The sequence below is a fragment of the Streptomyces liliifuscus genome, from assembly GCF_016598615.1.
Lineage (GTDB): Bacteria > Actinomycetota > Actinomycetes > Streptomycetales > Streptomycetaceae > Streptomyces > Streptomyces liliifuscus.
Window position 1 is genome coordinate 10130811 of sequence record NZ_CP066831.1, and the last position, 896412, is coordinate 11027222.

At 69.8% G+C, this 896412-nt stretch carries 753 protein-coding genes, 1 tRNA gene, 28 pseudogenes and 1 riboswitch (1 of these 783 cut by a window edge); of the genes and pseudogenes, 373 read left to right on the top strand and 409 right to left on the bottom strand.

What is annotated here, in order from left to right; genetic code table 11:
• Positions 1–199, bottom strand: partial view of a histidine phosphatase family protein gene (locus JEQ17_RS50285; protein WP_234048599.1) — the 5' end (the start) only. The gene continues 527 nt to the left of window position 1, outside the view; the window shows 199 of its 726 coding nt (coding positions 1–199); its start codon is at positions 197–199; its stop codon lies beyond the left edge, outside the window.
• Between the two features lie 130 nt (positions 200–329).
• Positions 330–471, top strand: a riboswitch (cobalamin riboswitch).
• Between the two features lie 36 nt (positions 472–507).
• Between JEQ17_RS50285 and JEQ17_RS44210 the strand changes: the two genes are divergently transcribed.
• From JEQ17_RS44210 to JEQ17_RS44230, 5 genes are all read left to right on the top strand, one after another.
• Complete coding sequence (locus JEQ17_RS44210) at positions 508–732, top strand: CbtB domain-containing protein (RefSeq protein ID WP_200400546.1); 225 nt, start codon at positions 508–510, stop codon at positions 730–732.
• Positions 733–760: 28 nt separating this feature from the next.
• Complete coding sequence (locus tag JEQ17_RS44215; protein WP_200400548.1) at positions 761–1531, top strand: CbtA family protein; 771 nt, start codon at positions 761–763, stop codon at positions 1529–1531.
• Positions 1532–1705: 174 nt separating this feature from the next.
• The gene (locus tag JEQ17_RS44220) at positions 1706–2896 is read left to right on the top strand and encodes an acyl-CoA dehydrogenase family protein (RefSeq protein ID WP_200402036.1); all 1191 of its coding nucleotides are present in this window, start codon (positions 1706–1708) and stop codon (positions 2894–2896) included.
• Positions 2897–3376: 480 nt separating this feature from the next.
• Positions 3377–5599 carry a serine/threonine-protein kinase gene (locus tag JEQ17_RS44225; RefSeq protein ID WP_200400549.1) on the top strand — a complete coding sequence of 741 codons (2223 nt, stop codon included), beginning with the start codon at positions 3377–3379 and terminating at the stop codon, positions 5597–5599.
• Between the two features lie 173 nt (positions 5600–5772).
• Complete coding sequence (locus JEQ17_RS44230; RefSeq protein ID WP_200400551.1) at positions 5773–7341, top strand: phytoene desaturase family protein; 1569 nt, start codon at positions 5773–5775, stop codon at positions 7339–7341.
• A gap of 4 nt (positions 7342–7345) precedes the next feature.
• Here the strand turns inward: JEQ17_RS44230 and JEQ17_RS44235 are convergent, their stop codons facing one another.
• The 5 genes from JEQ17_RS44235 to JEQ17_RS44255 form a co-directional block, all read right to left on the bottom strand.
• Positions 7346–9985, bottom strand: a complete 2640-nt coding sequence (locus tag JEQ17_RS44235; RefSeq protein WP_200400552.1) for a hypothetical protein — start codon at positions 9983–9985, stop codon at positions 7346–7348.
• 44 nt (positions 9986–10029) lie between these two features.
• Positions 10030–11052 carry a hypothetical protein gene (locus JEQ17_RS44240; RefSeq protein WP_200400554.1) on the bottom strand — a complete coding sequence of 341 codons (1023 nt, stop codon included), beginning with the start codon at positions 11050–11052 and terminating at the stop codon, positions 10030–10032.
• A gap of 3 nt (positions 11053–11055) precedes the next feature.
• Positions 11056–11442, bottom strand: a complete 387-nt coding sequence (locus tag JEQ17_RS44245) for a hypothetical protein (protein WP_200400555.1) — start codon at positions 11440–11442, stop codon at positions 11056–11058.
• A 75-nt stretch (positions 11443–11517) separates the two neighbouring features.
• Positions 11518–12846: a CHAT domain-containing protein gene (locus JEQ17_RS44250; protein ID WP_200400556.1), complete on the bottom strand. Its 1329-nt coding sequence runs from the start codon at positions 12844–12846 to the stop codon at positions 11518–11520.
• Positions 12847–13117: 271 nt separating this feature from the next.
• Positions 13118–14905: a serine hydrolase gene (locus JEQ17_RS44255; RefSeq protein WP_200400557.1), complete on the bottom strand. Its 1788-nt coding sequence runs from the start codon at positions 14903–14905 to the stop codon at positions 13118–13120.
• Positions 14906–15105: 200 nt separating this feature from the next.
• Here JEQ17_RS44255 and JEQ17_RS44260 point away from each other — a divergent pair, with 200 nt between their 5' ends.
• Positions 15106–16215 (top strand): NAD(P)H-dependent flavin oxidoreductase, encoded by a 1110-nt coding sequence (locus tag JEQ17_RS44260; protein ID WP_200400559.1) that lies wholly within the window; start codon positions 15106–15108, stop codon positions 16213–16215.
• Complete coding sequence (locus tag JEQ17_RS44265; RefSeq protein ID WP_200400561.1) at positions 16212–17762, top strand: acyl-CoA synthetase; 1551 nt, start codon at positions 16212–16214, stop codon at positions 17760–17762. The genes JEQ17_RS44260 and JEQ17_RS44265 overlap by 4 nt, the downstream gene beginning before the upstream one ends.
• A gap of 197 nt (positions 17763–17959) precedes the next feature.
• Here JEQ17_RS44265 and JEQ17_RS44270 read toward each other — a convergent pair.
• Positions 17960–19144 (bottom strand): annotated as a pseudogene (locus JEQ17_RS44270) (acyltransferase family protein); the annotation flags it as partial.
• Between the two features lie 203 nt (positions 19145–19347).
• Positions 19348–21753, bottom strand: a complete 2406-nt coding sequence (locus JEQ17_RS44275) for a penicillin acylase family protein (RefSeq protein WP_200400565.1) — start codon at positions 21751–21753, stop codon at positions 19348–19350.
• 132 nt (positions 21754–21885) lie between these two features.
• On the opposite strand from JEQ17_RS44275, the gene JEQ17_RS44280 reads away from it, so the two are divergent.
• Together JEQ17_RS44280 and JEQ17_RS44285 are read left to right on the top strand one after the other, a co-directional pair.
• Positions 21886–23388, top strand: coding sequence for an acyl-CoA synthetase (locus JEQ17_RS44280; RefSeq protein WP_200400567.1), 1503 nt, complete (start codon positions 21886–21888; stop codon positions 23386–23388).
• Between the two features lie 203 nt (positions 23389–23591).
• Positions 23592–25751 carry a sulfatase gene (locus tag JEQ17_RS44285; RefSeq protein ID WP_325176315.1) on the top strand — a complete coding sequence of 720 codons (2160 nt, stop codon included), beginning with the start codon at positions 23592–23594 and terminating at the stop codon, positions 25749–25751.
• A gap of 54 nt (positions 25752–25805) precedes the next feature.
• Here JEQ17_RS44285 and paaK read toward each other — a convergent pair whose 3' ends face one another.
• Positions 25806–27101 carry a phenylacetate--CoA ligase PaaK gene (gene paaK / locus JEQ17_RS44290; RefSeq protein WP_200400568.1) on the bottom strand — a complete coding sequence of 432 codons (1296 nt, stop codon included), beginning with the start codon at positions 27099–27101 and terminating at the stop codon, positions 25806–25808.
• 170 nt (positions 27102–27271) lie between these two features.
• Positions 27272–28894 (bottom strand): acyl-CoA synthetase, encoded by a 1623-nt coding sequence (locus JEQ17_RS44295; RefSeq protein ID WP_200400570.1) that lies wholly within the window; start codon positions 28892–28894, stop codon positions 27272–27274.
• A 187-nt stretch (positions 28895–29081) separates the two neighbouring features.
• On the opposite strand from JEQ17_RS44295, the gene JEQ17_RS44300 reads away from it, so the two are divergent.
• The 5 genes from JEQ17_RS44300 to JEQ17_RS44320 all read left to right on the top strand — a co-directional run bounded on the left by JEQ17_RS44300 (position 29082) and on the right by JEQ17_RS44320 (position 33483).
• Positions 29082–29882 carry a crotonase/enoyl-CoA hydratase family protein gene (locus JEQ17_RS44300; protein ID WP_200400571.1) on the top strand — a complete coding sequence of 267 codons (801 nt, stop codon included), beginning with the start codon at positions 29082–29084 and terminating at the stop codon, positions 29880–29882.
• 105 nt (positions 29883–29987) lie between these two features.
• Positions 29988–30929, top strand: a complete 942-nt coding sequence (locus JEQ17_RS44305; RefSeq protein WP_200400573.1) for a Zn-ribbon domain-containing OB-fold protein — start codon at positions 29988–29990, stop codon at positions 30927–30929.
• A complete protein-coding gene (locus JEQ17_RS44310) occupies positions 30930–31994 on the top strand; it encodes a thiolase domain-containing protein (RefSeq protein ID WP_200400575.1) in 1065 nt (354 codons plus the stop codon).
• Entirely contained in the window at positions 31991–33157 is a 1167-nt protein-coding gene (locus JEQ17_RS44315; protein ID WP_200400577.1) for a thiolase domain-containing protein, read from the top strand. Before JEQ17_RS44310 ends, JEQ17_RS44315 begins: the two co-directional genes overlap by 4 nt.
• 83 nt (positions 33158–33240) lie before the next feature.
• Positions 33241–33483, top strand: a complete 243-nt coding sequence (locus JEQ17_RS44320; RefSeq protein ID WP_055617755.1) for a DUF397 domain-containing protein — start codon at positions 33241–33243, stop codon at positions 33481–33483.
• 183 nt (positions 33484–33666) lie between these two features.
• Here the strand turns inward: JEQ17_RS44320 and JEQ17_RS44325 are convergent, their stop codons facing one another.
• On the bottom strand, positions 33667–34320 hold the full coding sequence (locus JEQ17_RS44325) for a pyridoxine/pyridoxamine 5'-phosphate oxidase (protein WP_200400579.1): 654 nt from the start codon (positions 34318–34320) through the stop codon (positions 33667–33669).
• A gap of 94 nt (positions 34321–34414) precedes the next feature.
• Between JEQ17_RS44325 and JEQ17_RS44330 the strand changes: the two genes are divergently transcribed.
• The 4 genes from JEQ17_RS44330 to JEQ17_RS44345 all read left to right on the top strand — a co-directional run bounded on the left by JEQ17_RS44330 (position 34415) and on the right by JEQ17_RS44345 (position 39631).
• Positions 34415–35023 carry a CGNR zinc finger domain-containing protein gene (locus JEQ17_RS44330; RefSeq protein WP_200400581.1) on the top strand — a complete coding sequence of 203 codons (609 nt, stop codon included), beginning with the start codon at positions 34415–34417 and terminating at the stop codon, positions 35021–35023.
• 9 nt (positions 35024–35032) lie between these two features.
• Positions 35033–35455 (top strand): ACT domain-containing protein, encoded by a 423-nt coding sequence (locus JEQ17_RS44335; RefSeq protein WP_200400583.1) that lies wholly within the window; start codon positions 35033–35035, stop codon positions 35453–35455.
• Between the two features lie 404 nt (positions 35456–35859).
• Positions 35860–38718 carry an ATP-binding protein gene (locus JEQ17_RS44340; RefSeq protein WP_200402038.1) on the top strand — a complete coding sequence of 953 codons (2859 nt, stop codon included), beginning with the start codon at positions 35860–35862 and terminating at the stop codon, positions 38716–38718.
• 415 nt (positions 38719–39133) lie between these two features.
• Positions 39134–39631, top strand: a complete 498-nt coding sequence (locus tag JEQ17_RS44345; RefSeq protein WP_055610485.1) for a hypothetical protein — start codon at positions 39134–39136, stop codon at positions 39629–39631.
• Here the strand turns inward: JEQ17_RS44345 and JEQ17_RS44350 are convergent.
• The 6 genes from JEQ17_RS44350 to JEQ17_RS50290 form a co-directional block, all read right to left on the bottom strand.
• The gene (locus JEQ17_RS44350) at positions 39594–40895 is read right to left on the bottom strand and encodes a type III PLP-dependent enzyme (protein WP_200400585.1); all 1302 of its coding nucleotides are present in this window, start codon (positions 40893–40895) and stop codon (positions 39594–39596) included. The genes JEQ17_RS44345 and JEQ17_RS44350 overlap by 38 nt on opposite strands.
• Positions 40892–42784, bottom strand: a complete 1893-nt coding sequence (locus JEQ17_RS44355) for an IucA/IucC family protein (RefSeq protein ID WP_234048600.1) — start codon at positions 42782–42784, stop codon at positions 40892–40894. Before JEQ17_RS44355 ends, JEQ17_RS44350 begins: the two co-directional genes overlap by 4 nt.
• Positions 42772–43974 (bottom strand): MFS transporter, encoded by a 1203-nt coding sequence (locus JEQ17_RS44360; protein ID WP_200400589.1) that lies wholly within the window; start codon positions 43972–43974, stop codon positions 42772–42774. The genes JEQ17_RS44355 and JEQ17_RS44360 overlap by 13 nt, the downstream gene beginning before the upstream one ends.
• A complete protein-coding gene (locus JEQ17_RS44365) occupies positions 43971–45767 on the bottom strand; it encodes an IucA/IucC family protein (protein ID WP_200402039.1) in 1797 nt (598 codons plus the stop codon). The genes JEQ17_RS44360 and JEQ17_RS44365 overlap by 4 nt, the downstream gene beginning before the upstream one ends.
• A gap of 101 nt (positions 45768–45868) precedes the next feature.
• Entirely contained in the window at positions 45869–47050 is a 1182-nt protein-coding gene (locus JEQ17_RS44370) for an ATP-grasp domain-containing protein (RefSeq protein ID WP_200400591.1), read from the bottom strand.
• Between the two features lie 104 nt (positions 47051–47154).
• Positions 47155–47370: an iron chelate uptake ABC transporter family permease subunit gene (locus JEQ17_RS50290; protein ID WP_234048866.1), complete on the bottom strand. Its 216-nt coding sequence runs from the start codon at positions 47368–47370 to the stop codon at positions 47155–47157.
• 177 nt (positions 47371–47547) lie between these two features.
• On the opposite strand from JEQ17_RS50290, the gene JEQ17_RS44380 reads away from it, so the two are divergent.
• Both JEQ17_RS44380 and JEQ17_RS44385 read left to right on the top strand, forming a co-directional pair.
• Positions 47548–48402, top strand: a complete 855-nt coding sequence (locus JEQ17_RS44380; protein ID WP_200400592.1) for a (2Fe-2S)-binding protein — start codon at positions 47548–47550, stop codon at positions 48400–48402.
• A gap of 83 nt (positions 48403–48485) precedes the next feature.
• A complete protein-coding gene (locus tag JEQ17_RS44385; protein ID WP_200400594.1) occupies positions 48486–48848 on the top strand; it encodes a VOC family protein in 363 nt (120 codons plus the stop codon).
• Between the two features lie 10 nt (positions 48849–48858).
• Here the strand turns inward: JEQ17_RS44385 and JEQ17_RS44390 are convergent, their stop codons facing one another.
• Together JEQ17_RS44390 and JEQ17_RS44395 are read right to left on the bottom strand one after the other, a co-directional pair.
• On the bottom strand, positions 48859–50844 hold the full coding sequence (locus JEQ17_RS44390; RefSeq protein WP_200400595.1) for an N-acetylmuramoyl-L-alanine amidase: 1986 nt from the start codon (positions 50842–50844) through the stop codon (positions 48859–48861).
• Positions 50845–51163: 319 nt separating this feature from the next.
• On the bottom strand, positions 51164–52306 hold the full coding sequence (locus JEQ17_RS44395; RefSeq protein WP_200400597.1) for an aminoglycoside phosphotransferase family protein: 1143 nt from the start codon (positions 52304–52306) through the stop codon (positions 51164–51166).
• 233 nt (positions 52307–52539) lie between these two features.
• Here JEQ17_RS44395 and JEQ17_RS44400 point away from each other — a divergent pair, with 233 nt between their 5' ends.
• The gene (locus JEQ17_RS44400) at positions 52540–54039 is read left to right on the top strand and encodes a DNA-binding protein NsdB (RefSeq protein ID WP_200400599.1); all 1500 of its coding nucleotides are present in this window, start codon (positions 52540–52542) and stop codon (positions 54037–54039) included.
• A gap of 66 nt (positions 54040–54105) precedes the next feature.
• Here JEQ17_RS44400 and JEQ17_RS44405 read toward each other — a convergent pair whose 3' ends face one another.
• From JEQ17_RS44405 to JEQ17_RS44420, 4 genes are all read right to left on the bottom strand, one after another.
• Positions 54106–55599, bottom strand: a complete 1494-nt coding sequence (locus JEQ17_RS44405) for a PP2C family protein-serine/threonine phosphatase (RefSeq protein WP_200400601.1) — start codon at positions 55597–55599, stop codon at positions 54106–54108.
• Between the two features lie 313 nt (positions 55600–55912).
• Entirely contained in the window at positions 55913–56539 is a 627-nt protein-coding gene (locus JEQ17_RS44410; protein ID WP_200400602.1) for an FxLYD domain-containing protein, read from the bottom strand.
• Between the two features lie 171 nt (positions 56540–56710).
• Positions 56711–57808, bottom strand: coding sequence for a baeRF3 domain-containing protein (locus JEQ17_RS44415; RefSeq protein ID WP_200400603.1), 1098 nt, complete (start codon positions 57806–57808; stop codon positions 56711–56713).
• Between the two features lie 92 nt (positions 57809–57900).
• The gene (locus tag JEQ17_RS44420) at positions 57901–59487 is read right to left on the bottom strand and encodes an alpha/beta hydrolase (protein WP_200400604.1); all 1587 of its coding nucleotides are present in this window, start codon (positions 59485–59487) and stop codon (positions 57901–57903) included.
• A 280-nt stretch (positions 59488–59767) separates the two neighbouring features.
• On the opposite strand from JEQ17_RS44420, the gene JEQ17_RS50755 reads away from it, so the two are divergent.
• Positions 59768–60529, top strand: coding sequence for a chaplin (locus tag JEQ17_RS50755; protein ID WP_200400605.1), 762 nt, complete (start codon positions 59768–59770; stop codon positions 60527–60529).
• Between the two features lie 393 nt (positions 60530–60922).
• On the opposite strand, the gene JEQ17_RS44430 is transcribed toward JEQ17_RS50755, so the two are convergent.
• Positions 60923–61447 carry a GNAT family N-acetyltransferase gene (locus JEQ17_RS44430; protein ID WP_200400606.1) on the bottom strand — a complete coding sequence of 175 codons (525 nt, stop codon included), beginning with the start codon at positions 61445–61447 and terminating at the stop codon, positions 60923–60925.
• A gap of 180 nt (positions 61448–61627) precedes the next feature.
• Between JEQ17_RS44430 and JEQ17_RS44435 the strand changes: the two genes are divergently transcribed.
• Positions 61628–62485 (top strand): GNAT family N-acetyltransferase, encoded by an 858-nt coding sequence (locus JEQ17_RS44435; protein ID WP_200400607.1) that lies wholly within the window; start codon positions 61628–61630, stop codon positions 62483–62485.
• On the opposite strand, the gene JEQ17_RS44440 is transcribed toward JEQ17_RS44435, so the two are convergent.
• Positions 62482–63591 (bottom strand): acyltransferase family protein, encoded by a 1110-nt coding sequence (locus tag JEQ17_RS44440; protein WP_200400608.1) that lies wholly within the window; start codon positions 63589–63591, stop codon positions 62482–62484. The genes JEQ17_RS44435 and JEQ17_RS44440 overlap by 4 nt on opposite strands.
• Before the next feature lie 60 nt (positions 63592–63651).
• The gene (locus tag JEQ17_RS44445) at positions 63652–64290 is read right to left on the bottom strand and encodes a TetR family transcriptional regulator (protein WP_200400609.1); all 639 of its coding nucleotides are present in this window, start codon (positions 64288–64290) and stop codon (positions 63652–63654) included.
• Between the two features lie 142 nt (positions 64291–64432).
• Here JEQ17_RS44445 and JEQ17_RS44450 point away from each other — a divergent pair, with 142 nt between their 5' ends.
• Positions 64433–65386 (top strand): SDR family NAD(P)-dependent oxidoreductase, encoded by a 954-nt coding sequence (locus JEQ17_RS44450; RefSeq protein WP_200400610.1) that lies wholly within the window; start codon positions 64433–64435, stop codon positions 65384–65386.
• On the opposite strand, the gene JEQ17_RS44455 is transcribed toward JEQ17_RS44450, so the two are convergent.
• Together JEQ17_RS44455 and JEQ17_RS44460 are read right to left on the bottom strand one after the other, a co-directional pair.
• A complete protein-coding gene (locus JEQ17_RS44455; RefSeq protein WP_200400611.1) occupies positions 65371–65853 on the bottom strand; it encodes a nucleoside deaminase in 483 nt (160 codons plus the stop codon). The two genes, JEQ17_RS44450 and JEQ17_RS44455, sit on opposite strands and share 16 nt — an antisense overlap.
• Positions 65843–67141, bottom strand: coding sequence for an MFS transporter (locus tag JEQ17_RS44460; protein WP_200400612.1), 1299 nt, complete (start codon positions 67139–67141; stop codon positions 65843–65845). The genes JEQ17_RS44455 and JEQ17_RS44460 overlap by 11 nt, the downstream gene beginning before the upstream one ends.
• Positions 67142–67346: 205 nt before the next feature.
• On the opposite strand from JEQ17_RS44460, the gene JEQ17_RS44465 reads away from it, so the two are divergent.
• The 5 genes from JEQ17_RS44465 (at position 67347) to JEQ17_RS44485 (ending at position 72555) form a co-directional block, all read left to right on the top strand.
• On the top strand, positions 67347–68825 hold the full coding sequence (locus tag JEQ17_RS44465; RefSeq protein ID WP_200400613.1) for a sialidase family protein: 1479 nt from the start codon (positions 67347–67349) through the stop codon (positions 68823–68825).
• Between the two features lie 166 nt (positions 68826–68991).
• Positions 68992–70344 (top strand): SGNH/GDSL hydrolase family protein, encoded by a 1353-nt coding sequence (locus tag JEQ17_RS44470; protein WP_200400614.1) that lies wholly within the window; start codon positions 68992–68994, stop codon positions 70342–70344.
• 106 nt (positions 70345–70450) lie between these two features.
• Positions 70451–70954: a methylated-DNA--[protein]-cysteine S-methyltransferase gene (locus JEQ17_RS44475; RefSeq protein ID WP_200400615.1), complete on the top strand. Its 504-nt coding sequence runs from the start codon at positions 70451–70453 to the stop codon at positions 70952–70954.
• 20 nt (positions 70955–70974) lie between these two features.
• Positions 70975–71694 (top strand): 2OG-Fe(II) oxygenase, encoded by a 720-nt coding sequence (locus JEQ17_RS44480; RefSeq protein WP_200400616.1) that lies wholly within the window; start codon positions 70975–70977, stop codon positions 71692–71694.
• A 78-nt stretch (positions 71695–71772) separates the two neighbouring features.
• On the top strand, positions 71773–72555 hold the full coding sequence (locus JEQ17_RS44485; RefSeq protein WP_200400617.1) for a GNAT family N-acetyltransferase: 783 nt from the start codon (positions 71773–71775) through the stop codon (positions 72553–72555).
• Between the two features lie 50 nt (positions 72556–72605).
• On the opposite strand, the gene JEQ17_RS44490 is transcribed toward JEQ17_RS44485, so the two are convergent.
• The 5 genes from JEQ17_RS44490 to JEQ17_RS44510 all read right to left on the bottom strand — a co-directional run bounded on the left by JEQ17_RS44490 (position 72606) and on the right by JEQ17_RS44510 (position 76466).
• The gene (locus JEQ17_RS44490) at positions 72606–73487 is read right to left on the bottom strand and encodes a GNAT family N-acetyltransferase (RefSeq protein ID WP_200400618.1); all 882 of its coding nucleotides are present in this window, start codon (positions 73485–73487) and stop codon (positions 72606–72608) included.
• Between the two features lie 178 nt (positions 73488–73665).
• A complete protein-coding gene (locus JEQ17_RS44495; RefSeq protein WP_200400619.1) occupies positions 73666–73932 on the bottom strand; it encodes a GlsB/YeaQ/YmgE family stress response membrane protein in 267 nt (88 codons plus the stop codon).
• Between the two features lie 84 nt (positions 73933–74016).
• Positions 74017–74562, bottom strand: a complete 546-nt coding sequence (locus tag JEQ17_RS44500) for an ATP-binding protein (RefSeq protein WP_200400620.1) — start codon at positions 74560–74562, stop codon at positions 74017–74019.
• Positions 74563–74617: 55 nt separating this feature from the next.
• Positions 74618–75178 carry a GNAT family N-acetyltransferase gene (locus JEQ17_RS44505; RefSeq protein WP_200400621.1) on the bottom strand — a complete coding sequence of 187 codons (561 nt, stop codon included), beginning with the start codon at positions 75176–75178 and terminating at the stop codon, positions 74618–74620.
• Positions 75179–75230: 52 nt separating this feature from the next.
• Entirely contained in the window at positions 75231–76466 is a 1236-nt protein-coding gene (locus JEQ17_RS44510; RefSeq protein ID WP_234048601.1) for an aminoglycoside phosphotransferase family protein, read from the bottom strand.
• Positions 76467–76642: 176 nt separating this feature from the next.
• Here JEQ17_RS44510 and JEQ17_RS44515 point away from each other — a divergent pair, with 176 nt between their 5' ends.
• Positions 76643–77428 carry an ArsR/SmtB family transcription factor gene (locus JEQ17_RS44515; RefSeq protein WP_234048602.1) on the top strand — a complete coding sequence of 262 codons (786 nt, stop codon included), beginning with the start codon at positions 76643–76645 and terminating at the stop codon, positions 77426–77428.
• A 107-nt stretch (positions 77429–77535) separates the two neighbouring features.
• On the opposite strand, the gene JEQ17_RS44520 is transcribed toward JEQ17_RS44515, so the two are convergent.
• On the bottom strand, positions 77536–77976 hold the full coding sequence (locus JEQ17_RS44520) for an SPW repeat protein (RefSeq protein ID WP_200400623.1): 441 nt from the start codon (positions 77974–77976) through the stop codon (positions 77536–77538).
• Between the two features lie 133 nt (positions 77977–78109).
• Positions 78110–78724 (bottom strand): annotated as a pseudogene (locus tag JEQ17_RS44525) (sigma-70 family RNA polymerase sigma factor); the annotation flags it as partial.
• A gap of 113 nt (positions 78725–78837) precedes the next feature.
• Between JEQ17_RS44525 and JEQ17_RS44530 the strand changes: the two are divergent.
• The gene (locus JEQ17_RS44530; protein WP_200400624.1) at positions 78838–79977 is read left to right on the top strand and encodes a MerR family transcriptional regulator; all 1140 of its coding nucleotides are present in this window, start codon (positions 78838–78840) and stop codon (positions 79975–79977) included.
• Between the two features lie 71 nt (positions 79978–80048).
• Here the strand turns inward: JEQ17_RS44530 and JEQ17_RS44535 are convergent, their stop codons facing one another.
• Positions 80049–81422, bottom strand: a complete 1374-nt coding sequence (locus JEQ17_RS44535; protein ID WP_200400625.1) for a cryptochrome/photolyase family protein — start codon at positions 81420–81422, stop codon at positions 80049–80051.
• A gap of 86 nt (positions 81423–81508) precedes the next feature.
• Positions 81509–83038 (bottom strand): SDR family oxidoreductase, encoded by a 1530-nt coding sequence (locus JEQ17_RS44540; protein ID WP_200400626.1) that lies wholly within the window; start codon positions 83036–83038, stop codon positions 81509–81511.
• A gap of 164 nt (positions 83039–83202) precedes the next feature.
• On the opposite strand from JEQ17_RS44540, the gene JEQ17_RS44545 reads away from it, so the two are divergent.
• Entirely contained in the window at positions 83203–83391 is a 189-nt protein-coding gene (locus JEQ17_RS44545; RefSeq protein ID WP_200400627.1) for a hypothetical protein, read from the top strand.
• 48 nt (positions 83392–83439) lie between these two features.
• Here the strand turns inward: JEQ17_RS44545 and JEQ17_RS44550 are convergent, their stop codons facing one another.
• On the bottom strand, positions 83440–84360 hold the full coding sequence (locus JEQ17_RS44550; RefSeq protein WP_200400628.1) for a LysR family transcriptional regulator: 921 nt from the start codon (positions 84358–84360) through the stop codon (positions 83440–83442).
• Between the two features lie 143 nt (positions 84361–84503).
• Here JEQ17_RS44550 and JEQ17_RS50955 point away from each other — a divergent pair, with 143 nt between their 5' ends.
• The 8 genes from JEQ17_RS50955 (at position 84504) to JEQ17_RS44585 (ending at position 91594) form a co-directional block, all read left to right on the top strand.
• Positions 84504–84581 carry a putative leader peptide gene (locus JEQ17_RS50955; RefSeq protein ID WP_353963659.1) on the top strand — a complete coding sequence of 26 codons (78 nt, stop codon included), beginning with the start codon at positions 84504–84506 and terminating at the stop codon, positions 84579–84581.
• Between the two features lie 151 nt (positions 84582–84732).
• The gene (sfnG, locus tag JEQ17_RS44555; RefSeq protein ID WP_200400629.1) at positions 84733–85869 is read left to right on the top strand and encodes a dimethylsulfone monooxygenase SfnG; all 1137 of its coding nucleotides are present in this window, start codon (positions 84733–84735) and stop codon (positions 85867–85869) included.
• Positions 85870–85934: 65 nt separating this feature from the next.
• Complete coding sequence (gene ssuE / locus JEQ17_RS44560; protein WP_200400630.1) at positions 85935–86489, top strand: NADPH-dependent FMN reductase; 555 nt, start codon at positions 85935–85937, stop codon at positions 86487–86489.
• Between the two features lie 89 nt (positions 86490–86578).
• Entirely contained in the window at positions 86579–87748 is a 1170-nt protein-coding gene (locus tag JEQ17_RS44565) for an SfnB family sulfur acquisition oxidoreductase (RefSeq protein WP_200402042.1), read from the top strand.
• A gap of 115 nt (positions 87749–87863) precedes the next feature.
• Positions 87864–89009 (top strand): LLM class flavin-dependent oxidoreductase, encoded by a 1146-nt coding sequence (locus JEQ17_RS44570; protein ID WP_200400631.1) that lies wholly within the window; start codon positions 87864–87866, stop codon positions 89007–89009.
• A gap of 160 nt (positions 89010–89169) precedes the next feature.
• Positions 89170–89877 carry a nucleotidyltransferase domain-containing protein gene (locus tag JEQ17_RS44575; RefSeq protein WP_234048603.1) on the top strand — a complete coding sequence of 236 codons (708 nt, stop codon included), beginning with the start codon at positions 89170–89172 and terminating at the stop codon, positions 89875–89877.
• A gap of 92 nt (positions 89878–89969) precedes the next feature.
• Positions 89970–90323: a YciI family protein gene (locus JEQ17_RS44580; RefSeq protein WP_200400633.1), complete on the top strand. Its 354-nt coding sequence runs from the start codon at positions 89970–89972 to the stop codon at positions 90321–90323.
• 68 nt (positions 90324–90391) lie between these two features.
• On the top strand, positions 90392–91594 hold the full coding sequence (locus tag JEQ17_RS44585) for an RNA polymerase sigma factor (RefSeq protein ID WP_200400634.1): 1203 nt from the start codon (positions 90392–90394) through the stop codon (positions 91592–91594).
• Positions 91595–91651: 57 nt separating this feature from the next.
• Here JEQ17_RS44585 and urtE read toward each other — a convergent pair whose 3' ends face one another.
• From urtE to JEQ17_RS44615, 6 genes are all read right to left on the bottom strand, one after another.
• Positions 91652–92347, bottom strand: a complete 696-nt coding sequence (urtE, locus tag JEQ17_RS44590; RefSeq protein ID WP_200400635.1) for an urea ABC transporter ATP-binding subunit UrtE — start codon at positions 92345–92347, stop codon at positions 91652–91654.
• 7 nt (positions 92348–92354) lie between these two features.
• Positions 92355–93173 (bottom strand): urea ABC transporter ATP-binding protein UrtD, encoded by an 819-nt coding sequence (gene urtD, locus JEQ17_RS44595; protein ID WP_200400636.1) that lies wholly within the window; start codon positions 93171–93173, stop codon positions 92355–92357.
• 19 nt (positions 93174–93192) lie between these two features.
• Positions 93193–94320, bottom strand: a complete 1128-nt coding sequence (urtC, locus tag JEQ17_RS44600) for an urea ABC transporter permease subunit UrtC (protein ID WP_200400637.1) — start codon at positions 94318–94320, stop codon at positions 93193–93195.
• The gene (gene urtB / locus JEQ17_RS44605) at positions 94317–95213 is read right to left on the bottom strand and encodes an urea ABC transporter permease subunit UrtB (RefSeq protein WP_200400638.1); all 897 of its coding nucleotides are present in this window, start codon (positions 95211–95213) and stop codon (positions 94317–94319) included. The genes urtC and urtB overlap by 4 nt, the downstream gene beginning before the upstream one ends.
• A gap of 72 nt (positions 95214–95285) precedes the next feature.
• A complete protein-coding gene (urtA, locus tag JEQ17_RS44610) occupies positions 95286–96509 on the bottom strand; it encodes an urea ABC transporter substrate-binding protein (protein ID WP_200400639.1) in 1224 nt (407 codons plus the stop codon).
• A 288-nt stretch (positions 96510–96797) separates the two neighbouring features.
• Positions 96798–97910, bottom strand: a complete 1113-nt coding sequence (locus JEQ17_RS44615) for a substrate-binding domain-containing protein (protein ID WP_200400640.1) — start codon at positions 97908–97910, stop codon at positions 96798–96800.
• 239 nt (positions 97911–98149) lie between these two features.
• On the opposite strand from JEQ17_RS44615, the gene JEQ17_RS44620 reads away from it, so the two are divergent.
• The 4 genes from JEQ17_RS44620 to JEQ17_RS44635 all read left to right on the top strand — a co-directional run bounded on the left by JEQ17_RS44620 (position 98150) and on the right by JEQ17_RS44635 (position 102693).
• The gene (locus JEQ17_RS44620; RefSeq protein WP_234048604.1) at positions 98150–98560 is read left to right on the top strand and encodes a MarR family winged helix-turn-helix transcriptional regulator; all 411 of its coding nucleotides are present in this window, start codon (positions 98150–98152) and stop codon (positions 98558–98560) included.
• A 109-nt stretch (positions 98561–98669) separates the two neighbouring features.
• On the top strand, positions 98670–100070 hold the full coding sequence (locus JEQ17_RS44625; protein ID WP_200400642.1) for an aldehyde dehydrogenase family protein: 1401 nt from the start codon (positions 98670–98672) through the stop codon (positions 100068–100070).
• Between the two features lie 196 nt (positions 100071–100266).
• Positions 100267–101151 (top strand): glycoside hydrolase family 19 protein, encoded by an 885-nt coding sequence (locus JEQ17_RS44630; RefSeq protein ID WP_200400643.1) that lies wholly within the window; start codon positions 100267–100269, stop codon positions 101149–101151.
• 177 nt (positions 101152–101328) lie between these two features.
• Positions 101329–102693 (top strand): PI-PLC domain-containing protein, encoded by a 1365-nt coding sequence (locus JEQ17_RS44635; RefSeq protein ID WP_200400644.1) that lies wholly within the window; start codon positions 101329–101331, stop codon positions 102691–102693.
• Here JEQ17_RS44635 and JEQ17_RS44640 read toward each other — a convergent pair.
• Complete coding sequence (locus JEQ17_RS44640) at positions 102687–103694, bottom strand: helix-turn-helix transcriptional regulator (RefSeq protein WP_200400645.1); 1008 nt, start codon at positions 103692–103694, stop codon at positions 102687–102689. The two genes, JEQ17_RS44635 and JEQ17_RS44640, sit on opposite strands and share 7 nt — an antisense overlap.
• Positions 103695–103796: 102 nt before the next feature.
• Between JEQ17_RS44640 and JEQ17_RS44645 the strand changes: the two genes are divergently transcribed.
• Both JEQ17_RS44645 and JEQ17_RS44650 read left to right on the top strand, forming a co-directional pair.
• Complete coding sequence (locus tag JEQ17_RS44645; RefSeq protein WP_200400646.1) at positions 103797–104375, top strand: DinB family protein; 579 nt, start codon at positions 103797–103799, stop codon at positions 104373–104375.
• Positions 104376–104493: 118 nt separating this feature from the next.
• Positions 104494–105591 (top strand): winged helix DNA-binding domain-containing protein, encoded by a 1098-nt coding sequence (locus JEQ17_RS44650; RefSeq protein ID WP_200400647.1) that lies wholly within the window; start codon positions 104494–104496, stop codon positions 105589–105591.
• Positions 105592–105718: 127 nt separating this feature from the next.
• Here the strand turns inward: JEQ17_RS44650 and JEQ17_RS44655 are convergent, their stop codons facing one another.
• Positions 105719–106429, bottom strand: a complete 711-nt coding sequence (locus JEQ17_RS44655; protein ID WP_200400648.1) for a dienelactone hydrolase family protein — start codon at positions 106427–106429, stop codon at positions 105719–105721.
• 238 nt (positions 106430–106667) lie between these two features.
• On the opposite strand from JEQ17_RS44655, the gene JEQ17_RS44660 reads away from it, so the two are divergent.
• Both JEQ17_RS44660 and JEQ17_RS44665 read left to right on the top strand, forming a co-directional pair.
• A complete protein-coding gene (locus tag JEQ17_RS44660) occupies positions 106668–107099 on the top strand; it encodes a VOC family protein (protein ID WP_200400649.1) in 432 nt (143 codons plus the stop codon).
• Between the two features lie 43 nt (positions 107100–107142).
• The gene (locus JEQ17_RS44665; RefSeq protein ID WP_200400650.1) at positions 107143–108207 is read left to right on the top strand and encodes an adenosine deaminase; all 1065 of its coding nucleotides are present in this window, start codon (positions 107143–107145) and stop codon (positions 108205–108207) included.
• Between the two features lie 55 nt (positions 108208–108262).
• Here JEQ17_RS44665 and JEQ17_RS44670 read toward each other — a convergent pair whose 3' ends face one another.
• Both JEQ17_RS44670 and JEQ17_RS44675 read right to left on the bottom strand, forming a co-directional pair.
• Complete coding sequence (locus tag JEQ17_RS44670) at positions 108263–109759, bottom strand: carotenoid oxygenase family protein (RefSeq protein ID WP_200400651.1); 1497 nt, start codon at positions 109757–109759, stop codon at positions 108263–108265.
• 69 nt (positions 109760–109828) lie between these two features.
• Complete coding sequence (locus JEQ17_RS44675; protein WP_200400652.1) at positions 109829–110740, bottom strand: LysR family transcriptional regulator; 912 nt, start codon at positions 110738–110740, stop codon at positions 109829–109831.
• A 113-nt stretch (positions 110741–110853) separates the two neighbouring features.
• Between JEQ17_RS44675 and mgrA the strand changes: the two genes are divergently transcribed.
• Positions 110854–111858 carry an L-glyceraldehyde 3-phosphate reductase gene (gene mgrA / locus JEQ17_RS44680; RefSeq protein WP_200400653.1) on the top strand — a complete coding sequence of 335 codons (1005 nt, stop codon included), beginning with the start codon at positions 110854–110856 and terminating at the stop codon, positions 111856–111858.
• Between the two features lie 50 nt (positions 111859–111908).
• On the opposite strand, the gene JEQ17_RS44685 is transcribed toward mgrA, so the two are convergent.
• Both JEQ17_RS44685 and JEQ17_RS44690 read right to left on the bottom strand, forming a co-directional pair.
• Positions 111909–112196 (bottom strand): DUF1905 domain-containing protein, encoded by a 288-nt coding sequence (locus JEQ17_RS44685; protein ID WP_200400654.1) that lies wholly within the window; start codon positions 112194–112196, stop codon positions 111909–111911.
• Between the two features lie 93 nt (positions 112197–112289).
• The gene (locus tag JEQ17_RS44690) at positions 112290–112673 is read right to left on the bottom strand and encodes a nuclear transport factor 2 family protein (RefSeq protein ID WP_200400655.1); all 384 of its coding nucleotides are present in this window, start codon (positions 112671–112673) and stop codon (positions 112290–112292) included.
• A gap of 425 nt (positions 112674–113098) precedes the next feature.
• On the opposite strand from JEQ17_RS44690, the gene JEQ17_RS44695 reads away from it, so the two are divergent.
• From JEQ17_RS44695 to JEQ17_RS44710, 4 genes are all read left to right on the top strand, one after another.
• Positions 113099–113509, top strand: coding sequence for a hypothetical protein (locus tag JEQ17_RS44695; protein ID WP_143633933.1), 411 nt, complete (start codon positions 113099–113101; stop codon positions 113507–113509).
• An 88-nt stretch (positions 113510–113597) separates the two neighbouring features.
• Positions 113598–115934 carry an ABC transporter ATP-binding protein/permease gene (locus JEQ17_RS44700; RefSeq protein WP_200400656.1) on the top strand — a complete coding sequence of 779 codons (2337 nt, stop codon included), beginning with the start codon at positions 113598–113600 and terminating at the stop codon, positions 115932–115934.
• 19 nt (positions 115935–115953) lie between these two features.
• A complete protein-coding gene (locus tag JEQ17_RS44705; RefSeq protein ID WP_200400657.1) occupies positions 115954–116721 on the top strand; it encodes a hypothetical protein in 768 nt (255 codons plus the stop codon).
• On the top strand, positions 116721–117722 hold the full coding sequence (locus tag JEQ17_RS44710) for a serine/threonine-protein kinase (RefSeq protein WP_200400658.1): 1002 nt from the start codon (positions 116721–116723) through the stop codon (positions 117720–117722). The genes JEQ17_RS44705 and JEQ17_RS44710 overlap by 1 nt, the downstream gene beginning before the upstream one ends.
• An 85-nt stretch (positions 117723–117807) precedes the next feature.
• On the opposite strand, the gene JEQ17_RS44715 is transcribed toward JEQ17_RS44710, so the two are convergent.
• Positions 117808–118455, bottom strand: coding sequence for a class I SAM-dependent methyltransferase (locus JEQ17_RS44715; protein ID WP_200400659.1), 648 nt, complete (start codon positions 118453–118455; stop codon positions 117808–117810).
• A gap of 30 nt (positions 118456–118485) precedes the next feature.
• Positions 118486–119763: a streptophobe family protein gene (locus JEQ17_RS44720; RefSeq protein WP_200400660.1), complete on the bottom strand. Its 1278-nt coding sequence runs from the start codon at positions 119761–119763 to the stop codon at positions 118486–118488.
• Between the two features lie 164 nt (positions 119764–119927).
• On the opposite strand from JEQ17_RS44720, the gene JEQ17_RS44725 reads away from it, so the two are divergent.
• Positions 119928–121256, top strand: a complete 1329-nt coding sequence (locus JEQ17_RS44725) for a DUF6777 domain-containing protein (RefSeq protein ID WP_200400661.1) — start codon at positions 119928–119930, stop codon at positions 121254–121256.
• Between the two features lie 24 nt (positions 121257–121280).
• Here JEQ17_RS44725 and JEQ17_RS44730 read toward each other — a convergent pair whose 3' ends face one another.
• Positions 121281–122756, bottom strand: a complete 1476-nt coding sequence (locus JEQ17_RS44730; RefSeq protein WP_200400662.1) for an FG-GAP-like repeat-containing protein — start codon at positions 122754–122756, stop codon at positions 121281–121283.
• A 300-nt stretch (positions 122757–123056) separates the two neighbouring features.
• On the opposite strand from JEQ17_RS44730, the gene JEQ17_RS44735 reads away from it, so the two are divergent.
• Positions 123057–123578 carry a DinB family protein gene (locus JEQ17_RS44735; protein WP_200402043.1) on the top strand — a complete coding sequence of 174 codons (522 nt, stop codon included), beginning with the start codon at positions 123057–123059 and terminating at the stop codon, positions 123576–123578.
• On the opposite strand, the gene JEQ17_RS44740 is transcribed toward JEQ17_RS44735, so the two are convergent.
• Positions 123572–124408 carry a class I SAM-dependent methyltransferase gene (locus tag JEQ17_RS44740; RefSeq protein ID WP_200400663.1) on the bottom strand — a complete coding sequence of 279 codons (837 nt, stop codon included), beginning with the start codon at positions 124406–124408 and terminating at the stop codon, positions 123572–123574. The two genes, JEQ17_RS44735 and JEQ17_RS44740, sit on opposite strands and share 7 nt — an antisense overlap.
• Positions 124405–125643 carry an epoxide hydrolase family protein gene (locus JEQ17_RS44745; RefSeq protein ID WP_200400664.1) on the bottom strand — a complete coding sequence of 413 codons (1239 nt, stop codon included), beginning with the start codon at positions 125641–125643 and terminating at the stop codon, positions 124405–124407. The genes JEQ17_RS44740 and JEQ17_RS44745 overlap by 4 nt, the downstream gene beginning before the upstream one ends.
• Positions 125644–125910: 267 nt before the next feature.
• Between JEQ17_RS44745 and JEQ17_RS44750 the strand changes: the two genes are divergently transcribed.
• Positions 125911–126393, top strand: a complete 483-nt coding sequence (locus JEQ17_RS44750; protein ID WP_200400665.1) for a VOC family protein — start codon at positions 125911–125913, stop codon at positions 126391–126393.
• 122 nt (positions 126394–126515) lie between these two features.
• Here the strand turns inward: JEQ17_RS44750 and JEQ17_RS44755 are convergent, their stop codons facing one another.
• Positions 126516–128288, bottom strand: coding sequence for an ABC transporter ATP-binding protein (locus JEQ17_RS44755; RefSeq protein ID WP_200400666.1), 1773 nt, complete (start codon positions 128286–128288; stop codon positions 126516–126518).
• A gap of 225 nt (positions 128289–128513) precedes the next feature.
• Here JEQ17_RS44755 and JEQ17_RS44760 point away from each other — a divergent pair, with 225 nt between their 5' ends.
• From JEQ17_RS44760 to JEQ17_RS44785, 6 genes are all read left to right on the top strand, one after another.
• Positions 128514–130097, top strand: coding sequence for an ABC transporter substrate-binding protein (locus tag JEQ17_RS44760; RefSeq protein ID WP_200400667.1), 1584 nt, complete (start codon positions 128514–128516; stop codon positions 130095–130097).
• A 2-nt stretch (positions 130098–130099) separates the two neighbouring features.
• A complete protein-coding gene (locus JEQ17_RS44765) occupies positions 130100–131056 on the top strand; it encodes an ABC transporter permease (RefSeq protein ID WP_200400668.1) in 957 nt (318 codons plus the stop codon).
• Positions 131053–131952 carry an ABC transporter permease gene (locus JEQ17_RS44770; RefSeq protein WP_189839079.1) on the top strand — a complete coding sequence of 300 codons (900 nt, stop codon included), beginning with the start codon at positions 131053–131055 and terminating at the stop codon, positions 131950–131952. The genes JEQ17_RS44765 and JEQ17_RS44770 overlap by 4 nt, the downstream gene beginning before the upstream one ends.
• Positions 131952–133724: an ATP-binding cassette domain-containing protein gene (locus tag JEQ17_RS44775; protein WP_200400669.1), complete on the top strand. Its 1773-nt coding sequence runs from the start codon at positions 131952–131954 to the stop codon at positions 133722–133724. Before JEQ17_RS44770 ends, JEQ17_RS44775 begins: the two co-directional genes overlap by 1 nt.
• A 247-nt stretch (positions 133725–133971) precedes the next feature.
• Positions 133972–136011, top strand: coding sequence for a CocE/NonD family hydrolase (locus tag JEQ17_RS44780; RefSeq protein WP_234048606.1), 2040 nt, complete (start codon positions 133972–133974; stop codon positions 136009–136011).
• The gene (locus JEQ17_RS44785) at positions 135978–136658 is read left to right on the top strand and encodes a TetR/AcrR family transcriptional regulator (protein ID WP_200400671.1); all 681 of its coding nucleotides are present in this window, start codon (positions 135978–135980) and stop codon (positions 136656–136658) included. Before JEQ17_RS44780 ends, JEQ17_RS44785 begins: the two co-directional genes overlap by 34 nt.
• Before the next feature lie 62 nt (positions 136659–136720).
• Here the strand turns inward: JEQ17_RS44785 and JEQ17_RS44790 are convergent, their stop codons facing one another.
• Together JEQ17_RS44790 and JEQ17_RS44795 are read right to left on the bottom strand one after the other, a co-directional pair.
• A complete protein-coding gene (locus JEQ17_RS44790; RefSeq protein WP_200400672.1) occupies positions 136721–137530 on the bottom strand; it encodes an IclR family transcriptional regulator in 810 nt (269 codons plus the stop codon).
• A gap of 79 nt (positions 137531–137609) precedes the next feature.
• On the bottom strand, positions 137610–138671 hold the full coding sequence (locus tag JEQ17_RS44795) for an Lrp/AsnC family transcriptional regulator (RefSeq protein WP_234048607.1): 1062 nt from the start codon (positions 138669–138671) through the stop codon (positions 137610–137612).
• 183 nt (positions 138672–138854) lie between these two features.
• Between JEQ17_RS44795 and JEQ17_RS44800 the strand changes: the two genes are divergently transcribed.
• Both JEQ17_RS44800 and JEQ17_RS44805 read left to right on the top strand, forming a co-directional pair.
• On the top strand, positions 138855–140165 hold the full coding sequence (locus JEQ17_RS44800) for a metal-dependent hydrolase family protein (protein ID WP_200400674.1): 1311 nt from the start codon (positions 138855–138857) through the stop codon (positions 140163–140165).
• Positions 140165–141736: an AbgT family transporter gene (locus JEQ17_RS44805; RefSeq protein ID WP_200400675.1), complete on the top strand. Its 1572-nt coding sequence runs from the start codon at positions 140165–140167 to the stop codon at positions 141734–141736. The genes JEQ17_RS44800 and JEQ17_RS44805 overlap by 1 nt, the downstream gene beginning before the upstream one ends.
• 122 nt (positions 141737–141858) lie before the next feature.
• On the opposite strand, the gene JEQ17_RS44810 is transcribed toward JEQ17_RS44805, so the two are convergent.
• The 14 genes from JEQ17_RS44810 to JEQ17_RS44875 all read right to left on the bottom strand — a co-directional run bounded on the left by JEQ17_RS44810 (position 141859) and on the right by JEQ17_RS44875 (position 154361).
• On the bottom strand, positions 141859–142653 hold the full coding sequence (locus tag JEQ17_RS44810; RefSeq protein ID WP_200400676.1) for an alpha/beta fold hydrolase: 795 nt from the start codon (positions 142651–142653) through the stop codon (positions 141859–141861).
• Entirely contained in the window at positions 142650–143693 is a 1044-nt protein-coding gene (locus JEQ17_RS44815; RefSeq protein ID WP_267924847.1) for an LLM class flavin-dependent oxidoreductase, read from the bottom strand. The genes JEQ17_RS44810 and JEQ17_RS44815 overlap by 4 nt, the downstream gene beginning before the upstream one ends.
• A 134-nt stretch (positions 143694–143827) precedes the next feature.
• Complete coding sequence (dmpG, locus tag JEQ17_RS44820) at positions 143828–144841, bottom strand: 4-hydroxy-2-oxovalerate aldolase (RefSeq protein WP_200400678.1); 1014 nt, start codon at positions 144839–144841, stop codon at positions 143828–143830.
• The gene (locus tag JEQ17_RS44825; RefSeq protein ID WP_200400679.1) at positions 144838–145779 is read right to left on the bottom strand and encodes an acetaldehyde dehydrogenase (acetylating); all 942 of its coding nucleotides are present in this window, start codon (positions 145777–145779) and stop codon (positions 144838–144840) included. The genes dmpG and JEQ17_RS44825 overlap by 4 nt, the downstream gene beginning before the upstream one ends.
• Positions 145776–146570 (bottom strand): 2-keto-4-pentenoate hydratase, encoded by a 795-nt coding sequence (gene mhpD, locus JEQ17_RS44830; RefSeq protein WP_200400680.1) that lies wholly within the window; start codon positions 146568–146570, stop codon positions 145776–145778. Before mhpD ends, JEQ17_RS44825 begins: the two co-directional genes overlap by 4 nt.
• A complete protein-coding gene (gene fdxA, locus JEQ17_RS44835; protein ID WP_200400681.1) occupies positions 146567–146902 on the bottom strand; it encodes a ferredoxin in 336 nt (111 codons plus the stop codon). Before fdxA ends, mhpD begins: the two co-directional genes overlap by 4 nt.
• Before the next feature lies 1 nt (position 146903).
• Positions 146904–147926 carry an NAD(P)/FAD-dependent oxidoreductase gene (locus JEQ17_RS44840; RefSeq protein ID WP_200400682.1) on the bottom strand — a complete coding sequence of 341 codons (1023 nt, stop codon included), beginning with the start codon at positions 147924–147926 and terminating at the stop codon, positions 146904–146906.
• 155 nt (positions 147927–148081) lie between these two features.
• Complete coding sequence (locus tag JEQ17_RS44845; protein WP_200400683.1) at positions 148082–148531, bottom strand: hotdog family protein; 450 nt, start codon at positions 148529–148531, stop codon at positions 148082–148084.
• Positions 148528–149043, bottom strand: a complete 516-nt coding sequence (locus tag JEQ17_RS44850; RefSeq protein WP_234048609.1) for an FAS1-like dehydratase domain-containing protein — start codon at positions 149041–149043, stop codon at positions 148528–148530. Before JEQ17_RS44850 ends, JEQ17_RS44845 begins: the two co-directional genes overlap by 4 nt.
• 2 nt (positions 149044–149045) lie before the next feature.
• The gene (locus JEQ17_RS44855) at positions 149046–149858 is read right to left on the bottom strand and encodes an IclR family transcriptional regulator (protein WP_200400685.1); all 813 of its coding nucleotides are present in this window, start codon (positions 149856–149858) and stop codon (positions 149046–149048) included.
• Positions 149859–149868: 10 nt separating this feature from the next.
• The gene (locus JEQ17_RS44860; protein ID WP_200400686.1) at positions 149869–150729 is read right to left on the bottom strand and encodes an alpha/beta fold hydrolase; all 861 of its coding nucleotides are present in this window, start codon (positions 150727–150729) and stop codon (positions 149869–149871) included.
• Positions 150726–151682, bottom strand: a complete 957-nt coding sequence (locus tag JEQ17_RS44865) for a DODA-type extradiol aromatic ring-opening family dioxygenase (RefSeq protein ID WP_200400687.1) — start codon at positions 151680–151682, stop codon at positions 150726–150728. Before JEQ17_RS44865 ends, JEQ17_RS44860 begins: the two co-directional genes overlap by 4 nt.
• The gene (locus JEQ17_RS44870; RefSeq protein WP_200400688.1) at positions 151679–153037 is read right to left on the bottom strand and encodes a M20 family metallopeptidase; all 1359 of its coding nucleotides are present in this window, start codon (positions 153035–153037) and stop codon (positions 151679–151681) included. Before JEQ17_RS44870 ends, JEQ17_RS44865 begins: the two co-directional genes overlap by 4 nt.
• Before the next feature lie 115 nt (positions 153038–153152).
• Positions 153153–154361 (bottom strand): Rieske 2Fe-2S domain-containing protein, encoded by a 1209-nt coding sequence (locus JEQ17_RS44875; RefSeq protein WP_200400689.1) that lies wholly within the window; start codon positions 154359–154361, stop codon positions 153153–153155.
• Between the two features lie 251 nt (positions 154362–154612).
• Here JEQ17_RS44875 and JEQ17_RS44880 point away from each other — a divergent pair, with 251 nt between their 5' ends.
• Genes JEQ17_RS44880 through JEQ17_RS44895 form a run of 4 tightly spaced genes read left to right on the top strand, consistent with a single transcriptional unit; the run spans position 154613 to position 158221 of the window.
• Positions 154613–155611, top strand: a complete 999-nt coding sequence (locus tag JEQ17_RS44880; protein WP_200400690.1) for an ABC transporter substrate-binding protein — start codon at positions 154613–154615, stop codon at positions 155609–155611.
• Positions 155611–156456 carry an ABC transporter ATP-binding protein gene (locus tag JEQ17_RS44885; protein ID WP_200400691.1) on the top strand — a complete coding sequence of 282 codons (846 nt, stop codon included), beginning with the start codon at positions 155611–155613 and terminating at the stop codon, positions 156454–156456. The genes JEQ17_RS44880 and JEQ17_RS44885 overlap by 1 nt, the downstream gene beginning before the upstream one ends.
• Entirely contained in the window at positions 156453–157271 is an 819-nt protein-coding gene (locus JEQ17_RS44890) for an ABC transporter permease (RefSeq protein ID WP_200400692.1), read from the top strand. The genes JEQ17_RS44885 and JEQ17_RS44890 overlap by 4 nt, the downstream gene beginning before the upstream one ends.
• Positions 157268–158221, top strand: coding sequence for a quinone oxidoreductase family protein (locus tag JEQ17_RS44895; RefSeq protein ID WP_200400693.1), 954 nt, complete (start codon positions 157268–157270; stop codon positions 158219–158221). The genes JEQ17_RS44890 and JEQ17_RS44895 overlap by 4 nt, the downstream gene beginning before the upstream one ends.
• 138 nt (positions 158222–158359) lie before the next feature.
• On the opposite strand, the gene JEQ17_RS44900 is transcribed toward JEQ17_RS44895, so the two are convergent.
• Both JEQ17_RS44900 and JEQ17_RS44905 read right to left on the bottom strand, forming a co-directional pair.
• Positions 158360–158779, bottom strand: a complete 420-nt coding sequence (locus JEQ17_RS44900; RefSeq protein WP_200400694.1) for a hotdog family protein — start codon at positions 158777–158779, stop codon at positions 158360–158362.
• Positions 158776–159246, bottom strand: coding sequence for an FAS1-like dehydratase domain-containing protein (locus JEQ17_RS44905; RefSeq protein ID WP_200400695.1), 471 nt, complete (start codon positions 159244–159246; stop codon positions 158776–158778). The genes JEQ17_RS44900 and JEQ17_RS44905 overlap by 4 nt, the downstream gene beginning before the upstream one ends.
• Before the next feature lie 131 nt (positions 159247–159377).
• Here JEQ17_RS44905 and JEQ17_RS44910 point away from each other — a divergent pair, with 131 nt between their 5' ends.
• From JEQ17_RS44910 to JEQ17_RS44920, 3 genes are all read left to right on the top strand, one after another.
• Positions 159378–160238 (top strand): alpha/beta fold hydrolase, encoded by an 861-nt coding sequence (locus tag JEQ17_RS44910; RefSeq protein ID WP_200400696.1) that lies wholly within the window; start codon positions 159378–159380, stop codon positions 160236–160238.
• A gap of 117 nt (positions 160239–160355) precedes the next feature.
• Positions 160356–162713, top strand: coding sequence for a CaiB/BaiF CoA-transferase family protein (locus JEQ17_RS44915; protein ID WP_200400697.1), 2358 nt, complete (start codon positions 160356–160358; stop codon positions 162711–162713).
• A 101-nt stretch (positions 162714–162814) separates the two neighbouring features.
• A complete protein-coding gene (locus JEQ17_RS44920) occupies positions 162815–164332 on the top strand; it encodes an AMP-binding protein (RefSeq protein ID WP_200400698.1) in 1518 nt (505 codons plus the stop codon).
• On the opposite strand, the gene JEQ17_RS44925 is transcribed toward JEQ17_RS44920, so the two are convergent.
• On the bottom strand, positions 164301–165281 hold the full coding sequence (locus JEQ17_RS44925; protein WP_200400699.1) for an SGNH/GDSL hydrolase family protein: 981 nt from the start codon (positions 165279–165281) through the stop codon (positions 164301–164303). The genes JEQ17_RS44920 and JEQ17_RS44925 overlap by 32 nt on opposite strands.
• 195 nt (positions 165282–165476) lie before the next feature.
• On the opposite strand from JEQ17_RS44925, the gene JEQ17_RS44930 reads away from it, so the two are divergent.
• Positions 165477–166739, top strand: coding sequence for an MFS transporter (locus tag JEQ17_RS44930; RefSeq protein WP_200400700.1), 1263 nt, complete (start codon positions 165477–165479; stop codon positions 166737–166739).
• Here the strand turns inward: JEQ17_RS44930 and JEQ17_RS44935 are convergent.
• Positions 166726–168120 carry a pyridoxal phosphate-dependent decarboxylase family protein gene (locus JEQ17_RS44935; protein WP_200400701.1) on the bottom strand — a complete coding sequence of 465 codons (1395 nt, stop codon included), beginning with the start codon at positions 168118–168120 and terminating at the stop codon, positions 166726–166728. The genes JEQ17_RS44930 and JEQ17_RS44935 overlap by 14 nt on opposite strands.
• 143 nt (positions 168121–168263) lie before the next feature.
• The gene (locus JEQ17_RS44940) at positions 168264–168830 is read right to left on the bottom strand and encodes a hypothetical protein (RefSeq protein ID WP_200400702.1); all 567 of its coding nucleotides are present in this window, start codon (positions 168828–168830) and stop codon (positions 168264–168266) included.
• A 311-nt stretch (positions 168831–169141) separates the two neighbouring features.
• Between JEQ17_RS44940 and JEQ17_RS44945 the strand changes: the two genes are divergently transcribed.
• Positions 169142–169837 (top strand): L,D-transpeptidase family protein, encoded by a 696-nt coding sequence (locus tag JEQ17_RS44945; protein WP_200400703.1) that lies wholly within the window; start codon positions 169142–169144, stop codon positions 169835–169837.
• Between the two features lie 52 nt (positions 169838–169889).
• Here JEQ17_RS44945 and JEQ17_RS44950 read toward each other — a convergent pair whose 3' ends face one another.
• From JEQ17_RS44950 to JEQ17_RS44965, 4 genes are read right to left on the bottom strand one after another with little or no spacing between them, the layout of a single operon-like run.
• Positions 169890–171092: a Gfo/Idh/MocA family protein gene (locus JEQ17_RS44950; RefSeq protein WP_200400704.1), complete on the bottom strand. Its 1203-nt coding sequence runs from the start codon at positions 171090–171092 to the stop codon at positions 169890–169892.
• A 44-nt stretch (positions 171093–171136) separates the two neighbouring features.
• A complete protein-coding gene (locus JEQ17_RS44955; RefSeq protein ID WP_200400705.1) occupies positions 171137–172486 on the bottom strand; it encodes an ABC transporter substrate-binding protein in 1350 nt (449 codons plus the stop codon).
• 10 nt (positions 172487–172496) lie between these two features.
• Positions 172497–173420 (bottom strand): carbohydrate ABC transporter permease, encoded by a 924-nt coding sequence (locus JEQ17_RS44960; protein ID WP_200400706.1) that lies wholly within the window; start codon positions 173418–173420, stop codon positions 172497–172499.
• 17 nt (positions 173421–173437) lie between these two features.
• Entirely contained in the window at positions 173438–174406 is a 969-nt protein-coding gene (locus JEQ17_RS44965) for a carbohydrate ABC transporter permease (RefSeq protein WP_200400707.1), read from the bottom strand.
• A 161-nt stretch (positions 174407–174567) separates the two neighbouring features.
• Between JEQ17_RS44965 and JEQ17_RS44970 the strand changes: the two genes are divergently transcribed.
• Together JEQ17_RS44970 and JEQ17_RS44975 are read left to right on the top strand one after the other, a co-directional pair.
• The gene (locus JEQ17_RS44970) at positions 174568–175728 is read left to right on the top strand and encodes an ROK family transcriptional regulator (RefSeq protein WP_200400708.1); all 1161 of its coding nucleotides are present in this window, start codon (positions 174568–174570) and stop codon (positions 175726–175728) included.
• Positions 175729–175875: 147 nt separating this feature from the next.
• Entirely contained in the window at positions 175876–176109 is a 234-nt protein-coding gene (locus JEQ17_RS44975) for a hypothetical protein (RefSeq protein ID WP_200400709.1), read from the top strand.
• Positions 176110–176152: 43 nt separating this feature from the next.
• Here the strand turns inward: JEQ17_RS44975 and JEQ17_RS44980 are convergent, their stop codons facing one another.
• The 4 genes from JEQ17_RS44980 to JEQ17_RS44995 form a co-directional block, all read right to left on the bottom strand.
• A complete protein-coding gene (locus JEQ17_RS44980) occupies positions 176153–176980 on the bottom strand; it encodes a carbohydrate ABC transporter permease (RefSeq protein ID WP_200400710.1) in 828 nt (275 codons plus the stop codon).
• Positions 176977–177921 carry a carbohydrate ABC transporter permease gene (locus JEQ17_RS44985; protein ID WP_200400711.1) on the bottom strand — a complete coding sequence of 315 codons (945 nt, stop codon included), beginning with the start codon at positions 177919–177921 and terminating at the stop codon, positions 176977–176979. The genes JEQ17_RS44980 and JEQ17_RS44985 overlap by 4 nt, the downstream gene beginning before the upstream one ends.
• The gene (locus tag JEQ17_RS44990; RefSeq protein ID WP_200400712.1) at positions 177911–179257 is read right to left on the bottom strand and encodes an ABC transporter substrate-binding protein; all 1347 of its coding nucleotides are present in this window, start codon (positions 179255–179257) and stop codon (positions 177911–177913) included. Before JEQ17_RS44990 ends, JEQ17_RS44985 begins: the two co-directional genes overlap by 11 nt.
• A 63-nt stretch (positions 179258–179320) precedes the next feature.
• Positions 179321–180055, bottom strand: coding sequence for a sugar isomerase domain-containing protein (locus JEQ17_RS44995; protein WP_200400713.1), 735 nt, complete (start codon positions 180053–180055; stop codon positions 179321–179323).
• A gap of 175 nt (positions 180056–180230) precedes the next feature.
• Here JEQ17_RS44995 and JEQ17_RS45000 point away from each other — a divergent pair, with 175 nt between their 5' ends.
• The 4 genes from JEQ17_RS45000 (at position 180231) to JEQ17_RS45015 (ending at position 184674) form a co-directional block, all read left to right on the top strand.
• Positions 180231–182426 (top strand): alpha-N-acetylglucosaminidase, encoded by a 2196-nt coding sequence (locus JEQ17_RS45000; protein WP_200400714.1) that lies wholly within the window; start codon positions 180231–180233, stop codon positions 182424–182426.
• Between the two features lie 27 nt (positions 182427–182453).
• Entirely contained in the window at positions 182454–183206 is a 753-nt protein-coding gene (locus JEQ17_RS45005) for a GntR family transcriptional regulator (protein ID WP_200400715.1), read from the top strand.
• A 174-nt stretch (positions 183207–183380) separates the two neighbouring features.
• A complete protein-coding gene (locus JEQ17_RS45010) occupies positions 183381–184022 on the top strand; it encodes an ATP-dependent Clp protease proteolytic subunit (RefSeq protein ID WP_234048610.1) in 642 nt (213 codons plus the stop codon).
• 43 nt (positions 184023–184065) lie between these two features.
• Complete coding sequence (locus JEQ17_RS45015; protein ID WP_200402045.1) at positions 184066–184674, top strand: ClpP family protease; 609 nt, start codon at positions 184066–184068, stop codon at positions 184672–184674.
• Positions 184675–184784: 110 nt separating this feature from the next.
• Here the strand turns inward: JEQ17_RS45015 and JEQ17_RS45020 are convergent, their stop codons facing one another.
• From JEQ17_RS45020 to JEQ17_RS45040, 5 genes are all read right to left on the bottom strand, one after another.
• Positions 184785–185222, bottom strand: coding sequence for a helix-turn-helix domain-containing protein (locus tag JEQ17_RS45020; protein ID WP_200400716.1), 438 nt, complete (start codon positions 185220–185222; stop codon positions 184785–184787).
• A gap of 71 nt (positions 185223–185293) precedes the next feature.
• Positions 185294–185728, bottom strand: a complete 435-nt coding sequence (locus JEQ17_RS45025; RefSeq protein ID WP_200400717.1) for a hypothetical protein — start codon at positions 185726–185728, stop codon at positions 185294–185296.
• A gap of 128 nt (positions 185729–185856) precedes the next feature.
• Entirely contained in the window at positions 185857–186861 is a 1005-nt protein-coding gene (locus tag JEQ17_RS45030; protein ID WP_200400718.1) for a cation diffusion facilitator family transporter, read from the bottom strand.
• A 140-nt stretch (positions 186862–187001) separates the two neighbouring features.
• Positions 187002–188561 carry a CAP domain-containing protein gene (locus tag JEQ17_RS45035; protein WP_200400719.1) on the bottom strand — a complete coding sequence of 520 codons (1560 nt, stop codon included), beginning with the start codon at positions 188559–188561 and terminating at the stop codon, positions 187002–187004.
• 107 nt (positions 188562–188668) lie between these two features.
• Entirely contained in the window at positions 188669–189349 is a 681-nt protein-coding gene (locus JEQ17_RS45040) for a TetR/AcrR family transcriptional regulator (RefSeq protein ID WP_200400720.1), read from the bottom strand.
• A gap of 120 nt (positions 189350–189469) precedes the next feature.
• Here JEQ17_RS45040 and JEQ17_RS45045 point away from each other — a divergent pair, with 120 nt between their 5' ends.
• The gene (locus JEQ17_RS45045) at positions 189470–190405 is read left to right on the top strand and encodes an SDR family oxidoreductase (protein WP_200400721.1); all 936 of its coding nucleotides are present in this window, start codon (positions 189470–189472) and stop codon (positions 190403–190405) included.
• 61 nt (positions 190406–190466) lie between these two features.
• Positions 190467–191450, top strand: a complete 984-nt coding sequence (locus JEQ17_RS45050; RefSeq protein WP_200400722.1) for an aldo/keto reductase — start codon at positions 190467–190469, stop codon at positions 191448–191450.
• Positions 191451–191617: 167 nt separating this feature from the next.
• Here the strand turns inward: JEQ17_RS45050 and JEQ17_RS45055 are convergent, their stop codons facing one another.
• A complete protein-coding gene (locus tag JEQ17_RS45055) occupies positions 191618–192835 on the bottom strand; it encodes an MFS transporter (RefSeq protein WP_200400723.1) in 1218 nt (405 codons plus the stop codon).
• A gap of 64 nt (positions 192836–192899) precedes the next feature.
• On the opposite strand from JEQ17_RS45055, the gene JEQ17_RS45060 reads away from it, so the two are divergent.
• On the top strand, positions 192900–193295 hold the full coding sequence (locus JEQ17_RS45060) for a MerR family transcriptional regulator (protein ID WP_200400724.1): 396 nt from the start codon (positions 192900–192902) through the stop codon (positions 193293–193295).
• 5 nt (positions 193296–193300) lie between these two features.
• On the opposite strand, the gene JEQ17_RS45065 is transcribed toward JEQ17_RS45060, so the two are convergent.
• Both JEQ17_RS45065 and JEQ17_RS45070 read right to left on the bottom strand, forming a co-directional pair.
• Positions 193301–194047, bottom strand: a complete 747-nt coding sequence (locus JEQ17_RS45065) for an MBL fold metallo-hydrolase (RefSeq protein ID WP_200400725.1) — start codon at positions 194045–194047, stop codon at positions 193301–193303.
• A gap of 61 nt (positions 194048–194108) precedes the next feature.
• Positions 194109–194384 carry a YkvA family protein gene (locus JEQ17_RS45070; protein ID WP_200400726.1) on the bottom strand — a complete coding sequence of 92 codons (276 nt, stop codon included), beginning with the start codon at positions 194382–194384 and terminating at the stop codon, positions 194109–194111.
• A gap of 167 nt (positions 194385–194551) precedes the next feature.
• On the opposite strand from JEQ17_RS45070, the gene JEQ17_RS45075 reads away from it, so the two are divergent.
• Together JEQ17_RS45075 and JEQ17_RS45080 are read left to right on the top strand one after the other, a co-directional pair.
• Positions 194552–195754, top strand: coding sequence for an FAD-dependent monooxygenase (locus JEQ17_RS45075; protein WP_200402046.1), 1203 nt, complete (start codon positions 194552–194554; stop codon positions 195752–195754).
• A 79-nt stretch (positions 195755–195833) separates the two neighbouring features.
• Complete coding sequence (locus tag JEQ17_RS45080) at positions 195834–199046, top strand: amidohydrolase family protein (protein WP_200400727.1); 3213 nt, start codon at positions 195834–195836, stop codon at positions 199044–199046.
• Positions 199047–199112: 66 nt separating this feature from the next.
• On the opposite strand, the gene melC2 is transcribed toward JEQ17_RS45080, so the two are convergent.
• Positions 199113–199937 (bottom strand): tyrosinase MelC2, encoded by an 825-nt coding sequence (gene melC2, locus JEQ17_RS45085; RefSeq protein ID WP_200400728.1) that lies wholly within the window; start codon positions 199935–199937, stop codon positions 199113–199115.
• Positions 199938–199964: 27 nt separating this feature from the next.
• Positions 199965–200336: an apotyrosinase chaperone MelC1 gene (gene melC1, locus JEQ17_RS45090; RefSeq protein ID WP_200400729.1), complete on the bottom strand. Its 372-nt coding sequence runs from the start codon at positions 200334–200336 to the stop codon at positions 199965–199967.
• 306 nt (positions 200337–200642) lie between these two features.
• Here melC1 and JEQ17_RS45095 point away from each other — a divergent pair, with 306 nt between their 5' ends.
• Complete coding sequence (locus JEQ17_RS45095; RefSeq protein ID WP_200400730.1) at positions 200643–201506, top strand: aminoglycoside adenylyltransferase family protein; 864 nt, start codon at positions 200643–200645, stop codon at positions 201504–201506.
• A gap of 552 nt (positions 201507–202058) precedes the next feature.
• Positions 202059–203156, top strand: a complete 1098-nt coding sequence (gene chvE / locus JEQ17_RS45100) for a multiple monosaccharide ABC transporter substrate-binding protein (RefSeq protein ID WP_383383086.1) — start codon at positions 202059–202061, stop codon at positions 203154–203156.
• Positions 203157–203244: 88 nt separating this feature from the next.
• Here the strand turns inward: chvE and JEQ17_RS45105 are convergent, their stop codons facing one another.
• The gene (locus JEQ17_RS45105; protein ID WP_200400731.1) at positions 203245–203910 is read right to left on the bottom strand and encodes a Tat pathway signal sequence domain protein; all 666 of its coding nucleotides are present in this window, start codon (positions 203908–203910) and stop codon (positions 203245–203247) included.
• A 685-nt stretch (positions 203911–204595) separates the two neighbouring features.
• On the opposite strand from JEQ17_RS45105, the gene JEQ17_RS45110 reads away from it, so the two are divergent.
• Entirely contained in the window at positions 204596–205288 is a 693-nt protein-coding gene (locus JEQ17_RS45110) for a DUF6230 family protein (RefSeq protein ID WP_200400732.1), read from the top strand.
• Complete coding sequence (locus tag JEQ17_RS45115) at positions 205288–205683, top strand: DUF6114 domain-containing protein (protein WP_200400733.1); 396 nt, start codon at positions 205288–205290, stop codon at positions 205681–205683. The genes JEQ17_RS45110 and JEQ17_RS45115 overlap by 1 nt, the downstream gene beginning before the upstream one ends.
• A 40-nt stretch (positions 205684–205723) precedes the next feature.
• Here JEQ17_RS45115 and JEQ17_RS45120 read toward each other — a convergent pair whose 3' ends face one another.
• A complete protein-coding gene (locus JEQ17_RS45120; protein WP_200400734.1) occupies positions 205724–206350 on the bottom strand; it encodes an alpha-ketoglutarate-dependent dioxygenase AlkB in 627 nt (208 codons plus the stop codon).
• A 141-nt stretch (positions 206351–206491) separates the two neighbouring features.
• Between JEQ17_RS45120 and JEQ17_RS45125 the strand changes: the two genes are divergently transcribed.
• The 3 genes from JEQ17_RS45125 (at position 206492) to JEQ17_RS45135 (ending at position 209509) form a co-directional block, all read left to right on the top strand.
• Positions 206492–207103, top strand: coding sequence for a dihydrofolate reductase family protein (locus JEQ17_RS45125; protein ID WP_200400735.1), 612 nt, complete (start codon positions 206492–206494; stop codon positions 207101–207103).
• Positions 207104–207263: 160 nt separating this feature from the next.
• Entirely contained in the window at positions 207264–208004 is a 741-nt protein-coding gene (locus JEQ17_RS45130) for a DUF1963 domain-containing protein (RefSeq protein ID WP_200400736.1), read from the top strand.
• Between the two features lie 281 nt (positions 208005–208285).
• Positions 208286–209509, top strand: a complete 1224-nt coding sequence (locus JEQ17_RS45135) for a DNA topoisomerase subunit B (RefSeq protein WP_234048612.1) — start codon at positions 208286–208288, stop codon at positions 209507–209509.
• A gap of 60 nt (positions 209510–209569) precedes the next feature.
• Here JEQ17_RS45135 and JEQ17_RS45140 read toward each other — a convergent pair whose 3' ends face one another.
• Both JEQ17_RS45140 and JEQ17_RS45145 read right to left on the bottom strand, forming a co-directional pair.
• Complete coding sequence (locus JEQ17_RS45140; protein ID WP_200400738.1) at positions 209570–209938, bottom strand: VOC family protein; 369 nt, start codon at positions 209936–209938, stop codon at positions 209570–209572.
• Between the two features lie 124 nt (positions 209939–210062).
• Positions 210063–210431, bottom strand: coding sequence for a DUF6479 family protein (locus JEQ17_RS45145; protein ID WP_200400739.1), 369 nt, complete (start codon positions 210429–210431; stop codon positions 210063–210065).
• A 397-nt stretch (positions 210432–210828) separates the two neighbouring features.
• Between JEQ17_RS45145 and JEQ17_RS45150 the strand changes: the two are divergent.
• Positions 210829–211617 (top strand): annotated as a pseudogene (locus JEQ17_RS45150) (RNA polymerase sigma factor SigF); the annotation flags it as partial.
• 239 nt (positions 211618–211856) lie between these two features.
• Here the strand turns inward: JEQ17_RS45150 and JEQ17_RS45155 are convergent.
• Positions 211857–212237 carry an ANTAR domain-containing protein gene (locus JEQ17_RS45155; RefSeq protein ID WP_200400740.1) on the bottom strand — a complete coding sequence of 127 codons (381 nt, stop codon included), beginning with the start codon at positions 212235–212237 and terminating at the stop codon, positions 211857–211859.
• A 243-nt stretch (positions 212238–212480) separates the two neighbouring features.
• On the opposite strand from JEQ17_RS45155, the gene JEQ17_RS45160 reads away from it, so the two are divergent.
• On the top strand, positions 212481–212654 hold the full coding sequence (locus tag JEQ17_RS45160; protein ID WP_200400741.1) for a CsbD family protein: 174 nt from the start codon (positions 212481–212483) through the stop codon (positions 212652–212654).
• A gap of 102 nt (positions 212655–212756) precedes the next feature.
• Here the strand turns inward: JEQ17_RS45160 and ligD are convergent, their stop codons facing one another.
• The 11 genes from ligD to JEQ17_RS45215 form a co-directional block, all read right to left on the bottom strand.
• The gene (ligD, locus tag JEQ17_RS45165) at positions 212757–213767 is read right to left on the bottom strand and encodes a non-homologous end-joining DNA ligase (RefSeq protein ID WP_200400742.1); all 1011 of its coding nucleotides are present in this window, start codon (positions 213765–213767) and stop codon (positions 212757–212759) included.
• A gap of 152 nt (positions 213768–213919) precedes the next feature.
• Positions 213920–215350, bottom strand: coding sequence for an Nramp family divalent metal transporter (locus JEQ17_RS45170; RefSeq protein ID WP_200400743.1), 1431 nt, complete (start codon positions 215348–215350; stop codon positions 213920–213922).
• A gap of 114 nt (positions 215351–215464) precedes the next feature.
• Positions 215465–216415, bottom strand: coding sequence for a phosphoglycerate dehydrogenase (locus JEQ17_RS45175; RefSeq protein WP_200400744.1), 951 nt, complete (start codon positions 216413–216415; stop codon positions 215465–215467).
• Positions 216412–217629 carry a sialidase family protein gene (locus JEQ17_RS45180; RefSeq protein ID WP_200400745.1) on the bottom strand — a complete coding sequence of 406 codons (1218 nt, stop codon included), beginning with the start codon at positions 217627–217629 and terminating at the stop codon, positions 216412–216414. Before JEQ17_RS45180 ends, JEQ17_RS45175 begins: the two co-directional genes overlap by 4 nt.
• The gene (locus tag JEQ17_RS45185; protein ID WP_200400746.1) at positions 217626–218426 is read right to left on the bottom strand and encodes an HpcH/HpaI aldolase family protein; all 801 of its coding nucleotides are present in this window, start codon (positions 218424–218426) and stop codon (positions 217626–217628) included. Before JEQ17_RS45185 ends, JEQ17_RS45180 begins: the two co-directional genes overlap by 4 nt.
• 128 nt (positions 218427–218554) lie before the next feature.
• Positions 218555–219535: an aldo/keto reductase gene (locus tag JEQ17_RS45190; protein WP_200400747.1), complete on the bottom strand. Its 981-nt coding sequence runs from the start codon at positions 219533–219535 to the stop codon at positions 218555–218557.
• Positions 219532–220533, bottom strand: coding sequence for an ATP-binding cassette domain-containing protein (locus tag JEQ17_RS45195; RefSeq protein WP_200400748.1), 1002 nt, complete (start codon positions 220531–220533; stop codon positions 219532–219534). The genes JEQ17_RS45190 and JEQ17_RS45195 overlap by 4 nt, the downstream gene beginning before the upstream one ends.
• Positions 220530–221426, bottom strand: a complete 897-nt coding sequence (locus tag JEQ17_RS45200; protein WP_200400749.1) for an ABC transporter ATP-binding protein — start codon at positions 221424–221426, stop codon at positions 220530–220532. The genes JEQ17_RS45195 and JEQ17_RS45200 overlap by 4 nt, the downstream gene beginning before the upstream one ends.
• A gap of 3 nt (positions 221427–221429) precedes the next feature.
• Complete coding sequence (locus tag JEQ17_RS45205; RefSeq protein WP_200400750.1) at positions 221430–222341, bottom strand: ABC transporter permease; 912 nt, start codon at positions 222339–222341, stop codon at positions 221430–221432.
• Between the two features lie 3 nt (positions 222342–222344).
• Positions 222345–223274 carry an ABC transporter permease gene (locus JEQ17_RS45210; protein ID WP_200400751.1) on the bottom strand — a complete coding sequence of 310 codons (930 nt, stop codon included), beginning with the start codon at positions 223272–223274 and terminating at the stop codon, positions 222345–222347.
• A 3-nt stretch (positions 223275–223277) separates the two neighbouring features.
• Positions 223278–224864, bottom strand: coding sequence for an ABC transporter substrate-binding protein (locus tag JEQ17_RS45215; protein WP_200400752.1), 1587 nt, complete (start codon positions 224862–224864; stop codon positions 223278–223280).
• A gap of 211 nt (positions 224865–225075) precedes the next feature.
• Between JEQ17_RS45215 and JEQ17_RS50295 the strand changes: the two genes are divergently transcribed.
• The 4 genes from JEQ17_RS50295 (at position 225076) to JEQ17_RS45235 (ending at position 230098) form a co-directional block, all read left to right on the top strand.
• A complete protein-coding gene (locus JEQ17_RS50295) occupies positions 225076–226572 on the top strand; it encodes a four-carbon acid sugar kinase family protein (protein WP_234048613.1) in 1497 nt (498 codons plus the stop codon).
• Positions 226573–226582: 10 nt separating this feature from the next.
• The gene (gene pdxA, locus JEQ17_RS45225) at positions 226583–227638 is read left to right on the top strand and encodes a 4-hydroxythreonine-4-phosphate dehydrogenase PdxA (protein WP_234048614.1); all 1056 of its coding nucleotides are present in this window, start codon (positions 226583–226585) and stop codon (positions 227636–227638) included.
• Positions 227639–227690: 52 nt separating this feature from the next.
• Positions 227691–228476 carry a DeoR/GlpR family DNA-binding transcription regulator gene (locus tag JEQ17_RS45230; RefSeq protein WP_200400753.1) on the top strand — a complete coding sequence of 262 codons (786 nt, stop codon included), beginning with the start codon at positions 227691–227693 and terminating at the stop codon, positions 228474–228476.
• A 143-nt stretch (positions 228477–228619) separates the two neighbouring features.
• Positions 228620–230098: an aminotransferase class V-fold PLP-dependent enzyme gene (locus JEQ17_RS45235; protein WP_200400754.1), complete on the top strand. Its 1479-nt coding sequence runs from the start codon at positions 228620–228622 to the stop codon at positions 230096–230098.
• A 21-nt stretch (positions 230099–230119) separates the two neighbouring features.
• Here JEQ17_RS45235 and JEQ17_RS45240 read toward each other — a convergent pair whose 3' ends face one another.
• A complete protein-coding gene (locus tag JEQ17_RS45240; protein ID WP_200400755.1) occupies positions 230120–231838 on the bottom strand; it encodes an ATP-binding cassette domain-containing protein in 1719 nt (572 codons plus the stop codon).
• 180 nt (positions 231839–232018) lie between these two features.
• On the opposite strand from JEQ17_RS45240, the gene JEQ17_RS45245 reads away from it, so the two are divergent.
• From JEQ17_RS45245 to JEQ17_RS45270, 6 genes are all read left to right on the top strand, one after another.
• A complete protein-coding gene (locus JEQ17_RS45245; RefSeq protein ID WP_200400756.1) occupies positions 232019–233203 on the top strand; it encodes an ROK family transcriptional regulator in 1185 nt (394 codons plus the stop codon).
• A 175-nt stretch (positions 233204–233378) separates the two neighbouring features.
• Positions 233379–235241, top strand: coding sequence for an alpha-galactosidase D (locus JEQ17_RS45250; protein ID WP_200400757.1), 1863 nt, complete (start codon positions 233379–233381; stop codon positions 235239–235241).
• 30 nt (positions 235242–235271) lie between these two features.
• A complete protein-coding gene (locus JEQ17_RS45255; RefSeq protein ID WP_200400758.1) occupies positions 235272–237644 on the top strand; it encodes a glycosyl hydrolase family 95 catalytic domain-containing protein in 2373 nt (790 codons plus the stop codon).
• Complete coding sequence (locus JEQ17_RS45260) at positions 237641–238879, top strand: SGNH/GDSL hydrolase family protein (RefSeq protein WP_200400759.1); 1239 nt, start codon at positions 237641–237643, stop codon at positions 238877–238879. The genes JEQ17_RS45255 and JEQ17_RS45260 overlap by 4 nt, the downstream gene beginning before the upstream one ends.
• A 106-nt stretch (positions 238880–238985) precedes the next feature.
• Positions 238986–240116, top strand: a complete 1131-nt coding sequence (locus tag JEQ17_RS45265) for a glycoside hydrolase family 88/105 protein (protein ID WP_200400760.1) — start codon at positions 238986–238988, stop codon at positions 240114–240116.
• 73 nt (positions 240117–240189) lie between these two features.
• A complete protein-coding gene (locus JEQ17_RS45270) occupies positions 240190–241038 on the top strand; it encodes a universal stress protein (protein ID WP_200400761.1) in 849 nt (282 codons plus the stop codon).
• 9 nt (positions 241039–241047) lie between these two features.
• On the opposite strand, the gene JEQ17_RS45275 is transcribed toward JEQ17_RS45270, so the two are convergent.
• The 3 genes from JEQ17_RS45275 to JEQ17_RS45285 form a co-directional block, all read right to left on the bottom strand.
• Entirely contained in the window at positions 241048–242298 is a 1251-nt protein-coding gene (locus JEQ17_RS45275; RefSeq protein ID WP_200400762.1) for a DUF4032 domain-containing protein, read from the bottom strand.
• Between the two features lie 125 nt (positions 242299–242423).
• The gene (locus JEQ17_RS45280; protein WP_407700125.1) at positions 242424–244061 is read right to left on the bottom strand and encodes a solute symporter family protein; all 1638 of its coding nucleotides are present in this window, start codon (positions 244059–244061) and stop codon (positions 242424–242426) included.
• Positions 244055–244393, bottom strand: coding sequence for a DUF485 domain-containing protein (locus JEQ17_RS45285; protein ID WP_234048615.1), 339 nt, complete (start codon positions 244391–244393; stop codon positions 244055–244057). The genes JEQ17_RS45280 and JEQ17_RS45285 overlap by 7 nt, the downstream gene beginning before the upstream one ends.
• Positions 244394–244977: 584 nt before the next feature.
• On the opposite strand from JEQ17_RS45285, the gene JEQ17_RS45290 reads away from it, so the two are divergent.
• Positions 244978–245511 (top strand): hypothetical protein, encoded by a 534-nt coding sequence (locus tag JEQ17_RS45290; RefSeq protein ID WP_189839170.1) that lies wholly within the window; start codon positions 244978–244980, stop codon positions 245509–245511.
• A 33-nt stretch (positions 245512–245544) separates the two neighbouring features.
• Here JEQ17_RS45290 and JEQ17_RS45295 read toward each other — a convergent pair whose 3' ends face one another.
• Complete coding sequence (locus JEQ17_RS45295; protein ID WP_200400764.1) at positions 245545–246465, bottom strand: LysR family transcriptional regulator ArgP; 921 nt, start codon at positions 246463–246465, stop codon at positions 245545–245547.
• Positions 246466–246533: 68 nt separating this feature from the next.
• Between JEQ17_RS45295 and JEQ17_RS45300 the strand changes: the two genes are divergently transcribed.
• A complete protein-coding gene (locus tag JEQ17_RS45300) occupies positions 246534–247145 on the top strand; it encodes a LysE/ArgO family amino acid transporter (RefSeq protein WP_200400765.1) in 612 nt (203 codons plus the stop codon).
• Here the strand turns inward: JEQ17_RS45300 and JEQ17_RS45305 are convergent.
• Positions 247045–248109, bottom strand: a complete 1065-nt coding sequence (locus JEQ17_RS45305) for a DMT family transporter (protein WP_234048616.1) — start codon at positions 248107–248109, stop codon at positions 247045–247047. The genes JEQ17_RS45300 and JEQ17_RS45305 overlap by 101 nt on opposite strands.
• A gap of 92 nt (positions 248110–248201) precedes the next feature.
• Between JEQ17_RS45305 and JEQ17_RS45310 the strand changes: the two genes are divergently transcribed.
• On the top strand, positions 248202–248852 hold the full coding sequence (locus tag JEQ17_RS45310) for a TetR/AcrR family transcriptional regulator (RefSeq protein WP_200400766.1): 651 nt from the start codon (positions 248202–248204) through the stop codon (positions 248850–248852).
• A gap of 142 nt (positions 248853–248994) precedes the next feature.
• Positions 248995–250356, top strand: a complete 1362-nt coding sequence (locus tag JEQ17_RS45315) for an MFS transporter (RefSeq protein WP_234048617.1) — start codon at positions 248995–248997, stop codon at positions 250354–250356.
• Positions 250357–250544: 188 nt separating this feature from the next.
• Here the strand turns inward: JEQ17_RS45315 and JEQ17_RS45320 are convergent, their stop codons facing one another.
• The 6 genes from JEQ17_RS45320 to JEQ17_RS45345 form a co-directional block, all read right to left on the bottom strand.
• Positions 250545–251609 carry an LLM class flavin-dependent oxidoreductase gene (locus JEQ17_RS45320; protein ID WP_200400767.1) on the bottom strand — a complete coding sequence of 355 codons (1065 nt, stop codon included), beginning with the start codon at positions 251607–251609 and terminating at the stop codon, positions 250545–250547.
• A 240-nt stretch (positions 251610–251849) separates the two neighbouring features.
• On the bottom strand, positions 251850–254024 hold the full coding sequence (gene glgB, locus JEQ17_RS45325) for a 1,4-alpha-glucan branching enzyme (RefSeq protein WP_200402052.1): 2175 nt from the start codon (positions 254022–254024) through the stop codon (positions 251850–251852).
• A gap of 85 nt (positions 254025–254109) precedes the next feature.
• Positions 254110–255528 carry a maltokinase N-terminal cap-like domain-containing protein gene (locus tag JEQ17_RS45330; RefSeq protein ID WP_200400768.1) on the bottom strand — a complete coding sequence of 473 codons (1419 nt, stop codon included), beginning with the start codon at positions 255526–255528 and terminating at the stop codon, positions 254110–254112.
• Between the two features lie 14 nt (positions 255529–255542).
• The gene (gene treS, locus JEQ17_RS45335; RefSeq protein ID WP_200400769.1) at positions 255543–257273 is read right to left on the bottom strand and encodes a maltose alpha-D-glucosyltransferase; all 1731 of its coding nucleotides are present in this window, start codon (positions 257271–257273) and stop codon (positions 255543–255545) included.
• A complete protein-coding gene (locus JEQ17_RS45340; RefSeq protein ID WP_200400770.1) occupies positions 257270–259324 on the bottom strand; it encodes an alpha-1,4-glucan--maltose-1-phosphate maltosyltransferase in 2055 nt (684 codons plus the stop codon). Before JEQ17_RS45340 ends, treS begins: the two co-directional genes overlap by 4 nt.
• 119 nt (positions 259325–259443) lie before the next feature.
• Positions 259444–259755, bottom strand: coding sequence for a DUF5133 domain-containing protein (locus JEQ17_RS45345; RefSeq protein ID WP_200402053.1), 312 nt, complete (start codon positions 259753–259755; stop codon positions 259444–259446).
• A gap of 303 nt (positions 259756–260058) precedes the next feature.
• On the opposite strand from JEQ17_RS45345, the gene JEQ17_RS45350 reads away from it, so the two are divergent.
• On the top strand, positions 260059–260583 hold the full coding sequence (locus JEQ17_RS45350; protein ID WP_200400771.1) for a pep a2: 525 nt from the start codon (positions 260059–260061) through the stop codon (positions 260581–260583).
• Between the two features lie 87 nt (positions 260584–260670).
• Here the strand turns inward: JEQ17_RS45350 and JEQ17_RS45355 are convergent, their stop codons facing one another.
• The 5 genes and pseudogenes from JEQ17_RS45355 to JEQ17_RS45375 form a co-directional block, all read right to left on the bottom strand.
• Positions 260671–264510, bottom strand: coding sequence for an nSTAND1 domain-containing NTPase (locus JEQ17_RS45355; RefSeq protein ID WP_200400772.1), 3840 nt, complete (start codon positions 264508–264510; stop codon positions 260671–260673).
• Positions 264511–264832: 322 nt separating this feature from the next.
• Positions 264833–267874, bottom strand: coding sequence for a glycosyl hydrolase (locus tag JEQ17_RS45360; protein ID WP_200402054.1), 3042 nt, complete (start codon positions 267872–267874; stop codon positions 264833–264835).
• 162 nt (positions 267875–268036) lie between these two features.
• Positions 268037–268642 carry a hypothetical protein gene (locus JEQ17_RS45365; RefSeq protein ID WP_200400773.1) on the bottom strand — a complete coding sequence of 202 codons (606 nt, stop codon included), beginning with the start codon at positions 268640–268642 and terminating at the stop codon, positions 268037–268039.
• A gap of 62 nt (positions 268643–268704) precedes the next feature.
• On the bottom strand, positions 268705–270609 hold the full coding sequence (locus tag JEQ17_RS45370; RefSeq protein ID WP_200400774.1) for an AMP-dependent synthetase/ligase: 1905 nt from the start codon (positions 270607–270609) through the stop codon (positions 268705–268707).
• A 149-nt stretch (positions 270610–270758) separates the two neighbouring features.
• Positions 270759–271586 (bottom strand): annotated as a pseudogene (locus JEQ17_RS45375) (ThuA domain-containing protein); the annotation flags it as partial.
• Positions 271587–271893: 307 nt separating this feature from the next.
• Between JEQ17_RS45375 and JEQ17_RS45380 the strand changes: the two are divergent.
• On the top strand, positions 271894–272733 hold the full coding sequence (locus JEQ17_RS45380; RefSeq protein WP_200400776.1) for an alpha/beta fold hydrolase: 840 nt from the start codon (positions 271894–271896) through the stop codon (positions 272731–272733).
• Positions 272734–272740: 7 nt separating this feature from the next.
• On the opposite strand, the gene JEQ17_RS45385 is transcribed toward JEQ17_RS45380, so the two are convergent.
• Positions 272741–273535 (bottom strand): NPP1 family protein, encoded by a 795-nt coding sequence (locus JEQ17_RS45385; RefSeq protein WP_200400777.1) that lies wholly within the window; start codon positions 273533–273535, stop codon positions 272741–272743.
• A 184-nt stretch (positions 273536–273719) separates the two neighbouring features.
• On the opposite strand from JEQ17_RS45385, the gene JEQ17_RS45390 reads away from it, so the two are divergent.
• Both JEQ17_RS45390 and JEQ17_RS45395 read left to right on the top strand, forming a co-directional pair.
• A complete protein-coding gene (locus JEQ17_RS45390; RefSeq protein WP_200400778.1) occupies positions 273720–275453 on the top strand; it encodes a phospholipid carrier-dependent glycosyltransferase in 1734 nt (577 codons plus the stop codon).
• A gap of 87 nt (positions 275454–275540) precedes the next feature.
• Positions 275541–276455: an endonuclease/exonuclease/phosphatase family protein gene (locus JEQ17_RS45395; RefSeq protein WP_200400779.1), complete on the top strand. Its 915-nt coding sequence runs from the start codon at positions 275541–275543 to the stop codon at positions 276453–276455.
• On the opposite strand, the gene JEQ17_RS45400 is transcribed toward JEQ17_RS45395, so the two are convergent.
• A complete protein-coding gene (locus JEQ17_RS45400) occupies positions 276425–278182 on the bottom strand; it encodes an acyltransferase (RefSeq protein ID WP_200400780.1) in 1758 nt (585 codons plus the stop codon). The genes JEQ17_RS45395 and JEQ17_RS45400 overlap by 31 nt on opposite strands.
• Positions 278183–278395: 213 nt before the next feature.
• On the opposite strand from JEQ17_RS45400, the gene JEQ17_RS45405 reads away from it, so the two are divergent.
• From JEQ17_RS45405 to JEQ17_RS45420, 4 genes are all read left to right on the top strand, one after another.
• Positions 278396–279040: a DUF6629 family protein gene (locus JEQ17_RS45405; RefSeq protein WP_200400781.1), complete on the top strand. Its 645-nt coding sequence runs from the start codon at positions 278396–278398 to the stop codon at positions 279038–279040.
• Positions 279041–279149: 109 nt separating this feature from the next.
• On the top strand, positions 279150–279767 hold the full coding sequence (locus JEQ17_RS45410; RefSeq protein ID WP_200400782.1) for a dihydrofolate reductase family protein: 618 nt from the start codon (positions 279150–279152) through the stop codon (positions 279765–279767).
• A 160-nt stretch (positions 279768–279927) separates the two neighbouring features.
• Positions 279928–280230, top strand: a complete 303-nt coding sequence (locus tag JEQ17_RS45415; protein WP_200400783.1) for an SCO4225 family membrane protein — start codon at positions 279928–279930, stop codon at positions 280228–280230.
• 70 nt (positions 280231–280300) lie between these two features.
• A complete protein-coding gene (locus tag JEQ17_RS45420) occupies positions 280301–281107 on the top strand; it encodes an SDR family NAD(P)-dependent oxidoreductase (protein WP_200400784.1) in 807 nt (268 codons plus the stop codon).
• Positions 281108–281141: 34 nt separating this feature from the next.
• On the opposite strand, the gene JEQ17_RS45425 is transcribed toward JEQ17_RS45420, so the two are convergent.
• Positions 281142–282092 (bottom strand): TauD/TfdA dioxygenase family protein, encoded by a 951-nt coding sequence (locus tag JEQ17_RS45425; RefSeq protein WP_200400785.1) that lies wholly within the window; start codon positions 282090–282092, stop codon positions 281142–281144.
• Between the two features lie 88 nt (positions 282093–282180).
• Complete coding sequence (locus JEQ17_RS45430) at positions 282181–282885, bottom strand: TetR/AcrR family transcriptional regulator (protein ID WP_200400786.1); 705 nt, start codon at positions 282883–282885, stop codon at positions 282181–282183.
• 167 nt (positions 282886–283052) lie between these two features.
• Here JEQ17_RS45430 and JEQ17_RS45435 point away from each other — a divergent pair, with 167 nt between their 5' ends.
• Positions 283053–284567, top strand: a complete 1515-nt coding sequence (locus JEQ17_RS45435; RefSeq protein ID WP_200400787.1) for an APC family permease — start codon at positions 283053–283055, stop codon at positions 284565–284567.
• A gap of 27 nt (positions 284568–284594) precedes the next feature.
• The gene (locus JEQ17_RS45440) at positions 284595–286253 is read left to right on the top strand and encodes an amidohydrolase (protein ID WP_200400788.1); all 1659 of its coding nucleotides are present in this window, start codon (positions 284595–284597) and stop codon (positions 286251–286253) included.
• 31 nt (positions 286254–286284) lie between these two features.
• On the opposite strand, the gene JEQ17_RS45445 is transcribed toward JEQ17_RS45440, so the two are convergent.
• Together JEQ17_RS45445 and JEQ17_RS45450 are read right to left on the bottom strand one after the other, a co-directional pair.
• Positions 286285–286830, bottom strand: a complete 546-nt coding sequence (locus JEQ17_RS45445; protein WP_200400789.1) for a GNAT family N-acetyltransferase — start codon at positions 286828–286830, stop codon at positions 286285–286287.
• 77 nt (positions 286831–286907) lie between these two features.
• Positions 286908–289712: a beta-L-arabinofuranosidase domain-containing protein gene (locus JEQ17_RS45450; protein WP_200400790.1), complete on the bottom strand. Its 2805-nt coding sequence runs from the start codon at positions 289710–289712 to the stop codon at positions 286908–286910.
• A gap of 525 nt (positions 289713–290237) precedes the next feature.
• On the opposite strand from JEQ17_RS45450, the gene JEQ17_RS45455 reads away from it, so the two are divergent.
• Complete coding sequence (locus tag JEQ17_RS45455; protein WP_407700174.1) at positions 290238–292157, top strand: RICIN domain-containing protein; 1920 nt, start codon at positions 290238–290240, stop codon at positions 292155–292157.
• 99 nt (positions 292158–292256) lie between these two features.
• Here the strand turns inward: JEQ17_RS45455 and JEQ17_RS45460 are convergent, their stop codons facing one another.
• Positions 292257–292712: a MarR family winged helix-turn-helix transcriptional regulator gene (locus JEQ17_RS45460; protein WP_200400792.1), complete on the bottom strand. Its 456-nt coding sequence runs from the start codon at positions 292710–292712 to the stop codon at positions 292257–292259.
• 198 nt (positions 292713–292910) lie between these two features.
• Here JEQ17_RS45460 and JEQ17_RS45465 point away from each other — a divergent pair, with 198 nt between their 5' ends.
• On the top strand, positions 292911–293879 hold the full coding sequence (locus JEQ17_RS45465) for an alpha/beta hydrolase (RefSeq protein ID WP_200400793.1): 969 nt from the start codon (positions 292911–292913) through the stop codon (positions 293877–293879).
• 195 nt (positions 293880–294074) lie between these two features.
• Positions 294075–294599 (top strand): MarR family winged helix-turn-helix transcriptional regulator, encoded by a 525-nt coding sequence (locus tag JEQ17_RS45470; RefSeq protein ID WP_200400794.1) that lies wholly within the window; start codon positions 294075–294077, stop codon positions 294597–294599.
• Between the two features lie 6 nt (positions 294600–294605).
• On the opposite strand, the gene JEQ17_RS45475 is transcribed toward JEQ17_RS45470, so the two are convergent.
• The 6 genes from JEQ17_RS45475 to JEQ17_RS45500 all read right to left on the bottom strand — a co-directional run bounded on the left by JEQ17_RS45475 (position 294606) and on the right by JEQ17_RS45500 (position 300505).
• A complete protein-coding gene (locus tag JEQ17_RS45475) occupies positions 294606–296369 on the bottom strand; it encodes a PP2C family protein-serine/threonine phosphatase (RefSeq protein WP_200400795.1) in 1764 nt (587 codons plus the stop codon).
• The gene (locus tag JEQ17_RS45480) at positions 296366–297442 is read right to left on the bottom strand and encodes an ATP-binding SpoIIE family protein phosphatase (RefSeq protein WP_200400796.1); all 1077 of its coding nucleotides are present in this window, start codon (positions 297440–297442) and stop codon (positions 296366–296368) included. The genes JEQ17_RS45475 and JEQ17_RS45480 overlap by 4 nt, the downstream gene beginning before the upstream one ends.
• On the bottom strand, positions 297442–297882 hold the full coding sequence (locus tag JEQ17_RS45485; protein WP_200402055.1) for an anti-sigma regulatory factor: 441 nt from the start codon (positions 297880–297882) through the stop codon (positions 297442–297444). The genes JEQ17_RS45480 and JEQ17_RS45485 overlap by 1 nt, the downstream gene beginning before the upstream one ends.
• Positions 297882–298301, bottom strand: coding sequence for an STAS domain-containing protein (locus JEQ17_RS45490; RefSeq protein ID WP_200400797.1), 420 nt, complete (start codon positions 298299–298301; stop codon positions 297882–297884). Before JEQ17_RS45490 ends, JEQ17_RS45485 begins: the two co-directional genes overlap by 1 nt.
• Positions 298298–299197 carry an STAS domain-containing protein gene (locus JEQ17_RS45495; RefSeq protein WP_200400798.1) on the bottom strand — a complete coding sequence of 300 codons (900 nt, stop codon included), beginning with the start codon at positions 299195–299197 and terminating at the stop codon, positions 298298–298300. Before JEQ17_RS45495 ends, JEQ17_RS45490 begins: the two co-directional genes overlap by 4 nt.
• A gap of 135 nt (positions 299198–299332) precedes the next feature.
• Complete coding sequence (locus tag JEQ17_RS45500; protein WP_200400799.1) at positions 299333–300505, bottom strand: PP2C family protein-serine/threonine phosphatase; 1173 nt, start codon at positions 300503–300505, stop codon at positions 299333–299335.
• 196 nt (positions 300506–300701) lie between these two features.
• Here JEQ17_RS45500 and JEQ17_RS45505 point away from each other — a divergent pair, with 196 nt between their 5' ends.
• Complete coding sequence (locus tag JEQ17_RS45505) at positions 300702–301133, top strand: MarR family winged helix-turn-helix transcriptional regulator (protein WP_234048618.1); 432 nt, start codon at positions 300702–300704, stop codon at positions 301131–301133.
• Between the two features lie 123 nt (positions 301134–301256).
• Here the strand turns inward: JEQ17_RS45505 and JEQ17_RS45510 are convergent, their stop codons facing one another.
• The 4 genes from JEQ17_RS45510 to JEQ17_RS45525 form a co-directional block, all read right to left on the bottom strand.
• Positions 301257–301640, bottom strand: a complete 384-nt coding sequence (locus JEQ17_RS45510) for an STAS domain-containing protein (protein WP_200400801.1) — start codon at positions 301638–301640, stop codon at positions 301257–301259.
• 108 nt (positions 301641–301748) lie between these two features.
• Positions 301749–304148 (bottom strand): SpoIIE family protein phosphatase, encoded by a 2400-nt coding sequence (locus tag JEQ17_RS45515; protein WP_234048847.1) that lies wholly within the window; start codon positions 304146–304148, stop codon positions 301749–301751.
• 65 nt (positions 304149–304213) lie between these two features.
• A complete protein-coding gene (locus JEQ17_RS45520) occupies positions 304214–308215 on the bottom strand; it encodes a HAMP domain-containing protein (RefSeq protein WP_200400803.1) in 4002 nt (1333 codons plus the stop codon).
• 421 nt (positions 308216–308636) lie between these two features.
• Complete coding sequence (locus JEQ17_RS45525) at positions 308637–309515, bottom strand: RNA polymerase sigma factor SigF (RefSeq protein ID WP_200400804.1); 879 nt, start codon at positions 309513–309515, stop codon at positions 308637–308639.
• A 405-nt stretch (positions 309516–309920) separates the two neighbouring features.
• On the opposite strand from JEQ17_RS45525, the gene JEQ17_RS45530 reads away from it, so the two are divergent.
• The 5 genes from JEQ17_RS45530 (at position 309921) to JEQ17_RS45550 (ending at position 313516) form a co-directional block, all read left to right on the top strand.
• Entirely contained in the window at positions 309921–310832 is a 912-nt protein-coding gene (locus tag JEQ17_RS45530) for a SigB/SigF/SigG family RNA polymerase sigma factor (protein WP_200400805.1), read from the top strand.
• Positions 310833–310893: 61 nt separating this feature from the next.
• Positions 310894–311178, top strand: coding sequence for a DUF5133 domain-containing protein (locus JEQ17_RS45535; protein WP_200400806.1), 285 nt, complete (start codon positions 310894–310896; stop codon positions 311176–311178).
• Positions 311179–311473: 295 nt separating this feature from the next.
• Positions 311474–312406, top strand: a complete 933-nt coding sequence (locus tag JEQ17_RS45540; protein ID WP_200400807.1) for a sensor histidine kinase — start codon at positions 311474–311476, stop codon at positions 312404–312406.
• 157 nt (positions 312407–312563) lie between these two features.
• Positions 312564–312935 (top strand): PRC-barrel domain containing protein, encoded by a 372-nt coding sequence (locus tag JEQ17_RS45545; RefSeq protein ID WP_200400808.1) that lies wholly within the window; start codon positions 312564–312566, stop codon positions 312933–312935.
• A gap of 119 nt (positions 312936–313054) precedes the next feature.
• Positions 313055–313516, top strand: a complete 462-nt coding sequence (locus JEQ17_RS45550; RefSeq protein ID WP_407700126.1) for an ATP-binding protein — start codon at positions 313055–313057, stop codon at positions 313514–313516.
• Positions 313517–313543: 27 nt separating this feature from the next.
• On the opposite strand, the gene JEQ17_RS45555 is transcribed toward JEQ17_RS45550, so the two are convergent.
• The gene (locus tag JEQ17_RS45555; protein ID WP_200400809.1) at positions 313544–313978 is read right to left on the bottom strand and encodes an ATP-binding protein; all 435 of its coding nucleotides are present in this window, start codon (positions 313976–313978) and stop codon (positions 313544–313546) included.
• Positions 313979–314245: 267 nt separating this feature from the next.
• On the opposite strand from JEQ17_RS45555, the gene JEQ17_RS45560 reads away from it, so the two are divergent.
• Entirely contained in the window at positions 314246–314422 is a 177-nt protein-coding gene (locus tag JEQ17_RS45560) for a hypothetical protein (protein WP_200400810.1), read from the top strand.
• A gap of 25 nt (positions 314423–314447) precedes the next feature.
• Here the strand turns inward: JEQ17_RS45560 and JEQ17_RS45565 are convergent, their stop codons facing one another.
• From JEQ17_RS45565 to JEQ17_RS45600, 8 genes are all read right to left on the bottom strand, one after another.
• Positions 314448–316169 (bottom strand): dolichyl-phosphate-mannose--protein mannosyltransferase, encoded by a 1722-nt coding sequence (locus tag JEQ17_RS45565; protein WP_200400811.1) that lies wholly within the window; start codon positions 316167–316169, stop codon positions 314448–314450.
• A gap of 29 nt (positions 316170–316198) precedes the next feature.
• Positions 316199–317509 carry an MFS transporter gene (locus JEQ17_RS45570; RefSeq protein WP_200400812.1) on the bottom strand — a complete coding sequence of 437 codons (1311 nt, stop codon included), beginning with the start codon at positions 317507–317509 and terminating at the stop codon, positions 316199–316201.
• A gap of 71 nt (positions 317510–317580) precedes the next feature.
• On the bottom strand, positions 317581–318444 hold the full coding sequence (locus JEQ17_RS45575) for a LysR family transcriptional regulator (RefSeq protein ID WP_200400813.1): 864 nt from the start codon (positions 318442–318444) through the stop codon (positions 317581–317583).
• 212 nt (positions 318445–318656) lie between these two features.
• Positions 318657–320702 (bottom strand): glycoside hydrolase, encoded by a 2046-nt coding sequence (locus JEQ17_RS45580; RefSeq protein ID WP_200400814.1) that lies wholly within the window; start codon positions 320700–320702, stop codon positions 318657–318659.
• Between the two features lie 119 nt (positions 320703–320821).
• Entirely contained in the window at positions 320822–322864 is a 2043-nt protein-coding gene (locus JEQ17_RS45585; protein ID WP_200400815.1) for a beta-galactosidase, read from the bottom strand.
• A gap of 53 nt (positions 322865–322917) precedes the next feature.
• Positions 322918–324255, bottom strand: coding sequence for an ABC transporter substrate-binding protein (locus JEQ17_RS45590; RefSeq protein WP_200400816.1), 1338 nt, complete (start codon positions 324253–324255; stop codon positions 322918–322920).
• A gap of 92 nt (positions 324256–324347) precedes the next feature.
• The gene (locus tag JEQ17_RS45595; protein WP_200400817.1) at positions 324348–325295 is read right to left on the bottom strand and encodes a carbohydrate ABC transporter permease; all 948 of its coding nucleotides are present in this window, start codon (positions 325293–325295) and stop codon (positions 324348–324350) included.
• A gap of 2 nt (positions 325296–325297) precedes the next feature.
• Complete coding sequence (locus tag JEQ17_RS45600; RefSeq protein WP_200400818.1) at positions 325298–326224, bottom strand: carbohydrate ABC transporter permease; 927 nt, start codon at positions 326222–326224, stop codon at positions 325298–325300.
• Positions 326225–326507: 283 nt separating this feature from the next.
• On the opposite strand from JEQ17_RS45600, the gene JEQ17_RS45605 reads away from it, so the two are divergent.
• Entirely contained in the window at positions 326508–327497 is a 990-nt protein-coding gene (locus JEQ17_RS45605; protein ID WP_200400819.1) for a LacI family DNA-binding transcriptional regulator, read from the top strand.
• A gap of 126 nt (positions 327498–327623) precedes the next feature.
• On the opposite strand, the gene JEQ17_RS45610 is transcribed toward JEQ17_RS45605, so the two are convergent.
• The gene (locus JEQ17_RS45610; protein WP_200400820.1) at positions 327624–328415 is read right to left on the bottom strand and encodes a DUF3050 domain-containing protein; all 792 of its coding nucleotides are present in this window, start codon (positions 328413–328415) and stop codon (positions 327624–327626) included.
• A 245-nt stretch (positions 328416–328660) separates the two neighbouring features.
• Here JEQ17_RS45610 and JEQ17_RS45615 point away from each other — a divergent pair, with 245 nt between their 5' ends.
• The 6 genes from JEQ17_RS45615 to JEQ17_RS45640 all read left to right on the top strand — a co-directional run bounded on the left by JEQ17_RS45615 (position 328661) and on the right by JEQ17_RS45640 (position 336709).
• Positions 328661–329293: an antibiotic biosynthesis monooxygenase gene (locus JEQ17_RS45615; RefSeq protein ID WP_234048619.1), complete on the top strand. Its 633-nt coding sequence runs from the start codon at positions 328661–328663 to the stop codon at positions 329291–329293.
• Positions 329294–329317: 24 nt separating this feature from the next.
• Positions 329318–331465, top strand: coding sequence for an aminodeoxychorismate synthase component I (pabB, locus tag JEQ17_RS45620; protein ID WP_200400821.1), 2148 nt, complete (start codon positions 329318–329320; stop codon positions 331463–331465).
• The gene (locus tag JEQ17_RS45625; RefSeq protein ID WP_200400822.1) at positions 331462–333030 is read left to right on the top strand and encodes an AMP-binding protein; all 1569 of its coding nucleotides are present in this window, start codon (positions 331462–331464) and stop codon (positions 333028–333030) included. Before pabB ends, JEQ17_RS45625 begins: the two co-directional genes overlap by 4 nt.
• Positions 333031–333071: 41 nt before the next feature.
• On the top strand, positions 333072–334664 hold the full coding sequence (locus JEQ17_RS45630; protein WP_200400823.1) for a class I adenylate-forming enzyme family protein: 1593 nt from the start codon (positions 333072–333074) through the stop codon (positions 334662–334664).
• Between the two features lies 1 nt (position 334665).
• The gene (locus JEQ17_RS45635; RefSeq protein ID WP_200400824.1) at positions 334666–335844 is read left to right on the top strand and encodes an FAD-dependent monooxygenase; all 1179 of its coding nucleotides are present in this window, start codon (positions 334666–334668) and stop codon (positions 335842–335844) included.
• Between the two features lie 70 nt (positions 335845–335914).
• Positions 335915–336709, top strand: a complete 795-nt coding sequence (locus JEQ17_RS45640) for an aminotransferase class IV (RefSeq protein WP_200400825.1) — start codon at positions 335915–335917, stop codon at positions 336707–336709.
• Between the two features lie 119 nt (positions 336710–336828).
• Here JEQ17_RS45640 and JEQ17_RS45645 read toward each other — a convergent pair whose 3' ends face one another.
• Positions 336829–337320 carry a carboxymuconolactone decarboxylase family protein gene (locus tag JEQ17_RS45645; RefSeq protein ID WP_200400826.1) on the bottom strand — a complete coding sequence of 164 codons (492 nt, stop codon included), beginning with the start codon at positions 337318–337320 and terminating at the stop codon, positions 336829–336831.
• Between the two features lie 93 nt (positions 337321–337413).
• Between JEQ17_RS45645 and JEQ17_RS45650 the strand changes: the two genes are divergently transcribed.
• The gene (locus tag JEQ17_RS45650; RefSeq protein ID WP_200400827.1) at positions 337414–337971 is read left to right on the top strand and encodes an HAD domain-containing protein; all 558 of its coding nucleotides are present in this window, start codon (positions 337414–337416) and stop codon (positions 337969–337971) included.
• Between the two features lie 111 nt (positions 337972–338082).
• A complete protein-coding gene (locus tag JEQ17_RS45655; protein ID WP_200400828.1) occupies positions 338083–340335 on the top strand; it encodes an MMPL family transporter in 2253 nt (750 codons plus the stop codon).
• A gap of 60 nt (positions 340336–340395) precedes the next feature.
• Here the strand turns inward: JEQ17_RS45655 and JEQ17_RS45660 are convergent.
• Positions 340396–341673: pseudogene (locus JEQ17_RS45660) on the bottom strand (non-reducing end alpha-L-arabinofuranosidase family hydrolase).
• 384 nt (positions 341674–342057) lie between these two features.
• Here JEQ17_RS45660 and JEQ17_RS45665 point away from each other — a divergent pair.
• A complete protein-coding gene (locus JEQ17_RS45665; protein ID WP_234048620.1) occupies positions 342058–342900 on the top strand; it encodes a hypothetical protein in 843 nt (280 codons plus the stop codon).
• A 117-nt stretch (positions 342901–343017) separates the two neighbouring features.
• On the opposite strand, the gene JEQ17_RS45670 is transcribed toward JEQ17_RS45665, so the two are convergent.
• The 6 genes from JEQ17_RS45670 to JEQ17_RS45695 all read right to left on the bottom strand — a co-directional run bounded on the left by JEQ17_RS45670 (position 343018) and on the right by JEQ17_RS45695 (position 349265).
• Positions 343018–344508, bottom strand: coding sequence for a hypothetical protein (locus JEQ17_RS45670; protein WP_407700127.1), 1491 nt, complete (start codon positions 344506–344508; stop codon positions 343018–343020).
• 172 nt (positions 344509–344680) lie between these two features.
• A complete protein-coding gene (locus JEQ17_RS45675) occupies positions 344681–345412 on the bottom strand; it encodes an SDR family oxidoreductase (RefSeq protein WP_200400830.1) in 732 nt (243 codons plus the stop codon).
• Between the two features lie 135 nt (positions 345413–345547).
• Positions 345548–346582 (bottom strand): alpha/beta hydrolase family protein, encoded by a 1035-nt coding sequence (locus JEQ17_RS45680; RefSeq protein ID WP_200400831.1) that lies wholly within the window; start codon positions 346580–346582, stop codon positions 345548–345550.
• Positions 346583–346705: 123 nt separating this feature from the next.
• Positions 346706–347017, bottom strand: coding sequence for a hypothetical protein (locus JEQ17_RS45685; protein WP_200400832.1), 312 nt, complete (start codon positions 347015–347017; stop codon positions 346706–346708).
• On the bottom strand, positions 347014–347706 hold the full coding sequence (locus JEQ17_RS45690) for a sigma-70 family RNA polymerase sigma factor (RefSeq protein WP_200400833.1): 693 nt from the start codon (positions 347704–347706) through the stop codon (positions 347014–347016). The genes JEQ17_RS45685 and JEQ17_RS45690 overlap by 4 nt, the downstream gene beginning before the upstream one ends.
• Entirely contained in the window at positions 347703–349265 is a 1563-nt protein-coding gene (locus JEQ17_RS45695) for a sodium:solute symporter family protein (RefSeq protein ID WP_200400834.1), read from the bottom strand. Before JEQ17_RS45695 ends, JEQ17_RS45690 begins: the two co-directional genes overlap by 4 nt.
• A 168-nt stretch (positions 349266–349433) precedes the next feature.
• Here JEQ17_RS45695 and JEQ17_RS45700 point away from each other — a divergent pair, with 168 nt between their 5' ends.
• From JEQ17_RS45700 to JEQ17_RS45710, 3 genes are all read left to right on the top strand, one after another.
• Positions 349434–349655: a DUF3311 domain-containing protein gene (locus JEQ17_RS45700; RefSeq protein ID WP_200400835.1), complete on the top strand. Its 222-nt coding sequence runs from the start codon at positions 349434–349436 to the stop codon at positions 349653–349655.
• Positions 349656–349764: 109 nt separating this feature from the next.
• Positions 349765–351933, top strand: coding sequence for a carbon starvation CstA family protein (locus JEQ17_RS45705; RefSeq protein ID WP_325176317.1), 2169 nt, complete (start codon positions 349765–349767; stop codon positions 351931–351933).
• Positions 351930–352118, top strand: coding sequence for a YbdD/YjiX family protein (locus JEQ17_RS45710; RefSeq protein WP_200400836.1), 189 nt, complete (start codon positions 351930–351932; stop codon positions 352116–352118). The genes JEQ17_RS45705 and JEQ17_RS45710 overlap by 4 nt, the downstream gene beginning before the upstream one ends.
• A gap of 64 nt (positions 352119–352182) precedes the next feature.
• On the opposite strand, the gene JEQ17_RS45715 is transcribed toward JEQ17_RS45710, so the two are convergent.
• Entirely contained in the window at positions 352183–354564 is a 2382-nt protein-coding gene (locus tag JEQ17_RS45715) for an ABC transporter permease (RefSeq protein ID WP_200400837.1), read from the bottom strand.
• Positions 354561–355253: an ABC transporter ATP-binding protein gene (locus JEQ17_RS45720; protein WP_200400838.1), complete on the bottom strand. Its 693-nt coding sequence runs from the start codon at positions 355251–355253 to the stop codon at positions 354561–354563. Before JEQ17_RS45720 ends, JEQ17_RS45715 begins: the two co-directional genes overlap by 4 nt.
• Before the next feature lie 227 nt (positions 355254–355480).
• Between JEQ17_RS45720 and JEQ17_RS45725 the strand changes: the two genes are divergently transcribed.
• Positions 355481–356878 (top strand): sensor histidine kinase, encoded by a 1398-nt coding sequence (locus JEQ17_RS45725; RefSeq protein ID WP_200400839.1) that lies wholly within the window; start codon positions 355481–355483, stop codon positions 356876–356878.
• Positions 356863–357567, top strand: coding sequence for a response regulator (locus JEQ17_RS45730; RefSeq protein ID WP_200400840.1), 705 nt, complete (start codon positions 356863–356865; stop codon positions 357565–357567). Before JEQ17_RS45725 ends, JEQ17_RS45730 begins: the two co-directional genes overlap by 16 nt.
• Positions 357568–357611: 44 nt before the next feature.
• Here JEQ17_RS45730 and JEQ17_RS45735 read toward each other — a convergent pair whose 3' ends face one another.
• The 8 genes from JEQ17_RS45735 to JEQ17_RS45770 all read right to left on the bottom strand — a co-directional run bounded on the left by JEQ17_RS45735 (position 357612) and on the right by JEQ17_RS45770 (position 366216).
• The gene (locus tag JEQ17_RS45735) at positions 357612–358427 is read right to left on the bottom strand and encodes a DUF427 domain-containing protein (protein WP_200400841.1); all 816 of its coding nucleotides are present in this window, start codon (positions 358425–358427) and stop codon (positions 357612–357614) included.
• Between the two features lie 73 nt (positions 358428–358500).
• The gene (locus JEQ17_RS45740; protein ID WP_200400842.1) at positions 358501–359289 is read right to left on the bottom strand and encodes a DeoR/GlpR family DNA-binding transcription regulator; all 789 of its coding nucleotides are present in this window, start codon (positions 359287–359289) and stop codon (positions 358501–358503) included.
• Positions 359290–359339: 50 nt separating this feature from the next.
• Positions 359340–360605, bottom strand: a complete 1266-nt coding sequence (locus JEQ17_RS45745; protein ID WP_200400843.1) for a vWA domain-containing protein — start codon at positions 360603–360605, stop codon at positions 359340–359342.
• Entirely contained in the window at positions 360602–361501 is a 900-nt protein-coding gene (locus JEQ17_RS45750; RefSeq protein ID WP_234048621.1) for an AAA family ATPase, read from the bottom strand. The genes JEQ17_RS45745 and JEQ17_RS45750 overlap by 4 nt, the downstream gene beginning before the upstream one ends.
• Positions 361498–362466 (bottom strand): XdhC family protein, encoded by a 969-nt coding sequence (locus JEQ17_RS45755; protein ID WP_200400844.1) that lies wholly within the window; start codon positions 362464–362466, stop codon positions 361498–361500. Before JEQ17_RS45755 ends, JEQ17_RS45750 begins: the two co-directional genes overlap by 4 nt.
• Positions 362463–364838, bottom strand: a complete 2376-nt coding sequence (locus tag JEQ17_RS45760) for an aerobic carbon-monoxide dehydrogenase large subunit (protein ID WP_200400845.1) — start codon at positions 364836–364838, stop codon at positions 362463–362465. The genes JEQ17_RS45755 and JEQ17_RS45760 overlap by 4 nt, the downstream gene beginning before the upstream one ends.
• On the bottom strand, positions 364835–365317 hold the full coding sequence (locus JEQ17_RS45765; protein WP_200400846.1) for a (2Fe-2S)-binding protein: 483 nt from the start codon (positions 365315–365317) through the stop codon (positions 364835–364837). Before JEQ17_RS45765 ends, JEQ17_RS45760 begins: the two co-directional genes overlap by 4 nt.
• Before the next feature lie 5 nt (positions 365318–365322).
• Positions 365323–366216, bottom strand: a complete 894-nt coding sequence (locus JEQ17_RS45770; protein WP_200400847.1) for an FAD binding domain-containing protein — start codon at positions 366214–366216, stop codon at positions 365323–365325.
• A gap of 216 nt (positions 366217–366432) precedes the next feature.
• On the opposite strand from JEQ17_RS45770, the gene JEQ17_RS45775 reads away from it, so the two are divergent.
• From JEQ17_RS45775 to JEQ17_RS45790, 4 genes are all read left to right on the top strand, one after another.
• Entirely contained in the window at positions 366433–367392 is a 960-nt protein-coding gene (locus tag JEQ17_RS45775; RefSeq protein WP_200400848.1) for a LysR family transcriptional regulator, read from the top strand.
• Positions 367393–367507: 115 nt separating this feature from the next.
• Positions 367508–368407 (top strand): SRPBCC family protein, encoded by a 900-nt coding sequence (locus tag JEQ17_RS45780; RefSeq protein WP_200400849.1) that lies wholly within the window; start codon positions 367508–367510, stop codon positions 368405–368407.
• A 7-nt stretch (positions 368408–368414) separates the two neighbouring features.
• The gene (locus JEQ17_RS45785) at positions 368415–368948 is read left to right on the top strand and encodes a GNAT family N-acetyltransferase (protein ID WP_200400850.1); all 534 of its coding nucleotides are present in this window, start codon (positions 368415–368417) and stop codon (positions 368946–368948) included.
• Between the two features lie 68 nt (positions 368949–369016).
• On the top strand, positions 369017–369469 hold the full coding sequence (locus tag JEQ17_RS45790; RefSeq protein ID WP_200400851.1) for an SRPBCC family protein: 453 nt from the start codon (positions 369017–369019) through the stop codon (positions 369467–369469).
• Positions 369470–369517: 48 nt separating this feature from the next.
• Here JEQ17_RS45790 and JEQ17_RS45795 read toward each other — a convergent pair whose 3' ends face one another.
• Positions 369518–371164 carry an alkaline phosphatase D family protein gene (locus JEQ17_RS45795; protein WP_200400852.1) on the bottom strand — a complete coding sequence of 549 codons (1647 nt, stop codon included), beginning with the start codon at positions 371162–371164 and terminating at the stop codon, positions 369518–369520.
• Positions 371165–371698: 534 nt separating this feature from the next.
• On the opposite strand from JEQ17_RS45795, the gene JEQ17_RS45800 reads away from it, so the two are divergent.
• Together JEQ17_RS45800 and JEQ17_RS45805 are read left to right on the top strand one after the other, a co-directional pair.
• A complete protein-coding gene (locus tag JEQ17_RS45800; protein ID WP_200400853.1) occupies positions 371699–372349 on the top strand; it encodes a DUF4360 domain-containing protein in 651 nt (216 codons plus the stop codon).
• Positions 372350–372558: 209 nt separating this feature from the next.
• Entirely contained in the window at positions 372559–372819 is a 261-nt protein-coding gene (locus JEQ17_RS45805; RefSeq protein WP_200400854.1) for a hypothetical protein, read from the top strand.
• Between the two features lie 103 nt (positions 372820–372922).
• Here JEQ17_RS45805 and JEQ17_RS45810 read toward each other — a convergent pair whose 3' ends face one another.
• The 3 genes from JEQ17_RS45810 to JEQ17_RS45820 all read right to left on the bottom strand — a co-directional run bounded on the left by JEQ17_RS45810 (position 372923) and on the right by JEQ17_RS45820 (position 376043).
• Positions 372923–373444 (bottom strand): bifunctional DNA primase/polymerase, encoded by a 522-nt coding sequence (locus JEQ17_RS45810; protein ID WP_200400855.1) that lies wholly within the window; start codon positions 373442–373444, stop codon positions 372923–372925.
• A gap of 442 nt (positions 373445–373886) precedes the next feature.
• A complete protein-coding gene (locus tag JEQ17_RS45815) occupies positions 373887–374573 on the bottom strand; it encodes a 2-phosphosulfolactate phosphatase (RefSeq protein ID WP_200400856.1) in 687 nt (228 codons plus the stop codon).
• Positions 374574–374816: 243 nt separating this feature from the next.
• Positions 374817–376043 carry an NlpC/P60 family protein gene (locus JEQ17_RS45820; RefSeq protein ID WP_200400857.1) on the bottom strand — a complete coding sequence of 409 codons (1227 nt, stop codon included), beginning with the start codon at positions 376041–376043 and terminating at the stop codon, positions 374817–374819.
• Positions 376044–376451: 408 nt separating this feature from the next.
• On the opposite strand from JEQ17_RS45820, the gene kstD reads away from it, so the two are divergent.
• Positions 376452–378284, top strand: a complete 1833-nt coding sequence (gene kstD / locus JEQ17_RS45825) for a 3-oxosteroid 1-dehydrogenase (RefSeq protein WP_200400858.1) — start codon at positions 376452–376454, stop codon at positions 378282–378284.
• Positions 378285–378372: 88 nt separating this feature from the next.
• Here the strand turns inward: kstD and JEQ17_RS45830 are convergent, their stop codons facing one another.
• The 5 genes from JEQ17_RS45830 to JEQ17_RS45850 all read right to left on the bottom strand — a co-directional run bounded on the left by JEQ17_RS45830 (position 378373) and on the right by JEQ17_RS45850 (position 385482).
• Positions 378373–379707, bottom strand: a complete 1335-nt coding sequence (locus JEQ17_RS45830) for an alpha-glucoside ABC transporter substrate-binding protein (protein ID WP_325176318.1) — start codon at positions 379705–379707, stop codon at positions 378373–378375.
• Complete coding sequence (locus JEQ17_RS45835; RefSeq protein ID WP_234048850.1) at positions 379704–380918, bottom strand: hypothetical protein; 1215 nt, start codon at positions 380916–380918, stop codon at positions 379704–379706. The genes JEQ17_RS45830 and JEQ17_RS45835 overlap by 4 nt, the downstream gene beginning before the upstream one ends.
• Complete coding sequence (locus JEQ17_RS45840) at positions 380915–383251, bottom strand: serine/threonine protein kinase (protein WP_234048622.1); 2337 nt, start codon at positions 383249–383251, stop codon at positions 380915–380917. The genes JEQ17_RS45835 and JEQ17_RS45840 overlap by 4 nt, the downstream gene beginning before the upstream one ends.
• 200 nt (positions 383252–383451) lie before the next feature.
• On the bottom strand, positions 383452–383817 hold the full coding sequence (locus JEQ17_RS45845) for a cupin domain-containing protein (protein ID WP_200400859.1): 366 nt from the start codon (positions 383815–383817) through the stop codon (positions 383452–383454).
• 168 nt (positions 383818–383985) lie between these two features.
• The gene (locus JEQ17_RS45850; RefSeq protein ID WP_200400860.1) at positions 383986–385482 is read right to left on the bottom strand and encodes a metallophosphoesterase family protein; all 1497 of its coding nucleotides are present in this window, start codon (positions 385480–385482) and stop codon (positions 383986–383988) included.
• Between the two features lie 78 nt (positions 385483–385560).
• Here JEQ17_RS45850 and JEQ17_RS45855 point away from each other — a divergent pair, with 78 nt between their 5' ends.
• From JEQ17_RS45855 to JEQ17_RS45865, 3 genes are read left to right on the top strand one after another with little or no spacing between them, the layout of a single operon-like run.
• The gene (locus JEQ17_RS45855; protein WP_200400861.1) at positions 385561–386526 is read left to right on the top strand and encodes an LLM class F420-dependent oxidoreductase; all 966 of its coding nucleotides are present in this window, start codon (positions 385561–385563) and stop codon (positions 386524–386526) included.
• A 38-nt stretch (positions 386527–386564) separates the two neighbouring features.
• Entirely contained in the window at positions 386565–387083 is a 519-nt protein-coding gene (locus JEQ17_RS45860) for a hypothetical protein (protein WP_200400862.1), read from the top strand.
• Positions 387080–387547 carry a GNAT family N-acetyltransferase gene (locus JEQ17_RS45865; RefSeq protein ID WP_200400863.1) on the top strand — a complete coding sequence of 156 codons (468 nt, stop codon included), beginning with the start codon at positions 387080–387082 and terminating at the stop codon, positions 387545–387547. The genes JEQ17_RS45860 and JEQ17_RS45865 overlap by 4 nt, the downstream gene beginning before the upstream one ends.
• A 66-nt stretch (positions 387548–387613) precedes the next feature.
• Here the strand turns inward: JEQ17_RS45865 and JEQ17_RS45870 are convergent, their stop codons facing one another.
• Positions 387614–388642 carry a LacI family DNA-binding transcriptional regulator gene (locus tag JEQ17_RS45870; protein ID WP_200400864.1) on the bottom strand — a complete coding sequence of 343 codons (1029 nt, stop codon included), beginning with the start codon at positions 388640–388642 and terminating at the stop codon, positions 387614–387616.
• 299 nt (positions 388643–388941) lie between these two features.
• On the opposite strand from JEQ17_RS45870, the gene JEQ17_RS45875 reads away from it, so the two are divergent.
• The 6 genes from JEQ17_RS45875 to JEQ17_RS45895 all read left to right on the top strand — a co-directional run bounded on the left by JEQ17_RS45875 (position 388942) and on the right by JEQ17_RS45895 (position 400900).
• Entirely contained in the window at positions 388942–390261 is a 1320-nt protein-coding gene (locus tag JEQ17_RS45875) for an ABC transporter substrate-binding protein (protein WP_200400865.1), read from the top strand.
• Positions 390262–390428: 167 nt separating this feature from the next.
• Positions 390429–391391, top strand: coding sequence for a carbohydrate ABC transporter permease (locus JEQ17_RS45880; RefSeq protein WP_200400866.1), 963 nt, complete (start codon positions 390429–390431; stop codon positions 391389–391391).
• A gap of 28 nt (positions 391392–391419) precedes the next feature.
• Complete coding sequence (locus JEQ17_RS45885) at positions 391420–392241, top strand: carbohydrate ABC transporter permease (RefSeq protein ID WP_200402063.1); 822 nt, start codon at positions 391420–391422, stop codon at positions 392239–392241.
• Positions 392242–392400: 159 nt separating this feature from the next.
• Entirely contained in the window at positions 392401–394509 is a 2109-nt protein-coding gene (locus JEQ17_RS50300) for a glycoside hydrolase family 127 protein (protein ID WP_234048624.1), read from the top strand.
• Between the two features lie 2 nt (positions 394510–394511).
• Positions 394512–398657, top strand: coding sequence for an Ig-like domain-containing protein (locus tag JEQ17_RS45890; protein ID WP_234048625.1), 4146 nt, complete (start codon positions 394512–394514; stop codon positions 398655–398657).
• Between the two features lie 65 nt (positions 398658–398722).
• Complete coding sequence (locus JEQ17_RS45895; RefSeq protein WP_234048626.1) at positions 398723–400900, top strand: beta-L-arabinofuranosidase domain-containing protein; 2178 nt, start codon at positions 398723–398725, stop codon at positions 400898–400900.
• Positions 400901–400911: 11 nt separating this feature from the next.
• Here the strand turns inward: JEQ17_RS45895 and JEQ17_RS45900 are convergent, their stop codons facing one another.
• Positions 400912–401724 (bottom strand): SAM-dependent methyltransferase, encoded by an 813-nt coding sequence (locus JEQ17_RS45900; protein WP_200400868.1) that lies wholly within the window; start codon positions 401722–401724, stop codon positions 400912–400914.
• Between JEQ17_RS45900 and JEQ17_RS45905 the strand changes: the two genes are divergently transcribed.
• Positions 401723–401992 carry a hypothetical protein gene (locus JEQ17_RS45905; RefSeq protein WP_200400869.1) on the top strand — a complete coding sequence of 90 codons (270 nt, stop codon included), beginning with the start codon at positions 401723–401725 and terminating at the stop codon, positions 401990–401992. The two genes, JEQ17_RS45900 and JEQ17_RS45905, sit on opposite strands and share 2 nt — an antisense overlap.
• On the opposite strand, the gene JEQ17_RS45910 is transcribed toward JEQ17_RS45905, so the two are convergent.
• From JEQ17_RS45910 to JEQ17_RS45920, 3 genes are read right to left on the bottom strand one after another with little or no spacing between them, the layout of a single operon-like run.
• On the bottom strand, positions 401959–402699 hold the full coding sequence (locus JEQ17_RS45910) for a hypothetical protein (RefSeq protein WP_200400870.1): 741 nt from the start codon (positions 402697–402699) through the stop codon (positions 401959–401961). The two genes, JEQ17_RS45905 and JEQ17_RS45910, sit on opposite strands and share 34 nt — an antisense overlap.
• Positions 402686–403240 carry an RNA polymerase sigma factor gene (locus JEQ17_RS45915; protein ID WP_200400871.1) on the bottom strand — a complete coding sequence of 185 codons (555 nt, stop codon included), beginning with the start codon at positions 403238–403240 and terminating at the stop codon, positions 402686–402688. The genes JEQ17_RS45910 and JEQ17_RS45915 overlap by 14 nt, the downstream gene beginning before the upstream one ends.
• Before the next feature lie 47 nt (positions 403241–403287).
• On the bottom strand, positions 403288–405672 hold the full coding sequence (locus tag JEQ17_RS45920; RefSeq protein WP_234048627.1) for a hypothetical protein: 2385 nt from the start codon (positions 405670–405672) through the stop codon (positions 403288–403290).
• A gap of 173 nt (positions 405673–405845) precedes the next feature.
• Here JEQ17_RS45920 and JEQ17_RS45925 point away from each other — a divergent pair, with 173 nt between their 5' ends.
• The 7 genes from JEQ17_RS45925 (at position 405846) to JEQ17_RS45955 (ending at position 413793) form a co-directional block, all read left to right on the top strand.
• Complete coding sequence (locus JEQ17_RS45925) at positions 405846–406895, top strand: LacI family DNA-binding transcriptional regulator (RefSeq protein WP_200400872.1); 1050 nt, start codon at positions 405846–405848, stop codon at positions 406893–406895.
• On the top strand, positions 406892–408490 hold the full coding sequence (locus JEQ17_RS45930) for an FAD-dependent oxidoreductase (RefSeq protein WP_200400873.1): 1599 nt from the start codon (positions 406892–406894) through the stop codon (positions 408488–408490). The genes JEQ17_RS45925 and JEQ17_RS45930 overlap by 4 nt, the downstream gene beginning before the upstream one ends.
• A gap of 47 nt (positions 408491–408537) precedes the next feature.
• Positions 408538–409809, top strand: a complete 1272-nt coding sequence (locus JEQ17_RS45935; RefSeq protein WP_200400874.1) for an ABC transporter substrate-binding protein — start codon at positions 408538–408540, stop codon at positions 409807–409809.
• 2 nt (positions 409810–409811) lie between these two features.
• Positions 409812–410795, top strand: coding sequence for a carbohydrate ABC transporter permease (locus tag JEQ17_RS45940; protein WP_200402065.1), 984 nt, complete (start codon positions 409812–409814; stop codon positions 410793–410795).
• Positions 410785–411627 carry a carbohydrate ABC transporter permease gene (locus JEQ17_RS45945; protein ID WP_200400875.1) on the top strand — a complete coding sequence of 281 codons (843 nt, stop codon included), beginning with the start codon at positions 410785–410787 and terminating at the stop codon, positions 411625–411627. The genes JEQ17_RS45940 and JEQ17_RS45945 overlap by 11 nt, the downstream gene beginning before the upstream one ends.
• Before the next feature lie 144 nt (positions 411628–411771).
• Positions 411772–412857: a hypothetical protein gene (locus JEQ17_RS45950; RefSeq protein ID WP_200400876.1), complete on the top strand. Its 1086-nt coding sequence runs from the start codon at positions 411772–411774 to the stop codon at positions 412855–412857.
• A 75-nt stretch (positions 412858–412932) separates the two neighbouring features.
• The gene (locus JEQ17_RS45955) at positions 412933–413793 is read left to right on the top strand and encodes a DUF3592 domain-containing protein (RefSeq protein WP_200400877.1); all 861 of its coding nucleotides are present in this window, start codon (positions 412933–412935) and stop codon (positions 413791–413793) included.
• A 154-nt stretch (positions 413794–413947) separates the two neighbouring features.
• Here JEQ17_RS45955 and JEQ17_RS45960 read toward each other — a convergent pair whose 3' ends face one another.
• Positions 413948–414238 (bottom strand): zinc-ribbon domain-containing protein, encoded by a 291-nt coding sequence (locus JEQ17_RS45960; RefSeq protein ID WP_200400878.1) that lies wholly within the window; start codon positions 414236–414238, stop codon positions 413948–413950.
• 201 nt (positions 414239–414439) lie between these two features.
• Here JEQ17_RS45960 and JEQ17_RS45965 point away from each other — a divergent pair, with 201 nt between their 5' ends.
• Positions 414440–414781: a VOC family protein gene (locus JEQ17_RS45965; RefSeq protein ID WP_200400879.1), complete on the top strand. Its 342-nt coding sequence runs from the start codon at positions 414440–414442 to the stop codon at positions 414779–414781.
• Positions 414782–415118: 337 nt separating this feature from the next.
• On the top strand, positions 415119–415991 hold the full coding sequence (locus JEQ17_RS45970; protein WP_407700175.1) for an endonuclease/exonuclease/phosphatase family protein: 873 nt from the start codon (positions 415119–415121) through the stop codon (positions 415989–415991).
• A 19-nt stretch (positions 415992–416010) separates the two neighbouring features.
• Here JEQ17_RS45970 and JEQ17_RS45975 read toward each other — a convergent pair whose 3' ends face one another.
• The 3 genes from JEQ17_RS45975 to ligA form a co-directional block, all read right to left on the bottom strand.
• Entirely contained in the window at positions 416011–416493 is a 483-nt protein-coding gene (locus JEQ17_RS45975; protein ID WP_200400881.1) for a pyridoxamine 5'-phosphate oxidase family protein, read from the bottom strand.
• Between the two features lies 1 nt (position 416494).
• Positions 416495–416953: a hypothetical protein gene (locus JEQ17_RS45980; protein ID WP_200400882.1), complete on the bottom strand. Its 459-nt coding sequence runs from the start codon at positions 416951–416953 to the stop codon at positions 416495–416497.
• A gap of 121 nt (positions 416954–417074) precedes the next feature.
• Positions 417075–419198, bottom strand: a complete 2124-nt coding sequence (gene ligA / locus JEQ17_RS45985; RefSeq protein ID WP_234048628.1) for an NAD-dependent DNA ligase LigA — start codon at positions 419196–419198, stop codon at positions 417075–417077.
• 119 nt (positions 419199–419317) lie between these two features.
• Here ligA and JEQ17_RS45990 point away from each other — a divergent pair, with 119 nt between their 5' ends.
• Both JEQ17_RS45990 and JEQ17_RS45995 read left to right on the top strand, forming a co-directional pair.
• Positions 419318–420412 (top strand): sigma-70 family RNA polymerase sigma factor, encoded by a 1095-nt coding sequence (locus JEQ17_RS45990; RefSeq protein ID WP_407700176.1) that lies wholly within the window; start codon positions 419318–419320, stop codon positions 420410–420412.
• Between the two features lie 70 nt (positions 420413–420482).
• Positions 420483–421265 (top strand): SDR family NAD(P)-dependent oxidoreductase, encoded by a 783-nt coding sequence (locus JEQ17_RS45995; RefSeq protein ID WP_200400883.1) that lies wholly within the window; start codon positions 420483–420485, stop codon positions 421263–421265.
• A gap of 224 nt (positions 421266–421489) precedes the next feature.
• Here the strand turns inward: JEQ17_RS45995 and JEQ17_RS46000 are convergent, their stop codons facing one another.
• On the bottom strand, positions 421490–421999 hold the full coding sequence (locus tag JEQ17_RS46000; RefSeq protein WP_200400884.1) for a winged helix-turn-helix transcriptional regulator: 510 nt from the start codon (positions 421997–421999) through the stop codon (positions 421490–421492).
• 128 nt (positions 422000–422127) lie between these two features.
• Here JEQ17_RS46000 and JEQ17_RS46005 point away from each other — a divergent pair, with 128 nt between their 5' ends.
• Together JEQ17_RS46005 and JEQ17_RS46010 are read left to right on the top strand one after the other, a co-directional pair.
• Entirely contained in the window at positions 422128–422913 is a 786-nt protein-coding gene (locus JEQ17_RS46005) for an SDR family oxidoreductase (protein WP_200400885.1), read from the top strand.
• Between the two features lie 38 nt (positions 422914–422951).
• Entirely contained in the window at positions 422952–423311 is a 360-nt protein-coding gene (locus tag JEQ17_RS46010; protein WP_200400886.1) for a nuclear transport factor 2-like protein, read from the top strand.
• A 54-nt stretch (positions 423312–423365) separates the two neighbouring features.
• Here the strand turns inward: JEQ17_RS46010 and JEQ17_RS46015 are convergent, their stop codons facing one another.
• The 3 genes from JEQ17_RS46015 to JEQ17_RS46025 form a co-directional block, all read right to left on the bottom strand.
• Positions 423366–423908 (bottom strand): hypothetical protein, encoded by a 543-nt coding sequence (locus JEQ17_RS46015; protein ID WP_200400887.1) that lies wholly within the window; start codon positions 423906–423908, stop codon positions 423366–423368.
• Positions 423909–423921: 13 nt separating this feature from the next.
• Complete coding sequence (locus tag JEQ17_RS46020) at positions 423922–426003, bottom strand: SpoIIE family protein phosphatase (protein ID WP_200400888.1); 2082 nt, start codon at positions 426001–426003, stop codon at positions 423922–423924.
• Positions 426004–426307: 304 nt separating this feature from the next.
• Positions 426308–426754 carry an ATP-binding protein gene (locus JEQ17_RS46025; RefSeq protein ID WP_200400889.1) on the bottom strand — a complete coding sequence of 149 codons (447 nt, stop codon included), beginning with the start codon at positions 426752–426754 and terminating at the stop codon, positions 426308–426310.
• A gap of 306 nt (positions 426755–427060) precedes the next feature.
• Between JEQ17_RS46025 and JEQ17_RS46030 the strand changes: the two genes are divergently transcribed.
• From JEQ17_RS46030 to JEQ17_RS46040, 3 genes are all read left to right on the top strand, one after another.
• Positions 427061–427933, top strand: a complete 873-nt coding sequence (locus JEQ17_RS46030) for a helix-turn-helix domain-containing protein (RefSeq protein WP_200400890.1) — start codon at positions 427061–427063, stop codon at positions 427931–427933.
• A complete protein-coding gene (locus JEQ17_RS46035; protein WP_143642426.1) occupies positions 427930–428181 on the top strand; it encodes a DUF397 domain-containing protein in 252 nt (83 codons plus the stop codon). The genes JEQ17_RS46030 and JEQ17_RS46035 overlap by 4 nt, the downstream gene beginning before the upstream one ends.
• An 84-nt stretch (positions 428182–428265) precedes the next feature.
• The gene (locus JEQ17_RS46040; protein ID WP_200400891.1) at positions 428266–429093 is read left to right on the top strand and encodes an SAM-dependent methyltransferase; all 828 of its coding nucleotides are present in this window, start codon (positions 428266–428268) and stop codon (positions 429091–429093) included.
• A gap of 64 nt (positions 429094–429157) precedes the next feature.
• Here the strand turns inward: JEQ17_RS46040 and JEQ17_RS46045 are convergent, their stop codons facing one another.
• On the bottom strand, positions 429158–429718 hold the full coding sequence (locus JEQ17_RS46045; protein ID WP_200400892.1) for a GNAT family N-acetyltransferase: 561 nt from the start codon (positions 429716–429718) through the stop codon (positions 429158–429160).
• A 92-nt stretch (positions 429719–429810) separates the two neighbouring features.
• Entirely contained in the window at positions 429811–431241 is a 1431-nt protein-coding gene (locus tag JEQ17_RS46050) for an FAD-binding oxidoreductase/lyase (protein WP_200400893.1), read from the bottom strand.
• A 131-nt stretch (positions 431242–431372) separates the two neighbouring features.
• Here JEQ17_RS46050 and JEQ17_RS46055 point away from each other — a divergent pair, with 131 nt between their 5' ends.
• The 4 genes from JEQ17_RS46055 to JEQ17_RS46070 all read left to right on the top strand — a co-directional run bounded on the left by JEQ17_RS46055 (position 431373) and on the right by JEQ17_RS46070 (position 434899).
• Positions 431373–432269, top strand: coding sequence for a helix-turn-helix domain-containing protein (locus JEQ17_RS46055; RefSeq protein WP_200400894.1), 897 nt, complete (start codon positions 431373–431375; stop codon positions 432267–432269).
• A gap of 102 nt (positions 432270–432371) precedes the next feature.
• The gene (locus JEQ17_RS46060; RefSeq protein ID WP_200400895.1) at positions 432372–433349 is read left to right on the top strand and encodes an SMP-30/gluconolactonase/LRE family protein; all 978 of its coding nucleotides are present in this window, start codon (positions 432372–432374) and stop codon (positions 433347–433349) included.
• 105 nt (positions 433350–433454) lie between these two features.
• Positions 433455–434036, top strand: coding sequence for a carboxymuconolactone decarboxylase family protein (locus JEQ17_RS46065; protein ID WP_200400896.1), 582 nt, complete (start codon positions 433455–433457; stop codon positions 434034–434036).
• A complete protein-coding gene (locus JEQ17_RS46070) occupies positions 434033–434899 on the top strand; it encodes an RNA polymerase sigma-70 factor (RefSeq protein ID WP_200400897.1) in 867 nt (288 codons plus the stop codon). The genes JEQ17_RS46065 and JEQ17_RS46070 overlap by 4 nt, the downstream gene beginning before the upstream one ends.
• 97 nt (positions 434900–434996) lie before the next feature.
• Here JEQ17_RS46070 and JEQ17_RS46075 read toward each other — a convergent pair whose 3' ends face one another.
• From JEQ17_RS46075 to JEQ17_RS46085, 3 genes are all read right to left on the bottom strand, one after another.
• The gene (locus JEQ17_RS46075) at positions 434997–435368 is read right to left on the bottom strand and encodes a YybH family protein (protein WP_200400898.1); all 372 of its coding nucleotides are present in this window, start codon (positions 435366–435368) and stop codon (positions 434997–434999) included.
• 69 nt (positions 435369–435437) lie between these two features.
• A complete protein-coding gene (locus JEQ17_RS46080) occupies positions 435438–436151 on the bottom strand; it encodes an SDR family NAD(P)-dependent oxidoreductase (protein ID WP_200400899.1) in 714 nt (237 codons plus the stop codon).
• 202 nt (positions 436152–436353) lie between these two features.
• Positions 436354–437277, bottom strand: a complete 924-nt coding sequence (locus JEQ17_RS46085; RefSeq protein WP_200400900.1) for a LysR family transcriptional regulator — start codon at positions 437275–437277, stop codon at positions 436354–436356.
• Positions 437278–437446: 169 nt separating this feature from the next.
• Here JEQ17_RS46085 and JEQ17_RS46090 point away from each other — a divergent pair, with 169 nt between their 5' ends.
• The gene (locus JEQ17_RS46090; RefSeq protein WP_200400901.1) at positions 437447–437749 is read left to right on the top strand and encodes a muconolactone Delta-isomerase family protein; all 303 of its coding nucleotides are present in this window, start codon (positions 437447–437449) and stop codon (positions 437747–437749) included.
• Between the two features lie 107 nt (positions 437750–437856).
• Positions 437857–438453, top strand: coding sequence for an MBL fold metallo-hydrolase (locus JEQ17_RS46095; protein WP_200400902.1), 597 nt, complete (start codon positions 437857–437859; stop codon positions 438451–438453).
• A gap of 34 nt (positions 438454–438487) precedes the next feature.
• Here JEQ17_RS46095 and hemC read toward each other — a convergent pair whose 3' ends face one another.
• The 3 genes from hemC to JEQ17_RS46110 all read right to left on the bottom strand — a co-directional run bounded on the left by hemC (position 438488) and on the right by JEQ17_RS46110 (position 441072).
• Entirely contained in the window at positions 438488–439423 is a 936-nt protein-coding gene (gene hemC, locus JEQ17_RS46100; RefSeq protein ID WP_200400903.1) for a hydroxymethylbilane synthase, read from the bottom strand.
• A gap of 136 nt (positions 439424–439559) precedes the next feature.
• A complete protein-coding gene (locus JEQ17_RS46105) occupies positions 439560–440426 on the bottom strand; it encodes an AraC family transcriptional regulator (RefSeq protein WP_200400904.1) in 867 nt (288 codons plus the stop codon).
• Positions 440427–440580: 154 nt separating this feature from the next.
• A complete protein-coding gene (locus JEQ17_RS46110) occupies positions 440581–441072 on the bottom strand; it encodes a carboxymuconolactone decarboxylase family protein (protein ID WP_200400905.1) in 492 nt (163 codons plus the stop codon).
• Between the two features lie 287 nt (positions 441073–441359).
• Here JEQ17_RS46110 and JEQ17_RS46115 point away from each other — a divergent pair, with 287 nt between their 5' ends.
• Complete coding sequence (locus JEQ17_RS46115; RefSeq protein ID WP_200400906.1) at positions 441360–444569, top strand: alpha-L-rhamnosidase; 3210 nt, start codon at positions 441360–441362, stop codon at positions 444567–444569.
• Positions 444570–444694: 125 nt separating this feature from the next.
• Here the strand turns inward: JEQ17_RS46115 and JEQ17_RS46120 are convergent, their stop codons facing one another.
• The 5 genes from JEQ17_RS46120 to JEQ17_RS46140 all read right to left on the bottom strand — a co-directional run bounded on the left by JEQ17_RS46120 (position 444695) and on the right by JEQ17_RS46140 (position 450472).
• Positions 444695–445726, bottom strand: a complete 1032-nt coding sequence (locus JEQ17_RS46120) for an ABC transporter permease (protein WP_407700128.1) — start codon at positions 445724–445726, stop codon at positions 444695–444697.
• Positions 445723–446685 (bottom strand): ABC transporter permease, encoded by a 963-nt coding sequence (locus JEQ17_RS46125; protein WP_200400907.1) that lies wholly within the window; start codon positions 446683–446685, stop codon positions 445723–445725. The genes JEQ17_RS46120 and JEQ17_RS46125 overlap by 4 nt, the downstream gene beginning before the upstream one ends.
• A complete protein-coding gene (locus JEQ17_RS46130; protein WP_200400908.1) occupies positions 446678–448195 on the bottom strand; it encodes a sugar ABC transporter ATP-binding protein in 1518 nt (505 codons plus the stop codon). The genes JEQ17_RS46125 and JEQ17_RS46130 overlap by 8 nt, the downstream gene beginning before the upstream one ends.
• Before the next feature lies 1 nt (position 448196).
• Entirely contained in the window at positions 448197–449294 is a 1098-nt protein-coding gene (locus JEQ17_RS46135) for an ABC transporter substrate-binding protein (protein ID WP_200400909.1), read from the bottom strand.
• Between the two features lie 164 nt (positions 449295–449458).
• Positions 449459–450472: a LacI family DNA-binding transcriptional regulator gene (locus JEQ17_RS46140; RefSeq protein ID WP_200400910.1), complete on the bottom strand. Its 1014-nt coding sequence runs from the start codon at positions 450470–450472 to the stop codon at positions 449459–449461.
• Between the two features lie 158 nt (positions 450473–450630).
• Between JEQ17_RS46140 and JEQ17_RS46145 the strand changes: the two genes are divergently transcribed.
• Together JEQ17_RS46145 and JEQ17_RS46150 are read left to right on the top strand one after the other, a co-directional pair.
• Positions 450631–453231, top strand: coding sequence for a PA14 domain-containing protein (locus tag JEQ17_RS46145; protein ID WP_200400911.1), 2601 nt, complete (start codon positions 450631–450633; stop codon positions 453229–453231).
• Between the two features lie 169 nt (positions 453232–453400).
• The gene (locus JEQ17_RS46150) at positions 453401–454237 is read left to right on the top strand and encodes an SAM-dependent methyltransferase (protein ID WP_200400912.1); all 837 of its coding nucleotides are present in this window, start codon (positions 453401–453403) and stop codon (positions 454235–454237) included.
• A gap of 102 nt (positions 454238–454339) precedes the next feature.
• On the opposite strand, the gene JEQ17_RS46155 is transcribed toward JEQ17_RS46150, so the two are convergent.
• Entirely contained in the window at positions 454340–455536 is a 1197-nt protein-coding gene (locus JEQ17_RS46155; RefSeq protein ID WP_383394746.1) for a sensor histidine kinase, read from the bottom strand.
• Complete coding sequence (locus JEQ17_RS46160; protein WP_200400914.1) at positions 455533–456195, bottom strand: response regulator transcription factor; 663 nt, start codon at positions 456193–456195, stop codon at positions 455533–455535. The genes JEQ17_RS46155 and JEQ17_RS46160 overlap by 4 nt, the downstream gene beginning before the upstream one ends.
• Positions 456196–456340: 145 nt before the next feature.
• Between JEQ17_RS46160 and JEQ17_RS46165 the strand changes: the two genes are divergently transcribed.
• The 3 genes from JEQ17_RS46165 to JEQ17_RS46175 are packed head-to-tail and all read left to right on the top strand — an operon-like array spanning position 456341 to position 459754.
• Entirely contained in the window at positions 456341–457615 is a 1275-nt protein-coding gene (locus JEQ17_RS46165; protein ID WP_200400915.1) for an ABC transporter permease, read from the top strand.
• A gap of 37 nt (positions 457616–457652) precedes the next feature.
• Positions 457653–459041: an FtsX-like permease family protein gene (locus tag JEQ17_RS46170; protein WP_200400916.1), complete on the top strand. Its 1389-nt coding sequence runs from the start codon at positions 457653–457655 to the stop codon at positions 459039–459041.
• Entirely contained in the window at positions 459038–459754 is a 717-nt protein-coding gene (locus tag JEQ17_RS46175; RefSeq protein ID WP_234048630.1) for an ABC transporter ATP-binding protein, read from the top strand. The genes JEQ17_RS46170 and JEQ17_RS46175 overlap by 4 nt, the downstream gene beginning before the upstream one ends.
• A gap of 29 nt (positions 459755–459783) precedes the next feature.
• On the opposite strand, the gene JEQ17_RS46180 is transcribed toward JEQ17_RS46175, so the two are convergent.
• Entirely contained in the window at positions 459784–460329 is a 546-nt protein-coding gene (locus JEQ17_RS46180) for a hypothetical protein (RefSeq protein WP_200400917.1), read from the bottom strand.
• Between the two features lie 162 nt (positions 460330–460491).
• On the opposite strand from JEQ17_RS46180, the gene JEQ17_RS46185 reads away from it, so the two are divergent.
• Positions 460492–460911 (top strand): hypothetical protein, encoded by a 420-nt coding sequence (locus JEQ17_RS46185; protein WP_200400918.1) that lies wholly within the window; start codon positions 460492–460494, stop codon positions 460909–460911.
• A gap of 79 nt (positions 460912–460990) precedes the next feature.
• Here the strand turns inward: JEQ17_RS46185 and JEQ17_RS46190 are convergent, their stop codons facing one another.
• A complete protein-coding gene (locus JEQ17_RS46190) occupies positions 460991–462028 on the bottom strand; it encodes a DUF6215 domain-containing protein (RefSeq protein ID WP_200400919.1) in 1038 nt (345 codons plus the stop codon).
• A gap of 137 nt (positions 462029–462165) precedes the next feature.
• The gene (locus JEQ17_RS46195) at positions 462166–463017 is read right to left on the bottom strand and encodes a class I SAM-dependent methyltransferase (protein ID WP_200400920.1); all 852 of its coding nucleotides are present in this window, start codon (positions 463015–463017) and stop codon (positions 462166–462168) included.
• A 199-nt stretch (positions 463018–463216) separates the two neighbouring features.
• Here JEQ17_RS46195 and JEQ17_RS46200 point away from each other — a divergent pair, with 199 nt between their 5' ends.
• A complete protein-coding gene (locus JEQ17_RS46200) occupies positions 463217–463693 on the top strand; it encodes a DUF6069 family protein (protein WP_200400921.1) in 477 nt (158 codons plus the stop codon).
• 79 nt (positions 463694–463772) lie between these two features.
• Here the strand turns inward: JEQ17_RS46200 and JEQ17_RS46205 are convergent, their stop codons facing one another.
• Positions 463773–464300, bottom strand: coding sequence for a hypothetical protein (locus JEQ17_RS46205; protein ID WP_200400922.1), 528 nt, complete (start codon positions 464298–464300; stop codon positions 463773–463775).
• A gap of 545 nt (positions 464301–464845) precedes the next feature.
• Here JEQ17_RS46205 and JEQ17_RS46210 point away from each other — a divergent pair.
• Entirely contained in the window at positions 464846–466405 is a 1560-nt protein-coding gene (locus tag JEQ17_RS46210; RefSeq protein ID WP_200400923.1) for a glycosyltransferase family 39 protein, read from the top strand.
• 55 nt (positions 466406–466460) lie between these two features.
• Here JEQ17_RS46210 and JEQ17_RS46215 read toward each other — a convergent pair whose 3' ends face one another.
• Positions 466461–467084: a hypothetical protein gene (locus JEQ17_RS46215; protein ID WP_200400924.1), complete on the bottom strand. Its 624-nt coding sequence runs from the start codon at positions 467082–467084 to the stop codon at positions 466461–466463.
• Between the two features lie 241 nt (positions 467085–467325).
• Here JEQ17_RS46215 and JEQ17_RS46220 point away from each other — a divergent pair, with 241 nt between their 5' ends.
• From JEQ17_RS46220 to JEQ17_RS46230, 3 genes are all read left to right on the top strand, one after another.
• A complete protein-coding gene (locus JEQ17_RS46220; protein ID WP_200400925.1) occupies positions 467326–468507 on the top strand; it encodes a sensor histidine kinase in 1182 nt (393 codons plus the stop codon).
• Between the two features lie 2 nt (positions 468508–468509).
• On the top strand, positions 468510–469184 hold the full coding sequence (locus JEQ17_RS46225; RefSeq protein WP_200400926.1) for a response regulator: 675 nt from the start codon (positions 468510–468512) through the stop codon (positions 469182–469184).
• 102 nt (positions 469185–469286) lie between these two features.
• On the top strand, positions 469287–470795 hold the full coding sequence (locus JEQ17_RS46230) for a purple acid phosphatase family protein (RefSeq protein WP_200400927.1): 1509 nt from the start codon (positions 469287–469289) through the stop codon (positions 470793–470795).
• A gap of 7 nt (positions 470796–470802) precedes the next feature.
• On the opposite strand, the gene JEQ17_RS46235 is transcribed toward JEQ17_RS46230, so the two are convergent.
• Together JEQ17_RS46235 and ppk2 are read right to left on the bottom strand one after the other, a co-directional pair.
• Entirely contained in the window at positions 470803–472590 is a 1788-nt protein-coding gene (locus JEQ17_RS46235; protein ID WP_200400928.1) for a SulP family inorganic anion transporter, read from the bottom strand.
• 242 nt (positions 472591–472832) lie between these two features.
• A complete protein-coding gene (gene ppk2, locus JEQ17_RS46240) occupies positions 472833–473636 on the bottom strand; it encodes a polyphosphate kinase 2 (protein WP_200400929.1) in 804 nt (267 codons plus the stop codon).
• A gap of 50 nt (positions 473637–473686) precedes the next feature.
• Here ppk2 and JEQ17_RS46245 point away from each other — a divergent pair, with 50 nt between their 5' ends.
• Positions 473687–476071: a phosphoketolase family protein gene (locus JEQ17_RS46245; protein ID WP_200400930.1), complete on the top strand. Its 2385-nt coding sequence runs from the start codon at positions 473687–473689 to the stop codon at positions 476069–476071.
• Positions 476072–476108: 37 nt separating this feature from the next.
• On the opposite strand, the gene JEQ17_RS46250 is transcribed toward JEQ17_RS46245, so the two are convergent.
• The 3 genes from JEQ17_RS46250 to JEQ17_RS46260 all read right to left on the bottom strand — a co-directional run bounded on the left by JEQ17_RS46250 (position 476109) and on the right by JEQ17_RS46260 (position 482094).
• Complete coding sequence (locus tag JEQ17_RS46250) at positions 476109–477974, bottom strand: glycoside hydrolase family 76 protein (protein WP_200400931.1); 1866 nt, start codon at positions 477972–477974, stop codon at positions 476109–476111.
• 102 nt (positions 477975–478076) lie between these two features.
• Positions 478077–480371: an AbfB domain-containing protein gene (locus tag JEQ17_RS46255; protein ID WP_407700177.1), complete on the bottom strand. Its 2295-nt coding sequence runs from the start codon at positions 480369–480371 to the stop codon at positions 478077–478079.
• Positions 480372–480585: 214 nt separating this feature from the next.
• Positions 480586–482094, bottom strand: coding sequence for a glycoside hydrolase family 76 protein (locus JEQ17_RS46260; RefSeq protein WP_200400933.1), 1509 nt, complete (start codon positions 482092–482094; stop codon positions 480586–480588).
• 431 nt (positions 482095–482525) lie between these two features.
• Between JEQ17_RS46260 and JEQ17_RS46265 the strand changes: the two genes are divergently transcribed.
• On the top strand, positions 482526–482876 hold the full coding sequence (locus tag JEQ17_RS46265; protein WP_200400934.1) for a hypothetical protein: 351 nt from the start codon (positions 482526–482528) through the stop codon (positions 482874–482876).
• 164 nt (positions 482877–483040) lie between these two features.
• Here the strand turns inward: JEQ17_RS46265 and JEQ17_RS46270 are convergent, their stop codons facing one another.
• On the bottom strand, positions 483041–484747 hold the full coding sequence (locus tag JEQ17_RS46270) for a serine/threonine protein kinase (protein WP_200400935.1): 1707 nt from the start codon (positions 484745–484747) through the stop codon (positions 483041–483043).
• Positions 484748–485415: 668 nt separating this feature from the next.
• Here JEQ17_RS46270 and JEQ17_RS46275 point away from each other — a divergent pair.
• Positions 485416–486357: an SGNH/GDSL hydrolase family protein gene (locus JEQ17_RS46275; protein WP_200400936.1), complete on the top strand. Its 942-nt coding sequence runs from the start codon at positions 485416–485418 to the stop codon at positions 486355–486357.
• 8 nt (positions 486358–486365) lie between these two features.
• Here the strand turns inward: JEQ17_RS46275 and JEQ17_RS46280 are convergent, their stop codons facing one another.
• Entirely contained in the window at positions 486366–487826 is a 1461-nt protein-coding gene (locus tag JEQ17_RS46280) for a hypothetical protein (RefSeq protein ID WP_200400937.1), read from the bottom strand.
• A gap of 113 nt (positions 487827–487939) precedes the next feature.
• On the opposite strand from JEQ17_RS46280, the gene JEQ17_RS46285 reads away from it, so the two are divergent.
• Positions 487940–489208, top strand: a complete 1269-nt coding sequence (locus tag JEQ17_RS46285; RefSeq protein ID WP_200400938.1) for a molybdopterin-dependent oxidoreductase — start codon at positions 487940–487942, stop codon at positions 489206–489208.
• A 316-nt stretch (positions 489209–489524) separates the two neighbouring features.
• Here the strand turns inward: JEQ17_RS46285 and JEQ17_RS46290 are convergent, their stop codons facing one another.
• From JEQ17_RS46290 to JEQ17_RS46300, 3 genes are read right to left on the bottom strand one after another with little or no spacing between them, the layout of a single operon-like run.
• Positions 489525–490304: a class I SAM-dependent methyltransferase gene (locus JEQ17_RS46290; RefSeq protein WP_200400939.1), complete on the bottom strand. Its 780-nt coding sequence runs from the start codon at positions 490302–490304 to the stop codon at positions 489525–489527.
• The gene (locus tag JEQ17_RS46295; protein WP_200400940.1) at positions 490301–490918 is read right to left on the bottom strand and encodes a TIGR04282 family arsenosugar biosynthesis glycosyltransferase; all 618 of its coding nucleotides are present in this window, start codon (positions 490916–490918) and stop codon (positions 490301–490303) included. Before JEQ17_RS46295 ends, JEQ17_RS46290 begins: the two co-directional genes overlap by 4 nt.
• On the bottom strand, positions 490915–491655 hold the full coding sequence (locus JEQ17_RS46300) for a glycosyltransferase family 2 protein (protein ID WP_200400941.1): 741 nt from the start codon (positions 491653–491655) through the stop codon (positions 490915–490917). Before JEQ17_RS46300 ends, JEQ17_RS46295 begins: the two co-directional genes overlap by 4 nt.
• A gap of 127 nt (positions 491656–491782) precedes the next feature.
• Here JEQ17_RS46300 and JEQ17_RS46305 point away from each other — a divergent pair, with 127 nt between their 5' ends.
• Positions 491783–492610: a response regulator transcription factor gene (locus JEQ17_RS46305; RefSeq protein ID WP_234048632.1), complete on the top strand. Its 828-nt coding sequence runs from the start codon at positions 491783–491785 to the stop codon at positions 492608–492610.
• A 2-nt stretch (positions 492611–492612) separates the two neighbouring features.
• Positions 492613–493725 (top strand): sensor histidine kinase, encoded by a 1113-nt coding sequence (locus JEQ17_RS46310; RefSeq protein WP_200400942.1) that lies wholly within the window; start codon positions 492613–492615, stop codon positions 493723–493725.
• A gap of 29 nt (positions 493726–493754) precedes the next feature.
• Here JEQ17_RS46310 and JEQ17_RS46315 read toward each other — a convergent pair whose 3' ends face one another.
• The 3 genes from JEQ17_RS46315 to JEQ17_RS46325 all read right to left on the bottom strand — a co-directional run bounded on the left by JEQ17_RS46315 (position 493755) and on the right by JEQ17_RS46325 (position 498370).
• The gene (locus tag JEQ17_RS46315) at positions 493755–494756 is read right to left on the bottom strand and encodes an NAD-dependent epimerase/dehydratase family protein (protein WP_200400943.1); all 1002 of its coding nucleotides are present in this window, start codon (positions 494754–494756) and stop codon (positions 493755–493757) included.
• A 53-nt stretch (positions 494757–494809) separates the two neighbouring features.
• Positions 494810–496021 carry an NAD(P)/FAD-dependent oxidoreductase gene (locus JEQ17_RS46320; protein ID WP_200400944.1) on the bottom strand — a complete coding sequence of 404 codons (1212 nt, stop codon included), beginning with the start codon at positions 496019–496021 and terminating at the stop codon, positions 494810–494812.
• A 159-nt stretch (positions 496022–496180) separates the two neighbouring features.
• Complete coding sequence (locus tag JEQ17_RS46325; RefSeq protein WP_200400945.1) at positions 496181–498370, bottom strand: MMPL family transporter; 2190 nt, start codon at positions 498368–498370, stop codon at positions 496181–496183.
• A gap of 446 nt (positions 498371–498816) precedes the next feature.
• Between JEQ17_RS46325 and JEQ17_RS46330 the strand changes: the two genes are divergently transcribed.
• The 4 genes from JEQ17_RS46330 to JEQ17_RS46345 all read left to right on the top strand — a co-directional run bounded on the left by JEQ17_RS46330 (position 498817) and on the right by JEQ17_RS46345 (position 501982).
• Positions 498817–500031 carry a sensor histidine kinase gene (locus tag JEQ17_RS46330; RefSeq protein WP_200400946.1) on the top strand — a complete coding sequence of 405 codons (1215 nt, stop codon included), beginning with the start codon at positions 498817–498819 and terminating at the stop codon, positions 500029–500031.
• Positions 500028–500702, top strand: a complete 675-nt coding sequence (locus tag JEQ17_RS46335) for a response regulator transcription factor (RefSeq protein WP_200400947.1) — start codon at positions 500028–500030, stop codon at positions 500700–500702. Before JEQ17_RS46330 ends, JEQ17_RS46335 begins: the two co-directional genes overlap by 4 nt.
• 264 nt (positions 500703–500966) lie before the next feature.
• Positions 500967–501299, top strand: a complete 333-nt coding sequence (locus JEQ17_RS46340; RefSeq protein WP_200400948.1) for a non-heme iron oxygenase ferredoxin subunit — start codon at positions 500967–500969, stop codon at positions 501297–501299.
• Complete coding sequence (locus tag JEQ17_RS46345; protein WP_200400949.1) at positions 501296–501982, top strand: TetR/AcrR family transcriptional regulator; 687 nt, start codon at positions 501296–501298, stop codon at positions 501980–501982. The genes JEQ17_RS46340 and JEQ17_RS46345 overlap by 4 nt, the downstream gene beginning before the upstream one ends.
• Before the next feature lie 106 nt (positions 501983–502088).
• On the opposite strand, the gene JEQ17_RS46350 is transcribed toward JEQ17_RS46345, so the two are convergent.
• The 4 genes from JEQ17_RS46350 to JEQ17_RS46365 all read right to left on the bottom strand — a co-directional run bounded on the left by JEQ17_RS46350 (position 502089) and on the right by JEQ17_RS46365 (position 506534).
• Positions 502089–503069, bottom strand: a complete 981-nt coding sequence (locus JEQ17_RS46350; RefSeq protein ID WP_200400950.1) for an NADPH:quinone reductase — start codon at positions 503067–503069, stop codon at positions 502089–502091.
• A 20-nt stretch (positions 503070–503089) separates the two neighbouring features.
• Entirely contained in the window at positions 503090–503638 is a 549-nt protein-coding gene (locus tag JEQ17_RS46355; protein WP_200400951.1) for a PadR family transcriptional regulator, read from the bottom strand.
• A gap of 208 nt (positions 503639–503846) precedes the next feature.
• A complete protein-coding gene (locus JEQ17_RS46360) occupies positions 503847–504938 on the bottom strand; it encodes an ArsR/SmtB family transcription factor (RefSeq protein WP_200400952.1) in 1092 nt (363 codons plus the stop codon).
• Positions 504939–504959: 21 nt separating this feature from the next.
• Entirely contained in the window at positions 504960–506534 is a 1575-nt protein-coding gene (locus JEQ17_RS46365; protein WP_200400953.1) for an AbgT family transporter, read from the bottom strand.
• A gap of 234 nt (positions 506535–506768) precedes the next feature.
• Between JEQ17_RS46365 and JEQ17_RS46370 the strand changes: the two genes are divergently transcribed.
• Positions 506769–508682, top strand: coding sequence for a CocE/NonD family hydrolase (locus JEQ17_RS46370; protein WP_234048633.1), 1914 nt, complete (start codon positions 506769–506771; stop codon positions 508680–508682).
• A gap of 39 nt (positions 508683–508721) precedes the next feature.
• Here JEQ17_RS46370 and JEQ17_RS46375 read toward each other — a convergent pair whose 3' ends face one another.
• Positions 508722–510284 carry a CYTH and CHAD domain-containing protein gene (locus tag JEQ17_RS46375; protein ID WP_200400954.1) on the bottom strand — a complete coding sequence of 521 codons (1563 nt, stop codon included), beginning with the start codon at positions 510282–510284 and terminating at the stop codon, positions 508722–508724.
• Between the two features lie 268 nt (positions 510285–510552).
• On the bottom strand, positions 510553–523002 hold the full coding sequence (locus JEQ17_RS46380; protein WP_200400955.1) for a non-ribosomal peptide synthetase/type I polyketide synthase: 12450 nt from the start codon (positions 523000–523002) through the stop codon (positions 510553–510555).
• Between the two features lie 332 nt (positions 523003–523334).
• Here JEQ17_RS46380 and JEQ17_RS46385 point away from each other — a divergent pair, with 332 nt between their 5' ends.
• The 3 genes from JEQ17_RS46385 (at position 523335) to JEQ17_RS46395 (ending at position 528325) form a co-directional block, all read left to right on the top strand.
• Positions 523335–523652 (top strand): hypothetical protein, encoded by a 318-nt coding sequence (locus tag JEQ17_RS46385; RefSeq protein ID WP_200400956.1) that lies wholly within the window; start codon positions 523335–523337, stop codon positions 523650–523652.
• 515 nt (positions 523653–524167) lie between these two features.
• Positions 524168–526441: a M4 family metallopeptidase gene (locus tag JEQ17_RS46390; protein WP_200400957.1), complete on the top strand. Its 2274-nt coding sequence runs from the start codon at positions 524168–524170 to the stop codon at positions 526439–526441.
• A gap of 210 nt (positions 526442–526651) precedes the next feature.
• Positions 526652–528325, top strand: a complete 1674-nt coding sequence (locus JEQ17_RS46395) for a tetratricopeptide repeat protein (RefSeq protein WP_200400958.1) — start codon at positions 526652–526654, stop codon at positions 528323–528325.
• Between the two features lie 45 nt (positions 528326–528370).
• Here the strand turns inward: JEQ17_RS46395 and JEQ17_RS46400 are convergent, their stop codons facing one another.
• Complete coding sequence (locus JEQ17_RS46400; RefSeq protein WP_200400959.1) at positions 528371–531496, bottom strand: discoidin domain-containing protein; 3126 nt, start codon at positions 531494–531496, stop codon at positions 528371–528373.
• 270 nt (positions 531497–531766) lie between these two features.
• Positions 531767–534997: a fused isobutyryl-CoA mutase/GTPase IcmF gene (icmF, locus tag JEQ17_RS46405; protein ID WP_200400960.1), complete on the bottom strand. Its 3231-nt coding sequence runs from the start codon at positions 534995–534997 to the stop codon at positions 531767–531769.
• 366 nt (positions 534998–535363) lie between these two features.
• Here icmF and JEQ17_RS46410 point away from each other — a divergent pair, with 366 nt between their 5' ends.
• The 4 genes from JEQ17_RS46410 to JEQ17_RS46425 all read left to right on the top strand — a co-directional run bounded on the left by JEQ17_RS46410 (position 535364) and on the right by JEQ17_RS46425 (position 538793).
• Complete coding sequence (locus JEQ17_RS46410; RefSeq protein WP_200400961.1) at positions 535364–536206, top strand: methyltransferase domain-containing protein; 843 nt, start codon at positions 535364–535366, stop codon at positions 536204–536206.
• Positions 536169–536636 (top strand): ribonuclease E activity regulator RraA, encoded by a 468-nt coding sequence (rraA, locus tag JEQ17_RS46415; RefSeq protein WP_200400962.1) that lies wholly within the window; start codon positions 536169–536171, stop codon positions 536634–536636. The genes JEQ17_RS46410 and rraA overlap by 38 nt, the downstream gene beginning before the upstream one ends.
• Before the next feature lie 48 nt (positions 536637–536684).
• Positions 536685–537443, top strand: coding sequence for an IclR family transcriptional regulator (locus JEQ17_RS46420; protein WP_200400963.1), 759 nt, complete (start codon positions 536685–536687; stop codon positions 537441–537443).
• A 216-nt stretch (positions 537444–537659) separates the two neighbouring features.
• Entirely contained in the window at positions 537660–538793 is a 1134-nt protein-coding gene (locus tag JEQ17_RS46425) for a PP2C family protein-serine/threonine phosphatase (protein WP_234048853.1), read from the top strand.
• Here JEQ17_RS46425 and JEQ17_RS46430 read toward each other — a convergent pair.
• Together JEQ17_RS46430 and JEQ17_RS46435 are read right to left on the bottom strand one after the other, a co-directional pair.
• On the bottom strand, positions 538765–540264 hold the full coding sequence (locus tag JEQ17_RS46430; RefSeq protein ID WP_200400965.1) for a family 43 glycosylhydrolase: 1500 nt from the start codon (positions 540262–540264) through the stop codon (positions 538765–538767). The two genes, JEQ17_RS46425 and JEQ17_RS46430, sit on opposite strands and share 29 nt — an antisense overlap.
• A gap of 13 nt (positions 540265–540277) precedes the next feature.
• Positions 540278–543586, bottom strand: coding sequence for a discoidin domain-containing protein (locus tag JEQ17_RS46435; protein WP_200400966.1), 3309 nt, complete (start codon positions 543584–543586; stop codon positions 540278–540280).
• A 302-nt stretch (positions 543587–543888) separates the two neighbouring features.
• Between JEQ17_RS46435 and JEQ17_RS46440 the strand changes: the two genes are divergently transcribed.
• Positions 543889–544905: a LacI family DNA-binding transcriptional regulator gene (locus JEQ17_RS46440; RefSeq protein ID WP_200400967.1), complete on the top strand. Its 1017-nt coding sequence runs from the start codon at positions 543889–543891 to the stop codon at positions 544903–544905.
• A 52-nt stretch (positions 544906–544957) separates the two neighbouring features.
• On the opposite strand, the gene JEQ17_RS46445 is transcribed toward JEQ17_RS46440, so the two are convergent.
• Positions 544958–546709, bottom strand: coding sequence for an RICIN domain-containing protein (locus tag JEQ17_RS46445; RefSeq protein WP_200400968.1), 1752 nt, complete (start codon positions 546707–546709; stop codon positions 544958–544960).
• A 366-nt stretch (positions 546710–547075) separates the two neighbouring features.
• On the bottom strand, positions 547076–548191 hold the full coding sequence (locus JEQ17_RS46450; RefSeq protein ID WP_407700129.1) for a LacI family DNA-binding transcriptional regulator: 1116 nt from the start codon (positions 548189–548191) through the stop codon (positions 547076–547078).
• A 252-nt stretch (positions 548192–548443) separates the two neighbouring features.
• Between JEQ17_RS46450 and JEQ17_RS46455 the strand changes: the two genes are divergently transcribed.
• The 3 genes from JEQ17_RS46455 (at position 548444) to JEQ17_RS46465 (ending at position 550346) form a co-directional block, all read left to right on the top strand.
• Positions 548444–549271: an SGNH/GDSL hydrolase family protein gene (locus JEQ17_RS46455; protein ID WP_200400969.1), complete on the top strand. Its 828-nt coding sequence runs from the start codon at positions 548444–548446 to the stop codon at positions 549269–549271.
• 24 nt (positions 549272–549295) lie between these two features.
• Positions 549296–549877 (top strand): PadR family transcriptional regulator, encoded by a 582-nt coding sequence (locus JEQ17_RS46460; RefSeq protein ID WP_200400970.1) that lies wholly within the window; start codon positions 549296–549298, stop codon positions 549875–549877.
• Positions 549878–549962: 85 nt separating this feature from the next.
• A complete protein-coding gene (locus JEQ17_RS46465; RefSeq protein ID WP_200400971.1) occupies positions 549963–550346 on the top strand; it encodes a VOC family protein in 384 nt (127 codons plus the stop codon).
• 27 nt (positions 550347–550373) lie between these two features.
• Here the strand turns inward: JEQ17_RS46465 and JEQ17_RS46470 are convergent, their stop codons facing one another.
• Positions 550374–554453: a discoidin domain-containing protein gene (locus JEQ17_RS46470; RefSeq protein ID WP_200400972.1), complete on the bottom strand. Its 4080-nt coding sequence runs from the start codon at positions 554451–554453 to the stop codon at positions 550374–550376.
• 381 nt (positions 554454–554834) lie between these two features.
• On the opposite strand from JEQ17_RS46470, the gene JEQ17_RS46475 reads away from it, so the two are divergent.
• The 12 genes from JEQ17_RS46475 (at position 554835) to JEQ17_RS46530 (ending at position 568626) form a co-directional block, all read left to right on the top strand.
• Positions 554835–557000 carry a glycoside hydrolase family 27 protein gene (locus tag JEQ17_RS46475; protein WP_200400973.1) on the top strand — a complete coding sequence of 722 codons (2166 nt, stop codon included), beginning with the start codon at positions 554835–554837 and terminating at the stop codon, positions 556998–557000.
• A gap of 113 nt (positions 557001–557113) precedes the next feature.
• Positions 557114–558403: an ABC transporter substrate-binding protein gene (locus JEQ17_RS46480; RefSeq protein ID WP_200400974.1), complete on the top strand. Its 1290-nt coding sequence runs from the start codon at positions 557114–557116 to the stop codon at positions 558401–558403.
• A gap of 1 nt (position 558404) precedes the next feature.
• Entirely contained in the window at positions 558405–559340 is a 936-nt protein-coding gene (locus JEQ17_RS46485; protein WP_200400975.1) for a carbohydrate ABC transporter permease, read from the top strand.
• Entirely contained in the window at positions 559340–560188 is an 849-nt protein-coding gene (locus tag JEQ17_RS46490; RefSeq protein ID WP_200400976.1) for a carbohydrate ABC transporter permease, read from the top strand. The genes JEQ17_RS46485 and JEQ17_RS46490 overlap by 1 nt, the downstream gene beginning before the upstream one ends.
• Positions 560185–562248: an alpha-galactosidase gene (locus JEQ17_RS46495; protein ID WP_200400977.1), complete on the top strand. Its 2064-nt coding sequence runs from the start codon at positions 560185–560187 to the stop codon at positions 562246–562248. The genes JEQ17_RS46490 and JEQ17_RS46495 overlap by 4 nt, the downstream gene beginning before the upstream one ends.
• A gap of 71 nt (positions 562249–562319) precedes the next feature.
• A complete protein-coding gene (locus JEQ17_RS46500) occupies positions 562320–563093 on the top strand; it encodes an SDR family NAD(P)-dependent oxidoreductase (RefSeq protein ID WP_200400978.1) in 774 nt (257 codons plus the stop codon).
• A 34-nt stretch (positions 563094–563127) separates the two neighbouring features.
• Positions 563128–563907, top strand: a complete 780-nt coding sequence (locus JEQ17_RS46505; RefSeq protein ID WP_200400979.1) for a FadR/GntR family transcriptional regulator — start codon at positions 563128–563130, stop codon at positions 563905–563907.
• Entirely contained in the window at positions 563904–565049 is a 1146-nt protein-coding gene (gene dgoD, locus JEQ17_RS46510; protein WP_200400980.1) for a galactonate dehydratase, read from the top strand. Before JEQ17_RS46505 ends, dgoD begins: the two co-directional genes overlap by 4 nt.
• Positions 565046–565864, top strand: coding sequence for a hypothetical protein (locus tag JEQ17_RS46515; protein ID WP_200400981.1), 819 nt, complete (start codon positions 565046–565048; stop codon positions 565862–565864). Before dgoD ends, JEQ17_RS46515 begins: the two co-directional genes overlap by 4 nt.
• Before the next feature lie 70 nt (positions 565865–565934).
• A complete protein-coding gene (locus JEQ17_RS46520; protein WP_200400982.1) occupies positions 565935–566567 on the top strand; it encodes a bifunctional 4-hydroxy-2-oxoglutarate aldolase/2-dehydro-3-deoxy-phosphogluconate aldolase in 633 nt (210 codons plus the stop codon).
• A gap of 221 nt (positions 566568–566788) precedes the next feature.
• Complete coding sequence (locus JEQ17_RS46525) at positions 566789–567640, top strand: SMP-30/gluconolactonase/LRE family protein (protein WP_200402073.1); 852 nt, start codon at positions 566789–566791, stop codon at positions 567638–567640.
• Entirely contained in the window at positions 567637–568626 is a 990-nt protein-coding gene (locus JEQ17_RS46530) for a sugar kinase (RefSeq protein WP_200400983.1), read from the top strand. Before JEQ17_RS46525 ends, JEQ17_RS46530 begins: the two co-directional genes overlap by 4 nt.
• 78 nt (positions 568627–568704) lie before the next feature.
• On the opposite strand, the gene JEQ17_RS46535 is transcribed toward JEQ17_RS46530, so the two are convergent.
• The gene (locus JEQ17_RS46535; RefSeq protein ID WP_200400984.1) at positions 568705–569871 is read right to left on the bottom strand and encodes an acyl-CoA dehydrogenase family protein; all 1167 of its coding nucleotides are present in this window, start codon (positions 569869–569871) and stop codon (positions 568705–568707) included.
• 45 nt (positions 569872–569916) lie between these two features.
• The gene (locus JEQ17_RS46540; protein WP_234048634.1) at positions 569917–570921 is read right to left on the bottom strand and encodes an alpha/beta fold hydrolase; all 1005 of its coding nucleotides are present in this window, start codon (positions 570919–570921) and stop codon (positions 569917–569919) included.
• Positions 570922–570963: 42 nt separating this feature from the next.
• Between JEQ17_RS46540 and JEQ17_RS46545 the strand changes: the two genes are divergently transcribed.
• Positions 570964–571836, top strand: a complete 873-nt coding sequence (locus JEQ17_RS46545; protein WP_200400985.1) for a hypothetical protein — start codon at positions 570964–570966, stop codon at positions 571834–571836.
• A 73-nt stretch (positions 571837–571909) separates the two neighbouring features.
• Here JEQ17_RS46545 and JEQ17_RS46550 read toward each other — a convergent pair whose 3' ends face one another.
• Genes JEQ17_RS46550 through JEQ17_RS46560 form a run of 3 tightly spaced genes read right to left on the bottom strand, consistent with a single transcriptional unit; the run spans position 571910 to position 573860 of the window.
• The gene (locus JEQ17_RS46550; protein WP_200400986.1) at positions 571910–572521 is read right to left on the bottom strand and encodes an RraA family protein; all 612 of its coding nucleotides are present in this window, start codon (positions 572519–572521) and stop codon (positions 571910–571912) included.
• The gene (locus JEQ17_RS46555) at positions 572518–573189 is read right to left on the bottom strand and encodes an RraA family protein (protein WP_200400987.1); all 672 of its coding nucleotides are present in this window, start codon (positions 573187–573189) and stop codon (positions 572518–572520) included. The genes JEQ17_RS46550 and JEQ17_RS46555 overlap by 4 nt, the downstream gene beginning before the upstream one ends.
• Positions 573189–573860 (bottom strand): RraA family protein, encoded by a 672-nt coding sequence (locus tag JEQ17_RS46560; protein WP_200400988.1) that lies wholly within the window; start codon positions 573858–573860, stop codon positions 573189–573191. The genes JEQ17_RS46555 and JEQ17_RS46560 overlap by 1 nt, the downstream gene beginning before the upstream one ends.
• A 74-nt stretch (positions 573861–573934) precedes the next feature.
• Between JEQ17_RS46560 and JEQ17_RS46565 the strand changes: the two genes are divergently transcribed.
• Complete coding sequence (locus JEQ17_RS46565) at positions 573935–574837, top strand: LysR substrate-binding domain-containing protein (RefSeq protein WP_200400989.1); 903 nt, start codon at positions 573935–573937, stop codon at positions 574835–574837.
• Positions 574838–574916: 79 nt separating this feature from the next.
• Complete coding sequence (locus tag JEQ17_RS46570; RefSeq protein WP_200400990.1) at positions 574917–575426, top strand: SRPBCC family protein; 510 nt, start codon at positions 574917–574919, stop codon at positions 575424–575426.
• Positions 575427–575520: 94 nt separating this feature from the next.
• Here the strand turns inward: JEQ17_RS46570 and JEQ17_RS46575 are convergent, their stop codons facing one another.
• The gene (locus JEQ17_RS46575; protein WP_200400991.1) at positions 575521–575868 is read right to left on the bottom strand and encodes a VOC family protein; all 348 of its coding nucleotides are present in this window, start codon (positions 575866–575868) and stop codon (positions 575521–575523) included.
• Between the two features lie 142 nt (positions 575869–576010).
• Between JEQ17_RS46575 and JEQ17_RS46580 the strand changes: the two genes are divergently transcribed.
• Entirely contained in the window at positions 576011–576484 is a 474-nt protein-coding gene (locus JEQ17_RS46580) for a carboxymuconolactone decarboxylase family protein (RefSeq protein ID WP_200400992.1), read from the top strand.
• Positions 576485–576642: 158 nt separating this feature from the next.
• On the opposite strand, the gene JEQ17_RS46585 is transcribed toward JEQ17_RS46580, so the two are convergent.
• Both JEQ17_RS46585 and JEQ17_RS46590 read right to left on the bottom strand, forming a co-directional pair.
• A complete protein-coding gene (locus tag JEQ17_RS46585; protein ID WP_200400993.1) occupies positions 576643–578868 on the bottom strand; it encodes an MMPL family transporter in 2226 nt (741 codons plus the stop codon).
• A gap of 154 nt (positions 578869–579022) precedes the next feature.
• Positions 579023–579598, bottom strand: coding sequence for a class I SAM-dependent methyltransferase (locus JEQ17_RS46590; RefSeq protein WP_234048635.1), 576 nt, complete (start codon positions 579596–579598; stop codon positions 579023–579025).
• 182 nt (positions 579599–579780) lie between these two features.
• On the opposite strand from JEQ17_RS46590, the gene JEQ17_RS46595 reads away from it, so the two are divergent.
• Both JEQ17_RS46595 and JEQ17_RS46600 read left to right on the top strand, forming a co-directional pair.
• Positions 579781–580956, top strand: coding sequence for a sensor histidine kinase (locus JEQ17_RS46595; RefSeq protein WP_200400994.1), 1176 nt, complete (start codon positions 579781–579783; stop codon positions 580954–580956).
• On the top strand, positions 580953–581639 hold the full coding sequence (locus JEQ17_RS46600) for a response regulator (protein ID WP_200400995.1): 687 nt from the start codon (positions 580953–580955) through the stop codon (positions 581637–581639). Before JEQ17_RS46595 ends, JEQ17_RS46600 begins: the two co-directional genes overlap by 4 nt.
• 26 nt (positions 581640–581665) lie before the next feature.
• On the opposite strand, the gene JEQ17_RS46605 is transcribed toward JEQ17_RS46600, so the two are convergent.
• Together JEQ17_RS46605 and JEQ17_RS46610 are read right to left on the bottom strand one after the other, a co-directional pair.
• Positions 581666–581830, bottom strand: a complete 165-nt coding sequence (locus JEQ17_RS46605) for a hypothetical protein (RefSeq protein ID WP_200400996.1) — start codon at positions 581828–581830, stop codon at positions 581666–581668.
• A gap of 33 nt (positions 581831–581863) precedes the next feature.
• Entirely contained in the window at positions 581864–582343 is a 480-nt protein-coding gene (locus JEQ17_RS46610; RefSeq protein ID WP_200400997.1) for a MarR family winged helix-turn-helix transcriptional regulator, read from the bottom strand.
• A 101-nt stretch (positions 582344–582444) separates the two neighbouring features.
• Here JEQ17_RS46610 and JEQ17_RS46615 point away from each other — a divergent pair, with 101 nt between their 5' ends.
• Positions 582445–583317, top strand: coding sequence for an alpha/beta fold hydrolase (locus JEQ17_RS46615; RefSeq protein WP_200400998.1), 873 nt, complete (start codon positions 582445–582447; stop codon positions 583315–583317).
• A 38-nt stretch (positions 583318–583355) separates the two neighbouring features.
• Positions 583356–584261: an NAD-dependent epimerase/dehydratase family protein gene (locus tag JEQ17_RS46620; protein ID WP_200400999.1), complete on the top strand. Its 906-nt coding sequence runs from the start codon at positions 583356–583358 to the stop codon at positions 584259–584261.
• A gap of 75 nt (positions 584262–584336) precedes the next feature.
• Here the strand turns inward: JEQ17_RS46620 and JEQ17_RS46625 are convergent, their stop codons facing one another.
• The 6 genes from JEQ17_RS46625 to JEQ17_RS46650 all read right to left on the bottom strand — a co-directional run bounded on the left by JEQ17_RS46625 (position 584337) and on the right by JEQ17_RS46650 (position 589648).
• Entirely contained in the window at positions 584337–585293 is a 957-nt protein-coding gene (locus tag JEQ17_RS46625) for a DUF4184 family protein (RefSeq protein ID WP_200401000.1), read from the bottom strand.
• 146 nt (positions 585294–585439) lie between these two features.
• Positions 585440–586318: a hypothetical protein gene (locus JEQ17_RS46630; protein WP_200401001.1), complete on the bottom strand. Its 879-nt coding sequence runs from the start codon at positions 586316–586318 to the stop codon at positions 585440–585442.
• Positions 586315–586653 (bottom strand): PadR family transcriptional regulator, encoded by a 339-nt coding sequence (locus JEQ17_RS46635; protein ID WP_200401002.1) that lies wholly within the window; start codon positions 586651–586653, stop codon positions 586315–586317. The genes JEQ17_RS46630 and JEQ17_RS46635 overlap by 4 nt, the downstream gene beginning before the upstream one ends.
• A gap of 107 nt (positions 586654–586760) precedes the next feature.
• A complete protein-coding gene (locus JEQ17_RS46640) occupies positions 586761–587759 on the bottom strand; it encodes an ABC transporter substrate-binding protein (protein WP_200401003.1) in 999 nt (332 codons plus the stop codon).
• Positions 587760–587767: 8 nt separating this feature from the next.
• Complete coding sequence (locus tag JEQ17_RS46645) at positions 587768–588538, bottom strand: ABC transporter ATP-binding protein (RefSeq protein ID WP_200401004.1); 771 nt, start codon at positions 588536–588538, stop codon at positions 587768–587770.
• Between the two features lie 36 nt (positions 588539–588574).
• Positions 588575–589648 carry a FecCD family ABC transporter permease gene (locus tag JEQ17_RS46650; RefSeq protein ID WP_456115144.1) on the bottom strand — a complete coding sequence of 358 codons (1074 nt, stop codon included), beginning with the start codon at positions 589646–589648 and terminating at the stop codon, positions 588575–588577.
• 493 nt (positions 589649–590141) lie between these two features.
• Here JEQ17_RS46650 and JEQ17_RS46655 point away from each other — a divergent pair, with 493 nt between their 5' ends.
• The 3 genes from JEQ17_RS46655 (at position 590142) to JEQ17_RS46665 (ending at position 592195) form a co-directional block, all read left to right on the top strand.
• The gene (locus JEQ17_RS46655; RefSeq protein ID WP_200401005.1) at positions 590142–590780 is read left to right on the top strand and encodes a hypothetical protein; all 639 of its coding nucleotides are present in this window, start codon (positions 590142–590144) and stop codon (positions 590778–590780) included.
• Between the two features lie 177 nt (positions 590781–590957).
• A complete protein-coding gene (locus JEQ17_RS46660) occupies positions 590958–591773 on the top strand; it encodes an N-formylglutamate amidohydrolase (protein ID WP_200401006.1) in 816 nt (271 codons plus the stop codon).
• Positions 591770–592195, top strand: a complete 426-nt coding sequence (locus tag JEQ17_RS46665; RefSeq protein WP_200401007.1) for a VOC family protein — start codon at positions 591770–591772, stop codon at positions 592193–592195. Before JEQ17_RS46660 ends, JEQ17_RS46665 begins: the two co-directional genes overlap by 4 nt.
• Before the next feature lie 12 nt (positions 592196–592207).
• Here the strand turns inward: JEQ17_RS46665 and JEQ17_RS46670 are convergent, their stop codons facing one another.
• Positions 592208–592594, bottom strand: coding sequence for a hypothetical protein (locus tag JEQ17_RS46670; protein WP_200401008.1), 387 nt, complete (start codon positions 592592–592594; stop codon positions 592208–592210).
• 316 nt (positions 592595–592910) lie between these two features.
• Between JEQ17_RS46670 and JEQ17_RS46675 the strand changes: the two genes are divergently transcribed.
• Positions 592911–593414 carry a hypothetical protein gene (locus JEQ17_RS46675; RefSeq protein WP_200401009.1) on the top strand — a complete coding sequence of 168 codons (504 nt, stop codon included), beginning with the start codon at positions 592911–592913 and terminating at the stop codon, positions 593412–593414.
• A 38-nt stretch (positions 593415–593452) separates the two neighbouring features.
• Here the strand turns inward: JEQ17_RS46675 and JEQ17_RS46680 are convergent, their stop codons facing one another.
• Positions 593453–594553, bottom strand: coding sequence for a nuclear transport factor 2 family protein (locus JEQ17_RS46680; RefSeq protein ID WP_200401010.1), 1101 nt, complete (start codon positions 594551–594553; stop codon positions 593453–593455).
• 153 nt (positions 594554–594706) lie between these two features.
• On the opposite strand from JEQ17_RS46680, the gene sigJ reads away from it, so the two are divergent.
• Positions 594707–595672: an RNA polymerase sigma factor SigJ gene (gene sigJ, locus JEQ17_RS46685; protein ID WP_200401011.1), complete on the top strand. Its 966-nt coding sequence runs from the start codon at positions 594707–594709 to the stop codon at positions 595670–595672.
• A gap of 29 nt (positions 595673–595701) precedes the next feature.
• Here the strand turns inward: sigJ and JEQ17_RS46690 are convergent, their stop codons facing one another.
• Positions 595702–596529 carry an NAD(P)H-binding protein gene (locus tag JEQ17_RS46690; RefSeq protein ID WP_200401012.1) on the bottom strand — a complete coding sequence of 276 codons (828 nt, stop codon included), beginning with the start codon at positions 596527–596529 and terminating at the stop codon, positions 595702–595704.
• 70 nt (positions 596530–596599) lie between these two features.
• On the opposite strand from JEQ17_RS46690, the gene JEQ17_RS46695 reads away from it, so the two are divergent.
• Positions 596600–597040 (top strand): winged helix-turn-helix transcriptional regulator, encoded by a 441-nt coding sequence (locus JEQ17_RS46695; protein ID WP_200401013.1) that lies wholly within the window; start codon positions 596600–596602, stop codon positions 597038–597040.
• Between the two features lie 112 nt (positions 597041–597152).
• Positions 597153–597725 carry a GNAT family N-acetyltransferase gene (locus JEQ17_RS46700; RefSeq protein WP_200401014.1) on the top strand — a complete coding sequence of 191 codons (573 nt, stop codon included), beginning with the start codon at positions 597153–597155 and terminating at the stop codon, positions 597723–597725.
• A 91-nt stretch (positions 597726–597816) separates the two neighbouring features.
• Here JEQ17_RS46700 and JEQ17_RS46705 read toward each other — a convergent pair whose 3' ends face one another.
• From JEQ17_RS46705 to JEQ17_RS46740, 9 genes are all read right to left on the bottom strand, one after another.
• The gene (locus tag JEQ17_RS46705) at positions 597817–599514 is read right to left on the bottom strand and encodes a dipeptide ABC transporter ATP-binding protein (RefSeq protein ID WP_200401015.1); all 1698 of its coding nucleotides are present in this window, start codon (positions 599512–599514) and stop codon (positions 597817–597819) included.
• Entirely contained in the window at positions 599511–600518 is a 1008-nt protein-coding gene (locus JEQ17_RS46710) for an ABC transporter permease (protein WP_200401016.1), read from the bottom strand. The genes JEQ17_RS46705 and JEQ17_RS46710 overlap by 4 nt, the downstream gene beginning before the upstream one ends.
• Positions 600511–601500 (bottom strand): ABC transporter permease, encoded by a 990-nt coding sequence (locus JEQ17_RS46715; RefSeq protein WP_200401017.1) that lies wholly within the window; start codon positions 601498–601500, stop codon positions 600511–600513. The genes JEQ17_RS46710 and JEQ17_RS46715 overlap by 8 nt, the downstream gene beginning before the upstream one ends.
• Entirely contained in the window at positions 601500–603227 is a 1728-nt protein-coding gene (locus tag JEQ17_RS46720; protein WP_200401018.1) for an ABC transporter substrate-binding protein, read from the bottom strand. The genes JEQ17_RS46715 and JEQ17_RS46720 overlap by 1 nt, the downstream gene beginning before the upstream one ends.
• A gap of 171 nt (positions 603228–603398) precedes the next feature.
• The gene (locus JEQ17_RS50760) at positions 603399–603491 is read right to left on the bottom strand and encodes an Ms4533A family Cys-rich leader peptide (protein WP_325176319.1); all 93 of its coding nucleotides are present in this window, start codon (positions 603489–603491) and stop codon (positions 603399–603401) included.
• Between the two features lie 51 nt (positions 603492–603542).
• A complete protein-coding gene (locus tag JEQ17_RS46725; RefSeq protein ID WP_200401019.1) occupies positions 603543–605651 on the bottom strand; it encodes an MFS transporter in 2109 nt (702 codons plus the stop codon).
• Entirely contained in the window at positions 605648–606142 is a 495-nt protein-coding gene (locus JEQ17_RS46730) for a MarR family winged helix-turn-helix transcriptional regulator (protein ID WP_234048636.1), read from the bottom strand. The genes JEQ17_RS46725 and JEQ17_RS46730 overlap by 4 nt, the downstream gene beginning before the upstream one ends.
• 734 nt (positions 606143–606876) lie before the next feature.
• On the bottom strand, positions 606877–607800 hold the full coding sequence (locus JEQ17_RS46735; RefSeq protein WP_200401021.1) for a hypothetical protein: 924 nt from the start codon (positions 607798–607800) through the stop codon (positions 606877–606879).
• A gap of 60 nt (positions 607801–607860) precedes the next feature.
• Complete coding sequence (locus JEQ17_RS46740) at positions 607861–608391, bottom strand: peptidase inhibitor family I36 protein (protein ID WP_200401022.1); 531 nt, start codon at positions 608389–608391, stop codon at positions 607861–607863.
• 793 nt (positions 608392–609184) lie between these two features.
• Between JEQ17_RS46740 and JEQ17_RS46745 the strand changes: the two genes are divergently transcribed.
• The 3 genes from JEQ17_RS46745 to JEQ17_RS46755 all read left to right on the top strand — a co-directional run bounded on the left by JEQ17_RS46745 (position 609185) and on the right by JEQ17_RS46755 (position 611621).
• Positions 609185–609490 (top strand): DUF6355 family natural product biosynthesis protein, encoded by a 306-nt coding sequence (locus JEQ17_RS46745; RefSeq protein WP_234048637.1) that lies wholly within the window; start codon positions 609185–609187, stop codon positions 609488–609490.
• Positions 609491–609545: 55 nt separating this feature from the next.
• Entirely contained in the window at positions 609546–610475 is a 930-nt protein-coding gene (locus JEQ17_RS46750) for an AraC-like ligand-binding domain-containing protein (protein WP_234048638.1), read from the top strand.
• 111 nt (positions 610476–610586) lie between these two features.
• Entirely contained in the window at positions 610587–611621 is a 1035-nt protein-coding gene (locus tag JEQ17_RS46755) for an SMI1/KNR4 family protein (RefSeq protein WP_234048639.1), read from the top strand.
• Between the two features lie 24 nt (positions 611622–611645).
• On the opposite strand, the gene JEQ17_RS46760 is transcribed toward JEQ17_RS46755, so the two are convergent.
• From JEQ17_RS46760 to JEQ17_RS46785, 7 genes are all read right to left on the bottom strand, one after another.
• Positions 611646–612572, bottom strand: a complete 927-nt coding sequence (locus JEQ17_RS46760; protein WP_200401024.1) for an ABC transporter permease — start codon at positions 612570–612572, stop codon at positions 611646–611648.
• Positions 612559–613347, bottom strand: coding sequence for an ABC transporter ATP-binding protein (locus tag JEQ17_RS46765; protein WP_200401025.1), 789 nt, complete (start codon positions 613345–613347; stop codon positions 612559–612561). The genes JEQ17_RS46760 and JEQ17_RS46765 overlap by 14 nt, the downstream gene beginning before the upstream one ends.
• A 48-nt stretch (positions 613348–613395) precedes the next feature.
• Positions 613396–614502, bottom strand: a complete 1107-nt coding sequence (locus tag JEQ17_RS46770; RefSeq protein ID WP_200401026.1) for an aliphatic sulfonate ABC transporter substrate-binding protein — start codon at positions 614500–614502, stop codon at positions 613396–613398.
• Between the two features lie 322 nt (positions 614503–614824).
• Positions 614825–614926 (bottom strand): putative leader peptide, encoded by a 102-nt coding sequence (locus tag JEQ17_RS50960; protein ID WP_364185593.1) that lies wholly within the window; start codon positions 614924–614926, stop codon positions 614825–614827.
• 138 nt (positions 614927–615064) lie between these two features.
• Positions 615065–615523: an RrF2 family transcriptional regulator gene (locus tag JEQ17_RS46775; RefSeq protein WP_143643055.1), complete on the bottom strand. Its 459-nt coding sequence runs from the start codon at positions 615521–615523 to the stop codon at positions 615065–615067.
• Positions 615524–615642: 119 nt separating this feature from the next.
• Positions 615643–616872 carry an acyl-CoA dehydrogenase family protein gene (locus JEQ17_RS46780; RefSeq protein ID WP_200401027.1) on the bottom strand — a complete coding sequence of 410 codons (1230 nt, stop codon included), beginning with the start codon at positions 616870–616872 and terminating at the stop codon, positions 615643–615645.
• Positions 616873–616885: 13 nt separating this feature from the next.
• Positions 616886–617455, bottom strand: a complete 570-nt coding sequence (locus tag JEQ17_RS46785; protein WP_200401028.1) for a winged helix-turn-helix domain-containing protein — start codon at positions 617453–617455, stop codon at positions 616886–616888.
• A 742-nt stretch (positions 617456–618197) separates the two neighbouring features.
• Between JEQ17_RS46785 and JEQ17_RS46790 the strand changes: the two genes are divergently transcribed.
• The 3 genes from JEQ17_RS46790 to JEQ17_RS46800 all read left to right on the top strand — a co-directional run bounded on the left by JEQ17_RS46790 (position 618198) and on the right by JEQ17_RS46800 (position 620714).
• Entirely contained in the window at positions 618198–619346 is a 1149-nt protein-coding gene (locus JEQ17_RS46790; RefSeq protein ID WP_200401029.1) for an LLM class flavin-dependent oxidoreductase, read from the top strand.
• Entirely contained in the window at positions 619343–619882 is a 540-nt protein-coding gene (locus JEQ17_RS46795) for a GNAT family N-acetyltransferase (RefSeq protein WP_200401030.1), read from the top strand. The genes JEQ17_RS46790 and JEQ17_RS46795 overlap by 4 nt, the downstream gene beginning before the upstream one ends.
• A gap of 307 nt (positions 619883–620189) precedes the next feature.
• Positions 620190–620714, top strand: coding sequence for a hypothetical protein (locus tag JEQ17_RS46800; RefSeq protein WP_200401031.1), 525 nt, complete (start codon positions 620190–620192; stop codon positions 620712–620714).
• 310 nt (positions 620715–621024) lie between these two features.
• On the opposite strand, the gene JEQ17_RS46805 is transcribed toward JEQ17_RS46800, so the two are convergent.
• From JEQ17_RS46805 to JEQ17_RS46815, 3 genes are all read right to left on the bottom strand, one after another.
• Positions 621025–621876, bottom strand: a complete 852-nt coding sequence (locus JEQ17_RS46805; RefSeq protein WP_200401032.1) for a phosphotransferase enzyme family protein — start codon at positions 621874–621876, stop codon at positions 621025–621027.
• Between the two features lie 82 nt (positions 621877–621958).
• A complete protein-coding gene (locus tag JEQ17_RS46810; RefSeq protein ID WP_200402079.1) occupies positions 621959–622384 on the bottom strand; it encodes a MerR family transcriptional regulator in 426 nt (141 codons plus the stop codon).
• Between the two features lie 60 nt (positions 622385–622444).
• Positions 622445–623479: an MDR family NADP-dependent oxidoreductase gene (locus tag JEQ17_RS46815; protein WP_200401033.1), complete on the bottom strand. Its 1035-nt coding sequence runs from the start codon at positions 623477–623479 to the stop codon at positions 622445–622447.
• 315 nt (positions 623480–623794) lie between these two features.
• Here JEQ17_RS46815 and JEQ17_RS50965 point away from each other — a divergent pair, with 315 nt between their 5' ends.
• Positions 623795–623878, top strand: a complete 84-nt coding sequence (locus JEQ17_RS50965; RefSeq protein WP_383381850.1) for a putative leader peptide — start codon at positions 623795–623797, stop codon at positions 623876–623878.
• 139 nt (positions 623879–624017) lie between these two features.
• Positions 624018–625292, top strand: a complete 1275-nt coding sequence (locus JEQ17_RS46820; RefSeq protein ID WP_200401034.1) for a sulfite oxidase — start codon at positions 624018–624020, stop codon at positions 625290–625292.
• A 17-nt stretch (positions 625293–625309) separates the two neighbouring features.
• Here JEQ17_RS46820 and JEQ17_RS46825 read toward each other — a convergent pair whose 3' ends face one another.
• Positions 625310–626581, bottom strand: coding sequence for a hypothetical protein (locus tag JEQ17_RS46825; protein ID WP_200401035.1), 1272 nt, complete (start codon positions 626579–626581; stop codon positions 625310–625312).
• A 247-nt stretch (positions 626582–626828) separates the two neighbouring features.
• Here JEQ17_RS46825 and rox point away from each other — a divergent pair, with 247 nt between their 5' ends.
• Together rox and JEQ17_RS46835 are read left to right on the top strand one after the other, a co-directional pair.
• Positions 626829–628256 carry a rifampin monooxygenase gene (gene rox, locus JEQ17_RS46830; protein WP_200401036.1) on the top strand — a complete coding sequence of 476 codons (1428 nt, stop codon included), beginning with the start codon at positions 626829–626831 and terminating at the stop codon, positions 628254–628256.
• Between the two features lie 218 nt (positions 628257–628474).
• Positions 628475–629983 carry a WD40 repeat domain-containing protein gene (locus JEQ17_RS46835; protein WP_200401037.1) on the top strand — a complete coding sequence of 503 codons (1509 nt, stop codon included), beginning with the start codon at positions 628475–628477 and terminating at the stop codon, positions 629981–629983.
• Between the two features lie 72 nt (positions 629984–630055).
• On the opposite strand, the gene JEQ17_RS46840 is transcribed toward JEQ17_RS46835, so the two are convergent.
• Positions 630056–630778: a VOC family protein gene (locus tag JEQ17_RS46840; protein WP_200401038.1), complete on the bottom strand. Its 723-nt coding sequence runs from the start codon at positions 630776–630778 to the stop codon at positions 630056–630058.
• A gap of 265 nt (positions 630779–631043) precedes the next feature.
• Between JEQ17_RS46840 and JEQ17_RS46845 the strand changes: the two genes are divergently transcribed.
• Together JEQ17_RS46845 and JEQ17_RS46850 are read left to right on the top strand one after the other, a co-directional pair.
• Positions 631044–631733, top strand: coding sequence for a haloacid dehalogenase type II (locus JEQ17_RS46845; RefSeq protein ID WP_200401039.1), 690 nt, complete (start codon positions 631044–631046; stop codon positions 631731–631733).
• Positions 631734–631996: 263 nt separating this feature from the next.
• Positions 631997–632974 (top strand): alpha/beta hydrolase family protein, encoded by a 978-nt coding sequence (locus JEQ17_RS46850; protein WP_200401040.1) that lies wholly within the window; start codon positions 631997–631999, stop codon positions 632972–632974.
• A gap of 49 nt (positions 632975–633023) precedes the next feature.
• Here JEQ17_RS46850 and JEQ17_RS46855 read toward each other — a convergent pair whose 3' ends face one another.
• Both JEQ17_RS46855 and JEQ17_RS46860 read right to left on the bottom strand, forming a co-directional pair.
• Positions 633024–634172 (bottom strand): LacI family DNA-binding transcriptional regulator, encoded by a 1149-nt coding sequence (locus JEQ17_RS46855; protein WP_234048640.1) that lies wholly within the window; start codon positions 634170–634172, stop codon positions 633024–633026.
• 71 nt (positions 634173–634243) lie between these two features.
• Positions 634244–635059, bottom strand: a complete 816-nt coding sequence (locus JEQ17_RS46860) for a sugar phosphate isomerase/epimerase family protein (protein WP_200401041.1) — start codon at positions 635057–635059, stop codon at positions 634244–634246.
• A gap of 279 nt (positions 635060–635338) precedes the next feature.
• On the opposite strand from JEQ17_RS46860, the gene JEQ17_RS46865 reads away from it, so the two are divergent.
• From JEQ17_RS46865 to JEQ17_RS46900, 8 genes are all read left to right on the top strand, one after another.
• Positions 635339–636802 (top strand): ABC transporter substrate-binding protein, encoded by a 1464-nt coding sequence (locus JEQ17_RS46865; protein ID WP_200401042.1) that lies wholly within the window; start codon positions 635339–635341, stop codon positions 636800–636802.
• Between the two features lie 49 nt (positions 636803–636851).
• Entirely contained in the window at positions 636852–637877 is a 1026-nt protein-coding gene (locus JEQ17_RS46870; protein WP_200401043.1) for a carbohydrate ABC transporter permease, read from the top strand.
• On the top strand, positions 637877–638752 hold the full coding sequence (locus tag JEQ17_RS46875) for a carbohydrate ABC transporter permease (protein ID WP_200401044.1): 876 nt from the start codon (positions 637877–637879) through the stop codon (positions 638750–638752). Before JEQ17_RS46870 ends, JEQ17_RS46875 begins: the two co-directional genes overlap by 1 nt.
• A 5-nt stretch (positions 638753–638757) precedes the next feature.
• Positions 638758–639990 carry an alpha-amylase family protein gene (locus JEQ17_RS46880; protein ID WP_200401045.1) on the top strand — a complete coding sequence of 411 codons (1233 nt, stop codon included), beginning with the start codon at positions 638758–638760 and terminating at the stop codon, positions 639988–639990.
• Positions 639987–640985 (top strand): hydroxyacid dehydrogenase, encoded by a 999-nt coding sequence (locus JEQ17_RS46885; protein ID WP_200401046.1) that lies wholly within the window; start codon positions 639987–639989, stop codon positions 640983–640985. Before JEQ17_RS46880 ends, JEQ17_RS46885 begins: the two co-directional genes overlap by 4 nt.
• Positions 640982–641959: a D-2-hydroxyacid dehydrogenase gene (locus JEQ17_RS46890; protein WP_200401047.1), complete on the top strand. Its 978-nt coding sequence runs from the start codon at positions 640982–640984 to the stop codon at positions 641957–641959. The genes JEQ17_RS46885 and JEQ17_RS46890 overlap by 4 nt, the downstream gene beginning before the upstream one ends.
• Positions 641950–643119, top strand: a complete 1170-nt coding sequence (locus tag JEQ17_RS46895) for a mandelate racemase/muconate lactonizing enzyme family protein (RefSeq protein WP_200401048.1) — start codon at positions 641950–641952, stop codon at positions 643117–643119. Before JEQ17_RS46890 ends, JEQ17_RS46895 begins: the two co-directional genes overlap by 10 nt.
• Before the next feature lie 135 nt (positions 643120–643254).
• Entirely contained in the window at positions 643255–644055 is an 801-nt protein-coding gene (locus JEQ17_RS46900) for a polysaccharide lyase family 7 protein (protein WP_200401049.1), read from the top strand.
• A gap of 116 nt (positions 644056–644171) precedes the next feature.
• Here the strand turns inward: JEQ17_RS46900 and JEQ17_RS46905 are convergent, their stop codons facing one another.
• Complete coding sequence (locus tag JEQ17_RS46905) at positions 644172–645077, bottom strand: hypothetical protein (protein ID WP_234048641.1); 906 nt, start codon at positions 645075–645077, stop codon at positions 644172–644174.
• A 242-nt stretch (positions 645078–645319) separates the two neighbouring features.
• Here JEQ17_RS46905 and JEQ17_RS46910 point away from each other — a divergent pair, with 242 nt between their 5' ends.
• A complete protein-coding gene (locus tag JEQ17_RS46910; protein ID WP_200401051.1) occupies positions 645320–645898 on the top strand; it encodes a TetR/AcrR family transcriptional regulator in 579 nt (192 codons plus the stop codon).
• Positions 645899–645982: 84 nt separating this feature from the next.
• The gene (locus tag JEQ17_RS46915; RefSeq protein ID WP_200401052.1) at positions 645983–646864 is read left to right on the top strand and encodes an alpha/beta fold hydrolase; all 882 of its coding nucleotides are present in this window, start codon (positions 645983–645985) and stop codon (positions 646862–646864) included.
• Between the two features lie 99 nt (positions 646865–646963).
• On the opposite strand, the gene JEQ17_RS46920 is transcribed toward JEQ17_RS46915, so the two are convergent.
• Together JEQ17_RS46920 and JEQ17_RS46925 are read right to left on the bottom strand one after the other, a co-directional pair.
• Complete coding sequence (locus tag JEQ17_RS46920; RefSeq protein ID WP_200401053.1) at positions 646964–647629, bottom strand: PH domain-containing protein; 666 nt, start codon at positions 647627–647629, stop codon at positions 646964–646966.
• Positions 647630–647823: 194 nt separating this feature from the next.
• Entirely contained in the window at positions 647824–648369 is a 546-nt protein-coding gene (locus tag JEQ17_RS46925) for a YciI family protein (RefSeq protein ID WP_200401054.1), read from the bottom strand.
• 131 nt (positions 648370–648500) lie between these two features.
• Between JEQ17_RS46925 and JEQ17_RS46930 the strand changes: the two genes are divergently transcribed.
• The 3 genes from JEQ17_RS46930 (at position 648501) to JEQ17_RS46940 (ending at position 651585) form a co-directional block, all read left to right on the top strand.
• Entirely contained in the window at positions 648501–648989 is a 489-nt protein-coding gene (locus JEQ17_RS46930; protein ID WP_200401055.1) for a GNAT family N-acetyltransferase, read from the top strand.
• Between the two features lie 323 nt (positions 648990–649312).
• Positions 649313–650008, top strand: coding sequence for a hypothetical protein (locus tag JEQ17_RS46935; protein ID WP_234048642.1), 696 nt, complete (start codon positions 649313–649315; stop codon positions 650006–650008).
• Between the two features lie 131 nt (positions 650009–650139).
• Entirely contained in the window at positions 650140–651585 is a 1446-nt protein-coding gene (locus JEQ17_RS46940; RefSeq protein ID WP_200401056.1) for an FG-GAP repeat domain-containing protein, read from the top strand.
• 101 nt (positions 651586–651686) lie between these two features.
• Here JEQ17_RS46940 and JEQ17_RS46945 read toward each other — a convergent pair whose 3' ends face one another.
• Together JEQ17_RS46945 and JEQ17_RS46950 are read right to left on the bottom strand one after the other, a co-directional pair.
• Positions 651687–652349: a GDSL-type esterase/lipase family protein gene (locus tag JEQ17_RS46945; RefSeq protein ID WP_200401057.1), complete on the bottom strand. Its 663-nt coding sequence runs from the start codon at positions 652347–652349 to the stop codon at positions 651687–651689.
• 36 nt (positions 652350–652385) lie between these two features.
• Complete coding sequence (locus JEQ17_RS46950; protein ID WP_200401058.1) at positions 652386–653906, bottom strand: FAD-dependent monooxygenase; 1521 nt, start codon at positions 653904–653906, stop codon at positions 652386–652388.
• A gap of 213 nt (positions 653907–654119) precedes the next feature.
• On the opposite strand from JEQ17_RS46950, the gene JEQ17_RS46955 reads away from it, so the two are divergent.
• A complete protein-coding gene (locus JEQ17_RS46955; RefSeq protein ID WP_200401059.1) occupies positions 654120–657395 on the top strand; it encodes an ATP-binding protein in 3276 nt (1091 codons plus the stop codon).
• A 151-nt stretch (positions 657396–657546) separates the two neighbouring features.
• On the opposite strand, the gene JEQ17_RS46960 is transcribed toward JEQ17_RS46955, so the two are convergent.
• Complete coding sequence (locus JEQ17_RS46960) at positions 657547–658473, bottom strand: NADP-dependent oxidoreductase (protein ID WP_234048643.1); 927 nt, start codon at positions 658471–658473, stop codon at positions 657547–657549.
• Between the two features lie 163 nt (positions 658474–658636).
• Between JEQ17_RS46960 and JEQ17_RS46965 the strand changes: the two genes are divergently transcribed.
• From JEQ17_RS46965 to JEQ17_RS46975, 3 genes are all read left to right on the top strand, one after another.
• Positions 658637–659317, top strand: a complete 681-nt coding sequence (locus JEQ17_RS46965; protein WP_200401060.1) for a TetR/AcrR family transcriptional regulator — start codon at positions 658637–658639, stop codon at positions 659315–659317.
• Positions 659318–659451: 134 nt separating this feature from the next.
• The gene (locus tag JEQ17_RS46970) at positions 659452–660030 is read left to right on the top strand and encodes a dihydrofolate reductase family protein (RefSeq protein ID WP_200401061.1); all 579 of its coding nucleotides are present in this window, start codon (positions 659452–659454) and stop codon (positions 660028–660030) included.
• A 135-nt stretch (positions 660031–660165) separates the two neighbouring features.
• Positions 660166–661401: an alpha/beta hydrolase family protein gene (locus tag JEQ17_RS46975; RefSeq protein WP_234048644.1), complete on the top strand. Its 1236-nt coding sequence runs from the start codon at positions 660166–660168 to the stop codon at positions 661399–661401.
• Positions 661402–661474: 73 nt separating this feature from the next.
• Here JEQ17_RS46975 and JEQ17_RS46980 read toward each other — a convergent pair whose 3' ends face one another.
• From JEQ17_RS46980 to JEQ17_RS46990, 3 genes are all read right to left on the bottom strand, one after another.
• A complete protein-coding gene (locus JEQ17_RS46980) occupies positions 661475–662683 on the bottom strand; it encodes an MFS transporter (protein WP_200402083.1) in 1209 nt (402 codons plus the stop codon).
• A 229-nt stretch (positions 662684–662912) separates the two neighbouring features.
• Positions 662913–663347 (bottom strand): VOC family protein, encoded by a 435-nt coding sequence (locus JEQ17_RS46985; protein WP_200401063.1) that lies wholly within the window; start codon positions 663345–663347, stop codon positions 662913–662915.
• Between the two features lie 124 nt (positions 663348–663471).
• The gene (locus tag JEQ17_RS46990; protein WP_200401064.1) at positions 663472–663768 is read right to left on the bottom strand and encodes a hypothetical protein; all 297 of its coding nucleotides are present in this window, start codon (positions 663766–663768) and stop codon (positions 663472–663474) included.
• Between the two features lie 342 nt (positions 663769–664110).
• Here JEQ17_RS46990 and JEQ17_RS46995 point away from each other — a divergent pair, with 342 nt between their 5' ends.
• Positions 664111–664806, top strand: coding sequence for an alpha/beta fold hydrolase (locus JEQ17_RS46995; RefSeq protein WP_200401065.1), 696 nt, complete (start codon positions 664111–664113; stop codon positions 664804–664806).
• Between the two features lie 58 nt (positions 664807–664864).
• Here JEQ17_RS46995 and JEQ17_RS47000 read toward each other — a convergent pair whose 3' ends face one another.
• The 6 genes from JEQ17_RS47000 to JEQ17_RS47025 all read right to left on the bottom strand — a co-directional run bounded on the left by JEQ17_RS47000 (position 664865) and on the right by JEQ17_RS47025 (position 669754).
• Complete coding sequence (locus tag JEQ17_RS47000; RefSeq protein ID WP_200401066.1) at positions 664865–665698, bottom strand: MerR family transcriptional regulator; 834 nt, start codon at positions 665696–665698, stop codon at positions 664865–664867.
• Between the two features lie 12 nt (positions 665699–665710).
• Positions 665711–666511 carry an ABC transporter permease gene (locus JEQ17_RS47005; protein WP_200401067.1) on the bottom strand — a complete coding sequence of 267 codons (801 nt, stop codon included), beginning with the start codon at positions 666509–666511 and terminating at the stop codon, positions 665711–665713.
• A complete protein-coding gene (locus tag JEQ17_RS47010) occupies positions 666508–667464 on the bottom strand; it encodes an ATP-binding cassette domain-containing protein (protein ID WP_200401068.1) in 957 nt (318 codons plus the stop codon). The genes JEQ17_RS47005 and JEQ17_RS47010 overlap by 4 nt, the downstream gene beginning before the upstream one ends.
• Before the next feature lie 232 nt (positions 667465–667696).
• Entirely contained in the window at positions 667697–668050 is a 354-nt protein-coding gene (locus JEQ17_RS47015; protein WP_200402084.1) for an NAD(P)-binding domain-containing protein, read from the bottom strand.
• A gap of 81 nt (positions 668051–668131) precedes the next feature.
• Positions 668132–669067 (bottom strand): SDR family oxidoreductase, encoded by a 936-nt coding sequence (locus JEQ17_RS47020; RefSeq protein ID WP_200401069.1) that lies wholly within the window; start codon positions 669065–669067, stop codon positions 668132–668134.
• A 54-nt stretch (positions 669068–669121) separates the two neighbouring features.
• Entirely contained in the window at positions 669122–669754 is a 633-nt protein-coding gene (locus JEQ17_RS47025) for an NADPH-dependent F420 reductase (protein ID WP_200401070.1), read from the bottom strand.
• 285 nt (positions 669755–670039) lie between these two features.
• On the opposite strand from JEQ17_RS47025, the gene JEQ17_RS47030 reads away from it, so the two are divergent.
• From JEQ17_RS47030 to JEQ17_RS47045, 4 genes are all read left to right on the top strand, one after another.
• Positions 670040–670939 (top strand): LysR family transcriptional regulator, encoded by a 900-nt coding sequence (locus JEQ17_RS47030; RefSeq protein WP_200401071.1) that lies wholly within the window; start codon positions 670040–670042, stop codon positions 670937–670939.
• Positions 670940–671191: 252 nt separating this feature from the next.
• Positions 671192–671830, top strand: coding sequence for a M15 family metallopeptidase (locus tag JEQ17_RS47035; protein WP_200401072.1), 639 nt, complete (start codon positions 671192–671194; stop codon positions 671828–671830).
• A 284-nt stretch (positions 671831–672114) separates the two neighbouring features.
• Complete coding sequence (locus JEQ17_RS47040) at positions 672115–672417, top strand: hypothetical protein (RefSeq protein ID WP_200401073.1); 303 nt, start codon at positions 672115–672117, stop codon at positions 672415–672417.
• Positions 672414–672785, top strand: a complete 372-nt coding sequence (locus tag JEQ17_RS47045; protein ID WP_200401074.1) for a type II toxin-antitoxin system death-on-curing family toxin — start codon at positions 672414–672416, stop codon at positions 672783–672785. Before JEQ17_RS47040 ends, JEQ17_RS47045 begins: the two co-directional genes overlap by 4 nt.
• Positions 672786–672998: 213 nt before the next feature.
• On the opposite strand, the gene JEQ17_RS47050 is transcribed toward JEQ17_RS47045, so the two are convergent.
• The 4 genes from JEQ17_RS47050 to JEQ17_RS47065 form a co-directional block, all read right to left on the bottom strand.
• Positions 672999–673652, bottom strand: a complete 654-nt coding sequence (locus tag JEQ17_RS47050; RefSeq protein ID WP_200402085.1) for a class I SAM-dependent DNA methyltransferase — start codon at positions 673650–673652, stop codon at positions 672999–673001.
• Between the two features lie 220 nt (positions 673653–673872).
• A complete protein-coding gene (locus JEQ17_RS47055; RefSeq protein ID WP_234048646.1) occupies positions 673873–674472 on the bottom strand; it encodes an ALF repeat-containing protein in 600 nt (199 codons plus the stop codon).
• Between the two features lie 406 nt (positions 674473–674878).
• Complete coding sequence (locus JEQ17_RS47060; protein WP_407700178.1) at positions 674879–675523, bottom strand: DNA alkylation repair protein; 645 nt, start codon at positions 675521–675523, stop codon at positions 674879–674881.
• 273 nt (positions 675524–675796) lie between these two features.
• Entirely contained in the window at positions 675797–676750 is a 954-nt protein-coding gene (locus JEQ17_RS47065; protein ID WP_200401076.1) for a LysR family transcriptional regulator, read from the bottom strand.
• A gap of 176 nt (positions 676751–676926) precedes the next feature.
• On the opposite strand from JEQ17_RS47065, the gene JEQ17_RS47070 reads away from it, so the two are divergent.
• Entirely contained in the window at positions 676927–677475 is a 549-nt protein-coding gene (locus tag JEQ17_RS47070) for a DapH/DapD/GlmU-related protein (protein WP_200401077.1), read from the top strand.
• A gap of 219 nt (positions 677476–677694) precedes the next feature.
• On the opposite strand, the gene JEQ17_RS47075 is transcribed toward JEQ17_RS47070, so the two are convergent.
• The 3 genes from JEQ17_RS47075 to JEQ17_RS47085 form a co-directional block, all read right to left on the bottom strand.
• On the bottom strand, positions 677695–678177 hold the full coding sequence (locus tag JEQ17_RS47075) for a hypothetical protein (RefSeq protein WP_200401078.1): 483 nt from the start codon (positions 678175–678177) through the stop codon (positions 677695–677697).
• Positions 678178–678250: 73 nt separating this feature from the next.
• Positions 678251–679156: a hypothetical protein gene (locus JEQ17_RS47080; RefSeq protein ID WP_200401079.1), complete on the bottom strand. Its 906-nt coding sequence runs from the start codon at positions 679154–679156 to the stop codon at positions 678251–678253.
• Positions 679157–679793: 637 nt separating this feature from the next.
• The gene (locus JEQ17_RS47085) at positions 679794–680666 is read right to left on the bottom strand and encodes an SDR family NAD(P)-dependent oxidoreductase (protein WP_234048647.1); all 873 of its coding nucleotides are present in this window, start codon (positions 680664–680666) and stop codon (positions 679794–679796) included.
• Between the two features lie 51 nt (positions 680667–680717).
• Between JEQ17_RS47085 and JEQ17_RS47090 the strand changes: the two genes are divergently transcribed.
• A complete protein-coding gene (locus JEQ17_RS47090) occupies positions 680718–681425 on the top strand; it encodes a TetR/AcrR family transcriptional regulator (RefSeq protein WP_200401080.1) in 708 nt (235 codons plus the stop codon).
• Between the two features lie 22 nt (positions 681426–681447).
• Here the strand turns inward: JEQ17_RS47090 and JEQ17_RS50310 are convergent.
• Positions 681448–681685: pseudogene (locus JEQ17_RS50310) on the bottom strand (helix-turn-helix domain-containing protein); the annotation flags it as partial.
• 104 nt (positions 681686–681789) lie between these two features.
• Here JEQ17_RS50310 and JEQ17_RS47100 point away from each other — a divergent pair.
• Positions 681790–682089 carry a GNAT family N-acetyltransferase gene (locus JEQ17_RS47100; RefSeq protein WP_200401082.1) on the top strand — a complete coding sequence of 100 codons (300 nt, stop codon included), beginning with the start codon at positions 681790–681792 and terminating at the stop codon, positions 682087–682089.
• 235 nt (positions 682090–682324) lie between these two features.
• Here JEQ17_RS47100 and JEQ17_RS47105 read toward each other — a convergent pair whose 3' ends face one another.
• A complete protein-coding gene (locus tag JEQ17_RS47105) occupies positions 682325–683836 on the bottom strand; it encodes a sensor histidine kinase (RefSeq protein WP_200402088.1) in 1512 nt (503 codons plus the stop codon).
• 25 nt (positions 683837–683861) lie between these two features.
• Positions 683862–684542, bottom strand: a complete 681-nt coding sequence (locus JEQ17_RS47110) for a response regulator transcription factor (protein WP_200401083.1) — start codon at positions 684540–684542, stop codon at positions 683862–683864.
• A gap of 128 nt (positions 684543–684670) precedes the next feature.
• Here JEQ17_RS47110 and JEQ17_RS47115 point away from each other — a divergent pair, with 128 nt between their 5' ends.
• A complete protein-coding gene (locus JEQ17_RS47115) occupies positions 684671–686209 on the top strand; it encodes a glycosyltransferase family 39 protein (RefSeq protein ID WP_200401084.1) in 1539 nt (512 codons plus the stop codon).
• A gap of 152 nt (positions 686210–686361) precedes the next feature.
• Here the strand turns inward: JEQ17_RS47115 and JEQ17_RS47120 are convergent, their stop codons facing one another.
• From JEQ17_RS47120 to JEQ17_RS47130, 3 genes and pseudogenes are all read right to left on the bottom strand, one after another.
• A complete protein-coding gene (locus JEQ17_RS47120) occupies positions 686362–686949 on the bottom strand; it encodes a DUF6924 domain-containing protein (protein ID WP_234048648.1) in 588 nt (195 codons plus the stop codon).
• A 94-nt stretch (positions 686950–687043) separates the two neighbouring features.
• Complete coding sequence (locus tag JEQ17_RS47125) at positions 687044–687394, bottom strand: hypothetical protein (RefSeq protein WP_200401085.1); 351 nt, start codon at positions 687392–687394, stop codon at positions 687044–687046.
• Positions 687395–687489: 95 nt separating this feature from the next.
• A pseudogene (locus JEQ17_RS47130) lies at positions 687490–688349 on the bottom strand (IS5 family transposase).
• 64 nt (positions 688350–688413) lie between these two features.
• On the opposite strand from JEQ17_RS47130, the gene JEQ17_RS47135 reads away from it, so the two are divergent.
• Positions 688414–688821 carry a DUF6193 family natural product biosynthesis protein gene (locus tag JEQ17_RS47135; protein ID WP_234048649.1) on the top strand — a complete coding sequence of 136 codons (408 nt, stop codon included), beginning with the start codon at positions 688414–688416 and terminating at the stop codon, positions 688819–688821.
• 62 nt (positions 688822–688883) lie between these two features.
• On the opposite strand, the pseudogene JEQ17_RS51060 reads toward JEQ17_RS47135, so the two are convergent.
• Positions 688884–689963 (bottom strand): annotated as a pseudogene (locus JEQ17_RS51060) (IS630 family transposase).
• Positions 689964–690362: 399 nt separating this feature from the next.
• On the opposite strand from JEQ17_RS51060, the gene JEQ17_RS47150 reads away from it, so the two are divergent.
• From JEQ17_RS47150 to JEQ17_RS47160, 3 genes are read left to right on the top strand one after another with little or no spacing between them, the layout of a single operon-like run.
• Positions 690363–693587: an ABC transporter permease gene (locus tag JEQ17_RS47150; protein WP_200401086.1), complete on the top strand. Its 3225-nt coding sequence runs from the start codon at positions 690363–690365 to the stop codon at positions 693585–693587.
• Complete coding sequence (locus JEQ17_RS47155) at positions 693584–696514, top strand: hypothetical protein (RefSeq protein ID WP_200401087.1); 2931 nt, start codon at positions 693584–693586, stop codon at positions 696512–696514. The genes JEQ17_RS47150 and JEQ17_RS47155 overlap by 4 nt, the downstream gene beginning before the upstream one ends.
• Entirely contained in the window at positions 696507–697460 is a 954-nt protein-coding gene (locus JEQ17_RS47160; protein ID WP_200401088.1) for an ABC transporter ATP-binding protein, read from the top strand. The genes JEQ17_RS47155 and JEQ17_RS47160 overlap by 8 nt, the downstream gene beginning before the upstream one ends.
• Before the next feature lie 957 nt (positions 697461–698417).
• On the opposite strand, the gene JEQ17_RS47165 is transcribed toward JEQ17_RS47160, so the two are convergent.
• Together JEQ17_RS47165 and JEQ17_RS47170 are read right to left on the bottom strand one after the other, a co-directional pair.
• Positions 698418–699332 carry a hypothetical protein gene (locus JEQ17_RS47165; protein WP_200401089.1) on the bottom strand — a complete coding sequence of 305 codons (915 nt, stop codon included), beginning with the start codon at positions 699330–699332 and terminating at the stop codon, positions 698418–698420.
• On the bottom strand, positions 699329–699592 hold the full coding sequence (locus JEQ17_RS47170; RefSeq protein ID WP_200401090.1) for a hypothetical protein: 264 nt from the start codon (positions 699590–699592) through the stop codon (positions 699329–699331). The genes JEQ17_RS47165 and JEQ17_RS47170 overlap by 4 nt, the downstream gene beginning before the upstream one ends.
• 635 nt (positions 699593–700227) lie before the next feature.
• Here JEQ17_RS47170 and JEQ17_RS47175 point away from each other — a divergent pair.
• The 3 genes from JEQ17_RS47175 to JEQ17_RS47185 all read left to right on the top strand — a co-directional run bounded on the left by JEQ17_RS47175 (position 700228) and on the right by JEQ17_RS47185 (position 702758).
• Positions 700228–700773, top strand: coding sequence for a SigE family RNA polymerase sigma factor (locus JEQ17_RS47175; RefSeq protein WP_200401091.1), 546 nt, complete (start codon positions 700228–700230; stop codon positions 700771–700773).
• The gene (locus JEQ17_RS47180) at positions 700766–701458 is read left to right on the top strand and encodes a hypothetical protein (protein ID WP_200401092.1); all 693 of its coding nucleotides are present in this window, start codon (positions 700766–700768) and stop codon (positions 701456–701458) included. The genes JEQ17_RS47175 and JEQ17_RS47180 overlap by 8 nt, the downstream gene beginning before the upstream one ends.
• Before the next feature lie 430 nt (positions 701459–701888).
• Positions 701889–702758: a bacteriocin fulvocin C-related protein gene (locus tag JEQ17_RS47185; RefSeq protein ID WP_200401093.1), complete on the top strand. Its 870-nt coding sequence runs from the start codon at positions 701889–701891 to the stop codon at positions 702756–702758.
• Positions 702759–702772: 14 nt separating this feature from the next.
• Here the strand turns inward: JEQ17_RS47185 and JEQ17_RS50315 are convergent.
• Positions 702773–703002, bottom strand: a pseudogene (locus JEQ17_RS50315) (leucine zipper domain-containing protein); the annotation flags it as partial.
• Between the two features lie 954 nt (positions 703003–703956).
• Between JEQ17_RS50315 and JEQ17_RS50320 the strand changes: the two are divergent.
• Positions 703957–704358: pseudogene (locus tag JEQ17_RS50320) on the top strand (carbohydrate binding domain-containing protein); the annotation flags it as partial.
• Here the strand turns inward: JEQ17_RS50320 and JEQ17_RS50325 are convergent.
• Together JEQ17_RS50325 and JEQ17_RS47195 are read right to left on the bottom strand one after the other, a co-directional pair.
• Complete coding sequence (locus JEQ17_RS50325) at positions 704327–704575, bottom strand: DUF5958 family protein (protein ID WP_325176320.1); 249 nt, start codon at positions 704573–704575, stop codon at positions 704327–704329. The pseudogene JEQ17_RS50320 and the gene JEQ17_RS50325 sit on opposite strands and share 32 nt — an antisense overlap.
• Positions 704572–705234: a DUF6000 family protein gene (locus JEQ17_RS47195; protein ID WP_234048651.1), complete on the bottom strand. Its 663-nt coding sequence runs from the start codon at positions 705232–705234 to the stop codon at positions 704572–704574. Before JEQ17_RS47195 ends, JEQ17_RS50325 begins: the two co-directional genes overlap by 4 nt.
• Before the next feature lie 176 nt (positions 705235–705410).
• Here JEQ17_RS47195 and JEQ17_RS47200 point away from each other — a divergent pair, with 176 nt between their 5' ends.
• The 3 genes and pseudogenes from JEQ17_RS47200 to JEQ17_RS50330 all read left to right on the top strand — a co-directional run.
• Complete coding sequence (locus JEQ17_RS47200) at positions 705411–705557, top strand: hypothetical protein (protein ID WP_200401095.1); 147 nt, start codon at positions 705411–705413, stop codon at positions 705555–705557.
• A gap of 21 nt (positions 705558–705578) precedes the next feature.
• A complete protein-coding gene (locus JEQ17_RS47205) occupies positions 705579–706211 on the top strand; it encodes a DUF2461 family protein (RefSeq protein WP_234048652.1) in 633 nt (210 codons plus the stop codon).
• A gap of 145 nt (positions 706212–706356) precedes the next feature.
• A pseudogene (locus tag JEQ17_RS50330) lies at positions 706357–706440 on the top strand (class I SAM-dependent methyltransferase); the annotation flags it as partial.
• Positions 706441–707004: 564 nt separating this feature from the next.
• Here JEQ17_RS50330 and JEQ17_RS47215 read toward each other — a convergent pair.
• A complete protein-coding gene (locus tag JEQ17_RS47215; RefSeq protein ID WP_200401097.1) occupies positions 707005–707655 on the bottom strand; it encodes a hypothetical protein in 651 nt (216 codons plus the stop codon).
• A 223-nt stretch (positions 707656–707878) separates the two neighbouring features.
• On the opposite strand from JEQ17_RS47215, the gene JEQ17_RS47220 reads away from it, so the two are divergent.
• Positions 707879–708547, top strand: coding sequence for a response regulator transcription factor (locus tag JEQ17_RS47220; RefSeq protein WP_200401098.1), 669 nt, complete (start codon positions 707879–707881; stop codon positions 708545–708547).
• Positions 708544–709704, top strand: a complete 1161-nt coding sequence (locus JEQ17_RS47225) for a sensor histidine kinase (protein ID WP_200401099.1) — start codon at positions 708544–708546, stop codon at positions 709702–709704. The genes JEQ17_RS47220 and JEQ17_RS47225 overlap by 4 nt, the downstream gene beginning before the upstream one ends.
• Positions 709705–709725: 21 nt before the next feature.
• Here JEQ17_RS47225 and JEQ17_RS47230 read toward each other — a convergent pair whose 3' ends face one another.
• Positions 709726–710469 carry an SAM-dependent methyltransferase gene (locus JEQ17_RS47230; RefSeq protein WP_200401100.1) on the bottom strand — a complete coding sequence of 248 codons (744 nt, stop codon included), beginning with the start codon at positions 710467–710469 and terminating at the stop codon, positions 709726–709728.
• A gap of 115 nt (positions 710470–710584) precedes the next feature.
• On the bottom strand, positions 710585–711466 hold the full coding sequence (locus JEQ17_RS47235; RefSeq protein ID WP_200401101.1) for a methyltransferase: 882 nt from the start codon (positions 711464–711466) through the stop codon (positions 710585–710587).
• Between the two features lie 667 nt (positions 711467–712133).
• Between JEQ17_RS47235 and leuA the strand changes: the two genes are divergently transcribed.
• The 7 genes from leuA to JEQ17_RS47270 all read left to right on the top strand — a co-directional run bounded on the left by leuA (position 712134) and on the right by JEQ17_RS47270 (position 727213).
• On the top strand, positions 712134–713807 hold the full coding sequence (gene leuA / locus JEQ17_RS47240; RefSeq protein ID WP_200401102.1) for a 2-isopropylmalate synthase: 1674 nt from the start codon (positions 712134–712136) through the stop codon (positions 713805–713807).
• 2 nt (positions 713808–713809) lie between these two features.
• Positions 713810–718351 carry a non-ribosomal peptide synthetase gene (locus JEQ17_RS47245; RefSeq protein ID WP_200401103.1) on the top strand — a complete coding sequence of 1514 codons (4542 nt, stop codon included), beginning with the start codon at positions 713810–713812 and terminating at the stop codon, positions 718349–718351.
• Between the two features lie 8 nt (positions 718352–718359).
• Positions 718360–722571, top strand: coding sequence for a non-ribosomal peptide synthetase (locus tag JEQ17_RS47250; protein ID WP_200401104.1), 4212 nt, complete (start codon positions 718360–718362; stop codon positions 722569–722571).
• 5 nt (positions 722572–722576) lie between these two features.
• Positions 722577–724058 carry an alpha/beta hydrolase gene (locus JEQ17_RS47255; RefSeq protein ID WP_200401105.1) on the top strand — a complete coding sequence of 494 codons (1482 nt, stop codon included), beginning with the start codon at positions 722577–722579 and terminating at the stop codon, positions 724056–724058.
• Positions 724059–724071: 13 nt separating this feature from the next.
• Positions 724072–724920 (top strand): hypothetical protein, encoded by an 849-nt coding sequence (locus JEQ17_RS47260; RefSeq protein WP_200401106.1) that lies wholly within the window; start codon positions 724072–724074, stop codon positions 724918–724920.
• A 174-nt stretch (positions 724921–725094) separates the two neighbouring features.
• Positions 725095–726075, top strand: coding sequence for a helix-turn-helix domain-containing protein (locus JEQ17_RS47265; RefSeq protein ID WP_267924826.1), 981 nt, complete (start codon positions 725095–725097; stop codon positions 726073–726075).
• Positions 726076–726103: 28 nt separating this feature from the next.
• Positions 726104–727213 (top strand): branched-chain amino acid aminotransferase, encoded by a 1110-nt coding sequence (locus JEQ17_RS47270; RefSeq protein ID WP_325176321.1) that lies wholly within the window; start codon positions 726104–726106, stop codon positions 727211–727213.
• A 93-nt stretch (positions 727214–727306) separates the two neighbouring features.
• Here the strand turns inward: JEQ17_RS47270 and JEQ17_RS47275 are convergent, their stop codons facing one another.
• From JEQ17_RS47275 to JEQ17_RS47285, 3 genes are read right to left on the bottom strand one after another with little or no spacing between them, the layout of a single operon-like run.
• Entirely contained in the window at positions 727307–728110 is an 804-nt protein-coding gene (locus JEQ17_RS47275; RefSeq protein WP_200401109.1) for an alpha/beta fold hydrolase, read from the bottom strand.
• Positions 728111–728151: 41 nt separating this feature from the next.
• The gene (locus JEQ17_RS47280; RefSeq protein ID WP_200401110.1) at positions 728152–728898 is read right to left on the bottom strand and encodes an ABC transporter permease; all 747 of its coding nucleotides are present in this window, start codon (positions 728896–728898) and stop codon (positions 728152–728154) included.
• A 5-nt stretch (positions 728899–728903) separates the two neighbouring features.
• Positions 728904–729974 carry an ATP-binding cassette domain-containing protein gene (locus JEQ17_RS47285; RefSeq protein WP_200401111.1) on the bottom strand — a complete coding sequence of 357 codons (1071 nt, stop codon included), beginning with the start codon at positions 729972–729974 and terminating at the stop codon, positions 728904–728906.
• Between the two features lie 1207 nt (positions 729975–731181).
• On the opposite strand from JEQ17_RS47285, the gene JEQ17_RS47290 reads away from it, so the two are divergent.
• The 4 genes and pseudogenes from JEQ17_RS47290 to JEQ17_RS47300 all read left to right on the top strand — a co-directional run bounded on the left by JEQ17_RS47290 (position 731182) and on the right by JEQ17_RS47300 (position 734641).
• Positions 731182–731946, top strand: a complete 765-nt coding sequence (locus JEQ17_RS47290; protein WP_200401112.1) for a hypothetical protein — start codon at positions 731182–731184, stop codon at positions 731944–731946.
• Positions 731947–731975: 29 nt separating this feature from the next.
• Positions 731976–732458 (top strand): hypothetical protein, encoded by a 483-nt coding sequence (locus JEQ17_RS50335; RefSeq protein WP_234048653.1) that lies wholly within the window; start codon positions 731976–731978, stop codon positions 732456–732458.
• Between the two features lie 68 nt (positions 732459–732526).
• Positions 732527–733620 (top strand): annotated as a pseudogene (locus tag JEQ17_RS47295) (UvrD-helicase domain-containing protein); the annotation flags it as partial.
• Positions 733621–733957: 337 nt separating this feature from the next.
• Positions 733958–734641 (top strand): MOSC domain-containing protein, encoded by a 684-nt coding sequence (locus JEQ17_RS47300; protein ID WP_200401113.1) that lies wholly within the window; start codon positions 733958–733960, stop codon positions 734639–734641.
• Positions 734642–734770: 129 nt separating this feature from the next.
• Here JEQ17_RS47300 and JEQ17_RS47305 read toward each other — a convergent pair whose 3' ends face one another.
• Together JEQ17_RS47305 and JEQ17_RS47310 are read right to left on the bottom strand one after the other, a co-directional pair.
• Positions 734771–735217 (bottom strand): hypothetical protein, encoded by a 447-nt coding sequence (locus JEQ17_RS47305; RefSeq protein WP_234048654.1) that lies wholly within the window; start codon positions 735215–735217, stop codon positions 734771–734773.
• Positions 735218–735522: 305 nt separating this feature from the next.
• Complete coding sequence (locus JEQ17_RS47310) at positions 735523–736074, bottom strand: hypothetical protein (RefSeq protein ID WP_200401114.1); 552 nt, start codon at positions 736072–736074, stop codon at positions 735523–735525.
• A 93-nt stretch (positions 736075–736167) separates the two neighbouring features.
• Here JEQ17_RS47310 and JEQ17_RS47315 point away from each other — a divergent pair.
• From JEQ17_RS47315 to JEQ17_RS47340, 6 genes and pseudogenes are all read left to right on the top strand, one after another.
• Positions 736168–736563 (top strand): annotated as a pseudogene (locus JEQ17_RS47315) (helix-turn-helix domain-containing protein); the annotation flags it as partial.
• The gene (locus JEQ17_RS47320; RefSeq protein ID WP_200402126.1) at positions 736562–736768 is read left to right on the top strand and encodes a hypothetical protein; all 207 of its coding nucleotides are present in this window, start codon (positions 736562–736564) and stop codon (positions 736766–736768) included. The pseudogene JEQ17_RS47315 and the gene JEQ17_RS47320, both read left to right, overlap by 2 nt.
• Before the next feature lie 296 nt (positions 736769–737064).
• Positions 737065–737538, top strand: coding sequence for a hypothetical protein (locus tag JEQ17_RS47325; RefSeq protein ID WP_200401115.1), 474 nt, complete (start codon positions 737065–737067; stop codon positions 737536–737538).
• A gap of 528 nt (positions 737539–738066) precedes the next feature.
• Positions 738067–738906 (top strand): IS5 family transposase, encoded by an 840-nt coding sequence (locus JEQ17_RS47330; protein ID WP_200401116.1) that lies wholly within the window; start codon positions 738067–738069, stop codon positions 738904–738906.
• Positions 738907–739057: 151 nt separating this feature from the next.
• Positions 739058–739474: a hypothetical protein gene (locus JEQ17_RS47335; protein ID WP_200401117.1), complete on the top strand. Its 417-nt coding sequence runs from the start codon at positions 739058–739060 to the stop codon at positions 739472–739474.
• A gap of 248 nt (positions 739475–739722) precedes the next feature.
• The gene (locus tag JEQ17_RS47340) at positions 739723–740259 is read left to right on the top strand and encodes a GNAT family N-acetyltransferase (protein WP_200401118.1); all 537 of its coding nucleotides are present in this window, start codon (positions 739723–739725) and stop codon (positions 740257–740259) included.
• 22 nt (positions 740260–740281) lie between these two features.
• On the opposite strand, the pseudogene JEQ17_RS47345 reads toward JEQ17_RS47340, so the two are convergent.
• Together JEQ17_RS47345 and JEQ17_RS47350 are read right to left on the bottom strand one after the other, a co-directional pair.
• Positions 740282–741240 (bottom strand): annotated as a pseudogene (locus JEQ17_RS47345) (ADP-ribosylglycohydrolase family protein).
• Between the two features lie 129 nt (positions 741241–741369).
• Positions 741370–742734 (bottom strand): pyridoxal phosphate-dependent decarboxylase family protein, encoded by a 1365-nt coding sequence (locus JEQ17_RS47350; protein ID WP_200401119.1) that lies wholly within the window; start codon positions 742732–742734, stop codon positions 741370–741372.
• Between the two features lie 116 nt (positions 742735–742850).
• Here JEQ17_RS47350 and JEQ17_RS47355 point away from each other — a divergent pair, with 116 nt between their 5' ends.
• On the top strand, positions 742851–743342 hold the full coding sequence (locus tag JEQ17_RS47355; protein ID WP_200401120.1) for a MarR family winged helix-turn-helix transcriptional regulator: 492 nt from the start codon (positions 742851–742853) through the stop codon (positions 743340–743342).
• Positions 743343–743732: 390 nt separating this feature from the next.
• Entirely contained in the window at positions 743733–743864 is a 132-nt protein-coding gene (locus JEQ17_RS50600; RefSeq protein ID WP_267924827.1) for a hypothetical protein, read from the top strand.
• A 76-nt stretch (positions 743865–743940) separates the two neighbouring features.
• On the opposite strand, the gene JEQ17_RS47360 is transcribed toward JEQ17_RS50600, so the two are convergent.
• A complete protein-coding gene (locus tag JEQ17_RS47360) occupies positions 743941–744561 on the bottom strand; it encodes a TetR/AcrR family transcriptional regulator (RefSeq protein ID WP_200401121.1) in 621 nt (206 codons plus the stop codon).
• Between the two features lie 104 nt (positions 744562–744665).
• Between JEQ17_RS47360 and JEQ17_RS47365 the strand changes: the two genes are divergently transcribed.
• The 4 genes from JEQ17_RS47365 to JEQ17_RS47380 all read left to right on the top strand — a co-directional run bounded on the left by JEQ17_RS47365 (position 744666) and on the right by JEQ17_RS47380 (position 749364).
• On the top strand, positions 744666–746063 hold the full coding sequence (locus tag JEQ17_RS47365) for an MFS transporter (protein ID WP_200401122.1): 1398 nt from the start codon (positions 744666–744668) through the stop codon (positions 746061–746063).
• Positions 746064–746216: 153 nt separating this feature from the next.
• Entirely contained in the window at positions 746217–746738 is a 522-nt protein-coding gene (locus JEQ17_RS47370; RefSeq protein ID WP_200401123.1) for a hypothetical protein, read from the top strand.
• Positions 746739–746888: 150 nt separating this feature from the next.
• The gene (locus JEQ17_RS47375; RefSeq protein WP_200401124.1) at positions 746889–749093 is read left to right on the top strand and encodes an NACHT domain-containing protein; all 2205 of its coding nucleotides are present in this window, start codon (positions 746889–746891) and stop codon (positions 749091–749093) included.
• A gap of 197 nt (positions 749094–749290) precedes the next feature.
• Positions 749291–749364 (top strand) — tRNA-Met (locus tag JEQ17_RS47380).
• 161 nt (positions 749365–749525) lie between these two features.
• Here JEQ17_RS47380 and JEQ17_RS47385 read toward each other — a convergent pair.
• The 3 genes from JEQ17_RS47385 to JEQ17_RS47395 form a co-directional block, all read right to left on the bottom strand.
• Entirely contained in the window at positions 749526–750896 is a 1371-nt protein-coding gene (locus JEQ17_RS47385) for an amidohydrolase family protein (RefSeq protein ID WP_200401125.1), read from the bottom strand.
• Positions 750897–750992: 96 nt separating this feature from the next.
• On the bottom strand, positions 750993–752030 hold the full coding sequence (locus JEQ17_RS47390) for a DMT family transporter (RefSeq protein ID WP_234048655.1): 1038 nt from the start codon (positions 752028–752030) through the stop codon (positions 750993–750995).
• Between the two features lie 140 nt (positions 752031–752170).
• Positions 752171–753055, bottom strand: coding sequence for an NAD-dependent epimerase/dehydratase family protein (locus JEQ17_RS47395; RefSeq protein WP_200401126.1), 885 nt, complete (start codon positions 753053–753055; stop codon positions 752171–752173).
• 139 nt (positions 753056–753194) lie between these two features.
• Here JEQ17_RS47395 and JEQ17_RS47400 point away from each other — a divergent pair, with 139 nt between their 5' ends.
• Positions 753195–754094: a LysR family transcriptional regulator gene (locus tag JEQ17_RS47400; RefSeq protein ID WP_200401127.1), complete on the top strand. Its 900-nt coding sequence runs from the start codon at positions 753195–753197 to the stop codon at positions 754092–754094.
• A gap of 245 nt (positions 754095–754339) precedes the next feature.
• Positions 754340–754945, top strand: a pseudogene (locus JEQ17_RS50980) (transposase); the annotation flags it as partial.
• Between the two features lie 225 nt (positions 754946–755170).
• Here the strand turns inward: JEQ17_RS50980 and JEQ17_RS47410 are convergent.
• The 8 genes from JEQ17_RS47410 to JEQ17_RS47445 are packed head-to-tail and all read right to left on the bottom strand — an operon-like array spanning position 755171 to position 765704.
• Complete coding sequence (locus JEQ17_RS47410; protein WP_234048656.1) at positions 755171–756922, bottom strand: ABC transporter ATP-binding protein; 1752 nt, start codon at positions 756920–756922, stop codon at positions 755171–755173.
• Complete coding sequence (locus JEQ17_RS47415; protein ID WP_200401128.1) at positions 756919–758679, bottom strand: ABC transporter transmembrane domain-containing protein; 1761 nt, start codon at positions 758677–758679, stop codon at positions 756919–756921. Before JEQ17_RS47415 ends, JEQ17_RS47410 begins: the two co-directional genes overlap by 4 nt.
• Positions 758676–759872 (bottom strand): alpha/beta hydrolase, encoded by a 1197-nt coding sequence (locus tag JEQ17_RS47420; RefSeq protein WP_200401129.1) that lies wholly within the window; start codon positions 759870–759872, stop codon positions 758676–758678. Before JEQ17_RS47420 ends, JEQ17_RS47415 begins: the two co-directional genes overlap by 4 nt.
• Positions 759865–760698 carry an ABC transporter ATP-binding protein gene (locus tag JEQ17_RS47425; protein WP_200402096.1) on the bottom strand — a complete coding sequence of 278 codons (834 nt, stop codon included), beginning with the start codon at positions 760696–760698 and terminating at the stop codon, positions 759865–759867. The genes JEQ17_RS47420 and JEQ17_RS47425 overlap by 8 nt, the downstream gene beginning before the upstream one ends.
• Before the next feature lie 17 nt (positions 760699–760715).
• Positions 760716–761774: a FecCD family ABC transporter permease gene (locus tag JEQ17_RS47430; RefSeq protein WP_234048657.1), complete on the bottom strand. Its 1059-nt coding sequence runs from the start codon at positions 761772–761774 to the stop codon at positions 760716–760718.
• Positions 761771–762814: a FecCD family ABC transporter permease gene (locus JEQ17_RS47435; protein ID WP_200401130.1), complete on the bottom strand. Its 1044-nt coding sequence runs from the start codon at positions 762812–762814 to the stop codon at positions 761771–761773. The genes JEQ17_RS47430 and JEQ17_RS47435 overlap by 4 nt, the downstream gene beginning before the upstream one ends.
• Positions 762811–763797, bottom strand: coding sequence for an ABC transporter substrate-binding protein (locus JEQ17_RS47440; protein ID WP_234048658.1), 987 nt, complete (start codon positions 763795–763797; stop codon positions 762811–762813). The genes JEQ17_RS47435 and JEQ17_RS47440 overlap by 4 nt, the downstream gene beginning before the upstream one ends.
• A gap of 41 nt (positions 763798–763838) precedes the next feature.
• Entirely contained in the window at positions 763839–765704 is a 1866-nt protein-coding gene (locus JEQ17_RS47445) for a siderophore-interacting protein (protein WP_200401131.1), read from the bottom strand.
• A gap of 126 nt (positions 765705–765830) precedes the next feature.
• On the opposite strand from JEQ17_RS47445, the gene JEQ17_RS47450 reads away from it, so the two are divergent.
• The gene (locus JEQ17_RS47450; RefSeq protein ID WP_200401132.1) at positions 765831–767438 is read left to right on the top strand and encodes a helix-turn-helix domain-containing protein; all 1608 of its coding nucleotides are present in this window, start codon (positions 765831–765833) and stop codon (positions 767436–767438) included.
• A 66-nt stretch (positions 767439–767504) separates the two neighbouring features.
• On the opposite strand, the gene JEQ17_RS47455 is transcribed toward JEQ17_RS47450, so the two are convergent.
• Complete coding sequence (locus JEQ17_RS47455; protein ID WP_200401133.1) at positions 767505–767660, bottom strand: hypothetical protein; 156 nt, start codon at positions 767658–767660, stop codon at positions 767505–767507.
• Positions 767661–767969: 309 nt separating this feature from the next.
• Between JEQ17_RS47455 and JEQ17_RS47460 the strand changes: the two genes are divergently transcribed.
• Positions 767970–768707, top strand: coding sequence for a dienelactone hydrolase family protein (locus JEQ17_RS47460; protein WP_200401134.1), 738 nt, complete (start codon positions 767970–767972; stop codon positions 768705–768707).
• Positions 768708–769368: 661 nt separating this feature from the next.
• Here the strand turns inward: JEQ17_RS47460 and JEQ17_RS47465 are convergent.
• On the bottom strand, positions 769369–769665 hold the full coding sequence (locus JEQ17_RS47465; protein ID WP_200401135.1) for a hypothetical protein: 297 nt from the start codon (positions 769663–769665) through the stop codon (positions 769369–769371).
• Positions 769666–769777: 112 nt separating this feature from the next.
• Between JEQ17_RS47465 and JEQ17_RS47470 the strand changes: the two genes are divergently transcribed.
• Positions 769778–770173, top strand: a complete 396-nt coding sequence (locus tag JEQ17_RS47470) for an Imm7 family immunity protein (RefSeq protein WP_200401136.1) — start codon at positions 769778–769780, stop codon at positions 770171–770173.
• 15 nt (positions 770174–770188) lie between these two features.
• Here the strand turns inward: JEQ17_RS47470 and JEQ17_RS47475 are convergent.
• Positions 770189–770782, bottom strand: a pseudogene (locus JEQ17_RS47475) (IS5 family transposase); the annotation flags it as partial.
• 42 nt (positions 770783–770824) lie between these two features.
• Positions 770825–770947 (bottom strand): hypothetical protein, encoded by a 123-nt coding sequence (locus JEQ17_RS50605; RefSeq protein WP_267924828.1) that lies wholly within the window; start codon positions 770945–770947, stop codon positions 770825–770827.
• Between the two features lie 290 nt (positions 770948–771237).
• On the opposite strand from JEQ17_RS50605, the gene JEQ17_RS47480 reads away from it, so the two are divergent.
• Positions 771238–771873: a DUF6461 domain-containing protein gene (locus JEQ17_RS47480; protein WP_200401137.1), complete on the top strand. Its 636-nt coding sequence runs from the start codon at positions 771238–771240 to the stop codon at positions 771871–771873.
• Positions 771874–771982: 109 nt separating this feature from the next.
• Positions 771983–772312: pseudogene (locus JEQ17_RS47485) on the top strand (Tn3 family transposase); the annotation flags it as partial.
• Positions 772313–772757: 445 nt separating this feature from the next.
• On the opposite strand, the gene JEQ17_RS47490 reads toward JEQ17_RS47485, so the two are convergent.
• The 10 genes from JEQ17_RS47490 to JEQ17_RS47535 form a co-directional block, all read right to left on the bottom strand.
• Positions 772758–773213, bottom strand: a complete 456-nt coding sequence (locus JEQ17_RS47490; RefSeq protein WP_200401138.1) for a hypothetical protein — start codon at positions 773211–773213, stop codon at positions 772758–772760.
• Positions 773214–773359: 146 nt separating this feature from the next.
• Complete coding sequence (locus tag JEQ17_RS47495) at positions 773360–774052, bottom strand: class II aldolase/adducin family protein (RefSeq protein ID WP_200401139.1); 693 nt, start codon at positions 774050–774052, stop codon at positions 773360–773362.
• 156 nt (positions 774053–774208) lie between these two features.
• Positions 774209–775087, bottom strand: coding sequence for a fumarylacetoacetate hydrolase family protein (locus JEQ17_RS47500; protein WP_200401140.1), 879 nt, complete (start codon positions 775085–775087; stop codon positions 774209–774211).
• A gap of 51 nt (positions 775088–775138) precedes the next feature.
• Entirely contained in the window at positions 775139–776464 is a 1326-nt protein-coding gene (locus JEQ17_RS47505; protein WP_200401141.1) for an MFS transporter, read from the bottom strand.
• 132 nt (positions 776465–776596) lie between these two features.
• Positions 776597–777496, bottom strand: coding sequence for an MBL fold metallo-hydrolase (locus JEQ17_RS47510; RefSeq protein ID WP_200401142.1), 900 nt, complete (start codon positions 777494–777496; stop codon positions 776597–776599).
• Positions 777497–777556: 60 nt separating this feature from the next.
• Positions 777557–778618, bottom strand: a complete 1062-nt coding sequence (locus JEQ17_RS47515; RefSeq protein WP_200401143.1) for an amidohydrolase family protein — start codon at positions 778616–778618, stop codon at positions 777557–777559.
• Positions 778615–779850 carry a flavin-dependent oxidoreductase gene (locus JEQ17_RS47520; protein WP_200401144.1) on the bottom strand — a complete coding sequence of 412 codons (1236 nt, stop codon included), beginning with the start codon at positions 779848–779850 and terminating at the stop codon, positions 778615–778617. The genes JEQ17_RS47515 and JEQ17_RS47520 overlap by 4 nt, the downstream gene beginning before the upstream one ends.
• Complete coding sequence (locus JEQ17_RS47525; protein ID WP_200401145.1) at positions 779847–781037, bottom strand: cupin domain-containing protein; 1191 nt, start codon at positions 781035–781037, stop codon at positions 779847–779849. The genes JEQ17_RS47520 and JEQ17_RS47525 overlap by 4 nt, the downstream gene beginning before the upstream one ends.
• 44 nt (positions 781038–781081) lie before the next feature.
• Positions 781082–782185 (bottom strand): NAD(P)-dependent alcohol dehydrogenase, encoded by a 1104-nt coding sequence (locus JEQ17_RS47530; protein ID WP_200401146.1) that lies wholly within the window; start codon positions 782183–782185, stop codon positions 781082–781084.
• A gap of 27 nt (positions 782186–782212) precedes the next feature.
• Positions 782213–783664: an aldehyde dehydrogenase family protein gene (locus JEQ17_RS47535; RefSeq protein WP_200402100.1), complete on the bottom strand. Its 1452-nt coding sequence runs from the start codon at positions 783662–783664 to the stop codon at positions 782213–782215.
• 471 nt (positions 783665–784135) lie between these two features.
• Here JEQ17_RS47535 and JEQ17_RS47540 point away from each other — a divergent pair, with 471 nt between their 5' ends.
• On the top strand, positions 784136–786472 hold the full coding sequence (locus JEQ17_RS47540; protein WP_200401147.1) for an ATP-binding protein: 2337 nt from the start codon (positions 784136–784138) through the stop codon (positions 786470–786472).
• 321 nt (positions 786473–786793) lie between these two features.
• Here the strand turns inward: JEQ17_RS47540 and JEQ17_RS47545 are convergent, their stop codons facing one another.
• On the bottom strand, positions 786794–787570 hold the full coding sequence (locus JEQ17_RS47545) for an IclR family transcriptional regulator (protein WP_200401148.1): 777 nt from the start codon (positions 787568–787570) through the stop codon (positions 786794–786796).
• A gap of 78 nt (positions 787571–787648) precedes the next feature.
• On the opposite strand from JEQ17_RS47545, the gene JEQ17_RS47550 reads away from it, so the two are divergent.
• The 4 genes from JEQ17_RS47550 to JEQ17_RS47565 are packed head-to-tail and all read left to right on the top strand — an operon-like array spanning position 787649 to position 791560.
• Positions 787649–788800, top strand: coding sequence for a cupin domain-containing protein (locus JEQ17_RS47550; protein ID WP_200401149.1), 1152 nt, complete (start codon positions 787649–787651; stop codon positions 788798–788800).
• Positions 788797–789636 carry a fumarylacetoacetate hydrolase family protein gene (locus JEQ17_RS47555; RefSeq protein ID WP_200401150.1) on the top strand — a complete coding sequence of 280 codons (840 nt, stop codon included), beginning with the start codon at positions 788797–788799 and terminating at the stop codon, positions 789634–789636. Before JEQ17_RS47550 ends, JEQ17_RS47555 begins: the two co-directional genes overlap by 4 nt.
• Entirely contained in the window at positions 789633–790277 is a 645-nt protein-coding gene (locus JEQ17_RS47560) for a maleylpyruvate isomerase family mycothiol-dependent enzyme (RefSeq protein ID WP_200401151.1), read from the top strand. Before JEQ17_RS47555 ends, JEQ17_RS47560 begins: the two co-directional genes overlap by 4 nt.
• Positions 790278–790294: 17 nt before the next feature.
• Entirely contained in the window at positions 790295–791560 is a 1266-nt protein-coding gene (locus tag JEQ17_RS47565) for an FAD-dependent monooxygenase (RefSeq protein WP_200401152.1), read from the top strand.
• A 231-nt stretch (positions 791561–791791) separates the two neighbouring features.
• Here JEQ17_RS47565 and JEQ17_RS50610 read toward each other — a convergent pair whose 3' ends face one another.
• The 6 genes and pseudogenes from JEQ17_RS50610 to JEQ17_RS47590 all read right to left on the bottom strand — a co-directional run bounded on the left by JEQ17_RS50610 (position 791792) and on the right by JEQ17_RS47590 (position 797432).
• Positions 791792–791923, bottom strand: a complete 132-nt coding sequence (locus tag JEQ17_RS50610) for a hypothetical protein (RefSeq protein ID WP_267924829.1) — start codon at positions 791921–791923, stop codon at positions 791792–791794.
• Positions 791924–791944: 21 nt separating this feature from the next.
• On the bottom strand, positions 791945–792661 hold the full coding sequence (locus tag JEQ17_RS47570) for a TSUP family transporter (RefSeq protein ID WP_200401153.1): 717 nt from the start codon (positions 792659–792661) through the stop codon (positions 791945–791947).
• Positions 792662–792842: 181 nt separating this feature from the next.
• The gene (locus JEQ17_RS47575) at positions 792843–795278 is read right to left on the bottom strand and encodes a WD40/YVTN/BNR-like repeat-containing protein (protein WP_200401154.1); all 2436 of its coding nucleotides are present in this window, start codon (positions 795276–795278) and stop codon (positions 792843–792845) included.
• 39 nt (positions 795279–795317) lie between these two features.
• Positions 795318–795959, bottom strand: a complete 642-nt coding sequence (locus JEQ17_RS47580) for a hypothetical protein (protein ID WP_200401155.1) — start codon at positions 795957–795959, stop codon at positions 795318–795320.
• 655 nt (positions 795960–796614) lie between these two features.
• Positions 796615–796876: pseudogene (locus JEQ17_RS47585) on the bottom strand (transposase); the annotation flags it as partial.
• A 64-nt stretch (positions 796877–796940) separates the two neighbouring features.
• Positions 796941–797432, bottom strand: a complete 492-nt coding sequence (locus JEQ17_RS47590; protein ID WP_200401156.1) for a hypothetical protein — start codon at positions 797430–797432, stop codon at positions 796941–796943.
• Between the two features lie 179 nt (positions 797433–797611).
• On the opposite strand from JEQ17_RS47590, the gene JEQ17_RS50985 reads away from it, so the two are divergent.
• Positions 797612–797941 (top strand): FCD domain-containing protein, encoded by a 330-nt coding sequence (locus tag JEQ17_RS50985; protein ID WP_407700132.1) that lies wholly within the window; start codon positions 797612–797614, stop codon positions 797939–797941.
• Between the two features lie 95 nt (positions 797942–798036).
• Here JEQ17_RS50985 and JEQ17_RS47600 read toward each other — a convergent pair whose 3' ends face one another.
• The gene (locus tag JEQ17_RS47600; RefSeq protein ID WP_200401158.1) at positions 798037–799503 is read right to left on the bottom strand and encodes a non-reducing end alpha-L-arabinofuranosidase family hydrolase; all 1467 of its coding nucleotides are present in this window, start codon (positions 799501–799503) and stop codon (positions 798037–798039) included.
• Positions 799504–800303: 800 nt separating this feature from the next.
• Here JEQ17_RS47600 and JEQ17_RS47605 point away from each other — a divergent pair.
• From JEQ17_RS47605 to JEQ17_RS50990, 4 genes and pseudogenes are all read left to right on the top strand, one after another.
• Positions 800304–801734, top strand: coding sequence for an endo-1,4-beta-xylanase (locus tag JEQ17_RS47605; RefSeq protein ID WP_200401159.1), 1431 nt, complete (start codon positions 800304–800306; stop codon positions 801732–801734).
• Between the two features lie 93 nt (positions 801735–801827).
• On the top strand, positions 801828–802103 hold the full coding sequence (locus tag JEQ17_RS47610; RefSeq protein WP_325176322.1) for an RICIN domain-containing protein: 276 nt from the start codon (positions 801828–801830) through the stop codon (positions 802101–802103).
• A gap of 573 nt (positions 802104–802676) precedes the next feature.
• Complete coding sequence (locus tag JEQ17_RS47615) at positions 802677–802958, top strand: substrate-binding domain-containing protein (RefSeq protein WP_200401160.1); 282 nt, start codon at positions 802677–802679, stop codon at positions 802956–802958.
• Positions 802959–803005: 47 nt separating this feature from the next.
• Positions 803006–803137 (top strand): annotated as a pseudogene (locus JEQ17_RS50990) (transposase); the annotation flags it as partial.
• Between the two features lie 261 nt (positions 803138–803398).
• On the opposite strand, the gene JEQ17_RS47625 reads toward JEQ17_RS50990, so the two are convergent.
• From JEQ17_RS47625 to JEQ17_RS47640, 4 genes are all read right to left on the bottom strand, one after another.
• Entirely contained in the window at positions 803399–804604 is a 1206-nt protein-coding gene (locus tag JEQ17_RS47625) for an ROK family protein (protein WP_200401161.1), read from the bottom strand.
• A 13-nt stretch (positions 804605–804617) separates the two neighbouring features.
• Positions 804618–805898, bottom strand: coding sequence for a sugar ABC transporter permease (locus JEQ17_RS47630; RefSeq protein ID WP_200401162.1), 1281 nt, complete (start codon positions 805896–805898; stop codon positions 804618–804620).
• A complete protein-coding gene (locus JEQ17_RS47635; RefSeq protein ID WP_200401163.1) occupies positions 805895–806671 on the bottom strand; it encodes an ATP-binding cassette domain-containing protein in 777 nt (258 codons plus the stop codon). Before JEQ17_RS47635 ends, JEQ17_RS47630 begins: the two co-directional genes overlap by 4 nt.
• 112 nt (positions 806672–806783) lie before the next feature.
• Entirely contained in the window at positions 806784–807875 is a 1092-nt protein-coding gene (locus JEQ17_RS47640) for a sugar ABC transporter substrate-binding protein (RefSeq protein WP_200401164.1), read from the bottom strand.
• Between the two features lie 304 nt (positions 807876–808179).
• Between JEQ17_RS47640 and JEQ17_RS47645 the strand changes: the two genes are divergently transcribed.
• On the top strand, positions 808180–808515 hold the full coding sequence (locus tag JEQ17_RS47645; RefSeq protein WP_200401165.1) for an ankyrin repeat domain-containing protein: 336 nt from the start codon (positions 808180–808182) through the stop codon (positions 808513–808515).
• Here JEQ17_RS47645 and JEQ17_RS47650 read toward each other — a convergent pair.
• Together JEQ17_RS47650 and JEQ17_RS47655 are read right to left on the bottom strand one after the other, a co-directional pair.
• Positions 808487–809271 (bottom strand): IS5 family transposase gene (locus JEQ17_RS47650; protein ID WP_200402101.1). Its coding sequence is split into 2 segments (ribosomal slippage): positions 808487–808947 and positions 808947–809271, totalling 786 coding nucleotides; the frame shifts between segments, so codons are not numbered across the junction. The genes JEQ17_RS47645 and JEQ17_RS47650 overlap by 29 nt on opposite strands.
• Positions 809272–809375: 104 nt before the next feature.
• A complete protein-coding gene (locus tag JEQ17_RS47655) occupies positions 809376–810215 on the bottom strand; it encodes an IS5 family transposase (RefSeq protein ID WP_200401116.1) in 840 nt (279 codons plus the stop codon).
• A 299-nt stretch (positions 810216–810514) separates the two neighbouring features.
• Here JEQ17_RS47655 and JEQ17_RS47660 point away from each other — a divergent pair, with 299 nt between their 5' ends.
• Positions 810515–811243, top strand: coding sequence for a DUF2625 family protein (locus JEQ17_RS47660; RefSeq protein ID WP_200401166.1), 729 nt, complete (start codon positions 810515–810517; stop codon positions 811241–811243).
• Positions 811244–811249: 6 nt separating this feature from the next.
• Here JEQ17_RS47660 and JEQ17_RS47665 read toward each other — a convergent pair.
• From JEQ17_RS47665 to JEQ17_RS50340, 3 genes and pseudogenes are all read right to left on the bottom strand, one after another.
• Positions 811250–812051: pseudogene (locus JEQ17_RS47665) on the bottom strand (IS5 family transposase).
• Between the two features lie 313 nt (positions 812052–812364).
• A complete protein-coding gene (locus JEQ17_RS47670; RefSeq protein WP_325176323.1) occupies positions 812365–813420 on the bottom strand; it encodes an aldo/keto reductase in 1056 nt (351 codons plus the stop codon).
• 3 nt (positions 813421–813423) lie between these two features.
• Positions 813424–813711 carry an MmcQ/YjbR family DNA-binding protein gene (locus JEQ17_RS50340; RefSeq protein ID WP_234048659.1) on the bottom strand — a complete coding sequence of 96 codons (288 nt, stop codon included), beginning with the start codon at positions 813709–813711 and terminating at the stop codon, positions 813424–813426.
• A 77-nt stretch (positions 813712–813788) separates the two neighbouring features.
• On the opposite strand from JEQ17_RS50340, the gene JEQ17_RS47680 reads away from it, so the two are divergent.
• The 3 genes from JEQ17_RS47680 (at position 813789) to JEQ17_RS47690 (ending at position 815605) form a co-directional block, all read left to right on the top strand.
• Positions 813789–814364, top strand: a complete 576-nt coding sequence (locus tag JEQ17_RS47680) for an ATP-binding protein (protein ID WP_325176324.1) — start codon at positions 813789–813791, stop codon at positions 814362–814364.
• A gap of 135 nt (positions 814365–814499) precedes the next feature.
• On the top strand, positions 814500–814682 hold the full coding sequence (locus JEQ17_RS47685) for a hypothetical protein (RefSeq protein WP_200401168.1): 183 nt from the start codon (positions 814500–814502) through the stop codon (positions 814680–814682).
• 356 nt (positions 814683–815038) lie between these two features.
• A complete protein-coding gene (locus JEQ17_RS47690) occupies positions 815039–815605 on the top strand; it encodes a peptidoglycan-binding domain-containing protein (RefSeq protein WP_234048660.1) in 567 nt (188 codons plus the stop codon).
• Between the two features lie 9 nt (positions 815606–815614).
• Here JEQ17_RS47690 and JEQ17_RS50995 read toward each other — a convergent pair.
• The 5 genes and pseudogenes from JEQ17_RS50995 to JEQ17_RS47710 form a co-directional block, all read right to left on the bottom strand.
• Positions 815615–815923 (bottom strand): annotated as a pseudogene (locus tag JEQ17_RS50995) (transposase); the annotation flags it as partial.
• On the bottom strand, positions 815919–816143 hold the full coding sequence (locus JEQ17_RS51000) for a transposase (protein WP_407700179.1): 225 nt from the start codon (positions 816141–816143) through the stop codon (positions 815919–815921). The gene JEQ17_RS51000 and the pseudogene JEQ17_RS50995, both read right to left, overlap by 5 nt.
• Positions 816140–816901, bottom strand: coding sequence for a hypothetical protein (locus tag JEQ17_RS50350; RefSeq protein ID WP_234048661.1), 762 nt, complete (start codon positions 816899–816901; stop codon positions 816140–816142). The genes JEQ17_RS51000 and JEQ17_RS50350 overlap by 4 nt, the downstream gene beginning before the upstream one ends.
• A gap of 380 nt (positions 816902–817281) precedes the next feature.
• Positions 817282–817824, bottom strand: coding sequence for a hypothetical protein (locus tag JEQ17_RS47705; RefSeq protein ID WP_200401169.1), 543 nt, complete (start codon positions 817822–817824; stop codon positions 817282–817284).
• 428 nt (positions 817825–818252) lie between these two features.
• Positions 818253–819119 carry a C40 family peptidase gene (locus JEQ17_RS47710; RefSeq protein ID WP_200401170.1) on the bottom strand — a complete coding sequence of 289 codons (867 nt, stop codon included), beginning with the start codon at positions 819117–819119 and terminating at the stop codon, positions 818253–818255.
• Between the two features lie 339 nt (positions 819120–819458).
• Here JEQ17_RS47710 and JEQ17_RS47715 point away from each other — a divergent pair, with 339 nt between their 5' ends.
• The 10 genes from JEQ17_RS47715 (at position 819459) to JEQ17_RS47760 (ending at position 835086) form a co-directional block, all read left to right on the top strand.
• On the top strand, positions 819459–821873 hold the full coding sequence (locus tag JEQ17_RS47715; protein WP_234048662.1) for a sensor histidine kinase: 2415 nt from the start codon (positions 819459–819461) through the stop codon (positions 821871–821873).
• Positions 821870–822526 (top strand): response regulator transcription factor, encoded by a 657-nt coding sequence (locus tag JEQ17_RS47720; RefSeq protein ID WP_200401171.1) that lies wholly within the window; start codon positions 821870–821872, stop codon positions 822524–822526. The genes JEQ17_RS47715 and JEQ17_RS47720 overlap by 4 nt, the downstream gene beginning before the upstream one ends.
• Before the next feature lie 332 nt (positions 822527–822858).
• Entirely contained in the window at positions 822859–824040 is a 1182-nt protein-coding gene (locus tag JEQ17_RS47725; RefSeq protein WP_200401172.1) for an ROK family transcriptional regulator, read from the top strand.
• Positions 824041–824420: 380 nt separating this feature from the next.
• Positions 824421–825944, top strand: a complete 1524-nt coding sequence (locus tag JEQ17_RS47730; protein WP_200401173.1) for a sugar ABC transporter ATP-binding protein — start codon at positions 824421–824423, stop codon at positions 825942–825944.
• A complete protein-coding gene (locus tag JEQ17_RS47735) occupies positions 825941–826969 on the top strand; it encodes an ABC transporter permease (RefSeq protein WP_200401174.1) in 1029 nt (342 codons plus the stop codon). The genes JEQ17_RS47730 and JEQ17_RS47735 overlap by 4 nt, the downstream gene beginning before the upstream one ends.
• Before the next feature lie 102 nt (positions 826970–827071).
• Positions 827072–828121: a substrate-binding domain-containing protein gene (locus JEQ17_RS47740; RefSeq protein ID WP_200401175.1), complete on the top strand. Its 1050-nt coding sequence runs from the start codon at positions 827072–827074 to the stop codon at positions 828119–828121.
• 68 nt (positions 828122–828189) lie between these two features.
• Positions 828190–829404, top strand: coding sequence for a Gfo/Idh/MocA family protein (locus JEQ17_RS47745; protein ID WP_200401176.1), 1215 nt, complete (start codon positions 828190–828192; stop codon positions 829402–829404).
• Positions 829405–829435: 31 nt separating this feature from the next.
• A complete protein-coding gene (locus tag JEQ17_RS47750; RefSeq protein ID WP_200401177.1) occupies positions 829436–830443 on the top strand; it encodes a sugar phosphate isomerase/epimerase family protein in 1008 nt (335 codons plus the stop codon).
• A 1154-nt stretch (positions 830444–831597) separates the two neighbouring features.
• Entirely contained in the window at positions 831598–832761 is a 1164-nt protein-coding gene (locus JEQ17_RS47755) for a sugar phosphate isomerase/epimerase family protein (protein WP_200401178.1), read from the top strand.
• Between the two features lie 204 nt (positions 832762–832965).
• Positions 832966–835086, top strand: coding sequence for a PQQ-dependent sugar dehydrogenase (locus JEQ17_RS47760; RefSeq protein ID WP_200401179.1), 2121 nt, complete (start codon positions 832966–832968; stop codon positions 835084–835086).
• Positions 835087–835478: 392 nt separating this feature from the next.
• Here JEQ17_RS47760 and JEQ17_RS47765 read toward each other — a convergent pair whose 3' ends face one another.
• Entirely contained in the window at positions 835479–836918 is a 1440-nt protein-coding gene (locus JEQ17_RS47765) for a pyridoxal phosphate-dependent decarboxylase family protein (protein WP_200401180.1), read from the bottom strand.
• 173 nt (positions 836919–837091) lie between these two features.
• On the opposite strand from JEQ17_RS47765, the gene JEQ17_RS47770 reads away from it, so the two are divergent.
• On the top strand, positions 837092–837580 hold the full coding sequence (locus JEQ17_RS47770; RefSeq protein WP_200401181.1) for an Lrp/AsnC family transcriptional regulator: 489 nt from the start codon (positions 837092–837094) through the stop codon (positions 837578–837580).
• Positions 837581–837686: 106 nt separating this feature from the next.
• Here the strand turns inward: JEQ17_RS47770 and JEQ17_RS47775 are convergent.
• Positions 837687–837884 (bottom strand): annotated as a pseudogene (locus JEQ17_RS47775) (transposase); the annotation flags it as partial.
• A 345-nt stretch (positions 837885–838229) separates the two neighbouring features.
• Here JEQ17_RS47775 and JEQ17_RS47780 point away from each other — a divergent pair.
• Together JEQ17_RS47780 and JEQ17_RS47785 are read left to right on the top strand one after the other, a co-directional pair.
• The gene (locus tag JEQ17_RS47780) at positions 838230–838406 is read left to right on the top strand and encodes an ANTAR domain-containing protein (protein ID WP_200401182.1); all 177 of its coding nucleotides are present in this window, start codon (positions 838230–838232) and stop codon (positions 838404–838406) included.
• Positions 838407–839631: 1225 nt separating this feature from the next.
• Positions 839632–839940, top strand: a complete 309-nt coding sequence (locus JEQ17_RS47785) for a DUF6355 family natural product biosynthesis protein (protein ID WP_200401183.1) — start codon at positions 839632–839634, stop codon at positions 839938–839940.
• 424 nt (positions 839941–840364) lie between these two features.
• Here the strand turns inward: JEQ17_RS47785 and JEQ17_RS47790 are convergent, their stop codons facing one another.
• Positions 840365–841255 (bottom strand): alpha/beta fold hydrolase, encoded by an 891-nt coding sequence (locus JEQ17_RS47790; protein ID WP_200401184.1) that lies wholly within the window; start codon positions 841253–841255, stop codon positions 840365–840367.
• An 87-nt stretch (positions 841256–841342) separates the two neighbouring features.
• Between JEQ17_RS47790 and JEQ17_RS47795 the strand changes: the two genes are divergently transcribed.
• Entirely contained in the window at positions 841343–841819 is a 477-nt protein-coding gene (locus JEQ17_RS47795; protein ID WP_189845467.1) for a MarR family winged helix-turn-helix transcriptional regulator, read from the top strand.
• On the opposite strand, the gene JEQ17_RS47800 is transcribed toward JEQ17_RS47795, so the two are convergent.
• The 7 genes and pseudogenes from JEQ17_RS47800 to JEQ17_RS50365 form a co-directional block, all read right to left on the bottom strand.
• Complete coding sequence (locus tag JEQ17_RS47800) at positions 841820–843490, bottom strand: RecQ family ATP-dependent DNA helicase (protein WP_407700180.1); 1671 nt, start codon at positions 843488–843490, stop codon at positions 841820–841822.
• A gap of 104 nt (positions 843491–843594) precedes the next feature.
• A complete protein-coding gene (locus JEQ17_RS47805; RefSeq protein ID WP_200401185.1) occupies positions 843595–844311 on the bottom strand; it encodes a hypothetical protein in 717 nt (238 codons plus the stop codon).
• 83 nt (positions 844312–844394) lie between these two features.
• Positions 844395–844706, bottom strand: a pseudogene (locus JEQ17_RS47810) (YciI family protein); the annotation flags it as partial.
• Positions 844707–844854: 148 nt separating this feature from the next.
• Positions 844855–845184 (bottom strand): hypothetical protein, encoded by a 330-nt coding sequence (locus JEQ17_RS47815; protein ID WP_200401186.1) that lies wholly within the window; start codon positions 845182–845184, stop codon positions 844855–844857.
• A 179-nt stretch (positions 845185–845363) separates the two neighbouring features.
• Complete coding sequence (locus tag JEQ17_RS47820) at positions 845364–845858, bottom strand: hypothetical protein (protein WP_234048663.1); 495 nt, start codon at positions 845856–845858, stop codon at positions 845364–845366.
• Between the two features lie 132 nt (positions 845859–845990).
• Positions 845991–846605 (bottom strand): transposase, encoded by a 615-nt coding sequence (locus JEQ17_RS50360; protein ID WP_234048861.1) that lies wholly within the window; start codon positions 846603–846605, stop codon positions 845991–845993.
• Positions 846606–846892: 287 nt separating this feature from the next.
• Positions 846893–847597 (bottom strand): annotated as a pseudogene (locus JEQ17_RS50365) (ISL3 family transposase); the annotation flags it as partial.
• Between the two features lie 224 nt (positions 847598–847821).
• Here JEQ17_RS50365 and JEQ17_RS47835 point away from each other — a divergent pair.
• From JEQ17_RS47835 to JEQ17_RS47850, 4 genes are all read left to right on the top strand, one after another.
• On the top strand, positions 847822–848136 hold the full coding sequence (locus JEQ17_RS47835; RefSeq protein ID WP_200401190.1) for a hypothetical protein: 315 nt from the start codon (positions 847822–847824) through the stop codon (positions 848134–848136).
• A 112-nt stretch (positions 848137–848248) separates the two neighbouring features.
• Positions 848249–848665, top strand: coding sequence for a hypothetical protein (locus JEQ17_RS47840; RefSeq protein ID WP_200401191.1), 417 nt, complete (start codon positions 848249–848251; stop codon positions 848663–848665).
• Complete coding sequence (locus tag JEQ17_RS47845) at positions 848658–850592, top strand: caspase, EACC1-associated type (RefSeq protein ID WP_200401192.1); 1935 nt, start codon at positions 848658–848660, stop codon at positions 850590–850592. Before JEQ17_RS47840 ends, JEQ17_RS47845 begins: the two co-directional genes overlap by 8 nt.
• A 316-nt stretch (positions 850593–850908) precedes the next feature.
• On the top strand, positions 850909–852099 hold the full coding sequence (locus JEQ17_RS47850) for an IS110 family RNA-guided transposase (protein WP_200401193.1): 1191 nt from the start codon (positions 850909–850911) through the stop codon (positions 852097–852099).
• 53 nt (positions 852100–852152) lie between these two features.
• Here the strand turns inward: JEQ17_RS47850 and JEQ17_RS47855 are convergent.
• Positions 852153–852338, bottom strand: a pseudogene (locus JEQ17_RS47855) (NF041680 family putative transposase); the annotation flags it as partial.
• 131 nt (positions 852339–852469) lie between these two features.
• Positions 852470–852970 carry a hypothetical protein gene (locus tag JEQ17_RS47860; protein ID WP_200401194.1) on the bottom strand — a complete coding sequence of 167 codons (501 nt, stop codon included), beginning with the start codon at positions 852968–852970 and terminating at the stop codon, positions 852470–852472.
• A gap of 511 nt (positions 852971–853481) precedes the next feature.
• Here JEQ17_RS47860 and JEQ17_RS47865 point away from each other — a divergent pair.
• Positions 853482–853862 carry a hypothetical protein gene (locus JEQ17_RS47865; protein WP_200401195.1) on the top strand — a complete coding sequence of 127 codons (381 nt, stop codon included), beginning with the start codon at positions 853482–853484 and terminating at the stop codon, positions 853860–853862.
• 229 nt (positions 853863–854091) lie between these two features.
• Here the strand turns inward: JEQ17_RS47865 and JEQ17_RS47870 are convergent, their stop codons facing one another.
• On the bottom strand, positions 854092–854952 hold the full coding sequence (locus JEQ17_RS47870) for a DNA polymerase Y family protein (RefSeq protein WP_200401196.1): 861 nt from the start codon (positions 854950–854952) through the stop codon (positions 854092–854094).
• A 403-nt stretch (positions 854953–855355) separates the two neighbouring features.
• Between JEQ17_RS47870 and JEQ17_RS47875 the strand changes: the two genes are divergently transcribed.
• Positions 855356–856570, top strand: coding sequence for a site-specific integrase (locus tag JEQ17_RS47875; protein ID WP_200401197.1), 1215 nt, complete (start codon positions 855356–855358; stop codon positions 856568–856570).
• 378 nt (positions 856571–856948) lie between these two features.
• Here JEQ17_RS47875 and JEQ17_RS47880 read toward each other — a convergent pair whose 3' ends face one another.
• Positions 856949–858220 carry an acyltransferase family protein gene (locus JEQ17_RS47880; protein ID WP_200401198.1) on the bottom strand — a complete coding sequence of 424 codons (1272 nt, stop codon included), beginning with the start codon at positions 858218–858220 and terminating at the stop codon, positions 856949–856951.
• Between the two features lie 331 nt (positions 858221–858551).
• Here JEQ17_RS47880 and JEQ17_RS47885 point away from each other — a divergent pair, with 331 nt between their 5' ends.
• Positions 858552–862301: an nSTAND1 domain-containing NTPase gene (locus JEQ17_RS47885; RefSeq protein ID WP_234048664.1), complete on the top strand. Its 3750-nt coding sequence runs from the start codon at positions 858552–858554 to the stop codon at positions 862299–862301.
• Positions 862302–862504: 203 nt separating this feature from the next.
• On the opposite strand, the pseudogene JEQ17_RS47890 reads toward JEQ17_RS47885, so the two are convergent.
• The 4 genes and pseudogenes from JEQ17_RS47890 to JEQ17_RS47905 all read right to left on the bottom strand — a co-directional run.
• Positions 862505–862756: pseudogene (locus JEQ17_RS47890) on the bottom strand (Ku protein); the annotation flags it as partial.
• Between the two features lie 151 nt (positions 862757–862907).
• Positions 862908–863912, bottom strand: a complete 1005-nt coding sequence (locus tag JEQ17_RS47895; RefSeq protein ID WP_234048862.1) for a hypothetical protein — start codon at positions 863910–863912, stop codon at positions 862908–862910.
• Positions 863913–864214: 302 nt separating this feature from the next.
• On the bottom strand, positions 864215–864718 hold the full coding sequence (locus tag JEQ17_RS47900; RefSeq protein ID WP_200401201.1) for an RNA polymerase sigma factor: 504 nt from the start codon (positions 864716–864718) through the stop codon (positions 864215–864217).
• Between the two features lie 54 nt (positions 864719–864772).
• On the bottom strand, positions 864773–865084 hold the full coding sequence (locus tag JEQ17_RS47905) for a hypothetical protein (RefSeq protein ID WP_200401202.1): 312 nt from the start codon (positions 865082–865084) through the stop codon (positions 864773–864775).
• Between the two features lie 396 nt (positions 865085–865480).
• Between JEQ17_RS47905 and JEQ17_RS47910 the strand changes: the two genes are divergently transcribed.
• The 3 genes and pseudogenes from JEQ17_RS47910 to JEQ17_RS47920 all read left to right on the top strand — a co-directional run.
• On the top strand, positions 865481–865687 hold the full coding sequence (locus JEQ17_RS47910) for a DUF6417 family protein (protein WP_200401203.1): 207 nt from the start codon (positions 865481–865483) through the stop codon (positions 865685–865687).
• A 290-nt stretch (positions 865688–865977) separates the two neighbouring features.
• Positions 865978–866898, top strand: coding sequence for an NADP-dependent oxidoreductase (locus JEQ17_RS47915; RefSeq protein WP_200393232.1), 921 nt, complete (start codon positions 865978–865980; stop codon positions 866896–866898).
• Between the two features lie 53 nt (positions 866899–866951).
• Positions 866952–867440, top strand: a pseudogene (locus JEQ17_RS47920) (prolipoprotein diacylglyceryl transferase); the annotation flags it as partial.
• Between the two features lie 108 nt (positions 867441–867548).
• On the opposite strand, the gene JEQ17_RS47925 reads toward JEQ17_RS47920, so the two are convergent.
• Both JEQ17_RS47925 and JEQ17_RS47930 read right to left on the bottom strand, forming a co-directional pair.
• Positions 867549–867689 (bottom strand): hypothetical protein, encoded by a 141-nt coding sequence (locus tag JEQ17_RS47925; protein ID WP_200393231.1) that lies wholly within the window; start codon positions 867687–867689, stop codon positions 867549–867551.
• A 743-nt stretch (positions 867690–868432) separates the two neighbouring features.
• On the bottom strand, positions 868433–868969 hold the full coding sequence (locus JEQ17_RS47930) for a TetR/AcrR family transcriptional regulator (protein WP_200393230.1): 537 nt from the start codon (positions 868967–868969) through the stop codon (positions 868433–868435).
• 75 nt (positions 868970–869044) lie between these two features.
• Here JEQ17_RS47930 and JEQ17_RS47935 point away from each other — a divergent pair, with 75 nt between their 5' ends.
• From JEQ17_RS47935 to JEQ17_RS47945, 3 genes are read left to right on the top strand one after another with little or no spacing between them, the layout of a single operon-like run.
• Positions 869045–870094, top strand: a complete 1050-nt coding sequence (locus JEQ17_RS47935) for an aldo/keto reductase (RefSeq protein WP_200393229.1) — start codon at positions 869045–869047, stop codon at positions 870092–870094.
• The gene (locus JEQ17_RS47940; RefSeq protein WP_200393228.1) at positions 870091–870810 is read left to right on the top strand and encodes a DUF998 domain-containing protein; all 720 of its coding nucleotides are present in this window, start codon (positions 870091–870093) and stop codon (positions 870808–870810) included. Before JEQ17_RS47935 ends, JEQ17_RS47940 begins: the two co-directional genes overlap by 4 nt.
• 10 nt (positions 870811–870820) lie before the next feature.
• On the top strand, positions 870821–871843 hold the full coding sequence (locus JEQ17_RS47945) for an NAD-dependent epimerase/dehydratase family protein (protein WP_200401204.1): 1023 nt from the start codon (positions 870821–870823) through the stop codon (positions 871841–871843).
• Positions 871844–872133: 290 nt separating this feature from the next.
• Here JEQ17_RS47945 and JEQ17_RS50375 read toward each other — a convergent pair whose 3' ends face one another.
• The 4 genes from JEQ17_RS50375 to JEQ17_RS47960 form a co-directional block, all read right to left on the bottom strand.
• Positions 872134–872508 carry a helicase associated domain-containing protein gene (locus JEQ17_RS50375; RefSeq protein WP_234048665.1) on the bottom strand — a complete coding sequence of 125 codons (375 nt, stop codon included), beginning with the start codon at positions 872506–872508 and terminating at the stop codon, positions 872134–872136.
• Positions 872493–873761, bottom strand: coding sequence for a helicase associated domain-containing protein (locus JEQ17_RS47950; RefSeq protein WP_234048666.1), 1269 nt, complete (start codon positions 873759–873761; stop codon positions 872493–872495). Before JEQ17_RS47950 ends, JEQ17_RS50375 begins: the two co-directional genes overlap by 16 nt.
• A 366-nt stretch (positions 873762–874127) precedes the next feature.
• Positions 874128–875105: a hypothetical protein gene (locus JEQ17_RS47955; RefSeq protein ID WP_200393226.1), complete on the bottom strand. Its 978-nt coding sequence runs from the start codon at positions 875103–875105 to the stop codon at positions 874128–874130.
• A complete protein-coding gene (locus JEQ17_RS47960) occupies positions 875102–875332 on the bottom strand; it encodes a hypothetical protein (RefSeq protein WP_200393225.1) in 231 nt (76 codons plus the stop codon). The genes JEQ17_RS47955 and JEQ17_RS47960 overlap by 4 nt, the downstream gene beginning before the upstream one ends.
• A 330-nt stretch (positions 875333–875662) precedes the next feature.
• Here JEQ17_RS47960 and JEQ17_RS47965 point away from each other — a divergent pair, with 330 nt between their 5' ends.
• Entirely contained in the window at positions 875663–876124 is a 462-nt protein-coding gene (locus JEQ17_RS47965) for a hypothetical protein (protein WP_200393224.1), read from the top strand.
• Between the two features lie 128 nt (positions 876125–876252).
• On the opposite strand, the gene JEQ17_RS47970 is transcribed toward JEQ17_RS47965, so the two are convergent.
• Both JEQ17_RS47970 and JEQ17_RS47975 read right to left on the bottom strand, forming a co-directional pair.
• Positions 876253–878235 carry an AAA family ATPase gene (locus tag JEQ17_RS47970; protein WP_200401205.1) on the bottom strand — a complete coding sequence of 661 codons (1983 nt, stop codon included), beginning with the start codon at positions 878233–878235 and terminating at the stop codon, positions 876253–876255.
• Between the two features lie 77 nt (positions 878236–878312).
• A pseudogene (locus JEQ17_RS47975) lies at positions 878313–880692 on the bottom strand (Helicase associated domain protein).
• A 263-nt stretch (positions 880693–880955) separates the two neighbouring features.
• Between JEQ17_RS47975 and tap the strand changes: the two are divergent.
• Both tap and tpg read left to right on the top strand, forming a co-directional pair.
• Complete coding sequence (gene tap / locus JEQ17_RS47980) at positions 880956–883082, top strand: telomere-associated protein Tap (RefSeq protein WP_200401206.1); 2127 nt, start codon at positions 880956–880958, stop codon at positions 883080–883082.
• A gap of 3 nt (positions 883083–883085) precedes the next feature.
• Positions 883086–883646: a telomere-protecting terminal protein Tpg gene (tpg, locus tag JEQ17_RS47985; protein WP_200393222.1), complete on the top strand. Its 561-nt coding sequence runs from the start codon at positions 883086–883088 to the stop codon at positions 883644–883646.
• 122 nt (positions 883647–883768) lie between these two features.
• Here tpg and JEQ17_RS47990 read toward each other — a convergent pair whose 3' ends face one another.
• Complete coding sequence (locus tag JEQ17_RS47990; protein ID WP_200401207.1) at positions 883769–884008, bottom strand: hypothetical protein; 240 nt, start codon at positions 884006–884008, stop codon at positions 883769–883771.
• Positions 884009–884588: 580 nt separating this feature from the next.
• Between JEQ17_RS47990 and JEQ17_RS47995 the strand changes: the two genes are divergently transcribed.
• The gene (locus tag JEQ17_RS47995; RefSeq protein ID WP_200393220.1) at positions 884589–886913 is read left to right on the top strand and encodes an NACHT domain-containing protein; all 2325 of its coding nucleotides are present in this window, start codon (positions 884589–884591) and stop codon (positions 886911–886913) included.
• Between the two features lie 257 nt (positions 886914–887170).
• Here JEQ17_RS47995 and JEQ17_RS48000 read toward each other — a convergent pair whose 3' ends face one another.
• Positions 887171–887911, bottom strand: coding sequence for a hypothetical protein (locus JEQ17_RS48000; protein ID WP_200393219.1), 741 nt, complete (start codon positions 887909–887911; stop codon positions 887171–887173).
• Between the two features lie 316 nt (positions 887912–888227).
• Here JEQ17_RS48000 and JEQ17_RS48005 point away from each other — a divergent pair, with 316 nt between their 5' ends.
• Both JEQ17_RS48005 and JEQ17_RS48010 read left to right on the top strand, forming a co-directional pair.
• A complete protein-coding gene (locus JEQ17_RS48005; RefSeq protein ID WP_234048667.1) occupies positions 888228–888437 on the top strand; it encodes a hypothetical protein in 210 nt (69 codons plus the stop codon).
• Positions 888434–888697, top strand: coding sequence for a hypothetical protein (locus JEQ17_RS48010; RefSeq protein ID WP_200393218.1), 264 nt, complete (start codon positions 888434–888436; stop codon positions 888695–888697). The genes JEQ17_RS48005 and JEQ17_RS48010 overlap by 4 nt, the downstream gene beginning before the upstream one ends.
• Positions 888698–888848: 151 nt before the next feature.
• Here JEQ17_RS48010 and JEQ17_RS48015 read toward each other — a convergent pair whose 3' ends face one another.
• The 3 genes from JEQ17_RS48015 to JEQ17_RS48025 form a co-directional block, all read right to left on the bottom strand.
• A complete protein-coding gene (locus tag JEQ17_RS48015; protein ID WP_200393217.1) occupies positions 888849–889142 on the bottom strand; it encodes a hypothetical protein in 294 nt (97 codons plus the stop codon).
• A gap of 151 nt (positions 889143–889293) precedes the next feature.
• Entirely contained in the window at positions 889294–889791 is a 498-nt protein-coding gene (locus JEQ17_RS48020; protein WP_234047951.1) for a hypothetical protein, read from the bottom strand.
• Between the two features lie 88 nt (positions 889792–889879).
• On the bottom strand, positions 889880–890401 hold the full coding sequence (locus tag JEQ17_RS48025) for a hypothetical protein (RefSeq protein WP_200393216.1): 522 nt from the start codon (positions 890399–890401) through the stop codon (positions 889880–889882).
• A 159-nt stretch (positions 890402–890560) separates the two neighbouring features.
• Between JEQ17_RS48025 and JEQ17_RS48030 the strand changes: the two genes are divergently transcribed.
• Positions 890561–891124, top strand: coding sequence for a GntR family transcriptional regulator (locus JEQ17_RS48030; protein WP_200393215.1), 564 nt, complete (start codon positions 890561–890563; stop codon positions 891122–891124).
• A 269-nt stretch (positions 891125–891393) separates the two neighbouring features.
• On the opposite strand, the gene JEQ17_RS48035 is transcribed toward JEQ17_RS48030, so the two are convergent.
• Entirely contained in the window at positions 891394–891999 is a 606-nt protein-coding gene (locus JEQ17_RS48035; RefSeq protein ID WP_200393214.1) for a hypothetical protein, read from the bottom strand.
• A gap of 585 nt (positions 892000–892584) precedes the next feature.
• Here JEQ17_RS48035 and JEQ17_RS48040 point away from each other — a divergent pair.
• Complete coding sequence (locus JEQ17_RS48040; RefSeq protein ID WP_200393213.1) at positions 892585–892770, top strand: hypothetical protein; 186 nt, start codon at positions 892585–892587, stop codon at positions 892768–892770.
• A 1608-nt stretch (positions 892771–894378) separates the two neighbouring features.
• Here the strand turns inward: JEQ17_RS48040 and JEQ17_RS48045 are convergent.
• A complete protein-coding gene (locus JEQ17_RS48045) occupies positions 894379–894630 on the bottom strand; it encodes a hypothetical protein (protein WP_200393212.1) in 252 nt (83 codons plus the stop codon).
• Between the two features lie 237 nt (positions 894631–894867).
• The gene (locus tag JEQ17_RS48050; RefSeq protein WP_200401208.1) at positions 894868–895545 is read right to left on the bottom strand and encodes a hypothetical protein; all 678 of its coding nucleotides are present in this window, start codon (positions 895543–895545) and stop codon (positions 894868–894870) included.
• Positions 895546–896412: the final 867 nt, after the last annotated feature.

The following is an 896412-nucleotide window of genomic DNA, read 5'->3' on the forward strand; positions in this document are numbered from 1 at the left end:
TGCCGAGCCCGAGGGCCTCCGCCGTCTCCCGGCAGCGAACGGTGGGCGAGAGAAGGACCTGGTCGGCGGCCGGCAGCGAGCCCGCGGCGGCCTCGGCGAGCCGCAGCCCGGCCGGGTCGAGGGGACATCCGTCGTCGAAACGTGCCTCCCGCAACGCCGCGCTCATCGCTGGTGAGATCAACATCACTCGGCTGGTCATCGGCCCGTCCTCGCGTTCACCACGTGCTCAACACCCCTGTCCGTACCGGGAATTGGGGGCGTGACCAGGGCCCCGGCGCGCCCCCGGCATTCCGTGCGCCCTTGGCCGCGCCTCCGCTTCGCGGTACCTTCTCGTCGATATTGACGACGGTACGACGGAAGCCGGTGAGAATCCGGCACGGTCGCGCCACTGTAAGCCCCGTACAACCGCCTTCCACCAGGGGAGGCGGAGGTCGAGCAAGTCAGACCCGTGGCCGTCGTCCTGTGCACCACCGAGATGGGACGCGAGTTCCCCCAGGAGGTCCTGCCATGGCGCAGTCCGCCGTCGCCCAGCCGACCGCAACCACCCCCGACATACCCGCAAAGCTGCCGATCGGCGCGATCGCTCCCTGGGCGGTCTTCCTCGGCATCCTGATGCTCGTGCTGCTCTACTTCGTCGGCGCCGAACAGGGCGCCACCTCCCTGGTCTCGGGCGAAGGCGTGCACGAGTGGGTGCACGACGCCCGCCACCTGCTCGGCTTCCCCTGCCACTGACGGCGACACAGAACCGACAGGACAACCAATGAACTCCGTCACCGTCAGAAATCTCCTGGTGCGGGGCATGCTCGCGGGTCTTGCCGCGGGTGTGCTCGCCCTGGTCGTCGCCTACTTCCTGGGTGAACCTCGGGTGGACGAGGCCATCGCGTTCGAGGAGGCCCACGCCCATGAACACGGCGGCGAGGAACTCGTCAGCCGTGCGATGCAGTCCACCGGTGGTCTGTCCACCGGCGTGCTCGTCTACGGGGTCGCGTTCGGCGGCATAGCCGCCCTCGCGTACTGCTTCGCCCTCGGCAGGATCGGCCGCTTCGGGCCGCGCGCGAGCGCTCTGCTGCTGGCGGGCGCCGGTCTGGTCGCGGTCTACCTGGTGCCGTTCCTCAAGTACCCGGCGAACCCGCCCGCCGTCGGCGACCCCGACACCCTCAACCAGCGCACCGCGCTGTTCCTCCTGATGATCGTGCTCAGCGTGCTGCTGGCCGTCGCCGCGGTGATCCTCGGCAAGCGCCTCGCCCCGCGCCTGGGCAACTGGAACGCCACCCTCGCGGCGGGTGGGTTCTTCGTCCTGGCCGTCAGCCTGGCGTACGCGTTCCTGCCGTCCTTCAACGAGGCGCCGGAGGGCTTCCCCGCCACCCTGCTGTGGCAGTACCGACTGGCGACCCTGGCCATCCAGGTGACCCTGTGGACCGCGTACGGACTGGTCTTCGGGCTGCTCGCGGAGCGCGTGCTGGCTCCCGGGCCGGCCCGGACCGAGGACGAGAAGGCGGCCGAAGGGCGGGCAACTCCCGTCGCGCACTGATCCGTTCACACACCGAAGGGCCCCTGGAGCACCATCCTGGGGCCCCTTCGCATGTGTGCGTGCGTGGCAGGCGCGTACGTCGTCGGCATTCCCTATTTCTGGAACACGTTCTACGGTGTGCGCCGTCAGGTCCGGGTGGCCGAACGAGTGGGCCAGTGGGAGCCAGGAGGCGCCGTGCATCTCGAATACACGCCGGAGCAGCAGCGGTTGCGCACCGAACTGCGCGCCTACTTCGCGGAGTTGGTCCCCGACGACGTGTACGCCCGCTACGGCGATCCGGCGGCGCAGAAGCGCTTCTACCGCGAGACCATCCGCCGGCTCGGCTCCGACGGGTGGCTCGGCGTGGGCTGGCCGAAGGAGTACGGCGGGCGCGGTCTGACCCCGATGGAACAGTTCATCTTCTTCGACGAGGCCGCCCAGGCCGGCGTACCGCTGCCGCTGATGGCGCTCAACACGGTCGGGCCGACGATCATGCAGTTCGGTACCGACGAGCAGAAGGGGTACTTCCTGCCGAAGATCCTGTCCGGCGAACTCGACTTCGCGATCGGCTACAGCGAGCCCGACGCGGGCACGGACCTGGCAGCCCTGAAGACCAGGGCGGTCAGGGAGGGCGACGAGGACACCGGCCACTACACGGTCGACGGCCAGAAGATCTGGACGACCAACGGCGACACCGCCGACTGGGTCTGGCTCGCCGTCCGCACCGACCCCGACGCCCCGCCGCACAAGGGCATCACCATGCTCCTCGTGCCGACCTCCGACCCCGGCTACTCCTGCACGATCATCAACACGCTCGCCTCGCACGACACCACCGCGAGCTATTACGAGAACATCCGCGTCCCCGCCTCCCGCCGGGTCGGCCATGAGAACAAGGGCTGGCGGCTGATCACCAACCAGCTCAACCACGAGCGGGTCACCCTCGCCGCACACGGCACCATGGCCATCCGCGCCCTACACGACGTACAGCGCTGGGCCATGGAGACCAAGCTCGCCGACGGCCGCCGCGTCGTCGACCTCCCCTGGGTGCGCCGCCGCCTGGCCCAGACCCACACGAGGCTCGACGCGATGAAACTCCTCAACTGGCAGATGGTGAACGCCGTCCAGGAGGGCACGCTCACCCCGCAGGACGCCTCCGCCGTCAAGGTGTACGGCTCCGAGGCCCGCCGGGACGCGTACGCCTGGCTCATGGAGGTCGTCGCCGTGGCCGGTGTCCTCAAGGAGGGCTCCGCGGGCGCCGTACTCCACGGCGAACTGGAGCGCGGCTACCGCTCGGCCGTGATCTTCACCTTCGGCGGCGGCAACAACGAGATCCAGCGGGAGATCATCTCGTGGATCGGCCTGGGGATGCCGAGGGTGCGGCGGTAGCCGGGGCTCCGGCCCGGAAACGGCTGTCGCCGACCGGCTGGTGGATCCCCTCGACGCCGGCCGCGATAGTCAGGGCGACCGACCACGATGCTCACGGCGACCGACCGCGATCCGACCCCGATCCGGCCTCGAACGGGCTTCGATCCGGCCGCGCGGCCGGAGGCGTGGGATCTCGACGGCTTCCCGCGGCGATGGGTGGCGCAGCCGACGTACGTCTCACTGCCGCCATGCGCCCATGAGTTGTACGGAAGATCCGTACGGTCGTCCGGCACGGCGGCGCGGCAACTGCGACTCACCGGCACCGTGTTGCACTGCGTTCCCGCACGTCTACACCGGCAACTGCCGCCCAAACACATTGTCCGCACGATGTCACGGCTGGGCCCCGGCTCACGGCCCGCCCCGTACAAAGTCGGACGATGGCTCGCCATACTGGACGAGCCAGGGGAGGGCGGGGCCGAACGACGGGGGCGATCGCAGCAGATGGGGGACACCAGGCTGATCCAGGGCCGGTACCGGTTGCTCGACCTGATCGGTCGAGGGGGGATGGGTGAGGTGTGGCGTGCCCGCGACGAGTCGCTGGGCAGACAGGTCGCGGTGAAGTGCCTCAAACCGTTGGGACAGCACCACGACAACTCGTTCACCCGTGTCCTGCGGGAGCGGTTCCGCCGTGAGGCGCGGGTGGCCGCGGCCCTCCAGCACCGCGGGGTGACCGTCGTCCACGACTTCGGCGAGTCGGACGGCGTGCTCTATCTGGTGATGGAGTTGCTGGACGGGCGCAATCTCAGCCAGCTGCTGGAGGACAACAAACAGCATCCGCTGCCCGTCGCCGACATCGTGGAGATCGGCGAACAGGCGGCCGCCGCCCTCGCCTACACCCACCAACAGGGCATCGTGCACCGGGACCTGAAACCGGCGAACATCATGCGGCTCGGCGACGGCACGGTGAAGATCTGCGACTTCGGCATCGCCCGCCTCGGCCACGACATCGGCTTCACCTCCAGACTCACCGGCACCGGCATCGCCATGGGCACCCCGCACTACATGTCGCCGGAGCAGATCGGCGGCGACCAGGTCGACCACCGCAGCGACCTCTACTCCTTCGGCTGCGTGCTGTACGAGATCGCCACCGGGGCGCCGCCCTTCGACCTCGACGACGCGTGGGCGGTCCTGGTCGGCCACCGGGACACGCCTCCCGAGCCGCCGCGCCGCCATCGCGCCGAGCTCCCCGAGTACCTGGACCGGGTCATCCTGGACCTGCTGGCCAAGGAACCCGAGCAGCGGCCGCACGACGCCCGCGAGCTGGGCCGCCGCATCGGAGCGGGCCGCACCGCGCCGACGTACGTGCCGACCGTGGTGTCGCCCCCGGTGCGGCCCGCGGCGCCGGAGCGGCCTGCCGCGCGAGAGGACCGGCTGCCCTCCTGGACCCGCGGTATGACCACCGGCCACAAGGCGACCGGCGCGGGCCTGCGCACCACACCGCCCGACGCCGCCGCGGGCCTCACCGGCGACTGGATCGCCCGCACCGACAGGCGCGGCACCCAGCCCCCGGGACCAGCCGAACGGCCCACACCGTCACCGGAGTTGGTCACCACCCTCACCGGCAGGCACAACGCCGGACTGAGCCTGGGGCGGCTCGGCCGCTGGGCGGAGGCGGGCGAGGTGCACCGCGCGGTCGCCGCCGAACGCGAACACGCGCTCGGCCCCGACCACCCCGACACACTGGCCAGCCGCTACGAGGTCGGCTTCACCCTCAGCCGCACCGGCCGCCCCGCCGACGCCCTGCGCGAATACGGGCACGTGGCCCAGACCAGGGAGCACGTGTTCGGCCCCGACCACCCGGACACTCTCGCCGCCCGCCAGGAAATGGCCTATGTACTGGGCCAGTTGGGCCGCCACTTCGAAGCACACCAGGTCTACACGGCCGTGCTGGCGGCCCGGGAACGCGCCATGGGGCCCGAACACCCCGACACCCTGCGCTGCCGCCACAACCTCGCCTTCAACCTCAGCAGACTCGGGCGTCTGGAGGACTCGTACCGGATGGCGAGCGAGGTGGCCGCCTCCCGCGCCCGGGTGCTGGGCGCGAACCATCCCGACACGCTCGTCACACGGTACGAAGTCGCCTACGCGCTCGGGCAATTGGGCCGCTGGCCGGAGGCGCTGCAGACATACCAGGAGGTCGCCGAGGCGCGGGCGCAGGCGCTCGGCCCCGACCATCCCGACACGCTCGCCGCGCGCTACGAGGTCGGCATCAGCCTCGGCCGGCTCGGGCGCAGCGCCCCGGCACTGGAGCTGTACCGCGGCCTGATCGACGACCGCACCCGCGTCCACGGGCCCGCCCACCCCGAGACCCTGCGCGCCCGGCACGGGCTCGGCGTCAATCTCGGCCGGCTCGGCAGGTGGGAGGAGGCGCTGGCGGAGTCCCGTGACGTGTGCGCGATCCGCGAGCGCGTGCTCGGCCCCGACCACCCGGACACCCTGGTCAGCCGGCGCGAGGTCGCCGTCGGGCTCGGCTGGCTCGGCCGGTGGGCCGACGCGCTCACGGAGTACCGCCAGGTGGCCGCCGCGCGCGAGCGTGTGCTGGGCGCCGACCATCCCGACGCGCTGGCCAGCCGGAACGACGAGGCGCACTGTCTGGAGCAGCTGGGGCGGGGGGCGGAGGCGGTGGAGTTGTATCGGAGGGTGGCGGCTTTGCGCCAGCGGTGACGCTCCGCTGGGGTGCGCCGGTTCGAGACGGGGGCTGCGCCCCCGAACCCCCGCCGCGGTCGTTTCTCGGCTGCGGGTCGGCTGTGGCTGGGCGCGCAGTTCCCCGCGCCCCTTACGGGGCCGGTTGCCGCGTGTGTCTGGCCGACCTAGATCATTGCGTGTTACCAAGAAGCATGGCTGCATTTGAGGGACACCGGGAGCAGGACGTCGTCATCGTCGGTGGGGGGCACAACGGTCTGGTTGCCGCCGCCTATCTGGCGCGGGCCGGGAAGTCCGTGCTGGTTCTGGAGCGGCTGGGGGTCACCGGCGGGGCGGCCGTGTCCACCCGGCCGTTCACCGGTGTCGACGCGCGGCTGTCGCGGTACTCGTACCTGGTCAGCCTGCTGCCCCGGAAGATCGTGCGGGATCTCGGCCTGGACTTCCGGGTGCGTGGTCGCACCGTCTCCTCGTACACCCCCACCGAGCGCGACGGGCGGCCGACCGGACTGCTCGTCGGGGGCGGCGAACGGCGCACCAGGGAGGCCTTCGCCAAGCTGACCGGGTCCCCCCGCGAGTACCAGGCATGGCAGCGCTTCTACGGGATGACAGGCCGCGTCGCCAAGAAGGTGTTCCCCACCCTCACCGAACCGCTGCCCACGCGCGACGAGCTGCGCGGCCGCATCGACGACGACGAGGCCTGGCGGATCCTTTTCGAGGAGCCGCTCGGGGTGACCGTCGAGGACAACTTCAGCGACGATCTCGTACGCGGCGTCGTCCTCACCGACGCGCTCATCGGTACCTTCGCCGACGCCCACGACCCGTCCCTGCGGCAGAACCGCTGCTTCCTCTACCACGTGATCGGCGGCGGGACGGGAGCCTGGGACGTGCCGGTCGGCGGTATGGGCGCCCTCACCGACGCCATCGCCGGGGCCGCGCGCGCCGCGGGCGCGGTCGTCGCCACCGGCCATGAGGCGGTCCGGGTGGAGACCGACGGACGGGCCGCCGAGGTCACGTACCGGACCGCGGACGGCGAAGAACGGACGGTCCCGGCCCGGCACGTCCTCGTCAACGCCTCACCGCAGGAGCTCGCCCGGCTCACCGGCGACGAGCAGCCCGCCCCCGCCGAGGGCGCCCAGCTCAAGGTGAACATGCTGCTGAAGCGGCTGCCCCGGCTGCGCGACACGTCCGTCGATCCGCGCGAGGCCTTCTCCGGGACCTTCCACATCGCCGAGGGATACGAGCAACTGGCGACCGCTCACGCCCAGGCCGCGTCCGGTGCGCTGCCCGAGGCCCCGCCCTCCGAGATCTACTGCCACTCGCTCACCGATCCGACGATCCTCGGCCCGGACCTGGTGCAGCAGGGCTACCACACGCTCACGCTCTTCGGCCTGCACACACCCGCCCGGCTCTTCGCCCACGACAACGACGGCGTACGCGAGGAACTGCTCAAGTCGACACTCGCGCAACTGGACTCGCACCTCGCCGAGCCGCTCGCCGACTGCCTGGCGGCCGACGCGGACGGCCGCCCCTGCATCGAGGCGAAGACACCGCTCGACCTGGAGCGCGACCTGCGCCTGCCCGGCGGCAACATCTTCCACCGCGACCTCGCCTTCCCCTACACGCAGGAGGGCACGGGCCGTTGGGGCGTGGAGACCGCACACGCGAACGTCCTGCTGTGCGGCGCGGGCGCGGTGCGCGGCGGCGGGGTCAGCGGAGTGCCGGGCCACAACGCGGCCATGGCGGTGCTGGAGGCGTCCCCGTGACCGCCTACACCTCCGGCGCCTCCCCAACGAGCCGCCGCTCCTCCGCCTCCAGCGCGCGGACGGCCGCCGCGGCGGCCAAGTGGCGCTCGGCGGCGGCTCGTTCACGCTCGTTCCCGTCCAGCAGGTGCCGCAGGTCGACGCGGTCCCGGGCCAGGACCTCGCCCAGCATGCGGCTGCGGCCGCGTTCCAGGGCATCGACCGCCTGATCGAACCGGCCACGGTTCACGAGCACGTACGCGGCGCGCGACGCGATCACCCAGCTGCCCGCCACCGCCGACTCGCGCGAGCCGAGCGACAGCGACGCGGTGTATCGGCGGGCGTCCGCGTCCAGGGCGCGCAGGTAGGCGTCGGCGGCGAGCTCCGGCCGGTCGATGACCAGACAGCGGTCGCCGAGTTCGGCCGCGCCACGGGCGACGACCGTCCAGTCCCCGTCGGCACGCAGGCGCTCCACCGAACGGTTCAGCAGCGAGACCCCCAGGGAGACCTGCTCCGCGTCGTGGCGTTCGGCGCCCAGGTCGAAGCACGCGAGGGCGTACGTCCTGGTCACCCGGGCCCACAGGTCGGGGCGGTCCCGTTCCAGGGACAGGCCGAGGACCGGCCGTAACAGGGCCTCGGCCCGTTCGTGCTCACCCCCGGCACGGGCGGTCTCGGCCCGCTGCCACTGGATCGCCGCCCAGTCGAGCGGGGCGTCCTCGCGGGTGTAGACGCTCTGGGCATCCCGCAGCAGCTCCTCGCCCTCGCGCACCGACGCGGGGTCCCCGAGCCGCAGCAGCGTGACTCCCAACTCCCGCACGGTCAACGCCCAGTGCTCGGGCAGCGCGTCACGGGTGCGCACCTCCAGCGCCTCCCGGAAGCAGTCGGCGGCCGTGAGCAGATTGCCCTGCCGGTTCCCGAAGGCGGCCCGTTCCCGGTAGAGCACGGCGATGTTGTGCAGCGTGATGGCCCAGCGCAGCGGCTGGCTCGCCCGGTCACGCAGGTGCAGGGCCCGGCTGTAGAACTCCAGGGCCCGGTCCATGTTGTCGGCCGGATCGCCGCGCAGCCGTATGTGGTGGGCGTTGCCGAGCTGGCTCAGGGTCACCGCGCGCTGCGGGGCCCCCTCCGGCATGGCGGACAGGGCCGCGGTGAGGTGGTGGATGGCCTGCTCGCGGTTGTCCGCGGCCGAACCGGTCTGCCGGTTCTGGTAGTTGACGCCCAGTTCGTGGTGCAGGGCCTGCCACCGCTCGGGCTGTGCCTCGCGATCGGTGTCCGCGAGGGCTGCCTCCATGAACGTACGCGCCTCTTCGTGGTCCACGGCGTCGGGGCGCCAGGGCCGCACCGAGAGCGTCCTGGCCAGCTCGTGCCTCACCCGGGCACGGCTCTCGGCATGGGCCGGATCATCGGGCAGCAGGGCCAGCGCCCGCCGCAACTGCCGGGTGGCGGCGGAGGTCAGCGCGTCGGCGGGCCGGTCGGCGGGCTCCCGTGTGTCCACGTCCTCCAGCGCGCGCTCCGCCATGGCGAGTCCAGCGGTGGTCGCGTACATGTACAGCGGGCTCCCGGACCAGGGGCCTGCTGGTGCCGGGCCGTCACCGGCACCGGGCGACGCGTCCGGTGCGAACACGGCGGCGAGTTCACGGTCCAGCTGTTCCCAGGACCACGGATGGAGCTTCGGATCGATGACCAGGGCGGCGGCGGACAGATGACGGCATACGGTCTCGGCGTCGTCGGGCTCGGGGTGGGTCAACTGCCGCAACAGACGGCCCAGATGGAAGAGCGCGACACCCTGCAACGAGGGCTGGTGCGTGTCGCGCGCCGAAGAGCCCACCGGCTCCCACACCTGGCCCGCCTCGATGACCTGGCCGTCCCACACCAGCTGTCGCAGATCGCTCAGCACCACGCCCGACACTGCCCGCATACGGCACAGCGCCGCCTCGTCGGCGGAACCCGTCATGCCCTCCGGTGGGTTCGCCACCTCCAGCGGTGTCGGCTCGCCGGCCTCCGCGGTCCGCGCCACGACGGCGTCCAGCGCGTCGGCGCACCAGGCGTGCGCCCGGGCGGCCAGCGCCAGGTCCCCGGCGTCGTGGGCAGCGGCGGCGGCCTGCAGATGCGAGACCAACGCCTCTGCCGCGTCGCCCGGTTGATCCGAGCCCTCCAGGAGCGTGAGGCCGTAGTGGTGCATGTTCAAGGCCCAGTCGCCCCGGGGACCGATCGGCGGAGCCAGGAGAAGCGCGGTGCGGTACGCCTCCAGCGCCGCGCGACGATTGTCGGTGGGGTCGCCGAGGGAACGGCGGGCGTACCGGTCGCCGAGCGCGCCCCAGGCCCGGGCGTACAGGTCCGGGATCTCGATGTCGTGGGCCGTGGAACGCCGCAGGAAGTGCAGGGCCGCTTCGCGGTTGGCCTCCTGGTCGCCGGTGGGACGCCTCATGTAGAGCTCGGAGAGCGTGTACTCGGTGAGCGCCAGTGGCTGCTCCGGCCGAGGCCGGGTACGGGAGAGGTGTTGTGCGGCCCGCAGCATCAGGGAGATCGCGTCGTCCGGCCGGCCGGCGCTCTCGGCGTCGTCTGCCGCCTGCTGACAGCGGAACGCGTACTCCAATGGGTCCGAGCGGGGTGACAGGCCCCGTACGATCGCCCTGAAGGCCGCCGCCTCCCCGGCCTCGGTGACGGTCAATTGGGGCAGGGAAGGCGCCGGAAGCCCGCGCCGAGGTGGCCACTTCACGGGGAACCAGCCCCTCCCGGTGCTGTCGGAGATGTCCCGGCCGGGCCCGCGGCCGGCTCGGCGTCGGCGACCGGTGTGAACCGGAGCTCCGGATCGTCGCTGCCCTCGCGCAGATACCGGCTCAGCCGTTCCCCGTGAACCACCGCCTCGGCCGCCGTGCGCGGCGCGGGAAGGCGGGCCGCGGCGTAGAGCAGGGGCAGATGGACGTCGAACGCCGCCTCCAGCAGGACCGTGTACGTTCCGGCGGCGCGCAGACAGTTGACGTACGCCAGAGCCGCCGCGGCGGGGGCGACGAGTGCTGCCCACCACGCCCACGGCGTCCACACGGCGAACAGCGCGCTCCACAGCCACACCCGCACCGTTCCGTCCAGTGCCGAGCGGGCCGAGGTGATCTCGGTTCGGGAGTCGCCCGGCAGCACCAGCCACAGGTGGGGCCAGCACGACACGGCGTCGACGCCGTGCTTGCGCAGCGGCCGCAGTTCGGCGGTGCGCAGCAGATTGCCCAGACGTGTGGGCATCACCAGTGCCGGGTCGGCGGGTGTCGTCCGCAGGACGCGAGTGGCGCGGGCCATCGCGCCCGCCGCGGACGAGGTTGGCCCGGACCCGTCCGCGACACGCAGGGCCGCAGACCTCTCCTGGAACACGGCCATGGCCTCCTCGCGCGCACGGGCCCGCCGATCGCTCCACCGCCGGCGCAGTGGGACCGGCCACCATCCGTAACCCTCCAGCAGCCGCAGCACGGGCAGGGTCAGCAGCTCGGCGGCCAGCGCCGAGGCCACCACGACACCCATCAGCAGCAACAACAGCACCCCGGCCACCAGGGAAGGCAGTTGCTCGTACGGGCGGGTGGCCGCCACCAGGCCGCGGATCCACCCCCGTTCGCGGACCAGTTCACCGTGGCGGTCGTACCAGACCAGGGCCAGTCCGGCGAGCCAGAACAGAGCGGCAGAGGTGAACAGACGAGCCGCCCAGTGCCGGACGGCGGCACCGCCGAGGCCGCCCCACAGAGGCCCGATCACGGCTCACCCGCCCTGCCGGACGCGGGGCATCCGGTGTTCGGGGCACGGTGGCACCCGGTCGTCGAGGGTCGGGCGCACCCACCGGCTCCCGCACAGCGGGCAGGCGAACACCTCTCCCGCTGGGACGGTGGACCGCCCCGGCAACTCCTGGTAGTCACGGAACGCGGGCCTCTCACCGAGAACCGGCAGAAGTCGCTCGCGCATCCACGCGCGGGTTTCCGGGTGCTCGCGCAGCACCGCCTCGATCCGGAACGTGCTGTCCTCGGGTTCTTGCGCCAGAGCCTCGCGCACCCGCTCCGCCACGGCTGCGGCCCGCCCTTCACCGAGGAGCCGCGGCAGTTCGCCCAGGATCTCCGTGGCGGCCCGCCGGACCGCCGATTCGTCGGACATCTACCCCCCTTGTTTTCCTACTCCCTCGCGTCACCCCTGTGAGGCCGAGTCGCGGGATGCCTCGGTCGCCGCAGGTCATACCCCTACGAGGACCATGGCCGCCCACTGGTCGATCGCCGCATGGGCCCGTGCCCGGGGTTCCTCCCAGGCGACCCGGGTGTGCAGCGCCCGCGCGGCCTCCGGCGGGAGCCAGTCGCCCGAGGAGCGCGCAGCCTCGTACACGGCGGCCTTCTCACCGTTCGTCGTGTCGCGGAGCCACAGCTGCGCGGCACGCAGCGCGTCGGCCGGCTCGGGATGTTCCCTCGGCCACACGCGGTGGAACTCGGCCAGCAGCATGGCCGCCGCGCCGTCCTCCAGGGCCCACAACCCGGCCACTACGCCTGCCGCCCCTGCCTGCAGAAGGCCGGTGGGCAGGGCGATCACCTCGTCGGGCAGCCGCTGCCCGGCGACACCGCTGTCGCAGGCGGCGAGCACGGCGAGCCGCAGCTTCAGGGGCAGGTCCATGATCTGGCGAAGCGTCAGCGGTTCGTCGTCGGCCATGAGCAGGGCGCTGGACATGGGGTCGTCGATGTCGGAGCGGCAGTGGCCCGCGAAGTGCAGGACGTCGGCGTCGGGGAGAGCCGCGCGCAGGCGGGCCGCCGTCGCCTCCCGGCCCGACAACACCGTCGCACCGGGGTGCGCGGCCACCGCGGCGGCAGCCTCGCTCGCCGTCAGCGGGAGGGAGTCCGCGGTCACCGGCGCGGGCTCCACAACGGCCAGCAGCCGGTGCCCGCGCACCGCGTTCCGCACGTCCTGGGCCGCCCGCAGAGCCTGCGCGTTCGGGATGTAGGAGACGGTGACGTCGTCGAGGAGATACCGTCGCCCGGTCCCGGCCGCGGGCTCGGTCCCTGTCCTCGCTACCGGCTCCCAGGCCGCGTGCAGCGGCAGCAGGCCGAGTTGTCCGCACGGGACGAGAGTGGCACGGGTCAGCCGCAACGTCTCGCGCAGCGGAGCGACGACGATCTCCCACAGCCGACGGCACACCTGGTCCAGCGTCTCCCGCCAGTGCCGGAGCCCTGCCTCGGGGTCGCGCCGCCATCCGGCCCGGGCGTCCTCGTACGCGCCCGTCAGTCCGCTCACCTCCTGCTCGGTGAGATCGGGCAGCGGGACCGGAACGACGCCGGGGCCGAGCACGCACAGGGCCGTGCCCCCGCGAAAGGTGGCCGCGAGGTAGACCAGCGGCTCGTCCCGGCTGACGGCGGCGGCCGTCGAGAACCCCGGAGGCGCCAGGAAGCCCTCGTGACCGGGGAGTTCACGCACGGCGGCGATGGCGTCGTCCAGTTCCGCCCTGGCGGCACGGCGGCGTTCCCGAAGCCCGGGACCCGAGGCGGCCTCGGACGGAGGTGGAGCGGAAGCGTCGGTCATGAGACACCTGCCTGTGCGGCGAATGCTCCAGGCCAGGGCGTAGACGCAGCCCGGGAGGACCAGCGTAGGCAGCCGCACCGGCGCCCGCCCGCGCTTCGGCGGTTCTGCGGAGGATGTACGACGCGCCCGTCGGCTCTCCTCCGTAGACGGCTGCCGCCGCTGGTGGCCGACCGGCGTCCGCCCGCTGTCCCTCACCGGCGGTGGTCGTGGCCGGCTGCCGTGCGACCGCGGCGCCGAGTTGTCGGGGTCGACCGGCTTTCTCATACGCCCGTCAGTCCTTGGACGCCGTCCAGCCCGCCGCCTCGATCCGTGCCGCGTCCGCGGGCCTCGCCTCGTCGAAGACGACCCGGTCGCCGTCCGCGACGCGCTGCGCGTCCACGTACGCGCCTCTGCCGACGTAGAGCCGGTCCGTCGTGTACCGCCAGCGGAGGGCGAGTTGCCGGGACTCGGGGAGATCCGCGGAGAGCCGGTGCCAGGTCCGGCCCGACCAGCCGGTGACGGAACCGGTGGGATGGTCCTGGGCGGCCTCGCCGTGCCGGACGGTGGTGAACGGCACCGGACGCCACGTCGTGCCCCCGTCCGTCGAGGACTCGAGGAACAGGGCGTCTGCCTGCGGTTCGGTGTCCCACCACAGGGCGCACCGCAGACGGGCTCCCGCGCCGACGTCCAGCGCGGGCAGCGTCAGCGTGGCGGACGTGGCGGTCGCCATGCCGGAGTACCAGGCCGTACGTCCTCGCGCGGGGCGGACCGGCACGGCGCGGGCCAGGTTGTTGGCGGCGGCCACCCGGGGAGCCGAGCCCGAACGCCAACTGCGCACCGGATGAACGGAGTTGCCGAGCACGATGAGGAACGAGTCGGTCGTCGGGTCGAGTACGAGTGAGGTGCCGGTGAAGCCGGTGTGGCCCGCGGTGCGTGGTGTGGCCATCGCGCCCATGTACCAGTGCTGGTAGAGCTCGAAGCCGAGGCCGTGCTCGTCGCCCGGGAAGGCCGTGTTGAAGTCGGTGAACATCAACTCCACCGACTCGGGCTCCAGGATGCGCGCCCTGCCGTACACGCCGCCGTTGAGCAGCGTCCGGCCGAGGACGGCCAGGTCCCACGCGGTGGAGAAGACACCGGCGTGGCCCGCCACACCGCCGAGGCTGAACGCGTTCTCGTCGTGCACCTCGCCCCAGACCAGGCCGCGGTCGAGCCCGGACCACGGTTTGCGGGCGTCCTCGGTGGCGGCGATCTTCGGCTTCCAGGAGGCGGGCGGATTGAAGCGGGTGCGGCGCATCCCGAGCGGATCGGTGATCGCGCTTCGCAGCAGGGCGTCCAGGGCACGACCGGTGATCTTCTCAAGCACGAGCTGGAGCGAGATCAGATTGAGGTCCGAGTAGAGGTACCTGGTGCCCGGCGGGTTGAGCGGCGCCTCCTTCCAGATGAGCTGGAGCTTCTCCTCGTACGTCGGCGCGCTGTAGAGCGGGATCCAGGCGCGGAACCCCGAGGTGTGGGTGAGCAGTTGACGGATCGTGATGTCCTGCTTGCCCGCGCCGCCGAAGTCCGGGAGGTAGGAGGCGACCTTCCCCTCCAACTCCAGTGCGCCGCGCTCGATCTGCTGCACCGCGAGGATCGACGTGAACAGCTTCGACACCGAGGCGAGGTCGAAGACCGTGTCCCGCGCCATCGCGATCTGCCGCTCGGCGGGGAACTCCACGGCGGTGTCGGTCTTCTCGTCGTACGCCGAGTAGCGCACCGCCTTGCCGATCGGGTGGTGCAGCGCGACCGTACCGCCGCGTCCGGCGAGCAGCACGGCGCCCGCGTACCAGGGGTACTTGGGGGAGGGGCCGAGGAACGTCTCGGCGTCGGTGACGAGTTGGCGCAGCTGGGCGGGGAGCAGTCCGGCGCGTTCGGCGGAGCCGTGCCGCAGGGTCGGGCGGCCGTGAGCGTCGCCGTTCCTCGCGACGGTCGCGGGTGCCGCCGACGCCGAGGGGAGGGGCGCGAGGATCAGCGCGCCGCCCAACGCGGTCAAACCCCGGCCCAGTTGACGACGGGTCGGCCCGCCGCCCGCTCTGTCCGTCATCGAGGAGCCTCCCGTTGTGCCGCCGCTGCCGCCTGAAAGTATCTTTCCGAGTCCGCTGTGCTCGGTGAAACTTTTGTGTCGGACGAGGGGTGTGTCAACGGTGCCGTCCGGACCGGTCCGGGTTCGGGAAAACCGATGGAAACTGACGACCCATCAGAAAAGGTCTTCCTTCGTCCGGAGGACTGCGGCATCCTGCGCCCATGCAGACGGAGCTGAGCAAGAAACTGGGAGTCGAGCACGCCCTCTTCGGCTTCACGCCGTTCCCCGCCGTCGCCGCTGCCATCAGCCGGGCCGGCGGGTTCGGCGTGCTCGGTGCGGTCCGCTACACCGCCCCCGACGACCTCAAACGCGACCTCGACTGGATCGAGGCGCACGTCGACGGCATGCCGTACGGACTGGACGTCGTCATGCCCGCCAAGAAGGTCGAGGGCGTGACCGAGGCGGACGTGGAGGCGATGATCCCCGAGGGGCACCGCCAGTACGTGAAGGACACCCTGGCCAAGTACGGAGTGCCCGAACTCGCCGAGGGTGAGGCCTCCGGCTGGCGCATCACCGGCTGGATGGAACAGGTCGCCCGCAACCAACTCGACGTCGCCTTCGACTATCCGATCAAGCTGCTGGCCAACGCGCTCGGCTCACCACCCGCCGACGTCATCGAGCGTGCCCACGAGCAGAACGTGCTCGTCGCCGCGCTCGCGGGCAGCGCCCGGCACGCGCGCAAGCACGCCGAGGCGGGCATCGACATCGTCGTCGCGCAGGGCTACGAGGCCGGCGGCCACACCGGTGACATCGCCTCGATGGTCCTGACGCCCGAAGTCGTCGAGGCCGTGGACCCGTTGCCCGTGCTCGCGGCGGGCGGCATCGGCAGCGGACAACAGATGGCCGCCGCGCTCACCCTCGGAGCCCAGGGTGTGTGGCTCGGCTCCATATGGCTGACCGTCACCGAGGCCGACATGCACTCGCGCGCCCTGACCCGGAAGCTGCTCGCCGCGGGGTCGGGCGACACGGTCCGCTCGCGCGCGCTGACCGGGAAACCCGCACGTCAGCTGCGTACCGAATGGACCGACGCCTGGGACGACCCCAACGGGCCCGGCACCCTCCCCATGCCCCTGCAGGGGCTGTTGGTCGCCGACGCGGTCTCGCGGATCCAGCGGCACGAGGTCGAACCGCTGCTGGGGACGCCCGTGGGACAGATCGTCGGCCGGATGAACAGCGAACGCGGCGTCCAGGAAGTCGTCGACGACCTCACCCGCGACTTCGAGAAGGCCGTCGACCGACTCAACCGCATCGCCGGAAGGAGCCACGAGTGAGCCAGCCCCCCAACGGCTTCTGGGCCCAGGCCACCGCCGACCCCGAGCGCACCGTCCTCATCGCGACCGACGGCGAGGAATGGACCGCAGGACGCCTGCACGCCGAGACCAACCGGCTGGTGCACGGACTGCGTGCCGCCGGGCTCGAACGCGGCGACGCCTTCGCCGTCGTACTGCCCAACGGTGTCGAGTTCTTCACCGCGTTCCTCGCCGCCTCGCAGGCCGGCTTCTATCTCGTGCCCGTCAACCACCACCTCGTCGGCCCCGAGATCGCCTGGATCGTCTCCGACTCCGGCGCCAAGGTGCTGATCGCGCACGAGCGGTTCGCCGACGCGGCACGCCACGCGGCCGACGAGGCGAAGCTCCCCGAGGAGCGGCGGTACGCGGTCGGCGCGGTCGAGGGCTTCCGGGCGTACGCCGAACTCCTCGACGGGCAGCCCGAGTCGGTGCCCGAGGACCGCACGCTCGGCTGGGTCATGAACTACACCTCCGGGACCACGGGCCGCCCGCGCGGCATCCGGCGGCCCCTGCCCGGCAAGCTCCCCGAGGAGACGTACCTCGGTGGCTTCCTCGGCATCTTCGGCATCAAGCCGTTCGACGACAACGTGCATCTGGTGTGCTCGCCGCTCTATCACACCGCGGTCCTCCAGTTCGCGGGCGCGTCCCTGCACATCGGGCACCGGCTGGTGCTGATGGACAAGTGGACGCCCGAGGAGATGCTGCGGCTCATCGACGCCCACCGGTGCACGCACACCCATATGGTCCCGACCCAGTTCCACCGCCTGCTCGCGTTGCCGGACGGAACGAGGGCGGCCTATGACGTGTCGTCCATGCGGCACGCCATCCATGGCGCCGCCCCGTGCCCGGACCACGTGAAACGGGCCATGATCGAGTGGTGGGGCCACAGTGTCGAGGAGTACTACGCGGCCAGTGAGGGCGGCGGCGCCTTCGCGACCGCCGAGGACTGGCTGAAGAAGCCCGGCACGGTCGGCAAGGCCTGGCCCATCAGCGAGCTGGCCGTCTTCGACGACGACGGGAACAGGCTGCCACCCGGTGAACTGGGCACCGTCTACATGAAGATGAGCACGGGCGGATTCTCGTACCACAAGGACGAGAGCAAGACGAGGAAGAACCGCATCGGGGACTTCTTCACCGTCGGTGACCTGGGATATCTCGACGAGGACGGCTATCTCTTCCTCCGCGACCGCAAGATCGACATGATCATCTCGGGCGGGGTCAACATCTACCCCGCCGAGATCGAGGCCGCCCTGCTCACCCACCCCGCCGTCGCGGACGCCGCCGCCTTCGGGATTCCGCACGACGACTGGGGCGAGGCGGTCAAGGCCGTCGTCGAGCCCGCCCCCGGCTTCGAGGCGGGCGAGGCGCTGGCCGCCGCGATCCTGGAGCACTGCGAGGAGCAGCTGGCCGGATACAAGCGGCCCAAGAGCGTCGACTTCATCGAGACGATGCCGCGCGACCCCAACGGCAAGCTCTACAAGCGGCGACTGCGGGACCCGTACTGGGAGGGGCGGACCCGTCCCGTGTGAGCTCGGGATCCGACGGACACATCGCCTTGGACAGCTGCTCGGTCCGGGGCGATGGAACGTGCGGCGTGACGTGTGGCATGACGTGCGGCATGACGTGCGGCGTGACGGGTGGTGTGACGCGCCGCAGGTGGGTTCTCGGGAGGTATCGGCGGCTTCCCGGGGCTCACCTGCGGCTTCTTGGGGCGTACCCGCGGGGCGGGTGTCCGGCGCGACGGCTCGACACGGCGGGCCAGCTTCCGGCCCCACGCCTGGCCCGGAGCCTCGATGTACCGATAGGTCAGCGCGCACAGCGGAAGCAGCAACGCAAGGAACGCCACCACGAGTACGGGGTTGTCCCGCGGCCACCGGCCGATCGTGCCGTCACTCACCGCCAGCAGCACCGGATGCAGCAGATAGACCGAGTAACTGATCGTGCCCAGCCAGATCAGCCAGTGCGGTATCCGCCGGTGGCGCCACGCCAGCGTGACACCGAAGGTGAGCACGGCCAGCAGGAACGCCAGGATCCAGCCCTGCCGGGTGAAGGGGGCCTCGTCGGTGTTCCAGTACGCGCCGGCCACGGCACAGGCGACCACCACCGCGGCCGTGCAGCCCGCCCACCACCAGGAGCTCTGACCGTTCTCGGCCCGGTGGACAGCGGTGCCGAGGAACATCACGGCGAGGATGATCAGGCCCTCCCACAGCGGGACCGTGCCGTTGAGCGGGACCAGGACGAGTGCCAGCACCCCGCCCAGCACACCGCCGAACACGCGAAGCGCGGGCGACCCGGTGCTGGCACAGCAGATCGCGAGAATCAGGGCGCCCGAGGCGAGTCCGATGAGCAGGCCCGTGCCGACGAGGCCGGACAGAGCGGCATCCGGCAGCGTGATGCCTGCCGCCACGCTGACGGCGGCGAGCACGGCCAGGACGATGGCGACCGCCGCCGACCGCTGGTGCAGACGGACCGTGAAGAGCGCGACGACCAGCAGATAGAAGGCCATCTCGTACGAGAGCGTCCACAGGACGAGCAGGACACTGGGCGTCCCCAGCAGCTCCTGAAGCAGGCCGACGTGTGCGACGGTCGCCGTGGCCGTGTCCTGGTGCCCGAAGTCGCGCATGTTCGCCAGGCCCAGGAGGTTGACGGCGAGGACGGCGGCAATGGCCATCGCCCACAGCGGGTACATGCGGAACACCCGGCCGATCCAGAACGTCCGGACACAGCCCCGGCGCTCCAGCGACGCGGGGATGATATAGCCGCTGACCAGGAAGAACACCAGGATCCCGTACCGGCCGGTGTTGAACTGCGGCATCAGTTCCTGACGGAACTCCGGCATGAAGGAGTACGACGCGTGCTCGAACACCACGACGAGTGCCGCGATGCCACGCAACGCGTCCAGCCAGGCCAACCGCCGTGGACCGGCCGATGTCCGCGATGCGGGTAGTGGTGCAGGTACGGAGGGTGACCGTGCCGGCGGTGGAGGCCGGATCAGGGGCCCGCTGTCCATAAGTACCATTACGCGCCCTTTGTCGCGGATGGTCAATGACAGGCCGGGCGGTGCGCATGCGTGTGGCCCCGCCCCGGCCGGGGCGGGGCCACACGTCTACCTGCCTACTCGTGCACCCGCACCACCTTCAGCGCGGGCGAGGAGAGGATGTCCTTCTCGCAGAAGCGGGACGTCACCCACTTCTCGCGCGAGAACAGCCGCGTCTGGTCGGCGAAGTGGTCCGAGTTCGGATTCGACGACTGGGAGTACGTGAGGAGCGTCCGGGCCACCGGGCAGCCACTGCCGTCCCAGCCGACCGCCTGGATGTGGCTCGACCCCATGCTGACCTCGCTGTAGCCGCCGCTCGCCGCGTTCCACACCGGCTCGATCTTGTTCCACACACCGAGCGACTCGGTGCCGCCGGGAACCGGGATGCGCTGACCACCGCGTACGACGAACTGGTTCGCCCCGAGTTTCGCGTCCAGGGCGATCCCCGCCGTACGCAGCTCGGCCACGGTGTCGGCGAGGGCCCCGGCGAAGCCCGGTGCGTCCGTGTTCAGCGTGTTCGGGGTGCGGACCGGGTCCGCCGCCGAGAACGGCACCTTCCACAGCTGCGCGCCCGGCACCGCCCTGATCAGCTTCCGCCAGAACCGGTCGAAGAGCAGCGCGCCCCTGCTGTCGGTGTCCATGGAGTGGTCCCACGCCTTGAGGACACCGCAGGCCTCCGAGACGTCAACCGCCTTGCCGTCGCTGCCCGTTGCGGTCCCTCCCGGGAGCGCGGCACACGCGCGGGCGGCGGCGTCCGCCGCGAGATCACCCGCGGGCACCCGGTTGGCGAACTGCTGGCGCTGGAGGTCCTTGACGGTCAGTCCACCACGTTCGGCCATGGCGGCCACGTCCTCGATCGCGCCACGCGTGCACAACGAGCGCTGGGTGCCGACCGTGCCGAAGATCCGCTCGTAACCCGTCAACGGCCGGTCGGCGTTGGCCAGCCAGGCGCTGTCGTTGGAGTTCTCCGCGTACGGCGCGTCCTTCAGCGTCGGCATCCGCGCGGGGCCGAAGATCCCCGGCTGTACGGCGTCGGCGTCGCTGCCGAGCGCGCAGTCACCGCGTGAACCGTCGAGGACCGCGACCCCCGCGGCCGGATACGTGGCCTTGCCGAGCGCGGTCGAGCAGCGGGTCGCCAACTCGTTCGTGACGCGGGGCAGTACCTGCGACTGACTGAACAGGGTGTGACCCGAGGAGTCGGCCGCGATGGTGTTCACCCAGGGCAGACCCTGGTTCCGGGTGAGTGACCCGAGGACGTCGGCGGTGCTGCGCGCCTTGCTGAAGCCCAGGGACGTGTCGGCGAAGCGCAGGTTCGCCGCGTTCGGGTCGTTCAGCGCGTACGCCGTCGTCGTGGTCCACGGCAGCGGGAGATCGCCGTCGGGGGAGGAGAGCACCGGGCCGTAGCGGGTCCACCACTGCGATCGGGTCACCGGCGTGCCGTCCTTGACCGGGACGGTCACCGTTCGCTCGGTCATCCGCTCGGGCGTGCCGTCGACCAGGTAGGCCGTCGGATCGCCCGGAACCAGCGTGAGCTGATGGACGGTGAAGGGGACACCGGTCGAGACGGTGTGGCTCCACGCCACATGTGCGTTGTAGCCGATGGAGATCGTCGGTGTGCCGAGCAGCGAGCCGCCCGAGACGTTCAGCTCGCCCGGGATCGTCTGCTGCGCCTGCCAGAACCGGCGCCCGCCCTGCCACGGATAGTGCGGGTTGCCCAGCAGCAGCCCACGGCCGTTCGCCGTCGTACTGCCGTTGAAGGCGACCGCGTTGGAACCCATCGAGCCGTCGGGCAGCAGATCGCGCACGGCTCGGACCAGGTCCTCGGAGTCCGGGGTACGGGCGGCCGGGGTGGCGGAGCCGGTGGGCGGCCGCGCGGCGGTGATGTCGTCGACGGTGCCGCCCTGACCGCCGAGCACGGACAGGGCGTACAGGCGGGTGGCCACGTCCAGCGCGGTGACCGGCCGCACCCAGGCGGCACCCCTGCACGCCGGGTCGCTGATCCGCTTCTGCTTCAGCCAGGCGTTGTAGCCGGCCGCCCAGCCGCGCATCAGGTCCTTCGCCTGACGGCTCGGCCCTCCGGGCGCGGGCCGGTCCAGCAGCTTCTGCACGGTGCCGGCGTCCCGCACCCCGCGGAAGTACAGGTCGCTGGAGAGGTTCTCGCCGGCCGACGAGAGCGAGCGGTCCGGCTCCTCCTCGGGGCCGAATACGCGGGAGCGCTCCCCGCGGACGGTCACGAAGCCGTCGGCGAGCACACACACCTGGTCGGCGGCCTGCGCCCAGCCGGTGCCGAAGCCGAGATTCGCGTAGTCCTTCGCGACGACGTGCGGAATGCCGTACTCGGTATAGCGGACGGTGGCGGACAGACCACCGTGCGCGGGACGTTCCTGACGGTCCTGGCTCTGAGCCGTGGCGGCCGGCAGCGCGGCCGAGGCGGTGGCCAGGGCGACGGCCGTGACGACGAACTGTCTCAGACGGGTACGCATCGTGCCTCCCAACATCATTGAGGGAAGGGGCGGTTGAGCGTGACAACGATGTACGCGGGGCAGGCGCTCGGGTCCTGACCTTCTCGTACCGGACTTGACCCCGCTCACGGAACGGAACGAGGATCACGTGTCATGACGCCTGGACACGGCAGCACGGTTGACGGGGTGCTGCGACGCAGTGCCCGACGCACCCCCGAGCGCACAGCGGTCACCTACCGCGACCGCTCCTGGACGTACGCCGAACTCGACGAGGCCGTCTCCCGCGCGGCCCAGGTGCTGATTTCCTCGGGCGTGGCCCCCGGCGACCGGGTCGGCTCCTACGGCCACAACTCGGACGCGTATCTCATCGGCTTCCTGGCCTGCTCGCGAGCCGGGCTCGTACACGTACCGGTCAACCAGCACCTGACGGGCGACGACCTCTCGTACATCGTCGGCCAGTCCGGCAGCACGCTCGTCCTGGCCGACCCCGACCTCGCGGACCGACTCCCGGACGGCGTACGGGTGATGCCGCTGCGCGACTCCGACGACTCGTTGCTCGCGCGACTGGAGTCGACACCCCCGTACGACGGTCCCGAGCCGCGCACCGAGGACCTGGTGCAGCTGCTCTACACCTCCGGGACGACGGCCCTGCCCAAGGGCGCGATGATGACGCATCGCGCGCTGGTGCACGAGTACCTGAGCGCGATCACCGCCCTCGACCTGAGCGCGGGCGATCTGCCCGTGCACTCGCTGCCGCTGTACCACTCGGCGCAGATGCATGTGTTCCTGCTGCCGTATCTCGCCGTCGGCGCGCGGAACACCATCCTCGACGCACCCGACGCCGAGCAGCTCTTCGACCTGATCGAGGCCGGCCGCGCGGACAGCCTCTTCGCGCCGCCCACCGTGTGGATCGGCCTGTCGAACCGCCCCGACTTCGCGACCCGCGACCTGAGCGGGCTGCGCAAGGCGTACTACGGGGCGTCGATCATGCCGGTGCCCGTCCTCGAACGGCTGCGGGAACGGCTTCCGAAGCTGGCCTTCTACAACTGTTTCGGCCAGAGCGAGATCGGCCCGCTGTCCATGGTCCTCGCGCCGAACGAGCACAGGAAGGCGCGCCTGGACTCCTGCGGGCGTCCGGTGCTGTTCGTGGACGCGCGAGTGGTCGACGAGAACGGCAAGGACGTGCCCGACGGCACGTCCGGTGAAGTCGTCTACCGGTCACCGCAGTTGTGCGAGGGCTACTGGGACAAGCCCGAGGAGACGGCCGAGGCCTTCCGGGACGGCTGGTTCCACTCCGGCGATCTCGTGGTGCGGGACGCCCAGGGATACTTCACCGTCGTCGACCGGGTGAAGGACGTCATCAACTCCGGGGGCGTCCTGGTCGCTTCGCGGCAGGTCGAGGACGCGCTCTACACGCATCCCGAGGTGGCCGAGGTCGCGGTGATCGGGCTGCCGGACGACCGCTGGATCGAGGCCGTGACCGCGGTGGTCGTCCGCCGTGGCACGGTCACGGAGGACGAACTGGTCGCCCACGCGCGCGAGAACCTCGCCCACTTCAAGGCGCCGAAGCGGGTGCTGTTCGTGGACGAACTGCCCCGCAACGCCAGCGGGAAGATCCTCAAGCGGGAGCTGCGGGACCGGTTGGGAGAGGTTTGACCTTCGGCCGGGCGCGACGGTCACATGCCCGGTGGTTGAATCCCTGGTGGTCGGCTCCTCGGTCGTTGAACTGAATCCGCCGGTGAGCCGTACCAGTAACGGCGGCCCGACTACCCGAGCCTGGCCCGCCGCATCACCACCGGGTTTCGCACGGAAGGACCTTCGGGTTGTCGCGCACCACGAACTCTCGCCAGCTGCCGGACATGGACCGGACAACCCCGGAACCCGACGTGACGCCGGAGGCTCCTCCGGCGGACACGCCCGCCGACACCCCGGTCGACACGCCTGTCGAAGAGAAGGCGGCGGTCGACGTCCCCACGGTCTCCGACAAGACCGACGAGACCGACACTCCCTCCGAGACCGACGAGACCGACGAGACCTCTCAGGCCGAGGAGAAGACCGAGGCCGACGAGAAGACCGAGGCGGAGAGGGAGGCAGCCTCCGCGGAAACTCCTGTGGCTGAAGAGAGCGCGGCCACCGAAAAGACCCCCGCGGCCGAGGAGAGCGGGACCGCCCGGAAGACCTCCGCCGACGAGGCGGACGCGGCCGTCGAGAAGGACCCCGCAGACGAGGGCGGCACCGCCTCCGACCAGGACACATCCGACCAGGACACATCCGACCAGAACACCTCCGACTCGGACACCGCAGACTCGGACATCTCCGCCGGTGATCAGCCCGCCGAGACCCCGGACGAACCCGCCGCCCCCGCCCCCCGCAAGTGGCGGGACCGGCACGCGGTCGCCGCGCGGAACGTGGGATGGGCCGTCACGGCCCTGTCCCTCCTGCTCGTCTGCTTCGCGCTCCTCATGCCGACTTCCGCCGACAAGTTCACGCCCGGCGTGTTCCTGCGCATCCCGGTGGAGGCGGTCCTCGGCGCCGCCGTCCTCATCGTCCTGCCGCGCAGGCCCCGGATCGTGGTGGCGATCCTCTCCGGCGCGATCCTCGGCGTGCTGACCGTCCTGAACCTCCTCGACGTCGGCTTCAACATGTTCCTCGGCCGAGGATTCAACGTGGTCCTCGACTGGGTCCTGTTCGACGACGCGCAGTCCTACCTCAAGGACACGATGGGCAACGGCGGCGCGATCGGCGCCGTGATCGCGGTCGTGGTCCTCGTGCTGATCGTGCTCGTCGTGATGACCCTGGCGGTGCTCCGGGTGAGCAACGTCATGACCCGCAACCGTGACGCGGCCAGCCGCCTCACCCTGGTGGTCGGGACCGCCTGGGTCACCTGCGCGGCGCTCGGCCTGCAGCTCTCCGGTCCGGGGATCGCGGCCAGGACGACGGTCGCCCGCGTCGAGGACCGTGTGAACCGGGTGCAGGCGACCCTCAAGGACGAGGCGGCGTTCGCCAAGGAAGCGAAGAAGGACGCCTTCGGCGGTACCCCGGGCGACCAGCTCCTCACCGATCTGCGCGGCAAGGACGTCATGATCGCCTTCATCGAGAGCTACGGCCGCAGCGCGATCGAGGACGAGGCCACCGCAGCGGGCGTCGACGCGACGCTCACGGCCAAGAACGAGGCGCTGACCAAGGCCGGCTACTCCGCCAAGAGCGGCTGGCTCACCTCGGCGACGTACGGCGGCAGCAGCTGGCTCGGCCACTCGACCTTCCTGTCGGGCCTGTGGATCAACAACCAGAACCGCTATCGCACCGTCACCGCGGGCGAGCACCTGACCCTCACCGGAGCCTTCCAGCGCACCGGCGCCTGGCGGACCGTGGGCGTCATGCCGGGCGTCCAGAAAAACTGGCCGGAGGGCAAGTTCTACGGCCTCGACAACGTCTACGACTCCCGGGAACTCGGTTACGAGGGCCCGAAGTTCAGCTGGTCGACCATGCCCGACCAGTACGCCCTGAGCGCTTTCGAGCGTCTGGAGCACGGCAAGAAGCGCGACAAGCCGCTGATGTCGGAGATCATCCTGACCTCCAGCCACCAGCCCTGGGCGCCGATCCCCAAGATGATCCCCTGGGACCAGGTCGGCGACGGCTCGGTCTACGAGGGCATCGAGAAGGCGGGCAAGGACCCCGCGGACGTGTTCTACGACTCCAAGAAGGTCAAGGAGGAGTACGGCAAGTCCATCCAGTACTCGGTGAACTCCCTCATCGACTACGTGGTGAAGTACGGCAGCAAGAACACCGTCCTCGTCTTCCTGGGCGACCACCAGCCGCTGGCCAGTGTCAGCGGCAGCAACGCCAGCCGGGACGTGCCCGTCTCGATCGTCGCCCACGACAAGTCCGTACTCGACAAGATCGACGACTGGGGCTGGACGGACGGCATCAAGCCCGACAAGTCGGCGCCGGTGTGGCGGATGGACTCCTTCCGCGACCGCTTCCTGACCGCGTACGGTTCGACGCCCGCCAAGCGGTAGCGGTGTCGCGGTCCGCACCGGCCCCGCCGTCCGGGGCCGGTGCGGACGGCGTGACTAGCGCGGGCGCAGGTCCATGATCCGCTTGATCTTCCCCACCGACCGCTCGAGCGACTCCGGTTCGACGATCTCGACGGTGACCGAGACGCCGATGCCGTCCTTCACGGCCGCCGTGATGGCGCGCGCGGCCTCGTCGCGGATCTCGGGTGTGGCACCGGCCCGGGCCTCGGCACGCACGGTGAGTGCGTCGAGGCGGCCCTCGCGGGTCAGCCGCAGCTGGAAGTGCGGGGCGACGCCCGGTGTGCGCAGGACGATCTCCTCGATCTGAGTGGGGAAGAGGTTCACGCCGCGCAGGATGACCATGTCGTCGCTGCGCCCGGTGATCTTCTGCATCCTGCGGAAGATCCGGGCCGTGCCGGGCAGCAGCCGTGTGAGGTCCCGGGTCCGGTAGCGGATCACGGGCATCGCTTCCTTGGTGAGCGAGGTGAAGACCAGCTCGCCCTCCTCGCCGTCGGGCAGCGGTTCGCCGGTGAACGGATCGACGACCTCCGGGTAGAAGTGGTCCTCCCAGATGTGCAGTCCGTCCTTCGTCTCGACGCACTCCTGGGCGACTCCCGGGCCGATCACCTCCGACAGCCCGTATATGTCGACCGCGTCGATCGCGAACCGTTCCTCGATCTCCCGGCGCATCTCCTCGGTCCAGGGCTCGGCACCGAAGACACCCACCCGGAGCGAGGTCTGCCGCGGGTCCACGCCCTGCCGCTCGAACTCGTCGAGGAGCGTCAGCATGTAGGAGGGCGTCACCATGATGATCCCGGGCTTCAGATCCTGGATCAGCTGCACCTGGCGGGCCGTCATGCCGCCGGACGCGGGAATCACCGTACAGCCGAGCCGCTCGGCACCGTAGTGGGCGCCGAGCCCGCCGGTGAACAACCCGTAGCCGTACGCCACATGCACCGTGTCACCGGGCCGGGCGCCGGCCGCCCGGAGCGAGCGGGCCACCATGTCGGACCACATGGAAAGGTCGTTCTCGGTGTAGCCGACGACCGTCGGCCGCCCGGTGGTACCGCTCGACGCGTGAATACGGCGGATACGGTCCTGCGGCACGGCGAACATCCCGTAGGGATAGTTCTCGCGCAGGTCCGCCTTGGTGGTGAAGGGAAAGCGGGCCAGATCGGCGAGCGAGTGGCAGTCCTCGGGCCGGAGCCCCGCCTTGTCGAAGGAGTCCCGGTAGAAGGGCACGTTCTCGTACGCGTGCCGCAGCGAAGCCCTCAGCCGCTCCAGCTGGAGTGTGCGCAGGCCCTCCGCGTCGAGCCGCTCGCCCTCGTCCAGCAGGTCCGTCGAATCCGCCATCGGGCCGCTCCCTCACCAAACGATCCATTACGGGCGACCGATCATTCGGTCGCTCTGCTCCGGATCAGTAATTCAGGGGTACGGGCGGTCGTCAAGACATGGGGCGGCCGCGCGAGAAAGTGGTGCGGTCCGCGCGGCGCGCGCCAGGGGTGAGGTACCAGGGGTGAGGTCTAGCGGGCGGCCTCCGCCGCCACCGAGCGCGCCCACCGGTAGTCGGCCTTGCCGCTCGGCGAGCGCTGGATGGAGTCCGCGATCACCAGCTGGCGTGGGATCTTGTAGCCGGCGAGATGGGTCCGGCAGTGGGTCTGGATGTCGTCCAGCGAGGGCTGCCCGGCGCCCGCTCGCAGCTGCACCACGGCCGCCACGTGGTTGCCCCACTTCTCGTCGGGCACTCCGGCGACCAGCGCGTCGTACACATCGGGATGCGACTTGAGCGCCTGCTCGACCTCCTCCGGATACACCTTCTCGCCGCCGGTGTTGATGCACTGCGAACCGCGCCCGAGGACGGTGACGACCCCCTCCTCGTCGACGGTCGCCATGTCGCCGAGCAGCACCCACCGCGCGCCGTCCTTCTCGAAGAAGGTCTCGGCGGTCTTCTTCGGGTCGTTGTAGTAGCCGAGGGGCACATGGCCGCGCTGGGCGACGCGACCCACCTCGCCGACGGGGACCGGCTCGTAGGTCGCCGGATCCACCACCTGCGTACGGGAGTTGACCCGGATCCGGAACCCCCGGCCGGGGCCCGAGTCCTCCGTCGCCGTGCCGTTGAAGCCGGACTCGGAGGAACCGAAGTTGTTGAGCAGCATGACGTTCGGAATGAGCGCCTGGAACTGCGCACGCACCGTCTCCGACATGATCGCGCCGGAGGAGGAGACGCTGAACATGGACGAGGTGTCGGTGCCCTTCATGGGCCCGTTCAGCGCGTCGATGAGGGGCCGCAGCATCGCGTCGCCGACCAGCGACATGCTGGTGACCTTCTCCTTCGCGATGGTCCGCAGCACCTCCTCGGGCACGAACTTGCGGTGGATCACGACGCGTTGGCCGAAGTTGAAGCCGATGAAGGCGGTGAGGGTCGAGGTGCCGTGCATCAGCGGAGGCGTGGGGAAGAAGGTGATCCCCTCGCCGCCGGCCGCGACCCGCTCGGCGACCTCCTCGGGCGTCTTCACCGGCTCGCCCGTCGGAGCGCCACCACCCAACCCCGAGAAGAACAGGTCCTCCTGACGCCACATCACACCCTTGGGCATTCCGGTGGTGCCGCCGGTGTAGATGATGAACTGGTCGTCGGGGGAGCGGGGCGGGAAGCCGCGCTCGGACGAACCGGAGGTCTCGATCTCGGCGAAGTCCACCACCGTCGGCAACGCGGGTGCGTCAGGGGCCGGAGCGCCCACCCGTACGAGATGGCGCAGCGCCGTGGTGCGTGGCAGGGCCGCCGCGACCCGTTCGGTGAACTCCGTGTCGTAGACCAGTGCCGCCAGATCCGCGTCCCGGTAGAGGTAGACCAACTCCTCTTCCACATAGCGGTAGTTGACGTTGACCGGCACGATCCTGGCCTTGAGGCAGCCGAGGACGGTCTGGAGATACTCGATGCCGTTGTAGAGATGCAGCCCGAGATGCTCACCAGGGCGTATGCCGCTGTCGATCAGGTGGTGGGCGACGCGGTTGGCCGCCGCGTCCAGCTCCGCGTACGTGAGCCGGCGCTCCGCACCCGTGCCGGGGTGGTCGATGTAGACGAGCGCCTCCCGGTCGGGAACCACGTCGACGACCGACTCGAACAGGTCGGCAAGGTTGTACTCCACCGCTCCTCCTGACCCCGGCAAGCTTCGACGAATGGACGTGCGTCATCGCTTCGCCGGTCATCAGAGCAAAGCCCGCCACAACTGTGAAGGGTCCGCGCAGAAGAAATCTGACTGACTGTCAGAAAACCCTTGAACTGGCCCCTCCGCTCCTGCAACCTGTTCTCGTTCCTGAGACGGGAGGACGGCAATGGGTGGGACGGAACACCTCACCGTGCAGCGCGAAGGCGCCACACTGGTGCTCACGCTCAACAGGCCCGAGGCCAAGAACGCGCTCTCGCTGCCGATGCTGGTCGGCCTGTACGACGGCTGGGTCGAGGCCGACGCGGACGACGCGATCCGCTCGATCATCCTCACCGGCGCGGGCAGCGCGTTCTGCGCCGGGATGGACCTCAAGGCCCTCGCGGGCAGGGGGATGGAGGGCGAGCAGTACCGGGACCGCCTCAAGGCCGACCCCGATCTGCACTGGAAGGCGATGCTGCGCCACCATCGGCCCCGCAAGCCCGTGATCGCCGCGGTCGAGGGCCACTGTGTGGCCGGCGGGACCGAGATCCTCCAGGGGACCGACATCCGGGTCGCGGGGGAGTCCGCCACGTTCGGGCTCTTCGAGGTGAAGCGCGGTCTGTTCCCGATCGGCGGCTCGACGGTCCGCCTCCAACGTCAGATTCCGCGGACGCACGCACTGGAGATGCTGCTCACCGGCCGTGCGTACTCGGCGCGGGAGGCCGCCGACATCGGGCTGATCGGGCATGTCGTCCCCGACGGGACGGCCCTGGAGAAGGCCCTCGCGATCGCCGGGCAGATCAACGACTGCGGTCCGCTCGCCGTCGAGGCCGTGAAGGCGTCCGTGTACGAGACCGCGGAGATGAGCGAGGGGGAGGGGCTTGCGGCCGAGTTGAAGCGGGGGTGGCCGATCTTCGATACGGCCGATGCGAAGGAGGGTTCGCGGGCCTTCGCGGAGCGGCGTCCGCCGGTGTTTCGGAGGGAGTGAGGTGCCGCTGCAAGGCCGGTTTGACGCTGCGGGTCCGTTGTGGCTGGTCGCGCAGTTCCCCGCGCCCCTGTCGGGGCGCGGCCAACCGCTTCGTGAGGAGATGCCGTGCCCGAAGTTCTCAAAGCTCCACTGGTTGTCGAGTTTCCCTTCACCCGGTCCCTCGGGCCCGTCCAGAGCGCGTTTCTCACCGGGCTGCGGGAGCGGGTCGTGCTCGGGGTGAAGACCGGCGACGGGCGGACGCTGGTCCCGCCCGTCGAGTACGACCCCGTCACCTCCGAGGAACTCGGTGAGCTGGTCGAGGTCGCGGCCACCGGGACCGTCACCACGTGGGCCTGGAACCATGAGCCGCGTCGCGGTCAGCCTCTCGGTACTCCCTTCGCGTGGGTTCTCGTGAAACTGGACGGCTCCGACACCGGCCTGCTGCACGCGTTGGACGCTCCGGGGCCCGAGGCCGTGCACACCGGGATGCGGGTTCGTGTCCGGTGGGCCGAGGAGCGCTCGGGGGCCATCACGGACATCGCCTGCTTCGAACCGTACGAGGGCGGCAGCGCCGAACTCACCGGCAGCGACGGCCGGTTCGAGGAGATGGTGACCGGCATCGTCGCGCCCGCCCGCCTCGACTACACCTACTCGCCCGGCCGCGCCCAGTCCGGCTACATCAACGCGCTCTCCGACCGGCGGGCCGTCGGCGAACGCTGCCCGTCCTGCCGCAAGGTGTACGTCCCGCCGAGGGGTGCGTGCCCCACCTGTGGTGTGGCCACATCGGAACAGGTGGAAGTGGGGCCGCGCGGCACGCTCACGACGTACTGCATCGTCAACATCAAGGCGAAGAACCTCGACATCGAAGTGCCCTACGTCTACGGGCACATCGCCCTGGACGGCGCCGACCTCGCCCTGCACGGACGCATCGGCGGCATCCCCTACGACCAGGTGCGCATGGGCCTGCGCGTCGAGCCGGTGTGGACGGACGGGGGCCGCTACCCCGACCACTACCGGCCCACCGGCGAACCCGACGCGGACTACGACACGTACAAGGAGCTGGTGTAGATGCCCGCGTCGAGGCCGCTGAGGGACATCGCCGTCGTCGCCTTCGCCCAGACCGACCATCTGCGCACCACCGACGAGCTCTCCGAGGTGGAGATGCTCATGCCCGTCCTGCACCAGGTCCTGGACCGGACCGGGCTCAAGACCAGCGACATCGGCTTCACCTGCTCCGGCTCCTCCGACTATCTCGCGGGCCGCGCCTTCTCGTTCACGATGGCACTCGACGGCGTAGGCGCCTGGCCTCCGATCTCCGAGTCGCACGTGGAGATGGACGGGGCATGGGCGCTCTACGAGGCCTGGACGAAGCTCCTCACCGGCGAGGCCGACACCGCGCTCGTGTACGCGTACGGCAAGTCGTCCCCCGGTTCCGTGCGTGACGTACTGACCCGGCAGCTGGACCCGTACTACGTGGCGCCCCTGTGGCCGGACTCCGTAGCCCTGGCCGCCCTGCAGGCCCAGGCGCTCATCGACGCGGGTGACACGGACGAGCCCGCGCTGGCCGCCGTCGCCACCCGCAGCCGTGTCTCGGCAGCCGACAACTCCCATGCCCAGCTCAGGGGTTCGGTGCCGCGGGGCGACTACGCCGTACGTCCCCTGCGTACCGGCGACTGCCCGCCCATCGGTGACGGGGCGGCCGCGGTGATCCTCGCCGCGGGGGAGCGTGCCCGTGACCTGTGTGAGCGGCCCGCCTGGATCCGGGGCATCGACCACCGCATCGAGGCACACGGTCTCGGCGTACGGGACCTGACCGACTCGCCGTCCTCGCGGCTGGCGGCGGAACGGGCCGGGGCCTTCGAACGGCCCGTCGACACCGCCGAGTTGCACGCCTCGTTCAGCTCCCAGGAGGTGGTGCTGCGCAAGGCCCTGCGGCTGGACGACAGCGTCGACGTCAACCCGTCCGGGGGACCGCTCGCCGCCAATCCCATCATGGCCGCGGGCCTCATCCGCATCGGCGAGGCAGCCGCCCGGATCCACCGCGGCGACTCCGACCGGGCGTTGGCGCACGCCACTTCGGGTCCGTGTCTGCAACAGAACCTGGTCGCCGTACTGGAGGGAGACCCGCGATGAGCAAGGAGCCCGTGGCCGTCGTCGGGATCGGCCAGACCAAGCACGTCGCGGCCCGAAGGGACGTGTCGATCGCGGGACTTGTCCGCGAGGCCGCCCAACGCGCCCTCGAAGACGCCGAGTTGACGTGGGCGGACATCGACGCCGTCGTCATCGGCAAGGCGCCCGACTTCTTCGAGGGCGTCATGATGCCCGAGCTCTACCTCGCCGACGCCCTCGGCGCGGTCGGCAAACCGATGCTGCGCGTCCACACCGCGGGCTCCGTCGGCGGCTCCACCGCGCTCGTCGCCACGAACCTGATAGCGGGCCGCGTCCACGGCACCGTACTGACCCTCGCCTTCGAGAAGCAGTCCGAATCGAACGCCATGTGGGGCCTGTCCCTGCCGATCCCCTTCCAGCAGCCCCTGCTCGCCGGCGCGGGCGGCTTCTTCGCGCCGCACGTACGCGCCTACATGCGACGCACCGGCGCCCCCGACGGGGTCGGCTCCCTCGTCGCGTACAAGGACCGGCGCAACGCGCTCAAGAACCCCTACGCGCATCTCCACGAGCACGACATCACGCTGGAGAAGGTCCAGGCCTCGCCCATGCTCTGGGATCCGATCCGCTACTCGGAGACCTGCCCGTCCTCCGACGGCGCGTGCGCGATGATCCTCACCGACCGTGCGGGAGCGGCCCGTTCACCGCGTCCGCCCGCCTGGATGCACGGCGGCGCGATGCGCAGCGAGCCGACGCTCTTCGCGGGCAAGGACTTCGTCTCGCCGCAGGCCGGCAAGGACTGCGCGGCCGACGTGTACCGGCAGGCCGGCATCGCCGACCCCCGCCGCGAGATCGACGCGGTGGAAATGTACGTCCCGTTCTCCTGGTACGAGCCCATGTGGCTGGAGAACCTGGGCTTCGCCGCGGAGGGCGAGGGCTGGAAACTCACCGAATCCGGAGTCACGGAACTCGACGGGGACCTGCCGGTGAACATGTCGGGCGGCGTGCTCTCCACCAACCCGATCGGGGCCTCCGGAATGATCCGCTTCGCGGAAGCCGCACTTCAGGTGCGTGGACAGGCCGGAGAGCACCAGGTCGACGGTGCCCGCCGGGTCCTCGGGCACGCCTATGGCGGCGGGTCCCAGTTCTTCTCGATGTGGCTGGTCGGAGCCACGCCCCCTACCTCGTGAAGCTGTCCCCCTCACGTGGCCTGTGCGGGGCCCTGACCGAAAGCTAGGCTGGCCGCGGACGACGAACCGGGAGGAGCACGGACGTGGCCGAGAGCACCATCCAGCAGCACCCGCTCGCGGGCTGGGACAAGCCGGAGCTTGACCTCAGCAGCGCCGACTGGCATTCGAGCAGCCGCGGACAGGGGGATGTCCAGATCGCCTTTGTCGAAGGCTTCATCGCGATGCGCAACAGTGGCCGCCCGGAAAGCCCCTCCTTGATCTTCACGCCCGCGGAATGGGGCGCGTTCGTGTCGGGGGCGCGGGAAGGGGAGTTCGACCTCACGTGAGAGGACGTGGGGGAGCCTGACCCGACGAGAGGGGTGGGGTTCCGCCCCTGTCCGGGACACGCGATCTTCGGCTGTTTCCCGGGACCCGGCCTGAGTGAGGTCGGCCCCGGGAAACCGAGGTCGCCGACGAGCCTGACGCGGGCATTCGGCCCGGTCAGGGCCGTGCACCCGGTCGGCGCGCGTTCACGGCCACAGCAACTGCTTGACCCAGCCCTCCCCGGACCGCACGTACGCCAGGCGCGTGTGCCGTCGCTCCCTGTCGCCCTGCCAGAACTCGACGGTCTCGGGGCGCACCGAGTGCAGCGTCCAGCCGGGCGCCACGAGATCCGGCTCGGCTTCAAGGCGGGCCAGCGACTCCTTCACCGCCGTGTCGCGCTCGGCGAGGTCAGCGAGGGGCCGCGACTGACGGCCGAGCAGGGCCTCCGCACGGGCACCGGCGCTCCGTGCCAGGAAGTCGGCCGCACTGTCCTCGGGACTCTCCGGCGCGACCGGTCCACGTACCCGGATCTGTCGTGCGAGCGGTCGCCAGTAGAAGGTGAGCGCCGCGTAGGGCCGTTCCGCCAGGTTTCGGGCCTTCACGCTGCCGCTGTCCGACGCGAACTGCCAGCCGTCCGGGCCGAGTCCCTTGAGGATCAGGGTCCGTGCCGTGGGATTCCCGTCGGCACCGGCCGTGGAGAGCGTCATGGCGTGCGGCTCGCGCACCCCGGCCTCCACGGCGGCGAGCAGCCACTCGGCGAACAGTTCCGCCGGTGTCTTCGGAGCCCCGGACGGATCGAACACGGGCAGCTCGCCCGCGAACACCTCCAGGCCACGCAGCAGTTGACGCAGATCCTCCACCGACACACTCCCCGCTCCGGCACTCACGGACGCGCTCGGGCGCCAAGGAGTGCGCGCGTGCGCTAATGGATGTGCTTGACCGTATCATTAGCCCATGAACGCCTCGATCGGCGCGGACGCCCGCCTCGCACTGGATCTCGCCCTCACCGTCCGGCACGACGGCCACGGCGGAGTCGCCGACGATCTCGCCACCGTGGAGGGCCTCACCGCCTGGGTGCGCGAGCGTCCGGAGACCGGCGCCCACGGGTTCGAGGCCCGGGGGTTCGTGGTCGACGACACGGACCTGGCCGCCGTACGGGAGGTGCGCGCCGCCGTGCGCGCCCTGTTCGCCCGCGCCGTGCTCCCCGGTGAGCCGAGCCCGGCCGACGCCGCCCGGCTCATGCCCGTACGGGACGCCGTCGAGCGGCTCAACACCCGCGCGGCCCTGGCCCCGACCGTCCCCGTACTGTCGTGGACCGAGGGCGCCGACCCCGTCGTACGCCAGGAACCCGCGCACGGCGACGCCGAGCTCACCGCGGCCCTCGCCCGCGCGGCCATCGCCTTCCTCGCGAGCCCCGACCGACAGCGGCTGCGCGCCTGCCACGCGCCGCGCTGTGTGCGCTACTTCCTCAAGGACCACCCCCGTCAGGAATGGTGCAAACCCTCGTGCGGCAATCGTGCCCGTGTCGCCCGCCACCACGAACGGCACAAGAAAACGGCATAGCCTCCGGGTATGAGCGGTCCTGGCGGTAAGAGCGCGGAACGTGATCTCGGTCGACTGCTGAGCGGTATGGCACCCGCCCTGCACCCCGGCCGCTTCGTCTTCACCACTGTCCCGGGCGCCACCGCACCCCCAGGGCTCTCACCGGTCGTCACCGTCGTCGAGGACGAGGGCCTCACCCTCGTCGTCGAACAGGAGGACGCCGACGCCGCACGTCTGACGTACGACTTCGTGGCCGGCTGGATCACCCTGCGCATCCACTCCGCGCTGGACGCCGTCGGCCTCACCGCCGCCGTCGCCCAGGCACTGGCCGAAGCGGGCCTGAGCTGCAACGTCGTGGCCGGCTTCCATCACGATCACCTCTTCGTGCCGCACGAGCGTGCCGCCGAGGCCGTGGCCCTGCTGGAACAGCTGGCCGACCGCTCCGGTCAGTAACGGACTAACGTGTCCACGCCACTGGCTCCGGGCGTACTCTGAGGTGCCTGTAGGTCACGGAGCGCACCGTCTCCCCGCGCCGGTCGCACCACCGTGGCAGGGGGTGCGGCATGGGTCAGCGCGGCATGCGGAGCAGAAGGACGCTATTCGAGCGCGAGAGTGAACTCGCTGCTGTGGACGAGGCGTTGGACGAGGTCGCCGGGCTGGGAACGGACGGCGGACGTACGCGTTCGGACGGCACCGGGGCGCGGCGAGATGTCATCGGCCCGCGTCGGGACGGCACCGGGCCCCGCCGGGACGACACCGAGCCTCGCCGGGATGGCACCGGCGCGCGCGGGGACGGCACCGGGCCCCGGGACGGCCTCGGTCTTCGGCGGGACGATGTCGGTCCAGGTCCGGACGGCATCGGCCCAGGTCGGGACCTCACCGAACCGTACGGCCGGCCCCGTGGCGGGCTGCTGGCCTTCGCCGGTCGCGCCGGAATCGGCAAGACCACCCTTCTTGCCGAAGTACGCCGTCGCGCCACCGCCAGGGGCTGCACGGTGCTGTCCGCGCGCGGTGGCGACCAGGAGCAGCGCGTCGCCTTCCACGTCGCGCGCCAGCTGCTGCAGCCCCAGCTCGCGGGCGTCCCCGAGGCCGAACTCCGTGCCTCGCTGGGCAGTTGGTACGCCATCGTCGGACCCGCTCTCGGCCTGTGCGCCCCCGCTGAAGGCGCACCGCCCGACCAACAGGGCCTGCGCGACGGCCTCGACTGGGTCCTCACGCACCTCGCGGTGCGGCGCGCCCCGATGGTGCTTGTCCTCGACGACGCGCACTGGGCCGACGCCGAGTCACTGCAGTGGCTCGCCGCGTTCGCACCCCGCGCCGAGGAACTGCCCCTGCTGCTCGTCGTCGCCTACCGTCCCGACGAACTCCCCGACCACGCCGAGCCGTTCAGGGGCCTGCCCGGCCGGGCAGGCGGGCGCCCCCTCGACCTGGAACCGCTCAGCGCGGTCGCCGTAGCCCATCTGGTGCGCGAATCCCTCGGCACCCAGGCGGACGACGCGTTCTGCCGCGAATGCTGGGCCGTGACCGCGGGCAACCCGTTCGAGGCCGTCGAACTCACCGCGAAGGTACGCGACCGGGGTCTGACCCCCACCGAGGCAGGGGCGCATCTGCTGCGCGACCTGGCCGCCGCGGTCAAGGGCAGCGGACTCGTCGCCCGCCTCGAACGTCTGGGCACCTCGACCGTCCGCTTCGCCTGGGCCTGCGCCGTCCTCGGCACCGAGATCCCACCGGCGCTGGCCGCGGCCGTGGCGGGCCTCGGCTCGGAGGAGGCCGCCGACGCGGCAGACGCCCTGCGCGGCGCCCGTATCCTCACCGGCGCCGACACCCTGGAATTCGTCCACCCGCTCATCGCCACCGCCGTCTACCGGGCCATTCCCCGGGGAGTACGGGTGGCCCTGCACGGCCAGGCCGCCTGGTGCGTCGTCGACGCCGGCCTCGGCTCCGCCGCCGCTGCCCGGCACCTCATGGAGACCCACCCCGACGGCGACGTCTGGGTCGTCCAGCAGCTGCGCGCCGCCGCCCGCGAGACCCTGCGCGCCGGAGCCCCGGACGCGGCCCGCCGCCATCTCGCCCGCGCGCTGCGCGAACCCCCGCCCGGCGGGGAACGGGCCGCCGTGCTGTACGAACTCGGCAGCGCCTCCCTGCTCACCGAACCCGCGACCACCGTCAACCACCTGCGGGCCGCCCTCGAAGAGCCCATCGCCGACACCGAACTGCGGCACAACATCGTCTACCGGCTCTCCCAGGTCCTCGCCCACAGCGACCGCCTCGGCGAGGCCTCCGACACCCTCTCCCGCGAGATCAAGGTGACCGGCGACGCCCGCGTACGGCTGCGCATGCAGTCCGAGCAGTTCATGTGGGACGCCTTCCGGGCCGACGAGCCCGACTCACCGGCCCGCTCCCGCCGCCTCGCCAGGCTCGCCGACCGGCTGACCGGCCGCGACCTCACCGAGCGCTATGTGATCGGCCTGCGCGCCTGGGACGCCACCCTGCGCGGCGAACCCGCCCACATCGCGATCCGGCACGCCGAGCGAGCCCTCGCCGGCGGCTTCGGCTGGGCCGAGGCGGACCGCGGTTTCGAGGTCCCCGTCCTGGTCGCCCTCACCTTCATGTACGCGGACCGGCCAGGGCGCACCGAAGAACTGTTCGCCGCCGGAATCGCCGATTTCGAACGGCAGGGCTGGCACGGGGCCCACCTGTCCTTCGGCTACACCCTCCTCGGGTACCTGCGCTTCCGCCGCGGCCGTCTCGCCGAGGCCGAGGACTTCGTGCGCGCGGGGCTCCGGCTGGCCGAACGCGTCGGGCCCGGCACGCCCGCCCACTGGTACGCCGTCGGCACCCTGATCGAGATCCTGCTCGCCCGCGGCCGGATCACCGAGGCCACGCGGATCGGTGAGGAGTACGCCTTCGGGGAGCCGTTCCCCGCGGCCGTCGTCTTCCCCGACGCCCAGACCGTGCACGGCGAGCTGCTGCTGGCCAGAGGGCTGACCAAGGACGCGGCCGTCGAACTCGCGGCGGCCGGGCGCCGCCTCGACCCGCGCGGCATGCGGAATCCGTCCTGGTGCCCCTGGCAGCTGCACCTCGCCCGAGCGGAGAGCCACGATGCCCCGGAGCGGGCGGTGACCACGGCGTTCGAGGCCGTGGGACGGGCCCGGCTGTTCGGTGCGCCGTCGGCGATCGGCCAGGCGCTGCGCGCCGCGGCCGACGTCTCCTCGGGCTCGACCCGGGTGAAACTCCTCGAAGAGTCCGTCGGCCATCTGGAACGCTCGCCTGCCGCGTACGAACTGGCCTGCGCCCTTGTCTCCCTCGGTACGGAGCTGCGGAGCACGGGCCGCCCGAAGGAAGCCGCCGAGCACCTCTACCGAGGGCTGGAGGCGGCGGTGCAGTGCGGTGCCGACGGGCTTGTCGAGGCCGCGCGAGACGAACTGGCCGCCGCCGGATTGCGGCCGCGCCGTCTCCACAGCACCGAGACGGACACGCTCACCGCCCGCGAACGCGCGGCCGCGGCACTCACCGTGCGGGGGCGCACCCTGGCGGGTATCGCCGAGGAGCTGCACACCGAGGAGCCGACGGTGGTGCGACTGCTGTCGGCGGTGTACAGGAAGGTGGGCACGGATCGGGCGGGGCTGGGCGCGGCATTGGGGGAGGCGGGGGCAGCGGAGACAGCGCAGGCAGGGGGAGCGGGCGCGGAAGCGGGGGCGGAAGCGAAGGGTTAGCCAACGGGTGTGGGCCCACAGGCGTCGGTCCATGGGCGTGGGCATACGGGCGTGGGCCCACCGTTGTTGGCCTACGGGTGTGGGCCCACAGACGTCGGTCCACGGGCGTGGGCCTACCGATGTCGGCCTACCGATGTCGGCCTACGGGTGTTGGCCCACCGGCGTGGGCCCACGAGCGTGGGGCAACGGGCGGAGGCAAAGTCAACGCTCGTTGGCAAACGCTCGGTGGCGTGCGCCAGTACCGGCGCAACGACCGTTGGCAAACAGGCGGTGACGGAAACGGCTCGAAGTCGCCATGCGACGGTCAACGCCCGTCGGCGGACCGGCACCGGCCAACGCGTGATGGCCAACGTTCGCTGGCCAACGGCCGTCGACCCCACGCCCGTCCACCCCTCGGGGCACGTACCATTGCGGCATGTCCTTCCTCCGCCGCCGCAGCGCCACTCCCGCCGGGCCTGAATTCGACGTTCTGGCCATGGACCCGGGCGACTGGCCCGGCAATCTCGGCGCGGGCCTGCTGCCCGCGCCCGACGGAAGCTGCCAGGGTGTCTTCCTGCGCTACGACCTGTTCGGCGGCCGCGGCCCCGCGATGATCATCGGCAATCTGCCGGAGGGCTCACCGGCCCGGGACGTCGCCGAGGGAGAGGTCCCGTTCGAGGTGGCGCAGCTGCTGCTGGCGCTGGAGAACGAGGAAGAGGTCACGGTCGTCGGGGCCGAGGACATGCCCGTGATGCAGGGCGACAACCTCCTCATCGTGCGCCGCCTCAAGCTCTCGGAGACGCGGATCTCCTGCGTCCAGTTCGACCGCAGCGACAACGTCCTGGTGACGATCGCCGCCTGGGACCGCCCCATCACCGACGACCTGTACGCGCTCCTCAAGCCCCTGCCCGCGGAGCTCTTCCAGCAGGGCTGAGCCCCGCCGTCCGCCCCCAGCCCGGCGCCTCCTCACCCCCGACCGATTCGGTGTCCACGCCGTCCAGGAAGTGGAACCCGGGCCGCGGGTGCATGAGGAAGTCGTGGTGGGAGATGTTCCACGCGTAGGCGCCCGCCAGTGCGAACGCCACGCGGTCGCCCGCCCTCAGCCCCGGTGCCTGGACGTTCCTGGCCAGGACGTCCTTCGGAGTGCACAACTGGCCCGTGAGCGTGACGAGTTCGCCTCTCGCGACCGGCCGCGGCCAGGGATGGGGCCAGTCCTCCACCGTAAGCGTGGTGCAGGGCTGGTCGTGTCCTTTGGTCGCGGGAGTGCGCATGTGGTGCGTGCCGCCGCGCACAACGGCGAACTCCTCGCCCTGGCTCTGCTTCACGTCCAGCACCTCGGTGGCGTACCAGCCGCAGTACGCCGTCAGCGCCCGCCCGGGTTCGATACGCAACGTCAGATCCGGGTACCGGCTGGTGAGTTCGGCGAGCCCTTCGCCGTACGCGACCCAGTCGAAGCGGTCCTCCGGAGCGGCGTAGTCGACCGTCATCCCCCCACCGACGTTCACCTCGGCCAGTCGCACCCCGTCATGTCGCTCGGCCAGCCCCACGGCCCAGCTCACGATGGACTCGGCCACCGCGAGCTGCTCCGGAGCCCGAAGCCCGCTGGCCAAGTGGGCGTGTACGCCCCGGAGTTCGAGCTGCGGATACGTGCCGTCGGTGAGCAGACGCAGGATCGTGTCCGCCTCGGACGGGTCGAGGCCGAAGGGCGTGGGGCGACCGCCCATCGACAGTGAGCTGGCGGCCAGCGAGCAGGCCGCCACAGGGAGGTTGAAGCGTGGCAGGACGGCGACCCGGCTGTCGGGTGCGACCCGCCGGGCCAGTTCGGCCAGCATGCGCAGCTCGTACTCGCTCTCCACATGGAAACGCTCCACGCCCCGCTCCAGCGCGGTCGTGATCTCGGCCGGCGTCTTGCCCGGACCGCCGAAGGCCAGAGGGCGGCCCGGAACCGCCGTGGCGACATGGGTGAGTTCGCCGCCCGACGCGACTTCGTAGCCGTCCACGTACGGGCCCAGCGCGGCCAGGATCTCCGGCTCAGGGTTGGCCTTGGCCGCGTAGTAGAGCTCGACCCGCTCGGGCAGGGCGGCCCGCACATTGGCGGCGTGTTCGCGCAGCGCCGCCAAGTCGTAGACGTATGCGGGGAGTTCGCTGGAGGGCAGCGAGAGCGCACGGTCCCGTACGGCTGCGGTGAGGATGGTCATCGGGTACTCCCGGTCGTGTGGCGCAGGATGCCCTCGCCGAGCGGAGAGGGCAGACGGACGTATCCGGCCTCGCGGTCGGCCTTGCGCTCCCAGCGGGTGAGGAGGTTGGCCTTGGCGGGCAGGGGCACCCCGGCGAGCAGCGCGGCCAGCGGTGGCGGGCAGCCGTACCGGTCGGCGTACGCCTGGAGGGTGACGCGGACCTCTGCCCACAGCGCGGCCTCGGCATGCGGGTGGAGATCGGCGAGCGCGGCGAGCAGCTCGGCGACGTGGTTCACGAGCAGGCAGTAGACGACCCGGTCCCAGCCGCGCTGCGCGTCGTACGTCATCGGGCCCGCGACCTCGGGCGGCAGCGCGGCGAGGGTCTCGGCGTGATGCTCGGGCACGAGCTTGGTGCCCTCCAGATCGCGGAAGAGGACCTGGGAGGGCATGCCGTCACCGTCGACGCAGATCAGCACGTTCTGCAGATGGGGTTCCAGCACCAGACCGTGGTCGAAGTAGGCGGCCAGGACCGGCGGCACGAGCAGCCTCAGATAGGCCGACCACCAGTCGAGCGCGGCCTGCGGACCGGCCCCGTCGAGGAGACGGGAGACGTGCGCGGGACTCGTCGGGTACTCGTCCGCGACGGCCGCCGCGAGCAGCGGAGTGGTGCCGGGCAGGAGATGCCGGGTCAGGCCCTCGCGGACGATGACGCCGAAGCCTTCGAGCAGCTCACGGTCCGGGGTGTCGTCCGGGCCGGGCAGGGCGAGACTCCGGTACGCGGGCTCGCGGAGCACGGCACTGCCGGGGAAACGCTCCGCCAGGTCGGCCAGGGCCGGGCCCAGGATCCGGGTGAGCGCGACGGCGCCGGACAGCTCGTAACTCGCGTTCTTGCGCAGGCAGTTGGTGATCCGGACGTTCAGGCTGAACTTCAGGAACGACTCGCCGTCGTACAACGTCCGCACGGATGCGGTGGCGGCGAAGGGCCTGCCGCCAGGGCCGAGGTCGAGGATGTCCCCGCGCGTGAGGGCCGCGCGCAGCGTCGGGTGCTCGCGGAGCATCGCGTACTGCCAGGGGTGGGCGGGCAGCAGCCGGAAGCCGTCGGGCACATCGGCACCGCCCTTTCGGTCCCCTCGGTCCCGCGCGTTTCGCCCGTCGAGTGGGTCCAGGGCGCCGGGCTCCGCGGCCTCCTCGGCGATCAGATGCTCGCGTACGGCCAGGTGTCGCAGACGGAACGCAGCGCCGGCCTCCGGCGAGTAGGCGAGCCAGGAGTCCGCGTCCCCGGTGCGCGCCTTGGGCGTGGGGTGGAAGCGGTGCCCGAACAGCAGCGACTGCTCGGACACGAGGTAGGCGGCGACGGGCGTGTCCGCCGTCACCGAGTCCGCCCCCGCCCGTACGGGGACCGAGTCCGGGTCGGTCCCGGCCCGCCCGGGGAGGGAGCTTGCGCCGGGCCCCGCCTGCGCGGGGCGCGGGCTCGGGCCGTTCCCGGTTCGTACGGCGAGAGAGGCGGCGATGGTTCGGTGGCTGGAGTCGATCTGCTCCAGGAACTCCTCGTTGCGCACACCGGTGCGCAGGGACAGCTCGTCCTGCGTGTACTCGGCCAGCCGCCGCCAGCCGACCACATTCCAGCCGCCGTCGGCCGTCCGCACGCTCACCGGGCCGATGAAGCGATGCGCGCCGAGCAGCGACGTACGGCGCAGGGCGACGCGCAGCAGCACACCGCGGCGGGGGAGCCGCAGCAGCAGCCGGCCGTCGGTGAAAGCCGTCTGGCGCTCGGGCGCCGACACCTCGCGCAGCAGACAGTTGAGGAGCGTGTGCGCCACGGACTCGTCGGGGGAGGGGAGTTCGGCCGACGCGGTGGGAGCGGCGGTGGAGGTCGGGGTGCTACCGAGCGACTCGGTCAGCGAGGGCATGTGTGGCTCCAGCGGGTGCAAAGAGAGCGGAGGACGGTCGCGCATACGGTGATCAGCGCGACGGCCGCGCCGGTTAGTAAGGGGGCGGTCGGGCCGTAGCGGGCGCTGCCCGCCGCCGCGGCCACGCCGGCGGCGACCGCGCCGGCCTTGGAGAAGAACTCCAGCGAGCCGAACAGCCCGCCGGGGGAACGGCCCTTGACGCAGTCGGCGGCCAGCACCGACAGACACACCAGGCCGAGCGTCAGCCCTACGCCGAGGATCAGCCGTACGCCTATCAGGGTGGCGAGGGAATCGGCCACGCTGTGTCCGGCCAGCCCGATCGCCACACAGACGAAGCCGATCGCGATTCCGGCCCGGGGACGGCACCGGAACGCGGTGTGTACGGGCATGGCGGCCATCAGGTAGCAGAGGTGGGGGAGGGCGAACAGCGCGCCCGACAGCGTCGGTGACGCGCCCGGTATTCGTTCCTCGACAAGGGAGATGAGGTAGGGAAAGGAGATGACCGTCGAGAAGACGAAGGCGAACTCGAGCACGTACAGGGAGCGCAGAGCCGCCTCCGACACGGGCTCGGCAGTCTCCGCCACCTCTGTCAACTCGACTGCCTGCACCTGTGGTTCGGGCAGCACGGCGAGCAACAGGGCGGCGGCCAGCGGGAGAAGCGCGAGCAGTGCGTACTGGCGATGGGGTGACAGCCAGGACGACAGGGAGCCGACGACGATCGGGGCGACGACCAGGGCCGCCCGGGCGCTGCCGTGCATCAGCGTGAGCGCCCTGGAGAGGTGAGGCCCTTCCAACGCGGCGCCTAGGTAGCCGTTGGACGCCGCGAACGTGCCGCCGAGGATGCCTTGCAACACCAGCGCCGCGGTGAACGTGCCGAGCGAATCGGCCCACCCCGCGAGCAGGAAGGCCACGGCGAGCCCCAACTGGGCCCGCAGCAGGAGCCGTTTTCGTCCGAAGCGGTCCGCGAGCCGGCCCCACAGGGGAGCGCCGAGTGCGCCGAAGACGGTGGGCACGACATACAGCAGGCCCGCCCAGCGAGCCGTCCGGTCGCCGAGCTCCGGCAGGATCTCGGTCAGGAACGGCGGCAGTCCCAGGGCCGCGAACGACGCCACGAAGTAGCAGCCCGCGACGGCGTGCACGTGTCGTGGACCGAACCTGGGGTGGGGCATCCGCAGGACTTCGGCGATCATGCCGAATCCCCCGTGCGCAGGAGGTAGTTGGGGCCGGTCGTGTAGTGCTTGTTGATGTCCGCCGCGCCCGAACGTTCCTTGGTGAGCAGGGTTCCCGCGGTGACCATCGCCTTCACGGGCAGGCGGGGTGAGTCCAGCACCTGGGCGCGCAGTACGGCACCGGGCTCGCCCGCTCCTGTCCCGAGCCGCTCGACCGCCTCGGCGAGCCGGTCGCGTACGAGCCGCAGCAGCACCGGAAGCGGAGCGCGACCGTGCCGGGCGAGCCCGAACGCGTAGGCGCCCGCGCACAGATGGACCGTGATCGTGGTGAACAGGTCGACGACCGGCTGATCGCTCTCGCCGAAGGTCCGGGCGTCGTCGAAGTCACGCGGGCCGATGGTGTTGTCACCCAACCGATCACCCAACCGCTCACTCAGTCCCTCCCCCAACCGCTCACGCAGCCGCGCGGTGTTGATGCGCGGCCCGTCGTTGTCCTTCAACAACAGCCGCAGCCGAGTGCTGCCGTCGGTTCGCCGGTCGAGTACGAGCGAGATGTTCTGCTGGTGCGACTCCAGTGCGATCCCATAGCCGAACAGCGTGGTCTGCCAGTCGAAGAGCAGGGCGAGCCAGGCGTCCAGCAGGGTGAGCGGGTCGCCGCCGTAGAAGCGGTCGGCCAGGTGGTCGACGACCAGCCGTCCGCCAGGCGCTTCGGCGAGCAGCGCGGCCATCGGCACGACGACGGAGTCCTGGAGACCGGCGGGGTAGCGCCGGAACAGCGCGGCGAGCAGTTCGTGCCCGGCGTGCGCGTACATGGTCTCGTCGGCGTGCAGGATCGTGTCCTGGAAACGGTGCTCCCGGGCGATGACCCGCTCGATCAGACGTTGTCCCGCGGCTCCGTCGACGAGTGTCCCGGGCTTGATGGTCCGCCGGTTGCGCAAGCCCAACGTGGCGGTGACCAGGGGGAGTTTGACGTGCAGCAACGGGTCGGCGGACAGGGCGACGGTACGCATCGAGAGGGTGGGCACGGCTTCGAGGTGGGCGCGGTCGGCGAGCACCGCGCCTTCCGTCAGAGCGGTGGCACGCAGGGCCCCTTCCAGAGGGGCACCGACGGTCAACGGGTGTACGGGCAGGGCCACATGCGTACGGTCCAGCTCCCTCAGCCCGAGCAGCGAGGGTGTGGGCCAGCGGTCCGGAAGCATGCCGGTGACCGCCTCCCGGGGCACGGCGAGCCAGCGCAGCGCAAAGCGCGGATGGAACTCCGGTGCGTACGCACGCAGTTGCTCCTCGACGAGCCCGGAGCGGCCACGTGCCGTGGGGTAGACGGGATGGTCGAGATGGGCGGCGAGGGTGTCGAATGCCAGCCCGGCCGTCAGCCCGATCCAGTCCGCCGGGTCCGCACCAAGCCGGTCCGTCAGCCGCCCGGCGACCTCCGACCGGACCGAGGCTTGCAACCGCATGGTGGCCAGCGTCTGACGGCACTCCTCGGCGAAGGCGTCGAACCCGTCCTGGTCGACGGGGTCGGCCAGGACGCGCAGCACGCCAAGGATCTCGTCACACGTCTCGTACGGGACAGGCCCGGCCTCCTCGGATTCCCCGACGAGCAAGGGCACCCGGGCCGCGAACTCGCACTGGAACCCGTCCTCGACGACGGGCAGCAGGAGGAACCCCCCTTTCCCGTCGGCCCGTTGCAGCCAGGTGCCGTCCGGCCGCTGCACGAGTGTGCTGCGCGTGCGCAGGCCGACCACGTCCTCACGCAGCAGAGCACTGAGCACCCGGGTCACCAACTCGCCCTCGGAGACGTCGTCCTCCGGCAGTGAGCCGAGCCCGTCGCCGGTGTCGTCCTTTGGAGATACGCCGAGCCCGTCGCCGGTGTCGTCGTTGCCGAAGCAGTCCCCGGCCGTCACGGTTCGGGCCTTCACCGCTGGATCTCCCAGCGCTGCCCGGCCAGGAACTCGGCCACCGCCTTGTCCACGGCCTCCTGGTCGGTTCCCATGGCCCGCAGCACACCGAGGAAGTCGCGATTGGTGCGATACACGTCGTGCCGCTCGCCGACCGACCGGAGCGGGCGGTACGTCAACCGCACTCCGTCGGCGGTGAGTTCAGAGGCAGCGGGGGCTGCGATCAGCGTCCCGGCGCTCTCTGCGCAGGGATACTCCAGTCGAGCAACCCCGTCCCGCCGTGCTCCCAGGTCCGCGGGCAGCCGCTCACCCAGATGCGTACGCAGGATGTGCTCGAACAGCGGGATCTCCAGCAGACGCGCCAGCAGCAGATCGCACTGGTCGCCGATGGCGCGGTAGTTGACCTCGATGATCCGTGCCCGGCCCTCGTGGACGACGAACTCGGTGTGGCAGGCGCCGAATCCCACGCCGAGCGCGTCGAGTTGGGCCAGTACCTGGTCGACGACCGGCTTGGGATGGGCCGCGACGAAGGTCAGCCCCTCCTCGATGAAGTACGGCGGCGGTGACACTCTGGTGTGGAAGCCGCCAAGGACATGGCGGATGTGACCGTCGCCTAGCGTCTCCAACGTGTACAGCTCGCCCGGCAGATACTCCTCCACGACCAGGGCGGCCCCCGGGCGACGGCTCCGGATCTCCGTGCAGCGCGCCACCAGTTCCTCGGGACCGTCGACGAGCACGACGTCCTCGCTGGCCACGCCCTCGCGCGGCTTGACGACACAGGGGTACGGGACGTCGCTGGCGGCCAGCCCAGCGAGATCGCTGACTTCGGTCGACCAGACCGTGTCCGCGCCGACGGAGGTGAGATGGCGACGCATCTCGGCCTTGTCCTTGGTGCGCAGGGTGACCCACCAGTCCTTGCCGGACAGGCCGAAGTAGTCGGCGGCCAGGGCGGCTTGGGTCTGCAGATGGTCGCTGTTGGTGAAGACCCCGTCGGGGCGGTGATGAGTCGATATCCGGGTGACGACGGCACGGAAGTCGCGTACGTCGCACTCCAGGATCTCGATCTCCGGATACACGCTCCGGTGGGCGTCCGGCTGGTCGGTGAGCAGCGTGACATCCAGGCCGAGCCGTGCCGCTGCGGGCAGAAACCCTTCGGTGACGGAGTCGGTCGGGTTGAGGGCCAGCAGATACATGCGCATGCGAGGGGACAACTTCCGCTCGTGGGTCGGGGTCGGGGGGTTGAGGAGCAGGTTCGGGACGGCAGGCCCGGGACGGCGGGGCTGGCTGCCTCTTGCCGCGGGGGCTACTTCCGCGGGAGCGGCCGTACGAGTTGGGGTGCGGCGAGGCCGATGAAGGCGACGGACCTGGCCACGGCCACCGCGGACCCGGCGAGGAGGGCGACGGCGAACAGGACGGCGGTCATGCCCCCGGCCGGCCGGACGCCGAGGAGGAGCACGGGTATGTGCCGCAGGGCGCGCGCGGGCACCACCGTGGATGCGGCCCGTTGGGTCACGGTCACGGTAAGTAAGTTCAAGTCAGGCATATTTTACGTTTCAACCAGCCGTGAGGGGCTGTGACATGCGCCTCCCTTGATCTCCGCTCCAGGGATGCGGTCACGCGCTGCTGTCGGTGATCTCTATACTAAGGTAAGCCTTACCTGCTTCGCTTGCTTCGCCCCCCATGCACAGGAGTACCAATGACCGTGACCGTGGAGACTCTGTCGACCGGTGCGGCCCCGTCCGTGTACCGCCTGCTCGCGGACACGTACCGGCAACTGGGCGAGGTGTGCGAGGCGTTGACCGTGCGAGTCACCGACCCAGATCCGCGTGTCACCCAAATGGGCGTCAGTGGAGCCGAGTTGACGAAGAATCAAGAAGCCCTGGATGCCTTCCTCCTGGCGGAGACCGACCGCATCCAGGACCGCTACGACCACACCCCGCGCCGGGACGTCGCCGCCTCGCGAGCCCTCCACGACTACGCGTGGTCCGTCGGGCTGCTGATGAGCGGCGTCTGGTACCTCACGGGCCGGGTGCCGCGTGTCCACCCCGAAGACGTACGGATCGACCTGACGACCGGCGTGTTCGAGATCAGCCCCCGCTCGGACCTGACCTGCCTCCCGGGCGACCCGGCCGCCGCACTCCCCGGGGCACTGACGGCCCCTCACGAGGAGGCCCTGCGTGCCGAGTTGAGGGTGGCCGTCGCCGATCACATGGAACCGCTGCTCTCCGCGATCGCCCCGCACATCCGGCGCGGCCCGCGCGCTCTGTGGGGCATGGTCACCGACGACCTTGTCTCCGGCATCTGGTACCTCGGCCGCATGCTCGGCCAGGAGCCCGACGCCGTCCGGGCGGCCACCGCGCTCCTGCCCTCGGCCGTCGCACCCTTCCCGGGCGGAGCGGACTTCCGCCGGCTCACCGGCAGCGACGGCCGACAGCACACCACCCGCACCCGCATGGGCTGCTGCATGTACTACACGATCCGCCCCGACGAGGCCTGCTCCACCTGCCCCCGCACCTGCGACGCCGAACGACTCCGCCGCATCGAGGGCTGAGCCCGCGCGGAGGGCGTCCGCGTTCCGTCGCGCGTACGGTGGTCTGAGGCGGCCGACACATGTCTCACGACAGGAGACGCGCGATGAGCGGCGAACCGACCTTCTTCGAAATCGGCGTGGCGGACCCCGAGCGGGGCCGCGCCTTCTACGGATCCCTCCTCGGCTGGACCTTCGAACCCGGCACGTCCGAAGGCGGAGGCTTCGCCATCGGCACCGGCGGAGTGCCGGGCGGAATGCACGGCGGCGACGCCGGAGCCTCCCCCTACCTCTTCTTCCGGGTGGACGACCTCGACGCCGCCGTCGCTCGGGTCCGTGACCTGGGCGGCACGGTGGAAGACCTGGGCGACGGCGGCGACAGCGAAGAGTCGGCCGCCCGGTTCGGCCGCTTCAAGCTGTGCCGCGACGACCAGGGCTCCGCCTTCGGACTGCACGAACCGCCGAAGTGACCCGTTTCCGCTACGAGGCCGACGGCACGGCCCGTACATCGGCGGCGCGCACATACGCCACCCGGTGCCCGAACTGGATCTCGTAGTACATGTCCTTGCCGCGCACCACCCGGTGCGGCGTGGTGTCGAAGGTCGGCGCGTAGAAGTACTCGCCCGGCACCTTGTCGCCCGCGGAGTACTTCTGCCCCTTGAGCAGCTTGTACGGCAGGGGCGAGACCTCCTGGACGGGCACGCCCGCCGGGTAGGCCGCCTTCTCCGGGTACGCGCGTCCGTACACGGGGATCTCGGTCAGCCCGGCCTTCGGTGTCACGACGAGACCGGTCGCGTTCACCGCGGTCGGCTGCTTCGCCGGGTTCTTGAACCAGGCCTTCTGGCCGAGGTACCAGATCGCGGTCCAGTCGCCGTCGCGCCCGGCGACCGCATACCGCTGACCGGTGGAGACACGCGAACCCAGGTCGTTCACATCGATCGTGGAGTCGGCGCCGTTGGGCCGCAGGCCGATGTCCTTGACGAGCGGCGCGTCCGCGCGCGGCCGGGTGTGCAGCCGCACGGCGCTCGAACCGTGCGCCGCGCAGGGCTCGCCCTTGGTGACGCAGCCCGTGAACTCCGGCTTGTGCTCGGCGAATTGGGGCAGCACGGTCACGAGCCCGCCGTTCGACCCCGGGGCGGCGCGCAGCGGCTTGCCGAGCAGGGCGAAGTAGTGCTGCCAGTCCCAGTACGGGCCCGGGTCCGTGTGCATCCCGGGGATGTTCGCCGACGTCGGTCCCGGCACGGTGTCGTGCCCGAGGATGTGCTGCCGGTCCAGCGGGATGCCGTACTTCTTCGCCAGATACGTCACCAGCCGCGCCGACGACCGGTACATCGCCTCCGTGTACCAGGCGTCCGGCGCCGCGAGGAAACCCTCGTGCTCCAGGCCGATCGACTTGGCGTTCACATACCAGTTGCCCGCGTGCCAGGCCACGTCCTTGGCCTTCACATGCTGGGCGATATGCCCGTCGGTGGAGCGCAGGGTGTACTGCCACGACACATAGGTGGGGTCCTGCACCATGTTCAGGACGCCTTCCCAGGCACCCTCCGTGTCGTGCACGACGATGTACTCGATGCTCTGGGACTTGGGCCGGTTGCCGAGATCGTGGTTGCCGTAGTCGCCTTCGCCGAACTCCTCGTACGGCGCCGGGATCCACTCGCAGGACACGGTCGCCGGGCACTCGGTGCCGGCCGCGCGGGCCGCCCGCAACCCTGTCCCGCCCAACTGCGCCGTGGAGGACCGCAGTTCAGGCTGCGCCGCGAGGGCGACCTGCTGGCCCGCGTCCGTCGTGCGGTGCTCCCCGCGGCGGATCACCTCGAAGACGTCGTCGGCGTACGTCGCCGCCGTCGCCGTGTCATCGGCGCCCGAGTAGCGTGCCACCGCCCCGTACCAGTCGGCCGCGTCGTCGCTGAGCGGCTCGCCGAGCTGCTTCTGGGCGGCGGCCAGCAGCGCGGCCCCTCCCGCCACATTGGCGGCCGCGTCCGTACGCAGCCGCTCCGCGGGGATGCCGGTGAGCTCGGCCGCCTTCGTCAACGTCTTGAGACGCGCGGGGAGTTGGGTGTTCTCCGGGACCTTGGTGTCGGGGAGCAGGGGCTTGCGTGAGTCGTCACCGCGCGCGTCCTCCGTGGCGTCGCTGTGGTGCGGTGCCACCGTCCGGGCGATCGCGGTGCGGGCGTCCGTCAGATGCATGGGACCGTAGCCGCCGGTGACACTCGGCGCCCCGCCGTGCGCGTCCCAGCGGGACTGCAGGTAGGAGACGGCGAGGAGCACACTGCGCGGTACGTCGTACTGGGCGGCCGCGTCCGCGAACGCGCTCTGCAGACGCGCGGAGGACGTCCGGGCGCCGCTGTCGGACGGGGCGGCGCCGAGCAGCGGCAGCAACAGGGCCGCCGAGGCGACGGCACCGGCCGCCCTGTGTGCGCGTCCGTGCCCGGTGGAGGGGCTGGAGTCGGTGGGGGATCCTCGCAAAGCAGGCCTCCTGGGACGATCGGTCGCGATGGTGCGTGCGGGGCCGGGCGTGCGTCAGTGGTACCGGCTCCCCGACGATCCGTCAATCATGCCCAGAGGCGGTTGATTTCCCACGTCAGCGGCGGGTGTCGCGGGTTTCGCGGCGACGGCGACCCGGCCTGCGAGGCGTCAGTGGAGTGGACCTGTGGCCTGTTCGGGTGAACGTTCTTCAATGGAGGTGTGTGGGGCGCGAGCGGCTGCCCGACACGAGAAAGGTCCGCGACATGACGAAGGTCCGCGATGCGCCCTGTCCTGGGCGCACCGCGGACCACCATCCCCGTCAGCGAGTGCCGACCGCCGCCCGGACGGCCTTGCGGGCCATCTGGCAGTCGTCGTGCAGCCGCCTCAGCAGCAGCCGCTGTTCCTCGCCGGACGGCGCAGCACCCGGGTGGGCCGGTCCCGGTGCCGCCGGGGTCGTCTCCTGCATGGATCGCTGCACGGCCATCTCGTACGTACGGATCTCCTTGGTGACGACGAGCATGAGGTTCACCAGGAACGCGTCCCGCGCCGCGGGTCCCGCCGACTGCGCGAGCTGGCTGATCTGCCGCCGGGCGACGGGCGCGTCCCCGAGGACCGCCCACAGCGTCGCCAGGTCGTACCCCGGCAGATACCAGCCCGCATGCTCCCAGTCCACCAGCACTGGACCGGCCGGTGACAGGAGAATGTTGGACAGGAGAGCGTCGCCGTGGCAGAACTGGCCCATGCCCTGGCGGCCCGCCGAGTGCGCGATGCCGTGCACCAGCTTCTGCAGATCACCCATGTCCCGGTCGGTGAGCAACCCCAGCTCGTGGTACCGGGAGATCCGGGCCGCGTAGTCCAGCGGGGCGTCGAACGTCCCCGCCGGCGGCCGCCACGCGTTGAGCCGGCAGATCGCGCCGAGCGCCGCCCTGATGTCCGCGCGCGGCGGTGACTCCACCGGGTGCCGCTGCAGCGCCGCCACCCGTCCCGGCATCCGCTCGATCACCAGTGTGCAGTTGTCCGGGTCCGCCGCGATCAGGCGCGGCACCCGCACCGGGGGCCGGTGCCGCACGAACGAGCGGTACGCCGCTATTTCATGACGGATCCGCTCGCTCCACACCGGGGAGTGGTCCAGTAAGCACTTGGCGACGGCGGTGCTGCGCCCTGTCGTGCCGACAAGGAGCACGGAACGGCCGCTGCGGCGCAGCACCTGGACCGGAGAGAACTCCGGACAGATCCGGTGCACCGACGCGATCGCCGTGCGCAGCTGCGCCCCCTGGGGGCCGGACAAGTCGAGTCTCCCGCTGAGCGGTTGGGTACCGAGCCCCGGCACGCGCCGTGACCGACCGGCACCGAGCACGGGAGCCGCCCCCGGGCGTACGGGGTCGAGATAGGGGCCGCTGCCGACCGGGCGGGCGTGCAGTGACCGGGGCGGAGCGGACACGGAGGACGATGCTGCGTACATGGGCGAAACAGATCCCTTCGTGTGCCTGCGAGTTGCTGCGCTACCCGCCCCGGCCGCCTTGGTGCACCCTGGGGAGTGTCCCTTCGGCGACCGGGTCGGGGTGGCGCTTTCCTACCTGACACCCGATGCCCACTGGCACACCATCTGGCGTGCCCTGGCGAACCCTGGCGAATAGTCGCTCAGCAACTGACAGACGGTTAGTGTCAACTCAGCCGAGAACCTGGGGGCTTGACGTGAGCGGACAACCCAACACCCGCCTTTCGGACCTGTTCGGCCTGGCCGGCTGGTCCAAGGGGGAACTCGCGAGGATGGTCAACCGGCAGGCGGCGGCCATGGGCCACCCCCAGCTGGCGACGGACACCTCAAGGGTGCGGCGGTGGATCGACACGGGAGAGATCCCGCGCGATCCGGTGCCGCGGGTGCTGGCAGCACTGTTCACCGAGCGTCTCGGCCGTGTCGTGACCATCGAGGATCTCGGTCTGGTCCGGCACGGGCGCACGGGGAAACGGCCGGGCGGCGGGAGTGTGGAACATCCCGACGGTATGCCGTGGGCGCCCGAGCGGACTGCCGCGGTCCTCACCGAATTCACGGGAATGGACCTCATGCTCAACCGACGCGGCTTGGTGGGCGCGGGCGCCGCGCTCGCCGCCGGATCCGCTATCAGCAGCGCCATGCAGGACTGGCTGCACTCCGATCCGACCCTCGCGGCCGACGCCCCTGACATCGACAATCCCCTGCACGCCGACCCCGCTGGGTTCGACCGCTACGAGGCCGCCCCCATCGGGTCGCAGGAGATCGAGGAACTGGAGCGCTCGGTCGAGGTGTTCCGCGCCTGGGACGCGGCCCGCGGGGGCGGACTGCAACGCAAGGCTGTCGTGGGACAGCTCAACGAAGTGGGAGGCATGCTCTCCTACCGACACCCCGACCATCTGCAGCGGCGCCTGTGGGGCGTCGCCGCCAACCTCGCCGTCCTCGCGGGCTGGATGTCGCACGACGTCGGCCTGGAGCCCACGGCTCAGAAGTACTTCATCATCGCCGCGCACGCGGCCCGAGAAGGCGGTGACCGGCCCCGCGCGGGCGAGGCGCTCTCCCGAGCGGCCCGCCAGATGGTGCACCTGGGCCGGCCCGACGACGCGCTCGACCTCATGAAGCTCGCGAAATCGGGATCGGGCGACGAGGTCCTGCCGCGCACCCAGGCCATGCTCTACACCATCGAGGCCTGGGCGCAGGCGTCGCTGGGCAAGGGCCAGGCCATGCGGCGCACCCTGGGGGAGGCGGAGGACCTCTTCGTCTCGGACAAGGGTGACGTGCCGCCGCCGAGCTGGATGCAGCTGTTCGACGATGCGGACATGCACGGGATGCAGGCCCTGGCCTACCGGACGCTCGCGGAGCACGACCCGTCCGCGGCCGCCGTCGCGCAGCGACACGCCAAGGAAGCCCTGGAGCTGCGGGAGAAGGGCCGGGACCGGTCGAAGATCTTCGACCACATCTCGCTCGCGTCCGCCTGCTTCATCGCCGACGACCCCGAACAGGCCGACCGGTACGCACGTCTGGCCCTGACGTCGATGGGCTCGAACTCCTCCCACCGCACCTGGGACCGGCTGCGTGAGATGTACCGGCTGACGGGGCAGTACTCCAGCTATCCGAAGATCAACGATCTGCGTGAGGAGATCAAACTGGCGCTGCCCAAGGGCTCGTTGAAGGCCAGGGGCGGCAACAGCGCACGGGCATAGGGGGCTTGTGCGGCTGTTCACCTCTGTTGGCGGGTCGCGCTCGCGTGCCGTTGGGCTGTGCCCGCGTCAGGTGGCAACCCTGGCGATCAGTACGCAGGCGTCGTCCTCGCGCTCCGTCTCGCCGAACTCCTCCACGACCATCCGTACGCAGTCCTGTGCGGCGCGCGCCTCGCCGAAGCGGGGGGCCAGGTCGAGGAGACGGCTGACGTCCGCGGTGTCGCCTCCACTCCCGGCGTCGCCCGAGTCGTGGGACTCCCATGACTGGGGCTGGGAGGAAGCCCATCGCCGCGGAACCAGTCCGTCGGTGTGAAGGAGGAGCAGGTCGCCCGGTTCGAGCGTCTCCTCGGCCTGTCCGTAGACAGCGCCGGAGGTGGCGCCGAGCAGTACGCCGTCCGGCGGCGAGAGCACGCGCCCCGTCCCGTCGCGGAACAGCAGCGGGGCGGGGTGTCCTGCCTGCGCCCAGGTCAGCGTGCGGCTCTCGGGCCGGTAGCGGCAGCACACCGCGCTGCCCAGGGCCGGCTGGACCGAGGCGTCGAGTAACTGGTTGAGCCATGCCATGAGCTGGCCGGGCTCGGTACCCGCCACGGCCATACCGCGCAGGGCGCCGATCATCATCGCCATGCCCGAGGTGACGGTCACCCCACGGCCGGTGAGGTCGCCGACGCTCAACAGCGTGTCCCCACTGGGCAGTTCGAGTGCGTCGTACCAGTCGCCGCCGATGAGTTCGCTCGTCGAGGACGGCAGATAGCGGGCCGCCAGGTCCAGCGTCTCGGGTCCCTGGCGCGGGAGCCGCAGGGAACCGCGCCACGGCGGCAGTACGGCTTCCTGCAGCTCGACCGCGAGCCGGCGCTCGGTCTGCGCGAAGTGCCGTTGGTGCTGCAGGGAGTCACGGGTCTCACTGACGGTCCGCTGACTGCGGCGCAGCTCGCTGACGTCCCTCAGGACCGCCCACATCGAGGCGGTGCTGCCGTCCGTGTCGAGCACGGGCTCACCCATCATGTGCACGGTCCGTACGTCGCCGTCGGGCCGTACGACACGGAACTCGCCGTCGATCGGCTTGGCGTCGATGAGGCAGTCCGTGACCATGGCCGTCAGCCTGGGCCGGTCCTGGTCCAGCACGACGGAGGGCAGTTCGTCGAGGGTGAGCGGGGGAGCGGCGGGGTCACGGCCGAGGATCTGGTAGAGCTCGCCGGACCAACTCGCCTCGTCCGTCAGCAGGTTCCACTCGGCGCTTCCGACGCGGCTGAGCAGCGAGCCGTGCCGGGGTGCGGCCGGCACGGCTCGTGCGGTGGGAGCCGCCGCCTCGTGCTCGACGGGAACGGCCGGCGGGCCGTCCCTCAACTGCGCCAAGTGTTCGTCGAGGTCACTGAGTTGATGCATCGCCAGATCGCACAGGGCGCGCTGCCAGCGGCCCTCCGGATCCGTGCCGTCGACCGGCGCGTCACGCCGAACGGCGTCCACCTCGCCCCGCAGTCGGCGCGTCTGCGAAATGAGCGCGTCGACCGAGCCGCGCGGGGGCGGCTGGGCGGCTGGATGGTCCGCCGAGAGATGGGACGGCATGACGTACTCCGATACAGGCACGGTACGACCAAGGCTGAAGGAAGGACCGGTTACGACTGTCGCACAGCCTGCGACGCGCTGTAAGGGATTTGGCAACACACGACTCGGTGGTGCCTCTGGCATATGTCGCAGTCCTCGCGGAGGGCTCGGACGGGGTGGAGTCGGTACGCGGTCGGTCCGGTCAAGTCGTAGACAGGATAGGCGAGTTGATGGAGTGACGGCAGTGGCCGCGGCTCACTCAATCGTATGTTCGGCGAGCGTGTGTGCGGTGCCCGTTCGGGGTTTCGCCGCGTCGGCACCGCCGGGCCCCGGGTCAGTACCGCTGGGCCTTGACCAGCTTCGGTGTCAGCGTCGGCTCGGCGGGCTTGCGGCTGATGGCGAGCGGCTGGGCGCGCTCACCCGGGGCGAGGTCCTCGGCGCCGACGAACCTCGTCTCCACCGTCTTGCCGGAGGAGTCGAGGAAGTCGACCTGCACGGCGTACGAGGCCTGCGTGTCGGTCTTGTTGGTGATGGTCACGACGACGGCGAGCAGGCCGCCGGTCTCGGACCTGGGCTTGCCGGTCATGGAGACGTCGGACATCGCGTTGCCCTGGCCGTCGACGTCCTTGAGCTCGCTCTCCGCCGCCTCGTTGGCCCGGGCGACCTCCGCCGACACGGACGCCTCGAAGGAGGACGCCGCGGCCGAGGCGGAGGAAGCCGCCGCGGAGGCCGCGGCGCGAGCGGACTCGATGGCCGACTCGTTGACAGAAGGGGCCGTACCCGAGAAGGACGCCGTGTCGGGCGGCGACGGCCGCTCGCTGAAGGACGGGTCGGAACCGCCGGAGTCGCTGTCGGTGCTGCACGAGGCGAGCGTGCTCGTGGCCGCGGCGATCGCCGCCAGTGCGACGGCGGCCGAACGGGTCCTGCCCGGTCGGCGGGGGCCACGCGACGGTGAGTGCATCGAGTGTCGTCCTTGCTGTCGGTGCCTGGTCGATCACTGTCGGGTCGGTCGACGAAATGAACCCTATGTCGGATATTCCGGTGGGGCATTTCGGGACGGCCGGGCCCTGGGCACTCGGCACTAGGCCCGGTCACCCGCCCGGCACCGGGCTCGGCCGATGACCCGTCGCGGTCAGTAGCGCAGCACTCCGGCGATGCCCTCGGCGTCGCCCAGCGTGCCGTCCGGGACGAAGCGGACCTGCGCGCCGGTGTCCAGGCACTGCTCGACGATCTCGTCCACGATGTCGTCGCGGGCGTCCAGATCGTCGGTGTCGGCCGGGACCAGATGGTCGCCGCCGTCGTCGCGCACGGTCACGCGGTAGTTCTCCTCGACGGCCAGCAGCCGGACCCGGCCCGCGGTCGCGTTCTGCCAGACCTCGTCGACGCCTGCCGCGAACGCCCGTCGGCCCTTTGCCGTTTCGAGTTCCCGCGCCACGGTGTCGGCGCTCCTGCGGTCCTCGGCCGTGACCAGAGGGCTGACCGCCTGCCACACGGCGTCGGCGTTCGCGTGCGCGAGACCGCCGTGCGCGACGTGGACGGCGTCCTTGGTGACGGTGCCGACCTCGTCGAGAAGGGAGAGCGCGGCCTGCTCGCCGGTGACGTACACCGGTCGAGTGTCGCCGCGCAGGACACCGGCGAGGGCGGTGTCGCCGTCCCGCAGGAAGTGGCGGGTCCGCTCGTCGCGGAAGGTGCTCGGCAGGTCGCCGATGCGTTCCTTGCGCTCGGCGTCCGGGTCCTCCAGGCTGCGCGTGAGCGGGAAGCCGGCCGCCTCGGTCTCGACGACATGTCCCCCGCCGCCGCTCCACAGGGAGATCCGGTCAGCGGAGACGGCCAGTACCCAGAACGGGCGCTCGGCGGCCTGCGCGGCGACGAGGTTGCGGGTCAGGAAGGTGTCCGAGAGGACGACGCGCTCCGGCACGGTCCGGGCCAGCGACCACACCTGGTGCTCCCCGGGTGCGGCGAAGATCGCGAGACCGTCCTCGGCGTGGGCCAGATCGACCTCCGCGAGTGCCTGCTCCAGCTGCCCGACGACGTCCATCCGCCGCTCACGGGTGACCGCGGGGTCGGATTCCAGCTGCTTCTTCGCCTCGGCCAGGACGTTGCGCAGCCGCACGGGATCCTGCGCGTTGTCGGGCTCGCGGCGATGGGTCGGAGTGAGCACCGACACGGCCGGATAGGGCCGCGGGCGGCGCAGTTCGGTGAGTGTGGTGGGGCTCAGAACATGCTCCATAGATGCACCATATGACCGAATGGGCGAACGGGCATGCGGAGGGACCGGGTCGGGCGAACGGGGCGAGGCGGACGCCGAGGCCCTCACGTTCCTCACTCCTCCGCCCCGCACGAGCTCCCGTCGGGCGGCAGCGAGCCGTACAGCAGGAAGTCGTCGACCTTGCGGTGCACGCACTTGGAGGACCCGTAACCGGTGTGGCCCTCGCCCTTGTTGTCGAGGACGACCGCCGACGAGCCGAGCCGGGCCGCGGTCTCCGTGGTCCAGCGGTACGGGGTCGCGGGGTCGCCGCGGGTGCCGACGAGGAGCAGCTTCGGGGTGTCGACGTCGCGGACCTCCTCGCGGATGTAGGTGGTGCCCTTCGGGCGGCCGTAACACATCAGGACCTGGGTGAGGCGGTACTGGCCGAAGACCGGTGACGCGGCCTGGTACTCGGCGCGCAGTCGGTCGAGGTCCTCGGTGATCTGGTCCGCGGTGGGCCGGTCCGGATCGTCGGCGCAGTTGACGGCCATCAGCGCGGCCGGGAGGTTGTCGAAGGGAATGTCGCCCTCGTCGACCAGGTCGCCCTCCCCGTCATCGGCGAGCCCGCCGTCGCCGGGAACCGTGATGCCGCCGGGCAGGGAGACACCGCCGCCGGCGAAGCGCATGATGCCCCGGGTGTCGCCGTCCTGGACCAGCGAGGTCAGCGCCTGCGAGAGAGCCGGCCACAGCTCCTTGCTGTAGAGGGCCTGAACGATCGCACCCACCAGATCCTGACCGGAGAACGGTTCGCCGAAGTCCCCCGGCACCGGGTCCTCGTCCAGCGACTCGACCAGCCGGACCACGTCCTGCCGGGCGGTGCGCGTGTCCTGTCCGAACGCGCAGTTGATGTCCTCGGTGCACCAGTCGAGGAAGCCCTCAAGAGCTGTCTGCTGGCCCTGGGCGCCGACGATGCCCTGTTCGCTCAGTGGTTCGGTGAGGGTGTCCACGCCGTCGAGCACCAACCGGCCCGTCTTCTTGGGGAACTGGGCCGCGTACACCGCGCCCAGCCGCGTGCCGTACGAGAAGCCGAGGTAGTTGAGCTTCTTGTCGCCGAGGGCCGCGCGCAGCACGTCGAGGTCGCGCGAGGCGTTGACCGTGCCTATGTGGGACAGCACGGGCCCGGAGTGCTCGGCGCACTCGGCGGCGGCCCTGCGCAGGAGGTCGAGAGCGGCCCGCGGGTCGTCGCTGTCGTCCGCGTCGGGATCCGCCTCGTCCACGGCCTCGCCCGTCCCCTCGCCACAGCTGACCGGGGAGCTTCTGCCGACGCCGCGCGGGTCGAAGGTCACCACGTCGTAGCCGTCGGTCAGACCCATGAAGTCCTCGCCACCCGCGGCGAGTTCGCTGACTCCGGGCCCGCCGGGGCCGCCGAAGTTCAGCACCACCGAACCCCTGGACTTTCCCGTCGCCCGGACACGGGCCAGGGCGAGGTCGAGTGTTCCGTCGGCCGGTTTCGCGTAGTCGACCGGGACGGTCGCCTTCCCGCACTGCAGGTCCTTGGGCAGGGCGTCGCCCTCGCAGGCGGACCACTTGATCCGCTGGTCGTAGAAGCGGGACAGATCGGGACGGTCGGTGTCCGCCGCGGCGACCGACTGCAGTCCCGCTCCCAGCAGGGCCAGTGTCACGGCGCCGGTGAACGCGCGGCGTTGATGCGTGGACAGCATGAAGGCCTCCCGGAACGCCCGGCGCGCAGCCGGGATTCCCCCTCGATCACGATAAGGGGGCGCCCCCGTGCACGCCTCCGGGCGGGCGGACCTGCGCCTGAGGCCTTACTCTGCGGGCCGCGCGCCCCACGGCGCGGTGTCACGGCAGCGCGCCGGACAGTTCGACTGGGGCACCGCCCGTTGGGGTGAAAAATCGGCAACCCACTAACCCGCATCGCCCACCGGCGTTTTATCCGGTGCGGGTGAGTGCCCGCGACCATGTCTGGAAGGCAGGGAACCTATGAAACGGGTTGCCCGAAATGGTTTGATCATCGCGGCCGCCGCCTCCGGCGCCGTGGCCGTGACGATGCCGGTGTACGCGGACTCCGCGGCGGACGGTGGCACGGCCCACTCGCCGGGGGTGATCTCCGGCAATACCATTCAGCTCCCGGTGCACGTTCCGGTGAACGTGTGCGGGAACACGGTGAACGTGGTCGGACTCCTCAACCCCGCAGCGGGCAACCGCTGCGCGAACGAGGGCGGCCACAGCAAGGGCGGCGACGGCAAGGGCGGTGCCCATGAGGGTTCCGCGGGTGCGGTCGCCGAGGGAGGGGCAAAGGATTCACCGGGTGTGATCTCCGGCAACGGCATCCAACTCCCGGTCCAGCTCCCCGTGAACGTCACCGGCAACTCGGTGAGCGTCGTCGGCATCGGCAACCCCGCTGTCGGCAACGAGTCCACGAACACCTCCCGGGAGCGGCCGCACCACCCGGACAAGCCGGTGTCGCCCCCCGCCCCGAAGCCGGTGGAGCCGCCGAAGAAGCCGGAGCGACCGGCGAAGCCGGCCAAGCCGGTCGTGGAGCCCGAGGCGCCGCGGGCCGTGCCGCAGGAGCCCGGAGCGTCCCTCGCCCAGACCGGCACGGACCTGATGGGCCCGACGGTCGCGGCCAGCGCCGCGCTGATGCTGGGCGGCGCCGCGCTGTACCGGCGCTTCCGGACGGCTGTCACGCCCCGGTCCGGGCATGCCGGTGCGGGTGGTCCGGGGTCCGCGGACGGCTCCTGACCGGAGTCCGCGGTCGGTCCGCCGGGCTCGCGGCCGGTCGTGGGCCCGAGCCCGTGACCGTACGTCGACCCGGCCCACCCGGCGGTCTGCGGTCGCCCCCTTGGACCGGGCCCGCGGACGTGGTCCCGGTCGCGGACGGACCCGTACCCACGGTCGTCCGCGCACCGCCCCCTCGGCAGTGCGCTGAATCGCGTCACGGCAGTACACCGCGTCGATTCTCAGCCGAGTGACACCTCCGAGGACGGAAGACCCCACCGGGCACACCAACCGGTGGGGTCTCCCTCTGACAGCGCCCGCACGCCCTCATGCCCCGCGCATGCCCGTCATGCCCGGCACGCCGCTCAAACCTCGGCACGCCCCTTACGGCCCGGCACACCCCTCACGGCCCGGCGCTCAGGAATCGGCCGGGGCCACGTCCTCGCGCAGCACGCTGTACCGCACCCCGTCCCGCCACCGCCCATCGCGGAACCCCACACTCCGCAGCACGCCCTCGCGGGTGAACCCCGCCTTCTCCAGGGCCCGTTGCTCGGCGATGTTCTCCACCTCGGTGTCCGCCTCGATCCGGACCACCTGCGTATGCGCGAACAGGTACTCGACCAGCAGCCGCTGCGCCCGCGTACCCACCCCCTTGCCGCGGGCCTCCCGCAGCAGGGCGATCCCCATGTTCCAGTAGTACGAAGTGCGTGTGGCGACGATCTTGCGCCAGGCCACGAACCCCACCGCTTCCCCGTCGAGCGCCACGATCAGATGGCCCGCCTCGTCCGTGATCAGGCCGGTCTCGGCCCACTGCCGTCGCCAGCGTCCGGTGTCCCACCAGCCGTACCACTGGAAGGGGGCGGATTCCTCGGGGCCGGTCAGGAACCGCTCCATCACGGTCAGGTCGTCCTCGCCCACCGGGCGCAGTGTCACAAGATCCATGAACGGCCACCCTAGGCGCGGCCACCGGCCCTGTACTCCCTCCTGCGCATGACACTGGCTCATTGCCGCGCCACACACCTCGGCCATCGGGAAGGATGCTGCGCGGATGCGGCCGATCACCTTGCTCCGCTTGCTGTGTTCGGCCCGCCTTCGATCTCTTCCGACGAATGGAGCGCACAGATGACCCGTCCGAGCCCCGAAGGTCTCGTCGTCACGCAGGCCTCGCTCGACGACTGGCCGGTGATCAAGGGGTGGGCGGCGGACGAGGGGTGGGATCCGGGGGATTCGGACGGCGCGTGCTTCTTCACCCAGGATCCCGAGGGGTTCTTCCTCGGCAGGATCGACGGGGAGCCGGTCTCCGCGATCTCCGTCGTCAACTACAGCGCCGACTACGCCTTCCTGGGCTGCTATCTCGTACGTCCCGATCTGCGGGGGTGTGGCTACGGCCTCACCACCTGGAAGACGGCCCTCGCCCATGTCGGCGGCCGGACCGTCGGACTCGACGGCGTGGTCGCCCAGCAGGGCAACTACCGTCAGTCGGGGTTCGAACTCGCCTACAAGACCTTCCGGTTCGGAGGCGTCCCGGCCGCGGGGGAGTCCGCCGGATCCGGCGTCCGGGCCGCCGAGGCGGCGGACCTCGACGCGATCACGGCCTACGACAGCGCCTGTTACCCCGCCGACCGGCCGGCCTTTGTGGAGCGCTGGCTCACCGAGCCAGGCCACCGCGCCCTGGTCCGGATCGTCGACGGGCGGCTCACCGGCTACAGCGTGATCCGGCCCGCGCTCACCTCGCTGCGCATCGGACCGCTGTTCGCCGACACCGCCGAGGACGCCCGCGCCCTCTTCGCCGCCCTGGCCGCCGAGGCCGACGGCCGCCCGGTCTCCGTCGACGTCCCCGAAACGAGTGCGGCGGGCGTCGCCCTGGCCGAGGAGTACGGTCTGACCCCGTCGTTCGAGACCGCCCGGATGTACACCGGGCCCGTCCGCCCGTACGCCACGGACCGGGTCTTCGGCGTCACGACACTCGAACTGGGCTAGCCGGACGGGCGTCTGTCGGCCGTCGGGGTCTCGGCGCGGTGGCTGAACATCCATGCCATGCGGGGCTCGACGACGAACCGGAACAAGGAGCGGACCGGGCCCGAGCACAGCACCGTGATGAGCCCCACGGCGGCGGCCGTGACGACCAGTTCGCCGAGCGGGGTGCGTACCCATGCGTGGTCGTACCAGTCCCAGAAGCGGGAGGCCTTGATGACGAAGCCGTGCAGCAGATAGCCGTACATCGTCCCGGCGCCCAGAGCGGTGCACCACAGGTGCCGGCCCGGTACCCACGCCAGGAAGCAGCCGGTCAGGACCAGCGCGAGCAGGAACAGCGCCGGGGTCGTGAACAGCCCCGCCCAGGCCGGCGCACCCTGGCCCGTGACGCTGCCCCGGTGGTAGAACCATCCGGCACTGAACCAGGGCGCCACCGCGTAAGCCGCGGCGAGCGCCACCGTGGCGACCGGCAGTGCGATCAGCCGTACGCGCCAGGTGCGCAGCCGCTCGAAGTGCTCGGCGCGCAGCGTCAGTCCGAGTACGAAGAACGGCAGGAAGCCCAGGATCCGCTGGATGGAGATGTCCCCGCCCAGGTCGGGTGAGACGGCGGCCAGCACGGCGAAACCCAGCGCGACCGGCACCGGGTGGCGCAGCGCCAGCCAGATCGGGGTCGTCAGCCGCCAGACGAACAGCGCGACCAGGAACCACATCACGTACCAGGGATCCAGCAGGCTCAGCGGATAGCCCGGATCGTCCTGCGCCCAGCGGTAGAAGAGCGTGTAGGCGGTCTCGAAGACGAAGTACGGCACGACGACGGTCGTCAGAAGCCGGCGCACCCGGCCCGGTGCCATGTCGAAACTCCGGGAGAAAAAGCCGGAGATGAGCGCGAACGCCGGCATGTGGAAGGCGTACACCGTCAGATACGCCGCCGTCGCGGCTCTGCTGCCGTGGGTCAGCGGCTCCCACGCGTGACCGCAGGCCACCAGCACGATGGTGAGGTACTTCGCGTTGTCGAAATACGGGTCCCTGCGGGCGGACGCCGGCTTGGCCCGTTTTTCCGGCAGGCGTTCCCGCAGGGCTACGGGCGCGGGGGCCGGTAAATCTTGCGACACCACATCTCCTGGCCTCGGGGCGGGGAACCGATCCGTCCCGCCTGCCCCCTCTCGTACGGCTCAGTCGTCGCGTACGTTCGCTCCCCGCGCGGACAGTCGTTCGAAAGCGGCCTCCATGGCGCCCGGCAGCCGGTCCGGCTCGGCGTCCGTCAGGGCGACGGCGGCCTCGTAGCAGGCCTGGCAGACGGCGGCGGCGAGCACGGCCGTCTCCCGGTCGGCCCCGTGGCGCTCCAGCACCTTGATCGCCGCGTACGCGTACGCGCGCTGCTTCAGCAGGCTGCGGGCGAGCAGCGCGGGATCCCCGTTGATCAGCCGCTCGCGGTCGGCCAGCCATCTGGTGTGCTCGGCGATGCTGCCCAGCAGTCCCCTCAGGCCCGCGCGGCCCGCGTCCAGGGCGCGGTCGAGCGAGGCGCCGATCGGGGCGAGGGCGGCGGCAGTGTCGTCCAGGGCCGAGACGAGGGCCTCGCGGTGCTGGTCCTCGTCCGCGAAGAGCACTTCCTGCTTGTCGGTGAAGTAGCGGAAGAAGGTCGTCCGGCCGACTTCGGCGCGGCGGGCGATGTCGGTGACCGTGACCGCCTCGAAGCCGTGCTCGACGAAGAGCTCCATGGCCGCGTCGATCAGGGCTCCACGGGTCCGTAGCCGCTTGCGCTCCCGGAGAGGGATCTCGTCGTCGCTGCTCAGCGGCTTGCCGTTGTCCATGGGGCCAGGATATCGGGCCGCGGGGTACCCGATCCATAATGGTATCGAGTACCGTTTGGTATCGAGAACCTATTTCCCTCCGCGGGGGATCCGTTCTCCGTCTTCGCGTGCCTCACCTCCTCTCCCACGGCCGGAGCAAGCCATGTCTGTCATCCCTTCTCCCGGAACCGTCCTCCTCACCGGCGCGGGCCGCGGTCTCGGGCGCGCCACCGCCCTGACGCTCCTGCGTGACCGTCCCGACCTGCATCTCCTCGTCGCCGTCCGCTCGGATCCGGACGGACTCGCGGCGCGGCTGGCCGCCGAGACCGGCTCATCGCGGGTGCACGGCGTCCTCTGTGACCTCGGCTCACTCGACTCCGTACGCCAAGCGACGGACTCCATAAGGGAGTTGCTCGACTCCGGGGACCTCCCGCCGCTGCGTGCCGTGGTGGCGAACGCGGGCACGCAGGCCGTCACCGCCACGGACCGGACTGCCGACGGCTTCGAAGTCACCTTCGGCACCAACGTTCTGGGGCACCATCTGCTGATCCGACGGCTTCAGGACCGGCTGACGGTGCCGGGGCGCATCGTCCTCGTCGGCAGCGGCACGCACTTCGGGGACTTCCGGCACACCTGGGGGCTGACTCCGCCGCCGCGCACGGCCCCGGTCGCCGAACTGGCGCTGCCCTGGACGACCCCGGACGCCGACACCGTCAAGGCGGGCCGGTCCGCGTACGCGGCGAGCAAGCTGGCCACCGTGCACCTCGCCCACGAGCTGGACCGCCGCACCCCCGAGGGCATCGGCGTCTACACCTTCGACCCCGGTCTGATGCCGGGCACCGGCCTCGCCCGCGAGGCGGGACCGCTGGACCGCCTCGCCTGGAACAGCCTGCTGCACCTCACCCGGGTCCACCCCAGCTCGACCAACCCGCGCGCGTCCGGCCGCAAACTCGCCCAGGCGGCCGTCGGCGTGCCGGTCGCCCCGTCCGGGAGCTATCTCGACCGCGGGCGTCCCGTCCGGTCCTCGCCCGCGTCGTACGACCCCGCCCGTGAGACCGAGCTCTGGGAGGAGCTGGAACGGCTGGTCGCCGCCAAGGGGGCCTATCCCTCCGCGTGATGGAACCGCCGGTGCAGGGCCCGCACCTCGTCGGCGAGTTCCGGGACCGGCCCCTCGACGAGCACGCCGGGTGCCACCTCCCGGATCGGCAGCGGACGGACCGGGGCAGCGGCGACGCCCAACTCTCCCAGCCAGGAGGACAGTTGCTCGGACGACGCCACGTACACGATGCGGCCGAGGCCCACCCAGGCGTGCGCCGCCGCGCACATCGGGCAGTGTTCGCCGGAGGTGTAGACGGTCGCGGCGGCCCTCTCTTCCGGCGTCAGATGCGCCGCGGACCAGCGGGCCAGTTCGAATTCCGGGTGGCGGGTGCGGTCACCGGAGGCCACCCGGTTGTGGTCCTCGGCCAGGACCGTGCCGTCCGCGCCCACGAGGACCGACCCGAACGGCTCGTCACCGGAGTCCAGGGCCTCGGTCGCGAGCTCCAGACAGCGGCGCAGATGCTTCAGCTCGGCTTCACTCACCATGCCGTACCAGCCCTCCTGTTGACCTTGGACCGACCGTACTCAACTCCGTACCGCGCCGCGAGGGAAAGGCGTGCCCGCGCCCGGCTGCCACGATCGCGAGCGTGACCGTGACCAGCAGGAACGTCGTCCAGGGGAGGGCGTCGGCGCCCGAGCTCTCCAGGATCAGACCGCCCGTGAGGGAACCGGCCGCGATGCCCGCGTTGTAGACCGTGGCCTGCAGCGAGGTGGCCACATCGGCGTTCGCGGGACCCGAGGCGTCGACGAGCGCGGTCTGGATGAGCGTCGGCGCGCCGCCGAACGCCATGCCCCACAGGGCGACCGCGACCAGGAGCACCGGTTCATGACCGGCGTACGTGCCCAGCGCGAGCATCGCGGACGCCAGCAGGGCGAGCGCACCGAGCAGGGTCCGGCGCGGATGCCGGTCGATCAGCAGCCCGGTGAGCCAGATCCCGACGACGGTCGCGAGACCGAACACCAGCAGCACCAGCCCCGTACGGCCGAAACCCGAGTGCTCCGAGAACGGTGCCACGTACGTGTACATCACCTGATGGCCGACGAGCAGCGTCAGTGTGACGGACAGAACCGTGCCGATGCCGGGCAGCGCGGCGACGCGGGGCAACGGCACGCGCTCGCCCCGCGCCTCACCGGGAAGGCCCGGCACCCGGCGTCGTATCCACACCACGAGCAGCACCGCCAGCAGTGCCGGGACGGCGAAGGCCGCTCGCCAGCCGAGTGCGTCGGCCAGCGCCGTGCCCGCGGGGAGCCCCAGGGAGAGCGCGAGCGTGATGCCGGCAAGCACGATCGCGATGGCCCGGCCGCGTCGCTCGGCGGGCACCATCCGGGCCGCGTACCCGACGAGCATCGCCCACAGCGTCCCGCCCATCGCCCCGGCCACGAGCCGCGCCGCGAACGTCAGCCCGTAGGACGACGACAGCGCCGTGACGGCGTTGGCGGCCGCGAAACCGAGCAGCGCGCCGATGAGCACCAGCCGCCGCGGCAGTCCGCGCAGCACGGCGGTGAGCGGGATCGCGGCGAGGAACGACGCGACCGCGTAGCCCGTCACCAGGAAGCCCACCCGCGCCTCGGAGACCCCGAGGTCCGGTGCCATCCGCGGCAGCAGACCCGCCGGAAGGAGCTCCGTCAGTACGGCGGTGAAGGCGGCCGTGGACAGGGCGAGGAGCCCCGAGAGGGGCAGACCGGGCCCAGCGGGCGTGGGCGTGGGCTTGGATGTGGGTTCGGGCTTGGACGGGGGCGTGCCGGGCCCTTCGGTGATCGGTGCGGTCGTCATACGGCCCATGGTGAAACGTTCACATCAGTGTGAGGGCAAGCCCGCCGTCTTCGGGGACGGGCGGCCGAGGCCGACTCCGTCGCGAGGCTCCCGGGACCCGTCGGCGGGCTACTCCCGGGGAGGTAGGGGCGACAGCTCCACGCGTACGACGACACGGCAGGAGCGCCTTCCGAGGATGGTGACAACCATCTGGAAGGAGCCTTCCGTGCGCTCTGCCCCGCCCTCTCGCCTGCGTTCCCTGACCGTGCTCACGGCTGTCCTGTTACCGGCGCTGGCACTGTCCGGCACCTCGGCCGGTGCGACGCCCGACGGCCAAGGACACAAACCCGTGCGGCTGTCCGGAGCCAGTCCGTTCGCCGGCTGCGCCCCCGGAGCGCTCGACGGCAAGATGGCCGACGGCGCCATCGAGCCGCAGCTCGCCGCCGACCCGGGCGACCCCCGTCGTATCGCGGCGGTGTGGCCGCAGGACCGTCAGCGCGGCGTGGTGCTGGCCGTCACGCGGGACGGCGGAACGTCCTGGAAACGCACCGTCGTTCCACACCTGACCCGGTGCTCGGGAGGCCGCTACGACTACGTCGACGAACCCGCCGTGACGTTCACCGCGGACGGCGCGCTGCTGGTCACCGGCGGTCTCGCCATGGCCGACGGCTCCGCGAGCGCGAGCTTGTCGATACGTTCCGACGACGGCGGCCGGACCTGGACACGCCCCGCGGTGATCATCGAGGAGACCGATCCGGCGAGGGGCGGAGTCGCCTCTGGCCCGGCGGTCGTGGACCCGCGCGATCCGAACGTGCTGTACGTCGTCACCCCGCGCTTCCCGGCCGCCGAGCGGACCCGCAACGACGCCTGGATCAGCCGCAGTACGGACGGCGGTCGCAGCTGGCAGCCGCCCACCCTGGTCGTGGACGCCGGCGACAGGCACCTCGTCTCCGGCCATCGGCTGACCGTGCTCGACGACGGCACGCTGGTGGACGTCCACACTCTGGTCCGCTTCGGCGAGGGTCCGATCACCGGTCGGCTCACCCTCCAGGCCGTACGGTCCACCGACGGCGGCCGGACCTGGTCCGCGCCCGTGAAGGTGGCCGACCTGCGCACCAAGTTCCTGTTCCAGGACCCCGAGTCCGGTGAACAGGTCTCGCACACCACCAGCCTGCTCTCCGACACCGCCGTCGATCGCCGCACCGGGCGCATCCATGTGGCCTGGCAGGACTCGCGGTTCACCGACGGCGCCGTCGACTCCGTGGCCATGGCCGCCTCCGACGACGGTGGCCGCACCTGGTCCGCGCCGGTGAAGGTGAACCGCACGCCGACCGGCATCCCGCTGCCCAACCAGCATTCATTCACTGTCGCGTTGGCGGTCGGCGACGACGGCACGGTCGCCGTCTCCCACTCCGATTTCCGGCACAACGACACGGGTGCACCGCTACTGACGGACCGTTGGCTGGCGCGCTGCCGTCCGCAACCCGCCGACTGCACGAGCGATGCGGCGACCTGGCGGGAGACTCGGCTGACCCCGAGGTCGTACGACATGCGCCGGGCGCCGCGGATTCCCGACGAGGCCAGTCCGCGCGGCTACTTCCTGGGCGAACGCATGGGGTTGGTCGCCAACGGGCGCGGGTTCAGCGCGGCGTGGGCCGTACCGGACGCCCCGGGCAGGGCTGCCGTGCACGCCTCGACGTCTTGACGGGAGTAACAGCCCTCTCTATCGTCACGACCGCTCATTCGTAAAGTGCCGCGAAACTTTCGGGCATGCCTGCCTGTTCGAGGCCCGGCCTCCCTTGTCGGAGGCCGGGCCTCGACGGCCCCCGGCAGGGGTGCCAACCCTTCCTCCGGACGACGAGGAGCCGCACATGGAACGCCTGACTGTTCGCAAGAGACTCGCCGCGTTACTCACCGGAGCCCTCCTGCTGGGAGCCGCTCTCACTTCCCCCGCCTCTGCCCAGGCGCCTGAACCAGTCACCTGGACCGGGACCTGGGGCACGGCTCCCACAACCGTCCCCAGGGCGGACACCACGGCCTTCCACGACCAGACGATCCGCCAGATCGTGCACACCAGCATCGCCGGATCCGCCCTGCGCATCCGCCTCTCGAACGAGTTCGGCAAGCAGCCGCTGGAGATCGGCGAAGTGCACGTCGCCCGTCGCGCGCCAGGTACGGACGAGCCGACCATCGACCCCGCCACGGACCGCCGACTGACCTTCTCGGGCAAGTCCTCGGTCTCGATCCCCGCCGGGGCGCCCGCCCTCAGTGACCCCGTCACGCTTCGCGTGCCCGCGCGTTCCGATCTCGTCGTGAGCCTCCACCTCCCCGAGAGCACTCCGGGATCGACGGTCAACTCCTTCGCCGCGCAGCGCAGTTACACAGCGGCGGGCAATGTGACGGGCGAGACCAGGATCGAGCCCCAATCCGTCACGGAACGCTGGTACTTCCTGACCGGAGTGAGCGTCCGAGCCGCCCCCACAGGGCCTACGGCCGCGGGGTCTTCGGCCGCAGTGGCCAGGCCCACAGGGCCCTCCGGCACGGGCAAGGCGTCGGCCGCCGTCGCGCTCGGCGACTCCATCACGGCCGACACCACCCTCGGCACCAACCACCGCTGGACCGACTACCTCGCCCAGCGCCTCCAGGGCCCTGGCGGCCCCAGCCGTCCCGTCGGCGTCCTCAACAAGGGCATCAGCGGCAACCGCCTGCTCCATGACCCCAACCCGCCGGCCGGTCACCCAGCGGAGGCGTATGCCGCGTACTTCGGTGAGAGCGGACTCAAACGCTTCGACCGTGATGTGGCAGCCCAGCCAGGAGTCCGCCATGTCCTCGTCCTGCTCGGCGTGAACGACCTGGGCCACCCCGGAATCATCGCCCCGCTCTCCGAGAAGGTGACCGGACAGGATCTGATCGACGGCCACCGGCAGCTCATCGCCCGCGCCCACGAGCGCGGACTGCGGATCTACGGAGCCACCATCACGCCGTTCAAGAACGACACGCTCGGCTTCTACACGCCCGAGAACGCGGAGGCGCGCCGGACCTTCAACGACTGGCTGCGCACGAGCGGCGAGTACGACGGTGTGATCGACTTCGACGCCGCGCTGCGGGACCCGGCCGATCCCGAGCGACTCCTCGCCGCCTACGACAGCGGCGACCACCTGCACACCAACGACGCGGGCCGGGAGGCGATGGCGCGAGCGGTGCCGCTGCGCTTCTTCAAGTGACCACCGGCACCGGCAGCGCAGCGTGGCGTCCGAATCCCGCCAGCATCCGTGATCGGGACACCCCAGTATGAGGAGTGGAACGAGAGCGGATGAAAGGGAGGCCACGATGACCGCCTTTACGACGATCGACAGCCCGCTGGGCGAACTGCTACTGGTCGGTGAAGAGACCCTGGACGGCGTCACGCTGACGTCCCTGTCCATGCCGGGGCAGCGCAACGCCCCTGCTGTGAGGCCCGGTCGGCGGCGCGACCCTGACCGCTTCGCGGACGTCGCCCGGCAGCTGACCTCCTATTTCGGCGGTGAACTCACCGAGTTCGACATCGAGTTCACCCCGAGCGGCACGGACTTCCAGCAGCGCGTGTGGCATGCGCTGGAGGAAATCCCGTACGGCACGTCGACCACGTACGGCGCGCTCGCCGAGCGGCTCGGTGTGCCCCGGGAAAGGATCCAGGCGCTGGGCGCGGCGATCGGAGCGAACCCCTTGCTGCTGGTGCGCCCCTGCCACCGGGTGATCGGCGCCGACGGCACCATGCGCGGTTACGCCGGCGGTGTGGAGCGCAAGGTCCGGCTCCTCACCCACGAGGGCGTCCTGCAGCCCACCCTCCTCTGACCCCTGAGGCACCTCTCACCATGAACCACACCACACACCCGGCGGCCCGGGTCGCGACGCAGGACTGGGCCGCCCTGGCCGACGAACTCGACGAGCACGGCAACGCGCTCACCGGACAGCTCCTCACCCCTGGGCAGTGCCACGAGATCGCCGCCCTGTACGACGAGGACGACCGGTTCCGCGCGACCATCGACATGGCCCGCCATCGCTTCGGCTCCGGCCAGTACCGCTACTTCACGCATGAACTTCCGGATGTCGTACGGGAGTTGCGCGAGGCTTTCTATCCGCGGCTCCTGCCCGTCGCCCGCGACTGGGCCGAGAGGCTGGGCCACCCCGCGCCCTGGCCCGACACGTTGGGGGAGTGGGTGGAGCGGTGCCATGCCGCCGGACAGTCCAAGTCCGCCCAGATCCTGTTGCGTTACGGGCCGGGCGACTGGAACGCCCTGCACCGGGACGTGTTCGGCGACCTGCTCTTCCCGCTCCAGGTCGTGATCGGTCTCGACGCCCCGGGAGCCGATTTCACGGGCGGCGAGTTCATCATGACCGAGCAGCGCCCGCGCGCCCAGTCCAGGGGATCGTCCACGACCCTGCCCCAGGGGCACGGCCTGATCTTCACCACCCGTGACCGGCCGGTGGCCTCCAGTCGGGGCTGGTCCACCGGGCCCATGCGGCACGGGGTGAGCACGGTCCGCTCCGGGCGGCGACGCACGCTGGGGCTGGTCTTCCACGAGGCCAAATGATCACCCGGTCGGCGGCCGGGACACCCACTCGCCCGAAACTCCGTTGCCCGCCCGTCCCACGGATGCTGGAGTGGCGTAATGGATCACGCAGCGGTACTGGCACTGTTCGACCGTGACATGCGCGAGGGCGCGCGCCCCTTCGGCCTCGACTCCGTGGTGGAGCGGGTCGGAGGGGTGGTGCGGCACGTCGGACCCGAGAAGGGCTGGAACGGGGTGCTCTGGTCCGACCTCTCGGAGGCCGACGCGGACGCGGCGATCGCCGAGCAGGTGCGCCATTTCACCAGCCTGGGCCTGGAGTTCGAGTGGAAGCTGTACGCGCACGACCGGCCGGTCGACCTGCCCCGAAGGCTGCGTGCGGCCGGCTTCACGGCCGAACCCGAGGAGACGCTGATGATCGCCGAGGTCGGCGAGCTGGACCTCGACCTCCGGCCGCCGCAGGGCATCGAGCTGCGGCCCGTCACCGACGCCGCGGGCGTCGACCTCGTGGCCGACGTCCATGAACAGGCCTTCTACGGCGCGGACAGCTCCCGGCTCCGGCACCTGCTGCTCACTCAGCTCGCCGAGGAGCCGGACACCGTGGTCGCCGTCGTGGCCCTCGCCGACGACGTGCCGGTGAGCTCGGCCCGTATGGAGCTCATCCCTGGCACACGGTTCGCGGGGCTGTGGGGCGGCGGCACGATCGAGGCCTGGCGAGGCCGGGGCATCTACCGCGCGCTGGTCGCCCACCGCGCCCGTATCGCCGCCGACCGCGGCTACCGCTACCTCCAGGTCGACGCCTCCGACGAGAGCCGCCCCATCCTCGAACGACTCGGCTTCTCCCGACTGACGACGACCACGCCGTACGTGCACCCGGCCTCGTAGCCGGGCCCGGGAGGGGCAAGTCACCGGGGCCCGGGCATGACAACGCCGCCTCACAGATCGAGTTGGTACTCCACCGCCCTGTGCGTCGGCAGATAGCCGAGCGTGTCGTTGATGCCGCGCATGTGCGCGTTGCTGTCGGCCGTGTCAGTGAGGAGGCCGCCGAGTTCCGGGTGGTGTTCGCGGGCCTGTCGGATGGACCGTGCCTTCATCCAGAGGCCGAGACCGTGGCCCCGGTGTTCGGGCAGCACTCCGGTCCCGTAGTGCTGTGCGTCCCCCCGGCCGTCGCCGGGCACGACGAGCTCGGAGAAGCCGACGACCGACCCGTCGGAGGTGTCCACCACGGCGACGGTGTGCAACAGTTCGCCCCGCTTGGCGATGGCCTCGGCGGCGGCGAGTACGCGCTCCACGTCCCAGACGACCGTGCCGTAGTCGGTGCCGTCCATCGGCATGTCGTCCATGGCCCGGCGCGAGTCGGCGAACGTACGGGCCAGTTCGGGCGCCACCGTGCCCTCCCAGTGGATCAACCGGTAGCCCTCGTGGGGCTGTTCGACGATCTCGTCGATCCGGTGGAGGTCGGCGTCGGCCAGCGGGAGCCGGGCATACGTCAGCGCCAGCACCCTGCGGAAACCGCGCGCCGTCAGGAAGAGGTCGCCGGGGGAACCCGCCTCTGCCTGGGCGAGGAGGGACCGGCGGCGCTCGTCGCGTGCCGCCGCGACGGCCGCGTCCAGGAGAGCGCCGCCGACACCGCGCCGGCGCTCCGTCCGGTGCACGGCGATCTCCAGCTCGGCGAGATGCTCCTGCCCCTCCTTGGTGAAGAGCCGCAGAAAGGCGGACCCGACCGGTGCCCCCTCGTCGTCGGACGCGAGCCAGGCCAGCCGGCGGCTCGACGCGCCGGGCAGGGGATCGGTGAGTGCGGTGATGCGGTGCGGCAAGGTGTCTCCGTCACGGTTGGGATGCGGTGCGGGCTGCGGGGGGAAACCCGCAGACGCTAGCCGTGACGGAGAACGACCTGCAACAGCTTTTCGTACTGCTCGTACTGCGACGCGCCATGCGGTTGACGGCGGACACCTCGTGGAGCCCCGGCGTGCGGTGCTCCGCGATCCGTCGTGCTCAGCGGCGCCCTGCCTTCGACCGGTCCAGGGCCGCGACACCGAGCGCCGCGAGTCCGATCTGGATCAGCCACTCGATCCAGTCCACTCCGTTGGTGTCGGACACGTCGAACGCGTTGGCCAGCGCCGAACCGATGAGCGCGGCCACGATGCCGACCGCGATCGTCCACAGAATGCCGATGCGCTGACGGCCCGGAACAACGAGCCGGCCCAGCACACCGATGATGATGCCGATCACGATGGCACTGATGATGCCCGAGATCTCCATCTCAGCCCCTCTTCGCCCCTCTTCGTCATACTCCTTACGTCTACAAGTGCCCCGTCGGCGAGAGTGCAGTCCGGGCGGTTTCCCTCAGCCGACGCCGTTTCCGGTCCAGCCGGTGACTCCCAGCACCTCGCGCGCGATGTCGATCACCTCGCGGTCGTCCGTGACCACCCGTACGGTGTCCGCGGGCGCCCGTTCCTCCAGCAGCCTGGCCTTGTGGGCGCTGCCCCGCAGCTCCTGTTCCAGCTCGGAGCCCAGCTCGCGCCCCTTCAGCCGCTTGGCGGCGGTGGCGTCGGAGGCGGTGAGGAGCACCCGTACGAGCCGTACGTCCTCGCCCATCGCCCGCTCGAACATGCCCGCGGCCTCGGTCAGCACGCTCACGGTGTTCGTGTAGATCAGGCGGCGGTGGCCGAGTTCGGCGAAGTTCCCCCACACCGCCGCCAGATTGCGTTCGGTGATCCCCGCCCGGTGCGGATCGTCCTCCGGCGCCGGATGCACCTGCCCCATGAAGTCGCCCTCCAGCACGGCGTGGGCGACCTGCGCCCGCCGCAGCCGGGCCGAGACCTCCCAGCCCACTGTCGACTTCCCGACACCCGCGCGCCCACCGATGAGCAGAACCTCCGCATGATCCATGGGAGCAGCCTGCCAGCCGGGAGCGGGCTCCCGCGATCGAGAACCGCCCGAAGGGTTACGCGGCGCCGCCGGTGAGGCTCCATGTCCGCAGGGTGATCTGCCGCCCCCGTGACGTCCGCAGGACGGGCTCGTCGTCGGTGAGCGTGAAGCCGGTGGACCGGGCCACCGCGATGCTGGCCGCGTTGCCCTCCTCGATGCACAGCACCACGCGCCGCGCTCCCGTGTGCCGCACGGCGTACTCGGAGAGGAGGCGGACTGCCCGGGAGGCCAGCCCCCGGCCCCGGTGGGCGGCTCCCACGCCGTAGGCGATCTCGACGTCCCTCTCGTCGGCCTTGCTGCGGAACAGCAGCGCCTCGCCCCGGGGCAGGACCCCGTCCGTGGTGATCGCGAGCTGCACCTTGCGTCCCTGCGCCCGCGCCTCCTGGGCCTCGGTGAGATAGACCTGTGCCGCCATCGTGTCGAAGGGCGAGGCCACCGGCGTCCAGCGGGCGATCTCGGGGTCGTCGTACACCTCGACCAGGGCGGGGATGTCCTCCTCGGACCATTCGCGCAGGTGAATACCCTCTCCTTCGAGCCGCAGGTACGGAGGCGGGGCGAGTGTCAGCGGGCTGTCCATGAGGCGATCCTGCCCGCGCGCCGACGGACGGCCAAGGGCGCGTGGGCGTCGCTCACCGCACGACGGAGCGCCCCAGATCGGCGAGCCCCTGGTCGGGAGCGGTCGCGCGGCGCACGGCCTCGCGGATCACCGACACGGGATCGTCCTGGTGGTAGATCCGCTCCGACGGCTCGATACCGTCCAGGAACTCCTGGTACCGCACCGCGTACGCGAGATGCGCGAGCGGCTCGGCGACGGCCAGGGCGCGGGCCGGATCGCTGCCCGGCACCTGCTCCAGCCACGCGTCCGCCCAGACCCGGGCGGCTCCCGCTCGCACGGCCTCGGGAAGGAACGCGTGCACGCGGAGCGCGTCCAGGACCGGGTTGCCCCAGTGCGCGTCGGCGAAGTCGACGACCACCGGCGGCCCGCCGTCGCTGCGCCAGTTGCCGGGATGGAAGTCGCCGTGCACGACCGTGTCAGGCAGCCCGCACTCGTCGAGCAGCCGCCAACGGTCCGTCAACTCCCGTGCCACGCCCAGCTCATGAGCGGTCAGCCCGCCGGAGACAGGGCCGTCGAGCAACTCCCGTACCCGCTCGGCGAAGACGGACGTACGACGGTCCGGCAGGCTCGCGGGCCGTTCCTCCGGCCGTACGGCGAGGGCGGCCTGGGCCGCGACGAAGCGCCGCACTCCGGAGGCGGCGGTGTCCGCGGAGGCCTTCCAGCAGTCCTCGCCGGGGATGTGTTCCATCAGGAGGCGCCCGTCGGCCGAGCCCAGGACGGTCGGGACCAGGCCCGGATCGACGCGGGCGAACGCGGCGATGACCTGCGCCTCGTCCGAGGCGAAGCGCGGAGTGGCCTTGAGCCAGACCGGACCCCTGTCGGTCGGCAGCCGGAAGAGCCCGGCCAGGTTCCATGTGCGGCGCTGTTCCACCGGCCCGGTCACCGGCCGGCCCGCCCCGGCCAGCGTGCGTGTCGACCAGTCGAGCAGTTCCCGGAGTCCGTCGATCCGCGCCCAGGGCGCCCGCAGCGGGTCGAGCCCGTACAACATCCCGGGATCCGCCGGGAGTTGGAGGAGCACACCCGGGCGGTCCAGGGCCTCGACGTGGTACGTCACATGGCCGTCACGGCCGCCCTCCCCACCGTCCACGGACAGCAGGCGGACCACCAACACCCGTACCCCGAGCGCCTGTTGCAGGCGCCGGACGACCGGCTCGACCTCGGACCACCACGGTACGTCGACGGAGAAGGGGCCGACGGCGCCGAGAAAGTCCTCACCCGACGTCACCCACGCGCTGAAAGTTCGGCTCACCGCGACAGTCTGAGCGAGCCGCCCGCCCGCGGCCAGCGAATATCGCCGGGGTACCCCGGATGGCAGACGGCACCGGACAGGGCGGCGGACACCGTCGTACGATTGACATGCAGGTAATTGCCTGCATAACGTTGAGTGTGCGATCGGACGAGGAACCAGAGCCGGAGGGCGGACCAGTGCCGGGTAGGGGCGCGGAGACGGACCAGGTCTTCAAAGCCCTGGCCGACGGGACACGCAGACGGCTGCTCGACAGGCTGCACGAGCACAGCGGACAGACGCTGGGAGAGCTGTGCGAGCACATCGACATGACCCGCCAGTCGGTCACCCAGCACCTGGCCGTCCTGGAGGCGGCCAACCTGGTCAGCACGGTGCGGCGCGGGCGGGAAAAGCTGCACTACCTCAACCCCGTACCGCTCCACGAGATCCAGGAGCGCTGGATCGACAAGTTCGAGCGCCCGCGCCTGCGCGCGCTCAGTGCGGTCAAACGACGAGCCGAGGAAGACATGAGCGACAAGCCGACATTCGTGTACGTCACCTACATCGCCAGCACGCCCGAGAAGGTCTGGGACGCGCTCACCGACGCCGACCTGACGGCCTCGTACTGGGGTCACAGCAACGTCTCCGAGGACTGGCGCCCAGGATCCCGGTGGGAGCACCGGCGCATCGACGGGTCGGGGATCGCCGACGTGGTCGGCACCGTCGTGGAGAGCGAGCGGCCCACCCGGCTGGTGGCCACCTGGGCCGCGCCCGAGGAAGAGGGCCAGGAGGACAAGTACTCCAGGGTCACCTACGACATCCGGCCGCACGGCGGGATCGTCCGGCTCACCGTCACCCATGAGGACCTGGCCGACGAGACCGCGGTCAAGGAGGTGTCGGCCGGCTGGCCCGCCGTCCTCGCCAACCTGAAGTCGCTCCTGGAGACCGGCAGCCCGCTGCCGCAGGAGCCGTGGCTGGTGCCGTAGCACCGACCGGCCCCGGGCCGGCGGGGCGGGCGGTCGCACATGCGTCGGCCGGCCCGCGGTGTGGGCGCGCGGACCGGCCGACGGTCCTCATCGGCGCAGACGTCCTGCTACGTCTGTGATGTGTTCTTCGCGGACGTGGCCGCGCATATGAACCCCAGCACCACGGCGAGAACGCCGATGATGATGTTGTTGAGCACGACACCCGCGTCGGGGCTCTCGCCGACGATCCACGGCGAGATGATCATCCACGTACCCATCGCGCACATGGCCCAGCTCAGGCCGTACATCCGGGTCGGGGTGGTGGTGAATCCGAGGGCCAGGACGCCTATCGCGATGCCCATGATGAGGTTGTGCGTCACGAGTGCGGGCTGGCTGGTCGTGTAGTGGAGTATCCACGGGGAGGTGGCGCAGTACAGACCGAGCAGGAACACCGGTCCGTCCACGAGCGCCACATCGCGACCACCGAGCATGCGGGCGTAGCGATCCCGCATTTCGGATACATCAGGGTGGCTGGCTATGTCACCTCTGGTGTTCGAGACGTTGGCCATGACTCGACTCCTTTGTCTCTGCAGGCCTGACCGCGACTGTGCGGTTTGCGGTAGACGCCGCGTATGTACATTCTGCTCTTATTTCTTCTTTATGTGTAGAGGTGGGCGGGCCGGAGGAGGCAGGAGTCGCGTAGTCCGTACGCAGACAGCGACGCAGCCGGTACAGCCCGCGTCGGGCATGGCTCTTGACCGTCCCCAGCGGCCAGCCGGTGCGCTGGGCGATCTGGGCCTGGGTGAGGTCCTCGTAGAACGTCAGCCGCAGGACACGCTGCTGGGCCGAGGGCAGCCTCGCCATCTCCCGCCGGATCAGGATCCGGTCCAGGACCGCTTCGGGTTGTGCGTCCGCGGGATCGCCGAGCACCAGGACGGATCCCGCCCGGGCGACGAGCTCCGCGTGGCGCGTCCTGGCCGCCAGGGCGTCGGCGATCCTGTGTCTGGTGATGCCCACGATCCAGGCCGCGACCGCGCCGCGTTCGGGCCGGTAACCGTGACGGCCGCGCCAGACCCCCAGGAAGACCTGCTGGGTGATGTCCTCGGCCTCCCTCGCGTCACCCAGCGCACGCCAGGCGAGCGTGTGGACCAGCGCGGACCACCTGTGGTGGACGGCGGCCAGAGTGGCCTCGTCGCCGTCGGCCAGACCGCGGGCCAACTCCTCGTCGGTGAGCGGCTCCTGGTTGCCGAACGACTCCTTCGAACGAACCCATGAGGGGGTGCCACTCTCCGCCGTGACCACCGGCGGTTCGGGCATCGCACGTCCGGTCATGACCATGGCTCCTCACGTCGCTGCCCCGGTGCGGTCATCGTCGGAGCCGGGCCCTGAGGTGATCAATGCGCATCGATTCTGCGTCGTATAGTCGGCCCATGTACGAGCCGACGGGCGGGCGGAACCGCCCGGACGACACCTCTTCCGAAGCGGTCGAGGCGGCCGGTACGGGCATGACGACCGGGACAGTGGCCCGTCGGCTCGGGGTGTCGCCGACCACGCTGCGCTCGTGGGACCGCCGCTACGGCCTGGGCCCCGCTGTCCGCGCCGACGGACGCCACCGCCGCTGGACGACCCGGGACGTCGCGATGCTGGAGGCGATGTGCCGGCTGACCTCAGCCGGAGTCCCGCCCGCCGAGGCGGCCCGCGCCGCGATGCAGGGGGCTGTCGACGAGAGGGCCGTCAACGCGGCGACTCGCAAAGCCCCGAAAGAGGGGGACGCCGCAGAGAAGGCCGTCAAGGAGACGATCGGCTCGTCCTTGCTCTCGCCCTCGCCTTCGCGCGACCGGACCGCCCACGAGCTCACACCCGCCGACGACCGGCCACCCACGGCGGGCCTGCCGCTTCCCGGCGACATCCGCAAGGAGTGCCGTGGACTGGCCCGGGCCGCTGTCCGGCTCGACGCCCCTGCCGTCGACGGCAGGTTGACCTCGGCCGTCGAGCGGTACGGCCTCACGGTGGCCTGGCAGGACGTGATGGTTCCGACGTTGCACGCCGTCGGCCGTAGATGGGAGTCGTCCGGCGACCGGTATGTCGAGGTCGAGCACCTGCTGTCCTGGCACATCTCCACCACGCTCCGCCGGGTCACCCCGTCCCCGCGACCGTGCACGCCGGAGACCGCCGCGGGGCCGGTGCTCCTGGCCTGCGTACCCGGAGAGCAGCACACCCTGCCACTGGAGGCGCTGAACGCCGGACTCGCCGAACACGGCCTGCCCACCCGGATGTTCGGCGCGGCCGTGCCGGCGGAGGCGCTCACCGCGGCGGTACGGCGCCTGGGGCCCTCGGCCGTCGTCCTGTGGGCCCAGGCACGCTCCACGGCGAGCGTCCCCCTGGCCCGCCACCTGGCCGCCACGCACTGGGGTGTGAAGGGAGCCCGCAGACATCCGACGCTCGTGCTGGGCGGCCCGGGATGGGCAGGGCGATCGGCGCAGGGCATGCTCCGGCCGCCGAGCCTGTATGACGCACTGGCAGTCCTCACAGCCCGCTACGAGAACAGCGTGCCGGGACCGGCGGGCTGACGGACTGGCGGATTGGCGGGCTGCTGGTCCGGCGGATTGGCAGGTCGGCGGTTTGGCGGACCGGCGGATCCTCAGGCCCGCCCGCGAGCATGTCTGAAACGGGCCAGTCCGTCCGCGAGTTCGACGATCGGACCGGGATAGTCGTAGGCGGCGCGGTCGAGCCCCTTGAGTTTCCACGGTTCGTGCACGGCCGCCCCGCCGAGCCCTTCGAGTTCGGGCACCCAGCGCCTGACGTACGTGCCGTCCGGGTCGTACCGCTTGCCCTGGAGGACCGGATTGAGGACCCGGTTGGGCCGGGTGTCGGTGCCGGTTCCCGCCACCCACTGCCAGTTGAGCTGGTTGTTGGCGATGTCGCCGTCCACCAGCAGTTCGAGGAAGTGACGGGCGCCGACCCGCCAGTCGACGTACAGCGTCTTCGTGAGGAAGCTCGCGGTCAGCAGGCGTCCCCGGTTGTGCATCCAGCCCTCGTACCGCAGCTGGCGCATGGCCGCGTCCACGACGGGATAGCCGGTCCGCCCCTCCTTCCAGGCATCGATGTCCTGCGCGGCCGACGTCTCGGACCGCCACAGATCGCGCCGGGTGCGGTAGTCCGCCGTCGCGGTGTCCGGCCGTGCGGCAAGCACCTGATGGTGGAAGTCCCGCCACGCGAGCTGCCGTACGAACGCCTCGGCGCCCGGCCCGCCCGTCTTCCGCGCCCGGTGGACGAGCTCGACGGGGGACAGCGTGCCGAAGTGCAGGTGCGGGGAGAGGTGCGAGGTGGCGTCCCCGGGCAGGTCGTCGTGGCGATCCTCGTACGAGCCGATCCCGCCCCGAACCCAGGCCGTCAGCCGCTTCCTGCCCTCCGTCTCGCCGCCTGCGGCCAGCCCCTCCGACAGCCCGGACAGATCCCCGCGCCCAGGAAGGGCCTCCGAACCGATGTCCTCGGGTACGCGCACGCTGCGGGGTGCGCCGAGCACATCACGCAAATGTTGGCGCGCCCAGTGGCGGAAGTACGGCGTGAAGACGGCGAAGTGGTCCGAGGAGGCCGGGGTCACGCTCCCCGGTGCCAGCGCCGTGATCACCGTGTCGTGGACGTGCAGCCGGCGCCCCTCCGACTCCAGGGCGATGCGCAGCCGCTCCTCGCGCCGGTGGGCGTAGGCGCTCGCACCGGCCGCCATGTGCACATCGTCGGCGTCCGTCTCCGTGACCACCCTGCACACCTGGTCGACGACATCGCCGGACCGGAGCACGAGGCGGCCGCCGCGCTCGCGCAGTCCCGCGTCGAGGTCCCGCAGACAGTCGGCGAGGAACGCCAGCCGGTTGGGAGCGGCGAATCCGGCCTCGTCGACGGCCCGGTCACGGACGAACAGGGGCACCACCGCGCTGGATCCGTCGAGCGCCGCTCGGAGCGGCGGATGATCGTGCAGTCGCAGGTCGGAGGTGAACAGCACGACCGAGACGTTCATGACATGACTCCGGAATTACGGGATGGGAGGGGATGAGACGGGAGGGTGAGGGACAGAGAGGGACGATGGGCGTCCGCCATCGGGCATCAGCCACCGGGCGTGCCGAGCCGCGCCGGAGCGGGATCCGTCCTGGCCGCGGTACGGGCGATGTTGCGGGCCATGCCGCCGAACACGACCGCGTGGAACGGCGACACGCTCCACCAGTAGGCGTGGCCGAGCAGCCCGTGGGGATGGAACAGGGCGCGCTGGCGGTAACGGACGCCACCGTGCTCGTCCGTGTCGACGTACATCTCCAGCCACGCGAGACCCGGCAGCCGCATCTCGGCGCGCAGCCGCAGCAGGTGTCCTCGCTCGATCTCCTCGACGCGCCAGAAGTCGAGCGAGTCGCCGACCCGCAGTCGTGCCGCGTCGCGGCGCCCTCGGCGCAGGCCCACCCCGCCGACCAGCCGGTCCAGCCAACCGCGCACGGCCCAGGCGAGAGGGAAGGAGTACCAGCCGTTGTCACCGCCGATGCCCTCGATCACCCGCCACAGGGCCTCGGGCGGGGCGTCGACCGTCAGCCCGCGCCGGTCCGTGTAGAGGCTGCCGCCCGACCAGTCGGGGTCGGTGGGCAGCGGGTCGCTCGGGGCGCCCGGCACCGAGGCGGACGACCAGCGCGTGGTGACCCTGGCCTCCCGGACGCGTCGCAGGGCCAGCCGCACCGACTCCTCGAAGCCGATCGGCCCGCCGGGCTGGTCGGGCACATACCGGGCGATGTCGTGTTCGTGGCAGACGACCTCGTGGCGCAGCGACTCGGTGAGCGGGCGCGCGATGGAGTTCGGTACGGGCGTGACCAGTCCGACCCAGTGGCTGGAGAGCCGGGGCGTCAGCACCGGTACCGGCACGATCAGCCTTCGGGGCAGGCCCGCGACAGCCGCGTATCTGACCATCATCTCGCGGTACGTCAGGATCTCCGGGCCGCCGATGTCGAACGCCCGGCCGACGTCGTCCGGCATCCGCGCGGCGCCCACCAGCGTGCGCAGCACGTCCCGTACCGCGATGGGCTGGATCCGCGTATGGACCCAGCTGGGGGTGACCATCACCGGCAGTCGCTCGGTGAGATAGCGCAGCATCTCGAAGGACGCCGAACCCGAACCGATGATGACCGCCGCGCGCAGCACGGTCGTCGGCACCCCGGAGTCCAGCAGGACCCGGCCGACCTCGGCCCGGGAACGCAGATGCGGCGACAGTTCCTTCTCCGGCACTCCGGCGGGGGTGAGCCCGCCCAGATAGACGATCCGGCGCACGCCCGCCGCGCGGGCCCGTTCCCCGAAGGTGCGGGCCGCTCTGCGGTCGGTCTCCTCGAAGCCCTTGCCCGTGCCGAGCGCGTGCACCAGGTAGTACGCGACGTCGATGTCCCGCATCGCTCCGGCGACGGACTCGGGGTCGGTGACGTCCCCGCGCACTACCTCGACGTCACCCGCCCACTCGTGGTCGCGGAGGGCGCCGGGGGAGCGGGCCATGCAGCGCACCCGGTGGCCGGCGGCGAGGAGCTCCGGGACGAGCCGGCCGCCGATGTATCCCGTCGCGCCCGTCACCAGGCACCGCAGCCCGCCTTCGGAGACGTCACCGCTCATGAGTTCTCAGCCTTCCGTGTCGGTGTCCCCCTGCTGATCACTTCCCTGGTGAAGGCCCCTTTGGATGCGCCGACCGGGCCACTGCGGCCATCCGGGTCGTGGGCCTTGGCACATGTCCGCGCAGATCGGGGGCAGACGAAGTCCAGGAAGAGACTCGTTGGTCGATGCTGGAGGTGGCTGCCGTCATGGGCGCGAAGGTGCTGGAGCGGTTTCCCGCGGGAGCCCCGCGCGGATCGTGGCCCGCGGAGGAGTACGCGGCACGGCGTCGCGCCGAGGGGCAGCCCGCGGCGGTCGTGATGGACCTGAAGTCGGACGCCTTCCTCGTGGTGGTCCCGGCGCGCGACGAGGACTGATCCCGCACGGCCGGGCGTCCCCTCGGGGCGAGCCCGGCCGGCGCCGCGTCACGGCCGGCCGGTCACCGTTCCCCCGAGTGCCGCCGCCCGGGCCACGAAGGCCTCGTGCAGATCGTGGGCGGCCCGCGGCACCGAGTCCGCCCTGCGCCGCTGCAGCATCAACAGAACCCGCGTCGAGTCGTCGGCCAGCGGACGGCAGACGATCGAGCCCTGCCGTTCCAGCGGATCGTCGATCACGCTGAAGTCGGGCAGCACCGTGGCCCCCAGCCCTTCCGCCACCATCAGCTTGCCCATCTCCGCGCCGTCGGTGGAGTAGGAGAAGGACGGCTCACGGTCGCCCAGCAGCCGGTGGACGTAACGGTGCATCACATAGCCGGAGCGCATCGCGATGAGCGGTTCGGCGAGCAGATCGGACACCGAGACGACCGGGAGCGACGCGAGCGGGCTGTCCGGCCGTACGCACACCACCGGCCGCCCGCGCAGCAGCTCCGTGGAGTCGAAGTCGGCGGCCACGTCGTCCCCCTCCAGGTGGTTCACCAGACCGAGGTCGAAGCCACCCTCCAGCAGAGTCCGGTGGATCTCCGACTGCTGGGCGCCGACGACCTCCACCTGCGTCGCCGGATGCGTGGCGCGGAACTCCCGTACGGCCGGAATGAGCAGCGGCACCGTCGCCGCGTTCACCGTGCCGACGCGCACCATGCGGCTGATGCGGTGCTGCTCGCCCGCGGCACCCCGGAGCCGGTCCACCGCGTCGAGGACGTTGATGATGTGCGGCAGCAGCTCCCGCCCCTCCGCGCTCATCTTCGCGCCGGACCTCTTGCGCTCCAGGAGATCGACCCCGAGTTCACGCTCCAGATTCCGGACGGTCTCGCTCAACGCGGGCTGGGACAGATGCAGTTCCTCGGCGGCCCGGCGCAGCGAACCCAGCCGGGTGACCGCCGTGATGTATTCCAGCTGCTCTATTCGCACCCCAGCAGAATGCGATGCGCGCACCGTCCTGTTCAAGGGCTGCCCTGTCACGCCTTCGTGAAATTCGCCGGTCCGCGATGCGAGACCGATCGGGTATTCCTTGACGGTCCCGACCGACGGCTGCCACGATCGAGAACATGATGATGCGACTGGACCTCACGCGGCGACGCCATGTCGACCTTGCGCGTGTCTCCAGCGCCGCCTGTTGCTCCGCGGCCTGATCCACCGGATCCGCTGCGCCTCTCACCCCCTCTTCTTCCGACGCCCATGGCTGCCGTAAAGCCGTGAGTCGCTTTCCGCCGCCCGAATTCGGCAACGCACCGCCACTCGCCGAATTCGGCCTGCCTGAATTCCCCGCAACAGGAGTTCCGCATGCCTGCCGAAAACCCGTCCGCAGACCCCGTCCGCTTCGCCTACTGGGTGCCCAATGTCAGCGGCGGCCTGGTCACCAGCAAGATCGAACAGCGCACCGACTGGGGCTACGAGTACAACCGCGAACTCGCCGTCCTCGCCGAGAACAACGGCTTCGACTACGCCCTCAGCCAGGTCCGCTACATGGCCAGCTACGGCGCCGAGTTCCAGCACGAGTCGACCAGCTTCAGCCTCGCCCTGCTGCTCGCCACCCAGCGTCTGAAGGTCATCGCCGCCGTCCACCCGGGCCTGTGGCACCCGGGCGTCCTCGCCAAACTCGGCGCCACCGCCGACCACTTGTCGAACGGCCGCTTCGCCGTCAACGTCGTCTCCGGCTGGTTCAAGGGCGAGTTCACCGCACTCGGCGAGCCCTGGCTGGAGCACGACGAGCGCTACCGCCGCTCCGAGGAGTTCATCCGGGCCCTGCGCCAGATCTGGACCGAGGACCACACCGAACTCGCAGGTGACTTCTACCGGTTGCGCGACTTCTCCCTCAAGCCCAAGCCCCTCAACACCGTCGGGCGCCCGCACCCGGAGATCTTCCAGGGCGGCAACTCCACCGCCGCCCGCGCGATGGCCGGCCGGGTCTCCGACTGGTACTTCTCCAACGGCAAGGACTTCGACGGGGTCGTCGAACAGCTCGCGGACGTACGGGCGTCGGCGGCCCAAGTCGGCCGTACGGCACCGAAGTTCGGCCTCAACGGCTTCCTGATCGCCCGCGACACCGAGGCCGAGGCCCGCGAGACCCTCCGCGAGATCGTCGCCCACGCCGACCGCGAGGCCGTCGAGGGATTCGGCGCCGCAGTGAAGCAGGCGGGACAGTCCGCCGCGGACGGCAAGGGCATGTGGCAGGACTCCTCCTTCGAGGACCTCGTCCAGTACAACGACGGCTTCCGTACGGGGCTGATCGGCACCCCGGAGCAGATCGCCGAGCGGATCGTCGCCTACAAGCGCCTCGGCGTCGACCTCCTGCTCCTCGGCTTCCTCCACTACCACGAGGAGGTCGAGTACTTCGGCCGCCGCGTGCTCCCCCTCGTACGCGAACTGGAAGCCCAACTCCCGGACAGCGAGCCCGAGTCCGCCCCCGTCCACGCGTGACCGACCGCTCCCTCACTCCGGGGCGCCTCCCGCACCGAGGCGCCTCTCGTCCCGAAAGAGGACCCATGGCCACCGTCCTGTCCGTCTCCGGCAGCCCCTCCGCCTCCTCCCGCACCAATCGACTCCTGCGCCACCTGGACAACCGGCTGACCGCTCAGGGCCACGAGGTGGTCCCGCTCGACGTCCGTACGATCCCCGCCGAGGCCCTGCTCGGCGCCGACTTCAGGCATCCTGCGATCGTCGAGGCCACCGCGCTCTTCGACCGCGCCGACGGCATCGTCATCGGCACCCCCGTCTACAAGGCCGCCTACTCGGGCGTCCTCAAGGCGCTGCTCGACCTGCTCCCGCAGTACGCCCTCACCGGCAAGACCGTGCTGCCCCTGGCCACCGGTGGCACCACCGCACATGTGCTGGCCATCGACTACGCCCTGCGGCCGGTGCTCAGCTCCATGGGCGCCCGGCACATCGTCCAGGGCTGGTTCACCCTCGACAAGGACATCGCGGTGGGCGAGGACGGCGGACTCACGGTGGCGCCCGCGGCCGCCGAGGCGCTGACCCAGGTGCTCGACCAGTTCTCCGAGGCGCTGGGCCGTACGCCGATCCTGGCCGCGGCGGGCTGACCGTGTCCGCCCAGGCCTCCGACCAGGCGTCCCCACGGACCTCCGTACGCGGCGGCTCACAGGCTTCCGTACGCGGCGCCGCCAAGCTCATCGCCGACGATGCCGAGGCCTTGGCCGTCGCCGCCGCGCTGGCCGACGAGTTCCGGGCCGGGGCCTCCCGGCGGGACGCCGAACGCGGGCTCCCCCGCGAGGAGTTGGACAGGCTCTCCGACTCCGGTCTGCTCGCCGTCACCGTGCCCGCCGAGCACGGTGGCGCCGACGTACGCCAGGAGACCCTCGCCGAGATCTTCCGGCTCCTCGCCTCGGCCGACGCCAGCCTCGCCCAGATCCCGCAGAGCCACTTCGTCTACGTCAATGTGATCCGCCGTCAGGGGACCCCGGAACAGCGGGCGTTCTTCTTCGGCGAGGTGCTGGCGGGGCGCCGCTTCGGCAACGCCCAGTCGGAGGCGGGCACGAAGCACGTCCAGGACATCCGCACCCGACTGGAGCCGGCCCCGGACGGTTCGTACGTCCTCACCGGGGTCAAGCACTACTCCACGGGTGCCCTCTTCGCCGACTGGATTCCGGTGCTCGCCCGAGCCGAGGACGACAATCTGCACGTGGCGTACGTACCCCGGGACGCCGAGGGACTCACGGTCGTCGACGACTGGGACGGCATGGGCCAGCGCACCACCGCCAGCGGCACCGTCAGGCTCGACGCCGTGCCCGTGCCCGCCGACCGGGTCCTCCCGCACCATCTCACCTTCCAGGGTCCCCAACTCCACGGCGCGGTGGCCCAGTTGCTGCACGCCGCCATCGATGCCGGGATCGCGGCGGGCGCACTCGCCGAGGCCGCGGAGTTCGTTCGCACGAAGAGCCGCCCGTGGTTCGAGAGCGGTGTCGAGACCGCCGCCGAGGATCCACTGCTCGTCCAGCGCTTCGGAGAGCTGGCCGTTCAGGTGCGGGCCACCGAGGCGCTGCTCGGCGCGGCGGCCCGGGCGGTCGACACGGCCCGCGCCCACCTCACGGATGCCTCGGCCGCCGAGGCGTCCATCGCCGTGGCCGCCGCGAAGGCGCACGCCGCGAGCACCGCCGTCGAGGTGTCGGGCGCGCTCTTCGAGGTGTCCGGCACCCGGTCCGCCCTCAACTCCCTCAATCTGCACCGGCATTGGCGCGACGCCCGCACCCACACACTGCACGACCCGGCCCGCTGGAAGATCCAGCACATCGGCCGGTACGTACTGAACGGCACGCCGCCGCCACGGCACGGACTCCTCTGAGACCGGACTTCTCCCGGACCGGACTTCGGGCCGGACCCCTCTGGGAGCGGACTCCTCCGAGACCCGGAAAGCGCCCCCCGCACCACCCCACACCCCCCGATCGGAGAACGGACCCGTGTCCCTCACCTTCCACTGGTTCCTGCCCACCAACGGCGACAGCCGCCATGTCGTCGGCGGCGGCCACGGCACCCCGGCCACGGTGTCCGGCCGGGACCGGCCGCCGACGGTCGCCTATCTCAGCCAGATCGCCCGCGCCGCCGAGGACCTCGGCTTCGTCGGAGCGCTCACGCCCACCGGCGCCTGGTGCGAGGACGCCTGGCTGACCACCGCGATGGTCAGCCAGAACACCGAGCGGCTGAAGTTCCTGGTGGCGTTCCGGCCGGGCTTCGTCTCGCCGACGCTCGCCGCGCAGATGGCGTCCACCTTCCAGCGCCAGTCCGGCGGACGGCTCCTCCTCAACGTCGTCACCGGCGGCGAGAGCCACGAGCAGCGCGCCTACGGCGACTTCCTCGACAAGGACGCCCGCTACCGCCGTACCGGCGAGTTCCTGCAGATCGTCCGGGACCTGTGGGAGGGCAGGACCGTCGACCTGTCAGGCGAGTTCCTCCAGGTCGAGGACGCCCGCCTCGCCCGCGTGCCCGACCCGGTCCCCGAGGTGTACTTCGGCGGATCCTCGCCCATCGCGGGCGAGGTCGCGGCCAAACACGTGGACGTGTACCTCACCTGGGGCGAACCGCCCGCGCAGGTCGCCGAGAAGATCGCGTGGGTCCGCGCGCTGGCGGAGAAGGAGGGCCGCAGCGTCCGGTTCGGCATCCGGCTGCACGTCATCACCCGCGACACCTCCGAGCAGGCCTGGGCGGAGGCGGACCGGCTGCTGGCCGGATTCGACCCGGAGACCGTGAAGTCCGTACAGGCCGGTCTCGCCCGCAGCGAGTCCGAGGGCCAGCAGCGGATGCTCGCCCTGCACGGCGGCGGCAACCGCGACGGCCTGGAGATCCACCCCAACCTCTGGGCCGGCATCGGCCTCGTGCGCGGCGGCGCGGGCACCGCCCTGGTCGGCAGCCACGACGAGGTCGCCGAACGGATCAAGGAGTACCAGGCCATCGGCATCGAGGAGTTCGTCCTGTCCGGCTATCCGCACCTGGAGGAGGCGTACTGGTTCGGCGAGGGCGTCCTGCCCCGGCTCGCCGCACAGGGCCTGTGGCGGCACCCCTTCGCCGAGCGGCCTGCCCCCGCGGCACAGGTGCCGTTCGCGAGCTGAGGATCCGGGGGCGCACTCGTCACCCGGTGGCCCTCCGGAACGCCGCACCCCCCGCGCCCTCGGAAAATCGCTGTACGCGGCCACCTCCCGGGTGATGACCTTGTGTGAGCCGCCCAGCTCGCACAAGGCAGCGAGGCGGCGGGGGAGAGGGGCGACGGCCGTGACCGCCAAGAACAACATCCTGCTGTCCGGCATCGTCGGTTCCACCGCCTACGGCCTGGCCCACGCGGGCTCGGACGTGGACCGCCTCGGCATGTTCGCCGCCCCCACCGAGGACCTCCACGGCCTGCACCCGCCGAAGCAGTCCCACGTCACGACCAATCCCGACAGCACCCTCCATGAAGCGGCCAAGTGGTGCCGGCTCGCCCTGGGCGGCAACCCGACGGTCACCGAACTGGTGTGGCTGCCCGACGAGTTGTACGAGGTCCGCACCCCGCTGGGCGACGAACTCATCGGCATCCGTACGACGTTGCTGTCCGCGAAGCGCGTCCGTGACGCCTATCTCGGTTACGCCACCCAGCAGTTCAAGCGTCTCTACGACCGTGGCGACAGCTCGTTCTCCGCGGACACCCGGAAGCGCACGGCCAAGCACGCCCGACATCTGCGCCGCCTGTGCCACCAGGGATTCGAGCTGTACGCCACCGGGAGCCTGAGCATCCGCGTCGAGGACCCGGAGGAGTACCACCGCTTCGGCGAACAGGTGACAGCCGACGCCATGGCCGCGCTACCCCTGCTCAAGCACTACGAGACGGCCTTCGACGAGACCCCCAGCGCCCTGCCGGAACAGCCCGACGAGGCGCCCGTCGAGGCATGGCTGCGCCGGGTCCGCGCCCACTACTACACGCCGGCGGCTGCGCCGGGACGCTGACCGAAAAAATCTCCCGTGGATGTCGTGGCGTGTGTCGATCCGGCGGTTCCCCCTTCGTGTAGTCAGTGAGAGACCACCAAGGAGGACATGTCATGAAGCACTACCTGTTGAGCGTGATGCAGCCGGTGGGGGAGCCGCCCGAGCCCGAGGTCCTGGAAGGGATCATGCACAACCTCGAGGTCTTCCACGCCGAGCTGAAGGAGGCCGGTGCCTGGGTGTTCGCCGGGGGACTGCACGCGCCCGAGACGGCCACCGTGCTGCGGGCCGACAAGGGGGACGTACTGATCACCGACGGGCCCTACACCGAGAGCAAGGAGTACCTCGGCGGGATCTGTCTCATCAAGGCACCCGACCTCGACGCGGCACTCGAATGGGGCCGTAAGGCGACGGTGGCGACCACGCTCCCCATCGAGGTGCGCCCCTTCATGGGCGAGGCCGAGGGCTGAGGCAGAAGAGTGAGCACTGAGGGCAGGGGAGTGAGGGATGAAGGCAGGGAAGTGAGGGCTGAGGACCGATGACCGCGAAGGCCGGCATCGAGGCCGTCTTCCGCGCGGAGTACGGCCGCGCGGTCGCCGTCCTCGTCCGCTTCCTCGGCGACATCGACCTCGCCGAGGAAGCGGTCCAGGACGCGTTCGCCACGGCGGTGCGGAAGTGGCCGGAGGCGGGGACCCCGCCGAGCCCGGCCGGGTGGATCATCACCACCGCCCGCAACCGGGCCGTCGACCGGCTGCGGCGTGAGTCCTCACGAGAGGCCCGGCACACCGAGGCGGCCCAGCTGTACGCCCCCGACGCACCGCCCGAGGAGGGCCCCGTGCGCGACGACCGGCTCCGTCTGATCTTCACCTGCTGCCACCCCGCGCTCGCCACCCAGGCCCAGGTCGCCCTCACCCTGCGACTCCTCGGCGGGCTCACCACGCCACAGATCGCGCGCGCCTTCCTCGTACCCGAGCCCACCATGGCCCAGCGCCTGGTCAGGGCCAAGGCCAAGATCCGCGACGCCCGCATCCCGTACCGCGTCCCGCGTGACGCCGACCTCCCGGAACGGGTCAGGGGAGTGCTGGCCGTCGTCTACCTCGTCTTCAACGAGGGGTACGGCGGCAAGGAGGACCTGCGCGCGGAGGCCGTGCGCCTGGGCCGCCTCCTCGCCGAGCTGATGCCGGACGAGCCGGAGGTCCTCGGGCTGCTCGCGCTGATGCTCCTGATCGAGGCACGCCGCCCGGCCCGGGAGACCCCCGACGGGGACCTGGTCCTCCTCTCCGACCAGGACCGCCACCTCTGGGACCGTGACCTGATCACCGAGGGTCAGTCCCTGGTGCGCCGCTGCCTGCGCCTGGACCGGCCGGGCCCTTACCAGATCCAGGCCGCGATCAACGCCGTCCACAGCGACGCGCCCACCGCGGCCGCCACCGACTGGGGCCAGATTCTCGCGCTCTACGACCAGCTCATGGCTCTCGCCCCGAGTCCGGTCGTCGCCCTCAACCGCGCGGTGGCGGTCGCCGAGACCGAGGGCCCGCGCACGGCCCTCGCCCTCGTCGACGCCCTCGATCTCGACGGCTACCACGCCTTCCACGCCGTACGAGCCGAACTGCTGCGGCGCACCGGGCGGACGACGGAAGCGGCAGCGGCGTACGAGGCGGCCGTCGCCCTCACCGAGAACCCGGCCGAGCGCGCCCACCTGGAGCGCCGCAGGACGGAACTCCGGGTGGAGCAGACTTGAGAGCTCCGGGCGGAGTGAACCTGGGAGCTCCAGGTGGCGTGAACCCGGAGTGAACCGCTACACGCTCAGCGCCTCCCGCACCGACCGCTCAGCCTCCTGCCCGCCCTCGCCGAACGACGTGACCCGGCCCGCCTCCAGGACGTAGTACCGCTGCGCCGCCCGCATCGCGAAGCCGACGTGCTGTTCGACGAGGAGCACCGAGAGCCCGCCGCGGGCGGCCAGCGCGAGGATCGTCTCCTCGATCTCGGCCACGACCGAGGGCTGGATGCCCTCGGTCGGCTCGTCGAGCAGGAGAATCCGAGGCTCCGTCACCAGGGCCCGGGCGATGGCCAGTTGCTGCCGCTGGCCGCCGGAGAGCAGCCCCGCCCGCCGCCCCGACAGAGTCCTCAGCGCGGGGAACAGGTCGAGCGCCTCGTCGATCGCCGCCCTGCCGCGCCTGCGGCCGTCCGCGACCAGCTGGAGGTTCTCCGCCGTCGTGAGATGTGGGAAGGCCTGCTGGCCCTGCGGCACGTACGCCATGCCGCGCGCCACGCGCTCGTGAGGCTTGCGGCGGCCGATGTCCTCGCCGTCGAGACGGATCGCACCGCTCGACGGGGTGAGCAGCCCCACGGCCGCCCGCAGCAGCGTGCTCTTGCCCGCGCCGTTGTGCCCGAGCACCGCGGCGACACCGTCGTCCGGCACCTCCACGGAGACTCCGTGCAGGACGAGACTGCGGTGGTAGCCGACCCGTATGTCGTCGATCTCCAGCTTCATATCGGTGTCACGCCTCCTGTACGGCCGCACTGGGGGCGGCGCCACCCGCGGGCTCGGGCTCCTCGGGCAGAATCAACTCGGCGCCCTCAACCGCCGCGTGCCCGAGGTACACCTCCTGCACCTTCGGGTCGGCCTGTACCTCGGCCACCGTCCCCTCGCTCAGCACTTTGCCCGCGTGCAGCACACTGACGCTGCGCGCGAAGGAACGCATGAAGTCCATGTCGTGCTCGATGACGACCACGGTCCGCTCCTCGCTGATGCGCTCCAACAGCTCGCCCGTGGCCTGCCGTTCGTCGTGGCTCATCCCGGCGACCGGCTCGTCGAGCAGCAGCAGTCGTACGTCCTGCACGAGGAGCATGCCGATCTCCAGCCACTGCTTCTGCCCGTGGGCGAGCGTTCCGGCGGGGGAGTCGGCCAGCTCCGCGAGCCCGACCGTCTCCAGGGCACGCGCGACGGGCTCCGGCACGCCCTTGCGGCGCCGCAGCATCGTCAGCATGCCTCGTCCGGCACCGGCCGCGATGTCCAGGTTCTGAAGGACCGTCAACTCCTCGAAGACGGTGGCGGTTTGGAACGTGCGGCCGATCCCCGACCGGGCGATGGTGTGCACGCTCCGCCCCAGCAGTTCCGCCCCGCCGAAGAGCACGGAGCCCTCGGCCTTCACGAGGCCCGTGACGGCGTCGACGAGCGTGGTCTTGCCCGCGCCGTTGGGTCCGATCAGGAAGCGCAGATCGCCCGGCCGCACGTCGAGGTCCACTCCGTCGACGGCGGTGAACCCGTCGAAGGACACCCGCAGTCGGCGTATCTCAAGGCCCGAGAGTTCACTCATGCTGTGTCTCCAAGAGCGCTCATGCTGCTTCTCCAAGAGGAAGGGCAGGTGTCTTTTCCCCGGTCCCGTCCCCGGCTGTGCCGCCGGTCGCGCGCGAGGACCTGCGCCGCCGGACGATCCCCACCAGCGAGGCGAGGCCACCAGGGAGGAACGCCAGGGCCACGATGAACAGCAGCCCCTGGAAGTAGGTCCAGGCCGCCGGGAACTCCTCCGACAGAGCCGTCTTCGCCCAGGCCACCCCGACCGCGCCGAGTACCGCGCCGACCAGGCTGGCCCGGCCGCCGACCGCGGCACCGATGACGAACTCGATCGAAGGGACGATGCCGATCATCGCCGGGGAGATGATGCCGACCGCGGGCACGAACAGCGCGCCCGCGAGTCCGGCCATGCCGGCCGCCACGACGTACGCGACGAGCTTCACGTTCGCCGGGTTGTAGCCGAGGAAGCGCACCCGCTCCTCGGAGTCCCGTACGGCGACGAGGAGTTCGCCGTAGCGGCTGTGGATCAGCTGCCGGGCGAGGGCGATCAGCAGCAACAGCGCGGCGGCGATGATGAAGTACACCATCCGCTGGTTGACCGGGTCGTTGAGGTCGTAGCCGAAGAAGCCCTGGATGTCGGTGAGTCCGTTGGTGCCGCCGGTCGTGGCCTGCTGGCCGATCAGCCAGATCGCGAAGGCCGCGGCGAGCGCCTGGCTGAGGATCGCGAAGTATGCGCCCTTGACCCGGCGGCGGAAGATGAACGAACCGAGGATCGCGGCGACGGCCATCGGCAGCAGCACGGTCGCGGCGAGCGCGAAGAGCGGGTTCTCGAACGGCCGCCACCACCAAGGGAGTTCGGTGGCCGTGCCGTACAGCTGCATGAAGTCGGGAAGGTTGCCCGGACCCGCGTCGGCGATCTTCAGATGCATCGCCATGGCGTAGCCGCCGAGCCCGAAGAACACGCCCTGCCCGAGTGTGAGCAGTCCGCCGCGGCCCCAGGCCAGGCAGATGCCGACGGCGACCATCGCGGTGCACAGGTACTTGGCGAGCAGCCCGAGCCGGAAGTCCGACAGGGCCAGCGGGGCCACGGCGAACAGGGCGAGCGCGGCAGCGGCGAATCCGGCCCAGGCGCGCGCCGACCGGCCTTTGAGCAGGGGCAGCAGGGTCATACGAGACTCCTCGTACGCAGCGTGTACAGCCCCTGGGGCCGCCACTGGAGGAACGCGACGATGGCCACGAGGACGAGTACCTTCGCGACGCTGACGGTGGTGGAGTACTCGAGAACGGACTGCAGGACGCCTAGGACGAAGGCGACGATGACCGTCCCCTTGAGCTGTCCGATGCCGCCGACCACGATCACCAGGAACGCGTCGATGATGATGTTGGTGCCCATGGTCGGACCGATCGGACCGACCAGCGTGAGTGCGACGCCCGCGACACCCGCGAGCCCGGACCCGAGGAAGAAAGCGGTCCGGTCCACCCGCGAGGTGGAGATGCCGGACACCTCGGCGAGATCGCGGATCTGCACGACCCCGCGGATCCGGCGGCCGAGCGGAGTCAGCCGCAGCGTCAGCGACAGCGCGACCACGGCTGTGATCGCCAACCCCAGAATGAACAGGCGGCTGTTGGCGAAGGTCAGCGGATCGTCGCCGCCGATGACGGTGATGTTCCCGGTGAGCAGGTCGGGCGCGCGGGTCTGCACGTTCGGCGCGCCGAAGATGTCCCGGGCCGCCTGCTGGAGCATCAGCGAGACACCCCAGGTGACGAGCAGCGTGTCGAGCGGCCGCAGATACAGACGGCGGATGAGCACCCATTCGAGGAGCGCACCGAGTGCTCCGGCGACCAGGAAGGCGACCGGCAGCGCGACGAGCAGCGAGAGCCCCGCGCTGGAGATGGACTTCTGGAGGACGTACGTGGTGTAGGCGCCGGCCATGATGAACTCGCCGTGGGCCATGTTGATGACGTTCATCTGGCCGAAGGTGAGCGAGAGACCGAGCGCGATGAGCAGCAGGACGGCACCGATGCTGATGCCGGTGAAGGTCTGACCGAGGATCACGGTCATACGGCGGCTCCGGGGAGGCGGGACGCGGGGCCGGCCCTCGTCGCCGAAGGCCGGCCCGCACGTGACGGTCGGTCAGGAGAGGCCGGAGGCCCAGGAGTAGCCCTTCAGATACGGGTCCGGCTTGATCGCCTTGCCGGAGTCCCACACCTGCTCGATCAGCCCGTCGGTGCCGATCTTCCCGATCCGGGCGGTCTTGTAGATGTGCTGGCTCGCGCCGTCCACGGTGACCTCGCCCTCGGGAGCGTCGAAGGTGATGCCGTCGGAGGCCGCCTTCACCTTCTCCGGGTCGAAGGACTTGGCCTTCTCGACCATCGCCTTCCACAGGTAGACCGAGGTGTACGCGGCCTCCATCGGGTCACTGGTCGGCTTGTCCTGGCCGTACTTGGCCTTGTAGGCCTTCACGAACTTGGTGTTCGCCTCGCCCGCGGTCGTCTGGTAGTAGTTCCAGGCCGTCAACTGGCCCGCCAGGTACTGCGATCCGATCGACTTGACCTCTTCCTCGGCGATCGACACCGAGACCACCGGCATGCTCTTGGCGGTCAGACCGGCCGACTTGTACTCCTTGAAGAAGGCCACGTTCGAGTCGCCGTTGAGGGTGTTGAAGACCGCGTCGGCCTTCGACGCCTTCACCTTGTTGGCGATGGTGCTGAACTCGGTGGAACCCAGCGGCGCGTAGTCCTCGCCGAGCACCTTCATGCCATTGGCCTTCGCGTACGCCCTGATGATCTTGTTGGCGGTGCGCGGGAAGACATAGTCGCTGCCGACGAGGTAAATGCTCTTCTTGCCCTGGCTCTTGAGGTAGTCGAGCGCCGGGACGATCTGCTGGTTGGTGGTGGCGCCCGTGTAGAAGATGTACGGGGACTCCTCGAGTCCCTCGTACTGCACGGGATAGAACAGCAGGGACTTGTTCTTCTCGAAGACAGGCTTCACGGCCTTGCGGCTCGCGGAGGTCCAGCAGCCGAAGGTGGCCGCGACCCGGTCCTCCTTGATGAGCTTGTTCGCCTTCTCGGCGAACGTCGGCCAGTCGGAGGCGCCGTCCTCGCTGATCGGTTTGACCTTCTTGCCGAGCACTCCGCCCGAGGCGTTGATCTCGTCGATCGCCAGCTTCAGCGAGTCGCGTACGGTCACCTCGCTGATCGCCATGGTGCCGGAGAGCGAGTTGAGCAGGCCGACCTTGACCGTGTCGCCGCTCGTGTCGGCCTTGGCGGCCGCGTCGGACGACCCGCCCGCCGCGTCGGTCTTGGCGCCGCACGCGGAGAGCACGACGACGGCGGTGAGCGCGGCGGCGCCCGCCATCACCCGGCGCCGGGAAGGACCGGACTCCTTGAAACCCCTGAAACGACTGGAACCGCTGGACAAAAGAACCCCCTCGGGCTGGGAGGACAACCTCCTCCTGAAGTGCGGTCCACAGCCTCAAGTCACCCTGTTTCCAGGGTGTTTCGCGGTACTTTCCCGGCGGTATCTTCCGGCTCTCATCGGGCAACAAAAAATGCCCGGGGCGGAATTCTTCGCATGAATTCACAGTTCGCCCGAGGCATTCTAATTACTTCCTGCGGGAAGTATCTTCGCGGAAGCGCGAGTATGTCAAGGCTGGGTTTCGTGAAGATCCAGCTGGGCCACGACATCGAAGTCCACGCCGTCCGCCCGCGCCAGATAGATGCGCTGGCGTACGTGGCTGCCGCGCAGATGGAGCAGCCCGCGCGGCCCCTCGTACGAGACGGTGTCCGCCGACGCGCCGATCGCCGAGACGTCGAGGGTCCTGGCACGGTCGATGAGCGCGGCGAGCAGCAGGACTCCCTCGTAACAGGATTCGCCGAGGCTGCCGAGGACCGGTGCCTCGACTCCGTACCGTCCGGCGTACTGGCCGTGGAAGTCGAGGGTGTCCTGGTTGGCGAGGGAGGCGAAGAACCCGGCCGTGCTGTAGAGGCCGGCGGTGGCCGTGGGGCCGCTCGCCATCAGCATGTTCTCGTCCATCAGGGTGCTGAGCCGAAGGCACCGCTCGTCGAGGCCGGACGCGGCGAACGCGCGATTGAACCGGACCGCGTCGCTGCCCACGAGCAGCATCAGCACGGCGTCCGCCTCCGACCGCTCGATCCGTCGCAGCACCCCGTCGAAGTCATGGGTGCCCAGCGGCAGATACGCCTCCGCGCAGATACCGCCGCCCGACTCGCGCGCGTAACGGTGAGCCGCCCTGGCCGTACGGCGTGGCCACACATAGTCGTTGCCCACCACGAACCACCGGCGTACCCGGTGCTCGCGGGCCAACAGACGCATGGCGGGCCGCAGTTGGTCGTTCGGGGTCTCGCTCGTCAGGAACACACCGGCCGTGTCCTCGCCGCCCTCGTACAGCGCCGTATACACGTACGGCACGCGGTGGGCGATGCGTGGTGCCAGCTTCTGGCGTACCGAGGAGATGTGCCAGCCGGTGACGCCCTGCACGATGCCGAGGTCGACCAGTGCCTCGACGTTCTCGGCGATGCGGTGCGGTTCGGCGCCGCCGTCGACCGGCAGCAGTCGCAGCTCCTTGCCGAGCACCCCGCCCGAGCGGTTGACCTCCTCCGCGGCGAGCCGCGCGCACAGCTCGCACGTGGGCCCGAAGATCCCCGCGGCGCCCTGCATGGGAAAGACCAGCGCCACGCTGACGACCGAGTCGTCGGCCGTGAACCAGTCGAGCGGAGGCGGGTCGAGCCGGACCATGAGGGCATGATTCCGGGAACGCCCGGTGAACTCCAATCCGTCTCGGGGTACGGTCCGCGCCCGCGGTGCCGGAGACCTGGACCCCGTGGGTGTGCGGCGACCGGGCCCCGGCATGCGGTGCGAGCGTGCGGCGACAGATGTGGGAGATCCTTGTGGGAAGCGGGACTTGTAAGATGTGCTGACCCCCGGGAGCGAGGAGAAGGATGCCGACCCCACCTCCGCGTCGGTCTCAGGACCTCATGCACCTCTTGACGCGGGCCGAGCGACTGGCGGCGCGCCGGCTCCAGGCCGCCCTCGACGAGCACGGCTGCACGCTCGACGCCTGGCGTGTGCTCTCCCTGCTCTCCGACGGTGAGGGCCACCCGATGGCGGCGGTCGCCGAGGCGGCCTTCCTGCCGCCGCCGACCCTCACCAAACTGGTCGACCAACTCGTCGACCAGAACCTCGTCTACCGACGCGTCGACCCTCTGGACCGGCGCCGCATCCTCGCCCACCTCACCCCGCGCGGCGAGGACCACTGGCGGCGCGTCGACCGAGAGGTCCGCGCCCAGTGGCCCGTCCTGAGCGACGGCGACGACGAACTGCTGCGGGGGCTGCTGCACCGGCTGGCGGACACGCTCGACGGGGCGGCGGCAGAGTCCTCCGTGTAGGCGTCCGCCGCCGGAGGGCCTCGCCGCGAGCCGCCGTTGCGCCCTCGGTGTGATCTGTGACGCTCATGGCCACCTGCTTCGCGTGGTCCGGAATCATGATGCCGTATAAATGGTTGGCATATACATCGAGCTTGCCGCTCGACCCACCGTACGCGGGCCACCGGCCCGCTCCGACCAGCGAGGCACCGTGAACCAGCCCACCCCCGAGCAGCCCGTCGACGTCGTGGCCCGGCTGCGCGCCACCTTCCGTACCGGCCGCACCAAGCCCGTCGTATGGCGCACCACCCAGCTGCGCCGCCTGCGCGAGCTGCTCACCACGCACGGCGAGGACCTGGCCGCGGCCCTCCACGCCGACCTGGGCAAGAGCTCCACCGAGGCGTTCCGCACGGAGATCAACTTCGTCGTGCGGGAGATCGACCACACCCTGGAGCACCTCGACGATTGGCTGCGCCCCGAGTCGGCCCCCGTTCCCGCGCACCTCGGCGAGGACGCCACGGCCTGGACGCAGTACGACCCGCTGGGTGTCGTCCTGGTGATCGCGCCCTGGAACTACCCGGCGCAGCTCCTGCTCGCGCCGATGGTCGGCGCGCTCGCCGCGGGCAACGCGGTCGTCGTCAAGCCCAGTGAGCTGGCCCCGGCCACCTCCGCCTTCCTCGCCCGGTTCCTGCCGGAGTACCTCGACACCGACGCGGTCGCCGTCGTCGAGGGCGGCATCCCCGAGACCACGGCCCTGCTCGCCGAGCGCTTCGACCACATCTTCTACACCGGCAACGGCACCGTCGGCCGCATCGTTATGACCGCCGCCGCCCAGCACCTCACCCCGGTCACCCTCGAACTCGGCGGCAAGTCCCCGGCGTTCGTCGACCGGGACGCCGACCTGTCCGTCGTCGCGGACCGCCTCGCCCGCGGCAAGTTCCTCAACGCCGGGCAGACCTGCGTCGCCCCCGACTACGTACTCACCGACCCGGAGACGGCCCGCGCCCTGGAACCGGCTCTGGTCAAGGCCGTCGAGGACTTGTACGGGTCCGACGCTTCCACCTCCACCGAGTACGGCCGGATCATCAACGAGCGGCACTTCGACCGCCTCAGCGGGCTGCTCGGTTCCGGCCGTGTCGTCGTGGGCGGTGGCAGCGACCGCGCCACCAAGTACATCGCGCCGACCGTTCTGGCCGACGTGGACCCCGACTCGCCGGTCATGGGCGAGGAGATCTTCGGCCCGGTCCTGCCGATCGTGACCGTACCGGGGCTCGACGAGGCCCTCGAATTCATCAACGACCGGGACAAGCCCCTGGCTCTGTACGTCTTCACGGAGTCCGACGTCACCCGTGAGCGGCTGGCCGCCGAGACGTCCTCCGGCGGCCTCGGGTTCGGTCTGCCGCTCGCCCATCTCACCGTCTCCGACCTGCCGTTCGGCGGCGTCGGCGAGAGCGGTATGGGCAACTACCACGGGCGCTACTCGATCGAGACGTTCAGCCACCGCAAGGCGGTTTTGGAGAAGCCGCTGAGCTGAATCGGAGCGGCCGCGGGGTGGGTTGACTGGTCTACACCCTTGACTGGTCCAGACCAAGGGAGTTGAGTGTGCCTCCACACCCCCCACCACGGCCGCCCCGTACGCCGTGGCCGGTCACACCGGCCTGTGCGCACAAGGTTCCGCTTCGCTCTGCCCTCGTACAGGGGCGGCCGTGCTCCGCGAAGGAGTTGGTCCTGTGTCGAGGCGTCGTATCTCCGCGTTCGTGGCCGCGCTCATGCTCGCAAGCGCCGCGCCGGTGCTCCTGCCGGCGTCGAGCGCGTCCGCGGCGGCCTGTTCGAGCTACCCGAGCTGGGTGGCCGGCAAGTCCTACGTCACCGGCAACATCGTCCGCTACACCGACGGCAAGGCCTACATAGCCGAGCACGACAACCCGGGCTACGACCCCACCATCAGCACCTGGTACTGGGAGCCGTACGCCTGTGACGGAGGCACCAACCCCTCCGGATTCGTCGTGAGCGAGGCACAGTTCAACCAGATGTTCCCGAGCCGGAACTCCTTCTACACGTACAGCGGTCTCAAGGCCGCGATGAGCGCCTATCCGGCCTTCGCGAACACCGGCAGCGACACGGTGAAGAAGCAGGAGGCCGCGGCCTTCCTCGCCAACGTCAGCCACGAGACCGGCGGACTGGTCCACATCGTCGAGCAGAACACCGCCAACTACCCCCACTACTGCGACTGGGGCCAGCCCTACGGCTGCCCGGCAGGCCAGGCCGCGTACTACGGCCGCGGACCGATCCAGCTCAGCTGGAACTTCAACTACAAGGCCGCGGGCGACGCGCTGGGCATCGACCTCCTCAACAACCCCTGGCTGGTGCAGAACGACGCCGCCGTGGCCTGGAAGACCGGCCTCTGGTACTGGAACACCCAGAACGGCCCCGGAACCATGACCGGCCACAACGCCATGGTCAACCAGGCCGGCTTCGGCCAGACCATCCGCTCCATCAACGGCTCCCTGGAGTGCGACGGAAAGAACCCCGCCCAGGTGCAGAGCCGGGTGAACAACTACCAGCGGTTCACCCAGATCCTGGGCACGACGACGGGCAACAACCTGTACTGCTGAGGTACCACCCGGGTACCCCCGGCGGCCGTGGGGCGGCGGCTCGATGTCGCCGCCCTGTCCGGCCGGTCGGACTATTGACCCGTACATACCAAGCCGATTGAGTGTCCCGCGCAGACCCCCCATTTCCCGGCTGCCGTTTCCGGCGCCGTAGCGCTGCTGAAAGGGACCCCTACCGACATGCGGATGCATCGCCCCCTGCTCGCCCTCACCGCCGCCGGAGCGGCACTCACCTCCGTCCTGGCCGCTCCCGCCCACTCGGCGGCGGTCCCGACGGGAGGAGTGTTCTATGTGCAGAGCGCGGTCACCGGCCTGAACGCCGCGGACAGCGGGGGAGCGGTCGTCCAGCGCAACCCCAAGGGCAACGAGGATCGGCAGCAGTGGACGCTCCGGTCGAGCGGCGCGTCGTCCGTGCTGGAGAGCACCGACACGGCGGGCAGCTGCCTCGGGCGCTCCGGCGGCCAGGCGAGAACCGTGGCCTGCACGAGTGGCGACGCCCCGTGGGAGATCACGGCGACGGGAACCGACCAGTACCGGCTCAAAGTCCCGGGCGCCGAACAGTACTTGACGGTCGCCGCGAAGCCGTCCGGCTCCAACTACCCCGCCCAACTGGCCCTGGGCACGGCGGGGAACCTGGCCTCCTGGTACCTGACTCCCACGACGTCCCCGACCTCGCCGATGCCGTCCCCGGACCGACGCACCCTGGACCAGGTCACGTTCCTCACGTCGCACAACGCCTACGCGAACGGCGTCGACGGCGGATTCGCGCCACCCTTCATCAACCTCGTCCCGAACCAGAGCCGGGGAATCAACCAGCAACTCACCGACGGCGTACGCGGGTTCATGCTGGACATCCACCAGACCTCCGACGGCGCGATCCTCTGCCACAACAGCTGCACCCTCGTCAGCCGGCCGGTCGCGCTGTGGGTGGACATCCAGCGCATGGTCGACTACCTGAGGGCCAACCCGAACGAGTTCGTCACCGTCTTCCTTGAGGACTACGTCGATCCGGGCGTCCTGCGCAGCGAACTGGCCCGGGTGAACGGCCTGTCCGACGTGCTGTACCGCCCCGACCAGACCGGCGTCCGCACGAACGGCTGGCCGAAGATGTCGGACCTCATCGCCGCCAACGACCGCCTTCTCATCTTCACCGACCACAGCCGCTCCGCCGACCAGTCCGCCGGACTCACCCGCGACAGCTTCGGCGTGATGTACCAGCGCGAGTGGACCGTGGAGAACTACTGGTCCATGGGCTCGGGACTCGGCAGCTCCGACTGGTCCTGCTACAGCCGCTGGTACGACGCCAACTCCAACGTCCCCCTCACCGCCACGGCGCCGCCGTTCAGGCCGCTCTTCGTCATGAACCACTTCCGTGACGCGGCGATCGCCTCCACGGCCACCACCGACAACACCAAACTCACCGACCGGGCCCAGCGCTTCTGCCAGCCCGCCGCCCGCAAGAAGCCCAACTTCCTCGCCGTGGACCGGTACGACCTCGGAAACCCGGCGGCCGCGGTGTCGACGCTCAACGGCTACACCTACTGACGCTTCTCGCCGAGTGGGCCCGTCGCCGCGTTCGCGTAGCGGCGGGCCAACTGCGCGAAGGCGTCCCTGAGTTCGGCCGGGCCGACGACCTCGATGTCGGCGTCGAACCTGCCGATGTCGGCGGCAAGGCCGGGCCACGACCACGAACCCAGGATCAGCCGACAGCGGTCCGGGCCGAGTTCCTCGACCACTCCGTCGCGGGAGTAGCGGGACACCTCGGCGGCGGGGAGATCGAGGATCACCTCGCCGCGGCAGGGCCAGTCGCCCGAGCCATCGGAACCACGGAACCGGCTGGCCACGAAGGCGGCCACATCCCCGCCGGGCAGCTCGCGCGGGGTGAACCGGGGCCCTGAAGGGACACGCGGGGTGATCCGGTCGGCGCGGAAGGTGCGCCAGTCCTCGCGGTCCAGGTCCCAGGCGACGAGGTACCAGCGCCCGCCCCAGGTGACGAGGTGATGGGGCTGCGCCCGGCGCGGTGCGGTCATGGCGGGGTCGCCGTTGCCCGCCCCCGGTGGGGAGGCGTAGTCGAAGCGCAACACCTCGCGCGCGTGGACGGCGGCTCCGAGTGCCATGAGTACGCCACTGTCGACCTGCGACTCCGGCCCGGTCGCGGATCGCCCCACGGCGGTGACCTGGAGCATGTCGATCCGCCGGCGCAACCGTGTGGGCATGACCTGCCGGACGGTGGTCAGCGCACGCGCCGCCGCCTCCTCGATACCGGCGCCGGTGGTCGTGGCGATCTGGAGAGCGACGGCGAGGGCGACGGCCTGCTCGTCGTCGAACAGCAGCGGCGGCAGGTCGGATCCGGCGTCCAGCCGGTACCCGCCCTCGGGCCCCTTGAAGGCCACGATGGGATAGCCGAGCTCGCGCAGCCGGTCCACATCGCGCCGCACGGTACGCGGACTGATGTCCAGCCGCTCCGCCAGCAACGCCCCCGGCCAGTCCCGGCGCGCCTGGAGCAGCGAGAGCAGTGACAGCAGTCGGGCTGATGTCTTCGGCATGACACCCATACTGCCCCGAGAAGAGGACACTCCCTGACCGCTTCTTCTGCGACTGTCGTTCTCGTACCGAACAACGAGAACGAGGCAGAAGGACCGATCACTGTGACCGCCATGACCACGCCCCCTTCCACTCCCGACGCCGAGCGGACCGACCTGATCGCCGCGCTCGTGACCGCGCGGGCCGCCCTGACCGGCACCGTGCGCGGGCTCACCGACGAGCAGGCCGGTGAACGCCCGACCGTCAGCGCGCTGTGCCTGGGCGGGCTGATCAAGCACGTCGCCTCCATCGAGGAGGGATGGCTGCGCTTCGTGGTCGACGGCCCGTCGGCGATGCGCTACGACCTGCCCGACGGCCTCACCTGGGCCGACTTCGCGGCCGGCACCGCACGAGAGTTCCCGCAGTGGATGATCGACCACCAGAACGACTTCCTGATGCTGCCCGGCGAGACACTGGCCGGGATCGTCGAGCGCTACGAGCTGGTCGCCGCCCACACCGAGAAGATCATCGTCTCCGTGCCCGACCTCTCGGCGACCCATCCACTGCCGGAGGCACCCTGGCACGAGCCGGGAGCCGTACGCAGTGTGCGCCGGGTGCTGACACACGTCATCGCCGAGACCGCCCAGCACGCCGGGCACGCGGACATCCTGCGGGAGACGCTCGACGGACAGAAGTCGACCTGACACCGATGGATCCCGACCGGGTCGGGCCCCGCCCGACCCGGTCGCGACCCCGGAACCCTGTACGTCTGCGAAGGGAAGAGTTCACCATGAGGTTCGGACAGGCCGCGGGGGCGACCGGATGACCGTTCTCGACACCCGGGCACTCAACCGGGCAACGCTGGCACGGCAGTTGCTGCTCGACCGCGCCGAACTGCCGGTGCTCGACGCCGTCGCGCACCTCGGCGGTCTGCAGGCGCAGGAACCGCAGGAACCGTTCGTCGGGCTCTGGTCCAGGCTGCGCGCGTTCGACCCGGCGGTGCTCTCGGACCTGTTGACCGGGCGGAGCGTGGTGCGCACCCACCTCATGCGCCGCACCGTCCACCTCGTCACCGCCGACGACGCCCTGGCCTGGCGGGCCCGCCACGACGCCATGCTGCGCCAACGGGTACTCGGGGTCTACCGCGATGAACTGGCCGGAGTGGATCTCGACGAGCTCGCGGCGGCGGGCCGGGCCGTCATGGCCGACGGTGAGCCCCGCTCGATGAGCGAACTCGCGCGGGCGCTCGCCGACCGCTGGCCGAAGCCGGGGCCGCGGCCGCTGGGCGAAATCCTGGTGGCCGCCCTCATCCCGATGGTTCAGCTGCCCCCGCGCGGGCTGTGGCGCACCCGGGCGGGAGTGCGCAACGCCCCGCTCTCCTCCTGGCTAGGGCGTGAGGTCGACCCACCCGCCCCCGACGGCTCCGACCCCGTCGGCCAGGATCTGGTGCGGCGCTATCTGGCCGCGTTCGGCCCCGCCGCCTCGGCCGACCTGCGCGCCTGGTGCGGCCTCGCCGGACTGCCGGCCGCGATCACCGCCGTACGGGAGGAACTGGTGAGCTTCCGCGACGAGCGGGGCCGGGAACTGCTGGACCTTCCCGACGCACCGCGCCCCGACCCGGAGACCCCTGCCCCGGCGCGGTTCCTGCCGGCGTTCGACAACGCGATCCTCGGCTACCACGACCGCGGCCGGATCATCGACGACGCCCACCGCGGCCTGTCGGTCGCCGGCGCGCGTGTCGTCCTGGTCGACGGCAGGGTCGCCGCGACCTGGACCGTGGAGGCGGACACCGTGCTGGTCACCCCGCTGCGCCGCTTCTCCCGGGCGGAACGCGCCGATGTGGCCGTGCAGGGGCGGGAGTTGGCCGGGTTCCTCTCCGACGGCGACAGCGATCGCGTACGGATCGCCGCGTCTTCTTGAGGCGCGATGGACGCGACAGACGCGATAGAAGCGACAGAAGTAACAGCAGCGCTGGGAGCGCCCCACCCGTGAGTGACGCGGGTCCATTCGCGACCCGCGTCACGGCACCGCCGAACCGCCGCTCCGGTCAGTCCAGTTGCGCGTGCAGGAAGTCCACCGTGCTGCGCCAGGCCAGGGCCGACGACTCGGGCTCGTGGACCTCGGGGCGGCCGTCGTTGAAGAAGGCGTGGTCGGCGGGGTAGACGCGGAAGTCCGGGGTGATGCCGGACTGCTCGCGGATGGTGTCGCGGAGCGGGGCGAGGGAGTCGACGGGAATGGCCGAGTCGCGTTCGCCGTAGTGGCCGAGGATCTGCGCCTTGAGGCCGGAGAAGTCGGGGGTCTCACCCTGGATGACGCCGTAGAAGGGGACGGCGGCGTGCACGCGCGGGTCGGTGGCGGCCTGGTAGAGGACGAAACCGCCGCCCATGCAGAAGCCGACCGAGCCGACGGTCTCGGAGGTGACCTCGGGCATCGCGAGCAGATGGTCGACGGCTCCGGAGAGCAGCTCGACGCCGCGCTCCACGGGCAGGTCCTGCATCATGCGGTACGCCTCGGCGCTGTCGTGGGCGACATTGCCGCCGTACAGGTCGGGAGCGAGCGCCACGAAGCCCTCCTTCGCCAGGCGCTCGGTGACGTCCGCGATGTGGTCGGTGAGGCCCCACCATTCCTGGATCACAATGACGCCGGGCCCCTGTCCGGAGGGCGGCAGTGCGAGATAGCCGTGCGCGGTGGTGCCGCCGCTCGGGAACGTGACGTTCTGATGGGCGGGGGCCCCGGTCGACCTGGGCGTCTCGGACATGGTGTGTCACTCCTGTCGCTTGATCTTGACTCCAGCATGCAGGAGGCGGGTACGGCGACGGCACGCGGCCCCTCCGGACCCGGGAGGGAGGCCCGGGAAGGAGTCCGGGGAGGGAGTCCGCGGGGAGTCCGCATGCCTGGCCATGCCGTATCCTCGCGTGTTACGTATAACCCCCCGCGTGTCCTGTCCGTGTCCCGTCCCTTCGCTGTCTTGTCCCTTCGCTCCCCGAGAGGCTCCGATGAAACGCGTCGCCCTGGTCACCCTCGTCGTCGACGACTACGACGAGGCGATCCGCTTCTACACCGAGGCCCTCGGATTCCGGCTCGCCGAGGACACCCCGCGGCCCGACGGGTCCCGCTGGGTCGTCGTGGAGCCGGGCACCGGAGGGCACGGCACCGGCCTCCTGCTGGCCCGGGCCAAGGACGAGGCACAGCGCGGCCGGGTCGGCGACCAGACCGGCGGCCGCGTCGGCTTCTTCCTGCACACCGACGACTTCGCCCGCGACCACGCACGGATGACCGCGGCGGGCGTGACCTTCCTGGAGGAGCCCCGGCACGAGACGTACGGCTCGGTCGTCGTCTTCCAGGACCTGTACGGAAACCGGTGGGACCTGCTGCAGCCCGCCGCGCCCGACCCGCAGCCCGCCGCTCCCGGCGAGACCGCCCACTGATCAGTACTCCCCGCCCAACGACAACCTGCCGAGGAAACACCGCATGACCGCGTCCCGCATCGACATCGACACCATCCGCCGGCTCCCCAAGGCCGTGCTGCACGACCACCTCGACGGCGGCCTGCGCCCCACCACGCTCGTCGAACTCGCCGACGCGGTCGGCCACACGCTCCCCACCACCGACCCGGACGAGCTGGCCGCCTGGTACTACGAGGCCGCCAACTCCGGTGACCTGGTCCGCTACATAGCCACCTTCGAGCACACCCTCGCCGTGATGCAGACCCGCGAGGGACTGCTGCGCACCGCCGAGGAGTACGTGCTCGACCTGGCCGAGGACGGCGTCGTCTACGGCGAGGTGCGCTACGCCCCCGAGCTGCTGGTCAACGGCGGGCTGGCCCTCTCCGAGGTCGTCGAGACCGTGCAGGAGGGCCTGGCCGCCGGTATGGCGAAGGCGGCAGCCGCCGGCACCCCGGTCCGGGTCGGCACCCTGCTGTGCGGGATGCGCATGTTCGACCGGGTCCGCGAGGCCGCCGACCTGGCCGTGGCCTTCCGGGACGCGGGCGTCGTCGGCTTCGACATCGCGGGCGCCGAGGACGGCTTCCCGCCCGCCGACCACCTCGCCGCCTTCGAGCACCTGCGCGTCGAGAACGTCCCGTTCACCATCCACGCCGGCGAGGCGCACGGCCTGCCCAGCATCCACCAGGCCATCCAGGTCTGCGGCGCCCAGCGCATCGGCCACGGCGTCCGTATCACCGAGGACATCGTCGACGGCAAGCTCGGCCGTGTCGCGGGCTGGGTGCGCGACCGCCGTATCGCCCTGGAGATGTGCCCGACCTCCAACCTCCAGACGGGCGCGGCCACTTCGATCGCCGACCACCCGATCACGCACCTGCGCGACCTGGGCTTCCGCGTCACCCTCAACACCGACAACCGGCTGGTCTCCGGCACGACCATGACCCGCGAGATGTCCCTGCTGGTCGACGAGGCGGGCTGGACGCTCGACGACCTGCGCACGGTCACGGTCAACGCCCTGAAGAGCGCGTTCATCCCGTTCGACGAGCGGGCCGCCCTCATCCGGGACGTCGTCCTGCCGGGCTACGAGCTCTGATCACCCCGGGGCCGGCCGGACCGCTCGGCGGTTCCGGCCGGCCCCTCGTGTGCTCTCACGCGTCCGGCACCCAGTTCCCGTGGAAGCCCAGCGGCACCCGCCCCGGCAGATGGATCCGGGCCACCGGCTCACCCGTGAAGTCCTGGGCGGACAGGATCAGCAGATCGGCCGCGCCCCGGTCGGGATTGTGCACGTACGCCAGCGTGTAGCCGTCGTCCTCGGCCGCCCTCCGGTCCGCCGGGTCCGAGGCCACGAACACCGGCTCGCCGGCCGCCGCGTGCCGGGGCAGCCGGTGCACCTGAGTCGTACCGCGCAACAGGTCGTGCTTGATCAGCTCGTTGCGGAAGGCGCGGTCGGGCGGGTTCCCGTCGGGTGTCATATACGCCAGCGTCATCTCGGCGGAGGCCGCCGAGTACCCGTACCGATGCCGCCGCCCCACCAGCGACTCGTTGACGCGCGGGAACTCCTGAGGCCGGTCGTCCAGCACCTTGGTGCGTACGCGGCCCCGGTCGAGGTCGACCGTCCAGCGGTGCAGCCGCGGGGTCCCGGCCCCGTACGGCCCGCCGGAGCCGCGTCCCGCGACGAAGAAGGGCGCCGCGATGGCCGTGAGGTCGACGACCACCGACGAACCCTCGTCGTAGGCGTTGAGGGTGTGCGAGTAGTACGTCGGCTCCGCCTCGATCCAGCGGATCCGGCCGCCGGCCCGCGGCAGCACACCGACCCGCGCGGCATGCCGGTCGTTCCACACGTACGGCACCAGGTCGCCCCGCTCGGCGCCCGCCGGGTCGAAGGTGACCGGCATGTCGAAGATGACCACGTACTTCTCGGTGAGCGCGAAGTCGTGGATCATCGGGCTGTCCGCCACCGGGATCCTGGTGGTCCTGACGACCCGCCCCGCCGCGTTCACCACCAGGTGCCGGATGTGGTTCCAGGTCGGGTAGTACGTGATCGCGTGCAGCTCGCCCGACTCCGCGTCGAGCTTGGTGTGCGCGGTGAACGCGCCCTCCAGGGTGCCGCGGAAGTCGTACGTACCCACCGTGTTGAGCTCGTAGTCGAGTTCGTACGGCAGAGGGCCGCTCTCCTGGAGGGCCAGGACCCGTCCGCGGTGCCCGATGACGTGGGTGTTGCACGGGAAGTCGTCCGGTGGCACCGGGCCCGGGTAGGGCTCGCCGAGTTTCTCGGCGACGCGGGAGGAGCGGACCCAGCGGTTGCGGTACCACTCGGCGCGACCGTCCCGCAGCCGGACGCCGTGCACCATGCCGTCGCCCTGCATCCAGTGGTGCGCCCGGGGGTCCTCAAGACCCAGGACGTTCGGCCCGTTCCTGAGGTAGCGGCCGTTCAGCTCGCGCGGGATCCGTCCGGTGACGGGGAGACCGAAGGCGGTCAGCTCCTCTGTGACCGGGGCGAACGCCCCCTCCAGGAACGGGAAGCGGCGCTCCTTCGCGGCGGCGGGAGCGCCTGCCGCGAGTCCTCCCGTCACCCCCACCAGTCCGCCCGCCGCCGCGATGGCGGCCGCCCCGCGCAGTACGTTCCGTCGGCTGTGCTCAGTCATCTCCGCACTCCCCGTGCCGCAGTTGTCGTGTTCGATGTGCACGAGTCTGCGGCGGGGGACCGGGCCCGGTCAGGAGTGGTGGAGCCCGTCCTGGGGTGGTGTCAGACCCCCTGTTTCGAGCAGCGACATCAGGGCCCGGGCGGCCGGACTGGTCGCCTCCGGGGGCGGCAGCATCGCCACGGTCTCGTACGGCGTCTCGGTGTCGGCCTTGAGAGGAAGCGCGGGCAGCGCCCGCCGCTTGTGGGCGAAGTGGCGCGGTACGACGGCGATGCCGAGGCCCTCCTCGACGAGGTCGAGGAGGCTGTGCACGTCGTTGACCTCCAGGGCGACCGTGCGGTGCACGCCCGCCGCCGCGAAGGCCGCGTCGGTCGTGCGGCGCGGACCCCAGTCGGGGTGGAAGTCGACGAAGGGCTCGCCGCCGAGTTCGTCCGGGGTGACGGGTCCGCCGGTCGCCAGCCGGTGCGAGGGGTGGCAGAGCACGGTCATCGGCTCGCTGGTCAGGGGCAGACAGCGGAGCTGCTCCGTGTCGGCGCGGGTCGTCACGGCGAAGGCCAGGTCCAGGCGGCCCGCGGCGACGTCCTCGGCGAGCGCGCCCGAGCCGGCCTGCCGCAGCCGGATCTCCACGTCCGGATGCTGCCTGCGGAACGCGGCCAGCAACTGCGCGACCTGCACCCCGGCGATGCACTGCTCGGTGCCCAGGGAGAGCGTGCCGCGCAGCACGCCCTGTACGGCGGCCACGGCGTCCTGGGCCGCGCGGACCTGTGCGAGGATCCGCTCGGCCTCGGTCAGCAGGGCCCGGCCGGCCTCGGTGAGCGTGACGCGGCGGGTCGTGCGGACGAACAGCGGGGCACGCAGCTCCCGCTCCAGGGCGCGGATCGACGCGGACAGACCCGACTGCGAGACCATCAGGCGTTCCGCTGCCCGGGTGAAGTGCTGGTCCTCGGCGACCGCGACGAAGTGCTGCAGGTGGCGCAATTCCATGATTGAGAAGCGTATCCGCTGAATCCCATCCGATTCTCCTGTTGGACCGCTGTCGAGCGGGCAGGCGAGAGTGGACACCGGTCCACTCCGTACCGACCCCTCTGGAGAACGCGTTGTACACCGCACACACCGACCGTTACGCGGACATGCCCTACCGGCGCACGGGACGCAGCGGCCTGAAACTTCCCGCGCTCTCCCTCGGCCTGTGGCACAACTTCGGCCCCGACCGGCCCGTGGACACCCAGCGCGCGATCCTGCGCCGGGCCTTCGACCTGGGCGTCAGCCACTTCGACCTGGCGAACAACTACGGGCCCCCGCCCGGCGCCGCCGAGTCCGCGCTCGGTGAGGCGCTCAAGGCCGACTTCGGTCCGTACCGCGACGAGCTGGTCATCTCCACCAAGGCCGGATACCTGATGTGGCCGGGCCCGTACGGCGAATGGGGCTCCCGCAAGTACCTGCTGTCCTCGCTCGACCAGAGCCTGGGCCGGATGGGCCTCGACTACGTCGACATCTTCTACTCCCACCGCCCCGACCCGGAGACTCCCCTGGAGGAGACGATGGGCGCGCTGCACTCGGCGGTGCAGCAGGGCAAGGCGCTGTACGTCGGTGTCTCCAACTACTCGCCGGAGCAGACCCGGGAGGCCGCCCGCATCCTGGGCGAGCTGGGCACCCCGCTCCTCATCCACCAGCCGCGCTACTCGATGCTCGACCGGCGTCCCGAGGAGCAGGGGCTCCTGGACACCCTCGACGAGCTGAAGGTGGGCTCCATCGCCTACTCGCCGCTGGAGCAGGGCCTGCTCACGGGCCGCTACCTCGACGGGATCCCGGAGGGTTCGCGGGCCGCCAGTGACAGCCCCTTCCTGAGTGCCGAAACGGTGACCGACGACCTCGTCGGCAACCTGCGCGCCCTGGACGACATCGCGAAGACCCGCGGCCAGTCCCTGGCCCAGATGGCGCTGGCCTGGGTACTGCGCGGCGGCCGGGTCACCTCCGCCCTGATCGGCGCCAGCAGCCCGCAGCAGCTGGAGGACAGCGTGGCGGCCACGGGCAACCTGGACTTCTCGGAGGACGAGCTCACCCGCATCGACGAGATCGTGAGGCAGGCCTCCAAGGCTTGAGTGCCAGGTACGGACCGACGGACTGACCCCCGAGCCGCGGGCGGAGGGGGTCAGTCCGTGACGCGTTCCTCCAGACGCACGGTCACGGTGTCCCCGGCCTCCTTGCCGATCGCCTTGCGGACGTCGGCCTTCACGGGAAGCTTGTGGGTGCCGTCGCCGAGGGCCATGAACGAACTCCGGAAGGGATGGCCGTCGATCGTCCCGCGGACCTTGACCAGGCCGCGCGTGCCGAAGAATCCGACGGACTCCGGCCAGACGAGATAGGTCCAGCCGCCCTTCTCGGGGCTCTTCCGAAGTTCCGCGGTGAATTCCCGGTCCAATTCGGTGCCCGTGCTCATGATGTCCTCCGCTGTCCCGGTGGTCTTTCCCGGCCCGATGGCCTCTCCTATACGAGACCACCGGGCGCGGCAAAACTCATCGCGGCAGCCGTGTCATGCCCCGGCGGGCACCCGGTCCAGGAATCCGTGCACGCTCCGTATCCGCCCGTCGTCGCCCAGGGTGATCACGTCGAAGCCGGCGACCGGCGCCGAGCCGTCCGCGACGGCGACCAGCTCCCAGCCGAAGCGGGCGAGGTCGTGGTGCCCGTCCACGGCACCGGTGAGCCGGAACTCGAATCCGGGGAACTGCTCGTGGGCCGCGGCGATCACGGCCGCGATCCCGTCGTGCCCGCGGACGTCGGCCAGCGGGTCGGTGTACGTGCCGTCGGCGGTCCAGGCGGCGGTCACAGCCTTCGCCAGAGCCTCCTCCCCGCCCGCGTTCCAGGCATCGAAGTAGCGGGCGACGGCGGTTGCGTAGCGGTCCTGGTTCGCGGACATGGGCGATCAGCCTCCATCGAGGTCGTACGTACTCGTACGTACTGGTCAGGGCCCGGATCGGACGTTCTCGGGATCCGGTACCGCAACCATGCCGGGCGTCGCCGGACCCGTCGATTACCCCTCGGGTAATGCCCGCGGACACCTCTCGGGTGATCCCCCGGAGGACCCTGATCTTCGCGGCCGTGTCATTTCAGCCAGTAACCGCGGTGAATATGCCAGGAGACTGGCTGGAATGGCATGGTGACAGTGTGTCAGGAGTGGCGATACTTGAATGCTAGGGCTATTCACAGCCCTGAGAACGGCGCGGGAATCGCCATGGGATCACCCGGCGGACCGACCGAAGAACAGCGCCATCGTGCACCACCAGCGAGCCGCAGGAAAGAGAGGCCGGACCGGCAGCAAGCGGATGCAATGGGGGAGCGATCGTGCACGACGAATTCCTTTGCCATGTCACCGCGTACGGAGTGTGCGGAGGCATGTGGGTCGGTGTCCCGCTCGGCACCTACCGGGCGCCCACCCTGGCGCTGGCCATGTGGTGGTTACGGGACCGGGCGTCATGGATGGCCGAGCGCCTCGATCCGAACCCCGACGCCCCGTACTTCCCCCCGAACTCGATGATGCCCGTCTCGGCCACCGCCCCGGACGTGCCCGGTGTGCTGCGCGCGTGGTGCGGCGACATCTTCCAACAGGAGCTGGCCGCCGAGGAGCTGGCCGCGGGGCATCTGGTCCGCATCGCCACGAGTGACGACACCACCGAGTACGAACTACTCGCGGAGTCGGTCGACGCCCTGCGTATGCAGCGCACCCTCCCCTTCCTGTCCATGCCGGCCGCCTGACACCCGATCCCGGCGGAGCCGTGCGGGCGCAGTCGCCGCCGATCGGGCGCAGCAGGCGCACATGTGGGCGAATAGCTAGAATTCAGGCATGGGAGAGCGTTCAGTGGCGCCCGAACTCGTCCTCGAAACCGAGACGGGGTCCCTGGTGATGACCCCGAACCACGACTATCACGTCGGCCGCGACCCGCTGAGCGACATCGTCATCGACGACGCCCGGGTCTCCTGGCACCACGCGGTCCTGCGGCCCAACGCCGATCACTGGACGCTCTGGGACGAGAACAGCACGAACGGTACGTACGCCGACGGCCGCCGCGTCCACGAGTGGGACGTCGGCCCCGGCAGCGTCATCCGCTTCGGCAACCCCGCCGACGGCCCGAGCGCCGTACTGGCCGACCGGCCCCCGCCCGCCCCCGAGCGCCCCTCCGCGGTCTCCCTGCCCGCCGCGACCGGCACCTTCCGGCAGCCCACGACCGTGCGCCCGCTGCCCGCCCGCATGGTCCGCATCGGTCGCGGCGGTGACAACGACCTGGTCGTCGACGACCTGATCGTGTCCAGACGTCACGCGGAGCTGCGCGCGATGCCGGACGGCACGTACGAGATCGTCGACCTGGGCAGCCACAACGGCACATTCCTCAACGGGCAGCCCGTCACCCGGGCCCCCATCGACGCGGGCGACATCGTCGGCATCGGCCACTCGGCGTTCTGCCTGGTCGGCGACCAGCTGCAGGAGTACGTCGACACCGGCGAGGTCTCCCTCGACGTGCAGGACCTGTCGGTCGCCGTCGACAAGGGCCGCAAGACGCTCCTGGACCGGGTCTCCTTCCCTGTCGGCGAGAAGTGCCTGCTCGCCGTCGTCGGGCCCAGCGGCGCCGGAAAGTCCACCCTGCTCAACGCCCTGACCGGCCAGCGGCCCGCAGACCGGGGCACGGTCCTGTACGACGGCCGCGACCTGTACCGCGACTACGCCGAGCTGCGCCAGCGCATCGGCCTCGTACCGCAGGACGACATCCTGCACGCCCAGCTGACCGTGCGGCGGGCCCTCACCTACGCCGCACAGCTGCGCTTCCCGCAGGACACCGCGAAGGCCGAGCGCCGCGCCCGGGTCGACGAGGTGGTGCGGGAGCTGGGCCTGGAACAGCGGGTCGGGCAGCCCATCCACAGCCTCTCCGGCGGCCAGCGCAAGCGCGTCAGCGTGGCCCTGGAACTGCTCACCAAGCCCTCGCTGCTCTTCCTCGACGAGCCGACCTCCGGCCTCGACCCCGGTATGGACCGCTCCGTGATGCACATGCTGCGCGGCCTCGCCGACGACGGGCGGACCGTCATCGTGGTCACCCACAGTGTCCTCAGCCTCGACGTCTGCGACCGGCTGCTCGTACTCGCACCCGGAGGCAAGGTCGCCTACTACGGGCCGCCCGACGAGACTCTCGCCTTCTTCGGCTACGAACAGTGGCCCGAGGCGTTCGAGGCCTTCGAGCGGGACCGCGAACGGGACTGGGCCGGCGACTACCTGGCCTCGCTCCAGCACCGCCAGTACATCGTCAACTCCACCGCCCAGCCGCACATGGGCCAGGCCGCCCAGGCCCCTGGCACGGTTCCCCGCCCGCCCAAGGCACAGAGCTGGGGCTCCCAGCTGGGCACCCTCGTGCGCCGGTACGCGGCCGCGCTCAGCGCCGACCGGACGTTCCTCGCCATCATGATCGCCCTGCCGTTCGTCATGGGCGCCATGGCCCGGGCCCTGGCCGGCAGCAAGCTGACGCAGGAGACGGCGATGAACGCGCTGCTCATCCTCTGCGTCGGCGGAGTCCTCACCGGCGCGGCCAACGCCGTGCGCGAACTGGTCAAGGAACGGGTGATCTACCAGCGGGAACGGGCCGTCGGCCTGTCCAGATCGGCGTACCTGATGTCCAAGGTCGTCGTCCTCGGCACCATCACCGTCCTCCAGGCCGTCGTCCTGACCCTGGTGGCGCTGCTCGGCGTCGACCTGAACGCGCCCGGCGGCGAGGGCGTGCTCATGCCGCCCCTCGTCGAGATCACGGTCGCCGTCGCCCTGCTCTCCTTCACCGCCATGATGCTCGGCCTCCTCGTCTCCGCCCTGGTGCGCAAGGAGGAGGTCACGATGCCCCTGCTCGTGCTCCTCGCCATCGTCCAGGTCGTGTTCTGCGGCGCGCTGCTGAAGCTCGACGGCGTCCCCGGCATCGAGCAGCTGTCCTGGCTGGTGCCGTCCCGGTGGGCCCTCGGAGCCATGGCGGGCACCATCGGCCTGGCCCGGCTCGTCCCGGGCGACCTGACCGCCGACCCGCTGTTCAAGCACTCGGTGGGCGTGTGGCTGCTCAACATGGGCATGCTCGTCGTCCTCTCCGCGGTCTTCGGCTATCTGGTCGCCCGGCTGCTGAGGCGGCACGAACCCGAAGTCATGCGGAAGTAGCCCGCAGGAAGCAGGCGCGATGACGACGACCGAGGACTTCCGCCCCACGCACGTGGTCCCGCAGGAGGGCCTGCCGGCCTGGGAGGCCCCGGACCCGACCCGGCCCACCGTGCCGCTCGACGCCCTCCTGCCGGTCCGGCTCGTCGAGCGGCACGGTGACTGGGGGCACGTCCTGTGCGCCAACGGCTGGTCGGCGTGGGTCGACGGCCGCCTGCTGCTCGCCGTACCGCAGGAGCCGCCCGCCGCCGGACAGCCCCTCGCGCGCACCGCCGACCCGCGCCCCCTGCTCGCCCGCGTCGAGGAGACACTCGGCCGCTACCGGCAGACGGTCGAGGAACTGGCCGCCGGACGCCTCGACGGCGAGGAGTTCCACGGCCGTACGCAGGGCATGCGGGTCGGGATCGTCGTCGACGGGGAGGCCGTGTGGCTGTACGAGGCCGAGCACGAGCGGTGGGTGTACTGCGACGGCACCCGGATGAGCACGTACGCGACACCGGAGCCGCCGGCCGGCGACGCGCCGGAGCCCCGTGACAAGGCCCGCCCCGAGCCACCCGTCGCGGCCCGCCCCGAGCCACCCGCCGCGGCCCGACCGGAGCCGCCCGCCGCGGGCGACCCCGAGCCCACGCAGGTCGTGCCGGGCATCGGGCCCGAGCCGACGCAGGTCGTGGGGAACACGGATCCGGAACCGACACAGGTCGTGGGGAACGAAGGTCCGAAACCGCCCGAGACCGAGGAAGATCCCGGCCATGCCCCCACCCGGCTCGTCACGGGTGACGGTGACGGCTGATGCCGCACGACACGAGCCTGTACTCGGGGCGGCCCTCCGATCTGATCGGCAAGCAGATCGCCGGCTACCGGATCGAGCGCGAGGTCGGCCGTGGCGGCATGGCCGTCGTCTACCGCGCCAAGGACCTGCGCCTCGACCGCACGGTCGCCCTGAAACTGCTCGCCCCGGAACTGGCCCGCAACGACACCTTCCGTAAACGCTTCACGCACGAGTCACGGGTGGCCGCCGCGATCGACCACCCGCACATCGTGCCGGTCTTCGAGGCGGGCGAGACCGACGGCGTCCTCTACATCGCCATGCGGTACGTCGCCGGTCGCGACCTGCGTCATCTCCTGGACCGCGAGGGCCCGTTGGCGATCGCGGACGCCACCCGTATCGCCATCCAGGTGGCGTCCGCGCTCGACGCCGCCCACGACCACGGCCTGGTCCACCGGGACGTCAAACCGGGCAACATCCTGGTCGCGGCGGGCACGGACAGCGACCACCCCGAGCACGTCTACCTCACCGACTTCGGCCTCACGAAGAAGTCGCTCTCCCTGACCGGGTTCACGACCGTCGGCCAGTTCGTCGGGACGCTCGACTATGTGGCGCCCGAGCAGATCTCCGGGCGTCCTGTCGACGGCCGCTGTGACGTCTACAGCCTCGCGTGCGTGGTCCACGAGACGTTGACCGGCCGTCCGCCCTTCCAACGGGACGACGACATGGCCCTGTTGTGGGCGCACCAGTACGACCAGCCGCCCGCGCTGACCTCGCAGCGGCCCGAGCTCGCCGAGCCGGTCGACGGGGTGCTGGCGAAGGCCCTCGCCAAGAGTCCCGATGACCGGTACGAGTCGTGTCTTGCCTTTGTCACCGCGTTGCGGGCTGCGGCGACGGGGGTGGTGGCCGCCGGTCACGCGCCCACGCAGGTGGACATGCGTGCCGTGGGTGTGCCTCGGCATCCGGGGCCGGTGCCCGAGCCGCCGGGGTGGGCCCGGCCCGTGTTTCCTGGCTCGGCCCGGTGAGGTTCCGCCGGGGACGGACGGTGGGTTCGTGCGGGTTGCAGTGGGCCGGTCGCGCAGTTCCCCGCGCTCCTTACGGGGCGCCGACTCAGACCTTGGTGACCAGCAAGTGAGCCTGTGGGAAGTCGCGTTCGGCGTCCGGCGGGGCCACTTGGCGTAGGCGGGCCGTCTCGGTGAAGCCCGTTTCGTTCAGCAGGGCCGCGACGCGGTCGGGGGACCAGCGGTAGGCGAGTGCCACCTTGTGGTCGAACGACTTGGCGAGCTCCGAGGGGTCGTCGTGTGCCTGGAAGGCGAGCAGCAGGTGGCCCCCGGGCGCGAGGACTCGGTGGAACTCCGCGCACACCTGCGGGAGTTGCTCCGGCGGCGTGTGGATGATCGAGTAGCGGGCGAGGGCACCGCCGAGGCTGCCGTCCGTCAGGTCCAGGGCGGTCATCGAACCCACCTCGAAGCGCAGCTCCGGATGGGCGGCCCGGGCGATCGCGATCATCTCCGACGACAGATCGACACCCGAGGCGTCCAGGCCGAATGAGTGGAGTAACGCGGTCACATGACCCGGTCCGCAGCCGAGGTCGGCGACAGGGCCGCCGCCGTTCGCCCGAACGAGATCGGCGAACGCGATGAGCATGGCCCGGTCCAGCGGATGGTCCTCCAGAGCGTTGGCGAAGAGCTCGGCATAGAGACCGGCTACGGCGTCATAGGCCGTTCGGGTGGTGCGCAGGAAGTCTGGTTCGATCATGGGTGCGTACCGTAGTACGCCCCACTGACATCAGGCCTTCGGGTTCTCCACCTCGCCGTGGTGGCGTACGCGCGAGGCGAGCAGCGCGCCCACGAAGCCCGTGACCAGGCCCCACAGCAGGGCGAGGCCGATGGCTCCCCACAGCTGGGGCCGTAGGAAGAGTTCGCCGGACAGGCCGCCGCCGACGTCGCCGATGCCGAGCAGCGACAAGCCGTAGTGCGCGTCGATCCGGCCGACGAGGCAGACCGTGAGCACTGTGAGGGCGAGGGCCACCGCCATGTGCACGGCGTGCTGCCAGGCCCTCGTCCGGGCCGGTGAGCGTTTGGCCATCAGGAACGCGACGGCCAGCAGCAGCACGGCGTCGACGACCACGAGCCACCACACCCTGCCGTCCTGTTCGGACAGCGTCCGCAGATTGAGAGTCGAGATGTCGGGCGTCCGCAACACGCTGTCCAGGACCTGCGGCATCGGCAGCCCGAACGGCCCCTCTACGCGCCCCTCCCAGGACGCGCCGAGACCGATCGTGAAGGCCAGCCAGACGAGGTTCGGCAGCCCGAGGAGGATCACGGCGAGCGTCTCCGGCGCACGGCCGCGCGTCACCGCCACCACCAGCGCGATGACCGCACCCAGGGCCACGAAGGCGAGCAGCAGCACGACCATGGCGTACGCGGCCGGCCGTACCGACTCCTGGAAACGCAACAGCCGGGGCGGGAGCGGGGCCCTGGGCGAGACGAGCAGCGCGATGACGAGGACGCCCGCCAGCCACAGCAGGCCGAAGGCCAGCGTCACCGGCACATCGGCCTTGAAGCCGACCCGGGGCGAGGAGGCCCCGAAGATGTCACCGATGTCGGAGAGCGTGCCCTCGCCGAGCGAGATCGCGAAGGTCTGACGGGCCGACAGCGCCAGACCGGTCAGCGCGAGAAGCCACAGGACGGCGATCCTGGCGGCCCAGCCGGCCAGTTCGGGAGCGCCCGCGACGGCCCGGTGCCGCAGTGGCCGGAGGAATCCGGCGGCGACGACCAGGACACCGGTGAGGGCGACCGACAGGGGCGTGACCGACATCCCCGCCTTGGTCTCGGCGATCGCTCCGGCGTCTCCGGTGAGCTCGATCGAACCGCCGACCGCCACCACCACGGTGGCCGCGACAACCCGGGGGAACGCGCCGTCCGGCAGGTCGGCGGCCCCGGCGGCCCACAGGCCGAGCGCGGCGACCACGATCATGGCGATCAGCCCAGCCAGGACCGTCACCAGGGCGTGGACCCAGCCGTGGCGGGCCACTGCCTGGTCAGGGACTGTCTGGAGGCTCACCCTGCCCACGCTAAGCAGGCCTTCGGCGGTGCGCCCGCCGAGAGGGCCGACCGCGTCGGCTTGCGGGCGATACGGGACCAGAGCACACAATGGGCTCGTTGTTGCAGAAAGTGGCACGAAATGGAAGAAGTGCCGCGGGACCCCTACGTCGGGAAGAAGAGCTCGTGAGCGTCGAACCGCCGTCGTCCGGCCGCCCCACAGGACCGCCCTCCGGCCCCTTGTCGGGGCCGACCCAGCCGAGCCCCACGCCACCTCCGGGTGACCACGGCCCCTCGGGTCCTTCGGGTCCTTCGGGCGGCGGATCGGGCGGCGGTCCTTCCGGTCCGTCGGGTCCCTCAGGTCCGTCGGGCCCGTCCGGCGGCGGTCCGGGCGGTCCCGGCGGTCCGTCCGGTCCTGACCAGCCGGGTCAGGGCCCCGGAAAGGGACCAGACCGGGCCTGGTGGCGGTCGGCCCCACGCGTCGCCGTCATCGCCGCCACGATCGTCGTCGCCGTCACCCTGGTCGTCGTATTCACCCGTTCGGACGGTGGCACCTCGGGCGCGGGCGGCGGCGAGGTCTTCCTCCAGGCCGCGGGCAAGTCGGGTCCCGACCCGTTCACCGAGTCGACCGCGCAGGAGAGCTCCGCCCCGCCCGTGACGCCCTCGCCCACGCAGACCGCCGAGTCCGGCAACGTGACGCGGGGCGTGGAGGGTTCGGCGCCCGGCCTCTACGGCGGTACGCGCAAGGTGGCCAGCTGCGACGTCGAGAAGCAGATCTCCGCGCTCCAGCAAGCCCCGGCCAAGAACCAGGCGTTCGCCTCGGTCCTGGGCCTCCAGCCCTCCGGCGTGCCCGCGTATCTGCGCTCGCTCACCCCCGTACAGCTGCGGATGGACACCCGTGTCACCAACCACGGCTACCGCGACGGCAAGGCCACCAGCTACCAGGCGGTCCTGCAGGCCGGCACCGCCGTCCTCGTCGACGACCGCGGTGTGCCCAGGGTGCGGTGCGCGTGCGGCAACCCGCTGCTGCCGCCCGTCGCGCTGAAGTCCACGCCCAAGCGGACCGGCGACTCCTGGCCGTCGTACCGGCCGTCGAACGTCGTGGTCGTCTCGCCCGCGACCCAGGTCATCAACGTCTTCGTGATCTACGACCCGGACAGCGGCGACTGGTTCAACCGGCACAAGGGCGACACCGGCGGCAAGGACAAGAAGACGGATCCGCCGACGGACCGGCCCTCTCCGTCCGAGAGTTCGCTGTCGCCGAGCTCCGCCTCGCCGTGCGTGTCCCTGCCCCCGGGCACGACCGCGACGCCGGGCGGTTCGGTGAGCCCCTGCCCGGAGACGTCCTCGGCGACACCCTCGTCACCGTCCCCGGAGACCGAGTCGCCCTCGTCCGAGCCCCCGTCGGGGGAGACCTCGGACTCGGCGCCCGACTCTGCGTCGGCCGACATCACCACGGAGTCGGCCTCCAGCAACAGTGCCCCGGAGTCGGCCGAGACCTCCCCGGGGCTCTGAACGCCGGTCCGCTCCGGCGGACTACTACTCGTCGATCGCCGCGCCGAAGGCCGCGCCCAGGTGGGGCGCGCCGAGGGCTTCGGCGCCGTACGTCCACGAACCCGCCGCAGTGATACCGCCCGCGCCGGCCGACATCACCCAGACGAACCCGTCACCGGCGTTCTCGCCCGGCGCCGAGGCCAGCAGTCCGAAGCGGCCGTCCTTGTTGGGGTCGGTGAGACGGACCTGGCCGCCCCACTTGTCGCCCTTCTCGGGGACGCCCGGCACGTCGGCGGAGTTCTGGTCCCAGGACTTCGCGCCCGTCGCGGTCAGCCCGGCGGACGCGCCGCGCAGCACCCACACCGCGCCCGCGTCGGCGACCGTGCCGATGTCCTCGCCCGCGGCGCCGATCGCCACGTCCGCGTACCCGTCGCCGTCCGTGTCCGCGACCGAGAGGTCCGTGCCCCAGCCGTCGCCGCGCTCGGCGGTGCCGGGGACGCCGGGGGAGTCCTGCGTCCACCACTGGACCTCGTCCGCGGGGCCGTTCTCGCCGCCGTAGCGCACACCGACCAGCCCGCCGGTGAGGGTCTCGCCGCCGTCGTCGGGGGAGTTCGGCTCGCCGGTCACCAGGTCGTCGTAGCCGTCGTTGTTGATGTCCCCGGAGGCGGCCTCCGTGCCACCGCGTACATCCCGCTCGTACTTGAGCCCGTCGGCGTTTCCGGACAGGTACGTGGACCAGCCGTGGCCGGACTCGTCGCCGACCGTCACGCCCGAGACGACCAGGTCGGCGTATCCGTTGTCGTCGTAGTCGCCCGTGGTCAGCGACTTGGGCAGGATGTGGCGCTGCTGGGCCCGTGCGGAGAGCGGGGTCGACGAACGCTCCTGGAGTTCCTGCCGTGCGCCGGGTGCGGCGGTGCCGTAGCTGAACAGCTCCAGGTCGTAGTGGTCGAGCACGACGAGCAGGTCGCCCGGTGTCTCGTCGGTGAAGTGCGCCGCGGCGAGCCCGACACCGAACCGCTCACCCGCGGTGGGCTCCTCGGTCTCCAGCCAGTCGCTGGCGGCCCCGGTGAGCCCCGTCTTCGAGCCCCACAGGATCGCCGCGCCACCCGCGTCGGCGACGGTACCGAGGTCCTCGCCGGGGATGCCGACGATCGCGTCGTCGTACCCGTCACCGTCCAGGTCACCGGTCGCGACCGCCTTGCCGAACGCGTCCCCCGCCTCGGCGGCACCCGCGACACCGCCCGTGGACTGGCTGAACCGCGCCACATTGCTCGTCCCGATGCCCCTCGACGAGCCGTACTGCACGGTCACGAGACCGGCACCCTTCTTGCCGCTGACGGTCGCCCCGGGCGCGCCGACCAGCACGTCCTCGTATCCGTCGCCGTTGAAGTCGCTGTTCCGGTCGTCGGCGTGCGTACCGCCCGGTGTTCCGGCGTACGCGGACGGGGCGGCAGCGATCCCCAGACCGGCCACGAGAAGAAATGACGCCGCGGCCAGAGCGGCGGAACGGTTCTTGCGCATAATTCGGCTCCTGACGAAAAGGACGGCCGGGCAGCGCGGGGGTGTCCGGAAAGGGCCCGTTCCTTGTCCGGCGCCGTGTTTGACACCGGATGGGGCCCAAGGGTTGTACGGGAGTTTCCACGGGCGACGGCAAGATGGCCCCTGGTGTTCTCCAACCGTGAGCGAGCGGAAAAGCGGTGGCGGATCTCCCGCGCGTGCCGGATGCTCGCGCGTATGGCGGATATGGCGAACACTCTTGACCCGGACGACTCGGGGTCGGCGAAGCAGGCGCGGCCAGAGCGGAGTTTCGGGTGGTGGGACATGTTCGTCCATCCCGATGAGGATCCGCGGACCGATGACACGTTCGTGGGGGAGCGGGCCGCGCTCGCCGGCTATCTGCGGGACATGCGGCTGACGTTGGAGATGAAGTGCGCCGGGCTCGACGCCGAGCAGATGGCGCGGCGTTCGGTGGAGCCGTCCAATCTGTCGCTGCTGGGGCTGGTGCGGCACCTCGCCGAGATGGAGCACACCTGGTTCCGCCGGGTCATGGCCGGTGAGGACGTGCCGCGGCTCTACCGCACCGAGGAGGACCCGAACGCGGACTTCAACGGCGCCGTGCCCGACCCCGAGGCCGTCACGGACGCGTGGGAGAACTGGCGGACCCAGGTCGCGTTCGCGGAACGCTTCGTGGAGAAGGCGCCCGACCTCGGCGTCACCGGCACCAACGGCGACGAGCGGATCGAGCTTCGCGTGGTGATGGTGCATGTGATGGCGGAGTACGCGCGGCACAACGGCCACGCGGACTTCCTCCGGGAGCGCATCGACGGACGCGTCGGTCAGTAGCCTCCGTCCCGCCGCGTCTCCCCGCCCTGCCGCGATCCCCTGCCCCGCCGCAAGCCCTCGCCCCGTCGCACCAGGATCAGCTCGTGCAGGTACCGCTTCGTGACGCTGCCTCCGTGGCGGGTGTCGATCAGCTCACGGATGCCGTCCAACAGGCCCTCGCGGGCGGCCGGTTCCAGCGCGCGGTGGTTGGAGTACGTCAGCAGGAGGTCGATGTACGTCCGAGTGGTGTACGTGATCTCCTGCGGGAACCGAAGTGACTCGACCCGGCCGAACTCCTCGAACTCCCTTGTGTCCGTTGCCGTTTCGGCGTCGGTCGACAGCCGCAGACCAGGGGGCGTGGTCGGATCCCAGCGTTCGTAGCAGTCCTGGACCTCGACGAAGAAATCGCGGCTGCCACCCGCCACATGGTGCGTGGTGACGAGGGCCAGCGTCCCGTCCGGGCGAAGCGCGTCCGCCACCTTGGTGAGTCGCGTCGCCGGGTCGAGCCAGTGGAACGAGGTCGCGGCCACCATCAGGTCGAACGGCTCCCGGGGCAGCGGCCATTGCTCGAACTCGGCCACCTCGACGTGCGCCCGCGGGAACGACCTCAGGTTGCGCCGCGCCACCGCAGCCATCGACGGACCCAGCTCCACGGCGGTGACGTGACAGCCCAACTCGGCGAGGGGCACGGTCATTTGGCCGGTCCCGGGGCCGAATTCGAGCACCCGGCTGTCCGCGTCGAGGTCCACCTGTGCGGCCAACGCCCGGACCAGGGCAGGCGGGTAGGAGGGCCGCGCCCGGTCGTACAGCTCGGCGTCCTCGTCGAAGATGCCACGCAGAGAGCGGGTCATACGGCGTCACCGACCCGAACACCCCTGTCTCCGCCGTCACTTCGGGCCTGCCGCAGCTCACGGAAGAACGCCCGGACGTCCCCGACGAGCAGGTCCGGCTCCTCCATCGCCGCGAAGTGCCCGCCCCGGTCGAACTCCGTCCACCGCACGATGTTCTCCGTGCGGTCCGCGACGTGCCGCAGAGGGATGAAGTTGTCCCGGGGAAAGACGGCGAGCGCGGTGGGTGCCGTCGATGGCTGCACCGGTTCGCCCCAACCGTCCGCGTGCGCCCGCTCGTAGTAGATCCGCGCGGACGAACCAGCCGTTCCCGTCAGCCAGTACAGCATCACGTTCGTGAGCAGCTGGTCCCGGTCCACGGCGTCCTCGGGACGGTCGTCCGAGTCCGTCCACTCCTTGAACTTCTCGACGATCCAGGCCAGTTGGCCGACCGGCGAGTCGGTGAGCCCATAGGAGAGGGTCTGCGGCCGGGTCATCTGGAGGACGGCGTACCCCAGTCGCTCGCGGGTCCACTCCTCGTTGCGCCGCCACGAGGCGAGCGTGTTCTCGCGCTCGCGCGGGCTCAGCGCGGCCAGTTCCTCGGGGGTCGGCTCGGCGCTCGCGTGGGCGCCCGGCAAGAGGTTCAGATGGACGCCGATCACCCGGTCGGGGAAGGCACGGCCGAGCTCACGGGAGATCCCCGCTCCCCAGTCGCCGCCCTGCGCGCCGAAGCGGTGGTGGCCGAGCCGGTCCATCAGCTCGGCGAACGCGGCGCCGACCCGCCTGAGCTCCCAGCCGCTGTCCCGCGTGGGCCCCGACAGACCGAACCCCGGAATGCTCGGCACGACCACGTGGAACGCGTCGGCCGGGTCACCGCCGTGGGCGCGCGGATCGGTCAGCGGCCCCACCACATCGAGGAACTCGACGATCGAGCCCGGCCAGCCGTGCGTGATGATCAGCGGCGTGGCGTCCGGTTCGGGCGAGCGGATGTGCGCGAAGTGGATGTTCGTGCCGTCGATCGTCGTCGTGAACTGGGGCCACTCATTGAGCCGGGCCTCGGCCGCCCGCCAGTCGTACGTGTGCCGCCAGTACCGCACGAGCTCCTTCAGATAGTCGCGCGGGACCCCGTACTCCCAGCCCACGCCCGGCAGTTCGTCCGGCCAGCGGGTGAGATCGAGCCGTGCGTGCAGATCGTCGAGGTCGGACTGGGGGATGTCGAGGACGAAAGGCCGGATCGTGGCGTCGTGCGGGGAGGTCATGGCGGGCCATGCTAGTTCGGCACCGGCATCCGGTCGCGCGAATAAAAGCCGTGGTCACCGGCCGGTCGGGCGGCCACCAGGGCAGGCCACCGGGTTCGCCGAGCGGGCCGCCCGCCCGTCCTGCGTGTGCCACCGCCACCCTGGGTTTCACACACCGGCCACAGGCCCTGGCGTCACCCGCCCGGACCGGCTTTCCGGGCCACCGATGAGTTTTCGCACGAGGATCCGTCTACAGGAGTGACAGCGTTCCCGCTTCAGGAGGTACTCATGACCACCGACGGATTCACCACATGCCTCTGGTTCGACGGCCAGGCCGAGGAGGCCGCGAACTTCTACGTCTCGGTCTTCAAGAACTCCCGCATCGGCACGGTCCTGCGCTACTCCGAGGTGGGGCACGGCGAGCCCGGTTCCGTACTGACCGTCGAGTTCGAGGCCAACGGCCAGAAGTTCTACGCCCTCAACGGCGGCCCGCAGTTCAAGTTCAACGAAGCCATCTCCTTCGAGATCCGCTGCGACGACCAGGCCGAGGTGGACTTCTACTGGCAGGCGCTCACCGAGGGCGGCGGCGAGGAGGGCCCCTGCGGCTGGCTGAAGGACAGGTTCGGCGTCTCCTGGCAGGTCACCCCCGCCAGGCTGGTCGAGATGATCAGCGACCCGGACCAGCAGAAGGCGGACCGGGCCATGCAGGCGATGCTGAAGATGCACAAGATCGATGTCGCCACCCTGGAGAAGGCCTACGCGGGCGAGTGAGGCGACCGGCAAGGCGGCCGGCCACCTCCTGCCCCGACGGACCCTGGTGAGGTCTTGTGCCCCACCGGCCCGGGCGGGGTCTCGCGCCCACCGGCTCAGGTGAGTCTTCGTGACCCATCGGCTCAGGTGAGCTGGCCGCTGTGCAGTGCGGTGTACGCACCCCCGCGCCGCAGCAACTCCTCGTGCGACCCGACCTCCCGTACGGCACCGTCCCCCATCACCACGATCCGGTCCGCACCCCGGATCGTGGACAGCCGGTGCGCCACCACGAAGGTGGTGCGCCCGCGCATGAGCCGGGCCAGTGCCTGCTGCACGAGCGCCTCCGATTGTGTGTCCAGCGCGGACGTGGCCTCGTCCAGAATCAGTACCCGCGGATTGCGGATGAGGGCCCGCGCGATGGCCAGCCGCTGCCGCTGTCCGCCCGAGAGCCGCGCCCCGTGCTCGCCCACCACGGTGTCGAGCCCGAGCGGCAGCCGGTCGACGAACTCCAGCGCGTTGGCGTCCCGCAGCGCCGCACGCACGGTCGCCTCGTCGGCGTCCGCGTCGTCCATGCCGTACGCGACGTTCTCCCGCACGGTTCCGTCGAACAGGATCGACTCCTGCGGCACGACCGACACGAAGCGCCGGTACGTCCGCAGGTCCAGCGTGTTCATGTCGGCGCCGTCCAGCAGTACCCGGCCCGAGGTCGGCCGGATGAACCCGATGACGAGACTGAGCACCGTGGACTTACCGGCTCCTGAAGCACCGACCAGCGCGATGGTCTCGCCCGGCGCGACGGACAGGTCGAAGTCCCGTACGGCGGGGCGGCCGGCGTCCTCGTACGCATAGCCCACGCCCTCGAACTCCACGGCACCGCGCAGCGAGCCGAGCCGCGCCTTGCCCTCGTTGTCCTCCAGTTCGGGTGCCTGGAGGACCTCGCCGACGGACCGTACGGACTCCAGGCCCTTGGTGATGACCGGCGCGAGCCCCGCCAGGGTGGTCGTGGAGTTGGTCAGCGTGGTGAGGAACGCGCTGAGCATGACGACGTCACCGGGGGAGACGCCCCAGACGCCGTAGTACGAGACCAGCGCCGCCGCGGTCAGGAAGAGCACCCCGATCACGTTCAGGAACACCCAGGCCAGCGAGGCGAAGCGCCCGTTGAGCAGGTCCAGGCGCAGCCCGGAGTTGAGCACCTTCCGCAGCGTGCCGTCCATGCGCCGCAGGGCCTTGCCCTCCAGACCGTGGGCGCGGGTGACCGGGATCAGCCGGGTCATCTCGGTCACCCGTGAGGACAGGTGCTCGACCTCGTGGCGGAAGTCCTCGTTGTGCGTGCGCAGCCGGGTCCGCAGCCGCGCGACGAGCAGCGCCGCCACGGGGACCACGAGCAGGAAGACGGGCACGAACTCGGGGGTGCGGATGGCGATGATGATGAGCCCGCCCGCGAGGACGGTGACCGCGCCGAGCCCGGTCTCGGCGGTCTGCTGCACCATCTGCTCGACCGTCTCCACGTCCCGCACGACCTTCGCCTGGAGGACGCCCGCGCTGACACGTGAGTGGTAGCCGATGGAGAGCTGCTGCATGCGTGTGCACAGGGAGGACCTGAGGGCCGTGCCCATGCGGCGCACACTGCCGTACAGCAGGCGCACGTACAGCAGGTGCAGGGGCATGTTGATCAGCAGGATGAAGAGGATGAATCCCGCGCTCAGCCACAGCCGGCCGATCGGTCCGTGCTGGACGACCGTGTCGATGATGGACGCCGTGACCAGCGGCAGCAGCCAGATCGGGCTGTGCTTGACCGTGAAGACGGCGAACGCGGCGGCGACCTTCCAACGGTCGGCGCGGAACAGGTAGACGAGGGTACGGACGGGGTGCTCGCCGCGATAGCGGTGGTCGAGCGGTTTCTCCCACGAGGCCATGGTGGCCTTCCCTCCCCAGGGAGTGGCGGATGTGGCAAGCGCTTTCTTCCCCTGTCCCGATCACCTACACCCGATGGGTCCGGGCTTCCTCGGGCCGCGTAACGGCTCGGTTTCCCCGGTTAATTTCCGCGTTCCGAGGGTTGGCGCGGAGCTGTCGGCTGGTTATCGTTCACGCACTTCACTCAATCGTTCCGCTGAACGAATAGCGAGAAGGACGGTCGGTCCATGCCCGACATCCACCACCCGGGACGGCGCTCCGTCCTCGCCGCGGCCACGGCGGGCGCCGCGTCGCTCGGTGCGTCCTGGCTGCTCACCGGCTGCACGGGCGCCTCGGCCGCCCCCGTGCTGCCCACGGACACGAAGGGGGGCACCCCCGACCGCGGCGGCACCCTCCGCATCGCCCGGCCGCCCGCCTCCGACGCCGAGACCCTCGACCCGGCGAGCGCCCTGTCCGCGTACGAGTACCTGGGCGCGCTCTACAACCGCCTGGTCCGCGTCGGCGCCAACGGCGACCTCGTCCCCGACCTTGCCGAGTCCTGGGAACCGGACGCCAAGGCACGCACCTGGACCTTCCGCCTCCGCGCGGGCGTCACCTTCCACGACGGACGGAAACTCACCTCCGCCGACGCCGCGTACACACTGCGCCACATCCTCGCCAAGGAGACCGCGTCCCCGCAGGCGGCCGTCCTCGCCCCGCTCATCGACACGAAGAAGCTGCGAACTCCCGATGCCCACACGCTCGTGGTGCCGCTCAAGACCCCCAACGCGGAGTTCCCGAGCCTCCTCACGCACTACAACTGCTATGTCATCCCCGACGGCAGCGCCCGGGGCATCGGCCGCACGGGCGTCGGCACCGGCCCCTTCAAACTGGAGTCGTTCACGCCCGCGGGCCCGGGACGGATCACGGCGTACGAGGACCACTGGGGCGGGCGCCCGGTCCTGGACGCCATCGACTTCTACTCCGTCGCCGACATGTCGGCCCGCTCGAACGCCCTGCTCGCCGGGCAGGTCGACCTCCTCTCGCAGACCAACCTGGACTTCGCGACCGCCCGTGTCGTCGCCGCCTCCGACCGCGCCACGATCGCCCGCGTCGAGAACGCCCAGTGGTACGTGCTGCCGATGCTGACCACGGAGAAACCCTTCACCGACGTACGCGTCCGGCAGGCGATGAAGCTCGCCTACGACCCCGAGCACGTCGTGAAGGTCGCGCTCCAGGGTGCGGGCACGGCCGGCTGGGACAACCCGGTGCCGCCGAGCGACCCCGCCCACATCACCACGCACCCGGAGCACGACCCGGAACAGGCCCGGCACCTGCTGAGGAAGGCGGGCCACGAAGGCCTGACCGTCGACCTCTACACGTCCTCGTACGACCCGGTCTTCACGCCCATGGCCCTGGCCTACCAGGACTCGGCCAAGCGGGCCGGGATCCGGATCCGGGTGAAGACGGCCTCGGCGGACTCGTACTACACGCAGATCTGGATGAAGAAGCCGCTCATGGCCACCTACTGGTACACCGGCAGACCCGTCGACCAGCTCTTCACCCAGGTCTTCCGCAGCGGCTCCTCCTACAACGAGACCGCCTGGTCGGACAAGAAGTTCGACGCGCTGCTCGACCGGGCCCGGCAGGAGACCGACGACGAGCGGCGGCGCGAACTGTACGGCGAGGCGCAGACCTTCGTCATCGAGAAGGGCGGGGCGATGACCCCGATGTTCGCCGACCGGCTCGTCGGCATCTCGCGCAAGGTACGCGGATACGCCGAGCACGGCTTCGAGTTCGACTACCTCGGCATCGGTCTGAAGGGGGCCTGAGCATGTTCTCCTTCATAGCCCGCAGAGCGGGAGCCGCCATCGGCACGCTCTTCCTCTCCTCCATCCTCGTCTTCCTCGCCGTACAGGCCCTGCCCGGTGACGTCGCCACCCAGGTCCTCGGCAAGGACGCGACCCCGGACGCCGTCTCCGCCCTCCGCGAGAAACTGAAGCTCGACCAGCCCGCCTGGGAGCGGTACATCGACTGGATCGGCGGCGCCCTGCACGGCGACTTCGGCCTCTCCCTCGTGTCAGGCAAGGCGGTCGGCGGCGAAGTCGGCCTGTATCTCGGCAACTCCGCGCTCATCGCCCTGGTGACCGTCCTCTTCGCCGTCACCGGCTCGATCGTCCTCGGCATCCTCGCGGGCCTGTACCGCGACCGCTGGCCGGACCACCTCATTTCCACGGTCAGCCTGATCGGGATGAGCGTCCCCGAGTTCGTCGTCGCCACCGTCCTGGTGCTCTGCTTCTCGGTCGCCCTGCCGTGGTTCCCGGCGGTCGTCCTGTACGGCCCCGAGGCGAGCGTCGGCCAACTCATGCCCGCCGTATGGCTTCCCGCCCTCGCGCTCGCCGTCGTCATGGCCGCGTACATCGTCCGGATGGCCCGCACCTCCGTCATCGACGTCATGGCGAGCGAGTACGTCACCACGGCCCGCCTCAAGGGCCTGTCGACCTGGCGGGTCGTCACCCGGCACGCACTGCCCAGTGCGCTGCTCCCGACGCTGCACGTCATCGCGCTGAACGTCGCCTGGCTGGCCGGCGGGGTCGCGGTCGTCGAGAACGTCTTCAACTACCCGGGCATCGGCAAGCTGATGCTCGCCTCCGTGCAGAACCGGGACCTGCCTGTCATCCAGGCCATCGCGCTGATCAGCGCGGTCGTGTACGTGGTCTGCAACCTCGCCGCCGACCTCGGCGCCATGGCCCTCAACCCCAAGCTCCGTACGCGCGGGAGGACCCGATGACCACCCTCGACACCCCGGCGCCGGCACCCGCCGTCCCCGTCGCACCACCTTCCGCGGCGGCCCGCGCCTGGCGCACGGTGCGCTCCTCGCGGGCGGCCACGATCGGCCTCGCGATCGTCGCAGTGCACGTCCTGATCGCGCTCCTCGCACCGGTCCTCACCTCCTACGACCCCATCGCCAACAACGCCGACCAGGCGCTGCTCGGACCGAGCGGGGAACACTGGGCGGGCACCGACCAGTACGGCCGTGACGTCCTGGCACGCGTCCTGTACGGCGGCCGGTACGCCCTCGGCGTCTCCGTCGCCGCCACGCTCGTGACGCTGCTGATCGGCACGGTCGTGGGATGCGCGGCAGCCCTGCGCGGCGGCTGGTTCGACGACGTGCTGGGGCGGGTCCTGGACGCGGTGTTGTCCGTGCCGTCGGTCCTGGCACTGCTGGTCATCGTCACCGCGCTGGGCACCGGCCCCTCGGTCATCGTCCTGGCGATCGCCGTCGTGTACGTCCCCCAGGTCGTACGTGTCGTGCGGGGGGCGGCGCTGGCGGTCGTGCCCGCGGACTACGTGACCGCGGCGCGGGCCAGGGGCGAGTCCACCTGGGCGATCCTCCGGCGGGAGATCCTGCCGAACATCACCGACGTGGTGTGCGTCGAGTTCGCGATGCGGGCCTCGTGGGTCGTGCTGCTGATCTCCTCGCTGTCCTTCCTCGGCTTCGGCGCGGATCCGCCCACCCCGGACTGGGGCCTGATGGTCGCCGAGAACCGCACCGCCATCACCGTCGTCCCGATGGCGAGCCTCGCACCGATCATCGCCCTGGCCACGCTCGTGGTGGGGCTCAACCTCGCGGCCGACGGCCTCTCCAAGGCATGGGGCGTCGACCGGATCAGGGAGGGGTCCTGATGACCGCGATCGTCTCCGTCACCGGGTTGTCGGTGGCCTATCGTTCGGGCGGACGCGATGTGCCCGTGGTGCGTGAGGCGTCCCTGGACGTGCTGCCCGGGCAGACCCATGCGCTGGTCGGCGAGTCGGGCAGCGGAAAGTCGACCGTCGCGGCGACGCTGCTGGGGCACCTGCGGCACGGGTCGCGCGTGACGGGCGGCTCGGTGCGCGTCGGCGGGTCCGACGTATTCGCCCTGCCCGCAAGGGAGTTGAGGCGACTACGGGGCGGGACCGTCGCCATGGTCGGGCAGAACGCGGGGCACGCGCTCACCCCCTCCATGCGCATCGGACGGCAGATCGCGGAGGCGGGCGGCGATGTCCCCGTCGTGGACCTTCTCGAACAGGTCCGGCTGCCCCGCCCCGCCGAACTCGCCCGCCGCTACCCGCACGAACTCTCCGGCGGCCAGCAGCAGCGCGTCGCCATCGCCATGGCGATCGCCGCCCGCCCGAAGGTCCTCGTCCTCGACGAGCCGACGACCGGGCTCGACGTCATCACCCAGCGCGGGGTTCTCGACCTGATCGGAGCACTCCGCGACGAACTCGGCCTGGCCGCCGTGCTGGTGAGCCACGATCTCGGTGTCGTCGCGCACATGGCCGACGAGGTGACCGTGCTGAGATCGGGGCGGGTCGTGGAGGCGGCGCCGACCGGTCGGTTGTTCGCGGCGCCCCAGGACCCGTACACCAGACGGCTGTTGGCGAGTGTGCCGCGGCTCGACGACGAGGGGCTCGCGCTCGTGGGGGCCGCGGGGGAGCGGGAGGTGCGGCCGAAGGCTGTCGTGTCCGGCGATGCTCCCGTCGCCGTGTCCGCGCGGGACGTCACGATCGACTACGGGACCGCGCGTGCCGTGGACGGTGTCTCCTTCGACGTCCGGCGCGGTGAAGTCCTCGCGCTCGTGGGGGAGTCGGGCAGTGGCAAGTCCACGCTTGCCTGGGCTCTCGCGGGGCTGCGGACGCCGTCCGGCGGCACGATGACTCATGAGTCGGGCGGCGACGGGGCCGGCGATCGCGAGTCCGGTGACCGTGAGTCGGGCGGCCGTGAGTCGGGTGACCTCGCCCGGCCCGCCGGGAAGCGGCCGTTGTCGCTCCGGCGGCGGGTTCAGCTCGTGTTCCAGAACGCCGATACGTCGTTGAATCCGCGTCGTTCGGTGGGTGATGCCGTGCGGCGGCCGTTGCGGTTCTTCGGCACGGTGGGTTCGCGGGCCGAGGCCGTCGAACGGGCTCGGCAGCTCATCTCCGACGTGCGTCTGGAGCCCGCCCTCGCCGAGCGGCTGCCCGCGCAGCTCTCCGGTGGGCAGCGGCAGCGGATCGGGATCGCGCGGGCGCTTGCGGGTGAGCCGGATGTGCTCATCGCGGACGAGATCACTACGGCCTTGGACGTGTCCGTGCAGGCCGATGTGCTGCGGTTGCTCGATGATCTGCGGCGGGAGCGGGAGTTGGCCTGTCTGTTCATCAGCCATGACCTCGCGGTCGTGCGGGGGCTTGCCGATCGGGTTGTCGTGTTGCGGCATGGGGTTGTGGTGGAGGAGGGGCCCACGGGTGCGGTGTTCTCTTCGCCCGGGCATCCGTACACGCGGCAGTTGATGGCTGCCGTGCTTGAGCCTTCGCCGAGGGCGGGGTCCGTTGTGTCCGTTGTCGACGGTGTCGAGGACTGGGCCGACGCCGCGGAGCCGGACGATCTGTGGATCGACCGGGGGGATGGGCATCGGGTTCGGCGGTGGGAGGGGGTGGGGTAGGGATTTTCGCCCCCGCCGCCCCTACCCATTCCCGTCCCTTCTGGGGGCTGCGCCCCCAGACCCCCGTATCGCGCTGACGCGCTCGTCCTCAAACGCCGGACGGGCTGAAATTCAGCCCCTCCGGCGTTTGAGGAGCGGGGGTTCGGGGGCCGGCCCCCGAGTAGTGACGGGAATGGGTAGGGGCGGCGGGGGCGAAAACACCCCCAAGCCCCCGCTCGCCGCCCCCCCCGCACACACAAGGAGACCCGTGAAATACCGCGAGCACTTCGACCGGCAGGTCGCGCGTGAGGATGTCTGGATCCCCACCCGGGACGGGCGAACGCACCTGCACGCCCGCATCTGGCGCCCGACCGACGCCGAGGCGAAACCCGTGCCCGCCCTCCTCGAATACCTCCCCTACCGCAAGACCGACTGGACAGCCCCCCGCGACGCCCAACGCCACCCCTGGTACGCCGGCCACGGCTACGCATCCGTACGCGTCGACATCCGAGGCCACGGCGACAGCGAGGGCACCCCCGGCGACGAGTACGACGCACAGGAACTCGCGGACGGCGTGGACGTCGTCAACTGGCTGGCCGAGCAACCCTGGTGCACCGGCAAGGTCGGGATGTTCGGCATCTCCTGGGGCGGCTTCAACTCCCTCCAGATCGCCGCCCTCGCCCCCGAACCCCTGAAGGCGATCGTCACGGTCTGCTCGACGGACGACCGGTACGACAACGACGTGCACTACACGGGCGGCGCGGTCCTCGGCATCGACATGCTCGCCTGGGCGGGCACGATGCTGGCGTTCGCCGCCCGCCCGCCGGACCCGACGAGCGTCGGCGAGGACCGCTGGCTGCCGATGTGGCGCGAGCGCCTCGAAGCCCTCGACCCGTTCCTGCACACCTGGCTGGCACACCAGCAACGCGACGACTACTGGCGGCACGGCAGCGTCTGCGAGGACTACTCGGCGATCGACGCGGCGGTCCTGGCCGTCGGCGGCTGGAACGACCCCTACCGCGACACCGTGCTGCGGCTCGTGGAACACCTGCCCGACGACCGTGTGCGGGGGATCATCGGGCCCTGGTCGCACCAGTACCCCGATCGCGGTCTGCCGCCCGGTCCGGCCATCGGGTTTCTGCAGGAGACCCTTCGTTGGTGGGACCAGCACCTCAAGGGCGAGGACACCGGCGTCATGCGCGAGCCCAAACTCCGCGCCTGGCTGAACGACCCGGTCCCGCCCGCCACTTCGTACGACGTGATGCCCGGACGCTGGGTCGGTGACAACAACTGGCCGTCTCCGAGAGTCAGTTGGGACGAGCGGCCGCTCGGGGGCACGGGCACCGCCGCCCCTGTCCTCGTACGGTCGCCGCAGCACACCGGTCTCGACGCCGGACGCTTCTTCCCCTTCGGCAACGTGAGCGATCTGCCGCCCGATCAGCGGGAGGAGGACGGCCGTTCGGTCTGTTTCGACTCGGCGCCGCTGGACGGGCGGGTGGAGATCCTGGGGCGTCCGCGTGTTCGGCTCCGGCTCGACAGTGCGGTGCCGCGCGCCCATGTCGTGGCCCGTGTCTGCGATGTCGCGCCCGACGGCTCGTCCACCCTCGTCACCCGTGGCGTCCTCAACCTGCTCAGCAGGCACGGGCGCGACCGGGCCGTGGAGTGGACCCCTGGCACGTACGAGACCGTGGAGTTCGAGCTCAACGGCATCGGGTACGCCTTCCCGCCCGGCCACCGCATCAGGGTCGCCGTCTCGGACACGTACTGGCCCTGGGTGTGGCCGCACGGCGAGCGCGGGCAGTTGACCGTGCTGCCCGCCGACAGCGCCCTGTTCCTTCCCGTACGGGACCCCGCGTCGGACGAGGAGGAGAACGCGGGGGAGGGCCGGGAGCCCATCCGGTTCGAAGAGCCCGAGCAGGCCCCGCCCCTGCCCGTCACCTACGAGCGGTCCGCCGAGGCCGCACCGGAGCGGCTGGTCACGTACGACGTGGCGAAGGGCGAGTGGACGCTGGAGGTCGATCCGAACTACGGCGGATCGCGGGTCTACCCGGACGGGCTGCGCTACGAGGAGAGCGCCCGCGAGACGTACCGGATACGGGCCGACGACCCGCTGTCGGCGGTGGCCGTCTCCGAGTGGGCGATCCGGCTGCGGCGCGGCGACGACTGGGACGCTGAGATCATGACGCGTACGGAGCTGCGGGCCACGGCCACGGAGTTCATCATGGACAGTCGCATGGAAACACGGGCGGACGGAGAGACAGTGGTCAAGCGCGCATGGCACCGCACCACCCCGAGGACGTCGGCGTGAAGGCCGCGAAGACGCCCCGCCGTGCCGTCGCCGCCGCCGACCGCACCCGTCAGCCCACCGAGGTCCGCCGCCGGCTCATCGTGGAGGCCGCCGTCCCGCTCATCGCCGAGCGCGGATACGCGTCGGTGGGGGTGCGGGACGTCGCCGCCGCGGCCGGGGTGTCGGTGGGCACGGTCACGTACCACTTCGGCAGTGTGCAGGAGATCCTCTCCGAGGCGATGGTGCTGCACATCGAGCGCTACTACGCGGCGCTGAACGAGGCCGCCGAGCAGGCGGCGGGCAGCGGTGAGGCGCTGCGGCTGCTGATCGACGCGCTGTTCACGGAGGACACCGACCGGCACTGGCGCATGTGGTTCGACTACTGGAGCGCGGGCGACCGCGACCAGGACCCCGAGCAGGCCTTCGCGAGCGGCCAGGCCAAGCGGTACGAGGACTGGCACAGCCAGATCCGTGCCCTGGTCGAACGGGGCGTCGCCGACGGGGAGTTCGCCTGCGAGGACCCGGCCGGCTTCACCGTCCGCTTCGCCGCCCTCTCGGACGGACTGGCCCTCCAGCGGCTGCGCCAGTCGCCCGAACTGAGCACGGAGGACGCCCGTCGGCACCTGTACCGACTGGTCGAGTCGGAGCTGCGGACCGGTGGCCAGTAGGCGGCTCACGGGTTCGTGGTTCGTGCGGGAGCGGGAACTCCCCGGTCGCGGCGTCGTCGGCGTCACAGCGGGGCGCGGTACGCCTCGAAGACGGTCAGTCGGGATGTGATCGTGTGTGATGCCGTGGTCAGGGCCACCAGCAGTCGGGCGATGTTGCTGCCTGCCGTGGGAGCGATCACCGACAGGGCGCCCGCATACGGATGGTCGGAACCGCGCACGGGTACCGCGACGGCGAGATAGCCCGGGCGGTGTTCCTCGATCTCCGTTGCGTAGCCCTGTTCCCTGATGCGGGCCAGTTCGTCGGGGAGTTGTGCGGCGGTCAGGGTGCGAGGTGTGCGGCGGAGCATCAGCGGCACGAGCGCGGGCAGCGGGTACTGGTCCGGGAGCATGGCCAGGGTCAGTTTCCCGGCTGCGGTGCTGTGCAGCTGCATGTGCCGCCCGCCCAGGCTGGCCCTGGCCCGGTTGCGGTGCCCGCCGACGTTCTCGATGCACAGCAGTTCCGACGCGTTCGGCACGGACAGCGTGATGGCGTTGTCGAGGCTCTGCGCGAGGTTCTCGATGACGGGCCGTGCCGCCTCGCGCAGGGTCCGCTGGCGGGGTGCGCGCAGGCCGATCTCGTACAGCTGCAGTCCGAGCCGGTAGTGGGAGCCCTCGCGCTCCAGGAGTTCGCCGGCGACCAGTTCCTGGCAGAGGCGGTGGACGGTGGCCTTCGCGACCCCGGTGCGGGCCGTCAGCTCGGTGAGGCTGAGCGAGAAGTCGTTGTCCCGGAAGGCGCCCAGGATGAGCCCGACCTTGCCGAGGACCGTCTTGGGAGGCTCCCCGTCCCCTCCGGTCACGTCCGCGCGTTCACGGTGGGAGCTTGCGGTTGTCACGATGTGTCCTCCTCACCTCGGTGGCGCGTTCCCCGGAAGGGGCGTCCACCAGAACGAGGACATGAAATATAGGCGCTCCTCAATTTCCTGGCGATGTACTGGCTGTGACGTTTTCGACGGTGGGGTGAGGTGCCTGGGGGTGCCGGAGCGGGACGACGCCCACGCAGCGGCCGTCCCGGTCCAGGAGCCGCCCCATGTGTTTGACCGTGCGCAGCACCACCGAGCGGTCGCTGATGGTGAGGCGGGGCAACCGCCGCGAGAGGTGGGCCTCGAAGGCGTGCACGTCGTGGAGATCGCGCAGCCAGACGTCGATCACCAGGTTGTGCGGGCCGGTCGTGATGGCGCACGAGCGGACCTCGCGCACCCCGGACAGCACCTGGCTGGTCTCCTCCACGTACTGGCCGGGGACCGAGGCGAAGTACACGGCGGACAGCGGCCATCCCGACAGGGGCCGGGCCAGATCGCAGCGCAGGCTCAGCCGGGCGGCGAGCAGCGACTGCAGCCTGCGGCGCACCGTGGTCAGGCTCGTGTCCGTCGCCGTCGACAGATCGCGCAGCGACATGCGCCCGTCCGTGCCCAGCAGCTCCAGCAGACGCGTGTCCAGGTCGTCCCAGCGGCTCTCGGCCGAGTGCGCGGGCAGCACGGACGGCGGGGCCGCCGCCTCGACCCGCGCGCTCTGGGCCTCGTCCAGGCTGCGCAGCCGCCACCGGCTGCCCTCGGTGGGGACGCCCGTCGACACATGCGTACGCGTCGCCCGTACCCCCGGTGTCCGCTGGAACAGCAGTGTGGACAGGCGCCCCAACTCGTCCAGGCTGCGGGCCTGCACGGCGGTCACCAGATCCCGGCCGCCCGCAGTGAGCTTGATGTTCGCCACCGACGGATCCCGGGCGATGGCCATCGCCACGTCCTCGGCGACACCCGGCTCGGTGTCGATCTCCACCACACCGGTCACCACGATCCGCGAGTTGGACAGCCGGGGATAGGCGGTCACCCAGGCCAGGCCCGCCTCCTCCAGCCGGTGCCAGCGCCGCGCGGCCGTGACCGGGTTGACCCCCAGCACCTCGCCGACCAGCGTCCACGGGGCCCTCGGATGGATCTGCAGGACGTGCACGACGCCCCGGTCCAGTTCGTCGAGCTCCATGGAGCCCCCCGCCGCCGCCCCGGGCAAGGAAACCGGCGCGGCAGAATCCTGCACACCCATGGGCGGCGCATCTCTGCGCACGTCGACGGAATCCGGCGAGAAATCTGCACCGTCACACCAGGTTTTTCTTTGCATTCCACACTCCCTTCGCCTGCATCCACTACGGAGGAGTGACCCCGCCCCATGACCCTCGCCACGCCCCCGGAGACCACGCGGACCGCGCTGCGGATCCACAACGCCCGGCTCATCGACGGCACCGGCTCGTCCCCCGTGGACGACGCCGTCGTCACCATCGATGCCCAGGGCACCATCACCTACGCCGGAGCGGCCGCGACCGAACCCCCGGCCGCCACTGACTCCTCGGTCCATGTCGTCGACGCCGGTGGACGCACCGTACTGCCCGGCTTCTTCGACTGCCACGTCCACCTCGCCTACGCGCAGGGCTCGCCGCCCAGCCGCCGCGCGGAACTCGACCCGGTCCTGGTCACCCTGGACACGGCAGCGCGGCTGCGCCAGACCCTCGACGCCGGAATCACCACCGCCCGCGATCTGGGCGGTCTGTCGGCGGGCTACCGCACGGCCGTCGAGACCGGCCGGACGGTGGGCCCGCGCCTGCACACGGCCGTCCGCATCATCAGCCACACCGGCGGCCACGCCGACGTGCGCCTGCCCGACGGTACGGATCTGAGCGCCGGGATGTCCGAGATCGCGGACAGCACCGACGCGGCCAGGCTCGCGGTGCGCCGGGTCCTGCGCGACGGCGCCGACCTGGTGAAGGTCTGCGCCACCGGCGGCATGGGCAGCCCCTACGACGACCCCGACGACGAAGGCCTGCTGGAGGAGGAGATCCGCGCGGTCGTGGACGAGGCCGGGCGCCACGGCGGCAAGCCGGTCGCGGCCCACGCCCAGGGCAACGCGGGCATCCTCACCGCGATCCGCGGCGGAGTCACCAGCATCGAGCACGGCTACGGCCTGGACGACCGCGCGCTGGACATGGCGGGCGAACGCGGCGTCTTCGTCGTACCGACGCTGTCCACCGTGTACGCGGGCATCAACAAGGACACGATGCCGGACTACCACTACCAGAAGAAGGTCCGCTGGTCCGGCACCACCAAGGAGAACATCGCCCGGGCCATCGAGTACGGTGCCCGGATCGCGCTGGGCACCGACGCGGCGGTCGGCCCGCACGGCGTGAACCTGATGGAACTCAGCTATCTGGTGGACCTCGGCATGGACCCCATGGCCGCCATCGTCGCCGGCACCCGCACCTCCGCCGAACTCCTCGGCGTCGCCGACCGGCTCGGCACCCTCACCGCCGGCCGCACCGCGGACCTGGTCCTCTGTGACGGCGATCCGCTCCGGGACATCGGCGTCCTCGGCGACCCGGCCAACATCGTGTGCGTCGTCCAGGACGGCGTCGTCCGCAAGGACCTCCTGAACCTCCGGGCCACGGCCCCGGCCACCGACACCCTCCCCACCGGAAGGCGGCCCTGATGTCCTCACAGACCGACCTCCCCGCGCCACCCGCCAAATCCCCGGACACCGGAAGAGCCACCCCTCTCGACCGGATACTCGCGCTCATCGAGCGGGCCGGGAACGCCCTGCCCAACCCGGTGGTCCTGTTCGCCGGCCTGTTCCTCCTGCTGGCCCTCGTCTCCACCGCACTCGACCTGGGCGGCGTGTCCGTCGAGGTCCCCGGCAGCGACGAGACCAAGCACATCACCGGCCTCCTCACCGGCGACGGCGTGAGCTGGCTGGTGCAGAACCTCGTCGTCAACTTCGCCACCTTCCCCCCGATCGGCGCCGTACTGGTGCTGATCATGGTGGTGGGGCTCTGCGAGAAGACTGGCCTGCTGGAGACCCTGATGCGGGCGACGCTCGCCAGGGTGCCCCGCCCGGTGCTGCCGTACGCGGTGGCGCTCATCGCCAGCCAGGCGCACATGATGAGCGACGTCGCCGCGATCGTGCTGCCCCCGCTGGCCGCCCTGGTCTTCAAGAGCGCCGGACGCCACCCCGTCGCGGGCCTCATCGGCGGCTTCGCCTGTGTCACCGCCGGCTACGCGGCCGGGTTCACCATCGGCTCCCTCGACGCCCTGTACGTCGGCATCACCCAGCAGGCTGCCTCGGTGCTCCCCGCCGCCGACGGCCTCGACATCCATCTGCTCATCAACTACTTCTTCACGGCCGCGAGCAGCCTCGTACTGGCCGCGGTGGGCGGATTCCTCATCAGCCGCGTCCTCGAACCGAGGCTCGGCACCTACGAGCCCGTCGGCGAGGAGCCCGAGGACCGCGACCTCACGCTCACGCCGGTCCAGCGGCGGGCGCTGCTGCGCACCACGCTGGTCGTCCTCGTCTACCTGGCCGGCGTGCTCTCCCTGTGGCTGCCGGAAGGCGCGCCGCTGCGCGGCGAGGGCGGGGCCTTCGTGCCCTCTCCGCTGCTCTCCGGCATCGTCCCCGTCCTGTTCGGCGCCTTCCTGCTGGCCGGACTGACGTACGGCTTCAGCGTGAAGCAGCTGACCAGCGCCGAGGACGTGACCACGGCCATCACCGACTCGGTGCGGACCATGTCCGGCTACCTCGTGATGATGTTCGTCGCCGCCCAGGTCATCGCCCTCTTCACCTGGTCGAACGTCGGTGTGCTGCTGGCGGTGAAGGGCGCCGCGCTGTTCGACTCGATGGGCGTGACCGGCTTCTGGGCGATCCTGGTGTTCGTTCTGCTGGTCTCCTGCCTCAACCTGTTCATCCTCTCCGGCTCGGCCCTGTGGTCCCTGGTCGGCCCGGTCTTCGTCCCCGCGTTCATGCTCATGGGGATGAGCCCGGCGCTCACCCAGGCGGCCTTCCGCATCGGTGACTCGGCGACCGGCGTGATCACCCCGATGAACCCCTATGTGTTCCTGATCCTGGCGATGCTCCGCCAGTACGAGCCCGACGCGAAGCTCGGCACGCTCATCTCCCGGCTGGCCATCTTCGTGGTGCCGTTCATGCTCGTGTGGCTGGCGATCCTGGGCATCTTCTACGGCTTCGACCTGCCGCTCGGACCCGGCGCCGACATCGGTCTGAAGTGACCCCCGCACACAGCAGGCCGACTCCACCGGTGAGATCCGGTGGAGTCGGCCATGTGCCGTCGGCTCACGCGACGACGGCGACGGCGCAGACGGTTTCCGTACGCCGTCCGCGCCGCCTCGTCTCAGCCGCGAGCCGTCCATTCCAGCACGACCTTCGCGAACTCCTCGGGCAACTGCTCGGGTACGGGGACATGGCCGCCGGAAAGGACCCGGGTCTCGCATCCGAGGGCCGCGGCGAACTTCGCAAGCCCGGGCAGCGAGTAGTGGTCCCCCGGGGCACAGACGGCGAGCGTACGGGCCGTGATGTCCGGCAGCCGCTGGTCCATGCCGTACCGCCGTACCGCCTCGTGGCCCTCCTCCACCCGGTCGAGCACGGTCAGCGCGTCGACCATGAACCGGTTCAGAGCCGCCTCCTGGCCTTCCTCGTAGAAGCCGCGGCGCCGGTTCCACAGCTCCAGCAGGTGTGAGCCGTCCGCCTTGGGCACGACGTGGTCGACGGGCTTGCGCTCGGCCGCCGTACGGCGTTTCTCGTCGTCGATGAAGGGCGTGGCCGACAGCAGCACGCTGGCGACGCGGTCCTGGTAGCGGGCCGCGAGCTCCACAGCGATCACGCCGCCCGTGTGGTGCCCGACCAGGTGGAAGCGTTCCAGTCCCAGGGCGTCGACGAGTGCGCCGGCGGCGTCGGCGAAGAGCTCGATGGAGTGCGGTCCTGTCGGTTTCGCGGAGGCGCCGAAGCCCAATGTGTCCATGGCGATGGCCCGGTGCGCCGTGCCGACCAGGGGCAGCACGTCGAGGTACTCGGTCCAGGAGCGCGGGGTCTGGTGGAGCAGCAGGACGGGCTCGCCGGCACCGCACTCCACATAGTGCAACTGCCCGAAGGGGCTGGGTGCGTAGCCTCGTCGCAGGGTGTCCGTCATCCGGGGTCGGCCTTTCCGGGAGTGGAGGGGGCGAGGGTCGGCAGCACCGACTCGCCGATGGCCTCGATGAGTGCGGTGGGCGGATCGTACGAGCCGACGTGCTGGAGCAGGACGCCGGTGACTCCGGCCGCGTGCAGGGCCCGGAGGCGTTCCGCGATCCGGGCCGGGGTGCCGAAGAGGCAGAACTCCTCGGCGAAGCGGAGCGCGTTCTCGTCGCTGATCCAGGCCGAGCAGATCTCGACGGCCCTGGGCCAGTCCTCGGCGTGCACGAGGTCGGGGTAGATCCCCTCCACGTGTGCCGGCACGTCGACGTCGATCCCCGCCAGGGCGAGGAAGGACGCGCCGCCGTTCTGGGCGATCGACGCGCAGATCGGCTTGAGCAGCCGAGCCTCGGCCGCCACGTCGTCGGTCACCGCGCAGAACGCGGAGACGGTCAGCGGTATCGCGTCGGCCGCGCGGCCCGCAGTCTCTGCGCCTTCCCGGACCCGGGCGGTGGCACTCGCGAGGGTGGTGGGCGAGATGCCGCTGAGGAGGATCACACCGTCGGCGATCTCTCCGGCGAGCCGCAGGTTCCTGGGCCCGCTCGCGGCGAGGTGGAGAGGCACGCCGGGCCCGGGGTCGCGCAGCCGCGAGCGGACCTTGCCCTCGAACTCCCACTCCTCGCCGTCCAGCAGGGCGCGCAGCAGGCCCAGGCCCTCGCGCATCTCCGCCGAGGTCGTCTGCCGCAGGCCGACGGGACCGACCGAGCTGTTGCCCACGCCGAGGCCGAGCTTGAACCTGCCGGGTGCCAGTTCGGCCACACTGCGGGCGGCCGACGCGACCACGGCTGGGTGCCTCGTCGCGAGATTGGTGACCGCCGTACCGAGGCCGATGCGTTCTGTGCCCAGGGCGGCGGCGGTCAGGGTGGTGAACACGTCGCGCCACAGCAGTTGTGAGTCGGGGAACCAGGCGTCGTCGAAGCCGGTGGATTCCGCGTGGCGGACTGTTTCGACCACGCGGTCGGCTCGGTCGCACGGGGGGATGCGTATGCCCACGCGCAGCGGGGGGTGGTTGGCGGCCGCTGCGTCCGGCGGCGGCGCCGGCTGCGCCGAGCGCCCCGCCGGAAGGGTTGGTCCTTGGCTGCCGGCTGGTTGTGGCTGGGCGCGCAGTTCCCCGCGCCCCTTGTGGGGCGCCGTCATTTCTCGCTCCTTGCCGCGAGGTCCAGGGCCACGTCCGTGATCATGTCCTCCTGGCCGCCCACCATTCGGCGGCGGCCCACTTCCACGAGGATTTCGCGCGTGTCCAGGCCGTGGCGGGTGGCCGCGGTCTCGGCGTGGCGCAGGAAGCTGGAGTACACGCCCGCGTAGCCGAGACTGAGGGTCTCGCGGTCCACGCGAACCGGCCTGTCCTGGAGCGGGCGGACGAGATCGTCGGCCGCGTCCATGAGCGGGAAGAGGTCGCAGCCGTGGTCCCAGCCCATCAGGTCGGCCACCGCGACGAACGCTTCGAGGGGGCAGTTGCCCGCCCCGGCGCCCTGTCCGGCGAGCGAGGCGTCGACGCGGGTGACGCCGTTCTCCACGGCCACCACGCTGTTGGCGACGCCCAGGCCGAGGTTGTGGTGGGCGTGGATGCCCAGTTCCGTTTCGGGGGACAGGACGTCCCGGTAGGCGCGGAAACGGTCGCGAACGCCGTCCATCGTCAGGCGGCCGCCGGAGTCGGTGACGTATACACAGTGCGCGCCGTACGACTCCATCAGCTTGGCCTGGCGGGCCAGTTCGGCCGGTTCGGCCATGTGGGACATCATCAGGAACCCGGCGACGTCCATGCCCAGCTCGCGCGCGGCGGCGATGTGCTGGGCGGAGATGTCGGCCTCGGTGCAGTGGGTGGCGACCCGCACCGAGCGGATGCCCAGGGAGTGCGCCTGTTTGAGGTCGTGGACGGTGCCTATGCCGGGCAGGAGGAGGGTGGTCGGGATCGCCCGGTGCACGGCGTCGACGACCGCCTCGATCCATTCCCAGTCGGTGTGCGCGCCCACTCCGTAGGTGATGCTGGAGCCCGCGAGTCCGTCGCCGTGGGAGACCTCGACGGCACGCACCCCGGCGGTGTCGAGGGCGGCGGCGATGGTGCGGGCCTGGGCGGTGGTGTAGCGGTGCCGGACGGCGTGCATGCCGTCCCGCAGGGTCACGTCCTGGACGTACAGCGTGGTCACTTGGTGGCCTCCGCGCTCTGGTGGGCGGCCAGGCGTTCCGCGGTGCGCAGCGCGGCCGAGGTCATGATGTCGAGGTTGCCCGCGTAGGCGGGCAGGTAGTGGGCGGCGCCCTCGACCTCCAGGAACACCGACACCTTCAGCGGTGTGGCGCCGGCGGGCACGAGCGAGCGCAGCGGGTCGTCGGTGCCGACCTGCTCGAACTGCACCCTCTGCTTCAGGCGGTAGCCCGGCACATAGGCCTGAACGCGCCCGACCATCTCCTCGACCGACGCGGTCACCGCCTGCTCGTCGCATGCGGAGACCAGGCAGTGCACGGTGTCCCGCATGATCAGCGGCGGTTCGGCCGGGTTGAGCACGATGATCGCCTTGCCGCGGGCCGCGCCGCCGACCTTCTCGATCGCGGAGGCCGTGGTCTCCGTGAACTCGTCGATGTTGGCCCGTGTGCCGGGACCGGCGGAGCGGGAGGCGATCGAGGCCACGATCTCCCCGTAGTGCACGGGGGTCACGGCCGAGACGGCGGCGACGATCGGGATCGTGGCCTGTCCACCACAGGTGACCATGTTGACGTTCGTGCTGTCGAGATGGGCGTCGGCGTTGACCGGCGGCACCACGTACGGGCCCAGGGCGGCCGGGGTGAGGTCGACGACCGTGCGTCCAAGACCCCGCAGTACGTGGTCGTGGCGGCGGTGGGCGCCCGCCGAGGTGGCGTCGAAGACGATCCTGACGTCGGCGAACTCGTCCAGGGTGGTCAGGCCGTCGACGCCCTCGTGCGTGGTGGCCACCTTGAGGCGGCGGGCGCGGGCCAGGCCGTCCGACTCCGGGTCGATGCCGGCCATCGCGGCGATCTCCAGCTCCTCGGACAACCGCAGCACCTTGATCATGAGATCGGTGCCGATGTTCCCGGAGCCGATGACGGCCACCTTCGTACGGGTGCTCATGACCTGTCTCCCTCCGTCGCGAACTCCACTGCCAATCGGCCGAGTTGGCTGATGCGTGCCTCGAAGCGGTCACCCGGGGCGGCGACCGCCATCGGCCCGAGGGCTCCGGTGAGCACGACGTCCCCGGCCCGCAGCGGATCGCCCATGGCGGCCAGGGTGGAGGCGAGCCAGGCCGCCGCGTTGAGCGGGCTGCCCAGACAGTCGGCACCGGTGCCTTCGGAGACCACCTCGCCGGCCCGCGTCATCGTCATCCGTACGCCCCGCAGATCAAGTCCCGTGAGCGGTACGGGAGTTCCCCCGAGAACGAACAGGCCGCTGGAGGCGTTGTCCGCGACCGTGTCCACGAGGCCGATGTCCCAGCCGGCGATCCGGCTGTCCACGATCTCCAGCGCGGGCAGCGCGAAGTCCGTCGCCCGCAGCACGTCCACCACCGTGCAGTCCCGGTGCGGCAGATCGGCCTTGAGGACGAGGGCCACCTCCGCCTCCACCTTCGGCTGGATCAGCCGCCCGGCCGGGACCGAACCATCCTCCGCCACCGCCATGTCGGCGAACAGCGTCCCGAAGTCGGGCTGGTCCACACCGAGTTGGGCCTGGACGGCGGGCGAGGTCAGACCGACCTTGCGGCCCACGATCCGCCGACCTGCCGCCACACCGCGCTCGACGTTCAGGCGCTGCACGGCGTAGGCGGCCTCCACACCGGTGACGTACGTGCGTACCGGAGCGCAGGCCGTGTTCGTGCGCGAAGCCTCCCGCAGTTCGTCGGCCGCCTTGACCACCTCCGGGGCGGTCATCGTGCGCCGCCCGCGGTGGAGGTGACGAGCAGGGTGTCGACGCCCACGGGACCGAGGCCGGTCGCCCCGCCCGGTGTGCCCAGCGGCCCCGCACGCCCCGGCAGCGGCTCCTCGAAGAAGCGGCGGTTGTCCGCGCGGAACTCGGGGTCGGCGAGGCGGTCGACGGCGATGGCCTGTTCCGGACAGGCCGTCTCGCAGGCGCCGCAGTCGATGCACTCCACCGGGTTGATGTAGAGCTTGCGCTCGCCCTCGTAGATGCAGTCGACCGGACACTCCTCCATGCAGGACCGGTCCATGATGTCGACACAGGCCGACCCGATGACGTACGCCATGTCAGTTCTCCTTCTCCGTGGAGTGCCCGGGGAACAGGGCCGCCTCCGGATCGATGACGGTGGCCGCGTTGTTGACCGCGGTGGCGACCTCGCCGAAGCCCACGGCGATCAGCCGGACCTTGCCCGGGTAGTCGGTGATGTCGCCCGCGGCGAACACGCGGGGCAGGTTGGTGGCCATCCGGGTGTCCACGGCGATCCGCCGCGCCCGGAGCTCCAGCCCCCAGTCCTTGAGCGGGCCGAGGTCGGCGATGAAGCCGAGAGCGGCGACGACGGTGTGTGCGGGCAGGAGCCGGGTGGCCTTCGTGGTGCGGTGCCGGACCTCGATCCGCTCGACCCGGGACGCCCCGTGCAGGGCGCTCACCTCGGAGTCCGTGATGATCTCGATGCCCAGGGCCCGTACCTTGTCCACGGTTGCCCGATGGGCCCGGAAGCGCTCCGTGCGGTGGACGAGCCGGACCGACCGGGCGATCGGGGCCAGCGTCGCCGCCCAGTCGAAGGCGCTGTCACCGCCGCCGACGACCACGACGTCCTGGTCGGTGTGCTCGACCGGGTCGGGTACGAAGTAGACCTGGCCGCGGCCGAGATAGTCCTCGCCCGCGGGGAGCTGCCTGGGAGTGAAGGTCCCGACCCCGCCGGTGATCACAACTGCCCCGGCCCGCACGGCAGTTCCCTTGTCGCCGTGTACGACCGGCCGGCCGTCGGTCTCGTGGGTGATGTGGAGTGCCCGGTGTCCCAGGAGGTAGCGGGGACCGTACGGCTGTGCCTGGGCGACCAGACTGTCGACCAGGTCGCGGCCGCGCACCGCCGGGAAACCGGCGATGTCGAAGATGGGCTTCTCGGGGTACATCGCGCTGATCTGGCCGCCGCACTGGGGCAGGACGTCCATGACCGTGACGTTGAGTCCGCGGAAGCCCGCGCAGTAGGCGCCGTACAGGCCCGACGGTCCGGCGCCGATGATCAGGATGTCGGTCTCGATCACCGACGACTCGTCCGGGGCGACCGGCTCATCAGTAGGAACGCTCATGGTCCAGGAGCGTATGGACGGGCGAGCCACCGCCCAATGGAACCGGTCCGCCTGACGGGACGCACCGCCAAGCCCGGCGGCCCGGCGGTGGAAGCGCCGCGAACACGACGCTTCCACCGCCCTCTCGCTCATGGTCGACAGCCCCGGACCGGAGATCACCTTCGCCGACGCGGCTCTGCTGAAGGGCTGGTGGGGGCAGCACGGCAAGTGAGGTCGACGTGCCCTGTGACGCAGGGAGCGCCGTCGTCCCGGAGCACGGAGACGTCGAGCGTCACCCGCACCCCTGAGCCGCACGGCGCCACCGTACGCACGGTGGCGGTCCAGGTGAGCGGTTCACCGGCCACGGCGGTCGTGACGTTGCGCCAGCTCACCGACGCCAGGCATGCGTCGGCCCCGGCCCACTCCAGCGCGTACCGGGTGAGCGTCTCACCGTGCAGCGTCGACTGCACGACCACGTCGGAGAAGCCCTCCGACGCGGCGAACCCGGCGTCGTAGTGGATGCGATGGGAGTTCCACGACACGGCGCTGAACCGGAACAACTGCAGCCTGCTGTGCGTGTACCGGCGCGGTGGGCAGACATCGCCGACGCCGGCAGGGGTGTTCACGCGGTGACTTTCTTCGGGAGGGCGTCCAGGACGACGATCGTCTCGTCCACGGCGGTCAGTTCGTTCCCGTCCGGCGAGGTGAACCGGGTGGTGAGGCCGAGGAGTACGAAGTCGCCGGACCGGCCGTGCTTCCGCTCGGCCGAGGTGACCGCACGCGACGCGGTGACCCGGGTGCCCGCGAGCGGGGCCCGGGTCAGGCGCACCGCCTGTCCGCCGTGCACCTGGCGGACCGGCAGGCCCTGGGTGCAGGGCGACTCCCTGACGGCCAGGCCGTCAGGCCGCAGTTCCTCCTCGGCGGGCCCGTCCTCCCAGCTCATGGTCGCCGCGAGGAAGAGCGGCGGGGCCTCGACCGGTTCCCCGGCCGCCTCCCGGGCCCGCGCCCGCCGCAGATAGCCGACATCGTCGACCGCCGCCGCGTACCGGCAGAACTCCTTGACGGTCACCGTGCCGCAGTCCTCGTCCTCCCACCGGCCGATGAGGCCACGGGCCCTGGACAGCACGTCGTCCAGCACGCTCACAGGGCGGCCCGCAACGACCGGCCGATGCCCAGGCCCGCGGCACGCAGTGCGCTCGCGTGTGCGGCGGCGTCCACCCGGTAGGTGGGAGCGGTGATGGACAGCGCGCCCGCAGGTGTCTCCTGCCGGCCGAAGACCGGCACGGCCATGCTCATGTAGCCGAGGCGGATCTCCTCCGCCTCGGTGGCGATGCCCTGCTCCCGGATCCGTTCGAGCTGCCCGCGCAGCAGGCCGGGTGAGGTGATCGTGCGGCGGGTGAAGGGTTTCAGCCCGTTCCTGATCACCTCACCGAACAGCGCGGCGGGGGAGAAGGCGAGGATCGCCTTGCCGGTGGCCGTGCAGTACAGCGGAAGCCGGCCCGCCACCCGGGACTCCTCGCTCAGCCCCCGGTGGGGCAGGATCTTCTCCAGATAGACGACGTCGAGCCCGTCGTGGATCGCGAAGTGGATGGTCTCCTGCGTGGCCAGCAGAAGATCCTCCATGTACGGCTGGGCCACCTCGCGCAGGATCCGCTGCCGGTGCACCCGCTGACCGATCTCGAACAGCCGCAGTCCGAGCCGGTAGTTGCACCCCGCTCTCTCCAACAGCCCCCAGACGACCAGCTCCTGACAGAGCCGGTGCACGGTGGCCTTGGCCACGCCCGTACGGCGTACCAGGTCGGCGAGGGAGAGGGAACTGTCGTCGACGCTGAACGCCTCAAGGATGGGCCGGACCTTGCCGAGCACGGAGTTCATCGGGTCGGGAAAGGGCGAGGCGGGCGCATGCGCGGACGCGGCGGGCGATACGGCGTGATCGATCGGGACGACGGTCATGGCAGACACCTCACGACGATTTGGAGAGAAACGCCAGGCTGAGCGGGTTGTAGAGATCGGCCTTCTCGTGCTGCGGCCAGTGCCCGCACTCGTTGAAGACCTCAAGACGGGCCCCGGGAATGGCGGCGGTGATCGCCTCGGCCTCCGGGACGTCACCGAGCGGGTTCTTGTTGCCCCACACCACCAGGGTCGGAGCCTTGATACGCGCCATGCGGTCTTGGCGCAGCAGATTCCGCTCGCGCGCCTCCAACTCCTGCAACGCCAGCAGGTTGTGCAGGTTCTTCTGGAAGTCGGGGTGGTGGTAGATCTCGTAGCGCACCTGCGTCAGCTCGTCGCCCAACTCCTCGTCCCAGTCGGCCCACAGCAGCCGCAGCCGGTCCCGGGTGTAGGAGATCTCCTCGTTGAGGGCGGCGGCCCGGGTGGAGGTCTTCAGCCGCTCCATCACCGCCGGGTTGACCTTCGTACCGCCCATGCACAGCAGTTGGAGGGAGGCGACGCGCTCCGGGTACTCACTCGCCGCCCAGGACCCCACCCAGCCGCCCAGCGACTCGCCGACCAGATGCGCGCGTTCGGCGCCCACCGCGTCCAGGTAGGCGATCAAGTGCCCGACGTACGCGGGGATTTCGCCCGGGCGGTCCGGCTTGCCGGTGTAGCCGTGGCCGAGCATGTCGATGGCATGGCAGCGGTAGCCGGCCGAGGCGTGCGCCGGGATGTTGCGTACGAACGCCTCCAGATGGCCGGTCGTGCCGTGCAGGAAGACGACGTGCTCGCCGTCCTCGGGGCCGGCCTGCAGGGCCCGGGTGGTGACATCGCCGGTCTCGACGTACGCGTGGCGGTAGTCGATGCCCGACAGCTCTGTCCAGATGCTCATGACTGCCTTTCCTGGGGGTGTACGGGGTCGAGGACGGCGACGGCCATCCCGGTGAGCCACTCGGGCATCGGCTCGTACGCCAGCCGCCGGCCGGGCACGTGGTCGAGCACGGCCGACATCAGCAGCCAAGTACGCAGCTCCTGCGCGCCGTTGCCCGCGACCTTCTCCAACTCCTCGGTGGAGAAGGCGGTGATGTTCCGTATCTCGCCGCGCGAGACGAGGGACAGGAACTCCTCGTCGAACTCCGGGTTGAGCGAGGCCTCGGCGGCGCGGATGATCTCGCGGCGCCTGACGTCGTAGTCCTGCCAGTTCTCCCGGCCGTTCAGCCAGGCGCCGACCATGAACTCCTCGTCGTCGCCGTGCGGTTCGCGCCAGTCCGGCCAGGGCAGCCGGTGCGAGAGCCCGCCCGAGCCGACCACCGCGACTCGGCGGTCCTCCGGGAAGGCCAGTACGGCGTCCCGGATCGCCCGGCCCAGCGCCTCGCAGCGTTCGAGGGTGGGCAGGGGAGGGGCGAAGACGTTCACGACGATCGGTACGAGCTCCACGTCCAGGCCCTCCAGGAGGTACTGGACGGCGTGCGACTGGCCGTGGTCGATCTGCAGGCGGGCGGAGAAGGCAGGGTCGAACGAGCCTTGCTCGACAAGGGAGTTGGCGATGTGCCGGGCGAGCGGGATGTCGACCGGCTGCGGACCCTTCGGCGTGCCGGACTCGCCGCTGGCCACGCACTCGCCGACGCCGATGGTGAAGCTGGGGATCAGGTCGAGCCAGAAGCCCCGGAAGTGGTTGGAGCCGACGAGGATCACCGTGTCGGGGCGGGCCGCGGCGAGTGCCTCGCGGGCCTCGGCGAGCGCGTCCCGGAACCGCTCGGCCCGGTCCTTGTGGAAGGTCTCCTCCCAGTGGGTGTTCATCAGCGTGCTGTGCGACGCGCCCACGCCCAGGACGATCTCGCTCATGCCGGTTCTCCTTGCGACTCCGGGTCCAGTTCGGCGCGGGATCGGGTGACGGTGTCGACGGCCGTACGGATCAGATGGCGTGTGAGCCTCTCCATCGCGCGCACGGAGACGGTGTTCATCCCTCGGGCGAAGTCGATGTCGAACGGCGTCTCGGCCTCGCTCACCTTCGGCATGCCGACGCGGACCGTGGGGATACCGCGCCCGCGCAGGATGTTGGCGTCGGTGGCGCCGCTGTTGCCGCGGATCGCCTCGTGCGGGCGGCCCTCGAACGCCTCCCAGGCGGCCGTGGCGCTACGGGTGATCCAGTTGTCCGGGGCCGTACGGGTCCCGGGGATGGCCAGAACCATCTCGGCGGTGACGTCGAGCCCCGGCAGCTTGTCGCGGATCGCGTCGAGCGCGGCGTTGAACTCCCGCTTGGCGCGCATCGGCGTGGTGTCGGGGCCGATGCGCAGGTCCACCATGAGGGTGCAGGCGGCCGGGGTGACCGCCGCCATCCGGGGCCAGCCGCCGCGCACCGAGGAGACGATGCCCTGCGGGGCGACCGTGCCGGCCGTGTGCCGCTCGGCGTACTCGACGAACCACTCCTCCAGGTGCCGGGTGACCTCTCCGGCACGGGCGATGGCGTTGGCGTACGGCAGCCGGTGGCGTGAGCCGACGTAGGTGTGCGTGCCGCCGACCGTGACCTCGAACCAGACGAGGCCGACCTCGTCCCAGGACACCGTCCAGCCGGGCTTGGCGATGACCGCGTAGTCGGTCCACAGGCCCTGCTCCAGAAGGAACGAACAGCCCGCGCCCTGGCCGGTGTTGCGCCTGCTGCTGCCGGGCCGGGCGTTGGTGGGCATGCCGCCCGCGCCGAACGCCACGACCAGGTCCCCGGTGAGCGGGATGCCGGCCAGGGCGATCGCCTCGGCGGCCATCATCACGCAGGCCGCGTGGCCCTTCGGGTTGGACGCCCCGAGCCCGACCACCAGGTCGTCGTAGACGGTGGCCCGCGGGCGCATGTCGTCCCGCAACTCCGGGCCGATCCAGGGGAGATCCTCGTTCTCCTCGCCCACGGTCAGTGTGTCGATGGGCGCGTACAGCATCAGGTCGGGGCCCGTGCCGTCGCCGTCGAGCCGGGCCCAGGCGTTGGCCTGCCGGTTGTCGAGCGGCTGGACCGCGGACCGGCAGCCCGCGGCTTTGAGCGTGTCGGCTATGTGCGTGGCGAGCGGGGCCTCGTCGCCGGTCGGGGACGGCACGTCGACGAGCCCGGTGATCAGATCGCGCAGCCGGTCGGCGGTGACATGCCGCCACGCGTCCGCGACCCAGGCCGCCCGCGTGTCGTCCAGGCCCGCCGACTCGCCTCCGGCGCTCACTGGTTGATCCTGTGGACCTGGGTCATGGTGGTGCGCTCGAAGCGTTTCTTCGCGAGCGGAAGCCCGATCGCGATCCCGGCCCCGATCAGCAGCGTCAGCAGCGTGCGGCCCATGGTCAGGCCTCCTTCTCGTGGGTTCCGGCGCCGGCGAGCTTCTTGCCGTACTCCTCCTCGCTGAGGTTCCGCCAGGCGGTCAGCGAGATGTCGGGCCGGTAGAGCTTCTCCGGGGGCGCGTCCGTGATGTCGACCATCCACGCGTCCTGGCCGGAGAACTGGCCGTGGAACAGCCAGCGGATCGCGCCCAGGTACTTGCCGTAGAAGCGCAGGGTGTCCCAGCCCTCGGTGAAGTTGACCATCACGCCGACATAGCGGTGGTTGTCCTCGTCGACCGGGACGTAGAACTCGTAGTGGATGAAGTTCGGGTAGGCGATGCGCAGCACGCCCGGCATCGACAGGGACGCGAAGCCGGGGAACTCCTGGGCCTCGATCGTCGGGTTGATCCTGTCGGCCTTGCCGGTGTTGCCGATGTTGAAGGTCTCCTTCGGCGGCTGGAACTTCCACCACCGTTTGTTGGACCAGCGGCCGACGCCGGGGAACTCGGCCTCCCAGTAGACCTCGTCCTGGACACGGAAGATCCAGCGGCCCTTGGGCACGATCCTGGTGATGTTCCAGGTCGGCATGGGTTTGAACAGCCGCCAGAGTGCCGTGCGGTGAAGGTACTTGGCGTGCCCCTCGTCGAAGCCGTTCTCGCAGGCGAAGCGCCAGTTGCCGCCGCGGGGGTCGATCCGGCCGCCCATCACGAAGGCGTTGGAGACGAGCTCCTCCGGCAGCTGCGAGTCGATCGGATGCGGCTCCTCGTCGGCGAGGGGGATGTAGACCCACACCATGCCGAGCCGCTCCTCGACCGCGTACGTACGCACCGAGACCTTGCCGGTCAGCCGACAGCCGGGCCCGTCGGTGATGACCGCGGCCAGCTTCCCGGTCGGCAGGTCGAAGGTCCAGCCGTGGTACGGGCAGCTCACCGTGCCCGGGAACTGCTGATCGCCCTCGGAGAGCGGGACCCCGCGGTGCGGGCAGCGGTTGTGCAGCGCGTACGCCGTGCCGCCGTCCCGGATCAGGGTGATCTTCTCGCCGCAGATCGTGAACGGGAGCGGTTTGTCCGTGATCTGGCTGGACCAGGTGACCGGGTACCAGTAGCCGCGGAAACCCGTCCCGGCCGCGTCGTAGTGGGGCCACGACTTCCAGTCCTGCCGGCCGGGCTCTGCCGGTCTGCGGCGGCTCCGGACAGGGGGTGGTGGTGCGTCGGGCGAGTCCTCGACCGTCATCGTGCGTGTCCTCCTGCTGCCGGGTGAACGGTGATTGCGAGCATGCGGTGGACGAGGGATCCGTCCAAGGGACCTGTCCCGCTGAGCAGACCGCACCGATCCGGGCGGTGGGGCCGGGCCGCGGACCCGGCCGTGACCTGCGAGTCCCGCTCAGCGGACCTTCGTCGATGCGCCTTCGGTATCCCGCGTTCTACGGTGCGCCAATTCCAGGGCCCCACTCCGACGACTTGCCGCAACCCCTGAGGTGCCCCATGCAGACACCGTTCAGCACCCGACGCCTCCTCGCAGGCCCCGCCGCTCTCACCGCCGCGCTGCTCGCGCTCACCGCGTGCGGCGCGGGGACCACCGACTCGAACGCGGCCGCGGGCAACGACGCCGCGGGTCCCACGATCCGTATCGGCGTCGGCGTCGACGCCGCCTACACCCCCTTCTTCCTCGCCGACGCCGAAGGGCTGTGGGCCAAGCACGGCGTCAATGTGCAGCTCGTGCAGTTCGGGCAGGGCAGCGAGGGCGTCAACAACCTGGTCGCCGGGCAGGTGCAGATGTCCGGGAACTCGGACACCACCACCATCAGCATGCTCCAGCAGTCCCCCGACCTGCGGTCCCTGCTGGTGTACGAACAGTCCGGGAAGTATCTGAAGGTCGTGCTCGGGCCGAAGGTGACCTCCCCCGCGAAGATCCGCAAGATGGCCGTCGCCCCCGGACTCTCCGAGATGGCGGCGACCCGGTTCCTGGAGTCGAAGGACATCGACCCGAAGTCGGTCGAGTTCGTCACCGCCGACCCGCCGGAGATCCCCGCCCTGATGAAGAAGGGCGACATCGACGCGTACGTGCTGTGGGAGCCGTGGCCCACCAAGGGCGTCGAGCAGGGCGGCAAGGTCCTGGAGAACACCGGTGCCTACGGGGTGACGTACGCCCAGTGGCTGCTGGCCAAGTCCGACTGGCTGAAGTCCAACACCGACACCGCCGTCAAGGTCGCCGAGGCCCTGGAGGAGGCGGCCCGGCTGACCGAGTCCGATCCGCAGGCGGCGGCCGAGGCGACCGAGAAGGCCGTGAAGGTCCCGGCGGCGCAGACCGTGAGCGCGATCAAGGAGATCGACTTCGGGGTCCGGGACTTCACGGACGCGGACCTCAAGGGGTACGAGAACACGGCCCAGTTCGTCCTCGACAGCGGCAAGGTCAAGGCGAAACCCGATGTCACGGCGGTCGTCCAGCGCGGCTGGTTCACCGACAACGTGAAGGGATCCTGATGACGAAGGCCATCGAGACCGACCGCCCCGAAGCCGGTCTCGGCGACGGACGCGGCGCGGCCCTGTGCGCCGACGGTGTCGGCATCCGCTTCGGCTCCTTCGAGGCCGTCCGGGACATCTCTCTCGACATCGACGCCGGGGAGTTCCTCTGTCTGCTCGGTCCGAGCGGCTGCGGCAAGTCCACCCTGCTGTCCGCCATGGCCGGATTCACCACGGTGGACTCGGGCAGCCTGACGGTCGGCGGCGCGCCCGTCACAGGGCCCGATCCCGACCTCGGCATGGTCTTCCAGAGCAGCGAAGCCCTCTTCGACTGGATGACGGTCCGTCAGAACGTGGTGTTCGGGCCAAGGATGCGCGGCCGCTCCCGCGCGGTGCAGGCACAGCTGGCCGACGAATACCTCGGCCTGGTCGGGCTGCGGCACTGCGCGGACCGGTTTCCGGGCCAGTTGAGCGGCGGCATGCGCCAACGCGTGCAGATCGCCCGGGTGCTGGCCAACAAACCGAACGTCGTACTGATGGACGAGCCGTTCGGCGCGCTCGACGCGCAGACCCGGCAGGTCATGCAGGAGGAGACCGACCGCATCTGGCGCGCCTCGGGCTGCACCGTCGTCTTCGTCACCCACGACATCGACGAGGCGATCCTGCTGGCCGACCGGATCGCGGTGATGACCGCCGGCCCGGCGGCCTCCATCAAGTCCGTCTATCCGGTGGACCTTCCCAGGCCCCGGGAGGAGTCCGACCCGGCCGCCGTGGAACTGCGCCGCGCCCTGCGGCAGGACATCGGCGAAGAGGTACGCAAAGCCCTGCGCGACCAGGGCCTCGACCCGGAGGGGGACGCACGATGACCGTCGTTGCGGCGGGCGCCACCGCCACGGGTACTGATCGCCGCTCGATCCGGACGGGCGTACGGACACTGCGCACCGCCGGCGTCTACATCCTGTCCGTCCTCGCCGGCGTCGGCATCTGGCAACTGCTGGCGATGAAGTACGGCCCCTCGCTGGTCGCCTCACCGAGCCAGACCCTGTCCGCCGCCCGGGAGCTGGCGAGTGACGGCACCCTCACCAACTCGATCATCGCCTCAAGCCGCCGCATCCTGATCGGCTGGGGGCTCGGCGTACTGGTCGGGGTCCCGGTCGGCCTGCTGGTGGGCCAGATCAAAGTCGTACGCCAACTCCTCGACCCGTACATCGAGTTCTTCCGCTTCATCCCGCCCATCGCCTTCGTGACCCTCGCCGTGGTGTGGCTCGGCATCGGGGAGTCGTCGAAGGTCGTCCTGATCTTCTACACGGCCGTCTTCATCGTCACCCTCAACACCAGCGCGGGGGTGATGGCGGTGAACGAGTCGAAGCTGCGGGCGGCGGCAAGTCTCGGCGCGAGCCGTCGGCAGATCCTCCTGGGGATCGTGCTGCCGTCGACGGTTCCGCACATCGTCACCGGGGCGCGGCTGGCCATGGGCAACAGCTTCCTGACCATCGTCTCCGCCGAGATCGTCGCCGCCCAGGTCGGGCTCGGCTCGCTGATCTGGACCTCCCGCAACTACGGGCGGATCGACTGGGTCTTCGTCGGCATCATCACCCTGGGCATCCTGGGGTTCGTGTTCGACCGGGTGCTGCGGATCGTGGCGTCCCGGGTTCTGCTGCGATACGGAGTGAAACTGTGAGTTCCGGGACATCCCGCGCCCTGCTGCTCGACCGGTTCGGTTCGCTGCCGCGTCCGGTGGAGCGGCCCGTTCCGGAGCCGCAGCCCGGCCGCACCCTGGTACGGATGCGGGCGGCGCAGGTCGCCCACCTCGATCTCAACGTCGTGGACGGCAAGTTCGGGATCCTGCCCGACCTTCCGGCGGTACCCGGCACCACCGGCTGCGGAATCGTGCTCGCCTCGGACATCCACCCCGAGGGCAGCCTGGTCCGGCTCGGCGGCAAGGGGCTGGGCATGCGGCGGGACGGCTGCTGGGCGGAACACGCGCTGGTGCCGGATGCGGCGGTGCAGGCGGTTCCGCAGGACACCGACCCGGCGCTGGCCTGCAGCTACTTCTCCCCGGCGGGCACGGCCTGGGCGGCCGTCCATGTGGTCGCCGACGTCCAGCCGGGGGAGCGGGTGCTGGTGACCGGGGCGGCGGGCGCGGTCGGATCCCTGACCGTGCAGGTCGCCGCGCGGGCCGGGGCCGAGGTGATCGGCGTGGTCGGCCGCCCCGGCAAACTCGACCACGTCCCGGCCGCCGCCAAGCCCCTGTTGGCGGCGGACCTGTCGGCCGAGTCGGTGGGCGGCCCGGTCGACGTCCTCATCGACACGGTGGGCGGCCCGGTCCTGCGGGACGCCCTGCCCCTGATACGTCCCCGCGGCCGTGCTGCCCTGGTCGGCTACACCGCGGGCCGTGAGTTCGCCGTGGACCTCGCGGACTTCCTTCTCGCGGACGTCTCCCTGCTGCCGGTCAACCTGATGACCCGGGGCGGAGAGGTCGCGGCGGACGCGGAACGGCTGCTCGGCGAACTGCGCACGGGAGAACTGACCCTGCCGATCGAGCGGTACGGCCTCGACGGGCTCGAAGAGGCGGTGGACCGGCTTCGCACCGGGGAGGCGATCGGCAAGGTGGTACTGGAACTGGGCTGACCCCGGGGCGAGGTGCTGCCGGCCCTCCAGGGCGGGCAGCACCCTCGGGCCTGATCGGTGCAAGACGCGGTCGACGGTGTCGATGAGACCGACAGGAGCTTGCGGTTCGGCGTGCGAAGGCGTCGTCCGGGCACCGTCTCAGAGGGGTACGACATCGCCGTCCTGCGGCGGGATCACCACCGCATGGCCCCGGCAGCACACCACACCCTCCGGCCCGCAGCGCTCCACCAGGTCGAGGGTGATCTCCCCGCGGGCAGGGTCCACCGACCGCACTTCGCCCGTCACCACCAGGCGATCACCGGCGTACGCGGGCGCCCGGTTCTGCCAGCTCACCTCCCGTACCCGGCCGCCCGGGCCGACGAACTCGGCCGCGGCGCGGTGGAAGAGACAGCCGTGCAGCTGCGCCATGACGACCGGCCCGGCCAGCCCCTCGGAGCGGGCGAACTCGGTGTCGTAGTGGATGCGATGGGCGTTGCGGGTGACCGCGCCGAACCGCAGCAGGGTGACAGCGTCCGGCGTCAGCTCGACCGGCTGTACGAACTGGACCTGATCGGTCATCGCACGATGAACCTTTCTGTGACCTCGACCAACGTGCCCTCCTCCGTGCCGTACGCCTTCTCGACCGTCAGCAGCAGAAACCCGGTGCTCTTGCGCTCGACGGCCGTCACGGCCCGCCGCACGTCGATCCGGTCGCCGACCCGCACCTCGCCCAGCCAGCGCACATGCTGGCCGCCCGCCATGAGGCGGACATCGAGGCCGTCGGTGCCGGGGACCTCGTCCCGGTACATGCCGTCCGGCCGGAATTCCGCCGGAGCCGCCCCAGGAGCTGCCCGCAGCAGACTCACCACGTACATCGGATGGACCATGAAGTCGGCCCGGCCGGGATCGACCAGCCGCGGGTCGCTCTCCCCGGCCGCCCGCGCGAACTCGGCCGCGTCCTCGGCCCGTACGACCCCGAGCGACCGCCGTTCCCAGCGACCGATCAACGCCCGGGCCCGTTCCTCGGCCGACTCCCACGCGGACATCCGCGGCCTCCCCTCACTCGGTCGTGTCCGGGGGACGCTAGACGTACGCGGCGCACGAGGGCCATGGACCCGGCTCGCTCAGCGGACCGATCCGCTTGGGCGGATCAGCACCGCTGCCACACCATCGAGGGATGGACCTCATGGACATCCAGGCGCCCCCGGAGGGCACCTACGCGGCAGCGGACGGCGTCAAATACCACTACGTCGAGCTGGGGGAGGGCAGCCCCACGGTCTTCCTGCACGGCGGCGGCCCCGGGTGCACCGGCTGGTCCGACTTCGGGCAGGTGGCGCCGCTGTTCGCCGCGGACCGGCGGTGCCTCCTGGTCGACATCCTGCAGTACGGGAAGTCCGCGAAGCCCGTCATCGAGGGCCCCATGTGGGACTACCACGCGGCCAGGACCGTGGCGCTCCTCGACACCCTCGGCGTGGAGCGCGCCGACTTCGTCTGCAACTCGTGGGGCGGCACGATCGCGCTCAACCTGGCCGCCAAGTACCCCGAGCGCGTACGGTCGTTGGTGATCACCGGCAGCATGCCCGTCTTCCACGGACCGCTCGCCCCCCTCCCGGAAGGCGGCCGCCGCGGACGCAACGCCCGCGACGTGTACTACGGCGGCACCGGCCCCTCCTGGGAGAAGATGCGCGAGCTGATCGCGCGCCTTGAGTGGTACGACCCCGAGGCCATCCCCGACGGCACGGTGACGCTCCGCTTCGAGCAGAGCCTGGACCCCGAGGAGACCGCGCTGGCCGGCGCCTCCGACAACCCGCGCGGCGACTGGCAGGACCTCACCGCCGAACTCGGCCGTATCGCCGCGCCGACGCTCTTCCTGTGGGGCATGTACGACGCGTTCCTGACCCCGGACTACCCGTTGATGCTGGCCCGTATGGTCCCCAAGGGCAGCCTGCACGTCATGAGCGAGGCGTCCCATCATCCGCAGGAGGAGCGGCCGTACGACTACCACAGCGTGGTCACGGGCTTCCTGAACCAGCGTTGAACTCCGCTCGGAAGCAGTGATCAATCCGCGGGCCGGTGGGGGCTGGTCGCGCAGTTCCCCGCGCCCCTTACGAGGCACGGTGTCGCACCGGATCCGACAAACTCTCCCGGAGGAAACGTGACCGAGCCGGCTCCGCGTGTTGTTGAACTGTCCAGTCCGTTCGCCCGGTTCGCGGGTCGGCTGCTTGTCGGGCTCGGTCACGAGGTGGTGTTGATCGAGCCTCCTGAAGGAGACGAGACACGTCGGGAACAGGGCGGTGACGCGTTCGTCCACTGGCACGCCGGGAAGCGCTCGGTGACCATCGATCCCGCCACGCCCGACGGGACCGCACAGCTGCGCCGACTGCTGCGGGGCGCCGACATCCTGCTCGACGGCACACCCCAGGGCGCGGAGGCGGCCACCGAGGGACTCGACCAGCTCGTGCACGTACGCGTCACGCCCTTCGGGCTGGTGGGCCCCCGCAGCCACTGGCAGGGCGCCGACCTCGTGGTGGCCGCGCTCGGCGGGATGCTCGCGCAGGTCGGCGATCCCGACGGGCCACCGCTGCGGCTCCCGGAGAACCAGGCCGAGCAACTCGCGGGCGTCAACGCGGCGATCGCCGCCCTGCTCGGCCTGCGCGCCCGGCGCCGCGGACCGGGACAGCTCATCGACGTCTCCGCGCAGGCGTGCGTGGCGGCGGCCCTGGAAGCCGGAACCCTCGCCTACCTGCACGAGGACCGGGTACCGCCGCGCCCGGGCAGCGTGCACCCGCTGGTCCCGCACGGGCTGTTCCGCGCAGCCGACGGCCACCTCGGCGGAGGGCTCGGCGGCAGCCCCCGCATGTGGGACGCGCTGCTCGACTGGCTGCGTGAGGAGAAGGCGGACGCCGACCTCGCCGAGCCGCGCTGGCAGGACCCGGTCGAACGCAAGAAGCACCAGGACCATGTCTTCAAGGTCGTCCAGGACTTCGTGGGTACCCGGCCGAAGGCCGAGTTCGCCAGGCAGGCCCAGGCCAGGAAGCTGCCCTGGGCCGCCGTCGACCTGCCCCACGAACTCCCCGACAACCCGCAGCTCGCCGCCCGCGACTTCTTCACGCGGGTCACGACACCCGAGGGGGAGCGGGCCGACCTCGGCTTCCCCTTCGCGTTCCCCGAAGGCCGCCGCGGAACGGAACTCGTCGCGCCAGGCCTCGGCGACGACCAGGGCCTGTTCGACGAGCCGCCCCGCGAGGCACGTACGACTTCGGCACCGCCACCGCCACCGGCATCGGTGGCCGACGAGCCCGTACGGCCCGCCCTGGACGGCATCCGCGTCCTCGACCTGACCTGGGTGCTCGCCGGCCCGTACTGCACCAAGATCCTGGCCGACCACGGAGCCGAAGTGATCAAGGTCGAGTCCGCGGGCCGGCCGGACCCCACGCGGTTCGCACCCTTCATGCACCTGTCCCGGGGCCCTCACACGGACCCGAACACCAACGGCTACTTCAACGAGGTCAACCGGAACAAGCAGAGCATCGCCCTGGACACCCGCACCGAGGAGGGCGTCGCCGTCCTGCGCGACCTCATCGCCCACTGCGACGTCCTCGTGGAGAACTTCAGCTCCACGGTCATGACGAAGCTCGGTCTGGGATACGAGGAGCTGCGCTCGATCAACCCGGACATCGTGTACGTCAGCATGTCGGGCATGGGACACACCGGCCCGCGCAACGGCTGGGTGTCGTACGCGGACACCGTGTCGGCGAGTTCGGGGCTGACCGGGCTGACCGGCTGGGGGCCGGACGACGTGGTCGGGGTGATCTACGGCCACGGAGACATCGTGGCGGGCCTCCAGGCGGCCCTGGCCACGATCGCCGCGCTGGAACACCGTGCCGGGACGGGGCGCGGCCAGCACATCGACCTGTCCCAACTGGAGGCGATCACGGCCCACATGGGCACGAGTCTCCTGCGCGGGACGGAAGTCGGGCCCGCCGGAAACACCCACCCGACGTGGAGCCCGCAGGGTGTGTACCGGTCCCTGGGCGCCGACCGCTGGCTGGCCGTCAGCGTGCGCGACGACACCGAATGGACGGGCCTCTGCGAGGTCATCGGCCGCCCCGAACTGGCCACCGACGAGCGGACCCGTACCGCCGAGGCCCGCAGGCGTGAGTCCGCGCTGGTCGACGGCGCGCTCGGCACCTGGGCCCGGGGGATGTCCGCCGACGCCGCCGCCGAGCTGCTCCAGGCGCGCGGAATTCCCGCCGGAGCTGTGCAGGACGGCCGCGAACTCGTGGAACACGACCCGCAGTTGCGTGCCCGCGGCTTCTACGTGCGCAAGGAGCATCCGGTGGCCGGGGCCTTCCTTCACGAGGGCGTTCCGATCACCCTCACCCGTACACCCGGCGGCATCCGCGAACCCGCGCCCGTACTCGGCGCCGACACCGACGCGGTACTGCGCGATGTGGCGGGGCTGTCCCCGGAACGGATCCAACACCTCCGCGCAGACGGTGTGTTGAGGTGATCGGGCAGCCGCGTGGCGAGGTGGATGGGCAACCGAGAGGCGAGCCCACCGGACAGCCGAGCCGTGAGGCGGACGGACACTCCGGTGCCACGGTGAACGCCATGACCGTGCCGGGACTCCTGGCCGCGGCCGCCGAGGAGTTCGGCGACCGGGTCTTCCTGCGCGTGGGGGACGTGACACGGACGTACCGGCAGTCACGGAGGGCGGCAGCCGAGACGGCGGGAGCCCTTGCGGCGCGCGGCTGTCGGCCGGGTGACCGCGTCGCCGTCATGGCCGGAAACCGGATCGAGTTCGTCGACCTGATCCTCGGCTGCGCCTGGCTCGGCGCGGTGCTGATACCGCTGAACACCGGCCTGCGAGGTCAGGGACTCCGTCACATCCTGCGTGAGGCGGAGCCGTCCTTCCTGCTCGCGGAGGCCGAGGCGGCGGACCGTGCGGTGGAGGCCGGCTTCCGCGGCACGCTGTGGATCGTGGGCGAGGACGACGTTCCGGTACCGGGTGAGGCCCCCGCGGTCCCGTCGACCCCCGCCCGCCCGGAGGACACCGTCTTCCTCCTGTTCACCTCGGGAACCACCGGGACCCCGCGCGGTGTGCGCTGCCCCCACGCCCAGACCGTCTGGTGGGGCCGCAACGTCGCGGACTCGCTGCGCCTCACCGCCGACGACGTGCTCCACACCTGCCTCCCGCTGTTCCACACCAACGCCCTCAACACGCTCGCGCACGCCATGACCGTGGGCGCGACCTGTGTCATCGGGGAGCGGTTCTCGGCCACGCGGTACTGGGACCAGGTGGCCGAGAGCGGTGCCACCGTCGTGTATCTGCTCGGCGCGATGGCGCCCATGCTCCTGGCGCAGCCGCCCGGCCTGCACGACCGGTCGCACCGAGCCTGGCGCGGCCTCTCACCGGCCACTCCCGCCTCCGCGTGGCAGCCGTTCCGCGAGCGCTTCGGCGTCACCCTCGTCGACGGTTTCGGCACCACGGAGACGAACCTCGTCATCGGCTCGACCCCGGAAGCCCAACGCCCCGGCCACATCGGCACGTTGCGCGACGGCTTCTCCGCCCGGGTGGTCGACGAACACCTCGCTCCCGTCCCGGACGGCACAGCCGGTGAGCTGGTCGTCCGCAGCCATCGGCAATTCGCCTTCTCCACCGGCTACTTGGGCGGCCACGAACGGCAACCCGCCTCCTGGCGGCGTACGGGCGATCGCGTGATCCGCGAACCCGACGGCTCGTACCGCTTCGTCGACCGGGTCAAGGACGTCATCCGCCGCCGCGGCGAGAACATCTCCTCGTACGAGGTGGAGTCGGCGGTCCGTTCGCATCCCGCGGTCGCCGATGCCGCCGCCTTCCCGGTGGCCTCCGAACTGGCGGAGGACGAGGTCATGGTGGCGGTGCTCCCGCGACCGGGGAGCGTCCTGGACCCTCGCGACCTGGTACGTCACTGCGAACGTGAGCTGCCGGCGTTCGCCGTGCCCCGGTTCATCGAGACCGTCCCGGAGCTGCCGCTCACCGAGACCGGCAAGGTCCGCAAGACCGTGCTGCGCGAACGGGGCGTCACCGCGGCCGCCTGGGACCGGGCCACGGGGGTCAGTCCAGTTGTGAGGCCACAGCCCGGGTGATCGCCCGGGTGATGCGCAGGATGCCGGGGGAGCGGACCGGGCAGGGCCTGGGTGTCGTGGTGGTGGGGACCAGACAGAAGTGCAGGTAGTCGTCGTCGATGTGCAGGGCGGTCCGGTCGCTGCCCGGCTGGGTGCAGTACGGCTTGTGCTCGCGTTCGTACGCGGTGCACGGCAGGTACTGGGTCCAGGTGTAGCGGGCCGAGGCCGGGCTCACCGCCTTGCCCGCGTCCGCGAGCAGGTCTCCGGAGGCGGCTGCCTGCCGTTCGTAGATCGCGTTGACGCGGCGGACGCGGTCGGGCGTCATGGGGTCGGGACCCTGGAGCACCCAGACGACCTTCGGCCGGGCCCCGCCCGCCGCACCCGCGATCTGGTCGGTCAGCCGCCGCGCGTCGGCGGTGTACCGCGCGAAGTACTTGTCCCGCGCCTTGTCATGGGTGATGCCGTCCATGCACGGTGTGTAGCCCCATGCGTTGCCCCAGAACTGCAGGACGACGAAGTCCGGCCGCAGGCTGCGCACCAGCGCGGCGGCCTTGTCCTTGGGCGGCACGAGCGAGTCCTTGCCCGTGCCCTCCAGATAGTCGCAGAGGGTTGTGCCGGAGTAGGGGGCGCTGGTGTAACGCGCCTTCAACTCGTCGCGCATCAGGCCGCCGAGGACCTTCTGGTTCTCCATGGCGAGGGAGTCGCCGAGGTAGAGGACGGTGGGGCGGGAACGCTGTGAGGGTGTCCCGGACCCGGTGCCGGTTCCGCTGCTTGCCCCGGCGCTTGCACCCGTGCCGGCCCGGGTGCTGGACTCGGCCTCGGGCGTGGCGGCCGGTCGCTGATGCGTGGTCGAGGAGGCCTTGGGTGCCGACGGGACGGGCGCCGCGGACTCGGGGCCGGACGACGGGTCCCCGCACGCGCCGAGCAGCAGTAACCCGGCCAGCACCCCGACCATCCACGGCTTGCGCATACGGCAACTCCCGCCCCGGCCACCGAAAAACGGCCCCCAGACAAGCACAGCGGGACCCAAGGGGGAAGGGCCGTTCAGGCCTCGGCGCGCCCGGACATGGCCCGCACGGGACAGCGACAATGTAGCTCCACTTAAGACAATGTGGAGAACTCTTCACTTGTGCTGCGCCGTCGAGGTCGGGCACGGTTGTGGATCATGCAGCCCAACTCCCCATGGCGGACGGCCGACTTCAGGACGCTGTTCAGCGCGACCGCGCTCAGCCAGCTCGGCACGAACGTCAGCTATGTCGCCGTCCCGCTGATCGCCGTGGCCGAACTCGACGCGAGCCCCGGCCAGGTCGGGGCCCTGGCCACGTTGAGCACGCTCGCCTTCCTGCTCATCGGCCTGCCCGCCGGGGCCTGGGTGGACCGGATGTGTCACCGCAGGGTGCTGATCGCGGCCGACCTGGCGCGGGCCGTGCTGTTCGCCTCGGTCCCGCTGGCCTGGTGGCTGGACGCGCTCACGCTGGGCCAGTTGTACGCCGTCGTGCTGCTGAACGGCTGCGCCACCGTCTTCTTCGACGTCGGCTCGCAGAGCACCCTGCCCGGACTCGTCGGCCGCGACGCCCTCGTCCAGGCCAACGCCGCCATGATGAGCCTCATGGCCGTGAGCAACGTGGCCGGCCGGAGCGCGGGCGGCGCGCTGGTCCAGTTCCTCACGGCACCGGTGGCCGTTCTCTGCACGGCGGCGAGCCATCTGGCCTCCGCGCTCCAGCTCACCCGGGTCCACCCTGATCAGGCGCCGCCCACGCCGGGCCGGACGGCCGGACTGCGCACACAGATCGGCGAGGGGGTCCGGCACGTATTCGGCAACGCGGAGCTGCGTGCGCTCGCGCTCACCGCCGCCCTCACCAACCTGGGCTCGCAGATCATCAACACCATGCTCCCGGTGCTGTTCGTGCGCGAACTTGGCCTGCCCGCAAGTGCGTTGGGTCTGTACTGGGCGGCGGGCGGCGTCGGCCTCCTGCTCGGCGCCCGCTGCGCCCGCCCCCTCGCCGGGCGCCTCGGATACGGCCGCACCCTCGGCGTCATGGGCCTGTGTCTCGCGCCCGCCGGACTGCTCGTCCCGCTCATCGACCGCGGACCGTGGCTGTGGCTCGCGGGCGCCGGGGGAGTCCTCGTCCTGTTCAAGACGGGCGTGGACAACGTGCTCGGAGTGAGCCTGCGTCAGCGGATGACCGCTGACACACTCCTCGGCCGAATGAACGCGACGTTCAGGTTCGTCCTCACCGGCGCCCTCGCCGTCGGCGCGGCGGTGGCGGGGCTGATCGGTGAACTGGCCGGTGTCCGCGCCACGTTGTGGGTCGGCGCCGGACTGCTCGCGACAGCCTTCCTGCCGGTGTTCCTCTCGCCGGTCCGCGGACGCCGCGAACTGCCCCACGAACAGCCCCTGATGGCAGCACCCGTCACAAAGAGCTGACCGCACGCTCCAGGGCATCCGCCACCCGGTCCGTGTCGGCCTCTGTCGTACGCCAGTTGCTGAAAGCGGCCCGCAGCGCGTGTGTCCCCTCGTAGAAGGTCGGCGTCATGAACGCCTCACCGGATTCGGCGACGGCCCGGCCCAGCGAGTGCACCCGCTCCTGGGTGGGATCCCCGTCGAGCGTGAAGCAGACGACGTTCAAGCGGACCGGCGCCAGCAGCCGCAAGCCCGGGGCGTCCGTGATCCGGTCACCGAGGTGCCTGGCCAGTGCGACGTTCCGCTCGACGATCTCCTGGTGTCCCTCGCGACCGTACGCGGCGAGCGAGAACCAGGTGGGGAGCGCGCGCAGCCGACGTGAGTTCTCGGGCGTGAGGTGCACGAAGTCGGGCTCGCCTGTGGGCAGTCCGAGATACGACGACGCGTTGTGGAAGACCCGCACCTGGAGGTCCCGGTGGCGGGTGAACTGCACGGCGGCGTCGTAGGGGACGTTGAGCCACTTGTGCAGATCGACGCAGACCGAGTCGGCGGCGTCGATGCCGTCGGTCAGCTGCGCGTGCTCGGGGGACAGCGCGGCGAAACCGCCGAAGGCGGCGTCCACGTGCAGCCAGAAGTCGTACCGCTCCTTGAGCCCCGCGATCGCCCGCAGGTCGTCGAAGTCGACCGTGTTCACGGTCCCGGCATTGGCCACGACGACGGCCGGGCGCCCGTCCAGCTCGTCGAGCGCCTCGGCCAGCCGCGCCACGTCGACGGCTTCCCGGCCGCCGGGCAGCACCGGCACCGTACGCAGCCGGTCGCGGCCGATGCCCAGGACGGACAGGGCCTTGGGGATGCTGGAGTGCGGGCTGCCGGACAGTACGTCGACGGGCCCGAGTGCGGCCGTACCCGCCTCGGACACGGAAACCCCCAGTCGCTCGCCCAGCCACTCCCGCGCGAGGGCCAGCCCGACGGTGTTCGAGACGGTCGCACCTGTCACGAACGCGCCGGTGTGCGCCTCGCTCAGCCCGAACAGCTCCCGCAGCCAGCCCAGCGTCTCGTGCTCCAGCGCGGTCGCCGACGAGTCGCCCCTGCCGGTGGCGTTCTGGTCGTACGCGCCGGTCAGCCAGTCCCCGGTGAGGGCGGCCGGGGTCGCGCCCCCGGTCACGAAGCCGAGATAGCGCGGGCCCGCGGAGGCGGAGAAGCCCGGCGCCCACCGCTCGGCGAACCGCGCGAGCGCACCCTCGGCACCCACGCCTCCGGCGGGCAGCGGCTCGGCGTCCGGGGCCTTGCCCAGATGGGCCACGGGCCGTGTGTCGAGCCCCGACACCTCACGGGCGGCGAAGTCACGGGCGGACTGGAGCAGTTCGGGGAGCCGGGAGAGATCGTCGGCGAGTACGCGGTCCATGAGCGGCAGCGTAGGCAGGCGGCCGCACGGAAATCCCGGTCCAGTCCGGGGAAACTGGCCCTATGTCGGCGGGCGTCGCCGCCGCCCTTGGTGACCGTGGCCGGGCCCGCCGACGCGGCGGAACGCCTCTCGTCCACCCCTCGTCACCGCGAGCGCCGCAGCGCGCCCCGCTGCCGGGCGCCCCGGTCGGGCGGTGCGAGGACCTTTTCGGCCGCGGCGATGAACTGTCTGCGGGCGTCGATGAGGTCGCTGTCCGCCTGACCGTTCTGCACGAGGCGGTCGTCGAGATCCAGCCGCATGCGCCAGACGTCCGCCTGCCGGACGGCCGCCGCGTGGACGGTGTCGGCCAGCTCTCCCATCGGCGCGGGCCCGGTGATGGCGACATTCGTGGCCGCCCGGCTGAGCGCGCCCAGGGCGGCCATGGTCGGCTCCCACAGCCCCCGGTGCTCGTCCTCGCTCCGCCATTCGAGAGCCACGCGCGCCTCGATGACGGCGTTGATGCCCTGCCGGAACGCCTCGCACTCGTCGAGCACGGTCGCGAAGGCGGCACGCCGCTCGTCGCGCAGTCGGTGCCGGACCTGGAAGGTCTCCTGCTCCTGCGCCTGCCGACGCGAGGACCTGGCATGGAGCAGCGGTCCGGTCAGCCCGGCGGCCAAGGTCCCGCCGATACCGAGGGCGGTCGCCCAGATGACCGTATTGGCTTGGTCCATGCCGCACATCATGCCGCCGCCGCACCCGTCAATGGCTGAACTTGACCGATTGATACGGCAGTTGGGCCGCCGCGGTCCCTGTGCGGCACTTGCTGCGTGGGGAGCCGACGGCCGGAAAGCGCTGGCGACAACCCCTGCGGGCGTCAACCCGACGGGGTGCCACGGACCGGGTGTGGCACCCGCCACAGGGGACCGGGGGCGGCGCCCGAATGTCATCGTTTCGTCTCAGCCCGGCCGCCTCCACAACCCATGCCGCCCCGCGCGGGTCTAGCTGGCAGAGATTGACCGGAACGAACGAGAAAGGCCTGATCATGGGGGACACACGCAGACGGGCAGCCGTCGTACTGGGGGTCACCGCACTGGTGGCGCCGCTGGCCGTCGCGCTGGGCGCGGCTCCGGCCCAGGCGGCGAGCTGCACCACACAGACCGGCCCGTACCAGAAGAAGGTCGAGAAGTTCCTCGGCCGGCCGGTGGACGGCAGGCAGTCGGCCGCCGACTGCAAGGCGATCAAGGCCTTCCAGACCAAGCACGGCATCACCCCGAACATCGGCTACGCCGGCTCCGTCACCTGGGGCGTGATGGACCTGATGAACAAGCAGAAGGCCGTCGGGAAGAACCCCAACAAGGACGGCAAATGCCCGGTGAACAAGGGCCGCATCGCCTGTGTGAACCTCACGCTCCAGCTCAGCTGGATCCAGGACGGCAACACCCTCGTGTACGGCCCGGTGCCGGTCCGTACGGGCCGCAACGGCTACGAGACCCGCACCGGTCTCAAGAAGATCTACTGGCGGAACATCGACCACGTCTCGACGATCTACGACGTGCCCATGCCCTACAGCCAGTTCTTCGACGGCGGCCAGGCCTTCCACTCGGTGGGCGTGAGCATGTGGAACCCGCCCGGCTCGCACGGCTGCGTCAACATGACGAAGACGGATGCCAAGAAGTACTGGTCGCTCCTGAAGAAGAACGACGACGTCTACGTGTACGGCCGCAAGCCGGGCACCTGACCGGGCCCGCCGGTCCGGCCGCTCCTGAGAACGACCGGACCGCGCAGAAACGTCACGCCTGGGGTGCGTCCCCGAAGTCCGGGATCTCCAGCCTCGCCCCACCCTGCCGCGCCGAGTCGTGCGCGACGATGCCCGGCAGGGTGTAGCGGGCGGCCACCCACGCGTTCACCGACGGCAGTGTGCGCGTGTTCACCGCGGTGACGAAGTCGTCCACCAGGAAGTGGTGGCTCCCCTCGTGCCCGTTGTGCAGGTTGTCGAACTCCCGCGGCAGCCGCGCCCGGTCGTGGACCGGCGCCGAGCCCGAGGTGAAGGCGGCCCGCAGATCCGGCGCGATGTGCTGGAGCGACGGGTCGTCCGGGGACATGGTGGGCTTGGGCTCAAGCAGTTCGCTGATGTCCTTCACTCCCTTCTTGTCCTGCCAGAAGGCCACCGTCGCCAGCTGCTCCATGCTGGCGTCCGTCCCGAAGAACCGGAAACGCGACTCCCGGATGTGCGAGGGATAGCCCACGCGCCGGAACTCGTTCGTACGGAACGAGCCGCCGCCCGCGACCTCGAACAGCGCGGTCGCGTTCGAGAAGTCGTTGCCGAACTGGCTGACGTCCTCGTCGAAGACGCCGTCCCCGCGATCGTCCTTGACCCCGATCGCGGACACGCTCACGGCGTGCGTCTGCCAGGCGCCGAGGACCCCGCCCACCGAGTGCGTGGGGTAGAGCAGCGGGGGATAGCTGGCGGTCGACTTCCAGTTCTCGCCGCCGCTGTACTGGTAGGCCTCGTAGAACCCGAGGTCCATGTCGTGCACATAGTCGCCCTCGGCGTAGAAGAGCCGCCCGAACGCCCCGTCGGCGATCTGGTTGCGGGCGTGCACGGTCGCCGGGTTGTACTGGCTGGTCTCACCCATCATGTACGTCAGTCCGGTGGCCCGTACCGCGTCGATGATCGCCGCGATCTCCTCGCGGGTGATCGCCATCGGCACCGCCGAGTAGACATGCTTGCCGGCGTTCAGGCCTTGGAGCACCAGCGGTCCGTGGGTCCAGCGCTGGGTGAAGATCGCGACGGCGTCGATCGCGTCCGACTCCAGCATCGCCTCGTACGAGGGGAAGGTTCCCGTCAGGCCTTCGGCGGCGGCCAGTTGCTCCGCTCGCTCGGGCAGGAGATCCGTGACGTGGACCTCGCCGACGCCCGGGTGGGCAAGAAACAGCTTCGCGAACTGGCCGGAGAACTGGCCGGCGCCGACGATGCCGAGGGAGAACGTCATGGAGTGTGTGCCTTTCACTGTCCGGGGATTGACTGTCAGGGGGTTCACTGTCCGAGGATGAAGTTGACCTGGTCGTTGGTCTTGGTCAGGTCGCTCACCGGGGCGCCGTTGGCGTAGACGTCCTGCATGGCGGGGCGCACCAGGGCGTACACGTCCGCCGCGTAGTCGGTGACGGGGAACGAGAAGGTGGTGAAGTCCTTCTTGTCGGTGACCGCGTCGGTGAAGGCGGACACGTCGATGTCCTTCTTCTTGTACGCGGCCACGGCGGCCTGAGTGCCTTCCGGGGTGGCGGGGAAGACGATGCCGTAGCCGCCGACGGTCTTCTGGCACTCGTCGGAGGCCAGGTACCGCACCCACTTCTTGGCGCCCTCCTTGTTGGGGGCGTTCTTGGTGATGGAGTCGGCCAGGCCGTTCATCATGGTGGCCCGCTTACCGGTCGGGCCGGTCGGCGTGGGCGCGGTGCCGACGTCGAGGCCCTTGGTGTTGTAGTAGGTGGAGATCATCCAGGCTCCGTCGAAGGACGTTGCCGCCTTGCCGGCGGCGACCTGGGCGTTGGCCGGGTTGGCGCCGTCGGTGTAGTCGGTGAAGGGCGCGAGATAGCCCTTCTTCGCCAGCCCGAAGTACCAGTCGACGACGGACTGGAAGGTCTTGCTGTCGTACTGGTACTTGGAGCCCCAGCGGGCCTTGTCGGTGTAGTTCCAGCCCGCCGAGCCGGTGAACGGGCTCCAGGTGGTCTGCCCGTCGCTGTCGCCCGCGCCGCCGGTGGCGAGCCCGTAGACCTTGACGTTGTTCTTGTCGAAGCCCGGTTCGTCGCCGCGCTTGCCCTTCGTGTCGACGGTCAGGTGCGCGATGGTCTTCTCGAAGGTGCCGCCGTCCTTCGTGTTCCAGGAGAGGCTGTTGAGCTCCGCCGCGGAGAGCCCGGCGTCCTTGACCATCTTCTTGTTGTACATGAGCGCGACGGTGTCCCAGTCCTTCGGGGCGCCGTAGCGGTGGCCGTCCTGGCCGGTCCAGTTGGCGGCGAGACCCGGCTGGTAGGCGGAGTCGTCGATGTCCAGGTCGTCCAGTGGTTCCAGCACGTTCAGGTCGGCGAACTGCCCGAACTTCTGGATGTGGTCGGTGAACACGTCGGGCTCGGTGCCCGCGATGAAGCTCGCGGTGAGCTTGGTCCAGTAGTCGGCCCAGCCCATCTGGGTGATCTTCACCTTCAGGCCCGGGTTCTGCTTCTCGAAGCCCTTGGCGCACGCCTGGTAGGCGGGCATCTGGTTGGCGTCCCACAGCCAGTACGTCACCGTGTTGGAGCCCGATCCGGCGGCCCCGCCCTGCGCGCAGCCCGTCACCAGGGACAGCGCGAGCACCCCGGTCAGTGCCACGACCGTACGTGTACGAATTCGCATGTCCGTCCCCTTACTTGATGCCGGTGAAGCTGATGGTGCTGACGATGCGGCGTGCGAAGAAGCCGAAGAGCACGAGCATCGGCAGCGCGGCGATGAGCGTGGCCGCCATCAGGCCGGACCAGTCGTAACCGCTCTGCGGGGTCTGTGCCCGGAAGATGGCCAGTGCCACGGTGAGCACGCGCGAACTGTCGCTGTAGGAGACCATCAGCGGCCAGAAGTAGTCGTTCCAGGAGGTGATGTACGTCAGCACGCCCAGCGTGAGGATGGGGGCGGACGCCATCGGCAGCATGACGCGGAAGAAGATCCGGATCTTCCCGGCCCCGTCGAGCAGGGCCGCCTCCTCGACCTCCCGGGGCACGTTCATGAAGAACTGCCGCATGAAGAACACCGCGAACGGGGTCATGAACATCGTCGGCAGGGAGATGCCCAAGAGGGAGTCGACCAGGCCGAGTTGCTTGATGAGCACGAAGTTCGGCAGCAGTGTGAAGATCGTCGGCACCATCAGCCCGGCCAGGAACAGCCCGAACACCGTGTCCCGGCCGCGCCACCGCAGTCGTGCGAAGGCGTAGGCGGCCATGGCGGAGAAGAGGATCTGGAACACGGTGATCAGGGTGGACACGACCGTCGAATTGATCAGATAGCGCCAGAACTTGAGCCCGCCGCCCGAGCCGCCCTGAGCGATCGCCTCCTCGGTGGACTGCAGGCCAAGGGCCCGTTCGAAGCCACCGGTCGTCAGGTCCACGGGCAGGGGATCGCCGGGGTGGGCCGCGAGCGCCGTGTTCGTGGAGAGCGCGGTGCGCAGGATCCAGTAGAAGGGCAGCAGGGTGATGAGGACCATCGCGGCCATCACCGTCCAGGCCACGACCTTCCCGGGGGTGATCCTCGGGCGCTGTGTGCGCCGTACCTTCGTCGTCGTTGCCGTCACGGCAGTCATGTCGGTCGCTCCCTTCTTCAGCCGAGGTCGGTCTGGCCGGCCCGGGTGAGCCGGTACTGGACAAAGGTGATCGCGCTCAGCACCACGAGCAGGGCCACGGACATCGCCGACGCGTAGCCGAACTGGAAGCGGCCGAAGGCGGCGCCGTAGATGTAGTACTGCAGGACGTTGGTCGCGTTGGCCGGACCGCCCGCGGTGGTCACCGCGACCGTGTCGAACACCTGGAACGAACCGATCACCGTCATGATCAGGACGACCGCGAGGACCGGCCGCAACAGCGGCATGGTGATCCGCCAGAACATCCGCCACTCGCTGGCGCCGTCCACCTTGGCCGCCTCGTACATGTCGTTCGGGATGGCCTGCAGCCCGGCGAAGAGCAGCAGGGCGGTGTAGCCGACATGCCGCCAGACGTTGATCACGGCGATCGTGGGAATCGCCCAGGTCTCGTCCGCGAGGAAGGGGATCCGGTCGAAGCCGAGCCCGGCGATGATCTCGTTGCCGATGCCGAGCTGCGTGTCGAGCATCCAGAGCCAGACGATGCCGGCGACGACGTTCGACATCAGATACGGCGTGAGGACGATCCCGCGGAGTATCGCCGACTGGGTCAGCCGCTGGAGCAGCACGGCGATGGCGAGCGCCGAGACCGTCTGGATGCCGATGTTGATGAAGACGTACTCGACGGTGACCGTCAACGAGTCCCAGAAGATGGGGTCCTTGACCATGCGGACGTAGTTGTCGAGGCCCACCCACTCCGCCGGAGTCAGCAGATTGAAGCGGGTGAAGCTGAGATAGATGCCCCGCAGCGTCGGCCACAGCAGGAAGACCAGGAAGCCCAGCATGGCCGGAGCGATGAACAGGGCCGCGAGGGCGCCGTCACCACGTCCGCCACCGTCACGTTCTCGTTTCTCGCGGGTTCTCGGCTTCGGCTGTGTCCCCTCGATGTCGCGCACTGGCAGACGCGACGGAGGGCTGGAGGCGACGGTCATCGGGAGACTCCCTCGTCTGCGGCTCGTCCTCGGGTCACTTACTTTTGGTCCGAAAGAATCCAGCCGTCAAGGGGTGTGCACACATCTTTCCTGAGGAGCTTCAACGACATAGGGTGGTGTCATTACTTCTGCGCCGAAAGAAATGTTGTGGGGGTTCGGTCGTGACCACACGTGCTGCCAGCTGGCTGCCGCTCAGTCCCGGTGAGCGTGCCGTCGCCATCGAGGTGCTGACGCACGGCCCCCTGTCGCGCAGCGACATCGCCCGCCGGCTCGACCTCTCCGCGGGCAGCCTCACCCGCCTGACGAAGCCGCTCATAGAGTCGGGTCTGCTGATCGAGGTCCCCGAGGGCTCCTCGCTTCCCGAGGTGCGCCAGGGCCGCCCGTCCCAGCCCCTCGACATCGTCGCCGAGTCCCGCACCTTCGCCGGGTTCAAGATCACCCAGGACATGGTCTACGGCGTCGTCACCACCCTCAAGAGCGATATCGTCGCCCGCCTCGACCTGCCCCTCACCAGCAACGACCCGGCCCATGTCGTGGACGTGCTGGGGGAGCTGACCGGCGCGTTCGCACATGACTTCCCCGGCCTCGCCGGGATCGGGATCGGCCTGGGCGGCCGTGCCTCGGACCGGTCCGTCGTCGACGAGTCGGCCTTCCTCGGCTGGCGCGACGTCCCGCTGGCTCGGCTCGTCGAGGAGCGCACCGGGCTGCCAGTCGTCGTCGACAACGACGTGGCCGCGCTCGTCGAGGCCGAGCGGTGGTTCGGCGCGGGCCGGGGCCTGGAGCGGTTCGCGGTGCTCACCATCGGCGCGGGAATCGGCTACGGACTGGTGAGCGGCGGCAGGCGGGTCGCCACCGCCGAGGACGGCCTGGGCGTCGGCCGCTTCTGGATCGTGAACTCCAACGGCCCGCTCACCCCCGACGGCGAGCGCGGCAGCGCCATCTCCCTGCTGACCATCCCCAGCATCCGCTACCAGATCCGCGCCGCCACCGGCCGCGACATCACGTACGACGAGATCCTCGCCCTGGCCGCCGAGGGTGAGCCCATGGCGGCCCGCGTCGTCGGCGAGGCGGCCCGCGCCCTGGGCACCCTCGTCGCGCAGATCGCCAACTTCGCCATCCCCCAGAAGATCGTCCTGGCCGGCGAGGGCGTGGGACTGGTCGACGTGGCGGGACCGGCCGTCGAGGAGGCCATCCTCGCCAACCGCCATCCGCACGCGGAGCCGGTCAACCTGGAGACCAAGGTGTCCGACTTCCACGACTGGGCGCGGGGCGGCGCCGTACTGGCGATCCAGGTGCTCGTCCTCGGCGCGGGAGCGGCCTGAACGGCTGAGGAATGGCCGCCTGACATGACTGTGGAATGGCCGCCGGGCATGGCTGCTGGACGGCCACCTCGCAGGGTCATGGAGTGGCTACCGGTAAGTAGTCCTTCTGACAGTGACTCCTCACATGGTCTTCACGCCGGGCCCCGTATGATTCACGGCATGTCCACCACTCACCGACGTGTACCCGGTGCGCCGAAGCGATCGGCCGCCGAGGTCAACGAGGAGATCCGAGCCCTGTGGCTGCGGAGCGGTGGGACGCTGAGCGGCGAGCAGCGGCGGGAGTACCAGCGGCTCGTCCTGGAGTGGGCGGCGGCCTCTCCGCGCGCCCACTCGCACACGGACTCCGCCCACTCGCACACCGATTCGTCGAAGGCCGCCTGACCTATCTGACCTGACCGGGCGCGCCCCTCCCGCGCGCCTGGCGTCAGCCCTTCATCGCCCCCTGGAGCAGGCCCGCGATGAAGCTGCGCTGGAAGATCACGAAGAGGATCAGGATCGGCAGCATCACGATGATCGTCCCCGCCGCCAGCGTGGGGATGTCCGTGCTGTTCTGACCGACGAAGAAGCCGAGACCCGCGGGCGCGGTGTGCTTGGTCGTGTCCTGGATGAGCACCAGCACCAGCAGGAACTGGTTCCACGACCACATGAAGACCAGCAGACCGAGCGTCATCAGGGACGGCCGGGCCAGCGGAAGCAGAATCCTCACCAGGATCGTGCCCGACGAGGCTCCGTCGATCCGGGCCGCCTCCACCAGCGACGGCGGGGTCGACTGGAAATGCGTGCGCATCCAGAACACGCTGAACGGCATGAACAGCGCGATCTCCACCAGGATCACACCCAGATACGAGTTGGTCAGACCGAGACCCCGCAGGTCGAAGTAGAGCGGAACCACGATCAGTTCGACCGGGATGGTGAGCCCGGCGATGAAGAAGGCCGCGACCGCGTTGCCGCCGGGGAGCTTCATCGTGCCGAGCGCGTAGCCCGCCAGTGCCGCCAGGACCAGGGAGGCGGGGACCACACCGACCGCGATGGTGAGGCTGTGCCGGATCAGGTCGGAGAACCCGGCCACCGACCACGCCTGCTCGTAGTTGTCCCAGCTCCACCGCTCCGGCCAGGTCAGTCCCACCACCGGCGTGCCCGCGGGCTGCAGTGAGGCGAGGAAGACACTGAGGAACGGGATCACGACGGCGATCGCCATGACCGTCAGCAGCGCGTAACCCGACCAGCGTTCCGAGCGGGTGGCGGTGTTCATGACTCCGACCTCGACAGACGGTTGATGAGGTAGACGATCCCGAGTATCAGACAGCCGAGGACGACGGCCAGGGCCGCGGCGAGCCCCACCTTGCCCTCGGAGAACGCCAGCCGGTACACGAGCAGGCCCGGGACGGTCGTCTGCTCACCGGGCCCGCCGTTCGTCGTCACGTACACGATGTCGAAGCTGGCGAGCGCGGCCACCGTCGTCACGGTCATCGCGACGGCGATTTCACCGCGCAGGTGCGGCAGGGTGACGGAGACGAACTCCCGGACGGGACCCGCCCCGTCGAGCCGGGCCGCCTCGTACAGGCTGGGATCCACCTTCTGCACGCCACTGAGGAAGAGCATCATGCACAGGCCGCTCAGCACCCAGGTGCCGACCAGGCCCACGGCGATCAGCGCGGCGCCGAAGTCGCCGAGCCACGCCCGTGTCACCCCGTCCAGACCGACGGCGCGGAACGTCTGGTTCACCAGCCCGTCGTCCCCGTACAGCCAGCGCCAGGTCACGCCGACGGCGACGAGCGGGACGACCTGCGGCAGCATGAACAGGAAGCGGTACGCCCCCATGCCGGGCCGTCGGAACCGGGCCAGCAGGCCGGTCATCGCAAGGCCGACCACGATGGGGATGAAGGAGAAGAACACCACCAGCACCAGGGCGTTGAGCACGGACCGGCGCAGGATGGAGTCCTGGAAGATCTCCTGGTAGTTGCCGAGACCGACCCAGTCGCCCAGTGTCACGCCGTCCCACTCGAACAGCGAGAGATACGCCGTGTGCAGGGCGGGCAGCACCGCGAAGCAGAAGTAGACGGCGAACGCGGGCAGCACGTACACATAGCCGCGATACGGGCTGCGCCTGCGGGGGCCCCGGGATCGGACCTGGACGTCCGGCGACTCGACCCGGACGTCCGGGGGCTGTTGGACCGGCGGCCTACTCGGCATGGTGTTCCTCCCACTCGTCCTGAAGTGAGTCGAGGTAGTCCGAGGGATCTATGCGGTTGGCGATGAGTTTCTGGACGCCGGAGCGCAGCCGGTCGAGCATGGCGGGGGCGGCGAAGTCGGGGAACGTCGTGATCCCGTCGTCGGCGACGGCCCTGCGGTGGCCCTCCGCGATGTCGGCGAGCACGCCCTCCGGTTTCTTCACGGCGTCGGGGTTGGGCGGCATGAAGCCGTTGTCGCTGATGATCTGGCCGGCCTCGGGAGTGGTCAGGAAGTCGAGGAACGCGCCTGCCGCCTCCGGGTGTTCGGTCCTGGACGAGACGGCGTAGGAGACGCTGAAGCCCGAGGCCACGGTGGGGGAGGAGGCCTGTTCGCCCGGCATCGGGAAGAAGCCGACGTTGTCCCCCATGACGGTCGCCAACTGCCCTGCCGCCCAGTTGCCGTTGATGAGGAAGACACTGTCGCCCTTGGCGAACTGGGCGGTGGAGTCGACCTGCGCGGTTCCGTTCGCCGAGTCGTTGTAGTAGCCCTTGCGGCCCCAGTCGATGACGAGCCTGCTGGCGCTGACGGCGGCCGGTGTCTCGATGGTGGCGCCCTTGGTGCCGTTGACCCAGTCCCAGTAGTCGTCCGTCGGCATCAGCTGGTTGAGGAGCGCGGCCCACAGATGCAGGCCGCCGGAGTCGAGCGCGCCGACGCCGAGCGGCGTCAGGTCGGCCTCCTTGGCCGCGGCGAGCTGGTCCTCGAACTCCGCCACGGTGTTGGGCGGACCGTCGATCCCGGCCTTCTTCGCGAGCTCCTTGTTGTAGTAGATGCCGGTCATCGACAGACCGGCCGGGACCCCGAACAGGGCGCGCCCGCCGGTGGCCTCGCTGGTCTGCCCCGCCGTCAACTGGTCGAGGCTGACCGGGGGAATGGCCTTGTCCCAGCCGTACGCCTCCCGATAGGGCGCCAGGTCGAGGATGTGGCCGTCCGCCGCGAGATCGGTCATCCCGACCGCGTACTGCGCGATGTCGGGGGCGGTGTCGGACGTCATGGTGAGCTTCAGGTTCTGGACGTAGTCCGAGAACGTCTTGTACTGCGGCTCGACCTTGATGTTCGGGTGGCCCTTCTCGAACGCGGCGATCAGCGCGTCGACCATCAACGGGGCGTCGGCGAACTGCAGGCGCAGGGTGATGTCCCCGTCCGGCACGGCGGTCGACGACGGCACACTGCGCGGACCCGGCACCGCGGCCGCGCTCCCGGGGGTCAGGGCGTCGCAGGCGGTGAGCGGCAGCACGAGGGCGGCGGCACAGACCGTCGCCGCGACGCGGCGGCGCATCCGGTGCGTCCTCTCCATCATCGGCCTCCTTGCGTGATCTCGGCGTATCGGGCGTCTCGGCGTCTCGATGTGCGGATCGGTGCGTCAGCCCCGCGGGCAGCGGTCCTTGACCTTCTCCATGAGGGCGTTGTTGTGGCGCTCGGCGTCGTCGCCCGTGTTCTGGCTGACGATCAACGGCGGTATCCGGCCGTGGAGTTCGACGAGCAGCTCGGCCGCCCGGCAGGTCAGGGCGTTGACGATCGCCGCCCCGACGACGGTCGACAGGGCGCCCACGGTGAGGTCGCCCAGGGGCACCACCGCGTCACCCGGGCGGCCGTGCGTGTCGATGACGATGTCGGCCACGTCGAGCAGGCGCCGCCCGTCGACATGCCGGGACTCGGCGCCCATCGAGTGGGCCCGGCTGGTGACGGCGACGACCGTCGCCCCCAACGCGCGGGCGCCGAGGGCGAATTCGACCGGCACGGCGTTGATGCCGGAGTTGGAGACGACGACCACCACCTCACCGTCCCGGATGTCCGCCGTACTCAGGATCGCCGCCGCGTAGCCGCCGACGCGCTCGGCCGCCCCCGCGTGCCGAGGGGCCGCGGGGGACAGCGCCGGGTCGGCGATCACATTGACCGGCGCGAGACCGCCCGCCCGCAACAGCGGTTCGATGGCGACGAGTTGGGAGTGGCCGCTGCCGAAGTAGTGGACGACACCTCCGGCGGCGATGCTGTCCGCGATGGCACGGGCGGCGCGATCGATCGAGGGCCGCTCGGCGTCGGCCAGCGTGGTGAGGTTCTCCTGGAGAGCGGCGAAGTAGGCGAGATCGGCGTTCATCGTGTCGAGACCACCTGGGGTGTCGAGCGGGAGCCGTCGTGTGGCTGCGGGGGCCGTCTGCGTGGCTGTGGACCGTACCAGAGGGCTGTGCGACTGCCCAGCCCTTCAGACAAGTGTGCTGTCACAACAGCTTTGGTCCTTGACCGCCCGGCACACCCGACTTAACCTGAGCCGCATGTGGTACGGACCACAGGCATCGGAGAATCAGACCGTCCGACAACTCCTCCAGCGGCTCCTCGGGGACCGGGCCGCGGAGTTCACCGCCGACGTCGTGCCCGTAGGGGACGGGCACGACGTCGGCAGGCCCGACTGGTTCGAGGTCGACGCCGGACCGGGCGCGGTGGCGCTGCGCGGGTCCAGCGGTGTCGCGGTCGCCTCGGCGCTGCGCTGGTATCTGCGGACCACGTGCCGGACGCAGATCACCTGGGACGCCCCCGTGCCCCGACTTCCGGACCGCCTGCCCCGCACCGGCACTGCCGCCCGGACGACCTCCCCCTACCTCCACCGCTACCACTTCAACGTCTGCACCTTCGGCTACACCACGGCGTTCTGGGACTGGGCGCGCTGGGAGCGCCACATCGACTGGATGGCGCTGCACGGCGTGACCACACCACTGGCGATGACCGGCGCGTCGGCCGCCTGGCAACAGGCCCTCCTGCGCTGCGGCCTGGACGACGAGACCGCCCGGCGCTTCCTCGGCGGCCCGGCCTACCTCCCGTGGAACTGGCTCGCCTCGCTCGACAGTTGGTGCGGACCACTCCCACAGAGCTGGATCGACGGCCACGCGGACCTGGGCCGCCGCATCCTGGACCGGGAGCGCGCCCTGGGCATGCGCCCCGTCCTCCAGGGCTTCTCCGGCCATGTGCCCCGCGAACTGATCGCGGACCGGGGCGCCCGCTCGACGACCCTTCCCTGGTGGGACTTCGAGGTCGGCGTCCTGGACCCGCGTGACCCACTGTTCGAGGAGTTCGGCACCGCGCTGCTGACCGAGCAGACCCGCCTCTTCGGCACCGACCACCTCTACGCGGCGGACCCCTTCATCGAGACGATTCCCCCGGTGGCCGACCCCGCCGGCATCGCCCGGGTCGCACGGGCCGTGCACGGCGCCATGACCGCGGTGGACGACGAGGCCACCTGGGTGCTCCAGGCATGGCCCTTCTCCTACCGCTCCGACTACTGGACGCCGGACCGGACCCGGGCCTTCCTCGACGCCATCCCGGACGACCGCATGCTGATCCTGGACCTGTGGGCCGAGCACAAGCCGGTCTGGCGACAGACCGACGGCTACCGGGGAAAGCCCTGGGTGTGGTGCATGCTCCACAGCCTGGGCGGACGGCCCGGGCTCTACGGCAAGCTGGACGAGATCGCCGCCGGCGCCGCCGAGGCGAGCACCGACGCCCGCGGCGGTTCGCTCGCGGGAGTCGGCGCGAGCATGGAGGCCTTCGGCGGCGACCCGGTCCTGTACGAGCTGCTGGCCGACGTCGCCTGGCACGGCTCGGTCAAGGACGTACGAGCGTGGCTGGAGAACTGGGCGGAGGCCCGGTACGGACGCCGAACGCCCGGTCTGCTGCGCGCCTGGGAACTGCTGCACGAAACCGTGTACGACGCGGACGGCCCCGGACCACCGGGCTCGGTCGTCGTCTGCCGGCCCACGCTGGTGGGCGACCTGCGTCCGGAACTCCCGGTGCACCTCGCGGCGCCGCCCTCACCGACCGTGCCACCGGGCCTGGCCGAGGCGTGGACGCTCCTGGCGGACGAGGCGAGGGACGAGGACAGCGCGGGGCCGCTCGGCCGGGACCTGTGCGACGTCACCGCACAGGTGCTCACCCACATGGCGTGCGACCAGCAGCGGCGGGCGGCGGACGCGGCCCTGGCACGCGACGCCGACCGCTTCCGAGCCGCCGCCACCGAACTGCTCACCACCATCGAGGACCTGGACACGCTGCTGGCCACCCGCCCCGAGTACCGGCTGGACCCCTGGCTCGCAGAAGCCGGCAGCTGGGCAACCACCCCCGCCGAGGCCGAGCTGTACGAGGCAAACGCGCGACGCCTCCTCACCGTCTGGGGGCACTCCCGCAGCGAGCTGCACGACTACTCGGGCCGGCACTGGGCCGGACTGGTCCGTTCGTTCTACCTCCCACGCTGGCGACGCTGGTACGAGCACATCGTCCGGGCACTGGAGACCGGATCCCCTTACCGGGCCCAGGAGTTCGAGGCGTCCCTGATCGAATGGGAGGAGCGCTGGACCGCCGAACGGAGTGACCGGACCGTCGAACACAACGAGAACGCGACACTCGGTTCGGACACCGCCGGGGCGACCCTGGACGTGGTGCGTACGCTGATGCCTCGTTACCGCGCCTCTCGGGGCTAGCGGACACGTGCGAACCGCGGAGTGATTGTGACGCTCAAGGACAGGCGCAGAGACGACGGCCCGGAGACGGAGTCCGACAAGCAGGAGTCCTACAAGCACGAGGCGCTGCGACGGCTGCTCCAGGCCGACATCGCCCGGATGCGGCCCGACGAGGCACTGCCCACCGAACGGCAGCTCGCCGAGCGCTACGACGTCAGCAGAGCGACCGCCCGGCGCGCGCTCCAGGCACTGCGCGAGGACGGCCTCATCCGCAGTGTCCGAGGCGTGGGCACCTTCGTCTCGCACCCCCAGATCACCAAGACCTCGACGCTCACCTCGTTCTCCGAGGACCTGCGCTCACGCGGCTACCACCCCAGCGCCGAACTCCTCGCCGCGGAGGTCGTCGAGGCCGACCTGCACCATGCCACGGCCCTGGGCGTCGATCCCGGCACCGCCCTGCACCGGATCGAACGGCTGCGCCTCGGTGACGGCTTCCCCATCTGCCTGGAGACCGTCCACCTCTCCGCCGAACGCTTCCCGAGCCTGGACGAGTCACTCCTCAAGGGCTCGCTGTCGGAAGCGCTGCAGAACACCCACGGCGTCAGGGTGGTCCGGGCGACCCAGCAGATCCGGGCGGTGAACGTGACCGGCCGCCAGGCCCGCCTCCTCGGCGTCAAGGAGGGCTCCGCCGCCCTGCTCGTACGACGCACGGCGTTCGACGACACGGGGCATGTCGTGGAGTACGGCGAGTCGTTGTGCCGTGGCGATCTGTACGAGTTCTCGCTGGTGGTGACCAAGTAGCCCCTCCCCGCTCGGTGTGATCCGCCGTGGCATCGCTGCTGGTCCGCCGCTGCTCCGTCGCTCCTCTGCTGACGGCGAATCTGCTGCGGGCCGAGATTCCTTCCGCGACGACGTCGTCCGGCCGAGGGTGGGGACACCGCGGCGATCGTGGCCGCGTCACCACAAGGAGGAGCGATGGCACGATTCAGCAGCACCCTGGAACCCAGGGCCGAGGAGGGGGATACCCCGCCGTCCCGGTTCGACGACCACCTCGCCGCCCAACTCCTCAACCAGCGCATCGTGTTCCTCGGCACGCAGGTCGACGAGGTCTCCGCCAACCGGGTCTGCGCACAACTGCTACTGCTCTCCGCGGAGGACTCGCGCACCGACATCGGCCTCTACATCAACAGTCCGGGCGGATCGGTGCACGCGGGCCTGGCGATCTACGACACGATGCGGCTCATCCCGAACGACGTGTCGACCCTCGCCATGGGCTTCGCCGCGAGCATGGGGCAGTTCCTGCTCACCGTCGGCACCCCGGGCAAGCGCTACTCGCTCCCGAACGCGCGGATCATGATGCACCAGCCCTCGGCCGGCATCGGCGGCACCACCGCCGACATCGCCATCCAGGCCGAGAACCTCCAGTTCACCAAGGAGAGCATCGAGCGGATCACCGCCGAACACACCGGCCAGAGCGTGGAGACGATCGCCCGCGACGGAGACCGCGACCGCTGGTTCACGGCCGAACAGGCGAGGGAGTACGGCATGGTCGACCGGGTCGTCGAGTCCCTCGACGATGTCCGCCCGGCCTCCTCGAAGCGACGGATGGGACTCTGACATGGACCAGGACACGAGGGCCACGGACCCGTACGCGATCACCATGAGCCAGTACACGATCCCGAACGTGGTCGAGCGCACCCCGCAGGGCGAGCGCGCGTACGACATCTACAGCCGGCTGCTGTCCGAGCGGATCATCTTCCTCGGCACCGAGATCGACGACGGAGTCGCCAACGTCGTCATCGCGCAACTGCTCCACCTGGAGTCGTCCGCGCCCGAGCGGGAGATCGCGATCTACCTCAACTCGCCCGGCGGATCGTTCACCTCGCTCATGGCGATCTACGACACGATGGGCTATGTCGGCGCGCCCATCTCGACGTTCTGTGTCGGCCAGGCCGCCTCGACCGCGGCGGTGCTGCTGGCCGGGGGAGACCCCGGGCGGCGCTTCATCCTGGAACACGCGCGGGTGTTGCTCGGCCAGCCCGCGAGCGGCGGCGCGCGGGGCACGGTCTCCGACCTGAGCCTCCAGGCCAAGGAGATGATCCGCATCCGCTCCCAGGTCGAGGAGGTGCTGTCCCTGCACACCCACCACTCCGTCGAGACCCTGCGCGCCGACATGGACCGCGACAAGGTCTTCACCGCGCGGGAAGCGGTGGAGTACGGGCTGGCCGACGAGGTGCTCAGCCGACGGCTGCTGCCCGCGGCGGCCTGACCGGGTCGCCGCCGCGGAGCCTCAGCGGGCTCAAGGCTCAGGGCTCAGGGCTCAGGGCTCGGGGCTCAGGGCTTCAGGGCCCCAGCAGCTCAGCTCGGGCCCTGCGTGCCTCAGGCGGCGAGTCGGATGTCGCCCAGCCGGGAACGCGCCTCGGTGCGCCGGGGCGCGGTGCGGGACCCGGACCTGAGCGGCTGGGAGGTCAGGGGCCGGGACCTGAGCGGCTGGGCCGGTCGCGCGAGCCTGCCGTGTGCCAGGGCGAGCAGATCGGCGAGGCCGAGCCCGAGCGCGTGCGCGGCGGCCGCGAGGACCTCGGACGAGCCCTCCTTGCGGCCCCGTTCCAACTCGGAGAGGTACGGCATCGAGATCCGGGCCGCGTCGGCCACGTCCTTGAGCGTCCGCTCCTGGGCGAGCCGCTCACGCCGCAGGACATCACCCACGACATCACGCCACAACGGCTCCTTGGGCGCGGGCTCCTCCGGCTTTTCCGGCGCGGCCGGTACGGGTCGCAGGGGAATGACACGGGCTTCGTCGGACGCGTGGCTGCTCACCCCTCCACCCTAGAAAGCTCGGCGCGATTCGGGGAGGTCATCGCGTTCTGCCCTCGGCGAAGCCCGGGCCCTCACCGTTCCAGGAGGCGCTGCCGCCACCAGGCCCCGGGCGGCTGCCACCGAGGGGTCTCGCGCACCCACGGTTCGGGAAGGGTCCGCCGCGCCAACTCCTCGTCGGCGCGGGCGAGTCGGCGCCGAAGATCCGCACGGGCGCCGGCCGGCAGCCGGTACAGGGCGTCCTCCAGCGTGTCCCTGGCTTCGAGCGCACAACAGCAGGGGCAGTTCACATCGATCAGCCAGGCGGCGAGGTCCTGCCTGGGCCGCCGAAGTACGGATTCGTACGTGGCGAGCGCGTTCGCGACGGCGTCGCGCCACAGATGTTCCGCCTCCACCCGGCGGACGGCCGCGCGGGTGCGTGCGGAGACACCGCCGATCCGGCGGACGGTCACATGTCTGGAGGGCCGCCACCGCTCGGCGCGGACGGCACCGGGCCGCCTACGCGGCACGGCCCTTTCGGGTCGACGTCATGCGGGCATCGTGCACGATGTCGTCGGCCGGGCGCGACTGTGTTTCTCCGGCGCGAGCCCACCTGTCTCGTCAACTCCCGCCCGCGCCCCCGGTGTTCAGTGATTGATCAGTGGGCGTGCGGCTCGTCGCGGTGCACCGGGCCGTGCGGGGCCTCGCAGTGCGAGCCGTCGTCGTAGGCGGCCCCGGTGCGGACCTTCAGGACCTCGGCCGGGGCGTGGTCGACCTGCAGGGTGGTGTGGGTGATCTCGTGGTCGCTCTGGAGGATCTTCTCCAGGTCGCGGCGCACGGTGTGGCAGTCCGCGACGGGCTCGACCAGGACGTGCGCGGACAGTGCGGGCTGCCCCGACGTGATGGTCCACACGTGCAGGTCGTGCACCTCGGAGACCGAGGGGTGCGCGACCAGCTGGTCGCCGATCCCGTCCGGATCGAGGTGCGCGGGCGCCGCCTCCAGGAAGATCCGCCCCGACTCCCGTACGAGCCCGTAGCCCGCCTTGAACATGAGGACCACCACGACCAGTGTGGCGATGGCGTCGGCCCGCGCGAAGCCGGTCAGCAGCACGATGAGACCGGCGATCGCGGTACCGACGAACGCGAACAGGTCGTTGAGTATGTGCTGGTAGGCGCCCTCCACGTTGAGCGAGGAGCGGTTGGCCTTCGAGATGCACCAGGCCGCCGCGATGTTCACCACGATCCCCGCCAGGGCCGTGCCGAACACCAGCCCGCCCTCCACCTCGGGCGGGTCGATCAGCCGGCGCACCGCCTCGTACGCCAACCAGGCGCCGAGCAGTAGCAGCGTGAGCCCGTTCGCCTGGGCGGAGAGGATCTCGGCGCGCTTGAGGCCGTACGTGAAGCCGCCGCGGGCCGGTCGCGCGGCCAGGCGCATCGCGATGAGCGCCAGCACGATGGACACGGCGTCCGTCAGCATGTGCGCCGCGTCGGAGATCAGGGCGAGCGACTGGGCCAGGATGCCGATGACTACCTCGGCCGCCATGAACGTGGTGATCAGCGTCAGCGCGATCGCGAGCCAGCGGCGGTCCGCGTCCGCCGACACACCGTGCGAGTGCCCCGCGTGCCCGTCCGACCCGTGGTGGTCGTGGTGCGCGCTGGTCATGTGTGTCCCCCTCGATGCGGTGTCCGACCTCCGCAGTGAAGCGCACCTCGCGGAGATCGGCAAAGGCTGCACCGGTGACCGTTGTCATCATCGTTAACAGGCCTCTGACCTGCGGCGAAGATTTCTCGGTGGGGTCGGGGTCAGGCGCCGAAGAGCTGTGTCCAGTACGTGCCCGCCGAGCCGCCGCCCTCGAAGCCGACGCCTATGTGGGTGAAGGCGGGCTTGAGGATGTTGGCGCGGTGGCCGGGGCTGTCCATCCAGCCCTGTACGACCTCGGCGGCGGAGCGCTGGCCGCACGCGATGTTCTCGCCGATGGTGCGGCGGGTGCTGCCCGCGGCCGCGGCCCGGTGCCAGGGTTCGCTGCCGTCGGGGGAGGTGTGGGAGTAGAAGGCGCGGGCCACCATGTCCGCGCTGTGCGCCTGCGCCGCGTCGGTGAGCAGGGGGTCCACTGCCAGCGGTCGCAGACCGGCCTTTGCCCGCTCGGCGTTGGTGAGCGCCACCACCTCCGCGGCCGTCTGCGCCAGCCCGGCGCGCGTGAGGGGCCGGGCCCACAGCGCCGTCCAGTAGAGCGTGCCGGAGCGGTTGTCCGGCACGTAGGCCACACCGGCCTCGGTGAACGCCGGGTCGTGGATCGTACGCCGGGACTGCTCCGAGGACAGGCAGTACTCCACGAACTCCGCGGCGTCGCGCGGACCCGAGACCAGGTGCTCGCCGACCGTGAGATACGCGTAGCCGCTCGCCGTGAGGCGCTGGTAGACCGAGAGCCCGTCCGCGCCCTCGGAGCCCAGGCTGCCCCGCGCGGCCATGCCCGCGGCGTGTGCGTGCGCCGCGGCGGTGAGACGGGCGTCCAGGGACACGGGCGGGGCACCGATGGAGGCGCGGGCCGAGTTCACGAGACGGAGGAAGCCGTCGGCGGCGGGCCCTGCGGCGGCGGGAGCGGCGGCAGAGGCGTCTCCGGCCGAAGCGCTGCCGCTGTTCCAGGCGGTGTTCCCGGAGGGCGGGCGTCCGGTGCTCCCGGCCGGGGGACGAGCCGTGGTCCCGGCCGGAGCGTGACCGGAGCTCCCGGCCGAAGTGCGCCCCGAACCCCGGAGCCGTCCGAGCCCGGCACGCGCGGCGTTCAGCGCCGTCGCGACACCGGCGCCCCTGGAACCCGGGACGCCGGAGCCTCCGGGAGCGGCACCGCCGCCCGCGCCCGCCCCTGTCCCCGCTCCCGCGTCGGCGTCCTCGCTCACCTCGACCCCGAAGTCCCGGGCTATCCCGGCGAGTCCGTCCGCGTACCCCTGGCCCAGGGCGCGCAGCTTCCACGCGCCCCCGCGGCGGTAGATCTCGGCGAGCAGCAGTACGGTCTCCTGCTGGGGGCGGGGCGGGGTGAAGCGGGCGAGCACACCGCCGCCCGGGCCGGTCACGCGCAGGGTCGGAGCGGGCAGCCGGCCCAGTGCGGTGCCGGGCTCGGCGGGGCTGACGACGACGGTGACACGGCTCGCCCCGGACCGCAGCGCGGGCGGGTCCACCGTGAGGGTCTCGCCGTTCAGCCGCGCACCGGGTGCGGTCGGCTGGTTGTAGAACACGAAGTCGCCGTCGCCGCGCACCTTGCCGCTGTCGTCGGTGATGAGCGCGGACACGTCGAACGGGCCGGGCACATGAAGGGTCAGGGTGCCGCCGGGCAGGGGCAGATTGCCGCCGGGAACCAACTCGTTCATCGTGCCGCCTGTCGGGGTGCCGGATCACTGTGCGCGCCCCGTGGGGCGTTGCCTGGACAACGCCCCACGGGTGCGTGAGGGTTCCTGAGCGCCGCCCCGCGGTTGTGTCAGCGTGCCGCCCGGGCCAGCAGGCCGGACAGCAGGACTTCGAGCGACTCGCGCAGGGCGGTGGCGAAGTCGATGCGCAGGACCGCCAGTTCGGGGTCGGACTCGTAGGCCGCGAGCACGGCGGGTGACGGGTGCGCGTGCGGCCAGGCGGCCGTGACCACCATGAGCGCACCGGCGACGAACCGTACGGCGTCCTCCTCGTCGAGTTCGGGTACGTGGGCGCGGACCCGCTGCGCCAGGGCGAACACGGTCCCGATGGAGGAGCGCTTGTACTCGGCGGCGACCTCCGTCGACACGTTCCGCTCCAGGACCGCGGCCTGTGCGCTGATCAGGTCGCACAGCACCGGACGCTCGGCAAGGGCGTCCGTCACGGCCGCGGCGAGCCGGTCGGCCCGCTCGGTCACCGGCGCGTCGGCGTCGACGGCCTCGGGCAGCGCGATGTCGAGGTGGTCCAGCAGCTCCTGCGACGCGGTGCCGAGCAGCTCCAGGAGGACGGCCTCGCGGGACTCGAAGTAGCGCAGCACGTTCGACTTCGCGAGCCCCACCCGGCGGCTCAGCTCGTTGAGGCTCACCTGCGCCACGGGCATCTCGCCGAGCATCGCGGCCGTGGTGTCCAGGATCGCCTTGCGGCGCACGGCGCGCTGCTCCTCGCTGCGGGCGCGCTGGAAGGTGTTTGCCATGGCCGCAGTCTACAGACCTTCGGTCTGTTGTTATCGGACCGGTGGTCTGCTAGCTTGAAATGCAACAGACCGCCGGTCTCCTAATCGTGGGAGTGCCGTGCGAACACCGAAGGAGTCATCGTGACCACCTCATATGTCGTCCCCGACCAGACCGGGAAATTCGCCGTCGTCACCGGTGCCAACAGCGGCACGGGCAAGGAGACCGCACGACGCCTCGCGGAGGCCGGCGCCCGCGTCGTCCTGGCCGTACGGACCGTCGCCAAGGGCGAGCAGGCCCGCGCCGAGATCCTGGCCAGGCACCCGCACGCGAAGCTGGAGGTCCGGCGCGTCGACCTGGCGGACCTGGCCTCCGTCGAGGCGTTCGCCGACGGGATCCTGGCCGACGGCACCCCGCTCGACCTGCTCGTGAACAACGCCGGAGTGATGACACCGCCCACCCGGATGACCACCGCCGACGGCTTCGAACTCCAGATGGGCAGCAACTACCTGGGCCCGTTCGCCCTCACCGTCCGACTGCTGCCCGCCCTGCTCGCCGCACCGGCGCCGCGCGTGGCGACCATGAGCAGCGGCGTCTCGAACTTCGGCCGCATCACCTTCGACGACCTCCAGTGGGAGCGCCGCCGCTACCGCCCGATGCTGTCGTACGCCCAGTCCAAGCTCGCCGACCTGATGATGGCCCGGCAGCTGGCGGACATCGCCGCCGAGCGCGGCTGGAACCTGCTGAGCACGGCCGCGCACCCCGGCTACACCGTGACCAACCTCCAGACCGCCGGTGCCAGCCTCGGCAGCGACAAGCCGAAGCGCGCGCGGTTCACCTCGGTCGACATCCTGCCCAAGCAGCAGGTCGAGCAGGGCGCCGAACCGCTGCTGTACGCCGCCACGAGCCCCGAGGCCACGGCGGGTGCCTACTACGGCCCGAGCGGCAGGTTCGGACTGGTCGGTCCGACCGCCACCGCCCGCATCACTCGCCGCGCCCTCGACACCGAGGCGAACCGCCGTCTGTGGACCGAGGCCGAACGCCTCACCGGAGTGACCCTCACCGCGGCCGTCGCCTGAACGGGCCCGCCGTACGGGGGCGGAGTCCGAGGAAGCCGGACCCGGGTGCCAGACTGCCCCCATGGATGAGCGCGTATTCGGCAGGTCAGGACAGCACGCATCGGTCGTGGGACTCGGCACATGGCAACTCGGTGCCGACTGGGGCGACGTGGACGACAAGGAAGCCCTCGCGGTCCTGGAGGCCGCCGCCGAGTCGGGGGTGACGTTCTTCGACACGGCCGACGTGTACGGGGACGGTCGCAGCGAGGAGACCATCGCCACCTTCGTGCAGAGCAGGCCCGACCTGCATGTGCTGGTCGCGACCAAGATGGGCCGCCGGGTCGACCAGGTCCCGGAGAACTACGTACTCGACAACTTCCGTGCCTGGAACGACCGTTCGCGCCGCAACCTCGGTGTCGACCGCATCGACCTGGTGCAGCTGCACTGCCCGCCGACCCCCGTCTACTCGTCGGACGAGGTGTTCGACGCCCTCGACACGCTCGTCGAGGAGGAGCGGATCGCCGCGTACGGCGTGAGCGTCGAGACGTGCGACGAGGCCCTGACCGCGATCGCCCGCCCCGGTGTGGCCAGCGTCCAGATCATCCTCAACCCGTTCCGCATGAAGCCCCTCCAGCGGGTTCTGCCCGCGGCGCGGGAGGCCGGTGTCGGCATCATCGCGCGCGTGCCCCTCGCCTCCGGGCTGCTCTCCGGCAAGTACACGAAGGACACGGTCTTCGCGGAGAACGACCACCGGACGTTCAACCGCCACGGTGAGGCCTTCGACCAGGGCGAGACGTTCTCCGGCGTCGACTACGCCACGGGCGTCGAGGCTGCCGCCGAGTTCTCCGGGCTCGCTCCGGAGGGCGTCACCCCGGCGCAGCTGGCGCTGGCCTGGATCGTCCAGCAGCCCGGCGTGACCACCGTCATTCCCGGCGCCCGCTCACCCGAGCAGGCCCGCGCGAACGCGGCCGCCGGCAAGCTGCCCCCGCTCTCCACGGAGACGCTGGCCGCGATCTCCGACCTGTACGACAGGCGCATCAAGGAGCAGGTCGAAGCTCGCTGGTGACTGCCGTCGGCTGAGAGGTCCGGGCTGAGCATGGACTGTTGTCTGCGGGTGGTCATCGGCTGGTCGCGCAGTTCCCCGCGCCCCTTACGGGGCGGGGTCTGCCGGACGCGCCCCTCAGGGGCGCGGGGAACTGCGCGACCAGCCACGGACGGCCCGCAGTCTCAGGATTACCGTTCGCCCCCTGCAGGGAACCCCCGGGTCCGGGCGGCCACCACAGCCACCACCGGAATCAGCAGCAAAAGCACGCTCCACGGGAGCGAACCCGTGCCGAGGCGGTCCAGAAGGACACCCCCGGCCACCCCGCCGCCGGCCATCGCCGCGTTCCAGAGCGTGACGAGCGCGGCCTGCGCGGCGTCCGCCGAGTCGCCGCCCGCGTCGGTCACGGCCGTCTGCAACAGGGTGGGGGCACCTCCCCAGCCGAGTCCCCACAGTGCCACCGCGGTGTAGACGAGCGCGGGGCTGTCGGCAGGCACGGCCAGGAGCGCGGCCGCCACGGCGACGAGCAGCGCGCACGCGAGTGTCAGGGCGCGCAGACGTCGGTCGATGCGCGCCCCCACGAACCAGATGCCGGCCAGGGACGCGACACCGAACACCAGCAGTACGAGATCCGTCGACCCGCCCATGCCCAGCCCGTCCAGGAACGTGGCGATGTACGTGTACAGGATCGTGTGGGCCAGTACGAAGACCAGGGTGACGAACAAGACCGGTGCCACACCCGGAATTGACAGGACCCGCAGCATCGGGACCCGGCCCGCCCCTCGCCGCTGACCCGGCTGGTCGGGAACGCCCGCCGCGATCCAGCCGAGCAGGGCGACCGCGAGCACCGTCATCAGCGTGAACGTCACCCGCCAGCCGAGCACTTCGCCGAGGAAGGTCCCCGCGGGCACCCCCAGCGACAGCGCGACCGGTATGCCCGTCATCACGATCGCTATCGCCCTGCCCTGCAGATGGACGGGCGCCAGTCGGCGGGCGTACCCGGCGAGCAGCGCCCAGGCCAGGCCCGCGGCCACACCGGCGACGAACCGGGCCGCCATGGTCAGGGAGTAATCGGTGGAGACCGCGGTCACCGTGTTGGCGGCGGCGAATCCCGCCATCGCCGTGAGCAGCAGCCGTTTGCGCCGCCATCCCGCGGTCACCGCGGACAGGGGGATCGCGGTGAGCGCGGTGCCGATCGCATAGACGGTGACCGACTGCCCCATCGCGGACTCGCCGACGCCGAGGTCGGCGCTCATCGCGGGCAGCACGCCCGCGGGCAGCGTCTCGGTGAGGCTCGTGATGAAGACCGCCGTGGCGAGGGCGAGGAGCGCGGCGAGAGGGAGCTTGCGGCTCTCCGTTCCCTCGGTCACCCCGGAGGAACCGGTCGGATCTGTGGTGTGGGTGCTCATGCCGCGTATGCTCGAACCCTCACATTGATGAGAAGGTCAAGCGGCGAAGTGCGAGGTCGGTCGGATGCGGATCGGAGAGCTGTCGGAGCGCACCGGCATCCCGCGGCGACTGCTGCGCTACTACGAGGAGCAGGGCCTGATCACGCCCGAGCGCTGCGAGAACGGGTACCGCTCCTACGACGAACGCCTCGTGGACCGTGTCCAGCAGATCCGAGGACTGCTGGACGCCGGACTGCCGACCCGGATCATCAAGCAGATCCTGCCCTGTCTCGACGGGCCCGGCACCATCCACTTCCCCGATCCGACCCCGGAGATGCTGGCCACGCTGGAGCTCGAACTCGACCGTATGACCCGGCGCATCGACTGCCTCGCCCGCAACCGGGACGCGATCGCCGCGTACCTCGAAGTGGTACGCGGCGACGGGCGGCCCATGGGCGACGGCCGGTCCGTGGAGGCCTGATCGGGTCAGGCGGCCCGTTCCCGGGCCCGCTGGGCCGCCTCGCGTACGGAACCGCGGTGCACGGGACCGTGACCGGGCAGCAGGACGTCACCCGAGAGCGCCTCGAACGCGTCCAGCGAGGACAGCGCACCGGGGAGGTCCCGGTGGAACATGGTCGGCAGCAACTGGGGGCCGCTCACGCGCGAGGTGGGGTGTCCGCTGACCAGCCCGTCGCCCGATATGACGATCCCCGCGTCCGGCAGATGGAAGGCGCAGTGGCCCGCCGTGTGGCCGGGGGTGTGCACGGGAACGGGGCGGCCGGGCAGGTCGAGGGCGCCCTCGCCGGGGAAGGGCCGCGGCTCGGTGACCGGGACGTGGGCGGTGCCGCCGGAGCGCAGCGCGTGCACGGCCCACGGCACCACACCGGGCCGCCAGGCGTTCTGCAGCACCTTGCCGATGGTCACCTGATGGAGGAAGTCCCGTCGCGCGTGCGGGACTTCGGCCTCATGGGCGTAGACCGGAGTGCCGTACGTACGGCTGAGGTACTCGGCCGAGCCGATGTGGTCGTTGTGGGCGTGCGTGACGAGTACGGCCGTGACCGCTTCGGGCGAACTGCCCACGGCCGACAGGGAGGCGAGGACCGTCTCGCGGTCTCCGGGGTAGCCCGTGTCCACGAGGGTGACGGCGTCCCCGTCCGTGAGAATCACCCAGTTGGTGTTGCTGCCGTGTACCAGATGGATGCCGTCGGCGACTTGATGAATGTCTGCCTGCATGATCGTCCCGACCTAGAGGTCCCTGCCTGACGGAACACAGCCAAGCAGATCCGCGGGCACCTCAGCGCAGGGGGTCGGCCGAAGCGCGCATCGACCGCAGTGCCAGGAGCAGTACGCCGATGTCATCGAAGAAGGCGGGGTCGGGCAGTAGATCGGCAGGCAGCACGACATAGGCGATCGCTCCCCAGAAGACCCAGCGGGGACCGGTCGGAAGACCGGCCCGACGGAGGTCCCGCCGAGTGCGGACCAGCCGGACCAGCAGTACGACCGCCGTCCCGAGGGCCACCGCCAGCACGGCCGCGACGACGAGAACCAGAATCCACGTGTTGGTGTCCATCAGCCCTTCCCCGACTCGTCCGCTGCTCCTCTTCGGATGCCCAGGTTCGCCCGCTTCACCACCGGCGGGCCGGTCCGACACGCGGCGCGGGACCTCGGCGTGCCCCCGGCCCGCCCCCTACTCTGTGCTGTCGATTGATCACCTTGAGCGAACAGTGGGGTGCGCGTGTGAAGATCGCCTGCGTCGGCGGTGGGCCCGCCGGTCTGTACTTCTCGATCCTGATGAAGCTTCAGGACCCGGACCACGACATCACGGTCCATGAACGGAACCCGGCCGGTTCGACCTACGGATGGGGGGTGACGTACTGGGGAAGCCTGCTCGACCAACTGCACGAGGGCGACCCCGAGTCGGCGCGGGCCGTCAAGGAGAACTCGGTCCGCTGGAGCGACGGGGTCGCGCACGTCGGCGATCGCACCACCACTCATCACGGCGACGAGGGCTTCGGCATCGGCCGCCGGCAACTGTTGGACCTCCTCGCCGAGCGCGCCCGCTCCCTGGGCGTACGCGTCGAGTACGAGGACGAGATCGCCGACGGGGACCGACTGCCAGACGCCGACCTGGTCGTCGCCTGCGACGGCGTCCACAGCGGGGTGCGCGAGCGGCACTCCGACCACTTCGGTACGGAGGTCGGGCTCGGCCGGAACAAGTACATCTGGCTGGGCACCACGAAGGTCTTTGACGCGTTCACCTTCGCCTTCGTGGAGACACCGCACGGCTGGATCTGGTGCTACGCCTACGGGTTCAGCGCGGACCACAGCACCTGTGTCGTCGAGTGCTCCCCGGAAACCTGGACGGGCCTCGGCCTCGACCGGGCTGACGAGACGGAGGGCCTCGTCCGCCTCCAGGAGCTCTTCGTCAAGCTGCTGGACGGCCACCGGCTGATCGGCCGAGCGAACACCGGCGGCAGCGCCCAGTGGCTGAACTTCCGCACCCTCACCAACCGCGCCTGGTCCCACGGCAACGTCGTCCTGCTGGGCGACGCGGCCCACACCACGCACTACTCCATCGGCGCGGGCACGACCCTCGCCCTGGAGGACGCCATCGCACTCGCGCACTCGCTGCGCGCGGAGCCCGAACTCGCCCCCGCCCTTGCCGCGTACGAGAAGAAGCGCAGAGCGGAGCTGCTGTCCGTGCAGAGCGCGGCCCGGCACAGCGCCCAGTGGTACGAGAGCCTGCCGCGCTACATCGGCCTGCCTCCGGCGCAGATGTTCGCGCTCCTGGGCCAGCGGCACTCCCCGCTGCTCCCGTACGTCCCCCCGCAGCTCTACTACCGGATCGACCGGGCGGCAGGACAGCTCGAAGCGCTCCGCAGACTCAAGCGGTGGCTGGGCCCGAAGGTCGCGCGGACCCTGCATGCTAAGAGGGGCTGACGCCTCGTCAACATCCCACCCCTTTGGCGAGAATGGCGGTGTTGCTCACGCGCCGGGAGATGCGCGAGCGTTCTGAGTCATGGACCGTGACCGGAGCAACGCCGCCTTCACCCCTGCCTTCGACCTCTCCCTCTCCCGTCGTCAACTCCTCGCGGCCGCGGGCGCCGCCGGTGCCGTCACCGCCATAGGTGTCGCGCCGGCCGCCGCGCAGCCGTCCGGCGAGCTCTCGCTGTCCTTCACGGCGGCCACCAACGGCTCGGCCACCCTCGCGCCCGGCGGGGACCGGCTGATCGCCGAGGTCCAGAACGTGCTGTGGTCCCTCCCGCGCACCGGCGGCAAGGCCGTACCGCTCACCCCGGCGGACCTCGAACCGAACCGTCCCGTGCACGCCCCCGATGGCAAGCTCATCGCCTTCTGCGCCTACCGGGGCGGCGGCTTCCACATCTGGACGATGCGGCCCGACGGCTCGGACGTACAGCAGCGCACCGACGGGCCCTGGGACGACCGGGGACCGGCCTGGTCGCCCGACGGCACCCGGATCGCCTTCGCCTCCGAGCGCGGCGGCGACCAGGTGACCGGCAGCCCCTACCGCATCCATGTACTGGACCTGCGCACCGGTGACATCGCCCGTGTGACCGGTCTGCCGGGCCAGGAGGGGCCGTCGCAGGACGGGGCGTGGGAGGACTTCGACCCCACCTGGTCGCCGGACGGGAAGCGGATCCTCTTCGTACGGGCGAAGGGCGTCACCACCGCCAACGGCCTCGGACTCGACGCCCGGACCGTCGCCGCCGTCCCCGCCTCGGGCGCGGGCCCGGTCGTCGTGGAGCACACCGAGACCGCTGCCGCCCAGATCCTCGCCCCCGCCCTCGCGGCGGACGGACGCCGCCTGGCATACCTGCGGACCACCGCGTCACCCAACGGCTCCTGCACGCTCGTCGTCGACGGCGAACCCGTCCCGGTCGCCGGGGACATCGCGCCGGTGCCGCCCCGCTGGACGCCTGAGGGGGAGCTGCTGCTCACCGTGGACGGCCGCTTCACCGTCGTACGACCGGAGAAGCCGACGGAGGCGGACGCGATCCCCTTCGAGGGCGTACTGCCCGTGGACCGCCCGCGCTACCAGGTCAAGGAGTACGACCTGGGGGAGGCGGGACGGGCCCGGCCGGTGCGGGGCATCCATCTGCCCGCGCTCTCGCCCGACGGGCGGCGGATCGCCTTCGCCGCGCTCAACTCGCTCTGGCTGGCCGATAGTTCGGACGGCCGGCCGCCGCAGCGGTTGCGTCGTGCGGAGCCCACCACCTACCTGCTCGGCCCCTCTTGGGCGCGCGACGGACGTTCACTGCTGTACGCGGACGACCGCGACGGGCTGCTCGGCGTGTACCGGCGAGATCTGGCCACCGGCAAGGAGACCGTGCTCGCCACCGGCGGCCGGGTGCATCCGGCGCTCTCGCCCGACGGGAAACGGCTCGCCTGCCTCGACATGAGCGGGCGGCTCGTCGTGAGGGACCTCGCGGCCGGTACGGAACAGGTGCTGGCGACACCGCTCGGCGCGGGCGGTCTGCCCGGCCGGCCCAGCTGGTCGCCCGACGGCCGCCACCTCGCCCTCTGTGACCGCAACCGCCTCAACCTCCGTTTCCGGGAGGGCTACAACCTCGTACGCGTCGTCGACACCACGACCGGAACGGACCGTCTGCACACGGTCGCCTCGCATGTCTCGCTCTCCGACCGCTACGACTCGGGGCCCGTCTGGTCGCCCGACGGGCGCTGGATGGCGGTGATCGTCGAGTCCGCGCTGTGCCTGCTGCCCGTCGCACCCGACGGCACCCCGCGCGGTGCCCTGCGCACCCTCACGACCGAACCGGCCGACCATCCGTCCTGGTCCGGTGACTCGAAGACCCTGCTGTACCTCTCCGGCACCCGGCTGCGGCTCATCGGCGTCGACGGCGGCCCGGCCCGTACCGTCCGTGTGCCGCTCGACCAGCGCAGACCAGCGCCGGCCGACACAGTGGTGCACGCAGGGCGGCTGTGGGACGGCACGGGCGAGTCCGTACGGGACGACGTCGACATCGTCGTGAGCGGCGGACGCGTCACCGCCGTCGAACCGCACCGCCGACGCACGGCACTTCGGCTGATCGACGCCTCCGAGCGGACCGTCGTGCCCGGACTGTGGGACACGCACACCCACCCCTGGCAGGTCACCTACGGCGGCCGGCAGACCGTCGGCCAGCTCACCTACGGCATCACGACCGCCGTGTCCCTCGGCGGCTTCGCCTACGAACAGGCCCGCATCCGCGAGGCGGTGACGTCGGGTCAGCTCGCCGGACCCCGGCTGCTGACCACCGGCGAACTGCTCGACGGCTCCCGGGTCGCGTACAGCATGGGACGCGCCCACCGCACCAGGGACGGACTCCGGCGCACGCTGGAACGCGGCGCCGCACTGGACTGGGACTTCGTCAAGACCTATGTCCGGGCGCCCAGTTGGGTGATGGAGGAGGCGGCGCGGTTCGGACACGAGCGGCTCGGGGTGCGCTCGGGCAGCCATCTGCTCTCGCCCGGCGTGCAACTGGGCCAGGATCTGACGACCCATCTGCAGGCCACCCAGCGCTACGAGTCCGGGCACGCCATCACCTCGTCCGGGCGCGCCTACCAGGACCTCCTGGAGATCTACACGGCCCGTGGCGTCGACTTCGGCCTGATCGCCACGCCGTTCACCTCAGCGCCGCTCCTCGGCGCGGACCCGGGGCTCGCCGACGATCCCCGGGTCACCGCAGTGATGCCGCCTTGGGACGCGGCTCTGGTCCGGCAGGGGGCGGGCGTGCCGCCGACCCCGGCCCAACTCGCCACGCTGCGCACGGAGACCGACATCTACCGGCGGATCCTGGCCGCCGGAGGCATCGTCGCCCTCGGCACCGACCAGCCGCTCGTCGCCGTCGGCCTCTCCCTCCACATCGGCCTGCGCGCGCTGCACCGGGGCGGACTGTCCCCGGCGGCGGCGCTGCGCACCGTGACCGTGCTGCCCGCCCGGCTCTTCGGCGTCGACGACGACCTCGGCACGGTCGAGCCCGGCAAACTCGCCGACCTGACCATCGTGGACGGCGACCCCTTCGAGGACTTCGACACCCTCGTACGAACCGTCTCCGTACTCCGGGGCGGGGTGCCGTACACGACCGACGACCTCGTCGCCGCGTACGACCCGGTCCCCGAACACACGGCCCGCCACGCGGCGGGCGAGGACGCCTGGCTGGACGTCGGCCGCCTGATGCGCCGGGACGGGTGCTGCGACCCGGGCCTCTGAGTGACGCGGCGGGCCCGCCCGTGCCGTGAGGCCTGGGGCGGGCCCGCCGTCGTCAGGCCCCGGCGGTCAGGCCGTGTCGAAGGTGTAGTGCCTCGTGTGGTCCAGCAGATCGGCGGGTGTGGAGTCGTTCCACGGCTTCATCGTCTCGCCGCGGTCGATGACGTCCGGCGTGCCCGCGAGGGGCAGATAGCCGGAAGCCGGGTGTCTGCGCTGCCACTCGGCCCACAGCTTGTCCACGTACGCGTGGTGCAGCCAGAAGACCGGGTCGTTCGGGGAGACGCCGGTGGCCATCTGCCCGCCCACCCACACATGGACGCGGTTGTGGAGGTTGACGCCCCGCCACCCCTCCAGGTGGTTGCGGAAACCGTCGGACGCGCTGTTCCACGGGGCCATGTCGTAGGTGGACATGGCGAGTACGGACTCGACCTCGGCGGGGGTGGGAAGTTGCCGGCCGCTGCCGCCGAGCGAGCGGCGCAGATACGTGCGGGTGTCGACGCGTACGGATATGGGCCAGTTGCCGGTGGACGCGGCGAACCTACCGTCCGTCACCCGTCCGTCGGCGGAGCGGCCCGTGCCGCCGAGGAAGTCCGGTGCCCACAGGGCGGCCCGGGTCGTGCGGTCGGCGCTCCAGTCCCAGTACGGCAGCGCCACCGAGGCGTCCACCGACTGCAGCGCCCGCTCGAACTCCAGCAGGAATCTGCGGTGCCAGGGCAGGAAGGAGGGCGAACGGTGGCCGACCCGTTCGCCGTTGTCCGTGTCGCCGAGGATGAACGCGTTGTGGGTCGTGACGAAGCCGTCGTACCGGCCGCTGCGCTTCAGCTCGATCAGCGCGGCGACCAGCCTGCGCTTCTCGTCCGCGGTCAGGTTCGCCTGGTTCTTGCGTACGGTCATTGCGGGTGAACTCCGGTGCTGTGTAGGTCAGTTGAACGGGACGAGGGGAGCGCCCTGGAGCTCCTGCACGGCGGCACGGGCCGCCGCGCGCGGGTTCGGCACCGGGTCGTAGTGGCTCACGACGCTGATCCAGGTGCCGTCGGCGTTGCGCATCACGTGCAGCTCGACGCCGTCCACGAACACCGCGTAGTCGGCGCCGTGATGGTGGCCTCCGCCGGACGGCCGGCCCTGTATTCGTCGGCCCCGGTAGACCTCGTCGAAGTCGAAGGGCGCGGGGGTGGGCCCGCCGTGGTGGTCCGCGGCGGAGGCCGGTGAAGGAGAGGCCGCGGTGAACGTGCCGGCGGCGACGGCCAGTCCGGCCGCGCCCCGCAGAGCGCGGCGGCGAGTGGGATCGGGCATGCGGATACGTCCTTGTGCTAGGTCCGGTGGCACGCGCTGTCGCATATGCCGCCGGAATTGGGTCAATTGACGATTCGTATGCCTATCGGGCCCTTGGGGGAGCGGGGAAACCGCAGCGAACTGGTTGGCTGTGATCCGGACAATTGACTACATGTCATACAAGGTTGAACAAGGGTGATCTTGCTGCGGAGAGGGCTCGCGGAGGCCCGTGCCAGTGAACTTCGCTTCTCGGAGGGGCTCGTGGCGATGATCTTCCGGGGTTCCCGCACATCCCGTGGTGTCGATCACGCCCGGAAACTGACGTGAATGCCCACCGTCTGTCCGCCTACGATCCGAGCCGTGACCGACCACCAGCCCCAGCTCGACCAGGTCCTCCACGCGGTGCTCGACGTGCTCGGCGCGGAGGTCGCCGGCGTCTTTCTGCACGGCTCGGCCGTCCTCGGCGGCCTGCGGCCCGACAGCGACCTCGACGTGTTCGTCGTCGCCCGGCGACGCATGACGGACCGCGAGCGACGGGACCTGCTCCAGGGGCTGCTCGGGATCTCCGGCCGCGGCGCCCGGAACGGAGAGCCGGCCCGGCCGGTCGAGCTGATCGTCGTCGCCCAGGGTGACGTCAGGCCCTGGAGGTACCCGCCACGCTGCGACTTCCTCTACGGCGAGTGGCTGCGCGAGGAGTTCGAGCGGGGAGAGGTGCCCGCCCCGGCGGTCATGCCCGATCTGGCGCCGCTGATCACGATGGTGCTCCTCGGGGACACCCCGCTCCACGGGCCGCCGCCCGCGCGGCTCCTCGATCCAGTCCCGCACGACGACCTGCGGCGCGCGATCGTCGCCGGGGTGCCGGAACTGCTGGCCGACCTCGAGTCGGACACCCGCAACGTCCTGCTGACCCTCGCCCGCGTCTGGACGACCCTCGCGACCGGCACCATCGTCTCCAAGGACGCGGCGGCCTCCTGGGTGCTCGACCGCGTCCCGGCCCGGCACCGGCCCGTACTGGGCCGAGCGCGGTCCCTCTATCTCGGCGGCCGGGACAGCCTCGCGGACCCCGCGACCCCTGCGGATTCCGTAGAGCCCGGAAGGGAGTCGTGGCACGGCGAGATGCCGGAGGTCCGGGCGCACGTCGATCTTGTTGTCCGCGCGATCGAGCAACTAGCCGCGCGGGACGGGCAGTAGGAACCGGATCGTCCACATAAGGCGACAACTGGCGATCGCCCTGGCCAGGCCGATCGTGCGCCGTCGCAACTAATGTGATGAAAGAGCGCCACAGGGGGCGTACGCCGGGATACGCTCCCCGCGCACCCACGTTCGAGTCCGCGCCCGTGGGGGCCGGTCAACCCCGGCCTGGTCGTGTGCGGGTTCAGCGGAGCCCAAACGCGAGAGACATACCGTCCGGTCTGACGCTCCACCCCTCACCGTGACCCGGTGAGACCAGCCGATCCCGGAAGGCTCCACGCGCCCGGGCACCGGCCAATCCTGGCGTCCGCCACCGGTACGTACGCGTAGTACGAGCCCTTCCGGTGCGGCGCCCCGAACCCCCTTGTCAAGGCAGCCTCGGCGCGACCTCGGCACCGAACAGAGCACAACGGCCTCCGCCCTGGAACCGTGCGCTGCGGACGTCTCCCTCACGATCTGCCGTTCCGGCAGGGCGTGGACGACGGCCGTCGGGCGCCCGGCGCACAAGCGGCCGCCGAGTCCCACCGACTGCCTGTCACCCAGTGAGGAACAATGAGCATGCGCGCCCGCACCACCGTAGCTGCGGCCATATCCACGGTCCTGACCCTCTCTCTCGCCTCATGCGGTGAGGGTTCCGACGCCGGCAGCGGTGACGGGACCGCGTCCGTGGGGATCGCCATGCCCACGAAGACGTCGCAGCGGTGGATCGACGACGGTCGGAACATGGTCGACGAGCTCAAGGGGTTCGGATACACCACCACCCTGAAGTACGCCGACAACGACCCGAAGAACCAGGTCGCGCAGGTGGAGGCCATGATCAACGACGGCGTGGACGCCCTGGTCATCGCCTCGGTCGACGGACGCGCCTTCACCAAGGTCCTGAGCAGAGCGAAGGACGCCGGCATCCCCGTGATCTCCTACGACCGGCTGATCCTCGGCAGCGACGCCGTCAACTACTACGCGTCCTTCGACAACGTGAAGGTCGGCTCGCAGCAGGCCGACTTCATCGTGGAGTCGCTGGGGCTGGTCAACGGCAGCGGCAAGGGCCCGTTCACCATCGAGCTCTTCGCGGGTTCGCCCGACGACAACAACACGCGCTACTTCTACGACGCCTCGATGGAAGTCCTGGAGCCGTATATCCAGAACGGCGACCTGATCGTCAGATCCGGGGAGACCGATCTCGACCAGGTGACCACCCTCCGCTGGGACGGCCCCACGGCGGAGAAGCGCATGAACAAGATCCTCGACTCGAAGTACAACGGCCAGACCATCGACGCGGTCCTCTCGCCGTACGACGGAATGTCCATCGGCATCCTCAACGCGCTGAAGGAGCACGGGTACGGAGGCGCGGGGAAGCCGCTGCCCATCGTCACCGGCCAGGACGCCGAGGCTCCCTCCATCAAGTCCATCGTGGAGGGCGAGCAGACCCAGACCGTCTACAAGGACACCCGCGAGCTGGCACTGGTCACCTCCTACATGGTCAACTCCGTCGTTCACGACAAGAAGCCTGCGGTCAACGACACCAGGACGTACGACAACGGCAAGAAGGTCGTGCCCGCGTACCTCCTGGAGCCGGTCAGCGTCGACAAGGGCAACTACGAGCAGGTGCTCATCGACTCGGGCTACATGAAGAAGAGCGACCTGAAGTGAACCGTGCCTGAAGTGAACCGTGAACGCCTGTGGGGCGGGGAGATCTCTCCCCGCCCCACAGGCGTTCGTACGGAGGTTGGGGCCGGCGTCAGTTGACGAAGACCGCCGGGCTGCCGGTCTGCGTTGTGTCGGTGACCGGGGCGTACTTGGCGGTGAAGAAGCCGTTGCTGAAGCACAGCGACGAGCCGGAGAACTTCGTGAACTGCTGCTTGCTGAACGAGATGCTGTTGTCGGCGTTGTCGGCCGTGCCGGACAGACTGGGCGCGCGGTAGACACAGGTGATGCTGCCGAGAAGCGTGCGCAGTACGACGGTTGTCTGGATGGACGAGCCGTCGGCGGGTGTGATGGTGACCGAGCCGTCGGAACCCACGGCCGAGGTGTAGGGCAGGTTGTCGACCTTGATGCTGGTGACCCCGAGCACGCCGACGACATTGCTGGTGCAACTGCTGCTGTCGAAGGTGTGCTCGGTGACCGACTCGGTGGCCGTACCGGGCGCCGTCGGGTTGTCGACGACCGAGGCGACGAACTTCGACGACGTGCAGGACAGACCGCTCGTGCCGGTGCTGCTGGAGTAGAGCGTGGCGCTGGTGCCGGCGGCCAGCGAGGAGTTGAGTACGGCTCCGGCCGCGACGGCCGTGCCGCCGGCGCCGCCGGTGGTCAGGACCGAGCCGTCGGCCGCGGAGGCCGGGCCGGCCGCCGAGAGGGCGAGCGCCGTGACGGCGGCGGACAGGGCGAGGGAAGTCCGAGTACGCATGCGGGTGCCTCATTCCGAGAGTGGGGTGGGGGAACTGGGCCGCCACCGGCCCGTCGCGCCTTCTCCGTACGCGACGGACCGGCGGTGGCTGCCGGGAGATTGGCCGGAGGCGTCGAGGGACGGCCTCCGGCGCGGGACCGGCGGTAGGGCGACCGGGCGCGGTCCAGGAGGGGGAAAGTGACCGTGCCGGTGCCATGGAGGAGTGGATGCGGGCCGCACGTGCGATCGGCCGGCCGTGGGTCGGGTCTGTCGACCACGTGACCGGCCTGCCGACCGTGTGACGGGATGGAGCCCGGGAGTCGACGTGCGCCGCAGGGCGGATCCGGCGCCACGGATCCGTGCTAACCAGGGAGAGTTGTAAACCTGAGCGATGTTCAACGTCAAGGTGCTGCAAGGAAGTTGACGAATGTTCAATGTCCGCGCGGCGCACGGAAGTTGACGTTGGACCGCGTGCGCGGCAGGGCCCTCCACGCCTCCGTCACATCTCCGACTTCCTTTTTCCACAAGGTCCTTGACCCTCGTCACTTACCGGGGGTAACTTCCGTCGCGGTTACTGCTGCGTAACGAGAAAGCCCTTGCGCCCACCGGGAGGTGTGAGGAGGCGTACGCCGTAGGCGCTGTCCGCGCCAGGACAACGTGCCACTGAAGCCCTACCCGCACTGATACATGCCCCTGGGAGCAGAAAATGGCCTCGTCCTCGGACGCCACCTCGTCAGCCGGTTCCACCCCCGAGCCCTCCGAAGTGTCGGAAAGCGGTTCCATTTCGGAGAGCCCTGAGGGTTCCGAGAGACGCGGGCGGGTCCGTCTGCGCCGCGCCGCGGTGATGGCGGTGCCTGCCACCGCGGTAGCGGCCGGCCTGATGATCATGACCGCCCAGGGGGCCCTGGGTGTGCAGTTCGCGATCTCCGGCATGCCGTTCACCGTCACCGCGACCAACCTCGACGGCGAGGGCTTCGCACAGTTCGGCGGCCTCGACGAGATGGCTCCGGGCAGCCCCAACGAGGGTGAGACCGGCGGCCAGGTCCTGGTGGTGGTCTCCGCGATCAAGAAGGCGACCCTCACCAAGCTCTGTCAGAGCGTCGACCTCGGCGGCACGAACCTGCTCATCAGGGCCGGGGAAGGCAGCCAGAAGGTGTCCGCGGTCAACCTCACCACCGACTCCACCGAGTTGTCCGGCGACGCCTCCTTCGACAACATCGAGATCGGCAACGACGCCAGCACGCTCGACAAGTCCCACGCGCAGGGCCCGAAGGGTGTCTTCAGCCAGCAGGCCGACACCGTCCACATCGGCAACCTGCGGCAGACCAACTACGCCACCACGGCTGCGGTGTTCAAGCTTCCCGGTCTGAAGCTGAGCTTCAGCGACAAGGGCTGCTGATGGTCGCCTTCCGGCGCTGGCGTGCGGTCCGTCCGTTCTGGGGCGGGCTGCTGCTCGCCCTGGGCGGGGCGGAGATCCTGGTCACGGAGAAGGCGTCGCTGAAGGTCGTCATGCACATCGGCATGCAGGGCCTGGCCGGCTACCTCCTGCCGACCCTGATGCTGATTCTCGGCCTGCTGATCCTCTTCAACCCCACGCAACGCCTCTTCTACTCGATCCTTGGTGCCCTGCTCTCCCTGGGAACCTGGGTCACCTCGAACCTGGGCGGCTTCTTCATCGGGCTCGTCCTCGGCGTCGTCGGCAGCTGCCTGGCCTTCGGCTGGCTGCCGGACCAGGAACCGCGGCGCGCCCGCTCGTGGCGGCGCCGCCGGCAGGAGCCGGTACCTCTTCCGTAGCGTGTCGGGGCGCCGTGGCAGGCGGCGCCCCTGCGGAGGGTCACTGCACGCCGTGCGGGCGGAACTGGACACTGATCCGGGGACCCGCCGCCCGGGCGCTCTTGGGGATCGCGTGTTCCCAGGTGCGCTGGCACGAGCCACCCATCACGATCAGGTCGCCGTGCCCGAGCGGGCGCCGCACCGGGGTGCCGCCCCGCCTGGGCCGTAGCAGCAGGTCGCGCGGAGCGCCCACGGAGAGGATGGCGACCATCGTGTCCTCGCGGGCGCCCCGGCCGATCCGGTCCCCGTGCCAGGCCACGCTGTCCCGGCCGTCCCGGTAGAAGCAGAGCCCGGCGGTCGTGAACGGTTCCCCCAGCTCGTCGGCGTAGTGGGCGGACAGGGCATCGCGGGCCTCGTCCAGGACGGGGTCCGGCAGCGCGTCGCCGGCACCGTAGAACGCGAGCAGCCGCGGTACGTCCACCATGTGCTCGTACATCTGCCGCCGCTCGGCCCGCCAGGGCACCTCGTCGGCCAGCCGTGCGAACAGTGCGTCCGCCCCGTGCAGCCAGCCCGGCAGCAGATCGATCCACGCCCCGTCGCCGAGCGCGGTCCGGCGCAGCCCGTCGAGCGGGCCGAGGCGGACCTCGTCGGTCTGGTCGAACAGTGAACCCTGGAGGTGCGTGGACATGCTTCGAGCGTACCCACATATTCGAATGTGTGTGCCATCCGGGATGGTGGCCGGGACAAAGCCCGGAAACTTGTCGAATGCGCCGGGTCCCGATCGACGCAAGGGTGAAGACCGCACCCCCAGGACTCAGGAGCACCCATCGTGACCGTAACCGCGGATATGGCCATCTCCCTCGACGGATTCATCGCAGGCACCGGCGTCACCATCGACAACCCCGGCGGCGACGGCGCCGAGCCGCTCTTCGAGTGGATCCACAACCTGGCGAGCTGGCGAGAGCGCCAGGGCATGACCGGCGGGGAGGAGAACCGCGACTCCGAGCTGATGCGCGAGTGGTTCGACGCCACCGGAGCGGTGGTCATGGGCCGGACGATGTACGACACCGGCGAGGAGTTCTGGGGCGACAACCCGCCGTTCCGGACCCCGGTCTTCGTCCTCACCCACCGGCCCCGGCCGACCCTCGTCAAAGAGGGCGGCACCACCTTCACCTTCGTCACCGACGGTATCCACAGCGCGCTCGACCGGGCGAAGGCAGCCGCGGGGGACAGGAACGTCGACATCGCGGGCGGGGCGAGCACCGTGCAGCAGTACCTCAGGGAGGGGCTCATCGACGAGCTGCAGCTGCACGTGGTGCCGACGCTCCTCGGCGAGGGACTGCGGCTCTTCGAGGGGCTGGGTGCCGGGCGGCGCCTCGAACCCGTCAGCGTGGTCGGCACGCCACTGGCCACCCACCTGAAGTACCGCTTCGTGAAGTGACCGCGCTTCGTGCCGACGCGCGACGACCGACCCCAACACCGCGCCGGCGTATGTCGGTTCGGTCGGATCGGTGTCGGGCGTCGGGGCCCGTGACCGGCTGTCTTCGACCGGTTCACTTCATCGAGGGAGGGGGCGTGAGCGGCGCTGGCATACTCTGCGAATGACATCGATGGATCCGTTCCGCGACGAAGCTCGCGGTCGTGGATTACCCGAGGACGAGGTCGAGCGGTGGCTCGACACCGCCCGTCGCTGCGCGATGCTGAACCTCGCCGGTGAGACGCCGCCCGACGACCCGCCGGCCGGACGGCTCGGCGGGTTGCCGCCGATGCCCGACGACGAGCCCGTTCCGGACCTGCCGTTCCTCGCCTCGGTCGACCTCGCGGCCATCCCGCCGGGCGCGACGGACATCCCGCTGCCCGAGAACGGCACGCTGCTGTTCTTCGCGGACACGGAGGACCCGTGGAGCGACGACGACTGGCACCGGCTCGTCTACGTCCCTGTCGGCACGCCCGTCTCCGAACGCGCTTCGAGCTGCGAGTGGCTGCCGGAGGTCAGCCCGGCCCGGAATCTGCATCTGACGATCACGCCCTCGCTGCCCAACCGCGGTTCGGACACGGAGGAGTTCCCGCACGGCAGCGAGCTGGGCTCGGTGTGGTGGAAGACCTGCGGGGAGATGACGACGGACGGACCGGTGCAGTTGGGCGGTTGCCCCTGGGTCTGGAACGCGGATCCCCTCACGGACCACGACCACGGCCCGGGCGACTGGGTGCTGCTCGCGGAGGTCGGGGGCGACGGCGTGACCGAGGGCGACCTGGGCATCGTCCACTGGGTGATTCGCCGGGACGACCTGGCCGGCCGCCACTTCGACCGGGCCCGGGCCCACTTCGACATGGTCGGCTGAAGCGGCCTCGGACGCGGTGCACTCACCCCGGCTTGCAGGGCTCCAAGTTGCCTCCCGTGTATCGGAATTGAGGGCCTCAGGGGCGTCCGGAACGGGGTCGTAGGCGGCTTCGCCGGCCCCTCGGGCGCGTTCCGGGCATGGTGCGCGGGTCCTGGGTCGTCCACATCCGGGCATGCCCTCACCCGCCCGTCCGCGGCTTTGGCGCAACCGCTCTGACCTGGTGTTTTCCTGGATTCCACCTAGGCTGGTGAGGTCAGCCGGACGCCATGGGAGGGGTCTTTGTGAGTGGGGAAAGCACGGGCTACGACGCTGCCGACATCGAGGTGCTTGAGGGGCGGGAAGCCATTCGGAAGCGGCCCGGGATGTGGGTCGGCTCGACCGGTGAACGCGGCCCGCATCAAATGGTGTTCGAGGTCGTCGGCCGGGCGGTGAACCAGGTCCTGGTCGGCGGGAGTGGCAGCCGCAATGGCAATGGCAATGGCAATGGGAATGGCAGCGGCAGTGGCAGGGGCAGTGGCTTCGTCGATGTCACGCTCACGTCCGACGGTGGCGTGCGGGTCGCCGACGACGGGCCGGGGCGTCCCTTCGAGGCCGCCGGGGAGAGCGGCGGCCCGGACCTCGAAGCGCTGCTGACCAGCTTCCATGCCGGGCCCGAGCTCAGTGGCCGGAACATCACAGACGTGGGCCAATTCCGCGCGGGGCTCTTCGTCGTCAACGCCCTGTCGAGTCGGCTGACGGCCGAGGTGCGGGGCGAGGGGGGCCACCGGGTCCATGAGTACGCGCGCGGTGTCGAGGTCGCCACGCCCGCCGCCGTGGGGTCGGCGACCGGAAGCGGGACGACCATCGCCTTCTGGCCCGACAGCGAGATCTTCGAGACGCCGCGGTGCTCTTTCGCCGTGCTGGCGGAGCGATTCCGGCAGGTGGCCTTCCTCAACCGGGGCCTGGGGATCTCGCTGACCGACGAACGCCCGGCGGGCGGGGCGCGGGCGGTGTCGTTCCGGTTCCCTGAGGGAGTTCGGGACTTCGTGGCCGCCCTCGACGCGGAGACGGGGTCGGGGGTCCAGCCGGACGTTGTCGGCTTCGAGCGCGAGGACCCACGGATGGCGGGGACGATGGAGGTGGCCCTGCTGTGGACCGGCTCCCGCGAGGAACGGATACTCGGCTTCGCCAACAGCCGGGCCACTCGCGAGGGCGGCACGCATGTGGACGGTTTCCGCGACGGAGTGGCGGCCGCGGTCATCGCGTACGCACGGGACCGGGGGTTGCCGGGAGCGGACCTTGATCCCCGCGACGGCCGGATCTGCGGGAGCCTCATGGCAGTTGTGTCGGTGAAGCTCGACCATCCCGAGTTCCTCGGCGCCACCCGCGGGCTGCTGGGCAACACCGACGTGCGGGACTGTGTGGGGGAGGCCGTCCGGGAACACCTCGGAAACTGGTTCGAGGAGCAGCCGGAGCGGGCCTCGGAGTTCGTCGACCGAATCGTCCGGGGCATCCACCAGGACTGAACAACTCGGCGACGCTGTCATCGGCTGACCCTCGCCCTGCAGTCGGAGCAGGCGCGGATGTCACTCTCGGCTGGTGTCGATGATGCAGAAACGGTTGCCGTCGGGGTCGGCCAGGACTACGAAGTCCGGGTCGTCGGGATACAGGTCCCAGTCGACCCGCTGGGCGCCGAGGGACACCAGGCGATCGACCTCGGCGGCCTGATCCGCCGCGTCCCCGGCGTAGAGGTCCAGATGGACGCGCGGATGCTCCTGTACCGGTGTCTCGCTCAGGCCGAGCGCCAGTTGGGGGCCGGTCCCTTGGGCTGGCACCAGCACCACCCAGTCGTCCTCCGGCTCGTCGCGCGGGACGTACCCGAGAGCCTCCATCCAGAATGCGGTCGCACGCCGGACATCCCCTACACCCAACACCACGGATCCGATCTTCAGCATGCGCCGAGTGAAGCAGATGTTCGTTGGTGAGGGGCTCCCTTTTTTTGGTGCCCTGTCCTGGTGCGGGGTGCGGGGTGCGGGGTGCGGGGTGCGGGGTGCGAGTGCAGGTCGTGCGTCGTTCGCGTCAGGTTCGGCCGGGGCCGCCGCTGTCGAAGCCTCCGCCGCTGTTCTCGTTCCAGCTCGGGGGCTTCTGCTTCGCCGCGCGGCGGGTCCGGCCGGTTCCGTGGCCGGGGAGCCGGTGCGAGGTCAGCCGGTGGTTGCCGTGGGGCATCTCGGCGGGCTCGCGTCGTTCGCGCACCTCGCCCACGGGGCCCGAGTCGGGCAGCCGGGGCTGTTCATCGGGGCGAGGCGGGCCGGGCTCCTGGGAGCGCATCCGGCGGCCCCACCACACGGCCCAGATCAGGCCGCCGACGAGGACGACGCCCACCAGGAACGGGACCACTCCGCCCACCACCGCGCCGGAGAGGGCCAGTTGTGTCGTGTCGTTGTCCATCGTCGGCGGGTACCCGGCATCGCGTACCGAAACAGAACCCCGTCCACCCGAGGCCCGGACACGCGCAGCGCATGCCTTCCCGTAGCGGTTTTCGATATATCTGCTTCCGATATCTGCGCGGCAAATTCGCGGGAGCGTGCCTATCGATTCGATTCGCTCCACGCCGTCGCTTTGCGTAACCATTCGATTATTGATTGTCGCGGCGGGCCCTCGATATTCTGCGCTTCGTTTTGAAATGTCCGAATGTGGGAAGTCGGACTATTAGTGCTTCGGACAGGAGGCACGTCCGTGGGAGCTGGCTCCGCCAGATCGCGGGTGTGTCCATGGCGGTCCGTGTGCGCGCCAACTCCCATGGTGACTGTCCCGTCGGCACCCTCTGAGGGAGATGCGACGCACCATGCGAATCACCGTCAGAACGAAGCAGCACCCGCACGACGACGCCCCCGACTCGGCCGCGGACTTCGTACGCCTGGCCGCCCTGCCCGACGGGTCCGAGCGACAGGCTCTGCGTGACGAGCTGGTCCGGGCCTGGCTGCCCATGGCGAACCGCATCGCCCTGCGATATCGGGGGCGAGGCGAGTCCGTCGAGGACCTCGGTCAGGTGGCGGCTCTCGGCCTGGTCAAGGCCGTCGACCGGTACGACCCCGAGCGTGGCAACGCCTTCGAGAGCTATGCGATCCCGACCATCACCGGCGAGATCAAGCGCCACTTCCGCGACCACATGTGGGTCCTCCACGTGCCGAGGCGGGTCCAGGACCTGCGCAACCGGGTCCGCGCCGCCGTGAAGGAGCTGTCGCAGACGACGCCGGGCCGCAACCCCACGATCGCCGAGATCGCCGCGTACACGCGGATGACCGAGGACGACGTACGTACCGGATTCGAGGCCCTCGACAGCTTCACCGCGCTCTCCCTGGACGCCGAACTGCCCGGCAGCGATGACGGCTACGCGCTGGGGGACGCCCTGGGGGAGCCCGACTCCGGGTTCGACCTCGTCATCGACCGCGAGGCCGTGAAGCCGTGCCTGGCGGCGCTCCCCGAACGCGAGCGAACCATCCTCTACCTGCGCTTCTTCCGAGGTATGACCCAGAGCCGCATCGCGGAGCAGCTCGGCATCTCGCAGATGCACGTCTCCCGGCTGCTCAACGGTTGCTGCGCCAAGGTGCGCGAGGAAGCCCTCTCGGAGGCCGTGGGGGCAGCTGAAGGAGCCGTAGTGGCGGCTGAAGAAACCGTAGTGGCAGTCGAAGGAGTCGTAGCGGCGGACGGAGGCGGAGTCGGTGACTCGACCGTCCGTGACTCAACCGCCCGTCACGGGGCTTCCCGGGCCGGGCGGCTGAGTGGCGAGCTCACTGCCGAACCCTCCCGGGAGCGGTTTGCCAGTGAACTGCCACTGTTCGAACTAACCAATGCACGCTGAATAAAACACCCTCATCGCAGCGGCGGAGAATCCTCCGGAAGCGATGTGGGCCCATAGCGGTCCAGAGTCTCCTCCAACGTGGCTCGGACATCCGGCGGGAGATCGCCCTTCTGTCCCCAGACGAGGATCATCTCCGCGACATTCCGCAGTTTGATGTTGGTGTGCTGGGACACTTCCCGAAGCACGGCCCAGCCGTCGTCGGGCGTCACCCGCCCGAGCGCCACCATCATGCCGATCGCCTGGTCCACGACGGCATGAGAGGTCACGGCCTCCTTCAACTGGCCGATCTCCTCCTGCAGTTCGGCGATCCGGGGCGCGTCCTCACCGGGCGCGGCCTGGTCCGGCAGGCCGCCACCCGGCTCCTCCGCCTTCGAGCCGGCGTCCGAGGTCATTCGTTCCCCTCCGAGGTCGGAACACTTGCACGGTCTCTCGTTGTCGTTTCCACGTTGTCGATCCACCGCGTGACTCCGTGGTGCCAGTCCATCGTCGCCACTCGACCGGGCGCATGCCAGCGCGACGCCTACCCAGCATTCACCTGAATACACATGGTGACGGATCGCTCACGGATTGCGAAGGGTGGGTGTCGGGCGCAGGGTGGTTACGCCAGTCCAACCCTCATCGAAGGACGGAAAACCATGGGCAAGTCAAAGGGCAAGGCGAAGCAGATGAAGGGCAAGATGAAGGAGACCGCCGGCCGGGCCATGGGCGACATGCTCATGGAGAACGAGGGCCGGGGTGAGCAGATGACGGGCAGGGCCCAGGAGCTCGCCGCGAAGGCCTCCGAGCGCGTCAAGAAGTCCGAGCGCTAGGCGGCCCGGACCCCACGCGTTGGTACGCCCCCGGACGGCCGCACAGGGCTCAGGCCCTGCGCCCGACGGGGGCGTCCCGTGCCCCGACACCCCTCGGGTCGCTCAGGCGGAAGGTCGCTCGCGCACGATGTCCTGTGCCCTCTTGTCGTCGCGCAGCCCCAGGAACCGTGGATGCCGCAGCATGCCGTCCCGGGTCCACTCCGTGAACGCGATCTGCGCGACCAGCCTCGGCTCAGCCCAGTGGGCACCCGCCTCACGCACCCGGTCGCTGAACGGCGATGCGGGGACGCGCAGTTCGTCGAGGACTTCGCGCAGACCGAGGAGCGTACGACGGTCGAAGCCCGTGCCCACCTTGCCCGCGTACCGCAGCCGGTCCGCCTCGTAGTGGCCGAGCAGCAGTGCGCCGAACCCGGCCCGGGTGCCGCCCCCTTCGGTGAAGCCGCCGACCACGAACTCCTGCGTCCGGGAACACTTCAGCTTCAGCCAGTCCGGCGAACGGCGGGGCTGGTAAAGGCTCTTCGCCCGTTTCGCGATCAGTCCCTCCCAGCCCCGGGCGCACGCGTCGGCCAGCAACTCGGCCCCACCCTCGTTGCGATGCGTCGTCATCCGCAGCGGCGCACGGTACGTCAAGGTCTGTCGGAGCAGCGACTTGCGCGTACGCAACGGCAGTCGTGTCAGGTCCGCGCCCTCCAGACGGAGCACGTCGAACACGTAGTACGTGACGGCGACGCCGCTCGCCTCGATGTCACGGCGCCGGGTGAGCCCCATGCGCTGCTGGAGGCGCGCGAAGTCCGTGCGGCCGCGGGAGAACGCGACGATCTCGCCGTCGACGGTGAAGTCCGTGTACGACTGCGCGGCGAGCGCCTCGACGATCTCCGGGTAGGTGTCGTTGAGGCGATTGCCGGCGCGGGAGAGGAGCAGTGTCCGCCCGTTCTCCCGGACCGCCAGGACCCGGACCCCGTCCAGCTTCCGTTCGAAGAGCCACTCACCGGGGAAGTCGCGCATGTCGCTCAGCGTGGCGAGCATCGGCCGCGAGGCCAGTTCCACACCGGGAGGCGCGTCACGCAGCAGCCGTCTGTGGTGGTCGGGCAACGAGCCCAGGAGGTCGGACATCGCCGCTCACCTCTCTCCCGCGACCTGCCGCGGGGCGCGGCCGGGTACCGACCAGCCCATTCTCCTTCCCCTGGTCGGAGGCGGCCATCGGGAGCCCCGGCCGTCTCCCCCCGGGCCCCCGAGCCCTGGCCGCCCGTACGGACCCGGCCGGCTCAGGATCCCGTGAGGCTGATGCCGAAGACGTCCAGGACGCCGTACACGCCGAGGAACACGATCGCCGCGCTGCTGACGGCGAGCGCCACGGTGAGCCACGGGCTGCCCCGGAAGCGCTTCTCGACGCCGGTGGACCGCAGCCGCCACGCCGCGATCACCACGGCGAGCAGGAAGACACCGCCGCCGATGCCACCGATCTGCACCATCAGTACCGGCGACTGCACGAACAGGAAGGACGACGCCCACACCGACGGCAGGCACCAGGTCAGGATCCGGATCGTGCGCCGCCGTACACGGACGTCGTGCCAGTCGATCACTCCGAGAAGCCCGAGCGTGTTGGTCCACAGCCGCGGCACACTGGCCGTCGACCCGACGAGCGTGGAGAAGAGCACCGTGAACGCGCCCATGAGGAAGAGGTACTCGGCCCAGGGGCCCATCGTGTCGGTGTAGATCCGGGACAGCGTGGTGATCATCGAGTTGCCCTCGGGCACCAGGTTCTGCGGATGCAGCACGGCCGCCCCGATGACGTAGAACGAGAGGGTGCACAGCGTGCAGACCAGCCAGCCGGCGGCGACGTCAAGACGCATCACCTTCAGCCACCCCTCGGCCCGCCGCGCACGCTCCTCGCTGCCGTCGTCCGGACCCGTCCAGCGGGCGTAGCCCTTCTCGATGCACCAGTAGGTGTACGTCGTCATCTCGTCGGCGCCGACGCCGGTTATCCCGAACATGGCCAGTGCTATCCCGGCCGTGCCCGCGGGGATGAGGAAACTGAAGCCCTCCCCCAACTCGCCGGTGCCGTAACCGAATTCGGTCAGCGGAAGCCCGAGCGCCAGCGCCACCGTGGCCACGGTGAAGACGACCACGGAGGCCACGCACAGCTGCTCCACGACGCTGTACCTGCCCGTCCGCAGCAGCACCACGGCGAGGGCGGTGACGAGCACCGTCCACACCGCGAGCGAACGGTAGCTCAGCGCCTCGCCGGTGATCGGCCACATCACGGAGCAGGCGGCCGCCGTGCCGCCGATGATGCCGCCCCGCTGGAACATCTTGGCGAAGTCCATCCCGATCCAGAGCCAGTTGATCCAGCTCACGGGACCGATCCGCGGGCCGACCTCGCGGTAACCCTCAAGCGCGGTACGGCCGTTGAGGATCGTCCAGCGGGCCAGCTCCATCTGCACCCACACCTTCACCCCGGTGCTGATGACGACCAGCCACAGCAGCACGAACCCGGCGCGCGCGCCGAGCGAGGTGGTCACGATGAGCTCGCCGGAACCGACCACGGCGGCCGACAGGACGAATCCGGGGCCGAGATGGCGCAGCCGCCCGGTGAAGGTGGTGGGTGCCTCGCGGACGTCCTCGGCGCGCAGGGCGTACGGGTCGGACTCTGTCGGGACGGCGGCGGATGCCGTCCGGGCAGTCGTTTCAGGCATGGCGGGGTCCTTCGAGGTGTCCGGCGTCGTTGCCCGGACTCGGGGACGGAGGGGGGAGGCCGGCGGGGAAGAGTGGGGGAGGCGCTCTGGGGGGCTTCGGGGAGGGCGGACGGTTCAGTGGGCCGGGCGCAGCGGGGGCCGGCCCACGAGGACCCGTACGACGTCCTCCGCGATCATCTCGCCCATCGTGCGGTTGGCCTCGTGGCTGCACGCCGCCATGTGCGAGGTGAGCAGGACGTTCGGGGCGGTGCGCAACGGGCTGTCGCCGAGCGGTTCGTGCGCGAAGGCGTCGAGCGCGGCTCCTCCCAGGTGGCCTTCGACTAGGAGAGCCGCGAGTGCCTCCTCGTCGACGAGCCCGCCCCGGGCGGCGTTCACCAGCAACGCGCCCGGCTTCATGGCGGCGAGACGGCGGCGGTCAAGGAGCGGGCCCGCGCCGGGAGTCGCGGGCAGATGCAGGCTGACGACGTCGGCACGGGCCAGACAGTCGTCCAGCGGGGCGGGCGAGGCGTCGAGCGCGCGGATGTCCGCGTCGTCGACGTACGGATCGTGCGCGAGGACGGTCATGCCGAAGGCGAGGGCGTAGGTGGTGAGCAGGCGTCCGATGCGGCCGAAGCCCACCACGGCCAGGGTCTTTCCGGCGAGTTCGGGCCCGAACAGCTTGGGCCACTCACCGTGCGCCACCCGCTGGTGGGACGCGGTGATGCGGCGGTTGGCATCCAGGATGAGCCCGAAGGTGAACTCGGCGACCGCCCGTGAGTTGCTGCCGGGCGCGCACACCACGGGGATGCCCCGGGCCCGCGCGGCGGCCACGTCGATGGTGTCGACGCCGACTCCGTGCTTCGCGATGACCTTGAGACGGTCGGCCGAGTCGATGACGTCGGCGGTGACGGCGTCCATGCCGACCACCAGCGCGTCGACCCCGCCGATCCGCTCGCGCAACTCGCCGCCCGGCAGGGCGGTTTCCTCGTACGGGCGCACCGGGCCGGCGCCCGCCCGTTCCAGGATCCGCCAGGGCTCGGGGGAGTGGCAGGAGAAGGTGGGCGTGGTGATGAGCGTCGTCGTCATACGGGGAGCTCCCGGTCCGCCCAAGTGGGGCTCAGGCGGAGGTACTTGATCGTGCGGCGGTGCCGGGTGAACGCGATGTGCAGCGTGCCGTCGGGGGTCTGGACGACGGACGGGTAGGAGAGCTCGCGGTTGAGACCGTCGCGGGAGTTGTTGGTCAGGCAGTGGCCGTCACCGGTCTCCAGATCACGGCGTACGGGCCAGGTCAGCCCGCCGTCGGAGGAGACGGAGAGGGTGAGCGGGGCACGGGGCGCGCCCCAGAACGCGGCTCCTGTCGCGGCGGCTGCGGGGGGTTCGTGATTCCCCACAGCTTGGTCGCCGGGTTCCTGATCCCCGGCCTCTCGCAGTCCCTCCTCGCCTATCTCGTCGTACAGCGAGACGCGGCGCGCGACGGCGTCCGCGGCACTGCTGTGGTTGTGCACGAGGGCGAGCCGGCCGTCGGCCAACGGCACGTACTGGATGGAGGAGTTGTTGTTCGGCACGTCCAGCGGACGGGGCTCGGTCCAGCTCTCCCCGTCGTCGTACGACACGCTCCGGTGCACGGCATCCGCCCGTCGGCTGCGGAACAGGGCGAGGAGCGAACCGTCCGGCAGTGGACGGATGTTCATGTGTACGAGTCCGGTCGAGCCAGGCACCGGAACCTCGCGCCAACTCGTCCCGGAGTCGTCGCTGACCATCACCGAGCTGGTGTCCCGGTCGCCGGACCACGTCTCGCCCGGCGCGGCTATGCAGCGGAAGACTGGGAGCAGCCGGCGGCCCGAGGGCAGCACGGTCACCGGCTGCCGGACGAAGACCCCGCCGTCGAAGAGCGTCCGTGACGGGCCCCACGTCAGGCCCTCGTCGCGGCTGACACGCAGCCGCACCTCGGCGGTGTCCTGGTGCCCGGCCCGTTGTGCCGTGTGCAGCAGCCACCAGTCGCCGGACGGGTCGATGGACAGCACCGGGTTCTGCTCGGACCGGGCGTCGTCGTGGGACAGCTGTACCGGTGCCGACCACACGTCACCATCGGGGGCGAGCCGCGAGAACCACACCGAGATGTCCGCGACGCCCTCCTGTGTGCCCGCGAACCAGACACAGCCCAGCCCGCCGTCGGGCAGCACGGTGAGATTGGCGGCGTGGTTCTGCACGGCCGGCGCCGACAACTGCGCCTCGGCGCGCCCGGGTTCGGCGGGATGCGGGTGTACGACGCCGTCGGCGAGCGTCGGCTGCGACGTCATCGGACCAGCCCCGAGGTGCGCGCGGCGCTGAGATGCTGACCCGCGGCCTGCTCCAGATGGACGAGATCACAGGCGACGGTCACGTACGTGAAGCCCTCGGCGAGCCGCTTGGCGGCGCTGGAGCCGTCCGGGTTGTGAATGCCGACGGCGATCCCCGCGGCCGCGGCGGCCTCCCGCACCCTGACCAGCGCCGCCTCGAACTCGTCCGAGACCGCGGGGTCGGTCGAGGTGGCTCCGCCGAGCGCGATCCGCAGGTCGGAGGGGCCGATGTAGACCCCGTCGAGGCCGTCGGTGGCGCAGATCTCGTCCACGTTCGCGAGACCCTGGGCGGTCTCGATCATCGCGAGGACCACGGTCTGCGCGTGGGCGTCGGCGGGGTCGGGGCCGATGCGCAGGCCCGAACGCATGGGTCCGTACGACCGCTTGCCGAGTGGCGGATAGCGTACGGCGGCCACCGCGTCGGCGGCGTCCCGCGCGTTGTCGACGAGCGGGACGATGACACCGGCCGCGCCCGCGTCCAGTGCCTTGCCGATCGGCATCGGGTCGTTGGCCTCGACCCGGACCAGGCCGACGGCGGTCGACCCCTTGGTGTCGATCGCGGTCAGCGAGGCCAGCACGCCCGCGTACTCCAACAGCCCGTGCTGGGCGTCCAGCGCCACATAGTCGTACCCGAGACGGGCGATGCGCTCGGTCGAGACCGGCGAGTCGAGGACGGACCAGTAACCGACAAGCGGTTCACGGGCACGCAGGGCGGCGGCGAATGCGGCGGGGGTGCCGGGGGCAGCGGCGGGAGGCATGGTGGGCTCCTTCAGGGTTCGTACGGTTCAAGCGTTCAAGGCGGCTGAGGAGGGGGCTGCGCCCCGTAGGGGGCGCGGGGAACTGCGCGACCGGCCACGGCCGGCCCGCGCCAGAAGTGCTGCCCGGGTCACCGGTTGTACGCGGGCATGGGCCCACGCAACCCCGCCCCGACCTCGTCGCAGGCCGCCGCGACATCGGCGGGCAGCGGCCCGGCCTGAGCGGCGGCGATGTTGGCAAGCAGATGCGAGGTCTTCGACCCGCCGAGCAGCAACGCGTCGGTGGAGGCGCGGTCCAGGAGCCAGCGCAGGGCGAGGTCGGTGAGCGATATGCCCGCGGCGTCCGCGACGGCGGCGAGCCGGTCGACCGCGGAGAAGAGGCGCTCGTCCCAGTAGCGTTCCCGGTACATCGCGGCGACCCTGGAGTCCCCGAACCGGCCTGATTCCGGGGCCTGTTCGAAGCGGTGACGACCGGTGAGCAGGCCCCCGCCGAGCGGGTTGTAGACCATCGTGCGCAGGCCGCTGACGGCGGCGTACTCGACGTACTCCTCCTCGATGCGGCGCGCGAGCAGGTTGTGCAGCTGCTGGGCGACGACGGGACGCGGCGCGCCCACCTCCTCGGCGGTACGCACGAGTTCGGCGATCTGCCAGGCCGCGTAGTTGGAGACGCCGAGGGCGCGGATCTTGCCCTCGGCGGCGAACTCGGCGACGGTGGCGAGGGTTTCGGCGAGCGGTGTCGCACGGTCGGGCTGGTGGAGATAGAAGAGGTCGACCGAGTCGGTGCCGAGCCGCTTGAGGCTGCCCTCCAGAGCGGCCCGTAGTCCGGCGGCGGAGAGAGGGGCGTGCTCGCCCTGGTCGGCGTGCGGGATCCCGGCCTTGGTCGCCAGGACGATCCGGTCGCGTCGGCCCGGCAGGAGCCCGGCGAGGATGCGCTCGCTCTCACCGCCCGCGTAGCCGTTGGCCGTGTCGACCCCGGTGATCCCGGCGTCGAGCGCGGCATCGAGCATGGCCGCCGCTCCGGTGGCGTCCACGGTGTCGCCGAACGTCATGGTGCCGAGGACGAGCCGGGAGAGCGGGACGGGGATGTTCGGCAGGGTGATGCCGGTGGTCACGAGCGGTTTCCTTCCGATGCGGGAGAAGCGGGAGAAGCGGGAGCAGCCGCAGGAGGTGGGGAAGTCGAGGCAGACGAGGCAGGCGAGGCGGACGGGGAAGACGCGTCGGGCGCGGCAGACAGCGCCGCCCGGGCAGACAGAACCGTCCGTGGCTTCACACCCCGGATCGTGGTCGGGTCCAGGGAGGCGCGGCGCAGCGCGCGGGTGTACGGGTCGGCGGGTGAGGCGAGCACGGCGGCCGTCGGTCCCCTCTCGACGACCCGGCCCGCGCGCATCACCACCACGTCGTTGCTGATCTCCCGGACGACACCGAGGTTGTGGGCGATGACGAGATAGGCGATGCCGGTGTCCGCCTGCAACTCCCGCAGCAGATGCAGCACTTGGGCCTGTACGGAGACATCGAGGGCGGACGTCGCCTCGTCGCAGACGAGGAGGTCGGGCCGGGACGCGAGGGCCCGAGCGATGCCGATGCGCTGCCGCTGGCCGCCGGAGAACTCGGGCGGCCGTCGGTCAAGGGCTGAGGACGGCAGGCCGACCCGGTCGATCAACTCGGCGGCCCGACGGGCGCGTTGGACCCGGTCGGAGACCCCGGCCACCCGCAGCGGCTCGGCGACGATCTGCTGAGCCGTGAGATGGGGATCCAGTGAACCGTACGGATCCTGGAAGACCATCTGCACCCGTCGCCGCAGTGGACGCAGCCGCCGCTCGGGCAGCGTCGCGATGTCGGTTCCGTCCAGGACGATCCGGCCGCTCACCGGCTTGAGCAGCCGGACGAGGGCCCGGGCAAGGGTCGACTTGCCACAGCCGGACTCGCCCACCACGGCGAGCGAACCCCCATGCGGCACCTCGAAGTCCACCCGGTCCACAGCCTTGAACGGCCCCTGCGCTGTGGCGTACTCGACGACGAGGTCCTCGACGGAGAGCAGCGGCCCGGCCGCCGAGGCGCGGTCGGCGGCGGTCCCGTCGGTCGGAGTGTTCACCGCGGTGTTGTCGGTCATTTCGTTGCTCCCTGCACCAGGGGTTCGATCCGCCCGTCGCCGTCGCCGTCGCCGTTCCCATTCCCGTTGCGGTCGCTGTCCTCGTCCTCGTCCCAAGCGCCGAGGCGCGGCACGGCGGCGAGCAGCTCACGGGTGTACGGCTCGGTCGGCCGCTCGACGATCTCCTCGGCGGAGCCCGACTCGACGAACCGCCCGTCCTTCATCACATGGATACGGTCGGAGACGAGCCGGGCCACCCCGAGATCGTGCGTGATCATCAACATCCCGATGCCGGTGTGTTCCTGAAGCTCCATCAGGAGATCGAGGACGCTCGCCTGCACGGTGGCGTCCAGCGCGGAGGTGGGCTCGTCCGCCACCAGCAGCTCCGGTTCGGCGGCGAGCGCGGTCGCGATGAGGATGCGCTGCAGCATGCCGCCGGAGAACTGGTGGGGATACGCCTTCCAGCGGGTCTCCGGCTCGGAGATACGCACCCGCCCGAGAAGCTCGACTCCCTTGTCCCGGGCCTCGGTTCGGGACAATTCCGGGTGGCGCAGCCGCAGCGCGTCGCCCAGCTGTCGGCCGATGGTGTGCACCGGACTCAGGGCTGTCATCGGGTCCTGCGGGATCAGCGACACCGTCCGCCCGCGCACCGCACGCGCGGCATCCGGATCGGCCACGACGTCTCGCCCGGAGATCCGGACGCTCCCCGACAGCACGGCGAGGCCCTCGGGCAACAGCCGCAGCACGCCCATCGCCGTGGTCGACTTCCCCGACCCCGACTCGCCGATCAGGGTGACGGTCTCGCCCCTGCGGACGGTGAACGTCACCCCGTCGACCGCGCGCACCACGCCCTGGCCGGTGATGAGTTCGATCTGCAGATCCGCCACGTCGAGCAGCGGTGTGTCCTCGGCCATGGCTCACGCTCCCTTCCGCAGGCGGGCACGCGACCCGCTGCGCGTACGGTCCCGCAGCCCGTCCCCGAGCAGGTTGACCCCGACCACCAGGACCACGATGACAAGTCCCGGCAGGGTCACCAGCCACCACGAGGTGGTGATGTAGTCCTGGCCGTCGGAGATGATCCGGCCCCAGGTCGCGAACGGCCGCTGCGGGCCCGCGCCCAGGAAGCTCAGCGCGCTCTCCAGCAGCACCGCCTGCGCGAGCAGCAGCAGGACGACGAGGCTCGCCGGGCGCACGACGTTGGGGATCACATGCCGTACGAGGACCGCCCAGGAACGCAGTCCGAGGACGCGGGCGGCGGCGACGTACGGTTTCTCACGCTCGACGAGGACGAGCGAACGCGTCAGCCGGGCCACCTCCGGCCACTGCGCGACCGCGATCACACAGGTGATGACGGTGACGGACGGCCCGAACAGGGCGACCACGAGGAGCAGCATCATCAGGAGCGGCAGGGCGAGTTGGGCCTCCAGGAACCGGGAGACGAGGGCGTCGACCCAGCCGCCGAAGAACCCGGCCGCCGAGCCGGCCGCGATGCCGATCAGACCGGAGACCAGCACGGCGAGCACGCCGACGGTCAGGGAGACCTGGCCGCCGTGCAGGATCCGCGACAGCAGATCGCGCCCCAACTGGTCGGTCCCGAACAGATGGCCCTCGCTCAGCGGCGGCAGCCTGCGCCGCGACAAATCCTGGGCGTTCGCCCCGGGCAGCGGCAGCAGTCCGGCGAGGGCGACGGGCAGGACGACGATCGCGGTGCACACGCCTCCGGCCCACAGCTTGAAACGGGCGCCGCGCCGCTGCCGGGTCGCGGTGGCCCGGGCGAGGTCGCGGGCGGTGACGGCACTGGGCCGCCCCGCATCTACGGCGGTACTCATGGCTCAGGCCGCCTTTCCGAGGCGTACCCGCGGATCGAGCAGCGGATAGGCCAGGTCGACGAGGAGTTGGACGAGGATCGCGAGGGTCGCGGTGACCAGCACGGTGGCCTGGATGAGCGGATAGTCGCGGGTCTCCAGGGCGCGTACGACGAGCGAGCCGACTCCCGGCCAGCCGAAGACGACCTCGACCACCACCACACCGTTCAGCAGCGCCGCGAACCGCGTACCGAGTGCCGTGACCAGTGGCACCGAGGAGTTCGCGAGCGCGTAGCGCCAGGTCAACGCGGACTCCGAGACGCCCCGGGAGCGGGCGACGGTGACGTACGAGGAAGCCAGCGCGGTGGACATCTCCCGGCGCACCAGCCTTGATATCAGGGCGAGTTGGAGCACGGCCACGGTCACCGTCGGCAGCACCAGACCGCTCCACGACGTGAAGCCGGACGCGGGAAGCACCGGCACCAGCACCGCGAAGACGGTCAGCAGCATCACTCCGGTCCAGAAGTCCGGCATCGACTGACCGGCGATGGTCAACACGTTCGCGCCCAACTCCCTGCGTGTGTCGGCACGGCGGGCCATCCACACTCCGAGCGGCACGGCGACCAGTGTCGTGACCGCGATGGCGGAGACGGCGAGCGTGATCGTGTACGGCATCCGGTCCAGGACCACGTCGAGCGCGGGGGAGTGGAAGGAGTAGCTCGTACCGAGATCCCCGGTGAACAGGTCGCGGACGAAGTACCCGTACTGGACGAACAGCGGCTCGTCGAGGCCGAACTGCTCGCGGATCCGGGCGAGATCGGCACTGGTCGCGCTGGGCGCGGCGTACGCGGAGGCGGGATCGCCGGGCGCGAGTCGCACCAGCAGGAAGACGGTGGTGAGCGTGAGGAACACGGTCAGCAGGCTCTGCCCGATGCGGCGGGCGAGATATATCGGCACGGCTCAGCCCTCCAGCCGTACGGCGGTCAGGTCATAGGAGTTGACCGGCTGGAGCGCCAGGCCCCGGACGCGGTCGCGGCGCGCGAGCAGCGTCTTGGGCGCGAACGCCCAGAGGCTGGGCCAGGTGTCCCAGACGGCGTGCTGGAGGGCGGCCAGCTTCTTGTCGCGCTCCTTGGCGTCCGTCTCGGTCGCGGCGTCGGAGAGCTGCCGTTCGATGCGCGGGATGACGTAGCCCATGTAGGTGTCCCGGGTGCGTTCCTTCTCGGCCGTGCCCCCGTACATGCCCTGGAGGGAGGTCAGGGCCTGGCCGGTCGTGCCGGGGAAGCCGTTGCCGATGACGTCCCAGTCGCCGCCGCGTCCCTGCCGCCACTTCAGGATGTCGCCGCCGGGCTCGAACTGCCGCAGCGAGGCACGTACGCCGACGTCCTTGAGCATGTCGACGACGGCCTCCATCACGGACGTGTCACCCGCGAACTCGCCCGACTCCCACATGATGGTGATCCGCAGGTCCTCGGCGTCCAGCGACTTGAGCAGCGCCTTGGCCCTGCGCGGGTCGTAGGCATACGTGCCCGTGCGCACCGCCCCTTGGAGCGCGAGCGGCACCACTCCCTCGGTCGCCTCGGCGGAGTCGATGAGGACGTCACGTATCAGGGACTCGCCGTCGATCGCGTAGGTGAGCGCGTGGCGCACGCGCGCGTCGGCGAGCGGATGCCCTTCGGGCTTGCGGAAGTTGTAGAAGAGCTGGCAGATCCGGACGCCCGGGGTCTCCTGGACGGCGACACCGGGCAGGCCGGCGAGCTGCTCGGCCGAGTCGGGCGTGAGGGTGTCCACGACGTCCAGTTCGCCGCTGCGCAGGGCGATGACCCGGCTGGACTCCTCGGGCACGAACCGGACACGGACCTTCTCGACGGGCGGCTGCTTGCCCCAGTACTCGGTGTTGCGGGCCAGCGTGTACTCGCCGGCACCGCCGTTCGCGCTGACGACGCGGTACGGGCCCGAGCCGAGCCCCGACTGGAGTTCCTCGGGCCGGTTGGCCCTGGCAGGGGTGATGTGGATGTTGGCCATCAGCCGGTCGAGCACCGGTACGGGGCGCTGCGTGCGCAGGAGGAACGTGCGGTCGCCGGTGGCCTCGACGGTCGGCATCTCGGGGAAGAGGCCGAGCAGGAACGAGCCGTTGACCTCGGAGTACATGCGCAGTGCCGTGTCCACGTCCTCGACGGTGACGGGGCTGCCGTCCGAGTAGCGGACGCCTTCGCGCAGTCGCACGCTCCACGCGGTGGGAGCGGTCATCTCGAACCGGTCGGCGAGTACGAGCCGGGGCTGCAGGTCTGGGCCGATCCAGGTGAGCGCCTGGCGTACGGCGCGCTGCACGGTCACCGCGGCGTCGAACTGGTTGAGCTTGTTGTCGAGACTCACCAGGGAACGGTTCAGGCCGAGCGTGAGTGTGCCGGGGCCGGGCGCACCGGTGGGGCCGGCACAGGCGGACAGCGGACCGAGCGCGATGCCCGTGCCGCCGAGCGCGCCCCAGCGCAGCACGGTCCGGCGGCTGGGCGGTCCGGGCGGGGGAAAGAGGTGAGGAGTTGGGGTCATCGTCGACCTTCTCGGATTCTGGAGGGCGACCGGCTCTCGCTGACGCCGCCCGACACCGGGCGACGAACAGGTGTCGCGCCGGAAAAGGTGGCACGACTGCGCGAAGTGCGCAAGAGGTCTCGCGCACTTCGCGCAAGCTGTGTCATCATCGGCGCCGAGGCCGTCCGCCTGTCCGGGCCGCCCGAACAGGTACCCGCCGAAGGAGGTTCGCGTGTCCCGCACCACCCGCACGGTGCTCGTACCCCGCGTCTTCGCCCTCGCCGACGACCTGTCCGGCGCCGCCGAGACCGCGGCCGCGCTCGGCCTGCGCGGCCGGATCGTGCTCGGCCCCGCCACGACTTCGCCCCGCGAGGGAGAGTCGGTCGTACTGGACCTCGACACCCGGCAGCTGCCGCCGCAGGACGCGGCGAGCGCGGTACGGGCCGCGCTGGCGTACGCCGACGGAGGCGTGGTCCTGAAGAAGATCGACTCGCTGCTGCGGGGCAACCTCGCCGCCGAGGCGGCCGCCTACGCGACCGGCGCCACGGGCGTCGTGATCGCACCTGCCCTTCCCGTGGCGGGCCGTACCGTCCGCGAAGGTGTCGTCAACCTGCATGGCATCGCCCTGCACACGACCGACGCCTGGCGTGCGGAGTCGGGCGCGGCGCCGGTGTCGGTGGGGGCCGCCCTGGGCGGCGTACGCACGCGGGTGGTGCCGCTGGCGACGGTGCGCGCGCCCGAGCCTGCGCTGTACGACCGGCTCCGGGCGCTCGTCGCCGAGGGGTACCACCCGGTGTGCGACGCGGAGACGGACGCGGACCTCGACGCGATCGCCGAGGCGGCGCTCCGACTCGGCCCGGGGATACGGCTGATGGGCACGGGCGGGCTGGCGGCAGCGCTCGGACGAAGGCTCGCGAAAGCGGAGGCGGACGCGGCCGGGACCGGGGCCGGGTTCAAGGGAACGGACGGTGACCGTCCCGCGGAGGCCGCCCGGGGCCACACGGAAGCCGACGCCGACCACTCCGCGCGAACCGCGCGCGACCGTTCCACGGAAGCTGACCCCGACCCCGACCACTCCGCGCGGACCGCGCACGACCGTTCCGCGGAAGCCGACCGGGACCGTCCCACCGGAGCGGACACGGCAGGTCCCGCACCAGCCGACGAGGTGTCACCGGCTCTCGGTGGCACCTCCTTCAGACCCCTGCTGGTGGTGGTCGGCACCGCAGAGCCCGTCGCCGTTGCGCAGATCGCGCAACTCGTCGCGGCCGGTGCGCGCCATGTGCCGCTGCCCGCGCACACCCTCACCGACCACTCTGCCCGGCGGCCCCTGGACATCCGTACAGAAGGCGGCCACACACCGCACGGCGTCACCGTCGTCAGCATCGACGGCACCCATGCCGTCGATCCCGGCGCGGCGGGCCGCCTCGCCGCGGGCCTGGCCCACGCGGTCGCCGCGGCGGCGCACGACAGCGACCTCGTCCTGACGGGTGGCGAGACCGCCCGCCGCGTCCTCGACGCACTCGGCATCCGCGAACTCCTGCCGCTCGACCAGATCCACCACGGCGCCGTCCGCTCCAGCACCGTCGACGGCCGTCGCGTCGTCACCCGACCAGGCAGCTACGGCGACACCGATTCCCTGCTGCGCATCGCCCGTGCGTTGCGCCCCGGCCTCGCGCTGCCTTCCGACCAGCCGGTCGCCTCACCCGTCCCGTCTCGCCCGACCCGCTAGGAGAACCCACGTGAACGCAGCCCCCACCGCCGCGCCCGCCGAGCAGTCCGGCACCGCCGGACGCCGCCTCCCGATCATCGCGGTGACCATGGGCGACGGCGCCGGCATCGGACCGGAGGTCATCGTCCCGGCCCTGCTGAACGCCGACACCCTGCGCGGCTGCCGCCCCGTAGTCATCGGCGACGCCGAACGCCTCCGCGAGGCGGCCCGCATCCTCGGCGTCGCCTGCGACATCGTGTGCGTCGACGGCCCCGCCCAGGCCGAGTTCACGCCCGGCCGCATCAACGTCGTCGACCTCGGCCTGCTCCCGGCCGACCTCCCCTGGGGCGTCCTCTCGGCGAAGGCCGGCGACGCCGCGTACCAGTACATCCGTGTCGCCGCCGAACTCGCCCTGAACGGCGACGTCCACGGCATCTGCACCGCGCCCCTCAACAAGGAGGCCCTGCACGCCGCCGGGCACCTCTACCCCGGACACACCGAACTCCTCGCCCATCTCACCGGCGTCGAGGAGGTGTCGATGATGCTGTCCACACCCAAGGTGAAGGTCATCCACGTCACCACGCACATCGGTCTGATCGACGCCGTCAACCGGATCGAGCCCGGACTGGTCGAGCGCACCGTGCGCCGTGGCCACGACGCGATGGTCCGCGCGGGCGTCGAGGCACCCGTCATCGGGGTGTGCGGAATCAACCCGCACGCCGGCGAGAACGGACTGTTCGGCAACGGCGAGGAGGAGACGAAGATCGTCCCCGCCCTGGAGGTCCTGCGCGCCGACGGCATCGACGCCCGCGGCCCGCTCCCCGCAGACACGGCCTTCTACCTCGCCGGACGCGGCGACTACGACCTCATCGTCGCCATGTACCACGATCAGGGCCACGGCCCGGTGAAGGTCCTCGGCATCGAGGCGGGCGTCAACCTCACCGTGGGCCTGCCGGTCATCCGCACCTCCGTCGACCACGGCACCGCCTTCGACATCGCCGGAACCGGCAGGGCCGAGGCCGGTAGCATGGTCGAGGCGCTGCGCCAGGCCGCCGAGATGTCATCCGCTCCGGCCGCCGCCCGCTGACCCCGGCCCGTCGGCACCATCGGCACCACAGGACACCAGAGGACAGGGACTGATGTCTGCGATCGGCTCCAAGGCCCGGCGCGACCGGATCGTCCAACTCGCCACCACCACCGGCCTGACCAGCGTGGAGGAGCTCTCCCAGCTGTTCGGCGTCACGGCCTCCACCATCCGCCGCGACCTCGCGAAACTCACCACCGACGGACGGCTCGCCCGCACGTACGGCGGCGCGATGGCCCTGTCCGCGCACCCGGAGGCGTCGCTGCGCCAGCGCACCGGCGAGGCCTACGACGCCAAGCGCGCCATCGCCCGCTGGGCGGCGGCCCAGGTCCAGCCGGGCGAGACGCTACTCCTCGACGCGGGCTCCACGGTCGGCGCGCTCGCACACGAACTGCGTACGGCCAAGGACGTGACCATCGCGACCACCGGACTGACCGCGCTTCAGGAACTCGCCGACGTCGAGACGGTGCACGTCGAGTGCCTCGGCGGCACCCTCAGGCCGCTCAGCCAGGGCTTCGTCGGCCCGTTGACCGAGGCCGCCCTCGAACGGCTCACCTTCGACCGGGTCTTCCTCGGCACCGACGGAGTCTCGCCGGAGCACGGGATCTGCGAGGCCGATCTGCGCCAGACCCGCCTCAAGGAACTCATGGCCCGCCGCGCCGACCACGTCTACGTACTCGCCCACGCGGCCAAGCTGGGCCGCCGCCCCTTCCACGCCTGGGCCGTCCTCCCCGAGGGCTGGACCCTGGTCACGGACGACACGGCCGACCCCGGCATCCTCGCCGAACTGCGCGCCCGCGGAGTCACCACCGTGCTGGCCGAGCCCGTCGGCACCCTCTGACCGACTCGCCACCGGCCCGAGCGGCACGATCGCGCCGATTCCCGGCAACCTCTTCCCACCGGGACGAATAGCAGCATGATGTTGGGAGACCGTGCCCGGCCCAGGACTCGGGGACGGGCCGGGCCTCTCATGCGGGAGGATCAGTGGACAAGGCGCAGACCACCGGCCACATACCCGAAGACGACGCGCACGCAGGCGACTTGGCGGACTTACGCAACGAGGACTTCGACTACCTCGACGCCGGCGGGCACACCTATCTCGACCACACGGGAGCGGGTCTTCCGCCGACCTCGCTCGTGCGGGGGAGCGCCGCCCGCATCACCGGCGGACTCTTCGGGAACCCGCACTCCGAGAGCCCGGCCTCCCGCGCCTCGGGAGTGCTGCTGTCCCAGGCCCGCCGCGCGGTGCTCCGCCACTTCAACGCGGACCCGGCCGAGTACGCCGTGATCTTCACCGCCAACGCGACAGGTGCACTGCGGCTGGTCGGCGAGGCGTACCCCTTCACCCGCCGCAGCAGGCTGGTGATGTCCCTGGACAACCACAACTCGGTGAACGGCCTGCGGGAGTACGCGCGTTCGCGCGGCGCGACCACCGTGTACGTACCGGTGAGCGGCCCCGGGCTGCGGATGGACGAGCGGCGGCTGAGAGCCGCCCTGCCCGCGCGTGAACGCGGTCCCGGACTCGGACTCGGACCGGGCTTGCGGCGAGGCCGCGTGGGCGAGCGCCCGCACGGCCTGCTCGCCTACCCCGCGCAGAGCAACTTCACCGGCGTCCAGCACCCGCTCACCTGGATCGCGGCGGCCCAGGCACGCGGCTACGACGTGCTGCTCGACGCGGCCGCGTACGTACCCGCCAACACCCTCGACCTGAGCCGGTTCCACCCCGACTTCACGGTCGTCAGCTGGTACAAGGTCTTCGGCCACCCCACCGGCGTCGGCAGCCTGATCGCACGCCGGGACGCGCTCGCGAGGCTGCGCCGCCCTTGGTTCTCCGGCGGCACCATCTACGCGGTCAGCGCGCAGGCGCAGTGGCACGTCCTCGCGGACGACGAGGCGGCCTTCGAGGACGGCACGGTCAACTTCCTGTCCGTCCCCGACGTGACGGCCGGGCTGGAGTGGATCGACGGCATCGGCATGGACCGCGTGCACGCCCACGTCACCGCGCTGACCGGTCAACTCCTCGCGGGGCTGCGGGCGTTGCGACACAGCGACGGCTCGCCGCTGGTCAGGATGTACGGCCCTGGCGACCTCGTCGCCCGGGGCGGGACGGCCGCGCTCAACCTGCTGGGCGCCGACGGCCGCGTCATCGACGAACGGGTCGTCACCCGCGACAGCGCCCGGCGCGGGATCTCACTGCGCACCGGCTGCTTCTGCAATCCGGGCGCTGGCGAGGCGGCGTTCGCCCTGCCGCCACGCCGACTCCGCTCGGCCGCGCGCCGCCAAGTCGCGTCCCTGGAGGAGTACTTGGAGCTGCTGCGCCTGCCGTCGGCGGGCGCTGTCCGGATCTCGCTCGGCCTGTCGTCACAACCCAGGGACATCGAGACGTTCCTGACGTTCGTACGGGAGACCTACCGGGACCGGGTGCCCGGGGCCGCCGGACTGGAGGCGAGGGCGGGCTGCTGAGCGATCGACGGGTGTCGCGGCTCATCGTCCCGCCCGCCCGCGCACCACCCCGTTCCGGCACTTGCGCACCAGCACCGCCCACGTCGCCGCCAGGAACAGCAGGGCGAACCCGGCCAGGATCAGCCAGCCCCGGCTCGCGGGATGGGCGAACGAGTCGCCGTACGAGTCCAGCAGCGGCGGTCCCAGCCGGGAGGCACCGTCGCGCCACAGCGACTCCAGGCCGATGCCGCTGCCCAGCGCCTCGAACGCCCATCGGTTGGTCATCGCCCAGCTGATCGCGTCTCCCGCCGCCGTCATCCGGGGCACCGGCACGAACGCCCCCGAGAACAGCACCTGAGGGAAGCAGAGCAGCGGCAGCATCAGCGTCGCCTGCCCCGGGTCCGTCACGGCGGCGGAGGCGAGCAGCCCCAGGGCGAGCGCGGCCGCCGAGGCCAGCACACTCGACACGAACAGCGAGACGTACGTGTCCCAGCCCGCCGCGGGTAGCCGGTCCAGGGCGCGCAGCACGGCGAGGAGCAGGGCGTCCGCGGCCGCCAGTACCGGGAGCATGGTGGTGAGCTTGGACGCCACGTACGGGCCGATCCGCAGCCCGGCCAGCCATTCGCGGCGGAGCACGGGCAGTTCCGTACAGATCTGCAACAAGCCGTACGTCAGCCCGAAGAAGAAGGCGCCGAACGCGATCCAGAACATGATCATCGCGGTCGACCCCGGATCCGGGTCCGCCGGGTCGAACGCGCCCGCGCGGAACAGCACCGCGAACATCGCCACGATCATCACGGGTGAACCGGCCAGCACGGCGACCGAGAGCCGGTTGTGCAGCAGCAGAGCCGTTCCGCGCCGGGTGAGCAGCGACCACTGGCGTACCGCGCCGACGCGAGGTCGTGCCTCCGGCTGCTGAGAACGGACCGCGCCTTCCTCGGACTCCGCGGGCTCTTCAGGGGGCACTGCGGCTTCGATGCGCGCGCCGTCGGCCACCGCCTCGTACACCTCCTCGACCGTGCCGACCCCGAACTCCCGGCACAGGGCGTCCGGTTCACCCGTGTACGCGACCTGTCCGCCCGGAGCCAGGAACACGACGTGGTCGCCACGGAGGAGGTCCGCGAGGACATGGGTCGTCAGGACGATGGTGGTGCCGTGCTCGGCGAGCGAGCGCAGAGTCCGCAACAGGGCCGCCCCGGTGACCGGATCGAGCCCGGAGGTGGGTTCGTCGAGGAAGAGTGCCCGCGGTCTGGTGAGCAACTCGGCGGCGATGCTCGCCCGTTTGCGTTCGCCGCCGCTCAGCGCGCGGACCGGAGTACCGGCCCGGTGCGCCAGCCCGAGCGTGTCCAGGACCCGGTCGACGGCCGCGGTGACCGACTGGGCCGACGTCCCCGCCGGCATGCGTAGACCCGCCGCGAACACCAGCGTCCGGTGCAGCGGCAGGTCGCGGTGCAGGATGTCCTCCTGCGGCACGAACCCGAACTCCGGCCCGGGCTCGCCCGGTTGAACTCCATCGTGCAGTACGGAACCTTCGTCGGCCGACCGCAGTCCCGCGAGGGTTTCCAGCAGCACCGTCTTGCCCGCGCCACTGCTGCCGGCGATCACGACGATCCGCCCGGGCTCGGCATCGAGGGACACCTCGTCCAGCACGCGCCCCGCTCCGCGCACCTCCTGGGTCAGCCGACGGGCCCGGATCCGCAGGCCGTCGACCGGGGCGAGGAGCGGGGACTCGGGCGGGCGGGGCCCTGTCGGTATCGGCATGGAGGCAGCATGCCAGGAGACCATGGACTTCAAGCATGAGCGGCGAAGGTGCCGGGCAAGTGCCGGTGCGATATCCGGCGATGGGGCGTATCCGTAGGGCCAAAGTGTCAAATCCCCCTTCTTCAAAGGATCCTTGCTTCTTTTATTGACGGCGGAAAAGAACGGACCTAGGTTCCGGGCATGCGCTCGACTCCTCGTACGGAGGCGTTCCCGGCACACACGCCGGCCGCTGCCCAGATCTTCACCACCGTGCTGTCCCACGGCCCGCTCACCCGGTCGGACATGGCCGGCCGGGCCGGGCTCTCGGCGGCGGCGGTCACGAAGGCGGTCCGGCCGCTGATCGAGGCCGGGTACCTGGTGGAGGACGCGGGCGACGAGGCACGACCGTCCCTGGGCCGGCCCGCCAACCCCGTGCGGGTCGACGGCGGACGGGCCCTGTTCATCGGCGTCAAGATCACCGGCGACGAGATCATCGCGGTGCTGACGGACCTGTGCTGCCGTATCCGCGTCGCCCGGCACGTGCCCCTGGACGACCGCGAACCCAAGGCCGTGCTCGCCTCGGTCGCCGCCCTCGCGCAGGAACTCCTCGCGGAGGCCGACGGGTTCGGCGTTCAGGTCCAGGGGCTCGGCGTCGCCGTCTCCGGCGATGTGGACCGCGCCGCCGGAGAGGTGCGCTTCTCGCCCTTCCTGGAGTGGCGCGACCTTCCCCTCGCCGAACTCGTGGAGATGACGACCGGACTGCCGGTCACCGTCGACAACGACGTCCGGGCTCTCACCGTCGCCGAGCAGTGGTTCGGCGCGGGCATCGGCCTCTCCGACTTCGCGGTGGTGACCGTCGGCGCGGGCATCGGCTGCGGCCTGGTCGTGCACGGCAAGGTCGTCTCGGGCGCGCACGGGGTGGCCGGCGAGATCGGGCACGTGGTCATCGACCCGACGGGACCGCCCTGCCACTGCGGAAACCGCGGGTGCGCCGAGGCCATCGCCGCGGACCCCGCGATCGTCGCCGCGGTGCGCGAGGCGACCCGCCTGCCGGTCGCCGACGCCGCGCAGGCCGTCGAACTGGCCCGCCGGGGCGACCCGGGCGCCCGTGAGGTGTACGCGCGGGCCGGGGAGGCGATCGGCAGGGCCATCGCCACCGTCGCCAACCTCATGGGCCCCCAGCGCGTGATCATCTCCGGCGAGGGCCTCGCCGCGTACGACCTGTTCGCCGAGCAGATCCGCGACGCCTTCACCGCGTCGGCCTTCGGCACGGCCGCGCAGTGCGACCTGCTGACGCGTCCGTTGCCCTTCGACGAGTGGGCGCGCGGCGCCGCGGCCACCGCCATCCAGTCCTTCATCGGCGGTCCGACCCGCGGCCAGGGATGAGCCGCCGCACCTCCTGACGATCAGTCAAGCTACTCGGCCTCCAAGGAAGTTCCCGCACCAAGCCACCGACACATCACTGCCTCAACACATCACTGCCCCACCGCCCCAACGCATCACTGTCCCAACGCATCACCGCACCCGCGCAGAGCCGAACCCATCACTGGAGGCCCGACCCATGAGGTCATCCTCGTACTCTCCCGGTACCCCTGCCCGTCGCTCCACAAGAGCCGTGCTCGTCCTGGCCCTCACCGCGGCCATGGCGACGACCCTCCCGGCGGCCCGGGCCGCCACTCCCACTGCCTCCACTCCTACGAGCACATCCACGACAACGTCCACGACATCGTCCGCCGCCGGTGCCGAGGCCGTCGCGGCCAAGCCGTACATGGGCTGGTCGAGTTGGAGCATGCAGTCCTCGAAGTACCCCGGACTCAACCCCGACGGCGACTACAGCTACCTCACCGAGAAGAACGTCCTCAAGCAGGCGGACGCCCTGGCGGCCAAGCTCAAGCCGTACGGGTACGAGTACGTCAACCTCGACGCCGGATGGTGGCGGGCCAAGGACTGGAAGCCCGGATTCGACGAGTACGCCCGTCAGAAGGCGGACCCGGGCCGCTTCCCGCGTGGTATGAAGCCCGTCGCCGACCACATCCACGGCAAGGGACTCAAGGCGGGCATCTACCTGCCCGTCGGCCTGGAGAAGGAGGCGTACGGGGAGGGCAAGATCCCCATCTGGAACGCGGAGGGCTGCACGACCGCCGACATCGTGTACGGCGACCTGCGCACCACCAACGGCTGGGACAGCGCCTACAAGCTCGACTTCTCCAACCCCTGCGCCCAGATGTACGTCGACTCGCAGGCACGGCTCTTCGCCGACTGGGGCTACGACTTCCTCAAGCTCGACGGGGTCGGACCGGGTTCCGGCAAGAACGGCGACCAGTACGACAACGTTGCCGACGTCGCCGCCTGGCAGAAGGCCATCGCCGCCACCGGCCGCCCGATCCACCTGGAGATCTCCTGGTCGCTCGACATCGGCCGGGTCGCCGACTGGAAGAAGTACTCCAACGGCTGGCGCATCGACACCGACGTCGAGTGCTACTGCAACACCCTTGTCAGCTGGGAGAACTCGGTCGACGACCGCTGGGACGACGCCCCCGGCTGGACCCGCCACGCGGGCCCCGGCGGCTGGAACGACCTGGACTCCCTGGACGTCGGCAACGGCCAGATGGACGGCCTCACCAAGGCCGAGCGGCAGAGCTACGCGACCCTGTGGGCCATCGCCAAGTCCCCGCTCTACACCGGTGACGACCTGACCAAGCTCGACTCCTACGGTGTGTCGCTGCTGACCAACCGCGAGGTCATCGCCCTCAACCAGGGCAGCACACCGCCCGCCCGCCCGGTCACCCCGTCCGACCCCCAGCAGGTGTGGGCGGCCAAGAACGCCGACGGCAGCTACACCGTGGCCCTGTTCAACCTCGCCGACGCGCCCGCCGCCGTCACCGCCGACTGGTCGACCCTCGGCTTCACAGGCAAGGCCTCCGTACGGGACCTGTGGAACCGCGAGAACCTCGGCACGCACACGAACAAGGTGACGCAGGCGCTGCCCGCCCACGGCTCCCGGCTGTTCACCGTCACCCCGCGCGGCGCCGCCCTCGCCTCGACCGGCTACGAGGCCGAGTCGACCACCAACACCCTCAGCGGCAACGCCTCCGTCGCCGACTGCTCCGCCTGCTCGGGCGGCAAGAAGGTCGGCAACCTCTACGTCGGCGGCAAGCTCCGCTTCAACGACGTCGTCGTCGCCAAGGCCGGTACGTACATGGTGAAGGTCGGCTACGTCAACGGTGACGCACGCTCCATCGACGTCTCCGCGAACGGCAACGGCGCCAGGCACCACAAGTTCCCCTCCACCGGGGACTGGGGAACCGCCGAGACCGTCAGCGTGCCCGTCACCCTCAAGGCCGGCGCCAACACCATCACCTTCGACAGCGGCACCGGCTACGCCCCGGACATCGACCGCATCGACGTCCCGAAGTCGTCCTGACCGCCGTTCTCTTCCCCCTGGAGCCGCACCATGGACAACAACCCGACCGAGCCCAGCCGACGAAGACTCCTCTCCCTGGCAGCGGCGGCCGGCGTCGCCACCGCCCTCGGCGGCCTGCCCGCCTTCACCGCGTCGGCCGCACCCCAGCGACCCGCCGACGCCCCGCTCCCCAAGGGCAGTTCACGCAACCAGCTGTGGTGGCAGACGCCCGGCGACGAGCACTCGATGATCGAACAGGGCCTGCCCGTCGGCAACGGCCGCCTCGGCGCCCTCGCGAGCAACGACCCCGGCCGTGAACTCCTCCTGATCACCGACGCCACCATGTGGACCGGCGGCCTCAACGACAAGCTCGACTCCGACGGCCAGTTCCCCTACGACCGCGAGAACTTCGGCTCGTTCACGCTCCTCGGCCGCCTCACCGTCGACATCCCCGACCACGACCTGTCCGCCGTGAACGGCTACCGCCGCACCCTCGACCTCGCGCAGGGCGTGGTGACCACGACGTACGTCCGCTCCGGAGTGACGTACGAGCGGCAGATCTTCGCCAGCCGCCCCGACGACGCGATCGTCCTGCACTTCACACAGAGCGGCGGCGGCCGTTACACCGGCAGCATCGCCCTCGACGGGACGCACGGAGAGAGCGTGACGGGTACCTCCTTCGGTGCCGCATTCCCGAACGGTCTGCGCTACGGCGCGGCCGTGAAGGCGTCCGGCAGCGGCGGCAGCGTCCGGGTGAACGGCCCGCGGATCGACTTCTCCGGCTGCAGGGAACTGACCGTCGTGGTGAGCGGCGGCACCAACTACGCGCCCGACGCCTCCACCGACTACCGCGATCCGTCCCTCGACCCCGAGCGACTGGCCCGTACGAAGGTCCGCGACGCGGCGGCCCACTCGGCGGACACCCTGCTGCGCACCCATGTCGCCGACCACCGCGAGCTGTTCGAGCAATTGGACATCTCCCTCGGTACGTCGTCGGACGAGCAGCGCTCCCTGGACACCTGGGAACGACTCGGGGCGCGGGCCCGGAACGGCGAGCCCGATCCCGAACTGGAGGCCGCCTACCTGCAGTTCGGCCGCTATCTGATGATCTCCGGTTCCCGCGGCAGTCTCCCGCTCAACCTCCAGGGGCTGTGGCTCGACGGCAACGACCCGGACTGGATGGGCGACTACCACACGGACATCAACATCCAGATGAACTACTGGATGGCCGACCGGGCCGGGCTGTCCCAGTGCTTCGACGCGCTCACCGACTACTGCCTCGCCCAGTTCGGGTCCTGGACGAAGCTCACCAACGACCTCTACAACGACCCGCGCAACCGCTACCGCAACTCCACCGGGAAGGTCGCGGGCTGGACCGTCGCCTTCTCCACCAACATCCATGGCGGAAACGGCTGGTGGTGGCATCCGGCGGGCAACGCCTGGCTGTGCACGACCCTGTGGGAGCACTACGAGTTCACCCGGTCGCGCTCCCATCTGGCGAGGATCTACCCGCTCCTGAAGGGTGCCTGCGAGTTCTGGGAGGCGCGGCTGATCACCACGACACTTCCCGGCACCTCGCGGGAAGTGCTCATAGACGACAGCGACTGGTCGCCCGAGCACGGTCCGCAGGACGCCAAGGGCATCACCTACGCGCAGGAACTGGTGTGGGTGCTGTTCGACCACTTCCTCACGGCGTCCAAGGAGTTGAAGAAGGACTCCGCCTACGCGAAGAAGATCGGCGGCCTCCAGAAGCGGCTGTATCTGCCGAAGGTCAGCCCCAAGACGGGCTGGCTGGAGGAGTGGATGTCGCCCGACAACCTCGGCGAGACCACCCACCGGCACCTCTCCCCGCTGATCGGGCTCTTCCCCGGGGACCGCATCCGCCCCGACGACTCCACCCCTCCGGAGATCGTCGAGGGCGCGACTGCCCTGCTCACCGCGCGCGGCATGGAGAGCTTCGGCTGGGCCAACGCCTGGCGCAGTCTGTGCTGGGCCCGGCTCAAGGACGCGGACAAGGCCTACCAGCTGATCGTCAACAACCTCCGTCCGTCGATCGACGGCGGCAACGGCACGGCCCCCAACCTCTTCGACATCTACGAAGTGGAGAAGAGCCGCGGCATCTTCCAGATCGAGGCCAACTTCGGCACACCCGCGGCGATGATCGAGATGCTCCTGTACTCCCGCCCGGGCCACCTGGAACTGCTCCCGGCCCTCCCCGACGCCTGGGCGAAGTCCGGCTCCGTCACGGGAGTCGGCGTCCGCGGCGGCTTCACCGTCGACCTGCGCTGGCGCGACGGGAAGCCCACCGAGGCCCGGATCCACAGCGTCGGCGGCCGGACGACGACGGTGGCGTACGGCAACACGTCCCGCACGGTGACCCTGAAGCCCGGCGGGTCCGTCACGCTGCGGGACTTCGCCCGATGACGGCCCGGTTCGCCCGTGCGGGCGGCCGCCTGGCCGCCCTGCTGCTGATCGCCGCGGCCGTCCAGGTGACGCCCGCGGCGGCGCGGCCGGCCGACACGCAGGCGTCCACGGCACAGGCCGCCGCCGGGCAGCGGCACGACGTGGTCACCTGGGGCGCGAGCGCGGACCGTATCGGCGACGCCGTGAGCGACCGCAGCTACCGGCTGATCGTGCGCACCAGCGTCGCCGGGGACGACCTGCGCGTCCGGCTCTCCAACGCCTTCGGCGACCGGCCGCTGACCTTCGACAGCGTCTACGCCGGCATCCGGCAGGAGGGCGCCACCGTGGTCCGCGGCACCAACCGGCGGCTGACCTTCGGCGGCTCGCGCTCCGTCACCGTCCCCGCCGGGGCCACCGCCTACAGCGACCCGCTCCCCGGCAGGCTGCCCGCCACGACCGACCTGGCCGTCAGCCTCCACACCAGCGAGGCGAGCGGCACGGCCACCGGTCACTCCATGGCCATGCAGACCTCCTACGCGGCGGAGGGCGACCACACGGGCGAGGAGGCCGCCGCCTCCTGGACCCAGCCGATCGGCTCCTGGTTCTACCTCGACGCCGTGTCCGTACGGACGAGTTCGGCCACCGGGGCCGTGGTCGCGCTCGGCGACTCCATCACGGACGGCTGGCAGTCCACGAGCGATCTCAACCGCCGCTGGCCCGACTACCTCGCCCGTCGGCTGAAGGCAACGACCGGGCCGGTCAAGGGAGTTGCCAACGAGGGCATCTCCGGAAACAAGGTCCTCGCGGACGGCGCCGGACAGAGCGCGCTCAACCGGCTGGACCGTGACGTCCTCTCCCTGCCGGGTGTCCGCACGGTGTTCCTCTTCGAGGGCGTCAACGACATCAAGGCCCACTCCGGCGTCACGGCCCAGGACATGATCAAGGGCTATCGCGAGATCATCGCCCGCGCCCACGAGGCCGGGAAGTGCGTCGTCGGAGCCACCGTCGCGCCCTTCAAGGGCTGGTACGAGTGGGACGCCGCCGCCGAGTCCGTACGCCAGGAGATCAACCAATTCATCCGCGACAGCGGGGAGTTCGACGCCGTCACCGACTTCGACCGGATCCTGCGCAGCCCCTACGACCACGAGCGCATCCTTCCCGTCTTCGACGGCGGTGACCGTCTGCATCCCAACGACAAGGGCATGCAGGCGATGGCCGACGCCGTCGACCTCAAGAGCCTCGACTGCTCCGAGTGAACACCGCGCCGAGGCGGAGCGCCGAGGCGACGCACTGACGCATCGCGCTGATGCATCGCACTGACACATGGCCTCAATGTGCCCCACACACAGAGGAGTTGACCCAGTGAACCGACGTCGCCTACTCACCGGCGGGACCGCCCTCGCGGCCACCGCCACCCTCCTCACCACCCCGACCGCGAGCGCCCGCACGGCCCGGGCGCTGCCGTCGAGAGCCGAGATCCTCCCCGTCCTGCGCCGGGTCGCCGACCACTGGATCGCCACGCACACGGACCCGGGCGACAACGGCTGGGCCAACGCGACGTTCTTCAGCGGCCTGCTCGCACTGCACCGGCTGACAGGCGACCCCCGCTACCTGGCGTACGCGCGCGGCTGGGCCGAGAAGCACGCGTACGGCCTGCGGGGCGGTGTGACGACCCGTCATGCCGACAACCACAACGCGGGACAGGCCTATCTCGACCTCTACGAGATAGAGCCGGAGCAGCGGAAGCTCGCCGCGATCGAGGAGTCCCTGCACCGCATGGTCCACACGGATCAGCCGGGCAGGAACGACGACTGGTGGTGGGACGACGCCCTCCACATGGGCATGCCGCCGTTCGCCCGCCTCGGCGTGCTGCGCAAGGACCCGCGGTACTGGGAGAAGCTGTACGCCCTCTACGACCACACCAAGCGAGTGGAGGGCGGGCCCGGTCTCCTCGATCAGGGCACCGGCCTGTGGTACCGCGACAAGCGTTTCCTGCCCGGCGCGATCGTCTCGCCCACGGGCAAACCGGTGGTCTGGTCACGTGGCAACGGCTGGGTGGCCGGCGGACACGTCAAGACCCTCAAGGCCCTGCCCCGGTCGGAGCGGCACACCGCCGAGTACCGGGAGACCCTGACCCGGCTGATCACCGCCCTGCCCGCCGTACAGCGCACGGACGGCTTCTGGAACGTCAATCTCGCCGACGCGGCACATCTGCCCGGCCCCGAGACGAGCGGTACCTCCTTCTTCCTCTACGGCACGGCCTACGCGATCCGTGCAGGCCTCGTCCGCCGGTCGGCCTTCCTGCCGGTGGCGACCCGGGCATGGCAGGGGCTCGTCACCACGGCCGTCCATCCCGACGGCTTCCTCGGATACGTACAGAAGGTGGGCGACCGACCGGAGTCCAGCCAGCCCGTCACCTACGACAGCACCTCGGACTTCGGCGTGGGTGCGTTCCTGCTCGGGGGTACCGAACTCGCCCTTCTGACGAGCTGACAGCACCGCCGTGCGGGCCGGCGTAATGGCTCTGTAGCGTGGGCACATCAACCAACGCGACGGAGGCTGTCACATGACCCGCCCGATCACCGTGGGAGTAGACGGTTCCGCCGAATCCCTGGCCGCCGTGCACTGGGCGGCCAGGGAGGCGGTACGCCGTTCACTGGCGCTGCGTGTGGTGCACGCCTGGGAGAAGTCCGACGGCGAGGACCGGACCGGGGACGTGCGGGACGCGCTGGCGGAGACCGCCCGCGACGTCACCGGCCGGCACCCGGACCTGCCGGTGACCACCGACCTCCTCGAAGGCGACCGGGTCGACGCGCTGGTCGCCGCGGCGGCCGACGCCGAGACGCTGGTCCTCGGCACCCGCGGGCACGGCGCGATCGTCGGTTTCCTGCTCGGTTCCGTCGGACAGCAGGTGGTCGCGGAGTCCGCGCGGCCCGTCGTCCTCGTACGCGCCGGGGACCTCGCCGAGTCCGAGGCGGCCGGCCGCGAGATCGTCGTCGGGCAGCAGGGCGGCCCGGACGACAGCGCGGCGGCACTGGAGTTCGCGTTCGAGACGGCGGCGGCACGCGGCGCCGCCGTACGCGTCGTACGGGCGTGGAGCCTGCCCACCGTCTTCACCTTCAGCCCCGCCTCGCTCAAGCTCGCCGACGAGGCAGGGGGACTGGAGCAGTACGAGAACAAGGCGCTCGCGGAGGCGCTGCGCTCCTGGGAGGAGCGCTTCCCCGAGGTCCGGGTGACCCAGCACGTCGAGATGGGCAGCGCGGGCGAGGTACTGCTCACGGCGGCCGCCCCGGCCCAGCTGCTGGTGGTGGGCCGGCGCGCGCACCCTTCCGCCGTCGGTGGACGGGTGGGTTCGGTGGCCCATGCGGCCATGCACCACGCGCCCTGCCCGGTGGCGGTCGTCCCGCCGGTCTGACCGCCCGCCTCAGACGGACGGCGCCGGATCGTCCGTCGGCGGCGGCAGCGCGTCACGCATCGCGGGGAGGATGTTCTTGACGTAGTCCTCGACCGCCGTGTCCAGGCCGATGTCGTGCTGGGCCCGCTCGGACAGGTACCAGCGGTGTTCGAGGAGCCCGTGGTAGAGCTCGGCCGGATCCATCGAGCCGCGCAGCTCGCGGGGGATGGCGCGTACGGTCGGCCGGAAGACGTCCCGCACCCAGCGGTGGGCCAGCACCTCCGGGCGGGCGGCGAGGGGGTCCCCGGGCGCGTAGTCGTCCTGGGTGGCCATCCAGGCCTCCAGGTCGTTCAGCAGCCGCCGCGCCTGGTTCTCCTCGGCGTCCAGCCCGGTCAGCCGCAGCAACTGGCGCTGGTGGTGGCCCGCGTCGACGACCTTCGGCACGAACGTGACGGTGTCCCCGTTCGAGGAGTGCGCGATCTGCATCTCGGCGACGTCGAAACCGAGGTCGTTCAGTCGGCGGATGCGGCGGTCGATGTAGTGGTGCTTGCCCGCCGGATACACGGACGTGCGGGTGAGCTCCTCCCAGAGCCGGTTGTAGCGCGCGCAGATCTCCATACCGAACTCGATCGGGTCCACCGACGGGTGGAGGGCGCCGGACGCCTCCAGGTCCAGCAGCTCCCCGCTGATGTTCACACGCGCGAGGTCCAGGTCGTACTCGCGCTGCCCGGGGCTCAGTTGCGGATGCAGTTCCCCGGTCTCGGCGTCGACGAGATACGCGGCGTACGCGCCCGCGTCGCGCCGGAACAGCGTGTTGGACAGCGAGCAGTCGCCCCAGGCGAACCCGGCCAGATGGAGCCGGACCAGCAGTACCGCCAGCGCGTCCATGAGCCGGTGCATGGTGGCCGGACGCATGGTCGTCTCGAACATCGACCGGTAGGGCATCGAGCCGCCCAGATGCCGGGTGATCAGTACGGATTCCAGCGGGTCGCCGCCCTCGTCGGTGCGGCCGGTGACCACGGCGAGCGGGTCCACCGACGGGATGTTCAGCCGGTCGAGACTGCGCAGCAGCTCGTACTCCCGCAGGGCGGGCCGCTCGGCGAGCTCCTTGACCGCCACGACCTCCGTGCCGGCGCGCGCGTAACGCACCACGTGCCGCGAGATGCCCCGCGGCAGCGGCACCAGATAGTGCTCGGGCCACTCCTCCAGGGGCAGCTGCCACGGCAGGTCGAGCAGGAGCGCAGGATGCTCCGGGTTGGTGGCGCTGATCTGCAATGCCATCGCTCGCTTGCCCTGCCCTCACGGTCGGCCGTCATGTCGCAGGAGCATCTCCGCACCTGGACGTCCCCTTCGTCAACATGGACGTCCGTTTCGTCACCCGGTGGGAGATGCGCCCGCTCCTCGGCTCAGACCGGCTGATCCACCCCCAGCACCGCGCGGACCTCGAACCTCTCGTACGTCTCGGGCGGCTCGCTGTCCTTGGGGCGGGAGGCCAGGACGGTGCCCAGCCAGCCCAGCAGGAACCCGGCAGGTACGGAGACGATGCCCGGGTTCTGCAGCGGGAAGAAGGCGAAGTCCGCGTCCGGGTAGAACGAGGCGGGCCTGGAGGAGACGACGGGCGAGCAGACGACCAGCAGTACGGACGTGATGAGGCCGCCGTACAGGCTGAGCAGGGCGCCGCGCGCGTTGAAGCGGCGCCAGAACAGGCTGTAGACCATCGTCGGCAGGATCGCGGACGCGGCGATGGCGAAAGCCAGGAACGCCAGGGTGGCGGTGTTCGTCCCCCACGAGACGAGCGCGAGCAGCATCCCCAGGACACCGATCACCACGGCGGACAGCCGGGCCACGGTCAGCTCCTCCCGCTGGCTCGCCCGGCCCTTGCGGACCACCTCTCCGTACAGGTCGTGCGCGAGGGAGGAGGCCGCCGCGAGGGTGAGGCCCGCGGCCACGGCCAGCAGCGTGACGAACGCCAGACAGGAGATGAGCGCGGTGAGCAGAGCGCCACCGATGTCCTGGGCGAGCAGCAGCACCGCGGCGTCGCCCTTCGCGTCGATGTCCGCGATGACGTCCCGGCCGACGATCGCGGTCGCGCCGAGGCCGAGCACGCCCGCGGCCAGGCACACGAAACCGACCAGGCCCATGGCCCACAGGATGGAGCGCCGCAGCACCCGGGTGGCGCTCGGGGCCAGCAGCCGCATCATCACGTGGGGGAGCGCGGCCAGCCCCAGCACGATGGCGATCTGCAGACTGAAGAAGTCGAGCTTGCTGGTCGTGCTGCCGCCGTAGCGCAGCCCGGGCTCCAGGAACCGCTGCCCGATCCCACTGCCGGAGGCGGCTCCGCCCAGCAGATCGTCGACGTTCCAGTTGTAGCGGTGCAGCACCATGACGGCGGTCACGGCGACACCGACGACCAGCATGACGGCCTTGACGATCTGGATGAAGGTCGCGCCGGGCATACCGCCGAGCGCCACGTACAGCACGACCAGGGTGCCGATGGCCACGATGCACAGGGTGCGGGTGGCGCTGGACGGTTCGCCGAGGAACTGCGTCAGCAGGGCGACGCTGCCGACCAGTTGGGCGACGAGGTAGAGCACGGTGACGGTCAGCGTGCAGAAGGCGAGCGCCAGGCGGACGGAGCGCTGGTTGCGTGGCAGGCGCAGTGCCAGGGTGTCGCCGAGCGTGAACTTGCCGGAGTTGCGCAGGGGTTCGGCGATCAGCAGCAGCACCATCACCCAGGCCACGCTGGTTCCCACGAGGTACAGCAGGCCGTCGTAGCCGGTCAGTGCGACCAGACCGGTGCTGCCGAGCAGGGTGGCGGCGGAGAGGTAGTCCCCGCACATCGCCAGGCCGTTGCGCAGCGGCGTCATCGTGCGGTTGCCGAGATAGAACTCGCTGATCTCGTCACCCTGCGGCGCGATGATGAGCGCGGTGAACATGCTGACCACGACGACCGACACGAACAGGATGAAGGTCAGCTTCAGACTGAAACCGCCGACGACACCGGCGGAGAGAGTGACCAGCCGGTCCTGGGGGAGCGTCACCATCCGCCGAACCGCCTCTGCTGCCGGGGAACCCGGGCCCGCGCGGCCGCGTCGCGATGCAACTCTGCGCGCAGGCGGTCGGCGGCCGGGTCGACCCGACGCTCCATGTGCACCGTGTACCGCCACGCGGTCAGGGCCATCACGACGAACTGCCCCACCCCGCCCGCGAGTCCCAGCGTCACATGACCGAACAGCGGCCGATTGAGCACATCGGGCAGGAAACTCGACAGCAGCACGAACAGCAGGAACCCGCCCACCGAGATCGACAGCGCCACCGCCCCGAATCTGCGGTGGGCGCCGCGGATGGAGCGGAAGTCGGGACGCGAAGCGATCATGTTCCGGGCCACGGGTCCGGACTGCGCGCTGTCCGGAGGGGAACCGTAGTACGGGCTTGGGTGTTGTGGCATACCGTGCCTTATCAAATAAGAGTGCAGCTCAAGAGGCATTGCTGAACGCGGCTCAAGTTTCTGGATCGAGCGGGTCGGGAATCGGCCCGAATTGCCGCTGAAATCCTCACCCGGTCAACCCGGGGCGGCCCGGCCGATGGGGTATGTCGGCGAGGCTGAACGGATTCTGGCATTCAATCGATTCAATAATCAACAGCGAAAATGTGAGGGAAATGCGAGCGGCCTTATTCGGCCTGCGAAGCCTGCCGGGCTGGCTCAAATGCACCGCACAGCATCGGGCGCCGGAGGCGGCACCGGCGCCGCCGGACGCCGCCTCGACGGCCGGAGCCGGGGGACGTGATGTGCAGCACGCCGGGGCGGTCGGCGTGACGCCTGTGAGAGGGGTTCTGGCTGGGCACGGCTTGATCAGCGATCAAGCCGGGTAAAATCCCTGGCCAACGCCCATTCTGCTCATTTGACACCTCGTCGCGCTCAGGGATAGACAGCAGCCCTCTGAGGTCGAGAGGTGAACCGTGTACGAGCCGAATGTGGTCGGGGACTGGCAGGAGTACGACGACGAGCATGCCGGCCTGCGCATTCGCGTCCATGGCTTGGAGAAGGCGGAGCCGCCGCGCGGTCGTGACGACGCGGCCGAGGGCCTGATCTACTTCCGATTCCGGGTGACCGTCGAAAACCGGACGACCGAGCATTTCGGCATTCACCTGGAAGACGGCCAGCTCGACATCCGTATCGGAACCGACGGCGAGAGCGCGTTTCTGGACTGGCGCAACTCGCAGTTCATCGAGGGCTTCGACGTCTATCCCCTGCGCCGGGCCACCGCGGTCCTGTTCGCCGCGGCTCCCGAAAGCGGCCTGTCCCACGTGGACATCCAGGTCCAGTTGAAGGTCGACGACGAGTGGACCGAACGCTACCTCTGGTCCGGCGGCATCGGCCTGCACGAGCCGGCGGTCGGCGTCGGCGCCCGCCCCGAATCCGCCGCGGACGGTCTCGCCGCCCAGGTGATCAGCTTCCTAGAGAGGGAAGCGGGACAGGGCCCCGCTTCCTGACGGCACGCCAGACAGGGCCCCTCGGGTCGACGCTCAGCCGCCTCGCACCGAGTCCAGAGCCTCGGCGGCCGCCGCCGCGACGGCCTCGGACACGGCGGCGAGCGCCGGGAAGTCGAGCTTCCACTGCTGCCAGTACAGGGGAACGTAGATCTTCGAGTCCGGCGCGAGATTGACGAGCCGTCCGGCTTCGAGCAGCGGCGCCGCCTGCACCTCGGGGGCCATGCCCCACCCCATTCCGGCCGCGACGGCGTCGACGAACCCCTCCGAGGTCGGCACGAGATGCCGTAGTGAACTCGCCGCGCCACGACCGCGCCCGAGCCCCCGGACGAACGCGTCCTGGAGATCGTCGCGCCGGTCGAAGGCCACCACGGGCGCGTCGGCGATCACGTCCCGCAACGGCGTGTCCGGCCACCGTCCGAACCATCGCGAGGCGAAGTCGGGCCCGGCCACCGGGAGGTACCGCATACGCCCGAGGCTCCGCACGGAACAACCCGTCACCGCCTCCGGCGACGAGGTCACCGCCGCCATCACCAGCCCCTCGCGCAGCAACGCGGCCGTGTGGTCCTGATCCTCACGGCGCAACTCGTAGCAGAGCCGCAGCTCTTCCGGTACGTGGGCGAGCGCCGGCAGGAACCAGGTCGCCAGTGAGTCGGAGTTCACCGCGATCGACAGACGCGTCGGCTCGTCGGAGCCCGACATGCCGAGCTCGGTCCTGGCCTCGTCCTCAAGGCGGGCCAGTTGGCGCGCGAACCGCACGACGACCTCGCCGGACTCGGTCGGCCGGACCGGTTTCGTACGCATCAACAGGACACGCCCCGTGCGCTGTTCGAGCGCCTTGACCCGCTGGCTCACCGCCGACGGCGTCACATGCAGCACCGCGGCCGCCGCGTCGAACGTGCCCTCGTCCACGACGGCCAGCAGCGTACGCACCTGGTCGAGAGGAAGCTCTGTCATCACGAGCGCTAATGATACGTAAGAATCTTTAGCTGTACTCTTGACGGCGGCCTTTCTAGCGTGGCGGTGTGAGCAGCACACTGACCGCCGCGGCCGCCGGGTTCGGCACCGGCCTCTCCCTCATCGTCGCCATCGGCGCACAGAACGCCTTCGTCCTGCGGCAGGGCATCCGCAGGGACGCCGTGCTCGCGGTGGTGGGCATCTGCGCCCTCTCCGACGCGGCACTCATCGCGCTCGGTGTCGGCGGGGTCGGCGCGGTGGTGGTCGCCTGGCCGGAGGCGTTGACCGCGGTCGCGCTGATCGGTGGTGTCTTTCTCATCGGCTACGGCTGTCTCGCCGTGCGGCGGGTGTTCCGGCCGTCGGCGCTGCTCGTGGAAACCGGAACGGCGGGCTCACGGCGGCGGGCCGTACTCACCTGTCTGGCGATGACCTGGCTCAACCCGCACGTCTACCTGGACACCGTGTTCCTGCTCGGCTCCATCGCGGCCGACCGCGGCCCGCTGCGCTGGACCTTCGGCCTCGGAGCCGTCCTCGCCAGCCTGGTCTGGTTCGCCGCACTGGGCTTCGGCGCCCGGCTGCTCAGCCGCTTCCTGGCCCGGCCGTCGGCGTGGCGCGTACTGGACGCCCTGGTCGCGGCGATGATGATCGCGCTCGGTACCACGCTGATCGCCGGGGCGTGACAGCCTCCGGGGCCGGAGGCTGTTGGCAGTCCTGGTCGCCGCGATCGCGGTCTGTTCGCCGGAGCCGGTCGTGATGGTCGTGATGACTGTGGTGGTCGTGGCGGTCGCCCCGATGGACGACGGCGACGGCCAGGAGCCCGAGTGCCAGTCCCACCACCGTCTGTGTCCCGAAGGGTTCGCCGAACATCAGCGCACCCCACACGGCCGTGACGGGAGCCATCAGGAACATGAGGGTGTTGACCTTGGTCACCCCCGACCGCCGCAGGATCAGCCAGTACAGCCCGTACCCGCCGAAGGTGGAGAGCACCACGAGCCACACCACCGCGGTCCAGAAGGAGCCGCTCGCGGGTGGTGCCACCGTTCCGGTGGCCGCGGCAAGTGCCGTGAACACGACGGCACTTGTGACGGCATGGACCGTCATCGACACCATCGGGCGGACGTCCGTACGGGACCGGCGGTCCAGGAAGGTCGCCGCCACCAGGGAGAGCATGCCGAGGAACGGCACGAGATACGCCCACCACGCGACGCCCGTCCCGGCGCCCGCGTCGGCCGTGGTGACGACGGCGACGCCGGTCACGCCCAGCCCCAGCCCGAGCCACTGCGTACGCGACACCGGCAGGCCCAGCAGGGGCCCGGCCAGCGCTCCGGCCACCAGGGGCTGTGTGCCGTCGATGAGAGCCGTGGTGCCGCTGGAGACGCCCAGTTCGATCGCGTAGTAGACCGTCAGCAGATATCCGCTCTGCGACAGCGCCCCCACGGCGGCCTGCCGGACCAGATCGCGGGAAGTCAGCCCCCGCCACGACGCCCGCGTCGCGGTGAGCGCGACGACGCCCAGGACCAGGGCCAGCGGCAGAAAGCGCCACATGAGAAGCGTGACGGCCGGGGCGCTGCCCGATCCGAGCTTGGCCCCGATGAAACCGGAGCTCCAGGCCCCGACGAAAGCGATCGACAACAGGATGTTCACGACACCGCACACCTCCAAGGCCGGACGACCGACCGGAGTAGACCGATCTGTATACCTGGCGTCGAGTATACAGATCGGTCTACTCTGGAGAAATGAGCACCTCGAAGACGCAGAGCACATCGAGAACGCAGGGCGCGTCGACCGCCTCGAACGGGCCGCGCCGAGTGCCTCTGACCCCTGGCGCCCGCCGAGCGCTGGAGGCGGCCGGGCGACTGTTCTACGACCGCGGGATCCACGCCGTCGGTGTCGACCTCATCGCCGCCGAGGCCGGTGTCACGAAGAAGACGCTCTACGACCGGTTCGGCTCGAAGGAGCAGATCGTCGTCGAGTACCTCGCCGACCGCGACGAGCGCTGGCGGGCCTTCCTCGCACCCCGCCTCGACGCGGCCCACACCCCGCGCGACGGCGTTCTCGCCGTCTTCGAGGCCTCACGCGACTGGATGGACGCGTGCAGCCCGCGGGGTTGCAGCATGGTCAACGCCCACGCGGAGATCGACGACACCTCGCACCCGGCGTACGCGATCATCACCGGCCAGAAGCAGTGGATGCTCACCCTGTTCACCGACCTCGTACGCCCCCTCGCGCCCGCCTCGGCCGAATCCCTGGGCCGCACCCTGATGCTGCTCCACGAGGGAGCCCTCGTCGCCCACGGTCTGCGTATCTTTCCCGGCGCCCTCGACCACGCCCGCGAGCAGGCGGCGTCGCTGCTGACGACCGCCGAGGGCTCGCGCGAAACGGGCTGAGGCGGCCGGCTGCGTATCCGCCTGTTCGCCTGTCGTCCCGTCCACGGATCGGTCCGCCCGACGAAGGCGGCCGCGGATCGGCGATAGTGATCCTCGAATCGAAAGATGTATCGAGCAATCAGGTCGAGGAACCAGGACGGGCGTGGACACGAGCAAGAGCGGTGCGGAGAACAACGCGGAACACGGCACGGAATACAGCGCAGGACACAGTACGGAATCGGAGACCGGGACACCGGAGCCGGCCGAACCGAAGAGAAGCGGCGGCTGGCGCCGCTGGGCCATGGACACCCGGCCGCTGCGCCGCCCGGCCTACCGCCGCCTCTGGTCCTCGACCATCGTCACGGCCGTGGGCAGCCAGCTCACCGCCGTCGCCGTACCCAAGCAGATCTACGACATCACGGGGTCCTCGGCCTGGGTCGGTTACGCGAGTTTCGCGGGACTCCTGCCCCTCGTCGTCTTCGCGCTGTGGGGCGGCGCGATCGCCGACAGCGTGGACCGGCGCAAGCTCCTCCTCGTCACGAACATCGGGATTGCCGTCACGTCCCTGCTCTTCTGGATACAGGCCGTCACCGGACTCGAATCGGTCGGCGTCCTGATGGTGCTGCTCGCCGTCCAGCAGGCGTTCTTCGGCCTCAACTCGCCGGCCCGCCAGGCCTCCATCGCCCGTCTGGTGCCCAAGGACGAACTGGCCGCGGCGAACGCGCTCGGCTCGACCGTCATGCAGACCGGCCTCGTCGCCGGCCCGTTGCTGGCCGGAGCCCTCATCCCCGTCGTGGGCCTCGCCGAGCTCTATCTCATCGACGCCCTCGCCCTGTGCGCCACGGTATGGGCGGTCTACCGGCTTCCCGCGCTGCCGCCCCTGGGCACCACCGCGGCGGCCGCCGGGCGGGCAGGTCTGCGGGGGATCGCGGAGGGCTTCCGCTACATCTCGCTCAACCAGGTGCTCCTGCTGTCCTTTGTCGCCGACATCATCGCCATGGTCTTCGGCATGCCGCGGGCGTTGTTCCCGCAGCTCGCCGCCCAGACGTATGCGCCGTACGGGGAGGGGCTGGCGCTCGGGCTTCTCTTCGCGGCTATCCCTATTGGGGCGGTGGTCGGTGGGCTCATGTCCGGTACGTTCTCGCGTGCGCGGCGGCACGGGCTCATGGTCATTGCCGCGGTGGTTGCCTGGGGTGTCGCCATCACCGGCTTCGGGTTGAGTTCCAATCTGTGGGTGGGGGTGGCGTTTCTTGCCGCCGCCGGGGTTGCCGACATGGTGTCCATGGTCTTCCGCGGGGCGATCCTTTTGTCGGCTGTCACCGATGAGCTTCGTGGTCGTATGCAGGGCGTTTTCACGGTCGTCGTGGCGGGGGGTCCGCGCCTGGCCGATGTCCTTCACGGGACGGCGGGCTCCGCGGTGGGTGCTCGCACGGCTGTTGCTGGTGGGGGTCTGCTTGTGGTTGTCACGATGGTGGTTCTGGCTGTGGCGATGCCGGCGTTGTGGCGGTACAGGGGGAGTGCGTAGGGCCTTTTTTCGCCCCCGCCGCCCCTACCCATTCCCGTCCCTGACTCAGGGGCTCCGCCCCCGAACCCCCAAAAGACTGCGCAGTTCCCCGCGCCCTTAGGTACCTAGGGGCGCGGGGAACTGCGCGACCAGCCACAACGAACCCGCAGTCGAAGTGAGCCTTCAGCCCGTCCGGCAGGCGGGTCGGTTCAGGTGAGGAGTTTTGCTAGTTGGGTCATCTCGGTGGGTGGGTCGATCACCGGCTGGATGAGGAGTTCGTCGATGCCGGCCTGTTGCAGGGTGGTGAGGCGGGCGAGGAGATCGTCGCGGGTGCCGACCAGGGCCAGGGTGTTCATCAGTGAGGGCAGGACCAGGTCCCGGTCCTGCGGCGCGATGCGTCCGAGGTAGTTGGGGTAGAGCTTGATGTGCCGGTCCGGCGCGGTGGCGGTGGTGCCGCGCCGGTCGAGGAGCCGCCGCACCGCCTCGCGTTCCTCGGGGCCGAGTTGATCGGCGAAGGCGGGTGTGTCGGCGGCCGTGTCTGCGGCGAAGGCCAGCAGCGACAGGACGAGGTGGCCCGTCGCGTCCCGGGCCGCGTCGCCGTGGGGGTCCTCGTCCTCGTCGAGCAGGTGGAGTGACGTGACCACGTAGGAGTCCGCCCGGGAGTCGGGGTCGTGGCGTGTGCCCTGGGCGGCGTGGCGGCGGGTGTCCTGCAGCGCGTGCCAGGCGGCGGGGTCCAGCAGGCCGAAGGAGATGAGGCCGGTTCCGCGGCGGCCGGCGACGGCGGCGGCCCGCGGCCCGAGCGCGGCCACGACGAATTCGATCGGGTCGGCGGTGTTCACGTGCCCCCCGGCGTGCAGGAACCGGATGTCGCGGACCCGGTCACCTTCGCGGTACTCGGTCGGACGTCCGGCACACAGGTCCTGCAGTGCGGCGGTGAAGTTCTCCAGCCCGGCCGCCGTGGTCGGCCGCATGCCCAGGGTGCGCCGGGCGGTGTTCCCGGTGCCGATTCCGCAGATGATCCGGCCCGGTGCCAGGGCGTTGAGGCTGGCGAGGCCGCTCGCGGCGGCCGGGGCCGAGCGCAGCGCCGGTGAGGTCACGCCGATGCCGAGCCTGATGCGGGTGGTGGCCTTCGCACACAGACTCAAGGCGACGAAGGGGTCGCCGTGGACCATCGGGGTGTCGTTGACCCAGAAGCTGTGCAGGCCCAACTCCTCGGCCTGCACAGCGAGGTCCTCCACACCGGGCTGCGCGGCGACAACGACGCCTGCACGCATCAAAACCTCCAAGGTGAGGTTCGAATCGAATCTGCTCAGCATGGCAGGTCCGAGTGCAGGGTCGTTGCGGAGGCGAGTGCTCTTGTGGCGTCGCGGGGTGGGGCGGCCGTGCCTGACGCAGCGAAACCCCGTTGATGCCCTCGCAGTTGAGGGCATGGTCGGCATGAACTGCGGAGGTCCGGGGGCGGCAGCCCCCGGAGAGGGACGGGAATGGGTAGGGGCGGTGGGGGCGAGGAGAAGCTACGCCGGGCGCAGCCACACCGTAGCCAGTGGTGGCAGTGTGAGTCGGACGCTCGTCGCCCACCCCTGCTCCCCCTGAGCCTCGGCCTTGACGGGTCCGGGACTCGTCACGCCGTTGCCCCCGAAGCGCAAGGCATCGGTGTTCAGGACCTCCTCCCAGGCGGGCACGTCGTCAGGAACACCGAGCCGGTACTCGTGGCGTACCACCGGCGAGAAGTTGGAGACGGACAACAACGGATCCCCACCGGCGTCCAACCGCAGGAACGCGAAGACGTTGTCCTCCGCCGCACCCCCCGCGACCCAGGCGAACCCGGAGGGATCGCAGTCCCGCTCCCAGAGCGCACCGGTCGTCCGGTAGACGGTGTTGAGCTTGCGGACGAGGTCCCGCACACCCTGGTGGTCGGCGGCGGCCCCGTACGACGGATCGAGCAGCCACCAGTCGGGCCCGTGCGCCTCGGACCACTCCGCGCCCTGCGCGAACTCCTGTCCCATGAAGAGGAGTTGCTTGCCGGGGTGCGCCCACATGAAGCCCAGATACGCCCGGTGCGTGGCCCGCTGCTGCCACCAGTCGCCCGGCATCTTGGACACCAACGACTGCTTCCCGTGGACGACTTCGTCGTGGGAGATGGGCAGGACGTAGTTCTCGCTGTACGCGTACACCATCGAGAACGTCATCTCGTTGTGGTGGTACTTGCGGTGGACGGGCTCGTGCGCGATGTACTCGAGCGAGTCGTGCATCCAGCCCATGTTCCACTTCAGACCGAACCCCAGGCCGCCACTGTCGGTGGGGCGGGTCACCCCCTCCCAGGCGGTCGACTCCTCGGCGATGGTCATCACACCCGGCACCCGCCGGTACACCGTCGCGTTCATCTCCTGGAGGAACGCGACCGCGGCGAGATCCTCCCGCCCGCCGTGGATGTTGGGCGCCCACTGGCCGGGTTCGCGCGAGTAGTCGAGGTACAGCATGGACGCCACCGCGTCGACCCGCAGGCCGTCGATGTGGAACTCCTCGCACCAGTACACCGCGTTGGCGACCAGGAAGTTGCGCACCTCGGTGCGACCGTAGTCGAACTCGTAGGTACCCCAGTCGGGATGCTCGGCACGGCGCGAGTCGCCCGGCTCGTACAGCGGCTCCCCGTCGAAGCGGGCCAGTGCCCAGTCGTCCTTCGGGAAGTGGGCGGGCACCCAGTCCATGATGACGCCGATTCCGGCCCGGTGCAGTGCGTCGACCAGGTACTTGAAGTCGTCCGGCGTCCCCAGCCGTGCGGTCGGCGCGTAGAAGCCCGTGACCTGATAGCCCCATGAACCGCCGAAGGGGTGCTCCGCCACCGGCATCAGCTGAACATGGGTGAAGCCGAGGTCCTTGACGTACGCCGGAAGCTCCTCGGCCAGTTGACGGTACGTCAGTCCCCGTCGCCAGGACGGCAGATGGATCTCGTACACGGAGAACGGCGCCTCGTGCACGGCGATGTCACCGCGATGCGCCAGCCACTCCTCGTCGCCCCACTCGTGGTGGGACGCCGTCACGATCGACGCCGTCGCGGGCGGCACCTCGGTCCTGCGTGCCATCGGGTCGGCCTTGAGAAACCGATGGCCGTGCCGTGAGGTGATCTCGAACTTGTACCGCGCGCCCTCGCCGATGCCCGGCAGGAACAGTTCCCACACCCCGGACGAACCCAGGGAACGCATCGGGAACGCGGTCCCGTCCCAGTGGCTGAAATCCCCGGCCACTCGGACGCCCCGCGCGTTGGGTGCCCAGACGGTGAACCGGGTGCCGGCCACGCCCTGGTGGGCCATCGGTTCGGCACCGAGCGCCGTCCACAGCTGTTCGTGCCGCCCTTCCCCGAACAGATGCAGATCGAAATCGCCGAGCGACGGCAGGAACCGATAAGGATCCTGCACCTCCAGCTCGCCACCGCCCTCGTACCTCACCAGCAGGGTGTACTCGGGAATCGATTCGAGCGGCAGCACACCGGGCAGCACACCCGAGAAGAGACCGTCACCCTCGCTGCTCAGCTCCATGCGCCGCCCGTCCGCCGACAACACGGCCACGGCCGTGGCGAACGGCCGCAACGCGCGGAAGACGACCCCGCCCGGCACGGCATGGGCTCCCAGCAGCGCATGCGGATCGTGGTGGGCGCCCGACAGCAGGCGCTCCCGATCCATCGCGTCCATGGGCGCCGCCGGCGGCCGCGCTGCGGGCCGGACGTCCTCGGACACCGGAAGAGTCACGGCTGCGGTGATGTTGCGGGCCACGGGTTCAGCCTCCTTGAGCACTGTGAAAGGACGGGACCGGCTTCTGTGTACCGGATCCGGAGGGTGCGGGTGCGGGGGCGCGCTCGGCGAGTCGGGCGATCGCCGCCATCGGTACGGGCAGCCAGTCGGGCCGGTGCCGGGCCTCGTACAGCGCCTCGTACACGGCTCGGTCCGTCTCGTACGCACGCAGCAGCTCGGGCTCGGCGCGCGGGTCCCAGCGGGCCTGGGCCGCGTACCCCGCGCAGTAGGCGTCCCGGCAGCGCCGCGCCCACTCCGGACGCCACGGGCGACGACTGCGGGCGGCGTAGTCGAAGGAGCGGAGCATGCCCGCGACATCGCGTACGGGAGGCTGCGGGTGCCGCCGCTCGGCGATCGGGCGGGCCGGTTCGCCCTCGAAGTCGATGACGAACCACCGCTTCCCGGCCCGCAGCACCTGACCGAGGTGGAGATCGCCATGGATCCGCTGCACCGGACGGCCCGAGTCGAGAGCGGCCAGCGCGTCGAAGGCGCCCCGCAGCCCGGCCACGTACGGCAGGAGGTCCGGCACCGACCGGCTAGTGGCGTCCAGCCGCTCGTTCATCGAGGCGGCCAGCCGTCGGCTCCGGCGTCCGACCGGGACGCCGAGCGCGAACGCACCGGCCAGCGCGAGATGAACCTCGGCCGTCGCCTTACCCAGCTCGTACGCCTCGTCGGTGAAGTCCCGTCCCGCGGCGAGCGATTCGAGTGCCAGGGTCCATCCGTCGTCGGCATCGCGCAGGAACGGCTGCAGCACACCGAGCGTCGCCGCCTGCGGCTGCGAGGTCCGGAACCATGCCACCGGAGCGGGTACACGGGTGCAGCCCTGCCGGGCCAGCGCCCACGGCACTTCGAGATCCGGGTTGATGCCCGGCTGGACGCGCCGGAAGATCTTCAGGATGTACGAATCCCCGTACACCAGCGAGGAGTTGGACTGCTCCGCGTCGAGAAGACGCGGCGTGAGACCGGCGGGGATCGCCACATGCGCCTCGCGCTCGAACCGCAGCGGACCCACCGTCCCCGGAGTACGCAGCCGCTCCAGGAGCAGGTCCGCCGACCGGGGCTCCTGAAGAGCGTCGTACACCATCATCCCGGCCAGCGGCCCCTCGCTCGCCCGGCCGATACAGGTGTGGGCCAGCCGTGGCGGCAGGACCTCCCGGACACCGAGAAGCAACTGGTAGCAGTCCCCGGGCAGATGAGCGGCGGAGTCGTGCCGCGTGCTGACCAGGAGATGCAGACATCCCGGATGCAGCTCGGTCGCCGACAGCAGAGCCAGCTCCGTGACCCGCCGGCCCTTGCCCGCGAACCAGCGCTGCTCCGGCAACCACGTCCGCAGCAGTCCGGCGAGCGACGTCAGCAGAAGAGCCGGACTGTGGCTGCTGGGGCGGGGTGATACGACCTTGCGCATGGCGACCCGTCCTTTCAGGCGCACACCATCAATCGCTGTTTGGTGTGGGGAGCTACCGCGCGGAGTCGGAACCAGTAGAAGCCGTGGCCGGCGAGGGTGAGGAGGTAGGGGAGTTCGCCGATGGCGGGGAAGCGGACGCCGCCGATGAGTTCGACGGGGTGGCGTCCGTTGAAGGCCTGGAGGTCGAGTTCGGTGGGCTGGGCGAAGCGGGAGAAGTTGTGGACGCACAGGACGAGGTCGTCGCCGTGTTCGCGCAGGAAGGCGATGACGGCGGGGTTGGAGGAGGGCAGTTCGGTGTAGGAGCCCAGGCCGAAGGCGGGGTTCTGTTTGCGGATCTCGATCATCCGCCGGGTCCAGTGCAGCAGCGACGACGGCGAGGACATCGACGCCTCGACGTTGGTGACCTGGTAGCCGTAGACCGGATCCATGATCGTCGGAAGATACAGCCGCCCCGGGTCGCAGGAGGAGAAGCCGGCGTTGCGGTCCGGTGTCCACTGCATGGGGGTGCGTACGGCGTCGCGGTCGCCGAGCCAGATGTTGTCGCCCATGCCGATCTCGTCGCCGTAGTAGAGGATCGGGCTGCCGGGCAGGGAGAGCAGCAGGGCGGTGAAGAGTTCGATCTGGTTGCGGTCGTTGTCCAGGAGGGTGGCCAGGCGGCGGCGGATGCCGATGTTGGCGCGCATGCGGGGGTCTTTGGCGTATTCCGCGTACATGTAGTCGCGTTCTTCGTCGGTGACCATTTCGAGGGTGAGTTCGTCGTGGTTGCGCAGGAAGATGCCCCACTGGCAGCCGGAGGGGATCGCCGGTGTCTTGGCGAGGATTTCGGAGACGGGGTAGCGGGATTCGCGGCGGACGGCCATGAAGATGCGGGGCATGACGGGGAAGTGGAAGGCCATGTGGCATTCGTCGCCGCCGGCGCTGTAGTCGCCGAAGTAGTCGACGACGTCCTCGGGCCATTGGTTGGCCTCGGCGAGCAGGACGGTGTCGGGGTAGTGGGCGTCGATCTCCGCCCGCACCCGCTTGAGGACCTCGTGGGTGGCGGGGAGGTTCTCGCAGTCGGTGCCCTCCTCCGCGAAGAGGTAGGGGACGGCATCCAGGCGGAAGCCGTCGATGCCCAGGTCCAGCCAGAACCGCAGGGCGGAGACGATCTCCTCCTGGACGGCGGGGTTCTCGAAGTTGAGGTCGGGCTGGTGGGAGAAGAAGCGGTGCCAGTAGTACTGCTTGCGGACGGGGTCGAAGGTCCAGTTGGAGGCTTCGGTGTCGACGAAGATGATGCGGGCGTCGGGGTACTGCTTGTCGTCGTCGGCCCACATGTAGTAGTCGCCGTAGGGCCCGTCTGGGTCGTTGCGGGACTGCTGGAACCAGGGGTGCTGGTCGCTGGTGTGGTTCATGACGAAGTCGATGATGACGCGCATGCCGCGTTGGTGGGCGGCGTCGACGAATTCGACGAAGTCGGCGAGGTCACCGAATTCGGGGAGGACGGCGGTGTAGTCGGAGACGTCGTAGCCGCCGTCGCGCAGGGGTGATTTGAAGAAGGGGGGGAGCCAGAGGCAGTCGACGCCGAGCCATTGCAGGTAGTCGAGTTTGGCGGTGAGGCCTTTGAGGTCGCCGATGCCGTCGCCGTTGCTGTCCTGGAAGGAGCGGACGAGGACTTCGTAGAAGACGGCGCGTTTGAACCATTCGGGGTCCCGGTCTTTTTGCGGGGTGTCTTCGAAGGTGTCCGGGACGGGCTCGTTGACGATCATGGTGTGGGTGACCCTCCGGTTGGCGGTGAGGACGGTCGCAGGACGGTCAGTACGTGCGCGGCCCGGTGGCCGGGCTCAAGGCGTACGTAGTTGGTCCTGCCCCAGTGGTAGGTCTCGCCGGTGAGCTCGTCGCGCACCGGCATCGACTCGTGCCAGTCGAGGCCGAGTCGTGGCATGTCCAACGAGACCGTGGCCTCCTGGGTGTGGTGAGGGTCGAGGTTCACGACCACCAGAACCCTGTCGGACTCGTCGTGCTTGCTGTACGCGATCACCGCGTCGTTGTCGGTGTCGTGGAAGTGGAGATTCCTGAGTCGGCGCAGTGCGCTGTGCTGCCGTCTGATCCGGTTCAGGGAACCGATGAGAGGCGCGATGGAACGTCCGTCACGCTCGGCCGCCTCCCAGTCCCGGGGCCGCAGCTGGTATTTCTCCGAGTCGAGATAGTCCTCGCCGCCCGCCCTGAACGGAGTGTTCTCGCACAGCTCGTATCCGGCGTACATTCCCCAGGCCGGCGAAAGGGTCGCCGCCAGAACGGCCCGTACTTCGAAAGCCGGACGGCCGCCGTGCTGGAGATACCCGGGCAGGATGTCGGGCGTGTTCACAAAGAAGTTGGGACGCATATACGCGGCGACATCGTCGCTGGATAGTTCGGTGAGGTATTCGGTCAGTTCGGCCTTGGTGTTGCGCCAGGTGAAGTACGTGTACGACTGCTGGAAACCGACGCGCGCCAGGGCATGCATGATCTCCGGGCGGGTGAACGCCTCGGCCAGGAAGACGACATCGGGATCGGTGCGGTTGATGTCCGCGATCACCTGCTCCCAGAACGCCACCGGCTTCGTGTGCGGATTGTCCACGCGGAAGATCCGTACACCGTGGCTCATCCAGAAACGCAGAATCCGCCCGGTCTCGGCGACCAGCCCCGGCATGTCCTCGTCGAAGGCGATCGGATAGATGTCCTGGTACTTCTTCGGCGGGTTCTCCGCGTACGCGATCGTGCCGTCCGAGCGGTGGTGGAACCACTCCGGGTGCTTCTCCACCCACGGGTGGTCCGGCGAGCACTGGAGCGCGAAGTCCAGGGCGACTTCGAGATCGAGCTCCGCCGCGGTACGCACGAAGGCGTCGAAGTCGTCGATCGTGCCGAGGTCGGGGTGGACGGCGTCGTGCCCGCCCTCCGGTGAGCCGATCGCCCAGGGGACCCCGACATCCTGACGGCCCGCCGACAGGTTGTTGTTGGGGCCCTTGCGGAAGGTCGTACCGATGGGGTGGATCGGTGGCAGGTACACCACGTCGAAGCCCATCTCCGCGATCGCCGGCAGCCGCCGCGCCGCGGTCCGGAAGGTGCCGGTGACCGGCGGCTCGCCGTCCTCGACCACCGCGCCCTCCGAGCGCGGGAAGAACTCGTACCAGGATCCGTACAACGCCCGCTCCCGCTCCACGAGCAAGGGCAACGGGGCCGATCGGGAGACCCGTTCCCGCAGGGGGTGGTCCGCCAGCGCCGCGTCCACGTCCGGGGTCAGGGCGGCGGCGAGGCGGGCGATCGGCGGCCGGGACTCGTCGCGCAGAGCGTCCACCGCTGTCAGTACCGCCGCTCGCCCGGCCTCGTGCGGGACTCCAGAAGCGGCGCGTTCGTACAACTCGGCGCCCTCCTCCAGGACCAGCTCGACATCGATGCCCGCCGGAATCTTGATACCGGCGGCGCGGCGCCAGGTGGTCACGGGGTCGGACCAGGCCTCCACCCAGTACGCCCAGTCGCCCACCGATCCGGGGGTGACGTCGGCGCCCCAGCGGTCGGTGCCGGGGGCCAGTTCGCGCATCGGGGTCCAGGGGCCCGTACGGCCCTGTGGATCGCACAGGACGACGTTCGCGGCGACAGCGTCGTGACCCTCGCCGAAGACGGTGGCGGTGACCTGGAAGGTTTCGCCCGGGACCGCCTTCGCCGGGCGGGTGCCGCGGTCGACGGCCGGTCGGACATCCACCACAGGGACGCGGCCGATCGGGACGATGGGCACGCGGCCAACAGGGGGGACACGGCCGTCGGCCGGGTTGTCGGTCATGGCTCTCACCTCCGTCGTCTTCTGCGTTTCCTTCGCTGTGCTTGCGTTCTTCGCCGTTCTCGCTGTCCTTGCCGCTCTCGCGCCCCGGTCCGTACCTGGCGGCACTGCCGGAGGCCCCGTTACGCCACAGGGCTTGCCGCGAGACCGTCGGATCGGCCGGACCTGCCGGACTTGGCGGATCGCCGGCCGTCGGCAGGGCCGACTCGGGCCCGGTTCCGGCGGCGGGCGCCCGGCCCGACCGACAGATAGCGCTCGGCGGCGTGGACGGCCTCCCGCGCGCAGCGTTTGCCCATCAGCACGCACAGCGTGTAGCCCGTGTCCTCGAAATTGCCCCGCGCCGCACGGTCGGCGGGGGCCGCGAGCATCATGCGTTCCCAGGCTCGGTACAGCTCCAGATGCCTGGCGACCTCGGCTTTGGCAGGCAGCAGCATTTCACTGGTCACCTTCCGCTCCCTCGAATGCGCACGGTTCGCCCGGATCGTGCGTGAAGCCCGTGCACGGAGAGGCATCGACCGACTACAGCGGCCGACGCCCTCACCCATGGTGCATGCGGTGACACTCAACGTCCTGTTGTCGCTTCAACTACATCCGGCGCGCCCTCGTGTTGCACGAATGGAGTACCGCTCCCACTCTGGGACTGACTCAGAAGCGATCACTGCTCACGCTTCGTGTTCGGGGCTCGGCCCGCAGGGGCGAGGAGGAGCAAGAGCTTCGCCGGTGAGGAGCCAACGACGATGAAGACCGTAGTGCCCTGCTACTACCACCTCGACGTGGAAGTCAGTCCGGAGCGGGTCGACCAGGTCAGGCGCATTCTGGCCGCCCATCTCCGGTACTGGAACCTTGAGAACCTCGTCGAGCCCGTCTGTCACTGCGCCGACGTGCTGCTCCGCTCGATCGGGGAGCACGCGGCCGACAAGAACACCACCATCGAGATGTGGTGGAACGGCCAGCACCTCATCACCGCCGTCGCCGACAACGACGGCGGGATCCATCCGGAGTCCGCCACGCCCGGCTGCCTGGCCCGCATCGCCGCGCTGAGCGACGGATGGGGCTGTTGCGGCACGGACACCGGCGGAAAGATCGTCTGGTTCTCGCGCCGGGCCCGCGCCATCGAGCGTGCCCCGCTGGTCCCGGCCGGCCCCGCGCCCAGTCTGCGCGAGGCCCGGCGGACGCCCCGTGAGATGCCCGTACCGGCGAGGGCGATCTCCATGCCCGTGGGTTCGTTCCAGGACGAGGTCGTCGCGGCGGCCTCCGGGTAGATCCGGTCCCCGCGGAGAACGCCGCACCGGCCCGCAACCGATCAGTCGGTCGCGGGCCGGTGGCGTCCCTCACCCTCGATCCTCGGGTCAGGTCCTCGGGCAACTCCGTCTGTAGGCGACGTCCTGGACGTAGCGGTCCCAGTCGTCCCGCGACAGCCCGGTGGTCACGCGACGGCAGACCGTCCGTGCCGCACGGTCCGGCGTGATCTCGTACGCCTGCAAGGGGGCGTGGTCCCCGGCGGCGTAGAGCGTGCCGCCGTCGGGGCCGAACGCCAGCGCGTGGACGGTGTCGCCCGGTGTGACGAGCGAGGATCCGATCCGTCGGCGGGAGGGCACGTCCCAGAGCTGCAGGGTGCCCTCGTCACCCGCGACGGCGAGCGTGCGGCCGTCGGCGGAGAAGGCCAAAGCCGACACGTACTGGTAGGTGGTCGTGTCCGGGTCGGCGAGGACGCCGAGCCGTCGGTTCAGCCTTCCGTCCCAGAGGACGACCCGGCCGGAGCCGTCACCGACGGCCAGATGATCCCCGTCGGGGCTGAACGCCAGAGCGGTGGACTTGCCGGGGCTCCTGACGGACGGCAGCCGGGTGCCCGCGGGCATGCGGTACGCCTGCCCGCGCTCGGTGACGAGCAGGTCGCCGCCGGGATGCGAGGTGACCGCGCCCACGGAGCCGGGGAGCGTGCCGACCGTGGTCCGGCGACGCAGGTCCCAGATACGGGTGGACTCGGGTAAGGACCCGCGCAGCGGGGAGAGGAGCAGCGACCGGTCACCGGCGTCGAAGGTGATGTCCGACAGGGCCTCATCGGCGCCGAGGGTGGTGGTGACGCGCCGTCGCGGAATGTCGTAGAGGGACACCTTGGTCGATGGGGGAGCCGACGCGAGGTCCACCACGCCGTAGGCGAGCTCCTTGCCGGTGGAATCGATGGCGAGCAGGGCATCGCAGCCTCCGAACGCCACCACTTCCGACGGGGCCCGGCACGGCAGCGGCGGCGGTTCGGCCAGCAGCCGTCCCGTACGTCCGTCGAGCACGCGGAACCGTAGGCGCTTCCCGTCCTCGTCGACGTCGGCGACCGCAAGGGTCCTGCCGTCCGGGCCGAACTCGACGGCCAGGGCGGGGGACGGCTCCCAGCGGGTGTTCACCGCGCTGCCCACGTCCAGCGTGTGGACGGCAGGTCCCCATGAGCCCTCCGGACCGCCGAGGTACCGGACGATGCCGGCCTCGGTGTCCACCCTGATCTCCTGGACGGTCTCGCCGGCCAACTGGTGCCGTACGACCGGGAAGTCGGGTGAGTCCATCCGCCAGACCAGGATCTCCTCGCCGTCCGACGCCACCAAGAAGGCGCCGTCCGAACTGAGTTGAGCGACCTTCAGACCGGGGTACGTGACCGCGGGAAGCTCCTTGCCCGACGTGACGTCCCACGCCCGGAATCCGGTGGCGTCGATCAGTCCCAGATACCTGCCGTCGGGCGTGAACGTGATCCGCTCCTTGACGCACTGCTCGACGGTGGCTTTCGGCAGCCAGGGCGCGGGTATGCGACGGTTCTCGGCGACATCCCACAACTCGAACCGCTCGCCCGGGAGGCACAGGGCGAGCAGACGGTCGTCCGCGCTGACCGTGGCATCCGTGAAGGCGGGGTCGTCCGTCAGAGCCGTGCCCCGGCCGTCCTTCTCCTGCCGGTTCTTGTGTGCGGTGAGCCTTGCCCACTCCACTTGGGAGCCGGTCGCCGCGTCCGGCTTCGCGTCGGTGTCGCGCGTGATCTCCAGGAGCTTTCGCCGGGACCGGGCGTCCCAGAGCTGCACCCGGCGCTCGGATCCCTCGGCGTGGTGGACGAGGAGGCTGCGACCGCTCGCCCCCATCTCGACGCCGCCGTCGGCGACGGCCAGCGGTTTCCCCTCGCGTTGTCCTGTGGCGAGGTTTCGCAGTACGACCCTTTCTTCGCCGGATTCTCTGTCGAACTCGGGGATCCATGAGGCGTCGGCCCGGACGAACCCCACGTCCTTCGCCGTGTCGCCGAGCCCCGGCCAGGTGGCCGTACGCCGACGCGTCTCCATGTCCCATCGGGTCACCTGACCGGCGCCGACGCTGAGGAGAGTGCGGCCGTCGGCGCTGAGATGCCGCATGGTCTCGTCGGAGCCGTCGGGATCGGTGAACACGTCCTGGTTGCGCTGGGCCGCGGCGCCGAGCAGTGCGGAACGGGTCTCGGGAAGGTCGGCCACGCGCCACGCGGCGAGGCTGAGCCGCATCGCCGTCACCGGGTCGGACAGACGCAGACTCTCCGCGACGCCGACGAGGCGACGGGCCTCCGCCTCGATCCGCCGCCGCTCGCCGGACTGGTTCTGCTCCCAGGCGACGAGTGCCGCGACAAGGCTCAGCACCACCAGGACGGACAGGACGACCGTACGAGTCCTGCGGCCCCGCCGCTCACCCCGGCGGGCGTCGAGGCCGACGTCGAGGAACTCCCGTTCCAGCGGGGTGAGATCGTCCGTGGCGCCGAACTGCTCCTCTGCGGTGGACAGTCGCACGCCCCGGTAGAGGGAGCCCGCGTCCCGTCCCAGGTCCTGCCAGGTGGCCGCCGCCTCGGTGAGCCGGTGCTGGGACCTGAGCCGCTCGCGGTCCTCGTCGATCCAGGTACGCAGTCGGGGCCACGCGGTGAGGACAGCCTCGTGGGCCAGGTCGACGGTGTCCTCGTCGAGCGTGATGAGCCGGGCGCGGGCGAGCCGTTCGAGTACGACATCAGTGTCGGCGTCCGTGTCGCCGCCCAGCGTGGTGAGCTCCGTGCGCCGGGTCGGCCGGCGCGTGTCGCCGGTCCCCTGACCCGGGCTCACCAGGCGGAGCAGGATGCGACGGGCGGTGTCGGCTTGAGGGCCGGTCAGGCTCTCGTAGAGATCCTCGGCGGTACGGGCGATCGCCCCGTGGAGGCCTCCCGCGGCGTCGTACGCGGCCTCGCCCAGTGCTCTGCCCCGGCGTCTGCGCCAGGTTTCCAGCAGGGCGTGCGACATGAGCGGCAGGCCACCGGGCTCGTCCTGGATCTCGGCGATGATCCGTGAGGTCAGCGTCCGTTCGACGATCAGACCCCCGAGTGCGGCCGGTTTCACGATCGTCTCGCGCAGCTCCTCCGTGCTCATGGGAGCAACCAGGAGCGTCGCCTCCTGTGCGGCCTGGGCGAGTCGGCGGTATCGGGCGCAGTGGCCGTAGAAGTCGGCGCGGACCGCGACGACGACACGAATGCCGTGTTCGGGTCGGACGGCGGTGAACAGCAGGTCGAGGAAGCCCTTTCGCTCGGCGGGATCGGCGCAGAGGGTGAAGACCTCCTCGAACTGGTCCACCACGATCACGGTCCCGGCGCGGGTGGTGCTCGGATCCAGGGCGTCGGCGTGGGTGCGGGCCGGGTGCGGTCCCGGGGTGAGGATCCGGATCGTCGCGGGCCGGACACGCGGCGGGTCGGTCTTCCGGAGGCGCGGGATGAGACCCGCGCGCAGCAGGGAGGACTTGCCGCTGCCGGACGGGCCCGTCAGGACGACGAAGTCCTTGTCCCGTACCAGGTCGACGAGTTGGCCGACGAGATCGTCCCGGCCGAAGAAGCGTTCGCTGTCGCTCGCCTCGAAGCGGGCCAGACCGGGGTAGGGGGCCTCCGCGTCGTCGTCGGCGGCACGGCTCTCCTCGGCCGTGTCCTGGGCGGCCCGGTGCCACCGTCGCTCCCATTCGTCGCGGTCCCCGCCGCACACCTCGGCATAGGCGAGGACCACCGGCAGCGAGGCCAGTCTCTCTCCGGCCGCCGCCTGCGCGAGCGTGGCCGCGGAGTAGTGCGCCTGCCGAGCCATCGCGCGGTAGGTGATCCCGCCCGCCTCCCGACGCAACTTCCGCAGTTCGTACGCGAATTGCGCGACAGGTCCCTCGGTCGGGTCCAGCGGCCGCTCACGACGTCCCATCGCATCCCCCGTCGCCGTGTGCGCCTGTCGACCCGCACGCTACGAATCCCGGCGGCGGTGGGGAAAGGGGCATGGCGAGAACGCACCACTCGCGCCACGAAATTGTCTGAAGTGGCGACAGGGGACTGCCGGACAATGCCCCGACCGTGAAAGCTGAGGTCATGGCGGGCCGGCGCGACCCACGTGGACGTACGGGGGAGCACGGGGGAGCGTTCCACGCTGCCGGCCCGCCGACGCCGGACGGGGGACAGTGCCGGGCGTGTGAGGTTCCGGGAGGCCGGGTCAGGGGGAAGCCCGGCCTTCCGGGACACCACGGCGAGCTCTAGTGAGTGGGCGGACCGACGCGAGCCTCTCCGTACGGCACGAGGCGTACCGGCCCCATCAGTCCGTACGCCTGCCGTGTCAGGCCGCCGTACACGCCGGGATCGCTGACCCGCAGCCGGTTGGCGAGCGGGGTCGCCACCTCGACCTCGATGACGTTCTGCCCGCGGTGGAGCAGGCCGCCGAGGTCCACCACCGGGTGGATCTGGTCGACCGGGTCGAGGCGGTGGCCGTTGACGGTGACCCGGCAGGTGTCGGTGACGGCTCCCAGTTCGAGGCGCGCGCCACGGCCGCCCGTCCAGGCGTCGCCGAGCGTGACCGTGGTGCGGTAGCGGCCGATGCCGGAGACGTCGGCGAGTTCCGGGATCTGCGACCAGGGCACCAGGGCGTCCAGGGTCAGGTCGTGCTCGACGACGGTGGTCCTGGTGGCAGTGGCGCCGGGCCGCCAGTCCTGTACGCGAAGGCGCCAGGAGGTGAGTTCCGTCGGCCCGGGGATGCCCTTGAAGGACGTACGCACCGCGCGTCCGTGGGACAGCACGGTCCGGTACGTGCCCGCCGCCGTCGCGCGGACGGTGAGTCCGGCCTCCGTGAAGCGCACCTCGTCCGCCTCGCCGGCGACCGCGTGCGGGCGGCGGCCGTTGCGGTCGCCGAAGAGGCCGGGGCGCCCGATCGCCACGACGAGGGTCTCCGCGGGCTGGAGGGCTACCCGCACGGTGACCGTGTCGCCGTCCTCGGTGTAGCGGGCGATCCGCTCGGCTCCGCCGGTCCACGGATCCAGCAGATACGGCACTCCGCCGGCCGTGGCGCGACGCAGCGTGACGTCGTGGTCGATGGCGGCCACCGGCGGCTTCACGGTCTCGGCGTGCTTGCCGTTGCAGAGGTAGTAGTAGTCGACGCCGTCGGCCACCCGGTGGGCGTTGAGGAGGGTGGAGGCGGACGCGTATCCGGCGTCGGGCCGTACACCGAGCTCGGTGAGGGCGGTCGGCACCGCGGTCTTGTCGGTGACGCGACGGACCCGCGGCTGGGCGAGCAACTCCGTGACGACCGAACCCAGTTCGTCGGTCTCGCCGCTGTCGGGGATGCCGGACGGCACGACGGTGTCCCATGCGCCGAGCAGCACGATCGGCAGTCCGGCGCGGGTGAGCCGCAGCAGGGCGCGGGCGTCCCGCAGGGCGAGGGTCACCGTGGACCCGTAGAAGAAGTCGCCCTCGACGAACAGGGCCTTGTAGGCCGGGCCGTCGGGTGCGAGCCGTCCCCCGCGCACGGTGGCGGCGGGCAGGTCGAACAGCGGGCCGCTGAGGAACTGATGGGTCCAGCCCAGGGTGATGCCGGTGGCGGTGAACCAGGAGGCGCCGATGCCGGTGGCGGTGTAGCCGGTCTGCCGGAACACCGCCACATCGGCTCTGGGCCGGCCGGTCTGCAGCACCTGATGGACCCGCGCCAGGTAGCCGGAGACGTCCGGCACGTGCTTCCAGGTCGGATGGCGCGGACCCCAGGACTCGCCGTAGCCGGCCGTGCCCTTGTACGGGGTGAAGGCCGCGTATCCCGGCCAGTTGACGCCCGGCAGCTCGGCGTAGGAGAAGCCGTGCACCACGGTCTGGTTGACCCCGGCCGCGTAGGCGCCGCCCATCGTCCGCAGGAACCGCTGCCAGGTGGTGCTGTAGGCGCTGCCGGAGTACGCGCCGGCCTCGCACGAGAGCACGGTGTGCCCGGCCATGTCACGGCCGCCGACCAGACAGCGGTAGTCGTCGAGGTTCTTGAAGCCCAGGGACTCGCCCTCGGCGATGTCCAGGACCGCGGCCGAGGCGATGGCGTCGGTCTGCAACCCGTAGGGCTGGGAACGCAGTTGGAGGCCGAGCGAGTGGGCCCAGGTGCGCAGCGCCCCCACGTGGTGTCTGTTGAAGAGAGTGGAGACCGTCTCCCAGAAGTCGTGCCGGATCTGGCGGGTGGCGGCGGCCTCGAAGGCGAAGACCTGGTTGCTGTTGTCGAGGATCACGGCGGGCAGCAGCGGCAGCAGGGAGCGGCCGGTGTGCTCCCGGAACGCGGCGGGCAGGCCCGGCGTCCACTGGAGCCCGTCCGTCTCCAGCTCGATGGAGTCCTCGAAGAGCGCGCCGCCGGAGACCTTCAGCAGACGGCGGATCGCCGGAGTGAGGAGGTGGGCCTCCCAGAAGTCGGTCACCGCTCGGGTGCCGGCCGCGCTGAAGTGGTCGACGACGTAGGAGGGTGGGTCGGTGTGCGGGCCGGCCTCCGGCGTCTGGCCGGAGCCGCGCACCCAGTAGGCGATCAGGACCCAGGTGCCGTCGTCGGGCGCGGTCCAGCCGAGTGTGCCGTCGGAGACGGTGGAGGTGAGGTCGCGGACCGAGTCCTGGTCGAGGCCTGTCTCCTTGCGGGTGGAGTTCGCGGTGTTGACGCGTGCGGCCTGAACCAGCAGCAGCCGTTGCTCGGTGACGCCGGAAGCCGCCTCGTGGACGGGTTCGGGGACCGGGCCGGAGTAGGCGGTACCCGGGGCCAACGTGACGGCCCCGTGGGCGAGTTCCTTGACGGCGGCCTCGCTGTCCGGGGTGATGCCGGGAACAGCCGCGGGCCACGCGGGGCCGACGGTGAGATCGATGGTGAGGCCGCGTCGGGCCGCCTGGCTCAGCGCGGCCTCGACGCCGGCGACCCAGGAGGGGCTGCCCCAGCCGTGGCGCTCGGTGTCCAGCACCGACGGGTCGGCGACGCTGTGGTGGACGGCGGCTATCTCGGCGCCGCCGAAGCCCGCGTCGGCGATCTGGTCGATCTCCCGTCTGATCTCGTCGGGCCGCACCAGGCCGTCGGGCCACCACCAGCGGAACTTCGGCCGCACCGCGCGGCCCGGCTCGGCAAAACCCGAGAAGGCGGAGGCGGCGGAGACGGCCGAAGCGGCGGAGGAGGGGGCGGAGGCGGCTGCGGCGCTCCCGGATCCCGCCCCGGTCAGCGCACCCGCCGCGGCCGTCGTCGCCGCGGCGGCGAGCAGCGTACGGCGCGGAATGCCCGTCCGGTGAACTGCGGTGAGGTCGTCCATGGTTCCTGTCACTCCCGGAGGGCAGCACGAAGAGACCCCCTGAGGGGCCTGGTGGTTGAATCGTTTTAATCGCTGCGAAAGTAAGTCTCTCGATCAAGAGGCGTCAAGAAGCGTGCACGACGCAAATTCCTGAGAAGAGCCGACGCTGAACGGCGGTGGGGCCTACCGGCGGGTCTCCTCCACGTCGCCGAAGCCGTCCGTCCGGCTCCAGCGCAGCCGGGTCAGCCACTCGGTCGAGTTGCGGCCGAAGGTCAGTTGCTCGCTGTCGCCCGACGCCTCGACCTTCTCCCAGCCGTCGAACTCCTTGGTGAGTTTCGTGTCCCACTTCGACAGGTTGTCGGTCCCGACCGCGGCGATGGACTCCATCGGCGGTTCACCGTCGGAGCAGTAGGGACCCCAGTTCGCGATCGCCGCGACCGTACCGCCGTCGAACGCCTTGAGCGTGATGCTCTGGCACGGGTCGGACTCGGTCGCGTACACCAGGTGGGGCTTGCTCCATGCCTCACCCGCGGTGTCCTGGTGCTGCTCCATGAGCCCGCGCTTCGCCGCGTAGTACATGCCTACGCGGCGCCCGTCGGCCCACTCGATCTCCTCGACGAAGCGAGCGTGCGACGGCGAGGGGCGGGAAGTGGGGGAAGCCTGTGCGGTGTCGGAGCCGGGCGAGGCGTCCCCGGCCCCCGCCTCCGTGCTGCCACAGGCCACGACGGCCCCCAGCAGGGCCGTCACCCCGGTCAACGCCAGAAGCCGGACCCCGTGTACTCGTCGCATGTCTGTCTCCCGGCCCTGACCACGTCAGGCGTCGTACGAATGGCTCAGGTGAACCCGGCGGCTCACCTGAAGACATTGTCCGCGTCGTCCCAGCTGTAGGGATCAGCGGGCGAGAGACTACGGGGGACTCGCGAGGACGACTGGTACATGGCCTCGATCTCGGCGGCGTAGCGCTGTGCGATGGCGTCCCTGCGCAGCTTCATCGAGGGGGTGAGCATGCCGTTGGCGAGGTCGAACGCCTCGGGGAGCACGCGGTACACACGGATCGACTCCGAGCGCGACACGGTGCTGTTGGCCGCGGCGACGGCGCGCTTGACCTCTTCGCGCAGGGCGTTCTCCTCGCGCATCTCGCGGTCGTGCACCTCGCCCGGTATGGCGAGGACCGAGCGCCAGTGCGCCAGGAAATCCGGATCGAGGGTGATCAGGGCTCCCACACAGGGCTGGTTGTCGCCCACGACGACCGCCTGATGGATGAGCGGATGGACCCGCAGACGCTCTTCGAGGGCGGCGGGAGCCACGCTCTTGCCGCTGCTCGTGATGACGATGTCCTTCTTGCGCCCGGTGATGCTCAGATAGCCCTCGCTGTCGATCCGGCCGATGTCGCCGGTGGCCAGCCAGCCGTTCTGCAGCGCGGCCCGGGTGCTCGCCTCGTCGTTGATGTAGCCCTGGAATACCGCGGGGCCCCGCACCAGGATCTCCCCGTCCTCGGCGACGTGGACCTCCATGTCGGGCAGGGGGCGTCCGACGGTTCCGAGTTTCTCCCGGCCCACGGGCTGGGCCGTAATTCCTCCGCTGGTTTCCGTGAGTCCGTATCCGTCGTGGACGAAAATCCCGATTCCCGAGTAGAAGAGGGCGAGTTCACGGTTGAGGGGTGAGCCGCCCGACACCGCGCCGCGGACTCTTCCGCCCAGCGACGCACGCAGCTTTCGGTACACCGTCTTCTCGTAGAGGGCGTGTTGAAGGCGCAGATCGAAACCGGGGCCAGGACCCGTTCCCAGCCGGTGCCGCTCGGAGGCCGCGGCGAAGTCCTGTGCCGTGCGGACCGCGCGCTCGAACAGGGCGCCGCGGCCCGCCTCCTGAGCCTTGCGCAGGAAGTTCTTGTAGATCTTCTCGAAGACGGACGGGACGGCGTAGAGGAACGTGGGGCGGAAGGACAGCAGGGCTGCGGACAGCGTCTCGTCGCGCAGATCCGGCACGTGCCCCATCAGCATTCCGCCGCGCATGCACAGCCCCTGGATCATGAGGCCGTACACGTGCGAGAAGGGCAGGAAGGCGAGGATGGCCGGCTGCTGCCCGGGGGGCGCCACCGTGTGGCCCCAGCCGGCCAGCAGGGTGTCGCAGGAACTCGCCAGGCTGCGATGGCTCAGGGCGCATCCCTTGGGAGGTCCCGTCGTGCCCGAGGTGTAGGCGATGACCGCGGTCGAGTCGGGCAGCACGATCCGGCGCATCGACTCGACGGTGGTGACGGGTACCGACCGGCCCTGCTCCATCAGGTCGGTGAGGGCCCCGGAGTCCAGCTGCCAGACGTGCTGCAGGGTCGGCAGCGAGGCGCACACCGAGCCGACCGTCATGATGCCCTGCTCGTCCTCCACCACGACCGCGACGCAGCCGGCGTCCTTGAGGATCCAGCCGACCTGCTCGTGCGAAGAGGTCGGGTAGATCGGCACGATCTCGGCGCCCACCGACCAGAGCGCGTAGCTCAGCACGGTCCACTCGTAGCGGGTGCGCGCCATGACGGCCACACGGTGGCCCGGGAAGATCCCGGCCGCGATGAACCCCCGGGCCACGTCCACGACTTCGTCCCGCAGCTCGATCGCGGCCACCGGTTCCCAGGCACCCGGAGCGGCGTCCGAACGGCGGGCCAGCTGGGACAGGGTGGGATCGCGTTCAGCCGTCTCGAAGAGACTGTCCGCGAGCCCTCCCTGCATCAATGGCGGAGCCGGTCTGACAACTTCCAAGGGGTGCATGTGCCGCTCCAGTAATTCCGCGCAGAGCGCCCCTCCGATGGAGTCCGGAATCGAGGCGTTCGAAATCTAGCCCACGGCGGCGGTGGGTGTAGTACGAACCGTCGAACGCCTGGCCTGATGTCGTTTCGGGAAAGAGCGGTTCAGGTGGTGCCGAGCCATTTCAGTCCGTCGAGCAGGAAGCGGTTCTGGGTCGCACTCGCGAACGTGGACGACAGCGGGGTGTTGGACGCGTAGTCCATCGCGTTGTGGCCGAAGTTCGCATACAGCATGCGGTACTTCGTGTTCGTCCACAGGATCGGGTAGTACCCGCTGTACCAGGTCTGATTGGGATCCGTTCCCAGTGGGAAACTGCTTGCGTCCACGGAGGCGAGGATCTTGATGTCCGGATTCCGCCGTAGGTCGTTGGACCAGCCGTACCACTCGCTGACGGACGAGGTGAAGGTGGCAGGGAGGTTCCTGGTCGAGGCGTGCGTACGGTCCTCGGTCCGCAGGACGGCGGTCGTCGGACCCCAGGTGTTGGACCTGAAGTTCCCGCTGCCGAGGAACTGCTGGTGGTACCAGGGCCACTTCTGCGCCTCGGTCGTGAACGCCGAGACGTGGAAGCCCAGCCAGCCGCCGCCCCCGCGCATGTACCGCTCGAAGCCCGCCCGCTGGTTGGCGCTCTGCGGCAGTTCGTCGAGGAACAGCACGACCTGGTACGCGTTCACGCCCCCGTTCGCCAGCAGGTTCCAGTCGGTGCTCGCCGTGTAGGTGAAGCCGTTCTCGGCGGCCCGGGCGGGGAACCACTGGTTGGCCTCGCGGACGAAACTGATGTGCGCGGCGTCCCACGTACCGCTGTAGAGGGCGAGCACCTTGAACGGGGCCGCCGCTGTGGAGGCCGCCTGCGCGGGCGGCGCCGCGAGGCCCAGCAGAGTGGCCAGCAGTACGAGGACCCGCAGTGCGACGCGCACCGGACCGGAGGATCTGATTCCGAGCATGGAACGTCCCTTCCTGTTCGCGATCGGTTCATGAGTGTGAACGTTGAGCGCATGGGTGGAACCTCGGCGATCGGTGAACCTAAAGGTCTGAACCAAGCTCGTCAAGATCTGAAGCGAGGACAGCAAGAAATCGCCCCACGCCCGAAAGGAGTTGAACGCGGTAGGCCCAGAAGAGCAGCCGGGAGGGCGGCGGACCGTCCCGCCGTGGACGGGCGCTCCGCCGCACCCGTCACTACGATGAAGGAGATCGTGGCGCCGCCCCGCGGGTCCGCGTGCGAGGGGGCCGACCGACGTCAGGAGGGCCGCCGTGAGCACGATCGCGGTGAAGTCCGCCCAGCTGAGGAGCGGGCCGGCGCTCCCCTATGCCGAGGCGGGCTATCCGGAGGGCCTTCCCGTGGTCTTCGTGCACGGCCTCGCGGACTCCTGGTGGACGTTCGAACCGCTGCTCAGGCAGCTCCCCGCCGCGGTGCACGGATACGCCCCCACGCAGCGGGGCCACGGCGACGCCGAACGGCCCGCCGACGGCTACCGGCCGGAGGACTTCGCGAACGACCTGGTGGAATTCCTCGACGCCGCGGGCATCCCTCGTGCCGTTCTGGTCGGGGCGTCGAGCGGAGGAGTGGCCGCCCGGATGGTCGCGGGCAGTCATCCCGACCGGGTCGCGGGCCTCGTCCTGGTGGGCGTCCCGGCGACGCTCGCCGACAAGCCCGGAATCACTGCACTGTGGGAGAAGGTCCAGGCCCTCGAAGACCCCGTGCCGCGCGCCTTCGTGGAGGACCTCCTCGGCGACCTCGCGTCCCGGCCGCTGGGCCGCGGACTCCTGGCGACGATGGCCGAGGAGAACCTCAAGGTGCCCGCACGGGTGTGGCAGGAGACCATGCGCGGCCTGCTGGAGGCCGACCTCGCGGCCACACTGCGGGGAATCCTCGTACCCACACTCGTGATCTGGGGCGACGCGGACGGCGTGCTGCCGCGCGCCGACCAGCAGCTGATCCTCGACGCGATCCACGACTCGACCCTCATCGTGTACGAGGGCGCCGGGCACCTTCTGTACTGGGAGGAGCCGGAGAGGGTCGTCCAGGACGTCGTCGGCTTCGCCGCCCGGGTCCTGCCGGCCCGCCCTGGCGGGGGCGGGCCTTCCGCGTGACGTCAGGTCAGGCGTTGGGGTCGAACGCGATCCCGGACGGCTTGGCCGAGGACAGGTGCGAGTTGAACGTGCTGTCCTTGATGCCGAGCGTGGCACTGCCGAAGTTGTACGCCGTCAGCGTGTCGCGCACCCCGGCGGGATAGCCGTTCCAGCCGACCAGCGGCGGGTACTGCCAGGTCCCCTTGTGGTTCTCCGGCGGCTCGTCGCCGGCGGTCGCGGCCCGGAAGCAGTGCGTGCTGATTCCGTCCTTGTGGTAGACGATCTTCGGGTGCGTCCCGTCCCAGCGGATCGCCGAACGGTTGTGGACCGTGAACGAGCCGTGGTTGGACGTCGAGACGTACTGGGCCACGTTGTTCTGCACCCAGACCACGACGTGCTCCCAGTCGTGCCGGTGCCCGCCGATGCTGCTGCCGGCCAGCGCCTGGTCCTTCTCGAAGTAGAGGGCGTACACGATCGCGCACCAGCCGTTGTTGCACTTGGAGCGCGAGTAGCCGTTGGTGTTGTCGAGGTCCGAGGCGTCGCGGCACTGGCCGTTGAGGGCGCCGCTCGGGTTGAGGCCGCCGTTGACGGCGCCGCCGGGGCCGATCGCGGGCGTCGAGTAGCAGCCGTCCGTGTCGTAGTCGTAGGCGGGCTGGAACGTCTGGTCCAGTCCGTCGGCGTTGGCGGGCAGCGCGCCGGGCGGGGCCGCCAGGGCGGTGGACGGGAAGACGAAGACCAGAGCGGCGGCGCCCGCGAGGACGCCGAGTGACCTCCGGCGCAGACGCCGGGATCCGGAAAGCTTCGATGCGGGACTGCCGTTCAAAGTGTCCTCCTGATCGGCCCTGCGCAGGCCAACGCCCTTTGTGACATGTGCAGTTCAGAGTCCCGGGTTTTCACTCGCGTGCCAAGAGGCCGCAGGCGTCACATTGGTTAAGGACCGCCCAACACTTGGGCCTCGCGTCGGGAAAGAGCGCCACGGAGGGTGGGGATGATGGGAAGGTGGGCCCATGAGCGCGCCGCGGATCACCGGGCTCGACGGTGACGAGCACACCGCGCCCGACCTGCCCACACCGACGGCAACGGGCGGGTGGCCAGGCAGAACCGATGGACTCAAGCGCTTTCTGCGGCACCGGCGTTCGCTGTACGTGCTGGCCGTCGTCGCGCTCCTCGCCCAGATGGCGTTCGCGATGGTCACCACGGCCGTCCAGCAGACCCCGACCATCGACGAGCCCGTTTACGTGGCCACGGCCGAGGTCTACCTCAAGGAGCACAGCCTCCGTTACAACCCCGAACACCCGCCCCTGGGCAAGCTGATCATCGCCTCCGGGCTGGTGTTCACCGACGCGCACCTCGACTCCGGCTTCGTCGGCAGCCAGATGGCCCTGGGGCGCAGCGTGCTGTACGAGTCGGGCAACGACCCGGAGCGGATCCTGCTGTGGGCCCGGCTCCCGGTGATCGGGCTGACGCTGCTGTTCGGACTCGTCGTCCTCGCGTTCGCCCGCGATCTCACCGGCCCGGCGGGCGGGTTGGTGGCCCTCGCCCTGTACGCGTTCTCACCGGACGTCATCGCGAACGGATCGCTGGCCACGCTCGACGTGCCCGCGGCCGGCTTCCTGCTCACCTCCGTCTGGCTCCTGTGGCGGGCACGGCAACGGCCGTACCTTTTCCTCCCCCTCGCCGGGGTGGCGCTGGGCGCGGCCGTGGCCACCAAGATGAGCATGCTCGCGGTGGTTCCGGTCCTGATGCTGCTGGCCGTCCTGTCGTACTCGTGCGCCCGCAGGACACCGGGGCTCGACGCACGCGAACGGATGCGCGTCCTCGCGTACGGCGCCGCGGCCGCCGTCGGCATGGCCCTCGTGGCGGTCGCCGTCGTATGGGCCACCTACCTCGTCGTCGACCCGCGGCTGCGCTGGGCACAGCCCGAGAACGTGCCGGACATCCGCGGGATGCGCGGCCGCATCGCCGCGTGGCTGCCGTTCCCGGAGGCCTACCGGGACGGCATGCGCATCCAGTTCGGCTTCGAGTACGACATCTGGCAGGGCTTCCTGTTCGGCCGCCTGTACGAGGGCTCGCTCTGGTACTACCTGCCGGCCGCGCTCCTGGTGAAGACACCGCTCGGCATGCTCGCCCTGTGGCTCGCCGGCGCCGTCGCGGTCCTGGCACTGCGTCGGCTGCGGCCCGCGGCACCGTACGTACTCGTCCCCGCGGGCCTGCTCCTGGCCGTGTCCATGAACGGCGCCCGCGACCTCGGCGTCCGGTACGCGATCTTCGTACCGATGTTCGCGGCGGTCGCAGCCGCCGGGGTCACGCTCCTGCGCCGCCGGTGGGTGTACGGCGTGACGGCCGCGCTGGTGTGCTTCGTGGCCGTCAGTTCACTGCGGACGTTTCCGTACTATCTGCCGTACTCCAACGAGGCGTTCGGCGGGCCGTCCAAGACCCATCTGCGGCTGCACGACTCGAACGTCGACTGGGGCCAGGACCTCGGCCGCCTCGGTGATCGCCTCCAGCGTGACCATCCGGGGCAGCGGGTGTGGCTCGTCTACAAGGGCGCGGGTGTGCCCTCCTACTACGGAATCAACGCGGCCAACCCGCTCAAGGCCCCGCTGGGCGAGGTGCACGGGCTGCTCGTCGTGTCCAACTCCTCGGCGGCCAAGGCGGACGGGCGGCTGGCCGCGCTGCTCGACACCAGCACACCGTTCGCCGACGTCGGCCACTCGATCACGCTCTACCGACGCCGCTGATCGCCCAACTGCCATGGGGGACTGCGCCATTCACATCTGACACTGTGGCCCAACCGGGTCACAGGTTACGACGGTATCTTCGATGTCATGACAACGCGTCGTACGAGGAGACGCGGCGGGGCCAGGGCAATTGTGCTGGCCCTGTTGTGCGTTCTGGTGGCACTTCCCGCGGGCAGCGGTGCCACCCCCGACGCGGCCGCCGCACCCGAAGTCGCCGCCCGGGCGAACGTCACCCCGGGCCACTACGTCGGCACCTTCAACATCTACGGAAACATCGGCCATCGAGGCGACGCCGGCGACTGGATCAAGGAAGAAGCCGACGCCATCAGGGCTGTTGGGCGCGGCGACATGGGCCGCTGGCTGTTCATCGGCCTCCAGGAGGTCTGCGAGGCCCAGGGCGAGCGGTTCGCCCGGGAGTTGGGCCTGCGCAGCGCCTTCATCGACACCGGTACGGACTGCGCCGACGGCCAGCCGTACGGCAACGCCATCCTGTTCCACTCGGCCACGAGGATCCTGCCACCTGCCCTGCTGCCGAACACGGACAACAGGGGCGGGGAGCGGGGCATCATCTGCGCCGTCGTACGCGCTGCCGGACACCAGGGCCCCACGGGACCCCAAGTCACCGCGTGCAGCACGCACTTGACCGTCGGCGAGACGAAGGACCGCGAACGGGAGGCCCAGGCCGCGTTCATCCGCCGCGGCTGGAAACCGGACGGCACGCACCCGCTGGGTACGGACGGCCCGCTCGTCATCGCCGGTGACCTCAACGCCGCGCCCGACGCACCGGAGTTGGACGTCATGTACGACGGCATCGAGGCGAGCGGCCCCCGCGAGTCGGAGCCGCCGTACGCCTTTCCGACCTACGAGGACGGCCGCAAGCTCGACTACCTGTTCGTGTGGGGAGCGCGCGGCGCCGCTCGCTGGGCCGACACCGGCACCCGCCCGACCGCCCACTCGGACCACGACTTCTACTACAGCGAGTTGTCGATGGGGATCGGCTGAGCAGGGATCCGCCGCGCGGGTGATTGGGCGGCCTCCGGGCGGTGGACGCCGCGCGGCCGGTAGCCCAGCCGGTCCGCCACACCCACCAGATCGGCCAGCAGCCAGATGATCGCCAGCCACATCTCGGTGCCCTGGAGACCCGGGCCCCGACCGGGACCCGAACCGCCCTCGCCGGCCGGGCCGAACCCGAAACCGGCCCCGTCCCGCCAGCGCTCCATCGCCTGGACCAGCTGTTCCTCGGCCCAGGCCCGTGCCTCGGCCGTACGGTGGCTGGTCTGTTGCCCGGCGAGCCACAACGGGTGCGCCACGTCCAGCACATTGCACGCGTTCTGCCGGCCCGCCGCGAACCAGCGCGGATCACCGCCGTGCGCCAGCACGGTGTCCACCACCCGTTCCGGGTACGGCACTCGCAGCCCGAACTGCGCGAACGAGCCGCGTGTCAGCCGGTAGTAGCCGTTGACCAGTTGCAGTCGGCCCGCGGCGGGCGAGGCGGCCTCGCCCCACATCCCCGTCCAGGGATCCACCCGGGTGCCCAGCCAGCCGAACAGCGCCTCCAACGCGCCGGGCGCGCCTGCCTCGGCACCCAGTTCCAGGTTCCGGTGCGCACCGGTCGCCCAGCAGTCCACCCACGCACCGGCCGACCACGCCCGGGTCCGCCACGGCAGCGAGTCCAGGCGCGCGACTAGCCGATCGGACGTCATACGCCGTACGACGTGGACCGGGTGGGCGAAACGGGAGCCCAACAGGTCCAGCGCGTAGCCCACGGACAGCACGTGGTAGTCCGCGGTCCCGTCGTCGATCCAGCCGTCCGGCGCCGGGGCGGGCAGCACACCGGGGCGGCCGTCCGGGGCGAGTTCGGGCACGAGTCCGCTGTCGGGGTCCTGCAGAGCGCGCAACCGCTCGGCGTGTTCGGCGGCGGAGAGTTGCGGCGGATGCGAGCGCAGGAGGAGATCGGCGATCTCGACGGCGTCGCAGTGCGCGCGGACGGTCTCGGGTGCTCCCGGCCGGTCGCTGTAGCGGCCGGTCCCCGCATTCCAGCTACGAGTGAGGAGGTCGGCGGCCTGGCTCCGGGCCCGGTCCGCGAAGCGGGCGACCGCGTCCCCCAGGCCGTCCGGGCCGCCCTGCGGCACCCCGCTTCCGGATGGCGTGGACCCCTGACCCCGGCGGTCGCGCAGCGGGCGGGCCGGGTTCCCGGCGGCGACCGTCCACGGCGGCAGATCCTTGGTCACGACGGCGCCCGCGCCCACCACACAGTGGTCGCCGATCGTCACCCCGTCGAGGACGACGACGTGCGAGCCGATCCACACGTCGTCGCCGACGGTGATGCCCTTTCTGGTGAGGGCCTGCCGGTGCACGTACTGGTCGGGAGTGAAGCCGTGGTTGAAGCCGAGCAGTGAGCTGTGGGCGCCGATCCGCACACCGTCCCCGAGGGAGACGCGGCCCCGCACGGTGGCGTACGGATTGACCGAGCAGTCGGCGCCGGCCGTCACTTCGCCGGTGACGTACGCGTGCCCGGCGATGTAGGAGTTCTCGCCAAGACGCAGCACGTCGGTGAACACCCCGGCGGCGGGGGAGACGTAGGAGGACGGGCCGAAGCTCGCACCGCCGTCGGCCAGTCGCTTCTGCAGCGCTGTCTGCGCGGCGCGCTGCTCTTCGGAGGCACGAAGGGCGAAGTCCCAGGGGCAGTAGTCGAAGTAGGAGTCGTCCACCGAGCTTTCCGAGTTCATCGCACGCGAGTCTAGAGAGCGCTTACTGTCCCGGCAATCCCTCTGCGACCCGTCCCGCGGCACGTCCTGCCGCCGGTCCCACGGCCGGCCCCGCCAAGGGTCCCGCCGCCGGTCAGGGGCATGGCGGTCGTGTCAGCGCGGGCGTCGGCGGGCCGGGCCGTACCGTGGCCACCGCAAGGCCGGACTCCGAAAGACGAAACACCTGGTGGCGTGATGTGCTGGAGCGCGACGGCCGATCTCGTGGCGGGCTGCGGCATCGCCGCCGTCGGAGTCGCCTGCGTGGCGCGGACCCGCAGGATCGGTGACCTTCCGCTGGCCGGACTGCCGTTGCTGCTCGGGGCTCATCAGGTGGTCGAGTCCCTGGTCTGGCGTGCCGGGGGAGGCACGGGACCCGCCACCGTGGCCTGGGCGGCGATGGCGCTTCCGCTGCTGGCGGTGTGGGTACCGGTGGCCGTGCTGTGCGCGACGCCGCGAGATGTCCGTCGTCGGCTGATGATCCCGCTCGCCGCAGGTCTCGCCACCGCGGCGACCCTCTCGTACAACCTCGCCACCCACTCCGTGACCGCCGATATCCGCGGTCACACCGTCGGATACGCCATCGATCTGCCGCAGGCCGAAGTGCTGGTGGCGGGCTACCTGCTGGCCACGGTCGGCTCCCTGCTGCTCTCCGGCGACCGGATCCTTGTGCTGCTGGGCGTTCTGGTCGCCGTCGGCGCGGTGGTCTGCTGGGCTCTGTGGGAGCTGGAGTTCGTCTCGACGTGGTGCGCGTTCGCGGCCGTGTGCTCGGTGGTGATGTACGGCTGGGTGCGCGGGCGGTCCGTGTCACCGGGCGCTCCCCGTGTGACGGCCGAACGGTGACGGCGAGGCGTGGCAGCGGCTTGCCGGGCACCGATGAGTTTCGGCGCGGCGCACAGTCGGTACTGGCCGGGGGCGACGAGCGCCTCCCACCGAGGAAGGGCGGTTCACCGTGAGGCTGATTCTGCAGGAGTTCCTGTCGCTGGACGGCGTGGCGCAGGGCCCGGGGTCCCCCGAGGAGGACACCAGCGACGGGTTCACGCGGGGAGGCTGGCTCGTGCCGCACCTGGACGACGCGTTCATGCGGATCGTCACGGGCTGGCTCGACGAGGCGGACGGGTTTCTGTTCGGCCGCCGCACCTACGTCAACTTCGCGAGGGACTGGCCGAAGATGAACGACCCGGACGACCCGATCGGCACCAAGCTCAACGGCCTGCCGAAGTACGTGGCCTCGCACAGCCTGACCACGGCCGACTGGGACCCGACCACCATCCTCTCCGGAGACGTGCCGGCCCAGGTCGCCGAGTTGAAGCGGCAGCCCGGCCGCGAACTGCAGATCCACGGCAGCGCTCGCCTGGGCGCCTCCCTGCTGGCCGCCGGGCTGGTCGACGAGGTCCGCCTGATGATCGCGCCGGTGGTCGTGGCCGCCGGCCGCCGCCTGTTCCCGGAGAACGGCGCGCCGTCCGGGCTGCGCCTGCTGCACAGCGAGACGACACCGAGCGGAGTGACGTCCCAGATCTACGAGACGACGGGCCTGCCCCAGTACGGCACCTTCGAGTCCGGCGCCTAGACCCCGTCGGCGCGGCGGTGTCCCGGACACGGTGACTCGGTGAGTACGTGCCCCGCCGACCTGAGTATGTGAACTCATGCCTCACCGGACCCACCCGAAGAGACTGGATGCAGCGGGGAGCCGGAGCGGCCGGAACCTCTCGTACGAGGGAGCACGCACGATGAGTTCAGTCACCGGGGGCCAGACGTTGGGCGCTCCTTTCGGCACCTGGCCCGCTCGTCTGTATCTCGCGGTGTCCGCCGCGCTGATCGTCTGGCTGGCCGTCGTGTCGTCGCAGCCTCAGGGGGACGCCTCCTTCGCCGCCGTGATCCCGATCCTCTTCACGGCCCCGACCAGCCTGCTGGCCCTGGCGATTCCGGGCGGATCGGTGGCCTGGATGTATGCCGTACTCGCCGCGTCCGCCGTGGCCAACGCGTGGCTCATCGACCTCGTCTGGCGGCGGCTCAGCAGCCGGAGGGGCTGATCGGAAGGGCTGACCGGAGGGGCTGATTCGCCCCTGCTACGGCCGGTGTCGTGATGCGTATGCTCGCCCGATGACCGGACAAGAGATCACACAGGGGAGTCACCGGGGCCTGCTCGCAGGCCAGGTGGTCATGATCACGGGTGCGTCCAGCGGTATCGGCGAGGCCGCGGCACGTCTGTTCGCGGAGGAGGGCGCGGCGGTCGTCCTGACGGCCCGCCGCGCGGAGCGGTTGAACACGCTCGTGGAGGAGATCGGCGCGGTCGGCGGGCGGGCGCTCGCGGTTCCTGGCGATGTCGCCGTCGCTGCCGACGTCCGCCGCGCGGTCGAGGCTGCCGTGGAGCACTTCGGCGGTCTCGACTCCGCCTTCAACAACGCGGGTTACGCCACCGTCGGCACCCTCCTGCACGAGACCGACGACGAGGTGTACGACCGCACGATGGACGTCAACGTCCGGGGCGTGTGGAACTGCATGAAGTACCAGCTGCCCGTGATGCTCGCGTCGGGCAAGGGCGGCTCCATCGTCAACACCAGCAGTACGGCGGGCCGTTACGCGACCGGTGCCTCCGTCCCGTATGTCGCGTCCAAGCACGCCATCCTGGGGATCACCCGCGCCGCGGCGTCCGAGTACGGGGAGCAGGGCATCCGCGTCAACGCGCTCGTCGTCGGTACGACACGCAGCGAGATGATCGACGAGGCCGTGCGTCAGTACCCCGACCTGGAGCAGGCGTTCATCGCCCCGCAGATCCAGAAGCGCATGGCCTCGCCCCGGGAGATCGCCGAGGCGGCGGCCTGGCTGTGCAGCGACCGCTCGTCGTTCGTCACCGGTGTGGCGATGCCGGTGGACGGCGGCATCTCGGCCCAGGCCAAGGCCGGTTGAGCCCCGCGGATCCGCCCGGCCCGCACCGGCGCCCTCACCAGCGCTGCGGTTCGCTCCCCACGATCGGTGCCGACGGCTTGCCGTCCACGCCGACCGGGACCTCTCCCGCGAGCATCACCCGGTGCATGACCCGGGGGTGATCGAGATGCGTCGTGTCGCTGGGAGCCAGGTGGATGGTGGCCCTGTTGTCCCAGAAGGCCACACTCCCCGGCTCCCAGCGGAACCGCACGGTGTACTCGGGCCGGGTCGCCTGCCCGAGGAGCATCTCCAGCAGGGGTGCGCTCTCCATGCGGGACAGCCCCAGGATCTGCTCGACGTAGTAGCCGTTGACGAACAGCACCCGCTCGCCCGTCTCCGGGTGCACCCGCACCAGGGGATGGTCGGTGGCGATCTGCCGGTCCAGGAGATGCCGTACGTACGCGTCGTCGCCGGGCCGTGGCTGATAGCCGACCCCCAGCCGGTGCTCCGCGCGCAGCCCGTCGACGAAGTCCCGTACGGGCCCCGAGAGCCCCGCGTACGCGGCCGCCAGGTTGGACCAGGTGGTGTCGCCGCCGTACGGGGGCACGTCCTCGGCGCGCAGGATGGTCGCGGCCGGGGGATCGACGCGGGCGCCGTGGTCGCAGTGCCAGCCGCGCAGCAGGGAGTGCCGGCGCCTGCGCAGCCACTCGTCGTGGTCCATGCCGTAGCGCCCGCCGAGTTCCAGCCGGTCCGCCGTCGTCTCGACCTCGGGGAAGTCCGGGGGAGAGGCGCTGCCGCGCCTGCCGAGGCGGACCGGTTCGCCGAACCGACGGGCGAACGCGACATGCGAGGAGTGGTCCAGGCGCTGCCCCCGGAAGAACACCACCTTCCAGCGCAGCACCGCCGCCCGGATCCCGGCGACCACCGCGTCGTCCAGGTCCCCGGCCAGGTCGACGCCCGTGATCTCGGCGCCGATGTGTCCCGCGACCGGCTTCACCTCGACCTGTGTGTCCCTGTCCGTCGTCATCCAGGCTCCGTCGATCGCTCGTTCCGACTCGTCCGGGCAAGCATGACCGCTCCCTACGGAGTGCGACAGTGCGCGTCGGGGGAGCGGTTCACGTCCGCGCGCGAAGGGCCGGGGCCCGGGCCGCCAGTGCGTCGAGCAGCAGGTCCACGGCCGCCTCGAAGGAGCTCTCGGCCATGGCGTGCAGTTCGCCCCGCACCTCGCTCAGCGCGGGATAGGACTCCGGGGCGACCGACTGGTAGGCCTCCGTCCACGCCCGCTCGTCGGCCTCTCGCTGCTCCCTGGGGAGTGCGTGGCACGCGGCGTCCAGCGCCGCGTGACCGAGGACGGTGTCGATGAAGGCCAGATAGAGACGGACGGCCTGGGCGGGCGGGAATCCGGCGGACAGCAGCAGACCCACGCCGGTCTCCACGGCGTGGAACTCGTGCTCACGACGGGTGATGCGGTACGAGGCCATGGCGGCCGCGCGCGGATGGGCGAGATAGCCGGCCCGCACCCGCATCGCCATCTCGCGCAGCGAGGCGACCCAGTCGGGGCCCGGGACGAAGCCGGCCATGGCATCCCCGATGATCCGGTCGGAGACGGCCAGCAGCAGATCGTCGGTGTTGCGGAAGTAGCGGTACAGCGCGCTCGGGTCGCAACCCAGGGCCGCGCCCAGGCGGCGCACGCTCAGTGCCTCCGGACCGTGCTCGCCGATCAGCCGCAGCGCGGTCTCGGTGATGAGCTCCTTGGACAGCACGACGCCCGAGGCGGTCGGGCGGCGGCGTCGGCGTTCCTGCGGGGCGCGGGTGGGCATGAGGGCGGATCCCTTCGCACGGTCGACGGGCCTGGGCACGCTCAGTGAACGGCTCACCGCGGCCTTATGTCAACAGTATTGACGCAAGGTGTGCGGCCGTTGTTCCATCCTTCGCATCCCCACACGGCTCTTCCTCCCGTCCCTCTCCCTCCTCGTGAGGAGCCCCGATGTCCTCCCTCGCTCCCGGCAAGTCCGCTCCGGACCGTCCGCCCGCCGAACTGCGCCGCTCGCTCGGCGTCGTCGACGGTGTCGCCATCGCCGCCTCCAGCACGGCGGCCACCACCAGCATCGCCATCGGCATGGGCACCATCGGCACGATCGTCGGGCTCCAGGCCCCGGCCCTGCTGCTCCTGGCGTTCCTGCCCGTCCTCGGCATCGCCACCGCCTTCGCCCGCCTCAACCGCTCGGAACCCAACTGCGGCAACGGCTACACCTGGGTCGGCAAGTCCCTCGGCCCCTGGCCCGGCTTCCTGGCCGGCTGGGTCACCCTCGTCGGCTCGATCATCTTCCTCGCCTACACGAGCGCGGTGACCGGCTCGGTCGTGCTGATCTTCGCCAACAAGGCAGGCCTGGACTCCCTCGCCGGGGTCGCCCTGGACCCGACGTCCACCGCCGTGAGCACGGTCGTCGGTCTGGTGGTCCTCGCCGCCGTCACCGTCCTCGCGATCACCGGGGTGCGCAGCGCCACCCGGCTCCAGTTCGGCCTGCTGGTCTTCGAGTACGCCGTCCTGCTGGTCTTCTGTACATGGGCCCTGGTCACCGGCCACCAGGACTTCTCCTGGGCCTGGTTCAACCCCTTCGAGATCTCCAGCGGCACCGCCTTCGCGCAGGGCATGGTCCTGGCGGTGTTCTTCTTCTGGGGCTGGGACGCGGCGTTCAGCGTCACCGAGGAGACCAGGAGCCCCGGCGACTCGGCCCGCGGCGGGTTCATCGCCCTGTTCGCCATGCTCGGGCTCTTCATCTTCGCCTCGGTCGCCTTCCAGCGGGAGATGAGCCTGGCCGAACTCATCGAGAACGGCCCGCAGGCCCTCCCGTACCTCGGCGCCAAACTCGCCGCCGAACCCTGGGCCAGCCTTCCGCTGCTCGCCCTGATGTTCTCGGCCGTCGCCTCCGTCCAGTCCGCTGTCATCCCCACCGCCCGCGGACTGCTCGCCATGGGCCGCGACCGCACCATGGGCCCGGTGTGGACCCGTATCCACCCCAAGTACGGCACGCCCGCCGCCGGAACCCTCGTCGTCATGGCGATCGCCACCGCCATCGCCCTGCTCGCCATGGCCATCCCCAAGCTGAGCGACATGCTGCTGGCAGCCGTGAACGCCATCGGCCTCGTCGTAGCCCTCTACTACGGCCTCACCGCGCTGGCCTGCGCCGTCCGCTTCCGCGCCGCCCGGCACGACGGGCCCCGCGAGGCACTGCTCGCGGTCGGCGTGCCGGCCGCCTCCGGACTGGTCCTGCTCGGCCTCGGCGGCTACCTCGGATACTCGTACCTGACCATGACCGACCACATCGAACTCAGCCCCGACAACGGGTGGTTCATGCTCTCCCTGCCCCTCACCATCGTGCTGAGCGGCCTCGTCATGGCGGCCGTCGCCAAGTACGTCCGCCACTCGCCGTACTTCACCACCGGGCGCGGCACCGATGCCGACGCGCTCGCCCTCCCGATGGACCGCACCGCCGTCTGACCCCCTCTCCTCTGGAGCGTTGAACCCATGTCCCACCCCCAGGCCGCCGACCTCGTCCTCACCGGCGGACCCGTCCACACCGTCGACGCCGCGCGCAGCCGGGCCACCGCCGTGGCCGTGCGCGGCGGGCGGATCGTGGCCGTCGGCCACGACGAGGTCCACGAGCTCATCGGCACCGGTACCGAGGTCGTCGACCTCGCCGGACGACTGCTGCTGCCCGGTTTCCAGGACGCCCATGTCCACCCCCAGGGCGCGGGCACCGAACTGGGCCTGTGCCACCTGAACGACACCGTCGACCCGCAGGAATACCTGCGGCGTGTCAGGGCGTACGCCGACGAGCATCCGGAGGCCGAGTGGATCACCGGGGGCGGCTGGTCCATGGAGGCCTTCCCCGGCGGCACCCCAACTGCCGCGCTGCTGGACACGGTCGTCTCCGACCGGCCCGTGTTCCTGCCCAACCGGGACCACCACGGCGCCTGGGTCAACTCCCGTGCCCTGGAACGGGCCGGCATCGACGCCCGCACCCCCGACCCGTCCGACGGCCGCATCGAAAGGGACACCGACGGCAACCCCACCGGCATGCTCCAGGAGGGCGCGGCCCACCTGGTGTCCCGCCTGATGCCCGACCGCAGCCCCGAGGAACAACTCGCCGCGCTGCTGCGGGCCCAGTCGGTCCTGCACTCGTACGGGGTCACCGCCTGGCAGGACGCCATCGTCGGCGAGTTCGCCAACATGACCGATCCGACGCCCGCCTATCACGAGGCGGTCGACCGCGGACTGCTCACCGCCCGGGTCGTCGGTGCCCTGTGGTGGGACCGGAGCCGGGGCGGCGAACAGATCCCCGAACTCGCCGCCCGCAGGGCGGAGTCGAGCCGGGGACGGTTCCGGGCCACCACTGTGAAGGTCATGCAGGACGGCATCGCCGAGAACCACACCGCCGCCCTGCTCGGCCCGTATCTCACCGGCTGCGGCTGTGCCTCCGACAACTCCGGCATCAGTTTCGTCGAGCCGGACGAGCTGAAGAAGTACGTCACCGAACTCGACGCGCTCGGCTTCCAGGTCCACTTCCACGCGCTCGGCGACCGCGCGGTGCGTGAGGCGCTGGACGCCGTGGAGGCGGCCCGCACGGCCAACGGGTGGCGCGACACCCGCCACCACCTCGCCCACCTCCAGGTCGTCCACCCCGAGGACGTACCGCGCTTTCGCGCACTGGGCGCGACCGCCAACCTCCAGGCGCTGTGGGCCGCCCACGAACCGCAGATGGACGAGCTCACGATCCCGTTCCTCGGCCCCGAACGAGCCGCGTGGCAGTATCCGTTCGGCGACCTCCTGCGCGCCGGAGCCACCCTCGCCGCGGGCAGCGACTGGCCGGTCAGCAGCCCCGACCCCCTGGCGGCCCTCCATGTCGCCGTCAACCGCGTCGCCCCCGACGCACCCGAGGGCACCCCGGCCTTCCTGCCGGACCAGAAGCTCGACCTCGGTGCCGCCGTCGCCGCGTACACGGCGGGCAGCGCCCACGCCAACCACCTCGACGACACCACCGGCAGCATCACCGTGGGCAAACTCGCCGACCTCGTCGTCCTGGACCGTGACCCCTTCGCAGGCCCGCCGGAGGAGATCGCCGCCACGCGGGTGCTCCAGACGTTCGTCGACGGCCGTCGGGTGTACGCGGCGACCGACGCGTGACAGACGGGACGAGGAACGGACCAGGCCCGGACTAGGCCCTGTCGGACGGCTGCCAGTCCGAGGCCAGCAGGCCGAACAGCAGGTCGTCCGTCCACTCGTCCTTGAGCCAGGTGGCCTGGCGGAGAAGGCCTTCCTGGACGAAGCCGAGCCGTCGCAGCAGCCGGGCCGAACGGTCGTTGCGCGCGTCGCACTCGGCGGAGACCCGGTGCAGTCCTCGGCGCTCGAAGAGATCGCCGAGGACGGCCCGTACGGCCTCGGCGGCGTAGCCGTGACCCTGCCGGTCGCCGGCCAGGGTGAAGCCGAGCTCGGCCTGCATGCGGTTCTCGTGCAGGCAGACCCCGACGTCTCCCACCAGACAGCGGTCGGCCTTGAGCTCGATCGCGTACTGGAACCATCCCGGTTCCTCGGGCGACCCCGCGGCCATGCCCCGCACCATCCGGACCGCCGAGTCGAGCGGCACCGGCGCGGTCCAGCTCTGGTAGCGGGCCACCAGCGGATCGGACCGGTACGCGGCCAGCGGCGCCGCGTCCTCGGCGAGGAACCGGCGCAGTACGAGCCTCGGGGTCTCCAGCAGCATGGCCCGATCGTCCCACGGCCGCGATACGCACTCGGATCCGCGGCGCCGGGGACGTCGGGCCATGCCCGGACGGGGCGTCAGGACTGGTACGAGGCGTTCTGCGCCGTGGTCACCACCTGCCGGCCGTCGGCCTGACCGAGAAGGCCCGCCGACACCCAGGAGTTCACCGTGCTCTGCACGCGCGAGACCAGTGCGGCCTTGCTGCTGAAGGGGGCGCCCGCCCAGACCTCGTCGAGGAATGTGGTGCCGTCTGCCTTGGCCGGGTTGGTGACGCCGGAATCGGTGCCGCCGAAGACCACCTTGGGCTCGGAACGCCTGAAGTAGGCGTGGGTGGGGTCCTCGGTGCCCTCGGAGAACGGGGCGAACTCCGTGCCGTTCAGCGTGTAGTGGAGCGGCTTGCCGGACACGGGGGAGAGGCTCGGCAGCAGATCGCCGGAGAGCGCGGCGTTGCGGAAGAGCCCGAACTGCAGGTAGCTCGTCCCGGAGTTGCGGGCGACCAGGTTGACCGGACCGTAGAACAGGGTCTGCAGCCCCGGGTCGTCGAGGGCCTTCTCGACCCGGGCCCGGAACGGGATGGCGACCTTCACCACGTCACCACTGCGCCACGTCCGTGAGACGGCGAAGTAGCTCCCGGCGACCGGAGTCCCGCTCACCGCACTGCCGTTGACCGTCACCCGGAAGCCGCTCGTCGCCCAGGACGGCACTCGCAGCCGCAGCTCGAAGGCCGCGCTGCCGCCGCCGAAGGTGAGGGTGGAGCCCTGCTCCCTCGGGTAGTCCGTGCTCTGCGTGACCGTGACGCCCTTCTCGGCCCAGGCCAGGGTGGTCGGGCTGTACAGGTTGACGTACAACGCGCTCCCGTCGGCCTTCTTGAAGTACACCGAGTCCTGGTACTTGGTGGCGCTCTCCATGCCCGTGCCCTCGCAGCAGGTGGTGCCCTGCTTGGGGGTGTAGTCCCGGACATGACCGGGCGTCAGGCCTATGAAGTAGGTGACGAGCGGCTTCTCCGCGTCGGCCTTGTCCTGCTTGGAGCCGAGGACCTGGTTGTAGAGGGCCCGCTCGTAGTAGTCCATGTACTTCGGGTCCTGCTCGTGGAAGAACAGCATCCGGCTGAGCTTGAGCAGGTTGTACGCGCAGCACGACTCGGCGGTGGTGTCGCTGATCGTCCCCGCGACGACCCCGCGCGCCTTCCAGAACTCGGCCGTGCTGGTTCCGCCGATGCCGTACATGCGATGGGGCACGACCATGCCCCAGAAGTTCTTCGCCGCGGTGAGGTAGCGGGCCTCGCCCGTCGCGTCGTACAGCCGGATCAGGCCGGTGAAGATGGGGATGTGCTGGTTGGCGTGCAGCCCGTCGAGCGTGTCGGTGTTCGCGGCGCAGGCGTCGATGAGCTTGTCGAGGTCGAACAGCCTGGCCAGTGCCAGATGTTCGGCCTTGCCGTTGATCGAGTACAGGTCGACGATCGTCTCGACGATTCCGCCGAACTCACCGCTGGAGAAGATGCCCCACATCCGCTGCAGGGTGGCTTCGGGCAGCTTGGACAGCCGGGAGTACATCCAGTCGCACATGCCGGACGCGAGATCGAGCGCCCGCGCGTCGTCCGTGGCGAGGTAGGCGTCCAGCAGTCCCTTGAGGATCTTGTGCGCGGTGTAGTAGGGCGCCCACACCTTGGTGTAGTCCGGGCTGGTCCGCGACTCCAGGTCGATGAACTGCGTCTCCGGATAAGCGGCGAGGAACCCGGCGTGGCTCGGCCCGCCCCAGGTCCGGCGCAGGGTGGCGGTCAGCCCACGGCCCGAGGCATCGGCGAAGGTACCGCCCGTGGTCTCGTCGAAGGTGTACGAGGCCAGGGTGCCGCGGCCCGCCGAGGAGGCGGCGGCGCGGTTGCTCTGCAACGACGTGATCTCGGCGGCGGTCAGCGCCCGAGACCAGACGTTGAACTCGTCGTAGACGCCCGCGAACACCGGGTCGTCGAAGTTCGAGCGGCCGAGCCAGTTGTTCGTCAGGGCGCCCAGGGACGACGGGTTGAGCGTCATCGACGTGTTCTGGGCGACGGAGGTGCCGTTGACGTAGAGGGTGCCGGTGGAGCCGGAGATCGTGACGGCCAGGTGGCTCCACTGGTTCAGCGGCAGGGCGGCGGTGCCGTTGAGTCCCTGTTCCCCGCCGGGCCCGTTGGTCGAGATGGCGAAGCGCGGTACGCCGCTCGCGTTGCGGGCGGCCAGGTACATGTACCGGGTGTTGTTGTTGCCGAAGTCGAAGACCCGGGTCCAGTTGGCGCCGTGGGTGGGCTTCACCCAGGCCGACAGGGTGATCGTCGCGGAGCCGTTCAGCACGGCGGCCGGCAGGCTGACGTACTGGTAGGAGCCCCGCACGTTCTCCGCCGCGGTGCCGAACCTCCCGGTGGCGCTGAGCACCGCCGGGTCCTTGCGCAGGGCCGCGCGCACATCGGTGAGCGCGCCGGTCATGGTCCGGATCTTGTCGGCGTACACCTGGTCGCCGGTACTCGCGTACGCCTGGGACAGCATGGTCAGGAAGTGGCCGGTGTAGTGGCCGCGGAGATTGCCGTTGGCCTCGCCGTCCAGGCCCTCCCAGCCACCCGGGGCGACCGCGCCGCCCGTGGAGAGCCCGGCGTTTGCGCGGAACACCTGGAGCAGCCGGTTCACGTCGTAGCCGCGCCCGTGGTCGAGCATCAGTTGACGCTTCGCGGCGAAGACGCCCTGACCGACCTTCACGTCCTTGAGCTCGAACGGCCGGAGCGTCCAGGCGGAGGGCGCGGGCAGCGTCGCGGCGGCGGCCGAGCCACCTCCCGCCGCGTACGAGAACGCCGGGGTCGCCGTGGCGAACAGTGCGGCCTGCAGGAGTCTCCGTCTGGGGAGGGCGGGGGCCATGCGTTCCTCGTCTCTGAGCGGAGGGTCGGGACCGGGCGACAGGTGTACGGACGCTGGAGATGTTCGAAATCCCGTACAGTGTGCGGAAGTTCGACCAAAACATAGATTTGGGGTGGGGGTACGTCAACGCTTCCGGCGCGTTCGACTCCGGTTGTTTTCGCGCGGCCGGTGTCTGTCGTGGATGTCGTCCCCCGGGTCGGGTGCGACTGATGGAAATCCAGTGGTGACGATCCGTTGACTTCCGTGTGGTGCGGGCCTAGCTTCGGCGTCTCATCGGTTCGACAACTCGTGCAGTGTTCGATATGTCGACCATCTCGTGTGTTCTGGGTTGCCGTGCCCCCGGAAGGACCCCCGCAGTTCGCTCCCCGTGCAAGACGTCTGTGCAGAGCTGTCGTTGTCCGCGCCGCCGTTCTCGCCCTGGCCGCCGGCGCCCTCGTCGGCCTCCAGGAGCAGGGATCCCTCGATCTGGACCGGGCACAGCCGGTCGCGGTGACGTCGAATCAGATTCCGGTTCCGACGGCGCCGATGGGCTGGGCCTCCTGGAACACCTTCGCCGCCAGGATCGACTACAACGTCATCAAGACGCAGGTCGACGCCTTCGTCGCGGCGGGCCTGCCGGCGGCCGGCTACAAGTACATCAACCTCGACGAGGGCTGGTGGCAGGGCACCCGCGACAGCGCGGGCAACATCACGGTCGACGAGTCCGAGTGGCCCGGCGGTATGAGCGCCATCGCCGACTACATCCACAGCAAGGGTCTCAAGGCCGGTATCTACACCGACGCGGGCAGGGACGGCTGCGGCTACTACTTCCCGACCGGCCGGCCCGCGGCCCCGGGCAGTGGCAGCGAGGGCCACTACGAGCAGGACATGCTCCAGTTCTCGCAGTGGGGCTTCGACTACGTCAAGGTCGACTGGTGCGGCGGCGACGTCGAGGGCCTCGACGCCAGGACCACGTACCAGGCCATCAGTGACGCGGCCGCGAAGGCGACGGCCACCACCGGACGGCCGCTCACCCTGTCGATCTGCAACTGGGGCAAGCAGAACCCGTGGAACTGGGGTGCCGGGATGGCCGCCCTGTGGCGGACCAACACCGACATCATCTTCCACGGCAACTCGCCGTCGTGGGACAGCATGCTGACCAACTTCGACACCAACGTGCATCCCACCGCCCAGCACACCGGCTACTACAACGACCCCGACATGCTGATGGTCGGCATGGACGGCTTCACCGCCGCCCAGAACCGCAGCCACATGAACCTCTGGGCCGTCTCCGGGGCCCCGCTCCTCGCCGGCAACAACCTGGCGACGATGAGCACCGAATCGGCGAACATCCTGAAGAACCCCGAGGTCATCGCGGTCGACCAGGATCCGCGCGGCCTCCAGGGCGTCAAGGTCGCCGAGGACACCTCCGGGCTGCAGGTGTACGGCAAGGTCCTCTCCGGCACCGGCAAACGCGCCGTCGTCCTGCTCAACCGCACCTCCAGCGCGCAGAACATGACCGTCCGGTGGTCCGACCTGGGCCTGACCAACGCGTCGGCGACGGTCCGCAATCTCTGGACGCGGGCGAACGTGGGCAGTTTCGGGACGAGTTACACGGTCAACGTGCCCGCCAAGGACTCCGTGATGCTCACGGTCACGGGCGCCACCGAGGCCGCGAGCACCACGTACGAGGCCGAGGCGTCCGGCAACACGAAGGGCGGCTCCGCGGCCGACGCCACCTGCGCCAACTGCTCCGGCGGTACCAAGGTGGGCGGTATCGGCAACGGCCCGGCCAACACCCTGCGGTTCAACGGCGTTTCGGCGGCCGACACGGGCACCAAGGTCGTCGACATCGCCTACACCAACGGTGACAGCACGGCCCGTACGGCGGTCCTCCAGGTCGACGGGCAGACGGCCACCAAGGTCTCCTTCCCGCCGACCGGCTCCTGGACCACACCCGGCACCGTCTCGGTCGAGGTGTCCCTGGCCAAGGGCTCGGCGAACACCCTGACGTTCTCCAACGCCTCCGCCTGGACGCCCGATCTGGACGCGATCGAGGTGCGGCCGCTGCCGGGCGCCAACGGCACGGAGTTCATCGGGCAGCAGTCGAGCCGCTGCCTCGACGTCGACAACAACACCATCACCAACGGGACCCAGGCGCAGTTGTGGGACTGCGCGGGCGGGGTCAACCAGTCCTGGACGTACACCGCGCGCAAGGAGCTCGTGGTCTACGGCAACAAGTGCCTCGACGCCTACCAGGCGGGGACCACCAACGGCACGAAGGTCGTCGTCTGGGACTGCAACGGCGGCAACAACCAGAAGTGGAACGTGAACGCGGACGGGACGGTGACCAATGTGAACGCCGGGTTGTGCCTGGATGCGTACAACGCCGCTACCGCCAACGGGACGAAGGTTGTCCTGTGGACTTGTGGTGGGGGTGCCAATCAGAAGTGGGCTCGGCAGTAACGCTTCGCTGGATGCGTGGTGATTCGTCTGCGGGTTCGGTGGGGGCTTGTCGCGCAGTTCCCCGCGCCCCTTGAGGGGCGGGGCTGCGGGGCCGTGTCCCTACCGGGTGACGTTTGTCGTCAGTAGGCGGAGCAACTGCTTTGCCGTGGCGTCCTGTTCGGGGGTCAGGGCCATGGCGTCGCCGATGGCCAGGGGGACGGTGTCCGCCTGTTCCTTGAGCCGGGCTCCGGCGTCGGTGAGGCGGAGGGCGACGGAACGCTCGTCCTCCGCCCGGCGCTCGCGCCGCAGCAGGCCGTTCGCCTCCAGGCGCTTGAGGAGCGGGGAGAGCGTGCTGGACTCCAGCTGGAGCGCGTTGCCCAGGTCCCGTACGGAGATCTGGTCCTGCTCCCACAGTACGAGCATGACCAGGTACTGCGGATAGGTCAGTCCGAGTTCGTCCAGCAGGGGCCGGTAGCGCGCGGTGACCGCGCGTGAGGCCGCGTAGAGGGCGAAGCAGAGCTGGTCGTCCAGGAGCAGGGAACCCTCCTGGGTCGGTTCGGCCCCTGGTGTGCTCACGGTGTCGCTCCCTGGTCCTGTGCCTGCTCCGGTGCGTTGCACGGCGATCTCCACTCTACCGTTCGAGTCTCCTCGATTCTATCGGACCCTAATAAGTTGCGCACGACTGAATAGCGCGCTACTTTCGTGGTGTGCCGCCGCTCCGGCGAAAGACCGTCGACGGAGCCTGCCCACGGCACCGGATCCGAGGAGATCGCCATGACCGACACCACCGGCACCCGTCCCGTCCTGGAGCCCGCCGCCGCGGCCTTCGCCGAGGCGACCGCGAACCCGCCCTACCTCTTCGACCTCGGCCCGGCGGAGGGCCGCAAGACGGTCGACGAGGTGCAGTCGGGCGACATCACCAAGCCCGACGTCGACGAGGAGTGGGTCACGGTCTCCGGCGGCCCCACCGGACAGGTCCGGGCACGTATCGTCCGTCCGGCGGGTGCCTCCGGGGTCCTCCCGGTGATCATCTACATCCACGGCGCCGGCTGGGTCTTCGGCAATGCCCACACCCACGACCGCCTGGTCCGCGAGCTCGCCGTCGGCGCGAACGCGGCCGTGGTCTTCCCCGAGTACGACCTCTCGCCCGAAGCCCGCTACCCGGTCGCCATCGAGCAGAACTACACCGTCGCCCGGTGGGTCGTCACCGACGGCGCCGGCCACAACCTGGACGCCTCCCGGATCGCGGTGGCGGGCGACTCCGTCGGCGGCAACATGAGCGCGGCCCTGACCCTGATGGCCAAGGAGCGCGGTGACGTGCCCCTCGTCCAGCAGGTCCTCTTCTACCCGGTCACCGACGCCGCCTTCGACACCGGCTCCTACCACCAGTTCGCCGAGGGCTACTTCCTGCGCCGCGACGCCATGCAGTGGTTCTGGGACCAGTACACGACCGACGAGGCGCAGCGCGCCGAGATCACCGCGTCCCCGCTGCGCGCCACCACCGAACAGCTCACCGGCCTGCCGCCGGCTCTGGTCATCACCGGCGAGGCCGACGTCCTGCGCGACGAGGGCGAGGCGTACGCCAACAAGCTGCGCGAGGCGGGCGTCGCGGTCACGGCGGTCCGCTACCAGGGCATCATCCACGACTTCGTGATGCTGAACGCCCTCGCCGACACCCACGCGGCCCGCGCCGCCATCAGCCAGGCAGTGACCGTACTGCGGGGCGCTCTCGCCACCGGCTGACCGGCCGTCCGGCCATCGACCCGGCCTCCCTCCCCGCACACCGCGCGCGGGGACGGGAGGCCGGGCGGCGTTCGGCCCCGGGCGGTCCGGACAGGCGTGCAACGAGCGGGAGCCGGGCCGTGTACGACCCGGTTCTTCGGGTAGGGCCGACCTACATGACAGCTGCCCTGTCCGCAGTTCACTGAGAGAGCGCTTGTGGAGACCGACCGGCCCACGGGCCGCGACCAGGACCCCGGCAACGAGCCGGACACGCTTGCCCGCCACGTCGTCGACACGGTGGAGAGTCTGGTGACGCTCTGGTTCGCGGCGGCCGAGGACGTCGTCCCCCAGCTGTCCGCGCGTCAGCTGTTCGCCCTGCAGACGGTCCGCCGCCGGCCCGAGCTCAATCTCACAGCTCTGGCCGAGCACTTGGAGATAGGACTGCCCACCGCCAGCCGATTGTGCGGCCGGCTCGTGTCCGCCGGGCTGCTGCAACGGACCGTCCAGCCCCACAACCGACGTGAGGTGAGGTTGGTGGTCACCGCCGACGGACGACGGTTCCTCGCGGACGTCACCGAGCGGCGATCCCTGTGTCTGGCCACCGTGTTCCGGGCGATGACACCCGGCGAACGTGCTTCCCTGCAACGGGGACTGGGCGCCTTCGAGCAGGCCCACGCCCGCACACGGCCGCGACCGCGGGGCGACACGCAGGGCGGGGGAGAAGCGGTGACCGGCGGCTGAAGCCCGTCAGACGGGCAGTCCGATGGGGGAGGGCCGTGCCGTCTCCGCCTCCCGGCTCGGGAGGTGGCAGAGCAGCAGACACACGTCGTCGTCCCGCTCGGAGTCGCTCAGCAACGGATGCAGGAGACGGTCGGCCGAACCGTCCAGATCCGTGTCGAGATCCTGGGACCGGAAGGCCCCGAGCGACGCGGCGAGACGCTCGATGCCCGGGTCTATGCCCTGGGCGCGGCGCTCGACCAGCCCGTCCGTGTAGAGGGCCAGCGTCGAACCGGGGGTGAGGGGCACGGTGTGGTCGCCGATCTCCTGCCGCAGCGGGATGCCGAGCATGGCACCGGGCTTCGCGTCGAGCGTGTGCACCTGTCCGTCGGGGGTGCGCAGCACCGGCGGAGGGTGGCCCGCCGCGGCCCAGGTGAGCATCGGATCGTCGGGGTGGAAGCGGGCGATGACGGCCGTCGCGTACAGATCGGGCTGCAGGTGGTGGAGGAGGATGTGCAACCGGGTGAGGAGCTGGCCGGGGGTGCCTCCGTCGACGGCGTACGCGCGCAGCGCGGTGCGCAGTTGGCTCATCATGACGGCGGCGTGCAGTCCGTGCCCCGTCACGTCGCCGATGACGGTGATCAGGCTGCCGTCGGGCTGGCGGAAGGCGTCGTACCAGTCCCCGCCGATGTTCAGACCGTGGGTGGCCGGCAGATAGCGGGCCGCCAGGCGCAGTTCCGGAGTGGTGGGCAGGTCCGTGAGCAGGGCCCGCTGGAGAGTCTCGGCGATGTCGCGGTTGTGTTCGAAGCGCCGGGCGTTGTCGATGGCGATGCTCGCGCGGCGCGTGAGTTCGATCAGCATGACCGCGTCGTCGGCGTCCCAGCGGTCGCCGGGCGGCGTGAGGATCAGCACCCCCAGAGGTGCCCGCCGCGTCGGCAGCGGAACGCACAGCAGGGGCGTCGCGGGATGCAACGCCGAGGGCGGCTGATCGTCGACGCCGGGCAGGCCGCCCGGATGGTCGGCGGCGTACTGAGGGCGCCCGCTGCGGGCCGCGACCACGGCGGCGGCCGGGCGCGGACTCTGCCGCAGCTCGTCCTCCTCGCCCTCGAACAGCCACACATCGACACTGCGGGCGTACTCCGGCACCAGGAGACTGGGCAGGCGGCGCACGATCTCGTCGTGGTTGAGCGAAGCCGTGAGTACGGCGCTGGCGTCGGCCAGGAACGTCAGCCTGCGGCGGGCGCTCTCCGCCTCCGTACGCGCCTTCCGTTCGGCGGCGAAGAGTTCGCGCTGGGCCCGGCCCGCCGCGTCCAGTTCGGCGTGCAGCGCCAGCACTCCCTGGTTGGTCTGGTGGAGCTCCTCCCGGTGGAAGTCCACCAGTCCTTCCTGTTCGCCGAGCTTCTCCAGCACCAGGGCCGTGTCCTCGTCGGCGCCCAACAGCGCCTCGGCCAGGACCGCGGCGTCGTCCGCCACGGGGCCGACGTCGGAGAGGTCCGCGCCCTCCGGGCACGTGACCGTCATGTGCCACGGCGGCTGTCCGTCGGCGCCGGCGTCGTCGCACGAGGTCACGACGGCTCGCAGGAGACCGTCCTCGGGCGGCAGCGAGGGCGTCTCTTCGAGGCAGAGCCGCCATGTGCCGCCCTTCGTGAGGCACTGCCGAAGATGCGCGCTGAGCGCGGTGGTCAGCCGGGTCCGCTCCAGAGCGGGCACCCCGTACGCGGCCGTCAGGCGTGCCGTGTCGATACGGGCCCGTGCGGCGTCGGTGACCGAGGTGATGTGCCAGGTACGCATCATGGTGTGCCGTCCGGCGGAACGGGGCTCAGTACGGCGACGGCGGTGTCGTCCCGTACCGGCCGGGCGGAGCTGCTCGCGTCGCGCACCGTCACGGAGGCGATCACAGCCGGGTCGAAGGACGCGAGGCAGGCGTCCGCGGGCGGGGTCCAGCGGCTGGGCAGCCCGTCGCTGTGCAGGACGAGCAGACAGTCCGCTCCCCACGTCGCCCGGTGCTCGGGGATCGTCGTGGGCCGATGGGCTCCGACTATGCCGGGACGGGACAGCAGGGGCCGCCAGCCCTCACCCGTACGCAGCCGGGCACCGATGTTCCCGATCCCGGAGAAGGTCAGCTGCCCCGTCTCGGTGTCGAGTTGGGCGACGGCGACCGCGGCACCCCTGGTGGGGCGCAGTTCCGCGTCCAGGTACCGGAGCACTTCGGCAGGCGGCAGATGGCCCGAGCGGCGCAGTGCCTCAACTGCCGCCGACGAGGCCTGAGCCGCGTCGGGGCCGTGGCCCAGTCCGTCGGCCAGCATCAGGGTCGTACGGTGGCCCGACCGGACCCACGCCCAGGCGTCACCGGAGAACTCCCCGCCGGCGAAGGGGATGTTGACCCCTCCCGCCCGAACCGTGGCGGCGGCCGGTGCGGGCGGGGTCGCGTGACTGCGACCGCGGGCGGCGGTACCGATCCGCGCCAGCGCTACCGTGCCCCGCCCCGGTGCGCTGTGCAGGTCGAAGTCGTCGGCGATGCGTCGGCAGGCGCCGAGGCCGGCGCCGAGGGTGGACGCCGTGGAGAAACCGTCGCGCAGGGCGGCCGGGACATCGGCCATGCCGGGGCCGTGGTCGATCGCGGCGATCTGCACCACGGAGGCCGCCGCCTGCCCGGCCGGCAGCACGGGAGGGGGCACGGTCTCTATGAGCAGCTGGCCTCCCTTGGCGTGCTTGAGCAGGTTGGTGGCGAGTTCGGTGGCCACGAGCGCGGCCGCTGCGGTGCGGTTCCCGTCGAGCCCGGCCAGGGCGGCGGCGCCCTCCGCCGCGACCCTGGCGTCGCGCACGCGTGTCGAGTCGTGGACCGGGACGTCCCAGACGCGGGGCATCAGGTCTCCTCCCGTTGCCGCGGCGGACGGACGGTCCACGAGGTCACCGTGACCGTGGTGCCGTTCCCGGGGCTGCTGTCGACCGAGAACTCGTGGACCAGCCGCCGGGCACCGCCCAGCCCCATTCCGAGACCGTCCCCCGAGGTGTAGCCGTCGCTCAGCGCCCGCTCCAGGTCCGCGATGCCCGGGCCCTCGTCGATGAACGCCAGCCGCAGCCCCGGCGCGTGACCGTTCTTCAGGACCGTGGCCTCCACCTCACCGCCCCCGCCGTGCACCAGTGTGTTGCGGGCCAGTTCGCTCGCCGCGGTCACCAGCTTGGTCTGCTCCACCAGACCGAAGCCCAGCTGAGCGGCCGTCTGCCGCACATGCTGCCGTACCCACACCAGATCCATGTCCGAGTGGATCGGCAGGCGGGCGTCGACACAGCCGGCTGTCTGCATCACGGACTCTCCCGCCGTGTGCCGCGGGGACGGTACGGAGATGTCTCCCCGGCGAGGAGGCCCAGGGCGTCCTCCGTGGTGAGCGCGGTGCGCAGACCCGGCAGCGTCAGACCCAGCTCCACCAACGTGATCGCGACCGCCGGCCGCATGCCGGCCACCACGGTCTGCGCGGCGAGGAGTCCAGCCTTGGCCGCGATCTCGGCCAGCACACGCCCCAGGAACGAGTCGACCATCTCGACCCCCGAGAGGTCGATGACCACACCGGTGGTCGAGCTGCTCGCGATGGTCTCGCTGATGTCCTGCTGGAGCCGTTCGGCCGTACTGTCGTGCAGATCGCCCTGGAGGGTCACGAGCAGGACGTCGCCGAGCCTGAGCACCGGGACGGACCCCCACGGAGGTCCGGCGTGCGCTTCGGTCACCGCGCGACCGCCCCACGGGGCTTCGGGTCCACGATGCCGGAGCCCTGCTGGTCGAGCGCGTACGCCAGGGCGTCGGCGAGGCTGGCGCGGGTGACCACCGTGCCCAGGTCGAGGCCGAGGTGGACGATGGTCTGCGCGATGGCCGGCCGGATGCCGGAGACGATGCACTCCGCTCCCATCAGCCGCGCGGCCGCGACCGTCTTCATCAGATGCTGCGCCACGAGGGAGTCGACGGTCGGCACACCGGTGATGTCCAGGATCGCGAAGCGCGCGTGCTGGTCGACGACCGATTCCAGGAGCGTCTCCATCACCACCTGGCTGCGCGCGCTGTCGAGCGTGCCGATCAGCGGTACGGCGACGATGCCGTCCCAGAGCTTGATCACGGGCGTGGCCGTCTCCAGCAGTTCCATCCGCTGCCGGTCGATGAGCGCCCGGCCCTCGTTCAGCGCCGACTCCATGACGACCAGCCGCAGCGTGCCCATCAGCACGGTCACCGCGGTCGCGCACTCCCGTACGTGCTCGGCGGACGCCTGGGACAGGTCGGCCACCAGGAGGTCCACGACGGGTGGTCGCAGGGCGTCCACCTCGTTCGACACCTGGGCCGAGCCGGCACCGGCGCGTGACCTGGCCGCCGCCGTGCGCGTCAACTGCTCGCGCACCACGGTGAAACCGTCCGCCTCGGCGTCCTCGACGCGGCCGGCCGCGGCCACCGCGGCCAGTGCCTCGACCACGGCCTTGCCCGCCTCCACCGCTTCGTCCCTGGACACGGTGAAGACCGTACGGAACAAGGGGGTGTCGGCCCACCGTTGGGCGATCTGCTCGCGGCGGCGCCGCAGGAAGTCCCCGACCTCCCGCGCGGGCGATCCGTGCTGTCCTGCCGTTTCGTGCTCCGGCACCTGTTCCACTCCTCACATGCGTCGAATCGCTCCGAACTTGCCGAAGGCAACGAGAAAGCGATGTAAAGCTTGCCGGATGACAACTGTAGCCGCGGCGCCGTCCGGCACGACACCTCCTACCCTGTGGGCGCCCGCCTAGGGCGCCGGCTGCTTTCCGTGCCAGTCGAGACAGACCACCAACGCGTCGTCGTCCGGCTCGGATTCGCCGCGATGGCCCGTCAGTTCCCGCAGGACCGCCCCGGGCACCTCGGGGGCCGGCACCAGGCTCGTGGAGGTGACGGCCCGGGCCAGCGCCCGGTCGCCGTACCGCTCGCCGCCCGGTGCCGCGACCGCGTGGACCCCGTCGCTGACGAGGACGAGCCGGTCGCCGGGCTCGACGGTGAACTCCTGCGCCACATAGTCCGTTTCCTCGAACATGCCCAGCGGGAGCTGTTCCTCCATGTCCACGGTCGTGACGGACCTGTCGCGCAGGCGCAGCATCCGGGGTGAGCCCGCGTCGACGACCCGCAGGCGTCCGGTGGACAGTTCGAGGTCCAGCAGCAGCACGGACAGATGCGCGGCGCCGCGGTAGTGGGCGTACACCGCCTGGTCGGCGAGGGAAGCCTGGTCCGCGATGGGGATGCCCGCCCGCCGGGCGTTGCGCAGCGCGTTGATGCCGAGGCTGGTCAGCAGCGAGGCGTCGATGCCCTCGCCCATGCCGTTGGTGATGTAGAGCGTCAGCCGGTCGGCGGTGACGCACCAGTCGAAGTTGTCGCCGAACACGGCGTAAGCGGGCTCCAGTTGGGCGCCGAGGGTGAACTCGGGCCGGGCGCAGGCACGCGCGGGCAGCAGCTGCCACTGCATCTCCGCCGCCAGGGTTAGCCGGTCCCTGCGCCGCGCCAGCAGATAAAGGTCGGTGTCGCGATCGGCGACGACCACCTCGTGGCCCAGGACCTCGGCCACCTCGGCCAGTTCGGTCCGGCACTTCCCGGCCGCCTCGGCCGAGGGGAGGATGACGGACAGCACTCCGAGCCGGTCGCCGCGCACGGTGACCGGCAGATGAAGACGCACACTTCCACCGCCCTGGTGCTCCGTGTACGGTTCCTGCGCCCCGAAGGCCCTGCCCGCCGGGCTGTCGTGCACCGGCAGCGGGTCCACGGCGTGCTGTGCCGCGGACACGGGCTGCAGCAGGGTCAGTCCGTAGTCGGCGAGGAACAGTTCGGCGTCCTGCGCCCCGTACTGGTTGCACAGCACAGCGCGGACCGCGTCCAGCAGCTGGTGCGGTGCCGCGGAGCGCAGTGCGCGCTCGGCTGCCACGAATCTGTTCACGATGGTGGATATGCCATTCTCTCCGCGTCGGCGTCGGGTCCGTTTCGTCGGGTGCACGACGCCGACGGTCTGTTGTGTGGGTCGGTGATCGGGGGCCGGTCGCCCGAGGTGGCGGGCTGACAGCGTTCGGGAAGCCTGGGAGAGTGTCACCGTGACTTCCTCCTACGCGCGCCCGCGGCCCCAGGAGGTGGCGCGTGTGACCTCAGAGGCGGCGGAGCTGCTGGAAGTCCTGTGGGGGCGTGCCTCGACGGCTCCGGTATCGGCGTCCCAGCTGCGTGTGCTGTTCATCCTGGAACACCACGAGGGCATCAATCTGCGCACGCTCGCCGACGCCCTGGGTTCCTCGCCCCCCTCGACCAGCCGGCTCTGCGACCGCCTCCAGGCCGTGGGGTTCGTCGAGCGCAGACCCGGTGCCACCAGCCGCCGTGAACTGCGGCTGTACCTCAGCCGCCGCGGGCGTGCCTTCCTGGTCGATCTGCGCTCCCGCCGCGAGCGTGCTCTGCAGTCCGTGTTGGAGCACATGCCGGCCGCGCAACGGACCGCACTGCTGGAGGGCCTGGTCGCGTTCTGTGCCGCCGCGGCGCAGGAGATCCACGAGGACGACGTCACGGACGCCAGGACGGCCTGACCGCCTGGCGGCACCGGGACCCGTGTGCCCGTGCACGTAAGCCGCTCCGCGTGATTGTTCGTTGTCATCCACCGCCCCATCCCGGACCCCCTCCCCACGCCGCCGTACCGCTCGCGCTCCCGTTCAGAGCTCGGGCTCGTCCCGCGGCTTGTCCACGAGAGCGAGTGCTTCGTCGACGGTGTCCGACACCGGCACGGTGATGCTGACCCCGGTGAGGTCCAGGATCCGCCGCACGGCCGGCGGCGGACCGATGATGTGCACGCTCCCCGCGGACTCCCTGGTCTGCTGGTACGCCCTGATGATGATGTTCATGCCGGACGAGTCCATGAAGGGAACGGCCGAGAGATCGAGCAGGAAGTGCCGACGGCCGTGCTGGAACTGGTTCGCCAGATGATGCTGCAGCCCAGTCGCGGTGTCGATGTCCAGATGGCCCTCGACCGTGAGCAGGGCGACGCCCTCGCGAGGCAGTGCTACCTCGACGGACAGCGGGTTCTGGGCGATGGACACAGGTACCTCCCGAAGAGTTGACGGCTTGGGCCGGTTACCCCCCTGTGCCGATTCGATGCCCTCGGCGGCCTGCCGCGCGACGTGATCAGACTCTCGTCGGTGCCGCGGCTACGACACGCGGATACCGATGATGCAGGTGTCGTCGTCGGTGTCCGACCTGCTGTACGTGAGCAGCCGGTCCAGCTGCTGGTCGAGCGTGGACGGGGCGGCGCGGACCGTCGTCAGCAGCTGGGTCATGGACTCCTCCATCGAGCGGTCCCGGCGCTCGATCAGGCCGTCGGTGTACATCAACAGCGTGTCGTCGACGGCCAGTTGGATCTCGTCCTCCTCGTACGTCACCTGTGGCGCCGCGCCCAGCAGCAGCCCCTTGACCAGGGGCAGGGACACCGCCCCCGTGTCGCGTACCAGCACGGGCGGCAGATGACCGGCCCTGGCCCATCGCAACGTACGGTGCTCCGGGTCGTAGAGGCCGCAGACCGCGGTGGCGGTCACGGTGCCCGTCAGATGGTGCGCCACGCTGTTGAGCCATGTCAGCAGCTGGCCCGGACCCGCGCCCGTCACGGCCAGTCCCCGCAGCGCGTTCCGCAGGACGACCATGCTGGTCGCCGCCTCCATCCCGTGGCCGGCCACGTCACCCACGCACAGGAGCACGAGACCGGACGGCAGGACGACGGCGTCGTACCAGTCGCCGCCCACCAGATGTTCCGTCTCGGCCGGCCGGTAGCGGACCGCCACGTCGATTCCCGGCGCCCGCAACGGGTCCTGGGTCGGGGGCATGATGGCGTGCTGAAGCTGCAGCGTGAGGCGGCTGCGTTCGGTCGCCTGCTGCTCGGTGTGGGCGAGCTGGACACGGGTGGCGGCGAGCGCGACCTCCGTCCAGTGCTGGGCCGAGATGTCCTGGTAGGCCCCGCGTACGACGAACAGCCGGCCGTCGGCGTCGAGCACTGGCTCGGCCACCACACGGATGTGGCGCGTCACCTCGTCGGGACGCCGGAGCCGGAACGACGCGGACGCGGGCCGCCGGTGATGGAGCACGGTGCGCAGGAAGCGACGGATGGCGACGGCGTCGTCCGGGTGCGCGTGGACGGGCAGTTCCTCCAGCGGCACGGGCGAACTCGTCGGAGACCTGCCGTACAGGGTGAAGAGCTGGCCGTTCCAGGTGATCTCACCCGTGACCAGATTCTCCTCGAAGCCACCGATGCGGCCCAGGCGCTGTGCGTGCTGGAGGATGCTCGCCAGCCGTGCCGTCTCGTCCTCGATGCGCCAGATGAGGAGCACGCTGTTGGCGTGCCGGCTGATGCTGATGTCCGCCACGGCCGACAGCGGCACCTGGTCGACGAGAGCCGTGAGGTTCATGCGTTGAGCACGGAACGGCTCGCCCGTGGCGTAGACGCGCTCGATCCGCTGGAAGAGTTCGCTCTCCCCGGCGGCCAACGGGTAGGCCTCCAGCAGCATCGCGCCGTTGACCAGCCCGCGCGGCCGGCCCGCGGGATCGAGGAAACGGCTGTTGACGTGATGGATGTGGAAGTCGACGAGCTGCCCGCCGTCGAGATAGGGGACCAGGACCAGGGCGGGGTCGTGCAACCCGTCGGCCAGGTCCACCAGTTCGGTGGCGTCGGGCACGACCCGCGGCTCGCGAAGGGCCTCGTCGCCGTGCACGAAGGCGTACGTCTCCAGCGTGCGGGCGCACAGTTCCGCCAGGGCCTCGACCTGCCGCACCACCTGCGGCGGTTGCGGTTCCAGGCGGGAGGGCCAGACGATCTCCAGCGTCCCGTGGATGCGCCCTCCGGTGCCGGCCGGAATGGCGGCCCTTCCACCGTCGGGGTACTGGTGCTGCCCGATGGAGGGAAGACCGGTCTCGGCCAGCGATCCGATCCATTGCCCGGCACGCTCGGAGAGGCTGGTGCGCGCCACCGTCACCACGCCCGGGGGCACATGGTGCCAGCGCCCGGCCTCCGCCGGGGAGAACCCGGCACTGCCGGCCAGCGTCAGGGAACCGTCGGAGCGCACGGTCCAGATGGCCACGGCCACCGCGCCGAGCGGGGTCAGCGCGTGCTGCAGCAGGGAGTCGGCGACGGCCTGGGTGTCGGGGGCCGCCAGCGCACCGCTCTCCGCCTCCCGCATCCGTACGGCGGGGGAGTGAGCGTTCGACGACCCGTCGTCCGCGGCGGCGGTGGACTTCGCGGCGGTCAGGAAGGCATCGGCCACTTCCGAAAGGCGGTCGCGGGCGGCCTGGTTGATGACCTCGACGGCGAGTTCGAGTGTGCTCACCCCGGCCTGCTCGGTGAGTTCGGCGAGCTGGCGGGCGGCCTGGGCGGGCCCGCACCCGAGGCGCTCCACCAGGATGCCCTTGGCCAGTTCGATCAGGGCACGTCCGTCGGCCTCGACCTGGGCCGCACGCACCTCGCGGCGCAGACGTTCCACCGTGGCGGCGAGCCTGCCCACCGGATAGGTCGCGAGAAGTGCGGCCGAATCCTCGGGCGGTTCGTCCACCGAGTCCGCCGCCACCGAGTCCTCCGCCGCCTCGTCCGGCGACCGTTCCTCGGCCGGATCAGGACACTGCTCGGTGCGGGTCACGCCGGCAGCCACTGACGGACGCAGGCGATGAGGTCATTGGTGTCGACCGGTTTGGTGACGTAGTCGCTCGCCCCCGAGGCGAGACTCTTCTCCCGGTCGCCGGGCATCGCCTTCGCGGTGACGGCGATGATGGGAAGACCCGCGTACTGGGGCATCTTCCGGATCTCCGCCGTGGCCGTGTAGCCGTCCATCTCCGGCATCATCACGTCCATCAGGACGAGCGAGATGTCCGGGTGGTGGAGCAGCGTTTCGATGCCCTTGCGGCCGTTGTCCGCGTGCAGCACGTGGAACCCCTGGAGCTCCAGGATCCCGCTGAGCGCGAAGAGGTTGCGCGCGTCGTCGTCGACCACCAGGACCGTGCGGCCGAGGAACGCGTCCTCGACGGGGTGCGGTGTCTCGGGCTGCGGTTCCTCGGCGCGGGCCAGGGAGGGAACATCTCCCAGCTCCTCCGCGGAGAGATGCAGGGCGATGCGCTCACGCAGTTCGTCGAGGCTCGACAGGAACTCCAGGGCGCGCGTGCCCGAACGCGCCTGCAGCGCCTGTTCCTGTGCCAGATCCGCGCGATGACCGCTGTGGACGAGAACCGGAACGTTCGCGAGCGCGGAGTCGCCGTGCATGGCGTCCAGGAACCGGGTCGCCTCGCCGTCCGGCATGCCGAGTTCCAGCACCACGCAGTGGCACGGTCCCGCGGCCAGCGCGCTCGCCGCCTCCTGTGCCCCGACGGCGGTGATGACGTCGACCGTGCCGCGCGGATCACCGGTGTCCGGGCCATGGGCGACGTCCGCGACCGTGCTCTCGGCGACCAGGGTCAGCAGGCCGCGCTGCCGTTCCTCGACGACCAGCAGACGACGCCTGCGGCTCCGGGGCAGGGCGGCAGGTCCTGAGGGAGGCACGTGCTCCGCCGACTCCTCGGACGGAGCCGCGGTCAGGGCCTTCTCGGACGACCGGTCGCCGCTCAGGAGGTCCTCGAAGTCGGCGCGCGCCACGGGCAGGAACAGGGTGAACGTACTGCCCTGTCCGGGCGTGCTGGAGACGGTGACGGCACCGCCGAGCAGGTGCGCGATCTCCCGGGTGATGGACAGACCGAGGCCGGTGCCGCCGTACTTGCGGCTCGTCGTGCCGTCCGCCTGCTGGAAGGCTCCGAAGATCGTCTCCAGATGCTGCTCCGGGATCCCGACCCCCGTGTCCCGCACCCGGAACGCCACGATGGTGCCGCCCCGGACCACGCCGTCGGGCACCTCGTCGTCGGCCGCCGGTTCGATCCGCAGCTCGACACCGCCCTGCTCGGTGAACTTGACCGCGTTCGACAGCAGGTTGCGCAGCACCTGACGCAACCGGGAGTCGTCGGTGAGGAGGTCGCCGGGCGCCCCGGGCGCTGTGCGCACGGTGAAGTTCAGGCTCTTCTGCGTCGTCATCGGCCGGAAGGTCGCCTCGACGTACTCGAGAAGCTGCCGCAACGGGACGCGCTCGGGAGCGAGTTCCATCTTCCCGGCCTCGACCTTCGACAGATCGAGGATGTCGTTGATCAACTGCAGCAGGTCCGATCCCGCGGAGTGGATGATGCCCGCGTACTCGACCTGCTTGGGGGTGAGGTTTCGTGAGGGGTTCTGCGCCAGGAGCTGGGCGAGGATGAGCAGACTGTTCAGCGGGGTCCGCAGCTCGTGGCTCATGTTCGCCAGGAACTCCGACTTGTACTTGGAGGCCAGCGACAACTGCTGGGCGCGGGTCTCCAGTTCCTGTCGGGCCTGTTCGATCTGCAGGTTCTTCGCCTCGATGTCACGGTTCTGCGCGACCAGCAGTGAGGCCTTCTCCTCCAGTTCCTCGTTCGAGCGCTGCAGTTCGTCCTGCTGGACCTGCAACTCCTCGGAACGGGCCTGCAGTTCGGTGGTCAGCCGCTGGGACTCGTCCAGCAGCTCGTCGGTCCGCGCGTTGGCCACGATGGTGTTGACGTTGACGCCGATGGTCTCCATCAGTTGGCCCAGGAAGTCCTGGTGGATCTGCGTGAAGGGGGTGACCGAGGCCAGCTCGATGACTCCGAGCACCTGGTCCTCGACCGTGATGGGCAGTACCACCAGGGCGGTCGGCACCGTCCGGCCGAGCCCCGAGGAGATGGTCACGTATCCCGGCGGCAGCTCGTCCACGGAGATGGTGCGGCGGCTGCGCGCGGCCTGACCGACCAGCGAGCGGCCGAAGGGGATCCGGACCGGACGCCCGTCGTCGTCGGGCCATCCATAGGAGCCGACGAGCCGCAGCTCGTGACCGCGCCCGGCCTCCTCGGCGAGGTAGAACGCGCCGTACTGGGCCGACGCCAGGGGCGCGAGCTCGTCCATGATCAGCTCGGCCACCACGGACAGGTCCCGGTGACCCTGCATCAGGCCGGAGACCCGCGCGAGGTTGGTCTTGAGCCAGTCCTGCTCCTGGTTGGCCCGGGTCGTCTCGCGCAGGGACTCGACCATCGAGTTGATGTTGTCCTTGAGTTCGGCGACCTCGCCGGACGCCTCGACGGTGATCGAGCGCGTCAGATCGCCCTCGGCGACGGCGCTGGTGACCTCGGCGATCGCGCGCACCTGCCGGGTCAGGTTGCCCGCGAGCTCGTTGACGTTCTCCGTCAGACGCTTCCAGGTGCCGGAGACACCCTCCACCTCGGCCTGGCCGCCGAGCCGTCCCTCGCTGCCGACCTCACGGGCCACCCGCGTCACCTCGGCGGCGAACGCGGAGAGCTGGTCGACCATCGTGTTGATCGTCGTCTTGAGTTCCAGGATCTCGCCCCGGGCGTCCACGTCGATCTTCTTGGACAGATCGCCCTTGGCCACCGCCGTCGTCACCAGCGCGATGTTGCGCACCTGGCCGGTGAGGTTGTTCGCCATGGAGTTGACGTTCTCGGTGAGGTCCTTCCACGTGCCCGCCACGTTAGGCACCTGGGCCTGGCCGCCCAGGCGGCCCTCGGTGCCGACCTCGCGGGCCACCCGGGTCACCTCGTCGGCGAAGGCGGACAGGGTGTCGACCATGGTGTTGATGACGTCCGCCAGGGCCGCGACCTCGCCCTTGGCCTCGACCGTGATCTTCTGGGACAGGTCGCCGCGGGCCACGGCGGTGGCGACCTGGGCGATCGAGCGGACCTGGCCCGTCAGGTTGGACGCCATCACGTTGACGTTGTCGGTGAGGTCCTTCCAGGTGCCCGAGACACCGCGGACCGTGGCCTGCCCGCCGAGGTTGCCGGCCGTGCCGACCTCGCGGGCCACGCGGGTCACCTCGTCGGCGAACGCGGAGAGCTGGTCGACCATCGTGTTGATGGTCTCCTTGAGCGCGAGGATCTCGCCCCGGGCGTCGACGGTGATCTTCTGCGAGAGATCGCCCCTGGCCACGGCGGTCGCCACCTGGGCCACGTTGCGGACCTGGGCGGTCAGGTTGCTCGCCATGAAGTTCACGGAGTCGGTCAGGTCGCGCCAGGTGCCCTTGACGCCCTTGACGTCCGCCTGGCCGCCGAGCCGCCCCTCGGTGCCGACCTCGCGGGCCACGCGGGTGACTTCGTCGGCGAACGCGGAGAGCTGGTCGACCATCGTGTTGATGGTGTTCTTGAGCTCCAGGATCTCGCCGCGGGCCGGCACGTCGATCTTCTGGGAGAGGTCACCCTTGGCGACCGCCGTCGCCACCTGGGCGATGTCACGGACCTGGGTGGTCAGATTGCCCGCCATCGCGTTGACCGAGTCGGTGAGATCGGCCCAGGTCCCGGAGACACCCGGCACTTCCGCCTGTCCACCGAGCGTCCCCTCGGTACCCACCTCGCGCGCGACACGCGTCACTTCGGAGGTGAATACGGACAACTGGTCGACCATGCCGTTGAAGACGGTGGCGATGTCGCCCAGCAGGCCCCCGCCGTCGTCCGGCAGACGTGTGCCGAAGTCTCCGTCCCGTACCGCGGTCAGTCCGGCCAGGAGCCGGCGCAGCTCCGGCTCGCCCGGTGTGCTGCCGACGGGGTCGGTCGTCTGGCTGGTCATGCGCACCCTCGTTCCGTTCAAGACAAAGAGTCCCGTGAAAGGGGGGACTCGGAACTTCAGGCCCACTGCCGGACCCCTCCTCGCCGACGCGGACCCGTGAACTCGGGGCCGCCCGTTGAGGAAGTACGCCGCAGGCTAACCCGAAGGTCATGCCGTGAACAAAGGTCGAGCCAGATTGAGACGGGGGTTGATACGGGGGAGTGTGATCTTCCCTGGGAAGCGCTTCCGGGGCCCCGCACGACGAAGCGCCGGCGGGGCCCCGCACGACGAAGCGCCGGCGGGGCCCCGCACGACGAAGCGCCGGCGGGGCCCCGCACGACGGAGCCCGCCGTCCCGCCGTCGCGAGGTGGAAACGCTCGCGGGAGCGGAAGGGCGGGCTCGACGGCCGGCTGTGGGATCAGGCGGTCGGCGGGACGGCGGCTCAGGCCACGGAGGGATCGAGCAGACCGGCGCGCAGCCGCTTGATGATGCGGCTGATCAGTCGCGAGACATGCATCTGGGAGATGCCGATGACCTCGCCGATCTCCGCCTGGGTCCGCTCCTCGACGAACCGCAGATGGATGATGAGGCGCTCGCGCTCGTCGAGTTCGGCGATGAGGGGGGTCAGGGAGTGGAGGTCGTCCACGAGCTCCAGCGCCCGGTCGTCCTCGCCGATGAAGTCGGCCAGGACGGTCTCGCCCTGCGAGTCGCCGTCGGAGGTGAGGGCCGCGTCGAGCGATGAGGAGTTGTAGCAGTTCGCGGCCTTGCGGGCCTCGATGACCTCTTCCTCGGGCAGCGACATCAGCTGCGAGAGCTCGGCGGTCGTGGGCGTACGGCCGAGACGCGTCCGCAGTTCCTCCGTGGCCTTCGCCAGCTCGACCCGGGCCTCCTGCAGACGACGCGGCACATGGACGGCCCAGCTCGTGTCGCGGAAGAACCGCTTGATCTCGCCGACGATGTAGGGGACGGCGAAGGACGTGAACTCCACCTCGCGGGTCAGCTCGAACCGGTCGATCGCCTTGATCAGCCCTATGGTGCCGACCTGGACGATGTCCTCCATCGAGTCGCCCCGGCCGCGGAACCGGGAGGCCGCGTACCGGACGAGGGACAGGTTCATCTCGATCAGGGTGTTGCGCGCGTACTGGTATTCGCGGGTGCCTTCCTCCAGCACGGCCAGGCGGTCGAAGAACTGTCGGGACAGATCGCGGGCGTCCTTCGGCTTGATCAGCGACGGTTCGTCGATGAGAGGGAGTGCCGTCTCGTCGACCGCCTGCGTCCGCTGTGCCGTGGCCGTTGCTTCGCCTGCCGTCACGGCTGTCATGCCGTCCACCCCACTCGTCGCCGCTGATGTGTCAAAGCCCGCATGCCCTGCTTCGCGCCGCTCACTCCCCTCGCAGGGTAAGAGAAAGCGGTCGCCTGGAGGATCTGGCCGGAAGTCGCCGCTTTCTTCCCCTTCTTGAGGGGAGTTTCTGGCGGGCCCCGACCATGGGCGAGGCCTGGCCGGAGCCGTGGCGGGGCGAGGATCCCGCCGCCACGGCGTGTGGTCGATTTCGAGAAAGCGGTGTTTCTCCCCGGGAAGCACGGGCAAGCGGAATTTCGTGCTTCGGACCGGAGGCACGTCCGTAGGAGCGAGTAGGTGTGAGCTCCGGGGGCCTCCGGGCGGCTCGGGCGACACCACTCCTCCTGCGGCATTCCCCCGCAAGCCAATGTTCAGGAGCGAATCCACATGCCTAGCGATTTGTCTACAAATCGACCTGACAAGCCCGTGAGCACGGAGACGGCCGTCCGGCCGGACTCATCCGCCCTGCCGGCCGCCCACGCGAAGCATTCGCACGACGACGCTCCTGATGCCGCGGCCGCGTTCGCCCGGCTCGCCGAACTGGAGGACGGGCCCGAGCGGGACGCCGTACGCGACGAACTGGTGACCGTATGGCTGCCCATGGCGCACCGGATCGCCGGCCGCTTCCGCGACCGGGGCGAGTCCGTCGAGGACCTGCGCCAGGTCGCGGCCATGGGGCTGGTGAAGGCGGTCGACCGGTACGACCCCTCTCGCGGGGCGTTCGAGAGTTACGCCGTGCCCACCATCACCGGTGAGGTGAAGCGGCACTTCCGGGACCGGATGTGGGCGCTGCGAGTGCCCCGCCGGGTCCAGGAACTGCGCAACAAGGTGCGGTTGGCCCGACGGGATCTCACGTTGAATCCCGGATCCCCGGAGCCCACGATGGCCGAGATCGCGGCGCACACCGGGCTGACGGAGGACGAGGTCGGCGCGGGGATGGAGGCGATGGAGAGCTTCAGCACGCTCTCCCTGGACGCCGAACTCGCCTCCGCGGAGGACAACTACAGCCTCGCGGACACCCTGGGCGCCGTCGATTCCTCGTACGAGCTGGTCGTCGACCGGGAAGCGGCCAGGGAAGGGCTGCGCCGGCTGCCCGAACGCGAGCGGGCCATCCTGTACATGCGCTTCTTCGAGGACATGACGCAGACGCGCATCGCCGATGTGCTCGGGATCTCCCAGATGCACGTCTCACGTCTCATCAGCCGCAGCTGCGCGCGTGTCCGGGACGAGGCGATGGGCGGGCAGCAGCAGCCGCCGGCCGGTCGCCCCGACGCCGACGGACGCACCAGGGCCGCGTGACGCGGAAAGCCGAGGAGGCCGAAGAGGCCGGACAGGCCGAGGAGGCCGAGGAGTGAGCCCGATGCTGATGCCCCATCCCGCGACCCTGCGCAGGCTCGTGGACGAGTACGAGGCGCTGATCGACCCCGAGGACGAGGGCGTCGCCGTGGCGAAACCGGACCAGCGGGTGCAGGACCTCGCGTACACGCTCTGTGTGTCGACCGGCACGCGCGACGTGAGGCGTGCCCTGGAAAGGGCGCGCCGCCATCTCTCGGCCGTCCGGCAGCCCGTGGCGCCGATGGCTCAACGGCCTCCCGTCACGGGCGGTACCGAGGTGCGTGACGGCGGAGAGACAGTCACCAGGTGAACCCCGCGGGCCGGGCGCGCAGTCGTGCGACCGGCCCGCGCGGTGCGCGGCGACGACTCGGACACGTTTATGGAACGCCAGTGCGACGGCGTATTGTGGCCCCCCGGGGTGGCACCGGTGGACCAGATGGGCAGCACGGACAGATCGTCGTCCGTGTCGAGGTCCTGCAGTGGTGGGTCGCCCCGGCCGAGTCGGCCGACGGCCGGCTTCGTGTCCGGAGCCCATACGACCCGGGCCGGGCCGTGGCGGATTGCCCAGACCTCCTGGCCCCTACCCCGAAGACTGGTGGGGCGGTATGACGACGGCGACAGAGGACGCCCCCTTCGTCCATCCCGCGCTCTTCTACCGCGGTGACCAGGAGTACGTGGCCGGGACGGTGCCCTTCCTCCTGGCGGGACTCGCCGCGTCGGAGCCCGTCGCGGTGGCCGCCCCCGTCCCGCGGCTGGAACTGATCGCGGCGGCGCTGGGAGCCGCGGCCGAGGCCGTGCACTTCGTCGACATGACCAGGGCGGGCCGGAATCCGGGCCGCATCATCCCGTCGGTCCTGCGGGCCTTCGCCGACGCCCGGCGCGGCGGCCACGTGCGCATCATCGGGGAACCGATCTGGTCCGGCCGCAGCGCCACGGAGTATCCCGCCTGCGTCCAGCACGAGGCCCTGATCAACACGGCGTTCCGTGGGCGGGACGTGACCATCCTCTGTCCGTACGACGCCCGGTCGCTGCCGGACGACGTCCTCGCCGACGCCCACGCCACGCACCCTCTGCTCATCACCGCGGGCCATCAGTCGGCCAGCGGCGCCTACGACCCGGTGAAGGTGCTCGACCGCTACAACGAACCGCTGCGGTGTCCACCCGGGGCGGCGACGTTCCGGTTCGACGCCGAAGCCCTGCCGGTCACCCGGGACTTCGCCCTCCAGGAGGCACGGGAGCGTGGGATGGGGGCCGTCCGTCTCCAGGATCTGGCGCTGGTCGTGGCGGAGCTGACCACGAACAGCGTGGTGCACGCCGACGGCAGGGGAACGCTGCGTCTGTGGGCGGAGAGCGAGCAGATCGTCTGTGAGGTCCAGGACACCGGCCGGCTGACCGACCCCCTCGTGGGCCGCCGTCCGGCACCCCCCGACCAACTCGGCGGCCGGGGGCTGCTCCTCGTTCACCACCTGTCGGACCTGGTCCGCGTGCACACCGATGAGCACGGCACCACGATCCGCAGCTACGTGGGGCGCGCGTAAAGCACGCGGGAAGGCCCTTTCGGCGAAATCGTTGCGAATGCCAGTCCGTCGGCAGGGTATTTGCTGCCCGTGGAGCATGACGGGCGGCGGATGTCCGGCCGCGGTGCTCCACCCGGGCTCACCCGGGAAGGAACGCACACGGGACGGAAGGAGCGGCGTGGTCACCGACAGAATCTGGTCGTACGCAGGGGACAGCGGGCACACGGAGGGGCAGCGGCTCACGGGGTTCACGGTGGTGGCGTCCGACGGCACGATCGGGCGTGTGGACCGGCAGGCCGACGACTCGGGCCTGCGCCATCTGATCGTCGACACCGGAGTCTGGCTGTTCGGCAGCAGCGTGCTGATACCCGTGGGAGTCGTCACCACCGTCGACGCCGAGGCCCAGGAGGTCAGGGTGGCGTGCACCGAGGAGGAGATAAAGGCCGCGCCGCGCTTCAAGACCGATCGCGAAACGCTGGACCCCGAGTACCTCGCCGGTGTCGGCGACTACTACCGGAGTCTGCCTCCACGACGGGCGACCACACCCTGACCCGGCACGACGGTCGGGGGATTCGCACCCATGGTCGTGCGCTCAGTGGGAATACGGACGTGGACGGACCCGGTCTGGGACCCGGCATCGAGCAAGCAGATCTCAGGGGCACGACGGATATGGACCGAATCGACACCACCGCCTTCGCGCCACCCGACCTCATGTCCGGTGGGGCGTCGATGACGCCGGTTCCGATCACCACAGCAGCGATGGCCCGCGCGCACGTCCGCGCCGTGGTGCTGGAACAGTGGAACTCCCCGTCCCGCAGAGCGACGGAGACCGCCGTCATCGATCTCCTGCTGGTCGTCTCGGAACTGGCCGCGAACGCCGTCCGGCACGGGGGCGGGCTGGTCGGGGTCGAGGCGACGCCCACGCCCGAGGGTGTGCGGCTGGCCGTGCACGACAACAGCGACGTCGTCCCCGCCGCCGCCTTCGGCTCGGGCGGCCTCCCCCCGGTGCATCTCGGCAACGGCTACGGCTGGCCGCTGATCATCCGGCTGGCGCGGGACATCACCATCGAGAGGCGTCCGGAAGGCGGCAAGACGATCAGCGTCCTGGTGCCGCTCCAAACCATGCCGTAGGGAAACAGCGGGGAGCGCGGGGGAACCTCACCACGGCATGAACACGTGAATGTCCTTGCCCTTCTCGGTCGTCACCACACTCACCTGGTCACACAGCGTATGGATGAGATGCCATCCCACGCCCCCGTCGTTCCGGCCGGGACGGAAGGGACGAGGCGCCGGTGGTGTGGTGCTGGTGTCGTGCATCGTCACATGCACACCGTCGAACGTGCGCCGCATGTACAGCGTGAACGGGCCCGGTGCGTACTGCACGGCGTTGGCGGCCAACTCCGTGACGACCAGCAGGATGTCGTCCCAGCGCTCGGGCTCCGCCGGCGGAGAGGCACGCGTGAGCACAACGAGGAACGCCTCCGCGGCGAGTCGTGAGCCCGTCACATCGGACGGTTCGCCGGCGAATTCGGTGGTCTGGGTGTAAGTCTCCTCAGAAGTCAGTTTGTCGTCCCAACGCGGCTCGGTCGCCATCACGGCTTCCCCCAGCCCACTCCCTGTGGGGCTGTGGCTCTCGCTTTGCTTCCACCGTTGCTGCTTCCCGACGGCAAAGGGCTTACTCGTCCGGTTCCGGAGACGATGGCAGGGACTCCGGAATGCGGCGCTCTGCGGGGATTCCGCTGTGGTCGGCGAGTACCACGATCGGCCCGGGTCATGGGTGTCTGATCCGGCCGGGCCGGGGCACTCGTCGAGTGGGAGTGGGATCTGAACCCACTCCGGAAACCGCAGAGAGGGGAATCCATGCTCGGCATGGCAGCGGCCGCCCTGTTCCTCATCGCATTCCTGATCAATGCCGCGGAGATCTCGACCAACGACGTCTTCACCTCGACCAATGTGATGCTGATAGGGCTGATCGTGCTGGCCCTTCATCTCGCCGGGGTCGGTAGCGGTCTGGCGAGCAGGGGCCGCCGAAGGTGACATACGGAGCGCGGTCCCGTATCCCTCAGATCCAGGTGTCGAGCCACATTCTCGAATGCCAGTCGGAATACGGGATCGTCGCACCCGTGTAGATCGGGAAGAAGTAGATGAAGTTCCAGAGGATGAGCAGCACGAGGACACCCGCGCTCATCGCTCCCACGGCCCGGCGTCTCTCGCCCGACCCCGGTGGCCCCAGCATCGCGCCCACCAACATCGCGACGGCCAGGCACAGATAGGGAACGAAGACGACCGCGTAGAAGGAGAAGACCGTGCGGTCCTGGTACAGGAACCAGGGCAGATAGCCGGCCCCCACCGCGCACAGGACGGCGCCCGCGCGCCAGTCGCGGCGCAGCGCCCACCGGTAGAGCAGATAGAGCAGCGCGAAGCACGCCGACCACCACAGCAGCGGTGTGCCCAGCGCGAGGACCGCCTGGGAGCAGCCGGACGCGGTGCGACAGCCGTCCTGTGCGAAGTCCGACTCGTACGAGTACGCCACCGGTCGTCCGAGGACCAGCCAGCTCCACGGGTTGGACTCGTAGCGGTGCCAGGAGTCCAGCCCCACGTTGAACTCGTAGACCCCGTGCTCGTAGTGCCACAGACTGCGCAGCGGGGACGGGATCCACGACCACGGGCCGCCCCGGCCGTCCGCCCAGTGCCGTCCGTAGCCCTTGTCGGACAGGAACCAGCCGGTCCAGGTCATCAGATACGTGACCAGGGCTACCGGCGCGAGGGACAGTGCCGACCAGCCGAGATCCTTGCGCAGCACCGACAGATACGGGCGGCGTGCACCGGCGACGCGGCGGGAGCCGACATCCCACAGCACGGTCATGACCATGAAGAACGCCAGGACGTAGAGGCCGTTCCACTTGCTCGAGGCCGCCAGGCCCAGCAGCGCGCCGGCCGCGATCCGCCACGGCCGTAGGCCCATCCCCGCATGCTCGCCGGTGTGTCGATGCGGACCCGCGAAGCCGCCCGCGTCCACCGGCAGGGCTTCCGCGAGACGGGCCCGCGCCCGGTCCCGGTCGACCAGCAGGCACCCGAACGCGGCCAGGACGAAGAACATGACGACGAGGTCGAGCAGAGCGATCCGGCTCATCACGAAGTGCAGGCCGTCCACCGCCAGCAGCAGTCCGGCCAGACAGCCCAGCGCCGTCGAACGGAAGAGACGGCGGCCTATTCGGCACAGCATCAGCACCGACAACGTGCCGAGCACCGCCGTCATGAAGCGCCAGCCGAAGGGGTTCAGGCCGAACATCCACTCACCGAGGGCGATCACCCACTTGCCCATCGGCGGGTGCGCCACGAAGGTCCCGGTGTCGGACAGCGGGATCACCTGAGGGTCCGCCAGGATCTGCGGGTCGGCGATCTTGCGGTCCGGCCACGTGCCCTCGTAGCCGAGCTTCAGCAACGCCCAGGCGTCCTTGGCGTAGTACGTCTCGTCGAAGGCGACGGACCGCGGCCGGCCGAGGTGCCAGAAGCGGATGGCTCCGGCGAGGACGGCGACGAGGACCGGACCGATCCAGCCCATCGCCTTCGTGACGCGGTGAGTCAGTGCCGGGCTGAGGCCCAGGGCCTCGCCGACGCGTGTGCCGGGTTCCGGGAAGGGCGGGACCAGGAGGTCGCGGGTGTCGGTCCGTGGGCGCCCCGCGTAGCCGAACCGGCGCAACCGCCTCGCCCAGGGAGGAGGATCCGTCTTCGGATGGGCGTCGGCGTCGGCGCCCACCTGCGCCGCGATGTCACTGGTCACCGGGTCATCGTATGGAACGGATGTTCATCTCATGCGTTTTCGGCCACCCTTGTCCGGTCGCGGAACTCCGTGGCCCAGTAGAGGAGGGCCAGGACGGGGAGGGCGGTGCCGAGGAGGGCCACCGCCGTCCAGCCGCCGGCGTGGAAGGCGAGCGAGCCGAACTGCGAACCGAGGGCGCCGCCGACGAAGAAGAGAGCGATGAAGGCACTGTTCAGCCGCGCCCGCGCGTTCGCGTCCAACTGGTAGACGGTGTGCTGACCGAGGATCAGCGTGGTCTGCACGGCCATGTCGAGCAGTACGGCGGCCAGCGCCAGGAGCAGGATGTGCCGCTGGCCGAGCCCGGCGACCGCGAAGGCGACGGCCGCGGCGGCGAGCCCGGCACCGGTCATCGGGCGCACCAGCTCGCGGTCGGCCCAACGGCCCGCGAAGGGCGCCACGGCCGCTCCTGCGGCCCCGACGAGGGCGAAGACACCGACTCCGACGGGGGAGTAGTGGAAACGCGGGCCCGTGAGGACGTACGAGACGGTGGTCCAGAACGCGCTGAACGCACCGAACATCGCCGCCTGGTAGAGCCCACGGCGGAGCAACGCCGGGTGGACGCGCACCAGTCGGACCGTGGAACGCAGCACCTGGGTGTACGGGATCGCCGTGGTGGCGGCCTGGCGGGGCAGGGCGGCGTGCAGGGCCGGCGCCAGCAGCGCCATCAGGACGGCGGAGCCCAGATAGACGACGCGCCAGCCCGCCACGTCCGAGACCAGGCTGCTGAGGGTGCGGGACAGCAGGATGCCGGTGAGCAGACCGCTCATCACCCGGCCCACGATCCGGCCGCGGGTGTGGTCCGGGGCGAGACTCGCGGCGAAGGGCACGAGGATCTGGGCGACGACCGACGTGCCGCCGCTGATCAGGGAGGCGATCAGCAGCATGGGGAAGCTCGTCGCGAGACCGGCGGCGAGGAGGGCGAGCGTGGTGACCGCCAGCAGCACGGTGATCAGCCGGCGCTTCTCCAGCCGGTCGCCGAGCGGGACGAGCAGGAGCATGCCCAGGACATAGCCGACCTGGGTGAGGGTGATCAGCCCGCCGGCCGCCGCCTCGCCGACGTGGAAGACGTCACGCAGCGAGGACAACAGGGGCTGGGCGTAGTACAGGTTGGCGACCGTCATGCCGGAGGCGGCGGCCAGGAGCACGACCAGCCATCCCGGAACGCCGAGTTCGGCCGTGCCGGTGGACCGGCCCGAGGTGTGGTCGTCGCGCGAACTCTGGAGGACGTTCATGGTCTCGTCAGCGTTCGGGGGCGCCCCGATGCTTCCCCCGATGCGGCGATGGTTCGAGATATCAGTCATCTCCGCAAGAGATGGAACTCGCGAGCGATGAGCGGACCGGGACCGTCAGGTCATGGAGCGGCCGGACCCCGTCAGGTCATGTGCCTCAGCAGCGCCGCGACCGCCGGAGGCGCCTCGCCCCGCGGCCGGACCACCATGACCTTCCAGTTCGGCGCGTGACGGTCGAAGCGGTGGGTCGTCAGGTCGGGGAACCGGTCCGCGATCGAGACGGGCATGACGCAGACACCCAGGTCGTTGCGGACGAGTTCGGAGGCCGCGACGATATCGTTGACCTCGAAGGTCGGCTCACGGTCCACCGAGGCCGCCCGGAACGCCTTGTCCACGGCGAGCCGGATCGCCCAGCCGGGAGTGAAGTCCACCAGCGGCAGCCGGGCCGCGTCGGCGAGGGCGACCTTCCCGTCCGTCACGGGGAACGCCCGCCCCGGAGCGCTCACCAGCACCATCTCCTCACGGGACAGCAGCCGCGTGACCAGCCCCCGCTGCTGCTGGCGGTCGAGGGCGACCACGGCCAGATCCACCGTGCCCTCCCGCAGCGCCTGGCGGATGTCGACCACGGCCGCCTGCCGCAGCCGCACCACCACACCCGGATGCTCGGCCCGCAGGGCGGCCAGCGGGCGGTGCAGATCGGCCCAGACCCCCTGCATCGTGCCCACCGTGATCCGCCCCCGCAGCTGCCCCTGTACGACGTCGACGGCAGCCCGCGCCTGGTCCGCGGCCCGTAACGCCGCCCGCGCGGCCGGTACGAACGCCTCACCGGCCGGGGTCAGGGAGACCCGGTGCGTGGTGCGGTCGAACAGCGGGGTGCCCAGCTCGCGTTCCAGCGCCCGCACCGTGCTCGACACGGCGGACTGGACGACGTGCAGCCGCTGCGCCGCCGCGGTGAAGCCGCCCTCCTCGGCCACCGCGATGACGACCTCCATCTGCCGCAGATCCACTGGCTCTCCCGGGGAGTGCTTCATCTTCTTCAGAGATGGGTTTCTTCAACAGTCATCACACTACGAGACCGACCTCGACGGAGTGGTCACAAGTGGAACGTACGCGAACGCACCTCTGTGCCCGCCGTTCGCGACGGCGGGCACAGAACGGCGGGCACGGAGCTGTGTGACAGAGAGCGTGTCCGGGCGCCCGCTCGGGGCGGCGGCCGGTCCTAGTCGGTCACGTCCGTGACCTTCCAGCGCTGGTTGGAGCCGGAGTTGGGCGTCCACAGCGTGACGGCGGCACCGTCGTTGGTGGCCTGGCCGCCGACCTCCAGAAGCCGTCCGGTGGCCGCGTTGACGAGGGTCCAGGTGCCGTCGCCGGTCGTCGACATGATCCACTGGGTGGCCTTGTCGCGCGGACCGGAGTCGGCCTCAAGGACCGGGGCGCCGTCACGGACCGCCAGGCGCTTGCCCTCCACCGGGTTGGTGAAGACGTACCGCTGCCGGTTGCCGGTGTCACCGGAGATCTGCCGCAGCTTCCACTCCTGGCCGGCCGCGTCTCCCGCCGACGTCCTGATGACGAGGCTCGTGCCGTTGTCGGCGACGGTGAGCGCCTTGCCGCTCTGGACACCGGTCAGCTCGTAGGTGTGGCCCTTGCGCAGCTCGGCGGCGTCCTTCGCGACGCCCGAGACGCCCTTGACGACGAAGGAGGTCACGGACTGCGCGGGCACCGTGAAGGTGGCCTTGCGGTCACTCACCTTGACGGCCCTGTGGCGTTCGAGCTTGCCGTCGGCGCTGGTCACGACCGGGGTGACGGTGGCACTGCGGCTGACCTTGCCGAACTTCGACAGGTCGACGGTGACCGCGCGGGCTTCGGTGGTGCTGTTGACGTGGACGACCGTCGCGCCGTTGCCCTTCTTGGAGACTGCGGCGGCGCTGGACGTGTCGTCCGTCTTGATCAGCCGGTCACCGGGCTTGATGTAGTGCGTGAAGTTGCGTGCCGTGTCGAACTTCGTGTTGGTGTAGATCGGGCAGGACTTGAGCGTGTCCTTCGAGGTGCAGCTGAACGGGAGCTGGATGCTGCCCCAGTTGCCGCCCTTGGCCGACTCGCCGCCCGGCTTCATGTTGTCGTAGTCCTCGACGGGCTGCCAGAACACCCAGGCCTTGGGCTCCAGTTCACGCAGGTCGTCGACGATGCGCTGGGCGAGACCGAGGCCCGGCCGCATGTCCGTGAAGCTCTGGCCGTCGCCCCAGTCGCCCTCGACCTCGCTCTGCCACAGCGGCTTGTCGGCCGCCTTCGCGAGGTCCCGTACGGTGGTCCGCTGACCGGTGCCGTAGGTGTGGACGTTCATCTGGCCGACGAGGTCCCGCACTTCCTGCGGGTAGGAGTTCCAGTTCGTCGAGAAGATGGACGGGTTGGTCTCGTCCATCGCGGAGATCTCCGCCTTGGTCTTCGCCTTCTTGAGCGCGGGGGCCAGGGCCTTGATGACCTTCTGCTGGAGCTCGGGGCCGATGTGCGCCCCTTCCTGACGGCCGCCGACCGGCTTGCCGTCGGCTCCCAGGCGAGTGCTCCAGTAGTTGGTGTTGGGCTCGTTGAACGGGTCGATCGTGTCGACCTTGATGCCCTCGGCCTTCTCGAGACGCTTGGTCGCGCCCGCCATGTAGGCGGCGAAGTCGTCGACCGACTCGGTCTTGAGCTGGTCCTCGGTGGCGTTGAACCCGCCGGAGACATAGCCGCTCTTCGTCATGAACCACGGCGGGGAGTTGCTGAACGTCTCCCAGTGGTCGATGTCGTTCTTGATGCGGTCGACCCACCAGCGCTGGGTCGCGTCGGCGTCCTTGTTCCAGTCCGCCGGGTCGTCGGCGCTCCACCAGTCGGTGTCCTCGCGGGTGGTGCCCGCCGGGGCCTTCCACCAGCCCTCGACGGCACCTCCGGCGCGCAGGTAGTCCTCGACGTCCGGGGCGTTGCCACCGCCGATGTTGTAGCGGGCGATGTTCAGGGCCAGGCCGTCGTCGCCGAAGAGGAGCTTGGCGAGCTTCTCGCGTATCTCCTTGGGATAGTCGCCGGTGGCGTTGGCGAACCAGACCAGGCTGGTGCCCCAGCCCTCGAACTTCTCCTGCTCGTACGACGGGTCGGGCCGCACGGTCACGGCGGCGGTGTCCGCCGCCGTGACCTGTGCGGTGGACGACGGGGCGGAGATGAGGGCTGCCCCGGTGGCCAGTGCGGTGAGGCCGGCGGCTCCGAGGAGCCGTCTGTTGCGGGTGCGGCGTGCCATCGTGTGCTCCCAACTACGGTGTTGGCGCTGCGGTCTACCTCCCGCCCGTCGGGCAGGAGGGATGGCCCTCGAACCAGTGCGGTGCCGTTCGAGGAGTCGGCGTTGTGCGGGGGAGTGGGTCAGCCGGCGGGCAGTCGCACCACGGCGACGTCCCTGGGCCCGAGGACGAGACTGCCCTCGCTGTCCGTGTCGCCGACCAGGACCTCTCCGGAGAGACCGGTCAGCGGCACGGTTCCGTCGGTCCGGTTGACCAGGAACAGGAAGCGGCCGTCGGGCCCGCGGCGCACGATCTGCTCGACCGATCCCCGTGCCTCGGCGGGCAGTTCGCTCCGGACGCCGGCCGGCCCGAGCAGCTCGGGCAGCAGACCTGCCAGCCCGTCGACGCCGAGCCGGGTGGAGACGTACGAGGCCGAGCCCTGACCCGCCGCACGGCGGGTGACGGCGGGCATGCCCGCGTACGTACCGGTGCGGTAGTGCGCCAGCACCTCCACCGTCGGGTCGGTGACGGTGATCCGGTCGGTCCACAGGGTGCCCGTGCCGGCGCCGTCCAGGTCGACGCTGTCACCGTCGAGCAGCGGCCCGAACTCCTCGATACGGATGCCGAGGAGGTCGCGCAGCGCTCCCGGGTGGCCGCCGAGCCAGATGTGGTCGTTCTCGTCGACGACACCGGAGAAGTACGTGGTGACCAGGTGGCCGCCGGTCTCGGCGTACCGCGTGAGTTCCTTGGCCAGCGGCGCCGGGATCACATGCAGCACGGGCGCGATCAGCAGGTCGTAGCGGTCGAGGTCGGCCGTGGTGGTGACGACGTCGGCCCGGACGCCGAGGGCGAGGAGCGCGGAGTACCAGTCCAGCGCCTCCTGGCGGTAGTCGAGCAGGGCGGTCGGGTGCGAGTCCTGCTCGCTCGCCCACCACGACTCCCAGTCGTAGACGATGCCGACCCGGGCGGGCTCGCGCTCGGTGCCCGCGACCGGGGCCAGGGCCTTGAGGGTTTGGCCGAGGGCGGTGACCGCGCGGAAGACCTCGCTGTCGGCACCGGCGTGCGGCACCATCGCGGAGTGGTACTTCTCGGCACCGGCCGCGGACTGGCGCCACTGGAAGTAGCACACGGCGTCGGCGCCGTGCGCGACGTGCAGCAGCGAGTCACGGGCCAGATCGCCCGGCCGCTTGGCCACGTTGACGGGCTGCCAGTTGACGGCACTCGTGGAGTGCTCCATCAGGAACCACGGACGGCCGCTCGCGATACCGCTGGTGAGGTTCGCGGAGAAGGACAGCTCGTCACGGTCCTGCGGGCCGGGGTGGACGTAGTGGTCGTTGGAGACGAAGTCGATCTCGCCCGCCCAGTCCGGGTAGTTCATGCCCTTGGTGTTGCCCATCACCATGAAGTTCGTGGTGACCGGAACATCCGGCGTGATCTCCCGCAGCACGTCACGCTCCGCGCGCAGGTACTCCTTCAGCGCGTCCGAGGAGAAGCGCTTGAAGTCCAGCTGCTGCGTGGGGTTCGGGTGGGAGGCGGCCAGCCGGGGCGGGAGGATCTGCTCCCAGTCGCTGTAGCGCTGCGACCAGAAGGCCGTGCCCCAGGCGTGGTTGAGGGCGTCGAGGGTGGTGTACCGGTCGCGCAGCCAGTCGCGGAAGGCACGGGCCGCGTCGTCCGAGTAGTCGTAGATGTTGTGGCAGCCCAGCTCGTTGGATATGTGCCAGGCCGCCAGCGCGGGATGGTCCGCGTACCGCTCGGCCATCGTCCGCACCAGGCGCAGCGCGTGCTCGCGGAAGACGGGCGAGGTGGGCCGCCAGTGCTGCCGCGCCCCCGGCCACACCGTCTCACCGGAGGCGGTCACCGGAAGGATCTCCGGGTGCGCCGTGGTGAGCCAGGGCGGCGGGGACGCGGTGGCGGTGGCCAGGTCGACCCCGATGCCGCCCGCGTGCAGCAGGCCCATGATCTCGTCGAGCCAGCCGAAGTCCCACTGGTCCCGGGCCGGCTGGATGCGGGCCCAGGAGAAGATCCCCACGGACACCAGGTTGACGCCGGCCTCACGCATCAGCCGTACGTCCTCCTCCCACACCTCGCGAGGCCACTGCTCGGGGTTGTAGTCGGCGCCGTACGCGAGACGTGGGGTGGAGTCACCGTCCGGCCCGTTCAGCTGGGACAGGAGGGTGGAGATCATCGTGGTCCTTCCGGGGTGGCACAGGGGTGGGCGGCTTGGGGGCGTGTGTCGGACTAGTCGACGGTGAAGCCCTGTTCCTTGCCGTACTTGATGGAGGCGTCCTGCCAGGACTTCAGGCCGTCGGCGAGCTTGGTGTTGCCGACATAAGCCTTGCCGACGGTGTCGTTGAAGATCGAGTTGGCGTACTGCTGGAAGGGCAGGTACGACCAGTCGGAGCCGACGTTGGCCGCCGACTCGGCGAAGATCTCGTTGGCCTTCTGGCCGCCGAAGTACTCGAACTCCTTGTTCTGGAACGTGCTGTCCTGGAGCTCGGCGGTGGTCGCCGGGAAGGCGCCCTCCTTGATACGGGTCGCGACACCGTCACCGGAGTTCGCGTACTCGACGAAGGCGTAGGCGAGTTCCTTGTTCTTGCCCAGCTCGGGCAGGGTCAGCGAGCTGCCGCCGTTCTCCGCGGTCGCCTTGTCGCCCTTGGCCCAGGCCGGCATCGGGGCGGCGCGCCAGTCACCGGCGGCGTTCGGCACACCGGTCACGAAGTTGGCGGGCATCCAGGCGCCGGTCGTCAGGGTGGCGATGGTGCCGTCGCCCAGACCCTTGTACCAGTCGTCGGTCCAGCCGTTGATCGGCGAGACGAGCTTCTCGTCGATCAGCTTCTGCCAGGTGTCCGTGTACTTCTTGGCGCCCGCGTCGTCGAAGTTGATCGACACCTTGGTGCCGTCGACCTTGTAGGGACGCGAACCGGCCTGCCACAGCATGCTGGTGGTGAAGCCGGCGTCACCGGCGTCGTTGGCGATGTAGACCTTGGGGTCGGCCTTGTGCAGCTTGCGGGCCGCCTCGACGTACTCGTCCCAGGTGGTGGGGACGGCGATCTTGTACTTGTCGAAGACCTTCTTGTTGTAGAACATCGCCATCGGGCCGGAGTCCATCGGCAGGCCGTAGACCTTGTCACCCTCGCTCACGGCGTTCCACGGGCCGGGGGTGTACTTGGACTTGAGCTTGTCGGCGCCGAAGGGGGCCAGGTCGCTGAGGCCCTTGGTGAGCGCGTACTGGCTCAGTGCGAAGTACTCGACCTGCGCGACGTCGGGGACGCCCTTCTTGGCCGAGATGGCGTTCGACAGAGCCGTGTAGTGCTTGTCGCCGGAGCGTTCGCCGACGAGGTTGATCTTGACCTTGGGGTACTTCTTCTGGAAGTCGGCGGCGACCGACTTGAGCGTGGGCTCCCAGGCCCAGACAGTGACCGAGCCGCCCTTCTTGAGGGCCGCCTGGATGTCGTCGGCGGAGACCGGCTTCTGGCCGGAGCTGTCGTCGTCGGAGCCGCCGCAGGCGGTCGCGCCCAGGGCGAGCACGGAGAGGACGGCGAGGCCGCGCATCAGGCGGCGTGTGGTTCTGCGCATGGAGGTGCTTCCACTTCTTCGTGGGTGGGACAGGGTGAGGGTGAAGAGATGAAGGTGAAAGAGGTGGGACTGAGGGGGCCTTGAGGGCCGGGTCACTCCTTGACGCTTCCGGCGGCCAGCCCGGACTGCCAGAACCTCTGCAACAGCAGGAACGCGGCGATCAGCGGGATGATGGTGAGCAGCGAACCGGTGATCACGAGGTTGAAGATCACGTCACCGCCGATCGTCTGGGCCTGGTTGTTCCAGGCGTCCAGACCCAGGGTCAGGGGGTACCAGTCCGGGTCCTTGAGCATGATCAACGGCAGGAAGTAGTTGTTCCAGGTGGCGACCGTGGTGAACAGCAGAACGGTCACGGTGCCGGGGGCGAGCAGCGGCAGGGCCACCTGGAAGAAGGTGCGGATCTCGCCCGCTCCGTCGATCCGGGCGGCCTCCATCAGTTCGTTGGGGATCGCCTCGGTGGCGAAGACCCACATCAGATACAGGCCGAAGGGCGAGACGAGCGAGGGGATGATCACCGCCCACGGGGTGTCGGTGAGCCCCATCTTGCTGAACATCAGGAAGGTCGGCACCGCCAGCGCGGTGCCAGGGACGGCCACGGCACCGATGACCACGGCGAACACGGCGCGCTTGCCGGGGAAGGTGAACTTCGCCAGCGCGTAGCCGCCCAGGATCGCCAGGAGGGTGGCGCCACCGGCACCGAGCACCACGTACAACAGGGTGTTCAGCAGCCAGCGGACGAAGATGCCGTCGTGGTACGAGAACGTCTCGCTGATGTTGTCCCAGAGGGCGAAGTCGCTGCTGAACCACAGCCCGGACGAGTCGGCGAGCCCTTCCTGGGTCTTGGTGGCGCTGATGACCAGCCACAGCAGGGGCACCACGGTGTAGAGCAGGACCAGACCGGTGAGGACGGTCAGCAGAACGCTGCGCTTGGGGCGCCCGGGAACGTGCCCCTTGCGTGTGCGCAACCGGGGCGCGCCCTTGGAGCCGCCGGAGTTCGGAGTGGGTGCGGTCTGGGAGGCGGTGGTGACGGAGCTGCTCATGTTCACGCTCCCTTGCGCATGCCGCGGAGCTGCACGACGTAGGCGATGACCATGGTGATCAGGCCCATGATGATGGCGACCGCCGCGGAGTAGTTGTGCTGCTGGCCGTTGAAGGACAGCGAGTACGTGTAGAAGTTCGGGGTGAAGTCCGTCGTGATCGCGTTGCGCGCCAGCGGCCGCAGGATGGCCGGCTCGTTGAAGAGCTGGAAGCTGCCGATGATCGAGAAGATCGTCGCGATGACCAGGGCGCCGCGGATGGCGGGGAGCTTGATGGCGGTGATGACCCGGAACTGCCCGGCGCCGTCGATCTCCGCGGCCTCGTAGAGCGAGTTGGGGATGACCCGTAGCGCGGAGTAGAAGATCAGCATGTTGTAGCCGATGAACTCCCAGGTGACGATGTTGCCGATCGACGCCAGGACCAGGTCGGACGAGAGCGGGTCGGGCAGGGAGACATCGAAGGCCGAGTTGATGTCGCCCACCAGTCCGTACTTCGTGCCGTACATGAAGCCCCACATCAGGGTGGCGACCACGGCGGGCACTGCGTACGGCAGGAAGATCACGATGCGGAAGAAGTCCTTGCCGTACAGGCGCCCGCTGTCCAGCGCGAGGGCGATCAGCAGGGCGATGCCGAGCATGATCGGAACCTGTACGGCCAGGAAGAGCGAGACCCGTGCGAGCGAGTCCCAGAACTGCTCGTCCTTGAGGGCCTGTGTGTAGTTGTCCAGGCCGACGAAGGTGGTGCCGCCGATCAACTGGTCCCGGAACAGACTGAGATAGATCGAGTACACGATCGGTGCCAGGAAGACGAGGGCGAACACGGCCACGAAGGGACCGATGAAACCCCACCCCGTCCAGGAGCGGCGGTCCCGTTTCGCCGGAGGCCGGTCCGGGCGCCGCTTGGCTGCCGCCGGCGGTTGTAGCGTCGTCATGTCGTTCCTCGCTCGTCCCTCTCGCGAACCCGGCGTCGTGCGCCGCTGATGTTTGCGTAAACATCCAGTCCCGAAGGATCTCGTGGCCTGTTATGTTTACGTAAACATCTGATGGCGGCATGTCTACACTGCCCCGTTGACGGTGGTCAAGGGTCATTTGAGGAAACTGCGGCTCGAACAGCGAGGGAGACGGGTGGACACAGCGGACAACGCCTCGGTGAGCAGGCCGAAGGCGTCGGCACGAGCCGGAAAACGGGCCTCCCGTCGGACACAGAGCGCGTCCATGGCGGATGTCGCCCGACTGGCGGGCGTCTCCTCGCAGACCGTCTCGCGCGTGTCGAACGGTTACGCGGGCGTGAACGAGGAGACCCGGCAGCAGGTGCTGGCGGCCATGCAGGAACTGGGCTACCGGCCCAACAGTGCCGCCCGGGCGCTCAAGCGCGGCGAGTTCCGGACCATCGGCGTCATCACCTTCGGCCTCTCCACCACGGGCAATGTGCGCACGCTGGAGGCGATCGCGACCTCGGCGGCGCACGAGGGGTACGCGGTCACGCTGCTGCCCGTCGCCGTTCCCACGCAGGACGAGGTGCGCGGTGCGTTCTCCCGGCTGGGGGAGCTGGCCGTCGACGCCGTCATCGTCATCCTGGAAGTGCACCTGCTCGACGCGGTGGCCCTCACCCTGCCGCCGCACATCCAGGTCGTCGTGGCCGACTCGGACGCGGGCGATCGCTACACCGTCGTCGACACCGACCAGGCCGGCGGGACGCGTGCCGCGGTGCGGTATCTGCTCGACCTCGGCCACGAGACCGTCTGGCACCTGGCCGGGCCCGAGGAGTCCTTCGCGGCCCAGCGCCGCGCCGACGCCTGGCGTGCCGAACTCACCGAGGCGGGCTGCACGGCGCCGCCGCTGGTACGCGGCGACTGGTCGGCCGAGTCCGGCTACCGGGCCGGCCTCGAACTCGCCGCACAGCCGGAGTGCACGGCGGTGTTCGCGGCCAACGACCAGATGGCGCTGGGCCTGCTGCGGGCCCTGCACGAACAGGGCCGGTACGTGCCCGACGACGTGAGCGTCATCGGCTTCGACGACATCCCCGAGGCGGGTTCCTTCCTGCCTCCGCTGACCACCGTCCACCAGGACTTCGCCGAGGTGGGTCGCCGGTGTGTCGAGGGCGTGCTGCGGCAGATGCGCCACGACATGCCGGAGCACGGGACCACGCTTGTGCCCACGCGGCTCGTGGTGCGGGACAGTACGGCGGCGCCCCGCGGGCGTTGAGTGCGCCGCGGGAGGTGCTGTGGGCGCCGGGGGGCGTTCTGTGCGTCGTCGTCCGCGGGTGCGTCGTGGCTGGGCGCGCAGTTCCCCGCGCCCCTGAAGGGGCGGCCCGGGGAGCTGTTGGCCGGATCAGTTGGGTGTCTTCTCCATGGTCTCCACGATCGCGTTCCAGAGGCGGGTCCTGGCCTCCAGGGCGAGGGTCGCCGTCTCCGCGGCTTCCTTCCAGCGGGTGTCGTCGTCGCCGCAGAGGTCCGCCACCATGGCCATGGCCATGGGTGTGTGCTCCTCGCCGTCCACCTCGATGTGCCGGGCCAGGTAGTCGCAGAAGACCGGGAACCGGTCGGAACCCTCCTTCTTGATCACCTGGTCGAACATGTCCGGGATGAGGTCCTCCCGGGAGAACGCGAAGGCCGCCGCCTGGCAGTGGAGGGGCCTGTCGAGGATGATCCCGAACGTCGTGGTGACGAACTCGGCCGCGGGGCCGGGCACTTGGGCGGCCCGCAGTGCCGCCTGCACGTCGTGGCCCTCCCCGAGCAGCGCGAGGAACGTGTCGAGGCGTGAGGTGTCCGCCCCCGCCTCGGCCATGCCGCCCCGGTAGAGCTCGAAGTGGCTGGTGAAGCCGCCGTCCAGCTCGTCGCTCTCCTCCACCAGCACGATGTCGTTGATGAGCCGTCGGCTCACCTGCGAGCCGCGCGGCACCCAGGGGACGTCCACGCACGTCAGCTCCCGCTGGAGGGACTTCAGGAGCGACATGAAGTCCCACACCGCGAAGACGTGGTGCTCCATGAAGGTCGCCATGTCCTCCCGGGTGCTTATCCGCTGGTAAATCGGATGGGCGGTCACTTCTTTTCGGGCCGGTTCGATCTCGGCGCGCACCCGGTCGATTCCCTCGTGGGTCATGCTCCAGTCGTACCTGGACATGGGTCTCCTTATTGCTCTTTCAGATCCGGCTCTGATCCTGCTCATTCGGCTCGACGTTCGGCTCTTCACGTCGACTGCGAACGGTGCCCCCGAGACCGATGGTGCCGCTTTGTTCGAGAACCCGGCAAGCGGTTTCGGGAATTCACGAATGTTACCCGGAGTACCGCGTGACAAAAGCTGCCAAGGTGGGCAGAACAGTGACAAACGACAGCTTTCCCGGCCGGGCGCAAAAACTCCGTTGAGAGTTGAACATCAAGTCTTCCCTTTCCGTATTCAGAGGCGTGACCAGGAATCCCGTTACCGTCACCGTCGCGTATCGAGTGGTACCGGGCCGCGAGGCCGAGTTCCACTCCTGGGGGTGGGGCGTGCTGCGTGCGACCGCGCAGGAACCGGGCTTTCTCGGCGGTGGCGTACTTGTCGACGGAGAGGCGGAGTGGCATGTGGTCTACCGCTTCACCAGTGAAGGTTCCGCTCTGGCCTGGGACAACTCGGTCGAGCGGGCCGAGTGGCAGGCTCGTGGGGAGATGCTGGCCCGTGAGACGGGCCGGCGGACCGTGCAGGGCTCGAAGGCCTGGTTCGAGTCCCTGACCGAAACCCCTTCCGCGACCGCGGCGGCACCACGTCCGCCACCGAAGTGGAAGTTATGGTTCGTGAATATGAGCGCGGTCTTCCCTCCCGTACTGATATTCAATTTGTTGGTACTTCCTTACCTCGGTGACTTCAACCCTCTCATCCGCACCTTGTTCCTCTGCCTGGCCGTGACGGCCATTGTCACGTGGATTCTCATGCCGCGGCTTCAGCGTTTCTTCAAGAAATGGCTGTACCCGCCGCTGCAGGCAATCCGCGGACGGCACAAACGACGGGCTGCACAAGGCTGAGAACGACCAAAGGGGGGTGGGCGGGTGAAGACCCTGCTCATCGACAATTATGACTCGTACACATACAACTTGTTCCAGCTGATTGCCGAGGTCAACGGCGAGGAGCCGGTGGTGATCCTCAATGACGCCTCGGCCGACGACCTTCCGGACCTCCGGGGGTTCGACAACGTGGTGATGTCCCCGGGACCGGGACACCCCTCCCACCCGCGTGACTTCGGCATCAGCGCCACAGTGCTCGCCGAGGCCGCGATCCCCGTCCTCGGCGTCTGCCTCGGACACCAGGGCCTCGCGGCGGGCGAGGGAGCCCGGGTGACGGCCGCGCCGGAGCCACGGCACGGCCATCTCTCCAGAATCAGGCACACGGGCGAGGGCCTGTTCAGCGGACTCCCGCAGGACTTCACCGCGGTCCGCTACCACTCGCTGTCCGTACGGGAACCGCTGCCGGCGAGCCTCAAGGGCACCGCCTGGGCCGAGGACGGCGTCCTGATGGGACTGCGCCACCGCACCCGGCCGCTGTGGGGTGTGCAGTTCCACCCCGAGTCGATCCTCACCGAGTACGGCCACCGGCTGTTCCTGAACTTCCGGGGCCTCACGGCGGCGCGCAGTCGCGGGGTCCGCCTGACCAAGTCCCGTACGCGGGAGTCCCGTACCGAAGGCGGCGCCGCCACGGCGTTCGTACCCCGCCCCCGGCGCTCCGCGCCCGTCGGGTACCGGCTGCACACCCGCCGGATCGCGACCGCCGTGGACACCGAGACGGCCTTCACCCGGATGTGCGCCGACGCGCCCAGGGCGTTCTGGCTGGACAGCTCGCGGGTTGAGGAGGGGCAGTCCCGCTTCTCGTTCTTCGGCGACGGCACCGGCCCACTGGCCGAGTTCGTGCGGTACGACGTCGAGTCCGGTGTCTGTGAGGTCGAGCGGCCCGGGCGGCCCCCGCGCAAGGTGCGGGCCAGCGTCTTCGACTATCTGAAGCGGCAGCTGGCGACCCGCCGGGTCGACGCCGGCGAGCTGCCCTTCGACTTCACCGGCGGATACGTCGGCTACTTCGGCTACGAGCTCAAGGCCGACTGCGGCTCGCCCAACCGCCACCGGGCCGACACCCCGGACGCCTCCTGGCTCTTCGCCGACCGGCTGATCGCGGTCGACCACCAGGACGGCTTCACCTATGCCCTCTGCCTGGCGGAGAACACCCCGCAGGGCGCACGGGGCGCCGCCGACTGGCTCGACAGCGCGGTGGCGCAGCTGAGCTTCGTGTCGGCGGCCGGACCCGCCGTGACCCCGTCGGCCGCGTCCGAGCCGGACCTGCACGCCGCCGAACCCTGGCTGGTGCGCGACCGCTCGACCTACCTCGCCGACATCGAGGCCTGCAAGCGCGAGCTGAACGCCGGCACGAGCTACGAGATCTGTCTGACCAACGCCGCCGAATTACCCGCGCCGCCCGACCCGTTGGCCTACTACCGGGTGCTCCGGCGCATCAACCCGGCGCCCTACGCGGCCTTCCTGCAGTTCGGCGACCTGACCGTGGCGGGCGCGTCCCCCGAACGCTTCCTGCGGATCACCCGGGACGGCGTCGCCGAGGCCAAGCCCATCAAGGGCACCGCGCCCCGCGGCGACCGGCCGGAGGAGGACGCCCGGCTCAGGGACTCGCTCGCCGCGGACGCCAAGACCCGCGCCGAGAACCTGATGATCGTCGACCTGCTCCGCAACGACCTGGGCCGGGTCTGCGAGACCGGCACGGTCCGGGTGCCGCGCCTCATGGCCACCGAGACCTACGCCACCGTGCACCAGCTCGTCTCCACCGTCGAGGGCCGCCTCCGCGCAGGCACCGAAGCCGTGGACTGCGTACGCGCCTGCTTCCCCGGCGGCTCGATGACCGGGGCGCCCAAGCTGCGCACGATGGAGATCATCGACTCACTGGAGACCGCCGCCCGCGGGGTCTACTCCGGAGCCATCGGCTATCTCGGCTGCAGCGGCGGAGCCGACCTCAACATCGTCATCCGCACCGCCGTCTTCACCGGCGGCCGGATGCATCTCGGAGCGGGCGGCGCCATCGTCCTCGGCTCCGATCCCGAAGCGGAGTACGACGAGATGCTGCTGAAGACCGCCGCGCAGTTACGCGCCCTCCGCGAGTCCACGACCGCCGAGCCGGTCTCCCTGCAGGAGCAGATCCGATGACGCCCACGACCTCCGCCCCGAGCCCCACCGACACGGCCGGTGTCGCCGAGACCGAGGCCGGGAACCTGGCCTCCGGGCTGGCCGCACTGGCCGAGGGCCAGGGCTGGACCGACCGGCCCGCCTTCCACCAGGGGCACCGGGCCTGGACCCACGGCGAGGTCCACGACCTCGCGGCCCGCGCGGCCAGTGTGCTGGCCGACCACGGTGTCTGCCCCGGCGACCGGGTACTGCTCGCGCTGCCCGACTCCCTCGCCTGGGTCACGGCCTTCCTGGCCACCGCCCGGCTCGGCGCGGTCGCGGTGCTCGTCAATCCCGAACTGCCCGCCTCGGACCACGAGTTCATGGCCGAGGACGCCGGAGCCGCCCTGTGCGTGACAGGGCCGGGACTGGAGGAGCGGTTCGCCGGGCGCACGCGGCTGGGCGCCGACCAGCTCGTCGCGCTCACCCGCAGCACACCGCCGACCACCGGAGCCCACCCGGCGGGACCGCGCACCCCGCTCTACATCCAGTACACCTCCGGAACGACCGGCACCCCCAAGGGAGTTGTGCACTGCCACGGCGACCCCGGGACCTATCACGAGCTCATCGGCGACCCACTGCTGCGGATCACCCCGGACGACGTGACGCTCTCGGTGTCGAAGCTGTTCTTCGCCTACGGCTTCGGCAACGCCTTCGTCTTCCCGCTCTTCTCGGGATCCTCCGCCGTACTGGTCGACCGGCGCCCCTCGCCCGCCGCGGTGGACGAACTCGTCGCCCGCCACCGGGTGACCCTGCTCTACTCCGTCCCCTCCGCGTACGCCGCCCTGGTCGCCGACCGGGCCGACGGACACGCCGCCTGCTTCGCCTCCGTACGCGCGGCGGTGTCGGCCGGTGAGGGCATGCCCGCAGGACTCGGCGAGCGCGTCACCGAACTGCTCGGCGCACCCGTCCTGGAGCAGATCGGCTCCACCGAGGCCGGGCACGCCTTCTGCGCCAACAGCCTCGACGCCAACACCCCCGGCACCGTCGGCCGCCCCGTCCCCGGTTTCGACGTCGAGCTGCGCGACCGCGCCGGACACCCGGTGCCGGACGGCTCGGAGGGCGAACTCTGGGTCAAGGGGCCGACGTTGACGCCCGGATACCTGAACCTGCCCGGGGAGACGGACCGTGTCCTCGTCGACGGCTGGCTCAACACCCGGGACCGCGCGCGGCGCGAACCGGACGGCACCTACCGGCACCTGGGCCGCGCCGACGACATGGAGCTGGTCGGCGGCATCACCGTCTCCCCACTGGAGGTGGAGGCGGTCCTGCGCAAGCATCCGGCGGTACGCGAGGTCGCCGTGGCGGCCGTCACCGACGAGCGCGGCGCGACCGCACTACGGGCCTACGTCGTCATCGGCGTGTCGCCCTCGACGGCTCCCACCTTCGCGGCGAGCCGGTCCGGTCTGGAGGCCGAACTCATCGGCCTGGCCCGCGAACACCTCGCCCCCTTCAAGGCCCCCAGAACCGTCCATGTCGTGCCGTCGCTGCCCCGCACCCCGACCGGCAAGCTCCGCCGCCACCTCGTCCGCCAGGGCGCGTGGTGACCGTGGCCATGACCGCGAACACCCCAGAAAGGAAAGGGCACATGCCACAGCCGCAGTCCCTGCTCTCCGATCGTGGGTTCTATCTCGGCCCGATTTTCCAGCAGGCCGCCGCCCGGCACGGGGCCGTCCCGGTCACCCTGGACCGGCCGCTGGACGTCAACCCCGACCTCGGCCTCGACCTCAGCTATCCGGTCCTGGCCGCCCTGGTCGAGGACCTGTCCGGGCGGCTGTGGGAGGCCGGTGTCCGGCCCTCCGAGCAGGTCGTCGTCCACAAGACGGACAATGTCGACATCGTCCTGCTGACCTGTGCCGTCTCCCGGATCGGCGCCGTCCCCGTCCTGCTCTCACCGGGCCTGCAGGGCCCCGTCGTCGGTCAGCTCCTGAAGCGGCTCCGCGAGCCCTGGCTGATCACGGACCGGGCGAAGCTCACCGGACCGCTCAAGGACATCGACGTCGCCCGGCTCGTCCGGCAGACCCTCAGCGTGGACGACGCGCCCGGCGCCGTCCCGCTGGACAAGTACGCCGGCGCCCCGCCCCACGGGCCCGTCCGGCTGCACCCGCGCGAACCCGCGCTCATCACCCACAGCTCGGGCACGACAGGCATCCCCAAGCTCGCCGTGCACTGCCCGAACACCATGTGGAACCGGCTCGTACCGCAGAAGGCCATGGGCTGGCCCACCCGCGGCGAGACGGCCGCGCTCCACATGTCCTTCGTGCACTCGCGCTTCTACCACCTGCTCGGCGTGCTGCTCCACTTCGGCAGCCCACTGCTGTTCATCACCGACCCCGAGCCCGCAGCCGCGGGTCCACTGCTCGCCCGGCACCGCCCCGGCATCGTCGAGACCCACCCCAACACCTTCGTACTCTGGGAGGAGTTGGCCGACGCCCCCGGCGCGCCGCTGGCCCGCGTCCGCTCGTACGGCAGCACCTTCGACGCGATCCACCCGCGCACCGTGCAGCGGCTGCTCGGCGCGTCGAACCGGCGCTCGCCCTGGCTGATGCAGTTGTACGGGCAGAGCGAGACGGGTCCGGTCGCCTTCCAGTGGTACACCCGCCGCAGCGCGGCCAGGGCCGACGGCCGTCGCGTCGGAATCGGCATCCCCGGCTTCACCCGGACCCGGATCGCCGACAGCGAGGGACGGCGTGCACAGCCGGGGACACCCGGCCGCATCGAGGCCCGCACCAGGGGCCGGATCCTCACCTACCTCGGCGCCCAGGACCAGTACGACCGTCAACTGGGCGACGGCTGGTGGCAGATGGGCGACATGGGCTACCGGAACCGTTGGGGAGCCCTCTATCTGATCGACCGTGAGATCGACCAGATCGACTCCGTGCACAGCAATCTGGAGATCGAGGACACGCTGATGTCCCGCCTCGACGAACTGCGCGAGGTCGTCATAGTGCCGGGCGTCGACCGCGAGCCGGTCCCGGTGGTGTGCGTGCGCGGTGAACAGCCGCTCGACCTCAGGCGCTGGCACGAGGCCACCGTCGACCTGCCGAAGATGGCCGGCCCGCGGCAGTGGCGGTTCGACGAACTGCCGATGACCTCCACCTGGAAGGTCAAGCGCGTGGAGATCACCCGCATGCTCACCGAGAGCGCGACCGCCACCGCCGAGCATCCCGGCGGCGCCTGACGTGAGCCCTGTCATCGTCGTGGGCGCCGGGCCCGTGGGCATGTCGGCCGCACTCGCCCTGCGCGCCCACGGACTCCCGGTCACCCTCGTGGAAGCGGACCCGCAGGGACGCGAACGGCCGGGCAGCCGCGCCCTGTTCGTCCACAAGGAGACCCTGCAACTGCTCGAAGGGATGCGCCCGGGTCTTGCCGCCCACATCACGTCCTACGGACGCACCTGGCAGACCAAACGCACCCTGTACCGGGGCCGCGAGGTGTACGCCAAGACGTTCCCGCCGCCCTCCTTCCCGCCCCCGTTCACCAGCCTGCGCCAGGTGGACACCGAGCGGTTCCTGCTCGCCGCCTGCGAGGCGGCCGGGGTGGACCTCGCCTGGGGCGCGCGCGTCACGGGAGTCAAGGTCACCGACTCCTCGGTCGAAGTGAGCAGCGAGGACGGACGCGGCTGGACGGGCACCCACGTCATCGCCGCCGACGGCGCCCGCTCCGCGGTCCGGCGCGAGCTGGACATCCCCATGGAGGGCACCCGTTCGGAGGGCTTCCACGTCGTGGTGGACGTGTCCGACATCCCGGGCGCCGACCTGCCGCTGGAGCGGGTCTTCCACTACGAGCACCCGGGCGTCGGCGGCCGCAGCGTCATGCGCGTGCCGTTCACCGGCGGCTTCCAGGTCGACCTGCAGTGCCGTGACGACGACGCGCAGGAGTCCTACGGCACCGAGGAGGCGGTACGGCAATGGCTGCCCGCGGTCGTGGGGGAGGGGTACGCCGACCGGATCCTGTGGGTGTCGACGTATCACTTCCTCCGCAAGGTCGCGGCGACCTTCACCGACGAGGAGCACCGGGTGCTGCTCGTCGGCGAGGCGGCCCACCTCTTCCCGCCCTTCGGCGCCCGCGGCATGAACAGCGGAATCGCGGACGCGGCGGCGGCAGCGGCGGCCGTGGCCGCCGGCACCACGGAGGCGGTCGCGGAGTTCGCGGCCGCCCGGCGGACGGCGGCCCGGTTCAACAGCGAGGCCGCCGGCGCCGCCCTGGACCATCTGCGGCCCAGCCGTCGGACCGTACGGGCGAAACAGTGGGCCGCGGCGGCCCTGGCACCCGTACTGCCCTGGTGCGGGGCCTGGTTGGAACACGCACCGTACGGTCCGAGGCACGGATCACCGGCGAGCGCCGGCCGGAAGTACTGACCGGGCACCTGAGCACCGGACGTGCTGACGGACGTACTCACGGACGTACTGAGAGGAGAGAGTTCCTTTGATGACACAACCGGCAACCGCAGAGGGGCTGTTGGCGTGGATGCCCGGCCGTGGTCTGATCGCCGGCCTGGCGGCCGACACCCAGCTCCTGGTCGCGGACTCCTGGCTCGTCCGGGACGGGCAGGTGCGCGGACTCGACCGGCACCGCGAACGGTTCCTACGGTCCTGCGGCGACTGCGGAGGTCCGTCCCCCGATCAACTCGACGAGTTCTGGCGGGACATGACGGCCGCACTGCCCCGTACGGGATCGTGGTTCCCGCGCGTCGAACTCGTGGCCGGCTCCCTCCAGTTGCGGCTGCTCCTGCGGTACGCGCCGCCGATCGCTCCGGAGGTACGCGTGTGGGCCGCCGGTCAGCCGGACCCGAGAACCGTGCCGCGCCGCAAGGGACCGGACCTGGACGTGCTGGCCCGGGTCCGCCAGCGGGCCAGAGGACAGGGCGCGGAGGAGGCGGTACTGATCGCCCCCTCGGGCCTGGTGCTGGAGGGGGCGACCTCCAGCGTGCTGTGGTGGGAGGACGACACCCTGTGCCTGCCTCCGCAGCAACTGCCGATCCTGGCCGGTGTCACCACCGGCCTCATCCAGGAGCGGGCCGTGCAGAGCGGGATCCGGATGGCCCACCGCGAGCGGACCCTTGAACAGCTCGCCGGGCGGGAGGTGTGGCTGGTGAACGCCCTGCACGGAATTCGGCCGGTGATCGGCTGGGAAGGCCGCCCGATGGAAGCGGGCCAGGACCTCTTCGCCAAGGAATGGCGGGTATGGCTGGACGGACTGATGCAGCCCCTGCCCGCCGCTTGATGCCCGCCGCTTGATCCGATAAAGAGAGAAAGGTACGCGCCGGACCGACTGTATTCGGCCCGGCGCGATTATCCATATCCGCATTCAGTAATTATCGGAGATCAATTTTCAGGGATCGATCAAGCCTTCTTCTGGGCAGGCTGATAAGCACCCGGAACCATACGTGTCGCGATGGCGATGCGGTTGTACGCGTTGATGACGGTGGCCGCCCAGATCAGTGCCGCGATCTGTGCCTCGTAGAAGACCTCGGCCGCCTCCGCGTAGACCTCGTCCGGGACGTGCCCGTCGTGCACCAGTGTCACCGCCTCGGCCAACGCCAGTGCGGCGCGCTCCCGTTCGTTGAAGAAGGGCGTCTCCCGCCAGGCGTTCAGCGCGTACACGCGCTGCTCGGTCTCGCCCTGCGCCCGGGCGTCCTTCGTGTGCATGTCGATGCAGAAAGCGCAGCCGTTGATCTGCGAGGCGCGAATCCGGATGAGCTCAAGGAGCTCCGGCTCGACCTTGGCGTCCTGTGCCGCCAGAACGGCCGCGCCGTGCAGCGCGCCCATTGCTCCGGACACATCGGGGGTTATTTTCTTGAGGGCAACGCGGGGTGTGGATTCAATCTTGGGCATGGGCCGACTCTATCCGCCCTGTGGACTCCATGAAAAGGAATCAGTGCGAATAGTCGTGTGACTATTTCCCAGAGGGACGGCTATTGTGCGGCCATGACCGGATCCCCGGAGCGTCCACTGCTCTTCCTCGATGTCGACGGTCCGCTCATCCCCTTCGGGGCGGCATCGGGGCAGTACCCGGGCGGGTATCCGACCTATGGAGCGGACCCGGCAGGGACGGACCCGGCAGGACCCGACGAGAATCCGCTCCTGGCCAGGATCAACCCCGAGCACGGACCCCGCTTGACGGCTCTGCCGTGCGAGCTGGTCTGGGCCACCACCTGGATGGCCGAGGCGAACGAGACCATCGCCCCGCGGCTCGGTCTCCCCGAACTGGCCGTCGTGAACTGGCCCGAGACGGACGACGGGGAGGCCGAACAGGACGCGCGGCGCGGACTGCACTGGAAGACCCGCGCCCTGGTCGACCGGGCGGCCGGCCGCGCGTTCGTCTGGGTCGACGACGAGATCACCGACGCCGATCGGGCCTGGGTCCGCGCACATCATCGCGGGCGTGCCCTGCTGTACCGGGTCGACCCCCGCCAGGGACTCACCGACGCGGACTTCGCCGCCCTCGGCGAGTGGCTGGCCGCCGAAGCCGCCGGGGGTTCCTGACTCCCGGACCGCTCGACGGGCCTCCCGCCTCCACGTGGCGCTCCATATGACGGTGCGATCAAAGCGTCGTTTAATGGGGAAAATCGTGATCATTCACTGCGGGAGCAGCCCATGTCGCCAACGCGGTCCAGTACAGGGGATGGGCAGGGTGCACCCGGACGGCTGCGCAGGCTGGGGGAGTGGTGCGCCCGGCACTGCGTGATCGTCATCGTGGCCTGGCTGGTCGTGCTGGCCGCCCTGCAGGTGCTGGAACGCTCGTTCGGCGGAGACTACTCGGACAACTTCCAGCTCCCCGGGGTCCAGTCGGAGAAGGGCCTGGACGTTCTGAAGGAGCACGACCCGGCGGCGGGCGGCTACAGCAGCCAGATCGTGCTGCACGACGACAAGCAGTCGCTGACGTCGGTGAGCTCCCAGATGAGCCAGACGATCACCGACCTGCAGAAACTTCCTCACGTCCTCTCGGCGCAGAACCCGCTGACGGCCGCCTCCTCCCAGCAGTCGTCGCAGCAGTCCTCGGGGCAGTCCCAGCAGCCGAACGTGGGCCCGCTGTCCAGCGACGGGAAGACCGGCTACATCACCATCCGCTTCGATGTACAGCCGTCGACCCTCGGCGACTCCTACCTCGACGGAGTGGACAGCTCGGTCAAGTCCCTGCGGTCGGCGGGCGTGGACGTCGAATACGGCGGCCCCCTCGGTGAACTCGCCAGGCCCGCCCCCGACGACCGGATCAGCGAGCTGATCGGATTCGCGGTGGCGATCGTCGTCCTGCTCGTCGGCTTCGGCAGCGTGCTCGCGGCGGGCATCCCGCTGCTGACGGCCCTGATCAGCGCCGTGGGAGGGCTGGCCTGCCTGGGGCTGCTCGCCTCGGCCTTCACCTTCGCCACGGTGTCCCCGACGCTGGCCACCATGATCGGCCTCGGCGTGGGCATCGACTACGCGCTGTTCCTCATCACCCGCCACCGGCAGAACCTCATGAACGGCGACGACCCGGTCCGTGCGGCGGGCCGGGCCACCGCCACCAGTGGCCGGGCCGTACTCGTCTCCGGCTGCACGGTGATCATCGCCCTGGCCGGTCTCTCGGTCTCCGGTGTCAGCTTCATCGGCCTGCTGGGCGTGGCCGCGGCCGTGACGGTCGTCTCGGCCGTCGCCGGCGCGCTGACCCTCGTCCCCGCCCTGCTCGGGCTCATCGGCCACCGCATCGACCGCTACCGGGTGCGCCGCCCCGTCGCGGAGACGAACGCCGCACCGGGCGAACCCGTCCAGGGCACCTGGCACCGCTACGCCCAGCGCGTGGAGCGCCGCCCCTGGTGGTTCCTGGCAGGCGGAGCCGCCACGGTCCTGGTCCTGGCGATCCCGGTGTTCTCGATCCAGCTCGGCCACATCGGCGACGGCGCGGACCCCAAGTCGTTCACGGACCGACGCGCCTACGACCTCATGTCGGACGCCTTCGGACCCGGCTCCAACGGCCCGTTGACCGTCGTCATCGACCAGACCTCCGTACCGTCCGACCAGCGTTCGTCGCTGGCGACACAGGCGCAGAAGTCCCTCACCGACGTGCAGGGCGCGGCCACGAGCACACAGCTCACGCCCACCCAGGACGGTGACGTGCTGGTGGGCACGGTCTACTCCAAGGAGGCCCCGCAGAGCGCGGACACCACCGACCTGACGAACCGCCTCGTCGACCAGACCCTGCCCCAGGCGGTCTCGGGCACCGACGCCAAGGGCTATGTCACGGGCACCACGGCCGCCCAGGTCGACTTCCGCGACATCGTCGCCGAGCGCCTCCCGCTGATCATCGCGGTGGTGGTCGCCCTGGCCTTCATCATCATCCTGACGGTCTTCCGCGGACTGCTGGTCGCCCTCAAGGCGGCCGTCCTCAACGTCCTGTCCATCGCCGCCTCGTACGGCGTGGTCGTCGCCGTCTTCCAATGGGGCTGGGGCGGACCGGCGTTGGGCGTGTCGGGCAAGGTCCCCATCGAGAGCTACGTACCCATGATGATGTTCGCCATCATCTTCGGCCTCAGCATGGACTACGAGATCTTCCTGCTGTCGCGGGTCCACGAGGCCTGGCTGCGCACCGGGGACGCGAAGGCCAGCGTGGCGCACGCCCTGGAGATCACCGCGCGTGTCATCACGTGCGCCGCCCTGATCATGGTGAGTGTCTTCGCCGCGTTCATCGTGAGCGACAACATCGTCGTCAAGATGCTTGGACTGGGCCTCGCCGTGAGTGTGCTGATCGACGCGACTGTCGTACGCCTGCTGCTCGTTCCGGCCGTCATGACCCTGCTCGGGCGGCACGCCTGGTGGACGCCGGGCTGGCTGGACCGGATCCTGCCGCACGTGGATCCGGAAGGGGACCACTGAACGGGCGGGGTGCGGCCGTGAGCCGTGCGGGCCTCCGCGTGCGCGAAGGCCCGCGGCCGGTCAGCAGGCCGAGTTGGTCTGGGTCAACAGGCCGAGGCGATAGGGGAGTTGGGAGTAGGTGCCGCCGGCCGAGGGGTTCAGGCCCTGGTAGAGGAACTGCAGGCGGCAGGGGTTGATCGTCATGGTCTGGTCGTTGCCGGCGCGCACGAGTTCGCCGTGGTTGATGTCCTTGGTCCACGCGCCGGAGGGGAACGTCACGTTGGTGGAGCGGGCGAACGGATTGGCCTCGGTGGCCGCCGGCGGCTGCCACTGACCGGTGAGTCCCTGGGCCGTGAAGGAGCGCTAGTACCGCCTGCCGTCGCTGCCGATGGCCTCCCACAGCAGCAGATAGGTGCCGGTGCCCTGTACGCGGTAGACGGCGCCGCCCTCGAACAGGGCGAACTTGGCGTCCTGGAGCACAAGTCGGGTGTTGCGGAAGCCGCCCGGGAACTCGCCGACGGTGGTCTCGGAGCGGTACACGTGACCGTTGTCGTCCGCGGAGAACAGGTAGCACATGGCGCTGTCGCAGATGTTCCAGTAGTCGAGCGTGCCCGACGGGGCGGCGTTCTGGAACGTCCTGGGCGCCGACCAGCTCTGCGGGTTGCCGGGGTCCGTGCTGGTGGAGTACGAGGGCGGGCCGGTCTGGTAGACGAGGTACCACAGGTTCTTCGGCGCGAAGTAGAACACCTGCGGGGCGGCCCGGTAGCCGGTGCCGATGTTGGGGTTGGTGTCGAGGTAGGTGAGCGGGGCCGCCGAAGCCCCGGACCAGTCGGTGAAGCTCGTGTAGGCCAGGCTCCAGGACCCGGCCGTGTTCGCGGTCGTCATGAAGACGTGCCACTTGCCGTTCGCCTGGACCACCGTGGGGTCCTTGACGGAGACGACGGGGTGGCTCGCGTCGGGCCTGGGCGAGATCAGCTGGCCGCTGGACGACCACCGGAAGCTGCTCGGAAGTTGCGCCGCGACCGCCGATTCCTTCGGAGGCGGAGCGGAGTACGACCGCGTGGGAACGGCGAGCAGCGACATCGCCAGGCCCAGCAGGAAGACCATGGCCGCGCGGCGGGCGTGGTGGGCGTGGTGCATGTGGTGATGGCGCGGGCGTAGACCGTGCAAGGGTGCGGACCTGCGGGCTCCCAGGGGAGGTCTGGGCTCGCCGCACGAACACCAGGTGCGCTCTTTGTCCGGAACTGTGGCGTGTGGGGAGAGCCTTGCCGGTACGGGTGATGCGGGTGCTGTCGTGCCTGGTTCGTGGGCCTTGGATGCTGGAGGCCTCGTCAGGAGCGTCAATACCTCTCGCATCATTCGGTTCCGGGAGCGCAGCTTTCGTTGCCGTTCTGTGGGGCCGTCGGAGCCCGGTCCCGCCTCGGGATCCACCTCCGTGTCACGTCCCCTCGGGCCGGGGAACGCGAGTCGTGATCAAGTCGAAACATGGTGAACTGGTGAAGGATTGACGGGAGTTGTGAAAGGTGACAAGAATTCGGATCACTTCACTCCGCTGTGTCTGAAGCGAGTGAAGGGGCGCGAGTGACTCGGTCGCGCACGCCTTCGTTGCGTCCGCCCGCGTCGGTCACGCGTGCTCAGCCACCTCCCACACATTTCGATCCACAGAGGCTCATCTTGTCGCGTTCGCAACAACCCAGGATTCCGGCTGCCCTCGCAGCGTCCGCATTCCTCGCAGTCGCCGCCGTGCCCGTGTTCGGGGCAGGCGTCGCAAGCGCCACGCCCGGCGGGACGTGCCAGTCGGCCACCGTCCAGTACCGCATCGTCGGCGCCGACGGAGGTGTCGTGGGCGCGGACTGGACCTCGCAGGGCGGTTTCCGTTCCTGGGACACCGTCCCCGGACCCGTCGAGGTCCGGCTGGCCCCCGGACAGAAGGTCGCGGACGGCTGCAAGTACCCCGTCTCCCTTGCCGAATACACCACCGAGGGACCGAACTGGGCGACCTCCGGTCGCCAGACCATGGTGGACAAGGCCACCGTCTACCTCACCGCCGCGGACGTGGCCGGCGACGACGACGCGAAGCGGACCTGGCAGAAGCTGGCCGTGAAGCTGCCCGACTGCTACGGCCAGATCGACCTGTACGGCGACGACATCGCCTACGACGGCAAGACCGGGGAGGGCCATGGCCCCGCCCCCTACCAGCCCGACGGCGTCACCACTCCCTACCACCTCATAGCGGCGTGGAACGGCGGCGAGAAGGCGTGCGCCGACGCCCCGTCGGACTCGCCCAGCCCGACCCCGACACCGTCGGAGCCGACCCCGTCGACTCCCGCGGGCAGCACCCCGCCCGCGGAGGAGACGACGCCGCCGACCACCCCCAAGCCCTCCGCGACGCCTCCCACGACACCGGACGTACCGCCGCTGTCGTCGAAGCCGCCCACCACCCCCGAGCCGTCGCCCAGCGACAGCACGCCGCCGCTGGCGGAGACGGGTGCCGGCGCGCCGGTCGGCCTGATCGCCGGTGGCGCCGCCGTGGTGATCGCCCTGGGCGCCGGTGCGGTGTTCGCGGCCCGCTCGCGTCGCTCGTGACGGACGTGCACGGGACCGTCCTCGTGCCGTAGCGCACACCTACGGCTCCGCCTCCCGGCCGGCACCATCCGTGTCCGGCCGGGAGGCGGAGCTGTTGCCCGAGGGGTCACGTCACGTTCAGGGGGCGATGCCCACGCCACTGATCCGGCTCCAGGACTTCTCCTGGGCGGAGCTCATGGCGGGCCAACGCAGCCCGCCCGGGCGGGGGTTGACCCGTGTGGCGTACGAACGGGGGTAGAAACCCGGGTCGTGGAAACAGCCGGTGCCGTACTTCTTGTCGAACGCACCGCAGGACGCGGCGAGCGACGTCGGCGTCGGCTTCTTTCCAGTGCGTACCCAAGTGGCCAGAGCGGAGATCGAGTTGGCGTACTCGGAATTGCTCAGCCCACTGTGCTCGCTCTCCCGGGTGAAGGACTGCACGAGCCTCTTCTCCCGGTGCGCGCCCCGAAGGCTGTCGCGATAGGCCGCCTCGTGCTCGACGAATGCCGTCGGATCGTCGACGGCGTGGAGAGTGAGCACGGGAATCGAGACCTTGCCCGTGAGGTCACTGTCGTACGACAGATCCCGAACGGCGGTCGGATCCGCGGAGAACCGTTCGACACCCGCGTTGAGCGCCTTGTCGTCGTGGGACCCGGAATAGCGAACTCCCTTGTTGCTGAAGGGATTGCGCCCGCCGAGCCGGTTGTGCACGATGTCGCGGAACGTGAACGTAGCGAAGCGCAGATGCGATTCCAGGGTGCGCTCCGGAATGCCCGTGACCGCGAGGATGTCGTCCAGATTGCGCTGCTGCGGAGCGGTCCGCTGCTCGGCGGGGGAGGCGAATCCCGTGCATTCCTCCAGGCGGGCGCGCAGCCCCGCGCTCGTCATGGTCGAGGTCGCGCGCAGCCCCTCCCACAGCGGGTACTGGGGCTCGGTGGGACGAGGGTGGTTCTGGCAGTAGTACTGGTAGACCACCCGCAGGTCCACGCGGTAGTCGTAGCCGCGTGAGCCGCCACCGAGCACTCCGTTGGTGAGCAGGGCGCCGTCGTAGGGGCCGTTCTTCTTCGCGCCGTACGTCTCCACGACCTTCGCGGCGACGTTGCCGCCCCAGGACTGACCGTGCACGTATGTGCGCTTCGGCCTGTCGAACTCCTCGACGAACAGGCGGCGCAGATTCTCCGTGTCGGCGGCGGCCATCCGCGTTCCGTAACCACCGCGGCGATATGACGAACCGGCCCACGCATAGCCTTCGTCCACCATCACCGACCAGCGTTCCAGATCGCCGATGCTGCGGTCCGGGTCGGATTCCGCGCCGAGGTCGGGGCCTCCGTGCGCGTGCATCACGAGCGAACCGTTCCATTCCTTCGGGACGGCGATCGCGTAATAGGCGCCGTTGGAATCCTGCCCCGTGTAACAAGTGGCCTTTCCGGTCAGAGTGGTCGGGCACTCCACGGAAGCAGGCCCGCCCGCGGTTGAGGAGGGGGCGGAGACGGCCGACGTCGGTCCGGCGAGTGTGCCGACGAGAATTCCCGCGAGGCCCGCGGCCATCGCGGCACGGCGGCGTCGAAGTCCTTTGGCCCCGTTGTGGATGTCACGGATACCCGACGTTCCGAATCTCGGCCGGTCCATGGGCGTACTCCTTCTCCTCATCGGCGCACCGTTGCGCGGCGGGGCCGATGCTAAGGAGAGGCAGGCTGAAAACCCATGGCTTGATCATTTGCGTTCATAGTGTTCATTCGGCGGTGACCGCGGGCTCGCCGGGCCGTCGTGGCTCACCCGCGGTCGGGACCGCCCAACGGGTTCAGGAGAGCCAGTCGGTGTAGCGGGTGGACGCGAGGTGGGCGTCTTTCGGTGCGACGAGGACGTCACCCTTGACGGCGGCGAACATGCCCGCGCTGTCGTCGGTCGTGACCGTGCGGCCGTCCGGGTGTGCGGCCAGCGTGATCCGGCCGAGCTCGTCGAGCGGGAACACATCGGGGCCGCCGACATTGTGGATGCCCCGCAGGGGCGGGCCCGCGGCGACCTCGGCGACCGCGGCGGCGACGTCCTTGGCCGCGATCGGCTGGATCGGTGTGGTGGGCAGACGGACGGTGTCGCCGTCGGTGGTCCAGGACAGGACCGCGTCGACGAACTCCATGAACTGGGTGGCCCGGACGATCGAGTAGGGGACCGGCCCGGCCCTGAGGACGTCCTCCTGGAGCGCCTTGGCCCGGTAGTAGTCCAGCTCGGGCACCTGGTCCACACCGACGATCGAGAGGATGACGAAGTGCTGGACGTCGCTCTTCCCCGCTGCCGCGAGGAGGTTGTCCATCGAGGTCTGGAAGAACGCCGGGGAGGCCTCGTCGAAGGTCGGGGAGTTCGTCAGGTTGATGACGGTGTCCGCGCCCTCCATGGCCTGTTCCAGGCCCTTGCCCGTGATGACGTCGACTCCCGTGGACTGGGAGTGGGGCACCGCGTCGTGCCCGGCGGCGTTCAGTTTCGTGACGACCTGCGAACCGATCAGTCCGGTACCGCCGATCACTGCGAACTTCATGACACGGCCTTTCCGTCTAGGTCCGTCGCTTGGCGTACCAATCGCTCCCGATTCGGGAGGGACCGTACAAACGGTAGAGGAAGGTTCGCGCGCCCGCTCGGCATCCGGCGAGTGCCGGCAGCCGACCGCGGTGGGTCAGCGCAGATGCTTCTCGAAGAAGTCCATCGTCGTCTTCATCGAGGCCGGCCACTGCGGAGCGAACGTGTGGTGCTCGCCCTTGTACTTCACCAGCTCGACGTCCTTGCCCGCCTTCTCGAACGCGGCGGTGGTCCGCTCCGACCAGACGATGGGGCAGCTCTCGTCGGCGGTGCCGTGGTGGATGAGCAGCGGTTCGGTCACCCGGTCGACGTAGGTGATCGGAGCGGCTTCCTTCCAGAACTTCGGGTTCTCCTCGGGGGTGCCGTGCGTCTTGTCGATCTCGGCGACGACCGGGTCGCCGTCGCCGCGCTGGAAGTGGTCGATGTTCTCGTTCGGACGTGAGCTCACGGGGGCGAACACCACGGCGGCGTCGACCAGACCGGGCGCGACCACCAGCGTGTTGTACACGACGCCGCCGCCCATCGACCGCCCCAGCAGACCGATCCGCTCGCCGTCGATCTCCGGACGCCCCGACGAGCGCAGCGCCATCACGGCGCCGATGGTGTCCTCGGTGTAGCCGAGGCGCAGATTGACGTCATTGTCCGGGTCGTCGTCGGAGCCCGCGTGGTTGCGGTAGTCGGTGTGCAGGACGACATAGCCGTTGCGGGCCAGCAGCTCCTGCTCCCGGGCCAGTCCGCGGCCGCTGGTGTAGACGGCCGGGTCGATGTACCCGTGCGCCAGGACCAGGGCCGGGAAGGGCCCCTTGCCCCTGGGAATGTTCATGATTCCCGAGATCGTCAGCCCGTTGGCCTCGTACGTGACCGCGTACTGGGTGTAGGCGTCGGTCCGCACGCGTACGTTCCCGAGCTTGAGGTCGGAACCCCGGTGCTCACGCTCGATCAGCCCCGGGATCGACACGGGATTGGCCGGAGTCGGGGTGGGGGTGGGCGTCGCGCTGGGGGTCTTGGCGGAAGCCCGGGCCGAGGTCGGCGGACTCGTGGGTTCGCTGTCGCCGTCGCCGCCCCCGGTGCAGCCGACGGCCGCCACCAGTACCAGCCCCGCGGCACCACAGGCCATGCTCCGAAACCGCATACGGCCAGTATCCCCCGGATCCGACGCCGCGAGGGGTGTCGTACGAGTTCTCGACGGGAGCGGATCGAGTCCGAGCAGGGTTTGGCGGGGCCGCGGGGGAGGGCACGACCCGGCCGCCTTCCATCAGCCCGGGACGGCGGCCGCACCACTGGAAGTGACCTGGTTCCCGGTGCCGGAGAAGATGACCCCGGGTTCGGAGGGCGCCTGGTTCAGGACCCACAGACCGATCAGGGTGGCGAGAGTGAAGACGACCGCGATCAGGACCGCGAGCACGAGCCGGCGACGTCGCTCGCGGCGCACCCAGTCGCCGCGGGCCGTGCGGTAGGCGTCAGGGGCCGGGTGCACCCCGCCGGCCAGCGCCTCCAGCGCCTCGCGCAGCTCTTGCTCCGTACGGTCCGGCTCGTGTTCCGTACGGTCCGGAGAGGTGTCGTTCATCGCCGGGCCTCCATCGCCTGGGTCAGGGCGGCGATGCCGCGTGCGGTGTGTGTCTTGACCGATCCGCAGGAGATGCCCATCGCGGCGGCTATCTCGCTCTCCTTGAGGCCGAGCCAGTGGCGCAGCACGAGCGCTTCGCGCTGCCGGGCGGGCAGTTGCTGAAGCGCGTCGATGAGTACGCGCTGGTCGTCGTGGAGCAGCGCGGTGCTCTCCGCGGAGGCCACGACATCGCTCGGCGGGTTCTCGACGTGCTTGCGCGCGACCTGGAGGTGGCGTATCCGCATCCGGGTCAGATTGCAGACGGTGGACCGCAAGTAGGCCTCCGCGGCCTCGGCGTCCCGCAGCCGGCGCCACTTCCGGTAGATCTGGTAGTACGCCTCGGCCACGACGTTCTCCGGGTCGTCGGCGCCGAGCAGCACGGCCAGGCGCAGCATCGAGGAGTAGTGCACCTCGAAGAGCCGGGCCAGAGCGGCTTCCCGCTCCAGGTCGACGGGGTCGCCGACCGCGGGGGAGAGGGTCGTCTCCCCGGGCGCCCCTTCGCGTACGCCGTCGGGGCGGGACTCCTCGTCGAGGCCGGGGCGGTCCGCGACCGGCGGCAGGGCAGTCGCCGCGCGCGGGACGCGTGGCTCGGGGACGGCGGCCGGAACAGCCCGCGCCACCGTCGAGCGGGTGTGTTGTCTGCGTCTCACGGGTTGGTGGCTCCCGTCTCGGGGCGGCGCCTGACGGTCAGGCGTGACGGTAGGTCGGTGACATCGGCGCCGCGCGGGACGCCGAGCCGTTCGAGGGCAGCGGTGCCCACCAGGGCGACGGACAGGTTGAGGACCAGGGCCGCGAGCCCGGCGTAGATCTCCAGCGGCTGCTCCGCGGAACCGAAGGCCACGATGGAGGAGAACCCCTCGCGCACCACCAGGAACGTGCCTGCTGTCATGCCAACTGCCCACCCGGCGAGCAGCGCCCGCGGATGCAGTCGGCCGGTGAACAGACCGACGGCCACGGCGGGAAAGATCTGCAGAATCCATACGCCGCCGAGCAGTTGGAGATTGATCGCGTCCTGGTCGCGCAGCCCGAACACGAAGGCCACCGCCCCCACCTTCGCGGTGAGCGAGACCGCCTTGGCGATCCGCACCTGCCGTTTGGGCGTGGCGGTCGGCTGCACGTACTCCACGTACACATTGCGTACGAAGCAGGTCGCGGCGGCGATCGACATCACGGCGGCCGGGACGAGCGCCCCCACGACGATCGCGCCGAACACCAGCCCGGCCAGCGGCCCCGGCATCAACCGGTCGACCAGCATCGGCACGGCCGCCTCGGCGCCTCCCTCCGGGGCCTGTACGCCCGCGGCGAGGGCCGCGACACCGAGGAAGCCGAAGAGCGCGAGCAGGCCCGTCCAGGCGGGCAGGGCCACGGCGACCTTGCGCAAAGTGCGCGGGCTGTCGGCGGCGAATCCGGCGGTGAGCACGTGCGGGTACATCAGCAGGGCCAGCGCCGAGCCCAGGGCGAGGGTGGCGTAGGCGGGCTGCTGCTCGGGGGAGAGGAGCAGGGCGGAGTGTGCGGTGTCCGTACCGCCGAGCCGTTGCGCGGCCCGGTCGAAGAGCGGGCCGGGGCCGCCGAGCCGGTCGAGGACCAGCCAGCAGACCGCGGTGAGCGAGACGAAGACCGCCACCGCCTTGAGAGCGGAGATGACCGCGGGCGCGCGCAGCCCGTGCCGGTACGTCGCCACCGCGAGTCCCGCGAAGAGCCCGACCATCACCAGGTCGCCGGCCGCGCCGCGCGGATAGACGCCCCCGGCGGTGAGTACCGCGCGGATGCCCAGCAACTGCAACGCCAGATACGGCATCGTCGCGAGGATCCCGGTGAGCGCGACGACCAGGGCCAGCGGCGGCGAACCGTACCGTCCACGGACGAAGTCGCCGACGGTCACATAGCCGTGGCGGCGGGCCACCGCCCACAGCCGCGTCAGCAGGACGAAGGCGAGCGGACAGACGATCACCGTGTACGGGACCGCGAAGAAGGCGGGTGCCCCGTTGCCGTACGCCAGGCCTGGGACGGCCGTGAAGGTGTACGCGGTGAAGATCGTGCCGCCCAGCAGCAGCCAGGTCCACACCGGACCGAGGCTCCGGTCGGCCAGCGCCCAGCCCTCCAGGGACGGCAGCCGGTCGGTGGGGCGCAGCCGCCGAGCCGTGACGGCGAGCAGCGACGCTCCGCCGATCACGGCGAGAAACGTCGCGGTCATGGCGACATCCGCCATGGGTCACCGTCCTTGGTGTGCCTGTGCCCTTGCCGGAGAGTTGCGCGGGCACCCCACTCGGAGGACAGGGAACCGGCGGGAAATCTTCTGGAAATTCGCTGTCAACCAGTTCCGGCCGGTGGGCAACTCTTGCACAGACCGACAAGCACGGGGAGAGGAGCGCAGGTCATGGCACCCACGGGTCATCACCGGCTACGGCGCGTCGCGATCGCCGTACTGCTCCTCGCGCCCGCCGCGGGTCTGCTGTGGGTGCCCTGGTACGCCGGCGAGAGCCCACGGCTCGCCGGGACGCCGTTCTTCTACTGGTACCAGCTCGCCTGGGTGCCGGGCTGCTGCCTGTGCCTCCTGGCCGCGTACGCACTGACCAGGCACGACCGCCACGACCCCTAGGCGTACGTACGGCCGCCACGACACCTGGTTCGTACGTCCTCCGCAGTCCGCACCGCCGACCCGTACGCATCCGTACCACCACATATCACCGTAGAGGTGAGGAGCCGTCATGCCCACGTCAGTCATGCCCGAATCCGGCCGCCCGGCGCCGGAAGAGCCGCCGCCCGCACGTTCCCGGATGACTCCGGGGTCGATGCTGCTGTGGGCCGCGGTCGCCCTGATCGGCGCGATTGGCTGGGGCGTCCTCGCGCTGGCCCGCGGTGAGGAGATCTCCGCGGTCTGGCTGGTGGTGGCCGCCCTCGGCTCGTACGCCATCGCCTACCGCTTCTACTCCCGCTTCGTCGCGCGGCGCGTGCTGAAGCCCGACGACCGGCGGGCCACCCCTGCCGAACGCCTGGAGGACGGAGTCGACTTCCAGCCGACCGACCGCCGGGTGCTGCTCGGCCACCACTTCGCTGCGATCGCCGGCGCCGGTCCGCTGGTGGGGCCGGTGCTCGCGGCCCAGATGGGGTATCTGCCCGGCACCCTGTGGATCGTCGCCGGAGTGATCTTCGCCGGGGCGGTGCAGGACATGGTGGTGCTGTTCCTGTCCATGCGGCGGGACGGCAAATCGCTCGGGCAGATGGCCCGGGAGGAGATCGGCAGGGCGGGCGGGGCCGCGGCCCTGATCGCCGTCTTCGCCATCATGATCATCCTGCTCGGGGTGCTCGCCCTGGTCGTGGTCAACGCGCTCGCCCACTCACCCTGGGGCACCTTCTCGGTCGCCATGACCATCCCCATCGCCCTGTTCATGGGCTTCTGGCTGCACCGCATCCGGCCGGGCCGGGTCGTCGAGACCAGCCTGATCGGAGTGGCGCTGCTGCTTCTCGCCATCGTGGGCGGCAGCTGGGTCCAGGAGTCCTCGCTCGCCGACACCTTCACCCTCAGCCCGACGACCCTTGTCTTCTGTCTCGTCGGCTACGGCTTCGTCGCCTCCGTGCTGCCCGTGTGGATGCTGCTCGCACCGCGCGACTACCTCTCCACCTTCATGAAGATCGGCACCATCGCGCTCCTCGCGGTCGGCGTGATCGTGGCCGCGCCCGTGCTGCGGACCGACGCGGTCAGCGACTTCGCCTCCTCCGGCACGGGCCCGGTCTTCGCCGGATCCCTCTTCCCGTTCCTCTTCATCACCATCGCGTGCGGCGCGCTCTCCGGCTTCCACGCACTGGTCGCCTCCGGGACCACCCCCAAGCTGATCCAGAAGGAGTCCCAGGTCCGCATGATCGGCTACGGCGCCATGCTGATGGAGTCGTTCGTCGCGATCATGGCGCTGATCGCGGCCGCCACCCTGGAACCCGGCCTGTACTACGCGATGAACGCGCCCGCCGGACTGCTCGGCACGACGGCCGAGTCCGCCTCCCAGGCAGTGGCGGGCCTCGGCTTCACCATCACCCCCGACCAACTGACACAGGCGGCCAAGGCGGTCGAGGAACAGACCCTCATCGCCCGCTCGGGCGGAGCACCGACCCTCGCCGTCGGCATGTCGGAGATCTTCTCCGGCGTCTTCGGCGGCAGCTCGATGAAGGCCTTCTGGTATCACTTCGCGATCATGTTCGAGGCGCTGTTCATCCTGACCACGGTCGACGCCGGCACCCGCGTCGGACGCTTCATGCTCCAGGACATGCTCGGCAACGTCTGGAAGCCGATCGGCCGGGTCAACTGGAAGCCCGGCATCTGGCTGTGCAGCGCACTCGTCGTCGCGGCCTGGGGCTACTTCCTCCACTCCGGCGCCACCGACCCCCTGGGCGGAATCAACCAGCTCTTCCCGCTCTTCGGCATCGCCAACCAGCTCCTCGCCGCCATCGCCCTCACCGTCTGCACGACCGTCCTCGTCAAGTCCGGGCGGCTGCGCTGGGCCTGGGTCACCGGTGTCCCGCTGGCCTGGGTGGTCGCGATCACCTTCACCGCCGGCTGGCAGAAGATCTTCTCCGCCGACCCGCGCGTCGGCTTCTTCGCCCAGCGCGAGCGGTACGCCGACGGCATCGACGCCGGTCAGGTCCTGCCGCCGGCCAAGACCCTCGACGACATGCACACCGTGGTCACCAACTCCACGGTCGACGGCGTCCTGATCGCCCTGTTCCTGCTCCTGGTCGCCGTGGTGATCGTCAACGCGGCCGTGGTCTGCGTACGCGCCGTACGGTCCCCCGTCCCGCTGCCGACGACCGAGACGCCGTACGTCGAGTCCCGTATCGACCTCCCGGAGCAGTCCGCCGAACCGCTGGCGGGAGCCCGGACATGAGCGTCCGTCGATGGGCGCGGGCCGTGCGCTGGTACCTGCGCGAGCTGACCGGGGAGGCGGAGTACGACCGCTACTGCGAGCGTCAGCTGCGCCACCACCCACTCGCGCCGCTGCCGACTCCCCGTGAGTACCAGACGCTGCGAGCCCGGCACCGGGAGGACCATCCACAGAGCCGCTGCTGCTGACTCGGAGTGCGGAGGGGGCCGCCGGCGGCCCGGCGTGGCAAGAGCGCCGGGCCGCCGAGGGCCACTACTCCGTACGCAGCGCCACAGCCGTACGGGCTTTCGCCGCCCAGCCCGCCGGGAGCAGGGCACCCAGCATCGCGATCGCGATCCCGGCCAGGGCCAGCAGCACCAACTGCCAGGGCACGTACACATCGAGGACCGAGGGCGGCAGGTTGGTGCCGGCCGCCCGCCCCATCACCGGCAGCACGATGCCGTGCAGCGCGAACCCGGCGGGCACGCCGACCAGACCGCCGAGCACACCGATCCCGGCCACCGAGGCGAGTACGAGGCCCACGGTCTGCCGTGGCGACATACCGAGCGCCTTGCAGACGCCGAGGTCGTGGACGCGCTCCCGGGTGTCGATGACAACGGAGTTGAGCACACCGAGACCGGCCACGGAGACCAGCATGAGGGTGAGCAGTGCCGCCATCGACTGCAGGATGAGGACGAAGTTGTCCTGTTCCGAAGGGGAGTTGGCCATGGCGTCGCCGCCCAGCGGCCGCACCGCCGCGGCGAGCTTGTCGGCGTAGTCGGCGGGAGAGACACCCGGCTCCACCTCGACGAGGAACGTCCGGGGTTCGGCCGCGGGGAAGTCGGCAATGCTCGCGTGGAGTTGCATGCCGTCGTCCTCCGTGTCGAAGGCCTCGCCGACGATCCGCAGGGTCCGGGTGTCTCCCTGGTGGGTCACCCGGACGGTGTCACCGACCTTGGTGCCGGTCCGGTCCAGGAAGCCCGTGGCCACCACGACCTGCCCCCGACCGTCGATCCAGTGACCGCTGATCATCTCGTAGCTGCCCGAGCGGGAGTCTCCCTGGTAGAGGCTGATCGTGACCGAGCCGGTGCCCCCGGCCACGGTGGCGTCCTCCTGGGTCGTGCCGTAGTACGAAGCGGTGCCTTCCTGGGCCTCGACGGCCGCGCGTATCCGTGCCGGATCGGCGGGCGGGGCCTCGGACCGGCCCTCGGCCGACGCTTCGGGCCCGACCTCGATCGGCTGGGGTCCGGGTCCGCCGGCGAACACCGTGACCGCGGCGCGGTCCTCGGGATCCTGCGCCTCGCCGACCGCGGTGAGGGACGCGGTGAGCCCCACCGCGAAGGTCGCCGCGACCGTACCGAAGGCCACCGCGAGCAGCATCGCGACCGTGCGGACCGGGTGTGCGAAGGGGCTCGCGAGGCCGTACGTCACCGCCCTCGGCAGCGGCAGCCGGCTCGCCACCCGGTGCGCCCACTGGCCGCGACCCGTCCGCGGGGCCCGGCCCACCGCGATGGCCTCCACCGTACTGAGCCGCCCGGCCCGCAGCGCGGGAACCAGCGCGGCGACCCCGACGACCACCAGCGCGGCGACCGGCACCACTACGTCCACCCACCAGGCCACTGTCAGCGAGGCGGTCCCGTACGCCTGCTCGGTGTCGTCGAGGAGCGGCACGGCCAGCAGGTTTCCCAGCACGACGCCCAGCGCGATACCGACGGCCGCCGGGATCAGCGCCTGGGCCACATAGGCCCGTACGACCTCACGCGGCGTGAAGCCGATGGCCTTGAGGATGCCGATCCTGCGCAGACTGGAGCCGACCGCGCCGCTGGTCACACTGCCGACGATGATCACCGACATCACGATGCCGAGGACACCGAAGGCGATGAGGAAGGGGATGGTCGGGGCGGCGCCCTGGTCGGCGGCGCGCTTGGTCTCCAGATAGGACTGGCTGCCCAGCAGCGCACCGGACGGCACGGCCGCGGCGAGCTTCTTCCGGCCGTCGGTGACCTGCTTGTCCGTCCCGGCCGAGTCGAAGCGGTACAGCATCTGACTCGTGAGCGGGTTGTCCGCCGACGCCAGCGCCCTGGTCTGCGCGGGTGTCGCCCACGCGTCGGCGGTCTTGCTGACCGACAGGGCGAAACCGACGACGGTCAGGGTCGAACCGCCCCCCGCGTCCGAGGTCCTGAGAGTGGAGCCGAGCTTGAAGGCGGGGCCCGAGAACGACGCGTTGAGCACGATCTCGCCCGCCTTCGCCGCCCACCGGCCGGACTTGAGGTCCAGATCGTCCACGTCGGCCTTCGGACCGGACCGTCCGACGAGCGTCAGTTTCGGCATCCGCCGGCCCTCCGAGTCCTCCGGCTGGATCGTCGTGGAGGGGTACGGCCCCGCGCTCGCGGCGACGCCCGTCTGTTCCCTCGTGGCCTTGAGCTGCGCCGTACTCGCCCTGACCGGATCGAACTGGGCGGTCAGATGGGCGCCCTGCTGCTTCGCGAAGGCGCGGTCGAAGGGCGCGTTCGCGGCGACGATGAGCGACCCGGCGACCACCGCCGAGGCCACGGCCATCATCGTGGCCACGGCGATCACCACGGTCTGCACCCGGCGCCGCCCGACACCGGACCGTATGACCCGACCGAGCGCACCGCCGCCGAAGCGGGTCATCGGACGGCCCCCGCCCGCGTGTCGAGGGCGAGATGACCGTCGACCAGATGGATCGTCCGGCTCGCACACGCCTCGGCGAGCGCGAGGTCGTGCGTGACCAGCACGATGGTCTGGCCGCCGCGGTGCAGCTCCACAAGCAGATCCCGTACGTCCTGGCCCGAGGCGGTGTCGAGGGCGCCGGTCGGCTCGTCGGCGAGGAGCAGCGCGGGCCGGTTGACCAACGCCCGGGCGACCGCGACTCGTTGGCGTTCGCCGCCGGAGAGCCGGCCAGGGTAGGCGCGGGCGTGCTTCTGGATGCCGAGCACCTCCATGAGCTCCTCGGCGCGGGCCGCCGTCCTGCGCCGCGCGGTGCCGGTCAGCTGGGCGGGCAGCTGGATGTTGTCGGCGACGGTGAGGTCGTCGAGCAGGTTGAAGAACTGGAACACCATGCCGATCTGCTCGCGGCGGAACCGGGCCAGCGCGTGCTCGTTGAGAGCGTTCAGCTGCCGGCCGCCCACGGTCACAGTGCCCTCGGTCGGCTTGTCCAGGCCCGCGACGAGGTTCAGCAGCGTGGACTTGCCGCTGCCGGACGGGCCCGTCACGGCCAGGGCCTCGCCCTTCTCGACGGAGAGCGTGAGAGGTCCCAGCGCGGGCGTGCCGACGCTGTCGTAGCGCTTGGCCACGCCCTCCAGTTGGATCACCTGAGTCATGGGAGTCGACCGTCCTTCGGATGGCATCGGTTCGCTTCGGGTGGGTTGGTCGGGCTCAGCGAACCTAGAAGCGCGGGGTGTCGGGGCGCGTCGGCCGCGGCACCGACATCGGGACCTCCCCGCGAAGGACCCGACCGCGGGGTCATCCCTGCGACGTACACCTGCGGGACGGGTCTCTGGTCGCGCAGACGGACGCGGACCGGGTCGGGGAGCCACACAATGAGCCGATGGAGACGGAGGACCGCCGCGACAGACTTCGGCAACTGCGTGACGCGCTACGGCCGGAGGAGAAGCCCGCCCCGCTGTCGCGGTGGGCGGTACGCGCGGACGTGGTGCTGGCGATCGTGCTGACCGTCGTCGCGTTGGTCGTTGCGGCGCGCTTTCCCGGCGACGGACCGGCACGCGTCTCGACCAAGTCGGAGCAGCGGACCGAGCAGCGCACCGACCGCCTGCCCGAGGTGCCGATGCCGGTGCCGCCGCCGGTCCCGCCACGACCGCCCGTACCCGGTCCCGGAGTTGTGGAGCCGCAGCCCCGTACCGTGCCGTGGCCCCTCGTCGTCCTGTCGGCGCTGCCGCTCGCTGCCAGGCGGCGCTATCCGCTGGCCGCGTTCGGCATCGTGATGGGCGCGGCGTTGCCCATCGGTGACGACGCCTCGTGGATCAATGTGCTGACCTGCGTCATCGGTGCCTACAGCGCCGTCATGTACAGCCGCTATCAAGTGCGGGCGTTGGCGGGCATGGTCGTGGCGGCCGTGCTCGCCGGGTTCGCGTTCCGCGAGACGGATCCCGTGCTCCCGGGCTGGTCGAGCCCCGCGGTCGTCCTGCTGGTCGCGGGGGTGCTGGCCGGGCTCGTCCGGGTCGGCGGTCGGCGGCTGACCGCCAGCCGGGACGGGTTCACCCAGTTGCAGCGGGCCCAGGAGGAGGCCATGCGTCGGGCCGTCGAGGAGGAACGGGCCCGTATAGCCGCGGAGTTGCACGACGTCGTGACCCACAATGTCAGCGTGATGGTGATCCAGGCGGGCGCGGCCCGCAAGGTGATGGACACGGCGCCCGAGCGGTCGAAAGAGGCACTGCTGGCGGTCGAGGCCGGGGGCCGGGCCGCCATGTCCGAACTCCGGCATGTGATGGGGCTGCTCGCCGCCCCGGACACCGGCCGCCCCGACAGCCCCGCCGACGGCCTCGAACCCCAGCCCGGTCTCGACCAGATCGACGCTCTGATCGAACGCGTACGCGCCGCCGGGACACCGGTCGCCGTCGCGGTGTCCCTGCCACCGGAGCCGCTGCCGCCCGGCGTGGACCTCGCGGCGTACCGGGTCGTCCAGGAGGCACTGACCAACACGATCAAACACGCACCCGGCGCCGATGCGTCGGTCACGATCGGCCACACCGACGACCTCCTGGAGATCGAGGTCACCGACACCGGAGCCGCCCACGACGCCCTGTCGACCGGCTCCAACGGGACAGGCACAGCCACTGTCAATGGGACTGGCACTGGCGGTGGCAACGGCCGAGGGCTGATCGGACTGCGCGAGCGGCTGACGGTCTACGGCGGCGAACTGACGGCGGGGCCGACCCTCGCCGGCGGATACCGGATCAGAGCCCGAGTCCCGTGGCGGACCGCGTGAACGGGCCGGCCCTGCGAGCCGTCATCGCCGACGACCAGGCTCTGGTCCGTACGGGGTTCGGGATGATCCTCGCCGCCGACGGCATCGAGGTGACGGCGGAGGCGGCGGACGGGGCCGAGGCGGTCGCAGCCGTCCGGCGCACCCGGCCCGACGTCGTGCTCATGGACATCCGGATGCCGCGGATGGACGGCATCGAGGCGACCAGACGGATCCTCGGAGACGAAGGCCCGGGGGACACCCGGGTCATCATCCTCACCACGTACGACCTCGACCACTACGTCTACGCGGCACTCACCGCCGGCGCCAGCGGCTTCCTGCTCAAGGACGTCACCCCGGAGCATCTGGTGGCCGCCGTCCGCCTGGTGCGGTCCGGCGACGCGCTCCTCGCGCCCACCATCACCCGCCGGCTGATCGAACGCTTCGCCCAGCGCGAGGAGCCCCGGCCGCCGACCCTCCACCGCGACCTGACCGGCCTCACGCCACGCGAACTGGAGGTGCTCCGGCTCCTCGCGACAGGACTCAGCAACGCCGAACTCGCGGACCGCCTGTTCCTGAGCCCCACCACGGTCAAGACGCACATCGGCCGCATCCTGTCGAAACTGGACCTCCGGGACCGCGTCCAGGCGGTCGTGCTCGCCTACGAGACCGGCCTGATCGCTCCGGGAGACCCGACACCCGACACGGGCTGACACCGACCGGGCCTCCGGCGGTCCTCACCACACCCGAAGCCTGATCACTTCCGAGGCTTGATGAATTCGGTGACAGGGCGTTCGAGCCGCTCCCCGTCGACCGTGATGTCGACGGCCTCGTTGAAGAAGGCCACACGGTCCTTGATCACACCCACGGCCGAGAGCGGGTCGGGATAGCTCCAGGCGATGTTCGGCGGTACGTCCTCGCCGGGCCACGACCAGTACGCGGTCGCCACACCCTTGTAGGGGCAGCGGGTCGTGAGGTCGCTGGGAGTGAACTGATCGAGGCGTACGTCCTCGCGCGGGATGTAGTACCGCACGGGCAGACCGGTCTCGAAGAGGAGGACCGGCGCTCGGGTGTCCGCGACGACCGTGCCGTCGATCTCGACCTGGACATGCCGTGAACTGGGCAGCGCGTCCACCCGTTTGTGCGGGTCACGCGGATGGACGAAGATCTCCTCGTCCTCCTCGTACCAGTGGTCGAGCACCTCCCGCCCGAACCACTCGAACGAGATGTACGAGCCCAACTCCTCGCCGGGATACGTCCAGGCCGCCCCGGCGATGGTCTCACCGCCGATGTCGAGGTCGTAGAAGCGCGTCGTCCCGGCGTGCGGCCGCCCGGCGGACTTCTCCGTCTCCCGCAACAGATCTGTACGCACGTCCTCACGCGGGAACGCGTACAACGGAACCGGCCGCCCGGGCTCCCAGACGAGGACCGGCCGCCGACTGTCGACGACGGTGACATCGTCCTTCGTTCCACGCACCCAACGCTCGCTGGGTTCCCACAGGAGGCTGTCGGCGGGGGCAGGCGGGTGACGCAGTACCTGGACGTTCTGTGAGCTGTTGCCGGGGGAGTTCATGACTGCCTCCTTGCCGAACACGGGGCGTCGAACGTATGGCTCGGGCCGGGCACAGGGTGCCTCGGACAGCAGCCTAGACGCGGACCTCGACCGAGCCGTCGACCGTCGACGGAGGTGTCGTGATCACTCTCACCCCGGCCTCGTGCAGGGCCGTGCAGGTCGCGTCGTCCGCCGACGCGGTGGTGATGAGCACATCCAGGTCCTCCGGGCCGCAGATCTTCACCATGCCGCTTCCGGGGAACTTGCTCCGGTCCGCCAGCAGCACCACCTTGTCACCGGCGGCGATCATGGCGCGCCTGGCGGGCACCTCGGCGACGGTGGTGTCCATGACCTGGCCGCCGGAACGTATGCCGCAGGCGCCCATGAAGGCCCAGTCGGCGTGCACCTGGCGCAGGTTGTCCTCGGCCATGAAGCCGTCCATCATGCGTGACTCGCGTATGACCATGCCGCCGAGCAGCATCAGGGCGATGTTCTCGTCCGCGGTGAGTTCCTCGTACACGGCGAGGCTGTTGGTGATCACGGTCAGCCGGCGCCCGTGCAGTCGACGTGCCAGCCGGTGGACGGTCGTGCCGCTGTCGAGGATGACCGACTGGCCGTCCTCGATCAGCTCGGCCGCGCGGGCGGCCATCGCGTCCTTCTCGGCCACCCGGACCTCGGCGGCCTCGTCGAACGGCGCACGGTCCTCCTCGATGACCGCACCGCCGTGCACGCGGCTGAGCAGCCCGTCCCCTTCCAGCTTGAGGAGGTCGCGGCGGACGGTCGCCGCACTCACGTCCAGTTGTTCGGAGAGATCGATCACGGAGGCGGTGCCGCCGGAACGCAGGGTCCGCAGGATGAGTTGGTGTCGTTGTTCAGCCAGCACGCGACGGAACACTACACACCATCACCAGGCGCAATCTGCCTACTTTCCGCTCACTTTCGGCCGATGTCGAGGCGCCGCCGCACGACCGTCTCGTTGCCCGCGATCGCCTCCACCACCTCCATGAGGGCAGCCAGACTGTGGCCGCTCACAAATGCGTCGCAGTGGGGGAGCGCGGCGGTCATGCCGGCGGTGCGTGGGGTGTAGTCGGGGGCCGCTTTGCGGGGGTTGACCCAGATGACGCGGTGGGCGAGGCGTGCGAGGCGGGCCATTTCGCGGCCGACGGCGGCGGGGTCCTCGCCCTCCCAGCCGTCGGAGAAGATCACCACGACGGCACTGCGTGCCATGCCCCGGCGGCCGAAGCGGTTGTTGAACTCCGCCAGCGCGTGGCCGATGCGGGTGCCGCCCGACCAGTCGGACGCGGCGGCGCCCGCTCGGCGCAGTGCCGCGTCCACGCCGGACGGGCCGGTGTGCCGCAGCACGGGCGTCAGCCGGGTGAGGCGGGTGGCGAAGACGAACGCCTCGGCCGCAGCACCGGCGGTCGCTCGTGGGAAGAGGCGGAGGTAGGCGCGGGTGTACGGCTCCATGGAGCGGGAGATGTCGCACAGCAGCACCAGTCGTCGTCGGCGTAGGCGATGGCGGGTGCGGGTCAGCAGTACGGCCTCGCCGCCGGTGCGCTGGCCGGTGCGCAGGGTTCGGCGCAGGTCGATGCGGTGGCCGCGACGGTCGGTCTCCTGGCGGCGGCCTCGGCGCAGCGGTGCTTTCAGCGTCAACAGGGCGAGAAGCCGGTTGAGTTCGGCCAGCTCGCCGGGGTCGAGGGCCGCGAAGTCCTTGTGGGCGAGGACCTCGGCCGTACTGCCCGCTGTCGGTAGTTCCAAGGTCCGCCGGTCGCTGTCCGTGTCCGGGGGCTGTCTACCGTCGCGGTTCGATGCCTCGCCGACGGTGCCACTCGGCAGGGGCGCGCGGGTGGGATTCGGGCCGATTCCGGAGAGCGGCGGGGGCCGACCGGGGGCGGGTTCGCTGCCGGGCGCGGGCTCGGATCTGCCACCAGCTCCGCGGACGGCCACGGAGCTTGGCCCGCCCGCGAAGACCGCGTCGAAGACCCTCTCGAACGGTTCGATCTGCTCGCGGTCCGTGACGAACGCCAGCCGTGCCGCCCAGTACAGCGCCGTGCGGTCCACCGGCGGCAGCAGCACCAGCGCCTGAAGGAACCGCACCGACCGCTCCGGGGTCACGGCCACCCCGGCGTGCCGCAGCTCCGCGCCGAGCCGGCCCGCGAACTCGGCCCGGTCGAAGAGCGGAACCGCCGTCGAGGTCACGGCTGTCGACCCGCGACCAGCCAGTCCAGACCCCGCTCCCGCACCAGCTCCTGGTCCTCGCGGTACTTGAGCAGGGAGCCGAGCGTGCGCCCGGCGACAACGGCGTCGAGACGGGGCACGCCGAGCAGGTTCAGCGCGGAGATCCAGTCGATGGTCTCGGCGACGCCCGGGGCCTTCTGCACATCCAGGGCCCGCAGCCGCCGTACGGCCGCGGCCACCGCGACCGCCAGCTCCCTCGACGTCCCGGGCACCCGGCGGCGCACGATCTCGACGATCCGTTCCGTGTCCGGATAGTCGATCCAGTGGTAGAGGCACCGGCGTTTGAGCGCGTCATGGAGATCACGGGTGCGGTTGGAGGTGAGCAGCACGACGGGCGGCACGGCGGCCCGGATGGTGCCGATCTCCGGGATGGTCACCGCCGCCTCGGCCAGCACTTCGAGCAGGAACGCCTCGAAGTCGTCGTCGGCGCGGTCGATCTCGTCGATGAGCAGCACGGCGGGGGCCGGGCCGGGGTGTGTGAGCGCCGCAAGCACGGGCCGCCGCAGCAGATACTCCTCGCTGAACAGATCGGCCTCGCTGAGCTGCTCGTACCGCGACTCGGCCAGGCGGATGCCGAGCAACTGGCGCGGATAGTTCCACTCGTACAGCGCCTCGGCCGCGTCCAGGCCGTCGTAGCACTGCAGGCGGATCAGCGGGCTGCCCAGGATCGCGGCCACCGCCTTGGCCGCCTCGGTCTTGCCGACGCCCGCCTCGCCCTCCAGGAGCAGCGGCTGGGGCAGGCGCAGGGCGAGGAAGAGCGCGGTGGCCAGACCGTCGTCGGCGAGATAGCCCAGCGAGTCAAGCGCGGCGCGCAGACTCTCCACGCCCGGCAGACAGCGCTCAACGTACTCGCTCACGAGGCGTCGGCCTTCGCGTAGCGGGCGGGGTCCTTCTCGTACGCGGCACGACAACCGGCACAGCAGAACCAGCGGCGCTCGTCGCTGCCCGCCTCGGAGTACGGGGTGCTGTCCGTGACGGAGACCGTCATCCCGCACACGGGGTCGACGGCGGTCACCGAGTCCCTCTCCGCCGGCTCTTGCACTGCGACCTCCGCTGCCATGTCCACTTCGGCGGAGAGCCCCCTCACCGTCTGGATCACCTCCGCGAGGATCGACACCGCGATCTCGCCCGGTGTGCGGGCACCGATCCACAGACCCGCCGGTGTGTGGATCCGCGCCCGCTGCTCGGCATCGAGCGTCAGCCCGTCCAGCACCGCCGCCCCGCGCCTGGGGCTGGCCACGAGCCCGATGTACGGCACCCCCGCGCGCACGGCCGAGACGAGCACCGGCTCCTCGTTCCGGCCGTGCGAGGCGATGACGAGAGCCTGGGTGCCGGTCAGGTCCTCCGGCGTGATCCCGTCGGCGCCGGACGCCTCGGTGACCTCGTAACCGAGGGCAGGCCCGATAGCGAGCAACGCGCGGGCGATGGGGGACTCACCCAGGACCACCACGCGCGGCACGGGCCGCAGTGGCTCCAGGAAGATCTCCAACTCGCCGCCGGACAGGCACGGATTGGCGACGCTCACAGCGCCCTCCTCGACGACGGGTTCCCCGGTGCCGTCCGCCGTCTCCTCCGGCGAGATCCGCAGCAGCAGCGACTCCCCGCTGCGCAGCGTCCGCAGCGCCTGCACCCGTACGGTGGCCTCCGCGCAGGCGCCTCCGACGAAGCCCTCGACACGGCCGTCCGCGAGGACCAGCGCGATGTCGCCCGGCCGAGCGCTCGCCGGACGGCGGGCGCGCACCACGGTGGCCTTCACGAACGGCACGTGGTGTCCCGTCAGTTCGGCCATGCGTGCCTCAAGTGGGGGTGCGGCGGGGCTCATTGGGGCGCCTCCACCTCGCCCCGGTGCAGCGCCTGCCACACCCGGCTCGGGGTCAGCGGCATGTCGGCGTGGCGTACGCCGATCGCGTCGAGGACCGCGTTGACGACGGCCGGCGGCGAACCGACCGTCGCGGACTCGCCGATGCCCTTCGCGCCGATCGGATGGTGCGGGGAGGGCGTGACGGTGTGGTCCAGCTCCCAGGCCGGGACCTCCAGCGCGGTCGGCAGCAGATAGTCCATGAAGGACCCGGACAGACAGTTGCCGTCCTCGTCGAAGCTGATCAACTCCATCAGCGCCATGCCCACGCCGTCGGCCAGCCCGCCGTGCACCTGCCCCTCGATGATCATCGGGTTGATACGGGTCCCGCAGTCGTCCACCGCGATGAAGCGCCGCACCTTCACCGTGCCCGTGCCGGAATCGACGTCGACCACGCAGACGTACGCGCCGAACGGGTACGTGAGATTGGGCGGGTTGTAGACGGTCGTCGCCTCCAGGTGACCCTCCACCCCCTCCGGCAGCTCCAGCGCTCCGTGCGCGGCGAGCGCGATCTCCTGGATCGTCTTCGTCATCGCCGGATCGCCCGCGACCGACCAACGGCCCTTGGTCCATTCGAGATCGTCGGGGGAGACCTCCAGCATGGCCCCGGCGATGATCCGTGCCTTGTCCCGCACCTTGCGCGCGACCACGGCAGCGGCCGCTCCTGACACGGGAGTCGAGCGGCTGCCGTACGTACCCAGCCCGAACGGCGTCTGGTCGGTGTCGCCGTGCACGACGTCGATGTCCTCGGGCGGGATGCCCAGTTCCTCGGCGACGATCTGCGCGAACGTCGTCTCGTGGCCCTGTCCCTGCGTCTGCACGCTCAGCCGGACCACGGCCTTGCCGGTGGGGTGGACGCGCAGCTCGCAGCCGTCGGCCATGCCGAGACCGAGGATGTCCATGTGTTTGCGCGGCCCGGCGCCGACCGTCTCGGTGAAGAACGACAGCCCGATGCCCATGAGTTCGCCCCGGGCCCGCTTCTCGCTCTGCTCCTTGCGCAGCTCCTCGTATCCGGCCAGGTCCAGTGCCTTGCGCAGACAGGCGGGGTAGTCGCCGGAGTCGTACGTCCAGCCGGTCTTGTTCTCGTACGGGAACTGCTCCGGCCGCAGCAGGTTGCGCATCCTCAACTCGGCGGGATCGGCGCCGAGTTCGGCCGCCAGGCAGTCCACCATCCGTTCGATCAGATAGACGGCCTCGGTGACCCGGAAGGAGCAGGCGTACGCGACTCCGCCGGGCGCCTTGTTGGTGTAGACGCCGGTGACCGAGCAGTGCGCGGCCTCGATGTCGTACGAGCCGGTGAAGATGTGGAAGAAGCCGGCCGGGTACTTGGTGGGCTGCGCGGTGGAGTTGAACGCGCCGTGGTCGGCGAGGACCTTGACCCGTACGCCCAGGATCTTGCCGTCCTGGGTCGCGGCGATCTCGCCGGTCATGTGGTAGTCGCGGGCGAAGGAGGTGCTCATCAGGTTCTCGGAGCGGTCCTCCATCCACTTCACGGGCCGCCCGGTGACGATCGAGCCGACGACCGCGCAGACGTATCCCGGGTAGATGCCGACCTTGTTGCCGAAACCGCCGCCGATGTCGGGGGAGACGACCCGGATCTTGTGCTCCGGGATCCCGGCCACCATCGCGTAGAGCGTGCGGTGGGCGTGCGGGGCCTGGGTGGTGGCGTAGAGGGTGAGTTTGCCGTCGACCGGGTCCATGGAGGCGACCGCGCCGCAGGTCTCCAGCGGGGCCGGGTGGACGCGCGGGTAGAGCATGGTCTGCTCGACCACGACGTCGGCCCGCGCGAACACCTCGTCGGTGGCCGCGCTGTCACCCGCCTCCCAGTCGAAGATGTGGTTGTCCGTACGGCCTTCCAGGTCGTCCCGGATGACGGGCGCGTCCGCGTCGAGGGCCCGGCGGGCGTTGACCACCGCGTCCAGCGGCTCGTACTCGACATCGATCAACTCGATCGCGTCGCGCGCCGCGTAGTGGTCCTCGGCGACCACGAACGCGACCTCCTGCCCCTGGAAGCGCACCTTGTCGGTGGCGAGTACTGCCTGCGTGTCCATCGACAGCGTCGGCATCCAGGCGAGGCCGAGGCCCGCGAGCGTCGCGCCGGTGATCACCGCCTTGACCTTGGGGTGGGCCTCGGCGGCCGAGGTGTCGATGGAGACGATGCGGGCGTGCGCGAACGGGCTGCGGAGCACAGCGCCGTGCAGCATGCCGGGCAGCTGGATGTCGTCGACGTAGCGGCCCTTGCCGCGGACGAAGCGGGGGTCCTCCTTGCGCTTCATCCGGCCGAAGCCGATGGGCCGCTCCTGAGGGGTCGCGGCCGGTTCCTCGACGGTGGTCATGTCTGACTCCCCGCGGCCTCGTGGCCGTTCCTCGCCGCCCACTGGATCGAGCGGACGATGTTCAGATAGCCGGTGCACCGGCACAGCTGGCCGGAGATGGCCTCACGGATCTCCTGCTCGGACGGATCCGGATTGCGGTCCAGGAGCGCCCGGCCGGAGAGCATCATCCCCGGGGTGCAGAACCCGCACTGCAGACCGTGCTGCTCGATGAACCCCTGCTGAACGGGGTCCAGTCGGTCCCCGTCCGCCAGGTCCTCGACCGTACGGATCTCGTGACCGGCGGCCATGACCGCGAGGACCGTACAGCTCTTGACGGGCTCCCCGTCCATCAGCACCACGCACGTTCCGCAGTTGCTGGTGTCGCAGCCCCAGTGGGTGCCGGTCAGTTCCAGGTCGTCACGGAGGAAGCGCACGAGCAGATGCCGGGGCTCGACCTCCCGGGTGTGGTCGTCGCCGTTGACGTTGACGGTGATCCGCATGCGCCTCACGCCTCCCTTGCCGTGGACCCGATGGGCCGCCCGGCCCGGGCGACCGCCCGCCGCAGCGCCCGTCGGGTGAGTTCGTCGGCCAGATGCCGCTTGTACTCGGCGCTGCCCCGGCCGTCGGTGACCGGCGAACAGCTCTCGGACGCCACCCGCCCCGCCTCCTCGTACAGCGCCTCGGACGGTTCGCTGCCGTTCAGGAGGGTCTGCACCGCGTGGAGGTTCAGCGCCCCGGCGCCGACCGCCGCCAGACCCACGCCCGCGTCGGCGATCCGCCCCTCGCGCAGCGTCAGGGCGACCCCGGCCGCGGCGACGGCCCAGTCCCCGGCCTTGCGCTCGACCTTCTCGTACGCGCTGCCCGCACCCGGCAGGACCGGCAGCCGCACCTCGGTGAGCATCTCGCCGACGCCCACGGCCGTTTCGTACGGGCCCTGGTGGAAGTCGGCCATGGAGACGATCCGTTCGCCGTCCGCGCCGCGGATGACGGCAAGGGCGTGCAGCGCGCCGCACACGGCCGAGAGGTCCTCCGACGGGTCGGCCTGGCAGAGGGAGCCGCCGATCGTGCCCCGGTTGCGGACCGGCGGGTCGGCGATCACCTTCTCCGCGTCGTGGACGATGGGAAAGTACCGGCCGACCAGCTCCGACTCCAGCAGTGTGCGGTGCCGGGTGAGGGCACCGACGCGCAGTTCGTCGCCGACCAGGGCGATGTGGTCGAGTTCGTGCAGGTCGTTGATGTCGACGAGGACCTCGGGGGAGGCCAGGCGCAGTTTCATCATCGGCAGCAGACTGTGTCCGCCGGCCACGACCCGGGCCTCCTCGCCATAGCGCCGCAGCAGTTCCAGCGCCTCGTCCACGCTCTCGGCGCGCTGGTAGTCGAACGAAGCGGGTACCTGCACGGCACGCTCCCTCCCGGACCGGGCCCGCCCGGCACGCCCGGGCGAGGCAGCGCGCGCGGGAGCCGTCCGTCGATTGAGGACCTGGCCGGTTTCCGGCGGTCCGGGGGAACAATTGCGCGAAGGGATGGGGCGGTCAACGGCGACTCAAGCGAATGCTTAAGAGACCTGGGCAACGGAGGGGGTCCTACCGGTCGAACAGCCGTTGTAATGGCGGACATGACGTTGACTCAGCTCCGCGCATTCGTCACGGTGGCCCGTCTGGGCTCGGTCAAGGGTGCCGCGGAGTCGCTCGGTGTCACCGAGGCCGCGGTCTCCGGCGCGGTCGCCGCACTCCGTCGCGAACTGGGGGACCTGCTCTTCATCCGGGCCGCCGGCGGGATCAGCCTCACTCCTGGCGGCAGACGCCTCGCCGCGGGAGCCGCCGAGATCGTCGGCCTCGCCGAGGAGACCCGTCACCGGGTCCGCCAGGCCGGCTCGGGCACCGCCCAGCTGCGGGTGGCGTCCACCGAGGCCGGCGCCGAACAGGTCCTCCCCGCACTGCTCGCGGCCTTCGGGCGGCGACAGCCCGACCTGGACGTCGACACCCTCGCCGTGCCGGTGGCGGTCTTCGGCGACCTGCTTCGCGACCGGCGCGCCGATGTCACGATCGGCCCGTCGCCGCGCCCGGAACCGGGTATCGAGTCGATCCCCTTCCTGCGCTTCCAACTGGTTGTCGTCGCGGCGCCGGACCATCCGCTCAGGCACCGGAAGCGGCTGGCACCCGCTCAACTGGCCCACGAATCATGGTTGCTGGGCCCCGCAGGACTGGACCCGGACACCGTGTCCGGCACCTTCCTGTCCCACATAGGTGTCGAAGCCGCCAAGGCCAAGGCGTTCCCCAGCGTGACGGCCTCGCTCAACGCGGTGGCGGGCGGGGCCGGGCTGTCCATCGCCTTCCTCCACGTCGTACGCGACGAGCTGCGCCGCGGGTCACTGGCCGTGCTCGACGTCTCCGGCGCCCGACTCGGCGGCATGCTCTACGCGAGCGCGCTCACCGGCGAACGCCGCTCGACGACCGCCGCCGCGCTGTGCCGCTTCGTCACGACACCGGCCGCCACACAGGCGGTGCTCACCCGGTCCAAGGGCGTTCCGATGAACGAGTTCCGACCACCGGTGCACGTCACGATCTGGAGCTGACGGGACTCGGGGGAGCCGGCGGATCATGGGTTCCGGCTTCCTGGGCGCGGTGTCTTAAGCAAACCCTGAAGAGCTCATTGACGGCCCGACCGCCCGCGCGCATCGTGTGTCCGTCATGGACTTCACGAACGAGTTCCGAGTGAACCTGCCGCCCGACCAGGCCTGGTCCCTGCTGACCGACGTGGAGCGGATCGCTCCCTGCATGCCCGGTGCCCAGCTCACCGGCGTGGACGGCGACACCTACAACGGCGTCGTCAAGGTGAAGGTCGGCCCCATGACCGTCCAGTACAAGGGCGTCGTCTCCTTCGAGGAGAAGGACGACGAAGCGCGTACGGCGGTACTCCACGCACGCGGCCGAGACACCCGCGGCCAGGGCAACGCCGATGCCCGCGTCACCGCCCGGCTCGTCCCGGACGGCGACGGGACGCGGGTGACGGTGGACACCCACCTCACCATCACCGGCAGGATCGCGCAGTTCGGCCGAGGGGTGATCGAGGAGGTCAGCGGGAAACTGCTGGCCCAGTTCGTCACCAACCTGGAAGGCCAACTCGCGACGGAGAAGAAGCAGGAACAGGCGCAGGAATCGGTCGCACCCACGCCTGAGCCCGCGACGGGGGCTGGGACCCTGGCTGGAGCTGGAGCTGGAGCTGGAGCTGGAGCTGGAGCTGGAGCTGGAGCTGGAGCTGGAGCTGGAGCCGAGCCCGGGGCCGGTACTGGAGTCGGGGCCGCATCGAGCGTCGCGCCGGAATCCGCTTCCGCCGGGGAGGCCGCCGGGGACGATGTCCCCGCCGCCGAAGCCCCGAGCAGGACCGTGCCGGCCGCTCCCTCCGCCCCCGCCTCGAACGGCGTCCGCCCCGCGGAAGTGCCCACCGTTTCCCGTACAACGGCCGCGGCCGCGCCTGAGCCCCTGGACCTGATGAGCGTCGCACGCGGTGCCTTGCTCAAACGCGCTCTTCCGGCCGCGCTCGTCCTCGCCGTGGTCGTGGTCGTTCTTGTCGTCTGGCTCACGCGATGATGGGGGCATGACCGACATCCGTACCCCCCGTCTTCTGCTGCGCCGCTGGCAGGACGACGACCTCGTACCCCTCTCCGAGATCCACGCCGACCCGACGGTGATGCGATGGATCGGCGACGGCACGCCCCGCTCCCTGGAACAGACCGCCGAGGACATCGAGGCCTGGGAGGAGGAGTGGGACGAGGAGGGCTTCGGTGTCTTCGCCGTCGAACTCCTCGGATCGGGGGAGCTGGCCGGGGCGGTCGGACTCTACGTTCCCAGCTCCCCGCCCGAGGTCGAGGGGCAGGTGGCCATCACCTGGCGGATGGCCCGCGTCTTCTGGGGTCAGGGCTACGCATCGGAGGCAGCTCACGCCACACTCGAATTCGCTCTGCAGGACCGCGGTCTCGACCGGATCGTCGCCGTGTGCCGAACGGCCGACACCGCCTCGTCGAACGTGCTGGACAAACTCGGCATGAAGGCGGAAGGCGCGACAATGGACCCGGCCCACGGGCACGACGTGCGGCTGTACGGGATCGACCTGACGGAGTTCGAGGGCTGACCGGCGCCCTCGGTGGCGCCCCGACTGACCGGGCGGCCGACCATGACCGGACCGCCGTGGAGGCCATGATGCAGATCCCCACGTTGCCCTATCGCGATGAGCACACCACCGTCGTCGCGGCGGCAGCCGATGACGTGTGGCGCGGTCTGGGCGACACACTGGACCGGTCCTTCTCGCGTCCCGGCGCCAACGGCTACGCGCGGCTGGTCGGATGCGCGGACCGCGAGGCGTCGGGTCCGCGGCCGTTTGCCGAGGGCTCGACGTTTCCCGGGTTCCGGGTGGCCGCCGTGGTCCCCGGACGGGAGCTGGTCCTCGGCGGGCGCCATCGCTTCTCTTCGTACGCGCTGATCTTTCGCCTGGAGCCCGCGGGTCCGGGCCGGACCCGGTTGACCGCCGAGACCCGGGCCACCTTTCCCGGCCCGGCGGGCGGCCTCTACCGGTTGCTCGTCCTCGGGACGGGAGGGCACGCGGTGGTCGTGCGCCGCCTGCTCGCGACGGTCCGCCGCCGGGCCGAGTCATGAGGGCAACTGGTCGCGGGCACGGGGACGGGCATGAGCAGCGGCAGGGGCTCACGCGGGCTTGAGCCCCTGGGCGCCCGCTTCGGTGACGAAGGACGCGGCGGTCGTGATCGGGGCCCCGGGTGTGGTGACGGCGGACACGGTCTTGAAGTCCGCCCGCGCCGACTGTGGCGTCAGCCGCACCCTGACGTAACCGCGCTGTCCGTTGTAGAACTTCAGGTGGGGGTTGGCGGACAGGTAGGTGGCCCAGTTCGTGGGTCTCACGATGCCGTCCATGCCGCTGGCGATGGACGGGGTGACGATCTCCGTGCCCAGGGTCCTGGACGAGGGGTTGTCGAAGTCGTCCTTGATGTCGAAGGCGTACCCGACGTGCACGTCCCCGGTGAGCACCATCAGGTTGTCGATGCCCGCCGCCTTCGCCCCGGCCAGGACCCGGTCGCGCGAGGCCCGGTAGCCGTCCCAGGCGTCCATGGACACCTTGGCGACGGGGCTGAGGTCCAGCTTCCGCTGGGAGAAGCAGACCTGTTGCGGCATCACGTTCCACACGGCGTCGGAGGTTCGCCATCCGTCGAGCAGCCAGCGTTCCTGGGCGGCGCCGGTGATCGTGCGTGCCGGGTCGTCCGACTCCGGGCCGGGGATGTGCGGCCGGTCGCCGTAGGCCTGGTCGGAGCGGTACTGGCGGGTGTCGAGGACGTCGAACTGCGCCAGCGTGCCCCAGTGCAGACGCCGGTAGAGCTGGGCGTCGGGACCATTGGGCAGCTGGGAGGCGCGCAGCGGCTGGTTCTCCCAGTGGGCCCGGTAGGCGGCGGCGCGCCGCAGCAGGAACGCGGCCGGCGGCGTGCCGTTCTCGTCGGTGTCGGCCGCGTAGTTGTTCTCGGTCTCGTGGTCGTCCCAGGTGACGATGAACGGGTGCATGGCGTGAACGGCCCGCAGGTCCGGGTCGCTGCGGTAGAGGGCGTAGCGCAGCCGGTAGTCCTCCAGTGTCACGGTCTCCCGGTTGAAGAGGCCGGGCAGGACACGGTCGGTGTACTTGCGGGCGCCGCCGGCGGCGTCGACCGCGTACTCGTAGAGGTAGTCGCCGAGGTGGAAGACCACGTCGACGTCGTCGCCCGCGAGATGCCGGTGAGCGGTGAAGTACCCCTCGTGGTACGCCTGGCAGGACACGGCGGCGAAGGTGAGCGCTGAGGCGGGGCCTGCCGTGGCGGGAGCGGTGCGGGTGCGGCCGGTCGGGCTGATCCAGGTGCCCGTCCGGAAGCGGTAGTAGTACACGCGACCGGCGTCGAGCCCGTTCACCTCGACGTGCAGGGTGTGGTGGACCTCGGGGTGGGCGATGGCGGTGCCGCGCCGGACGATCGCGCCGAACCGCTCGTCGTCGGCAACCTCCCATTCGACGACGACACGCTGCTGGGCCAGGCCGCCGTCGGCCTCGTACGGCTCGGGCGCGAGCCGCGTCCACAGCAGTACGGAACCGGGCCACGGGTCACCGGAGGCGACGCCGAGCGTGAAGGGGTCGTCGGTGATCCTCGCCGCGTCGAGTTCGGTGGCGCTCGCCGCGCCCCTGGCGGGCAGATGTGTTCCGAAGGCGAGCGCGGCGGCCGCCGCGGTGACGGTCAGGAAGCGGCGGCGTGCGAGATGGCGCGCGGCCGCACGCAGTTCGGGGGCATGCTGCGACGACGGTCTCTGGCGGCCCGGGGGCATGGCTGTATCCCCTCACGGTGATGTCACAGGGAAGCCCCGGCAACGGGTGCTGCGGGGCTTGTGAATGCTAATCAGATGAAGATCATGAACGCGGCAGGCGCGGCCTCGCGAGCGCAGGCGGCGTAACGGTCGAGGCGCGCAGCGGGCCCACTGGAGCGATGTGGAATGCGGACCGCCGACCGGGTTCGCCCAAGGCATTACGGCCGAACAAGGGCGAAGTTCGGGACCCCGTGGCTTGGAACACAACGAGGAATGGCCGGAGTTCGCCCTGGCTGCCCCCGCCGGACGTACATACGATGCGACCGCTCCGGTCTTCACAGCTCCTTCACAGGGCCGGGCTCACGCGGTCATGTGTTTGGCATGTGCATGACCATTGAACAACTGTGCTCGATGTCCGATCCATGCCTGATCCATGTCTGATCCAACGCACCTGGTCCGCGACGGCCCTTCGCGTACGCGAAGGCCGCACCCCCCAATTCGCGGCGGGGCACGTCTGCCCGCCGCCGGAACACCGACGCAACGGATTGGAGCACCATGGCTGGTGCGATGCTTCTGAGCGGCGCTGTCGCCGCTCTCTTCGCCACCGCGCTTCCCGCGCACAACCCGTCCACCGGGATCGTCGACCCGCCCCCGGACAAGATCGTCATCAAGGTCGCCACGGTGAACGGCTCCGGCTGTCCCCAGGGCACCGCCGCCATCGCCGTGTCCCCGGACAACACCGCGTTCACGGTGACCTACAGCGACTATCTCGCCCAGGTGGGAGGCAACTCCGATCCCACCGCGTTCCGCAAGAACTGCCAGCTCAACCTGACCGTCGCCGTGCCGGGCGGCTTCACGTACGCCATCGCCAGTGCGGACTACCGCGGCTTCGCCTCGCTCAAGGCCGGGGCGACCAGCACCGAGAAGGCCTCGTACTACTTCCAGGGCTCGCCGAACACGGCTTCCATCACCCATCCCTTCAGGGGCCCCTACGACGACAACTGGCAGGCCACGGACACGACGGAGTGGGCGCAGCTGGTCTGGGCGCCCTGCGGTGTGCAGCGGAACTTCAACATCAACACCGAACTCCGCGTGAACGCGGGCACCTCCGCTCCCGGCAGTACCAGCTTCATGACCATGGACTCGACCGACGGTGACATCAGCACGATCTATCACCTGGCCTGGAAGGAGTGCCCCAGCTCCTGACCCGACCGCCTTGGCCGGCTCCACCGCACCGGAGTCGGCCAAGGCGCGGTATCCGCGCGTACGATCCTGTCCGTCGTCGTGGCCACCGACCGGATACATCGTCTGGTCCGATGAGAACATGGCCCCGAACGAGGGGCGTGTGCTCGCTCGATCCGGTGCCCCTGGCGGGTGAGGGCGTACCACCGGCGCACGCGCCCCGTTGCACGGACATGGACAGCACATTCGCCACAACGGGGCCCTTCCTGGGCCGCGAGGGTCACGACCGGCCGTCCGTCGAACTCGCCGGCGCCCACTGGACGGACCCGCCGATCTACGCGGCGCTGGTCGCCGACTGGCAGGCCCGCGGACGCGTGGTCCCGCGCCGGCACGAAGCGCGTCGGCCCGGCTTCACCGCCCTGCGCGTCACCGACGTTCGCCTTCCCGGCCCCGGGCGGCGTCGAAGCGACGGTCCGGGGGCGAGCGGTTGCTGAGGGGCTCTGCCCGGCCACCGGCTCGGTCGGCTCGGGCGTCTTTGGCGGCTCGGCCGTTTCTGCCGCCCCTGCCGTTTCTGTCGACCCTGCCGTCCCTGTTGTCTCAGCCGAGTCGATCGCGGCCCGGCCCGGGACGCGCCGCGTTGCCGACGGGGCGTGCCCGTTCCCCGTTCACCAGGGCGGAGAGCATCTCGGCGGCCTGATGGAGCGCCACCTCCAGGGCGGTCGGGAGATGCAGGGCACCCTGGCCGTCGGGCGGAACCAGCCAGCGCAGCGTGCCGGTCGTCCGGCGGGGCGAGGGCACCGCGATCCAGGAGCCCTTCCCGGAGTACCGGATGTCCTGTCCCACCCAGTAGCTCTCCGGGTCCGGGGGAAGGAAGAACCCGACCCGGTGGGCGCCGAAATCGGCGAGCGTGGGGCCGGGCATCGGCAGCGGGAGACGCAGAAGGGCGTCCAGGGCGAACAGGCCGATCTCCTCCGGCACGCTGAGGACGTCCCAGAACCGGCCGGCCGGGAGCAGCACGGCGCCGCTCGCCCCGTGTTCCCATTCACGCTTGCAGGCCCGGGGGTCCACCGCGGCTGCTGCGAGCCACTCCACGGCTTGTTGGTGGGGAGCGCTTCTCATGTCTCTCCTCTTCGACCGCTGGTCCGTGTGAGCGGACAGTGATACCCCCTCCGCGGGCGCGGCTCCGTGCGCCATTCCCGAGGCGATGCCCAGTGTCATATTCGTAGATATATCTATCCAGTGGAAGGGGTGGCGCGCCGTGGCGTTTGTCCGTAGAACACCCGAACTTCGGACGAGAGTTCGGTCCTTATGCGTGGGTGGGAGTGTCTTCGCGATGGCCGGAGTCTCCTGGCTGGCCCTGCTGGCGCGAACCTGCCGTCGAAGTCTCCTTCGCCGCTTCCGACCTCCCGGCTCACGGCTATCCCGCTTCCGACTTCCTCGCAGAGACCCGCTCGCGCCGCTGGTGAGAACCGCGCGCAGCCTGAACTACGGCGCCGGGGAGTTCCTCGGCCCGGTCGATGAGGATGACGACGACGGCTGACGGCGACGGCCGACGGATGCGCTACCCCACGGCCGGGACCGCCTGCCGACGCAGGACCATGAGTGAGTCTTCCAAGGTCGCCACCATGGCGAAGGGGAACCGGTCGAGCTCAAGACAGAGCGCGACGTCATCGGGATGGACTCCTTGTCGCACCCCCTGCGCCAGTTCGGCGGCGGCGCGTGATTCGGCACCTCGGCGGAGGAACTCGGCAGCATCCGCCCCGGGCTCGGTGGTCCTCCGGGCGATGTACTGGGCACACGCCAGGTCTTCATCGGCCTGTCCGTCCTCGCCGGTGACCACGAACGTGACGCTGTCACTCCCGCGCGCACGCAGGAGCTGAGCCGTTGCCTCCGCCACCACGAAGCCGGCGCACAGCACCAGTTGCGCCTTCTTGACCGCGAGGGCGCCGACCGTCCCTGCCGTGGTCTTCTGCACAACGGTCCGTCCGCCGAGGTCGATCGACCGCAGCAGGCCCGGGGAGTTGACGGCGTCGAACCCGGGCGCGGGCGGACCGTCCTTGAGCGTCACCCAGTCCAGGTGGCGGGCCTTGAGCGTCAGGGCTTCGTCCAGTGACTCGGCAAGAACGATCTTTTCCGCGCCCTGGCCAAAGGCCCAGGCGGCCACGGTGAAAGCACGCATGACGTCGACCACGACCGCCACGGACGGGGTTTCGACCAGATCGGGGATGCCAAGAAAACGAGTGTCCATTCCGATCATGATTCCGCACGCCCGACCCGCAGCGCCCGGCCAGTGGCACGCGTCATATCGGCGGCCTCGACAACGGCGGTCCGTCTCGATCTCGACGGTCTCGGAATGTGATGCCTTCGGCTGCCCGCGCGCAGCGGCGGCCGGCCGGTTCCAGGAGTGGAAGGGGGCACTCCCGGAGCCGACCGGCCTGGCTGTCGGTGGATCAGAACAGTGGGTCAGAACGGGGTGGGGCAGAGCAGTGGATCAGAACCAGCCGGTGCACGCGATCGCGCCGCCCGGGCCGTTGGTGCCGCAGGCTCGCATGACGAGGCCGGCGTCGTTCCACTGGGTGGTGTACGCGTCGTTGCCCGAGGTGATGGTGGTGAAGCCGAGCATCGGGGACCAGGTCGCGCCCCCGTCGGCGCTGCGGTCGACCCAGATCTCGTCGCCGGGCGCGCCGCCGATGATGCGGCCCCAGGCGCACTGGGTGGTGCCGTTGTAGCGCAGCTCCACGGTGCGGCCGAAGACGGTGGTCGACTTGGCCGTCCAGGCGCCCGTGGAGTTGGGCTCCGTACCGTCGCCGCAGGACGTGTTGTTCTCCGCGCCTGCCAACGTGCCGCCGATCTCCGGGTAGTCACCGCAGGACGGCACATCCTTGAGCAGGGCAGGACCTTGTACGAACAGGTTGCTGATCCAGCTGTGGTAGTCCGGCAGGAACGACCAGACGTTGTTCACCATGCCGTCGACCGTGGCCCGCTCGCCCACCCGCTGGCACAGCACCCGCGCCTGTACGGAGATGCCGTTGCCGTTGGTGAAGTTGATGCGGCTGCTCGTGTTGGAGTCCTGCCGCAGATTGGGCTGGCCCCAGGTCTTGTGGTACGAGCCGCGGCCGTCCCAGGACCAGACCATCGGCGTGACGTCGGCGTGCGGGCGGAACGCGCCCTGGTAGCGCTCCCAGCGGGCGCTGATGTTGTTGACCTGGATCTGCGCGCCCGACTGCGGTGCCTCGACCATCCTGCCGTTGCCGAGATAGATCGCGACGTGCGTCGGGCCGAATCCCGTGGGGCCGAAGTACATGATGTCGCCGGGCAGCAGGACGCCCGACCCCTGCGACTTCAGGAACTTGGTGTGCGCGTACCCGGGCGCCGCGAAGGTCGCCTGTGTCGTGCGCTCGGTGATGAGGTCCCGGCCGGTCGCCTTGTACCAGGCCCAGCGCACCAGACCGATGCAGTCGAAGCTCCACAGCTCCGGGTCCGCGTACGACGCCGGGTCCGTCCGGTCGATCTGGCCCTGACTCGGACCGGGCATGCCCTGTGCATGACCGCCACCCCAGGCATATTGCTTGCCGACGTACCGGCACGCGACCTCGACGGCCGCCTCCGCCGCCGCGCTCGCACCGGACTGGAGCGGCGCGCACCCCGGGGCGGCAGCCGCCGGAGCCGCCGACACGGCCGGCAGGCCGAGACTCACCACTGTCACGAGCGCGGCCACGAGGAGCCGTACCCGGCGACCCCATGACCGCTGTCCCCACCCGGTTCTCCCGGACCCCGTTTCTCCGGACCCGGCACTTCCGGACCCGACTCTTGCGGTTCCTGCTCCAGCGGTTCCTCGGATTCTGCGAACTCTGCTGATCACGGCACGCACTCCCCCTGGTGTCGGTGGTCTCCCGCGAACGTACGGACTCCACCCGCCTGCCGGTCCCTGTCATCTGTCAGGATGCGAGCCCTCGCAGCGGTGGCCCGTCAGCGACCGGGTCGGTCGCGGGAGTGGCGTACCCCTTGACTTCACAAGACCCCCGCGCCAGATTCCTGACTCCGCATCAGAACCGGGACGCCACAGGCCAGTTGCCTCCCGGGGCACAGCACGTCCTCATCTTCCTTCGCACTGCTGGAGTGCTGCATGTCGACAAACGCGGATCCTGCGAGACGTACCGAAGCCCCCTCACGGCCCGGCCCTTCACAGCCCGGACCCTTACAGCCCGGCCCGTCGCGGCGCCTGGTGCTCGGCGCGGCGACCGCGGGCGGCCTTGCCCTCGCGGCCGGCCTCCCGAGCGCCGCCGACGCGGCCGAACTGCCCCTGCTCGGCACGTACGACGTCGTCGTGATCGGGTCCGGAGCCGCCGGGATGACCGCCGCGCTGACGGCCGCGAAACAAGGACTGAGCTGCGTCGTCGTGGAGAAGGCGGCCACCTTCGGCGGTTCGGCCGCGCGCTCCGGCGCGGGAATCTGGATCCCGAACAATCCGGTGATCCTCGCCGCCGGTGTTCCCGACACCCCGGCGAAGGCGGCCGCCTATCTGGCCGCGGTGGTCGGTCCGGACGTCTCCGCGGAACGGCGGCAGGCCTTCCTCGAGCAGGGCCCCGCGATGATCTCCTTCGTACTGGCCAACAGCCCGCTGCGGTTCCGCTGGATGGAGGGGTACAGCGACTACTACCCGGAGCTGCCCGGCGGACTGCCCGGCGGCCGTTCCATCGAACCCGCCCAGCTCGACGGGAACATCCTCGGCGCCGAACTCGCCCGGCTGAACCCGCCGTATCTGACGGTCCCCAGCGGCATGGTCGTGTTCAGCGCCGACTACAAGTGGCTCGCGCTCTCCGCGGTCAGCCTGAGGGGCGCCGCCGTCGCCACCGAATGCCTGGCCCGCGGCACCAGGGCGGCCCTTCTCGGCCAGAAGCCCCTCACCATGGGCCAGTCACTGGCGGCCGGTCTGCGCGCGGGACTGCTCGCGGCCCAGGTGCCGGTCTGGCTGAACACCCCGCTCACCGACCTGTACACGGAGAACGGAGTCACCGCGGGAGCGGTCGTCACCAAGAACGGCACCCCGGGCCTGATCAGGGCCCGGCGCGGAGTGATCGTCGGCTCCGGCGGCTTCGAGCACAACGCGGCCATGCGCGCCCAGTACCAGCAACAGCCCATCGGCACCGAGTGGACCGTGGGGGCCAAGGAGAACACCGGCGACGGAATCCAGGCGGGCCGCCGGGCCGGTGCCGCGCTCGACCTGATGGACGACGCCTGGTGGGGCCCGGCTATCCCGCTGCCCGACGAGCCCTACTTCTGCCTGGCCGAACGCACCCTTCCCGGCGGGCTCCTCGTCAACGCCGCCGGAGCCCGGTTCGTCAACGAGGCGGCCCCCTACAGCGATGTCGTGCACACCATGTACGAACGCAACGAGACCGACCCCGACATCCCGGCCTGGCTGATCGTCGACCAGAACTACCGCAACCGCTACCTCTTCAGGGACATCGCACCGACGTTCACGTTCCCCGACTCCTGGTACGAGTCCGGCGCCGCCCACAAGGCCTGGACCCTCGACGCCCTCGCCGCGCGGATCGGCGTGCCCGCGGCCGCCCTGCGGGCCACGGTCAACCGCTTCAACGGCCTGGCCCGCAACGGCACGGACACCGACTTCCACCGCGGCGACAGCGCCTACGACCACTACTACACCGACCCCGCGATCCTCCCGAACTCCTGCCTGGCACCGCTGTGGCTGGCCCCCTACTACGCCTTCAAGATCGTCCCAGGCGACCTGGGCACCAAGGGCGGTCTGCGCACGGACGCCCGGGCACGCGTACTGCGCCCGGACGGATCCGTCATCCCCCGCCTGTACGCCGCCGGAAACGCCAGCGCGGCGGTCATGGGCCACAGCTATGCCGGCGCGGGCTCGACGATCGGACCGGCGATGACCTTCGGCTACATCGCGGCACGGGACATCGCGGCAGGTGCCACGGCCTGAACCACGGGACACGACCCACGGGACAGTCGCGTCACCGCGCCCCGTGCGAGCCCCGGCGGGCGAGCCCGCCCGGACGGACCCGGTCGGCTCACCCGCCGGAGCTCGCACAGATGACTTCCGGCGGCCGGAACGAGCGGCCGTCGGCGGACTCCTCGTCCACCTGGACGCGTACGGTCTCCAACTGCCGCAGCAGCGAGTCGAGATGCCGCTTCGAGGGATCCCGGAAGAACTCCAGGACCGCACGGTGGAAGGCATCGCGGAGCTCGGGCGGCATCACGTCCGACGCGTCGAAACAGAGCGTACGGGCGCGTGAGTTGAGCAGGTCGTCGATCTCCTGCTCGATGGGGTTCGCGGGCACGGCGGGCGGCAGACCCGCCGTGTTCGGGAACAACGGGCGCACGCCGGGGTCCGCCTCCGACTGCCAGCGTTTGCGCCCGGCCGGGCTCGACAGCCGCTCCACCAGCTCCTGGGCCGCCGGGTCGTCGCTGAACACGGCAGCCATGTCGCCCGCGACCTCGTACGTGTCGCGGTACTCGGCCCGCCCGCCCAGGAACCGCGCCGACGGCTCCACACGGACGTCCTCGCTCGCGTACAGGTACCGGATGAAGGCACTCTGATGCTCGTACGTGCAGTCGAAGCCGGGGGAGTCCAGCAGGCCCCGGGGCCCGCCGGGCCCGGGAACTCCCTCGTACGACGTGGTCAGGGACCGCTCGATCGACTCCGGCGAGCGGTCGCCGAGCAGCTCCGCCCAGGTCGTCCAGGCCTGCCGGACCGCCGGATCGAGCCAGCTGAGCCTGCTGGTGGCCCACTCCTCGTAGACGGCCGGGCCCGCCTGGTGGAGCAGGATGTCCTCGATCCAGTCGGTGCCCGGCCAGCCCGAGGTGGCCTGCGATGCGAGCCCCACGCACCATGCCGGATCGTCGCTGGACGTGCCCTCCTTGCTCCACACCAGGCTCTTCAGGTCGACCTTCAGCGGCACCCAGTACGTACGGCGCCTGCCGTCCACCAGGAGCGTCGGCGCCCACGGCGGGTACGCGCGCTCGGCGGTCTCCTCGACCAGGGGCTTCAGCTCGTCGCGGCGCGCGTACTCGGTGAGTTCGCCGATGCTGTTGAGGATCGCCACGTCCGGCGGCGCGTCCGCCTCCAGCTGCGAGACGAGCGTCTCGCGCAGCGAGCGGGTGCCTTCGTACGTGTACGTCCTGCCGGTCCCGTCGTCGAGCCGGTTCAGCGCCGCCTCGAAGGCCTTGCCCTCCTCGCCGGTCCACGGGCCCAGCACGACGAGCGGGTCGGGGGTGTCCGACGTACAGCCGGGGACGAGCGTGAGCAGACAGACCGCGAGGAGGGCGCGCAGGACACGGCCGGCGGCACGGTTCAGGGGTCGGCTCCCGCGTCGGTTCACGGGCCGGTTCACGGGCCGGTTCACGACACGGCTCCCGGGCGGGCGACCACCAGATACTCGCGCCGGTACGCATGCAGAGCGCCGCCGGCGACGACCGCGCCGACCAGGCCCGCGGGGAACACGAAGGGCGCGACCCCGTCCAGGAAGGCGAGCCGCCCGTCCGAGAGTCCGTCGTCGATCCGCGCCTCCAGCACCTCGATGGACCGTGGGTCCGGGCCGTCGAAGGGGCGCTCCTCCGCGATCGTCTCTGTCCGGGGCGAGGTCCGTTTCGCGAGCGCGTCCGCCACGGGGACTGTCTCCTTCTGCGCGTGCCGCGCGAGCAGCGCGTCGGTCGTCAGGAGTGGTACGGCGAGCAGCGGCAGGGCGGCGACCGCCAGCGGAATGCTGAGCCGTATCCGGAAACGGCGCCGCAGGAACGACACCGTGCGCCAGAGACCTGCGGCGAGCAGCACGAGGGCGAGTCCGCAGACCACGGCGGCGACGAGCACGGTCCGGCTCCAGGCGACCCGGTCCGCGAGCCGCTCGCGCAACTGTCGTTCCAGCCCGGCGACCCGGTCCACGATCGAGGTCGCGGCGGAGCCGACCGTGGGACTGCACGGCGGATAGCGGTCCTGCCGGTCCGCCACCGCGACCGGCGTCGAACAGAGCATGCTGCGCGCGTACGTGAGCTCCGCGTCCCGCAGCACGGGGTCGGCCACATGGTTCTGCGCCCGGCCGATCCAGCCCGTGTAGTCCACCACCAGCGCGGACACCACGCGCAGTTCCTGTTCCTCGGCCACGGTCAGGGCCCCGCTGCGCGTGACCTGGTTGAGGCTCTGCGTGGCCCGCGCCACCCGCGTCCGGTATCGCTCGCTGAGCCCGCTGAGCTCGGCGGCCCGTCCCTCGGCGAGGTTCTCCTCGGCCTCGCCCTGCGCGATGAACAGTGACGCCTTGGCGTTCGCGAGACCGACCAGCGCGGGCGCCAGCCGGTCCCGCACATACGCGGAGTCGTCCCGCACACCCGAGTAGGCCCACCCGAGCGTCCCGAACGCCACCACGGCGAGCAGCGGCAGCGCGACGAGCCGCTCCCGCAGATACGCGCGGTTGCGACGGCCCGTCGCCGACGGCCACACGTAGAGCCAGACCCGGCGGGCGAGTTCGGCCGCGACGAGACGTGCCGCCCGCGCGGCACGCAGGACCCGTGCGGGCGGCGCGGCCTCGTCCTCCGCGGGCTGCGGGCGCGCGGCTCCATTCACTCGCGGGCCGTCCGGGTGTTCTTCCCCGGTACCGAGGCCGAGGGTGGTGCCGGTGGGGGTGGCGATGTCGGCGTACGCGCGATCGTCCGGAGCCAGGTCGTGACTCTCTTTCCGAGCCATGGGCTGTCCCTGTGGTGTCGGAAGGCGAGCGGGCGGACCTCGTAGGCACGGTCCAGCAGCGTTTCGGCGACGGCCGCGTCCTCGGGCGAGGCGGAACGGGCGGCCTGGTGGGCGAGGGTGAGATAAAGGCGGGAGAGGGCCTTGCGCAGACCGGGCCCGTCGGACGGGAGGCCGAGCCGTTCGTCGGCGCCCGCCGCCAGCGCGGCCAGCCCCGCCGCGTCGACGGCACCCCGGGCGAGCGCGCCCTGCACGGCCTCCCACACCTCCGCCGTCATACGGACCCGGGCCTGCTCGTCCGTCAGCCCGTGCGCGTGGAAGAGCCGGGCCAGCCGCTCCAGCACCTCGCGGAGCCGCTCGGTCACCTCGTCCGGGCGCTCGGCGATCCGCACATGCTCGACACCGACACGAACGGCGGCCGTACGCGCGGCGGTTCGGTGCCGGGAATGCTGCGGCACCACGTCCAGGGCCCGCACGGCGTCGTCCCACGCCCGCTCACCACCCAGCGCCAGGCGCGCCCGTACCGCGCCGAACGCCGCACTGCCCAGCGACGGGTTGCGCAGTCGCACGGCCTCGTAGAACGTCAGCGCCTCCTGCCACCGGCCGAGCCGCTCGGCGCAGTAGCCGAGCGCGAGTTTCGGCGCGTACTCGCCGGGGATCGCCGCGAACACCTCGTCGAAGTGCCGCCTGGCCGCGGCCACTTGGTCCCGGCCGAGCGCGAGCAGCCCGCGGTGCCAGTCGAGCCGCCAGTCGTGATGAGCGCGCTCGGCCCCTATCAGCGTCTCGGCGGACCGCAGTTCGCTCTCCGCGGCCGCCGTCCCGCCCCCGGCACCGCGCAACCGCAGCCGGCAGCGCAGCAGATGCACCTCCGGCGAGTCGCGCCAGTCCCCGGTGTGCTGCAGCAACGCCTCCGGCGCGGCGTCGGCCAGCCTGCTCAACTGCGCGTGGTGGTAGTCGTGCCGGTCGGGCCGCGGTACGGGCAGCCGCTGCGCGGCCTCGGAGGGCGACGGTGGCGCGTACGGGGCGGGAGCGTTCGGAGTGGCCCACCGGGCGAGGGGCGGCGCGGAACCCAGCGCCGCGTCCAGCGCGTACGACGACTGGAGGAAGAGCGGCGACGGTTCGAAGGTCTCGAGGCCGGTCCGCAGCGACCGTAACTCCCGGAAGACTCCCCGCAGTTGCTCCTCCATCTCCCGTGCGGTGGCGAACCGCTCGGCCCGCTCGCTCCGGGTCGCGCGGTGCAGCACCCGGGCGAGCGACACCAGGCCGAGCCCCACCGGAGGGGGAGCCGTCATCGGACGCGTCCGCGCGGTCTCGGGTTCGCCGCCCGGTGCGCCGAGCCCGCCGATCACGTCCAGGTGGCCGAGTTCCGCCAGGTCGTCCGGCGATCCGCCGAGGCCGCTCAGCCGCCGCAGCGTCTCGCCCAGGCTGAAAAGGTCGTCCTGGCCGGTGGATTCACCGCTGCGGCCGACGGTCGGGGCGCGGTATCCCTCCGTGGTGTGGCCGGGCAGACCGGCCATGCGGACGCTTCCCACGTCGATGATCTTCGTGGTGGTGCCGTCGTGCATGACGTTGTCCGGTTTGAGGTCGCCGTAGACCTTGCCGGGCCAGTCGCCGTGCAGATACCCGAGCGCGGCCAGGAGCCGTATCCCGTAGGCGAGTACGAACTCGTGGAAGCGGCCGTCGCCGAATTCCCCCGGGTTCACCTGCGCTCGCGCCCGCACCTCCTCCAGGGTGAGCCCGTCCACGTACTGGAGGACGAGGAAGTCCCCGATCTCGGGATGGTGCCCGTAGTTGAAGACGCGGATGATGTCGTCGTGGCTGAGGTCGACCAGCGCTCGCCGTTCCTGGGCCAGGGCCTCCGCCGCGGCTGCCGCCTGCTCGCCGCGCAGCACCTTGATCGCCACCTCGCGGTTGTCGACCTTGGTGTCGAGCGCGAGGTACACCTCGCCCATACCGCCGTAGCCGAGCGGGCGGATCATCCGGTACTGCCCCGCCAGCATGTGCGGCGCCGGCAATGGCAGTCCCTCCGGGTCGCTCCCGCGGGAAGCGGCGCGCTCCAGCAGGGTGATCGAGGGCAGCAGGACGGGGTCGGGACTCTCCTCGGGCAACTCGACGCGCGCGGCCCGCAGGATCACCGGTTGCTGTGGCGCGATGAAGAACGGCTCGCTGGATTCCGGCAGTTCACCGGTCGCACCTCTGCCCGCAGCCCCGTCCATGCGTCCTCAGAATAGACGCGGCGACCCTGAATGGCCCCGGGCCGAGGCGAAGATGATGTGCGGAAGTGACCTGAGGAGGCATCCCACCGTCTCGGGTCGTGTCGGGACCCTCTCAGGTCGTCCCGGGTCGGGGATTCCGTGCGCGATCCAGGGCCGGCTGCCCCGTACGAGTCCGCCGGGGCCCACGCCGGCCCGTCGGATCAGCCCTCCTTGGCCTTCGCGTACTCCGTTGCCATGCCTCCGGCGAAGTCGTACACCACCGCGGGTACGTCCCCCACGACCCAGGCGTCGTGACCGGGTGGGCAGACGAAGACGTCGCCGGGGCCGACCTCGGCCTCCCCGCCGTCGTCCATACGGATCCGCATACGGCCCTCGACGACATAACCGTTGTGATGGACCTGGCAGCTCTCGGTGCCCGCGATCGGAGCCACGGACTCGGACCAGCGCCAGCCCGGTTCGAACGTCGCCACGGCGAAGTCGAGCCCGGTGAGGTGGACCGCTTCGAGGTGGCCACGGGGGAAATCGCGCCGCTCGTCCGGCTTTTCGACCGCCTTGACCTCGATCATGACGGCTCCTTCCCATCTGGCCTTGCCCAGCATTGGCGGGCGGTCGGTCACCGCCTCGCGACGACCCGGCCGAACCCCTCGTCTCCATCGTCTGCCCGTCCGCCCCGCTCCGCCATTCGGGGGAACGGGGGCCCGGCAGAAGGCAGCAGCGGGGAGACGGAAGCCCCTCTACAGGGGGATGGTCACCTCGTCCTCGACCGGCGGGTCCAGTTCCTGCTGCCGATTGCCCGTCGCCGAGAAGCAGCGCAACCGGACCGAGTCCGGAGTGACGTCCAGGCGCAGGAAACACTTGAAGAAGGGCGGGCTGTACGTCGCCGAGCCCGGGGACAGCAGTTGCGTGTACGCCTTGCGCACGGGGAGGCGGAAGCGGGAGGTGCGGTCCGGACGGCCGCCGGCGCCCAGCAGGCTCGCGACCAGGCGGGTACGCAGGGTGACGCGAGCGGGCGAGGCCTGAGCGCGGGTCGGGCGGATGCCCAGCCGTTTCGCGATGACGGCGGTGGCCTCGCCCTCGGTGAGAGTGAAGAAGCGCCGCATGCGCAGCCGGCGTCCGTAGAGCCTGCTGTAGAAGGCGAGCGAGTCGCCGCGCAGCGGATAGCAGCGGAAGTCGTCCTCGGAGACACCGGCGACCGAGACGCGCGGAATGGTGTGCGTGGCGTGCATGAAGGCTCCGCCGCCACCGGCGACCACGTACTGGATCGTGCGGCCGTCCACCGTCACCGGATATCGCTGGTAGTTGTGGATGTCACCGCCTATCGCGGCCACGTAGTGATGGTCCGGGTCGCGCACGATGTCGGCGACGGTTCCGCCGCCGTCGATGGGGCAGGGGTGGTGCTCGGCGTCCACGTACAGGGGCGTGCCGGTGATGAGGATCTTCGGGGTGTCACCCTTCGACACCTCCCGGAGCCAGCGGCCCTGCTCGGCGTCGACGGTCCCCAGCAGACCGGTGTCGATGCCTATGATGCGCACCGGCCCGGCGTCGACGGCCCAGTACGGGCCGGGTTGGACAGCCCGTTGGGCGGGCGCCGAGCGCAACTGTCGTGCCTCGGCCAGGCGTTGCTCGTCGATGGCACGCGGCTTGTGCCACAGCCGCGACCGCAGCCAGGCGGGTGTCAGCGGGCGGGGCGTGTCTTCCGGCGGGAGAGGCGGGGCCTCGCAGAAGACCCGCATGAAGCCCTGGAGATCCTCGTACCAGTCGTGGTTGCCGGGTATCGCGTAGATGGGTGCCTGGTAGTCCTTGTACGGGCGGTAGAACTTCGTGCCGTAGTCGTCGGCGGTGCCGACCGGATAGACCACGTCACTGGCGAGAACCGCGAACCGCGTGTCCTGACTGACCTTCAGAAAGCCGGGGACGACGGCGTATTGCGGGTCGTCACCCTCGCCCGTGTCCCCGATGACCATGAACGAGAAGTGGTCCGGATCGTCGCGCCGGACCACTTTGTCGGCGGGTGCCCGAGCGACTGTCCGCAGTTCCACCCACCGGTTGCGGGTCCGGCCGGTGGGGTCGCCGAACCAGGAGGCCAGCACGCCGTTGCGGGCGGGCCAGAGCGTCTTCGGGTTGAGCCAGGAGAGCTTCTCGACCCGGTGCGGCATCAACTGCTTGTAGTCGCCGCGTTCCGCGGTGCCCCAGCCGGCGCCCTCGGCGGTGTCGCGTGAAGAGTGTGACATCGGTGCACGGTAACAACGCCCTCGTCCGAAGATCCTGTCGGGGCCGTCGAGCGGCAGGCAGCAACTACCGTGCTGTGTATGGACATCAGTGTGGTTGCCGCGGCACGGGAGGACGACAGCCCGCTCGACGAGCCGTTGCGGGTGGCCGCGCTCGCCGACCGGCTCGGATACCGCGAGGTATGGGCCGGTGAGGGGCCCACCTGGGACGCGTTCGTACTCGCCACGGCCGTCGGGCTCGCCACCGTGCGCGTCACGCTGACCGCCGGACCCGTCCCCGTCTCCGTACGGGACCCGCTGACGATCGCCAGAGGCGCGGCGTCCGTGGCCGCGGTGATCGGCCGCCCGGTCGGGGTGGCGCTCGGGACGTCCAGCAAGCGGGTGGTCGAAGGCGTCCACGGCAGACCGCGCACCCGGCCCGCCGCCGCACTGGCACAGTCCGCCGAGGCGGTACGCGGTCTCATGCACGGCGAACCCGGCGAGGAGATCGTGCCCGGAAGCACCTTCCGCCGACGTCAGCAGCCGCCCGGAGGCCCGCTCACCGTGGCGGCGTTCGGAGACCGCGCGATCGCCGTCGCCGCCGCGCACGCCGACCGCATGCTGCTCGACGTCGTCTCCCCGGAGCAAGTCCGCACCCTGCGAGCCAAGTTGACCGCGGCCGCCGAGCTTGTCGGCCGGACCCCGCCGCGACTGGCCGCCTGGCTGCCCGCGGCCGTCGACCCCGAACCCGAGTCCCTCCGGCAGATCCTGCGCAGCGTCGTCGGCTATCTGACCGTCCCGGGATACAGCGACGTGTTCACCGCGGCCGGCTTCGGCGAGGCGGTCGACCTCGCCCGCTCCGACGCGACCCCGGACACTCTCCTCGCGGCTCTCCCACCCGAGGCCGCGAACGCGCTCGCCCTGGTGGGAGACGCCCCGACCGTCCGCGCCCGCATCGACGCGTACGCCACCGCCGGCCTGGACGAGATCGCCGTGGTCCCCGCCACTGCGGGCGACCCGGCGGGGGAGCGGACACTGACAGCACTGGCGGACCTGGTGTCCGGGTGAAGGAGACGGACTAGGCCCGCCCCCTGCATCATGGCCGGATGAGTGATCGTGAGGAACTGCCGACAGCGGTGGACGCGGAGGCGCTGCTCGCGCTGGCCGAGGGGTATCACGCCCGCGGGACACGGGCGTTGGGCACCCGCGAGGCCAGTGGGCATCTGGTGAAGGTGTACGCGATCGAGGCGCCGGGGCGCGAAGTGACGGAGCGGGACGAGGCGGCGGCCCTGCGGATCGCCGGAGCGCAGCTGGCGCTCGGGCGTGCCCGGGGGTCGCTGGGGCTCGCCGTCCTCCTCGTGCACGCGGGAGGCGACGGGGACTATGTCCTCGTCTGCAACTGGATCGAGGGATACATGTCCGACCTGGCGGTCTTCTCCGGACCGGCCGGACAGCCCGGACTGCTGCGGCCCGGGCGGGTCGGCCTCGCCCCCTGCGTCTGGGAGGCCGCCGTCCTGGCCCATGAGCGCGACGCGTTCACGCGGCACGTCCTTGACGGCAGTGGGCCGGTCGCCGACCGGCTGGCCGCGTGGGGTGCCGACACCACGACGGGAGACGTCCGATGACCGGCGCTCCACATGTGAGACACGCACGCCCCGCCGACCTCCCGCGCGTCGCCGAACTGGCCGCGGAGCACGCCTCGTACGAGAAGTCCGGACCGCCCGTCCCGGACCTCGCCGAACGGCTCCAGGTCCTCCTCTTCGGCACTCCGAAACCGCGGTTGAGGTGCCTCGTTGCGGAGTTGCCCGACGGAGAGGTCGTCGGCTACGCCACCTGCGCGCCCGAAATCTCCACCTGGGAGGGCCGCGAGTACCTCACCATGGACTGTCTCTTCCTTCGCGACGGCAACCGGGGCCTCGGCCTCGGCGCCGCGCTGATGGACGCGGTGGTGGCCGAGGCGCGGGACCTCGGTCTGACCGAGGTCCAGTGGCAGACCCCCGCGTGGAACGAGGGCGCGATCCGCTTCTACGACCGCCTCGGCGCACGAGCGAAGGAGAAGCTCCGCTACTTCCTGGCGGTGCCGGGCTGAGCCGCCCCCACCCCCGCCGCGCCGCCGAACCGTCGGCCCGCCCGCCGCGGGCCGACTTCTCCCCGCTCAGGACAGGGGCGCCGTCGACCCCCTGATCACCACCCGGCAGGGCAGGGTCTCGACCCCAGAGCGCCGCGCCCCGGCGATCGCGGTGAACAGGGCGTGCGCGGCGGCGCGGCCGACCTGTTCCAGGTTCATGTCGACGCTCGTCAGGGGCGGCCGGGAGGCGGACGTCAGGACCTGCCAGTTGTCGAAGCCCATGACCGCCACGTCCTCCGGCACACGGTGGCCGCGCTCGCGCAGTGCGTCCATGACACCGCGCGCGATCTGATCGCTTCCGCACAGGACGGCGTCCACGTCAGGGTGTTGGTCGAGCAGCATCGCGGTGGCCGCCCGCCCCCAGCCCTCCGACCACACGCCGAACCGCGGCTCGCCGACCAGGGCGAGGCCGGCGTCGGCCAGCGCCGCGAGGGCGCCCTCGGACCGCTCCTGCGAGGCGAGATACCCGGGGTCACCGGTGATGTGCGCGATCCGCCTACGACCGCAGGCGAGCAGATGCTCCACCGCGATCCGGCCGGCGCCCACGCTGTCGGGGACGATGGACAGATCCGCCGGATCCTCGGACGGCGCGTACGCGTAGACGACGGGTACGGGCAGTTCGCGGCCCAGTGACGGACGGGGGTCGGTCCGGCTGCCCACCACGATCAATCCGTCGACGCGGCGGCCGAGCAGCGCGCGGACATGGTGCTGCTCGCGGATCGCGTCACCGCGGGCGTCGCAGAGGAACACGGCGACCTCGCCCGCGCCGAAGGCGTCCTCGGCGCCCATGAGGATCGGGATGCTGAACCGGCCCTCCAGGTCGCTCGTGAGCAGACCGACCGTGCCCGTCCGCCCGGCCAGCAGGCCGCGCGCCACCTGATTGGGCCGGAACGACAACCGCTCGGCCGCCTCGATCACCCGCTGTCTCGTCTCCGCACGCACCTGGCTGCGGCCGTTGAGGGCCTTGGACGCGGTGGCGATGGACACGCCCGCCAGCCTGGCGACGTCGCTGAGCGTGGCGGGCTGCGAACGAGAGGGGCCGGTGGCCTGTGCCATGGAGATTGCTCCTGTCTCGCGTCTCACGCGTCACGTGCCGACCCCGTCGAGGGTGCACGCCGCCCGGAAAACACTACGCGAAACCCTTTCGGTCCCGATGCTCCCCCAGGTTTCGAGTGATCCCCATCAGCCGTTACCCGCAAGGGGATTGACGGGTGGTGAGTCGCGTCCTAGCGTCGCAGAAAACCTTTTCGGTTTTGTTTCCTTCGCAGAGTTCTTCGCAGAGTTCAGTGCCACCACATCCATCGTCCCGACCGGCCGGTCCACCCTGGGCCCGCCGCACACGAGGGGGATCGACCATGGGGAGCACGGCCGGACCGCTTGGACACACACGCCGCCTTGTCACCGGTGCCGTCGCACTGCTCGCCGCCGCGAGCCTGGTCACCGCATGCGGATCGGGGGAGGACGACTCGGGCGGCGGCGGGGGAAAGGGCGGGGCGGTCGACGCCACGGGCACCGACGACGGCGCCAAGCTGACGATGTGGACGCGTGCGGCAACCCGGCCGCAGAGCGAGGCCCTGGTCAAGGCGTACAACGCGAGCCACAAGAACGAGATCGAGCTGACCGTCATCCCCACCGACGACTACCAGGCCAAGGTCGGCGCGGCCGCCGGGTCCAAGGACCTGCCCGATCTCTTCGCCTCCGACGTGGTGTTCGTCCCGAACTACACCTCCAGCGGCCTCTTCGCCGACATCACCGGACGCGTGGACGCCCTGCCCTTCGCCGACAAGCTGGCGCAGTCGCACATCAAGGCCGGAACGTACGAGGACAAGAAGTACGTCGTGCCGCACACCCTCGACCTGTCGGTGCTCTTCTACAACAAGGAGCTCTACAAGCAGGCGAAGCTCGACCCCGAGAAGCCGCCCACCAGCCTGAGCGAGTGGGACCAGCAGGCGCGGGCCGTGGACGCGCTGGGCAAGGGTGTCAACGGCACCTTCTTCGGCGGCAACTGCGGTGGCTGCGGCGTCTTCACCTGGTGGCCCTCCATCTGGGCCGCGGGCGACGAGGTGCTGAACAAGGAGGGAACCGAGGCCGAGCTCTCCTCCGACACCGCGAAGAAGGTCTACGACACCTACCGCGGATGGGTGGACGACGACATCGTGGCTCCCGGCGCGCGCGACGAGACAGGCACGACCTGGACCGGCGTCTTCCCGAAGGGCAAGGTCGGTGTCATGCCGATGCCGTCGACCACCCTCGGGCTGATGCCCAAGGACCTCGACCTCGGTGTCGCACCCATCCCCGGGCCCGACGGAGGCAAGTCCACCTTCGTCGGCGGTGACGCCATCGGAATCTCCGCCACCAGCAAGTCGGCCGACCAGGCCTGGAACTTCCTCGCCTGGTCCCTGGGTGACAAGGCACAGGTCGATGTCGTCGCCGCCAACAAGGACGTGGTGGCCCGCACCGATCTCGCGTCCAACAAGTACTCCGACGCGGACCCGCGGCTCGTGACGATCAACGAACTCGTGACCGACGGCCACACCCCGTACGCGCTGAAGTTCGGCCAGACCTTCAACGACCCCAACGGCCCCTGGCTGACCCTGATGCGCAACGCGGTCTTCGGCGACGGGTCGAAGATCGACAAGGACAACGAGGCGGTCAGCGCGTCCCTGTCCGACTGAACGGACACCCGCGCCCCTCAGGGGCGCGGGGAACTGCGCGACCAGCACCCACTCACCCGCAGCTCACGGTCAAGGGGTCCTGGGCCTCGCCCGGGGCTGGTCTCACCCCACTCCCACCCCACTCCCACGTCACACGGCAGCGACAGAAGCAGAGGCAGAGGAGAGCCATGCAGGTGAAGGCGGCCGACAGAACGGCCCCCACGCACCGGAGCCCACCGGAGCACCGGACCCGCCCCCGGCGCACCCCCACACGCCGGTGGACGTCCCGCAAGGCCCAGGGCCTCGCCTACGCGGCCCCCACGGCCGTGTTCGTCACCGTCTTCTTCCTGCTGCCGCTGCTGCTCGTCGGACAGATGTCACTGAGCGACTGGCCGCTGCTCGCGGGAGACCGAGGCGTCAACGCGCCCGAGAACTACACCGACGCCGCCGACAGCACCCTGTTCTGGCCGGCCGTCCGCTTCACGCTCCTCTACACCGTGATCGTCACGGTCGTACTCCTCGTACTGGCGCTTCTGCTCGCCCTGCTGGTACAGGAGTTCCGCCCCGGCGCGGGCTTCTTCCGCACGGTCTACTTCCTGCCCAGCGCCCTGGGACTGGCCTCCGCGTCCCTGCTCTTCTGGGGCCTCTACAGCCCCACCACCGGCCCGCTCAGCAGCATCCTGGAGGGCCTCGGCCTCGTCGACGACCCGGTGTCCTTCCTCGGGACATCGACCTCCGCCCTGCTCTCCACGGTGTTCCTCATCGTCTGGAAGTTCGCGGGCTTCTACATGCTGATCCTCCTGGTGGGCCTCCAGCGCATCCCCCACGAGGTGTACGAGGCGGCCCGGATGGACGGCGCGAGCCGCGGCCAGATCTTCCGCTCCATCACCCTGCCGCTGCTGCGCCCGTCCCTCGCCCTGTGTCTGCTGCTCTGCGTGACCGGATCGCTGCTCGCCTTCGACCAGTTCTTCATCCTCACCAAGGGCGGACCGGACAACACCACCGTCACCGTCGTCCAGTTGATCTACCGGGAGGCATTCCAACGCCTCGACCTCGGTACCGCCGCCGCTCTCTCGATCATGGTGCTGGCCGTGCTGCTCCTGCTCAACGTCCTCCAGTTCCGCGGTCTGCGCCGCGCCGACGAGTCATGACCACCGCCTGATGAGAGGGGACACCACGGTGCTCACCCGCGCCCTCGGCCGGACGCCCTACTACGTCGTCGCCGGAGGTCTGGCCGTCATCTTCCTGTTCCCTCTGGTGTGGAACGCCTGGGCCTCGGTCAGCGGACAGCCCGGCACCGCACAGGAATCGGGCTACGGCCTGGGCAACTACCGGACGCTCCTCGACTACGACGCGGGCCTGTGGCGCTATCTCCTCAACAGCACCGTCGTGTCGGCGCTCACCGTCGCCCTGACCCTCGGGGTGTCGCTGCTGGGCGGCTACGCCTTCGCCCGCTTCGACTTCCCGGGCAAGAACCTGCTGTTCCTGCTCACCCTGGCCATCCTCATGGTCCCGTACGCCACCCTGCTCATCCCGTTGTACGTGCTGCTCGGCAGGCTCCATCTGCAGAACTCCCTGGTCGGGCTGAGCCTCGTACTGGCCATGTTCCAGCTGCCGTTCGCCACCTTCATGATGCGGATCTCGTTCGAGGCGGTGCCCCGCGAGCTGGAGGAGTCGGCGCTCGTGGACGGCTGCGGCACGGCGGGCGCGCTGCGCCGCGTCCTCCTGCCGGCCGTGCGGCCGGGGCTGATCACCGTGGGGCTCTTCGCGTTCCTCGCGGCCTGGAACGACTTCATCGCACCGCTGATCCTCATCTCCGACAGCGAGAAGGCGCCGCTGCCACTGGCCGTCGCGAACCTGCGGCAGCAGAGCATGGGCGCCGTCGACTACGGCGCCACCGAGGCCGGCGTGGTGGTCCTCGCCGTGCCCTGCCTGCTCCTCTTCCTGCTGCTGCAACGCCACTACATACGCGGCTTCATGTCCGGCGCGCTCAAGGGCTGAAGTGCCGTCGAGCGCGCCCCGAAGAGCCGAACGGCCGACCCGTACATACGTGGCCCTTACGGACCCGACCCGTACATACGTGACCGAGCAGACCTGATCCGAACAGATCCGACCCGACCCGCACGGACAACCGGAAGGACGAACCGAAGGCATGAACTGGTGAGGGAGAACACGGCACAGTCATCCGTACTGCCGGTGGCGCCGACCCGTGGCAGGCTGCGGCCGCTCGGTCTCGACGAGGTCAGGATCACCGGAGGCTTCTGGGCCCGACGCCGCCACATCAACGCGACCGCCACACTCGGACACTGCCGCGACTGGATGGAACGCGTCGGCTGGACCGGCAACTTCCGGGCCGCCGCCGAGGGCCGGATCCACCAGGACCGGCGGGGCCGGGAGTTCACCGACGCCGACGTCTACAAGCTGCTCGAAGCCATGGCCTGGGAGGCAGCCGGGCAGGGCGCGGGCGCCTCGCTCGACGCGGAGGTCGCCGCGCTCACCGAGGTCATCGCGCCGGCCCAGGAGCCGGACGGCTACCTCAACACCGCCTTCGGCGCCCCGGGTCAGGAGCCCCGCTACAGCGACCTCGAATGGGGCCACGAGCTGTACTGCTACGGCTACCTCGTCCAGGCGGGCGTGGCCCAGACCCGCGCCCGGGGCGAGGGCGAGCTGGCGAAGATCGCCCGGCGGGCGGCCGACCACGTGTGCGCGACCTTCGGCCGGGGCGGCATCGAGCGCGTCTGCGGTCACCCGGAGATCGAGATGGCCCTGGTGGAGCTGGCCAGACTGACGGGGGAGCAGCGCTACCTCGACCAGGCCGCGCTCTTCGTCGAGCGCCGCGGACACGGCACCCTCGCCGACCCCGAGTTCGGCCGCGCCTACTACCAGGACGACATTCCCGTCCTGGACGCCACGGTCCTGCGCGGACACGCCGTCCGCGCCCTCTACCTCGCGGCGGGCGCCGTCGACGTGGCGGTGGAGACCGGGGACGAGGCCCTGCTCGCCGCCGTCGTACGGCAGTGGGAGGCCACGGTCGCCCGGCGGACCTATCTGACCGGCGGCATGGGATCGCACCACCGCGACGAGGCCTTCGGCGACGACTTCGTGCTCCCGCCCGACCGTGCCTACTCGGAGACCTGTGCCGGAGTCGCCTCCGTGATGCTCAGCTGGCGGCTGCTCCTCGCCACCGGCGAACCGCGCTTCGCGGACCTGGCCGAGCGGACTCTGTTCAACGTGATCGCGACCTCCCCGTCCGACGACGGCCGGGCCTTCTTCTACGCCAACACCCTGCACCGGCGGCGCCGAGGCACCACACCCTCCACGGACACCGACAGCCCGCGCGCCGAATCGAGCCTGCGCGCACCCTGGTTCGCGGTGTCCTGCTGCCCGACCAACGTGGCGCGGACCCTGGCCCAGCTGCCCGGGTATCTGGCGACGGCGGACGACCACGGCGTGCAGCTGCACCAGTACGCCGACTCGGAGATCACCACCACTCTCGCCGGCGGCCACGGCGTCGCGCTGCGGGTCCGTACCGACTACCCGTCCGACGGGCACGTGGTGGTACGGATCGACAGGGCCCCGGACCGGCCCTGGACCCTGTCGCTGCGCGTCCCCGCGTGGGCGGCCGGCGCCACCACCTGGCTGGTCGACCCGGACGGGGCACGCCGATCCGTCGCCCCCGGCACGGCTGAGATCACCCGGGTCTTCCGGCCGGGTGACGAGATACGGCTCGAACTGCCCGTGGCCCCGCGCTGGACCCGCGCAGACCCGCGCATCGACGCGATACGCGGCACGGCGGCCGTCGAGCGCGGGCCGCTGGTGTACTGCGCCGAGTCCGTGGACCTGCCGGACGGACGCGAGGTCGACGCGATACGGGTGGACCCGTCCACCCAGCCGATGGACGGACTGGACGGATCGGGCGGACCGGGTGGACTGGGTGGACCTGGCGGATCGGAGGGCACGGGCGCCACCGTCGTGGTCGCCGGGGAACTCGTCGCACACGCCGAAGCGGCCGACGCGGCCTGGCCGTATGTACCACTCGACCGTCCCCTCTCAGCGGACGCGGACGCGGACGCCGACGCCGACCGTACGGGGATCGTGCTGGTGCCCTATCACTCCTGGGCCGGCCGAGGTCCCTCGACGATGCGCGTATGGCTGCCCACCGCGGAACCGGACCGAGCCCCGCGGCCGGAACACCGCGAGGAAGACGACCGCACCACAGAGCCGGACAGCCGCCCCGAAGCGCCGGACAACACCCCCACAGAGAGGTAGTCGTGCCCAGACCGCGAAGACGCCACCAGCGAAGAACTCTGGCCGCCGCTCTGGCACTTGGGCTGCTGACCTCGCTCGCCGCCACCGTGCCCGCCGAGGCGGACAACTCGGCCATCGGCTACCCGGTCTACTCCGGATCCGCGGACCCCGTACCGGAGTTACCGGCGGGCTTCTCCGTCCGCCGCACGATGCACGCCCAGTACGACGCCGACCGGAAGTCGGGCAACGGCACCGACTTCTGGATGGACCGGATGCTGGCTCGCAAGGGCGAGGACCCGGCCGGCCCCTGGCTGTTCACCCGGGGCCGGGCCGTGTTCATGAAGGAGCACAACCCCTCCCAGCTAGGGTTCGGCGGCAAGGTCGCCTACTGGGAGAGCATCGACAACCGGTCCGCGTACACCATCACCCTGGCCGTGGACGGCGAGAACCTCACCCTCCGCGAGAACACCGCCGCCAGGACGCAGACCCCCAGCCACTGGCGCAGCGAGTTCACCCACGAGGCGACCGGACTGACGGTCACGCAGACCAAGTTCATCACCGACGCCAACGTGGCGGTCACCAACTTGGCTGTGACCAACACGGGATCGGCCCGTCGCGAGGTCACGTTGCGTGCCTCCTCCCCGTACGCCACGACCGCCGAGGGCCGGGAACTCACCGGCGCGGTGGCCGCGAAGAACAACCTCACCACTGTCTTCCCGCGCTTCAGCGGTGAGGGAATGGCCCCTGCTCCCGACGGCGAAGCCCTGACGCGAGCTGTCGTCGTCCCGGCCGGTGGCACCGTCACCACAAAGGTCCAACTCGGCTTCGTCACCGAGGAGATCGCCCGTTCGCGACCGGAGTACGACACCGTGCGCACCGCGAGCGCGCCCGCCGCCTTCCGGCACCACGTGCAGACCTACAACCGCTGGTGGGCGGAGAACCTGCCGTACCTGGACGTGCCGGACGACAACATCGAGAAGACGCTGTACTACCGGTGGTGGCTGCTGCGTTACAACTACCTCGACGCCGACATCCCCGGCAACGACTACCAGTTCCCCACCTCGATGGAGGGCGTGCTCGGCTACAACAACGCCATCGCCCTGACCGTCGGCATGTTCGTCGACGACCTCAAGTACCTGCGCGACCCCAGCTATTCGTACGGTCCCTGGGTTTCGGCCGGAGAGGTGTCCAAGAACAGCAAGTACACCGACAACCCGGGGGATCCGGAAAACTGGTCCAACAGCTACACCCAGTACATCTCCGAGGCCGCCTGGCGCTCCTACCAGGTGCACGGCGGCCCCGACGGCATCGCGCGCAACCTCGCGCGGTACGCCGAGAAGGACGTCCGCGGCCAACTCGAGAACTACGACGAGGACGGCAACGGGCTGATCGAGTACGACTGGGGTGCCATGACCGGCAACGACGCCGACGCGGTGTCCTTCGACTGGAAGCCGGGCAACCTGGACCGCGCCGAGTCGGCGTACGTGTACAGCAACGCCACGGCCGCGGCCGACGCGTACGAACTGATCGGTGAGACCGCGAAGGCCGACGAGATGCGCCGCGTCGGGAAACGGGTCAAGGACGCGGTCCTCGAGCATCTCTGGGACCCGAAGGACAAGCTCCTCAAGCACCGGCACGTGGCCACCGACACGCTGGTGCCGTGGAAGGAGATCAACAACTACTACCCGTACAGCGTGGGCCTGATGCCCACGCCGGACGAGGACCCGCAGTACCTCGAAGCGCTGCGGCTGTGGGCGGACGCCGAGCAGTACCCCGTCTTCCCGTTCTTCACCGCGAACCAGGCCGACAAGGAGGAAGCGGCCGGACAGGGGCATCCGGGGAGCAACAACTTCTCCGTCATCAACTCCACCGTCACCTTCCGCTTCCTCTCCTCGGTGCTGCGGAAGTACCCGAACAAGTACATCGACAACACCTGGTACAAGAAGCTGCTGTCCTGGAACGCCTGGGCGCACTACGTCGACGGCGACAACCGGTGGCCCGACCAGAACGAGTTCTGGGCCGACGGCAGCGCCGATCCGCAGAGGATCGGCTATCGCTCCTGGATCCACCACACCATCCTCGGCACCACCAACTGGACCGTGATCGAGGACGCCATGGGCTTCCGGCCGCGCACCGACCGGAAGATCGAACTCTCGCCGATCGACATCGATTGGCCCCACTTCGCCGTCACCGACATCAACTACCGCGGCACCGACGTGGCCGTGCTGTGGGACGAACCGGATGACGGCAAGCGGCCGTACGGGGGTCAGGTCCCCGAGGGCTACTCCGTGTACCTCGACGGGAAGCTCGCCTTCACCGCAGACTCCCTCACCCACCTCGTCTACGACCCGGTCACACGCAGGGTGACCTTCCCCGACGGCGGAGATGCCAAGGTCCGAACGACCGGACTGCGTACGGCAGTTGCCGAGCCCCAGGACGTCGAGTACGACTCCGGGGACCGCGTCACCGACCTGTTCGCCAAGGCGGGCCAGGACCTGACAGGCGCGGCGAGGACGAATCTCGCCACCGGCGCCACGACTCGCGCCTCCCACGAGGCCGAGGGGCGCGGAGTGGCTGGTGCCGTCGACGGCTTCACCGTCAACGAGCCCTACTGGGGTGCCCGCGGCTCGGGCAACGCGGAGGACTGGTACGAGATCGACTTCGGCCGGACGCGCAAGGTCGACGACGTGAGGCTCTACTTCTACAGCGACAAACGCCCGGGCGGATACGCCGAGCCCGCCCTCTACACCGTGCAGTACGGGGACGGCGACGGGCAGTGGAAGGACGTGGCCCGCCCAGTCAAGTCGCCGGTCAACCCGAGGGCCAACCTCAACCAGGTGCGCTTCCGGGAGGTGAGCACCGGCAAGCTGCGAGTGCTGATGCGCCACCGGGACGGCCACACCAGCGGCCTCAAGGAGATCCAGGCGTACGCCACAGGCACCCGGCCGCCGGCTGCCCGGAACCAGGCCCCGTACGTCGAGGCGTGGCGCGACACCACGTACAGCAGGCCGGGCCAGGTCAGGCTGACGGGCATCGTCGAGGACGACGGGCTGCCGGAGCGGACACTCTCCGCAGAATGGAAGGCGACGGACGGCCCGGACGGCGGGACCGTCATCTTCGACGACCCGCGCGCCTCGACGACCGTCGCCCGATTCACCGAGGCAGGCACCTACACCCTCGAACTCGCCGCCACCGACGGCACGTTGACGTCGACGAAGAAGGTCGTGGTCAAGGCGGAGGGACTAGCGGACGGCCAGGTCAACGTGGCGTCCTCCGCGACACCCACCGCCTCCTACACCTCGGGCTGGGAGTCGGTGGCCGCCATCAACGACGGCCGGGAGCCGGCCTCGTCCTCCGACGCCCCGCGCTGGGGCAGCTGGCCCGAGAAGGGCACCCAGTGGGTCCAGTACACCTGGGACGACCCTGTCCGGGTGGACGGCTCCGACCTGTACTTCTTCCGTGACGCACAGCCGGGCGCGGCCGACGGAGTCGGAGTTCCCGCGTCCTGGGTCATCGAGTACCGCGACGGCGACACCTGGCGCGAGGTCGCCTCGCCCGGCGAGTACGGCACCGCCGAGGACCGCTACAACCGGACCACCTTCACTCCCGTCACCACCACAGCCCTGCGGGCCCGGCTGACGGGCCATCCCAACCTGGCCCTCGGAGTGCAGGAATGGAAGGTGTACGCCGAGACACCGGAGTCCGTGCGCGAGGTCCATGTCCCCACTCCGCGCGGGAAGATCCCCGAACTGCCCCGGGAAGTGACGTTGGTGTACTCGGACGGATCCACCGCGCGCTCGCCCGTCGCCTGGCCGGCCCTCACCGACGAGCAGGTCGCCGAGGGCGGCACCAGCGTACGGATCACCGGGCTCGCCGACCGGACCGCACAGCCCGTCACCGTGACCGTATGGGTGCGGCAGACCGACGCGGTCGAGATCACCAGCATCGCCGAGGAACGCCTCTCCACCCGGGTCGGCACGGCGCCCCGGCTCCCGGCGGCCGTGGTCGCCACCTACAACGACGGCTCCAAGGACAGCCGGATCACCGTCACTTGGGATCCGGTGGATCCGGACCAGTACGCCCGGCCGGGGACCTTCGAGGTGAAGGGAACCGTGGCGGGAACCACCTATCGCGCCACGGCCACGATCACCGTGACCGCCCCGCCGTGACACAGCGGCCGCCGTTCCCCGCCGTCGCCCCATACGTACCGACGACCGACGATCGGAGTCCGAGCATGTCCTCCCAACCCCCCACCCGCCGACGCATGTTGACGCTCGCGGCCGGGACGGCCGCCGTCCCGCTCGTGCAAGGGGCCACCGCCTCGCCCGCCACCGCCTCGCCCGCCGCCGACGCGGCCCCGACCGCGATCGCCGTCCGGGGCACTACCGTTGCTGCGGTGCCCACTCCGCCGACCTGGTCCGTCATCCCGTTCGCGCTGGATCAAGTCACCCTCGGCAGCGGGGTGTTCCGGCAGAAGCGCGACCTGATGCTCGACTACGCCAGGACCTACCCGGCCGACCGCATCCTGGCCGTCTTCCGTGCCAACGCCGGACTCGACACCCGCGGAGCCCGGCCGCCCGGCGGCTGGGAGACCTCCGACGGCAACCTGCGTGGACACTACGGCGGCCACTTCCTCAGCCTCATCGCCCAGGCGTACGCCGACACACGGGAGTCGGCACTCAAGACCAAGCTCGACCACCTGGTCGGCGCGCTCGGCGAGTGCCAGAAGGCCCTGGCGCAGAGCGGCTCGCCGAGACCGAGCCACCCCGGCTATCTGGCGGCGTACCCGGAGACGCAGTTCATCCTGCTGGAGAGCTACACGACGTACCCCACCATCTGGGCGCCGTACTACACCTGTCACAAGATCATGCGCGGTCTCCTCGACGCACACACCCTGGCCGGGAACGCCGAGGCCCTGGAGATCGTCTCGAAGATGGGCGACTGGGTGCACAGCCGGCTCGGTCGCCTGCCGAAGGCCCAGCTGGAGCGCATGTGGTCGATCTACATCGCGGGCGAGTACGGCGGCATGAACGAGGTCATGACGAACCTGTACGCCCTCACCGGCCGGGCGGAGCACCTCGCCGCCGCCCGCTGCTTCGACAACACCGCTCTGCTGGACGCCTGCGCCGAGGACCGAGACATCCTCGACGGCCGGCACGCCAATCAGCACATCCCGCAGTTCACCGGCTATCTGCGGCTCTTCGACCACACGGGGGAGGAGCAGTACGCCACCGCTGCCCGCAACTTCTGGGGCATGGTCGCGGGCCCCCGGATGTACAGCCTGGGCGGCACGGGCCAGGGCGAGATGTTCCGCGCCCGGAACGCCATCGCGGCCACCCTGGACGACAAGAACGCCGAGACCTGCGCGACGTACAACATGCTGAAACTGAGCCGGCAGTTGTTCTTCCACGAGCCGGACCCCGCCTACATGGACTACTACGAGCGGGGCCTGACCAATCACATCCTGGCCTCACGCCGGGACACCCGCAGCACGACCAGCCCCCTCGTCACCTACTTCGTGGGAATGGGGCCCGGGGTCGTGCGCGAGTACGACAACACGGGCACCTGCTGCGGGGGCACCGGCATGGAGAACCACACCAAGTACCAGGACTCGGTGTACTTCCGCTCCGCCGACGGCAGCGCGCTGTACGTCAACCTGTATCTGGCCTCGACGCTGCGCTGGCCGGAGCGGGGCCTCGTCATCGAGCAGACGAGCGACTACCCGGCCGAGGGCGTACGCACCCTGACGTTCCGTGAGGGCGGCGGCCCGCTCGACCTGAAACTGCGGGTGCCGTCCTGGGCCACGGGAGGCTTCACCGTCACGGTCAACGGCGTGCGGCAGCGGGTCGTCGCCGAACCCGGCAGCTACCTCACCCTGAGCAGAAACTGGCGGAGTGGTGACCGGGTCGGCGTCTCCGCCCCGTACCGTCTGCGCATCGAGAGGGCGCTGGACGACCCCACCGTCCAGTCGGTGTTCCACGGGCCGGTGCTACTGGTCGCCCGGAGCCAGGAACAGGCGTTCCGTATCCTCTCCTTCTACAAGGACTTCGGACTCCGGGGCGACCTCGCCGACGTGATCCGCCCCGAGGGCCGGCCGTTGCACTTCACCACGCACGGACTGACACTGGCGCCGTTCTTCGTCGGGGACGACACCCGGTACCACGCCTACTTCAGGCGTTCCGAACCCGTTGTGGTGTTCGGCGCGGCGGACTCGGGCGTATCCAACCGCGCACGCGCCGACGGTCTGACCTTCCTCGACGTGCTCTGGGCACAGGCACCCTTCGAGACCTCCGCCCGCTTCGTCGGGGCGGTGCGCGCCCTCGCTGAAACCTGGCTGTCCGGCGGGCTGTTCACGCGGGCAGAACGGGACCGCGTCGTCGCGGCCGCGGTGGGGGCGAACCTGAGGCAATGAGGGCCATCGGGTCAGGGTTTCACGGCCACCGCGCCGAACTGGGGGACCGGGGCGGGGCTGTCGGAGTCGGCACGCCATCGCGCGCAGGACACGAGGCCCGGGTCGAGAAGGTCCAGTCCCTCGAAGAAGGCCGTGACCTGCGCGCGGCTGCGGCCGGTGATCGGCGGGGTGGCGTTCTCGTTCCAGAACTCCATGGCCGCGATGTTGCCCTCGCCACCGAGGTCGGCGTCCGTGGTGGGATGGGTCAGGACCAGCCAACTGCCGGAGGGAACCGCCGCCATGACCCGTCGCACGATGTCCTGTGCACGGTCGGTGTCGAGGACGAAGTTGAGGACGCCCAGCATCATGACCGCGACGGGCCGGTCGAGGTCGAGCGTCGCTCCGGCGCGCTCGACGATCGTCTCCGGGTCGCGGGCATCGGCGTCCAGGTAGTCCGTGGCCCCCTCGGGCGTGCTGGTCAGCAGCTTCCGGGCGTGGGCGAGCACGACGGGGTCGTTGTCGACATAGACGATCCGCGACTCGGGAGCGATCCGCTGGGCGATCTCGTGGGTGTTGTCCAGGGTGGGCAGGCCGGTGCCGATGTCGAGGAACTGCCGCGTCCCGTGGTCGACGGCCAGATGCCGGACCGCGCGGCCTAGGAACTCGCGGTCGGCGCGGGCCACGTCCCGGATCACGGGGAACATACCGGCGACCTGGTCACCCACTGCCCGGTCGACCTCGTAGTTGTCCTTCCCGCCGACCCAGTGGTTCCAGACCCGGGCGTTGTGCGCCACCTCGGTGTTCAGCCTCGCCGAACCGTTGGACGGGGTCTGGGCTTCACTCATGTCTTTCCCTTCCCCGGGCAACACGTCGGGCGTCCCGGGTGTGTGCGGCCGCCGGAGCGACATCGGACCGTTGCTGCCCGACATTGTGCCGCTCCTTGATCACGGAGTCCCGGGATTCGGCGCGCTCGCCAGTACGGCGTCCGGCGCTTGCTACGGCGTGCCGCGCCTGCACGGCGTACGGCGCCCGGCCCAGGACTTCGGGTCGGACGCCGTACCGGACGGACATGGGGCGGTCTACGGCCAGTTGATGGGGGCGCCGTCCTTGTGATCCCCGAGCCAGATGACACGTTCCGGTTCGTCGATGAAGCCGATGTCCGCGCAGGGGCCTTCCGGTTCCTTGCCGGCCGTCTGGAAGTGGCCTGTCTTCCAGCCGTCGAGGCCGTGCCGGGCGAAGAGCCCGCCGATCACCTTCCGGAGCTCGGGGTGGGGGATGCAGGTGCGATCGGCGAACTGCTCCTTGAGGTCGGCACGGACGCGGGAGAGTCCGAGCTGTTCCCGCGTCGGCCCGAGGTAGGGGTCGGCACGGTGGCGTGCGCACTGGTCCTTGCCGCCGGGGTAGACCTTGATGGAACCCTGGAGCGAGCTGTCGACGCATGCGGTGAGCGCGTCCGGCGCCGACCGGCCGAACATCTCGGGCCACTGCTGTCGGCATACGGTCACCGGATCGTCTGCCCCGGGGTCGAAGCCGACGACGGCATCCCCCTGGGCGGGTCCTACGCAGACCAGTCCCGTCGAGTCCAGAGTGTGTCCCTTGCCGTCGCCTGCCACCCAGGCGTACGTCCCCGCGGTCGCGCCCGCCACGACCAGCGCCACCACCGGAGCCAGGATGAGGGTGCGCCTGCGCCGCTGCCGGGTGCGTCGGCGTACTTGGGCGAGAATCCGTTCCGCGGTGGGCGAGTTGGGGTCCGTGGCCGTGTCGCCGGGATCCGGATCGCTGTTACGGAGCATTCGATCGAGCACGTCATCGCTCAGCATGGTCCTTCTCCTTTGACGGATCCTGGTGCGGGTTCGCCGTGGCGAGGCGTTGACGCAGCCGATGTCTGGCCCGGTGGAGGCGGGTGTCGACGGCACCGACGGAGATGCCAAGCACGGTCGCGATGTCGTTGCGGGACAGGTCGTCCCAGTACGCGAGGCGCAGCAACTCCCGGTCGGCGTCCGAGGCCTGTGCCAGGGCCGCCGCGAGGCCGTCGCCCGAGTCCTCCGCGCCGTACGGGTCGGTGGCGGGCGGCGGATCGGGTTCCGCCCGTTCGGCGACCCGCATCAACAGCCGAGCCCAACGGCGTTGACTGCGTGCCTGGTTGGCCAGCACCCGGCGTGCGATGCCGAGGAGCCACAGCACCGCTTCCTCGTCGTCGGCGGGCAGTTGCCGCCTCTTGCGCCAGGCCACCGCGTACACCTCGGCCACCGCGTCGTGCGCCGCCGCCTCGCTCGCCCGGCGCAGGCAGTACGCCATCACCCGGCGGAAGGTCTGCCGGAACAACTGCTCCAGCCGTTCACTCCGCTCATCCGCGTTCATGCCCAGCAATGTCCACCACGCCCCGATGCCTTACGGCTCTCCGCCACCTACCTGAAATCATGACGGCCGGCTTCGGGCTTGTTGGAGCGTCTCGGGCGGGTGCCCGTCAGGGTGTGGTGGCCCTGGCGGTCGGTGCGCGGCATGAGGCCGTAGTAGATCCGTGGCGCGCCGTCGAGCGTCAGCGTCACCTTGCCGTTGGTGACCGGGAGCTGCCGGACCTGCCCGATCGCGTCCACCTGCCGTACGGAGTTCGTGGCGGCGGCCACGACCGGGGTCTTGGTCGGCCAGGGGTCGATCCACACCTCGGGGGCGGGGAAGTGCCAGTCGGTGCGCTGGCCGTCGGTGTTGAGCAGGTAGCCGTCGGCCCGGTTCCACAGCACGACCGCGGGGCCGGCGGGTGTGTCGAACCACAGGCCGAACGTCCGAGGGTCGGCGAAGGACAGTCGGCCTCGGAAGGTCGCCTGGTCGAGCGTGCGGGCCGCTGTCGCGTATGCCAGGAGCGACGGCTTCGGGCTGAGGTCGCGGTTCGTCAGGCCGTAGTGGTACTCGACGTTGTCCGGGTCGGCGACCTGCGGCATGCCGAGCACACTGTCGTGGAACTGGTACCAGCACACGCCCCGGATCCCCTCGGCCCTGGCCAGCGCGAAGGTGAGCAGCACGTTCTCCGCGGCGTGCCGGTAGGTGTCGTGCCACCAGCTGTTGGGCTTGGTCGGCGCGTAGGCCTCGGTCAGCCAGATCTCCTTCTCGCCGTGCTCGGCCATCAGCGCCTTCAGCTGTCGCAGGCCGCCGTAGAAGTTCCAGTAGGTGCCGTCGCCGCCGGTGTTCCAGTCGTCGCCCGGCGGTACGTAGTCGGGGGTGAAGTTGCCGCGTCCCGGGTGGTAGGCGAAGGCGTCGATCAGGTCCCAGCCGCCCCCGGCGATGAAGTTCTCCACCCACGGCTTGTCCATGCCGGCCAGCCCGTTGTTCATCAGCTTGACGGCGTCGCCGGTGACCGCTCGCCGGTCGAAGACTGGCCGCAGCGCCTTGTCCAGGTACGCCTGCGCGGCGTCGCCGGTGTTGAAGGGCCTGTTCAACTCGTTGCCGACCTCGAAGTAGCCGGCTCCGGCACCGACTGCGACCGCCAGTTTGTCCGCGGCCCAGGTGGCCGCCTCGGCGTCGGTCACATCCAGCGAAGGCTGAAGTTCGATGTTGTGCCGCATCCCGCGGGCGTCGAAGGCGGCGGGCGGCAGCCCGGGGCCGCCGTCGTACGCGATCCGGACCAGACCGATGCCGACCCGCTGCCACAGGTCCAGCAGCGCGTCGGCGCTCGGCCGTTGCAGCCACGGGTAGTTGGCGATGCCGAACATGCTGTCCGCGCCGGCCTGGTAGTCGTACGACGGCAGTACCGCGAGGTTGGTCCGGGCGAACGCCTCGTCGTCACTCGACCGGACGGTCACTTCGGCCAGCGCGATCCCACCGGCAGGCGCGGTCAGGGTGAAGGTGTGCTGCCAGGTGCCGGCCGCGGCGACGCTGCCGGTCGCGGTCGTGGCGGCCAGCAGTGTGCCGTCGAAGCCGCGCATCCACAGTTCCAGGTCGACCGACTTGGCCGCGCCGCCGTTGGCCACCAGGGCGGTGAGTTCCATCCGGACACCGGCCGACTCGTACAGGTTGAAGTCGCGGTCGGTGGTGAGTTCGAGGCCCAGTTCACGGCCCCGGCCGATGGTGGCGGTGGCCGACGGACGGGTCTCGGAGAAGAAGAAGTCGGCCCGGCTGGTCCAGCCGCCGGCCGGGTCGGCCACGCCCGGCGCGTGCACCCAGGTCGCGTTCGTCCAGGCCTGGCGGGACCGGTCAAGCAGGAACAGGCCGTGCAGACCGGATCCCCAGGCAGAGGTGTGGGCGACGCCGAGGGTGTCCTCGTACGGGATGCCTCCGCCCGCGTCGCGGACCCATTCGGTGATCGCGATGTAGTCGTCGGGCGCTGTCGGTGCCTGGATCGCCCGGCTGAACAAGAAGCCGTCCGCGACCAGTGTGGCCGCCCCGGTGATTCGCCACTCCAACACGGCATGGGAGGTGCCGACGCTGAACCAGCCGGTGACTTCGGTCGAGCCGGCTGCGGCGTCGAAGGTGTAGTCCATCCGGATCGCCGGCGTCCCGTCCGGGAGCGCACTGAGGACCGGGGTACCGCCGGTGGACACGTGGATGCCGGTGACGCTGTCCTTGACCTGGAACTTCGACCCGGCAGACCGTGTGACGCCACCGGCGTCACGGATGGCGAGCCGGCCGCCCGGACTGGCCAGCAGGCTGATGCCACCGGCGGCCAGGGTGACGTCGCCGGCCGCGGCGTGCGCTGCGATCGGGGTCGACTCGGCAACGAGAACGACGCCGGCCGCAAGGGCCGCGCCGAGAAAGCCTCGGCGATTGAGGGTGGGTCCGGAAAAGGCCTCGGGGGTCATCGTCCGCTCCTGTCCAGTGCTCGGATGCGCATCTGATAATGCGTATCTTCAACTCGGTGAACGTCACGTTTCCAGCCCGATACCTTGGTGTCAACGGATGCTTGCCCAGACGAGCCCTCTGTAATACGGTCATCACCTGCAAGTGAAGATAGGCATTATCAGATGGAGGATCGATGTCGCCGAGACCTCGCCGCGTCACCCAACGCGAGATCGCCGAACTGGCGGGCGTCAGTCAGACCACCGTGTCGGTGGTGCTGAACGACCGCGACGGCTCGAACGTCCGGGTCCCCGAGGCCACCCGGGCGAGGGTCAAGGCGGCCATTGAGCAACTCACCTACGTCGCCGACCCCGCGGCCCGTCGGCTCGCCGGCCTGGACAATCAGATCATCGGCGTCTTCACCTACGAGGCCGCGTTGTCTCCCGAGAGCATGGACTTCTACGGTCCGCTGCTGAACGGGATCGAGCGAGCCGCCGAGCAGATCGGTTGGGACCTGCTGTTCTTCACCTCCTCACCGGTCGAGAACGGCACCCGGAGCCTCTTCCACCGCAAGACGCGGCTACGGCTGACCGACGGGTGCGTCCTGCTCGGTCAGCAGATGGTCGCGTCGGAGCTGGAACGGCTGGTCGCCGAACAGTTCCCGTTCGTCGCGATCGGCCGTCGGGACGAGACCGCCGCCGCGGTGCCGTACGTGGCCATCGACTACGTCACCCCGACCACCGCGCTGATCGACCAGGCCGCGGCCGACGGACACCAGCAGGCGCTGTACGTCCATCGCGGCCGCGACACGCCGACCGCCCGGGACCGGCGCGGTGCCGTCGAAGCCGCCTCGGCGGAGGGCAGGCTGGCTTTCCTGCTGGTCGGTGAGGAGAGAATCCCCGACCTGCCCCGACTGACCCGGGCGACCGGGGCCACCTTGATCATCGCGGAGGACGCCTTCCTGGCCGAGGACGTCGCGCACGCGCTGTCCGGCGCCGGAGTCGCCGTACCGGACGAGACCTCGCTCGCCGCCCTCGGCGAGGTGCGCGGCCATCGCGTCGAGGGCCGGGTACTGGCCGGTTTCCACGTCCCCAGACAACAGCTGGCGGCCGAGGCACTCGATCTCCTGCAACTCCTGATCACCACGGACCCGCAGGAGTGGGCCGGTCTGGACAGGGAGCGGCTGCTGGTCGCCGAGGTCGAGCCGGGCGACACGATCGTCGCGCGGACGGACTCACCGTCATGACCGACAGGATCACGGCCGAGGCGGCGATCATCGGCGGTGGACTCGGCTCCGTCGCCGCGGCGCTGGCACTGCTGCAGCGCGGCCGCCGGGTGGTGATGACCGAGGAGTACGCCTGGCTCGGCGGGCAGCTCACCTCACAGGCCGTTCCGCCCGACGAGCACATCTGGGTGGAACAGTTCGGAGTCACCGCGCGCTACCGCGCGTTGCGGGACGACATCCGTCGCTACTACCGCGACCACTATCCGCTGACAGCGACCGCTCGCGCCGACCCGGAACTCAACCCGGGCCGTGGCCGGGTCAGCAGGCTGTGCCACGAACCGAGGGTGGCCAACGCGGTGATCACCGCCCTGCTCGCGCCGTACCGGGCGACCGGGCGGCTCACCGTCCTGCAGCCCGCGGTGCCCGTCGCCGCCGAGGTGAGCGACGCGACGGTCCGCACCGTCACCGTGGCGGACCCGCGGACCGGAGCCGAGACCGTGATCACCGCCGAGTACGTCCTGGACGGGACCGAGACCGGCGACCTGCTGCCACTGACCGGAACCGAGTACGTCGTCGGGGCCGAGGGGCGGTCCGACACCGGTGAGCCGAGCGCCCCCGAGGTCGCCGATCCGGGCAACGTGCAGTCGATCGCATGGTGCTTCGTCTTCGATCACGTCGCCGGCGATCACACCATCGACCGGCCGGACGACTACGACTTCTGGCGCTCGTTCGAACTGCCCTTCTGGGGTGCGCCGATGCTGTCCTTCGTCGCGCCGAACCCACGAACTCTCGTGCCGGAGGAGCGAACCATGAACGTCAACCCGGGCGGCGACGCCACCGGGGACCCCCGATTCGACGCGGGCGACCGGGATCTGTGGCAGTTCCGGCGGATCGCCGCCCGGCAGAACTTCGCCGAAGGCTTCTACGACAGCGACATCGTGCTGGCCAACTGGCCGCAACTGGACTACGTCAGTGGCTCGATCATCGACACCGACGACCGGCAGTACCACCTGAACGCCGCGAAGGCGCAGTCCCGCGCCTATGTCCACTGGCTGCAGACCGAAGCGCCCCGCCCGGACGGTGGCCGCGGCTGGCCCGGAATTCGCCTGCGCGGCGACCTGGTCGGCACCGCCGACGGGTTCGCACAGGCGCCGTACATCCGCGAATCCCGGCGGATCAAGGCCCTCACCACCGTGCGCGAGCAGGACATCTCCGTCAAAGCCCGAGGAGACGCCGGACTGGCCCGGTTCAACGGCTCGGTCGGGGTGGGGATGTACCGCATCGATCTCCATCCCTCCACCGGTGGCGACAACTACATCGACGTCGAGTGCGCGCCGTTCGAGATCCCGCTCGGAGCGTTGGTCCCGGTGGCCACCCAGAACCTGGTGCCGGCCGCCAAGAACATCGGCACCACCCACATCACCAACGGCGCCTACCGGCTGCATCCGGTCGAGTGGAACGTCGGTGAATCGGCCGGCGAGCTCGTCGCGTACTGCCTCGACCTCGGCCTGAGCCCGCAGCAGATCGCGACCGACGAGCACCTCGTCGACCGACTTCAGAGCAGGTTGACCGCGGCAGGGATCGAGCTCAACTGGCCGCACATAGCCGGCTACTAGCCAACCCGAGGCGCAGCGCGCGCCGAGAGCACGAAGGATCCACACCCATGAACAGAGCAAGAAAGCTGTTCGGCGCGGTCGCGCTGACAACGGCGCTGGCCCTGACGGCCGCCTGCGGCGCGTCCACCGACGGGTCCGGGGCGACGAACGCCAAGGACGTCAAGCTGCGAATGACCGTCTGGACCTCCAACGAGGACCAGCTCGAACTGTTCGACACGATCGCCGCCGCGTACCGCGCCAAGCACCCCGAGGTCTCCTCGATCACGTTCGAGAGCCTGCCCTTCGAGGACTACAACACCACCCTCACCACCCAGATCGCCGGCGGCAACGCTCCCGACCTGGCCTGGATGGGCGACCTGTCGAGGGACCTGATCGCCTCCGACGCGTTGGTCGGCCTGACCGACAAGCTGAAGGCGACCGACGGCTGGCAGTACGGCGACCTGGAGGCCAGCGCGACCAAGGAGTTCACCCGCGACGGCACGCTGTACGCCTATCCGTTCTCCACCTCGCCGTTCGCGCTGTACGTGAACACCGACCTGCTGGCGAAGGCCGGACAGAAGATCGACCCGAAGAACCTGACCTGGGACCAGGTCGCCGCCGCCGGCGCGGCAGTGCACTCGACGACCGGAAAGGCCGGATTCGTCGTCCGGGACTTCGACTACAAGTCGTGGAACACACTGGCCACGGTGTGGACCGGCTTCGGCGCCACCGCGTGGAGCGCGGACGGCAAGAAGTGCACCTTCACCAGCCCCGAGATGGAGCAGGCCTTCACCTTCCTGCACGACGCCGCGTTCAAGACCAAGGCCATGCCCGGGCCCGGTACGACGGCCGACTTCTTCGCCGGTGACGCCGCCTTCACCGTGGCCCAGGTCTCCCGCTCCTCGCTGCTCACCGACAAGTTCAAGTACGCGCTGTACCCCCTGCCCGCGGGCCCGGCCGGCCGGCACGCCGTCATCGGCCAGGCCGGCGTGGGCGTCCTGGCCACCAGCAAGCACAAGGACCAGGCAACGGACTTCCTCGCCTACCTGACGAATCCGGCGAACTCCGAGAAGCTGGCGCAGTTCTTCCCGCCGCCCCGCAAGTCGCTCCTCACCGGTGCGAAGCTCGCCGCCGACAACAAGGTGCTGACCGCCGCGCAACTGCAGGAGGCCGTGGTCGACCAGCTGCCGAACGCCGTCACCCTGCCCAACCACACCAGTCCGGCCGAGATCGCCCAGCGGGGCAAGACCGCACTGGACGCGATGTGGAAGGCCGACGCCGACGTCCCCGCCGTGCTGAAATCGGTCTGCGCCGCCATCGAACCGATCCTGGCCAAGTGACCATGGCCGGCCTCACGAGGACACCGGACGCTTCCCGCGCGCCGACCGGAGCCCGGGACACCGTCACCCGGGTCGCCTCCACCCGGGACAGCTCCAAACCACCGTTCTGGACGAACCGCCGCAGAGATGTGCTCGCCGGCTATCTCTTCATCGCTCCGCAGCTCGCCGGGGTCGTGCTGTTCGTGCTGATCCCGGTCGGTCTGGCGATCTGGTACAGCCTGAGCGACTGGAACGTCTTCACCGGCGAGCAGACCTTCGTCGGAGTCGACAACTACGCCGCCCTGGCCGCGGATTCGCAACTCCCATCGGTGCTGTGGGCGACCGCCGTCTTCTGCGCCGGAGTCGTGATCCTCAACATCGGCCTGGGGCTGCTGCTCGCCGTACTCCTGAATCGGCGGTTCCGCGGAGCGACGTTCTTCCGCACCCTGTTCTTCTCCCCGGTCGTCGTCTCCGTGGTGGCGTGGACCCTGGTCTGGGGCTTCCTGCTGCAGGACAACGGCGGAGTCAACGGTCTTCTCGGCGCGATCGGCATCACGGGGCCGAACTGGCTGCAGCACGGCGACACCGCGATGGTGTCGGTGATCATCACCCAGGTGATCCGCAGCGTCGGCGTCAACATGGTGCTCTTCCTGGCCGCCCTGCAGGGCGTGCCGTCGCACCTGTACGAAGCCGCCCGGATCGACGGCGCGGGAAGCAGGGTGATGTTCACCCGCATCACCCTGCCGCTAATCTCACCCACCGTGCTGCTGACCTCGATCATCACCATCGTCGGGGCCTTGCAGTCGTTCGCGCAGATCGCCGTACTGACCAGTGGCGGCCCGGAGTTGAGCACCACGGTGCTCGTGTACTACGTCTTCCAGCAGGCCTTCGAGTTCAACGACATCGGCTACGGCTCGACGCTGGCCCTGATGCTGCTGTCCTTCGTCATGCTGCTGACCCTGCTGCAATGGCAGCTGCGCCGGAAGTGGGTGTTCCATGAGCAGTAGGTCGAAATCCCTCCTGCGACGAGCACTCCTGGTGACGGCGCTCGGCGTACTGGCCATCCCGTTCGTGGTGCCGACCATCTGGATGGTGGCGGCTTCGGTGAAGCCGCTGCCCGAGATCTTCAAGTCCCCGCCGTCACTGTGGACCCCCGACCCCACACTGTCCGCCTACAGCGAGGCGTTCAGCTTCCAGCCCTTCGCCCGGCAGTACGCGAACAGCGTGTACATCGCCGTCCTGGTCACCGTGATCACCCTGCTGGTCTCCAGCCTCGCCGGGTACGCCTTCGCCCGGATCCGCTTTCCCGGCGCGAACGCCCTCTTCCTGGTGGTGCTGGCCGGCCTCCTGGTGCCCAGCGAGGTGACGATCGTCCCCCTGTTCCAGATGTTCAAACGAGCCGGGATGATCAACACTCACTGGCCGCTGATCCTGGTCACCGCGCTGGCCGGACCCTGCGTCCTGGCCACCTTCATCATGCGGCAGTTCTTCATCGCCCTCCCGGCCGAGCTGGAGGAGGCGGGCCGGCTGGACGGCCTCGGCCGCCCCGCGCTCTGGTGGCGGATCTTCCTGCCGCTGGCCAAACCGGCGTTGTCCGCGGTCGCGATCCTGACCTTCCTCACCTCGTGGAACCTCTACCTGGAACCCACCGTCTACCTCACCTCGCCGGAGCTGTTCACGCTGCCGCAGGCACTCACCCGATTCACCGACGCCTACGGGGGCGACATGTGGAACACCCAACTGGCGGCCGCCACCATGACCGTCCTGCCGGTCCTGATCGTCTTCGTCGTCGCCCAGCGCCACTTCGTCGAGGGCCTGGCCCACTCGGGCCTCAAGTGACGAACCACGCCTCCAGGTACCGGCCGACGTGACATCCGCACCGGACCGCCGATGTCCGAGACGTGTACGCGAAGAGGTTCCCGAACCCGGAGGCTGAGCTTGGAGATCTACCGGTCGTCACCAGAGCCCGGCACAGTCACCCCTATGACGATCACCAAGAGCGCGCCGCCCACCCGCACCACCCCTGTCGCCGTCGCCCTGGGTCTCCTCACGGGCGGTGTGATCGGGGGATCGCTGGCCGCGTTCGTCGTCGGCTGTGTCATCGAGAGTGTGCCGTTGTGTGTCGCGGGTGTGGGACTGCCCGTGGCCTACGGTCTGCTCTTCTTCCTCGCCGGTGTGCCGAGGCGTGCCCGGGAGGCGGCGGTCGTGCCGTCCACCGCGCTCGCGGTGATCGAGACGCTGGAGGCCGTCGGGGGTGAGGCGACGAGCGACGTGGCGGTGCGGTTCGATCTGACGGTCGCGCCGGACGACGGACCGGCGTACCGCGTCGCGTTCACACAGAACATCAACCTCGCGCACCTGCCCGACCACCGGCCGGGTGTCGTCGTGGTGGTCCAGTACCCGCCGGACCGGCCGTGGCAGGTGAGGATCGTGAAGTGGCCGACGCCGGAGTGGGAGGAGCGGGTGGCCGGCGCCCGCCTCGACTCGGCGCCGGGGCCGGTCCTGGTGAGCGAGTCCTCCGAGGGCTGTGCCGTCGGCTTCGTCACGCTGCTCGCGCTGCTGCTCGCCGCGGCCGGTGTGGTCCTGCTGTTCCGCGCCGACCTGTTCGACGAGGGCGCCCCCGACAAGCCCTCGGTCTCCTCCTCCTCTTCCTCCTCGTCGACCACTGTGGAGTCGTCGGCATCCGGCACGGTCACCCTCGGCCCGAACCAGTCGTTCCTCGACAAGGGCGAGCTGCGCAAGGCCGTCGGCAGGTTGGCCAAGGGCACGGATGCGAGCGCGGCGCTCACCGTCGTCGTACAGGATCGGCTGCTGTCGGTCGTGTACGCGCCCACCGGCTCGCAGGCCCCGACGTTCGACCCGGATTCCCTGCCGTACGAACGCCTCCCCGCCCTGGTCGAGGAGGCGAGGAGTGACCTGGGCGTCGGTTCGCCGGGGACCTGGCAGGTCACCGTCGAACGCCTCACCGGCTCCCTCACCATCAGGGTCGGTGTGACGGGCACCGGGGGAACGGCCTCGCTGGAGGCGGACGCGCAGGGCAAGGTGGTGCGGCGCAGCCCGGCACACTGACGGACGGCGCGTCGGCCGCGTCTCGCGGAAGGGAATCCGCTGACGAGAGACAGCTGAAAAGGAACAGGAAGGCACATGGGCCTGCAGGGTTATCTGGCGCTGTGGTGCGGGGCGTTCGGCACCGCAGCGCTGGTGGGGTACGGCCGGTCGCTGGCAGGGATGACCCCGGCCCAGCGGGCGGTCCGGGTCATGGGACGGATCGAGCGGGTGCGCGAGCCCAGGCACGGAAGCTCGCAGCGCGACGGGATACCCGTGGTCGTCTCCTTCCAGGACCCGTCCACCGGGCAGGAGTTCACCGTGACGAACGACGGTGACCACGGGGAGAGGATCTCGGTTGCCTGGACGGGCCGGGAGATCGGCGTCCGCTATCCGCGCGGGAGACCGCACGCCTTCCAGTTCGTCGGTGACCTCTGGGCGGGCCGACGCGGGCTCGGGTGGCCCAACTTCGCGGTGTTCCTGATCTACGTCGGTCTGGTGGTCTTCGCCGCGATCGACTGGAGTTGGCCGTGGGCCCTGATCGGCTTCGGCGTGCCCTGGACCATGTCCGGCGTGTTCCACATGCCCCAGAACGCACGCGTGGCGGGCCGCCGTATCGAGGCGCTGACCTCCCAACCCCCTGTTCAGGGCCGTGTCATCGCCGTGCTCACGGACACCGGCACCGACAGCGACGGCCACACCTCCACCAGCCACACCCCGGTCATCGCCTTCACCACCCACGAGGGCACGAACGTCACCGCCTACTGCGCCGACGAACTGCCGGACCCGCCGAACTCGTACGGCCGGGACGTCACGATCCACTACACGCCCGACGACCCCGCCGTCTTCACCCCGAACCTCAGGGCAGAACACCGTTCCCGCTCACTCGACACGGCCTTCGGTGTCGTGGCGCTGCTCATCGGAGTGGCGGCGGTCGTCGTGGGTGCGGTGCTGTTGTGACGCCCGTCGACTGGCGTGCACTGAGGTGCCGCTGTTCCGCGCTGGTGCGCGCGCTGTCACCGGTGGCAAGCAGGTCCAGGGACAACGCAGGCCTGGGCGCTTTTCGCCCAGGCCGACGACCTGTTCCTGCCCCCGCCCTCGCTCCCGGCCCGATTCAGGACTGGTACGGCTGCTGCTGCGGCTGCCCGTACGGCTGACCGCCCTGGCCGCCCGCGGCCTGAGCCTGCAGCTGCTCCGCCTGCTCCTTGGTCACCTTCTGCTCCGCACCGCAGAAGGTGCACTGCGTCTGGTACTTCGTCGAGAACGGGAACAGCGGCACGAAGAACAGCGTGAACTTCGTGACGCGCTTCCTGAGCGTGTGCGCGGAGGGATTCCCGCAGTGCCCGCACACCAGCGTCAGTATGGCGAGCTGGTACAGATATCCCTTGGTACCAAAGATGATCATGCTGTCGATTCCTCCCGGGTCAACGTCCGCCGACACACCGCCGACGAACAACGAGGCGCGCTCACGCAGGACAGTCTCATGCACGTCGATCTGTTCGGCGGAGGGCGTCCACATTCTCGCTGCGCAGAGGTGCCGCCTGCTTCGGGTCGATCAGCGACGGGACGCCCGGTCCGAGCGGGACTTCCTGACTAGCATGGCCAAATGGCCGTCGACCTGTTTGCAGGGATTCCCGTCAGTGACTACGCGAGGGCGCTGGACTGGTACGAGCGGTTGTTCGGGACTCCGCCGACGTACGTTGCGAGTGACACCGAGGCTGTGTGGGAGCTCGCGGAGCATCGTTCGGTGGCCGTCGAGCAGCGGCCCGAGCATGCGGGGCATGCCCTTCACACCGTCTTCGTCGATGACTTCGACGCCCGTGTGGCCGGGATGGCCGAGCGGGGAATCGAGCCGACGAAGCGGGAGACGTACGGCAACGGTGTGCGCAAGGCTACGTATCGCGATCCCGAGGGGAACGAGATCGGGTTCGGCGGGGCTCCGGTCTGATCGCCTCCTTGGAGGCAGGGGAGCGGACTCGGTCCGCAGGGTGCTCGGGGAGCTGCCTTGAGGTTTCTTGCTCACCGTCCGGAACCTGATCTTCTGACTGCGCGTCGTACTGGGCACGTCGTGCTCATGGATGTGGCGCGGGGACGGAGCCGGGGCAGATGGGTGGGACGTGGGGGAGCAGGCGAACAGCCGGGTGGCGCCGGGGGCGAAGGCCGGTGCGGTTCGGCGGTGGCTGAGGACCGTTGAACGGTGGCGGTGGGGCAAGGACACGGAAAGCCGGTCGCCCTGGGCGCGCGGGCGTGTTCTCGCGGCGCTCGCTGTGCTGACCGCCGGGCTGATGGCGTTCCACTCCGTCGTGCCCAACGCGGTGGGTCGCCTCGGCAGCCTGCTGGAGACGTTTCTGCCCTGGCTCGGCCTGGCCGTTCCGTTGCTGCTCGTCCTGGCACTGCTGCGCCGCTCGGCCGTCGCGCTGGTGGCCCTGCTGTTGCCCGTGGCGGTCTGGGGGAACCTCTTCGGCGGGATGGTGCTGGCGGACGAAGACCGTGGCGCGCACGACATCATGGCCGTCCAGCACAACGTCAGCGACGAGAACAGCGATCCCGAGGGCACCGCGAGTGCCCTGATCGAGGCCGCACCGGATGTCGTCGCTCTGGAGGAGCTCACGCCCTCCGCACTGTCGGTCTACGAATCGGTCCTGGGGGCGGACTACCCCCACCACGCGGTCGAAGGAACCGTCGGACTCTGGTCGAAGTACCCGCTGTCGGACGTCCGGCCGGTGGACATCAAACCGAAGGACATCCCGGAGGGCTGGAACCGCGGCCTGCGGACCACGGCGCGCACGCCACAGGGCGATATCGCGGTGTACGTCGCCCACTTGCCCTCGGTCCGCATCCGATGGAACGGCCTGAGTTCCGGTTGGCGGGACGAGAGCGCCGGCCTGCTGGGTGACGCCATCGCCGCCGAGGAGCTGGACAAGGTGATCCTGCTGGGCGACCTCAACAGCACGGTGGACGACCGCGGGCTGGACCCGGTCACCGAGCGGATGGACTCGACAGGGCGAAACTTCGCCTTCAGTTGGCCCGCGACCCTGCCCGTCTCCCGGATCGACCACGTCATGACCCGCTCGATGGCGGTCACCGACATCCGCACCCTGCCCGCCACCGGCAGCGACCACCTCCCGATCGCCGCCGGCATCAGGTTCGAGCCCTGAACCAGCCGCACGCAAGCGATCAGTCGGTGAGTCGGACGGGCACGCGATGGTCCGGCTGTCCGTCCTTGGCGAGCATCGAATGCTCGTCGGCAACCGCGCGGTAGAGGGCCAGACCGGAGACGCCTTGAGCGTCTGCGATGTCCTCGACCGTCCACACCCGGCCGCCATGAGTGACCGACCGGCGCGAGAAGACCGCCAGCACGTCCTCCGCATCCGCGGCGTCCACCGCGGCAGCGACGGCCGACATGTACACGCCCTGTCCGGTACCGATCGCCACCGACGAGTCGAAGACCACGATGCCCACCTGAGGGCGTACGGCGATGTTGCGCGAGTGGGTGGCCTGCGGCGAGGAGACCCAGAGGAACTCGCGGTATCCCCGGTGGGCGAAGTACACCGGGGAACTCCATGGCGTTCCGGCGTTGTCGGCGGTGGCGAGCACCATGTACCTGTTCGCGTCGACGATGCCGTGTGCGACCTCGGCCGGTGATCCGCTGAACGCCATCTCAACTGCTCCTGCGGTAGGTGAGCGCGAAGTCGTGCTCCCAGGTGGTCGAGTCGTCGTGCGAGGTCTCCCAGCTGCCACGGATGGTGGTGCCGTCGTCACCGACCTGTCCGGTGAACCGCTGCCGGAAGTCCAGTGGTGAGAAGTCCGGCGCCTCGCGCAGCAGTCGCCAGGCCCCGCCGGCGAAGCTCATCGCGTACAACCGGGCGACGCCCCGTGAGTCGAAGTAGTGCTGTGTGTACGCGCCCGTCTCCGGGTCGGTCGCGATGATCGCCGTGCTGTCCGGGGCCTCGGCCAGCGAGATCTCGGTGCGCTGGACCAGGAACTGCCCGTCCAGGGTCCACTCGAACACGCTGCGCGCGGCAGGCGTGTCCAGGCCGGGAAAGTCGGCCTCCACGACCCACTCCCCGACCAGAACGTCCAGCCTCTCCAAGGCTTCCTGCCGAGCCGATCCGTCCATGGTGAACCTCTCCTCCTTGTCGATCGCCGACGCTCGTCGGATCCAGTCGGATGTAGGACGACCTCGCCGGGAGAAACTCATCGGTCCCGCCCCGAGCGAAGCCGGTCCGACGGGCGCGGGCTCAGTCGACGAAGTCGGCGACGAGCGCGGCGAACTCGTCGGGCGTGGCCAGCCGGACGCCGAGAGATTCGGCCTTGGCACGCTTGGATCCGGCGCCCTCACCGGCGACGACCATAGTGGTCTTCTTGGAGACGCTGGAGGAGGAGCGGCCCCCGGCGCGTTCGATGAGCTCGTTCATCTGGTTGCGGCTCAGCTTCTCCAGCGGCCCGGTCATCGCACCGGTGACGACCACGGTCATCCCCGCGAGCGGACCGGCCGCCGCCTCGGTCGTACTGCTGCTCTCCCCGCCCTTCGCCTCGACGCTCCCCTCGCTGTCGTCCTCGCCGCTCTCCGCGGCCGGCTGGGGCGGGGTCGCGCCGGGCTCGGTCATGTTCACCCCGACCGCGGCGAGTTTGTCGATCAGCGGGGCCAGTTCGGCCAGTTCGGCGACGATCGACGGGGCTTTCTCGGTGCCGATGCCCTCGACCTGCTGCATCGTTTCGGCGTCGGCGGCGCGAATGAGGTCCATCGTGGCGAAGTACCGGGCGATACGCCGGGACATGGACCGGCCGGTGCCGCGGACCCCGAGCGCGCACAGCACCCGCGACAGCGGTCTCCCCTTCGCCGTGTCGAGCCCGGCGAGGAGGTTGTCGGTGCTGGTCTCGCCCATCCGCTCCAGACCCAGCAGCTGGTCGCGGGTGAGGGAGAACAGGTCGGCGAGATCCTTGACCAGGCCGGCCTCGACGAGCTGGACGACACGCGTGTGGCCCAGGCCCTCGATGTCGAGCTGGTCGCGCCCTGCGGCGTACGAGAGGGCGGCGACCAGGTGACAGTTGCGGCCGTTCTCACAGCGCCAGCGCTGCTCACTGGTGTCGATGCCGGCCCCGCAGCGCGGACACACCTCGGGGAAGACGATGGGCTGTTCGGCACCGGTGCGCAGATGGGCGACGGGGGCCTCGATACGTGGGATGACGTCACCGGCGCGGTGAACCATGACGTGGTCGCCCAGGCGCAGATCGCGGCGGGTGATGTCGGCCGGATTGTGGAGTGTGGCATACGTGATGGTGGCGCCGTCGATCTCCACCGGTTCCAGCACCGCGCGCGGGGCGATGATGCCGGTGCGGCCGACGTTCCACTCCACCTCAAGCAGCCGGGTGATCTTCTCCACGGCGGGCAGTTTGTAGGCGATCGCCCAGCGCGGGGCGCGCGAACCGGAACCGGCGGCCTGCTGGTCGGCGGCCAGGTCCGCCTTGATGACGATGCCGTCGATCCCGAACGGCAACTCGGCCCGCAGCGCGGCGATCTCGCGCACCCGGTCCAGCACCTGCTCGGCCGTTTCCGCGGTGACGCCGGGCACGGCAGTGGTGGCGGTGGTGTTCACCCCGAGTTGGGCGGCCCGCACCATGAGGTCGCTGTGCGCGCTCCCGCCCAGCCGCTCCGCGAGCTCCGCCTCGGTGTCGGCAAGGGGCAGCAGGCCGTAGCCGAAGAACGTCATCGGCACCGTATAGGCGCGCTCCTTGGCCCGCAGCGTGCCCGCCGAGGCGCCGCGCGGGTTCGCGAACGGCTGCCCGCCGTGCGCGGTGCGCACCTCGTTGGCGTGCTCGAACTGGGCGGTGGTCATGAGGATTTCGCCGCGTACTTCCACATTCACCGGCTCGGCCAGCTCCTGCGGCAGGCCCTCGATGGTGCCGATCGCGTGCGACACGTCCTCCCCGGCCGTCCCGTCGCCCCGGGTGATCAACCGGTCAAGACGCCCGCGTGTGTAGCGGGCCGCGATCGCCAGACCGTCCAGCTTCGGCTCAACACTGAACTGCTCCACCTCGTGGCCGATGCGCCGGGCCAGTGACGCGGTCCAGGCGGTGAAATCCTCGGCCGAGAACACGTTGTCCAGGCTCAGCATCGCCACCGTGTGCGGCACATCCCCCTCCACCGCGCCCCCGGCGACCTTCCCGCTCGGGGAATCGGGCAGCACCTCGTCGGGATGCTCGGCCTCCCACGCCGCGATACCGCGCACCAACCGGTCGTAGGAGTCGTCGTCCAGCACCGAGGTGCCGCCCGCGTAGTAGGCGGCCGAAGCCTTCACCGCGTCCTCGACCGCCTGCGCGTAGGCGGCGGCATCCACGATCACTGCAGCTGGTGTTGTCATGCCCGTCATCTTGCCTCCCACCACTGACAACGCCCCGGTGTCGGCGTACCCGTCCATGCGTTCAGCCGCCTCGGCGAGCCCGCGGTGGATGCACGGCGGGGGCACAGCGCGATGGTCCGATCCGCCTCGCGCGGTATCCCGGCTGGCACAATGACGGCGCATCAGCCCCGAGACACCGCCGCCCGGGAGGCATCGTCGTGCCGCAGCAGACCGACACCGACTCGGGCTTCGCCGAGCTCCTGGAGCCGTACCGCCGCGAACTGCAGGTGCACTGCTACCGCATGACCGGTTCGTACGACGAGGCCGAGGACCTGGTCCAGGAGACGTTCCTGAAGGCCTGGCGGAGCCGGGAGGCGTACGAGGGCCGGGCGAGCGTACGCACCTGGCTGTACCGCATCGCCACCAACACGTGCCTGGACCACCTGCGCCGCCACCGGCGCACCCCGCACCCGTACGAGCGGCTGCCCGGCATGGAACACGGCAAGGGCGAGCCGCCGACACGGATCGAGTGGCTGCAGCCGTACCCCGACGACCTGCTCGCCGACATTCCGGCCGAGGAGGCGGGCCCCGAGTCGCAGGCGCTGTCGCGGGAGACGGTCGAACTGGTCTTCCTCGCCGCGCTGCAGCATCTGCCGCCGAGGCAGCGGGCGGTACTGATCCTGCGGGACGTGGTGGGCCTGCCGGCCACGGAGACCGCCGGGCTGCTGGAGCTGTCCACCGCCTCCGTCAACAGCGCCCTGCAACGTGCCCGGCCCGCACTGCGCGAGCACCTCCCCGCGGGCCGCCGCACGGAATGGGCTCCTGCGGCCGCGCCGACGCGGGAGGAGCGCGAGGTGGTCGAGCGCTACCGGGACGCGGCCGAGCGGCTCGATCTGTCCGCGATGGCGGAGCTGCTGACCGCCGACGCCAAGCTCACCATGCCGCCGAACCCGTTCTGGTTCGTCGGACGCGAGGCGATTCTCGCCTTCATCGGCCAGGCTCTGGACCCGGCCTCCCCGATGTACTTCGGCCAGTGGCGGCACCTGCCGACCTGGGCGAACGGGCTGCCGGCGGTGGGCGGTTACGTCCAGCGGCCGGGGACGACCGTCTACCGCGCCCAGAACCTGGACGTCCTGCGTATCGAGGACGGCCGCATCGCGGAGATCACCACGTTCGAGCCGCACCTGCTGCCGGCCTTCGGGCTGCCGCTGAAAATTTCCGAACAGGAGCGATGACTGACGCGCTCGCCGTGCGTCTGTATGGCCGACATCTTCGGATCACGACAACTGCGGACCAGGAGCCATCATGCTGCTGCAGGACAAGAACGCGATCATCTACGGGGCCGGCGGGAGCATCGGCGGTGCCGTCGCCCGGACCTTCGCCCGCGAGGGCGCCCGCGTCTTCCTCGCCGGACGGACGGCCGCCAAGCTGGAGGCGGTGGCCAAGGACATCGAGGCGGCGGGCGGCCGGGCGCACGCGGCCGTGGTCGACGCGCTCGACGAGCGGTCGGTGGAGGAGCACGCCGACACCGTGCTGGCGGAGGCGGGCTCGGTCGACATCTCGTTCAACCTCATCACCCGCAACGACGTGCAGGGCACGCCCGTGGTGGACATGTCGGTGGCCGACTACACCGCCCCGGTGACCAACGGCATCACCACCAACTTCATCACCGCCCGGGCCGCGGGCCGCCGCATGGCCGAGCAGGGCTCCGGAGTGATCCTCGCCCTCAACAGCGGCTCCGCGCACGCCAGTCCGATGATGGGCGGTACGTGTCCCGCGGACGCGGCGATCGACACGCTGATCCGCGCGCTGGCGCAGGAGCTCGGCCCGAAGGGCGTGCGGGCGCTCGGGCTGTGGGTGGCCGGAGTGCCGGAGACCCTGACACCGGAGAAGCTGGGCGCCGTGAACCCCGCGATGGCGAGCCCCGAGGCGTTGCGGGGCATCCTCGACACGCTGGACGGCCTGCGGATGCTTCCCGCGTCACCGCGGCTCCAGGAGGTCGCGGAACTGGCCGCGTTCCTCGCCTCGGAGCGGGCCGGGGCGGTCACCGGAACGTGGGTGAACGGGACCGCGATGTTCACGAGCTGAGGCGTCCGGCCCGAGCTGGGGCGCCCGGCGAACGAGGTGGCTGCCGGCGTCTGAGGACGTGGCGGCCGGTGGGGGCTGATCGCGCGGTTCCCCGCGCCCCTGAAGGGCGACGCCGAAGGGAGCGGTTCCCCGCGCCCCAAAGGGGCGCGGGGAACCGCGTGGCCCGCCCCCCCGGCCGCGCGCCGAACCCACCCGAGCCCCCCGCCGTGCGCCCTCGCCTCGCCTTACGTCTCCTCCGCCGCGCTCCCCGGCCGCGTCGCGTAGCGGCTGCGCATGGCGTCGCCGGCCGCCGGCCCCGCCGCGAAGACATAGTCGTCGCTGTTGTCGAGCCGACGGCCGGTCCGGGCGTCGACGACGACGGGCTCGACCTCCTGGCCGCTGTGCGCGTCGACCAGGATCATGCTGCGCTCCGCCGCGGGGAGACGGGAGTTGCCCCACGCGGCCAGGGTGACGATCACCGGGCGCAGGGAGTACCCGAGTTCGGTCAGTACGTACTCGTGGCGCACAGGGTTGGTCTGGTAGGGCCGGCGCTCCAGCAGCCCGTCCTCCACGAGGGTCTTGAGCCGGGTGGTGAGCATGCTGGAGGAGATACCGAGGCTCTCCTGGAACTGGTCGAAGCGGGTGTAGCCGTCGAAGGCGTCATGGAGGATCAGCAAGGTCCACCACTCGCCGACGTGCTGCACCGTCGTGGAGAGCGGGCACTCCCGGTCCTCGAGCCTGATCCGGCTTGCCACGGCGACCGTCCCTTCAGTTACTGCTAAAGTCGAAGTTAGTAGCTTCTATTTTAGCAGTTGAACCGGGAGTGGCGGTGCACCATGCCGACCCCCGGACCTCGCATGCCCCCACCCGGAAGTGGAACACCGTGACCACACCCCTCAGCGAATCCCTGGAAGACCGGCGTGCCCTGGTCACCGGAGGCACCAAAGGCACCGGGGCCGCCATCGCCCGACGCCTCGCCCAAGCCGGTGCGACCGTGCTCGTCACCGCCCGCAGCCGCCCCGACGACGTCGAGGAGAAGACCTTCGTCGGAGCCGATCTGTCCACCGCCGAGGGGGCCGCCCACGTCGCCGCGGAGGTGGACGCCCGTCTGGGAGGCGTCGACATCCTCGTCAACACGCTCGGCGGCTCCGAGGCACCGGCCGGCGGCTTCGCGGCGCTCGGCGAGGACGACTGGACCAGGGAACTGAACACGAACCTGCTGGCCGCCGTCCGTCTGGACCGTGCCCTTCTGCCGCACATGATCGCCGGCGGCAAGGGTGCGATCGTGCACGTCACCTCGATCCAGCGCCGCATGCCGCTGTGGAACGGAACCCTGGCCTACGCCGCCGCTAAGGCCGCCCTGACCACCTACAGCAAGGGCCTGGCCAACGAGGTCGCCTCAAAGGGCGTCCGCGTCAACTCCGTATCGCCCGGCTTCGTCCAGACGTCGGCCGCCGACGACCTCGTCACCCGGATCGCTCGCGAAGCAGGCATCACCGAGGAAGCGGCGCTGGGCCGGCTCATGGACTCCCTCGGCGGCATCCCGCTCGGGCGCCCCAACCGGCCCGAGGAAGTCGCCGAACTCGTCGGCTTCCTCGTTTCCGACCGCGCCTCGGCCATCGTCGGCGCCGAGCACGTCATCGACGGCGGCACCACCCCCACCGTCTGATCCCGTCACCACCTCTCACCCCCTCCACAAGGAGTGCCATGCACGACAACGAGCCCCGGACCATCGCCCTGGACGCCCTGCCCGAGGTGATCACCCGCTATCTGACGGCGCACCGCGCCCACGACACCGCCACCGCGGTCACGGCGTTCACCGGCGACGCCACGGTGGTCGACGACGGCAAGACGTACGAGGGCGCCGCAGCGATCGAGGGGTGGCTGGGCGGAGCCGCCACCGAGTTCACCTACACCGTCGAGCTCACCGGCGCCCGGCAGACCGACGCGCACCACTACATCGCCACCCAGCACCTCGAAGGCGACTTCCCCGGCGGCACCGTCGATCTGCACTACCGATTCACGCTCCGCGACGGCCTCGTCGAACGCCTCGTGATCGAACCCTGAGTCGAGGACTCGTCGCTCGCCGTCCCTTGCCGGACTGTGCCCGCCGCGTCCGCGTCAGCCCTTGGGGCGGTGTCCTGTCGCGACGAGTGCCTCGCCGAGAAGGCGAACCGCCTTCGGGCCGACTCCGTGCATGGCCAGCAGCTCGGCCTCGCTCAGTTCGGCGACCTGGGCGAGCGTGGTGATGCCGACGTTGGCGAGCGCCCGTGTGGCGGGACCTCCGATGGCCCTGGGCAGGTCACCGACCTCACCGGCGGCCGCCGTGTCCGCGGCTTGTGCCTGCGCGGCGAGCCGCTTGGGTGCGTGCGCGAGCCAGGCGCGACGTACCCAGTGGTTGAGCTGCTGACCGTTGATGTCACCGATCGGAAGGCGTACGCCGATGGGCGTCGTGCCGCGGGTCAGCCGCTCGGCGGTCGGGTGCGCGGCAAGGACCTCGTCCGCGTCCGCCGCGGGAAGGTGAAGCTGCACATGGCCGTCCTTGCCCAGCGCGGCGAACCGCTTGTCGCGCACGGTGAACGACTTCGTGCCGGGGCCGGTGCTCCGCTCGGCCGTCCCCGGGAGCGAGAGCGCCGTCCTGCGCAGTTGGGCGAGGCTGGTCATGGGCGAGGGATCCTTACGCCTGTGGCTGGGCGCGGGCGATGAGCAGGGCCACGTCGTCGTGGTTGTCGGGGTGGTGCAGGGTGCTCAGGAGCAGGTCGCAGACGTCTTCCAGGGGGCGTGTGGGGTCGCCGAGGAGGCCCAGGAACGTGTTCAGACGGTCGTCGAGGTCGTGCTGGCGCGTTTCGACGAGCCCGTCGGTGTAGAACACGAGCTGGTCGCCGGGTTCGAGGTCGACGGTGGTGGTGGAGAAGGCGACGCCGCCCACGCCCAGCGGCGCCCCGGTGGGCAGGTCGAGCAGTTCGGGAGGGTGGCCGACGCGGATGCGGGCCGGCGGCAGGTGCCCGGCATTGGCGATCCTGCACTGGTGCTTGTGGGGGTCGTAGACGGCGTACACACAGGTGGCGATGGACTCGTCCAGGCCCCCGGTGGTCTTGTCGAGGTGCTCCAGGAGCCGGGCGGGATCCAGGTCGAGCGCGGCCAGGGTGCTCGTCGCGGTGCGCAGTCGGCCCATGGTCGCGGCCGCGTTGATGCCGCTGCCCATCACGTCACCCACGACGAGCGCGGTCTTGTCGCCGTCCAGGGGGAGCACGTCGAACCAGTCGCCGCCCACCTCACCGGCCGCTCCCGCGGGCTGATAGCGGGAGGCGACCTCCAGACCCGCGGTCATCCGCGGATGGCTGGGCAGCAGACTTCGCTGCAGGGCGACGGCGGTGTTGCGGGCGTTCTGGTACCAGCGGGCGTTGTCGATCTGCACCGCCGCACGGGACGCCAGTTCGCGGGCGAGCACGAGGTCGTCGTTGCTGAAGGGCAGCGGGTTGCGCGTCCGCTTGAGGTCCAGGGCACCGAGCACCTCGCCGCGCGCGACCAACGGCACCGCCAGGTACGAGTGGACGCCCGCCCGGCCCAGGAGCACGGCCGCCTGGGGGTCCTGGGCGATACGGAGCAGGTCTTCGTCCTTCACGTGCGACACCATGACCGGGCTGCCCGTGCGTATGCACTGCGTGACGAGGCGGTCGGAGCCGTACCGGGCCATCCGTCCGCGAGGCGCGGCCTCGTCGGGGGCCTCGGTGTCGGCGTGATCGGCCCGGACGGCCAGGGTGCGGATCAGGGTGGGCTCCGTGGGGCCGAGGTCGCTGCGGCGGCCTTCCACCACTGCCTCCAGCAGGTCCACGGACGCGATGTCGGCGAGCTCGGGCACGGCGACGTCGGCGAGTTCACGGGCGGTGCGGTCCAGCTCCAGCGTGGTGCCGATGCGGGCGGAGGCGTCGGCGATGACGGTGAGGCGTCGTCGCGCCGTCTCCGCCTCGATCGCCGAGCGGTGCCGCTCGGTCACGTCGACGACCGAGACGGCGACACCCAGCACGGTCTGCAGGGAGTCCTCCAGCCGGTAGTACGAGGCCGACCAGGCATGGTCCTCGTCCGGATCGGCCGGGGTCCGGCCGATCGTGGGCTGTTCGACGACAGGGACACCCGTATCCAGGACTTGGCGCGCCGCGGACTCTATGGCCTCGGCGTCCAGGAACGGCAGGGCCTCGCGGATCGTCCGGCCGACGTGGTCCGCGGCGGTGATGCCGTTGATCCGCTCCAGGGCCGGGTTGACCGACACGTACCTGAGGTCCCTGTCCAGGACGGCCAGTCCGATCGGGGACTGCGAGACCATCTGTACGGAGAGCGCCACATCCCGTTCGAGGCGGTGCACGGTCGACTGATCGGCGGCGAGCCCCAGGGCGTAGACGCCACCGCGGTCGTCCAGGAGCCGCATGTTCCGGAACTCCACGAGCCGCGTCGTGCCGTCCTTGTGCCGGACGGGAAAGCCGCCGGCCCAGCCGCGACCGGTGTCCATGACGTCGGTGAACAGCTTCACGGCCAGGTGGACGTGCTGCTCGTGCACCATCAGCCGGGCCGCGTACTCGCCCAGGGCCTCCCGTGCCGTGTAGCCGAACAGCTCCTCGGCCTGCGGGCTCCACAGCACGACGCGTCCCTCGGTGTCCAGCACCACCGAGGCCACGCCCAGCACATCCAGCAGCGCGCTCGGCCGTAACGGCCCGCGGACCCGTTCGTCGTCCTCGGACACGGGAATTCCGGCTGCGCTCATTGCAGGCACCGCTTTCGCCCGTTTACGCGGCACGCCGTTCCCTGTGCCGACTGTCCCCTGTTCTACCGTGCCCACCGTTTCCTCCGGTGCCGTTCTCGTCTGCCTTCACCATCTCCCAACACAGCAGTGGTTGTCCGGCGAAGACGTCACGGAAATGGCAGGGAGATCCGGGAGTGGGGGACCGCGCCTCCGCGCGGGCCACCACTCCGACAGCGTGATCAGGGGCCTCAGGTGTCACAGTGGTTACTGACCGCATGGGAAAGGTCGCGGGCTGTACGGACCTCGGGGTGCGCTTCGGGTGGGTTCAGGCGCCGTCGGTCAGGGTCGCCCAGACCGCGTGACCCCCGGTGAGCGTGGAGCGGTCGACCCCCCAGGTGTCGGCCATGTGCTGTACGAGGAGCAGCCCGCGGCCATTCTCGTCGTCGGGGCCCGGATCGCATCGGGGCAGAAGGCGGCCCGTGCGGTCCTGGTCGTGCACCTCCAGGCGCAGGCCCCCCTCCGCGATGAGCCCGACGCCGCACAGTATCCGCGTACTGACCGTGTGGAGTACGGCGTTCGTGGTCAGCTCGGACAGGAGCAGGACGGCGTCATCACGCAACTCGCAGGGCAGGCGCCACGCGGTGAGCCGCTCGCCCAGCGTGTTGCGGGCGATCTTGACGCTGGCCCGGTGCGCCGGCAGTTCGAGCCAGTGGGCTGTGTCCGGGTTCGTGGAACCTAAGAGCCGAAGGGAGGGAGTCGTGTGGGGGGACACGGTTATTGCCTTCCAACAAGGAGGAGCGCTGGGAGAGTTGGGGGTCACGACCTTCGGCTCCGTCCGGCGGGGTGTTCCGGCGGCCTGCGGTCCGAACGCTGAGGTGCGCCAACTCCACGGGGCGTGGCGGGTGTTGACGACGATGCGCGCGCGTTCGGTGGGATCGCTCACAGAACTAACTATGCTCGTAGCTCAGTTCACGCTGCAACCGTCTCCCTGATAATTTCAGCAAGGCGGTATCTGTCTGGTGGCATCAGCAAGTCGATGTCAGACTCGTACTGGTGACAGTTCCTCAGGAGGTAGGGCGTGAGCGAAGCTCGTTCGGGCGTCGGCACCAGTGCACCCACCGTTCTCCGCATGATCCTGGGCAAGCGACTGCAGGAACTGCGGCAGAGCGCGGGAGTGTCGCTGGACGACGCGGCGAAGGCCCTGCACGTCAAGCCGCTGACCATCCGCAGGCTGGAGAAGGCGGAGGTCGCGCTCAAGACGCTCTACGTCGAGAAACTGCTGGAGACCTACGGGGCCGCGAAGCAGGAGGTCGAGGAGTTCGTCGTCCTGGCCGAGCGGGCCAACGAGCCCGGCTGGTGGCACGCGTACCGCGATGTGGTGCCCGACTGGTTCAGCGCGTACGTGAGCCTGGAGACCGGCGCCAAGACGCTGCGCACCTATGAGCCGCACTACGTCACCGGGCTGCTGCAGACGTACAACTACGCGCGTGCCGTGCTCCGAGGGGGCTTCCCCAACGAGAGCGACGAGGACCTGGGGCGGCGGGTCGATCTGCGGCTGCGCCGGCAGGGCCTGCTGGAGAGACCCGACGCGCCCACGTTATGGGTCGTGATGGAGGAGACCGTACTGCACCGGATGGTGGGCGGTGCCGAGGTGATGCGGGAGCAGATCGAGCGGCTCCTGGAGGTCTCGGAGCTGGAGCATGTGAGCGTCGACGTCGTGCCGTTCACCGCGGGGGCCCATGTCGGGGCCTGCGCCCCCTTCACCTACTTCCGGTTCGAGGAGCGGGAACTGCCGGACATCGTCTACAGCGAGATCCTCTCCGCCTCCGTGTACCTGGACCAGCGTTCCGACGTCGCCGGTCATCTGGAGGCACACAACCGGATGTCCTTGCTCACCTCGTCCGCGGACAGCAAGGCCCTGTTGAACCGCATGCGCAAGGAGTACTCATGACCACCACCGACGGAAGTGTGTACAACGGAATGCCCGCGTCGGAACTCGGCGAGCAGGGCTGGGAGCGTCCGTGGAGCGGCCCCAACGGGGGGCAGTGCGTGGAGACGAAGCAACTCGCCGACGGCCGCGTGGCGTTGCGCCAGTCGACCGATCCCGCCGGTCCCGCGCTGATCTACACACCGCAGGAGATCGCCGCGTTCGTCGCCGGCGTCAAGAAGGGCCTCGCCGATCATCTGGCGGCCGGCTGAACCACACCACGAACGGGCAGAACCCGGGTCGGCCCTGGCTACGACCCGCCCGGCACGCCGACGTACACCACTGAAGGGGCAAGAATGAGCAACTCCCAGGCCGCGCGGGACATCGACACCAGCAGGCCGCACTCGGCCCGCATGTACGACTACTACCTGGGCGGCAAGGACCACTTCGACATCGACAAGCAGGCGGCGGAGACGGTCGCGGCGGCCTACCCCGGCATCTTCGTGTGCGCCCGCGAGAACCGGGCCTTCATGCACCGCGCCACCCGGGTCCTCGCACGGGAGCACGGCATCCGCCAGTGGCTCGACATCGGCACCGGCATCCCCACCGAGCCGAACCTCCACCAGGTCGCCCAGAGCGTGGTCCCCGAGGCCAGGGTTGTGTACGCGGACAACGACCCCCTCGTCCTCAAGTACGCCGAGCGCCTGATGCGCAGCACCCCCCAGGGCCGCACCACGTACATCGAGGCGGACGCCAACGACCCCGAATCGCTCCTGAACGCCCCCGAGCTGGCCGAGGTGCTGGACCTGGGCCGACCCGTAGCGCTGTCCCTGAACGCCCTGATGCACTTCGTCACCGACGCCCAGGACCCGTACGGGATCGTCGGCCGCCTGCTGGACGCCCTGCCCTCCGGCAGCGCCCTGGCCCTGAGCCACTGCACGCCGGACTTCGACCCGCCCACCTGGGAGAAGGTCACCGCGATCTACACGGGCGCGGGCACGCCCGTGCAGTTCCGTTCCCAGAAGGACGTGGCCCGCTTCTTCGACGGCCTCGACCTTCTCGAACCCGGCATCACCGTCGGCCACCGCTGGCGCCCCGACGCACAGGATGACAACGCTGCCACGGAGCACGCTCCGACGGACGCCGAGGTCAGCCTGTGGACCGGCGTGGGCGTCAAGCCGTAGCCGGGGAGCGGACGGCTGGGCGACTGGATGAAGTTCGGTGGGGGCCACCGCGTTCCACGGACGCCTAGCGCTGTCGCTGCCACTCGGTCCGGGTGAGTTCGTACTCGACCTCGCCGTGCTCCGAGCCCGCGAGCGCGTCCGGCCAGTCCTGGGTGAAGGTCCGGACGAAGGACAGCCCCGCCTTCTCCATCACCCGCCGGGATCCCGTGTTGACCGTCATGGTGTTCGCGGTGACCCGCTCGACTCCGAGGTCGGTGAAGCCCTTGTCGATGAGGGCCCGCGACCCCTCGGTGGCGTAACCGCGGCCCCAGGCCGCCTTGTTGAGCCGATAGCCGAGTTCGACCACGGCCGGGCTGTCCTCGGCCAGCGGCCTGAACTCGAACCAGCCCAGGAACAGTCCGGTGGCCTTCTCCTCGGCGGCCCAGTAGCCGCGGGTCCCGAGGCCCGGATGGTCGTGCAGGAGCCGCGGCAGGGTCTTCGCCCGGATCTCCTCGCGGCTCACTGGACGGCCGCCGTTGATGAAGCGCATGACGTCGGGGTCGCCGTCCAGCGCGAGCAGCTGGTCGACGTCGGCGGCGGTGAACGGCCGCAGTACGAGCCGGTCGGTCTCCAGGAAGATGCCCATGCCGTGATGGTCACCGCCACCGGACGGGGCCGCCACCGGATTTCGGGAAACGTGGGGCTGACAGGCGGCGCCCTGGGGCAGGGCAGAGGGCCTCACCCTTCGATGGCCTTGAGAAGGTCGGCCCGTGAGGGCCCTGGCGGCATGTGCTGCTCCACCTCGGGGAGCAGCCGGGTGACCGCGTCGGCGAGGGCCGGAGCGCGCAGTGCCTCGCGGGCGCCGGGCAGGAGATGGGCCGCGGCTCGTTCCGCGCGCAGGGCGTCGGTGTCGCGCCGGGCGAGGAGGGCGAGCGCTTTGGCACGGCTCCAGTCCGGGTTCCGGTAGGGGATCCCGGCCGTGTGCGCGTCCATCTCGGCGAGGCGGTGGCGGGTGTGGGCGGCGGTCTGCTCGTAGATCCGTCCGAGGCCGTCCCGGGTCGCCTCGGCGAACCGGGTGACGAGTTCGACGGGGTGGGCGGTGCCGGTCTGCCTCAGTGCGTCCCGCAGGAGCAGGCTGTGCTGGAGGCTCATGGCCAGCCCGCGTCCCACGGTCGGCGTGGTGATGGCCCAGGCGTCCCCGACGGCCACCAGCCCGGCGACGAGGGGGCGTTGGGAGTCGTACAGCGGCCGTTTGCGGTCAGTGAGGCCGGCCATGATCTGGATGCCGTCGGTGACGGGCTGTCCGTCGAGCCAGGAGTCCGCGCCGGGGAACAGGCGTACGGCGGCGGACCAGGCGCGTTCGTTGCGCAGCGCCCGACGAAGTTGTCGGTCGTCGCTGCGGCCGATGAGACAGACCGAGTAGGTGCCGTGGTCGGCCGGGATGCGCAGGAGGCCGAGCGATCCGTGCTCCACCACCAGGGGAAACCGGTCCGTCGGCATCGCGCCGTCGGCGGACCGGAAGTACTGGCTGTAGTAGGTGAAGCCGCGCCGCCCGGACTCGTCGACCGGACACGGCACGCCGATGTCCCGCAGCCAGGACGGGAGTTGGGACCTGCGACCGGTGCAGTCGACCACCAGATCGGCTGTCGCACCGCCCGCCTCGGTCTCCACTCCGGTGACCAGAGGGACGCGATCGCCGGACGCGCCACCGTACGAGGTCCGCGGTCCCGGTGAGCTGCGCAGGCCCCGGCAGACGGTGTCCCGCCCGATGCGGATGCCAGCCCCCTCGGCGACGCGTGTCGCGACGGATTCGAGCAGGGAACGCCGGGCGGCGAGGGTGTCGAACCGTTCGTCCCCGGCCGTCGGCGGACCACGGAAGGCCGGCTCGGGCGCCAGCACGTTCAGCCGGACGGCCCCCGCCGCCGTCATCTCCCGTACGAGGTCCGGAAGATGGGCCTCGGCCAGCTGAAGCCACCGCGCGAGCGGGAGGTGCGTCTGGCGCAGCTGGGCGATACCGGGGCGTGGCCACCGCGACCACGCGGGTTCCGCGTCGGACGGCGGGGGCTGCGGATCGCGTTCCAGGACGGTCACCTGGTGGCCGTCCTGGGCGAGAAGCAACGCTGTCTGCAGGCCGCCGAGCGCGGCACCGAGTACGATGATCCTCGCCATGGTCGGTTCTCTTCCTCCAGAGGTGAGTCGGTCAGCGGTGAGTCCGTCGTTCGAGACGGCTGCCTCACCATCCCCTGCCTATCCACGGCAGGGGATGGTTGGTCCTGAAGCGGCGCTCCAGACTATGAGCCATGAACGGAAAGCGGCCCCTCGGGGAGTTTCTGCAGAAACGCCGGTCCCAGGTGCGGCCGGACGACGTGGGGCTCCCCACGTACGGGGAACGACGGCGGGTGCCCGGCCTGCGCCGCGAGGAGCTGGCGCTCCTGGCCGGGGTGAGCTCCTCGTACTACACCAGGCTCGAACAGGGGCACTCGTCCAACGCCTCACCCGAGGTCCTCGACGCCATCGCCAGGGCCCTTGATCTGGACGACGCCGACCGTCTTCACCTGCACGATCTCGCTGTGGCGCAGCGCCGTCCGGCGAAGCCGCGCAGGGTGCCGCCCGAGCAGGTGGCGGCGTCGGTCCGCCAGTTGGTGTCGGCCCTGACCGATGTGCCCGTGGTCGTCCTCGGCCGCCGCTGCGACGTCCTGGCCTGGAACCGGACGGGGCACCTGCTGTTCGCGGGGCATCTCGACCCGGAAAGCCCGGACCGGCCCGCGGAGCGGCCGAACATGGCGGAACTAGTCTTCTGCGACGGCCATACGAGGGATCTGTACGCCGACTGGCAACAGAAGGCCCGCGATGTGGTCGGAACGCTACGCCTTGCGGCCGGCCGCAATCCCGACGACCCGAAAATGGCCTCACTCGTCGGGCAGCTCCTGCTGAGAAGCCATGAATTCGAATCACTGTGGGCCGATCACCGGGTCCGTGCCAGTCCTGTCGCTGTCTACACCATGCGACATCACTTGGTGGGCTCGATCGAGGTGACCCAGCAGACCCTCCAGGCCGAATCGGACCAGCGGATCGTCATGGTCACCGCGGCGCCCGGCTCGGCCTCCGCCCACGCACTCGCCCTTCTCTCCCGCACCGCGCATTCCTTGCCCGCACCACACATTCCGATCCCCACCGCGGATCAGGTTCCGCGGTGACCTCACGCCGGAGAACCCTTTTCTGATCCGGCATCAAGCGCCCTACGCAGAAGCATTTTCGTCGATGCGTTTCCTTGTCATGCCCGAAAACCTGAAGGAATCATGAAGAACACTCTCAAGAGCGCCGTTCTCGCCGCCGCCGCGGCGGGCCTTTCCCTCGTCACGGTCGCCACGGCGACGGAGGCGATGGCCGCGACCGCGCCGCTGTCCCGGGCCCGGATCGTCACCCACTTCGACCTGGCCCAGGGGCAGATGCCGGAGAACGCCGTCATCGAACCGAACGGCTCCGTGGACGTCACCTTCGCTGCCGCCCGCCAAGTGGCGCGCATAGACCGGCGCGGCGCGACGCAGATCCTGGCAACGCTGCCGGCTCCCTCCGACGGCGGTGTCCACACCCCGGTGCTCGGTTTCCCCCTGACCACGGGGCTCGTCCGTACCGACGACGGAACCCTGTACGTCCTCTACGCCACCGGCACCGCGGACCTGACCGGCCTGTGGCGGCTGAAGCCGGGGCGCAAGGCACCCGAACGGATCGCCGCCCTCCCCGCCGACGGCCTGCCCAACGGACTTGCCTTCGATCCCCGCTCGCGCGCCTTCTACATCACGGACTCGGTCCTCGGCACCATATGGCGAGTCCCCGCGAACGGTGGACGAGCGACGGCCTGGTCGACCGCACCGGAGCTCGCCGCACAGGGATTCCTCGGAGCCAACGGCGCACGCGTGCACAAGGGTTCGCTGTGGGTGACCAACCTCGACCAGGGCACCGTGCTGAGCCTCCCCCTCCGCGGCGGTCACCGCGCAAGCACACCGACCGTCAGGGCCACCGGACTTGAGGGCATCGACGACTTCGCCTTCACCGGCCGGGGCAACGAGATCCTCGCCGCACTCAACGGGCCCGGCACGGTCGTGCGCATCGCGGACGACGGCACGCACACCACCGTCCTGGACTCCTCCGACGGACTGCAGAACCCCACCTCCGTGGCGATCCGCGGCAAGGACGTCTACGTGCCCAGCGCCGCCTACCTCACCGCCACCGACCCCAACCTGCTCCACGCCCGCCTGGACCGTCACGGCCACTGACCGCGCCGGCGATGTGGGTGTCACACTCTCGGCCCCGGCGGTGTCTTCATGCCGAACAGGCCGACAGGGCCACAGGCCAACGGGCCTCCGGACAAGGAGAACATCGTGACACTGCGCATTCCGAAGGCGGAGCTTCCCACCGAGCTGAGGGAGACCACGATCGAGCAGTTCGGTGCCGTGCCCGAGCCCTTCGAAGTGACGGCGCACAACCCCAAGGTCGCCCAGGACTCCACGGAGATCGGGGCCAGGCTGAGCCAGTGGGACATGGCCGACGAAGGGCTCAAGACGTTCGCGCACATGGCGGTCGCGGCACAGGTCGGCTGCAGTTGGTGCCTGGACATCAACTACTTCCAGGCGCTGAACAAGAACCTGGACCTGACCAAGGCGAGCCAGGTGCCGCGCTGGCGGGAGTCGGAGGTGTTCACACCGCTGGAGCGGGAGGTACTGGAGTACGCCGAGGCCATGACCAGTACACCGACGACCGTCACCGACGAGTTGTACGCGGGCCTGCTCGACCGGCTCGGTCCGGCGGCGATGGTCGAGCTCACCGCGGTCATCGGCTTCGCCAACATGGCGACCAGGAACAACACGGCACACGGGATCACGTCCCAGGGCTTCTCCGACGCGTGCGGGATTCCACTGGCGGCGCGTTCGGAGAAGCCCGGAGTGGTGTCGACGGCGACATGACCGAGGATCCCTTCCTCGCCCATCGCAGCCTGCTGTTCACGGTCGCCTACGAGATGCTCGGGTCGGCGGCCGACGCGGAGGACGTACTGCAGGAGTCCTGGCTGCGGTGGGCCGACGTCGACCGTTCGCAGGTGCGTGACGCACGGGCGTATCTCGTCCGGATTGTCACTCGGCAGGCGCTCAACCGGCTGCGGACGTTGTCGCGCAGCCGCGAGGAGTACGTCGGTGAGTGGCTCCCCGAGCCGCTGCTGACCAGCCCCGATGTCGCCGAGGACGTCGAACTCGCGGAGAGCGTCTCGATCGCGATGCTGACCGTCCTCGAAACGCTCGGGCCGACGGAGCGGGTGGTGTTCGTACTTCGCGAGGTCTTCGAGATGCCGTACGGCGAGATAGCCGAGGTCGTCGGGAAGTCCGCGGCCACGGTGCGGCAGATCGGACGGCGGGCCCGCGGACACGTGGCGGCTCGGCGGCCGCGGGTGCGGGTGAGCAGGTCCGAGCAGCAGGCCGTGGTGGAGCGCTTCCTGCTCGCGCTGCGCACCGGTCGGTTGCAGGAGCTGATGGAGGTCATGTCGCCGGACGTGGTCCTGATCGCCGACGGTGGCGGGATCGTGGCCGCCGTCGAGGCTCCGATCCACGGTGTCGAACTGGTGGCGAAGCTGCTCGCGCGTGCGGATCGGACGGTCACCCGCTTCGAGGCGACGGCCGTGTGGCTCAATGGGGCTCCCGCGGGCCGGGTCGAGGTCGCCGGCGAGCCGGCCGCGGTGAGCCTCGTGGTGGACGGCGGGCAGGTCACCCGGATCTACCTGGTGAGAAACCCGCAGAAACTGACACGGCTGGATGTGCGGGCCGAACTCACCAGGTAGGCCTGCTGCTCCGGCGATCGTGTGCTCCGGCGGTCGTGGGTGTTCCGGACGGTTCCCAACCGTCCGGAACACCCACGACCGCGTCGGCGAACGGCGACTAGTCGAGGCGCGAGACCTGGTAGTGGCTGATGTGCCAGTCCTCCGCCGTGCGCTTCACGATCACGCCGAGGCTGACGTCGAGTGTGGGCCGGTCGGAGAACGAGAAGTCCACGCTCAGATAGCCCAGTACGAGGTCGTCGGCGAGGCGTCTGGTCTCGACGATCCGGTACGCGGCCGTCAGACCGAGGGGTTGGGAGTCGTAGTAGTCCGCGATGCCCTGGCGCCCCACGCTGTAGGGGTGCAGTCCCTGGAAGATCGCGTCCTCGGTGAACAGGGCGGCGACCTTCTGCGGCTCGTGGCTGTCGACGGCGGCCTTCCAGCGGTCGAGGACGCCGCGCAGGACCGATGCGGTGTCTGTGGTGCTGTTCATCCTGTTCTCCTTGCCGATGGGACTGATGGGGCTGATCGGCTGCTGGGACCGACAGGCCCGATGGGACCGTCAGTGACCGGCGCTCATGCCGCCGTCGACGTGGAGGATCTCGCCGGTGACGAACGGCGCGTTCTCCAGGTAGATCACGGCGTCGACGATGTCGCTCCGCTCGCCCATCCGGCCGACCGGGTGCAGGGCGGCGAGGGACGCATGGGTCTCCTCGGGGTGCATGGGGGTCTTGATGGTGCCCGGAGCGACGGCGTTTGTGCGGATGCCGCGGGTGGCGTACTCGATGGCGAGGGACTTGGTGGCGGACTGCAGGCCGCCCTTGGTCAGCGAGGCCAGTACCGAGGGCACGTTGGCGTCGGCGTTGTCGACCAGGCTGGTGGTGATGTTGACGATGTGGCCGCCGCCGTGGGCGAGCATGTGCTCGACGGCCAGCTGGGTGATGCGGAAGAAGCCGGTGACGTTAACGCCCGTCGCGATGGCGTAGTCGTCCTGCGTGTAGTCCGTGAAGGGCTTGGCGACGAAGACACCCGCGTTGTTGACCAGGGTGTCGACGCGGCCGAACCTCTCCACACCGGCGGCGATGACGCGCTCGGCGGTCGCCGGGTCGGCGATGTCGCCCTGGACGGTCAGGATGTCCGCGTCGTCGGCGGGCGCGATGGTGCGTGAGGTGGCGACGACGGCGTAGCCGAGTTTGCGGTAGGCGTCGACCAGTCCGGCGCCGATGCCCTGCGATGCCCCGGTGATGACGGCGACCTTCTGGTGCTGTGCGTTCATGGTGATCTTCTCCGGTTTGGGTGCGGATTCCTCGGCCGATTTCCAACTAGTCAACCGGTCGACTATTTGGAAAGTAGGCGGATGCAGGAGGAGAAGTCAAAGGTCAGAGGGGGATGGCCAGGACCGGCTTCCTCCCAGCTGGTAGGGCTGGGCTCCCAGCGCAGGTCGGCGGGATGACGTGCGGGAAGACGCCGGTTGTCGGCTAGAGCTTGTGCGGGTCGCCGTCGGGCAGCCAGGCGGCAGGGCCGTGGATTCCGAGGTCGCCGACTTCGTCGCAGAGGGCGTCGGCGACGGCGAGTACGGCGGTACGGACCTCGCCGGCTCGCCTGACCAGGGACCAGGTCCAGTAGATCTCCGGTGCGACGACCGGGCGTTGGACGAGGTCGGGCGGCAGTGGAGTGGTCTGCCCCTTGGGGGAGTTGATGACCGGGCGGTCGCTGCGGCGTACGTGGTCGAAGAACGCGGGGCCTGTGATGCCGCCGTCGAAGATGCGTACCGCGTGAGCCCCGGTGTCGTGCGCCAGTTGCTCGGCATAGGTGTTCCAGGAGGACCACGAGGTGGTGTCGTCGTCGAGGAGGACGGCGGTGTCCTGGGCGGCCACCTCCCCGGTGTCGTCGCCGGATGCGACGGCGTAGAGCCGGTCGGCGCCGATGAGCCGGGCTTCCAGGCCGTGCCGCTCCACATCCTCGGACCGCACCCAGCACACGGCGAGATCCAGACTGCCGTCGGCGACCCGGGCGGCCTGGGTGTGCGAGGGCGCGATCCACGCGTCGATGTGCAGCTGTGCCACGGCGGAGGTGCGGGCGGTCAGGTCTGCCGGCAGCCAGTTGACGTAACCGAGCCGTACCGGATCCGAGCCGGACAGGCGGCGGGCGCGGTGCTGGAGATCGTCGGCCCGTTCCAGCAGGGCGCGGGTGTGGGGGAGCAGGGCGGAACCGGCCGGGGTGAGCGACACCGAACGGCGGTCACGATCGAAGAGGCGCACCCCGAGATCGCGTTCGAGCGCCTTGATCTGCTGGGACAGGGACGGGCCGGCGATGAGCAGCCGCTCGGCGGCCCGGCCGAAGTTCAGCTCCTCGGCCACCGCCACGAAGTACCGCAGTTGGCGCAACTCCACGCCCGTCATCGTACGTCCCGTAGGAGGCTGTACCTATCAGCAGCGAGGCAGCCGGTCGTGGCGCGGGCCCGGTGACGGGAGGACGATGACGGCCACAGGACGCGATCACCATCGCGGCGTTCGGTCCCCGCCGGACACCCCGTCGAGCGCCGGAAACCTCATCGAGCGGAGCAGGGCCATGCGAGAGTTCCTGGTCGAGATCACGACCACTGTCCCCGAGGGAGCCGGCCAGGACGAGGTCGACCGGCGGCGCGCGGCCGAAGCCGTCCGTGCCCGGGAACTGGCCGCCACCGGCAACCTGGCGCGGCTCTGGCGCCCGGTCGGCGAACTGCGCAGCATCGGCATCTGGCGGGCCTCCGACGAGGAGGAACTCCACGCGAAGGTACTCGGCACACTGCCGCTTCGCCCGTGGATGACCTTCACGGTCACCGCACTCCAGCCCCACCCCAACGACCCGGGCGGGAGCGACGCCGCGCGGTGACGGCTCGGCACGCGCCATGACTCCCGTTCACGGCCACCGCCACCGTGCACTCGCCGCCGGTGTAGGGAGCATGGAACCAGCGGGCGTGCGGCGTACGTTGGGATGCCATGCGGATCACGAAATACACCCATGCGTGTGTGCGGCTGGAACACGAAGGCCGGGTGCTGGTCATCGATCCCGGGACATGGAGCGAGCCGGCGGCCTTGATCGGCGCGGACGCCGTGCTGGTCACGCACGAGCACGCCGATCACATCGACGTCCTTCGCCTGGCCGGGCTCGGCGTGCCGGTGTACGCCCCGGCCGACGCGGACATTCCACGGCTGGAGACCATGGGGGTGTCCTCGGGCACCGAGTTCACCGCCGCCGGCTTCCGAGTGCGAGCGGTCGGCGGGCGTCACGCGTTCATTCACGACGGCGAGCCGGACTGCGCGAACCTCGGCTACGTCGTCGACGAGTCGGTCTACCATCCCGGTGACTCGCTCCACGTCCCTGAGCAGCCGATCGAGACGCTCCTGGTCCCGGCCCAGGGATCGTGGATGAAGATGGCCGAGGCGATCGACTTCATGAACGCGATCGAGCCGCAGAGGGCGTTCCCGATACACGACGCCCAGCTCAACGATCGCGGCCTCAACAGCGTCAATGTCTGGCTCGCCGAGTCGACCGACTGTGACTACCGCTTTCTGGCGCCCGGCGAATCGCTCTGAGCCTGAACCTGGGCTTGGGCTTGAACCTGAGCCGTCAGTGGGCGATGCCGTCGATCAGGTCCCGGGCGCCCTGGCGCAGCAGAGCCACGGCGACGGAGGTGCCGAGGGTGGCCGGGTCGAGGGGGCCGGCCCACTCGTGGGCGTTGAGCTGGGTCTTGCCGTCAGGGGTGAACACGCAGGCGCGCAGGGAGAGTTCGCCGTTTCGCGCGGCCGTGGCGTAGCCGGCGATCGGGGAGTTGCAGTGGCCCTGGAGGACGTGCAGGAACATGCGCTCCGCGGTGGCTTCGCGGTAGGTGTCCGGGTCGCCGAGCGCGCTGACGGTGTCGATGGCCGTCGTGTCGCCCTCGCGGCACTGCAGGGCGAGGATGCCCGCGCCGATCGGCGGCATCATGGTCTCGGGGGAGAGGATCTCGCTGATCACATCGGTGCGGTCGATGCGCTCCAGGCCGGAGACCGCGAGCAGCAGCGCGTCCGCCTCACCCGCCGCGAGCTTGGCCAGGCGTCGGTTGGCGTTGCCGCGGAAGGGCACGCACTGAAGATGCGGGTGGGAAGCCGCCAACTGGGCGATGCGGCGCACCGAACTGGTGCCGATCCGGGTTCCGTCGGGCAGTTCGTCGAGGGTGAGTCCGCCGGGGTGGATGAGGGCGTCACGGATGTCGTCCCGCTTGAGGAACGCGGCGAACATGGTGCCTGCCGGGAGCGGCCGGTCGGCGGGCACGTCCTTGACGCAGTGCACCGCCAGGTCCGCCTCGCCGGCCAGGAGCGCGGCGTCGACCTCCTTGGTGAACGCCCCCTTGCCCTCGACCAGGGAGAGATCGCCCATCCACTTGTCGCCGGTCGTCTTCACGGGCACAACTTCGGTGCGCAAGTGCGGGTGGAGCGCTGCCAGTTCGCCTTGGACGCGCTTCACCTGGGCCAGCGCCATGGGCGAGTCGCGGGAGACGATACGGATCAGTTCAGGGACGGACATGCCGACACGATAGACCCTTGGAGCCACTGGTTCGTCATCCACCCGAACGTGCCGACGGCGTCGGACTCGCCGCCTGAGGCAACAGCGGCCTTACCGGCGCGCGGCCCGGCCCCCGGCCCGGGCCGCGCGCCGGATGTCAGACCGCGGTCCGTTCCACGGGGATCCACAGCTCCGCGTCCGCGTGCTTGGCATCCTGCGAAAGCCGGGTCCGCAGGATCTCGGGCCCCGGTCGGCTCTGGTACGGATTGGACGGGAACCACTGGGTGAACACGTCCCGCCACAGGTACTGGAGTGCCTGCGGGAACGGCCCGGAGTTCTCGAAGACGGCCCATGTCCCCGCCCGGACGGTGAGCGCGTCCATGTCCTCGGGCACGGCGGCGTGGGTCACCACGCCGTGGTAGTAGTCGAGTTCGGTTCCCTCGGCGCGGCTCTCGTCCAGATTGTCGCTCACCGAGATGATCCCCTCCGGCTGTTGATCGGACAGCTGCTCGATGCGCTGGATCGTCTCCTGGCCGAGGCCCCGGATGAAGGCGACGATCGCCGGGTTCATCCCCTCGTGCACCAGGGGGACGCGCGCCTTCCTGCCCACCACCCGGAACTCCTCCTTCTCCACGACCCTGTACCGCATGCTGCTACTCCCTTCGACGACGAGGCGGAAGGACATCCGGGGCTGGGACTGCAGGCTCGCACCGACCCGCCTGGCCTCGCCGGGACCGACGCCGTGCATCGTGCGGAACGCACGCGCGAACGCCTCCCCCGAGGCGTAGCCGTAGCGCACCGCGATCTCCAGCAGTGTCCGTTCGGCGGCCAGCACCTCGGCACCCGCGATGGTCAGGCGTCTGCGCCGGATGTACTCCGACAGCGGAATCCCCGCCAGCGCCGAGAACAGCCGCCGGAAGTGGTACTCCGACGTCACCGCGATCCGCGCCAGTTCGGACACCTCGATGCGCTGATCGAGGTGGCACTCGATGTGCTCCATGGCCTGGTTGAGCCGCTCCAGCACCCCGGTCTCCTTCCCTTTCGATCACCAACGTAGGAAGAACCCGCCCTGCCGGACCCGACATCCTGTGCCCGGTTCGGTCGGGCACGACGGGACTTCGTTCGCCGGGGCCGATCCAGGACGACGCCATCGAAGCCCCTGCTCAAGCGCTCACCCGTCACCCCTGAGGGAGCCCCCGCACCGGATGCTTGCTCATGATCGAGACGCGGTTGAAGGCGTTGATGGTGAGGGCGATCCAGATCACGGCGGATATCTCGTCCTCGGTCAGGATCTGGCGGGCGTCCTCGTAAGCGGCCTCCCGGGCGGTCGCGTTCGCGATGTCGGTGGTCGCTTCCGCCAGGGCGAGCGCGGCCCGCTCCCGTGGCGCGAACAGTTCCGTGTCACGCCAAGCGGGCAGTACGCCCAGACGTCGTGTGGTCTCGCCGGCACGCAGAGCGGCCTTGGTGTGCACATCGAGGCAGTAGGCACAGCCGTTGATCTGGGACACGCGGAGGTTGATCAGCTCCACGAGGATGCGGTCGAGACCCGCGTCGGCGGCGGTCGCACGGACGGCTTCGGAGGCCTGGACCAGCGCGTGGTAGGCCTTGGGGCTCTGCTTGTCGATGAAGACCCGCCGCCTGCCCGCGGTGCCCGTCGTCGTGTCGCTCAAGCTGAACTCCTTCGGCGGGCCGTCCCAGGCCCTGATCGTTGCGTCGCGTCCGTCGCGTACCTGTCGAGATCATCGTGCCAGGCCCCATGAGACGCCCACCTTCCGGGAATTGAAACCGTTCAATCCACTCGCGTCGTGGCTGCAACGAGCCCGGTCGAAGTCGCACCCTCATCCGACTGTCCGTCAAGAAATCCCTGCACACTCATTGACCCTTGTCTCGCACGCCTCTACGTTCACCTACGTCCAACGCCGTGAATCGATTCATCATTCTGCGTTAGGGGCCCGTAGTGATAAGTAGGAGGAACATCCTGGCGAGCGCGGCGGCCACGGTGGCAGGTGTGGCCGCCGGAGCAGGGCCGGCCGTCGCCGCACCGGCGTCCGCATCCGCTCAGGCGTCCGCGCAACGCGGCGCCCTGCGCGTCACCGCGCCGACCGTCGAGTACGTTCAGCACCCTCTGGGCCTCGACGTACAACACCCGCGCCTGAGCTGGCCGATGGCCTCGGACAAGCCGGGCTCGCGCCAGAGCGCCTATCAGGTCCGCGTCGCCTCCAGCGAGTCGCGTCTGTCCCGCCCGGACGTCTGGGACAGCGGGAAGGTCGTCTCCGACGATTCGTCCCTCGTTCCGTACGCCGGACCTCAACTCAAGCCGCGGACACGCTACTTCTGGTCCGTGCGGGTCTGGGACGGCGACGGCGAGGCGTCCGGCTGGAGCGCGCCTTCGTGGTGGGAGACGGGCCTCATGGGCGCTGCGCAGTGGTCCGCGAACTGGATCTCCGCTCCCGCCGCCCTTACGGACGCGCCGTCCCTCGAAGGCTGTGACTGGATCTGGTTCCCCGAGGGCGAACCGGCCAACAGCGCCCCGGCGGCCACCCGTTGGTTCCGCCGCACCTTCGACCTTCCGGACGGAGTCACGGCGGCGACCCTGGCCATCAGCGTCGACAACGTGTACGCCGTCTCCGTGAACGGCGCCGAGGTGGCCCGTACCGACCTGGCGACGGACCACGATGGCTGGCGCCGCCCGGCCGTCGTCGACGTCCTCGCCCAGGTGCGCTCCGGCAGCAACGTCCTCGCGGTCTCGGCGACCAACGCGAGCGTGGGCCCCGCCGGTCTGGTCGCCGTCCTGACCGTCCAGACGCCCGCCGGCGAGCAGAGGATCGTCACCGACACCGCCTGGAAGTCGACGGACAAGGAGCCCGCCGACGGCTGGCGCGGCGCCGGTTTCGACGACAGCGGCTGGCCGGCGGCGAAGAAGGCAGCCGCGTGGGGAGCCGGGCCGTGGGGCAGGGTCGTCCCGGTCGTGTACGCCGCCAACCAGCTGCGGCACGAGTTCCGGCTGCCGCGAAAGAAGGTGTCACGCGCACGCCTGTACGCCACGGCCCTCGGCCTGTACGAGGCGCACCTCAACGGCCGCCGCGTGGGCCGCGACGAGCTCGCCCCCGGCTGGACCGACTACCGCGAACGCGTCCAGTACCAGACGTACGACGTCACCAAGCTCGTACGGCCCGGTGGCAACGCGATCGGCGCTTATGTGGCGCCGGGCTGGTACGCGGGCAACGTCGGCATGTTCGGACCCCACCAGTACGGTGAACGCCCTGCGCTGCTCGCGCAGTTGGAGGTCGAGTACGCCGACGGCACGAGCGAGCGCATCACGTCCGGCACCCAGTGGCGGGCCGCCTCGGGGCCGATCGTCGCCGCCGACCTGCTGGGCGGCGAGACCTACGACGCGCGCAAGGAGACCGCCGGCTGGACCGCACCCGGCTTCGACGACCGGACGTGGCTCGCTGTCCGCGCCGCGGGTGAGGCCGCTCCCGACCTGATCGTCGCCCAGGTGGACGGCGCGGTCCGCGTGACCAGGGAACTTCCGGTCAAGAAGGTGACCGAACCCAAGCCGGGAGTCTTCGTCTTCGACCTGGGCCAGAACATGGTCGGCTCGGTCCGGCTGCGCGTCGCGGGCCCTGCGGGAACGGCCGTGCGGCTGAGACACGCCGAGGTCCTCAACCCGGACGGCACCCTCTACACCGCGAACCTGCGCACCGCCGCGGCGACCGACACGTACATCCTGAAGGGCCGTGGCGAGGAGACGTACGAGCCGCGCTTCACGTTCCACGGGTTCCGTTACGTCGAGGTGACCGGGTTCCCGGGGACTCCCTCGGCGAAGGCCATGACCGGCCGCGTCATGCACACGGCCGCGCCCTTCACCTTCGAGTTCGAGACGAACGTCCCGATGCTCAACAAGCTGCACAGCAACATCACTTGGGGGCAGCGCGGCAACTTCCTCTCCATCCCGACCGACACACCCGCGCGCGACGAACGGCTGGGATGGACGGGCGACATCAACGTCTTCGCGCCGACGGCCGCGTACACCATGGAATCGGCCCGATTCCTCACCAAGTGGCTCGTGGACCTGCGTGACGCCCAGACCGCCGATGGTGCCTTCACCGATGTGGCGCCCATGGTCGGGACGGTCGGCAACGGCGTCGCCGGATGGGGTGACGCGGGTGTCACGGTCCCCTGGTCCCTGTACCAGGCGTACGGCGACCGACAGGTGCTGGAGGACGCCTGGTCGTCCATCCAGGCCTGGTTGAAGTATTTGGAGAAGAACAGCACGGGCCTGCTGCGGCCGGCCAGCGGGTACGGCGACTGGCTCAACGTCTCAGACGAGACGCCGAAGGACGTCATCGCCACCGCGTACTTCGCGCACAGCGCCGATCTCGCGGCCCGGACGGCCGAGGAAATCGGCAAGGACCCCGCCCCTTACCGCGACCTCTTCGAACGCATCCGCAAGGCGTTCCAGAACGCCTATGTCACCGCCGACGGCAGGGTGAAGGGCGACACACAGACCGCGTACGTCCTCGCCCTGTCGATGAACCTGCTGCCGGACGCACAACGGAAAGCGGCGGCCGACCGGCTCGTCGCGTTGATCGAGGCCAAGGACTGGCACCTGTCGACGGGCTTCCTCGGTACGCCCCGGCTGCTGCCCGTCCTCACCGACTCCGGGCACACCGATGTCGCCTACCGGCTGCTCCAGCAGCGCTCCTACCCCAGCTGGGGCTACCAGATCGACAAGGGTGCCACCACGATGTGGGAACGCTGGGACTCCATCGAGCCCGACGGCGACTTCCAGACACCGGACATGAACTCCTTCAACCACTACGCCTACGGCTCGGTGGGGGAGTGGATGTACACGAACATCGCCGGTATCTCGGCGGGCCGCCCCGGCTACCGGGAGATCGTCATCCGTCCCCGTCCGGGCGGTGAAGTCACTTCCGCACGCGCGACGTTCACCTCGGTCCACGGTCCGATCTCCACGCGCTGGGAGAAGCGGTCCGGCGGCTTCGTCCTGACGTGCACCGTGCCCGCCAACACAACCGCAGAGGTATGGATCCCGGCGGACAGTCCGGACGCGGTCACCCATACCCGCGCGACCTTCCTGCGCGAGGAGGACGGCTGCGTGGTGTACCGGGCAGGGTCCGGTACCCACCGCTTCACCACGTAACGCGGCTGCCGGGACGGCTGGACACGTCGGCGCGGGCTGCCCTGTGGCAGCCCGCGCCGCACATCGAGGTCGTCGTCAGGATTCACGAAGAGGGCCGCTCCACAAAGACGGCCGCGGTCCCGCGGTCACAGGACCCGTCGTCTGCGCCCGAGCCAGGTCTGGGCCACCACCACGACGGCGAGGAAGGCGCCGCTGACGACCTGCTGGTAGGCGGAGTCGAGTGAGCCGATCTGGTTGATGACGTTCTGGATCACCTTCAGCAGGAGCACCCCGACGATCGAACCGCTGACGAAGCCGAAACCGCCGGACAGCAGGGTGCCGCCGATGACGACCGCCGCGATGGCCTCCAGCTCCATGCCCGTGCCGAGAATCGTCACGCCCGACAGCAGCCAGGCCGCGTTGAGAGCGCCCGCGAGGCCGGCGCACAGACCCGAAACGACGTACACCGCGATCTTCGTACGCGCCACGGGGGCACCCATCAGGGCCGCCGCGTCCTCGTTGCCCCCGACCGCGTACACGTACTGGCCGAATCTGGTCCGTCGCAGTACGACGGCTCCCAGTACGAACAGGGCCACCGTGATCCACACGGGCACGCCGATCGCGAGCAGGGAGCCCTGGCCGAGTGTCGCGAAGAACGAGTCCTTGTCGACGAGATAGGTCCGCGAGCCCTCGTCGGTGATCGCCAGCAGGATGCCGCGCGCGCCGAGCATGGCGGCGAGGGTGACGATGAACGGGGCCAGACCGGACCGGGCGATGAGCAGTCCGTTGACCAGGCCGATCAGCCCGCACACCGCGAGGGGGAGCAGCAGGGCCACCGCCGAGCCGTACTGCGAGCCCCAAGCGGCCACCACCCCGCCGAGGGCGAAGAGCGAGCCGACCGACAGGTCGATCCCGCCGGTGACGATCACGAAGGTCATGCCGAGCGCGACCACGGCGAGGAAGGCCGAGGACAGCGCCATGTTCTCGAGGTTGTCGCCGGTCAGGAACGTGTCGAAGCTCAGCGACGCCACGACCATGGCCACCAGGAGGGTGACCAGGGCCCCGTGCTGCTGGGCGAGGGCGCTGAACCGGTCGGCGCGGCCCGGTCCCCGTTCCTCGTCGGTGATCTGCTGGACGGCGTCGGGCTGCATGTCGGCTTCCGTGGTCTCGGTCGTCATCGCTTCCCCCGTTCGCGCGCCGCGTAGACGGCACCGACGATCACCACGGCCTGGGCCATCTGCGTCCACGACGGCGGCAGGTCATGCTTGACGAGCGTGGTGGTCAGCAGCTGGATGAGGACGGCACCGGCGACCGTGCCCCCGATACGGACCCGACCGCCGGACAGGGGAGTGCCGCCGACCACCACGGCGGTGATCGCCGACAGTTCCATCAGCGTGCCCAGCGAGGTCGGGTCACTGGCCGTCAGCCGGGCGGTGGCGAGGACGCCCGCCACGGCAGCCAGGGCGCCGGAGCAGGCGTACACCACGATGAGCACCCGGCGGACGGGCAGGCCGGCGAGGCGGGCCGCCGGCCGGCTGTCGCCGATGGCGAGCAGTTGTCGCCCGAAGGTGGTGCGGCGCACCACGAAGGCCACCAACAGGGCCAGGCCGACGGCGATGAGGACGAGATACGGCACGCCCAGCACGTCACCGGAGCCGAGTGCCGTCATGCCCGGATCGCGTACGTCCTTGAGCTGGGGGAGCAGAACCAGTGCGAGGCCGCGACCGGCGACCATGAGGGCGAGCGTGGCGACGATGGGCTGAACGCCCAGGTGGGCGACCAGTGTTCCGTTCGCGAGCCCGATCAGGATGCCGCCCGCCACCGCCACGAGCACGGCGGCCCACGGCCCGTAGCCGAGATAGAGGGACAGTAGCGAGGTGGACAGGGCCATCACGGAGCCCACCGACAGGTCGACGCCCTCGGTGCCGATCGCCAGCGCCATGCCCAGCGCGACGATGAGCACGGGGGCGACCTGGACGGCCTGGGTGCGGAAGTTCTCCGCGGAGACGAAGTGATCGGTGAAGGCGAAGTTGAAGACCAGGAGTGCGGCGACGCCCGCGTAGACGCCGTACTCCTGGAGCAGGCGCAGCAGCCGGTCGCGGTCCACCCGGCCCTGCGCGAGGGTGAGTTCAGTCATGGTGGCTCCCGACGGGTTCGGCCGCGATGGCCCGCATCAGCGCGTCCTCGGTGACGGCGTCGCCGGTCAACTCGTCCACCACCGCCCCGTCCTTGAGTACGACGATCCGGTCGCTGCCCTCGATCAGCTCCTCGGTGTCGGAGGAGATCAGCAGCACGGCCAGTCCGTCGTCGGCGAGTTCGTCGATGAGTGCCTGTACCTCCGCCTTGGCGCCGACGTCGATGCCGCGGGTCGGCTCGTCCAGCAGCAGCACTTTCGGGTGCAGCGCGAGCCAGCGGGCCAGCAGCACCTTCTGCTGGTTGCCGCCGGAGAGCTCGCCCACCTTCTGGTGCGGGCCCGCGGACTTGATGCGCAGCCGCTGTACGAAGGTGTCGACGATCCGGTCGATACGGGCGTCGTCCACCAGGCCGAACCGCGAGAGGGAGGGCAGGGCCGCGAGCGCGATGTTCTCGCGCACCGAGAGACCGGGGACGATTCCCTCGGCCTTGCGGTCCTCCGGCAGCAGGCTGATGCCGGCGCGGATCGCGGCCGGTGTCGAACCGGTGCGCACGGCGGCGCCGCCGACCGAGACCCGGCCCGAGTCGGTCGCCAGCGCTCCGGCGACGGCCCTGGCCGTCTCGCTGCGGCCCGAGCCGAGCAGCCCGCCCAAGCCCACCACCTCGCCCGGGCGGATGGACAGCGACACGTCACGTAACTGATGACGGACCGTCAATCCCTCGGCATGCAGCATGGGTTCGGCCGACGCGTGGTGGGATCCGGTGAACTTGGTCAGGCCCTCGCTGCGCACCTCGCCGATCTCCCGGCCCAGCATGAGCGAGACCAGACGCAGCCGGTCGAGGTCGGCGAGGCGGCCGCTGTGCACCACACGGCCGTCACGCAGCACGGTGACCGTGTCGCAGATCTCGTACAGCTCGTCCATGCGGTGGCTGACGTAGACCACGGCGATGCCGCGCTCGCGCAGCATGCGGATCACGTCGAACAGGGTGCGCACCTCACGTGGTTCGAGCGAGGAGGTGGGCTCGTCCATGATCACCACACGGGCGTCGACGGCGACGGCACGGGCGAGGGCCACCATCTGCTGGGCCCCGACGCCGAGTTCGCGCAGCGGGCGCCGCACATCGACGCGGATGCCCAGGCCGCGCAGCGCCTCGTCCGCCTCCCGGTGCATGCGCCGGAAGTCGATCAGTCCGAGCCGGCCGCGGGGTTCGCGGCCGAGGAGGAGATTGCGGGCCACGCTCATCAGCGGGACGAGGTTGACCTCCTGGTAGATGGTCGAGATGCCGGCCTGCTGGGCCTGCAGGGGTGTGGTGAAGCGGACCGGCGTGCCGTCGTGGACGACCTCGCCCGCGTCCGGCCGGTAGACGCCGGTGAGTACTTTGATCAGGGTCGACTTGCCCGCGCCGTTCTCGCCGACGAGGGCGTGGACCTCCCCGGCGCGGGCGGTGAAGTCCACGTCGGACAGCGCCTTCACGCCGGGGAAGACCTTGGACACGCCGGTGACAGCGAGCATCTCAGTACGCCTTGTCGAGGTCCGACTGGGCGTTGGCCTCGGTGTACGCGCTGTCCTTGATAACGATGTCCTGAGCCACCTCGGAACCCTGGGTGAAGGTGTCGAGGGTCTGGAAGGCGAGCGGTCCGAAGCGCGGGTTGGACTCGATGACGCCGTGGATCCAGCCGTCCACGATGCCCTGCACGGCGTTGCGCGTGCCGTCGATGGTCACGATCTTCACGGCGCCCGGCTTCTTGCCCGCGCCCTTGAGGGCGTTGACGGCACCGAGGCCCATCTCGTCGTTCTCGGCGTAGATGCCCTTGATCCCGGGCTTTGACTGGATGAGGTTCTCGGTGACCGACTGGCCCTTCTCGCGGGCGAATTCGCCGGTCTGCTGGAACACCACCTTGAGACCGGGCGCCTTGTCCTTGATCCGGTCGACGAAGCCCTTGGTGCGTTCCGTCGTGACGTTGTTGCCCGCCGAGCCGAGCAGGATGGCGATGTCGCCCTTGCCCCCGGTCGCCTCGATCATCTCGTCGGCGGCCCGCTTGCCCTGCTCCACGAAGTCGGAGCCGATGAAGCTCACATAGTCCTTGCAGGCGGTGGCGTTGATCTTGCGGTCCACAGTGACGATCGGGATGTGCTTGGCCGCCGCCGTACGCAGCACGGGTTCCCAGCCGTCCGAGTTGAGCGGCGCGATGACGAGCAGGTCGGCGCCCTTGGCGATGAGGTCCTGGACGTCGCTGATCTGCTTGGAGAACTGCGACTGGGCGTTGGCGGTGAGGAGCTTGACGCCCCGCTTCTTCGCTTCCGCCTCGATCGAGGCGGTCTCCGCGATCCGGAAGGGGTTGGCCTCCTTCTCGGACTGGGAGAAACCGACGGTGGCGCTCTTGAGGTCGAGCTTCTCGCCCCCGTACGCGTCGATCGTGCAGGCGGGCCCGGATCCGGCGCTGGGTGAGGCGACCTGCTGGCCGGCGTCACCCTGCTGGGGTGCGGCCTTGTCGCTGTCGGAGGAGCCCTCGGACTTGGTGCATCCGGCGGTCAGGACCAGGCTTGTCAGGAGGCCGGTGGCGAGGAGGGTTCGTGCGGAGGTACGACGGAGAAGTGCGGTGGGCTTCATGGGAGTCCCCAAACGGCGCGGCCCCGGCGCTGAGAGCGCTCCCGGGGAGTTCGGCACTTGCGGTCAACATGGCGTGCACGTCGTTCAGGGGAGTTTTTTACATCGTTGGAAGGGGGCTGTAAAGCCTTCCGTCCGAAATCTCGGCCAGTTGGTCCGGACCGTGGTCAGCGTCGTCCGAGGGTGCTCTCCCGCTCCACCAGCCGGTATTCCGCGGTGAGTTCACGTCCGCCCGGTTCCTGACGGCCCGACAGACTGCGCAGCAGCGAGGCCATGGCGAGGCGGGCGATGGCCTGTTTGTCCGGCGCGATCGTGGTGAGTGAGACCGCTCCGAAACGGCTCTCGGCGATGTCGTCGAAACCCACCACGGCGACGTCCCACGGCACCCTGAGCCCGCGCTCGTGCAGCACCCGCATGGCGCCGATCGCGATGAGGTCGTTGTAGGCGAAGACCGCGTCGGGCCGGATGCCCGAGTCCAGCAGCCGGGCCATGGCCCGGGCCCCGTCGTCCCGGTCCCAGCCGTCGACGGGCACGACCATGTCGTCCGTGGTCGGCAGGCCCGCAGCCGTCAACTCCGCCCGCCAGCCGTCGAGTCGCAGATGGGCGGGGCGGTTCGCGGAGTCGGTGCGGGCGCCGAGATAGGCGATCCGGGTCCGGCCGCGGCCGATCAGATGACGCACCGCCTCCCGCGAGGCGGCCACGTTGTCGATCGCGATGTGGTCGAACGGCAGGTCGTACTCGCGCTCGCCGAGCAGCACCAGCGGCACGTCGTCGGCCCGGCCGTGCAGGTCCTCGGCCTCCAGCTCCAGCGGGCTCAGGATCAGCCCGTCGATCACCCGGGCCCGGAAACCCTGGCTGACCAGCAGTTCCTGCTCACGGTCACCGCGTGTGTGGTCGAGCAGGACGGTGAACTCGTGCTGGGCCGCCGCGTCGATCACCGCGCCGGCGAGCTCGGCAAAGTAGGGATTTCCGAGCTCGGGAACGGCGAGCGCGATGATGCCCGTACGGCCCTTGCGCAGATGGCGCGCGGTGAGGTTCGGCCGGTAGCCGAGCTCGTCGATCGCCTCCTGCACCTTGGCGCGCATCGCCGGTGTGACGTGCGGATAGTTGTTCACGACGTTGGAAACGGTCTTGATCGAGACGCCGGCCCGTTCGGCCACGTCCTTCAGGCTGACCCGCAAGGAATCTCCTCGGCATCGACAGGGGCTCCGCGACCGGAGCTTTGTCATGGACCTGGACAGCGGCCGAGAGCCCGTGCTCTCATGCCAACTGCCTCTGCTTCCAACGTTGTACAGACTGAAGCACCGAGCCGCCACCCTTCCTCAACCAAGGAGGATTCGTGCGCATCAGACCGTTCACACACAGCCTCGCCCTGCTCGTCGCAGCAGTGCTGGGTGCCGCGGGACTGGCCGCAGCACCTGCCGCGACGGCCGCGGAGGATCCCGAGATCCACGGCCTCAAGGGTGAGTACTACACCCAGTCCGCCCCCGGCGCCTTCGACTTCCATGAACTCAAAGCCACCGGATTCGACCCGCAACTCGACTTCGACAACCTGGAACCCCGTCTGCGTTCGGCGACCGGACGGTCGGACGACGTCTCCGTCCGCTGGACCGGCCGGATCGTGCCGGAGAAAACCGGCCCCACCACCTTCTCGATCATCGGGGACAACGGCTTCCGCCTCTGGGTGGACGGGAAACCCGTCATCGACCACTGGGTCGACGACTGGGACCGCGAACAGGCCGGCGCCCCGGTGGAGTTGACCGCCGGCAAGGCCTACGACATCAAGATCGAGTACTTCGAGCACTACGGGGGCTCCAACCTCCATGTGCGCTGGACGCCGCCCGGCGGCACCAAGACCGCCGTCCCCCAGTCGGCCTTCCTGCTGCCCGAGGGCTACGACTACAACGGGGCCATCGCCGCCACGGTCCTCAAGGACGGCCGCACCCTGCGGCTCGACTTCGTCCAGACACTCGCGGCCGCCCCCGCCGGTCTCACCGACCATCTGGACGCCGTGATCGGCGGAGCCAGCTGGCCGCTGGGCCGGGCACGGCTGGATCCGGCCAACCCGAGATCGCTGCTGGTCGCCCTCAAGGAACCCGTGGTCGGCAACAAGACCGGCACCGCGCGCGGCGCCGCCGATGTGCGCTACGACGGGTCAGGGGGCCTCTCCGGCACGGACGGCAACGTTGTCAAGGCCTTCTGGAGCAGCGGCGCCAACAAATCCACCTACCAGCTGACCACCCCGTGGGGCGAGAAGGTCACCCCGGACAACGCCCACCGGGAGTACCCCAGGCCGCAGCTCACCCGCGGCGACTGGAAGAACCTCAACGGCACCTGGCAGTTCGCCGCGGCCAAGGCGGGCGAACAGCCCCCGGTCGGCCGGAAACTCGCAGAGAAGATCCTCGTCCCGTACCCCGTCGAGTCCCAGCTGTCGGGCATCGAGCGGCACGAGGACCGGATGTGGTACCGGCGGACCTTCACCGTCCCGTCCGACTGGAAGATCGGCTCCGCCAAGCGTCTGCAGCTCAACTTCGGCGCGGTCGACTGGCGTTCCGAGGTCTACGTCAACGGCACCAAGGTCGCCGAACACAAGGGCGGCTACGACAAGTTCAGCGCCGACGTCACCGACGCCCTCAAGCCCGGCCGCACCCAGGAGCTGATCGTCGGCGTCTACGACCCGACCGACGCCGCGAACGGCGAGAACCCGCCTGTCGGCAAGCAGCGTCTCGACCCCAGCGGCATCTGGTACACCCCGTCCTCCGGTATCTGGCAGACCGTGTGGATGGAGCCCGTCGCCACCGACCACGTCGACTCGCTGAAGCTCACTCCGGACGCGGGCGCGGGCACCCTGACCGTCGAGCCGCAGGGCGTACGCCCCGGACTCGCCGTCACCGCGACGGCGTACGACGGCAAGCGGAAGGTCGCCACCGTCAGCGGACGCACGGGGAGCCCGCTCACCCTGAAGATCAAGAATCCCCGGCTGTGGTCGCCCGACGACCCCTTCCTGTACGACCTGAAGGTCAGCGTGGGCGCCGACCGCGTCAACAGCTACTTCGGTCTGCGGTCCATCACCGTTGAGAACATCAACGGAACCCCCCGAACCGTCCTCAACGGCAAGCCGGTCTTCATGATGGCCACCCTCGACCAGGGGTTCTGGCCCGACGGCCTGCACACCGCCCCCAGCGACAAGGCCCTGGCCCATGACCTGAAGATGCACAAGGCGATGGGCTTCAACTCGGTCCGCAAGCACATCAAGGTCGAACCCGACCGCTGGTTCTACTGGGCCGACCGGCTCGGCCTGCTGGTGTGGCAGGACATGCCGTCCATGACGGCGGGTGTCAACCCGTCCACCGCGGCCCGCGCCGAGTACGAACTCGAGATGAAGCAGATGATCGACGAGCACATCAGCAGCCCGTCCATCGTCATGTGGGTCACCTTCAACGAAGGATGGGGCCAGTACGACGTGGGCCGCATCGCCACACAGGCCAAGGCCTGGGACCCGACCCGCCTGGTCAACAACCAGTCGGGCCTCAACCTCGGCGCCGACGGCGGCACCGGCGACATCATGGACGAGCACGGCTACCCGAGCCCCGCACTGCCACCGCGCCCGGACGGCAAACGGGCCACGGTCATGGGCGAGTACGGCGGCCTCGGCCTGGCCGTACCCGGACACGCCTGGTCGGTGCAGCAGTCCTACGTCGACGTCGACCCGGCCACGTACACCGACGACTACCTCACCAAGCTCGCCGAGGTGCACGCCCTGGCCTGCAAGGGCGGCAACGGCGCGGTCTACACCCAGATCGCGGACGTCGAGGGCGAGCTCAACGGGCTGATCACCTACGACCGCAAGGTCGTCAAGCCCGATGTGCCACGGGTCAAGGCGGCCCACGAGGCACTGATCAACGACGTGTCGCGGCCGACTCCCGCCGGCTGCGTCTGACCCGGACCGCCCGGCGAACGGCTCCGCGCCGCTCGCCGGGCGGCTCCGGCCCCACCATCTGCTCTCTCTGGTCTTCCTGCTCTTCGCGGACCCGAACCGCCGCCACCTCCGCCCGATTTCTGGCGGCATGGGGGCATCCGGGACACGCCTGCGTGGGAAGGATGCCCGTGTGACGGAACAACACAGCAGCCGCTTCGACGACATGGCCCTGTACGACCTCCAGCACGTCCGCAACGCGCTGACCCCTCTCCTGAGCCGCCTCGACCCGCTCACCCCGGGCGACCTCGAACCGTACGACCAGCTCCACTACCTCGGTCATCACGCCCTCGACCACGCCGTCGCACAACTGAGGATCACCCCCGGCGCGGATGTCGTCGACATCGGCTCCGGGCTCGGCGGACCGGCCCGCTATCTGGCCGAGAGGTACGAGTGCCGCCTCACCGCGGTCGAATTGCAGCCGGAACTCCACCGGTTGAGCGAGGAACTCACCACGCTGTGCGGACTGTCGGAGCGCGTCCGGGCCGTCGAGGCCGATGCCCTGACCCTGGACGGCGAGGGCTGGACCGGGCGGCACGACCACCTGATCTCGCTCCTGGCGATCCTGCACATTCCGCGACGCGAGGAACTCTTCGGCGTCTGCCGAGACCTCCTCCGACCCGAAGGCACCTTCTACATCGAGGACTTCTACACCCGTCGTCCCCTGACCGACGACGAACGGACCGACCTCGCCGACCTCGTCGCCTGCCCCTACCTCCCCGACGAGGCCCGGTACCGCAAGGACCTGGAACAAGCAGGCTTCACGGACATGACCTGGACGGACGCCACCGACCTGTGGCTGCCCTGGGTGCGCGACCGCGCCGACGCCTTCCGGCGCGGATACGAGGAGCGCGTACGACTGCACGGCGAGCCGCTCGCCGGACGGTTGCTCCGGTTCTACGACACGGTGAGCGCGCTGCTGGCGGGCGGCGGGATCGGAGGCGTACGGATCACCGGGCGGCGGGGCTGAGCCACCTGGGCCGAGAGGTGGCGGGGCTGAGAGACGCCGGGGCTGAGGATCGGCGAGGCTAAGGATCGGCGGGGCTGAGAGGCGGCGGCCGGGAATCACGAATCACGGGAAGCGGACGGTGACGGCGAGGCCGCCCGGCCGGCCGGGTTCGGCCGTTGCCTCGGTGCCGTGGGCCTCGGCGATGGAGCGGACGATGGCGAGGCCCAGCCCGTGCCCCGTGGTTCCGATGCGGTCCTGGGCGAGGCGGCGGAACGGCTCGAACAGATCCGGCAGCCGGTCGGCGGGCACAGGAGGCCCGGTGTTGGCCACGGTCAGTGTGCGGCCGTCGATCAGTACCCGGACCCGGCCACCGGGGTGGTTGTACTGGATGGCGTTGCGGACGAGGTTGGTCAGCAGGTGACGCAGCAGCACCGGATCACCGAGGACGGTCAACTTCCGGTCTGCCGTCACCTCCACGTCCACTTGCTCGCTCTCGGCCTGCGGGGCGAGCTCGGCCGCCACCAGCCGGGCCGCGGCCGACAGGTCCACGGTCTCGGTCTCTTCCAGCCCGCGGTCGCTGCGGGCGAGCAGCAACAGTGCGTTGATCAGCCGCTCGGCCTCACGGTTGGCGGTGAGCAGGTCCTCGCGTACGTCGGCGAGACCGTCGGGAAGGGGATCGGCGAGGCCGACCTCCAGGCTGGTGCGCTGGACCGCGAGGGGCGTCCTGAGTTCGTGGGAGGCGTTGGCGACAAAGCGCCGCTGGCTCTCGAACGACTTCTCCAGCCGGTCGAGCATGGTGTCGAAGGTGTCGGCCAGGCGGTGGAGTTCGTCGTCGGGACCGGTGAGCGCCAGCCGCTGGTGCAGGTTCTGCTCACTGATCCGACGGGTGGCCTCCGTCATCGCGGCGACCGGCCCGAGCGCCCGCCCGGCCAGCCACCGGCCGAGCAGCCCGGCCAGCAGAGCCATGACGAGCAGCCCGACGGCCGACCAGAGGACCATCTGCCGCAGGGCGGTGTCCTGTACGGCCTGCACGGTCTGGTCGATCTGCCGGACCATGGCGAAGTCGTCGCGAGGCGTGACCGGAGGCCGAAAAGGCCCATCGGGCGCCGTGGGCCCCCCGACCACTGCCGAGAACCCGCCCCCGCTCGGCACATCACCCTTCGTGATCTCGATCCCCTCGACCTGCTGGGCCGTCCCGTAGCGCGCGAGCAGCACCACGAAGGCCAGCAGCGCCGCGCCCGCGAGCAGGAAGAGCACGGAGAAGGCCGCTGTCAGCCGGGCACGGAACGGCATACCACGCAGCAGCGCCCGCGGGTTCAGTCGCACAGCCGGTATCCCTGGCCCTTGTCGGCGGTGATGAGACCGGGGTCGCCCAGTTTGCGGCGCAGTCGGCTCACGACGGCCCGTACCACGCTGGTGCGCGGGTCGAGGTTCTCGTCCCAGAGGGTGCGTACGAGTTCGTCGTGCGGCACTGCCACCCCCTGAGCCTCCATCAGCAGTCGCAGGACCGCGAACTCCTTGGGTGTCAGTTCCAGTGGCCGTCCCTCCACGGACACCTCGTGCCGGGCCCGGTCCAGGGTGATGCCCTCGTGCCGCAGAGCGGCCGGTGGCGACTTGGGCACTCGGCGCCCGAGGGTCCGGATCCGGGCGACCAGCTCGGCGAAGTCGAAGGGCTTGGCCAGATAGTCGTCCGCGCCGAGCGTCGTGAGCCCGTACACCTTGTCCGTGATCTCGCCGGCCGCTGTGAGCATCAGGATCCGTGGCGGGTCGGTGAGTTCGCGCAGCCGTCGGCACACCTCGTCGCCCGTCATGACCGGTAGGTCGCGATCGAGGACCAGCACGTCGTACTCGGTGAGCAGGCACATCCGCTCGGCCTCGTCACCGGAGACGGCGAGATCGACGGCCATCGCCTGCCGACGCAGACCCGTGGCGATCGTACGGGCGAGAACACGGTGGTCCTCGGCTACCAGAACTCTCATGCGCCCCATGAAACCCGGCGCGGCATTGCGGCGGAGTAAGGACGGCGGCCGCAGCGGCACGTTCCCGGCATCGCAAGGACAGCGTCCTTACGCTCCCGTAACGCGCTTATCCCGCTGCAAAGGGCGCCCTGCTTCTGTCGTGGCCATGAACTTCGTCAAGCGCGCCGGGCTGAGCCTGCGTGCCAGGAAAGTCAGGACCGCCGTCCTGCTGGGGATCTTCGTTGTCATCTGCACCCTGCTGCTGGGCGGCTTCCTGTTGCAGGGCGCCTCCGCCCGGCAGGAGGCGGACGCGCAGCGGACGATCGGCGTCGACGTCACGCTGAAGGCCAAGGGCCTCACCCCGGCGCTGGCGGACCGGCTCGGGTCGTCCCCGCAGGTCCACCGGTACAACCCGCGGCTCCCGATCGAGGCCGACGCCCGCGGTGTCGAGCCGCTGGAGTCCGACGTCCCGAGGCCCGGCGGCAACCGCTCCGGGGCGAAGGGGCAGCGTCACCTGGCACTGAACGGCGTGCGGGACTCGGAGCTGCTGCTGCCCTTCTCGTACGGCTCGAACAAGATCACAGCCGGGCGTGGGATCACTCCCGAGGACGCCGACCGCCAGGTCGCCGTGGTCGAGAGACGGCTGGCCGAGAAGAACGGGCTCAAGGTCGGCGACACCATCCGAGCGGAGACCGCCGACGGAAAACGCACCGTGCCGCTCACGGTCGTCGGGATCCACCGCGACTCGACGCAGGACCCGTCGAGGTGGACGCCGCCGCAGCTGCTGCCCGGCAACACCCTGTACGTGCCGGTCCGCACAGCTCAGCAACTGGGCCCCGGCGCCGCGGACCTGGCCGAGGCGGTCTTCAGGATCGGCTCCCCGGAACAGGCCGAGCAGCTGCATGCCGAGGCCAGGCGGCTCCTCGGCACGGCGTCGTTCGACTTCCGCGTCAACGACAAGGCGTACAAGGACCAGGTCCGTCCGATCCAGCGCGTCGGTACCTTCTCCAGGCTGATCGTCCGGCTCATCGCCGTGGCCGGGGCGCTGGTTCTCGGGCTCATCGTGATGCTGCAGATCCGGGAGCGCCGCGACGAACTCGGCATGCTGCTGTCGCTGGGCGAGAAGAAGTGGAAGCTCATCGGCCAGCACACCGTGGAAGTGGCCGCCGTCGCACTGCCCGCGGTGGCCGTCGCCGCCCTGGCCGGTCAGATCGCCGCCCAGCAGGCGGGCGACGCGCTGCTGGGCCACCAGGAGCCCGCCGCCTCCCCGCGACCCCGTGCCCCGGACACATCGGCCGATTCGCCGGAGATGCGTGTCGAGCCGTCCGACCTCGGCAAGGTCGCCGGAATCGGTCTCGGCATCTCCCTGGTCTCCACCGTCGTCCCCGGCATCGGAATTCTCCGCCTCCACCCCCGCTCCATCCTCACCGACAGCGAATAAGCACCGCACCGACACAGACCGGGAGAGCCGACCGAACATGAACTTCGTCAAACGCGCAGGGTTCAGCCTGTGGTCCCGCAGGGGCAGGACCCTGATCACCCTGTGCACCTTCCTCGTCATCTCCGTGATGGTGCTGGCCGGGGTACTGATCCAGGACGCGACCGCCCAGGCCAAGGAGGAGGCCAAGCGCTCCGTGGGCGCCGAGGTCAACCTGGTGATGGACCTGAGCGGCCAGAACGCCGGCGGTGGTCTGGTGGCCCCTCAGATCAGCGCCGCCACGGTGGAGAAACTGGGCGCGTCCGGGCTTGTCCAGAAGTACAACTACTCCATGTTCGACCGGGGCGTCCTCAAGGGCGGTACCGAGCTGGTCACCGGGGGAGCGGACACCGCGGCCTCCGGCATGGGCCCCGATGGCACCGCGACCCTCGGGGTCCTCGACTCGGCCCTGCTGCCCGACTTCCGCAGCGGCAAGTTCCAACTCCTGTCCGGAGCACATCTCACCGCCGCCGACAAGAACAAGCGCCTGCTGCTGGTCGAGGAGAGGCTGGCCCGGAAGAACGGCCTCAAGACCGGCGACAAGCTCATCCTGGGCGCGAACGAAGGCTCTGCCAAAGCGGAGTTCACCGTGGCAGGGATCTTCCGGGACCCGCGGCCCAGCTCCGAACCCGAACCCGAGTACTTCATCGATCCGGCGAACATGCTGTACGCGTCCATCGGCGGCTTCGCCGGACTCAACGCCACCGAGGACAACTCCCTCCGGGTCACGAAAGCGACGTTCCTCCTTGAGGACGCCGGAGACCTCGGGAAGTTCAAGGAGGAGGCCGAGCGGATCGCCGGGGCAGAGCTCGACGGGTTCCAACTGGACGCGAACGACAAGGCGATCCAGCAGATGACGGGCCCTCTGGACAGCATCGGTTCCACCGCCGCCCTCGCGATGTGGCTGATCGGTGTCGCGGGCGCCGCCGTCCTCGTCCTCCTCGTCAACCTCGCGGTCAAGCAGCGCCGCAAGGAGTACGGCGTGCTGCTGGCCATGGGCGAGAAGAAGTGGAAACTCGTCGCCCAACAGGCGCTGGAGATCGTCGCGGTCGCGGCCCTCGCCATCGGACTGAGCTCCCTGTTCACCCAGAGCCTGACCCAGAGCGCGAGCCGGTCGCTGCTCGGCCAAGAGGCAGCCGAGGCCCGGCACAAGCTCGACTCCTGGCAGCCTCCGGCTCCCGGCAGCACCGGCATCGACCAGGGCATCGACCCGAACGACAAGCCGGTGGAGAACGCCGACCCCATCGACAGGATCGACATACGCCTCGACCCCGCGGCCCTTGCCACCGTGGGCGCCGTCGGCCTCGGCCTCGGACTGCTCGCCACCGCCGTTCCCGCCGCCTCCGTACTGAGGCTCAGCCCGCGGACCATCCTCACGAAGGGCAAGTGACAACCACCATGGCCACCACCGTCGCCACCACCACCGAAGCCCCGCCCGTCCTCCGGCTCGACGGCGTCAGCCACACCTACATCGGCCAGCGCCGCCGGACCACCGTGCTCAAGAACATCGACTACAGCTTCCGGCGCGGCACGTTCTACACCGTCCTGGGGCCCTCGGGCAGCGGCAAGACCACCCTGCTCAGCCTCGCCAGCGGCCTCGACGCACCCACCCGCGGCACCATCAGCTTCAACGGCGAGGACCTGACGAAGCTGGGCCTCGGCCGCTACCGCAACAAGCACGCCGCCACGATCTTCCAGCACTACAACCTGCTCACCTACATGACCGCCCTTCAGAACGTCACCACCGCCATGGAGATCACCGGCGTCAAGCCGGGCAGCGGCGGCCGCAGGGCCCGAGCTCTGGAACTCCTGGAACAGGTCGGCCTGGACAGGCACATGGCCACGCGCAACGTCATGAAACTCTCCGGCGGCCAGCAGCAGCGTGTCGCCATCACCCGCGCTCTGGCCTGCGACGTCGACATCCTCTTCGCCGACGAACCCACCGGAAACCTCGACGAGGACACCGCCCAGGGCATCATCGACACGTTCCGCGAACTGGCCCACGAACAGGACAAGTGCGTGGTGGTCGTCACCCACTCCCAGCGCCTGGCGGCCCAGTCCGACCGCGTCCTCACCCTGCGCAAGGGCAAATTGACGGAGTGACCCCTGGGCGGCTCGCTCGCCGTACGCGGCTACTCCGGGAGCTCCAGCATGGGTTCACCGCAGGACTGGCATTCCGCGTAGACATCGAGGTCGTTGAGTATCTCGGCGTACTCGGGATGGCCCTTGAGGGCCGCCGCGGCGGCGAGCAGATAGCGAGTGGTGATCAGGTCGTGCTCCGCCGTGGCCAATGTGTCCGCCAGCAGGGTCATGGCCTCGGGGAGTGCCTGACGATAGGCGTCCGCGATGTCGTCGGGCAGGTCGGCGGGAGTCTCGCCGAGTTCACCGGAGCACATCGCCACGAGGCCGACGACGTACAGGTATTCGTCGCGCTTGGCCGGAGGAAGCCCGCGCGCGATCGTGACGATGTACGGCACGGCCGCGTAGGCCGCCGGCCAGGCGGTGCCCTCGGAACACAGGTACGGCCACAGGTCGTTGAAGTGCCCGCCGTTCGTGGGGTCGGCCATCAGGTGGCGCAACTCGTCGGGAACGAAGGGGGAGTCGGGCGCGCTGCCCTGCCCCTTGGACCAACCCCGGTGGTCGAGGGCGGGCCAACGCGGGTCGTCCAAAGGCATCATGGGCGCACAGTGTAGGTGGACCGGACCGCCCGTCGATCGGGAGGCCCCGGTGTCTCTCGGCAGCGAGCCGACCGCCTCCGCAGAGCCGCGCCCGCCTGGGACTTGTCCGGGCGATCAAGTTCGAATGGGATCCCGGGTACCGGGGCGTGACAGGATCTGCACATGGTGCTTGCGGGTGAGTTCTTCCTGGCCGCGGACGATGCCTCCACTTCGCGGGTCGGCCCGCGCAAGAGACACGATTTTCCTGCCGTGCCGTGTGACGGCATCTATCCGGATGACGCGGTTCTCAGCTGGGAGACGCTGCTGACGGGCGCGCCCGCGAGCCCGCTCCGGGACGTGGTGCCCATGGCCAACGACGGGTTCACCGTCTTCGCTGTTCCGGAGCCGCTGTGTACGGCTTTGGCGAGTGCGGAGAGGGAGCAACTCCGCACGACAGGCGTTGCGTGGGCTGAGAGTGCCTTCGAGCCGGACAATGAGATCTCACCGGATGGAGCGGTGGACCTCCTTGAGCGCCTGTCGGTTCTGGCCGGCAGGCGGGCAGAGAGAGGCCTGAGCCTGTACTGCTGGTACTTCGCTCCCTGACCTCACCGCCCACGTGCCTGTACTGCAGACCCCTGGCCTTGCCGCCGGCAACTCTTCTCGCCGAGATGCTCTCGGTGTCTCATCGGACAGGCTGTCCGGGGATCCTCGGAAGGACCTTTCCAGCGATGTCGAGGAGAGCGCTGTCGTCCGGAAGGGCTCCGGATTCGCTCCACACGGTGATGTCGCAGTAGCCGCCCCGGTCGTCGCGGTCGAGGGCCACGGTCAGCGTCCTGGCCAGCGGGCCTTGTTCCACCGGTCCGCCGGATCCGCCGTTCCCGAGATTGATCTCCAACTTCATGGTGTGGGCCGAGGCGAAGACCGCGGGCCGACCGCGAACCGTGAGGGTCTTGATGTCCGTCTCGTCCCCGAACTTCATCAGCTTCACGTACTGGTCGGTCGTCAGGTCGTTGTAAGTGGCCGAGACATTCACGGTGAACGTGTCGAACGCGACCTCGGCCTCCGGTAGGGCGACCTTCCCATCGGTCAACGGAGCGGTGTTGCTGGTACCGGAAGCAGCGGTCGCGGTCTCCCCGGGCGTTCCCAGGAGCTGGGCCAGGTCCGGCCGGTTGAGCACCTTGCACAGCTCTTCACCGGTCACGGGCCGGGGCGTCTGCTTGTAGACCTTCGGCAGTTCCTCGTGTGCTCCGTCCGAACACGAGGCGGGCCGCGGCGAGGTGCTGACGTCGGACGGCATCACGTGCGGGGCCACCCACAGCGCGGCCGCGAGTGCGCCGAACAGGGCCACGGCCGCAACGGCCTGGCCCCATGCGTTGTGGTCCTTCTCCGGAGTGCCCGGGCCGGGACGTGGCCCCGCTCCGACCTGGGCCTGCGGCTGTGCCTGCGCCTGCGCTTGGGCCTGCGCCTGGGCGGCAGCATCGACCGCCGCCCCGTCCGCGGGGGCTGCCGGACTCGGGTCCCGGCGTGCGCGCAAGGCCCGGACCACCGCGTGGATGCGTACAGCGGTGAACACGAGGAACACCGCGCCGATCCCGGCCGCGACCCGATCGCGATCGTGGACGGCGAGATACATGATGCGTACGCCGAGAACGGACCCGACCACGATGAGGAGGGGTTCGCGGACCCAGAACGGCAGGAGACGGACGAGGAAACCGAGCATCCGGTGATCTCACCAGGTCAGGACCACATTCGCCGTGGTGGAAGCCACAATTCCGGGTACGTACAGAACCTGCCGACCCAAGAGACGCCAAGCGGTCGACCCCAAGATCGATATCGGTCCTGGTGGCAGTACCTGCTTCAGAGGGAGGCGAGCAGCCCGTACAGGAGTGGGATGCGGGGCGCGCTTTCAGGCAGGCGCCACCAGCCGGACGGGGTGGGGATCATCTGCGGGAAGCGGGGCCAGGGAAGTTCCTCGCTCTCGCGGAGCCGGACGATGCGCAGGCCGGCCCCGGCCAGTGCGTTGATCACCTCGTCCAGGCCGTGCCGCCACTCGAAACTCTCCGTCGCGCCGTCGACGGCCGGGCCGTCGGTGTACGTATGGGTGGAGTCGCCGCGGATGGCGCCGCGCCCCTGGAGATAGTCGTGGCGCAGAAGAAGGTCCGGGCCCTCGTCGGGAGCGGGTTTGGGGCCCAGTGCGTTGAGCAGGGGGTGGAACTCGACGAGGTACAGCCGTCCACCCGGCTTGAGGAGACGGGCGATCACCTCCGCCCAGCGGTCCAGGTCCGGCAGGTAGCACAGCGCCCCCTTGCCGGTGTAGACCACGTCGAAACGTCGTGGGCCGAGCGCGTCCACGGCGTCGTACACATTGGCGCGGACGTAGTCGACGGCGCAGTCCGCCTTGGCCGCGAGGTCCCGGGCCGCCGCCACCGACGCCCCGGAGATGTCGAGTCCGACCGTGCGCGCACCACGCCTCGCGAACGCGAGGGTCTCCGTGCCCAGATGGCACTGCAGATGCGCGACCTCCCGCCCCGCCAACTGCCCGAGGTCCTCCCACTCGAAGGGAGCGAACCAGCGGAACGGATCGGGTTGCTCGTCGACGCCGTAGAAACGGCTGGCCAGGTGTACGGGAGTCCGCGCGTCCCAGTTCGCCCGGTTGGCCTGCATCATCTCCCGGACAACGGGATCGAACCGCTCGGCAGCCTCAGTCATGCATCCATCCAACCGTGAAGTTCCGTCCTGCCGAAGCATCTCGGTGGATCTCGACAAGTCCCCTCGACAAGTCCCCTCGCGAAGCCCCTTCGCACGAAACCCGAAAGAAGTCGCCCGAGGACCGATGAGTTGTGGAGCGGGCCGCGGTCTACCCCTGCGAAAGGCATCAACACCCCACAACGAAGCAGGAGTCAGTGCCATGAGCGCAACCACGACCCAGACCCGTTCCGCCGCCTCGTCCCTGTCCGCCGCGCGGTCCGCACGACTGCTCGACACACGCCCCGTGTGGCTGGTCGGCGTCCTCGCCACGCTCGCCGGTGCCGTCGTGACCGAGGCGTTCGGGCTCATCGCCCGAGGCGCCGGAGTACCGATGGAGGCGGCCAGTCCCGGCGCCACGGAAGCGGCGGAGATCCCAGTGGGCGGCTTCTTCGGAGGTGTGCTGTTCTGGTCGGTCGTCGGCATCGTCCTCGCGGTGGTCCTGGCCCGCTGGGCGAAGCGGCCCGCCCGTACCTTCGTGGTGACCACCGTCGTGCTCACCGCACTGTCCATGGCCGGTCCGGCGGTGGCCCCGCACACCGCGACCTCCACCCAGGTCGTCCTGGCGGTGTCCCATCTGGTGGCCGCCGCTGTGATCATCCCCGTGGTGGCGCGTCGGCTCTCCCACCGGCGCCCGTGACCCGCATCGGAAGACGTGGAGCAACAGTGGCGGCCGGCCCCCATGGGCCGGCCGCCACTGACGTCGTGCTGTTTCGAGGTCAGGCGCAGAGGACGCGGGTCTCGGGCGTGTAGACCGGACCGCCGCCGGTGTTCGCGCTGTCGCTGAACTCGGCGTAGAAGTACGAGTAGAAGCCGATGTTCCCGTTGCAGCCGGAGTCGGCGGCGATCTGCAGGGTGAGGGTCACGGTCCGGCTCTGACCGGGCGGGATGGTGGCACCGTAGTTGGTGCCGAGGTCGGCGGGTCCGGTGCCGGAACATGGAACGCTGCCGGTCGCCGTGGCCAGGCTGCAACCGGTGAAGCTGTACCTGAGATCGGGCCGTTGGGTGGTCAGCCAGGTCGGGTCGATCGTCTGATGGATGAACCAGACGTCGTAGGTCCTGTTGTTGGTGAGCGTCATCGACAGATTCACCGTGCCACCCGGGGTCGCGGTGGCGCTGTCGGTGGTGAAGGTCAGATCGGCCGGGCCCGGTTCGGCCGCGCTCGCGGTGGGCGCGAGCCCGAACAGGGCGAGGACGAAGGCGAGGACGCCGGCGAGACCGATGCGTCTCAGCTGTGTTGATCGCATGACCCGGGAGGCTAGGCAAACCGCGAACGCACCGTCTGCCCCAACGGACACACCCGGAGCGACGCTCGGCCGGAAGTGCGCGTCCAGTGATGCCGCCGTGAAGCCGCCTCGACGAATGGGTCCTTCTCGCATTGGCGCACGGCAACACGGAATCGAGGACCCGAAGGGCGCGGCGCGCCACGCCGGACTGCTCCCCGGAACAGAGCGGAGCGACAAGGTGGCAATGGCGGATTCGGGATGCGTCGGCAGCCACCGGATGACCGCCGCCGCGTGCGACGCGACGACAGTTTCGGTCAGTCGTATGCGTTTGGGCCACGCGCGCGGCCGCATGACCGGCTGCGGCTCGTGATGACGAGAGCCGGGGTGCGCGGGCTCGCGGCGTCCGCGTTAGGGTCTGATCAATTGTCGTATCGGTGATGTCGAAGTGGGCTCCGGGCGGGGGACTTGTGACCACCACGCAACCGGTAATCGGCGCGGAGGGCGATGGCCGGAGCACGTCGTCGGCCGGTCGTTCCCGATTACGCCGAATACTCAGGGCCCCTGGTTTGGTCTTCCTCTTACCCGCGTTCGCGACCCTGCTCAGCTGTCTGTGGGGGATCGGCCGGCGGAGCGCCTGGCGGGACGAACACGCCACCTGGTGGGCTGCATCGCTGTCGTTCGGGGACCTGTACGAGCTCACCCGGAACGTCGACCTGGCCATCGCGCCGTACTACGTGTTCATGCATCTGTGGGTCTCGCTGTTCGGCGATTCCCTCACCGTCCTGCGACTGCCCTCCGTCCTCGCCATGGCCGTGGCCGGCGGGCTGGTGGGCCTCCTCGGCCGTCGAGCGGTCGGCAGTACGCGGGGCGGGATCGCCGCGGGTCTGCTCTTCGCGCTCGTCCCGACCGTGGCACGGCACGGACAGGAGGCACGGCCGTACGCCTTCGCCATGCTGGCGGCCGTGTTGGGCTTCCTCGCACTGCTGCGCGCGCTGGAACGTCCGGTGCCGCTTCGGTGGGTGTTGTACGCCCTCACCGTCCCGCTCATGGGCTGGTCGCACCTGGTGGCCCTCACCGTGCTCGTCGCCCACCTCGCCGCGGTGCTGGACGCTCGACGCCGGAGTGGCCGGCCCGTCCTGGGCGCGTGGCTGATCGCGGTGGGCGCAGGGCTGGCGCCGGTCGTGCCGTTGGTCGTCCTCGCCCGCACCCAGGCTCAGCAGATCGCCTGGAACACGCCGGCCTGGAACGACATCGCCGCCATGCCCTACATGCTCTTCCGGTCCCCGGTGGCCACCGCCGTCGTGCTCGGCGGTGCGGGTGTGGTGCTGGTCGCGGAGTCTCGCCGGAGGCGGGGCAACGGACCTGATCCCGGCCTCGGCTCCGGCTCCGATACCGTCTCCGGTTCCGGCCCCGGCCCCGGCCCCGATACCGTCTCCGGTTCCGGCCCCGGCCCCGATGCCGGCTCTGATTCCGGCCTCGGCTCCGATTCCGGCCTGCGAACCCGTCTCACGCCGCTCGCGTTATGGGCCCTGGCGCCGTTCCTGCTCACGGCGGCAACGGCCTGCTGGCTGCATCTGTTCCTCGACCGCTATCTGCTGTTCACCGTCCCGGCCTGGATCCTGCTTGCGGTCATCGGCATCCACCGGCTCACCGCCCGGCCCCAAGTGGTCGGACGCCTCGCCGCCGTGCTCGTCGCCGTCATCGCCGTGTTCGCCCCGCTCGACCGCGGCACAGTCACGCGCAACACCCCCAACGAGCCGGACTACCACTCCGTCGCCCTCAAGGTTGTCGCCGACCAGCGCCCGGGCGACGGCATCGCGTACACACACCGCCTCAAGGCGCGCCGTGCCCTGGACTTCGAACTGCGCGAAGGCCCCAGGCCCCGGGACGTCCTCCTGCACGACACCCCGCGGCAGCGCGCAGACTACGAAGCCGGAGAGTGCCCCGACCCCCGCCGTTGCGCCGCCGGATACGAGCGGATCTGGCTCGTCGCCGCCGGTCGTAGCAAGGACCCTTTCTCCGGCATGGAGCAGCACAAGTCGCGATTGCTGCGGGAGGAGTTCCGAACCGTACGTACCGCGGAGTTCGCGAATGTGCGACTGCTGCTGCTGGAGCGCGGCCCATGACCACCCCGCTCCAGCCGTGCCACGCATCCTGGTGGCAGACGCAGACCCGGACGCCTCAGACCGACACCCGGGCCGGGGCCGTGGCGTGTTGGGCGTCCCCCGTCATGCGCCACAGTGCCGCCGAGAGCCACATCAGGATGATGCCGACCAGGATGTGCAGCCCGATCGTGAGCAGACTGTCGGACAGCCCGGTGATGAACGCGAAGAGCGGCAGGACAACGGCGTAGCCCCAGGCCGGAATCGACGGGAACACCCGGGCGCGGATCATCGCCGACCCGAACAGGGCGCAGCCCATGGCGAACACGGCCGCACAGCCGATGAGCACGGGGATCGTCGGGCCGGTCAGTACCTCGTCGATGACGTCGTCGTCGAAGTAGAACAGCACCAGGTTCGAGGCGAACGCGGCAGCGCCGAACAGGCCGAGACCGATGAGGTTCACGATGTGCGCCACCTCTGCGAAGCGGCCGGTGGCCGGGCGCTGCCGCAGTTGCAGCGCGGTGAGCAGCGGCAGGGCGAACGCGGGGGAGAGGCCGAGCGGGACGCTGGTCGCGGTGGTCTCCCCGGTGAACGCCTCGACCAGCGAGGGCAGGGCGATCAGCAGCCCCGACAGCAGGCCGCACAGGGCGCCGACGCGAAACGTCGATGAGGTGATGTGGGGTGAGGCAATGGGCGAGGACATGAGGCCAACTCCGGTTGCTCCGACGGTTCCGACAGTGGGACAGGCCGCAACCGTAGGGAGCCGCCGATCAGCGGCAGGAGGTGCAGAACGGGGACATCGACGGCCGGAAGTCACCGTCTCCCGTGTGCCGTCCAGCCGTTCGGCACGTGTCGTCCGGCCCGTACTGTCCGGAGTTTCCGTCGCGACGCCGCCGAGCCGCCGGGTTCGGCCTAGCCTGACGACAGTGGGTGAGGGGGTGTGCATGGCGGTGTACGGGCCCGTGCGGTGGGTGCCGCCGCTGCTGTACGGCGCCGTCCTCGTGGGCGGTCTGTACTACGCGGCGGCCGGACTGAGCGACGGACCAGGCCCGTCGGTGTGGCGGACCGTCGGCTTCGTCGCCGCGATCGGCGCGCTGTTCGCGCTGGAAGAGGCGGGACACCGCCGTCCCGTGGCCCGAGTGCCGCTGCTGCTGGCGCGCGGCGCCCTGATCGGCGCGGCGGTGCTTCTCGACGCGTCGGACCTGGCCCAAGTGCTGTTCGTGCTCCTGCCGTTCACCGCCTACTTCGCCTTCGGCCGTACGGCCGCACTCGCGCTGGGCGCGCTCTGCCTGGCCGGGCTGCTCACCTTGTACGTACTGACCGCTCCCGGTTGGTACCGCGACCTGGAGCATGTGTCCGACCTGCTGATGCTCTCCGTCGGTCTCGTGCTGGCGCTCTCGATGGCCGCCGTGGCCGTCGGTGAACAGCGCGCCCGGCGCGAACTGGAGGAACATGCGGCGCGGGTCGCCGAGCTGTCCGCCGCCACCGAACGCAACCGGCTGGCCCGGGACATCCACGACAGCATCGGTCACCATCTCACCGCGATGTCAGTGCAGTTGGAGATGGCGTCGGACTTCAGGGCCCTGGACCCCGACGCGGCCCAGCGGGCGCTGGACGAGGCGAGGCGCTCGGTGAAGCTCGCGCTCGGCGACGTACGGCAGTCGGTTCGTGCACTGCGCGGTGAGTCGGCGCACCCCACGCTCTCGGCAGCGCTGGCCGGTCTGGCCCACGGCGGCGGGGCCCGGCCGGTGGTCACCGTCGAGGTGACGGGCGACGAGGACGGCCTCGGCGCGGCCGAACTGACCGCCCTGTACCGGGCTGCCCAGGAGGCGGTGACCAACGCGCGCCGCCATGCGCGGGCCACGCGGGTGACGGTGGCGGTCCTGCTGGCCGAGGACACCGCGCGCCTTGTGGTGACCGACGACGGCCGTGGGTTCGTACCGGACGCGGCCGTCACCGGGTTCGGGCTGGTCGGGATGAGGGAACGGGTGCACCTGGTGGCGGGGAGCGTGGACATCGACAGCGGCCCGGAAGCCGGAACCCGACTGACGGTGACCGTCCCGCGCGGAAAGGCTGCACGGGAAGACCGCGCGGGGATGAGCACGGACGAACGCGGGCGGAGATGACCATGGACGACCAGGAACCGGCGCCGCCGGTCCGCGTGCTGGTGGTCGACGACCAGCGGCTCATCCGGGACGGCATCGCCTCGCTGCTCGCCATCCGGCCCGGCATCGCGGTCGTCGGTACGGCCGTGGATGGGCGGGACGCGGTGGCGAAGACACTCGAACTGGGCCCGGACATCGTGCTCATGGACGTCCGGATGCCGGAGATGGACGGGATCGAAGCGGTCGCCGTCCTGCGCGGCCGGGCCCCGGAGTGCAGGGTGGTCATGCTGACGACGTTCGAGGACGAGGAATACGTCGTGCAGGCGCTGCGGGCCGGCGCCCACGGCTACCTCCTGAAGGACCTGCCGGCCGAGGAACTCGCCCACGCGGTCCGCCTGGCGCACGCGGGCGTCACCCAGCTCGACTCGTCCGTCGCCCGCCACCTCACCGCCTCCCTGCGTTCCCCCACACCCGCCCCTGCCCCCGAGCCCGCCGAGACCTCCGCCGCCGTCCTGAGCCCGCGCGAGACCGACATCCTGCGGCTCGTGGCGCAGGGCCACACCAACCGGGAGATCGCCGCGCGGCTGTACCTCAGCGAGGGCACGGTCAAGAACCACGTGTCGCGCATCCTCACCCGCCTCGCCCTGCGCGACCGCACCCAGGCGGCCCTGCGCGCCCGGGACCTCGGCCTGCTGTGAGGAAGCGCGTACGCCGTCGTCGAGAACCGCGCACGCCGTCGTTTCAGGTGGCCGCCGCCCGCCGCACTGTTGCAGTTCACCACCAGCGGGCACGAATCAGACATGTATTGCTGCCTCTCCGCTCCCCACGGTGGCCTGCGATCCGCCGCACTCCTCGCCCCCGCCCTCCTCCGAGCCCTCCACGCCGCCGCCCGCCGCAGTACGACACAGATACGCCATCCCCGCGACCCGGACGCCGTGTCCGCCGTAAACCTCGAACTGGTCACCCTCACCGAGGACCTGGCCGTCGTCACCTGGTACACCGGCGTGACCGGCAGCGACGACGGATTCGGCCACCTCATCCCCGCGGTGACCGAGGGCGAAGTCGTCTACGGCACCCACCCCGCCCGGCTGAACCGCACCGCCTCCGAAGGCCGCCGCACCGCCCACCACCACGTCGAACTGACCGATCTCGAACCCGGCCAGACGTACTACTACCAGGCCCGCTCCCGGGGTTCGGCGGCCACACCCACACCGCTGCACCTCGTGAAGGGCAACGCCGTCGGAACCTCGCTGCACGGGTTCGGCTCGCGCGGCGGCCCGTACTCCTTCACGACGCCCCAGCCTCCGCCGGGCCGCCATCTGAGGACGATCGCCCTCTGCAACGACCTGCACCTGGGAGAGACCACGGCCGGACTGGTGGCCGGGGTCCCGTTGATGCGGGGCGTCTCGCAGCGGCTCGGCCTCGCCCCTTATCCGGAGATCATGGGCCGGGCCCTGGTCGACGAGGCCCGCCGACGCGGAGCCGACCACCTGTTGGCCGCGGGCGACATCTCGGCCGGAGGCGCGCCGCGCGATCTGACCGAGGCCCGGCGGATCCTGGACGGTTTCGGCACGCACGGACAGGACTACTTCGTCGTCCGCGGGAACCACGACCGGCCCAGGAGACCGGCGAGCGGCCAAGAACCCTTCGGCGACAGCTTTCTGGACGAGTTCCCCGGTGGCGACGGACCCGCGTACTTCGCGCGCGATCTCGGCGGTCTGCGGATCGTCGGGCTGGACACCTACGAGAAGAGGGGCAACGGCAGCGACTCGGGCGGCCTCTCGCCCGACCAACTGGCATGGTTCCGAGCCCGGTTGAGGGAGAACGGGGACCAGCCGACCATCGTCTTCGGCCACCACCCGCTGACCGTACGCAACTCACTGTTCCCTGTGATGAGCGGTCAGCGCCTCAACCGCCGCCAGGCCCGCGCGATCCTCGACGCCTACTCCGTCGCCCCCGGCGTCTTCCTCCACCATGCCGGTCACACCCACCGCAACAAGCGCACGGTCCTCCCACAGGCTCGGCACGTCACGCTGCAGGAGGTCAGTGCGGTGAAGGAGTACCCGGGCGGCTTCTGCCTGCTCCGGATCCACACGGGTGGCTACGCCCTCAACTACTACAAGACCAGCAGCGGACCCGCCCGGGAGTGGAGCGAACGCAGCCGACGCGTGGCGGCCGGCCTGTGGCCCCAGCACGCCCTCGGCCGCTCGGTCTGCGACCGCAACAGCGTCACGTCCCGCGACCTCTCGGGCATCACCCCGGCCGCGTCGCGAACCGCGTTCCGGGGTGCTGCTCAGGCGGCGGGCTGACGCAGGCCTACTGCGTGTCGTCCCGGGTGCGACTCCACTCCCGGTACGCCGTGACAGCGGTCGGCAGTGTTGGGAAGACCAGATCGGTGCCGACCGACGTCGTCAGGCCGTATGCGTCGAGCTCGTCCATCAGGTCCTGCTTCACGCGGGCGAGGGCGAACACGATGTGGCGCCGGGTCAGTTCGAGGCGGAGGGCGTCGACGGCGTCCAGGGCGGTGATGTCGACCTCGACGTTGGCCTCGGTGTTGAGGACGAACCAGCGGACCGGGTCCTCCTGCTCGTCGACGGCGGCCAGGGCCCGGCGCCGGAAGTCCTCCGCGTTGGCGAAGAACAGGGGCGAGTCGTAGCGGTAGACCAGCAGGCCGGGGATGGTGCGGGCCTGTGGGTAGTCGTCGACGTCGTGCATGCCGGCCACACCGGGGACCACTCCCTGGACGGCATCGTGCGGACGGGCCACGCGGACCAGCAGCTCCGCGACCGACAGGCCGACGGCGACGATCACGCCGTAGAGGATGTCCAGGGCCAGCACCCCCGCCAGACAGCCGAGGGCCAGCAGCAGTTCCCGGCGGCGGAAGGACGACAGCCGGCGGAAGCCCGCAAGGTCGATCATACGGACCGCGGCGTACACGACGAGCGCGCCCAGCACGGCCGAGGGCGTGCGGGTCAGCAGCGGGCTCAGGAAGAGCAGCACTGCGAGGACCGCCGCACCGGCGACCAGCGAGTACGCCTGACTGCGGGCGCCCGCCGAGGCTGCGAGCGCCGTCCGGCTCGCGCTGCTGCTCACCGGGAAACCGTGCAGCGCACTCGCGCCGAGGTTGGCCGCGCCGAGGGCCAGGAACTCCTGGTTGGGGTCGAGGTCGGGGCTCTTGTCGCCGGAGGAGTCGTCGGAGGAGTCGTCGGAGGAGTCGACGGTGAAGGCCCGCGCGGTGAGGATGAAGTCCGTGTAGCCCACAAGGAGGACCCCGAGGGCCGGGAGGACCAGATGCGCCAGCTCGGTCAGATCGGGCACGGCGAGACCGGGCAGCCCCGACGGTACCGAGCCGATCACCTTGATGCCGTACCGGTCGTCGAGGTCGAACACGGCCACGGCCGCCGTGCCGAGTACCACCGCCAGCAGGGGACCGGGGACCGTCCGGAGGAACCGTGCCACCGCGAAGAGGAACGCGAGAGTGACGGCGCCGAACAGCAGCGTCGCCCCATGGACCTGCGTCAGATGCCGCACGAAGGACCAGAGTTGCGCGAAGAAGGCGGAACCCGTCGTGTCCACACCGGTAAGCTTGGGCAGCTGGTCCACGATCATGATCAGCGCCACGCCCGCGAGGTAGCCGATCAGGACGGGCCGGGAGAGCAGGTCCGCGAGGAACCCCAGCCGCACCGCCCACGCGACCAGGCACAGCATGCCCACCGTGACCGCGAGGGCGGCTGCCAGGGCCGCGTAGCGGTCCGGGTCCCCGGCGGCCAGCGGGGCGACCACGGTCGCCGTCATCAGCGCGGTCGTCGACTCAGGGCCGACCGACAGCAGGCGTGAGGAGCCGAACACGGCGTAGAGCACGAGGGCGGGCAGGATCGCCCAGAGTCCGGCGACCGGCGGCAGGCCCGCCACGCCCGCGTACGCCATGACCTGCGGCACCAGGTACGCGGCCACGGTCACCCCGGCCAGCAGGTCGCCCTTCAGCCACGAGCGCCGGTAGCCGAGGAGCGTGCCGAGTCCGGGCGCGAGGCCGCCGAGGAGAGTGCCGGGCCCCGGTGCCGGACGCCCGCGCCCCGGAACCTGCCCGCCCGCGCTCCCTGCCATGAGTCTCCTTCTGCCGCGTGACCTCAGGATCCACCGAGTGGCGGACGGCCGCGAGACGCCGACCCGGCCGATGTCCTCCGGCTGAACGCGTCAACGAGTGCACCGAGAGTGCACCGACGAGGTGCCGCGCGGCCGGATCACGGCAAGGATCGTCTACGACCTCGGTGAAGGAAGGTGAGGACGGTGGAGCTTCCCACGGTCGTCGGTTTCGACGGCCCCGGACCCGCTGCGCTGCGCCAGGCTCAGAGGCTTGCCGCGTGATCGGGGACGTATGTCTGCAGATCGCGGGGCGGGCGCTGGTAGCCGGTCGAGGGCGGTCGGGGCGGCAGCTCCAGCACCGGCGGCGGCACCTCGTGGTACGGCACGGAGCCGAGCAGATGGGCGATCATGTTCAGACGGGCCCGGCGCTTGTCGTCGCTCTCCACGACGAACCACGGGGCCTCCGAGATGTCCGTGTGCACCAGCATCTCGTCCTTCGCCCGGGAGTACGCCTCCCAGCGGGTGATCGACTCCAAGTCCATCGGGGAGAGCTTCCAGCGCCGTGTCGGGTCCTTCAGCCGCTGCCGGAACCGTTTCTGCTGCTCCGTGTCGCTCACCGAGAACCAGTACTTGCGCAGCAGGATACCCTCCTCCACCAGCATCCGCTCGAAGATCGGGCATTGACGGAGGAAGAGCTGGTACTCCTCCTTGGTGCAGAAACCCATGACGTGCTCGACACCGGCGCGGTTGTACCAGCTGCGGTCGAGCAGCACGATCTCCCCGGCGGCGGGCAGATGCTCGACGTACCGCTGGAAGTACCACTGCGTGCGCTCGCGCTCGGTCGGCTTGGGCAGCGCCACGGTCCGCGCGACACGCGGGTTGAGGTGCTCCGAGACCCGTTTGATCGTGCCGCCCTTGCCCGCCGCGTCCCGTCCCTCGAAGACCACCACGAGCCGGGTGCCCTCGGCCCGCACCCACTCCTGGAGCTTCACCAGCTCCGTCTGCAGACGCAGCAGCTCCTGCTCGTACGCCGCACGCGGCACCCGCGCCGTCTTCTTGCCGGCCATGCCGCCTCCTCCGCTCGATGACGTCCTTCGATGACACCCACGGAGTCACCATGACCAACGTCGAACACCAGGACAGCACCGTACTGACCGACGAGGAACTGCGCACCCTGGACGCCCACTGGCGGGCCGCCAACTACCTTGCCGTGGGCCAGATCTACCTGCTGGCCAATCCGCTGCTCACCGAGCCGCTGGCACCCGCGCACATCAAGCCCCGGCTGCTCGGCCACTGGGGTACCTCGCCCGGCCTCAACCTCGTGCACACGCATCTCAATAGGGTGATCAAGGCCCGCGGTCTCGACGCCCTGTGCGTGTGGGGTCCCGGGCACGGCGGTCCCGCCGTCCTCGCGAACTCCTGGCTGGAGGGCAGCTACAGCGAGACCTACCCGGACGTCTCGCGCGACGCGGCGGGCATGCACCGGCTCTTCCGGCAGTTCTCGTTCCCCGGTGGCGTGCCCAGCCATGTGGCCCCCGAGACACCGGGCTCGATCCACGAGGGCGGCGAGCTGGGCTACTCCCTCGCCCACGCGTACGGGGCCGCCTTCGACAACCCCGATCTGCTGGTCGCCTGCGTGATCGGTGACGGCGAGGCGGAGACCGGGCCACTGGCCGCCTCCTGGCACTCCAACAAGTTCCTCGACCCGGTGCACGACGGCGCGGTCCTGCCGATCCTGCACCTCAACGGCTACAAGATCGCCAACCCGACCGTGCTGTCCCGGCTCCCCGAGCCCGAACTCGACGCCCTGCTGAGGGGATACGGACACGAGCCGATCCATGTCACCAGCGACGACCCGCGCGAGATCCACCGCGCCACGGCCGGCGCCTTCGACCACGCCCTCGACCGCATCGCGCTGATGCAGAGGACGGCACGTGAGGACGGCGTGACCGAGCGGGTCCGCTGGCCCGTGATCGTGCTGCGCACCCCGAAGGGCTGGACAGGCCCCGGCGAGGTCGACGGGGAGCCCGTCGAGGGAACATGGCGTGCACACCAGGTCCCGCTGGCCGGCGTCCGCGAGAACCCCGACCACCTGCGGCAACTGGAATCGTGGCTGCGCTCGTACCGGCCCGAGGAGCTCTTCGACACCGACGGCCGGCCCACCGCGGACGTCCTCGCGTGCATCCCCGCGGGGACCCGCCGCCTGGGCGCCACCCCGCACGCCAACGGCGGTCTTCTCGTGCGCGACCTGCCCGTCCCGTCCCTCGACCGGTTCGCCGTCCACGTGGACAAGCCGGGCAGCACCTCGCACGAGCCCACCCGGGTCCTCGGCGACCTTCTCGAACAGATCATGAACGACACCTCGGCCCGTCGCGACTTCCGGCTCGTCGGCCCCGACGAGACCGCCTCCAACCGGCTCGACGCCGTCTTCAACGCCAGCGGCAAGGCCTGGCAGGCGCAGATGCTCCAGGTGGACGAACACCTGGACCGGCACGGCCGGGTCATGGAGATCCTCTCCGAACACCTCTGCCAGGGCTGGCTGGAGGGCTATCTCCTCACCGGACGGCACGGCCTGTTCTCCTGCTACGAGGCGTTCGTGCACATCGTCGACTCGATGGTCAGCCAGCACATCAAGTGGCTCAAGACATCGAGGGAGTTGCCGTGGCGGGCCCCGATCGCCTCCCTCAACTACCTTCTGACATCGCATGTCTGGCGTCAGGACCACAACGGCTTCTCGCACCAGGACCCCGGCTTCGTCGACCACGTCCTCAACAAGAGCCCCGAGGTCGTACGGGTCTATCTGCCGCCGGACGCCAACACGCTGCTCTCCGTGGCCGATCACGCCCTACGCAGCCGCGACTACGTGAACGTGATCGTCGCCGGCAAGCAGCCCTGCTTCGACTGGCTCTCCATGGACCAGGCCCGCGCCCACTGCGCACGCGGAGCGGGCATCTGGGACTGGGCGGGCTCCGCCGACGGAGACCGCGAACCCGATGTCGTCCTCGCCTGCGCGGGCGACGTCCCCACCCAGGAGATCCTGGCCGCCTCCGACCTGCTCCGGCGCCAGCTGCCCGAGCTGGCCGTCCGGGTCGTCAACGTCGTCGACATGGCCCGGCTGCTGCCACGCGCGGAACACCCGCACGGGATGGGCGAGTTCGAGTACGACGGTCTGTTCACCACCGACAAGCCGGTGATCTTCGCCTACCACGGCTATCCCTGGCTGATCCACCGCCTCGCCTACCGCCGCGCCGGCCACGCCAACCTCCATGTCCGCGGCTACAAGGAGATGGGCACCACCACGACCCCGTTCGACATGGTCGTCCGCAACGACATGGACCGCTACCGACTCGTCATGGACGTCATCGACCGCGTCCCCGGCCTCGGAGTCCGCGCCGCCGCCGTACGCCAGCGGATGGCGGATGCCCGCACCCGCCACCACGCCTGGATCCGCGAACACGGCACGGACCTGCCCGAGGTCGCCGACTGGACCTGGACCGCCTGAACATCCCTTCTACGACAAGGAGTTCACCGTTTGGCCCCTATGGACCCTCCGCGGCCGTCAGTGCCTCCAACGCGCTGGCCTGGGTACGCCAGTCCGACGGGTTGGGGCTGGTGCCGGACCAGCGCTGGCCCAGGCGGTTGAGGGGGTCCCGGTCCGTGGTCCAGATCGAGTCGGCCTGCTTCGTCACGTAGGCCCGGTGGGCGGTGGACCCGGTGGCGTCCGCCAGATCGGCGAAGTGCCGCATGAAGATGCCCTTGAACTGTTTCTGGTTGTCGTCGCAGGAGCCGGTGCCGACGTCGCAGGACTCGGTCAGCACACCGCCGCGGGTCAGCGCCGGCGACGACATCGCGGCGTCGGCCAGCCGCTTGGCCGTGTCCAGATACCGGCTGGTACCGGTGGACCGCCACAGCTGGGTGAAGGCGCCGATGGCGAGGCCCTGGTTGTAACTCCACACGGTCTGGCCGTTGTTGCCGCAGCTCGCGTTCAGCCCGTCGTTGACCAGGCCGGAGGAGTTGATCAGCCCGCTGCCCAGATACCAGTTCGCCGCCGTGGTCGCCCGCGAGCCCCACACGGTGTCACCGGAGATCCGCTGGTGCAGCGAGGTGGTCAGCCACAGGTACTGCCCGCTGGTCACGGCGTTCTTGTACGTGCGCTCCCGGTCCCACCACACACCGCCGCCGCAGGTGCCCGGATCCCAGTACTGGTGCACGTAGTTGGCGATCGTCACGGCCTCATCCAGGTAGCGCCGCTCGCCCGTGTAGTCGTACGCCGTCAGCCAGGCGATGGCCCACCAGCCCGCGTCGTCGATGGCACGGCTGATGAAGTGCCCCTCGATCGGGTCCGAACTGCGAACCCCCGCGGGGAAGACACCGCGGTTCTGCTCGAAGGTACGGGAGATCACCCAGTCGTAGTCGTGCCGACCGGTGCGCTCGGCGAAGTCGATGATCGACGTGGTGGCGACGGCCGAGTTCCACCAACTGCTGCGCCACCAGCCCTCGTTCGTCTGATACGAAGCCATCAGCGCGTCCGCCCCCGCACGTGCCCGCGTCGGTGCCGGCCTGGCCCAGGCGGTGCAACTGCCTTCCTGGTGGGAGGCCTCACGGCCACAGGCGCGGACGGCCCCGCCGTACAGCAGACCCCGTGGGTCCCGCGTGGCGAACATGGCGGTCCGGGTCGAAGTCGCCCCGGACGGCACGCTCGTACGGCCGAGCGAAGCGCCCTCGGGCCAGCTCGCGCCGGCGTCCCAGGAGCGGTCGAGCCAGATCTCGTCGCCCGCGCCGCCGCCTCCGACGACGCCCCAGGCCATGCCGTTGCGCTGGTCGACATGCAGGCTGATGGTGCGCCCGAAGAGGGTGGTCGACGGTACGGGGGTGTCGTCACCGGACGCGGTGGCGGGGTCGGCACCGTCGCAGAACGAGCCGTCGCACACCTTCGGATACGCCCAGTCGGTGCAGGTGACACCGCCCGCGTCACCGCAGGCACGGATCCAGCCGCGCCGGTGTCCGACCGGGTCGGTGATGTTGTACATCAGCGTGCGGGTGCCGGTCCAAGTGCCGGGGATGCTCGCTCTGCCGAGCAGACCCTCCCAGGTGGCGCCCCGGTCCCAGGACCGGTCCAGCCAGACGGACTCGCCCGTCACGCCGTTGTCGATGCTCGCCCAGGCCATGTTGTCCGGGTCGGAGACATGCAGCCGGACTATCCGGCCGTTGATGGTCTTGTTCGGCACCGGGAAGGTGTCCTGCCGTGCCTTCGAGGGGTCCAGGGTGTCGCACGCCAGGGCACAGACCGGCGTCGCGGCACGGGCGGCGGCAGCGGGGAGGGCGACGAGGCCGGTCAGGGCCAGGAGCAGCGCCAGGAACAGGGTCAGGGGTCCGCCGAGGACCGGGTGGGGCCGCGCTGACATGACGTACCGCCAATCCGTGAGGGCCGTGCGCGGAAGGGAGGGGTGGCCGCCCGCCGAGGGCGGCCACCTTGCGAAGTGCCTGTTCTTCGTGGGCTGTTGGGCTCAGGGAGCCCAGGGTGCCGAGATCGCCCAGGTGGTGTCCGGGACGAAGCTCGCCGGGTTGTCCCAGGTGTGCGTGCCGCCCTGCTGGGCCAGCCAGAGCTCCGCGTCGATGTGCCGCAGATACTGGCGGGGGAAGCCCGACGCCGACAGCCGCACGCCGCCGGGGCCCTGCACCGGGCACCAGGTCGCGTCCTCCTTGTAGAGCGTGGAGTTGTCGTTCGCGTCGCGCCGGACACGGAACTCGCGGTGGCGCAGATACTCGCCCGGATAGTTGCGGGACTCGAAGGAGTAGCAGAGCCGGTTGGCGAGACCCGGCTTCACCTTCCAGGTGGCGTCCTCCTTCAACAGGGCCGTGCTGCCGGAGTTCACCACCTCGGTGAAGCCGAGTCCGTCCTTGTGACGGAGGTAGCGGTCGGTGTAGCCCGGCGTGGTCACCCGGATGGACACGTACTGCTCCACCGGCAGCTTCACCGTCGGTCCGACCGTGCGGGACGCCGTGACGAGTGCCTGGTTGGCGGCGCGCACGCGGGCCTCGTCGACCTTGACGACCTGACGGTCGTAGGTCAGCAGGCCGTTGGCCTCGTTCTCGACGTCCGTGATCTGTGTGTAGACGGCCGCCGACAGGCCGCCCGCAGGCATCGAGTTCTCCCGGATGCCGTCGAGCAGCCCGACGAGCCGGTCGTTGAGGGCGGACAGGCTCGGCTGGTCCTCGTAGCTGAATCCGCCGCCCGGATACCACTCGTGGCCGGAGACCCGGATGCCGAGACCGCCGTACTCGCCCAGCACGGAGGCACGCACCGTTTCCGTCGGAGTGTTGCCGGGGCCGACGTAGTTGTGGTTGTCGACCACATCGCCGTTTCCCCCGTCCTGGGAGCCGCAGCAGTTGACGCCGCTCATGTTGTCGACGAGACGCGAGGGATCGTACGACTTGACCATGTCCGCGATGCGGGCCTGGTCGTACTGGCCCCAGCCCTCGTTCTGATTGACCCAGAGGATCAGCGAGGGCGAACTGCGGTGCTCGTCGATGATCGCGCGGTACTCGGTCTCCCACTGGGTGCGGGCCGCGGCGGACGGGCTCTTTCCGCTGTCCATGGCCGGCATGTCCTGCCACACCAGCAGCCCCAGGCGGTCCGCCCAGTAGAACCACCGCTGCGGCTCGACCTTGATGTGCTTGCGGACCATGTTGAAGCCCAGGTCCTTGTGCTTCTGCAGGTCGTACCTGAGCGCCGCGTCGGTGGGAGCGGTGTGGAGGCCGTCCGGCCAGTAGCCCTGGTCCAGGGTGCCGCTCTGGAAGACGAACGACCCGTTGAGCACGGGGCGTTGGACACCGTTCACGTTCCGCACCGCGATCGACCGCATGCCCGCGTACGAGCCGACCCGGTCGGCGCCCGCGCTGCCGGTGAGTTCGGCCGTGACGTCGTACAGGAACGGGTCCTCCGGCGTCCACAGGCGGGCGTTGGGCACCGGCACGGAGAACTGTTGGCCGACCGTCCCAGTGACGCTGCCGACCTGTGTGCCGCCGTTGGAGACGGTGACCTTGACGCTTGCGCCATCGGCTCCGGCGGCCCGCACCGTCACCCGCAGGGTGCTGTCCTGGAGGTTCGGGACCATGTCGAGCCGGGTGACGCGCGCGGCGGCGGTCGGCTCCAGCCAGACCGTCTGCCAGATCCCGGACGTGGCGGTGTAGAAGATGCTGCGCCCGGCGTGCGGGGTGACGTCCTGGATGCGCTGCTTGCCGACGGCCTGGCCGCCGGTCTGCGTGGCGTCGTACGCGGAGACGACGATCGTGTTGGTGCCGCCACCGTTCAGCAGCGGTGTGATGTCGTACGAGAAGGAGTCGTAGCCCCCTCGGTGGACGGCACCGGCCTGCTGCCCGTTGACCCAGACCGTGGTCTCCCAGTCGGAGGCACCGAAGTTGAGCTGGACGCGACGGCCGTTCCAGCCGGCCGGGACGGTGAAGGTGCGCTTGTACCAGAGCTTGTCGTTCTCGGTGATCTTCCGCTGGATTCCCGAGAGCGCGGACTCCGGTGCGAAGGGCACCCGGATCTGCTCGCCGAACGACGACGGCTGACCGGCGTCGCGGGATGTGACGGCGAAGTCCCAGATGCCGTTGAGATTGGCCCAGTCGGGGCGGGTGAGCTGCGGTCGCGGATACTCGGGCAGCGGGTTGTCGACCGGGACCTGGTCGGTCCACGGCGTCGTCATCGGCGCGGGCTTGGGGGTCCAGGCCGCCGCGGCGGCGCCGGCGGGGGCCGTGCCGGAGGCGAGGAGGCCGGTGACGGCGAGTGCCAGCACCGTGGCGGCGGTCGTGACGCGCCGCCAGGTCGAAAGGGGTCTCAGCACGGTGATCGCTCCAAGGTCTCGGTGACGCACGGAGGAACGCCGCCCGCAGGACGGTGGAACTTGTTCAACACGGGATGACTCGCTGCACGAACACCACAGCATTCACCCGGTCGATTGTCCAGACCAACGGCAGACAACGTTGTCGTACGGTCCATGAACTCCCGCTTCATGGCGCCGCGTTGAACAGGTCGAGGGCGCTCTGCTGCCGCGCCGCGTCCAGCTTGTCGACCGGACCGAACCAGCGCAGTCCGTACTGGTCGAGGGGGTTGCGGTCGCTCGCGTGGGCACGGTCCGCCTGGCGTTGCAGGTAGGTGGTGTACGGGTGGTCCGGCAGTGCGGAGTTGAGCTTGCCCAGACCGCGCACGTGCGCGCCCTTGAAGGACGGCCCGTCGGCGCCGCAGTCGCCGCCCTCGCACGGGTCGCGCAGGATGCCGTCGGCGGTGTGGAGCGAGGCGGTCGTGGTCGAGGCATCGGCGATCTGCCGTGCGCGGGTGAGGAGTTGGCCGTCGCCGGTCGCCCTGGACAGCTCGGTGAGCGCGCCGAGCAGGACGCCCTGGTTGTACGACCACACGGGCTGGCCGTTGTTGCGGCAGGTGGAGAGGTCGACTCCGTCGTTGACCAGGTTCGAGCCGTTGATCATGCCGGTGCCCTGGAACCAGGACCAGCCTGCGCGGGCCCGGTTCAGGTATGTCGAGTCGCCCGGGATGCGGTTGTGCAGGGCGGCGCTGAGCTGGATGTAGAGGGAGTTGGCGATGGCGTTCTTGTACGTCTTCGCCGTGCTCCACCACACTCCGCCGCCGCAGGTGTTGTCCCAGTACGCCGCCATGTGGTCGGCGTCGACGCGGGCTGTGTCCAGATAGCGGCGGTCACCCGTCAGGTCGTACGCGGCGACCCAGGCGAGCCCCCACCAGCCGGTGTCGTCGATGTACTCGTTGCGGAACTGCCCGTCCTTCGCGTTCAGGTTCTGGTCGTACGTGCGGGCGATCGCGTACGAGTAACTGCCCATGCCCGTCACCCGGATGTTGTCGACGAGGGCGTTGAGGGCGTTGGCCGAGTTCCACCAGCCGGTGGTGTCGAACAGGCCGGTTCCGTAGTTGTAGAAGGTCATCAGCCCGGTGGCCGCGGCGGTGCGCCGGTTGCCGGCGTTCCACGTGGTGCGGGCCCATGGGGTGCACGCGATCTCGGTGCGGTCCCCGGCCTTGCCGCAGGCGCGCAGGGCGCCGACACCGTGGTTGTTCCAGTCGTCCACGTTGTACATCAGCGTGCGCCAGCCGCGTTGACCTGCCGGGACGGTCGTGTCGCCCAGCTTGCTGCCCGAGCTCCAGGTGCGGCCGCCGTCGAAGGAGCGGTCTAGCCAGACCTCGTCGCCCGGGTTGCCGTTGCCGATGGACGCCCAGCCCATCGCGTCTGTGTCGTCGAAGTGGAGGGCGATCGACCGACCGTGGACGGCCGCCGTGACGGGAGTCCGGTCGCTCGGGGAGAGGGCGGGGTCACGGGCGTCGCAGTACTTGTTGCAGATGGTGGCTGTGGCTGCGGCTGAGTCTGCGGATGAGGTTGGCGTGGCGGGGGTGGGGTCGGCGGCGGACGCGGACTGGGGGGCGAGGCCCGCGAGCAGGGCCAGGGCCAGGGTCGCGGCTGATCGTCTGGGGATTCGGAGTCTCGGAAGGAGAGTCATGGGGCCTCTCTGTCAGGGCAACGCTCCTGAGCCTTGCCGTGGGACCGGTCTCGCTCCTTCGCGGACGACACCGGTGCGAGCGGAAGGCCGGGGCTGTGGAGGGGCTGTGGAAACGAACATGAGAGCGCTCTCGGAAGGTAGTGAGGGGGAGAGAGGGCGTCAACGGTGTGGACGCACAAGGGAGTTGAACGCGGGGCAAGGAGGGACGGGCACAGAGAGCGAGCCCTTTGCCCGGCGAGCGGGGTGTCGGGGCGATGTCGTTGCTCTTGCGAGTCCAACGGGCTTGCAGCCCCAATGGTCGAGGGGCGGCACTCCGCGTGACCTGCACATTTCGGCCACAGTCGAAATGATTGTGGTGAGGGTCACGGGAAGAAAGACTGCGGAGCGGTGGCCGGATCTGACCGCCCGGCCTCAAACCGGAGGGAAACCCTATGCGCACTGTCGCTCGCCTGTCCGCCGGCCTGCTGGCCGCCGTGGCACTCACCGTGGGCTTCATCCCTGGCGCGTCAGCCGCCGAGCCCGGCCGTACCGCCCCCACCAAGCCGTTGCCGTGGGAGGCCTCCCATGGTCCCGCCGGAGCCGGGGAGTTCACCACCCTCTGCGGGGGCCTCTGCCCCCACAAGCCGCTGCCCTTGAGGGCCTCTCATCTTCCCGTCGGCGGAGAGTTCATCACCCTCTGCGGGGGCCTCTGCCCCGACAAGCCGCTGCCATGGGAAGCCTCCCATCTTCCTCCCGGAGCTGAAGAGTTCGCCATCCTGTGCTCTGGCGGCTGCATCAAGTAGCGCTGGTTCCGGTGCTGTTGTCACCTGAGCGCAGGCTGCGTCAGCACAAGCACCGTGCGGCGCGACTGAGGTGCAACTCCTCTGCCGGTACGAGGACCTGCTGCAGCTGATGGGCACTCGCATCCCTCCGTGCGGCGGACGTGTTCGCCGCAAGTAGGCTTACGTCATCGGAGTGTCCAGATCTGGTTGTCCCTCCCGTTGCACTCCCAGAGGACCGCCCCCGTTCCGCTCGCGCCGCCGAAAATGTCGACGCACTTCCGCGACTGGTTGGCCATCAGTTGCGTACCGGCGAGGTGGAACCGCTGGCTGCCGTTGCCGTTGCAGCCGGACAGTTGGATCTCGGTCCGGTCGTCGGTCGCCCCTCCGGCCACTGTCATGCACTTCCCCGACGACCGTAGGGTCCCGCCCGATCCGGTCTGCCATCGTTGCGCCGCGGAGCCGTCGCACGCGGCCTGGATGAGTTGAAGCCCTTCGGTCCCGGCGCCGCTGCTCAGGCACTTCCCCGAGGCGGCGACCACCAGGGCACGGCCGGCCGGGGCGACCGACGTGTCGGATCCGCTCTCCTCGGAGGTGTCCTTGCCTTCGGACTCCGGCTTGGAGTCCTCCTGCACGGCGTTGGACGGAGACTTGGACGGGGTGGGCTTTGGCGAGGTGGCGCCAGCGCTCGCGGAGCGTGACGCGACGGGAGAGGAGGTCGCGGACGTGTCCGTGGACTGACGCGTGGGGTCGCCGGCCGGGAGCGGGCCGTCCGACGCGGTGGCGCTGATGCTGTTCTTCTCCGTCGGCATGGTGATCAGCACTGCGACCGCGATCAACAACGCCGTGGCGACCGCTGCGGCCAGCACAACCGGCTTCTTCGAACGCCTCGCGCCCGGGGACCGTCGCGCCTCCATGTCGGTCGTAGCGGGCTGCGGACTCTCCGCGGGCCCTCCGGCGGCGGATGCCTGGCCCGTTCTGCGCTCCGGACTCCGCCCCAACCCCGCCACAGCCGTCGCCGCAGAAACCGGAGCGTTGTCGCCCGGCGCACGGGCGGCCGACGGAACGGCAGAGGAGTCGGCTTCGCCCGACGGTATTCGCAGCAGACGCTCGGCGTCCTCCGCCGACAGTCGCTCGGCCGGATTGGCCACGAGCAGACCCTGGATCACCGGGGTGAGCGGCCCGGCGCCCCGCACCTCGGGAGCCGGCTCCATGGCAATGGCGTACATCGTCTGCGCCACCGTGTCCCGGAGGAACGGTGAGCGGCCCTCCACCGCCTGGAAGAGTGTTGCGCCCAGCGCCCACAGGTCGGCCTCCGGACCCGGCTTGGCCCCGACGAGGCGCTCGGGGGCCATGAAGTCCACGGAGCCCACCAGTTGGCCGGAGCGGGTGAGGTTCGAGGTCTCGGAGGCGTGGGCGATGCCGAAGTCGGTGAGGACCACCCGGCCGTCCTCGGAGAGCAGCACATTGGCAGGCTTCACGTCCCGGTGCAGGACCCCGGCCCGGTGCGCCGCCCGTAACGCGGCGATCAGGCCACGGCCGATCCTGGCGACCTCTTCGGGCGGGATCGGACCACGCGCCGCGAGTTCGGCGAGGGTGCTGGAAGGCACGTACTCCATGACGATGGTGGGCAGGCCCTCGTCGTCCACGACGTCGTGGACGACAACGACATTGGGGTGGCTGATCCGGGCGGCGCTGTGGGCCTCGCGCCGGGCGCGTTCGAAAAGGGTGGCTAGTTCGTCGTCGTCGAGATGTGGCTGAGGGTGCAGCTTCTTGACCGCGACCTGGCGGCCGAGAAGCTCGTCGTGGGCGCGCCACACGGTGGCCATGCCGCCTCGGCCGATCCGGTCGAGGATGCGGTATCGGCCGGCGATCAGCCGTCCCTGGTCGGACACCGTGGTTTCCTTTCCGCTGCCGCAGGGCCGATTCGGCCGACGCGCCAGTCGGCTCCTGCGGCCGGAGACCGCTCAACGACCCGTTCATTGCCCGGTGTTACCGCTAACCGGCGGTTGAGGGGCGATCATATGCCGATACGGCGGCACCAGGTGTTGGACGGGAGTTCAACATCCGCGGACTGCGAGCGCCGGCTCATCGTGCAGTTCGTTCGGGTGAGGGACCAAGGATTGGAGGACCGCCGCGTGTCGCGGTCCCGACCGCCACCGCCGTGACGTCGCCGGCCACGACCACCGTGCCGTGCCATGTCGAGCCATCGCATATCGAGCCACCCGTGCCGAGCCATGCCGTGCCGTGCCGTGCAGACAGAACGCCACGCCCCACCGGAACCCGTGGACCTGTCCGGCCTACCTGGGAACGACATGCCGCGTCGGGCGTACTGCGCCCCGAGTAGTCACGGTGTCTGCAACGGCATGACGACGGGGAGGGCCTCGCCCGGGGAGCCTGAGCAGGTATCCGAGACCGACTGCTCCGCGCCCACGGTCAGGGCGCCGTGTGCCGGTCATCGCCTGGCGTCCGACGGCGAAGGCCGACCGCGCTGCGCGCGCCCGCGCGCACCGCACGACGTGCCTGTCTCCAGGACCCCCGCACTGGGAGGCAAGCACACCCGATGAAGACCCGTATCACGCTCGGACTGGCCGGGGTCGTCTCGTGCGCCGCGTTCCTCACGGCGGTCGCCGTGACCCGGGACGACGGTGGCGCGGCGTCGGCTCTCCTGACGCCCCCGCGCGGACCCTACGTAGCCCTGGGCGACTCCTACACGGCCGGCCCGAGGATCCCCGGCCAGAACGGCAAACCCCCGGGGTGCGACCGCTCCGACCGGAACTACCCGGCGCTGGTCGCCGACGGCCTCGGCCTCGGCGCGGCGAAGTTCCGTGACGTCAGTTGCAGCGGTGCCACGGTTGCCGACCTGTCCGCCCCGCAGTCCACGGACGACGGCGTCAACCCGGCCCAACTGGCGGCCGTCAGCGCGGCGACCGGCCTGGTCACCGTCGGCGTCGGCGGGAACGACATCGGCTTCGGCTCGGTGATCACCGCGTGCGTCAAGGACGGCGTTCGGTACCGGATGGAGAGCCGTTTCGAGGACGGCACGTTGAACGACGCCCCGTGCCGGAAGCGGTACGTCTCCGGCGGCACCGACCAGGTGGCGGCGAGGATCGACGCGGCGGGCGGGCGGCTGTCCGCCGCGCTGCGCGACATCGGCCGCCGGGCCCCAGAGGCACGGGTGTTCGTCGTCGGCTATCCAGCGATCCTGCCGGACGACGGCCGAGGCTGCGGACGCGCGACGGGCCTGGCTCCGGGCGACGTGAGCTTCCTGCGGGAGAAGGAACGGCAGCTCAACACCATGCTGCGGGACAGCGCGAAAGCCGCCGGCGCCGGGTACGTCGACACCTACACGCCCTCCGCCGGACACGACGCCTGCGCGGACAAAGACGTGCGCTGGATCGAGCCCCTGATCCCCGCGGCCCCGGCTGCTTCCATGCACCCCAACGAGCGCGGCGAGCGAGGCATGGCGCAGGCCGTGCTGCGCGCGGTGCGGGCAGCACGCTGAAAGGACCGTCACCAGCCGGTCAGCAGCAAGTGGTTGAGAAGCAGGGCGAGTGTGGCCTGGGCAGCGAGCCAGGTGCGGGGGCGGGGCAGGAGCGCGCACGAGGCCAGTAGCCACATGGCGAACGGCAGCCAGATGCGTTCGGTCTCCGCCTTGCTCATCCCGGACAGGTCGGCGATCAGCAGAGCGGCGAATGCGGCGGCGACCAGCACGGCGAGGCGGAGTTCGGCGGAGGCGCCGGGCAGGTCCGCCCACGGCCGGACCCGTCGGAGCACGGCCGAGCTGATCCGTACGAAAGCGCCGTGGCGCTCGGCTGTCCGCCCGCGCGGAGGAGTGTCGAGGGGAGGAGTGTCGAGGGGAGAACGTCCGCTCAGCCGTGTCGTGGGCTGGAAGAGCGCGGCGCCGGTTCGTCGCAGGCCCGCCACCGTTGCCGGGCCCACGATCAGGACCGTGCAGGCGAGGTTGGCCCACACCCAGTAGCCGTAGGGCCGGATGCCACCGGCTCCCTGGTAGTAGCGCTCGACGAGCAGCCGATACGCCTCCCACCAGTCGAAGCCCGCCAGGGTGAACACGACCGGGACGACGGCCACTCCGGCGAGGGCGTAGGGCAGAGGACGGGTTCGTCGAGGGCCGAGCAGCAGGACGGCGCCCGCGATCACGGCGAAGAGGGTGAGGCCGTACGAGAGATAGCAGGTGAGGCCGAAGAGGAGGCCGGCGGCGAAACCGGTGAGCCGTGGCCGGTGGCCGGTGACCGCGAGGGCGAGGAAGGCGATCGTCCAGGCGGCGACCGCCGCGAAGCAGCCGTCCGCGGACGTGCCCATCCACACCGCGGCCGGCGCCATCACCAGGAACGGCGCCGCCCGGCGCGCCAGCGCCTCGTCCGCGAGCGCCCGCACGGCGACCAGTACCGCCACGCACGCCGACGCACCGACCGTGATGCAGAACGCTCCGGCCCAGCCTCCGCCGCCGAGTCCGACCCGGTCGAGCAGGACGAACGTGACCGTCGCCGCCGGAGGGTGGCCCGCCACATGCGCGGGCCAGTGGTCGGGTGAGTGGAGCAGGATGTGGCCCGTGAAGTCCCGCAGTGTCGCCGGGATGTCCTGGAAGCGGTCGATGACCTGCAGGTACTCGTACTTGGTCGTGAGCCGGACCGCGATCCCTCGCTGCCAGCCGTCGATCAGCGCCAGCGACCACGTCCACGCCATGGCCGTGCCCCAGGCCGCGCCCAGCAGCGCGCGCCACGGCAGCCGGGCGGCGACGCGCGGCCCGTACGCCACGACGCCGACCGCGACGACGAGCGCCGCGGGGGTGCCGGGGCCGACGTGTGGACCCCAGTTGGCGTACAGGGGCGGCCACCCCACGTGCAGGGTGCCGTGCTCCCGCTCGATCGCGGTGCCGACCAGCGCGGCCGCCACGACGAGGAGAGCGGCGGCCGCGGTCGCGTACAGGTCTCGGAGAAGATCACGGGTCACGGGGGAACGCTAGGCCGCGGGGACCGCGTCGAGGCCGATGCTCGTGCCGACGTCAGCGTTTCGTCATGTGTCGGAGGCCCCTTTCCGCAGCTGCGGCGGCCTACGGTCGGCGCATGCCACGGCTTCACACTCCACCCACGTCCCCCCGTTTCTGGCGCAGTCCCGTACGAGGTCCGTGGTTCACCTCGGTGCTCGGTGTCGTGCTGCTCGGCGGGATCACCGCGCTGTTCATGACGGGACTGCTGTCGTACGCCGCGTACAACCCGGACCTCTCGCCGGTCAACGACAAGACCCCGGACAAGGGACTGCTCGGCTTCTACCTCTTCGCCTGGCCGACACATCCGTCCTGGCTGTACCGGCTCACCCAGGGCGTCCATGTCACGCTCGGGATCACGCTCATCCCTGTCCTGCTGGCCAAGCTGTGGTCGGTGGTGCCGAAGCTGTTCGCGCTGCCGCCGGCCCGGTCGCTCACGCACGCCCTGGAGCGGATCTCCCTGCTGCTCCTCGTCGGCGGCGTGCTGTTCGAGTTCGTGACGGGTGTGCTCAACGTCCAGCTGGACTACCTCTTCCCCGGCTCCTTCTATCCGCTGCACTTCTACGGCGCCTGGGTGTTCTTCGCCGCGTTCCTGGTGCACGTGGTGCTCCGGGCCCCCGCCGCCGTACGCAATCTGCGTCGCATGCGGGCGGGGGAGGGGCCTGAGGAGGAGGCGGGCGGGGAGCCGGACTTCCCGCTGGTCTCCCCGCGGCCGGCCGAGCCCACCGTGTCCCGGCGCGGCGCGCTGTGGTTCGTCGGTGGCGGTTCGCTGCTGCTGTTCGGGACCACGGCCGGACAGAGCTTCGACGGTCCGCTGCGGCGCACCGCCCTCCTCGCACCGCACGGCGGCGCCGATCCGGGCAGCGGTCCCGGTGGCTTCCAGATCAACAAGACGGCCGCGTCCCGGGGGATCAGCGCGCGGGAGACGCACGAGGACGTGTGGCGGCTGGTCCTCACCGGGCCCGCCGGGACCGTCCGGCTCAGCCGCGTCGAACTGCTCGAACTGCCGCTGCACAGCTCGGCGTTGCCCATCGCCTGTGTGGAGGGCTGGTCGACCGGCGACCAGTGGTGGCGGGGCGTACGGCTGAGGGAACTCGCCGTCCTCGTCGGGTACGACGGGGACGCGGCCCCCGACGTGATGGTGGAGTCCCTCCAGCGGCGTGGCGCCTTCCGCAGGGCCGCCCTGCGATCCAACCAGGTGCGTGACCCGCGCTCCCTGCTCGCCCTGGACGTCAACGGCGAGCCGCTGACCCCCGATCACGGCTACCCGGCCCGGATCATCGTGCCCGCGGCGCCCGGTGTGCTCAACACCAAGTGGGTGGCCCGGATGACGTTCGGAGACCTGTGATGCGCAGAGCGTTCCCGCCGCTCGGCAGCCCGCTGCAACTGCTGCTCCTGGCCTGTTCGTTCGCCCTCGCCGGATACGCGGGTGTGCGTCTGCTGTCCGACGACTGGCTAGGCGTGACGCTGTGGTTCGTCGGCGCGGCCGTGTTGCACGACCTGGTGTTTCTACCGCTGTACGCGTCCGTGGACCGGGCCGTCACCGGAGCACTCGGTACCGCAGGCCGCCGGGCGTGGACCTTGTACGTCCGGGTGCCGGCGGCCTTCTCCGGGCTTCTGCTGCTGGTGTGGTTCCCGTTGATCAGCGGCCGGGTGGCGGACGGCTACGAGTCCGCCACCGGCCTGTCCGCGGACGGCTTCCTCGCCCGCTGGCTGCTGATCACCGCCGTACTGTTCGGCGGTTCCGCCCTGCTGCTGGTGCTGCGGCTGCGCAGGGAGACGAAGCAGCGGCCACCGGCCGACCACTGATCCACGGTGCGCCACCCCAGCGGGCGGGCGTACCGCAGCAGCGCCCGGGTGCCGAGCCGGGCCCAGGGGAACGCCGCGCCGGTGGCCCCCTGGATGTCGGTGCCGCGCACGATGCGGACGTCGGCGCGCTCGTCCACGTCCACCGGGGCTGTCTCGGCGATCAACAGGCCGCCGGGCAGCAGTAGTTGGGCCACTCTGCTGAGCAGGGCGCGTGGATCGCCGCCGATGCCCAGGTTGTCGTCCAGGAGCAGGGCGCTGTTCCAACGGCCCTCGCCCGGCAGTGGTTCGAAGACCGAGCGCCACAGGGCGGGCCCGCCGAGACCCAGGGTGTGGGCGACGGCGGCCTCGCTGACGTCGATGCCGAGCGCGGTCCGGCCCCGGGCGGCGAGTTCCGTGACCAGCCTTCCCGGCCCGCACCCGACGTCGAGGACAGCACCCTCGCACCGGTCCAGGACCTGCCGGTCCACGGCGTCGGCCCGCGCACACCACCGCTCGACGTCCAGCGGCAGCAGCCAGCCGTCGCCGCGGCGCAGGAAGAGCGGTCCGCGGCCGGCCCGCAGGGCGTCCGCGTACGGGTCGGCCGACCAGTTGTGCCCGCCGGCATCCCGCGCCATCACCCCATGCGCCGTGCTCATCGGTGGCCGGCCGTCCGCAGCCTGGCCAGTTCCGCGGCGAAGCAGCCGTGCGGCGCCAGGGCGGCGACCGCTTCGGCGTCGACGGACGTGTCCACGTCCCGCAGACGCGGCAGATCCCGCACCAGCAGACCGGCGGCGACGAGCCTGGCACGCTGTACGGCGCCGGTGACGGGCGACGACATCGGAACCCCGCGCAGCAGCTCGGGGTCCGGCTCGGCCACCCCGAGCGCCCAGAAACCGCCGTCCTCGGCCGGGCCGAAGCAGGCGTCGTACCCGTCGAAGTCCGCAGTGAGCAGGCCCGGGGTGACCTGCGGTGTGTCCATCCCGATCAGCAGGGCCGGTCCGTCGCAGTCGGCGAAGGCCGCGGCCAGCCGTTCGTCGAGGCCGCCCGCACACTGCGGTACGACATCGAAGCCGGGCGGCAGCCAGGGCCCGGGCTTCCCGTCGAGGACCAGGACCCGGCGTCGTGCGGGTGCCGCGGCCACCGCCCTCAGGGTGTCGGTGAGGGCCGCCTCGGCGAGCGCCGCCGCCTCCCCGGGTGTGAACGGCGGCGTGAGCCGGGTCTTCACCCGTCCCGGCCGCGGTTCCTTGGCGATGACGAGCAGGGTGGTCACCGGCGGGACCCTCCTTGTGACTGTGACTGTGACTGTGGCTGTGCTGCGGCCGCCGCTGGTACGGCGGGCCGTTCGGCCAGGACGCGGCTCATGTCCCGTACCGCTTGCCAGGTGCCGCGCCAGGTCCCGGTCACCTTCGAGGCGCCGGACCGCGGCAGATACGGGACGTCGTGCTCGGTGACGTGCCAGCCCGCGTCGGCGGCCCGCACGACCATCTCCAGCGGGTAGCCGCTGCGCCGGTCGGTCAAGTCCAGGGCGAGCAGTGCCTCGCGGCGGGCGGCACGCAGCGGACCGAGATCGTGCAGGCGCAGACCGGTGCGGCGGCGCAGCATCAGCGCGAGTGCGAGATTGCCCGCCCGGGCGTGCACGGGCCAGGCGCCCCGGCCCCGTGGCCGACGCCGACCGAGCACCAAGTCGGCCTCGCCGCCCCGGATTTCGTCCACGAACGGCACGAGCAGGGCCGGGTCCAGCGAGGCATCGCAGTCGCAGAAGCACACGATGCCGGCCGTGGCCGCGGTCAGTCCCGCATGGCAGGCGGCGCCGAAGCCGCGGCGCGGTTCGTGGACGACGGTGGCGCCCAGGTCCCGGGCGATGTCCGCCGAGCCGTCGGTGGAGCCGTTGTCCACGACGAGCGCACGCCAGCCGGACGGCATGCGGGCGAGTACCCAGGGCAGTGCCTCGGCTTCGTTCAGACAGGGGAGGACGACATCGACGTCCTCGGGTGTGGAAGAGGTCATCACGGCTCTCACCCTACGAACGTGAAACGCACATATCGGGCTTCGGCTCCTTACGAAACACGGACGTCAGGGCCGGTGGGCCACTCGGAGAGCGACGCTCGAAGGCCCGCGGTGCGAGGCTGGCCGTATGGAACAGCAACCGTACGAGTCGGTGGCGGGCGCCTCAGCCGACGGACGGACCGGGACGGCACGCGTCCTCGTCGTCGACGACGACCCCACGGTCGCCGAGGTCGTCTCGGGCTACCTGGATCGCGCCGGCTACCTGGTGGACCGGGCAGAGGACGGGCCGACCGCCCTCGCCGGCGCCGCCGCGCACTGGCCGGACCTGGTGGTACTCGATCTGATGCTGCCCGGTATGGACGGCCTGGAGGTGTGCCGCCGGCTGCGCGGCCGCGGCCCCGTGCCGGTCATCATGCTCACCGCCCGCGGCGACGAGGACGACCGCATCCTCGGTCTTGAGGTGGGGGCGGACGACTACGTGACCAAGCCGTTCAGCCCTCGGGAGCTGGTGCTGCGGGTGGAGTCGGTCCTGCGCCGCACACGGCCCGTCGTGGGCACGCGTTCCCACAGCGCGGCCGGACTCACCGTCGACCCGGCCGCGCGCCGCGCCACCAAGAACGGCGGCGAACTCGCCCTCACCCTGCGTGAGTTCGACCTGCTCGCCTTCCTCCTGCGTCATCCGGGCCGGGCGTACAGCCGCGAGGACCTGATGCGGGAGGTGTGGGGCTGGGACTTCGGCGACCTCTCGACCGTCACGGTCCACGTCCGACGGCTGCGCAACAAGGTCGAGGACGATCCCGCCAGGCCCAGCCTGATCCAGACGGTGTGGGGCGTCGGCTACCGATTCGATCCCGCCGAACCCCCAGAACCCGCCGAAGCCCCAGAACCCGCCGAACCCACCGAACCGTCTGGTCCTTCCGGTTCCCCCGGCTCTTCCGGTCAGGGCGAGGAGTGATCATGCGCGTCACCCTGCTCATCGCCCTGTACGCCTTCCTCGGTGCCGGTGCGGCCGGGCTGCTCGGCGCGGGAACGCTGTGGATGCTCCGCCGCCGCTCACTGACCACCTCCCTCACCGTGGTGGCGGCCGTCGCCGTGACCGCGATGCTCGCGGGCACCCTGGCCGTTGCGCAGGCGATGTTCCTGTCCGCACACGACCTGTCGGTGGTGACGACGGTGGTCGCGATGGCGGCCGTCGTCTCCCTGGCAGCCGCCCTGCTGCTGGGCCGCTGGGTGGTCGCCCGCAGCCGCGAACTCGCCCTCGCCGCCCGCTCCTTCGGTGACGACGGCGACTTCACGGCACCCCCCGGTGCGGCCACCGCCGAACTGGCCGCGCTCAGCCGCGAGTTGCAGACCACCAGCGCGAAGCTCGCCGAATCGAGGCAGCGCGAGCGCGCCCTGGAGACCTCCCGCCGTGAACTCGTCGCCTGGATCTCGCACGACCTGCGCACTCCGCTCGCGGGTCTGCGCGCGATGGCCGAGGCGCTTGAGGACGGTGTCGCCGCCGACCCGGACCGCTATCTGAAGCAGATCCGCACCGAGGTCGAACGCCTCAACGACATGGTCGGCGACCTCTTCGAACTCTCCCGCATCCACGCCGGCAGCCTGGCCCTGTCGCTCTCCCGGATGTCCGTCTACGACCTGGTCGGCGATGCCCTCGCCGGGGTGTATCCACTGGCCCGCGAACACGGCGTGCGTCTCGTCGGTGAAGGCGTCGAGCCCCTGCCGGTGGAGGTGGACGGCAAGGAGATGAGTCGTGTGCTGGGCAACCTCCTGGTCAACGCGATCAGGCGCACCCCCGCGGACGGCACCGTCATGGTGGCCGCCGAACTCCTGCCCGACGGCGTGGTGTTGTCCGTGACGGACGGCTGCGGCGGCATCCCCGAGGAGGACCTGCCCCGCGTCTTCGACACCGGCTGGCGTGGCACCCACGCCCGCACGCCTCCGGCGGGTGCCGGGCTCGGCCTGGCCATCGTCCGCGGCATCGTGGAGGCCCACCAGGGCCGGGCCACCGTACGCAACATCCCCGGTGGCTGCCGCTTCGAGGTGGTGCTGCCCGCGGCCGCTTCCTGAAGCGGGCAGCACCACCGGTCCAAAGGGCGCTACGCGCCACGCATCCCGGCCCGCGCGAACTCCCGCATGCCCTCGGTGAAACCGACCTCCGGCTTCCATCCCAGCTCGGTCCGCAGCCGGGAGGAGTCGGCCGTGATGTGCCGCACGTCGCCCAGCCGGTACTCGCCGGTCACGACCGGGTCGGGCCCGCCGTCCGCCGCCGCCAGCGCCCTCGCCATCTCTCCTACCGTGTGCGGCTCATCGCTGCCGGTGTTGTACGCGGTGAGCGCTCCTACGGCCGAATCCGCCTCCAGCGCCGTCGCGTTGGCCGTCGCGACATCCCGTACGTGCACGAAGTCCCGCCGCTGCCGGCCGTCCTCGTACACACGCGGGGCCTCACCCCGGGCGAGCGCCGAACGGAAGAAGGAGGCGACCCCGGCGTACGGCGTGTCCTTGGGCATCCGAGGTCCGTACACGTTGTGGTAGCGCAACGACACCGCCGATCCACCCGTCGAGCGCGCCCACGCGGCGGCCAGATGCTCCTGGGCGAGCTTGGTGGTGGCGTACACGTTGCGCGGGTCCACCGGAGCGTCCTCCCCGACCAGCCCCGGCGACAACTCCTCCCCGCACGCCGGGCACCGCGGCTCGAAACGCCCGGCCGCCAGGTCGCCGACGGCCCGGGGCCCGGGCCGTACCACCCCGTGCCGCGCGCAGGTGTACCTGCCCTCCCCGTAGACCACCATCGACCCGGCCAGCACCAGTCGCCGTACGCCCTTCTCCGCCATGGCCGTGAGCAGGACGGCGGTGCCCAGGTCGTTGCGGGAGACGTACTCCGCCGCGTCGGCGAATCCGGTGCCAAGCCCGACCATCGCCGCCTGATGGCACACGGCGTCCACACCGGCCAGGGCGCGGGCGACCGCCTCCGGATCCCGGACGTCCGCGCCAGGATCATCTCGTACGTCGAACACGACGGGCTCGTGCCCGCACGCCCGAAGCGCCTCGACGACATGGGACCCGATGAACCCGGCACCGCCGGTGACCAGTACTCGCATGCGCCCACGTTAGGACGGCACACCCGCCGCACCCCCGGGCCGCGCGCACCACGTCATGAGTCCGTAAGGTGCCGAGCTGTCCGCGTGACCGGTGCCTCGTCGCGCTTGGCATGCAGCAGTAGCCGGCGCTTGTCGTCCTTGAAGGGCCAGGTGTGCGAACCGGGCTTGCGCGCCTCGTCCGCCAGATGCTTGAGCAAGCCCTTGTAACTGCTCTCCTTGATCTTCACGGCAAGGCGGCCACGGATGGAGAACCTGTTGGCGGTGTCGTCCTTGGAGGCGAGCTGAACGGTGGCGGCCCGGCGCCCAAGGCTGACGCACAGGCCGAAGAACCCCACCTGGATGGACGCGGGCTCCTCACCCGCGATCCGGCTGAGCACCGTGTCGGCGGCGTGGGCGCCCAGCGGTCCCGCGGCCTGGCAGCTCATCCGCAGCGGCAGTTCCGACGGTGCCGCCGAGTCCCCGGCCGCGACGATCCGCGCGTCGTCCACGCTCGTCAACGTCTCGTCCGTGAGCAGGCGGCCCAGGGCGTCGGTGCTCAGCCCGCTGCGCACGGCCAGGTCCGGCACGCCGAAACCGGCGGTCCAGACGGTCACCCGGCTCGGCAGCTCGCGACCGCCACTGAGCCGCACGGCATCGCGCGTCACGGCCGTCACCTTCGTGTCGGGCCCTTCGAGCACGGTCACACCGAGCTTGCCCAACTGCTTGGCGATCGAGCGCCGAACGCGGGGATGCAGATACGGCCCGAGCACCTCGCCGCAGACCAGGGTGACGGTGCGGCCCGCCTCCGCCAGCTCGGCGGCGGCCTCGATGCCGAGCGCACCGGCTCCGACCACCGTCACCGCGGCCGTCGCGGGCGCGTCGTCGAGGACCGACCGCAGCCGCCGCGCCTCCTCCAAGGCGGCGATCGGGTAGGCGAACTCGGCCGCTCCGGGCACGCCCGGATCGGCGCTCCCGCTGCCCACCGCGTAGATCAGGTAGTCGTAGCCGACGGTGCCGTCGGCCGCCAACTCCACGCTGTGCCCGGCCGCGTCGATCCGTGTGACGGTGTCGACCACCAGACGGACGCCCTTGGCCAGGACCTCTCGGTAGTCGACGACCACGTCGTGGGACCCGCCCACCACTTGGTGCAGGCGGATCCGGTGAACGAAGACCGGGCGCGGGTTGATCAGAGTCACGGTCACGTCGTCGCGCTGCGTCAGGCGATTGGCCGCCATGACGCCGGCGTATCCGCCGCCGATCACGACCACATCAGTGTTCTCAGCCATGGTCTCTCCCTCATTCGCGGTGGGTTCGGCCTCAAGACGCCGCCCGACCGGACCTTGTGACAGGTTGTGAGGCAGACCACTTGAGTCCACTTGGGACCGCTTCAGATCGCTTCAGACCGTTTCGGAGGCGTGGAGCGCGGCGCGTATGGGCCTGTGACTTCAGCTGATCCGGGCAGTGGGTGCCGGCGTGGGCTCGGGCGGAGGCGGGACGTTGTCGCCCTCCGCGCTCTTCACGCTCTCCACGGCGATGCGGGGCAGTCGCCGGTCGAGCGGCCGGGGCAGCCACCACGCGGCGCGCCCCAGCAGAGCCATGGACGCGGGCACCAGCACCATGCGGACGATCGTGGCGTCGAGCACGATGGCCGTGGCCAGCCCCAGGCCCATCATCTTGACGAGCGGCGAGGGGTTGGCGACGAAGCTGAGGAAGACCACCGTCATGATGAGGGCGGCGGAGGTGATCACGCGGCCCGTGACCGCCATCCCCCGTGCCACCGACTCGGTGGGGTCGCCCGTGGCGTCGTACTCCTCGCGAACGCGCGAGAGCAGGAACACCTCGTAGTCCATGGACAGGCCGAAGAGGACCGCGAAGAAGATCGTCGGCAGGGGTGAGACGATCGGCAGGGTCTCGTGGAGGTTGAACAGCCCTCCCAGCCAGCCCCATTGGAAGACGGCCACCACGACGCCGTACGCGCCGCCTATGGACAGCAGGTTCATCACGGCGGCCTTCAGCGGTACCGCGACGGAGCGGAACACCAGCATCAGCAGAAGGAACGACACCACGATGACCGCGGCGATGAACACCGGCAGGGTGTCGGCGAGTTGACGGGTGAGATCGTCGGTCATGGCGGTCAGGCCCGACACGGCGACATTGTCGGGGATGATGCCGCGGACGCGTTCGAGGGTGTCGGAGGTCGCGGCGTCCGCTGGGGCGGTGGTGGGCAGCACGGGCAGCACGACCGTGTCCCCGGCCGCGGAGAACCAGGGCTCGCCGAGCGACGCGATGCCGGGGTCGTCGGCGACGCGCCGGGACAACTCGGGGATGCCCCCGGCGGCCACACCCTGCTCGCGCAGGTCTGCGACGAGGAGCAGCGGGGCGTTGAAGCCGGGACCGAAGCCCTCCGCCAAAAGGTCGTAGGCGCGGCGGTGGGTGGTGCTGGTCGAGTCGTTGCCCGCGTCGGGGAAACCCGTCTCCATGCGCAGTGCCGGGATCGTCAGCGCCAGCAGCACCGCGGACCCGGCCAGCAGGTACGGCCACGGCCGACCGGAGACGCGGTGCGCGAACCGCCACCATGCCGACTTCTCGGGGCCGTCGGACTTCTTGACGCGGCGCGTACGAAGGCTCCGCCGCCCCTTGTGGACGCGGTCGCCCAGCAGGGACAGCAGGGCGGGCAGCAACGTCAGGGCGGTCGCCACGGCGAACAGCACGACCAGCGAGGTGCTCAGGCCGATAGAGGTCAGAAAGCCCAGGCCGGTCAGCGCGAGCGCGCTCATCGCCACGACCACGGTGCCACCGGCGAACAGAACGGCCGCCCCGGACGAACTCATGGCGTTCGACAGCGCGGTGGAGTTGTCCTGGCCGGCCGCGCGGTTCTCACGGCAGCGCGCCACGATGAACAGCGCGTAGTCGATACCGACGCCCAAGCCGATCATCGCGCCGATCGTGGGCGCGGCGGTGGACACGTCCGTCGCTTGGGCCAGCAGCGTGATGCTGCCCAGGCCGGCCGCGACGGCGACCAGGGCGAGCGCGATGGGGACCAGCGCGGCCACGATCGTGCCGAACGCGACCACCAGGATGACCAGTGCGGTCAGCAGGCCCGCGGCCTCCGCGCCCGAGGTCGGCGTCTCGGCGTTGATGAACACCGCGTCGCCCCCGAGTTCGGCGACGACACCGTCGCCGCGTACGGGCTCGATCGCGTCGTTCAGGGCGTCGATCTGCTCGGGACGCACCTTCATCTGCGGTACGTCGAAGGCGATTTCGACGTAGCCGATCCGTCCGTCGGGCGAGACCGAGCCCTTGGTGAAGGGATCGGTGACCGTGGTGACGTGCTCCACCTCGGCGACGCGGCCGACGGCCGCCTCGACAGCCGTCCGGTGGCGGTCGATCCGCTCCCCTTCCGGCACGGCGAATACGGCGACGGCACTGCCGCCGGATGCTTCGGGGAAGCGCTCCTCGAGCAGGTCCATCGCCTTCTCGCTCTGGCTGCCGGGGGCCACGAGGTCGTCGACGAACGAGCCGCCGACCAGCCCGGCAAGGGGCAGTACGAGCGCCAGGGCGGCCACCCAGGCCCCGATGGTCACCCACGGTCGGCGGGCACTCGCGTTGCCGATACGGCGCGTGAGTCGATTCATGGCTGCAACTCCTGGGAGACGGCCGCCGACCGGCGGCACCTGTTGGCTGGGCTCGTGCGGAATGGCTGTCGACCGGTGGCACTGGTCGGCTGGGCTCGTGCGGGATGGCCGCCGTCCGGTGGCACCGGTCGGCTGGGCTCGTACGGGACAGCCGCTGTTCGGCGGCACCGGTCGGTGCGCAGCGGCAGGAGGTGTTCGCGCGGTTCCATCGTGGGCGCCGACGCCGTTGCCGTCTCCCGCCGTCAGGAGGGTTGGGCGCCCCCACGCGCGACGGGAACTACAGGCCCACGTCTCCGCCGGGGGACGGAGGACCGCATCCGCCCGCAGGCGGGTGACGGTGCCTCGGAGCTGGACTTACGATGGCTTGCCCGGCGCGTCGCGGTGCCTGCGCCAGGCCATGGGACGCTTCCCGGCCAAGGCACCGGACGCCTCTTGATGGAGCGACGATGATCCGCACGGCTCCGCATGCCGAGACGCCCGGCCGCGGCCGCCGGGCGCCGGGCAGGTTCCGCGGCCCGTTCACGCGCTGGCCGCGGGGCGCGGACGCCGTCCTCGCGACCGTGATGTTCCTGCTGACCGCGCTCCTGGAAGAAGGCCCGGGGGACTCCCTCGTCATCCGCCCGGTCACCCAAATCTTCGGGCCCGCCCTTCTGCTCTTCACCATGGCCGCCGCGGCGCTCTACCTGCGTCGGCTCAAGCCGGTCCCGGTCCTGTGCGTGGCACTCGTCGCATGGGTCCCGACGCTGGGAAGCGACTACTCCGTTCTGGGCGGGGTCGTGATCGTCGCGCTCTACAGCGTCGGACGGCACGACGACGACAACCGCTGGGGCCCCCTCGGTGTCGGCGCGGCCATCGCCGCGCTCACGATCGACGGCATCCTCCTTTCCACCCCCTGGGAGGACATCGGTTTCGGCTACGTCGTCATGTTCGGGGCCTGGTATCTCGGCCGACGCCTGCGGCTTCGAGCCGGGCGCGCTGCCCGGATCCGCCAGGAACAGGCCGCCGAGGCACGGCGGATCGTGGCCGAGGAGCGCACCCACATCGCCCGTGAACTGCACGACGTGGTCGCCCACCGGGTGAGCATGATGACCGTGCAGGCCGGAGCGGCCCGGATGGTGGCCGCCGAGGATCCGCAGGGCGCCCTGGAGGCGATGGCGGCGGTGGAGGAAGCGGGACGCCAGGCGCTGGACGAACTGCGCCACCTGCTGGGAGTGTTGCGGCCGAACGCCGAGCGCGACGGACTGGGCCCTCAGCCGGGCCTGGCCGACCTGCCCCGCCTGGTCGCCGAGGTCCGGGAGGCGGGTCTGGACGTCTCGGTCACCGGCGGCATCCGGGATCCACTCCCGGCCCGGGTGGATCTCTCGGCCTACCGCATCGTCCAGGAGGCACTGACCAACGTGCTCAAGCACAGCGGACCGCAGACCCGCACCGAGGTGCGCCTGCGCGCCGAAGGAGACGGCATCACCATCGTGGTCCTCGACGACGGCCGCGGTACCGCCGTCCGCTCCGTGTCGTCCGCGCACGAGGGACTGCCCGGCCACGGCATCGTCGGCATGCGGGAACGAGCCCTGCTGCTCGGCGGAAGCCTCGACGCCCAGCCGCGTCCCGGCGGCGGCTTCCGGCTCATTGCCCATCTGCCGGCCAAGGGGGAGCCCACGTGAGCATCCGCGTCGTCGTCGCCGACGACCAGGCGCTCGTACGCCGCGGCTTCGCCATGATCCTCCGGGTCCACCACGACATCGAGGTCGTGGCCGAGGCGGGGACCGGTATCGAGGCGATCGAGGCCGTACGTCTGCACCGCCCGGACGTGATCCTCATGGACATCCGCATGCCGGAGATGGACGGCCTCGAAGCGACCTCCCGGATCCTTCAGGAGGCCGACTGGGAGACCCGGGTGCTGATCCTCACCACCTTCGACCCGGACGAGTACGTCTACGAGGCGCTGCGGTCCGGCGCCAGTGCCTTCGTGCTCAAGGACATTCCCCCCGAGCAACTGGCCACCGCCGTACGCACCGTCGCCGAGGGCGGGACACTGCTGGCCCCCTCGATCACCCGGCGCTTCATCGACCGGTTCACCCAGCGCCGCGTCAACACCGTCGCCGCGGCCCGCCTGGAACGGCTCACCGGCCGCGAGGGCGAGATCATGACCGCCGTCGCCCGGGGCGCGAGCAACGCGGAGATCGCCGAGCAGCTGTCCATCGGCGCTGCCACCGTCAAATCACATGTGTCGAGCATCCTCACCAAACTCGGGCTGCGCGACCGGATCCAGATCGTGATCTTCGCCTACGAGAGCGGCCTCGTGGAAGCGGGCGACCACGACGTCGGCCACTGACGGCGTCAGGAGGTGAACTGCTGGTGCCCGATGTCGGAGAGCGGTCCGGGGCGTTGCGCAGACACTCTTCGGACGAGGCCTAGGCCCATCTGCCGAGGCCGACTCGGACCGGAGTCGGGTCCGGGGCCCGGTCCGCGTCGCTAGCCTCGATGCTTCGGACACGATCACACGTGCCGCTCCGGGCCGAGCGTCGCCGCACGCCCGATGCACCCCTGTGAACCGGATGACGTACCACCGGCGTCATGGATGCACCCGAGGAGAGCGATGCCCGGCAGCGGCTACACGTACGTATGCAAGCTCGACGCATTGGAGGAGGGCGTCCCGCGACGCGTCGAGGTGGAGAGCGTCCCCGTCTCCCTCGTGCTGACCGAGCAGCAGGTCTTCGCGATCCACGACGTGTGTTCGCACAGTGCCGTCTCACTCTCGGAAGGGGAGGTGGACGGCTGCACGGTCGAGTGCTGGCTGCACGCCTCCCGCTTCGACCTGCGCACCGGCCACCCCCTCGACCCACCCGCGACCCGCCCCGTCCCGGTCTATCCGGTCCGGATCGCGGATGGATCCGTGTACGTACGCGCCACACCGCGGACCGCACAGTGACACGGGTACCGGACGGTCCCACCGGCGAACGGGCCGACGCCGCCCGCAACCGTGCCCGGCTGCTGGAGGTGGCCGCCCGGCTGGTGGCCGAGCGGGGCCCCGAGCACGTGACGATGCACGAGGTCGCGGAGGCGGCCGGGGTGGGAAAGGGCACGCTCTTTCGCCGGTTCGGCGACCGTGACGGCCTCCTGCTCGCCCTCCTCGCCGAAGCCGAGGCCGAGTTCCAGCAGGCGTACACGTCAGGTCCCCCGCCGCTGGGGCCGGGAGCAGCTGCGAGAGATCGACTGGAGGCGTTCGGTTGCGCCCTCATCGAGCGCAACTCGGCCGACGCGGACCCGGGCGCCGCCCTGGGACGCCGACTGCGGCACGCACGCCGCCACGCCTCGGAGACCGCCGGTGCCTTTCACCGTCACGTATCAACGCTCCTTCGGGAAACCGGAGTCGACAGTGACCACGACATGCTCGCCCACGCCCTGCTCGCCTTTGTGGACTTCGAGACGGCCGACCACCTCCGCAACGAGCGCCAAGTCCCCGTCGCCCGGCTCCAGTCCACCTGGGTCGACCTGGTACGGCGTGTGTCCCGAGCCGACGAAGCACACGGCATCTCCGAGGAGAGCCGATGTGCCTCCGCGAGTGTCCTGCGACGGCTCGGGCGTCATCTTGATCAGTCGACATCGTCATGAGCCGATCCGCGGCCACCCGAAGTGAGGAGACCGATGCAATGCATCGGGGCTGGTCCGGATCGAGGAACTGCTCGTCCTCCACGCGCGCCGATCGTCGGCCTGCTCGTCAGCCGGTGACCGTGACCAGCACCCGGCCGCGCCCACCCGCGTCGACCCGGTCGTGCGCCTTGGCGATGTCCTGGAGCGGGTGGACGTCAGCGATGTCGACGGTGAGGGCGCCGGCCGCGGCTGCCGCGGTGAGGTCGCGGGCGGCCTGGCGTTTGGCCGCGGCGGGGAAGTCGTCGCTGCCGAGCAGGCGCAGGGTGACGTTGTTGAACAGCAGGGGCCAGAAGGGGAGTTCGGTGCGGTCGGCGTGCGTTCCGTAGGCGGCGATGACGGCGTCGAGCGCGGTGACCGCGTTGTCCAGGTCGGCGTTGGCCGACAGGGACACCTCGACGACGCGGTGCACGCCGTCGGGAGCGTACGCGCGGATCTCTGCTGCCGGGTCGTCCGTGTCCAGGGCGACGGTGTGGAGGAGGACAGTGGGGTCGATGCGATCGAGATCTCCGGCGCGGCGGACGGTGCCGATGACGGTGGCGCCGCCCCAGCGGGCGAGTTGGGCGGCCAGCGAGCCGACGCCGCCGAGCACCCCGTGCACGAGAACGATCCGGCCGTCGACCGGGCCGTCCGCGAACACCGCGCGGTGGGCGGTGACTCCGGGGATGCCCAGACTCGCGCCGAGTTCGTCGCCGAGGTGGTCGGGGAGCGGGACGGCCTGCTCGGCGGGTACGACGGTGTACTGGGCTGCGGTGCCGAAGGCCCGGTAGGACTGCGCGCCGTAGGTCCACACCCGCTGTCCCACACGGCGGGCGTCGACCCCGTCGCCCACCTTGTCGATGACACCGGCGGCGTCGCTGTGCGGAATCACGCGCGGGTAGGGCATGGAGGAGCCGAGCCAGCCGCGGCGCTTCTTGGTGTCGCCGGGGTTGACACCGGACACGCTCACGCGGACCCGTACCTCACCGGGGCCGGGGTAAGGGTCGGGCAGTTCGCCGACGTGCAACACGTCGGCGGCGGGGCCCTGTTGGTCGTACCAGGACGCGAGCATGGACGTACCTCCGGTGTCGATCAGGAGTTCGCGGGGCTCTCAGGGCTCGCGAGCGGTTCCTCGCCCAGCGCCTCGCGAAGCCAGGTGCGTTCGGCGCGGCTGGTCGCGCGGGCGGTCAGGAGGAGGCCGCGCCGGTAGGGGTCGGTGACCTCCTCGGCGCGGATCGGCCGGTCACCGTCGTAGAAGAAGCTCGCGGGCTCCTCCAGGAAGGCCAGACGTCGGCGCAGTACCGCGTGCTGTTCGGTCACGTCGGGGAGCAGCGAGAGAAAGGAAAGCACCGTGTAGAAGCGGGTGTGGTCGGTGATCTCGTGGTCGGCGGGCTTGCGCAGGCGCTGGAGCATGTCCGCGCGGCCGGCCTCGGTCAGGTTCAGCACATAGCGGGCGGCACCCGCGCGCGGGTCGGGTTGCCGCTCGATCAGGCCGGTCTTGGCGAGGCGGTTGATGGCCGGGTAGAGACTGCCGTCACTGACCGGGCGGGTGTAGCCGGTGAGATGGGAGACACGGCTGCGCAGCTCATGACCCGGCAAGGGGCCTTCGGCCAGGAAGCCCAGGATGGCGAGTTCCAGCATGGGGCAATGGTCTCACAGTTGCATCGAATCGATATTGACATCGAATCGATGTTTTTCCTTCCTTCCGGGGCAAGGGAAAATGCGGTCCCGCGAACTGCTGTGTCGCTGGTGTTTTCCCAGGCTTCCCAGATCGCCTGATCGCCTCTTTCGTGCACAGAGCGTGCCTGTGTTGCGGTTGTGCCGGGCGGGGAGGGGCCGACGTTCGGGTTCACCGCGCCACGGTCGCGAGTACGTCGTGGCCCAGTCGCTGGATGACGTCCGTGGCGAGCCGGTGCCGCACCAGTTTGCCGTCCCGGGTGGAGCGCACCAGGCCCGCGTCGCGCAGGGTCCGCAGGGCGCGCGAGACCTGCGGTTCGCTGGAGCCGAGTCGGGCGGCGAGCTCCGAGGTGGTGATGGGTTCGCCCAGCAGATGGCGGCACAACTCCATCCGGGCGGGCGAGGTGAGAGCCATCAGCCGGTGGTGCAGATCCCGCACGGTCAGCTCCGCGGTCGGGGTGGTGCCGCGCGCCGCGTACTGCACGACCACGCACGACGGGTGCTCGTGCTTGACGGTCAGATGCGGCCACACCCGGGCGGACGGCACGAGGACGAGGGGGCGCGGGGCGACCTTCACCTCGTCGATCTGCAGCTTGTCCAGGCGTACCCGTTCCCCCGGTCCGACCCGGGCCGCGGTCGGCAGCAGCTCGGTGAGTACTTCCGCGGGGGAGCGGGCCGCCAGTCGCCGACGTACCTCCCGGGCGTGGTCCTCCAGGGCCGGCCGCAGGATCCGCCAGTCCTCGGCGAAGAACGCGGTGTCGGCGGCTCCCAACACCTCCAGCAGCCGGTCCCGCAGCTCCAGAGGCGCGGCCACCAGCTGTCGCGCCAGCTCACCGCGGGCGTAGGAGCGGCGCTGGCAACTGCGTGCGAAGTCCTCCGCGGCGGTGCTGCCCGCGCGCAGCTCGCCAACCGGCGGCATGGGCTGCGCGGTGGTGCCGAGGACTCCGGGAGCCACCAGGGCGAGGAAGTCCTCGGCCCGCAGCGCCGCGATCGCCGCCAGTTCCTCGTCCAGGCTCGCCGCGAGCGGCAACGCACGGGGGAAGAACAGGCGACAACGGAAGCGGGCCCACAGAGGAGCGAACAGGGCCAATTCGTCGCGCAGTTCGGGTGCCGAGGCGACGGCGCGGGACGCCCAGCCGGTTGCCTCCGGGTGGTGCTCGGGTTCGGCGAGCACGTGCAGGCCCGCCATCAGTTCCGACAGCGGGGAGGGCCCTGCCGCGACGTCCGCGGGACCGAGCCCTCCGAGGTCGAGGACGATGCTCACGTCGTCAGCGTACGGCGGAGCTCACCGCACCGGCGCGCCCGGGCCGAGCGGGATGCCCAGCAGGTACCAGATGAAGAACAGCAGCACCCACACCACCAGCATGATCATGGCCACGGGCAGGGTGAAGGAGACCAGGGTGCCGATGCCGGCCTTGCGGCGCAGGGTCTGCAGATAGCCGACACAGAGCATGAACGAGGTGCTCATCGGGGTGATGGAGTTCGTGCAGGAATCGGCGATGCGGTACAGGGCCATGGTGGTGGCCGGGCTGGTGCCGAGCAGCATCAGCATCGGCACCAGTGCCGGGGCGACCAGGGCCCACAGGGCGGAGCCGGAGGTGATGAGCAGGTTCATCAGCGCGACCGTGAGGATCAGCAGGGAGAACAGCACCAGCGTGGGCGCGCCCAACCGTTCGAGGAAGTCAGCGCCTTCGACCGCGACGACCGTGGCGATGTTGGTCCACTTGAACAGGGCGAGGAACTGGGACACGGCGAAGAACAGCACCAGCAGTGGAGCTATGGAACGCACGCCTTCCGCCATGAACTCCGGTATCGCGCGGCTGCCTCTGATCCGCCCGGTGAGCCGCCCGTACACGGCGCCGATGAGCAGGAAGAAGACGGTGAGGAAGACGGCGATCGCGTTCATGAAGGTGGACTCCACGATCGCGCCGCCCTCGCCCCGGAGCGGCGACGAGGTAGGCACCATCGCCAGCACGATCAGCGCGGCGTAGCCGAGCACGGCAAGACCGGTCGCCTTCAGGGCCCGTACCTCGGTCGCGTCATCGACTCCCGCGGCGACGACCTGCTGTGCCGCGGCGGCCTCCAGGTCCGCGTCGGGGACCAGGTGGTGCTCGCGCTTGGCGAGGATCTTGTCCACGACCAGGGCGATGGTGCCGGCCAGCACGAACGCCGAGACGGTGGTGAAGTACATGTTGTCCGTCGCGCGGACCACCACGTCCTTGTCGACGAGCTGCGCGGCCTCGGTGGCCACGGAGGCGAACAGCGCGTCACCCGGGGCGATCAGCGGGTTGGCGTCACCCGCGGCGTTGATGGAGACGAACGCGACGATCATGCCGAGCATCGGAGAGCGGCCCACGGCGCGGAAGGCCACCGCTCCGAGCGGGATGAGGACCACGTACGCGGAGTCGGAGAGGAACTTCCCCAGTACGCCGCCCAGGGCCACGCCCAGGACGACGGCGCGCGGGGACAGACCTGACAGCATGCGACGGGCCAGCGCCTCGAAGAGTCCCGATCGCTCGGCGACAGCGACGCCCAGCATCACCATGAGCACCGTGCCGAGCGGTCCGAAGGTGACGAAGGACTCCTCGGCGCCGGTGATCAGATCCCGTACGGCGTCCGCCGACAGGGCGCTGCGCACGCCGACCAGGTCACCCGAGGAGGGGTCCTCGACGCGCAGGCCCGAGAGGTTCAGGGCCCAGCTGACGAGGGCGACCACCCCGCCCAGGATCCAGAACAGCCAGAACGGATGAGGCAGCGCGTTTCCCGCACGCTCGACCAGGTCGAGGAGGCGGGAGCCGCGGCCCCCCTCGTCGGGCTCGTCGGCCTGCACCTCCTGGATGCGGCTGTCGGGTGTGCTCATGGCGGCCTCCTGTGAGGACGGTGGAACGAGGGCACGACGCGACCGCGTCGCGAGCGCTGTGAGGCAAAGGGGACCCAGGAGCCACGCACGATCCGTCGTGATGGCACACGGTGTGTTGCCGGGTTGCGCTGCACAGTAGGTCCCGGGCCCGATCCCGTCACCGTCCTGCGGAACAGTTGACCTGATGACGTCAAGTGATCGCCATGACGTGGGCGACTGCCTAGCGTCACGGGGGTGATCTCGTACGACACCTCCCACTCCTGCCGGCCCGAACCGCTCCAGGGCGGTGCCCTGTGGCGCCGCACCCTGCGCATCCCCATGCGGGACGGCGTCCATCTGGCCGCCGACCTGTACTCCGCCTCACCCGAGCCGGCGGCGACCGCGCTTCCCGTGCTCCTGGAGCGCACGCCGTACGGCCGGCGCACGCAGCGCGGCTCGGACCAGGACCGCAGCGACGCGCCCGTCCCGCGCCCCGAGGACATCGCCCGGCACTTCACCGAAGCCCGCTACCACGTCGTACGGCAGGACTGCCGGGGCCGCGGCGACTCCGAGGGAACGTTCGTGAAGTATCTGGGCGAGGGCCCGGACGGGGCGGACACGATCGCCTGGCTCAGGAACCAGCCGTGGTGCGACGGCAGGGTCGTGATGACCGGGGTGTCCTACTCCGCCCATGTCCAGGCGGCCGCGGCCGCCGAGGGAACGGAGGGGCTCGTCGCCATGTTCCAGGACTCGGGCGGTCTTTCCTGTGCGTACGACGCGGGAATGCGGATGGGCGGCGCCTTCGAGCTGAAGCAGGTGACCTGGGCCCTGCGGCACGCGATGCAGAGCCCGGAGGCGGCGGCGGATCCGGTGCTGTCCGAGGCACTGCTGCGGGTGGACGTGACGGGCTGGTTCGGTGCGATGCCGTGGCGGCCGGGCTGTACGCCGCTGCGGCACCTGGCGGCGTACGAGGACTTCCTTCTGGAGCAGTGGCGGCAGGACACCTTCGGGGAGTACTACCGCACCCCGGCGCTCTACGGGCGAGGTTTCTACGGCCGCTTTCCCGACGCGCCGAGTCTGCACATGGGCAGCTGGTACGACCCCTACGTCCGCTCCACCATCGAGAACTTCACCACCCTTCGGGAACTGAAGTCCGCTCCCTCCTACCTGGTCATGGGCCCGTGGACGCACGGGCACCGCTGCGAGACGTACGCCGGGGACGTGGACTTCGGTCCGCGGGCGACACTGGACGGCAACCTCGCCCCGTCCTACCTGGAATTCCGTCGCCGCTGGTTCGACCGCGCGCTGGGCCGGGAGGACAAGGGGAGTCCGGAGACCGGAGACCTCCCCGCCGTCCAGTACTTCCTGATGGGCGGCGGCGACGGTCGACGGGATGCGGCGGGACGGATGCGGCACGGCGGTGCATGGCTCACGGACACCCGGTGGCCGCCGACGTCGACGGCCCCGGTCGCCCTGTACCTCAACACCGACGGTGCGCTCACCCTCACCCCGCCCATCGAGGCCGCCGCCTCGGTGACCTACGACTTCGACCCGCGCCGCCCGGTACCCACCATGGGAGGCCAGGTCACCTCGGGCGAGCCGGTGATGTCCGGCGGGGCGTACGACCAGAACGCCCCGGACGCCCGGGTGCACGGGGCGCGTGAGCCGTACCTGCCGCTGGATTCCCGCCCGGACGTCATCAGCCTGACCACACCGCCGCTGGAGCGGGACGTGGTGCTGGCCGGCCCGGTGTCCGCACGGCTCCACATCTCCACCACGGCCCCGGACACCGACTTCACCGTCAAGGTGATCGACGTCCACCCGCCCAACCCCGACTATCCGAACGGCTTCGCCATGAACGTCACCGACGGCATCGTCCGCTGCCGCTTCCACCGTTCCTACGAGAAGCCGGAGCTGCTCACTCCGGGCGAGGTGTACGAGATCGAGGTCACCGCCCCCGACACGGCGAACCGCTTCGCCGCAGGCCACCTCATCCGCCTCGACATCTCCTCCAGCAACTTCCCCCGCTTCGACGTCAACACGAACACCGGCGAACCGGAGGCCGCCGCCCGCCGCACCGCTGTCGCCGCGAACACCGTGCACATGGATGCCGAACACCCCTCCCACCTCGTCGTATGGCTGGAAGGAGGAGCGGACGCGTTGGCCTGACCGGAGCGGGTCAGTGAGCCCTTCGAACGCGGCCCGCCCCTACTTACGGAGTTGCTTGCGCAGCGCGGGGGCCGAGGCGCGCGCCCACACCGCGGGCACCTCCTGTTCCCGGGTTCCCGCCACGGCCTGCTCCGTGCCGTAGAGCAGCCCCCAGGTGAAACCGGCTTCGCCGACCCCCTGGGCCGCCACGGCCAGATCCCTGATCGTGCCGCGGGCGACCACGCTGTCCTGATGATCGCCGAGGACCTTCTGTACGGCCTTGATCCGCTTGCCCAGACGCTTGGCCGGTTTGCCGAGGGCGGGACGGGCCACCTCGGTCGCGTACCGCACCTTCTTCGCCGCCTTGCGGGCCTCGTGCAGCGCCACGTCGCGCTTCGGGCCGGGTGACAGGTCCAGGGCGCGGGGCATGCGTTCGGCCAGACGGTCGTACTCCTTGAGCACAGCCCTGGCCATGACCTTGTCGGCCTTCTTGCGTGCCTTGGCACGCAGCGGAGGCTGTTCCACCAGCTCGGCCAGGGAGTCGAGCAGGGTCAGGTAGCGGGGAGAGCCCAGGGCATCAAGGGTGCGCTGATGGGACTCGGTGCCACGGCCGACGTTCCATGTCTGAAGCCGCGCCACCACGGGACCGAGAACGAGTTCCTCGGGCAGGCCGTCGATCCGGTGGGTGAGGCGCTCCATCAGTACTTCCTGATCGCGCTCGGCACCCAACTCGCCGGCCAGCCACTTCAGCTCGGCCCGGATCGGGTCCGTGGCATGGCGGTCCAGGACGGACCGGTAGGAGCGCAGACAACTGCGCAGACGGCGGCAGGCGACACGCATCCTGTGCACCGAGTCGGGCCGGTCGCGTCGTACGGCCGGGTCGAGGGCGGTGAGGACACGGATCTGCTCCCGCACGTATGCAAGGACCTGCTCGCCGGCCGAGCCAGGGTTCAGGTCCAGGTCGCCGGACTGGTCGGTGCCAACTGCTGTAGCGGCGGTCGCCGTCTCGTCGAGGGCCCGGGCCAGCTTCGACGGGGACTGCGCACGAGCGATGCCCTTCTTGCGCAGCTTCTTGTCCACGGCCTCCAGCAGAGCGGGATCGGCGCCCTCGGCCAGCTCCACTTCCACCTCGTTCCACACGGCCCGCCTGCCCTCCGCCCGCAGGGACTCCGCGCGAACCGTGTCGATGTTCAACGCGGCACGGAGAGTGCCTTCGGCATCGAGAAGATGCCGCACCTCGCGGGTCGAGCGGATACGAACCACCGGGGTCAGCATTGCCCCGCGCGTGCGGGAGACGGTCAGGTCGACCATGGTGTCCGGGACGGCGTCGGTCAGAGCCGACTGGATCTCCTCCCGGCTGTCGCCCGGCAACGGCAACTTGAGATGCCACCCGGCGTCGGAGCCGCCGGTCCTGCGGCGCAGCGTGGCCGAAGAACCGGACAGGCGAAGGTCGGCGGTGTCGTAGTAGACCGCGTCCAACTCCTCGGGTCCCCGGTCGACGACCGCCGTGACACCTTCCACACGCTCCAGCCGTGACAGCCAGGAGGCATCCGACAGCCACGACGTGTCGGAGGACGAAGGGACGGCGTACTTTCGTTCTGTTTCGCGCATCGACTGGACCATGTAGTACCGGTAGGCACGATCCGCCGGGCGAAACACGGCCTGGGACGTGATTTCGCAATTCTGGCGCGGGGCGCCGGCGAAGGAGTCGCAGCAGGCCACGGAGGCGCTCCTCGGCACGGGCCCGCGAGAGCTTTGCGCTCCGGCGGGCCCGGCCGTTTGACCAGCGTGTACGGGACCGGTCGCTTGGTCGGCTCGTACGGGAACCGACGGCCGGTGCGGGACGGTGTCCGCCGCGCCCGCCCGTGCCCGCTTCCGCGACGGACACCGGTCAGCGTTCTCTTGGCACACCGGCCGCCATGTCGGCGCCGACCACGTGCCCGAGCAGGTGGAGCGGGGCCGCCGTCACCTCGGCCCGGTCCACGGCCTGGGCGTAGGCGTGAGCCGTCTCCTGGTCCACCAAGCCGTGCACCAACGGCAGTTCCGGCAGAGTGGAGTGCAACAGGGACTCCGTACGGCAGGAGGCGAGGGTGTCCTCGATCCAGGGCTGGGCGAGATAGCCGGCCGCTGCCGCGGCGGGCAGCCCCTCGGCGGGCTCACGACGGGTGCGGCCGATGTGGAGCAGCCCACCGCCCAGGACCAGTACGTCCTGCTGCTCCCGCATCCGGGCGAGCGCTCGGGCGGTGTCGAAGCAGTGGGGGAACGAGTCGTCGATCACCGTGGTTCCGGGCCTCAGCCGGTCCACGTCCAGGACCGCGGAGCTGCCGCTGACCGCCGTCACCAGCAGATCGGCCCCGTACACCGCGTCCGGCAGTGCCTGTCGGGACTCCACCACCTCAATCTCGTCGGCCAGCCCGCGCTCACGCAGGTTCCGGGCCAGTTCCGTCAGTCGCGGTCCGCTGCCGCGTACGTCGCACAGCATGAGCCGCCGTGGCGGACGGGTGGCCCCTGAGAGGAGCAGTTCCATCGAGGAGGAGCCGATCGAACCCAGCCCCACGAACGCGACATCGAGATCCGCGAGGTGCCGGCCGGTGGCGTCGAGGGCCGCCTGGACGGTCTTGACCACCGACACAACGGTCGCCGCATGGCCTGTCGTCACGGCCGCCGTCCCCTCGACGCAGGACAGCACGTCGAAGCCGTAGCCGGTCAGTGACGGGATCATCCCCGCCAGTGAGACGCAGCGCGCGCCGAGCGAAGAAGCCAGCGACACCGCGCGGCCGGCGTGCCGAACGAGACCGGGATCCCGGCCGAGTTCGTCGGCGAACAGCGGCACGCAGACGAAGCCGGATCGACCCAGTGGCGTCTCCACCGTCTCCAGGAGGCGCGGCCCGCCGTCGGGGAACAGCATCGAGCGCAGCTCGGCGCGTGGCAGCGCCCCCTCGGGCAGGCCCGCCAGCCGCGCCAGATGGTCGGGGGCGGGCAGGTACCCGACCAGCGCCGCGTCCATCGTCTCCCGAGGCCTCTGCCGTCGAACCACGGTCGCAGGGCTTGATGCCCGCGCCAGCCGGGCGCGGATCGAGTCCGCGAAGCCGTCCAGCGCGGGCGGCGAGAAGGCCCTCGCGGACCCACGGAGCGTCACGCGCAGCCCGTCCCCGTCCGGCCGCACCGCCATGAAGACGTCCGTCGCCGTCGACGGTGGAGCGAACGCGCTGTCCGCGTCCTCCCACGACACCGTCAGCGTGCCGCCGCTGGGGGCGGCCAGCGCGGAGAAGTCCAGGAAGGTGAAGAAGAACTGCGACGTCAGCGGCAGCCCGTTGGCATGCCGCGGCAGAACGTCCTCGTGGGTCCGTGCCTCCTCGGCCTCGGCCACGATCCGGCGCAGGGCATCGGCGAAGTGTCCTTGCGTCGGCTCCGGGCCCGCTGCGCCGCGCGGCCGTATCGGTACGGCCGCAGCGAACGGGCCGAAGATCCGGTGTACGTCCGGCAGCGGCCGGTCCCGCCCGCTCACCGCCAGCCCGAGGATCAGGTCCGCCTGGCCGGTCGCCTCCGCCAACTGCTGGTAGTAGGCGGTCAGTAGTGGCGCGTAGAGGGTTGCTCCCGCTTCTGCCGCTAGGGCGCGGAGCGCTGCCGTACGGCTCGCGTCGAGTGTGAACTCTGCCGAATGGAACGCGGGGGTGGCGCCGCCTGTCGTGCAGCTGCTGCCGTCGGCGTGGTTGGGGGCGCGCAGTACCGGGGGACGATACGGGGCGCTCAGCCGGGTTCGGCGTTCCGCGGCGTTGGGCGTTGAGCCGGATCCCGTTCCAGCTCCTGCTTCCGACTCTGCTCCGGTTTCGACGGTCGCCTCGGCCAGCAGCAGGCAGTGGTCGCGGAAAGTGGCGCGAGGTGTGGACAGTTCGGCGGTGCGGTCGGCGGTCAACAGGTCGTACGCGTCTGTCAGTTCCTGCATGAGCAGGGCGGCGCTGTACCCGTCGCCGATGAGGTGGTGTGCGTGTACGAGGAGGACGTGCTCGTGCGGAGCCAGGGTGAGCACGCGAAGTCGCAGCAGGGGCCAGGTCCACGGCTCGAAGCGTCGGCCGGCCTCGGCCGCGGCCCGCTCGTCCACGTCGCCGGGGTCGCGAAGCGTCTCGAAGACGACCGGCAGCCGCAGTGAGCGCGGCAGTTCCTGCTGGACGGGCGGCCGCGCCCCGGAGGGGAAGACGGTACGCAGCATGGCGTGGCGTTCCACCAATAGGTCCACCGCGGCCTGGAAGACATCCTGGTCCAGCGGGCCGGACAGTCGCAGCCGCGCGAGCCAGGCACTCCCGCCTGGTGAGAGTTCCTCGGCGAGGAGGAAACCGCGCTGGCCCGGGGTGAGGGGGAAGGGGGCCGTGTGGTCGTCTCCGGCCGAGCGGGAGCGTGCGGCGGTGGCCGTCCCCGTTCCAGACCCGCACGGTTGCCCGGCGCCGGCATCCACCGCCGTGTTCACAGCGGTGTCGACCACTGCGGCGAGCGCGGCGAGAGTGCGGTGCCGGTAGATGGCCGTCGGCCTGGGCAGCGGCCCCTCCTGCTCCCCGAGCCGGGCGAACACCTGGAGGACGAGCATCGAGTCCCCGCCGAGGTCGAAGAAGTCGTCCTCCCGACAGACGGGGCCGACGTCCAGAAGTTCGGACCAGATCGCCGCGAGCCGCCGTTCGGTCGGCGTCGCCGGGGGAGTTCCACGGCCGACAGCAATCGACAGCGCAGCCGATGCCCTACCCGCACGGCCCACCGGGGCCGTTGCCCGGTCGGCCAGAGCGCGGCGGTCGACCTTGCCGGTCCCGGTCAGGGGCAGCGCGTCGACGACCGTGATGTGCGCCGGGATCATGTACGGCGGCACGATGTCCGACAAGTGTCGGCGCATGTCGCGGGTGTCCGGTCGGTCGGAACGGGACCTTTCGGAACCGGGTCCGTTGGAACCGGGCCGGTCGGAACCGGGTCTGTTGGAACCGGGCCGGTCGGAACCGGGCCGGTCGGAACCGGGCCCGTTGGAACCGGGCCGGTCGGAATCGGGCCGGACGGTCACGAACGCCAGCAGCCGCCCCTCGCGCGCGGTCACCGCGGCCCGTGCGATGCCGGGGTGCGTCTGGAGGGCCGCTTCGACCTCTCCCGGCTCCACCCGGTTCCCGCGGATCTTCACCTGGTCGTCTACACGGCCCAGGAACTCCAGGGTGCCGCCCTCACCACGGCGTACCCGGTCACCGCTGCGATACCAGCGGCGACCGTCGCGTACGGCGAACGCACGGGCCGTCAGCTCCGGCTCGCCCAGGTAACCAGGTGTCAACCCGACGCCTGAGATGAGCAGTTCGCCGAACTCGCCCGGCCCGCACGGGGTGCCGTCGGGGCCGACCACTTGGAGGTCGGTACCGGCGACGGGCCGTCCGATCGGCAGCAGCTGTACGTCGTCGTCGGGGCGGACGTCGATGACATGACAGGTGGCGTTGATGGTCGCCTCCGTGGGCCCGTACAGGTTGGCGATCCGTGTACCGGCTCCGAACAGGTCGAACCACCGGCGTACGTGCGCGGCGGGCAGCGCCTCGCCTCCGACGTGCACCCAGCGCAGTGCCGACAGGTCCGGTCGGCCCACCCCGTGTCGCACCTGCTCCTCGGCGGCCGACAGCAACTGCTCCCACAGCGTCGGCACGGAGCTCCATACGGTGATCCGTGACCGCTCCACGTACGCGAGCAGCAGTTCGGGGTCGCGCCGCAGTTCCTGCGGCACGGTCATCACGGTGGCGCCGACCAGGAGCGGTGCGAGCAACTGGCGTACGGACGCGTCGAAGCACGGCGACGCCGTCTGGGCCAGGCGGTCCTGCGGGCCGTAACCGAAGGTGGCGACCGCCCAGTCGAGGTAGTTCTCCATCGCCCGGTGGGTGATGGGGACCGCCTTGGGACGCCCGGTGGATCCTGAGGTGAAGATGACGTACGCGATCGCCTGTGAGGCCGATGTAGTTGGCGTCGCCTGTGTGGCCGGTGCGGGCTGCGCGATCGGCAGGTCGTCGACCGCCACAGCCTGAACTCCTCTCAGAGCATTGGCAGTTGACAACGTCGATGCATGGCACACCACGACAGTGGCACCCGTGCGGGCCAGTTGATCAGCCAGCCGTGCCGTGGGGTGGCCCGCATCCAGTGGGACCCAGCCGGCACCGGCCCGCAGGATGCCCACCACGCCGATCACGGTGTCAGGGCCGGGTTCGGTGAGGAGTCCGACCAGGTCGCCCGGACGCACACCGAGAGCCCGCAGGCGCGTGGCGAGCAGAGCCGATGCGTGGTCGAGGGCCCCGTAGGTGAGTGTCGTCGTTCCGTCATCGACGGCGGTTGCCGTGGGCGTCGCGCGGAACCGGTCGAGCAGCCGTGCGACCAGGCGCGAGCCGCTGTCCGATCCGGCGAGAGGCGCGGACGGCACGGCGGAAGCGGGGGAGGCGAGCACGGCAGGCGCAAGGGCAGGCGCGGGCGGTGCAGGGAGCGCAGACAGCGCGGCCAGTTCCTCCAGTTCCGCGCGGTACTCCCGGTTCAGACGCGCCACCGTCCCCCGCTCGAAGAGCGGCAGCGGGAAGTTCCACGACATGCGCAGCACAGGGCCGTCCGCCCAGCACAGCAGGCTCAGCCGGGTCGCGGCCGAGCCGGTGCCCGCGGCGGTCGCCCGCACTTCCACCGGGCAGTCGGCCGCCAGGTGGGCGGGGAAACGGGCGAAACTGAAGCCCGCCGGGCTCGCCGTGCGAGGGCCGCCGTCGGCACCGGACAACAGCGCGGCCAGGTCAAGGCTGCTCAGATCGGCGTGCCGCTCGCTCTCCAGCCATGCCAGGCGCAGCCGCGCCGCCAACGCCACGAGCGGCTCCTCCTTGTCCGCCTCGCACAGCAGCGGAAGCGTGTCGGCGAGCGGACCGACAAGCCGGTCCACCCCGTCGAACCGGTCCTCGCGCCGGGCCCGGGCCACGTTCACGGCGATGTCCCGGCGGCCCGTCCAGCGCACCAGACAGCGCACGTAGGCGGCGAGCAACAGGTGGAACAGCGATACGTCATGCGCGGCGGCCAACCGTTCCAGGCCGGTGGTGAGGTCCGAGTCGAGTACGCCGTGGTGTTGCACGAGCGGACCCGACGGGGGTGCGTCGGGATCGCCGTCGTACGGCAGCCGCAGCGGTTCGCCCCGCCCGGAAAGGCGCTCCGCCCAGTAACGCCGGGTGTCGTCAGGGCTGTTGGAACCGGGGGAGCAGTCGCGTGCCGCTGCGTACGTCGCGAAGTCCAGCGACGGCGGAAGCAGTTGGGGGCGTTCTCCGCGCCAGAGCGAGGTGTACAGGGCCCACAGGTCTTCGGCCAGGACGTTGAGGCTGTACCCGTCCGCCGCCACGTGATGGACCACCAGCAGCAGATGCGCGAGGTTCGGTTCCTGACTGAGTACGACGGCCCGCACCGGCGGTTCGACGGTCAGGTCGAAGGGCCGGTTGCACAGGGCCGATTCGACGTCCGCCACGCTCTGGGCAGACCCCTCGCGCACCTCGTACCAGGTCTGCAGGGGCATCGTCGGTGCCAACCGCTGCATTGGCGTGGCGCCCGCGTCGTCGATACGCAGCCGCAGCATGCCGTGCCGCTCGGCCAACGCTGTCAACGCCCGGCCCAGGACATGGGTGTCCAGCGGGCCGCGGATCGTCAGGCGCAGATGGCCACGGGCCGGGACGTCCGGATGCAGTCGGCTGCTGGTGTACAGGGCCAGTTGTACGGGGGTGAGGGCGAAGGGAGTGCGGTCGTCCGCCGCAGACGGAAGCGGGGCACGGCGCGAGCTCAGGCCCGCCTCAACGGCATCGGAATCGGCATCAACATCTGCACCCGCTCCGGACACGGTCTGCGTGTCGATGTGGGCGGCCAGCTCGCGCACGGTCCGGTACTCGAAGAAGAGCGTGGTGGGCCATGGCCGTCCCGTCCTGCGCTCCAGGCGTTTCACGAGGTCGACGGCGCCCAGCGAGTCCAGCCCGAGCGACAGGAACGGGGCGTCGTTGTCGACGGCCGACGCCGGTACGCCCAGGGACTGCGCGAGCAGTTCCCGGAGCACGGAAGCGGAGCCGGAGCCGTCGCCGGAGCCGCAGTCAGTGTCGGTACGGGAGCTGGAGAAGGACGTCGGCCCCTCCGCGCCGGAGGGCTGAGGTACCGCCGCTGAAGCGGACTGCGGCGGCGGTATCACCGCAGGCCGCCCCGGCGAGTCGGCAAGGACCGGCCCCCGCACGGACGTCAGATCGGCGAGTACCAGTTGCGCCGCGTCCGTGTCGCACGCCGACCGCAGCGCGGACAGTGCGGGCGCGGTCGCCAGCGGCTGACTCCCGGCGCGCGGGAGGCCCCCGACGCCGAGCGAGGAGGCGAACGGCGAGGTGAACGACGACGCGAGCGACGAGGCGAGTCCCGTCTCGGCGAACGGCCCGAGGTTCACCGACAGCCAAGCCCGTCCGGCCCGCCGCTCGGCGGCGGCGAAGGAGTCGAGGAAGGCGTTCGCGGCCGCGTAGACGCCCAGCGCCCCGGCCAGTCCGGGCAGCACCGAGGACACGGAGGAGAACGCGACACACACCCCGGGACGCTGCCCGTGCCGGTGCAGTGCCTCCGACAGGAGCATCGTGCCGAGCGTCTTGGCCTGAAGCGCGTCCACCGCTTCCTGTACGTCCGTTGCGCGCAGGCTCCCGGGGCGCACCACTCCGGCCGCGTGGAAGACCCCGTCCAGCGGGGGCAGTTCGGCGACGAGCTTGTCGACATCGTCCTGCGCCGCGAGGTCGGCCGGGTGGTAGCGGGCATCCGCGCCGAGCTCCGCGAGTTCATCCACCAACCCCTCGGGCGGCTGCGGAGAACGGCCTGTGAGGATGACCACCGGCCGCCCACGGCCGGCGAGGTCCCGGGCCAGGGTGGAACCGATGCCCCCGCAGCCGCCCGTGATCAGAAAGGTGCCGTCGGCGGGCAGTCGCTCCCGTCCGCGCGGCGTCTCGGCGGGTTCCGGGACGACGGTCCGTACGAACCGCCGCCCGTCCCGCCAGGCGACCACCCCGGCCGCCTGCGGCGCAGCAACCTCGGCGAGGACGGCCCGGAGCCGTTGCCCGGCGTCGTCGAACGACGCCAGGTCGACCCAGTTCGCCACCACTCCGGGGAACTCCTCGGGCACGGCCAGAGCGAGGCCACCCACCACGGCCTGAGCCGGGTCCGAACGCTCGGAGCCGTGTCCGGTGACGTGCACGTCCTCGGTCACGACCAACAGACGGCCGGCTCCGACCCGGTCGAGCAGCGCGAGCGCCTCCCGGAACGCCGTAACCCACCGACGCTGCAGCAACTCGAACTCGGCAGCCGCCGTCCCGTGCTTGGCCGACCCGGCGACCAGAACCACCGTCTGCGCCGCAGCCACTCCGGCGTCCGTGATCGCCTCCACACCCCGCCCCGCGAGCTGCTCCGCGAGCGCGCGCGCCGCCGTCCCGTCCGGGCCGGTCACCAGCACGGGTCCGACGGGAGCGCCGTCGACCAGGGGCGCCGCCTGCCACGTGACGCGGTGCAGCAGCCCATGCGCCGAGCTGTCGGGCAGGACCCCGTGTGCTGCGGTGTCGGGCAGGGCCCCGTGCGCCGCGGTGCCGGACACGAGCCCGAGCGCCGCCGCGCCGTCGGGCCAGTACCGCCGCCGCTGATAGGGGTAGGGCGGCAGCGGCACACGCCGACGGCCCGCGTCGAGCGCCGTACGGTCCAGCCTCACACCCCGCGCCCACAGGTGCCCCACCGTCTCCAGCAACTCCCGAGCCCCGCCCGGGATACCGCCCTCGGCGGCCTCGGCGCCCCCGGCGGCCCCGGTACGGTCCGGCTCCCCGGGCGCGGACACGACGAGCACACGACCGCCGTCCGTGCCGTCGGCCCGGTGATGGGCTGCCGCCGCGCGGATCGGTCCCGCGAGGTTCTCGTCCGGCCCGAGTTCGACGAAGGTGTCGTAGCCCTCATCCAGCAGCCGTGCCACGGCCCGGCCGAACAGCACCGGCCGCAGGGCGTGTTGGCGCAAGTGGTCCGGGTCCATGCGCGGCTGCCACTCGGCGGTGAGCGTGCTCATCACGGGCAGGTCGGCAGCGCCGGCGTCCAGAGTGCGTGCCGCCTCGACCAGGGACTGCGCGACCGGCTCCATGAGCGGTGAGTGAAACGCGTGCGACACCCGCAGAGGGCGCACCGCCGCTCCCAGCCCGGCGAGCTTCTCCGCCGCCCGCTCGACCGCGTCGGGGTCGCCGGAGATCACCAGTCGCCCGGGACCGTTGTACGCGGCCACCGCGAGCTCGCCCGGCGCTGCGGCCACCAGGGCCGCCACGTCCTGTTCGGCGGCTCCCCGTACGGCCAGCATCGCGCCCGGTGCGGTCAACGTGCCCATGAGCCGCCCGCGTTCCGCCGCGAACCCCACCGCGTCGGCAAGCGACAGCGCGCCACCGACACAGGCGGCCGCCAGCTCGCCGACGCTGTGTCCGACGAGTGCGTCGGGCCGTACACCCCAGGCCATCAACTGCCGGGCGAGGGCCACCCCGTGGGCGACCAGCAGCGGCTGCGCCACCTCGGTGGCGGCCTGCGCCCGCGGATCCACCTCCGGGTCCACGCACCAGGACGTCAACTGCCGCCCGTGTACGGCGCCGACGCGGGCGGACGCCTCGTCGAGCGTGTCGCGATAGACCCGTGCCGTCGCGTACAACGCCCTGCCCTGGCCCGGCCGCAGAGCGCCCTGGCCGGGAAAGACGAAGACGTTCCGCGGCCGGTTCGCCACCGTCCCGGTGACCATTCCCGGCAGCTGGCCGTCACCCGCGGCGAGCGCATCGGCGAGCCGCTCCCGGAGGTCCCCGTCGGCCACGACGGCGAGCCGGTGCGGTCCCTCGTCCCGTGCCACGGCCGCCGCCAGACAGATGTCACCTTCCGCGAGTTCCGGGTGGTCGCGCAGATGGTCCGCGAGACGGGAGGTCCAGGCGGCCAGACCGTCCGCACTGCGCGCGGAAAGGGTCAGCAGGTGCGGCCCGCTTCCCGCGCGCGCCGCAGCGGCAGATTCAGGGGTCGGCGGTGCCTGTTCCAGGACCGCGTGCGCGTTCGTGCCGCCGAAGCCGAAGGCGTTGATGCCCGCCCTGCGGGGACCGTGCGACTCCCAGTCGGTCAGTTCGGTGACCAGGGCGAACCCGGACCGCTCGACCGCGGGGGAGGGCGAGGCGTTGTGCAGGGAGGCCGGAAGGCGGCCCTGCCCGAGGGCCAGCACCACCTTGACCAGGGAGGGCAGGGCGGCCGAGTTCAGCAGGTGTCCGACATTCGTCTTCACCGAGCCGAGCAGCCGCGGCCGACCGTCCGGACTGACCGGGAAGGCCTGCGCGAGTGACCGAAGTTCGATCGGGTCGCCGACGGCCGTACCCGTCCCGTGAGCCTCGACATACGTCACCGTCCGGGGATCGACGCCGCAGATCTCGTACGCCCGGCCGATCGCCTCGTGCTGCCGCTGCGGATTGGGTGCCATCAGGCTCAGGGAGGTGCCGTCGTTGTTGACTGCGGTGCCGCGTACGACGGCCAGGATCTCGTCGTTGTCGCGGCCGGCTGCCTCAAGTGGCCGCAGGACAAGGGCAGCTCCGCCCTCGCCGGGTACGAACCCGTCTGCCGCTGTGCTGAAGGCGCGGCTGCGGCCGGTCGGTGACAGGGCCTGTGCCGACTCCAGTGCCTGGTACCCGTCGGGCGTGAGGTGGAGGTTGACGCCGCCGACCACGGCGAGGTCGCACTCCCCGTCCGCGAGGCTGCGCCGGGCCAGGTGCAGTGCCACCAGACCCGACGAGCACGCGGTGTCCACGGCGAGCGCCGGCCCGTCGAGGTCGAGGCAGTGCGCGACACGGGCGGCGACCAGGTTGGGCAGGTTCCCGGTCAGTGCCGTGGCCGCGGGTGCCGTACCGGCCGGGGCCGATTCGGCGAGGATCTGCCGGTAGCCGCTGTCTCCGACGGCGGCGAAGACGCCGACGCGCAGGCCGCGGCGGCGGCTTCCGGCGTAGCCCGCCCGTTCCAGTGCCTCGTGGGCGAGTTCGAGGAAGATCCGTGCCTGCGGGTCGAGGGTGCGGGCCTCCTCGTCGCCGATGCCGAAGTGCCCGGCGTCGAAGGCGGCCGGGTCGTCGAGGAAGGACCCCCAGCGTCCGCTTGAGCCGCCGGGGGATGCCTGCTCGCCCGCCTGTGTCGGGAGCGTGCCGCCCCACCGTCCCGGCGGCACCGTGGTGACAGCGTCCCGCCCGGCGGCCAGCAGGTCCCAGAACTCCTCCGGCGTGTTCGCGCCGGGGAACCGGCAGGCCATCGCGACGATCGCCGTCCCGGCTGCGCCGACGCGGGCGGGCACCGTCCCCTGTCCATCGGCCCCCTGTCCATCGGCGGCGTACGACCGTCGACCTGACGAATCGTCAACTGTCGCCAGCAGCTGGTCGGTGAGCGCGTTGACGGTGTCGTTGCGCATCACGGCCGGAGCGAGGGTGACATCCAGGGCATGCTCCAGTTCGGCGAGCACTTCCATGGCCTTGAGCGAGGTGCCGCCCAGATCGGTGAACCGGTCCCGGTCCGTGAAGGACGCCTCGGGTCGTGCAAGTACTCGTGCCCACACGTCGCGCACCAGCTGCCGCACGTCGGCGCGCGAACGGGGTGGAGCCGATCGCCGTACGTCGTCAGGTTGCCGCGGCCCACCCGTCGCTTCGCCAGGGCCGGACGAGGCCGCGGGCCGGTACGACCCCACCTCGAAGCGGGCCCGCATCCGCTGCCGCTGCAGCTTGCCGCTCGTGGTGCGGGGGAAGGCCGACGGCGGGAGAGCGAGGACGTGCACGTCGTCGTGGCCCAGTGCGCCACGAACCCGCCGCGCGACCTGGTCCAGCACATCCGTCGCGGTGTGCGGCGGGCGGCTCCAGGACACGAACACCACCACGCGCTCGCTCCCGGTCACCGGGTCGGTCGAGCCGACAACGGCCGTGATGCCACCAGGCAGCCCGGGCGTCGCGGCCGCCACCTCCTCCATGTCCGGGGCGTGGAAGGTGCGGCCGTTGAGGAAGAGGACATCCTTGTGCCGGCCGCTGACACACAGTCGGCCGTCCCGCAGGAAGCCGAGGTCACCGGTGCGCAGCCAGCCGTCCGCGAAGGTCTGCGCGGTCGGCTCGGGAAGGCGGTGATAGCCACGCGCGATCTGCGGGCCGCTGACCTCGATGTGACCCACCCGGCGGTCACCCAGCGGCCGGCCTGCCTCGTCGGTGATCCGCACCGCGCAGCCGGGCACAGGTACGCCGACGTCCATCACTTCCACGGCGTCGCCGCCAGGCTCCCGTTCCACCGCGCGGCCACGGCTGAGAGCGGCCCGGTCCAGTGCCACGGGCGCCGCCACTTCGCCGGGCGGCGGGAAGGTGACGGCCAGCGTCGCCTCGGCGAGCCCGTAGACGGGCGTGGCCGCGCGAGGGTCCAGTCCGGTCGGCTCCATCCTGGCCGCGAAATCCCGCCACACCGTCGCCGAGATCGGTTCGGCCCCGACCAGCATCAGTCGTACCGGGCTCAGGTCCACAGCCGCGAGTACCTCGTCGGGGACCCGGCGGACGGTCAGGGCCAACGCGAAGTTGGCGGCCGACAACACCGTGGCCCGATGCGCGGCGGCCACGTCGAACCACAGCCGCGGCGACTTCGCGAACGACAGGGGACCGATCTTCACCTGCTTCGCCCGCACGGAGAGTGGCGCCAGATGGGTGCCGATGAGACCCATGTCGTGGAAGTAGGGCATCCAACTGACCACGACATCCTGCTCGTTGAGCCCGGAGGCGGCGGCCATCTGCCGCAGGTTCGCCACGACCGCCGCGTGCGTCAGCTCAACCCCCTTGGGAGACCCGGTACTTCCGGAGGAGAACTGCAGGAAGGCCAGATCGTCCGGGCCCGGCATGACAGGCGCGACCGGTTCGGCGCACTCCCGCAGTGTCTCCAGCCGCAACATCCTTGCGCTGTCGGGCAGTTCGGCGGCGACCCCCGCACAGGCCGCGTCCACCACGACGGGCGGACGGCCGAGGTGTTCCCACACCGGGGCGACCCGCCGCGCGTCGGGCGCGAGCGGCACCGGCACCAGTCCGGCGGCGAGCGCGCCCCAGAACATCGGCTGGAAGTCCTCGCTGCGGTCCGCCAGCAGCGGCACGCAGGTGCCGGGCTCGACGCCCGCGCCGCGATAACCGCCCGCGACGCGCAGGGACTCGTCGAGCAACTCCCGGTACGTGACCGTCAGTTCGCTGCCGTCGCCACGGACATGTACGACGACCTGCTCAGGGGCCTGGCGGGCTGCGTCCAGCAGTACGTCGAACAGCGATGCAGTCTTCATGGGTCCGTTCGTTCGTGCGTGGGTTAAATGAGCCGGTGCAGCGGTGGGTCAAGTTCGGGTGGCGAGACGAAGGCTCTTGACCTCGTCCTTTCATTCATTCGGGAGCCTGCCGGAGCCTGTGTCCCGTTTCATGAGTACGCATACTCAAACGGGGTTCCGTATCGAACCACTGTCCGGGCGCACGACGTGTTCGCATTCCAGGCGGAAGGCGGGGAACGTGGAGTACATGGGAGTCGGGAGCACTGCACGCGAGTCGGGCGCACGAGCCATGCCGTCTGCCCGCCCGGCCAGTGAAGCCCCCGACGGACCGGGCATCCTCGTAAGGAGTTCCAGTGACCACGTACGTCATCACCGTTCCCGGCACGTTCGTCCGCAGCGTCTCCGACGCCGCGCGCTCCGACATCGAGGACAGGCTCCGGCCTCGTGATCCGCAGAACACGGACCTGGGCGAGAGCGAGGAACTGAGCCTGCTGACCGTCGAGGAGGGCGGCATGTTCTCGGCCAGGATCGAGGTCGAGGCGGCGGACCGCTCCAGCGCCGAGAGCGAGGCGGTGGGGCTGGTGTCGAAGGCCCTGCGCGACAGCGGATTCGCCGAAGACGATGCCCCGTTGGGGCAGGCGGTCGTGACCGGCATCGACAGCGAGTTCTGAACCGGCACAACCGGGCACAGCCCCACACAGCCGGGCAGGCACCCGCACCGCAGCCCTTACCCGCGCCGAAGACCGTACCCGCACGGAAGCCCACAATCGCGCCGAAGACCGAACCCGCGCCGTAGGCCCAGCCGACGCCTGCCCTGCGCCGAGCGGATCAGCCCTCGCGCAGCGGCCGAAAGTGTCCGTCGGCGGTGATGAACTCACAGCAAGCAATGGTCAATTCAAGCCGTTGTCTTGTCACTTCCATGACAAGCCTGTGCGAGTGGTGTCACTCTGCTGTGGAACATTCACTGTTCGTTCACATCGTCGCACCTCTCACACCTCCCACGTCCCCCACTCGTACATCCCCGCACACTCACGTCGCACGCGTCTCCGCGTCCTCGGACGCCTTCGCGTGACGGCTCGTGCGGTGCTCCTTCCCGCTCCACCCCCCATTCCGGGCCGGCCGCACCCAGCCGGTCCGCTCGCCGTCGGCCCTCACCAGGGGCCGGCTGTCGCAGGAGGAGAAGACCTTGTCCGGGTATCACCGTTCCACCCACCGGCGCAGACGCGCCGCGGCCCTGGCCCTCACGACCGCGAGCTCTCTGCTCGTCCTCGGAGTCCAGTCCGGACCCGTGTCCGCCGCACCCGCGGATCCGGGTTCCTCGAAGATCACCGCCACACCGCGTGCCGGTGCGGCGCAGACCGAGCTGTCACCCGCCAAGCGCGCCTCGCTCCTCAAGAGCGCGACCGCCAACGCAGGCGACACGGCCGAGCAACTCGGCCTCGGCTCCCGGGAGAAGCTCGTCGTCAAGGACGTCATCAAGGACGCCGACGGCACGACCCACACCAGGTACGAGCGCACCTACGCGGGACTCCCGGTCCTCGGCGGTGACCTGGTACTGCACCTGAAGAACGGCCGGACCACCACGTCCAAGGCCACCCGTGCCACCATCGCGGTGCCCACCACCACGCCGAAGATCTCCGCGGCCCGCGCCGCCACCAAGGCGCTCGCGATCGGCAAGGCGGCCGACGTGGAGCGGTCCGAGGTCGAGGGCAAGCCCCGGCTCGTCGTCTGGGCCGCCGCCGGGTCCAAGCCGACCCTGGCCTGGGAATCCGTCGTCGAGGGATTCCAGGAGGACGGCACGCCCAGCGAACTGCACGTCGTCACCGACGCGGCCTCCGGCAAGGTCGCCTCGAAGTACGAGAGCGTGCACACCGGCACGGGCACGGGCCAGTACAACGGCTCGGTCCCGATCGGCACCACCGCATCCGGTTCGTCGTACCAGATGGTCGACGGGGACCGCGCGGGACAGCGCACGTACGACCTGAACCAGGGAACCTCCGGCACCGGCACACTCTTCACGGATGACAACGATGTCTGGGGCGACGGCACCCCGGGCAACCGGCAGACCGCCGGTGTTGACGTCGCCTTCGGGGCTGCCGCGACCTGGGACTACTACAAGAACGTTTACGGCCGCAACGGCATCCGCAACGACGGTGTCGCCGCCTACAGCCGCGCCCACTACGGCAACAACTACGTCAACGCCTTCTGGCAGGACTCCTGCTTCTGCATGACGTACGGCGACGGGGCGGGCAACGCCAAGCCGCTGACCTCGCTGGACGTGGCGGCCCACGAGATGACCCACGGCGTCACCAGCGCCACCGCCAACCTGACGTACTCGGGGGAGTCGGGCGGCCTGAACGAGGCGACCTCCGACATCTTCGCCGCGGCGGTGGAGTTCAACGCCGGGCTGGACGCCGACGTCCCCGACTACCTGGTCGGCGAGAAGATCGACATCAACGGCAACGGCACCCCGCTGCGGTACATGGACAAGCCCTCCAAGGACGGCCAGTCCCGCGACAACTGGGACGCCTCGCTGGGCAGCATCGACGTCCACTACTCCTCCGGTCCCGCCAACCACTTCTTCTACCTGCTGTCCGAGGGCAGCGGAGCGAAGACCGTCAACGGCGTGAACTACGACAGCCCCACCGCCGACGGTGTCCCGGTCGCGGGCATCGGCATCGAGAACGCTGCCCGGATCTGGTACCGGGCGCTGACGACGTACATGACGTCGTCGACCAACTACGCGGGCGCCAGGGTCGCGACCCTGCAGGCCGCGGGTGACCTCTTCGGTGCCTACAGCGACACCTACCTCGCCGTCGCCGCCGCCTGGGCGGGCATCAACGTCGGTGACCGCATAGCCCTGGGTGTCAACGTCTCCCCGATCGACGACCAGACCTCCGGTGTCGGCCAGGAGGTGTCCCTGCAGATCGAGGCCTACACGACCAACGCGGACGCGACGCTGACCTACGAGGTCACCGGCCTGCCCGACGGTCTGACCGCGAGCGACGGCGGGCTGATCTCCGGGGTTCCGACCACGACCGGCACCAGTGACGTCACCGTGAAGGTGACCGACAGCACGGGTGCGACCGTGTCGGACACCTTCGAGTGGCGGGTGGCGTACGTCTACGGCAACTCCACCCGGGTCGACATCCCCGACGTCGGTGCCGCGGTCGAGTCGCCCATCACCATCACGGGCCGCTCGGGCAACGCCTCGGCGACCACCGAGGTGTACGTCAACATCGTGCACACCTACCGGGGTGACCTGACGGTCGATCTGGTCGGCCCCGACGGGACCGTGTACTCGCTGCTGAACCGCAGCGGCGGCTCGGCCGACAACGTCAACCAGACGTTCGTCGTGGACGCCTCGGCGCAGCCCGTCGACGGCACCTGGAAGCTGCGGGTGCGTGACGTGGCGTCGATCGACGTGGGCTACATCCAGCAGTGGAGGATCACTCCCTGACCCACCGCCCGCTCTCACGCCCGTCCGGACCGCGCCATGGTCCGGGCGGGCGTTCGGGTCGTACCTTCCGGTCGTACGTTTCGTAGCGTCCGGTCGTACGTTCCGGTCGCCCGGTATCGCTGTGGCGTGTCGGGTATCGCCTCCGGCCTCGGTGGTAGAGATGTCCCTCGGGGGCTTCGGCCACGGAGGCGGCACAGGAGAGGCGGACCGATGGACTACTACGATCTCGGCACCCACAGGCGGCCCGTGACGACATCGTCCCCCGAGGCCCAGAAGTGGTTCGACCGCGGCCTGGTCTGGTCGTACGCCTTCCACCACGAGGAAGCCGTCGCCTGCTTCGAGGCGGCCGTGGCCGCGGATCCCGACTGCGCCATGGCCCACTGGGGCATCGCCTACGCCCTGGGCCCCAACTACAACAAGCCCTGGGAGTTCTTCGACGGCGAGGACCTGGCCCGTACCGTCGACCGCACCCACGCCGCCGTCGAGCTCGCGCAGCGGAAGGCGGCCGGAGCCACCGCCGTCGAACAGGCGCTGATCGGCGCGCTCCGGGCCCGCTATCCGCAGGCGGACGCGGTCGAGGACTGCTCGGTGTGGAACGAGCCGTACGCCGACAGCATGCGCGCCGTGTACGAACTCGCCCCCGACGACCTCGACATCGCCACGCTCTACGCCGACGCGCTGATGAACCTCACCCCGTGGCAGCTGTGGGACCTGCGCACCGGCGAACCGGCCGAGGGCGCGCGCACGCTCGCCGCGAAGGCGGTCCTGGAACGGGCGATCGCCACCGAGGCAGGGGCGCGGCACCCCGGCGTCCTGCACATGTACATCCACCTGATGGAGATGTCCTCGGTCCCCGAGACCGCGCTGCCCGTCGCGGACCGGCTGCGCGGCCTGGTCCCCGACGCCGGCCACCTGCAGCACATGCCCACACACCTGGACGTGCTCTGCGGCGACTACCGGCGCGTGGTGTCCGACAACAGCACGGCGATCGTCGCCGACGAGAAGTACCGCGCTCGGTCCGGAGCGATGAACTTCTACACGCTGTACCGCTCTCACAACTACCACTTCAAGATCTACGGTGCGATGTTCCTCGGGCAGTCCAAGACCGCACTGGAGACGGCCGCCCAGCTCGAAGCCTCCATCCCGGAGGACCTGCTGCGGGTGCAGAGCCCGCCCATGGCGGACTGGCTGGAGGCCTTCCTCGCCATGCGGGTCCACGCGCTGATCCGGTTCGGCCGCTGGTCCGACATCGTGGAACTGCCGCTGCCCGCCGACCCGAAGCTGTACTGCGCGACGACCGCGATGCTCCACTACGCCCGCGGTGTCGCGTTCTCGGCCACCGGCCGGATCGAGGAGGCCGAGGCCGAACGCGAACTGTTCCGCGAGGCCGTCACCCGCGTACCGGAGACGCGGATGTTGTTCAACAACACCTGCGCCGACATCCTCGCGATCGCGTCGGCCATGCTCGACGGCGAACTGGAGTACCGCAAGGGCAACCACGAGGCCGCCTTCGCCGCCCTGGAACGGTCCATCGAACTGGACGACAACCTCCCCTACGACGAGCCGTGGGGCTGGATGCAGCCCACCCGTCACGCGTACGGCGCCCTCCTCCTCGAACAGGGCCGTGTGGAGGAGGCCGAAGCGGTCTACCGGGCCGACCTGGGCCTGGACGACACGCTTCCGCGCGCCCTGCAGCACCCGGGCAATGTCTGGGCCCTGCACGGCTTCCACGAATGCCTCGTCCGGCTGGGCAAGACGGGGGAGGCGGAGATCGTGGCCCAGCAACTGAAGATCGCCACGGCCTTGGCGGACGTACGGGTTGAGGCGTCGTGCTTCTGCCGCCTCGAAGCGGTCAACGGCGGTGCCGACGGCGGGTGTTGCTGAAAGGGCGAGGCACGTCCTCGCCCACCTCGGAAGTGTTCGCTGCGGTCACTCCTGCGCAACCGTGAGGGCGACGAGTGAGGCAGGGCGCGCGGCTGATGTGATGACCCGTAGTGCCACGTAGCGGGCGGTGCGGTCGGCGCGCAGGACGCCACGCGCAGACAGTCGCGCCGCGCCACTGTACGTACGGCCGTCCAGGCTGAACTCGACCTGGGATGCCGGGGCATGACCTCCTCGCCACTGGGTCCGGATCTCGGTGATGTGCTGTTCGGCACCCAGGTCGACGACCATGCGACCGTCGGGACCGGGCGACCACGCGGTGCCCGCGTCGCCGTCGACCGCGGCCCTGGGGTCCGTCATACCGGGCGGCAGCGGTGCGGTCGGGAAGGTGGTGCGCCCGAGTGCCAGGTCGGCGAAGGGGTACGCCTTGGCGCGCGGCACGGTCACGGTGGTCGTGCGGCCCGCCCGGACCGTGGCGTTGACACTCCTGCCCTGTGCCGAGACGGTGACGTGGCAGGAGGGGCCGGTGAGCCGTACGGTGCGGCCGTCACGCACCTCGGCACGGAGCCCGACAGGAATGCGGCCGCCGGACAGGACGATGCGCGCAGGCGCCAGGGCCGCGGAGGCGGCGGACAGTTCGGCGTGGAAGGCCGTGCCCGATTCGGTGACGGTCTGAACGCCTTGGTAGAGGCGGATTCCCTCGGCACGCGAACCCGGGATCGTCACGGTGGTGGTCACCGGGTCCGAGGAAAGGTTGAACAGGCTCAGGTGGTGATCGGTGAGGGCCGCCTTCACCTGAGCGGACTGCGTCGAGGGTGTCTTGCGGGCGGCCGCGGTACGCAGTTCCTCGGGCGTTGCGCCGGGGAGTGCCTCGATGAGCACGCTCTCGGCCGGACCGTCGGAGAGGACGACCGTGTCGCCGTACACGGAGATCGGGTTGGCGCCGCCTCGCACGAGGAGACCCGCGCGGCCGTCGATGTCCAGCCATCCGCCGCGGCTGGTGAGGTCCGGCCGCGGCCAGGAGACCAGGTCGGTCCACTGCTGCCCGTCGACCGATCCCTGTATCCGGTACGCACGGCCCGCCGCGGCCTCCCAGCGAAGCGTCACCCGGTCCACGTCCCGGGACGCGCCCAGATCGACCGCGATCCAGCTGTCCGCCCGTGGACGGTCCGCGCGCGACACCGCCCAGCGGCTGGTGGCGTTGCCGTCGACGGCGAGCCTGGGCTCCCTGCCCGGGTCGAAGGAGGAGGCGGAGGCTGCCGAACCCGCCTCGCGCGCAAGATCGGGGCCCGAGGCTCCGTCACGTATCTCGAAGGCGTACAGCGAATAGCCGTACGACGGGTCGGGGCGCACTCCGAGCATGCGCAGATGACGGAACCCGGCACGCGGAAACGTGAGTTCGTCGACGCGCGGGCCGGCGGACGTGCCAACGCTCCCGGCCACGACCGTCGTGCTTCCCTCGGCCGCCCCATAGGTGCGCTTCCCGTCCAGCCCCGGCATCCCGGGCATGGTCAGGTTGCGCACCTCCAAGTGGCCCTCGCCGTACGCCGTCCCGGAGGTCGCGTATACGACGGCGCCGGACGGCAACGTGGTGAACCCCGCGTATCCGCGGTCCAGCGTGAGCAGGCTCGCGCTGCCGTCGAACCCGTCCCGCGGTCGCGAGTAGGTGACGACCGAACGCCGGGTGACCTTGGCGCCGGTGCCCGGCAGGAACATCGGTGTCGAACCACTGAGTGCGAACAGCCAGTCGTCGTGGGCCGGTTGCCAGGCGAACTTCACGAAGCCGGACTTGCTGACCGCACCGGACCACGCGCCCGGTGACTGATGGGAGACGAGGCCGGGACCGGGGCCGTAGTCGGTGACGCCGCTCGCCTCCTCGAAGAGCTCGCGCCGTGACAGGGGACGCACGGGCGCCTTCCCCGACCGGGCCCGCCACTCGTGCAGCAGGTAGCTGATGGCCAGTTCGGCCCGGGCCTCCGGCTCGTACTTGGACTCGCCCGAGAACTTCGCGAGACGGTACTGCGGCGGGTACTCCTGATACGCCTCCAGGCGCTCGGCCAGGGCCACTTCACAGCGGGCCGCCGCACGGTCGCCGACGACCTGGGCCAGGAAGGCGAGCGGAATGACGTCCCGCCCGTAGAGGTGCTCGCGATCGGCGACCATCGGCATCAGGGGCTCGCCCGCGTCGCTCATCACGCCGAGCAGGGTGCGCCACAACGGCCCGGCGTTCGGCTGTGCGGTGAACACCTCGGGCAGAGCGCGGCCCGCGGCGAGGAAGTGGGCGCTGTTGCGTCCCGAAGTACGCCAGAGCTCTTCCTGATAGTGCGGGCCGAACGAACCGTGGTTCTCGACGATGAACGTGTCATAGAGGTTCTGCGCGGTGTTCGCGCTGACGGCGACGCCGTCCACGCGGGCCGGGTTGGCGAGGTCGGCGGCAGGCAGCCCCGCCTCGTTGCGGCTCCACCGGCCGAAGGCGGCGTGCCATGCCTCGTACCGCGGATCGTCGCTCGCCCAGGCCAGACCGGGGGCCAGTGACTGCGTGTAGACCCCCATCTCCTCCAGCTTGGTGTCGCCTTCGAATCCGCCACTCAGGCCGTGCGGGGTCCAGTCACCGGAGTCGGGATCGTCGCCCGTGCCCAACTGCGTGGTGAACTGCGCCTGTTCGCGGGCGATGGTGTCGATGTTCCTGCGCGTCGCCTCATCGAGGTCGTCCCACAACAGACGGGCCGCGAGCACGAAGTACGACTGGAACGTGGTGTCCCAGAACAGTCGCCGCCCCCACTTGGTACCGCCGGTCAGCCGGTTGGATGCCGCGAAGTGCTTCACGGTGGCGATGGTCCTGGCGCGCAGGGTGTCCTTGTCGACTCCGGCCCGCTCGGCGTCGTACGGGCCCCGGGTCAGCAGGACGGCGTTGCCGAGTACGACGGCGAAGCCGAAGTCCCTGTCGGTGTAGTGGCCCTGGGCCGGGTCCCATTGCTGTTCCGACCACCGGGTGTGGGAGAGCAGGACACGGTAGTACGTGTGGGAGACAGGGTCCTCTCCTGGGGCGGCCGCGGTTGTCGCGGCGGAGGCCGGGCCCGGACCCAAGGCGAGCGGGAGGCCCGTCACGATGCCGGAAGCGCCGAGGAGTTGCATGGCTCGACGGCGTGTGAACCCCACGGCGCGCTGCGACATCTACGCAACCTTTCGACAACGTTGTCAGAGTGTGCGGTCATTCTGTGGTCGTCCCGCGCGCACGTCAATACTCTCGGAGTCCCTCACAGCACTCGGCGGGCCGCGTGCGACGATCGCCGCACGCCCGCCTTCGGTCCCGGTTGGGGCCGGCTCTTCCCCGACCTGGTCCGTGTGTGCCGTACGTGGACGCGACGGCGCCTCGCCCTACGTCGCGGGCCGAACTGCTCGACCCGGCCGCGTGGCGAGGCGCTTGACGGGAAGGGGGCCGGGTCAGACGTTGCGGCGGTACTGGCCGCCGACCTCGAAGAAGGCGTCGGTGATCTGCTGGAGCGAGCAGACCCGTGCGGTCTCCATGAGGACGGCGAAGACGTTGTCGCCGCTGACGGCCGCGTCCTTGAGGGCGGACAGGGCCGCGTGGGCCGGGTCGCGGTGGCGGGACTGGTAGTCGCGCACGCGCTCCAGCTGGGACTGCTTCTCGTCCTCGGTGGCGCGGGCCAGCTCGATGACGACGGGTTCGGCGGTGTCCGCGTGCGGATTGCGGAAGGTGTTGACGCCGATGAGGGGCAGGGTGCCGTCGTGCTTGCGCTGTTCGTAGAGCATCGACTCGTCCTGGATGCGGCCGCGCTGGTAGCCGGTCTCCATGGCGCCGAGCACACCGCCTCGCTCGCTGATCCGCTCGAACTCCTGGAGGACGGACTCCTCGACCAGATCGGTGAGTTCGTCGATGATGAACGAGCCCTGGAGGGGGTTCTCGTTCATGGCCAGGCCCCATTCCCTGTTGATGATCAACTGGATGGCCAGGGCCCGGCGGACGGAGTCCTCGGTGGGGGTGGTCACGGCCTCGTCGTAGGCGTTGGTGTGCAGGCTGTTGCAGTTGTCGTAGATGGCGATGAGCGCCTGCAGGGTGGTGCGGATGTCGTTGAAGTCCATCTCCTGGGCGTGCAGGGAGCGTCCGGAGGTCTGGACGTGGTACTTCAGCTTCTGGCTGCGCTCGTTGGCCCCGTACTTCTCCTTCATCGCGACGGCCCAGATCCGGCGGGCGACCCGGCCCAGGACCGAGTACTCCGGGTCCATGCCGTTGGAGAAGAAGAACGACAGGTTGGGGGCGAAGTCGTCGATGTGCATGCCCCGCGCGAGGTAGGCCTCCACATAGGTGAAGCCGTTGGCGAGGGTGAAGGCGAGCTGGCTGATGGGGTTCGCCCCGGCCTCGGCGATGTGGTAGCCGGAGATGGACACCGAGTAGAAGTTGCGGACCTTGTGGGCGATGAACCACTCCTGGATGTCGGCCATCATCCGCAGGCTGAACTCGGTGGAGAACAGACAGGTGTTCTGCCCCTGGTCCTCCTTGAGGATGTCGGCCTGCACCGTGCCCCGCACGTTCGCCAGTGCGTGCGCACGCAGCTGGTCCGTCTCCTCGGGGGAGGGGTCACGGCCCTCGGCCGTACGGAACCTCTCGACCTGCTGGTCGATGGCGGTGTTGAGGAAGAACGCGAGCACGGTGGGGGCCGGGCCGTTGATCGTCATCGACACCGAGGTCGTCGGAGCGATCAGGTCGAAGCCGTCGTAGAGCGTCTTCATGTCGTCCAGGGTCGCGACCGACACGCCGGACGTGCCGACCTTGCCGTAGATGTCGGGACGCTCGTCCGGGTCGCGGCCGTAGAGGGTGACCGAGTCGAAGGCGGTGGACAGTCGGGTGGCCGGCTGGCCCTCGGACAGCAGCTTGAAGCGTCGGTTGGTGCGGAAGGGATCTCCCTCGCCTGCGAACATCCGCGCCGGGTCCTCACCGTCGCGCTTGAAGGGGAACACCCCTGCGGCGAACGGGAAGTGGCCGGGCAGGTTCTCCCGACGCCAGAACCGCACCAGCTCCCCGTGGTCGGTGAACCGGGGCAGCGAGACACGCGGGATCTTGTTGCCCGAGAGGGACTCGCGGGTCAGCTTGGTACGGATCTCCTTGTCCCGCGCCTTCACGACCAGCTCGTCGCCGGAGTAGGAGGCCACGACGGCGGGCCAGTTCGCGATCTGCTCCCTGATGTCCTGCGGGAGCTGCTTGCGGGCGCCGTCGAGGAGCGACTGGACGTTGCCCGCCTCGGAGCCGGCCGCGACCAGTTCGCCCTCGACGGACTCCAGGCGCTGAACCCGCCGGGCAGCCTCGGCCAGCAGCTCGGTGGACACGTGGTACCCGCGGACCGAGTCGGTGATCTCGGCGAGGTAGCGCACCCGGTCCGCGGGAACCACCTGCCGGATGCCGGAGGAGTGGCGCACGTCGACCGGCGCCAGCGTGCCCTCGGAAAGCGGCAGCCCGTGCTCGGCCAGCGCCGCCTTCACGTACTGGTAGAGCGCGGTGACACCGTCGTCGTTGAACGTGGCCGCCGAGGTGCCGAGCACCGGCATGTCCTCGGGCCGCTTCCCGAACGCCTCGCGGTTACGGACCAGTTGGCGACCCACGTCGCGCAGCGCGTCCTTGGCGCCGCGCCGCTCGAACTTGTTGATCGCCACGACGTCGGCGAAGTCGAGCATGTCGATCTTCTCCAACTGCGAGGCGGCGCCGAACTCCGGCGTCATCACGTACAGCGAGGTGTCGACGAACGGCACGATCGCAGCGTCGCCCTGGCCGATGCCCGGTGTCTCCACGATCACCAGGTCGAAGGCGGCGGCCTTGACCACGTCGATCACCTCGGACAGGTGCGCGGGCAGCTCGTGGCTGCCGCGGGTGGCAAGGCTCCGGAAGAAGATCCGGTTCCCGTCCAGGGAGTTCATCCGGATCCGGTCACCGAGCAGCGCACCGCCGCCACGGCGCCGCGTCGGGTCGACCGCGATCACCGCGATCCGCAGCTTGTCCTGCTGGTCGAGACGGAACCGGCGCACCAGCTCGTCGGTCAGCGACGACTTGCCCGAGCCGCCGGTGCCGGTGATGCCGACCACCGGCGTGCTGCGCGCGGCCCCGGCGGCACGCAGCTGCTCCAGGAAGTCCGGGGGCAGCTTGCCGAGCTCCGCACCCGTGATGGCGCGGGCGATCGCGAACCGGTCGCCCGCGAGTACGGCGGCAGCGTCGGTCGGCTTGCCGTCCCAGAGGTCGAAGTCGCAGTCCTTCACCACCGTGTTGACCATCCCGGCGAGGCCCATGCGCTGGCCGTCCTCCGGGGAGAAGATGGTCACGCCGCGGTTGCGCAGCCGGGTGATCTCCTCGGGCACGATGACGCCGCCACCGCCGCCCACCACGCGCACGTGCTCGGCCCCCTGCCGGCGCAGCGAGTCGACCAGGTACTCGAAGTACTCCACGTGCCCGCCCTGGTAGGACGAGACCGCCACACCGTGCGCGTCCTCCTCAAGGGCCGCGTCCACGACCTCCTGCACCGACCGGTTGTGTCCGAGATGAATCACCTCGGCCCCTTGGGACTGGAAGATCCGCCGCATGATGTTGATCGAGGCGTCATGCCCGTCGAACAGCGCCGACGCGGTGACCAGACGGATGGGGTTCGCGGGGCGGTGCAGGTCGCTCATGGGGGCCTTCCCAGACAGGTCAGGGGAACGCTGACTGATTAAATAGTAGGACGTCCTAGTAAATTACAGGAGGCGATGGTGGTGTGAGCAGAAGCACAGGGCGCGCGCGAGTCGTCTCGGCGTCTTGAGCGCCCCTTTTCGGGGCCCGCGCAGGTTACACGCCCGGCGACCGCAGGGCGGCGGACGGACGGTGATGACGCCGATCGGCCGGGCTGACCCGACGTGCCCGGCTGACGCGATCGGCCCGGTGGCCCCGGTGGCCCCGGTGGCCCCGGTGGACCGAGTGGTCCGAGTGGAGCCGGTCGGCCTGGTCGGCCGCCCGAAGAGTGGGGCCACGCCCGTCCCGCTCAGCGCTAGCTTTCACCCATGAGCCGCCGCAACGTGCCACACGCCTTCACCGCGGTCGACAGCCAAGCCCGCCCGGCCGAGCTCGTCGAGGTCCTGAAGCGGCTGACCGCCGAGCCGTTCTACGGGGCCTACAAGCAGCGGCTGCGAGAGCTCCTGCACGCCCGTCCCGGCGGACGATTCCTCGATGTGGGCGCCGGAGCGGGCGACGGCGCGCTGGCGCTGAGCGCCGAATCGGGAGCGCGGGTCGTCGGCGCGGACAGCTCCCTGACGATGGCCGCCGCGATGAAGGGCGCGGGCCTCGGACACGTCGTCGTGGCGGACGGCCACCGTCTACCGTTCCGGGACTCGTGCTTCGACGGCGCATGGGCGGACCGCGTGCTCCAGCACGTGGAGGATCCGGCGCGGGTCGTCGACGAGATGTCCCGGGTGGTCCGCCCAGGCGGCCGGATCGTGCTGGCCGACCCCGACTACGCCACCCAGGTCCTCGACATCGAGGACCAGCACCTCGCCGCCCAGGTGCTGCGCTTCCGCGCCGAGGCCAACCTGCGCAACGGCACGCTGGCGCATCGGCATGCCGGCATGCTCGCGGCCCGCGCCATGGAAGACATCACGGTGGAGGCCCGCACGCTCGTCGTCCGCGACCCGACGGCCGTCGACAACGTGATGGGGCTCCGGAGCTGGGCCCACACCGCTGCCGCTCGCGGACACCTCGACCCCGCTGACGCCGACCGGTTCGTCGTCCAGTTCGATCAAGCGGTCCACACCGGACGCTTCACCTACGCTGTCACTTTCTTCCTGACCTCAGGGACACGAGAGGAATCCGATGAAGCCCACAGCCGACCTCTACGACGAGCACGGTGACGACCTCCAGTCGTGCACCACCCAGTTCCGGTCCTTCGGTGCCCGGACCTCGTTCGAGGGTGCCGTCACGACCGTGCGATGCCATGAGGACAACGTGGTCCTCAAGGCCACCCTCGGGGAGCCCGGCGCGGGACGGGTGCTCGTCGTCGACGGCGGTGGCTCGCTGGCCGCCGCGCTGATGGGGGATCTCATCGCCGACCTGGGCGCGTCCAACGGCTGGGAGGGTGTCGTCATCAACGGCGCCGTCCGTGATGTCGAGGCGCTGTCCAAGATCAACCTCGGCGTCAAGGCCCTCGGTTCCAACCCCCGCAAGAGCCGCAAGGAAGGTGTCGGGGTCAGGGACGTCGAGGTTTCGTTCGGCGGGGTGACCTTCACACCCGGCTGCCACCTCTACAGCGACGCCGACGGGATCCTCGTCACTCGCGCGTAGGACCGCGCTCGCCTTGCCCGCGAGGCCCGTCCGGCGCACGCTGGTCGTATGGGCGAGCGCGACGGCCCCACCCTCATCACGTCCGTCCAGCGGGCCTTCCGCCTCCTGGAAGCCGTCAGCGCGCACCAGAACGGGGCGCCGGCGAAGCAGCTCGCACGGGAGACGGGGCTGCCCCTGGCCACCGCCTATCACCTGTTGCGGACCCTGGTCCACGACGGTTACCTGCGGAAACTGGACGACGGCGGCTTCGTCCTGGGCGACAAGCTGCAGATGATGCAGAGCACGGGGCGTGGTCAGGCGCTGCTCAGCCGCATTCGCCCCACGCTCGCCGCGCTGCGCGACGAGCTCACGACCGCCGCCTACCTCACCTTCTACGAGGAGGGCGAGATCCGGGTCGCCGAGATCGTCGACGGTCCCCGGGCGCCCCGCGTCGACCTCTGGGTTGGGTTCGAGGACGCGGGCCACGCCACCGCGCTGGGCAAGGCCGTGCTGAGGGAACTGGACGACGAGGACCGCAAGGACTACCTCTCCAGGCACCACCTCGCCGACCTCACGCCACGGACGATCACCAGCAGACCGGAACTGCTCCGGCGCCTGGACACCTCACCCGTGGCCCCGGCCGTCACGGATCTGGAGGAGTACGCCCTGGGCACGGTCTGTGTCGCCGTGCCCGTCTACAGCGGGGACACGCTCGGCTCGCTGGGCGTCTCGATGCCGGTCGACCGGCTCTCCCGAGTGGAGGACGTCCGGGCACGGCTGATCCCGACCGCGAACCGCGTGACCAGGAGCCTGTCGCTCACTATCTGAAAATCAGCTTCTTGTAAGGTCCGGGCCAACACCGTTTCCTGGATGAAACCGGCATTTCAGGAATGTGCGCCCTGCACAGGTGAGGACAGCGGACGAAGTATGAGTCAGGCCCGTGATCATGGCGGCAACCACTGGTCCATACGGACACCCAGGAACCGGGTGACCGACCCCGGAGCCTCGGCACGCGGCCGGGCCACCGCGCGGTTGGCCGCCGGGATGCCCGCACTGCACGTCCTCCACGTACTGCCCGTGCTGATCGTCTCCCTCGTCGTGCTCGTCGACTTCGTCGGCGGAGCGGGCATGGTCTGGCTGCCCCTCCTGGTGGCCGGGCCCGCACTGGCCGCCACCACGAACGGGCCGCGCGGTGTCGTGTGCGTCGGTGTCCTCGCAGCGGTCCTCGGGGCGACGCTCGGAGCCCGGGACGGCGTCCCGGTCCGTGAGCTGGCGGCCGTACTGTCCGCCCTGGCCGCGGTCACCGTGGCGAGTGGCCTGGCCAGCGCGCTGCGCGGGCGCCGCGACCGGGTGCTCGCCGCTGTCCGCTCGGTCGCGGAGACCGCGCAGCACGCGCTGCTCAAGCCCGTACCGGCGACCGTCGGCCCGTTCCAGGTGGCCGTCCGCTACAGCGCCGCGGCGGCCGAGGCCCGTATCGGCGGAGATCTCTACGCGCTGATACCCACCCCGTACGGAGTGCGGCTGATCGTCGGCGACGTCCGGGGCAAGGGGCTGCCGGCCGTGGGGACCGCCGCGCTGGTGCTCGGCGTCTTCCGCGAGGCCGCCTACGACGAGCCCGACCTCCTCGCCGTCATCGACAGGATCGAGCGGAGCCTGGCGCGCAATCTCGGTTGCGACGACTTCGTCACCGCCGTGGTCGCCGGCTACTCACAGGCCGGACAGCTGGAGGTGGTGAACTGCGGACACGCGCCTCCGCTGCTGGTACGCGCGTCCGGAAGCGTCGAGCCGGTGGAGCCCACACATCCGGCCCCGCCCCTCGGACTGCGCGCCCTCGCGAAGCACACCCCCGCCCTGGACGTCGTGCCGTTCGCCGACGGGGATCAGCTGCTGCTCTACACCGACGGGGTCACCGAGGCCCGCGACCGCGGCCGTGAGTTCTACCGGCTCGCCGAAGGGCTGGCACGCCATGTGTCCGACGAACCGGCCCGCACCCTCACCGCGCTGCACGACGAACTGCTGGCCCACGTCGGCGGCCGGCTGCACGACGACGCGGCGTTGCTCCTGATCCGCAAACCGACGGTCCGGGAAGTGGTGGTTCCCGAACCGACGGTCCGCGGAGCGGGCGGAGCCCCTGGTCCCGAAGCGACCGTTACTCTCCCGACGGCGCCGTCAGTGTGACCCCGAGAGCCACCGGTGTGCCGAAGTTCGGTGTGCCGTCGGCGTTCCAGGTGAACTTCTGTGCCCGGGTGGACCGGTTCATGTCGCAGCCACCACCCGCGGAGTTGTTCGCGTGGTAGACGATCCAGTCCTCGGTCCCGTCCGGCGACTTGAAGAAGCCGTTGTGGCCGGGGCCGTACACACCGTTGGCGTTGGACCGCTGGAAGACCGGGTTCGGTGACTTGACCCAGGAGGAGGAGCTCAGCGGGTCACCTCCGTTGTACGTCAGCATCCCCAGCTTGTAGTCGGGCGTGGAGCAGTGGCTCGCGGAGTAGACGATGAACGTCTTGCCGCCCCGCTGAAGAACCTCGGCCCCCTCGTTGACCGCACCGCCCACCGTCTCCCAGCTGTAGGTCGGGGTGGACAGTACCCGGCGCGTGCCGCTCGCGGTCCACGGGTTCGACAGTGGCCGGATGAACATGGGCTGCGAGCCGTTGTAGAACGTGCCGAGGAGATAGAGCTGACCGTTCAACTGCAGGATGCCCGGGTCCAGTTCCCAGGTGTTGTCCTGGGTGGGGTCCAGCAGGTCGGCCTTGAAGCTGTAGGGGCCCATCGGGTCGAGGCCCGCGCTCTCCAGGACGTGGATCCGCTGGGTTCCCAGGTCGTACGGCTCCCGTCCGGCCGTGTAGTAGAAGTACCACCGCTTCCCGTTGGGGCCGTCGAGCAGATGGAACTCCGGAGCCCACATCGTGCCGGCGCCGTTGGGCCTGGTGAGGTTGAAGATCACCTGGTCGGTGGCGGTGGCGAGGCCCGCCAGGGTGCCGGCCTTGCGCATGGTGACCGTCGAGTTCCAGGTGGTCGTGGCGAGGTAGTAGTAGCCGTCGTAGTACGTCAGCCAGGGGTCGGGCCCGCGCTGGGAGAGCGGGTTGGTGAACGTGCCCGGGCTCGTGCCGCCGTCGGTGAACCCGGGCAGGCGCCACACCCTGCCGTTACCGGTCCCGCACGGCAGCTGCACCAGGCCCGTGTTCGAGGCCGACGAACCGCCGCTCGGCACGACGCACTTGCCGGAGCCGACGGAGACGAGGTTGAACGTCCTGTCGGTTCCACCGACGGTCACGGGCACGAGCCGCCACCGCTGGTTCGTGCCGTTGTGGCAGGTCCACTGGATGATCGTGGCGTTGTCCGCGGTGGACGCGCCGTACACGTCGACACACTGGCCGGAGGCGTGCGTACTGATGGTGTAGGTGTCGGACGTCCCCGCGACCGGGGTGAAGCCGAAGGACTGGCTCGCGCCGGAGGCGCAGGTGTTGGCGCGGAGCTGTGTTCCGCTGGTCGTCGAACTGCCCGGGACGTCAAGGCAGTTGGCGCCGTTCTGGTTCACCCCTGTCGAGGTGAACGTGACGGCGGCGGCCGCGGTCGGCGGAGCCACCAGGAGGGCGACCACCATGGCGAGCACGGCGGTGAGCACGGACAGGCATCTGGAACGGGTCACTTGGGCACACCCTTCATCGCTTGGCGGTCGCGTTGGGGTCGTACACCTTCGTCTCCAGAAGCCCCACGGAGCTGGTGCCGTTGCCGGTCAGCAGCACCCGTAGCCGCGTAGTGCTCGTGGCGGTGAACGTGACGGTGTTGTACTGGTTCTTGGCCAGCGGATAGCCGCCGGCGCCGGGTACGTCGACGTAGGCGCTGCCGTTCCAGTACTGGAGCTTCCACGAGGCGGGCATGTCGATGCCCTGGTCGTCGTCGAAGAAGTACACCTCGGCCCTGTCGAGGGTCTTCGCGGACGGCCAGGTCAACTCCGCCCACTGCTGACCGGTCTCCGGCCAGGTTCCCCAGCGCGGGTTCACGGTGTCGTTGGACGACGGCGGATCGATGCCGTCGTTGATCGCGTTGACGCTCTCCCAGGAGGAGGTGTACGACGCGGACGCCGTCGCGGACCCCGCCTGGTTGGCCGGTGGCTGCACGCCGCCCCTGTTGAACACCTTGACCTCGGTGAGACCCGTCTTCGCCCCGGACGCGTTGGTGGCCAGGACCCGTATGCGCTGGGCGCTGATCGCCGGGAACTGCACCACGTTGTAGTTGGCCCGCGGCGCGGCCGGACTCTTGGCCTGCCCCGGTGCGCTCACCCATGAACTGCCGTTGTGGTACTGGATGGTGTACGCGGACGGGGCCCGGTAGGTGGTACTGGCCGGGCGGCTGTCCTTGAAGTACAGGCGCACCTCGTTGAGCGTGCGGGCGGTGCCGAGGTTCAGCTCGTACCAGTCCTGGCTGTTGGGGGAGCCGCCCGCGCCCCAGAACGGTTCGTTGGTGGGGTAGCCGTCGACCGCGCCGGAGGCGGCGCTGCCGGACCCGGTGTGGGAGGCGGACACGGTCGCTCCGGAGGCGAGGTTGGTCAGGTCGGCCGTCAGATCGACGCCTGCCTTGGCGAGCATGTCGACCATCTGGGGGCTGTTCTGGACGACCTGGTTCGGGGCCTTCAGCCCGGCGACGGACGTGTGGTGGGTGACCGTGCCGCTCGTGGTCACGTCACCGGTGGCCGGGTTCCAGGTGAAGGGCACGAGTGAGCCGACGGTGGCGGCCCGGCTGCCGTTGACGTAGATCGAGTACCCCTCGGGCACGCCGGGGTAGCGCACCACGCCGTCGGCCGGGTCGTCCCAGACGATGGACAGGTCGGCGCCCCGGTAGCGGAGGTTGTTGACGGTGAAGTGGCTCCAGCCGATGTCGATGGGGGAGAGCTCGACCTTGGCGTCGTTGCGGGGCCGCAGACCGGCGACGTCCTCGATCACGGTCCAGTTGCTGCTGCCCAGGATGTTGTGGTGGATCCAGGACCGGTAGTTGATGGAGCTGCCGTTCCAGTCGGCCCAGAACTCGTTGGCGTCCGGCCACTGGGTGTTGCCGCCGACGTACTGCGCCCAGGTGTTCCAGTACAGGAGCTTCTTGTAGTCGGTCGCGCTCATCCAGGAGTTGGAGTAGTTGCGCAGCACCGACGAGTACAGCCGGAACTGGACCGTCGAGTTGATGGTGGAGAAGTTGTTCGACCCCGGGTTGCCCGCGTCGGCGGCGGCCTTCTTGTCGACCTGGTTGGCCGTGTAGAACGGGAAGACCGGGTACTGGGCCGGGTCGTCGTACAGCCGCAACGCCTGCTTGTAGGCAGTGGTGTTGGGCACGGCTCCGACCGAGAACGGGTAGTAGTTGTTGATCTCCTTCCAGGGCACCCATTCGTTGGTCGACTTCAACCGGTGCTCGAACAACTGCCGGCCCGGGTTCCACAGCACGTTGACGATCGCGTCCTTGATCTGTGTCGCGAGCGTGCGCATCTCGGTGGCCTTGGCCGTGTTGCCGGTCGCCTCGTAGGCCTGCGCGGCGGCGAGCGCGCCGCTGTACTGGTAGGCGGACTCGGCGCGGTCCATGTTGCCGGGCTTCCAGTGGAAGGAGACCGCGTCCGCGTCGTTGCCCGTCAGGGCGCCCCAGTCGTACTCGATGAGCTTGTTGTTGTCGTGGTCGTAGTACGAGAGCTGTCCCTTGACGTCACCCTCGGCGTAGCGGGCCAGGTTGGCGGCGATGCCGGGCTGGCCGCCGTGGATCTGGTAGCTCTTCCAGGCCGCCTCGGCGATGTACTGGGTGTAGCTGTTGGACCAGTTCTCCGGGTCGCCCGGGTTGTCGAGGAAGCGGGCCCCCTTGGAGGTCTGGCCGACGCTCAGCCAGTCCCCGTACGCGTAGGCCGGGTTGCGCAGGTACTTCAGGTCGTCGATGTGCATGGGCTGGGTCAGCGCGATCGCGTTGTTGTAGCCGAGGACGCCTTCGGTGGAGGTCGGGAACTGGAAGGTCTGCCCGGGGATGTCGGCGTCGAGGCTGTTGAAGCGCATCAGCCACCAGCGGTAGTAGATGTTCTTCTTGATCGCGCCCTCGGGCACGTCGATGTAGGGCACGTTCTGCGCCCACCACAGGTTGTAGGCCCTGACGTGGGTGGCGAACGCGGTGGCGTTGGAGTAACCGGCGTAGGCGTTGTACTCGGTGAGCGACTGGGGGATCTCGTCGGTGACGAAGCCCATGACCACCTTGGTGGTGACGGTGGCACCGGCCGCTATCGTCACGGACCGGTTGAGGCCGCCGCTGGAGACCGCGAAACCGTCGCCGGTGAGCCGTGGGCGGATGGTGGTGAGGTTGTTGTAGGCGCCCACCTGCCCGGTCAACTCGCTGCCGCTGCCCGTGGTGGCGTACGGGGAAGTGGCCCGTAACTGCAGGGTGGTGGAGCTGCTGCCGTTGTTCCTGATCGACAGGTTGGTCACCGCGACGTTGTTGTCGGTGATGAACTTGGTCTGGTCGACCGTGACCGAACCGCTGGTGTGCACGCTCTTCCAGTGGCTGGGCACCTGCCGGCGCTGGGCGACCTGCTCCGTGAAGGTGCCCGGGCTGATCGCGACGCCGTAGGCGTTCTGGTCGTTGACGCTCTCCCAGTAGGCGACATGGCCGCCGAAGCCGAGCACCGCGGGGTCGTGGGTCTTCATGAAGACCGCGCGTCCACGGCTCATCAGCCAGGGTCCTGCCGGGTCGTTGCCCGAGCGGGCCAGGAGGCGGTCCATCCAGAAGTCGGTCCCCGAGCTCTCCGCGTCGTAGATGCTCCGCATCATGTCGCCCGGCGTGTAGCCGACGGGCGCGGCCGGGATCGCGGGTCCGCCGAAGGTGGGGAAGCCGATGGTCTGCGCGGCGTGGGCCGGGGTCCCGGCGACGACGGAACAGACGCTGAGCATCAGTGCGACGAGGAGGCATCTCGTGCGCCGACGTCGTACCAGTAGGGCGTGCGGTCTTCTCATCGGAGGCTCCCTGTCCGGTTGACAGCAGGCGGTTGCTCGCGATGGTGCGGGTGAGCCGCGCGACCACCGGGGCCGCGGGCTATGGCGTGTCCCTGACATGCGCAGTGCGCGGGTGGGGCGCCGCAAATGAGGCTGACCTAAAAGGTTTTCGCAACGTAGAGGTGAGCTGATGCACTGTCAATAGCCGAGAGTGGGCCGCATCCCTTACATGGCAAGGGCTTACCGGTCTAGGTTCGAACCGGGCGAGGGCGGATGGCGTCTGAAGTGACGGTTTCCTCTAAGCGGAAAAGGTTTTCGTGACGATGGGTTCTACGCGGCGACGTGCGACCACGATCACCGACGTGGCCACACGCGCGGGGGTGTCGATCGGGACCGCGTCCAAGGCTCTCAACGGCCGGAGCCAGGTCCGCGCCGAGACCCTCCAGCGTGTGCTGCGGGCGGCGGAGGAACTGGGATACCAGCCGAACGCGCTCGCCCAGAGCCTGATCTCCGGCCAGACCCGGACCGTCGGGCTGCTCACCAGCGACAGCGTCGGCCGTTTCGGCATCCCCGTGCTGCTCGGCGCGGAGGACGCCTTCGGCACGGGGGAGATGGCCGTCCTGCTCTGTGACGCCCGCGGGGACGCCATCCGCGAGCGGCACTACCTCCGCACCCTGCTGGCCCGTCGCGTCGACGGGATCATCGTGGTCGGGGAGAGCACGGATCCACGACCGTCGATCAACCTCGATCTGCCCGTGCCCGTCGTCTACGCCTACGCGCCCTCCGACGATCCGCAGGACGTCTCGTTCGTGCCCGACGATGTGGGAGGGGCGCGCATCGCCGTCCAGCATCTGCTGACCGTAGGCAGACGGCGTATCGCCCACGTCACCGGGCCCACCCACTACCAGGCGGCCCAGGAAAGGGCGGCCGGCACCGCCGAGACCCTGGAGGAAGCAGGACTCGCCCTCTCCGGCGGCCAGGTTCTCTTCGGCGCGTGGTCGCGGCGATGGGGGCGGCAGGCGGCCGAGATCGTACTCACCGCCGACCCGGAGACCGACGCCGTGTTCTGCGGAAGCGATCAGATCGCCGCGGGGTTCGTCGAGGCGGTCCGCGAACGGGGCCGCCGCGTTCCCGACGACATCGCGGTCGTCGGATACGACAACTGGGAGGTCCTGTCCGCCGAGACCAGGCCACCTCTGACGACCGTCGACATGAACCTGGAGGTGCTGGGCCGCACGGCCGCCCAGCACCTGTTCGCCGCCATCGGTGGCCGGGCCGCCTCGGGAGTGCATCGCATGCCCTGCAGCCTGACGATCCGGGAGTCGACCGTGGTGGAGTAGGGCCGCGGGGCGCGGTGCCCACTGCACCACAGCGCCCTTTGCACCACAGCGCCTACCGCACGAGTTCCCACTCCTGCGAGCCGTCCGTGACCGCGTTCTGCAAGGTGAGCGCCGCTCCGTCCGACGCACCGGTCAGGTACAGGCTCTGGTTCCTCACCGACTGCAGTCTGTAGAAGCCGTCATCGGTCCTGACGAGGTTCCAACTGCCGGTGGCGCTGTTGTCGACCCACTGGCCGATCCGCTGCCCGACCGTCGCGTTCCCCGTCCAGATCGCCGCCGCGCGACCGCCCGACTTGTTGAGCAGCGTGACGCCTCCCTGGGGCTCGGTCACCACGTGCCAGTACTGGGTGTCCGGGTTCGCCGCCTCACCGGGCTCCTCCAGCACGACGTCGGGCACATCACCGTTGCCGATGTTCGCGTCGTTGGTCCTGTTCCCGGTGCCGATCACCTGGTCGGTCCTGCGGTTCACCAACTGGTAGTAGGCGCCGTCCGACTGGCCGAGGTCGACCTCGGCGAAGGCGATCGTCGAGGTGCCCTGGTTGTTGAGGATCGCGATGCGCCCGGTGCCCTCGACGTACTGCAGGTTGCGGCTGTAACCGGCCGGTGAGGTCGTCTGGTACTCCTTCCACGTGCCGTCGCTGCGGCCGCTCTCGTTGACCCAGACGTTGCCGCTGCCCGCCGCGTTGTAGACCAGGCGCCCACCGGGAAGCCTGATGACGACCGGACTGCCACCTCGCGCGAGTGGACGGGAACCGGCGGCGACCGGCAGAGAGGCGACGTCCGTGCCGGTGGCGGAGCCGCGGTAGAACTCCAGCGGGCTGTCGGCGATCACGTACCGGGTGTTGGCGCCGCCACCCCAGTACTCGAACGGGAGCATCCACTTGCCGTCCGTCGTCCTGACGACGTTCGTCATGCCCGGCCGCCCGCCTCCGATCTCCGTCTTGCCGCCGCCCATGTTCTGGGTCAGTCCGGCGAGGTCGACGACGGGGGCGCTCCACTGTGCACCGCGGCCGTCCCAGGTCTTGTGCACGAGGATCTGGCCGTGCGAATCCGCGGCGGTGTCGTTCGCGGGGTCCGGTGTCGGGACGCCGGTCGCCGGGTCGAAGCCGATGTAGTCGTTCTCGTCGGAGTAGTAGCAGACGAGCTTGCCCTTGTAGACCATCAGGTACGGCTCCCAGAGGGGATCGACCTGCTTGTGCGTGTTCGCGCCCGCGATGTTCTGGCCGACAGCGCCCGCGCTGCCACCTTGCCAGCCGCCGGTCGCGATGACGTTGATGACGTTCCACGTCCTGCCGTCGTCGTTGCTGGAGTACAGGGCGATCGCCAGGTCCTTGCGGTCTCCGTCGTTCGTCGGCGTCCAGTTCGGATCGGCCGCCTTGCGCTCCTTGTAGTAGTGGTCGTCGCCCGAGACGACACTCGCGAGGAGCAGCGTGCCCTGCTTCAGGTTCCCGACGTCCTGCGGAAGCGTGTAGAGGTACGGGTTCGTCCAATTGCTCGTGTACTTCGCGTACTTGGGGTCGTTGGAGAGGTACGCGGGCGCCTTGACCTCCGACAGCGGCTGCCAACTCGTTCCGTGGTCGTCGCTCTTGTACACGGGGAGAGTCTGCTTGTCGGCGCTGCCCGTCTCCGGCACCACCGTGGACTTCTCGAACGACGCGACCAGGCGTCCGCCCGGCAGCTGCGCCGACTTCGGGTAGACGGCGCAGTTGCCCCGCCCCTTGAGGCACGGTTCGTTTCCGAGCTGGTAGAGGATTCCACCCGTCGGGTTGTACGCCTGTGCCGTGCCCATGGGTATCGCCAGCATCGCGGAAGCCGCGACGAAGGTTCCGAGTGCCTTCCCTGCTCTTCTTCTTTGCAAAGCCCCTCCTAGGGGGTGGCCACGGTGGTGCCTGTGGAGGTCGGATCAGGAGACGAACACGCGGACGTCCCGGGCATCGAGGTCAGGGACGGGCCCGCGGGGGAGGCCGCAGCCGCGCATGTCGAGGCGTCGGCGGGCGTGCACGATCCGCACCCGGCGTCTGGTGTCGCGGGCACTGCGGTGGGAGGAGGCGAAGATCCCGGTACGGCGGCTCGTCCTGGGATCACATGATCGGCCGTGGGTGCTGTCGGCGTGGGGCCGATCGCCACCGGCCGGCGGTTGTGAGCGGTCGGCGGTGCGGGTCGGTGAGTCTCAACGACCGGCGGGCGAACCTCCCTTCGGGAGCGGGGAGTTGCCGCGTCGGTCGCGTCCCGGGGTCTTCCGGGGCGGCGGAGGCGCGGTCGAGGAACGGACGACGAGGTCGACCGGTGGGTCGCTCGCGGGCAGTGGGTCCGCCTGCGGATTCTCGATGGAGTGCACGAGACGCTTGAGTCCCTCCTGGGCCACGGCGTCGAACGGCTGGCGGATCGTGGTCAGTGGGGGAGTCACATAGCCGGCGACGGGGATGTCGTCGAAGCCGACCACACTGACGTCCTCCGGCACGTGTCGGCCGGCCTCCGTCAGCGCGCGGATCAGACCGATGGCCATGTCGTCGTTCGCGGCGAACACCGCGGTCACCTCCGGGCGGGAGGCCAGTTCACGGCCCGCCGCATACCCGGACGCGGCCGACCAGTCGCCCTGGACGACCGGCGGAACGTCCTTGCCGTGCTCCGCGAGCGTGGAACGCCATCCCGCAAGGCGGTCCCGGGCGGCGTACCACCGCTGCGGACCGGCCAGGTGATGCACGGTCAAGTGGCCCAGTTCCAGCAGATGTTCGGTGGCCGCCCGGGCCATCCGGTCGGCACCGCCGCCCGCGGCCAGCACCGTGGACGCGGTGACGGGCGAAGGCGCGCCGATGACCAGGACCGGCACGTCGAGCCGGGCGGAGGTGTCTCCTCCGTCGCCCTCCTCGGCGATCGGTTCGGAGATGACGATGCCGTCCACGCCCTGGTCGAGGAGCGAATCCACCGCACCGGCGATGCCCGCAGGGTCGCCTTCCATCGTGTTGACCACGCGGAGCGCGTATCCCGTGTCCCGGACCACCCGCTCGACACCCATCAACAGCGTGGCCGGCCCGTACAGCGCGGTGCCCAGCGTCACCACGCCGATGGACCGGGTCCTCCCCGAAGCGAGCGCCCTGGCCGCGTTGTTGAGCCGGTACCCGAGTTCCTCGGCGGCGGCGAGAACGCGTTGCCGCACATCGGCGGACACGTACTGCTCGTCGTTGAAGACCCGCGACACCGTCTTCTGCGACACCCCGGCCAGCCGGGCCACATCCACACTGCGCGGCGCGGTGGAGCCCCCGCCCCGCCCTGTACCTCGCGTCATGGAGCCTCCCCAACGGCCGGCGAATCGGATCCCAAGGATGCCAGACCACCGATGATCTGACTGCGCAGACATGTCTACGCAGTCATACAGTCGGCGTCAAGACTTCCGGCGCGCATCCGGAGTCTCGTCCCCGTATGGGCAATGGACATGTGCACTTCCTGGGGTAGTCAACTATCTTAATAGCCGACTAGTTAGTCATCCGCTCTCGCTCTGCAGACAGCGGGGGTCCGGACTCGGAGAAGGCGGGCGATCATGGCGGACAGTGGCTACGCGCGGTACGTCGCCCTGGGTGACAGCCAGACCGAGGGACTCGGTGACGACGACGGCACCGGGAACCCGCGAGGGTGGGCGGACCGGCTCGCCGAGCAGATCGCGCGGACCGACACCGGCCTCCTGTACGCCAACCTCGCCGTCCGTGGGCGCCTCGCGGGTGAGGTGCGCTCGGAGCAGTTGGAGCCCGCGCTGGCACTGCGCCCGGATCTGGCGACGGTCGTCGCCGGTGTCAACGACGTGCTGCGCCCCCGCTTCGACGCGGACGAGGTGGCCGGGCATCTGGAGGCGATGTTCGCCGCGCTCACAGGGAGCGGTGCCCGCGTCGCGACGCTGACCTTCCCCGACTTCGCGCGGATCGTCCCGGCCGCCAGACCCATCGGCCACCGGGTCACCGCCCTGAACAGCCGCATTCGCGAGGCGGCCCGACGCCACGGTGTGGTGGTGGCCGACGCGGAGCCCCACCCGGTGGTCACCGACCTCCGGCTGTGGAGCCCCGACCGGCTGCACGCGAGCCCGCGCGGCCATGCCCTGATCGCCGCCGCGGTCGCCGAGGCACTCGCCGTACCGGGAAGCGACGACAGCTGGATCCGGCCTCTGCCCGCCGACGAGCGCGCGCATTCGAGGCTGCGCGTCGTCGGGACCGAACTGCGCTGGGCGGGCTCCTTCCTCGGTCCCTGGCTGGCCCGTCGCGTGCGCGGCCGCTCGTCCGGTGACGGCCGGGAGGCCAAGCGACCTGCCCTGCTTCCGGTGGCCCAGGTCGTCGAAGACCCCCCGCTCGGGCCCGCTGATAGTCGTCGCAGTGAGTAATCAACAGGCTGTTAGGTTGGATTCATGGCTCTTCGCAATGCGGTGATGGCGGCGCTTCTGGAGGGTGAGGCGTCGGGGTACGACCTTGCCAAGGGGTTCGAGGCGTCGGTCGCCAACTTCTGGATGGCCACACCGCAGCAGATCTACCGCGAGCTGGAGCGTATGGAAGGCGAGGGCCTCGTCGCCGCCCGCGTCGTACAGCAGGAGCGGCGTCCGAACAAGAGGCTGTTCTCGCTCACCGAGGAGGGCCTTGCCGCCGTACGGGCCTACACCGCCGAACCGCCCGCCAAACCGACGGCGATCCGGGACGAGTTGCTGGTCAAGGTCCAGTGCGTGGACGTCGGCGACATGGAGGCCGTACGAACGGCCATCGCCCAGCGCATGGAGCTGGCCGCGACCAAGATCGCGCGCTACGAACGCGTACGGGAATGGCTGTTGGCCGGACGCACCGAGGACGAGTACTTCACCACCGCCGAGCGCATCGGGCCCTATCTCACCTGCCTGCGGGGCCTGTCCCTCGAACGGGACAACCTGACCTGGGGCGAGGTGGCTCTCAAGCGGCTCGCACAGCGCGCGGAGGCGCTCGCTTCCCCGGCACGCGACTGAGCTCGTACGCACCTGCTGCGATCCCGCGGTTGCTCACGCCGCGGCCGACGATCGGCCTTCGGGGTGTCTATGTACACTCCCCGGCATGGCATGCCGCATCAGTGAACTGGTTCTCGACTGCGCAGACCCCGACCGGCTCGCCGCATTCTGGTGCGAGGTCCTCGGCTACGTCGAACTCGACCGGGAGGACGACGGAAGCATCGAGATCGGGCCGCCCGATGTCGGCTTCGGCGGCCCGCAACCCACCCTTGTCCTCAGCCCCAGCAGCGACCCGCGGCGAGGCAAGCTCCCGCTGCACATCGACGTCAACGCCACCGACCGCGACCAGGACGCCGAGTTGGAGCGGCTGCTCGCCCTCGGCGCCAGGCCCGCCGATGTCGGCCAGACCGGTGCCGAGAACTGGCACACCCTGGCCGACCCGGAGGGCAACGAATTCTGTCTCCTGCACGCCCGGCTCAAGCCCCTCTGACCAGGCCGGACGTGCGTCGGACAGATCCTACGAACGCGCTGTGGCGGAGCGGCTGTTGTACGCCTCCACCTTCAGGAGCGGGCGGTGCGAGGGCAGAGCGCGCGCGGGCCAGGACAAGGTGACGGTCTGTGACTCGCCGGGCAGCAGCCACAGGTAGTTGTCGCTGTAGAGCGTCGGCAGCACGCGATGACCGGTCTTGTCGTTGAGCAGGGACAGCCGGACCATCGCGGCGACGGACCGACCGTGGTTGCGGACGGTCGCGGTCAGCTCGTGACGGGCTCCGGAACGGGACAGACGCGTCACCGTTGCGGCCACCTTGGTCTGCGGCGCCTTGGTCAACGCCCGCATGGCGGCCGCGGTGCGATGGCGCCAGTAGGTGTTGCGCGACAGAACGCGGCCGTCGCTGCTCTCCAGGGTCAGGCGCAGGAGATGCAGGTCGGGCAGGTCGTCGGTCCAGGCGCTGGTGAACGCCTTCGCGGTGGCGGCCGGTGCCACGTCCAGCCGTGCGTCCTTCGTCCTGCCGAGCTGCCGGCCCGACAGATCGAACAACCGCGCCGAGACAGTGGCGTTCTTGAGGTCCTTGCGCGTGTGGTTGACCGCCAGGACCTGCCCCTTCGGGTCGGCCTGGACATGCAGGGGCTCGCAGGCGGCGCGGGCCCCGTAGTAGGTGCCGTTGACGTCGAAGTCGTAGTCGTAGGTCTGCCACACCGTGCTGTGCCACGCGGGGTGGGACATCCACAGCATCAGTCCGCTGGCGTTGTCCCACAGGTTCGCGTTCCACGCCTCGAACATGGCGCGTGTGTTCTCGTAGTTGACGAACTGGGCCTTGCGGGCGAAGTCGTCCAGGTCCTCGGTCTCCCCGAGTCGGGCCTCGACGGCTGCCTTGTAGGTGTGCGGTGCCTGATTCCCGCGCTCACTCCAGTCGTGGTAGTACCACGCGCCGCGTATCGGCCACTCGGGCTCGTCGCCCGTCATGTTCCGCATGCTGGCCGCGGTGGAGACGACCGGCATACCGATCTCGGTGTGGAAGCCGAAGTCCTTGCTGCCGTACGTGGACGGATCGAAGTACTTCTCCGGCTCGACCCAGCCGTACGGGCCGCCGCCGGTGATGATGCCGCCGGCCGAGTTGTTCTGGTAGAGGATGCCGGGAACCTGCTGCTCGACGGCCTGGCGCATGCCCTTGTCGATGGCGGCGGGCGGGTTGCCCTCGTTGGCTCCGCACCAGATCACCACGCTGGGGTGGATGCGGTAGCGCAGGACGGTGTCCCGCGCGATCGAGTTGAAGGCTTCGTGGTCCGGCGGGTCCATGGCCCACGCGTTGGGGAAGTCGTTCCAGACCAGGATCCCGTGCTCGTCGCAGGCGGCGAAGAACTCCTCCCGGTCGCATGTGCCGACCCAGTTGCGGATCATGGTGAAGTTCATGTCGCGGTGCATCCGCACGGCCGCGTCCATCCGCTCCGGCGGCATCCGGCGCAGCAGTTCGTCCCAGCCCCAGTTGCCGCCGCGGGCAAGAACCCGCACCCCGTTGACGCTGATCTTCAGCGGGTCGGGGGTGTTGGACACGGACTTCACGTCGGTCCAGGTGTCCCCGTCGTCGGACACCTGGATCACATAGGTCTTCGGGTAGGCGGGCTCCCACACGATCGCCACCCGGTCGAACCGCTTCGCGGCGCCCAGGTCGACCTGGAGCCACTGGTGGTCCTCGTACTGGGAGGACCAGCGGGTTCCCGCGTCGCCGTCGGTGGCGTGCGCGGCCGGGTGGTCGGACTCCTCGGTGGAGGCGGTCGCCTTCTGGCGGAGGGCGAGGTCCGTTCCGGGCTTGGCGCTGTCGATGACGCCGAGGGACCAAAGAGAGTTGCCCCAGCTCGTGTTGCGCACCCCGCAGGCGATACGGACGTACCGGGCGGTGCGCGGATCGAAGTCCTCGACCTGGAGGCTGGCGTTGCCGTTGTTGAAGGGCAGCGGCACCGCGCTGTTGTCCACCGACGCCACATCGGTCCAGTCGGCGTCGTTCGAGGAGACCTGCACCAGGTAGGTCTTCGCGTACGCCTGCTCCCAGGTCAGGTCGACCCGGTCGAACGACTGCGGGGAGCCCAGATCGACCCGGATCCACTGGTCGTCCTCGTAGGACGAGGACCAACGGGTCGCGGGATTGCCGTCCGTCGCATTGGCCGGACCGCGGTCGTCCCCGTCCTTGCTCGACGCGTCGGCCGGTGCGTGCAGCGCGAGGTCGACGGAGGGCCGGGCGCTGTCGGACACGGACAGCGTCCACAGCGAGTTGCCCCAACCGGAGGCCCTGGTCAGGCACTTGACGCGTACGTACTGGGCCTGCTGCCGGTCGAAGGTCACGGACTGGGTGTAGGCGTCCTCGGAGGCGGTGAACGGCAGCGGCACCTCGTACTCGTAGCCGAACTGGCGGATGCCGAACCGGGTGGAGCGACGGTCGCTCTCGGCACCGTCGAGCGACGCGACCAGGGTGAGATCGTGCAGAGCGGGGTCGCCGAGCCCGTTGGGCCACCACAGTTTCGGGTTACGGAGCCGCAGTTGACCGAAGGCGTCGGGGGTGAACGTGACGTCGACGCTCCCGCCCCCGGGCACGGTGACGACCTTGGACACCCGTACGCCGTCGAAGGCCGCGGAGACCGTCGCCCGGTGGTCGGTGGTGTCGGCGTTGCGGACCGGAACGACGATGGTCAGCTCGGCGACCGACACGTCGGGCAGTTTCGGCAGGAGGGTGTCGACACGAGGATCGCCGATCACGACATGGCCGGTGGATCTCAGCCGGACATGGTTCCAGATGCCCGCGGCCCGGTCGCGTACGGCGGGCATCCAGTCCCAGCCCGAAGAGGCCAGATAGGTGGGCGAGTTGAGGTTCATCTGGTTGGCGCCCGCGTCCACCCAGGCCTCGCCCGCGGGGCCCTTGTCACCGGGGCTGCCGGGCACCGGCATCGGCGTGATCTTCACCGCGAGCGCGTTCTCCCCGCCCGCCGAGAGCAGCCCGGTCACGTCGTGGGACGAGCGGGCGAAGGGGTAGGTCAGGTCCCCCACCTGCTTGCCGTTGAGCCAGATGTCGGCCTTGTGGTTGATGCCGTCGAACTCCAGCCAGATCCGCCGCCCGGCTCCGGTGCGCAGACCGCGCGGCAGCTCGAAGTCCCGCTTGTACCACCACGCGTGCCGTGACAGGGCCTCGGGGACATGGAGGTTGTTGAGTCCGGTGACGGGATCGGGCAGCTTGCCCTGGTCCACGAGCGAGGCCAGGACCGTGCCGGGAACGGTCGCCGGCAGCCAGCCGCTGGTGTCGACAGTCGTCTTCGACAGTTCCTCGCCGTTGGCGTCGGCCCAGTCGTCGAGGGTCAGCCGCCAGCCGGACTCCACCGGAACCGTGCCGTCGTCGGCCACCACCAATTTGGGCGCGGGCCCGGAGTTCTTGCCCCAGTCCGTCCAGCCGGTGGCCGAAGGACGGTGCCCCTTGGGGCTGCCGTAGACCTCGAAGCCGTTCAGACCGAGGGGATTGGGGTTGGAGCGCTTGCGCGAGGTCATCCGCACATGGCGCGCGGTGACCGGGCGCGGGAGCTGGATGTTCACCACTCCGCCGGTGCCCGCCGTCGTGCGGTACACGCTGGTCCAGGACTCGCGATTGGTGGACGTCTCGACCACGTACTCGACCGCGTAGCTGGACTGGATCTCCTTGCCCGTGGTGCCACTGGCCGGATTTCCCGTGGTCGGGGGAGTGAACACCGGGTCGCTCGCGTCGCCTTCGAAGGTGAGACGGATCCAGGTGACCTCGCAGGCGGCCTGCAGATCGATCGAGATCCACTGCGCGTCACCCGACCCGGCACGCCAGCCACTGCCCCGCACTCCCGGTGAGGCGAGTCGGTCGACCACGAACGAGCCCGGGGTGGGCGCGTAGGCCGTCGAAGAGACCGTGACGGGGCGGTAGAGCGCCAGCTCACGAGGCGAGGAGGGCGCGGCCGCCGCGTCGATGCCCGCCGCGGAGGCGGTCGACGCGGGCAACAGGGAACCAAGTCCGAACCCCGCCAGCAGGGTGGAACCCGTGGTGACGAGGGAGCGTCGCGACAGGCGTGGCGAGCTCGACTGATCTGTCATGAGCGTGATGTCCCATCAAAAGACAGCGGTGCGGGCCGGGTACGACACGGCACGTGATCCAACGAATGACAACGTTGCCAAAGGCTGTGACGCGAGCGGGATTCTGTCAACCCCCGAGGCGGAGTTCGTCTCTTGGGGCCTGATTGACCGGCGTCGCGGTTCCGCACCTCGGACGGCTTTCCTGGACGCCTGAGCAGGGCGAAGCGCCCGACGGGATGCCGATGTGCACGGCGGGTCGCGGCACCTCTTTCTATTAAATTAGGAATTAATATTGACAGGATTTCGGCCGCGCGCCACAGTCTTCGCCGTGACGTCGACGGCCCCCTGTCGCAGCCCGGCCCGCGTCACGTTCTCGTGCTTCCCAACCCTCGGGAGAGGCAAGTGACTTCACACCCGCAGGTCCGCACACCCGCGGCGTCCGGACTGACGCGCCGTGCCACCGCGGTCGCGATCGCAACCGTGCTGGCGGTGACCGCCGCCCCGGCGGCCACGGCGCAGACCGGCGTCGATCGGGGCGCCGTCGACCAGGGCGCGCCCGAGTACTACGACAGTGGTCTCGCGCCGACGCCCTACATGGGCTGGAACACCTACTACGGCCTGGGCGCACCCACCGAGCAGGCGGTGCGCTCCGTGGCGGACAAGCTGGTCAGCAGCGGTCTGCGCGACAGCGGCTACGACATCGTGTGGCTGGACGGTGGCTGGCAGGCCGACAACCCACGTGACGCACAAGGGCGATTGGCCGCCCACCCGGACCGCTTTCCCTCCGGCATCCCCGCGCTGGTCTCCTACCTGCACAAACGCGGCCTGAAGGCGGGCATCTACACCGACGCAGGCGCCTACGACGGCGGCAAGACCTGCGGCCTCGGCAGCAGGGGCCACTACGAGGACGACGCCCGGCAGTTCGCAGACTGGAAGATCGACGCGGTCAAGGTCGACTTCCTCTGCGGGATCGGCGCCAAGCTCGATCCGGGCCCGGCGTTCAAGGAGTTCAGCGACGCGGTGGCCAAGTCCGGCCGCAGGATGCTGCTCAACCTCTGCAACCCGCTCACCGACGACTGGGGCCTGCCGCACACACCCGAACAGGACGCGCACAACACGTACGTCTACGCCCCGACGATCGCCGACTCCTGGCGAACCGGCACGGACATCGCCTGGGGCACCCCGAGCCCGGGACAGTGGCCCAACGTGCTGCGCAACATGGACGCGAACGCCTGGCACCCCGAGGCGCAGGGGCCCGGCCACTACAACGACCCGGACTACCTCATCCCCATGCGGCGCATGGGAGACGGATCCCTGGAGCTGACTCAGGAGGAGTCCACCACACAGTTCGTGATGTGGGCCCAGATGGGCTCGCCGCTGGTCATCGGATCCGATCCGCGCACCCTGTCGGACTCGATGATCAAGACGCTGCGCAATCCGGAGATCATCGCCGTCGACCAGGACCCACTCGCCGTCCAGGGCGTACGGGCGGCCAGTGACTCCGTCGGCGACGTCTACAGCAAGGTCCTCGCAGGTGACGGCAGGCGCGCGGTCGTGCTGCTCAACCGCTCCGACAAGGCGGTCGAGCGCACTGTCCGGTTCTCCGACGTCGGCCTCGGCGGCGGGGTGAAGGTGCGTGACCTGCGGGCCAGGGCGGACCGGGGCGTCCACACCGACTCGTACACGGTCGAGGTCCCCGCGCACGGCACCGCGTTCCTGAAGCTGACCGGCGCCGACGCCCTGCCCGGCACCAGCCTGGGCCAGAGGGCTACGGCGAGCCCGGCAGTGGTGCGCGACGGCGACAACCTCACGACGTTCCTGCGCGGACCGAACGGCTCCCTCGTCCAGCACGTGACCTCCGCCGACGGCAACGGCCGGGCTCGGACGCGGGATCTCGGCGGCCCCACGAAGGACAGGATCCTCGGCCAGCCCGCCGCGTACGCCACGGCCGGCGGCCGGATCGACGTCTTCGTGCGCGGTACCGACTCCCGGGTCCACCGGCGGGTCTTCGCCGACGGCCGCTGGGGCACGTGGCAGAGCCTGGGCGGCCGCGTGACCGACGCGCCGTCGGTGGCGTTCACCGACCCCGGGCACTGGACGCTGTTCGCCACCGGCTCCGACGGACAGGTCGTGCAGCGCGGCCCGTCGACGGGTTGGTCCTCGCTCGGCGCACCCGGTGGCCGGCCGGTGTACGGACGGCCGTCCGCCGCAGTCGACTCCCAGGGGCGGGTCCACGTGGCCGTGCGCTCCGCGGCGGACGACGTGTGGACGCGCTCCCGGGCGGCGTCGGGGGAGTGGTCGCAGTGGACATCGCTCGGCGGGACCGTCAGCGGCAGCCCGACGCTCGTCGCCGTGGGAGACGCCGTGGTGCTGTACGCGCGGGCCTCCGACTACACGCTCTGGCAGCAGCGGTACGAGAACGGTGCCTGGCAGGGCTGGACCAAGCGGCAGGAGTTCCCGAGCGCGGCCTTCGAGGGCGCTCTCGGAGCGGTGGCAGGGCCGGGCGGCACGGTCGACGCGGTGTTCCGCGGAGTCGACGGCTACGTGCACCGGACCCAGTTCAAATAAATTAGTAATTATTCTTGACGTGGCGTGAGTGCCACGCGAATCTGTATCCGCGCGAGCGGGGCCCGGCCGTCAGGAGGGCCGCCCCGCCCGCGCGGATCCACAGGGAGCCATCCATGACGAACCATCAGACCGGCCGACGCCGGTTCCTCGCAGGACTCGGTGCCGCCGGGACGACGGCGCTGCTCAGCGGCTGTGTCACCTCCACCTCCTCCGGCAAGAGCTCCTCGAAGGGCGCGGTGACCCTTCAGTCCAACGTGTCCGCACCGCAGGCCAAGGCCGCGATGGAGGACCTCGTCGCCGCGTACGCCAAGAAGGGGTCGGCGCGCGCCAGCCTCAACACGGTCGCCGCGGAGACCTTCCGCACCCAGCTGCCGACGTACCTCACCTCCGCCAACCCGCCGGACGTGTACACCTGGTACCCCGGTTCGGTGGCGGACGCCTACGCCAAGAAGGACCTGCTGCTCGACCTCGACCAGGTCTGGAACTCCTCGCCCGACCTCAAGAGCTACTCCAAGGCCCTGCACTCCCTGTGCACCGCGAGCTCGGGCAAGAAGGTCTTCGTCCCCGCCACCTACTACTGGTGGGGCATGTTCTACCGGAGGTCCAACTTCGCCAAGTGGGGCGTGAGCGAGCCCAAGAGCTGGGACGACTTCCTCGACCTGTGCGACAAGCTCAAGAGCAAGGGCATCGACCCGATCGGCCTCGGCGCGGGCGGCAACACCGCCTGGGTGGCCTCGGCCTGGTTCGACTACCTCGACATCCGGATCAACGGCGCCGAGTACCACCGCGAACTCCTCGCCGGAAAGCACCGGTTCGACGACCCCGAGGTGCGCAAGGTCTTCGACCGCTGGCAGGAGTTGCTGCCGTACTTCGACCCGAACGGCGCCGCCGTCCCCTTCCAGGACGCCACGACCACCCTGCTCAACGGCCGCAGCGGCATGATGCTCATCGGCACCTTCTTCGCCGACGCCGCCCCCAAGGACGCGCTCGACGACATCGACTTCTTCCGCTTCCCCGTCATCGACCCGAAGATCCCGCTCGCCGAAGAGGCCCCGGTCGACGGCTACTTCGCCAGCGCTCGCACCGGTCGCCGCGACCAGGTCGTCGACCTGATGAGCTACCTCGCCACCGCCGAGTCCCAGGAGATCTACATCAAGGGCTCGTCGGGCACCGTCCTGCCGTGCAACCCGAAGGCGAAGGACGCCGGCACCGCCCTGGTGAAGAAGGGCCGCGCGCATGTCGAGGAGGCCGCCGAGATCACCCAGTTCTTCAACCGGGACTCCAGCGACGCCCTCCAGCCCACCGCGGACACCGCACTGACCAGGTTCCTCGCCAAGCCGAAGGAGATCGACAGCATCCTCACCGGCTGGCAGCGCGACGCCGAGAAGATCTGGAACGCCTGATATGGCAGTCCTGACCGCGCCCGAACGGAAGTCCCCGGCCCCGCCGTCGCCCCGCGGCAGGCGGACCGGGGGCCCGCGCCGTACGTCCCCGCTGGTGCTCGCGTTCGTCCTCGTCCCGCTCCTCGCCGAAGCGGTATGGGTGTTCTGGCCCGCCCTGCAGGGCTTCTACCTCGCCCTCACCAGCTGGGACGGCGTCTCCGCACCGCAGTTCGTCGGCCTGGACAACTTCCGGGAGATGGCCCACGACGAGGTCTTCCGCAGCGCGGCCGGCCACACCGTGCTGTGGCTCGTGCTCTTCGGCGGCCTCTCCGCCCTGCTCGGCCTGGCGGCCGCGCTGCTGCTCCAGCAGGAGCGGCGCGGAGTCGGCTTCTACCGCGCGGCCCTCTTCCTGCCCGTCGTCTTCTCCCTGGTCGCCACCGCCCTGGTCTGGCAGGCGATCTACCAGCCCGACGGCGTCCTGAACCAACTCCTGGAATCGGTCGGCCTCGGCAGCCTGCGCCACGCCTGGCTCGCCGACCAGGACACCGCCCTGTACGCGGTGATCGTGCCCGCACTGTGGCGGCAGATCGGCTACGTCATGGTCCTCTACCTGGCCGGCCTCAAGGGCATCGACCCGGCCCTGTACGAGGCCGCCAAGGTCGACGGCGCGAGCTCCTGGCAGCGCTTCCGCCACGTCACCCTGCCCCAACTCCGCAGCGTCAACGCGGTCGTCCTGTCCGTCATCGTCATCGACTCACTGCGTTCCTTCGACGTCGTGTGGTCGCTCACCCGCGGCGGCCCCTACCACTCGTCCGAACTGCTGAGCACCTACATGTACTCAACCGCCTTCCAGTCCCTGCGACTCGGCTACGGCTCCGCCCTCGCCGTCGTCATCTTCGTGCTGGCCTTCGGCGTCATCTGCTCCTACCTCGTCCGCGCGTTCCGGGAGGCCGACTGATGTCCGCCACGTCCACGGCCCTGCGCCGCAAGCGGGCCGCGACCGCCGGATTCCACCTGGGCGCCGGGGCGTTGGCCCTCCTGTGGCTGCTGCCCATCGCCCTGGTCCTGGTGACCAGCCTGCGTACCTTCGACGACATCGCCGCGAACGGCCTGGGCAGCTGGCCGCAGTCCTTCACCCTCGACAACTTCGGCCAGGCCTGGAACGACGGCGGCCAGCAGCGCGCCCTGATCAACAGCCTGCTGGTCACCGTGCCGTGCGTCCTGGTGACGCTCGCACTGGCCGCCATGGCCGCCTTCTCGCTCAGCCGCTACGAACTGCCCTTCCGCCGCTCCTTGTTGCTGCTCATGCTCGGCGGCAACCTGCTCCCGCCGCAGATCCTGCTCATCCCGGTCTCCAAGCTCAGCGAGCAGATGGGCGTCTTCGACACCCTGCCCGCACTGATCGGCGTACAGATCGGCTTCGGCGTCGGCTTCTACGTCTTCGTGCTGCACGGCTTCATGCGGTCCATACCGGCAGAGATCCAGCAGGCGGCGGTCGTCGACGGCGCCGGGCCCTGGCAGATCTTCTGGCGGATCATCCTCCCCCTCACCCGCCCCGCCCTGGCCGCCCTCAGCGCCCTGTCCTTCACCTGGATCTTCAACGACCTGCTCTGGGCCATCACCGTGCTGCGCAGCGACACCAAGATGCCGATCACCGCGGCCCTCATCGGACTTCAGGGACAGTACGTATCGATGTGGAACGTGATCGCCGCCGGCTCCGTCATCGCCGCCGCTCCCACCGTGGCCGTGTTCCTGCGGTTCCAGCGGCACTTCGTGGCCGGCCTCAACCTGGGAGCGGTGAAGTGACGTCGTACCCGCGCTGGACCCTGCGCACCGAGCACACCAGCTACACCGTCCGGCTGTCCCCGGACGGCCCGTGGGCCGAACTCGACGCCTGGGGTCCGCTCGGCGTCGAAGACGGCCCCTCCGCCCTCGACTGGTCCCACCGCACCCACTTCGTCACCCCCGCCGACGCGGCCCCCGCCGAGTACCTGCCGTACGGGCTGCGGCCGTTCACGGGATCAGAGCTGGTCGCGGCACGTCCGGGCCAGGACCGGGGCTCGTGGTGGGACTTCGACAGTGCGGAGGAGGGGGAGGGAAGCCTGCGGCTCACCTTCACCGACGACGTCCTGGGACTGCGTACGGTCCTCTGCTACGAGACGGTTCCGGGCACGGACGTGATCCTCCGCTGGACCGAACTGACCTCCACGCAGGAACTGCGCCTGGAGCGGCTCGACTCGGCCGCAGTGAACATCCCCGTCACGGGTGCCGCCCGGCTGACATACCTCACCGGCCAGTGGTCCCAGGAGTTCTGGCGCACCCAACTCGACCTGTCCCGTGGCACGTTCACCATGGGCAGCCTCCAGGGCGCGCCCGGACACGGGTACGCACCCTGGCTCGCCGTGCAGGACGGGGAGGCCGAGGCGGCATACGGCATCGCCCTCGAATGGTCCGGCAACTGGCACATCACCGCGGAGGCCGAGCCGGGCGGCAGCGTACGCGTCCGCGCCGGGCGGGTCCCGCACGAGGGAGTCGTACACCTGACCCCCGGCGACACCCTCACCACCCCCCGCCTCGCCTGCGCCTTCAGCCCCGACGGCCTCGACGGCCTCTCCCGCGTCTGGCACCGCTACGAACGCCACCTCGCGGGCGAGCGACTGAACCGCCCCCGCAAGGTGCTCTACAACTCCTGGGAGGCCACCGGCTTCGACGTCGACGCGGCCGGCCAGCTGGAACTGGCCAAGCTGGCCGCCGACATCGGCGCCGAACTGTTCGTCGTCGACGACGGATGGTTCACCGGCCGCGGCGACGACACCGGGGGACTGGGCGACTGGTACCCGGACCCGGCGGCGTTCCCACAGGGCTTCGGCCCGTTCGTCGAGGACATCCGGGCGCTCGGGCTGGACTTCGGCCTGTGGGTCGAGCCCGAGGCCGTCAGCCCGACCAGCCGTCTGTACGCCGAACACCCCGAGTGGGTCTACCGGATCGAGGGCCGCCCCGCCCGCCTGGTCCGCAACCAGCTGCTGCTCGACCTGGGCCGCACGGACGTCCAGGACTTCGTGATCGGCACGCTCGACCGGCTGCTCGGCGCCTACGACATCAGCTACCTCAAGTGGGACATGAACCGCCCGCCCACCGAGCGCGGGCGCCCCGGCCACGGTCCTGCCGACCTGGACGCGGAGCATGTCGCCGGGTATCTGCGCGTCCTGGACCACCTGCGTGCCGCCCATCCCGACGTCACCGTCGAGGGCTGCGCGGGCGGCGGCGGGCGGATCGAGCACGCGACCATCGCCCGCACCGACGTCGTGTGGCCCAGCGACAACACCGCTCCCCTGGACCGGCTTTCGGTCCAGCACGGGTTCCTGCACGCCCACGCCCCGCACGTCATGAGCTCCTGGGTCACCGACGCCCCCGGCATCCTCGACCCACGCCCCCGCAGCCTCGCGTTCCGATTCGTCAACGCCATCTGCGGTGTCCTCGGGATCGGCGCCGACCTGCGCGCCTGGACGCCGCAGGAGCGGGCCGAGGCCGCCGAGTGGATCGCCCGGTACAAGCGGGTGAGGGACGTCGTCCATCGGGGAGAGGCCCGCCTCCTCGGCACGCCGGACGACAGCACCTGCGGAGTGCAGTACGACCTCGACGACCGCACGGTCGTCGCCGCGCTCGGCACCGGCCGCCTGGACGGGGCCCCGCTCCTGCCCGGGCGGCCCGACCGGCTGCGGCTGCGGGACCTGGAGCCGGCGGCGCACTATCGCGACACCGCGACGGGGACGACGTACAGCGGAGCCCATCTGCTCCATTACGGACTGCCGTTCGCGTGGAGCGCCGGCCATGACGCCGAACTGGTGGTGCTGATACGCCAGTGAGCCCGGTCCGGCATATGTTCTCAAGACGGCCGATCAACCGTCCCACGCCCGTGAAGGAGTCGAACCCCACGATGGACCAGCCCGTACGACGGCACGGTGCCCGCTTCGGCGGCCGCACGGCCGTGGTCACCGGAGCGGCCTCTGGCATCGGAGCCGCCACGGCCGCACGCCTCGCCGAGGAAGGAGCCGCCGTCGTACTCGTCGACCTGGCCGAGGAGCGGGGCGAGGCCGTGGCGGAGCGGATCGGCAAGGACGGCGGCCGGGCCCGGTTCGTGACCGCCGACGTCGCGGCCGAGGAGGACTGGGCCCGGGTCGTCGACACGGCGCACACCTACGGGCCCGTGGACGTCCTCGTCAGCAACGCCTTCACCGTCGACGTCACCCCCGCCCACGAGATGTCCCTCCCCTCCTGGCAGCGGCAGCTCGACGTCAACCTCACCGGCAGCTTCCTCGGCTTCCGGGCGGTGCTGCCCGATCTGCGGGACCGGCGGGGCGCAGTCGTGCTGACCTCGTCCGTCCACGCCCACAAGGGCATCCCCGGCCATCCCGCCTACGCCGCATCCAAGGGCGCCCTGCTCTCCCTGTGCGGACAACTCGCCGTCGAATACGGGCCCGAGGTACGCGTCAACGCCGTCGTCCCGGGCCCGATCCTGACCGCCGCCTGGGACAGGGTCCCGCCCGAGGACCGGGAACGCAGCATCGCCGAGACGGCGGTGCGCCGCTTCGGCTCCCCCGAGGAGGTCGCCGCCGCGATCGCGTTCCTCGGCGCCGACGAAGCCTCCTACATCACCGGGACGAGCCTCGTCGTGGACGGCGGCTGGAGCGTCGTCAAGGCCTCCGCATGACCATGCTCCCTCAACAGCAGAAAGGCCCTACGACATGACGCCCTATGCCCGTCGCGGAGTGCACGGCCAGACCGTGGAACTCCTCGCCCGTCGCATCCTGGGCGGTGAGATCCCCGAGGGGGCCACGCTGGACCTGGTGGCACTGCAGAGCGAGCTGGACGTGAGCCTGACCGCGCTGCGCGAGTCGCTCAAGGTGCTCGCCGCCAAGGGAATGGTCGACGCCCGCCAGCGGCGCGGCACCTTCGTGCGGACCCGCGCCGAGTGGAACCTGCTCGACGCCGACGTGCTGCGCTGGCAGTTCGAGGGCGGCCGCACCAACGCGTCCGACCGCGCGCTGCTGCACAACCTTGCCGAAGTACGCGCCATCATCGAACCCGCCGCCGTGCGCCTGGCCGCCGAGCGCCGCACCGACGAGGACCTGGCAGCCCTGGACGCCGCCATCGAGGCGATGGGGGAGCGGGACGGTGACGCCGCCCACGCCGTCGAGTCCGACCTCGCCTTCCACCGCGCCCTGCTCAGCGCCACCCACAACGAACTCCTCGAACGAATGGAGATGGTCATCGAGTCCGGCCTGGCCCACCGCGACCGCATCGTGCACAGCTCCCCGCACAGCGAGGACCCGGTCCCGGCCCACCGCGCCGTCCTGGACGCCGTACGCGACCGGGACCCTGGGGCCGCCGAGGCCGCGATGCGTGCCCTGCTCGACCAGGCCGGCCGCGATCTGGACCGCGTCGGCGACTCCGACTCCGACTCCGGCGCCGATTCGGTCTCCGATTCTGATTCCGCTTCCGTGGAAGGCTCCCGCTCCCAGTGAAGATCACCCGCATCGAGACCTTCCTGGTCCCGCCCCGCTGGCTGTTCTGCCGCGTCGAGACCGACGAGGGCGTGGTCGGCTGGGGAGAACCGGTCGTCGAAGGGCGCGCCGAAGTCGTCCGCGCCGCCGTGGACGTCCTGGCCGAATACCTCGTCGGCCAGGACCCGCTGCGCATCCAGGACCACTGGCAGGTCCTCACCAAGGGCGGCTTCTACCGGGGCGGCCCGGTCCTCTCCAGCGCCGTCGCCGGCCTCGACCAGGCCCTGTGGGACATCGCCGGGAAGGCGTACGGCGCTCCCGTGCACGCCCTGCTCGGCGGCCCGGTGCGCGACCGCGTCCGGGTCTACGCCTGGGTGGGCGGCGACGAACCCGCCGAGCTGACCGAGCAGATAGCCGCCCAGGTCGAGGCGGGCTTCACCGCCGTGAAGATGAACGCCGCCGGAGCCACCTCGCCGGTCCCCACCGCCGCCGAGACCGCCGCGGTCGTCGCCCGTGTGGCCGCCGCCCGCGAGGCACTCGGCCCGGACCGTGACGTCGCCGTCGACTTCCACGGCCGCTTCACCGCCGCGGGCGCCCGCCGCGTCCTCGCCGAACTCGCCCCGCTGCACCCGCTGTTCGTCGAGGAACCCGTCGTACCCGAGCAAGGCCATCTGCTGGCAGGGCTGGTCGCCGCGAGCCCCGTACCGCTCGCCACCGGTGAACGCCTCTACGGACGCGCGGAGTTCCTGCCCGTGCTCGCCGCGGGCATCGCGGTCGCCCAGCCCGACCTGTCCCACGCCGGAGGCATCTCGGAGGTGCACCGCATCGCCTCGCTCGCCGAGACCTACGGCGCCCAGCTCGCCCCGCACTGCCCCCTCGGCCCCATCGCGCTCGCGGCCAGCCTCCAGATCGCGTTCGCCACCCCGAACTTCCTGATCCAGGAGCAGAGCCGCGGCATCCACTACAACAAGGACGCCGACCTGCTCTCCTACCTCGTCGACACCGAGCCCTTCCGGTTCGTCGACGGCCACGCCTCCCGCGGCGACGCCCCCGGCCTCGGCATCACCATCGACGAGGCCGCCGTCCGCGCCGCCGACCGCACCGGTCACGCCTGGCGCAATCCCGTGTGGCGGCACCTCGACGGCTCCTTCGCGGAGTGGTGACCACACCGATGGACATCGTCACCGACCTTGCCCACGGCGGCCGTTGGACCTCACTGCGCACCGCGGGGCGCGAATGGCTCTGGCGGCGCGAGGCACCCGAACGGCAGAGCGTGTCACCCGGAGACGCTTTCGTGGACGCGGGCGGACTGGAAGAGTGCATCCCCACGGTCCGCGGCACCCCCGACCACGGTGACGCCTGGTCACGCCGCTGGACGCGCGACGGTGACAGCGACGTCGTCCAGTGCGACCGCTTCACCCTGACCCGCACGATCCACGGCACCGCGGAAGGCGCCGAGGTCGACTACGTGCTGAAGGCCGAGGGGGGCTTTCGTTTCGTCTGGGCCGCACACGCACTGCTCGACCTCTCCGACCGGGCGACGCCGCACATCCGCGAGGGAGCGAGCACCCGCCTCTTCCCCGAGGCGGCGCCACTGCTGGACCGGGCGTGGCCGCAAGGCGTCGCCTGGGTCGAAGGGAGCTGGCCCGCACCCTGCGGACTGCGCCTGGACCAACTCGGTCCGGACGACGGGACCGCCGTCGGAGCCGTCGCGGACGCCTCCCGCTGCTGCGTCCACGACCGGGCCGACCGGCTGTCGCTGTCCCTCGAAGCCGAAGGGCAGCCCGTGTCGATCGCCCTGTGGCGCAACCTGGGCGGCTTTCCCGCAGCGCACCCCTACCGCAGCACGGGCGTCGAACCGATGCTCGGCCGCGTGTTCGACCTCGCGGAGGCGGGCCCCGGCGACGCTGCCCTCGTACCCGACTCGGGCGAGGTGCGATGGCGGCTGACACTGACCGCGAACTGCCGCTGTACCTGAACCGACCTGTGTGAGCCTTGATCAACCTCTATGAGTCTCAGTGAACCCGCGTGAAAAGGAGAGCTCGTCCATGGATCTGCGAGCGGCCCTGGCCGCCCACCGCCTGGTCGCCATCATCCGCGGCACCGACCCCGAAGCCTCGGTACGCACCGTGCTGACCCTCGCCGAGGAAGGCATCGAGCTGATCGAGGTCTCCCTGACCGGCGCGGACGCCCTGTCCGTCATCGAGCAGGCGCGCAAGGCGCTCGGGCCCGACCGGCCCCTCGGCGCCGGCACGGTCCTGACCGCCGACGACGCTCGCGCCGCTGAGCGGGCCGGTGCGAACTTCGCCGTCACCCCCGCACTCGGCGAAGGCGTCGTAGCGGCACGTGAACTCGGCCTGCCGGTCCTGGCCGGAGTCATGACCCCCACCGAAATCCTGGCCGCACGCCCCCTCGGCGCCGCAGCGCTGAAGATCTTCCCGGCAGCCCAGGCCGGCGGCCCCGCCTATCTCAAGGCCCTGCGCGGCCCGTTCCCGCACGAACTGTTCGTGCCGGTGGGCGGGGTCGACGAGGCGGCAGCCCGGGCGTATCTGGCCGCCGGAGCGACCGCCGTCGGAGTCGGCTCCCCGCTGATCGGAGACGCGGCCGACGGCGGCAGCCTTACCGCGCTGCGCGACCGGGCCCGGGCCTTCTTGACCGTCGTACGGGAAGACAGGCCGTGACCGAAGCCGCAGCACACGCCGAAGCCGCGTCGGACGCCGAAGCCGCAGCGCACGCCGGAGCCGCGCCGGACACCGAAGCCGGAGCGCACCCCGAAGCCGCGCCGGACACCGAAGCCGCAGCACACGCCGAAGCCGCGCCGGACGCCCAAGCCGCAAGGGACGCCGCAGCCCCGGCCCAAGCCTCAGCCTCAGCCGGAGTCGAAGCTCTCCGTCCCGACCGTCTGGAGCTTGGCGAGGGCATCCGCTGGACCGACCGCGGCATCGTGCTCGTGGACATCCTCGCCGGCCGTCTGCTCACCGCCGTCGGTCACCCCATCGACCCCCTGCGGCAACTGGCCCAACTGCCCGTTCCCCTGGGCGCGGTGGCCCCCGTGGCCGGTGCCCCCGGCACCTGGATCGCCGCCGCGGGCACCGGGATCTGCCTGCTCACTCCCGACGGGTCGACGCGGTGGCTGGCACAGCCCGAAGCGGACGCCGCACGGCCCATGCGCATGAACGACGCGACCACCGACCCCTCCGGCCGCTTCTGGGCGGGCAGCATGGCCTACGACGCCGACGAGGGAGCCGGTTCCCTCTACCGGGTGGACCACGACGGCACGGTGACCCGAGTCCTCGACAACATCACGGTGCCGAACGGGCCGGCCTTCACGGCCGACGGCGCCACCATGTACCTGGCCGACAGCGCCCGGGGAGTCGTCAGGCGCTACCCCGTGGACCCGGAAACCGCCGAACTCGGGGCCCCTGAGGTGTTCGTCACCGTCGACGACGGCAGCCCCGACGGCATGGTGGTGGATGTCGAGGGCGCCGTATGGGTGGCGGTGTGGGGCACGGGATCCGTACGCCGGTATCTGCCGGACGGTCGGCTGGACCGCACGCTGAGTCTGCCCGCACGACAGCCCGCGGGTGTGTGCCTGGGGGAGGACCTTCTCCACATCACGACTGCTCGTGTGGGACTTGCCGAGCCGGGTCCCTTCGACGGCGCGGTGTTCACCGCCCGTGTCGACGTACCGGGCCGGCCGTCGACTGCCTACCGCCACGACGGATCGGCTTCGTTCCCGGGGGAGAGGTCATGAAGGACGGCTGGAGGCCCGCCGAAGGGCCGGTGGTCTGCATCGGCGAAACCATGGCCGCCCTGGCTCCCGCCCCCTCCGAATCGCTGGAGACCGCCGAGGACCTGCGGGTGTCGGTGGCCGGGGCCGAGTCGAACGTGGCGATGTACCTGGCAGACCTGGGCGTCCCCGTCTCCTGGCTGTCCGCGCTGGGCGACGACGCGTTGGGGCGGCGTGTGCGCGCCGCTGTCGGCGCGGCGGGCGTCGATGTCAGCGGCGTGCGCTCCGACCCGGAACGGCCCACGGGCCTGCTCGTGAAGGAGCCGACCGGCACTCGCACCCGCGTCCACTACTACCGCGGCAACTCGGCGGCCTCGGCACTGGGCCCCGACGTACTGGACGACGCGAGACTGCGGTCGGCCTCCGTCGTCCACCTGACGGGCGTGACCCCGGCACTGTCCCCGTCCTGCCGGAACATGGTCGTGGAGGCACTCACCACTCCGCCCGCCGAGCGCCCGTACGCCATCAGCTTCGACGTCAATCACCGCCCGGCCCTGTGGCCGCCGGGGACGGCCGCCCCTCTGCTGCGCGACCTCGCCGACCGCTCCGACATCACCTTCGTGGGCCTCGACGAGGCACAGGAACTGTGGGACGCCGACCTCGAACCGGCCGACGTACGGCAGCTGTTGCCACACCCGCGCCTCCTAGTCGTCAAGGACGGCGGCCGTGCGGCCACCGCCTTCGGCCACGAGGGTGCGTGGACGGTGACCGCCCTCCGCACGGACGTGGTGGAGCCCGTCGGCGCGGGTGACGCTTTCGCCGCCGGATTCCTGACCGGCCTGCTGCGTGGCGGGGGCATGGAGCGCGCGCTACGGCTCGGACACATCACGGCCGCGTCGGCCCTCAAGGTGACGGGTGATCATGGTCCGCTGCCGGACGCCGACCGGATCAAACAACTCCTCGACCTTCCGGCACAGGAATGGGAGACAGTGGCCGGCGGCCGCCCCTGACAGCCCAGTTCGTACGTGGAGACGTTACGGACCCGGCTTTCCGAACGCCCGGCAGATACGTCACCCACGCGACGAGGTTCACGCCTCGAGTCCCCCTCGCTTGACCAACTGGTCGGCGATGACGTTGCGTTGGATCTCGTTGGTGCCCTCTCCGACGATCATCAGGGGTGCGTCGCGGAAGTAGCGCTCCACGTCGAATTCGGTCGAGTAGCCGTAACCGCCGTGGATGCGGACGGCGTTGAGGGCGATCTGCATGGCTGTCTCGGAGGCGAACAGCTTGGCCATGCCCGCTTCCATGTCGACCCGACGGCCTGCCTCAGCCTCCCGGGCCGCGTACAGGGTGAGCTGGCGGGCGGCGGTGAGTGAAGTCGCCATGTCCGCCAGGTAGTTGCCGACCGACTGGTGCTGCCAGATGGGCTTGCCGAACGACTCCCGCTGCTGCGCGTAGGCGAGCGAGTCCTCCAGCGCGGCCCGGCCCACACCGAGCGCGCGGGCGGCGACCTGGAGCCGCCCGGTCTCCAGCCCCTTCATCATCTGTGCGAACCCCTTGCCCTCGACACCACCGAGTACCGCGTCCGCCGACGCCTGGTGGTCCTCGAACGACAACTCGCAGCTCTCCACGCCCTTGTAGCCGAGCTTGGGCAGGTCACGCGAGACGGTGAGCCCGGGACCGTGCTCCACGAGCAGGATCGAGATGCCCCGGTGGGCGGGGGCGGCGTCCGGGTCGGTCTTGCACAGGAGCGCGATCAGCCGGGAGCGGCGGGAGTTGGTGATCCAGGTCTTGGACCCGTTGACGAGATAGCCGTCGGCGTTCCTGCGGGCGACGGTGCGCATCGCCTGGAGGTCGGAGCCTCCGCCGGGCTCGGTGAGCGCCATGGTCGCCCGGATCTCACCGGTGGCCATCCTCGGCAGATAGCGCAGCTTCTGCTCCTCGGTGCCGAAGCGCAGCAGCAGTTTGGCGACCACGGTGTGACCCCCCATCGCACCCGCCAGACTCATCCAGCCCCGGGCCAGTTCCTCGGTGACCAGGACGTAGCACGGCATAGAGACCGGGGTGCCGCCGTACTCCTCCGGAACGGCGAGGCCGAAGATGCCCAGTGCCTTCATCCGCTCGATCAGAGCCTCGGGGTAGGTGTCCGAGTGTTCCAGCTCCCGTACGACGGGCTTGACGTCCCTGTCGACGAAGTCGTGCACCGTCCTGATGATGAACTGCTCGTCCTCGGACAGGGTGTCGAGTGTGCTCACGCGGTGACGCTCCTTGCTCAGAGTTCAGGCTTGAGAGCTCAGGGCTCAGATTTGAGGGTTCAGTGGTCGTGAGAGGGCATGGAAGGCGGCGATCCGCTCCCACATGGCGACGGGATGCGAGTACATCGGCCAATGTCCGCTGTGGGGAATCTCCGCCAGCTCCACACCACCCGCGGCCAGTGTCTTCAGGTACGACAGTGAGGAGTTCTCCTCGCCGTACATGAACATGCTCGGGAACGGGAGCGCGAGGAATTTCGCCATCAGGTCGCCGTGGTCGGACAGGTCGACCATCGACTCGAAGATTCCGCGCACCGCACCGGCCCGTACCTTGTGACGCACGCTCACCGCGTAGAGCGCACTGGACGAGGACGGTGAACGGCGGACGCGTTCGCTGAATTCCGCGAGGAAGCCCTCCGCGTCGTCCGACGCGTGCGTGACGATCTGCCGGCTCAGGAAGCAGTCCTCCGGGGCGACGTTTCCCTCGATGTCGACGAAGCTCAGAACCCGGTCGGGTTCCTGGTGCGCCAGCATCAGCGCGGTCAGACCGCCCATGGAATGCCCGACGAGATGAAAACGCGGAATTCCCAAGCGTTCGAGAACGGCTCGGGCGGTCTTCACCAGGAACGGAATCGATATCCGGGACAGGTCCGCGCAGGAAGTCTCCCCGCAGCCCGGTGCGTCGTAGACGAGAAACGGGTGACCGGCGAAGGACGCCTGGTGAGCGATGTCGAGATAGTCCTCCTTGGTCGAGCCGAAGCCGTGGAGGAAGACGATCGGTGCGCCTTCGCCGTGTCGGCGGGTCGTGGCCACGTCGAGGCTCACGCCGTCGACCCGCACTTCCAGGTGTTCGTTGATCAGTTCCACGTCATCAGGGTCCATCGGCATGGCCGCGTGATTCAAAGACCGATCGGGTCTCTCAGCGAGTGGCTTCCCGTCTTGCCCTGCGGCGGAACATACGGGCATCACGGCTCGCATCGGCACGTCGGGCACGATCGACGCCCGACGTCCGGCCAACTTCATCTCGTCGTCCTCGAAGATCGCCCGGCTCACGTGACAACATCAAGGACGCGACAACCTCAAGGACGCAACGGAATGCAGCCCACCCCCGTCCCGCTCGGTTCCTACGTCGAGTCGTGGCACCCCGCACCCGTCAAGGACGAAGACCCTCTTCTCTCTGGCCCGGCCGCGGCCATGTCGGCGCTCCTGGACCTGCCCGACACCGCTACCGAGGCCGGAGACCCCCTGCCGCCGCTCTGGCAGTGGTTGTACTTCCTGCACTGGCCCGCCCAGCACGAACTCGGCCCCGACGGGCACCTGCGAGACGCCCGATTCCTGCCGCCCGTCCCCGACCGGCAGCGCATGTTCGCCGGGGGCCGTTGCACGGTCCACCGGCCGCTGCGCCTCGGCGAACCCGCCGAGCGCGTCAGCAGCCTCGGCGCGGTGACTCCCAAGCACGGCCGCACGGGAGAACTGCTGTTCGTCACCGAGCGAATTGAGTTCCGGCAGTCCGGCCGCACCTGCCTGGTCGAGGAACAGGACATCGTCTACCGGTCGGGACGCGGCGTCGAACGCGACCGTCCGGCCGTGCTCGACGATTCCGCCGTCCCGGAGGCCGAGGGCCCCTGGCAGCTGCGCATCCAGCCGGACCCCACGCTGCTGTTCCGGTTCAGCGCACTCACCGCCAACGCCCACCGCATCCACTACGACATGCCGTACTGCCTGGACACCGAGGGCTACCCCGGCCTCGTCGTCCATGGCCCGCTGCTGGCCCTGCTCATGCTGGAGCTGGTCCGCCGCAACGCGCCGGAGCGGCAGGTGAGGTCCCTGTCCTACCGGCTGCGGCGGCCGATGTTCGCCGGTGAGCACATCCTGGCCGGCGGCACGCCCTCCGGCTCGAAGGCCCGACTCCACATCGCCGGCCACCGGGAGGCACGGCATGCCACCGCCGAGGTGTCCTTCGCCTGAGCGACGGCACAGCCGCTGCACCGTCCGGTCATGGCGTACGCCGTGGAGTCGTCCGGTGCGATCGCCGTGCGGATCAAAGTCCGTAGTACTCAAGCGTGGTCGTGCCGGCGCGGATCGCTGTCAGGGCATGCCGCTCGGCGGCCACCCGCGCGTCGGACCCGTCTAGGGTCTCGGTCACCGCCTGCGCGGGGACGACGACCACGCCGTCCGCGTCTCCGACGACGAGGTCTCCGGGGCGTACGACCACCCCGCCCACGCGGACGGGAACGGCGACCTGCCCGGGGTGCTCCTTGCCGGTGCCCACCACCGTGACGTGGCGTGCGAAGACGGGGAAGGCCAGCGCCGCCTGCTCGGCGACGTCCCGTACGCCGCCGTCCACGACCAGTCCCAGGATGCCCCGGTGCTGTGCCGCGACGGCGAGGATCTCGCCCCAGTGCCCGTGCGCGGCGCCCTGGAGGTCGACCACGAGGACGCTGCCGGCCGGGGCCGCGGCCACGGCACGGTGCAGCGCGAGGTTGTCGCCGCCGATGCCCCGTACGGTGAACGCCGGCCCGGCCACCCGGGCTCCCGGCCACACGGCCCGTAGCGCCGGATCGCAGGCGTGGGCGGCCGATGAGGACGCCTCGAAGAGGGTGGCCGTGCTGTGACCGCGCGCCGCGTCCGCCGCCGGTTCCGTGTGGGTCATGACCGCCTCGTCTGAAGGTGGTGGTAGCCGAACTTCTCGCGGGCCGCGCGCAGGGAACTGCCCGCGCGTACGGCCGCGACGATGTCGGACTCGACGCGTTCGATCTGTACGGCGGTCTCGGCGATCCGCTCCGCGTCGGCGGCCGGGACGGCGACCACGCCGTCCGCGTCGGCGCACACGAGGGTGCCGGTGCGGATCTCGACACCCGACACGGTCACCGGTTCGCCGACGGCCACCAGGCGTACCCGGTCCTTGCCGGTGCGCATGAACCGCCCGCGGCTGAAAAGCGGGTACGAGTGCGCCAGGGAGGCGGACACATCGCGGCAGACGCCGTCGATGACGGTGCCGGCGATGCCGCGGGCCGCCGCGGTCTCGGTCATGATGCCGCCCCATACGGTGACGTCCGTACGGCCCTCGTTGCCGATGACGACGACCGAGCCCGGCGGCACGTCGTCGAGGAAGTCGCCCACCGTGCCCCCGGCGGTGCCGTCGACGGGCGCGTAGCGCACGGTGAAGGCCGGGCCCACCGCGCGGAATCCGTTCGACAAGGGGGACAGGCCGTGGGCGGCGCCTTCGATCCCGATGCGGTCGAGCGCGTCGGAGATCGACGCGGTGGGCAGCTCGCGCAGCCGAGCCAGGACGTCGCCGCGCCCGTCGAGGCCCGCCATCACTTCGCCTCCGTTCCGGCCAGGCGGGCGTCCCGCATCGCCTGCGGCAGGGGAACTCCGGTCCGCACCTCCGCCTCGATGGCCGCCTCGCGTTCGGCGATGCGCCGGGCGGCCGCCAGTACCTCGGAGGCCCGCTCGCGGGGGACGACCACGACGCCGCCCTCGTCCGCCATCACCACGTCGCCGGGGCGCACGGTCACGTCGCCGAGGAGGACCGGCTCGCCGGTCGACCTCTGCCGCAGTCGGCCGCGCGCGGTGACCGGCACCTGGGCGCGCGCGAAAACGGGAAAGCCGAGCTCCCGGGCCTGGCCCACGTCCCGGCAGGCGCCGTCGGTGACGACCCCGCGCACGGAACGCGCCGCGGCGCCGACGCTCACGATGCCGCCCCAGGTGGAGACATCGGTACGGCCGCCGCAGGCGACCACCATGACGTCGTCGGGGCCGGCTCCGGCGATCGCGCCGGTGAGGATGTGGGCACCGCCGTGGTCCGAGCCGAGCGGTTCAAGTGGTTCGAGCTCGACGGTCACCGCGAACCCGGCCACCTTCGGCCTGCCCCACATGGGTGGCAGGCCGCCCTGCCCCGGCGGGAGGCCACAGGCATCGAGGGCGTCGGACACGGCGGCTGTGTCCAGGGCCGTGAACTGGGTCAACACGGTTGCTTCAGCGCTCATGCCCCTCAGTGAAACAAGCGGCATCCATATACTGAAGGTCTGATTCCCTCTCTTGCCGATATGTGGAGCGACTGATGATCGAGGTGCGCCAGGCCCGCTACTTCCTGGCTGTCGCGGAGACCCTCCACTTCGGGCGTGCCGCCGAGCAGCTCGCCATGTCGCAGCCGCCGCTGAGCCAGGCGATCCTTCAACTGGAACGCCAGCTGGGGGTGAAGCTGTTCGACCGCAGTGCGCGCCAGGTGACGCTGACCGAGACGGGACGGGCGTTCGCGGCGGAGTGCCGTCGGCTCGTGGCGGCGGCCCGGCATGCCCAGGAGGTCGCCACCCAGGCCGAGTCGGGGCTGGTCGGCACCCTGCGCATCGGCGTGGTGACCTCGGCCCTGAGCGAGCCGCTGCTGGGGACCCTGGCCGCCTTTCGGCAGGCCCGCCCCGGTGTCGACGTGCAGCTCACGGAAGTGGACACGCCGTCGGGCCAACAGGCCCTGCTCCGGCATGAGATCGACATCGCCGTCGTCCGCCCCGGCACCCCGGTGCGAGGGCTGCGCATCCGGGCCTGGCGCCACGACGAGTTCGTCATCGCCCTCCCGCCGGGCCATCCCCTCGCGTCCGACGTGCAGGCCCCGGCCGAATCGGCGGCCCCCGTCGACCTCGCCCGCTTCGCCGACGAGCCGTGGGTGTGGCTGCGCCGGGACGCCTCACCGGACTACCACGACCAGCTCATGGCGACCTGCCGCCGTGCGGGGTTCAGCCCCGACGTGCGCCACCTCGCCGACTCGATCCTCACCCAACTGGCGATGACGGCCTGCGGCCTCGGCGTCACCCTCGTACCCAATGTGACCGTCCGCCAGAGCCGCCCGCCCGCCGCCTACCGGTCCCTCACGGACCCCACCGAGATCGTCGAGCTCTCCCTCGTCTCCCGGGACGGCACGCAGGAACCGCTCGTGGAACAGTTCCTGCGCACTGTCGAGGGTGGCTGACGGCCGGTGCCATCGCCGCGGACCCCTGTGCCATGATGGTTACTGGCGAGTAATTTGCATGCCGGGAAAAGGAGTCCACGTGGCCCGCACCTTCACCGTGTCCCGCAGCGTCCTCATCGAGGTGCCACCGGCTGTCGCGTACGAGGCGATCAGCCGCCCTGCCGACATGGGGCGCTGGAGTCCGGAGAACCTCGGCGCGACCGTGCCGGCGCCCGATGAATCGGCCCCGCTCGGGCTGACTTTCGAAGGGCGCAACAAACGTGGAGCCTTCCGCTGGGTGACTCGATGCACGGTGACGGCGGCTGAGCCTGGCAGCCGTTTCGCCTTCCGGGTCCACGCGATCGGGCTCAAGCACCCCCGCCTCAGAGGCCCGATCGCCACCTGGGAGTACCGCTTCGAGCAGGACGGCGATGCCACGCGGGTCACCGAGACCTGGACCGACGACCGACGCTCCTGGCCGACCTTCGTGACCAACGTCTTCGACCGCGTGGCCACCGGAGGTCAGACGTTCGCGGACTTCCAGGTACGCAACATCGACAGGACCCTGCGCAACTTGAAGCGGGAGCTGGAAACGGCGCCTCGGTCCTGACGCCGCGGACCAGCACCGCGCCACGAGCGGGCGGTCCTCTGCCGCCCTCAGGCCGTTACGCGCCGTCGTGGATCAGGTGGGGCATTGAGCGGTGTCACTGGTGGCTCAGCACATTGACCACCTTGCCGTTGGGGTCACGGACGAAGAACCGGCGCACTCCCCACTCCTCGTCCTGCAAGGAGTGCACGATCTCGGCGCCGCTCTCTCGCATCGCCGCATGGACCGCGTCCACGTCGTCCACCTCGACACTCATGTCCGGGACGACCGGCGCGCTCTTGTCCTGGCTCATGAAGGTGACTTGCGCGGTGGGGTTGGAAGGGGAGGCGAGGGTCATGACCCAGCCCAGGTTCATGACCTCTTCGAATCCCAGGAGGCCGTAGAAGTCCCGGCTCTCCTCCATGGCCTCCGATCGGATGTCGGGCATGACTCGGCGGATGGACATGGGCGACTCCTGCTGACGGGCGAGAGTGGACGTGCTCCAGATTCTCCCCCACCGAGACGCGCGTCACATTCGGCGATGTCACATCTCTCCGGGCCGGCCCGTCATAGAGGTGTATCCGCCAACAACGACAAGGGAGTGCACCATGGAAGCCCGTCTGAACCTTTTCGAGATCCCGCTCGCAGTCAAGTCGCTCAAGCACATCGTCTCGGCGGGCAAGGTGATGGGGGAGTCGACACTGCCGGCCGCGACCCAGGAGCTGGTCAAGCTCCGCGCCAGCCAGATCAACGGCTGCGGCTTCTGCACCGACATGCACACCAAGGACGCCGCCCACGCGGGGGAGACCTCGGTACGCCTCAACCTGGTCGCGGCCTGGCGAGAGGCAACGGTGTTCACCGACGCCGAGCGCGCGGCCCTTGAACTGACGGAACAGGGCACCCGCATCGCCGACGCGGCCGGCGGGGTCACGGACGAGGCCTGGGCGAACGCCGCCAAGTACTACGACGAGGAGCAACTCGCCTCGCTGGTGTCGACCATCGCCATCATCAACGCCTTCAACCGCCTGAACGTCATGGTCCAGCAGCCCGCAGGCGACTACCAGCCCGGCCAGTTCGGGTAACAAGGGATAGCCGACCGGGGCCCGTGTCTGCTTCTCACGGGCCCCAGAGACGACCACGACGAGGGCGAAGTCCACCATGCCGGCCAGCCGTGTCTCGGGACGGTCGGCCACCGGACATGTGATGGCCGGCCGGGTGTCTCGTTGACGTGGGAAGGGCGTCAGACGTGTACGGGCGCTGGGCCGGAGGGGGCCTTGGCGTGGTGTTCCGGGTGGCCCTCGACGTGCAACTGCGGCAACCCGCGGTCGAGTCGGCGCGGGATCCACCAGTTGAACCGGCCCAGCATGTGCATCGCCGCCGGGACCAGCAGGAGCCGTACGACGGTCGCGTCGAGGAGGATGGCGGTCGCCATGCCGACGCCGATGAGCTTCAGGACCACGTCCGGGCTCGGCACGAACGCCACGAACACCGCGATCATGATCGCGGCAGCGGCGGTGATGACCCGACCGGTGCCCGCGAGACCTTCGGTCACCGCCCGGGCGTTGTCACCGGTCCGGATCCACGACTCCCGCACCCGGCTGAGCAGGAAGACCTCGTAGTCCATGGACAGCCCGAACAGCACCGCGAACATGAGGACGGTGACGAACGGCGGCAACGGTGTGGGCGTGTCGATACCGATCAACTGCCCTGCCCAGCCGCCCTGCAGGACCAGGGCGACCACTCCGTACGAGGCGGCGACGGACAGCAGGTTCATCACGGCGGCCTTGACCGCCACGGCGATGCTGCGGAACGCGACGAGCAGCAACAACATCGACAGCAGGACGACCCCGGTGATCAGGTACGGAATGCGGCCGGCCAGATCGGCGGTGCTGTCGATCGACGTCGCCGCGGTCCCGCCGACCAGGACCCTCGCGTCCGTACCGTCGACGGCCGCCGGGACGGTGGTGTCCCGCAGCCGGTGCACCAGATCCTGCGTGGCCCGGTCCTGCGGGCCGGTGGCCGGCGTGAGGGTCAGGACGGCGGTGTCACCGGCCTGGTTGAGCAGCGGTGGCGAGACCGACGCGACGCCGGGCGTGTCGGTGACGGCGGCACTCAGCCGGGTCAGGACCGAGTCGTCGCCGTCGGGGAGTTGGACGGCCAGGCGGACGGGCCCGTTGGCGCCGATCCCGAACCCGTCGGAGATGAGGTCGTACGACTGCCGGGTCGTCGTCTCCGCCTGGTTGTTGCCCGCGTCCGGGAAACCGAACTGAACGTTCAGGAACGGCACGGCCAGCGCGAGCATCGCGGCCAGGCCGACCGCCCCCGCCACGTACCGGTGGCGCTGGACGAGCCCGCTCCACCGCAGCCAGGCCCGGCTGGGCTTGACGTGCCCATCGGCGCTCACCACTGCCGTGCGGCGGCGACCGGGCAGCCGCAACCGGTCGACGTGACGACCCAGACAGCCGAGCAGCGCCGGGAACAGCGTCACGCTCGCCGCCAGCACGATCAGAACCCCGACGATCGCCACCAGCGCGGCGCCACGCATGTAGGACAGACCCATGGCGAACAGGCCGAGGAGGCTGACGACGACCGTGACGCCGGCGACCACGACCGAGCGTCCGGCCGTGTCGAGCGTGGCCACCGTGGCCGCCTCCGGATCGAGCCCGGCCGCACGCCACTCACGGAACCGGGTCACCATCAACAGGACGTAGTCGATACCGATGCCTATGCCCAGCATGGCCGCGAGCGACGTCGACCACTCGGGCGCGTCGACGAACCGGATCACCACACCGGTCAGCGCGCCGCTGACCACCAGCCCCGCCACCGCGACGAGCAGCGGCAGCCCGGCCGCGACCACGCTGCCGAAGGTCAGCAGCAGGATCAGGGCGGCGACCGCCAGCCCGATCGCCTCCGACCCGATCGAGCCGCCCTCGGCCAGGAGGATCGCCTGTCCGCCGAGCGCCACCCGCATCCCGGCCGTACTGCCCTTCTCGGCGACGTCGATCAGCCGGGTGCTGTCCTCGACCGGCATGTCCGTCGCGTTCACCACGTCGAGGCGCAGGTTCGCCAGCAGGGTGCGTCCGTCGGCGGACACCGTGCCCGGGGTCGCGTACGGATCGTTGACTCCGGCCACGTGCGGCACCGACGTCAACTCGTCCAGCAGCTCGGTCACTTCGCGCCGGACACCCGCGTCCCGCACACCGGCGTCCGCCCGCACCACGACCGTGACGACCGCGTTGGACTGGCTCGGGAACCGCTGCTCCAGCACCTGCTGGGCCTTCTTCGAGTCCGATCCGGGTGCCGAGTAGTCGGCGGTGAACTCACCCGCGAACGCCGCGGACAGCGCCAGGGCCGCCGCCAGCCCGGCCAGCCACAACAGCAACACGCGGCCACGACGCCGGTACGCGAACCGGCCCAGCCGGCCCAACGGACCCACCATCGGGCCCCGGTCGTCGATGTCTGCCATCACAATCCCTCTCCTTGACGTGCCATCAGGGCTTCTCATCAGGGCTTCTCATCAGCGGGCCGAGTCGTCGGCCCGGATCACCGAGCCGACACACCGGGCGAAGTCACCGGGCGGACCGCGCGGGCGGATCACCGGGCCGCATCACGAAGGCGGATCACCAGGCCGGACGACGGCAGTGGTAGACCAGCGCGGGCGGCAGGTTGCCCCACACCGTCCGGCCCACCACGACCTCTTCGAAGCGGGCCTCCAACGACCGCAGCAGTTGCCGCGCCGGACTCGCCCAGCGGGCATGCACGTACGCGAACGTCGTGAAGGCTCCGGACTCCGACAGCCCGCCCACCACCGCAGAAAGGACGTCACGGCGCTCGTTCTCGCCGAACGCCACCCACGGCAGGCCGCTGACGATCACGTCGGCCCGCTCGATGCCACGCTCGCCGAGCACTCCGGCGAGGCTTCCGGCGTCGGCCAGCGCCACGTCCACCCCCGGATGCCGGGCCGCCAGCCGCGCGGCGAACCGCTCGTTGATCTCCACCGCGATGTGGCGGCCCCGGCCGCCGAGACGATGCTGAATGGCACCGGTGAACGCGCCCGTGCCCGGGCCCAGCTCGACCACGACCGGATCGCCGCTCCCCGGCACCGGCGCCGTGACCACCCGAGCGAGCGCGCCGCTGCTCGGCGCGACCGCCCCCACGGTCAGCGGACTGCGCAGGAACTCCCCGAAAAACGTCACGTCACGTGCCCTTCGTGAACGGCCGCCGCGGAACACGCGGCGACGGTGGTCAGGGCACCGACGCTAGGGAGACGCGCCCCCCGTCGGCTTCGTGCCAAGGGCCGCATCAGCGGCCAGAAGGAGGAGGCGGGGCGACCGGTCGGAGGAGGGGGCCGTCGGCTGTGGCGCCGTAGTCTGGCCAGGTGGAGAGATTCCGTGGCCGGTGGTCCTGGCTCGACGCCGCGATCGTGGCCGTCGCGGGCGGGCTCGGGGCGGTGGGCGTGGTCCTGGGCCCATCGTCCGGCGGCGGCGCCACGGAGTGGGTCCTGGTCGGGGCGGCGGCCGCGGCGCTCGGCCTCGTACGTCATGTGCCCCTGACGGTCTTCGCGGTCGAGGTGGTTCTGACCCTCGTCGGCGACGCCGCCCTTCCCGTCGGCGGCCATGTCGCTCCGCTGGCGGGGGTGGTGGCGCTGGGAGCGGTGGCGTACCGGCACCGCTGGCCGGCCACCGGCGCCGCGTACCTCGCCGGGTACGCGACGATCCTCGTGGCGTTCGGCAGTGACGGCGACGGGCTGCTGACCGGCGCCGACGGGCTGGTGCGGATCGTCACGCTGGCCCTGACGGTGGCGGCGCCGGTCGCGTTCGGACGCTACCTCGCAGGCGTCCGCCTGGCCTCGGCCGTCGCCGAGGAACGGGTCCGCGACGCCGAGGAGCGGCGGGACGCCGAGATGCAGGCCATCCGGCTGGCCGAGCGGGCCCGGATCGCCGGCGACCTGCACGACCTGGTGGCACACCACGTGTCCGCGATCGCGCTGCAAGCGGGAGCGGCCCAGTACGCCGCCACTCACGCACCCGACCCAGAACAGCGTCTGAGCGTGGCCGTCGACTCGTTGGGCGCGATCCACACGAGCGCGGGCCAGGCCCTCGTCGACCTGCGCAGCCTGCTGCGCGTGCTGCGGAACCCCTCCGAGCAGGAATCCCTGGTCGACCCCGAGCAGATGATCACCGATGCGGTCCAGCGCAGCCGTACCGCCGGTCTGCACGTGGTCGCCCACCTCGACAAAGGCACGGTCGAGGCACCGCTCACGCTCCGGGTGACGGCCGCCCGCGTGGTGCAGGAGGCACTCACCAACGCCCTCAAGCACGCGGGCCCTGGCGCCGAGGTCGAAACCACCGTGGACGTCGACGACACCCAACTGTCGGTGGAAGTCGCCAACTCCGGACCGGTCGGCCCGCCCCCCGCTCTGCCCGAGTCGGGGCACGGCCTGGCAGGCATGCGCGAACGCGTCGAGATCCTCGGCGGCACCCTCGCCGCCGGCCCCACCCACTCCGGCGGCTGGCGACTGCGCGTCACACTGCCCCTGGGAGCCCGCACATGATCCGCGTACTCGTCGTCGACGACCAGACCCTCGTACGGGCAGGGGTCACCCTCCTTCTGCGTACGGCCGGGGAAGACGTGGTCGGCGAGGCCACGGACGGGCTAGAAGCCGTACGCATGGCAGAGCGGCTCCGCCCGGACGTCATCCTCATGGACCTGCGCATGCCACGAGTCGACGGAATCGAGGCCACCAGCCGCATCCTCAAGGCCCTCCCGGCGACGCGCGTCGTGATGCTCACGACCTTCGACGACGACGCCGAGGTCTACGGGGCACTGCGTGCCGGAGCCGTCGGCTATCTGCTGAAGGACGGGGAGCCCGACGCGATGCTCTCCGCCGTACGGCGAGCCGCGCAGGGAGAGTCGCTTCTCGCCCCGGCCGTCATGGCGCGCGTCGTCCGGCGCGCCGTCCAGTCACACCACCAGGACGTCAGGGGCGACACGGCCGACCCGGCGATTCTGGCCACCCTCACACCCCGCGAACGAGACGTACTGGCCCTCGTCGGCGTCGGACAGTCCAACGCCGAGATCGCCGAGAGCCTCCACCTCGGTGTGACCACGGTCAAGACCCACGTCGCCTCCGTCACGGACAAACTGCGCCTGCGCAACCGCGTCCAGGCCGCGGTCGTGGCCCACCGACTGGGCCTGGTCGACGACGACTTCCGTCTCGCCGAGGGCCTCGAATAGCACTCCACGGCTTTCGGCGGCCGCTGCTATGCGAGCGAGCGCACCGCCGCCTCGGTGAGGGTGGTCGTGGTCCGTGCGGCACTCGCGATGGCCGTGTCGGGGCCGAGGCCGCACCGATCGGTGAGGGTGAAGAAGGCCTCGGCGCTCACGACCACCGCGAGGTCACGCCTGAGCTGGGCGAACGGGTCCATGGCTTCCTGCGTCTGCCAGGTGCGCCGGGAGCGTCAGGTCGTCGTTCGACCCGGTTGGGACAGCGAGTCGGCGAGGTCCGCGAAGGTGCTGGCGAGAGCGGGGACGAGTTCCTCGGGGATCTGGTCCAGGAAACGGCGACGGGCGCTGGCCAGATGGGCGGGCTGCGCCGCCTCCATGGCGTGGAGTCCTGACTCGGTGAGTATGGCGTCGTTGCCCCGGCCGTCCTCGCCGTGGCGCTCCTTGCGGACCAGCCCGTGCTTGCTCAGACCGTCGACGACGCGGGTGATGCGCGAGGGCGTGAGTCCGGCGGCGTCGGCCAGGGCGGACATGCGCATCCGCATGTCGGGGGCGGAGCTGAGGAGCAGCAGGGCGGCGAACTCGGTCATGGTGACGCCGGTGCGGGACATGTCGTCCTCCAGCGCGCGGGGCAGCGCGTGGACGAGGCGGCCCAGGCTCTGCCAGAGCTGAAGCTCGTCCGGGGACAAGGGCGCGGGGTCGGTGTCGGCAGCCATGCGCCCAGTCTATTTGACGAAGCAAGCAATCAGGAGTCATTGTTGCTGAAGCAAGCAACTTTGGAGGTCCTCGTATGCCACCCCCATCACCCACATCACCCATGTCCCCGGTTCGGGTCGCGGTGCCGGACGGGTTCAGCCACCGGTTCGCCGAGGTCAACGGCGTTCGGCTGCACTTCGTGAGCGGTGGGTCCGGGCCCGCCGTCGTGCTGCTGCACGGCTGGCCGTTCAGCTGGATCGAGTGGCGCGCGCTCATACCGCTGCTCGCCGAGCGGGGCTTCACCGTCATCGCGCCGGATCTTCGCGGCTCGGGCGACTCCTCGATCCCGGCCGGGCACTGGACCAAGCGCGACGAGGCCGAGGACCTCCACCAACTCCTCCACCACCTGGGGCACGACCAGGCGCACGTGGTGGGCACGGATGTCGGCACGATGACCGCTCACGCCTGGGCCCAGGCGTATCCGCAGGAGGTGACCCGTCTCGTGCTCAGCGAGGCGTTCCTGCCCGGTTACGGCCTCGAAGATCACATGAACCATGCCACCGGAGGCTCATGGCACTTCGGCTTCCACGCTCAGAGCGACCTGGCCGCGATGCTCACCGACGGCAAGGAGGAGCAGTACCTGGGCGGGTTCTGGTCGATGATGACCCGCGGCGGCATCACGGATGCCGACCGCGCCGACCTCCTGCGCGTCTACACCGCGCCCGACGCGATGCGCGGCGGATTCGAGCACTACGCCACCCTCGTCGAGGACGGCCGGGCGGCCCGCGCGAACGGTCCGGTCGGGATGCCGGTCCTCGTCCTGAACGGCGAACACGGCCTGCCCCAAGGGGTCCTGGTGGACGGCGCCCGCCGCGCAGCGACCGATGTGCGTGCGGACATCGCCCCCGGCGCCGCGCACACCTTCGCCGCCGACAACCCGCAATGGACCGCCGAGCGCCTGGCCCTCTTCTTCACCACCACCCCCGCCGTCTGACGCGGGAAACCGCACCACACCGAACGGAGCACATCGTCATGCAGGTCCTCGTCATCGGTGCCACCGGCTACGCCGGCCGCCGCGTCTCCACCGCGCTCTCCCGCGCGGGACACACCGTCCTCGGCCTGACCCGCGACGCCGACGGCCCGGCCGCCCGGGAGCTCGCCGTCAACGAAGTCACCCCAGTGCCGGGCGACTTCTCCCGGCCCGAGACGTTGCGCGCCCACTTGGAGGGCACGGACGCGGTGGTGCACCTGCTCATGGACATGAGCGACCCGGTCGGCGGCGACCAGCGGCTCATCGCCGAACTGGCCGCAGCGCAGGAGCGCGACGGGCGCCGCCGCCACCTGGTCTTCACCACGGGCATCTCCTCGTACGGCCGCACCGGACTCGCGCTCATGGACGAGAACACCCCGGGCAACTCCGAGAGCCCCTTGGGATTCCGCTTCGCCCTGGAGAAGGAACTCGCCGACAGCGGCGTCGCGCACACCGTGGTACGCCCCGGCTTCATGTACGGCGGCCCGGCCACCACCTCCATGAGCGGCCAGTGGTTCGCCGCCGCCGAGGAGGGCAAGCCCGTCTTCTACGGCGACACCACCAAGCGCTGGAGCTGGGTCCACGTCGACGACCTCGCCGACGCCTACGTCCGTATCCTCGACAACCCCGCAGCCGTGGACGGTGAGGTCTTCGTCATCGCCGACGACCAGCGCGTGGCCGCTCTCGACATGCAGCGCATAGCCGTCCGCGCAGCCGGCTACACCGGCGAGATCACCCTGGAGACCGCGGAGGCGGGCGGCATGATGCAGATGGCCGCCGACCAGGACGAACTCGTCACCAGCGCCAAGGCCCACCGACTGCTCGGCTGGCGCCCCCGCCACACCTCCTTCACCGATGCGCCCGAGCGGCACTACCGAGCCTGGAAGGCCGCCCGGACGGAGAGCTGAGACTCCGGCGGAACACACCGTGCGGGTCGGCATGCAGTGCCCGCACCCGCTCGACGGCCGAGGTCAGGTGGCGGGTCATTCAGGGGGCGGAGGTGATGAGGACGGGACCGGCAGCACGGAGTTCGTCCTCCTCGTCGAACGACGAGAGACATCCGCGATCTGCCAGGCGGTGGCGTACAACACCAGAGCGACCGCGAAGGCGGCTCCCGCTCTCGTGGCGACCCCGGTCAGCACACCTTCGGCGAGGGTGCCCCAGGGAGCCCGGACGGTTGTGGACGGGTACGTGGTCTCGCTCGCGCCGTCGCCCAGGTCGACGGTGGTGGGGCGGCTGTAGTCCACTTCGGTCACATGACGGTAGGCGTCGAAGTCGGCGCGGGCATCCACGGCACCGCCCAGCGCGGGTGACAGGACCAGCAGACCGACCACGCTCCATCGCGTGACAGGGCCCAGGCGGGACACGGTGCCGACCTGCGTACGAAGTCGGCCGCGGCGCCGCCAAAGATGCAGGGCGACGGCCGCCAGGCCGACGACGGTACTCACGTACTGCAGCAGCCGAGCGACCGTCAGGCCGCCCAGGGCCGACGCTCGTAGCGCCTCCACGTGGGTGACCAGGAGGCCGTCGCCGTGTGTGAAGGAGTCCCATGCCAGGTGGGAGGCGATGCCGATCAGCGCGGAGATCAGCAGCCACATCGTGTACCGGGCCTTGGCGCGCAGGCCCGGCACCCGCTCGGGTTCCGGAAGGCCGAGGCCGGGCGGCAGCAGGGCGGTGACCGGTGCGCGCAGCATCCGGTGGGCGGCGACCAGGCCGACGGCAAGGGGCAGGCCGACCAACAGGCCCGCATCGAACGAGTGCGTCTCCGTGGCATTGAGGAGCGGCCCGTACCAGTCCCGGGGGCTGGTCTCGGCCATGCCGAGGCGGCCGAGGAAGTACGGGACGTCGGGTGCCACGGCGCCCGCGACCAGAGCGGCCGGAACGAACGGCCGGCGCATCAGCGGCAGCACGGCGGCGGGATGGGACACGGTGAACGGCAATTCGGTGATCTTCTCTGGCCCGGAACGAACTCACGAATAGAACACCGGAGAGAGTATTCAGTTCAACGGACTATCGCAAGCAGGGGCGAACCGCCGGTGACCGTCGGCCGGAGAGATGAGGCTGTGTCAGCGTCGATGCGGCTGTCTCAGCGGCGGCGGCGAACCATCTGGAAGCACGCGGTGAGCGCCGCCGCGACCGGCAGCAGGAGGAACAGTCCCAATACGGGCCGGAGTTCGAGCCAGGCGTCCGTGTAGGCGTGGGCTACCAGAGGCGAAGAGGCCACCGCCATCGCCCCGAGCTCACGCAGACCGGAGGAACGCGCGCGCACGGCGAGGACGGCACCCGTGAGGGCGAGCACCAGCATCGGCCAGGCACCGTAATCCGTTGTCACGCCGAAGGCCCCGGTGTCCACGACCACGACGGGAAACCATGCCGCGGCGGCCATCACTCCGGCTGCCGTGGACAGTTGCCTGTCACCACGTCGATCAGGAGGGCAGCTGAGCACCACGGCGACGGTCAACAGGGCCGCGGTGACCGGGGCGACCGCCCCCTCGCCGTGCGCGGGCGTGGCGACGGCCCACTGCACGGCCGTTCCCAGCAACCCGCACACGGCCATGCCCGCACCCGGCAGCCACCGCCCGGTCAAGGCGACGACCGCGCCGAGGCACACCAGCAGTGAGAGCAGCAAGTAGGCGGCCCGGGCGCCATCCATGGTGGAGAGTTGGACCCACGCCGGGGCGGGCGAGCGAACGAGTCCCGCGTACCAGCGCGTCAGGTGCAGCCCGCTGTCCACCGCGCCGGCCGCCAGAGCGAACGGCGCCGCCAGGGCGAAGAAGCGACCCGCGGGCGACGCAGAGTCCAGGCGCAGCCTGACCCGCACGGCGTGTGCGGCCAGGTCGGCGTCCGCGCGCAGCCGAGCCGCGCGCGGCATGTCCGCCGTCATCTCACGGTGCACATCGACGATTTCCTGCCCGTAGGCGGCCCGGTACGCGGCCGGATACAGACGGAGCAGGGGGTCGGTCACGTCAGCGCCGCCGCGCCGCCGGAGCCCAGACGCCGCCTGACCTCCCGGGCGGTGGCGGCCAGCCGCTCCGCCTCGGCCTCCAGCCGCTCCCGTCCGGCGGGAGCGAGAGCGAAGATCCGGCGTGCCCGGCCGCCCACCACCTCCTCGCGCTCCACCTGGATCAGGCCCTCGTCCAGCAGCCGGTCCAGCGCCCCGTACAGCGCCCCGGTACGCGGCACCACCCGGCCGTCGGTGATGGCCTTGACCTCCTGGGCGACGGCATACCCGTGCCGAGGGGCATCCGCCAGTGCCGTCAGCAGGAGGAGGGCCAGCTCCTGCATTCCTCGCTCACTCATACCAGCAGAGTATTCCGTCCGACGGACTTCTCGGAGCCGGAGCCGGAGCCGGAGCCGGAGCCGGAGCCGGGGCCGGGGCCGAAGCCGGAGCCGGAGCCAGGGCCAGGTCACCCCACCGTCGTCCGCAGATACGCACCGAGGCGGGCGATCGCCGCCGGGTTGCGCGGGCTCTCGACGAGGTCGACATAGTCGAGGACGAAGATCCGCCGGTGCTTGACGGCCGAGACATTGCGCAGCGGCGCGTAGGACAGCAGGAACTTCTTCTTCTGCTCGGCGCTCACGTCCCCGTAGTTGCAGATCACGATGACATCGGGGTCGCGCTCCACGACGCTCTCCCAGCCGATGGTGGTCCAGGAGTCGGCGACATCGTGCATGACGTTGACCCCGCCCGCCTCGCTGATGATCTGCTCGGGAGCGGCGTAACGGCCGGACGTGAAGGGCTGGTCCTGGCCGCTGTCGTAAAGGAAGACCTTGGGCCGCTCGGCGCCCTCGGGGGCCTTCGCCCGTACGTCGGCGATCTGCTTCTTGAAGTCGGCGATCAGGGTCGCCGCCCGCTTCTCGACGCCGAAGAGCTTTCCGAGGTTGGTGAGGTCGGTGTAGAGGGCGTCCAGGGGCGGCATGAGACCGCGCGAGGTCTTGGTGCGGCCGTTGCGGCAGGACTCGGTGAGGATGTACGAGGGGATGCCGAGCTTCTTCAGCGCCTCGGGGGTGAAGCCGCCGTCGTCGCGGAAGCCGTAGTTCCAGCCGGCGAAGACGAGGTCGGCGCGGGCGTCGAGGACGTTCTCCTTGGTGAGTTGGTCCTTCGACAGCCACTTCACCTTGTCGTAGCCGTCCTTCCAGGGCACGCCGCTGAGATCGCCCTTGTCGTCGGGCATGGCGAACCCGGCCATGCGGTCCTCAAGGCCGAGGGCGAACATCAGCTCCGTGATCCCGACGTCGTTCGTGACGACACGTTCCGGGACCTTGTCGTACGTCACCTTCCGGCCGCAGTTGGTCAGGCCGACCGACGAGGACTTCGCGTCCCCGGACGACTCGACACTGGCGCCGCAGCCGGTGGCTGTGACGGTCGCGGCGAGGCAGAGGGCAGCGGCGAGGAACTTGCGCATGAGGATCCTTACGGGGTGGTGAGCGGGAGCCGGTCGAAGAGAAGTTGGACGGCACCGGTCTCCGGATGCCGTACGGGATGCGCGCGGACCCCGAACACCCCGGCGAGCAGCTCAGGTTGGAGGACGTCGTGGGGCGGTCCCGAGGTGACGATTCGGCCGCCGTCGATGACGTACAGGAGATCGCAGTGCGCGGCGGCCAGGTTGAGGTCGTGCAGGGCGGCCAGCACGGTCGGGCCGCTTGCCCGGACCAACGAGAGCACGTCCAACTGGTGGGCGATGTCGAGGTGGTTGGTGGGTTCGTCGAGTACGAGGACCCTGGGCTGCTGGGCGAGGGCGCGGGCAATGAGGACGCGCTGCTTCTCGCCACCGGACAGGGCGAGGAACCCACGGTCGGCGAGGTGCGTGACACCCGTACGGGCCATGGCGTCCGCACACACGGCACGGTCCCCGGCGGAGGTACGGTCCCGGTGCGGCAGCCGTCCCATGTCGACCACCTCGGCGACGGTGAAGTCGAACTCGGCCGACGATTCCTGCGGCAGCGCGGCCAGCACCCGGGCGGCGGCCCGGGGTGACATGGCGTGTACGTCGTCCCCGTCGAGCCGTATGGTGCCCGCCGCCGGACTCAGCGCCCGGTACACACAGCGCAGGAGTGTCGACTTGCCGCTCCCGTTCGGGCCGACCAGGCCGACGAACGCCCCGCTGTCCACGGCGAGTCGGATGTCGTCGACCAGCCGCACCCCGGCGGCCTCGACCGCCACGCCTTCCAGGTCAAGCCGCATGGCCGCCCACCCTCCTCAAGTCGCCCCCGGTGGCCATCAGCGGCCCCCGAAGGCATAGCCGCCGCGTCGCATGAGCAGCAGAAAGGCGGGCACACCGACCACCGCCGTGATCACTCCGACGGGCAGTTCGGCGGGCGCGAGCAGCAGCCGGGACAGGAGATCCGCCCACACGAGCAGGACGGCTCCGGCGAGCGGAGCCACCGCCAGCACCCGCCGGTGATCGGCACCGACCAGCATCCGCACGACATGCGGCACCATCAGTCCGACGAACCCGATGGCCCCGCTGACCGCGACGACGGTCCCGGTCACGGCGGCGCTGACAAGGAACAACTCCCGGCGCAGCCGCCCCGGTTGGACACCGAGCGCGGCCGAGGTCTCGTCGCCCATGGCAAGCGCGTTGAGCGCCTCGGCGCGCCACCGCAGCCACGCCCACCCGGCCACCACGGTCACGGCGGCGAGCGGCACCTGCGCCCACGTCGCGCCGCCCAGGCTCCCCAGCAGCCACATCATCGCCGACCTGGCCGCCTCGCCACGGGCCGCGCCGAACACCATCACCGTGGTGACGGCCTCGAAGCCGTACGCCAGCGCCGTCCCCGTCAGAATCAGCCGCAGCGGCGTCAGCCCGTGCGCCGACCGGGCCACGGAGTACACCAGCACCATCGCGGCGAGAGCCGATACGAACGCCGACAACGACAGCGCCCAGACCCCCAGCCCCGCGAACGCCCCCAGCAGGATGACGGCGTTGGCACCCACGGCCGCCCCCGAGGAGATACCCAGCACGAACGGGTCGGCGAGCGCGTTGCGCACCATGGCCTGCACCGCCACACCGACGGCCGCGAGCCCCGCTCCGACGACAGCGCCGAGCACGACACGCGGCAGACGGATCTCCCAGACGATGGTGTACGCGGCGACGTCCCCGGCATGCACCGTCCCGCCGGTGAACCCGGCCCACAGGAACCGGTGCACGTCCGCCCAGCCGATCCCCGAGGCCCCGAGAGCCACCCCGCACACGATCGAGACGAGGAGCAGCAGCCCCAGTCCAACGACCAACGGCGGGACGGATATTCGGCGCGGGTTCGGGCTCGTGCTCTTGATCGAGGTCTGGCGCACGGTCGGGGCGGTCCTTCAGCTGAGGCCGCCTGAACGTCAGTGAAGAGACAGCCCGTACGACACGCCGGCCGTGCGGTCCCCTCTCGCAGTCCACGGCGAGCAGTAAACGGGTCGCACCACCCACGGGCGATCGGGCTCACGCGACGAACCACGGGTTCGCCACGCACACCGTTGCGGGTCAGCGCCGGACTCTCACCGGACTTCCCCCACAGGCAGCGACGGGAGCGTAACAAACCGGGGGAGCGGCGGACGAGCGGGGGAGTGGGCGACTGGATATTTGCGGAAATCGGGTTTCCGTAGCCGTGTGGATGAGTCGGCGTACGAACTTCGGCGTAAAAGGGCCCTGTTCCGGTGCGGGCAATTGGCAAGCATGTACCCACCGTTTTTCCTCTGGAGGCATCACATCTGACCGATATCTCGAACGTTGCTTGATATTTCGGCCGCGAAGCGAGCCCCGCACTCGGCGGCCCACCCCCCACAGGAGGACTTCTCAATGAGCCCACGACACGCCTCGGAGCCCACCGAGCGAACGACCGGGCCCCGGCGACGGCTGGCGGTCATAGCCGTACTGGCAGCAACCGTGCTCGCCGGGCCCGGCGTCGCGCAGGCCGCGCCCCAGGCCGCCCCAATCCCCAAGGAGCAGGTGGCGGCGGCCACCATCACCTGGACCCTCGAACGGGCCGCCAATCCCACTCAGGACCAGCAGACGGCGTACAACCTCATCACGGCGGCCATGAACGCCGCGGTGGCCCGCTACAACAACGTGAGCGACCTCGGCAAGACCATCACCGTCCGCTACGACCCGGGCGTCCCCACAGCCGATGGCAACATCAACGGCACGATCCGCTTCGGCAACCGCGGTTACATGACCGAGCGGACCGCGCTGCACGAGATCGCCCACACCATCGGCGTGGGCACGAGCTCCCGCTGGTCCTCCCTCGGAGGCAGCGGCACCTGGCGCGGCGCGCAGGCCACGGCCCTCGTCAAGCAGTTCGACGGCTCGGGTGCCACGCTGTCCACCGGCGGCGGCCACTTCTGGCCCTACGGCCTGAACTACGAGAACGAGTTCTCGAACACGGCGGCCAACCGCCACGTCCAGATCGTCGCAGCCATGGTTCGCGACGGCCTGTAACCCGGACGCCGCTGGAGGGGTGGCCACTCCCGCCGGTCCGCCGCGCGGCCCGCACACCCCTCCGGCTCGGCCGGTTGGTGTAGTAGGAAAGGTGCACATGCCCTGACGCACGACCCGAACCCGCACTCGAACCCACACACGACGCCCGCCCCACGCGCACGCATCGAGGACCCCTGAATGAACGACGTGTCGGCTCCCTACCGTCTGGTGGCCGGCGCGCCGGACTCCCCTGTGATCCTGCATGTCCCGCACTCCTCGCGGGTGATCCCGCCGGACGTACGGAGCGGCATCGTGCTCGAAGACGCGGCCCTGGAACGGGAGTTGGACCACATCACCGACTCCCACACCGCGCGGATCGCGGCGACGGCAGCCGGACGCTGCGCCTCGGTGCCCTGGCAGTTCGTCAACCAGTTGTCCCGGCTCGTCGTCGACCCCGAACGGTTCCCGGACGAGCGGGAGGAGATGCTGGCCGTCGGGATGGGCGCGGTCTACACCCGGACCACGCACCAGGAGGAGCTCCGCCGGGCCGACCACGACGGACAGCAGCTCGTCGAGCGCTACTTCCACCCGTACGCGGCCGCCGTCACGGACGCCGTGACCCAGCGGCTGGAAGCAGTCGGACGGGCCGTGATCATCGACGTCCACTCCTACCCGACCGAGCGCCTGCCCTACGAACTGCACGGTGACGGCCCCCGGCCGCCCATCTGCCTGGGGCGGGACGTCTTCCACACCCCGGCCGAACTGCTGGCCCACGCCGAGAAGGCGTTCGCGGGCTTCGGAGACACAGGTATCAACACCCCCTTCGAGGGGACGTACGTCCCGCTGAAGTACTACGGGAACGACCGCCGAGTCAGCGCCCTGATGATCGAGATCCGGCGGGACGTCTACATGTCCGAGCCGGGCGGCGCAGCGGGCCCCGGCCTCGACGCCCTCGCGAACACGCTCGCAGACCTCGTCGACATGGCGAGTACGGCAGGCACAGTGGAGACATGAACGCAGATCACGGAAACATTCTGGCCGGAGCACGCGTGGCGACGAGGCTCCCCGCCCAGGACCTGGACCGGGCGAGGCGCTTCTACTCCGAGCAACTCGGTCTGGAGCCCGTCGACGAGCGGCCCGGTGGACTGTTGTACCGGTGCGGAGGCGTGGACTTCGTCGTGTTCCGATCGACGGGAGCCTCGCCCGGTACCTTCACCCAGATGGCGTTGGAGGTCGACGACATCGAGACGGCCGTATCGGAACTCAAGCGGCGCGGAGTGGTGTTCGAGGAGGTGGACGTCCCTGGACTCCGCACCAGGAACGGCATCGCCGAGATCGAGGGGAACTACCCGAGCAAGGGCGCACGGGGCGAACGGGGTGCCTGGTTCCGTGACAGCGAGGGAAACCTGCTGGGCATCGGCGAGCTGGTCTTCTGAGCACGGACGCGATCAGAAGCGGCCCTTGACCGACGAGTACAGGGTCTCCACGCTGCTCCGGGTGCCGTCACCCCCGCCGATGAAGCTCGTACGGGGGTTGAGGCGGAACGTGCTGCCGTCCGCGCGGCGTATGCGAACGTACGTGTTGCCGGTGTAGGCGCCGCTCATGTGCAGCTCACGGGGTCTGTTGCCCAGAGCCACCTCGTCCAGCGGATCCGCCCAGAGCAGCCCTTTGTCGCTGACCGACCAATAGGCACTCTTGACCAGAAGCACCCGACGGTCGGTCACCCCGAGGACGGCACGCCGGAATCCGGCGCCGAGGTACCCGGAGAGGGCCACCTTCAATGTCTCCTTGCGCAGATGGGGGTGCAGGGCTCGCTTCAGTTCGGAATCGATCATGAGGACCCTCCATTGGCCGGTGCCTGCAGACCTGGCGCAGTGCCGCGGTCGAGCGCGTGCACCCTCGTGGATGTACGCGCCGCTGGTGCACCCACAGATGATGCCCGCCGCACCGCCCCGAGTCACGTCTGTCGTCCCAACGGATCGCGGTGGTAACCGAGTTGGGCCGACACCCTCGGGAGAGCAGTCGACGTGTCGCCCGGCGGGTCCGGTCGGCCGTCGGTGCGAGTCGGCGTGCTCGGGAGCGGTCCCGAGCGCCGTACGTCACCATGACTCGCCCAGAACAGCCATCGGTCCTGACCGCGGAGCGGAGCCCATGCGCCAGACGCTTTCCACACGACGCCCGGGCGTCCTCGTCGCACTCCTGACCCCCTGTGTGGCACTGCTGCTGGCAGGGTGCGGGAGCGACGGCACGGACAAGACCGCCCAGGATCGATCGACCGCGCCCCGGACGTCGGCGACGGCGACCGCGCAATCACCGGATCCGGACGCGACGCCCGACGAGAGTCCGAGCGCTTCGCCCCGCCCCACCGACGACACCCTTCCGGCGGACCCTGCCCCGGACGCGAGCGAGCAGGTCGACGAGGCGTTTCGCGCGGCGCGTGCCGTCGCGCTCCAGGGCAACCTGCGCTACATCGATCCCGCACTGGGCGCACCCGAGGACATCGACAAGGCCGACGCCCAGTGCGCCGACCTCCAACGAAACGTCGCCAACCCGGACCAGCTCGCCGCCCGACGCTTCAGCACCGGGAACCACAAGGTGACCACGGCCGACGGAAAACGGATCAACACCCTGTTGAGCAACACGTATTGCGGCTGAGGCGGGTTGCGCGTCAGTCCAACGGACCCTGGGCGGTGTCAGTATCCGATGGCCTCTCGGAGAAGCAGCACGGTGCCGCGTCCTGGGCGGGAGTCCGCGTTGAGGATGAGCAGGCGGTTGACGGCGCTGGGCATCCCGTACACCGCTTGGGCCCGGGCGTTCTCCAACGGGAGGGCGTGCTCCTCGACGCGGCGCAGCGCTGTGCCCAGGTCGGGCACCACCTTCTGCGCGCCGACGATCCAGATCGCGTGGCCGGCGCCACCCGCGTTGGCAGGGAGTTGGCTGCCGCTGCCCGAGGCAAGAACGAGCGAGCCGGTCTCGGTGACCGCGGCGACGCTGTTGACGACGAAGTCGGGGCCGGCGACCAGCCTTCGGATCTCGTCGGCGCCGGTTGCACGGTCGATGTCCAGCACGTGCGGCCTGATGGCGTCGTACCGGCCGCCGACGTTGATGTCCTCGTCGATGCCGGACAGCCGGAGGGTCTCGCTGGCCCCGGTGAGCACACTGGCGCCCTCGGGGAGCAGATCCTTGATGCGAGTGCGCGCGGCCGCGGCGTCGTCGAGGACCTCGGCGGCGAAGCCGCCCGCACGCAGCGCGGCGGCAACCCGCTCCAGTCGTTCGGCCGATGCCGGTTCGGCGAAGGACGCGGGCGGCTCCGGGGCGGCCGTGGCGTCTGCCGAGTCGGTCTCGGAACCCTGCGCCGCGTGGGGCGCCGTGCCCGCAAGCGGGGAGGTGTCGAGGTACCTGACCTCGTACACCCGCTCGGCGAACCTCCAGCCCTCCTCGGTGCGCTGGTAGTGGTCGTGGTAGACGGCGTAGTTCAGACCCTGGCGTCCGTCTAGGGTGCGCGCGAGCTCTTGGATGTAGGCGCGGCCGGTCGCGGTGTCGCCGTCGATTTGGATCGTGCCGGGGTGCGTGGTCTGTACGAAGAAGTCCCACTGGCTCTGCAGCCGCTCGCCCCCGGCACGGATCTCCTCGCGGCCGACCAACTCGACGGGAATGTTGGGCATGCGCAGGGCACCGTCCGGTGTGAACAGCGACGACAGGCGGGGCCTGTCGCGCATCATCGCCGCGTCGGTGAACTCTCCGCGCAGTGCCTCGATCTCGACGCGGTCCGCGATGGCCTGGAAGTCGTTCATCGTCAGTCATCTCTCCGTCTCGTTGTCGTCCTCACCGTTACGACAACGCAGTCCCTCGGAATGTGAGGCGGCGCGTCGGCCTCACATTCCGGTGCGCTGTCTTGTCATAACGGTCAGAGACACAGAAGCGAGCGAGGGAGACGGGGCCAGACCATGACCACCAGAGCCGAGCCCGGCGACGAACCGAGTGATCCGAGTGATCAGGGCGACCAGGGCGATCCGGGCCTCAGCGCGATCATGAGCGAGCGGCGCCAGTTGATCAACCTCGGCTATCGACTCCTCGGGTCCCTCGCCGACGCCGAGGATGTCGTGCAGGAGACCTACGCCCGCTGGTACGCCATGTCCGCACGAGAGCAGCAGGCCATCGAGTCGCCCGGCGCCTGGCTGGTGACGGTCGCCAGCCACATCTGCCTCAATCTGCTCGGCTCGGCACGGGCCAGGCGGGAGACGTACGTGGGCGACTGGATCCCGGAACCGCTGCCCGAGCCCACGGAGTGGATCACCGGGCGCTCCGGCGTCGGCGCGATCGACCCGGCCGATCGGGTGACCCTCGACGAGTCGGTGACGATGGCCTTCCTGGTCGTCCTCGATTCGATGACCCCGGCCGAGCGCGTCGCGTTCGTCCTGCACGACGTCTTCCGCTACCCCTTCGGCGAGGTGGCGGAGATCGTCGGACGTACTCCGGCGGCATGCCGTCAACTGGCCTCGTCCGCCCGCCGTCGCATCCATACCGCTCAGACGCCAGTAGGCCCGAGTGCCGGACAGGCCGGGATCGTCAGGCAGTTCAGAACGGCGTGGGAGGCCAAGGACATCGATGCCCTGATCGGCCTGCTCGACCCCGACGCCACCGCGACCGCCGACGGCGGCGGGCGGGCCGTCACCCACCTGCACCCGATCGTGGGCGGTGAGCGGATCGCCCGTGCCTACGCCGAGATCGCCCGTGTGTCGGGGGACCGCACGACGTTCCGGGAGTGCACGGTCAACGGCCTGCCCGGCTTGGTGGCATGGCAGGACGGAGAGATCGCGACCGTGTTCGCCTTCGAGATCGCGGGCGACCGGGTCAGGCACATCTGGGCGGTCCGAAACCCCGAGAAGCTTCGTCCCTGGCGGATCGGCTGAGGAGTGGGGCGGCGTCGGCCCGAAGCGGTCTACGGTGCCGAGCGCGCGGCGCCGACCGAGGCCGCGTATGCCTCCAGCGCGGACCGTGGCTCCCGCTCCAACAGCTCGCGAAGCGCGTTGTGTTCGATGCCCGTGCCGTCCAGGAAGCCGGCCGCGATCGCCGAGTACGTTCCCACGAGCATCGGCAGTTGGTAGGGCAGCGCCTCTCCGGCGGCAGCGATCGTTTCCCGGGCTCGGGTGAGCGAGCCGGGTTCGTAGGAGCCGCGGACTGCGGCCGCCAGCTCCGTGCCGCCGAGGGCTTCCTCGCCGACAAGCTCGTACGTGCGGCCCGCATGCCGCTGCGGGGCGCTCACCACGCGAGCGGCCACCTCCGCGAGATCCTCGCGGGCGACGGCGGCCAGGCGCCCGCCGCCGAGCGGCGCGGTGATGGTCCCGTCGGGGCCGGGGGCGGCGATGGCGGCGAGGAACTCCGCGTACAGGCCATTGCGCAGGACGGTCCACTCCGAGCTGCTCCGCCGGATTCTGCGCTCGGTCCAGCGATGGGGGAGTGCGTAGGCGAGGTGGTCGCCGTCTCCGCTGAGGCTGGTGTAGACGATGTGCCGTACGCCCGCCTTCTCGGCCGCTGTGATGGCCGCGTCGTGACGGGCGATGACCACGTCGTCCTCGCCGAACCCCGCGGAGACCAGCAGCAGCGTGTCCACGCCCGTGAAGTCGAGCGACGCCGGATCGTCGAAGTCGACGCGGCGCTCACCCGCGGAACGCGGTGCGCGGGTGCCGAGCACCACGTCGTCGCGCGCCGCCAGTTGCCGGGTGACGAGCCGACCGAGTGCCCCGGCGGCGCCGGTGACCAGAATCATGGGAAGTCCCTCCTGAGCTGTGTGGTTCCATCCTCGGCAGAGGAACTCGATCGCATAAGGAGGCACTTTCATGTCAGCAGGGCACATGGCGGTAACCAGCCCGGCGACCGCCCCGGTGGTCGCCGAAGCCGTGATCGTCTGCGAGACACCGCAGGACGAGTGCGGTGTCCGGGACGTACTGGACCGGCTCGGCGACAAGTGGTCCGTCTACGTGGTGGTCGAACTCGCCTCAGGCATCCGCCGATTCAAGGAGCTCCAGCGCGCCATCCCCGGCGACATATCGCAGCGCATGCTGACGCTCACCGTCCGTCGGCTCGAGCGCGACGGTCTGGTGAGGCGCACGGTGTATCCCACCGTCCCGCCCCAGGTCGAGTACGAGCTGACCGAGATGGGACACAGCCTCACCCACCTCGTGAAGGCCCTCGCCGACTGGTCGATCGCCCATCGCCCGGCCATCGCCGCCTCCCACCAGGCGTGGGACACGGCCCACCCGGACTCGGACATCCGCTGACCACTCGGGTCCGGCGAACGTGTTGTGGGACCCGAAGGAACCGGATCCGATCGGATCCGTGCCGCCGGAAGGTCGCACGGCGTCACCGCGCACACCGTGCCATCGTGGTGCCATGACCATCGAAGTGCGCCCGGCTGCGGTCTTCGAGGACGTCCGCACCCTGGTCGGCCCGAAGTCGCCCGGGGCGAACGTCTGCTGGTGCCTGAGCTACCGGATCCCGTCCAAGCTCAACAACGAGCTTCGCGGGCCGGCCCGCGGCGAATACGTCGCCGAACTGTGCCGTACGGGACCCCCGCCTGGAGTGCTCGCCTACGACGGCGACGAGCCGGTCGGCTGGGCCGCCGTGGCGCCGCGCTCCGACACCTCCTTCGCACGCAACCGCAAGATCCCGCACGTCGATGACCTCCCGGTCTGGTCGCTGTGGTGCATCCGCGTACGCCCCGGCCACCGGAAGCAGGGGATCTCGCACGCTCTCATCGCCGGAGCGGTCGAGTACGCCCGCGACCGCGGCGCACCGGTCGTCGAGGCGTACCCCCTCGACAACGGTGACGCCAAGGTCGACATGACGATGGCGTACGCAGGACTCAGGAAGAACTTCGAACGCGCCGGGTTCACCCACGCCGCCGACACCACCTCGGTACTGGCCGGTCATCCCCGGATCCTGATGCGCCTCGACCTGCGCTGACAGGCCGGCCAAGGCCTCCCCGGCCAACCAGGACCTGCCGTGGCCGCCCCGCACGCGTAGGGGCAGCCACGGTGGACACGCGCCGGGCAGGCTAGCCGACAGCCGCCTTGACCACCCGGGTGTCCCCGCTTGCGCGGGCCGCGCGTCGACGGGCCGCCTCCGCCGGGTTGAGCACCGGGACGGCTGCCAGCAGGGCCTTGGTGTACGGGTCCTGCGGGCTGTCGTAGACCGTGTCCGACGGGCCCTCCTCGACGACAGTGCCCTGGCGCATGACCGCCACCCGGTCGCTGGCCCGGCGTACCACCGCCAGGTCGTGGGCGATCAGCACCAGCGCGAGCCCGAGGTCGCGTTGGAGCTGCGCCAGGAGGTCCAGGACCTGTGCCTGGGTGGTGACGTCGAGCGCGGAGACCGGCTCGTCGCACACGATGAGCCCGGGCCCGGGCGCGAGTGCCCGTGCGATGCCCACCCGCTGGCGCTGACCACCACTGAACTCGTGCGGATAGCGGTGATACCAGCGCGGGTCGAGTCCGACACGCTCCAGGAGTTCGCTCGCGCGCCGTGTGATCTCCGCGTCGGTCAGGGTTCCGGCGGCGCGCAGCGGGTCGGCGACGGACTCACCAATACTGCGACGTGGATTGAGCGAGGAGACAGGGTCCTGGAACACCATCTGCAGATCGCTGCGGAAACCGGTCAACTCGCGCCCCTGATACCGGACGGAGCCACCGCTGGGCTCCAGCAGGCGGACCAGCATCCGGCCCAGCGTGGTCTTGCCGCTGCCCGATTCACCGACGATGCCGAGGGTCTCGCCCTGCGCCACGGTCAGCGAGACACCGTCCACGGCGACCGTACGGTCCCTTCGGCGCCCGAACTCCCTGCGCACGCCGACCGCTTCCAGCAGGATGTCTCCACCGGACGCGGACGGAACGGCAGATACGGGGATGACCACCGCGGAACGCCGCGTGTCCACCCGGGGCACGGCCGCCAACAGCTCGCGTGTGTAGGGCTGTTGAGGGGCACTGAGGACTGCGCCGACCGGGCCGCGCTCGACGGCGCGCCCGTCCCTCATGACCAGCATGTCCTCCACGCTGCCCGCCACCACCCCCAGGTCGTGGGAGACCAGGATCAGGCCCATGCCGGTCTCCGCGCGCAGGTCGTGCAGCAGGTCGAGGATCTGGGCCTGGACCGTCACATCCAGCGCGGTGGTCGGCTCGTCGGCCACCAGCAGCCGCGGTTCGCAGGCGAGCGCCATCGCGATCAGGGCACGCTGGCGCATGCCGCCGCTGAACTCGTGCGGCCGGGAACGGGAGCGGCGGGCCGCATCGGGGATGCCGACCCTGTCCAGCACGGTCACAGCGCGCTGCCGCGCGGCCCGCCGCGAGACGTGCGGGGCGTGTGCCCGGTGGACCTCGGCGATCTGGTCGCCGACGGCCATGTAGGGGTCGAGGGAGGACAGCGGGTCCTGGAAGACCATGGCCGCGGTCCCGCCGCGCAGGTGCCGCAACTCCCGCACGGACGCGGTCTCCACATCGATCCCGCCGACCCGCACCGTGCCGCTCAGATGCGCTCCGGTGCCACGATGCAGGCCCAGCAGCGCCGCGGCGACCGTGCTCTTCCCGGAACCGGACTCACCCACGATCCCCAGTGCCTGTCCGGCGGTGAGCCGGAAGGACAGGTCGTCGACGGCCCGTACGGTCTCGCCTCCCGTGGGGAACTCGACCGTCAGCCCTTGGACGTCGACGAGCGGTTCGGCCGTCGAGGCGGACGCACCCGTCGGCTGCTGTGATGTCACGACAGGACCACCCTTCGGTCGGCCAGGGCGTAGAGGACGTCCGCCACGGCGTTGGCGAGGACCACGGCGGTCCCGATCACGAGGACCACGCCGACGACGACCGGCAGGTCGACGGAGCGGACGCTGTCGATGAGGAGCCGGCCCAGGCCCGGGATGCCGAACAACTGCTCGGTGAGCATCGCGCCGCCCATCATCGACCCCAGGTCCAGGGCGCTCAGCGCGATCACCGGAGGCAGCGCCCCGCGCAGCGCGTGCCGGGTGACGATGGCGCGTTCGCTCACCCCGTACGCACGGAACGTGCGGATGTGGTCCTCCGCGAGGACCTCGAGAGTGGAGGAACGCGTGAGCCGGGCGTACTTCGCGCTCTCGAAGAGGCCCAGCGTCAGCCACGGCAGCAACATGTTCCACGCCCACTGCTCGGGATCCTGGGACAGCGGTACGTACGACGGGAAGGGCAGCCACTGGAGATAGGCGCAGACGACCATGAGGAGCAGCAGACCCAGGATGAAGACCGGGGTGCCGGTCCCGGCCAGGGTCAAGATGGTCAGCACACGCTCCGTCGCGCCGCCCCGCCTCAGCGCGGACAGCAGCCCCGTGCCGACACCCAGCGACAGCCATACCGCCATCGCACCGAAGGCGAGCGAGGCGGTGGCCGGAAGGCCCTCCAGGATCAGCGTGGTGACCTGCTGGTCGTTCTGGTGGGACAGGCCGAGGCAGGGCGCGGCGCAGTGCTGCAGCGAGGTGCCCGCCGAGTAGTCGCGTCCCGCGAACAGGCCCTGCAGAAAGTGCAGATACTGGGCGTACGTCGGCTCGTCGAGCCCCAGCTGCTGACGCACCTGCGCCACCTGGGCCGGGTTGCATCGCTCCCCGCACGCGAGTTGGGCGGGGTCGCCGGGGACGACGTAGAAGAGCGCGTACAGCACGGCGGAGAGCACCAGCAGGACCAGTGCGGCCCCCAGCAGGCGCTTGGCCGCGAAGCGCGCGCCCGGAAAACGGTCAGTCACGGGTCTTCTCCTTGCGGGTGCCCACCCGCAGGCGGCTCGCCTCCCGCGGATCGAGCGCGGTGCGCACCGCGTCGCCCAGCACGGTGAAGGCGAGGACGGTGACGAACAGCAGCCCGGACGGCAGCAGGACGTACAGGGGGTCGGCACGGAACCAGGTGGTCGCCGTCGACAACATCTGGCCCCACGAGGGCGTGGGCGGTGTCACGCCGATGCCGAGGAACGACAGCGACGCCTCCAGCACGATGTTGGAGGGCAGGAGGATGGCCGCGTACGTGATGACGGGCGCCGCGAGCGACGGCAGCAGCTCCCGCCGCACCACCCGCAAGGGACCCGAGCCACCCAGCCGGGCCGCCGCCACGAAGTCGAGGCGGCGCAGCGTCAGGGCCTGGGCCCGTACGACCCGGGAGGTGCCACCCCAGTTGAGGGCACCCATGACCAGGATCAGGAGCAGCGGGCGAGGGAAGTCACCCGGGACCACGGTGGTCAGCGCGATGGCGAGGACCAGCATCGGCAGGGCCACCATCACGTCGGTGATCCTGCTGAGGAGCTGGTCCGCCCACCTGCTGCCGAGCGCCGCGGCCAGGCCGACGCTCACACCGATCACCACCTGGAGCAGCGTCGCCCCCGCCGCCACCAGCAGTGACACCCGGGCGCCGTACACCAGCCGGGCGAAGAGATCGCGGCCGGTGCCCGGCTCGATACCCAGCCAGTGCTCGCCGCTGACACCCCCGAAGGAACCCTTCGGCGCGCCACCGCTCGCGGAGTCGACCAGCTCGTCGTGGTAGGTGTACGGGTCCTGCCCGCTCAGCGCCGAGAGCAGTGGCGCGGCGAGCGCGGCGAGGACCAGCGCGGCGAGCACCGCGCCCGAGACGACGGCCGAGGGCCGGGTGCGCAGCGTCCGCCACACACCACGGGCCCCCGCCGCGGGTCCCGGGGCGGCCGGCACGCCCGCCCCGGGTGCCAACACGTCCTGCACGGTCATTACTTGACCGCCGCCTGCGAGATGTCGAGGACGCCGGTCCAGTCGCTGATGACGACGTTCTTGATGTCCTTGCCGACCAGGCGCTGGTAGACCGGGTGGTAGAGCGGCACCGTGAGGGCCTGCGCACCGATCTTCTTGTCCAGGGCGCCCCAGCGCTTGGCCGCGGCGTCCAGGTCGGTGAGACCGCTGATCTCGTCGAACTCCTTGTTGATCGCCGGGTCGTTAAGCTGAGCGCTGTTGAAGTTGGCGCCGTCCTTGACGATCTGGCGGCCGTCGAAGATCGGGGCGAGGAACGGATAGCCGGCGGGCCAGTCGGCGCCCCAGCGGGTGATGAAGAACCCGGGGCCGTCGTTGGCGTCCCAGCGCTTCTCGTTGTAGGCGTTGGCCTCCAGACCCTTGAGCTTCACTGTGATTCCGGCCTTCGCGAGGGACTGCTGGATGGCCGAGGCGACCTTGGGCCCCATCTCGCCCTCGTCGGTGGAGTGGGTGAGTGTCACGGTGAGCCCGTTCTTGTAACCGGCCTTCGCCAGCACCTCCTTGGCCTTCACCGGGTCGCCGTTCTTGCCCGCGGGGAACAGGTCGTACGGCGTGTGGCCGAAGGCCTTCTGGTCCGGCAGGAAGGTGGTGGCGGGCTCGGCGAGCGAGGAGCCGCCCACGGCGTTGATGACGCTGCTGCGGCCGATCGCGTACGAGATCGCCTGCCGCACCTCGGGCTTGTCGAAGGGCTTCACCCTCGGGTTGAACGCCAGGTAGTTGGTGTAGCCGAAGTGCCCCACACCGACGCGGGACTTGAGGGACTTGTCCCGGCCGATCTGGGCGAGCTCGGCGGGGCCGAGGTTCGTGTCCGTGGTGACCGCGCGCGCGTCGTCCCCGGAACTGGTCGACAGTCGCTGGTTGATGACCGCCGAGTCGAGCCCGGAGCGCACGTCGACGGTGTCCGGGTAGGCCTTGCGCTGGTCGTCGACCTTCTGGGACCAGTACGGGTTGCGCTCCAGCTGGAGCCGCTCGCCGTCGTTGGTGTTCTTCACGACCTTGTACGGGCCTGAGGAGACCGGATGTTCCTCGTACTTGGTGCCGGTGTCCTTGGCCTTGGGCACCGGCGCGAACTGGGTCTGCGTCGCCAGGTAGGGGAAGTCGCCGACGGGCTTCTTCAGCTTGAAGACGATGGTGCTCTCGTCGGGCGTCTCGATGGAGTCGAGAGTCTTCTTGCCCTTGCCGGACTTGTAGGGGCCCTGGAAGGTGTCGCCGCCGATCAGCCAGTCGCGCAAGTACGGGGCTCCGCCGGACAGTTCGGCTGCGAAGGACCGCTCCACGCCGTACTTGATGTCGGCGGAGGTGATGGGGGAGCCGTCCTCGAACTTCAGCCCCTTCTTGAGGGTGTACGTCCACACCGTGGCGTTCTTGCTGGGGGTGCCGAGGTCCGTGGCCAGGTCGGGGACCACCTTCGTGCCCGCGGCACCGGCCGCCCGGTTGCGGGTGGTCAGCGTCCGGAAGACCAGCGAGGGGACGTTGCCTCCGCCGGACGTGTAGAGGCGGGCGGGGTCGAAGTCCGCCTGCGCGTCGGAGTTGAGGACGGTGAGTTTGCCGCCCTTGGCGGGCTTTCCGTCACTCGCTCCGGAGTCCGCGCTGCTGTCCTTCGGCCCGGAGCAGGCCGCCAGTCCTCCGACGAGAGCCAGGCCGACGGTGGCCACGGCGGCGCGCTGGGATATGAGTCTGCGTTCACGCATGGGGGGATGGATGCCTTTCGGGGCGGGATTGCCGTCGGAAGGCATCGAGAGCACCTGAAAGAGACGCTGGGCTGTGCGAGACCACACCGACGACACGGGAAGAGTGGATGTGCCGGTTTGGGCTCGGGTGATGACAACAAGGAGGCGAGAACGCCTCTGCGAGCCCGGGGCTCAGCGACAGTCGACGTCGGACACAGCGTGGGCGTGCACACCGATGAGCACCAGGCGGAACCTGGCGCGCTCGGAGACACGGCGACTCGACATGGAGAGAACACTATCGAACGTGACCGCGAACCGTGACACCACCTGTGCCACTCAATCGGGAGTGCGGCCGGTGTGCGCTTGGCCCACGGTGCCCTCGACACCGCGGACCGCTGTCAGGGCGAGGTCCGAGAGAGCCGGTTCCGTTCCCGTGGTGACCTGTATGGCGCGGGGCTCGTGCCCTTTGGCCGACACGACCAGCATGTGCGAGCCGGGTTCCGCCGATGCAAGCTCGTACGTACCGTCCTGGCCCGATCTGGCGATGGCCTTCTGGTGGCCGTAGCGGTCGACGAGTGTGAGGGTGGCGTGGGCCAGCGGCTCGCCGGAACCGTCCCGTACTGTGCCGCGCAGTTCCAGGGCGGGTGGCTTGGCCGAGCCGACCTCGGCGGCTGTCCGAGTGGGCGCCGCGGCAGTCGGCGTCCCGGGTGTCGGCGAGTGGGGAGACGCCTTGCCGCGGCCACGGATCAGTGAAGCGGCCGCAGCGGCCAGGGACATGGCGATGGCGAGGGAGAACACTATGACCAGACCGTCGTGGAACGGCTGCGAGATCAGGTGGGGGAAGAACTCACGCCCGGTGAGGTGCGCCGAGGCAGTCGGCGAGAGGTGGGCGAGGGCGTCCGGGCCGAGCAGGTGCTGGATCGGGTTGTAGCCGAGGAAGGCCGCGAACAGGACGCCCACCGGGGGCAGTTCGGCGACCGTGTGCGCGGCGTGTGCCGGGACGCCCTGGGCGGTGAGGCCCGCACTCAGGGTGTGCGGCAGCGTGCCGGAGAGCCCGGCCACCATGAGCGAGAAGAACACGCCCATGGACAGCACCATGCCGGCGTTCTGGAATGTGGCGCGCATGCCGGAGGCGGCACCACGGGCGTCGGCCGGGACGTTCGACATGATGATCGACGTGTTCGGCGCCGCGAAGAGACCGCCGCCGAGCCCGTTGAGGAAGATCAGCGCGGCGAAGATCCCGTACGAGAAGTCGCTGGGCAGCATGAGCAGTCCGGCGAACGACGCCGCCATCACCGCGAATCCGGACGCGGCGAACAGCCGCGCGCCGAACCGGTCGGACAGTACTCCCGAGATCGGCCCGGCGAGCAGGAAGCCTGCGGTCAGCGGCAGCATGTAGATGCCCGCCCACAGTGGGGTGTCGGCGTAGTCGTAGCCGTGCAGGGGAAGCCAGATGCCCTGCAGCCAGATGATGAGCATGAACTGCAGGCCGCCGCGCGCGATCGACCCCAGCAGAGTGGCCGCGTTGCCGCCCGCGAACGCCGCGTTGCGGAACAGGTGCAACGGGAACATCGGCTCGGCGACCCTTGTCTCGACCACGCAGAAGACCGCGAGCATGGCCACGCCGCCGATCAGCCCGGCCAGCACCCACGGGTTGGTCCAGCCCATGGTGTGACCGCCGTAGGGCTGGATGCCGTAGGTGATACCCGCGAGCAGGGCACTCAGCCCGACGGCGAAGGTGATGTTGCCCCACCAGTCCATCCGCCCCGGCCTGCGCACACCGGTCTCGTGCAGCGACTTGTACGCCCACACCGTGCCGAGCAGGCCGATGGGCACGTTGACCCAGAAGACCGAGCGCCAGTTCCACGTCACGAGGGCCCCGCCCAGCACCAGGCCGATGAACGACCCGGCGATGCCCGCCACCATGTTGACGCCCAGAGCCATGCCGCGCTGACGGGCGGGAAAGGCGTCGGTGAGGATGGCCGCGGAGTTGGCCATCAGCATCGAGCCGCCGACAGCCTGCACGATGCGCCAGCCGATCAGCCACAGCGCCCCGCTCCCGCCGTGGAAGGGGTCGAGGGACAGGACCACCGAGGTGAGCGTGAAGATCAGGAAGCCGGCGTTGTAGATGCGGACCCGGCCCATCATGTCCCCGAGCCGGCCGAGGGCGACCACCAGCACCGCGGTGACGAGCATGTAGCCCATCAGCATCCACAGCAGATAGCTCACGTTCGCGGGCTCCAGCGGATCCAGTCGGATACCGGTGAAGATCCCGGGCAGCGAGATCAGCACGATCGAGCTGTTGATCGTGGCCAGCAGCATGCCCACGGTGGTGTTGGTCAGTGCGACCCACTTGTAACGGGGATGATCCACGCCGATCCACGCTCTGCGGTTGCCGTTCCCGGGTTCGGCGCCTGCGGGTATGTGGGACTGCTCGGCGGTCATCGCTCGCTCCCGGTGTTGCGCTGTTCGAGGAGGGGACTCTGCTGTGTGCCGTCCTGGAGCATCCGCTGCACCAGCGGCAGGGCGGTCCGCATCGCGGTTGCCAGGGCTTGCTGCTCTTCGTCGGGGAGGGTGGACAGCAGGGTGGCCAAGCGGGTGTCACGCTCTTGTCGGCGCTCGGCGAGAATCGCCCGCCCGGTGTCCGTGATGGCGACCAGGGTGACCCGGCCGTCCTCCGGGTCGTCGATGCGCAGTGCCAGCTCCTGCCGTTCCAAGCGCTGCACCAGCTGGGTCATCGACGGCTGTGTGACGCCTTCCGCCGCTGCCAGCGCGGTCAGCCGGGCCGGACCCTCCCGCTCCAGCCGGGCGAGGGCGGAGGCGGCGGTGAAGCTCATACCCCGCCGGTCCGTCACGGCCCTGACCACGACAGAAGCCAGGTCGGCCAGCGCCCGCGCGGTTTCCTGGAGGCGGTCCTCCGAGTGCGACTGATCCACAGTCATCAGTATCGCGCATTTACATAGGCACCCTATGAAAAATGGGTAAGAAGAATCTCCGGCCGAGGCATGGGGTCGAAGGCCGGCTTCGACACGGCAGAAACACGCGTCGATACGAGCAGCGCTGAAGCCTTTCGAACGATCCGAGTCGGCAAGCGTGAAGCCCTTGGCGGCTGGACACGTCCTCGTGATGGCCGCATGGGAAAGTGAAGCTCCAGCGAATCAAATCGAGGACGAGCCGAGTTCGCCCGGGTCCTCGTCTCCGCAGCGCCCCGCGGCACAGGCAGAACCGAACCCCCATCTCGACGACCGCGGTGCGACGGACTCCGGGGCGCCGGAGCCGAAGGCCATGCGAATCGGCCGGATCATGGCCGCCATCGTGACGGTCGCCGCCGCGTTCGGCGGACTGGTCCTGGGCTGTAGAGCCGAACAGCGCGACGCAAGAGCGGAACAGCGTGAGATCAACGCGGAGCAGCGGAGGGACCGTCTCCCGTTCGGAATGGAAACCCGATTCTGCCAAGGTCGCATGGGTGGACACGGAGAGGTGGAACCTGGCTCCGAAGGACTCGCCGGGCTGCGCATGAATGCGGCGGACCGTTCGCACTGGTCACGATCTCGTCCTGGGCAGGCGTCAGTTGCGTTTGGCGGCGCGCTCGGTGCGGTCGAAGAGCAGCTGGCGGGCAGGGGCAGCTCCGCCGGGACTCACCGTCGGTTCTCGGTCGGGCCGTACACCCCTACAAGGCTGCTCGCCGGAGCGCCTGTTGCCTGAGTTGCCACACGCCCTCAAGCCGCGACAGCGTCGTTCGGGGCTGTTGTCGTAGGAAGGCTTCACGCCGGGCCGCGAGCGTGGCGCGGAGGTGGCTCTTGGCGTCGCAGCGCCGGTCCGCCGTGGCGGCAGCGCGCTGGTCGCGGTCGAGCGAGGCGGGGCTGACCCCAGGGGTGGCCTTGGCCCTCAGCGAATGGATCAAGGCCGCGGGGGTCTGTGCCCTGATTCCGTCCGTCACCATGCAACGCTGCCACCGGCCGAGTGCCGCCTGATATCGGCGGTCGTGCGCCAGGTAGCCGTTGAGGAGTTCGTTCACGTCCTGCGGCACGAGGACGTCTTCGAACGCGGCGCGAACACTGCCGTACAGGTGGGCCTGTGTCCCGGCCGTGCAGCCGCCGGTGGCGTAGGACCCCTTGTCGCCACTGGGCAGTATCAGGGGGGCCGCCTGGTCGGCCGGCCCGTTGAGAGCGGTGACGTAGCGGTCCTGTTCGGCGGAGGGCAGGGAACGCACGTACTGGTCCTGTGCGGGTTCGCCCGAGCCGTCGCCCCCCTTGAGGGACACCCCGTAGCTGGGCGATGAGCCGGATCCGAGCACGTCGGCCGTGGTGACCCCGGCCGACGGCTCCGGGCCCGCGCTCGTGATCAGGTACCGCAGGCCCAGCTTCCGCATGCACCGCTGATCCAGCACCTGTTGGGCGTTGAACAGCCGCCAGCTCTGCCGCAGCGTGGTGGCGTCGTTGGTGAGTACCGCGGCCGCGCGATCGAGGGTCCGCGCCGAGGGCGCCGCGGGGTCCGGCCGGGAAGCCGTGCCCGCGGCGCATCCGGCGACGCAGATCAGGACTGTGGCCAACGCCATCACGGAGACAAGGGTTGCCGTATCACGGACGGTCATCCGTCGCGAAGGGTGGTTCATGGTCAGCCTGCCAGTCATCTGCTCGCCGGTAGGGACGGTTCAGTAGTGGCAGTTCCAGGTCCACTGGTTGCTGGAGATCTTGTCGTTGATGTTCTGCGCCGCGTTGTCGTTCCAGTGCACTTGAGTGAAGTAGGGGTGGCGCCAGCCCTTCGGGAGGCAGCGTGAATTGCCGTGGTCATGCCCCGGTTCATTCCAGACAACGACGCCCATGCCGCTCGTGCCGTTGTTGAAGCCCGACGAGGCGCAATTGGACCAGGTGCCCGACGGACAAGCGGACTGGAAGAAGCTGCCCCAGCTGAGGTTGGATTCCTTGAACTGGCCCCGTGGTCCTTCGTAGTCGCCGTCGACCCAGACGCAGAAGTACGTCAACGGACAGTCGGTCCAGGCCATCGGCGACACATCGGACGAGCCGCTCCTTGACCCGGGATCCGCAGTGGCAGCCTCGGCGGCGACCGGCGACGAGAACTCCCGGTCGAGGTCGGCCGCCTGCGCGGTACCGGGGATGGCGGTCAGGGCCAGCGCGGTGACGCCAACGGTCGCGACAGCAGTGGCGATTCTGGTCTTGATCACTGGTTCTCCTTGGTTGTGTGGTGGTGCCGGTCGTGGCAAGGGTGCCGATGCGGGCGCACTCGGTTTTGGCGACGGCCGTGCGTACTTTCTGCCGCCGACGCGTTGCGGTGTCCGGCACCGATTGCTGGTTGTCCAGGCGGCCGGCCTTGGCAGGTACCGGGCGCGCGATTCGCCTCGATGTCAGGGCGGCCCGTCGTTCACACGGCGTGACGTGACTGTGGGCAGGAACCTTCTGTAGACCTTGATTCACTGGCCAGAGTGGGCCTGCTGGCGTAGATAGCAGCCCGGCGCATGGTGCCTTGACTGCCGCGGACATCGACTGGGAGGTCAGAGTCCTTCAGCCCGCTCCTCCCCAATGGTTGCGGGCTTCGGACGATCGAAGCCTTCGGTCTTCATTCATGGTTGCTCTTGAAAATGACCGTAGTCACGATCCCTGACTTCCTGGCACCACTACGCGCATCGTGGCCCCCCAGTTCGTGCACAACGCGGCGGTGGAGTGTCCGTTTGGCTGTGTACGTGGGTTGCGGCTCTGGTCCACTTCGTGGGCTCTGTCGCTGATTTGAGGGTGCGCGGCCACTGCGGATGGGCGGGCATCACCTGTCGCATTGTTCGGCAGTTGTTTGTTCGGCACCGGTACCCCGAACGCGAACAACGTCTGGGCCGCTACACCTGGAGGACGTTCCAGCCGCGGCAGCCACGTTGCGGGTCGTTTCAACGGAACGCTGAACAGGAGCCGAAACCGTGGACGGTCCGTCCGTGACGAGTCCCGTCGCCGTCAGTTCAAGGGGTACGCATGAAGAAGGCAAACCTGGCCAAACAGATGACCACCATGGCCGCCGCGCTCGTCACGGCCGGGGTGTTGTCAGTCGGCGCAGCCGAAGGCACCGCGGCCGCCGCGCCTGTCGCGGAACCGTGCGGGTTCTATGAGACCTCGACGTCCGCGTACTACCGGCACTGTGGGTCGACCACCATCGAGATCAGGGTCGACTACTGGAACAACACGTCAGGGTACGAGTGCGTGGGACCGTGGAGCACGATGTACCTCGGCCGGAAGGTCGACGTCGACTACGCCGTATACCAACACGTCGGGTGCCCCTGACAACCCCACCGCGATCAGCGCGTGGAAGTGGACAATGCCAAGGGGGTGCGCCGGCGTGACGGAGAGCAAGGGTTTCCGTTTAACGGGAACGGAGTCGTTCGAGGCAGCGGTCTCGTCCTTGTTCGGTTCGCTGCGGGTGACGGATCCTGGCCCACCGGCGTTCCAGGCCGTGGTCGACCACGTAGCCATCGGGGCAGTGATCGTGGCCCGCATCCAAGCCGCTGCCGCGACGGTGACACGGGACATCCAGTGCATCACTTCCACCGACGTGGAGTGGATGCACCTCACACTGCATCGCCGCGGCCCGGTCGCGGTGACCCAGGACGATCGGACCAGCGCGCTGAGACCGGGTGAGCTGTTCGCCTGTGACAACACCCGGCCCTACCGGATCATCGGTGCCGAGCCCAGCGATATGACCGTGCTCTGTGTTCCCCGTGCGAGTCTCGGCAAGCGGGCGGACTGCATGGGCCGGCGTACGGCACTTCCCATATCCGCACAGGACGGTATCGGCAGGCTTCTCGGCTGCGCCCTGTCCGGGATGGACGAGGACCTCCCCCGTCAGGGTGTGGCGCGCACATATCTGGCCGACGCGCTCACCGCGCTCCTGCTCGCTGCTTTCGTCGACACCACCCCCGAGAGGGCCTCCGTCGCGAGCGATCTTGTCGATCGAATCCGCGTCTATGTGCTGGCCCACCTTGGCGACCCCCTGCTCGGTGCTGAACGAGTCGCACGTCGGCACCACATCTCGGTCCGCCACCTCCATGCGCTTTTCAAGGGCGGCGATCTGACCTTCGCCGCCTGGGTCAGGCATGAACGCCTGTTACGGATCCGCCGTGACCTGCTCGACCCTGCCTTCGCAGACCGCGCCACGGCCGCGATCGCGGCCCGGTGGGGAGTGCTCGACACCAAGCACCTCGGCCGGGCAATGAAGCGGGAGTTCGGCGAAACCGTCAGCGATTTACGCCGCGGGCAGCAGGATGGCTGAGTGGGTGAGGTGTGGATCGCTTCAAGAGAGGGTCCTGATCAGGCGCTGGCCAGCCGACCGTCGATCTCTGCTTGATGATCCGTAGAAGCGTCAAGACCGCTGAGTCCTACGATGAAGGGCCCCGCCTTCCATTCGACCAGCAAGGGACGCCAGGCCGTGGACGTCGAGATATCCCCGTTCTTACGCGACACCGCCACCCAGTTCGGGACCGGCGTGGCCTACGCCCTGAAGGTCCTGGCCGGTCAGTTGGCCGACGACCCGGACATGGGTCGGCCCTCGGAGCTGCCCGGCATCCTCACCGTGACGGTGGACGGGGACCTGTTCGAGGACTGTCCCGCCCTGGCCATCGGCTACATTCGCGAGCCCGATCGGATCGAGATCCGGTACGTGAACCCGATCTCCTTCGCCGAGTCCGCCGAGTCCGCCGAGTCCGCCGGGTCAGCCGAGTCCGGCGAGCTCGTTGCGGGCGCCCAGGGCCGGGAGCAGCAGGAGGAGGAGCAGCGCGACGACCCTGCCACCGACGCGGTCACCGTACGGGAGGTCGCCGATGCCTGGCAGCGCATCACCGGTTGGCTGCAGCGCAACGCCCCCGATTCCTACGCCGCGCTCCGTGGTGGCGCCGGCCCCACCGCCATTGCCGCTCTGGAGGGCGACCTCGGCGTCCGGATACCCGTCGAGCTGCACGTCCTGTGGCTGCTGGCGGCGGGTGACGACGGGGCCAGTGGTGGGGGATGCCTTCCGGGTAATTGGGCTCTGATGACCCTGGACGCCGTGGCCGCCGCCTACCGGTTGAAGATGGACTCCCAGGCCCACCAGGACACCTTCGACACCGACCGACCCGCGGACGAGCGGATCACCGTGTGGAAGGCAACCTGGATTCCGGTTGTCGCCTTGGGCCCGGCTGACGCCACCTCGGGCCTGTACCTCGACGCCGCGACCGGCTACCTGGGCCGGTGGTCCCGCTACAACGAAGCCCCCGGCGAAGAACTCGACACGCTGGTCACCTACTTGGAAGAGGCCGCCGACATGCTCGAAGCCCCGGCCCTGGCCACGCGGGACAAGCCAGGCCTGATCGGTGGGGCGCTGGTGTGGGGCAGCAGTATCGACCCGGCACAGGAAGACCGGTGGCAGCCCTGGGACGGCTGACCACACCGGTCACGATCCCGTCGTTCAGTTGCTGACCAGCAGGCCCCGGCTGCGCAGTACCCGCCGCTCCAGCGGGCTGAAGATGAGCAGGTCGATGGCGATTCCGACGATCAGGATGAGGAGGATGGCGAGGAAGACCATGGACATGCTGTTGGCGGTGCGGCCGTTTTCCAGGAGCTGGCCGAGGCCGATGCCCAGGTCGGGTGAGGAGGCGATGATCTCGGCGGCCATGAGGGAGCGCCAGGAGAAGGCCCAGCCCTGTTTGAGGCCGGCGAGGTAGCCGGGGAGGGCGGCGGGGATCACGATGTGCCAGGTGCCGCGCAGTCCGGTGGCGCCGAGTGTGCGGCCGGCCCGCAGGTAGAGCGGGGGTACCTGGTCGACGCCGGAGACCAGCCCGTTGGCGATCGAGGGGACCGCGCCCAGCAGGATCACCGCGTACATCATCGAATTGTTGAGGCCCAGCCAGAGCACAGCGGGTGGCACCCAGGCCACGGACGGCAGTGACTGGAGTCCGGACAGGATCGGGCCGATGGCGGCGCGGACGAATTTCACGCGGGCGACCAGCAGGCCCAGCGGCGTGCCGATCGCCAGGGCCATCAGGAAGCCGAGCAGGCCGCGGGAGACGCTGGTCCAGATGTACTCCAGCAAGGTGCCCTGTCGCCAGGCGTCGGTCAGCTCGTCCCAGACCGCGGACGGTGCGGGCAGCTTGTAGCTGTCGGTGACCTTCGCCCAGACCAGGACTTGCCAGACCACCAGCACCAGCGCCACGGCGACGACGGGCGGCAGCACCTTGCGTATCAGGGTCTCGCGTACCGGCGTACGGTCGACCCGCACCGTATCCAGCGCGTCGAGGCCGGCCTCAAGTCCCGCCAGATCGTGCGGGTCCTGGGACTGCCCGGCTGCCGGGGAGTCGTCCTTCTTGATGTCGACCCCGGGGTCAGTGCTGGCCATGGCGGCGGATCTCCCCACGCAGTTGTTCGGTGATCTCGACGGACAGGTCCGCGACGGCGGAGTCCTCGATACGGCGTGGCTGCGGGATGTCGACCGTCCACTCGTGCGCGATCCGTCCCGGCCGGGAGGACAGCAGCACTACGCGTTCGGCGAGGCGGACGGCTTCGCGGACGTTGTGGGTGACGAAGAGCACCGACACGCTGGTCTCGCGCCAGATGCGGGTGAGTTCGTCGTGCAGCACGTCGCGGGTGATGGCGTCCAGGGCGGCGAACGGCTCGTCCATCAGGAGGAGTTTGCTGTCCTGGGCGAGGGCGCGGGCCAGTGCGACGCGCTGGCGCATCCCGCCGGACAGCTCGTGCACCCGCTTGCCGTAGGCACCGTTCAGCCGGACCAGGGCGAGCAGTTCCTCGGCCTTGTCGCGGCGTTCGGTCTTCGCGACACCGCGGAGTTTGAGGGCGAGTTCGATGTTCTTGCCGGCGGTCAGCCAGGGGAACAGGGCGTGTTCCTGGAACATCAGGGCGGGGCGGCCGTCGGTACTGATGCCACCGGCTGATGGCTGGTCGAGGCCGGCGACGAGGTTGAGGAGGGTGGACTTGCCGCAGCCGGAGGCTCCCAGGAGGGTGACGAACTCGCCGGGGGCGACATCGAGGGTGATGTCGTCCAGGACGAGCTGGCGGCCGGCGGGTGTGGTGAAGGACTTCGAGACGTGCTCGATCCGCGCGGCGTGCTCCACCGACGTCGTGGCGTCGGCGGCCTTGGCGAGGGCGGTTGCCATGGTCGTCACCTCCTGGGAACTCATGGGTGAAAGGGGCGGGTGCGGGGGTTACTTGACGCCGAGTCCGGCGTCGTCGACCGTGGTTTTGCCCTCGGCGGTGAGGACCTTGTTCAGCAGGGTGAGGTCGTAGATGCCGTCCAGCTTCGGCTGCTTGAGCAGGCCGGCCTTGACCGCGTGGGCGGCCTCGGTGTTGAGGGTGGAGGCCAGTGGGTCGTCGGTGAACTGGATCGACTTCCAGGCCGGGTCGAGCACGTTGGCGGGCAGCGGCTTGCCGGACAGTTCCTGCAGCTTGGTGTTGGCGGCGGCCTTGGCCTTGTCGGGGTTGGCGTTGATCCAGGTGTTGGTCTTCACCGAGCCGCGCAGCACCGCCTGCACCACATCCGGATGGGCGGCCAGGAACTTCTGGGAGACGATGATGTTGGTGATGACGAACTTCTTGTCGGGCCACAGGTCGGCCTCGTCCAGGAGGACCTTGCCGCCCTCGGCGACCAGCTTGGACGCGGTCGGCTCGGGCACCCAGGCGCCGTCGATGGAGCCGGACTTGTAGGCGTCCGGGGTGATCTTGTTGTCGGTGCGGACCACGGAGACGTCGCCCTTGCCGCTCTGTGCGTCGACGGTCCAGCCCTGCTCGGCGATCCAGTTGAGGAAGGCCACGTCCTGGGTGTTGCCCAGCTGTGGGGTGGCGATCTTCTTGCCCTTGATGTCCTTCAGGGACGTGACCTTGTCGGGGTTGACGACGAGCTTGACGCCGCCGGAGGCGGAGCCGCCGATGATGCGCAGGCCCTTGCCGTCGGTGGTGCTGTAGCCGTTGATGGCGGGGGAGGGGCCGATCCAGCCGATGTCGATGGAGCCCGAGTTGAGTGCCTCGATCTCGGCGGGGCCCGCGTTGAACTGGGAGTAGGTGGCCTTCGTGCCGCCGAGTTCCTTCTGCAGCAGGCCTTCCTGGTCGCCGACCAGGGCGGTGGCGTGCGTGAGGTTGGGGAAGTAGCCGATCCGCACGGTGTCCGCGGAGAGCTTCTTGCCCTCGGCCGCCACCTTCGAGGTGTCGTTGTCCTTCGACTCGGACCCGTAACCGCAGGCAGTGAGAGCGAGCAGGGGGAGCGCGGCTATGGCGGCGATGGTGCGCAGGGTGGTGAGCGGTCGTGCGGCAGACACGGAGGTGTCCTCTCAGGGATGGGTTGTCAGGAGGTTCGGAATTGCGAGGCGCAGAGCCCGTTGGCGCGCACCAGCACTCCGCTACCGGCCCTCGGCGGCGGGAATGCCGTCGCGGGCTGAGGCGCGGATGGTGGCCGGTGTTGCCGGAGTGGATGGTGCGTCGCCGTCACAGCCACGCCGCGCCCGAAGGCATGCGGTCATGGGGATGTGCGGGTGACGCAGTCAGCCAGGAGTGTCGAGGAGCGTCCGGTCCGCCGAGAGGGGCGGGGTGGCAGGGGGCGCAGCGGTGTTCTGCGCGAGCCACCAGGTTCAGCGGACGGCGTCAGACGGGTCGACAGATGGCGCTGGACGTACGGCCGAGGTCGATGTGGCGACGCGAGGTCAGAAGGGGCAGCAACCGGTCTGTGCGGTTGTGCGTTCTCATGGCCACCCCGCAGTTCCCTAGTTTTCCCACCTGGTTGATGGGGATCGTGACAGAAGGCGGCGTTCACCCCAAGAGGGTATTCATATAATGGACAGCCTGATCTCAAAATGTGAGATCAGGCTGGGAGCGGCCCTGTGGTCAGGGGTTCGTCCAGGCGCCGGGGGCGTCGGTCAGCGCGGACACCCCGGCGGGCAATTCGGCCGACGCGACGTCGGCGAGGGATACGCCCTCAAGGATCTCGCGCACGTTGGAGCGCAGCGCGATCCACAGGGGAAGCAGCGACTGGGCGGGTCCGGTGTAGGACAGGTCGGGAGGGCGGACCCCGCGGACCGATACCAGCGGTCCGTCCACGACGCGAATGACGTCGGCGATGCTGATGGACTCGGGGGGCTTGGCGAGCCGGTAGCCGCCGTTGCCGCCGCGCTGGCTGAGGACGAGTCCACCCCGGCGCATGTCGTTCAGGATGCCTTCGAGGAATTTGTGCGGGATGTCCTGGGCGTCGGCGATGGCCTCGGCCTTCAGCGGCCCGTCGTCTCGTGACGCGGCGAGCTGCAGTGCGGCACGTACCGCGTAGTCCGCCCTGGCTGAGATCCGCATGCGTTCATTATCCCGTACGAAATCGGTCGGCGTCCGCCGCGGGTGGGCTGCCGGGGGCCCCTTTCCGTCCGGCGGTCAAAGGTTCAGGTCGCCGGAGGTCGAGGCAGGGCCTTGAGAGGTCAGGCGGGCAGGACGAACGGAGGGTGCGCGCCGTTCAGGAAGTAGTCCCCGACATCGCGAATTCGGTCGGCCACGGGCTCGTACAAGGTGTGGGTCCTGGCATTGCGCCAGAAGCGGTCGAAGCCCAGCCGCGAGGACGTGGAGCGGGCGCCGATGACGTCCAGTGCGCGGGCGGTGCAGTCCTGCACGGCCCTGGAGGCGGCGGCTTCGGCCATCGCCACGAGGACCGATATCTCCGCGTACTCGTCGTACGTGAGGTCCTCGCCGCGCTCCAGCCCGTCCTGCAAGGCATCCAGAGCCTGATCGGTGAGCGCGGACGCGGAGCGGGTGAGGACGGTGAGCTCCCCGTACGTGGTCAGCACCTGCGGGTCCTGCGGAGAGCCCGCCGGCCAGGCCGGGTCCCAGGGGGAGTGGCCCGCCCGGCTGTACTCACGGGCCTCGGCGAGCACTCCCTCGGCCATGCCGAGACGGAGCTGGACGGACACGAGTCGCCCGACGGGTGACGCCAGGGAGGCCACGGGCGAAAGGGCGTCCTCGTCCGTGGACAAGGAGCCGATCACATCGTCGGCGCCGACCGGTACGCCGTCGAACTCCACGCTGCCGCCGGCCGCGAGCCGTTGGCCGAAGGGGTCGGCGTCGCCGTCGATCACCACACCGTGCCGGGCGGGATCGACGACCACGGCGAGCGGCTCGCCGGTGTCGGTCCGCACGGCCCGTACGACGAGCCGATCGGCGACCAGGACCCCGGTGACGTAACTCTGCCGACCGTCCAGCAGGTAACCACCGGCGGTCCTGTTCAGTGCGAGAGGCGGTTCCTGGCGGGCGAAACCACCGCCCCAGCACCACTGCTCCGCCGCCGACTCCCGCCCGACCTGCGAGGCGAGAGCGGGCTCGGTGAGGAACCGGGCGCTCCATGACATGAAGTAGTGACAGCCGAGGAGCTGGCCGATGGCGCCGTCGGCCGCGGCGATCTCCCGGACGACGGCGTAGGCCGTCGGCCAGTCCTCGCCCGCGCCCCCGAGCTCGGCCGGTATCAGCAGTGTCAGCAGCCCCGCCTCGCGCAGCCGGGACACCTCGTCGAACGGGACCTTGCCCGCCTGCTCCCTGACCACCGCGTCCGTGGCCAGGTCGTCCGCCGTCTCGCGGGCCACGCGCAGCCAGTGCGCACGGCCCGTCGCGGTCCCGTCGGACTCCGGGGCGGGACCGGACAGCGCGGGGGCAAAGCCCATGGGACAGGTCTCCTCAAGGCCGGCCGCAGAGAGCGGCGTCGGGGCTCGTTTGCTGGTCGGGCACGTACTTGTAGCCCACGCGCCGTACGGTGACGATCCGGTGCTGGTGAGCCTTGCCCAGCTTGCGGCGCAGGCGCGCGATGTGGACGTCCACGGTGCGGCCGTCGCCGACATGGTCGTAGCCCCATACGTTGGCCACCAACTGCTCGCGCGAGTGGACCTGGTGGGGGCGCAGAACGAGATGGGCCAGCAGCTCGAACTCGAGGTAGGTGAGGTCGAGTTCACGCCCGTCCGCCTCCGCGACATGTCGCGTGGTGTCGACGTGGATGCTGTCATCGCCCGTCCGTGGCGCGGGAGGCGAGTCGTCGTAGGTCACCGGCCGGAGGTCCGGCCGTACCCCGTCCTTGGCGAAGAGGTCGGCGGGATCGGTGCCCTCGGGAACGAACAGGAGATAGCCGACGAGCGGCGGCGCATCGTGATCCCCGGTGCCACTCCGTGGGGTGTCGCCCACCAGGCGGAGATGGCGCACGTCGGGGAGCGGCGAATGCGAGGGAGCGGGCTGAGCCGGAAGTGCCGTGGTCATGGCGGTCGTCCTTCAGAAGGATGTCGGGCTGTCGGGAGCGGTGGGTGAGTTCACCTGAAGGAGCGGAGCGGCACGCGTGATGTGCGAGGCGCGTGCCCTAGGCGCGACAGCAGGCGGCGCTGACGACGTGACCAAAGTCGACATGCCGACGACGAACGAGTCGTTGCTGCGTGGGGCACATGTGCATCATCCTGCGCAGCCCAGGAGGGCGCCGTCAATACTTCCCTAGTAAATCGATAGGAAATATAGGGAATGATCGTTACGGTGTCTGGACTTCACCGCCGTCGCCGGCCGGTGAGCAAGCTGCCGGAGCCGGTCCGGCATGCGGGCGTCGGTTGACGATGAGCGAGATCTATTGCTCAATTGGCCGCATGAACGCCCAGCCGCGCTTGGTCTCGCGTGACCACATCGACTTCGGTCGAGTGTGGTCCGCGGCGTGTTGCGCCTGACTCGGGCGGTGGGCCGTCCGTCGGCCCTTCCCTCCTCGGTGACCCCGTCGCGGACCGAGCTCCCCCTTCGGGCCACGGACCCTCGCAGGCACTGACGCGCGCAGGCACTGACCCGCGCAAGGGCGTGGTCCTGCGAGCCCTGGCGCGCGCTGCCGCCGTCCGGTTCGTCCGACGCGCAGGGTCGCCACGTTCGCTCCGAGCCGCACCACTTCTCTGAGGTGCCGTCCCTGACGAGCAGTCACATCCCGCTGTGCAACGGACCGTTCCGCCAGCCCGTACGAAAGGCCATTCCCATGCCCGTGGAGTTCCTCGGCATCGCCGCGACCAACAACGGATCCGAAACCACCGCCCGGTCCGGCGCCGCCTTCGACAAGGAGTACACGCTCCGGCTGGCCCGGGCGCACGAGGAGCACGGCTGGGACCGGGTGCTGTTCGCCTACGGCTCCGGATCGCCGGACCCCGCGCCGGCCGCCGCCTACATCGCGAGCAGGCTGGACCGCCTCCAGATCCTGCTCGCCCACCGGCCCAACGTCTCGTACCCGACCTTCGCCGCCAAGACCTTCGCCACCCTCGACCAGATCAGTGAGGGCCGGCTGACCGTGCACTTCATCACCGGCGGCAACAACCAGGAGCAGGGCCGCGAGGGCGACACCCTCACCAAGGACGAGCGCTATGCCCGCACCCGCGAGTACATCGGGATCGTCAAGAAGATCTGGACCACGCGCGAGCCCTTCGACCACGAGGGCGAGCATTACCGATTCCACGACTTCGTCAGCGACGTCTTCCCGGTCCAACAGCCCCGCCCGGACGTGTCGTTCGGAGGTTCGTCGCCCGCCGCGTACGCCGCAGGGGGCGCCGAGGCCGACATCTACTGCCTCTGGGGCGAGCCCCTCGCGAAGACCGCCGAGCAGATCGAGAACGTGAAGGCCGCCGCGAAGGCCGCGGGCCGCACCGAAGTGCCGCGTATCCAGGTGGCGTTCCGCCCGATCATCGCCGCGACCGAGGAACTGGCCTGGGAGAAGGCGCACCGCACGGTCGGCGCGATCAAGGCCCGCAAGGAGAAGGGCGAGGCGATCACCAAGCGCCACAACGGGCTGACACAGCCCCAGAACACCGGCTCGCAGCGGTTGATCGCGATCGCCGAGGCGGGCGAGCGCTACGACCGTGCCCTTTGGACTCCCACAGCAGCCGCCACCGGGGGAGCGGGCAACTCCAACGCCCTGGTCGGCACACCGGAAACGGTCGCTCAGGCCCTGCTGGACTACTACGACCTCGGTGTCGACATCCTCTCCGCCCGCGGCTACGACCTGCTGGACGACGCGATCGACTTCGGCCGGTACGTGATCCCGATCGTCCGCGAGGAGGTCGCCAAGCGCGACGCCGAGCGTGGGGCCGAGCGCGAGGCCCGCCCCACGCAGAACCTCGCGGCGGTGAATGGATGACATCAGTCGCGCAACCACCGTCGTCCGCAACCGAGCTGACGGTCATTCAAGTGACGGTGGCCGACCCACGGGTGAAACCGCTGCTGCGCGAACTCGGCGACGAGTACTCGACGCGCTACGGCAAGGACGCGCACGCCGAACTCGCCCGCTATCCCGACGAGGAGTTCACCCGGCCGCACGGCGGAGTGCTGCTACTGCTCCTGGAGCGCGGCGAGCCGGTCGCGGGCGGCGCCTTCCGCCGGTACGACGGGACCACGGCGGAACTCAAACGGATCTGGACGCATTCCGCCCACCGCCGACGCGGCCTCGCGCGAATCGTCGTCGCCGAACTGGAGCACGAGGCGCGCGAACGCGGCTACCGGCGGATCTACTTGACCACCGGGCCGCGCCAGCCCGAGGCGCGCGGCCTGTACCTGGCCACCGGCTACACCCCGCTGTTCAACACGTCCGCCGACCCGGAAACCATTGGCCCGCTGCCCTTTGAGAAGCACCTGCCGGGTATCGCCCGCCACGAGATCCCGCCCGCGACCAGTTAGCGGATCGCGTCCAGCAACTGCCGTTGACAGTAGCCCTCGGGCCGTCCGCCCTGCCTCTGAAACCAGCGATGATCGCGCCGTCGTGGACAGTCCCGGCTCGGGGCGGCGTTCATCGCGTGGCCCGGAAGCCTCCCGAGCACCCCGGAACCTGGCGTTGAAGTCACGGTTCTGCCAATGCCGTGCGAACAGACGACCAACGGCGCGCATCGGAATCGGGCCAAGGGGGTGGGGGGTTTACCGAGGGACGCACGGTGTACATAGTGAGTCCTGCGTACGCCCTGGGCAGGTGCGTGCGGAGGGGGAAGCTGTGGTGCGCTACGTTCACCATCAATTGGCGACGATCGTTGAGGTGGGGGTCGCCATGGCCGTCACCGCGCCTGTGGTCTTCGGCGTGCGCGGGCTGCCGCACGCCGAAAGCGGCAAGGTGGTTTCTCTTTTGGCTGTTTTAGGGGCCAGCGCGCTCTTCGGCCTGATGGCGATTTCGATCCGGTCGCACTGGCTGGGCGGCGAGAAGCGCGATTTCGAGAGCGCAGTCGCCCTGACCGACCCCGAGACGATACTCTCCGACCCGCGCGAGTCCATGCGCCGCAGCTTCGACGGATCCTTCGTTGTTTTCGTCGCACTGTCATGCCTGGTTTTCGGCCTGCTCTGGGGCCCCTGGGGCATCGGTTGGGCGGTTGTATTCATACCGGAGCGGATCGTCAAGGGCGTGTACGTGTCCTTCTGGGAGCGACGCCACGGCGTACTCCTGTGGCGCGGCAGGGTCGAGGAACAACCCTTGGGGAAGGGCCAGTTCCTGTATTCCTCGCCGCGGAACACGATGCCCGGATGAGTTTGCTCTGCGCGTCGTGGCGTCCCACGCCTGCTGGAACTGCCGCTGACCTGCAGAACCAGCGGGAGAGACCGACACGAGGCGGCGCGCCGCGAGACATCGACATCAGCGCGGCCACCACGATGCCAGCGGCAGCCCCGGTTGCGGGTTCCCCGAGCGACCGAGAGGCCCTGCCCTCATGCGCGTACAACGGAAAGATCACCCCGGAGGGAAACCTGTTCGACCCGCATGTTCCATGACCGGTTGAGATACGGCTTGTGAACCCTGACGGAATCAGAAGTCGTCCGTGCCCGACCTCGAAGGTCCGCGATCAGCCATCGGTATCCAGGCCGTTGCGGCCCAGCGCCGCTCGGATCTGGCTGAGCCACTCCGCGCCGAGCCGGCGCCCGTTCGGGAGCTGGTCGTCTCGGTCCCAGCGCCACGTTGTGATGATCGCCAGCACGAGGATCCGGCACTCGCGCAGCAGGTCCTGGTCGACACCTGGATACTGCTCGCCGACTTCTTCGGGGGCATGGGCGAGGTCGAATTCGACGGGCCCGCGGCAGCACGTCTCGAGGTCGATGAACAGCAGCCCGTTCTCCGTGGTGAGCAGGTTGCCCGGGTGCGGCTCGCCGTGCAGCAGTTGCTCGGCGCCGCCGCGCTCGCCGATCGCTCGGCTCAGGCTTCGTAGCGTGTCGACGAGGAGCTCCCGGTCCGCGTCGGCGAGTGCCGGAGTGCGTTCGCGGTTCGCCAGGAGTCGTTGGGCGTACTCGATTCGATCCGTGAAGTGCGGCGTCGGGACATCGAGCTTGCGCATGCCGGCATGCAGCTGCTCGAGCGCGTTGGCGAAGTCGGCCGGTGAGACCTCTTGAGACGCGGCGGGTTCGTAGTAGGTCCATAGGGTGACCACAAAACCGTCTCGCTCATGGACGCGTGGCTCCACCCGAGGCTCAAGGGCAGCCACCGGGCACCCGGATTCGGCCAGCCGCTGAGCGAGCTCGACCTCGAACTGCGCGACCTGTTGATCCACAGGTGCCACCCGGGCCAGGACGTCACAAGGCAGCAGACGCAGAGTGAGCTTGTTGGAGTCATGAAGAACGATCGCGTCGTCGACTGCCAGGTCAAGTGATGAGGCGATCGACATGGCCGCGGCCATTGCACGCGAGACCTCTGACGCCTGCATCGTTACTTGGCCCTTCTCCCTTGAGCCCTGCCACAGCTCTCCAAGTGGTGCAACTGGCCCGCGCACCATACCAAGTTGTCGATCACGGTCTACTGGGCTCGGCGGAGAGGGCCGCCGCAGGTGCAGAGGGAGAAGAGCTGGACCGGTCGCCCACGCGCTGTGCGAGACGGTCGCGCAGACGGGTCAGGCGGTCGATCTCGGCGTTGAGGGCCGCCAGTCTGCGGTCGGCGACCCCGGAGCCGGGGACACCGGAGTCGGGGCACCCGCACCGCCGTTGCGGATTCTCGATCAGCACGTCGATCCGGTCGCCGACACCGCGTAGATCCTCGACGGTGAGCCCGAGCGCCAGCAGCTCACGGACGGCGCGGGCTCTGGCCACATCGTCCGGCCCGTACACACGCTGTCCGGAGGCCGTACGCGGCGGCGGTGGCAGCACGCCGCGCTCCTCGTAGAACCTCAGCGCCCGGGCCGTGGTCCCCGCCGCTGCGGCCGCATCCCCGATCCGCATCCCGCCCCCGCCCTGGACTTTTCCACGCACCGGCCCCACCCGCGACCGAGCCCTGCAGCCTCACCGTGGCGGCAACTCCACGACGACGGTCCCGAAGTGCCGCCCCTCGAACAGTTCCTGCAACGCACGCGGCGCCCGATCCATGCCCGGGACCCGTACGTACGGGAAGGTGATCTCGCCGGATCGCAGCCAGTCCCCGAAGCGCTTGGTCCATTCCTCCGTCACCTCGGGGTGGTCCATGCCGCTGTAGCCGCGCAGCGAGACGCTCTGGTTGACGATCCGGAACGTGTCGATCTCCGCGGGCGCGCTGCCACCATCCCTGTGTGGCGACAGCTGTCCGGCCAGAGCGCCGACCAGTGCGAACCGGGCACCGCGGCGCGCGGCGCGGACCGACGCTGCCAGTTGCTCACCGCCGACGGTGTCCAGCAGCACGTCGATGCCCTCCGGCGCGGCGGCGGCCAACTGCGCGTCGAGCGACTGGGATCCCGGCACCAGCACCTCGTCGTAGCCCAGTTCGGCCCGCAGCCGCTCGGCCTTGTCCGGTGAGCGGGTGCTGCCGATGACCCTCGTGGCGCCCAGCAGTCGCGCCAGCGAACCCGCCAGCGACCCCACGGCTCCGGCCGCCCCCGTGATGAACACCGTGTCGCCGGGGCGGACTTCGGCGAGCCGGGTCAGTGCTCCGTACGCGGCCGACCCGGATGACAGGTGGGCCACCGGGTCGGGCAGCGCATCGCCCAGCGGAGCGCAGTCGCCCTCCGCCACCAGCGCGTGCTCGCGCCACCCGAGCAGATGGGTGACCGCGTCCCCCGGCCGCAACGTACTGCCCGCCGGCGTCGCGACGACCTCGCCGACAGCGGGACCGAAGAGCGCGTCACCGACGTTGATACGCGGCAGCGGTACACCGTCGACCTGGCCGCCGATCAGGGTGCGCAGCCCCGGGAACACGAGGAAGTACTGGTTACGGACGAGGACTTGACCCGGACCGGGGGCGGAAAGCGGCTTCTCCACGACCGAGAAGTGCTCGGGCCCGGGCAGCCCCTCTGGAGCGCTGGTCAGCAGGATCTCGCGCGTCGTTGCAGGCAGGACAGTGGCCATGTCGGGGCTCCTGGACAGGTGAGTGTGTGAACGGGGGAATGGGTGGGCGCGGGCGACAGCCGGAGCCGCCTGGCCCGCGGCGCGCAGACGGTAACCCTTGACGTGCGCGTCAAGGGCAAGACAGCCGCGGCCGTCCGGCCCGCTGTCCGATGGTGACTCCCGCCTTCCGGCGTACCCCGTGCCTCCGCCCGCCGCCCGAGCCGCCGCTTCCTGCCGGTGTGTCCGAGCAGGCAGGGGTGCTGAGCGTGCTGAGGCCAACTCCCGGACACGAAGGCTCCATTGACACCCTCGTGAGCCACGTGCTTGCATCCCGGCATGCCGTCGCCGGAGCCTCTCACTCGCCGCCGCGCCGTGGACCTCGTCCGGGTGGCCGCGGCGCTGTGTCGGACGACCTGCTGACCACGGGCCTTTTCGCGCCTCCCATCAACAGCCTCGCTGTGCAGGCGTGTTGTGCTCGGAACTCTGGCCGCTGGGTGCCCGCCCCGGCCCGCGCCTGACCTGCTCCCGCGCTTTCCACCTCTTCTGACGAGGACTCGCCATGCCTACTGCCGCCCCCGCCGGCCACCACGAGGAATCCGCCTACGACCGCCGCAGGCTGCGCCAGTGGCTCGCCGGCGAAGCCAGGGCGGACGGGGTCACCCGCCGTCGGCTGCTCACCCTGCTCGCCGCCACCGCCGCCGGGACAGCGCTGGGTGCCACGCGTCCCGCCCACGCCGCCGACCGGCCGATCGTCAAGACGCTGCCGCCCGAGTGGTTCATCGAGCGTGGCACCAACGCCGAGACCCGTTGGGACGCGCTGCGCGGGACGGGTCTCCACACCCCCAACGAGCGGTTCTTCGTACGCAACCACACCGCCACCCCCGTCCTCCAGGCCGACGATTGGCGGCTGCGGCTGTGGGGGAGCGGACTGCGCGGCGCCCCAGGCGAGGACCGGGCGGTGGAGTTCGGGTACGACGATCTGAGAGCCCTGCCTGCGGTCACCCGTACCGCGTTCGTCGAGTGCGCCGGAAACGGACGCTCCTACTACACGTCCCAGCAGGGCGAGACGGTCACCGGGACCGCGTGGACGCTGGGCGCGATCGGTGTGGCCCGCTGGCGAGGGGTGCGCCTCGCCGACGTGTTGCGCCGGGCCGGGCTGTCCCCGTACGCCGTGGACGTGCAGCCGCGCGGCCTCGACGCCGAGTACGTCAGCGGAGGCGAGAACCTGGGCCGGGTGCGCCGTCCGCTGCCGCTCGCGAAGGCGCTGGACGACGTGCTGCTGGCGTACGAGATGAACGGTGAGCGGCTTCCCCACGATCACGGATATCCCGTGCGGGTGTTGGTGCCCTCATGGATCGGGATCGCTTCGATCAAGTGGGTCGGTGACATCGAGGTGTCCGCGCAGCCGCTCTACTCGCCGTGGAACACCACCTTCTACCGGCTGTTCGGCCCGGCCCACCCGGAGGGCGGCAGCGCGCCCATCACGCGGCAGGTCACAAAGAGCGCCTTCGAGCTGGCGAGCGGTGCCACGTTCGTGGCGGGACAGAGGCACGTACTGCACGGGCGGTCGTGGTCGGGCGCGGGCGCCGTCGCGCGGGTCGACGTCAGCACCGACGCCGGGGCGAGCTGGCGGCCGGCCCGCCTCCACGACAGACCACGCGCCGGTGCCTGGTCCCGTTGGTCGCTCAACTGGAGGCCCGAGGCACCCGGCGCCACCCACCTGCTGGCCCGCGCCACCGACACGTCCGGCCGCACTCAGCCGGTGACCGCCGTGCCGAACACGCAGGGGTACTTGTTCGACGCGGTGGTGCGGCACCCCGTGAGCGTGGTGTGACGACAGGGCGTCACGCCTCAGTCGGGGAGCGAGGACAGAGGTACGGCGAACACTGTCCGTAGGTTCTCCCATTCGGTCAGGGACCAGACCTGGCCCGTGCTCTGCCAGTAGGTCAGGGACTCCGGGTGCTCGGCCCAGCACTGGTAGGTGCCTCCGCAGGTGGCCACGCTGCGGGTCGTGGTCTGTCCCCAGAGGTGTCCGTGTACGCCGGACGAGGCCGAGGCGTGTGCGACGTACCAGATGTTGTTGTGGGCGAGGACTCCCTGCATGTTCCCCACGCCGCTCCGGTAGCCCTGGACGGCCGGGACGAAGGAGCCGGAGGCGGTACTGCTGTTGAGCAGGTAGTCGGTGCCGAAGTTGTAGCGCAGCATGCGGCCCTTGGTCCCGTTGTTGAGGTATTCGGTGGTGACCAGGCTGTTGGGCACGCTGCTGCGGTCGAGCGAGAGCGAACCGACGCAGGGCACGGCCGTGTTCACGTTGCCCGTGCAGGCCCCCGCGTCGTACGAGTACGAGCCGATGGCCGGCATGACGTACTGGTAGCCCCAGGCGGAGTAGCCGCCGTCGACCTTGCCGATCGCGTAGCTGTTCACCGAGGCCTGCAGGATGTGCTGCATGCTGAAGACGTAGATCGCGTTGGTGTGGCCCTGCTGGCCGGATACGAACAGCTTGTCCCCGTACCAGGCCATGCCTCCCGCATGCGCGGCGACCCGGGCGAAGTTCTCGCCGCCGCTGGTCGGGGTTACCAGAAGCACCCAGCGGTACTTGGGGGCCGCGGGGTTGTTGTAGTCGATGAAGGCGACGCGGACGGTGTTGTAGCGGGCGTCGCCGGTTCCGGTGCCGACATAGCTCCACCCCGCCAGGATCAGCCTGTTGGTGCCCCAGGCGCCGTCGTCGTCGGCGTCGCCCGAGCTGGTGATCGACTGGGGGTGCCAGTCCGGGGTCGTCGCGTCGCCGGTGTCCCAGCAGAAGCTGGTGCTCGCGGTGGGAGCGGTCGGCAGGGTGCCCCGCTCGGCTGCGTTGCAGGAGCGCGCCGGGTGGTTTGCGCTCTCCAACACCTCGGTGACGCCCACGTTGTTGAGCTTCGAATCGAGGTTCGCGGTCGTCTCCGGGGTGACCGCGTTCCAACGGAGGCCGTAGCCCGCCCGCTCACTCGCACCGATCGTCTCCAGCGGATCGGTGTAGGCGGTGGCGGCGGCTCCCGCACTGGTGATCGCGCCCGGGGCCAGCGTGGCGGCGACCAGAGTGAGCAGGGCGACCAACGCGAGTCGAATGCTTCTTCGGGAATTCATGGTGGGGCATTGCCCCACGGAGTTGAAACCCATTCCCGGGGCTCCGCCAGGACATGGCAAAGGCGAGGAGAACGCCCTCTCCTCGCCACTATCAACCTATAGCGCACCGGGGGCCTTGCGGCAAGACCCGGGGCGTGCAGCAGAATCTCCGGTCGAAGCCGGAACGGCGGAAATCAGTGAGTCACGAACTGTGTATGCCTTTGTTGGCATACGGGCCCATGAGGCCTTGTTGGATGAGGGGGATTCGATGATTGACGTGATCGTGGTCGGCGGCGGACCGACCGGCTTGATGCTGGCAGGCGAGTTGCGGCTGCACGGCGTGCACGCGGTCGTGCTGGAGAAGGAGACTGAGCCGACCAAGGTCGTCCGCGCGCTCGGACTGCACGCGCGCAGCGTCGAGGTGATGGACCAGCGCGGTCTGCTGGAGAGGTTCCTCGCGCTCGGGAAGCAGTACCCGGTCGGTGGCTTCTTCGCCGGCATCACCAAGCCGTCGCCGGACCGGCTGGACACCGCACATCCGTACGTTCTCGGCATTCCGCAGCCCGTCACCGACCGCCTGCTGACGGAACGCGCCTCCGAACTCGGCGTCGATGTCCGGCGCGGCTGCGAACTGGTCGGGCTGAGCCAGGACGACCAGGGGGTCATCGCCGAGCTGGCAGACGGGACGCAGTTGCGCTCGCGCTACCTCGTCGGCTGCGACGGAGGCCGCAGCACCGTGCGCAAACTGCTAGGCGTCGGCTTCCCCGGGGAGCCCTCCAGGGCCGAGACACTGCTGGGCGAGATGGAGGTGACCGAATCGCCGGAAAGGGTGGCCGCCGTGGTGGCCGAAGTCCGCAAGACCCACCTCCGGTTCGGCGTCGGGCCCTATGGAGACGGGCCGTACCGCGTCGTCGTACCCGCCGAGGGAGTGGCCGAGGACCGTTCGGTCCCGCCGACCCTTGAGGAAGTGAAGCGGCAACTGCGTGTGTACGCCGGCACCGACTTCGGCGTGCACTCACCGCGCTGGCTCTCCCGCTTCGGGGACGGCACCCGGCAGGCCGAGCGATACAGGACCGGCCGGGTCCTGCTGGCCGGCGACGCGGCGCACATCCACCCGCCGCTGGGCGGACAGGGCCTCAACCTCGGCATCCAGGACGCGTTCAACCTCGGCTGGAAACTGGCCGCCCAGGTCAACGGCTGGGCGCCGGAAGGGCTGTTGGACAGCTATCACACCGAACGGCACCCGGTCGCAGCCGATGTGCTGGACAACACCCGCGCGCAGACCGTGCTGATGACCCCCGAGCCGGGTCCCCAGTCGGTGCGCCGGCTCATGTCGGAACTGATGAACTTCGAGGAGGTGAACCGGTATCTGATCGAAAAGGTCATCGCGATCGGGGTCCACTACGACTTCGGCGAGGGGCACGAACTGCTCGGCAGGCGGATGCGGGACGTGGAGCTGAAGCGGGGGCGCCTCTACGAGCTGATGCACGGCGGCCGCGGCCTGCTCCTCGATCAGACCGGCCGGCTGTCGGTGTCCGGGTGGGCGGACCGCGTCGACCATGTCGTCGACGTCAGCGAGGAACTGGATGTGCCCGCAGTGCTGCTCCGGCCGGACGGCCACGTCGCGTGGGCCGGTGACGATCAGCAGGATCTGCGCACCCACTTGCCCAGGTGGTTCGGCGCTGCCACCGGCTGAGCACGCGGTTGTCGCTCGACGCCCGGTGTGACCAGGGCCGTTTCTACGGCACGGATGGCGCCGCCAATACCGACACGGACCAGTCCGGGTCCTGAACCGAATGCGCCCCTGTTCCGATCTCAACTTCGCTGCGAGCATGAGGAGATGGCTGGTCGTCAGCCCAACTGCGGCGTGCGCCATGTGAGGGATGGGAGCGGGGTGTTCCGCTGGGAGGGGGGATGGTGACGACGGAGCCGGCGGCGTGTTCGTGGACTGACGAGGAGACCGTGGCGGCCAACGCCGCCGGGCGGCTGGCCCCGGCGCAACTGCCGTTGCTGACCGGGGCATCGGCCCGGATCATGAGCGCGGTGGGGCGGATCGCCGACGTACCGGGCGCCGAGCCCGAGGTGCGTGCGGCCGGAGTGCGGATCGAAGTACGTGACGACGCTGCGCCGCTTCCGCCTTCCGCGACATACCGGCTGTACTGGCTGGCACCGGCGGAGGGGGTGGAGGGGCGGAGCCTGCTGCTGTCGGCGCAGCCGCTCGACGCGCAGCACCCGGGGGAACAGGCGGATGCCGTCGCCGTCGAGGTGGGACGTGTGCCCGCCGGGGGCCGGTGGCGCCGTCGTTCACTCCTGCTGGCCGGGCTCGGAGCAGCCGCCGTTTCCGCCGCGGGCGTGACCCTGTCGCGACTGTCCTCGCGTCGTGGCTCCCGCGCCGACCCGGGCCGCACCGCCGGGCTGTTCACCCCGGGTCCCTCAGGGGCCGGCCCCGTCGACGCGTCCCTCGCTCCAGTACCCCGATTGACCGCTTACACCGAAGGCATCCGCTATGTAGCGCTGATGATCGATGCCGGTGAGGTCACCACGCTGGCCTTCAGCCCGGACGGGCGGACTCTGGCCGGTGGCATCTCGGACGGCACCATCCGGTTGTGGGCCGCGAAGGACGGACGTCCGACCGCCCTACTGACCGATGCCCGGCGGTTCAGCCCGGTCGAGGTCGCCTTCCACCCGGACGGCACCACCCTGGCCGATGCCCGGGACGCGGTACACCTGTGGAAGGTGGCTTCCAGGCGCATGACAGCCGTCCTGGCCCTCACCCGCAACGTCACCGACGACCACGCATGGTGCGTTGCGTTCAGCCCGGACGGAGCCTTCCTGGCCAGTGGCCACAGCTTCGACTACCTACGGCTGTGGGACGTCGCGAGCCGTTCGAACGTCGGCATACTTCACGGCCACAGCGCATTCGTGTTGGCGGTGGCGTTCAGTCCCGATGGACGGCTGTTGGCCAGCGGCAGCCACGACGCCTCCGTCCGGTTGTGGGACGTCGCGGGCCGTTCGAGTGTGGCCACCCTCACCGGCCACAGCAGCACTGTCCACTCGGTGGCGTTCAGCCCGGACGGCACCACACTGGCCAGCAGCAGCTACGACCGCACTATCCGGCTGTGGGACGTCTCGTCCGCCCGCACGATCGCCGTTCTCAACGGCCACACCAGTGCCGCGACGTCGGTGGCGTTCAGTCCCGACGGACGGATGCTGGCCAGCGGGGGCGCCGGCGCCAGCTCCGCGTTCGGCAACGACTACCCCGACGACCACACCGTTCGGCTCTGGGACGTTGCGAGGCGTACGAACGTCGCCACCCTCACGGGCCACACCGGCGCCGTGCGATCCGTGGTGTTCAGCCCGGACGGCACCACGCTCGCCAGCGGGAGCAACGACGGCACCGTCCGGCTGTGGGAGATCCGCTGACACTGTGACCGGGGGGAGTTGCCTCTCCAGGACATGCTCTACGAGCCTCGCCGAACCCGGACCCCGGCGGAGCTACCGGGGCGTCAACACGGAGAACTCGTTGCCGTCGGGATCGGCCAACTCCACCCAGCCGGCCTCGCCCTGGTCGGCGTCGATTCGTTTCGCCCCGAGGGAGAGCAGACGGTCGACCTCTGCCTGCCGATCACCCTGGACGGGCGGAGCGAGGTCGAAACGCAGCCGGTCCTTGCCTGTCTTCGGTGCGACGGGTGGCCCACCCCATGTGATCTTCGGGCCGCCGTGCGGCGAGCGAATGGCGGTCTCCTGGTCCTGGTCCCAGACCAGCGGCCATCCCAGTGCCTCGCTCCAGAAGTACCCGACCTCCTGCGAACCGTCGCAGGCCAGCGCTCCGATGAATCCGCAGTCGGCCAGGAAGCTGTTGCCCGGCCCGACGACGCAGAACTCGTTGCCTTCGGGGTCGGCGAGCACCACATGCCCCTCCTCGGGGCGCTGGCCGACGTCGATGTGCTGTCCACCAAGTGCCAGCGCCCTGTCCACCGTCTGCCGCTGGTCCTCCAGAGAGGTGCTCGTCAGATCGAAGTGCATCCGGTTCTGGGCCACCTTCGGCTCCTGGCTCGGCAGGAAACGGATGCGGAACCCGGTGTCATCACTGGGCAGAAGCGTGACGCCGTCGTCCGGATCGTCGACCATCTCCCAACCCAGGACCCCCGCCCAGAACTGCGCGAGGCGCAGTGGTCGGCTTGCTCCGAAGCAGATCGCGAACAGTTGACACGTCATATCCCCTGCACATCCCCGATCCGCTGACTGACCGCTGTCGACGGGGCGCCCTGTCGGTTCCCCCCCCAGCGGAGCCTAGAGGTGGGCCGGGGTCGCCCGCACCCGAGTATTCGCCTCGCGTCCCCGGGACCGTTTCGTCGATTCCCGCTCACGGATGCGACCAATGCATCACCTCCTTGACCGGTGACGCAAAGTCGGGCAACAATCGCTACCTGCGTGTTGTCCCGGGCCGCGTCATACCTGACCACCATGAGGAGGGGATCGCATGGCCGAGGCGTACGGCATCGAGGTCGTCGTCTTCGACATCCTCGGAACGATGGTCGACGAGCCGGGTGGACTCCGAGCGGCCATCCGCGACGCGGTGCCCGGGGCCGACGACACGTCCGTCGAGCAGCTGCTCACGGTGTGGCGAGACCATGTCGAGCGCGAGCAGCAACGCATCGCCGAGGAAGGCCGGGCGTACACCAACACCGAGGTCATCGACCGCGAGGCAGCTCAACGCGTGGCCGACCGCGCCGGCCTCACCGACGCGGGCGCCATCGCGCGACTGGCTACCGCAAGCCAGCGCCTCAAACCCTGGGACGACTCCGTCACCGGACTCACGCGCCTTGCCCGGCGATTTCCCGTACTGGGACTCTCCAACGCGAGTCGCGCGACTCTCCTCAGCCTCAACGCGTACGCCCAACTGGGCTGGCACCAGGCCTTGTCCGCCGAAGATGCCCAGGCCTACAAGCCCGCGCCGGAGGTCTACCGCCTCGCACTCGACGCGGCAGGTTGTCCATCAGAACGTGTGCTGATGGTCGCCGCTCACGCCTGGGACCTTCGCGGAGCTCAGGCGGTGGGAATGCGAATCGCCTACGTTCACCGACCGGTCGGGGACCCGCCGGCGAGCACCGACACGTTCAACTGGCGGTCGGACACCCTGGACGAGTTGGTCACCGAACTGACGGCGTAACCCTGCTTGAGCAGTTGCTCGGGGGCGTGCGCGATCACCGCCGACGCCAGGATGGGCTGCAGAGCGTTGGCGAGCCGAAGGGGCTCACAGGCAGCCCCGCGCCCTCCTCCTGGTGGCCGTTGACAAAGCGGAACACGGTTCCGTACCGTAAACGGAACAACGCTCCGCTTCGGCCTGGCCGAAGCCGGATGCTCCTGCCCGCCTCACCTGCCGTCGGCCCGAACGAGACCGGCAGCTGAGGCTGTTGAAGGGAATTTCGCATCATGAGTGCATCTGCCTCTGTATCCGCATCGGCTCGGACGGCCGACACCGTCAGCTCGCCCGCTCCCGTCCTCTCGGTCAGTCCGGTGGTCCTGCCGGCCCCGGGTCGAGCGGTGGACCTTCAGATACGAGTCTCCGCGCCGGTGACAGGGAGCGACCTGCCGATCATCCTCCTCTCGCACGGCCAGGGCTACTCGAACCACCTTTCCTCGCTGAACGGCTACGCCCCACTCGCCAACTACTGGGCGGCACACGGCTTCGTCGTGATCCAGCCCACCCATCTGAGCTCCAGGACACTGAGCCTGGATCCGAGCACCCCCGGGGCACCTCTGCACTGGCGGTCACGGGCCGAGGACATGACGCGCATCCTCGACCAGCTCGACGTGATCGAGGCAGCCGTCCCGCAGCTCCTCGGGCGGCTGGACCACAGCAAGGTCGCCGTGGCCGGGCACTCGATGGGCGGGCACACCGCGAGCCTGCTGCTCGGCGCCCGGCTCACCGATCCGGACGACGGAACGGAAGTGAACCTGGCCGAGCCCCGGATCAGGGCGGGCGTCCTGCTTGCCGCGCCCGGCAGGGGCGGTGACGCTCTCACCGAGTCCGTGGCCGAGAGTCTTTCCTTCTTCCTGACCACGGACTTCTCGAAGATGACGACGCCCACGCTCGTGGTCGCCGGTGACAAGGACACCTCCGCCCACCTGACGGTCGCGGGTGCGGACTGGCATGCCGACCCGTACGTCCTCTCCCCGGGCCCCAAGTCCCTGCTCACCCTGTTCGACGCGGAGCACGGTCTCGGCGGGGTGTCCGGATACGACGTAGCCGAGACCACGGACGAGAACATCGAGCGGGTGGCAGCGGTTCAGCGCCTCACCTGCGCCTATCTCCGCTCTGAGCTCTTCCCCGGCGATTCCGCGTGGCAGGAGGCGCGCGACGCGCTGACGGCCGACGCCAATCCGCTCGGACGAGTCGAATCCAAGTAGGCCGACCGCTGTGCCGTCGCAGGCACAACGGGCCCCGCCCCGCATGGCCTCAGTGCGCAGACACAGCCGGAGGGCCGCTGGTGTGCCGTACCCGCAGCTCCATCGGAATGACTCTGGGTTCGGTGTCACCGTTGGCGACCATCAGCGCTTCCAGTGTCTGGGCGGCCTGCCGGCCCAGTTCGTCCCGGGCCAACGAGGCCGTGGTGAGTCGTCGTGAACTGGGCAGGTCGTCGAGGGAGATGTCGTCGCACCCGATGACCGACATGTCCTCGGGCACCCGCAGGCCCGACTCCTCCAGCGCGGTCACCGCACCGAGCGCCACGAGGTCGTTGTACGCGACAACGGCGGTGACACCGGAATCTCGTACGGCATCGGCCGCGGCGTAACCGTGCCGTGCCGTATGACCACAGGGGATGACCGTGACATCGACGCCGAACGCCGCCGCCGCGTCGAAGGCACGGATGCGTTCGGCATTGGCCCAGGATGCCTCGGGGCCGCTCAGATAGGCCACGCGGCGATGCCCGAGCTGGGTGAGATGGCCGCAGACCAGGGTCATCCCTCCGTAGAAGTCGACGGAGACCGAGGGGAGACTCAGCCCGGGGACGATCCGGTTGACCAGTACAACAGGGTGGCCACGCATGGACAGGTCGACGAGCTCGGCGCGGTTCATGCGTGGCGAGCACAGCAGCACACCGTCACAGCAGCGCATCAGGTCCTCGGCGAGCTCGTGCTCACTCGCCGCGTCCTCGTCCGACTCCATCACCATCACCCGCCGCCCGTGCGAACGGGCCACGGCGGAGACGGACTTGAGGACATCGGGGAAGTACGGGTTGGACAGGTCGGGCACGAGGACACCGATGGCGCCCGCCTCACCGCGGGCCAGGCCCTGGGCCGCGGCGTTGGGGCGGTAGCCGAGTTCGGCGACCGCGTCCTGCACCCGGCGAGCCAGTTCGGGGTCGACCCGGGCCGTGCCGTTGAGAACACGGGAGACGGTGGAGGTGGAAACCCCTGCCGCCGTGCCGACATCGGTGATCGTCACCCGCCGCTGACGTGCACCCTTCTTCGCGACAGAAGCGCTCGCCACGGCGGAGGCGCTCGCCACGGCGGAGGCACCCGCCGCGCCCGTTGGTTCGGACTTCCCGGGCATGCCGTCCTTCGACGGATCCGGCTCCGCGGAGGTTCTCGGATTTTCCGTCATGTCCGGTACTTTCGACGTTGCCAAGCCCAGCTCCCCGTGTCCCTCGATCCGTGGCCACAGTAGTTCGTCGTTCAGTGTGCGGGCGATGTGGCCGTCGGCCCGGACTGCATTCCGCGCAGGAACCCGAGGTCCCGGCGGACCGCCGCGAGCGGGTCGTCGGCCGGATAGTGGACGTGCAGGGACAACGGACCGGTGTAACCGAGCTCTTCGAGACCGGGCAGGATCGTGGCCCAGGGGACGACACCGCCGTCGGCGAGCGGCTGCCACCTGCAGGTCCATGACCCACGCGCCGCACCTGGTTCCCACACCGCGTTCTTCACACCCACACAGCCGACACGGTCCAGGCCGCCGAGAACATCGACGGTGAGCCGCCAGTCCTCGCTTCCCTCCTTGGCCTGGTTCCCCGGGTCGGGATGGACGAGGACGTCGTCGCGGCCGTCCAGGAGTCGTGACGCGTGCGCGGCCGAGGGATGCAGTGTGCCGTGGTGCAGCGCGAGCACGAGCCGGACGCCGTGGCGGGCGGCGAGTTCGGCGAGGCTCGCGAGGTCGCGGCGGGCCCGGTCCAGGCAGGCGGCGTAGTCGGCTCCGGCGTCGTAGCGGTAGAACCCCACGCGCATGAGGGGCACGCCTGCCTCGGCACAGTGCCCGACGACCCGCTCGGACTCGCTGTCCGCCGAGGTCAGGTCCGTACTGACGAGGCCGGTCTCAAGTCCGTTGCCGTGCAAGGCGCGTGACGTCTCGGCAATGCGCCAGGACGTGCTGGGTGTGACGGTCTGCCCGTCCCTGACCAGCAGGTCGGCGCCGTCCGCGCCCGCCTCCGCCAGCTGATCGGCAAGCTCCGAGGGCGACAGATCACCGAACGGTTTCGTGAGGACGAGGACACGCACAACGAACTCCATTCCGGTCGCTCGCGAGCCCGCGCAGGCCGTGACCGACACCGTGAAAATCTGTGAAAGCGCTCCCTCAGCTTAACCAACACTCGCGCCGACGATCGATTGTTCGCACAACACTGCAGTTCAGACGCCTAGTTGGTGGTATCTGAGTGGGACTCCGTCAAATCTTCTCTGTGAAAACGCTTGCTAGGCCAGATGCTGCGCCCTAACGTCATCCGCGCCTCAGTCCCGAGAGCCGCTCGGGTCGCCATCTCGACGGAGCAGGAGCCGACCATGGGCACAGGACACAGAGTTGGAGCATCCCGGATCGGCAGGCTGGCGCTCGCGCCCCTGCTGCTGGCACCACTTCTTGCGGGATGCGGTGGAAGCTCCGGAAGTTCGGGCACCACGCTCAAGATCTGGGACTACTCGGCGGAGCAGACGGACTTCCACAAGAAGGCCGCCGAGGAGTTCCACCGGCAGCACCCGGACATCACCGTGCAGTGGCAGTCGATCGCCCAGGACGAGTACAAGCGGACACTCCCGCTGGCCTTCCAGAGTGGTCAGGGCCCGGACATCTTCTACTGGAGCGACAACGGGCCCCTGGCCATGTCCCAACTGCTCAACCAGAAGTGGATCCAGCCCCTCAACGAGGGCTCCGCGCTGCCCGCGAGCTTCACCAAGCGCTGGCCCGAAGGCTCGTTCATCGACGGGGTCAACCAACTCGACGGGAAGACATACGCGTTCCCCTTCTCCGAGAGCACCTACTGGGGCCCCGGCTACATGTTCCTCAACAAGAAAGTCTTCGGCGACGCCGGTCTCGACACCGCGAAGCCGCCGAAGACCTGGTCCGAACTGAAGAGCGCCTGCGCGCAGATCAAGGCGAGGACGAAGGCGTACTGCATCGCCTCGCCCAGCAAGGACGTCGACTTCCAGCGCATCTTCTACGCTCTCGCCGCGGGCGAATACACCTTCAACGACGGGTTCTTCGACTACAGGAAGGGCACGTTCTCGCTGGCCGAACCGCAGGCCCAGAAGGTGTTCGCCTTCATCCAGGAGCTCAAGAAGGACGGGTACCTGGCACCCGGCACCAACGACAAGAGCTTCTCCCGGCAGCAGTTCGCCACGGGACAGGCCGGCATCATCATGGACGGCACCTGGACTCCCTCGGTGTTCAAGTCCCTCGGCCTGGAATCCTCGAAGTACTCCATCGCCGCGCACCCCGTCCCCGACTCGGGCGCCAAGGGCGCCCTGTGGAGCCAGCCCGACGGCAACAAGTACTGGGTGAGCGCGAATACGAAGCAGTCGAAGGCCGCCTGGACCTTCATGAACTGGCTGACCCGGCCCGACGGTTACTTCGCCGAGCAGTACCTCGAAGGCGGCTTCGGGACACTGGCGTTCGCTGACAACGACCGCTACATCAAGGATCCCGCGATGCGACAGATCATGGGGATAGCCGGCAAGCCCGGCTACCGCGTCGACCTGCCGCTCCCGGTCACCAAGTGCCCGGACCTGGTGAAGTCCCAGGCCTACGTCAAGGCCATCGGCGAGCGTCCCAACTGGGAGTACGAGGCGATGTCCGGCGCCCTGAGCGGCGACAAGTCGCTGAAGCCGGAGGCCGAACGGGTCGTCGAGCATCGTCAGAAGACCCTGACGGCCGAACTCAAGAAGGAAGCGGCCCAGGGGCTGAAGGTCTCCCTCGACTGCTTCACCTTCCCCGACTGGTCGTACACCTCCGACTACCGGCCGGCCAAGTAGCCGCCTACGCCCCGGAAGCCGGATGTCAGCCAGCCGCAAAGGACCTCACATGGCTCTCGCCCCCGCCAGCCCGCATCCACCCGACACCGCCACGGCCACGGCCACCCGACCCGGCAAGGTTGCGCGCCGGCCCAAGCCTTCTTCGGAGCCACCGGAGGGAAACCGTGAGCGCGCCAAGGGGCGCGACCGGCTGTGGGTGGCCGCCTTTCTCGTGCCGTTCCTCGTCCTCTACATGGGCTTCACCCTCTGGCCGCTGATCGCGACGGTCTACTACTCGTTCTTCGACTGGTCCGGCAGCGGACCGCTCGACAACTTCGTCGGTGGCGACAACTACAGCCGTATCCTCGGCGATCCGCTCTTCTGGCAGGCCGTCGTCAACACCCTGTTGTTCGCCGTCGGTACGACCCTGATCAAGCTGCCGCTGTCCCTCCTCGCCGCGCTGGTGATGACGAGGAAGTGGCTGCGGGCGAAGAGGGCGCTGCGCACCGTCTTCTTCGCACCGCTGATCATCCCGGTGGCGATGGCAGGACTGGTCTTCACCTACCTGCTCAACCCGTCCAACGGCGCCCTCAACTCCGCACTGCACGGACTCGGCCTGACCGACGGCACGACCGATGTCTTCGCCAACCGCTGGACCGCGCTGCTGGCCCTGGTCCTGATCTCCGTCTGGCAGGTCTTCGGCCAGTACATGATCTATTGGATGGCTGCGCTGCAGAACGTCCCCGACGAACTGTACGAAGCCGCCGAGCTCGACGGCGCCAGTGAATGGCAGAAGCTCACACGGATCACGCTGCCGCTGATCCGTCCCGTGGCCGTGGTCATCGTGATGCTCGCTCTGGTCAACGCGATGCATGTGTTCGGGCTCGTCGTCACGCTCACCGGCGGAGGCCCCGGCACGAGCACCTACGTGGTCTCGTACTTCATCTACAAGCAGGCCTTCGGCTCGATGCCCTTCGCGTACGGATACGCGTCCGCGGCCGCCCTGCTGTTCTCCGTCATGGCGTTTCTCCTCGTCACCAGTCAGGGCCTCTTCGTGCGCCGCGCACAGAAGATGCGGAAGGAGTACGGAGTCTGATGTCCCGTCCCGAACTCCGCACACCGCGAGCGCCACGCCTCTCGCGGCTGTCACGGCCCGCGCGCGCCAACCTCATCGCCCTGCCCTTGTTGATCGTGGTGGGTCTCGTCTGGGTCTATCCCTTCCTCTGGATCGTCGCGGGAGCGTTCAAGACACAGACGGGCCTTTTCACCGGCGGCGCCAGCCTCATGCCCGACCAGTGGAACTTCGACAACTTCCGCCGGGCATGGGTGGACGCGGGGTTCTCCAGATACTTCTTCAACACGATTCTGTACGCGGTCGTGTCCACCGTCATCGAACTGTTCAAGTCGGCCCTGTGCGGATACATTCTGGCCCGGTACGAATTCCCGGGACGAAAGCTCCTGCACCGCATGATCATTGCCACCCTGTTCGTACCGGTGGCCTCCATCATCATCCCGCAGTTCGTCCTGGTGGAACGGCTCGGCCTGCTGAACACCCAGGCCGGGGTCATCCTGGCCATGTCCGGAGCGGCCGGCGCCCTCTACGTGCTGCTCTTCATCGGCTTCTTCTCGGGCATCCCGAGCGACCTGTTCGACGCGGCAAAGCTCGACGGCGCCGGATTCCTCCGCACATTCCGGCTGGTCCTCCCGCTGGCAAAGCCCGTCATCGCGGTGGTCGTCATCTTCCAGTTCATCACCAACTGGAACGAGTTCAACATTCCCTTGGTGTTCACGCTCGGCCAGCCGGATCTGCAGAACCTGGCCGTCGGAATGCTGTCGTTCAAGGGTGAGCACTCCGTGGACTGGACCGGATTCGCCGCCGGGATGACGCTCTCCGTCATTCCCATGCTGATTGTCTTCGTCTTCTTCCAGAGTTACTTCGTGCGCGGCCTCGCCGGCGCCACCAAGGAGTGAACCACGTGACAACCGAGCCACCCGGCTCCGTCGATCTCAGCGGCACCTTCGCCTACACCTGGGACCTGGTGGGCGACCCCGCCGCGGCCGAACGAATAGCCTCACTCGGCGTGGGCGCGGTGGTCCTGCAGGCCGCCTACCACTCGGTGCGCGCCATGACGCCGTACCACCCCGCCCACCGCACCGTGCATGCCACCCACGCCGCCGCGTACTTCCCGCTCGACCCGCACCAGTGGCGCGGCAGGCGCCTCAGACCCTCCCCACCGGGCTGGGCCGTCGACGCCCCGGACCGGTTCGGGGCCGCGGCCTCGGCCCTGCGGAGTCAAGGACTGAGGATCGAAGCCTGGCTGGTGCTCACGCACAGCACCGCGGCGGGGGAGCGCGCCCCCGATCTGACCGTACGCAACGCGTTCGACGAGCGATACGGATACGCCCTGTGCCCGGCACAGCCCGAAGTGGCCGCGTACGCACAGCAGTTGGTCCGCTCCTTCTGCGAACGCCACGACGCCGCCGAGGTGCCGGCGCTGATGCTGGAGGCCTGCGGCTGGCTGGGCTTCGAGCACGGCAGCCACCACGAGAAGACAGCGGGCGCCGACCTCAGCGGAGGCTGCCGCGATCTGCTGTCGATCTGCCTGTGCACCGCTTGCCGCAAGGGGATCGAAGCCCGCGGGGGAGACCCCGCCGACATTGCCCGGACAGCGTGCCGCACCGTCGACGCGGAGATGCGCGACGGCGTACGCGCCCCGGACACGCTCGCCGAGTCCCTCGGCGAACGGGCGGCACAAGCCCTCCTGCGCCACCGCCAGTTCGTGATCGAGGACCTGACACGACAACTGGCGGCGGTGGCACCCGGCCGGGAACTGCTCCTCATGGCGGACGGCGACCCACAGGCCACCGGCCCCGACAGCGGACTCGACCTGAGCCGCTTCGGCGGCCGGGCCACTGCCGTCGTCCTCAAGTGCTGGGACGACGAGAACCGGGCGGTGGCCCGCGTCGAGGAAGCGGTGCGGCACAGCACACGGCCGGTCATCGCCAATGTGTCGGTACTGGACGAACACCCCGCCCATCTCACCAGGCGAGTCACCCGGCTGCTGGCCGCGGGAGCACGTCAGATCCGCTACTACCACGCGGGCCTGTCCTCACCCGCGCGCCTACGGGCACTGCACATGGCCAACGCGCAGCAAGCGGTGCGAGCCACCGCGGGAGCAGTTACTCGGACAACGGAGGGAGCAGCATGACGAACGAGTCACTCACCGGGCTGTATGTGATGGATCCGGCGCGCTTCGACGACGTCTACGGGGAAGCCGAACGCACCGCCATCGAAAGCTGTTTGACCATCAAGGAGCCCCCGCGCTCGGCGGCGGACCTGTCGCCGGACCTGCTGGCGGGAGTCGATGTCCTCGTCACCGGCTGGGGCGCGCCCCGGCTCACCGCCGAGCTGCTGGACAGCGCCCCACGACTCGCCCTCGTCCTGTATGCCGCAGGATCCGTACGCCCCCTGGTGACCGAGGAGTCCTGGGCGCGCGGAGTGCGGGTCACCTCCGCGGGCACGGTGATCGCGGACAAGGTGGCGGACTTCGCGCTCGCCCAGATCCTGTACGCACTCAAGCACGGCTGGCGCTATGTCCTGACCGCACGGCGCACCCGGGCGGCGGCTGTCCGACGAAGTGAACTCGGCACCACCGGAGCGACCGTCGGCCTTGTCTCCCTCGGAGCCACCGGGCGGGCCACCGCACGGCTCCTGGCCAGACACGGCGTGCGCGTGCTGGCCCACGACCCCTATGTGCCCGTCGCCACGGCTCATGCCCTCGGCGTCGAACTCACCACACTGGAGGGCGTGTTCGCCGAGAGCGATGTCGTGAGCCTGCACGCCCCGCTGCTCGACGAGACACGAGCCATGGTCGACGCCCGGCTGCTGCGCTCCATGCGGCCCGACGCCACGCTGGTCAACACCGCGCGCGGCGGCCTCGTCGACGAGGCCGCGCTGGTGACCGTGCTCGGAGAACGCGCCGACCTGTTCGCCGTACTCGACGTCACCGACCCCGAGCCCTCGCCGCCCGGATCACCGCTGTTCGAGCTGGACAACGTGGTGGTCACCCCGCATCTGGCCGGCAGCCTCGGCCCGGAACGGCGCCTGCTGGGCCGGGCCATGGCCGAGGAACTGGCCCGGTACGTCGCCGGGAGCCCACTGCGTCACGAGGTGGCCGCCGCGTCGATGGAGCACGCCGCATGAGCGCAACCGCCTTCACTCTGGTCATGGTTCCGCCCTTGTCGGCGGAAGCCCGATCCTGGCCCGACAGACTCACGGAGGCCGTACCGGGGATCGAGGTCCTCTGCCCCAATGGGCGTCAGGACGTCGACGCCGCACTGGTCCGCGCCGACGCCGCGTACGGCACACTCACACCCGAACTCCTCGGCTCCGCAGGCCGGTTGCGCTGGCTGCAAGCACCTCAGGCCGGCCCACCTCCCGGCTTCTACCACCCCGCGCTCGTACGTCATCCGGTCGAGGTGACGAACATGCGGGACACCTACACCGACCATGTCGCCGCACACACGATGGCGTTGGTCCTGGCCCTCGCCAGGCAACTGCCCCGCTATGTACGCGAACAGGCGGCCGCCAACTGGGCACCGGACTGGTCGGACGGCGCGGTCGTCCCACTCGGCGAGGCGCGCGCGCTCATCGTCGGAACGGGTGCGATCGGCGCCGAGACCGGACGGCTGCTCGCCGCGTTCGGCACCCGAGTGGAAGGCATCGATCCCCGTGTCACCGCGGCACCGCCGGGTTTCGTCCGTGTTCTTCCGCCCGGTCATCTCGATCGCGCGCTTCCCGAGGCGGACCTGGTGATCCTGACTGTGCCCCACACCCCCGAGACGGAGGGGCTGATGGACGCCGACCGGCTGGCGTCCATGAAAGAGGGAGCCTGCCTCATCAACGTGGGCCGAGGTCCCACCGTCCGCCTCGACGACCTCGTCGCCGCCCTGGACGCGGGACGCCTGCGGGGCGCCGCCCTCGATGTCATGGAACTGGAGCCGCTGCCGCCGGACCACCCACTCTGGCGCCACCCCAAGGCACTGATCACCCCGCACGTGGCCGGAGCCGGACCGCACGCCGCGGAGCGCCGGTTCGAGGTGCTGGCGGAGAACGCACAACGGTTCGCCGACGGGCGGCCGTTGATCAACGTAGTGGACAAGTCGCTATGGTTCTGACCGCATCACCCGACACCCGCCCCGCCGTGACCGTCGAGCGCGTGGAGACGTTCACGGTCGCCCTGCCGACACTGCGGGACTTCGCGGTCGCGGGCGGCGGCGTGACCGCCCGGGGACGACCCGCCGTCCGCGTGCTCGTCAAGGTCACGGCGTCGGACGGCAGCACCGGCTGGGGCGAGGCGACGCCGATCCCCTCATGGACGTACGAGACCACCGAGTCCATCGTCTCGACCCTGACGCACTACCTGGCGCCCGCCGCGACCGGCCTGCCACTGTGGGACCTCGACGGACTGGTGCGGGCCTGCGATCGCACCATCCGGCGCGGCTGGTCCACCGGGATGCCGCTGGCCCGCGCCGCCCTGGACGTCGCCTGGCACGACGCACTCGCCCGCTCCCGCGGTGTGAGCCTGGGCGAACTGTGGGGCAGACGTCGCCACGACACCGTCGAACTCTGCTGGATCGCCACCGGAGACGACGCAGGCGCCCTCGCCGAATCGGTCGCCGAGGGTCAGGCCCACGGATATCGCCACTTCAAGATCAAGACGGGGCTCGTGCCCGGACAGGACGAGGCCGGGGAAGTCGCCCGGGTGGCGGCCGTACGTGAGGCCGCCCCGGACGCCCGCCTGATCGTCGACGCCAACCAGGCCGGCACCCAGGACTCCGCGCTCCGCCTCGCCCGCCTGCTCGCACCGCTCGACATCGCGGCGCTCGAACAACCCCTGCCCGCCAACGACATCGAAGGGCTCCGCCGGCTGCGCGACCTCAGCCCGGTCCCGATCGCCGTGGACGAGAGCCTGCGGCACCCCACCGACCTCGCCTCGTTCGTCCGCAGGGGCGCCATCGGCATAGCCGTGGCCAAGGTGCAGCGCTGCGCCGGACTCACCCTGGCGCTCCGCCAGTGCCAGCTGGCCGAGGACTGCGGTGTGGCCCTGATGGGCTCGGGGCTGACCGAGTCCGACATCGGCCTCGCCGCGTCACTGCACCTGTTCGCGGCCCACGACCTCATCGCCCCCGCCGACCTCAACGGCCGCCAGTTCCTGCGGTCTCCCTACGCCACCGGCTCCGTCATCCAGGTGCGCGCAGGGGTGGCCGAGGTGCCTTCGGGCCCCGGCCTCGGCATCGGCGTCGACGAAGGGATCGTACGAGAACTCGCCCGTTGAGCCGCGGGCACGTCCGGCCGTCCAACGTTGAGCCGCGGCACGTCCGGCCGTCCAAGTGCCGCCAAGTATCCCCAGGTAGCCCCTGCAAGTACCCCCCCATGGGTCCGTCGTGGCCCAGACATGAAGGAGCCGCTCATGATGCGTCAAACGCCCTCGCGTAGTTCTCACCGCCGCGCTCTGCGTCTGCTCGCGGCGCCCGCACTCGCCGTCGGCCTGTTGGCGCCGGTGCAGAGTGCGTCGGCCGATTCGGCGGGTGCCGCCGCCTGCCCCGCTCCGGCCGCGGCCATCGGCCTGAGCACAGGCTGGAAGCTTCAGCTGCCCCTCCCCAACAGCTCCGGGTCCCCGCAGGAGATCAAGCAGCCCGCCCTGAAGACCTACAACAACGCACCCTGGTTCACGACCACCTCGGACTGCAGGGCGATCCTGCTGCGGGCCGCGGTCAACGGCGCCACCACCAGCAACTCCGGGTACCCGCGGTCGGAGCTGCGCGAGATGACAGCCGACGGGTCGGCGACGAAGAGCTGGCCGTCCACGTCGGGCACCCACACCATGGTCGTCGACCAGGCGATCACCCACCTCCCCAAGACCAAGCCACACGTGATGGCGGGGCAGATACACGACGAGACGAGCGACGTCACCTCGTTCCGTCTCGAAGGGACCTCGCTCTACATCACCTCGTACAACACCACCCACTACAAGCTGGTGACCTCCAACTACCAGCTCGGCACACGCTTCCAGGGGAAGTTCGTGGCCCACGACGGAAAGGTCGACGTCTACTACAACGGCGCCCTCAAGGCGACCGTCGACGGCGCGTTCGGCAGTGGCTACTACAAGGCGGGCGCCTACACCCAGGCGAACTGCAACATCTCCTCGCCGTGCGACAACTCGAACTACGGGCAGGTCGCCCTGTACGGAGTCACGGTGACGCACAAGTGACCTGACGGGGTCGCTCCTCCCGGTGCGTGTCGCGGAACCCGCCGCCTGATGCGGCTCGCCGATCGCACCGGGAGCAGGCGGTCACGTTCTCCGGAGGTTGTGCTCGGCGGCCGCGGTCAGGCCTCGCAGAAGGGCATGGTCCGTACGTGTCCGCCGAGGTTCTCGTCGTCGGTGCCCAGGAGGGCGTCGGTGGAACCGGGCAGACACTCGACCGCCTCGATCTTGTACTCGGGGAATGTTCCGAGGACGCTCGGGGAGGCCGCGAGCGTGACCCGTACCCGGCCCGCAGCCGACACGCTCACCCGGCCCGCGTCGCTCACCGCGGAGTCGAACGGGCCGTCGTCACCGGCATCGGCCGCCGAACTCGCAATGATCCGGCCGGAGTCGGTCACCGAGATGTCGGAGATGTGCCGGGTGCCGTCGTCGGTCGGATAGGCCGCCAGGTAGTCCCGGCGCGTCACCGTGCCGAACTGCGGCTGGCCCCACGGGGCGAACGTCAGGGGCGCCGCGTAGAGCGAGGCGGGACGATCCGCTCCGGCTCCACGGTCCGCCCACAGAACGGCGAGCTTCCCGTTCTGGACGACGAGCGCGAAGCTCTCGAAGTCGTCGCCGAGGCCGATCGCCGGCAGCGGTGAGTAGTCGACGACCGTCGCCGTGGGGCCGGCGACCTTCAGGCGGTAGACGATGCCGCGGCCGGTGAGCGCCAGGTATTCCCCCGGCATCCCGGGGATGGCTTCGACGGCCTCCAGGTCGACGGGTTCCGGCCCAGTCCAGGTGATCGGGGAGATTCCGTCGGCGCCCTCCCAATGGGTGATCCGGGACAGACGCTTGTGCCCGGACCCCTTGTTGTCGTGCACGGCCAGCACGTTCACCCCTGATCCGCTTGAGGTACGTCCCTCGTACGCGAGGCCGCTGACACCGCTGCGGGCGTCGCCGCCGACCTTCTGCCATGCGCTGTCCGCACCGGCCGGGGCGGTGCCGAGTGTGGTCAGCAGGGCCGTCGCCGCGGTGAGCCAGGCCATGCGCTGCAACATCGCGAGTTTCACTGAGGGTCGCTCGCCTTCTGTGTCCGACGGACGCGAGATCACGCGCCGGACGTCAGGTTATTGATCATGGTGCGTGTCGGCCCACCGATGATTGCGCCATTCGCAGGAGCGCGAAGACGGACTCGGCGGGCACGCGCCGCACGGCCGGACGCCGTGGTGGGTCGTGACCGCCGCACCACTTTCTTGAGCGATCGATCCAGATAGGTTACTGTGATCGCATGGCAAGGGCCCGGGAGTTCGACACCGAGGCGGCGGTGAGCCGCGCGATGGAGCTGTTCTGGGCGCGCGGATACGAGGCGACCTCGGTGCGCGATCTGACCGGGCATCTGGGGATCGGCCAAGGGTCTCTGTATGCGGCGTTCGGCGACAAGGACGGCCTCTACCGGGCCGCACTGGAGCACTACCGCACCACCCTCGCGGCGGCGGCCCTGCGCAGCCTCGACGAGGGAGCGGACGCCCGGTCGGCGATCCGTACGATGCTGGTCGAGCGGGTCCGGATCGCGGTCGAACTCGACGGCCGGGGCTGCCTGTTGGTCAATGCCGTCTGTGAGCGCCTGCCGGGGGACCCTGCTACCCGCCGCACCGTGCGTGACGTGCAGGACGCCAGTCGGCGCGCCCTCGCCGACGTGCTGCGCGTGGCGGCGGAGCGGGGTGAGGTCCCGGCGACCGGCGACCCGGACACCTTGGCCGCCTTCCTGGTCACCTTCCTCAACGGCCTGCTCGTCTCCTCGAAGATCACACCCGACGTCCGTGCCCTGGAACCCCTCGTGGAGGTCGCGCTGGCCGCCCTCGACTGATTTCTTCATGCCTTGAATCTGTATCGCACGATCCATAAAACGGGCCGACGTCCGCGAAGCCCCTCAGGAAAGTCGAGAAGAAGCATGATCGTCGACCATCACGCACACCCTGTACGCACAGGCCGCGCCACCGTCAACGGAACGAGCCTGCACTACCGGACAGCCGGTTCCGGCCCGGCGGTGGTGCTGCTGCACGGCGTGCCCAAGACCGGCTACCACTGGCGGCACCTCGTCCCGAAGCTGACGGCCCAGTACACCGTCGTCGTACCGGACCTGCGTGGCCTCGGCGACTCGGCCCGTCCAGCGGACGGATACGACAGCGCGACGATGAGCGACGACATCGCCGCGCTGATGGCCCACCTCGGGCACGCGTCCTACAGCGTGATGGGGGAGGACTGGGGAGCGGTGATCGGCTACCAACTCGCGGCCCGGCACCGGGATCACGTCAACGCCCTTGTGTTCTGCGAGGCGTTGTTCCCCGGATTCGGCTTCGAGGACCACACCGCACTCACCCACGAGAACGTCTCGAGCGGCATGCACCTGTGGCATCTGGGGTTCTACTTCCAGCCGGACGTACCCGAGATGCTGATAGCCGGGCACGAACGCGAACTGATCACCTACATGATCAAGTACGAGCGCAGCCATCCCGACACCGCCACCCCCGACGCGGTCGACGAATACGTCCGCTGCTACTCCATGCCCGGCGGCATACGCGCGATGCTGGCGATCTACCGGGCCATGCTCGTCGACGCCGAACAGAACCGACAGGCATCACAGCGGAAGCTGGACATCCCCGTGCTGGCGCTCGGCGGCTCGGCGTTCATCGGCGACCGGAACGAGACCCAGATGCGGCTCATGGCCCACGACGTCACCGGTCATGTGTTCAACGCCGGCCACGACCTCGCCGAGGAAGTACCCGACGAGGTGGCCGAGGCAGTCCTGCCTTTCCTGGCCAAGAGCCTGTAGTTCCCGTCCTGGCCGAGAGGCTGCACCCGCACCCGCTCCGCCACCGCGACCCCAGGGCTCGACCGCGGGCCTCGACCGCGGGCCTCCGGTCGCGACCCGTCAGCCGCTGGGCCGACGGCCCCGATACGAGGTGATCGCGGTCAGCGCGAAGATCAGAGGGGCTCCCACTCCCATGACCAGGAGTGGCTGCAGGACCGACTCCAGCCACTCCGGCATGTCGACGAAGAGGGGCAGCAGCATCAGTACGGTCAGCGGGATGAAGGCCAGCATCACGGCGGTGAACCCCGTCATGAGGGCGGCCTGTCGGGCATCGCGTCGGTCGATGAGGACGGCGGCCTGTGGGTCGGGCGCCCAGTCCGCGCCACGCAGTTCTGACCATGAGTCGAGCAGCAGCCCGAGTTCGCGCTCGACGTTCACATGAAGATCGTCGACGAACGGCAACAGCACTTTGGAGCCGTCCCGCCCGTAGGCGTGCACGAGCACATTGGGCGCACCGCTCTGCATCGCCGATGCCGGATTGACCTCTGCCCTGATGTCCTGGATGTCCTCCCATGCCAACCGCCGGCGCTTGACCATCCCGCGTGCGTGGATCGCCTTGATGTCCGCGGTGGTCGAACAGCGCAACGTGGCATAGAAGAGCCACCCCATCAGAGCCACCCACGCCGCCAGGAAGGGGTAGCGGAGCGAGGCGGGCACCTCGGCGCCCCACAGAGCCGCCAACACGCTCAGCGTGCCCAGGCCGATCACCCAGAAGAACACGTGCATCCGGGAGCGTCTCATCCGGTACTCGCGCGGCAATCGTTCGGACCCCACAGCCACCCCCGCGGTAAGGCGTGCCCCATCCGTCGACACGACCGATGGGGCACCATGGTGAGGCCCCAACTCCGTTGTGTCGAGGGCCCGTTGAGAAGTGAGGGGTTCCGGGGTGTCTCTACGCCCCTCGCCGCGTTCTCAGTTCACTACGACCGCCCGCCGAACTGCCAGTCGTGGACCTCGATGTCGGCGTACAGGCCCTGGGTCAGGACGGCACGTGCCGTGTCCGGGTCCGGTGCCCGCACCAGCGCCACCGTACCCAGCCAGGTGGTGCCGTCGTCGGACAACAGCGGCCCGTACGCGATGAGTTCGTCCCGGTCGGGCGGCACGGCGAGGTCGGCACCCCGACCCGGGCCAAGGCCGAGCACCAAGTACCGGTTGCCGTCGGTCCCACCGCCGGGGAAGTCCCACATGGTGCGCCCCAGCAGATTGCGCCATCGGCGCAGCAACACGTCCCGGTACACACCGGCCTGGTAGCCGGGCTCGTCGAAGGCGAACGCGCGGGCGGCGGCAGGATCCGGCAGGTCCAAGATGTGCACGCTGCCGGTGGGCACATCGTCCCCGGCGAGGGTAGGGCCGCGGGCGATCATCTCCTTGTCGAACCGGTCCATGTAGGACCAGTGCTCCTCCAGCAACTCGTGACGCAGCGCCAGAGAGCCGGGCCGATCGCGGTGGTAGCAGAAGAACTCCATGCCCCGATCCTCGCAGGGATCCCGACCTCCAGAACTCCAGCCGTGGATCGCTGTGTGCCCTGGTCCTGGGGCTGTCTGCCGCTGGTGAAAACCCAGGTGGCCTCAGCGCACGCTCTGGGTAGAGTCGGGCGATGCCCGAGCTGAAGCGGCTGCACGCCGGTCACACCCAGGCGGTTCTGGCCTTCGAGCTGGCGAACCGCGCCTACTTCGCTGCGTCGATCTCCGACCGCGGCGACGAATTCTTCGACCTGTTCGCCGACCGGTACAGCGCCGCGCTGGCCGAGCAGGAAGCCGGCATCTGCGCTTTCTACCTGCTTGTTGCCGAGGACGGCTCGGTACACGGCAGGTTCAACCTGTACGACCTGGAGGACGGCACTGCCAGACTCGGCTACCGGGTCGCGGAGCGGGTCGCCGGCCGCGGCGTGGCGACCGCGACCGTCCGGGAGCTGTGCCGGATGGCGTCCGCGAGGCACGGCCTGCTCACACTGCGGGCGGCCACCTCCCACGACAACGCCGCGTCCCAGAGAGTCTTGGCCAAGGCCGGGTTCGTCCCGGTCGGCCCTGCCACCCCGGCCGATCTCGGCGGCAAGTCAGGCACCTGGTACCAGCGCGACCTCTAGCCATAGACCTTGATCCTGCTCGTGGGTCGGCTGCGGGAAGGCCCCGGCCACCGCCGATCATCGGTGTGCAGTCGGCCGGTTCGCCCGGGTCGAACCCCGGCCTCGGGTACGGGATCTCATGCCGGGGCCCGCTGTCGGACCTGCCACGCACAAGCTGTTGGAGCATCGCCGAGCGGGCGCTCTCCACCATCCGTCCGCCCTTCGGGCAAACTCCGGTTGTCACAGGCACGGCCCGTCATGGAGGATCAAGCGTTCGAGGCGCACGGAACCGCTGTGCGTGGTGGGGGCGCGAGGGGGCGGCGATCTTTTCCGTAGTCGTCAATGTGCTGGTCGGTCTGGTGACCAGCCTCATCGGTGGTGGGTTCGTCTGGCTCTGGGAGCGCGGCAGGCGCACCGGCCGACTGCGGCGCAAGGCGGACTTCTTCGGCCTCGTCCCGGGGGAGACCTGCTTCATCGTCATCGGCAACAAACACAACACGCGGGGCCTCACCACACACAAGGAAATCCGCGCCATGATCGAGGTCGCGACCCTGGCCGGCCAACTCGGCTGTGACGTCGCGACCGAGTCCAGTGACGACTTCCGCGGCATCAACGACGACCGTACGGAGTTCTGTATCGGCGGTCCGCTCGGCGAGGCCAACCTCCGCACGGGCGGCCACCTCGCGGCCCATCTGCCAGGTGTCAGCATCCTGCCGTACGGTCAGGGTCCGGAGTCGATGGCGTTCGACGTCGGCGGCCGACGCTACCCCTACCGGAAGAACGAGGTGGAGTACGCCCTGGTGGCCAAGTTCAGGCCACCGCAGGCGTCTCGCCCGGTCATGCTGGTCTGCGGCCAGAGCTCCCTGGCCAACCAGGCCGCGATCCACTTCCTCAGAAGGAACTACCAGCAAGTCGCCGACACCCTCGACGCGGTCGACCGCTACTGCCTCCTGATCAAGATCTCGGACATCGGTACGTACGGCTTCCAGGGCGCGAGCCTCGAAGCCGATGTGACCGCTGAGGCGTTCACCGCCCCCTGACGCCAGTGCCGCGCCGAAGACTCAGTTCCTGCCCTGACGCCAGTACCGCGCCGACGCCCGGGTTCCTGACCGGAATCCGACCCTGACCCCGTCGTTACGGGCCCGTGAGCTGCGTCTCGCACACTTGCGCCATGCGCCGCCGCCGTACCAACCGCCATGCTGTCGCCGTGGTCCTCCTCTGCACGACCACCCTGCTGTTCACGGGCTGTTCGGGCGACGACGGGAAGTCGGCGCCGACGCCCCCTTCTCCTGCTCAGCGGGACGACGGCGAGGTCAACCGGGACGACGTGAACGGCGACGGACACGCCGACGCCGTCGTCAACGGGTGGTACAAGGAGCCGAAGCCAGGGGGAGATTGGCACAACAACCGCTTCGTCGCCCTCGCCGCATCCGGCGGCCCGGAACCCGGCAAGGCCTTCCGCCTCGCGGAGCGATACACCAAGCCGGACCCCCGGGTCACCAGCTCGCCGATCATGCACGACCGGTCGACCCAGTTCACCGGAGATCTCGATGACGATGGCCACGCCGATGTCGTCGTACGCAACCTGCTGAGCCACCCCAACGGGAAGTCCACGCCCGAGCAGCGCATCGTCTGGGGCGGCCCCGACGGCCCCGCGGGCGTCACCGAGCTGCCCGCCGACGTCCTCCCGGCCACCGCCGCCGGGGACTTCGACGGCGACGGCGCCCTCGACCTGCTGACCCTCGCGGAGCCCGGCAGCCAGTACGAGCGCAAGCCGCAGCCCGCCACTGTCCTGTACGGGCCGCTCGGCCGCGACGACGGGGCGCCCCGCACCACCTCCACCGTCGACGTGGGCCAACAGGGCTGGGTGTCCGTGGTCCACGCGGTCGTCGGCGACTTCGACGGCGACGGCCGGGACGACCTGGTGACCAAGGCCGAGTACGACGAGGAGGATGTCCGCTTCGAGGAAGACATGCCGGAAGACGTCATCGACGCCGTGTTCTACCGGGGTACGCCCCAGGGGCTGAAGCCCGCCGGGGCCGTACCCGGCATCACGAGCGAGGCCGACAGCCAGGCCGACGCCAAGCCCGTGGCCGCCGGTGACTTCGACGGCGACGGCCACGCCGACATCCTCGCCCGGGTGGGCTTCAGCGAAGCCCGTGCCGTCTACGGAAGCGACAAGGGCCCGGGCAGGGGCAGGGCCGCCCGCGACCTCGGGAAGCTGGATGTCGTCAACGCCGTAGCGGTCGGCGACTTGAACGGTGACAGCTACGACGACATCGCCACCCAGTCACATGGCATCGATCGCCGTATCGGCCAGGTGGTGGTGCTCCTCGGCGGCAAGGACGGACTCGACGCGGCCCGTACCGTCAGGATTGACCGGCGTGCGATCGGCCTCGGCGGCTCACCGCAGCACGAGGGGGACCGCGACTTCTTCGGCTGGGACCTGCACATCGCCGACCTCGACACCGATGGCCGCGACGAACTGCTCATCGGCACGTTCGGCTTCAACAAGCCCCGCAAGGACGCCGGTTACTGGATCCTGCGCGGAACGGAGGACGGCCCGTCGAAGACCGACCACCGCTTCATCAAGACCAAGGACTTCGGCGAGAACTGACTACTTCCCGCCGCGCATCGCCGACGTCCCGGTCGGTGACGCTCCTCGCGATCGCCGATGTCACCGATGTCCCCCGCCTCGCGGACGATCGCGAGGTCCGGTCACGCGACCAGGCGCAGCCAGGCCGACGCGAGCGCCGCGTGAGCAGCCGGTGTCGGGTGCACACCGTCCGCAGCCCAGTACTCCGGCCCGGTCGTCGCGGAGAGCCCGGCGAACATGCCGTCGGCCGACAGCAGATGCGCGCCGTACTTGCGGGCGAGCTCGCGCACGACCTGGATCTTCGGGTCCAGGTCGGCCCGCCACTCCTTTCGGACCTCTTCGTCGAGGTGCACGTCGCCGACCTCGACCAGGCCGCGAATCGGCAGCAGGAACGGCTCGATGAGGATCAGGTCGGCGCCGGCCTCGGCGAGGGGCGCGAGCAGGCGGTCGTACCCTGCCGCGAAGTCCCCCGCGGGGATCACATAGCCGTCCGGGTCGTACGAGTGCCAGCCGACGTCGTTTCCTCCGACCAGGATCGACACCACGTCCGGGCGCGCGTCGAGGACGTCCGCCTGCCAGCGGGCTTCGAGGTCCATCACCTTGTCGCCCGCGATGCCGGAGTTCAGCCAGTTCACGGCCCGGTCCGGGTGACGGAGTCCCCACTCGCCCGCGACGCGCAACGGGTAGCCGAAGCCGAGACCGTCCTCACTCTCCAGCCGCTGGCAGTCGGTGATCGAATCGCCGGCGAACATCACGGTGCTTCCCGGGCGGATGGTGATAGTCATGCGTGCTCCTTGAACTCGGTTGTCGGGGTGGCTGATTCAGATGTGCGGAGTGCCGAACCAACGGCCGGCGGCCTGTTCGAACGCTTCGCGGTCAGGGGCGCGATCACCTGCCCAGGCGACTGTGCCGTCGGGCCGGACCAGTACGGCACCCAGTCCGAGGTCGTTCCTCGCCGGACCGGCCGCATACCGGAGCCGGCTCTCCCAGCGCATCGCCGAGCCGTGCAGGCTTCGGTCGATGCTGAAATCGAGAGCGACGCCTCGCCCGTCCTGCATCAGGTCGCCGAGGCGGGTGCCGTCCTCAAGACGGAGGTCCGGGGCGTTGCGGCCGACCAGCGGGTGCTCGCCGCCGAGGTCGTAGCGGTTGGCCGATCCCGATGTCCTCTTGAACACGTACGTCGTTCCGTCTCGGGTCCCGAGCAGGTCACGCAGCAGTCCTTGGACCGCCTGGGCATGCGGGTCCGGCTTCATGGCCGCGGCCTGGGCGCGCGTCCAGTCCAGCACGCCTGCGCCGATCGGACGGCGCTCGCGGGTGTAGGTGTCGAGAAGCCCGTCCGGCGCGTGCCCGTGCACGGTCGCCGCGAGCTTCCACCCCAGGTTCATGGCGTCGCCGAGGCCGAGATTGAGTCCCTGCGCTCCAAGAGGGGAGTGGATGTGGGCGGAGTCGCCCGCGAGCAGGACGCGCCCCTGCCGGTACGTCGTCGTCTGCATCGCCCGATCGGTGAAGCTCGAAGCGAGATGGACGCCGGTCAGCGTCACGTCGGTGCCGGACACACGGCGCAGAACCGCCTGTAGATGTTCGCGCGTCGGCCGCTGCGAGCGGTCGAACGCGCCGCCGTCGAACTCCAGCATGCCGATGTACTCCTGCACGGGCGTCCGGAGGTACATGCCTGTCGGCGTCAGGTTGAACCCGGGGTGCAGCTTCTCGGGGTCGGCTATGTCGGCGAGTACGACATAGCCGGTGAACTGCGGCTCGGTGCCGACGAATTCGAAGCCCGCGAGCCCACGCACCGTGCTGCGCCCACCGTCGCAGCCGACGACCCAGCGTGCCGCGTACTCGTGCTCCCCGGACTGCACGACCACGCTCTCATCGCCCTGCGCGACAGCTGACACCGCGACGCCACGCCTGACCTCCACGCCCAGCTTGGACGCCCGCTCGGACAGCACCGTCTCGACCGCTTCGAGATTCGTCATCACTCCCTCCAGTGCCGGGCTGGGAAGCCGAAAAGGGAGGGCGGTGACGTCGACCTGGGCCGGATCGAGCATCATGCCCGCGAAGTGGCTCACTCCACGAGGGGGTGACGGCTCGTCCGAGTCGGGGTTCGCGCCGGGATCGTCGTGGACGCCCGACGCCGTCAGGAGCGGGTGCAGCATCCCGCGGCGGTAGAACGCCTCGACCGACGCGGCGGACAGGCCCCGCATCCCGAGCGGGTTCTCCTTCCATGGGGAGCGGCCCTCCGGCGCCCCCTCCAGCACCAGGACGGAACAGCCCGCGAGACCAAGCTCGCAGGCAAGGAAAAGACCAACAGGGCCGGCGCCCACAATCACTACGTCATGCACGAGAACTTCCCTTCCAAAGCCTCTTCCGCAGCCTCTTCCGTGAGGCACGCAAAGACTGACTCGGGCCGCTCACACGGGGCACGCACGGCGCTGACATGGGGGCACACGGCACTGACACTCCGGTCCGGCGCCTTCCGGTACCGGCGTGAACAGGGAAGCCAGGTACCACCGCCCTGATTTGGGGATCGTGCGTGCGCACGCGAAGATCGTGGGATGGACGGCGATGCCCGGCTTCGCATCACGCTGCTCGGCGCCTTTCAGGCGTCTCGCGGTGACACCGTCCTGCCCGTCGTCGGCGCGCGGTTGCAGGGTCTGGCCGTACGACTGGCGCTCGCAGGCGGCCATACGGTCGCACAGGGCGTCCTGGTCGACGCGATCTGGGCCGAGGACCCGCCGGCCGGCCCCGCCCACGCCCTGCAGGCCCTCGCTTCACGGCTGCGCAGGGCCCTCGGCTCGGCCGACGCCGTCACACAGGTCGCGGGCGGATACCGGCTGGACGTGGACGCCGACGCCGTGGACGCGCTGCGGTTCGAGCAACTCGCAGCCACCGGCCGTGACCGCCTGCGCGCAGGCGATCCGCATGCCGCGGCGACCGCGCTCGGCGAGGCCGTGGCGCTGTGGGGCGGCGACCATCCCGGTACCCGTCCCGGCGCCGAGCCCACGGATGTCGCCGCGGTGGCGCCCGCCGCCGCGACCCGGCTGGCCCACGCCTCGGTCGAGGCAGTCACCGACCTGGCCGACGCCGAGCTGTACCTGGGCCGTGCCGACGAGGCCGCCGCCCGCCTGACCGCACTGCTCACCGAGCACCCCGTCCACGAGCGGGCGGCAGCGCTGCTCATGGACGCGCTCGCCGCCCAGGGGCGCCAGGCCGAGGCACTGGCCCTGTACGAGCGGGTCCGTGAAACCCTGGCCGACGACCTCGGCACCGACCCGGGCGCCGCCCTGCGCGACCGCCATCTCAGCCTGTTGCGCGCCGAGCGGCCCACCCCGGCCGCCGACACCGCGCAGACCAGGCCCAGCAACCTGCCCGCGCCGCTGACGAGCTTCATCGGGCGCGACGACGACCTCACCCGGATCGACACACTGCTCGCCGCCGGGCGCCTGGTCACCGTGCTCGGTCCCGGCGGCGCAGGCAAGACCCGGCTCGCCGTCGAGGCCGCCCGCCGCCACGGCCACGAGTACCGCGACGGCGCCTGGATGATCGACCTAGCCTCGGTCACCGAACCGGCCAAGGTCGGCGCTGCCCTGCTCGCCGGGATCGGGCTGCGCGGCGGCGCGATGTTCGAGGCCCGGAAGCGGGTGGAGGGCGACGACCTGGACGTACTCGTCGACCAACTCGGCGGCCGCGAGAGCCTGTTGCTGGTCGACAACTGCGAGCACCTGATCGACGCCGTGGCCCACCTGGTCGCGGCACTGCTCTCCCGCTGTGCCGGGCTGCGCGTGCTCGCCACCAGCCGCGAACCCCTCGCGGTCGACGGCGAGGCGCTCGTACCGCTCGGCCCGCTCGCGCTGCCCGCCCCGGACGACGGCGTCGAACAGACCCAACGGGTGGCATCGGTGCGCCTGTTCACCGAGCGGGCCGCGGCCGTACGCCCCGGCTTCGAAGTCGACGGGACGACACTGCCCGAGATCCGGCGGGTGGTCCGCAGCCTGGACGGGATGCCGCTGGCCCTCGAACTGGCCGCGGCCCGACTGCGGACGCTGTCGCTGCCCGAACTCGCCGACGGGCTCTCCGACCGGTTCCGGCTGCTCACCACCGGCAGCCGCACCGCGCTGCCCCGGCACCGCACACTGCGCGCGGTCATCGCCTGGAGCTGGGACCTGCTCAGCGAGGACGAGCGTACGGTCGCCGAACGCGTCGCGATCCTGCCCGCCGGAGCCACACCGGCCTCGGCCACCGCACTCTGCGCCGGCACCGCGGTACAGGCCGCAGACATCCCCGAACTGCTCGCCGACCTGGTCGACCGCTCGCTGCTGCAACTCGCGCCCGCCCCGGGCCGCTACCGCATGCTGGAGACGTTGCGCGAGTATGGCACCGACCGCCTGGCCGAGACGGGCGACCTCGGCACCGTCCGCGACCTGGCCGCCGGCCACTTCGCCGAACTGATGGCCCGGTACGACCCGCGACTGCGCGGACCCGGCCAGCTGACGGCCATACGAGTCATCGGCGCCGAGTACGACAACACGCTCGCCGCGCTGCGCCGGCGATGCGACACCGGCGATGCCGCAGGTGCGGTCGCCCTGGCCCTGAACCTGACCTGGTACTGGCAGATGTTCGGCCGGAAGTCCGACGCGGCCTACTGGCTGGGCGAGGCCCTGTCGGTGCCCGGCGGCCAGCCTTCGCCCGACCGCGACTGCGCCCACGCGATCCACTTGCTCAACCGGGTGGACACCCGGCCGGGGACGACCGCCGAGGAGGCTGCGGGCGACCAGGCCGAGCTGCGGGAGCTGGCCGACCGGCTCCTCGCGTACCCGGAGCTGCCCGGCCCGTACGGCGCGCTCACCGCGCTCCCGCTGGCCTTCCTGCAGGGGGAGACGACCACACCCGCGCTCGTCGAACGCCTCGCCGACGGCGACGACGTGTGGCTGTCCGGGCTGGCCCGCATGTTCCGGGCCCAGTTCGCCGAGAACGCGGGCGAGCTGGACCGGATGCGTACCGACGTCGAAGCGGCCCTGGCCTGTTTCCAGCAGGTCGGCGACCGCTGGGGCCAGGCCAACGTGCTGCCGTTGCGCGCCCAGCTGCGGCAGTACGACGACGACCTCGACGGCGCGCTGGCCGACCTGCGCGAAGCCCGGTCGCTGGCAGGCGAGTTCGGCTCGCTCAGCCTCGGCGACGAGGTGTTCGGCGACCTGCGCTGGATCGACCTGCACCTGCGGCGCGGCGACACCGACCTGGTGATCGCGATGATCGACTCGGCCCGGGAGCGGGCCCTGCGCGCGAACTCGCCGGAGATGCTGCTCCTGGTCGACGCGTGGGACGCCGTCCTCTGGGTGCGGCTCGACGACCTTGACCGGGCGCGGGAACTCCTCGACAAAGCCGAACGGGGTCTGCACGGCGACACCCCGTTCCCCGGCGACCACGGGCGGACGCTCGTCGGCAGTGCACGGGCCTCGCTCTGCCTGGAAACGGGCGACCAGGCCGGTGCGGCCAAGGCGCTGGCGAAGGCGTACGCGGCGGCGCTGGAGACCCGGGACCTGCCCATCCTGTCGCTGGTGGCGGTCAACACAGCCGCGCTCGCCGAGGCACACGGGCGACATCACGAGGTCGCCGTGCTCCTCGGCGCCGCCTCCCGGCTGCGCGGCGCCCACGACCGCACCGACCGCCAGGTTCGCGACCTCACCCGCCGAGGCCGGACCGCACTGGGCGAGGAGACGTTCGCCGCGGCGTACGGGAAGGGCTGGGAACTGGACGCGAGGACGGCCGTGACCGCAGTGGATCCGGCCCGGCTGTCCCCGGAACTCAGGTCGGCTCACGCGGACCCCGAGTAGTTCAGCCGGGCAGGTCGAAGAGCGCCGCCGGCACGCCCAGTTGCTTCTCGAACGTCTCCGGCTCGTTTCCGACTCGGTGGACGGCCGTCGGCGGGCAGTTTGCCGCCGGGGGAGCATCATCCAGTGGCTGCGGGCCTGTTCGTCCATCGCATCAGGGCACAGTGATTACGATCTTGCCGCGCGCGTGGCCGGCGGCGCTGACCTCGTGAGCTGTGGCGGTCTCCTTCAGTGGGAACACGGCATGCAGCGGGACCGTGAGGCGGCCGCGGTCGGCGAGGTCGGCCGCCACCGGCAGTCCTGCCCAACCCGTCGGTTCTCCCGCTCCGGAGCGGGAGAACCGCACCCCGTGCCGATCGGCGTCGAAGTCCGCGATGGTCACCACGCGGTGCGGATCGCCGGCGATGGCCACGAGTTCGGCAAGGGAGCCCTTCCCGGCCGCGTCGAGAACCACGTCGACGCCGTGCGGAGCCAGCGGGGCAAGGCGATCGGCCAGCCCGGCCCCGTAAGTGACCGGCACAACGCCGAGTCGATCGAGGAAGCCATGGTTGCGTTCGCTCGCGGTGCCGATCACGAAAAGGCCGCGGGCCTGGGCGAGTTGCGCGGCGATGGTGCCGACCCCTCCAGCGGCACCATCGATCAGGAAGGTCATGCCCTCGGCGGCTTCCAGGGCATCCAGTACGCGCGTGGCTGTGTCGATGTTGCCCGCGGCGCCACCGGCCTCCTCGAAGGACCATGACCGAGGTTTGGGTGCCCACGCCTCCAACACCGCGTACTGGGCCGCTCCGCCTCCCAGATCCGCGAAGGGAACGAGACCGAAGACCGCATCACCCACGACGGTGCCGGTCACCCCCTCTCCCACCTCGTCGACGATTCCCGCGGCATCCATACCGGGGACATGGGGGAAGTCCAGGGAAGTGATGCTCTGCAACATCCCTGAGCGCAAGTACGAGTCAGCAGGGGTGACGCCGGTGGCACGCACCGCGATGCGTATCTGGCCGGGACCGGCATGCGGCTCCTCAGCCTCCTCCACGCCGAGGACCTCGGGACCGCCGTAGCGGTGGTACTGCACAGCGAACACGGACAACCTCCGTACACATGGCGGGTAGTTCAGAAGGAGGGCTCGCCAGGACGGCGCCGCCCCTCACCTCTGCGGCAGAGAGCAGACCGCGGGGGACCGCGGCACCAGAGCACGCTAACCCGCTAAACGGACGACCTCTTCCGTTTGTGGTTAAGTGAGAGACATGCCTGCTCAACCGTCTCGGAACCCGCCCTCCGCCGCCTCCGGCACGCCTGCCCCGGGGCAGAGAGCCGACGCCAGACACAACCGCGCCCGGCTCCTCCGGGCCGCCCGCGAGGCATACGCCCTCAACGGCACCGACGTACCCTCCAGCACGATCGCCCGCAGAGCCGGAGTGGGTGCCGCCACCCTCTACCGGCACTTCCCGACCCGCGACTCGCTGATCGCCGCGGCGTTCTCCGAGCAACTGGCCCAGTGCGTCGCAGTCCTCGACGAGGCCCTTCAGGACGACGATCCCTGGCACGGCTTCTGTTCCGTTCTCACCAAGGTGTGCAGGATGCAGGCCCAGGACCGCGGATTCAGCGCCGCGTTCCTCTCCCAGTTCCCAGACGCGCCCGGCTTCCGTCGTGAACGTGCCCGCGCCGAGGCAGACCTCGCCCGGTTGGTACAGCGTGCGAAGGACACCGGGCAACTCCGCAAGGACTTCGACCCCAGCGACGTCACCCTCCTGCTCCTGGCGAACAACGGCGTCCTGCAGGAGTCCCCGGAGGTCTCCATGGCCGCCTCCCGCCGCCTGCTCGCCCACTTCCTCCAGTCCTGCCGGACGACGGACGGCGCGCCCCTGCCCCCGCCCGCGCCACTCCGCCTCGGCGACCTCTACAAGCCACCACGCCGAAACGAGTGACCGGCGGCGCCCGCTCCCTGGATCCCCTGGAGCCGCGTTCGGGGTGGCCGGACTCCGGGAGTCCAGGGCGATGAGTTTCGCGGCGGCCGCAAGTCTCTATCCACACGCGATCAACCACATTCGAGGAGAGCACCATGACGACCACGTACACATTCGACGTCTTCTGCAGCCTCGACGGCTTCGGTGCCGCCGGCGGCGACTGGACCGGCTACTGGGGCAAGCAAGGTCCCGAGCTCCTCGATCACCGCCTCGGCCTGTACAGCGGGGAGCAGCGGATGGTCTTCGGGGCAAACACGTATCGGGCGTTCGCGCAGATGCTGGCATCGAGTACGGAGGAGTCCGAGGTGCGTGACCCATGGGTCACGCGGATGAGGAACCTGCCGGCAACGGTGGTCTCGACCACACTGGAAGGACCCCTCGACTGGCCGGATGCGAACGTCGTGAGCGGTGACGCCGTCGACGTCGTCGCCCGGCTCAAGGAGGAGTCCGAGGTGCCGTTGCGCTCGCACGGCAGCCTGTCGATGAACCGGGCGCTGATGGCCGCCGGTCTCGTCGACCGCGTCCAGGTGACGCTCTTCCCTGTGATCACCGGTCGGACCGGGTTGGACCCGATCTTCCAGGGCGCGGCCGACTTCGACCTGGAGTTGATCGAGAGCCGGACGCTGGACGGCCACATCCAGGAGCTCGTCTACCGGCCCACCCTGCATGCCTGAGTCCATGCATGCACCCCGCCCCGTCAGGGAGTCATCGATCACGGCGAGGGCGCGTCGTTTCCGGGGAAACCCGAACCAGGGCACCTGGGGGTAGCACGAGTGACCTCGGAGGTGATCTTGTCGAGGATGGACGGCATGTCGTCCTTCTCTCTCCCACGCCGCGAGTTCCTGGCAGCGACTGCTCTGGCGATGTCGCCGCTGGCGGGTATGCCTGCCGCGCGGGCCCAGTCCCGGCCGGCCCGCCGCTCGGCGATCCGACTCCGCCTCCCCGAGCCGACCGGACCGTGCACGATCGGTACGGTCTCCCTCCATCTGACGGACCGAACTCGGCCCGACCCATGGATGCCGTCGGTGCCCCACCGCGAACTGATGATCAGTGTCTGGTATCCGGCTCTCGCGCCACGCCGCGGGCAGCACCTCGCGCCATACATGGAGCGCGGCGCGGCCGAGCGATTCGACGCCCTGGAGCCGCATCGCATCCCGTCGGGCACGGTGGACTGGGTGGGCACGCGCACGCATGCCCACCGTCAGGCGCCCGTGGACCCACGCGGCGGGCGTCGGCCGGTGGTGCTGTACTCGCCGGGTGTCGGAGACCCTCGCTGCTGGGGCACCCTGCTGTCCGAGGAACTGGCCAGCCACGGCTACGTCGTTGTCACCGTCGACCACACCTACGAGTCTCCGGGCGTGCAGTTTCCCGACGGCTCGGTCAGGACGAACGAGGTGCTGCTCGAGGAATTCGCGCGGGCCCAACGCGAGGGCACCGTTCCCGCCCTGCTGGAGAAGACGCTGCGCACCAGGGTCGCCGACGCCCGCTTCGTCGTGAGTAGGCTCGGCGCGCTGCCGCACGGCCTGTCGGAAGTGCTCGACACCCACCGGGTCGGCCTGGCCGGCCAGTCGGGAGGCGGATTCACCGCCGCTCAGAGCATGTACGAGGACCGGAGGATCCGAGCCGGGATCGACCTGGACGGCACCCTGGAGTTCAACCAGGAACCCAACGGAACCAATCTCTCGCCCGTTGCCACCCACGGCCTCGACCGTCCCTTCCTCCTGATGGGCCGTGAAGGCAGCGACCACGCGCGAACCGAGCCGTCATGGGCGGCGTTCTGGTCGCACAGCACCGGATGGCGCCGCGACCTGACCCTGCGCGGCTCGCGGCATCAGACGTACACCGATCTCGCGGCAGTCATGCCCCAGACCGGTCTCGGCCAGGACATCGTCGAAGAGACCATTGGCACGATCGACCCCGCCCGCGCGGTCACGGTGATCCGAGCCTGTGTCACCTCATTCTTCGACCGCTGGCTGCGAGACCGCAACGACCATGTCCTGGACGGTCCCTCAGCGAGCCTCCCCGATGTCACCTTCGTCTGGTGAGCGGCTGTGCCACGGACCTTGACCGAACGCGCTGAGCATCGCCAGGCGTGCAACGGCTCTCGCCGACATCGATTCACACGCGGTGCGCAGTAATCTGCGGCGCGGGTGACTCGGCTTGGCGTGCGGCAACGGCCATGACGACGACGGAGATCAGTACGATGCCGGCGCCGACGTAGAGCGGCGCGGTGTATCCGAGACCCGCGGTGATGGCCAGGCCCCCGAGCCAGGCGCCCAACGCGTTGCCGATGTTGGACGCGGACACATTGGCACTGGCGGCCAGCGCCGCCCCGTGGGCGAAGTCGGTGACGCGAGTGATCATGCCGGGCACGCCGGCGAATCCGAACAGCCCCATCAGAAACACGAGTATCACCGACGCGGTGGCGCTGCCGGCCAGCAGACCGAACACGGCCAGGGTGACGGCAAGCCCGAGCAGGGCAAGGACCAGGGCGCGGTCACGGTCGCGGTCGGCCGCTCGCCCGCCGACCAGGTTTCCGACGACCAGACCGACGCCGTACACCATCAACAGCCAGGCGACATCCGAGGAGGAGAAGCCGCCGACCTCGGTGAACGTGTAGGCGATGTAGCTGAACGCACCGAACATCCCGCCGTAGCTGAGCGCGGTGGCGGTGAGGGTCAGCCAGACCTGCCAGGAGCGGAACGCGCGGAACTGCGCGCGCAAGCCGTCGGCAGGTGCCGGGTCCGAGCGGCCCGTCACTGTCGGCGGCCGTGTCTCTCCCGCCCCGTCGGGGACAAGGGCGGCGATTCCCGCCAGCGCGAGTACGCCGATCGCGGTGACCGCCCAGAACGCCACTCTCCAGCCCCAGCGTTCACCTACCAACGCGCCGAACGGCACCCCCAGCACGTTGGCGAGCGTCAGCCCCGCGAACATGACCGCGACCGCGCGGGACTTCTTCTCCGGCGCGACCAGACTGCGAGCGACCAGCGAGCCGATACCGAAGAACGACCCGTGGCACAACGCCGCGACGATCCGCCCGAGCAGCATCACCGGGTAGTTCGGTGCGAGTGCGGACAACAGGTTGCCGACGACGAACAACGCCACCAGGCCGACCAGAACCTCCTTGCGGGGCAGCCGAGCCGTCGCCGCGGTCAGCGCGATCGCACCGACCGCGACGCTCAACGCGTACCCGGAGATCAGCCATCCCGCCGCCGCCTCGGACACAGCGAAACTGGACGCCACCTGAGGGAGCAGCCCAGCGATCAGAAACTCGGTCAGTCCAATGCCGAACCCACCGAGCGCCAGTGCCACCAGCCCACTCGGCATCCGCTGCCGCTCGATCACGCTCCTGTACGCCATTCGCTCATGGCTCCACCCTCACCCCTGGATGCGGGCTCATCCATGGACAAAGATCGAGGGCGCTTGGACGAAAGTGAGCACACGACGGATGCGTGGAGGTGCGCCGGCCACACCCGGATCTCTCGGTCACCGCGGACGGGTGCTACCGGGGCATCGGCCTGGCCTGGTCTGGTCGTCCCGCCGTCTCGGAGGACGCTCAGTCGAGACAGAACTCGTTGCCCTCGATGTCCTGCATCGTGATGCAGGACTCGTTTTCGTCATCGGCAAGCTGCGTGAGCACGTGTACCGCGCCGAGCGCGATCAGTCGTGCGCATTCGGCCTGAAGCGTGGCCAGGCGCTCTTCACCTACGAGTCCGGTGCCGGCCCGCACGTCAAGATGCACCCGATTCTTGACGACCTTGCCTTCTGGAACGCGCTGAAAGAAGAGTCGCGGGCCCTCACCCGAGGGATCACTGCAGGCGAACCATGAATCCCGATCCTCCGGAGGCAGGGAGCGGTTGAAATCGTCCCAAGTGTCAAACCCCTCCGGCGGCGCCGGTGCGACGTACCCCAACACCTCGCACCAGAAACGAGCGACGCGCTCTGGTTCCGCGCAGTCGAAGGTGACTTGGAACTTCTTGATCGATGACATCGGCGCACCATAGCAGGGGGACTTTGTTACCCATTTCCCGGTGTGGATCAGCAGGTTGGGGGAGGACGGCCCCTGCCGGCCGCTGCTCTGGCGTGCGGTCGCGGGAGGCCGGAGCGGGACGGCACTAGCGGGTGACCACGTTGAACACCGGGTAGGTCTGCGGTTGCACGTCCGCGAGGCCGAGCTCTCGCAGGATCGGGATGAGGGTCTCGCCGAACTGCTGGAATGCCTCCTCGGACTCCCAGACGTCCACGACGAGCCAGCCGTTGCTTGTGGGCGCGGCGGTGTGCGAGATGAGTCCGGACACCGGCCAGTCGGCGGGGCTCTCGACCGGGCCGGGCCGACCGGCGACCTTCTCCGCGCTCTGCTCGTACTGGGCCTGGGTCATCCCCGGCATATCGAGAACCACAACGATGGCCATAGCTGACTTCCCTTGCGAAGAGGTACGGAGTCGTTCGGCCAGTCGACCACCTCGGTGAGCCGCCTGCGCGTTGACCTGAGCCGGACAGGGCATGGACAGCGATCGCAACAGCGGCGGTCCCTCTGCCCGCCATGTACTCCGTCACCTCGGGAGTCCCACTCGGTCGCCTCCGGTGCCTGTTGCGAACGAGGTCAGCTCGTTGAACGCCCCGGGACCCTTGAGGCGTGAACAACCCAACGGATCCATGTCTTGGCCTTTTGCTCCCTTGCTGTGCCGCAGACCTCGTCAGCAGAACTGAATTCAATTATGGTTCGGTTGATATCGTTGACGAGGAGGTACGTGATGGCGTTCGTTCTCATCCATGGGGCAAGCTTCGGCGCGAACTGTTGGGACGAGCTGATCCCCCATCTAAGTGCGGAAGCGCTGGCGGTCGACCTTCCGGGGCGCGGGACCAGAGCTGAAGTCGACCTGGGCACGGTCACTCTCGCGGACTGCGCCGATGCGGTCCGCGAGGACATCGAAGCGAAGGATCTGCGCGACGTGGTACTCGTCGGTCACTCATTCGCGGGCGTCACGATCCCACGTGTCCTGGACCTCATACCTGACCGGATCCGCCACGTCGTCCTCGTGTCGGCCGTGGTGCCGGCGGACGGTTCCCGGGTGCTCGACCAGATCGATCCGGGAGTGCGGGGGCTGGTGGAGCAGTCCATCGCCGACGGCGTCTACCACCAGACTCGCGAGGGCGCCGCCGCGATGCTGTGCAACGACATGGACGAGGCGACCACCGCGTCCACCCTGAACCGGCTGGCCGACGACTCGGCCGCCCTGCTCAGCGAGACTGTGAACCTGAGCGGCTACAGCCGCGAGATACCCCGGACGTACGTGCACCTCACGCGCGACCAGTGCTACGTCGAGGAACTCCAGCAGCGATCCATCGCGCTGCTTCGGCCCGACGTCATCGATCTCGACACCGGCCATATGGCGATGATCAGTGCGCCCGAAAAACTTGCCGCCGTCCTCAACGCCGTCCACGGCTGATCGCCACCAGTCCGGGTGACGTCCACCTGGCCGGCGGCAACCTGGACCCCGCCCGCCGTCACCGCTCACGCTGTGAGCGCTGCACCGCAGTGTCTTCCCGCCGTGTTCCGGCAGCACCCCGTGTGGGGGTGACGCGTTCGAGCTTGGTCCAGCCGGTCCAGCCTTGCTCCCTCAGCAGCTCGATCAGCCGACGGGCCGGCGGCGCGGTGTCGAACGCGAGCGCGTCCATCAGCTTGACGAACGGAGGCTCGATGTCGGCGTCGTCGACGTACCCCTCGCCCTGCTCGTCGGCCATCCGCGTGATGTACGCGGCCAACTGGTCGGCCAGCTCGACCAGCTGTGGATCGTCGTCGGTCCGGTCGAGGGCCTGGCCCAGGGTGAGATAGAAGTCGATGAGCTGCGGGTCGGCGATCTGCTCCCGCTTGCGGGCCATCCACTCCGGAATCCGCTCGGGCGAGTGTGCGGCCAGTGGGATCCAGCCGTCGCGCTCCACCCGTACGATCCGCTCGTCGACGCCGAGCGCCCGCAGCCGGTCGAGGAATTCGACCACCTCCCGGGGCAGCGCCAGGTTGTCCCCGGAGGCGAGGCGGGCGATCCGCTCGCGGTGTCGCTGCCGTTCCCGGATCTCCGTACGCAGCCGCTTGTCGATGTCCGCGACCGCTGCGGCGAACTCCTCCTCGTCCGCCTGCAGCAGCTCACGCACGCGCCTCAGCGGGACCCCGGCCTCGGCGAGGGTCCGGATCTTGATCAGCTCGACCACGGCGCCGGCGTCGTACCTCCGATAGCCGGAGTGGTCCCGCTCCGGCTCCGGCAGCAGCCCCTTGGCGTGGTAGTGCCTCACCGCGCGCACAGTCACTCCGGCGTACGACGCCAGCTCGCCGATGGTCAGCATCGCACCAGTCTCCTAGCTCGCGGCGCGCGTCCGGTACCGGTAGAGGCGCCGCGACCAGAGGTAGCCGACCATTCCGATCACCCCGCACCAGCCGATGGCCCACAACGCGTCCGAACCGTCCGGCGATCCCGCCAGCAGACCGCGGAAGACGTCCATGACCGGAGTGAACGGCTGATGCTCGGCGAACCACCGCAGCCCGTTCGGCATCGACTCCACCGGGACGAACCCGCTGCCCACGAACGGCAGCAGCACGAAGATCATCGGCAGGTTGCTCGCGGTCTCCGCATCCGGACTGGCCAGCCCCAGCGCCACGGTGAACCAGGTCATCGCGAACGACAGCAGCGCGAGCAGTCCGATCAGCGCCGACCACTGCAGCGCCGAGGCGGCGGTCTCCAGACCGAGCAGGAACGCCACTCCGAAGATCACCGCGAGCGCGAGCGCGGTCTGGATCATCGCGCCGAGCACGCGGCCGCTGAGCACTGAGACCTTGGCGATGTCCATGGTCCGGAACCGGTCGATGATCCCGCTGGTCATGTCGGTGGCGACCAGGACCGCAGTGCCGATGGACACGCTGGCCACCGTCATGACCAGGATTCCGGGGGTGATGAACGTCAGGTAGTCGCCACGGTCCCCTGCCGGGGCTCCCGGCAGACCGGCGCCCATGGTCGCGCCGAAGACGTAGACGAACAGCAGCAGGAACAGCAGCGGCTGCCCGATCAGCATCACTGTCATCGACGGGTACCGGGCCATGTGCTTCAGATTGCGACGCAGCATGGTCACGGAGTCGCGAACGGCGTACCTAGCGGTGCTCATACCGCCACCTCCTCGGAAGGCCTGTCGGGGGTGGGGCGACCGGTGAGGGCCAGGAACGCGTCGTCCAGATCCGGGGTGTGCACGGCGAGCCCGACGACCGAGGTGTCGTCGACGGCGTCCAGCAGCCGTCGCAGTGCGGCGAGGCTGCCGTCGTGCGGCAGGATCACGGTGAGCGCCTCGGAGTTCGCGCTCGCTCCGGGCAACTGGCGCACCAGCTCCGCCACTCGCTCGCCGTCGGCGGCCCGGAGCTCGATGCGACCGCCGGGGACCAGCCGCTTCAGCTCGGCCGCGGTGCCCTCGGCGACCAGTCGGCCCCCGTCGAGCACACCGATCCGGTCGGCAAGCTGGTCGGCCTCCTCGAGATACTGGGTGGTGAGGAAGACGGTCACCCCGTCGGCCACCAACTCCCGTACGATCTGCCACAGTTCACGTCTGCTGCGCGGGTCGAGGCCGGTCGTCGGTTCGTCGAGGAAGATCAGCCGCGGCCCGGCCACCAGGGTCATCGCCAGGTCCAGCCGCCGCTTCATACCGCCGGAGTACGTCACCGTGCGCCGGTCGGCGGCATCGACCAGGTCGAACCGCTCCAGCAACCGCTCGACAACACGCCCCGCGCGGCGCCGATCGAGGTGGCCGAGATCGGCCATCAGCCGCAGATTCTCCCGCCCGGTCAGCAACTCGTCCACGGCGGAGAACTGCCCGGTCACCCCGATCGCCGCGCGCACCTGATCGGCCTCGCGGCATACGTCGTACCCGGCAACCCGAGCCTCACCGGCGTCCGCGGGTAGCAACGTCGACAGGATCCGGACCGTGGTCGTCTTGCCGGCTCCGTTGGGCCCGAGCAGGGCGTAGACGGAGCCGGCGGGGACAGTCAGGTCGACTCCGGCGACCACCTCGTGACCGCCGTACGACTTGCGCAGCCCGGCCACCTCGATCGCACTGCTTCTCGTAGTCATGCCCACCATGCTGAGAGGTTGCCCCTGCGTCAGGGTCAACTGCCGCGGTGACAGCGTCCCTTGGCGCGGCTCGCGTACTGGGCGCTCGGTTGCCTGACACCTGGTAACTGACAACTGACATAGCTCCGTCCAGCGCGTACCGGACGGGGCCGTGACACGGCCGGGCCATACCGCGGCCCGCGCCGACTTGCGGTTACCGCGTTGCGGTGGCCAGTGCCGCGCGGATGGTGTCCTAGTCGACCGGTCGGCCCTTCTCGTTCGAGTAGGGCCCGTATGGGGTCCCCCACACCGGCGTGCCCGTCGCCTGTCGCCAGCTGTCGGCCAGTGGTCCCGCGTCCACTACGCCGTACCCGATGGATTCGATGAATTCGGTCACCGTCGCCTTGACCGGCACCGTGACCACGACGATGTCACCGGCCGCCGCAGCCTCCCCGCTCGTTGCCGCGGACGCCCGCGGCCCCAGGTCCGCGACCGTGTCCGCGAGCGTTTCCGGACCGCGCGAGTTGCTGAGCACGACCCGGTGCCCGGCCTCGATGGCGAGCCGCGCGAGGGCACTGCCGATGTATCCGCTTCCGATGAATCCCACAGTCGTCATATTCTGGGAGTCCCTCCAGAAGAGCCGAACCCTTGTCATTTGCAGGACCTGTCGCGATTCGGGTCCCTGCCGTCAACTGGCGGCGAAATAATGGCCGTTGTTCAAATCGTCGAGCAGGCCGGGCTGGGCGGGTTCCCAGCCGAGGGTCCGGCGGGTGATGAGGCTGGAGGCCGGGTAGCTCTGCGTGACTATGTTCGCGAGGAACCCGAAGTATCCCGGCACCATCAGTACGTCCGCGGGAACGCTCACTGCGGGCAGGCCCAGACGCCTGCCAATCGCCTCGGCGATCTCGCGGAGCGGGATGGCCCCGTCCCCAACCGCGTGCCAGTATTTGCCGGCCGGCCCCTTCTCCAGCGCCAAGCGGAACAAGGAGGCGACATCGCGGGCGTGCACGGCGTTCCACTGATTCGCGCCGTCTCCGGGGTAGCCGACGAAGCCCTTCTCCTTCGCGAGCGCGATCAGCTGCACGAGGAAGCCGGCACGATCGGTCGTGCTGTGCGCGATATTGGCGATCCGCACGACCGAAGACCGAACTCCCCGCTCGGCGAGGCCGATTACGGCGGTTTCCACGACGTTACGAACGCGCAAGGTGCCCTTGTGCTCATCGCCGCCGGGGAGGGCCGGATCCTCCTCAGTGGCCGGTCGGCCCAAGTTTCCTGGCGAGCCTATGCTCCCCGCCGCGACCAGCGGCTTTCCGGTTCCCGCCAGTGCCTCGCCGTACGCGAGCATGATCGGGAGCTCCGCGGCGGCCACGGCGTCGATCCCGCCGGAAGGAAGCAGGTCCTGCCTGTGCGCGACGTGGATGACGCCGTCGGAGTCCGCGGCCGCCTCCTTGAGCCCGTCGAGATCCTCCAGGTCGCCGCGACGCACCTTCGCGCCGAGCGCGGACACCGCCGCCGCAGCAGTGTCCGACCGGGCCAGGCCGGTGACCTCGTGTCCGGCGGCGATGAGCTCGGAGATGATGTACGAACCGGAATGGCCGGTCCCGCCAGTGACGAAAACGCGCACGCTAGTGCTCCCTGTAAATGAATTGGCGCGAGAAGTGGTGGTGCGGGTGCGCGCTCAGCCGAGAATGCTGACGCCGATGGAGAAGTTGGTGTGCTTTAGGGAGTGGGCGACGAGGCCCAGCTGCAACAGGGCAACGTTCTCCAGCGTCCGTGCCATTGCCAGCTGCCCGGTGTCCAGCGGGCGCAGTCCCAGGCTCTCGATGAACGCCGATACGCGTGTCTTTGCCTGCGCGTCGTCGCCGGCGATGAACACGTCCAGTTGGCGACCCTCGGCCGGGCCGGCCGCCAGAACATGGGAGAACAGGGTGTTGAACGCCTTGACGACATGCGCGGCGGCGGGGGCGGCCTTGGCTATCTCCTGCGCGCCGGAACTGCCGTCGGGGGTGACAAAGCCCTGGAAATCGGGGGAGACGGGGTTGGTGATGTCGATGATGACCTTGCCCTGCAACGCGTCCCCGTACTTGCTCAGCACCGCCGCCGCGCCGGAGTACGGCACGGCGAGGACAACGATGTCCCCGGCCGGGGCGGCGCCGACCGTCCCGACAGTGGCGCCGCCGAGCGCGGCAGCCAATTCCTTGGCCTTGGCCGGGTCGCGGCCGATGATCTCGACGGCGTTGCCGCCGGCGAGTGCCCGGTCGGCCAGGGCACCGGCCATGTTCCCCAGGCCGATAATGCTGATACTGCTCATTGGTGTTACTGCTTTCTGGAGCTGGATAGGACGCCATGCCCACCCCGTCGTTGTTGACGGTTGTGTCGTCGACTCCATTGAATGACGCGATGGGCGGCGCTAAATTCCGAATGTGCTCATTCTGGGCCTGGGCCCTGCTATCAACTTCCGATGTCGAATTCTTGTGCCGAATTCGCTTCGGCCCTCATTGGGTACCTATTCAGGCTGCCATTGACCTGAGCGGGTGTCCAAGACCTCTTTTAGTCGCGGTGATACCCTGAAGGCATCACCGAACCGGGAGGTTCCATGGATCTGGACCTGCGCAAACTGCGCTACTTCGTCGCCGTGGCCGACCGGTTGCACTTCGGCCGCGCCGCCGATGAGCTACATATCGCGCAGCCGGTGCTCAGCCGACAGATCCGCGCGCTCGAGCAGGATCTCGGCGCCTCGCTGTTCACCAGGGATCGCCACGGTGTGGCTCTGACCGACGCGGGCCGACAACTGCTGGCCGACGCCGGTCCGCTGCTCGCCTCCGCGCACGCGGTCCGCCGCCGGGTCACCGTGGCCGCCCGCGGCAGCCGGCGGCTGGCGGTCGGCTTCCGGACCGGCATCCCGGTCATCCCGGCGGCCCGGGCGTTCGAGGCCCGACATCCGGACGTGGTCGTGGACGTGCAGCGGATCGAATGGGGCGACCAGGCCCCGATGCTGCTCGACGGCCGTATCGACGTCGGCTTTGTGCGGCTGCCCATCGACGAGACCGGCCTGCGCGTGACCCCGCTGTACACCGAGCCGCTCATGGTGGTGCTGCCCGCAGGTCACCGGTTGGCCGGCAAGGAGGAAGTCACCGAGGCCGACCTGGCCGGTGAGCCGCTGGTCTGGCATGCCGACCCGAGCACGCACCCCACCAGGCGCCCGCACCCCGACTCCGGGCTCCGGGTGCGCGGAGTGGAGGAGAAGCTCGAACACGTCGCGGCCGGCCGGGGCATCTCGTTCGTGGGGCGTTCGGAGACAGTGTTCTACTCACGCCCGGACATCAGCTACGTACCCATCCCGGAACTCGCGCCCGACCAGGTGTGCCTCGCGATGGCGGCATCGCGCACCTCGCCCCTGGCAGACGACTTCGTCACCGCGGCGCAGGCGACGGCCGAGATCACGGCAGAATGTGGGAACTACGAGGCTCATTCAGGCGGTCGCGTAGAACTGTAGGGCGATGACGGTCGAGACGGTCTCCTGGAAAGTCTTGAGGGGTCGACGGCAGTCGGTGTGAATGATGCGTCAGCCGGTGGCCGCGACTTTCACGTTCATGCCGGCGGTCTTGTGCTTTCCGGAGTGCGGCTCGGGGTGACCGTCCTCGACAATCAACACACGGATGATATTGATGCTACGAGCTGACGCATATCGTTGGCGTTTCGAAAACCACATACGTGCCGGTAACACCACGCTGCCTTGACTGGCAGAATGAATCGAACTCCACCATCGGCACGATCAACGACTCGCCGGATTCGTCGGCTCCCTGTCGTCGTTCTGGTAGTCGTCGTAGCAGCGATCACCGCAGCCCTCGGCCACCAACTGTCGCAGTCCTCATCCTCCTCATCGGCCGTATTACCCTCGAACACTCTTCGTATCGACCATCGTGGTGCGCTCGGCGAGACAGACGGCGCCGTCCCTGACGGTGCGACGGTCTTCGATGACGAGATTCCGGCCGTGGCCAAACTCGATCCAGATCTACTCAAGGCACTCCGCCGGGCTGCGACGGACGCCGCAGACGACGGAGTCGAGTTCTACGTCAACAGCGGTTGGCGTTCCCCGGAATACCAGAATCACCTTCTCCGCGAGGCGATCTCCAAGTACGGATCTGAGGACGAAGCCGCGCGATGGGTGGCAACCGCGACAACGTCTCCTCACGTGTCGGGAGACGCGGTCGACATCGGGCACTCCGATACGACGGTGTGGCTGGCCAAGAATGGTGCCGAATACGGGCTGTGCCAGATCTACAGGAACGAACCCTGGCACTACGAACTGCGCCCCGATGCGATCGATGGCGGGTGCCCGCGCATGTATGCCGACCCGACCCAGGACCCGAGAATGCAGCAGTGACCGGCGGTGAGCGAGGCCAGATGCCGGCGTAGGTGGAGGCGGCGGAGGCCGTAAAGGGCAGCGCTGGCCGCCGGACAATGGCTCCGGTGCCTGGCACGCGGGCATCCGCCGGGCCATCCGTACCGGCTCCCGACCGGACCCCCAGAAGCGCGGCCCGACGGTCGCGGCGCCGGCCTTGCCGCTCGGCCGTCTCATGCTGCTCCGGGAAATCGGCCCAGAGGCTTCCGGAGGCCGCAGCCAGGAACCGTGGGCTCTCGCCCGGACACGCTGGTACCGTCGCTCACATGGACGAGAATGGTGCCCTGGTGGCCGGGTTCGACCCGGAGCAGTATGCGCGCGTTGTACGGGCCGCTCAGCTCGTGGGCAAGACCCCGCAGGTCTTCGTCCGTGACGCCGCGCTCGCGGCCGCCGACGACCCGTTCATCAAGGCCCTCGGTGACGCAGGCACCCGTGTGCGGAACCTCGCGGAGGTCTTCGGCACGCAGGACACGCGAGCCGCCGGGGACGACAGCACGGCCTGGCCCGACCCGGCGCCGATGAGCAGCCGCGATCTGCACGAGATCGAGCAGCACGGCCACGCCGCGTGACGCGCTACCTCACTCCGCAAGAACTTCTCCAGATTGCCCAGACGCTCCCCGGAGATCCCGCCTGTCTCGACCTCGGCGTCCTCGATGGCGTCTGCGCCCGCGTCCAGGCCCACTACATGGGCCGCGACGTCTACTCCAGCGACTGGCTCAAGGCCGCAGCGATGCTTGAGTCGGTCGCCCTCCATGAGCCGCTGGACGACAAGAACCCGTTCTTCGCGTGGATGGTCGCCGAGGTATTCCTCAACACCAACGGGCACTACATGCACTACGAGCCGGAAGAGGCCCTGGCACTCGTCATGCGCGCCCGGCACAAGGGTGCACGTGTGCAGGAGCTTGCGGCCCAACTGCGCGCCTGGACCACGGACTGACGGGTCTTCCGGGCGAACCGATCCCGTTCCGGTGTTGAAGGCCCTCAAGCTCTCAAGCCTTCGCTCAGAACAGCCCGCATCACCGAGGGACCGGTTCCGCCGTTTGTCTGGTTGGCATCCCTGGCGCGAGCACAACGGCCAGGCTCTGGAGCCTCTCCTGCGGGGAGTGCAGCGTCTTGCCAGCCGCCGCGGGGCCGTTGAACGGTCCATGGCCTACTGGGTATCGGGCTGGCGGCGCGCGAGAACGATTCCCCCGAGTGTGCTCTCGGCCGAGGTGAGAGTCCTGTGCGCCTCGACGGTGAAGCCCGCTTCGTTGAGCCAGGCAGCCATGTGGCTGTGCTGTCGACGATGGACGTAGATCTTCATCGGGTGGTCGCCGTAACCCTGCGTCTTCAGCTGCGACTCTTCACCGACGTGGAAGCCGATCAGCAACGGGCCACCAGGCCGGACCACTCGCTTGAAGTGTGCGAAGACCGACCTGATCTCGTCGTCGGGGACATGGATCAGCGAGTACCAAGCGACCAGGCCCGCCATCGAGCCGTCGGCAAGGTCGAGGTCGGTCATCGAGCCGAGTTCGAACCGTAGGCCGGGGTGATCGCGCCGAGCCACCTCGATCATCCCGGGCGACAGGTCGATCCCGAACGCGTCCACGCCCAGTTCACTCAGGTGGGCCGTGATCCTCCCCGGCCCGCACCCCACGTCCGCGACCGGGCCCCCGCCACTGGTACGCACGAGGTCGGCGAACTGAGCCAGGACCGCGCGCTCATAGGGCGTTTCGTCCAGCAGGTTACGCATCTGGTCCGCGTAGCTGGCGGCGACAGTGTCGTAGGACGCCCGAGTTTCTTCCAGCCAACCGTCAGTGTTCAGTTCGATTCCCACGACGGCAGGCTACCCAACAGCCAACACGTGATGACTTGCGACGACGGCCAGGGCCTGTCGTTTCGACCGTGCAGGGCTCCGGGGCCTGGCACGCATTTCTGCGGCGTTGTAGTCAGTAGCCAACACTCCGCGCTGACTCCCTCCTCCGCCTCGCAGCTAGACGCACCAGGCCCTGCTCGCTCACCCGGCCTGATCCGAACGAGAGGCTCTAGCCGTCGACCTCGTACTGGCCGACCTCAAGGAAGTGGCGCAGCGCTTCTGGGGTGTTGTCGTCCAGGGCCGCGTTGGCCGCCGCGCGCAGGGCGTCGCTGATGTTCGGATCGGCGAGTATCCGCGCAATGGCGACGCGGTCGTCCTCGGCCTGAGCGAGGCGGAGGCCGGTCTCGAGGAATTCGCGTACGACCTCGGGGCTGCCGTCGTCGAGGGCCTTGTTGGCCTCACGGACGACCGCCCTGCCGCTGTCGGGGTCGGCGAGGATCCTGGCGATGGCTACACAGTCGTCCTCGGCCTGAGCGAGGCGGTAGCCGGTCTCGAGCCAGGCCCGCATCTCCTCCACGGTGCCGTCGTCGAGGAGTTCGTTGGCCTCTCGGGTCACTCGCTTGCCGCTGTCGGGGTCGGCCAGGATGCGCAGGATCGCGATGCGCAGGTCGTCCGCGTCCATCTCGTCGTAGGGGGAGCCCGTGTCCGCCACCGCCACTGCGGCGGCGGTCGACGGCGTCGTGGCAGCAGCTAAGGACGGAGTGGAGAGCAGCAGGGCCGGAGCGAGTGCGCCGGCGGCCACGGCGAGGGTCGCGCGGGTCAGTCTCACTGAGTGAACCACCTTGTGTCGTAGTCGAGAGTGCAGCGGGTGCATCGTTTCAAGGGGAGCCGGGCCAGGTCTCTGCCCGGATCACGCAGTCTTCACAGGTTCTTCATTGCCGACGGCCTGCCGCCAGGCAGCCTCGTTTCAATCAGTGGATCGTTGGTCAGGGTGTGCCATTGACTGACGCGGAGTGGGCGCGTGTGTTCACCGCCTTGATGGCACAGGCCGACGCCGACGTGAACCTCAGCGGAGCGGTCCCGGTGGACTCCATGAGCGGGCGCTCACCCCAGCACGCGGCCGAGGCCCGCACCATGGGCTCCAGGCGAGCCGACGACCAGGCCGTCGATCGGCCGGTCGGCATCGAGTGCCGTGTTCGGAGGCAGCAGCGGCAGGAGCGTGAACGCGAACCTTCCTACTTCTCGTGCTGTCGGCGCACCATCTCGGTGATCCAGGTGGGCGCGAACGGAGAGGTGCAGCCCGAGGAAGTCGGGTAGTCCTTGAGCACCTCCAGGCGCTCACCGATGTCGATCGCACGGGTGCGGTGTTCGGGGTGCTCGATCCCGATCTGAGCCAGGCAGTGGTTCATCGCCCACTGCAGGCGCTCCGGGGCGTCCTTCATCTCCGCCTCGATGACGTCGAGCAGTTCGGCAAGGTCGAGTACCTCGGGCTTCTTCGCCACACGCTCGGTGGTCAGTGCCCAGCCGGCACTTGCGACCACTGGATCCGAATCGGCGAACCAGGTCAGACGCAGCTCTTCGGAGTGCGGGTTCTTCTTGACCACGTAGCTCACGAGCCAGTCGTGCACCTTGGGCGTGCGCGCCTCGCGCAACATGACGTCCAACTCGTCGCGCTCGAATGCCTTCGGTCGGCAGATCAGGATCGCCAGCAGTCTCGCCGCGGTATCACCCGTATCCCAGAGGCGGCGCGAGAGTTCCTGCTGCGTCTTGAGCCGTTTGGCGAGCGCACGCAGCTTGCTGAGGTTCACACCGTGATCGTCACCGTGCTTTTCGTTCACCTTGCGTGCTTTTGGGTCCTCGAGCGCGGCCAACTCGGCCATCACCTCGGCCACCGTCGTCTCGGTCAGCGCTGACTCGGCCACCGCAGCCTCCTGTCCATCACGAGCGAGATTCAGCCTACGACGGAAGCCGGCCTACGGGCGTACACGCCCGTTCGGTGGCAGCTACTGATGCGAAGTCCCGCGTCTTCACTGGTGTCTCCGGCCGCTGTGCCCCGACGGCATGAGGAGCCGACTGTGCGACGAGCGGTGGATGCCGACGCCGAGCCTTGTTCGCACTCTGCGTCTGCCAGCCAGCCAGCCTGTGGGTGGCGGTCAGACACGTGCAGGCTGCACAGGGTGGTGGCTCCATCCCGGTGTCCAGATGCCGCTGTCGGGGCGGCCGGGACAGGCCGATGTGAGATGGCGACGCAGGGCGGCCAGGGAGGGGTGAGGGTTGTCCGTACGCCAGACCAGTGAGTGAGGGTAGAGCGGGGTCGGGTCGTTGATGGGGATGCGACGCAGGTCGTGGCCGGCGGGCCAGACCAGCGGGGTCTGTTCGCTGACGAAGGTGCCCAGTGTCGTGGAATCGGCGATGGTGTCGAGCAGGGGCTCGATACCGAAGTCCGGGCCGACCGAGTCGATGATGATGCCGAAGGCGGCGGCGAGCTCGTCGTAGTAGGCGGCCCACTCGGTGCGGGGCATGTTCCCGGGCATCCAGATCCGGTGGCCGGCGAGCTGGGCGGGAGTGATCGCGGCGGCATGTGCGAACTCGTGCCCCGGTCCGGTGAACAGGTGCAGCGGTTCGTCGAAGACGGATGTGGCTTCCACACCGCGCGGGAGCTGTCGGCCGGGCATGGTCACGGCACGGAAAGTCGCGTCGATGGTTCCGTCCCGGACGGCGGCGATGGCCGTGTCGGAGTCGAAGAGCGTCACGACTTCCAGCTCGGTCCCGGGGTGGGCCCGGTGGAAGCCACGGAGCAGACCGGCCAGGGAGAGCTGGCGCCCGATCACGTCGACGCGCAACGCCCGATGTCCTGCCCGGACGGAGTCGACGGCCCGCTCGACTGCTTGGAGGAGCATGCGGGCGTGGGGCAGGAACGCCTGCCCGTCGATGGTGAGCCGCGCTCCGCGTGCGTCCCGGATGAAGAGCTGGACGCTGAGTTCCTTCTCCAGCGCGGCAATGCGTTTGGACACCGCTTGCGGAGTGACCGAGAGATCGGTGGCAGCCTCCTGGAACTGTCCCGCATCCACAACGGCGACGAAGGTGCGCACGGCAGTGACGTCCATGCGACTCATCCTAGGAAGACAACCGACCGTTGATTCTGCCTGTCCTGATCGTTGTTTGATTCCGGCGTGCCCTGATCGTTTTGATGGCTCCGATCAACCTGTGGTTGATCAGTCGTTGTGTCCGGCGGGTGCCACTCAACGGCTCCGATCCGAGCGCCCCATCGTGAGGAACCCTCATGCATGATCAAGACCGTCTCTACGTCCGTACTCCCGAGTTCGCGCGGGTAGCCGAGCGCGTCGAGATCGTGACGACGCTCACGTCACGGCTCAACGTCCTGCCCTTCGACAACAAGGCAGCACGCGCGGCTCTGTTGTCCGAGATCGTCGGCAAGCCGGTCCCCAGCTCCGTCACCGTCTATCCACCCTTCTACACCGACCACGGGCTGGGCATCGACTTCGGTGAGCACGTCTTCGTCAATCAGGGCTGCACCTTCTTGGACCAGGGCGGCATCCGTCTGGGCGACGGCGTCCTGATCGGCCCGAAGACCACCCTGATTTCCTCCGACCATCCCCTCCCGGCGTCCGAGCGAAGCGAGTTCATCACGCGGGCGCCCATCACGATCGAAGCCAACGCGTGGCTCGGCGCGGCGGTCACGGTTCTCCCCGGTGTCACGATCGGACGCGGCGCCGTGGTCGGCGCTGGAGCCGTCGTCACGAAGGACGTTCCTCCCAACACCCTGGTGACCGGACCGGCGGCGTTCGAGCGCAAACGGTGGAACGACTGAACCTGGAGGTCAGCCGCAGCCATGCTGACCTCCTGAGCGTCCCACGAGCCTGTGATCTCCTCGGGTGGAGTGCCAGTTGGTCGCAGGAGCGTGATGGTTGGTCCGTATCCCCGAGCTGCCAAGAGGCCCTGCTCTCCTGCGCCGATCCCCGCGCGATCACCCGTTCACGAACCTCGTTCGACCAGGCCGACCTCGCGCGGGGTCCGGTGCCCCAACCGATCAGGTGAGCCAGCTGCCCGCCGCACATCCGGAGGCGGTGACCCAACGGTGCGATCCGATGCGGTCGTTCACGACCTGCCCCGGCCGGTTGTAGAAGTAGTTGTCCGTGAGGTTGTCGGCCCACAACTCTCCCGGAGCGAGGCAGACGTAGCCGTTCTGGTACTGGTAGTCCTTGTCGTAGTAGAAGGCGACGACGTCCTTGCCCCCGATGAACCCGCTGTTCATCACAGAGGAAGCCTCTTTGTAGGCGATGCTCTGGAACGCGCCGCTGTCATCGCCCCAGAATCGATCGTCTCCCGGTGTCACGCCGAGGAGGTTCCCGTCGCAGCCGTAGTCCGTCCAAGCCCTCACGTTGCCGTCACGGCCCGGCCATTCCTGCTGACAGCGGTACTCCTGTGTTGCCGCCGCGGCAGAGGTGGTCGGTGCCGCAAGTCCGAGGGCGGTCAGGGCGATGACGATGAAGGCTGTACCTGGTCCGCGCATGGCGTACTCCTTGGTGTCCGCCTCTGGGATGAGGCATGCGATTCCACGGATGAGCCGTGGAGATGATGGGCAGTCAGGCCCGTGGGCCGACGATCTTCTTGGCGCGGCCGAGCGCCTGGTGCTGCAACCGGGTGTACGTGTCGAGGGCTTCGCCGTAGCGGTCGCGCAACTGGGCGACGTAGTGGCGTTCGCGCTCCTCACCGATGGGGCGAAGGTCGGTGTCCCGTGCGCAGTTGGCGTCGGCCACAGCGAGCTTCCGCTCGGCCTCGAAGGCTTTGGCCTCAGACGTCCGGTGAGCCTGCGCGACCACTGACTGGCGGGACGCACCCGGGTCCTTGTAGTCGTACCCGGCCCGTTTCATGCACTGCGACCAGGCGCTCTGCGCCGCCGAGAAGCGCTGGTCGGCCAGCACCTTGGGAACGTAGAGCGATCGGAGATGTCCGGCGGCCTTCTCCGCACGGAACCAAGCCCGGGGATCCCCGTAGAGCTTCTTCTCGGCTTCGGCCACGCAGCCGCCGATCCGCTTGCGCAAGGTGCCGCCGCCGGGGATCTCGACGGCGATCACCGGCGCGTGGATCCCCTCGTCCAGGGCCTCGTCATAGGCCTGGCGCCGCTGCTCGGACAGGCTCTTGCGGTAGGCGAGGTTGGGGTTGGAAGCCCGCGCGGCCGTGTCCTTGGCGTCGATGCGGCTGCCGTATCCGTGCTTGTGGGCCCAGCCGACATCGTCCAACACATAGCCGAGCGTGCGGCTTTCCTCCAGGCTGAGCCGCTCGGCCTCCCAGAACCTGAAACCCTGTCGCCTCATGCACGTGCCGATCAACTGTTGCTGTGCGTCCGAGATCCGCAACTGCTCGGCATCGGTCAGTTGCCGGGCTCCTCCGGCCGACGGAGACGTCGCGCTCTGCGGAGTGTCCTGGGCACTGCCACAGCCGGTGATGACGGCCGACACAAGGAGCAGGCTGATCACGGCCTTGCGCATGACGTCCTCTCGCGTTGGGTGTGAACGGGACTGCTGTACGGGCCACGGCCGCTACCGGCCGCCCTCGAAGGGATGCGAAGCGCGCTCGGCGAGGACGAGGACGACGACGAGGAGGAGAGAGTGTGGGCTGGCGTCCGGTACGTAGCTGGACTCGTCGCAGGGCCCTAGCCCCCGTACACATCGGTGATGGCGTCGCCGTAGTCGGCGTGCTGGTACCAGCTCAAGGCGGTCACGCGCAGCGTGGCGGCCGTACGGGTGCACAGCGACATGGCGCTCCTTGCGGCTGGACTGACAGGGGGTGTGCCTGCGCCTCGCAAGGCTAGAAGGGGGCTGACCGCAGCGGTCCTGACAGATGTCAGGTGTCGGCCTCAGAAGCCATCCGCTTCCTGAACGTGATCGCTCGGTTCGGGCGGGCTGGGCGTGAACTCCGGTCGTCGACGGGCGAGATGGGTGTGGTTCGTCCGTTCACTCCGGCCGACCGCCCAACCGTCCCGCCCCTGAAGCCACGCAGGCGTCGGCAGCAACGGTCGGACGACCTGCCACTGCGCCTCCGTCAGGTCGGAGCGGCAACACCGGTCGCGCTCCCGACCGTTCGCCGCGTTGCCGAACCCGCGCACAGGGTGGAGACAGCGATGGGTCAGGCCGCGGCGCCCTTCGGGTAGTGGCGGCGCAGGTTGGCGGCAAGGATGCGGTCGAGCGTGCGGTCGGAGAGCATCCGCACCAAGCGGGTGACCAGGGCGGCATCCCTGCCGACGGTGTAGCGGGTGCGCGGCCTGCGGGTGGTCACGGTCTTCGCGATGACCCGGGTGGCGGCGTCAGCGGTGAGGCCCGACGCGGTGCCCAAGGCCATGAACGTGTTGTTCGCCTGGACCAGGCGGCCGTAGCGCTCGTCATGCTCCGGCGTCATTCGGGCGGCCAGGTCGTTCGCCGTCGCGATCCCGCGGGCGGCCATCTCCGTACGAACGCCGCCGGGCTCGACCACGACCACCTGTACGCCCAATGGCGCGACCTCCCGGCGGAGTGAGTCGCTGACCGCCTCCAGGGCGAACTTCGCACCGGCGTACGCGCCGTAGGTGGCCATGGCGACCTTGCCGCCGACCGAGCTGATGTTGATCACACGGCCCTTGCCGCGCAGCAGCGCGGGCAGGAGCGCCTGAGTGACGGCGACATGGCCGAACAGGTTGACCTCGAACACCCGCCGCCACTGATCCATAGGCAGGGCTTCGACCGGGGCGTTCACCTGAACGCCGGCGTTGTTGACGAGTGCGTGCAGCGCGCGCGGGTCCTCGGCGACCCGCGTGGCGAGTGCCGCCACCTGATCGGACCGGGTGATGTCGAGGATGACCGGCTCGATGCCGGTCGATCGGATGGCGTCGGCGTCATGGTCGCGTCGCACGCCGGCCAGGACGTGGAATCCCTGGCGAGCCAGTTCGCGGGCGACTGACGCGCCCATGCCCGTGGAGGCTCCGGTAATGACGACCAGCTTCTGAGTTTCAGATGACGTTGTCACCTTAGTGACGCTATCAGTACGGATGACACTGTCAACTGTAGGATGGAGTCCATGGTCACTCGTGCGGAGTCCGCCGCCCTCACTCGCCGCGCTCTTCTCGACGCGGCTGCCGAGCTCCTCGATCTCGGCGGCCCCGGAGCCGTCACCCTGCGCGAGGTGGGCGCACGGGCAGGCGTGAGCCGGGGAGCGCCGTACCGGCATTTCACGGGCAAGGACAGCCTGCTGACCGCCGTGGCGACCGAGAGCTGGGAACGGATCGCCGACCAGGTGCACGCCCTGCGGACCGATCCGGCCCTGCCGGCCTCCGACAAGCTGCGCGGCGCTGTCCGCACCCTCCTCGGCGTCGGCCGGGATCAGCCGCACCTGTACCAGATGTTGTTGAGGCGACCCGGACACCGTCCTGAAGAACTTGGTGAAGGACTCGATCGCGTACGACGTCAGTTGTGCGGACCCGCCGGCGACCCGGCCGCGGACCGAATGCGTGCGGCCGGACGCTTCCAGGACGAGTTCCTGGCCGTCGTCGCCGGCCTCGTCGGGGAGCGGAACGCACGGCACTACGGTGCCCTGCTGCTCACCAGCGCCCACGGCATCGCTGACATGGAGCTCAGCGGCCACTTGGACACGGGCGGGTTGGGCACCACCGCCGACGAACTCATCGACACCCTCGTCCGAATGGTCGCCGACGTCGGCGAAACGACACAGCGAAGCCCAGACCCCGTCGACGCGAACCCGACGGGCGGCATCGGAGGACCTCGGTAGTGGCAACGCCGGCCTGCGGTTCTTGGCGGGGATGCACCGCGAGCCTTGGGCCGAAGTCGTCGATCACCCGGTCCGCGGCTGACTTCGACATCCCGAACAGCGGGGCCAGGTGCCGCATCGTCAAGTTCGTCCGCCAGTACATGGCGACCAGCAGCACTCGGTCCTCCGGCCACACCTTCCACGGTCGGCGCCGGCCCGGGGAGTTGGCACCCTCACGACGTCGTGATTGCCAACGTGCCGAAGGCGCTCGGGTCAAGCCCAAATGCTCAGCGACGCGGGATTCGGATTAGGGCTGCCCCGCAAGGGAATTCACCTCGCCCCGAAATCCAGCTGCTGGCTTCGGCACGGACACTACGATCGAGAAGTGACGATCAAGTACGAGTGGCGGGGCGACTTCGGCAACGTCGCCCTCAACGCACTACACGCTGACGGCTTCGTGAACGTTGCCTGGGACGGTGGCGTCCATGCCTTCATCCTGGACACAGTGGTCGCGCAGCATCATCGGGGGAGAGGTATCGGAGCCGCGCTGGTCGCAACCGCGGCCCACGAAGCGCGTGTTGCGAAGTGCGAATGGCTCCATGTCGACTTCGAGGAGCACCTGCGTACGTTCTACTTCGATGCCTGCGGTTTCCAGGAGACGACAGCCGGTCTGATTGCTCTGTAACGCCAAGGGCCACGGCGCCGAGGCTGGTTGAATGGCGTTCTGGCTGGGCCGCACCCTTCAAACTCCCCAGCTTGAGGTGACTGCGGCTTCCGTTGAGGTTTCCATGCTTCGCATGCCTGAGATGCGACCAAGGTCTGCGCGTGGAGCAGCGGTGTTCCCCCACACGCTGGCGCTCGGGGGCGTGCACATATTCCAGGGCGCTCGTCGTGCCACGCGTTTCACGTTGAGAGGTGCGTCATTTCTCGGCTGAGGTGGGCGCTTGGGGGATGCGTAGCTCGAAGCATGCTCCGAGGGTCCGGGGGGTGAGAGTCAGGGTGCCCTGGTGGCGGTGGGCCAGGTCGCGGGCGATGGCGAGGCCCAGGCCGGTGCCGCCGTCGTCGCGGGAGCGGGCGTCGTCGAGCCGGACGAAGCGTTCGAAGATGCGCTCGGCGTCCTCGGCAGGCACGCCCGGTCCGTCGTCGTGCACCGTGAGGACGACCCAGGCGTCCTGGTTCCGGATGGTGATCTGGATGCGGTGTGCGGCGTGGCGGGCGGCGTTGTCGATGAGGTTGCGCAGCAGCCGCTCGTATTCGTCGGGGATTCCGTGTGCGTGTGCGGGGGCGGTGCTGTCGCAGGTGAGGGTCAACGGCCTTTCGGCGAGGGGGTATTGCTCGGTCAGCTGGGAGGCGAGGGCTGCCAGGTCGACAGGGTCAGGACCGGTTGTGGGGGTGCGGGTGTCGAGGCGGGCGAGAAGCAGCAGGTCTTCGGTGAGGGCCTGGAGGCGGCGGGTCTGCCGTGCGGCGGTGGTGGCCGCGGCGGGCCAGTCGGTGCGTTCCGGGTAGGCGAGCGCGACTTCCAGGCTGGCCAGCAGTGTGGTGAGGGGGCTGCGCAGTTCGTGGGCGGCGTCCGCGACGAACCGGCGTTGCTGGGCGGCGGCGTTGTCGAGGCGTTGGAGGGTCGTGTTGATGGTGGTGGCCAGAGCGGTGATCTCGTGTCCCGCGGCGGGGATGGTGACCCGTTCGCGGGGGTCGCTCGCGGTGACCGAGGCGGTGAGGACGCGGATGGCTTCGACCGGCCGCAGCGCGATGCGGACGGCGAAGTAGGTGACGGCGGCGATCAGTACGAGGCTGACGAGCCCGGCCCGCAGCAGTCGGCGGTCTGTGGCCTCGGTGATTGTCTCGGCGATATCCGCGCCTGCGTGCGGGAGCACCACGACATAGACCCGCAGCTGGGCGTCGGCGGTGACACCCAGAGCCGCGGCTCTGGCGCTGCTCAGTTCATCGGCCCTGACATCGTCGTACATGACCGGGTAGGTCCCACCGTCCTTGCCGAACCGGTCCCAGGGCTCGGAGTCGTGGCGCGCCGGTATGCGCATGGGAATGGTCGTATAGCCCCAGGCCGCCCCGTCATCCGGTGGCGCGGGCAACTCGGCCTTCGGCGGGGCGGGCAGCACATGGCGGGTGCCGGGATCGAGCTCCTCCATGCCTCCGCCGTACGCGACAGCGGCGCGGCGGCCGGTCGCGACGACCTCGTACGGCACGGGGCTTCGGCGAACGGGAACCACACCCTCCTCCAGCTGATCGACGAGAGCCAAGAGCTGTTCCTGCGCCTGCCCTTCGGCGATCTGCGTGCTCTCGCGGTAGACGTCGCGGTGTACCCACCAGCCGATGCCGACCAGGATGACGGCGGCGGTCGAAGCGGCGGCCAGGGCCGTGCGGGCCCGTACCGAGCCCGGCCACCAGCGGCGTCGCGGCCCGGTCGCGTTCACGGTCGGCCACCAGCGGCGTCGCGGCTCAGTCGCGTTCACGGTCGTCCACCAGTCGGTAGCCGGTACCCCGTACGGTCTGCAGGGACTGCCGGTCGAAGGCGGCGTCCACCTTCTTGCGGAGGGCGCTGACGCGCGCCTCCACCAGGTTGGGATCCAGGGCTTCGTCGGGCCACGCGTGATAGAGCAGATCCGATTTGGAGACCGCCTGGCCGGCCCGGCGGGCCAGCAGCTCCAGCACGGCGAACTCCCTGGGCGTGAGTTCCACCCGGGCCCCGGCCCGGCGGCAGACCCGGCCGGCGACATCCAGCGAGAGGTCGCCCACGGCAAGGACGGGCGGCGCGACCGTGGCGGCCCGTCTGACCAGGGCCCTCAGCCGTGCGACGAGCACCAAGTAGGAGAAGGGTTTGGCCAGGTAGTCATCGGCCCCCGTGTCCAGGGCCTCCGCCTGGTCCCAGTCCCCGTCCTTGGCGGTGAGCACCAGGATCGGCGTCGCGTTGCCCTCCCGGCGCAACTGGGCGCAGACCTTGTAGCCGTTGAGCCCGGGCAGCATCAAGTCCAGTACGACAAGGGCGTATTCACCGGTCCGGGCCATCCACAGTCCCTGCCGACCGTCGTGGGCCAGGTCGACGCTGTAGCCCTCGGCGGTCAGACCGGTGTGCAGGGTGTGGGCAAGGTCGACCTCGTCTTCGACCACCAGGATGCGCATGCGGTGCAGCCTTGCACAGCGCCGGCCCGCTTTCCTGATCGGCCGGTCAGGTTGGGTCAGCCTCCGGTCAACGAGGTCCCGGCACGCTGGCGGAGCTTCTTCGCCGCTGCTGAAAGGCCCTGTCGCCGATGTCTCTTGCTCAGCTCGAAATTATCAACGATACGAAAAGCGCTCCTCAGGGAATTTCCGAGCTCTCACGCCGAGAATTCCTCACCCCATTGCTCTTGCCCGTTCTGCTGTCCACCCTTCTCGGTCTATGGGGAATTCGCAGAGACGGAACCGTATGGCATGACGAGGCTGCGACTCTCGGATTGGCTTCCCGTAGCCTGCCGGATCTGTGGCAGACGCTGGGCAACATAGACGCCGTGCATGGAGCGTATTACCTTCTCATGCATGGGCTGTTTGGCCTGTTCGGGACCGACCTCCTGGTGCTGCGTCTTCCGTCTGTTCTTGCCGGTGCGCTGGCGGCGGCGGGAGTCACGGCGCTCGGGGCCCGATTGTCAGGGACACGAGTCGGCATACTGGCAGGCCTTTCCTTCGCCCTACTCCCTGCTGTTCAAAGGTATTCACAGGAGGGGCGCTCGTACTCGCTCGTCTGCGCACTCGTGGTCTGGGCGACATATTTTCTTGTGAGTGCGGTACTCGGCTGTCGAGCCCCGGTAATTGCTGGGCGTAGAAGTCCGATGGCGCCGTGGATCGCATACGGTGCTCTCATGCTGGCAGCGTGCATACTGCATCAGTTCGCCGCCCTCGCCCTGGTGGCACATGCCTTTGCCCTGCCAAATCATGTGCGGCGCCCGTGGGCATGCACCGCACTCCTGGTCGTGGCGGGATTCGCGCCCATTGCGGCTCTGGGAATAGCGCAGTCTGAGCAGGTAGCATGGATCAACGGTGTCACCGGTGGTCAATACCAGCGCTTCGCAATACAATTTTCTTTCGCAATGGTGCTGTCTTATTTCGCTTCATCGGGGAGCGCCGGCAAAGCTTCTCCTGAAGCGCCTTTCAGTCTACGGGCGATCGCCCTTCCTCTGTTCGTGCTGCCCACAGTACTTCTTGTGCTGATTTCTCTTTACAAGCCGTTCTATGTAGAGAGGTACGTGCTCTACAGCCTCGTCGGCCTGGCGCTCCTCCTGGGGGCCGTGCTGGACCGTGTGTCAGAACTAGGGCGCAATCTGCGAGCGACTGCAGTGATTGTTGTCGCTTTGGCGATCGCACTGCTCATACCCGAGTCCCTCAAGGTGCGGACACCGGAAAGTCGATCGGACAACGTCACCGACCTGGCAACAATCCTGTCCAGGGAATACACTCCTGGCGCCGGAATTCTCTACTTGTCCGTGAAGAGGCGCGCCTGGACACTGGCCTACCCTTCGCTGAGCAGAGGAATGTTCGACATTTCCCAGGAGCTCACTCCGGCTGCCTCGCACGGCCTTTACGGAACCGAACTTCCTTCCCCTGAGATTCGCGTGCGCATGCGCAGCAGTCCACGAATTCTCGTGGTAACTGAGCCCAAAGGTCATCGGGTCGAAAGTAACGGGACAGGACTGATGAAAGAGAGGGTTCTGGCCGAATGTTTCACCAAGATCCGCACCGTACAAATTAACGGAGCACGAGTCATTATTTACGAGCCCCGCACAACGGCCACTGAGGCTGAACTCGCGGTGCCGTAGCAGCTGACGGTCCGCCGACGTGGTCGCCGGCCGTGGAGAACAGACAGAACCTCAGGCGACGCGGTTCACAGAGCCGGTCCTTGCCGGACAGGGCGAGCATGGGCATCCAGGGCGACAGCCAAGAACGTGACAGCGTCGCTCACTTGGACGCCCTACAAGGGTCTCAGCACGCCCACGGGGTCGGCGGACGCGATCTCGGCAAACTCCTCAAAGTCCATGTTCGCGATCGACAGATTCGCGTGAACGCCGTGTACGGCGCCGGGAGCAGAACGGAACTCACGAGGAGGCCGAGTGTCAATGAGCTCCTGGTAGTACATCGGGTCCAAGTCCTCATCCTCGGCCCGGACGTCGCAGGTTAGAAGTGCACGGTCGGAGGACTGCATGGTCACACGGTCGGCCATGAAGACCACGCTGAGGCTCTCGTCCCGTCTCACGGCAGCGATGACCTCATCGGGCGTGGCCTCGGCCCAGACCGGGTCATCGATGAGGTGAACCTGCGCATGGAACTGCCCTCTCTCACCCCATGGCTGCGTCAGTTTCCTCACCAACGCCTGCCACGACGCACTGTCGCCGTAGTCGGTCCTGATGACCAAGGCGGCAAACTCATCTCGCCCAGCAATCTCATGCAGTACGCGCACGTCTTCCTCCCCAGCCCTCAGAGGCCTTCCGCCTACCCGGTCGATCGTCTTGAACAGTGGAGCACGGTTGCTTCTGGGATGATCCGTCGGCAGCCGGAGCATAAGGGCAGGGCCTCTTGCTACTGAACTTGAATGCGTGATGTCGGTGGTGCCGCGGAGCCCGCTAGGCGCTGGTCGTTCGGGATCAAGAGCGTGTCTACAACCAGTGACGCGCGGCGGCCAGCGTCACGTCGATGTCGTCGCTCCATGAACAGACTTCCATCCACGAGAGGTAGCCGCCCTGAGTGAAGACCAGGACCTCACCGGGGCACTCGCCGGCTTCGGTGACGAGCTGCGCTTCGGCCGCCACCACCGTGCCGGGGCCGGTGGGTGCAGGTTCCACCTTGCTGGTGTCGAGCTCGAAGTAGGCGGTGCCACACCCACATGTGCAGCGTGCTCGCATGCTGAGGTGCGGAACCTGCCTTTGGAGCGCGATATGAACCGGGGTGTCCCCGTGCAGGACTGCCGCAAGCATGTCGGCTACGTCTGCAGGCAGGCTCTCGTTCATCTCGTCACCGTAACTGACCGGCGACTTTGGACTCGGACGTGCAAGCCCCGTCGCCGATCGGGCAGCCAGCATGTTCACACTTCTAGGGCCCGTCTTCAAACGGATCTTGCCCAGAGCAGGAACGACGCCAGGCTGACCGCCGCTTCGTAGGAGGTGGCGGTCTTGTCATACCTGGTGGCGATGCCGCGGAAGTGCTTGAGGGTGTTGAAGCACCGCTCGACGGTGTTGCGTCGGCGGTAGATCTAGCGGTCGAAGCCGGGTGGCCGGCCACCATGGCGGCCGCAGTTGTGTCGGTGTCGTTGCTGGTTGGACTTCTCCGGGATGGTTTGGCCGATCCCGCGCTTGCGCAGGTATGCACGGAATCCGCGGGAGCTGTAGGCCTTGTCTGCGATCACGTGGTCGGGGCGGCAGCGCGGGCGGCCGAGGCCCAGGCGCGGAACTCGGATGCGTTCCAGTAACGGCTGTGCACAGATGCCGTCGTGGCGTTGGCCCGGAGTGATCAGGAGGGCCAGGGGTCTGCCGCGGCTGTCGCAGGCGAGGTGGATCTTGGTGGTCAGGCCTCCTCGGGATCGACCAAGGGCGTGATCGTCCGGTTCGTCGTGCCGGTACGTCCCCCTTTTCGGCCGGTGGCGGCGGCATGCTGGTGAGCGCGGACGATGGTGGAGTCGATCTGGACAAGCCAGTCGATGCCACCGGCCGCATCAGCCTGGGCCTGGATCTGCTGGAGGGCGTGGGTGAACACACCTGCCAACGCGTAGCGACGGAAACGGGTGCAGACCGTTTTCCAGGGCCCGTAGCATTCGGGCAGGTCACGCCATGTGATACCCGTGCGGATCTTGTAGACCATCCCGTTGATGACCTGCCGGTCGTCCATCCTCGGCCTGCCGGTCACGGCCTGGGGTATGAGCGGAGCGAGTAACTCCCACTCCTGATTGGTGAGTTCATGTCGACGCACTCCGCCATGATCCGCCAGCAGGCGATCTTTGAAGTTGGGGACGCAGGACCCGCACAATCGCGGTATGACCGACATCGTCGAAGCTGCCTGGCACAAGATCCTGGCCACCGCCGGCGAGTCCTCCCGGCCGGAGGGCGCGCCGCTCCTGGGACCGTTCACCGAGATGGTGCGGGTGGCGCATGCCGAGCCCCAACTGCGTCAGCTCTACCCGTGGACCGGTATGTGGGAGCTGCACTTCAGCAGGTGCACGGAGATCCGCCCCACCTGGGACATCCCCTACATCGGCACTCTGGGAGACGGCCGGTACTACGTCGAGGGGCCGAGCCGGAGCAGCCCGCGGATCGCCGAGACAGACAGCGCGCAGGCCGCCGTAGCGATGGTCATCGATCAACTGCCGCCACACTGCGGTCCGGCCTTCATCGGCAGCGCGGAGGAACTGGCCGCTCATGAGAGGGCGCGCGACAACAGGTAGGAGCATGTTCGTCGGCACGATAGAAGTCGCGGAGGGGGAGCGAAAGCCAGCCGCAATCAAGATCAGCAACGGACTTTGAAGACGGACCCTAGCACCAGACCGGTACCAGCGAGGCAGCCATTGATGACCTCCGGTCGGTACTGCAGCATCTTGAGCCTGCGCTTCACGGCGCGGGTGATCTGGCTGAGGTCGGCGGCGGCGAGGTTGCCGATGTCGCGCTTGACCAGCGACCAGATGCCTTCTTGCGGGTTCAGGTCGGGTGCGTAGGCGGGCAGCTGGAAGCCCCTGAGCCAGTCCGCGTTCGCTTCGATGAACGCCCGTAAGGACTTGGTCAGGTGGAGGCGGACGTTGTCCCAGACCAGGATGATCGGGCCGCCGAGCTGGATGCGGGCGCGGATCAGCAGGTCACGGAAGTCGCGCCAACCGAAGCCCTTGGGCTGGTCCTTGCGTCCGGTGTACTCCCGGACGGAGTAGAAAGGCCGGGACCGCTCGCCGGGCTTGTAGCAGGCCATGCCCACCATCGACACCCGGCCCGAGCCCCGGCCGGGCACGCGGGCCACCGGGGTGCAGCCCCAGCGGCACCAGCCCTGGCTCGCGGCGACGTCAGCGACTGACCGGCCTCGTCCTCGAAAACGATCCATCCGCCGCAGGCCGCCGCAATGCTCTTACCCGCGGCCAGACCTCCTTCTTCCACAGATCCACCGCCTCGTCGTCACGCTCGATCGCATGGCGGGCCGGTTGCTGCCACGACCAGCCGTGCCGCTTCAGCAACCGCCATGTCCCCTCGACTGTGGAGCTCACATGGAACAGCCGGCCGACCAGCGTCTTCACACGGGCCAGTGCCCACCGCTGATCAACCCAGCCGTGAACCAGGAGGCCGCGCTCCAACTCCCGCTCCAGCTTGGCGACCTGCTTTTCACTGAGCCTCGGCCGCCCGGGGACCCCTTCGACAGGACTCCAGCCTCCCCGCGCTCGCGCCAATGGAGGCGCCACCGTTCCACCGACCGCTCGCCGACTCGCAACGCGGCAGCGATCTCCCGGTTCTTTTCCCCACGCTTGTAGCCTTCCACCGCTTGAAGCCGGATCCGCTCCCGCTCGGCCCTCCCAGCGTCGGTCAACCGGCCGCCTTGCGCGCATCTCACGGTCCAGAGCTACCCGAGCTGAGCGGCCACCGTCAGGCGAACGGTGCCGACATCACCCAATCAAGTTCAGTAGTTCAGGTGAGGTATCCGGCGGGGCCGTCCAGCTCTGTAGCGGTGCGGCCCGATCGCGTGCTTGTCCTCCGCCTAGCCCTTCGGCTCGTGAGGACTGTGGAAACGCGCCCAACGATCCGCGTATGTACTGCGCAACATGTGCGCGAGGGACGGCCCTTCTTGACGGCCTTGGGGAACTTCGCCCCGTGGAGGCGGGTTCAAGTCCTTCTGGGTACGGGCCTGTTCCGGGTGATTGCGGGGCTCGGACGGTCGGACCCATACTGTGGCTGGCCGTACGGGGGGCTGGGGGAGGCCGGCGAGTTGAGTGGGAGACGTGCGCCTACCGCAGTGCGTGGTACCGCGCACCACGGTCTGGTGCTGGGTGCCGCCGGCCTTGCGGTGCTGCTCGCTGCGACTGTTCTGGCCGCGCTCGCGGCGCTCACCGAGAAGGCAGTCGAGGGCGGGATCCAGCGACGGCTGGCCCGTGACCCGGCGGCGGTGGTCGAGGTCTCCGGTGCCTACCGGTCGCGTGGTGCGGGGGAGGTTGACGGCCTGGTACGCGCTGCCGTCGACCGTGCCTTCGGTGGCGTACCGCATCACACGTGGTCCGCGTTACGGGTCCCGGCCAGCCGGTCCGCCGCACTCAGTGTGACCGAGGCGGACGGCCGCCGGCGGGATGACGCTGTCGTCACGCTCGTGGCCCTCCAAGAGCCGCAGCGGCATGCCGAGTTGGTGGCGGGGCGCTGGCCGCAGGCGCACGCCGGTGGCGGGATGGTCGAGATCGCGGTGAGTGAGGTGTTTGCCGCGGAGCTCGCGGTGCGGCCCGGCGACGAACTGCGGGTGCAGCCCGACAGCGGGCCACAGGTCCGGATGCGGGTGGCGGGTTTGTACCGGATGGGCGGCCGCAGCCCGGCCGTCTGGGCGAGCCTGAGTCCGACCTTCAGGGCGCCCGAGTCGATGGCGCTGGTGCCGCCTGAGGCACTGACGGCGGTGCCGGATCTGGCCGGGGACGCCGATGCCTTGTGGCTGGGTGTGCCGGACACCGGCGGCCTTGGGCTCGGTGACATCGGGCCGTTGCAGCGGCGTGCCGACGCGTTCGGCGGCAGTGACGTTTCGCTGTCCGTGTTCCGCGGTGCTCCGCCCCCGGCCGGGGCGGCGACGGAGCTCGACGTCAGGTCCACGCTCGACAACGCACTCGACGACCTGACGACCCCGATCGCGGTGGCGCGCGCCGGCCTCTACATTCCGGCGACACTCCTTGCTGCCCTGGCCGCTGCCGCCCTCGTGCTCACTGCGCGTCAGCTCGCCGAGCACCGTCGCGCCGAGCTCGCGTTGCTGGCCGCGCGCGGTGCCGGAACGGCGCGGCTGGCGGCGGCGACGGCGGGGCAATGGGCGGTGGTTGCGGTGCCGGCGGGAGTGGCCGCGCCGTTCCTCGCCGGCTCGCTGCTGCGCCTGCTGGACGGGGCGGGTCTGATTCCCGGCGTGGTGCCGGAGACGGCGACTTTGACGGCGGGCTGGGTGGCTGCGCTGCTGGCTGTGGTGGTGCACGGTACGGCGCTGCTGTGGCCGACGGTGCGAACCGTGCGGGACCGTCAGGCGGTGCACAGGCTCCGGCTGCGCCTGGGCCGGTTCGCGGGGGTGCAGCGGCTGGGTGCGGATGTGGCGCTGGCCGCTGTTGCGGTGCTGGGCTGGCTGCAGTTGCGGCAGTACAGGTCGCCGGTCACCAGTGGGGGCGTCGACCCGGTGCTCGTGCTTGCGCCGGTGGCGATGACGTGTGCGGCGGCGTTACTCGTGCTGCGGGCGCTGCCACTGGCCGCGCGGATCGCCGATCCTCTTGCGCGGCGCGGCACCGGACTAGTGTTGCCACTGGGCGGCTGGCAGATCGCACGGCGCGCTGCGCGGCATGCCGGTCCCGCGCTGCTGGTGACACTCGCCCTGGCCGTTGCCGCGCTCAGCAGCACCGCACTGGCCATCCTGGACCGCGGCGACCACGACCAGGCGGTGTTCAGGGTCGGCGCCGACCTGCGGATCGTCCCCGGCGAGCGGCTCGCGACCGCCGAGCGGCGCTCCGCGTACGCCGCGCTGCCCGGCGCCGGGGCGGTGACTCCGGTGGTCGACGCGAACGGTTACCTCGGCCAGAGCTGGGTCACCGTCACCGGCATCAACACCGCACGCGGCCCCGCTCCCGCCCTGCGCCCCGACCTCGCCGAGCGGCCGGTGTCCGAGCTGGTCGCACCGCTCGGCCGGAACATTCCCGCCCACGGGCTGCCGCTGAGCGGCGCGGCGGATGAACTCCCGCTGCGCGTACGGCTGTCCGCCGACGGGCCCGGCACCCCGGTGCCCGTCACGCTCACCGTCCACTTCGTGGACGCCGACGGGCTCACCCGCGCGAGCGAGACGGTCCTCAAGGACACCGGCGGCACGGTCCGCACCGTACGTCTGAAGCTTCCGGTCGCCGCTGAGGGTGCACGCATTGTCCAGCTCGGTGTGAGCATGACCGGCGAGAGAGTGCGGCGCACCTACCGCCTGGCCGTCGACCGCGTACCCGGCCTGGCCCGGCCCGCTGCCTGGCACGACCTGCGCAGCGACGCCCCGGACCGGAAGATCGCCGGATGCCCCGATGCCAAGGCGCGCCGGCAGCCGGGCAGTGCGCCGGGGCCGGTGCTGTGTTCGGACCGGCCGGCGCCCGGCACGCTCCTGGACGCGGTGCTGCGCGGGCCGGACACCACCCTCAAGTACCCGACCTGGAGCGTGCGGTTGGGCACCGACCGGGCCAAGGGGCGTCCACCGGTGCCGGCGCTGGCCGACCGGATGCTGCTGTCCTCGGGTGTGGCCCGGGTGGGGGACACGGTCACGGTGCAGCGCGCCGGTGGCGGCACCGCCCGCATCAAAATAGTCGGGCAGATCGGTGCGGTGCCGGGCGCGGAGCGGGACCGGCCGCGGCTGCTGGCCGATTCCCGGGCGCTGGCCGCCCAGTTCGTGCTCGGCGGGACCCTGCCCGCCGCCGAGTCCGCCTGGTGGGTGGCCGCCGATGGCGGGAACGCGGCGGCCGCGCTGGACGCGGTGCGTGCCGATCCCCGCCTGGGCGCGGCCGTCGACGTGCCGCGGATGCGGGCACAACTGGCCGCCGACCCACTGCGGCAGGGGGCACGCGGGGCACTCACCCTGTGCCTCGTCCTGGCGCCCGCGTTCGCCGTCGTCGGCTTCACCCTGCATACGGCGCTGTCGGTGCGGGCCAGGACACGGGAGTTCGCGTTGCTGCGGGCTTTGGGTGTGAGGCGCGGGCAGCTGGCGGCGTATCTGTGGACGGAGCAGCTGGTGCTGGCCGCGGTGGCGGCGGTGCTGGGCACCCTGCTGGGTACCGTGCTGGCCGCGCTGGTCATGCCGGTGGTGACGGTCGACGACACCGGCAGGCCGCTCTACCCGGGCCTGCTCACCGACGTGCCCTGGGCCCGCGTGGCACTGACGGCGGGTGCGACGACGCTGGTGATCTGCGCGGTCGTGACGGTCGCCGCCCGCTTCTTGGGGCGCGTCGATCTGGCGCGGGTGCTGCGCGCGGGGGAGGACCGGTGAAGGTGAAGCGCCCGGTACGGCCGCTGCGCTGGGCTGCGGTGCGTGAGGTGCGCGCCTTGGTACCGCTGCTGGTCTGCCTTGCCGTGCTGGTGGCGCTGCTCACCGCGGTCGCCGCCGCGGGCCCCGGGCTCCTGGACCGGCTCGCCGGGCGGGCACTGGCCTCCCGGCTGGAGCAGGAACAGCGCGCGGGGCCCGGCATCCTGTTCAGCGCCCGGTTCGAGCCGGCGGACAGCGCGGACTCCGCCGCCTGGGCCAGTGACCTCGCCGAGGACCTGCTCCCGGTCACCGACGTGATCGCCAACGCCGCCCCCGACGCCCTGAACGGCGGCCTCAAACACGACTCGACCCGGGTGGAGCTGCCGACCCTGGACACCGTGACGACTGCGGGGCAGGTGGGTCTGGGCCTGGTGTATGCCTCCGACGCGCCGGGCCGCGGGGCCTACGCCGAGGGACGGCCGCCCGCCCGCAGCAGTGAGGGTAGTAAGGGCGTCGAGATTGCCGTGTCCACCCGGACCCGTGATGCGCTGAAGCTGCGGCTGGGGCAGAAACTCCCGCTCAGCCCAGGCGCGTTGGACAAGGTTCAGGCGACCGCCGTGGTCGTCGGGTTCTTCACGGCGGACGACACCGACGCGAAGGGCGGCGACGCGGACAGTACCGGCACCAAGGGCACCGGTACCAAGGGCGCCGACGCGGAGGACGGCCACGCGAAGGGCGCCGGCGCCGATGCGAAGGAGGCAGGCGGGGCGGCGGGCGGGGACCGGTTGTGGCGTGAACTGCCGTTGCTGGCAGGCCCGTCACGGCTTCCCCCGGACACCGCCGCCGCACTGGACTGGGAGGCCCGCGCGTTGGTGGCGCCCCGAACCGTCACCACCCTGCAGGCACAGGCCGGCGCGGTGCTCACGGTCACCTGGGGGATGCGCCTGGACCTTGATACGCAGACCGCCGCACGGTTCGCGGGGGAGCAGGGTCAGGGAGAGCTGCAGCGGCTGCTGGTGCGTTACCCGGACGACGCGCGGTCCGTGTTCTGCGGTGACATCGCCGACTACGGCGGCATGTACTGCGAGATCGGCCCGCACCCCGCCTCCACCCTGCAGGACAGTACGCAGCTGTCCGAGGTGCTCACCGACTTCGGCCGGCAGTGGCGCCAGGGCCGCGTCGTGATCTCCTTCGCGCTGGCATCCCTGCTCGTCGTCGGCCTGCTCGCCGCCGCCGTGACCGCCCTGCTCGCGGTGCGCCGCAGCCTGGACGCGCACCGGCTGCAGCGCGCCCGCGGCGCCTCCGCAATGGGCCTGGCGCTGACGAGGGCGGTCCATACAGCGCCGGCCGTGCTGCTCGGGCTCGCGGCAGGCATCGCCGCCGCCCGCCAACTCCCGGGCCCCGCGCCCGCGTACCGGCACGCGCTGCTGGTGGCCGTACTCATCTGGCTGCTGCTCCCTGCCCTCACCTGGCATGCCCTGCGCGACCGCGGCGCGCGCACCGGTCACGGCCCGGGCCCGTTCGCGGCGGGCCGCCGTCTCACCGTCGAGGTGGTGGTCCTGCTCCTGGCCGCGGCCGGTGTCCTCGCACTGCGGAGCCGGGGCACGGCCACCGACGCCGGAGGGCCGGACCCGCTGCTGGCCGCGGTGCCCGCACTGCTGGGACTGGCCACCGTCGCCGTGCTGGTGCGCTGTTACCCGCTGCCGGTACGAGTCCTGGCGCGCTTGTCGGCCCGGCGGCGCGGCGTGGTGGCCCTGATCGCGCTGTCCCGGGCCGCGAAGGAAGCACCCGCCCGGGCCCTTGCCCTGCTGGTCCTGGTGGTGACCTTGGCCGGAGCGGTGTTCGGCGGCCTGGTGGCCGGAACACTGGCCGAGGGGCGCCGTGAGGCCGCCGCATGGCAGGTCGGCGCGGACGCCTCCTACCTCGGCGCACACCGCAGTCCGGCCATCGCCGAGCGGCTGGCCCAGGTGCGCGGGGTGCGCGAGACCGTCCGTGTCCGGCAGCTGCGGGTGGACCCGACGAGCGCGACCAGCGGCAGCCGGTACGGCATCGCGAGCCTGGTCGGCATCGACGGCGCACGCCTGCGGGCGGCAGCGCCCGGTTCGCCCGCGGCACGCGCACTGGACACCGCCGGTCTCACCGGCCCGCGGCCCGGCACCGACATTCGGGTGCTGGCCACCGGGGCCCGCGCCGGCGACCGGCTCACCCTCACCTCGCACGGCAGAACACTGCGCCTGTACGTCGTCGGCCCGCTCCCCGACGACGTACTCAAGGACGCGGCGCTCGGGCCGGTCCGCGGTACGACACCGCTCAGGCAACGGATGCTGCTGGCCGACAACGGGGACCTGACGGCGATCGGTGCAAGCGACTTCGAGGGATCCGCACTGCTGCTGTACGGCCCGCGTCTGGACGTACAGACGCTGCGGTCCCTGGTGCCGCGCGCCACCCACGACATGGGCGCCGGGCAACTGCGCATCCGCTCCGAGGAACAGGCCGACGCCGAAGCCGACGGCATGATCAGAGTCCTGCGGGCCGCACACACCACATGCACCGCACTCGCCGTGCTCCTGGCCCTGCTGGCGCTGGTCCTGGAACTGCTGCTGTCCGCCGAGGCGCGCGGCCGCACCACCGCCTACCTGCGCACCCTGGGCCTGGGCGGCCGGGCCACTGCCGGACTGCACCTGCTGCAACTGATGCCGATGGTTCTGGCGGCGGTGGCGGGCGGCACCGCCCTGGGCCTGACCCTGCCCGCACTGCTGGGCCCCGCCCTGGACCTGCGGGAGTTCACGGGCGGACCCGCCGCCCCCACCCCGCACCCCGACCTGTTGCTGACCGCTGCTCTGGGCACAGGCCTGGGCGTGCTGGTAGTGGCGGCCGTGGGTGTGGAGACCTGGATCGGACGGCGCCGCGGACTCGGCGCGGTCCTGCGACTGGGGAGAAACGGTGACTGACCCTCACGCCGACGACCTGCGCCACCTGGAAGAGAAAGCCCGCGTCGCCCAGCGCCCGCACACCGACGACGGACTCGTCGTGTGCGACAACCTGGTCCGCGTCTACCGAACCGACGAGGTCGAGGTCCAAGCCCTCCAAGGCCTGGACCTGGTCGTCGAGGAGGGCGAGTGCACGGCGCTCGTCGGCGCCTCAGGGTCCGGCAAGTCGACCCTGCTGTCCATCCTCTCCGGACTCGACCTGCCCACCGCGGGCCGCGCGAGGGTCGCCGGACACGACCTGCTCGCCCTCGGCCGCCGCGAGCGCCTCGGCTACCGCCGCCGCACCGTGGGCTTCGTATGGCAGCAGACCGGACGCAACCTGCTGCCCTACCTGACCGCCCTGGAGAACGTGGCACTGCCCATGAAGTACGTACGTGTGCCGCGCCGCCGGCGTGCCGCACGTGCCGCCGAACTCCTCGACGTCCTCGGCGTCGCCCACTGCCGCGACCGGCGGCCGGCCGAGCTCTCCGGCGGCGAACAGCAGCGCGTGGCCGTCGCGGTCGCCACTGCCAACACCCCGCGGGTGGTGCTCGCCGACGAACCCACCGGCGAACTGGACACCGCCAGCGCCGAGGAGGTGTTCGCCGCGCTGCGCCGCGCGAACGAGGAACTCGGCGCCACCGTCCTGGTCGTCACCCACGACCCCCTGGTCTCCGGACAGGTCCGCCGCACGGTCCGCATCCGCGACGGCCGCACCTCCACGGAGACCCTGCGCGGGCCCGGCGGCGGGGGCGCCGAGGAGTACACGGTCCTGGACCGCGCGGGCCGCCTCCAACTGCCCCGCGACTACGTGGACCGCTACGGTTTGAGCGGCCGGGTCCGCCTGACCGGGGAACCGGACCATGTGGGGGTGTGGCCCGACCGAACCGAAGGCCCGCCTGGCCCCGGTCCGAATCCCTCGACCTGACCGAGGGGTTGGCTGGCTGGAACGCCCCGACTGCCAGGCGGCGTTGTCGGCAGGCGCGGCGGCTCAGATGTCAGGCTGGAGCGCAGTGTTTCGGGTGCCCCGGCTAAGGCGCGAGACGCGGTGCAGAGCAGGAGGCAGAGCGGATAAGGCGCATCGGTGGGGAATCCACCTTCCAGAGCCCGCGGCTGAGCAGTACCCCGGCCTTGTCCCGCGTTTGCTTCTCGTTCGAAGCAGCCCCGAAGCGGATTTAGTCGAGGGCCTGGCCCACCTGGTGGAGCCAGCTGTGAGTGACCGGGTGCTCAGGGGCCACGAGCCTCCAGACAGGTGTACAACTATCTTGTTCCTTGTCCTCTGCCCTCGTCGTAAGGCGGAGTCGGTAGGTCCCAGACGGCGTCAAACCGGCTGATGATTCCGCGGAGTTCGCGGGCGCTTCGAGGCGATACGGCCCGCATCACGGTGTCGAGGAGAGCGCGGGCTTCGAGAGGGTTGCCGCAGCGGTACCAGTGCACATTGCCCCACTCGTAGTCGTGCCACAGATCGCGCTCGGGCCGGTGGACGTAGTCCTTCCAGAGGCGCACAGCCGCACCAACGTCGCCTGGCTGCAGATAGTTACGAGTGTGCTCAAGGCGGATGATCTCGGTCAGTGCACGCGAAGACAGGCCGTCGATGACGGGTCTTGCGCCTGATCTCCGCTGTCGGCGGGGGAGGCCGGGCCGCATGTGTCCTTGGCGCCTACGCGGCATGGACCTTTCGGTTCGTCGTCATGCCGTACATGGTGTCACGACCGCGAACGGCGTCTCGAACGGATTTGCTCGCGTGGGATTTGCCGGACAGGCGGGCGGCCCGGCCTGTCCAAGGTCTGCCGGCCTCCGGATCGAGCGACGGCCTTCCTCGGGTTGCGCAGCCCCCGCCAGGTTGGCGGGGGCTGGTCTGGCGTTGAGGCGAACCGGCCCGCGGCTATTCGTCGAGGCTGGGCGGACAGTTTTTCTGAGGGACTGGGCGGGTGAATTGGGTGTCGGTGCCGTGAACGCGGTCACCGTCGCCGCCGTAGAGGACCAGGAAGTCGCGGCTGTCGGTGCAGATGACGTAGACGGTTGCACCGCCGCGGATCCACAGGCGCTTGGACCAGCCCTTCGGGGTGTAGACGCGCGCATCGGCGGTTCCCAGGACGACCTTCTCCACGCTGCCCGTAGCTGTGGAGAACGGGCGGGGATAGTTCACGTAGGCCCGCTCAGCATCTGCACGCAGCGAGGGTGCAACGAAGGAAACGTCTCTGCGGTCCGGAGCTGGCCCACTGATGCGCGCGGGAGCGGACGGCCCGGCCGGCTCGCAGTACAGTGCCGCCGGTGAGGCGCAGGCCTCAACGGGCGGGTGGTCGGCCTGTGTGGGACCGGGTCGTACCGCCGCGAGTCCGAGCAGGCTGCTCGCCATTGCTGCGAGCGAAGCCGCCACCACGAGCGCCGTCCGCAGGGGGCGTCGGCGCGGACGTACTGGTGACGGGGGCAGTTCAGCGGACGGCTGCCCTGCCGCCAGGCACTTGTTGATCCACTCGGGCTTCCGTCCGGCGGCCAGGGCGCCTTCCTCCCAGCGGGCTTCGTACCACTCCAGAAGCTGGAGGGGATTGAGCGCCTGGTGGACGCAGCGCACTCGGTCCCAGCGGGGGTAGTCGCCCACACCGCGCAGCAGCTCCGACACTTTCCCCTTCGTGGTGTAGGACTTGTCCGCCAGTTCCTCGCAGGACCATTTGCTGTCGAGGAACGAGGTGCGCAGCGGCAGCAGCCATGCACGGTGTTCCGGGCCCGTCGCGTCGCTGATCCGGCCCAGAGACGGGCCGGGGCGCCCTCGTGCGGCGGCTCGCGCCGGGGCGTTCATGCGGCTTGCCTTTCGCCGTTGCCCTCGTTGTCGTGAACCTGCGCGCCCGTGCCGTCACCGAGGGTCGGGGAAAGGGGAATGGCCGCGGAAGACGCGGAGCCGGGGGCATCGCCGCGGTCGGTCAGCAGCTGCACGCTCAAGAGAATCGCCAGATTCAGGCTGCCAACTGCAGCGGCGGGCTCACCCAGGCAGAACATGGCGATCGCGAGGCCGAGGGCCAAGCCGATGGCCGTGGCGGTGAGAGTTTTACGCAGGGTCAACAAGTCCTCCGTGTGGTGCGTTGCTCTGTGTCCTGCGGAACGGTGACCCGGAATCGCCATTGCCAAGTGTGACCTGATGGCGACCCGCAGTAACCAGTAGCAGGATTCCGTGCCGCCCGGAGCGCTGGAAGCTCGAACCGGGAAAGCGGAACGATCACCGAAGGGCCGCAAGGCTGTCCCAGCAGCTCAGAACCCCTTTCCGGGAAAGTTCCGGGTTTCGTCTCGTACTCCGTATGTAGGAATCGGCTGAGGCGCTCCGGGAGTGCTCTCTCTTGATCTCCGCCGGGTGGATCCGACCGGCCTTCCATCCGTAGCCCCGGCTGCCGACTGCTGCCAGAACCAGCCGCGCCTTCTGCTCACCTGGTCCCCGGCGTCGCCGGCACGGGCCTTGTGCGGGCCAGTTGTCCGCATTCACTGCAGGACCCCGAACTGACCGGGATGGCCCGCCAACAGCTCAGCGAGTTCATCGACGCGCTGACTCCCGCACCAGAGGTTCAACGCGAGCGAATGCTCCGCACCCGTCGCGGTGGAAGTCCCCCGTAACATCTCCCGTCCCCCAAGCGTGTTCATGTCGAAGGCCTGCGAGCGAGCGGGAAGCTCGGGCGCACCACCGATCCGGGGGACCGGGAACGATGATGAGACAGCCGGATGACACGGAGTCGTTCCTCGACGACTCCCACGGCTTCGACGCGTTCTACACCAGCACGGCCAAGCGGCTGGTCGCCACGGTCTATGCGATGACCGGGGATCTGACGGAGGCGGAGGACGCGGTGCAGGAGGCGTACGTACGCGCCTGGCAACGCTGGCCGCAGCTGATCCGTGACGGTGACCCGCTGCCGTGGGTGCGTACGGTCGCGATGCGCCTCGCGATCAGCACCTGGCGCCGGACACGCGGGCGGCTGCGGGCCCAATTCCGGCACGGCCCGCCGACGGACGTGCCCGAACTCTCGGCAGACCGGGTGGCGTTGGTGGCGGCCTTGCGCGAACTCGGCCCGGACCAGCGCCAGGCGGTGATTCTGCACCACTTGCTGGATCTCCCGGTGGAACAGGTGGCCCGAGAGATCGGCGCGTCCAGCGGGGCTGTCCGCACCCGGCTCAGCCGGGCACGCAAACTCCTCGGAGAGCGGCTCGCCGAGGTCGATTCCACTCTCACCGCCAAGGGGGTTGCCGTTCATGACTGACGTCGAGGAACTGCTGGACGAGACGGTGCTGCGGCTGCCGTCGGCGGCGGAGGTACGCGCACGGGGGACCCGGCGCCGCACCCGGCGCCGGACGACCGCGGCGGTCGCGGCCGTGGTGGCGGTCGCGCTGGGCGCGGTGCTGGCCGTGCTGCCGGGAGACAAGACGCGGACGGCCCGCCCGCCGAGCACGCCTACGGTCTCGCCGACCGCGGAGCGGGCGTACGACTTCCAGTACGACAACCCGTACAACAAGAACGGAAAGATCAGGCTCTGGGGCCTCAACCGATTCGCTACACCCGTTGAGGCCGGGTGGGAGACGGACCGGAAGCCCATGGACGAGCCCCTGCCGTCGCTGGCCTTCGACCTGCCCTGCGCGTCCGCCCGTGCGGACGGACGGTTCCAGCAGCGCTGGACCGCCTCCTTCCACGCCGACAACGGGGCAGTGGTTCGCCATCGCTACATGGAATACGACACAAGGGCCCATGCAGGCCGACAACTCGTGACCCTCCGCAGCCAACTCGCGGTGTGCGACGTACGACCGAGAATCTGGCTGCCCGGCAAGGTCGAATACCAGGGTGTCGACAAAAAGGGACGGCACTTCGACCTCATCATCGAGTACGGCGAACGCTGGATCTCGGTGATCGAACGATCGAACTGGCTGACGTGGGAGAAGCCCAACTCGTGACGGCTGCCGGTGCCCCACAGAGGTCGGAGTCTTGGCTGGGGAGGGCCGCGGATTGCACGGCACCCATCGGCAACGAAAGGGCAGCCGACTTCGTTGGCGGCCCATCAAGAAGGATCGAGGTTGGGCAGGCGAGCTTGGCAACGGGCGTGCGCCCGCCGTAAGCATGGCCTGTGAGTGAGTGTCAATCATTTCGATCCTCGCCGAAATGATTGGCGTTTCCAGGCGCGTCGGCAAATGATTTCTCTTCAGGTAGACCTGAAGCGCGAAAGAGTACGGAAAGACGCGCCACGGATCGACGGGAAAACCCATCCTGGACGGGCACCACTGGACGGGTTGTCACACAAACGCGGGGGAGAAGCTTGTGACCGAGTGGATATTGGCATTCGACGCCGACTGCCGATTCTGCGAAGAAGTGGTGGATCGGGTTCGCGTGTCCGTCGACGGCACGTTGACCACCGCGGGCCTCACGGAACCCCGTATTCGCAGCCTGCGCACGCGTGCCCTGGGGGAAGGAGCAGCCTGGGCCCCGACCCTGCTGGCGGTCAACGGCGACCAGGTGCGGGCCTGGACCGGAACCGCGCTGTCCCTCCGCCTGGCGCGGCTGTTGGGGCCGTCGGACTCGCTGCGGGTGGTGCGTGCGCTCCGCGACCTCGATGTGCTGCGGCCCCCGAGCCGTCGAGGAATCCTCAAGGCCGTGCCGGGGCTGGCCCTGGGAACGTTCCTGGTCACCGGAGGTCTCGCAACCTCACCCGCGCAGGCTGTGACCCGCGCCAAGGGCAGCAAGGCGTCGCGATGGGTGAAGGCCAACGTCGACCGGCTGCCCGCCGACTACTCCGAGTTCGCCTCCTACCCCGCGGACTATCGGCGCGCCATTTACGGCGCGCTGTCCGCTTCGGCTCGAAGTGATCTGTGGGTGGCGCACTTCGCGAACTACCGGAAGACACACCCCGGTCTGTCGGCCGAGCAGTCCACCGTCCTGGACGACGCGACGCGGCTGGCACCGCGGATCATCGCGGGGCGCCAGCAGGAAGCAGCCGTCGAAGGGCTGGAGACGGCGGCTGTGGCGGCGTTCGGCGAGACCGGGGCACAGGCGGTTCTCATGACGCTGGGCCCTGCCGACACGCAAGGCGCGGCACCTCGCAGCGATCAGAGCATCCAGGTCATGGACTGCAATTCCCAGTGCGCGGGGAGCGGAAGCTGCAACATGGTGTGCTACTCCCATCCGTGGTGGTGCAACTGGACCGATTACGGCTGCGGTCCACTGTGGCTGGGACCGTGCAGCGGGGTTTGTGCCCCCTGAGAGGGCATCCCTCCACGGAGCGCGCGCGTTCCTGTCTTGCGCGGGCAGTGATGGGGGGGCGACTGGAGCGGTCGTACATGTCGGCCCATCCCTGCAGCCAGTAACGGTCGGCCCACGTGCTGGCGGTGGCGTGGCTGACCTGGAACCGTTCGGCTGCCCGGCGCAGCCGCCGGCTGTCCTCGACCACGCACCAGGCCAGACGCAGTCCGCCGGTCGGTATCAGCAGGGCATTGCGGTGGCACATGAGGGCCTCCTGCGGTCGGCGGGCGATGTCGCAATCCCCACCGAATCCAGAAGGCCCTCACCCACGCAAGACCCGCGTGCCGTCACCAACGTGCCCGAACAGCACACCTAAGGGCGTCGAGTGCGACCGGATTGGGCCACGTGCGACGGTCAGCGGCGAGGCGGGAAACGACCGCCCAGTCTCCGCGGGCACGACTCTTCCCAGGTTCTCTCCGGCACCGCCATCGGGAAGTGGACGTGCGCCTCGGCACGATCGGTACACCCGGCAGCCTTGGCCATACGTTACGGGCGTCGCGGCACCAACGCCGCGCACATGAAGGCCGAGAACCTCGGACCTGAAGGTCGAGGCCCTCGGACCGGTCCGCGTCAACGCACGGTCGACGTACGGCTGTTCCTTACCTCACGGGCGTCCTGCGTGACTTCTCCAGGCGCGGTGTCGGCTGAACCTCCGGAGCTGGCGTTGCGTATCAATCCCAGAGGGACAGCTCAGGTCTCTGCCACGGGACGGAAGGAGAGCGCCATGCCCACACCGCCCGAGTCCGGCTCACCGGACGACCGCCCCGCGCTGGAGCCCATCCGCGTGCTCCGACCGCGCCGCACCGACGCGTTGGCTCAACTGCTCGACGAGATACGCCAGGACAAGGATTACCGCAGCCACGAGACCGCGGCCGCACCTGTCCCACACACCCGGACCGGGGGCGAGACAGCGGAACTCCCGCCTGTCCCCGGCGGCAGTACGAGGGAACTCCCCGCACTCGACAGCGACGCCGGCCCGCCGCCCGTAGGCCGCCCGCGCCTCGGGCCCGGACAGCGCCGGGCGGCCGTGGTGATCACGGTCGTCGCGGCGGCCGTCGTCGGTTTCGGCTGCGCTCTCCTGATCCCCAGCGATACCGACGCCACCCCGGCCGCACCCTCCGCGGGCACGTCGACCGCCCCGAGCGCGGTCGGGGCCGTCGACATCCTGACCAACCCCGGCTTCGAGTCGGGCAGCCTCGCGCCGTGGACCTGCACCGGCAACCCGGGTTCGGCCGTCTCCTCTCCCGTCCACGCGGGCTCCAAGGCCCTCCAGGGGACGGTGAGTTCGAGCGACAACGCACAGTGCGACCAGACCGTCGCGGTCCGGCCGAACACCACCTACTCACTCAGCGGCTGGATCCGCGGCTCCCACGTCTACCTGGGCGTGAACGGTGGCGCCTCCACCTGGACCACTTCCCCCTCCGAGTACAGCCCACTGACCGTCTCCTTCACTACAGGCGCCTCCCAGACCAGCGCGACAATCTACGTCCACGGCTGGTACGCACAGGGCAGGTACTACGCCGACGACATCACCCTGGTCGGGCCTGGTGGCGGCGGTGGCGCCTAACAGCAGGCGTGTGCGTCGGGCGCAGCCCGGCATGCCGGATGCTCTCTGGTCCGTCTTCGGTGACAGCGCGGGCTTGTATGCAGTGATGGCGCAGGAAAAGGAGTACCTCAGCCTGCTCCTCCGGGCCGTGGGTGTCGAACCACTCGATGCCCACTGACATCGGGCGCAGGCCTTGGGCGAGTTCGTTGAGGATGACGTCTCGCTCCGTCATGATCGGCTCCCGCAGTCGAGCGAGGCGAAGATCTCAGCGGTCTCGTCGACGAAAGCGCAGAGTCGCTGCACGGCCTGCCGGCAGTTGTGCGGGCCGAGGGCCGCCACGACGCGGACTTCGAGCCATCGGTCCCAGGGGCCGCCCGGGGCCAGGAACCGTGTTGTGTGGTCAGAGCCGAGAGCCCCATCGAGGTATAGAAGCGTGCCAAGGACGACTGCCTGGTCGTAGTCGAGGTCGGGGCGCGACAGGTAGTGATCAAGGTATGCGCTGAGTAGTGCGGCATCCGCTGCACTGCCGAACTTCGCAAGGGCGACGCAGTATGCCGCCCCCGCATATGGCCCCTCGCTGGCCAGTAGGAGCCGGCCGATGAGGTCGCGGAACTCGGTCCTGTGGGCCACGGCAACCAGCCAGGCGGCCGTCTTGCGCTCGCGCCACCCGCCCTCGAAGAGGATGCCGAGCTCCGCCGGAGTGATGTCGTAGGCGGCCTGAGCCAGGTCCCGCACGAACGTGGAGCGCTCGACCGAACTCAGCCGAAGAAGGCCCCCGCCCAGCCGGAGGTACCGCCGGTCAGGCGTGACGAACCGCCGAACCAGATCCTGCAACTCGGGATCGCTCTGGACATCACGCATAGCCGCATCCTGGCCCGGGACGGTACGCATGTGCCACAGGTTTGCCGACTGCCTCGACGGACCGTAGTCAGTGGTTCGGAGAAGTCACCGGGCCAAAACTGATGGCGCCGGACCAGAGGGCTGGGGCATGGCAGACCTCCGCGAGTGCCCCGGGAACGTCAGTCGTGGGATCTCAAGTTCGGCTGCGCAAGCTCACTGCCCGCTTCATGTCGACTGCACTCTCCGTGTTCCTCGACGAACTCGCCCACCGCGCACGGCACATCGAACTGGCCGGCGAGCCCTGCCGCAGTACCTCCCACCTTGTCCGGGGTGACGTCACCCTGCCCGTCTCGCTCTCGACGCGCGCGGGTTAGTGGGTGGGCTAACCTGCGCGCATGTGCGGACAGTTCACCGGTTGGCCGGCGCAGGCCATGGATGTGTTGTGGCAGCTCCAGGGCGAACCAAGTCACGCGACCCGCGAGCGCTGCCGCGCGGACCGCGAACGCCTGGTGCGGCAGCCGATGATCGCCCTGCTCAACGAGGTCGCGGACACCGACCCCCGGTACGAGGACTTCTCCGTCTGGCACTACCGCACCGACTCCTGGTGGTGGCAGAACCAGAGCGCGGTGATCCGGCTCGGCCGCAAGATCGAGATCGGTCTCCGGTTCTCCTTGGACGGCCTGCGGATCCAGGGCGCCTGGTGGTACCCCGATCCCGGCCAGGTGGACATGTTCCGCAAAGCCGTGGCCTCAGAGGGGAGCGGCCGTGAACTGTCCGCCATCGTCGAGGACGTGCGGAAGAGGGGCTACGACATCTCAGGGGACGTGATGAAACGCCCCCCGCGCGGCTATCCGACCGACCACTCCCGTACGAACCTGCTGCGCCACCGTTCGCTGATCGCCGCCCGTCCCCTCGGCTGCGAGGAGTGGCTGCACACCCCCGAGGCGGTCGACCGGGTCCTCTCGGCCGCCGCCGACCTGGATGCCCTGCTGACGTGGCTGGTCCGCCACGTGAAGTGCACCGCCTGACATCACGAGGACGCCACGCGCTCGGAAGGTGATGCGCACCTTCAACACCGACCGGTCGTCCATCGCCCAATAGCCGTCCGGCACCTCGGCCAAAGGGTTGGCACGGTCGAAGACGGGTCCCGGATTGTGCCAGAGGTGCCATCGGGTCCGGCAGATCCTACTGCTCGGCGCCGATCTGGACAGCCGGGCCTTCCGGATGGAGTGGCCCGAGGGTACCCGGCCGTTCGAGCGCGCTGGTTTGCGAGTTGGGCGGGTCGAAGTTCGTGACCCTGCGGCCGCGTTGGATGCCAGTCGTGACGGCGAGGCGGCCTGGTAGGGCGCTCGGCGAGGGTGTCGTGCAACGTCTTGCGAAGTTGCGGCGAGCAGCGTTCGACTGCGATGGCCTCCAAAGTGCCGCCCCAGCACGGGTGGTCCCGGTCCGGGACGTGGTCCAACAGCTTGGTGAGTTGTCCTCTGAGGTGACCGGCGGGCAGGCGCAGGCAGTGTCTGGCCGTGACCAGCAGGGTGGGCACGGCGGTGGTGACGTACGCATGCTGCGGGACCTGTTCGGGTCCCGGATCCCCTGCACCGCACGGCGCCCGCGGCCGACGGCGCCCACTCCCTGGTCACCGGCCCGGCCGCGAACTACTCCTTCGAGACGGGCGGACCCGTACGCACTCGGGATCTCCTGAACCTGTGATCGCGGGGCACCCGGCACGCTCGGGGAGCACACCCGCGGTCGCCGCACTCCCCGCCCTCGGCCAACCGGCCCTAGGTCAACCCACCCTCGACCAAGGCACGACAGCCGGAACCATCACATCCGTATCGCCGCGGGTTCCTCGTGCGCACCGCGTCGAGGAGTCTCGCTCGTCTTGGGGGCGGGTCGCTGCTCCTCGTGCGACTCACAGGTCACCAGGAGACCGTTCGGCTTCTCGTTCCGGGTACAGCTGTCGGGGAGTTCAAGCAGGGGCTTGCCGTCTTCGAGCGCGGTGGAGTCGGGCGCAGCGATGTGATCCGCGGTGCGCACGTCGCCGTTCCGCGTTCCCAGGACGTACACGGTCCTGCCCTTCTTGAGGTCTGCCTTCGTGCCGTCCGCCCCGGAGTGGATCTCGGTTGCCTCGTCGAGTTTCCAGTTCCACGTGACGTCGCCCTTGCCGCGCACCGTGATCCGGTCCCCGGTTTTCGCGGAGATCTCACCCAACTGCCAGGCGAGGAGCTCGGAGCCGCCGCTCTCTCGGGGAAGTGAGAACTCGCCGTGCAGACCTGATGATTCGTCCGAGTCCCCGGCGAGTCCGGCGAGTTCCGGGAGGAGACCGCGGTAGTCGAAATCGCCGGGCTCCTCGCCGGAGACCGACGCCGCGGCCGGGGCGGAACCGGGTGAACCGTCCGAGATGACGGACCCGACGAGGACTATCGCCGCGGCGATCAGCGCGCCCAACCCCAGAAAGACTCCCAGTCGTTTCACGATGGACGGCGACCTTTGCGTGGAGAGTTCGGATGGTAATGTCACTATCTGTACCTCTTCCTTGGTCTGGTGTCGTCCCTATTCTTGAGCGGTGGCTGCTAACACCCCCGTTACCAAGCGTGTTATCCCGCTGTAATGCCGGGTCTCCGGTATCGGTGCACGGTCGGGTACGGGACGGTCGCGCCGACTGCCGCTCGCGCCGAGTGTGTCGAAGGAGAAGGAGATGCGAGTCCTGATCGCCGAGGACGAAGAGGACCTCGTCGAAATACTCACTGAGGGGCTGCGCCGAGAGGGCATGGCCGTGGACGCCACCCTCGACGGAACCACCGCGACGGAACTCCTTGCCGTCAACAGCTACCACGTCCTGATCCTCGACCGGGATCTTCCGGGCGTACACGGCGACGAGATCTGCCGCAGGCTCGTCGCTGACGGTTCGGAGACACGCATCCTCATGCTGACGGCTTCCGTCAGCACCCATGACCGGGTGGCCGGACTGACCCTGGGTGCCGACGACTATCTCGCAAAGCCGTTCGCCTTCGCCGAACTGGTGGCCCGCGTACGGGCGTTGGCGCGCCGTGCCCAGCCGCCGATCCCCCCGCTGCTGACCCACGCTGATCTGACACTCGATCCGGCCCGGCGGATAGTCGAGCGGGACGGACGTCGCATACCCCTCACCCCCAAGGAGTTTGCCGTCCTGGAGACCCTGCTCTCGGCCCGAGGCGCCGCTATCAGCAACGAGGAACTGTTGGAGCGTGCGTGGGACGCCCATGCCGATCCGTTCACGAACACCGCGCGCGTCACCATGGTGCGATTACGGCGCAAGCTCGGCCCCCCGCCTCTGATCGACACTGTCCCGGGTGCTGGTTATCGCATGACGGATGTGGGCGAATGACTCTGCGACTGCGGTTGACCGCCCTTTACAGCGCCCTGTTTCTCCTCGCCGGCTGCGCACTGCTCGCGATCACCTATCTGCTCGTGGCCCGAGCCCTGCCCGAGCAGTCGTTGCTGAGCCGGGGTCCGGTCGACTACTCCGGTGCCGGGGGACCGTTGCGGCTGGAACTGCCCCCCGCCTTCCGCGAGACGCTCGACGAGGAGGCCGCGCGACAACGGTCGACGGCGCTTCACCAGTTGCTGGTGCAGTCCGCTCTGGGACTGGCCCTCACGGCTGTGATGGCAGTCCTCCTGGGCTGGCTGATGGCCGGCCGGGTCCTTCGTCCGCTGCGTCACGTCACCGACGCAGCGCACCGGTTGTCACCCGACAACCTGTACGAACGGGTCGAACTCGACCGTCCGGACGACGAGTTCAAGGAGCTGGCCGAGACCATCAACGCGATGCTCGCCAGGCTCGAGGCAGGCTTCGCCTTCCAGCGCCGGTTCGCCGCGACGGCCTCCCACGAACTCCGGACGCCGCTGACCGTCCAGCGGTCGGCGGCGGAGGTGGCACTGGCCGATCCTGAGCCATCGGTGGCGTCGCTGCGCCGGATGGCGGGGAAGATCCTGAAGGCGACGGAACGTCAGGAGGGCATCATCGACAGTCTCCTGGTCCTCGCCCGCAGCCAGGAGGGCATCGTCCACCCGGCCCCGGTCGACCTGGCCAAGGTGGCCGGTACGGCGATCGACGACGTCACATCGGACAGCGACGGCAACGGCGTCAGCGTCACTCGCGATCTGCGGCCGGCCCTCGCGCTGGGAGACCAGCCGCTGCTCGAACGCCTGGTCGCCAACCTGGTCGACAACGCCGTCAAGCACAATGTGCCGGGCGGTTGGACCCGGGTGCGTACGGTCGCGAGCCAGGGCCATGCCGTGGTGGAGGTGGTCAACAGCGGCCCGTATGTCCCCCCGTCGGTCGTCGCGAGCCTCTTCGAGCCGTTCCGGCGGCATGGCGACAGCCGCAGTGGTCCGCGCAAGGGGGTCGGTCTGGGACTGGCCATCGTCGCCGCCATCACCTCGACCCACCGAGGCTGGATCACCACACAATCACGCGCCGACGGGGGCCTCCAGATCTCAGTGGGACTGCCCATGCCGCCGCCTGGGAGGGGCCCGGCCTGACTGGATGGGGCGGCGGACCGTTCACGCCTCCCGGAGCACGAAGACACCCCATCCGAGGTGACGCCGCCCATGAGCCAGGTGGCCGCGCCGGGCGTTGTCCAGGAACCGCCGTACCAGGGGAGCGTCCTCGTCGTGCGGGTGAGCACGGAGCCACTCCGAGAGCGTCCACCACTGGGCGGCGATGTACCGGTCCCAGCTGTGCTCGTCGGCGAGCGCCATCTCCACCAACTGCATGCCCGCCGACTCGAACCGGTCCATGGTGCCGACCAGCGAGGTGAACTCGTCCGGCTCGCATCCCAGGGCTTCGTACGCCTCTTCCGGCGGTGGCTCCTTCCAGTACGGCTCGCCGAGCAGCATCAGGCCGTGCGGGCGCAGGGCCGGACGCAGTGTCTTGACCATCCCGGAGACGCCGCCCGCGATCCAGCTCGCGCCGATGCACGAGACCACGTCATACACGGGCTCCGCGGGGACGCGTCCGGCGTCTGCGACCTCGAACCGCACCCGTTCGGACACGCCCAGTTCCGCCGCGCGGGCCCTGGCGTCGGCGATGAACTCCTCGTTGTTGTCCACACCGAGACCGCTGATGCCGAAGTGTGCCGCCCAGCGTGCGGCCATCTCTCCCTTGCCGCAGGCCAGGTCGAACTGGCGCTGCCCTTCACGAAGTCGGCAGATCTCACCGAGTTGCATGAGCTGGTCCTCGGTGAACGGATTGAGGATGCGTCCGGTTGCCAGCAACCGGGCGAACCGGTCTCGTGTCATCCCCATGCGCGAGGTTCCTTCCATGACGGCCGGGTCGTGGCGGCGCGCCGCCACGACCCGGCCTCAGTGAGTGGGAGTACCTGGAAGAGGGCGAGGGCCGGCACGGCCCTCGCCGGAGTCGCTAGGGCCGCACGACGAAGAGGCGGCCGGTCGGGAACGGCTGCCGTATGCAGACGACCTCGGAGAATCCAGCCGCGAGGAACTTGTCGCGCCACTGAGACTCCGTCAGCAGCCGTCGCCCCATGAACTGCTGATGCATGTAGGTGACCAGGGCACTGAACCGCCGCTCCCAGCCCATCGCCGCGTACGGCACGGCCTCGGTGATGGCCAGGAAGCCGTCGGAGCCCATGGCGCTACGGCAGTTGCGCAGAATCCGGTCGGCGGTCTCCTCCTCCTCGGGCATCATGTCGTGGAAGACGAACCCTGCGGTGATGACCTGCGCGCCCTCCAGCACGGTGGGGTCGTCGGCGAGGGACTGGATGGGGGCCTCGACGACCGTCAGCCGATCGTCCACACCGGCGAACTTGGACGCCTCCACGGCGGCCGTGCAGGCGTCGTGGGCCATGTCCAGGGCTACGCCGGTGGTCTCGGGAAAGGCCTGGAGTACCTCGATGAGCATCCGCGCGGTGCCGGCCCCCAGGTCGACGATCCGGCGCGGCCTGGCCTCGAAGACGGTGGAGAGCAGCGCAGGGTAGAAGGCCTTGGAACCCATCCACTGAGAGCTGACCGCCACTTCGCGCATGTCACGCAGATGGGTCCGGCGGGCTGTCTCCGGATTCTCCAGGAACTCCCGCGGGTTCTCGACGAACGGGCGATTGGCGTTCATGGCCCAGGAGACGTAGCCGGCCTGGTAGCAGAGCCACTCGAGATCGGACACGGCTCGGAACGAGCCGTCCTCGCCGGGTACACGCGTGACGATCGCGGCAGCCTCGTACGCCTCCAGCAGATCCTGGACGCCCTTGACCGGCAGGTCGACATCATCGGCGAGTTTCGTCGCGTTCACGACATCACCGCGTTCGAGATACGGAAGCACCCCCAGCCTGTCCCCGATTTCGAGAAACGCTCCCAGTGCCGCTACGCCCGACGCGTCGCCGAAAGCCGCAGGTGGCGAGACTGCGTCGACGCTCAGAATTGGTTCATGAACCACTGTTTACCTCCCCGTTGAGATTTCCTCGGATGTGGAAATCTTGTAGTGATCTCGATAAGACCTCAAGGTAAAGCGGCCGTGTATGGGCTGTCAACGATCGTCTGGATCTGGAATGTGGAATTACGGATACCGATCTGAGAACCCGGGAAACGCGATTCGTCTATCGCGTAAATCGAGCGGCCTGCTCTGTGAATCGGCAGGTCAGGGCGCAGGGTCGGTCCAGAAATAGGTGAAAGACGAAGAAGTCTTGACACTGCGCAGTGCAGCCGTTTTATATTCGCGTTATTCGATTCCAGGAGGTGGTCAAATGGAATTGATCCATCCGGCATCGGCGGTCGAGGCTGTCCGGCCGGATGGGTGAGACCTGTTGTGTACATGCAATCGCGGGCCTCAATCGACCAATCGTCGGCGGTCGTCGATCCAGCGGCCGCAGCCGGCCCGATAAGTGCTGCCGAGCACAGCTGAGCGCTGCGCAGATAATCAACGGGGACAGCAAATGGAAGTTCAGCAATCACATTTCCGCATGCCCTACGAGCGCTACCGGCCTTTCCGCCCGGTCGATCTGCCCGAACGCCGTTGGCCCACCCAGAGCATCACCAAGGCACCCCGCTGGTGCGCGGTGGACCTGCGCGACGGAAATCAGGCACTGATCGATCCCATGGACTCCCGGCGCAAGCACCGGATGTTCGAGCTCCTGGTCGGTATGGGATACAAGGAGATCGAGGTCGGTTTCCCCTCCGCGTCGCAGACGGATTTCGGCTTCGTGCGTGAGCTCATCGAAGAGGGCCTCATTCCCGATGACGTACGGATCCAGGTACTGACCCAGGCTCGCGCCGAGCTCATCGAGCGGACCTTCGAGGCGATCCACGGCGCCCGCCAGGCCGTCGTCCACCTCTACAACTCCACCAGCCCGCTACAGCGGCGCGTCGTCTTCCGGGAGGGCAGGGGCGGCGTCAAAGCCCTCGCCGTCCAGGGTGCCGAGCTGTGTCTGAAGCTCGCCGACCGCCTCGACACCGACGTGTACTTCGAGTACTCGCCGGAGTCGTTCACCGGCACCGAACTGGAGTTCGCTGTCGAGGTCTGCGACGCCGTCTGCGACGTCTGGCAGCCGACCCCCGACCACGAGGTGATCCTCAATCTGCCCGCCACCGTGGAGATGGCGACGCCGAACGTCTACGCCGACCAGATCGAGTGGATGCACCGTCACCTCGGCCACCGCGGCGCGACCGTGCTCAGCCTGCATCCGCACAACGACCGCGGAACCGCCGTCGCCGCGGCCGAGCTGGGCTGCATGGCGGGCGCCGACCGAGTGGAGGGCTGCCTGTTCGGCAATGGAGAGCGCACCGGCAACGTCTGTCTGGTCACCCTGGGCCTGAACCTGTTCTCCCAGGGCATCGACCCGCGGATCGACTTCGGCGACATCGACGAGATCCGCAGCACGGTCGAGCACTGCAACCTGCTTCCCGTCCACCCGCGGCACCCCTACGGCGGCGACCTCGTGTACACCGCCTTCAGCGGCTCCCATCAGGACGCCATCCACAAGGGGCTCACGGCCCTGGAGGCAGAGGCCGCCGAACAGGGCGTACCAGTGGACGAGTTCCCGTGGGAGGTCCCGTATCTGCCCATCGACCCCAAGGACGTCGGCCGCACCTACGAGGCCGTGATCCGGGTGAACTCGCAGTCGGGCAAGGGTGGCGTGGCCCACGTCATGAAGCACGAGCACGGCTTCGAGCTGCCCAGGCGGCTACAGATCGCGTTCTCCAGGGTCGTCCAGGAGCGGACCGACAACGCCGGGGGCGAGGTGATGCCGGGGGAGATGCTCGCCCTGTTCCGCCGGGAGTACGTCCAGGTCCCGGGCCGCTTCTCGCTGCTCGGCCACCAACCCGCGAAACAACAGGGCGACGAGGCGATCACCGCCGAACTCCGGGTCGACGGAGCGCTGCGCCGGGCCGAGGGCCGCGGCATCAGCCCGGCTGCCGCGTTCGCCGACGCCCTGGGCTCCCTCGGCGTCGAGCTCCAGCTGCTCGATCACGCGGAGCACCTCATCGGCTCCGGTGCCGCCGCGCGTGCGGCCTGCTACGCCGAGTGCTCCGTGGACGGGCGTCCCAGCTGGGGCGTCGCAGTGGACCTCGACACCACGACCGCAACTTTCAAAGCCGTCCTGTCGGCCGTCAACCGTGCGTCTCGGAGGAACTAGGCATGTCCGTTGAGATGTCTCTCGAGGACCTCTACCCACTGTCGCCGCTCCAGCAGGGCCTGCTCTTCGAGGCCGCCGCCGAGCCCGGAATGTACGTCGAGCACTGCCGGTTCCGCATAGAGGGCAGCCTGGACGTGTCGAGTTACCAGCGGACCTGGCAGCGTCTGGTGGACCGTCACGCGATCCTGCGGACCTTCATCACCCACGGCGACGACGGACAGCCGCTCCAGGCAGTCCTCCGGTCCGCCGAGTTGCCCGTCACCCGGCTCGACTGGCGCGGTATGCCCGCCGACCAGCAGGAGATCCGACTGGAGCGCTACTGCCAGAACGACCGGCTCCAGGGCTTCGACCTGGAACGCGCCCCGGTGACCCGGCTCTCCCTGATCCAACTGGGCGACACCGCCTGGGAGTCCGTATGGACCTTCCATCATCTGCTGCTCGACGGGTGGAGTGTCGCGAAGATCGTCAACGAGCTGAGCGCCCTGCACACCGACCCGGACCACGCCCTCCAGTCGCCAACGCCGTACCGCGACTACATCGCCTGGCTCGCGAGCCGCGACCACGACGCGGCTCGCTCCCACTGGAAGGGATACCTGGCGGGGTTCACCGCACCGGTCCGTATCGATCTCCCGGCCGGCGATGCGGAGGCCGGCGCGCTCGGCGAGTGCACCCACCTGCTGGACTCCACCACGACCGCCCGGCTGCACGACACCGCGAGGCGCCTCGGGGTGACGCCCAACGCCATCGCCCAGGCGGCCTGGGCGGTGGTGCTCGGCCGGTACACCGACCGTGACGACATCGTCTTCGGCACCACCGTCTCCGGTCGGCCGCCCGCCCTGCCCCGGGTCGAGGACATGGTCGGCCTCTTCATCAACACCGTCCCGGTACGGGCCAAGACGCACCCGGAGATGCCCGCCGCCGACCTGATCCGCACCCTTCAGGCCGAGCAGTTCAACCGCGAGCCGTACGAACACACCCCGCTCAACGACATCCAGAGCCAGTCCGAAGTCCCGTCCGGGGCCCCTCTGTTCACCACACTGTGCGTCTACGAGAACTATCCGGACGTCAGGAAGCTCGCCAAGGAGGAGGTGGCGTCCGGCCTGCTGGGCCCGGAGAGCCGCGTGGACCTGCGGGCGGTCGGCAGTGTCACCAACTACCCGCTGTCGGTCATCCTCGTCCCCGGAGAGCGGCTCAAGCTGGACTTCCTCTTCGACGCGCGCCGGATCCGCACCGCGGTGGTGGAACGCATGGTGCGCTACATGGCCCACGTCATGGGGGAACTGGCGGCCCGCCCGGAGCGGCCGTTGCGTGAGTTGTGGCAGGTGTCTGCGGATCAGCGCGCCGAACTGCTGGCGCGAGGTCGAGGACCCGCCCTCGACCTGTCCGAGGAGCCGGTGCACACGCTGATCGACGAGATCGCCGCGAGCCGCCCCGAGCAGCCCGCCGTCATCGCCGACGGCGGTGGCGAACTCACCTACCGGGAGCTGGTACACCGGGCCGACCTTCTCGCCGGGGTGCTGATCGAACGCGGTGTCCGGGTCGGCGACCTGGTCGGGGTCTCGCTCAACCGAGGCACCGACCTGGTGGTGGCCCTGCTCGCCGTGCTGAAAGCCGGTGCCGCATACGTGCCGCTGGAGCCGGAGTTCCCCAAGGCCCGCCTGGACCTGATGGTCGACGACGCCCGGCCCGCGGCTGTGATCGGTCGCTCCGGTGTCGGAGAACTCTTCGGCGTCGACTGGGTCGAGTTCGTGGAACTCGACCACCTCGTCGCCAGCGAGGAGAAGGTGCCGCTGCCGAAGGTGGACGCCGGCGCGGCAGCGTACTGCCTCTACACCTCGGGCTCCACGGGCCGCCCCAAAGGAGTCCTGGTCGAACACCGGCCGATCGTACGGCTCGCCCGTGGAATGACCGGAGTGCGGCTGGATCCCGGCTGCCGGATGCTACAGCTGGCTCCGGCGAACTTCGACGCCTCCACTGTCGAGGTGTGGACGACCCTGCTGAACGGCGCGACGATCGTGGTGTACCCGCCGGAGACGCCGAGCGTGGCAGAGCTCGGCCGGGTGGTGAAGCAGCACGGTGTGACCACGGCCGTCCTGGCGACCGCGCTGACCAACAGCCTCATCGACACGGACCCCACGGCGCTCGCACCGCTGCGGCAGCTGATGGTCGGCGGAGAGGCAATGTCGGTACCGCATGTCCGCAAACTGCTGACGCACTTCTCCGAACTGGAGGTCTTCAACGGATACGGGCCGACGGAGTCGACGAGCTTCACCGCGATGCAGTCGGTTCCCCGCGAGCTGCCGCCGGACGCGCAGTCGGTTCCGATAGGACGTCCTATCGGCGGCACGCAGGTCTACTTGCTGGACCGCCATGGTGATCTCACACCGGACGGCGCTCCGGGCGAACTGTGCATCGCGGGCGACGGTCTCGCCCGTGGCTATCTCAACCGTCCGGACCTGACCGTACGCGCCTTCCGGACGAACCGTTTCGACGACCGGCCCGGAGCCCGGCTGTACCACAGCGGTGACGCCGTGCGCTGGCTGCCCGACGCCACCCTCGACTTCGTCGGACGAATCGACCACCAGGTCAAGATCCGTGGCTTCCGGGTGGAGCCGAGCGAGACCGAGAGCGTCCTGCTCACCCATCCGGACGTGGCCGCCGCCGTGGTTGTCCCACGCCGGGACGAGACCCACGCGCGTCTGATCGGCTACTACACCACCGAGGGCGGTGCCCCTCTGACGGCGTCGGCACTCCGCGACCACCTGGGCGTCTCGCTGCCGGGCTACATGATCCCGTCCGCGTTCGTCCACCTGGATCGACTGCCGCTGACCGACAACGGCAAGGTCGACCGGGCCGCACTGCCGGACCCCGAGATCTCCCAGCCCGCGGGCGACTACGCGGCTCCTCGCTCCGAACTCGAGGCAGCGCTGGCCCGGACGTGGGAGGAGGTGCTCGACGTGCCCCGGGTCGGCGTCCACGACAACTTCCTGGAACTTGGCGGCGACTCCATCCACGCCATCCAGATCGTGGCCCGACTCCGGGAGGACAACGCGTCACTGACTCCGCGTCAGATCTTCAGGCATCCCACCATCGCCGAACTCGCTCCTCAGGTCAGCGTGATCGATCCGACGACCGAGGAGCAGGGTCTGGTCACCGGCGCTCTGCGGCCGGGACCGATCCAGTCGTGGTTCGTGGCCCAGGACCTGCCGCGGCCCGACCAGTTCAACCAGGCGGTGATGCTGAGCGTCCCCGACGACCTGGACGTCGCCGCACTCCAACAGGCGGTCCAGGGCCTGCTGATGCATCACGACGCACTGCGGGCGAGGGCCCGGCGCACGGGCGGGATGTGGCTGGCCGGCGCGGAGGCGGCGGATCCGTCCCAGGTCGTACGCATCAGCGCGGCGGCCGGGGACGAGGAGTTGGCGGCGCTCGCCGACGTGGCCCAGGGTTCCCTGGACCTGGAGTCGGGACCGGTGTTCCGGGCCGAGCTGGTCACCCGGGACGGCAGGCCCTGGCGGCTGCTGCTCGTCATCCACCACCTGGCCGTGGACGCGGTGTCCTGGCCACTGCTGGTGCAGGACCTGGGCACGGCCTACCTGCAGACGGCAGCGGACCAGTCGGTGTCTCTGCCCTCGAAGACATCGAGCTACAAGAAGTGGCTCGACCATGTGCGGGACCACGTGCGGGACCCGGAGGTCGAGGAGAGCCGTTTGTACTGGGAGCGGACTCTGGCCGGAGCACCACTCCCGCCGCTCCCGGTCGACCACTCCACGGCCGATCGGGCCACGGTGGGGGGTAGTGCCGCCGTGCGGACCGTGCTGCCGCCCGATGTGACGCGGTCGCTGCTGAAGGACACCTCGGCCGCCTACCGCACCCGTCCGGACGAACTCGTCCTGACGGCGGTGGCACTGGCAGCCCATGCTCTGGGCGGGACACGAGAACTCCTGGTCAGCATGGAGAACAACGGCCGTCATCCCTTCACCGACGACATCGATCTGTCGCGGACCGTCGGCTGGTTCACCGCCCTCTACCCGATGCGGGTGGTCCTACCGGAGGACACCAGTGACCTGGGGGCCGTCATCAAGTCCGTCAAGGAGCAGTTGCGAGCGGTTCCCCAGCACGGAATGAGCTACGGCATGCTGAGGTTCCTGCACCCCGAGCCGTTGCCCGCGGGACACGGACCGTCGCTCGCGTTCAACTTCCTCGGCAGTCTGATGGCTCCCGGTGCCGGCACCGACCAGCCCTTCACCGCCGTGCCCGAGCCCACCGGCACGGCCTGGCACCCCGACAACCACCGGGCCCATCTGCTCGACATACCTGTGAAGGTGGTCGAGGACCGGCTCGAGGTGAACGTCGTCTACTCGACCGCCCACTACCGCGCAGAGACGGTGAGCGCGCTGGCGGACGAGGTCTCCGTACGGCTGCGTGCGCTGGTCGAGCACTGCCTGCACCCGGCGCACCACGGTGCGACGACGTCGGACTTCCCGCTCGCCAAGGTCAGCCAGAGTTCTCTGGACCGCCTCCTCGACCGCCTCGGGAAGTAGGAGCCCGCATGCCTCTCGAGGACCTCTATCCACTGTCTGCTCTCCAGCAGGGTCTGCTCTTCGAGACCCTGGCCGACTCCGAGGGAGCACGGTATGTGCAGCAGATCCGCTGGCGCGCCGAAGGACCGCTGGACGTCCGGCGGTACCGCTCGGCCTGGCAGCGCGTCGTGGACCGCCATGCCGTACTGCGGACCTTCGTGGCGAGCGGCGAAGGCGGAGAGCCGCTTCAGGCCGTGCTGGCCTCGGCCGCGCTGCCGGTCACCGAACAGGACTGGCGCGGGATGCCCGAGGCCGAACGGGACGAGCAGCTGGAGCTGTACTGCCGTACGGACCGCGCCCGCGGCATCGTGCCGGAGACGGCTCCGCTGTGCCGGCTGTCACTGATCCGGCTGGGCGAGAGCACCTGGGAGTCCGTATGGACCTTCCATCATCTGCTGCTCGACGGCTGGAGCATCGGCCGGCTGATCAACGAACTCGGTCCGCTCTACCTCGATCCCGGCGCGGAACTGCCCGAACCGCCACCGTATCGGGACTACATCGCATGGCTGGCGGACCAGGACACCGGTGCCGCCCACGCGCACTGGAGGTCCTATCTGGACGGGTTCGACGCACCCGTGCCCCTGAGTCTTCCGACCGGTGATCCCGGGACACAGGAGCCGGTCGCCGAGTGCACCCACGTCCTCGAACAGAGGACCGAAGAGCGGCTACGCAAGACCGCGCGACGGATCCGGGTGACCCCCGGCGTCCTCGTGCAGGCCGCCTGGGCGGTGGTGCTGAGCCGGTACACCGACCGTGACGACATCGTCTTCGGCACCACCGTCTCCGGCCGCCCTCCGTCACTGCCCCGGGTCGAGGAGATGGTCGGCCTCTTCATCAACACCGTCCCTGTGCGGGCCAGGACGCGCCCGGGCATGACCGCCGCGGAACTCGTCCGCAAGCTACAGAGCGGTCAACTGGACCGTGAACCGTATGAACACACATCGCTGTACGACATAGGGAAGGAGACTGAACTCCCCCCGGGCACAGCCCTCTTCGACACCCTGTGCATCTACGAGAACTATCCCGTCTCGGCGCCCTTCCCGGACGAGCGCATCATTCCGGACGTCGACCTCGTCCAGGGCCGGAACACCGAGATCACCAACTACGCGCTCACAATCTCCGTCGTCCCCCAGGACCGACTGCGGATCTTCGCCTCCTTCGACCCGAGGCGGTTCGACCCGGCAGCCGTCCAGCGGCTCCTCGGCCACTACGCCAAGGTCCTCGATCAGATCGCGGAGGACCCGGAACGACCGCTCGGCCGGATCACGCTCGCGGATCCCGCGGAGCGTGCCCTGCTGCGCCGCTGGACGACCGGGCCCACGTTGGACGTCCCGTCGCGGACCGTGCACGACCTGGTGGAGCAGACGGCGGTGGCACATCCGGACCGGGTCGCGGTTGTCGACGACGCCACCGGAAGGGAACTGACATACCGTCAACTGACTCGGCGAGCCGACCTCGTGGCAGGGGCACTGGTGGACCACGGCGTGAAAGCCGGCGATCTGGTGGGGGTGTGTCTGCCCCGCGGTCCGGAACTCGTCACAGCGTTGCTGGGCGTGCTGCGGGCGGGAGCCGCCTACCTGCCGCTCCGACCGGAACTGCCGCGGGCGCGGCTGGAGTTCATGATCGAGGACGCCAGGCCCACGGCCGTCGTCGGGTGCTCCGGAGCTGATGCCCCGACGGGCATCGACATCGACCTCGTCGCTCTGGGACTCATCGGGGATGCCGTTGCCGATCCGGTCGACACTGCCGTCCGTACGAGACTGCCCCGGGCCGGCGCGGACTCCCTCGCGTACTGCCTCTACACCTCGGGTTCCACCGGGCATCCCAAAGGCGTCCTGATCGAACACCGCGGACTGGTCAACCGGCTCGCGGGCATGCAGGAATCGCACCGGCTCCGAGCCGAGGACAGCGTCCTGCACAAGACACCGCTCGACTTCGACGTCTCCGCCTGGGAGCTGTTCTGGCCGCTGATCACCGGGGCGCGGCTCGTCCTGGCGGCGCCGCACGCCCACCAGGACCCCGTCCAGCTCGCCAGGACCATCGAACGGCGGAACATCACCGTCACCCATTTCGTGCCGTCCCTGCTCGCCGAGTTCGTGCGGGTCGCCGATGCCGGACAACTGCGTTCGCTGCGCCTGGTCGTGTGCAGCGGGGAGGTCCTGCCCTCCCCGGTGGCGCGGCGACTGACCGAGCTCTGCGAGGCGGAGCTGTACAACCTCTACGGCCCCACAGAGGCGTCCATCGACGTCTGTGCTCATCGAGTCCGCCGGCCGGTCACCGACGCGTTGCTGCCCATCGGCCGACCGGTGCACAACACCGAACTCCACGTTCTCGACCACCGGATGGAACCGGTGCCCATCGGTGCGACCGGCGAGCTCTGCATCGGCGGGGTGCAGCTCGCCCGCGGCTACCTCCGCAGGCCCGAACTGACCGGGCAGCGGTTCCCCGTCCACCCGTACGAACCCGGGCAGCGGCTCTACCGGACGGGCGACCTCGCTCGTTGGCGGGCCGACGGCGTCCTCGACTTCCTCGGCCGCGCCGATCACCAGGTCAAGCTGAACGGCATGCGTGTGGAGCCCGGCGAGATCGAGCACACGCTGATGGAACTGGACGGGATCGCCCACGCCCTTGTGTCCGTAAGCGAAGGGCGTCTGCACGTCCACCTGGTGGCGGACGGCGAGCGGCCGGACGTCGCCGCGCTGCGGGCGGCGCTCGCCCGGACCCTGCCGGACCACATGATCCCCTCGGCCTGGCACTGGCTGGACAGCCTGCCCACGCTGCCCAACGGCAAGGCAGACCGGTCCCGGATCCTGGCCTCGGCCGGCACGGCGGCACAGCGGTCGACCCGGTACACCGCGCCCCGCGGCGGGACCGAGGAACTCGTCGCCCGGGTTTGGCGGGAGATCCTCGGCATCGAGCGGGTCGGCGCGCACGACGACTTCCGGGAACTCGGCGGTGGCTCCCTGGATCTGGTGAAGATCGCTTTCCGGCTCAGGGAGGAACTCGGTCGTCCGGTGGAACTGCGCGAGTTGGTGCGGCACTCCACCGTCGCCGCGCTCGCGGCGACGCTCGACGGCCGGGTCCCGGACGACGACACGTCCTGGTCGGCACAGGACGAACGTCTGGATCTGCCGGAGCGGTTGCCGGCCCGTGCCACCACCCGAAGCGGTGACGTCCTCCTCACGGGCGCCACGGGCTTTCTCGGCGCCTTCCTCCTGACCGAACTGCTGGCGCGTGCCCCGGGCAGGATCCACTGTCTCGTCCGAGCCGGGTCCGAGGACGATGCCCGCAAACGCCTGGAGGAGAACCTGCGCCGTTATGGGCTGTCCGTTCCGACCGACCGGCTGCACCCGGTCCCGGGAGACCTCGGCCGTCCCCGTCTGGACCTGACCGCCGAGGACTTCGAGCGGCTCGGTGCCCGGCTCGGCCTGATCGTGCATGCCGGGGCACGGGTCGACATGCTTGCCTCGTACGACCAACTGGCACCGGTGAACATCGGTGGCACCCGTGAGCTGCTCCGGCTCGCCACGGCAGGACGGCTCACTCCGCTGCACTACGTCTCCACCGGAGACCCGAAGGACGAGTTGGTCCGCTCGCACGTCGGTTACGGACTCACCAAGTGGCGGGCGGAGCGGCTGGTCGACGCGGCCAGGGAGGCCGGGGTTCCGGCAGGAATCATCCGGCTGCCGCGCCTGACCGGGGACACCCGCCGGGGTATGTGGAACCACCGCGACCTCGCGGTCCGGCTGCTCCAGCTCGTCCTGGAGACGGGAGCCGCCCCGCCCCTCGGCATCGAGGAGTGGGTGCCGGTCGACGAGGCGGCGCGCCTGATCGCATCGACAGCCCTGGCCGAGGAGGAGGGCGGGCTGTTCACCGTGACCGCCCAACAACCGGTCTTCCTGGACGGGTTGATCGAGCTCATCCGGTCCGAGGGCCGCACCGTGGCGGCGGTTTCCGGCGAGGAGTGGGAGACCACCCTCGCCGAACGGTTCCCTCTGGAGCACGAGTTGTTGCGCGCCCTGGCCGAGGAGAGCCCCGCCGAACACTCCCCACAGTCCATCGCGGACTGGGGCGTCCTGCCCCAGGACGCCTTCACCGCACTGCCCGCCCGCGGGGTCGACGAGGCCCTCCTGCGGCGGTACGCCACCCAACTGTCGTCGCAGACAACGCCCTGGGAGTGACCTACGTGAAGTGCAGCCGTATCAGAACCATTGCCACGCTCGCTGTCGCGACCCTGCTCGGCGCCGGAGCCCTGACCGGTCCCGCGGTCGCTGCCCCGACCGCTCGGGCCGACCGGGCGGCCGCGCCGGTGCCCGTCCTGAGCTGGATACCGTGTCACGAGCGCTTCGAGTGCGCTCAGGCCAAGGTGCCCGTCGACCACGAAGAGCCCCGCGGCGACACCCTGACCGTCGGTTTGATCCGAATGCCCGCGCGGGACCGCGCGCACCGGGCCGGCACACTCTTCGTCAGCACGGGCGTGGTCAGCGGTGTTTCCTTCGTCCGGTCTGCGGGGCCGACCCTGTTCAGCAGCCTCAACCAGCGGTTCGACATCGTCGGCATCGACCAACGCGGTACTGGAACGAGCCGACCGGCCATGCGCTGCTCAACCTATGAGCAGGACAGGGAGATCGAGAAGCCTCTGGTCGCCGACCACTCCGGCGCGCGTGACCAGTTCGTGCGACAGGCGAAGGCGCTCAACGACCTGTGTGTCCAACGGAGCGAGGCGCTGTTGCCACGGCTCGGGACGACCGAGGCGGCGCGCGACCTCGACCTGTTGCGTCGGGCCGTGGGCGACAGTCGGCTGACCTTTCTGGGCCTGTCGTACGGCACGCTGCTCGGTCAGTACTACGCGGCCATGTTCCCCGGCCGGGTGCGCGCGATGGCTCTGGACGGTGTGCAGCCCGCCGACCGCTCCGTCCGGGATCCGCTGCGGCTGGACCGGGAGATGTTCGCCGCGGCCGAGGCGGGCCTGGAAACGTTCTTCTCCTGGTGCCGACGTTCCACCGCGTCCTGCGGATTCGGAGCGGGTGACCCCGAGGCCGCATTCGACGCGCTGGTTCGGCAGTTGGACGGCAACCTTGTTGAGCACCCCGGTCGGCACGACCTGGTGACCGGAGGGGTGCTCATGGGAGAGGCGTACCAGGCGCTCGCCGAGCCGGCCTCATGGCCCGCGTTCGCCGACCGGCTCAGGGATCTGAGCATGCAGCAGCTCCCCACACGGGACCTGCCGACCGGGGAGAACGACGTGCTTGCGGGTTATCTGGGCAACACCTGTCTGGACCAGGAGACGCCGCCGGATCTCTCGGTGCACGACCGGCACGTCCGGGCCGCGGTCCGTGTGGCCCCGCGGATCGGCCGCTTCGGCGGCTACGCACAGGTCAAGTGCGGCCTGTGGCCGGTGGACACCGCGCACCACCGAGGCTCCTGGCAGCACCGGGGCCCGACGCCCCTGCTCGTGGTGAGCAACACCCACGACCCGTACGTGCCGCGCGCCTGGGCGCACAAGATCGCCGACGACACGGGCAACGCCCGGCTCCTCGGTGTACGGGGACACGGGCACATGGCCCTCGGTCGGAGCGACTGCGTGGACAAGGCCGTGTTCGACTACCTGACTCGCACGAGGCTGCCCGCACCGGGCGCTTCGTGCTCGATTCCGCTTCCCGGCTGACAGGGGGACGTCCGTGATGGTCGGCCGTTCGGGCATCAAGGGGACGCTGAGCGAGGCCTATGCCCGGTTCTTCCGGGAGCGTTTCGATGACGCCGCGTGGTACTTCACCGGCGCGGGAAGCCCCTTGACGGCGCGGAGGCTGGACAGCCTGCACGGTCGGACTCGCCACGAGGCCCTCTTCCGCTCGGTGCCGGCCCGGACACCGCTCGTCGCGGTCGACCCGCTCCCTGTGCTGGACGTATGTGTGAACGGTGGATTGCCTCTCACCTTGATGATCGGAGCAGGTGGAGGTGGGGTGAGCGTCGACCGTGCCGCGGCACGCGCGGTGGGTATCCGGGAATTCCGCCGGGAAAGCGGAGTACTGGCCGGGGGCAGCCGTGGTGAACAGGGCCATCGGACAATGGACACGCGCGAACTCGAAGATCTACCGATAAGAAGTGTGTCCGCGTCAACCATGTCCACCGAGTGGTTCAGCCCCTTCTTCGGAGGGTGCCGCGCCGACGGCGACATCGGCACGGTTCCGCTATTCCGCTTTCTCTCCCGGCTGGATTATCCGGTCGGCGAACTGTTGCTGTGGCCAAGGAACGAAACGCATGCTCGCGCTCTCGCCGAGGGCGATCGGCCGGCCGTGGACGTCTGTCTGGCGGGCGATCACTTCACCCTCGTCCGCGGCCGAGTGAACGGCCACGACCTGCTGCTCCTCGGCGACAGAGGCCCGGCCGGCAAGAGCTTGACCTGCCCGATGTCAACGGTCGAGCAGACGGTATCCATCTTGTACGCGAGCGTGCCGAGGCGATCGTCCTGCCCGGCGGCACGCTCACCACCTCCTTCTCACTGGCCGAACTCTCGGTCGGGCCGGTGAACTCCTGGCAGATTCCGGGAAGCCACGGTCCTTTTCCTCCGAGCCTCGAAGGCGGTTTCGTCGCGCACCTAAGCGGAGTCGTTTTGCATGCCTCCTTCAAGCCCTGCGGGATCATTTGGAACTTTGCTGGAATGCGTATGTACTTCGATCACCCGTTCGGGCAAGGCTGACTCCATGTCGAGACTGGGACGCAGAGCAACCTTTGAGGAGCGGCTGAAGATATGCCGCATGATCGAATCGGGAGAATCCCTGGAGGAGGTCGTCGCACGCAGCGGATTCGGCAGATCGACGGTCTTCGGTTGGTGGCAGGTCTACCGCAGGTCCGGGGCCGAAGCGCTGCGCACCAAACGCACCCCGGGACCACGCGCCAACCTGGGGACGCCGCAGCTCCACCGGCTCCGGTCATTGGTCGTCGAGGACTTGACGAAGGGTGCCCCCGAAGGACCCGTATTACGGACCCGCAAGAGCGTGCGGCGGCTCATCGAGGGGGAATTCGGCGTGAATCTGTCCCCCGTGAGCGTCGGCCGGGTACTGGACAGGATCGGAATGCCGCTGGTCAGTCCGTTGACTCGTATCCAGGAGGCGGAATCGGAGGGCACCTGGCCGACCGGGACCCTCAGCACCGTCCAAGCAGTGGCCCGCGAGGGCGCGACCGTCCAGTACGTATGGATCGAGTCGCTGCGGCCCTTTCGGCCCGCGCACCACGTCCGATACCAGGACGATCGGCCGGGCCTGCTGATCTTCTCGATCGGGGAGAACCGTGAGGTGTGCTTCCGGGCCGTCGTCGGAAGCACCGGTGCCGACGCGTTCGTCCACCTCTGCCAGGCCCTCGCCGAGCGGAAGGACCGACCTTGCGTGGTGGTCGCCGAGAGCAGTGAGGCAACTTGTTCCGGCAAGGTCACGCGCTACTTTGCCGCCACGGGTGGACAGCTCTCCCTGCTCCTCCTCCCTGCCAGGCGAGGTCGGCAGACCGACCAGGCGAACTTCGAGGAGGCCATGGCGGGCGGCCTGGAGTGTGGAAGCCGCGGCTCGTCCCTCGTCGCCTTCAATGACGACCGGGAACTGGACATCGTGGAACTTGAACTGGCCCTCCGCTCGATGCACCGCGGTCACGCCGGCCGCGGAGCACCCGGCGGCAGGAGGCGTACAGCGTAGGAACAAACCCATGGAAGGGGAGGACACCGTGCCGACAACCACCGACGCCACCGCATTCCGCATCTCCAGGACCAGCACACCGCTGAGCCCTGCGGAGAGAGAGAAGCGTATGACGGCGCCCGGCTTTGGGCGGGTACTCACCGAGCACATGGTCTCGGGGCGCTGGGCGAAGGGGCAGGGCTGGCACGACCTCCGCCTCTCTCCGTACGGGCCACTGGAGATGGACCCCGCGACGGCCGCGCTGCACTACGGACAGATCGTCTTCGAGGGGCTCAAGGCCCACCGACTGCACGACGGCTCGGTCGGCGTATTCCGGCCGCACGCCCATGCCCGGCGGTTCCAGCGGTCCGCGCGACGGCTCGTCATGCCCGAGATGGACACCGGTATGTTCGTGCGGTCGCTCGAGGAACTGGTGCGGGCCGATCGGGCCTGGGTGCCCGACCAGACCGGGCACAGCCTCTACCTACGTCCGGTCCTCTACGCCGAGGAGGCCGTCCTGGCGCTGCGCCCGGCCTATGAATACCGCTTCCTGCTCATGGCTTTCGTCACCGAGGGCTTCTTCAACGACGACCTCAACCCGGTGACGGTCTGGGTGAGCACCCGATTCGCCCGGGCCGCCCGGGGCGGAACCGGCGATGTGAAGATCCCGGGCAACTATGCCGGGGCGTTCGCCGCCCAGGTCGAGGCCGCGGAGCACGGTTGCCACCAGGTCGTGTGGCTGGATTCCATCGAACGGCGCTGGGTGGAGGAGATGGGCGGCATGAACCTGTTCTTCGTTCACGGGCGCGGCGCCGGGACCCGGCTGACCACGCCTCCGTTGACCGGCACGCTCCTGCCAGGTGTCACACGCGACGCACTGCTGACGCTGCTCCCGGAGCACGGGCTGCCGGTGGAGGAGGTACCCCTCGCGATCGACGACTGGCAGGAGTTGTGTGCCTCGGGCGAGATCACCGAGGTCTTCGCCTGCGGCACAGCGGCAGGGGTGACCCCCGTGGGAACCGTGCGTTCGGCGGAGACACGGTGGGATGTGGCCGACGGCAACGCGGGGCCGGTGACCCGGCGGGTGGCGGAACTCCTGGCAGCAGTACGGCACGGCTCGCTGCCCGAGCGGCACGGATGGATGCACCGGGTCACCTGAGCGTCGGCTGGGCCTTGGGGGCACCACTCCGGTGCCCCCAAGGCCCGAGCAGGACTGCCAAGGCGCCCGGCTCCGGCGGGGCGGGCCCGCCGGTCAGCCCCGAAAGAACTCCACGAGATGCTTGTTCACTTCGTCCGGCGACTCCAGGTAACCGAGGTGACCGCACCGTTCGATCTCGACGTACCGCGCTCCGCGAATGCTGTCCGCCACCTCACGGCCCAGGTGCGCGGGCGAGACGATGTCGTCCTCGAAGCCGATGACCAGACAGGGCACGTCCATGCCGTGATACGCGGCAAGGCGGTTGGGCATGATCTCGGTCCTCAACTGAGGCAGCACCGCGGACGGATCGCCGGCGCGCGCCATTTGGAACGACTCCAGCCACATCGCGATCTGCCGCTCGTCACGGAAGGTACGCGGCGAGACCAGCCGCATCGTATCCACGGCACCGTAGAACTCTTCGCCGATCTCCACACCCCGCTCGACGAGGTTGATCTCCGCCCGGGTGATCGCCCGATGGAATCCGTCGCTCCGTCCGCGAGCGGCGATGAGGGCGATCTGTCGGACGTGCTCCGGATACGCCAGCGCCAACTCCTGCACCACGTACGAGCCGAGAGAGAAACCGACCATGCGGCAAGGAGCGAGGTTCAGGTGTGTCATGAGGGCCACGGTGTCCCGGACCATGTCGTCGATGGTCCAGTCAGGACCGCCGGCCGACGTGGGGGACACCCCACGGTTGTCGAAGGTGACGGTGGAGAAGCCCGCCGCCAGGAGGGCGGGAACCTGGTGCAGATGCCAGGTGCGCCCTCTCGCACCCGTTCCCATCACCAGAACCACCGGTTCTCCCCGACCGGACGTCTCGTAGTTCATACGGATGCCGTTGATCTCGGCGACAGGCATGTGTCCGCCTATTCCTCGGCCCGCGCGGGCCGCTCGAACGGTTACGGGACGACGCGTCGGTAGCTGCGGGCCGCCCAGGTCAAGGTGAGGGCGGTGAGCACTGTCAGCACGAGAAAGCCCACGACCACATCGGAGGAACCACGGTCGTCCACGGCCAGCGATCGGACCGCCTCCACCGCGTGGTACAGCGGATTGGCGTTGCCGACGATCCTCATCCAGTCCGGCGCAAAGGAGAGGGGAACCAGCATTCCGGACAGCAGGAGCAGAGGCAGGGTTACGAAGTTGACGATCGAACTGAACGAGGCCTCCTCGCGGAGGTTGAGTGCCAGGGCGTACGAGAGGGAGGCCACCGACAGACCGAGCAGGACCATGAGCCCGAGGATGAGCAACACGCTGAGCGGATCCGCCCTGAAACCCATCAGGCAGGCGACGAGAACGACGAGGAACGACTGGGCGAGCAGGCCTGTCACATCCGCGAGGATCCGGCCGAGAGCGAGCGCGAGCCTGCTGACCGGTGTCACCGCGAGCCGCTCGACAACGCCGTCCTTGAGCGAGCCGAGGAAGACGTAGCCGACCAACAGCGTGCTCATGATGGCCAGCATGGTGAGTACCCCGGGCACGAACACCTTCAGATCGGCCGACTTCGGGGTGCCGGTGTTCAGCTCCTCGAGCAGTGGGACGAAAAGCAACAACCACAGGACGGGCTGCATCAGACCGATGAGCACCCAGACCGGGTTCCGGAGCATTCGCTTGAACTCGTAACCGAACACCAGGGTCGTTTCATGCATGAATCTCACGCTCCCTGAAGTTGATCGGCGTCCGGGTTCCCCGAGTCTTCGAGGCCTTCTTCTTTACGGGTATCTCCGGCATTCCCCGCATGCCCGCCGCGCGAGCCGTTCCCGGCGCTGTCGACGCCCCGCAGAGTCCGTCCGGTCTTGTGGAGGAACACGTCGTCCAGGCTCGGCGCGCTGAGCGCCACCGATCGAACGCTCACCGGCCCCGCGTCGAGGCGGCGGAGGAGTTGCGGCATCGCCTCGCTTCCGTCGGTGACAGCCACGCGCAGTACGTCGCCCTCCCACCACACCCGCCGCACGCCGGGCAGGGCCTCGGCCTCTTCTCGGACTTCGTCCGAACCGCCATGGCCGTGACCGACCGTCACGCTGACAACTTCCCCGTCGGCGACCTGCCGTTTGAGCGCGGCAGGGGAGTCCTGACTGACGATCCGGCCGTGGTCGATGATCGCGAGCTCGTCACAGAGTGTGTCGGCCTCCTCCAGGTAGTGCGTCGTGAGGAAGACAGTGGCACCCTCGGCGCTCAGCGCACCGATCTCCTGCCAGAGCTCGACACGAGCACTCGGGTCGAGACCCAAGGTCGGCTCGTCGAGAAAGACGACCGAAGGCCGGTGGACCAGACCCATGGCCAGCGCCAGTCGCCTGGACAGCCCGCCCGACAACGTCGCCGCAGGCCGGTCGAGGACCTCCTCCAGCGAAAACCTCCCGGCGAGTTCGCCGACGCGGGCCATGGCGTCCGCCTTGCTCATTCCCTGCAACCGCGCCTGGAGAAGCAGGTTCGCCCGGCCGGTCATACCGCCGTCGACACCCCCGGCCTGGCTGACGTAGCCGATATGGCTCCGCACCTGCCGCGGCTGGCCGACCACGTCGAAGCCGGCGACCCGCGCCGTGCCGGATGTGGGGCGCGACAGGGTAACGAGAATGCGTATCACGGTGGTCTTGCCCGCCCCATTGGGTCCCAGGAATCCGAATATTTTCCCCCGCGCCACCCTCAGGTCCACGCCGTCCAGAGCCTCGACCGGACCGGCTTTACTCGGATAGATTTTCCTGAGACCCTCAGCCTCAATTTCCATGGTCTGCACTCTCCGTCGGACTACCTTGGCACCAGGTATTTCTCGATGACCGTACAGCCTTTCCGGGCCCCTTATAAGACATCTTGAATTTTCGGATTACGTGGGCACCTCTCCCGACTTCCGACCAGCAAGGACCAGACAGAACAGGCCTCACCGACCTTGTCGCGCGGGTGACGATCTCATGATCTTTCTTGGGTTTTCGGACTTCGACGGACCGAGCAGCAGCACTGGGTGAGCAACACAACGGCACGGTGGCCGGGGCGCATCAGCGCAGAGACCCAGGCTGTCGCGGACGCCGTGGAGCCCGTCGTTGCCGCGACCATGTCCAGTATCGAGCCAGGCGGCGGCGCGACTGCGACCGCGGGGTTCGGGCCCGCTCACACGGAGCAGATCTGCGCAGCGCGCGGGTGTCACACCGCCTGCGACACGTCGATATCAATCGGGGTCATCGACGCCTTCCTCGGTGTTTTACCCGACTGGTTTTTCGTGTGTAAGGTTCCTTTCTTAACCCATCGCCCCACGAAATACGTACGACATGAAATCCGGAACTGGCGACCAGCTTCGACCCTCACCACTTCCCCGGAATTCGGACGGCTGAAGGCACGGCGCCGAGCGGGTTTCCAATTTAACTACCCACGGCTGTGCGTCAGAGCCCAGTGGAACCCGGCATCGCCTCGGACAGCTTCAGTTTGAACGCCACGGTCCGAAGGCGGGTGAGTCCTCGTCCATGTTCGCCACCGGGCGCGGGGTGTCCCCTTCGCCCTCCCACACCCGGGCCGGGGCCGTCATGTACAGCCGCCGCACCGCCGGAATCCTCGCCTGGTCGGGCCGCCCACGGCTTGCCCGCGCCACCACTGGTTCGGTGCGCCTCGTCCACGACCATCAGGGCCCGACCAACACTCACATTCCGCGCAGGCCGCCCGTGTGACGGTCGTCCGGGTCTCCGCCCTGACAGATGTCAGGACTGCCCCAGGTCGCGTCTGTGTTGTGCTTCGCCGGCCGGGTGCACCGGCCGGCGGGGGGCTGTCCCGCCCGAGTGACGGGAGAGGAGATGCCGAACCAGATGATGCGCCGGTTCCTGGCGGGCGTCTTCGCGTGTGTGGCGGTACTCACCTTGCTTGTGGGCTGTGGTGCCGCAGCACCCGATCGGCCAAGGCCGGAGATGGAGCCGGCCCGGTCGGTCCCTCTGACGGACGCGGATCGTGCCGTGACGAGCCGGGCCGAGGCGTTGCTCGTGCAGACCTGCATGAAGCGCAAGGGCCATCGGTACTGGGTGGCGGCGCCGCTCGACGAGGACGAGACCCGCAGTTTCGGCTACGTCATGGACGACGTGGCGTGGGCCCAGGCGCACGGCTACGGGAGCCGCATCAAGCAGAAGGTGCTCAGGGCCAAGAAGAGCGATCGGAACCTGTCCTACCGGGCGGGTCTCTCTACACGTGCGGCACGGACGTACGTCACCGATCTGGCGGGCGGTCCCGGCTCGGAGGTCATGGCGGTGCGGCTGCCGGCCGGCGGGCAGATCCGGCTCGCCACGGGCGGGTGCGAGGGGGAGGCCGTGCGCAAGCTGTACGGAGACCAGGAGCAGTGGTTCCGGGCCGACAAGATCGCCACCAACCTGACGCCTCTGTACGTACCGGATCTCGTCGCCGATCAACGCTTCAAGACGGCGCAGAGCCGCTGGGCCGCCTGCATGCGCGCCGCAGGACACCCCTATCGGACGCCCGCCGACATCCGCTCCGCGCTGCCCGAGGTCACCTCCGGCCGCAGCGCCGCACAGGCGTACCGGATGGAGGTGCGCCTGGCTGTCGCCGAAGCGACCTGCGCGCGGCGGACCGGGTTCGGCGACACCCTCCGAGCCCTCGAGGAGGAGCACAGCGCTCCGGTGCGTGAGCGCTACCGCGCGGAGATCGCGAAGCGAGACCAGTTGGAACGCGCCGCGCTGCGTCGCGCCGAACAAATCCTGAACCACTGAAACGCCGAGGACACGAGGAGCACACCGGAATGAGCAAGAAGACTCGAGCGCTTGCGGCTGTGGGGCTGACCGCCCTGTTCACCGTCATGATTCCCGCCACGACGGTGCAGGCCGCACCCGCGAGCGCCAACTGCGACAACGAGTACTGGCAGTACGCGGGGGACGGCAACGTCCACATCTACTACGAGGCCGACTGCCGCAGCCTGAACGTCAAGTACGGCGACGGAGACGACTTCAACTGGAGCGACGGACTGGGCCACTTCGCATGGTCCGACAACGACGCGGTCAGCTCTGTGATGAATACGGGCACGTACTCCGGCGGCTGGGACGTGGTGAAGTTCTACGTCGACGCCAACTACAGCGAGGCACAGGGGTACAGCTGCCTGAAGCGCAGCGAGATCTACGTGGACGACCTCAGCCGCAACACCAGCACCACTGGGCACACGATGAACAACTCGATCAGTTCCCACAAGTGGGTGACGCAGAGCGCCTGCGCGAAGTTCATGAGCTGACGCAGGCAGCCGGAGGGGCCCGGCCCTCGACCGGGCCCCTCCGGCGGGAGACGCTGCGCTTCAGGCACTTGCGCGGCCTCGAGGACGGCGACCTGCACGCCGAACCCGCCGCACACATCGTCCCGTTCGCCCGCAAGGCCTGGACCGACCTTCCACACCCCGACGACGGAGCCGTCCGCTTCGGCCACAACCACTACCTGAAGATCTGGGCCCTCACCCAACCGAAGATCGACACTGGCTTCCTCCCGCTGGACGAGGCCCAGGACACGAACCCGGTCGTGGAGCACGTCTTCCTCAGCCAGCGCAGCCACGCTCAGTTGGTCATGGTCGGCGACTCCGCTCAGGCCATCTACCAGTGGCGCGGGGCCAAAGACGTCATGACCGACTTCGACGGCATCCAGCTCGTCCTGTCGCAGTCATTCCACTTCGGCCCTCGGCTCGCCGACGCGGCCAACCGCTGGCCGGCCATCGCCGATGCCCCGATCCGCCTCACCGGCAACACCACGGTTCCCGCCGAACGCGGCCCCGTCGCCCGGCCCGACGCGATGCTGTGCCGCACCAACGGCGGCGCCACGATCCAGGTCATGGACCTGATGGTCGACGGATACCGGGTAGCCGGGGGAGGGGACAGCCTGCGTGCTCTGGCCCTGGCGGCCCGTAACCTCGGGGAGGCCGCCGTACCACTCATCCGGAACTGCTTTTGTTCCCTTCCTGGAGCGAACTGCAGGACTACGCTGCCCACGACCCAGCCGGCCGTGACCTGCAGCCGCTGGTCGACCGTGTCGACACCCACGGCCCTGACGCCATTCTCGCCGCTGCTGCGCAACTCGCCATCGAGGAGCAGGCCGAGGTGACCGTCGCCACCGCTCACAAGGCAAAAGGACGTGAATGGGCGTGGGCGAAAATCGCTGACGACTTCACCCCGCCCAAAGACAGCGATCAGCACGACGATGCGGGTCGTGCTCTGCCCGGCCCGATCGACGACGCCGACGCCCGCCTCGCCTACATCGCGGTCACCCGCACTCGCCGCCATCTCGACATGGGCGGCTCGTCCTGGATTCAGGAGCATCCGGACGGGTGCCCCTTTCCGGTTTCGCACAACGAGCTGCGGAAGCTGGCGGGTCCAGACGGCGGAGCACTTCCCGTAGGCGTCGGCTTGTAGGCGACCGTCGGCGGAGGCTGGCCCTGACGTTGTTCAGCGGCCCCACCATGTTGGCTTCAGTCGGCCCCAGTTCGTGAAGATCGGCCCCGCCGTGGACGACTTGACATGGCCCCCATCCGCGACGCGTTGTTCAGCGGTGGGGGCAACTGGAACCGGTCCGTACCGCTGCCGTCAGAGGTGGTACCGCGGCAAGAGGCCACGACGGGGCCTCTGCTAGACGTCACAGCCAGGCGGCGGTGGAACGATGGGATGACCCTCAGTACGGTGATTGTCGCTGCGCTTGTCTGGGCAGTCGTCGACTACGGTCGCCGGACCGCTGGAATGAAGGGGGCGATGGATGCGGGTCGACCAACTGTGGCGGTATCCGGTGAAGTCGGTGGGTGGTGAGCGACTGACCGCGACCACGGTCGGTGTGCTCGGAATCGAGGGTGACCGGGGCATCGCCATCCACGACGAGCGGGAAGAGGTCACGTGGGCCGGTGCTGTTCCGGCGCTCATGCGATTGCGGGCGGTCACCCTCGGGCCGGGCGTGGCCGAGCTGGTCCTGCCGGACGGCCGGCGGTTCCGCTCCGATGCGCCTGACGCTGCCAGTCGGCTCAGTGGGGCTGTACAGGCCAAGGTCACGCTGGTCGAGCACCGGCCGCACCGGCGTGACGCCGCGCTGCATGTATTGACGACGACGGCGCTGCGCAGCCTCGGCTCGACGCTGCCGGACAGTGTGATGGACGTCAGCCGGTTCCGGCCCAACCTGGTGCTCGACGATGTGCCCGGCGACCACGCGACCGGGTACCCCGAGCACGATTGGATCGGCCGCCGGATGGTCATCGGCACGCTGCGGTTGCGCTTCACCGAGGGGTGCGACCGCTGCGTGATGATTACCAAGGAGACTCCGACAGTTCCGCATGACCGCGCCGTGCTGCGCTGGGTCGCCCGCGAGCTCGGCAACACCCTCGGCGTGTACGCGGCGGTCGAGGAACCCGGCCATGTCCGTATCGGGGACAAGGCCCGCTGGCTCGACTGAATGCCATCGGCTGTGAACGTCGTTGTTTAAGGGCTGTTCCGCAAAGATCTTGGATCCGAGCTGAGCTGAAGCGCGATAGGTGTCACAAAGGCAGGCTTGTTGTCACCGAGGTCGGCGGCCCCTCTCCCTTTATGGAGAGTCTTGACCGCTGACCCCGGAGTCGTGTCCCCCGGCGGGCCGATGTGGTCGGCGTTCCGGAAGCCGTGTGATCGCGGCGCTCACTGCCAGCCCGAGCGTGACGCCGACAGCGGAGCCAACGCTCTGCGCCCAGGCATCGTCGAGGGAGCCGGGCAGGACGGCTCTTGTGAGCGGGCCGGCAGCCGCCAGGACTGTTAGCGCGGCCAGTGTGGCCGTCCAGCGGTACCGCACCCCGTCGATGATGTCGCCATAAAAGAGGAGCAGCAGTGCCATGCCGAACTTGGCGTCCCAGCCGATCGCGGTGAGCCCGGCCCCGAAGGCAAGCGCGAACAGCCAGAGCCCCACCAGTTGCCGGGCGAACGTGGGCGGCTGCCGTCTTGCACCACGCGGGGGCCAGAAGAACCGTGTGATGAGCTGGACAATCGCGTACTTCTGCATGACTCGCATCTCGATCCCCCGGGGTAGCCGACTTCTGCCGGCGCTCAGTAGTAGGACACACAGGAGCAGGACGCGGTTGTGGTGAAGTGTTGCCGCATGTCGTCTCGGGGAGCCAGAGGCTGTCGATCTCCGCTTCTGGTGACAGGAGGGCTGCCGAATGAGTATGTGTGACAAGCCGCGTGCCTTGCTTGTGACAACCGGGCCGCTTCTACCGGTCCTGTACACCGGATCTTTTGCCTCCCCTGGTGACAACTTCCGTCCTTCGGCTCACGTGTACGGAGCAACCTGAAGAGCTGGCGAGGTGCTCAGCCGGTGGTTCGTGAGGTGTCCAGGGAACTGGTGAAGTCGGCGAGCGTGTGGAAGTCGTTCTCTCGTAGGCCGATCCGCGGGTTGACGTGGTGCAGGAGCCCGGGCCCTTGATGGTGGGCGGTCACGTACGTCTGATCCAGCTCACTCTGCTCGTCGTCCACCCAGGCGAAAGGACGGCCGCCTGCGTAGTCCACCAGCGGCACGGTCTTCCAGTGGACTCCATCGGGGCGTTCTTGGAGTAGGACGTCGCCGAAGTCGACGAAGGGAAGTTCCGGAAGGCCGAGGACCGGTGCGATCCACCGGTTGGCGTCGTCCATCCATGTGGTGGCCCAGCACAGCTCGAAGCCGAGCTGGAGCAGGCTTCGTCCGTGCTCTGGGTTGAGCCAGACACGTAGGGGGCGTCGTCGGGACGATATGCCCCTGTCGTCCTCATGGGTGCCGATCCGGGGAACTCTGAGTGTGGTGTAGCCGTCGGGACGCCTCTCCGGCTGGGCTGCGTAGGGGTTGAGCGGCCCGTCCACGTCGAGAAACAGCAGTGGTCGGTTCACGGATTCCCCCGGTTTTGCTCACTGTGGACTGCCCCGATCAGCGTAGCTATGGGAGAGTCCCGGCATGGGGCCAGCCTGATTGATGATCATGATGTGGCGAGTGTGATCACGGCATCGGAGCCGTTCTGGATAGCCCCGTTCACAGGGCTGAGCCCGCGTCGCTTCGGCAAACTGCTGACCACGTTGCGGCGCGATGGAGCAGATGTGGTCCACCGAGGCCGGCCGTGGAGTCTGCCCCTCGAGGACCGGGTGTTGCTGGTCACCGCCTACTGGCGCACCAATCTGACGTTGCGACAGCTCGCTCCGCTGTTCGGCGTCTCGAAGTCCACGGCCGGCCGAGTCATCAATCACCTTGGGCCCCTGCTCGCACTCCGGCCCCGCAAGCGGTTCGCCAAGGACACCGGTCCTATCGTGGACGGCACCCTGGTCCCCACCCGCGAACACCAGGTCGCCGAGCAGTCCAGGAACTACCGGTACCCCGAACGGCATGGACGCGCAGTTCGACCCCGGCAGCGGTTTCACGCGTGCTGCGCTCTACCTCATGTGGATCTACAAGTACGGCCGCTACGACCCCGCATCGATCCGCACGGAGGCGAAGAACCTCACCGCGACCCTCAAGGATCGCTTCTCCGCGCATCCCACGAGCGCGAACCCCCAGGTGAAGGCGCTGCTCGCCGAATTGTGGAACGCTTAGCAGAGGTCAGTACCTCTACAACCCCTCGGCTCCTTGTAAGTCATGTCCCTGAACGGGCATTGCCTTACATGCCTGAATGCTGATCGGGACCCGTGATAGCCATCTGTTCGTCAGAGATTCGTACGGCGAGTGGCTGCGTAGGTGAGATCGGAGAGCGCTTGTCGGCGGTTTCGGAGAGCGGTCCGGGTCTCTAGCCATCTGGAATGTTACTGAGAACTGGCAGCAGGCAGTTGCGTCGGAACCTGGGTGACGTCAAGCAAATGTTGACCGTAGGCTCGCGGCGAAAGGCAGGTGCGGTGGACATCACGGTGCAGTGGGTCAAGACGTCGTGGACGAAGCAGTCTCGGGGTGGGGAGGCCGCTGCCCGCAGGAACGCGGCACCGGTCGGCTTTTCGTTGCCTCAGGTGCCCTCGGGGTTTGCCCACTTCGTCCAGATGCCCGAGCGTGATGGTTTCGAGCCGCGTTCGAGTCAGAAGGACCTTCGTCAGATCGGTGTCAGCCTGCGGGACGAAGGTGATCGGCTCCGAGTGCTCGCTCGTGTGGAGCCGCTCTTCGGGTTGCCGCCTCGGCCGCGCAGGCCGTCGGCAATTCGACTGCTTCCCGGGCAGTGGGTTCGCTGGCAGTTGAACTACCGGTTCACCAGCGCCCTGGGAATCCGAGGTTGGTCGTACTGGCTCGACACGTTCAACATCGCTTACGGCCTCGTCGACCGCGATGTCTTCCTGTCGGAGCCGACCGTGATCGTCGATGAGTGCGGGCCCGTTCGATAGAGCGGGCGGACTGCGCTCAGACGGCTGCTCGTTCCGCTTGGGCGCGGGTGGTGTCAAACGCTCTCGGAGGCCCAGCACGAAGGACTCGTTCGAGCCCTGAGCCGATCCGCATCCGCTCTCTGCCCGACCGCAGCCGCCACTACCTGCAGAACCCGCAGAACCCCGGCTTCGAAGAGCAGGTCGTGGAGGGAGGCATGCCGAAGAAATCTCAATTGCGGTCAGGTGTTACGGGACAACTCCACCCACGGGTCCTCGCCTGCCCGAACGCAGCCTTGTGCAACACGCTTTGGCCAGTCTCGGCACCTGTCTTAAAGAGTGTTTTGTCCTGGGGATGTTGTTTGGTGGCTCTTTGGGTGTCAGGTTGATTCAAGGGTGCCGGGGCCAGGGATATCTCGTGTGTCAGGTGATGCCGTTGACGACATGTGCAGGCCCTTTTCGGCCCGTTCGCTCCTGTCTGATCCCAAGGCGCCCCTGCTGAACCCCTTTTGCGCCCTGCTGATGCGAGGGTCCCGACGGTAGTACCGAAACATGACGCGACAGCGCCCGTATCCCAGCGATCTGTCCGATGCCCGCTGGGAGTTGGTTGAGCCCGCCCTGACTGCCTGGCGGGCCGAGCGCAGGGGAAAGGGCCTGGATATCGGGCGCCCACCCCAGCATGACCTGCGCCGGATTATGGACGCCATCCTGTATGTCGACCGGACCGGGATCCCTTGGCGCTACCTGCCGCACGACTTCGCACCGTGGGAGACCGTCTACGGGTACTTCGCCGCGTGGCAGAAGGACGGTGTCTTCCACCAACTCAACGGCATCCTTCGCCAGTTGGTACGCCAGGCCGAAGGCCGGAACGCCGAGCCGAGCGCCTGCGTGCTCGATGCCCAGAGCGTCAAGACCTCCGCGAACGTGCCGGCTTCTGGGCAGGGAATCGACGCAGGGAAGAAGATCGCAGGCCGCAAGCGTCACCTCGGCGTCGACACTCTCGGCCTGCTCCTCGCCGTCTGGGTCACCGCTGCCAGCGTCTCCGACAACGTCGGCGGCATCCACCTGCTGTCCCGGATCGCCACCTCAAACCCACAGGTCAGAAAGGCCTGGACGGACACCGGGTACCGCACCAAAGCCATCGATCACGGCGCACGTCTCGGTATCGACGTCGAAGCCGTCCACCGGGATCCGACCGCGAAGGGATTCAAGGTGATCCCGCGGCGCTGGGTCGTCGAGCGGACCTTCGGCTGGCTGATGCACCATCGCCGACTCGCCCGCGACTACGAGACCCATCCCCACCGCTCCGAAGCCATGATCCGCATTGCGATGATCGACCTCATAAGCAGACGGCTGACCCGCGAATCCACCCTGAACTGGCGCGATGCCTGACTTGGAACCAAACAACATCCCCAGGACAAAACACTCTTTTAGAAGTCTCCCGGTGGAGTACACCCGGCTCAGATTCGAAGGGACACCCATCGAGTTGGGTGCTTGATGGCTTCTGTAACCTGCTGCCAGCTGTGTGTCGGGGGGAGTCGGCGTGGTGAACATCCTGTCCGTGGCCATCGGGGCTGGTTTCGGCCTCATAGGGGCTGTGTTCGGGGCTTGGTTCACTGCGCGCCGGCAGGACCGCATGTGGCTGCGCGAACAGAAGCTGAAAGCCGGGGTCGGCTTCAACACCGCCGTGGTCCAGCTCATCGACTACCTCCGGGAAACACGGCTGAGTGACGACGGTGCCGGGGCCAACGAACTGGTGAGCCGGATGCAGGAAGCCCGGTCAGCCCTCTACCTGCTGTGCGCAGACGACACCGTCGATCTCGCCGACACTCTTGTGCGTCGGGTCTGGAGCTCCCGGCCCAGCGAGGGCAGGGACGATCGCAGGGCCGAGCACAGGGAAGCGGAGGATCTGCTACGCCGCTTCACCCATCAGCTCCGGCAAGAGATCGCCAGGACGTAGTCTCAGCTGGTTCTTCGATGGGAGGATCGGTGCAGGCACAGCGGTTTGAGCCGGTGCTGGCCGAGGAGATGACGCTGTTCTTGAGGACGATCAGTCCCGTGCGGCTTCTCGGGAGTCGGGCCGGCCGCTCCGGCGAGAGGCCCGGCGGGTGATGCGTCTGGTCATGATGGTGATGGCGGCACAGGTGATCAGTGAGTGGGTGTTTTGAACCCATGGCTCTGTCTGGCTCCAGTTGACAAGATCAACCCATGAGTCAGCACTCGGTGTCCTTGGACAAGATCGCGTTTGATGACTGGCAGGCCATTCACTCGTGGGCCTGTCTCCCAGAGGCTTGTCGTTTCCAGCCTTGGGGACCAAATACTGAGGACCAGACACGCGATTTCGTGAAGGCGGCAGTCGAGGCTTGGTCGAGCACACCCCAGCAGAGGTTCGCCCATGTAGCGCGTTTCGGGGACGACGTTGTCGGTATGGGCGAGTTGCATGTCCGCAGTCACACGCAGCGCCAGGGCGAGATCTCCTACGTTGTGCATCCTCGGGTATGGGGGCAAGGCATCGGCACAGGAATCGGGCGCCGGCTTCTCTCACGCGGCTTCGGCCAGTTGGGGCTTCATCGAATCTTCGCCACCTGTGACCCGCGGAATCTCGGCTCCGCCCGAGTGCTTGCCAAGCTCGGTATGACGTACGAGGGGCGCCTTCGACACACGGCATGGATACGGGACGGCTGGCGGGACTCCTTGACGTTCAGCATTCTCGAAGAGGAATGGCGTGCTGAAGACTCGGAGTGATGCCGGTCCGGCGCCATCAGCATCAGCCCTTGTCCGTCTGCAGATCGTTGGCGTGAGTGGTTTCGAGGCGGTGTGCAAGGTGGAGCAGATCTGCCAGGTGCAGCACCCGTCCGTCGAAGCCTGGGAGGGGGACATGGAGCGGCTGGGTCCAGTGGGCGGGGATTGAGTCCAGCCCGTAGTACGCCCCCGCGAGGCCTCCGGTCACCGCGGCGACGGTGTCTGTGTCACCGCCGAGGTCGATCGCCGCGCGTATCGCTTCTTCGAAGCTGGTGGTGCGCAGGGCTCAGATGGCGGTGCCCGGGCAGGGCCGGACGGCACCGTTGAACTCGGTCGCCTGATCGGGGTGCCAGTCGAGTGCGAGGGCGGTGGCGTAGCGGTCGCGGTGGTCGGGGTGGACGAGAGTCAGGATGTCCGGGAGTGCGGTGAGGGGGTCGGTGTCCTCGAAGGTGATGCGGATGAGTTCGTGGAAGATCGGGGTGCCTTCCCAGGCCGCGCGGTCGCCGTGGGTGAGGGCGGCGATGCGGCGGGCCGCGTTCATGGTGGTTTGTTGGTCGGCGTCCGCGAAGTGGACCGCGGAGGTCGATGCCCGCATCAAGGAGCCGTTTCCCGCTGCTCGTTGGTTGACCTGGAAATGGATGGCGGCGGCGGGGTCCCAGGGCATGCCGTTGGTCAGGACGTCTTCGGTCTGCAGGCCGATGTCCTTCGGTTCTGATGCCGCCCACCGCTGGAAGCGGGTGAAGAGTCCGGCAGATCCAGTCCGCCCTGCTCCAGCAGCGACTCCGCGACCGGTACGGCCATCTGCGTGTCGTCGGTCGCCTCGCCGGGGTCCCAGCCACCGCCTCCGCACATCTCGCCACCGGCACCAGGCGCGGGGAACCGCGCGGAGAACGCTCCCTGGGGACCGAACTCGAAGGGGCCACCCAGCGCGTCACCCACCGCTGAACCGACGACAGCGCCGGCGGCCCGCTGAATCCGCTTCATTCGGGCAGGCGATCTGTGCCGCGCCGACGGCCGCACTGCCGCATTTCCTTCTTCGGATCCTCGAACCATCGGTGGCGAACGCGTCGCGTCCAGCCGCCCTGCGCCAGGGCGGCATCACCATGCCGGTGGTCAGCGAGTTCGGGCGAGGTGTTCGATCCGGATATGCAGGTGCTCAATGTGGTGCTCGGACTCTGGCTTCATCAGCACGCTCCGGAGGATCCGGGCGCCGTCGGTGTCTGCGGTGATCTGAGGGTGGCGGGCGGTGAACGCCTCGTGGTCGGCCCTGAGGGTGCTCAGGAAGATCGGGTCGGGGCTGGTCATGCCGTCGGTGAGGATGCGGGCGGAGGCTGCGTCGATGCCGGTCAGGGCGGCCGGCTCGACGGCGGGGAAGTAGCTGACGATGTCGAGTTCGGGCTGCTGGTAGAGCTCCAAGTACTGGGACGCGTCGATGAGGTCCGCCCACTTCAGCGCCGCGCGCCGGCCGGCCGCCAGGATCTGGCCGAGTCCATCCGGTGTGGGCGGAAGGAGTTGGAATGTGAGCCAGAGGGCGGCGGCGGAGGCGCCGGCGCGTGAGCACTCCAGGCTGATCTCGCCGAGGTGGAGTTCGGCGGAGGTGAAGTAGGTGTAGGGCGAGTCGTGGAGGTAGAAGCGGCCGACCTCGGGGTCGCGGAAGAGGACCGCGCCGCAGCCGTAGGGCTGGAGGCCGTGCTTGTGGGGGTCGACCACGACCGAATCGCATCGTGCGATGGCCCGCCAGGGCTCCGCCGGCAGCGCCTCGGGGCCGTCGGCGCCGGCGAGGAGAGTGAAGAAGCCGCCGTAGGCCGCGTCGACATGAACGCGGACACCGTGCCGCTCGGCGAGGGGAAGAACCTCGTGGACAGGGTCGACCGCGCCAAGCCCGGTGGTGCCGGTGGTGACAACGACGGTGCCCACCTCCCCGGTGCGCAGGGTGTCCTCCAGGGCGTCGAGGTCCATGCGGCCGTGGTCGTCGGTGGGTACCGGGTGGCCCTTCAGTCCCAGGACGTGGCACATGCGGCCGTGGGTGTAGTGGGCGTCCTCGCTGTAGGCGACGCCCCGGCCCGGGTGGAGTTCGCGGGCGACGAAGAGGGCTTCGAGGTTGGCGATCGTGCCGCTGGTGGTGAGGTGGCCTAGGTGGGTGTCGTAGCCGAACATCGAGGCGAGCTGGGCGACGGCCTCGCGTTCCATCGCCGCGGTGGCGGGACCGCCGTCCAGGGCGTGGTTGTTGGGGTTGATCAGCATCGCGGTGACGTAGCCGACCACGGCGGCAGGGTGCGGGGGCTTGAGCATCTGGCCCGCGTAATGCGGGTGGAAGAAGGGGTAGTTGTCCTTCAGTCGTCCCGCGAGCTCCCCGAAGGCGGCGGCGAAGCGGTCGTCGTCCACCAGGAGGGAAGGGTGGGCCTGGTAGGGGCCGAAGGTGTCGGCCCAGTCCTGTATCGCGTGGGTGGCTCGGCCGAGCCAGTGGTGCAGATCCACTGCTCTCCCTCTCTCGGGTGACACGGATGGCCACCATACGATTTCGTTGACTACTCAGCAATTGATTGCTCAGAGATTGAGATGGCAGTAGGTGAGATTGCAGTAAAGTCACGGTGATGGACGCCACGCATCGACAGGACGACGAAGCCGCCGCCCGCGCGGCCAACAGCCGGGTCGTGCGCGACTTCGGGCTGCTGATCAAATCCGCCACCCGCCTGGAACAGCGGATCGACGCCGACCTCCGGCGGGAGTGCGGGATCAGCCACACCATGCTGGAAGTTCTCATCCGGCTCTGCCGAAAGCCCGGCGACAAGGTCTCCCAGCGACAACTGGCCGACGACCTCACCCTCACCAGCAGCGGCACCACCCGCCTGATCGACCGCATGGAGGAGGCCGGCCTGGTCCGCCGCGCACCGTCTCCCGGGGATCGGAGGGTGGCCCTGGTGGAACCGACCGCCGAAGGCCGCACGGCATTCCTGCGCGGCGCGGCCGTCCATGCTCGTGTGGTGGAGGAGTTCTTCGTCAAGCCGCTGGCGGCCGACGACTACGCCCGGCTGACCAGTGCGCTGAGCGAAATCGACAAGGCATTGCGCGACGACACCGGGTGACGGAGCCCTTGATCACGGCCCGCACGAGAACATGCCAACGCCGGAACCGGCCAGCGCCGGTTCGTCGACGTACAGGGGCGGGTCCCGGGCTGCTCGCCCTGCGGGCGAATACCGCAACTCTCGAATACCGACACTTCACCAGTGTGCCCAGAGCACGTCCGAAGCGGTGATCGGCGGTGTCACCGGCTCCTCGAAGGAGTCGCTCACCTTCCTGCTGAGCCGGTGCGACGAAGGCGGCGATCTGCGGACGGTCGCTCGTACCACTTCCTTGGCGACCGCGGTCCGGCGCGATGAGGGACGACGGCCGACTCCCAGAGGATCCAACACCCCTGGCGCGGACGGCACTTCAGCGCCGACTGGGGAGCCGCCGGGGAACTGGAGTTCCTCACCGTGAAGCCGGACCTGGTGGCTGAGCTCGTCGTCCACACTGTCATCGCCGTCGGCCGCTATCGCCACCCGGTCCATTTCGTACGACTGCGCGACGACCTCACCCCGCCCGAGACGCCGCCCTTCACCACCTGACCGCCCTCGCGAGAGGGGTCACCGTACGGGCGGACATGCCGAGAACTCCTCGGAGGTCACGGGTTTTCGGTGTGGGTTACGGGTGGGCCCCGTCGCCGGTCTCGGGCACCGGTGTGCCCGGCGGTGTGAAGGCGGCGAGCACCGTGGCCGTGATGTGGCCGGCGGCCCGCTCGGAGGGCAGGCGGCCGGCGCGGATCTCCTCTGCCGCGCTGTGCATGACCGCGTGCAGCACGTTGACCATCCAGGCGACCGGCAGGTCCGTACGGAAGACCCCTTCGGCGCGGCCGCGGGCGACGAGCGCCTCGACCCGGGCGGCGGGACCGGCGTGCAGTTCGAGGATGCGCCCGGCGGACAGTTCCCGTTGTGCGGCGGCGAGCAGCGCCCGCGCCTGGTCCACCAGATGCCAGCCGGCCTCGATGTACCGGGCCAGGGCGAGCCTCGGGTCGCCGGTCATGTCGACCGCGTCCAGGACCTCGTTGCCCCGGTCGAGCGCACGGCTCATCGCTGCGTCGACGACCTCCGCCCGGGAAGCGAAATGGCCGTACAGCGTCACCCGGCCCACGCCCGCGGCCCGCGCGATCTCGCTCAGGCTCGCTTCCGGGTTGCGCCCGAGGCATTCGGCGGCGGCCTGCACGATCGCCTCGATGCTGCGCAGCGCGTCGGCTCGCTTGGTGGCCGTGGAGTTCTTGCTCGCCATGCGCCAACCCTACCTCACTAAGTCGTACAGCACTGTTTGGTTTATACCCCCGGACCGTATAACGTGAACAGCCCTGTACGACTTAGCGATGAGAGGTGCGCGTCATGAGTGACACGGAATCCACCACTACCCGGGCGCCGGATGCACCGCATCCGCTGCGCTGGACAGCCCTCGGCCTGCTGGGGCTGGCCCAGCTGATGCTGATCCTCGACATCACGGTCGTCGCGATCGCCCTGCCGGACATGGGCGCCGAACTGGACCTGGGCCGCGCGGCCTTGACCTGGGTGGTCAGCGGCTACGCCCTTACGTTCGGGAGCCTGATGCTGCTGGGCGGCCGGGCTGCGGACCTGTTCGGGCCCAAGAGCGTTGTCCTGGCCGGGCTCGCCGTGTTCACCGCCGCGTCGCTGGCCGCCGGGCTCGCCACCGGCGCCCCGCTGCTGCTCGCCGCACGCATCGCCCAGGGCGCGGGCGCCGCGCTGCTCTCGCCTGCCGCGCTGTCGGTGGTGGTGCGGCTGTTCGACGGCGACGAGCGCAACCGGGCGCTGGGTATCTGGTCGGCGCTCGGCGGCGGGGGCGCCGCCCTCGGGGTGCTGCTGGGCGGGCTGATCACGGCAGGTCCCGGCTGGGCCTGGGTCTTCTTCGTCAACGTCCCCGTCGGCCTGGCCGTCCTCGTCGCACTCGCCCGGATCCTGCCCCGCCTGCCCCGCGCGGCCACCGGCTCCCTGGACATACCCGGCGCCGCCCTCGTCGCCGCTGCCACCGCCGCCCTCATCTACGCCCTGATCCGCGCCGGCGACCACGGCTGGCTCGACCTCGTCACCGTGGCCCTGGCCGCTGCCGCGGCAGCCGGCTACACGGCCTTCGCCCTCTGGCAGCGCCGGGCGGCGGCGCCGCTGATGGACCTGCGGCTGCTTACCCGGCGCCCGGTGGTGGCAGGCACCTTCGTCATCGCCGTCACGACGGCGCTGATGGTGGGGGCCTTCTTCCTCGGCTCCTTCTACCTGCAGAACCTTCAGGGGCACGGGGCGCTGATGACCGGTGTGCTGTTCCTGCCGGTGGCGCTGCTGACCATGGCTGCCGCTGCCGCCGCGGGCCGTGTGATCGGCCGTCTGGGAGCCCGGCTGCTGGCTGCGCTCTCTCTGGCTGTGGCGGCCGCCGGGTTCCTCGTGCCGGTGCTGTGGTCGGGAACGGCTGCGATGGTCGCCGGCGTGAGCGTGGCCGCGGCGGGGCTGGGCGGCCTGTTCGTGGTCGCCTCCGCCACCGCGCTGGCCAGCGTCGCGCCCCACGAAGCCGGGGTCGCCTCGGGGATCGTGAGCACCTTCCACGAGTTCGGCGCCTCGGCCGGCGCGGCGGCCGTCTCCAGCGCCGCCGCTACGAGCATCGCCGCCCGCACCGGTGCCCAGAGCGCCTCCGGCTTCGACGACGCGTTCCTTGTCGCCACCGGCCTGGCCGCGGTCTCCGCCGTCATCGTCTGGTGGCTGATCCCCGCCAAGCAGCAGTAAGCCCAGGCCGCACGCCGGATCCGAGCCGCAACGAAGCGGGTCTGCCACCCGCCCTCGACATGCTCACGGAAGGCACACGATGGACATCGGAAGAGCCGGCTGCTGACGGCCGGTATCACCACGGCCTGCATCGGCGCGGCCCTGGCCCCAGCCTTGTGGATCGGAGGCTTCCAGCAGGACGGCGGCAAGGGGCGGACCGGCCGGCAGGAAGCGGTCGCCGAACGCGGGCGGTCCGTGATGCCCTTCGACCTGGAAGAGACCACCCACCACTTCACCCCGACCGACACGGGCGGCGTCCAGGACGTCGTCGCCGACCAGCCCGACGACGAGAAGCAGATCGCTCTCATCCGCACCCATCTGAAGCAGGAGGCCAAGGCATTCGCCCAGGGCGACTTCGGCGACCCCGCCCAGATCCACGGCGACAGCATGCCGGAGCCGGCAGCACTGGAGAAGGGCGGCCTGTGTACGGCGTGGCTTGGGCTTCTCGTCCTCGGTCGCGGGCTCGATGCCGAGGACCTGGTCCAGCATCCGCTGCTGCACAGTGGTGAGCTCGTCCCAGCCGTGGCGAGGTGTCTTGACCCACCGCCCGGGGTCCTCGCCCTGGCGCTCGGCCACGTCCGCCATGCAGGAGTCGTGCTGTCCTGGACAGACAAACGGGGTCCTGTCCAAGGGTGACCGGATTGGGCGACTGGCTGTTGGGTGGGTATGCGATGGCGCTGGATGGTGGCATGGTCGCTTTGTGCCGTGGCCACCTGTGGGTTGATGTTCGTGTGGGCCCTGGGGGGTTCTGACCAAGTCTCTGCCGCAGCTTCGGTGCTCGGGACTGTGGTCGGTCTGCTCGGGGTCCTGGCAGTCTGGGCGTGGCGGGGCAAACCACACCACCAGAGTTCCGGCACGGGGCAGATCGCGGAGACGGCACAAACACTGGCCCGCGTCGTTCGGCGCCAGTGGGAGGACGAGGCCATCCTGCGGCAGCTCTTCGAACCTGCACCCCTGCCAGTCATCTGGACACCTTGCCGACGCACGGAGCTCTCGGCCCACGGCACGCCGGCGAATACAGCAATCCGGTGCCACGCGCATGACCCCGACGAGCTGATTGAGACGTTCCAGAGGGCCGCACGTCAGCGCATTGTCGTACTGGGGCCCGGTGGTTCGGGAAAGACGACCTTTGCGGTGCTGCTTCTTCTCGCCCTACTACGGACGCGCGACTCCGATGACCCGGTACCAGTGCTGTGTCCTCTGTCCTCCTTCGACCCATCACGCGAAAACGCTCGGGACTGGCTGCAACGCCGCGTTGCGGAGGACTACCCCGCACTGAGCGATGTCCAGCGATACGGCACCAGCTCCATCGTGGAGCTGCTCACCGAGCACCGTCTGGTCCCCGTGCTCGACGGGCTCGATGAAGTACCGGCAGCACGCCAGGCAACGGTCCTGGCAGCCCTCAACGACACCCTGCCGACGAACGCACCGCTCGTACTGACCTGCCGCACCGACGACTATGCGCGCGCCGTACGGGAAAGTTCGCCCCTGGCGAATGCAACTGTCCTGGAGCCCACACCGCTCCGTATCGGTGAGGCAATTGCTGCGCTGCGCCTGGCCGTTTCCACTCAGCGTCGCCCTGCATGGGACGTCGTGGCCGACCATCTCACCCAGAACCCCGACTCACCCGCCGGCCAGGTCCTGACCAGCCCTCTGATGGCGACGATGGCCCGATCCGTGTACGCAGGAGGAGACCGGGATCCTACCGAGCTGACGGATCTTCGTCGTTTTCCCACTCGCCCGGCCATCGAGCACCACTTGCTGGACGCGCTCATTCCAACTCTCTACGTGCGCTCCCGGCGACAGGCTCCTACCGGAGGCTGGGACCCCGAGAAAGCGCGGCACTACCTGACGTTCATCGCGCATGGACTGCGCGATCGGGGCACCTTCGACTTTGCCTGGTGGGAGCTTCACACATGGAGCTCTGCGCTGACCAAACCCTGGCGGCGAGCCGTTACTTGGCTGGGGATCACCCTTGTCGGAAACCTCGTCACGAATCCGTTCCTGGTGCTCTTCTTCGGGGCACCGTTGGAGATCGTGCCGATGTGCATGGCGCAAGCGGCCGCGGTCGTGCCCATATTTCTCCTCAGCAGCCGGGTATCGGTCTTCGCGGGGAGAGCGGGGTATCGGACTGGTTTCTCTGCCCTTGTGGCCCTCAGCGGTGGCTTGGCCGCCACCCCGGCCACCGTGCCGTTCCTCCCTGGCACGAACGTCGTGCACCAATTCTTCGGAGCCACTGTCTTCGTCAGTGTGTGCCTGTGGCTGGCCCTTCTCGCCGCGGGACTGCCCGCCCCGCCGCACCTGCCGATCCGAGGCCGCCCTGGAATGTCTCAGTGGCGACGGCGCTTGCCACGCGCATTGGGCATCGTGGCATGTGTCGCTGTCTCATCCGCTGTGTTCTTCGCGAGCTACGCGGCATACGTGCAGCACGACGGAGAGCCTCGAGTCATGGCTAGTCTGCGCGACGGGCTGGTGATCGGTTCTCTGCTGGGCGTGGGACTCGTCTTCTTCCGCTGGGTCAGGTCCGCTTCCGCAGCCGACGATCAAGACACCGCCGCGGAGACACTTCGCACCGATCGTCTGGTTGCACTGCTCGGCGGAGGCGCCTGTGCCGTCCTTTTCGTCCTGCCTGACGCTGGTGTCAGGACGAGTATCTGGTTCGCCAACACAGTCACGGACCTCGCGATCGTGACCGCTTTCCGGCTCCTCGACATCGGGGCCGTCGGGTTCGTCCTCGCATTGGCCACCTGCGCCTGGCCGTACTACGTCATCGCTCGGATCCAGTTCGCTGCCTGCGGGCAACTGCCCTGGCGTCTTCAGGCGTTCCTTGCGGACGCCCATCGCCTCGGCATCCTGCGCAGCGTGAACTCGACGTACCAGTTCCGCCATGCCCGACTGCAAGACCGCCTTGCCGAAAGCACTCGTTTGCCGGAGCCACGTACTCCTGCCGATCAATCGGGCACACATTCCGACTCAACGACGTCGTCGTGAGCCATCGCGGCGTGCCAACCTGCCTGCCTGCAAGAAGAGACACCGGAGCGAAACGCAGACGCGGGACATCACATGCGACAGTCGGTGTCGGCTCCGGTCAATGTCGCGCTGGGGGACATCGGAAACGAGAACCTACAGCCCCGCGGCAGACCGTGGTCTTCGCCCCCTCTGCGATGGCGTACGGTAGGGATCACCAACGCGGGGTGGAGCAGTTCGGTAGCTCGCTGGGCTCATAATCCAGAGGTCGCAGGTTCAAATCCTGTCCCCGCTACTGCTGAAGAGGGTCCGGATCCACACGATCCGGGCCTTCTCGCATTCCTGGGGCGGTCCCCACTTCTGACTCCTGCCTGGCGGTATGCCCGGCCACTTGGCATCCCTTCGCGCAGCTCGGGCACCGGCCGCCGGGCTTGGGTGAAGGGCTTGTCGATCGGCTCAGGCGGGGAGCGGCAGGCCGGCGGCGTGGAACAGCCGGTCACGGGAGGCCGCGGCCTCGTCGAAGACGGTGTCCGCGGCCTTCAGCACACCGTTCTCCTTGAGGACGTCACCGGCCACCACGACCATGTCGACGTTGCCGGCGTGGCCGCCCGCGACGATCGTGGCGGCGACGTTCGTGGCGGGCAGCAGGTTGGCGTGGTCGAGGCGGATCATGATCAGGTCGGCCTCCTTGCCGGCGGTGAGGCTGCCGGTGCGGTTGTCGATCCCCGCGGCTCGCGCGCCCTCGATGGTCGCGAAGGACAGCAGGTCGGCGGCGTCGAAGGTCGGCAGGTCGGCGATCCGGTCCATGGGTCCGGCCGCACCGGCGAGGATCAGTTGCTGGTAGGCGAGCGTTGCCCGCATGACACCGAACATGTCACCGCTCACGATCGTCTCGGTGTCCACGCTGAGGCTCGGGCGGACACCGGCGGCCAGCAGTCGGTTGGTGGCCGGCTGGCCGAGGCCCGGCATGAAGACCTCCAGGGCGCCGGCCACGGACGCGGTGGCCCCGTGCGCGGCCAGCATCCTCAGCTCCTCGTCGGTCGACGTGCAGCAGTGGATGAACGTCATGTCGGAGGCCAGCAGTCCGGTCTCGGCGAGCTGCCGGATGGCCTGCTGATCCGCCCCCCACTCACCGAGGCCCACGTGCATGCTGATCCGCAGGCCCAGCTCCCGGGCGAGTCGGATGTCCTGCGCGGACACGTCGGGGGTGGACAGCTCCGGTCCGCGGAGCATCGCGTTCAGCGTGACCCGCGCCGAGTCGTCGGACAGCACCTCGTTGCGGATGCGCCGGATGTCGGCGGGATGTGTGCGGTTGCTGCCGAACTGCCACTGCTCGGCCTCCGTCGACGGCCAGCCGTGGTCGAAGACGGCGCGGATGCCCGACTCCCAGTGCGCCGCGATCGCCGCGTCCGAATGCTCGGGGCTGTTGCTGATGTGGGACTCGTCCCGCACGGTCGTCACCCCGGAGTCGAGGGACATCAGGTCCGCCGCCAGGTTGCCGACGTGGACATCCCGAGGTTCGAAGTGCTGGCCGAGGCCGATCTGCACGTTGCTGCGGTACTCCTCATAGGTCCAGGCGGGGCCCAGATTGCGCAGCGCCCCCTGCCAGTTGTGGCGGTGGGTGTCGATGAAGCCGGGCAGCACGGCGTTCCCCGTGCCCTCGACGACCCGGGCCCGGTCGTCGGACAGGTCCCGGCCGACTTCGACGATCCTGCCGTCGGCGACGAGGACGTCTCCCACAAAGTTGCCGAGCTTGTTGTCCTGCGTCATCAGGTACGCGCCCTTGATCAGGATGCGTTCCTTGTTCTGCGGCTGATTGTGGGACATCTGTTGTTCCTTTCGTGCCGTGGGCGGCACTGTGTCGCTTGCCAGTTGAGAAGGGACAGGGGTCAGGTCCGCGCCCGGTCCGGGCACAGACGTGGATCACTTGCCGGTGGTGCCACGTGGGCGCCGGGAGGCGATCCAGACGGCGGCGAAGGTGAGCAACGCGCCGAAAATGGTGAGGACGGAGGGGGACCGGCCGCCGGAGGGGACCAGGAAGTCCAGGGCGATCGAACTGGCGAGCTGTCCCGCGATCGAGGCCATGCTCAGCAGCAGGACACCGATCCGGCGCACGAGGAATGCCGAGGCGCCGATGAAGACCATGCCGCACAGGCCGCCGAGGTAGACCCACCAGCTGGTGGGCAGCGGGTGCCCCGACGTTCCCTGGACGAGTGTCTTCACGCCCCAGGCGGCGGTGAGAAACACCGCTCCGACGCAGAAGTTGAGCCAGGTCGCGGCGAGCGGCGAGCCTGACGCGGCGGTCGACGCCCCGTTCAGGGCCTGCTGCACGCCGAGCAGGAAGCCGGCGGCGATCGCGGCGAGGGCGGGCAGGACGATGGTGGCGGGCGCCGGGGTATCGGCGAAGCGGGGCAGCGCGGACACGACTGCGGCCACCAGGATGACGGCCGTTCCCGTGAGCCGGGCGGCGCCCGGGCGTTGCCTCAAGCCGCCGCCGATGCCCCGGTCGTCCACGATCAGACCGCCGAGGGTCTGACCGGCGATGGCTGACACGGTGAACACGGCGATGCCGGTGATCAGCGCGGCGGTGGACTGGGCCAGCGCGAACGTGCCACCCAGCACACCGGCCAGCAGGTACCGGCGGGGGAGCCGGCCGTCCCGGGCGGCGCCGGCCATTCGACGTAGCGCGCCACGCAGCCCGGGTGAGAAGAGGGCGAGGAGGGACAGCAGGACGAATCCGCCCGAGAAGCTGATCGCCGCTGCGGCGATGCCGTCATCGAGGCTCTGGCTCAGTTCGCCGTTGAGCCGGGCCTGTACCGGTACCACCATTCCGGCGGCGATGGCCGCCGCGACGGCCAGGAATCCGCCGCGGGACGCGGACGGGCGGATGTGCCCCGGGGACTGCGGACCGGGCCCGGCAGGACGGCGGCCTGACGCAGGCGGTGCGGCGGGAATGGTCATGTCGAAATCCCTTCAGGAGGCAGGAAGGCAGGAAGGGGTGTGGCCGGACAGGGCCTTGTTGTCCCAGCCACTGGTGTCCTGGCCGCTGGTGTCCGGTCGGGCCCCACCTGCCGCGAAGCCCGGGGTGGCGCGGTTCTCCCTCAGAAGTCCGTACGCGCGATGTCGTCGAGGACCGACGGCCCCTGCGGCGACCAGCCGAGTACGCGCCGGGCGGTGTCGCCCGAGGCCTGCTGGTCGAGCAGGAGGGCCTCGCCGAGCAGGCCGAGCCGGTCGAGTGTCTGCACGACGGGCTCGGGCTCGACGCGTCCGGCCAGACCGACGGAACGGCTCACCGCTTCGGTGATCTCCCGTACGGTCGGGTTCACGTCGCCGACGCCGAGGAAGTACGAACCGGCCGGGGCCTTCTCCAGCGCGAGTACGTACAGCTCGGCCAGGTCGTCCACGTGCACGGTGCTCCAGTGCTGGTCACCGGGCCCGACCATGGTGAGGGCCGGGGCGTTCCCCGCAGTTCGCGGACCCGCGGCGACGAGGTTCAGCAGGCCGCCGCCGTGCCCGTACACCACCGCCGGTGCGATGACCGACGTTCTGACGACCTGCGCGTCGCGTACTTGCTGGGCGAGCGGCACCTGCCAGGCGGTCAGGCGCGGGGCGTTCATGGCGGTCGACTCGGTGATCGCGGAACCGCTGCCGTGCAGCCAGACGCCGGTGGTGTGCACGAAGGGCCGGTCCGTGTCCCGCAGCGCGCGCAGGAAGCTGGTGACGGCCACCTTCGCGACGGTCGCACTGGTCTCGTCACCCGGTGACGCCACGTGGACCACGCCGTCGCTCGCGGCCGCAAGCTCCCGGAGGACGTCACCGTCGGACAGGTCGGCAATCGCCGGCTCCGCGCCCCTGGCCCGCACCAGTTCGGCCTTCTCGGCGGAGCGGACCACGGCGGTCACCTGGTGGCCGCCGGAAATGAGCCGGTCGAGCACCGAGGCTCCGATGTAGCCGGTGCCGCCGGTGAGCAGTATGCGCATGGTCATCCTCTTTCACTGCCGTCTGACGTTGTCCTGGACGGGCGGTAGTCCGCACGACAACGGTCACTCCGACTGGCTATCGTGTCCAACGAATGTTTCCGAACATCCAATCGGGCACGTCGATAAATGAGGGACCGGTGGATCAATGGATCAGAGGAGACTGGAGTACTTCCTCACGGTCGCCGAGGAACTGAACTTCACACGGGCGGCCCGGCAACTGCACGTAACACAGTCCACGCTCTCGGCCGGCATCAAGGCCCTGGAGCAGGACCTGAAGGCCGAACTGCTCATCCGCTCCACGCGGTCGGTCAGACTGACAGAGGCCGGTTCGGCGTTCCTGCCCGAGGCGCGTACCGCGATCGAGGCACTCGACCGGGCCAGGGCCGCGGTGGAGCCGCTCTCCACGGGGTTGCGCGGCAGTCTCACCGTGGGCGTTCTCAGCGGACTGACCGTTATCGACGTGCCCGCACTGGCGGGCGACTTCCACCGGCGCCATCCGGAGGTCCGGTTGCGGACCGAGACCTCCCAGCGGGGGACCTCCGGGCTGGTCGAAAAAATCAAGGAAGGTTACGTCGACGTGGCCTTCGTGGGAGCAGATATCAAGGACGCACACCTCAGAGTGAGGGCCGTCAAGAAGTACCACGTCCAGTTGCTGGTTCCTGCCGGTCACCCACTGGCTCTCCGGAAGAGCGTGCGGCTCAGAGACGTTGCCGGGGAACCCTTCGTCGACATGCCACCAGGGTTCGGGCAACGCCAGATCGTGGACGACGCGTTCACGAGGGCGGAGCTGTCCCGGCGTGTCCTGATCGAGGTGTCGGACATCACCACGATCGCGGAGTACGTGGCGCACGGTCTGGGCGTGGCGCTGCTGCCCCCGGACTTCGCGGAGACGGCCGGGGACGCGGTGTGTCCCGTCCCCCTCGCGGACGCACCTCTGTCCTGGACGCTCGGCGTGGTTGCCTCGGCGACGCGCCCGCCGACGCGGGCGCTGCACGCCTTCCTCGACCTCATCCCGCACCACATCCGGCGCGACCGCGTGTTCTAGGCGGACGTACGCGATCACGTACGAATCACCCAAATCACTGGCCTTGGTGCCAACGGAACAGCCAGTGACGCCAAGTACTTGATCTTGGCCGTGCAGCAGGTCGGACGCGCGATCGTGGGGTGGCTCTACGTTTGGCCCGGCTCGCCCGCGTCACGAGGGCGAGCGCCGAGGGCGACCAGGCGCCGCTCGACCTGGCCGTGGCAGCGCTCACCGTTGGACATTGCCCGATCGCGCGATCCCGAGTGCGGCTTCCTCGCCGGCCGCTTCCGGCACGCATGCTCCGCGTCCCCAAATACCGCGTGAGCCTCGTGGACCCCGGCCGCGAGCACCTGCGCGTGCGGCGAGCCGAGGACCCCGCCGTCCCCGTCCGGCATTCGTTTGAGGAGATCAAGGCCCCGGCTTCACCGGCTGCCTCAACCTCCTGCACAAGTACCTCAACAGGGCTGCTCAGACGCCGACCGAAGGCACATCTCGCCACGCAGGGTCGCCCGGATGCTGCTGACTCGGCCCGACATCCTCAAGGCCGAACGCCACGAACTCCTGACCAGACTCACCGCAGCCTGCATCGGGATGGCCCAACTCGCGGCAGCCGTCCGGGAGTCAGCTCCTTTCCTCTCGCCTCACGTGGGTGACGCCGACGCTCTCACGCGCTGGGCAGCCCGGGTCCGCGACGCCGATACGCCTCACCTGCATGCCTTTGTCCGGGGCTTGGAGCGAGAGCCGTGGACGCAGCACTCACGCTGCCATACAGCAACGGTCCCACCGAGGGTGTCAACACCAAGACCAAGCGCATCGCACGCCAGATGCACGGACGAGCAGGCTTCTTCGCTCTGCTCCGCCACCGGGTCCTCGGGCAGTGGACACCTTTAGCGACCATCGACAGTGAGACCGGCCCGTTCACTGGACAGACCCCGTCCGCGACTGCCTGCAGCAGTTCCGCACCGCCCCGGCTGCGACCGAGCGCCTCGGCCGACCGTCCGTCAGAGCACCGCCTGGCTGACCCGCCATACCGACCGACTCACCCAGGACGACTGGCTCGGCGGACTGCGGCGAATACTGGCCTGGTCCTGCTGTTGTCACCGAGCGGCCTCCCAGGCGGTCCACAACCCGGCGTACACACCACCGGCATCAACCAGCTCTCCGTGGGTGCCGGTCTCGATGATCCGGCCGTGCTGCATCACCATGATCCGGTCGCAGGTTGCTGCTTGGGAGAGACGGTGCGCGACCACGACTGCGGTGCGTCCGGCGAGGACAGCATCAGCAGCGTGGTCGAGCTGTGCGGCGTAGGAGGAGCCGGCTTCGGCGGTCGCTTCGTCAAGGATCACCAGATCAGCGTCGGTGAGCAGCAGGCGGGCGAGGGCGAGTTGCTGCGCCTGTGCGTCGGTGAGCGGGTGTCCGCCGACACCCAGCAGGGTGTCCAGCCGGTCGGGGAGAGCATCGAGGATCGATGCGGCGCCGGTGGCTTCCAGCGCTGTATGGAGGTCGCGGTCGGTGGCCCTGGGCGCGGCGAGGGTGAGGTTGTCGCGCAGGGTGCCCGCGAAGACGTGGACCTCCTGGGTGATCATCGCGGTACGGCTGGGGCGAGTCACCCTCCCGGCCTCAGGCAGGTGGGTGCCGGCGACCACGCCGGCGAGCGTGGTCTTGCCTGCCCCGGACACGCCGACGACGGCCACGCGCTGACCGGGCGGGATGTCGAGGGTGATGTCGTCGAGCACTCGTGGCCCCTGGCTGTAGCGGAAGGAGACCTCGTCGAGCCGTACGGCGGTGCTCGCGGCCTGCGCCGGGACATCCGACGAGCTGATCGGAATCGTGACGACCCCGATCATGCGGCTCAGCGATGCGAGGGCGGACTGGAGGGTGTCAATGACCAGCAGCAGCTGGTTGACCGGTCCGAGCAGGCGTAGCACGAGCAGCATGGCGGTGGTGGCGCCGCCGACGGTCGATGCGTTGTGGTCGATGAGGACGAAGCCGACGACGAGTACGGCGGCCAGGCTCAGGCACTCCCCGAGGTTGAGCCGGGCATTGAGCATGCTCAGCACGGTGCGTGCGCGTAGCGACTGCCCCGCGACGCGCCAGGAGTCCGTCATCACAGCCCGGTGTCGTTGCTCGGCGAGCCCGAAGCCGAGCACGGTGGCGTAGCCGCGCTGGGACTCGAGGATCTGCTGGGCACGCGCGCTCATCGCCGCGCGCTCGGCGCGGTAGACCCCTGGTCCGATGCGCAGATACCACCGCACGGCCAGCACGTAGACCGGCAGCACGACGGCGAAGGCGGCCGCGTAGGGCCATTCCAGTGCCGCGAGCCCGCCCAGCGACACGACGATGGTGAACGCGGTGACGGTGAGCGCGGGGATTACCGCGGGTGCTGCATCGGCGACGGCGGTGACGTCGTCGCTGGACCGGGATATCAGGTCCCCGGTACCGGCGCGCTCGACGAGGTACTGCGGGAGCGTCATCGCGCGGCCCACGAGCTGCTCGCGCAGCGCTGCGAGGATGGCGTGGTAGACGCGGGTGGCGAACACGATCGTCAGCGCGGTACCCGCGGCACCGAGGACTGCCGACAGCGCCATGACGGCCGTGACCGTCAGCACCGTGGCGAGGTCCGCGGTGTCGGCCTGCACACGGTCGACGAGGAACCCGATCGCCACGGGAACGATCAGGTCGACGCCGGTGCTGACGATCCCCAGCACCCCGGTCGCGGCGAGCCGGAGCCGGTATCGGTGGCTGAGCCGCCACACCTCCTTGACCGTCTCGCGGCCGCTCGCGACCGGCAGCCCGGGCAGCTCGGCATCGGAAGCCGCGGTCCCGGGCACGGCGGAGGTGCCGTTCACCGCGCCGTCCTTGAGAGCACGGGTACGTCGTCAGGCAGTTCGACGACGCGGTCGCAGGCAGCGAGGAGCGCCGGGGTCGAGGCGATCAGCAGCGTCGAGCGGCCTGCCCGGACGCCGCGCAGCCGGCCTGCGATCGTGTGCTCGGTGACCGAGTCGACCGCGGTGGTCGGGTCGTGCAGCACGAGCACCGGCGCGTCGCTCGCCAGGGCGCGGGCGAGCGCGACCCGCTGGCGCTGGCCGCCCGAGAGCCGGTTGCCGCCCTCGCCGACCGGGGCGTCGAGGTCGGCCGCGAAGTCGTCGCAGGCGGCGGCCCGCACGGCGGCGTCCACCCGCTCGGGCGCGCCCGCGGTCACGGCGACGTTGTCGCGGAGGGTGCCGCTGAACAGCGTTGCGCGGTGCGGCGCGACGGTGACCCGGGAGCGGTACTCGACCGGGGACAGCTTCCGCGCCGCGATCCCGTCGAGCCGCGCCTCGACCCCTCCCTCGGCCCGCGGGTCCAGCAGCGCCTCGACGACGCGGGCGGCGGTCCGGTCGTCGGCGCGCACGCCCACGAGCTCGCCGGGCTCGACCCGGATCGTCACGCCGGGTCCGGAGCTGCTCGGCACGACCACGTCCAGCTCCGGCAACGCGGTGACCTCCCGCCGGGGCGCGTCATCGGGCCCGGCCGTCGACATGGCGTTGTCCCGCAGCACGTCGAGGACACGCACGGACGAGGCGCGGGCGCCGGCGAGGTTGGGGATGGACGTGCTCGCGATCGCCTGGATCTGCGGCAGCAGCGCCTGGGCGAGGCCGACGGCGGTGATCAGGCCGCCGATGCTGAGCTGTCCGTCCACGGCGAACCAGCCCGCCAGCCCCAGTACCGCGGCGACGAACGTGCCGCTGACCCCGCCCGAGCCCACGAGGAACTTTCCCAGCAGGCCCGCGTTGCGCCTGGCGCCGACAAGGGTCTCCTGGCTTGCCCGGCGGTACCGGCTGGTCGCCTCGGCCTCGGCACGCATCCCCCTGATCACCCGGTAGCCGGCGACCAGGTCCGTGGCCTGTCCGACCGTGGAGGCCAGCAGCTCCTGGTATGCGCCGGTGTCCCGGGAGAGCCGCTCGCTGAGCACGCCCATCGACCAGACCGCGACCGGCGCCCCGAACAGCACCACGAGTCCGAGCAGCCAGTGCGTCGCCAGCAGCGACACCGCGATGAATCCGATGGCTGTGATCCTCGAGACCGGGATGATCGTCAGGATCACCGCGTTGGACAGGCGCGCGACGTCGCTGGTCATCACCGAGACCACGTTGCCGCCCGGCGCACGGGCGGTGCCGCCGACCGGGTGCAGCACGCCCGTGGAGAGGGTGCCGCGGAGCCGGTGCTGTAGTACCTGCACCGCGTGGGCGGTCAGTCGCAGCGAGAGCCTCGCCGCCGACGTCAGCGCGACGTAGAGGGCCACCAGCACGCCGAGCCACAGGACCAGCTGTCCCTCGTCCCCGGTCGCAAGGGCCCGGTCGATCGCGAGTCCCATCACCACCGGGACCGCGGACTCGCCCACCTGCCACACGATCGCCAGCAGCATGGCGGGAACGCTGATCCGCCTCACCGAGAAGATCACGCGCAGCAGGAACCGGCCCGGGGTGGTCCCCGACCCGGACTCGAACGGCCGCCCGCCGAGCGGCTCGGCGGGAGCGAGCAGAAGCACCGGCAGCCGACGGGTCAGCGGTCCCCGCCCCAGTCCTGTGGGGTCGGCGCCCGAGGAACGCGAGGACTTCCTCATGCCTGGCTCCGATCGGTGCTCCTGAGCGGGAAGCACCAGAGCAGGGCATCGGCGAAGATTCCGCGCCACCATGCGTAGTCGTGTCCGCCGGCGAACTCTTTGTAGAGGGTGTCGTAGCCCTTTCCGGTGAGTACGTGGTCCAACCAGCGACTGTGGGTGTTCGAGCTCTCCAGCTCGCCGACGTCGTGGAAGATGCGGAGCGGTGCCGTTTCCGCGGCCAGGAAGTCGGCGATCAGTGTCGGTATGGGGGTGCGGCGCAGCAGCTCGCCCGACCCGGTGCCCCATGTGAGGTCAGGGTGGTATCCGCACGACGGTGACTGGAGGATGGCGTTGCCGAACGTCGTCGGGTGGTGGAGCGCTGTCCAGCCGGCGCACAGACCGCCGAAGCTCTCGCCGGCCAGCGCGACGTCACGGGGGTCCCGCGAGAGCGGATACCGGTGGTGGAGCCACGGCAGCAGTTCCTGGACCAGCATCCGGGAGAACGTCGGGTTGCAGAGCAGCTCCTTGTCGCGCTGCGGTGCGGGCTGGCCGACGAGGACCACCGCGCAGGGCCGGACCAGTCCCGCCCGGACCAGTGCGTCACGAACGCTGGGCGCGCTGTGGTCCGGCGTGCCGTCCAGGTGGATCACGAAGGGCAGTGCGCTGTCTTCCGAGAACTCTCCCGGCGGCATCGAGACCCAGATGCGGCGTTCGTCTCCCAGGAGCTCGCTCGCCAGCACGGCAGCTTCCACCGCCGGGGTCGGTCGCGCTTCGGCCCTGTCGAGCCAGGGCAACGGCACCGCGTCGGGCAGTGCTGCCACCGAGGCCCCGGAGAACCGCTCCACCGAGCACTCCGAGAACCTCGGTGGCGGGTTGAACGGGTCCGGAACCCGTTCGCCCTCACCCGTCGGCCCGCGTCGTGTGAACACGTACGAGAAGCGCAGGTCGGAACGCATCCGCAAGGTGAGAACGCGGAACGGCGTCCCCGCCACCGGGGCGAACTCCGTGTCGATCGGGTTGAAGGCGATTCTGGGTCCGATCACCACCGAGACGGTGACCGTCGTGTCGTCTCCGGGCTCGTCGACGAACGTCACCTCCACCTCGTCCGCGGAGACCCGCTCGACAAGCGGTGCACCCGTCTCCCCGAGGTGTCGTCTGAACCTTTCCGGGCTCCACTCACCGGTCGCCAGCTTCTCGACCAACGGATCAGCCATTTCTCGCACTTTCTACGCCGGTGTTGTCAGTGGACCTCTGTCGGGTTCGTTCGCGGCCGAGCGGCACCACCTGGGGGCTGCCGGCCACCGGATCGGGCACCACCAGGCAGCGCAGACCGAACACCTCCTCGACCAGCTCGGCCGTGACGACCTGGTCCGGAGTGCCCTCGGCGACCACGGCGCCGTCCTTCATGGCGATCAGGTGGGTGCCGTAACGGGCAGCCTGGTTCAGGTCGTGCAGTACGGCGACCAGGGTGTGGCCGACGTCGTGCAGGTCGGTGAACAGCTCCATCAGCTCGATCTGGTGGGTGATGTCGAGGAAGGTGGTCGGTTCGTCGAGCAGCATGATGTCGGTGTGCTGCGCGAGTGCCATCGCCACCCACACGCGCTGGCGCTGCCCGCCCGACAGCTCGTCCACCGGGCGCCCGGACAGGTCGGCGACCGAGGTCTGGTGCATCGCCCTGAGCACGGCCTGCTCGTCGTCCTCGGTCCACTGCCGGATGAACCCCTGGTGGGGGTACCGTCCCCGGGCCACGAGGTCGGCGACGGTGATCCCGTCCGGGGCGATCGAGGCCTGCGGCAGCAGCCCGACCCGCCGCGCCACCTCTTTGGTCTTGTAGGAGTTGATGTCGGCACCGTCGAGGACGACCTGCCCGGCCGACGGCTTCCGCAGTCGGGACAGGCTGCGCAGCAGGGTGGACTTGCCGCACGCGTTCGGGCCGACGATGACCGTGAACGACTCGTCGGGGATCGCCACCGAGAGGTGCTCGGAGATGATCCGCCTGTCGTAGCCGATCGTCGCCGACTCCACACGCAGGCGCGCGATGCCGGGCGGGGTTGCGCTCACAGGCGTCTCCTGGCTTCGGTGAACAGCAGGTATCCGAGGTAGCCGCCGCCGAGCACGACGGTGATGATGCCGACCGGCAGCGGGGTGGGGGCGACGTGCTGGGCGATGTAGTCCGACGCCAGACACAACAGCGCGCCGACGAAGGCAGCGGGGGTGAGGGTGATCCCGGCGGTGCGGGCGAGTCGGCGTCCGATCTGCGGGGCGACCAGTGAGATGAACGCGATCGGCCCCGACGCGGCCGTGACCGTCGCCGTCAGCGCCACTCCCACCAGCATCAGGCCGAGGCGTGCGGGCGAGACCCGTACCCCTTGCGAGGCGGCCGCGTCGTCACCCAGCTCCATCTGCCGCATCGGCCGGCTCAACATCCCGGCCAGCAGCAGGAGTACGGCGATGCAGGCGCCGCCGATGACGACCCGGTCCCAGGACACGCCGTTGAGCGACCCGGCAATCCACGCCGCCGCGGACATCGCCTGGTCCAGGTCGGCCTTGAGGATCAGCCAGGTGTTGAGCGACTCGAGCATCGCCGAGACGCCGATGCCGACGATGATCAGCCGGAACCCCTGCACCCCTCGTCGGTGGGCGAGCACGTACACGGCCACAGCGGTGGCCATGCCGCCCAGCAACGCTCCGCCGACCAACTGCACGTAAGTGCCGTTGACGACCAGGATCACGATCAGTGCGCCGGTATAGGAGCCTTGGGAGAACCCGACGAGGCCGGGGTCGGCGAGAGGGTTGCGCAGCAGTGACTGGAAGACAGCCCCGCTCACACCGAGGGCTGCGCCGAACACCACCGCCGCGGCGACCCGGGGCAGCCGCCACTCGACCACGATGTCGTGGACGATGCCGGTCTCCCGGCCGGTCAGTGCGGAGAGCACCTGGCCGGGGCTCAGCGCGTACGAGCCGGTCATCAGCGCGAGGACTGCCGTACCGGCGACCGCGACCGCGAGCGCCGCGCAGACGACGACCGAGCGCCACTGGAGCAGTATCGCGATGCGCCGGTGCCGCAGTACCAGCACCCGCCTTCCGAAGTCCACCGGCGGAATGCGCGTGTTCATAGTCCGCTCGATTTCTTTCGCCGCACCAGCATGACGAGAACGGGGGCGCCGACGAAGGCGGTGACGATGCCCACGGGGATCTCGCCGGGTCTCATCACGATGCGGCCGAGGATGTCGGAGGCCAGCAGCAGGCTCGGGGCGAGGAGGATGCTGTAGGCGAAGATCCAGCGTTGGTGCGGGCCGACGATCCAGCGGGCCACGTGCGGCACCATGAGTCCGACGAATCCGATGGGTCCGGCGATCGTGGTGGCACCACCGGCAAGGAGGGTGAGTGCGATCACCGCAAGCACACGGGTGCGTACCAACCGGACCCCTTGGGCGACCGCCAGCTCGTCACCCAGAGCCAGAGCGTTGAGTGGGCCCGACACCGCGAAGGCCAGGACGAGTGCCACCGCGAAGAACGGCAGGACCGGCCACACGACCTCGAGCGGGCGACCCGCGATCGACCCGGCGTTCCAGTTCCGCATGGCGTCGAAGGCGTCCGGGTCGGTCAACTGGAGCGCCTCCCTGGCGCCGCCGAGCACGGCGCCGACGCATATCCCGGCGAGCACCATGACCACCGGCGAGGAGCCCTGTCGTGTCGAACCGAGGGCGAGCACCAGGAGCGTGACGATCAGTGCCCCCGCGAACGCGAACCACATGTAGCCCTGGACGTCGCGGACGCCGAGCAGGCCCACGGCGACCGTCACCGCGAAGGACGCGCCGGCATGGACGCCGAGGACACCCGGATCGGCCAGGGGATTTCGGGTGAGCGCCTGGATCAACGCGCCCGACAGACCGAGGGCGACGCCGACGACCAGACCCACGATCGCGCGGGGCAGCCGGAAGTCGCGGATCGAGAACTGGTCGATGTCGGCCGAGGAGTGGAACAGCGCGTCCCACACCACTGACGGCGCGATCGCCGTCGACCCGATCATGATGCTCAGCACCAGCAGGACCACCAGCACTGCCAGCGCGACGAGCAGGCCGAGCAGACGACGACGCGGTCCGGGCACCGTCTCGGTGCCCGGACCGTCCTGTCGCAGGGCGAGGGCTGTCACTGCTTGCCGGGGAGCGTTGCCAGTGCGCTGTCGAGCGAGTCCAGGTACTGGTTGACGGGCCCGTAGGAGTTGTTGCCGGGGCAGAAGACTCCCAGCGCTCGATCGGAGCGCACAGCGGGCAGGGACTTCCAGGTGTTGGTCTTGACCACCGGCGCGAAGGGCTCTGTCGGCTTGCCGTCGGCGTCGACAGGGTAGGTGATCACGTCGTACTCGGACAGCTCGCTGATCTGCTCGAACGGCAGGGATTCGTAGGCCAAGGGGTCTTTGCCCTCGGCCGTCTTGGGGAGGTCCAGGCCGATGTCGTCCCGGGCGATCTCGGAGCAGCCGATGTCGGCGATGTAGAACGTTCCGGGATCGTTCCAGGTTCCGCGGGAGACGTCGACGAACGAGGTGCCGTTGATGGTCTTGCTGTAGGTCTTCTGGATCTTGGTGACTTTTTCCTTGAACTCCGCCTTCTGCTGGCTGAGCGCGTCCGCGACGTTGCCGGCCTCGGCGATGGCGTCGGCGAAGGCTTTCCACTCGGTGTCGAGCCCCCAGTTCACGGTCGGGGCGATTGTCTCGAGTCGCTTGCCGACCTTGTCCCAGTCGTCCGAGGAGAACTGGACCAGGATGAGGTCCGGCTTGAGGGCGGCGAGCTTCTCGAGGTCCACTTCGCCACCGCTGCTGCCGATGATCTCGGCTGCCTCGTACGCAGCCCTCTGTTCCTTCGGCAGCACGTCGAGTTCGGAGTCGGACGCCTCGGTGACGCCCACCGGCTCGCCACCGAGATCGATGAAGGGGAGGTTCGTGTTGCCGATCGTGACAATTCGCCGGGGGTCGACGGGAACCTTGATGGTGCCGTTCTCGGCCTTGACGCTGCGGGTCTCGGCGGCCTTGTCGCCGGTGTCGTCGCCGTCACTGCCGCAGGCGGTGAGGACGAGTGACGCGCTCATCAGTGCGGCGGCAAGGGGTGCGCCGCGTCTTATCAGGAGGGTGTTGCTCATGGGCGTTCTCTTCTTTTCTCTTCTTCTCCGGGTGGAGGGGTTCAGTCGGCGGTGGAGCGGAGGAGCTCATGGACGGTGGCGCCCAGACCGACGGGCCGCGCCGCCCTGCGCGTGAGGCCGGCCCGGGCGATGACGGCGTCCAGCTCCGCCGCGGTGCGAAGGCCGGAGCCGTGGCAGGCCAGGCCGATCAGGTCTTCCTCGCCGTCGTGCTCGTCGAGTTCGTCGGTGTCGAAGACCTCCTCGATCAGCAGCACCCGTCCGCCGGGGACGAGGTTCTCGGCTGCCCGGCGCAGTGCGTGAGCAGCGTCGGCGTCGGGCAGGGTCTTGAAGGCGCGGCTGATGAGCACGGCGTCGGCTGCCGGGCTGGGCTCGAAGACGGACTGCTCCAGCACGCCGACCCGCGTGCGTTGCCGCTCGTCGGGAATCGTGGCGGGCAGGTCGCGGCGCAGCCAGTCGGCCTGGGCGGGCAGGGCGCAGATCGTCACGCGCAGGCTTTCGTGGGCTGCGACGTACTCACGGGCGTGGGCGCCGGCACCACCGGAGTGGATCACCAGGTGCTGGACTCCGGCGAGCAGGTCGGACGTGGCGATCGGTTCGGCCAGTGCGGGCTGGAACTTCGCCAGGCGCTCCAGGTGACGGTCCTCGTAGTCCTGCTCGGCGCGCACGTCGGCGAAGGTCTGGCCGGTGACCGAGGCGTAGGCGGGCCGGCCGGTGCGGACCGACTCCGTGAGGCCGTGGATCCCGAGCATCTCGCGACCGATCACCCCGGCGGAGTGGAGCCGGTCGGCGATGAACTCGAGAGTGAGGACGTCGCCGATCGGCGTCAGGGCGTAGTGAGACGGTTCTGTCTCGGTCACCACGTCCAGGGTGTTCAGATACCGCAGCAGCTTGCCCAGAGCGCGCTCGTCGGCGCCGACCTTGGCGGCCAGCTCGGTCACGCCGGTCACGCCGCGGGAGACCAGATCGGGAACGCCCAGCTCGACGGCGGTGCGGATCGCGATCGGTGCGACAAGCTCGGTCAGGTCATGCAGCTTCTGGAACGGGGTGACCGTCCTCTCCGGGTCGGGTACCGCCCCGTCGGACTTCAGCGCGACGACCGCGGAGCGACGCCAGTAGCCGGCGAAGTCGATGTCCTCCTTGGGGACGCCGCGGTCCTCGACCAGGTGCCGGCGGATGTCCCGGACGGCCGTGTGCTCGCCGGCCAGCCACACGAATGCCTGGCCGGACCACCACTCCGCACTGCGGACCGCCTTGGTGAGCAGCGACACGGTCCCGGCCGTCCCGCCGGAGCGGACCAGCCACGTCACGTCGACCCCGGGCAGCTCGCGCAACTCCTGGCGGTGGGCGTCCTCGGCGATCTCGATGAACACCTGCGCCCGGGTGTCGGGCGGGAGCTCGTCGAGCAGGCGGCCGATCGCGGGGAGTGCGGTGTCGTCGCCTGCCACGAGCAACCAGTCGGCGCCGGTCGGGAACGCCTTGGACGTGCTCGGACCGCTGACGTGGATCCGGTCACCCGGTCGGGTGCGATAGGCCCACGTCGTTCCCGCGCCCACCCCGTGCTTGACGAAGTCCACGTCCAGTTCGCCGGCCTCGGGGTTCCACCGGCGGACCGTGTAGGCCCTCGACAGCGGTCGAGGATCCTTGGGCACGATCAACTTGGCCTCGCCCTGGACCGGGAGCACCGGATCGCGCTGACCCGGGTACGGGAAGTAGAACGCGAGGTCGTCGTCGAAGCCCGGGGACTCGAAGGCCGGCCGCGCGAATCCGTCCGCAGTGGTGAACGCACGCAACTGTTCGCCGTTCAGCGTGACCCGCCGCATCCCCGAGGTGATGTCGACGGTCCGGACGACCTCGACCTCACGCAGGGTCGGCGGGCGCACGGTGAGTCGGCGCGAGGTCTTGGGCATGCGGGAACCGACCTTCCGGTCGCTGCGAGGGCAGGAGTCGCGCACCGGCATCGGGAGGGCGCGCACTGCTAAAGTTAGGTGAACCTTACCTGGCATGGTGTGCGCAGACTGCCGTAGGGTTAGGACATGCTGGTTCGCTCCTCGTACACCGCAGGCGCCGGCGACCCGCCGCCGATCCCGAGCGCGCGGTTGGGATCGGCGGATGCGCCCGTTCGGACGCTGCTGCTCTGGGTTCGCACCGGCGCGGCGCACGTGCGCCGCGACGACGGGCCGGTGCTCCGCCTCGGGGCCGGCGAAGGCGCCTGGATCCCCGCGGACGGCTGGGCAGAGCGGGAGATCATCACTGAGCCGGGCACCGTCGCCTTCCCGCTGTGGCCCCACGCCGACGTCGGCGCCTGGGGACTGACGGAACTGACGCGGTTCGACGTTCCCAGCGGCTGGCAGGACTGGTTGATCCAGCTCTTCAACCTGCAGGTCACTCCGTTCAGCGGCCACGGGTACTCCCCGGAGGCGATCGCGGAGCTCCTACGGCGTCCTGGCTCACGCTCGCCGACGCCCGTCGAGGTCGGGCGAAATCCGAGCTCAGAGGGGTTCGCCTCGCCACCGATGCCGCGAGCCCCCGGCGCCAGAACAGTCGCCGAAGAACTGACTCGCGACCCCGCGCTCGACCTCACGGTCGAGCAATGGGCTTCGCGGGTGCTCTCCAGCCCGCGCACCCTTCGCCGTGACTTCCTCGCCGACACCGGGCTCACGTTCGAGCAGTGGCGGCTGCTCTGCCGACTCGGCGCTGCCGTGGAGTTCCTCGCCGCCGGCTACCACGTGGACCAGGTGGCCGCTCGAGTGGGCTTCGCCAGCCGCAACGGCCTCACGCGGGCCTTCAAGGGGCGGTTCGGACTGACCCCCCACGAGTTCGGACGGGAGCTCTCCGCCCGACCCGGCGCCCGCGGGCTGACGCAACGGACAGCGGCAGCACGGGAGACCGACGACCTGATCCGGATGATGCGCAAGACGGACACTCCCGCTGCGCCCGAGATGCTGCCCGCGGCCAGCACGCCGTCGCACACCAACGACATCCACGTCCTCAGCTGGATGTATCGAGGCAGCGGGTACCTGGACATCGGCGACCAACGCTACGAGCGGGAGCGAGGAGTAGCGACCTGGATCCCCGCAGAGATGGAGCATGTCACCGGCCTCCGCGAGAACTCCGTCTCCCTGCCGCTGGGCAACGCGAGTACAGGCGACCTCCAACTGACAGCGCCGCTGCAGGTGCGGTTCTCGCCTGCGTGGGACGACTACTTGATGTTCTGCTCGATCAGCGCCCGGTCCGGACTGCGCCCTGACGACCACGACCCCCGCCACATCCTCGACCTGTTCGCGGAACAGGTTGCCGCGCAGCGAGCGCTGTCGGTGCCGATGCCCACCAATCCGCGCGCGCGTGCTGTCGCGATGGAGTGCTTGCGTCGCATCGGCGAGTCTGGTGGGACGCATGCTGTTGATGTCGGTGCTGAGATCCACCGTGCCTTCCGTGACGAGACAGGTATGACACTGGGTCGCTGGCGCTATGCCGCCCGCATGCGCATCGCTCGCGACCTGCTGGCCGGGGGCGCCCCGCCCAGCGCCGTCGCGCGCCGGATCGGGTACGCCCACCTACCCACGTTCAGCGCCGCCTTCTCCCGCTTCCACGGACTGTCTCCACGCGACTACCAGCAGCGCGAGTCCGAGCGGAACCGGTAGCACCGTCGGTGTCCTGTAAAGCGGCCCTGTTCGTCGCTCAACAGGCCTCCAGTCTCTGCCGGGAGATCAGAATCGGAACGGCGCTGCACCGGCGGCACCGTGGGTGACCGGACAGCCGCCGCGCGAGCCCTTCAGCCCTGCCAGCAACTCCGCATCCACCACCATCCCGGCCATGCCCTGATCGGCACGGGCAACCATGGAGTCCACGCTGATCCGGTTCACATCCACCAGCTCCCGCGCACCGGTCTCAGCGATCCGCCTCCATCAGCGCCGGAAGCACCCCCACCTCATGGAGCTGGTCCCACAGCCCTCCAGATAGCGGCCGCGCTGCCTGGCCGGGCACACCGACCCGACCAACTCCCACTCGCCATCGACCAGATCACCACGCGCCAACCGGTCTGCTACCAGGCCACCCATTGGCGCAGCCCCATCACGCAAACCGAGATCAGAACTCAGAACCCGCTTGCTGCTGCTCTGCCAGCGGCAGAACAGCGGCCGGACCGGGCTCGACGATCACTACAGTCCAGTCTCATGACGACGATTACGACGCGTACGGTCGAGTACCCGGCCGACGGGCTGACGATGATCGGGCACCTCGCGCTCCCGGCCGGTGTCGACCGCCGGCCCGCCGTGCTGCTTGGACCCGAGGGCACGGGGCTCAGCGACGTCGAGCGCCGCCGGGCCGATGCTCTCGCCGAGCTGGGATACATAGCGCTGGCCTTCGACCTTCACGGCGGGCGCTATTTGAGCGACCCCGAGGAGATGCTGGCTCGTTGCATGCCACTGCTCGCTGATCCCCACCGGATGCGGGGGATCGGCCATGCAGCGCTGGATGTGCTGCGCACCGAACCGCGGACCGACCCCGACCGGATCGCCGCCGTCGGCTACGGCACCGGGGGCGCCATCGGGCTGGAACTCGGGCGGGACGGCGTCAACCTGCGCGCGATCGGCACAGTCAACGCACTGACCACGGGCCGACCGGGCGAGGCCGCGCGCATTCGCTGCCCGGTGTGGGCCGGGGTCGGGTCGGAAGACCCGATCATGCCGCCCGCGCAACGGAACGCGTTCACCGCTGAGATGCAGGCGGCGGGCGTCGACTGGCGCCTCACGGTCTACGGCGGCGCCTTGCACGCCTTCCACCACCCGCCGGTCGACCACCCCACGGTCCCCGGCGTCGGCTACCACCCGCAGCACGCGCAGCGAGCCTGGCGCGACGTCGTCGACCTGCTCGCCGAGTGTCTGCCCGTGACGGAGGATCTGGGCGCATGACCCAGCCGAACATGCCGGCCCCAGGCTTGGTCGGCGTCATGCACTGACCCGGCCGAGCGCGAGGCGGTCCTGAACGACGCGATGGACGGCATCGTCGCGTCCATCACGATGCCGCTCCCGTCGGACCTGCGACGCCTCAAGCAACGTGGGACGGATTCGGCAGATCGGGGCAGGGATACGGTGGGCTGGACGGCGGGCCGGGTGAGTCTGCGGGTCATGAGCGTGATCGAGGCAAGGGTGAGCAGCGCCTCGGAGTGCTCAGGCCGGGTCTCGTAGTCGCGCACGTTTCGCCGTGCATGCGACAACCAAGCCAGTGGCCTCTCCACACCCCCGGCAAGACGATCATCCGCGTCACCGAAGACTGAACGGGAAAGCCCTGGCGTCCGACGTGAACCAGCGAGCCCAGGACTCCCTCTGAGGTGAGACAGCTCCGAATGCGTCGAGCTTCCGCATCGCATGACGGCCGTGGCCGAGTACCCACGGCGCGACCTGGTGAGTACCGCTGCGGGGGACGCCTCTGCATCCCGCACCCCGCCCACTGAGTTCCGTGTAGCCGTCGTCGGCCGGGCGGATCGACTGCTACCCCCGAGGTAGCGTCACCTGTGGTTTTGTTCACGAGTTCCGGTTTTGGCTCAACTTCCGAGTTTCGTGGGGCTGTCGGTCAGTGGTGTCGCTCTTCGACAATGTTGTTGTTCTCGTCGGAGAGTTCGAGGCTGTGCTGCCAGCCGAGTCTGGCAAGGAGCGTGGCCAGGTCGTCGATCCGCTGAGGGTCGATCACGCCATTTACCAGGGTTGTTCCGTCGTCGGTCTGGTCGACTTCGATGCGGCACCAAGCGGTTTCGGCTTCGTAGGAGTACCAGGAGGACGAGCGTGTCCTCCAGCCAAGTGAGCTCAAGCGGGATGCCACCTGGGTGGGATCGATGCCCTGGGCGAGGATGCCGCAGACGTTGTTGGCCATGTAGGACAGGGTGGTATCGAGCGGTCTGTCGCTGTCATCGCTGCTAAGGCGTGTCCGGCGGATCATGCTGCGATCGGCACGTTGAAGCAAGCCATCTCACTACGATCACGGGATGTTTGAGTACCACGGTTGGGTCACGGTCAGGGAGACCGCAGCTGATGACGACGATGAGTCCCGTCTGCGGCAGATCGTCGATGAGCTTCGGCTTCGCATCGCCCAGATCGACAGCCCGTACCTGCTTGACCTCAGGTGGATGAACGGCGAGCCGTTCATCCACCTCGGCGGCTACTCCAATCACCGCTCCTCGCCGGATGTTGTCGAACTGTTCGAGCATGTGGCTGTGGTTGCCCCTGGTTCCTACGGGCTCCTCCACGTTCGCGATGACGAAGAACCGGACCACGAAAACGAGGTACGCGTGCTCAGGCTCGTTCGGGGCGTGGTCACGCAGCACACGGAGGCACTGCTGTCTCCGTGCATCCCGACGGTGGAAGATCCCTTCACCGATTGAGGCGTCTCCGGCGAATCACGCCCGGAGCCAGAGGCTGATCGTGGCCACCGTGACGGTGCCGTGGAAGACGCAGGCCCGCTTGTCGTAGCGGGTCGCGATGGCGCGAAAGCTCTTCAGGCGGTTGATCGTCCGCTCGACCTCGTTGCGGCGCTTGTACCGCTCCTTGTCGAAGCCGGCGGGGCGTCCGCCTCCGCTGCGACGGCGCCGACGGTTGGTCCTCTGGTCCTTCGGCTCGGGAATGGTGTGCTTGATATGGCGTCTGCGCAGGTAGCGGCGGTTCCTGCGGGAGGAGTACGCCTTGTCCGCGCTCAGGTGCCCGGGCCGGGTGCGCGCGCCCCTCGCCCTTGCGGGCCACTCGGATGCGTTCGAGTACGGGGAGCATTTGTGGTGCGTCGCCCCACTGGCCGGGAGTGATCAGCAGCGCGAGAGGTCTGCGACCACCTTCACTGGCGAGGTGGATCTTGCTCGTGAGACCGCCCCGGGACCTTCCGAGTCCCTCGTCGGGGCGGTGCTGCCGGGGCGTGGCTCTTTTTTCGGTATACGGGGTTTCTTCCTGCGAGCGCCGGCGGCGTGTTGGTGGGCACGACAGGACGTCGAGTCGACGCCCTGTGTCTGCCCAGAGGTCGGCGTGCATGGCAGTCCGCAGGCGCATCAGGGCACCTCGTACCGCCTCTTTTCCTGCGCGTAGATGTCGCTGTCCCGCAGGGCGCCTTCGGCCACCGAGTCCCGGATCTCGCGAAGCCGACGGAAGATGACCTCGGAGACATTCGCCATCGTGGGCGGGGCTGTGGATCGTCATTTGGTAGCGGAGCCCGTAACACGGGGCGAAACAGTCGCGTGCGGCAACGGCGCGATCCGGCGCCGGAAGAACCGTGTCGCGAGCCCCCTTCCCCGTCCAGCTCGCCACCGCAGCCTGACTGCAGACGACGTCTGCCATGCTGTCCCTCTCACAGGGACGGGGAACGCGTGACCGAGTCGATTGCTGGATGGTTCTGGGACCGCAACCTGCGTGCCTTCCTCGAGTTGTTGTCCGGCTACGCCGGATACGCCTTCGAGGTAGCACCGTGAGCACCAGCATCTTCCCGAACTCGCAACTCTACGGAACCGGGTACTGTGCCCTCTTCGTGAGAGGAATTTCCCCCGCCGAGCTTCTGACCAGGGTGTCAGGAAGAGAGATTCAGCCGGTTTCCTTGACCCGTCTCGAAGTAGACGCCGTCAAAGCGCTCGGGGAAGACATTGACGAAGACGACGTTCCCGAGCTGAACGTGGATGAGTTGCATAGCAGTGGCATGCTCGACAACAGTGGTCCGCTGCTGCGTGCCGGAACCCACAACGACTGGTCCTTCGTTATCGAGTCCGAAGGACCCTACCTTGCGAGTGACGAAATCATCGCCGCCGCTTCACGCGACACGGTCGCCCTGTCTGCAAGACTGAGCGAGACAGGATCCACGTGGATCTCATACGCGGAAAACAGCGAGATCCTCTCCTCCTTCGACCCGCTCTTCCCTCAGCACGACCACGGAAAGCGCCCCGCAACCCTTGAGGAACTCACCGGATTCCGGGAGGCCATCGACAGTGGGAACCGCTCAGAAGCGTACGAAAACGCAGTTCGGAAGATTCAACAGGAACTACAGTGCGCCGTTCCCCAAGAGGCAGACGCCGCGCGCCTGCTTGCCGTCCGTGTCGCCGGAGGGTATTGACGGCCCGACGTTGCGACGGTGATCAGCGGGTGGGCACCGGCACGGAGCGCGGCGGCCGACCGTTGCATCACCCTCCACGCGGTCGAAAGAAGCCGCAGGAAGGGCGAAGTACGGGCCGCTGGAGGGTCTCGCCCGCAACAATGTGAGCCTCAAGAAGATCGAGACCTGGTAGCCGGACACGCTGCGCGTCGCCGGATCGCTGGTCACCAACCAGGTTTGTGCCTACGACCTGCTGCGGATGTTCGGCCGCGACGGCCGCCCGACCCCGCTGGGCCAGGTGTTCGCCGAGTACGGTCGGATCGACAAGACCATGCACTTGCTCAACCTGGTCGACCTCAGCGACGACACCCACTGCTGCCGGGTGAACCGCCGGCTCACCGTACAGGCATCGAGGCACACCACGGCGCGAGCGATCTGCGACGGCAGGCGCGGGCACATCTAACAGCCTGCGCGGGCCTTTGTCCTGAGCGATCGGTTGTTGGGCGGCTTCGTGGTCGCTGGCACCGTGTGCTGGGGCGAGTCTTCTGCTCCGGAGGCGTACAGCAGCTTCCTCGTCCCTGAGTGCGACCTGCCGCGATTTGATCCGGACCAAGCGTTCCCGCCCGAACCCCAGACGATCTATACCCCCTACCCTCAACGCCGGTAGCGCGGCCGCATGCCCCTACCGTGCCCGAGTGATTGGGAACTGACGGGGAACCACAGCGGTTGGCGGGTACCGCACATGAGAACGGCCCCTGGTTGATTTAGGCGAATTCCAGGGGCCGTTCATCTGCGGTGGGTGTGGGATTTGAACCCACGGTCACATCGCTGGAGCCGGGGTCATGCAAGCCGATTCGCAAGACCTTGTCCATCCGCCACCACTCGGCGCGCGCCCGCCTGGGCAATCAGTCCTCGGCCTTCGCAGGGAAGCGAACCAGGGGAACCGGCATCAGGCAGAGCGCGAAGGCCATCTGCGCCAGGACCGGGACGAAGAGGAGCGCCACGAAGTTCTGGAAGAGCAAGAACCATGTGGGCAGGAGGAGGAGCCCCGCCAGACGGATACGGAATGCCGCCCCCTCGCGCTTGTTGAGCAGCCCGAACAACAGGATTACCAGCAGCGAGGGGACGCCCACCATGAGCCCCACCCCGGCAATGGAGTCGTCCCACAGGTAGTAGGCGGTGTCCTCCCAGTACGAGCGGGAGCGAGGCAGGTAGGACACAAGCTCCTGCTGGCGGGGAGCTGTCAGGGCATAGACGAGCCATGCCGCAACCCAGATCAGCAGGTAGCGACCGACGGCATCAGCGATGCACACGCCGACACGGCCGAGTCGGTGCCAAGGAGAGGTGACCACGAAGGACATAGCGCATAGTGACACCTTTTTTGAACGCGTTCAAGGAAGTCGAGAGGTAGGCCAGGAGTGACGGGCGTCCGCTGCTCCTCGGTGGCGGTGGTTGGGGCCCTCGCTCGAGGGCTGCGTAGTCGTCCGCTCTCCCGACGACTCCAACGTCACGGGTTCCTTTCCGAGAGACGCTGCAGGTAGTTCCAGCCTGCGTCCCGCTGAGCGGGGTTCCAGACCTGGTTGCGTTTGAAGGCCGCTTCGGCATCGTCGGACCACGTCTTGGGGCCTCCGGCGGTCATGGCCATGAGTTGTGTACGGCACGCCCGTTCCAGCAGAACGGCGTACATGACGGCAGTCGCGGCGTCCGGACCGACGGTGACGGCTCCGTGCCGCGGCATCAGGCATGCGGGGCCGTCGCCGAGAGTCTCGGCGAGCGCCGCGCCGAGCTCGCGGGTCGCGATGAGCGCTCCCGTCTCGGTGAATCGTGGCACCTGCGGATCGCAGAACACGACGCCGTCGTGGGAGATGGGCAGCAGTGGTGTGTCGAGAGAGGCGAAGGCGCTCAGGGCGGGTGCGTGTGTGTGCACGACGCAGCCGACGTCGGGGCGCCGCGCCATGATCTCGGTGTGGATCGGGTACTCGATGTGCCGTTTGCCCTCGCCGTGGAGGACCTCACCCCCGCGGCTGACCAACAGCACCCGCTCGGCGTCGATCTCCTCGAATCCCCAGCCGGAGGCCTTCATCCAGACTCCGCCGCCGTCCGGGTCACGGACGGCGGCGTGACCCCACACCATGTCGGTCAGACCGGCAGCGGCCAGGGCCCGGCTGGCACGTACGGTCTCGTCGATCTCTTCCTTCATCAGGATCCGTTTCAGTCGGTCGGGTGGCGTACGGCTGGTGGAGCCAGTCCGCGCCAATGTCCTCTTCTGTGCTGTGGTGCCCCATGGCGCGCTAGCGCAGGGCAGGGATCAGGCAGGCGTGGAGACGGCAGCGCCCGCCTGAGGGGGAGGCGGCCGTCACTGCGTCGCTGGTGCAGACGGCTGGTGGAGTGGGTCGCGAGCCGTGACGGGGATGGTAAGCGGGGGCACCTGCGACACCTCCAGTGACACCTCGTCGCCTGGGGTCAGCGGTCCGACCCCGTCCGGGGTGCCGCTCGCGATGATGTCTCCCGTCTCGAGGGTCATAGCCCGGGAATACACTTCGATGAGTTGCGCGACGTCGTAGATGAGGTCGGCGACCCTCCCCTTCTGGCGCAGACGACCGTTGACGCGAAGCTCGAGCTCGAGCACCGACGGGTCCGGGATCTCGTCCGCGGTGACGATGGCCGGCCCGAGCGGCGTGAAGGTGTCGAAGCTCTTCCGATACGAGCGGTCCTCGTCGCCTCGCATTGTCACGTCGATCAGGGCGAGGTACCCGAAGACGTGGCTCAGTGCGTTCTCACGGGATACCTGGCGTGCCGGGGCACCGATGACGATGCCGAGTTCGGCTTCGTAGTCGATGCGACGCGTCGGATCAGGATGCTCGATCGATCCGTCCGGCCCGACGATCGATGAAGGCGCCTTGAGGAAAGCGACATACTTCTCGATCGTTCCCGGCACGTCCGTGAAAGCTCCCGCAGCAATCATCTCTTCACGATGCGGACCGTGATTGACCGGGGCCGCGAGGATCTTCGACGGTCTTGGCTGGGGTGCCCGGAACGTGACTTGTGAGCGGGGTGTTCCGGTGCTGCGTGATGCGTCCCGGATCTCGGACTCGACTCTCGCCCAGTCCGCTATCAGCGCACTCATGCGATCCGATGGACGGGCTGTCTCCGGCAGCACACGTGTCACGTCGACTATCGAGTCGTCCCGGGCCCAGACACCGAGCCGAAAATCGTCGAACATGCTCAGTTTCAACGTACTTTCCTCTCCATGAATACTGTCCGGAGTGTCCCGCGCACCGGACTCTCACCTACGCAGGTCGTCACTCGCGAGGTTTCTGGGCAGGAACAGTCCCGCCACGAGCGTGATCAGCGCGACGCCGGAGATGTAGAAGGCGGGAGACACGGCGCTGTCCGTCACGTCGATGAGCCAGGTGCAGACGATCGCGCCGAAGCCGCCGAAGACAGTCACAGCGGTTGCGGAGCCCATGGAGACCAGCGAGCCGCGGTGCTTGGCGCTGAACAGCTCCGTGATCGTTGCGGAGCCGGTGCCGGCGATGGCCGCCGTGAACACCGCGAAGACCAGTTGCGCGATCACCAGCGACCCGAACGACCTGTTGTCGACCATGAGCTGGAAGAGCGGATACGGCAGCACCACGTAGCCCACGGCACTGAACACGATCAGGGCTTTACGTCCGAGCTTGTCGGAGAGATGACCCGCGACAGGCAGCAGGACAACCGTCACCATCGCGCCGATGAGCGTCGCCACCAGCGAGGTCTGCAGCTCGATGTCCAGGAACTCCGAGGCGTAGCTGGGCATGTACGTGAGCGCGACCATGGCCGTCACTCCCCAGAGAGCGACCACCCCGACCGTCAGCAGGAATCCGACACTCGGCCGCGGGTGCGTTCCGTGGTCGATCTCCGCGCCGGACTGCGTGGATGCCTGACCGCGGGACGCGGTGAAGACGGGGGTCTCTTCTATGCGTCGCCGCAGGAACAGGGCGACCACAGCGAGCAGAGCGCCCAGGATGAAGGGGACACGCCAACCCCAGTCGCGCATCGCCGTCGAGCCCAGGGCGCCGGTCAGCCCGGCGGTGACCAGCACACCGAGCAACAGGCCACCGTAGGTCGCGACCTGATGGAAGCTCCCGAAGAACCCCCGGCGCCCGCGGTGGGCCCACTCGATGAGGAAGACGGCCGAGCTCCCGAATTCGCCGCCGGCCGAGAATCCCTGCGCGAGGCGTCCGATGACGATGATGACCGCACCGAGCGAGCCGGCGACGGCGTACCCCGGTGCGAGGCCGATAAGGAGTGAGCCGGACGCCATCAGCAGCATCGACAGCAGCATGACCGACTTGCGTCCCTTGCGGTCGATGAACGGACCGAGGACAAAAGCTCCCAAGGGCCGGGCGATGAACCCGACCGCGAAGACCGCGAAGGCCGCGAGGATCGACGTGACGCCGTCCTGTTCGGGAAAGAAGGTGGCTCCGATATGAACGGCGAGGAAGCCATACACGGTGAAGTCGTACCACTCGAGGACGTTTCCGAGAGTGGCGAGGACCGTCACACGCTTGAGAGTGGACGGGTCCACGTGGGTGGGATCCGCAACCGAGATTTCTTTTGCAACAGCCATGGAAGGGTCCTTTGCATGACCTGTCGGGGAGAGGGACGTGCCGTATCCGGGCAGCGGTCGGCCCTGAATGCTCGACCGCTGCCCAGGAGATGGTCCGCGTGACTCAGGTGGTGCGGGACGCCGCGGAAGGCGTCACAGAATGTGCGTGGGGATCGGCTCCCAGGTGGCCTGTCCCTGCTGGTCGCGAACGACACGGCCGAAGGGCTGGTCGCCGAAGTGGAAGGCGAAGGCGTAGGTGTCGGGCTTGAGCAGCTCCGACAGCACGCGGGCACGGGCCTCCTGCACGGACTCGGTGTGGCTGTCGGGTGCCGAGCCCCAGTCGGGGTGGGTCAGCTGCGCGGGCGAGTGGAACGCGTCGCCGAAGACCACCAGCCGCTTGCCGCTCGACGAGGTCACGATGTAGGTGGCGTGGCCGGGGGTGTGGCCGGGGGTGACGAGTGCCGTCACGCCCGGCACCACCTCTCCGCCGTCGTCGACGAGGGTGAGCTTCGGATGCTGCAGCAGAGGCTCGACCACGGTGGTCGGGTCCGGCATGTCGGCCGGCGGCACCCCTTGGGAGAGCGGCTCCCACTCCTGCCGCGACATCACGTACGACGCCGACGGGAAGGTTGCCTTCCGTGCGCCGTTCCCGTCCGGGATGAACGCCCATCCCGTGTGGTCGATGTGGATGTGGGTCAGGGCGAGAACATCGATGTCCTCGGGCGCGTAGCCGACCGACGCAAGTGTCTCCAGCAGCGCGCCGCCCTCAATGGGCCCGTAGAGCGAGTTGACGTTCATGACACCGAGTCCGGCGTCGACGAGCATGCGGTGGCCGTCCCGCTCGACGAGCAGTCCGCCTGCCGTCATCGGCACGCCGCCGTCCTGGTCCAGCGCTTCGGGGTGCTCGCTCCAGTAGGAGTCGGGGAACGACTTGAGGAAGCGGGCGGGGATGAGCGACATGGGTCCGTCGACGATGTAGGTGAAGGTGAACTCGTCCATCGTCCACCGGCGCACCGCGGACTGGGATCCCAGTCGTCCGATATTGGCCGTCATTCCACAATTCCTTTCTCAGGTGGTGCTTGATTTCCGTCAGGAAGACCCGGGTGCTCTGGGCTATGCGTCGGAGCGTGCTGCCAGGCTCGGGAAGAGAGTCTTCGCAGTGGCCGAGAACTGTGCCAGCTGACGGTCGGTGAGTATGGTGGTCCGGCTCAGCGCATCGATGTGGGATTCGATCAACTCGACATTCCCCGGCGGGTAGTCGGACCCGAACACGATGTGATCGGGCGACGTGACCTCCAGAAGCGGAAGAAGCGCGTTGGGTGATGTCGCGAGCGCGGTGTCATAGAACAGGCGGGCAATTTGCTGGCGCACCTCGTCCTTGGTCACGCCGCGGGAATTGCTCACCCACGGCAGCAGGCCGGTCGACCCGATGCGTTCGGCAAGGACGGGGAGGACTCCGCCGGCATGCGAGATGACGAAGTTGATGTTCGGGAAGTCCAGAAAGACCCGCGCATAGATGGCGTCGACGATGGTGCGCGCCGTGTCCATGGGGAATTCGATGACCGGTCCCGGCCGTCCGCACGCAAGCCCGGCGAACCCGGCAGGGACCACCGGATGCAGGAGGACGGTGGCCTGCTTCTCGTCGAGTGCGGCGAAGACATCGGTGAACCGTGGGTCCCCCAGATAGGCGCCATCGTAGTTGGTGATGAGGACGAATCCGTCGGCGCCGAGTTCCTCGATTGCGCGGTCGACTTCCGCTACCGCTGCGACCGGATCGATCAGCGGGAGGTTGGCGAGCAACCCGAACCGGTCGGGGTGTTCCCGCACCACCTTCGCCCCGAAGTCGTTGTATGACTTTGCCTCGTCGGGAGCGAGCCGGTTCGGGTTCGACAGCATCTGCACCGAGATGCCGTGACCGTCCATGAACTCCAGGGCGCTCTCGACCGACCAGGGGCCGGCCGGCGGCGCGGTGAAGTGGCCGGCGCGGAAGGAGGCCAGCAGACGGGCAAGCTCGGCTTCGGTGAGCGGCGGAGTGTAGTGGGCATGGATGTCGATCAGGTCGCCGCCGCTGCGTCGGCGCAGACGGGCGACGGCACTTGCCACGTCATTCTCTGGATTCACCATCGTCATCCTCTTTCGATCGTTGTCACGGCCGGCTCTTTCGGTCGCTGTCACTGCCGCAGGGTTGCCGGAGCGAAACCGGCAACGCGTTGGTATGCGGTGGCGAGCGCCTCTCGCTCCCCGGGGGCGAAGACTTCGCTCACCTCGGTGAAGCCCTCGGGTGCACGTTCCTCGGCCAGGTCGAGAATGCGTGCGGCTCCCTGGCTGCGATTGGCTTCCACGACTCCGGCCGTGGCGGCGAGGCGTTCGCTTTCGTAGCGCTCCAGGGCGATGTCGGGATCGCGCTCCTCTAGGAGGGCCTGGGTCAGGGCACGCGCGTCGAGGATCGCCTGGGAAGCTCCGTTGGAGCCCACGGGGAACATGGGGTGCGCGGCGTCGCCCAAGAGGGTTGTCCGTCCCGCGGTCCACGTCGGCAGCGCGTCGCGGTCGACCATGGGAAAGACGTGGACGCTGTTCGCGCCGCGCATCAGCGCCGCGACATCGAGCCACGGAAACGACCACGAGCTGTACTGGTCGATGAAGTCCTCGGTTTTTCCCGGCCTGTTCCAGGATTCGACGGGCGGGAGTCGGCGTGAGCTCTTGTCCAGGACGGCAATCCAGTTGATCAGGACGTTGCCCTGGTCGTCCGGGAGGGAGAGCGGATAGGCCACGACCTTGTGCCCGCGCGTGCCGATCAGCGTCATGGACTTTCCGGTGAGGAACGGCGGCGCCATGGTGGTGCCACGCCACATCAGCTCTCCGCTCCATCGGGGGCTGCCGTCGCTCGGGTGGAGCTGCTTCCGGAGTGCCGAGTGAAGGCCGTCGGCGCCGACCAGCACATCCGCGGTGTCCTGGGACGTCCGGCCGGTGACGCTGTCGATCAGCTGGAACTCGGCGCTCTTGCGGTTGTCCGTGTTGGAGCCGGTGACCTTCATTCCCGTGCGCACCGCGGATTCGCCGAGGCGCCGGCGGACGATGTCCAGGAGGGCCATCTGGAAGTTGCCTCGGTGGATCGAGAGCTGCGGCACCGGGTATCCCGCCGATATTCCGCGCGGCTCCCGCCACAGGAACTGGCCGTGCCGATTCACGTAGCAGAGCTCTTCGGTAGCGACGGCGAGGGGGAGCAGCTCCTCCAGGATGCCCAGTCGTTCGAATTCCCGGACGGCGTGGGGCAGTACGTTGATTCCTACGCCGAGCGGTCGTGGTTCGGGGACCGCCTCGTAGACGGTCACGTCCATACCGGCGTTATGGAGCATCAATGCGGTGGTGAGTCCGCCGATCCCGCCTCCGGAAATTGCGATTCTCACGGTTCCCTCCTTCCTCGGCCGACAGCGGGCGCCGCCTTGTCGGGTTCCGTCGCGGTGGCCGGCTCGAATATGTCTGTCACCTGCTGCCGGTCGGGCAGCTCGGTCTCGCGGTAGAGATGCAAGGCTTCGAGGGCCGCCCGGTCACTGGCGACAAAGAGGTCGGCGGTCTCTTCCGCTTCGTGCTCGACGGTCGCCCAGGAGGGGACGACGAAGACGTCCCCCGGACCCCAGGTGAATTCCTTTCCGCCGATCACGGACCTGCCGCGGCCGCGGAACACGGTGTGGATCTGGCCGCCGGTCTGCCGTCGGGGGACCGTGGGCTTTCCCGGACGGATCCTCGTCATCTGGCAGGTGAGGGTGGGCAGAGCCGGGCCGCCGGTGACCGGGTTCTTGTACTCCAGCGTCACGCTGGGGCCGTCACTCTGCTTCTGCAACGCTTCCAGTGCGGCATCGACCTGGGCATAGGGATAGCGCAGCAGCGGCGAGTACGGTTTCGGCCAGGCGGCGCCGTCGGAATGTTGAAGTCCCGCATGACCGAACTTCTCCTCCGAGAGGGAGAAACCCGCGACGTCCTGCATCCCGGTCGGATGGTCCTCGAAGAAAATCGACTCCAAGGTGGCGACCATCACCACGTCGATCACATCGAGCCAGATTGCGGGCTCATCGCTCTGGTTGGTGTGATCGTGCCACGCCCAGCTGGGCGTGAGGACGAAGTCGCCGGGCTCCATCCAGCAGGCGTCTCCGTCGACGGTGGTGTAGACACTCGAGCCGGTCATCATGAACCGGATCGCTGCCGGAGAATGCCGATGGGCCGGCGCCTTCTCACCCGGATCCAGATACTGGTATGCACCGAACAGGGCTTCTGTCGTTCCGATGCGCAGTCCCGGGTTGCAGAACTGCAGTGCCCGCCGCTGAGCCGCTCCTTCGTCGACCTCCAGAACCCTTCCCGCCTGCCGTGCCAGCGGGGCGACGGTGTCCCAGCGCCACAGATGCGCACGTGTCTGCGGAATCGGGTGTGCCGGCATCGGCGGCCTGCTCCACAGGCCCGCCATATCGCGCGATGCGAGCGCACCACAGAATTCTTCGATCGAGACTTCCGCGGTGTCGACACCACCGGGAAGCGATGCCTCTTGCTTATTTCCTTCTTGCATCGTCAGTCCACCTGTTGCTATCTCATGGCTTGCCATACGTTTTCGATGACTTGCCAGGTGTTTTCAACGGAATCGGGAGACTAGAACAGCATGACCGGTTTGATCGTCGCCCCATCGTGCATTTCGCGGGCAGCGGTGTTCAGGTCCCTGAATTTGTAGTGCTTGATCAGCTTTTCCAGCGGGAGTTTTCCTCGCCGATGCAGCGTGGCCATCCGGGGCAGCAGGGTCTCCGGCTCGCCGTCCCCCAGCGTCACGCCCAGCACGCGCCTGCCGAGCAGCAGATCGTGCATGTCCAGCGCCACGTCGACACCGGGAGGGGCCACGCCGACGACGGCGCACGCTCCGCCGGTGCTGAGGGTGTCGACGGCGGTGCGGAGGAGAGCGGGAATTGCGGTGGTGTCCACTGCGTTGTCGACGCCGCGTCCACCGGTGATCTCTGCCAGGGCGGTCGCCGGATCCACTTCGGTGGTGTTGATGGTGTGCCGTGCGCCGAGCTCCAGGGCGAGCTCGAGCCGGGAGGGCACACGGTCGATCGCGATGATGTCACCCGAGGGCAGAGCAGCCGCGGCCATGATCGCCGACAGGCCCACCGCGCCGGCGCCGAAGACGGCCAGGCTCTCACCGGGTCTGGGCGCCAGGACGTTCCAGACGGTGCCGACTCCGGTCTGGACGCCGCAGCCCAGCGGCGCGAGTACCGTCAGGTCGGCTTCGGGGTCCACCTTCACCACGCTGCGAGCGTCGACGACGGCCGCCTCGGCGAAGGAGGACTGGCCGAAGAAATGCCCACCGACCGGGACGCCTTCGCGCGTGATCGGAGAGCTCCCGTCTCTGCGTTTGCCTCCCGTCACATTGCGAGGCAGCCAGGTGTCGCAGTAGGCCGGGTGGCCATTGCGGCAGCTGGTGCAGTGTTCACATGATGTGAAACTCAACAGGACCTTGTCGCCGGGCCGGACTTTGGTGACAGAAGCCCCGACCCGCTCGACGATTCCGGCTCCTTCGTGGCCGATGACCCCGGGCAGCGGGAAGGGCATACGGCCCGCCTGTACGTTCAGATCGCTGTGACACAGACCGGCGGCGACCATTCGTACCAGGACCTCGTCCTTGCGAGGTTCGTCAAGCACGACTTCGGCAAAGGTGAATGGGGCACCCGGGCCTTCGATTATGGCTGCTGTGGTGGAATGCATGATGCCTTTCCCTTTCTCGGTCGATGCCTACAGGGCCACGATGACCGACTTGGTCTGCAGGTATTCGTCCAGGCCCTCGGGGCCGTTTTCCCGCCCGTATCCGGACTGCTTGTAGCCGCCTATCGGCATGGAGATGTCCATGGCAGCCCACGTGTTGACCCACACCGTTCCCGCGTCGAGGCGCGCTGCGACGCGATGCGCACGGGAGACATCACGGGTCTGCAGGCCGGCGGCGAGGCCGTAGGGAGTTCCGTTCGCCATCCGCACGGCCTCGTCTTCGGTGTCGAAGGGCTGGACGGTCAGGACCGGCCCGAAGATCTCTTCCTGGACATAGACCGATTGCTGCTCGACACCGGTGAGCACCGCCGGGGCGACGTAGAAGCCCGGCCCGTCAGGGCACTTGGCGCTGGTGACATCGATTCCCTCGCGCCTGGCCCGTTCGAGGAACGAGATGACCTTTGCCTGGTGAGCGGGGCCCGCCAACGGCCCGACCATGGTCTCCGCACTCAACGGGTCGCCGACCTTGATCTGCGCACAGGCTGCGCTCAGCCGCTCAAGCACTTCCTCGTAGACGGGCCGCTCGACGAGAAGCCGGCTGCCCGCCATGCAGAACTGTCCCGTGTTGAAGGTGAACGCCTTGACCGCCGTGGGCACGGCGGCATCCAGATCGGCGTCGGCGAATACGAGATTCGCGCTCTTCCCGCCCAGTTCCAGGGTCACCCGGGTGAGGGTCTCGGCCCCTAGGGCCACGATTCTCTTTCCGACGACGGTCGAGCCGGTGAACGCCACCTTGGCGATCCTCGGGTCGCACACCAGCGCCTGTCCGGCTTCCGCATCCCCGGTGACCACGTTGTAGGCGCCGTCCGGCAGACCGGCTTCCTGGAGTACTTCCGCGAGCCGGAGAGCGGTGAGCGGGGTCTCCGCGGCCGGCTTGTGCACGACGGTGTTTCCCGCGGAAAGGGCCGCGGCGATCTTCTTGCTGGACAGTACGAGTGGGAAGTTGAACGGGGTGATCGCCGCGATCACACCGATCGGCTCCCGCCGGGTGTACGCCAGAGAGGGGGCGGCAGGTGTCCGGACCGCGCCTTCGATGCCCGCTGCGAGATTGCCGTAGTACTCGAAGGTCTCGATCGCCATCGGGATGTCGACCCGCCGGGTGAGCGTGATGGGCTTTCCGACGTTGAAGCTCTCCAGAAGGGCGAACTCCTCGGCGTGCTGCCGCAGCAACTCGGCGGCGCGCATCAGGATGCGCCCCCGTTCGCGCGGGCTCATCCGCGGCCAGGGACCCTCTTCGAAGGCCTTGAGCGCCACGGCGGCCGCACGTCCGGCGTCGCAGGCACCGGCTTCGGCGACGGTCGCCGCCATCTGCCCGGTCGCAGGATCGACCAATTCCCTGACGGCCTCTGCCGCTGCCGGCTCCCATCGACCGCCGATGAACAGCCTGCCTGGGGCAACTGCGGGCCGGGCTCCCACGTGCATCGTTGTCACGTTGGGTCCTCCTCACTTCGAACCGAGGGCCAATCTCAGCCCCGGCGAGGCTCCGGGGATACGGGTAGAACCACCCCTTCGCGAGGTCCCGCAGGTCTACCCCCGCCCCGCCCGGCCCCGACGCGGGCGGGGCGCCCGGTACCGGATCCGGCCGGCACGCGCCGTGTCCGCACCGCTGCGCCCGTGCCCCTGCGAGCCGCGCCGAAGCGCGCAATACCTACGCTCCCGATGCTTGCGTGGACAGAAAATCACCTGTTAGCGTCTCAATGTTCGGGACACAAATCCGCATCATGCGGCATTGAGTCAGCTCGGCCTCACATCTCGCCTTACTCGGCACGGCATTAACGGAGGGAATCCGGGTGTCAGCACCCGGAGTGCGTCAGAGTCGCATGTAATTCGACGGGGTCACTCCGCCGAATTCGGGCAACGGCCGGGCTCTCAGAAGAGAATCTGGAATTCATGATGGATGAGATATCTGAGGGTGGTCCGGGAAACCTTCCCAACGCCGTCACGAGTTTTGTGGGACGGCGCAGTGAACTGGCGGAGGTTCGCGGGCTGCTGGGATCCGCCCGCCTCGTGACGCTGACCGGAGCGGGCGGCGTCGGGAAGAGCCGGCTGGCGGTCGAGACGGGAATCGCGGCCCGATCGGCGTTCCCCGACGGGGTCTGGCTGATCGACCTGGCGGCCGTCCGTGAGCCCGAACTCGTCGAGCACGCCGTGGCGACCGCTCTCGGGGTGGCGAATCACTCGAATCAGCCGGCTGCGGACCGGCTGATCGAGTACCTGGGCCGCCGGCAGACGCTACTGCTCTTCGACAACTGCGAGCATCTCGTCCAGGCCTGCGCCGTGCTCGTCGACCAGCTGCTGCGGGGCTGTCCACGCGTACGGATTCTTGCGACGAGCAGGCAAGTCCTGGACATCATCGGCGGGGAGTACGTCTATCAGGTTCTGCCGTTGCCGGTCCCGGACCCCGACACCGAGTCCTCCGTGGAGGTGCTGTCCCGGTACGAGTCGGTGCGACTCCTCGTGGACCGCGCAAGGGCGATCACACCCGGGTTCGTCGTGGACGACATCAACAGCCTGGCAGTGGCCCGCCTCTGCGCTCAGCTGGAGGGCATCCCCCTGGCGATCGAGCTGGCCGCCGCACGGCTGCGATCGCTGCACCTCGACGCATTGGTCGAACGGCTGGCAGACCGATTCGGGTTGCTCACCGGCGGGAGCCGTTCCGCACTTCCCCGTCAGCGCACACTCCGCGCGCTGATCGACTGGAGTTACGACCTGTGCACGCCCGAGGAACAATTGCTGTGGACTCGCCTCTCGGTGTTCTCCGGCGGATTTGACTTGCAGGCCGCTGAACACATATGCGCCGACGACGGTCTGCCCCGCGAGCGGATTCTCGACCTCACGGATCACTTGGTTGCCCAGTCGATTATCCAGGCCGTCGAAGGAAGCGGGCTGTTGCGCTTCCGTATGCTGATGACCCTCCAGGAATACGCCGGAGAGCGCCTGAAGACGCACGAGAACGTGGAAAATGTGCGAGACCGGCACCAGGAATACTACGGAGCACTGGCCGTACAGGTGGCGGCGAATTGGAGCGGGCCGGGCCAGGAAGCCGGACTGGCCCGGCTACGCGCCGACCGCGGCAACATGGAATCGGCCCTGGAACGGTGCATCAGCACGCGTCGGACCCAGCGCGCCCTGTCCATGGTGTCCGCGCTGCGCCATCACTGGTGTGCCGACGGAGCTCTGAGCGAGGGGCGGCGCTGGCTCGACCTGGCTCTCGCGCTCGACGCACCACGACTGCCCGAGCGGGCCACCGCACTCTGGGTGGCAGCATGGGTCTCCCTGCTCCAGGGCGACGACTCCGCCGCCGAGGTACGACTGACGGAATGCGACGAGTTGGCCGGAGAGTTCGGCGATCAGGTCTCGCTCTGCATGGCGCGCTCGCTCCGCGGCACCGTCGCCTTCTTCCGCGGAGACCTCCGTGCTGCCCTCGGCCACTTCGATGCGGCCTCCGCGCGACTCGCGGAGCAGGGAGATGTCGAGGGCGTCCTCTTCAACGGTTTCCAGACCGCCATCGCCCGGGCCCTGCTCCAGGACCACCAGGCTGAGCAGGTTGCCCGGCAGGTGATCGCGGTGAGTGAGCGCAATGGCGAGCAGTGGGCCAGGGCGCGCGCACTGTACGCGCTGGGTCTGTACGCCTGGTTGAACGGCGACCCCGACCAGGCGAAGTCGGCGGCCCGCGCGGGTCTGCAGATCCAGCGTGGCTTCAACGACCATGTCGGCGCCGCGGTCATGATCGAACTTCTCGCGTGGGTCTCCACGACGAACGCGGAGTACGACCACGCGGCTCGTCTGCTCGGTGCGATCCAGTCGATCTGGGGGGTGATAGGCACGTCACTCACTGCCTTCGGACCGCACCTGGCGGGCTACCACACCCAGTGCGAGCAGGAACTGCAACGCAGACTGGGTGGCGCCGAGGCCTTTCAGGCCAGGCTTGACGAAGGCGGTCGCATGGACCGACGGCAGGCCATCTCCTACGCGCTGAACGACCCCGAAGCGGTGGCCGCACCCGAACCCGCGACGACGGTCGAGGTGTTGACCCCACGACAACAACAGGTCGCCCGCCTCGTCGCCGAGGGCCTCAGCAATCGCCAGATCGCCGAGCGGCTTGTGGTGTCCACCCGCACGGTGGACGGGCACATCGAACGGATCCTGGCCAAGCTGGAGTTCTCCTCCCGGGCGCAGGTGGCCGCCTGGGTGGCGGGGGCGGCGTCCGGCGTGCCGGCTTCGCTCTGAAGGAGCCGGCCGGCGGGCCGTCGTGGTGACGCCGCGGGGCCACCGGCCGGTCGGGCGCCGTGCGCGTCGTCGCAGAGGACCGGTTTGGCCTCGCCGGCGTGGTGCAGCAGGTTGCGCTCCAACCGGTCCAGGACGGCTGGCGTCTCTGCGCGCTCGGCGTCACTGAGGTCGCCGACGGAATACCCCTCCAACTGGGCCCACAGGTCCTCGACCTGGCTGCACGGGGTCCTCGCCCCCCTGCTGCCCGAGCCGTCGGTCGACGACACGGCACTGCTCTTCGCAGCTGGCCGACCTCGTCCGAGGATTTCTGACCGATGTGCTCTACCGCACTCCCTCATGCATCTCGGCAGAGATCCTGTCCGCTGCCACGGTCAGAGCCGACACGATCTCCTTCACGCGGTCGGGTGAGTACCGCACGCTCGGCATGGACACCGACACGGCGGCGATCGTGGCGCCGCTCGGATCGGTGACTCCGCGCCCGATGGCAACGAGCCCTCGCTCGGAACGTTCGAGGTTGACGGCGACGCCACTGCTCCGGACGGCTCTGAGCTCGCCGCGCAGCTCCGCCAGATCCGGGTGCTCCGCGGACCCGTCGGTGGGGGCGTGCGCGTAGAGCGCGGTCAATTCGTCATCGGCCAGGGCGGCGAGCATGACCAGCCCCCCGCTCACCTGGTGTGCGGGGAAGACCATGCCCTCGCGGTTTCCGACCCGGAGGGCCCGCGTGCACTCGACCGAGGCGATGAACCTAGCAGTGCGGCCGGTGCGGATGGTGAGGTTCGCCGTCTCGTCGAGGGTGTCGACGAGAGTGCGCAGCGGGCCGAGGGCGGCGGTCCGCAGGGCTCCTACGTTCGACTGAGCCTTGGCAGCGATCTCCAGAACCGGTCCGGCCCGGTAGCTGCGGTCATCGTTCTGCACCGCGAAGTCGCGGTACACCAGCGTGGACAGCAGACGATGGGCACTGGAACGGGCCACGCCGAGCCGCCGGGCGGCCTCGGAGACCGTGATGGGGCCCTCCACCTGCAGAATCACCGCCAGCTGCAGCGCGTGGTCCACGCTCGTCACGCCGTACGCCGGTGGGTTCTTCATTGCCTTGGCCACGACGACCGCCTCTCACCTGTTGTTCCGCAAGACAGAATCTACTGTTCCAATCGATGATCTGCGGAGCACGGTGTGGGCATGACCGACCAGGACAGCACCGTCTCACCCGTCTCGCTCACCGCCGAGGACCGGCCGGACCAGCCGCCCGTCAGTCCCGAACTCGTAGAGCTCTACCGGGGCTTCGAGAAGGCCCTCCTCGTTCCGCTGTGGACCCGGATCGGCGATCTGATGCCCGAGCACCCCAGGTCGAAGGCGCAGCCGCACCTGTGGGAGTGGAAGACACTGCTCGACCTGGCCGGTCGCTCCGGCGACCTGGTGCCGGTCGGCCGAGGCGGCGAGCGCCGGGCCATAGCCCTGGCGAACCCCAGCCTGGGTGGCAGGCCCTACGCGACGCCGACCCTCTGGGCGGCCATTCAGTACCTGATGCCCGGCGAGAACGCACCTGAGCACCGGCACACCCAGAACGCCTTCCGGTTCGTCGTCGAGGGCGAGGGCGTGTGGACCGTCGTGGAGCGCGATCCGGTGCCCATGCGCCGTGGTGACTTCCTGCCGCAGGCCGGTATGAACTGGCACGCCCACCACAACTCGGCCGACGAGCCCATGGCCTGGATCGACGGCCTCGACATCCCCTTCCAGTACGACGTCGAGGCACAGTTCTTCGACTTCGGCCGGGACGAGCTGTCCGAGGAGGAGCACGCGACGCCCGACCGGTCGCGCTCGGAGCGGCTGTGGGGCCACCCGGGGCTGGTGCCGGTCTCGCAGTTCGGGCGCAGGGAGGGCACACCCCTGCTGTGCTACCGCTGGGTGGACACCGACGCCGCTCTGACCGACCAACTGGAGCTGGAACGCGAGGGCCACCCGGGCACGGTCGGGCCCGGCCACGCGCTGGTTCGTTACATCAACCCCACCACCGCGCAGGACGTCCTGCCGACCATCCGCGCCCAGTTCCACCGCATCGTCAGCGGCGCGGAGACCACCCCGCGCCGGGAGACGGGTTCGTCGGTCTACCAGGTCTTCGACGGCTCCGGCCGGGTGACCGTGGGCGACTTCTCCTGGTCGGTCCGGCGCGGAGACCTCTTCGTCGTCCCGTCATGGCAGCCCGTGTCGATCCGGTCCGAGGCATCGCTCTCCGATTCCGACTCCGGCGCGCTCGATCTGTTCCAGTTCAGCGACGCCCCCCTCTTCAACAAGCTCAACCTGTTCCGCACCCACATCGAGGAGAACGCGTGAAGCTCGCCACCATCCGTCTGGGCGACCGCACCACCACTGCGGTTCGCGTCGAGGGTGACACCCTCGTCGATCTCGGTCTGCCGGACGTGGGTGCCGTACTGGCATCGGCGCGCGGTCTCGACGCCGCGGCGACGGCCGGCGGCCAGCAGTACGCAGGCCCCGACGCCGAGTTCGCCCCGCTCGTCCTGCGCCCCACCAAGGTGGTGTGCGTGGGCCTGAACTACCAGAAGCACATCAAGGAGATGGGCCGCGACCTGCCCGAATACCCCACGCTCTTCAGCAAGTTCGCGGACACTCTCGTCGGCGCCCTCGACGACGTCCGACGCCCGGTCGAGACCGAGCAGTTCGACTGGGAGGCCGAACTCGCCGTGGTCGTCGGCCGCCAGGTCCGGCGGGCCGACGAGGCCGAGGCCGAGGCCGCGATCGCGGGGTTCACGGTCCTCAACGACGTCACCTGCCGCGACTGGCAGTTCCGCACCCGCGAGTGGCTGCAGGGCAAGAACTGGGACTCCACCACCCCGCTGGGCCCGTTCCTCGTCACCACTGACGAGGTCGGCGGCCCGCGCCCCGCGCTCGACATCCGCTGCGAGGTCAACGGGCAGGTCATGCAGCAGGACAACACCGGCGACCTGCTCTTCGACCCGGTTCACCTGGTCCGCTACGTCTCCACAATAATCCGGCTCAACCCCGGCGACATCATCGCCACCGGCACCCCCGGCGGCGTCGGCCACGCCCGCACACCCCAGGTATTCCTGCAGGACGGCGACACCATCGTCACCGAGATCGAGGGCGTGGGCCGCCTCGAGAACCGCGTCGTCTCCGAGGGGACGCTATGAGAACCCTTCGGACGACGCTGGCCTGGGTGGCCGAGGGCACCGACCTGTGCCGCAAGGCCCTCGCCGACCTCGACGAGGAATCGTACGGTGCGCCTTCGCTGCTCCCCGGCTGGACCCGCAAGCACATCGTGGCCCACGTGGCCGCCAACGCCCGGGCCCTCAGGAACCTCATGCACTGGGCCCGCACCGGTGAGCCCACTCCGATGTACAGCTCCCCGGAGCAGCGCTTGGCGGACATCGAGTCGGGCGCGCAGCTACCCGCCGCATGGCTCACCGCCTGGTTCGAGGAGTCGGCGCAGCTGCTGACCTATGCAATGGCCGAACTGACCGAGGAGCAGTGGCGAGCGGAGGTACTGACCGCCCAGGGGCGGACCGTGCCGGCCAGTGAGATCCCGTGGATGCGCACGAGGGAGGTCATGGTGCATGCCGTCGACCTCGGCACCGCCATCCGCTTCGCCGACCTGCCCGAGGAGTTCTGCGCCGAACTCCGCCACGACATCGTCGGCAAGCGCGGCAGCGACACCGTCCACGCCGTCCAGGGCAACAACGCCGACATCACCGCTTACCTGGCGGGCCGCCCGTACACCGGTGTAACGACCGGGGACGGCTTCCCGGCGGAACCCCTTACTCCGTGGCTGTGACCACGCGGGAGAGAGACATGAACAGCACAAAATCCCACCGCCCGGACGTCTTCGTCATCGGCGGCGGAATCGGCGGACTCTCGGCTGCGCTGGCCCTCACCATCCAGGGCCTGCGGGTCCGTCTCTACGAGCAGGCCCCCGAGTTCGGCGAAGTCGGCGCGGGCCTGCAGCTCGCCCCGAACTGCACCCGGATCCTGCACGACTACGGGCTCCTGGACGAGGCCGTCCAACTCGGCGTACTGCCCGAGCATATGATCATGAAGGACGCGCTCGGTGCCACTGAGCTGACCCGCGTGGACCTCAAGGACATGGAACGCCGCTACGGCTTCCCGTACTTGGTCATCCACCGTAGCGACTTGCACGGCGTCCTCCTGCGCGGCTGCGAGCGGGCGGGCGTGGAACTGGTGACCGGCGCGCGCTGTGTGGCATACGAGAACATCGAGGGCGGAGCGCGCGTCACCTTCGCCGACGGCAACAGCGACGAGGCCGAGGTCGTCCTCGCCGCCGACGGGCTCCACTCCATCGCGCGCACGCTGCTCGTCGACGACGAGCCCGTCAACTCGGCTTACGTCGCCTACCGCGGTGCGGTTCCCTTCGAGCAGGTGCGCGCCAACGAGGTGCATGAGAAGGATGTCGTTCTGTACGTTGGGCCGCACTGCCACTTCGTCCAGTACCCGCTACGTGGCGGCCGGATGTTCAACCAGGTGGCGGTGTTCCAGTCGCCGAAGGCCTTGGCCGGTGACGACGACTGGGGCACCCCGGATGAACTCGACCACGCCTTCGAGGGAACGTGCCAAGAGATCCAGAAGGGCCTGCCGTTGATGTGGCGCGACCGCTGGTGGCGGATGTTCGACCGTGAGCCACTCATGAAATGGGTCACCGGGCGCATCGCCCTGCTCGGAGACGCGGCCCACCCGCCGTTGCAGTACATGGCCCAGGGTGCGGTGATGGCCATCGAGGACGGCTGGGTGCTGGCCCAGCATGCGGGTGCGCAGGGCGCGAAGCGATCCGAAGGCGGGTCCGGCATCGACTGGGAGGTGGCACTCGACGCTTACGAGGCCGTACGCCCCGAACACTGCCGCCGGGTGGTGCTCACCGCACGGTCGTGGGGCGCGCTGTGGCACCACGTCGGGGTCCAACGGGAGCAGCGCAATGCGGTGATGCGCTCCCGCGACACCTACGACTACGCCTTCATGGACTGGGTCTACGGCCCCACGGCGCTGAAGCCCGACCAGGAGCCGGAGATGTTCACGGCCATCCCACTGGACTCCGTCGAGGTCTGAGACTCACATGGTTCGTGCGCCGCGGGACACTTGCACACAGTCCGCGGTCGCACGTGTTCGGAAGCGCACGTTCGACCAGGGCCGGACAGGTCTCGGCCGCTCGTTTCCGGCTTCCGGGCTGTGTCTCGCAGCGTACTTCTCCAGAACCGGGGTGGTGCGGGCGGTGTCCTCGACGGTCGGCTGGCCCGGGACCGGTTGGCAGTGACGTACTGCGGCGCCGACAGCGCGGGGTCAGCAGGCGTTCGCCTCCTCCACCAGTTCAAACGCCTCGCCATCCGATGGGAACGACGCCTCGAACTCCACGATGCCTTCGTCTCCCTGGCGTGCAGCCTCATGTTCTGGCGACGCCTCAAGAAGGCCCACCCATGATCCTGTTACGACCTCTTACAGGCCGGCTAGCAGGCGGCCGGCATAGCCTGCCATCACTGTCCAGAACAGGCCTGTGTACCCGCGCTCACCGATTCTGGTGTTGAAGCGCCTGCCGAGAAACGTTGCGAAGAACATCAGCGGGAGACACGCAAGGGCGACGAGATAGTCCCCGCCCGTCAGCAGCGCGGCATCCGTCCAGACGGCGGTTTTCGTGGCATCCCCGACGAGTGAGGCCATGGACAGTGCCCCGACGAGGTGGAGACGATCCAGAGCCAGTCCGCGGACCGCAAGCCCCTTGAGAGGTCCGGACGTGCCGCTGAATCCGGATGTCGCGCCCGCGGCGAACGCCATCACTGGGGAACCCCCGCGCCGCCAGCGGCTGAGATCGAGCGTTTCGACGAGAAACGCGACAGCGAAGCTGACGAGGACCGCAAGGGTTACCACCTGTTCGGACGCGGAAACCAGCAGCTTTGCCCCCAGGAATGATCCTGCGGCGATCAGGGCGATCACGACGACGGCTTTGCGGTACGGGAGGGTCGTTCGGTAAGCGAAGACCTTTACCAGGTTGTTGGCGCCAAGAAGAAGTGCTGCCAACGCCACCCCGGACTTGGTGCCGAGTACGAGCGCCAGAGTGGGAACTAGGATCAGGCTGCCACCGAACCCTGCTGAAGCGGACAGCGTGAATGCAGCAGCCACAGCCAAGAACACAACTGGAAGCAGAAGTGGCTCCATCAGTGCTCCTCAGTCTAGGAGACCGCGAAGTCAGCAGCGATGCCCGCCTCTTCCACCATGAGGTGGCCCGCCGGGATCCGCCAACTGCAGGGAGATCGGCGCCGACTTCCAGAGGGCGACCCGTCGGCCCCCGACCCCGGTCGTCGATCGCAACTCATGACGGGCCGGCGACTGGGTCGCCTTACGGGACCGTCGAGAGGTCGATCCGGAACATTCCGCGGCCGTGAGTCACGCAGACCAGCGTCTCGTCCATCCAGAACAGGTCGTCGACCGAGCAGTTGGTCGGGCCCTCGTTCGTCGGCGACCAGCTCGCGCCGGCGTTGTCACTGGCGAACAGCCCGACCTCGCTACCGCAGTAGAGCAGCTTCGTCCGCCGCGGATGTACCGCCAGGGCGCGGATCGGGGCGCGCGGCAGAGCGGTGGCCAGGTTGGTCCAGTGCTCGCCGCCGTCAGTGGTCACCCACAGGTTGCCCCGCTCGTATCCGCCGAACGCGACGTAGGCGGTGCCCGGGTCCGTCGGATGCACCGTGATGCAGGTGCAGAAGCGACGTGGCGTCAGCGGACTCGGGCCGGTCGCGCCGACGCGCTGCCAGGTGGGCGTCGTAGCAGTGCCGTTGGCGGTACGGAAGACCATGCCGTCCTCGTGGCCCACCCACACCACGTTCGAGTCACCGCGCGCCACCGCGATCGCGCTGATCATCGTGGCGGCGTTGGGCTTTACCGCCTTCCAGGTCGGCCCGGTGGTGGCAGTGTTCGGCTGCTTGGCATTGTCTGTCCGCCACAGCGACAGCCCGCCTGCCAGGATCCGGTTCTCGTTGTTCGGATCGAGTACGAAGGGCGCGATGAAGAGCGCGTCCTCGTTCTTTGCGTCCGTGATACGGAACGGCACCTGCTTCCAGTCCCAGTCGTGTATCGCGAAGTTGAAGAACTGGCCGCTGATGTAGCGGTCACCCTGTGTGTCGTCGGTGGTGCCACCGTCGGTGTTGCGGTGGATGTTCAGGAAGACGTACTCGCCGTAGAAGACGTTGGGGTCGGTCGGGTCGGAGGCGCACCAGCCGCCGTCACCGCCGAAGAACGGTTGCCAGTCCTGGGTGCCGAGGGCCGGGTCGAAGGTGAGCGAGCCGTTGTCCTGTGCACCGCCGATGATCTTCCCGCTGCCCGTGTGGCCCGCCCCGGCGTAGAACTGGGTTACGCCGTAGTTGTTCACCAGCTCGGTCCAGCCGTTCACGAACGGAGGCTCCGGCTCGCTTCCGACAACCGCCAGGTCCTCCGCCTTGAACACGCCACCGTCGTTGCCGAAGAACACCGTTCGGTTGGTGACTCCGTCGTAGGAGGGGTGAGAGACGATGGCGTGCTGGTCGGCATGCGCCGAGCGGGGATCTGACCATGTGCTGATCTCGGCCAGGTGGTCGCCGCCGTCCGTGCTGCGGTACAGGTTGACGCCGCCGACGAGCACCAGGTCCGCGTCGGTGGGGTCCCCGGCCCAGATGGTGTTGTCGTACCAGCCCTGGCTGCTCAGGTAGTCCGAGGGGAGGCCGCCCGGGGTCCGTGTCATCTTCTGCTGGTAGGTCGCTCCGCCGTCCTGCGACCGCCAGATCTGGCCGGTGGTCATCTGGACCGACGCGTAGACGATATCCGGGTCCTTCTCCGCGTACGCGAGCTCGACCCGGCCGATCCACGGACCGTTGGCCGCTAGATCCCAGGTGAGACCGCCGTCCCGGCTGAACCAGGCCGCACCGTCCCGCAGCGCGCCGGCGACCGCCTTGCTGCTGTCCTGCGGATCGAATCGTACGTCGCCGAGAGGGTTGTCCAGGACCTTGGTCCAGGTGGCCCGCGCTGCATCGACGCTGCGGAAGAGACCGGTGGAGGTGGCGGCGAGGACGACCTCCCCGGATTGCGACACCGCGATCCGGCTCACGAACTGGAAGTCCGGAGTCTGGGTGGCCGCGATCGGATTCCAGTCGACCGCGTCAGTCGTGACGAAAATGCCGTTGCCCCGGATGGCGTCGAGATTCTGGAACGCCTCACCGGTCCCCACGTACATCGTGGACGCGTCGGACGGGTCCCTCGCGATGCAGGCGCACGCGAGGTTCTCCAAGAAGTCGTCGACAGGCTCCCACTGGGCGCCTCCGTCCTCGGTGCGCCACACACCGCCGCCGGCGCTCACGGCCCACATCTTGTCCGGCTGCACCGGGTGGATCACCATGCCGCGGGTACGCCCACCGATGTTCCCGGGGCCGAGCCACACCCAGTTGGCCAGCTGCAGACCGCCCGTCGGGGTCGGCCCTCCCCGGAGCCTATGACCATTCGGACCGGTCGGCACACCCGCGGTCGCCGATGGGGCCTCGCGACTCAGCAGAGCCTTCACCTGCTCGTAGGCCGTGCCCAGGGCATGCGGCCGGACGCTACCGTCGTCGCTGCGCTCCTGCTTGAGGCGGAAGACCCCACGGGCGGTCGGCAGGTCGGGAAAGTCGAGACGCAGCAGGGCCCGCCGCACTGCGGCTTCGGGCAGGGCCTCAAGCGTCTCGTTCGTCGTACCCCGGGCTCGGCACAACAACTGCACCTGATCGACGCTGATGTTCTTCGACCGGGCGAGCTCTTCGTCCGAGATGGTCATGATGCTCCCCTGACTGGGATGAGAACGTGCGAGGTGTGGCTAGGGCGGAAGCCTGGGCGCCCGCCGTGTGGTCGCATCGTCCAGCTCGACCTCCCAATTGAGCGTGCCGGTGCGGGGGTTCATCGCCCTCAGGACAATGGCACCGGAGTCGGAGCGAAGGGCGAGCTCCACGCGTACGTCGCCGACCCGGCTTTGGTCCAGCACATCGGCGGCCGCCTGTGATGAGGGAGCCGACGGTGGTACAAGGGGTGGCGCACCGGCGTCGGCTGGCTCCGGCGGTGCCTCCACCTCCGGCAGGATCTCCACCGGAGGGCCCGCCGGATCGACCCGCAGAGTGCCATGCGCCTCGCGCCGGGACTCCTTGAGAGCCTGTGGGCTCGGTGCGGCGCCACCGACGTACCAGGACCGGGCGACCCAGTGGATCACCACGATGTCCTCGTCCGTCTCCGTGCGCACGGAGAAATCACGGGTGTCGTCGAGGGCGCAACGAGCCCACGGAGGCAGGTCGACCGGCTCCGACGTCCAGCGGTCCTCACCGGTCGCGGCATCGAACACCACGACCACCAGCGTCGGCGACCGACTGATCCGCAGGGCCACGACCGAACCAGCGAGCAGAGCGCACGGCCGCAGACCGCGTCCGCGGCGCCACAGCGGCACGCCGCTTTCCAGGTCCAATGCCATCAGAGCGCCTTCGTGATCGTGTACGACGGCTTGTCGGCCGCGCTCATCGGCCACTCCGCGCGGGATTCTCGCCATCCGGCCCCCAGGTGGGACATCGCTGGAATGCGGAATCACGGGAACGGGGCCTGCCGCGTGCGGGCCCCGAACGGGACTTGGAAGGCGCGGGGCCCGCCTTGGGCAGCACCTCCCTTCTATCGTCCCTCTGCGCGGGGAGGGCTGCAACCGAGCTGTCTCGCCCCCGCGTTTGCCGACCGCACGGCGGAATGGTTCGTCGTAACATGGCTTGCCTCGCGCCTTCGCAAGTCACCGTGGGACAGGGCAGCGCCTTTCGGCCCAGCCGCTGCTGAGCCATGCCAGACGGCTGGACGCAGGTGCTCAGGAGCCCTTCGATGCGCTGGTTGTTGGTGGAAGGCCGGCAATAGATCGGATCTACTGCCACACTCGGCTTGTGCACCGCCATCGGATCCGCGCCAGAGGATGGCTTCCCCACTCGCCTCTCTCCACGGCGTAGTGGAGCGCGTACACCAGCACCTTGCAGCATGATCCATCCGATACCCCGTTCCATTACTCAACGCCTTTTGACGACATGAAAGCCCCGGATTGCAGGTTTTCTGTCGACGGCCTCGACATCGATTCAGACGGCGGCTCAGGAGGTCTCGATCCGGCCGGCAGTACCGGTGTATTGGCGCTGGACGCCGACCGTGCCAGTGCCCTTCTTCACATCGCCGGTCTCGTCGACGACCAGCACCGCCCGGTCGTCGTGCAGGTGCTCCACCACGTACGCGCACACGTCGTCGCGGACCTGATCGGCATCCCACTCGGCCCTGCCCAACAGGTGCTGCATGCCGTCCGGAGACCAACCGCCGCACCCGGCGACGGGGTTCAACTCGGGAGAACCTGCCGGCGATCCGGCTCATCAGTCCTTCGAATGCCTCCTGCCATTGGGCAGGCACTACGCCGGCGTCCGAGGCCGCCGCGTGATCATTGGTTGCCCACACAACACCCCATGATCAACGGCGGCCCCGGACGCCACCGAAGCCAGTAGTCGGGCCCCTCGACTCGGTAGCGAACGTCGACACCGGCAACGAACCGCAGCTCACACACGAGCCGACGGGCGCCGTCCGGCGCCAAGCGGTGCGGCGCCAACAGCAGCTCCAGCTCGTCATAGCGGGCGTCGACCCCGCCGTGGCCCGGATGGCTCTGCTGTCCGACCCCGCCCGCCTCACGGAGCTCATACCACCTGGCGTAGATCGCCCACTGCTCGCGCTCCAGCTCCGCCACCGCCTCGCTTGCGGGCCAGACCTGGTACTCATCGACTTCATGGCTGTGGTCGTAGACCTGCATCTCGAAGTAGTGAGGCTTCCCGTCGATGTCAGCAAGGCCGGCCCACGGTTCGCCGTACCACTCCGACTCGGCGTACACACGCTCGAAGCCGTCCGCGATCAACTGCTCTTCGCCCCAGATCTCAGCCACGCAGGCAGGCCACCGGCGAGCAGCCTCCGTATCCACGATCACGATCTACGGCTGGAGTACTGGGCACTGAAAGATCAACCAACTCTGCGATCGGTTTAGGACAAACCCGATACTCGTCAGGAGCGGATTCCCTTCACCGGCCGCGCCGGGCGAGCTGGGTCGCCCTGCGCGACGTCATCATGCAGGCGTCGGGAAACAGCATCGCCCATGGGGTGGTCCCCGCGCTGGAGAGCCAAGTCGTCGACGCCGCGCCGTACATGGGCCGGCCCGAGCGCGACATGCGCGTCGCCTCCAACCGCGGCCATTGCCGTGTGTACGAGCGCATCGGCGCCCACGACCCGGGCGGTGCGGCCGAGGCGATGTTCACCCACATCACCGAAGCCTGGCTCGACCGCCGCAGCGAACCAGGCGGCCCCGTGCGCTTGGACCGTTGGCGAGCGCCATCGCGTTGGTGGGATGGCCCTCGGGCTGGTGAGCGTTGCCCGACCCCGCGCTCCGTCGCCGTATGAGTGCTGACGTTGTCGCGTGACCCGGGCGGGCTCGGTCTTCCGCCGAGCCCGCCACGGCGGCTCCCTCAGGGAGCCGGACCTCGTGTCACGCCGTCTCAGCGCTGCAGCGTCAGCAGACCCGGACGGTAGGGCAGGAGGCCGTAGTCGCCGCCGGAGTTGGGGCTGCGTCCCTGGTAGAGCAACTGCAGATTGCAGGGATCGACGGTCATGGTCTGATCGGCGCTGGTGCGGATCAGTTCGCCATGGCTGATGTCGTTGGTCCAGGTGGCGCCACTGTTGGCCTTGCCGGCGAAGGGATTGCTCTCGGTCGCGGCCTGGGGTGTCCATGAGCCGTTCAGACTGGTGGCCGTGAACGAGCGGAAGTAGCGGCCCTGCGAGCCGATCGCCTCGACGATCATGAGGTAGCGGTTCTGGCCCTGCAGCTTGTAGACCTGAGGGGCTTCGAACAGGTTGTTCGTCGTGTCGCTCATGATCGTTGTGTAGGCCGAGCCGAAACTGCCCGGGAAGTTCCCGATCGGCATGCTGGCCCGGTAGATCTTGCCGTTGTCACCGGCGAAGAACAGGTACATGTTCGACCCGTCAGCGATGAGCGTCTGGTCGATGGGTCCTGTTCCGGAGTCGGAGATGCTTCCGGAGAAGAGCACCTGCTGGGATGACCAGCCATTCGGGTTGGTGGGGTCGCTCGACGTCCGGTAGGAGAAGGCGGTCCCGCCCCATTGGTAGGCGAGCACCCAGATGTTCTTCGGCGCGAAGTAGAAGAGCGTGGGCGCGACGGTGGAAGCCGACATCGTGTTCTGGCTGGCCGAGGCCATCTCCGACCAATTGGTGAACAGGCCGAAGTTCATCGAACCCCAACTCGTCCCCGTGTCGTGCGTCGTCGCGTAGACGAGTTGTCTGCCGTTGTAGGGGGCGACGGTGAAGTCCTTGAGCGAGACCCACCCCTGCTTGGGCTGCGCCAGGGCGCCCGTTGACGTCCAGCGGTATGTCGACGGAAGATCGCACAGGCCGGGACTGTCGCCGCCGACCTTGACGAGCTGCCATTGCTGGTTGGTGCCGCCCCAGTCGTCGTACTGGACGATGTTCGCGTTGTCGGCGGTGGCGGCACCCTGTACTTCGAGGGCCTTGTTGCTGTGGCGCGAGATGAGCCTCACGTAGCCGTCCGAGCTGTCGGCCAGCCGCCACTGCTGGTTGGTGCCGTTCAGGTCGGCCCACTGGACGATCGAGCCGCCGTTCGCGGTGGACCGGTTGTGGACGTCCAGCACCTTGCCCGAGTGGCGGGACTTGATGCGGTGGTAGCCGCCGCCGGAATCGACGAACTGCCACTGCTGCTGGTTCTGATCGTTCCTGGCCCACTGGGTGATGCGGGCGCCGTCGTTGGTCGCCATGTTGTAGACGTCCAGGGTTTTGCCGCTGTTGCGATTGACCAGCACATACGAGGCGTTGGGGTCTACGGTCGCCGCGTCGGCGGGCTGGGCACCGAGGAAAGTAGCCACGAGCAGCAAGGGCGAGAGGACTGCGAGTAAGCGTCTTGGACGGACCGGGGACGGGTGGCGAAACCACATCAGAAGGCCTCCTTGGGGCGGGGTGAGGTGACGCCGATGAACCGCGGAGCGGCCGTACTGGGGGCAGAGGCAGCGTCGAAACTTTCGGTGATCTCTCCGAACCTTTGACGCCACAAGCTAGGAATGCGGGGCCCTCTGGTCAAGGCTTGTCGCCGATCTGTCCACAAACGGTTCCTCCCGGTACTCGGGAAGTTCGCGGTAAGGCTCGCCAATCCAAGGATCCGTGCGGGGGAGGGGAGTTGAGTGAGCGGTGTCTGGCGCTTACCGCGAGCCCGAAAGATTCGGGTGATGAACAGAAATTTTCCCTGTGGTGAGTATTGACGATTCACCGTCAATCCCTCAATCATCCCTCTCTGAGTGACCGACCGTAGTTCGAGATTCCGAACCACGTCGTCCTGAGTGGCTGTGCTGTACGGCAGATCCATGCACAGCTGCACCGCAGATCCGCGCATCGAAGCACCTGCACCACCCGTTTCGTTCCGGTGAGGTTCGCACCAGCGCGTCCTGGCTGTTCGCGCAGTTGGAGAAGTGCGCGACGCCGCGTGGCGGTCCCCCGGGCTGAGTTGCGATGGAGTACCCCCATGCCTGTGTTGCAACACCGCCGCCCGCCGTACGTCCTCCGCCGGCCGACCGGCTGCCGTCTCGTGTCGGTGGAGATCGGTCCGGTCCCATGACCGCGCTGTCCGGCGATTCCGTCCTGCCCGGTTTCCGTCCCGCCCCGTCCGTCTGGCGAGTGGGAGCGGACGACGCATTTCCCTGCGCTTCGCTCCTTCCGTGATTTCCGCCTTGGAGGTACAGCCATGGGCCTGTTTGCCCTTCCCGGACCCGTTATCCGCCAGAAGATCCGCGGCCTGCTGCTGGCGCTGGTCGTCGGCGTCCTCGCTGCGGTCGCCACACTGGTCGCGCCGCCGACCGCACACGCCGCAGAGAGCACGCTCGGCGCCGCGGCGGCGCAGAGTGGCCGGTACTTCGGCACCGCCATCGCCTCGGGCAGGCTGGGCGACTCGGCGTACACGACGATCGCGGGCCGTGAGTTCAATTCGGTGACGGCCGAGAACGAGATGAAGATCGACGCCACCGAACCGCAGCAGGGCCAGTTCAACTTCACCGCCGGTGACCGCGTCTACAACTGGGCCGTGCAGAACGGCAAGCAGGTGCGTGGCCACACCCTGGCCTGGCACTCCCAGCAGCCCGGCTGGATGCAGAGCCTCAGCGGCAGCACGCTGCGCCAGGCGATGATCAACCACATCAACGGCGTGATGGCCCACTACAAGGGCAAGATCGCCCAGTGGGACGTCGTGAACGAGGCCTTCGCCGACGGCAGTTCGGGAGCCCGGCGCGACTCGAACCTGCAACGCACCGGCAACGACTGGATCGAGGTCGCCTTCCGCACCGCGCGCGCCGCCGACCCGGCCGCCAAGCTCTGCTACAACGACTACAACGTCGAGGACTGGACCTGGGCCAAAACCCAAGCCATGTACGCCATGGTCCGAGACTTCAAGCAGCGCGGCGTGCCGATCGACTGCGTCGGCTTCCAGTCGCACTTCAACAGCGGCAGCCCCTACAACAGCAACTTCCGCACCACCCTGCAGAGTTTCGCAGCCCTCGGTGTCGACGTGGCCATCACCGAACTCGACATCCAGGGCGCCTCGGCCACGACCTACGCCAACGTGACCAACGACTGCCTGGCCGTCCCGCGCTGCCTCGGCATCACCGTCTGGGGTGTGCGCGACACCGACTCCTGGCGACCGGAGCACACGCCGCTGCTGTTCAACGGCGACGGCAGCAAGAAGCCCGCTTACACCGCCGTACTCAACGCACTCAACGGCGGCTCCTCCACGCCGCCTTCGGATTCCGGAACGATCAAGGGCGTCGGTTCAGGCCGCTGCCTGGACGTGCCCGGCACCAGCACCAACGACGGCACCCAGCTCCACCTGTGGGACTGCCACAACGGCACCAACCAGCAGTGGACGTACACCGCCGCCGGCGAGCTCAGGGTCTACGGCAACAAGTGTCTGGACGCCGCCGGCACCGGTACCGGCACCAAAGTCCAGATCTACAGCTGCTGGGGCGGCGACAACCAGAAATGGCGCCTCAACGCCGACGCATCCATCGTCGGCGTCCAGTCCGGCCTCTGTGTCGACGCCGTCGCAGGCGGCACCGCGAACGGCACCCTGATCCAGCTCCACTCCTGCGCGAACGGCAGCAACCAACGCTGGACTCGCACCTGACGGGACCTGCCACAAACGAAGGGGTGAATCGATGAAGACCTACGGCGCGGCTTCCCCCGCCCCTCCACGCAGACGTCGTCCCGGGTCGCCGCCGTGGCGGCGACCCTCGCGATCGGCATGCTCGCCGCGGTGAGTCCGGCGCCCGCCGAGGCGGCGATGGTGGACACCAATGCCTGGTACGTCCTGGTCAATCGCAACAGCGGCAAGGCGCTGGACCTCTCTGGCGCGTCCACTGCCGACGGTGCGCGGGCCGGCCAGCGGACGCGCAACGACGGAGCCAACCAGCAGTTCCGCCTGGCCTTCTACAACACTCCTCACAGTGTGGTTGCGAGGCAGAGCGGCGTCGTTCAGTGGATCTGTCGGCGTTGACCACGTGATGCCGAGTGTGACCAGAGCGCGGGTGGCGTCGCGCGCGTGGTGGCGAAGGCCTGTGGGCGCCGCGTGTACGCGGCTACCACATCCTCGTCGCCACCACCCACGACGACCCGTACCTCGATTGCGAAAACGGTGACGTCCTGCTCCAACGGCCGCGTCGACGGCCTCGTACTCACCACCGCCCGCACCAACGGCGGCTTCTCCCAGGACCTTGCCCACAAGGGCATCCTGCCCGTCCTGGCCCTGTGAACCTACGGGGACAGCGCCGCGTCACTGGGCGACGACCGCCTCGGCGGTTACCTCGCCACCCGACACCTCATCGACCTCGCCCATCACGCATCATCCTGATCGCCGGCCCCTCCTAAGCCTCCAGAGCCCCCGGCCGCCGTGTCGGATACGAGGAGCACTACGAGAGGCCGGCCTCCCCATCGATGAGACACTCATCATCCCCTCCACCTTCAGCATGGAAAGCGGCGAAGACGCCGGCCAGCACCTGCCGGGCCTCGTCCGACGCCCCACTGCGGTCTTCGCCGTCAACGACAACACTGCGTCAGGGCCCTCGCCGCCGTGCAGCGCGCCGGTCTCCACGGTCCCGAGGATCTCTCCATCGTCGGCTACAACGACATCCCTTTCGCCACCCGGCCGACCGTGCCCCTGACCATCGTCCGCGTCCCCTTCGACGCCATCGCCGCAGCAGCCGTCGACCAGCTCATCGACCTCATCGCCGGTGTCCCCACGAGCGCCTGGAGCTTCGCCCTCACGCTCATTCCCCGACGTACTACGGCACGCACGGCTGGACTGCAGGCGGCGACACCGAACCGTCATCCCTCACCCTCCACAGCCAGGTAATTCGCTTGGATCAGTCGGTCGTTGGTCCGGGTGTGCCGTTGACTGACGTGTGGTGGGCGCGGATTGAGCCGTTGCTTTCGGACCTGACGCCCAAGCGGGGTGGCCGGTCGCGGGATCACCGTGAGGTGATCGAGGCGATCGCCTTCGAGTCCCAGACCGGCATGCGGTGGATCCACCTGCCGGGGAAGTATGAGCTTCACGTCAGGGGCTACCGCCCCAAGGCCGTTCCCTGCGGCAGCACTGCACGACACCGCCGACGACCAAGACGTGATCATCAGGACCGGCACGGACATACCGTAGACGATCGTCGACCTGCTCAACCTGCTTCGGTCCTGTTCACGGCCAAGGCCGACAAGAGCCGCAAGTCACTAGTGAATGTCATGGACGCGATCCGGGGTGTGCGCGGTCCGGCCTTCGTGATGGTCGCGTCGCTGTATTGGCTATGCGCCAACGCGGGCCAGCGTCTCCAGAGGGCCGACCAGGATCTCGGAGAAGGCGAGTTCGGCGGCTCCGATGAGCACCGCGTCGTCGCCGAGTTCCCCCACTCGCAGCCGCAGGTTCTCGCGGGAGGCTGTGAGGGCAAGGCGGTTGATACGGCTGCGGATCTGGGCGGCCGAGCCGAGGAACACCTCGCGGAGCGTCCCCCCAAAAATGACCGTGCGCGGGTTGAGCACATTGACCAGGTTGGCGACGCCGATGCCGAGCCAGTCGCCGACGTCGCGCAGGGCAGCGCGGGCGGTGATGTCGCCCCGGTCGGCCGCTTCGATGACGGCGCGTACGGCTTCCCGGCCGGTGGCCGACGGGTCGCGCCGCGCGGTCTCCAGCAGGGCGCGCTCCCCGGCCTCGGCTTCGAGGCAGCCGCGCGCCCCGCAGCCACAGGGCCTGCCATTTCGCGGGTTGACGACCATGTGCCCGATCTCGCCGCCGTATCCGCAGTCGCCGCCCAGCAGTTGGCCACCGGTGATGACACCGCCGCCGATGCCGATGTCGCCGTGCAGGTACACGAGGTCCTGGCATCCGGTCCCGGCACCGCGCAGGTGCTCCGCGAGCGCACCGAGACTGGCCTCGTTACCCACCGAGACGGGAAGGCCGAGGCCCAGCCGGCTTCTGAGGTCCTCGCCGAACTCCTCGTCCTCCCAGCCGAGGTAGGGGGCGGCGCGGACGAGGCCGTCGGATCGGCGCACCATCCCGCGGACGGCGGCGGCCACGCCGACGCAGTAGGTGCCGTGCCGTGCCGTGCCCATCATTTCCAGCGCGGAGCCGGCGAGGACCTCGGCCACCTTGCCGGCGTTGCTATGGCCGGGAAGCACGGGGATCTCCCTGTGGTCGAGGAAGACCCCGCCCATGCCGATGCGGGCGGCGGCCAGCCGGTCCACGCCCACGTCGAAGGCGAGGACGTACACCCGGTCGGACTCGGGGCGTACGACCAGGGACGGCCGGCCGGCCCTGCCGGTGTCACGGGGCAGTTCCTCACGGACCAGGCCGGCCGAGCCCAGCTCGCTCACCAGACCCAGGATGGTGCTGCGGTTGAGTCCCATGCGCTCGGCCAGGACGGCTCGCGACATGGATCCGCCGATGTGCACATGACGGAGCAGGGTGCCGAGGTTGTGCCGGCGAATCTCCTCCTGCGAGGGACCGGCTTTCATGGAACCCCAGACCTCATCGTTGTACGGCCCGGCGACGGGACAGCGCATCCACGCCTGCGGCCACCAGCAGAACCGAACCTGTGACAGCGTACTTGACCCCTGAGCTGTACCCCATCAGGCCCATGCCGTTCTGGATGACCGCGACCACCATGCCGCCGAGCACGGCGTCAACGACCCTGCCCCGCCCGCCGAACAGGCTCGTCCCGCCGATCACGGCGGCGCCCACCGCCAGCAGCAGCACGTTGCTGCCACCGGTGTTGGGGTCGACCGAGTTGCCCCGGGACGCGGCGATGATGCCGCCGACCGCGGCCAGGGAGGAGCAGATGACGAACGCGGAGATCCGGATGGTTGCCACGTTGATGCCGGCCCGGCGGGCCGCCTCGGCGTTACCGCCCACTGCGTAGATGTGCAGGCCGAACGAGGTGCGTTGGAGCAGGAACGTACCGGCGACGAGCAGGGCGGCGATGACCGGCACCACGATCGGCACACCCTTGAGCGAGTCGACGATGACGTTGCGGCTGCGCTCCTGGTTGAGCAGGTGGACGGCGATTGCACCGAGGACCGCCAGGCCGCCGATCCTGACCGCGAGCAGGGTGAGTGGAGCGGGGGCGAGCCTGCGCCGCCGGCGGTTCCGGTTCTGCCGAAGCTGGATCGCCGCGTACGCTCCGACACCGACGGCGAGCAGTACCCAACCCAGCGCGGGGGAGAGGTTGTTGTTGGCGACGGCCAGGATCGTCTCGTCCCGGATCGAGATGTTGGTGCCTTCCTTCAGCAGCATCAGCACGATGCCCTGGAACCCCAGGAAGGCGGCCAGTGTGACCACGAATGAGGGGATGCCGACCTTCGCGACCAGCAGGCCGAGCACCAGGCCGATGACCGTGCCGGTGAGGATCGCCGCGCCGGCCGCGCCGTACCAGGGCCATCCGTGGTCGGTGAGCAGGATGGCGAGTACGGCGGCGCAGACCCCGCTGGCGTACCCCGCGGACAGGTCGATCTCGCCGAGGAGGAGGACGAAGACCAGGCCCATGGCAATGGCGATGCTGCCCGCGCCCTGGGTCAGCAGGTTGGCGAAGTTCAGTTCGGACAGGAAGACCGGGCGCAGGGCGGCGAAGAACACGCACAGGACGATCAGGCCGAGTACGGCGGGGAGGGCGCCCAACTCGCCGCCGCGTACCCGATCGACGTAGTTCCGGGCGACCGAGCGCAGACTCGCGGCTCCGGCCGCTCCGTTCTTCTTCGGCGTACCGGGACCGTGCGGCAGTTCCGGCTTCTCGGGGGCGACTGCGGCGGTCATGCGGTGACTCCGTTGCTGTGGGCGAGGCCGAGGTCCCCGCTGCGGCCCGAGGTGATGAGTTCGACTACCTGGGAGTGCGTCACGTCCGACGTGCTGACGTGGGCGGCCATCCGGCCCAGGTAAAGGGCGGCGATCCGGTCGGACACCGCGAAGACGTCGTTCATGTTGTGCGAGATCAGGACCACGGCGAGACCGTTGTCGGCCAGCCGCCGGACCAGTTCGAGGACCTGTGCCGTCTGGGCGACACCGAGCGCGGCGGTCGGCTCGTCCAGGACGACGACCTTGCTGTTCCACAGCACGGCCTTTGCGATGGCCACGGTCTGCCGCTGGCCGCCGGAAAGACTGGAGACCTGCTGGCGGATGGACTTGACGGTGCGGACCGACAGCCCTTCGAGGGTCTGGGCGGCCATCTCCTCCATCGTCGCGTCGTCCAGGACGAGCCCCCGGCGCTTCTCGCGGCCGAGGAACATGTTCTGCACGATGTCGAGGTTGTCGCAGAGCGCCAGGTCCTGGTACACGATCTCGACGCCCAGGGCCGCCGCCTCACGCGGGCTGTGCACCTGGACCTGTTCACCCTCGAACCAGTACTCGCCGCCGTCGATCGGATGGATCCCGCCGATGCACTTGACCAGGGTGGACTTGCCTGCGCCGTTGTCTCCGACGAGGGCGGTCACCTCGCCTGGATGGACGTCGAAGGACACGTCGTGCAGTACCTGCACGGCGCCGAAGCTCTTGTCGATCCCGCGCAGTCGAAGGATCGGGGTCGCTGTCATGGAAGACGGCTCCTTACGGTCGTGAGGCCGCGGGCCCCGGGGAGGTGGGAGCCCCGGGACCCGCGGTCGGGCCGACTGGACAAGGGGTGACGGTCCGGTCGGCCGGTGAGGGCTACTTGATGTTGGCCTTGGTGCACAGGGCGGCGTACTTGCCCGTGCACAGCTCTTCCTTGGTGACGAAGCCGTCGTCCACGACGTCCTTGACGTTGTCCTTGTAGATGGCCACCGGCGTCTCCAGCACGGACGGGACCTTGCGCTTGCCCTCGGGGTCCTCGACGGTTGCGTTCGTCTCGCCCTTCTCGCCCTTGGCGAGGGAGACGGCGAGCTTGGCCGTGGCGTCGGCCTCCTTCTTGACCGCCTTGTAGACGGTCATGCACTGATCGCCCGCGAGGATGTTCTGCAGTCCCTGGACGGTGGCGTCCTGGCCGGTGACCGGGACCTCGCCGTTGCGGTTCTGCTTGCGCAGGACGGCGATGGCCGCGTTGCCGAGACCGTCGTTGGCGGCAAGCACGCCACCGATCTTGGGCTCGCTTGTGAGCATCTGCTCGAAGATGGTGCCGGCCTGGGCGTTGTCCCAGTCCGGGACGGACTGGTCCGGGCCTTTCACGTAGTCGCCCGACTTGTACTTCGGGTCGAGGATGCCGTTGTAGCCCTCGGCGAAGAGAGTGGCATTGTTGTCCGTCGGTGAGCCGTTGAGCGTGGCGACGATGGGCTTCTTGGCCTTCATGTCGCTCAGGCACTTGCTGAGGCCTTCGCCCTGCAGCTTGCCGACCGCGGTGTTGTCGAAGCTCACGTAGTACTGGGCGGAGCCGCCGAGCGTGAGCCGGTCGTAGTCGATCGTGGCGACGCCCTGCCCCTTGGCCTTGTCCAGAACTGCCTTACCCGTGCCGCTGTCCAGGTTCACGATCACCAGGACGTTCACACCGCTGGTGATCATCTGGTCTGCGATGGTCTGGAACTCCTGCTTGTCGCCCTGCGCGTTCTGGATGTCGAACTCGACGCCCGCCGCCTTGAACGCCTCGGAGAGGTACTTGCGGTCCGCGGTCTCCCAGCGGGCCGAGGACTTGCTGTCCGGGAGGATCACACCGATCTTCGGCTTGGCGTCGGAGCCGGAGTCGCTGTCGCCCGACGAGGAGTCGCCGCAGGCAGTGAGCGAGCTGACCAGTGCCACCGAGGCGGCTGTGAAGAGGAGTCCCTTGCGCATGGGCAGGGTCCTTTCTGGTGTTACGGCCGGACGACCGGACGTACGAGGGTGGTGAGAAGGAAGCCGAGAAGCGCGCTCTCGGGGGAATTGCCGGGTGTCTGGTGATCCGCCCGGCTGAATGTTGTGAGCGGGAACTTACGGCGCTCCGGACCCCGTGCCCAGACTGCGGGCGGCGCTATTTGTCATCCGCCATAACAATTAGGTGACGCTGTCGCAACGCGGCGACTTAGAAGTCATCTCAATTGGTTGCTGGCGGCGTAGATAACCGCTGGCAGACGTGCTGTGGTGGCGATTGAATGCCTTGGTGAGTAACTACTGGACACCCGCCCATCACGCGGTCGAGCACGAGGACGCGGAGAGCCTGGCCCGGTTGTTGGCCGACGGGTCCGATCCCGATGAGGTCTTCAGCAACATGACGCTGCTGACGCACGCGATCGATGTCGAGGGCGACGGCTCTCTACAGAGCGGCGAACCGTTGACGGTGCATACCACGGCTGTGCTGCTGGCCTTCGGGGCTGATCCGGAGCTCGCCGATCCAGACGGTCACACACCCATGGACATGGCCAATCGCTACGGCCACGACCTGGCGGTGAGGTTGCTGCAAACCCACATCAACGGGCGAGCCGCCGGTAGCAGATGAGGGTGCAGGCAATACTCGTGAAGGCGAGGAAGTGCTCGGCCTTGCGCTCATAGCGACGGTGGAGACGGCGACAGCCGGCAAGCCAGGACATGGTGCGTTCGATCGTCCAACGGTGACGCCCCAACCGCTGCGAGGTCTCAACTCCCTTGCGGGCGATGCGGTGCAGGATGCCTCGACTGCGTAACCACCGCCGCAGGTAGCCGTAGTCGTAGCCCTTGTCTGCATGGAGCTTGTTGGGCCTGCGACGTCGGGGGCCGCGGCGGGACTGGACCGGTGGTATGCCCTTCACGAGCGGGATCAGGGCCTGGCTGTCATGGACGTTGGCACCCGAGATCCCGACGGACAGGGGCAGACCGGTCCGCTCAGTGATTAGATGGATCTCTGAGCCGTACTTGCCCCGGTCGACAGGATTCGGACCTGTCAGGTCCCCCTTTTCAGGGCGCGCATGTTCACTGAATCGATCACGCATCGAGACCAGTCAAGGTCGCCGCGGGAGCCGAGCCCGTCGAGGACAAGACGGTGGAGCTTTGCCCATACCCTGGCCTTCGTCCACTCGGTGAAGCGGCGGTGCGCCGTCGCGCCGGACGGTCCGAACGGTCCGGCCGGCAGTTGCTGCCAGGTACAGCCGGACGTTGCCACGAACACGATGGCAGCCAGCACTTCACGGTCACCGTGCCTTCGTCGGCCACCGCCCTGAGGCCGCGTGGGCGCCTCAGGCGCCACACGCTGGAACAGCTCCCACAACTCGTCCGGCATCAGCCGCTCAACGATCCCCGCCACATCCGACAGCCTACCCACGTAACCAAATGAGATGACGTCTTAAAGAGTGTTTTGTCCTGGGGATGTTGTTTGGTTCCAAGTCAGGCATCGCGCCAGTTCAGGGTGGATTCGCGGGTCAGCCGTCTGCTTATGAGGTCGATCATCGCAATGCGGATCATGGCTTCGGAGCGGTGGGGATGGGTCTCGTAGTCGCGGGCGAGTCGGCGATGGTGCATCAGCCAGCCGAAGGTCCGCTCGACGACCCAGCGCCGCGGGATCACCTTGAATCCCTTCGCGGTCGGATCCCGGTGGACGGCTTCGACGTCGATACCGAGACGTGCGCCGTGATCGATGGCTTTGGTGCGGTACCCGGTGTCCGTCCAGGCCTTTCTGACCTGTGGGTTTGAGGTGGCGATCCGGGACAGCAGGTGGATGCCGCCGACGTTGTCGGAGACGCTGGCAGCGGTGACCCAGACGGCGAGGAGCAGGCCGAGAGTGTCGACGCCGAGGTGACGCTTGCGGCCTGCGATCTTCTTCCCTGCGTCGATTCCCTGCCCAGAAGCCGGCACGTTCGCGGAGGTCTTGACGCTCTGGGCATCGAGCACGCAGGCGCTCGGCTCGGCGTTCCGGCCTTCGGCCTGGCGTACCAACTGGCGAAGGATGCCGTTGAGTTGGTGGAAGACACCGTCCTTCTGCCACGCGGCGAAGTACCCGTAGACGGTCTCCCACGGTGCGAAGTCGTGCGGCAGGTAGCGCCAAGGGATCCCGGTCCGGTCGACATACAGGATGGCGTCCATAATCCGGCGCAGGTCATGCTGGGGTGGGCGCCCGATATCCAGGCCCTTTCCCCTGCGCTCGGCCCGCCAGGCAGTCAGGGCGGGCTCAACCAACTCCCAGCGGGCATCGGACAGATCGCTGGGATACGGGCGCTGTCGCGTCATGTTTCGGTACTACCGTCGGGACCCTCGCATCAGCAGGGCGCAAAAGGGGTTCAGCAGGGGCGCCTTGGGATCAGACAGGAGCGAACGGGCCGAAAAGGGCCTGCACATGTCGTCAACGGCATCACCTGACACACGAGATATCCCTGGCCCCGGCACCCTTGAATCAACCTGACACCCAAAGAGCCACCAAACAACATCCCCAGGACAAAACACTCTTTTAGAGGTCATCTCGATTGGTGGATCGAAGTGCGGGTGACCCTGCGGACTTGGCCACTGGGTGCTGGTGCGACGATGCAGAGATGCGCGAGGTCAATGAGCTGATCAACGTCGACGATCCAGCCTGGCCGCTCCTCCTTCAGGAGCTGTCCGGCACCGACGTACCAGTTGAGGTGCTGCCCGGCGATACCGAGAGGGGTCGCGCTGCTCTGCTGCAGCTACAGGTCTCCGCCGGATCAAATTTGGGCGGCATCGTACTGAACTGTGGCGGTCTGCTCGTGGACAGCGGATGGTTGCGGATCTTCGGAAGCCCGAGCGGTGCCGACGTGGAAGGGCTGCCCGGCCTGGCCGAGATCAACGCGATGCCCGCGGCGTTCGATCCCGCGTGGCCGTCGGGTGCGGGTCTCGTGGTCGCGCACGACGTGCTGGGCGGGGTCTTCACCCTCAATGGGGGCAACCCCCGTGAGGCCGGTCGGCCCGGCGAGCCGGGCGAGATCCTCTACTTCGCCCCCGATGCCCTTGGCTGGGAGGCCCTGGGCGCCGGCCACTCGGCATGGCTGTCCTGGGTTCTTTCCGGAGGGCTCCAGGAGTTCTATGAGGGCCTGCGGTGGGACGGCTGGCGCGACGAAGTCTCTGTGCTGAATGGCCGACAGGGACTGTCGTTCTTCCCGCCGTTGTGGTCGGCCGAGGCCCGTCAGGATCTGCTGGCAACCAGCCGTCGTGCCGCGCCCATGACGGAACTCCTGAGCCTGAGCCGCACCTCGTGCCTTCAGTTCGACGGCGCCGATCCGGGGTTCCTCGGAGTCGCATGAACCGGCTCACCCACCCAGACGCCGGTAGCAGATGAGGGTGGCGGTGATGCCGGCGAAGGCGAGGAAGTGTTCGGCCTTGCGCTCGTAGCGCCGGTGCAAGCGGCGGCACCCGGCAAGCCAGGCCACCGTCCGTTCCACAGTCCAGCGGTGGCGGCCCAGGCGCTGGGAGGGCTCGATGCCCTTGCGGGCGATGCGCGGGGTGATGTTCCGGGAACGTAGCCACCGTCGCAGGTGGTCGTAGTCGTACCCCTTGTCGCCATGGAGTCTGGCGGGGCGTCGTCGACGCGGTCCGCGGCGGGAGCGAATGGGCGGGATGCCGCGCACGAGAAGCCGAGGCCCTGGCTGTCGTGGGTGTTCGCGGCGGAGATTCCGATCGAGAGCGGCGTACCGGACCGCTCGGTGATCAAATGGATCTTTGATCCCTTCTTGCCGCGATCTACGGGATTTGGACCCGTCAGGTCCCCCCTTTGAGGGCCCGCGTGTTCGCTGAGTCGATCGCGCACCGCGACCAGTCCAACTCTCCACGGGCGCCGAGTTCGTCCAGGACTATGCGGTGAAGCTTGCCCCACACCCTGGCCCGGCTCCACTCGGTGAAACGGCGGTGCGCGGTCGGTCCAGACGGACCGAAAACCGGCGGCAGTTGCCGCCAGGTACAGCCCGTCGTGGCCACGTACACGATCGCCGCCAGCACTTCGCGATCACCGTACCGCCGTCGACCACCGCCCTGCGGACGCACCGGAGCAGCCGGGACCACCCGCTGAAACAAATCCCACAACCCGTCCGGAACCAGACGTCCCACCCACGCCATCACGACAGACAGCCTAGCGATCAAGCTAGTTGAGACGACCTCTTAGACGACTGCCTGCACCATTCCTCATCGGCGCCCGATCCCACCTACTCAACACCGTCGTGATGCGAACGTTAACGCCGTCGCGATGCGAACCAGACCGCAGACCGAACGCGCGACCGATTCGGCGCTCGGGGCGTTCAGGTTCGCAACGGAACGGCGCCCAAAACGCTCGACTTCGATGCACGGTGCCACGTCACCTACCGTCGGCTCAGGGTCAACGACGAACATCGCAAACGTTGCCTGACGCGGCACTCGCTATCGAGCCGTCCGGCTACTTGTCGACCAGCGACATGTGGTGCTCGTTGTAGCGGTCCCCCTGTACCCCGCCCCGGTCAGCGAGTTCGTTGAGGCCCGACAGTTCGTCGGCGGAGAGCGGTAGTTGAGTGGCGCCGATGTTCTCCTCGATGCGGGCGATGCGCCGCGTTCCGGGAATCGGGACGATCCACGGATGCTGTGCAAGCAGCCAGGCGAGCGCTACCTGCCCCGGTGTGGCGTCCTTGGCCTGCGCGAGCGCTGCAATGTGATCGATGAGCGCCTGATTGGCCGCTCGGTTCTCGGCCGTGAACCGTGGAATGGTGGTTCGGACGTCGTCGGCCGCGAACGACGTCGAGGCGTCCACCGCCCCAATCAGGAACCCCTTGCCGAGCGGGCTGAAGGGAACGAATCCGATGCCGAGCGCCGCGCACGTCTGCAGGATCTGTGACTCGGGATCCCGGGTCCACAGCGAGTACTCGCTCTGCACTGCTGTGACCGGGTGGACCGAGTGAGCACGACGGATGGTCTCCGCACCGGCCTCCGAGAGCCCGAAGCAGCGGACCTTGCCCTCCTGCACGAGCTCCGCCACCGTGCCGGCGACGTCTTCGATCGGCACCTGTGGATCAACACGGTGCTGGTAGAACAGGTCGATCGTCTCCACCCCGAGCCGTTCGAGGGAGGCCGTCGCGACGGCACGGATCTGCTCGGGCCGGCTGTTGAGTCCGACTGACGCACCGTTCTCGATAGGGAAGCCGAACTTCGTGGCGATCACCACGTGGTCACGGACCGGAGCGAGGGCCTCTCCGACGAGCCGCAAAGTAGGTCGTGAGTAGCGGGACGAGTTCCGTTCCCCCGTCCTGAGTGCCGTCGTTATCGCGCTGTTCTGGTCGAACGTACCTGTACGGCGCCTTCTGCCTGGACATGGACCTGGGGTCGGCTGCTGCCCCGCCCCCGAACCCCGGCGGACGTTGAGCGGTCGGCCACGGAGCCGCGATGAGGCGACGTCATCGCCTTGCTCCCAGGGCTGCCTGGCTGACCCGAGGCCGGCCAGTGTCCAAGGGGGCGCGGCCAAGGTTCACCTGGCGGCCGGGTCCGGGCCAGGGGCGCGAGGCGGGCGCTCGCTCTGTGACAGACCATCGATGACCAGGTCGTAGGAGTGTTCGATCGCAACGTCGATCAGCCGCTTTGTGATGCACCGCCCGGGCCCCAGCGCGATCCAGTGTCTCTTGTCGAGATAGCGGGGTGATCGAGGTATAGCCGGCTCCAGTGCCCGCTCGTGCTCGGGCTCGCACTTGACGGTGATGCTCTGTTCCTCCGGGTCGTCGGTGACGATCAGGAACACCTTGTCCGCGACCTTGGACACGTCGACTCTGGGGGTGAAGGGGCGGCCGTGGCTGACGTCGGGACGTCGGTTCCGAACTGATCTATCGGACCAAGGCGTTGAAGGCCCCGGCCGTGCGGGATTCGGCAGCCCGGCTCGCCGAGCGAGCCCGCAACGAGGGCTGGAGTCACGAGGAGTATCTGGCCGCATGCCTGCAGAGGGAGGTCGCCGCCCGCGACTTCCACGGCGCCGAGGGCCGCATCCGGGCGGATCGCTTTCCCTCTCGCAAGTCGCTTGAGGACTTCGACTTCGACCACCAGCGGTCCGTGAAACGCGAGGTCATTGCTCATCTGGGGACACTGGAATTCGTCGCCGGAAAGGAGAATGTGATCTTCCTTGGGTCGCCCGGCACTTGCAAGACCCACCTCGCCACCGGGCTCGGCATCCGGGCCTGCCAGGCCAGCCACCGCGTCGTCTTCGACACCGCCGCCCAGTGGGTCACCCGCCTCGCCGAAGCCCATCAAGCAGGGCGTCTGAGCGAAGAGTTGACCCGGCTTGGCCGGATCCCTCTGATCGTGGTCGATGAAGTGGGTTGCATCCCCTTCGAACCCGAGGCCGCGAACCTGTTCTTCCAGTTCATCTCGGGCCACTACGAACGCGCCTGGGCCATCGTGACAAGTGCTGTGACCGGATAGGTTCGCCGGTTTGGTGGTCGCGGCGATTAGATGTGGGGTGACGTCCGATCCGACCGCTGGAGGCGCGGTGGCTGAGCCCGTCCGTGTGCGCACCCGTACTCCGAAGTCCCCGACTACGGGCCCGCCCTGGAGCAGATGCGGACCGACGGCCAGCACGAGTGGCGCGAGCTCTCCGGCCGCAGCAGGCTCAGCACCGCCGTCGGCACCGGCCCCTACGTCCATGTCGACCGCCCCGACCTCGCCCATCAAGGCCATCCAGCGAGTCACCGCGCAGGCCACGCCCCGCTGGTAGGCGCCGAGGAACTCCCACACGGATAACCCGCGCAACCCGCATAGCCCGTGCAACCGACACAACCCGAAGGACCAGATCACCGATCTGGTCCTTCGTGCTTTGGCGGCCTGCCGTGATGCTCCCCTCCAGGGGGAACGCGGGGTCCGGAACCGCCGTCCGTCTCGGTTTCCGTGCCCAGGCAGTTGAGCAACGGCCTCTCGTCATCCGTCACTTGTGGGGCAAACGACCGACACACTCAGCGACCGGACCGGGCTACTGTCCCGTCGTACGGGGCTGACACCGACCACAACAAAAGCCTCCTATCTCCTGCCGAGGTCGTAGACCAACTCGGCTTCATCCGTCCGAGCAAGCCCATTGGCCTGCTCTTTTGATCCGGAGACCCATGGCTTCCTCCAGCAAGATCCGCAGCGTCCTGCGCAAGACCGCGGTTCCCCTGACCGCCACACTCCTCACCCTTGGCATCAGTGCCTCCATGACGACACCCGCCTCGGCGTCCAACTCCTACAACGGCAACACCTACATCCAGGGCGCCGGAGACTTCACGGACGACTGGACCGACGAGGGCATCGTCGCCGAGTTCGGGGGCTACAACCGGAATTCCAATGCCACGTGCCTGTGGCAGAAGATCGTCTTCTGGGCGGATTCTTCCAGCGGTGGCCACAGGGACCAGATCGACGGCTACTTCGGCCACAACACCACCATTGCCACACATGCGTGGCAGAGCAAATATATGAGCCCCATTGACGCCGACGGCTCGGTAGGGAAGAACACCTGGGCCGCCGCGGGCAAGCAACTCAGGGACACGGACGACGACGGGACGGTCGACAAGTACGACGGCCGGTACAGGGACATCGCGATCTCACGTGTCAACGGGGTCTACCACTTCGCCGACGCCGACGGCAACGACCGAAAGGCCAGCTACGACGCCCGAACCTGCACCATCGTCTAGGGTCCGTCTTCAAACGGATCCTGCCCAGAGCAGGAATGACGCGAGTGTGACCGCTGCTTCGTAGGAAGTGGCGGTCTTCTCGTATCGGGTGGCGATTCCACGGAAGCCTTTGAGCCGGTTGAAGCAGCGTTCGACGACGTTGCGTTGACGGTAGATCTGCCGGTCGAACATCGGTGGCCGCCCGCCGAGATGCCCGCGGTTGTGCCGGTGTCGCTGCTGGTCGGTCTTCTCTGGGATGGTGTGCCCGATGCCGCGTTTGCGCAGGTAGGCGCGGAAGCCGCGGGAGCTGTAGGCCTTGTCTGCGATGACCTGGTCAGGCCTGCAGCGTGGTCGGCGGGCCGGTGCGAGGGACGCGGATGCGCTCCAGAAGAGGTCGCGCGCAGATGCTGTCGTGGCGTTGGCCGGGTGTCACCAGGACTGCGAGCGGGCGCCCCTTGCCGTCGCAGGCGAGATGGATCTTGGTGGTCAGGCCTCCTCGGGATCGGCCGAGGGCGCGATCGTCCGGTTCGTCCGGCCTGTTGGTCCCCCTGGCGATCAGTCGGCGCTGTCGCTGGTGACTTCGACGGCGGCACCGAGGTTCGGGGCCGCCCTCCGGGCGAGTTCCCTGGCATGGTGCCGATCCACGCCTTCCGCCACGACGATGCTTACCGCCGATCCAGACACAGCATCGCGTCGCAGAGTCGCGCGGATGACGGGGTACTGAGCGAGCACCGCCTCGTACGCGGCGATCGCCTCTGCGGGGAAACCGTCGTTGAAGTCGGTCTCCACAAAGAGCCCCCCTTTGACCGTTAGGACAATCACGCCAGAGAGTGGCCGGTGCCGGTCGCCCTTGCCGTACATGTCCTTGAACACTGCCAATGCTCCGGTGGCATCGACTGCGGTGACCTCGATCCGCCAGCGGTCGGTTGCTTTCTTCCAGGGCGCGTCATTGATGTCGGCGTCCGCCACGCGGTCGTCGGCCGTCAGTGACCGCCACAGCGCCAGGACCTCTCCGGTGCGCCCCTCGTCCGCGACAACGGTGAAGGTGATGCCATCCGCCGCGATTCGTCCGGTGATCTTGTCGTGACGGGAGACGTACTCTCTCAACTCGCCCACCAGTTTGGTCACGCGGTCGGCCGAAGTGCCGTCCTTGAGGATCAGCGTGCCGGTCGACGTTCCTTTGAAGGGCAGCGTGTTGTTCTCGGTGGTGCGGATTTTCGCCACGTCCGGCGTACCGGCCCAGTTTTCTTCGAAATCCGCGGCGAGTGCCGTGCCCTTGTCGATGGCGCAGCCGGTCAACGAGGGCAGGCCCAGCACGAACGCGATGATCAGTACCGGCCACTGCAGGGCGCTTCTTCTCAGTGTGGTCTCCTTGAAAGCGGGTGAGCACGCCAGGGCTGATCAGCCCTGAAGCCAGCCTGCGGTGGTCGCGACCAGCTCCAGCCAGCCTGCGCTGGTCGTCGACGGTGAGCAAGCTTGCCTTCCTGGTTGAGGTGAGGCCGCGCTGGGGCTGATAGCCAGGTTCTCCAGCGGTACATACGCTGCTACTGCGTCAATTTGCGGCGCCAACAGACAGATTGACGCTCCACCTGCCCGCGCTTCGCCGTTGTCGCGCGAGTGGCCCGGAGTGCGCAGGCTGGTTCGCCGTCGGCCAATTGGGCGGGGCGGCCGCCGCTGACGAAGACCGTTCGGGAGCGTCAGTTCCTGAAGTCCGGCCGTTGCCGACCGTTGTGGCGCAGCCGGAGCCGATGCCGGGGGCGCGAGCGCAGCACTGGATGGAGGTTCCAGCCCTGCTCCGAGGCGACGCGCAGGACGTACCCGGCGCCAACGCCCCGGAAGTAGTGTGTCCCGAGTTCCAGGTCGCGGTGGTACTCGCGACGGTAGTGGGAGGTCTCCACTCGCCGGGTCTGCTTTTCGATGCGCCGGTCCACGCGCGCCTGGTAGTACGTCGTGTCGCCCTCCCGCACCAGCGCCACCGGGGTCACGCACCAGAGCGGGACGAACGGCACCCGGCCCAGCGTGGCGTCCAGCACCCGTATCGCACCGTTCTCGGCACGCGGCACCATGTGGACAATCAGCTCGGCTACCGTCGCCACGCAGTAGAAGCAGGCGGCGAGGAAGACCCACACCACCCACCACAGTGGCAGGAACACCAGGGTCAGGGGGAGAAGCAGCAGCCAGCGCAGTACGGCCGGACGGACAGGAAGCGGCCCCCAGGCGGGGTCGTCGTAATCAGGCACGAATGGTGTCTTCCCCTCGGTTCGCCATCGCTCGACGGTGCGCCCGTGAGCGTACGCCGGGGCTGACCCGCACGGAGCGGCAGGTTGTGGCGACACCGGCTTCAGTGTGGGTTGGCAAGCAGTTGGAGGCTGTGGCAGGCACAGCCCCTGGGCGTACTTGAGGCATCTCGCGTGGCCGGACCGAATGCGCCGTCGACGGCAGGTTCACCACCACGCTGTGAGCGCGCTCCCCGCGCTCGCAGCGTGCGGCTTGGGCTTTAACGCCGCTGCGCCTGGCGGCGGTTGACAGAGCATGTCGAACTGCACTGGCCCGGCCGGGGAGCTGAGAGGAAAAGAAGGTCCGCTCGCGGTGGCGCAAGCTGCCGTCCGAACGGAACCCCACGATGGTGCTGCCACGGTTCAGGGCTCCGGGGCATCAGGGAGCGTCGCTACGAGGAAGTGGACGACCTCACGCCGACAATTCGGTAGTAGTACTGGTCCTGCCTGGTCAGGATGTCGATGCTGGTGTAGCCGATGCCGGCATTCTCGTTGAGGGCGGAGTAGAGGCGGCCGTCGCCCGCGTAGAAGCCGACATGGCCGTCGTAGAAGACGAGATCGCCGACCTGCCGCTCGGACGCAGGGACCCGCAGGACGTCGAGAGGCTGGAGGTTGCTGTTGTTGGACTCGTTGTTCGCGGCCTCCCCCACCGCCCAGCTGTAGTAGCTGTTCGCTGTCTTGCGGGTCCAGTCCGAGGGCAGGTCGGGCACGCGGTTGTACGAGTGGTACACCAGGCCGGAGCAGTCGAAGGTGTCCGGCCCCTCAGTGCCCCACTCGTACGGCTTGTCGGTTTGGTCGAGCGAGTAGTGGTAGGCCACGCGGGAGAAGTTGTACACGCTCTTGGTCGTCGAGCACTCGACGCCCGACGCCGTGGTGCCGTTCTGGGTGATGATCTGCAGACGCCGGAACTGGGCGATGTCCGAGGGGTTCCAGGTGTCCTCGCCGCCCGAGACGGTGTCGCCATGGAGGACGGCCGCGGTTTCTCCGGTGCGGAACACGAACGGCTGGGCGCCGTCGGCGCCGACCGCGTTCATCCTGAGGACGGGCGGCTTGCCGTCGCCCCGGTCGGTGTCGGTCAGCGTCCAGTGGATGCTGGCCTCGTTCGAGCTGTGCCAGTAGATCTGGACCAGGGACCGCGCTCCGGCGCAGCCGCCGGTCACGGTGATGCTGGGGTTGGCGATCGGCTCGTTCGCGGAGGCCGGCGGTGCGGTAGCCAGGCCCATCGAGCCTGCCGCTATGAGAAGTGCACCTGTCGTCAACGCGTTCCTGAGTCTTGCGAGGACTCTCATGCGGAACTCCCGGGATCTTCGGCACGCCACATGCCGGACGTATGAGTTCGGTAGGACGGCTGGCGGTGAAAGGGGTTGAGCGTGAGGTCATGTGCGCCCCGCCACGGCCGGTGTCAGCCTGTACGACGGGCACGGTAGCCCGGCCAGGCCGCAGAGTGTGCCGGTCGTTTGCCCCACAAGGAACAGCCACCGCACACACCGGAATACGCGCAAGGCAGCGTCAGAAGGCCGGCCCCGACACCTTCATCGCACCGAGGCCGAGGCTTACGGGCGCTCTACCTTGATCGTGGGTCAACTACCCTTGTTTCCATGCGGCACGGGGGACGCAAGGGGAACGAGGACGGAACCACTGATTCGACAGGCGGCCCCAGGTCCAGCGAGCGCCTGGTGATCCTGGCCCTTGAGCGCTTCGGGGTGTGGCTCCGGTCCATCGTGGTCTGCCTGTGCGGTGCGCTGGGCGTCGTCTCGGCGGATGCGGCGGAGATTCCCCTGGCGGTGTCTCTGCTGGTGCCCGCTTTCCTCGCCTGTGGTGTGCGCCTTTACTCGCTGCGCCGCCCGCGCATGTTCCCGCTTGCCCTGCTGTGGACGTTGGACGCGGCCGTGGTGGTGTTGACGGGGCTGTCTCAGCCGGTGATCGGCGGCGAGGCCGCGGATGTGATGGTGGAGGCGATGGTCGGCATCAGCGTCGTCGCCTTCCAGTACGAGTGGGCGACGCGACCGGTGGCCGGGGCTGCCCTGGCCGCGTTGGGGGCTGTCGTGTTCGTGCTGGGCGACGTCCTCTCCTCGCCCGGGCACGGCCCCGACTGGGTACCCCTGGCGCGCATGCTGATCCAGGTGGGCCTGTCGAGGGCCGCCTACCTCATCGTTCGGGGGCTGGCCAGGGCGGCGGACCGGTCGGCCGCGGTCAGGGCGGCAGCGCGCCGGGAGATGGAGGTCGCCGCCGCACGCAGGGCGACCGAGCGCGAGTACCTGGCGACCCTGCACGACACGGCGAGCGCGACGCTGCTGATGGTCTCCCAGGGCGACGGCCGGGACTGGTCGTGGCTGCCTCCACGTGCCAGACAGGATCTGGAGGCCATGTCCGCCGTGCCCGGATTCGAGACGGGGAGCGTCGACCTCGCGGCTCTCCTCGGCTGTGTGCCCGAAGGTGAGGGACAGACCAGGGTGCGGCTCAAGACGCGCATCGATGGCCCGCTCGCGATTCCGTCCGGCCCTGGGCTCGCGATATTCAACGGGGTCCGGGAGGCCGTCACCAATGTGGCACGCCATGCCGGGGTGCGGGAGGCGGAGCTCAGGGCATGGACAGAGGGAGAAGGCGCCGTCGTCGAACTGTCCGACGCGGGACGGGGGTTCAACCCGGAGTCCGTCCCCGCGCGGCGCCGGGGCATCTCCGGTTCCATCATCGCCAGGATGCACGCGGTCGGAGGCTCCGCTTCCGTCACCTCCCATCCGGACATCGGGACCCGCGTGCAGTGGCGCTGGCACGGCCAGACGCGGGCGCCACAGGCAGGCGACGGAGCACAGGCGCCCGGCGTACCGCGCCCGCCCCGCGCCCAGGTCCAGCACACGGCCGACGTCCGCTTCATCCGTGGGCGGCTCCTGTACGGGACCCAACTGGCCGTGCTGCTGATCAGCCTGGTGTGGCAGTTCACCATCTCGCTGCGCCGGCTCGTGGTCCACCAGGACGTGTACCGCCCCGCGTGGGCACAGACGGCCGCCTTCGTCTGCCTTGCCGCCGTCGCGGTGATCGGGGGCGCCTATCTGCTGCGTGGCAGACAGATCCCTCCGAGGGTGCGCTGGTGGAGCCTGGGCTCGGCGCTGGCTGTTTCGGCGGTCTGCGCGTTCACGCTCCCGCCGGAGCAGTCGACAGGTGCACCGGACTGGGCGTTCGGAGTGGTCGGCTGGCACGCGCTGTTCCTGCTGGCAGACCTGCGGGTCAGGGTATTCGCGGCGTTCCTCGGGGCGCATGTGGGGCTCAACGCGACTGCTGTGTTCCTGTCCGGGGCGCCAACTGTCGCCCAGTGGGCCACCATGGGGATCTCCACGATAGGCAGCTGCGGCTTCCAGCTATCCGTCGGTGTACTGATGACGTACCTGCTCCACGGTACGGCGCCAGCAGCGGGGACCGAGGCCGCACGGGAGGAAGAACTGCGTACCCGGGAACGCATCCACGAGGACATGCAGCGTGACCACAAGGACCGCTACCGCGCGCTGACGGCGACGACCGTGCCGCTGCTCGTGGGCCTTGGCCATGGTGTGCTGAGCCCGCACGACGAGGAGGTCAGGTTCCGGTGCGGCGTGGAAGCCGCCCGTATGCGCCGCCTGTTCGCGGAAAGCGATGCCGTCCTGGACCCGCTGCTGAACGAGTTGCGGGCGTGCGTCGAGGTGGCCGAGCACCAGGGGGTGACGGTGAGCCTGGCCGTACGGGGCCAGCCGGGTGAGGTGCCTGTGGAGGTACGCAGGGAGTTGATCGACCCGGTGGCGGTGATTCTGAGCCGTACCCGCTCGACCGCGCGGGTGACTGTCGTGTGGACACCCCGCGTGGTACGCGTGAGTGTGGTCAGCGAGGACTGCGCCGGCGGCCGGGGCGCGGAAAGAGCCGCTCAGGCACACGGCCGTGCCACGGACGTGAAGGTGGACGTGACGCGAACGATGCGCGGCGGAAGTGTGTGGGTGGAGGCCGGCTGGAGAAGACCGGCAGCCTCCGGAGTTGACCTCACATGAGTGACAACGCACCGGTCAGCGTGGTCGTCGTCGACGATCATCCCGCCATCCTCTCGGGCGTGGAGGCGTGGTACGCCGCATCACGGCGGCCCATCACCGTGGTCGCGGTCGGCGGCTCCATACGGGAAGCCTGGACCGCGCCGGGCAGCACGGCCGACGTCGTCGTCCTGGATCTGCAACTGGGCGAGGGCGGCCCCGCCTTCGGCAGCCTTCGAAGACTCGTCGACGCCGGGCGGCAGGTGGTCGTCTACTCGATGCGGGACGACGAGAAGACAGCGCTCAACTGCCTGGACCTGGGAGCCGCGACCTATCTGACCAAGAGCGAGGGCCGAGACCATCTGGTCGAGGCGACGCTGGCGGCAGCGGACGAGCGGCCCTACATGGCGCCCGCACTGGCTGGCGCGCTGGGAACAAATACCCGCGCCGACCGCCCCCAACTCTCAGTGCGCGAGGAGAACGTGCTCATCGAGTGGTTCCAGTCGGAGTCGAAGGAGTTGGTCGCGCAGCGTCTCGGGATCTCCGTACGGACGGTCAACTCGTATCTGGACCGGGTGCGCATCAAGTACGCGAACGTCGGCCGACCCGCGCGGACCAAGGCAAGCCTGGTCGCCCGCGCCATCCAGGACGGGCTGGTCGACGTGGACGACCTCTGAGTGCAGGAGTAGGTGCCACTGATGCACGTCTTCAGCATGATCGGGGTCTCTAGCGCACATCACGCTGGCTATAGCGGCCTGGAGTGGGGGGCGCAGTGCGACCTTTCGGCGTGGTCAGCCAGCCCGCCACCCCTGTCGAACGACTCTCGGACGTCACCCATCCGGACTTTGTCCTGGGTGTGGAAAAAGAGGCACCCAAGTTGAGCGTAAGTACTTCCCAGTCTGGAAAATCGTTGTTACGTTCCTCTTCAACAACCTGACGGTGCAGTCGGTGCCGACAGGCACCTGGATTCCCGGCCGTGGGTGAGGGGAGAGGAGGGATCGTGAGACGGATGACTGCTCGGCCTGAGAACGCGCATCAGGCGCGGCTGCTTCGTCTACTGCGTGACGACGGGTCCAACTCTCGTGCCCAGCTGGGTGATCTGGTGGACCTGTCCCGCTCGAAGCTGGCCGTCGAAGTGGACCGGCTGCTGGAGACGGGGCTGGTCGTCGCGGACGGGTTGGCCCCGTCCCGGGGTGGCCGGCGGTCGCACAACATCCGGCTCGCGCCGACGCTGCGTTTCCTCGGTGTCGACATCGGCGCCACCTCGGTCGATGTCGCCGTGACGAATGCGGAGTTGGAGGTGCTGGGGCACATCAACCAGCCCATGGACGTGCGAGAGGGCCCGGTCGCGGTCTTCGAGCAGGTGCTGTCCATGGCGGCGAAGTTGAAGGCCTCGGGGCTCGCGGAGGGGTTCGACGGCGCCGGCATCGGCGTGCCCGGCCCGGTCCGCTTCCCCGAGGGCGTCCCGGTCGCCCCGCCGATCATGCCGGGCTGGGACGGGTTCCCGGTCCGGGAGGCACTGAGTCAGGACCTCGGCTGTCCGGTCATGGTCGACAACGACGTGAACCTGATGGCGATGGGGGAGCAGCACGCGGGCGTGGCCCGTTCCGTGGGCGACTTCCTCTGCGTCAAGATCGGTACCGGTATCGGCTGCGGGATCGTCGTCGGCGGAGAGGTCTACCGCGGTACGACGGGCAGCGCGGGCGACATCGGCCACATCCAGGCCGTGCCGGACGGCCGCCCGTGCGCGTGCGGCAACCGGGGCTGCCTGGAGGCCCACTTCAGCGGCGCCGCGTTGGCCGCTGACGCGGAGCAGGCCGCGCGCGAGGGACGGTCGGCCCAGCTTGCCGCCCGGTTGGAGACGGCCGGGCGTCTGACGGCCGAGGACGTATCGGCTGCCGCGGCAGCGGGGGACGCGGTGGCCCTGGAGCTGATTCGGGAGGGTGGGAAGCGTCTGGGCCAGGTCATCGCCGGGCTTGTCAGTTTCTTCAATCCGGGGCTGGTGGTCATCGGCGGCGGTGTGACCGGGCTCGGGCACACGTTGTTGGCCAGTGTTCGGACCCAGGTGTACCGGCAGTCGCTGCCGCTCGCCACCGGCAATCTACCGATTGTGCTGGGGGAGTTGGGGCCGGCCGCCGGAGCGATCGGTGCAGCCCGCCTCATCAGCGACCACGTCTTCTCGCCCGCCTGACCACTGCCTGACCCCGTCGGTGACGGACCACCACTTGCGCCACTGCACCCCCGTGGCGTCGCCCCAACGTCACTGCACCCCACTGGCATCACCCCACGACCATCGCGCCTCGGCAACCCCATTGCGCCGTCGCGACACCCGTAGAACCACCGCGACACCACAGCCCCGCCGTCTCCACCACATGAAGCGCCGGCGCCCGGCTCCCACCACTGCATGAATCCCAGGCCGTTGGCCTTGCCTTGCCCTGTTCTGCCTTGCCCTGTTCAGCCCCTACGCCCCCGGCGGCATGCCGCCCCGGGCTTCCCAGAGCTGTCCACGTACCCGATCCACCCTGTCCAGCTCCGCTCGCTCACGGCCCGCACCTGCCGAGGGGATTTCTCATGGCACCACCATCACCCCTGCTCACCATGTCCGGTATCACCAAGTCGTTCCCGGGAGTTCGCGCCCTGGACGGTGTGGACCTCGAGGTCCAGGCCGGCGAAGTCCACTGCCTCCTCGGCCAGAACGGAGCCGGAAAGTCCACGTTGATCAAAGTGCTCGCCGGCGCTCACCAGCCCGACAGCGGTGAGATCACCTGGCGGGGCGAGGACGTGACCCTGGGGTCGCCGATCGCCGCCATGCGCCTCGGTATCGCCACCATCTACCAGGAACTCGATCTGATCGAGGGGCTGTCCGTCGCGGAGAACGTCTTCCTCGGGCACGAGCCGACCTCCGCCGGGTTCGTCGTGCGCGGCTCCGCCGCCCGTACGGCGACCGCGGAGTTGCTGGAGCGTCTGGGGCACTCGGAGATCGACCCCGCGCGGCTCGTCGGTGACCTGTCCGCGGCGCAGCAGCAGATCGTCTCCATGGCCCGTGCACTGTCCCACGAGGTCCGGTTGATCGTGATGGACGAGCCGTCCGCGGCGCTCGACCCCGAAGAGGTGGACAACCTCTTTCGGATCGTGGGTGATCTGACGGCCGACGGGGTCGCCGTCATCTACATCTCCCACCGCCTGGAGGAGATCCGGCGCATCGGCGACCGGGTCACGGTGCTGAAGGAGGGCCGCTCGGTCGCGGGCGGTCTGCCCGCCGAGTCGACGCCGACCCATGAGGTCGTGGCCCTGATGACCGGGCGGAATGTGGAGTACGTCTTCCCCGAGCGCCCCGAGGCAGGATCCGCCATGGGGAGGGAACCGGTGCTGACGGTCCAGGGGCTGACCCGGCGAGGGGAGTTCGCGCCCGTCGATCTGGAGCTGCGGCCCGGTGAGATTGTCGGTCTGGCCGGGCTCGTCGGGTCCGGGCGCAGCGAGATCCTGGAGACGATCTACGGGGCTCGCCGGCCTGACGGCGGTCGGGTCCTCGTCGAGGGCACACCACTGCGTCCGGGAAGCGTCCGGGCCGCGGTCCGCGCCGGCATCGGTCTCGCGCCCGAGGAACGCAAGGCGCAGGGCCTGCTGATGCTGGAGTCCGTCAGCAGCAACGTCTCGGTCTCCACTCTGTCCCGGTTCGCCCGCGCGGGCTGGATCGACCGGCGTACCGAGCGGACCGCGACGCACCAGGCGGTGCGGGAACTGTCCCTGCGCCCCGACAATCCGGATGCCGCGATCAGGACCCTGTCCGGCGGCAACCAGCAGAAGGCTGTCCTCGCACGGTGGCTGTTGCGGGGCTGCAAGGTGCTGCTGCTGGACGAGCCGACCAGGGGCGTGGACATCGGCGCCCGGGCGGAGCTCTACGCCGTGATTCGCCGGCTGGCCGACGAGGGCCTGGCCGTACTTCTCGTGTCCAGTGAGGTGCCCGAGGTCCTGGGGCTCGCCGACCGGGTGCTGGTGCTGCGAGAAGGCAGCGTCGTGCACACCGCGGACGCCCGGGAGCTCGACGAGCACCGTGTACTCGATCTTGTGATGGAAGGGAGCCCGACGCCATGACGCAGCCGGCCACCGCGCCCCAGAAGGAAGCGCCGCCGTCCGCCACCAAGTCCGCGGGGGACCAAGGCAGTTCACGCCGCCCCGTGCTGCGGTGGGACGTGCGTACGCTGTCCCTGCTCGGAGTCCTCGCCGCCCTCGTCGCGGTCGGCGGGATCACCGCACCGGACGAGTTCCTGGCCACTAGCAATCTGCAGCTCGTCCTCACCCAGGCGTCCGTGATCGGCGTCGTCACCGTAGGCATGACCTTCGTCATCACCAGCGGCGGGATCGACCTGTCGGTCGGCGCGATGGTGGCGCTCGCCTCGGTGTGGGCGACGACCGTGGCGACCCAGGAGTTCGGCTTCGCCGGCATCCTCTTCACCGCCGTGATCGTCGGTGTGGGCTGCGGCCTCGTGAACGGTCTGCTGATCGCGTACGGCAGGATGGTGCCGTTCATCGCGACGCTGGCCATGCTCGCCTCCGCCCGTGGCCTGGCGTTGCAGATCACGGACGGCAGCACCCAGGTCGTGAGCGTCGAATCGGTGCTCGATCTCGGCGCCAAGGACGCCTACGTCCTCGGCATCCCGCCCCTTGTCCTGATCTTCGGCGCGGTCACCGTCATCGGCTGGCTGCTGCTCAACCGCACCACCTTCGGCCGCCGCACCGTCGCGGTCGGCGGCAACGCGGAGGCGGCACGCCTCGCCGGCATCGACGTCCGCCGCCAGCGCCTGTATCTGTACCTGCTGTCCGGACTGTGCTGCGGTATCGCCGCGTTCATGCTCATCGTGCTCGCCGGCTCGGGCCAGAACACCAACGGCAACCTCTACGAGCTGGACGCCATCGCAGCCGCGATCATCGGCGGCACCCTGCTCAGCGGCGGCCGCGGCACCATCATCGGCTCGGTCCTCGGAGTCCTGATCTTCACCACGATCACCAACATCTTCGCCCTGAACAACCTCGAGACCGCGGTCCAGCAGATCGCGAAGGGCGCCATCATCGTCGCCGCCGTCCTGGTCCAGCGCCGCTCGCTGCACGGCGACACCTGACGCCGTACCGCACACCGCCGGACGGCGGCCCCTGACACCGCCGTCCGGCACCCCCACAGCCTCCATCTGACGCACACCGCCCAGTCGAAGGGTCGATCCACCATGGCAAGAACCCCCGCCACCAGCCGCAGAGCACTGCTGTTCGGCACCGCGGCCGTTTCCGCCGGCGCGCTTCTGACGGCCTGCACCAGCAACGAGCCCAAGGACCAGGAAGGGGCCGCGGACAACGCCGCCCCGGTCGCCGACGACAAGCCCGGCAAGCAGGTCACCATCGGCTTCGCCGGCCCGCAGGCCGACCACGGCTGGCTCAACGCGATCAACGACAACGCCAAGAGCCGCGCCAAGAAGTACTCCGACGTCACCCTGGAGATCACCGAGGGCTCCAACGACACCGCCCAGCAGATCGGCCAGATCCAGACCCTGATCAACAAGAAGGTCGACGTCCTGGTGATCCTGCCGGCCGACGGCAAGGCCCTCACCCAGGTCGGCCTCCAGGCCATGAGGGCCGGCATCCCCGTCGTCAACCTGGACCGCGTCTTCGCCTCCCCGCAGGCCTACCGCTGCTGGATCGGCGGCGACAACTACGGCATGGGCCTCAACGCCGGCCACTACATCGGCGAACAGCTCAAGGACACGAAGAACGCCAAGGTCGTCGAACTCGCCGGCCTCGACAACCTCGAACTGACCCAGCAGCGCACCAAGGGCTTCGACGACGCCCTGAAGAACTACCCGAACATCAAGAAGGTGGCCCGCCAGGCGGCCGACTTCACGGTGGAGTCCGGGCAGGCGAAGATGGCGCAACTCCTCCAGGCCCAGTCGAAGTTCGACGCGCTGTGGAACCACGACGACGACCAGGGCGTGGGCGCGCTGCGCGCCATCGAGCAGGCAGGCCGCGACGACTTCCTGATGGTCGGCGGCGCAGGCGCCAAGTCCGCGATGGACGCCATCAAGGCGGGCGACAGCGTGCTCAAGGCGACCGTCCTGTACCCGCCCACGATGGCCGCCTCCGCCATCGATCTCGCCCGGGCGCTCGGCCAGGGCAAGGGCGTCGGCGGTCTCGCCGAGTTCGAGATCCCGTCCTCGCTGACCCTCTACTCGGCCGTGGTCACCAAGGACAACGTCGACCAGTACCTGCCGACCGGCTTCATCTGACCGGCCCGGGCCGTGCGCCCCGCGAACACAGTGATGAGTCAGTGACACTCCGACGAGGAGGAATCCGTATGGAACAGAGGGACAGTCGGAACGCACCGCCGGCACTCGGCGTGGGCATGGTCGGCTACGCGTTCATGGGCGCCGCGCACTCACAAGGGTGGCGCACCGTTGGGCGCGTGTTCGACCTGCCGCTGCGGCCGGTCCTGGCCGCGATCGCCGGCCGTGACGCGCACGCCGTGCGGGCGGCGGCCGACAAGCACGGCTGGGCCGCGGCGGAGACCGACTGGCGTGCCCTCATCGTCCGCGACGACGTACAGCTCGTCGACATCTGCACCCCGGGCGACAGCCATGCGGAGATCGCGATCGCCGCGCTGGAGGCGGGCAAGCACGTACTGTGCGAGAAGCCGCTGGCCAATTCGGTCGCCGAGGCGGAGGCCATGACCGCGGCTGCCGAAGCGGCCCGCTCGCGCGGGCAGTTGGCCATGGTGGGCTTCAACTACCGGCGGGTGCCCGCCCTCGCCTTCGCCCGCCGGCTCATCGCCGAGGGCAGGCTGGGCACGCTGCGCCACGTGCGGGTCAGCTACCTCCAGGACTGGCTGGTCGATCCCGACTTCCCGCTGACCTGGCGGCTGCAGCGGGATCACGCGGGGTCGGGGGCGCTCGGTGACCTCGGCGCGCACATCGTCGACCTCGCGCAGTACCTGGCGGGTGAGGTGCTGGTCGGCGTCTCCGCCCAGATGGAGACCTTCGTCAAGCACCGCCCTCGCCTCGACGGTGCCTCCTCGGGCCTGTCCGCTGCCGGCGGCACCGAGCACGGTCCGGTGACGGTCGACGACGCGGCCGTCTTCACCGGTCGGCTCGCCTCGGGGGCGCTCGCCGTGTTCGAGGCGACCCGAATGGCCTCGGGGCGAAAGAACGCCCTGCGGCTGGAGATCAACGGCGAGTCCGGTTCGCTCGCCTTCGACCTCGAGCGGCTCAACGAACTGTCCTTCCACGACCACCGGGAGCCCGCCGCCACAGCGGGGTTCCGCAGGATCGTCGTCACCGAGGCCGAACACCCCTACCTGGAGGGCTGGTGGCCGCCGGGCCATGCGCTCGGCTACGAGCACACCTTCGCCCATCAGGCCCGCGACCTGGTCGAGGCCATCGCGTCGGGCACCGACCCGATGCCGTCGTTCGCCGACGGTCTGCAGGTGCAGCGGGTGCTCGCCGCGGTGGAGGAGAGTGCGCAGAAGAACTCCGTCTACACCCCTGTCCAGGCCGTCGAGGCCGAAGTCCGCTAGAGAGCCGTCAGGAACCCCGCTCGGAGGCACCATGCCACGCCCGTTCACCCTGTTCACCGGTCAGTGGGCCGATCTGCCGTTGGAGGAGGTCTGCAGGCTGGCCGCCGAGTTCGGCTACGACGGTCTCGAACTCGCCTGCTGGGGCGACCACTTCGAGGTCGACAAGGCGCTGGCCGATCCGTCCTATCTGGCCGGCCGGCATGCCCTGCTGGAGAAGTACGGCCTGAAGTGCTGGGCGATCTCCAACCATCTCGTCGGCCAGGCCGTGTGCGATCACCCCATCGACGAACGGCACCAGGGCATCCTGCCCGCCCGGATCTGGGGCGACGGGGAGCCGGAGGGGGTACGCCGGCGGGCCGCGGCCGAGATCAAGGACACGGTGCGGGCCGCGGCCGCCTTCGGTGTCGACACGGTCGTCGGGTTCACCGGATCGTCGATCTGGCATCTGGTGGCGATGTTCCCGCCGGTACCGGAGCGGATGATCGAGCGCGGCTACGAGGACTTCGCCGAGCGGTGGAATCCGATCCTGGACGTGTGCGACAGCGAGGGTGTCCGCTTCGCCCACGAGGTCCATCCGAGCGAGATCGCCTACGACTACTGGACCACGCAACGCGCCCTGGAGGCGGTGGACCACCGGCCGGCCTTCGGGCTCAACTTCGACCCCAGCCACTTCGTCTGGCAGGACCTGGACCCGGTCGGCTTCCTCTACGACTTCCGGGACCGGATCTATCACGTCGACTGCAAGGAGGCTCGCAAGCGTCTGGACGGGCGCAACGGGCGGCTCGGCTCCCATCTGCCCTGGGGCGACCCGCGGCGCGGCTGGGACTTCGTCTCCGCCGGGCACGGTGACGTCCCATGGGAGGACGTGTTCCGGATGCTGCGTTCGATCGGTTACGGCGGGCCCGTCTCCGTGGAGTGGGAGGACGCCGGCATGGACCGTCTCGTCGGCGCGCCGCGTGCGCTCGCCCATCTGAAGCGGTTCGACTTCGAGCCACCTTCGGCGTCCTTCGACGCCGCCTTCGCGGGCGGCGACAACTAGCGTTCCGGGGCCAGGACGTGACACGCCGTCGGTTTTCAGCGGCGCGGTCGTGGCGGGGCGCGTCCTGGCGGCGGGGGCGCGCATCGGCTCAGCCCGCGCGTAGTTGGGGCACCGGCGAGCCGTAGCTGCCCTCCTGACCTGGTGAGCGCCGACCAGGTCCATGCCCGGTGGCGGGAGAGCCACCGGGCCGGTCCGGGCTGCCCTGACTCCACTTTGTCCTGATCAAGGAAAAAGTTCGTCGTCTTCGGTGCGCGAAGGGTTCCGGTCAAGGACGAACGGGGCTACGGTCCCTTCGTGTACAGGCACCACACAGTGGTTCGAGACTGATGGCGCATTCAGGTCGCACGGCGCACGGTTCGTGCGACCGGCCACGGAGGACGTCCCCGCACGGCGCAGGGTGACGAGCCCTCAGGTATCCGCATTTCCACCGGCCGGCCCTTTTGCCGCCCACCCGCACTCCGTAACCGTGCCGAACACGGAGGAGTCCTCCTCGGCCGCGGCCGAAGCCGCCCTGACGCCGGCGGTGGGTGGGAGGCCCCGGAGCCCCCTCCCACCGCCCTCCACACCACATCGGCACCTCGACATGGCAGGAGGCAGCCCGTGAACCACGACCGGAAACGTGCGACGGCACCGGCCTGCCGCCCCTGCCCTCACTCGTCCTCGGCGGCCACCGCACCACCCCCTGTCCGCTGTCCCGGCGAGCCCAACTCCTCACCGACGCGGGCGTCCTGGCGCACGGCGGCCTCGCCCCCGCCGTGCGCGCCGAACTCCGGGCCGCCGACGAGGAGATACGGCCTTGTAGTCCGCTCCCGAACGACCCGCGCAGCGACGAGGTGCTCATCACGGACTGCGCCGCCGACCTCACTTCCTTCCGCGTGCGCAACGCGCCGGCACGGACGGTCGCCGTCAACGCCCCTCCACAGAGCCGCTGCCCGCACCCGACGCCGTACGACGGCCGCCCAACTCCCTCCACGCGGCCTCCGCCCCGCGAGCGACGACGAAAGTCCGCTCGCCCTGGTCTCCACCCCCCGCGCTGTGCCCGGCCGCGTCGCGGCCACCGAAGTGAAGTCCCTTCTCCTGCGGCTCGCCGGCCTCGCACGAGACGGCAGCCGTCACGCATCCGCAGCACCGCGACAACGAAAGTGAGAACCCCTGTGACCGCGTTCAACGACGAAGCCGTCACCAGCGACGCCCTGCGCCGCACCCTCGGCGTCAGCCGCCGCCGTTTCCTCACCACCTGCACGGCCGTCACCGGCGCGGCGATCGCTGCCCCGGTCTTCGGCGCCTCACCCGCCCTGGCACAGGAGAGATCCGCAGCCACCGACCATGACCGGGGCCGTTCCGCTCTGGTCCCGCCGCACAAGCGCGGCATTATCCTCTACACCGTCCGGGACGCGGTCGGCCGCGACCCGCTCGCCTCCGACCTGCCTTCCGGTTTCCGCGAGGTCTTCAAGCAGCTGTCGCGCTTCGGCTACCGCCAGGTCGAGTTCGCCGGTTACGGCCAGCACGCCAACGCGCTGGGCGGCGCCGATCTGGGCACCGTCCAGGGCGCGAAGCTGCTGCGCTCCTGGCTCGACGAGTACGGGCTGCGGGCCCAGGGCAGCCACGGCTTCATCCCGCCGTCCTGGCCCCTGACGCCGTCCGACCTGGACACCTTCAAGCGCTGGCTGGAGATATCCAACATCCTCGGCATGGAGCACATGGGCACCGGCGCCGACCCCACCAACACCCCCTACCGGGCCGACTGGGACGTCGCCGCGCAGAAGTGGAACACCCTGGGCGCCGTCGCCCGCCGCGAGGGCATCAAGCTCTACACCCACAACCACGACGCGGCCTACGACTTCCTGCTCGACGGCGGCCCGCTCGACGCCCAGGGCCGGCCGACCCGCAGCTCCGGTATCCGCAAGCTGGAGTACTTCCTGAAGACGACGGACCGCAAGAGCGTCTACCTGGAGCTGGACGTCTTCTGGGCGCACGTGGCGCAGTACAAGTTCCACACGTACACCGCCCACGACGGCTCGCAGCGCAAGGACTTCTTCGACCCGGCGGCCCTCGTCGTCTGCAACACCAACCGCTTCCCGCTCTTCCACGCCAAGGACGGCGTCGTCAACCTGCAGAGCGGCCTGGGCTACGACATGGTGCCGTTCGGTACGGGCGACATCGACTACCGGAAGTTCTTCACCCGGGTCGGTGCGAAGAACTACCACAACCCGATGGTCGAGCAGGACAACGCACCGAGCGCCGCCGTTCCCGGCCAGTCCCTGGAGTTCGCCCGCATCGGCTACGACAACCTCGCGGCCTTGCGCGCCCGCCACTGACGGAGCATCACCCGCCGTGCCCGCCCGGCACCTTGGCGCCGGGCGGGTCCCCGGCCATGCCCGAAAAGACCGAAAGACCCAGGACGGGCTTTCCTCGAAAAGGTTGAAACTTTGTCCTTGACGAGTTGAAAGAGTGCGTCCTAGCGTCCAACTCACGCATTTCGCCTGGCACTTCACCCGCTGGCCAGACCAAAGGAGTTCTGAGTGCGTAACAGACGGATCGTCACCCTCGTGGGGGCGGCAGCGCTGGCCGGAGCCATCGGGCTCACGCCGCTCTCCCCAGCCCAAGCCGCCAAACCGAACCCCGCACCGCCGGCTGCGTCGGACTTCCAGAAGGTCACCCTCAACGACCGCCCGGGCGAGCCCATGGCCCTGGCCGTCCTGCCCGACCGCCGAGTGCTGCACACCGCGCGCACCGGAGAGGTCCGCATCCACGACCCCAAGAGCGGCGTGAACTTCCTCGCCGCCGACCTGAAGAAGAGCCCCGCCGGGCTCTATCAGCACGACGAGGAAGGCGTGCAGGGCATCGCCATCGACCCCGCCTTCGCCAAGAACCACTGGGTCTACCTCTACTACTCGCCCCGCCTGAACACCCCCATCGACGACCCGGCCACCCCGGGCGTCAACGAAGGCGACGCCCCGCAGTTCGGCACCGCCGCGGACTTCGCCAAGTACAAGGGCGTGACCCGGCTGTCGCGGTTCAAGCTCGAGGGCAACAAGCTCGACTACGCCACCGAGCAGAAGATCCTCGACGTACCGGCCGACCGCGGCATCTGCTGCCACGTCGGCGGCAAGATCGACTTCGATGGCAAGGGCAACCTGTTCCTGTCCACCGGAGACGACTCCAACCCGTTCTCCTCCGACGGCTACGCCCCGATCGACGACCGCGCCGACCGCAACCCGGCCTACGACGCACGGCGCACCGCGGGCAACACCAACGACCTGCGCGGCAAGGTCCTGCGCATCAAGGCCAAGCCCAACGGCGGCTACGCCATACCGAAGGGCAACCTCTTCGCGCCGGGCACCGCGAAGACCCGCCCCGAGATCTACGCCATGGGCCTGCGCAACCCCTTCCGCTTCGGAGTGGACGACAAGACCGGCGAGGTCTACGTCGGCGACTACTCGCCCGACGCCAACACCGCCAACCCGGGCCGCGGTCCCGCCGGCCAGGGACGCTGGATGGTCATCGACCGCCCCGCCAACTACGGCTGGCCGTTCTGTGTGACCCCGGACATGCCCTACCAGGACTACGACTTCGCCACTCAGACCTCCAGCGGCGCGTTCAACTGCGCCAAGCCGGTCAACGACTCGCGCCACAACACCGGCCGCAGCGAGCTGCCCCCGGTCGAGGACTCCGAGATCGTCTACGGCTACGGGGCCTCCGCGGAGTTCCCCGAACTCGGCACGGGCGGCATCGGCCCCATGGGCGGCCCGGTGTACGGCTACGACAAGCACAACAAGGCCCAGAACCGCTGGCCCCAGTACTTCGACGGCAAGCCGCTCTTCTACGAGTGGACCCGCGACCAGATGAAGGCCATCACCCTCGGCAAGAAGAACGAGGTCCTGAAGATCGAGGACGCCATCCCCTCGATCACCACAGACGGCCCGATCGACGCCGAGTTCGGACCCGACGGCGCGCTGTACGTCCTGGAGTACGGCACCGGCTACTTCGCGGAACTGCCCGAAGCCCAGCTCTCCCGCATCGACTTCACCAGGGGCAACCGCACCCCGGAGCCCAAGGTCGCCGCGGACGTCGTCAACGGCACCAGCCCGCTGACGGTCCAGTTCTCCAGCGCCGGCACCAAGGACGCCGACGGTGACGCCCTGCGCTACGCCTGGGACTTCGACGCCGACGGCACCGTGGACTCCCGGGAGGCGAACCCGAAGCACACCTTCACCGACAACGCCGTCTACGACGCCACGCTGAAGGTCACCGACAGCACCGGGCGTTCGGCCTCCGCCTCCGTCTCCGTCGTGGTCGGCAACAAGGCGCCCACCGTCTCACTCACCACCGACCCGGCCCCCCACGGCGGCACGCCGTTCCACTGGGGCGACACGGTCACCTGGCAGGTCACCGTCACCGACGATCAGCCGGTGGACTGTGCCAAGGTCAGCGTCTCGTTCATCCTCGGCCACGACTCGCACGGCCACCCGCTCTCCACGAGTAACGGCTGCTCCGGATCGTTCGTGACCTTCGTGGACGGCGGCCACTCCGGCTCGGACAACCTCAAGGCAGTCTTCAACGCCACTTACACGGACACGCCCCCGGACGGCCTGCCGTCCCTCTCGGGCAGCGCCGAGGTCGCACTGACACCGGCCGACTGATCCAACCCGACGACACGCAGCGGGGCGCCACGTGGGGCCCCGCTGCCGCGGTACCAACGCGGTGCGGCATGCCGGCGGGGCGACCGGGTTCCGGCTTGAGGCCGGGCCGGGATCGGTGAGCGTGGCAGTTCATGACGCCAGCACCGTCTCTCCGCGCATGCTTCCCCTGGATGTCACCAGTCCGGGCGGCTTCGGCCGGCGTCTGGTGCGGGGGAGCTGTCGGTGGACGTGCGGGTCGAGGTCCATGCGGCGGGCAAGACGGTGACCGCAGTCGTGCCGTGCCCTGGAAACAGGAACCCGGCACCCGAGCCCGAACCGGAACCGTGAGCCCACGACCCACGCTGAACCTGCCCGGCTTCCCGGAGGGACGTATCGCAGGTGGCCGGAGATCGCTACGTGGTGGTGTGGCGCTTGGCCTCGGCAGTGATGATCTTCAGTGCTTCGGTGATGCGGTCGTGGTGGGTGCGGTGGGAGACCACGCAGACGCGCAGGGTGTAGCGGTCGTCGACCACCGTGCTGGAGAGCACGATGCGTTGGTGGCCGTTGATCCGCTCCAGCAGGCGGCGGCTTGCCTCGTCGGCCCGCTCGGCGGCGGCTTGGCTGTCGTTGGCGGGGCGGACGCGGAAGATCACGGTGGACAGGTCCGGGCGCTGCAGGACCTCCAGTTCCGCGACGCCGGACAGTGTGTCGTGGACGTGTTCGGCCAGGTCGAGCTTCTCGTCCAGAGCTTCGCGGAAGGCGTCCACGCCGTGCAGGTGCAGGGGGAGCCAGGCCCGCAGACCGCGGATCTCGTGGGTCAGCTCGGGCCCGAGCCGGCCGGAGTCCGGGACGCTTGCCGACGAAGCCATGTCCTGGAGGTACCTGCCGGTGCCGTCGTGCGCGGCATGCAGGGCGGCGAGGTCGCGGACGACCAGGGCGCCGGTGCCGAACGGCATGAACAGCGTCTTGTGCGGGTCCAGGGTGACCGAGTCGGCTTCCTCCATGCCGGTGAGGCGCTCTGAGCCGCGTGCGGTGAGCCGGAAGAAGCCTCCGTAGGCCGCGTCGATGTGGAACCACACGTCCTCGCGGCGGGACAGGCCGGCCAGCTGGGGCAGCGGGTCGATGGTGCCGGTGTCGGTGGTGCCGGCGGTGGCCACCAGCAGGAACGGTCGCAGCCCGGCGTCCCGGTCGGCACGGATCATCGCGGCGGCGGCCTGGGGGTCCATCCGCAGGTCCGGGGTGTGCGGCACGGTCCGTATGTGAGTGGCGCGGATGCCGGCGAGGCGGGCTGCCTTGGCGACGGAGTGGTGGGCGAAGGCGGTGGTGTAGACGGTGCCGCCGGCGAGATCCTCGCCGAGCCGGTGGTGGCGGGCGGCGACCGTCGCGGAGAAGGTGGCCATCGAGCCGCCGCTGGTCAGCAGGCCGCCGCTGCCCTCCGGGAGGCCGCACACCTCGCGGGCCATCCAGCGGATCACGCTCTCTTCCAGCGCGGCGAGGGCCGGGGCGACCGAGGCCAGGCCGCCGTAGCGGTTGACGGCACGGTTGTAGAACTCGGCGAGCGCGGCCGTGTACAGGCCGCTGCCCGGGATGTAGGCCAGGTGACCCGGCCCGGCGGTCTCCAGAGCGCAGTCGGCGGCCTCGTCCAGGCGCGCGAGCAGAGCCGTCAGATCACCGCCCCGGGCGGGCGGCGGCGCCAGGAAGGACTCCGCGAGCTCGGCCTCGGCCCGCGGGGACAGGGAGCTGGTCGCGGGGCGGGTCGGGAGCTTGTCGGTGCGGTCGATGACACGGTCCAGGACGAGACGGCCCATTTCGGTCATCGTGGCGCGGTCGGGTTCCAGGGGGAAACGGTGCATGAGGCAGTCCGATGGGAGTGAGAGGGGGTACGAAAGTGGCAGCGGGACCGGTTTCGCGGCCGCAGCGCGTGACCAGAATGCGCCGCCGAGTCCGGCACACGATGGCGTAGTGAGTGCCCGTACGGCGCCACGGTGCAGGATTGTTCGCCGATACGGCGGATACGCTGCATTTCATGCCGCGACCCCTGTACGACCGCATCGACCGGGCGATCCTGGACCACCTTCAGCGCCACGGCCGCACCCCCAACGTCGACCTCGCCGACGCCGTACGCCTGTCACCCTCGTCCTGCCTGCGCCGCACCAAGGCGCTGGAGGAGGACGGCGTCCTGGCCGGCTACCGGGCCGATCTGGACCGCGAACGCCTCGGCCTCGGGCTGACGGTGTTCCTCTCCCTCAAGGTCGAGCACTCCCGCACCACCTCTCAGGTGGTCGAAGACGCCCTCAAAGCGATCGAGCATGTGGTCGCCTGCCATGTGGTCTCCGGCGACGCCGACTTCTTCGTCGAACTCGCCGTACCGGACCTGCGCACCTTCGAAAAGGTGCTCACCGACCAGATCCTCGCCATCGGCCCTATCCGCGACGCCCGCAGCACCTTCTGCATCCGCACCGTCATCGACCGCGGCCCGCTACCCCTCAACTCCTGGCCCGCCCCGCGTGCATGACCGGAGACACGCCTTCACCTGCTTGGGAGATACACCGCGAGTCCCCGGCCCGAAGGTGAAGCAGCAAGCTGAGTGCCGCAGTCGCCAACTGAAGCACTCAATGGCCAAGCCAGTTGCTGACGTCGACCGCGAGGACCAAGCGCCCGTCAGCGGCCCGCGGCATCGGAAGCCCGGCGAGCACCTGCCGCAGCCGGGGCACGTCCACGCTCCCGCGGTTCAACGCCTCGTGCATCGCGCCGTGCCCGCGCCGAGGGGCCTTGGTCGCCGCAGCGCTGAGCACCTGTTCTGATCCCCGGGACGGACCACGGCCGTTGTGGGACGTTGGCCGATGGCCTGGACGGGGAGAGTCGGCCCGCCGCCAGCCCTGAGCCGAGGCCAGTTCGTACGGGGAGTGTGGGTACGCGAGAGGGGCAGGCGCGGATTATGCAACCCTTCTCACGCGCCGGTCCCCAGCGTGCCCCCTCCGGTGCAGGTGCTTCGCGGCGGATGGCAGCGGCCCTCATGGATCTCAGCGCTCACGCCTGGACGATGATGCCGATTCCGCGACGGCCGAGGTGATGGAGCTGTGGCGTAAGGAGGCCCAGCAGCTCAGGAAAGCCATTGAAAGCCGTCCAACCATCGACCTGGCTCGCGGCGTCCGATGGCGGTCTTGTCCCGCAGTCCCGAGGACGCCTGGGAGATCCTGGTGACGGTCTCGCAGCACAGCAACTCCAAACTGCGCGATGTGGCCGAAGAGGCGGTTGCCACGACGCCCCGTCAGGAGCCGCTGCCCGAGGAGTTCCAACAGTGTTTGGCAGCTGCGTCAGCTGTCCGGCGGCGGGGTTGAACGTACCGGTGTCCGGGCAACCGGCGCCCCGTCACCGCGCAGAGCACGACCAGGATCTCACCGCGAGGCCCGGGCGTTGGGACAGCTCCGGCAGATCAACGTTTCGTTGATCACTCGGAAGCCTGATGTCGTTGTGAGGTCGGACGTGTGAGCTCGGCTGCGGCAAGTTGGCCGGTCGGCCTTGCCCGCCGTGGACCTCCGAGCAGGGTCGTTTCTCCGGTACGACTGATCCACTCACACGGGTGACCTGCCGGGCGGCGCCCCATGGCACGGCAGGCGGCCGCTATCAACAGCAGATGATCAAGTCTGCTCTACGGGGCCACGTGGCCGCCGCCCCGCCGACCCACGCCGCGGAGACCGTGCCGCTCGCCATCGCCGTCGACCGCCTGACCCCGGGCACCGAATCGCGGGAGGTCTACCGCGCACATCCTTCAAGCACTGGAACGCCAGCCCCAACCCCACCGACGGCTGTAGCACCCGTGCGGAGGAGCTGATTTCAGAGGCCGTCGAGGCGCCGGACGTCGGCCCCGGCTGCAGGCTGACGGGCGGCTGCTGGTGGTAACTCCGCTCAATCGCGCCTTGACCATGGCGCTCTCGCGACTCTCGTAGGTTCTCGATGCGTGGTCGATGAGGTGAGGGGCGAATGCCACACCCTGACATCTGTCAGGGACGTGACGTCCCTGGTGCGGTCTACAGTTCGAGGCGCTGGCTCGGGAGACCTCTTGGGCGCTACGGCGGCTGGAGCAGGAGCGACGTGAACGCTCCGGTCGGGTAACAGCACGGGCGCCGGCCTTCGCCCGCTTGCAGCCACGGCACAACAATTCGTCAGTACCGGAACCCGAAACATTGTCTGAAGTAGTGAAAGAGACCTGTCGGGCAATCGATCAACCGTGGAAGCTCATGCCCTTCGCCCCGGAAAGGGGCCGGCACGTGACCGCTCCAAGCGGCACCGGATCCCGGTAAACACAGGAGGAGACAGTGATCAAAGTAACGTTCGGCCTGTTCGCGGCATGGTGGCTGGGCTCGCGGTAGCACCGCTCACCAGCGCCGACCAGACCCAGACCCAGACCGTCGCCTGCTGCGGCAAGCCGCCCGGCCAGACGTAAGCCGGGCGGCGCGAGTGCCGCCTTGCACCTCGCGTGCCGACAGCTGCCCGCAGGCAGGCACCTTTCCACCAGCCGAAGTCGCCTCCTTCCGTCGACTCGCACAAGTGAGGAACCCTTCCATGCAGAGAACCGCAAGCAAGCTCCGCCTCGCCGCGGCCGCGTTCAGCGCTGTACTCCTCGCGGGCACGGCGCTCTCCGGAAGCGCCCACGCCGCGCCCGAGGGGAAAGCCGGGGTCAAGGCCTGCGGCTACTACGAGACGCAGACAGACTCGTACTACGGACACTGCGGCAGCACCTGGGTCAAGATCCAGGTCGACATCGACTGGTGGCCGACCGACATCAAGAGGTGCGTCCCGCCGGGCGAGACCCATCTCGGCACGACCGACGAGATCGACAACGCATGGGCCATCGCGGGCACCTGCGGCTAGCCCCGCCGGGTCCCGTCTCGTCACCTGTGCCGGGAAGCGCCGCGACCGGGTGTTTTGAGCAGGTAGTTCTGGCCCCACTCGGGCAACGTCATTTGGCCCCAGGGCGGGGTGGGTCGGGGACGGCTGTTCCAGGTTCTTTTGGCCCCACCTGGCCGTCGGACCGTCCGTAGCTTTCAGTGAAAAATCAACGCTAGGCAGTTGATCCAGACGGCGTGGGCCGCCTGGGTACGGAAAAGGCCCCGCCCTTCGGTAGCCGAGGAGCGGGGCCTTCTGTCTTGCTACTTGTCGGAGGGCTCGTCGTCCCCCGGGAGTTGCCCACCTCGGCAGCACGAATCCGGGAGGCAACGGCGCTGCCCCGGCTCGAGGCCGCGTCAGCGGCAGGCCGGAGAGGGCACGGAGGGTGGCGGTGCAGAGACTCGGCCGTTCAGCGGCTCCGGTCGACGCGGTCGACGAAGTCGCCGACCGCGGTGGCGAAGGCGGCGGGCGCCTCCTGCGCGACGAAATGCCCGACGTCCGGGATTGTGACCGCGGTGACGTCGTCGGCGACCTGGCGCATCGTCCGCTCGGTGAAGGGGGCGTTGATGCCGTCGACGGCGAGCACGGGAACGGTCAGCGGCCGCGACTCGGCCAGTGCCCGCATCCGGTCGCCGCCGGTCAGGGAGGAACGGTAGAGCCCCTCGGTGCCGCGCCAGCCGCCCGGCCGCGCGTAGGTGCGGGCGAACTCGTCGAGGTCGGCCTCGGTGACCCCGCCCGGCACCATTGTCATCACCGAGACGGCCCAGTCGAGCATCACTCGCTCGCGGCCGGCCAGGAACAGCTCCGGAATTCCCGGGGCGGCCAGGAATCCCACGTGCCAGGAGCCGCCGTTCCTCACGTCGGCCAGCATCTCCCAGCCGTACCCCGGAAGGGTGGTCTCGACGCCGGTGAAGCTGAGGACGTCGCCGGGGTGCGTGGCCGCGAACGCGAAGACCGGCCCGCCGCTGATGTCCTGGCAGGTCACGTGCACGGGCCCGACGCCGAGGTGGGCGACCAGCCGGTGCAGGTCCTCCGCCATGGTGGCCAAGTCGTGGTCGCCGTCGGCGATGCCGGAGTCGCCGAAGCCGCGCAGGTCGACGGCGAACACCCGGTGGGTGGCGGCGAGCAGCGGGATGACGTCGCGGAAGGCCCACCAGGACTCCGGCCACCCGTGCACCAGCAGGATCGGGGAGCCGGTGTCGCCCGCCGAGACGTAGTGCAACGTGGTGCCGTTGACCTCGGCGGTGTGGTGCGTGACGCCCGCCACGGCGGGCGCGGCGGTTACGAAAGAGCTGGTCATGCGATGACTCCCAAGATAGACAACCAGGTTGACTCCAGTGTTGGTCAACCTGGTTGTCCAGGTCAAGGGAAGATCTAGACTGTGGTCATGTCCTCACGATCCGGCGCCGATCTCGCCCTGCTGCTCCTGGGCAGCTATCGCAATCTGGTGGACGAAGTGGTCCGGGAGCTGGCGACCCGGGGATACCCCGACGCCCGGCCGTCGCACGAGTACGCGATCCGGGCCATCCGAGCCGGCGCCGACAGCGCCTCGGACTTGGCCCGCAGACTCGCCATCACCAAGCAGGCCGCGGCGAAGACGATCGCCGCGCTCGTCGAACGCGGGTACGTCACCACCGAGACCGACCCCGCCGACAGCCGCCGCAAGAACATCCGGATCACCGATCACGGGATCGGGCTGATCACCGAGGGCACGGCGATCTTCGACGAGGTGCGGGCCCGCTGGGAAGTGCGCCTGGGCGCCGCCGAACTCGCCGAGCTGGAAACGCAGCTCGCCCAATTCGTCGGCGACTCGCCCATCAACCTCGACGCTCCGGGCTGGGCGGCGGGACAGGAACTGCGCTAGCTAGGAGACCGTCTTGAGCAGGTTCTTCTCCAGGATCACCGGCAGGGATAGGGTGCGGTAGCCGACCGAGGCGAACAGGACGGTGAGCCGGCCGTCCTCCTCGCTGAGCACCTCGCCGTCGCCCCACTGGGGGTGGTGGACGCTGGTACCGGGCGGGAACGGGTGGTCGTGGCGTACGGGTGAGGCGGCGCGGAGGCGGGCCCGGCCGGGGACCGCGTCGACTCTCCCGCCGGTGGGTCGCTGCTCGCACCGGTCGCAGTTGCCGCAGGGCGAGTTGAGGCGTTCGCCGAAGTAGCCGAGAAGGAAACGCCGTCGGCAGCCGGTGGTCTCGGCCAGGCCGCGCATCATGTCGACCCGGGAGCGTTCCATGCTCTCGTGGGCGAGGGCCGACTCGACTGCCCTGGCGGCGACTTGCTCCGCGTCGGCCCCGGGCACGGGGACCACCTTGCCGCGTTCGGTGGTGACGCCTCCGGCGCTCTCCAGGAGGTTGAGGATCGCGGTCAGCCGGGCGGCGGACAGCCCGGTCTCCTCCTGAAGTTCCGCCGGTGTCACGGGAGTCGCGCGGTCCCGTACGCGTCGGGAGACATCGGCGATGGTGTCCGGGTCGGGGCGGCCGGTGGAGAAGAACCGCTGCAGGGCCAGGTCCTCGACGCGGTAGTGCAGGACGGCCCGGGACTCCTCGCCGTCGCGGCCCGCCCGGCCTATCTCCTGGTAGTAGGCGTCGAGGGAACCGGGCACCGAGGCGTGCAGCACGAACCGTACGTCGGGCTTGTCGATGCCCATGCCGAAGGCCGACGTGGCCACCACCACGTCCAACTCGCCGCCGAGGAAGCGGTCATGGACCGCGCTGCGCTCGGCCGACCGGCTGCCCGCGTGGTACGCGGCGGCGCTCAGGCCGAGTTCGCCCAGCTCGGCGGCGTACGCTTCGGCGTCCTTGCGGGTGGCGACGTAGACGATGCCCGGCTTGGGCTCGGCCGCCGCCCGCTCGACCACGGCACGCCGCTTGGCCGCGTCGTCGAGGAAACGGGTGACCTCCAGGCGGATGTTGGGCCGGTCGAACCCGGCCACCACCTCGCGGACCTTGCGCATACCGAGCTGCTCGACGATGTCGGCGCGCACGGGGGCGGCGGCGCTGGCGGTGAGGGCGAGGATCGGCGGGCGCCCGACGCGCTCGGCGGCCTGCCGGAGCCTGAGGTAGTCGGGCCGGAACTCGTGGCCCCAGGAGGACACGCAGTGCGCCTCGTCCACGACGAAGAGGGACGGTCCGAGCGTGGCGAGCCGCTCCAGCACGTCCTGCTTGGCGAGTTGCTCCGGGGCGAGGAAGAGGAACCGGGCGGTTCCGTCGCCCACGCTCTCCCACGCCTGCTCGTTCTTCGCCCTGGACATCGACGAGTTGACGGCGACGGCCGGCTGTCCGCCGTTGCGCAGGAGCCCGGCGATCTGGTCCCGCTGGAGGGCGATCAGCGGCGACACGACGACCGTCGGCCCACCGAGCAGCGTGCCCGGCACCTGGTACACCGCCGACTTGCCCGAGCCGGTCGGCATCACCACCATGGCATCCCGCCCCCGCATGACCGCCTTCATCGCGGTGAGCTGCCCGGGACGCAACACGTCCCATCCGAAGGCCTCCCGCGCGGCTCTGCGGAGACGACGGGCGACGAACAGGCTGATCGGCAAAGGGACTCCTGGAGAAGGGTGCACGCGTCCGACGGAACCGGGTGGGCAGTGGTGGGTCTAGTGCCCGCGTCGTCGCGAAGCAGTCCGCTGGCCGGCGGTCAGTCGGCGGGGAGGAGCCACGCGTTGACGGGTTCTTCGACCCGCACCGTGATGTGTCCGGCGCCGAAGGCCTTCTTCAGGATGGGCTCGGCGACGGCGGGGTCGTCGACGCCCACGACCACGGACGTCACGTCCAGCCCGACCATGCGCAGTTGGAAGGTACCGTCCCAGCGGGACATGTCCGCGCTGATCCGGCGTTGCAGAGCGACCAGTTCGGCGTGGTTGACGTCGGTGTCGTGCAGCCTGACCGTGACGCCCTTCTCGGCGGCCCCGCAGAGCGCGGCGTCGAAGGCGGCGGAGGGCATGCGGTAGATGTCGGCCGCCCGGGAGGCGACGGACATGCCGGTGTAGACGGCGAAGTAGCGGGCGTCGGAGGCCATCCGGTCGGCGTGGGCGACGGTCCGCTCCAGCGGAGAGTCCTCGGTGGCCTCGGGGAGGCTGCCAAGGGGCTGGGTGCCGGTGCAGGTGGTGGCGGGGGCCGGGGCGTGGGTGGGGTCCGGCTCGGCGACGGTGGTGGGCTCGGCGGGGCCAAGGGCCGAATCACCCGAATCGGCAGGCTTGACGGTCTTGGCAGGCTCGGTGGTGGACCCGGCGGCCACGGTCGGGACCGTCTCCGCGCCGGCGCTCGACCCTCCGAGCGTTCCCAGCGCCAGGGCGACGGCCGTCACGGCGGCACCCGTGGTCGCCCTGCTCCGTATGCTCGTACGGTTCCTCATGCCCCTATGGCGTGGGCGACCCCCCATCCGTTTCACCCGTCGTCCGGGATGGACGGGTTTCCCCGGTTCGCCACCGGGGTGCGTCAGCGCCGCCCGCCGAACTCCCAGCCGTGGACCTCGATCTCGGCATACCCGTCCGGCGCCGGCACGGCGCGTGCCGTGTCCGGGTCCGGCGCCCGGAGCAGGGCCACCGTGCCCAGCCAGGTGACGCCGTCGTCGGACAACAGCGGCCCGTACGCGATCAGTCGCTCCCGGTCCTGCGGCACGGTGAGCTCGGCGGCCGGATCCGGACCGAGGCCCAGCACCAGATACCGGTCGCCGCCGGTCCGGCCGCCGGGGAACTCCCACATGGTGCGCCCCAGCAGGTTGCGCCACCGGCGCAGCAGCACTGTCCGCGCACGCCGCTGCGCCGGTTCCTCGACCGCGAGCTGTCAGCCGGCGCTCTCTCCGCAAGAGCGTCCGCGCTCGGTACCAGGGCGAGCACATGGTCCTGCCCGGCCTCGGCGTCGGCGCCGAAGCCGGCACCGTGGGCACGGCGATCGACTACGGCTGCGTCTCGCGTTCACCGCGGCCGAGCCCGTCGACCCCGTCGCGAGCGCAGGCATCCTGCTCACTGGCACCCACGCCTCCGACGCGTTCGGGTGCATGCATGCAGTGGGCCAGGAACTCGTCGCACGGCTGCACGAGACGGTCCTGCGCCTCCAGCTCGACAACCGCGGGCTGCCGATGGACCGTGCCCACGACGAAGAGGAGGACCTGGCCCGGCTGCTGCTCGCCGCTGCCCGCGCGACCCGTGGTGCTGGTCGCCCGAGTTCGGCTTTCACCGCTCGCGCACCCCGAACTGGCTGTGACGTTGTTCAGCGGCCCCGGCATGTTGGCTTCGAGCGGCCCCAGTTGGTGGGTCGCACGGACGCATTGAGGGGCGGTGGGGCGAAATGGGCTCTGGCAGCGATCACGGGAAGCTGTCACGGTCGGTGAAGGGCGTGTTCGATTCCCATGTCTGAGCCGGGGGGCGCTGGGCGATCGTGGGCCGTGAGGGCGTTCCGTGTCTGTCAGGGGTGGTCGTGACGGCCCGCGAGGGATCCACCTATCCAGAAGGACAGTTCCTTCTGATCTTTGCTCAGTGACCGTCGTATGGCGTTGACCAACTGCACCTGCGCCTGGGCGGGCGCACGATTGGCTTGGGCGAACTCCTCCGCGTTCAACGGATCACGCGACGGGTCGCGTGCCGGGTCACGCGCCACCTGGTCCAGGAACGTGCCGATGGCCTTGCCGAAGTTGTCGATCTCCGCCGCGACGGCGGCGGGGGCGACCAGGCTGGCACGGGTCAGGGCTGCACTCCACTCGCTCCAGTCGTAGTCCCATCCCTGTCGGCCGGCATGGGCACGGCTGATGGTCATCGTGAACTTGGCGTAGTGGCTGATCAGTTCCTGGTAAGCGATCAGTTGCCTATCCCGCAGCCACTGACGGTCCTGGGCCCGGTGCGTGACAATGCCCCCGACCAGGACCCCGATCGTGGCGGACAGCGCCCCGGCGGCCGTTGTCATCAGTGTGTCCAGCAGTGCCACCCGAGGCCCCGCATCCCCTGTCGCTCGAACGTCAGCGGCTCGAACCTACTGGTGACCAACCTCCGGTGACAATGCCCAACCTGCGTTGGCGCAGGCAGTCGTCGCGGCGGGTCACGCGAGCAGGATCATCTTCCGTAGGAGTTCGAATTCGGCGCGCCCATACAGCTGCCTCTTGATCTTTTTGATGCGGTTCACGGCGCCCTCGGTACCGCCCGAGCTCCAGCGGAGGGTGAGCCCGGCGGTGACGGCGTCGAGATCATTGGTGAGGCCGCGGGCGAAGCCGGTCAGGCCGGGCAGGTCCGCCGTAAGAGCCTCGTCGATCCAGGCGGGCAGGAGGACGCCAGTCTGCTGGGTGAGCATGTCACCGAAGTCACGGACGAGTTGGTGCGCGGTTGCCAGCTCGGGGCAGGTGTCCAGGACCGCTTTGAGCTGCTGGTGTTCGTCCTCGGTGAGCGAGGCTGGCCGGCGGATGAGCCAGCCGGTGACCTGCCGCGCGGTCGGCGGTGCCGGGGCGGCTGTGGGGTCCGGTGGGGCTGGTGAAGGCGGTGCCGCGCCCAGTCGCGCAGCGTGGAGTAGCTGCCCTGCCAGCCGCGTTCGGCAAGTTCGCGGTGCAGGACGGTGAGCGAGATACGGCCTCGGGCCTCGGCGATGCGTCGGGAGAGGTAGGTGTGGTGGACGTCGAGGCTGCTGCCGCGCCGGTGACGTCCCGGGGAGACCTGTTGCCATCCCTCGGCACGGGCGTACCGCTGCACGGTGTGACGGCCCCAGCCCAGGTGGCGGGCGATGGCCCGGATCCCCAAGCCCTGCTCCAACAGACCATGGACCAGGGCATGATGGGCCTGCAGCCGCGCGGCGAGGCGGCCGTTGCCGTGCGCCGTTGCGGTACCGGGCGGTGGCTGTGCGGACGGGGCCGGCGCCGACGGGGCCGGCGCCGACGGCGGCGGGCTGAGACAGGAGCGGTGCGCGGCGACGCACTTCTCGACGGCCTGGCCCAGATTCATCCACAAATGGAAGCGATCTGCCACCTGGATCGCCTCCGGTGCGCCGACGGCGGCGCCCTCGGCGTAGGCACCGGCCCGGTCTCGGCACACGACCTCCACGCCGGGATGCGCGAGCAGCCACGTGGTCAGCGGTCCGGTATCCCGGCTGGGCAGCACGTCGACGACCCGGTGTGTCTCCCCGTCGGTGAGCACGGTCGCATAGGTGTGGCCGCGCTTGATCGCGAAGTCGTCCACACCGAGTACACGCGGGGTGTCGTTCGACGGGTCGGGCATCGCCCGCACCCTGCTCAGCAGCCCCATCCGCCCCGCCGTGACGCCCAGCGCGGCGGCCATGCGCGCTCCGGCGCGTCCACCCAGGGCCAGCGCGATCACGTTCAACAGTGCCCCCAGGCGATTGGTGCAGCGTGCGTATGCGCTGGTGAAGCCTGGAATTTGCTCGGCGAACGTCCGCTGCGGGCACTGCGCGTTCGCGCAGACGAACCGACGGACCTCCAACGTGATCTCCACCTGCCGCGAGGCCAGCGGCACATCCTGCAACCGCCGCTGGTATCGGTCGTGCACCCGGGACGACGGAGTACCACACTTCGGGCACCGCCCGTCACGGCTCCGGCTACGGGCCCGCATGACCGTCACCGTCGCGCCGCGCACCGCGGACTCGACGACCACAGCCACACCCGCGAACAGCACGTCCTGCCAGGAGAGTTCGCAACCGTCCATGCCCAAGACGTCGACCGCGACACGAGTCTCCAGCCCGCTCCACTAAGAGTTGAGGGAGCGTCACATATTGGCGGATACAACCCAGCGCACCCCGGCTCAGGCATGGGAATCGAACACGCCCTTCACCGACCGTGACAGCTTCCCGTGATCGCTGCCAGAGCCCACTTCAAGACGTCCGGAAGCCGCAAATTCTTCCCCAGCTGGCGCCACTTGAGACCAACACGATGGAGCCACTGAGCAACGTCACAGCCAGGGAAAACGTCTGGGTGTTGGAGGCCACCATCTGGGCGGCACGAGCCGCCGAGCCTCACTGGCAGGAGCAGCTGAACACGCTGCGCTCGGTCGCAGCGTACGACCTGGAGACGCAGACGTGGCGGACGCGCCTCGGTGCTCTCGACCGGGCGGGACTGGAGATGCTGCAGATCCTTCTCGATGCGGCGGGCCGGCACGGCACCGAAGTGCGCCTCGTACCGGTGGTGGTTCCGCCGCAGTGGAACGGCCCTGTCTTCGGCGGATTCCGAACTGGCGGCCGTTCTTGAGAGCCTGTGTCTGAGCCTGACGTGCCAATCGCCACAGCCGATCATGGGCCCGTGCTCGGTCAGCGGGCGCAACCTACTGAGCGGTGCGAGACTGGTAGGGAGGCGAAGAGCCGTGGTCGATCAGCTGCGCATCGAAGTTCGCGACGCCGAGCGGTCCGACGGGGACGTCGAGTCACTGCTCCGGGACTTGGACGGCCTGCGAGAAGACCTCCTCCAGCTCGATGTGGAGGACGTCGGGCGGCCCGACGCCGGCCCCGCTCCTCCAGGCAGCCGGTCAAGCGCCCTGGAACAGGTCAACGCCCTGCTCGTGACACTCACAGCTGCCCCGGCGCTGCTGCACCAGGTCGTCACGGTCGTCGGCAAGTGGCGCGGCCGCGCCCACGGACCGGCACCGGACGTATCACTCAGGATGGACGACAGGCGGCTCGAACTCCGCGGCGGCGACGCTGAAGACCAGCGCCGCATGGTGGCCCTATGGCTCGATGCCTGTACGACGGCCGTCGAATCGAGGCAGACGGGCGATGGCTGACCGGGAGCGGCAGGCACTCATCGTCGTGACCAGCGCGTACGACGACCCCGGGCTCGGCGCACTGCGGGCCCCGACGGACGACGCCGAGGCGCTTGCGGAGGTCCTCGGCGATCCGGACGTCGGGGGTTTCGAGGTGGAAGTGCTCACCGACCCTGACTCCCAGCGGCTGCGTGTGAAGGTCGAGGACTTCTTCGCGGACCGCTCGCCCCGCCATACCCTGCTGCTTCACTTTTCGTGCCACGGAGTGAAGAACACGGCCGGCAAGCTGTTCCTCGCGACTGCAGATACCCGGCGCAGCCGGCTCACCTCCACGGCGGTGCCAGCCGAGTACGTGAGCGGCATGATGCTGGCGAGCCGCGCCCAACGGGCGGTCGTCCTGCTCGACTGCTGTTACGCGGGGGCCTTTGAGCGAGGCATGTTCCCCCGGGCCGATACGGACGCCCATGTGCAGGAGAGTTTCCAGGACCTGGAGCGGACGGGCGGGCGGCGGGGCCGCGCCGTGTTCACGGCGTCGAGCGCTGTCCAGTACGCCTTCGAGGAGGACCGCCCGGTGACCGGAGCGGACCTGCCCGCGGGACGCCGACCGTCGCTGTTCACCGGCTCGCTGGTCAAGGGCTTGCGCTCGGGCGACGCCGACCGGGACGGAGATGGCGAGATCGGCATGTCCGAACTGGCCGACTACGTCTCCGACCATCTGGCGGAGCTGACGCCCCACCAGACGCCCCAGCTGTGGCTGTTCGGCGCACACGGCGGCGACGTCCCCATTGCCCGTGCCAAGCCCAGGGCCCCGGCCGCCGTCGCGCTGCCCGCCTGGCTGGACGGCGCGGTGCATGCGACGGGCCGCGAGGAGCGGCTGTGGGCAGTTGAGGACCTGAGCACCCTGCTACGGGGCAACGACGTGGGACTCGCCCTGACGGCCCGTGCGGCCCTCGCCGATCTGACCCACGACGACAGCCGCCGGGTCTCGCAGGGCGCCGAACGCGCCCTGCGCACGGCACACCCCCGGGTCGCGACGGACTTCGTCGACCTGGGCACGGTCACTGCGGGCACGCCGGGTCCGCCGACCCTACTCGCTCTGGAGGGCCCACCGATCGTCCATGCCACGGTGGAGGCGGCGCTCGGGGTGCCCTGGCTGCGGGTGACCTGCGTGGCGAAAGGGGTTCAGGTGAGCGCGGACGTAGCTGAACCGGGGCACTACGAGGGCGACGTGCTGGTGCGCACGGCGACGGGTGAACTCCCGGTGCACGTGGGCGTGGACGCGGTGCCGGCTCGCCGTCCGCGCCGACCGTTGGCGCGGCCAGCGCGGGCAACGCCGGTCCAGGAGCCTTCCGTGCGAAAGACACCAGAGCGGGCCCCGCAACCGCCACCCGCGCCCGGCCCCGTAACTGAGGAGCCGAGGCCGCCGGGGCCCAAGACCTCGGAGCGGAAGCCACCAGAGCGGAGGGAACCGGAGTCGGCGGCCGCCGTCGAGGCGCCGCCAGGAAGGGCCCGGGCCGCGCGGTTGAGTGCCGCTCTCCTGTACTCCGCGTTCGTCCTCGCTCTGCTCGCGCTGGTCACCCCCATCGCGACCGCAACGGCCGATGGCCGCGCCTACTTCGCGCACACCGACGTGAGCGGGCGCGGCTGGCTGTTCGTGATTGCGCTCTGGGCGGGCCTCTCCACGGCCGGCGTGCTCGGAGCGCTCGCCCTGCGCGGCTCCATGCTCCCATTCCGAACGCCGGTGATCGGCTGGCTCGCCTGCGTGACAGCGGCGACCATAGCGGTCGCGGGACAGGCCTACAGCGTGCTCAGCGAGTTCAGCGCCTACTGGGCGCCCAGCGTGGGGACGGTGGCCCTCACGCTCACCTGGATCATCGAGCTCTGGTGCTGTGTCAACCTGTGGCGTCGCAGGCAGCCCGCGTCTCCAGCGCCCCCTCGCCGCGGATGAACGGGCCGACGAACCCGAACACAGCGCCAGGCTAGACCCGCCCGAAGATCCATCTCAGCGGTTCAGACACAGGCTCTGAGCTTGTCCTACCTTTCAAGCGTGGGTCTGAGCTGGTCCTTCGTAAGATCAGCGGGCCCGGGGGTTCTGGGTATGGCTGTGAGCTTGTCGCCGTTCGATGGCTCAAAGAACTTGGCCGCCCGGAGCCCCGCGACGACTCGACCGCTAATTGGGATACGCGACTTGATCGCTGTGTAGGACAACGTCGGCGAGGTCGTCTGCGGGTCCGTGTGTGACGACGAACTGGCGGAGGTGACCCGTGCCCCGGATCTGGGCCGGAGTGGACATCGGCAAGGAACACCACCACTGCGTGGTGGTCGACGAGCGAGGTGAACGCCTCCTCTCCCGCCGAGTCTTCAACGACGAACAGGCTCTGCTGGAGCTCATCACAGACGTACTCACGCTGTCCGAGGACGCCCTGTGGGCGGTGGACATCAATCATGGCGGTGCCGCGCTGCTGATCGGCCTTCTGCTCAACCACCGGCAGCCGATGGTCTACATCACCGGCCTCGCCGTGCACCAGGCGTCGACGGCCTACCGCGGTCAGGGCAAGACGGATGAGAAGGACGCGTTCGTTATCGCTGATCAGGCACGCATGCGCCAAGATCTCGGTCTCCTGCGGCCCGGTGACGAGATAGCCGTCGACCTGCGCACCCTGACCGCCCGTCGCCTTGATCTGGTCAACGACCGCACCCGTCAGACCAACCGGCTGCGGGCTCAGCTGCTGGAGTTCTTCCCTGCTCTGGAGCGGGCGTTGAACTTGAGCAAGAAGGGTCCGGTCGTGCTGCTGACCGGTTACCAGGCGCCGGCCGCGATCCGCCGCAGCGGGGCCGGCCGGCTCGGAACCTGGCTGAAGAACCGCAAGGTGAAGAATGCAGCGGTGCTTGCCGAGACGGCCGTCGAGGCGGCCAAGTCGCAGCACACCGCGCTGCCGGGTGAGACTCTCGCGGGCGCCATGGTGGCCCGGATAGCCAAAGGCGTGCTGGCTCTCAACGAGGAGATCGCCGAACTCGACGCGCTCATCGAAGCCCGGTTCAACGAGCACCGACACGCGACAGTGATCCGGAGCCTGCCTGGCATGGGCTCCCTCCTCGGTGCCGAGTTCATCGCCGCAACCGGCGGAGACATGGAGGCTTTCGGCACGGCCGACCGCCTGGCGTCCTTCGCCGGCCTCTCACCCGTGCCGCGGGACTCCGGACGCGTCAGCGGCAACATGCGCCGCCCACGCCGCTACCACCGAGGCCTGCTCCGAGCCCTCTATCTCTCCGCGATGGCCAGCCTGAGAGCCTGCTCCGCCTCTCAGGCCTACTACGGACGAAAACGCAACGAGGGGAAGGGCCACAAGCAGGCCCTGCTCGCTCTGGCTCGTCGACGAGCCAATGTCTTGTGGGCCATGCTCCGCGACGGAACGTGTTACGAGGTCCTACCAACCGTCACAGCAGCGGCTTGACATCGTCATTGGGAAGTTCTTTATGGTCTGAGTCGGTTTCGTTCGGTGATGCTGCGTCGGTGCTCGGCCACCAGCGTCAGGTTCACCGGCGAGGTCACCGGACCGTCCGCGCACAACAACGCGTCGACGAGCTCGAACAGTTCGTCCCCGCGCGCGGTCAGACAGTCGAATGAGTCCTCCCGGAAGTGTGACGCTTGCGCGAACGCCTCCACCGGAACAGCATCAGGCAGCAGACTCACCCTTACGGCCTTCGTACTGGTCAAGTGCCTCTTTGGTCGGAGCACATGATCGTGCGGAGGCCGCCCGCACGTCCGCCGAACAGTGGAAGCAGAGATCAAGTTCGAGTGACGTTCGAACGCTGGTAAGCAGGTCAGGTGACAACCAGTGAGGCGTGGATGCGGATGACGGCACGCAGGATCTCGTCCCGGTTCTTCGCCCTCTTGATCCATGCCGGAAGACGGGCCACCAACGTCATCTTCTGCCCGGTGTCGTACCAGGGCGCTCGTTCCCGAAGCGGTGCCTGGACGAAACGACGGATCAAGTCGAGATGTTCGAGGTTGTACGCCCACAACCACCCGTGCCGGGTCTCAACCTGGAGCCACAGAAGCATACCGAAATACGGATCCGTCGCGGGTTGAGCTGTGCCGACAGGGAGCGCGACACGACGGCCGCTCCACACCCGCGACAGTCCGCACCCACGACAGACCAGACGTCGCGGCCTGAACAGGATCCGCCCCCCGGGATCAGAGTCTTCGGGCGCTGGAACGACACGAGCGGCCTTCTCGCAACCAGGACAGTGCACAATGATCAAACTGATGAAGTCGTACTCGGTGCTGCGCGGATCCCGGAACCGCTCAGAGAACAAGGCCATGCGGTGAGTATGCAACTGCCTTGTCTAACGGCGCATCCCGATTCGACTGCTCATGCTCAGGCCCGCCAGCCACCCCGCCATGGCCGGACCGAGGTTGAAGAACAAGCTGAGGGGGCGCCGGTGCTCGTCCCGGATGACGCTGGGGCCGTCATCAGGCTCGCAATGCTGGCCGGCTGCCCGGCCAGCCAAACGTTCCGCCCCTCGAACCGGCCGCCCGCGAAGTTACTCAGAGGGCTGTCCGTCATCCCGCCGATCAGTCACGGATAGCAACCTGAAAGGTTATAGGTTCTGCCTTGCCCCGTTCCCTGTCACCATGAATCGCACCGTGCTGCCAGTGATATTGCTTTGTGGGCACCGCATGAAGTCCAGTTCGCGACCACGTGGAAACAGGGCGAGCTGGCAGCCGGATTGCGCAATCAAGGCGCTTTGCTAGCTGAGGGCGAGTCCAACGGGTCGGGATGGACCTACTGCAATGAGGCAACTATCCGTATCCACTGCTCTGGAGGGAACTATGAGTAAGCGCGTCGCCACCGTCCTCGGCGCTGCCGCCGCAGCGTTCATGCTGGCCGTCACCCCCGCCTCCGCGCGAGTGATCGGCCCGGGTGACACGGTCTACGACGACAGCCCTGGCCACTTCTACTACGAGCGTTCGTGCGAGACCTACTACAGCTTGAGTATTTCTCGCACGAGGGCGGTGGCCAGCAAGGACAAGTTTTCTGGCCACTGTTCGGGCCATGCTTGGCTCCGTGTCATGGGCGACAGCCTTGGCGAGTGGCGCCACGGTGAGACCGGGGTCAGACTCACCAGCCCCAGCGGGAAGTTCCGGTGGGGGTACGTCAAGGGCTGTGAGGACTGCTACGCGTACATCGTGTACGCAGGTCCGGAATGGTGACCTGCCCGAACGGTTCATCCGGTGGAAGACGGTCGATGAACGCCATCGCTTGCGGTCGGCCGACGGAACCTGGAAAAGCCTGCTCCAGTAGATCCAGGCTGAGGCCGACGCAGGACATCTATGAGGCATTCCTAGTCCAGCATAAGTGATTCCCGGGTGAGGTCGCGGAAAAGCATCGGCGACCTCACTGAGCCGATTCAGAGGATGCCAACTTTGGCGCGCTATTTACTCAAGTAGATCGTCGAGTGCTCGCCTGTTGTTGAGATACGAGCTCGATTGCTGAAGTCGATTGGATCCCTACACGTGGCGGCGGACCCGGCCTCATTGCGGGCTGAGTACGGGCGCTGATGGCGAGGGCAGCGGGGTAGAGCATGTTGTGCCCGTACCGGGCGCGGGCTCGGTCGGCGAGGGCTTCGATGGCCAGCGGCTTGTCGTCGCCGCTGTCGAGGGTGAGTTGCTGGGTGGCCCGGTCTGCGGGGTGCAGGGCGTCGGCGCGCAGGGCGATGCTGCGGACCCGGGCGCGCTGGAGCCCGAGGGACTCGTACAGCCCGTACGCGGCGCGGGCCAGGACGACCGTGTGCTGGGTGGTCTCGGGCAGGGTGCCGCTGTTGTCGGCGTAGCGGACGGTGCAGGTCAGGCCACGGGCGATCTGGTCGGAGGCGCGCAGTCGGGTGCCGAGGTCGTCGGCGAGGGCGAGCAGGGCACGCCGGTGGGCGGCCAGGTCGAGTGCGTCCTGGATGAAGCGGTGCTCGCTGCTGATGCTGGCCGGCGCCGGGTCCGGGGCGACGACCGCGGTGTCGCGGCCGTGGGCCCGCTCGTGAAGGTCCCGGCCGGCACGGCCGCCGAGGAGGCGCTGCAGGGTGAGTTGGAGGGCATCGGCTACGTCGCCGACGGTGTGCAGGCCGTACTCACCGAGCAGCGCTGCGGTCTTCGTGCCCACATGGGGCAGTTCCCGTACGGGGCGGGGCCGTAGGAAGTGCGCGCTCGCCTCCGGTGAGTCGTCGATGATCGTGCGCCGGCCGAGCGGGATCAGGGCGCAGGCCATGGCGGCGAGCATCGGAGCGCCGGCCACGGCCGCCGAGCTGCGCACCCCGAAATGGGCGAGTGCCCGGAGCTACGCGCGCACGGGATGCGGTACGCCCCCGCGTGCTGTCTACCTTCCGCGTCCGAGAACCGCGTCGTGCCCGGCACCGAGATCGTGCCGGGAGTGCGATGGATGGATGAGCGGGATCCGCGAGTACCTGTGCCGCTCGTGCTCGACGTGGAAGCGCGAGCCCCGCGGACGGTGTGCGGGCTGCGGCCGGGAGCGGACCCCACTGCGTCACAGGCGGTGCAGACTCTGCACGGCGACCCCGTCGGCCGTGGCTGTCGGCCATTAGCTGGCGCTCGTGATCCCGGCCGCAGCACGTGGCCGACCGCTCTCCGCACGAGCCGGGACCGCTGCCGGACCGGCTCCGGTGATGGCTGCGTCCGTAGTTCCCTACAGGCAGCAGGTGTTGTTCCGGATCCGCCGCGATTGGACGCCGGTGATCACTCGCGTCCGCAGCGGACAGAAACTGCCCGAGCTGTCCGAGCCGGCCGTCATGCTGGTCGAGGAGTTCGACAGCCTGCGCCGTCACCGTCGCAGGCCAGGATCGGGCCGCGAGGCCCAGCGTGCACTGGCGTTGCTCCTGCGCTTCCTCGGAGCAGACGCCACTATCTGGGAGCACGACGTACACGACCTGGCCCGCGTCGGAACAGGGTTGCACGCGAGGGCCGTCTGCGAGTTCCTCAATGACCGTGACCTGCTTGCCGAGGCCCCCGAGCTGCATCAAGACCCGGACAGAGTCTGGATCGAGGCTGTACTCGACAGCCTGCCTCCGCAACTGGCTGCTGAGGTTGCCACCTGGGTGAGGGTGCTGCGCGGCGAAGGGCGGTGGCCGCATCCAGCACGCAGCTTCCGCTGTATCCGCCGCTACCTGGCTGCTCTCCGGTCCATCCTGGCCACCTGGCAGGAAGCAGGCATATCCAGTCTGCGCGAGGTCACCGACGAGGACGTCGTGCAGGCCGTGCAGCTTGGACAGAGCCGCACCCGAAATCCAGACAGTCAACTCGCCGCTCTGCGTAGTTTGTTCCGGGCCCTCAAACAAGAGCGAACCATCTTCCGTGACCCCGCCCGTGCCCTGACCGGCCACGGCCACAAGGGGCTACCCCGGTCGGTGCCTTCCGACATGCTGCCCATCATGTTCGAGGAAGTGACGTCGGCGTTCGGCCGACTCATCGTGGCACTGGTCGCCGTACACGCGCTGACCGGCGAGAGTATCCGAGCTCTCCAGCTCGCTGACCTCGACCTCGCCCACGGCCGCCTCACTGTCCGCCGCGGGCTACGACGGCGGAGCATTCAGTTGGAGCCCTTCACCCACCAACTCGCCGCCGACTGGCTCGCCGAGCGTCACCTGCGCTGGCCGGCTTCGACCAACCCGCACCTGCTAACCACCGGGCGAACCGCGTTCGCCGCCGCCGCACCCCCGGTTCACGTCACCACCGTTCGCCGCATCTTTCCCCAGGGTGTGAACCTGGACATGTTGCGACAGGACCGGATCCTCGACGAAGCCCATGCCAGCGCCGATCCCCTGCACTTGATGCGTCTCTTCGGCATCAGCGAGGTCACGGCCATGCGGTACATCACCGCTGCCCACCCCGAACGCACTGCCAAGCTGCCCCGGTGATGTGCGTGCGTCGTGTCCGCTGGCCGGCCACGAGCAATCGTTCACGGTTCCTGGGTTCAGACTGGCCGCGCAGATCCGGGCTCAGTTGTGACGGGCGAGTTTGACCGCGGACACGAGCAGGATCACGGCCAGTGCTGGAATGAGGACCACGTGGGGAGGACGCCGAGGAGCAGTTCCGTGCTCTTTGCAGGCAAGTTGTCGCGAACTTTGAAAATCGCCAATCTACGCGGAGGCGGGCCGCATTTGGAAAGGACCGTGCAGGGGAGGGAGTTCGTCGCCCTGTGGTCGGGTCTGGCTCCCCGGAGGGTCGGTCGACGCCGTGTCGGGTACACACGCGTCAGCAGCGGCACCGTAAAGGCGGTGCGGCACGGGTGCTCATCACGGCGGCTGCGTGTGGCGGGCCAACTTGCGGCCCATGGCCTGGCCAGGCGCTTCAATGTAACGGTAGGTCAGCAGACATAGAGGCACTAGCACGGTGAAGAATGCCGCTTCGAGTGCGAGATTGTCCTGCCGACGTCGGCCGATGGTGCTGTCGATCACCGTCAGCAGCGCGGGATGCATCAGATAGACCGAGTAGCTGATCGTTCCCAGTCCGGTCAGTATCCGCGGTATACGCCGGCGGCGGGACAGCAGTCCGGCGGCGAAGGTGAGTACAGCCAGCAGGAATGCGACGATCCAGCCGCGGCGTGTGAAGTGGTCGTCGTCGCCGTACCAGTACGCGCTCCCCACGGCACAGGCGACCACCATTACGGCGGTGCCGGCCGCATGGCGCCAGGTGCACTGACCGTTCTCGGCACGGTAGACGGCGGTGCCGAGGAACATCATGGCGAGGATGACCAGGCCCTCCCACAGCGGGACCGTGCCGTTGAACGCGATCAGGGCGAGCGCCAGCATCCCGCCCAGCACGCCCCCGAACACCCGGAGCGCGGGTGATCTGGCGCTCGCACAGCAGATGGCGACCCCCATGGCGATCGAGGCGAACGCGATCAGCGGGCCGGTGCCGGCCAGGCCGGACAGGGCAGAGGCCGGCAGTGCCATCCCTGCCGTCACGCTCATAGCGGCAAGCATGGCCAGGGTGACCGCGACCGCTGCAGACTTCTGGTGAAGACGGACCGTGAAAAGAGCGACGACGAGCAGGTAGAAGGACATCTCGTAGGAGAGCGTCCACAGGATGAGCAGGAGATTGGGTGTCCCCAGTAATTCCTGGAGCATGGTGGCGTGGGCGACGGCCACGGCGGCCGCGCTCTGCTGACCGAAGTCGCGCATCTCCGCAATGCCCAAGAGGTTGACGGCAAGAAGCGCAGTGACGACAGTTGCCCACAGCGGGTACACGCGGAAGATCCGTCCGATCCAGAACGTCCGGACGCAGCCCCGGCGCTCCAGCGACGCGGGGATGATGTAGCCGCTCACCAGGAAGAACACCATGATGCCGTACCGGCTGGTGTTGAACTGCGGTATCAACTCCCGCCGGAAGTCCGCCATGAAGGTGTACGACGAGTGGTCGAAGACCACGACGAGTGCGGCGATGCCGCGCAAGGCGTCCAGCCAGCCCAACCGCGACGGACCGGCCGCCGTGAAGGCTTTCAGTAATCGTGATGTGACTGAGAGTGAATGTTCCGGTGAAGCGGGGAGGAGGGGTGGGGAGTGCATGCGCAGACAGAGTCCTCTTTGGTGAGGTGTCGGGTGGGCGTGTTGTGGGGCGGGTGCGGCGTGGTCCGCAGTGGGTGGGGGAGATTGCCAAGCCTTCGACTCCTGCTGGTGTTCTTGCAGGCCGCCCTGCTGGCCGCCGACGACCGGCAGGGATACCCGCAGAGCGGTCCCCCGCGCCGCTCGCATCACTGAGTTCAGCGGCTGGAGCATTGTTCGGCAGTACCGATCCGGCGGCCGAACAATGGCGGGGTGTGCGAACCCTTCTGGTGTCATGGGGATGCATGGGTTGGATGTCTGCTCTGATGCAGGGGCGGATGGAGGGGGTGAAGGTGTGGCGGGGCGTCGTGAGGTGCCGGTGGATCCGGCGGCGGGTCCGGTGCAGCGGTTCGCGTTCGAGTTACGCAAGCTGAGGGCGGAGGCGGACGGGATCACCTACCGGTCGCTGGCCCAGCGGGCGGGCTACTCGGTGACCACGCTCTCCCAGGCGGCGGCGGGCGAGCAGTTGCCGACGCTGTCGGTGGCCCTGGCCTACGTGGGGGCATGCGGCGGAGACCTGGCGCAATGGGAGGACCGGTGGAAGGAGGCGGTCGAGGAGTCCGCCGGTGACGGCTCCCAGGACGATGATGGATCGCTCACGCCGTACCGTGGCCTGGCACGATTCGAGACCGGGGACAGCAGGCTGTTCTTCGGCCGGGAACAGCTCACCGCCGACCTGGTCGACCTGATGTGCCGCCGGCGGTTTGCCGCGGTCTTCGGTGCCTCCGGCAGCGGCAAGTCCTCCCTGCTGCGTGCCGGCCTGATACCCGCCCTACGCCAGGCTCAGGAGCCGGGCCTGCGACCGGCCGGGATCCGGATCCTGACACCGGGCGAACGCCCCGCCCGCAGCCACGAGCCCCTCCTCACACCCGCGATTCCCCGCGATGGCAGCACCGTCGCGGACACGTTCGTGATCGTCGACCAGTTCGAAGAGGTCTTCACCCTGTGCCACGATGCGGCCGAGCGCGTTCGCTTCATGGATCTGCTGCTGACAGCCCGGCAGCCCGAGAGCCGCCTGCGGGTTCTGCTGGCGGTGCGCGGCGACTTCTACGGTCGCTGCGCCGAGCACCGTGACCTGGCCGAGGCACTGCGCGACGCCAACCTCCTGGCCGGAGGGATGAGCCCAACAGAACTGCGTGACGCTGTCGTCAAGCCGGCCACGGCCGCCGGGCTGACCGTGGAACGAGCCCTGACCGCCCGGCTGGTCAAGGAAGTTGCCGACGCGCCGGGCGGGCTGCCGCTGCTGTCCCACGCGTTGATGGAGACCTGGCGCCGCCGTCGCGGCAAGACACTGACCATGGCCGGGTACGAGGCCGCCGGATGCCTGGACGGCGCGATCGCCAAGACCGCCGAGAAGGTCTACGGCCGGTTCACCGAAGGCCAGGCGGTGGCCGCCCGCCGGGTGTTGCTGCGCCTGGTCGCCCCCGGCGACGACACCCCCGACACGCGCCGTCCCGTCGAGCGCGCGGAGCTGCTGGGCACCGGCGGGGACGACACCGGCCAGGTGGTGGAGGCACTCGCCGGGGCGCGGCTGCTCACCCTGGACGGCGACACGGTCGAGATAGCCCACGAGGCCCTGATCACGGCCTGGCCCCGGCTGCACGGGTGGATCGAGGAGGACCGCGAACGCCTGCGTGTGCACCGGAACCTGACCGAAGCGGCCCACGCCTGGCAACAACTGGGCCGCGAAGAAGGTGCCTTGTCCCGGGGAAGCCGACTTGCCGCCGCCCAGGAACACTTCGGCGGCGCACCGCGCGAAGACCTCAACGACCTTGAGCACGCCTTCCTCGACGCCAGCCGCAACCACGAGCAGAAGGGCCGTCGCCGGTACCGGCTGGTGCTCACCGCGGTCACCGCCGCCCTGTGCCTCGCCCTCGCCGCCGCTGGCTTGGCCGTGGGGCAGTGGCAGAGCGCGGTCACCGCCCAGCACCTGGCCCAGTCCCGGCAACTGGCCGCCCAGTCCAGTGCGCTGCTGGACTCCGAACCCGACCTCGCCTCACTGCTCGCTGTCCATGCCTACCGGACCAGCCCGACCCGCGAAGCCGCCGCCGCCCTGTATGCCGCCGAAGCCCTACCGCTGCGCGAGCGCCTCACCGGCGGCACCAAACCCGTGGATTCCATCGCCCTCAGCCCGGACGGACACACCGTCGCCACCCACAGCGGAGACGACAAAATACGGGTTTGGGAGCTGCCCAGAGGTCGGCTCCGACACACGTTCACTGGCCACAACACCAGCACTGTTGCGGCGTTCAGCCCCGACGGACGCATCCTCGCTGTCGCTGGCGGCGGGCTGGTACGCCTGTTGGATCCGGTCACCAGCAGGAAGCTGAGAACCTTCACCGTCCCTGACGGTGCGGTACGCGGGATGGCCTTCAGCCCTGACGGCCGCACCGTGGCTGCCTCCTCCGCGGCGGCTGTACGGGTGTGGGATGTCGCCGCTGGCCGCCTACGGCACCGTTTCACCAGCGACTCAGAGGCGGTCGTATTCAGCCCGGACGGACGTATGGTCGCCGCGGCAGGCCGCAACGGACGGGTGCAGCTGTGGGACGTCGTCACCGGCCGCACCCGGACCGTCCACGACAGCCGAAGCAAGGGCGCTTCGGTGGCTTTCAGCCCGGACGGCCGGATATATGCGATTGCCCGCACCGACGGTCTGGTGCAACTGCGGGAGGTGGCCACCGGCACGGTCCGGCGCACCATCAGCGACGACCCCGTCGGGCTCATGGCCTTCGCCCCGGACGGGCGGACCCTAGCGATCACGGGCCAGGCGGGTACGGTGCGACTGTGGGACACCGCCTCTGGCACAGTGATCGCCACCGTGACCGCCGGTCACCACGGACAAGGGGCCCTGAAAGTGGCCCTCAGCGCGGACGGCCGCACCCTGGTGACCAGCACCAGCTCGGACCCCACCATCCGCGTCCACGGCCTGTCCGTCGAGCGCCCGAAGACCACCCTGCCAGGCCCTGACAGCACATACGTCGCCGACATGATGTTCAGTCGGGACGGACGGACGATGACCACGGTTCACCAGGGCCCTCCCGGCCGTGGGTCTGTACGGCTCTGGGACGTCGGGACCGGCGGTCGCGAAGCCACTCTGGCGCTCGACACCGACCTGGCGGACAGGGAAAAACAGCTGCCCTACCCGGTTTCCCGCCTCGCGGCCGTGGGCTTCAGCCCGACCGGACGCGCCCTGGCTGCCCGGGCCGTCAAGAACAGGGTGATCAAGGTCCGGGTCGCTGCCACGGGCCGCCTTCGCCAGATCCGTGCCGTGAGCGGCATCGAGGTCCGGGACGTCGCGACGGGCCATCTGCTCAGAACTCAAGCCCTGCGCACCATCAACGAAGCGGTCTTCAGCCCCGACGGGACCCGGCTCGCCATCGTCGGCGAGAAGGGAACAGTGCAGATCTGGCACCTTTCGACCGGCGCACTACACACCGCCCACACCAGCCCCGGCGAGTCCGTCAGGGCGGTGGCGTTCACCCCGGACGGCAGCACACTTGCCGTCGTGGACATCGAGACCGGCGGCGACCAGGTCACGCTTCTCGACACCGCAACCGGCCGCACACAGCGCACCATCAAGCCGAGCCGCCCAAGCACAATGTCTCTCGCGTTCAGCCCGGACGGGCACACCCTGGCCACAGCAAGCAGTAGCGGGGCCGTGAGCACATGGGACAAGCGCACCGGCCGGCTCCAGGACAGCTTCAGCGCCAGCGGTAGGGTGGCGTCGCTGGCGTTCAGCCCCGATGGACGCACCCTGGCCGCAGGCAGCGTCAGAGGAGTCCAGCTGTGGGATCTCGCCACCAGCCAGACCCGAATCACCCTGCCGACCCGCTCACTTGCAACAGTGGCATTCAGCCCGGGCGGACAAACCCTGGCCATCGGCACGGGCAGTTCCGTCGGGCTGTGGAACGTTGACCTGCCCGACCCGGCCGGCGCGATCCGCAACATCTGCCAGGCCATCGACACCACTCTCACGCCTCTGGAACAGTCCCGCTACCTCCACGACCAGTCAGCTGAAACCGGCTGCCAGCCGACCGCGCGATAGGACCTCACTTCGGGGTCTCCTTGGTGCGCTGCCTGTCCGTGGCCGCGGCGCCCAAGGGCCAGAGTGAGTACTGAGGTGCTGAGTCGTTTCCGACAGATGTCCTGCAAATGCGGTACCTGTCGTAGCCAGCCTCAAAACACCAGCTAGGTGGACGGGTTCCCCGTCAGGTTGCTCTCAGATTCGGCGAACCCGTGCGCTTCCCCGGGTACGAAGGCGGCGATCTCGATCGCTTTCGCGGTGGGAAGCGGCATCTCGCGCAGTTCCTCATCGGTCACCGCGATCAGGGTGTCCTTGCTGAGCTCGTAGCCCTTGCCGATCTCGCCCTGGGTGACTTCACGGTCCTCAAGTTCGCAGATCTTGCGGACCCGGACCCGGCCCATGTCTTGAAGGTGGTACTGGTGGAAGCGGATCGAGTGATCCTCGGTGGCGCTGACCACGTGGATCGGCACGGTCATGTTGACTGAACTAGAGACTTTGAAGCAGCAGGCCAGGACTGGTTTCTGTCAACTCCCGGGTAGTGCTCGGACGTCGTGGTTCGGAGGGCGGCCTGGCCGGTTACGTGCCACCTGAAGTGGGGAAGGTGAGCCGTCCGTCCCAGGCCCATCCCTACCGCCGCCACCTCTTCCGAGCGTCCGGGGATGTGCGGATTCGGCGCTCCAACTCTGTCAGCGGCTCCAGTACGTTGATGGGCTCGGGGGATGTGCCAATCCTGGGCACGCCGTCGACGATGTCCACGTTGGCGTAGTTGCGGTAGTCGAAGACGTGCTGCGGGTTCAGCCGGAACCCGATGGCGGACGTCGCGTAGTACCTGACGCGCTCGGGGTGGAAGTACGCGGCCAGCCCGTCACGCACCAGCCTCGCGGTGGAGCCGCGGAAGTCGTTGCAGAGCCACTGGAAGTAGCCCTCCGCGAGGTGTTCGGGGACGCGTGGAAGCTGGGAGCCGACGGTGTCCTGGGTGACCCAGCCCGCCTCGACCGCGGGCCGGAAGATGTCCGGGTGGTCGAACTTGGCGATGCAGACCGAGACATGGTGCGGCAGACGGCCCCGATAGTGCCCGCCGGCATTCCTGATGCGGTTGTTCAGCTCGTTCAGCGTGGCGAAGAAGAACGTCAGGCTCTGGCTCGCCTCCGAGGCGTCCCCCAGCGGGTCGAAGAGGTAGAGCAGGCCCTGGGCACCGGCGAGTTGATCAAGCACCTTGGCGTGCAGCGGGTTGTTCGGCTTGAACGACTCACCCGGCGCGTCCTGGATCTCCAGGACGAAACTGGCGTCCCGAAGTCGTTTGCGCATCATCCCCGTGGTGGGCTCCTGGCCCTGGAACGACCAGCTCATGCCCTCCAGGGCCGAGGTGTTGATGGGAAAGCTCTTCTCGATCGCCATCTTCGTCACACTGTCGTTGAGAAACGCGTTGGCCTCCGCCGTCATCCCTCCGATCAGCCAGTTGCCCTCCCCGTGCCGCTGGAACTGCATCGCCGCTATCGGCAGCGCCGCCAGGTACGTCGTCTTCCCGGACCTCGGCGCCCCCCACAGCCCGATCCGGACGCGATCGGCGGCGGTGCCGTCCTCCTGCCTCGCCGTCGGTGTCCGCAGCGGTTCGAGGTTGCCGTCCAGCATGGGTGGCACGCCTGCGTATGTGGGGGGGGATTCGGAAGACTCTTCGATCAACTGGTCGGGGATTGCGTACGAGATGGGCTGCGCGGACCCATCCGGTGCCGTTTTGTGCCACTTCCGGCCCATGGACTCACCGGCGTTGGAAACGTCTCCGGCGGAATGCTCGGCATGCCGGGCCTGCCGCTGGACAGCCCGGAGGGCCTCATGCGTCGTCAAAGGGTCGGCCAGCAGCTTTGTGATCTCCTCAGCGACACGTGCTTCCCACGCATCAAATGCGCCCTGTTCTTGGTCACGCTGACCGTCGCTCATTCTGCCTCCCCTCTCTCGTCGTCATTCCAAGCCTTCCTGAGCTTGTCCCGTGCGTGACGGAGATTCGAATCCACTGTGGCTCTCTTCGACCCCAGAATCTCCGCTATCTCCTCAGGTCGGTAGCCGTCGAGATGCCATGCCATGACTTCCTGCTGCCGAGGCGGCAGCTCCAGGAGGAGTCTCAGCACCATTGCGGCTTGGTTCCGCTCGGCTACCGCTGTGTCTGGCTGCGCTGGGCCCGGGGTTGGCTGTTCGGCTGCCTGTTGTGAAAGACGCTCACGTTGTGCATCGCGTCTGCAGGCGTCCAATGCTATGTGGCGCGCCGTCACACGCACCCACCGCTGTGGCTGGGACACTCCGCCTTGCGTGCGGAACAAGCGCAACATCGCCTCTTGTGCCACGTCCGTCACCAGGTCACGGGGAAAGCCTTGGATCGTGAGATGCCGGATCAGGTTCGGGTAGTCCTTTCGAAAGAAAGCTTCGAACTCCTCGTGCGTCAACGCCAGGGCCTCCTTCCATGGTGATCTCCAGTTGCGATGCGAGGTAGGGCCATGTCAGGGACGGTGCTCCCTCAGTAGCCAGCCCAAGGAGACCAAGACGACCCCCGCGACCGCAGTCGCGGCAACAGAGTTCGTCATCACGAAAACGGTGGTCACCGCTGCTCCTACCTCGCTGAGCAGCATCGTGCGCTCGCCCGAATTCCTGGCTCGGCTTGGCACCGGCACTGGCTGGCCGGTTTCCGGTTCGTTGCCCGCAGCAGGCAACGAACCGTTTGGGTCCGGCGCCTCGTTGATGTCCGTCATATCGACTAGAGCGACGATCTTCTTTGGATCTGCAAGAACTGGCAAAAGAGCTTTCGGCATCATGGTGGCAGGTGCTTGGGTGGGCGGAGGTGGCTTTGCTCGACGCAGATAGAGCGGGGCGAGGACCCAGCCGCTCGTGCCGCAGGACCGCCTCCGCAGCGTCGGTGACGCGCGGAATGGGAATGGCCTCCTCACTCACGGAGTCCAACGCACCTGATCGGCCGAAAGAGCCAACGTGGCCCGACGAAGCATTAGTTCAGAGAAGTCACCAGACCGAACGAAATAGCGCCTGACCATATAGTTCGGGGCACGACGAACCTCCGTGAACGGCCCCAAGGCATTCAGCCTACGAGCGGAGTCCCACGCTGGCACTCGCACCGCCGGTCCTTCCGGGGACGATCCAGGCCAGGTCACGTTTTCGTGCGTAACCGGGGTGGCGCTGGGTTCGTTGCCCAGGCCATGGACAACTACGACTCCCTTGACCTTGATGCCGCCGGCTTTGCCCCAGGGGAGCTCACCGCGGAGCGGCTGGCTCTGCTGACCCTGGATGAGGCGCACGATCTGCTCCGTCTGCTGCAGGCGACCGCCGGGGAGGACGGGCCCCTGTCGCCGGAGGCGGACCGGTGGGCGCAGGAGCTCGCCGCCCGCATTCCGCCGGGGAGCTGAGCGCGGCCGCGCCAGCGGCACGGTCAGTACGTGGGCAAATGGCCCACCGCAAGTGGGTGTAAGTGGCCCAGGTGTTTGGGCGGCTTCCCTCCTAGGATCGGAAACGTGATCACAACGGCACCTGTCAGCCGTCCTTTCGTCTGCTGCTGTGTGCGGTGGCGGACACGGGCGTACGGCGCTGGGATCGGTCACGGCGGGCGGTCGGCCTCCTGCGGGGCCGGTGCCTGCGCCTGCGCCTGCCAGGCGTGGTGTCCGCTCCCCAAACGTCCCCCTGCTCGGAGGAACCCCTCATGCAAGCCATCACTGTTCAGGACCGTGACGCCGGTGTCGGCGGTCTGGCCTTGTCCGAGGTGCCCTATCCGCGGGCCGCGGAGAACGATGTGATTGTGGAGGTCTACGCCGCCGGGTTCACCCCGGGCGAGCTGGACTGGCCCGGCACCTGGACCGACCGGGCCGGCCGTGACCGGACCCCGAGCGTGCCCGGCCACGAGCTGTCCGGCGTGGTCACCGAGCTCGGCTACGGCACCACCGGCTTGACAGTCGGGCAGCGGGTGTTCGGTCTGACGGACTGGTCCCGCAATGGCTCGCTGGCCCAGTACACGGCGGTCGAGGCCCGCAACCTTGCCCCGCTCCCGGCCGATGTCGACCACGTCATGGCCGCCGCGCTGCCGATCTCCGGGCTCACCGCCTGGCAGGCTCTGTTCGACCACGCCCGCTTGGTCACCGGACAGAGCGTGCTCATCCACGGCGCGGCGGGCGGCGTCGGCTCCATCGCGGTGCAGCTGGCCCGCGAGGCCGGTGCCCGGGTGATCGGCACCGGCCGGGCCGGCGACCGCGACACCGCGCTCGGCCTGGGCGCGGACGACTTCGTCGACCTCCAGGCCGGGAAACTGGAGGACATCGGCGAGGTTGACGTGGTGTTTGACGTGATCGGTGGCGAGATCCTCGAACGCTCCACCGCACTGGTCCGCCCCGGCGGCACCCTGGTCACCATCGCCGAGCCGGTCGCCGTCCACCCCCGCGACGGGCGAGCCGTCTTCTTCGTCGTCGAACCCGACCGGTCCCGCCTGGCCGACCTCGCCCAGCGGCTGCGGGACGGCCGCCTCAAGCCGATCGTCGGCGCCGTCCGGCCGCTCGCCGAGGCAGCCTCCGCGTTCACGCCGGACAAGCGCACCCCCGGCAAGACGATCATCCGCGTCACCCAAGACTGAACGGGAAAGCCCTGGCGTCCGGCGCGACCCAGCGAGCCCAGAACCCCGAAACTGCCGTCGCCCCCGGCAGCGCGCTGGGCCAGGCCATCGGCCGGTGGGGCAACTGGTTCAACCAGGAGCTGTACGGCAGGGCGACGACTCTGCCCTGGGGCCTGGAGATCGACGCGGAGCACCGTCCCGGGGGCATGCAGGACGTGGCCACTTACCATCCGACCTTCCTGTACGAGTCGTTGTGGAACCTCGGCGTGGTTGCTCTGGTCATCTGGGCCGACCGTCGATTCCGCCTCGACCGGGGCCGCACGTTCGCGCTGTACGCGGCCGCCTACACCGTCGGCCGCTTCTGGATCGAATACCTGCGGGTGGACGAGAGCCACGAAGTCCTCGGTCTGCGCCTGAACGACTGGACGTCGCTGCTGGTCTTCGCGGCCGCCGTCACCTTTCTCGCGGTCACGAGGCGGCGTCCGGCCGCAGACGGTGCCGCCGCCGACTCCGGCGCCTTGCCGACGCGAGAAGCAGTCGACAGCGGACGAACCGGCAGCTGAGCGCTGTGCTGAGGGGCCACAGGCCAGGCGCCTCCACGTTCGGGCAACGACACCCAGGCCGAAAGCCGCAGCCCCGCGCCACTCTGCCGGAGACACGGACCAGCCCTCTTACGGCGCGGGCCAGTGCCCGATGGCCGGGGTGCGGTCACCGATGTCCTCGGTGACGCAGGTGTTGCGCCGGCGGCCGAGGCAGATAGTGGATCTGTCGATGACGTCGCCGTTCTTGAGGAAGCAGCCGCCGTAGTGCATGCCGTGCTCAGGTGGCCGCCGCCTACGCTCTGGCCTGCGCGGCGGTGTGCACGATTCCGGCGATCGTGGTGAACAGGTCCCGCGTCGGGATGCCGTCGGGGGAGGGGCGCAACGCTCTCCACCACGCGTTCACCGGCCTGGTCGCCGGACTGCTGGCCGGCTTCGCCGCCCTGTTCGTCCGAGCGAGGGGATCGGGTCGACGGGGACTTCAGCAGGCCGAGGGTGTCAAGGCATGGGCCGCTCACCGGACTTGCCGGACTTGGTGGCCCTTCATGACGACTGAGGACGCGAACCGGGCGGTCGGCATTGTCCAGCGGACCCGAACCCTTCTCCTCGATCGCACCGCGGACCGGAACACCGCGGCGCGATCAGGGTTCGATGAGGGAGCGGGTACGGCTCGGAGTGCGGTCGTTGAGTGGGGCGGGGCCTGTGCCGTCGGGCGGGTTCGGCGAGGGCTGCCCCGGCGGCGGTTCGGGTGGTGTGGCTGGTTGTCGAGGGGGTTGTGTGCGGCGTGTTCGGTGGCGGCGGCGGACGGGTGTCGCATCTCTTCGTCTCTTTCGTCCCCTTCGTTGTCTTCGGGGTGCGGGTCGTGTGGCGCTGATGCAGTGCGGCAGGTCGGTTGCCGGATCTGTTTGACGGTCGGTTGGGTGGGGTGGCTGTGTTTGTGGCTGGGTGGTGTGTCGGTCACCGGCGCGAAGGGGACAGGGCCGTTCATGGGGTGGGTGCTGGTCTTGTGCCGGTGTCTAGGGGTGGGTGCGGAGTCCGTCGAGGATGAGGGTGAGCATGTGGGGTGCCCGGTCCTGGGGGGTGGATGTGGCGCGCCACAGGGCGCCGGTGAGTTGGAGGAAGTCTGCTGGGTCGGCGTCTGGGCGGATGCTTTGGTCCTTCTTGCCGGCGTCGAGGAGCTGGGTGATTGCGGCGATGACCGGTCCGTAGCTCTGTTCGCTGATTGCCTGGTGTGCGCCCGGGCCGAGGGCGTCGCCGAGGCCGTGCTTTCTGCGCATGGCCTCGACGAGGTCGGTGGTCCAGTGGCGGAGTGCTTCCAGTGGCGGCATTTGGGCCAGCAGGCCGGGCACGGTGCCGGTGATGCGTGCCACCTCGTCCTGGTAGACGGCCAGGACCAGCGACTCGCGTGTGGGGAAGTTGCGGTAGAGGGTGCCCGAGCCGACTCCGGCGCGCTGGGCGATCTGGTTGATCGACGTGCTGCCGTCCGCCGCGAGCGCTTCGCGTGCGGCGGCGAGGATGCGCGCCCTGTTCTCACGGGCGTCTGACCGGACCATGGGACCTCCCCTTGCTAAGTGGGGAGCTCTCCACTACGTTATGTGGGGAGCTCTCCACTTACTTTAAGGAGCGTCATGCATTACATCAAGCTCGGCACGAGCGGACTCGACGTGTCCCCGATCGCGATCGGCGCGATGACCTACGGCGAACCCGACCGCGGGCACCCCGTCTGGTCGAAGGGCGAACAGGACGCACGCCCGCTCATCAAGCACGCGCTGGAGGCGGGGATCAACTTCTTCGACACCGCGAACATGTACTCCAACGGTTCCAGCGAGGAGATCCTCGGCCGGGCCCTGAAGGACTTCGCCGACCGCGACGACGTGGTGATCGCCACGAAGCTGCGCCATCCGATGCGGCTGGGACCCAACGGCCGCGGCCTGTCACGCAAGGCGGTCATGACCGAGGTCGAGCATTCGCTGCGCCGCCTGGGCACCGACTACATCGACCTCTACCAGATCCACCGCAACGACCACTCCACCCCGTGGGAGGAGACCCTCGAAGCGCTCAGCGACCTCGTGAGGGCCGGCAAGGTCCGCTACCTCGGCGCCTCGTCCATGCACGCCTGGGAGTTCGCGAAGGCGCTGCGCCTGCAGCAGCAGAACGGCTGGGCGCGGTTCGTGTCGATGCAGGACCACTACAACCTGCTCGCCCGTGAGGAGGAGCGGGAGATGATCCCGCTGTGCCTGGACGAGGGCGTCGGCACGATCGTCTGGTCGCCGCTGGCCCGCGGCCGCCTCGCCCGTGCGTGGGACGACGCCCGCTCGACGGCGCGTTCCGAGACGGACGGCGCCTACGCGGACCTGCTCTACTCGCCCGCGCAGGAGGCGGCCAACCACGCGATCATCGACGCGGTCGGGCAGGTCGCTGACGCCCACGGCGCCGGCCGCGCACAGGTCGCACTCGCCTGGCTGCGCCGCCAGCCGGTCGTCACCGCACCTCTGGTCGGCGCCGGCTCGATCCGGCAGATCGACGAGGCGGTGGCCTCCCTCGGCATCGAGCTCACCGACGACGAGGTGCGCGCCCTGCAGGCCCCGTACACCCCCCGCTACGACTGGCAGGGCGTTTCGGACGAGGCCGAGATGGAGGCCATCCGCCGGCGCGTCCCCGGCATGGCTCTGGCATGAACCCCATTGTCCGCTCCGGCGCGGCTGCCCGCGCCGGAGCCCTCCTCATCCTTCTTGGCCCGCTCGTGTCCTGGACCGCCGAGTTCGTCACCGCCGCCGCATGGCAGGACCCGCCGTACTCGCCCCTGTACAACTGGGTCAGCCACCTCGGCCTGACCGGTCCGGCGCAGACCGCGTTCGGACAGGTCGCCAACTCCCCCCTCGGCGCCGTCATGGACACCGGCTGGGTGATCTACGGCAGCCTCCTGATCGTCGGCGCGTTCCTGGTGTTCGACCCGCGCAAGGGCATCCGCCCGGTCGTCATCCTGATCCTTGCCGTCCTCGCCGGCGTCGGGGTCTCGCTCGTCGGCATCTTCCAGGGCTCCAACACCAACGTCGGCAACGGCCTGATCGCCTTCCACACCGTCGGCGCGCAGAGCGTCATGCTCGCCGGCAACATCATGGCGATCGCCGTCGGAGCCGGCGGAACCCGCATCGGTCTCACCAGGGGCCGGTCGACCGCGAGCATCGCCCTCGGCACCGCCGGCCTGATCGCGTTCCCCCTCTTCATGGCCGACGTCTTCACCGGCTGGATGTGGAACATCGGTCTGTTCGAGCGCGCCGTGATCTACCCGATCATGATCGGCCACGCCCTCCTGGGAAGCAGCGTGGCCGCCGCCCAGCGCCACCGCGCGACGCACCCGCCGGCACCCCTTACTGCACGAGCCGTGAGCTGAGGAGAGACAGATGACACAGGTACTGGTCACCGGAGGAACCGGATTCATCGGGAGCTGGTGCGTCCTGACCCTGCTCGAGGCCGGGCACACCGTCCGCACCACGGTCCGCGACCTGCAGCGCGAGCCGGCACTGCGCTCCTGGCTCCACACTGCCGCACCGTTCGACGACGACCGCCTCACGGTCGTACGCGCCGACCTCGAACACCCCGACGGCTGGGACGCTGCCGTCGCCGGCTGTGATTTCGTCCTCCACGTCGCCTCGCCGACCCTGCGCCATACGCCGGCGAACGGCGACGAGTTGGTGGTCCCGGCACGCGAGGGCGTCCTGCGGGTGCTGCGCGCCGCCCGCGACGCCCGGGTGCGCCGGGTCGTCCTGACAAGCGCCTTCGGTGCCATCGGGATCGGGCACCCTCCGCGCTCGGCCCCGTTCACCGAGGAGGACTGGACCAACGTCGACAGCGACATCCCGCCCTACCAGCGGTCCAAGACACTCGCCGAACGGGCCGCCTGGCAGTTCGTCCAGGACGAAGGCGGCGGTCTGGAACTCGCAGCGGTTCATCCCGTGGGAGTCCTTGGACCCCTGCTCGGCCCGGACGACCCGCCATCGCTGCGTCTGGTGCGCAGAATGCTCGAGGGACAGGTTCCTGCGTGCCCTCCCTTCGGGATGGGCTTCGTCGACGTGCGCGACGTCGCGGATCTGCACCTGCGCGCGATGACCGACCCGGCAGCCGCCGGCGAACGCTTCCTGGCCGTCGCCGGGCACAGTCTGCGCGTCGTCGACATCGCACGCGTTCTGCATGCCCGCCTGGGTGAGCGCGCCGCGAAGGCCCCGACCCGTGAACTGCCCGTGTGGCTCGCGCGCGCACTGGGCATCGCGAACCCGGAACTGCGCTTGCTCAGGCACCAGCTCGGCCGGGATCTCAACGCCACAAGCGCCAAGGCGGAGAAGCTTCTGGGCTGGCGAGCACGTCCCATCGAGGACACCATCGCGCAGACCGCCGAGAGCCTCCTCGCCCACGGCATCGGAAAATGACGGGCTCACAACCGACCGACGCGGCAGCCGTGCGCGCCGAAGGTGCGTCGAACCGGTGGCGCGGCGCGCCATGTGCCGCCGGCTTACGGGGCCGGCCGATTGCCCGCCGGGTGAACTGAGCGTTCTGCGGTGCTGATGGCAGCGTCGCAGCAACCGTCGCGCCGGGCTTGCAGGTCGTCCCAACCGCCTGCGGCTGACATGCGCGAACAGGGCTGCTCGATGGACAACACGGGCTGCCCTGCGCTCGCCGGTTCGCGAGTGCAGGGCAGTCGTTGCCGTACGCCGCACGTCTACCAGCGCATCCCCAACTCATCGAGTTCTGCGCGGCGTTCGGGGGTGATTTTGGTGGCTCTGCGGCGGGTGTTGTCGAGCCATCCGCCCAGCTTCACCTCCGTGCCGTCCTCCATTCGTTCGACATGCTTGCGTCCCGCGTTCAAATGTCCTTCGCGGGTGTGGAATCGGCGGGCGGCGGCGAGGTGGGTTGCCCACCGCTCATCCTGCGACCGCCGCACCGGCCCGACCGCCTCACCCTCCGCCGCGGGCTCGATGCCGAGTGTGTTGGCCAGGAGCCATTGCTGTGCGGGTAGGAGCCGGTCCCAGCCGGTCCGTTGCGCGGCCGTCCAGGATCCGAGGTCTTCGCCCTGGACGATCACCTTGCCCGACACCCTGGGCAGACCGCCGCCGGCCCGCAGGTGCGTGAGGTGAGACGGAAGCATCGCTGCCATCCGATTTCCCACGCAGGGCACCACCCCGGATCGATCGCCTCGAGCGCTTCCATGCGGCTTTCCGGCAGCTCGCCGGTGCTGGGGATTCCGGTCTCCCCGGCGGCGCGTCGTTCGGTGTTCTGGAGTGTCCTGCGGGCCGCTGCGCGCTGATTCTTGGTCCACGTCCCGATGGGGAACCCGTCCTCGGCGACGGCCGTGGCGGGTGGGAGCAGATGCCCGTGGGCGGCGGCCCAGGCGTGGGCGACGGTGAGGCCTTCGGTGAAGGCGGTGTCCCACGCCGACCACACCATCCCGAGCGTCTCCAGTTCGACCACGCGGGCGGCTTGGAGGGTGCCGGCGGTGTAGTAGCGGCGCAGGTCGGCGATCCACCGGCCCAGTGGATACCCGCCGACAGCTCCCCACTCGGTCGGGGCCGCGAACGTGTACGGCACCCGCAGCTCGGTGTTGCCGGTCTCGCGCAGCCACCGTGTGGCGGCTTCGATGCCGCGCCGCCAGTAGGCGCCCTCGGGATCGATGACCCGCAGCCGGATGAACTGCGTCAGCGCGAACGGATCGCGCTCCTCGCTGAAGCGCAGCACCCCGGCAGCCGCCCCGCTCACCCGCACGACGTCCTCGCCCTGCTGCTCCGGATCGTCCGCGTCAGGGGCGAACTCGCCCTCCGCGTCGTCGGGTTCGGCCGTGGGGCTGCTGTTGCGCAGGCGGGGATCGGCTAGGGCTTCGATCGTCTCTGTGTCGTGTGCCCGGAGAGCTTCCAGGACCTTGGTGAGGGTGCTGTAGGCATCCGAGGTCAGCATGTCGTCCGGATCTTCATCCGGCCCGAGAAAAACAGGAACGATCAGCGTGGCCAGTTTCCCGGCGCCGGGCTGCATCCGCAGCGCGCGCCCGACCATCTGCACGATGTCGACCATCGACCCCCGTGCGTCCGCAAACAGCACCGCATCACACTCAGCAGTATCAACCCCTTCACCGAGAACCCGGACGGAACTCAGCACCCGCAGCACAGCGGGAATGTCCCTGTCGCCAGATGTCGCCGCTCCAAGGAAGTCAGAGGCGAACTCCTCCAGCACCCGCCGCCGGTGGATGGGGGAGTGCTCCCCGTACAGCCAGTTGGCCCACACCAGCTCGGCGGCCGGGAAGGTGCCGGGGTCGTCCTCGGCGAGCCGGGCCGCGACCGCCGGCACGCCGGCCGCCATAGCTTCGGCTTCTCCGATCCGGCTGTGGAACGCAAGGACCCGACGGAACCGCTCCTCGACCGCTGCGCGCATCAACCCGGCCTGGACCGCCGCCAACCGGGCCCCGCGGACCGCCGGGGAGCTGGTGTCCTGGCTCGTGAGGGCGGCGTGACGACCGGGTCCTGGATGTCGTCGCCCAGTCTTTCTGGGTTGTTGCTGTGGCTTCGAGCTGGGGTTTCTCAGTTCTTCTGAGTGTTGTTCGTGGCGGCCGGGGTGCTCGGGGTGTGGTTCTGGGTGGGGCCGTGGTGGCTGACCTGTGTGCATGGCGTCTGTGCAGGTTGGTTGATCGTGGTGCAGTTCCAGTGGGCCGCTACTAGATGGGATGGGTCAGGTGGTGTCGGGGTTGGTGAGGTCGTCGTGGGTGAGGATGACGAGGGTGGCTTTGCCGGCTTTGCTGGCGGTGGTGGTGGGTGGCAGGACGCGGACGTGGATGAAGTAGACGCGGACGCCGGAGATTTCGGTGTACGGGGGCCATACGCCGGGGGTGCCGTCGGTGGGCAGTTCGAGGAGCTTGTCGGTGATGTTGTAGATGACGAGGTAGGCGGTGTGCTTCCCGTAGTCGTGGGCGTACTTGACGATCTGGTGCACGCCTTTGACGAGGTAGCCCTTGCCGCGGCTGCTTCCGTCAAAGATCTTGCCGTCGCACACCAGGGGGTCGCGGCCGTCGAGTTCTCCGACGAGGTCGGCTTCGCCGGAGGCTGAGCGTGGTTTGGCGTGGGTGATGTGGTCGCCTTCGAGGAAGAGGAAGCGCTGCAGGTCGAGGTTGTAGACTTCTTCGCCGTTGGCGCGGTCGGCGTCGAAGCGGGTGTAGAGCTCTTCGCGGTCGAACCACTCGATGCGGGTCCGGTAGCGCTCGAGGGTGTGCAGGATGCTGCTTTCTGAACCGACGCGTTCGCTGAGGAAGTCGAACAGGGGCTGCAGGATGTCTTCGGCGAATTCCCGCCAGCTGTCCTGGTGGCGTCTTTCCATGCTGTAACCGATCGCGGTCTGCAAGCCAACATCGGGGTTGCTCGCCTCTTTTGTAGCGATGCTCTGCATCAGTTCCCAGATGAGTGTGGCTCGCCCTTGTTCGGTTCGGCTGGGCCAGACGAACCGGCCGCTGCGGGTCAGTCCGGTGCGGAACCGCTCGCGGTCGACGCCTGGTTCTGACTGGGACGCCTCTTCGAGGAGGCCTGTGAGGGCTGGTTGGCTGTTGATCCAGGTGACGGCGAGGTGGACTTCGTGGCCGGAGCTGGAGTAGGGCGCGGTCATGAGTTTGCGTAGGTGTTCGCGTACGGCGACCTGGAGGCGCTGCTGGTACTTCACCGGAAGAGGCCTTTCAGAGCTTGTGCGATCTGCTGCTGGACGACGTCGCCCGCATTCTGCGCGCTGCCGGTCTCGTCGACCAGCCAGATGTGGGCGTAGCAGCAGGGGCAGGTCACGGCGGTCTGGGCCACGACCTCTGAGTACCGGACCCACATCAGGTAGCCGCAGGCGGGGCAGGCCGTCTCGAGGTCCGCGTCGAGGAACTGTGTCGCGAGGGATTCGCCCATGACGGGATTGTTCCGTATGGGTCTGACAGCGGTGGTGTTGTCGGTTCCACCCAACTCGTGCCCGCGCTGAGTCGCCAGCTCGTCGAACGGCAGTCACGGGCCGCCCGAAAGGTCCTCATCAAAGACTCCCCTGCCCTCGACGAGGATCTGAAGGCATGGAGGCGAGAGGCAGCCAAGGAGCGTGCCTCGGGCATTGCCTTTGCACTTCTGAAGCCTTCGTCCTGCCGATCTTCTACTTCTTCAACCGTCGTGAACGCCGGAGACCGACTGGCCCGAGCCTGAGAACCTGCTGGGCGAAGACGAGAACGTGTGACGGCCGGTGTTGGGGGCGTGGTGGGTGTTGCGGCGTTGATGGTGTCGGTGGTGGCGCTGGGGGTGTCCGGGTGGGCGTCGTTGCGGCAGTTGAGGTTGGCGCAGCATGCCAACACGCTGCCGGTGCTGGTGGATCTCTTCCGTGAGCATCGAAGCGTCCGTCTGGCCGGGGCGCGGCAGTTCGTGCATGAGCGGTTGCCGGGGTGTGATCTGTCGGCGGGGCTGGACGGGGTGCCGGAAGCCGAGCGGGAGTTGGTGCGTGAGCTGGCCTGGTTCTACGACAACCTGGGTGCTCTGGTCGCGCATGGTGTGGTGGACATCGAGCCTGTCTCCGGGTACCTGGGCGGGGTCGGTGGTCTCGGTGTGGGAAGGGATGCGGCCGCTGGTGGAGGCGGAGCGGGCCAAGAGGGCGGGGAACGCCATGCCGGATCCGAACCGCTGGCAGGAGTACTTCGAGAACCTCTACCACCTGGTCCGTGAGATCCCCGCGGACCAGGCTCGTGCGCGTACTGAGCTGTGGCGCCTCCCGCGCCCATGATGCGTGACGCGGTGCTGCTCCAGACATTCACGCTGCCCGGCTTGCGACTCCTGCCATGACAGGCGACCGGTCACTGTCTGCCGACTTCGGGATCCAGATGTTCCCGGATCCGTCGGTAGAGGTCGGTGACCGGGGTTGGTGGGTTGGAGTGGTGGGCTGCGAAGTGGGCACCGACGCGGGGCTTGCTCCGGCCGTGCTCCTTTCTGGCCTGTTCGTACAGCTCGGGATCGAGCTCGGTGAGCAGGGCTTCGAATTCGCCGCCCTTGTTGCCGTCGGTGCCGAATTCGCGGGCGAAGGTGAACACGCCTGCTTCTTCCCAGTAGCCCTTCCAGCGGGTGAAGGTGTCGCTGGGGTCCGGTTGGCCGTCTGGGAGGAGGTTCTTGGCTGTGAGGTGTTCGTGCAGGCGGCTGCCGGGGCTGAGTGCGGGGCCGTCCGCGACGATCGCCCAGGGGATGCCGAAGGCTTCGAGGTAGTCGATGTAGCCGTGGAAGGCCGTGTCCCCGTCGACCCTCATCAGGCAGATGTTGGCGGCACTGAGGGGGCCCCATTCGGGACAGTGGGTGCTGTCCCACCACCGGCTCAGAGCGCCGGTTTCGGTGGCGCCTTCGCACAGGATGACTCCGGCGGCGAACAGCAGGGCCCGGGCCTCCGATGTGCCCAGACGCTGCAGCCATCTGGTCTGCTCCTGTGCAGGCAGATCCTGGGGTGTGCGGAAGACCTGGGTGCCTGACGGGTGAGGGGCCAATCGCACGATGCGGGAGAGGTCCGCAGGGGTGCTGGCGGGCACGAGATCGGCACTGTGGGTGATCACGATGCACTGGGCGCGGCGGGCATCAAGGACTGGGATGAGGCGGCGCTGGAGGGTCGGCTCCAGGTTGACGGCCGGCTCATCGAGGACGATGACACGGCCGGACTTGCCGGTGAGCAGGGTGCTCAGCAGGAGCGCTTCCTGGATGCCGGCCCCGGCGAAGGCGATAGGTACTTCGTAGTCACCGTCGACGACGGTGACATCGATGAGCATCGTGCCCGGTTCCTCGGGATCCGGGGATGCCTGCACACCCAACGCACGCCCGGTCAGATCAGTGAACAACTCCTTGGCCTGTGCATAACGCTGACGCAGCGCCAGAGGACCGTTCTTGCACCGGTACAGCTCACCGGCCACCCCACCGCCGTCCCGCAGGTCGAAAGAACGCTGAAGGGCCTGGTGGGAGAAGCGGCGTTCCAGCGGGAGACGGCGGTTGTCGGTGACCACGATGCCCTGGCGCAGGATCGCGGCCAGCACGTGGATGAAGTCGAAGGACCGATTGTCGATCTCACGCTCACCCAGCCTGGCTGCCAGGTCCAGCAGTGTGACGGGCAGTGGGCTGGATCCGTCATTCGGCGGTGTCACGCTAAAGGACAGAGCCTCGACTTGGGACGGCGGAAGCACCTTGGTGAAGTCTCCCAGGCCTGCCGGGCGTTGCTGCCACCAGTGGCTGAAGTTCCGGGTCTGGGCAGGTACCCTTCCTCGGGCATCGGTTGGGCCCAGGCGCAGGAAGCTGGACCCGCCCACGAGCTGGATGTGCCACGTGGCGTCGGCGTGGGTGAACTCCCAGGCTGCGAACCAAGGCTGGCTCCAGGCCGCGTCGTAGTGCACGTGAAGGGTGCCGGTCCACAGCGGGAACAACGATGCGGGATCGAGCTGGTCGCGTACCGCAGCGTCCAGTTGAGCTCGGGTTGGAAGGCTGGGGGAGGACGCGCTGTCCGCCCCGCATACGAAAGCAGCCCTGACGAAGGCGGCAACCAGTTCCTGCTCCCAGGCCTGATCAAGCTCGATCTTCACGGCGACCTGGAATGATGTGGCGCCGAAGCGTCCTGCCCGGTTGTACAGGCCCAGCCGATCGGCTGCCGGTCGGCCGCTGTAGTGCCCGACGACCGTACTGATCAGGTCCACCACCCTGCCCAGGTTGGACTTACCCGCGCCGTTCGGGCCAGTGACGATAATGGGCTGACCAGCCAAGTCCAGATGCAGGTCGCCGCACGACAAGAAGTCACGACAGCCGATACTCAACACTCGCAAGGGGGGCCACCTCGGATTTCCATCTCCGGGCATCCTTCCAAAAAGGGGTGGAAACTGCGGGGCTTTTGCGGCTACGCCCAGTCAAGCCCCAAGGCTGCGAGCGCCTGGCGCTTGTCGGCGGTGAGCTTGGCGCGGCGGCCTTTCTGGTTCATGATCCACACTCCGAGTTTGACCTCGGTCCCGTCGTCCAGTTGTTCTACGTGGCCCCTGGAGACCGTCACAGAGCCGGTGCGGGCCTTGTACTGCGCGAGGGCCGCCACGCCCCGCTCGAACGCGCCAGAAGCCGCCCTGGGGGCCTTCACCGGTGTTTCCTTCTCCGGCGGCAGGGGCACGACGCCGATGGCCTCCAGGCGCTCGCGCTGCCCGTCCATCAGCCCCTCCCAGACCTCACGCTGGCGCTGCTTGGCAGCAAACCGTCCGACGTCCATCCCGTGCACGGTGACGCCGGGCAGGACGTCGGCCTGGCCGCCTTCATCGCGGACCAGCTCCCGCAGGGCGGCGTAGTGCCGCTGCCAGTCAGTCGGCCACGCCGGGCTCCAGTCCGGATCGATCTCCTGCAACGCGGCTTCCCACTCGGGGTGTTCGGCCAGCGCGCCCGGCCGGCGGAGATTGGACAGCCACTGCCCCACCTTCCGGTCCAGCGCCGTGGCTGAGCGGGGCGCGCTGAGTGTCCAGTGCTGGTTGTAGTACGCCTTCGCGGCCTCCAGGTTCACCTGGAACCGCTCATCCGTGAGGCTCCAGACCATGCCCAGCTTCTCCAGCCGCCGCGCGCGCAGGCCGGTCATCTGCCCCGCCCCGAAAGCCCGTCGCTGTTCTGCCACCCACTGCCCAAGGGGTACGCGCCCTCCTTGTGCCCGTACGGAACCCTGGCGTGAAGCTCACGCTCGGTGAACGTCTTGAGCGCCGACCAGCCGCGCGCCCAGTCCTGCTTCTCCGTGTCGATCACGTTGAAGGACACCCAGTCCGCGACCATCACCGGGTCACGCGGAGCGGCAAAACGGAGCAGCAGACGGGATTCTTCCTCGCCCTCCTCGGGCGGCGGACCGATGTACTCGGACGGCTGCGCCACGTCCTTCTGCGGCTCCTGCGGAATCGCCAGCAACTCCACGGCCTCTTCATCGTGAGCCCGCAGACCTTCCAATACCTTCACCAAAGGCCGATACGAACCCGAGGTGAACATGTCCTCCGGTTTTTCTCCCGGCTGGAGAAATACCGGCACGATCAAAGAGGCGAGCTTCCCTTGTCCCGGCTTTTGACGCAGTGCCCGGCCGATGGCCTGGACGATGTCGTGCGGCGCGCCCTTGGGGTCAGGAGGGCGACGCTGTCCACGGCCCTGATGTCGACGCCCTCACCCAGGACACGGCAGTTGCTCAGCACGGCCCGCTGTGCAGTGGACCCGAAGCTGCTCAGCACTCCCCGCCGGCGCTCCGGGACATGCTCCCCGCACAGCCAGTCCGCCCAGATCCGAGCGGGGTACTTCTCGGGCTGGTCGGCGTGCAGCTTCGCCGCCACACGCTCCAACCCCTCCGCATGAGCCTGTGCCTCTATCGTCCGGTGGTGGAAGGTGATGCACGTCGACAGATTGTGCTGAGCCATCGTGTGCAGCAGCGCGGCCTGCAAGGCTCCGAGCCGCTGCCCCCGCACCTTCTCACTGCGCCGCTCCTCACCCATCAGCCGCTCGGGCGTGACGACCGGGTCCTGGAGCTCCAGCACGATGATCTGGTACCGCGCCAGCAGACCGCGCGACACGGCAGATGCGAGTGACAGTTTGTACAGGACGGGCCCGAACACCTTCTCGTCATCCATGGAAGCCGCCATCTCCCGCGGCAGCGCGTCCGCCCCCTCGGCAACCTCCCGGTTCTGCCGCTCCTCCCAGATCCGCGGCGTGGCCGTCAGGTACAGCCGGCGGTAGGCGGGGATGACGGTCTGGTCGTGGATGTCCGCCCACGCCTTACCCATCGCCCCCGACGTCCGGTGCGCCTCATCAACCACCGCGAGGTCCACCGGGGCCAGCTGCTGGCCGTAGGCGCCCTCGAACGCCTCCGCCAGGACACCCAACGACGCGTAGGTGGCGTAGATGGTCACCGGCCCCTGCCCGTGCCACAGCGCCAACTGCACCGGGTTCGTCGTGGAGCGCACCCGCAGGTTCCACAGGTCCGGGTCGTCCTGAAGCGAGCACACGGCAACTGCCGGCCCTTTGTGCCCGGCCTCGTGCCACGCCCTCACCGTCTGTGCCAGGAGATCCAGCGTCGGCACCAGCACGAGAACGCGCCCCGCGCGCACAAGCCGCTTGGCGGAAGCCGCCGCGATAATCGTCTTCCCCGTGCCGCACGCGGCGTGCACCTGCCCGCGCAGACCGTTCGGGGGGATGCCGGTCGGCGGTACGTCCAGACCGCGCACGATCGCGGCCACCGCCTCGACCTGGTGGCTGCGCAGCTTGGTCCCGTTCAAGAACTGCCCCTCTCCTGCGCGTTGGACCGCCGGAGGCTGTCGAGCCGCTCCTGGCAAGTGCCCTTGCTGCCCCGTAGGTTGCGGGCGACCTGGCGTGCCGTCATCCCCACTCCTTGCCAAGAGCGCCATCCTGGGGCCGGATGAACCGGATCATCTATCTGGCGATGCCAAGCCAGCACTCTACCTCATTTTAGTCCAGGTTAACTGGAAGGCTAAATGTTGGGTTAAAGACCTGCTAGCCTCGGTGGTGGAGGTAATCACGTATGGCATCCGAGGAAGAGCTGTTCGCGTCGGTCGATGCGCTGCTGGAAGAAGAGCCACAGCTGCCGTCTCCGGCCGAGCGTGCCCGGCTGCGGGAGGCCGCCGGCATCACGCAGGCCCGTCTCGCGCAGGCTTTGAAGTCGACGACACAGTCGGTGAAGAACTGGGAGAACGGCCGCTCGGAGCCGAAGCCGCCGCGTCTGGAGGCCTACCAGAGGCTGCTGAACGGCTGGGCTGCCCGTTTCCCCGCGCACGGCACGCCGCCCGTCACCACGCCCACTGCGCTCCCAGCGCCGAAGCCGGCCGCGGAGACGGTGTCCGGCCCGGCGGCCGCGCCGGACGCCACAACTGCCGAGCCGGTGGAAGAGCCCGCGGTCCAGGCCGTCCCGGAGCGGCCGGCCGCGCGCCCGGCAGTGTCGTCACGCCGCCCCGCCCGCACGCCCGCGGCGCCGAACACTCGCACTGATCCGCGTTTTGCGCACGGTCCGCTCGCGGTCTTGGACGGCGACGGCACCGCCTACGGTGTCGACGGCGTCATGCTCGACTGCCCCGCGACCACGGTTGTGGAGTTGGTGGAGTGGACGCTGCGCGAGTCCGGCATCGGCGCCGCGAAGCTGAACCGGTACGGCAAGGACTCCGATCCGCTCATCGTGCTCACCGCGGCGGCCGCGGTGAAGCTCGGGCTCCCCGAGCGCCTGGAGGGCCACGAGCAGCGCCGCTCGCTGCGCCTGCCCGCCGACCACCCGGTCGTCAAGCAGGTCCTTCGCGCGAAGTGGCAGCTCACCCAGCGCGGCTTCGGCCCGTGGGCAAGGGTCTACCGCAAGGCCCAGGGACGCGAACGGCAGTGCGTACAGCTCGCGGTCCTGTCCTGGGACGCCCTCGACGAGCGCTCCTGGCCCGGCGTCACGGACATGGAGCCGGCCGACATCGCCCGCGTCCTGGGCATCTACGCGACCCGGGTCATCACCCCCCGCGGCAGCACAGCCGTCTCCGGGCTGGAGCTGATGACGGCGCTGCGCCCGCCCACCCGGGCGGTGCAGGAGAAGGAGACCGGGAACTGGGTGCCCGGCCACAACCCCGGCAGCCTGGGGACGCAGCCGATGGACCCGGCGCCGCCGGAGGCCACCTTGGAGCACCCCGTGGTCGTGAACTCCGGCTGGACGGGCGGCTTCCTCGATGAGGAGGCCTACCAGTGGGTCCGCGACGTCGGTCTGCTGACCGATGAGGAGTGCACACTGCCCTTCGCGGTCGGCCTGGACCTCAACACCGCGTTCCTCGCCGCAGCCGCCCGCCTCACCGTGGGACTGTCCGCCCCCGACCACTTCCACACCCCGGCGTTCAACCCGAAGATCCCCGGCTCCTGGCTGGTCGACCTGTCCCACATCGAGGTGGACCCGCGCCTGCCCAGCCCCTTCACACCGGCCGGCGTACGCCCCGAAGGACCGGCCTGGTATCAGACGCACACCGTCGCCTACGCCCAGGAGCTCGGCTACAACGTCCACCCGATCGAGGCGTACCTGCGCCGCGAGACGGGCGCGTACCTGGACCCGTGGCACGACCGGCTCAAGACCGCCTATGTGGACACGCTCGCCGACCTCGGCGTCACCCGGGACCTGGACGACCGGCAGTTCCTCGCGGCGATGGAACAGCACAAGAACACCGACCCGGCGATGGCCGCCGTGCTGGCCGCGGTCAAGGCGACCGTGAAGGGCGGGGTGGGCAAGCTGCGGGAGCGCCCGCAGGGCAAGTCCTACCAACAGGGCGAGCGGTGGCCGGCCCTGGAACGCCCGACCTGGCGCCCCGACATCCGCGCCGCGGTCATCTCCAAGGCGCGCGTGAACATGCACCGCAAGCTCACCAACATGGCCAGGATGACCGGCCTGTTCCCGCTGGCCGTGCTCTCCGACTGCGTCGTCTACCCCTCGCCCGGGGAGAGCCCGCTGGACTTCCTGCCCTACGCCGCGTCCGGCAAGCCGCAGCCCGGTGGTTTCCGCCTCGGGCCCACCCCGGGCCTGGCGAAGCTGGAGGGCGTCCAGACGATGCTGTGGGCGGTCGACCTGATGGAGCAGGGCCTCAACCCGGCCCGCCACATCAAGGGCGGCGACGCCGTCCTGGACGAAGGCGAGTAGACGATGGCCGGAGAGATCGACGACGCGATCGAGCGCGCCGACCGCGAGAGCTTCACCCGCGAGCCGCCCAAGACACTCAAGGGCAAGATCGGCTACCTGCTCAAGCAACTGGGCAGCGCGAAAGCCGTCGCACAGGCGATCGGCGTCACCGCCGACTCCGTCAACCGCTACCGGCGCGGCGCCCGCAAACACGCCCGCACCGACGTCGCCGCGAAGATCGACGACGCGGTACGGGCCCGCTGGCAGCCACAGGTACGCAAACGCCGCCAGCGCCAAGCCGCCGCCACCGGCGGGATCACCGTGGAGACCAGAGCCCGCTTCGGCTACACCGCGCCCATCGGCACCACCGACGACGGCCGCTTCCGCCGCCTCACCGTGCACCTCCCCCCGGCCTACGCACAGCGCCTCTTCGACGCCCGCGACCAAGGAGCCAGCGACCAGCAGATGCGTGGGATCATCGCCGAAGGATTCAAGGAAATCTATTTCCAGGACGGCGGCAGCCGCGCCACGGGACTCTCCGACGTCGAAATCAACGACATCGACTACCTGGATCTTGATTTCTAATCCGTAGCCGTTCATGGCGGGCCGTGCCTGTATTGTGACTGAGCGCGCTAGTTGGCCAGTGAGCGTTTCAGTTGACCACTTTGGCGCTCAGTCCCGAGCACGGCCTGTACCCTGCGTCGGAATCATGAGTTCGTCAGGCGATCGATGAGCCATCGCGCTTGAGCTACATCGCCGCCGCCCACGGTCAGGCTGGCTCTGGCAGCGGTGTAGAAGCGGTCCCGGCCTTCGTCAGCGCGCCGCACGGCAGCCACCCAGTCGAAGTCATCACTGGCGATGCCGCGCGCCGCCCGTTCCAGCTGCAGCACCGCCCAGCGCCACTCGCGTGCGGCGGCCACCGTGTCGGCGTCACCCAGCAGAAGCACCCTCTCCCACGCTTTGGTCCGCTGGGCGTCCGCTTGGGCGATCAGCTCAAGGCCCGTGTTCCGATCAATCGGATGCGCCCGCGACGAGGGTCGTGACGCCGCCGTGATGCGATGCGCGAGTAAGTGGACCTCCTTGAGCGCGCGACCGAACTCGGAGTAGGCGTCAATCGACGCTCATCCCACCGCACCGAGAGGGCACGTTCCCACTGCGCTCTGTCATTAAGACGTGCCGTGAGCAGCGTCCCGAGAACGCCGACGATGACACCCATGAGTGCAGGCAGCTGGTTCAGCAAGGCAGTCACCCTCAGAGCATGCCCGTAACGGTGTCCTGCCAAGTGGCGCGCTCAGAGTGGCCAACTGGAGGATTCTGACCGCGCTTCCGTGAGAACTACGGCCAGTGCTCGATCGAGTCGTACCACGTCGAGCCGACCCGTAACGGTGTGGAGGCCACAACCGCTCTGTCACCCTTTTGGGTTGATTGCGAACCAGCCCCCAGAGTCCGCTCTGTCCGTCGGGCACGATGCGGTGCATGCGACGGGGGGCTTCGTGGTTCCAGCGGGTGCTATGTGTAGTCGGCCTGGTGTCGACGTGCTGCGGTCTGGTCGGCTTGTGGTGGACCGCAGACAAACTGGTCGGCCCTCTCGATGAGTTCACCGACGCGCTCGGCGTCGGCTTCGGTGCGCTGGGAGTGATCGTCGGCGCGGCCGCGCTCGCGGTCTCCTGGCTCGGTTACCGGGCCGACCGGCGTGAGCACGTGGGCGGGCTGCCGATCGGTGACCTCGCCGACGCGCTGGCCCTGCCAGTACGTGGTCAGTGGGAGGCCGAGGCCCAGTTGCGGCGCCTGAACGACCCCTACCCGCTGCCCGTCTCCTGGCAGCCCGCCGATGAGAACCTGGTGGAGCCCTGGCCCCTGCTCCTCCAGGTGGCCAGCCGTCACGCCCCTCAGAACCAGTGGGCCGCACGCCCTGAAGATCTTGTGGGCACCGACACCGAGATCACCGACATTCTCACCCGTCGCGCTCCCGGACGCCGCCTGCTCGTCCTGGGCGAACCCGGCGCCGGTAAGACAATGCTGCTCGTTGTCCTCCTGCTCGGCCTGCTCGATCGACGCAGCCCGGGGGACGCTGTTCCAGTCATCTTCCCGCTCGCCTCATGGAACCCCAAACAGAGCCTGGAAGCCTGGATGGCGAACCGGCTCACGACTGACTACCCCGCGCTGAGCCAACACCACACCGGGTACAGCGGGCAGAACACGGCCCGGGCTCTGCTGGACAACCGCCTGATCCTCCCGATCCTAGACGGACTGGACGAACTCGCACCCTCCAGTCGTAGTGCCGCTCTCGTCGCCATCAACGCCGCCCTCCCTCCGGGCCGTCCCATGGTCCTCTCGTCCCGGAGCACCGAGTACGGCCAGGCGCTACGACCCGGCACAGGTGTCCCTCAGCGCCTCAACGGCGCCGCGGGAATCGTCCTTGAACCACTCTCGCTGGACACCGTTGCTTCTTATCTACGCCGGGACGCCGGTGGCGAAGGCACCCTGGCCGCCGACCGCTGGAATCCCGTCCTTGACCGAATGACCCAGGGCTCACCCCTTGCAACGGTCCTGACCACGCCCTTGGCCCTGTTCCTGGCCCGAACGATCTACAACCCACGCCCTGACGAAGCCGGTCCCCACCTGCCCAACCCCGCCGAACTCTGCAACACGGAACGCATCCTCACCGAAAGCGCCCTGCGCACCCATTTGCTGAATGCCTTCATCCCCGCCGCCTACCGCCCGCATTCCCTTCATCCCTGCCATTGGACGCCAGCCCGAGCGGAACACGTCCTGCGCAAGGTCGCGAATCACCTGGAGCGCAGACGGCACGGGACGGTGGATATTGTTTGGTGGGAACTGCGGTATGCGCTGCCTGCGCCCGTCCTCACAGCGGTCATCGGAGCCATGGTTGGCCTGCTCACGCTCGTACTCTCGGCTGCGGGCCATGCCGTCGTCAGGTTCCACAGCGGGGGATATTACTTCTTCAATGGCTGCGGGTTGCTCTGCGACAGTTGGGAAGGCAGTTGGCTAAGCGGCTTCGGAACCTTTCCGAACTTCGTCGCCAACGTGTTGTCGATTCCTCCTACGGACCACGTCTATCCTCCGTGGGACTGGTGGCAACTGTTCCTCGACTGGCCAACCGGCATCACGAGCGCCTTCATCTACGTCACACTCGGCTGTCTCATCGGCAGCGTCGCCAACCTGAGAAGCCGCGTCGTTCCTGCCCGACGCCTCCACTGGTCCTTCAACTCGCGTGCTCTCGCTCTGAGTCTGTCCTGCTCACTTGCTACCGGGGGCCTTGCGGGATTGGGCTACGGTCCTCTGGCCGGGCTCTCTTGGGCCACCATCACCTTCGCCATCTGTGCCATCACCACTGGGGTGACGGCCCTGCCTGCCGAGGTCCAAACCGCTGCATCGCCGATGACTCTGCTGCGCGAAGACCAGCGCAGTTTCGTACAGTTCTTACTTGTCCCTGTCCTTGCGGGCGGATTTCTCCTCGGGCCCGGAATTGCGCTCGGTTACACGGCGGCCGACGCACTTCTGGACCTGAACGACCACATCATGTCTGCTGGCAGCGGGATCGGATTCTGGGCCGGATGCATCCTCGGCCTGGCCCTCGCGCTGAATCGCACCGCCAACGGCCGCTTCCTCCTGATCCGCCTCTACCTGATCCTCCATTGGAAGCTGCCGTGGAATGTGATGGCGTTTTTCGACGACGCCCACCGGCACCGCGGCGTGCTACGACAGGTCGGTTCGGCCTACCAGTTCCGGCATCTCGACCTCCAGCGGCACCTCGTAGCCTTGGACGTTGCGACGCCAGCCAGTCCGGCTGTGCGTGCACCGTCGACCGCCAGCGATCCGCCTTCATGAGCGAGACAGTCCGGCCAGGCCCCTTGTTCCGTGGCGGCTGCGACCAGTGCAGGGTCAGCCTGTACCGCATTGAGCCGACCCATCACGGAGGCGCGGTCACAGCCAACTGGAGCGACCAGTCACAGTATGAGGATGGTGCTGATCCCGTTTGCCGTTCGGTTGGGTGTCGATGGTCGCCATTCCGAACGGCAACGGCAGCGCGGGGCCTTCAGTCGGCTGCAGGGGGTCTGCACGAGTGGCCTCTTAATGCGTTTTCGTCAGCCGTTGTGCCCCTGGGGTCGGTAGTACGGCCTTTCAAGGTTTCTAAGGGGGAACCGGACCCGATCCGGATCCAGAAAGTCTATGAGCTCGGCGAGTTGAAATTCCAGTGCTTTGAGCCGGCTAGTTCCTCTCTCGGGGTGGTCAGCTAAATCAACGATCGATTGCCTCAGCAGAGTGAACCACTCTTGGAATTGTTGGTCACTCTCCAAGAGAGCAGTGAACTGTGCAAACCCGAGGCATCGAGATGCCCGGCCTTCAGTAGCCGCGTCCGGCACGATCATTAGTTCACCGATGGCCCGCTGATACCCGTAGAGAACCCGCAGTGGTGGATCAAGGTCACGCGCGAACAACACCTGGCGGATGAGGCTCAGGTGCTCTACCAGGCGCTGGTTGCGTTGCCGATTGCCAAGATCTATGAAGCTCACCGACCTGCGAAGGATCTCTACCCACCCGAGATACTCAGCCACAACAAACATCGTGTGTCGCAGGGCGTATGCGGCTCGATCCCCGTCCGCTTCCATAAATCGACCGAGGAACCCGTCTTCCATGATGGAAACTAAGCGGCTGCGTAGGTCATGTACGGACCATAGCAATGGATCGCGGTAGCCGGCCATCACGTCCTGGGTACGGTCACGCCGCGTCCGAGAGTTGAGCCAGTAATTCAAAGGAACGGCTAAGAATGCGACTAATAATGCAGTCATCCCAGAAACAACGGCAACACTGATCGACGACTCCACGCTTCTCCCTGGCGTGCCCGATAACACCCCGCAGCGTCGTCCTTGGTATGCCCGTATGGCAGATCGCCACACTCGGTCTCCGGCAGTAGCTCGGCCTCACAGCGGTGCTGCCACAGCAGCGGAGCGCCCGGCGCCAGCTCGGAAAGTAGAACAGCCATGGCCGCTCCCGGCGCCCCGCACCGCGCGTACGGTGGCGGTACGACCCGCGGGGAGGACCAGCCGATGAGCGTGCAGCCCGACCACGCACCCGTCACGCCGTACGCGCCCGCCCCGGGCGCTCCTGCCGAGCTGCTCGCGCAGCTGCGCGCCGACCGGCGTGCGGACCGGTGGGTGCCTGCCTTCGAGCAGGAGTGGGCGGCCGCGCTGGAGAGTCCGCCGCACGTTCTCCCTCGCCCGCCTGTACGAGGTCGTCCAGGTCTGGCAGGCCCGCGTCGCTTCCGCGCTGGCGGTCGACGTGTTCCTCGCCTCCGGCCGTGACGAGACCGGCTTCGTGGACCTGGAAGAGCTCCGGGGCAGGCGCCGGTGAGCGGTCAGCCGCCGTATGCGGTCCGGTTGTCGCCGCAGGCCGCGAAGGTGCTCGCCGAACTGCCCGAACACGCCGAAGAGATGCTGTGGGACGTCCTGGACGCCGCCGCAGCCGACCCGTGGGGATTCCCTCAGTGGGACGCCGGCGACCCCGAGGGCGAGGACGTCCGCATCGCGTCCGTCGGCCAGCTCTCCGTCATCTACTTCACAAACCGGCCGCTGCGCCACCTGTCCGTCCTGGACATCGTCTGGTTCGGATAGGCACACGTGACAACGCCCCGCCCCTGGCACTGCAGCCGCCGGGACAGGGCGTTTCGCACAGGCAAGCCCGCACTGCTCGGCTCATGCCCGGAGAGTTCCGCCATGGCAACGGTCGGTCCGAGCGATCGGCCAGGCACCTGCTCCGGGCGCTTCACTCCGGAGGCATCGCCCCGGGCAGCTGTCCGGCGAAGTCCAGCCACTGCTCGATGGTCCACACGACGACGCTGGAACGGTCGGTGGACATCCGCATCCACACCTCTTCGCCGCCGGGCATGAGCGCCACTTCCACGTGCGGCTCCTCCCACGTCCCCAGCGGGTACATCCACTCGATGCCGTCGGGCCACTTGCGCATCGCCACCGTGCGCACGCTCAGCGCCGCAGCCATGGCATCGAGGGCCGCCCGCGGTATCCGCACCTCCACCGGCTCACGATCGAACCCGGTCACCAGACCCCCTTTCCGCAGCGTGACGCACCGGCTCGCTGGCGCCTGACAGCCTGCCGGACGCAGGACCAGGACGACGTCGTCGAAGCGGTACGGGTGCTGCCTGTGCGGCTGCGTCCCCGCCCGGGCGGCAACGCGTATCCGCCTGAAGTGATCACCAGTTGCCGTGGGGGCGTTCGGCGCCGAGCGCGACTTCGCGGAGGCATTCGCGGCAGTCCGGCAAGCCGCTCGCAGGCCGGCCCTCTTCCTCCGACCAGCTGAAGCCGCACAGCGCCTTGGGCCAGCGCCTGTCGTCATCGGCGGCGGCGTGGGAGCCGTAGCCCGGAACGTTCCACGTGACCGGCGTCCCGCCGTCGTAGGGGGCACCGTCCGGCCAGTCGTACACGGGATCGGTGGTGGTGCAGCGCATCCGGAGGTCAGGGCCCTCCCACTTGACGCCCTGCCGGGCCTGAGCGGCCGCGTCGACGGCGTCCGCCAGCCGCTCGAACGACAGGTCGTAGTCCCTCATGTGGTCCCAGCTGCCCGGCTCCTGCTTGCGGACCACCGAACGGAACATCAGCAGCAGCCGCGCCAGGTCGTGCTGCCCGACCCGGACCGTGTCGGTCTGCGGGTCGTAGCCGTACGGGTCCTCGGGGCCAGTCTTCTTGGGCATCACACTTCTCCTACAAGCTGTCGTGGACGTCGGGCCCCACGGCCGCCCGGGCGAGCTCGACCGTGGCAAGACGCTCTGCCGGGTCCCGTCAACCGGCGTCGCTGGCCATGGAGCTGAAGGTCTCCCGCATGAGCTGGTCGGTGGCGCCGGGCTGTTCGACCAGGCTGTCGAAAAGGTCGGCCAGCAGCCAGAGCACGAAGTTGTGCACCAGGGCTTCCTTCGGCCGGATCGGCCCGAACTGGTTGCGCCAGGCCACGGTGTCCATGCCCATGGCCGCGGCCATGAGAACGCCGGTGACCATCGGTACCTGGGCAGGGTCGGCCAGTTCGAAGCCGGGCAGCTTGCGGATCACGGCCGGGATCAGATCACTGAGCGGATCGAGACGGTCCTCCTCCGCGCCGTCCTGCTGGCCGATGATGTGCGCGGTCAGCACACCCACCAGGAAGACCGTGCCCCAGGACACTTCCTCCCGGCCGTAGGTGTCCGTCGCGGCCTGGACACGCTGCTGCGCCTGCCGACGTTCCTCTTCTGACGTGCGCTTCTCTAAGATCCGGTACGAGTCCCATGCCCCGCGGACTGCCTCGTCAACGACTACTCCGTCACTGGTCATGCGCTGACCGTAGTGAGTCGGCGGATCGCGGCGGCAGTACTCGCAGGAACCGCTGGCTCGGATTCGGTCACGCAATTCGCTGCAACTTCGTGGCGCCCGCGTCGCGCGGCCCATCAGGCTGGATCCCGCATCGGAGCGCCGGGGACAAGGAGCGGTGACATGGCGGTTGCGGACAGCGTGGTGGCGAGCGACGAAGACGTGGAGTCGGTACGCCGGTGGGTGCGGCTCTCGTGCACCGAGCCGGGCACACATCTGCCCGCGCTGGCCACGATCGCGACGCAGCTCCAGCTGACGACGGCCGTGGTCCGCTCCGCCCTGGAACGCCTTGCCACCGAGGGGCTGGTGACCCTGCACGAGGGCTACCGCCACTACAGCGTCGGCACGATGTCCCCGACCGAGCGCGCGTACCGGCTCATCCGCACCGTGATCCACCGCAGCTTCCTGCCCGGCGAGCGGTTCATGACCCGCTTCGAGATCGGGCAGAGCTTCGACATTGGCACCAAGGAGGCCGCGGCCGCGGTGCGCCGGCTGGTCGCCGAAGGGCTGCTGGTGGGGCCGCGCGGGCAGTACGTCAACGAGTACGGCCCCGAACAGCAGCGCCGGCGCGTCAAGCAGCTGCGCGAGCGGGCCAGCGACCTGCGCCGCGAGGCCCTCGAACTGATGAGGGCCGCCCGGGAGGTCGAGCAACAGATGGAAGCCGAGGACGTCTTCAAGGTCGCGTAGCTGTCGGCGGCCCGAAAACTGCCACGCGCATCGCCGAAGCTGTGATGACGTCTTCGGCTACGAGCTCCATTTCCGCACCAACTCGCGTGTCTGGTACGACGCGGAGCACTGCCCGGCACGGGTGACCCGACCCGAGGGTCCGGGGATCACGGGGTTGGCGGCCGCCAACTTACGGCGCTGGGGTGATCTGCATGTTGGTCCTGCCGAGCTGCTCGCGCAGCTGAGCACCGACCGGCGCGCGGACTGGCGGGTGCCAAGCTCTTCGCCTATTACCAAGACGGCGCCAGAAGTGAAACGGGTGGGAAGCGGTTCGTAGTCCTTGTGAAAGGCTGGATGGCATCCAGGTCCGTCAGTGCGTCCGGGTTCTCCTGGGCGTTCGGATCAAAGATGGAAACATTTACCGTGACCGAATATGAGACCCGGTGGATGAACGAGTTTCGCGCTGCGATCCTCACCTTGAGGACCAAGACGTGACGCCCGGCTGGCTCGTTGGGACGCAGCGGTACGATCTTGGCGCCCATCTCGTCAACAGCCGCTATCGTGTTCGGCGCCCCCAAGAAGTTCCGCGGAGTGCTGAAGGACGCCAAAGATGCCGTCACTGTTGCTGCGACGCGCATGTTGGGATGCGTTCCGAACGCTTGTACCAGGCCGTCGGAATAGGGGATGAACGAGAACACGTCTTCCGTGGTAAGCGTGTCCGAGGATTGACGGGGGAAATCGAAGATCAACATCCCGCTATAGAAAGTAAGGACCTTGATATTCTGTGATACCGGCTCATGTCCTGCTCCAAGTGGCGACAGCCTATTCGGCCCCATATAGGGGGCGACTACATCATGCGGGGAACCTACGGCAGTTACTGGGAGATTGATAGCCATGGTCTGCTCCAAGTCGGAGTGATCCCCATTGGACGGTGCGTCAAATCGCAACCCCGCAAGGGGAAAAGCGGGCAATCGGACAACCGGATGCTGGCTGCCGGCTTGCCCCCCCAATGGTCCTATCGGCTCCTACCAGTATGTGCGTCCATAGGCGAGTCCGCCAATCGCACGCGAAACACCGACCGGGGCGCGGCCGCGCTCGACTACGGACTGTCCCGTACCCCATTCCGACGAGGATCGAAGACACCCGGCCGCGGAACAGCGCCGCAGTGATGTCCATGGCGAGCACCACCGTGTCGAAGACCCCGAGCCGGAAGCCGTGGTTCTGTTGACGGATTCCGACACCACTGGCAGCTGACCGGCTACCTGCTGCTCGATGCCGCCGACCGGTACTGGATCGACACCGTCGGCCTCTACCTCACCCGCTCCGGGATCCTCATCTCCTGGCCCGTCGACGACTACCTCGCCCGCTGGGCTCCTGCCGCTGCGAACTCACCGAGCTGCGCGGGTGTTCGCCGAACTGCTCACCGGATGCCGGGGCCAGGCCGACGCCCCGGTACTTCGGTACGGAGGAGGAGACCGAGCGTGTCCGGCAGCTGCTGCGCCGCCGGGCCCGGCGGCTGCCTGGTGTGCATCCAGCCCCTGCCCGAATCCACCCGCCGGCTCCGCAAGTTCTGCACTGCCTGGTGCGGCCGCGCCCAGGTCCTCCGGCGCCACGGACTGCTGTCCGCACCGCACAACAGCGCCAGGCCCGTCCCGGCGATGCCGTAATGGTGAAGACCGCAGCCCGATCCCGCACTTAGAGGGCTGCAGCGTTTTGACGGTGGTGTTTGGTGAAATTGTCCGCGGAACGTACGGAACTGCGGCAGACTGTGGTCCGACATAGGGTCGTCGTCGCTCGGCAGCTCCCGAACGGGTCCGCCAATTCCAGAGGTTGAGCGCCCACCGACGGACACCCTGCACTGGTTGCCCGCGGGTAGGCCCGGTGCTTGCGTTTCGACCCGCCACGTGACGTATCTGACCTGACAGAAGCCCCACTCAACTCTGGGGGCAGCTATCGGGCCCGCACGGTGGCTGCCCCCTCAAGGGTCGGATATGAACAAGTTGCTGCTGCGCTGCTTCTTGAGCACCGCATCAAACACGGCTGTCGCCCTCTCCAGCAGCTCGGAGGGCGCGGTATGAGTGGGCCTCATGATCTTCGCGTGACGGTGTTGCTTCTCGCCGGCATGATGGCGGCTTACGTCACCTACCAACATCCTGCAGCGGGGCCGCCTGTGGCGACTGGAGGTGTGGTCGTGACCGTTCTCTATCTCCTGATGAACGGCGACCGAAGTTGAGCATCCCAACTCGCCGGAATCTTCGTCACCTTCAGTCCGGCCGCGCGGCTTCTGACAGCGACGACGACCAGCAGCCCCAGCCCTGACGGCGGGGATCACGGGCCGGCGGCTGCAAGCCCCTGCTCTTAGAACACTGTCCGCAAGCCCCTGATGGCCTCCTGCACCGCCGCCTCGCCCTGGACCTCCAGGCACGCGTCCATCAACTTCTGCGCGGCACAGCGAAACGTCCCGTCCCCAGCGTTGCAGCTGTAGGGGACGGGACGTTTCGCTGCTAGCCGTGCCTGACCATGGAGGTCAGCGACGGATATGGACGATCGCGCCGCCGGCGAAGACGGCTCCGCCGAACAACGCCACAGCAGTGATCTGCTCCGTGTGCCCGAGTGCGGCCAGGAGGCAGATGGCGACCATGGCCAAGAGTGCAGTGATGGCAGGTGCTACCCGGCCCACCTGGGCGAGACGGGATGTCATTTCCCTTGCTGTACCGTTCCGAGGTGTCGCTTCAGGATTCATCTCTCGTGATTTCGCTCATGCGGATGTGATCTCAACGCGACACCGGGGAGTCCTCGGTCGTGCCCTCTGCCAGCGAAGCTCGGGCATGGCCTTCGGGGCTCCCCTTTTTTCGCGCTGGGGCCACGATGGTCGGGCGGGAAGGTACGTGCCCTGGCTGAGACCCCCCCCCGCGAAGAGATCAACGACGCTGAACTGCACCAGCAGTTGACGCCTAACGCTCCGCTGCGCATCCTGCACCCCCCTGTGGAGGGAAAGCCAATCCGGCACCCGTGGGAGTCACACGATCTTGCGTGTCCCGGGCGCCGAACTCGGATGCGCGCCGCTGGAAACGAGCTCGCCGTACGGCTGGCTGACACGGTGTGCCGCCTGGACCTCGACAACCGAGACTTCCGACCGACCGCGGCCAGCTCCGAGCTGCGCGGCGCGTTCGCCGAACTGCTTCCCGGGGCCAGGCCGACGCCCGGTACATCGTCGCCCGTCCCCGGCCTTGCAGATGCCGGGGACGTTTCACGTGGTGACCGGGGCTTCGGGCCTACTCGCCCGGCGCGTGTCCGACGGTTGCTGCTGGCGATGGGGCGGGTGACTCTGCCGGACTACCGTCTCCGAGGCCGAAAAGGAAACTCAGGATCACGACACTCGCAGCAGCACAGGTAACGGCAACTCCCAGGTCACCCTTGGTGGCCATGCCCGTATGCGCGTTCTGGCTGCGGTAGAACGCGATGCAGCCGACGACGATGCTGACCACAACGACGAAACCGTTGAGCGGCTGAATATGGAAAGTCACTGCGGGCCCTTGCCTCGATGAAGCCCTGGTTGGGGGGCCTCGACTGTCGGGGAGGGGCCTCGGAGGACCGTCGCATCGTGTTCGCTGACCGGTGTCGGCGTCTCGCCGTTTCACCAGTCACGACGCTCTGTGTACAGGAAGATACACAAGGAGTCACATCCGAGACCTTTTTTTTAAGGCCCGCGCTACTGCGGCGCAGAGGTGACTCGCTGCATCAGATGCTAACCCACAGCTACATCACGTGGTGCCATCATTGGAGTCTTCGCTCCCCGCTGTGCATACGTCCGCGTCTGCCGCCTTGGTCGGTACCGACGAGCACCAGGCCGTGCGCGCACTCCAGCAGTAGCCCCTGGCCCAGGCGATGGGTTCGACGGACGATTCCGCAGCCCCCGCCTCCCTATGCCGGCCGCGCCCGTTAGCTGCGGTCCTCGTACAGCTCGACGAGCTGCAGGTACTCCGCCGCTGGTACTCCCAGCCGGAGCGCGCGCGTACCGGCGGCAGGTAGTAGCAGGTGTCACAGCAGGTCTTGACCCACGGCATGCCACCCCAGTCCATACCGACCCAGACGACGCGCTTGCGGCCAGGGGACGGGCAGGTCTGGCACGTGGACGACGCTTCCCGGGTGGCTCGGTTGATCACCGCCCACACCTCGCGGCCCTGGTCGAGGGGACAGCTCTTCCAGCACAGATCGCCGAACTTCTCTTCCCAGTACGGCTGGGGGTGACCGGGCCAGACCTCGTCCAGCTCGCGCTCCGCCCGCCGGATGATGGGTGCCCAGCCCGCGCCATCGGCGCTGAACATGGTGTGCACGACAGTGGGCCTGGTCTCAGTCCGGAGAGCGGCCGTGTACTTCTCGCCGGTGGCGGCTTGTCGCTGACGGGCCCTCTGCGCGGCGGTCGTTCGCTTCCTGGGCATTGGATGCTCGCTCCTGGCGGTCTCCCACGCTCCCGCCGGATCGAGGTGCTGCCGGGGGGAAGCGGGCCCCGGAGGACCTTGGCCGGTCGATCACCTGACGGCGTGGGCGCTGGTGTCGGCGGGAGGCGTACGCATCTTGCCAAGCGGGATCGTACCGCGATGCCAGCCAGTGTTGGCGGGCGTGTCGTCGTACCCGCCGATGTTGGCCGTTCGACGCCCTGAGCGAACTGGACCCGCCCCGCACCGACTTCCTCCTGCCGCACGCGACCTGGACGGCTCCCACGATGGTGGAATCAGCCTCGATCTGGTAGCCACGCAATTTCACGGACATACCCCGCGCTCTCCTTTTCGCGGAATGTGGCGCGTAATCAGAAAATGCTCCCCGGAGCGGCGGGAGTGGCCCGGGGGTGTGGCGTCAGATCCCAGACTCTACACAGCCATGCTTAATGATGCATCACCCTTGCACCAACCTCCGCTCTCCAGGGTGACACATGGCCGATGCTCGCCGCGAAGCGCGCAGGTCGCGGTAGTATGCTGGCGAGGCTCTGGCGAACAAGTCGGGGCGAGTTGGGGCATCGGGGAGGGGTTCGGGTGGAGCGCAGCGGAGCCCGTTCACTACAGTGGGGCCGGCGCCTGTCGTGCCGACGGTCCGTCACTTCCGTTGCTGGTGTGGTGGCTGGGATTCCCAAGCCCTACACAAGGCCCGCGCGTGATGCACCTCCTCTTGCCGCCAGCTTCAGGAATCCCGCTTGCGGGATTCCTTCAATTCGCGCTTGCGCGAATTTCTCTGCTTTCAGAATTCCGCTTGCGGAATTCAATTCCACGCTTGCGCGGGAATTCACGCCGCGCTTGCGCGGCGTTCACTCT

Excerpts from the sequence above, each read along its gene's own strand:
- JEQ17_RS46815 (WP_200401033.1), bottom strand. The coding sequence starts at position 623,479 with ATGGCCACTGTCCTGCCTGCAACGACGCGCGAGATCCTGCTGACCAGC.
- JEQ17_RS46745 (WP_234048637.1), top strand. The coding sequence starts at position 609,185 with ATGAAGAAGGCAAACCTGGCCAAACAGATGACCACCATGGCCGCCGCG.
- JEQ17_RS44450 (WP_200400610.1), top strand. The coding sequence starts at position 64,433 with ATGTCTGTCATCCCTTCTCCCGGAACCGTCCTCCTCACCGGCGCGGGC.
- JEQ17_RS45910 (WP_200400870.1), bottom strand. The coding sequence starts at position 402,699 with ATGCTGAGCGATGACGTGCTCGATCGAATGCTCCGTAACAGCGATCCG.
- JEQ17_RS45185 (WP_200400746.1), bottom strand. The coding sequence starts at position 218,426 with ATGCCTCCCGCCGCTGCCCCCGGCACCCCCGCCGCATTCGCCGCCGCC.
- JEQ17_RS47035 (WP_200401072.1), top strand. The coding sequence starts at position 671,192 with ATGAATCGAACTCCACCATCGGCACGATCAACGACTCGCCGGATTCGT.
- JEQ17_RS46215 (WP_200400924.1), bottom strand. The coding sequence starts at position 467,084 with ATGTCCTCGCCCATTGCCTCACCCCACATCACCTCATCGACGTTTCGC.
- JEQ17_RS47580 (WP_200401155.1), bottom strand. The coding sequence starts at position 795,959 with ATGGCATTGGACCTGGAAAGCGGCGTGCCGCTGTGGCGCCGCGGACGC.
- melC2 (WP_200400728.1), bottom strand. The coding sequence starts at position 199,937 with ATGACCGTACGCAAGAACCAGGCGAACCTGACCGCGGACGAGAAGCGC.
- JEQ17_RS46810 (WP_200402079.1), bottom strand. The coding sequence starts at position 622,384 with ATGCGGATCGGGGATGCGGCCGCAGCGGCGGGGACCACGGCCCGGGCG.
- JEQ17_RS47250 (WP_200401104.1), top strand. The coding sequence starts at position 718,360 with ATGCCTCTCGAGGACCTCTATCCACTGTCTGCTCTCCAGCAGGGTCTG.
- JEQ17_RS46755 (WP_234048639.1), top strand. The coding sequence starts at position 610,587 with ATGAAGGGCCCCGCCTTCCATTCGACCAGCAAGGGACGCCAGGCCGTG.
- JEQ17_RS44770 (WP_189839079.1), top strand. The coding sequence starts at position 131,053 with ATGACCACCCTCGACACCCCGGCGCCGGCACCCGCCGTCCCCGTCGCA.
- JEQ17_RS45010 (WP_234048610.1), top strand. The coding sequence starts at position 183,381 with ATGGCACGATTCAGCAGCACCCTGGAACCCAGGGCCGAGGAGGGGGAT.
- JEQ17_RS44785 (WP_200400671.1), top strand. The coding sequence starts at position 135,978 with ATGGCACCGCACCACCCCGAGGACGTCGGCGTGAAGGCCGCGAAGACG.
- JEQ17_RS46120 (WP_407700128.1), bottom strand. The coding sequence starts at position 445,726 with ATGACGACCGAGACCACGGAAGCCGACATGCAGCCCGACGCCGTCCAG.
- JEQ17_RS46785 (WP_200401028.1), bottom strand. The coding sequence starts at position 617,455 with ATGACCACGGCACTTCCGGCTCAGCCCGCTCCCTCGCATTCGCCGCTC.
- JEQ17_RS45895 (WP_234048626.1), top strand. The coding sequence starts at position 398,723 with ATGTCCTCCCAACCCCCCACCCGCCGACGCATGTTGACGCTCGCGGCC.
- JEQ17_RS45420 (WP_200400784.1), top strand. The coding sequence starts at position 280,301 with ATGACCGGACAAGAGATCACACAGGGGAGTCACCGGGGCCTGCTCGCA.
- JEQ17_RS47205 (WP_234048652.1), top strand. The coding sequence starts at position 705,579 with ATGTGCGGACAGTTCACCGGTTGGCCGGCGCAGGCCATGGATGTGTTG.
- JEQ17_RS46620 (WP_200400999.1), top strand. The coding sequence starts at position 583,356 with ATGCAGGTCCTCGTCATCGGTGCCACCGGCTACGCCGGCCGCCGCGTC.
- JEQ17_RS46690 (WP_200401012.1), bottom strand. The coding sequence starts at position 596,529 with ATGATTCTGGTCACCGGCGCCGCCGGGGCACTCGGTCGGCTCGTCACC.
- JEQ17_RS47025 (WP_200401070.1), bottom strand. The coding sequence starts at position 669,754 with ATGAGCAGTATCAGCATTATCGGCCTGGGGAACATGGCCGGTGCCCTG.
- JEQ17_RS47635 (WP_200401163.1), bottom strand. The coding sequence starts at position 806,671 with ATGACAGCGACCCCGATCCTTCGACTGCGCGGGATCGACAAGAGCTTC.
- JEQ17_RS44255 (WP_200400557.1), bottom strand. The coding sequence starts at position 14,905 with ATGACGGACAGAGCGGGCGGCGGGCCGACCCGTCGTCAACTGGGCCGG.
- JEQ17_RS50965 (WP_383381850.1), top strand. The coding sequence starts at position 623,795 with ATGCCGTCGCCGGAGCCTCTCACTCGCCGCCGCGCCGTGGACCTCGTC.
- JEQ17_RS47470 (WP_200401136.1), top strand. The coding sequence starts at position 769,778 with ATGTTTGAGTACCACGGTTGGGTCACGGTCAGGGAGACCGCAGCTGAT.
- JEQ17_RS50985 (WP_407700132.1), top strand. The coding sequence starts at position 797,612 with ATGCAGGCGTCGGGAAACAGCATCGCCCATGGGGTGGTCCCCGCGCTG.
- JEQ17_RS45435 (WP_200400787.1), top strand. The coding sequence starts at position 283,053 with ATGTCCTCCCTCGCTCCCGGCAAGTCCGCTCCGGACCGTCCGCCCGCC.
- JEQ17_RS44225 (WP_200400549.1), top strand. The coding sequence starts at position 3,377 with ATGGGGGACACCAGGCTGATCCAGGGCCGGTACCGGTTGCTCGACCTG.
- JEQ17_RS47125 (WP_200401085.1), bottom strand. The coding sequence starts at position 687,394 with ATGAACGAGAGCCTGCCTGCAGACGTAGCCGACATGCTTGCGGCAGTC.
- JEQ17_RS47110 (WP_200401083.1), bottom strand. The coding sequence starts at position 684,542 with ATGCGCATCCTGGTGGTCGAAGACGAGGTCGACCTTGCCCACACCCTG.
- JEQ17_RS47530 (WP_200401146.1), bottom strand. The coding sequence starts at position 782,185 with ATGCATTCCACCACAGCAGCCATAATCGAAGGCCCGGGTGCCCCATTC.
- tpg (WP_200393222.1), top strand. The coding sequence starts at position 883,086 with ATGGCCGGAGAGATCGACGACGCGATCGAGCGCGCCGACCGCGAGAGC.
- JEQ17_RS44955 (WP_200400705.1), bottom strand. The coding sequence starts at position 172,486 with ATGCGAATTCGTACACGTACGGTCGTGGCACTGACCGGGGTGCTCGCG.
- JEQ17_RS46015 (WP_200400887.1), bottom strand. The coding sequence starts at position 423,908 with ATGACCAGCCTCGCCCAACTGCGCAGGACGGCGCTCTCGCTCCCGGGG.
- JEQ17_RS45230 (WP_200400753.1), top strand. The coding sequence starts at position 227,691 with ATGTCTGCGATCGGCTCCAAGGCCCGGCGCGACCGGATCGTCCAACTC.
- JEQ17_RS46425 (WP_234048853.1), top strand. The coding sequence starts at position 537,660 with ATGCCCGCACTGCACGTCCTCCACGTACTGCCCGTGCTGATCGTCTCC.
- JEQ17_RS46845 (WP_200401039.1), top strand. The coding sequence starts at position 631,044 with ATGGCCGAGGCGTACGGCATCGAGGTCGTCGTCTTCGACATCCTCGGA.
- JEQ17_RS45215 (WP_200400752.1), bottom strand. The coding sequence starts at position 224,864 with ATGACCCCAACTCCTCACCTCTTTCCCCCGCCCGGACCGCCCAGCCGC.
- JEQ17_RS45675 (WP_200400830.1), bottom strand. The coding sequence starts at position 345,412 with ATGAAGTTCGCAGTGATCGGCGGTACCGGACTGATCGGTTCGCAGGTC.
- JEQ17_RS46375 (WP_200400954.1), bottom strand. The coding sequence starts at position 510,284 with ATGGTCCAGTCGATGCGCGAAACAGAACGAAAGTACGCCGTCCCTTCG.
- JEQ17_RS45685 (WP_200400832.1), bottom strand. The coding sequence starts at position 347,017 with ATGAACGACACCTCTCCGGACCGTACGGAACACGAGCCGGACCGTACG.
- JEQ17_RS45655 (WP_200400828.1), top strand. The coding sequence starts at position 338,083 with ATGTCGCCAACGCGGTCCAGTACAGGGGATGGGCAGGGTGCACCCGGA.
- JEQ17_RS46350 (WP_200400950.1), bottom strand. The coding sequence starts at position 503,069 with ATGCTCGCGTCCTGGTACGACCAACAGGGCCCCGCCGCCGACGTGTTG.
- JEQ17_RS47355 (WP_200401120.1), top strand. The coding sequence starts at position 742,851 with ATGGACGCCACGCATCGACAGGACGACGAAGCCGCCGCCCGCGCGGCC.
- JEQ17_RS45015 (WP_200402045.1), top strand. The coding sequence starts at position 184,066 with ATGAGCCAGTACACGATCCCGAACGTGGTCGAGCGCACCCCGCAGGGC.
- JEQ17_RS50335 (WP_234048653.1), top strand. The coding sequence starts at position 731,976 with ATGAGCAAGAAGACTCGAGCGCTTGCGGCTGTGGGGCTGACCGCCCTG.
- JEQ17_RS46545 (WP_200400985.1), top strand. The coding sequence starts at position 570,964 with ATGCAGCCCACCCCCGTCCCGCTCGGTTCCTACGTCGAGTCGTGGCAC.
- JEQ17_RS47265 (WP_267924826.1), top strand. The coding sequence starts at position 725,095 with ATGTCGAGACTGGGACGCAGAGCAACCTTTGAGGAGCGGCTGAAGATA.
- JEQ17_RS46275 (WP_200400936.1), top strand. The coding sequence starts at position 485,416 with ATGAAGACCCGTATCACGCTCGGACTGGCCGGGGTCGTCTCGTGCGCC.
- JEQ17_RS45205 (WP_200400750.1), bottom strand. The coding sequence starts at position 222,341 with ATGAGTACCGCCGTAGATGCGGGGCGGCCCAGTGCCGTCACCGCCCGC.
- JEQ17_RS46330 (WP_200400946.1), top strand. The coding sequence starts at position 498,817 with ATGATCCGCACGGCTCCGCATGCCGAGACGCCCGGCCGCGGCCGCCGG.
- JEQ17_RS47915 (WP_200393232.1), top strand. The coding sequence starts at position 865,978 with ATGCAAGCCATCACTGTTCAGGACCGTGACGCCGGTGTCGGCGGTCTG.
- JEQ17_RS46445 (WP_200400968.1), bottom strand. The coding sequence starts at position 546,709 with ATGCTGGCGATACCCATGGGCACGGCACAGGCGTACAACCCGACGGGT.
- JEQ17_RS47605 (WP_200401159.1), top strand. The coding sequence starts at position 800,304 with ATGGGCCTGTTTGCCCTTCCCGGACCCGTTATCCGCCAGAAGATCCGC.
- JEQ17_RS46985 (WP_200401063.1), bottom strand. The coding sequence starts at position 663,347 with ATGTCATCGATCAAGAAGTTCCAAGTCACCTTCGACTGCGCGGAACCA.
- JEQ17_RS44355 (WP_234048600.1), bottom strand. The coding sequence starts at position 42,784 with ATGCCCTCGCTGACCGAGTCGCTCGGTAGCACCCCGACCTCCACCGCC.
- JEQ17_RS44310 (WP_200400575.1), top strand. The coding sequence starts at position 30,930 with ATGCCCGCGTCGAGGCCGCTGAGGGACATCGCCGTCGTCGCCTTCGCC.
- JEQ17_RS45285 (WP_234048615.1), bottom strand. The coding sequence starts at position 244,393 with ATGATCGCTTCGCGTCCCGACTTCCGCTCCATCCGCGGCGCCCACCGC.
- JEQ17_RS46075 (WP_200400898.1), bottom strand. The coding sequence starts at position 435,368 with ATGAACAGCACCACAGACACCGCATCGGTCCTGCGCGGCGTCCTCGAC.
- JEQ17_RS45080 (WP_200400727.1), top strand. The coding sequence starts at position 195,834 with ATGGACCGTGACCGGAGCAACGCCGCCTTCACCCCTGCCTTCGACCTC.
- JEQ17_RS47930 (WP_200393230.1), bottom strand. The coding sequence starts at position 868,969 with ATGGTCCGGTCAGACGCCCGTGAGAACAGGGCGCGCATCCTCGCCGCC.
- JEQ17_RS46850 (WP_200401040.1), top strand. The coding sequence starts at position 631,997 with ATGAGTGCATCTGCCTCTGTATCCGCATCGGCTCGGACGGCCGACACC.
- JEQ17_RS45670 (WP_407700127.1), bottom strand. The coding sequence starts at position 344,508 with ATGGACCGGCCGAGATTCGGAACGTCGGGTATCCGTGACATCCACAAC.
- JEQ17_RS46775 (WP_143643055.1), bottom strand. The coding sequence starts at position 615,523 with ATGCGGATCTCAGCCAGGGCGGACTACGCGGTACGTGCCGCACTGCAG.
- JEQ17_RS47445 (WP_200401131.1), bottom strand. The coding sequence starts at position 765,704 with ATGCCCAAGACCTCGCGCCGACTCACCGTGCGCCCGCCGACCCTGCGT.
- JEQ17_RS46900 (WP_200401049.1), top strand. The coding sequence starts at position 643,255 with ATGATGCGTCAAACGCCCTCGCGTAGTTCTCACCGCCGCGCTCTGCGT.
- JEQ17_RS47750 (WP_200401177.1), top strand. The coding sequence starts at position 829,436 with ATGCCACGCCCGTTCACCCTGTTCACCGGTCAGTGGGCCGATCTGCCG.
- JEQ17_RS47835 (WP_200401190.1), top strand. The coding sequence starts at position 847,822 with ATGGAGCCACTGAGCAACGTCACAGCCAGGGAAAACGTCTGGGTGTTG.
- JEQ17_RS46260 (WP_200400933.1), bottom strand. The coding sequence starts at position 482,094 with ATGACTCTCCTTCCGAGACTCCGAATCCCCAGACGATCAGCCGCGACC.
- JEQ17_RS45000 (WP_200400714.1), top strand. The coding sequence starts at position 180,231 with ATGTGGTACGGACCACAGGCATCGGAGAATCAGACCGTCCGACAACTC.
- JEQ17_RS47080 (WP_200401079.1), bottom strand. The coding sequence starts at position 679,156 with ATGCGCAAGGCCGTGATCAGCCTGCTCCTTGTGTCGGCCGTCATCACC.
- JEQ17_RS45980 (WP_200400882.1), bottom strand. The coding sequence starts at position 416,953 with ATGGACGGATCGGCTCGGCAGGAAGCCTTGGAGAGGCTGGACGTTCTG.
- JEQ17_RS46555 (WP_200400987.1), bottom strand. The coding sequence starts at position 573,189 with ATGGCGGGCCTCGACGGGCGCGGCGACGTCCTGGCTCGGCTGCGCGAG.
- JEQ17_RS50605 (WP_267924828.1), bottom strand. The coding sequence starts at position 770,947 with ATGGCGAATGTCTCCGAGGTCATCTTCCGTCGGCTTCGCGAGATCCGG.
- JEQ17_RS45155 (WP_200400740.1), bottom strand. The coding sequence starts at position 212,237 with ATGACCTCGGACGCCGGCTCGAAGGCGGAGGAGCCGGGTGGCGGCCTG.
- JEQ17_RS44740 (WP_200400663.1), bottom strand. The coding sequence starts at position 124,408 with ATGACCCGCTCTCTGCGTGGCATCTTCGACGAGGACGCCGAGCTGTAC.
- JEQ17_RS46715 (WP_200401017.1), bottom strand. The coding sequence starts at position 601,500 with ATGACCGTGCAGGACGTGTTGGCACCCGGGGCGGGCGTGCCGGCCGCC.
- JEQ17_RS44840 (WP_200400682.1), bottom strand. The coding sequence starts at position 147,926 with ATGAGCGTTCCTACTGATGAGCCGGTCGCCCCGGACGAGTCGTCGGTG.
- JEQ17_RS45255 (WP_200400758.1), top strand. The coding sequence starts at position 235,272 with ATGGACAACAACCCGACCGAGCCCAGCCGACGAAGACTCCTCTCCCTG.
- JEQ17_RS45130 (WP_200400736.1), top strand. The coding sequence starts at position 207,264 with ATGACATCGATGGATCCGTTCCGCGACGAAGCTCGCGGTCGTGGATTA.
- chvE (WP_383383086.1), top strand. The coding sequence starts at position 202,059 with ATGAGCATGCGCGCCCGCACCACCGTAGCTGCGGCCATATCCACGGTC.
- JEQ17_RS47720 (WP_200401171.1), top strand. The coding sequence starts at position 821,870 with ATGAGTGACAACGCACCGGTCAGCGTGGTCGTCGTCGACGATCATCCC.
- JEQ17_RS46550 (WP_200400986.1), bottom strand. The coding sequence starts at position 572,521 with ATGACCCACACGGAACCGGCGGCGGACGCGGCGCGCGGTCACAGCACG.
- JEQ17_RS47795 (WP_189845467.1), top strand. The coding sequence starts at position 841,343 with ATGTCCTCACGATCCGGCGCCGATCTCGCCCTGCTGCTCCTGGGCAGC.
- JEQ17_RS44855 (WP_200400685.1), bottom strand. The coding sequence starts at position 149,858 with ATGACCGTCGTCCCGATCGATCACGCCGTATCGCCCGCCGCGTCCGCG.
- JEQ17_RS47785 (WP_200401183.1), top strand. The coding sequence starts at position 839,632 with ATGCAGAGAACCGCAAGCAAGCTCCGCCTCGCCGCGGCCGCGTTCAGC.
- JEQ17_RS44585 (WP_200400634.1), top strand. The coding sequence starts at position 90,392 with ATGACCGCGAAGGCCGGCATCGAGGCCGTCTTCCGCGCGGAGTACGGC.
- JEQ17_RS44260 (WP_200400559.1), top strand. The coding sequence starts at position 15,106 with ATGCAGACGGAGCTGAGCAAGAAACTGGGAGTCGAGCACGCCCTCTTC.
- JEQ17_RS47510 (WP_200401142.1), bottom strand. The coding sequence starts at position 777,496 with ATGACGGCCAATATCGGACGACTGGGATCCCAGTCCGCGGTGCGCCGG.
- JEQ17_RS44540 (WP_200400626.1), bottom strand. The coding sequence starts at position 83,038 with ATGAGCGGTGACGTCTCCGAAGGCGGGCTGCGGTGCCTGGTGACGGGC.
- tap (WP_200401206.1), top strand. The coding sequence starts at position 880,956 with ATGGCATCCGAGGAAGAGCTGTTCGCGTCGGTCGATGCGCTGCTGGAA.
- JEQ17_RS46195 (WP_200400920.1), bottom strand. The coding sequence starts at position 463,017 with ATGACTGAGGCTGCCGAGCGGTTCGATCCCGTTGTCCGGGAGATGATG.
- JEQ17_RS46235 (WP_200400928.1), bottom strand. The coding sequence starts at position 472,590 with ATGGCAGGGAGCGCGGGCGGGCAGGTTCCGGGGCGCGGGCGTCCGGCA.
- JEQ17_RS45180 (WP_200400745.1), bottom strand. The coding sequence starts at position 217,629 with ATGACGTCGCAGCCGACGCTCGCCGACGGCGTCGTACACCCGCATCCC.
- JEQ17_RS45570 (WP_200400812.1), bottom strand. The coding sequence starts at position 317,509 with ATGACTGATATCTCGAACCATCGCCGCATCGGGGGAAGCATCGGGGCG.
- JEQ17_RS46465 (WP_200400971.1), top strand. The coding sequence starts at position 549,963 with ATGGCATGCCGCATCAGTGAACTGGTTCTCGACTGCGCAGACCCCGAC.
- JEQ17_RS45115 (WP_200400733.1), top strand. The coding sequence starts at position 205,288 with ATGGTCGCCTTCCGGCGCTGGCGTGCGGTCCGTCCGTTCTGGGGCGGG.
- JEQ17_RS45055 (WP_200400723.1), bottom strand. The coding sequence starts at position 192,835 with ATGAGCACCCACACCACAGATCCGACCGGTTCCTCCGGGGTGACCGAG.
- JEQ17_RS46560 (WP_200400988.1), bottom strand. The coding sequence starts at position 573,860 with ATGAGCGCTGAAGCAACCGTGTTGACCCAGTTCACGGCCCTGGACACA.
- JEQ17_RS45880 (WP_200400866.1), top strand. The coding sequence starts at position 390,429 with ATGCAGGTGAAGGCGGCCGACAGAACGGCCCCCACGCACCGGAGCCCA.
- JEQ17_RS44670 (WP_200400651.1), bottom strand. The coding sequence starts at position 109,759 with ATGACTGAGCACAGCCGACGGAACGTACTGCGCGGGGCGGCCGCCATC.
- JEQ17_RS47805 (WP_200401185.1), bottom strand. The coding sequence starts at position 844,311 with ATGAGGAACCGTACGAGCATACGGAGCAGGGCGACCACGGGTGCCGCC.
- JEQ17_RS44280 (WP_200400567.1), top strand. The coding sequence starts at position 21,886 with ATGACGCCTGGACACGGCAGCACGGTTGACGGGGTGCTGCGACGCAGT.
- JEQ17_RS45405 (WP_200400781.1), top strand. The coding sequence starts at position 278,396 with ATGTGCTGGAGCGCGACGGCCGATCTCGTGGCGGGCTGCGGCATCGCC.
- JEQ17_RS46435 (WP_200400966.1), bottom strand. The coding sequence starts at position 543,586 with ATGAGAAGACCGCACGCCCTACTGGTACGACGTCGGCGCACGAGATGC.
- JEQ17_RS46870 (WP_200401043.1), top strand. The coding sequence starts at position 636,852 with ATGGCTCTCGCCCCCGCCAGCCCGCATCCACCCGACACCGCCACGGCC.
- JEQ17_RS46200 (WP_200400921.1), top strand. The coding sequence starts at position 463,217 with ATGAGCGCAACCACGACCCAGACCCGTTCCGCCGCCTCGTCCCTGTCC.
- JEQ17_RS46050 (WP_200400893.1), bottom strand. The coding sequence starts at position 431,241 with ATGGCGAGGATCATCGTACTCGGTGCCGCGCTCGGCGGCCTGCAGACA.
- JEQ17_RS50360 (WP_234048861.1), bottom strand. The coding sequence starts at position 846,605 with ATGGCAACAGGTCTCCCCGGGACGTCACCGGCGCGGCAGCAGCCTCGA.
- JEQ17_RS47495 (WP_200401139.1), bottom strand. The coding sequence starts at position 774,052 with ATGAAGGAAGAGATCGACGAGACCGTACGTGCCAGCCGGGCCCTGGCC.
- JEQ17_RS46695 (WP_200401013.1), top strand. The coding sequence starts at position 596,600 with ATGTCAGCAGGGCACATGGCGGTAACCAGCCCGGCGACCGCCCCGGTG.
- JEQ17_RS47330 (WP_200401116.1), top strand. The coding sequence starts at position 738,067 with ATGACGCGACAGCGCCCGTATCCCAGCGATCTGTCCGATGCCCGCTGG.
- JEQ17_RS45455 (WP_407700174.1), top strand. The coding sequence starts at position 290,238 with ATGGGCTGGGCCTCCTGGAACACCTTCGCCGCCAGGATCGACTACAAC.
- JEQ17_RS46825 (WP_200401035.1), bottom strand. The coding sequence starts at position 626,581 with ATGAATTCCCGAAGAAGCATTCGACTCGCGTTGGTCGCCCTGCTCACT.
- ssuE (WP_200400630.1), top strand. The coding sequence starts at position 85,935 with ATGGCCACCGTCCTGTCCGTCTCCGGCAGCCCCTCCGCCTCCTCCCGC.
- JEQ17_RS45340 (WP_200400770.1), bottom strand. The coding sequence starts at position 259,324 with ATGACCGACAACCCGGCCGACGGCCGTGTCCCCCCTGTTGGCCGCGTG.
- JEQ17_RS47065 (WP_200401076.1), bottom strand. The coding sequence starts at position 676,750 with ATGGACGTCACTGCCGTGCGCACCTTCGTCGCCGTTGTGGATGCGGGA.
- JEQ17_RS45945 (WP_200400875.1), top strand. The coding sequence starts at position 410,785 with ATGAGCAGTAGGTCGAAATCCCTCCTGCGACGAGCACTCCTGGTGACG.
- JEQ17_RS45860 (WP_200400862.1), top strand. The coding sequence starts at position 386,565 with ATGAGTGATCGTGAGGAACTGCCGACAGCGGTGGACGCGGAGGCGCTG.
- JEQ17_RS45295 (WP_200400764.1), bottom strand. The coding sequence starts at position 246,465 with ATGACAGAGCTTCCTCTCGACCAGGTGCGTACGCTGCTGGCCGTCGTG.
- JEQ17_RS45120 (WP_200400734.1), bottom strand. The coding sequence starts at position 206,350 with ATGTCCACGCACCTCCAGGGTTCACTGTTCGACCAGACCGACGAGGTC.
- JEQ17_RS46975 (WP_234048644.1), top strand. The coding sequence starts at position 660,166 with ATGTCGTCCTTCTCTCTCCCACGCCGCGAGTTCCTGGCAGCGACTGCT.
- urtB (WP_200400638.1), bottom strand. The coding sequence starts at position 95,213 with ATGACCGTGATCCTCGGTCAGACCTTCACCGGCATCAGCATCGGTGCC.
- JEQ17_RS45875 (WP_200400865.1), top strand. The coding sequence starts at position 388,942 with ATGGGGAGCACGGCCGGACCGCTTGGACACACACGCCGCCTTGTCACC.
- JEQ17_RS46070 (WP_200400897.1), top strand. The coding sequence starts at position 434,033 with ATGACCGAGGATCCCTTCCTCGCCCATCGCAGCCTGCTGTTCACGGTC.
- JEQ17_RS45785 (WP_200400850.1), top strand. The coding sequence starts at position 368,415 with ATGACCGACATCCGTACCCCCCGTCTTCTGCTGCGCCGCTGGCAGGAC.
- ppk2 (WP_200400929.1), bottom strand. The coding sequence starts at position 473,636 with ATGGCCGGCAAGAAGACGGCGCGGGTGCCGCGTGCGGCGTACGAGCAG.
- JEQ17_RS44210 (WP_200400546.1), top strand. The coding sequence starts at position 508 with ATGGCGCAGTCCGCCGTCGCCCAGCCGACCGCAACCACCCCCGACATA.
- JEQ17_RS47895 (WP_234048862.1), bottom strand. The coding sequence starts at position 863,912 with ATGCTGGACGGCAACCTCGAACCGCTGCGGACACCGACGGCGAGGCAG.
- JEQ17_RS47120 (WP_234048648.1), bottom strand. The coding sequence starts at position 686,949 with ATGCTCCGGCTGCCGACGGATCATCCCAGAAGCAACCGTGCTCCACTG.
- JEQ17_RS45755 (WP_200400844.1), bottom strand. The coding sequence starts at position 362,466 with ATGAGCCCCGCCGCACCCCCACTTGAGGCACGCATGGCCGAACTGACG.
- JEQ17_RS45425 (WP_200400785.1), bottom strand. The coding sequence starts at position 282,092 with ATGACGACGGACAGGGACACACAGGTCGAGGTGAAGCCGGTCGCGGGA.
- JEQ17_RS47030 (WP_200401071.1), top strand. The coding sequence starts at position 670,040 with ATGGATCTGGACCTGCGCAAACTGCGCTACTTCGTCGCCGTGGCCGAC.
- JEQ17_RS45905 (WP_200400869.1), top strand. The coding sequence starts at position 401,723 with ATGTCTTTCCCTTCCCCGGGCAACACGTCGGGCGTCCCGGGTGTGTGC.
- JEQ17_RS46840 (WP_200401038.1), bottom strand. The coding sequence starts at position 630,778 with ATGACGTGTCAACTGTTCGCGATCTGCTTCGGAGCAAGCCGACCACTG.
- JEQ17_RS44715 (WP_200400659.1), bottom strand. The coding sequence starts at position 118,455 with ATGATCGAACCAGACTTCCTGCGCACCACCCGAACGGCCTATGACGCC.
- JEQ17_RS44985 (WP_200400711.1), bottom strand. The coding sequence starts at position 177,921 with ATGCCGAGTAGGCCGCCGGTCCAACAGCCCCCGGACGTCCGGGTCGAG.
- JEQ17_RS45855 (WP_200400861.1), top strand. The coding sequence starts at position 385,561 with ATGGACATCAGTGTGGTTGCCGCGGCACGGGAGGACGACAGCCCGCTC.
- JEQ17_RS50755 (WP_200400605.1), top strand. The coding sequence starts at position 59,768 with ATGAAACGGGTTGCCCGAAATGGTTTGATCATCGCGGCCGCCGCCTCC.
- JEQ17_RS46970 (WP_200401061.1), top strand. The coding sequence starts at position 659,452 with ATGACGACCACGTACACATTCGACGTCTTCTGCAGCCTCGACGGCTTC.
- JEQ17_RS47820 (WP_234048663.1), bottom strand. The coding sequence starts at position 845,858 with ATGACAACGGCCGCCGGGGCGCTGTCCGCCACGATCGGGGTCCTGGTC.
- JEQ17_RS44495 (WP_200400619.1), bottom strand. The coding sequence starts at position 73,932 with ATGGAGATCTCGGGCATCATCAGTGCCATCGTGATCGGCATCATCATC.
- glgB (WP_200402052.1), bottom strand. The coding sequence starts at position 254,024 with ATGGACGCGATGGATCGGGAGCGCCTGCTGTCGGGCGCCCACCACGAT.
- JEQ17_RS45540 (WP_200400807.1), top strand. The coding sequence starts at position 311,474 with ATGACGACGGCGACAGAGGACGCCCCCTTCGTCCATCCCGCGCTCTTC.
- JEQ17_RS45775 (WP_200400848.1), top strand. The coding sequence starts at position 366,433 with ATGACGTTGACTCAGCTCCGCGCATTCGTCACGGTGGCCCGTCTGGGC.
- JEQ17_RS44730 (WP_200400662.1), bottom strand. The coding sequence starts at position 122,756 with ATGCGCAAGAACCGTTCCGCCGCTCTGGCCGCGGCGTCATTTCTTCTC.
- JEQ17_RS44890 (WP_200400692.1), top strand. The coding sequence starts at position 156,453 with ATGACCGTCGTTGCGGCGGGCGCCACCGCCACGGGTACTGATCGCCGC.
- JEQ17_RS45525 (WP_200400804.1), bottom strand. The coding sequence starts at position 309,515 with ATGACAGCCGTGACGGCAGGCGAAGCAACGGCCACGGCACAGCGGACG.
- JEQ17_RS47735 (WP_200401174.1), top strand. The coding sequence starts at position 825,941 with ATGACGCAGCCGGCCACCGCGCCCCAGAAGGAAGCGCCGCCGTCCGCC.
- JEQ17_RS46925 (WP_200401054.1), bottom strand. The coding sequence starts at position 648,369 with ATGGAGTTCTTCTGCTACCACCGCGATCGGCCCGGCTCTCTGGCGCTG.
- JEQ17_RS45480 (WP_200400796.1), bottom strand. The coding sequence starts at position 297,442 with ATGCCCCGCGTCTGGGACGTCCCGGTCCACGACTCGACACGCGTGCGC.
- treS (WP_200400769.1), bottom strand. The coding sequence starts at position 257,273 with ATGATCGTCAACGAGCCCGTCCCGGACACCTTCGAAGACACCCCGCAA.
- JEQ17_RS45535 (WP_200400806.1), top strand. The coding sequence starts at position 310,894 with ATGCTGATGCCCCATCCCGCGACCCTGCGCAGGCTCGTGGACGAGTAC.
- JEQ17_RS46735 (WP_200401021.1), bottom strand. The coding sequence starts at position 607,800 with ATGACCGTCCGTGATACGGCAACCCTTGTCTCCGTGATGGCGTTGGCC.
- JEQ17_RS45140 (WP_200400738.1), bottom strand. The coding sequence starts at position 209,938 with ATGCTGAAGATCGGATCCGTGGTGTTGGGTGTAGGGGATGTCCGGCGT.
- JEQ17_RS46885 (WP_200401046.1), top strand. The coding sequence starts at position 639,987 with ATGACGAACGAGTCACTCACCGGGCTGTATGTGATGGATCCGGCGCGC.
- JEQ17_RS44990 (WP_200400712.1), bottom strand. The coding sequence starts at position 179,257 with ATGATGGAGAGGACGCACCGGATGCGCCGCCGCGTCGCGGCGACGGTC.
- JEQ17_RS44650 (WP_200400647.1), top strand. The coding sequence starts at position 104,494 with ATGACCGTTCTCGACACCCGGGCACTCAACCGGGCAACGCTGGCACGG.
- JEQ17_RS45270 (WP_200400761.1), top strand. The coding sequence starts at position 240,190 with ATGACCCGCCCGATCACCGTGGGAGTAGACGGTTCCGCCGAATCCCTG.
- JEQ17_RS44395 (WP_200400597.1), bottom strand. The coding sequence starts at position 52,306 with ATGTACGCAGCATCGTCCTCCGTGTCCGCTCCGCCCCGGTCACTGCAC.
- JEQ17_RS48035 (WP_200393214.1), bottom strand. The coding sequence starts at position 891,999 with ATGGCTATCAATCTCCCAGTAACTGCCGTAGGTTCCCCGCATGATGTA.
- JEQ17_RS45960 (WP_200400878.1), bottom strand. The coding sequence starts at position 414,238 with ATGATCATCTTTGGTACCAAGGGATATCTGTACCAGCTCGCCATACTG.
- JEQ17_RS46060 (WP_200400895.1), top strand. The coding sequence starts at position 432,372 with ATGAAGAACACTCTCAAGAGCGCCGTTCTCGCCGCCGCCGCGGCGGGC.
- JEQ17_RS44335 (WP_200400583.1), top strand. The coding sequence starts at position 35,033 with ATGAGCGGTCCTGGCGGTAAGAGCGCGGAACGTGATCTCGGTCGACTG.
- JEQ17_RS46340 (WP_200400948.1), top strand. The coding sequence starts at position 500,967 with ATGCCCGGCAGCGGCTACACGTACGTATGCAAGCTCGACGCATTGGAG.
- JEQ17_RS45995 (WP_200400883.1), top strand. The coding sequence starts at position 420,483 with ATGCTGCTGCAGGACAAGAACGCGATCATCTACGGGGCCGGCGGGAGC.
- JEQ17_RS44460 (WP_200400612.1), bottom strand. The coding sequence starts at position 67,141 with ATGACGACCGCACCGATCACCGAAGGGCCCGGCACGCCCCCGTCCAAG.
- JEQ17_RS46835 (WP_200401037.1), top strand. The coding sequence starts at position 628,475 with ATGGTGACGACGGAGCCGGCGGCGTGTTCGTGGACTGACGAGGAGACC.
- JEQ17_RS44455 (WP_200400611.1), bottom strand. The coding sequence starts at position 65,853 with ATGGTGAGTGAAGCCGAGCTGAAGCATCTGCGCCGCTGTCTGGAGCTC.
- JEQ17_RS47945 (WP_200401204.1), top strand. The coding sequence starts at position 870,821 with ATGACACAGGTACTGGTCACCGGAGGAACCGGATTCATCGGGAGCTGG.
- JEQ17_RS44795 (WP_234048607.1), bottom strand. The coding sequence starts at position 138,671 with ATGGAGCTCGACGAACTGGACCGGGGCGTCGTGCACGTCCTGCAGATC.
- JEQ17_RS45030 (WP_200400718.1), bottom strand. The coding sequence starts at position 186,861 with ATGACCAGCGCGCACCACGACCACCACGGGTCGGACGGGCACGCGGGG.
- JEQ17_RS45765 (WP_200400846.1), bottom strand. The coding sequence starts at position 365,317 with ATGCGGATCACCGTCAACGTCAACGGCGACGACCACACCCGGGAGGTC.
- JEQ17_RS45430 (WP_200400786.1), bottom strand. The coding sequence starts at position 282,885 with ATGCCCACCCGCGCCCCGCAGGAACGCCGACGCCGCCGCCCGACCGCC.
- JEQ17_RS44640 (WP_200400645.1), bottom strand. The coding sequence starts at position 103,694 with ATGCCGAAGACATCAGCCCGACTGCTGTCACTGCTCTCGCTGCTCCAG.
- JEQ17_RS45170 (WP_200400743.1), bottom strand. The coding sequence starts at position 215,350 with ATGCCTGAAACGACTGCCCGGACGGCATCCGCCGCCGTCCCGACAGAG.
- JEQ17_RS44470 (WP_200400614.1), top strand. The coding sequence starts at position 68,992 with ATGGAACGCCTGACTGTTCGCAAGAGACTCGCCGCGTTACTCACCGGA.
- JEQ17_RS46610 (WP_200400997.1), bottom strand. The coding sequence starts at position 582,343 with ATGGCTGCCGACACCGACCCCGCGCCCTTGTCCCCGGACGAGCTTCAG.
- JEQ17_RS46225 (WP_200400926.1), top strand. The coding sequence starts at position 468,510 with ATGGACGACCAGGAACCGGCGCCGCCGGTCCGCGTGCTGGTGGTCGAC.
- JEQ17_RS44860 (WP_200400686.1), bottom strand. The coding sequence starts at position 150,729 with ATGAGCATCTGGACAGAGCTGTCGGGCATCGACTACCGCCACGCGTAC.
- JEQ17_RS47550 (WP_200401149.1), top strand. The coding sequence starts at position 787,649 with ATGACCGACCAGGACAGCACCGTCTCACCCGTCTCGCTCACCGCCGAG.
- JEQ17_RS46675 (WP_200401009.1), top strand. The coding sequence starts at position 592,911 with ATGCGCCAGACGCTTTCCACACGACGCCCGGGCGTCCTCGTCGCACTC.
- JEQ17_RS47040 (WP_200401073.1), top strand. The coding sequence starts at position 672,115 with ATGGACGAGAATGGTGCCCTGGTGGCCGGGTTCGACCCGGAGCAGTAT.
- JEQ17_RS46505 (WP_200400979.1), top strand. The coding sequence starts at position 563,128 with ATGACGCCCTATGCCCGTCGCGGAGTGCACGGCCAGACCGTGGAACTC.
- icmF (WP_200400960.1), bottom strand. The coding sequence starts at position 534,997 with ATGAGCGACCTGCACCGCCCCGCGAACCCCATCCGTCTGGTCACCGCG.
- JEQ17_RS46490 (WP_200400976.1), top strand. The coding sequence starts at position 559,340 with ATGTCCGCCACGTCCACGGCCCTGCGCCGCAAGCGGGCCGCGACCGCC.
- JEQ17_RS46125 (WP_200400907.1), bottom strand. The coding sequence starts at position 446,685 with ATGACTGAACTCACCCTCGCGCAGGGCCGGGTGGACCGCGACCGGCTG.
- JEQ17_RS46895 (WP_200401048.1), top strand. The coding sequence starts at position 641,950 with ATGGTTCTGACCGCATCACCCGACACCCGCCCCGCCGTGACCGTCGAG.
- JEQ17_RS46265 (WP_200400934.1), top strand. The coding sequence starts at position 482,526 with ATGCGCACTGTCGCTCGCCTGTCCGCCGGCCTGCTGGCCGCCGTGGCA.
- JEQ17_RS47565 (WP_200401152.1), top strand. The coding sequence starts at position 790,295 with ATGAACAGCACAAAATCCCACCGCCCGGACGTCTTCGTCATCGGCGGC.
- JEQ17_RS45645 (WP_200400826.1), bottom strand. The coding sequence starts at position 337,320 with ATGCCCAAGATTGAATCCACACCCCGCGTTGCCCTCAAGAAAATAACC.
- JEQ17_RS47905 (WP_200401202.1), bottom strand. The coding sequence starts at position 865,084 with ATGATGCCGAAAGCTCTTTTGCCAGTTCTTGCAGATCCAAAGAAGATC.
- JEQ17_RS47280 (WP_200401110.1), bottom strand. The coding sequence starts at position 728,898 with ATGCATGAAACGACCCTGGTGTTCGGTTACGAGTTCAAGCGAATGCTC.
- JEQ17_RS46220 (WP_200400925.1), top strand. The coding sequence starts at position 467,326 with ATGGCGGTGTACGGGCCCGTGCGGTGGGTGCCGCCGCTGCTGTACGGC.
- JEQ17_RS46585 (WP_200400993.1), bottom strand. The coding sequence starts at position 578,868 with ATGGCAGACATCGACGACCGGGGCCCGATGGTGGGTCCGTTGGGCCGG.
- JEQ17_RS46485 (WP_200400975.1), top strand. The coding sequence starts at position 558,405 with ATGGCAGTCCTGACCGCGCCCGAACGGAAGTCCCCGGCCCCGCCGTCG.
- JEQ17_RS45390 (WP_200400778.1), top strand. The coding sequence starts at position 273,720 with ATGAGCGCGCCGCGGATCACCGGGCTCGACGGTGACGAGCACACCGCG.
- JEQ17_RS44230 (WP_200400551.1), top strand. The coding sequence starts at position 5,773 with ATGGCTGCATTTGAGGGACACCGGGAGCAGGACGTCGTCATCGTCGGT.
- JEQ17_RS45735 (WP_200400841.1), bottom strand. The coding sequence starts at position 358,427 with ATGAACTCCCCCGGCAACAGCTCACAGAACGTCCAGGTACTGCGTCAC.
- JEQ17_RS46565 (WP_200400989.1), top strand. The coding sequence starts at position 573,935 with ATGATCGAGGTGCGCCAGGCCCGCTACTTCCTGGCTGTCGCGGAGACC.
- JEQ17_RS44905 (WP_200400695.1), bottom strand. The coding sequence starts at position 159,246 with ATGTCCGCGTGGGAGTCGGCCGAGGAACGGGCCCGGGCGTTGATCGGT.
- JEQ17_RS45640 (WP_200400825.1), top strand. The coding sequence starts at position 335,915 with ATGACACAACCGGCAACCGCAGAGGGGCTGTTGGCGTGGATGCCCGGC.
- JEQ17_RS47525 (WP_200401145.1), bottom strand. The coding sequence starts at position 781,037 with ATGGCAAGCCATGAGATAGCAACAGGTGGACTGACGATGCAAGAAGGA.
- JEQ17_RS46915 (WP_200401052.1), top strand. The coding sequence starts at position 645,983 with ATGATCGTCGACCATCACGCACACCCTGTACGCACAGGCCGCGCCACC.
- JEQ17_RS44530 (WP_200400624.1), top strand. The coding sequence starts at position 78,838 with ATGTACGAGCCGACGGGCGGGCGGAACCGCCCGGACGACACCTCTTCC.
- JEQ17_RS45705 (WP_325176317.1), top strand. The coding sequence starts at position 349,765 with ATGCCCACGTCAGTCATGCCCGAATCCGGCCGCCCGGCGCCGGAAGAG.
- JEQ17_RS46635 (WP_200401002.1), bottom strand. The coding sequence starts at position 586,653 with ATGAGTGAGCGAGGAATGCAGGAGCTGGCCCTCCTCCTGCTGACGGCA.
- JEQ17_RS46820 (WP_200401034.1), top strand. The coding sequence starts at position 624,018 with ATGCCTACTGCCGCCCCCGCCGGCCACCACGAGGAATCCGCCTACGAC.
- JEQ17_RS45250 (WP_200400757.1), top strand. The coding sequence starts at position 233,379 with ATGAGGTCATCCTCGTACTCTCCCGGTACCCCTGCCCGTCGCTCCACA.
- JEQ17_RS46055 (WP_200400894.1), top strand. The coding sequence starts at position 431,373 with ATGAACGGAAAGCGGCCCCTCGGGGAGTTTCTGCAGAAACGCCGGTCC.
- JEQ17_RS46905 (WP_234048641.1), bottom strand. The coding sequence starts at position 645,077 with ATGGCCTGGCTCACCGCGGCGACGGCCCTGCTGACCACACTCGGCACC.
- JEQ17_RS45465 (WP_200400793.1), top strand. The coding sequence starts at position 292,911 with ATGACCGACACCACCGGCACCCGTCCCGTCCTGGAGCCCGCCGCCGCG.
- sigJ (WP_200401011.1), top strand. The coding sequence starts at position 594,707 with ATGACCACCAGAGCCGAGCCCGGCGACGAACCGAGTGATCCGAGTGAT.
- JEQ17_RS44315 (WP_200400577.1), top strand. The coding sequence starts at position 31,991 with ATGAGCAAGGAGCCCGTGGCCGTCGTCGGGATCGGCCAGACCAAGCAC.
- JEQ17_RS48050 (WP_200401208.1), bottom strand. The coding sequence starts at position 895,545 with ATGCCCAGGAAGCGAACGACCGCCGCGCAGAGGGCCCGTCAGCGACAA.
- JEQ17_RS44480 (WP_200400616.1), top strand. The coding sequence starts at position 70,975 with ATGAACCACACCACACACCCGGCGGCCCGGGTCGCGACGCAGGACTGG.
- JEQ17_RS45900 (WP_200400868.1), bottom strand. The coding sequence starts at position 401,724 with ATGAGTGAAGCCCAGACCCCGTCCAACGGTTCGGCGAGGCTGAACACC.
- JEQ17_RS47225 (WP_200401099.1), top strand. The coding sequence starts at position 708,544 with ATGACTCTGCGACTGCGGTTGACCGCCCTTTACAGCGCCCTGTTTCTC.
- JEQ17_RS47560 (WP_200401151.1), top strand. The coding sequence starts at position 789,633 with ATGAGAACCCTTCGGACGACGCTGGCCTGGGTGGCCGAGGGCACCGAC.
- JEQ17_RS45610 (WP_200400820.1), bottom strand. The coding sequence starts at position 328,415 with ATGTCCAGGTACGACTGGAGCATGACCCACGAGGGAATCGACCGGGTG.
- JEQ17_RS45870 (WP_200400864.1), bottom strand. The coding sequence starts at position 388,642 with ATGGCACAGGCCACCGGCCCCTCTCGTTCGCAGCCCGCCACGCTCAGC.
- hemC (WP_200400903.1), bottom strand. The coding sequence starts at position 439,423 with ATGTCCGTCCCTGAACTGATCCGTATCGTCTCCCGCGACTCGCCCATG.
- JEQ17_RS44775 (WP_200400669.1), top strand. The coding sequence starts at position 131,952 with ATGACCGCGATCGTCTCCGTCACCGGGTTGTCGGTGGCCTATCGTTCG.
- JEQ17_RS44965 (WP_200400707.1), bottom strand. The coding sequence starts at position 174,406 with ATGACCGTCGCCTCCAGCCCTCCGTCGCGTCTGCCAGTGCGCGACATC.
- JEQ17_RS46290 (WP_200400939.1), bottom strand. The coding sequence starts at position 490,304 with ATGAGCACGGCGCATGGGGTGATGGCGCGGGATGCCGGCGGGCACAAC.
- JEQ17_RS44285 (WP_325176315.1), top strand. The coding sequence starts at position 23,592 with ATGGACCGGACAACCCCGGAACCCGACGTGACGCCGGAGGCTCCTCCG.
- JEQ17_RS45240 (WP_200400755.1), bottom strand. The coding sequence starts at position 231,838 with ATGCCGATACCGACAGGGCCCCGCCCGCCCGAGTCCCCGCTCCTCGCC.
- JEQ17_RS45925 (WP_200400872.1), top strand. The coding sequence starts at position 405,846 with ATGTCGCCGAGACCTCGCCGCGTCACCCAACGCGAGATCGCCGAACTG.
- JEQ17_RS45630 (WP_200400823.1), top strand. The coding sequence starts at position 333,072 with ATGCCACAGCCGCAGTCCCTGCTCTCCGATCGTGGGTTCTATCTCGGC.
- JEQ17_RS44975 (WP_200400709.1), top strand. The coding sequence starts at position 175,876 with ATGATTCACGGCATGTCCACCACTCACCGACGTGTACCCGGTGCGCCG.
- JEQ17_RS47630 (WP_200401162.1), bottom strand. The coding sequence starts at position 805,898 with ATGACCGCCGCAGTCGCCCCCGAGAAGCCGGAACTGCCGCACGGTCCC.
- mhpD (WP_200400680.1), bottom strand. The coding sequence starts at position 146,570 with ATGACCGCCCCGGAGGTGGTCAAGGCGGCCGACGAACTGCGGGAGGCT.
- JEQ17_RS45275 (WP_200400762.1), bottom strand. The coding sequence starts at position 242,298 with ATGGCATTGCAGATCAGCGCCACCAACCCGGAGCATCCTGCGCTCCTG.
- JEQ17_RS44685 (WP_200400654.1), bottom strand. The coding sequence starts at position 112,196 with ATGAGCACGGGCACCGAATTGGACCGGGAATTCACCGCGGAACTTCGG.
- JEQ17_RS44505 (WP_200400621.1), bottom strand. The coding sequence starts at position 75,178 with ATGGACAGCCCGCTGACACTCGCCCCGCCTCCGTACCTGCGGCTCGAA.
- JEQ17_RS47285 (WP_200401111.1), bottom strand. The coding sequence starts at position 729,974 with ATGGAAATTGAGGCTGAGGGTCTCAGGAAAATCTATCCGAGTAAAGCC.
- JEQ17_RS45070 (WP_200400726.1), bottom strand. The coding sequence starts at position 194,384 with ATGGACACCAACACGTGGATTCTGGTTCTCGTCGTCGCGGCCGTGCTG.
- JEQ17_RS46470 (WP_200400972.1), bottom strand. The coding sequence starts at position 554,453 with ATGACAGATCAGTCGAGCTCGCCACGCCTGTCGCGACGCTCCCTCGTC.
- JEQ17_RS46575 (WP_200400991.1), bottom strand. The coding sequence starts at position 575,868 with ATGTCCATCCGCCGAGTCATGCCCGACATCCGATCGGAGGCCATGGAG.
- JEQ17_RS46865 (WP_200401042.1), top strand. The coding sequence starts at position 635,339 with ATGGGCACAGGACACAGAGTTGGAGCATCCCGGATCGGCAGGCTGGCG.
- JEQ17_RS47415 (WP_200401128.1), bottom strand. The coding sequence starts at position 758,679 with ATGAGGAAGTCCTCGCGTTCCTCGGGCGCCGACCCCACAGGACTGGGG.
- JEQ17_RS46795 (WP_200401030.1), top strand. The coding sequence starts at position 619,343 with ATGACATCAGTCGCGCAACCACCGTCGTCCGCAACCGAGCTGACGGTC.
- JEQ17_RS46910 (WP_200401051.1), top strand. The coding sequence starts at position 645,320 with ATGGCAAGGGCCCGGGAGTTCGACACCGAGGCGGCGGTGAGCCGCGCG.
- JEQ17_RS45520 (WP_200400803.1), bottom strand. The coding sequence starts at position 308,215 with ATGACCAGCCAGACGACCGACCCCGTCGGCAGCACACCGGGCGAGCCG.
- JEQ17_RS45725 (WP_200400839.1), top strand. The coding sequence starts at position 355,481 with ATGGAGACGGAGGACCGCCGCGACAGACTTCGGCAACTGCGTGACGCG.
- JEQ17_RS45955 (WP_200400877.1), top strand. The coding sequence starts at position 412,933 with ATGGGCCTGCAGGGTTATCTGGCGCTGTGGTGCGGGGCGTTCGGCACC.
- JEQ17_RS44330 (WP_200400581.1), top strand. The coding sequence starts at position 34,415 with ATGAACGCCTCGATCGGCGCGGACGCCCGCCTCGCACTGGATCTCGCC.
- JEQ17_RS47625 (WP_200401161.1), bottom strand. The coding sequence starts at position 804,604 with ATGAAAGCCGGTCCCTCGCAGGAGGAGATTCGCCGGCACAACCTCGGC.
- JEQ17_RS47090 (WP_200401080.1), top strand. The coding sequence starts at position 680,718 with ATGGTCACTCGTGCGGAGTCCGCCGCCCTCACTCGCCGCGCTCTTCTC.
- JEQ17_RS46855 (WP_234048640.1), bottom strand. The coding sequence starts at position 634,172 with ATGACGGAAAATCCGAGAACCTCCGCGGAGCCGGATCCGTCGAAGGAC.
- JEQ17_RS46230 (WP_200400927.1), top strand. The coding sequence starts at position 469,287 with ATGTATTGCTGCCTCTCCGCTCCCCACGGTGGCCTGCGATCCGCCGCA.
- JEQ17_RS45810 (WP_200400855.1), bottom strand. The coding sequence starts at position 373,444 with ATGAGAAGCGCTCCCCACCAACAAGCCGTGGAGTGGCTCGCAGCAGCC.
- JEQ17_RS44950 (WP_200400704.1), bottom strand. The coding sequence starts at position 171,092 with ATGACGTTCTCCCTCGGCATCGTCGGCGCCGGCCAGTTCTCCGGCCAG.
- JEQ17_RS47060 (WP_407700178.1), bottom strand. The coding sequence starts at position 675,523 with ATGGCCGAGTTGGCCGCGCTCGAGGACCCAAAAGCACGCAAGGTGAAC.
- JEQ17_RS46095 (WP_200400902.1), top strand. The coding sequence starts at position 437,857 with ATGCGGATCACGAAATACACCCATGCGTGTGTGCGGCTGGAACACGAA.
- urtE (WP_200400635.1), bottom strand. The coding sequence starts at position 92,347 with ATGAAGCTGGAGATCGACGACATACGGGTCGGCTACCACCGCAGTCTC.
- JEQ17_RS44430 (WP_200400606.1), bottom strand. The coding sequence starts at position 61,447 with ATGGATCTTGTGACACTGCGCCCGGTGGGCGAGGACGACCTGACCGTG.
- JEQ17_RS46700 (WP_200401014.1), top strand. The coding sequence starts at position 597,153 with ATGACCATCGAAGTGCGCCCGGCTGCGGTCTTCGAGGACGTCCGCACC.
- JEQ17_RS44535 (WP_200400625.1), bottom strand. The coding sequence starts at position 81,422 with ATGAACGTCTCGGTCGTGCTGTTCACCTCCGACCTGCGACTGCACGAT.
- JEQ17_RS47005 (WP_200401067.1), bottom strand. The coding sequence starts at position 666,511 with ATGAGCACCGCTAGGTACGCCGTTCGCGACTCCGTGACCATGCTGCGT.
- JEQ17_RS47385 (WP_200401125.1), bottom strand. The coding sequence starts at position 750,896 with ATGTCCCACAATCAGCCGCAGAACAAGGAACGCATCCTGATCAAGGGC.
- JEQ17_RS46965 (WP_200401060.1), top strand. The coding sequence starts at position 658,637 with ATGCCTGCTCAACCGTCTCGGAACCCGCCCTCCGCCGCCTCCGGCACG.
- JEQ17_RS46980 (WP_200402083.1), bottom strand. The coding sequence starts at position 662,683 with ATGCCGAGTGGGCTGGTGGCACTGGCGCTCGGTGGGTTCGGCATTGGA.
- JEQ17_RS45590 (WP_200400816.1), bottom strand. The coding sequence starts at position 324,255 with ATGCGCAGAACCACACGCCGCCTGATGCGCGGCCTCGCCGTCCTCTCC.
- JEQ17_RS47765 (WP_200401180.1), bottom strand. The coding sequence starts at position 836,918 with ATGCACCGTTTCCCCCTGGAACCCGACCGCGCCACGATGACCGAAATG.
- JEQ17_RS47570 (WP_200401153.1), bottom strand. The coding sequence starts at position 792,661 with ATGGAGCCACTTCTGCTTCCAGTTGTGTTCTTGGCTGTGGCTGCTGCA.
- JEQ17_RS45040 (WP_200400720.1), bottom strand. The coding sequence starts at position 189,349 with ATGGCAAACACCTTCCAGCGCGCCCGCAGCGAGGAGCAGCGCGCCGTG.
- JEQ17_RS47660 (WP_200401166.1), top strand. The coding sequence starts at position 810,515 with ATGCGCGAGGTCAATGAGCTGATCAACGTCGACGATCCAGCCTGGCCG.
- JEQ17_RS44800 (WP_200400674.1), top strand. The coding sequence starts at position 138,855 with ATGACCCTCGCCACGCCCCCGGAGACCACGCGGACCGCGCTGCGGATC.
- JEQ17_RS47910 (WP_200401203.1), top strand. The coding sequence starts at position 865,481 with ATGGACAACTACGACTCCCTTGACCTTGATGCCGCCGGCTTTGCCCCA.
- JEQ17_RS44755 (WP_200400666.1), bottom strand. The coding sequence starts at position 128,288 with ATGGCCTCGTGGGAGAAACCGCTCGACCACCGCTATCGCGGCGAGCAC.
- JEQ17_RS47865 (WP_200401195.1), top strand. The coding sequence starts at position 853,482 with ATGAGTAAGCGCGTCGCCACCGTCCTCGGCGCTGCCGCCGCAGCGTTC.
- JEQ17_RS47365 (WP_200401122.1), top strand. The coding sequence starts at position 744,666 with ATGAGTGACACGGAATCCACCACTACCCGGGCGCCGGATGCACCGCAT.
- JEQ17_RS46160 (WP_200400914.1), bottom strand. The coding sequence starts at position 456,195 with ATGAGAGTTCTGGTAGCCGAGGACCACCGTGTTCTCGCCCGTACGATC.
- JEQ17_RS44930 (WP_200400700.1), top strand. The coding sequence starts at position 165,477 with ATGCAGCCCAACTCCCCATGGCGGACGGCCGACTTCAGGACGCTGTTC.
- JEQ17_RS45805 (WP_200400854.1), top strand. The coding sequence starts at position 372,559 with ATGGACAGCACATTCGCCACAACGGGGCCCTTCCTGGGCCGCGAGGGT.
- JEQ17_RS47655 (WP_200401116.1), bottom strand. The coding sequence starts at position 810,215 with ATGACGCGACAGCGCCCGTATCCCAGCGATCTGTCCGATGCCCGCTGG.
- JEQ17_RS45950 (WP_200400876.1), top strand. The coding sequence starts at position 411,772 with ATGACGATCACCAAGAGCGCGCCGCCCACCCGCACCACCCCTGTCGCC.
- JEQ17_RS47135 (WP_234048649.1), top strand. The coding sequence starts at position 688,414 with ATGACCGACATCGTCGAAGCTGCCTGGCACAAGATCCTGGCCACCGCC.
- JEQ17_RS44700 (WP_200400656.1), top strand. The coding sequence starts at position 113,598 with ATGGGAGAGCGTTCAGTGGCGCCCGAACTCGTCCTCGAAACCGAGACG.
- JEQ17_RS47430 (WP_234048657.1), bottom strand. The coding sequence starts at position 761,774 with ATGAACACGCGCATTCCGCCGGTGGACTTCGGAAGGCGGGTGCTGGTA.
- JEQ17_RS44370 (WP_200400591.1), bottom strand. The coding sequence starts at position 47,050 with ATGCGCATGTATCTGCTGGCCCTCAACCCGACCGACTCCGTCACCGAA.
- JEQ17_RS45865 (WP_200400863.1), top strand. The coding sequence starts at position 387,080 with ATGACCGGCGCTCCACATGTGAGACACGCACGCCCCGCCGACCTCCCG.
- JEQ17_RS44385 (WP_200400594.1), top strand. The coding sequence starts at position 48,486 with ATGAGCGGCGAACCGACCTTCTTCGAAATCGGCGTGGCGGACCCCGAG.
- JEQ17_RS47390 (WP_234048655.1), bottom strand. The coding sequence starts at position 752,030 with ATGACCATTCCCGCCGCACCGCCTGCGTCAGGCCGCCGTCCTGCCGGG.
- JEQ17_RS44805 (WP_200400675.1), top strand. The coding sequence starts at position 140,165 with ATGTCCTCACAGACCGACCTCCCCGCGCCACCCGCCAAATCCCCGGAC.
- JEQ17_RS46400 (WP_200400959.1), bottom strand. The coding sequence starts at position 531,496 with ATGTCGCAGCGCGCCGTGGGGTTCACACGCCGTCGAGCCATGCAACTC.
- JEQ17_RS46720 (WP_200401018.1), bottom strand. The coding sequence starts at position 603,227 with ATGCGTGAACGCAGACTCATATCCCAGCGCGCCGCCGTGGCCACCGTC.
- JEQ17_RS44710 (WP_200400658.1), top strand. The coding sequence starts at position 116,721 with ATGCCGCACGACACGAGCCTGTACTCGGGGCGGCCCTCCGATCTGATC.
- ligA (WP_234048628.1), bottom strand. The coding sequence starts at position 419,198 with ATGACAACACCAGCTGCAGTGATCGTGGATGCCGCCGCCTACGCGCAG.
- JEQ17_RS44250 (WP_200400556.1), bottom strand. The coding sequence starts at position 12,846 with ATGACCGACGCTTCCGCTCCACCTCCGTCCGAGGCCGCCTCGGGTCCC.
- fdxA (WP_200400681.1), bottom strand. The coding sequence starts at position 146,902 with ATGGCGTACGTCATCGGGTCGGCCTGTGTCGACATCATGGACCGGTCC.
- JEQ17_RS46580 (WP_200400992.1), top strand. The coding sequence starts at position 576,011 with ATGGAAGCCCGTCTGAACCTTTTCGAGATCCCGCTCGCAGTCAAGTCG.
- JEQ17_RS45260 (WP_200400759.1), top strand. The coding sequence starts at position 237,641 with ATGACGGCCCGGTTCGCCCGTGCGGGCGGCCGCCTGGCCGCCCTGCTG.
- JEQ17_RS46790 (WP_200401029.1), top strand. The coding sequence starts at position 618,198 with ATGCCCGTGGAGTTCCTCGGCATCGCCGCGACCAACAACGGATCCGAA.
- JEQ17_RS45415 (WP_200400783.1), top strand. The coding sequence starts at position 279,928 with ATGAGTTCAGTCACCGGGGGCCAGACGTTGGGCGCTCCTTTCGGCACC.
- JEQ17_RS45940 (WP_200402065.1), top strand. The coding sequence starts at position 409,812 with ATGGCCGGCCTCACGAGGACACCGGACGCTTCCCGCGCGCCGACCGGA.
- JEQ17_RS44920 (WP_200400698.1), top strand. The coding sequence starts at position 162,815 with ATGACCGTGCCGGGACTCCTGGCCGCGGCCGCCGAGGAGTTCGGCGAC.
- JEQ17_RS47360 (WP_200401121.1), bottom strand. The coding sequence starts at position 744,561 with ATGGCGAGCAAGAACTCCACGGCCACCAAGCGAGCCGACGCGCTGCGC.
- JEQ17_RS46480 (WP_200400974.1), top strand. The coding sequence starts at position 557,114 with ATGACGAACCATCAGACCGGCCGACGCCGGTTCCTCGCAGGACTCGGT.
- JEQ17_RS45160 (WP_200400741.1), top strand. The coding sequence starts at position 212,481 with ATGGGCAAGTCAAAGGGCAAGGCGAAGCAGATGAAGGGCAAGATGAAG.
- urtA (WP_200400639.1), bottom strand. The coding sequence starts at position 96,509 with ATGGCGGGCGCCGCCGCGCTCACCGCCGTCGTCGTGCTCTCCGCGTGC.
- JEQ17_RS46765 (WP_200401025.1), bottom strand. The coding sequence starts at position 613,347 with ATGGCAACCGCCCTCGCCAAGGCCGCCGACGCCACGACGTCGGTGGAG.
- JEQ17_RS46600 (WP_200400995.1), top strand. The coding sequence starts at position 580,953 with ATGATCCGCGTACTCGTCGTCGACGACCAGACCCTCGTACGGGCAGGG.
- JEQ17_RS46180 (WP_200400917.1), bottom strand. The coding sequence starts at position 460,329 with ATGATGCCTTTGGACGACCCGCGTTGGCCCGCCCTCGACCACCGGGGT.
- JEQ17_RS46035 (WP_143642426.1), top strand. The coding sequence starts at position 427,930 with ATGACCACCACCGACGGAAGTGTGTACAACGGAATGCCCGCGTCGGAA.
- JEQ17_RS46245 (WP_200400930.1), top strand. The coding sequence starts at position 473,687 with ATGACCAACGTCGAACACCAGGACAGCACCGTACTGACCGACGAGGAA.
- JEQ17_RS44620 (WP_234048604.1), top strand. The coding sequence starts at position 98,150 with ATGCACCTCTTGACGCGGGCCGAGCGACTGGCGGCGCGCCGGCTCCAG.
- JEQ17_RS45920 (WP_234048627.1), bottom strand. The coding sequence starts at position 405,672 with ATGACCCCCGAGGCCTTTTCCGGACCCACCCTCAATCGCCGAGGCTTT.
- JEQ17_RS50760 (WP_325176319.1), bottom strand. The coding sequence starts at position 603,491 with ATGTCGAGTCGCCGTGTCTCCGAGCGCGCCAGGTTCCGCCTGGTGCTC.
- JEQ17_RS45345 (WP_200402053.1), bottom strand. The coding sequence starts at position 259,755 with ATGCTGCTGCCTGCCAAAGCCGAGGTCGCCAGGCATCTGGAGCTGTAC.
- JEQ17_RS45595 (WP_200400817.1), bottom strand. The coding sequence starts at position 325,295 with ATGAGCAGCTCCGTCACCACCGCCTCCCAGACCGCACCCACTCCGAAC.
- JEQ17_RS47740 (WP_200401175.1), top strand. The coding sequence starts at position 827,072 with ATGGCAAGAACCCCCGCCACCAGCCGCAGAGCACTGCTGTTCGGCACC.
- JEQ17_RS45695 (WP_200400834.1), bottom strand. The coding sequence starts at position 349,265 with ATGGCGGATGTCGCCATGACCGCGACGTTTCTCGCCGTGATCGGCGGA.
- JEQ17_RS46320 (WP_200400944.1), bottom strand. The coding sequence starts at position 496,021 with ATGGCTGAGAACACTGATGTGGTCGTGATCGGCGGCGGATACGCCGGC.
- JEQ17_RS47745 (WP_200401176.1), top strand. The coding sequence starts at position 828,190 with ATGGAACAGAGGGACAGTCGGAACGCACCGCCGGCACTCGGCGTGGGC.
- JEQ17_RS45350 (WP_200400771.1), top strand. The coding sequence starts at position 260,059 with ATGAAGACCGTAGTGCCCTGCTACTACCACCTCGACGTGGAAGTCAGT.
- JEQ17_RS44760 (WP_200400667.1), top strand. The coding sequence starts at position 128,514 with ATGCCCGACATCCACCACCCGGGACGGCGCTCCGTCCTCGCCGCGGCC.
- JEQ17_RS45530 (WP_200400805.1), top strand. The coding sequence starts at position 309,921 with ATGCCTAGCGATTTGTCTACAAATCGACCTGACAAGCCCGTGAGCACG.
- JEQ17_RS46725 (WP_200401019.1), bottom strand. The coding sequence starts at position 605,651 with ATGACCGCCGAGCAGTCCCACATACCCGCAGGCGCCGAACCCGGGAAC.
- JEQ17_RS45970 (WP_407700175.1), top strand. The coding sequence starts at position 415,119 with ATGGCGTTCCACTCCGTCGTGCCCAACGCGGTGGGTCGCCTCGGCAGC.
- JEQ17_RS45845 (WP_200400859.1), bottom strand. The coding sequence starts at position 383,817 with ATGATCGAGGTCAAGGCGGTCGAAAAGCCGGACGAGCGGCGCGATTTC.
- JEQ17_RS47490 (WP_200401138.1), bottom strand. The coding sequence starts at position 773,213 with ATGTCCTTCGTGGTCACCTCTCCTTGGCACCGACTCGGCCGTGTCGGC.
- JEQ17_RS45715 (WP_200400837.1), bottom strand. The coding sequence starts at position 354,564 with ATGACCCGCTTCGGCGGCGGTGCGCTCGGTCGGGTCATACGGTCCGGT.
- JEQ17_RS47070 (WP_200401077.1), top strand. The coding sequence starts at position 676,927 with ATGCATGATCAAGACCGTCTCTACGTCCGTACTCCCGAGTTCGCGCGG.
- JEQ17_RS46995 (WP_200401065.1), top strand. The coding sequence starts at position 664,111 with ATGGCGTTCGTTCTCATCCATGGGGCAAGCTTCGGCGCGAACTGTTGG.
- JEQ17_RS46080 (WP_200400899.1), bottom strand. The coding sequence starts at position 436,151 with ATGAACGCACAGCACCAGAAGGTCGCCGTCATCACCGGGGCATCGCAG.
- JEQ17_RS46890 (WP_200401047.1), top strand. The coding sequence starts at position 640,982 with ATGAGCGCAACCGCCTTCACTCTGGTCATGGTTCCGCCCTTGTCGGCG.
- JEQ17_RS45605 (WP_200400819.1), top strand. The coding sequence starts at position 326,508 with ATGGCGGATGTCGCCCGACTGGCGGGCGTCTCCTCGCAGACCGTCTCG.
- JEQ17_RS44765 (WP_200400668.1), top strand. The coding sequence starts at position 130,100 with ATGTTCTCCTTCATAGCCCGCAGAGCGGGAGCCGCCATCGGCACGCTC.
- JEQ17_RS45815 (WP_200400856.1), bottom strand. The coding sequence starts at position 374,573 with ATGGACACTCGTTTTCTTGGCATCCCCGATCTGGTCGAAACCCCGTCC.
- JEQ17_RS44410 (WP_200400602.1), bottom strand. The coding sequence starts at position 56,539 with ATGCACTCACCGTCGCGTGGCCCCCGCCGACCGGGCAGGACCCGTTCG.
- JEQ17_RS44745 (WP_200400664.1), bottom strand. The coding sequence starts at position 125,643 with ATGACCTCCCCGCACGACGCCACGATCCGGCCTTTCGTCCTCGACATC.
- JEQ17_RS45360 (WP_200402054.1), bottom strand. The coding sequence starts at position 267,874 with ATGGACGACCTCACCGCAGTTCACCGGACGGGCATTCCGCGCCGTACG.
- JEQ17_RS44420 (WP_200400604.1), bottom strand. The coding sequence starts at position 59,487 with ATGCTGTCCACGCATCAACGCCGCGCGTTCACCGGCGCCGTGACACTG.
- JEQ17_RS46165 (WP_200400915.1), top strand. The coding sequence starts at position 456,341 with ATGAACTTCGTCAAGCGCGCCGGGCTGAGCCTGCGTGCCAGGAAAGTC.
- JEQ17_RS47320 (WP_200402126.1), top strand. The coding sequence starts at position 736,562 with ATGGACGCGCAGTTCGACCCCGGCAGCGGTTTCACGCGTGCTGCGCTC.
- JEQ17_RS47340 (WP_200401118.1), top strand. The coding sequence starts at position 739,723 with ATGAGTCAGCACTCGGTGTCCTTGGACAAGATCGCGTTTGATGACTGG.
- JEQ17_RS47950 (WP_234048666.1), bottom strand. The coding sequence starts at position 873,761 with ATGGCGGCCGGCGTGCCGGCGGTCGCGGCCCGGCTCGCCGAGGACGAC.
- JEQ17_RS45760 (WP_200400845.1), bottom strand. The coding sequence starts at position 364,838 with ATGACCACCGTCGAGGAACCGGCCGCGACCCCTCAGGAGCGGCCCATC.
- JEQ17_RS47195 (WP_234048651.1), bottom strand. The coding sequence starts at position 705,234 with ATGCGTACCGTCCCGGGCCAGGATGCGGCTATGCGTGATGTCCAGAGC.
- leuA (WP_200401102.1), top strand. The coding sequence starts at position 712,134 with ATGCCCTACGAGCGCTACCGGCCTTTCCGCCCGGTCGATCTGCCCGAA.
- JEQ17_RS45840 (WP_234048622.1), bottom strand. The coding sequence starts at position 383,251 with ATGGACGGGGCTGCGGGCAGAGGTGCGACCGGTGAACTGCCGGAATCC.
- JEQ17_RS47460 (WP_200401134.1), top strand. The coding sequence starts at position 767,970 with ATGACGACGATTACGACGCGTACGGTCGAGTACCCGGCCGACGGGCTG.
- JEQ17_RS46010 (WP_200400886.1), top strand. The coding sequence starts at position 422,952 with ATGCACGACAACGAGCCCCGGACCATCGCCCTGGACGCCCTGCCCGAG.
- JEQ17_RS45105 (WP_200400731.1), bottom strand. The coding sequence starts at position 203,910 with ATGCGTACTCGGACTTCCCTCGCCCTGTCCGCCGCCGTCACGGCGCTC.
- JEQ17_RS46305 (WP_234048632.1), top strand. The coding sequence starts at position 491,783 with ATGGAACAGCAACCGTACGAGTCGGTGGCGGGCGCCTCAGCCGACGGA.
- urtC (WP_200400637.1), bottom strand. The coding sequence starts at position 94,320 with ATGACCCTGCTGCCCCTGCTCAAAGGCCGGTCGGCGCGCGCCTGGGCC.
- JEQ17_RS46190 (WP_200400919.1), bottom strand. The coding sequence starts at position 462,028 with ATGCTCGGTTTCCTCGTCCGTCTCCTGCCGTTCTGGGTCCGCGAACCC.
- JEQ17_RS47420 (WP_200401129.1), bottom strand. The coding sequence starts at position 759,872 with ATGGCTGATCCGTTGGTCGAGAAGCTGGCGACCGGTGAGTGGAGCCCG.
- JEQ17_RS45585 (WP_200400815.1), bottom strand. The coding sequence starts at position 322,864 with ATGATCTCCACCCTCCTGTCCCAGCTGAACGGGCCGGACGGTGACTCC.
- JEQ17_RS45800 (WP_200400853.1), top strand. The coding sequence starts at position 371,699 with ATGGCTGGTGCGATGCTTCTGAGCGGCGCTGTCGCCGCTCTCTTCGCC.
- JEQ17_RS46455 (WP_200400969.1), top strand. The coding sequence starts at position 548,444 with ATGGCGGACAGTGGCTACGCGCGGTACGTCGCCCTGGGTGACAGCCAG.
- JEQ17_RS46875 (WP_200401044.1), top strand. The coding sequence starts at position 637,877 with ATGTCCCGTCCCGAACTCCGCACACCGCGAGCGCCACGCCTCTCGCGG.
- kstD (WP_200400858.1), top strand. The coding sequence starts at position 376,452 with ATGTCGACAAACGCGGATCCTGCGAGACGTACCGAAGCCCCCTCACGG.
- melC1 (WP_200400729.1), bottom strand. The coding sequence starts at position 200,336 with ATGCCCGATCCCACTCGCCGCCGCGCTCTGCGGGGCGCGGCCGGACTG.
- JEQ17_RS47940 (WP_200393228.1), top strand. The coding sequence starts at position 870,091 with ATGAACCCCATTGTCCGCTCCGGCGCGGCTGCCCGCGCCGGAGCCCTC.
- JEQ17_RS47690 (WP_234048660.1), top strand. The coding sequence starts at position 815,039 with ATGGCTTCCTCCAGCAAGATCCGCAGCGTCCTGCGCAAGACCGCGGTT.
- JEQ17_RS44940 (WP_200400702.1), bottom strand. The coding sequence starts at position 168,830 with ATGGACCAAGCCAATACGGTCATCTGGGCGACCGCCCTCGGTATCGGC.
- JEQ17_RS46805 (WP_200401032.1), bottom strand. The coding sequence starts at position 621,876 with ATGCAGGCGTCAGAGGTCTCGCGTGCAATGGCCGCGGCCATGTCGATC.
- JEQ17_RS45975 (WP_200400881.1), bottom strand. The coding sequence starts at position 416,493 with ATGGCGTTCAGCGGATCACCGGCCGAGGTCGCACACGGCATCGTCGAC.
- JEQ17_RS44405 (WP_200400601.1), bottom strand. The coding sequence starts at position 55,599 with ATGCCGTCCCATCTCTCGGCGGACCATCCAGCCGCCCAGCCGCCCCCG.
- JEQ17_RS44345 (WP_055610485.1), top strand. The coding sequence starts at position 39,134 with ATGTCCTTCCTCCGCCGCCGCAGCGCCACTCCCGCCGGGCCTGAATTC.
- JEQ17_RS45245 (WP_200400756.1), top strand. The coding sequence starts at position 232,019 with ATGCGCTCGACTCCTCGTACGGAGGCGTTCCCGGCACACACGCCGGCC.
- JEQ17_RS45720 (WP_200400838.1), bottom strand. The coding sequence starts at position 355,253 with ATGACTCAGGTGATCCAACTGGAGGGCGTGGCCAAGCGCTACGACAGC.
- JEQ17_RS47165 (WP_200401089.1), bottom strand. The coding sequence starts at position 699,332 with ATGAACGCCCCGGCGCGAGCCGCCGCACGAGGGCGCCCCGGCCCGTCT.
- JEQ17_RS46780 (WP_200401027.1), bottom strand. The coding sequence starts at position 616,872 with ATGGGCTTTGCCCCCGCGCTGTCCGGTCCCGCCCCGGAGTCCGACGGG.
- JEQ17_RS44925 (WP_200400699.1), bottom strand. The coding sequence starts at position 165,281 with ATGCGCAAGCCGTGGATGGTCGGGGTGCTGGCCGGGTTACTGCTGCTC.
- JEQ17_RS47935 (WP_200393229.1), top strand. The coding sequence starts at position 869,045 with ATGCATTACATCAAGCTCGGCACGAGCGGACTCGACGTGTCCCCGATC.
- JEQ17_RS47115 (WP_200401084.1), top strand. The coding sequence starts at position 684,671 with ATGTCTCTTGCTCAGCTCGAAATTATCAACGATACGAAAAGCGCTCCT.
- JEQ17_RS46250 (WP_200400931.1), bottom strand. The coding sequence starts at position 477,974 with ATGTCAGCGCGGCCCCACCCGGTCCTCGGCGGACCCCTGACCCTGTTC.
- JEQ17_RS44910 (WP_200400696.1), top strand. The coding sequence starts at position 159,378 with ATGGACCTCATGGACATCCAGGCGCCCCCGGAGGGCACCTACGCGGCA.
- JEQ17_RS46460 (WP_200400970.1), top strand. The coding sequence starts at position 549,296 with ATGGCTCTTCGCAATGCGGTGATGGCGGCGCTTCTGGAGGGTGAGGCG.
- JEQ17_RS44655 (WP_200400648.1), bottom strand. The coding sequence starts at position 106,429 with ATGTCCGAGACGCCCAGGTCGACCGGGGCCCCCGCCCATCAGAACGTC.
- JEQ17_RS47075 (WP_200401078.1), bottom strand. The coding sequence starts at position 678,177 with ATGCGCGGACCAGGTACAGCCTTCATCGTCATCGCCCTGACCGCCCTC.
- JEQ17_RS44735 (WP_200402043.1), top strand. The coding sequence starts at position 123,057 with ATGTTCGTCCATCCCGATGAGGATCCGCGGACCGATGACACGTTCGTG.
- JEQ17_RS47010 (WP_200401068.1), bottom strand. The coding sequence starts at position 667,464 with ATGACTACGAGAAGCAGTGCGATCGAGGTGGCCGGGCTGCGCAAGTCG.
- JEQ17_RS44580 (WP_200400633.1), top strand. The coding sequence starts at position 89,970 with ATGAAGCACTACCTGTTGAGCGTGATGCAGCCGGTGGGGGAGCCGCCC.
- JEQ17_RS47880 (WP_200401198.1), bottom strand. The coding sequence starts at position 858,220 with ATGCACTCCCCACCCCTCCTCCCCGCTTCACCGGAACATTCACTCTCA.
- rraA (WP_200400962.1), top strand. The coding sequence starts at position 536,169 with ATGAAGCCCACAGCCGACCTCTACGACGAGCACGGTGACGACCTCCAG.
- JEQ17_RS44690 (WP_200400655.1), bottom strand. The coding sequence starts at position 112,673 with ATGTCCGCGAACCAGGACCGCTACGCAACCGCCGTCGCCCGCTACTTC.
- urtD (WP_200400636.1), bottom strand. The coding sequence starts at position 93,173 with ATGAGTGAACTCTCGGGCCTTGAGATACGCCGACTGCGGGTGTCCTTC.
- JEQ17_RS44880 (WP_200400690.1), top strand. The coding sequence starts at position 154,613 with ATGCAGACACCGTTCAGCACCCGACGCCTCCTCGCAGGCCCCGCCGCT.
- JEQ17_RS46130 (WP_200400908.1), bottom strand. The coding sequence starts at position 448,195 with ATGCTCGCTGTCACCGGCGTGTCCAAGGTCTTCCCCGGCGTGAAGGCG.
- JEQ17_RS44350 (WP_200400585.1), bottom strand. The coding sequence starts at position 40,895 with ATGACCATCCTCACCGCAGCCGTACGGGACCGTGCGCTCTCGCTGCCC.
- JEQ17_RS44810 (WP_200400676.1), bottom strand. The coding sequence starts at position 142,653 with ATGACGGACACCCTGCGACGAGGCTACGCACCCAGCCCCTTCGGGCAG.
- JEQ17_RS45790 (WP_200400851.1), top strand. The coding sequence starts at position 369,017 with ATGCAGATCCCCACGTTGCCCTATCGCGATGAGCACACCACCGTCGTC.
- JEQ17_RS47960 (WP_200393225.1), bottom strand. The coding sequence starts at position 875,332 with ATGGGCGAATCCCTCGCGACACAGTTCCTCGACGCGGACCTCGAGACG.
- JEQ17_RS46325 (WP_200400945.1), bottom strand. The coding sequence starts at position 498,370 with ATGAATCGACTCACGCGCCGTATCGGCAACGCGAGTGCCCGCCGACCG.
- JEQ17_RS46990 (WP_200401064.1), bottom strand. The coding sequence starts at position 663,768 with ATGGCCATCGTTGTGGTTCTCGATATGCCGGGGATGACCCAGGCCCAG.
- JEQ17_RS46760 (WP_200401024.1), bottom strand. The coding sequence starts at position 612,572 with ATGGCCAGCACTGACCCCGGGGTCGACATCAAGAAGGACGACTCCCCG.
- JEQ17_RS48025 (WP_200393216.1), bottom strand. The coding sequence starts at position 890,401 with ATGACCAGTGACGGAGTAGTCGTTGACGAGGCAGTCCGCGGGGCATGG.
- JEQ17_RS46090 (WP_200400901.1), top strand. The coding sequence starts at position 437,447 with ATGCGAGAGTTCCTGGTCGAGATCACGACCACTGTCCCCGAGGGAGCC.
- JEQ17_RS46440 (WP_200400967.1), top strand. The coding sequence starts at position 543,889 with ATGGGTTCTACGCGGCGACGTGCGACCACGATCACCGACGTGGCCACA.
- JEQ17_RS47395 (WP_200401126.1), bottom strand. The coding sequence starts at position 753,055 with ATGACCATGCGCATACTGCTCACCGGCGGCACCGGCTACATCGGAGCC.
- JEQ17_RS45200 (WP_200400749.1), bottom strand. The coding sequence starts at position 221,426 with ATGGCCGAGGACACACCGCTGCTCGACGTGGCGGATCTGCAGATCGAA.
- JEQ17_RS45395 (WP_200400779.1), top strand. The coding sequence starts at position 275,541 with ATGACAACGCGTCGTACGAGGAGACGCGGCGGGGCCAGGGCAATTGTG.
- paaK (WP_200400568.1), bottom strand. The coding sequence starts at position 27,101 with ATGGCGGATTCGACGGACCTGCTGGACGAGGGCGAGCGGCTCGACGCG.
- JEQ17_RS45050 (WP_200400722.1), top strand. The coding sequence starts at position 190,467 with ATGGATGAGCGCGTATTCGGCAGGTCAGGACAGCACGCATCGGTCGTG.
- JEQ17_RS46450 (WP_407700129.1), bottom strand. The coding sequence starts at position 548,191 with ATGACGCGAGGTACAGGGCGGGGCGGGGGCTCCACCGCGCCGCGCAGT.
- JEQ17_RS45370 (WP_200400774.1), bottom strand. The coding sequence starts at position 270,609 with ATGCACCCCTTGGAAGTTGTCAGACCGGCTCCGCCATTGATGCAGGGA.
- JEQ17_RS46640 (WP_200401003.1), bottom strand. The coding sequence starts at position 587,759 with ATGCGCAAGTTCCTCGCCGCTGCCCTCTGCCTCGCCGCGACCGTCACA.
- JEQ17_RS45915 (WP_200400871.1), bottom strand. The coding sequence starts at position 403,240 with ATGAACGCGGATGAGCGGAGTGAACGGCTGGAGCAGTTGTTCCGGCAG.
- JEQ17_RS46665 (WP_200401007.1), top strand. The coding sequence starts at position 591,770 with ATGAACGCAGATCACGGAAACATTCTGGCCGGAGCACGCGTGGCGACG.
- JEQ17_RS44885 (WP_200400691.1), top strand. The coding sequence starts at position 155,611 with ATGACGAAGGCCATCGAGACCGACCGCCCCGAAGCCGGTCTCGGCGAC.
- JEQ17_RS47600 (WP_200401158.1), bottom strand. The coding sequence starts at position 799,503 with ATGTGGTTTCGCCACCCGTCCCCGGTCCGTCCAAGACGCTTACTCGCA.
- JEQ17_RS44825 (WP_200400679.1), bottom strand. The coding sequence starts at position 145,779 with ATGAGCACCCGTACGAAGGTGGCCGTCATCGGCTCCGGGAACATCGGC.
- JEQ17_RS47685 (WP_200401168.1), top strand. The coding sequence starts at position 814,500 with ATGCGGACCGACGGCCAGCACGAGTGGCGCGAGCTCTCCGGCCGCAGC.
- JEQ17_RS45280 (WP_407700125.1), bottom strand. The coding sequence starts at position 244,061 with ATGGTGACGCTCCCCCAGGACCGGCTGGTCACTCTCTCCGCCGGTGTC.
- JEQ17_RS46045 (WP_200400892.1), bottom strand. The coding sequence starts at position 429,718 with ATGGGCATCTTCCTGGAGACCGACCGGCTCGTACTGCGGCCGTTCACC.
- JEQ17_RS46670 (WP_200401008.1), bottom strand. The coding sequence starts at position 592,594 with ATGATCGATTCCGAACTGAAGCGAGCCCTGCACCCCCATCTGCGCAAG.
- JEQ17_RS47730 (WP_200401173.1), top strand. The coding sequence starts at position 824,421 with ATGGCACCACCATCACCCCTGCTCACCATGTCCGGTATCACCAAGTCG.
- JEQ17_RS45680 (WP_200400831.1), bottom strand. The coding sequence starts at position 346,582 with ATGCGGTTTCGGAGCATGGCCTGTGGTGCCGCGGGGCTGGTACTGGTG.
- JEQ17_RS46660 (WP_200401006.1), top strand. The coding sequence starts at position 590,958 with ATGAACGACGTGTCGGCTCCCTACCGTCTGGTGGCCGGCGCGCCGGAC.
- JEQ17_RS45095 (WP_200400730.1), top strand. The coding sequence starts at position 200,643 with ATGCCCACCGTCTGTCCGCCTACGATCCGAGCCGTGACCGACCACCAG.
- JEQ17_RS44945 (WP_200400703.1), top strand. The coding sequence starts at position 169,142 with ATGGGGGACACACGCAGACGGGCAGCCGTCGTACTGGGGGTCACCGCA.
- JEQ17_RS46955 (WP_200401059.1), top strand. The coding sequence starts at position 654,120 with ATGGACGGCGATGCCCGGCTTCGCATCACGCTGCTCGGCGCCTTTCAG.
- JEQ17_RS44935 (WP_200400701.1), bottom strand. The coding sequence starts at position 168,120 with ATGGACCGCGTACTCGCCGACGATCTCTCCCGGCTCCCCGAACTGCTC.
- JEQ17_RS47860 (WP_200401194.1), bottom strand. The coding sequence starts at position 852,970 with ATGGCCTTGTTCTCTGAGCGGTTCCGGGATCCGCGCAGCACCGAGTAC.
- JEQ17_RS45710 (WP_200400836.1), top strand. The coding sequence starts at position 351,930 with ATGAGCGTCCGTCGATGGGCGCGGGCCGTGCGCTGGTACCTGCGCGAG.
- JEQ17_RS44675 (WP_200400652.1), bottom strand. The coding sequence starts at position 110,740 with ATGGAATTGCGCCACCTGCAGCACTTCGTCGCGGTCGCCGAGGACCAG.
- JEQ17_RS46380 (WP_200400955.1), bottom strand. The coding sequence starts at position 523,002 with ATGAAGACTGCATCGCTGTTCGACGTACTGCTGGACGCAGCCCGCCAG.
- JEQ17_RS47300 (WP_200401113.1), top strand. The coding sequence starts at position 733,958 with ATGCGGGTCGACCAACTGTGGCGGTATCCGGTGAAGTCGGTGGGTGGT.
- JEQ17_RS46940 (WP_200401056.1), top strand. The coding sequence starts at position 650,140 with ATGCGCCGCCGCCGTACCAACCGCCATGCTGTCGCCGTGGTCCTCCTC.
- JEQ17_RS47000 (WP_200401066.1), bottom strand. The coding sequence starts at position 665,698 with ATGCTGACCATCGGCGAGCTGGCGTCGTACGCCGGAGTGACTGTGCGC.
- rox (WP_200401036.1), top strand. The coding sequence starts at position 626,829 with ATGATTGACGTGATCGTGGTCGGCGGCGGACCGACCGGCTTGATGCTG.
- JEQ17_RS44380 (WP_200400592.1), top strand. The coding sequence starts at position 47,548 with ATGACCGTGACCGTGGAGACTCTGTCGACCGGTGCGGCCCCGTCCGTG.
- JEQ17_RS45365 (WP_200400773.1), bottom strand. The coding sequence starts at position 268,642 with ATGCGACGAGTACACGGGGTCCGGCTTCTGGCGTTGACCGGGGTGACG.
- JEQ17_RS45320 (WP_200400767.1), bottom strand. The coding sequence starts at position 251,609 with ATGCGTGCAGGCGTCGTTGTCGCCGCGCAGCCCGGTGTGGAGGACCTC.
- JEQ17_RS44960 (WP_200400706.1), bottom strand. The coding sequence starts at position 173,420 with ATGACTGCCGTGACGGCAACGACGACGAAGGTACGGCGCACACAGCGC.
- JEQ17_RS45550 (WP_407700126.1), top strand. The coding sequence starts at position 313,055 with ATGGACCGAATCGACACCACCGCCTTCGCGCCACCCGACCTCATGTCC.
- JEQ17_RS46315 (WP_200400943.1), bottom strand. The coding sequence starts at position 494,756 with ATGCGAGTACTGGTCACCGGCGGTGCCGGGTTCATCGGGTCCCATGTC.
- JEQ17_RS46500 (WP_200400978.1), top strand. The coding sequence starts at position 562,320 with ATGGACCAGCCCGTACGACGGCACGGTGCCCGCTTCGGCGGCCGCACG.
- JEQ17_RS45795 (WP_200400852.1), bottom strand. The coding sequence starts at position 371,164 with ATGCCCCCGGGCCGCCAGAGACCGTCGTCGCAGCATGCCCCCGAACTG.
- JEQ17_RS44215 (WP_200400548.1), top strand. The coding sequence starts at position 761 with ATGAACTCCGTCACCGTCAGAAATCTCCTGGTGCGGGGCATGCTCGCG.
- JEQ17_RS45060 (WP_200400724.1), top strand. The coding sequence starts at position 192,900 with ATGCGGATCGGAGAGCTGTCGGAGCGCACCGGCATCCCGCGGCGACTG.
- JEQ17_RS44360 (WP_200400589.1), bottom strand. The coding sequence starts at position 43,974 with ATGATCGCCGAAGTCCTGCGGATGCCCCACCCCAGGTTCGGTCCACGA.
- JEQ17_RS46410 (WP_200400961.1), top strand. The coding sequence starts at position 535,364 with ATGAGCCGCCGCAACGTGCCACACGCCTTCACCGCGGTCGACAGCCAA.
- sfnG (WP_200400629.1), top strand. The coding sequence starts at position 84,733 with ATGCCTGCCGAAAACCCGTCCGCAGACCCCGTCCGCTTCGCCTACTGG.
- JEQ17_RS44300 (WP_200400571.1), top strand. The coding sequence starts at position 29,082 with ATGGGTGGGACGGAACACCTCACCGTGCAGCGCGAAGGCGCCACACTG.
- JEQ17_RS47175 (WP_200401091.1), top strand. The coding sequence starts at position 700,228 with ATGAGACAGCCGGATGACACGGAGTCGTTCCTCGACGACTCCCACGGC.
- JEQ17_RS46615 (WP_200400998.1), top strand. The coding sequence starts at position 582,445 with ATGTCCCCGGTTCGGGTCGCGGTGCCGGACGGGTTCAGCCACCGGTTC.
- ligD (WP_200400742.1), bottom strand. The coding sequence starts at position 213,767 with ATGTCCGACCTCCTGGGCTCGTTGCCCGACCACCACAGACGGCTGCTG.
- JEQ17_RS44415 (WP_200400603.1), bottom strand. The coding sequence starts at position 57,808 with ATGGAGCATGTTCTGAGCCCCACCACACTCACCGAACTGCGCCGCCCG.
- JEQ17_RS47200 (WP_200401095.1), top strand. The coding sequence starts at position 705,411 with ATGTCGACTGCACTCTCCGTGTTCCTCGACGAACTCGCCCACCGCGCA.
- JEQ17_RS46930 (WP_200401055.1), top strand. The coding sequence starts at position 648,501 with ATGCCCGAGCTGAAGCGGCTGCACGCCGGTCACACCCAGGCGGTTCTG.
- JEQ17_RS44500 (WP_200400620.1), bottom strand. The coding sequence starts at position 74,562 with ATGGATCATGCGGAGGTTCTGCTCATCGGTGGGCGCGCGGGTGTCGGG.
- JEQ17_RS47220 (WP_200401098.1), top strand. The coding sequence starts at position 707,879 with ATGCGAGTCCTGATCGCCGAGGACGAAGAGGACCTCGTCGAAATACTC.
- JEQ17_RS47400 (WP_200401127.1), top strand. The coding sequence starts at position 753,195 with ATGGATCAGAGGAGACTGGAGTACTTCCTCACGGTCGCCGAGGAACTG.
- JEQ17_RS46920 (WP_200401053.1), bottom strand. The coding sequence starts at position 647,629 with ATGCACGTGTTCTTCTGGGTGATCGGCCTGGGCACGCTGAGCGTGTTG.
- JEQ17_RS44520 (WP_200400623.1), bottom strand. The coding sequence starts at position 77,976 with ATGGCCAACGTCTCGAACACCAGAGGTGACATAGCCAGCCACCCTGAT.
- JEQ17_RS45560 (WP_200400810.1), top strand. The coding sequence starts at position 314,246 with ATGCTCGGCATGGCAGCGGCCGCCCTGTTCCTCATCGCATTCCTGATC.
- JEQ17_RS46300 (WP_200400941.1), bottom strand. The coding sequence starts at position 491,655 with ATGACCTCTTCCACACCCGAGGACGTCGATGTCGTCCTCCCCTGTCTG.
- JEQ17_RS45440 (WP_200400788.1), top strand. The coding sequence starts at position 284,595 with ATGTCCCACCCCCAGGCCGCCGACCTCGTCCTCACCGGCGGACCCGTC.
- JEQ17_RS45400 (WP_200400780.1), bottom strand. The coding sequence starts at position 278,182 with ATGAACTCGGAAAGCTCGGTGGACGACTCCTACTTCGACTACTGCCCC.
- JEQ17_RS46085 (WP_200400900.1), bottom strand. The coding sequence starts at position 437,277 with ATGACGGGCGTGGAGTTGCGCCAACTGCGGTACTTCGTGGCGGTGGCC.
- JEQ17_RS44705 (WP_200400657.1), top strand. The coding sequence starts at position 115,954 with ATGACGACGACCGAGGACTTCCGCCCCACGCACGTGGTCCCGCAGGAG.
- JEQ17_RS47770 (WP_200401181.1), top strand. The coding sequence starts at position 837,092 with ATGCCGCGACCCCTGTACGACCGCATCGACCGGGCGATCCTGGACCAC.
- JEQ17_RS46365 (WP_200400953.1), bottom strand. The coding sequence starts at position 506,534 with ATGAGCACACCCGACAGCCGCATCCAGGAGGTGCAGGCCGACGAGCCC.
- JEQ17_RS47715 (WP_234048662.1), top strand. The coding sequence starts at position 819,459 with ATGCGGCACGGGGGACGCAAGGGGAACGAGGACGGAACCACTGATTCG.
- JEQ17_RS44660 (WP_200400649.1), top strand. The coding sequence starts at position 106,668 with ATGAAACGCGTCGCCCTGGTCACCCTCGTCGTCGACGACTACGACGAG.
- JEQ17_RS46680 (WP_200401010.1), bottom strand. The coding sequence starts at position 594,553 with ATGAACGACTTCCAGGCCATCGCGGACCGCGTCGAGATCGAGGCACTG.
- JEQ17_RS45965 (WP_200400879.1), top strand. The coding sequence starts at position 414,440 with ATGGCCGTCGACCTGTTTGCAGGGATTCCCGTCAGTGACTACGCGAGG.
- JEQ17_RS46020 (WP_200400888.1), bottom strand. The coding sequence starts at position 426,003 with ATGAGCGCAGCCGGAATTCCCGTGTCCGAGGACGACGAACGGGTCCGC.
- JEQ17_RS46420 (WP_200400963.1), top strand. The coding sequence starts at position 536,685 with ATGGGCGAGCGCGACGGCCCCACCCTCATCACGTCCGTCCAGCGGGCC.
- JEQ17_RS47180 (WP_200401092.1), top strand. The coding sequence starts at position 700,766 with ATGACTGACGTCGAGGAACTGCTGGACGAGACGGTGCTGCGGCTGCCG.
- JEQ17_RS46205 (WP_200400922.1), bottom strand. The coding sequence starts at position 464,300 with ATGCGATCAACACAGCTGAGACGCATCGGTCTCGCCGGCGTCCTCGCC.
- JEQ17_RS45485 (WP_200402055.1), bottom strand. The coding sequence starts at position 297,882 with ATGCAGACAGCCGGCTGTGTCGACGCCCGCCTGCCGATCCACTCGGAC.
- JEQ17_RS45850 (WP_200400860.1), bottom strand. The coding sequence starts at position 385,482 with ATGTCACACTCTTCACGCGACACCGCCGAGGGCGCCGGCTGGGGCACC.
- JEQ17_RS47230 (WP_200401100.1), bottom strand. The coding sequence starts at position 710,469 with ATGGGGATGACACGAGACCGGTTCGCCCGGTTGCTGGCAACCGGACGC.
- JEQ17_RS46170 (WP_200400916.1), top strand. The coding sequence starts at position 457,653 with ATGAACTTCGTCAAACGCGCAGGGTTCAGCCTGTGGTCCCGCAGGGGC.
- JEQ17_RS46945 (WP_200401057.1), bottom strand. The coding sequence starts at position 652,349 with ATGACTATCACCATCCGCCCGGGAAGCACCGTGATGTTCGCCGGCGAT.
- JEQ17_RS46605 (WP_200400996.1), bottom strand. The coding sequence starts at position 581,830 with ATGGACCCGTTCGCCCAGCTCAGGCGTGACCTCGCGGTGGTCGTGAGC.
- JEQ17_RS44980 (WP_200400710.1), bottom strand. The coding sequence starts at position 176,980 with ATGAACACCGCCACCCGCTCGGAACGCTGGTCGGGTTACGCGCTGCTG.
- JEQ17_RS47815 (WP_200401186.1), bottom strand. The coding sequence starts at position 845,184 with ATGCCGGGGCCGCTGAACAACGTCACAGCCAGTTCGGGGTGCGCGAGC.
- JEQ17_RS46310 (WP_200400942.1), top strand. The coding sequence starts at position 492,613 with ATGCGCGTCACCCTGCTCATCGCCCTGTACGCCTTCCTCGGTGCCGGT.
- JEQ17_RS47245 (WP_200401103.1), top strand. The coding sequence starts at position 713,810 with ATGTCCGTTGAGATGTCTCTCGAGGACCTCTACCCACTGTCGCCGCTC.
- JEQ17_RS47925 (WP_200393231.1), bottom strand. The coding sequence starts at position 867,689 with ATGCACTACGGCGGCTGCTTCCTCAAGAACGGCGACGTCATCGACAGA.
- JEQ17_RS45600 (WP_200400818.1), bottom strand. The coding sequence starts at position 326,224 with ATGACGACGCTACAACCGCCGGCGGCAGCCAAGCGGCGCCCGGACCGG.
- JEQ17_RS47540 (WP_200401147.1), top strand. The coding sequence starts at position 784,136 with ATGGATGAGATATCTGAGGGTGGTCCGGGAAACCTTCCCAACGCCGTC.
- JEQ17_RS44625 (WP_200400642.1), top strand. The coding sequence starts at position 98,670 with ATGGTTGGCATATACATCGAGCTTGCCGCTCGACCCACCGTACGCGGG.
- JEQ17_RS45175 (WP_200400744.1), bottom strand. The coding sequence starts at position 216,415 with ATGACGACGACGCTCATCACCACGCCCACCTTCTCCTGCCACTCCCCC.
- JEQ17_RS44900 (WP_200400694.1), bottom strand. The coding sequence starts at position 158,779 with ATGACCGATCAGGTCCAGTTCGTACAGCCGGTCGAGCTGACGCCGGAC.
- JEQ17_RS44995 (WP_200400713.1), bottom strand. The coding sequence starts at position 180,055 with ATGAACGCCGATCTCGCCTACTTCGCCGCTCTCCAGGAGAACCTCACC.
- JEQ17_RS47845 (WP_200401192.1), top strand. The coding sequence starts at position 848,658 with ATGGCTGACCGGGAGCGGCAGGCACTCATCGTCGTGACCAGCGCGTAC.
- JEQ17_RS45065 (WP_200400725.1), bottom strand. The coding sequence starts at position 194,047 with ATGCAGGCAGACATTCATCAAGTCGCCGACGGCATCCATCTGGTACAC.
- JEQ17_RS44475 (WP_200400615.1), top strand. The coding sequence starts at position 70,451 with ATGACCGCCTTTACGACGATCGACAGCCCGCTGGGCGAACTGCTACTG.
- JEQ17_RS47275 (WP_200401109.1), bottom strand. The coding sequence starts at position 728,110 with ATGCCTGTCGCCGAGATCAACGGCATCCGTATGAACTACGAGACGTCC.
- JEQ17_RS46135 (WP_200400909.1), bottom strand. The coding sequence starts at position 449,294 with ATGAAGCCCACCGCACTTCTCCGTCGTACCTCCGCACGAACCCTCCTC.
- JEQ17_RS48020 (WP_234047951.1), bottom strand. The coding sequence starts at position 889,791 with ATGCCCAAGAAGACTGGCCCCGAGGACCCGTACGGCTACGACCCGCAG.
- JEQ17_RS45355 (WP_200400772.1), bottom strand. The coding sequence starts at position 264,510 with ATGGGACGTCGTGAGCGGCCGCTGGACCCGACCGAGGGACCTGTCGCG.
- JEQ17_RS44485 (WP_200400617.1), top strand. The coding sequence starts at position 71,773 with ATGGATCACGCAGCGGTACTGGCACTGTTCGACCGTGACATGCGCGAG.
- JEQ17_RS50325 (WP_325176320.1), bottom strand. The coding sequence starts at position 704,575 with ATGACGGAGCGAGACGTCATCCTCAACGAACTCGCCCAAGGCCTGCGC.
- JEQ17_RS45555 (WP_200400809.1), bottom strand. The coding sequence starts at position 313,978 with ATGGCGACCGAGCCGCGTTGGGACGACAAACTGACTTCTGAGGAGACT.
- JEQ17_RS47640 (WP_200401164.1), bottom strand. The coding sequence starts at position 807,875 with ATGCGCAAGGGACTCCTCTTCACAGCCGCCTCGGTGGCACTGGTCAGC.
- JEQ17_RS46355 (WP_200400951.1), bottom strand. The coding sequence starts at position 503,638 with ATGCTGGAACTCGCCATCCTGGGCTTCCTGGCCGAAGGCCCCTTGCCG.
- JEQ17_RS47535 (WP_200402100.1), bottom strand. The coding sequence starts at position 783,664 with ATGCACGTGGGAGCCCGGCCCGCAGTTGCCCCAGGCAGGCTGTTCATC.
- JEQ17_RS44875 (WP_200400689.1), bottom strand. The coding sequence starts at position 154,361 with ATGACGGTCGAGGACTCGCCCGACGCACCACCACCCCCTGTCCGGAGC.
- JEQ17_RS47725 (WP_200401172.1), top strand. The coding sequence starts at position 822,859 with ATGACTGCTCGGCCTGAGAACGCGCATCAGGCGCGGCTGCTTCGTCTA.
- JEQ17_RS48030 (WP_200393215.1), top strand. The coding sequence starts at position 890,561 with ATGGCGGTTGCGGACAGCGTGGTGGCGAGCGACGAAGACGTGGAGTCG.
- JEQ17_RS47450 (WP_200401132.1), top strand. The coding sequence starts at position 765,831 with ATGCTGGTTCGCTCCTCGTACACCGCAGGCGCCGGCGACCCGCCGCCG.
- JEQ17_RS50955 (WP_353963659.1), top strand. The coding sequence starts at position 84,504 with ATGCGACTGGACCTCACGCGGCGACGCCATGTCGACCTTGCGCGTGTC.
- JEQ17_RS47305 (WP_234048654.1), bottom strand. The coding sequence starts at position 735,217 with ATGCAGAAGTACGCGATTGTCCAGCTCATCACACGGTTCTTCTGGCCC.
- JEQ17_RS47575 (WP_200401154.1), bottom strand. The coding sequence starts at position 795,278 with ATGACCATCTCGGACGAAGAGCTCGCCCGGTCGAAGAACATCAGCGTC.
- JEQ17_RS45625 (WP_200400822.1), top strand. The coding sequence starts at position 331,462 with ATGACGCCCACGACCTCCGCCCCGAGCCCCACCGACACGGCCGGTGTC.
- JEQ17_RS45475 (WP_200400795.1), bottom strand. The coding sequence starts at position 296,369 with ATGATGCGTACCTGGCACATCACCTCGGTCACCGACGCCGCACGGGCC.
- JEQ17_RS46185 (WP_200400918.1), top strand. The coding sequence starts at position 460,492 with ATGGTGCTTGCGGGTGAGTTCTTCCTGGCCGCGGACGATGCCTCCACT.
- JEQ17_RS47465 (WP_200401135.1), bottom strand. The coding sequence starts at position 769,665 with ATGGCCAACAACGTCTGCGGCATCCTCGCCCAGGGCATCGATCCCACC.
- JEQ17_RS46530 (WP_200400983.1), top strand. The coding sequence starts at position 567,637 with ATGAAGGACGGCTGGAGGCCCGCCGAAGGGCCGGTGGTCTGCATCGGC.
- JEQ17_RS50960 (WP_364185593.1), bottom strand. The coding sequence starts at position 614,926 with ATGAGAACGCACAACCGCACAGACCGGTTGCTGCCCCTTCTGACCTCG.
- JEQ17_RS45450 (WP_200400790.1), bottom strand. The coding sequence starts at position 289,712 with ATGGCCCCCGCCCTCCCCAGACGGAGACTCCTGCAGGCCGCACTGTTC.
- JEQ17_RS46395 (WP_200400958.1), top strand. The coding sequence starts at position 526,652 with ATGGACTACTACGATCTCGGCACCCACAGGCGGCCCGTGACGACATCG.
- JEQ17_RS46040 (WP_200400891.1), top strand. The coding sequence starts at position 428,266 with ATGAGCAACTCCCAGGCCGCGCGGGACATCGACACCAGCAGGCCGCAC.
- JEQ17_RS46520 (WP_200400982.1), top strand. The coding sequence starts at position 565,935 with ATGGATCTGCGAGCGGCCCTGGCCGCCCACCGCCTGGTCGCCATCATC.
- JEQ17_RS44435 (WP_200400607.1), top strand. The coding sequence starts at position 61,628 with ATGACCCGTCCGAGCCCCGAAGGTCTCGTCGTCACGCAGGCCTCGCTC.
- JEQ17_RS44665 (WP_200400650.1), top strand. The coding sequence starts at position 107,143 with ATGACCGCGTCCCGCATCGACATCGACACCATCCGCCGGCTCCCCAAG.
- JEQ17_RS45195 (WP_200400748.1), bottom strand. The coding sequence starts at position 220,533 with ATGACCGACAACACCGCGGTGAACACTCCGACCGACGGGACCGCCGCC.
- JEQ17_RS45700 (WP_200400835.1), top strand. The coding sequence starts at position 349,434 with ATGGCACCCACGGGTCATCACCGGCTACGGCGCGTCGCGATCGCCGTA.
- JEQ17_RS45650 (WP_200400827.1), top strand. The coding sequence starts at position 337,414 with ATGACCGGATCCCCGGAGCGTCCACTGCTCTTCCTCGATGTCGACGGT.
- JEQ17_RS44275 (WP_200400565.1), bottom strand. The coding sequence starts at position 21,753 with ATGCGTACCCGTCTGAGACAGTTCGTCGTCACGGCCGTCGCCCTGGCC.
- JEQ17_RS46655 (WP_200401005.1), top strand. The coding sequence starts at position 590,142 with ATGAGCCCACGACACGCCTCGGAGCCCACCGAGCGAACGACCGGGCCC.
- JEQ17_RS47440 (WP_234048658.1), bottom strand. The coding sequence starts at position 763,797 with ATGAGCAACACCCTCCTGATAAGACGCGGCGCACCCCTTGCCGCCGCA.
- JEQ17_RS44545 (WP_200400627.1), top strand. The coding sequence starts at position 83,203 with ATGCTGGAGGTGGCTGCCGTCATGGGCGCGAAGGTGCTGGAGCGGTTT.
- JEQ17_RS45935 (WP_200400874.1), top strand. The coding sequence starts at position 408,538 with ATGAACAGAGCAAGAAAGCTGTTCGGCGCGGTCGCGCTGACAACGGCG.
- JEQ17_RS44865 (WP_200400687.1), bottom strand. The coding sequence starts at position 151,682 with ATGAGCGAGATCGTCCTGGGCGTGGGCGCGTCGCACAGCACGCTGATG.
- JEQ17_RS44615 (WP_200400640.1), bottom strand. The coding sequence starts at position 97,910 with ATGGTCCGGCTCGACCCGCCTCCGCTCGACTGGTTCACGGCCGACGAC.
- JEQ17_RS45035 (WP_200400719.1), bottom strand. The coding sequence starts at position 188,561 with ATGAACGAGTTGGTTCCCGGCGGCAATCTGCCCCTGCCCGGCGGCACC.
- JEQ17_RS45330 (WP_200400768.1), bottom strand. The coding sequence starts at position 255,528 with ATGCGCAAGGTCGTATCACCCCGCCCCAGCAGCCACAGTCCGGCTCTT.
- JEQ17_RS45930 (WP_200400873.1), top strand. The coding sequence starts at position 406,892 with ATGACCGACAGGATCACGGCCGAGGCGGCGATCATCGGCGGTGGACTC.
- JEQ17_RS45310 (WP_200400766.1), top strand. The coding sequence starts at position 248,202 with ATGAGCACCTCGAAGACGCAGAGCACATCGAGAACGCAGGGCGCGTCG.
- JEQ17_RS44245 (WP_200400555.1), bottom strand. The coding sequence starts at position 11,442 with ATGTCCGACGAATCGGCGGTCCGGCGGGCCGCCACGGAGATCCTGGGC.
- JEQ17_RS46645 (WP_200401004.1), bottom strand. The coding sequence starts at position 588,538 with ATGCGGCTTGACCTGGAAGGCGTGGCGGTCGAGGCCGCCGGGGTGCGG.
- JEQ17_RS44445 (WP_200400609.1), bottom strand. The coding sequence starts at position 64,290 with ATGGACAACGGCAAGCCGCTGAGCAGCGACGACGAGATCCCTCTCCGG.
- JEQ17_RS47505 (WP_200401141.1), bottom strand. The coding sequence starts at position 776,464 with ATGGCTGTTGCAAAAGAAATCTCGGTTGCGGATCCCACCCACGTGGAC.
- JEQ17_RS45780 (WP_200400849.1), top strand. The coding sequence starts at position 367,508 with ATGGACTTCACGAACGAGTTCCGAGTGAACCTGCCGCCCGACCAGGCC.
- JEQ17_RS45580 (WP_200400814.1), bottom strand. The coding sequence starts at position 320,702 with ATGGCACGCCGCACCCGCAACAGACGGCTCCTCGGAGCCGCCGGCCTC.
- JEQ17_RS45110 (WP_200400732.1), top strand. The coding sequence starts at position 204,596 with ATGGCCTCGTCCTCGGACGCCACCTCGTCAGCCGGTTCCACCCCCGAG.
- JEQ17_RS44750 (WP_200400665.1), top strand. The coding sequence starts at position 125,911 with ATGACCACCGACGGATTCACCACATGCCTCTGGTTCGACGGCCAGGCC.
- JEQ17_RS44635 (WP_200400644.1), top strand. The coding sequence starts at position 101,329 with ATGCGGATGCATCGCCCCCTGCTCGCCCTCACCGCCGCCGGAGCGGCA.
- JEQ17_RS46285 (WP_200400938.1), top strand. The coding sequence starts at position 487,940 with ATGCCACGGCTTCACACTCCACCCACGTCCCCCCGTTTCTGGCGCAGT.
- JEQ17_RS47790 (WP_200401184.1), bottom strand. The coding sequence starts at position 841,255 with ATGACCAGCTCTTTCGTAACCGCCGCGCCCGCCGTGGCGGGCGTCACG.
- JEQ17_RS45145 (WP_200400739.1), bottom strand. The coding sequence starts at position 210,431 with ATGGACAACGACACGACACAACTGGCCCTCTCCGGCGCGGTGGTGGGC.
- JEQ17_RS45445 (WP_200400789.1), bottom strand. The coding sequence starts at position 286,830 with ATGCTGCTGGAGACCCCGAGGCTCGTACTGCGCCGGTTCCTCGCCGAG.